Genomic DNA, 922746 nt, shown 5'->3' with positions numbered 1-922746 from the left:
CCACCGACTCATCCCCGTACGAACCGCTTCCCGCCCCGGAGGTCCTTCCGTGACCCGAGTGCTTGTCGTCGAGGACGAGGAGTCCTTCTCCGACGCCCTGTCGTACATGCTCCGCAAGGAGGGCTTCGAGGTCGCAGTGGCGACCACGGGCCCCGACGGACTCGACGAGTTCGAGCGCAACGGCGCCGACCTCGTCCTCCTCGACCTGATGCTGCCCGGCCTGCCGGGCACCGAGGTCTGCCGCCAGCTGCGCGGCCGTTCCAACGTCCCGGTCATCATGGTGACCGCCAAGGACAGCGAGATCGACAAGGTCGTAGGCCTGGAGATAGGAGCCGACGACTATGTCACCAAGCCGTTCTCCTCGCGCGAGCTGGTTGCCCGGATCCGCGCCGTACTGCGCCGCCGCGGCGAGCCCGAGGAGGTCACCCCGGCCGCCCTGGAGGCGGGCCCGGTCCGCATGGACGTGGACCGTCACGTGGTCACGGTCTCCGGCTCGAAGGTCGATCTCCCTCTCAAGGAGTTCGACCTCCTCGAGATGCTCCTGCGCAACGCGGGACGCGTCCTGACCCGCATGCAGCTCATCGACCGCGTCTGGGGCGCCGACTACGTGGGCGACACCAAGACCCTCGACGTCCACGTCAAGCGCCTGCGCGCGAAGATCGAGCCCGACCCGGGGGCGCCGCGGTACCTGGTGACGGTCCGGGGCCTGGGCTACAAGTTCGAGCCGTAGGCCGAGTCCGACTGGAGCCGGCGGACGGAGTCCGGCGCAGCCCGCCGAAGCCTGCGCAGCAGTGCGAGGGGGGCATCAAGAAGGGGTCCCTCGACGTCCACGTCAAGCGCCTGCGCGCGAAGATCGAGCCCGACCCGGGGGCGCCGCGGTACCTGGTGACGGTCCGGGGCCTGGGCTACAAGATCGAGCCGTAAACCGTCGTACGACGAACAAAGGGCGGGACCTCCGAAGAGGTCCCGCCCTTTCTCGTACGACTGCTCAGTGGGCCGCGCTCTCGCTCGCCGAAGCCGAAGCCGAAGCCGACGCCTCGCCCGACGGGGTCGCCGAGCCCGTGGCGGACTCGGTCGGGGACGGGGACGTCTCCGCGGGGGTCGACGGCAGCTCGGTCGGGCCCCACTTCTCGAAGTAGCTCTTGGCCGGGACGATGAAGGCCTGCAGGCTCACGTCACCGGTCTTGCTGAAGGAGAAGGTGACCTTCTGCGCGGCACCGTCCTTCAGGCCCTCACGGCTGCCGGACAGGACCGCGGAGGCGTTGCCCTCGCCGCCGAGGACGAGGGAGCCGCCCGCCGGGACGGTCAGCTTGCCCTTGCCCTTGGCGGGAGCGAGCTTGGCGGGCTCGCTGACGCCGGCCACGGTGATCGCGTCCAGCGTCTGCGCGCTGGTGCCGCTGTTGAACAGGGTCGCGGAGATCACGGACGGGCCGGTGGACTGCGCGTCGGGCTGGGTGATGACGAGGGCGTTCTGCACCTTGATCACGCCGACGGTGGTGGCCGCGTTGTCCGGCTTGATCTCCAGCGTCTGGGCGTTGTTGCCGGCGCCGCACGCGGCGAGCGAGGCGATCGAGAACGCGATGGCGGCGGCGGCGAGGGCGCCGCGTCGAAGGCTGCTGCTCACGGCGGCGGCAACTCCTTGACTCGAACGGGCGGGCACTGCATAAAGCCGCCCTAAGTGTCTGTCAGCGGCCTTAGGTTACCGAGCCGTTCCCGCGTCGCCGCACCCGACCCTCCCCTTCAAGCGCTCGGCTTCCCTCAGCAGGGGGTAGCCGGCCCGAGAAGGAGGCACGGAGTCACTGCCTTCACCAGTGACTCCCGAGTCGCTTTGGCACCCGTTCTCGTCCGGCATTCACATAAGAGTCCGTGCCACCACAAGCAAATCTTCCGTGAAGGAATCCGCGATCACCCACGGAATTGATCACGGGGTGATCCGGTGGCTGCTCGTGATTGCGGGTGATTGCACGTGATCAATTCCGGAATCGGCGCGGAAGCGACTCCGGCTACCGAACGGAGTAGCGGAAGTCGCACACATGGAACCAGACATATGGGGACGTTCGTCCTTCCTGGAGGTCCTCCGGATGCGTGTAACGTACGGGTTTCACCTCCCCCGGACAGCCGCTCCGACCTGCGAATACTTTCTTCCGCTCGCCCTCCGCAGCACGTTCCTGTTGCTGTTGTCAAGCCCCGAGATATGCCCTGACCTGCGAAAACGCCATTCAGAACGCGCAGTTTCCGTGTTACCCTGGATAGCCACGGAAGGGGTACCTGTCACATGACGTTCAAGGTTGGCGACACCGTGGTCTATCCCCATCACGGGGCCGCGCTGATCGAGGCTATCGAAACTCGCCAGATCAAAGGCGTGGACAAGACCTACTTGGTGCTGAAGGTCGCCCAGGGTGACCTGACGGTACGTGTGCCAGCGGACAATGCGGAGTTCGTCGGCGTGCGTGATGTGGTCGGTCAGGACGGGCTGGACCGGGTCTTCGAGGTGCTGCGCGCGCCGTACGCCGAGGAGCCCACGAACTGGTCCCGTCGTTACAAGGCAAATCTGGAGAAGCTCGCCTCCGGCGATGTCATCAAGGTCGCGGAAGTAGTGCGTGACCTGTGGCGTCGTGAGCGCGAGCGTGGACTCTCCGCCGGTGAGAAGCGCATGCTCGCCAAGGCCCGCCAGATCCTGGTGAGCGAGCTCGCCCTCGCGGAGAACACGAACGAGGACAAGGCCGAGGCCCTGCTCGACGAGGTCCTCGCGTCCTGACGACGCCCGCTGCCGCCAGGCCAGCACTCTGAAAATGCCGCGGTGCCCGATGACGTTCCACAGTCGCCGGGCGCTGCGGCATGTTCATGCCCGGACACTGTACGTTCGCCCGCAGCCGTCCGGTGCGACCACTGGGATGGGGACCCCTGACACCTGGAGCCCCCGATACTTGGCGTGCCGGGCCCGGGCAGCTGGCTCGACCGGCGCGTCACGGAAGGGTCCGGTCAAGGCGTCGCGCCCGGCACGCTGTCTGTCGTACCCACGTTGGCCGAGCACACAAACCTGACAGGAACCGATGTCTGACGATTCGCGCCCTTCGCCCACGACGGCCCGTGCCGAAGCCCGCACAGCGGTCGTGATCCCGGCCGCCGGCCGGGGCGTACGCCTTGGTCCAGGCGCCCCCAAAGCACTCCGCGCGCTGAACGGCACCCCGATGCTGATCCACGCGGTCCGCGCGATGGCCGCCTCCCGCGCGGTCTCCCTGGTCGTGGTCGTGGCCCCGCCCGACGGCGCCGCCGAGGTCAAGAGCCTCCTCGACGCGCACGCCCTGCCCGAGCGCACCGACTTCCTCATCGTCCCCGGCGGCGCCGAGCGCCAGGACTCCGTGAAGCTCGGTCTGGACGCCCTGCCGCCGGACTACGACATCGTCCTCGTCCATGACGCGGCCCGCCCGCTGGTCCCGGTGGACACCGTCGACGCCGTCATCGAGGCCGTACGGGACGGCGCGCCGGCCGTGGTGCCCGCGCTGCCCCTCGCCGACACGGTCAAGGAGGTCGAGCCCGCCTCGGCCGCGGGCGACCCGGAGCCGGTCGTCGCCACGCCCGAGCGCGCCCGGCTGCGTGCGGTCCAGACCCCGCAGGGCTTCGACCGGGCCACCCTGGTCCGCGCCCACGAGACGGTCACGGACAACGTCACCGACGACGCCAGCATGGTCGAGCAGCTCGGCCTGACCGTCGTGGTCGTGCCGGGGCACGAGGAGGCCTTCAAGGTGACCCGTCCCCTCGACCTCGTGCTCGCCGAGGCGGTCCTGGCCCGCAGGAGGCTCAACGATGGATTCTGAGACGTCCATGGTCCTCCCCCAGGTCGGCATCGGCACCGACATCCACGCCTTCGAAGAGGGCCGCGAGCTGTGGTGCGCCGGGCTGAAGTGGGAGGGCGAGGGGCCGGGCCTGGCCGGTCACTCCGACGCCGACGTCGTCGCGCACGCCGCCTGCAACGCGCTGTTCTCCGCGGCCGGCCTCGGCGACCTCGGCCAGCACTTCGGCACCGGCCGGCCCGAGTGGTCGGGTGCTTCCGGGATCACCTTGTTGACGGAGGCCGCGCGGATCGTGCGGGACGCCGGATTCCGGATCGGGAACATCGCCGTCCAGGTCGTGGGACCGCGCCCGAAGATCGGCAAGCGGCGGGACGAGGCGCAGAAGATCCTGTCCGAGGCGGCCGGGGCACCGGTGTCGGTGTCGGGCGCGACCACGGACGGACTGGGCTTCCCCGGCAGGGACGAAGGACTGATGGCGGTGGCGACCGCACTGGTCGTCCGAACCCGAGGATGAACCCTCTTATGAATCCTCGGACGAACCCGAGGATGACTGTTATCCACATCCGTCCGATGCACTAGGCATCGCCTACTACCCTGGTCTCGTGACTATTCGCCTGTACGACACCAACGCCCGGCAGATCCGTGACTTCACCCCGCTCACGCCGGGCTGCGTCTCGATCTACCTCTGTGGTGCCACCGTGCAGGCCGCACCGCACATCGGGCACATCCGGTCGGGGCTCAACTTCGACATCATGCGCCGGTGGTTCGAGTACCGCGGCTACGACGTGACCTTCATCAGGAACGTCACGGACATCGACGACAAGATCATCGCCAAGGCGGCCGAACAGGGCCGCCCCTGGTGGTCGATCGGGTACGAGAACGAGCGCGCCTTCAACGAGGGCTACGCCGCCCTCGGCTGCCTCCCGCCCACCTACGAGCCGCGGGCCACCGGCCATGTGACCGAGATGGTCGAGATGATGCAGGGCCTCATCGAGCGCGGCCACGCCTACGAGGCCGACGGCAACGTCTACTTCGACGTGCGCTCCTTCCCCGGCTACCTGGAGCTGTCCCGGCAGGAGCTGGACAACCTGCTCCAGCCGTCCGGCGAGGGCGAGACCGGCAAGCGGGACCCGCGCGACTTCGCCATGTGGAAGTCCGCCAAGCCCGGCGAGCCCACCTGGGGCACGCCGTGGGGCCGCGGGCGTCCCGGCTGGCACCTGGAGTGCTCGGCCATGGCGCACAAATACCTCGGCACCGCCTTCGACATCCACGGCGGCGGCCTCGACCTGATCTTCCCGCACCACGAGAACGAGATCGCCCAGGCCAAGGCCTTCGGCGACGACTTCGCCCAGTACTGGGTGCACAACGCCTGGGTCACCATGGCGGGCGACAAGATGTCCAAGTCGCTGGGCAACAGCGTGCTGGTCAGCGAGATGGTCAAGGCGTGGCGCCCGATCGTGCTGCGCTACTACCTGGGCACCCCGCACTACCGCTCGATGATCGAGTACAGCGAGGAGTCGCTGCGCGAGGCCGAGTCGGCGTTCGCCCGCATCGAGGGCTTCGTGCAGCGCGTCGTCGAGAAGGCCGGCCCTGTCGAGCCGTCCGCCGAGGTGCCGCCCGCCTTCGCCGAGGCCATGGACGACGACCTGGGCGTCCCGCAGGCGCTCGCCATCGTCCACACCACGGTCCGCCAGGGCAACTCCGCCCTGGCCGCCGACGACAAGGAAGCCGCCGTGGCCCGCCTCGCCGAGGTCCGCGCCATGCTCGGCGTCCTCGGCCTGGACCCGCTCGACCCGCACTGGGCCGGCGAGACCGACCGCGGCGAGGACCTGCACGGCGTGGTCGACAGCCTCGTCCGCCTCGTCCTCGACCAGCGCGAGGCCGCCCGCGGACGCAAGGACTGGGCCACCGCGGACGCCATCCGCGACCAGCTCAACCAGTCCGGACTGGCCATCGAGGACGGCCCCCAGGGACCGCGCTGGAGTCTCGGCCCCCGCTGAGCCCCACCCCGGTCACGAAGATCGATTGTGCCGTCCGGCTCTCCGGGCGGCACACTTCATAGAGCACACTTCACAGACGTACGAACATTTCGACGACGTAGGACAGGTAGGTCATGGCAGCCAACAACCGCCGCATGTCCGGCAAGAAGGGCGCGCAGGTCGGCAGTGGCGGCCAGCGACGCAAGGGTCTCGAGGGCAAGGGCCCGACCCCGCCCGCCGAGATGCGCAAGAAGCACAAGAAGAACCGCATCGCCACCGCCAAGGCGAAGCAGGCGGCGCGTCGTCCCGTGCCCCGCGGCCGGGGCGGCAAGGGCACCTCCGAGATGGTCGTCGGCCGTAACCCCGTCGTCGAGGCGCTGCGCGAGGGCGTGCCCGCGACGACGCTCTACGTCCAGCAGTTCATCGACAACGACGAGCGGGTGCGTGAGGCGCTCCAGCTCGCGGCCGAGCGCGGCGGGATCAACCTCATGGAGGCCCCCCGCCCCGAGCTCGACCGCATGACCAACGGCCTCAACCACCAGGGGCTCGTCCTCCAGGTCCCGCCGTACGAGTACGCGCACCCCGAGGACCTCGCCAGCGTCGCCTACGACGACGGCGAGGACCCGCTGATCGTCGCGCTGGACGGCGTGACCGACCCGCGCAACCTGGGCGCCGTCGTCCGCTCCGTCTCCGCCTTCGGCGGCCACGGTGTCGTCGTGCCCGAGCGGCGCGCGGCCGGCATGACCGCCGGCGCATGGAAGACGTCCGCCGGTACGGCCGCCCGGACGCCGGTCGCCCGCGCCACCAACCTCACGCGAGCCCTGGAGGGCTACAAGAAGGCCGGCATCGTCGTCGTCGGCCTCGCCGCCGACGGCGAGCACGAGGTCGGCGAACTGGACGCCCTCGACGGCCCGGTCGTCATCGTGGTCGGCAGCGAGGGCAAGGGCCTGTCCCGACTCGTCGGCGAGACCTGCGACTTCCGCGTCCGCATTCCGATGCCGGGCGGTGCCGAGTCCCTCAACGCCGGTGTGGCGGCGGGGATCGTGCTGTACGAGGCGGCGCGTCGGCGCGGCTGATGGCGGGGTGCTTCCGCGGCGCCCGCCGCGGCTGAACGCGCGTGCCCATCCTCACCCGTACGGGGTAATCGGGGTGTTCTGCGCAAGCTTGACGGGGTCCGGACACATCCGGGCAGTCAAAGCAGTGTCCTAACCACACGTCACTCGGTTAGATGAGTGTGGACACCAGAACACCCCGCACACCCACGGGGGACCGCTCGTCGGGCTTCAACTCCGGATTCGCCTCCGGACTCGACGACGCTCCCGCGCTGAGCATGGTGAAGGTGCCGAGCGATCCGGCGCAGATCATCGTCAATCACGCCAGCTTCCGCGTGCAGTTGGGCGCGACGACGAGACGCGCGGCCCAATCCCCGCGGATCGCCCGGCACTTGAGCGCCACCGAGGACACCGCCCGGATGCCCGCCGTCGGTGCCACGGGCACTGGTGCGGCGCGCCGCCGGCCCGTCGTCTGGAGCGGCAAGTCCGCCCCCGACGACACCGGCGCCCACCGCCTGCTCCAGGCCGTGCGAGGCGGCGTCCGACCCGTCGAGGAGCAGACCGCCGACGCCGGAGCCACCCAGGTAATCCCCCGCATCGACGTCGACGGCGGCTACGAGCCCGGCTACGACGACGGGTTGACCCGGACCGTCGAGACCCCCGTCGTCGGCGCCCAGCGCACCCACGAGCCGCTGCTGCCCGGCATGCGCACGGCGGGCAGCGCCTACGACGAGGAACTCGCCTACGCGGACGAGCAGTTCGCCGACGCGGTCGACGTGGAGACCGGCACCCCCGGCAGGCGCCACGGCGACGACCCCGCCCGGCACGCCTACTACCCCGGCCGCCGTATGAACCTCGGCGTCGTCCTCCTCCCGCTGCGCATCTTCCTCGGCTTCATCTCCATCTACGCCGGCATGGGCAAGCTGTGCGACCCCGTCTACTTCGACGGCGGCAAGCGCGGCTCCATGGTCAAGTGGCTCAACACCCTGCACCCCTGGGAAGTCGCCGAGCCGCTGCGCCAGTTCGCCCTGCACCACCCCGTCGGCTCCGGCCTGGTCATCGCCTTCCTCCAGGTCATCGTCGGCGTCCTCACCATCCTCGGCTGCTGGCAGCGCGTCGCCGGCGTCGTCGGCGCGCTGCTCTCCGCCGCGCTGCTCCTCACGGTCAGCTGGAAGAGCGTCCCCGCCTACGACGCGCCCGACATCATCTACCTCGCCGCCTGGTCCCCGCTGATCATCGCCGGCGCCCCCGTCTACTCCATCGACGGCCGCCTCGCGGGCAGCGCCTGGCGTCGCCTCGGACCCCGCTCCGACATCTGGGACCTGCGCCGCTACGTCCTGCGCCGCGGCGCCCTCGTGACGGCCATCGTCATCGGCCTCACGCTGCTGATCGGCTCCCTCCTCGGCGGTGCCGTCCGGGACGCCGACCGGGTCGTCGTCCCCGGGCCCGGCGAGGCCCCGCGCAACGAACTGCCGGGCTCCCCGCTCCCGCAGGACCCGGCCAAGCACAAGAAGCGCCCCAAGGCCTCCACGTCGCCCACCCACGGTGCCACGGCCGGTGCCACCCCCTCCGGCTCCGCGACCACCCCGGGCGCCACCCGCGACACCGGCACGGCCGGCACGCCCAGCCAGACCCAGGGCACCGGCCAGGCGCCGCCCCAGCAGTCGTCCCCGGCCCAGCAGGCCCCCAGCACCAGCTCGGGACCGACCGGCTCCACCGGCGGCACCGGCTCCAGCGGAGGAACGGACACGGGAGGCACGTCCTCCGGTGAACCGGGCCTGGTAGGCGGCCTGTTGGGGTAGACGGGCCGGTGGGAGGCATCCTCGGGCAACCCACCGGCTGAACCGCAGGCCCGACGACGAAGGGCCCCGCAGCAGCGGGGCCCTTCGTGATGTCCGTGCCGCGAAGGCCTGTCAGCGCCCCAGCGCCGCCAGCTCCTTCGCGGCCTCCGTCAGGTCCTTCGCCGTGTCGATCGCCCGCCAGTACGCGCCCTGCGGGATCGGGAACCCGGCCAGCCGCAGCTCGCGCGCCAGATGCGGGAAGGTCGTGCGCTCGTGGTCGCCGCGCTCGGGGAGCATGTCGGCGAACTCGGGCGAGAAGACGTACACACCGGCATTGATCTCGTACGTCGTCGGCGGCGACTCGATGAAGTCGGTGACGTGACCGAACCCGTCGGTCTGCACGGCACCCCACGGGATCCGCGGACGCGCCAGCGCCAGCGTCGCCACCGCGTCCCGCTCGGTGTGGAAGTCCGCCATCTCGCGCAGCGAGAACCGGGTCCAGATGTCACCGTTGGTCGCGAACCAGGGCTTGTCGGGGTGCGGGAGATGCGCCGCCGCGTACTTGAGACCGCCACCGCGGCCCAGCGGCTCCGTCTCGACGACGGTCGTCACGTTCACCGGCAGATCGGCGGAGGCCAGCCACTTCTGCAGGACGTCGGCGAGGTGGCCGCAGCTGACCACCACATCGGTCACGCCCTCCTCGGCGAGCCAGGAAAGCTGATGGCCGATGATCGGCGTCCCCGTGCCGGGGATCTCGACCATCGGCTTGGGCCGGTCGTCGGTGTAGGGGCGCAGCCGTGAACCCTGGCCACCTGCCAGGACGACGGCTTGAACGGGGCGGGACGCGGCGTTCGGATCGGTCATGACCGAACTGTACGTGGCGTCCCGCTCGCGGCTTCTGCCGGTAACCGTTTCTTATTCAGCCGTAAATCTCCACAAAAGGAATAACGGCTTCCAGTGAGCCTCGGCAGGCTCTAGGTGTGCGAGGCGGCCACGCCCGTGGCGAAGGAGGTGTCGCAGACGGGGCGGGCGTACGACTGGGCGCGCGTCGGGCCGTACACCCGCACCGCCGCGCGGCCCAGCGCCCGCGCGATGGACGCACAGTGCTTCGCGAGCGAAGGGCGGTCGTTGACGGCCTCCTGGAGATGGGTCAGCGCGATGCCAGGGTTCTCCTCCTGGAGCTCCGTCAGGAGCTTGTCGCGCAACACGTCCTGCGGGGCACGGGCCTTCGCACGCGCCGCCGAGATGTCGGAGGCGGTGAGCACCGAGTCCGAGGGGCTCCCCGTCCAGTTGACCCGGGTGACCGCGAGGGTCCCGGAGAGCACCAGGAAGACGGGCAGGACGAGGGCGAGCGTGCGGCCGATACGGCGGGCGGGGCCCCGGCCGCGTCGCGTCTGTGGGTTAGTGGAGTGCTTCACGCGTGTGAGGGTAGCGCGGGGTGATGATTTGGCGACATTTAGTCACCGGTTCGGGGGATGAACTGGTGCCTCGAATTGGGTAAGGCGTTGACGCACACGGCTCGAAATGCCCGGTCTGCCGGGGTATTTGGATGCGATCGCGGGGGTGCGAGAAGGGCCCCGCAGTGGTCTGCGGGGCCCTCTTCGTCAACCTGGGTGATTCACCCGGGTTTTTCTGCTGTGGGTCAGTCCGACAGGCGGGCGCCGGTCGACGTCGAGAAGACATGGGTCTCGCCCGCGCGCGGGACGACGTGCAGCGTGCTGCCCTTCTCCGGGACGTCACGGCCGCTGACGCGGACGACGAGGTCCTTGGAGTCGTCGCCGACCTTCGCGGTGCCGTAGACGTACGCGTCGGCGCCGAGCTCCTCGACGACGTTCACGGTGACCGCGAGACCCTGCTCCGCGTCCGAGCCGGCCACGTCGAAGTGCTCCGGGCGGACACCGACGGTCACGGTCTTGTCCGTGGCGGCGGCGAGCGCGTCACGGTCCACCGGCACGACCGACTTGCCGAACTTCACGCCGCCGTCGGTGATCGGGACCTCGACCAGGTTCATCGCGGGGGAGCCGATGAAGCCGGCGACGAAGAGGTTCGCCGGACGGTCGTACATGTTGCGCGGGGTGTCGACCTGCTGCAGCAGACCGTCCTTGAGGACCGCCACACGGTCGCCCATCGTCATGGCCTCGACCTGGTCGTGGGTGACGTAGACGGTGGTGATGCCGAGACGGCGCTGGAGCGACGCGATCTGCGTACGGGTCGAGACGCGGAGCTTGGCGTCGAGGTTCGACAGCGGCTCGTCCATGAGGAAGACCTGCGGCTCACGCACGATGGCGCGGCCCATGGCGACACGCTGGCGCTGACCGCCGGAGAGCGCCTTCGGCTTGCGGCCCAGGTACTCGGTGAGGTCGAGGATCTTCGCCGCGTCCTCGACCTTCTGCTTGATCTCGGCCTTCGGCACGCCGGCGATCTTGAGCGCGAAGCCCATGTTGTCGGCGACGGTCATGTGCGGGTACAGCGCGTAGTTCTGGAACACCATGGCGATGTCCCGGTCCTTCGGCGGCAGGTGCGTGACGTCACGGTCACCGATGCGGATGGCGCCGGCGTTGACGTCCTCGAGCCCCGCCAGCATGCGGAGCGAGGTGGACTTGCCGCAGCCGGACGGGCCGACCAGGACGAGGAACTCCCCGTCCTCGATCTGGATGTCGAGCGCGTCTACGGCGGGCTTCTCGGAACCCGGGTAGATCCGGGTCGCCTTGTCGAACGAGACAGTGGCCATGGTGAAGGGCCCCCTTCTACCGGCAGGAACGTGCCGGACGATCCGTTGTAGGAAGGTGGTGGTGTAGTCCACACAGGTGAACTTGAGGGGACGCTACCTGGCGTTCGCCGGATCTGTCAGTAGTCCGGGGCATGTGAACTTCGTCGAAATTTTCGAGAGGGCTCCGCCGGGACCTGGGTACACTGCACGGGCGCGTACGCGACAGCGGTACGTCTGCCTCCTTAGCTCAGATGGCCAGAGCAACGCACTTGTAATGCGTAGGTCGTCGGTTCGAATCCGACAGGGGGCTCCAAGAACAGGCGCGGTCGTGCCTGCCGCGTCTCCTTGTTACCCCTGAGTGACCCTCCGGGTGTCAGGGTGGGGACATGCGCGTACTGATCGTGGAGGACCACAAGGATCTCGCGGAGAGTGTCGCGAGGGGGCTGCGGCGGCATGCCATGGAGGTCGAGCTCGCGCACGACGGCGAGCAGGGGCTGAGCCGCGCCTCCACCGGGGCCTACGACGTCGTCGTACTGGACCGTGACCTGCCGCTCGTGCACGGCGACGACATCTGCCGGGCGCTGGTGCGGCAGGGGTGTCCGTCGCGGGTGCTGATGCTGACCGCCGCCGGGACGCTCGCCGACCGGGTCGACGGTCTGGATCTCGGCGCCGACGACTACCTCGCCAAGCCCTTCTCCTTCGCCGAGCTCATCGCCCGCGTCCAGGCCCTGGACAGACGCGACCAGCCCGCCGTGCCGCCCGTCCTCGCCCGCGGTGACATCGAACTCGACCCGGCCCGCCGCATCGTGCTGCGCGCCGGGCGCAGGCTGGAGCTGTCGCCGAAGGAGATGGCCGTCCTGGAGGTGCTGCTCGCCGCCGGCGGTGCCGTCGTCTCCGCCGAGGAGCTGCTGGAGCGGGCCTGGGACCGGGACGCCGACCCGTTCAGCAACGCGGTCAAGGTCACCGTGAGCCGGCTGCGCCGCAAGCTCGGCGACCCGCCGGTCATCGAGACGCTCCCGCACGTCGGGTACCGGATCTGACGCCCGGCCGATCGGTGTTGTTGCGGCACGGGGGGCCGTGCGCCAGCCTGTGAAGGTGGTAACCCGGCTGTGACCGGGGGTGGGGCAGCCTGGGGTCCGTGGCGCGTGTCTCGTAGGGGGAATGATGAGGGTACTGGTGGTCGAGGACCACACCGAGCTCGCGGACTCGATCACCAGAGTCTTCCGCCGCCAGGGCCTCGCGGTCGACACGGCCTACGACGGCTCGACCGCCCTCGACCTCGTCGAGGAGGTCGACTACGACGTCGTCGTCCTCGACCGCGACCTCCCCGGCGTGCACGGCGACGACGTCTGCGGCGAACTCGCCGCCAAGGGCGTGCGCACCAAGGTGCTCATGCTCACCGCCGCCGCCTCCATCGCCGACCGCGTCGAAGGCCTCGGTCTCGGCGCCGACGACTACCTCGCCAAGCCCTTCGCCTGGCCCGAACTCCTCGCCCGCACCCGCGCCCTCGGCCGCCGCGCCCACCCGCAGCGGCAGCCCGAACTCGTCCGCGGCGCCCTGCGCCTGGACCCCGCGCGCCGCACCGCCAGCCACTCCGGCACCCAACTGCCGCTCACCACCAAGGAGTTCGGTGTGCTCGCCTATCTGCTCGGCGCCGAGGGACGCACCGTCCCCGCCGACGAGCTGCTCGCCAAGGTGTGGGACGAGGTCGCCGACCCCGGCACCACCACCGTCAAGGCGACCGTCAACCGGCTCCGCGCCAAGCTCCTCGACGCCTCGGTGATCCAGACCGTGCCCGGCCGGGGCTACCGGGTCTGACATGGCACCGCCCGTCCTCGTCCGGCTCGCCCGAGCCCGCGACCGCGTCCTGCGCTCCGCCCCCGCGTCCTGGCTGCGCGCCGTCGCCCGGCGCCTGACACCGCGCCGGGTGCGGGTCCGCTTCGCGGTCCTCTTCGGGCTGCTGTTCATCGCGTCCGGCGCCGTCCTGCTCGGCATGACCTATCTGCTGGTCAACCGGCCCACCCACAGCAGCGTCGTCAAGTACGAGATCAACGGGGAAGCCGGCCGGCAGCCCACGATCCACATCCAGCCCGGCGGCCAGGGCGGCGACGCCCCACCGCCCGAGTTCGCGCTCGACGCCCAGCTCCGCGACCAGGCCGCCCGGATGCACGAGGCGCAGATGCACGACCTGCTCGTGCAGTCCTGCATCGCCCTCGCCATCATGGCCGGTCTCTCCGTCGTGCTCAGCTGGCTGCTGGCCCGCCGGGTGCTGCGCCCCATGCGCACCGTCACCTCCGGCATCCGCAGCATCTCCGCCCGCAACGTCCACGAGCGGCTCGCCGTCGAGGGCCCCGGCGACGAGATCAGCGACCTCGCCGACAGCGTCGACGGCCTCCTCGACCGGCTGGAAGCCGCCCTGGAGTCCCACAAACGGTTCGTCGCCAACGCCGCCCACGAACTGCGCACCCCGCTCACCGTGGAACGCGCCCTCCTGGAGGAGTGTCTCCTCGACCCCGACGCCACCGCCGAGTCGTTCCGCGAGAACTTCGAGCGCCTGCTGCGGATCAGCACCCACCAGGGCGCCCTGCTGGAGTCCCTCCTCACCCTGGCCGTCAGCGAGCGGGGCATGGACCGCACCGAGCCCGTCGACCTCGCCGAGGTCGTCGAGTCCGTCCTGCTCACCCAGCTGCCCCACGACCAACGGCACGGCGTACGGATCGTCGACCGCACCGAGCCCGCCCAAGTCGCCGGTGACACCGCGTTGCTGGAACGCCTGGTCGCCAACCTGGTCCACAACGCCGCCTACTACAACGTGCCCGACGGGACCGTCGACGTCACCGTGCGCCGTCACGGCCGGCATGCCGTCCTCACCGTCACCAACACCGGGCCCGCCGTCCCCGAGGAGCGCGTCGACGAGCTCTTCGAGCCGTTCCAGCGCATGAGCCGCACCGCGGGCGACGGCCATCACGGCCTCGGCCTGTCGATCGTCCGCGCCATCGCCGCCGCCCATGACGCGGCCCTCTCCGCCCGCCCCGGACCGCACGGCGGACTCGTCGTCGAACTCTCCTTCCCGCTCCTTGTCAAGGACGGCGAGCGATACGAGATCTGGCCGCAGCCCCGCGCGGCAACCGCGTCCAAGTGACCAGAACGGCCGGTTGGACGACGCCGACGACGCCCATCGCTAGGTATTGTTCTTATTGACCGGCCCCGGTCGTGAACGGGTTATGACGACGTTTCACCGGGCCTTTCGGTCCACGGGGTGACTTTCGGTCCACGGGGTGATGTTCCCAGGAGCTTCCCGAGCGGAAGCTCTTTTCCTTGCGTTTCCCACGGAATGGCGCGCCGGGCAGTCTGCATGGGCATTTAAATGCCCATGGAGAGGGAATGAGGGGTGAGGGGCGGACATGAGCGAGCGAATCGACGGCGGCATTTCCCTGTCCGACAGCCAGGAGGGCATCTGGCGCGCACAGCGCCTGGCGGGCCCCCGCGCGGGCTACAGCGTCGGGCAGGCCGTCGAGATCACGGGCGCGCTCGACGTGGCCGCCTTCGAGGCCGCGCTGCACCGGACGGTTGAGGAGACCGAGATCCTGGGCGTGCGCTTTATCGAGGACGCGGCGGGCAGCACAGTACGGGCGGTACCGCTGGATGCGGGGCGGGCCGTGGAGAGGGGCGCGGGGCGGGCCGTACCGCGTGGTGCGGGGTGGCCGGCCCTGCGCGTCGAGGAGTGGGACGAGGCCGGCGGGGACCGGCGGGCGTGGCTCGAAACCCGTATGCGCGAGGAACTCGCCGCGGTGGAGAACCCGCTCGCGGCGCGGCTCTGCTCGTTCGTGCTCTTCAGACTCGATACCGATCGGTACTGCTGGTTCCAGGGCTACAATCACCTGCTCCTCGACGGATATGCGTGCACCCTCATGGCCCGCCGCGTCGCCGAGATCTATTCCGCGATCGTCACGGGAAGGGAATTTCCGGATTCCGATCACATCTCGTTGCGTGCGGCATTGGACGAGGAGACGGCATACCACGGCTCGGTCGAATTCACAGAAGACCGACGCTATCTGTGTGAGCGTTTTTCGGATCGCCCGGAATTGGCGGAGGTCCCACGAATTTCCGCAGTCTCCGGAGGAGATGGTGGTGGTACGGGGTCGGTGCTCCGGGTGACGGGCACCCTCGCTGCCGACGCCGCGGACGCGCTGCGAGCCGCCGCCGACGGCACCGGTCTGCCGACCTCCCGGCTGCTCCTCGCCGCCGCCGGCGCCTTCGTGAGCGGCATGGCGGGAGCGGCCGAGGCGCTCCTCAGCCTCCCCATGACCGGCCGCGTCAGCGAGACCGACCTGCGCGCACGCGTCACCCGGGCGAACATGCTGCCCCTGCGGTTCCCGGTCCCCACCGGTGCGAATCTGCTCGACCTCGCCCACACCGCCCACCAGGCCGTCGCCGAACTGCTCCGCCACCAGCGGTACCGGGGAGAGCGGCTGCGCCGGGAACTGGGCTGGCCGGAAGGCGACCGCTGGCACTTCGGGCCCTACGTGAACATCCTGCCGCGCGCCGGAGAACTGGCCTTCGGTGACTGCCGGGGTGTGGCACGTGACGTGTCGACCCGGCTTGTCGAGGACTTCGGGGTGCTCATCGACCGGACGGCCTCGGGGATCGAGATCACCGTCGAGGCGAATCCGGCGCTCTACGACCGGGCGTGGGCGAGGGCCGTTCACCGCTCCCTCGTCGGCTTCGTCGAGCGAGCGGTCCGGGAGCCGGCGGCGCCTGTGCGGCGGATCGGTGTGGCGGGGGAGGGCGACTGGGGGCTGGTGACGGGTGCGTGGAACGCGACGGCTGGGGTGACTGAGCCCGGGTTGGTGGTGGAGCGGTTCCGGGGGTGGGTGGCTGAGGCGCCGGGGGCGGTTGCGCTGTGGTCGGGTGGGCGGGGGCTGTCGTATGCCGAGGTGGATGCGTGGTCGGATGCGTTGGCGCGTGGGTTGGTGGCGCGTGGTGTGGGGGCGGAGTCGCGGGTGGGGCTTTGCTTGCCGCGTGGAGCCGAGATGGTTGTGGGGATGTTGGGGGTGTGGAAGGCGGGTGGGGCGTACGTCCCGCTGGATCCCGAATATCCGGCTGAGCGGCTGGAGTTCATGGTCGCGGACAGTGGCGCTGGGCTGGTGGTTGTCTCGGAGGGGACTGCCGGGCGGGTGGCCTCGGGGGTTTTGCTGGATGAGTTGGTGAGTGGTTCCGGTGTGCTGCCTGAGGTGGGTGGCGATCAACTGGCCTACGTCATCTATACGTCGGGGTCGACGGGGCGTCCGAAGGGTGTGGCTGTCGCGCATGCGGCGGTGGCGAATTTGGCGTCGGTGATGCGTCCGGTGCTGGGGGTTGGGCCGGGTGTTACGGCGTTGCAGTTCGCGTCGTTCAGTTTTGACGCGGCGGTGCTGGACGTGGCGGTCACGCTGGCTGCTGGCGGTGCGTTGGCGGTCGCCTCGGCTGAGGAACGGCTGGACTCTGCTGCCCTGGCCGGGATGGTGCAGGCGGCCGGCGTCGACGTGGCGAGTGTGGTGCCCTCGCTGTTGGGGGTGTTGGAGCCGGGTGCGGTGCCGGGGATTGGCAACTGGGTGCTGGGTGCGGAGCGGCTGGAGGCCGGTCTGGCGGCCAAGTGGCGTGAGGGTGCGCGGGTTTGGAATACCTACGGGCCTACTGAGGCGACCGTGATCACCACCGCCGTACTGCTGGACGAGGGCATTACGGGTGAGGACATTCCGCCTGCGATCGGCCGGCCTCTGGGGAATGTCCGTACCTATGTGCTGGATGCGTTTCTGCGGCCTGTTCCTGTGGGGGTTGCGGGTGAGCTGTATATCGCCGGGTCTGGTCTCGCGCGCGGGTATGTCAACCGTCCTGGTCTGACGGCGGAACGGTTCGTCGCTTGTCCGTTCGATGGTGACGGTGGCGGGCGGATGTATCGCTCGGGTGACCTGGCGCGCTGGACTGCGGATGGGCAGTTGGAGTTTGTGGGGCGTGCGGATGCGCAGGTGAAGCTGCGTGGTTTCCGCGTCGAGCTGGGTGAGGTGGAGGCCGTTCTCGCCGCTCATCCGGGGGTTGAGCGGGCGGTGGCTGTCGTACGGGATGGGCGGTTGGTCGGGTACGTCGTCGGCGCGGGTGCGGATGGTGACGACGTACGGGCGCATGCGGCTGGTCGGTTGCCGGAGTACATGGTGCCGTCGGCTGTGGTGGTGCTGGACGCGTTCCCGTTGACCGTGAACGGGAAGGTCGATCGGGCTGCTTTGCCGGTGCCGGAGGGCGTGGCGGGGGCTGGGCGGGCGCCGGTGACTGCGGGCGAGCGGGTGCTGTGCGGGCTGTTCGCGGAGTTGCTCGGGGTGGAGCGGGTCGGGGCGGAGGAGAGCTTCTTCGAGTTGGGCGGGGATTCGATCACGGCGATGCTGCTGGTGTCGCGGGCTCGCCGGGCGGGGTTGGTCGTCAGCGCGCGGCAGGTGCATGAGTTGCGGACGCCCGCGCGGCTGGCCGCGGTGGCGGGAGCGGTCGGCGGGGCGGTGGAGGGCGTTCGGCCGGTGGACTCGGCCGTGGGTGAGGTGCCGCTGACGCCGGTGATGCGGGAGGTGCTGGACCGGGTCGGCGCCGACGGCGTGCGCGGGGTCGTGCAGTCGATGGTGGTGGAGGCGCCGGCCGGGCTGGACGAGGTGGCGCTGCGGGGTGCGGTGGCGGCCCTGGTGGAGCGGCATGAGGTGTTGCGGGCGCGGCTGGTGGCGGAGTCCGGGGTGCTGGTGGTTCCTGAGCGGGCGGCGGCGGAGCTGGTCGACGGGCTGGTGGTGCGGGTTTCGGTCGTGGGTGCGGATGCGTGGGGGGCGGGGCCGGCGAGGGCTTTGAGGCTGGGTGCGGCGTTGGCGTCGGGGTCGGCTTTGGGCTTGGGGTCGGTGTCGGGGTCGGCTTTGGGCTCCGGGTCGGGGTCGGGGTCGGTGTCGGGGTCGGCTTTGGGCTCGGAGTCCGGGACGGGGTCGGGCTCGGGGTCCGCGTCGGGCTCGGAGTCCGGGTCGGGGTCGGTGTCGGGGTCGGCTTTGGGCTCGGAGTCCGGGGCGGGGTCGGGCTCGGAGTCCGGGTCGGGCTCGGCTTTGAGCTTGGGTTCGGTGTCGGGGGCGGGGACGGCGAGGGCTTTGGGGCTGGGTGCGGCGTCAGAGTCGGTGTCGGAGTCAGCTTCGGTGTCGATGTCGGAGGCGGGCTCGGCTTCGGGGTCAGGGTCGGCTTTGGGGTCGGCGTCGGTGTCGATGTCGGAGGCGGCTTCGGGGGCAGGGTCGGTTTTGGGCTCGGTGGCGGAGTTGGCTTCGGGTTCGGGGGCGGCGTCGGCTTTGGTGGAGGCGGTGGTCGCGGGCGCGGTGGGGCGGTTGGATCCCGTCGGCGGGGTGATGGTGCGGGTGGTGTGGCTGGACGCGGGGGATGAGGTGGCGGGGCGGCTGGTTGTCGTCGCCTGTCATCTGGTCGTCGACGCGGTGTCCTGGCAGGTGCTGCTGCCGGATCTGTGGTCCGCGTACGAGAGCCTCGCCGAGGGCGAGGGGCGGGCCGTGGCTTGGGAGCCGGTTCCGGTGCCGTTCCGGGCGTGGGCGCGGGAGTTGGCGGCGGAGGCGGGGCGGCCGGAGCGGGTGGCCGAGCTGGCGGCGTGGCGGGCGGTGCTTGAGGGGCCGCATCCGTCGCTCACGGACGTGCCGCTGGACCCGGTCCTGGACGTCGGTGCGACGGTGCGTGAGGTGTCGGTGTCGGTTCCGGCGGACGTGACGGCCGCGCTGCTGACGGCGGTGCCGGCGGCGTTCCATGCCGGGGTGGACGAGGTGCTGCTCGCGGGCCTCGCCGGAGCGGTCGGGGCGTGGGCCGGGGTGGACGAGTTCCTGGTGGACGTCGAGGGACACGGCCGTGAACCGCTGTCGGACGGCGGCCAGGACCTGTCGCGGACGGTGGGGTGGTTCACGTCCTCGCGTCCGGTGCGGCTCAGCGCCGCTGCCGGGGTGTCGGTGCCGGCGGCGAAGGAACGGGTGCGGGCGGTTCCCGGGGACGGGCTCGGCTACGGGCTGCTTCGGTACGTCCGGCCGGACACGGCACGGGAGTTGGCGGACCTGCCCTCGGCGCAGGTCGGCTTCAACTACCTCGGGCGGGTCGGGGCGGGCGAGGGCTTCGGGGCGGGGAGTGCACCGGACGCCCCGGTGATGCACGCCGTAGAGCTGCTGGGAGCCGTACGCGACACGGCGGACGGTCCGGTGCTGGAGCTACGGCTGGCCCACCCGCCGCGACTGCTGGGCGAGGGGCGGGCGCGGGCCCTGCTGGAGGCGTGGGCCGACGGGCTGACCGGGCTGGTCGCGGATGTCGTCCGGGGCGGGGCGGGCGGGCACTCGCCGTCGGACTTCCCGCTGGTGGCGCTGGACCAGGCGGGCGTCGAGGAGATCGAGGCGGCGGTTCCGGGGCTGGTGGACGTGCTTCCCGTAGCACCGCTTCAGGAGGGGCTGCTGTTCCACTCCCTCTTCGACGAGGAGGGTGTGGACGTCTACGTCGAGCAGCTGGTCCTGAAGCTGGACGGTGCCGTGGACGGGGCTCGGCTGCGGGCCTCGTGGCAGGCGCTGCTCGATCGGCACGCGGCGTTGCGGGCCGGGTTCGTGCAGGTCGCGGGTGCGGCGGCGGGTGCCGTGCAGGTCGTGGTCGAACGGGCCGAACTGCCGTGGCGGGACGTCGATGTGACGGGCCTGGATGAGGGCGCCGCGGAGCGGGTGGGTGTCGAGGAGCGGGCCGCGCGGTTCGACCTCGCGGCACCGCCGCTGCTGCGGGTGGCGCTCGTCCGGGAGGGCGGGCGACGGTCGCGGATGGTGGTCACGCTGCACCATCTGCTGCTGGACGGCTGGTCGTTGCCGCTGGTGCTGCGGGAGCTGTGGGCGCTCTACGCGGCCGGCGGCCGGGCGGACGGGCTCGATGCGCCGGTGTCGTCGCGGCCGTACTGGGCGTGGCTCGCGGAGCGGGACACGTCGGCGGCGCTGGAGGCGTGGCGGGCCGAACTGGCGCCGGTCGAGGAGTCGGTGCTCGTCGCGCCGGCCGAGCCGAGCGCTACGACGTCCGTCGTCCTGGACCGGGTCACCGAGCGCGCGAGTGTCGAACTGGTGCGCGATCTTGAGCGGCTCGCCCGGGGTGCCGGCGTCACCCTGAACACCGTGGTGCAGCTGGCCTGGGGGCTGGTGCTGGGGCAGCTGACGGGCCGGCCCGCGGTGGTGTTCGGGGCGACGGTGGCGGGGCGTCCGGCGGAGCTCGCGGGTATGGAGGCGATGCTTGGCCTGTTCATCAACACGCTGCCGGTGCGGGTGGATCTGGACCCGGCCCGGACGGTCGGCGAGGCCCTGGCGGAGTTGCAGACACGGCAGTCGGCGCTTCTCGACCACCAGCATGTGGGGCTCAGTGCGGTGCAGCGGGCAGCGGGGCCCGGCGCGACCTTCGACACCCTGCTGGCCTTCGAGAACTACCCGGGTGATCTCGACGCCCAGCCCCTCGGCGTCGACCTCACCCTCACGGCCACGGAGCTGCGCGAGTCGACCAACTTCGCCCTGGCCCTGGGCGTCACGCCGGTCGACGGCCTGGAGATCCGCCTCGACCACCGCGCCGATCTCTTCGACCGGCGGGACGCGTCGCGGATGGCTCGGCGGCTGGTGCGGGTGCTGGAGCAGATGGCCGCCGATCCGGGGTTGCGGCTGAGTGACCTTGATCTGCTCGACGCCGCTGAGCGGGGCGTGGTGGTGGGGGAGTGGAACGCGACGGCGCGTGAAGTGGATGCGTCGTCGGTGGTGGAGCGGTTCCGGGGGTGGGTGGCTGAGGCGCCGGGGGCGGTTGCGCTGTGGTCGGGTGGGCGTGCGTTGTCGTATGCCGAGGTGGATGCGTGGTCGGATGCGGTGGCGTGTGGGTTGGTGGCGCGGGGAGTGGGGGCGGAGTCGCGGGTGGGGCTTTGCTTGCCGCGTGGCGCCGAGATGGTTGTGGGGATGTTGGGGGTGTGGAAGGCGGGTGGGGCGTACGTCCCGCTGGATCCTGAATATCCGGCTGAGCGCCTTGAGTTCATGGTGGCGGACAGTGGGGCCGGGGTCGTGGTGGTCGTGGAGGAGACCGCCGGCTGTCTGTCTGTAGGGGTTTTGCTGGATGAGTTGGTGAGTGATTCCGGTGTGCTGTTGCCGGAGGTGGGGTCTGACCAACTGGCCTACGTCATCTATACGTCGGGGTCGACGGGGCGTCCGAAGGGTGTGGCTGTCGCGCATGCGGCGGTGGCGAATTTGGCGTCGGTGATGCGTCCGGTGCTGGGGGTTGGGCCGGGTGTTACGGCGTTGCAGTTCGCGTCGTTCAGTTTTGACGCGGCGGTGCTGGACGTGGCGGTCACGCTGGCTGCGGGTGGGGCGTTGACGGTCGCTTCTGCGGAGGAGCGTCGGGATGCGTCGGCGTTGGCGGCCATGGTGGAGGCGGCCGGTGTTGATGTGGCGAGTGTGGTGCCGTCGCTGTTGGGGGTGTTGGAGCCGGGGGCGGTGCCGGGGATTGGCAACTGGGTGCTGGGTGCGGAGCGGCTGGAGGCTGGGCTGGCGGCCAAGTGGCGTGAGGGTGCGCGGGTTTGGAATACCTACGGCCCCACTGAGGCGACCGTCATCACCACCGCCGTACTGCTGGACGAGGGCATTACGGGTGAGGACATTCCGCCTGCGATCGGCCGGCCTCTGGGGAATGTCCGTACCTATGTGCTGGATGCGTTTCTGCGGCCTGTTCCTGTGGGGGTTGCGGGTGAGCTGTATATCGCCGGGTCTGGTCTCGCGCGTGGGTATGTCAACCGTCCTGGTCTGACGGCGGAACGGTTCGTCGCTTGTCCGTTCGATGGCGATGGTGGCGGGCGGATGTATCGCTCGGGTGACCTGGCGCGGTGGACTGCGGATGGGCAGTTGGAGTTTGTGGGGCGTGCGGATGCGCAGGTGAAGCTGCGTGGTTTCCGTGTCGAGCTGGGTGAGGTGGAGGCCGTTCTCGCCGCTCATCCGGGGGTTGAGCGGGCGGTGGCTGTCGTACGGGATGGTCGGCTGGTCGGTTACGTCGTCGGCGCGGGCGCGGATGCCGAGGAGGTGCGGGCGAGCGCGGCTGGTCGGTTGCCGGAGTACATGGTGCCGTCCGTGGTGGTGGTGCTGGACGCGTTCCCGTTGACGGTGAACGGGAAGGTCGATCGGGCTGCTTTGCCGGTGCCGGAGGCCGTGGCGGGTGCCGGGCGGGCGCCCGGGACTCTTGCCGAGGAGGCGTTCTGTGCGCTGTTCGCCGAGGTGCTGGGGCTGGAGAAGGTCGGGGTCGGGGACGGGTTCTTCGAGTTGGGTGGGGACTCGATCATGTCGATGCTGCTTGCCTCCCGGGCGCGGCGGGCCGGGTGGGTGGTGACGCCTCGGCAGATCTTCGAGGAGCGGACGCCGGAGCGGCTGGCGCTGGTGGCTGTCGAGACCGGGGGCGGGTCGGAGGCGGCGGCCGAGGACGGCGGGGTCGGTGAGGTGCCGTGGACGCCGGTGATGCGGGCGCTGGGTGCGGATGCGTTGCGGGCAGGGTTCGCGCAGTGGATGGCGGTGGGGGCGCCTGCCGGGCTGGGGACGGAGGTATTGGAGGCGGGGCTGGGAGCGGTGTTGGGCGTGCACGCGATGCTTCGGGCCGGCGTGCGGGGTGGGGGCACGGGGTCATCGGTCCACGGCGGCGCCGAGGGGGTGCCGGTACGGGGGGCCGTCGAGGGGCCGCCAGCGCTGGGTGGGGTCGAGGGCGTGCCGGTACGGGGCGAGGCCGAGGGGTCGCCGGTGCCGGGTGGGGTCGAGGGCTCGCCGGTGCTGGTGGTGCCGGAAGCCGGCGAGGTGGATGTTTCCGGTCGGGTCGTGCGGGTGGATGCCGTGGGCGTGCCCGACGACGGTCTCGACGACGTGGCCGCGGAGGCCGCCCGGGAGGCGGTCGCGGGACTGGATCCGCTGGCGGGCGTGATGGTGCGTGCGGTGTGGGTGGACGCGGGGCCGGATCGGGTGGGGCGCGTGGTCGTCGTAGCGCATCACCTGGTCGTCGATGGTGTGTCGTGGCGGGTGCTGATGCCGGATCTGCGGGCGGCCTGCGAGGCCGTGGCCGAGGGGCGGAACCCGGCGGACGCGCTGGAGCGGGGCGGCGCCTCCTTCCGTTCCTGGGCGCGGCAACTGGAGCGCGCGGCGCGGAGTGCTGAGCGCACGGCGGAGTTGGACGGCTGGGTGGAGTTGCTGGCCGGGGGTGACGGGCGGTGGGTGGCTGGGGCCGACGAGTCGCCGGTGGCCGGGGCCGAGGACTGGTGGGTGGCCGGGTCCGGCGAGCGGCGTGTGGCTGGGACCGGTGGGCGGCGGGCGGATGGGTCTGGCGTATGGCCGGCTGCTGGGATCGATGAGCGGTCGGTGGCTGGTGCCGATGAGGAGCCGGGGGCTGGGACCAGTGGGCGGCGGGCGGACGGGTCTGACATATGGCCGGCCGTTGGGACCGATGAGCGGTCGGTGGCTGGTGCCGATGAGCAGCCTGGGGCTGGGACCGTCGAGCAGTCGGTGGCCGGGAGCGATGGGCGGCAGGTGGTCGGGCGTCGTGGGCGGCGGGCGGATGGGTCTGGCGTATTGCAGGCCGCTGGGACCGATGAGCGGTCGGTGGCTGGTGCCGATGAGGAGCCTGGGGCTGGTGCCGATGAGCAGCCGGTGGCTGGGACCGTCGAGCAGTCGGTGGCTGGGACCGATGGGCGGCAGGTGGTCGGGCGTCGTGGGCGGCGGGCGGATGGGTCTGGCGTATTGCAGGCCGCCGGGAGCGATGAGCGGCCGGTGGCCGAGGCCGGTGGTGGGTGGCCGGTCGCCGGGCGTGGTGAGCGGCGTGTGGCGGGGACCGGTGGGCGGCTGGTGGTCAAGGGTGGCGTACGGCGCGTAGCCGGGGCTGATGTACGGCGGGTCGTCGGGGCTCGGGAGCTGGATCCGGGGCGGGACACCGTGCGCGTTCTCTCGCGGCGGGAGTGGGCCGTGTCCGCCGAGGTCAGTGCCGTGCTCGTGGGGCGTACCCCGGCGCTCTTTCACTGTGGTGTGCACGAGGTGTTGCTGGCGACGCTGGCCGGGGCCGTGGCGCGGTGGCGGCCCGAGGCCGGTGTCGACGGGCTGTTGGTGGACGTGGAGGCGCACGGGCGGGAACCGTTGGCGGAGGGCATGGACGTGTCCCGGACGGTGGGCTGGTTCACCGCGGTGCACCCGTTGCGGCTGGAGGTGTCGGGCCTGGACCTGGACGATGCCGCGGTCGGCGGTGCCTCGGCCGGAGCGCTGGTCAAGCGGGTGAAGGAGCAGGTGCAGGCGGTGCCCGGGGACGGGCTGGGGCACGGTCTGCTGCGCTGGGCGAACCCGGACACGGCACGGGTGCTGGCGGAGCTCCCCGTGCCGGAGATCGGCTTCAACTATCTGGGTCGGTTCGCAGCTGCCGGCGCGGACGCCGGCCCGGTTCGTGCCTGGCAGACCTCCGGGGACGCCGCCATGGTCGGTACGGCGGATCCGGACATGCCGGTGGCGCACGCGCTGGAAGCCGGCGCCCTGGTGGCCGACACTCCGGACGGGCCGCTGCTCACCCTCACGCTGAGCTGGCCCCGGACGCTGCTCGACGAGCGCCGGGCGGAATGTCTGGGTGAGGCCTGGCTGGAGCTGCTGGAAGGCCTCGCCGCCCATACCGCCGATCCGACGGCGGGCGGTCACACGCCCTCCGACTTCGCGCTGCTCGATCTCGACCAGGACGAGATCGAGGCTTTCGAGTCCGAGTTCGCCGACGACCACCACCACTGATTGCCGGCCGTAGGCCGCTGTTCGTCTCCCTCCTGTCTCTCTCGTCTCTGCTGCCTTCCTTGCCTTACTTGCGCCCGTTCTGGGCCATCCCATTTGTGAGGAGATCTACGCAATGACCCGGACCCGGAACGCCATCGAAGACATCTGGCCGCTGTCGCCCCTGCAGGAGGGACTGCTGTTCCACGCGGCCTTCGGGGACGGCGCGTCCGACGTGTACGCGGGACAGCGGGCCCTCGCCCTCGACGGGCCGCTGGACATCGCCCGGCTGCGCCGCTCCTGGGAGGCCCTGGTCGCCCGGCACGGCGCCCTGCGGGCGGGCTTCCGTCGGCGCAGGTCGGGGCAGGCCGTGCAGGTCGTCGCCCGGCAGGTGGAACTCCCGTGGCAGGAAGCCGACTTGAGGGAGCTGCCGCAAGCCGAGGCGGAGGCCGAGGCGGCCCGGCTGTCCGAGGCGGAACTGTCGGCCGGCTTCGACCTGGAGCGCGGCCCGCTGCTGCGGCTGCTGCTGATCCGCCTCGGCGAGCGGCGGCACCGCCTCGTCATGACGACCCATCACATCGTGCTGGACGGCTGGTCGTTGCCGATCCTGGTGGATGAGCTCTCGACGCTGTACCGCGCCGGGGGCGAGGCCCGGGCGCTGCCCCCGGTCCGCTCCTACAAGGACTACCTGGCCTGGCTGGGCCGCCAGGACCGGGAGGCGGCACGGGCCGCGTGGCGCGCGGAACTGGCCGGGGCGGACGAGCCCACCCTGGTCGCGCCGGCCGACCCCGCCCGGGCACCGCTGCGCCCCGAGGCGCTGGTCACCGAGTGCAGCGCGGAACTGACCCGGGCACTGGAGACGCTGGCCCGCGACCACGGCGTCACCATGGCCACGGTGGTGCAGGGCGCGTGGGCCCTGGTCCTCGCCCGGCTGGCCGGACGCCAGGACGTCGTGTTCGGCACCACGGTCGCGGGCCGCCCCACGGACCTGCCGGGCGCCGACTCGCTCATCGGCCTGTTCATCAACACATTGCCGGTCCGGGTCGAGCTGACCGGCGGCCTCTCCGTCGCCGACCTGCTGCGCACCCTGCAGTCCCGCCAGATCGCCCTCCTGGGTCACCAGCACCTCGGGCTCACGGAGATACGGCAACTCGCCGGACCCGGCGCCGAGTTCGACACGCTCGTGGTGTACGAGAACTACCCGCGCCCGGCGGACACGGCACCGGCCGACCCCGACGCCCTCAGCATCCGCTTCGACGGCCGCACGAGGGACGCCAGCCACTACCCGCTCGGCCTGATCGTCGGCCCCGGCGAGCGCCTGGAGCTGCAACTCGACCACCGCACCGACCTGTTCGACCGGGCCCGCGCCGAACAGGTGCTGGCCGCGCTCCACCAGGTCCTCCAAGGCTTCGCGGCCGACCCGCGTACGCCGCTGGCCCGCCTCGGACTCCTGACCGGCGCCGAACTGGCCCGTGTGACCCGGGACTGGCAGGACATCCAGCCCGAGGTGCCCACCGGGACCCTGCCCGAACTGCTCGCCGCACAGGTGCGCCGGACACCCGACGCACCGGCCCTGGACTCGGACGAGCGGACGTACGGCTACGCCGAACTGCAGGACGAAGCGGGCCGCCTGGCACGGCACCTCATCACCCTGGGAGTGGGTCCCGAGCGCCGGGTCGCCGTCCTCGCCGAACGCTCCGCCGACACCGTGGTCGCGCTCCTCGCCGTCTCGATGGCGGGCGGGGCCTTCGTCCCCCTCGACCCCGGGCACCCCGCCGACCGGCTCGCCCTCGTCCTGGAGGACGCCGACCCGGTCGCGGTGCTGTGCACCGAAGCCGGACGCGCCCTGCTGCCCGAGACCGCCCGGGACCATGCGATCGCCCTCGACGACCCGCAGGTCACGGCAGCGGTGGCCCGCCAGGCCCCGGGCCGCGTGACCGACGCCGAACGCACGGCACCCCTGCGCCCCGCCAACGCCGCCTATGTCATCCACACGTCGGGTTCGACGGGGCGGCCGAAGGGTGTGGTGGTGTCGCATGCGGGGTTGGTGAATTTGGCGGGTGCGCAGGTTGAGCGGTTTGCGGTGGGTGTGGGTGCTCGGGTGTTGCAGTTTGCGTCGTTGAGTTTTGACGCGGCGGTGTCTGAGTTGTGCATGGCGTGGGGTGCGGGTGCGGTGTTGGTGGTGGCGGGGGTTGGGGGGTTGCCGCCGCGGGTGTCGTTGGGTGAGGCGTTGGTGCGGTCGGGGGCGTCGCATGTGACGGTGCCGCCGGGTGTGTTGGCGGTGGAGGAGGGGGTGTTGCCGGCGGGGTTGGAGACGTTGGTGGTGGCGGGGGAGGCGTGTGCTGCGGGGTTGGTGGAGCGGTGGTCGTCTGGTCGGCGGATGGTGAATGCGTATGGGCCGACTGAGGTGACGGTGTGTGCGGCGATGAGTTTGCCGTTGGAGCGGGGTGTGGTGGGTGGGTCGGGGGTGGTGCCGATTGGTCGGCCGTTGCGGAATGCCGGGGTGTTTGTGCTGGATGCGTTTTTGCAGCCGGTGCCGGTGGGGGTGCGTGGTGAGTTGTATGTGTCGGGGGTGGGGTTGGCGCGTGGGTATGCGGGGCGTGCTGGTCTGACGTCGGAGCGGTTTGTGGCCTGCCCGTTCGGTGAGGGCGGGGGCCGGATGTATCGCACGGGGGATGTGGTGCGGTGGTTGGCGGATGGGCAGTTGGAGTTTTTGGGGCGTGCGGATGAGCAGGTGAAGATCCGTGGGTTCCGGGTGGAGTTGGGTGAGGTCGAGGCGGTTCTGTCGGCTCATGCGGGGGTCGAGCAGGCGGTCGCGCTGGTCCGTGACGGACGGCTGATCGCGTACGCCATCGGTGACGTGGACAGTGGGGAGCTGCGGACGCACGCCGCGGCTCAGCTGCCCGAGTACATGGTGCCGTCCGCTGTGGTGGTGCTGGACGCGTTCCCGTTGACGGTGAACGGGAAGGTGGATCGGGCTGCTCTGCCGGTGCCGGATCTGGGGGCCGGTGCATCTCGTGGGCCGGCGACTCCTACGGAGGAGGCGCTGTGTGGGCTGTTCGCCGAGGTGCTGGGCCTGGAGCGGGTCGGCGCCGAGGAGAGCTTCTTCGAGCTGGGTGGTGATTCGCTGCTGGTGATGCGGCTGATCGCCCGTGTCCGCTCGGTGCTGGAGGTGTCGGTCGGGGTCCGTGAGGTCTTCGCCGACCCGACCGTGGCGGGAGTCGCACGGCTGGTCGAGGGTGCTGGGGCCTCGGCGGGTGTGGTGCTGGGGCGGCGTGCGCGGCCGGAGCGGGTGCCGTTGTCCTTCGCTCAGCAGCGGATGTGGTTCCTCAATCGGATGGACGAGGCGGGGGCGGCTGCCTACAACATGCCGTTTGCCCTCCGACTTTCAGGACGGCTGGACTCGGCGGCGCTGGCGGCAGCATTGGGCGACGTCGCCGATCGGCACGAGAGTCTGCGTACGGTCTTCCCGGATGTGGAGGGTGTGCCGTATCAGGAGATCCGTGAGGGTGCCGAGGGGCGTCCGGAGCTGGTGGTCGTCGACGCCGGTGAGCGGTGGCGTGAGCTGGTGGAGGACGAGGCCGGGCGGGGCTTCGATCTGGCGGTTGAACTGCCGTGGCGGACGACCTTGTTGAGGGTCTCGGAGGCGGAGTGGGTGCTCCTGCTGGTGGCTCATCACATCGCGACTGACGCCTGGTCGATGGGCGTACTCGCGAATGACCTCCAGAACGCCTATGGCGCGCGGCTTGCCGGGGAGGCTCCGGGGTGGACGCCGTTGCCGGTGCAGTACGCGGATTACGCGCTGTGGCAGCGTGAGGTGCTGGGCGAGCTGGAGGACCCGTCGAGTGCGGCGGCGGGGCAAATCGCTTATTGGCGTGGGGCGTTGGAGGGGGCGCCGCAGGAGACGGTGCTGCCCTTCGATCGGCCGCGTCCGGCGGTGCCGACGTTCCGGAGTGGGTCGGTGCCGGTCGGGGTGGATGCGGTGACGCATGCCCGGTTGGTGGAGCTGGCCGGGCGGGGCGGGGCGACGATGTTCATGGTCGTGCATGCCGCGTTGGCCGTGCTGCTGGCGCGGATGGGTGCCGGGGAGGATGTCTGCGTCGGTACACCCGTTGCCGGGCGCTCGGACTCACAGTTGGAAGACCTGGCCGGGTTCTTCGTCAACACGCTCGTTCTGCGGTCGGACGCGTCCGGTGACCCCACCTTCGGGGATCTGCTGGCGCGTATCAGGGAGTCCGACCTGTCGGCGTACGCGCACCAGGACGTGCCGTTCGAGCGGCTCGTCGACGAGTTGAACCCTGAGCGCTCCGCGGCCCGCAACCCGCTGTTCCAGGTGATGTTGGCGCTTCAGAACGTGCCCGAGGCGCGGTGGGAGCTGCAAGGGCTGTGGGTGGAGCAGGTGCCGCCGGTGGAGGACCCCGCGGCACGGTTCGATCTGTCGGTGGACCTCAGCGAGCTGTGGACCGATGGTGGCGCCCCCGCTGGGCTGGGGGGCGGGCTTCTTTACGCCGCGGATCTGTTCGATGAGGCGACGGTGCGTGGGCTGGCCGGGCGGTTGGTGCGGCTGCTGGAGCAGGTCGCGGCCGACCCGGGGCTGCGGCTGAGTGACCTTGATCTGCTGGAGGAGTCCGAGCGGGCGGCGGTCGTCGAGGAGTGGAACGCGACGGCGCGAGAGGTGGATGCGTCGTCGGTGGTCGAGCGGTTCCGCGCCCGCGCGGCCGAGGCGCCGGGGGCGGTTGCGCTGTGGTCGGGCGGCCGAGGGCTGTCGTACGCCGAAGTGGACAGGTCCTCCGATGCGTTGGCGCGTGGGTTGGTGGCGCGTGGGTTGGTGGCGCGTGGTGTGGGGGCGGAGTCGCGGGTGGGGCTTTGCTTGCCGCGTGGCGCCGAGATGGTTGTGGCGATGCTGGCGGTGTGGAAGGCCGGTGGGGCGTACGTACCGCTCGACCCTGAGTATCCGTCTGAGCGGCTTGAGTTCATGGTGGCGGACAGTGGGGCCGGAGTGGTGCTGGTCTCGGAGGAGACCGCCGGACGGATGCCCGAAGGGGTTTTGCTGGATGAGTTGGTGAGTGATGCCGGTGTGCTGCTGCCGGAGGCTGGGGCTGACCAACTGGCCTATGTGATCTATACGTCGGGGTCGACCGGGCGTCCCAAGGGTGTGGCCGTTGCGCATGCGGCGGTGGCCAACCTGGCGTCGGTGATGCGTCCGGTGCTCGGCGTCGAACCGGGCGTCACCGCCTTGCAGTTCGCGTCGTTCAGCTTCGACGCGGCGGTGCTGGACGTGGCCGTCACCCTCGCCGCAGGCGGCACGCTGGCGATCGCCTCGGCTGAGGAACGGCTGGACTCTGCTGCCCTGGCCGAGATGGTGCAAGCGGCCGGCGTCGACGTGGCGAGTGTGGTGCCCTCGCTGCTGGGGGTGCTGGAGCCGGACGCGGTGCCGGGGATCGGGAACTGGGTGCTGGGCGCCGAGCGCCTGGAGGCCGGATTGGCGGCCAAGTGGCGTGCAGCTGCCCGGGTGTGGAACACGTACGGCCCGACCGAGGCGACCGTCATCACCACCGCCGTACCGCTGGACGAGGGCATCACGGGCGAGGACGCCCCGCCCGCCATCGGCCGGCCCCTCGGGAACGTCCGCACCTACGTGCTGGATGCCTTCCTCCGTCCCGTGCCCCTGGGCGTGCCCGGTGAGCTGTACATCGCGGGAGACGGCCTGGCCCGGGGTTACGTGAACCGTCCCGACTTGACCGCCGAGCGGTTCGTGGCCTGCCCGTTCGATGAGGACGGCGGCCGGATGTACCGCACCGGCGACCTGGCCCGCTGGACGCCGGACGGGCAGCTTGAGTTCGTGGGGCGTGCCGACGCGCAGGTCAAGATCCGCGGCTTCCGGGTCGAACTCGGCGAGGTCGAAGCCGTACTCGCCGCCCACCCGCAGGTCGAGCAGGCCGTGGCCGTCGTACGGGATGCGCGGCTGATCGGGTACGTCGTCGGCGATGCGGACGAGGACGCGGTGCGGGCGCATGCGGGGACGCGGCTTCCGGACTACATGGTGCCGTCGGCTGTGGTGGTGCTGGACGCGCTGCCGTTGACGGTGAACGGGAAGGTGGATCGGGCTGCTCTGCCGGTGCCGGATCTGGGGGCGGGTGCTTCCCGTGGGCCCGAGACGGAGGTGGAGGAGGCGCTCTGCGGGCTGTTCGCCGATCTGCTCGGGCTGGAGAGCGTCGGCGCGGAGGAGAGTTTCTTCGCGCTGGGTGGTGATTCGCTGCTGGTGATGCGGCTGATCGCCCGTATCCGCTCGGCGCTGGAGGTGTCGGTCGGCGTCCGTGAGGTCTTCGCGGAGCCCACGGTCGCGGGTATTGCGCGGCTGGTCGAAGGCGGCGCCGGGGCTTCGGCGGGTGTGGTGCTGGGGCGGCGGGAGCGTCCTGAGCGGGTGCCGTTGTCCTTCGCGCAGCAGCGGATGTGGTTCCTCAACCGGATGGACGAGACCGGGGCGTCCGTCTACAACCTGCCGCTGGTGCTGCGGCTGAGCGGCACCCTTGACACCGAGGCCCTGCAGGCGGCGCTGGTCGACATCGCCGACCGGCACGAGACGCTGCGCACGGTCTTCCCGGACATCGAGGGTGTGCCGTATCAGGAGATCCGCCAGGGCGCAGAGGGGCGTCCGGAGCTGGTGGTGGTCGAGGCCGGGGAGCGCTGGCGTGAGCTCATGCGGGACGAGATCGGCCGTGGCTTCGACGTCGGGGTCGACCTGCCGTGGCGCACCACGCTGCTCAAGGTGTCGGAGGCGGAGTGGGTGCTGTTGCTGGTGGCCCACCACATCGCGACCGACGCCTGGTCGATGGGCGTGATAGCGGGCGATCTCCGGGACGCCTATCGTGCCCGTCTCGCCGGCGAGGACGCCCCGGGCTGGGCGCCTCTCCCTGTCCAGTACGCGGATTACGCGCTGTGGCAGCGTGAGGTGCTGGGCGAGCTGGAGGACCCGTCGAGTGCGGCGGCGGGTCAGATCGCCCACTGGCGGCGGGAGTTGGACGGGGCGCCGCAGGAGACCGTGCTTCCCTTCGACCGCTCGCGTCCGGCGGTGCCGACGTTCCGGAGTGGGTCGGTGCCGGTCGGGGTGGATGCGGTGACGCATGCCCGGTTGGTGGAGCTGGCCGCGCGGGGCGGGGCGACGATGTTCATGGTCGTGCATGCCGCGTTGGCCGTGCTGCTGGCGCGGATGGGTGCCGGGGAGGATGTCTGCGTCGGTACACCCGTTGCCGGGCGCTCGGACTCACAGCTGGAAGACCTCGCTGGGTTCTTCGTGAACACGCTCGTCCTGCGGTCGGACGCGTCCGGGAACCCCACCTTCGGGGATCTGCTGGCGCGTATCAGGGAGTCCGACCTGTCGGCGTACGCGCACCAGGACGTGCCGTTCGAGCGGCTCGTCGACGAGTTGAACCCGGAGCGCTCCGCGGCCCGCAACCCGCTGTTCCAGGTGATGCTGGCCCTCCAGAACGTGCCCGAGGCGCAGTGGGGGCTTGAAGGACTGACCGTCGAGCAGATCCCGCCGGAGATGGCTCCCGCCCGGTTCGATCTGTCGGTGGGCCTCGGGGAGCTGTGGACCGAGGGCGGTGCCCCGGCTGGGCTGGAGGGTGGGCTGCTGTATGCGGCCGATCTGTTCGATGAGGCGACGGTACGTGGGCTGGCCGGGCGGCTGGTGCGGGTGCTGGAACAGGTCGCGGCCGACCCGGGGCTGCGGCTGAGTGACCTTGACCTGCTGGACGCCTCCGAGCGGGCGGCGGTCGTCGAGGAGTGGAACGCGACGGCGCGAGAGGTGGATGCGTCGTCGGTCGTGGAGCGGTTCCGCGCCCGTGTGGCCGTGGCGCCGGAGACGGTCGCGGTGTGGGCGGAGGGCCGGGCCTGGTCGTACGGCGAGGTCGATGCCCGCTCTGATGCGTTGGCGCGTGGGTTGGTGGCGCGGGGTGTGGGGCGCGAGTCCCGGGTCGGCCTGTGCTTGCCGCGTGGTGTCGAGATGGTCGTGGCGATGTTGGGGGTGTGGAAGGCCGGTGGGGCGTACGTCCCGCTCGACCCTGAGTATCCGGCTGAGCGGCTTGAGTTCATGGTGGCGGACAGTGGGGCCGGAGTGGTGCTGGTCTCGGAGGAGACCGCCGGACGGGTGTCCGGAGGGGTTCTGCTGGATGAGTTGGTGAGCGATGCCGGTGTGCTGCTGCCGGAATTCGGCTCGGGCCAACTCGCCTATGTCATCTATACGTCGGGGTCGACGGGGCGTCCGAAGGGTGTAGCTGTCGCGCACGCCTCCGTGGCCAACTTGGCGTCGGTGATGCGTCCGGTGCTCGGCGTCGAACCGGGTGTCACGGCCTTGCAGTTCGCGTCGTTCAGTTTCGACGCGGCGGTGCTGGACGTGGTGGTCACGCTGGCTGCCGGGGGCACGTTGGCGATCGCCTCGTCCGATGAACGGCTGGACGCGGCAGCACTGGCACGCATGATCGAAGCGGCCGGCGTGAACACGGCCAGCGTCGTGCCTTCCCTCCTCGGCGCGTTGGACCCGGACACGGTCTCCGGGATCGGGAACTGGGTGCTGGGTGCCGAACGCCTGGAGGCCGGTCTGGCCGCCAAGTGGCGTGAGGCAGCCCAGGTATGGAACACGTACGGCCCCACCGAGGCGACCGTCATCACCACCGCCGTACTGCTGGACGAGGGCATCACGGGTGAGGACGCGCCACCTGCCATCGGCCGGCCTCTGGGGAACGTCCGTACCTACGTCCTCGACGCTTTCCTCCGCCCCGTCCCTGTGGGTGTGACAGGTGAGCTGTACATCGCCGGCGACGGGCTAGCCCGGGGTTACGTCAACCGTCCCGACCTGACGGCGGAGCGCTTCATAGCCTGCCCGTTCGATGAGGACGGTGGCCGGATGTACCGCACCGGCGACCTGGCCCGCTGGACGGCGGACGGGCAGCTGGCCTTCGTCGGCCGTGCCGACGAGCAGGTCAAGATCCGCGGCTTCCGGGTCGAACTCGGCGAGGTCGAAGCCGTACTCGCAGCCCATCCGCACATCGAGCGGGCCCTGGCCGTCGTACGGGACGGCCGTCTGGTCGGTTACGTCGTCGGGGACGTGGACGCCGAGGACATGCGGGCGAGCGCGGCCGCCCGGCTGCCGGAGTACATGGTCCCGTCAGCGGTTGTCGTGCTCGACACCTTCCCGCTGACCGTCAACGGCAAGATCGACCGCGCCGCCCTGCCGGTTCCGGACCTGGGCGCCGGTGCATCGCGTGAGCCCGCGACCCCGACCGAGGAGGCGTTGGCGGCTCTGTTCGCCGAGGTGCTGGACCTGGAGCGGGTCGGTGCGGAGGAGGGCTTCTTCGAGCTCGGCGGTGACTCGCTGAAGGTGATGCGGCTGATCGCCCGTATCCGCTCGGTGCTGGACGTGTCCGTTGGGGTACGTGAGGTCTTCGCGGAGCCGACCGTGGCCGCAGTCGCACGGCTGGCCGACACCGCCGGCGCGTCGGCCGGCGTGCTGCTGGGGCGGCGTGAGCGGCCCGACCGGATACCCCTGTCCTTCGCCCAACAGCGGATGTGGTTCCTCAACCGGATGGACGGGGAGGGCGCTGAGGGAGCCGCTGCCTACAACCTTCCCTTCGCTCTGCGGCTGACCGGCAGCCTCGATGTCGAGGTGCTGGAGTCGGCGCTGTGGGACATCGCCGACCGGCACGAGAGCCTGCGTACGGTCTTCCCGGATGTGGAGGGTGTGCCGTATCAGGAGATCCGCCAGGGTGCCGAGGGGCGTCCGGAGCTGGTGGTCGTCGACGCCGGTGAGCGGTGGCGTGAGCTGGTGGAGGACGAGGCCGGGCGGGGCTTCGATCTGGCGGTTGAACTGCCGTGGCGGACCACGCTGTTGAGGGTCTCGGACGCGGAGTGGGTGCTCCTGCTGGTGGCTCACCACATCGCGACCGACGCCTGGTCGATGGGCGTGCTGGCCCGTGATCTGCGGTCGGCGTACCAGGCGCGGTTGAGCGGCCGGGCGCAGGAGCGGGAGCTGCTCCCCGTCCAGTACGCGGATTACGCGCTGTGGCAGCGCGAGGTGCTCGGCGAGCTGGACGACCCCGACAGCCAGGTGTCCGCCCAGGTCGCTTACTGGAAGCGGGAGTTGGCGGGGGCGCCGCAGGAGACCGTGCTGCCCTTCGACCGGCCGCGTCCGGCGGTTCCGTCGTTCCGTAGTGGGTCGGTGCCGGTGGACGTCGATGCGGTGACGCATGCCCGGCTGGCCGATCTGGCCGCGCGGAGCGGGGCGACGATGTTCATGGTCGTGCACGCGGCGCTGGCGGTGTTGCTGGCGAGGATGGGGGCCGGGGAGGACGTCTGCATCGGTACGCCGGTCGCGGGGCGTGCGGACTCCCAGCTGGAGGATCTGGCCGGCTTCTTCGTCAACACGCTCGTCCTGCGGTCGGACGCTGCCGGGAACCCCACGTTCGGTGAGTTGCTGGGGCGGGTGCGGGAGGCCGATCTGTCGGCGTACGCCCACCAGGATGTGCCGTTCGAGCGGCTCGTCGACGAGGTGAATCCGGAGCGGTCGGCGGCACGCAACCCGCTGTTCCAGGTGCTGCTCGCGCTGCAGAACGTGCCCGAGGCCCTCTGGGACCTCGAAGGGCTGGTCGTCGAGCAGATCCCGCCGCTGGCGGATCCGCCGGCCCGCTTCGATCTGTCCCTCACGCTGAGCGAGCGTCGCTCGGAGGGCGGGTCGGCCGACGGTCTGCGGGGCGGCATCCTCTACGCCGCCGACCTGTTCGACGAGGGAACGGTGCGTGCGTTGGCCGGGCGGCTGGTGCGGGTGCTGGAGCAGGTCGCGGCCGATCCGGAGCTGCGGCTGGGCGCCGTGGAGGTGCTGGAGGAGGGCGAGCGGGCGGCGGTCGTAGAGCAGTGGAACGGCACCGCGAGTGACGATGCCGAAGCCGCGACCGTGCTGGAGCTGTTCCAGGGGTGGGTGGCGCGGACGCCGGATGCAGACGCCCTGTGCTCCGAGGATCAGACCCTGTCCTACGCCGAACTCGACGCCCGAGCGGCCGTGTTGGCGCGGGGTCTGATGGCGCGCGGTGTGGGACGGGAGTCCCGGGTCGGCCTGTGCTTCCCGCGCGGGATCGAGGCGATCATCGCGATTCTGGCCGTGTGGAAGGCCGGCGGGGCGTATGTCCCGCTGGATCCCGCGTACCCCTCCGACCGGCTGGCCTACATGGTCGCCGACAGCGACGCCGAACTGGTCCTGGTCGCGCCCGAAACCGCCGACCGGCTGCCCGGTGAGGTGCAGACGGTCCTGCTCGACGAGTTGGACGGCGACCAGGCCGGGCGCGAACTGCCGGACGTCGCTCCTGATCAGCTCGCCTACATCATCTACACCTCGGGTTCGACGGGGCGGCCGAAGGGTGTGGTGGTGTCGCATGCGGGGTTGGTGAATTTGGCGGGTGCGCAGATTGAGCGGTTTGCGGTGGGTGTGGGTGCTCGGGTGTTGCAGTTTGCGTCGTTGAGTTTTGACGCGGCGGTGTCTGAGTTGTGCATGGCGTGGGGTGCGGGTGCGGTGTTGGTGGTGGCGGGGGTTGGGGGGTTGCCGCCGCGGGTGTCGTTGGGTGAGGCGTTGGTGCGGTCGGGGGCGTCGCATGTGACGGTGCCGCCGGGTGTGCTGGCGGTGGAGGAGGGGGTGTTGCCGGCGGGGTTGGAGACGTTGGTGGTGGCGGGGGAGGCGTGTGCTGCGGGGTTGGTGGAGCGGTGGTCGTCTGGTCGGCGGATGGTGAATGCGTATGGGCCGACTGAGGTGACGGTGTGTGCGGCGATGAGTTTGCCGTTGGAGCGGGGTGTGGTGGGTGGGTCGGGGGTGGTGCCGATTGGTCGGCCGTTGCGGAATGCCGGGGTGTTTGTGCTGGATGCGTTTTTGCAGCCGGTGCCGGTGGGGGTGCGTGGTGAGTTGTATGTGTCGGGGGTGGGGTTGGCGCGTGGGTATGCGGGGCGTGCTGGTCTGACGTCGGAGCGGTTTGTGGCCTGCCCGTTCGGTGAGGGCGGGGGCCGGATGTATCGCACGGGGGATGTGGTGCGGTGGTTGGCGGATGGGCAGTTGGAGTTTTTGGGGCGTGCGGATGAGCAGGTGAAGATCCGTGGGTTCCGGGTGGAGTTGGGTGAGGTCGAGGCGGTTCTGTCGGCTCATGCGGGGGTCGAGCAGGCGGTCGCGCTGGTCCGTGACGGACGGCTGATCGCGTACGCCGTCGGCGACACGGATGCCACCGCTCTGCGCGCATTCGCTGCCGCTCGCGTGCCGGATTACCTGGTGCCGTCCGCGGTCGTCGTCCTGGACGCGTTCCCGTTGACGGTGAACGGGAAGGTGGACCGGGCTGCTCTGCCGGTGCCGGATCTGGGGGCCGGTGCCTCTCGTGGGCCGGCGACTCCTACGGAGGAGGCGCTGTGTGGGCTGTTCGCCGAGGTGCTGGGCCTGGAGAGGGTCGGCGCCGAGGAGAGCTTCTTCGAGCTGGGTGGTGATTCGCTGCTGGTGATGCGGCTGATCGCCCGTGTCCGCTCGGTGTTGGAGGTGTCGGTCGGGGTCCGTGAGGTCTTCGCCGACCCGACCGTGGCGGGAGTCGCACGGCTGGTCGACACCGCCGGGGCCTCGGCGGGAGTCATCTTGGCGCGCCGGGAGCGCCCCGAGCGCGTACCGCTGTCCTTCGCTCAGCAGCGGATGTGGTTCCTCAACCGGATGGACGAGACGGGGGCCTCCGCCTACAACCTGCCCTTCGCCCTACAACTGACCGGCAGTCTCGACGTCGAGGTGCTGAAGTCGGCACTGGGTGATGTGGCGGATCGGCACGAGAGTCTGCGCACGGTATTCCCGGACGTGGAGGGCGTGCCGTATCAGGAGATCCGAGAGGGTGCCGAGGGGCGTCCGGAGCTGGTGGTCGTCGAGGCCGGCGAGCGCTGGCGTGACGCCATGCAGGACGAGGCCGGTCGTGGCTTCGACCTCGCCGTCGAACTGCCGTGGCGGACGACCCTGTTGAGGGTCTCGGCGGCGGAGTGGGTGCTCCTCCTGGTGGCTCACCACATCGCGACTGACGCCTGGTCGATGGGCGTACTCGCGAACGACCTCCAGAACGCCTATCGCGCACGGCTGTCGGGTGCCGAACGCGAATGGGAACCGCTCCCCGTCCAGTACGCCGACTACGCCCTCTGGCAGCGCGAGGTGCTCGGCGAGCTGGACGACCCGGAGAGCCCCGGTGCCGGGCAGATCGCTTACTGGCGGCGGGCGTTGGAGGGAGCGCCGCAGGAGACGGCGCTGCCGTTCGACCGGCCGCGTCCGGCGGCACCCTCGTTCCGCGGTGGTCAGGTGCCGGTGCGGGTGGACGCGGAGACGCACGCCCGACTGACGGAGCTGGCGGCGCAGGGTGGGGCGACGATGTTCATGGTCGTGCACGCCGCGCTGTCGATACTGCTGTCGCGGATGGGAGCGGGGGAGGACATCTGCGTCGGCACTCCGGTCGCCGGCCGCTCCGACGCACAACTGGAGGAACTGGCCAGCCTTTTCGTCAACACGCTCGTCCTGCGGTCCGACTTGGCGGGGAATCCGTCCTTCCGGGACCTGCTGGCGCGCATCAGGGAGACCGACCTCTCGGCGTACGCCCACCAGGACGTGCCGTTCGAGCGGCTCGTCGACGAGCTGAACCCGGCCCGTTCCGCCGCCCGCAACCCGCTGTTCCAGGTGATGCTGGCCCTCCAGAACGTGCCCGAGCCGCGCTGGGACCTCGAAGGGCTGGCGGTCGAACAGGTTCCTCACGCAGAGGACCTCGCGGCCCGATTCGATCTGTCCCTCTCGCTGAGCGAGCGCCGGTCGGAGGGCGGCACGGCCGATGGTCTGCGGGGCGGCATCCTCTACGCCGCGGATCTGTTCGATGAGGCGACGGTGCGTGGTCTGGCCGGGCGGTTGGTGAGGGTGCTGGAGCAGGTCGCGGCCGACCCGGGGCTGCGGCTGAGCGACCTCGACCTGCTGGAGGAGTCCGAGCGGGCGGCGGTCGTGGACGAGTGGAACGCCACCGCGAGCGAGGTGGACACCTCGACTGTGCTGGCGCGGTTCCGTGCAAGCGTGGCCAGGGCACCGGAGGCGGTCGCGCTGTGGTCCGAGGGCCGGGGCCTGTCGTATGCCGAGGTGGATGCGCGCTCTGATGCGTTGGCGCGTGGGTTGGTGGTGCGGGGTGTGGGGCGCGAGTCCCGGGTGGGGCTGTGCTTGCCGCGTGGGGCCGAGATGGTCGTGGCGATGTTGGGGGTGTGGAAGGCCGGTGGGGCGTACGTCCCGCTGGACCCGGAGTACCCCTCGGACCGGCTCGCCTACATGGTGACCGACAGCGCGGCGCAGCTGGTGCTGGTCGCGCAGGAGACCGCCGGGCGGGTGTCCGCAGGGGTTCTGCTGGATGAGTTGGCGAGTGATTCCGGCGTGCTGCCGGAAGTTGGCTGCGACCAACTGGCCTATGTGATCTATACGTCGGGGTCGACGGGGCGTCCCAAGGGTGTGGCCGTCGCGCACGCCTCCGTGGCCAACTTGGCGTCGGTGATGCGTCCGGTGCTCGGCGTCGAACCGGGCGTCACCGCCCTGCAGTTCGCGTCGTTCAGCTTCGACGCGGCGGTGCTGGACGTGGCCGTCACCCTCGCCGCAGGCGGCACGCTGGCGATCGCCTCCGCCGAGGAACGGCTGGACCCCGCCGCCCTGGCCGCGATGCTTCAGGCATCCAGCGTGACCACGGCGAGTGTGGTGCCGTCGCTGCTGGGTGTGCTGGAGCCGGGGGCGGCCCCCGGGGTCGGCAACTGGGTGCTGGGTGCTGAGCGCCTGGAGGCCGGATTGGCGGCCAAGTGGCGTGCAGCTGCCCGGGTGTGGAACACGTACGGCCCGACCGAGGCGACCGTCATCACCACCGCCGTACTGCTGGAGGCGGGCATCACGGGCGAGGACGCCCCGCCCGCCATCGGCCGGCCCCTCGGGAACGTCCGCACCTACGTGCTGGATGCCTTCCTCCGTCCCGTGCCCCTGGGCGTGCCCGGTGAGCTGTACATCGCGGGTGACGGTCTGGCCCGGGGTTACGTCAACCGTCCCGATCTGACCGCCGAGCGGTTCGTGGCCTGCCCGTTCGATGAGGACGGTGGCCGGATGTACCGCACCGGCGACCTGGCCCGCTGGACGGCGGACGGCCAGCTCGCCTTCGTCGGCCGTGCCGACGAGCAGGTGAAGATCCGTGGCTTCCGGGTCGAACTCGGCGAGGTCGAAGCCGTACTCGCCGCCCACCCCCACGTCGACCAATCCGCGGCACAGATCTGCGACGGCCGTCTGATCGGCTACGCCGTCGGCGCCACCGACACGGACGACCTCCGTGCCTTCGCCGCCACCCGGCTGCCGGACTACATGGTCCCCTCGACGGTCGTCGTGCTCGACGCTCTGCCGCTGACCGTCAACGGCAAGGTCGACCGTGCCGCCCTCCCGGTGCCGGATGTGGGCGCCGGTGCATCTCGCGGGCCTGCGACCCCGACGGAGGAGGCGCTGGCCGCGCTGTTCGCCGAGGTGCTGGACGTGGAGAGCGTCGGTGCGGAGGAGAGCTTCTTCGAACTCGGCGGCGACTCCCTGAAGGTCATGCGGCTGATAGCCCGCATCCGCTCGGCGCTGGAGGTGTCGGTCGGCGTCCGTGAGGTCTTCGCGGAGCCCACGGTCGCGGGGATCGCCCGGCTGGTCGACACCGCCGCCGCGTCGACCGGTGTCGTGCTTTCGCGCCGGGAACGCCCCGACCGGATACCGCTGTCCTTCGCACAGCAGCGGATGTGGTTCCTCAACCGGATGGACGAGACCGGGGCGTCCGCTTACAACATGCCCTTCGCTCTCCGCCTGACCGGCACCCTCGACACCGAGGCCCTACAGGCAGCGCTGGGGGACATCGCCGACCGGCACGAGAGCCTGCGTACCGTCTTCCCGGACATCGAGGGAGTGCCGTACCAGGAGATCCGCGAAGGTGCCGCGGGCCGCCCCCGGCTCCAGGTCGTCGAGGCCGGCGAGCAGTGGCGGGACGCCATGCGGGGCGAGGCCGAGCGCGGCTTCGACCTGGCCGTCGATCTGCCGTGGCGGACCACCCTGCTGAAGGTCTCCGACACGGACTGGGTCCTGCTGCTGGTCGCGCATCACATCGCCTCCGACGCCTGGTCGATGGGCGTACTCGCCCGCGACCTCCAGACGGCCTACCAGTCCAGGCTGGTCGGTCGGACGCCGGGATGGGAGCCCTTCCCCGTCCAGTACGCGGATTACGCGCTGTGGCAGCGCGAGGTGCTCGGCGAACTGGACGACCCCGAGAGCGCGGGGGCAGGTCAGATCGCCCACTGGCGGCGGGAGTTGGAGGGGGCGCCGCAGGAGACCGTGCTGCCCTTCGACCGGCCGCGTCCGGCGGTGCCGACGTTCCGCAGTGGGTCGGTGCCGGTGGACGTCGACACGCAGACGCACGCCCGACTTGCCGAACTGGCCGCGCGGGGCGGCGCGACGATGTTCATGGTCGTGCACGCGGCGCTGGTGGTGCTGCTGGCCAGGATGGGTGCCGGAGAGGACATCTGCGTCGGCACTCCCGTCGCCGGGCGCTCGGACTCCCAACTGGAGGACCTCGCCGGGTTCTTCGTCAATACGCTCGTCCTCCGCTCGGACGCGTCCGGTGACCCCACCTTCGGTGACCTGTTGGCGCGTATCAGGGAGACCGACCTCTCGGCGTACGCCCACCAGGACGTGCCCTTCGAGCGGCTCGTCGACGAGCTGAACCCGGCCCGTTCCGCCGCCCGCAACCCCCTCTTCCAGGTGATGCTGGCCCTCCAGAACGTGCCCGAGGCGCACTGGGACCTCGAAGGGCTGACGGTCGAGCAGATCCCGCCGGCGGAAGACCCCCCGGCCCGTTTCGACCTCTCCCTGACGCTGAGCGAGCGCCGCTCGGACCACGGCTCGGTCGATGGTCTGCGGGGCGCGATCCTCTACGCCGCCGATCTGTTCGACGAGCAGACCGTCGGCCGGCTCGCGGAGCGGCTGGTGCGGGTGCTGGAGCAGGTCGCGGCCGATCCGGAGCTGCGGCTGAGCGCGGTAGAGGTACTGGAGGAAGGCGAGCGCCACGCGGTCGTCGAGGGCTGGAACGCCACGGCGAGCGAGGTCGACACCTCGACTGTGCTGGAGCGGTTCCGTGCCGGGGCGGCGAGGACACCCGAGGCGGCCGCGTTGTGGGCGAAGGGCCGGGCCTGGTCGTACGGCGAGGTCGATGCCCGCTCCGATGCGTTGGCGCTTGGGCTGGTGGCGCGGGGTGTGGGGCGCGAGTCCCGGGTCGGCCTGTGCTTGCCGCGCGGTGCCGAGATGGTCGTCGCCATGCTGGCGGTGTGGAAGGCCGGTGGGGCGTACGTTCCGCTGGACCCCGAATACCCGTCTGAGCGGCTGGTGTTCATGGCCGCCGACAGCGACGCCGAGCTGGTGCTGGTGACGGCCGAGACCGCCGACCGCCTGTCCGCGGAGGTCCACACCGTCCTGCTCGACGAGCTGGAAGGAGGCGCGGGCGAGCTGCCGGAGGTCACCGCCGATCAACTGGCTTATGTGATCTATACGTCGGGGTCGACGGGGCGTCCGAAGGGTGTGGCTGTCGCGCACGCCTCCGTGGCCAACTTGGCGTCGGTGATGCGTCCGGTGCTCGGGGTCGAACCGGGTGTCACGGCCTTGCAGTTCGCGTCGTTCAGTTTCGATGCGGCGGTGCTGGACGTGGCGGTCACGCTGGCTGCCGGGGGCACGTTGGCGATTGCCTCGTCCGATGAACGGCTGGACGCGGCGGCACTGGCGCGCATGATCGAAGCGGCCGGCGTGAGCACGGCGAGTGTGGTGCCCTCCCTCCTCGGGGCGTTGGAGCCGGAGATGGTGTCCGGGATAGGCAACTGGGTGCTGGGCGCGGAGCGGTTGGAGGCCGGTCTGGCGGCCAAGTGGCGTGAGGGTGCGCGGGTGTGGAACACGTACGGTCCGACCGAGGCGACCGTCATCACCACCGCCGTACTGCTGGAGGCGGGCATCACGGGCGAGGACGCCCCGCCCGCCATCGGCCGGCCTCTGGGGAACGTCCGTACCTACGTCCTCGACGCTTTCCTCCGCCCTGTCCCTGTGGGTGTGACGGGTGAGCTGTATATCGCGGGAGACGGGCTGGCCCGGGGTTACGTCAACCGTCCCGATCTGACGGCGGAGCGGTTCGTGGCCTGCCCGTTCGACGCACACGGTGGCCGGATGTACCGCACCGGCGACCTGGCCCGCTGGACGCCGGACGGCCAGCTGGCCTTCGTCGGCCGTGCCGACGAACAGGTGAAGATCCGTGGCTTCCGTGTCGAACTCGGCGAGGTCGAAGCCGTACTCGCCGCCCACCCACAGGTCGACCGAGCCGTGGCGCTGGTCCGGGACGGCCGTCTGGTCGGCTATGTCGTCGGGGACGCGGACGCGGAGAACGTGCGGGCGAGCGCGGCCTCCCGGCTGCCGGAGTACATGGTCCCGTCGACGGTCGTCGTGCTCGACACCTTCCCGCTGACCGCCAACGGCAAGGTCAACCGTGCCGCCCTCCCGGTGCCGGATGTGGGCGCCGGTGCATCTCGTGGGCCTGCGACCCCGACGGAGGAGGCGCTGGCCGCGCTCTTCGTCGAGGTGCTGGACGTGGAGAGCGTCGGTGCGGAGGAGAGCTTCTTCGAGCTCGGCGGCGACTCGCTGAAGGTGATGCGGCTGATCGCCCGTATCCGCTCGGTCTTGGAGGTGTCGGTCGGCGTCCGTGAGGTCTTCGGGGAGCCCACGGTCGCGGGGATCGCGCGGCTGGTCGACACCGCCGCCGCGTCGACCGGTGTCGTGCTTTCGCGCCGGGAACGCCCCGATCGGATACCGCTGTCCTTCGCTCAGCAGCGGATGTGGTTCCTCAACCGGATGGACGAGACCGGGGCGTCCGCCTACAACATGCCCTTCGCCCTCCGCCTGACCGGCACCCTCGACACCGAGGCCCTACAGGCAGCGCTGGGGGACATCGCCGACCGGCACGAGAGCCTGCGCACGGTCTTCCCGGACGTGGAAGGGGTGCCGTACCAGGAGATCCGCGAGGGTGCCGCGGGCCGCCCCCGGCTCCAGGTCGTCGAAGCCGGCGAGCAGTGGCGGGACGCCATGCAGGAGGAAGCCGAGCGGGGCTTCGACGTCAGGGCTGATCTGCCGTGGCGGACCACCCTGCTGAAGGTCTCCGACACGGACTGGGTCCTGCTGCTGGTCGCGCATCACATCGCGACCGACGCCTGGTCGATGGGCGTACTCGCCCGCGACCTCCAGGGCGCCTATCGCGCCCGTCTTGGCGGGGCGGCCCCGGAGTGGGAGCCGCTCCCCGTGCAGTACGCCGATTACGCGCTGTGGCAGCGGGAGGTGCTGGGCGACTTGGACGACGACGGGACCGGTGCGGGGTCCGCGCAGATCGCGTATTGGCGAGGGGTGTTGGAAGGGGCGCCGCAGGAGACGGTGCTGCCCTTCGACCGGCCGCGTCCGGCGGCGCCGTCGATCCGCAGTGGGTCGGTGCCGGTCGGGGTGGACGCGGCGACGCATGCCCGGCTGACGGAGCTGGCCGCGCGGGGCGGGGCGACGATGTTCATGGTCGTGCATGCCGCGCTGGTGGTGCTGCTGGCCCGGATGGGCGCGGGGGAGGACGTCTGCGTCGGTACGCCGGTCGCGGGGCGGTCGGATGTGCAGCTGGAGGGGCTGGCCGGGTTCTTCGTCAACACGCTCGTCCTGCGCTCCGACGCGTCCGGCGACCCCACCTTCGGGGATCTGCTGGCGCGTATCAGGGAGATCGACCTGTCGGCGTACGCGCACCAGGACGTGCCCTTCGAGCGGCTCGTCGACGAGCTGGGCGTGGCGCGTTCCGCCGCCCGCAATCCGCTGTTCCAGGTGATGCTGGCGCTCCAGAACGTGCCGAAGGCGCAGTGGGATCTTCAGGGGCTGGCGGTCGAGGAGATACCGCCCGCGTCCGATCCGGCCGCACGCTTCGACCTGTCGGTGGCGCTGAACGAGTTCCACACCGCCGAGGGCGAGCCGGAGGGCATGCGGGGCGGCATCCTGTTCGCGGCCGATCTGTTCGACGAGGAGACCGTGCGCCGGCTGGCCGAGCGGCTCGCCCGGGTGCTGGAGCAGGTCGCGGCCGATCCGGAGCTGCGGCTGAGCGCCGTGGAGGTGCTGGACGAGGCCGAGCGGGCCACGGTCGTGGCGGAGTGGAACGCCACGGCCCGCGACGCGGACGACGTCAGCACGGTCGTGGAACGGTTCCGCGAGTGGGCCGCGCTGACGCCGACGGCGGTGGCGCTGCGCTCCCTCGACCGGTCGCTGACCTACGCGGACGTGGACGCGCGGTCGGATGCGCTGGCGCGTGGGTTGGTGGCGCGGGGTGTGGGGCGCGAGTCGCGGGTGGGGCTGTGCCTGCCGCGTGGGGCCGAGATGGTCGTGGCGATCCTGGCGGTGTGGAAGGCCGGTGGGGCGTACGTCCCGCTGGACCCGGAGTATCCCTCGGACCGGCTGGCCTACATGGTGACCGACAGCGCGGCGCACCTGGTGCTGGTGACGGCCGAGACCGCGGACCGCCTGTCGGCCGAGGTCGACACCGTCCGCCTCGATGAACTCGCCGACGGCTCCGGTGACTTGCCGGAGATCGATGCTGACCAGCTGGCCTACGTCATCTACACGTCGGGGTCGACGGGCCGCCCGAAGGGTGTCGCCGTGGCGCACGCCCCGGTGGCGAACCTGGCCACCGCCATGCGCCCGGTGCTGGGCGTCGAACCGGGGGTGACGGCGCTGCAGTTCGCGTCGTTCAGCTTCGACGCGTCCGTCCTGGACGTCGCGGTCACGCTCGCCGCCGGCGGTACGTTGACCATCGCGTCGGCCGAGGAGCGGCTGGACCCCGCCGCCCTGGCCGAACTGGTGGAGACCTGCGGGGTCGAGGTCGCGAGCGTCGTCCCGTCGCTGCTCGGGGTGCTGGAGCCGGAGATGGTGTCCGGGATCGGCAACTGGGTGCTGGGCGCGGAGCGGCTGGAGGCCGGTCTGGCCGCCAAGTGGCGGGCGCGGTCCAGGGTGTGGAACACCTACGGCCCCACCGAGGCGACCGTCATCACCACGGCGACGCTGCTGCCGAAGGGCCTCACCGCCCAGGACGCGCCGCCGCCCATCGGGCGCCCCCTGGAGAACGTCCGGACCCATGTCCTGGACGCCTATCTGCGGCCGGTTCCGGTAGGGGTGCCGGGCGAGCTGTACATCGCGGGAGACGGTCTGGCGCGCGGTTACATCGGACGCCCCGACCTGACGGCGGAGCGGTTCGTGGCCTGCCCGTTCGACGCGGACGGCGGCCGGATGTACCGCACCGGCGACCTGGCCCGCTGGATGGCCGACGGGCGACTGGAGTTCGTGGGCCGTGTCGACGAGCAGGTGAAGATCCGCGGCTTCCGGGTCGAACTCGGCGAGGTGGAGGCCGCGTTGGCCGCCCACCCGGAGGTGAAGACGGCCATCGCGGTCGTACGCGACGAACGGCTGATCGGGTACGTGCTGCCCGCGGCCGGGCTGACGCCGCGGACGGACGCCGTACGGGAGTTCGCCGCCGGCCGGCTGCCCGACTACATGGTGCCGTCCGCCCTCGTGCTGCTCGACGCCCTGCCGCTGACCGTCAACGGCAAGATCGACCGTGCCGCGCTGCCCGAGCCGGAGCGCGCGGCGGACGGTGGCCGTGGGCCCGCGACTCCGACCGAGGAGGCGCTGGCCGCGCTCTTCGCCGAGGTGCTGGACGTGGAGAGCGTCGGCGCGGAGGAGAGCTTCTTCGAGCTCGGCGGTGACTCGCTGAAGGTGATGCGGCTGATCGCCCGTGTCCGCTCGGTGCTGGAGGTGTCGGTCGGGGTCCGTGAGGTGTTCGCGGAGCCGACCGTCGCCGGTGTCGCACGGCTGGTGGACAGCGCCGGGGCGTCGGCGGGCGTCATGCTGGCGCGCCGGGAACGCCCCGAGCGCGTACCGCTGTCCTTCGCCCAGCAGCGGATGTGGTTCCTCAACCGCATCGAGGGCGCCGAGACCGACGGGGCGGGGGCGTCCGCCTACAACCTCCCCTTCGCGCTGCGCCTGACCGGCACCGTCGACATCGACGCCTTGCGGGCGGCACTGGGGGACATCGCCGACCGGCACGAGAGCCTGCGCACGGTCTTCCCGGACGTGGAGGGGGTGCCGTACCAGGAGATCCGCGAGGGCGCCGAGGGGCGTCCGGAGCTGGTGGTCGTGGCGGCCGGCGAGCGGTGGCACGAGCTCATGCAGGAGGAGATCGGGCGCGGGTTCGACGTACGGGTCGACCTGCCGTGGCGGGCCTCCCTCCTGAGGATCTCGGAGGGGGAGTGGGGCCTGCTGCTGGTGGCGCACCACATCGCCTCCGACGGCTGGTCGATGGGCGTGCTGGCGAACGACCTCCAGGCCGCCTATCGCGCACGGCTGTCGGGTGCCGAACCGGCCTGGGAGCCGCTCCCCGTCCAGTACGCGGACTACGCGCTGTGGCAGCGTGAGGTGCTGGGCGAGCTGGACGACCCGGAGAGCGCAGGCGCCGGGCAGATCGCTTACTGGCGGCGGGTGTTGGAGGGGGCGCCGCAGGAGACGGCGCTGCCGTTCGACCGGCCGCGTCCGGCGATGCCGTCGTTCCGCAGCGGTCAGGTGCCGGTGCGGGTGGACGCGGCGACGCATGCCCGGCTGACGGAGCTGGCCGCGCGGGGCGGGGCGACGATGTTCATGGTCGTGCATGCCGCGCTGGTGGTGCTGCTGGCGAGGATGGGGGCCGGGGAGGACGTCTGCATCGGCACCCCGGTCGCCGGGCGCTCGGATGTGCAGCTGGAGGGGCTGGCCGGGTTCTTCGTCAACACGCTCGTCCTGCGCTCCGACGCCTCCGGTGACCCCACCTTCGGTGACCTGCTGGCGCGAGTCAGGGAGACCGACCTCTCGGCGTACGCCTACCAGGACGTGCCGTTCGACAAGCTCGTCGACGAGCTGAACCCGACCCGGTCGGCGTCCCGCAGCCCGCTGTTCCAGGTGATGCTGGCGCTCCAGAACGTGCCCGAGGCGCAGTGGGAACTCGAAGGGCTGACGGTCGAGCAGATCCCTCCGGCGGAGGACCCCGCGGCCCGCTTCGACCTCTCCTTCTCCCTGGGGGAGCGGTGGTCCGAGCAGGGAGTCCCGGCCGGTATGGGCGGCGGCATCCTGTACGCGGCCGACCTGTTCGACGAGGCGACCGTCCGGGCGCTGGCCGGGCGGCTGGTGCGGGTGCTGGAGCAGGTCGCGGCCGACCCCGGGCTGCGGCTGAGCGCCGTGGAGGTACTGGAGGAGGGCGAGCGCGCCGCGGTCGTCGAGGGCTGGAACGCCTCCGACCAGCAGGTGGACACGTCCACCGTGCTGGAGCGGTTCCGCGCCCGTGCGGCCAGGGCGCCGGAGACGGTCGCGCTGTGGTCCGGCGGGCGGGGGCTGTCGTACGCCGAAGTGGACGCGCGGTCGGATGCGCTGGCGCGTGGGTTGGTGGCGCGGGGTGTGGGGCGCGAGTCCCGGGTCGGTCTGTGCCTGCCGCGCGGTGTCGAGATGGTCGTGGCGATCCTGGCGGTGTGGAAGGCCGGTGGGGCGTACGTTCCGCTGGACCCCGAATACCCGTCTGAGCGGCTGGTGTTCATGGCTGCGGACAGCGACGCCGAGCTGGTGCTGGTGACGGCCGAGACCGCGGACCGTCTGTCGGCGGAGGTGGACACCGTCCTGCTGGATGAGTTGGGCAGTGACGTCGGTGTGCTGCCGGAGGTGGGCGGCGATCAACTGGCCTATGTGATCTATACGTCGGGGTCGACGGGGCGTCCGAAGGGTGTGGCTGTCGCGCACGCCTCGGTGGCGAATCTGTCCTCCGTGATGCGTCCGGTGCTCGGCGTCGAACCCGGCGTCACGGCCTTGCAGTTCGCGTCGTTCAGTTTCGACGCGGCGGTGCTGGACGTGGCGGTCACCCTCGCCGCCGGGGGCACGTTGGCCATCGCCTCGTCCGACGAACGGCTGGACGCGGCGGCACTGGCGCGCATGATCGAAGCGGCCGGCGTGAACACGGCGAGTGTGGTGCCCTCCCTCCTCGGTGCGCTGGAGCCGGAGATGGTGTCCGGGATCGGGAACTGGGTGCTGGGCGCGGAGCGGTTGGAGGCCGGTCTGGCGGCCAAGTGGCGTGAGGGTGCGCGGGTGTGGAACACGTACGGTCCGACCGAGGCGACCGTCATCACCACCGCCGTACTGCTGGAGGCGGGCATCACGGGTGAGGACGCCCCGCCCGCCATCGGCCGGCCCCTGGGGAACGTCCGTACCTACGTCCTCGACGCTTTCCTCCGACCTGTCCCCGTGGGGGTGACAGGTGAGCTGTACATCGCGGGAGACGGTCTGGCGCGCGGTTACGTCAACCGTCCCGATCTGACGGCGGAGCGGTTCGTGGCCTGCCCGTTCGATGAGGACGGTGGCCGGATGTACCGCACCGGCGACCTGGCCCGCTGGACGGCGGACGGGCAGCTGGCCTTCGTCGGCCGTGCCGACGAGCAGGTGAAGATCCGTGGCTTCCGGGTCGAACTCGGTGAGGTCGAGGCCGCGTTGGCCGCGCACCCGGAGGTGAAGACGGCCATAGCGGTCGTACGCGAGGACCGCCCGGGCCGGCCGCGCATCGTCGGGTACGTCCTTCCGGAGGACCTCGCGATCGCGGCCCCTGAGCCCGCGAGTCTGCGGGAGTTCGCGGCGACGCGGCTCCCGGACTACATGGTCCCCTCGGCCGTGGTCGTCCTCGACGCGCTGCCGCTGACGGTCAACGGCAAGGTCGACCGGGCCGCGCTGCCCGTCCCCGACCCGGAGAGCGACGGCTCGGGTCTGCTGCCCCGGAACGGGACCGAGGCGCTGCTGTGCACCCTGTTCGCCGGGGTGCTGGGCGTCGACCGGGTGGCCGCCGACGGCAACTTCTTCGATCTGGGCGGCAATTCGGCGCTGGCGATGCACCTCGCGGGCCGGGTCCGGTCGGAGATCGGGGCGGAGCTGAACCTGAAGCAGTTCTTCGGCGATCCGACGCCGATCGGCGCGGCACGCCTCCTGGGCACCAGGTCGCGGCCCTCGCTGCTGCCGGTCGACCATGAGGGGGGCGAGGCGCCGGCGACGGCCGGACAGCGGTTCGTCTGGCGGCGGGCCGCGGCCGATCCCGGGACGCGGGCCCTTCAGTCGTCCGTCGCCCTGCGGCTGCGCGGGGAGCTCGACCGGGACGCGCTGCGGGCGGCGTTGGCGGATGTGGCCGCACGGCACGCCGTCCTGCGGACGGTGTTCGCCGAGACCCCGGACGGGGAGCTGGTCCAGCGGATCCTGGACGCCGACGATCCCGCGGCCCGCCCGGAGCTTCCGGTCGTCACGGCGACCGAGCGGGAACTGCCGGCCGTACTGGCCGCCGGTGCCGCCCGCCGGTTCGACCTCGCGAGCGAAACGCCCTGGGCGGCCACGCTGGTCGAGCTCTCCGACACCGACCATGTCCTGCTTCTCGTACTGCACCGGATCGGTGGCGACGACGCGTCCCGTGACGCGCTCGTCCGCGATGTCTCCGTGGCCTACGGCGCGCGCTGGGAGGGCCGCGCCCCGGAGCGGGCACCCCTGCCGCTCCAGTTCGCCGACTACGCGGTCTGGGAGAGCCGGCTGCTCGCGGGCGCGGACTCCGACGCGGAGACGGCGGCGGATACGGCGGAGAGCGTGGCCGGTGATCAGCTCGCGTACTGGAAGGAGACGCTGGCGGACGCGCCGCCCGCGATCACGCTTCCCGTGGACCGGCCGCGATCCGGGCGGCCCGCCCGGCGGACCGGCGCGGTGCCGCTGCGGGTGCCGGCTCCGGTGCACGTGCAGCTGATGGAGACGGCCCAGGCGCTCGGCGTGACCTCGGTCGCCGTGGTGCACGCCGGGCTGGCGATGCTGCTCGCCCGGATGGGCGCCGGCACCGATCTGGTGGTCGGCGCGGTGGCGCCGCGCCCGACGGGCGAGGGTGAACTCGAGGCCGTCATGGGCCCGTTCGCCGGGCTGCTGCCGCTGCGCACCGATGTCTCGGGCGACCCGACGTTCCGGGAGATGCTCGGCCGGGTCCGGGAGACCACCGAGGAGGCGGAGCGGTCCCGGGACGTGCCGTTCGCGCGGATCGCCGAGGCCCTGGGGGTCGCGGACGCGGCACCGGGCGACCCGCATCCGCTGGTCCAGGTGGTCCTGGACGTCCGGGACGACACCGCGGCGAAGTGGGACGTCCCGGCGGTCCCGGGGCTGGACGCCTCGCTCGTCGGCCTCGGCACCCCGGCGTCCGGGTTCGATCTGACGGTACGGCTGACCGACCGGCACCGGGACGACGGCGGGCCCGACGGCCTCGACGGCAGCCTGGACTACGCCGAGGAACTGTTCGACCGGGCCACCGCCGCCGCTCTCGTACGGCGTCTGCTCCGGCTCCTCGGACAGGTGGCGGCCGAGCCGGAACTGCGGCTCAGCCAGCTCGACATCCTGCTCGGCGAGTCGGAGCGGCGGCAGCTGACCGAGGACTGGAACCGCGGCGCGGCCCGGGTCCCGGACGGCACCGTGCTCCCGGCGCTCGCCGAGGCCGCGGCCCGTGAGCCGGGCGCGCCGGCCGTCCAGGACCGGTACGGCTCCCTCAGCCGCCGCGCCCTGGACCGGGCCGCCGCGTGGCTCGCCGCGGGACTGGACCGGCGCGGGGTGGGCGCGGGCGACACCGTGGTGGTGGCGGTACGGCCCGGCACCGACTGGGCGGTCGCCGTGCTCGGTGTCCTCCGGTCGGGCGCCCTGTGCGTCATCGCCGACCCTGACGCCCCCGAGGGGCCGTTGGCGGCGGCGGCCGGACTGGGCTGCGTGGGGCCGGCCGCGCTCGTCGTGTCGTCGGGTGACGCCGGGGCGGAGGCGGTGCCCGTGCTGCGGGTGGCGGACGCGATCCGGGCCGCGGGCAGGCGGTTGCGCCGTCCTGCCGTACTCCCGGATCCGCGGCCGTCCCAGCCGGCCGTACTGCTTCCCGCGGAGGCGCCGGACGGCACGTCGGTGGGCGAGCTGGTGGACCACCGGTCCCTGCTGGGCCGGGTGATCGACCGTCAGGCGGCTACCCCGTCGTCGGAGTCGGCCGCCGCGACGCTCCACCTGGACGCAGACACGCCGGTCACCGAGCTGCTCGTCGGGCTGCTGGCCGCGTTGAGCGGGGGGCGTACGGCGGTTGTGGAGGCCGCGGTTGTGGAGACCGTAGCCGATGGTTCCGCGCCGGTCCCCGCCCTCGCCCTGCCCCGTACCGCCCGCGCCTACGTGCTCGACGAGTGGCTGCGGCCGGTGCCCGTCGGGGTGGCCGGTGACCTGTACGTCGCCGGGCCGTCGCTGGCCCGTGCCTATGCCGGGGCCCCGGCCCGCACCGCGGGCAGTCTGGTCGCCGATCCCTTCGGGGCCGGCGGTGACCTGATGCTGCGTACCGGGCGGCGTGCCGCGTGGACCTCGGACGGGCTGGTGCAGCCGCGCGCGGCGCTGGACGGCGCGGCCGGGCTGACGGCGCCGCGGCGGGCCGGGCGGCGGCGGGACGACCTCGACGCGCTGCTGGCGTTGCAGCGCGGCGGGTCCCGGACGCCGTTGTTCTGCCTGCACCACAGCACGGGGCTGGCCTGGTCCTACGCCGCGCTGCTGCGCCACCTGCCGCAGGATCTGCCGGTGTACGGCCTCCAGACGCCCGGGTTCACCGACCGCAGGGCGATGCCGGGCAGCGTGCCGGAGCTGGTGGCCGACTACGTCGAGCGGATCCGCTCGGTGCAGCCCGAGGGGCCGTACCAGCTTCTGGGCTGGTCCTTCGGCGCGGTGCTGGCCCAGGCCATCGCCGCGGAGCTGGAGGAGCAGGGGCAGGAGGTCGCGCTGCTGGCGCTGCTGGACGGCTACCCCGGCGGACACCACCGCCGGGACGAGGACGGCCCGCGTCAGGACGGGGACGGCGACGGCGGCGGCGCGGCCGGCGTGGACGGCACGCTCGTCCGGATCGACGGCGCCGCGGACCAGGAGGGGCGGGCCCTGCTCGACGGGCCCGGGGCGATGAGCCCGCCGGCCGACTCGTTCACGGTCAACGTGGAGGAGACGAAGGAGCACATGATCCGGCTGGCGCAGGGGCACACCCCCCGGCGCTTCGGCGGTGGCGCGGTGCTGTTCCTGGCCACCCAGGGCGACCTGGCCCAGGTGTCGCTCGCGGCGGCGCGCTCCACCTGGGAGCAGTACATCGCCGAACCCATCGAGGGGGTCGAGATCGCCGCCGACCACGTCGGGATGCTGCGCGGCACGCACGCCGAGACCATCGGCCGGGAGGTCGCCCGGCGCCTCGTGACCCCGGAACCCACGTCAGACCGTAAGCCCGTGTCAGAAAGGTAGGACTCGCATGACGCAGTCGTTCGAGCTTCCGGTGGACAAGCGCCGGGACGTCCTGGACCCGGTGCCGGAGCTCCTGGAACTCAACGCGCGGGCGCCGCTGTTCCGGCCGCCCGGCGGGATGCCCCACTGGATCGTGACCGATCGTGAGGTGGTGCGGCAGATCCTCGCCGACGCCGAGCGGTTCTCCAGCATGCCGCCGCCCGAGCCGGACGGCCGCAAGCCCGATCCGCATCCGGGGAGCCTGTTGCAGACCGACGGGGCCGAGCACAGCCGGCTGCGGCGGCTGGTGGCGCCGATGTTCACGGTGCGGCAGATGAAGGCAATGGAGCCGATGATGGCGCGGATCGTGGACCAGCGGCTGGAGGTGCTGGAGCGGGCCGGGCGTCCCGCCGACCTGATGCGCCACTTCGCCCGGCCGGTGTCGGGCCTGATCCTCGCCGAGCTGATCGGCCTGCCCCGCGACGACCTGTCCGAGCTGTCCCGGCTCGGCGACCACCGGGCGTCCGGGCACAGCCCGCGCAGACACCCGGCGACGTCGGAGTACGTGGGGCACTTCCGGAAGCTGGCCGCGGCACAGCGCCGCGAACCGGGTGAGGGCCTGGCCGGGATGCTGATCCGGGAGCACGGGGACGCGGTGTCGGACGAGGAGGTCGCCGGCATCTGCGAGAGCGTCGCCAACGGCTCGATCGAGAACACGGCGGAGACCATCGGCCTCGGGGTCCTGGCGCTGCTGTGCCACCCCGACCAGCTGGCCCTGCTGCGGGAGCGGCCCGAGCTGATGGACCGGGCGGTGGAGGAGCTGCTGCGCTATGTGTCGGTGGTGGCGTCCGTGTCGCCGCGGACCGCGCTGGTGGACGTGGAGATCGGCGGCGAGCTGATCAAGGCCGGTGAGGTCGTGTCGTGCTCGGTGTTCGCCGCGAACCGCTGCCCGTACGGCGGGGACGACGGCACCGCGGACCGGCTGGACATCGCCCGCGAGCCCGGCAACCACCTGGCGCTGGGCTTCGGCGTGCACTTCTGCCTCGGCGCGGCGCTGGCGCGGCTCCAGCTGCGGATCGCGCTGTCGGGGCTGCTGGAACGCTTCCCCGGCCTGCGGCTCGGCACGGGGGTGGAGGAACTGCGGTTCCGCTCACTGGCACCGCAGTTCGGCGTCGAGACGCTGCCGGTCCTGTGGTGAGGCCGGTGGCGGACACGGCCCGGGTGGAGATCCGGGTGGACCGGGACAGCTGTGTGGGTTCGGGCGCCTGCGCGTTGTTCGAGCCGGAGTTCTTCGACCAGTCGGAGGACGACGGTCTGGTCGTGCCGCGGGTCCGGGAGGCGGGCCCCGAGGCCCTGCCGGCGCTGCGCAGGGCGGCGTCCCGCTGTCCCGCCCGTGCCATCGCGCTGGTGCCCTCGGGAGGACAGGGAAGTGCCGGGTGGGACCGGGCTGACTGAGCGGTCCCGCGGGGCGCCCGTTGCAACCCTGGTGTGACCGGGCGCCCCGTAGAACTTCTGGTATGCCGAATAACCATCAGAAGCGCATGACCGGGCCCCTCCTGGCGGTGCTGTCCGTGATGACAGCTGGAGCACTTCTCGCCGGCTGTTCGTCGGGCGACAAGGACGCGACGGTGACCAGCGAGGGCGGCGGGGACTCCTCCTCTTCCAGTGCGGGCGGCACGGAAAGCGCGGGCGTGGCCTACGCGAAGTGCATGCGCGAGCACGGTGTGTCGGAGTTCCCCGACCCGGAGAAGGACAGCGGGGGCGGCGTGAAGCTCGTCATCCCGCAGGGCGTCGACCAGAACTCGCCCACCTTCAAGTCGGCCCAGTCCGCCTGCCAGGGTCTGCTGTACCAGGGCGACACCGGTGACGCCGCCGGCAGCCGGGCCTTCGACGCGACGAAGGTCGCCGCCTGGGCGAAGTGCATCCGTGAGAACGGCGTACCCAACTTCCCCGACCCGCAGGTGAACGGGAACACGATCGTCATCGACGCCAACGCCTCCGGCCTGACCGGGCGGGACGACCCGAAGTTCTCGAAGGCGGCCGAGGCCTGCTACAGCATCCGGCCCGGCGGCACGCTCGCCTTCATGGGAGGACCGCAGGGATGACCAGTCAGGAGGAGGGGACCGTCGCGCGGGCCCCCGAGGAAGCGCCGGGCGTCGACGGCGGGGAGCTGGAGCTGCGGCCCGAGGCCATCCCCTCCCCTTCCTACGAGGGGAGCGGAGGCGCCGTGGACGAGGCGCCGGCGGACGGCCGCCGGCGCCGCCGCGGGGTGCGGATCGCCCTGGTCGTCGCGTGTGCGGCGGTGGTCGCCGCGGCCGCAGCCGGTGCCGCCCTCGGGGTGTTCGGCGGCGGGGACGACGGGACGGAGGCGACGGCGCCGTCCGGGCCGCCCGCCACGACGCAGGTCAAGCGGACGACGCTGACCAGCTCGCAGGCTTTGGACGGGCAGCTCGGGTACGGCGACACGGTGGCCGTGCAGGCCCCGGCCGCGTCCGGCTCCGCGCAGTCCGGGCAGGCGCAGGGCGGGGGCGGGGCGGGCGCCGGGATCGTCACCTGGATGCCCTCCGACGGCGACACCCTCACCCGCGGAAAGCCGGTCTACAAGGTCAACCAGGAGTCGGTGCCGCTGCTGTACGGCTCGGTGCCGCTGTACCGGACGCTGAAGCCGGGCGTCAGCGGCAGCGACGTCAGGATGCTGGAGAAGAACCTGAAGGCGCTCGGCTACGACGGCTTCACGGTGGACTCCGACTACACCTCGGACACGGCCGCCGCCGTCGAGGAGTGGCAGGACGACCTCGGCCGTACCGAGACCGGGGAGGTCGGGCCCGGCGACGCGGTGGTGGCGTCCGGCGCGCGGCGGGTCGCCAAGGCGAATCTCGCCGTCGGCGACAGCCTCACCGGTGACGTGCTCACCTGGACGGGCACCGACCGGGTCATCTCCGTCGACCTGCCCGTGCAGTACGCGGACCTGGCGAAGAAGGGCGGGAAGTCGACCGTCACGCTGCCGGACAACACCACGGTGACCGCCGTGGTGACGGACATCGGCACGCCGACCTCGTCGGGTGACTCCGGGGGCGAGGGCGGGGACCAGCAGAAGTCCTCGGGCTCGGGTTCCTCGAACGCCACCGTGCCGGTGGAGCTGAAGGTCGAGGACGCCAAGAAGCTCGGCGCCTACCAGGCCGCCTCCGTCAGCGTCGAGTTCGCGGCCGAAGCCCGCTCGAACGTGCTCGCGGTGCCGATCAGCGCCCTGTTCGCGCGGCCGGGCGGCGGCTACGCGGTCGAGGTGGTGACCGGGTCGAAGTCGGAGTACCGCGATGTGAAGCTCGGCATGTTCGGCAACGGCATGGTCGAGGTCTCCGGCACCGGCATCACCGAGGGCACCGTCGTGGGGGTCCCGAAGTGACCGTCACCGCCCACCCGGTGATCGAGCTGGCCGGGGTCGGCAAGTCGTACGGGGACGTGGCCGCCCTGGTCGAGGCGGACCTGGTGGTCCACCGCGGCGAGATGCTCGCGGTCGTCGGCCCCTCGGGCTCGGGCAAGTCCACCATGCTCAACATCATGGGCACCCTGGACCGGCCCACCTCCGGGACGGTGGCGATCGCCGGGCACCCGGTGGACTCCCTCAACGACCGTGAGCTGTCGGCGCTGCGGGCCGGCACCATCGGCTTCGTCTTCCAGCAGTTCCATCTCGCCTCCGGGGTGTCGGCGCTGGACAGCGTGGCGGACGGCCTGCTGTACAGCGGGCGGCCGCGCCGGGAGCGGCGCCGGGTCGCCGAGGTGGCGCTGCGCCGGGTGGGCCTGGGGCACCGGCTCTTCCACGAGCCGCAGCAGCTGTCCGGCGGTGAGAAGCAGCGCGTCGCGATCGCCCGGGCGGTGGTCGGCGATCCGCCGCTGCTGCTGGCCGACGAGCCGACCGGTGCGCTGGACTCCCGCTCGGGGACGGTGGTGATGGAACTGCTCCACGAACTGCACGAGGCCGGCACGACGGTCGTCGTCATCACCCACGACCGGGACATCGCGGCCTCCCTGCCGCGCGAGGTCAGGGTGCGGGACGGCCGGATCGAGCACGACTCGGGATCTCCGGGGCCGCGGGCCCTGACGTACACGGGGGTGGGGCGATGAGCACGGCGTATCCGGCGCTGCCGGCCGAACGGCAGCGGCCCTGGGCCGATCTGCCCCCGCCGCCGCGTCCCAAGGCGGCCCGGCTGAGCCTGTCGGACGTGGCCCGGGTGGGCGGCTGGGGCCTGCGCTCGCGCCCCATGCGGGTCTTCCTGTCGGCGCTCGGCATCGCGATCGGCATCGCCGCGATGATCGGGGTGGTGGGCATCTCCACCTCGTCGACCAACGATCTGAACAAGCAGCTGGCCGCGCTCGGCACCAATCTGCTCACTGTCGCCCCCGGCACCACGATGACCGGTGACAACGCCCATCTGTCCGAGGACGCCGTCGCGATGATCGCGAACCGGCCCGAGGTGATCTCGGCCTCCGCGACGGGCACCACGGACGCGAAGCTCTACCGCAACGACCGGGTGCCGGCGGTGGAGTCGGGCGGTCTGACGGTCAGCGCGGCCCGTACGGACCTGCTGCGCTCCATCGGCGGGAAGATCGTCGACGGCCGCTGGCTGAACGACGCCAACAGCCGGTACCCGGCCGTGGTGCTGGGCGCGGAGACGGCGCGCAGCCTGGGCATCCACCGGGCCGGGACGGACGTCCAGGTGTGGCTCGGCAACCGCTGGTTCACCGTGGTGGGGCTGCTGGCCCCCAACGAACTGCTGCCCGCCCTTGACACCCAGGCCTTCGTGGGCTGGACGGTGGCGGAGAAGGAACTGTCCTTCGACGGCTACCCGACGACCGTCTACACCCGGGCGAAGGACGCGGACGTCGAGACGGTGCACAGCGTGCTGGGCCCGACGGTCTCCCCGGAGGACCCCAACGAGGTCAACGTCTCCCGCCCCTCCGACGCGCTGGCCGCCAAGCACGCCGCCGACAAGTCGCTGAGCGGGCTGCTCCTCGGCCTGGGCGGGGTCGCGCTGCTGGTCGGCGGGGTCGGGGTGGCCAACACCATGGTCATCTCGGTGCTGGAACGCCGCTCGGAGATCGGACTGCGCCGCTCGCTCGGCGCCACCCGGGGCCAGATCAGGATCCAGTTCCTCGCCGAGGCGCTGCTGCTGTCCGGGCTCGGTGGCCTCGGCGGTGTCCTGCTGGGCATCGGGGTGACCGACGGCTACGCCGCCTATCAGGGGTGGGCGGCCCTGGTCCCGCTGTGGGCGATGGCCGGAGGGCTGGCCGCCACGCTCGCCATCGGCGGACTGGCCGGCTTCTACCCCGCGGTCCGCGCGGCCCGGCTCCCTCCGACGGAGGCCCTCGCGACCAACTAGCCGCCCTGGACGGTGGCTTGACATTCCGGACCGCGGCGCCTCCGTCGCCATCCCCCGCCGGCGGGGGCGCCGCACCCCGGTCGTCCGGTGTCCAACTGCCCGGGTCGGCCGGTTGGACGAGCTGTCGCGCCGGGCGCCCGCAGGTCAGACTGTGAGCCGGCTGTGCCCGGCCCACCCAAAAAACAAATATCCATTGCCGCGGAATGCCCTCGAATTGGCGAACCTTGTTCGGCTCATATGGCTCGGGCTAAGGTTTTCCTATCCATCGAGGAATTAATCCGATCCCGCGGGAGTGACTAATGGCGAACCCGTTCGATGACGAAGACGGGACCTTTCTGGTGCTCGTGAACAGGGAGAATCAGCACTCGTTGTGGCCTGCATTCGCTGAAATTCCGAATGGCTGGCGGCTCGTTTTCGGAGAGGCCTCGCGCAAGGAATGCCTCGCCTATGTGGAGGAGAGCTGGACGGATCTCCGTCCGCAGAGCCTCATCGACGCCATGAAGGAGACCGAGGCGGCCCGCTAGTGGCCCGCCCGACCCCAGCGACGCTACCCAGGGAGTACCCGTGGCCATGATGGGCGGACCCGTCATGATCCGGTCCGACGGGCCGGATTCCTCGAACAACACCCAGCGGGCGAAGCCCGGAACGACGAGAAGGATCATCCCGTACACCCGCGGACACCGCCGCGCCATCGGCTTCCTCGTGGTCTGCACCACGCTGAACGCCCTGTGCGCGGTGGCCCCGCCCCTGCTCCTGAAGTACCTGATCGACGACGGCATCATGGCCAGCGACAACGGGACCGTGGCCTGGCTCGCGGGCGCGGTCGCCGCGGTCTCCGTCCTCGCCGCCGTGGTGGGCTTCGGGGAGAGCTGGTTCTCCGCCAAGGTCAGCGAGGGACTCGTCTACGACCTGCGGGTGCAGGTCTTCGACCATGTGCAGCGCCAGTCGCTCGCCTTCTTCACCCGCGCCCAGACCGGCGCGCTGGTGAGCCGCCTGAACACCGATGTGATCGGCGCCCAGCAGGCGGTCACCCAGATGCTCTCCACGGTGGTCTCCGCCGGGCTGACCGTCCTGTTCGTGCTCGGCACGATGTTCTACCTGTCCTGGACGATCACCCTGATCTCCCTGGTCCTGGTCCCGTTCTTCATCCTCCCCGGCCGGCTCGTCGGCCGCCGGCTCCAGGGCCTGGCCCGGCGGCACATGCAGGTCAACGCCGAGATGGGCTCGCTCATGCACGAGCGGTTCAACGTCGCCGGCGCGCTGCTGGCCAAGCTCTACGGCCGCCCGGACCGGGAGACCGCCGGCTATGCGCGGCTCGCCGCCCGCGGCCGGGACATCGGCGTGCGCAACTCGGTGTCGATGAAGCTGCTGTTCCTGTCGAGCATGTTCATCGGCTCGATCGCCACCGCCGTCGTCTACGGCGTCGGCGGGACCCTCTCCGTGAACGGCGTCTTCGAGGTCGGCACCCTGGTCGCCCTCGCCACGCTGCTCACCCGGCTGATGGCACCGGTGGGCCAGCTGTCGAACGCCCAGGCCGACGCGATGACGGCGCTCGTCAGCTTCGACCGGCTCTTCGAGATCCTCGATCTGAAGCCGCTGGTCACCGAGAAGCCCGACGCGGTGGCGCTGCCCCCCGCGAGCACCCGCGAGACGGCCCCAGGGGTCGAGTTCCGCGGGGTGTCCTTCCGGCACCCGCGGCCCGCCGACGTCTCGCTGGCCTCCCTGGAGGACTTCGCCACGCCGACGCGCGAGCAGGACGGCGACAGCTGGGCGCTGCGCGACCTCAGCTTCACCGTGCCGGCCGGCAAACTCACCGCGCTGGTCGGCCCGTCCGGGGCGGGCAAGACCACCGTCACCCACCTGGTCCCGCGGCTGTACGACCCGGAGGAGGGCACCGTCCTCATCGACGGCCGCGACGTACGCGACCTGACGCTGCAGTCGCTCAGCGACACCGTCGGCATGGTCACCCAGGACGGGCACCTGCTGCACACCACCATCCGGGAGAACCTGCTCTACGCCCGCCCGGACGCCACCGAGGAGGAACTGGTCGCGGCCTGCCGGGCCGCCCAGATCTGGCGGCTGGTCGCCTCGCTGCCCGACGGTCTCGACACCATGGTCGGCGACCGCGGCTACCGGCTCTCCGGCGGCGAGAAGCAGCGCATCGCCATGGCCCGGCTGCTGCTCAAGGCCCCGCCGGTGGTGGTGCTCGACGAGGCGACCGCGCACCTGGACTCCGAGTCCGAGGCCGCCCTGCAACTGGCCCTGAAGACCGCGCTCGCGGGCCGCACCTCCCTGGTCATCGCGCACCGGCTGTCCACCATCCGGGACGCGGACCAGATCATCGTCCTGGACCAGGGACGGATCGCGGAGCGCGGCACCCATGACGAACTGCTCGCGCTCGGCGGGCTCTACGCCGAGCTGTACCGCACCCAGTTCGCCATGCCGGCCCTCCTCGACGAGGAGGTGCCCGAGGTCGAGGAGGCGCCGCAGCAGCGGGTCCCGGAACCGGTCGGCCACGGCCACGGGGGGCCGGTCTTCTTCGGCCCCGGCGGCCCCGAGGGCCCGGGCGGCCCGGGCGGCCCCGGCGGCCCGGGGATGCCCGGACCCGGCCCCGGGCCCGGACCGCGGCCGGTCGTCTTCGGCCCCGGCCCCCAGGGCCCCGGCGGACCGGGAGGCCCCCGGCCGCACTGAGTACGACCCGCAAGACCGGTGCCCGCGACGCTCCCACGGCGTCGCGGGCACCTCTTTGCCCAGCTCACCCCCACACCCCCTAGAGGTAGGGGTGAGGACCGCTCGAACCGCAGGGGTTTCGCCCAGGATGTCAGGCTGTTAATTTCGGTCACATCTGAAGCATGCAAATGTCGACCTTGTGAAATCGCTCCCCCCACACTCGGACCACTGGCGATGGATTTTCGGCAGAAAGCGTGCTCGGACGAGAAATTCTTCTTCGTGGACGGCAACCGCCTTTCGCAGCAGCGTGGGGATGTAAGGAGCTGGGGTGGAGTCCGAGGGAGCAATAAGTCAGCAGCCCGTCGTGGAGGTCGAGATCGGCTCGTTGAGCCTGTCCGGATCACCGCGGTTGGCCGGAGAGAGAACGGAGCACATTCAGTTACTCGCGGCGGCGCAGAGCCCGCTGCCGCCGATCACGGTGCACCGGCAGACGATGCGGGTCATCGACGGCTACCACCGGCTGAAGGCCGCCCGGCTGCGCGGCGAGAGCAGGATCGCCGCCCGGTTCTTCGACGGCGACGAGGCCGCGGCCTTCGTCCTGGCGGTCCAACTCAATGTCCATCACGGCCTTCCGCTGGCGCTCGCCGACCGCAAGCGCGCCGCGGAGCGCATCGTCGTCTCCCATCCGCAGTGGTCGGACCGCAGGGTCGCCTCGGTCACCGGGATCGCGCCCGGGACCGTCGGCGAGATCCGCAAGCGGGTCGTCCAGCTGCCGGGGCCGGAGGGACGGCGGCTCGGTCAGGACGGCCGACTGCGGCCGGTCGACGGCAGTACCGGCCGCATCCTGGCGGGTGAACTGCTCACGGAGAACCCGGAGCTGTCGCTGCGTCAGGTCGCCCGGGCGGCGGGGATCTCCCCCGAGACCGCCCGGGACGTCCGCAACCGGCTGCGCAACGGCGAGGACCCGCTGCCCCGGCAGCGCCGGCGCAAGCAGGAGCGGACCGAACCCGGGGAGCCGCCCGGACGCGGGGAGTTCGGGGCGCTGCGACTGGCCCGGCCGGCTCCCCGGACCCGCCCGGACATGACGCAGGCGCCGGACCGCGCCGTGCTCATCAAGCGCCTGAAGGCCGACCCGGCACTGCGCTTCACGGAGACCGGCCGCAACCTGCTGCGCCTGCTCGTCCTGCACTCGCTGCGCAAGGAGGAGTGGGAGGCGATCGTCAGCAACGTCCCGCCGCACTGCAGCGACATCGTGGCCGATCTCGCCCGGCAGTTCGCCGACCTGTGGTCGGATTTCGCCGAGCGGGTCAGGGACGACGTCGCCCAGATCGGCTGAGACCGCATTTCGGAATGTCGACCGTCGCGAAAGTTGCCGCTTTCGCGACGGTTTTCCTGTTCAGTGCTCCACCGGTGGTGGCGCGAATCCGTCGCCCGTTATTCACCGATGGTTCTGTGTCTTTCCTTTTGAGTTCCCCAGGAATTATCGGCCGTTGGCTGTCCGAAAATCGCCCCCATTCGTCCCGCCGAGTGGCCGAAATCTTGCCGTGCTGGCGCTAATGAGCCGGTATCCTGGCGATGTACTTGCAGGTCAGAGACGTTTTGGTTCGGACCTCAAATACTCACGGGTCGGCGTAGGTACGGGGGGTACCTGTGAAGCTCCATGAAAGGGACGGAGAACTCGGTCTGCTGCGAGAGCTCTACGAAGGGTGCGTGGCCGGAAAGGGAGCCCTGGTCATCGTCAACGGCCCCGTGGGCTGCGGCAAGACCACCCTGGTCCGGGCGTTGTCCGAGCAGGTCACGGCAAGAGAAGGAACCTTCCTGTCGGTGACCGGCGCCGCGAGCGAGAGCCTCGACAGACTGGGACTGATCGACCAACTGGTCACCGCGATGCGGGCGACGGGCCCGGCCGACGGACCACCGGCCGCCGACGAACTCGCCAAGGCCGCGGAAGCAGGCGGACGCGTGCCACGCGCCCTCATGCAGCGCATCCACCGCTCCGTCGCCGAACTCGCCGGCCGCGGCCCGCTCGTCCTGCACGCCGACGACGTGCACTTCGCCGACGAGGCGTCCCTGCAGTGCCTGCGCTATCTCGTACGACGCATCGACGCGCTGCCCGTCCTGGTCGTCCTGACCGAGACCGCCGGCCACGACCGGACCCTCGCCACGCTGCACGCCGAGACCCTGCACCTGCCGCACTGCCGGCGGCTGCGGATCGGACCGCTCGGCGCCGACGGGGTCGCCGCCCTGCTGGCCGGGCATCCGGCGGCCCGCGCCGCGGCGCCGGAGACGGTCGAGCTGTGGGCCAGGACCAGCGGCGGGAACCCCCTGCTGCTGGAGGCCCTGATCGAGGACACCGCGACGTGCGGCACCCCGGAGGCCGTCAGACGCGGCGCCCCGATGCCCCACGAGGCGTTCCGCAACGCCTTCCTGCGCTGCCTCCACCGCGGTGAGCCGACCCTGCTCGCCGTCGCCCGGGCCGCCGCGGTCCTGGGCGAGTCGGTCACCCCCGCGCTGATCGGCACCCTCCTGGGTGCGGACGCGACCTCCGTGCGCTGGAGCATCACCGAGCTGCGCGCGGCCGGTCTGTTCTCGGGCGCCTGGTTCGGCCACGAACGCGCCCGGCTGACCGTCCTGGCGGACATCCCCGGACCGGACCTCGCCGCCCTGCGCACCCGGGCCGCCGAGGTGCTCCGCGAGAGCGGCGCCCCGGCCGCGGTGGTGGCCCGGCAACTCCTCGCGGCCCACGACCCGGCCCGAGCCGCCTGGCAGCTCGACATCCTGCGGGAGGCCGCGCGCGAGGCCCTGGCCGCGGGCGACCTCGCCGCCGGCGTCGACCATCTGCGGCACGCCTCCGGCCTGTGCACGGACGCCGACCAGGAAGCGGAGGTGATCGCCGCCCTCGCGGAGGCCCAGTGGTCCATGGACCCCGCGAAGGCGTCCCGGTACCTCCCGCAGCTCGGCCGGATGGTGCGCGCCGGACAGCTGACCGGCTCGGACGCCCTGGTCGTCGTCAAGCAGAGGGTGTGGCGCGGCGAGTTCGCGCAGGCCGACGACCTGCTGCGGATCATCGAGGCACGCGAGGGCGCGGGCCCCGAGCAGGCCTGGGACACCGCGGGCTACCCGCCCGCGCTCAACCGCTCGGACCCCGCCCTGGTCCGGCTCTGGCTCTCCTTCTGCCGCCCCGGCCTGCGGCGCGCCACCAGAGCGGCGACCCGTACGTCCCACACGCGGACGGCGGGGGCGGGGGAACCGGCGGGCCGGGCGGCCGCCATGTCGCCGCGGACGTTCCTCACCCTCGCGGCCGACCTCGTCGAGTTCGAGAGGGGCCGGGCCGCCGGCCGGCTGCTGCCCGGACCCGGCAGCGTGACCCCGTACGCGGACCCGCTGGTGGCACTGATCTTCCTGATCGGGGCCCAGCGCCTGGACAAGGCGGTGCTCCAGGCGGAGCGGCTGCTGGACGAGCCCCGCACCCGGCGGATCCCCCTGGGCCACGCGCTGCTGGAGACGATCCGGGCCGCCGCCGCCCTGGGCCGCGGGGACGTCGAGAGCGCGGGCGAGGCCACCAGGACCGCGCTCGACCTCGTCACCCCCGAGGCCTGGGGCATCGCGATCGGCCTGCCCCTGGCCCTGGCGATCCGCGCGGCGACCGAGGCCGGCGACATCGAGGCCGCGCGGGCCTTTCTCAACGTGCCCGTTCCCATGGTCATGTTCGGCACGCCCTTCGCCCTGCCCTACCTCCACGCCCTGGGCCGTTTCCGGCTCGCCCTGCACCGGCCGCGCGCGGCCCTGCGGGACTTCGAGTCGTGCGGCGAGCTGATGGCGAAGTGGGAACTCGACTCCCCGGAACTCGTGGACTGGCGCAACGACGCGGCCGCCGCCCTCATCGCCCTCGGCGACCGCCGGCACGCCCGGGAGCGGATCGAGGAACACCTCACCCGGCTCGGCACCCGGCCCAGCCGGGCCCGCGGCACCGCCCTGCGCCATCTCGCGGCGGTGAGCACGCCCCGGCACCGGCTGCGCCTGCTGCAGGAGGCCGAGCGCGTCCTGGACGCCTGCGACGACGGTCTGGAACTGCGGCGGGCCCGCGCCGACGCGCAGGCCGCCCGGCACGCGGCCCAGGCCGCCGTGCCGGCGTCCGTGGCGCCGCCGGCCGTGCTGTGGGACGCGCCGTCCCTGCCCGACCGGGAGGCGCTGCCCGCGCCGCTGGCCGAACTCACCGACGCCGAACTCCGCGTCGGGGCGCTCGCCGCCGCCGGCCGCACCAACCGGGATATCGCCGACCGGCTGTCCATCACGGTCAGCACCGTGGAACAGCACCTGACAAAGATATACCGGAAATTGAAGGTACGCGGCAGGGCCGATCTTCCGGCGGCAATCACCGGTCTTTCCGAGGCCTGCTCGCCGAATGTCGGATGAATAAGTCCCCGTCCAAGTGACGGTTTCGGGCTGTTGGACAGAGTTGTGACCAGGATTGCGATCGTGTGATTCTGGGTGCGGAAATCAACCTGCCAAATCCGAATCCGCCGGGGGGAATTCATGGGCCTGGATCTCGTGCTGGAAGAATCCCCGGAAACCGCGGTCCACGCGCTGCGCAAGGGCGACCTGCACCCCAGCCTCTCGGACCCCGTCCTGGACACGATGACCTTCCTCAACGAGGTCACCCACCGCTTCCCGGACGCGATCTCCTTCGCGCCCGGCAGGCCCTACGACGGGTTCTTCGACACCGAGCAGATCTTCACGTACCTGCGCCGCTACCTGGACCACCTGGCGGCGCAGGGCGCCACCGAGCAGGACGTCCGCACCGCGATGTACCAGTACGGGCCCACCGCGGGGCAGATCCGGGAGATCGTCGCCGACTCGCTGCGCAAGGACGAGGACATCGACGTACCGCCCGAGTCGATCGTGATCACGGTCGGCGCGCAGGAGGCCATGCTGCTGGTGGTGCGGGCGCTGACCGCCGCTCCCGAGGACACGCTGCTCGTGGCGAGCCCCTGCTATGTGGGCATCACCGGCGTGGCCCGGCTGCTGGGCGTGCCGGTGACCGCCGTGGAGGAGCGGGAGGACGGGTTCTCCCGCGCCGACCTGGAGGCCGCGATCCTGCGGGAGCGCGCCCGGGGACGGCGGCCCCGCGCCCTCTATGTGATCCCCGACCACTCCAACCCGTCCGGCACCACGATGGACCTGCCGACGCGCCACGCGCTGCTGGAGGCGGCCGAGCGGCACGACATCCTCCTCATCGAGGACAGCCCGTACCGCCGGGTGAGCCCGGGCACACCGCTGCCGACGCTCAAGTCCCTGGACCGGGCCCGCCGGGTCGTCCACCTCGGCTCGTTCGCGAAGACGGTCTTCCCCGGCGCCCGGGTCGGCTTCGCCGTCGCCGACCAGCAGGTGGTCGACGACGAGGGCCGGACCGGTCTGCTGGCCGCCGAACTCGCCAAGATCAAGAGCATGGTGACGGTCAACACCTCGTCGCTGAGCCAGGCCGCCGTCGCGGGCGCCCTGCTGGCCGGCGACGGCCGGCTGTCCGAGCTCAACGCGGAACCCGCCGCCTACTACGGCGACGCCCTGCGCACCACGCTCCGTGCCCTGGACGCCCGGCTGCCCGAGGCCCGGCGGACCGCCCTGGGCGTGCGCTGGAACGAGCCCACCGGCGGCTTCTTCCTCACGGTCCACGTGCCCTTCCGGGCGGACAACGCGGCCCTGACCCGGTCGGCACAGGAATTCGGCGTCATCTGGACGCCGATGAACTACTTCTATCCGCAAGGCGGCGGCCACCAGGCCCTCCGTCTCTCCACCAGCTATCTGACGACCGCCGATATCGAAGAAGGCACCGAGCGGCTCGCGCGGTTCATCGAGGCACAGGCTTCGGCGTCGTGAACTCTCCGGAAAGGCGAGGCAAGTGAGCGGGAACAGCCATGCACAGCGAGCGCGGTCCAAGCCGCGCATGTGGGGGTGGACTTTTCGATGACAGTCATTCTGGACCGGCCGCCGGTCACCCTGACCGGTGACGGCGCCCTGAAGACGCCGTACCGGCCGCGGATCCTCGGAGTGGGGACGGCCGCCTCGGCCGCCGTCTACTCCCAGCAGGAGGTGCTCGACGCCTTCGCCATCACCGACCCGAAGATCCGGTCCGTCTTCGCCAACAGCGCCATCGACCGGCGCCACCTCACCCTGCCGGAACCGGGCACCGACGGTGTCCGCGCCCCCGAACCGCAGGGCGACCTCCTCGACAAGCACAAGGCCATGGCGGTCGAGATGGGCGCCGAGGCACTGCGCGCCTGTCTGAAGCGGGCCGGCGCCGAACTCTCCGACCTGCGGCACCTGTGCTGCGTGTCGTCGACCGGCTTCCTCACCCCCGGCCTCAGCGCCCTGATGATCCGTGAGCTGGGCATCGACCGGCACTGCAGCCGCAGCGACATCGTCGGCATGGGCTGCAACGCGGGCCTCAACGCGCTCAACGTGGTCGCCGGCTGGTCGGCCGCGCACCCCGGCGAACTCGCCGTCGTGCTCTGCACGGAGGCCTGCTCGGCGGCGTACGCGATGGACTCCTCGATGCGCACCGCGGTCGTCAACAGCCTCTTCGGCGACGGCGCCGGGGCGATCGCCCTGATGAGCGGGCCCGGTGACGAGGCGTCCGGGACCACCGAGGGCCCGACCGTGCTGAAGTTCGCCAGCTGCATCATCCCCGAGGCGATCGGCGCGATGCGCTACGACTGGGATCGCGAGCTGGACCGCTTCAGCTTCTACCTCGACCCCCAGATCCCCTACGTCGTCGGCGCGCACGCCGAGATCGTGGTCGACCGCCTGCTCGGGGACACCGGTCTGCGGCGCAGCGACATCGGCCACTGGCTCGTGCACTCCGGCGGAAAGAAGGTGATCGACGCGGTCGTGGTCAACCTCGGGCTGACCCGCCACGACCTGCGGCACACCGTCGGCGTCCTGCGGGACTACGGCAACGTGTCGAGCGGGTCGTTCCTCTTCTCGTACGAACGACTCCTCGACGAGCAGGTGACCCGGCCCGGCGACTACGGAGTGCTCATGACCATGGGACCGGGCTCCACGCTCGAGACGGCGCTGGTGCAGTGGTGACAACAGGAGAGAGTGCAGTGAGCGAGCTGAGCGACGTGACGACACTGACCATCGACGGCTCCCAGCCGCTGTCGGTCAAGGCCATCAAGGACGTCACCGTCCTGTGCGACGCGGTGGAGGACCGGGGCGGGGCCGTGGTCCTGCGCGTCACCGGGGCCCCCGCGCCGGGCTGGACCGACGGGCTGGACGTCGCCCTCGTCACCAAGTGGGAGCGGGTGCTGCGGCGGCTGGAGCGGCTGCCCGCGGTGACCGTCGCGGTCGCGACCGGCGACAGCGGCGGAACGGCCCTCGACGCCTTCCTCACCGCCGACATCAGGATCGCCACCCGCAGCAGCCGGCTGCTGCTGCCCTTCGAGGGGGAGGCCATCTGGCCCGGCATGGCCGTCTTCCGGCTCGCCCGCCTGGCCGGTGCCGCGCGCGCCCGCCGTGCCGTCCTGTTCGGCCGGCCGATCCAGGCCCCCGAGGCGCTGATGCTGGGCATCGCCGACGAGCTGACCGAGACGCCCGACACCGCGGCGGCCACCGCCGTGCAGCGCCTGGAGGGCCTGTCCGGCAAGGAGATCGCCCTGCGCCGCCAGCTCCTCTTCGACGCGGCCACCATCAGCTTCGAGGACGCCCTCGGCCCCCACCTGGCCGCCTGCGACCGCGCCCTGCGGCGCACCGCCGAGGAGGCGGCCTGATGGCGGTGGCCGACGACGGGACACAGGAGTGGCCGGCCCTGACGGAGGCCGCCGAGCAGGTGGACAAGACGCTCGCGGCCCTTCCGGAGCCGACCCGCCGCACCGCGCGTCAGCGTGAGGAGGCCGAGACGGCGAAGAACCGGGCCCGCGCCCTGCGCGCCTGCTTCCTCGACGGGCACGCCGACACCGTGTACGACCGGCTCACCGAGGGCCGCACCCGCGACCTGCGCATCGACGAACTCGTCGAGGCCGCCGCGACCGCCTACCCCGGACTCGTACCGGACGCCGACCGCCTCGCCCAGGAGCGCGGCCGCCCGCAGGCCGACAAAGAGGGCCACGAGATAGACCAGGGCATCTTCCTGCGGGCCGTCCTGCGCTCGCCCACGGCCGGCCCGCACCTCCTCGACGCCATGCTCCGGCCCACGGCCCGCGCCGAGCGCCTCCTCCCGGAGTTCCGGCGCACCGGCGTCGTGGAGCTGGAAGCCGTACGGCTGGAACGCCAAGGCGGTGTCGCACGGCTGACGATGTGCCGGCACGACCGGCTCAACGCCGAGGACAACCAGCAGGTCGACGACATGGAGACCGCCGTCGACCTGGCCCTCCTCGACCCGGACGTGCGGGTCGGGCTGCTGCGCGGCGGGGAGATGAGCCACCCCCGCTACCGAGGCAAGCGGGTCTTCAGCGCCGGCATCAACCTCAAGAACCTCAGCTCGGGCGACATCTCCCTGGTCGACTTCCTGCTGCGCCGCGAACTGGGCTATATCCACAAGCTGGTCCGGGGCCTGCGCGTCGAGGGCGCCGACGCGCCCTGGCACTCGCCCCGCGTCGAGAAGCCCTGGGTCGCCGCCGTCGACGGCTTCGCGATCGGCGGCGGCGCCCAGCTGCTGCTGGTGTTCGACCACGTCCTCGCCGCGTCCGACGCCTACCTCAGCCTCCCGGCGGCCAAGGAGGGGATCATCCCCGGCGTGGCCAACTTCCGCTTCAGCCGGTACGTCGGGCCCCGCCTGTCCCGCCAGGTGATCCTGGAGGGCCGTCGCATCTGGGCCACCGAGCCCGCGGCGCGGCTGCTGGTCGACGAGGTCGTGGACCCGCAGGAGCTGGACGACGCCGTCGAGCGGAGCCTGGCCCGCTTCGACGGGGACGCGGTGCTCGCCAACCGGCGGATGCTCAACCTCGCCGAGGAACCCGCCGACGCGTTCCGCGCGTACATGGCGGAGTTCGCCCTCCAGCAGGCGCTGCGGCTCTACGGGGAGGACGTCATCCACAAGGTCGGCAGGTTCGCGGCGAGGTCCGCGTGAGCGCCGCCGACCGCCCCCGGGTGCGGTACGAGAAGAAGGACCACGTCGCCCACGTCACCCTCGACCGGCCCGAGGTCCTGAACGCGATGGACCTGCGGATGCACGAGGAACTCGCCGAGGTCTGGGACGACGTGGAGGCCGACGACGACCTCCGCGCGGTCGTCCTGACCGGCGCGGGCGAGCGGGCCTTCTCCGTCGGACAGGACCTGAAGGAACGCAGCCGCCTCGACGGCGCCGGCACCCCGCGCACCACCTTCGGCAGCCGGGGCCTGCCCGGCTGGCCCCGGCTCACCGAGCGGTTCACCCTGTCCAAACCGGTGGTGGCGCGGGTCAACGGCTACGCCCTCGGCGGCGGCTTCGAGCTGGCGCTCGCCTGCGACCTCGTCATCGCCTCGCACGACGCGGTGTTCGCCCTGCCCGAGGCCAGGCTCGGCCTGGTCCCGGGCGCGGGCGGCGCGTTCCGGCTCGCCCGCCAGCTGCCCCTGAAGACCGCGATGGGGTACCTGCTCACCGGACGCACCATGGACGCGGCGACGGCACTGCACTTCGGACTGGTCAACGAGGTCGCCGACGCCGAGGAGGGCGACCTGGACCGCCGGGTGGCCGCCTGGACGGACGACCTGGTGCGCAGCGCGCCCCTGTCGGTGCGGGCCATCAAGGAGTCCGTGATGCGCTCGCTCGACCAGCCGCTGGAGGAGGCGTTCGCCACCCGCTACGTGTGGGAGGAGCGGCGCATGCACAGCGAGGACGCCGTGGAAGGCCCCCGGGCCTTCGCGGAGAAACGCGCTCCGGTGTGGTCGGGCCGCTGAGCCGGCGGAGCCGCCCCGGCCTCCACCGCGCTCCGCCCTGACGGCCCCCCATCTTCTGAACCTCTGATTTCCGACGGCGGAAGGACCTGCCGATGCCGATCGCGCACGTCAACGGGATCGACCTCAGTTACGACGACCACGGCCCCGCCGACCGGGAGGAGCCGGTCGTGATGCTCGCGGGCACCGGCGGCCCGGGCCGGATCTGGCGCAGCCATCAGGTCCCCGCCCTCCGGGCGGCCGGCCACCGGGTGATCACGCTCGACAACCGGGGCATCCCGCCGACCGGCCCGTCCGTCGTCGGCTTCACCCTCGCCGACATGACCGCGGACGTCGCCGCGCTGATCGAGCGCCTGGGGGCGGGCCCCTGCCGGGTCGTGGGCCACTCGCTGGGCGGCCTCATCGCCCAGGAACTCGTCCTCGCCCGCCCCGACCTCGTCAGCCGTGCCGTGCTGATGGCCAGCTGCGGACGGGCGGACGCGCTGATCGCCGCCATGTCGGCCGCCGACATCGAACTGGCCGACAGCGGCGTCAAGATCCCGCCCTCGGTGACCGCGTACCAGCAGGCCGTCCAGAACCTCTCGCCCCGCACCCTCAACTACGAGGACGGGCTGCGGGACTGGCTCGGCATCTTCGAGCTCTCGGCCCCCGACCCGTCGACGATCCGCGCGCAACTCGGCCTGGAGGTCATCCCGAACCGCCTGCCGCACTACCGCCGGATCAGCCGCCCCTGCCTCGTCATCGGCTTCCAGGACGACCTCGTCGTCCGCCCGCATCTGTCACGCGAACTCGCCCGGGCCATCCCGGGCGCCCGGTACACCGAGATCCCCGGCTGCGGCCACTACGGGTATCTGGAGCGGCCCGACGCGGTGAACGACGCGCTCATCGACTTCCTCGCGGCCTGAGCGGCTCCCGGCGGAGGACGGCTCAGGCGTCCCGCAACCGCCGGGCGATCTCCAGCTGTTCCGGCTCCAGCTGCCGGCCGTCCTCGATCTCCCACAGACAGTTCTGCAGCACCCGCCCGAGCGTCCAGGCACGCGCGCGTGCCCGATCCAGGCCCAGGACGTCCGTCATCGTGTCGAAGCGTCGGCGGACCTCGCCGGGCTCGAAGCGGTTGTCGATCGCGGGCAGCAGGTCGAAACCGGGGTCGCCCGCGAGGGGCTTGGGGTCGATGGCGAGCCAGTCCGCGCGGTCGGCGCCGAGGACGTTGTCGTAGTGCAGGTCCCAGTGGAGGAGGCGGTCGCCGGGTTCGTCGACGACCTCTCGTACGGTGGCGGCGCAGTCGGCGACCAGTGCGCGCGCCTCCTCGTCGGCGATCCGCTCCAGCGCCCGGGGCGTCCGCTCCAGCATGGCCCGCGCGATGTCGCCGAGCCGGCGCATGCCCGCCGGAGCCGGAAAGGCCGTCAGGTGGGCCAGGAGGCGGGCGATGACGAGGACGGCCTCGCGGGTGTCGGGGACGTGGGACAGCATGCGGGCGGGGTCGAGGCGTTCCAGGAGCATGGTGCCGGTGGCCTCGTCGTGGTCGAGGAGGCGTACCGCGCCGTCGCCGTCCCAGAAGCGCAGGGCGACGGGCTCGCCCGCGCTCTCCTCGTCGAGGAGTTGCAGCTTCAGGACGGCTCCCGTGCCGTCGGCGCGCAGGACGGGCAGGACGAGGGCGCTGACGCCGTGCATGGCGGTGCCGTCCGGCCGTAGGCCCCACTCCGTGAGGAAGCGCTCGGTCTGTTCTGGCAGTCCCGCGATGAACGCCCGTCCCGCCGCTCCGTTGAACTTCTCCTGTGCCGCCGCGAGTCGCTCCGGAATGTCGATCACGCGTCGAGCGTATCGACGTGGGTAAATCGGCTCATGGGAATTACCCGGGGCCTGCACAGGGTGTGGACGTACGTGCGCGGCGCGCCCGGCACGTACATCTGGCTGGCGGTCCTGTTCGTGACGACGGTGGCGCTGCACCACATGTCTCCGGACTTCGAGGCGGATTTCCTGCGGCAGCGTTCGACGAACATCCGTGAACTGTCCAGCAACCCGGTACGGGTGCTGGTGTCCAGCGCGATGTGGATCGACGGCGGGCGGTGGCTGCCGTACGCCGTCCTGTACTCCGTCATCCACGCGCCGGCCGAGCGCTGGCTGGGGACGGCGCGCTGGCTGGCGGTGTGCGCGGCGGCGCATGTGCTGGCGACGCTGATCAGCGAGGGCGCGCTGTTGTGGGGGATCCGGCACGGGATGGCGCCGGAGTCGGCGGTGAACACGCTGGACGTCGGGGTGAGTTATGCGCTGGCGGGGGTGGTGGCGGTGCTGGCGTACCGGATTCCGGTGCCCTGGCGGGCGCCGTACGCCGCCGCCGTGCTGATCGTCTACGGGGTGCCGCTGGTGACCGGGCGGACCTTCACCGACCTCGGCCACTTCACTTCGGTGTTGATCGGGTTCGCCTGCTATCCGCTGGTCAGGGGCCGTGCAAAACCACGAGATCCGAAGGAGACAGCGGCGGTCTCGCAGGGTTAACGTCCCGGCATGAGCAGCTCGGCCACCGCCGTCGTGAACGGCGGCATCTCGTTCTGGTTCGCCGACGACGGTCTCCCGGCGGTGCGGGAGCCGCTGACCGGGGACGCCACGGCGGACGTGGTGATCGTCGGAGGCGGATACACCGGTCTGTGGACGGCGTACTACCTGAAGAAGGCCGCCCCCTTCCTCCGCGTCACCGTCCTGGAGCAGAAGTTCTGCGGGTACGGCGCCTCCGGCCGCAACGGCGGCTGGCTCTACAACGGCATCGCCGGCCGCGACCGCTACGCGAAGCTGCACGGACACGAGGCGGCGGTGCGCCTGCAACGGGCCATGAACGACACCGTCGACGAGGTCGTGCGGACCGCGGCGGCGGAGGGCATCGAGGCGGACATCCACCAGGGCGGGGTACTCGAAGTCGCCCGCACACCCGCCCAGTTGGCCCGCCTCAAGGACTTCCACGCGCACGAGCTGTCGTACGGCGAGAAGGACCGTGAGCTGTACGGCGCCGGTGAGACGGCCGAGCGGATCCGGGTGGCGGACGTGGTCGGTTCGACGTGGACGCCGCACGGGGCGCGGCTGCACCCGGTGAAGTTGGTGAAGGGCCTGGCCGCGGCCGTCGAGGCGCTGGGCGTGGCCATCCATGAGGCGACACCGGTGACGGAGATCCGGCCGAAGCACGCGGTGACGCCCTACGGCACGGTCCGCGCCCCCTACGTCCTGCGCTGCACCGAGGGGTTCACGGCGAGCCTGAAGGGGCAGCGGCGGACCTGGCTGCCGATGAACTCGTCGATGGTGGTGACCGAGCCGCTGACGGACGAGCAGTGGGCGTCGGTCGGCTGGGACGGGCGGGAGGCGCTCGGCGACATGGCGCACGCGTACATGTACGCCCAGCGCACCGCCGACGGGCGGATCGCGCTGGGCGGGCGCGGGGTGCCGTACCGCTTCGGGTCGCGGACGGACAACGACGGACGGACACAGGCGGCGACCGTCGAGGCGCTGCGGGAGATCCTGGTCGGCTTCTTCCCGTCGCTGGCCGGGGTCGCCGTCGAGCACGCCTGGTCGGGGGTGCTGGGGGTGCCGCGCGACTGGTGCGCGACGGTCACGCTGGACCGGGCGACGGGTCTCGGCTGGGCCGGGGGGTACGTCGGCTCGGGCGTCGCCACGACGAACCTCGCGGGCCGGACCCTGCGCGACTTGGTCCAGCTGGACTCCGGGCAGGGCGGCCGGACCGAACTGACCGATCTGCCGTGGGTCGGACACAAGGTCCGCAAGTGGGAGCCGGAGCCGTTGCGGTGGCTGGGGGTGCAGGGGATGTACGCGACTTATCGGGCGGCTGATCGGCGGGAGGCCCTGTCGCACACGGCGCGATCCTCGAAGCTGGCACGCCTCGCGGACCGGGTGGCGGGGCGGCACTGAGGGGTGGGGCGCCAGAGGCGGGACAACGCTTTCTGGCCGCTCCGGGATTCTCATGAATGCGTTGTCGTATCCCTGTGTCACCATCGCATCAACGACCGATGATCCAGGGGGGATTCTTTGTTCGGCGACTCCTGTCCGCGTGCGGGGCGCAGACGGGCGGCCGCTTTCGCGGCTCTCGTTGCACTGCTCGCTTCGCTGTTGACGTTGACCGGCACGGGGCGGGCCTCGGCCGCCGAGGGGGAGTGCGGGCCGGTGCCGCTCGCTTCCTTCGGCGACCCGGGGAATGCGGTGGTCAAGGCCACGATCCCGGCCGAGGGCAGCGCGTGTTTCACGGTGTCGGCTCCGGCGGCCGGCCTGTACCTGGTGTCTCTCGACGACACCGACGCGTATGCGCGGCTGTCCGCCCCGGACGGCTCCGAAGTGGACTGCTATGAAGAGCAGTTCTCGCAGCAGGGCCAGTGCCAGGTGCCCGCGGCCGGTGACTACACGCTGAGCGTGGTGAACGGCGGTTGGGCGGAGAAGGAGGTCTCCTTCACGGTCGTGCCGCTGGGGTCGGGCACGCCCGGGTGCTTCGGAGCGGTCGGTACGGGCTGGGACCAGGAGGCGGTGAGCCGGACCTCCGCGGGTGAGCTGGAGGTCGACTGCCAGGAGTTCGCGGGCAGGCCGGGGGAGCGGGTCAGGCTGACGCACGGGACGAAGGTGTACGGCGACACTCTGGCGTGGATCACCGATGCGACGGGTGCCTGGATCTGCCCGCGTGTCTCGGCGGACGACGAGGACACCCGCAGTTGTGTGCTGCCGGGCGACGGCCCCTATCGGGTGCTGTCGAAGGTCACGTACGGGGGGAACGGGTATCCGGCCGAGTACGCGGTCAAGGTGCGGTCGCTGTCCGACCCGCAGGGCTGCCGTTCCGCGTCCGTGCGCCCGTTCGGGGTGCTGGAGGGACTGGACTTCGGTACGAATCCCTGTTTCGTCTTCACCGCCGACAAGGCAGGCCGGTATCTGGTCCACTCCGTGGACGACTACTCCGCGAGCGCGGTCATGGTCTACGACGCCGACGGAAAGATCGCCTGCCGGGCGAGTGATCCGTGTCGGCTGACGAGCGCGGGCACGTACACGGCGGTGCTCGACGGCGACTACCCCTTCCGGGCCGCTGAGAACGGCCCGGACGATCTGGTCGTTCTCGACCGTGCCGCGCAGGCGGGGTGCGTGGCGGCCGGGATGGGTGCGTACAAGGGGGAGCTGAGCGCGATCGGGCAGTACGACTGCCTGACGCTGGATGCCCCGCAGGGTGCCCGGATCGCCGCGCTCACGCCGCTCGCCTCCACCGGGGTGGACGTGGACGTGGAGGTCGTCGACCGCGACGGGACCGCGCAGTGCGATGCGGCACAGCTGGCCAGCGGTGACTGCGCGTTGACGGGCACGGCGCCCTATCACGCCCTGGTGCACACGGAGGACACCGGCGCGGATGCCGTGGGCGCGTATGCGATCGCCTTCCACCGCACCGATGCCGCGGGCGACTGCCCGGTCCTGCCGGCGGGCAGTTTCTCCGCCGACGGGGCCAAGGCCACGCTGACCACGGGTGGCGGTGTCTTCTCCCAGTGCCTGAGCATTCCCGCCGACGCGCACACAGGGGCCGAGGTCTTTCAGCTGGTTGCCACGTCCGGCGGGGTACCGGCGAAGTTCTCGGTGCTGGACGCCACCGGTAAGAAGGTCTGCGACCGTGCTGCCTCCACGACGAACGGTTGGACCGTCTGCGCGCTGACCCCGGGCAAGGCCCACACGGTGCTGGTCACCGGACGGGACACGGCCGCCACCTACGCGCTGTCCCGGCGGGACGTGACCGCCGGCGCGTCGGCCGCGGGCTGTGCGAAGTCCCCCGTGGGGAAGGTCGGGGGACCGTCCGTGACCGGTGCCTACGGCGAGCCCGGCACGCTGAACTGCCACCAGGTCACCACCGATGCCGCCACCGATGTCGTGCACGTGGACGTGCGGGACGCGCTCGGGACGGCCAACATCGCCGTCTTCGGCGGTGACGGCAGTGCGGAGTGCTCCTTCCGGAACCGTTCCTGTGCGGTCACCGGGTCCACCACCCACCAGGTCCTGGTGCAGACGCCGGCCACGTTGAAGGCGGCGCCCGAGTACCACCTGGACGCCTTGCGGATCGCGACCGCGGACGGCCCGGCCGCGGAGTGCACCAAGGTGCCATCGGTGTCGTACGGGTACGGGCCGATCACCGGCGCGCTCGACGAGGGGCACACGGCGGTGTGCGCGGTTCTGCCGACGGCCGGGTTCGACCGCTTCGACCTGGCGGTCACCGACACCAACGGGGCCACCACGACGGCCGTGCCCGCCTTGTACAACAGCGCCTGGAACAACGGCTGTTCGCTGGCCATACCGTCCGGCTGGCAGTGCTCGGCGGGTGGCTCGTCCTCGGCGGCCAGTCCGAGTGTGTTCGTCCTGGGGCTGCCGGAGAAGGCGTCCAGCACGTCCTACAGTGCCAAGCTGACCTGCACGTCCTCCCTGTGCGGCCCTGACAGGGTGAGTGTCACCGCGGTGAGCCCCGGCACCGGCGTCGCCGGTGGCAAGGTCACGCTTACGGTGACCGGCACCGCGCTGCCCGCGAGTGCCACGGTGCGGCTGTCGCGGAGCGGGACCACCCTGAACGCGACGACGGAGTCGGTGTCGGCGGACAACCGGACGTTGACCGCGACCCTCGATCTGACGGGCGCGGCCCCGGGGACGTGGAACGTGAGTGTGCTGGCGGGCTGCTGTGAATTCCCGCGCGGCACCTTCACCGTCACCGAGCCCCAGCTGGAGAACACGGCCGCCCCGAAGGTGACCGGCACGGTCAAGGTGGGGGCCAAGGTCTCCGCGGCGCCGGGGAGTTGGTCGGCGACACCGTCGTCGTACACGTACCAGTGGAAGGCGAACGGCACGGAGATCGCCGGGGCGACGGGCAAGACGTACGTCCTTCCCGCGTCGGTGGTGGGCAAGAAGATCACGGTGACGGTCACCGCGGTCAAGGAGGGCTGGCAGGGTGCCACGGCGACCTCGGCCGCGTCGACCGTGGCCAAGGGGGATGCGCCCAAGGCGACGAAACTGCCGGTGATCAGTGGTACGGCGAAGGTCGGCAGGACCTTGAAGACGACGAAGGGGACGTGGAGTCCCACGCCGACCTCGTTCGCGTACCAGTGGTACGCGAACGGCAAGGTGATCAGCGGGGCCACCAAGTCGTCTCTGGTGCTGAAGTCGGCCCAGAAGGGCAAGAAGATCACGGTGAAGGTGATCGCGCATCGGACCGGTCACAAGGACGGGTCGGCGGTGAGCAAGGCGACGGCGGCGGTCGCGAAATGAGGAGCGGCTGAGATGAGGAGGGCGCGGCCGGAGCCGCGCCCTCCTTGTGTCGCTAGGCCACCGACTCCGGCACCGGAGCCTGCGCCGACGCTTCCCGCCCGGGCGGCTTCGTCGTCACCATCAGGGCCGCCACCAGCCCCGCCAGCAGCATGATCCCCGCCGCCCACCAGATCGCGACCGTGTAGCCGTGCACGACCGCCTCCTTCGCGAGGAGGTCCCGGTTGGTGCCGCCGGTCAGATGGGCCGTGAGGTAGGCGGTGCTGCTGGTCGTGGCGATCGTGTTGAGCAGGGCCGTGCCGATCGAACCGCCCACCTGCTGGGAGGTGTTGACGGTGGCCGAGGTGACCCCGGAGTCCTGCGGGGCGACGCCCGCCGTCGCGGTGGCGAAGACCGGCATGAAGGTCAGGCCCATGCCGAGGCCCATGAGGAGCAGCGCGGGCAGGATCTGCGTCGCGTAGTCGGAGTGGATCGTCATCCGGGTCAGGATCAGCATGCCGCCCGCGGCCAGGACCATGCCGGGAGCCATCAGCAGCCGGGGCGGCACCCGGTCCATCAGACGGGCCGAGATCTGGGTGGAGCCGATGATGATCGCGGCCGTGAGGGGCAGGAAGGCCAGGCCGGTCTGGACGGGCGAGTAGGCCAGGATGACCTGGAGGTAGTAGGTCATGAACAGGAACAGGCCGAACATGCCGATGACGGCCAGGCCCATCGTCAGGAAGCAGCCCGCGCGGTTGCGGTCCTTGACGATGTGCAGGGGGAGCAGGGGAGAGGGGGCCCTGTTCTGCCACCACACGAAGACCGCGAGAAGGACGACGCCTCCCGCGAGGAGCCCCAGGACCAGCGGGTCGCTCCAGCCGCGCGGCTCCGCCTCGCTGAAGCCGTAGACGATGGCGACGAGGCCGCCGCAGCCCAGCAGTACGCCGGGCACGTCGAGGCGGGCGCCCGCGTGGCCGGGGCGGTCGTGCAGGAGGGCGAGGGCGCCGAAGACGGCGATGACGGCGATGGGGACGTTGACGTACAGGCACCAGCGCCAGTCGAGGTACTCGGTGAGCAGTCCGCCGACGATGAAGCCGATGGCGGAGCCGGACCCGGCGAGGGCGCCGTAGATGCCGAAGGCCTTGCCGCGTTCCTTCGGGTCCGTGAAGGTCGTCGTCAGCAGGCTCAGTGCGGACGGCGCCAGGACGGCGGCGAAGACGCCCTGGAGTGCGCGGGCACCGAAGAGCATGCCGGCGCTCTGGGCGGCGCCGCCGAGCGCGGAGGCGGCGGCGAAGCCGACGAGGCCGATGACGAAGGTGCGTTTGCGGCCGACGAGGTCGGCGATCCGGCCGCCGAGCAGGAGGAGGCCGCCGAAGGCGAGGGTGTAGGCGGTGATCACCCATTGCCGGTTGCCGTCGGACATGCCCAGGTCCTCCTGTGCGGAGGGGAGGGCGATGTTCACGATGGTGGCGTCGAGGACGACCATCAGCTGGGCGAGAGCGATGATCACCAGGCCCCACCAGCGGCGCGGGTCGGCCTGATCCGGTTCACCTGTTCGGGTGACACTCACCCCGCCAGAAGACCATGAATCGGGACGTATCGCATCTGCGAGGGGTGTCTTGCGGTTGCTCATGGTTCGAGGACGACCTTTCCGGTGGTGCCGCGGGTCTCCAGCGCCCGGTGCGCGGCGGCGGCCTCGGTCAGCGGGAAGCGCTGCACGGCCGGGGTGAGACGGCCCGCGGCGGCCTCGGCGAGGGCGCGGAGTTCGAGGGTCTGTACGGGGTGGGGGCCGCCGGCCTTCCGCATCATCACGGGGCCGAGGACCTGCTCGGAGACGCCGTCGACGACGTAGGGGGCGCCACCCTGGATGCCTTCGGCGGACCAGCCGAACACCAGGTGCTTGCCGCCGGGGGCGAGGAGGGCGACGGCCTCGCGGGCGATGTCGCCGCCGACCCCGTCGAAGACGACGGTGACCTTGTCGCCGCCCAGGTGGGCGCGGACCTTGTCGGGCCAGGCCGGGTCCTTGTAGTCGACGGCGAGGTCGGCGCCGTTGGCCTCGACGCGGGCGGTCTTGGCGGGGCCGCCGGCGAGGCCGACGACGGTCGCGCCGGCGTTCTTCGCGTACTGCACGAGCAGGGTGCCGATGCCGCCTGCGGCGGCCGGGACGAGGGCCACGGAGTCGGGGCCGAGCTCGGCGAACTGGAGGATGCCCATCGTCGTACGGCCCGTGCCGATCATGGCGACGGCCTCGGCGAAGTCCAGGTTGCCGGGGATCTCGTGGACCCGGTCGACGTCGGTGACGGCGAGTTCGGCGTAACCGCCGGGCGCGAACCCGAGGTGGGCGACGACGCGCTTGCCGAGCCAGAGCCCGGCGACGCCCTCGCCGAGGGACTCGACCACGCCGGCGACCTCGCGGCCGGGGATCGTGGGCAGGCCGGGTAGTTCGGGCAGCGGGCCCTGGACGCCCTCGCGCAGGGCGGTGTCGAGGAGGTGGACACCGGCCGCCCGTACGGCGACACGGACCTGGCCCGGGCCGGGGCGGGGGTCCTCGGTCCGCTCGTAGGTGAGGTTCTCGGCCGGGCCGAAGGCGTGCAGGCGGATGGCGTGCATGGAAGCTCCCTGGACGATTGCTGCGTCGGCTCCCAGCCTTCAACCTCAAGCATGCTTCAGGTCAAGGGCGTCGCGGCCGGACCCCAGGGCCAACGACACCGCGGTGAGGGCGCTGTTGAAGGAGACCTCGGACAGCACGCCGGGGGCGGCCACCTGGTCGCCGACGAGGTAGACGCCGTCGCCGCGGTCGATGGCGGGACGGTCCCGCCAGCTGGTGCCGGGCGGGTCGACGGCGCCGGTACGGCCGTTCGCGAGCGCTTCGCCGCGCCAGGTGACGCGGTCCCGCCAGCCGTCGAAGCCGAGGTCGAGAAGCTGCTCGGCGCGGGCGACGCCGTCCGCCTTGGACTCGTGCGGGGCGACGGGGATCTGCCCCTGGATCAGCTGCTCGCCGGCCGGGGCGAGGGTGCGGTCCTGCGCCGTGAAGCGTTCGATCCAGCCGGGGGAGTCCAGGTCGGACACGGCGAAGGCGTCACCGCGCCGGGTGCGCACGGCGAGGTCGATGAGGACGGTACGGCCGCTGGTCCACGTCAGCGTGGGGTCGTCGAGGAGGCGGCGGGCGGCGTCGAGGGAGGTGGCGACGACGACGGGGGTGTCGGTGGGAAGGGTGTCGACGCGGGACAGGGTCTCCATCCGCACCCCCAGATTCCAGGCGCGGGCGGCCATGCGGTCGACGACGGTCGCCCAGCCGCCGACCGGGTAGTGCGCCTCGGGCGGCAGCTTGGTGGCGCGGCGCAGCCGCTCCTGCACGAAGGCCGCGGACAGGGCGCCCGGGTCGTGGTGGAAGAGGGCGACGGCGGAGTAGTGGGCGGCGGCGCGGGCGCCCTCCTCACCGGCGATGCCGGTGGCCCAGGTCAGGAAGTCGGTGTCGACGGGGGCCTGCGGCAGCCGGGGGCGCAGCAGCTTCAGCATCGCGAACGGCGGGGTGCGGCGCAGGACGCCCTTGTGCCGCAGCCGCAGCCGGGCCGCCTCCAGGGGCGGTATCGGGGCGAGCGGCCCGATGAGATCGCGCTGCCTGAGCCAGGCCCAGTGCGGGCCGCCGTTGTAGAGCGCGTGCGGCCCCTCGTTGGTCCGGTACGGCCCCTCGGCGGTCCGCGCCCGCCCGCCGAGGGTGTGATGGGCCTCGTGGACGGTGACCTTGGCGCCCGCTTCGGCGGCGGTGATGGCGGCGGTGAGTCCGGCCAGGCCGCCGCCGATGACGGTGATGCGGTGCATGGGGTGTCCTCACGGTGGGGTGGGCTGTCGCGGATATGACGCCCGCGCGGGCCGAAATGTGACGTGAGGGGCGTTTTTCCAGGTCAGGCTGGAGGTCCGGGGGTGTTGTCAGTGGTGGGGTGCAGCATGGGGGGATGGCGAGCAGAGCGGCGGGCGGAACGGGTGTGAAGGGTGCGCGGCGGCCGGAGGTGCGGTTGCCGGCCTTGGAGGCGTTCGACGGGGGTGTGCTGGAGCCGGACGGGGACTACGACGGGCTGGAGTTCCGGGAGCTGGACCTCGCCGGGCAGGACGGCGGGGGCGCCCGCTTCATGGACTGCGCGCTGACGGGCTGCGCGCTGGACGAGACGCGGCTGCGCAACGCGCGCGTCCTGGACTCGGTGCTCACCGGCGTACGGGGCGTCGGCACCGACCTGTCCGACGCGACCCTGCGGGACGTCGAGCTGGTGGACGCCCGGCTGGGCGGCGTGCAGGTGCACGGGGCGGTACTGGAGCGGGTGGTGATCCGCGGCGGCAAGATCGACTACCTGAACCTGCGCACGGCCCGGCTCAGAGACGTCGTCTTCGAAGGCTGCGTCCTGGTGGAACCGGACTTCGGAGGCGCCCACCTGGAACGCGTCGAGTTCATCGACTGCGCCCTCAAACGCGCCGACCTGACCGCGGCGACCCTGACCGACGTCGACCTGCGGGGCGCGGTCGAACTGGACATCGTGCGAGGCGTGGAGCGGTTGGCGGGATCGGTGATCAGCACGGCTCAACTGATGGACCTGGCACCGGTGTTGGCGGCCCAGATGGGCGTCCGGGTGGAGGGCTGACGGGGGGAGCTTCTGAGCTCCCCGCCCCCGAGCTCCCCGCCCCCCGAGCCGGGGAGCTTCTGAGCTCCCCGGCTCCCGATGTGCTGATCCTCTGGCCAGGCCCTAGCTCACCCGAGGAAACATCGCCTGCAGGCTCCAGATCGCCGGGTTCTCGCCCAGGTCCTCGTGGAGGTCCACCAGGTCGGCGATGAGGTCGTGCAGGAAGTCGCGGGCCTCACGGCGGAGTTCGGCGTGCGAGAAGGTCAGCGGGGGTTCCTCGGCCGGCATCCAGTCCGACTCGATGTCCACCCAGCCGAAGCGGCGCTCGAAGAGCATGCGGTCGGTGGACTCGGTGAAGTCGAGCTCGGCGTGCTGGGGGCGGGACGCGCGGGAGCCGGCCGGATCGCGGTCGAGGCGTTCCACGATGTCGCACAGCGCCCACGCGAAGTCGAGCACCGGCACCCATCCCCAGGCTGTGGACAGCTCCCGGTCCGCCTTGGTGTCGGCGAGATAGACGTCCCCGCAGAACAGGTCGTGCCGCAGCGTGCGGACGTCCACACGGCGGTAGTCCGTCTGGGGCGGGTCGGGGAAGCGGTTGGAGAGGGCGTAGCCGATGTCGAGCACGTACGTGATGGTGTCACGCCGCCCGGGCCGGGACCTCGGCGCGCCATAGGATCGCTGACATGTCCAGATCCGCGCCCCTTGCCCCGGCCTGTGCCGCCGCCCTCGTCCTCGCCCTCACGGCGTGCAGCGGCGGCGGTGGCGGCGTGCAGGGCACCCCGGGCGGGGCAGGGGTCCGGGACCTGTACTTCCCCAAGGCGGGCAACGGCGGCTACGACGTCGGCCACTACGACCTGCGGCTGTCCTACGACCCCGGCACGGACCAGCTCTCCGGCACCGCCGCCCTCACCGCCCGGGCCACCCAGGACCTGTCCGCTTTCAACCTGGACCTGAAGGGCCTGGACGTCGAGAACGTCACCGTCGAGGGCAAGCCCGCCCGCTTCAACCGCACCGGCCAGGAACTGACCGTCCGCCCCCACGACGACCTCGACGACGGCGAGACCTTCGAGGCCGAGGTCCGCTACTCCGGCACCCCGCGCACCCTCACCGACGCCGACGGCTCCCACGAGGGCTGGCTGCGCACCGCCGACGGAGCCGTGGCCCTGGGCGAGCCGGTCGGCTCGATGACATGGTTCCCCGGCAACCACCATCCCTCGGACAAGGCGTCGTACGACATCACGGTCACCGTCCCGAAGGGCCTGGAGGCGGTCTCCAACGGGGAGTTGCGCGGCAAGGAGACCCACGACGGGCGTACCACCTTCGCCTGGCACGCCGCCGAGCCCATGGCGAGCTATGTCGCCACCCTGGCCATCGGCGCCTACGACATCCGCCGGTCCACCGCCGGGGGCGTGCCCGTCTACACCGCCGTCCAGGAGGGCGAGAGCGCGAAGGCGCTGAACCGGCTGTCCGAGGTCATGGACTGGGCGGAGACCAACTTCGGGCCGTACCCCTTCTCCTCCACCGGTGCGATCGTCGGCGGCGAGGACGACGCCGAGTACGCGCTGGAGACCCAGAACCGGCCCTTCTTCCCGGGCACCCCCGACACCGGGCTCCTCGTCCACGAGCTCGCCCACCAGTGGTTCGGCGACTCCGTCACGCCGAAGAGCTGGCGGGACATGTGGCTCAACGAGGGGTTCGCGACCTACGCGGAATGGCTGTGGGAGGAGGACGAGGGCGGCGACAGCGCCCAGGACACCTTCGACGCGCTGTACGAGGAAGGCGAGGACGAGTACCCGGACCTGTGGGCCTTCCCGCCGGCCGAGCCCCCGAGCGGCGCGCACATCTCCGACGACCCCGTCTACCAGCGCGGCGCGATGGTCATCCACAAGATCCGGCAGCAGGTCGGGGACGACGCCTTCTACGACATCGTCCAGGGCTGGACGGCCGGGCACCGGCACGGCAACGCCGACACCGACGACTTCACGGCCTATGTCGAACAGCAGGCGCCCGACGAGGACTTCGACGCGATCTGGGACGAGTGGCTGTACGGAGAGGGCAAGCCGGCGCAGCCGTAGCCGCGCCGGCCTGCAAGGCGTATCAATACTTCGGAATGGTGGCGCCGTGAAATCAAATGCCCACATGAAGCCTCTACTGGAGGTACTGAAGTCCATCAGTCTTGCCGAGACTGAACTTCCAGTGGAATTGCGAGACCTCCTATCTGCTGGGTGGTGCTCTCGCTGGACTTCGGGCAGCTCGCGAACCGGAGTCATCGGACCGCCTCGTTGCCGTCGTCTCACTGGATTTGGAGGAGGAGGATTCCGTCAATGGTGCAACGGTTGAATTCCTTACCCGCAGGCCAGGTTTTCCGCGTTCATTTGATGACCTTGAGCGCTTCCAGTTCGAGGCTATGGCTATTTTTGACTTGGTCGACGCAAGCCAATTCAATGTCTAGATAAATATCGGTCGTTTACGCGGCCGTCTTCCTCCACGAGGCATAGCCGCGACTGAACGAACTCCTCACCGAACGCGCCAACGAAGGTTGCACGATCCGCGTCGCGATCGGGGACGCCGACAGCGACAACGTCCAAGCCCGCGGCCGCGAGGAGCGGTTCGGCCACGGCATCGAATCCCGCTGCCGCCTCGCACTCATGCACTACAGGCCCCTCGCCGACACCCCCGGCATCGAAGTCCGCACCCACAGCACCACGCTCTACAACTCCCTCTACCGCGCCGACGACCAGCAACTCGTCAATGCACACGTCTGGGGTGTCAATGCCTACGCCGCCCCCGTGTGGCATCTTCGCCGACACGAGGAGAGCGGCATGTTCGACACCTACGCCGAGAGCTTCGACGCCGTGTGGGCGACGGCAACCCCCGTACGAGAGGAAGGCTGACCGTGGCCCGCACCGAGTACTACGACGACCCGAACGCGCCCAAGCCGAACAGCATGGTCGTCGCCGCCTCCGCCGTCGTCACCGACGACCACGGCCGTATCCTCCTCCAGCGCCGCCGCGACAACGACCTGTGGGCGCTGCCCGGCGGCGGCATGGACCTCACCGACTCCCTGCCAGGCACAGCCGTCCGCGAAGTCAAGGAAGAGACCGGCCTCGACGTCGAGATCACCGGCCTGGTCGGTACCTACACCGATCCGAAGCACATCATCGCCTACACCGACGGCGAGGTGCGCCGCCAGTTCAATGTCTGCTTCACCGCCCGCATCACCAGTGGCTATCAGCTGGAGATCTCCGACGAGTCCACGGAACTCCGGTTTGTACCGCCCGAAGAAATCAAGCAGTTGCCGATGCACCACACCCAACGGCTCAGGCTCCAGCACTTCTTGGAACACCGCGAGAAGCCGTACCTGGGCTGAACCGACTGACGCCAGTAGCTGACAGCAACAATCCCGCACAACCACGGGCACCGACGCACGGTCGCACCCCGCACAGTCTGCGCCGGCCCGGCGGCCGCCCGCATCGGCAACAACACCCACATCCGGATACGTGAGATGCCGAGGCGGACGGCCTGGGTGTGCCCGCGAGGGCCGTACGGCTACTGGACGTTGACGGCCTTCCAGGCCGCCGCCACCGCGTTGTACTCGGCGCTGCCCGCGCCGTACAGGTCGCTCGCCGCCTTCAGGGTGCCGGTGCGGGCGCCCGCGTAGTCGGTCGAGGAGGTGAAGTACGTCGTCAGGGCCTTGTACCAGATCCGGTAGGCCTTGGCGCGGCCGATGCCGGTGACCGTGGAGCCGTCGTACGTGGGTGAGTTGTAGCTCACGCCGTTGATCGTCTTCGCGCCGCTGCCCTCGCTCAGCAGATAGAAGAAGTGGTTGGCGACACCGGACGAGTAGTGCACGTCGAGCCGGCCGACCGTGCGCGACCAGTAGTCGGCCGAGCCGCCGTCCTTGCTGGGCTTGTCCATGTACCGCAGCGGCGTGCCGTCGCCGTTGATGTCGATCTTCTCGCCGATGAGGTAGTCACCGACATCGGCGGAGTTGTTGGCGAAGAACTCCACGGAGGTGCCGAAGATGTCGGAGGTGGCCTCGTTGAGCCCGCCCGACTCGCGGCTGTACTTCAGCCCGGCCGTGGCCGCCGTCAACCCATGGCTCATCTCGTGCCCCGCGACATCGAGCGAGGTCAGCGGGTGCGAGTTGCCCGAGCCGTCGCCGTACGTCATGCAGAAGCAGCTGTCGTTCCAGAAGGCGTTGACGTACGCGTTGCCGTAGTGCACCCGCGAGTAGGCGGCCTTGCCGTCACCGGCGATGCCGTTGCGGTTGAAGGCGGACTTGTAGAAGTCCCAGGTGACGGCGGCACCGTAGGCCGCGTCGACGGCGGCGGTCTGCCGGTTGGCCGGGGTGCCGTCGCCCCAGGCGTCGTCGGCGTCGTGGAAGAGGGTGCCGGTCCCCGACGTACCCCCGTTGAGGTCGTACGTCTTGTGCCCACCGCGCCCGGAGTCGACGAGGTCGAACCCGCCGGAGGCCGAGGCGGTGGTGCCCAGGGTCACGGTCCCGCTGTACTCGCTGGTCCCCGTGCCGGTGTCGATGCCCTGGTACTCGTAGATCTTCTTGCCGGTGGTGGCGTCGGTGATGACGTGCAGCTCGCTGGGGGTGCCGTCGTGCTGGAGCCCCTTGACGACGGACTCGTAGGCGAGGACGGGCTTGGCGCCGACGGCCCAGACCACCTTGCGGGCGGAGGCGCTTCCGGATCCGGCGTCGGCGAGGGCCGCCTTCTTGGCAGCGGCGGCGGATATCCGTGCGTCCGTCGACGCGACGGCTATCCGCGCGCCGGTCGCCTTGCTGACGCCCTTGAGCGCGCCGCTCTTCGCCACGTGGGTGACCAGGTCGCCGCCCAGGACGGGCAGTCCGGCGTAGGTGCGCTCGTAGCGGGTGTGGACGGTGCCATCGGCGTCCTTGACGACGTCCCGGACGACGAGTGTCTCCTGGGCGCCGAGCCCGAGCTCGGCGGCGGTCGAACCGGCCGCGTCCTGCGCCGACCTGAGCGCCTCGGCCCGGGCCGAGGCGCTGAGCGGGAGGGCACTCGCGCCGCTGACGGACTCGGTGGCGGCGGTGGCGGCACCGTTCTGCAGCGCGAGTACGACCATCGCCGCCGAGCCGATGAGGGCGGCGGCACGCAGGGTGGTCGTACGGGGAGTGCGGGAGGCGCTGGGGGTGCGGGACTGCAGTCTCACTCGGTCTCCTTCGGGCCGGCCTCAAGGGTGTCGAGGCACAGGCGAGGCACATGACTGGCACAGGTGGGGCACAGAGTTGCGGCGAGCGAGGAGAGGGTGACACCGGAAAGGGCCTGTTTGACAGGTCGCCGTCAAGACTTTACGTGTTCTTGTCCGAAAGTCAGTAGCCGAAATCCGCTATGCGGACGCACGGCTCATGGTCAACTCTCCGCTTGTTCAAGCGGAGTTGGCACCGAAACTGTCACTCCTGCCGTGCGCCACCCAGCACCTTGCGCAGCACGGCACAAGGGAGGCCGAGCCGAAGGTCGGCCCGGTGCCCGATGACCTCGAAGCCGAGGGCGGTCCAGAAGACGAGCGCCTTGGGGTTGTTGTCGAGAACGGCGAGCCGTACGGCGCTACGACCGCCCGCGCGGAACCGCTCCTCGACAAGACCGGCGAGCTGCTTGCCGTACCCCCGCCGATGCGCGGCGGCGTCGATCATCAGCAGCCCGATCCACGGGTCGGGATCGTCGGGATCGGGATGACGGGCAAGAGTGATCACCACCCCCACCACCCGCCCCTCGCTCCGGGCGAGCAGCACCTCGACCTCCGGGTTGGCCAACTCGTCGGCCAGCGCGGCGGCCACCTGCTCGGGACGGATGTCGTCCGGGTCGGGGAAGTCGCCGCTGAGGGCGTGGAACTCACGGTTGGAGGCGTAGAGCGCGGTGAGTTCGGTGAGCAGGGAGGCCGGAATGTCGTGATCGGTCGTCAGAGGAAGCGATTCGAGACGCACGCGCCGACGCTACCCCCGGACAAGCGGGAACCCCCGGCCGAAGCCGGGGGTTCCGCTGCGACCCGACGAACGTCAGACGTTGACGCCGAAGTCCTGCGCGATCCCGACCAGGCCCGAGGCGTAGCCCTGGCCCACGGCGCGGAACTTCCACTCCGCGCCGTTGCGGTACAGCTCGCCGAAGACCATGGCGGTCTCGGTGGCCGCGTCCTCCGACAGGTCGTAGCGCGCGATCTCGGCGCCGCCGGCCTGGTTGACGATGCGGATGTAGGCGTTGCGGACCTGGCCGAAGTTCTGCGAGCGGTTCTCCGCGTCGTAGATCGAGACCGGGAAGACGATCTTGTCGATGTCGGCCGGCAGACCGGCCAGGTTGACGTTGATCGCCTCGTCGTCGCCCGCGCCCTCGCCGGTGCGGTTGTCACCGGTGTGGACGATGGTGTTGTCCGGGGTCTGCTTGTTGTTGAAGAACACGAAGTGGGCGTCGGAGTAGACCTTGCCCTGCGTGTTGACCGCGATCGCCGAGGCGTCGAGGTCGAAGTCCGTACCGGTGGTCGTGCGGACGTCCCAGCCGAGGCCCACGGTGACGGCGGTCAGGCCCGGAGCCTCCTTGGTGAGCGAGACGTTGCCACCCTTGGACAGGCTTACAGCCATGGTTGGGAGTCCTTTCCCTCGTGTTATGTACGGCTCGAAGCTACAGCTACCCCTATGAACGCCAAGAGGGGTGGCGAAGGTTCCAGGTGTCTTTACTTTCTTTACCGAACAGACGGTGAACGATATTCGCGTGACGTGTGCCGGTCAGCCGGGGGACGATGGACGGCATGTCCGGTCCTTACGTCATCCGCGGCTCCGTCTCCCTCCCCGAGGCCGAGCTCCAGTGGCGTTTCTCGCGCTCCTCCGGCCCCGGCGGTCAGCACGTCAACACCAGCGACTCCCAGGTGGAACTCCGCTTCGACCTGGCCAACACCGAGTCGCTGCCCGAGGTGTGGAAGAGCCGGGCCCTTGAGCGGTTGGCGTCCCGTCTGGTGGACGGCGTGGTGACGGTCCGTTCCTCCGAGCACCGCTCCCAGTGGCGCAACCGCGAGACCGCGGCCGTACGCCTCGCTGCGCTGCTGGCTGAGGCTACGGCTCCGCCACCCAAGCCGAGGAAGCCGACGCGGATTCCGAGGGGTATCAACGAACGCCGGTTGAGGGAGAAGAAGCAGCGCGCGGAGACGAAGCGGGGGAGGACGGGCAGGGACTGGGGGTGACGGCCGAGTTCGGGCTGCGGGTGCGTTGTGGCTGGTCGCGCAGTTCCCCGCGCCCCTTAGCGGCGTTGCAGGTCCCGGCGTAGGACAGCGGGCGCGCCCTCTACGGACCGGCACCGCGCATGACGGGGGACGTGCGCCCCCACGGACCGGCACCCGGCGCGGCCCCGACCCACGACGAAACCCAAGCCGCCCCCCCGCACTAGCCCAGCCCCAGCACCCCCACAACCTCCCCCTCCACCATCTCCCCGTTCGGCCGGAACCCCAGCCCGAGGTAGAAGTTCTCGGGCCCGTGCTCCCCGGGATGCCAGGTGACGTACAGCTCGTCACCACCCCGTCGCCGGATCTCCGCCGCCACCGACTCCACGGCGAACCGCCCGTACCCCCGCCCCTGCGCGCCCGCGTCGATGTTCAGCCGCCACAGCCCGGACCGGATGACGGTGCCGTCGTCGCCCCAGTTGATGTCGAAGAAAGCCATGAGGAAGCCGACCGGACGGGCGTCGTCGCCGTCGACGATGAGGCGCGGCCAGGCGGTCCCGGGATGGACGTACGCCTCGGCGAGGGACTTCACCACCGGGGACACCGCGAATTCCTGCTCGGGTCGGACGCGAATAGCGAGGGCGGCGTCGATATTGCGCGGGGTTATTTCTTCGAGACGGGGGCCGGAGCCGGACGCGATCATGCGCCGCACCCTAGAGCGGCCCATCCCCTGGCCACACCTGAATTACCTCACCCCAACTGCCGGTACCGTCCCCGGAAGTACGTCAGCGGACCCCCGTCCGCGCTCGGCACATGCGCCGTCAGCACCCGCCCGATCACCAGCGTGTGATCGCCGGCCGTGACGCGCTGCTCGGTGCGGCACTCCAGCGTCGCCAGCGCGCCCCCGACGAGCGCGGCGCCGGTCGCCGAGCCACGGACGTACGGGATGTCCTCGAAGAGCAGACGGTCGCTGAGCCGGCCCTTCATCGCGAAGCGCCCCGCGATGTGCCGCTGGCTCTCGGTGAGGACGGAGACGGCCCACAGGGGCTGTTCGTCGAGGAGGTCGTCCATGCGGGAGCCCTCCCGCAGGCTGACCAGCACCAGCGGCGGATCGAGGGACACCGACATGAACGAGGTAGCCGTCATGCCCACGTCCTCGCCCTTGGGCCCGTCCGCGTCCAGCGGTGGCTCGAAGGCGGTCACCAGGACCACACCCGCGGCCAGCCGGGACATGGCGGCGCGGAACTCGTCGTTGCTCACCCCCTCAGGATGCCCGGAGGGGACGACGGTGGCGGTGGGGGCTGTGTTCGGCACGTCGGGAACGCTAGTGTCCGCCCGGTGGCCGCCGCATCGGACCTCAGCCCGAACCCGGACCTAGGACCCCCGACCTACCCGCTGAACGCCCGGCCCACCGGTTCATAGGCATGCCGCACATGCCGACAAAGTTTGCGTTCAGTAAACGGACAGCGAAAACACAGAAACACCACTCAATTGTTCATCTTTAGCTGTGACTTGAGTCACAAGGGGCATTAATTGTTGACCCTGTGTACCGAGTGGGCAGCGCGCTGTGATTCAGTGGCGGGGAAGCTGCCAGAACGATACGCCGATGAGAACCCTTGATTCGCTGCGAGGTCTCGGGGGGAGGGCGAGCATGGAGACCGAGTCGGAGCCCTACGTCCGCCTTGCCTCTCTGCGGCAACTGCATCAGGTCATGGCGGACATGAACACCGCCCGGTCCCTCGCGGACACCCTGCAGACGGTCGCCGACGGCGTCGTCAACGGCCTCGGCTACGAACTGGCCTGCGTCAACCTCGTCCGCCCCGACGGCGACCTCGTCGTCGCCGCCTTCGCCGGCAACCCCGCCGCCGAGGCGTTGATCACCGGCCGGGTCGGCTCCCGCGAGTCCTGGGAGCGCCGGCTGGGCATGGGCGAGAACTGGGGCGACCTGGTCTTCATCCCGCACACCGAGGGCTGGGTCCTCGACGACGACGACGTACCGCAGTGGTACACCGACGGCCCGGCCCCCCGCTTCGAGGACGAGTGGCACCCCTCCGACCGGCTCTTCGCGCCGATGTTCACGCCGGGCGTGCAGGGCGGCTCGTGCGGCGAGCTGATCGGCGTGCTGTCGGTGGACCGGCCGCGCAACGGACGACGGCCGGGCGCGTGGGGTCGCGAAGCGCTCCAGATGTACGCGTTCCAGGCCGCGATCGCGATCAGCAACGCGCGTCTACGTGCCAACATGCAGCGCGCACTGGTCAGGCTCGAAAGGGAGCAGCAGGCGCTCAGGGCGAGCGAGGAGAGCTTCCGGCAGGCCTTCGAGTACGCCCCCTCCGGCATGGCCATCGCCGAGATGGGCGGCGACCAGCACGGCCGGATCCTCAGGACGAACGACGCGCTGTGCCGGCTCCTCGGCCGCCCCGCGTCCGCGATGCGCCGCTACTCCTTCTCCGACCTCGTCCACCCCGAGGACATAGGCACCCTGCTGCGCACCTCGGCGGAGGGCGGCCGCGCGGAGCTGCGCCTGGGCCGCCGCGACGGCACGTACGTCTGGGTGTCCCTGCGCAACTCCGTCGTCGCCGACGCCGCCGACGGCCCGCGCTTCCTCCTCACCCACGTCGAGGACATAGAGGACCGCAAGCGCCGCGAGCTCCAGCTCGCCCACCGCGCCTCCCACGACTCCCTCACCGGCCTGCCGAACTCCGCCGAACTGCGCGCCCGCCTCTCCGCCCGCCTGTGCCAGCGCGCCGCGCACCCCGGCGCCCTGGAGTCCCTGGACGCGGCCTTCGGCCACCCCGCCTTCGACGCCCACGGCCACGGCTTCGACTTCCGGCCCGGCGCCCAGTCCCTCGACGCCTACGACCACCATGTGCACACCGTCGCCCCCGAGGACGACCGCGACGACGGCACCAAGGGGCTCGCGGTCCTCTTCTGCGACCTCGACGGCTTCAAGTCGATCAACGACCGGTTCGGGCACAACGCCGGGGACGCGGTCCTCATCGAGGTCGCCCGCCGGCTGACCCGGCAGGTCCGCGACGGCGACACCGTCGCCCGGCTCGGCGGTGACGAGTTCGTCATCCTCGCCGACGGCCTCGGCCGCGCCGACGCCGCCGACCTCGCCGTACGCCTGCGCAACGAGATCATCCAGCCCATCCGCGCCGAGGGCCGGGCCGTCCGGGTGGGCGCCAGCTTCGGCATCGGGTGGGCGCACTGCGGCATGACGGCGGACGAAGTGCTGAAGTCAGCCGACGAGCGGATGTACGTAGAGAAACGATCTCGTCCCAAACAGCACAGGCGCGCGGGATGATCCCCAGGTCAGCGAGCTGATGCGATCCGAGTCACCCGTTTGGGGCAGCTGGAGCGGGTAGGCTCGCCATTCTGACCCTCGTATCGCATTCGCATGCACCTGGTGAGGAGTACCAAGGGATGACGTCCGGCAACAACGGCGCCAGCACGCCCGAGGACGACGACCCGTTCGGCTACCTCTACGCCGACGGGCAGGCCAACGGAGCCCAGCCGCCGTCCGGTGGCTACGGCTACCCGAACACCGTCAACCGGGTGCGCCCCGTCGGACAGCGCCAGTACGGCCAGCAGCAGACCGCGCCGTACGGACAGGTCCCCCAGCAGCAGGCACCGCAGCAGGGCGCCTACGGCCAGCCGACCAACGCGCACTACGCCGCGCCGGAGACGTTCCCGGGCGGCGCCCCCACGACGCAGCAGCAGCCGTACGGCGGCAACGGCGGCGGGCGTGGCCGCGGACCCAACACCAAGGGTCTGCTGATCGGCGCCATCGCGGTGGTCGCCGCGGTCGTCATCGGCATCGGCGTGGCCATGCTCGGCGGCGACGACGACAAGGACGCGGGCGGCGGCGACGCGTCAGCCACCCCGTCCGCCCAGCAGAGCAGCGAGCCGAGCCCCTCGGACACCTCCACCGAGGTGACCGAGGAGGACCTGCCGAAGATCGACGCGAAGGCCCTCTCGCTGAGCCCCGGCATCACCACCGCGACCGACGTCAAGGGCGCCAAGGCCGACGGCGGGATCTACCTCAACGGCTTCAACCAGGTCGGCGCCTCCGTCACGTGGAACGTGAGCGGCATCCCGAAGAGCGGCAAGTACACGCTGTACACGGGCTACAGCGTCCCCGGCAAGGACGCCACCGCGACCCTCTCGATCAACGGCACGCCCTCCACCACCCCGGTCGGCATGGACAACTACGCCAAGGCCGCCGAGGGCGACTACGCCAAGGGCTGGACGCAGACCTACAACTGGGTCCAGCTCAACAAGGGCAGCAACACCATCAAGCTCTCCTGCGAGCAGGGCAACCAGTGCGACGCCCTCCTCGACCAGCTGTGGCTGGTGAAGGGCTGGGTCAAGTAGGAGTCGGCTAGGCCGCGTTGACCCCGCTGGTCACCGCGACCCGCTCCAGCAGCTCCTCGTAGACCTTCCGGTCGAACTCGCCCGCCACCGGCGCCGCGACCGTCGCCGCCGACAGGGCGACCGCGCGGGCCAGCCGGTCCGGCCACGGCAGGTGGTCCACCAGCCCTGACAGCAGGCCCGCGACCGCCGAGTCGCCGGCGCCGGTCGGGTTGCCGTGGACGCGGGCCGGCGGGGCGGCGCGCCAGCGGCCCTCGGGGGCGGCGGCGAGCAGGCCGTCGGTGCCGAGGGAGGCGACGACCGCGCGGGCGCCCCGGCGAAGGGCGTCCTGCGTGGCCCGCAACGGCTCGTGGGAGCCGGTCAGTTCGGCCAGTTCGTCGGCGTTCGGCTTGATGAGGTCGGGGCGGGCGGCGACGCCCCGGCGCAGCGGCTCTCCGCTGGTGTCCAACACCACAGGTACTCCGGCCGCCCTCGCGGTCCGGACCAGCCCGGCGTACGCGCCCACCGGCACGCCCGGCGGCAGGCTGCCGCACAGGGCCACCGCGTCCGCCGACGCGAGGAGATCCTCGTACGCCTCCTGGAAGGCCGACCACTCCGACGGGGTGACCTCGGGGCCCGGCTCGTTGAGCTGAGTCGTGTCGTCGGCCCGCTCGTCGACGATCGCGATGGTGCGGCGGGTGGCGCCGGAGACCGGGAGGAGCGCGTCGATCACGCCGGGCGTCGAGGTGAGCCGGTCCTGGATGACACGGCCGGTGGCGCCGCCCGCGAAGCCGGTGACCGTCACCTCGTGCCCGAGGGCCGCCAGCACGCGGGCCACGTTCAGGCCCTTGCCGCCGGGGCGTTCGATGACCTCGGAGACCCGGTGGGAGGCGTGCGGCCGGAGGGCCGGTACGCGGTAGGTGATGTCGAGAGCGGTGTTCAGCGTGACCGTGAGGATCACCTGGGCCGACCTCCCCCGAAGACGTTGCTGAGCCGTTTGGTGGGGTGATCATGCCAAACGGACGGCGGTCGGCCCAGTCTCCCAGGACAACCGCCGCCCTCAACAGATGGACAGATCAGCCCAGTTGGGGATCGACCACCCATTCACCCCGGCGCATCACGCCCTTGAGCTCGAAGTCGGCGTCGAGAAGGACGAGGTCGGCGTACCGGCCGGGTTCGAGGGAGCCGACGCGGTCGGACATGCCAAGGAGCCGGGCCGGGTTGGCGGACAGCGCCGCGACCGCGTCCTCGACGGGCAGCTGGTCGATCGTCACCGCGCGCTTGAAGGCCCGGTCGAGGGTGAGGGTGGAACCCGCGATCGAGCCGCCCTCCACGAGACGGGCGACGCCGTCGCTCACCTCCACCTCCAGCGGGCCGAGCATGTAGCGGCCGTCACCGAAACCGGCCGCGTCCATCGCGTCCGTGATGAACGCGACCCGGTCCGCGCCCTTGTGATGGAACGCCAGCTGGAGGGCGGCCGGGTGGAGATGCGTGCCGTCGTTGATCAGCTCGACGGTGATCCGCTCGTCCTCCAGGAGCGCGGCGATCGGGCCGGGGGTGCGGTGGCCGAGGGCGGGCATCGCGTTGAAGAGGTGCGTCGCGACGGTGGCGCCCGCGTCGATGGCCTCCACCGTCTGCTCGTACGTCGCGTCCGTGTGCCCGATCGCCGCGATGACGCCGTGCTCGGCGAGCAGCCGTACGGAGTCGATGCCGCCGGGGAGTTCGGTGGCGAGGGTGACCATCTTGGCCTTGCCGCGAGCGGCGTCGATCAGCTTGCGGACCTCGGCGGGGTCGGGGTCGCGCAGGAGTTCCTCCGAGTGCGCGCCCTTGCGGCACGGGGAGATGAACGGGCCCTCGAAGTGGATGCCGGCGATGTCGCCCTGCTCGGCGAGTTCGGAGAGCAGACCGGCGCGTTGGGCGAGGAAGTCCATGTCGCCGGTGACGGTGGAGGCGACGAGGGTGGTGGTGCCGTGGAGGCGGTGGGTGTGGATGCCGGTGAGTACGTCGTCTGTGGTGCCGGAGGTGAAGCTGGCTCCGCCGCCGCCGTGGTTGTGGATGTCGACGAACCCTGGGATGAGCCAGTGGCCGGTTACGTCGGTGACCTGGGCGTTTTCTGGTGCGGCGCCGATGATTTTGTCGCCGTCGATGATCACTCGGCCGTTGTGGACGGTTCCTGTGGGGAGGACGACCGTTGCCCCGGACAGGATGAGGGGCGCATCGCCGGACGCGGTGTGCGGGTTGTGTGTGGCTGGTCGCGCAGTTCCCCGCGCCCCTGAGGGGGTTGCCATCAGGTCGCTACCTCCATGCCGTCAGTTGTTGTGAGGAGATCCCAGGCCAAGAGCCCGGCACCCAGGCAACCCGCCGTGTCGCCCAGTGCCGCCGGGACCACCGACGGCAGCTTCTGGAAAGTGATCCGTTGCCGGATCGCGTCCCGCAGTGGTGTGAACAAGGTTTCCCCCGCCTCGGCCAGCCCGCCACCGATGATCACGATCCGCGGGTCCAGCAGGGTGAGGGCCGTGACCAGGCCGTCGGCGAGGGCGTCGACGGCGTTCTGCCAGACGGTCTGGGCCTGGAGGTCGCCGGACTCGACCGCCTTCGCGCAGTCGGCCGCGTCCGCCTCCGGGTCCCCGGTCGCCGCTGCCCATGCCTCGCTGACCGCCGCCGCGGAGGCGTACCGCTCCAGGCAGCCGACCTGCCCGCACGGACACGGGGTCCCTCCCGGCCGTACGACGATGTGGCCGATCTCGCCCGCGAAGCCGTGGGCCCCCGCCTCCACCCGGCCGCCGATGCCGATGGCGCCCGCGATGCCGGTGCCGAGGGGGACGAAGAAGAAGCGGTCGGCGCCCTGGCCGGCGCCGATGCGGCCCTCGGCGAGGCCGCCGGTGCGGACGTCGTGGCCGAGGGCGACGGGGATGCCCAGCCGTTCGGTGAGCAGGTCGCGCAGCGGGATGTCGCGCCAGCCGAGGTTGGCCGCGTAGACGGCGACACCCCGCTCCGCGTCGACGATGCCCGGGACGGCGACGCCGGCGGCGGACGCGGGCTCACCGAGGTGCTCGGCGCCGTACGCGTGCAGCTCGGCGGCGAAGTCGAGGATGCCCTCGACGACCGCGTCCGGACCGCGCTCACGGCCGGTCGCGCGGCGGGCCTGGTGCAGCAGCTCGCCGCCGGTGCCGACCAGGGCGGCCTTCATTCCGGTGCCGCCCACGTCGAGGGCGATGACATGTCTCACGGGGGTAGTGTGGCCCGCCGACCCGTGAGAGGTCTAGTCCACTCACGTGGTGTAGACCTTATGTCTGACCTTTCGAAAGTTTCGGTGACCATGAGGGGCTTGGCAGTGCAGCGGCGTAGGACAGGAACGATCGCGGTGGTGTCCGCACTGGGCATGACGGCGGTTCTCGGCGGCTGCGGCCTCGGCGGGGAGTCGGGGGACGTGACCTTGAAGCTGGTCGCCGCCGACTACGGGGACAGCAAGGCGAACAGCTCCCAGAAGTACTGGGACAAGCTGGCGGCGGACTACGAGTCCACGCACCCGGGTGTGAAGGTCGACGTCAGCGTCTACTCCTGGAACGACGTCGACCGCAAGGTCAAGGAGATGGTCGCGGACGGGAACGCCCCCGACATGGCGCAGATCGGCGCGTACGCCGACTACGCCCACGACGACCTCCTCTACTCGGCGGACGAACTGCTCTCCATCCCCACCCAGGCCGACTTCGTCTCGCAGCTCGCCACGGCGGGCGAGGTGGACTCGACGCAGTACGGGATGCCGTTCGCCTCCTCCACCCGGCTGCTCTTCTACAACAAGACCCTGTTCGCCAAGGCCGGGCTGACCCCGCCGAAGACCTGGGACGAGCTCGCCGAGGACGCCGCCGCGCTGAAGGCGGAAGGCGTGAAGTACCCGTACGCCCTGCCGCTCGGTCCCGAGGAAGCGCAGGCCGAGACCATGCAGTGGCTGCTCAGCGGCGGGGGCGGCTACACCGAGGACACCGGCACCTACGGCATCGACTCCCCGGCCAACATCGACACCCTCACCTGGCTCAAGGACGACCTGGTCGGCAAGGGGCTGACGGGGCCGGTCGCGCCGGGCAAGCTGAACCGGGCGGACGCGTTCGCCGCGTTCGCGGGCGGCCAGGTCGGCATGCTCAACGGGCACCCCACGCTGATGAAGACGGCCGCGGCGAAGGGCGTGAAGTTCGGCATGGTCCCGATGCCCGGCGTCGACGGGCCGACCAAGTACTCCATGGGCGTCGCCGACTGGATGACGGCGTTCAAGCAGAACGGGCACGCCGAGCAGATCGGGGACTTCCTCGACTTCGTCTACGACGAGAAGAACGTGCTCGCGTTCTCCCGCGAGTACGACCTGCTGCCGGTGACCATGTCGGCGTCCGACGCCATGCGCACGGCGCGGCAGGACCAGGACCTCAAGCCCTTCCTGACGGAGCTCACCGGCTCCGAGCTCTACCCCGTCGGCAAGGTCTCCTGGGCTCAGGTCAGCGCGGCGGTCAAGCAGCGGATCGGCAAGGCGGTGACGGCCGGGGGCAGCCCGTCGGCGGTCCTCAACGACCTCCAGGCGAAGGCCGTGATGGCGGAGAGCGCGGAGTAGGGCTTGTCAGTGGCGGGGGCTACGGTCGTCGACATGAACGACCTGGCCCCCCGAGAACAGGCCATCCTCGCGCTGGAACGCCGCGGCTTCACCACCCCCGGCGCGAAGGAGCGCGCGATACGCGAGGAACTGGGCCTGGCCCCGGTCCGCTACTACCAACTCCTGAACGCCCTGCTGGACGATCCGCGAGCCCTGGCCCACGACCCGGTGACGGTGAACAGACTGCGCCGGGTACGGGAGGCCCGCAGGTCGGAGAGGTGACTGCGGGGGCGAGAAAAAGGCGTGCCATTCGCCCGCGTGGATAGGGTCTTCCCATGGGCAGCCACAAGGACTCCACGGACGACTCCCTGCCGACCCCGGTGACCCCCGCCGGGCGGGACGGCCTCGCCGCAATCCTCGCGCACCCCGCGAAAACCATCGTCGCGCTCGACTTCGACGGCACCCTCGCCCCGATCGTCGCCGACCCGGAGCAGGCGCGGGCCCACCCCGACGCCGTACCCGCGCTCGCCGCGCTCGCGCCGAAGATCGCCGCGGTCGCCGTCGTCACCGGCAGGCCTCCCGGAGTCGCCGTACGCCTCGGCGGCTTCGCCGGTGTCCCCGGCCTCGAACACCTCGTCGTCCTCGGCCACTACGGCGCCGAACGCTGGGACGCGGCCACCGGCGAGGTCACCGCACCCGCCCCGCACCCCGGTGTCGCCGCGGTCCGCGCGGAGCTGCCCGGCTTCCTCGACGGCATCGGCGCCTGGCAGGGCACCTGGATCGAGGAGAAGGGCCGGGCCGTCGCGGTCCACACGCGCAGGGCCGAGGACCCGCAGGCCGCCTTCGACGCGCTGCGCGCCCCGCTCACCGACCTCGCCACCCGGCACGGCCTGATCGTCGAGCCCGGCCGCCTCGTCCTGGAACTCCGCCCGCCCGGCATGGACAAGGGCGTGGCGCTGACGGACTACGTCCGCGAGCTGGGCGCCGAGGCCGTCCTGTACGCCGGCGACGACCTCGGAGACCTCCCGGCCTTCGCCGCGGTGGAGAAACTCCGCTCCGACGGCGTACCAGGCCTTCTCGTTTGCAGCGCGGGCAGCGAGGAGGTGACCGACCTGAAGGAACGGGCCGACCTGGTCGTGGCCGGCCCGGCGGGATTGGTACGGCTGCTGGGGCAGCTGGCGGAGACGCTTCCTCAGCCTCGCAACGCCGCCAGCTGATCAAGGAACCATTGCGCGGGCGGCAACGCGGTGGCCGCGGCAGCCAGTCGCTTCGTGCGTTCCGCCCGCTCGCCCGGCGCCATCGTCAGCGCCTCGTGCAGCGCGTCGGCGGTGCCGATCACGTCGTACGGGTTCACCACGATCGCGTCGTCGCCCAGCTCCTCGTACGCCCCCGCCTCCCGCGACAGCACCAGCGCGCACCCCTCGTCGGAGACGACCGGCACCTCCTTCGCGACGAGGTTCATGCCGTCGCGGATGGGGTTGACGAGGGCCACGTCGGCGAGCCGGTACGCGGCGAGGGAGCGGGCGAAGTCGTCCTTGACGTGCAGCACGACCGGGGTCCAACCCGGCGTGCCGTACGTGGAGTTGATCTCGTCGGCCAGGCGCTGCACCTCGGCGGTGTAGTCGCGGTAGACGGCGAGGTCCTGCCGGGAGGGGTAGGCGAACGCCACGTGCACGACCCGTTCCCGCCACTCGGGCCGGGTCGCCAGCAGCTGCTCGTAGGCGCGCAGGCCCCGCACGATGTTCTTCGACAGCTCGGTGCGGTCGACCCGGACGACGGTCTTGCGGCCTTCGCCGATCTCCGCCTTCAGCGCGGTCATGCGCTCGGCGACGTCCGCCTCGTGCGACCGCTCGCGCAGGAAGTCCGCGTCCGCGCCGAGCCCGTGCACCCCGATCCGGGTGTCGCCGAGCCCACCGGTGATCTCCGCCGCGCACGCCTCGAACGCCGACGCCCAGCGCCGGGTCAGGAACCCCAGCCGGTCGGCGCCCAGCATGCCCCGCAGCACCTGCTCGGCCACGTCGTCCGGCAGCATCCGGAAGTACTCCGGCGGCGCCCACGGCGTGTGCGAGAAGTGCCCGATCCGCAGGTCGGGACGGAGCGCGCGGAGCATGCCCGGCACCAGGGTGAGGTGGTAGTCCTGCACGACGACCGCCGCACCCTGCGCCGCCTCCTGCGCGAGCGCCTCGGCGAAGGCGCGGTTGTACGTCTCGTACGACGCCCACTGGCGCCGGAACTCCGCGTCGAAGACCGGCTCCAGCGGGGTCTGGTACAGCATGTGGTGGACGAACCACAGGACCGAGTTGGCGATGCCGTTGTACGCGTCCGCGTGCACGTCGGCCGGGATGTCGAGCATCCGCACCCCGGCCTCGCCCACGCCGCGCCGCACGGCCTCGCGGTCGCCGTCGCTCAGCGCCGAGCACACCCACAGCGCGTCCGCGTCCGACCCGATCGCCGACAGCCCCGAGACGAGCCCACCGCCACCGCGCCGCGCGGACAGCGTGCCGTCCGCCTGGACGTCGTACGAGACCGGTCCCCGGTTGGAGGCCACCAGGACCCGCGCAGCACCGAACGTTGAAGCGATACGAGCCATACCGATCAACCTAGCCCGGCCGCGGATTGCTCAAACGTTCGTCCGGTTCCCCGGGGTACCGGCCCGGCGGGGTCAGGCCACCTTTCGTTCCGCGTACTCCGCGATGTCCGCCATCGGCGGGCGTTCCTCCGTGTCCACGGAGTAGGTGCGCGGTTCGAAACCGGTGTCGCCCCGCTCGAACTGGGTGAGGGCGGGGCGGATCAGATGGCCGCGGGCCAGGCGGAGCTGGGCCGTGCGGTAGATCGCGGCGGACATCCGGCCGAGGGCCTGGCCGTCCTGGTGGCGGTGCTTGCGGACGCCCACGTCGACCTGGGCGAGCGCGTCGAGGCCGACCAGGTGCAGGGCGTCGACCAGCATGCCGAGCTCGATGCCGTAGCCGACGGGGAACGGCAGCTGTTCCAGCAGCGAGCGGCGGGCCGCGTACTCGCCGCCCAGGGGCTGCACGAAGCCCGCCAGCTGCGGCCAGTGCATGTTGAGCAGCGGCCGGGCCATCAGCTCGGTCACCCGGCCGCCCTGGCCCGCCGCGCCGCCCAGCGGGCGGTCGTACATGGCCTTGACCAGGTCGACCTCGGGCTCCGTCAGCAGCGGGCCGACGATCCCGGTGACGAAGTCGGAGGAGAACTCCTTCAGGTCGGCGTCGATGAAACAGACGATGTCACCGCTGGTCACCAGCAGCGACCGCCACAGCACCTCGCCCTTGCCGGGCACGGTGGGGATACGGGGCAGGATCTCGTCGCGGTGCACCACCGTGGCCCCGGCCGCGGCCGCCACCTGCGACGTCCGGTCGGTCGACCCGGAGTCGACGACGACGATCTCGTCGACGAGGGGGACCTGCTGCATCAGGTCGTGACGGATGATCGCGACGATGTCGCCGACCGTCTCCTCCTCGTTGAGCGCGGGCAGCACGACGCTGACCGTCTGTTTCGTGCGTTGCTTGGCGGCCAGGATCTGGTGGAGCGGGCGATCGGTCACCGACCAGGAGCGTGTGGTCAGCCAGCGCTCGACTTCGTTCAGCACAGTGCGCGGCTCCTCTGCGTTCTTTCGGCGAGCTGGACCCGTCTGTGATCCATCTCGCGGTTCGGACGACTATCTCAACTGTCCTGGTCGTCGGTTACAGTCTTGAACAACGCGGATGACCATCGCATGTCCTGGCTCGTCCGATGTTCACAACTTCATACCGCTCATCCAGAGGGGCAGAGGGATACGGCCCGATGAAGCCCCGGCAACCCTCCAGCCGGTCTCGTAGCGATCAGCATCGATCGCATCGCGAGGCTCCCGGCTAGGGAAGGTGCCAAATCCGTCTCACGGCGAGATGCGTCGTGAGGAAGATGAGGAGAAAGGGCCTCGCCTCTCATGGCTGCGCAGACTGTTGCAAGCACCACCGATTCCGCCTCCACCAGCGTAGACCTCGGTCCCGCCGCGGCGCTCAGCTGCCGTGAATGCGGCCACCGGGTGCCGCTCGGCCCGGTCTTCGCGTGCGAGGAGTGTTTCGGCCCGCTCGAGATCGCCTACGACTTCTCCGCCTACGACGCCGAGGAGCTCCGCAAGCAGATCGAGGCGGGACCCGCGAACATCTGGCGCTACGCACCGCTGCTGCCCGTCCCCGCGGACGTGGCCGACAAGCCCAACATCAACCCCGGCTGGACCAAGCTCGTCCAGGCCGACAACCTCGCCCGCGAGCTGGGTGTCGAGGCCGGCAAGCTCTTCGTGAAGGACGACTCCGGCAACCCGACGCACTCCTTCAAGGACCGGGTCGTCGCCCAGGCCATCGAGGCCGCCCGCGTCTTCGGCTTCACCACGCTCTCCTGCTCCTCCACCGGCAACCTCGCGGGTGCCGTCGGCGCCGCCGCCGCCCGCGCCGGCTTCCGCTCCTGCGTGTTCATCCCGCACGACCTGGAGCAGGGCAAGGTCGTCATGGCCGCTGTATACGGCGGTGAGCTCGTCGGCATCGAGGGCAATTACGACGACGTGAACCGCTTCTGCTCCGAGCTGATCGGCGACCCGGCCGGCGAGGGCTGGGGCTTCGTCAACGTCAACCTGCGGCCGTACTACGCGGAGGGGTCCAAGACCCTGGCGTACGAGATCTGCGAGCAGCTCGGCTGGAAGCTCCCGGACCAGCTGGTCGTCCCGATCGCCTCCGGTTCGCAGCTCACGAAGATCGACAAGGGGCTCCAGGAGCTGATCAAGCTCGGGCTCGTCGAGGACAAGCCGTACAAGATCTTCGGCGCCCAGGCGGAGGGCTGCTCGCCGGTGTCCGTCGCCTACAAGGCGGGCCACGACGTCGTCCGTCCCCAGAAGCCGAACACCATCGCCAAGTCCCTCGCCATCGGCAACCCGGCCGACGGTCCCTACGTCCTCGACATCGCGCGCCGCACGGGCGGTGCCGTGGAGGACGTCAACGACGAGCAGATCGTCGACGCGATCAAGCTGCTGGCCCGCACGGAGGGCATCTTCGCGGAGACCGCCGGTGGCGTGACGGTCGGTGTCACCCGCAAGCTGATCGAGAACGGCGTACTCGACCCCACCCTCACCACCGTCGTGCTGAACACCGGCGACGGCCTGAAGACCCTCGACGCGGTGGCCGGCACCGGCCTCACCGCGACCATCCGCCCCAACCTGGACTCCTTCCGAGAGGCTGGCCTCGCATGAGCGTGACCGTCCGCATCCCCACCATCCTGCGCACCTACACCGGCGGGCAGGCCGAGGTCGCCGCCGAGGGGGCCACCCTCGCCGACGTCATCGCCGACCTGGAGAAGAACCACACGGGCATCGCCGCCCGCGTCCTCGACGACCAGGGCAAGCTGCGCCGCTTCGTCAACGTGTACGTCAACGACGACGACGTCCGCTTCGAGCAGGGCCTGGAGACCGCCACCCCGGATGGCGCCGGCGTCTCGATCATCCCGGCCGTCGCCGGCGGCTGACATCGGTTCGGCGGGTCTGACCGAATGACCGAACATTACCCTCGGTAACGCCAATTATTGAGAGTTCACCTAATTGCCCCCTCCGCGAGAGAAGCGGAGGGGGCAATTCTCTATGGTTGAGCGCGGTACAGTTGGGGAACCTGCTGCGCCTTCCATGCCGCACGCATATGAGTACCTGCTCCACTTGCGTCGAGAAGCAGCCAAAGTGTGCCGTTCTTTTGCGAGTTTTGTGCCTTTTGTAGGGCCCGACTTGCCCTGAGTTCGGGCGAATTCTCACCACATTCCGGATCTCGCGCGTCCGGAATTCTCGTCCGATTGACCTGTTGCAGACGGCAGTTGGACAGATACATTCAGCCGCGGTCGACGCGTTCCGGCGCACGCCCCCAATCCGTGGGGGGTGAGGTCTGACCCGGATCCGCGAAGTGTGGATCTGTGCAAGGGCCAGTAATAGGGGAGTTAGGCATGGCTCAGGGCACCGTCAAGTGGTTCAACGCGGAGAAGGGGTACGGCTTCATCGCGGTCGACGGTGGTGCGGATGTTTTCGTCCACTACAGCGCGATCCAGATGGACGGGTACCGCACCCTGGAAGAGGGCCAGCGGGTGGAGTTCGAGATCTCGCAGGGCCAGAAGGGCCCGCAGGCCGACATGGTTCGCGTCACCGCCTGATCGCGCGACCGACCAAACCGCAAGCGACGTCTTCTGTTGAAGGGCCCGTACCTCGCGAGGGGTACGGGCCCTTCGGCCTGTCCGGGCCCGGTACGGGATCCCTGGTGGGCCTGCCCGATCCCCGGGAGGCGCTTGCACTCGACCATGCCGAGTGCTAATCATTGGCGTTAGCACTCTGAAGGTGAGAGTGACAAAGAAGGACCGGGTCGGTGAGGCCCGCAGGCCAGGTGGGGCAAGGAACCACGAGGTGTGCGAGCCGTCCGTCGCGGGCGCGGGCGCGGTCCGAAGGAATCACCCCCAGTCCTGGAGGGACCACTTCACATGGCCAAGATCATCGCGTTCGACGAGGAGGCGCGGCGCGGCCTCGAGCGCGGCATGAACCAGCTCGCGGACGCCGTCAAGGTGACGCTCGGCCCCAAGGGTCGCAACGTCGTCCTCGAGAAGAAGTGGGGCGCCCCCACGATCACCAACGATGGTGTGTCCATCGCCAAGGAGATCGAGCTCGAGGACCCGTACGAGAAGATCGGCGCCGAGCTGGTCAAGGAAGTCGCGAAGAAGACCGACGACGTAGCCGGTGACGGCACGACGACCGCGACCGTCCTGGCCCAGGCCCTGGTGCGCGAGGGTCTGCGCAACGTGGCCGCCGGTGCCAACCCGATGGCTCTCAAGCGCGGTATCGAGAAGGCCGTCGAGGCCGTCTCCGGTGCCCTCCTTGAGCAGGCGAAGGATGTCGAGACCAAGGAGCAGATCGCTTCGACGGCCTCCATCTCCGCCGCCGACACCCAGATCGGCGAGCTCATCGCCGAGGCGATGGACAAGGTCGGCAAGGAAGGCGTCATCACCGTCGAGGAGTCCCAGACCTTCGGTCTGGAGCTGGAGCTGACGGAGGGTATGCGCTTCGACAAGGGCTACATCTCCGCCTACTTCGCCACCGACATGGAGCGTATGGAGGCGTCGCTCGACGACCCGTACATCCTCATCGCCAACTCCAAGATCGGCTCCGTCAAGGACCTGCTCCCGCTCCTGGAGAAGGTCATGCAGTCGGGCAAGCCGCTGCTGATCATCGCCGAGGACGTCGAGGGCGAGGCCCTGTCGACCCTGGTCGTCAACAAGATCCGCGGCACCTTCAAGTCCGTCGCCGTCAAGGCCCCGGGCTTCGGTGACCGCCGCAAGGCCATGCTCGGCGACATCGCCATCCTCACGGGCGGCGAGGTCATCTCCGAGGAGGTCGGCCTCAAGCTGGAGAACGCGACCCTGGACCTCCTGGGCCGCGCCCGCAAGGTCGTCATCACCAAGGACGAGACCACCATCGTCGACGGTGCCGGCTCCGCCGACCAGGTCGCCGGTCGCGTCAACCAGATCCGCGCCGAGATCGAGAACAGCGACTCGGACTACGACCGCGAGAAGCTCCAGGAGCGCCTGGCGAAGCTCGCCGGTGGCGTCGCCGTCATCAAGGCCGGTGCCGCGACCGAGGTCGAGCTCAAGGAGCGCAAGCACCGCATCGAGGACGCCGTGCGCAACGCCAAGGCGGCCGTCGAGGAGGGCATCGTCGCCGGTGGTGGCGTGGCCCTGCTGCAGGCCTCCGGTGTCTTCGAGAAGCTGGAGCTGGAGGGTGACGAGGCGACCGGCGCTGCCGCCGTCAAGCTCGCCCTTGAGGCCCCGCTGAAGCAGATCGCCGTCAACGCCGGCCTCGAGGGCGGCGTCGTGGTGGAGAAGGTCCGCAACCTCACCCCGGGTCACGGCCTCAACGCCGCGACCGGTGAGTACGTCGACCTGGTCAAGGAAGGCATCATCGACCCGGCGAAGGTCACGCGCTCTGCCCTGCAGAACGCCGCCTCCATCGCCGCGCTCTTCCTCACCACCGAGGCCGTCATCGCCGACAAGCCGGAGAAGGCCGCCGCGCCCGCCGGCGGCGGCATGCCGGGCGGTGACATGGACTTCTGATCCCCGGCGGATCGGACTCGTCCTTGCCGAGGGCGGCACCCCCTGTTCCGACAGGGGGTGCCGCCCTCGGGCGTTCTCAGGGTCCGGAGGTGGGCGGGATCACAGGGCCCGGTGGAAATGCAGGGGTGTTCTGAGCGGTTGCTTACTGCGTAGTGTCCATGCGTATGCACATACCCGCTGGTACCCACCGCTAGGAGCCCCCCGCGTGACCGCCTCCCCCACTCGCGCCGCCGAGATCCTCTCCCGGCCGATCGCGATCAACGGCCTCACCGTCCCGAACCGCATCGCGATGGCGCCGATGACCCGGATGTTCTCCCCGGGCGGCGTCCCCGGTGAGGACGTGCGGTCCTACTACGCGCGCCGCGCCGCCGCGGGCGTCGGGCTGATCGTCACCGAGGGCACGTACGTCGGCCACGACTCGGCCGGCAACAGCAGCCGCGTCCCGCGTTTCCACGGCGACGAGCAGCTCGCGGGCTGGCAGAAGGTCGCCGAGGACGTGCACGCGGCGGGCGGCACCATCGTCCCGCAGCTGTGGCACATCGGCACGGTCCGCAAGGAGGGCCAGAACCCCGTCCCCGAGGCCCCCTCGGTCGGCCCCTCCGGCCTGCGCATCGGCGAGACCGAGCCCACCGGCACGGCCATGACCCAGCGCGACATCGACGACGTCATCGGCGCCTTCGCCGAGGCCGCGGCCGCCGCGGAGCGCATCGGCATGGACGGCGTGGAGATCCACGGCGCGCACGGCTACCTCGTCGACCAGTTCCTGTGGGCCGGCACCAACCGCCGTACCGACGGCTACGGCGGTGACGCGGTCGCCCGTACCAAGTTCGCCGCCGAGATCGTCGCCGCCGTCCGCGAGACCGTCTCCGCCGACTTCCCGGTCATCTTCCGCTACTCGCAGTGGAAGCAGGACGCCTACGACGCCCGGCTCGCCGAGACCCCGGAGGAGCTGGAGGCCATCCTGACCCCGCTCGCCGCGGCCGGCGTCGACGCCTTCCACGCCTCCACCCGCCGCTACTGGCTCCCCGAGTTCGACGGCGCCGACCTCAACCTCGCGGGCTGGACCAAGAAGCTCACCGGCAAGCCCACCATCACCGTCGGCTCGGTCGGCCTGGACGGCGACTTCCTCAGCGCGTTCGTCGGCGCGGGCTCCCCGCTCAAGGGCCTCGACGACCTCCTCGACCGGCTGGAGCGCGACGAGTTCGACCTCGTCGCCGTCGGCCGCGCCCTGCTCCAGGACCCGGAGTGGGCGGCGAAGGTCCTCGCGGGCCGCCTCGACGAGCTGAAGGCGTACGACGCGGCGGCGCTCCAGTCGCTGAGCTGACCGTCAACTCCTGTGTAGTGTCCGGGAGATGAGGATTCTCCAGCTCTCGGACACGCATCTGGAGCGCACCGACGCCGTCAACCGGCACGGCGTCAACGCGCACGACTCCCTGCGGCTACTGCTCGACGAACTCCGGCATCTGCGGGGCATCGACGCCGTCGTCGTCACCGGCGACCTCGCCGACGACGGCTCCGCGGAGGCGTACACGGCCGTGCAGGCACTGGTGGGCGGCTTCGCACGGGACGTGCTGGGCGGGGTGCCGGTGTTCTTCACGACCGGCAACCACGACGAGCGCGAGGCCTTCGGCAAGGTGCTCGGCAGCGGGCACGGCGAGCCGGAGGCGGTGTTCGCCTCGGAGGCCGGTGAGCGGGCCGCGGTGAGCACCGTCGACGGGTGGCGGTTCGTCACGCTCGACTCGCTGGTGCCCGGCAAGGTGCACGGACACCTCACCGCCGGGCAACTCGCCTGGCTGCGGCAGGTGTTGAGCACCCCGGCCGAGCACGGCACCGTCCTCGCCTTCCACCACCCGCCCATCGCCCTCGACAACCCCCTCCAGCAGGTCTTCGGCCTGCGCAACCCCGCCGACCTCGCCGACGCCCTGCGCGGCAGCGATGTCCGGGTCGTGCTCACCGGGCACTTCCATCTCCAGCTCTTCGGGCTGCTGGAGTCGGTGCCGGTGTGGGTGACGCCCGGCGTGGTCAACCGCATCGACCTGACGGCGGCGCCGGGCACCGAGCGGGCGGTACGCGGGGCGTCCGCCTCCCTCGTGGTGCTCGGCGGGCCCTCCGGTCCGCTCTTCCACACGCTCCACGCACGTGATCCCCGGGCGCACGAGACGGTCTACGAATTGGACGCGGACAGGGTGCGCTCCCTCGTGGAGCAGTACGGCTGACCTGGCCCCCTTTATTAAGTCAAGCAACTGACTTAAGGTTGCGTAGGTCAAGTACTACGCCGATGGAGGCCCCGCCATGTCCGACGCCCCTTCCGCAGTACCACGGTCGAACGCCGTGGTGGCGGTGCTGGCCTTCGCCGGAATCGTGGTCTCGCTGATGCAGACCCTGGTGATCCCGATCGTCCCCGAGCTGCCGAGGCTCCTGGACGCGCCCGCCTCCGACACCGCCTGGGCCGTCACCGCCACCCTGCTCGCCGCCGCCGTGGCCACTCCGGTCGTCGGACGCCTCGGCGACATGTTCGGCAAGCGCCGCATGCTGCTGATCAGCGGCGTCATGCTGATCGTCGGCTCGGTCGTCTGCGCCCTGGCCGACTCTCTGCTGCCGATGATCATCGGCCGTGCCCTCCAGGGCCTCGCCTCCGGTGTCATCCCGCTCGGCATCAGCATCATGCGCGACGAACTGCCCGCCGAGCGGCTGGCCTCCGCCACCGCCCTGATGAGCGCCTCCCTCGGTATCGGCGGCGCCCTCGGCCTGCCCGCCGCCGCGCTCATCGCCGACAACTTCAGCTGGCACGTGCTGTTCTGGACCTCGGCGGCGCTCGGCGCGGTGGCCATCGCCCTGGTCACCGCCTTCGTACCGGAGTCCAAGGTCCGCACCGGCGGCCGTTTCGACCTCGTAGGTGCCATAGGCATGGCGGCGGGCCTCGTCTGCCTTCTGCTGGCCATCTCCAAGGGCGCCGACTGGGGCTGGGGCAGCGGCACCACGATCGGACTCTTCGTCGCGGCCGTCGTGATCCTGCTGGCCTGGGGCTTCTTCGAACTGCGCACCGACCAGCCGCTGGTGGACCTGCGCACCACCGCCCGCCGTCAGGTGCTGGTCACCAACCTCGCCTCGATCGCCGTCGGCTTCGCCATGTTCGCGATGAGCCTGGTCATCCCGCAGCTTCTCCAGCTCCCGTCCCAGACCGGCTACGGCCTCGGCAAGTCGATGCTGGCCGCCGGTCTGGTCATGGCCCCCTCAGGCCTGGTCATGATGGCCACGGCCCCGATCTCCGCCGCCGTCTCCAAGTCCCGCGGCCCGAAGGCCACGCTGATGATCGGCGCCCTGATCGTCGCCGCCGGGTACGGCCTCAACATCGTCCTGATGAGCGAGGTCTGGCACTTCGTGCTCGTCTCCTGCGTCATCGGCGCCGGCATCGGCTTCACGTACGGCTCGATGCCCGCGCTCATCATGGGCGCGGTGCCCGCGTCGGAGACGGCCGCGGCGAACAGCCTCAACACCCTGATGCGCTCCATCGGCACCTCGTCGGCGAGCGCCATCGCCGGCGTCATCCTGGCCCAGCTGACCACCGACTTCGGCGGTTACGCGCTGCCGTCCGAGGACGGCTTCAAAGCGGTCCTGGCGGTGGGCGCCGGGGCGGCGCTGCTGGCCTTCGCGGTGGCGTCGTTCATCCCGCGGCAGCGGGTGGCGGGGGACGGGACGCTGGCGGCGGAGGGACCGGCGGAGCCGGCGGAGGTCGCCGCCAAGTCGTAGACGCAGTCTGTGGCTTTTACAGGTTCCCCAGCGGCTCGATGTCGACCTTCACCGGGGTGCCCCACACCCGCAGCACCTCGTAGTCGGTGAACTCGTGCACCAGCCGGTACGCCATCGCCGCGCGCGGCCCCCGGCGGGCCGCCGCGAGATACAGCTCGGCCTCACGCCGGTCGCGGCGCGGGGTGCCGCACAGCTGCCACTCCTGGCCGTTCCACAGCTCGGGCAGCCAGCGCTGCTGCGGCTGCGGCCGGTCGTCACGGACGCCGTAGCGGGACGGGGCGGTGGCGGACGGGCCGGTCTGCGCGGGGCCGTTGATGGAGGCGCGGCGGGCGGCACGGCGCCGGGTCTCGCACAGCAGGCACAGGTCGGGGGCGTTCTCGTCGACCGGGCCGCCCGGGTGCTCGGCGCAGCGGGTGGTGGGCGCGGCGCTGGTGACGCTCTCGTCGAGCAGCTCCAGGGCGCGCTTGAGGTCGGCCTTGACCTCGTGCAGCTTGGCGTCGGGCGTGTCGGAGGAGAGGGCCTCGCCGTGCTCGCCGAGGAGGCGGAGGGCCCGGCCTAGGGCGGTGAGCTGGGCGTGGTTCATCAGTCCGCGTAGTCCTTAGTCCGCGTAATCCTTGAGCTTTTCGGTGTCGAGGGTGATGCCGACGGGCGGGGGCAGCTCGACGGTGTCTCCCCAAGGGTACGAGGGGGACTGCTGGTAGTGGCCGTCCTTGGGCTCGCTGAAGACGGTGACGGTGTCGTTGTCCCGGTCGATGAGGAGACAGACAGGAATTCCCGCCGCCGCGTAACCGCGCACTTTGTCGACGCGATCACGTCGGTCGGTGTCGCGGTCGTGTGACGTGACCTCCAGGACCATGAGGACGCCCTCCGGGTCGGCCCAGTCGCCGTCCTGCGTGACGAAATGATCGAGTGGTGCGAGCGCGCCGTCCGCGCAGGCGTGCCCCTTGCGGTAGGTGTCGATCCTCAGACCCTGCTCCGGATACAGAGCCAGCTCCGGGCGCAGCCCCATGAACAATCGGAGCAGCCACATGACGATGGCCCTGTGACGCTGGTCCGGCAACGGCTTGACCTCTAGCTTTCCATCGATCAGTTCGAGCTTGACGCCTTCGGGGGCCCTGCGGGCAAGTTCCTCGAAGTCCTCGACCGAGATGTGGTCGCCCTTGACGTACAACCGTCCATGGACGAGTTCGAGCCGGACGCTCTCCGGGGCCCTGCGGGCAAGTTCCTCGAAGTCCTCGACGGACATCAGCGGGCGTTCGGCGGTGCTGGGGGTCATGGCGTCGCCTCCTCCCCTCCATCGTGCCCTGGAGTGGTGACGTCGGACCGTGGGAGCCGTCATACGAGTGCCCTTTCGCGGCGTCGTTGATCCATTGCGGCTCGGATCTCCGCCGCACGGGCGTGGATCTCCGGGGCGGGCGGGAGCGCGGCGGGGCGTTCGGGGGCGCGCCCTCCGCCCCGGCAGCCGCCGCACACGCCTCCCGGCAGCGCCTCCGGCGGACCCGGCAACCCGCACTCCGCGCACTCCAGAACCCGGCGGGGTGGTCGCGCGGCGGGTGGCTCGGGCGGGAGTTTGCTGGTCAGGCGGCTATGGACGAGGGCCGCCGCACTGTGGACCGGGACGGGCAGACCGCTGGTCAGGGCATGGCGTACGACCTCGTCGGTGGCGCCCCGCTCGAACCACGGCGTCAGCAACGGGGCGAGGCGCGCGCACTCGGCGCCGGAGAGGGAGAGCGCGGGGGCGGTGCGGCCGAGGGCGGCGAGGAGGACGTAAGCGCGGGAAAGCGTACGGCGAGGCCGGTCCGGCGGTTCCTGCGGTACGTCTCCTCGCGTGAACGCCGCCCACCAGTCATCGTCCCGTGCGGTACGGGAGAACCACGATCGGGTGATCCAGTGGGAGGTGCCGGATTCGGTGGTCAGTCGTTCACGCCCGCGCCGCAAGTGCCCTTCCCTTTGCAGGCGGTTGAGGGCGGTGCGGAGGGCGCACTGTCCGTACGGCAGCTGCTTGGCCAGCATCTTTACGGAGATGTCGGCGCCGTCAGGAAGGCGGTCGAGGTAGCCGGCGATGGCGGCTTCGCGGGGCGGGAGGTGGGCGAAGTCGTGTTGGGAGCGGGGGCGTTGGTCGGGGGCGGTGCGCTTGCCGTAACCCGGCTTGGACATCGGGTGCGGGGCAGCGTGCGCGGGCAGAGGGGCAGCACTAAACTGGGCGTCAGCCACGGATCGACTCCGAGCGATCTCGTCGGTCAAGCCCCCGCAGGTGTTGGCGCACCTGGCGGGGGCTGTTCGTTATCCGGACCGTAGACGATCGTGACTCTGCGTGGCAAGCCGGACGCGTCAAGTCAACACGCGGGGTGGGAGGGCGGGTTGAGGCCCGCCTCCCATTCCAAGCAAAGAGGGCTCGGGGCTGGGCGCTTGAGCTTCGGGAGCGGTCAGCCCATGCTCTTCGCGCCGTCCAAAGACTCCCGGATGATGTCGGCGTGCCCGGCATGCTGGGCCGTCTCGCCGATGATGTGCAGCAGCACCCTGCGCGCCGACCATCGAGCCCCGGGCTTGAACCAAGGAGCCTCGGGCAGCGGGTGGTCGGCGTTCAGGTCGGGCAGGGACATGACGATCTCGTCGGTCCGGCGGGCCGCCTCCTCGTAGGCGGCCAGCACACCGGCCAGGGTGTCGCCGGGCAGCATCCGGAACTCGTCGGCGCGCCGGGCGAAGTCGGCCTCGGTCTTGTTCTTGAAGTCGTCGGCCGGCGACGGGCCGTTGAGGATGAAGGCCGCCCAGTTCCGCTCCACCGACGTGACGTGCTTGATCAGGCCGCCCAGACACAGCTCACTGGCCGTGGTCCGCTGCCCGGCCTGTTCGTCGGTGAGGTCACGGGTCGTGAAGCGCAGGAAGTGCCGCTGGTGGGCCAGCACTTCCAGCAGGTCGGGGCGTTCGGTGGCGGTGACGGTGACAGTGTCCTGCGTGGTGTTGGTCATGGGGGCACGCTAGGAGCGGTGTAGGTCAGATCCTGACCTCTATGACGGCCTCGACGAACGCCGACCACGCCGACGCCCGGAACGTGAGCTTCGGGCCGTGGGGGGCCTTGGAGTCGCGGACCGGGATGAGGGTGGGGTGGCCGTCGGCGACTTCGAGGCACTCGCCGCCGCTGCCGCCGCTGTAGGTTGACTTGCGCCAGTTCTCAGGGGTGTTCCTCATGGGCGTAATCCTGCGCCACCGCCTCGATCATGGCCAGGGACTTCTCCGGCGAGAGTGCGGAGGCCGCGAGAAGCTCGAAGACGAGCCTCATGTGGGCGACCGTGGCCGGGTCGTCCTCCATTCGCCCGGTGCCGACTCCCTCGAAGTAGGCGAGCGGAGGGGCGTCCTCGAAGTCCATCAGCCGCAGGTAACCCTCCATCGCCGTGTGCGCTCCCGCGCTGAACGGCAGTACCTGCACGATGACCCGGTTCCGGCGGGCCAAACCGGCGACATGCTGGAGAGCTTCGGCCATGACCGCCCGCCCACCGGTCTCCCGACGCAACACTGCCTCGTCAAGCACCGCCCACAACAAGGGCTTTGTTGGGTTGTCGAGCAGGCGGGCCCGTGCCATCCGGCCCTCCACCCGCTCCTCGATAGTCTCCTTCGGCGCGGTCGGGGCGAACGCGCGGTTCACGGCCCGTGCGTACGCGGGAGTCTGGAGCAGCCCAGGGAGCAGCATCGGTGCGTACTGACGCATCGCCGTTGACAGCGCTTCCGCCTCCGCCGCCTCCGCGAAGTGCTCGGGATACCGGGACTTGGCCGCCGCCCCACAGTTCCGCTGGAAGAAGTCCCCCGTCCCCAGCACCTCGTCCAACATCCGCGCGATATCCGGCTGGATCCGCCGCGTCGCCGCCTCCAACTGCCCGACGAACGAGCCGCTCACGAACAGCCGGACCCCCAACTCCTCCTGACTCAGCCCGGCTTTCTCCCTGGCGTGACGTAACTCCGCGCCCAGCAGAGCGCGTGGTGACGACGACGGGTCGAGGTCCTTCGGTCCTGCCATGGCAGCTCCCGGTCCGACATCAAAGGTGTTGGGATGTCCCGTATGGCCAGGCTAGAGGCGTGGCGGGCACGCTGTGTTGCGAATCGCAAACTCAGCGTGGAGGTAAGAAGGTCATGCGGTCGACCGAGGAAATCGTCGAGTCCCTACGAGCCGCTCTCACATCCGCCGGCATCGTCCTGCCGTCCCTCACCGTCGACCCCGTCACCGCCGCCACCGGCGAACCCTTCGCCCTCGTCGATCTGGGCCGCTGCAACATCCGTACCGCCGAACGCCTCGCCTCCGTACTCCGCGGCGAAAGACCGCCCGTGGGAACCCAGGTGCGCGACGCCCGCGACGGACGGCTCGGTGAGGTCATGGGACACGTCGGCGGCACCGTACAACTGCGTCCCCTCGGTGGCGGCCGGGAGTGGGACTGTCCGCCGGAGTCGGTCGGACCCGCGCCGCCGGAGGAGGTGCTGCGGGCGCGGGTCCGGAAGGCCAACCGGGAAGGGCGGCTGCCCTGTTGAACGCGGCTGAGTAGCTCAGCCCTCGGGGCAAGCGTGCGTCGGTGCGGAGGCGAGGTCGCCAAGGACCGGGGTGACCGCGTGTTCCGCGGTGCACACCACCGGGGCGGCCGAGCCCCAGTGGTTGCCATCATGGGGGTCGGCGTGTGCGGGGGCGGCGAGGGCTACGGCGGAGGAGGCCAGCGCAGCGGCGGCCATCAGCATGTTCTTCATGGTCGGGGAACGACCGGCCGCCGCCGGAGTCACCTCTCCTTCGGCAGTCCGAAGGCGTACGTCGCCCCGAACCCGACCGCGTACCCTGTCAGCAGCCCGCCCCCGTAGATCGCCGCCGCCGTGCCCAGCCCGCCGTCCCCGGCGAGCAGGGGGAACAGGGCCCAGCCTGATGGGCCGATCGCCGTGGCCCCTACCCGCTCCCCGAGCATCGCGAACAGCCCGACGAAGGCGCCCCCTGCCGCCCCGCCCGCGCAGGCCGTGAGGAAGGGGCGTCCCAACGGCAGCGACACCCCGTAGATCAGCGGCTCGCCCACGCCCAACAGCCCGGCGGGCAGGGCCGACTTGATCGTCGTACGCATCGCGGTGTTGTGGCGCAGCCGGACGTACACCGCGGCCGCCGCCCCCACCTGGCCCGCGCCCGCCATGGCCAGTAGGGGGAGGAGCGTGGTCGAGCCCTGTTGTTCGATGAGGGTGGCGTGGATGGGGATCAGGGCCTGGTGCAGGCCCAGCATCACCAGAGGGAGGAAGAGCCCGCCGAGGACCGCGCCCGCGAAGGCGCCCGTCGTCGACAGCAGCCAGTTCGCCGCCGTGCCGATCGCCGAGGCGACCGTACCGGCGGCGTACATGAGGACGTACAGGGTCGCCAGGCCGGACACCAGGACCGTGAGCGTCGGGGTGAGCAGGACGTCCAGCGTCGCGGGTACGTGGCCGCGGCACCATTTCTCCACGTACGTCCCGAGCACCGCCGCCGCCAGCGCGCCCAGGACGCCGCCCTGCCCGGGGGCCAGCGCCACGCCGAAGGCCGTCACCTTCGCGACCCCCGGGTACACGACGACGGCCGCGATCGCCCCGCCCAGTACCGGGGTGCCGCCGAACTCCTTGGCGGTGTTGTAGCCGACGAAGACCGCGATGAGGGACATGAAGGCGGAGGCGATCGCGGAAAGGGCCGACGTCAGCCCGTGCAGCCAACCGGCGTTCACCAGCAGCCCGTTGAGGCCCGCGAGGATGCCGCAGCCGATGAGCGCGGGGATGAGCGGGACGAAGACGTTCGCCACCCGGCGCAGCGCCAGTTTCAGCGGGGTCGCGTTGCGGGCGTGCCGTGTCTCCTTCCGCAGCAGTGCCTCGAAGTCGGCCGTCACCCGCGTGACCGCCCCCGGCCCGAGAACGATCTGGTACGTGTCGTCGTCCTCGACCACGCCCAGCACCCCCGGCAGCGCCCGCAACGCCGCCCCGTCCACCCGGGACGGGTCGGCCAGGCCCAGCCGCAGCCGGGTCATGCAGTGGGCGACGGAGGTGACGTTGGCGGGGCCGCCGACCAGGGGGAGGAGCGCTGTCGCGGTGTCGTACGAGGTGGTCATCCGACGAGCGTGCGGGTCAGCCGCCCGCCGCCGCGAGCGCGGCGCGCAGATGGCCGCCGGACTCCTCCAGAAGGCGGGTGGCCGCGGGGCCGTCCACGCCGGTGAGGATCACCAGGATGGCGTTCTTCACCTCGCCGTCCGTCTCCGCCAGCGCCCGCTCGATCTCCTCGTCCCCGGCGCCCGTGGCGAGCGCGACGATCCGCCGGGAGCGCGCCCGGAGCTTCTCGTTGGAGGCGCGTACGTCGACCATCAGGTTCCCGTAGGTCTTGCCCAGCCGGATCATCGTGATCGTCGACAGCATGTTCAGCACCAGCTTCTGGGCGGTGCCCGCCTTGAGCCGGGTGGAGCCGGTGACCAGTTCGGGGCCGACGACCACCTCGATGCCGTGCTCCGCCGCGGCGGCCAGCGCGCTGTGCGCGTTGCAGGACAGCCCGATCGTCAACGCGCCCTGGGTGCGGGCGTGTTCGACGGCACCGATGGCGTACGGGGTACGGCCGGAAGCGGAGATGCCGACCACCGTGTCCAGGGGCGTCAGCTTCAGCGCGTCCAGGTCCGCTCTCGCCAGTTCCTTGGAGTCCTCGGCGCCCTCGACGGAGGTCACCATGGCCTCCGGGCCACCCGCGATCAGGCCGACGACCTGCGCCGGATCGGTGTTGAAGGTCGGCGGGCACTCGGAGGCGTCCAGCACACCGAGGCGCCCGGCGGTCCCGGCACCGGCGTACACCAGCCGGCCGCCCTGGGCCATCCGGGCGGCGACGGCGTCGATGGCGGCACCGATCTCGGGCAACCGCTGCGCGACGGCGGCGGGCACGGTGACGTCCTCACCGTTCATGAGCCGGGCGATGTCGAGGGTGGGCAACTGATCGATGTCGGCGAGCTCGGGCCGGAAGGCCTCGGTGGTGAGGGCTTCCAACTCGATGCGGAGATCACGGCGGTTGGAGGTCGAAGTCATAGGGAGCGGCTCTTTCGACTGACGGTGGGGGGTTCTGCCTACGTTCTCCCGCGATGCCGGTGCGCCAACGCCTCGTACGACGAAGCCAGCGCCGGCGCCGCGGTCTCGTACGTCCTTTGCGCCACCCCCACGAACAGACAGTCCACGACCAGCAGCTGGCTGGTCCTCGACGACATCGCCGCCGGCCGCAGCTCGCTCTCCCGGGCCGTGGACGTCGTCAGCACATGGTCCGCGTACTGCGTCACCGAGCTGTCCGGCCGCCCGGTGATCGCGACCGTCGTGGCCCCGCGCTCGAACGCGACCCGCAGCGGCTCGATGACGTCCCCCGTCGCCCCGGAGTGCGTGATCGCGATGGCGACGTCCCCCGCCTTCAGCTGCACGGCGTTGGTGACGGCGAGATGCGGGTCGCTGTGGGCGTGGGCTATCAGCCCTATCCGCAGCAGCTTCTGCACCAGGTCCTGGGCGACCAGCCCGGACGCCCCGATGCCGTACACGTCGATGCGGCGGGCGGTCGCCGCCGCGGCGACGGCCGCCGCCAGTTGCACGGTGTCCAGCCCGGCGGCCGTGTCGGCGAGCGTCTGCTGCTCGTCGTAGGCGAGTTTCGCGACGACGTCGGCGATGGGGTCGTCCACCGCGATGTCCGTCGTGATCGCGGGCGCCCGCCCCGACTGCTGCTGTGCGGCGAGGCCGGCGAGGGCGAGGCGCAGGTCGCGGTAGCCGGGGTAGCCGAGGATGCGGGCGGTGCGGACGACGGTCGCCTCGCTGGTGCCGGTCAGTTCCGCGAGGCCGGTGACCGTCAGGGCCGCGCAGCCGGCCGGGTCCCCGGCGACGGCCTCGGCGACCCGCTGCATGGAGCGGGTCATGGAAGGGGTGAGCGTGCGCACCTTGGCGGCGAGCGCGGCGGGGGCGGGCGGTGTGCCTTGACCACCGGGACCGCCCGGACCACTCGGGCCGCCCGAGGCGCTGCCGAAAATTTCCTTCACTTCCCGGGTCACATATGAAAGATATTTTCGGCTCGGTCCCGTGGTCAAGAGTGCGCACAATGGAGGCATGGATCCCTCCGGCCTCCCCGTAAGCCCTTTGGAGCAGGCGTTGCACGCGGCACGCGCCCTCGTGCTCGCCGACTTGGTCGCGGGAGAGGTCGCCGACGCGGACGTGGTGTCGCTCGTCGAGGAGTCCGTCGTACAGCGCCGCTGGTGGGTGGAGCAATGGCCGGACGGCGCGGAGTTCGTGGCCGGACTGGTCGCGCAGGACGTCCAGGACGCGCTCCTGGAGCGTTACGGCCGCTGGCCGCTGTGCCCGGTCTGCGGGGCCGGTGACCCGCACGCGCTGGAGGTCGAGCCGGAGCTCGGACCCGATCCGTCCTGGGTGTGCCACAAGGCGGGCGTGCGGGTCGCGTCCGTGGGCGCGCTGGGCTCGGTGCCCGGCGGGACGCCCTCCTCGTGACCGTTTACATAGACCCACCCGCCTGGCCGGGACACGGCCGGATGTGGTCCCACCTGGTGAGCGACGTGTCGTACGACGAACTCCACGCGTTCGCCGACGGGTTGGGCGTCCCGCGCCGGGCCTTCGAACGCGACCACTACGACATCCCCGCGCACCGGTACGCGGACGTGGTGGCCGCCGGCGCGGTGGAGGTCAGCAGCCGCGAGGTGGTGCGGCTGCTGACGGAGTCGGGGCTGCGGCGCCCGAAGGGGCGTCCCGCCCAGGACAGGCCCTAGCTCTGCTTGCGCAGGTACAGGCGGAGGTCGGTGTCCTCCTCGTGCGGCGCGTGCTGTTCGTGGGTGAGCACCTCGTGCTGCTCCCCGACCGTCGCCCGGGTGTATCCGGCGCGGGTGACGACGGCCTGGGAGGCGCGGTTCGTCTCCTCGATCGTCGCCATGAGCAGCCGTACGCCGTCCCGCGCCAGCGCCCACTCGCTCAGCGCGCGCAGCGCCTCCGTGGCGTAGCCCTGGCCGCGGGCGGAGGGGGCGAGGTCGTAGCCGACCTCCGCGCGGCCGTCCTCGTCCGGGGCGCCGTGGAAGCCCATGCCGCCGACCGCCTTGCCGTCCTCGCGGCGGACGAGGACGAAGACGCCCCACTCCGGGCGGTGCACGCCCGCCTCGTACGCCTTGACCAGCATCCCGGCGGCCTCGCGGGTGCCGTCGAAGGGGCCGTCGGCGACCCAGTCGTAGCCGCCGTCGCCGCCCAGGCGCAGGTCGGCGGCGGCCGCGGGGGTGAGGCCCTCCAGGGTGAGGCGCTCGGTGGGCAGGACGAGGTTGTTGTACCAGTCCCACTCGGTGACCGGGGCGCGGCCGGGCAGCTCGCCGCGGCCGGTGGCCCACAGCAGGGTGGGCCAGTGCTCGGCGCCTGGCTGGATGTGCGGGAACATGCGGGTGAGCACGAACTCGGCGAGGTCGGCCGGGGGTTCGTAGGCCAGGCCGAGCCCCTCGGCGATGTCGTGGGTGTGCAGCAGCACCTCCCCGACGGCGAGCGCGGCGAACCCCTCGGGGTTGGCGGAGTAGTACGGCCGCGGGTGATAGGCGCGGGCCCGGGGCGGCGTCACCCGGACCGTGGCGGAGAGCAACACCCCTCCGCCCTCGATGAGTTGGAGTACGCGAGCGTTGTCCGTGCTGTCGTCGTCGACGACGATGTCGAAGGGACGGTAGGTGTCCTGCACCTGCCCGGCCAGCCGCCCCGCGTAGACGATCAGGTCCTGCGCGATGTGCTGGGCCGTCTCCCGGCAACTCCACTCGCACCGCCCGGCCCGCACACCGTCCCAGTCCCGCTCGACCGCGCCCCGCAGTACCGCCACGGCCCCCGCGACGGCCTCTTCCACCCGCTCCGCACCCCTGTGTCCCATGAGGTGCAGGCTATGAGGCCGCCGCCCTCAGGGCGACAGCATTTCCAGCTCGGCGGCGAGGTTGTAGCGGGCGGTCGCCTCCCACTCGGCCGCCCCGTACGGCGTCCGGAACAGCCTGGGCAGATCGAGAAGCTGCCGCAGGATGGCCGAACGCCCCTCCTGGAAGGCCTCGTTGGGGACGAAGTGGTACTCCTCGCGCACGGCGGCCGTGTACGCGGCGTACGCGGAGGGCGGGGCGGCGAGGATCGCGAGGTCGGCGTCGCACAGTACCTGTCCGTCGCGGTCGTCGTCGGCGGGGTCGTGGGTGACGGTGAGCCGCACGAGCCGTGCGACCTCCGCGGTCGTCTCCGAGGGGACGCCGGCCTCGGGGAGGGCGCGCTCGGCGATCCGCGCCGACCGCTCCTCGTTCTCCGACCGCTCGGGCAGGTACACGGCGTCGTGGAACCAGGCCGCGAGCCGTACGACGTCCGGGGCGTCCGCGTACTTCTCCAGCACGTCGACGTGGTCCAGGACCGCGGTGAGGTGCGCGAGCGTGTGATAGCGCCGCTGCGGCTCCTGCCAGCGGGCGAGGAGGTCGTCGGCGTAGGGGGTGGGGTCGGGGCCGTCACCGGTACCCCTGACCGACCGGAGCGCGTGGGAGAAACGGACGCGGAGGGCATCGAGATCGACCATGTACCGATTGTCGCGCTACTTGTCGCGCGCCCCTAGCGTGTGGGGACATGACGACGACTGAGGACGTACGCGACCCCGACCTGCCCGGCCTCCTCCTCACCACCGAGCGCGACGGTCTGATCCCGCTCCTGCGGTCCCGCCCGGACGCCGATTTCGCGCTCCCCACCGCCGGGTGTCCCGGCTGGACCGTCCGGGACGTGGTGGCGCACTGTTCGTCCGCGCTGATGCGGATCGTGGAGAGCCGCTTCGAGAAGGACGTCTTCTCGCCGGAGGCGAACGACCGGGACATCGCCGAGCGCGCCGAATGGACGAACGCGCAGGTCGTGGACGAGCTGGAGCGCGGGATGACCGAGGCCGGGCCGGTGATCGCCAAGGCGGGCGGGGTGCTGGACCTGGCCGCGGTGGGCGAATGGGTGCACGGCGGCGACGTACGTGACGCGCTCGGCGAACCGGGCGCCTACGCGGGCCCCGGCCTGCCGCGCGCCCTCCTGCTGCTGTCCCGGATCACCCGGAACAAGGGGACCCTGCCCCTGCACGCCGACCTGGACGACGTCGACGAACCGCTCACGCTGGGCGCGGTGTCGGGGGAGCGGACGCCGGCCCGGTACATCGGGGACGCCGCCACCCTCGTACGGCTGTACGCGGGGCGTCCGGTGGAGGGGCGGGCCTTCGAACTGGCCGGGGCGGAGGCGGCGGAGCTGAACATCTTCTTCTGAGGGCTGGCGTACCCTGAGATTGGACTAGACCTGTCGCCTACGCCTACGAACGGGGTCCCATGAGCAAGCGTGCAGTCCTCGAGGTCATCGCGCTCGACGCCGAGGACGCGATCGCGGCGCAGGCCGGTGGCGCGGACCGGCTGGAGCTGGTGACCGACATGGCGGCCGACGGTCTGACCCCGTCCGTGGCGACCTTCGCCGCGATCCGGGCCGCCGTCGACATCGACCTGCGCGTGATGCTCCGCCTGACGGACGGCTTCGCGGCGGGAGATGTCGACCGGCTGGTCCGCACCGCCGGCGAGCTGCGGGCGGCCGGTGCCGACCAGTTCGTGCTCGGGTTCCTCGACACGGAGGGCGGCGTGGACCTGGCGGCCGTGGAGCGACTGGTCGCGGAGCTGGACGGCTGCCCCTGGACCTTCCACCGCGCCATCGACCACACCGCCGACCGGGACGCCCTGCGCAAGCAGCTCGCCGACCTGCCGGGCCTGGACACCTACCTCACGGCAGGTTCGGCGAAGGGCGTCGAGACCGGCCTCCCCACGCTGCTCGCGGAGGCGGCGAGGACGGGGGAGCCGGGGTATGAGCAGCAGCTGCTGGTGGGCGGGGGCTTGGTGCTGGAGCATGTTCCGCAGCTGCTGGCGGCGGGTATTGAGGCCTTCCACATCGGGGGCGCGGCGAGGCCGAGGGGCTGGGAACACCCGGTGTCGGCGAGGGCGGTAGAAGAATGGCGCCGCGCACTGCAAGGCTTTTAGGGGCGCGGGGCTGTATCAATGTGCGGCTCCGCCGCGCGGGCGCGCCCAGCCCCCTCGAACCTGCACCCGGCCCCCGGCCTCAAGCGGCACCCCCTCAGCCGCAACCCGTCTGACTAGCCGAGCTGAACCGGCAACGGCGCCGCATGGGTCACGATCAACCCCGACACCGCACGGGTGAGTGCCACGTACAACCGCCGCAGCCCCGTCCGCTCATCCGGCTCGCCGTCCACGACCGCCTGCGGCTCGTCCAGGACCACGTAGTCGTACTCCAGGCCCTTCGCGAGCGAGGCGGGGACGAGGGTCAGGCGCGTCTCCTCGGTCGTCTCCTCGCCGGGCGCGAGGTAGCCGATGCCGGCCGCGTCGAGGGCCTCCGCCAGGGCCGGGACCCGGGCGTCGGCCGCGATCAGGCCCGTCGAGCCCTCGTTGCGCAGCAACTCCTCGCAGGCGGCGACCACGTCGGCCGTGCCGGTGATCGCACGGAGGTCGAAGAAGCCGGGGTTCTCACGGACCGACGCCACCGGCGTCAGACCCGGCGCGATGTGCGGGAGCAGCCGGGAGGCGTAGGTGATGACGTCCGTCGGTACGCGGAAACCGGCCGTCAGTTCCTCGATCACGCCGTCCGCCTTGCCGAGGTGGGCGAGCGCCTCGTCCCAACTCCGCGTCGCCCAGGGCGTGGTGCCCTGCGCCAGGTCGCCGAGGACGGTCGCCGAGCCGGTGGTGCAGCGGCGGCCGACCGCCCGGTACTGCATGGGGGAGAGGTCCTGCGCCTCGTCCAGCACCACATGCCCGAGCGAGTGCGTGCGCTCGACGACGTCCGTCGCCTCGTCGATCAACACCGCGTCCGCGGCCGACCACTTGGCCGACTTCACCGACCGCACGGGCTTCGCCCACAGGATCGTCTTCTGCTCGTCCTCGTCGAGGATCCCGTCCGCGTGCGTGGCGAGGAAGTCCGCGTCCGTCAGCAGCCGCAGCACCAGCTTCGCCGGGTCGACCGGCGGCCAGATCTGCTTCACGGCCGCCTTCACCGCCGCATTGCGCGCCACCGAGTCCTGCACCCGGTCGTCCGGCGCCTCGCCCGAGCGCTCCATCTGCACCAGCACGGCATGCGCGATGCGCTGCGGGAGGGCGTCGCGGGCGGCGCCGTAGCGGATGTCGCGGTCGAGCAACTCGCGGACGATGTCCTCCAGTTCGTACGCCGGGACCCGCCACCGCCGCGAGCCGCGCACGACCACGACCGGCTCGGTCGGCATCGTCACATGCGAGTACACAGCCCGCCGCAGGACGTCCGCCATCCGCGCGTCACCCTTGATGACCGCGGCGGCCGCGTCGTCCGTGCCGCGCACCTCGACGCCCTTCGCCACCAGGTCGTCGACCGTGGCCTGCTGCACGCTCAACTCGCCCAGCGCGGGCAGCACTTGCTCAATGTAGTGCAGGAAGGACCGGTTCGGCCCGATGACGAGGGTGCCGGTGCGGGCGAGCCGGTCGCGGTGGGCGTACAGCAGATAAGCGACCCGGTGCAGACCGACGGCCGTCTTCCCGGTCCCCGGCCCGCCCTGCACGCACACCGTGCCGCCCAGCCCCGACCGCACGATCTCGTCCTGCTCGGGCTGGATGGTCGCGACGATGTCCCGCATCGGACCCACACGCGGCCGCTCGATCTCCTGCTGGAGGAGCTTGCTGGTGGTGGCCGCCTCGGCGGGGTCGGAGAGGTGCTCGTCCTCGTACGCCGTGATGTCACCGCGCGTGTACCCGAAGCGGCGGCGCAGGCCCACGTCCATCGGGTCCTTCTTGGACGCCCGGTAGAACGGCTGCGAGACCGGCGCACGCCAGTCGATGACCATCGGGTCGCCGTCGTGGTCGTGGACGTGCCGTCGGCCGATGTAGAAGCGCTCGCCGTCCGCGCCTTCGGCCAGGTCCGTGCCGGGCGCGTGCAGATAGTCGAGGCGGCCGAAGAAGAGCGGGGTGTCGCTGAGGTCGGCGAGGGCCGCGATGCGCTCGTTGATCTGGCGTTCCAGGATCTGGGCGTTGACCCAGTTCGCGGTGACGTCCTTGATGTCGAGGGACTCGGCGTCCTCCCGCATCGCGCGCAGGGCGGCACGGGACGCGGCGAGATGGCCGCGCTCGCGGCCGAGGGGGTCGTCCAGGGGCGCGGGGTCGTCGACGGGCGTGGACAAGGGGGTGCCTCCGAAGGTGCTGCAAGGTGCTGCGGGCTGGGTGGCTGCTGCTGCGAGTACCGACCGGTTTCCGTCCGGGCGGCGGCGCTCCGTGGAGGGAGGCGGGCAAGAGCGGAGATTGTAGGTGAGCGTGCGCGGGGGCCGCCAATGCATTTCCGGGGGCCCTCCCCTAGGGGACGGCCCCCGGGAGCCCCTACGACTCAGGTATCACAGCAAGTCGGGACCTTGGGCCGATGCTCTCCTTATGCCTCGAAAGCCACCATGGAGACATGAGTGCAGCGACCATCACCCCAGCCCCCGGTCGCCCTTCCGGAGCGACCCCCGTCACCGACACCCACCCCACCCACCGCCTCGGCGACGCCTTCCGCGCGATACGCGTCTTCGTCGGCACCGCGTTCGAGGTGATCATCCTCGGCGAGTACGGCGAAGAGGCGGGCGTCCGCCGCAGGCGTTAGACCCCGGGAGACCCGCCGGGGGGCCTCATCCCTCCGTCAGCAGCTCGTCGGCGTCCACGATCCGGTAGGCGTACCCCTGCTCCGCCAGGAACCGCTGCCGGTGCGCGGCGAAGTCCTGGTCGATCGTGTCCCGGGCGACCACCGAGTAGAAGTGCGCCTGGTGCCCGTCCGCCTTGGGCCGCAGCACCCGCCCCAGCCGCTGCGCCTCCTCCTGCCGTGACCCGAAGGTGCCCGACACCTGGATGGCGACCGTCGCCTCCGGCAGGTCGATGGAGAAGTTCGCGACCTTCGACACCACGAGGACGCTGATCTCGCCCTCCCGGAAGGCGTCGAAGAGCTTCTCGCGCTGCGCGTTGGGCGTCTCGCCCTTGATGACCGGCGCCCCGAGGTGCTCCCCGAGCTCGTCGAGCTGGTCGATGTACTGCCCGATCACCAGGATCTGCTGCCCGGCGAAGCGTCGTACCAGCGCCTCCGTGACCTTCCGCTTCGTCGCGGTCGTCGCACAGAACCGGTACTTCTCCTCCTGCTCGGCGGTGGCGTACGCGAGCCGCTCGGAGTCGGTCAGGTTGACCCGGACCTCGACACAGTCGGCGGGCGCGATGTAGCCCTGCGCCTCGATCTCCTTCCAGGGCGCGTCGAACCGCTTGGGCCCGATGAGCGAGAAGACGTCCGACTCCCGCCCGTCCTCCCGGACGAGGGTGGCCGTGAGGCCCAGCCGCCTGCGCGCCTGAAGATCGGCGGTGAACTTGAACACCGGGGCCGGCAGCAGATGCACCTCGTCGTAGACGATCAGCCCCCAGTCCCGGGAGTCGAACAGCTCCAGGTGCGGATAGACGCCCTTACGCCGGGTCGTCAGCACCTGATAGGTGGCGATGGTGACGGGCCGGATCTCTTTTCTCGTCCCGCTGTACTCGCCGATCTCGTCCTCGGTCAGCGAGGTCCGCTTCACCAGCTCGTGCTTCCACTGCCGGGCGGAGACGGTGTTGGTGACGAGGATGAGCGTGGTCGACTTGGCCTGCGCCATGGACCCGGCCCCGACGAGGGTCTTCCCGGCACCGCAGGGCAGGACCACGACCCCGCTCCCTCCGTGCCAGAAGTTCTCCACGGCCTGCTTCTGGTACGGCCGCAGGGCCCACCCGTCTTCGGCCAGCTCGATCGGGTGCGCCTCGCCGTCGACGTACCCGGCGAGGTCCTCGGCGGGCCAGCCCAGCTTCAGCAGCGTCTGCTTGATCTGCCCGCGCTCGGAGGGATGCACGACGACGGTGTCCGGGTCGAGCCGCGCCCCGACCAGCGGCGCGACCTTCTTCGACCGCAGGATCTCCTCCAGCACCGGCCGGTCGGTGGTGGTCAGCACGAGCCCGTGCGCGGGATGCTTGCTCAGCGTCAGCCGTCCGTACCGGTCCATGGTCTCGGCGACGTCGACGAGCAGCGCGTGCGGCACCGGGTACCGGCTGTACTGCACGAGCGCGTCGACGACCTGCTCGGCGTCATGCCCGGCCGCGCGCGCGTTCCACAGCCCCAGCGGCGTCACCCGATACGTATGGATGTGCTCCGGTGCCCGCTCCAGCTCCGCGAACGGCGCGATGGCCCGACGGCACTCGTCGGCCTGCTCGTGGTCGACTTCCAGGAGCAGGGTCTTGTCCGACTGGACGATCAGCGGTCCGTTCACGTACGCACTTCCCTTCCGCACGGGCCAAACCTCCAGTGTGCCGCATACCGGCGAGAAGCGGTCCGGGCGCCGATGCAACCTCTGCCCCGTCCTGCCTGTCTAGTCGGGCGGGGACCGGCGGAGTGAGGAGCACGCGTGTCGGTGGTCAGGTGGGGGTTCGGGCTCGGGGCGACGGCGGTGTTCGTGGCCACGGGGGCGTGGGTGGTGTGGCCGCAGGACGTCGACAGCGACCTGTGGCAGGAGATACGTCCGGCGATCGAGGCCCGCCTGGTGGCCGAGGCGCACGGCACCGGGTACGGCGAAACCGCCCCGGAGCTCGACGCGCGGTGGTTCTGCCACGCGGAGGCGCTGGAGCTGAACGAGAGGGACGGAGTCGTGCGGGCAGGCGTCGACACGCTCTGCATGGAGTACGGCGTCCAGGCACACGCCCTGGTCGAGTGCTCCGGCGCCCACGTCCCGCAGGTACTGCGCCTGAAGCGGGACGCCGACGGCGGCTACCGCATCGTGTCCCAGGAGGAGCCCCCCGATGGGGCGGGCTACGCGGAGTGGACGCACACCCACTTCGGCCACTTCACCCGCACCGAACTCGACGACACGCTCTCGACCACACCCCTGGAGACGGCAGCCCGCACCCACTTCGGCCTGGCGGCGGACTCGTCGGTCGTGCGGTGCTGAGACTCAGGGATCGACGGGCGCTGACTTCCACCACGTCACGAGCGAATCGGCGTCGGGGCTCTCGGCTACCACCCCGATGAGCTGGTCCTCGAAGGACCAGGCGATGCGGTACACACCGTCGCCCCAATGGCAGGCCACCGTCCCGGCGTCGGTGCCGTACAGGTTCCAGAGGCCGGCGTAGTTCCCGTGGTTCTCGCAGCTTCCGGTCTCGGAGACCGTGAAGTCCGACGTCTCCTCGGTCATCCAGTTCCGCATCTGGTCGGCGTCGGCGAAGGACAGCACGATCGGGTCCGTCGCCGGTCCCTGGGCGGACTCGCAGTTCACCGCGACGGAGGCGTAGTCGCCGGGGTCGGCGCTCCGGCACCCGGACAGGTCGCCGCCGACCCGCTCGGCCAGCGCCCGCTCGTCCGCGGTGAGAGCGCCGTCCGGTTCCTCCGACGTGATCTCGTCGTCAGGTGTCTCGCTCGTGCGGTCGTCGACGGGCCTCTTGGGCGTCGGCGAGTCACCCGTGTCGCCCGGCGGCAGGGGTGCGGAGGAGACCGAGGACGTGGGCTTCTGGTCGGAGCCGCCGTTGAAGACTCCGCTGAAATAGGCGGCAAGCACCGCCGCGACGATGGTCGCGATCCCGACCACGACGCCCTGCCAGATGGTCGCCCGCGCGGCCCTTCGATGCGCCCGGTCGTCCGGCGGCTGCCCGGCTCCCGGTCCGCCGTCCCCTGGATTCCCCGCACTGCTCATACGGCCGTCCCCCCGCCGTCCCCCGGTCCGCACCGGCCCACGCCCACCGATCACTTCCGGCCGCCGATGCGTGCTGCCACCGGAATAGCACACCGACCGTGATCGATACAGCCGTTTTGCGTGCAACCTCGCTTTGGTCGGTGTTCGCGAGGTTTAGGGGTATCTCAGGGGCGTCCGGGAAGGAAGGCGATCACCCCTGGTCGTCCGCGAGCTCCGCGACCCCCGTGATCCGGTGCAGTGGGTACGTCCGTACCTCGTCCGCCGTGTGGTCGTACGCCGTCACGAAGCCGCCCTCCACTCGGACCGGGGCGATGACGCGCTGGCTGGCGGCGCCCTCGGCGTTGACGTAGCCGATCCACAGGGTCTCGCCGGTGAGGACGGCGGCCTGCATGGTGGCGAGGGTCTCGGCGGAGCTGGTGCGCGGGAGCTCACCGGTCGGGCCCGCCGAGGGGGCCTGCTTGCGCGGGGTCGTGGAGGCCAGGTCACCGGCCCGGATCGCGCGGATCGCCGCCGTCAGCAGCGTGGCGTCCGGCACCGGTGGGCCGTCCGGGACCGGCTCGGGGGCGGTGCGCGGCGGGGTGCGGTGGGCGTGGGCGCGGGCGATCAGGACATCGCCCTCGGCGGACTCGGCGGCCGGCGCGAACCCCATCGAGCGCAGCCCGTCCAGGAGGGCGGCCGGGTCGGCCTGCGAGGCGAGGACCGTGGGCGCCAGCCGCCGGAGCCCCAGTCCCGCGGCGCGCTTGTCGGCGAGGATCTCGTTGAGCACGGCGTCGTCGTCGCAGCGGACGTACGCGGAGGCCGCGCCGACCCGGAGGTGCCCGTGCTTGCGGGCCACGTCGTCGATCAGATAGGCGAGCGGCTGCGGCACCGGCGTACGGGAGTGCGCGGTCAGGAAGGCGTGCAGGTCGGAGGCGGACTGCCCGGCGTCCAGCGCCCGCCGCACCGAGCCCGGCGTGAACCGGTACACGGTCGCCCCGCCCTTGGACTCCACGTCCGCGAGCACGCCCAGCATGTCGGCGAGCGGCCGCCGCAACGGCCCGGGCGCCACCGCCGTCAGGTCGGCCTGGAGCAGCACATGGTCGAGCGGCTCGGGCAGCAGCGGCGCCAGCAACCGCCCGGCGGCCGCGACGGCGACGGCCTGCTCGGCGGCGGAGAGGGGTTCCGGGTGGGGTGCCGGTACGGGGTGATGGTGCACGGGGAGCTTGTCGCCGGGGCCGGTCGGCTCGTGTGCCGTGCTCGCCCGGTCGGGCGCCGCCGCCCCCAGCAACGCCCGCCCGTGCGCCGACAGTGACCCGCGCCCCGTGACGCCCAGCAGCTCGGCCTCGCTGAGGGTCCACTGGGCGAGCCGTGAGCGCAGGTCGTCCTCGCGGCGCTGCGGCCGTTCCCACCGCAGCCGCGCCAGTACCGACTCCGCCGTCGGTGCCGCGCCCTCGGGGAGGCCCGCCAGCAGGGTCAGCACCCGGTGTCGTACCTCCGACGCGGCGCTGCGGTCGAGGCCGGGGCCCAGCGCCGACAGGGTCCGCTCCTTCGCGTCCCGGCCGCCGACCAGCCCCGGCGTCCGGGTCGCCGCCAGCCACGCCTCCGCGAGCCGCGCCCAGCGTTCCGCGGGGGGCTGCTCCAGCCACTCGTCGTACGCCGGGGTCGCCGCGTACCGCTCGTCGGCCTCGCCGTCGGAGGCCAGCAGCCCGGCCGCGTAGGCCAGTTCGACCCAGAACGCGGCGATCGGCTCGGGCACGTCGAGGGCGACCGCGGTCCGCTTCAGGTCCCGCACGCTCAGCCCGCCGGCCCGCAGCACCGCGGGCCCGCCCTCGTCCCAGTCCTTCAGCAGCTCCTCGACGGTCGCCAGCGCGGTGTACGCCTGCCCGGCCGCCGTCGCGTCCACAACCTGTGGACGGTACGACGCCGCCGCCTCCACGACCGGCGGCACCGGCTCGGTCGCCCGGTGCGCGAGCCCGCCCCGCAGATGCAGCGCGACCTCGCGTGGCAGGACGACCGTCCCCGGCGCTGTCGGCAGCAGCAGCCCGAGGTCCAGCAGCCGCCGCAGCCGGGGCGCCGGATCGGCGGTGACCTGCCCGTACGGCGGCCCCCACATCAGCCGCCGCAGCACGTCGAGGGACTCCTCCGGCTGCCCGCCGAGCAGCTTCGCCATCCGCCTGCGGTCGGTGAACAGCCCGGTCAGCGCGGCCACCGCCGACACCGAGTCGTGCGTGGACGGCAGCCCGGCCGCGGTCACGATCTCCTGGATCCGCCCCGGCGACATCCCCGCCGACGCCTCCGCAACGGTCGGCCCGAGCCCGGTCGGCGACGGATGCTGCGGCGAGGGCGCGAGCAGCTCCCGCGCGGTGCGCACCAGCCGCAGCCGCGTGTCCTCGCCCCACAGCAGCGCCTGCTCGCGCAGCGTGCCCACCGCGCGGGGCAGCGCGGCGGCGACGGCGTGGTCCCCGCCGTCCCCGCCCATCAGCCCGAGCAGTTCCTCGTACGACGCCGGGTCCCCGGCCACGGCGAGCGCCTCCGCGGTCTGCAAAGCGAACCGGTCCAGGCGTTCGAGGGCCCGCACGACCGAGGCACGCGTCCCGGCGCGGGTGGCGAGCTGGGTGAGGTCGGTCGGGACGGGGGTGATGAGGTCGGGGCGGGCCCGCAGCAGGGCGGCCAGGGAGACGTCGTCCCTGGCCCGGAGGGCTTCGGCGAGGGAGCGGGGCGGGGTGGCCGGGGTGCTCATCCGACCCACGGTATCCGGTCGGTACGACGGTGCGGCGCGGCTCGGTGGGTTGCGACCACGCCGACGGCACGACCGTACGCGGCTACGTCCCCCGCCCCGCGCGCGATACCGTCACTCCGGGGTTTCAACGCGCCGCACCCCGGAGGGACTTCGTGGATATCGAGAGCGATCAGGTCGTCTACGAGTATCTGAGCCGCGTCGGCGACGTCGCGCAGCAGCGGCAGTTGCCGTCCGGCACCCGCATGCGCCTCGTCTCCGAGCTGCGCAACGAGATCGACCGGCGCCGCGCCAAGGCCCCCGTGGACAGTCCCGCGGCCGTGCGCCGCATCATCGACCGGCTCGGCAGCCCCGACGAGGTCGTCACCGCGGCCGGCGGCGCCCCGCAGGCCGCGTCGGTGCCCGCGCCCACCCCCACCGCCGTACCCGTGCAGCGGGACCGGGAGGTGGCGGAGCCGCGCCCCAAGGGGCTGCGCCGGATCATCCCCAAGCCCCGCCCCGCCGAGACCCCCGACGAGGCCCCGGCCCCGCCGCACCTCGCCGGCCCGGCCGAGCTCGGGGACAGCACGCTCCCGCCGGACTGGTGGCGGGTGGGGGACTCCCCGTTCGGGGCCGGCGAGGGCGTCCCCGGCTTCGTCGGCGGCGTGGAGATCCCCGAGCTGCTCAAGCCCCCGCCGCCGAAGGAGACCCCGAAACCGCCGGTCGAGAAGGCGGCGGCGGAGGCAGCGGACGAAGTCGTCGAGGAGGCCGCGGTCCCGCGCCGGCGGCGCCTGTTCGCCCTGCCGAAGGGCAAGTGGACCAACCCCCTGCTGCTGCTCGCCGCCGGCTGCCTGGTCGTCGGCGCCGTGATCGGCAACCTCGTCGTGCTCCTCGTCGGCTGGCTCATCGCCTACGCCTCCCGGCGGCTGACCGACACGGAGACCAAGTGGGCGGTGATGTACCTGCCCGGCCTGGCGCTCACCGCCGGGATCGGGTGGCTGTGGGGCCGCAACGACGGCCGCTGGGGCGAGCCCATCGCCGAGGGGCAGATGAACGCCGCGGTCGCCGACACCTGGCCCTGGGTGGTCCGGGGCGCGGCGGTGGCGTCGGCGCTGTTCGTGGTGTGGCGGTCCCAGCGGCGGAAATAACGGGAAGCCGGCCGCCGCGACTGGGCACAATGGCGTATATGGCCACTGCACCCATCTCCGCCCCCACCGAGGGACCCATCGAGGGACCCACCGAGGGACCGACCGTCGGCTTCGACCTCGACATGACCCTCATCGACTCCCGCCCCGGCATCCACGCCTGCTACGTGGCGCTCGCCGAGCGGACGGGGACGTACATCGACGCCGACCTCGCGGTGACGCGGCTCGGGCCGCCGCTGACGGAGGAGATGGCCCACTGGTTCCCCGCGGAGCGGGTCGCGGCCGTCGCCGATCTCTACCGTGAGCTCTACCCGACGTACGCCATCACCGGCACCCTCGCGATGCCGGGCGCCCGGGAGGCGATAGCGGCCGTGCAGGCGGCGGGCGGCCGGGCCGTCGTCGTGACCGCCAAGTGGGAGCCCAACGCCAAGCTGCACATGGAGCACCTGGGCATGGCGCCCGATGCCGTCATCGGCAACCTCTGGGCCGAGCAGAAGGCGGTGGCCCTGCGCGAGCACGGGGCGTCGGTGTACGTCGGCGACCACGTCGGTGACGTGCGCGGCGCCCGCACCGCCGAGGCCCTGTCGGTCGCGGTGCCGACCGGCCCGTGCAGCGCGGCGGAGCTCGCCGAGGCCGGCGCGGACGTGGTCCTGGCCGACCTCACGGAGTTCCCGGCCTGGTTCGCCGGCTACCTCCCGGCCGCCCGCGCCTGACGCCGCCCCGCCGCGACCGACCGCAGCACCCCGGCGGCGGCGATCAGGAAGCCGACGCCCATGAGCATGCTCAGTCCGAACATGTACGTCGGAAAGGGCGTCGTACCGAGAAACAGCGGGGCCACGGTGACGAGTGTGGCCACCGTACCGACGAAGAACACGATGGCACCGGCACGGATCAGTCGGTCACCGGGCCCGGCGGAATTCGCTTGGGTTTTGTCACGCACCCGACCAGGGTAGTTCCCTGCCCGAAGGAACAACCGGGCGACGTCTTGTCACCGGCCCTAAGACCATTAGCCTTGGTACCGGCGGGTCCGACGACCCGCCCCAGTGCTATCAAGAGCCGTTTTCAGAAGCAGTTTTCCGACGAGTACGAGGACGAGGAACAGACGTGCCTACCGGCAAGGTCAAGTGGTTCAACAGCGAGAAGGGCTTCGGCTTTCTCTCCCGCGACGACGGCGGTGACGTCTTCGTCCATTCCTCGGTCCTCCCCGCCGGAGTCGAGACACTGAAGCCGGGCCAGCGCGTGGAGTTCGGCGTCGTCGCCGGACAACGCGGTGACCAGGCCCTTTCGGTCGTCGTTCTCGACCCGACCCCGTCCGTCGCGGCGGCGACCCGTAAGAAGCCCGACGAACTGGCCTCCATCGTCCAGGATTTGACCACCCTCCTGGAGAACATCACGCCGATGCTGGAGCGCGGCCGCTACCCCGACAAGGTCGCAGGAAAGAAGATCGCCGGACTGCTGCGCGCGGTCGCCGATCAACTCGACGTATGACGTAGGACGTATAGAGGGCGTACGGAACTGGTGGATTTCTAGGGGAATTCCAGTGCGTTCGGGCCGAGGGGCGGTACCAGCCCCTCGGCCGCCGCACGTGTCAGCAGACCCCTGACGGCCGCGTACCCGTCCTCGCCGAGATCCGCCGTGAACTCGTTGACGTACAGCCCGATGTGCTGGTCGGCGACGGCCGGGTCCATCTCCTGGGCGTGCTCCATGACGTACGGCCGGGACACCTCGGGCTCGTCCCAGGCGGCGCGCACGGAGGTGCGGATGGAGTCGGCGAGCAGCGTCAGCGTCTCGGCGCCCAGCGACCGCTTCGCGATGATCGCGCCGAGCGGGATGGGCAGCCCGGTGGTGTCCTCCCAGTGCTCGCCCATGTCGGCGAGCTTGTGCAGCCCGTAGTTCTGGTACGTGAAGCGCGCCTCGTGGATGACGAGTCCGGCGTCGACCTTCCCGTCCCGCACGGCCGGCATGATCTCGTGGAACGGCATGACGACGATCTCGCCGACCCCGCCCGGCAGCGTGTCCGCCGCCCACAGCCGGAACAGCAGATACGCCGTCGACCGCTCGCTCGGCACCGCGACCGTCCGCCCGGTGAGGTCGGTCCCCGCCTCCCGGGTCAGCACCAGCGGCCCGCAGCCCCGCCCCAGCGCCCCGCCGCAGGGCAGCAGCGCGTACTCGTCGAGGACGTACGGCAGCACGGCGTACGACACCTTCAGCACGTCGAACTCACCGCGCTCGGCCATGCCGTTGGTGACGTCGATGTCCGCGAACGTGACGTCCAGCGCGGGCGCGTCCGGCACCCGGCCGTGCGCGAGGGCGTCGAAGACGAAGGTGTCGTTCGGGCAGGGGGAGTAGGCGATGTCGAGGCTCATACCGTGTTCCAACTCTCCAGTACGGGTGCGAGCTTCCCGAAGCCGTCCGTCAGGGCCTGGAGGGCGTCCCCGATCCGCCAGGCGGCGCGGTCGCGCGGGCCGACGGGGTTGGAGACGGCCCGGATCTCCAGCACGGGCACGCCGTGCAGCGCGGCGGCCTCGGCGACGCCGAAACCCTCCATCGCCTCCGCGAGCGCGGTGGGGTGACGGTCCTTCAGGAGGGCGGCGCGGGTGGCGGTGCCGGTCACCGTGGAGACGGTGAGGACGGCTCCGGCGCGGGCGCCGGTGGCGGCGACGGCCTCTCGTACGAGTGATTCCGGCGGACGGTGGGTGACGGTCCCGAAGCCGAGTTCGGTGACCGGCAGGAACCCCTCGGCCGTCTCGGCGCCCAGATCGGCCGCGGTGATCTCGTCGGCGACGACGAGCGACCCGACGGGCGCGTCCGGCTGGAAGCCGCCGGCGATCCCGGCGGAGACGACGAGGCCGCGGGGCGCCGCGGCGAGTGCCGTGGCGGTGGCCGCGGCGGCGCGGGCGGGGCCCACCCCCGCCGCGATCACCTCGATGCCCGTCGTCCCCGTCAACGCGCGAGCCACCGCGTCCCGTTCGACCGGGACCGCGGTGGCTACGAGGATGCGCATGACGGACGGCGGATCAGGCGTCGCCGTTGACGAGCTTGAAGTTCCAGACGCCCTTGAACTCCTTGCTGGAGCCCCCGCTCTTGGGCTTGTCCTGCTCGACGATGCTGATGTACAGCGTCTTCGGCGCGGCCTGGCCCTGCTGGTCGGCGAAGAGGTCGACGCCCTGGAAGGAGTAGTACGTCTTCTTGTAGACGTTCGTGACCTGCTGGCCGTTGATCCACAGCGCCCAGCCGGTGTCCGCGATCTTCGGGTCGACGCCGATGCGGAGGGTCTCGCTCTGGGCGACCTCGATCGAGTCGGACGCCTTCTTCAGGGCGCACTTGGTGGCCTTCTCCTGGCCGAGGTCGTCACCGTCCTCGTAGCAGGTGGCCTCCGAGCTGATGGAGTTCTTGCCGACCGTCACGGTCGCGCGCGGCGTCGGCTTGTCACAGGCCGCCAGGACGAGCAGTCCGGCGGAAACGGCGCCGGCGACGGCGACGGCGCGGCGGCGTCGCACAGCGGCTTGCATCGTGGTCATGGCCGAAGGCTATCGGGCAGGTGCAGCAGTCTCTTTATGCGGGGTACGGCGTGCCCTGTTCGTTACGCCACGCGCGTGCGCGGAGCGCCCCCGTGGCGGGCCGAGCTGAGCAGCCCCTTCACCGTCGCCAGCCAGCCCGTGGCGATGACCGCGGCGGCCACCGCCAGGCCCAGCGTGCCGTTGAGGGGCATCACGATGCCGACCGCGCCGCCGAACACCCAGGCCATCTGGAGCATCGTCTCCGAGCGGGCGAACGCCGAGGTGCGCACCTGTTCGGGCACGTCCCGCTGGATCAGCGCGTCCAGGGACAGCTTGGCGAGGGCCAGCGTGAAGCCGGTGACCGCGGTGAGGACGGCGACGAGGAACGCGCCGAAGAAGATCGCGGCCGTGATCGCCGTACCGAGGACGACCGCGAGGACCGTCACGATGATGATCTCCGGCGCGCGGGAGCGCAGCCCGGCGCCGACCGCCGTGCCGAGGGCGTTGCCCACGCCGGCCGAGACGGCGACTATCCCGAGGGAGACAGCCGCGCTCTCGCCGGTCAGGGGGTGCTCGCGCAGCAGGAAGGCGAGGAAGAAGGTCAGGAAGCCGGACAGCCAGCGCAGGGCGGCGTTGGCGCCGAGGGCGTGGGTGACGGCGAGGCCGACGGTCCGCAGGCCCGGGCGCTTGACCGGCTGCCGGTGGGGTCCGTGCAGATGCTTCTCGTCGGCGGCGAGCAGGGCGACGTCCTCGCCCTTGGCGGAGTCCACCTTCGGCGGCAGCGTGAAGGACAGGAAGGTCCCCGCGACGAAGATCACGAAGGCGCCGTAGAGCGGCCAGCGCGGCCCGATCGCCTGCAACCCAGCGCCGATCGGCGCGGCGATGCCGGTGGCGAGGAGCCCGCCGAGCGTGACCCGGGAGTTGGCCTTGACGAGGGAGAACCGGGGCGGCAGCAGCCGGGGCACGACGGCGCTTCGTACGACGCCGTACGCCTTGGAGGAGACGAGCACGCCCAGCGCCGCCGGATACAGCTCCAGGCTGCCGGTGACGACCGCCCCGGACAGCACCAGAGCCAGCAGGGCGCGGGCGAGCATGGCCCCGGCCATGGCGGCGCGGCGCCCATGGGGCAGCCGGTCGAGGAGCGGGCCGATCACCGGGGCGAGGACCGTGAAGGGTGCCATCGTGATGGCGAGGTAGAGGGCGACACGCCCGCGGGCCTCGTCGGTGGGGACGGAGAAGAACACGGTCGAGGCGAGCGCGACCGTGATCATCACATCGCCCGCGCCGTTCACAGCGTGCAGCTCGATCAGTTTGCCGAGGCCGGATTCCCCCGCCCCGTGGGCGTGGGTGGCCTTGCGGATGCCGCGGGCGGGTCCGGACACCGGGAAGTGCAGGGCTCGCCCGACGGAACGCAGGGAACCTCGCGTCCTGCCGTTGCCCTTGATTCCGGTGGCCCCTTGGGGCGTCTTCGCGGCTGCCACGACGTTCATAGTGCCCCGAGTCAGGGCTTCGTAGTGCGGTTACCGCGCGTATGTCCGTGCTTTCGTGCGGTGCTTCGGGGCTGTGTCGGGGGGTAAACGTCCCGTCGGTGTAGGCCGTACGCACGCGAGCAGGTAGCGTGCGTATCTCAGCCATCCCGCAGAATGGATGGTAGGTGCGCCCGAGTGCGAGCGGGCGCGGACGTCGACGCGGTCCCCCGGTCCGCTCCGTCCGCCCCATCGCGCGTTCAGGCAGGCGCACCAGAGAGACGGCGTAGGAGAGAAGCGATACCTGTGAGCGCAGCGACCACGCGAAGCCGCACCCCCGACCGCCTGTGCGCCGAGGCCGTCGACCTCGCCCGCGCCGCAGCCGAGGAGGCGGCGGCTCCAGGCGTCGTCGGCGAGCACGCGGGCGCGGTCTCCGAAGGCGACCGTGTCGTCACGCACTTCTTCGAGTGCAAGGAACTCGGCTACCGCGGCTGGCGCTGGGCGGTGACGGTGGCGAGGGCGTCCCGCGCGAAGGTGGTGACGCTGGACGAGGTCGTCCTCCTCCCCGGCCCCGACGCCCTCCTCGCCCCCGAATGGGTCCCGTGGAGCGAACGCCTGCGCCCCGGCGACATGGGCCCCGGCGATCTCCTCCCCACCGAGGCCGACGATCTCCGCCTGGAGCCCGGCTACTCCGGCGAGGACGATCCGTTCCCGAACTCGGCGGTCTCTGAGGACATGGCCGAGCTGGTGGAGGCGGAGGACGCGGAAGTGACCGCGGGCACGCCTTCCAACCTCCCGGTGGCCCCCCGGCGGGGCACGATCGCCGCGCTCGCCGAGGAACTCGGCATGCGCCGGGCGCGTGTCCTGTCCCGCTACGGCCTGCACAGCGCCGCGGACCGCTGGGAGGAGGCGTTCGGCTCCAAGACCCCCATGGCCCAGGCGGCCCCCGCCACCTGCGTCAGCTGCGGCTTCCTCACCCCGATCGGCGGCTCCCTCGGCCAGGCCTTCGGCATCTGCGCCAACGAGTTCGCCCCGGCGGACGGCAGGGTCGTCTCCCTGGCGTACGGCTGCGGCGGCCACTCGGAGGCAGCGATCATGCCGAAGCCACCCCGCCCGGCGCCCCCGGTGATCGACGAGACAAAGGTCGACGCCTTCCCCCTCCGCCCGGCGGCGGACTCGGGATCGGTACCGACGGTCACGGACGAGGACTCGGCGGAGCTGGGCCACTCGTAGCCGCGCCGGCTCAGCTCTCGTAGCGCGGCAGGTTCTCGGTGGAGATCGTCCAGTCGCCGATGGCGACGTCCTCGCCGTAGACGAAGTCCTTGCGGGTGGCGTAGCGGGGGCCGTCTGGGGTGGGGTGGATGTCGGTGAGGACGGCGCCGGTGCCGGTGCGGGGGTCGAAGATCGCGTAGTCGGGGATGCCCATGAGGGGGTAGTCGCGCATCTTGCCTGACCAGTCGTTGTCCGGATTGGAGCGCGAGACGACTTCGATCGCGGCGATCAGTGTCCGAGGGTCGAAGGAGCCGTCACCCTCCATGTCCGCCCAGGGGATCACCATCACGTCGGGGTGGCGCATGATCCCCTCGGGCGCCGCCTCCACGTCGGGTTCACCCGTGTGGGCCACGATGTCCTCCGGCATCACCTTTTCCAGGCGTTTCCGCAGGTGCAGCACAGTGATCTCGTGCTGCCTCACCGGCGACGTCATGTCGTGGACGATCCCTTCCTTGGTGATCTCGAACTTCCCGGGGAGGGTGTCGTCCATGGACTGGAGAAAGTCCCTCATGGCCCGGTAGAGGTGGGAGGCGCCCTGTCGCGCGTTGTCCGATGCGATGGTCATGGCGCTCGCTCCTCGTCTGTGCCCAGGGGCAAGGATCGTCACGTCCATGCTAGGTGGCCTCCGGGAGATCGGTTCGGCGGTCGCGGCAGAGGCACAGGGCGGGTGCGCGGAACGGACGGGTGCAGCCGTCGCACTTCCGCCATGGGTCTGGGCCGGCCGGTTTCGGGGTGCGGGTGCGGTCGCGTCGGACCCCGGGCTGGTTGAGGGACGGGGCCGGGTGATGGGCGAGGTGGTTGCCGATGACCGTGAAGCGGGTGGTGTGGCGGGTGTAGGCCCTCGCATTGGGATGCCAGGCCCGGCGAGGGCTGTTGCATGTTTGGGTTGCGTTGCTGTGGCGAGCGTAGAGCAAGCAACCAGTCCGAAATCCAGCTCAGTTGGTGATGTTCACCCGGGCGGGTGGTGGGGTTCTTTCACCCTCGGGGTCCTTTGGAAAGGGCGCCCCTTTCGCCGCAGCGTGGGAAACCGGGTTCCGGTGCGAGCAGGGGGAGTTGGGGGACCTGGGCGACCTCGGCCCATACGGTCTTGCGTGGCGCCGGGCCCTCCGCGACGCCCCAGCGGGACGCGAGCGCCGCCACCAGGGCGAGGCCGCGTCCCGACTCCGCCTCGGGGGACGCCTGTTCGGGGCGGGGCTCGCGGTCCGCACGGGTGTCCGTCACCTCGATGCGCTGGGTGTCGCCGACGACGTAGAGCGTCAGCCGGAAGTCCCGCCCCGGGACGCGGCCGTGCGTCACGGCGTTCGCCGCCTGGACGTCCTTCGTCACCTACGCCTCGCGGTGAGCAGCACGAACGCCGGCCCCGGGTGGCTTCCGGGACCGGCGTACGGATGGTGCTTGGTGGGACTTACTGCACGTCGACGAAGTCACCCGTGGCGTTGACCGCCGGGGTGGTCGAGGTGCCCGCGAAGGCGTAGCGGAAGTAGCCGTCGGCGGACGCGGTGACGGTCGTCTTGAGGTTGCCCGTCGAGTCGGTCTTGATGGTCTTGACCGTGGTGTAGGTGCTGGAGCCCTTCTTGCGGAACTGCAGCTTCACCGACTGGTTGGTGTAACCCGCGTACTTGTGGGTCTCCCAGTTGGCGCGGGACAGCTTGCCGGTGACCGTGATGGTCTTGCCCTTCTTCACCGGCTCCGGGGAGGCGTTGACCGTCAGCTTGGAGTAGCGCTGCAGCTTGGTGGTGGTCAGCGCGTCCTGGTCGACGTAACCGACCTTGCTCAAGTCGATGTCGTCGGACGTCGGGTCCTGGTCGTTCCAGTCGATGGCGAAGCCGATCGCCTTCCACGTGGTGGCGTCGGCGTTCTTCAGCTCGTCGCCCGGGTAGACGTCGATCGTGCCGGTGCAGTTGTCGGTGGTCGCCGAGGTCGCCGTGCAGGTCGCCCAGTCGTCGCCGAACAGGATGTTCTGCGGCTCGTCGTAGGTGCCGCGGTAGATCTCGACGTCGAACACGAAGTCCGGGGCGTTGAGGTCGATGTCCTCGGAGTGCGTGACGGTGTAGGTGACCGGCACGGTCACCTGGTTGGCGATGCCCGCGACGATCGGCTTGCCCTTGTTGACCTTCACGTTGGAGAAGGACAGGTCGAGGGTGTACGGAACGCCTTCGTCGGCGGCGGCGTACGCGGACTTGCCGTCGGCGGCCTCCCGCACGGACTGCGCGGCCTTGACGAGGGCGTCCTTGCTGTACGACGAGCCGTCCGCCTGCGCGGCCGGAACGGCCAGGGCGGACAGGGCCAGGGCGCCGGAGACGGCGGCCACGGTGGCGCGAATACGCATGTGTTTCCCCAGATGAGAAAGAGAGTGTGCGGGTGCGGGGCTGACTACTGCACGTCGATGTAGTCACCCGTGGCGTTGACCGCCGGGGTGGTCGAGGTGCCCGCGAAGCTGTAGCGGTAGTAGCCGTCGGCCGACGCGGTGACCGTGGTGCTCAGACCGCCCGTGGAGGTGGTCTTGATGGTCTTCACGGTCGTGTAGGTGCTGGTGCCCTTCTTGCGGAACTGCAGCTTCACCGACTGGCCGGAGTAGCCGGAGTACGTCGCCGCGTCCCAGTTGGCGCGGGTCAGCTTGCCGGTGACCGTGATGGTCTTGCCCTTCTTCACGGGCTCCGGGGAGGCGTTGGTCGTCAGCTTGGACAGGCGCTGGACCTTGAAGGTCTTCACGTTGTCCTTCTGGACGTAGTCGGCGTCCTTGCCCGAGGCGATGCCCCAGACCTTCCAGGTGCCGGCGACCGCGTTGACGGCGTTGGCCCCCGCCTCGATCTCGTAGCTGGCCTTGCAGTTCGCGGTGGTGGAGCTCGTCGCGGTGCAGCTGGCGTAGCCGTCGTTGCCGGTGGCCACGGCGCCGCTGTCGGAGTTGTCGAAGTCCGAGCCGTGCCACAGGATGGCCATGGCGTCCTTGACACCCGAATCGTCCGTGACCTTGAAGGTCACGGAGATGGTCTTGGTGGCGGTCGCGCCGACGACGACAGCCTTGCCACCGTTCACGACGACGTTCGAGATCGTGGTGTCGCCTTCGACGGTGTCGGCCTGGGCGGCCGGCACGGCGAGGGCGGACAGGGCCAGGGCGCCGGTGACGGCAGCCCCGAGGACTCGAATGCGCATGCGTTCCCCACGTGAAGAGGGGCCCCGACGGAGATCGTCCCCCACGGTCGTGTCAGCACGCCTGGGCCCAAAGTGATCGGTGAGTCTGTTGACTCAGCTGATCAGATTCGTGACGCAAGGGAATGGTTGTACGACCGATCAGAAGTTCATTCGAGAAGTTTCCAGATCGGCCGTACCGCGTGCTCCGCCTCAGTCGAACCAGCGATCCCGCGCCAGCTCCTCCGTCCGCGAAGGATCCTCCAGCAGCGCCGCCACCTCGAACCGCCGCGGCCACTGTCCCGCCGCCCATGCCAGGCCGGCCGCGACGCCTTCCAGGGTCGCCGCGTGCAGCACCCCGTCGCCGGTCAGGCGCCAGTCGATCTCCACGCCGTCCACGACGAGTTCCTCGTGTTCGACATAGGAGGACGGGGTCCGTGAGCCCAGCAGCACCCGCACCGAGTCCGGTACGTCGTGTTCCGTGCCCTCCGAGTCCACCGACCCCGTGACCGACTCGCTCAGCCGCCGCACCTGGAACAGCTCCGCCAGCTCCGCGGCCCGTGTAGGCCGTACCGGCAGCAGCGGCACGCCCTCGGTGAAGGGCAGCAGGTCCGGGGAGTCGACGACCACAGCGTCGGCCGCGTCCACGACCTCCACCCGTCCGTCCACGACGGCCCGCAGCTCGTCGGGGAGGGTGACCTGGTCCGGGTCGAGGTCGGCCAACGCCCCGTAGAGGGCGTGCAGTTGTGCCGCGCTGACCTCCCGCTCGGGGTCCGCCAGGCGGTCGAGGAGTTCCGCCGCGCCGCCCGGCTCGTCCAGCAGCGCGGCCACCGAGGTCCGTACGCCCAGCGCCCGCAGTACCTGTTCGTCGTCGAAACCCGTCGCATCGGCCTCGTCGTACAGGCCCCGGAGGAGCGGGTCACCTCCCGCAGCCAACAGACCTGCCGGGCGGCGGCCGTCCAGCACCGGGTGGCCGCGTAGCCACCAGGCCGTGTAAGGCCGTACGACCTCGTGCGTGCCGTCCGGGAGCAGGATGCGCACCTGCTGGGTCAGCGCGTCCCGCAGGGGCGGCTGGGCGAGGAGGGCGAGGGCCTGGGGCCAGCGTTCCTCGTCGACGAGTTCCAGGTCCCGTACGGCGACCAGCTCGGTGGCGACCGGCGGCACCGGCGAGTCCGGGAAGCGGTCGAGGACGTCCTCGCTCCACACGTCGACGGCGTCCAGCAGTCCGGCGTCGTCGGGCTCGGCGAAGTCCCCGTCGCGCGGCTCCAGTTCGTCCGGGTCGAGGACGACGTCGGTGGCGCGGACGAGGGCGAAGGTGGCGAGCACGCCACAGGCGGCGAGGGGCTGTTCGCCCCAGCGGGCCGCCAACTCCGCGTCCACCATCGCCAGTTCGCCCTCCCGCATGACCTGGTGGAAGGGGCTGCCGGGGAAGACCAGTTCCCCGGCGGGAGCGGGCTCGCCGTCCTCGTCGGGGAGGGCGAGCGCGCCGAGCCAGGGCTCGTCACCGGGTTCGAGGCCAGCGTCCCGCACCAACGCCAGGACGGTGTCGGCGAGTTCCTCGGCGTCGAGGGTGTCCTGCTCCCAGTCGAGCCCGCCCTCGTCGTCCAGCGAGGCGGCGACGGCGGCCCGCACCTGGGGGGTGGTCAGGACGGCTCGCGGGGACGCGGGGAGCGCGCCGAGCTTCTCCAGCAGGGGGTGGGCGCCGTCGGGATGCGCGACCTTCAGGCCGAGCCGGGCGAGCGTCTCCGGTTCGACCGCGGCGCCCTCGGACGTGGGCAGCAGCACCTGGCGCGGGCCGATGGTGGTCCGGCCGTCGGCGAGCGGCACGGGCAGCCCGGACAGCCGGTCCGGGTCGACCCCGGCGAGGCTGTCGTAGAGCCGCCGCCACCAGCCGGGCTCCTTCTCCAGCCCGGCGAGCCGGTCGATCGCGTCGGTGAGCGGGACGCGGGCGACGCCCAACGTCCGCAGTTCCACGCGCCGTTCGAGTCCGGCGGGGAGGAGAGTCGGCAGTACTTCCGCCAGCACCCGTACGGTGTCCGCGCCCGCGCCCTCGACGACCTCCGCCTCCAGCGGCCGCAGCGCCTCGGGCAGTTCGTCCGTGGGCTCCAGAACCGGCGGCAGGAAGGCGGTGCGCGGGAGGCGCTCCAGGACGGCGTGGCGCAGCGCGCCGTCCAGCTCGCCCTTGCCGAGTGGGCCGGGTACGAGGTCGATGATCCCGACGCCCACCGGCCGCCAGGCGGCGAGGAGTTCGGCGTACGCGTCCGCCGCCCGCTGCACGAGGAAGTCGGTCAGCGGGCCGGGGGCTGCGTGCCGCCGGGTGGGGTCGAGGGGGAAGGAGGCGATGAGCAGGGCGGGGACGCCGAGGGGCTCGTCGCTGGGGGTCGGGGCGTGCACGACGGGGTTGGTGCGGGGCCGCACGGGCGCGCCGTCCGCGTCCACCGGCACCGCCCAGGTGACCGACCAGTGCGGCCGCAGCCGCTCCTCGACGGGCCGGTCGGCGAGGAGGTCGGCGGTGAGCGGCCCGTGGGCGGAGGTGACCCGCCACCGGGTGGCGCCGGTCTCGCCCTCCCGTACGTCCTCCACGACGACGAAGGCGCCGTCGGTGCGGCGGCGCAGGGTGCGGGCGTCGGCGCCCGCCTCGATCGCGACCTCCTCCAGGCCGGGCAGGGCGAGGAGCAGGGCGTCGTCGACGGCCCGCAGCAGCCGCTCGGCGAGGTCGGCGGCGGCCGTGTCGCGCAGCGGGAGGATGACGGCGGTGTCGTAGCCGTCGGGGGCGGTGCCCTCGGCGGCGAAGGGGAGCCGGAGCAGCGGGACGTGCCCGTCGCGCCGCCGGATCTCGTCACCGAGGCCGGGGCTGTGCCGGGCGGTCTCGGCGGCGTGGTCACGGGCCTCGGCGAGGGACCAGCGGACGCCGCCGTGCCGGCCGACGACGGCGGGCTCGTCGGTGACGGCGAGGACGGCCGCGAACCCGACGCCGAACCGCCCCACGGAGGGCGTGTCGGCAGCGGTGTCCCGCTTGGCCGAGGCACGGAGGGTGGAGAGCGACTCGACACCGGCCGCGTCCAGTGGGGCGCCGGTGTTGGCGGCGACCAGGACGCCGTCGCGCAGGGTCAGCCGCAGCCGCCCGGCGACTCCCGCCCGCGCCGCCGCGTCGGCGGCGTTCTGGGCGAGCTCGACGACGAGCCGGTCCCGGTAGCCGCCGAGGACGAGGTCCTCCTCGGCGTTGGCGTCCTCGCGGAACCGGGCGGGGCTGGTCGCCCAGGCGTCGAGCACGCCCCGCCTGAGACGGGCGGTCCCGAACGGGTCGGCTCCCTCGGCTGCGGGCCGCACGAACTTGCTCACGATGACTCTCCTCGTCTGCGTGCGACGAAGGTACCGCGAGTTGGTCTTGGGGCCCCGACGGGATCTCCCCGACCTCGCGTCGCGGCTGAACCCTGGTTTCGTCATGCACATCCCATGCGATGATCAAGCAACCCGCATGTAACGACAAAGTCGGCAAATTCGGCGTAGGGTCCTACAACCCCCTCCCCGGGCCAAGGATCTGATCCCGCGAGTCAACAGACTCCTAGATCGACTCTCCCCCTGGGGAACGCACATGCGCATCAGAGCCACCGTGGCCGCCGTCTCCGCCGTCACCGGCGCCCTGGCCCTCACCGGCCTCGCCGTCCCGGCCGCCCAGGCCGCCGACTCCGGCACCCCCTACACGCTGGACGTCAGCTTCTCCAACTTCAAGATCGCCTCGTCGGTCAAGGTCGGCACCGGTGCCGTCAGCACGAAGGTCAGCTACACGCTGACCCACGGCTCGGACGTCGACCCCACCGCGTCGGACTTCTTCACCGACGCGATCCTCTACCGGGGCTCGCTCGACGGCTCCGACGACACCTCCGACGGCTTCAGCGGCGACTTCGCCACCTGCACCGTCACCTCGGCCACCACGGCCAACTGCACCGGCACCATCGACATCGAGCCGGCCGACAACAACCTCCCCAACGCCGACGCCGGTACCTGGAAGGCCGCCGCCGAGGCCATCGACTTCAACGGCCAGGACCCGAACAGCAACAACCTCGACTTCAACAAGATCGGCTACAAGGACCAGGGCGACCTCGGCACCACCAAGCTGCTGCGCCTCGCCAAGCTCACCGCCAACGCCTCTCCGGAGCCGGTGAAGAAGGGCAGGACCATCACGGTCACTGGCAAGCTGACCCGCGCCAACTGGGAGACCCTGAAGTACGCCGGCTACTCCGGCCAGTCGGTGAAGCTGCAGTTCCGCAAGAAGGGCTCCAGCACCTACACCACGGTCAAGACCATCAAGTCCAGCTCCACGGGCGCCCTGAGCACCACGGTCACCGCGTCGGCCGACGGCTACTACCGCTACAGCTTCGCGGGCACCGCGACGACTTCGTCGGTGAACGCCACGGGCGATTACATCGACGTGCAGTAAGCAGCAGCCCCCGTCATGCGGGAACGCGGCGGTCGACCCACTTCCATGTGACCTCCAGGGCGGCCGCCGCCACCACCGAGATCCCCACCGCGATCCACGGCATCGTCAGCCCGACCAGCTTCAGCGCGAAGAAGTCCTGCAACCACGGCACGGCCAGGACCAGCAGGAACCCCGCGCCCATCGACGCCACCAGCACCACCCGCCACCACGTGTACGGCCGGGCGATGATGGCCAGCACCCACATCGAGATCAGGAACAGGGTCAGGGTCGCGACGCTCGTCTCCGCGTCCAAGGAGCCTTCACCCGTGTAGTAGTGACGGGCGATCAGATACGTCACGAAGGTCGCCACCCCGGCCACCAGCCCGCCCGGGATCGAGTACCGCATCACCCGCCGTACGAAATGCGGCTGCGCCCGCTCCTTGTTGGGCGCCAACGCCAGGAAGAACGCCGGTACACCGATCGTCAGCGTCGACAGCAGGGTCAAGTGCCGTGGCAGGAACGGGTACTCCACCTGCCAGCACACCACCAGCACCGCCAGCAGCACCGAGTACACCGTCTTCACCAGGAACAGCGTCGCCACCCGCGTGATGTTCCCGATGACCCTCCGCCCCTCCGCCACCACGTCCGGCAGCGTGGCGAAGCTGTTGTTGAGGAGGACGATCTGGGCGACCGCGCGCGTGGCCTCCGACCCCGAGCCCATCGAGACGCCGATGTCCGCGTCCTTGAGCGCCAGGACGTCGTTCACACCGTCGCCGGTCATCGCGACCGTGTGCCCGTGGGACTGCAACGCCCCCACCATGTCCCGCTTCTGCTGCGGGGTGACCCGCCCGAACACCGTGCCCTCGTCGAGCGCCTCGGCCATCCCGTCCTGGTCCGAGGGGAGCGTACGGGCGTCGACCGCCGTACCCGTCAGGCCCAGCTTCCCGGCCACCGCGCCCACCGACACCGCGTTGTCACCGGAGATGACCTTGGCGCGGACGTCCTGCTCGGCGAAGTAGCGCAGGGTGTCGGCCGCGTCGGGCCGCAGCCGCTGCTCCAGTACGACGAGAGCGGCGGCGGACGCGCCGCGCGCGACCTCCGGATCGTCGAGGTCGCCGGTCACCCGGGCCAGCAGCAGGACACGCAGGCCCTGTTCGTTGAGGCGTCCCGTCTCGGCCAGCGCCGGGTCGTCGGCGCCCAGCAGCACGTCCGGCGCGCCAAGGAGCCAGGTGCTGGACTCGCCGGTCCCCTCGCTGAAGCTCGCCCCGCTGTACTTGCGGGCGGAGGAAAAGGGCAGCGACTCGGTGCAGCGCCAGTCCTCGGCGTCCGGGTAGGCGTCGATGATGGCCTGGAGTGAGGCGTTCGGGCGCGGGTCCGATTCCCCCAGAGCACCGAGCACCTTGCGTACGTACGTCTCGTCGCTGCCGTTGAGCGGGCGCAGCTCCGTGACGTCCATGCCGCCTTCGGTCAGCGTGCCCGTCTTGTCGAGGCAGACGGTGTCGATGCGGGCGAGGCCCTCGATGGCCGGCAGCTCCTGAACCAGGCACTGTTTTCGGCCAAGCCGGATCACGCCGATCGCGAAGGCGACGGAGGTCAGCAGGACCAGGCCCTCGGGGACCATCGGGACGATGCCGCCGACCGTGCGGGCGATGGACTCCTTCAAGTCGTGGCTCTTGACGACCAGTTGCGTGATCACCAGGCCGATCGCCGCCGGGACCATCATCCAGGTCACGTACTTGAGGATCGTGGAGATGCCGGTCCGCAGCTCGGAGTGGACCAGCGTGAAGCGGGAGGCCTCCTCGGCGAGTTGGGCGGCGTACGCCTCGCGCCCCACCTTGGTGGCCTGGAACGCGCCCCCGCCCGCGACAACGAAGCTCCCGGACATGACCGGGTCGCCGGGCTGTTTCACGACCGGGTCGGCCTCACCGGTGAGCAGCGACTCGTCGATCTCCAGGCCGTCCGCCTCGACGCACACCCCGTCGACGACGGCCTTGTCGCCGGGCCCGATCTCGATCAGGTCGTCGAGCACGATCTCCGACGTACTGACCTCGAGCGCCTCGCCGTCCCGCCGTACCGTCGGCTTCGCCTCGCCGATCACGGCGAGGGAGTCGAGCGTCTTCTTCGCCCGCCATTCCTGGATGATGCCGATGCCGGTGTTGGCGATGATCACGTACCCGAACAGGCTGTCCTGGAACGGCGCGACGAACAGCATGACCAGCCAGAGCACGCCGATGATCGCGTTGAACCGGGTGAAGACGTTCGCGCGGACGATCTCGCCGAACGACCGGCTGCTGCGCACCGGTACGTCGTTCACCGCCCCCCGCGCCACCCGCTCGGCGACCTCGGCGGCGCTCAGCCCGCCGTTCCCCACGCGGGCGGGCAGGGGTACGGGATGCACAGGATCGAGTTCGGCGCCCGCGTCGATGTGCGTCATGCATTCGACGGTACGTGCGGTTTTACGGCTTCACCCGCCGAGTGGACGGAAGTTCCGACCTGGGGAGGAGAGGCGGCCGGGCCGAGTGGTGCCCAGGTAGTACGGGCCTACTCGGCTTCCCGTAGGGTCCCGGCGGCCTCGGCCCGCTTGATGGCCGCGTCGCGGCGGCGGACGTAGTAGATGCCGATCAGCCCGAGCCCCGCGCCGGCCAGGCAGGTCCACACCCACCAGGCGTGTCCGCGGTCGTCGAACCAGCCGTAGAAGGGGAGCTGGACGAGGAAGAGGACGAACCAGAGGATCGTGCCGCCGATGATGGTCGGCACGATGGGGCCCTCCAGGGGCTCCGGTGCCTCGTGCTGAGGGGTCCACTTCGCCATGGGCACAGCTTACGAGGCGGTTCCGGGTGCCTCGCCGACGATCAGGTCTACGCGCGGAGATAGCTAACTCCGGGTTTATATGTTCATACTGAAACGGTTTACGTCTGTCCACTTCTGCTCGTAGGAACATCCAATGTCGACCTCGGCCACCGCCAAGGCTCCCGCGCCCGAACAGCCGGGCGGCACGCCCGCGTACGGCGCCCTCGACCGCTACTTCAAGATCTCCGAGCGGGGCAGCAGCTTCGCCCGCGAGATCCGCGGCGGTTTCGCCACCTTCTTCGCGATGGCCTACATCATCGTGCTGAACCCGATCATCCTGGGCAGCGCGAAGGACATGTACGGGCACCAGCTCGACAACGGCCAGCTCGTCACCGCCACCTGTGTCACCGCGGCCTTCACCACGCTCCTCATGGGCGTCATCGGCAATGTGCCGATCGCGCTGGCCGCCGGTCTCGGCGTGAACTCGGTCGTCGCCCTCCAGCTGGCGCCCCGGATGTCGTGGCCGGACGCCATGGGCATGGTGGTCCTGGCGGGCTTCATCGTGATGCTGCTGGTGGCGACCGGTCTGCGCGAGCGTGTGATGAACGCGGTGCCCTTCGGCCTGCGCAAGGCCATCAGCATCGGTATCGGCCTGTTCATCATGCTGATCGGGCTCGTCGACTCCGGCTTCGTCTCCCGCATCCCGGACGCCGCCCACACCACCGTCCCGCTCCAGCTCGGCGCCGACGGTCACCTCAACGGCTGGCCGGTCCTGGTCTTCATCCTGGGCGCCCTGCTGACGCTCGCGCTCATCGTCCGCAAGGTGTCCGGCGCGATCCTGATCTCGATCGTCGCCATGACGGTCGTCGCGATGATCATCGACGCGGTCGCCACGATCCCGTCCTGGGGCCTGACGACGCCGAAGTGGCCCGGCAACCCGGTCGAGGCTCCCGACTTCGGCCTGATCGGTGACGTCAGCCTGTTCGGCGGCTTCGACAAGGTCGGCGTCCTGACCGGCATCCTCTTCGTCTTCACCGTGCTGCTGTCGTGCTTCTTCGACGCGATGGGCACGATCATGGGCGTCTCCGACGAGGCCAAGCTGACCGACGCGCAGGGCCAGATGCCCGGCATCAACAAGGTCCTCTTCGTCGACGGCCTCGCCGTCGCCGCGGGCGGCGCGAGCTCCTCGTCCGCCACCACCGCCTTCGTCGAGTCGACGGCCGGCGTCGGTGAGGGCGCCCGTACCGGCTTCGCCAACCTCATCACCGGCGGCCTCTTCACGGTGGCGCTGTTCCTCACGCCGGTCGCCACGATGGTCCCGTCCCAGGCGGCCACCCCGGCGCTGCTCGCGGTCGGCTTCATGATCCTGGCCAACTCGGTCAAGGAGATCGACTGGGCCGACTACACGATCGCGATCCCGGCCTTCATCACCATGGTGATGATGCCGTTCACCTACTCCATCACCAACGGCATCGGCATGGGCTTCATCACCTTCGTGGTGCTGCGCCTGGCGGCCGGGCGGGCCAAGGAGATCCCGGTCGCGATGTACGTCGTCTCCGCCGTGTTCGCCTTCTACTACCTGATGCCGGCGCTGGGTCTGACGTAAAGATCCCTCACGTCAGCCCGTAGAACTTCTCCGTCTCCTCGACGGCGGTCTGGAACCGCTCGTCGAAGTCGTCCCGAATGAGCGTCCGGATCACATAGTCCTGGACGCTCATTCCCCTTTTGGCCGCATGGTCCCGGAGCCGGTCGAGCAGCTCCCCGTCTATCCGCAGGCTGAGCACGCTGGTCCCCATGAACACGAGGGTCGCGGGCCGATCCGGGCGCCGTTCACTTTCCGCTGCCGTCTCACTCGTACGGGTGAAGGTCCGGTTTCAGTGGTCAGGCTCACGGGAATCCTCGCGCCCGCCAGCTTGTTTAGCGAGAGTAATGAGTTACGCTAAAGAGATGCCGGACCTTACCCATGGCGACGACGCTGCCGCCGTGAACTCCCTACGCTCCGCCGTGATGCGACTGTCGCGCCGCCTGAAGCACCAGCGGGTCGACGAGTCGCTGAGCCCCACCGAGATGTCGGTCCTGGGCACCCTCTCCCTCTGCGGCAAGGCCACCCCCGGTGAGCTCGCCCGCAAGGAGCACGTACAGCCGCCGTCGATGACCCGCATCGTGGCGCTGCTGGAGGCCAAGGGACTCGTCCGGCTGGAGCCGCACCCCGAGGACCGCCGCCAGAAGGTCGTCACGAAGACGGAGCAGGCGGAGGCGATGCTCGCCGAGAGCCGCGCCAAGCGCAACGCCTTCCTGGCCACCCTGGTCGACGGACTCGACGAGGACGAGTGGGCGAAACTGCGCGCCGCCGCCCCCGTGCTGGAGAAGCTCGCACACCTGTAAGCGCCCCGGAGGCGAACGAGCCAACAAAGAGGAGGCGACCCTTTTGAGTACGGGACCCGGAGCAGACTCCGCCCCCGCACCGTCCACCCCGACCCTCGAGGACCCAGGCAAGTCCTCGATGTTCAGCTCACTCAGGAACCGCAACTACCGCCTGTTCTTCCTGGGGCAGGTCGTCTCCAACACCGGCACCTGGATGCAGCGCATCGCCCAGGACTGGCTGGTCCTCAGCCTCACCGGCTCCGCGACCGCCGTCGGTGTCACGACGGCACTCCAGTTCCTGCCGATGCTCCTGTTCGGCCTCTACGGCGGCGTCCTCGTCGACCGCCTCCCCAAGCGCCCGACCCTCCTGGTCACCCAGTCGTCCATGGCCCTCACCGGCCTGGCGCTCGCCTTCCTGACCCTGACCGGCCACGTAGAGGTCTGGCACGTGTACGTCGCCGCCTTCGCCGTCGGCCTCGCCACGGTCGTCGACAACCCGGCCCGGCAGACCTTCGTCTCCGAGATGGTCGGCCCCGACCAGCTCCAGAACGCCGTCAGCCTCAACTCCGCGAACTTCCAGTCGGCCCGCCTGATCGGCCCCGCCGTCGCGGGCCTGATGATCACGGGCGTCGGCACGGGCTGGGCGTTCCTGGCGAACGGCCTGAGCTTCATCGCCCCGATCACCGGCCTGCTCCTGATGCGCGCCCGCGAGCTGTACGTCGTCCAGCGCGCCCCGCGCGGCAAGGGCCAGCTGCGGGAGGGCCTGCGGTATGTCGCCGGACGCCCGGACCTGATCTGGACGATCGTGCTCGTGGGGTTTGTGAGCACTTTTGGCTTCAACTTCCCTGTCTACCTGTCGGCCTTCGCCGACGACGTCTTCCACGCGGGCGCCGGCTCCTACAGCCTCTTCAACACCGTCATGGCGGTCGGCTCCCTCGCGGGCGCCCTCCTCGCCGCCCGCCGCGGCACCGCCCGGATGCGGGTGCTTGTGGTCGGCGCGGTGGCCTTCGGCGCGCTGGAGATGGTGGCGTCCCTCGCCCCGTCCCTGTGGCTGTTCGCCCTGCTGATGATGCCGATCGGCATGTTCGGCATGACGGTCAACGTCACCGCCAACAGCAGCGTCCAGCTGAGCACCGACCCGGCCATGCGCGGCCGGGTGATGTCCCTCTACATGATGGTGTTCATGGGCGGCGCCCCGCTCGGCGCACCGATCGCCGGCTGGATCACCGACGCGTACGGCGTCCGGGCGGGCCTGGCGGTCGGCGGCGCGATCGCCGCGGGCGCGGCGGCCGTCATCGGCCTGGTCCTCGCCAGGGTCGGCAACCTGCGGCTGTCGGTCGGCTGGAACCGCGGCCACCCGCACGTCCGCTTCGTGCCGCGGCAGGCACAGGAGCAGCTGGCGCCGGCGGCGTAGCTGTCGTACCGGCCCGGGGGGTCAGACCCTCCGGGCCAGCAGCTGCCCGGGCCACTCCTGCTCCCCGACCGTGAAGGCCTCGACGCGGCGGAAGCCGTTGTTCTCGTAGTAGCGGACGAGCTTGCCGTCGTCGCCCGCGTAACAGTCCACGCGGAGCAGCCCGACCCCCGCCCGCCGGGTTTCCTCGGCCGCGTGCTCGAGCAGGGCGCTACCGACTCCCTGCCCCTTGAAGCGGCGCTCCGAGGCCAGCCAGTGGATGTACCGCTCGGGCTCGCCGGGGGCGGGGAGATGGGCCAGATAGGCGCCGGGCGCGTCGGTGAGGCTGAGGGTGGCGGCCGGTACGCCGTCGACCTCGGCGATGTAGGTGATGCCGTCGTCCATGTACCGGGTGACGGACTCCACGGTCTTCGGGCTCTGGGACAGCGGCTTCGACCCCCACTGCCCGGTACGCCCCTGTGCGGCCAGCCACTCCACACAGCTGTCCAGCATGCCGAGTATCGCCGGGATGTCGTCGTGGTCGCCGTTCCTGATGGTGATCGCCATGACGGCAGCGTAGATCCCTGCGAAGGTGGCGGACATGAGACTTTTCGCCGCGGTGCTGCCGCCGGAGGCCGTGGCCGATGAACTCGCGGCCGAGCTGGATGCATTGAAGCGGCTGCCGGGGGCGGAGGCGCTGCGCTGGACCGGGCGGGAGGGGTGGCACTTCACGCTGGCGTTCTACGGTGAGGTCGAGGACGAGGCCGTCGTACCGGAACTGTCGGCTCGGCTGGAGCGGGCGGCGGGGCGTGCGGCCCCTTTCGCGCTGGCCCTGCATCGGGGTGGGCAGTTCGGGCGGGGCCGGGCCCTGTGGATCGGGGCCGACGGGGACCTGGCGGCGCTGCGGCTGCTCGCGGAGCGGGCGGAGGCGGCGGGGCGCAAGGCGGGCGTCGACATGGGGGAGCACCGGCGGTACAAGGCGCATCTGACCGTGGCCCGGAGTCGGTCGGAGGTGGATGTGCGGCCGTACGTGGGGGCGCTGGGCGGTTTCACGGGGCGGGCGTGGACCGTGGGTGAGCTGGCGCTCGTGCGGAGCAACCTGCCGCGGGGCGGGGTGCCGGGGGAGCAGCCTCGGTATGAGGTGGTCGGGCGGTGGGGGCTCGGAGGGGCCGGTTAGGCTCGGGGCGTGGACCCGAAGACCCGGAACCGGATCATGGCCGTTGTGCTGGTGCTGATGTTTGGCGTTGTCGCGGTGGCGGCGGCGTTGGGGAAATAGCGCCGCGGAAGTAGCGCAGGGGAAGCAGCGCCGGGGAAGCAGCGCCGCGGAAGTAGCGCCGGGGAACTGCGGGCCGGTGGCTGGCTGCGGGCCCGTCGTGGCTTGTCGCGCAGTTCCCCGCGCCCCTTGGCGGCGTTTGCCCTTGCCGGTACTACCAGGCGAAGGCCTCTGGAGACGGTCCAGGACCCGGGAAGATCTCGTCGAGGTCGGTCAGCAGCTCTTCGCTCAGGTCCAGCTCTGAAGCCCGGATCGCCGATTCGAGCTGCTCCGCCGTGCGCGGGCCGACGATCGGGCCCGTGACGCCGGGGCGGGTGAGGAGCCAGGCCAGGGCCGTCTCGCCGGGTTCCAGACCGTGCTTGTCGAGGAGATCCTCGTACGACTGGATCTTCGCGCGTACGGCCGGATCGGTGAGCGCCTCCGCCGTACGGCCGGAGGTGCGGCGACCGCCCGACACCTCCTTCTTGATGACCCCGCCCAGCATGCCGCCGTGCAGCGGCGACCAGGGGATCACGCCGAGGCCGTACTCCTGGGCGGCCGGGATGACCTCCATCTCGGCGCGGCGCTCGAAGAGGTTGTAGAGGCACTGCTCGCTGACCAGGCCGATGGTGCCGCCGCGGCGGGCGGCGATCTCGTTGGCCTGGGCGATCTTGTAGCCGGGGAAGTTGGAGGAACCGGCGTACAGGACCTTGCCCTGCTGGACCAGGACGTCGATCGCCTGCCAGATCTCCTCGAAGGGGGTGGCGCGGTCGATGTGGTGGAACTGGTAGACGTCGATGTGGTCGGTCTGGAGGCGCTTGAGCGACGCGTCGACGGCTCGCCGGATGTTCACGGCGGAGAGCTTGTCGTGGTTCGGCCAGGCCTCGCCGTCGACGCCCATGTTGCCGTAGACCTTGGTGGCGAGGACGACCTTGTCGCGGTGGGCGGGGTTCTTGGCGAACCAGGTGCCGATGATTTCCTCGGTACGGCCCTTGTTCTCGCCCCAGCCGTAGACGTTGGCGGTGTCGAAGAAGTTGATGCCCGCGTCCAGCGCCGCGTCCATGATCGCGTGGCTGTCGGCTTCGTCCGTCTGCGGGCCGAAGTTCATGGTGCCGAGGACGAGCCGGCTGACCTTGAGTCCCGTGCGTCCGAGCTGCGTGTACTTCATGGGTTCTTAGCCAACGGCGTGGAGTGCGCTCTAGGCAAGGGTGGTTGGGGCGCGTTGGGCGCTTGGGGGTCCTTGGGGGCCCTTGGGGGTTGACGCTAACTCGTGGTTAGTGCTTTCCTTTGGGAAGTGTCAGCTTGAACTTTCAATATCTATTCCCGGAGTGTCGTATGCCCCCCACCACCTCCGTCCGCCGGGCCCTTGTCGCCTTCGTCGCCTCCACCGCCGTGCTGGGTGCCGCCGCCGTTCCGGCCGTCGCGGCGCCGCACGCCGCGTCGGCGGGTCACGCTGGTTACGGCGTCCCTGGTGAGTCCGCCCGCCTCGGTTACCAGAAGGACGTTGCCGCCCGTGTCCTCAAGGGCGTGTTCGAGCGCGGCGACACCGCGGTCGTCGACCGTTTCGTACGGCCGGACTACATCCAGCACAACCCGCTCGCGCCGGACGGGGCGGAGACGCTGAAGGGGCTGGCGGTCTCGGTCCACCAGCAGTTCCCCGACGCCAAGTACGACATCAAGCGGGTGATCTCCGAGGGCGACCTCGTCCTGGTGCACTCGAACGTCGTCCTGACGCCGGGCGCGCGGGGCTCCGCCGTCTTCGACATCTTCCGCTTCCAGGGCGGGAAGATCGCCGAGCACTGGGATGTCGGGCAGAACGTGCCGGAGTCCTCGGTGAACGGCAACGACATGTTCTCCACGGTGAGTTGGCCGCAGACGTCGGAGCCGGGGCCGGGATTTCTCACCGCGTACAACAAGAAGCTGGTGACGGCTGCGTTCGACCAGCTGCTGGTGAAGAGGGACCTGTCGGCGATCGACCGGTACTGGGGTCCCGAGTACGACCAGCACAACCCGAACATCCCGAACGGTGTGGAGGGTGCGAAGGCGGGCCTGGGCGCGTACTTCAAGCAGTTCCCGCAGCTGAAGGTCACGCCGAAGCGGGTCATCGCCGAGGGGGACTTGGTCGCCGTCCACAGTCACTACGTGCCGGCGCCGGGGGAGCGGGGACAGGCGATCGTGGATCTGTTCCGGGTGCGGGGCGGGAAGATCGTGGAGCACTGGGATGTGATCCAGGATGTTCCGGAGAGCTCCGCGAATGACAATGGGATGTTCTAGAGCAGGGTGTTGAGGAAGGCCTTCCAGGTGGTGGGGGTCACTTGGAGGGCCGGGGCGGTGGGGGTGGCGGGGGTTTTCGAGTCGCGGATGTGGATGGTGGTGGGGGTGAGGGCTACTTCGATGCACTCGCCGCCCTGGCCGCTGCTGTAGCTGCTCTTGAACCAGTCCAGGTCCGTGCTCATAAGCTGCCTGCCACCTCGCTGATCAACTGAGCGGACTCCCCGGGGTTGAGGGCCTGCGCTCGCAGAATGCCATACCGTGCGAACATCTGGCCCAGCTCTGGCTGTTCGCTGACGAAGTAGCCGTTGTTGGGGCCCTCGACGTAGGTGATCCGGTCGGGGTCATCGGTCTCCAGCAGGATCATGGGGCCGTCGAGACCCGCGTGGTCCTCGCGGTCGGTCGGCATCACCTGAATCTCGACGTTGCGGCGCCTACCGACGTCGAGGATGTGGCCCAACTGCTCCTTGAGGACCTGGTCGCCGCCGAGCGGGCGCCTGAGGATGTGTTCCTCCAGTACGAAGCCGACGACCGGCGTGGGTCTGCGATCCATGACCTGCTGGCGGTCGAGGCGGGCGGCGAGCCGGGCCTCGATCTCGTCGTCGTCCAGGGACGGGCGGTGGACCTCGAAGGTGGCCCTTGCGTAGTGCTGCGTCTGGAGCAGACCCGGAATGACGTGGTTCGCGTACATGTAGATCGCGCCGGCCCTTGCCTCCAGCGCCGCGTAGTCCTCGAACCAGGACGGGAAACTGCTGACCTTCAACTTCCTTCCCGCCGCGACAAGTGCACCTTGTGCACCGAGCGCCTCGTCCGCGATCTCGATCAGCTGCCCCTTGGGTGCCCGCACTCCCCTTTCCACCATGGCCACTTGGGACTTGGAGTACCCGACACGATGGGCCAGCGACTCCTGTGTCATCCCGGACCGCTCCCGGAAGAACCGCAGCAACGAGCCGAACATCTCCAGGTTCCCCGACCCTTGTTCACCCGCGTGCACAACCGCCTCCCCAAGTGCACAGCCCTGCACCACCCTTGAGTACCCCTGGTCACAGTATGTGAGCGCGCGGAACGATTTGCGGCATGAACGAAAGAATCGACGCCCCCTGGATCCCGCTCTGGATCCCCGACGCCGGTCACGCCCTGCGCCTCGCCGGCGTGCACTTCGACGCCGTACGCATGCGCGGGCCGCAGGCCGAGCGCGTCGCCTCTGAGCTTCTGCGCTGTACGGACTTCGAGGCGGGACCGATCGTCACCGAGGCCACGGGTGACCGGAACATGTACTTCCTGTTGCCCCCGCAAACCGGCGGAGCTTTTGCATGGCCGCCGGATGTGAAGGTGCTGACGCACAGTCACGGAGCCATGGCCTACGTAGGCGTTCCCGCGCTGACCGGGATCACCTGGCCGCTGGGGTGGCGGTCGGTGCCGTCGGCCGGGGTGCCGTTCGTGGACGGGGAGTTGCTGCGGGCGACGGTGGGTGAGCTGAACGCCCGTGTGTGAGGTGGCCGTGGGGCCGCCCGCTTCTCGGCCAGTGTCGTGCTTCCACGGCCCGCATCAAGGGCGCTCCGCCTGCGGCTCCGCGTCGGCTGCGCCGATGGCCCTGCGGGCCACCCTTGACCCGGTCCGCTCCAGCACGGGGGAGAAGCGAGCGGGCGGCTCGGAAAGACGGGTGGCCGAGGCAGGTCGGCGGCCTCCGTCCTCTGCCCAGCCCCCGGCGTCGCCGGACGCGGTCGCGCCTCGCCTGCACGCCGGGTCGGCTCAGCGGCGATCGGCCGGTGGGCGGTTGGGGGTGTCGCATCGGGGTCTCGCTCACTGAGTGGCGAGTTTGTACCAACGTTGGGAGGAGCCGCGTGGGTATTTGCTCGGCCGGGTGGAAGAAACCCGCCAATCACTCCCTCGACCACCTTGCCGGCAGGTCAGTCCCGGGGGAACTCGTCGGTCTTGAGGGTCAGGCCGAGGGGGGTCGAGGTCATGTCGATGTCCGATCCGAAGGTGACCGACAACTCGGTGAGGTATTCGCCGTCCTTCGGCTGGGTGTAGAGGTGGCACTTGCCCTGGTACGGGTCGGCGATGAGGAGGACGGGCACCTCCGCGATCGCGTAGGCGGTTTTCTTCGGCCCGTAGTCGTTCGCGGCGGTGCCATTCGAGATGACCTCGGCGACAAATTCGACGTCCTCATAGTGCCAACCGCGCTCGTGGCTCCACTTTGCCCCGTCCTTCAGTTTCGCCACGTCAGGGCAGAAACCGTTCTGGTGTCCGGGGAAATCGATGCGGACGTCGGAGAGCACCATCACATCCATACCGAACCTGTCTTCCAGGGCTCGGACGATTCGGCGAATGATCTGCCAGTGCGTGCTCCGTTGCGGCGTCAGGAAGACGGCTCCCCCGACAATTTCGACTCGGTAGCCTTCGAGGAAGTGGTCTCGCCCGAACCCTTGGAACATTTCGTCCAGGGCATTCCTGTCGCCGCTCTCAGCCATCTCGATCCTGTCGGTCTCTACGACGGTCATCGTGGCGCTCCTCCCCGGTCGCCCCACGGACAGGTGCAGCCGCGCGGTACAACGATACGCACGGTGATCGGGGTGCGCCGATATTCAGTCAGTCTGTTCCGGCCTCGTACGTTTGTCCCCATCCCCACGCCTGATACATCGCCCCCGCGAACGCCTCCGCGATCTTGTGCTCACCGCTCGCGTTCGGATGCGTCCCGTCGTACGTGTCGACCGTGAAGTCGTACGACTCCGGCGGCGACGCCAGCAGCAGCGGCGAGCGCGGCTCGTCCAGGTCGGCGACCGTCTTGGCCAGCAGCTCGTTGAAGAGGGTGACCTGCGCGGCGAAGTCGGCGTCCTCGTCGACGCGGACGTTGCGGAGCACGGGAAGCACGACCATGCGGACGCGCGGGTTCGCCTCCCGTGCCGCCGCGATGAAGGCACGCGCGTTCTCCGCCGTCTGCTCCGCGTTCGTGTAGAAGCCCAGGTCGATCAGGCCGAGCGAGACGAGCAACACATTGGCCCGGCAGGTCCGCACCGCCTCGCCGATCAGCGGGGCCATGTGCAGCCAGCCCTCGCCCCAGCCGGCCAGGTGGGCGCTGGGGAAGTCCGGGTCGGCGTACTCGTACGACGTCGGCGCGTCCGTCGCCTTGTCGTGCAGGGTCTCGCGCGGGCCCACCACGGCGAACGGGCCGCCGTACGTGTCGCGCAGGTGCTGCCACATCCGGTAACGCCATGTGTGTTCGCCCGCGCTTCCGATCGTCATGGAATCGCCGACGGGCATGAACCTGAGCATCCGATCATGATGAACGATCCCGGGGAGGGGTGGGGTGTGAGAGTCGCCACCTGGCCGCCCGTCCCTCCCCGTCCGGGGATGGCAAGCTTGACCGCATGCGTGCGCTACTGGGTGTCGTCGGAGCCTGTGCCCTGCTCCTTCTCATGGGCGCGGCCCCCGCCGCCGCCGACGGCAAGGGGGATCAGGACTTCACCATCTCGGACCCCCGCATCACCGAATCCAGCGGCCTCGCCGCCTCCCACCAGCACCCCGGCATCTACTGGACCCACAACGACCAGGACACCGGCAGCTACATCTACGCCGTCGACAGCGGCACCGGGAAGACCGTCGCCCGCATCACCCTCGCCGGGGTCGGGCAGCAGCGGGACGTCGAGGCCATCTCCATCGGGCCCGACAACCAGATCTACGTCGGGGACATTGGCGACAATGATGGCGTGAGCTGGCCTTACGTCTGGATCTATCAGCTTCCCGAGCCCAAGAAGCTCGTCGACCAGACCATCCGGGCCAAGCAGTACGTCGTGAAGTACACGGACGGTTCGCGTGACGCCGAGTCGATGGTCGTCCATCCCAAGACCGGGCGCGTCTACATCATCGACAAGCACGAGGACGGCGGGCATCTCTATGAAGGGCCCGCCAAGCTCTCCACCTCGGGCACCAACGTCTTCAAGCCCGTCAAGCCCGTCGACCTCTGGGCCACCGACGCCGCCTTCTCGCCGGACGGCCAACACCTCGCCGTACGGGGGTACTTCGGCGGCATCTGGTACGACTGGAACGGCGGCGACCTGAAGAAGGAGGGGCGGCTCAGCGTGCCCCTCGGGCAGGGCGAGTCCGTCAGTTACTCCGCCGACGGCACCAAGCTCATGCTCGGGAGTGAGGGTGAGGGGAGTGCGGTCGTCGCGCAGGACGCGCCGGGGGGTGGTGGCGGCGGGTCGTCCGACTCCCCTTCCGGGGGCGGGAGTTCGGCCCAGGGTGGGGGCAGTGGTGGCGGCAGCGGCGACGTCAAGGTCGGTGCCCTCGCCGTAGCGGCCGTCGTCGCCGTCGTCTTCGGGTTCCGGAGGCTGTCGCGGCCTCGGAAGTGACACCGGCGGTACGCGGGGTCCGCAGGTTCCAGAAGCTCAGTCAGTCGTGTCATGTGTCTTGACGTGTTCATGGGACGTGACTTCCATGGGAGATGCGGGTGATGGGAGCGCTCCCATCACGTTCCGGGCCCGCGCTCCCCTAGAGAAGGCAGCGACATGTTCCGCACCTTGCGAAGAGCGTTGTGCGCGGCGGCGCTTCTGATACCGCTCCTGGTCGGCGTCAGCCCCTCGGCGCAGGCGGCCGAGTCCGCCGCCGGTGCCGGGTACTGGCACACCAGCGGGCGCCAGATCCTGGACGCCAACGGGCAGGCGGTCCGGGTCGCCGGGATCAACTGGTTCGGCTTCGAGACCAGCAACCACGTCGTCCACGGCCTCTGGTCCCGCGACTACAAGTCCATGATCGACCAGATGAAATCGCTGGGCTACAACACCCTCCGCATCCCGTTCAGCGACGACATCTTCAAGTCCGGGACCGTCCCCAACAGCATCGACTTCAGCAGCGGCAAGAACGCCGACCTCCAGGGGCTCAGCTCCCTGGGCGTGCTGGACAAGATCGTGGCGTACGCCGGACAGGACGGCCTCAAGGTCATCCTCGACCGGCACCGCCCGGACTCCGCGGGCCAGTCCGCGCTCTGGTACACCGCCGCGGTCCCCGAGTCGACGTGGATCGCCAACTTGAAGGCGCTGGCGACCCGTTATCTCGGCCAGAACACCGTCGTAGGCATCGACCTGCACAACGAGCCGCACGACCCCGCCTGCTGGGGCTGCGGCGACACCGCGACCGACTGGCGGCTGGCCGCCCAGCGGGCCGGCAACGCGGTCCTCTCCGTCAACCCCGACCTGCTGATCTTCGTCGAGGGCGTGCAGACCTTCAACGGCGTCTCCGGCTGGTGGGGCGGCAACCTGATGGGCGTCGCCCAGTACCCGGTGAACCTGAGCGTCCCCAACCGGGTCGTCTACTCCGCCCACGACTACGCCACGAGCGTGGCCCAGCAGAGCTGGTTCAGCGACCCGTCCTTCCCCGCGAACATGCCGGGGATCTGGGACAAGTACTGGGGCTACATCTTCAAGCAGAACATCGCGCCCGTGTGGGTGGGCGAGTTCGGCACGACGCTCCAGTCGACCGTCGACCAGAAGTGGCTGGCGGCGCTCGTGGACTATCTGCGGCCGACGTCGACGTACGGCTCGGACTCCTTCCACTGGACGTTCTGGTCCTGGAACCCCAACTCCGGTGACACCGGGGGGATTCTGAAGGACGACTGGCAGTCCGTCGACACCGTGAAGGACGGGTATCTGGCGAGCATCAAGGCGCCGGGCTTCCCGTCGAACGGTGGCGGTGGAGGAGGGGGCGGAGGCGGTGGCGGTGGTACGGCGGCCTGCACCGCCGCCTACACCGTCAGCAGCGACTGGGGCAGCGGCTTCAACGCCGAGGTGAAGGTCACCAACTCCGGTACCACCCCGCTGAGTTCCTGGAAGGTGACCTGGACCTGGAGCGGGTCGCAGAAGATCACCAACGTCTGGAACGCGTCGTACACCCAGTCCGGGGCGACCGTGACCGCCACCAACGCCGCGCACAACGGGACGGTGCCCGTGGGCGGTTCGACGAGCTTCGGGTTCGGCGGGGCGCCCGGGGGCGGGAGCGTGCCGACGGTGAGCTGCACGGCGAGCTGAGCGGAGGGCGGGCGTCCGGCGGAGTGGCCGCCGGGCGCCCCTCTTGTCGCCACAGCTGGTTCACATTTTTGGTTCAAATTTTCGGTCGGGATGTTCTCCGTTGGCACGCTTTTCCGAAAAGATCGCGCCAGGACCGCCCATCCTCCGATTCTGTCCAACGCCCCATGCTCTCTGAAGGACCTTCATGAGAAGAAGTACAGCCGTGCTGTGCGGTGCGACCGTCGTCCTCGCCGGCTCGCTCACCGCCGTCCCGGCCCAGGCCGACGCCTCGCAGTCCGCGCAGTCCGCCCAGGCGTCGAGCGTCACCTGGAGGAAGTGCGGCACGGACGACTACCCGACCCTCCAGTGCGCGTCGGTGAAGGTGCCGCTGAACTACGCCAAGCCCGAGGGGCGGAAGATAACCCTCGCCCTGTCCCGCGTGCCGCACACCGCGCAGCACTACCAGGGCCCGCTGCTGGTCAACCCCGGCGGCCCCGGCGGCAGCGGCCTGACCCTCGCCGGCTTCGTCGCGTCCGCGCTCCCCAAGCAGGTCGCGAGCCAGTACGACGTCATCGGCTTCGACCCGCGCGGCGTCGGCAAGAGCAAGCCCGCCCTGGACTGTGTGCCGGGCTACTTCAACCCGGTCCGCCCGGACTCCGTGCCCAGCACGCCCGCGATCGAGAAGGCCAACCTCAAGCGCGCCAAGTCCTTCGCCGAGGCCTGCGGCACCAAGTACAAGGACGTGTTGCCGTACATCAACACGATCAGCGCCGTGAAGGACATGGACTCGATCCGCAAGGCGCTCGGCGCGTCGAAGATCAACTACTTCGGCTACTCGTACGGCACCTACCTGGGCCAGGTCTACGGCAAGCTCTTCCCGAACCGGGTGCGCCGACTGGTGCTGGACTCCATCGTCGACCCTGACGGAGTCTGGTACGACGCCAACATCTCGCAGGACTACGCCTTCGACGCCCGCCAGAAGGCGCTGATGGCGTGGATCGCCAAGTACAACAGCACGTACAAGCTCGGCACCGACCCGGCCAAGATCGAGGCCAAGTGGTACGCGATGCGGGCGGCCCTGGCCAAGAAGCCCGCGGGCGGCAAGGTGGGCGCCTCCGAGCTGGAGGACATCTTCATCCCCGGCGGGTACTACAACGGCTACTGGCCGATCCTCGCCCAGGCGTTCGCGGCCTACGTGAACGACAGCAACGCCACCCCGCTGGTCAAGGCGTACGCGAACATCGCCGCCATCGACGCCTCCGGTGACAACGGCTACAGCATCTACACCGCCGTGCAGTGCCGTGACGTCTCCTGGCCGCGCGACTGGAACCAGTGGCGCAAGGACAACTGGAAGGTGTACGACAAGGCGCCGTTCATGGCCTGGAACAACGCCTGGTACAACGCGCCGTGCGCGTTCTGGCCCACGAAGACCCTGAAGCCGGTGAACGTCGCCAACTCCAAGCTCCCGCCGGCGCTGCTCTTCCAGGCGACGAACGACGCGGCCACCCCGTACCAGGGCGGTGTCACCGTCCACCGTCTGCTCAAGCACTCCAGCCTGGTGGTGGAGCAGGGCGGCGGCAACCACGGCATCTCGCTGAGCGGCAACGCCTGCCTCGACAAGTACCTGGTGAAGTACCTGACCGACGGCACGGTGCCGCGCGGCAGCGGGGTGGCCGACGCGGTCTGCCAGAAGACCCCCGACCCCAAGCCGGAGGCCGCGGCCTCGGCGATGTCCGCGCTGACCGCCGGACAGCCGGCCACGGCGCCGAGCGGAGCCGGTCTGCACGCTCTCCTCGGCTTCCGCGACTGAGCCGACAACGGCTGAGGCGGGAATGAACAAACAGGGCGCCCGGTGCACACCGGGCGCCCTGCTCGTTGCCGGCGGTCAGTTGCCCACCGGCATGATCCCGTGGAGCTTGGGGGCGTCGAGCTTGCTGACGCCGTTGTAGCGGAGGCTCATGACGAAGAGCATGGGAGCGGCGAAGAGCGCGAGGGCGATCGAGATGATGCTGATGGGGAACAGGACCGGTAGCGACTGGCCCTCGGGCAGCGTCTTGCCGCCCTCGTGGACGGCGTAACCGAAGGCCACGACGAGGACGAGCACGGACAGGGCGGCAAGCGTCCGCAGGATGCCGGTCGTTCGGCGGGTGGCGGCCTCGTCGCGGACCTCGGCCCGGACGGCCACGTCGCACTCCGAGCAGGTCAGTTCCACGGTGTGCTTGCCCGATGCCGGCCGGCGGACCCGGTACTGGGTGTCCCGCCAGGTGATCCTGCGGGTCCTGGTCACCACGCCGGTCGTGTTGTCGCTGAGGATGTGGCGCACCGCGATCTGCACGGTGCCCGGTATCGGTCTGTTCATGCCCCAGCCGTACCCGACGAACAGGGCCCTGTCACCGACAGGGCCCTGCAACAAGTTACGCAACTAGGGGGTTTTACCCGTGAGTTACAGCTTCTCGATCACGTAGTCGATGCACTTCGTCAGCGCCTCGACGTCCGCCGGGTCGATCGCCGGGAACATGGCGACGCGGAGCTGGTTGCGGCCGAGCTTGCGGTAGGGCTCGGTGTCGACGATGCCGTTGGCGCGCAGCACCTTGGCGATCGCGGCGGCGTCGATGTCGTCGGAGAAGTCGATCGTGCCGATGACCTGCGAGCGCTTGGCCGCGTCGGTGACGAACGGGGTCGCGTGCTTGCTCTCCTCCGCCCAGCTGTACAGGCGCGTCGAGGAGTCCTTCGTACGGGCCGTCGACCACGCCAGTCCGCCCTGGCCGTTGATCCACTCCAGCTGCTGGTTCAGCAGGAAGAGCGTGGCGAGGGCCGGGGTGTTGTACGTCTGGTTCTTGCGGGAGTTGTCGATCGCCGTGGGCAGCGAGAAGAACTCGGGGACGTGGCGGCCGGACGCGTGGATGCGTTCGGCGCGCTCGATCGCGGCCGGGGAGAAGACGCCGATCCACAGGCCGCCGTCGGAGGCGAAGGACTTCTGCGGGGCGAAGTAGTAGACGTCGGTCTCGGCGATGTCGACCGGGAGGCCGCCGGCGCCGGAGGTGGCGTCCACGAGGACGAGCGCGCCCTCGTCGGCACCGGCCACGCGCTTGATCGGGGCGGCGACACCGGTGGAGGTCTCGTTGTGCGTGAAGGCGTACACGTCGACGCCCGCCTCGGCCTGCGGCTCCGGGTGCGTGCCCGGGTCGGAGGCGATGACGGTCGGCTCGGCCAGCCAGGGCGCGAGCTTGGCCGCCTTGGCGAACTTCGAGCTGAACTCGCCGAAGTTCAGGTGCTGCGACTTGTTCTCGATCAGACCGTGGGTCGCGACGTCCCAGAACGCGGTGGAGCCGCCGTTGCCGAGGATCACCTCGTAGCCCTCGGGGAGGGAGAACAGCTCGGAGATCCCCTCGCGCACCTTGCCGACCAGGTTCTTGACCGGAGCCTGGCGGTGGGAGGTGCCGAGCAGGGAGGTACCGGTCGCGGCGAGGGCGTCCAGCGCCTCGACACGCACCTTGGAGGGGCCCGCGCCGAAACGTCCGTCGGCGGGCTTGATGTCAGCGGGAATCTGGATCTCAGCCACGAGCCGGAGCGTATCGCCTCGGAGAAACCGCACGGAAACGTGTCCGTTCGATGAGACGACTTCCCCGGCACTTTTCCGGCACGTCTCCGGCTCGTGGACTTGTCGTGATCTACGACTCCTGCGGCGCCGTCAGCCGTACCGGCAGCTCGAACAGGTCGTTCTGCGTCACCACCGGCTTGTTGCGCAGCTCCGTCGCCGGTACCGCCAGGTCGAGGGCCGGGAAGCGGGCGTACAGGGCCGGCAGGGCCACGCCCGCCTCCAGCCGGGACAGCGCGGCTCCCGGGCAGACGTGGGGGCCGTGGCCGAAGCTGATGTGGCGGTTGGGGGAGGTGCGGGTGATGTCGAACTCGCCCGCCGTGGGGCCGTGCGCCTGCTCGTCGCGGCCGATCGCGGCGTACGACACGATCAGCGCGTCGCCCGCCGGGAGGACCTTGTCGCCGACCTGGACGTCCTCCGTGGCGAAGCGGATCAGGACGTGGGAGGTGGGAGTGGAGTGGCGAAGCGTTTCCTCGACCACCGAGGACCAGTCGACCTCGCCCGCCAGGACCAGGGCGCGCTGGACCGGGTGGAGTGACAGCTGGACCACCGCGTTGACGATGAGGGAGATGGTCGTCTCGTGGCCTGCCGCGACCATCAGCTGGAGCGTGGAGACGATCTCCTCGTCGGTGAGGTGGTCGCCGTTCTCGGAGGCCTGGATGAGGGCCGAGGTGAGGTCGTCGCCGGGTTCGGCGCGCTTGGCGGCCACCGTCTCCGCCATGATGCCCGCCAGCTCCGTCAGCGTGGCGATGACCTCCGCCGGCGGCGTCTGCGTCGAGAAGAACTTCTCGAACAGCTCCTTCAGCCGGGGCAGCTTCTCCTCGGCCAGGCCCATGAGGTCGGCGATGACGTACATGGGGAGCGGGTAGGCGAAGGCCGCCTTGAGGTCGACGGTGTCGCCCTCCAGGCCGTCGAGCAGCTTCTCGGTGAGTGCCGTGATCCGCCCCCGCATCTCCTCCACCCGGCGCGGCGTCAGCGCCTGCGCGACCAGCGTGCGCATCCGGCGGTGGTCGGCGCCGTCGACGGTCAGCATGGAGCGGCCCGGGTTGGCCAGGCCGATCAGCGGCCAGTCCGCGGGGATCTCCCCGCGCTGCCAGGCGCCCCACACGTTGATGTCCTTCACCAGTCGCGGGTCGGTCAGCAGCGCCTTCGCCTCGGCGTGCTGCGTGACCGCCCAGACGGGCACCCCGCCGGGCAGCTCCACGGCGGCCAGCGGCCCGGCCGCCCGCAGCCGCGCGCTCTCGCCGTCCAGGTCGGTGACGAAGGGGTCGAGGGCGATGCGCGTCTGTTCCAGGTCAGTGGTCATGGGGGTCTCCGGTCTCCAAGAGGACGTAGGTGGCTGATCGGCGCGGATTGGAGGGCCTGGGTCTCAGAGCGCGGGCACCGGCGTGAAGCGGACCGGCAGGGCGGTCAGTCCCCGCAGCCACGGCGAGGGGCGGCGCGTCAGGGAGTCGGCGGGGACCGCCAGGTCGATGTCGGGCAGGCGGTCCAGGACGACCTCGATGCCGGTCCGCGCGATGACCTCGGCGACCTCCTGCGCGGGGAACGGGCACCGGTGCTCACCGTGTCCGAAGGAGAAGTGCGCGCTGTTGCCGCCGGTGAGCGTGGAGCCGTCGGTGCGCACCTGCGGATCGGAGTTGGCGCCCTGCAGGCCGAGCAGCAGCAGATCGCCGGCGCGGACCCGGCGCCCGCCGAGCTGGGTGTCGCGGGACGCCCAGCGGCCGGCCACGTTCTGGGTCGGCGTGTCCTCCCACAGGACCTCGTTCATGGCGTCGGCGACGCTGTTGCGGCCGCCGAACAGGGAGGCCGCGAACCGTTCGTCGGTCAGCATCAGCCGCAGCGAGTTGCCGATCCAGTCGGCGGTCGGCTGGTGGCCCGCCGCCATCATCACCATCAGGTCCTGCGCGATCTCCTCGTCCGTGAACCCGCCGCGGTGGGCGAGCATCTGCGAGACCACGTCGTCGGCCGGTTCGGCGCGCCGGTCGGCGAGGAGCTGGAACATGGAGGAGGCGAGGTGCGTCTGGCCCGCGATGGCCCGCTCCCGCCCGTCGATCATGTCGTTCAGGGCGGTGACCAGGCCCGGCCCCTGCTCGTCGGAGAAGCCGTACAGCCGGGCCAGGACCCGTACCGGCAGCAGCATCGCGTAGTTGCCGATGATGTCCGTCTCGCCCTCGGCGCACACCGCGTCGATCAGCTCGTCGGCGAACTTCTCGGCGTAGGAACGCAGTTCCGACGGGCTCACCGCCTCCAGCGCCTCGCTGATCATCGCCGCCCGCTCGCGGTGCCGTTCGCCGACCGTGTAGAGGATCGACGGCTGCTTGCGGCCGATCATCGGCAGCAGCGGCCAGTCGTCGGGGATGCGGTCCCACTGGTTCCACAGCTCGGAGTCACGGCTGAACAGCACGGGATCGCCGGTGACTTGGTGCAGCTCGCGGTAGCCGAGCACCAGCCACGCCGGGATGTCGCCGTCGAGCACGACCGGGGTGACGGCACCGTGGTCGCGCCGCATCTCCCGGTACAGCCGCGCCGGTTCGGTCTGGAACCTGGGGCCGCTGAGGGGTACGGGGGCGGTCACCGCGTCAACTCCTGTTCTCGGAGGGAGGCTTGGGGGGCATAGGTGTTCCGGACGTGCTCGACCAGGGTGATCAGGACCTGCTTGCCGGAGGCCCGGGAGCGGGCGTCGCAGTCGAGCAGCGGGACCTGCGGATCGAGGTCGAGGGCGTCGCGGATCTGGCTCGGGGCGTAGGAAGGGCCGCCGAAGTCGTTGCAGGCCACGATGAACGGCGTGCCGTGGTGTTCGAGCCGGTCGATGGCGTACCAACTGTCGTCGATACGGCGGGTGTCGACGAGGACGACCGCGCCGAGCGTCCCGGAGAACAGCCGGTCCCACAGGAACCAGAACCGCTCCTGGCCCGGGGCGCCGAACAGGTACAGCACATTGCGGGCGTCGAGCGAGATGCGGCCGAAGTCGAAGGCGACAGTGGTCGCCGACTTGCCCCGGACCTCGCTGATGTCGTCGATGTGCTCGCCGGCCCGGGTCATCGTCTCCTCGGTGTTGAGGGGACGTATCTCGCTGACCGAGCGCACGAGGGTGGTCTTGCCGACGCCGAAACCGCCGACGACGACGATCTTCAGGCCGTTGTCGGCGGTGGCACCCAGCGGGGTGCGCGCGGCTGCCTCGACGGCTGCCTCAGAGGTTGCGGAGTCCAACGAGCACCTGTTCCAGGACGTCGGGTTCGGGGACGGCGGCCTTGCGGGGGTGGCGGGCGCTGACGCGGCCCGCCGTGAGCAGGTCGCCGAGCAGGATCTTGGTGATGCTCACCGGCAGCTTCAGCTCGGCCGCCAACTCGACGACAGCCGTCGGCAGTTGGGTCAGCTTCAGGATCGCCGCGTGCTCCGACTGCATGCCGGGGGTCGGATCGCACTCGGCGACCACGAGCGTCACCAGGTCGAAGGGGCTCTCCGGAGTGGCGTGCGCGCGGCCCCCGGTGAGGGTGTACAGACGGTCGGGTGAGTCGTCCCTGCCGGGGCGGCTCATGAGGTCCGGGGCTGCGCGGTCAGATGGGCGCCGAGCTGTTCGACGAGCTCGCTCATGTTGTGCCCGACGAGACCGGCGTCCGCGTCCTCGGTGGTGACGACGGCCAGATGAGCGCCCTCACCGGCCTCCACGATGAAGAGGACACCGCCGTAGAACTCGGTCATCGCCGACCGTACGCCGCCGGTGCCGTCCCCGAACTCCACGGACGCGCCCTGCGACAGGGCCTGGATGCCGGCGGCGATCGCGGCGAGCTGGTCGGCCTGGTCGACGGTGAGCTCCGGCGTCCGGCACAACTTCAGTCCGTCCCGAGAGAGGACGAGCGCGTGCCGCGCGCCCGGGGTGCGCTCCAGCAGGCCCTCGATGAGCCAGGTGAGCTTCTCGTCGGCGGTGGTCGTGCCGGTCATGACGTGGGGTCGCCTTCCGGGGTGGGGTGGGTGTGGGCCGGGGGTGCCTGGGTGGACGGTTCGGGGGTCTCCGCGTATGCCGGAGTGGCGGGGTCGCTCTGGTCGGTGAGGGTGCTGGTGCCGCGTACGGCTTGCCGGAAGCTGCTGAAGCGGACGGCGCGGGCGGGGGTGTCGTCGGCGGGGCCGGCGTGGCTGGTGGGTTCGCCGGCGCCGAGCGCACCGAAGGCGCTGGTGGAGCCGCTGGTTCCGATGGCTTCCGTGGTCCTCGCGGTCCCGGCCGTCCTGGCGGTCCTGGCCGTTTCGGCGGCACGCGCGCGTACCCGTTCCCGCTGCTCCCGCTCGGCCGCGGCGAGGGCACGGCCCCGGCGGCGTTTCGGAAGGCCGTCGGGAAGCCCTTCGGAGCTGCCTTCCGACCGGTCCGTGGGCAGATCGTCGGGAAGGATGGCGGCGCTGTGGCCCGGGGACTCGTGGGTGGGAACCGGGTCGGGAGCCGGAGACGGTCCGGCCCACGCGCTGTCGGCCCGTACGGCCGTAGTCGCCCCCGCCTCCGTACCTTCGACCGCCGCCTGCGGAAGCGTCAGCGCCCCCTGCGGGCGCGGAGCCAACTGCTCCGGTACGAGGATGTCCTGGGGTACGAGCATCAGGACGCCGGTGCCGCCGCGGGCCGAGGGGCGGAAGGAGACCGTGAGGCCGTACTTGCGGGACAGCCGGCCCACGACCGCGAGGCCCAGGCGGGTGCCGGTGAGGCCGCCGAGTTCGGCGTCGTCGCCCGACACCGCCCGTTCGGCGCGCCGGAGTTGGAGCTCGCCCATGACGAGGCCGCTGTCCTCGACGGAGACGATGACGCCGGCCGGGACCTCCTCGACGTACACGTGGACCTCGGCGGTCGGCGGCGAGAAGTTCGCGGCGTTGTCGAGGAGTTCGGCGAGCGCGTGCATCACGCCTTCGGCGGCGTGCCCGGCGACGGCGGCCTCGCAGGCGGAGTGCACCCGCACCCGCCGGTAGCCGCTGATGCGGCCCATCGCGCCACGCAGGATCGACTCCATGGCGATGGGGCGGGCCCAACGGCGGCCGGAGCGGGCGCCGGTGAGGACGGCGACGGAGTCGGCGAGGCGGCCCGCCTGGGCGGTGCGGTGGTCGAGGTGGAGGAGGTCGGCGAGGACGTCCTCGTCGTCGTGCCGTTCCTCCATGGCGCGCAGGTCGGCGAGCATGCCGGTGGCCAGGGCCTGCATGCGGCCGGCCGCGTTGGCAGTGGCCGACAGGGCGGTGGACCGCTCCTGCTCGGCGCGGCGGGCGCGCTCGGTCAGGCGGGCGTTCGCGGCGGTGAGGCGAGCCCTTTCCTCCTCCAACTCGGCGGTGAGCCGGGCGCGTTCCCGGGTGAGTTCGGCGGCGTGCCGGGCCCGCTCCTGGGTCAGCTCCTGGGTCAGCTGGACGCGCTCCTGGTCGAACTCCGCGCTCTGCCGGGCCCGGTCCTGGAGCAGCCGCCCGGCGTCGAGGGTGACGGCTTCGAGGCGGCGGCGGGCGATCCGGGCGTTCTGCGTGGCATGGGCGGCCACGGCGACGGCCGCGGTCAGCAGCAGGGCGCCCGCACCGGCACCGAGGGCGAGCGGGACGCGTACCGACTCCGGTGCCCGGGCCACGGCGCCGGCGACCGCGAGCGCGGCGAGGACGGCGGTGAGCAGCGGGACGGGCAGGAGGGCGCGGGCGGTGGGGCGTTCGCCGGGCAGGTTTGGGGCGGTCATGAGTCGGGTCCTCGGTAGGGGGCCGCTGTGCATTCCTGGGCGCGAAGCGACGCCTGTCGCTCAATAAGCGGTCACTATATGGGAGTTGGTGATCAAACTGGGTGGGTTCTGGAGGCGTTCACAGATTCCGGCGGCGCGCGGCGGGTTCATCGCCGGTGGTGCTTCGTCACTGTCAGTGGTCGGATGCATGCTGGAGTCATGACGGATCTCGAGTCGGCGTTGCGGGCGGCCGTCCGGGGTGAGGTCGGGTTCGACGTCACGTCCCGGGCGCTGATGACCATGGACGCGTCCAACTACCGGCGGGTCCCGCTGGGGGTGGTGGCGCCGAGGGACGCCGACGACGTGGCGGCGGTCCTCGCGGTGTGCCGGGAACGGGGCGTGCCGGTGGTGCCGCGCGGTGGCGGGACGTCGATCGCCGGTCAGGCCACCGGCACCGGCGTGGTCCTGGACTTCACCCGCCACATGAACCGCCTGGTCTCCCTCGACCCGGAGTCCCGTACGGCCGTCGTCCAGCCCGGCCTGGTCCTGGACCGCCTCCAGGACGCCGCCGCCCCGCACGGCCTGCGTTTCGGCCCGGACCCCTCCACCCACAGCCGCTGCACGCTCGGCGGGATGATCGGCAACAACTCCTGCGGCTCGCACTCGGTGGCCTGGGGTACGACCGCCGACAGCGTCCGGGAACTCGACGTGGTCACCGCGCGTGGTCGGCGGCTGCGGCTCGGGCAGGACTGGGCCGGCGCCCCGGACGGCCTGCGCGACCTGGTGGCGGGCGACCTCGCCCGGCTGCGCACCGGCTTCCCACAGCTGCCCCGCCGCATCTCCGGGTACGCGCTGGACGCGCTGCTGCCGGAGAACGGCGCCGACGTCGCCCGCGCCTTCTGCGGCAGCGAGGGCACCCTCGGTGTGCTGACCGAGGCGGTCGTACGGCTGGTGGCGGCACCCCGCGCGCGTGCGCTGGCCGTGCTGGGGTATGCGGACGAGGGCGCGGCCGCCGAGGCCGCCGCAGGCCTGCTGTCCCACCATCCCCTGACCGTGGAGGGCATGGCGGCCGACCTGGTGCCCTCGGCGGCCGCCCTCCCGCGCGGCGGGGCGTGGCTGTTCGTGGAGACGGGCGGCGACACCGACGCCGAGGCACGCGCGCGTGCGGAGACGGTCGTGCGGGCGGCGGACGTCGTGGACGCGCTGGTGGTGACCGACCCGGCCGGGCAGCGGGCGCTGTGGCGCATCAGGGAGGACGCGTCCGGCACGGCGACCCGGATGCCGGACGGCTCCGAGGCCTGGCCCGGCTGGGAGGACTGCGCGGTGCCGCCGCCCCGACTGGGTGCGTACCTACGGGACTTCAGGCGCCTGCTCGACGACCACGGGCTGCGCGGGACGCCGTACGGCCATTTCGGCGACGGCTGCATCCACGTCCGCATCGACTTCGACCTGCTCACGGACAAGGGCGTAGCCCGCTTCCGCCGGTTCTCGGAGGACCTCGCCGACCTGGTCGTGGCACACGGCGGCTCGCTGTCCGGGGAGCACGGCGACGGGCAGGCGCGGGCCGAGCTGCTGCCGCGGATGTACGGCGCCGAGCTGGTGTCCCTCTTCGAGCGCGCCAAGGCCGTCTGGGACCCGGACGACCTCCTCAACCCCGGCATGCTGGTCCGCCCGGCCCCGCTGGACACCAACCTCCGCTTCGCGGCCCTCCCCCGCGAACCGGTCGACGTGGCCTTCGGCTACCCCGGCGACGGCGGTGACTTCTCGGCGGCGGTCCGCAGGTGTGTGGGGGTAGCGAAGTGCCGTACGACGTCAGTGGCGGGCGCGGGGGTCATGTGCCCGTCGTTCCGGGCGACCGGCGAGGAGGCGCACTCCACGCGCGGGCGCGCCCGGCTGCTGCACGAGATGCTGGCGGGCGAGGTGGTGACCGACGGCTGGCGCTCGGAGGAGGTGCGGGAGGCGCTGGACCTGTGCCTGTCCTGCAAGGGCTGCCGCTCGGACTGCCCGGTCGAGGTGGACATGGCCACGTACAAGGCGGAGTTCCTGCACCACCACTACGCCGGCCGCCGCAGGCCCGCCGCCCACTACGCGATGGGCCGGCTGCCGGTGTGGCTGCGGGCGGTGGCACGTACGCGCACGGCGGCGGTGGTCAACGCGCTGGCCGCGGTGGGGCCGTTGGCGTGGGCGGCGAAACGGCTGGGCGGGATCGCACCCGAGCGGCGGCTTCCGCGGGTGGCGGGGGAGACGTTCACGCGGTGGTGGCGGAAGCGGCCGGCTCCGGCAGCGGGCGGCCCGAGGGCGGTGCTGTGGCCGGACACCTTCACCGAGCACCTGTCACCGCAGGTGGGGCAGGCGGCGGTGCGAGTCCTGGAGGCGGCGGGCGTCTCCCTGATCCTCCCGCCCACCCTGCGCACCCCCTCACCCACCTTCGCCCCGCTCACGGCCCGCCGCGGCCGGGTCTGCTGCGGGCTGACGTACGTCTCGACGGGCCAACTCGACCGCGCCCGTACCGTCATGCGTCGCACCCTCGACCTGATGGCACCGGTGCTGGAGACGGACCTCCCGGTCGTCGTCCTGGAACCGAGCTGCGCGGCGGCGCTGCGCACGGACCTGCCGGAACTCCTCCACGACGACCCGCGCGCGCCCCTCCTCGCCGCCCGCGTCCTCACCTTCGCGGAGGCGCTGCAACGCCTGGCCCCCGACTGGACGCCCCCGAGCGTGAACCGCCCGGCGGTCGGCCAGACCCACTGCCATCAGCACGCGGTCCTGGGCGACGCCGCCGACCGCCGCCTGCGCGAAGCGGCGGGCTGGGCGGCGAGTTGAGCGGCGGCTGCTGCGGCCTCGCGGGCAACTTCGGCTTCGAGGCGGGGCACTTCGAGGTGTCACAGGCCTGCGCGGAGGAACAGCTGCTCCCGGCTGTCCGGGCCGCGACCGACGAAACGGTGGTCCTGGCGGACGGCTACTCCTGCCGGACACAGCTGGAACAGCTGGCGGGGGTGCGGGGGAGGCATCTGGCGGAGGTGCTGGCGGAGGGGCTGGGGGAGGACTTGAAGGAGTAGGAGCCGGGGGTTGCGTGGCACCCCCTGGACGACCGGCTCCGCCTCCCACTCCGCCCGCAAGGCGCGCAGCCTCACCAGCCTGCCCTCGATCATGCTGGAACCCTAGATCGCCGGCGTTTACGCCAGGTGCCCACCTCTGTGAAGGAGCCCGCGCATGCCCCTCCGCGTCCGTCCGATCCCCCGCCCCGACCACCTCGCCTTCATCGCCGCCCGCCCCTCGGCCAGCCACACCCAGATCCCCGCCTGGGGCGAGGTGAAGCCGGACTGGCGGGCGGAGAGTCTGGGGTGGTTCGACGAAGGGGAGCGGCTGGTGGGGGTGGGGCTGGTGCTGTACCGGCCGGTGCCGAAGCTGAAGAAGTACCTCGCGTATCTGCCCGAGGGGCCGGTCATCGACTGGTACGACGCCGAGCTCGCCGGGCGCTGGCTGGAACCGATGCTCGCCCATCTCAAGCAACAGGGCGCGTTCTCCGTGAAGATGGGGCCGCCCGTCGTCGTGCGCCGCTGGAGCGCCGACGCCGTGAAGGCCGCGATCGCCGACCCGGCCGCCCGGCGGCTGCGGGACGCCGAGGCGACTTCGTACGAACCCCGTGCCTTCGAGGTCGCCGACCGGCTGCGGCGGGCGGGCTGGCAGCAGACGGAGCCGGGCGGCGAGGACGGCTTCGCCGCCGGACAGCCCCGGTACGTCTTCCAAGTGCCGTTCGCCGGGCGGTCGTTGGAGGAGATCCACAGCGGCCTCAACCAGCAATGGCGGCGCAACATCAAGAAGGCCGAGAAGGCGGGCGTCGAGGTCGTCCGCGGCGGCCCCGAGGATCTCCCGGCGTTCTACGCCCTCTACACCGAGACCGCCGAACGCGACCGCTTCATCCCACGCCCGCTCGCCTACTTCCAGCGCATGTGGACCGTACTCAACGCCGAACACCCCGACCGCATGCGCCTGTACCTCGCCCGCCACGAAGGCGACGTCCTCGCCGCGGCCACGATGCTCACGGTCGGCGAGCACGTCTGGTACTCGTACGGCGCCTCCACCGCCCACAAGCGCGAGGTCCAGCCCAACAACGCGATGCAGTGGCGGATGATGGCCGACGCCCACGCGCTCGGCGCCGCCGTCTACGACCTGCGTGGCATCACCGACACCCTGGAGGACGGAAACCACCTCCTCGGGCTCCTCCGCTTCAAGGTCGGCACGGGCGGTCAGGCCATCGAGTACCTGGGGGAGTGGGACTTCCCGATCAACCGGCTGCTGCACAAGGCGCTGGACCTGTACATGGCGCGGCGGTAGCGGGGCCGCCTACGGAACAGTGGCATAAAGGGTTTGCGCACCTGACTCGGTCCATTACTCTGGACTTGACAGTACATCGAGATGAACGTCCCGTGTGCCGAACCCCCTGGAAGGCCCCGTGAGCACCCCCAGCACCGCCGCCTCGCCCTCGGTAACCCCGGTTGCCCAGCTGCCCGCGGGCACCCCGCACCGCCGACGCTCCCTCGGCTCCATCGGCCTGGTGCTGTCCGCGGGCATCTCCGTGCAGTTCGGCGGGGCCCTCGCGGCGAGCCTGATGCCGCGCGCCGGGGCGCTCGGCGTGGTGACGCTGCGGCTGGTGGCGGCGGCGCTCGTGCTGCTGGTGGTGTGCCGGCCGCGGGTGCGCGGACACAGCCGCGCCGACTGGGCCACGGTGATCGTCTTCGGCCTCACGATGGCCGGGATGAACGGCCTCTTCTACCAGTCCATCGCCCGCATCCCGCTAGGTCCGGCGGTCGCCCTGGAAGTCCTGGGCCCCCTCACCCTCTCGGTCTTTGCCTCCCGCCGCGCGATCAACCTCGTGTGGGCCGGGCTGGCCCTCGCCGGTGTCGTGCTGCTCAGCGGCGGCGGCTTCGGCAGCCTCGACGTCGTGGGCGTCCTCTTCGCCCTGGGCGCGGGTGCCATGTGGGCGGCGTACATCGTCTTCAGCGCCCGCACCGGCCGCCGCTTCCCGCAGGCCGACGGGCTCGCCCTCGCCATGGCGGTAGCGGCGGTGGTGTTCCTGCCGCTCGGCATCGTCGAGTCCGGCACCAAGCTCCTCGACCCCACGACGATCGCCCTGGGCTCGGCGGTGGCCGTCCTCTCCTCGGTCCTGCCCTACACCCTGGAACTCATCGCCCTGCGCCGCCTGCCCGCCTCCACCTTCGCCATCCTCATGAGCCTGGAACCGGCCATCGCCGCGACGGCCGGCTTCCTGGTCCTGAGCCAGTCCCTGTCCGCGACGGAGGCCGTCGCCATCGCCCTGGTCATCGCGGCCAGCATGGGGGTGGTGCTGACGCAGGTGGGGCGGGGGAAAGCCAAGGTTCAGGAGGACGGTTCCTGAGGGGCGCGGGAAGCCCGGGCTGCCTCCCGGACAGTCGACTTCTCGTACATTCGACGCATTGTCAGCAGGCTTCGGCAGCCTCACCCTGATCTCTCATGGACAACGGAGCACCGGGCGCGCACGTGGGCGAACCACCCCCGCGGGGGCCGGTGGAACTGGTCGAACTGGTCATACCCGGCACCGGCGTTGTGGACCGCGAGGAGGTTCTTCGGCCACCCGGTGTACGCCAGGTGAGCGGGGACGACAGCGCGGGCTGGTACCGGCCCGCCGAGGAGAACACGGGCGAGCCGCGCACCCTGCGGGAGGTGTACGACTGGCCCCGGCTGCTGATCGGCGGGGCCGGCCGGGCCGCCTGGCTCTTCCTCCTGCCATTTCTCGTGATCAACCTGGTGACGTGGATGCAGCCACGCTTACCGGAGCGCTCATGGCAGGGCTCCCTGTACAGCTTCGGAGCGCGGCTGCTCGGACTCTCCCTGACGGTGATGCTGGTCGGTGTCTTCGGACAGGCGGCCATGGACCAGGTCGTCTGGCAGTGCGGAGCCGAAACCGCCGAGTGCGTCTCGGGCAACTTCGCGGTGACCGCGGCTCGTGAGCCGGACACCGGGACGGGCCTGGCCCTTGCGGCCCTCGCACCTCTGATCGTCGGCACCCTGATGGCGTTCAGCGCCCGGGACGCCAAACGCGAGTACCGCCCGGTGCTCAGGACCGCCTCGCGTGAGAACTACGAGCGGGCCGAGGAGGAGGACCGGCACCGGCGCAACGGACACCACACCCGGCGGCCCTTGGAGGTCCGCGGCTTCTGGGAGCACAACACGCGGGCGAAGGGCCTGACCACACGGCACCTGTGCGCGGGACTGCTCACGGTGGCCATGCTGCTCATCGTCCCGCCGCTCCAGTACGACCTCCGCGAGGGCGACGCCACCCTGGCCCTGACCCTGTTCGTGCTGACCCTGGTGATTGCCGTCCTCGTGGTGATCGACGGCCCTTACTTCCGCGCCAGCTACGTCCAGCGCGACGGAACCATGGGCGCACCACGGCGAAGGCTGCGATGGCCTCTGCGGTACGCGAAGGGCGCTGTCGGCGGGTGCTTGGCGGTGACGGTCGGCGCCATGGTGTGCTGCGCGGTGCCGGACCGGGACTGGGACGCCGCCCGCGAGCGCTCCACGATGCTGCCCGGCATGGGCGCGGAGGCGAACTACGTGGTGATCGCCCAGGGTGTCGGCCTCGTGCTCATGGTCATTGCCTGTCTCGCCATGGTCCGCGGGGAGACCGGTTCGGCGTCCAGGACGACCTTGTACGGGCTGCTGGGACCCGTGGTGGGCGTGCTGGCCTGCTTCGTGGGCTGGCTGTACACCGCCGCGTTCTCCCTGTGGCTCCAGGGCTGGCTCACCCCCGACGGTGACCCGTACGCGGCCCTCATCCCGCGGGCCGTCCAGGTGGTCGCGGCGGCCTTCCCGCTGGTCGTGCTGATCGGCGTGGCGGTGGGTGCGATCGCCGCCGCGTGCACGGCCCTGCGCCGCCCCTGGCTGCGGGACGTCTCGCCCCCCGCCCCCGACCCCGACGCGGACCCCGACGACATCCTCGACAACCAACGCCAGTGGAAAAGGCTCCGGTTCGCCGAGTACGCCGGAGTGCGCGCCCTGATCTGGTACGACCGCGGCCTGGCCACCCTCGCGGTCCTGGTCGTCCTTTTGACCTGCGCCATGTACGGGGCCTACTGGGTCGGCGACGGTTCCTGGCTGGCGGGCGTACGCGACGTCATGGTCAACGTGCTCCAGCAGTTGACGACGCTCGGAGCCGTCATCCTCGTAGGTCTCGTCGCAGTGGCCGTGTTCGCCGTACGAGCCATCGTGCTGCGCCCCGAGATGCGCCGGAACGCGGGGCTGGCCTGGGCCTTCGGCGCGTTCTGGCCGCGTGCGGCGCACCCGTTCACCCCGGCGGCCTGGGCGGTGCGCACCGTCCCCGAACTCGTGCACCGGATCGAGTACCTGCTGGACGAGGAGGGCCGCGACAGACGCCTGTTGATCCAGGCCCATTCCATGGGATCCGTGATCGCCGTGGCGGCCCTGTGGCAGGTGCGGCCCGACCTGCGCTGGCGCATCGCCCTGCTCACCACGGGCAGCCCGGTCGGTGTGGTGTTCCAGCGCCACTACCCCGGCTACGCGCCCGCCGACTCGGTCCATGCCCTGGAGGCCCTGCACGCATGGATCAACATCCACCGCACGACCGACGTGCTGGCGGGGCCCGTCGTCGGGAGCGCCGCGGAGAACGGCACGTTCGAGGACGTGGAGTGGAAGGACGGGGTGGACCCGGCAGCCGAACCCGCCATGACGGAACCAGGACGCACCACGGGCCAGCCTGTCTTCTGGCCCCTGGAACGCCACCTGGCCTATCGACGAGCGCCGAGGCTCCGCCCGATCCGCGGGCGTCTTCTCGACACCCTCGCCGAGGCGCAGCCACCACCGCCTCCGGCCGTCCCACCGTCACGCGTCAACGGAGGACACCGCCACCGGCTGCCGTCACAAAGCGAGTGAAGGCTTCCGGGGTGAGGGAGAGGACTCCAGCGTCGAAGGCGCTTGCTCATCGCCCGGGTCATCGCGTTCCCTGTCAGCCCGACGCCCCCGCGTCCCCCGGCAGCTCCGGCGAGCGCACCATCCGCAGGAACGCCTTCACCCCTGCGATGATCTCCTGGTTGTCGGTGAGGCGGTTCACCGTCGACTCGAACTCCCGGCCCAGTGCCGTGATCCTGCGATCGGCCTCCTCCGCCCGTTCGTACGCGCTCATCGCCAGCGCGTCCACGGTCCGGCGCAGCTCGGCGAGGGCCCGGTACTGTTCCTCCGCCTTCTCCTCCAGCACCCGCGTCCCGGTCTCGGCGCGGTCGAGGCGGGCGTTCAGCTCGACCACGTCGTCCCGGGGATACGTGACGTCCTTGAGCAGCGTCCCGAGCCGCCGACGAAGCTGGCCGAACCAGGCGCCGGCCGGGCGGAAGAACGTACTCAGCAGGAAGAACGCGGCGAACCAGAAGCCCGTGAACGCACCCGTCGCCCAGGTGACCGCGACGACGACCGCCGCCGTCACCACATGCCCCGCGACCGCCGTCCGCAGCATCGCGCGGGCGATCCGCCGGGCCTCGGCGTCCCGGGACGAGGAGATCTCGAGGCCCTTCTCCCGGCTCACCGCGATCTCCGCGAGCACGGCGTGCGCCCGGAAGTAGAGGTTCCACGGCACGGTCAGCAGAAGCAGCAGCCACAGCAGGCTCAGCACCCCCGCCCCGGCCCCGAACACCACATCCGCCGGTGCCCCCGCCAGATACGCCACGATCAGCGCCACCCCGGCCGCGACCACGGCTCCGACCCCCGCCAGAAACCTGCCCATGCCCCACCTTCCAGGTCGGATGCCCACCCTCGTCCATCGTTCCCGCGCGGCCCGGCGGCGGCATGAGTAGCCGTACTCACTCAGCGAGACCGAAGAAAGAATGCAAGCATGCTTGCTTGTTTATGGGCCGGCTGCCATCCTCACTGCCATGGCAGACCCCACGCCCGTCATCGACGACCTGTGCGCGGAGAGCGAGGAACTCGACCATCTCGTGGCCGAGTTGAGCCCAGAGCAGTGGGCGCTCGCGACCCCGGCGCCTGGCTGGACCGTCGCCCACCAGATCGCCCATCTCGCCTGGACGGACCACTCCTCCCTCCTCGCCGTCACCGATCAGGCGGCCTTCTCCCGCGAGGTCGAGAAGGCGTTGGCCGCGCCCGGGGACTTCGTGGACAACGGTGCCGAGGAAGGCGCGGCGAAGCCTCCCGCGAGGCTGCTCGCGTACTGGCGGGCGGGGCGCGAGGACCTGGCCGAAGCGCTGCGTGCCGCCCCCGACGGCGCCCGTTTCCCCTGGTACGGCCCTCCGATGTCCGTCGCCTCCATGGCCACCGCCCGCCTCATGGAGACCTGGGCGCACGCCGGCGACGTGGCGGACGCGCTGGGCGTCACCCGTACCCCCACCGACCGCCTGCGGCACATCGCCCGACTCGGCGTCCGCACCCGTGACTTCGCCTTCGGGGTGCATGGACTGACCCCGCCGTTCGAGGAGTTCCGCGTCGAACTCACCGCGCCCTCGGGTGAGTTGTGGACCTATGGACCCGAGAACGCCACCGACCGCGTCACCGGACCCGCCCTCGACTTCTGCCTCCTGGTCACCCAGCGTGCCCACCGCAGCGACCTCGCCCTGACCGTTGAGGGCGAGGACGCCGACCGCTGGCTGGACATCGCCCAGGCCTTCGCGGGCCCACCGGGAGACGGGCGCGCACCCAAAGGGGCCGAAAAGTGACCCTGCGCATCGGTAACGCCTCCGGCTTCTACGGCGACCGCTTCGACGCCATGCGCGAGATGCTCACCGGCGGTGAACTCGACATCCTCACCGGCGACTACCTCGCCGAGCTGACCATGCTCATCCTGAGCCGCGACCGGCTGAAGGATCCCGGCGCCGGGTACGCCCGCACGTTCCTGCGGCAGTTGGAGGAGTGCCTCGGCCTCGCCCGGGAGCGGGGCGTACGGATCGTCGCCAACGCCGGTGGCCTCAATCCGGCCGGACTCGCCACCCGGGTGAGGGAGTTGGCCGACCGGCTCGGCATCGCCGTCCGTGTCGCCCACGTCGAGGGCGACGACCTGACCACCGCCCACCCCGGCAGCCTCGCCGCCCACGCCTACCTCGGCGGCTTCGGCATCGCGCAGTGCCTACGCGCGGGCGCCGACGTGGTCGTCACCGGGCGGGTGACGGACGCGGCCCTGGTCACCGGGCCCGCCGCGGCCCACTTCGGCTGGGGGCCGGGGGACTTCGACCGGCTCGCGGGGGCCGTCGTCGTCGGGCATGTGCTGGAGTGCGGCACCCAGGCGACGGGCGGCAACTACGCCTTCTTCAACAACCGTTCCCACGACCTCCGCCGCCCCGGCTTCCCCCTCGCCGAACTCCACGAGGACGGCACCGCCGTCATCACCAAACACCCCGGCACCGGCGGCTTCGTCGACGTCGGCACGGTCACCGCGCAGCTGTTGTACGAGACCCAGGGCGCCCGGTACGCCGGCCCCGACGTCACCGCCCGCCTCGACACCGTCCGCCTCACCCAGGACGGCCCCGACCGCGTCCGCGTCTCCGGCGTCCGCGGTGAGGCCCCGCCGCCCACCCTCAAGGTCGGCCTGAACAAGCTCGGCGGCTTCCGCAACGAGGTCGTCTTCGTCCTCACAGGCCTCGACATCGAGGCGAAGGCGGCGTTGGTCAAGGCGCAGATGGAGCCTGTCCTCGGCAAAGTCGCCTCCACGCGCTGGGAGTTGGCCCGCACTGACCGCCCGGACGCCGACACCGAGGAGACCGCCAGCGCCCTGCTACGCCTCGTCGTACGCGACCCCGACCAGGACGCGGTCGGGCGCGCGCTGAGCGGTGCCGCCGTCGAACTCGCCCTCGCCAGCTACCCCGGGTTCCATGTGCTCGCGCCACCTGGAAGGGGCGCGCCTTATGGGGTCTTCGAGGATGTGTACGTCCCCCATGGCGCCGTCGACCATGTGGCCGTCCTCCACGACGGCCGCCGTATCCCCGTGGCGCCGGCCCACGACACCCTCGTACTCGAAGATCCCGCCGAACCCGAGCCGCCCGCCCCCCTTCCGCACGGACCCACTCGGCGCGCCCCGCTCGGCCTGGTCGCCGGCGCCCGTAGCGGTGACAAGGGCGGCGACGCCAACGTGGGAGTGTGGGCCCGGACCGACGAGGCCTGGCGGTGGCTCGCGCACACCCTCACCGTCGACCGCTTCCGTGAACTCCTGCCGGAGACAGCCGACTTGAAGGTCACCCGGCACCAACTCCCCAATCTCCGCGCCCTCAACTTCGTCGTCGAGGGCATCCTCGGTGCCGGTGTCGCCGCCCAGCACCGCTTCGACCCGCAGGCCAAGGCGCTCGGCGAATGGCTGCGCTCCCGCCACTTGGACATCCCGGAGGTCCTGCTGTGACGGTCATCAACTCCACCCTTGACACGTCGGGTTCCGACTACCGGGCGAACCGCGAGACCATGCTCACCAAGCTGGACGAGCTGACCGCCGAGCACGCCAAGGCGCTGGCCGGGGGCGGTCCCAAGTACGTGGAGCGGCACCGCACGCGCGGCAAGCTGCTCGCCCGCGAACGCATCGAACTGCTCCTCGACCCGGACACGCCCTTCCTGGAACTGTCCCCGCTGGCCGCGTGGGGCAGCGAGTACCCGGTCGGCGGCTCGCTCGTCACCGGTATCGGGGTGGTCGAGGGCGTGGAGTGCCTGATCACCGTCAATGACCCGACCGTGCGCGGCGGCGCGAGCAACCCGTGGAGCCTGAAGAAGGCACTCCGGGCCAACGACATCGCCCTCGCCAACCGGCTCCCCTGCATCAGCCTGGTCGAGTCCGGCGGTGCCGACCTGCCGTCCCAGAAGGAGATCTTCATCCCCGGTGGCGCCATCTTCCGGGATCTGACGCGGCTTTCCGCCGCCGGAATCCCGACCGTCGCCGTTGTCTTCGGCAACTCCACCGCCGGGGGCGCCTACATCCCCGGCATGTCCGACCACGTGATCATGGTCAAGGAGCGCGCCAAGGTGTTCCTCGGCGGTCCGCCGCTGGTGAAGATGGCCACCGGTGAGGAGAGCGACGACGAGTCGCTGGGCGGCGCGGAGATGCACGCTCGCGTGTCGGGTCTCGCTGACTATTTCGCGGTTGACGAGAGGGACGCGCTGCGGCAGGCGCGGAGAGTGGTGGCACGCCTGAACCACCGGAAGGCGTACGACGATCCAGGCTTCGCCGAGCCGCCCAAATACTCCAACGACGAACTCCTCGGCATCGTTCCCGGCGATCTGAAGACCCCCTTCGACCCACGCGAGGTCATCGCCCGGATCGTCGACGCCTCCGACTTCGACGAGTTCAAACCGCTGTACGGGAGCAGCCTGGTGACCGGGTGGGCGACCCTGCACGGCTATCCCGTGGGCGTGCTGGCCAACGCCCAGGGGGTGCTCTTCTCCGCCGAGTCCCAGAAGGCCGCCCAGTTCATCCAGCTCGCCAACCAGCGCGACATCCCCCTCCTCTTCCTCCACAACACCACCGGTTACATGGTCGGCAAGGAGTACGAGCAGGGCGGCATCATCAAGCACGGCGCGATGATGATCAACGCGGTGTCCAACTCGAAGGTCCCGCACCTCTCGGTGCTCATGGGGGCCTCCTACGGCGCCGGGCACTACGGCATGTGCGGCCGCGCCTACGACCCGCGCTTCCTCTTCGCCTGGCCCAGCGCCAAGTCCGCCGTGATGGGCCCGCAGCAGCTGGCGGGCGTCCTGTCCATCGTCGCCCGGCAGTCGGCGGCGGCGAAGGGGCAGCCGTACGACGACGAGGCCGACGCGGCCCTGCGGGCCATGGTGGAGCAGCAGATCGAGTCCGAGTCGCTGCCGATGTTCCTCTCCGGCCGGCTCTACGACGACGGCGTCATCGACCCGCGCGACACCCGCACGGTCCTCGGCCTGTGCCTGTCGGCCATCCACACGGCGCCGTACGAAGGTGCGCGCGGCGGCTTCGGCGTCTTCCGGATGTGAGGGATCACTTGATAGGGACCGTGCTCGTCGCCAACCGGGGCGAGATCGCCTGCCGGATCTTCCGCACCTGCGGTGAGTTGGGAATCCGAACCGTCGCCGTGCACTCGGACCCGGACGCGAACGCCCTCCACGCGCGCGTGGCCGACACGGCGGTACGACTCCCCGGGGCGACCCCCGCCGAGACGTATCTGCGCGGCGACCTGATCGTGAAGGCCGCCGTCGCCGCCGGAGCGCACGCCGTGCACCCCGGTTACGGCTTCCTCTCCGAGAACGCGGACTTCGCCCGCGCCGTCCTGGACGCCGGACTGGTGTGGATCGGCCCGCCGCCCGAGGCGATCGAGGCGATGGCGTCCAAGACGCGCGCGAAGGAGCTGATGGGGCTCCGGCCGCTGGGGGAGGTGACCGCGTCCGACCTCCCGGTGCTCGTGAAGGCGGCCGCGGGCGGCGGGGGGCGCGGGATGAGGATCGTGCGCCGTCTGGAGGAGCTGAGCGCCGCGCTGGAGGGTGCGCGCGCCGAGGCCGCGAGCGCCTTCGGGGACGGCGAGGTGTTCGTCGAGCCGTACATTGAGAACGGCCGCCATGTCGAGGTGCAGATCCTCGCCGACACCCACGGCACGGTCTGGGCGCTCGGCACGCGCGACTGCTCCCTCCAGCGCCGCCACCAGAAGGTCATCGAGGAGGCGCCGGCGCCCGGGCTCTCCCTGGGGCTCGAAGAGGAGCTGCGCACGCTGGCCGTGCGCGCCGCGCGCGCCGTCTCCTACGTCGGCGCGGGCACCGTCGAGTTCCTCGTCGCAGACGGCAAGGCGCACTTCCTGGAGATGAACACCCGCCTCCAGGTGGAGCACCCGGTGACGGAGGCAGTGTTCGACGTGGACCTGGTCGCACTCCAGATCGCCGTCGCAGAAGGACAGCCCCTCCCCGAGACACCTCCACGCGCGCGTGGCCACGCCGTCGAGGCCCGCCTCTACGCCGAGGACCCGGCCCAGGACTGGGCCCCCCAGACCGGAACGCTGCACCGCCTCACGATCCCCGGCGTCCGCCTGGACACCGGCTACGCGGACGGCGACGAGATCGGCGTCCACTACGACCCGATGCTCGCCAAGGCCGTCGCCCACGCCCCCACACGCGCGGAGGCGATCCGCAAACTGGCCGGCGCGCTGGAACGGGCCACGCTCCACGGCCCGACCACCAACAGAACCCTCCTGGTCAACTCCCTGCGCCACGAGGAGTTCACGACGGCGGCCATGAACACGGCGTTCTACGACCGCCACCTCACGTCGCTCACCTCAACGCCCCCCGACCCGCACGCCCCGCTGGCCGCCGCTCTCGCCGACGCCCACGGCCGCTCCCGCTTCGGCGGCTGGCGCAACGTCCCTTCACAGCCACAGGTGAAGCGGTACGAGAGGGCGGGCGAGGAGATCGAGGTCCGGTACCGCTGGGGGAGGGACGGCCTGGAGGCGGACGGGGTGCGCGTGGTGCACGCGGACGCAGGTCTGGTCGTACTCGAAGTGGACGGCGTGCGGCGCCGGTACGAGGTGTCGGGGTACGGCGACGAGGTGTACGCCGGCGCGACCGCGCTCAGAGCCCTGCCCCGCTTCCCCGACCCGAAGGCGCAGCTGGCCCCGGGTTCGCTGGTGGCCCCGATGCCGGGAACGGTGGTCAGGATCGCCGAGGGCCTGGAGGTCGGGGCAAAGATCGAGGCCGGTGAACCGATCGTGTGGCTCGAAGCGATGAAGATGCAACACCGCATTTCGGCCCCGGTCACGGGGACGCTCAGCGTTCTGCACGCGGTCGTCGGCGGTCAGGTCGCCGTCGGTGCCCTGCTCGCCGTCGTAGAGGAGGACCAGTGAGCATCACCCTGGAGTCAGAGGAACACACCGCCCTGCGCGCCGCCGTCGCCCAGCTCGGCAAGCGCCACGGCCGCGGCTTCGACCGGGAAACCCTCTGGTCCGAGGCCGCCAAACTCGGCTACCTCGGCGTCAACCTCCCCGAGGAGTACGGCGGCGGAGGCGGCGGCATCTCCGAACTCTCCATCGTCCTCGAAGAGCTCGGCGCCGCAGGCTGCCCGCTCCTGATGATGGTCGTCTCCCCGGCCATCTGCGGCACCGTCATCGCCCGCTTCGGCACGGAAACGCAGAAGCGGGAATGGCTCCCCGCCCTCGCCGACGGCACCCGCACCATGGCCTTCGGCATCACCGAACCCGACGCCGGTTCCAACTCGCACCGCATCACCACCACGGCCCGCCGCGACCCGGAGACCGGCGACTGGCTGCTCACCGGCCGCAAGGTCTTCATCTCCGGCGTCGACATCGCCGACGCCACCCTGATCGTCGGCCGCACCGAAGACTCCCGCACGGGCCGCCTCAAGCCCTGCCTCTTCATCGTCCCGAGGGACGCCGAAGGCTTCCACCGCCGCCAGATCGACATGGAACTCCAGGCTGCGGAGAAGCAGTTCGAGCTGACGCTCGACGACGTACGGCTGCCCGCGGACGCGCTCGTCGGCGACGAGGACGCCGGTCTCCTCCAGCTCTTCGCCGGCCTCAACCCCGAACGCATCATGACGGCCGCGTTCGCGATCGGCATGGGCCGCTACGCACTCGCGCAGGCCATCACCTACGCCCGCGACCGCACCGTGTGGAACACCCCCATCGGCGCCCACCAGGCCATCGCCCACCCCCTCGCCCAGGCCCACATCGACCTGGAACTGGCCCGCCTGATGATGCAGAAGGCCGCCCACCTCTACGACGCCGGGGACGACGCCGGCGCGGGCGAGGCGGCGAACATGGCGAAGTACGCGGCGGGGGAGGCCTGCGTGAAGGCGGTGGACCAGGCGGTGCACACCCTGGGCGGCAACGGCCTCACGCGCGAGTTCGGGCTCGCCTCGTTGATAACCGCCGCGCGCGTGGCTCGTATTGCTCCGGTGAGCCGGGAGATGATTCTCAACTACGTCTCCCACCAGACCCTGGGCCTGCCCAAGTCGTACTGAGAGCCTGACCCGGCACAGCGTTGTGCGAGGAGGAACCATGTTCCGCAGCGAGTACGCAGACGTCCCGCCCGTCGAACTCCCCATCCACGAGGCCGTCCTGGGCCGCGCAGCCCAGTTCGGCGACGTACCCGCCCTGATCGACGGCACCGACGGCACCACCCTCACGTACGCCCAACTGGACGCCTTCCACCGGCGCGTGGCCGCCGGGCTCGCCGAGGCGGGCGTGCGCAAGGGGGACGTGCTCGCCCTGCACAGCCCCAACACGATCGCCTTCCCGACCGCGTTCTACGCGGCCACGCGCGCGGGCGCCTCCGTCACCACCGTGCACCCGCTCGCCACGGCGGAGGAGTTCGCCAAGCAGCTCACCGACTCGGCGGCCCGCTGGATCGTCACCGTCTCCCCCTTCCTCGAAACGGCCCGCAGGGCGGCCGAACTCTCCGGCGGAGTCGAGGAGATCTTCGTCTGCGACAGCGCCCCCGGACACCGCTCGCTCATCGACATGCTGGGCACCACGGCCCCCGAGCCGCAGGTCGCCATCGACCCGGTGGAGGACGTGGCGGCGCTCCCGTACTCCTCCGGCACCACCGGCATCCCCAAGGGCGTGATGCTCACGCACTCCCAGATCGCCACCAACCTCGCCCAGCTGGAGCCGCTGATCCCGGCCAAGCCCGGCGACCGCATCCTCGCCGTGCTGCCCTTCTTCCACATCTACGGCCTGACCGCCCTGATGAACGCGCCGCTGCGGCAGGGCGCCACCGTCGTCGTCCTGCCCCGCTTCGACCTGGAGACCTACCTCGCGGCCATCCAGAACCACCGCATCACCGACCTGTTCGTGGCCCCGCCGATCGTCCTCGCGCTCGCCAAGCACCCGCTCGTCGCGCAGTACGACCTGTCGTCCCTGCGGCACATCATCAGCGCCGCAGCGCCCCTCGACGCCCGGCTCGCCGCCGCCTGCTCGGCCCGGCTGAACCTGCCGCCGGTCGGCCAGGCGTACGGCATGACCGAGCTGTCGCCAGGCACCCACATCGTCCCCCTCGACGGCATGCGCGACGCCCCCGCCGGCACCGTCGGCAAGCTCATCGCCGGCACCGAGATGCGCATCGTCTCCCTCGACGACCCCGACAAGGACCTCGGCGTCGGCGAGGCCGGCGAGATCCTCATCCGCGGCCCCCAGGTCATGAAGGGCTACCTCGGCCGCCCCGACGCCACCGCCGCGATGATCGACCCCGACGGCTGGCTGCACACCGGCGACGTCGGCCATGTCGACGCCGACGGCTGGCTGTTCGTCGTCGACCGCGTCAAGGAACTCATCAAGTACAAGGGCTTCCAGGTCGCCCCGGCCGAACTCGAAGCCCTGCTCCTCACCCACCCCGGCATCGCCGACGCCGCCGTCATCGGCGTCTACAACGCCGACGGCAACGAAGTCCCGCACGCCTACGTCGTCCGCCAGCCCACCGCCACCGACCTCTCCGAAGGAGAGGTCATGATGTACGTCGCCGAACGCGTCGCCCCCTACAAACGCGTCCGCCAGGTCACCTTCATCGACGACGTCCCGCGCGCCGCCTCCGGCAAGATCCTGCGCCGCCGGCTGAGGGAGCTCACATGACAGCGCACACGACCCTGATCGGCCGCACTCGCGCGCGGGGCGTCGAGACCCTCACCCTCGACTCCCCGCACAACCGCAACGCCCTGTCGGCGGCCCTGGTAGGCGAGTTGGCGGACGCGCTGACCGACTGCGCCGAGGACGGCGACGTCCGCGCGGTCGTCCTCACCCACACCGGCAACACCTTCAGCGCCGGCGCCGACCTCAAGGACCCACCCGACCCCGACGCGCTGGTGGGCCTCCTCCGCCAGATCGTCGCCGCACCGACACCCGTCCTCGCCCGCGTCACCGGCCACGTCCGCGCGGGCGGCCTCGGCCTGCTCGCCGCCTGCGACATCGGCGCCGCGTCCACCGCAGCGACCTTCGCCTTCACGGAGGTACGGATCGGGGTCGCCCCCGCCGTCATCTCCCTCCCCCTCCTCCCACGCACCGACCCACGCGCCCTCGCCCGCTACTACCTCACCGGCGAACGCTTCGACGCCGCCGAGGCCGCCCGCATCGGCCTGCTGACCGCGACCGGCGACGACGTGGACGCCGTACTCGAACCCGTCCTGGAAGGACTGCGCAAAGCCGCCCCCGAAGCCCTGGCCGAGACGAAACGGCTGCTCACGGTTAGGGTGCTGGAAGCCTTCGACCGGGACGCGGCCCACCTCACCGCGCTCTCGGCCCGCCTGTTCGCCTCCGCGCAGGCCCGCGAGGGCATGACAGCCTTTCTAGAACGACGGGACCCCGCATGGGCGCTGTGAGCACGGTCGGCGACCGTATGGACCGTTCCCCAGGCGACCGCACGCCGAAGCAGGACCGCAGCCGGGCCACCCGGCAGCGGCTCCTCGAAGCCGCCGTCGCCTGCCTCGCCGAACGCGGCTGGGCGGGCTCCACGGTCACCGTCGTCGCCGAACGCGCGGGCGTCTCCCGCGGCGCCGCCCAGCACCACTTCCCCACCCGCGAAGACCTCTTCACGGCGGCCGTGGAGTACGTCGCCGAGGAACGCTCCGGCGCGATCCGCGCCCTGTTCCCGCAGGGCGCGGCAGGCGACCGCCGGGCGGTCGTGGCCGCCCTGGTCGACCTCTACACCGGCCCGCTCTTCCGCGCCGCCCTCCACCTGTGGGTCGCCGCCTCCAACGAGGAACAACTCCGCCCCCAGGTCACGGAATTGGAGGCCCGCGTCGGCCGCGAGACCCACCGCATCGCGGTCGACCTGCTGGGCGCGGACGAATCGAGACCGGGCGTACGGGAGACGGTCCAGGGCCTGCTGGACATGGCCCGCGGCCTGGGCCTGGCCAACCTGCTCACCGACGACAAGGGCCGCCGGGAGAAGGTGGTCGCCCAATGGACGGTACTGCTGGAGTCAGCCCTCAAGGACTGAGGCAGAGCAGGTCTCAAGGACTGAGCCGCTCCACCCGCCAGCTCCCGTCCGCCTCCGCCACGTACCGCAACCGGTCGTGCAACCGGTTCTCCCGCCCCTGCCAGAACTCCACCGTCCGTGGAGCCACCCTGAAGCCACCCCAGTGCGGCGGCACCGGCACCTGCTCGCCCTCCGGATAGCGGGCCGCCAACTCGGCGTACGACGCCTCCAGATCGGCCCGGGTCCCGATCACCGAGGACTGCTCACTGGCCCACGCGCCCAGCTGCGAACCGTGCGGCCGGGTACGGAAGTACGCGGCGGTCTCGTCCCGCCCCGTACGGCGCGCGACACCGCTGACGATCACCTGGCGGGCCATCGGATGCCACGGGAAGAGCAGCGAGACGTACGGGTTCTCGCCGAGATCACGCGCCTTGCGGGAGTCGTAGTTCGTGTAGAAGACGAACCCCTGCTCGTCGAACTGCTTCAACAGCACCGTCCGCGAACTCGGCCGCCCCTCCGCGTCCGCCGTCGACACCACCATCGCGTTCGGTTCGAACAGATGGGCCTCCGTCGCGGCCTGCTTGAACCAGCGCGCGAACTGCTCCACCGGGGTGGCGGCGAGCTCGGCCTCGGAGAGCCCGTCGGCCCGGTACTGCTTGCGCATGGAAGCGGGATCGGGGGCGCTGTCGGGTCCGTGGGAGACGGCGTGTGCGTCGGTCACGTGGTCATCTTGCCGTATCGAACGTCACTCCACGGAAGGTGGCACTGAGTGCCGCGAACCCTGCCCAAGCGTGGCACTCGGGGATATGGTGCAGATGCCACCCCCCTGGGGTGACCGCCGACCGAACGGGGCATCACAGGGGTGACCGCCCAGGACCGCGAGCCCCGCACAGCCGTGGATCCGGCGGCGTCATCCGTCGCACACATCATGAGGAGCCGCCTGATGTCCGACTTCGTACCTGGCCTCGAAGGAGTCGTCGCGTTCGAGACGGAGATCGCCGAACCGGACAAGGAGGGCGGCGCCCTCCGCTACCGCGGCGTCGACATCGAGGACCTCGTCGGCCACGTCTCCTTCGGCAACGTCTGGGGCCTGCTCGTCGACGGCGCCTTCCGCCCCGGCCTGCCGCCCGCCGAGCCCTTCCCGATCCCCGTCCACTCCGGCGACATCCGCGTGGACGTCCAGTCGGCCCTGGCCATGCTCGCCCCCGTCTGGGGCCTGAAACCCCTCCTCGACATCGACGAGGCCCAGGCCCGCGACGACCTCGCCCGCGCCGCCGTCATGGCCCTGTCCTACGTCGCCCAGTCCGCCCGCGGCCAGGGCCGCCCCATGGTCCCGCAGCGCGAGATCGACAAGGCCCAGTCCGTCGTCGAACGCTTCATGATCCGCTGGCGCGGCGAACCCGACCCCAAGCACGTCGCGGCGGTCGACGCGTACTGGACGTCGGCGGCGGAACACGGCATGAACGCGTCCACCTTCACGGCGAGGGTCATCGCCTCGACCGGAGCGGACGTGGCCGCGGCGCTGTCGGGCGCGGTGGGTGCCATGTCGGGCCCGCTGCACGGCGGCGCCCCCTCCCGCGTCCTGTACATGATCGAGGAGATCGAGCGCACGGGCGACGCCGAGGCGTACGTCAAGCAGGCCCTCGACAAGGGCGAACGGCTGATGGGCTTCGGCCACCGGGTGTACCGGGCCGAGGACCCCCGCGCGCGCGTGCTGCGCCGCACGGCACGCGAGCTGGGCGCGCCGCGCTTCGAGGTCGCCGAGGCGCTGGAGAAGGCGGCGCTCGCTGAACTCCACGCTCGCCGCCCCGACCGCGTCCTGGCCACGAACGTGGAGTTCTGGGCGGCGATCGTGCTGGACTTCGCGGAGGTCCCGGCGCACATGTTCACGTCGATGTTCACGTGCGCTCGTACGGCTGGATGGTCGGCGCACATTCTGGAGCAGAAGCGGACGGGGCGGCTGGTGCGGCCTTCGGCCCGGTATGTGGGGCCGGGGGCGCGTACCCCTCAGGAGATCGAGGGGTACGGGGACATTGGCGCCCACTGAGGTGGGGATTGAGGGACGCGGGCGACTGCGGGTCCGTCGTGGCTGGTCGCGCAGTTCCCCGCGCCCCTGAGGGCGTTGCCTAAGCCGGAGTCAGCAAGTCCTGGTGATGACGCTCCGCCACGAGCGGGTGCGCCCGCAGCTTGCCCTTGAGCTCGTTGTAGCCGTACTCCGCGAAGAGCGGGTTGGTGGGGTCGTCGGAGACACCGGGCGCGGCATCGGCGTACGGGAAGGGCAGCGGCTCCACCCGCGCGTCCAGCCGAGGGTTGTAGAAGAACGGCACGGAGAACCGCTCGGTGGCGCCGGGCGGGGAGACGACCCGGTGGTTGGTGGCCACGAGATACCCGTTCGTGGCCACCTCCAGCAGCTCCCCGAGATTCACGACGAAGGCCCCCTCCAGCGGCGGCACGTCATGGAACAGCCCGTCCTCGCGCTGCACCTGAAGGCCGCCGACCTGGTCCTGGAGGAGCAGGGTGAGGAACCCGTAGTCCTTGTGGGCGCCGACCCCCTGATCGGCGCCGTCACCGGCGCTCCCCGGGTAGCGCACGAGCTTGAGGTGCGGGTGGGCCCGGTCGCCGAAGACCGGGTCGTAGAAGTCGGCGGGCGCCCCGATGGAGGCGAGCAGCTCGTGCAGCAGCCGCTCGGCGACGGAGCTGAGCCGCTCGACCCAGGCGAGCGCGGCGGTACGCAGCTCGGGCAGGGAGTCCGGCCACTGGTTGGGCCCCTCCAGCCACCAGTACGCCGGCTCACCGGCCCCGGGTATCCGCGCGGGCCGCTCGGCCCCGATGTCGAGCTGATCCCGCCAGTCCCGGCTGCCGCCGGTGCGCTCGTCACCGGTGCGGGTGTATCCGCGGAAGTGCGGCGACCGTACGTTGTCGAGAGCGAGCCGCTCGTCCTCGGGCAGCGCGAAGAACCTCCGCATGGCGGAGAGCAGGGCGCGCGTCTCCTGTTCCGGGACCCCATGCCCGACGAGCTGGAAGAACCCCACGTCATGAGCGGCGCTGTGCAGCTGGGCGCGGAGCAGCGCACGGGCCTGGGGACCGCGATCGGCGGCCGAGAGATCGATGATCGGGAGCTGCTGGTACGACGGATTCGTCGACACGTGGGTCATGGTGCGTCCGCAAAGGGTGAGAGGGAGAAAAGTCGGCAGCGGATGGCTGCGCGAAGGGCTGGAGGCTCAGATGGAGCGTCGACAGCCCATGCTCGTGACGCGGACGTAGTCCACGTGGCGGCGCCGAACGAGCGAAAGCATGCGGTCAGAGTACTGCGTGCAGCAAAAATGTCGCGTGTCACAGCTCACGCCCGCAAAACTTCCCTGTACGTCGTCCGGGTACGTCTTCCGGGTACGTCTTCCGGAAACGCAGACGACCCGCGAGCTCGGGTCCCCCCGCCTGGGCGGGGGAGCCGGCCGGACGTACCGGCGAGCTCACGGGTCGGGTGACTGCTTGGGATTGGGCCGGCTGCACGCGTCTGTCGCGCACTGGTCCGGCACCGCACTGAAATGTGGTGACGGGCTGCTAGCCCGCAGCCACCTCTTCCGTCCGGTATGAATACATCTGCCGAACCACCTCCTCTCCGAAGTGATAGTCACACTAAAGAGCTGTAGGTCATGGATCAACCGGTTTTCCGAGACGTTGGCGGAGCCGATTCCAGGCGCTGGGTGTAGCCGTATCTGTCGCCTCGCTGCCGAGCCCTCAGAGGATGCTCCGGCGCCCCTCCTCGAAGTAGTGGCCCTCCGCCAGGTCCGTGAGCAGGTTCGGCTGTTCCGGCTTCCAGGAGAGGCGTTGCCGGGTCAGGGTGCTGGAGGCGCGCAGGTCGAGGGCGATGAAGTGGGCGAACCAGCCGAAGTGTGCGGCGGCCTCGGCGGCGGTCACCTGGACCACCGGTACGCCCAGGCCCTGGCCGATCGCGGTCGCGATGGCGTGGACGGGGACGCCCTCGTCGTCGATCGCGTGGACGCGGGTGCCCGCGTCGGCCTTCTCCAGGGCCAGCCGGTAGAGGCGGGCCGCGTCGAGGCGGTGGACGGCGGGCCAGTGGTTGGTGCCGGCGTCGATCGTCGCGGAGACGCCCTTGTCGCGGGCGATGTCGATGAGCTTGGGGACGAAGGCGCCGTCGTCGCGGCCGTGCACGGACGGGGGCAGGCGGACGACCGAGGTGCGCACGCCGCGGTCGGCGAGGGCGAGGGTGGCCTCCTCGGAGGGGACGCGGAAGGGCGCCACGGAGTCCGGGTGTGCCGCGTCCTCCTCGGTGGCGTAGATGCCGCGCTCGACCAGGAACGCCGACGTCGTCACGAAGGGCTTGCCGGTGCCTTCCAGTACCGACCCCATCGCCTCGATGGCGTGCAGGTCGATGACGCCCGAGGCGGCGATGTCGGAGAAGTCGTGCTTGAAGGCGGTGTGGATGACACCGTCGGCTGCCTCCGCGCCCCGGCGCAGGCTGTCCAGGTCGTCCAGGTCGCCGCGGTGCACCTGCGCGCCCGCCGCCCGCAGCGCCGCCGCGGAGTTGTCGGAGCGGGCCAGGCCGACGACCTCGTGTCCGGCGCCGATGAGTTCACGTACGACGGCGCTGCCCACGAAGCCGCTGGCGCCGGTGACGAACACACGCATGCTGATGACCCCCAGAGGGATGGAATTCGGGATGCCTCCAGCCTGGGGAACAGGGCGTCCCCGCGTCCAAAGCCTCTTTCGTATACGGCAATGCGATCTGGGCATCACCACAGCTAGGCTCGTTGTATGGCCGACTCCGACGCCCAGCCGATCCCCGGCGCCGCGGACCTCGATCTCCGTCTCGTCCGGTACTTCACCGTCGTCGCCGAGCACCGCCACTTCGGCCGGGCCGCCGACGCCCTGCACATCACCCAGCCCTCGCTGAGCCGCCAGGTGCAGCGGCTGGAGCGGGAGCTGGGGGCGCGGTTGCTGGACCGGACGCCGCAGGGGACGCGGCTGACGGAGGCGGGGGAGGTCTTCCTGGCGGAGGCGAAGGTGTTGCTGCGTGCGGCGGCTCAGGCGGCCGTACGCGCGCGTGCCGCCGCGCAGCCGCATCGGATGACGGTCGGTTTCACCTCGGGCATCATCGTCACCCCGGCGGTCCGGGCGGTACGGCACCGGCACCCGGACGCCGAGGTGCTGACCACTCACCTGACCTGGGACGACGCACACCATGCCCTGCTCGACCACCGGGTCGACGCGGTGGTGACGCGGCTGCCGTTCCGCACCGAGGGGCTGCGGGTGACGGTCCTCTACGACGAGCCGCGCGTGCTGATCGTGCCGCTGGACCACCGGCTGGCCGGCAAGGAGGCCGTCACGCTGGACGACATCGCCGACGAGCGGCTGCCGCGTACGGCGGACCCGGTGCGCAGCGCGTTCTGGCGGTTCGAGCCGCGTCCGGACGGGCGCCCGGCGCCGGACGGGCCGCTCATCGAGGCGGTCGAGGACAAGTTCGAACTCGTCGCCGCCGGCGAGTCGTTGGCGGTCGCCGCGCAGTCCGTGGGGCGGGTCCTGCGGCCCGACCTCACCATGGTCCCGCTGGAGGGCGTCGAGCCCAGCCATGTCGTCGTCGCCACCCGCGCGAACGACCGCAACCGCCTGGTGACGGCGTTCCGCAAGGCCGCGCGGGACCACCTCACCCTGGACGCGTGACCGTCCGGCAGATCGACCACCTACCGTTTCGCCCATGACGGAGCGACGCGCGATTCTCAGCGGTTCGGTGTTCGAGGAGCAGATCGGGTACGCCCGGGCCGTGGTCGACGGCGACTGGGTGCATGTCTCGGGGACGACCGGCTACGACTACGCGACCATGACCATCTCCGACGACGTCGTCGAGCAGGCCGAGCAGTGCCTGCGGAACATCGAGGCGGCCCTGACGGAGGCCGGGAGCGGTTTCGAGGACGTGGTCCGGGTGCGGTATCTGCTGCCCGACCGCGAGGACTTCGAGCCGTGCTGGCCGGTGCTGCGGCGGGCGTTCGGCCGGGTGCGGCCCGCGGCGACGATGATGATGTGCGGACTCGCCGATCCTCGTATGAAGATCGAGATTGAGGTGTACGCGCGGCGGGGAGGTGGAGGACGTGTCTGATCTTCCGATAGTCCGGCTGGAGCGTGCGGTCGGCGACGCCCTGCTCGAACAGTGGCGGTACGTCCACAACGTGATCATCCCGGCCGACCCGCTGAGCCTGGACGCGGTGCGGGAGCGCAGTACGCGCTACCGCCTGGAGAACGCGTACGTCGGTGACGTCCTCGTCGGCTGTTCCACCGTGCGCCCGCCGGAGGGCGAGGACGCGGTGGCGACCGTCATCGCGCGCGTGCTGCCCGCGCACCGGCGGCGCGGGTACGGGACGGCGCTGTACGAGAACGGGCTCGCCCACGCGCGCGTGCTGGGCGCGAGGGTGATCGAGACATGTGTGCTGGCCGTCAACGAGGACGGTCTGCGCTTCGCAGGAAAACAGGGCTTCGCCGAGGTCGAGCGGTATGTGCTCGACGGCGAGAGCGACGAATGGGTCGATCTCCGGCTCGCCTAGGCGCACCGGGACACCCGCAGAGACAGGAGCGGCGTACAACGATTCCCCCAACTTGTGGGAACTCGGTGTGTGCTGCGTCACGTTCCAGTTAGATGATTGCAAGTGAGCGAACCGACGTGCCGTACGTACGGACGCAGCCTGCAGGGGGTCCAGGTGAGTGCTTCCAGGCGTAGTGGGACCACCGACGAGCTGGGGCCGGACGAGCCCGAGCAGCCCGACCGGGACGGCTCGGACCTGCTCGCCGCCCTGCTCGACGGCATGGACGCGGCGCTGTGCGCCTTCGACGCGGACGGCGTCGTCACCCACTGGAACCGCGAGGCGGAGCGGATTCTGGGTTGGTCCGCGGCCGAGGCCGTGGGCCGGCACGGCTTCGCCGGGTGGGCCGTACGGGAGGCGGACGCCGAGGAGGTCGAGGGGCGGCTGCTGTCCGCCATGCAGGCCCCGGGGCGGCAGGTGCACGAGTTCGCGCTGCTGACCAAGGACGGCGGACGGGTCCTCGTACGGACCCAGTCGGCCGCCGTGCACGGCCCGGACGGCAAGCCCGCCGGGGTGTACTGCGCGTTCAGCGAGGTGCACGCGCAGATCGACCTGGAGCGGTCGATCGCGCTGAGCGAGGCGCTGTTCGAGGACGCCAGCTGGGGTGTCGTGCTCGTGGACGCGGACCTGCGGCCCGCGGTGGTGAACGCGCACGCGGCGCGGGCGCTGGGCATCGGCCGTACGGCCGTGCTGGGGCGGCCCCTGGGCGAGCTGCTCGCGCAGGGCGTGGAGGAACTGGAGAGCGCGCTCACGCATGTGCTGGCGGAGGGCGCGCCGCCCGCGCCCGCCGAGATCTGGGTGGGCGTGCGGACACCGGAGGGCGAGCAGCGGCGCTGCTGGCGGTGCGGGTTCGTGCGGCTGTCCTCGCCGCTCGCCGAGGAGCCGGTGCCGCTGGGCGTGGGCTGGCTGTTCAACGACGTAACGGAGGCCAAGCAGGCCGAGCAGGAGGCGTCCCTGCTGCGCTTCCGGGGCAACCAGCTGCATCGCGCGGCCCGCGCGGCCGCCGAGTGCGAGGACCCGGCGGAGGCGGCGACGATCCACCTGGACTTCGCACTCGCCGGCTTCGCCGACCACGCGCTGATCGACCGGGTGGCGGGGGACGGCTCGCTCGCCGACGGGGACTCGGACGTTCCGGTACGACTGGTCCGCGTCGCCGCCACTCCCTCCGGGGCGCCGGGGCCGAGCCTGCTGACCGGGCAGGCGGGGCTGCCGGTGCGGTACGCCGAGGGGCATCCGGCGTTGCAGTGCGTGGAGCGCGTCGGATCGGTGCGGGCGAGCGTGGGCTCGGTACCGGCGGAACGGGCGCGCGAGTGGGCGCTGTCCCGGCAGTGGCCGCCGGACGCGGTCCACGCGCTGTGCGCGGTGCTGCGGAGCCGGGGGCGGACGCTGGGAGCGGTGACGTTTCTGCGGGGGGCCGGACGGAGTCCGTTCGAACGGTCCGACGCGGCTTATGCGGAGGACGTGGCGATGCGGATCGCTGCGGCGCTGGATCTGGCGGGGACGCTGAGGAAGTGACCGTCGACGGTCAACGCCGGTAGAAGATCCGGTCCCCGTACTCCTCGAACACCCGCTCGTTCCACTCCAGCCCCCCGTCCACGTTCCCCGACCTCAGCATCGGAGGCTCCGCGCCCCGTTCCGCCAGGGACGTCGCCGCCGTCGCCACCATGGCCTGCATCAGGGCGGACGTCACCACCGTGGAGGCGGGGGCGAAGGGGGCCGGGACGGTGTCGAGGGTGAGTTCCGCGTCGCCGATGGCGATCTTGGAGTCGAGGACGACGTCGCAGTGGTCCTTGAGGTAGGTGCCGGAGGAGTGCCGGGAGCGGGTCTCCGTGGCGTACGCCACCGACGTCACGCCGATGACCTTCATCCCGCGCGCGCGGGCGGTCATCGCCATCTCCACCGGCATCGCGTTGCGGCCGGAGAGGGAGATGATCACGAGGGCGTCGCCCGCGCGGAGCGGGGAGCAGTCCAGGACGGTGCTCGCGAGGCCGTCGACGCGCTCCAGGGCGGAGCCGAGCGTGGCCGGCATGACGTCCACGCCCACCATCCCGGGTGCGGCGAGGAGGTTCATCAGGGCGAGGCCACCGGCCCGGTAGACGACGTCCTGCGCGGCGAGCGAGGAGTGCCCGGCGCCGAAGGCGAACAGCCGGCCCCCGGCGGCGACCGTGTCGGCGAGGAGCGTGCCGGCCGCGGCGATGGACTCGGCCTCCTCCTCGCGGACCCGCTGCAGCAGGCCGATGGCGGCCTCGAGGAACCGGTCGGCGGGCGTGCCGTCGCTCATACGAACCCCTTCGGGTTGGCTGTGTCGCGGATCACCGTGCGGTCTGGACCAGTGCGGTGTCAATACGGCCGTGCCGAAGCCCCGCAGGAGGCGTTCCGCGGTGGTCCGCGGGCCCGCGAAACCCGCTCGTTTCACCGGCGCGGCACGGTTGTCAGTGCTATGCGTCAGAATTGGGGTCAGGGCCAGCGCACGCGCCGCGGAGTGGTCGCGCTTCCGGCAGAGCTAATCGAGGGGCACGTATGTCCGGACTGATCGACACCACGGAGATGTATCTCCGCACCATCCTCGAGCTGGAGGAGGAAGGTGTGGTCCCCATGCGTGCCCGGATCGCCGAGCGGCTCGACCAGAGCGGGCCGACCGTCTCCCAGACGGTGGCGCGGATGGAGCGCGACGGCCTGGTGTCCGTGGCGAGCGACCGGCATCTGGAGCTCACCGACGAGGGCCGCCGGCTGGCGACGCGCGTGATGCGCAAGCACCGCCTCGCGGAGTGTCTCCTGGTCGATGTGATCGGCCTGGAGTGGGAGCAGGTCCACGCCGAGGCCTGTCGCTGGGAGCACGTGATGAGCGAGGCCGTCGAGCGCCGCGTCCTGGAGCTGCTGCGCCACCCCACCGAGTCGCCGTACGGCAACCCGATCCCCGGCCTGGAGGAGCTCGGCGAGAAGGACGGCGCCGATCCCTTCCTCGACGAGGGCATGGTGTCGCTGGCCGACCTGGACCCGGGCGGCGAGGGCAAGACGGTCGTGGTGCGCCGCATCGGCGAGCCGATCCAGACGGACGCGCAGCTGATGTACACGCTGCGGCGCGCGGGTGTGCAGCCCGGCTCGGTGGTGAGCGTGACGGAGTCGGCCGGCGGGGTGCTGGTGGGCAGCGGCGGTGAGGCGGCCGAGCTGGCGGCGGACGTCGCCTCGCATGTGTTCGTCGCCAAGCGCTGACCGGCCGCTCGTCCTGGGGTTTTTCCAACTGCGGTGGCCGTAGGGGCGGTTGTGGCGTCCCGGGGGAGGCCGCCGATGTGGCGAAGCGGTGTGGCCGATTCGAAGATTCAGTGCGCGGAATCGCAGCGCTCCGCCGCCCCGCGTGCAAGGCTGTCGCGTGAGGCATATGACCTGAGGGGGCCGGGATGATGTGCCGCAGACATGGGGAGGGCCCCGGCGCCATGTGGCGCCGGGGCCTGTCCTCCCCTGTGCTGACCCGGAGCCCCGAGCTCCCAGGGTCATTCCCCTCGGACCGATTTCCCCGAGCGGTCCGCCTCCCGCAGAAGATCTCCCCCCGGTCACGACGATCAATCCTGGAGTGAGGTCACTCGAATGAGGGGTGTTGGCGGCGGAGGACGCGTTTTCGAATAGGCATTCGATAGCCTGGGAGTGACGCGCCGGGCGGAATCTGCGCTTCAGGGAGGGGCGGCGGCGCGACAGCGAGCACGTCAGGCAGGGCAAGGCAGACATGGTTCACAGGACCGGCCGGCTGAGCGGGAGCAAGCGGTCCGAGCGGAGCTAGGGGGGTGCCAGGACCAATGGCGCGGCGCATCGACGTGACCGGAGCGGGCGGCGTACGCCTTGCCGCCTGGGAGTTCGGCGACCCTCCCAAGCCCGGCCAGGCGGCGGAGCCGACGGAGCGGGGCGTGGAGCAGGGCGGTGGTGCCGGCCGACGGGCCGGGCAGCGGACCGTCCAAGGCGCCCTCGACCGCTCACCCGGCGTGCTGTTACTGCACGGCCTCATGGGCCGCGCCTCCCACTGGGCCCCCACCGCCCGCTGGCTGTCCGAGCGCCACCGGGCCGTCGCCCTCGACCAGCGCGGCCACGGCCGCAGCGACAAGCCCCCGCAGGCCGCCTTCACCCGCGAGGCCTACGTCGAGGACGCCGAGGCGGCCCTCGAACAGCTCGGCCTCGGCCCGGCCGTCCTCATCGGCCACGCCATGGGCGCCCTGACCGCCTGGCAGCTCGCCGCGAAACGGCCCGACCTGGTCTCCGGCGTGATCATCTGCGACATGCGGGCCTCCGCCCTCGGAGCGGCCTCGCAGCGGGAGTGGGCCGACTGGTTCAAGTCCTGGCCCCTCCCCTTCGCCACCCTGGCCGACGTACGCAAGTGGTTCGGCGAGGACGACCCCTGGGTGGAGCGCCCCAACCCCGCCCGTGGCGAGTTCTACGCCGAGGTGATGGCCGAGTCACCGGACGGCTGGCGGCCCGTCTTCGAACCCGAGCAGATGCTGAAGTCCCGGGAGACCTGGGTGCTCGACGCGCACTGGGAGGAGCTGGCGCAGGTCCAGTGCCCCACGCTGGTCGTCCGCGGTCTCGACGGCGAGCTGGGGCGGGCGGAGGCACAGGAGATGGTGCGGGTACTGCCGCGGGGGGAGTACGCCGAGGTCGCCGACGCCGGCCATCTGGTGCACTACGACCAGCCGGAGGCCTGGCGGGCGGCCGTGGAGCCCTTCATCGAGAGCCTGTTCGGAGAGCGATAGCCGTCAGCCGTTGCCGATTGCCGATTGCCGCCAGGATCACCGGTGGCCGTAAACCCTTGGCGACCCCCGCCAGGGGCAGCGGCAGCGGCGGCCGTCAGCCCTTGCTGACCGCCGTCAGGATCTCCGGCAGCCGGGCCGCCGTGCGCGGTGCCGCCAGTCGCAGCCCCGCCAGTGTGATCGCCGCCCCGTACAGCGCCCCCACCGGCAGCAGCACCCAGCTCCACCGATCGCCGTCGCGCACCAGATTCAGCCAGATCGTCAGCGTGATGACCGGGGCGCACAGCAGCGCGGCGGCGATCATGCCGCCGAAGATCGAGATCCAGGCGAGCCCGGCCTGCCCCGGGGCCACGTTCTTGTAGCCCTCCTGCGGGATGGAGTACGGGAAGCGGGCCGAGGTCCAGGCACCCGTCGCCAGCATCGCGCCGAGCAGCGCGAAGGACAGGCCGAGCGCCTCCGGCAGCCGGGCCCAGTCGCCGAGCATCGCCGTCGTCACGACGGTCACGAGCGTCGCGTACGGCAGGGTGATCAGCAGCAGCGCCAAGGCGCGGCCGCGCAGTTCGACGTACGCGTCCCGGGGCGAGGAGATGGTCGTCGCGACCATCCAGAACGCGGAGGTGTCCTGCCCGAACTGGTTGTACATCTGGATGCCGAGCATTCCGGCGGCGAAGCACGCGAAGTAGATCGAGCCGGTGCCCTGAAGGGCGTTGAAGACGGGGACGATCAGCCCGATCGCGAGCGAGGTGACCCACGCGGCCTTCGTCTTCGGGTCGCGCCAGATGTAGCGCAGGCTGCGCTCGACCACCGTGCCGGTCCGCCCGCCCGGCAGCAGCCGCCCGAGCCCCGTCGACGTCCGCTCGCGGGCGGCCGAGTCGGTGGCGGCCTGGAGCGTGGAGCCGTCCGGCGAGATCATCAGCCGCGTCAGATGCCGCGACCAGAGCGCGACGAGGGCCACCAACGCACCGGCACTCAGCGCGAGTTGAGCGACCGCGACGCCGTACGACCCCGAACTCGCCGAGTCCACCGCACCGATCGCGGACGCCGGGGGTACCCAGCGCAGCACGTCCCCGGCCGGGTCCAGCTGCGCCAGACCGCTCGAACCCAGGCGCTGCACACCGAAGTTGGCCAGCTGCGCCCCGATCGCGATCACCAGCCCGCTCAGCACGGCCAGGTCCCGCCCCTTGCGGCTGGTCAGCAGCCGGATGTTGGCGACGGCCACGGCCCGCGCGAGCGCCACGCACACCAGCAGCGCCAGCACCACGCCGACGACGGCGACGACGTAGGCCACCCCGCCGTGCGCCACCGACACCGCCGAACCGATCAGCAGGCACAGCGTGAACACCGGCCCGATCCCCACCAGTGAGGCCGCGAGCAGCGCCCGCACCAGCGGCCGGGGCCGCAGCGGCAGCATCACCAGCCGCGTCGGATCGAGCGTCTCGTCCCCGCCGGGGAAGAACAGCGGCATCACCGCCCACCCGACGGCCAGTACCGCCACCAGCAGCACGGCCACGGACACGGCGTGCGCGTTGCCCCGCAACGCGATCAGCCCGAGCAGTTGCAGCGCCGCGAACAGCAGCGTGACGACGGCCGACACGACATACGCGGCCCGCCGCCCACCGGACTGCCGCAGCCCGTTCCTGAGCAGCGACAGCTTCAGCCGTACGACGACGGCGGTGACGTCGGCGCTCATCGGGCCGCCCCGCCGCCCAGCCAGTCCAGATCGGACCCGGCGTCCCGCCCGTGCGCCCCGACCAGCTCCAGGAACGCCTGCTGGAGCGACGGCGCCTCGCCGCGCACCTCGGCGAGCGTGCCATGGGCCCGGATGCGTCCGGCGGCCATCACGGCGACCCAGTCGCACAGCGACTCGACGAGCTCCATGACGTGCGAGGAGAAGACGACGGTGGCGCCGGAGGCGGTGTAGCGCTCCAGCACCCCGCGGATGGTCTGCGCGGACACCGGGTCGACGCCCTCGAACGGCTCGTCCAGGAAGAGGACTTCGGGGTTGTGGAGGAGCGCGGCCGCGAGTCCGATCTTCTTCCGCATACCGGTCGAGTAGTCGACCACCAGCTTGTGCTGCGCCCCGGCGAGGTCGAGGACGTCGAGCAGCTGCGCGGCCCGCTTGTCGACCTCGGCCCCGGGCAGCCCCCGCAACCGCCCGGAGTAGCCGAGGAGTTCCCGCCCGGAGAGCCGCTCGAAGAGCCGCAGCCCCTCCGGGAGGACCCCGATCCGGGCCTTGACCTCGACGGGATCCCGCCAGACGTCGTGCCCGACGACGGAGACGGAGCCCTGGTCGGGCCGCAACAACCCGGTGATCATCGAGAGGGTCGTCGTCTTCCCGGCCCCATTGGGCCCGACAAGCCCGATGAACTTCCCGGAGGGCAACTCCAGATCAATCCCGGCAACGGCAACTTGCTGCCCGAACCGCTTCCAGAGCCCACGCACACTTACAGCCGACGTCATGCATGCCAACCTAAGGGCTGGCTACCTGTCCCGACCGCACGCGTAAGCAAGCGGCGAGATCAACTCCTCAGCATCCGGCAACCACCGATTCGCGGGAGTGGGCCGACAAGCCCACTGCACAGCTCCACGCGAGCCGTACCGCGTAGGCGGAGCGGCAACATACGCACCCTCACCCAACGCCACCAGGTCCAAGGAAGAAGGCGTCCACCCAAGCTTCCGCACCAGCTCCGGCACCTTCACGGACGCCCCCGGCAACACGAAGAAGTGCATCCGACGATCAGGCGACAAGGTCACCGGCCCGAGCGTCAGCTCCATCCGCTCCATCCGGGCCAACGCGAGAAACCCGGCCGTCTCCGGCACGGACACCGCGTCGAAGGTCCGCCCCGTCGGCAGCAGAATCGACGCGAGCGGCTGCTTCTGCCACAACCGGCGCGCGACCGTCGCACTGCCGGTCGCCTGCGTCGCCCAGTCGTCGCGCGCCGGGTGCGCGCCGGGGGCGGCGCACGCCGCGTCACCGCAGGAGCAGCGCTGCACCCCGTCGACGGCTTCCAGCCAGGTGCCGGGGAAGACGTCCCAGTGGCGCTCCTCGGCGTAGCGTACGGCTGTCTCCAGCAGCGATTCGCCGCGCTGCTTCGGAATCTGAGCGGCTTCGGTGCCCGCGATCGTCTCTTCCACGATGAACACAACTCCCGCACCCACCTGGAGTTACGGGGGTTCAGGCCCTGCCGCCAATCTCCCGCCTGCCCCGCGGCGTCTGGTGCGCGCATCTGCGGCGTTGTCGTCGGTCGCCGACTCCCTCCTCCGCCTTGCAGCTGCACGCACCAGACGCCGCGGGGCCCGCCCTTCGGGCGGACGACGGGAGATTGGCGGCAGGGCCTGCGCGCGGGGGAGGGGCATCGATTCCGCATCTGGGGCGCATGGATGCACGTGTGGGGGCGCGCGGGAGGAACGGCGGCGTGATCGGGGTAGCCAGCTGTGGGGGCGGCAACCGCCTTTACCCCGGCAATCCTCGCAAGCCTCGCATTTTCGGTTCGATCGCGGGGCATCGATCTTCACGGCCGGATTTTTTCGGTGGAAGACACGTCAACTCGGTGCGTGGGCAGGCACCGCAGCCACAGGGGGTACGCCATGGCCGCAAGGCCTCTCGTCGCGCGGCAGCCGAACGAACGGCTGCAGGCGCTCATCCAGGAAGCGGGCTGCTCGAACGCCGGGCTGGCCCGCCGCGTCAACATGTGCGGCGCGGAGCACGGCCTCGATCTGCGTTACGACAAGACGTCCGTGGCGCGTTGGCTGCGCGGACAGCAGCCGCGGGGCCGGGCGCCGGCGATCATCGCGGAGGCGCTGGGCCGCAAGCTCGGCCGTACGGTCACGATCGACGAGATCGGCATGGCCAACGGCAAGAACCTCGCCTCGGGCGTGGGTCTCCAGTTCTCGCCGACCGTACTGGGGGCCATCGAGCAGGTCTGCGAGCTGTGGCGCAGTGACGTGGGGCGGCGGGACTTCCTGTCCGGCTCGTCCGTGGCCGCCTCCGCGCTCGTCGAGCCGAGCCGCGACTGGCTGATCTCCTCGCCGGACTCCCAGGTGGCGCGCTCGGCGGGACCCCGGGTGGGGCAGTCGGACGTGGCGGCCGTGAAGGCGATGACCCAGGCCCTCGTCGACCTCGACCACCAGTACGGCAGCGGGCATGTGCGGCCGGTTGTCGTGCACTACCTCAACAGCGTCGTCTCCGGGCTGCTGGCCGGGTCGTACCGGGAGGCCGTGGGGCGGGAACTGTTCGCCGCCGTCGCGCGGTTGACGGAACTCGCCGGGTACATGGCCATCGACACCGGCCAACCGGGCCTGGCCCAGCGGTACTACATCCAGGCGCTGCGCCTCGCGCAGGCCGCCGGGGACCGCGGCTACGGCGGGTACGTCCTCGCCGCCTCCATGAGTCATCTCGCCGCGCAGCTCGGAAACCCGCGCGAGATCGCGCAGTTGGCGCGGGCGGCGCAGGAAGGGGCGCGTGGGCGCGTGACACCGCGCGCGGAGGCGATGTTCTACGCGGCCGAGGCGCGCGGGCACGCGCTGCTGGGCGATGCGCGGGCGGCGCAGGCGGCCTCCGGGCGGGCGGTGAGCGCGCTGGAGTCGGCGGACGCGAACTCCGGGGACGACCCGGCGTGGATCGCGCACTTCGACGAGGCCTATCTGGCCGACGAGTTGGCGCACTGCCACCGCGACCTCGGCCAGGCCGAGGCTGCGGCGCGGCGGGCACAGGAGTCGCTGGACGGCCTGCCGGAGAACAAGGCGCGGCGCCGGGCCATCGGGTACGTCCTGCTGGCCACCGCTCAGGTGCAGCAGCGCGAGATCGAACAGGCCTGCCACACCGGCCTGAAGGCCGTGGAGCTGCTGGAGACGGTCCGGTCCAACCGGGGCGCCGAGTATCTCGACGACTTCCAGCAGCGCCTCGAACCCTTCCGGGACGAGCCTGTGGTACGGGAGTTCGGGGCCCGGCTGGAGCTTCAGGCCGCCGCGTGAAATCCGTGGGTACGAGGGCGTGAACTCCCGGGAAACGAAGGCTCTTGGGCGGAAAGCAGTGCTTAAGGAGGGCTTATAGAGCGGATGCGGGCCCGGTTCTGTTACCGCGGTCACAGGGACGCAGGTCACGTCCCGTGCTGCGTGGCACCGGGCTCGGGGGACCCGGTAGCGTGAGCCGACGATTCACAAGGTCCCCCATTTGTAGGAGTCCCGGTGACGCAGAGTGGACAGGGCGAGGAGCCCTCGCCGCGCGTGGCGCGCGAAGGCATCGTGCTGCCCTCGGACGGGGGCGAACCGCTGCTGCCGGGTATGACCGGCGTCCCCGCCGGCGGCAGTCACGGACCGGCGCCCGCCCCGGCGGCACCGCCCGCCGCGCCGCCGGGCGCTCAGGCCTGGGGCACCCCGTGGGGACCCGAGCAGCAGACACCGGCTCCGCAGCAGCCTGCCCCGGGTGACGGCTGGGGGGCCTCGCAGGGCCAGCAGTGGGGAGCGCCGGGCTCGTACCAGGGGGAGACCCCGGGCTCGTATCAGGCACCGGCCCCGGGCCCGTACCAGCAGGCCCAGCCACCCGACCCGTACCAGGCGCAGACGCCGGGCTATCAGACCGACCAGCCCACCTCCTACTACCTGCCGCCGGTCGGGCAGACGCCGCCCGCGCCCCAGCCGCTGCCGCAGGAGAACACCCCGGCACCGCAGTCGCCCGGCTACGACACCGACCAGGCGACCTCCTACTACCTGCCGCCCGTCGCCCAGACGCCGCCCGCCTCGCAGCCGCTGCCGCAGGAGAACGCCCCGGCACCGCAGCCGTCCGGCTACGACGCCGACCAGGCCACGTCCTATTACCTGCCGCCCGTGGGGCAGCCCCTGCCGATGCCGCCGGGCGCCGGCCCGTACGGCTCCCCCGCCGGGCCCGGCGCCGCCACCGGCGTACCCCTGCCGCCCGCCGACGAAGGCGCCACGCAGTACATCCCGCCGGTCACCTCGGGCGCGTTGCCGCCCGAGGTGCCGGGCGAGCGGACGCAGTTCCTGGGGCAGCAGCCGCAGCCCGCACCGCACGGACAGGGGGCGCACGCCGCTCCGGGTGCCGGGCCGCTGCCGCATGCGTCGGGGCCGGACGCGGAGGCGACGCAGTACATCGCGCCCGTGCCCGGGCAGCACGGCGGGGAGCGGCAGCCGCCCGCCGAGTTCGACAACCTCTTCCGCAGCGGTCCCGGCGGGGAGGGCCCGGCCGGAGCCACGCAGGTGCTGCCGCGCTTCGAGCCGGAGCAGGGCCAGCCGCAGCCGGCGTACATTCCGCCCCCCACCGGCCCCGGGCGGCGGGCCGCGCAGGCGGACGAGCGGGACCGCGGCGGACCGACCCGGTCGCGGGTGCCCGCCATCGCCGCCGTGGGCATCGGTATCGCCATTCTCGGGATCGGCGCGGGTGCGCTGCTGGCGGGCGGTGGCGGGGACGACAAGGGCGACGACAACAAGCCCGTCTCCGCGTCCGCCCCGGCGTCCGACGGTTCCGCCTCGCCGTCCACCGACGCCGCGAAGGAGCAGGCCGTCGCCCTGGACAAGCTGCTCGCCGACAGCGGTGACAGCCGGGCGTCCGTGATCAGCGCGGTCGGCAATGTGAAGGCCTGCAAGGACCTCGGCCAGGCGGCCACCGACCTGCGTGACGCCGCGGGCCAGCGCAACGACCTGGTCACCAGCCTGTCCGGGCTGTCCGTCGACCAGCTGCCGAACCACTCCGAGCTGACCACCGCCCTCACCAAGGCGTGGAAGGCGTCCGCGTCGGCCGACAACCACTACGCGGCCTGGGCGGACCAGGTCGCCGGCAACAAGAAGGCCTGCAAGAAGGGCCAGGCCCGCTCCACCCCGCAGACCCTGGCCGGCAACGAGGCGAGCGGCGAGGCGACCATCCAGAAAAAGACGGCCGCCCGGCTGTGGAACACGATCGCGAAGAAGTACGGCCTGACCGAGCGCACCTACACCCAGCTGTAGTCGGACGGCGCTAGCCGACCTCGGCGTTCGCCAGCGTCCTGCGGACGTCGGTGAAGCCGGGGTGCGCGGCCACGAGCCGGCCCTTGCGGACGACCTGGAGCGTCACGTCGGTGTTGACGAGGCGGGTCAGACCGATCTTCGCGAGGCCGTTCTCGTACTCCCAGTTGAGGGTCGGGGTGAGGCCGCCGGTGTTGACCTTCAGGCCGCCGTCGAGGGCCTTGCGGATCGCGGTGCCGGTCACCTCGCCGTCGCCGAGCGACTCCAGGACGGCCTTGAGGACGCTGTAGGCGATCCAGGTGGTCTGCACTCCGGCGTCCGCGGGGTCGATGCGGTTGTCGCCGAACGCCTCCTTCTTGATCACCTGCTTCATGGGGTCCCAGCGCTTGTCGCTCGCGACCGGGTACCAGCTGGTGATGTACGACCCCTCGTACGGCCCCGACTGCCCGCCGGAGGCGTTGATCACCGTCTGGTCGACGCTGCCGAGCACGGTGGCCGTGCGCACGGCCGGGTAGTTCACGCGGGCGCGGCGGAAGGAGTCCATGAAGGTGCCGGTGTGGTCGCCGAGGGCGGGCACCACACAGCCCTTCTTCGCCGGGTCGGTGGTGGTGTGCTCCAGGGCGCGCTCGGACTGGGTGGAGTACTCGGTGGCGTCCTCGTCGGCCAGCTGGTCCGCGGCGGCGGGATGGGCGCCCGCCTTGAGACCGGAGTCGATCATGGTGTGCAGCTCGTCGCCCGCGATGGAGTCGGGCCGGACCAGGGCGACGGGCCCGCAGGCACCGGCGAGTTCCTTGCCGAGGCCGGCCAGCAGGCTGGGCTGGCCGCCGTTGACGGGGAAGGAGAGCGGGCTCTCCAGCTCGGCGTTGGTGATGCCGTAGCCGCCCAGGTAGGGGATGTCGGCGCTCTCCAGGGTCGGGAAGAACGCGTCGCCGTGCTGGCTGTAGGAGCCGACGACCGCGACGACGCCCTCGTCGGCGGCGCGCTGGGCGCACTTGGCGGCGGTGACGGTGTCGTTCTGGTCGTTGCAGACGAGGACGGAGAGCTTGCGGCCGTTGATGCCGCCCTGGGAGTTGATCCAGCGCGCGTAGGCCTGCGCGAGGGCGGGCATGCCGGGCTTGTTGGTGGCGTTGGTGTTCATCGGCGCCCAGGTCATGATCTTGATCGGGTCGTCCCCGGCGCCCCCCGTGACACCGGGGACGACCCCGCAGCCGGCTATCAGTGACGCACATCCCACCAGCGCCCCCGCCGCGAGGGCGGTGGCTCTGACGGGCCGCGTGAGGATGGGGAGGAAGGTGTTGCGGGTGCGTCGCCTGCCAGTCATGGGCACACACGCTTCCGTCACATCGCCAACCTGGGAGTGACGTTCGGTCAACGGGTGGTGACGCGCAGGTGAATTGCGGGGGCCGGTGAGACCGGTGTGACGGGGAACGTACGATCGATGACCGTGCAAGGTTCGGAGAACTCTTCCCGTCGTGGCCGTCGCTCATCCACCATGGGCGCTATGCCACTGAACGACATGCCGTGGTGGCGCTGGCGCAGCAATGTGCGCTCCGCGCTGCACATGCTCTCCGACCCCGGGTTCCAGCGGGACGTCTGGCTGGCCGGCGTCGAGGGGTACGGAGACGTCACCGACGCCGTGTACCGCCTCGTCGAGGACACCTGGCTCGACAACTGGTCCGCCGAGAAGTACGTCGGCACGATCTTCCGGGACTCCCAGGAAGCCGCCCTCGTCGACACCGCCGTGCTGCGCGTGCTGCGGATCATGCACCAGGTCGGCCCGGACGCCCCGGTCTCCGTGTACATGGAGAACCCCGGCTGGCCGGAGGCGGTGCGGGCGGCGCGGGACGCGCACGTGCGCATGGCGACGGCCGACGGGGAGGACCCCGACACCCCGCCGCGCACCCTGCACGTCCTGCAGATCATGACCCGGTCCGCGTGACGGACGCGGTCCCTGCCGCGTCGGCGGATATGCGACCCTGTCCTGCATGAACGCGCAGTCCAGTCGAGCCGCGGCCCCGGCCGAGCAGTACGTCCTCACCCTGTCCTGCCCCGACAAGCAGGGCATCGTGCACGCCGTGTCGAGCTACCTCTTCATGACCGGTTGCAACATCGAGGACAGCCAGCAGTTCGGCGACCACGACACGGGTCTGTTCTTCATGCGCGTCCACTTCTCGGCGGAGGAGCCGGTGACGGTGGACAAGCTGCGGGCGAGTTTCGCGGCGATCGGTGACGCCTTCCACATGGACTGGCAGATCAACCGGGCCGAGGACAAGATGCGGGTCGTGCTGATGGTCAGCAAGTTCGGGCACTGCCTGAACGACCTGCTGTTCCGCGCGCGGATCGGGGCGCTGCCCGTGGAGATCGCGGCCGTGGTGTCCAACCACACGGACTTCGCCGAGCTCGTGGCGTCGTACGACATTCCCTTCCACCACATTCCGGTGACGAAGGAGAACAAGGCTCAGGCCGAGGCGGAGCTGCTCCAGCTGGTGCGGGAGAAGGACGTCGAGCTGGTCGTGCTCGCCCGGTACATGCAGGTGCTCTCCGACGACCTGTGCAAGCAGCTCAGCGGGCGGATCATCAACATCCACCACTCGTTCCTGCCGAGCTTCAAGGGTGCGAAGCCGTATCACCAGGCGCACGCGCGGGGTGTGAAGCTGATCGGGGCGACCGCGCACTATGTGACCGCCGACCTCGACGAGGGGCCGATCATCGAGCAGGAGGTCGAGCGGGTCGGGCACGATGTCACGCCGGACCAACTGGTCGCGATCGGGCGGGATGTGGAGTGCCAGGCGCTGGCGCGGGCCGTCAAGTGGCATGCGGAGCGGCGGATTCTGCTGAACGGGCGGCGGACGGTGGTGTTCGCCTAGGAGCTCGGGGGTTCGTGCTTTCGGGCGGCTGCGGGTGGGTTGTGGTTGCTCGCGAGGTTCCCCGCGCCCCTAAAAGAAGGGCGTGCAGCTGAGGCGCTTTTCAGGGGCGCGGGGAACTGCGCGACCAGCCCCCACTCACCCGCAGCCGCCGACCAAACAGAAACCGCCCCTTACATCCTGCTCAAGCTCGCCGCCGCGAACAGGACGTCCTTGATCGCCTCGCGGTCGCCCACCTGGCCGGCGGCCGCCTCCTCCGGCGACACATGGCCAGCGGCCAACTGGCAGAACTCCACGCCGTCCAGCGCCACATGCGCCACCTCGTGCTCCGCGGAGCCCATCGCCGCCGGGGAGTCCAGGGGGATCAGCCACTCGCCGCCGCCCAGGCCCTCGATCTCCAGGCGGAGGGTGCGGCCGGGCTCGCCCGCGGTGACCAGATGCCGGCCGTGCGCGGGAGACGCCAGCCCGTGCCGACGCCGCTCGGCCACCGCCGTGGGCAGCATGCGGGCCGCGAGGTCGATCATGCGGTTGAGGTGGCGCGGCGACGGGGGCTCGTACGGATAGTCGACGGCCTCCGCGATGTCCTCCGCGTGGACCCAGCACTCGAAGGCGCGGTCCAGCATCGCGTCGTGCAGGGGGAGTTCGAAGTCGCCGTAGGGGACGGACAGCTTTCCGGCTCCGCCACCCGTGAACGACACCGTGCGCACCAGGTCGTGGCTCTGCTCGCGCCACGGGGCGCGCACGGAGCGGGTGGGCGGGAAGTGCGAGCCGCGCCAGTACGCCTCGGTGCGGGCTGCCGGGGTGGGCGTCCGCGCGGTGACCTCGCCCAGCGGGTCGTCGAGACCGAGGGCCAGTGCCACCAGGCCGTCGACGGTGAGCAGATGCGCGATCACACCGGCGACGGTCGTACGACGGCTCGTCGCCGCGTCGGCCTCGAACCAGCGCAGCCGTACGGGCGCGTGCCACTCCGCGTCGCCCATGTCGCGGAGCAGGGCGTCCAGGCGGGCGGTCTCGGCGTCGTACGGCGCCGCCCACTCGGGCACCGGGATGCGGGGCGGGCGTCGGTCCAGGCAGCCCTCCAGGACGCGGGTGCGCAGGCCCGGGTCGAGGTCGAGGCTCTCGGGCGGGTGGAGCAGGCCGACCGCCTCGCGCAGCCGCAGCGCCTCGTCCGCGCACGCGCCGCACACGCCCAGGTGGTCCTCCACGGCGGCCGTCTCCTCCGCCGAGCAGGCGGCGAGCGCCCAGGCTCCGAGCAGCGACTTCAGCACCGGGTGCTCCAGGACGAGCGGCGCCGGCTTCGGCGGCTCGTCCAGGGGAGGGAGCGGCTGTCCCGTGTCCTCGACGGAGGCACGGGGGAGCGGTATGCGGGGCGGCTGCTGGCCGGGGTTCTGGGTGGGGCCGGGGGGACCACCGTCGGCCGGTCCACCGGGGCCGGCGGGCGGCTCGTGGGAGTCGTGTCCCTCGGGGTTCCGGGAGTCCTTCCAGGCGTCCTGGGTCTCGTCCTTCTCGCGGTCCTTCCCGTCCTCCTGGCCCTCGTGCTCGTCGTACGACTCGAAGCGGTCCGCCTCGTTCATGCCGCGCCCCCGTATTCCGGAGGGGCACCGGGGGCGCCGGTGTCATGGGCCGTGGACAGCAGTTGCAGGCCCAGGCGGAGGCGGCGACGGGCCTCGTCCTCGGTGACGCCGAGGTCGGCGGCGGTCTGGCGGTAGTCGCGGCGCTGGAAGTAGGCCAGCTCCAGGGCGGCGCGCAGCGGGGCGGGCATGGACGTGACGATGTAGTCGGCGCGGGCGGCGACGGAGGCGTGGCGGACCTTGCGCTCCAGTTCCTCCGTGGAGCCGCCGCCGCCCTGGGCGAGGGCGGCGGTCTCGGTGGCGCGCAGGCGCTGCACGGCGAGCCGGTGGGTCAGCCCGGCCACCCAGGTGCGCAGCGGGCCCTGCTTGGGGTCGTAGGCGTCGGGGTGCTGCCAGACATGGGCGAAGACCTCGCGGGTGATGCCGTCGGCGGCGCGCTCGTCGCCGAGGACGCGGTGGGCGAGGCCGTGCACGAGGGAGGCGAAGCGGTCGTAGAGCTCGCCGAGGGCGGCCGCCTCACCGCGTGCGAGCCGCTGCTGCATCTTGCGGTCCCAGCGGGGCGGTGCGTCCTTCTTCGCCATGCGGCCCCCTCACCCTGATCGCCTGCCCGTCGAACCGGGCGCCGTGCCCGTCAAGCCTGAACCCACCGTCTCCTCGAATGTAGTCGGCACGTCTGACAGCGCACGCCCCTTTGTCGCAATGCGCGCCCCCGGGGAGCGGAGGATGATAGTGGACCTTCGCCTACCCCACCGTTTCGCGCTCATCCCCGATCGAACAGGATCGAAGGCGACTAAAACAAGCCTCTTTTGATCGGTTTCCGTTTCTCGGCTTGTGTTTCAGGGCACGGCCGGTGGGCAGCCGCGCTGCAAGGAAGCGTAGGAATCGCTTCCGTTTCCGGCGAGCGAAGGGCGTTGGTGGTGGCGTTCAACGTGACCGGTGACGAGCACGGGGACTGGGCCGTGCTGCGAGTGTCGGGCGAGCTGGATCTGGTGACGTCGCCGGTGCTGCGTCAGCGGGTGCACGACGTGGTGGCCGAGGGTCGCCACAGTCTCGTCCTGGACCTCTCGGAGGTCTTCTTCTGCGACTCCAGCGGCGTGGGCGTCCTCATCGCCTCCCGCCGCCTGATCCGCTCCTGCCAGGGCCGGCTGCGCCTGATACTGCCGGCCCAGGGCGCGACGGAGGGGTCGCACGTCAACAGGGTGCTGGGCGCGCTGGGCGTACGGCGGCTCTTCGACGTCCACCTCGACGTGGACTCGGCGACGGACGACGAGGCGGGCCCGCTGTCGGCGTAGGGGCCCCGTTTTCACAAGGGTCTGCGCTGTGCCACACCGTTGTTCCGAAATTCCCCCGGTCTTGGCACAACCGACGCTTTCCGCAGCCCGGAACGGGCCGCGCGTCGTACGCTCCGAGCGAGATGCACCAGATGCACCCCCACGTGACGTAAGGCGGCTGGTAGAGACATGGTCAGCAGCGAGTACGAGCGCAGGATCGCCGCCCGGTTCGCCACCTTCGACCAGGACGGCAACGGGTACATCGACCGGGAGGACTTCAGCGCGGCGGCCAAGGCGCTGCTCGCGGAGTTCGGCACTGCCGCCCGGTCGGACAAGGGACAGGCCCTGTACATCGGCGCGGAGGCGTTCTGGCAGGGCATGGCCGGGATAGCGGACCGGGACGGCGATCAGCGCATCAACCGGGACGAGTTCGTCAACGGCGCCGTCAAGCGGCTGCGGGACAACCCCGACCGGTTCGCCGAGATCGCCCGCCCCTTCCTGCACGCGGCCCTCGCCGTGGCCGACCGGGACGACGACGGTACGGCGACGGTCGAGGACACCGCGCGCGTGCTCAGGGCCCTCGGCGCGGCACCGGACGTGGCCCTGGCCGCCGCCACCGCCCTGGACGCCGACGGCGACGGGAAGATCGCCGAGTCCGAGGTCGTCCCCGCCTTCGCCCGCTACTTCACCGTTCCGGAATAGCGGACCTTCCGCCCCCTACCGCACCGTTCCGGAATAGCGCTCGCGCAGCTTGTACTTGAGCACCTTGCGCAGCGTCTCGTTCCGCGGAAGGGCGTCCACCACCTCCAGCCGCTCCGGCAGCTTGTGGGCCGACAGCCCTTCCGCGCGGAGGTACGACACGACGTCGGCCAGCGTCAACTGCGCGGCCCCGGGCGCCGGTTCCAGCACCGCGCACACCAGCTCGCCCCGCTCCGCGTCCGGCAGCCCGACGACCGCCACGTCCCCCACCGCCGGGTGCGCGGCCAGCAGGTCCTCGATCTCCTTCGCCGAGATGTTCTCGCCCTTGCGGATGATCACGTCCTTGGCGCGGCCGGTGAGGACCAGATGCCCGGTCTCCGTGAGGAACCCCAGGTCGCCGGTGCGCAGGAAGCCCTCCTCGTCGAAGGCCTCCGCCGTCTGCGCCGGGTCCAGATAGCCCTGGCACACCGCCTCGCCGCGCAGCCGCACCTCCCCCTCCACGATCCGTATCTCCATGCCCTCCGGCGGCCGCCCCTCGGTCGTCGCGAGGTTCTCCGTCGTGTCGTCCGGCGCGCCCATCGTGATCATCGGCACCTCGGTCATGCCGTACCCGTGCGTGAGCTGGACGCCCATCTCACGCACGACCGCGTGATAGACCTCCGGCGGCTTCGGCGCCCCACCGCCGGCGAGCAGCCGCAAGGTGGGGATGACGGGGGTGCCCGGCTGCTTGCGCTGCTCCGCCAGGAACATCGAGTAGAACGCCGTCGACCCGCCCGCCACCGTCACCCCGTGCTTGCGGTACCCCTCCAGCGCGTCCGGCAGCGCGAACTGCTCGAACATCACCGCCGGGAAGCCGTACAGCAGCAGCATCACCGTGTAGTCGGGGCCCGCTATGTGGGCGTACGGGAAGGCCATCGAGCCCACGTCGGCGGCGGTCAGACGCAGCGCGTGGGCGAGGCAGGAGCCGCCCGCGATCAGCGAACGGTCCGTGTGCAGCACGCCCTTGGGGTCGGAGGTCGTGCCCGAGGTCCAGTAGATCCAGCGCACCGAGGTGCCCTCGGCGGGTGGCGGGGGCAGTACGTCCGGGTCGCCGTCCGGCAGGTCGTCGTACGCCTCGAAGACGCCCTTGGCGCCGAGCTGCCGGGCCATCCCGGTGTGGTCGAAGCCGCGCCAGGTGCCCGGCACCGCGAAGAACTCGGCCTTCGACTCCCGTAGTGCGAAGCCGACCTCACGGTCCCGGTAGAAGGGGATGACCGGCGTCTGCACGGCGCCCAGGCGGGCCAGCGCGAAGGAGAGCAGGGCCGTCTCGATGCGGGTGGGCAGCTGCCAGGCGACGACCGTGCCGGGGCGGACGCCCATGCCGTACAGACCGGCCGCCACCCGCTCGGCACGCGCGCGTAGCTCGCCGAAGGTCAGGGTGCGGTCGTCCTGGAGGAGCACGGGACGCTCGGGGGTGAGCCGGGCGCGGCGCTCCACGAGCTCCCACAGCGTCCGGGCGGAACTCAGGGTGTGCGGGGTCTCCGTCATGTCTGCCCCCTGCCTTGGCTGACGACTCGTCAGGTGACATGCTATCTGACGGGTCATCAGATACGTACCGGCCGGCGGAGGGGAACCATGACCGAACTGCCCCGCATCATCAGCGTCGACGACCATGTGATCGAGCCCGCGCACCTCTTCGAGACCTGGCTGCCCGCCAAGTACCGCGACCGCGGCCCGCAGCCGCTCACCGCCGGGATCGGTGAACTCGCCTACGTGGGCGGCAAGTACCAGATCACGATGGACCCGGACGGCCCGCCCACCGACTGGTGGATCTACGAGGACCTGAAGTTCCCGTACAAACGCAACATCGCCGCCGTCGGCTTCGACCGGGACGAGATGACCCTGGAGGGGATCACCCGCGAGGAGATGCGGCGCGGCTGCTGGGACCCCAAGGCGCGCCTCGCCGACATGGACCTCAACCATGTCGAGGCCAGCCTCTGCTTCCCCTCCTTCCCGCGCTTCTGCGGACAGACCTTCGCCGAGGCGCACGACAAGGAGGTCGCGCTGGCCTGCGTGCGCGCCTACAACGACTGGATGGTCGAGGAGTGGTGCGGCGACAGCGGCGGGCGGCTCATCCCGCTGTGCCTGATCCCCCTGTGGGACGTCGAGTTGGCGGTCGCGGAGATCCGGCGCAACGCCGCGCGGGGGGTGCGTGCCGTGACCTTCTCCGAGATCCCGACCTATCTCGGGCTGCCCTCCATCCACTCCGGCTACTGGGACCCGTTCTTCGCGGCCTGCCAGGAGACCGGCACGGTCGTCAACATGCACATAGGCAGCAGCTCCCAGATGCCGGCCGCCTCCCCCGACGCACCCCCCGCCGTCCAGGCCGCCCTCAGCTTCAACAACGCCATGGCCTCGATGATGGACTTCCTGTTCAGCGGCGTCCTGGTGAAGTTCCCGACGCTCAAACTGGCGTACAGCGAGGGCCAGATGGGCTGGATCCCGTACGCCCTGGAACGCGCCGACGACGTCTGGGAGGAGCACCGCGCGTGGGGCGGGGTGCGCGGCACGATCCCCGAGCCGCCGTCGACGTACTACTACCGGCAGATCTTCTGCTGCTTCTTCCGCGACAAGCACGGCGTCGCGTCCCTGGACGTCGTCGGCCGCGACAACGCCACCTTCGAGACCGACTACCCGCACGTCGACTCGACCTTCCCGCACACCAAGGAGGTCGCCCTCGACCATGTGAAGGGCCTCGACGACGAGACCGTCTACAAGCTGATGCGCGGCAACGCCATCCGCATGCTCGACCTGGACTTCGACAAGGACCCCGACGCCTGATGGACCTGTCGTACACGGCCGAAGAGGAGGAATTCCGGGCGGAGTTGAGGCGCTGGCTGGGCAGTGTCCTGCCCGCCCTGCCGCCCAAGCCGTCCCCGGACGACTGGCCGGGGCGCCGCGCGTACGACATGGGCTGGCAGCGGATGCTGTACGACGCCGGGTACGCGGACGTGCACTGGGATGCCTCGCCGACCCTGCGGCTCATCTTCCTGGAGGAGACCGAGAAGGCCGGCGCGCCCTATGTGGGCGCCGGTTTCGTCGGGCTGCTGCACGCCGGGCCGACCATAGCCGCCGAGGGCACCGAGGAGCAGCGGGCGCGCTGGCTGCCGCCGATCCTGCGCGGGGACGAGGTGTGGTGCCAGGGGTTCAGCGAGCCCGACGCCGGTTCCGACCTCGCGGCGCTGCGCACGCGCGCGTGGCGCGACGGCGACGACTACGTGGTGAGCGGCTCCAAGATCTGGACCTCGCACGCCGAAGTCGCCGACTGGTGCGAGCTGTTGGTGCGGACGGACGCGTCGGCGCCGAAGCACCGCGGGATCACCTGGCTCGCGATGCCCATGGACGCGCCGGGGATCACCGTACGGCCGCTCCAAACCCTCGCCGGGAGCGCCGAGTTCGCCGAGGTGTTCCTCGACGAGGTGCGGGTGCCGGTCGGCAACCGGGTCGGGGACGAGAACGACGGCTGGCGCGTGACCATGGTGACGCTGTCCTTCGAACGCGGCACGGCCTTCGTGGGCGAGGTCGTCGCCTGTCGCCGTGTGCTGCGCGAACTCGCCGCGGAGGCACGGAAGAACGGGCGTTGGGACGATCCGGCGCTCAGGCGGCGTCTAGGGGGTCTCAACGCCGAGTTCCGGGCGTTGTGGAGGCTCACGCAGTGGAATGTGAGCGAGGCGGAGGCGCGGGGCGGGGGGCCGGGGGTCGGGGGGTCGGTCTTCAAGTTGCGGTACTCGCAGGCGCGGCAGGAGTTGTACGACGCGGCGGCGGAAGTGCTGGGGGAGGGGGCGTTGGATCTGGGGGCGCCCTGGGTGGTGGATCGGTTGTCGTCGTTGTCGTACACCATCGCGGCCGGGACCTCGCAGATTCAGCGGAACATCGTGGCTGAGCGGATTCTTGGGTTGCCGAAGGGGAGGTGAGGAGGTGCGGTTTCAACTGACGGAGGAGCAAGTGGCGTTGCGCGATGCCGTGCGAGCCGTGGTCGGTCGTCGGGCGGCTGCGGGTGGGTGGGGGCCGGGCGCGCCCACGCGGCGGAGCCGCACATGTCAGAGCCCCGCGCCCCTTGGCGGCGATGCCCAGCCCGGCATTGATCGGGGGCTGTGGCGGGCCCTTGGGGACCTCGGGTTCTTTTCTCTGCGGTTGGCCGAAGCCGATGGTGGCGTTGGACTTGGGCTTCCCGAAGCCGTGTTGGTGTTCGAGGAGGCCGGGCGGGGGCTCGTGCCCGGGCCGCTCGTCGCCACTCATCTTGCCGCCGGCGTGGTGCCCGGTGCGGATACCGGTGAGGTGGTCGTGGCCGCCGCGGACGGGCGGCTCGTGGAGTGGATGGATGAGGCCGATGTCGTGATGGCGGGTGCCGAGGGGGCCGTGCCCTTGCGGTCCGTGGACCCGTGGACGCCGTTGCATCGGGTGCCCGCGCCGGCGCCCACCGATCCTGTCGCCGTCCTCCTCACCGCCGCCGAGCAGCTCGGGACCGCCACGCGCGCGTGCGAGCTGGCGGTGCAACACGCCCGGACCCGTGAGCAGTTCGGGCAGCCGATCGGGGCGTTCCAGGCCGTCAAGCATCTGTGCGCGGAGCAGCTGGTGCGGGTCGAGGTGGCCCGGGCGGCGGTGTACGCGGCGGCCGTGACCGCCGACCCGGCGGACATCGCGGCGGCCCGGCTTCTCGCCGACGAGGCCGCCGTGCGCGGCGCCCGCGACTGCCTCCAGGTGCACGGCGGCATGGGCTTCACCTGGGAGTCCGAGGTGCATCTGCTGCTGAAGCGGGCGTGGGTGCGGGCGCAGCGTGGCGGCGGACGGGCGGAGAGTGAGGAGCTGCTCGCGGCCGAGCTGACGGCCTGACAGGGGCTGCTCTGCGCAGTGGTCGAGGTCCGCCCCGGAAATGTCGCGGACTGTGGCATACCGGAATCACGGAGCGTTGATATCGGGTTGTGTCCTAGGCGTGACCCGTCACGGCCTGGAGTCGGTGCCCTACTCCGGTACCTTCTGTGGGATGCGAGTGGTTCCGAGCACTAGCCGTGCCGGTGTTGCCTCCGAGGCGGCTCCGGACGAGGCGGTGCGTGCCGCTTCTCGCCGGGTGGAAGGGCTGTCGGCCCCCACCTGTTCGACTCCCCGCAGCGAGCGTCGCACAGTATGGCGCACGCGTACTCCTTCGCGCTGGAATATGCCCGAAGCGCTTGTTGGGGTGACTGTACGTCAACCATGCTGTCTCGTAAGGGACTCACGTTCTGTGACCCCGGCTTTGGCCATTGTTCTGGCCATGCAAAAAATGGCTACGATCGTGGCCCTCGTGAGGCGCGAGGCTATGTGTCTGCCGGTTCGGATGGTGTGAGCGGTGCAGGTGCTTCAAATGCAGCTGGAGATCCGGCCCGACCCCGCTGAGGTGGGACGAGCCCGCAGGTGGGCGCGGTCGCGACTCGCCGGGTCCGGCATAGGGGCCGACGAGCCGCTCGCCGAGACCCTGATCCTGCTCGTGTCCGAGCTGGTCACCAACGCCGTGGTGCACACCGGCTGTCCGGCCGTGCTCCGGCTGTCGCTGCCCGGTGCCGTGACCGGGGAGGCCACCGTCCGCCTGGAGGTGGCCGACACCAGCAGCTGTGCGCCGGTGCCGCGTTGTGTCGACGGGGACGCCACCGGCGGCCGGGGGCTCGCCCTGGTCGACGGCCTCGCCGACCGCTGGGGCTGGAGCCCCGAGGGCGCCGGCAAGCGCATCTGGTGCGAACTCGACCGGTCCGCGCAGGAGGATCGCGCGGCCGGTCCGGCCTTCGCGGGCGGGGCTTCGGCGTTCAAGGGGTACGAGGGTTTCGCGTACGAGGCGGTGTAGGGGCCGCGCGACGGGTGCACGGCTGCACGGTGGCCCGGTCGCCCCCGTCGGGTGCGGGGCGGTGCGCCGTGATGTGCTTCCGTGCGCGCCCATGGCAAATAGGGCGTAAGTGATAAAACTCCCGACCGGTGTTGACGCCGCGTGTTCGTCTGCTCACGCTTGTGGTCAGCGATTCGCCGCGAGGGGACGACGAGGGCTTCGGTGACGGGAGCCCTTGCCGAGTGTGGGTCGTTGGTCCGGCGTCGGTTCCCTCGGGGCCTGGGAATCGGGGCGCGCGGCCGGACGGCGGCGCTCGGCGTGCCGCCGTCCGGCCATCCTCACAGAATGGCGACCGGTGCCACGGGAGTTCCCGTCGCGCCGGCGAACGGCTCGGGCATCGCCGCGAGCAGGAACGCGTAGCGGCCTTCTTGTCCACAGGCTGTGGACAACTCTTCGAGATTCCAGTTCTGGCCCTGCAGCATCCCCATCTCCACCAGGTCGAGCGCGTGCACGGGCAGCCACAGGTCCTCGATCTCGGGCGGGAAGATCTCGAACGTCAGGGTGTCGTTCGCGACGGCCGCGACATCGCGCGCGTGGAACCACTCCGGCGTACGGATCGACAGGCCGGGTGACGGATAGCCGTACGCGTGCTTGTCGCCCGCCAGCAGGACCTGCAACTGCCCCGTCCGTACGAGCACGATGTCGCCGGCCCGCACGCGCGTGCCCGCGAGTTCCTCGGCCGCCTCCAGGTCCTCCGGGGTGACCGCGTGGCCGCCGTCGAGCCGGTCGACGCCCCGCGCGCGTGCCACGTCCAGGAGCACCCCGCGCGAGACGATGTGCCGCGCCTTGTCGATGCCGCTGAACCGCGCGCCGCCGTGCGCGGTGACGGTGTCGGCCGGGCGGCCGTTGTAGAGCCTGCCCGAATGCGAGACGTGCGGGAGCGCGTCCCAGTGGGTGGCCGCCTGGAGTCCCATCGTCACGGCGTCGTCGCTGCACGCCACCGTCCCCGGGCCGAAGATCTCCTGGTTGATCTGCACCATGGCGTGCAGCGGATTCACCCGGCCCGGGATCATGCCGGTCTGCACCCCGTCCTGGTGGAGCGGCAGCGCGAGGGGGACGCGGCGACCCGTCCTGACCTCGGCGGCGGCCTGCCGCACCACCTCGTCGGTGATCAGGTTGAGGGTGCCGATCTCGTCGTCGGCGCCCCAACGCCCCCAGTTGTTCACGCGCTTGGCGATCTCGTGGAACTCGGCCGGCAATGTCATCGGCGCTCCCCAGGGGCTTGTCTCCGGGTATCTGACGGGTCATAAAATCTAACGGTCCGTCAGAAACCGCGGGAAGGGGCCGGTCGTGGGGAACTTCTTGGCAGGCAAGGTCGTCGCCGTGACGGGGGCGGGGCGCGGGATCGGACGGGCGGTGGCGCTCGCGGCCGCGGCCGAGGGGGCGCGGGTCGTCGTCAACGACTACGGGGTCTCTGTGGACGGGTCCTCGCCGACGAGCGAGGTCGCCGAAGCGGTCGTCAAGGAGATCGTCGCGGCGGGGGGAGAGGCCGTCGCGGTGGCCGACGACGTGTCCACGATGGCGGGCGGGCAGCGGATCGTCGACGTGGCCCTGGCGTCGTACGGGCGCCTCGACGGGGTCGTGTGCGTCGCCGGGATCCTGCGCGAGCGGATGCTGTTCAACATGACCGAGGACGAGTGGGACTCGGTCGTCGCCACGCATCTGAAGGGGACGTTCACCCTGTTCCGCGCGGCGTCGGCGGTGATGCGCAGGCAGCGGGGCGGGACGCTGATCGGGTTCACCAGCGGGAACCATCAGGGGTCCGTGTCGCAGGCGAACTACAGCGCGGCGAAGGGCGGGATCATCTCGCTGGTCCGCAGCGCGGCGTTGGGACTGCACAAGTACGGGGTGACGGCGAACGCGGTGGCGCCTGTCGCCCGTACGCGGATGTCCGCCGGGGTTCCCATGGAGCTGGCGGAGATCGGGGAGCCGGAGGATGTGGCCGCGCTGGTGGTGTACCTGCTGTCGGACCGGGCCCGGGAGGGCGGGATCACGGGGCAGGTGTACACGATCGCGGGGGCGAAGTTGGCGGTGTGGGCTCAGCCGCGGGAGCTGCGCGCTGCGTATGCCGGGGGTGGGGCCTGGACGCCGGAGGCGATTGCGGAGTTCTTGCCGGGGTCGGTTGGGGTGGATCCGATGCCGATGCTCACGCATGTGGCGGCGATGGAGAAAGCGGCGCGGGGCGGGGCTCGGCCTAACGCCCAGTAGCTCGGGGGGACTTGTGGTTTGGCGGGTGCGGGTTGGTTGTGGCTGGGCGCGCAGTTCCCCGCGCCCCTAAGGGCATACACCTCCGCGGCGTTGAGAGGAGAGGTCCGTGGACTTTGGGTTCACCGCCGATGACGAGGCGTTCCGCAAGGAGGCTAAGGCTTGGCTCGGCGCACATGCCCGGACCGATGTCGATCGTCGCGTCTGGGAGCGGGAGCTCGGTTCCGCCGGGTGGATCGGGGTCGGGTGGGGGGAGGCGGGGTACGGGAATCGGGTTCTCGGGCTTACTCGGCAGGTTGTCTGGGCCGAGGAGTATGCGCGGTCCTCGGCTCCTCCTCGGTCCGGGCATATCGGGGAGAATCTGCTGGCGCCGACCCTCATCGCCCATGGCAGTCCGGAGCAGAAGGCCCGGTTCCTGCCGGCCATCGCCGCCGGGGACGAGCTGTGGTGTCAGGGGTACAGCGAACCCGGGGCCGGGTCGGATCTGGCCGGGGTGCGGACCGGGGCCGTGCGGGACGGGGAGTGGTACCGGGTCAGTGGGCAGAAGATCTGGACCTCGCTCGCGCAGGACGCCGACTGGTGTTTTGTGCTGGCCCGTACCGAAGCCGGGTCGCGGCGGCATCAGGGGTTGTCCCTTCTCCTCGTGCCCATGGACCAGCCGGGGCGGATCGAGGTGCGGCCCATTCGGCAGCTGACCGGGACCAGCGACTTCAACGAGGTCTTCTTCGACGGGGCACGCGCGTGTGCGGAGCATGTCGTCGGGGGTGAGGGGAACGGCTGGCAGGTGGCCATGAGTCTGCTCGGGTTCGAGCGGGGGGTGTCCACGCTGGCCCAGCAGATCGGGTTCGCCGAGGAGTTGGGGCGGGTGGTGCGGGCCGCCGTCGACTCGGGGGCGGTGGACGATCCCGTCGTACGGGACCGGCTCGTCCGGCAGTGGGCCGAGCTGCGGGTGATGCGGTGGAACGCGCTGCGCACGCTCGGGCGGGCCGGGGACGCCGGGGCGCCCAGCGTGGCCAAGCTGTTGTGGGGCGGCTGGCATCAGCGGCTGGGAGAGCTGGCCATGGCGGTTCGGGGGGCCGTGGGGAGTGTGGGGCCGCGGGAGTGGGAGGCCTCCTCGCCGTATGAACTCGACGCGTTTCAGCGGCTGTTCCTGTTTTCGCGGGCCGACACCGTCTACGGCGGCTCTGACCAGATCCAGCGCACGATCATCGCCGAGCGGGTGCTCGGGCTGCCCAGGGAACCCAAGGGGGTTGTGTGATGCGCGGCGTCTTGTTCGACGGGAAGCGGGTCGAGGTCGTGGCCGACCTGGAGGTGCGGGAACCGGGGCCCGGGGAGGTGGTCGTCGCCATCGCGGCCGCCGGGTTGTGTCACAGCGACCTGTCTGTCGTAGACGGGACCATTCCGTTCCCGGTGCCCGTGGTGCTGGGGCATGAAGGGGCCGGCGTGGTGGCGGCCGTGGGGGCGGGCGTGACCCATGTCGCGGCCGGTGATCATGTCGCGCTGTCCACCCTCGCCAACTGCGGGACCTGCCCGGAGTGCGACCGGGGGCGGCCCACCATGTGCCGGCAGGCCATCGGGCGGCCGGGGCAGCCGTTCGCGCGGGGTGGGCGGCCGGTGTTCCAGTTCGCCTCCAACTCGGCGTTCGCGGAAAGGACCGTGGTGAAGGCCGTGCAGGTGGTGCGGATTCCGCAGGACATTCCGCTGACCTCGGCCGCGCTCATCGGATGCGGGGTGCTGACCGGGGTGGGGGCCGTGCTCAACCGGGCCAAGGTGGACCGGGGCGACAGCGTGGTCGTGATCGGCACCGGGGGCATCGGGCTCAACGTCCTCCAGGGGGCCCGGATCGCGGGGGCGCTGCGGATCGTCGCCGTCGATGCCAATCCGGCGAAGGAGGCGGTGGCCCGGCAGTTCGGGGCGACCGACTTCCTGACGTCGACCGAGGGCGTGCGGGAACTGCTGCCGACCGGGGCCGACCACGTCTTCGAGTGCGTCGGGCGCGTCGAACTCGTCCGGCAGGCCGTCGATCTGCTGGACCGGCACGGTCAGGCGGTCCTGCTCGGGACGCCGCCGGCCGGGGCGGAGGCGTCCTTCGTCGTGGCGTCCATGTTCCTGGACAAGTCGATCCTGGGCTGCCGTTACGGCTCCTCGCGGCCGCAGCGGGACATCCCGCTGTACGCCGAGCTCTACCGGCAGGGGCGGTTGCTGCTCGACGAGTTGGTGACGCAGACGTATCCCGTGGAGGAGTTCGAGCGGGCCGTGGTGGACGCGGAGGCGGGGAAGGTGGCGCGGGGGGTGCTGACCTTCTGAGGGTCGGCGCGGAGTTGTCCACAGGGCAGGAAAATCACTGCCGTGTTGTCAGTGCCGACGCCTACGGTCGTTCGCATGACCTACCGCGACGTCGCCTCCAAGTCGGTGCTGATCTGGGCCGGTACGGCCGTCGGCGCCCGTATGCCGGTCGCGATGGCCCCGCTGGCGCTGGTCTTCCTGGTGCGCGAGCGGCCCGGCGGGTACACGCTGGGGGCGGCGCTCGCGGCGGCCTATGTGATCGGAGAGATCATCGGCGCACCGGTGCTCGGGATGCGGCTGGATCCCGCGCGCGGGCGCCGGCATCTGGCCGTCGGGCTCTCGGGCGGGGCGGTGGGGTTCGCGGCGCTGGGGGTGTGGCCCGGTGCGCCGAGCGGGGTGCTGGGGGTGTGCGCCTTCGTGGCCGGGTTCATGCCGGGGGCGGTCACCGGCGGCTTGCGGACGCTGCTGACCTCGCTGGTTCCGGAACGCGCGGTGGCGCAGGCGCTGTCCACCGAGTCGATGCTGATGTCCGGGGTGTGGGCCGTGTCGCCGGTGGCGGTCGCCGGACTCGCCCTCGGCGTCGCGCCCCGCGCTCCGCTGGTGCTCGCCGCGGCGCTGATGGCGGCCTCGGTCGCGGGGCTGTGGCTGCTTCCCGCTCGCTGGGACGAGGAGACGCGGCAGGGGGAGGGCGGGGCGTCTTCGGCGTTCCGGGTGCTGATACGTGCGTGGCCGGTGTACGTCACGGGCGCGGCCAGCCTCACCCTGCTGGGCCTCGCCGAACTCACCCTGCCCGCCCTCCTGGAACAGCGCGGCATCGGTGTCGGCTGGACCGGACCGATGCTGGCCGGCATGGCCGTGGCGGCGGGCCTCGGGGCGTTCCTGTACGGGCTGCGGGCGTGGCCGGGGCGGCTGCGCACCCGGAGTGTGGTGCTGATGGTCGGCATGTCGGCCTTCGTGGCCCTCGCCGCGCTGATACCGGGCGCGGCCGGGATCGCGGTCGCCCTGGCGCTCGCGGGCACGCTCCAGTCGGGTGCGCTGATCACGCGCAACCTGTCCCTGCGGGAGGCCGTTCCGCCGGGTGCCGCGGCCGCCGGGTACTCGGTGATGTACGCGGCGGCGGGGGCGGGTTACGCGGCGACGGGGTCCCTCGCCGGTGGGCTGCTCCAGGTCGTGGCCCCGTCCACGGCCATCCTGGCGGGCGTGGTGCTGGGGCTCCTGCTCACCGCGCTCGGCTGGTGGGGAGAGGTCCGGGTGAAGGCGTCAACTGCCGCTGGGGACACGGGCGGTGACGCCGGCGCCGGGCTCGGCGCCCGTGCGGAAGGTGCGACGGTAGCTCGTCGGGGTGACGCCTAGCGCCGCCTGGAGGTGCTGCCGCATCGACTGCGCGGTGCCGAAACCGGCGTCCCGGGCCACCTGGTCCACGGACAGGTCGGAGGACTCCAGCAGCTGCCGGGCGCGTTCCACCCGCTGCTGGGTGAGCCACTGACCGGGGCTGATGCCGACCTCCTCGCGGAAGCGGCGGGTGAAGGTCCGTACGGACATCGACTCCTGCTCGGCCATGTCCCGCAGCTGGATCGGCTCGTGCAGCCGGGCCAGCGCCCAGGCGCGGGCCGCGGTCGTGGTGGCCAGCTGCGGTTCGGGCACCGGACGCTGGATGTACTGCGCCTGCCCGCCCTCGCGGTGCGGCGGTACGACGGTGCGGCGGGCCACGGCGTTGGCGACCGCGGTGCCGTGGTCGCGGCGCAGCATGTGCAGGCACAGGTCGATCCCGGCGGCGACACCGGCGGAGGTCAGGACGTCCCCGTCGTCGATGTACAGGACATCCGGGTCGACCTTGACCTTCGGGAAGAGCCGCTGGAGGCGCTCGGCGTCGATCCAGTGCGTGGTGGCCGGGCGGCCGTCGAGATACCCGGCGGCGGCGAGGACGTAGACGCCCGTGCAGATGGAGGCGAGCCTGGTGCCGGGGCGGATGTGGGCGAGCGCGGCGGCGAGTTCGGGGGTGAGGACGCCCTCGTCGTACACCGGGCCGAACTCGTAGGAGGCGGGGACGATCACGGTGTCGGCGGTGGCCAGGATCTCCGGGCCGTTCGGCACCAGGACGTCGAAGTCGGAGTCCGTGCCGACCGGGCCCGGCGGCCGGACCGAGCAGGTGACGACCTCGTACAGCGGCCGTCCCGCGGCGTCCCGGGGGCGGCCGAAGATGCGGTGCGGGATACCCAGCTCGAAGGGGAGCAGGCCGTCCATGGCGAGGACGACGATGCGGTGCGGACGGGGCCCACGGTCGCTGTTCGGCTCGCTGCTCATGGCCCGATCCTAACGAATGCTGTCCTTCGGGCCACTCGATGCGGCGGGATCCGGCCGCGATGCTCAAGGGCGTGACTCAGACGACTCAGGCCGCCGCAGCCGCCGTACCGGAGACCCCGAGCCCCAGGAAGCCGCGCATCCACCGGGCGTGGTTCGTCGCCGCCGTCACCTTCGTGACGATCATCGGCGCGGCCGCCTTCCGGTCCCTGCCCGGGCTGCTCATCGACCCGCTGCACCAGGACTTCGGCTGGTCGCGCGGCACGATCAGCGCGGCGGTCTCGATCAACCTCGCCCTGTACGGGCTCACCGCCCCCTTCGCCGCCGCGCTGATGGACCGCTTCGGCATCCGCCGGGTCGTCGCCGTCGCGCTGACCGTGATCGCGGTCGGGTCCGGGCTGACCGTGTGGATGACGGCGGCCTGGCAGCTGATGCTGTGCTGGGGCCTGCTGGTCGGTCTGGGGTCCGGGTCGATGGCGCTGGCCTTCGCGGCGACCGTCACCAACCGCTGGTTCACCGAGCGGCGCGGTCTGGTCACCGGCATCCTGACCGCCGCCTCCGCCTCCGGCCAGCTGATCTTCCTGCCGGTGCTGTCCTGGATGGTGGAGAAGCACGACTGGCGCCCGGCCGCCGTCACCGTCGCCCTCGCCGCCCTCGCAGTCGTCCCCTTCGTCTGGCTGCTGCTGCGCGACCACCCGGCCGACGTGGGCCTGAAGCCGTACGGGGCCAAGGAGTTCGTGCCCAAGCCGGAGCCGGTGCCGGGCGCCGCGCGGCGTGCCGTGGGCGTCCTCTTCAAGGCCGCCCGCACCGGCCCCTTCTGGCTGCTCGCCGGGACCTTCGCGATCTGCGGCGCCTCCACCAACGGCCTGATCCAGACCCACTTCGTGCCCGCCGCCCACGACGCGCACATGCCGGTCCAGGCGGCGGCCTCGCTGCTCGCGGTCATCGGCGTCTTCGACGTCGTCGGCACGATCGCCTCCGGCTGGTTCACCGACCGCTTCGACGCCCGCCGGCTGCTCGCGACGTACTACGCGCTGCGCGGCGTCTCGCTGCTGTTCCTGCCGATGCTGCTGGCGCCGAGCGTCCACCCGCCGATGCTGTTCTTCATCGTCTTCTACGGCCTCGACTGGGTCGCCACGGTGCCGCCCACGGTGGCGCTGTGCCGGGAGCAGTACGGCGAGGACAGCGCGATCGTCTTCGGCTGGGTGCTGGCCTCGCACCAGGTCGGGGCGGCGCTGGTGGCCTTCCTCGGCGGTGTGGCGCGGGACGCCTTCGGGTCGTACGACATGGTCTGGTACTTCTCCGGGGCGCTGTGCGCGGCGGCGGCGCTGATGGCGCTGGTGATCCGGCGGAAGCAGACGGTGCCGCCCACAGTGGCGGCGGTGGCTTAGAGGAAGCGCCCCCGGTGGAACAGCAGGGGGGCCGCGCCCTCGTCGCCCGTGCCCAGCGCGTCCACCCGGCCCACCACGATCAGATGGTCGCCGCCGGTGTGCACCGCGTGGATCGTGCAGTCGATCCACGCGAGCGTGTCCGCGAGGCGCGGGGAGCCGGAGCAGGGCGCCGCGTCGTACGCCACGCCCGCGAACTTGTCCGCGCCGCTGACCGCGAAGCCACGGCACAGGGCGCCCTGGTGGGCGGCGAGCACGTTGACGCAGAAGACGCCGGCGCGGGCGATGCGCGGCCAGGTCGCCGACGTACGGCCGACCATGAACGTGACCAGGGGCGGGTCGAGGGAGAGGGAGGAGAAGGACTGGCAGGCGAAGCCGGCGGGACCGGACTCGCCCTCAGCGGCGGGTGCGGTGATCACGGCCACGCCCGTCGCGAAGTTCCCCAGCACCCGCCGGAACTCGCCCTGCCCGACCGGCGCCCGCTCGTCCTCGCCGACACAGCGCAGGTCGGGGCGGGGCAGCGGGTCGAGGGGGGCGGTGGAGTCGCCGTGCGCTGTGGATCGCCCCGCCGCCGCTTCCACGGACCGCAGATAGCGGACGGCTGCCTCGGCCGTGCCTGCTTGTCCCATCACCCTTCCATTGAAGCTGACGGAGCGTCAGATAGGAAGGGGTGGTGAGAGGCGGCCGAAGGGGCTTCGTACCCTGCGTGCATGGGGTGGGGAGAGACAAGACGACAGCTCGCGGACGCCTGGAAGTGGTCCGAGCTGCACACGGCCGCGGCGGCGGCCGCGCTTCAGGTGCCGGTGCTCTGGGTGCTCGCGTGGCTGACGACCGTCAACGACGACGACTACGGCAGCGGCTTCGGCGGCGCGCTCGCCGGGCTCTTCTTCCTGGCGGTGCTCGTCGTGCTGCCGCTGCTGACGACCCTGTACGCGGTCCTGTTCACGATGCCGACGCTCGTCCTCGCCTGCGTGGCCGCGCGGCGGGCGCGCGGGCCGGAGTGGCTGTGGCAGTTCGGGGCCGTGATCCTGCTGAGCGTCTTCTGGGTGCTCGTCCTGGGCGGGTGGTCCGCGTCCGTGCCGGCGCTGCTCGCCGCGGCCGGAATGCTCGCCGCCTTCGCCCTCCTCCCGCTCCTGACCGTCGGCTACGCCCGCCGCCGCGCCCGGATCAAGGGGCGCGCCTGGGGGTTCTTCGGCGCCTGGCTCCGCTCGGCGGTCGCCACCTTCGGGCTGTGCGTGCTGATCGTCGGCGGCGCGATCGCGGCGACCTTCGCCGGGCTGCTCAAGGACTACGAGCCCCCGACGCTCTCCACCGCCCAGCTCGCCGGGGCCTGGCACGGCGACGGCGGCGCCGTCCTGGACCTGCGTGCGGGCGGCCGGGTCGAGTTCACCGACCTGCCGCTCCAGGACCCCGACGGCTGGGAGTCCGTGCGCTGCACCGGCACCGGTACCTGGACCCTCGACCGGGACGGCCGCGACGACGCCTACGCCGGGGAGGGGCCGGAGGAACGGGACGGGGTCGTCGTACGGCTGGACGGCGGCTGCGGGGAGCAGACGTACTGGACGATCGGCGGTACGCCGGCCGACCCCGAGCTGTTCGTGCTGTTCGGTGACCCGGACGCGGGTGACCTGCGGATTCTCAAGAAGAAGTGACGCCGGTCAGCGGCCCTTGAACTCCGCTCCTCGTCGCTCCACGAAGCTCGCCACCCCCTCCCGCGCGTCCGCCGTCGTCATGTTGATCTCCTGTGCGGCGGCCTCCGCGGCGAACGCGGTGGTGCGGTCGGTGTCGAGGGAGGTGTTGACGAGCTGTTTGGTGAGGGCGAGGGCGCGGGTCGGGCCGGTGGCGAGGCGGGCCGCCCACTCCGCCGCCGTCTTCGCCAACTCGCCTTCCGGAACAACCCGGTTGACCAGACCCAGGCGTTCGGCGTCGGCGGCGGACAGCGCGTCGCCGAAGAACAGCAGCTCCTTCGCGCGCTGCGGGCCGATCAGGCGGGGGAGGAGATACGCGCCGCCGCCGTCGGGGACCAGCCCGCGTCGTACGAACACCTCGATGAACTTGGCCGATTCCGCGGCCAGTACGAGGTCGCAGGCGAGCGCGAGATGTGCGCCGAGGCCGGCCGCGGTGCCGTTGACCGCCGCGATCACCGGCTTCTCGCAGTCGAGGACCGCGGCGATCAGGCGTTGGGCGCCCGAGCGGAGCATGCGCGCGACATCGCCGGCGACCCGCTCCCCGGACCCCGTGCCGCCCCGCAGGTCCGCGCCCGCGCAGAAGCCGCGGCCCGTCCCGGTGAGGACCACGGCCCGCACCTCGGGGTCGGCCGAGGCGTCCGCAAGCAGCCGGATCAGCAGGTCCCGTCCCTCGGGGGTGAGGGCGTTGAGGACCTCGGGCCGGTTGAGGGTGAGGGACACGACCTGGTCCGTCACGGTGTGCAGCACGTCGGCGCTCACCGGCACACCACCAGCGCGTCCAGCGCCACCGCGCCCTGCCCCTGTGGCAGGACCATCAGCGGGTTGATGTCCAACTCGGCCAGTTCGTCCCCGAGTTCCAGGGCCATGCGCTGCACCCGCAGCACGACCTCGACGAGCGCGTCGACGTCGGCCGGCGGCCGCCCCCGCACCCCGTCGAGAAGGGCCCGTCCGCGCAGGTCGCCCAGCATGTCCCGGGCCTGCTCCTCGGTGAAGGGCGGCACGCGTACGGCCGCGTCGCGCAGCACCTCCACCAGCACGCCGCCGAGGCCGACCGTCACCGTGGGCCCGAAGAGTTCGTCGTGTGTCACGCCGACGACCATCTCGACGCCCCGCTCGACCATCTGGCAGACCAGCACCCCGTCCAGGGAGACGCCCTCGTAGCGGGCGATGTCGGTCAGCTCCCGGTAGGCGTCGCGGACCTGGCTCGCGGAGGTGAGCCCGATCTTCACCAGGCCCAGCTCGGTCTTGTGGGCGATCTGCGCACCGGAGGCCTTCATCACCACCGGGTAGCCCACCAGGCCCGCCGCACGGACGGCCGCCGCGGCGCTGGTCACCAGCTGCTCGCGCGGCACGCGGATGCCGTACGCCCGCAGCAGCTGCTTCGCCGCGTGCTCGCTCAGCTGCTGACCCGGGCGCATCAGGGCCTGCGCCTTGCGGAAGGAGGGCGAAGTGGTGCGCGGGGCCTCGTCCAGGGGGGAGCGGTAGCTCGCCGTGAAGCGGTGGTGGTCGAGGTAGGCGCGGACCGCGGTGATGCAGTTGCCGACCGTGCGGAAGGTGGCCACCCGGGAGGAGCCCAACAGGACCTCGCGGTACGCCGGTTCGGTGCCGACCGGCGAGCCCCACACCACGCAGACCAGCTTGTCCGTCTCCTCCGCCGCGTCCACCAGGTCCTGGACCAGCTTGTCGCTGAGCGGTGGGAAGGGGCCGGTGACCGGGCAGATCAGCACCCCGACCGCCGGGTCGTCGAGGATCGCGTCGATGATCTTCCGGCCGCGCCAGTCGCCGACCGGATGGCCGCCGTTGTCGACGGGGTTGGCGACGTTCAGGTACTCCGGTATCCACTGGTGCAGTTCGGCCTGCTTGGCGTCGGAGAGCGTCGGCAGCCGCAGCCCGGCCTCCGTCGCCAGGTCGGCGAAGTGGGCGCCCGTGCCGCCCGAGATCGAGTAGACGACGACCCCGTCGGCGCGCGGCGGGCGGGCGCGGGCCAACAGGGCGGCGGTGTCCTGGAGTTCGTCGAGACCGTCGACGCGGATCACGCCGTACTGCCGCATCGCCGCGTCCACCACCGCGTCCGCGCCGGTCAGCTTGCCGGTGTGGGAGGCGGCCGTGCGGGCGCCGGTCTCGGTGCGGCCCACCTTGACCGCGACCACCGGCACCTTGCGGCGGGCGGCCCGGTCGGCGGCCAGCAGGAAGGAGCGGCCGTCCTTGAGGCCCTCGACGTAACAGGCGATGGCGCCGACGTCCGGCTGCTCGGCGAAGTAGGAGAGGAAGTCCGCGGTCTCCAGGTCGGCCTCGTTGCCGGTCGGCGCCCAGTGGGAGAGGCGGATGCCCAGCTCCTGGAGGGCGAAGACGGGACGCCCCTGGTGCCCGGACTGGGTGATGAGGGCGATCGCCGGCCCGTCGAGGTCCTCGCGGAACCGCTCGAAGGCGTTGAGGTTGGTGTTCGGACCGAGCAGCCGCATCCCGGACCGCCGTACGGCGGCGGCCAGCCGGTCCTGGGCGGCGGCGCCCTCCTCGCCGGTCTCCGCGAAACCGGAGGCGAAGACGACCGCGAACTTGGCCTTGGCCTCGGCCAGTTCCTCGATCACCGGCAGCGGGTCGGCGACCAGCAGGACGGCGAGATCGACCTGCTCGGGCAGCTCGGCCACGGACGCCACGCAGGGGATGCCGAACACGGACGGACGGCTGGGATGCACCGGGTGCAGCCGGGCCCCGACGCGCCCGGCCCAGCCGAGGAGCTGCCGGGTGACGCCGGTGTTGGGCCGGCCCTCGGCGTCCGAGGCGCCGATCACGGCGACGGACTCCGGCCGGAAGAAGCGGTCCAGATCGGGGACGTCGCCGTACAGCGGACGGCCGCTGACGTCGAGGTCGTCGACGTCGGCGGGCCGGCCGTGGACGGCGGGCCCGGGCTGCTCGCCGCAGGCGACGACCCGGGCCCGGCGGGAGTCGGTGGTGAGGGTGCCGTGGGTTGATCCAAGCATCGGTCCGCCCGCTCCTGTGTGACAGCGATTAACTGACGCAGTGTCAGATTAAAGGAACTGACGCTGTGTCAGGAATGGCCGTGCACGCAGCAAAGTGCGGACGGGCAGAGTGCGGGCGGACCGGTCACAGCATCTCCAGCACCTCCTTCGCGACCCGCTCGCCCGACCGCACCGCACCGTCCATGTATCCGATCCAGTACGTGGACGTCTCCGTCCCCGCCCAGTGGATGCCGCCGACGGGCCGGCGCAGGGCCGGACCGTACTGGGTCAGCACGCCGGGCGCGGCGATGGAGACGGGGCCGCCGCGGGTGTAGGGCTCGTTGTTCCAGCGTTGCAGGACGAAGGCGGAAGGGGAGGCGGCTTTCTCGCCGAAGTACGTCGCGTAGTCCTTCAGCACGGCGGCCCTGACCTCCGCCTCGCTCGCCGCGTCGAACCTGCGGGCCTCGTCGGCCTCGATGAAGCCCATGAGGGCGCCGTAGGAGGCGTCGGGAGGGGAGTTGTCGAAGGTGGAGCTGACCACGCCGGAGTCGCTGACGACCTGGCCGTTGAGGCCGTCGGCGCGCCAGAAGGGGGTGTCGTAGATCGCGATCGCCTTGCCGACGGAGGCCATCGGCAGGCGCTGGGTGAGCTGATCGCGGGCGGCGGGCAGGACCGGGTCGTAGGTGATGCGGGCGGCGATCGGCGGCGGGACGGCGACGACGACCCGGCGGGCGGTGACCGTGGTGCCGTCGGCCGTCACGACGTACTGCGAGCCGGACTTGGTGATCGAGCGCACCGGGGCGTTCAGCACGACCCGGTCGCCGAGGGTGGCGGCGAGCTTGATCGGGACCTGTTGGGAGCCGCCGACGAAGCGGAGCTCCTGGGCGCCGCCCGCGGTCTCGGTGAGGCGTTCCAGGGTGCCGGGGTTCGAGGCGTTGCCCGCGGCGGCGATGTAGAAGAGCACGTACAGGAAGGAGAGTTCACGGGGCTCGGCGGAGAAGATCGACGTACAGGCCACGTCGAAGAGGAACTTGGCCGAGGGGATCACGGCGTTGGCGCGCAGCCAGGTCTCGAAGGTCTGCCGGTCCCATTCCTCGGCCTTGGCGGCGGTCCAGGGGGCGTCGACCGGGATCTGTTTCGCCAGGTCGTCGAGGGTGGCCTGGACGATCGCGGCGTTGGCGAGGCCGGCCGCGTCGATCGGCGGGACCGAGCCGAGGAGGCCGTCGGTGGCGTACGGGGTCTTCTTGCCGTCCTTGTAGAGGAGGTTCTTGCCGGTGTTGTAGGTGGCGAAGGTGGCGACGCCGAGGGAGTCGGCGAGGGCCTTGATGCGGTCCTGGGTGGGGCCGATGAACTCGCCGCCGCCCTCGGTGATCCCGCCGCCCGCGAGGGAGAGGTTCAGTACGCGGCCGCCGACGCGGTCGCGGGCCTCCAGGACGACCACGGACTTGCCGGCCGCCACGAGGTCGCGGGCCGCGGTGAGTCCGGCGAGCCCGGCGCCGACGACACACACGTCGGCGGTACGGGTGGCGGCGGCGGCCGTCCCGGCGGTGGCGGCGGTGAGGCCGGCGGCACCGGCGCCGGCGGCGCCGAGCAGGGAACGGCGGGAGAGCTGTCTTTCGGTTGCCACGTGCGTCCTCCGAGGAGAGGGGTGGGGTGGGGCCGGAAAGATGAGCAGTGCTCACATTCTGGCCCCGTGCGGTGGCGCGAAACAGCTCCCCGAGCTGACCCGGGAGTCACATAGGACACATGGGCAACAGCCGTCGTAATGAAGGTTGTTGAGCGTTTCTACGTACGCACGGCGTCCAGGCGTGCCGCCGAGCCCGTCCGGGTGATCGCCTTCGCGATCTTCTCCGCGTCGATCGCCAGCTCGCGGAACATGCCGCTGATCGGGTTGGTGTAGCCGGTGAAGTAGAGGCCGGAGGCGGTCGACGGGGTGCGGGCGCCGTGCACCAGCGGTCTGCCGCGGGCGTCGAGGACGTCGAGGTGGCCGACCAGGCCCTCCAGGGCGCGGACGTAGCCGGTCGCCGCGATCACCGCGTCCGGGGCGATGCGGTCGCCGTCGGCGAGGGCGACCTTGCCGTCCTCGAAGCCGTCGACGGCGGCGACGACCTCCACCTTGCCCGCCTTGACGGCGTCGATGAGACCGACGTCCTGGACCGGGATGGAACCCTCGGTGACGCGGCTGTAGAGGCCGGTGTCGGGGCGGGGCAGGCCGTGGGCGGAGAGGTCGGGCACGCTCAGCTTGCCCATCGGGCCGGCGAGCCGGTCGACGAGCCCGACCGGCAGGCGCCGGACGAGGACGCCGGTGTACTGGGCGGCCCAGCCGGCCGTCGAGCGGCGGACGATGTGCGGGGTGGTGCGCACCGACAGGCGTACCCGGGCGGCGCCGCCCTCCACCAGGTCGACGGCGATCTCGGCGCCGGTGTTGCCGACACCGACGACGAGGACGTCACGGCCGGCGTAGGGCTCGGGGTTGCGGTACTCCGAGGCGTGCACCAGGTCGCCGGTGTAGCCGTCCCGGCCGGGCCAGTCGGGCAGGTGCGGGGTGTGGTTGTAGCCGGTGGCGACGACGACCGCGGCGCCGCTCAGTTCGCGGCCGCCGGTGGCGTGCAGCAGCCAGCCGGTGCCGTCGGCGGAGCGCTCGACCCGGGAGACCTCGACGCCGGTGACGATCTCCAGCTCGTGGTACTCGGCGTACTTCTCCAGGTAGCGCACCACGTTGTCGCGGGACACCCAGCGCCCGAACTTGCGCGGCATCGCCAGGCCCGGCAGGCCGGACAGCCGGCGGGTGGTGTGCAGATGGAGGCGGTCGTAGTGGCGCCGCCAGGAGGCGCCGACGTGGTCGGACTTCTCCAGGACGACGGCGCGTACGCCCTGGGCCCGCAGCGCGTACGCCGCGGCGAGTCCGCCCGGGCCGCCGCCGATGACGTAGACGGGGCGGGCTGCGGTGTTCGGCTCCGCGCCGGAGGGCGCGGAGGACGCTGTGGAGTCGGCCATGTTCGCGAGCGTAATCACGCGCCGGGTTGATGGGTCTCGGTCAAGACCGGAATTGGTTGCGGATTGATCACGCCTGTAGGAGGAGTGGGTGGGGCTCGTGGCGTAGGGCGCCTGGTTGTGGTGGTCCCATGGCCGTTCCCCAGGGAAACCGGAGGCTTCCGGCGGCTCTGGATCTGACGTACCGTCAGATCTCATGGACACGATCTGGCTCACCGGTGCGGAATGGCTGGCCGTCCTGCGCATAGGTCTCGGGCTGTGGTGGCTGGAGAGCTGGCGGCACAAGGACAAGAAGACGTGGTTCGAGGGCGGCGGGATCACCTGGGCCGCGGACATCGCCGCCAAGCACCGCTGGACCCCGGTCCGCAGCGGCTTCGAGGTGGTCGTACGGCCGCGCCCGAGGACGATGGCGTACGTCGTCGCCTACGCGGAACTGGCCCTCGGCCTCGGCCTGATCCTCGGCCTGCTGACCCCCGTCGCGCTGGTCGGCGGACTGCTGCTCAACGCCCTCTACTTCACGCTCATGATCCACGACTGGGCCGAGCAGGGGCAGAACTCGATGATGGCGCTGATCTCCGTGGTCGGCCTGTTCGGGATGTCCTGGCAGACGTGGTCGCTGGACCACGCGCTCGGGTGGTTCTGATGAGCGCGGCCCGCCACGACCTCCCGGAGGCCGACGACTTCACGCGCGCGTACTGGGACGCGGCGGCGACCGGCACGCTCCTCGTCCGCCACTGCCGGGCCTGCGACCGCCCGCACCACTACCCCCGCGAGTTCTGCCCGCACTGCTGGAGCGAGGACGTGGAGTGGCGGCCGGCGAGCGGCCGGGCCGAGCTCTACACCTGGTCCGTCGTCCACCGCAACGACCTGCCGCCGTTCGGCGAGCGCGTCCCGTACGTGGCCGCGGTCGTCCAGCTGGCCGAGGGCCCGCGGATGATGACGGAAGTCGTGGACGCCCCACCGCGGACGCTGCGCGCGGGCATGGCACTCCAGGTCGGCTTCCGCGACGGGATCCCGGTGTTCCGCCCCGCAGGATGACCCACGGTCCCCGGCCTCGGACCCCCGGTATTCAATGGCCCGATGGCCCATACAAGCGAACGGACCCCGAGCCACCGCACCGCCCCCGAACTGCTCGGTCACGGGCTGCGGTTGAGTCCCTGGGACCCGGACTCCGCCGCCGACGCCGCGACCTGGCTGCGCGCCCGCGCCGACCCCGAGTTCCGGCGCTGGAACACCCCGCTGGTGCCGGTCACCGACCTCGACGGCGCCCACGCCTCGCTGCGCGCGGTGGCGGAGCGCATGGCGGACGGCGAGAGCGCGTCCTTCCGCGTCGACGACGCGGCGAGCGGTACGACCCTCGGACATATCGGCGTCAAGGCGATCGACCAGATCATGAGCGTCGCCCGCGTCGGCTACTGGGTGCTGCCCGAGGCTCGCGGCCACCGGGTCGCCACCCGGGCCCTCGTGCTCGCCGCCCGCTGGGCCTTCACCGACCTCGGCCTGCACCGCCTCGAACTGGGCCACGCCCTCGGCCACGAGGCGTCCTGCCGGGTGGCCGAGCGATCCGGCTTCCGCTACGAGGGAACCCTGCGGGGCGCGATGTTCGAGTCGGGCACGCTGGACACCTTCCGGGACGTCCACCTGCACGCCCGACTGGCGACGGACCCGGAACCGGGGGAGGCGCGATGAGCTGGCACATCACCGAGGATCTCGACGTCTTCCTCGCCCGCGCCGGGAGCTTTCTGCGCTCTCAGCCGGTCCTGCACACCCTTCACCTGACGGTGACCGAGCGGCTGCGCACCTACGGGAGCACTGCGTACGGCGACGAGGCTCCGGTCTTCGGCGTGCTGGAAAGGGACGGAGTCGCCAGGGCGGCCTGGTTCCGCACCCCACCGCACTGGCTGACCCTTACTCCACTCGCCACCGAGGACGCTGCCGCCCTCGCCGTGCACCTCGCCGACCTCGGGCACCGGCTCCCCGGTGTCTCCGCCGACCGCGGCACCGCCGTCGCCTTCGCCGAGGCCTGGCGGCGGCACACCGACTCCGAGGTCACCCTCTGGAAGCACCAACGGCTCTACCGGCTGGACGAGTTGACGTCACCCGACCCCATGCCGCCGGGCCGGGCCCGGATCGTGGACAAAGCGGACCGGGAGCTGCTGGCACGCTGGTTCGAGAGCTTCGCCACCGACGTCGGGGTCGCGATCGGCAACCCTGGTGCCTGGGCCGACGCCCGCGTCGAACACGGCGGAGCCCTGCTCTGGGAGACCCCGGACGGCGTCCCCGTCTCCCTGGCCGCGGCGCACCCGATGGTCGCCGGGCAGGTCCGGGTCGGCCCCGTCTACACGCCGCCGGAGCAGCGCGGACGCGGCTACGCGGCGGCCGTCACCGTCGCCGTCGGCCGGACCGTGCGGGCGGCCGGCGCCGAGGAGGTGCTGCTGTTCGCGGACCTGGCCAACCCGACGAGCAACGGTGTGTACCAGCGGGTCGGCTACCGCGGGGTGGCCGACTTCGCCGTCTACGACTTCACCGGCCCGCAGCAGCCGCAGCCTCAGGGCCAGAGCAGTTCCCGAGCCCAGCCGTCCTCCGTACGGCGGTAGCGGAGCCGTACGTGCCGGCGCCGGGCGTCCCCCTGGAAGAACTCCACCTCCTCGGGGGCGAGCCGGTACAGCGTCCAGGACGTCACGGGCGCGTCCGGCTCCCGTTGCGCCCGCTCCCAGGCCGCCGTCGACGCCCGTTCCAACTCCTCGACCGAGCCCAGCACTTCGCTCTGCCGGCCGGTCAGGGCGGCCGCGAGCGCGCCGGTCGACCGGGCGTGCAGGTCGGCCTGTCCCTCCCCTGAGGGCGCGGCGGTCACCGGCCCGCGCACCCGCACCTGCCGGCCCAGCACCGGCCAGTAGAAGCCGAGGGCGGCGTACGGCCGTGCCGCCAGGTGTCCGCCCTTGCGGCTGTGGGAGTGGCTCGCGAAGGCCCAGCCGTCCGCGTCGGCGCCGTGCAGCATCACGGTCCGGACGTCGGGCCGGCCGTCCGCGTCCGAGGTCGCGAGGGACATGGTGTGCGGCTCGGTCTGCCCGGCCGCGACCGCCTCGGCGAACCAGGTGGCGAACAGGGCCAGGGGCGCCAGGGGCGTGGTCGCCGGGTCGAAGGCGGGCAGCGTGGTGACCTCCGGGTCCCACACCCGCAACGACCTCAGTGACTCGTGAAGATCCGGGGTTTCCATGCCCCGATTCTCGCGTGCGCGGCGATGCGGGAGTGTTTCCTGGGGGCTTGAACCACTGGGGCAGGGGAGACGATCGTGAAACGCATGTCCGGTACGGCGCTCGGCGCCGCGTCCGTCCTCCTCGCGTCCCTCACCGCCTGCACCGTGGCCGGGGAGACCGCCTCCCCCTCGATCACCGCGCCCGGCGTCTTCTACCTCCGTCCGCCGGGCGACCGAACGGGCCCGCACGACAAGATGCCCTACTCCCTGGTGGCCGAGGACACCGGCGGCCCTGGCGCGCGCACGCTCACCGCGGACGTGCCGAAGGGGGCGCGGGACACGGTGGTGATCCGCAAGTACGGCGGCTGCGAGGGCAGCGCGACGCACGTCACCTGCGAGGTCGACGCCGACTACAGCAACTGGTCCGACGCGCAGCGCGCCAAAGTGGTGGCGGCGAAGGGGGCGAAGGCCGGCGACTCGGCCGTGGTGACGTACACCTACACGACGAAGGGCGGGCAGAAGCTCACGGCGCGGACGCGGTTCGTCGTCGGCGAGCCCGTCGTCGAGGCGGTGGCGCCGGAGTGGGTGGACGACGTCCGTCCTGGCTCCCGTCTTGGCGAGCCACTCGTGGTCCGCAACACGGGTGAGGTGCCGGCGCACGGTCTGGGACTGGAACTGAGCGTCAGTGGCATGGAGTTCGACACCCGGTACGCCAACTGCCGCTATCCCACGCCCCAGAAGGGGACCGTCGCCGTCTGTGAGTTCCCGGACCTGACCCTGGACCCGGGCGAGACGGTCGCCCTCACCCCCGCCCTGGGCATCCGCACCCCCCGGACGCAGATGTACAGCTCCTACGGCAGGCACGTCTGGGCCCTGGACATGGGCCCAGGACATTACGCGACGGTCCACAAGGGCGGTGACCGCGGGGACGGTCCCGCGCTGGAGCCGCAGCCCACCGGCAAGCACACCGGCGACGCCTTCGTGGCAGGCGGCGGTGCCACGAACGTCGTCCTCGACACCTACGCCGACTACGAGGTCTCCGCCGTCCACCTCAAGGGCGCGCCCGGCGACAAGAGGACCTTCACGCTCGAGGTCCGCAACAACGGCCCCGCCGACGTCGGCGCGCCGGTCCGGCTCGTCTTCGAACCGCCGCTCGGCACCTCGATGGTGAAACAGCCCATGACGGAGTACGACGACGGCGTCTACGAGCCGTACTGCGAGAGCAACGGCTTCACCTACACCTGTGACGTGAAGGCCCTGAAGCCGGGGCAGAGCCAGACCCTGGAGTTCACGATGGCCCTCGGTGAGCCGGGCGAGGGCACCCTGACCCTGGAGAACAAGAAGCCGTTCAGCTCCTGGGACGTGGGCCGCCGTGATCCGGACGCGGGCAACGACACGGCCGTCATCAGGGTGTCGCGATGACGGTTCACGACCGCCCCAGCACCACCGTCCCCGACGAGCAGAACCAGCCCCCGGTGCCGGACGCCACCGCCAGTTCCGGCAAGGTCCCGTCCTTCCGGAGCACTTGCCTCGCGCCCGCCTCGCCCCGTAGCTGCCGTACCGCCTCCACCAGCAGGAACAGGCCGCGCATGCCGGGGTGTTGGGCCGACAGGCCGCCCCCGTCCGTGTTCACGGGAAGCTCCCGCGCCTGGACGTACGCCCCGCCCTCGCCCTTCTTGCAGAAGCCGAGGTCCTCCAGGGTCACCAGGGTCATGTAGGTGAAGGCGTCGTAGATCTCCGCCAGTTCGATGTCGGCCGGTCGTACCCCCGCCCGTTCGAAGGCGAGGCGTCCGCTCACGGCCGCCGGGGAGACCGTGAAGTCCGGCCACTCGGACATCGTGGCGTGCGAGACGTGCTCGCCGGTGCCGAGGATCCAGGCGGGGGCCGGGCGGATGTCCTGGACGTACTCCTCCGCCGCCAGCAGGACCGCCGCCCCGCCGTCCGAGCGGATGCAGCAGTGCAGCTTGGTGAAGGGGTCCGCGATCATCGGGGCGGACAGGACGTCGTCCACCGTGATCGGATCGCGGTACATCGCCTCCGGGTTGCGGGCCGCGTTCTCCCGCGCCTGCACCGCCACCTCCGCCAACTGCTCCAGTGTCGTGCCGTGTTCGAGCATGTGGCGGCGGGCCGCCATCGCGTACTTGGCGATCAGCGTGTGGCCGTAGGGGACCTCGAACTGGAGCGGGCCCCGGGCGCCGAACGAGAGGTCGCCGGTGCGGCGGCCCGCCCTGATGTCCGCCCGTGCCGTCGAGCCGTACACCAGCAGCACTGCGTCGGCATGGCCCGCCGCTATCGCGTCCGCCGCGTGCGCCGCCATGACCTCCCAGGTCGAGCCGCCGACCGACGTCGAGTCGACCCAGGTGGGGCGCAGACCCAGGTACTCGGCCACCTCCACCGGCGCCAGCACCCCCGTGCCCGCCGACGCGAACCCGTCCACCACGGACCGGTCGAGGCCCGAGTCCGCGAGCGCGCGCCGGGCCGCCTGGGCGTGCAGCGTGTACGGTGTCGCGCCGTCCACCCGGCCGCAGTCGGCGAGGGCGACCCCGACCACGGCGACCTTCCGGCCGCCGGACCTCAGCAATGAGGCAGCCATGAATGACCTCTCCCTCGCTCTGTGCTTATCGACCCACCCCTCCTAATATGACGGACCGTCAGATCCGGAGGGAAGGGGTCGCCATGGACGCCGGCTTCACCGCCGAGCAGGACGAGATCCGCCGCACCCTGCGCGAACTGCTCCACAAGAGGTGCGGTCCGGAGGAGCTGCGGGCCGCCGTCGACACCCCCGCAGGACACGACCCGGCCCTGTGGACCGCCCTGGCCGAACAGCTCGGCCTGCCCGGACTGGCCCTCCCGGAGGCGTACGGCGGTGTCGGCTGCTCCGCCACCGAACTCGCCCTCGCGGCGGAGGAGACGGGACGGGTGCTGGCGCCCTCCCCGCTGCTCGCCACCGCCGTCCTCGTCGCCCCGCTGGTCCTGGCCCTCGGCACCGACGCCCAGCGCGCCGACCTGCTGCCCCGGATCGCGTCCGGCGCCCTCACCGCCGCCCTCGCGGCCCCCGCCGCGGGCCTCGCCCTCACCGGCGACAACCGCGGGGACTGGGCCGGCGGCGGCCGCGCCGGGGGCGTGCAGGCGCGGCGGGCGGGGGCGGGGTGGACGCTGTACGGGGAGGTCGGGCCGGTGCCGGACGGGCACAGTGCGCGGCTGCTGCTGGTCGCCGCGCACACCGGCGGGTTCGCCCGCTCCCGGACGCTGCTCTTCCTGGTCGCCGGGGACGCCGACGGCGTCGTCCGCACCCGGCACACCGCACTCGACGCGACCCGGCCGCTGGGGCATCTCCAACTGAGGGATGTGGAGGCCGAGTTGCTGGGCGACGACGGGGGTACGGATGTCCCGGCCGCCCTCGCCCGCACCGGCGACGGCGCCGCCGCCGTCCTCGCCTGTGAGGCGGTCGGGGCCGCCGACCGGGTGCTGGAGCGGACCGTCGAGTACGTCAAGCAGCGTGAGCAGTTCGGGCGGGCGATCGGGTCCTTCCAGGCGGTCAAGCACCGGCTGGCCGACGTGTACGTCCAGGTGCAGGCGGCCCGGTCGGCCGCGTACAACGCGGCCTGGGCCACGGCCCACGGCGAACGCGTGGGTGGGATCGCCCTCGCGCAGGGCGTGGAGGCGCTCAGAAGCTCCGCCGGGGAGGCGCTCCAGCTGCACGGCGGCATCGGGTTCACCTGGGAGCACGACGTCCAGCTGTACTTCAAGCGGGCCGCCGGCGACGAGCTGCTGTTCGGGCCGGTGCACCGGCTGCGGGCCCACGCGGCCGACGCGGCGTCCCTGTTCACGGCGACGGAGGTGCCGGTGTGATCGGCGAGAAGACGGTGCAGCGCATTTCGTCCACGCGGGGCTTCGCCAAGGTCGCTCCGCATGTCATCCCCGCCCTCGACCGGGCCGTGCACCGGCTGACCCGGGGGAAGGTCATCCTCAGCGCCCAGATGCTGCCGGGCGTCATCCTCACCTCGACGGGCGCCCGCAGCGGACAGGTCCGCCGCTCACCGCTGGCCTGCATGCCGGAGGCGGACGGCACCTGGATCCTCATCGGCTCCAACTTCGGCCGCCCCGGCCATCCCGCCTGGACCGCCAACCTCCTCGCCCACCCCGACGCCGAGATCAGCTGGAAGGGCACCGACATCCCCGTCACCGCCCACCTCCTGACGGGGGAGGAGCGGGCGGCCGTGTGGAGGCGGCTGCTGGTCTTCTGGCCGCCGTACGCGACGTACCAGGCGCGGGTGGAGCGGGAGATCCGGGTGTTCAGGATCGAGCGGAGGTAGTCGTAGAGGTGTGTTGCCCGCACAGCGAGGCAGGCGGCGGCCCGTCCGGGACGTGCCGGACGAACCACCGCCTGCCGGACAGGACTTGGGGCCTGATAAAGGGACCGTGCTGCTACTTCGTGGGCTTCTTGCCGGTCACGCCCAGGTAGACCAACAGCGCCAGGTTCGGCTTCAGTTCGGCCTGCTTGACGCCCCAGGTCTGGAAGCCCTTCTGGTGCGAGGCGACCGCCGCGAGCATCGCGACCAGCGAACCGGCGACCGCCGCCGGGTTCACGTCCTTGTCGACCTTGCCCTTGGACTGCAACTCGGCCACCGAATCGGCCAGGGAGTTGTTCACCGAGTTCAGGATCTTCATGCGGAGCTTGTAGAACCGCTTGTCGCCCTCGGCGGCACCGAGATCGACGACCCTGAGGATGGCGTCGTTCTTGCGCCAGAACTCCAGGAACCCGTCGACGAGTTCCTGCGCGGTCGTCCAGCCGGCCTTGCCGACCCACGACCGGCCCTCCAGCAGAGCGGTCAACTGCCCGCCCTCGGTGGCCATTTGCTCGGCGATCTCCAGGACGGCACCTTCGACGTCCGGGAAGTACTGGTAGAAGGTGGCGGGCGAAGTGCCCGCCTTCCGGGCGACATCGATGACTTTGACGTCCCGGTAAGGGGAGGAGCTGAGCATCTCGCTGAGGCAGTCGAGCAGCTTCTGCCGGGTCGCCTGCCCACGCCGGCCGGCCACGCGGCCGTCGACGGTACGCACTTGTCCTGTCATGCCGTCAGCTTACCGAGGGGTGATCGGAGCGCGATTCGGCCGACTGCAAATGGGGTGCACGGGCTTCGCGGGGCGGGTGTGCCTGGTCCTGCGGGGTGCGTGCGTCGCCGTTAGTTTGGCGGTATGGCCGAAAACAGGGCATACGGCGAGGGCGTCCCCTGCTGGGTGGACGCGCAGCTTCCCGACGTCGAGGCGGGCAAGCGGTTCTACGGCGAGCTCTTCGGGTGGAGCTTCGAGGAGCAGCGGTACGGCGGGGCCGCCTGGGCCCTCCTGGACGGCGAGCCGGTCGCCGCGCTCACCCGCAAGACGGACGGGCGGATGCCCACCGTGTGGACGGTGTACTTCGCCACCCCCGACATCGAGGGCCTGGCCGACCGGGTCTGGGCGGCCGGCGGCCAGGTCGTCACCGCCCCCATGCCGGTCGGCGACCTGGGCACCTCCGCCCTGGTCACCGACCCGGACGGCGCCGTCTTCGGCCTGTGGGAGCCGGACACCCACCCCGGCTTCGGCGCCCGGCACCAGGCCGGCACCTTCGCCTGGGCCGAGCTGTACGCCCGCGACACCGAGGCCGCCAACACGTTCTACGCCGGGCTCTTCCACGACGCCCTGTTCGGGCCGGACGCCGTCCCCGACTTCGGCCGCGCCCCCGTCTCCGACGTCTTCCCGGCCGAGATGCCGCCGCACTTCCTCGTCCACTTCGGGGTCGAGGAGTGCGAAGCCGCGCTCGGGGCGGTGCAGCGGCTCGGGGGGCGGGTGCAGGCGCCGCCCTTCGAGACGTCCTACGGAAAGGTCGCCGTCGTCACCGACAATCAGGGGGCGTCGTTCGCCGTACTGGAGCGGTCACAGCCGTGATTCCGGGTGTTTTGGTGGGAGACATCCCGTTTTGCGGCCGGGTTCGCAACCTGCGCCTCGGCCAGGAAGAATCGGGGTGCGTGCCGCCATGGCGGTGCGGTGGTGAGACGCTGCACGGGGTCGCGTACATAAGGATGTGACGTGGCCCGTACGGGGAGGTGGCAGGCAAGTGGTGGATCAGCTGACGCAGCACGATCCGCGGCGGATCGGGCCGTTCGAGGTGCTGGGACGGCTGGGCGCCGGCGGCATGGGGCTGGTCTATCTCGCGCGCTCGGCGTCCGGCCGGCGCGTGGCGATCAAGACGGTCCGGACGGAGCTCGCCGAGGACCAGCTGTTCCGCGTCCGCTTCACGCGCGAGGTCGAGGCGGCCCGGGCCGTCTCCGGCTTCTACACGGCGGCCGTGGTCGACGCCGACCCCCGCGCCGCCGTGCCGTGGCTGGCCACCGCGTACGTTCCCGCGCCCTCCCTAGAGGAGATAGTGAACGAGTGCGGGCCGATGCCGGCCCAGGCGGTGCGCTGGCTCGCGGCGGGCGTCGCGGAGGCGCTCCAGTCGATCCACGGCGCCGGGCTGGTCCACCGTGACCTCAAGCCCTCCAACGTCCTCGTCGTCGAGGACGGCCCCCGGGTGATCGACTTCGGCATCGCCTCCGGCGTGTCGAACACACGTTTGACGATGACGAACGTCGCCGTCGGCACCCCCGCCTACATGTCACCCGAGCAGGCCAAGGACTCCCGCTCCGTCACCGGCGCGAGCGACGTCTTCTCGCTCGGCTCCATGCTGGTCTTCGCCGCCACCGGCCACCCGCCCTTCCACGGCGCCAACCCGGTCGAGACGGTCTTCATGCTGCTGCGCGAGGGCCCGGACCTGGCAGGCCTCCCGGACGAGCTGCGCCCGCTCATCGAGTCCTGCATGCAGATGGAGGCCGCCGGCCGCCCCAACCCGGCCGACCTCCAGGCCCAGCTGGCCCCCCATCTCTTCGGCTCCGGCTCCGACGACAGCGGTACGGCGTCGGCCTGGCTGCCCGAGCGGGCGGTGAGCCTGATCGAGGCCCGCCGCAACGGCCGCCCGGCCGTGAAGCCGGGCCAGGGCGGACGCAGCGGCGGCGGCCGGCCGGCCCCCATGCCCCCGCCGCCCTCGCACGACCCGGTCGTCCCGGCCCGGGTCCCCGTCGGCGCCCCCGACACCGGCCCCGTGCGCCTCGCCGGCGCTCAGGTGCCCATCGGCCCTGGCCCGCGCGTCGCCGACGCCCGCGCCGCCGCCGTGAAGGCGCCGCCGCCCGAGGCGGGCCTGGTCGCCAGCTGGTCCAAGCCGCGCCCCGGCGTCAACGGAGCCGACCCCGCGGTCCCCGCCCCGCCTCCCCTGGCCCCCGAGACGGCCTCCGGCTGGCGCCCCTGGCGTTTCCGCATGTCGAACGACGTGTGGGGCACCCCGTCCGTCGCCGGTGACCTCGTCTACGTCACCTCCTTCGAGGTGCACGCGCTGGACGTGGCGACCGGCCGGCGCAGCTTCAAGACGCGGGACGTGGCCTGGTCGATGGCGGTCGCGGACGGCCGTATCCACGCCTCCGACGGCCCCACCCTGTTCGCCCTGGAGGCCCGCGAGGGCGGTGACCTGTGGCGGTTCCAGACGGACGCCTGGGTGTACGCGCTCAAGGCCGAGCGGGGCACGGTCGTCACCGGCACCCGGGGCGGCGGCGTGCAGGCCTGGGAGGCCTCCAACGGCCAGAAACTCTGGGAGATCAGCGGCGCCCAGACCGACTTCGAGTCCCCCGAGGCGGGCCCGGCCCTCCACGAGGGCACGGTGTACGTCTGGCAGGACGCCCGGCTGCGCGCCCTGGACGCCCGCACCGGCGACGAGCGCTGGTCGTACCCGATCGGCGACGCGGCCTCCTGCGGCGGGGTGCCGGTCCGGGTCACGCAGGCGCCGGACGGCTATGTGTACGTCTCCGCCGGCACTCGCGTCCTCGCGCTGGACGTGGCGAGCGGCCGGGTGAAGTGGCACTTCGAGGCGCCGGCGGTGTTCCTGTGCCCGCCCACCTTCGTGCCGGGTCCCGCGGTCACCGGCGGCGGGGTGTACCTGGCCGACTACCTCGGCACGGTGTACGCCCTCGACGCCGCCGACGGCCGCGACCGCTGGCGCATCGCCACCGAGGCGCGGTCCTCCATCGAGCCGGTGCTGGTGGCCGCGGGCCACGTGCACGTGGGCAGCGGCAAGGGCCTGTACACGCTGGACGCGGTGACCGGTACGCCCAAGTGGCGCTTCCAGGCGGGCGGCGACATCGTGGGCGCCCCCGCGGTCGCCGAGGGCCGGATCCACTTCGGCTCCACCGACCACCTGCTCTACACCCTGAAGGCCGACGACGGCCGGCTGCGCTGGAAGCTGGCGACCGGCGGCGAGATCACCGGCGCCCCGGTGGTCAAGGACGGCGTCGTGTACGCGTGCAGCAAGGACCGCTGTGTGTACGCGCTGGACGCGGAGAAAGGCACGGGGACGGCCCGCACGGCGTAGCCGCCGCGGCCCGGTGCTCTGGTGACGGCCGTCGTACGTGGTTCACGGAAGGGGCCAGACGGCGGCCGTCCAAGGCCGACGCTACGCCGGGCGCGGGCCGGTCGCCATGTGGTGGCATGCTCGTGACAGATGATCGATAGGGTGCCGGTCATGAAGGCACGGGGACGCACTCTCAAGTTCACAGCAGTCATCGCATTGGTGGCCCTGGCCCTGACCGGCTTCTCGACAGGGCGGCATCACAGCAGCCGGCACGGGAGCGGCGGTGGCGGGGGCGGGTGCAGCAGCTCCCGCCAGGATCACGACAGTTCCTCGTCCTCGACGTCCGGGGGCGGCTCGTACGACAGTTCCTACGACGACGATGACGACGACAGCTACAGCAGTGGCGGAAGCAGCAGCGGCGGGGGCGGATACACCCGCCGGCCCACGAACCGCTCGACGCCCAGCTCCTCCAGCACCGGCAGCGGCGAGGCGCTGGAAGACGGCACGGTCAGGCTGGTGAGCTGCGCGACCAAGGAGAAGCCGTACGCGACGGTCGAGGTCGGCAATCCGAACGGGCGCCAGGTCAAGTACTGGGTCGACGTCACCTTCGAGGACGCCCAGGGCATCGCGGTCGCCCAGAAGCAGGCCTCCGTCAAGGTCTCCGCCAGGGGCAAGGCGACCGTCAGGGTCCCCCTCTACTCCAGCCTCATCGACGAAGTCGACCATTGCGAGGTCGCCCCCGAGGCGTACGGCTCCTAACCGGGCCTACCGTAGCCGGAACCCGTCGCTCCGCCGCCCGGCGAACAGCTCCGCCTGCCGGTCGTCCGGCAGGTTGCCCAGGGCGATCAGATGCGGTGCCTGTGCGAACCCGGCGGCGAGCGCGGCCTCCCGTGCCGCCCACAGCGCCCGCACGGTGCCCTGCACCCCGGCGGCCGGCTGCGTGGCGATGACGGCGGCGGCTTCGGTCGCCCGGGCCAACGCCTCGCCCGGCGCGGCGAGTTCGGAGACCAGCCCGATCTCGTACGCCCGCCGCGCGGACATCCGCTCCGCCGTCCCCATCAGCATCATCCGGGCGACCTCCCCGTACGGCATCCGCTGCGCCATGAGCACCGACTCGTAGGCGCTCACCATGCCGTAGGTGGTGTGCGGGTCGAAGAAGGTGGCGTCCGGATCGGCGACGACGAACTCGCTCTCGCCGAGGAGATAGAAGGCGCCCCCGCAGGCCATGCCCCGCACGGCGGCGATGACGGGCTTCCAGAGGTCGTTGGACTTGGGCCCGACGCGCAGGAGCGGATCGTCGGCCATGTAGGGGGAGTTGGGCTGCGGGACGTCGGCGTCCCGGTCTATGCCGGTGCAGAAGGCGCGCTCCCCGCTGCCGGTGAGGACGACGGCCCGCACGGAGTCGTCGAACCGCAACGACCGCCAGGCATCGACGAGTTGGTCCCTCGTCTCCAGGTCGATGGCGTTGAGGCGGTGCGGCCGGTCGAGGGTGACGACGGCGACGCCGGTGTCCTTGTCGGCGCTGACCCGAAGGCTCATGACCGCTCCGGCACCCACTGCGGCAGCCCGCTCACGGGGTCGGCCGCGAACCGCACCTTGGCGCCGATCCGGATGCGGTCGACCGGCAGGGAGTCGATCGCCGCCCCGGGCTCGGTGACGAGATTCCCGACCAGCCGGATGTGCGGTGCCTCGACGAGTTCGACGACGATCACGTTGTACGGCGCCCGCTCGGCGTAGTCCGGCAGCAGGGGCGGGTGGGGGACGACGTACGACCAGACGCGGCCGTGCCCCGAGAGGGGCCGCCACTCGGTGCCGAAGGACCGGCAGTGCGGACAGCAGGGCCGGGGCGGGAAGCGGAGTGCGCCGCAGTCGGCGCAGGCCTGGACGCGGAGTTCGCCCTGGGCGGCGTACCGCCAGAAGGGGGCGCCTTCGGGGTCAATGACGGGGGAGAGCACGGTCAGCTCCTGTTCGTCAGCAGCAGTGCGGAGGTGGGGACGCCCTCACCGGCGGTGACCAGGCAGGTGGCGGCACCGGGCACCTGGGCGGTACTGGTCCCTCTGAGCTGTTTCACACCCTCGTTGATCAGATTGAACCCATGGACGTAGGCCTCGCTGAGCCCGCCGCCCCCGGTGTTGATCGGCAGCCGCCCGCCGCTCTCCAGCGCCCCCTGCTCGGTGAAGGCGCCGCCCTCCCCGCGCCCGCAGAATCCGTACCCCTCCAGGGAGAGCGGGATGAGGGCGGTGAAGGCGTCGTAGATCTGGGCGACGTCGACGTCCTCGGGGGTGAAGTCGGCGTGTTTCCACAGGTGTCGGGCGGTGGCCCAGGACGGGCCGGTGAGGGGGTCGTCGTTCCAGTAGTTGACCATGCCGTGGTGCTGGGCGGGGAGCCCCTGGGCGGCGGAGTGGACGTACACGGGAGGTTTGCGGCAGTCCCGCGCCCGCTCCCTGCTGACCACGACACACGCCAACGCCCCGTCCGTCTCCAGGCAGTTGTCGAAGAGACAGAGGGGCTCGCTGATCCAGCGCGAGGTCATGTACATCTCGCGGGTGAGCGGGCGGTCGTACATGACGGCGGCCGGGTTCTGGTTGGCGCGGTTGCGGCAGGCGAGGGCGACGTTGAACAGGTGGTCCCGGGTCGCGCCGTACTCGTGCATGTACCGGCGGGTCAGCATGGCGATCTCGTCGACGGGCCGCAGCAGACCGTAGGGCCGGGTCCACTGGGCGGGCGTGGGGAGTTGGGCGACGGTGTTGCGCCACGGCCGGGGCCCGCTGCCCCGCTTCCGCGACCGCCAGGCGACGCCGACGGACGCCTGCCCGGTGGCGATGGCGGTGGCGAGGTGCGCGACGGTCGCGCACGAGCCGCCGCCCCCGTACCCCACCCGGCTGAAGAAGGTGAGGTCCCCGAACCCCACGGCCTTCGCGAGCTCCACCTCGTCCGTCTCCTCCATGGTGAAGGAGGCGAGGGCATCGACCTCGCCGGGGTCGATCCCGGCGTCGTCGAGGGCGGCGACGACGGCACGGCAGGCGAGCGTCCGCTCGTCCTCGGGGAGTTGCTTGGCGAAGGCGGTCTGACCTATCCCGACGATCGCGGTGGCGTCCTTGATCCCGGCCATGCGCACCCACCTCCACGCTGCTGAAGGGCTGCTGACAGGCCGTCAGGGTACAGCTAATCTGACGGGTAGTCAGCTCCGGGGTTGGGAGGCGTGCTGTGCGCGGTGATCTGGAGTGGGGCGGCGTTCCGGGACTCGTCCGGTCCGCGGTCGAGCGGTACCCGGAGGTCGAGGCGGTGGTGGAGGGCCGTACGCGGGTGACGTACGCCGAGTTGGGCGCGCGCGTGGAGCGCGCGTCGGCGGCCTGCATCGCGAACGGCGTCGAACCCGGTGACCGGGTGGCGATCTGGGCCCCCAACACCCTCGACTGGATCGTGTCCGCGCTCGGCGCGGTCTCCGCGGGAGCCGTCCTCGTCCCGCTCAACACCCGCTTCAAGGGCGCGGAGGCGGCGGACGTGCTGCGCCGCAGCGGGGCGCGGCTGCTGTTCGTGACGGGTACGTTCCTGGGGACGTCGTACGTGGCGTCGCTGCGGCGAGCGGTGGGGGAGGGCCTGCCGGCGCTGGACCAGGTGGTGGTGCTCGCGGACGACGCCCCGGCGGACTACCGCACGCTGAAGGACTTCCTGGCGAGCGGGGACGGGGTGAGGACCGCGGAGGTGCGGCAGCGCGCGGCGGCGGTCGAGGGGGCGTGGCCGTCGGACATCGTCTTCACGTCGGGTACGACGGGCCGCCCGAAGGGCGCGGTGATCACCCACGCGCAGACGCTGCGGGCGTACGAGATCTGGAGCGACCTGGCCGGTCTTCGCCAGGGCGACCGCTACCTCATCGTGAACCCCTTCTTCCACACCTTCGGCTACAAGGCCGGCGTGATCGCCTGCCTCATGCGGGGCGCGACGATGATCCCGCAGCCGGTGTTCAACGTGGACACGGTCCTGGCGAACATCGCCTCGGAGGCGGTGTCGGTCCTCCCGGGCCCGCCGACGCTCCTCCAGTCCCTCCTGGACCACCCGGCGCGGACCTCGTACGACCTCTCGGCGCTGCGCCTGGTGGTGACGGGTGCCACGGTCGTCCCCCTGACCCTGGTCGAACGGCTGCGGGACGAACTCGGCGTCTCGACGGTCCTGACGGCGTACGGCCTCTCGGAGGCGAGCGGCATCGTCACGATGTGCCGCCGCGGCGACGCCCCGTCGGTCATCGCCTCGACGTCGGGCCGGGCGATCCCGGGCACTGAGGTCCGCGTCGAGGCGCCGCCGGGCGAACCCGGCGAGGTCCTGGTGCGCGGCTTCAACGTCATGCGGGGCTACTTCGAGGACGCGGCGGCGACGGCGGAGGTGCTGACCCCGGACGGGTGGCTGCGCACGGGCGACGTGGGGGTCCTGGACGCCGCCGGGAACCTGCGGATCACCGACCGCCTGAAGGACATGTTCATCGTCGGCGGCTTCAACGCGTACCCGGCGGAGATAGAGCAGCTGCTGTCCCTGCACCCGGATGTGACGGACGTGGCGGTGATCGGCGTACCGGACGCACGGCTGGGCGAGGTCGGGAAGGCGTACGTGGTGCGAAGGGACGCGGCCGTCCTGACGGGCGACGACCTGATCGCGTGGGCGCGACGGGAGATGGCGAACTACAAGGTGCCGCGGGCGGTGGAGTTCGTGCGGGAGCTGCCGCGGAACGCGAGCGGGAAGGTGGTGAAGGGGGAGCTGCGGGCAGGGGGCGATTGGTGACAACGCATGCTTCGGCCGCGGCGGCTCCCCCTCCGCGCCGCCGCGGCCGATCCCCGTGCGGGAAAAGGTTCGTGTGGGTCAGGCCGGGTTGTCCGTGGCGTGGACGTTGTCCGTCGTGGCCTCGCCCGTGCCCTCGCTCAGCTTGAGCGGGTCGCTGGTCGCGTGCACGTTCTTGATGGTGACGGGCTCGGTGGTGGCGTGGACGTTGTCGGTCGTCGCGTCGCCGGTCGGCTCGCCCGTGGCGTGCACGTTGTCCGTGGTGGTCTCGTCGCTCATGCGCTGGCTCCCCTGACAGTGTGGTGCGATGGATGGGCTGGATCCGCCCGGCAACTCCCCCGAGGGTTGCCGGGCGGATCCAGCTGGGCCGGTTCACCCTAGAGGTCCGGCCTGTCGTCGCTCCGTCTGCCCCCCGACGCGACGGCTCGACACAGCAGAGAGTGCCGGGCGGCGATAAACGAATGATGAACGCGTCTTCTCGCCGGTCAGAGCGGCCCGCGCGGGCAGGGCCGGTCGGCTCAGGCGACCGCGCTCGGGTGCAGCAGGGTGCGGACCGCGTCCGCCTCCGCGGACCCCAGCGCGTCGAAGATCTCCAGGGCCTCCCGCCAGCACACCTGGGCCCGGCCGAGCTGTCCGATCCCGGCGAGGGCCCGTCCGAGCACCGTCAGGACGTTGCCGTGCCGCCAGTCGCCGCCGATGCCGCGCAGCAGGCTGAGCGCCGTCTCGGCGTGGGCCGCCGCCTGCGCGGGGCGCCGGGCCGCGAGGTCGAGCTCGGCGAGCCGGAACAGCGTCATGCCCTCCCACAGGCGCTGGCGGCTGTCGCGGAACACCCGCAGGGCCTGCTGGAGGCATTCGGTCGCCTCGGCGAGCCTGCCGCTCTGGGTGAGGGCGAGGCCCAGGGCGTACCGGCCGTTGGCGCCCTTGAAGGCGTGGTCCATGTCGTCGTACATCGCCGTGCCCTGCTGCGCGAGCTCGACCGCGCTCTCCGTCCGCCCGGTGGCCAGATGGATGCGCGAGAGGTTGCACAGGGCGCTCGCCTCGCCGGGGCGGTCGCCCAGGGCCCGGAAGCTCTCGATGGCATGGGTGAAGTACGCCATGCCCTCTTCGTTGCGGTTCTGGTAGAGCGCGATGACGCCGCCGATGTTCGCGGCCCAGCAGCCGGTGAGCGGGTCCTCGGCCTCGCGTGCCAGCTCGGCGGCGCGCTCCGCCTCCCGGGAGGCGAGGTCGAACCTGCTGTCCGAGTGCTGGTGGACGAAGGCGAGCGCGACCGAGGCGCGGGCCTCGGTCCGGGTGTCGCCGGATTCCTGGGCCACCTCCCGCAGCAGGGCCGCGACCGCCTCGTACTCCTTGGAGTTGGTGCCGGACTCGGCCAGGTCGACGGCGGCCCACAGGACGTCGACGGCCCGCCGCAGCGAACCGGCCTGGGCGGACTGCCGTATGCAGGCGAGCAGGGGCACCGCCTCCGCGTACAGCCAGTCCTGCGCCGCGTGCCGGTCGGAGAACACCAGCCCCGGATACGCCGCCTGCTCCAGGTGGGCCACCAGCCGGTCCCCCGGCCGCTCGATCAGGTACACCCCGCCGACCGTCGCCAGATAGAAGTCCAGCAACCGGGAGAGCGCCGCCCCCCGCTCCTCCGGCGGCCACTCGTCGCGTTCCGCGCATGCACGCGCGTAGAGGCGGACCAGGTCGTGGAAGCGGTAGCGGCCGGGTGCCGCCGATTCCAGCAGGGAGGTGTCCACCAGGGACTCGAGGACGTCCTCGGTGTCGTCGATGTCCAGGTCCAGGATCGCCGCTGCCGCGGCGAGGGAGATGTCGGGGCCGTCCGCCAGGCCCAGCAGCCGGAACGCGCGGGCCTGCGCCGGCTCCAGCTGGCCGTAGCCCAGCTCGAAGGTGGCCTTCACCGCCAGGTCGCCCGCCTGGAGTTCGTCGAGGCGGCGGCGTTCGTCCGCGAGCTTCGCCGCCAGGACCGAGACCGTCCAGGTGCGGCGGGCGGCCAGCCGGGACGCCGCGATGCGGATCGCCAGGGGGAGAAAGCCGCAGGCCGCCACCACGTCCAGGGCCGCCTCCCGTTCCGAGGCCACGCGTTCCTCGCCGACGATCCGTGTGAAGAGCTGGAGCGCCTCGTCGGGGGACATCACGTCCAGGTCGACCAGATGCGCGCCGGCGAGGTCCACCATCCGGACCCGGGACGTCACCAGCGCCGCGCAGCCTTCCGTGCCGGGCAGCAGGGGGCGGACCTGTGCCGCGTCCCGCGCGTTGTCCAGCAGGACCAGGACCCGTCTGCCGTCCAGCACCGAGCGGTACAGCGCCGCCCGCTCCTCCAGCGAGTCCGGGATCGCCGAGTCCGCGGTGCCGAGCGCCCGCAGGAACGCGCCCAGGACCGTCTCCGGTTCCGACGCCCGCTGCCCCGCGCCCTGGAGGTCGACGTACAACTGCCCGTCGGGGAAGGCCGAGCGGGCCTGATGGGCGACATGGACGGCGAGGGTCGTCTTGCCCACGCCGCCGATGCCCGCCAGCGCCGACACCGCCATCACACGGCCCTCGGAGGAGGCCAGCACGTCGCCGAGCTCGGCCACGAAGGACGCGCGGCCGGTGAAGTCCGGGACCGTCGCCGGGAGTTGGGCGGGGCGGACCTGGGTCGCCGCGGGCTCCGAGTGTGGGGACGACGGTTCCGCGAGGCCGGGGTCCGCCTGGAGGATGCGCTGCTGGAGTTCCTTCAGGCCGGGCCGCGGGTCGACGCCCAGCTCGTCCGCGAGCAGGCGCCGCGTGTCCGCGTACACCGCGAGGGCCTCCGCCTGCCGGCCGGAGCGGTACAGCGCCAGCATCAGCAACTCGCGCAGGCGTTCGCGGAGCGGGTGCGCGGCCGTCAGGGCGGTCAGTTCGGAGACCGCCTCCGCGTGGCAGCCCTGCTCCAGGTCCATGTCGAGGCGGGATTCGAGGAGTTGGAGGCGCCACTCCTCCAGCCGGACCCGTTGCGAGGAGGCGTACGGGCCCGGCACCCCTGCCAGCACCTCGCCGTCCCACAGCGCCAGGGCGCGGGCGAGCACTTCACGGGCGTGGGACAGGTCGCCCGCACTCCGCGCCTTCTCCGCCTCCGTCGCCCACTCCTGCGCCACGGTCACGTCCAGCGCGCCCTCGCCGAGCGAACGGATCGCGTAACCGCCCGCGTCGCTGACCAGCACGCCGGGGTCGAGGACCTTCCGCAGCCGGGAGGCGTACGTCCGCACGGCCGCCAGCGCCTGCGACGGGGGCTCCTCCCCCCACAGGGCGTCGATCAACTCCGCCGCGGTGGCCGTACGGCCCTCCCGCAGGAGCAGGGCCGCGAGCAGGGCCCGCTGCTGGGGCGAGCCCATCGCGAGGGTCTCCTCGCCGCGCCAGGCGCGCACCGGTCCGAGCACGCTGAAGCGCAGCGGCGGCACGGGCTCCGCCGAGGAGCCTGGACGCCGCTGCTCAGGCACTCGCGGTAGACCGTCCATCGCGTCCCCCTAAACACTGTGAGCAACCCCGCCAGTTTGCCTTGTTCATGGCAGATGCGTCAGCTGTGGAGGGGGCGATCACAGACAGGCGCGCGGTAAATCACAAGCCCCTCACGCGCTCTCCGCACAATTCCGCGCACAAACCATCAGGACCGGGCGCCGTCACCATAGCTGACGGGTCGTCAGATCAGCGCTACCGTGGCCCCCATGGAGACCGCCACCGGAACCACCTTCCCGTTGATCATCTCCGTCGACGACCACACCGTTGAGCCCGCCGACGTCTGGCAGAACCGGCTTCCGAAGAAGTACCTGGACGTCGGCCCCCGCGTGGTCCGCGCCCCGCTGAAGGAAATGACCTTCCTGGGCGGCCGGTTCAAGCCCGTCATGGGCACCCCCGGCCAGACCGACGGCCCGGTCGGCGACTGGTGGGTGTACGAGGACCTGCACCGCCCGCTCACCCGCCTCGACACCGCCGTCGGCTACAGCAGGGACGAGATCAAGCTGGAGATCATCACCTACGAGCAGATGCGGCAGGGGTCGTACGACGTCCCGTCCCGGCTCGCCGACATGGACGTCAACCACGTCCAGTCCGCCCTGTGCTTCCCCACCTTCCCGCGCTTCTGCGGCCAGACCTTCACCGAGGCCGCCGACCACGAGCTGGGGCTGCTGTGCATCCAGGCCTACAACGACTGGATGGTGGAGGAGTGGTGCGGGCCCGAGGCGCGGGGGCGGCTGATACCGCTGACGCTCATCCCGCTCTGGGACGCCTCGCTCGCGGCGGCCGAAGTGCGGCGCAACGCCGCCCGTGGCGTCCGCGCCGTCGCCTTCTCCGAGATACCCCCGCACCTCGGCCTGCCCTCCGTGCACACCGACGCCTGGGACCCGTTCCTCGCCGCGTGCGACGAGACCGGCACCGTCATCGCCATGCACATCGGCTCCTCCAGCCGGATGCCCTCCACCTCCGCCGACGCCCCGCCCGCCGTCGGCTCCACCATCACCTTCGCCAACTGCTGCTTCTCGATGGTCGACTGGCTGATGAGCGGCAAGTTCGAGCGTTTCCCGAACCTGAAGGTGATGTACGCGGAAGGGCAGATCGGCTGGATCCCCTACATCCTCGAACGCGCCGACGTCGTCTGGGAGGAGAACCGCGGCTGGGGCGGGGTCGCCGACAAGGTCCACCGGCCGCCGTCCGAACTCTTCGCCGACCACGTCTACGGCTGCTTCTTCGACGACGCCTTCGGCCTCCGGAACCTCGACGCGATCGGCCTCGCCAACGTCCTCTACGAGACCGACTACCCCCACTCCGACTCCACCTGGCCCAAGTCGCGGGAGGTCGGCGAGGCCCAGATGGGCCACCTGGACCCGGCCGCGATCGAACGCATCGTCCGCGGCAACGCCATCGACCTGCTCGGGCTCACCCCCGACGGACTGTGGGACGGCCCGCGGTGATCGAGTACGGAACCCAGCTGCCGGTACAGTCCCAGAGCACGATCTACACCGAGCCCTGGGAGGCCGGGGCGGGCCCGGAGGATCTCGTCGCCGTGGCCCGGGCCGCGGAGAGCGCCGGGTTCGCGTACATCGCGAGCTGCGACCACGTCGCCATCCCGCGCCGGCTCGCCTCCGCGATGAGCACGGTCTGGTACGACCCCGTCGCCACCCTCGCCCACCTCGCCGCCGTGACCGAGCGCATCCGGCTGCTGAGTCATGTCGCCGTCGTCGGGCTGCGGCATCCGCTGCTCAGTGCCAAGCAGTACGCCACCCTCGACCATCTCAGCGGCGGGCGGCTGATTCTCGGGGTCGGGGCCGGGCACGTGGCCGAGGAGTTCGAGGTGCTGGGGCTGGACTTCCGGCAGCGAGGCGCGCTGCTCGACGAGTGCGTGGACGCGCTGCGGGTCGCGCTGGGGCCCGAGGAGTTCCCCGAGCATCACGGGAAGTTCTACGACTTCCAGGGGCTGGGGCAGCGGCCACGCCCCGCCCAGTCGCGCGTACCCCTCTGGGTCGGCGGGTCCTCGCCGGCCGCCGTCCGGCGGGCCGCGCTCAAGGGGGACGGCTGGCTGCCGCAGGGGGATCCGCGGGACCGGCTGCCCGCGCAGATCGCCGAGCTGACGCGGATGCGTGAGGAGGCGGGCATCGAGACGCCGCTGACCGTCGGCGCCATCGTCGAGCCTCTCTACGTTGGGCGGCCTGGGTGGGACGTCGGGCGGCGCACTCTCACCGGCCCTCCGGACGCGCTCGCCGAGTCCCTGCGGGCCTATCGCGCGATGGGCGTGCACCAGATCCAGGTGCGGTTCCGCAGCCGCGGCCGTACCGAACTCACCGACCAGATGGCGGCCTTCGGGACCGAAGTGGCGCCCCACCTCTGAGGAGATGCCGGATGGGCAAGCTGGACGGACGCGTCGTCATCGTCACCGGCGCGGCACGCGGACAGGGGGAGCAGGAGGCGCGGCTGTTCCGGGAGGAGGGGGCGGAGGTCGTCCTCGCCGATGTGCTCGATGAGCAAGGGGTGGCGCTCGCGCGGGACATCGGGGCGCGGTACGTCCATCTCGACGTCGGCGACGAGGAGCAGTGGCGGGACGCCGTGGGCGTCGTCAAGAACGCCTTCGGCCGCGTCGACGGCCTCGTCAACAACGCCGGCATCCTGCGCTTCAACTCCCTCGTCGACACGCCCCTCGACGAGTTCATGCAGGTCGTGCGGGTCAACCAGGTCGGCTGCTTCCTCGGCATCAAGACCGTCGCGCCGGTCATGGAGGACGGTGGCACCATCGTCAACACCGCCTCCTACACGGGTGTGACCGGCATGGCCGCCGTCGGCAGCTACGCCGCCAGCAAGCACGCCGTCCTCGGCCTCACCCGGGTCGCCGCCCTGGAACTCGCCGACCGGGGCATCCGCGTCAACGCCCTGTGCCCCGGTGCCATCGACACCGCCATGTCCAACCCGGCCCAACTGGACCCGGGGGCCGACGTGGAGGGGATGAGTCGGGCGCTCGACCAGCTGTACCGCAAGCTCGTGCCGCTCGGGCGGATCGGCCGGCCGGAGGAGGTGGCGCGGCTCGCGCTGTTCCTGACGTGCGAGGACTCGTCGTACATCACCGGGCAGCCGTTCGTGATCGACGGCGGGTGGCTGGCGGGGGTCAGTGTCGTCTGACTGGGCGTCAGGTATTGGGCGGCCAGGTATTGACCTTTCTGACGGTACGTCAGAAAGTCGTAGCACTCAGCAGACCCACCTGTCTTGGGATGGTGAACCGCCGTGGAATTCGGGCTCTTTGTACAGGGATACGTGGGCAAACGCGCCCAGACCGATCCGCTCGCCGAGCACAAGGCGCTGATGGAGGAGACCGAGTACGTCATCCAGGCGGACAAGTCCGGCTTCAAGTACGCCTGGGCCTCCGAGCACCACTTCCTGGAGGAGTACTCGCATCTGTCGGCCAACGACGTGTTCCTGGGGTATTTGGCGCACGCCACGGATCGCATCCACCTCGGCTCCGGGATCTTCAACCCTCTCGCCCAGGTCAACCACCCCGTGAAGGTCGCCGAGAAGGTCGCCATGCTCGACCATCTCTCCGAAGGGCGCTTCGAGTTCGGGTCCGGGCGCGGGGCCGGGTCGCACGAGATCCTCGGGTTCATACCGGGGGTGACCGACATGAACTACACCAAGGAGATCTGGGAAGAGACCATCGCCGAGTTCCCCAAGATGTGGCTCCAGGACGAGTACGTCGGCTTCCAGGGCAAGCACTGGCAGCTGCCGCCGCGCAAGGTCCTGCCGAAGCCGTACGGGAAGTCGCACCCGGCGATGTGGTACGCGGCCGGGTCGCCGCCGTCGTACGCCATGGCGGCGAAGAAGGGCCTCGGGGTGCTGGGGTTCAGCATCCAGAAGGTGTCCGACATGGAGTGGGTGCTGGAGCAGTACAAGAACTCCGTCGTGAACGCCGAGCCGGTCGGGGACTTCGTCAACGACAACGTGATGGTGACGACGACCGCGATCTGTGCGCCTACGCATGACGAGGCGATCTCCATCGCCGTGAACGGCGGGCTGCATTACCTGCCGTCGCTCGTCTTCCGGTACCACGACACCTTCCCGCGGCCCGAGGGGTTCCCGGTGTGGCCCGAGACGCTGCCCGAGTACACGCCCGAGTTCGTGGAGCTGTTGATCGAGGAGGAGTTGCTGATCTGCGGGGATCCGGACGAGGTGCTCACGCAGTGCAAGCGGTGGGAGCAGGCCGGGGCGGATCAGTTGAGCTTCGGGTTGCCGGTGGGGGTGCCGAAGGAGGAGACGTTGCAGACGATTCGGTTGATCGGGGAGCGCGTGATTCCGAAGATCGACACGGATCCGGTGCATCGGACGTCCCGGTTCCGGGCTGCCTCTTGATCGCCGTTGCGGGGTGCGGGTGCGTTGTGGCTGGTCGCGCAGTTCCCCGCGCCCCTAAAAGCCTTCCGCCCACCCGGAGTTGAAGGGGGCCCTCATGCTCGATCACCTCATCAAAAGGGCGACCGTTGTCGATGGCACCGGTGCGCCCGCCTTCACCGCCGACGTCGGTATTCGTGACGGGCGTGTCGCCGTCGTCGGGAGCGTCACCGAAGAGGCGCGTACCAGTGAGGACGCTCATGGCCTCGTCCTCGCCCCCGGGTTCGTCGACCCCCATACCCACTACGACGCCCAGCTCTTCTGGGACCCGTACGCCACGCCCTCCCTCAACCACGGGGTCACCACCGTCGCCGCCGGGAACTGTGGGTTCACGTTGGCTCCCTTGCGGTCGGTGGACGCCGACTACACGCGGCGCATGATGTCCAAGGTCGAGGGCATGTCGCTGGTCGCGTTGGAGGAGGGGGCGCCCTGGAGTTGGGAGTCGTTCGGGGAGTATCTCGATGCTCTCGAAGGGCGGATCGCTGTCAACGCCGGGTTCATGGTGGGGCATTGTGCGCTGCGGCGGTATGTGATGGGGGCGGAGGCCATCGGCGGGCAGCCCAGTGACGAGCAACTCGGCGCCATGCTGCGGCTGTTCCATGAGGCCATGGACGCGGGGGCTTGGGGGCTGTCCACCACCCAGTCGACCACCCATTCCGATGGGGACGGGAAGCCCGTCGCCTCCCGGCATGCCCTTCCCGCCGAACTCGTCGCGCTGTCCAAGGCCGTCGGCGAGCACGAAGGGACGCAGATCGAGGCCATCGTCGCCGGGTGTCTCGACCAGTTCAGCGACGCCGAGATCGAGTTGTTCGTGGAGATGAGCGCGGTGGCGGGGCGGCCGCTCAACTGGAACGTGCTCACCATCGACGCCGGCGTTCCCGAACGCGTCCCGCGTCAGCTGTTCGCGAGCGAGCAGGCGCGCAAGGCCGGCGGGCGGATCGTCGCCCTCACCATGCCGATCCTCACGCCGATGAACATGTCCCTGGGCACCTTCTGCGCGCTCAACCTCATCCCCGGCTGGGGACCGATCCTCGGCCTGCCCGTGCCCGAGCGGATCGAGAAGCTCCGCGACCCGGACGTACGGGCCGGGATGCTGGAGCGCGCCCAGTCCAAGGAGGCGGGTGTCTTCCGGCGGCTCGCGAACTTCGGGCGGTACGTCATCGGCGACACCTACAGCGAGGCGAACCGTGGGCTCAGCGGCCGGGTCGTGCGGGACATCGCCGAGGAGCGGGGGCAGGACCCGTTCCAGTGTCTGGTCGAGATCTGCGCCGCCGACGACCTCCGTACCGTCCTGTGGCCCATGCCCACCGACAACGACCCCGCCTCCTGGGCGCTGCGCGCCGAGACCTGGCAGCACGAGGACGTGCTGCTCGGCGGCTCGGACGCGGGGGCGCATCTGGACCGGATGTGCGGGGCGCCGTACACCACCCGGTTCCTCGGGGACTGTCTGCGCGGGCGGAAGCTCGCCACCCTGGAGCAGGCGGTGAAGATGCTGACCGACGACCCGGCGCGGCTGTTCGGGCTGCGCGAGCGGGGGCAGGTACGGGAGGGCTGGCATGCCGACCTGGTGCTCTTCGACCCGGAGCGGATCGGCGCGGGCACGGCCACCCTGGTGCACGACCTGCCGGGTGACAGTCCGCGGCTGGACTCCAAGGCGCTCGGGGTACGGGCCGTGTGGGTCAACGGGGTCGAGGCGATCCGCGACGACGCGGTGAGCGGGGCCGTGCCCGGGAAGGTGCTGCGCTCGGGGCGGGACACCCGGACGGTGAGCACCCGGTGAGGGAGCGGCTGTTCATCGGGGGTGAGTGGAGTGAGCCGGACGGCGGGCATTACGCCGTGGTCGATCCGGCCACCGAGGAGACCGTCGGGTGGGCGCCGGAGGCCTCGCGGGATCAGGTGCACGCGGCCTGCGCCGCGGCCCGCGAGGCCTTCGGGTCATGGTCGCGTACGGCGCCCGAGGAGCGGGCGGCGATCCTCGCCCGGGCGGCCGACGTGATCGCCGGCCGCTTCGTGCCGTACGCCGAACTCGCCCAGGCGGAGACCGGCGCGACGACCGGCACCGCGCGGGCGATGCAGGTCGGCGTCGGGGTCGCCCGGCTGCGGCGGTACGCGCGCGTGGAGAGCGCCGAGTGGGCGATCCCGCCGCAGATCAACGAGGCCGGGCCGATGGGGAAGGCCGGGGTGATGGGCGCGCTGGCCGTACGGCAGCCGGTCGGGGTGGTCACCTGCATCACCTCGTACAACAACCCGTGGGCCAACCCGGCCGGCAAGATCGCCCCCGCCCTCGCGATGGGCAACACCGTCGTCGTGAAGCCCGCCCCGCAGGACCCCCTGTCCGTCTACCGGATGGCGGAGGCGCTGGAGGCGGCCGGGCTGCCGCGGGGCGTGCTCAGCGTGGTCTCCGGGCGCTCGGTCGACGTCGGTGAGGCCGCCGTGGACTCCCCGGACGTCGACATGGTCTCCTTCACCGGCTCCACGGCGGTCGGACAGCGCATCGCCGAGGTGTGCGGGCGCGGCATGAAACGGCAGCTGATGGAGCTGGGAGGGAAAGGCGCGGCCGTCGTCTTCGATGACGCCGACATCGGCTCGGCCGTGGCCGGGATCGGCACCACCTTCTCCTTCTACAGCGGGCAGATCTGTACCGCGCCGACGCGCGTACTGGCCCAACGGGGGGTGTACGAGCGGCTGGTGGAGGGGCTGGCCGGTTACGCCGGGCGGCTGAGGGTCGGGGACCCGCGGGAGGCGGACACGGTCGTGGGGCCGGTGATCTCCGCCCCGCACCGGGAGCGTGTGGAGTCGTACGTGGAGTTGGGCCGCAAGGAAGGGGCCACGGTCGTCGTGGGCGGTGAACGGCCGTCGTACGAGCGTGGGTTCTACGTCGCCCCGACCCTCCTCGCGGACTGCACCCACACGATGCGGGTCGCCCGCGAGGAGATCTTCGGGCCGGTCGTGACCGTCGTCCCCTTCGACGACGAGGAGGAGGGCATCGCCCTCGCCAACGACTCCGACTACGGCCTCATCGACTACGTCTGGTCCGGCGACGTCGCCCGCGCCTTCCGGGTCGCCCGGCGGCTGCGGGCGGGCGGGGTCGGCGTGAACACCGTCGGGCGGAACATGGAGGCGCCGTTCGGCGGGTTCAAGAAGAGCGGCGTGGGCCGGGACGTCGGGTCGTACGCGCTGCACGCCTACAGCGAGGTGCAGGCGATCGTCTGGCCCGGGTGAGCGGTCCTCCTTCGCCCTACGGGAGTCGTATCGACTGGGAGTGGCGGAAGAAGTCCGTCGGGTCCCAGCGGGCCTTGACCTGCTGGAGGCGGGTGTAGTTCGCCCGCCAGTACAGGGTGTGCCAGGGCACGCCCGAGGTGTTCCAGGCGGGGTCCGAGAGGTCGGGGTCGGGGTCGTTGATGTAGCAGCCGCCGGTCAGGTCGTTCGGGACGGGGACGCCGCCGGTGTCCTGGAACGACTCCCGGTACAGGTCCCGGAGCCAGGCGAGGTGCTTGTCGTCCTCGCGCCGGTCGATCCAGAAGTTCTCGTACAGGGCGATCAGGGCCGCGTCCCGGTGCGGGATCGCCGTGGCGCCGGGGGCGGTGTCGTTCGTGCGGCCGCCGCCGCCGTTGAGGGAGATGACGGCGTTCGGGTTCGAATAGTCCGTGCGGGTCAAGTGGCGGTACATGACGGCCAGTTGGGCGTCGGTGAAACTCCCCTTCAGCCACGCCGTCTTCACCGCGCTGCGCAGCGTGTGGTCGTACAGCAGGACCGGGCTGCTGGTGCCGAGCAGCTTCGTCGAGGCCAGCCACGGGACGCGGCGGGACGGGAAGGAGGCGGCGAGGCCGGTGCCGGCGGTGAGGGCCGCGGCGTAGTCGGCGAGCAGCCGGTCGGCGTCCGGGTCCGTGCCGTCGACCTGGGTGAACAGGGCGACGCCGCCGGTCGCGCCCTGGCGCATCAGCAGATAGCCGGAGAGGGAGATGAAGGGGGAGGAGGTCGAGCCGTTGTCCACGTGCCAGGTGCTGAAGTTGCGGACCAGGCGGGCCATCGACGGGGCGTCCAGCCGGCTCCACGGGATCTCCGTCAGGCTGACCAGCACCTCGCGGGGCGGGGCGGGCAGTTGGAGGCCCGGTGCGGTTCCGGTCGCGCCGGGGGAGCGGAACCAGTAGCGGGTGATGACGCCGAAGCTCCCGCCGCCGCCACCCGCGGTGGCCCACCACAGGTCGCGGTGCGGGTCCGAGGGCGCGCGCGAGGCGACGACCGTACGCACCCTCCCCGAGGCGTCGACCACCACCATCTCCACGGCCTCGATGTGATCGGCCACCAGCCCGAACCGCCGCGTCAGCGGGCCGAACCCGCCGCCGCTCGCATGACCGCCGATCCCCACGGTCAGGCATGCGCCGCCCGGGATCGTCACCCCCCACTCCTTGTACAACGCCTCGTAGATCTGCCCCAGTTGGGCCCCGGCGCCGATGGCGAAGGCGCTGCGGGCGGGGTCGTAGGCGATCCCGTTCAGCGCGGACGTGTCGATGATGACGTCGGTGTCGGGGTGGTGGACGAAGTCGGCGTAGCAGTGGCCGCCGCTGCGCACCGACACGCGCTTCTTGGCGCGCACGGCCTCCGTCACCGCCTGCACCACCTGCTCCGTGGAGGCGACGAGGCGGATGGCTTCGGGCGTGGCCGCCCACCGCTTGTTCACGCCGGTGGCGAGCTCCGCGTACCGCGCGTCACCGAGGACGACGGACACGGTGGGTGCGGTGGGCGCCGCGCTCGCGTCGGTCGCGGCGAGGACGCCCTCGGCGACGGCCAGGGCGGACACCCCGGTCATCAGGGCCCGTCTGCTGATCTCGCTGCTGGATCTGGGCATGGCTGGGTCGCTCTCCTCGCAGGGTGGGAAGTCAGGCCGGGGCCCGGGCGGTCGGGGGACGTGACCGCCCGGGCCCCGGGGTTTGTGGTGGGGCGTAAGTCCGGTTCAGGGGACCGTGGCGTGGTGGGTGCGGTACCAGTCGGCCTGGTCTCGTAGCGTGCGTTCCAACGGGCGGAACTCCACGCCGAGTTCGCGTTCGGCGCGGGCGGAGGTCACCCGGCGGCGGTCGCCCTCCAGCAGGGCCCGCACGCCCTCCCGGGTGGCGGTCGGCGTAGCGCCGCGCAGCCGGCCGCCGGTCTCCAGTACGGCGGCCATCAGCAGCGCCAGCCGGGCCGGCACCTCGCGCGGGGGCGTCACGCCGAGGGCACGCGCCGCGATCCGGCAGACCTCCGGGAGCGGGACCCAGTCGCCGGCCACGATGTAACGGCGGGCGTGCTCGCCCTTGGCTGCGGCCCGGACACAGGCGTCCGCCACGTCACGGGCGTCCACCACATGGTTGCCCGCCCGGGGGACACCGCCCAGCCGCCCCTCGGCCACCGAGGCGAACAGCCGCCCGGCGGAGGTCGGCCCGGCGTCGCCCGGCCCCCACATCCAGCCCGGCAGCACGATCGGCACCCGCACCCCGCGCTCGGTGCCGAAGGCACGGACCGCCTCCTCCGAGCGCAGCTTGCTCGCGTAGTAGCCGTTGGCGCGGGTGCCGCGCCCCTCCGGGGTGTCCTCGTCCGAGGGCCGGCCGTCGGGGCGGGTGCCGAGCGTGCCGATGGAGCTGGTGTGCACCACGACCGGCACCCCGGCCGCGGCCGCCGCGTCGAGCAGCCCGGTGACGGCGTCGACGTTCGTGGCCGTCAGCAGCGCCGGGTCGTGCCCTCCCGGGGCGTAGTACTCCCGGAAGTACGCGGCCGTGTGGATCACCGCCGTGTGCCCCGGGAGGGACGGGGCGATGCCGCCCGGATCGCGTACGTCGCCCTGGAGGACGGTGAGTTGGTCGTGCCCGGGGAGCAGGGCGCGGGCCCGCTCCGGGTCCCGGACCAGCGCCGTCACCGCGCTGCCGCCGTCGAGCAGCTGCCGTACGACATGGCCCCCGAGCAGACCGGTGGCACCGGTGACGAGCACCCGCTGCAACGGCGGACCGGTCACGTCCATTGCACCACCTCCAGCCGGATCGTCGTCGTCACCGCCCCTTCCTGCCGGACGTCGATCACCACGGGCACGGCGAGTGTGCGCAGGTCGTCCTGGCGGCGGAACCCCTGCACGGTGGCCCGCAGTTCGGTCACCTGGTCCAGTTCCGCGTAGTCGGTGAACTCCGTCTCGATCGCGGAGATGGTCAGCGTCTGCGGGGACAGCCCGTGCAGCTGGGCCACGGCGGCGATCGCGAGCTGGCGGGCCGCCTCCATCTGGAGATGCCCGGGGACGTGGTCGAGCGGGTGGTCGAACATGTGCGGGTGGCTGGCGTCGAGGACCAGCTGCGCCGACACCCGGGCCTCGCCCGCCACCACCGGAGCGGTGATCACGACGTTGCGGGCCTCGCTGCGGCCCACGGCGGACGGCGCCGCCGGGGTGAAGCGCGGCAGCGCGAGGTCGGTCGCCGCGATGCGGCGCTTCGCCCGCAGGGTGCGGTAGGCGCGCTGGGACACGATCAGCAGGGCCCCGTTGCCGGCCATCGCCACATGGCCGTCCAGGGCGACGTTCCCGCTGAAGGTGAACCCCTGGACACGTCCGGCCTTGTTGCGCCGGGGATGGACGGTCATCGTGACGAGGACGTGCGCGGGCGTCGCCCCGATCCGCAGCTGGGTCAGGCCCACCGTACGGAGGTTGAGGCTGCGGAAGATGAACGCGGAGCCCAGTTCCACGTCCAGGTGCTCGTGGGCCACCAGGACGCCGGCCTGCCGGACCACCTCGATGAGCAGGGTGTAGTCGTACATCGGCGCGTTCTCGCCGATGAGGTGGCCGCGGGGCAGCTGGGCGGCGACGAGGAAGGTCTCCTCGCCGATCGCCGCGGAGTCGGTGACGAACACCTCGGCGACGGAGGTGCGGTGCACCAGTGTGCGGGAGACGGTGGCGTCGTAGCGCAGCCGGGCGGCGGCCTCGGCGACGGGGTCCGACGGGGAGTCGGGCTTGTCTTCTGTCTCGAGATCGGTTGGCTGGGTCTCGGGCATGGTCATGATCGGCTGGGGGTCCTTTCCGACCTGGAGTGGGTGTCGGTCCACGGATCAGGCCGCCTCGGCGGAGCCGGCCCGCTGCGAGGGCAGCCGGTCGAGCAGTTCGAGGACGCCCGGGATGCCGGCCCGGGCCCCGACCGTCCCGTCGGGGCGTACGTAGGCGAGCCAGGGTGTGCCGTCCTCCTTGCCGAACCCGGGGCCGGACACGCGTGCGGTGTCGCAGCGGGCATCGGCGGCGCCGCCGGCGCGCCCGGCCCCGGAGCTGTCGCCCGCAGGCCTGACCCAGAGCACGTCCGTGATGTCGTCCACACCACGCCCCCGCAGCGCGGCCACGGCCCGGACGGCCATGTCGCCGGCGGCCTGGTCCCCGTACGCGAGAACCGTGTGCCGTCCGGCCGTCAGGTACTGGTGGAGCGAGTCGGCCTTCGTGCCGTTCAGCGGGATCAACGCGGTGTCCGGGACGCGCCGCCCCAGTTTCACGCCGCGGGGCACGGCCGCGGCGCCCGACAGGTCGGCGACGGCGGGGCTGGCGGAGTGGTCGAGGTCGAGCTGGGCGAGCTGCGGCAGCATCTGCTTCTCCAGCAGGCCCCGCCGGGAGAACGACTGCATGGTGGCGTCCCGCATGGCCCGGGCCATGGGGTTGCGCAGCAGCCACATCCGGGTCTGCTGGTCGGCGTTGCGCACCGCCTGCACGGAGGCCGGGCGGCGCTCCGGCTCATAGCTGTCGAGCAGCTCGGGAGCGGCGCCGCGCAGCACGGAGGCGAGCTTCCAGCCGATGTCGTAGCCGTCCTGGACCCCGGTGTTGAGGCCCTGGCCGCCCGCGGGGCTGTGCGCGTGGGCGGCGTCCCCGGCGATGAAGACCGGGCCCGCGCGGAACGCGGGGGCGACCTTGGCGTGCACCTGGAACCGGTTGGACCACCAGGTCTCGCGCAGCCGCAGCCCGCCGGGCCCGCGCTCGTCCAGCAGGGCTTGCAGCTCCTCATCGGACGGCGGCCGGGTGTTGCCGTCGGCCGCGATGTCGAAGAAGACCCGGTGCCCGCCGTCCGGCAGCGGGACGAGGACCAGCACGCCCTCGGGGGTGATGTGGTACTGCGCCTCGTCCTCGGGCGCGGGCCCCTCCAGCCTGCCGTCGCCCAGCAGGAACACCCGGTCGTAGGTGTGCCCCTCGAAGGGGATGCCGACGGCGTCCCGGACCCGGCTGTGGGTGCCGTCCGCGCCGATCACATAGCGGTACGTCCCGCGCTCCACCCGGCCCTGCACGGTCCGCAGCGCCACCGTGACCTTGTCGCCGGCGACGGTGAGCCCCACGGCCTCCGTCTCCCACTCGACCTCGCCGCCCAGCGCGTGCAGCCGCTCGTACAGGGCGGCCTCGGTGACGGGCTGCGGGGCGCACAGCGGATGGCGGAAGGCGGTGCCGTCGAGGCCGCCGAAGCGCATGCCGCCGACCTGCTTCTTCCGCGACCAGTAGGTGGCGCGGGCGAGCGGCAGCGCCGCCTCGACGATGGGCCCGGCGGCACCGACGCGGCTCAGGCACTCCAGCGCGCCGCTCCACAGCACCAGCGCCTTGGGCGAGCCGCCCGGCCCGTCGCGCCGGTCGACGATCCGGCACGGCACGCCCAGCCCCAGCAGGGTGCAGGCGGCGGTCAGCCCGGTGGGGCCCGCGCCGACGATCAGGATGTCCTCGGACATGGCGGTCATGGTGAAGTCCCTTCGGAGTCCGGTGCGTTGCCTTCCAGGTGGGTGAGCACCTCGCGTACGGCGGTCTCCGTGTCCGTGAACAGCACGGAAGGGATGCCGAGTTCGCGGGCGGCGGCGCAGTTCTCCTCGGTGTCGTCGACGAACAGGCACTGGTGCGGTGCGACGTCGAGCCGCTCCAGCAGAATCCGGTAGATCTTGGGGTCCGGCTTGCGCACGCCCTCCTTGTGCGAGTCGACGACGACCTCGAAGAGCTCGTCGACGGGGAGCTGGGCGCGCCAGCGCGGCTCCCACTCGCGGACGTTGTTGGTGAGCAGCGCGAGCCGCTTGCCGCTCGCGCGCAGTTCGCGCAGGAAGTCGACGAAGGGCTGGTTGGGGCGCCGGCCGCGGAACCACAGCTCCCCGAACTCGTGGTCGTCCAGGATCTTCTCGGACCCGGGCGGCAGTTCGGCGAGGATGCGCTCGGCCATCTGGCGTTCGCTGATCGCGCCGATCTCCAGGGCGGCCATGGGGGTCTCGCCGTGCTTCTCGGTGGCGGCGAGGAACGCCTCGGCGAGGGCGGTGGTGTCGAGGCCGGCGAGGGCGGCGAACTCGCAGAAGGTCTCGGCCAGCGGGTTGGTGAGCACGCCGCCGTAGTCGACGACGACGACCTCGACGCCTTCGCCGCTCATGACGCCTCCGGTTCCGCCGCGCTCGCCGGGCCGCTCTCCCACTGCAGCCCGACCATGATCAGTTCGGTGTCGCCGATGTTGTGCATCTGGTGGCACAGGGGTTCGTCCGCCGGGTTGAACAGGACGACGCCGTCCGGGAGTTCACCTTCGCGCAGAACCTCGCCCTCGGGGCCGAGGGAGCGGACCTTGGCGCCGCTGAGGACCACGGTCGCCCACGGTTTGCGGTGGGTGTGCAGGGGGCGGGTGCCGCCCGGCGGGACCTGCTCGACCCAGGCCTTCACCCAGGGGGTGTCCAGGCACAGGGGTGCGCCGAGTTCTTCCCAGGGGCCTTGCGCGGTGACGGGACTGTGGGTCACGACATGCCTCCTTGCAAGGTCGGTGTCAGTAGGGGGCGTTGGCGGCGAAGAAGCGGCGCGGATTGTCGACGAGCATGGTGCGCAGGTCCTCGTCGCTCACCCCGGCCTTGCGCAGCGCGGGCAGGACGTCGTCGTGGATGTGCGTGTAGTCCCAGGAGGGGGCGACGAGTTCGCGCTGGTCGGTGGTGAGGTAGTCCAGGAAGCACGGGCAGTCGTGGGAGAGGACGAGCTGCGAGGCGTACCCCAGGCGGACCAGTTGGGCGACGGTCTCCACGCGCTGCTCCAGCGGGGCGATGAACTCCATGCCGAAGCGGTCCATGCCGAGGAACGAGCCGGCGTCGAGCAGTTCGCGCAGATAGCCGAGGTCGTCGCTGTCGCCGGAGTGCCCGATGACGACCCGGCTGAGGTCGACGCCCTCCTCGCGGAACACCTTCTGCTGCAACAGGCCGTTGCGCACCAGGGCGTTGCTGTGGGTCTGGATCGGCGCACCGGTCTCGCGGTGGGCCTGGGCGGTGGCGCGCAGGACGCGTTCCACACCCTCCGGTAACTGCTCGGTCTCGGTGGCGCACTTGAGGACGGCGGCCTTGACGCCGGTGTCGCCGATGCCCTCGGTGATGTCGCGCACGAACAGCTCGACCATCGGGTCGGGGCCCTCGAAGACCCGGCCGGGGCCGCGGAAGGCGAAGTACATGGGCTCGTCGTTGTAGGTGTAGACGCCGGTCGCCACGACGATGTTGAGCGCCACGCGCTCGGCCACCTTCTTGATACGGGGCAGGTAGCGGCCCTGGCCGAGGACGGTGAGGTCGACGATGGTCTCGACCCCGCGCTCGGCGGCCGCGTTCAGCTTCGCGACGGCGTTGTCGATCTGGTCCTGCTCATTCCAGAGCTGAGGATTGTTCTCCTGTATTTCGGTACTGAGGACAAAGACGTGCTCATGCATCAATGTGACGCCGAGCCGGTCCAGCGGAATGCCGCCTTTAGCGGTCTCGACTATGACGGGTTCAATGGAATTTGCTGCCATTATCGCCTCCCCTGGGCGTGGCTTTCACTCCTGCAGCAACAATCCACACCCGGCGGTCGCGTTGTCAACGAATACTTGGCCTGACGGTGGTGCCGTTGGCACTAGTGGTTTCAGTAATCTTGTCCGGCGGCCGTGCGCGGGGGAGTGTGAGGATCGGAGAAAACCGATTGTGCGAATGCGCGTGAGGATTCGGCCGTGAAGGAGCAGGACGTGACCAGCACCGAACGGGTCGCTCTGGTGACCGGCAGCACGAGCGGTCTCGGGGAGGCGACCGCACGACTTCTGGCGGAGGAGGGCTGGCACGTGGTGGTGCACGGCCGTGATCCGCGCAAGGTGGCCAAGACCCTCGCCGGGGTGCGGGCGGCGGGCCGGGGCCAGGGCAGCTCCCTGGTCGCCGATCTGTCGCGGCGCGAGGGGGTGCACGCGCTGGCCGACGAGGTGCTGGCCACGTACGGCCGGCTGGACGCCCTGATCAACAACGCGGGCGTGGCCACGCCCAACCGCAGCGCCCGCACCCGCCGGGTCACGGCCGACGGGCTGCAACTGGAGTGGCAGGTCAACTTCCTCGCCCCGTTCGCCCTGACCCTGCGTCTGTCGGGTCTGCTCGCCCGCTCCGCGCCCGCCCTGGTCGTCAACGTCAGCTCCGTCGCCCAGGGGTGGGGGCAACTGCGCTGGGACGATCTCCAGATGGCGGGGCGCTGGGACCGTATGGCCGCGTACGCGCAGTCCAAGCTGGCGCTGACCGCCTTCACCAACGAGTACGCGCAGCGCCTGCGGGCCGACGGGGTGCGGGCCAACAGTCTCCATCCGGGCATGTGCGCCACGAAGATGGTGCGCAGTACGTTCGTGCTGGCCCCGCATCGGACGGGGTACGGCGCCCGCAACATCGTCCGGCTGGTCACCGATCCGGGGCTGGAGAACGCCAGCGGCGTCTACTTCCACGAGCGGCGGCGCATCGAACCGAACCCGTTCGCACAGGACGTGGTGGGCCGGCGGCGGTTGTGGGAGGTGGCCCTCGACCAGTCGGGCGTCATCGGCCGACCGGACGAGGTCCCCGCGGGGCTGCTGACCGCGTGAAGGCCGTCAGGTCAGTCGACGAGCGTGCGCAGCCGGCGGGCCGTCTCCGAGCCCGGGGTCGCGAAGTGGGAGACGATGCTGAGCCCGCGACCGCCCTCCACCGACAGCTTCACGTAGTTGAGCTCCAGCTCTCCCACGACCGGGTGCCGGAAGCGGCGGACGGAGGGGGAGAACGCCTGGACGTCGTGCGAGGTCCACCACTCGCTGAACAGCTCGCTGGACTTCTGCAGGCTGCTGACCACCTCGATGAAGCGCGGACTGCCCAGTTCGTGCGCCGACTCGGCCCGCAGCAGCGCCACCAGCCAGCGCGCCTCGCGCTCCCAGTCGGGCAGCAGCTCGCGGGCCTCGGGGGCGTTGAACATGAGCCACAGCGCGTTGCGTTCGTGGACCGGCAGATGCTCGAAGCCGCCCATGAGCGCCGCCTCCGCGCGGTTCCACGCGACCACGTCGAAGCACCGGGTGATCACATAGGCGGGGTTCGGGTCGAGCAGGTCGAGGAAGGTCTGGATCTCGGGTCCGGCGACCTGCTCACCGCCGGCGGCCGCGGTGTCCGGCGGCACCTCTCCGGCGAGCCGGAACAGATGGCTGCGCTCCACGGCGTCCAGCGTCAGGGCCCGCGCGATCCCGCCGAGGACCTGCCGCGAGACGTTGATGTCCCGCCCCTGCTCCAGCCAGGTGTACCAGGTGAGGCTCACGCCCGAGAGCTGGGCGACCTCCTCCCTGCGCAGCCCCTGAATTCGGCGACGGCTCACCTCGTTTCCGGAATTAATCAGTCCACTCTGTTTCGGGTCCGCTTTCCTGCGCCGGGACCTCAGGAAGTCCCCGAGTTCCTTCCGGCTCTGTTCGTCCTTCAAATTTCCCATTAGAGCCCCCGTGGGATCGGATTGTGGTGCGGAAACCACTAGCAGTGACTCTACTCTCCCTCATCCCGGAATCGTGCTCAATCATGAAGGGGAGTCAGTGAGTACACAGAAAGGACACCTCATGGAAATGGACGCCGACGAGCTGCTCGCCCAGCTCTTCCTCACGCCCGAGGGCCTGCGCGAACCCTATGCGCTGTATGAGCGGGTCAGGGATCTGACCCCAGTACATCGCACGGCGCTCGGCCACTGGGTGGTCACGGGTTACGACGACGTGAACACTTTCCTGCGCAGCCAGCACGCGCTCAAGGACCCGTACCGGGTCTTCGCGCCCTGGGTCGGCAAGGACGAGTGGCAGGAGCACGCCGCCCTGCGCCGGCTGCCGAACATCATGCTCTGGGCCAACCCGCCGGACCACACCCGGCTGCGCAAGCTGGCCGGCTTCGCCTTCACCAACCGGGCCGTGCAGGCCATGCGCCCGCAGATCACCGCCATGGTCGAGGGCCTCGCCGACAAGCTCGAACACGACGGCGTCATCGACTACATGAAGGACTTCGCCTTCCCGCTCCCGGCGATGGCCACCGGCCGCATGCTCGGCATCCCCGACGCCGACCTGCCCTCGCTCCAGGAACCCATGCGGGCCTTCCAGGACATCTACGAACTCGGCCTGACCCCCGACGACCTGGCCGCCTGCGACAAGGGCGCGCAGTTCACCGACGACTACTTCAGCGACCTCGTCGAGGAGCGCCGCAAGAACCCCGGCGACGACCTGCTGTCCGCCCTGATCGCCGCCAAGGACGGCGCCGACCAGCTCAGCCAGGGCGAACTGATCGGCATGTGCAACCTGTTGTTCGGCGCCGGCTTCGAGACCACCACCAACCTCCTCGGCAACGGCATGCTCGCCCTGCTGCGCCACCCCGACCAGATGGACCGGCTGCGCGCCCAGCCCGAGCTGATCCCGAACGCCGTGGAGGAGATGCTCCGCTACGACAGCCCCACCCAGCTCGGCAACCGGGTCACCGACTCGCCCGTCGAGATCGCCGGCACCGTGATCCCCGAGGGCTCCTCCGTGGTCGCCCTGGTCGGCGCCGCCCACCGCGACCCCCGCCGCTTCCCCGACCCCGACCGCTTCGACGTGGGCCGCGGCGACGCCCCGGTGCTGTCGTTCAGCTCCGGCATCCACTACTGCCTGGGCGCCTCCCTGGCCCGCATGGAGGCCCAGATCGCGTTCTCCACCCTGCTGCGCCGCTTCCCCGGGCTGCACTGCCCGGGCGGCGCGGACGCGGTCGTCTTCCGGCCCCGGCTGACCCTGCGCGGCGTGGAGTCCCTGCCGCTCGCGACCGGTTGACGGCACGGACGCCTCCCATGGCCTCGTCCGTACGCCCCGACTCACCCCGGCGGCACGCCGCCGCCCCCGTCCCCCGCGCCCCGGTCCGGCTGCTCGCCCTCGCCAGCGGCCTCACCGTCGGCAACCTCTACCTCGCCCTGCCGCTCCTGGACACCATCGCCGCCGACCTCGACCGCTCGCATCTCGCCGCGAGCCTGCTGGTGGTGGCGACGCAGGCCGCGTACGCGCTCGGCCTGGTCCTCGTCGTCCCGCTGGGCGACCTCCTCGACCGGCGCCGGCTCATCCTCACGCTCCTCTCCGCGGAGACGGCCGCGCTGATGCTCGCCGCCACCGCACCGGGCATCGGCGTCCTCTACGCGGCGGCCGCCCTGATCGGCCTCGCCTCGGTCGCGGTGATGGTGATGGTGCCGTTCGCCGCGTCCCTGGCCCCCGAGGACCAACGCGGCCGGGTGGTCGCCGCCGTGATGAGCGGGGTCCTCGTCGGCTCGCTGCTGATCCGCTTCCTGTCCGGCGTCATCGGCGACCACACCGGCTGGCGGCCCGTGTACTACGGCGCCGCGACCTGCGCCGGCCTCCTGGTGCTGGTCCTGCGCGGCCGGCTGCCGCGGGCCGGCGCCGCCCCGCCCACCGCGACCGGCCTCGGCTACGGGGCGCTGCTGCGCTCCCTGCCCGGCTTGGTCGCCGCCCACCGCACGCTGCGCCGCCGCACCCTGTACGGCGCCCTGTGCTTCGCCGCGTTCACCGCGTTCTGGACCCCGCTGCCGTTCCTGCTCGCCGGACCCGAGTACGGGTACGGCGCCGGCGCGGTGGGGCTGCTCAGCCTGGTCGGCATCGGCGGGGTCGCCGCCGCGGGGCTGGCCGGCCGGGCGACCGACCGCGGCCGCGGCACGCCCCTCACCGGAATCCTGCTCGCCGGGGTGTGCCTGTCCTTTCTCCCGGCCGCCCTCGGGAAAACGTCCCTGACATTTCTCGTCCTCGCCACATTCACCCTGGACTTCGCGGTCCAGGGCGCGCACATCGCCAATCAGGGGGCGATCTACCAGGTTCCTCCGGAAATTCGTGGCCGAGTTACGTCGGTCTACATGACCGGATATTTTCTGGGCGGCGCCGCGGGAGCCTCGGGAGCCGCTCTCGCCTATTCCGCCTCGGGCTGGACCGCGGTGTGCGTGCTGGGTGCCGCACTGTCCGGTGCAGCCGCCCTGACCTGGCTCTTTCATCTGGTCAGGCGCTGACGGGCCAGCTGGTGGCGGTACTGCTATTAGTTTTTCCACCATTGTGCCCGCGCGTTCTCGCTCATACGCTGAAAAGCCGGGAATTCGGCTTCCTCGGAGACGACTGGAGTAGCAAATGGATGTGCCGCGTCGCGAACTCGCGAAGGGCCTCGAAGTGTCCGCACTCGGGCTCGGCTGCATGGGAATGGCCGAATTCTACGGCGACCGGAACGACCCGGAATCCGTCGCCACGATCCACCGCGCCGTGGAACTCGGCGTCGACTTCATCGACACCGCCGACATGTACGGCGACGGGGTGTCCGAACAGATCGTCGGCAAGGCGCTGCGCGCCGGCGGACTGCGGGACAAGGTCGTCCTGGCCACCAAGGGCGGCATGATCCGCACCCCGACTGGCGTGGAGCTCGACGGCTCACCGGCCCACCTCCACAAGGCGATCGACGCGAGCCTGGCCCGCCTCGGCACGGACCACGTCGACCTGTACTACCTGCACCGCATCGACCCGCGGGTGCCGGTCGAGGAGTCGGTGGGCGCGCTGTCGGAGATCGTGCGGGCCGGCAAGGCACGCTTCATCGGCCTCTCCGAGGCCGGCGCCGAGACCGTCCGCCGGGCCCACGCGGTCCACCCCGTCTCCGTCCTCCAGACCGAGTACTCGCTGGCCAGCCGTGGCGTGGAGGACAAGATCCTGCCCACCTGCCGGGAGCTCGGCATCGGCTTCGTCGCCTGGGGCCCGCTCAGCCGGGGGCTGCTAGGCGGCCAGATCCTCACCGACGAGGACCTGGCCAACGACGACCTGCGCCGCTTCCTGCCGCGCTTCGAGCCGGACAACCTCGCCGTCAACGGCGCGATCGTCGCCCGGCTCGGCGAGATCGCCCTGGAGAAGGGGTGCAGCACCGCCCAGCTGGCGCTGGCCTGGCTGCTCGCCCAGGGCGTCGTCCCCATCCCCGGCAGCCAGACCCGCCGCGACTTCGAGGAGAACACCGCGGCCCTGCACGTCGACCTCACCCCGGCCGACCTCGCCCGCATCGAGACGGTCGCGCCGCCCGGCGCGTTCGCGGGCGAGCGGTTCCCGGCCGGCCTGATGCACCTGGTGGAGGACGAGTGAACGCCCCCACCCGCACCCCCTCACGAACCCGGAGGCACTCATGAGCCCCACCTCGTCCGCCCCCGTCGCCCTCGTCACCGGCGCCGCCGGTGGTCTCGGCAGCGCGACGATCAAGAAGCTCTCGGACGCCGGCTGGCAGGTGATCGCCGCCGTACGCACCCCGGAGGCGCTCAGCGCACTGCCCCTCGGTCTCGCCGCGGTCACCCCCGTCGTCCTCGACGTCACCGACCCCGACTCGATCCAGGCGGCCGCGACCACCGTGGCCCCCGTCCTCGCCGACCACGGCCTCGACGCGCTGGTCAACAACGCCGGCGTCATCGTGCAGGGCCCCGTGGAACTCGTACCGCCGCACGCGCTGCGCCGCCAGTTCGAGATCAACGTGCTCGGCCAGATCGCCGTCACCCAGGCGTTCCTGCCCGCACTGCGCCGGGCGGGCGGCCGGGTGGTCAACGTCGGCGCGGTGACCGCGCGGACCGCCGTGCCGTTCTTCGGCCCGGTCGCCGCGTCCAAGGCGGCCCTCGCCTCCCTCAACGACACCCTCCGCCTGGAACTGAAGTTCCTCGGCGTGGACGTCGTCCTCGTCGAACCCGGCGCGCTGGAGACGGAGATCTTCCACAAGGCGGACAAGGCCGCCGCCGACGACGGCTGGGCCGGCGACACCGAGGCACGGCAGCGCTATGTGAAGGCCCTCGGCGACGCCCAGGCGGCCGCCGCGAAGCAGAAGGCCACGCCGGTGGAGAAGGCGGCCGGGACCCTGACGAAGGCGATCACCACCCGCCGCCCGGCCACCCGCTACCTGATCGGCCAGGACGCCCGCGCCCTGTCGTTCCTGCGCATCCTGCCCGACCGCTTCCGCGACGGACTGCTGCTGCGCACCCTCGGCCTGAGCCGCGCGAGCTACCCGAAGCCGGCGGAGTCGGCCCACGCCCGCTGACGGACACCACGGTGGCTCCCGGGTACTCCGCAGGTGTGGGTGAGCGACACCACGGAGGGGGCTGGGCGCCGGTGGCTCCCGGGTACTCCGCCGGTGTGGGTGAGCGATACACCGGAGGGGTTGGGCGCCGGTAACTGCCGGGCACTCCGTCGGCATGGGTGAGCGACACCACGGAGGGGGCTGGGCGCCGGTGGCTCCCGGGCACTCCGCCGATGTCGGCGAGCGACACCCCAGAGAGGCCGGACACCGGTAACTCCTGGGCACCCCGCCGATGTCGGCGAGCGACACCCGCCCGGGCTCAGCCCGAACCGCCGCCGCACCCACCGTCGGCCCCGAGCTCAGCCCGAACCGCCGTCGCCCCCACCGTCGGCGCCAAGCCACCAGCCCCACCACCGCCGCCAAGCCGCCACCCGCACCGCGCCCCAAGCCCCACCACCGCCGCCAAGCCACCACCCGCACCGCGCCCCAAGCCCCACGCCCCGCTGCCCACCCCCGCCCCACACCGCGTCACTCCCGGAGGGACCCACCACCATGTTCGAGCGTCTGGCCAGGCTGACCACGGCGCGGCCACGTCTCATCCTGTTCCTGGCGCTGCTCTTCGCCGCGGGCTCCGTCGTCCTCGGCGGCGGGGTGGCCGACCGGCTCCAGGGCGGCGGCACCACCGACCCCGCCGCCGAGTCCTCGCAGGCCGCCCGTCTCCTCGACCAGGAGTTCGCCGCGGGCCGTCCCAATCTGGCGCTGCTCGTGAAGGCGGACGCCGGCGTCGACGACCCGGCGGTGACCGCGGAGGCCGAGCGGCTGACCAAGCGGCTGGCCGCCGAGCACGACGTCCAGGGCGTGACCTCGTACTGGCAGGCCAAGTCCCCGGCGCTGCGCAGCGAGAACGGCCGCTACGGCCTCGTGGTCGCCCGCGTCACCGGCACCGAGACCGAGGCCGACGACACCCTCAAGGCCCTCGCCCCGCACTACCGCGGCAGCCACGGCCCGGTCGACGTCTCCATCGGCGGCGCCGCCCAGATCCGCGCCGAGGTGCAGGACACCAGCCGGGAGGACCTGGCCCGCGCCGAGGTCATCGCGCTGCCGCTGACCCTGTTGATCCTGGTCCTGGTGTTCCGCAGCGCGGTCGCCGCCCTGCTGCCCGTGATCATCGGCCTGATCGCCATCGTGGGCACCAACGCGAGCCTGCGCGTGATCACCGGCTTCGCCGACGTGTCCGTCTTCGCGCTCAACCTGACCACCGCGCTGGGCCTGGGACTCGCCGTGGACTACGGCCTGTTCATCGTCCGCCGCTACCGCGAGGAACTGCACGGCGGGGCCCCGCCCCAGGCCGCCGTACGCACCACGCTCGGCACCGCCGGCCGCACGGTCGCCTTCTCGGCGCTCACCGTCGCCGTGGCGCTCTCGGCGATGCTCCTGTTCCCCATGTACTACCTGCGCTCCTTCGCCTACGCCGGCATCTCGGTGGTCCTGATCGCCGCCGCGGCGGCGCTCATCGTCCTGCCCGCCCTGCTGCTGGTCCTGGGCAAGCGGATCGACGCGCTCGACCTGACCCGGATCTTCCGCCGCCGCTCGGCCGAGGGCACCGCACCGGACGCCTCGGGCCGCCGCTGGCGGCGGATCGGAGAGGCCGTGGTGAAGCGCCCGGTCGTCTTCGCCGTCACCGCGGTCGCGTTCCTCGTCGCGCTCGGCGCCCCCTTCCTCGGCGTGACCTTCGGCAACATCGACGACCGCCAACTCCCCAAGGACGCCGAGGCGCACCAGGTCCACCAGGTGATCCGCGATGACTTCTCGTCCCGCCCCACCGGCGAACTCGACGTGGTGGCACAGGGGGTGGACGGCAAGAGCCGCGCCACGGACATCGCGTCCTACGCGACCACCCTGTCCCGCCTCGACGGGGTCGTACGGGTCAACTCCTCGGCCGGCACCTACGCCGAGGGCCACCTGGTGCAGCAGCCGGGCCCGGCCAACGCCCGCTACACCACGACCGGAGCCTCCTACCTGGCCGTCGAGCCGTCCCTGGAGGACGTCTCCCCGGAGAGCCAGGACCTGGTCCGCGCGATCCGTGACGTGCCGTCCCCGTTCCCCGTCCTGGTGGGCGGCGGCGCGGCCGAACTCGTCGACACCCAGGACACGTTGGCCGACCGGCTGCCGTACGCGCTGCTCGCGATGGTCGGCGTCACGATGGTCCTGCTGTTCCTGATGACGGGCAGCGTGGTGGTCCCGCTGAAGGCGGTGGTCCTCAACGTCCTCAGCCTGTCCGCCACGTTCGGCGCCCTGGTCTGGGTCTTCCAGGACGGCCATCTCAGCGGCTTGCTCGGCGACTTCACGGTCACCGGCTTCATCCCGGCCACCCTGCCCGTGCTGATGTTCTGCGTCGCCTTCGGACTCTCCATGGACTACGAGGTGTTCGTCCTGTCCCGGATCAAGGAGGAGTACGACCGCACCGGCGACACCACCCGCGCCATCGTCTTCGGCCTCCAGCGCAGCGGCGGCGTCGTCACCGCGGCCGCGGCCGTCCTGTCGGTCGTACTGGTGGCCATCGGCACGTCCCAGATCACCAACATGAAGATGCTCGGCCTGGGCCTCGCGCTGGCCGTCCTGATGGACGCGATCGTGGTCCGCGGTGTCCTGGTGCCGTCGGTGATGCAGCTGCTGGGCCGCGCCAACTGGTGGGCGCCCGGCCCGCTGCGGCGCCTGCACGGCCGCTTCGGCATCAGCGAGGGCGGCCCGTCCGAGACCGTGGTGACCGTACCGAGCCCGAAGCCGAAGACGGGAGAGCGGGTATGACAACGGAACAGACGGATCAGACGGAACAGCCCGACCACTGGACCATCGAGATCGACTCCGAGGTCTGCGTCGGCTCGGGCCTGTGCGCGGGCAGTGCCGCGAGGGCTTTCACCCTCGACACCGCCGGCCGCGCGACGGCCCCGGCGTCCCCCGTCCCGGCCGACGACGACCTCCTCGAAGCCGCCGAGAACTGCCCTGCGGCGGCCATCACGCTCCGCACGGCGGAGGAGGGCAAGGAGATCTTCGCGCCCTGAACCCCCACAGGGACGCGAACCTCCTGCCCGATCACCGATGCCCGGACCGCCCCTGGTCCGGGCATCGGCATGCCCGCAGCCGGCATCGGGCGGTCAGACGAGGACCTCGCGCTCCTACCCTTGCTGTCGGTCCAGCAGATCGACGAGCGAGCGGGCGCCCGCCTTCCCCAGCGACAGGCTGACGTACTCCGGCTTCGGCTCGGGCATCCCGCCGGTGACGACGAAGGTGCCCCGGCCGCGCTCGGCCATGCCCGGCGAGCCCGATCCCCGGCCCCGCCCCGATGACCATCCCTGACGTCATGCAAGCCCCCTCGTCCTGATCCCGACCTGACCTCCGCGAAGTCGACTCCGGCCGGGGGGAGGGCTTGTTGCCGTGGGCGATGGCCGCCTGGGAGGGCCGGTCAGAGCACGGCGAGCCGGTCGACCAGCAGCTCCACCCGCCGCTCGGTGTCCTCCGGCGGCAGCCTCCGCGTGCGGGTCAGGGTCGCGATCCCGTGCAGGGACGCCCAGAACAGCTCGGTGAACAGCCCCGGTTCGACCCCGTCCCCGGCGACCTCCGCGAGGGTCTCCAGCAGCGCGGCGAAGGCGTCCTTCAGCGGCTCCGGGGTGTCCTCCTGCGCGTAGGGCAGACCGCCGTCGAGCTGGAACAGGGCGTCGTAGACCGCGGGGTTGCGCTCGGCGAAGTCGAGGTAGCCGCGGGCGAGGGCGGTGACCCGGGCGCGCGGGCCGTCCGCGGCGGCGGTCGCGGCCCTTATGGCGACGGCCATGTCGGTGGCGCCCTGGAGGGCGACGGCACCGATGATCTCCCGTTTGCCGCGGAAGTGGCTGTAGAGGACGGGCTGGCTGTACTCGATGCGCTCGGCGAGCCGGCGGGTGGTGACCGCGTCCCAGCCCTGCTGCTCGGCGAGTTCCCTGGCTGTCGCCACGATGAGGCGCTCACGCTCCGCCCGCTCGCGCTGCTTGCGTTCCTGTACCGACATGATTCGATCCTAGCACCGCTAGACAATCGAGCGGCAGTAGGTCTAGCGTTGCCTCAACAGCTAGCAACGCTAGATTCCAGCTTCGGGCTTCCAGCTCAGGGGGTAGTCATGCTCAGCACACTCGAGGTCGTCACAGTCGTGGTCGTCGGCGTCATGGTGGGGGTGGAGTTCGCCGTCGCCTTCGTCATGAACCCGATCCTCAACGCGCTCCCGGACGAGAGCGCTCAGCTCGGTCACGCCCACGGGGGCCGGATGCTCGGGGCGGTGATGCCGGTCTGGTACATCGGCTCGGTCGCCCTGGTGGCGGCCTGGGCCGTCGCGGGATGGGACGACCACGGCACCGGCCTGGTCGTCGGCGCGGGAGCCCTGCTGATCCTCAGCGTGATCATGTCGATCCTGCTGCTGGTCCCGATCAACAACCGCAACAAGACGTGGACCCCGGAGAACCGCCCCGCCGACTGGAAGCAGCAGCTCAACCGCTGGCTGCGCTTTCACTACGTCCGCGTCGCGGTCATCATCACCGCCTTCGCCCTGCTGGCCGCGGCCCTCGTCTGAACCGCCCCCGACACCCAAGAACAAGGACAAGGAGAAGAACCATGTCACTGAAGAAGATCAACACCGTCGTGGCCGCCGCCTTCATCCTCTTCATCCTCTGGTTCGGGACGGGGTTCGTCCTGGACCCGGAGACGTCGGTGCAGGGCTTCGGGCTGCCGCACCCGGCGTCCGGCGACGGCGGGGGCTTCCTGATAGTGAAGGGGATCCGGGACGTCGTCCTGGCCCTGGTCCTCGCCGTCCTGCTGCTGACGGGCCACCGCCGGGCGCTGGGCTGGGCGCTGCTGGTGGAGTCCCTCGCCGCGTACGGCGACATGACCACCGTGCTGGCCCACCACGGCTCCGTGGCCACCGCGCTCGGCGTCCACTGCCTGACCGCGACCCTGATGGCGGCCAGCGGCCTGCTGTTCCTGCACGAGACCCGCAGGGCCGCGGCGCCCGCGGCGCCCGCCCCGCAGCCGGCCTGACAGGGGGCGCCGGGGTGCGTCAGTCGGTGAGATCCACCCGCACGGTCAACAACCCCGCCCCCATGGCCCGTACCCCCACACTGTTCACCCGGGGCAGGCCGCGCAGCCGCGCGATCGGGTCGTCGTCGGGCAGCAGATGGGCGACGCCGTGGTGCCAGCGCCCGCGCAGCCGGACCCGCACCCGGGGGTCGGCCTTGATGTTCCGGACGTACTGCGACCGTTCCCCGAACTCCGACACCAGCCAGAACGAGTCCCCGACCCGCCGCCCCCCGAGCGGGGTGCGGCGGGGCAGCCCGGAGGTGCGGCCGGTGGTCTCCAGGAGGGTCTGGGTCGGCAGCCGGCGCATGACGGCGTTGAACCGGCGCTGGAAGGCGGCGACGATCCGATACTTGCGTTCGTTGTGGTGGGGCATGGTTACCAAGTCTCGTGGAGGGGCTGGTGAGGTGTCCGTGCGGGTGGTGACGTGGAACCTGTGGTGGCGGTTCGGTCCGTGGGCCGAGCGTCAGAAGGCGATTCTCGCCGTACTGAGTGAGCTACGGCCGGACGTCGTCGGATTGCAGGAGGTCTGGGCCGACCGCCGCACCGGCGAGAACCTCGCGGAATGGCTGGCCGCCGAGCTGGACCTGCACTGCGCCTGGGCCCCGTCCCCCGCCCCCGAACGCTGGTGGCGCCGCATCGCCGACGACTCGGTGGACATCGGCAACGCGGTCCTGAGCCGCTGGCCGGTGACGGACCGGGCGACCCTGCGCCTGCCCGCCCCGGAGGACCTGGACGACGGCCGCCTCGCCCTCTACGCCCGCCTCGACGCACCGGGCGGCGCGGTCCCCTTCTTCACCACCCACCTCACCTCCCCCCTCCACGCCTCGGCGGTCCGCGTCCAACAGGTCAGGGCCCTGGCCGAGTTCGTAGCCTCGCACCGCGAGAACACCCCCTTCCCACCCGTCGTCACCGGCGACTTCAACGCCTGGCCCGACTCCGACGAGATCCGCGCCTTCGGCGGCACCCGCACGGCTCCGGCCGTCCCCGGCCAGGTGTTCTTCGACGCGTGGGAGTACGCCGAACCGGGCGTCCCCGGAGCGACATGGAGCCCGGAGAACCCGTATGTCCACCCCGGCCTCGGCCCGGGCGTCCGCGTCGATTACATCCACGTAGGGGGCCCGGCGGGCCCGGACGGCGAGGGCACGGTGCGCGGGGTACGGCGGGCCGGGCACGGGCCGGTGGACGGGGTGTGGCCGTCGGACCACGCGGCGGTCGTCGCCGACCTCCAGGGCTGAGCCACCGCCCAGGTCATTGCGTGAAGAGCGACGCAGGGTGGCGAGGGTCGGCGGCGCAGACGTACAGCCCCGCGTGCCCGCCCCGCCCGACCGTCATCCCGGTCGGCTCACGCGCCGCCCGCCCCGCCTCCGACCGGGGGTCCAAGTGCCGTTCCTCCAGCGGGCGGAAGCGGTCACCGGCATCCATGTCGTACTCGTACGTGTCGAGCTGGAGGAACAGCTCCAGCGGCGCCCGGCACTCCCCGCACTCCATCGCCCCCGGCAGATCCGTGACACCCCAGCGCATGCTGCCGCCCAGCTTGCAGCCGGGGACCGTCGAGACGTCGTCGTCCAGCCCGCGTTCCGCCAGCCAGGCCTCATGGCGGTCCGCGAGACCGGGTGGGAGTTCCTCGCGCCACGGATACTCCGTGAGCCGCTCGGGATGCAGGACGCACGCCCTCGGGACCATGTCCTCGTCCTCGACCTCGCCGGGGTCCGGCCGGTCGCCGAGCGGATCGGTCACGTCGTCCGCCCGGCGCCAGAAGAGCCGGCACGCCTGCCCCCACCCCTCCGGATGCGGCTGGTCGTGCCAGTCCGTGCACCACAGCAGCTGCACCAGATCCGTACCGTCGGGGAAACGGATCTCCGGAAAGTCCGCCGCCGTCAGCTGAGCCACCGCGACCAGCGGATACGGGCCCGACGGCCGCCCGTTGACGTCCCGGTGCTCGGCGCACGACGGCCACGGCTCGGCGGCCGGCCACCACAGCGGCCCGCCGAGGTGACTGTCCCGCGACCCTGGGGCACCCCGGCGCGGGTGCAGCCGTACCGTCGGGCGTGCGTGGAGCGCCAACTCCGGGAAGTCCAGGGTGGGATCGTGGGACGCGGGGCCGGTGGTGAGGATCATGCCGCGACCCTATTAGCGGCTTCGTCAGGCCCGGGCGCTGCTCTCCTCACCGCCCCAGGAAGATCGGGTTCGTCAACGCCGCCAGCGCGCCCGGGAGCGGACCCGCCGCCGTCTCGTGCCTCAACTCGGCCCGGACGTACGCCGCGTAGGCCGGAGTGGTCCGCCACTCCACCACCCCCGACCCGGCCACCGGCAACGGCGCGCTCGTGAACAGCACCCCCTCGTCGGTGACGAACCGGACGGTGCAGCGCGGCGCTCCCGTCACCTCAAGGCGTACGGTCACCGGCGTGTCCGCCGCCGCCCTCAACCGGCCGCCGATTCCCGCGTGTTCGCCCTTGCCGCCGACCGCGGTGAAGTCCAGCGAGACCTTCGAGGACTCGGCGATGTACGACCGCCCCGCCCGGATGCCTTCCTGGATCGCCTCCCGCGTCAGGTCGTCGGCCAGGACGACGGTCTGCGGTGAGCCGACCACATCCGGGTCCCGGTGCGCGTCACTGTTCCCCATCGCCGGAATCCAGTCCCGCCCCTCCCGCGCGGACGCGACCAGCATGCTGTCCCAGTCGGCCAGCGCCACCTCGTCGTCGGGCGTGTAGGGCCCGTTCCAGACCTCCACCGCGTCCGCCTCGCCGAACCCGAACCGCCATCCGCACCCCACGCAGGTGGCGTGCGGATGGGCCGGGACGACCAGCCCTCCGGCCCGGCGGATACGGCGGGCGAACCGGCCGAAGCGGTTGTCGCGGGCCCGGTAACGCCAGTCCACGAAGGTGCCGGGGTCGGTGCCGAGCGCGACGACGTGGCCGTTCCTCGTCGTGATCTCCTCGCCCAGCAGCACCAGCAGGTCGTCCCCGGCCACGTCCGCCCAATGGGCGTGCGCCGCATGGGTGTTGTGCTCGGAGGTGTTGATGAAGTCCAGCCCCGCGGCACGCGCCAGCGCGCCGATCTCGGCGGGGGTGCGGCGCCCGTCCGAGTACCAGGAGTGCAGATGGCAGTCACCGCGGTACCAGGCCCGCCCGCGCCCCATGGCCCGCCCCGGCGGATAGACCGGCCGGGCGACCTCACCCGGCTCGCCGTACGTCAGCGTGATCGTGATCTCGTACGACAGCCCCTGCGGCGCCACCGTGTACGGGCCGAGCGCGATCGACCAGGTGCCTGCGCGCACCGGCCCCGGGACGTACCCCGGCGTCGCGTCGTCGGCCCGGATGAAGAACTCGCTCCTGGCCCCTCCCGACCAGCCCCGGAAACCCTCGCCGCCCAGCTCGGTGCCCCGCTCGTCGAAGATGCCGATGTCGAGGGCGTTGCCGGGGGTGCCCGCCGGGACGGCCGGGCGGTCGTAGGTGTAGGCGACCTTGATTTCCCGTACGCCGGACGGGACTTCGACCGGCACGTACACGAAATCGGGGGACCCGGTGGGCAGCGTGCCCCGGATCGTCCTCGTCTCCGTCTCGCCGTCCGCCGCTGAAGCGAAGGTCACGCTTCCCAACGTAAGCGCGGCGGCGGCTCCCGTCACGACGAGTGTGCGTCTTCCGATGTGGCGCTCGTCCTCACACATGCGCCCCACTGTCGGGGACGACGGTGAACTCCCGTGAAAGACAAGGGAATCAGAGGCGCCCGAACACCTCCGCCGCACCTCGCCGCACCTCCGCCGCACCTTCGCCGCACCTCCGCTTCAATGCCGACCAGTCGGTATGGACATGTCGCCCGCGGCGCGGTACAGATGCGGCTATGCGTATCTCCGTCACGATCTTCCTCACCGACGAGACCATCACCCCGACCCGGCTCGCCCGTGAGCTGGAGGCGCGGGGGTTCGCGGGCCTGTACCTGCCCGAGCACACCCACATCCCCGTCGAGCGGACCACTCCGTACCCGGCGGGCGGCGACCTGCCCCCCGAGTACGGCCGCACCCTCGACCCCTTCGTCGCCCTCGGCCAGGCGGCGGCGGTCACCGACTCGCTCGGCCTCGGCACCGGCATCACCCTGGTCGCCCAGCACGACCCCATCGACCTCGCGAAGCAGATCGCGACCCTCGACCATCTCTCCGGGGGCCGCTTCACTCTCGGCCTCGGCTTCGGCTGGAACGTGGAGGAGGCCGCCGACCACGGCGTCGAGTGGCGCACCCGACGCGAACTGGTCCGGGACCGGATGGCGCTGATGCGGGCCCTGTGGTCCGAGGAACCGACCGCCTACAAGGGCGAGTTCGGCAGCGTGCGCCCCAGCCACGCCCACCCCAAGCCCCTCCGCGCCCACCTGGGCCCCCGCACCCTGATCGGCGGCGCGGCCGGCCCGAAGCTCTTCACCCACATCTGCGAGTACGCGGACGGCTGGATGCCGATCGGGGGGAGGGGCCTGACGGAGACGCTGCCGGTCCTGCGGGCGGCATGGGCGGAGGCGGGGCGTGAGGCGAGCGCGTTGCAGGTGGTGCCGTACGCGGTCTATCCGTCACCGGGCAAGCTCGCACATTACGCAGAACTGGGCATCGAAGAGGTCGTGGTCCAGCTGCCCCCGGCGGGGGAGACGGAGGTGTTGCGGACCTTGGATGAATACGCCGAGTACCTGTAGCTCCCTGGGGGCGCGGGGAACTGCGCGCCCAGCCCCCACCGGCCCGCACCCGCCAGGACACCGCACTACCCCCCTGATCACCCGAACGTATGCTCAAGAGATGACGACTTCCGCCACCGGAACCGGCCCCACCGAAAACTCCCTGCGTCGCGCCCTCAAACGCGCCCGCACCGGCGTGGCCCTCGACGTCACCGAAGCCGCGGTCCTCCTCCAGGCCCGCGGCGAGGCCCTGGACGACCTCACCGCGACAGCGTCCCGCATCCGCGACGCGGGCCTCGCGGAGGCAGGCCGCCCCGGCGTCATCACGTACTCCAAGAGCGTCTTCATCCCCCTGACCCGTCTGTGCCGGGACAAGTGCCACTACTGCACCTTCGTCACCGTCCCCGGCAAGCTCCGTCGCGCCGGCCACGGCATGTTCATGTCCCCGGACGAGGTCCTGGACATCGCCCGCAAGGGCGCGGCCCTCGGCTGCAAGGAAGCCCTCATCACCCTCGGCGACAAGCCCGAGGACCGCTGGCCGGAGGCGCGCGAGTGGCTCGACGCGCACGGCTACGACGACACGATCGCGTACGTCCGCGCGATATCGATCCGCATCCTGGAGGAGACGGGACTGCTGCCCCATCTCAACCCCGGGGTGATGTCCTGGACGGACTTCCAGCGCCTCAAGCCGGTCGCGCCCAGCATGGGCATGATGCTGGAGACGACCGCCACCCGCCTGTGGTCGGAGCCGGGCGGCCCCCACTACGGCTCCCCGGACAAGGAGCCCGCCGTACGCCTGCGCGTACTGGAGGACGCGGGCCGGTCCTCCGTCCCCTTCACCTCCGGCATCCTCATCGGGATCGGTGAGACGTACGAGGAGCGGGCGGAGTCCCTGTTCGCGCTGCGCCGCGTCGCCCGCGCCTACCACGGCGTCCAGGAACTGATCATCCAGAACTTCCGCGCCAAGCCGGACACCGCGATGCGCGGCATGCCGGACGCGGAGCTGGACGAGCTGGTCGCGGCCGTGGCGGTGGCCCGGATCGTCATGGGCCCGGCGGGGAACATCCAGGCCCCGCCGAACCTGGTGGACAGCGAGTACGAGCGGCTCATCGCGGCCGGCATCGACGACTGGGGCGGGGTCAGCCCGCTCACCATCGACCACGTCAATCCCGAACGCCCCTGGCCGCAGATCGAGGAGCTGGCGGCGAAGTCCGCGGCGGCCGGCTTCGAGCTCCGCGAACGCCTCTGTGTGTACCCGGAGTTCGTCCAGCGCGGCGAACCCTGGCTGGACCCCCGGCTGCTCCCGCACGTACGCGCGCTGGCGGACGGGGAGACGGGCCTCGCGCGCGAGGACGCGGTGGTCGAGGGCCACCCGTGGCAGGAGCCGGAGGAGGTCTTCGTCCCGTCCGGCCGCACCGACCTGCACACCACCATCGACACCGAGGGCCGTACGGCCGACCGCCGGGACGACTTCGACGTCGTCTACGGCGACTGGGGCGCCCTGCGGGAGGCGGCGGCGCCGGGAATGGTGCCGGAGCGCATCGACACCGACGTACGCCAGGCGCTGGCCACGGCGGCTGACGACCCCACCAAGCTCACGGACGCCGAGGCCCTCGCCCTGCTGCACGCGGACGGCCCCGCCCTGGACGCCCTCACCCGTATCGCGGACGACGTCCGGAAGGCGGCGGTCGGCGACGACGTGACGTACATCGTCACGCGGAACATCAACTTCACCAACGTCTGCTACACCGGCTGCCGCTTCTGCGCGTTCGCCCAGCGCCGCACCGACGCGGACGCCTACACCCTCTCCCTGGACCAGGTCGCCGACCGCGCCCAGCAGGCCTGGGACGTGGGCGCGGTCGAGGTCTGCATGCAGGGCGGCATCCACCCGGACCTGCCCGGCACGGCGTACTTCGACATCGCGAAGGCGGTGAAGGAACGCGTCCCCGGCATGCATGTGCACGCTTTCTCGCCCATGGAGGTCGTCAACGGCGCGACCCGCACCGGCCTGTCCATCCGCGAGTGGCTGACGGCGGCGAAGGAGGCGGGCCTGGACTCCATCCCCGGCACGGCCGCCGAGATCCTCGACGACGAGGTCCGCTGGGTCCTCACCAAGGGCAAGCTGCCGACGGCGACCTGGATCGAGGTGATCACGACGGCCCACGAGGTGGGCATCCCGTCGACCTCGACCATGATGTACGGCCATGTCGACCAGCCCCGCCACTGGCTGGGCCACCTGCGCACGCTGGCCCGTATCCAGCAGCAGACGGGCGGCATCACCGAGTTCGTGACGCTCCCGTTCATCCACACCAACGCCCCGGTCTACCTGGCCGGCATCGCCCGCCCGGGCCCGTCGATGCGGGACAACCGCGCGGTGACGGCGATGGCCCGACTCCTGCTCCACCCGCACATCCCGAACATCCAGACCAGCTGGGTGAAGCTCGGCACCGAGGGCGCGGCGGAGATGCTGCGCTCCGGCGCCAACGACCTGGGCGGCACGCTCATGGAGGAGACCATCTCGCGCATGGCGGGCTCCTCCTACGGCTCCTACAAGTCGGTGCAGGACCTGATCGCGGTGGCGGAGGCGGCCGGCCGCCCGGCGAAGCCCCGCACCACGCTGTACGGCGAGGTCCCGGAGGAGCGGCAGAAGGCGGCGGCGGTGTCCGACGGGCACCTGCCGGAGCTGCTGCCGGTGCTGGACTGAGGTTCTGGCCTGAGACTGCTGGACGAAGAGGGCGGGCGCACGGCAGTACGATGATCCGACCCTGTCGGTGAGCTGAGGAGATACCTGCCGTGCCTGCCTCGAAGGTCTGGGTGACCGGTCTGACGGTGGGAGCGATAGCCGTGGTCGCCGCTCTCGCCGTACAGGCGGACAAGGGCGCCAAGCCCGAGGCGAAGAGCGTCCGCCCGAGCGCGACGGCGTCCGCGTCCCCCTCGGCCGGGGCGAAGAAGCCGGCGGCGACCGCCGTGCCCGACGACTCGGGCACCGGCCGCCGCATCGTCTACTCGCTCGGCGAGAAGCGGGTGTGGCTGGTCGACGCGAGCGACGCGGCCCGCCGCACCTTCGCCGTGTGGCCGGGGACGGTCTCCCCCGACCCGGGCGACTACAAGGTCGGGACCCGCTCCGGCGACCCGATCACCGGCTCCGACGGGGTCAGGATCGAGCACGTCGTCTACTTCGCCGCGAAGTCCGGCAAGAACATCGCCTTCTCCAACGCCGTCGACGGCTCCTCCCCGCCCCCGCCCGCCGCGGGCACCCAGACCGGCGGCATCCGCATGAAGAAGGCGGACGGCTCGGCACTGTGGACGTTCGGCGAGACGGGTACGGCGGTCGTGGTGGTCAACTAGTCCGCCAGGGGCTGCACGTGGGGCGCCGATCTCCGTACGGTGACCGGATGGACAGCTCCGTCGTCTTCAACATCGTGACCACGGCCATCGCGGTCGTCGCCGTGGTGACCTCCGTCGTCTTCAGCGCCCGGCAGACCCGCACCGCGAAGCACGCCAACCACATATCCGTGATGATCGACCTGCTCGCGGAGTTCCGGTCGGTGGAGTTCCACGGGCACCACGACTACGTCACGCTGCGGCTGGGGGCCGAGAACGACCCGGCGGCCGGGGTGCGCGGGCTGCCCGAGGAGGCGAAGGCGGCCTTCTACAGCGTCGTGTACTACTACCAGTCCTTCGCCAACCTGGCGGTCTTCGGGCTGCTCGACGAAACCCTGCTGGTCACGGTCCTGCGCACCCGGATTCTCTCGGTGTGGGAGGCGATCCGGCCGTTCGTGGCCCGCGAGCGGGAGCTGCGCGGGCCGGGCGGCGGAAACTATCTGTCGAGCTTCGAGGAACTGGCGAGGCTGGCTGCACAACTGCCGCCGGACCACGTCCGCGAGCGGATCGCCGAGATCCGGCGCAGACGCGAGCGCGGACTGACCTGACTCAGGCGTCGCGCGCCCCGGCGGGCAGCTGTACGACGATCAGCACGACCCCGCTCAGCACGAACACCCGCAGCGCGGCGTCCAGCCCGTTCCAGTCCTCCGACTGCCACATCGAGAACCACTCCCCGCCGATCGCGATGAAACCGGCGCCGAAGAGGAGCATGACCATGAGCAGGCCGTAGGTGGCGAACCGGCGCCCGCGGAGATCATCTCGCCGGGCGTAGAGCCAGGTGCCGTAGATCAGCACCAACGCGGCCACCGTCTCCCAGACGATGATCGCGACGTACGCCGCGTCCTGAAGCCCCTTGCTGGTGACGGCCCGCCACATCAGGTCGTCGTCCTTGAAGGTCGTGTCCATCGCGAGAACGTGCTGGACGAACGCCTGATTCGTGCCGAAGTCCGTGATGTTCCCGAAGGCGACGAGGGCCATGTAGAGGGCGACGGTGGCGGTGAGGAGGGTGGCGGTGAGGTGGAGTGCGGTGCGTGGGGGTGTGGTGGCCATGGCGATCATTTTTCCCTGTGAGGATGACGCCTCGCCGTACGCATTGAGCCAGAATGACGGGGAGTCGCCGCAGCGAGGAGACATACGGGGATGGCGCAGTCGCCTGGATCGGGGCCGGCGGACCGGTTCGTCGGCCGGGAGGCCGAACGGGCCTTTTTCCTGCGGAACTTCGACGTGCCGCCGGGGGACCCGGAGCACCGCTCGCGGTTCCACGTCCGCGGTGACTCCGGCGTCGGGAAGACGTTCCTGGTCGAGGAGTTGAAGAGGCTCGCGCGGGAACGCGGCGCGCTCACGGTGTACGTCGACGAGGACGCGGGCAGCGTGCCGGACGTGCTGGAGCTGGTCTGTCGTCAGTTCGCTGCGCAGGGGCGCAGGTTGAAGCAGCTGGAACGCCGGCTGGCCGTGTACAAGGAGCGGCGGCGGGAGGCGGAGGCGGCGATGCGGGCGCAGGAGCCGGAGCCCGCGTCCGCCGGGAGCAGAGCCGCCGTCGAGCTGGGCAGGGGCGTGCTGGAGACTGCTGTTCCGGGGGCCGCGCTGCTCACTCGGGCGCTGCCCGCCGACCTGATAGCCCAGGGCGCGGACCGGCTGCGGGCCGGCCTCAGCGCCCGGTTCCGCAGCGCCGACGACATCGACCTCGTCCTGCATCCGGAGGCCGCGCTCAGCCCGGTGCTGCTGCGTGAACTGCGCGCCGCCGCCTCCGCCGCGACGCGGATCGTCCTGTTCTTCGATACGTACGAACAGACCGGCCCGTTCCTGGACCCGTGGCTGCACGGCCTGTTCAGGAAGGGCGATGAGCACGGCGGCCTGCCGGAGACGGCCGTCGTCGTGACCGCGGGCCAACTGTCCCTGCCGACCGGCCGCTGGAACGGTGCCGTGGAGCTGCCGCTCGCTCCGTTCACCGACGCCGAGGCGCGTCGGCTCCTGGCCGGGAAAGGGGTGGTGGCCGAGCCGGTGGTCACCGAGGTGCTGCGGGTGACCGGCGGGTTGCCCGTCCTTGTGTCGACCCTCGCTGAGAAGCGGCCCGACGTCCCGGAGCAGGTCGAGGACCCCAGCGCCGACGCCGTGGAGCGGTTCCTGCGGGCCGAGCCGGAGGTCCGCCATGACGTCGCCCGGATCTGCGCCCTGCCGCGCTGGCTGGACGGCGACGTCTTCCGGATCCTGATCGACCTCCCCGACGGTGAACTCGACGTCCAGTACCGGTGGTTGCGTGGGCTGCCCTTCGTGGGGGAGCGCGGCGGACGCGTCCGGTACCACGACGTGGTACGGGAACCGATGCTGCGCCAGGAGCGGCTGCACTATCCGCAGCGGTGGCGGGCGCGGCACCGGCGACTGGCGGCGGCGTTCGCGGAGTGGCGGCAGGACGTGGGGGAGGGGCTCGACGCCGACAACCTCTGGGCGGACGAGGAGTGGCGCGCCCTGCGCCTGGAGGAGACGTACCACCTGCTGTGCGCCCGGCCCGCGGCCGCCCTCGCCGACGCGCTCGGGCTGTTCGTCGAGGCCTGCCGCGAGGACGCGGCCGAGGGGCGACGCTGGGCTCGCATGCTCCAGGACGCGGGCGGCGCCACGGACCACACCCAGTCGGCGGACTGGGGACGGGAGTTGGGAGAGGCGCTCGACGACGAGGCCGGACTGGCCCGCGCGCTGGACCTGCTCCTGCTCCGGCCGGGCCTGGACCCGCGCGGCCGGGCGGCTGCGCACCTGCTCCGAGGCCGCGAGTGGCGCCATGAGGGGGAGTATGCACGGGCGTTGGAGGAATGCGACCGAGCGATCGAGCTGGCCCCGCATTCGGCCCTCGCACATTACGGCCGGGGCCTCACTCTCCAGCTCATGGACGACTACCCGGCCGCCCTGACCGCCTTCGACCGCGCCGACGAGCTGTCCCCCGACACCGGCTGGATCATCGCCGAGCGTGCCGAGACCTACCGGCTGGCGGGCCGGATCGAGGAAGCCGTCGCCGACTTCGACCGCGCTCTCGCCCTCGACCCGACCGACGCGGGCGCCCTGACCGGACGGGGCGTGTGCCGGCACGTCCTGGGGCGGTACGACGAGGCCCTCGCCGACTTCAACCGCTCGCTCGCCATCGACGACGACCTGTGGACGCTGGTCCGCAGAGCACGACTGCGGCGCAGCCGGGGAGAGTGGGAGGAGGCCTACGCCGACTTCGACCTCGCGGTCTCGCGTGCCCCGGACGCGGCCTGGGTCGCCTCGTGGCGAGGCGACAACTACCGGCTGGCGGGACGCTTCGAGGACGCGGTCACCGAGCTGGGCCGTGCGGTCGCCCTGGACCCGGACCATGCCTCGGCGTGGGCGAGCCGGGGCGCGGCGCTGGGTGAACTCGGCCGGGGCGAGGAGGCGCAGGCTGACCTGGACCGGGCGATCGCGCTGCGGCCCGGCTACGCCTGGGCGCTCGCGATGCGGTCCCGGGCGAAGCACATGAACGGCGACGAGGCGGGCCATTTCGCCGACCTGGAGGCGGCCGTGGCGGCGGCCCCGGACGCGATGTGGATCCGTCGCGAACTCGGCTCGGAGTACCTGGACGCGGGCCGCCACGATGAGGCCATCGCCGCGCTGCGGCACTGCCTGGAGCAGGAACCCGAGGACGCCAGCTCCTGGGCGATCCTGGGCTCGGCCCACCGGGCCCGCGAGAACCACACCGAAGCGATCCGGCACCTGGACCGGGCCTTGGCGCTGTCCCCCGACTACGGTTGGGCGTACGGACAGCGTGCTCGCGTCTGCCTCGCGACGGGCCGCACCGAACAGGCCCTCGCGGACCTCGACCGCTGCGTCGCCCTGGACACGGAACCGGACTGGGCCCGCCGTACGGCCGTCGAGCTGCTGATGCTGTGCGAGCGCTGGGACGAGGCGGAAGCCCGGCTCACCGACGACATGGACGACCTGTCTCCAGCGCTGCACCGCCACGCGGGCCGTTGGGCGGAGGCCCACCGCGTCGCCGAACGACTCCGCACGGGCGGCGAACCAGTCTTGGGCACCTTCGAGGCGGCGCTGACCGTGAGCAGTTCGGAAGGCCTGCCCTCGGCAGCCCCACTGTGGCGGGAACTGGTTCGGCTGGTGCAGGAGAACACCCGACTGAATCCACTGAGACAAGCCGAGGCCCGCTGCTTCACCGGCTGCGCCCTCTCCGACCGGCCCACCGCCGAACAGGGCCTCGCGGAGGTGCTGGCCCTGAACCCCGACTGGCTGAACCTGGCCAACCTGGTGTCCATCCTCACGGACCTGAGGGACAGCGAGGGCGCGGACGTTGCGGGGATCACGGCCTGCCTGGAGCCGGCCGTCGAGGCCAGGGACGCGGTGCGGGCGCGTTTTGCGGAGTAGGCGGCGAGGACAGATGGCATTCAGCCAGAATCCAGCCACCGGAGGCCGGGATAGGTTGGGTCGATGGACGACTCTTTGCCGCCCGGTGGTGTGGTGCTCGACGCGGACGAGACGGACGCGAGGTGGACGGACGCGTGGCGGCCGGGACAGGTCGCGGAGCGACTGAACGGGGTCGACGCTCCCTGGTGCGTCGCGGCGGGATGGGCGCTGGACCTCTTCCGCGGGGAGCAGTCACGGCCGCACGGCGACCTGGAGATCGCGGTGCCCGCCGCCCGCTTTCCGGAGCTCCGGGACCGCTTCACCGGGTACGCCTGGGACGCGGTGGGCTGGGGGCGGGTCTGGGCCGACGCAGACACGGAGGTGCTGGCGGCCACCCACCAGACCTGGCTCCGTGACCCGGCGAGCGGCCGGTTCCTGTTCGACGTCTTCCGCGAGCCGCACGAGGACGGGATGTGGGTCTGCCGACGGGACCAGAGCCTGCGGCTGCCGTACGACGAGATCATCGAGCGGACGCCGGACGGGATTCCGTATCTGGTGCCGGAACTGGTGCTGCTGTTCAAGGCCAGGGACCCACGCCCCAAGGACCAGGCGGACTTCGACGAAGTGCTGCCGCTGCTGGACCGGTCCCGGCGCCAGCGGCTCGGCGAGTGGCTGCGGCGGGTGCACCCCGGGCATCCGTGGCTGACTACACGGAACGGGCTCCGATGAAGGCCGTCCAGGAGCGCTCGGTGAAGGCGAGGCGGGCGCCGTCCTTGTCCTTGGAGTCGCGGACGTGGACGGTGGTGGTGTCGGGGTCGGCGGGGGATATGGCGACCTCGACGCATTCAGGGCCGTCGTTGCTGCTGTAGCTGCTCTTGAACCACTTCAGGGCGGAGGTCATGTCTGTTCTTCTCCCAGGACTTTCTCGATGAAGGCCAGCGACTCGCGCGGCGTCAGGGCCTGCGCCCGGATCATTCCATAGCGCATTTCCAGGATCTGGACTTCCCGGGGATCACTGATCACACGGCTGTGGAGCTGTCCCTCCGAGTGGCCGAGTGTCTTGCCATCCCGAAGTTTCAGCAGCTGAAGTGAGCCGCCCATACCGGCGTGATCCTCGCAGCTCGTGGGCATCACCTGAATCCTGACGTGCCTCAACGTGCCGATCTCCAACGTCACCTCTTCCTGGACAAAGGTGAGCAGCGGGGCGGGCGTCCGCTCGAAGATGCGCTGCCGTGCCATACGCGCGGAGACCTGGCGCTCGATCTCGTCTTCCGAGTACGCGGGCTGCCTGATCGCGAACAACGCCCGTGCGTACTCGGGTGTTTGGAGCAGGCCGTGCATGTTGTGGTTGCCGTAGGCCCCGAGCTCGACGGCCTCGTCCTCCAGCTTCGCAAGATCCCGCACCTTCTTCGGGTAACGGGCCTCCTCCACGTCCTTCTTCATCGCGGAGATCCGGCCGCCCCCGCCCAGCACCTCATCGGCCTTGTCGAGAAAGTCCGGCTTGGGACTCCGCCGCCCCCGCTCCACCGACGAGACCATCTCCCCGCCGTACCCGATCGCTTCGCCGAGTTCGGGCTGGGTCAGCCCGGCGGCCTCCCGCCACATCTTGATCTGCCGCCCGATGCCGGGACTGCCGTACGGCGACGACCGCGGCGTAGCGGAGCCGAAGGCACCCCAGGCCGGACTGTGACGCTCGGCGGCGCACCCGGTTCGCAGGTCGGTACCTGACCACCCGAGCCCAATAGCGACCACTCCGCACACAACCCGCATACCGTTCCGCCCCATGAACTGACCGTTCTCGGTCGATTACAGTGCTGAACTGTCGTGCGTCCGGGCGGTGCCGTTGAGGAGGGCTTGGTGGGTGTGACAGCCGGGGCCGTCTGGGGGCGGGCCGAACAGCAGGACTTCCGCAGCCGGGTGCGCGGCACGCTGCTCGGGGCCGCCGTCGGGGACGCGCTGGGCGCCCCGGTCGACGCGCTTCCGCTGGCGGAGATCCGGCAGACGTACGGTGCCGAAGGCGTCGTCGACCTCGCGCCCGCGTACGGGCGGCGCGGTGCCGTCTCCCATCTCACCCAGCTCACCCTCTTCTCCGTCGACGGGCTGATACGCGCCCAGGTCCGCCGCGACACCGGCGCCTGGCATCCGCCGACCGACCTGCACCGCGCCTATCTGCGGTGGGCCGCCACCCAGCGGGACTGGGGGCCCGACGAGCGGCGCAAGGATGATGGGTGGCTGGCGCGGGAGGAGTGGCTGTACGCCCGGCGTGATCCCGCCCGCTCCCTGCTCATCGGCTTCGGCGACGACACCATGGGCACCCTCGACGCCCCCAAGAGCCCCGGCGAGGCCGGGCCGGAGGCCGCCGCCCGTTCCGCGCCCTTCGGGCTGCTCGTCGGCTGGGAGCCACAGCTCGTCGTGCAGCTCGCCGTGGAGTGCGCGGCGCAGACCCACGGCCATCCCGTCGCCTGCCTCGCGGCGGGCGCGTACGCCGCGATCGTGCACGGGCTCGCCCGCGGCGAGAGCCTGGACGCCGCCGTCCAGCAGACCCTCGCCCTCGTCGCCGCCCGGCCCGGCCATCAGCCCGTGTCGGACGCGTTGCAGCACGCGCTGGGTGCCGTACGGCAGGGGATGCCGACGCCCGCGAGGGTGGCGGAGCTCATCGGGGCCGCTACCGCCGAGGGCCTGCTGGCAGCCGCCGTCTACTGCGCCCTGGTCAGCGAGGACGTACGGCACGGCCTCTGCCTCGCCGTCAACCACGACGGCCCCTCCGCCGCGGCCGGCGCCCTCACGGGCGGCCTGCTAGGCGCCCTGCACGGCGAAACGGCCCTCCCGCCGGCCTGGCTGGCCGAGCTGGAGGGCCGTCCCACGCTGCTGGAACTGGCCGACGACTTCGCGATGGAGATGACCCAGGGCCCGGCCCTGCACGGCCCGGCAGGGGCGTCACCGGGCTGGCTGGCGCGGTATCCGCGGGGCTGAGCGCGGCTCGGGCGGGGTGTGGGTCGGGGCCGCGCCGGGAGGTGTTACACGCCGGGACCTGCAACGCCTCCAAGGGGCGCGGGGAACTGCGCGACCAGCCCCCACCGGACCCGCACCCGCCGACGAACCGAAGTCACGCCTCCGTAGGCACCGGCTCAGCCCGCGCAGCGACCCCGTCGCCATCGGTGTTGATCTTCTCGATGATCGCCAGGCGTTCCGGAGTGTCCTCCGGCTTGAGGAAGCCGATCAGGATGTACAGGACCAGGGAGACCGCGAGCGGCACCGAGACCTGGTACTGGAGCGGGACTCCGCCGTCCACGTTCCAGTTGATCGGGTAGTTGACCAGCCAGAAGGCCAGCAGCCCCATCGACCAGCTGGTGAGCGCCGCCGTCGGGCCCGAGCGGCGGAACGGGCGGAGCAGGCCCAGCATCATCGGGATGGCCATCGGTCCCATCAGACCGGCGACCCACTTGATGACGACCGTGATGATGTCCTTGAAGGCGGGGGAGTTGACCTGGGTGGCCGCCGCCATCGACAGGCCCAGGAAGACGACCGTCGTCACCCGGGCCACCCGCAGACCCTGCCCCTCGCTCCACGCCCGCGCCCGCCGCCACACCACCGGCGCGCAGTCCCGCGTGAACACCGCCGCGATCGCGTTGGCGTCGGAGGAGCACATCGCCATGGTGTGTGAGAAGAAGCCGACGATTACCAAGCCCAACAGGCCGTGGGGTAGGAGCTGTTCGGTCATCAGGCCGTACGCGTCGGAGCCGTCCGGCTTCTGGGACTGCACCAAGAGCGGGGACAGCCACATCGGGATGAACAGGACCACCGGCCACACCAGCCACAGCGCCGCCGACAGCCGCGCCGACCGCTCCGCCTCGTACGCGCTGCCCGTGGCCATGTAGCGCTGGGCCTGGTTGAGCATGCCGCCGTTGTACTCGAAGAGCTTGATGAAGAGGAAGGCGAGGAGGAAGACCGTGCCGTAGGGGCCCACCAGCGGCTCGCCGTGGCCCTTCAACTGCGGTTCGTCCCAGGCGCCCCAGAAGCCGATGCCCTTGTCGTTCAGCTCCAGGACCACCGCGATCAGCATGGCCACCCCGGCCAGCAACTGGATGACGAACTGGCCGAGTTCGGTCAGCGCGTCCGCCCACAGGCCGCCGATCGTGCAGTAGACGGCGGTGATGCAGCCGGTGATGAGGATGCCCTGGTTCAGGGAGATGCCCGTGAAGACCGACAACAGGGTCGCGATCGCGGCCCACTTCGCGCCCACGTCCACGATCTTCAGCAGCATGCCGGACCAGGCCAGCGCCTGCTGGGTTTTGAGGTCGTAGCGGTTCTTCAGGTACTCCAGCGGGGAGGCCACGTGGAGGCGGGAGCGCAGGCGGTTGATGCGTGGCGCGAAGAGCTTGGAGCCGATCGCGATGCCGAGGGCGATGGGGAAGGACCAGGTGACGAAGGAAGTGACGCCGTAGGTGTACGCGATGCCCGCGTACCCGGTGAACATCACCGCGCTGTAGCCCGACATGTGGTGCGAGATGCCGGAGAGCCACCAGGGCATCTTGCCGCCGGCCGTGAAGAAGTCGCTGACGTTGTCCACGCGCTTGTGCGACCACACGCCGATCGCCACCATCACGCCGAAGTAGCCGATGAGCACGGCCCAGTCGAGACCGTTCATGTGCGCCCTCCCAGGGTTCGACCCGGCGCTCATCGTGGGTGCTGCCGCGTGAACACGACAAGCGGACGTAAGGTCAAGGGGAGGTAAATTCATTCGGCATGTTGGGTCGAGTTCATCTACGTGAACGTTAGCGCATCAGCTCCCCGGCGTTGACCAGCAATGACTGTCCCGTGATGGATCGTGCCCGGTCCGACGCCAGGAACACCGCCGCGTCCGCCACGTCCCCGTCCGTGGCGAGCTCGGGCAACGCCATCCGCTCGGTGAGCCGCTTGAGCACCTCGGGCTCGCCGACCTCCTCGGTGTGCGCGGTGAACTGGACGTACGCCTGCACCGGCGGCCCCCACATCCAGCCCGGCAGCACCGTGTTCACGCGGATGCGGTACGGGCCGAGCTCCCGCGCCAGCGAGTACATCGCGCTCGTCAGCGCCCCCTTCGACGCCGCGTACGCCGCCTGTCGCACCTGCGAGGGCGCCGCGACCGAGGACTGCGTCCCGATGAACACCACCGAGCCCCCGCACCGCTTCAGCGCCGGCAGACAGGCCCGGGTCATCCGCAGCGACCCCAGCAGGTTCACGTCGATCACCGACTGCCACGTGGTGAAGTCCGCGTCCTCCAGACCGCCGAAATAGCTGTCCCAGGCGGCCACATGGACCACCGCGTCGATCCGCCCGAACCGTTCCTCGGCCAACTCCGCGAGTGCAGCGCACTGTTGCTCGTCGGTGATGTCCGTGGCGCGGTACGCGGTGTGCGCCCCGTCCGGATCGATCTCGGCGGCGGACTTCGCCAGGTTCGCCTCCGTGCGGGCCCCGAGCACGGCGTTCCCGTCGTCCCGTACGACGGCCGCGGCGACCTGATGTCCGAGCCCGGCCCCGACGCCCGACACCACGACGGTCTTCCCTGAGAGCAGTGATGACATCGATGACCCTCCCGGCGGCTCTGGCTCTGGCTCTGGCGCATTATCTGACGGAGCGTCAGAGTAAGGGCGACCGCAGGAAAGGGGAACCGCATGAGCGACGACACCCGCAGCGAGACGTACAGCGAGACGTACAGCGAGAGGTACGCCGAACTGGCCGCCGTAGGGCCGTACGGAGTCCGCCCCGGCCATGCCCTGATCACCATGGTCGAACCGCACCCTGGTCACGAGTACGCCTACAACCGCTGGTACGAGGACGACCACTACTACGCCGGCGCGATGGCGATGCCCTGGATGTACGCCGGGCGGCGCTGGGTCGCCACCCGGGACCTCCAACTCCTGCGCTACCCCGAGAAGTCGGCGGTCGCCCAGCCGGTCACCGCCGGGTGCTACATCTCGACGTACTGGATCACGGACGGCCGCCACGCCGACCACATGAAGTGGACCGTCGGCATCAACAAGCGTCTGAACCGGGACGGGCGGGTCTACCAGGACCGTACGCATGTCTTCACGGCGTTCCAGGACCACGAGGCGACCGTGTACCGGGACGGGGCCGCCGGGCCGCGCGACTTCCACGCCCTCGATCACCCCTACGCGGGCCTGGTGGTGGAGGTCGTCGACGCCGAATCGCCCGAGCAGCGGGCGGAGTTGCTGGAGTGGCTGCGCTCCCGCCATCTGCCGAAGCGGATCGCGGGCTCACCGGCCGCGATGGTGACCGTCTTCCGCCCGACGCCCCTGCCCGGTGACCGCATGACCTACGTGAAGCAGGTCGAGGGCGTCGACACCCGGCTGACCCTGCTGTGGTTCCTGGAGGCGGACCCACGGGACTGCTGGGAGGCCTGCTTCACGGGCCTGGACGGGCCGGTGGCGGAGGCGGGCCTGGGGCGGGTGGAGCTGGTAGCGCCGTTCATCCCCACGGTGCCGGGCACGGACAAGTACGTCGACCGACTGCGCTGACCCTGTTCCTTGTTCTTTCGGGCCTGTGTCCGGGCACAAGCCGAGCCCCCTCGGCAAGGACGGCGAGCTGGACGAGAGGGCTCTTGGACGGTGCTTGTGAAGTTGTGTTGGAACCGATCACTCGATCGCTCGACCTGCTTACGCCTTGACCGAGCCGACGAAGGCGGTCCACGCGTCCGCGGGGAAGGCCAGGGTGGGGCCGTCCGTGATCTTCGAGTCCCGGACGGCCATCGCCGCGAGGACGGGGGACTTGATCTCGACGCACGCGCCATTGCCCTGGGAGTAGGAGGACTTGACCCACTCGTCCGTGACGCCCTGCTTGATTGCCATGTTCGCTCCGATTAGCCAGTTGCTGAGTTGCTGTCACCGCGGTGTGCGTTGGTCTCCGTCTGCACGACACGGTTTGCGCCAACGTTGTTGCCTCGATGGCGTGATCGACGCTACTCGCCAACATCGGAGTCTGGGGATGGTATTCACCCGCCCGGGTGGCATATTCCAGTGGGGTCTTCCATCACGGCCCGACTTAGGTGTACCTTTCGGCGCCCGCCTTACAGAGTGGCCCGTTGTGCGGTCAGCGGGCGTAGTCCTTGGCCGCCTTTGAGATGAAGTCCCGGGTTTGGTCCGCGTTGAGGGCCTGTGCCCGCAAATGCTCGTACATCACGCTGTACTTCTGCACGTCCTGCGCCTTCTCCAGATACAGGTCGCTGGTGACGCCCTCGATGTAGACCACGCTGGAGTCGGCCGCGTCCGGGAACTCCAGGATCGCGTACTGCCCGCTGACCCCCGGGTGCGCGCCCATCGTGAACGGGATCAACTGCACGGTGACGTGCGGCAGCTGGGACATCTCGATCAGATGCTCCAGCTGCTCGATCATCACCTGCTTGTTCCCGACCTCGCGGCGCAGGGTCGCCTCGTCGAGCACCGCCCACAGGCGCAGCGGGTTGTCGGCGGCAGAGATACGTTCCTGTCGGCGCAGGCGCACCTGGACACGCTTGTCGATGTCGGTCGGCGTCGCCTCGGGAAGCGCCCCGGAGATGAGGGCCTCGGCGTACGTACGGGTCTGCAACAAGCCGGGGACGACCTGCGGGTCGTACACCCGCAGGCTGGCCGCATCCGTCTCCAGGCCGATGTAGACGGAGTAGGGGATGTCCCCGAAGGAATGCCACCACCCCTGCTGGCGGCTGTCCTTGGCCATTTGCATGAGCGAGTCGACGATCCGGTGGTCCTCGACCTCGTAGACCCCGCACAGGTCGCGGACGTCGCGCTGGCTGATGCTGCGCCGCCCGTTCTCCAGACGGCTGATCTTCGACTGCGACACCAGCAGCCGTTCGGCGACCTCTTCGGCGGTCATGCCCTTGAGCTCGCGGAGCCGGCGCAGTTCCTGGCCCAGCCGGCGGCGCCTGACGGTGGGATTGACATTGGTCGCCACGAGAACGTGCACCTCCGGCTGCGTGCCTTCGAAAATTGCCACTTTGCGTATCTGCTGTTGAGCAGACTGCCACCAAGGTGCTTTCTACCGCTGGGAAACCGTGGATATGCGCTGCGCAGGCGCCGGTTCGCGGTGAACGGCGGTGACACGCGCGCCGTTGTGAGGGTGTGGACACGAAAAAAGCGCGCGGGACGGCGGGACCGTGGTGTCGTCCGGACACACGGTCCCGCCGCCCCGCGCGGACCAGCGGCTCCCGATTCCGGGTATGGGGCTGCGCCGGCAGTGCGTGTGGTGCGACTCGGTTCCGGTGGCTGTGTCGTGGGAACTGCGGCTCAGTGGGCCACGACACGCGCCATGGAACCGCGGCGCGGTTGCACCGGAACACCGCGAGCGGGTTCCGCTGCGGCCCTGCCGCCGGGTGCGGCCTGACGGCCGGTCGCCGGAGCGGGGCTACGGCGTGGCTGTGCCGCCACACCGTTCTGGACGTCCATCACCGCGTGCGCGACGAGGCCGCCCATGGGGTCGTGCCTGATCAGATCCCGCAGCCTGGACCGCGAGGACCTGCCCTCGTTGCCTGGGTACAGATGCTTGCCGAGGCCGACCGCGTGGGCCAGGGCGGCCAGCGCCGCGGTCCGCGGGTCCGGCGGTACGCCGGTGCGGATCGCCGAGTCCAGCCGGGCCTTGATCTCCCGGCTGATGGCGTTGTCCGTCGCCTGATAGCGAGTCGTCGGCAACACCCCGCACATCTGACCGGCGACGGCATGCACCATGCCGCACCGTTCGAGATGCGAGAGGTAGGTCTGGCGCAGCCCCAGGCGAGGCCCGCCAATCCAGTTCACTGCCCGCACGGGAGCGCCACGCCTTCGCAGCAACTCCAACGCGCAGTCCAGCGTCGGATCTCCAGTCGGCCGTGGTACGACCACGGCGATACGATCCCCGTCTGGGGCTATCCGTCCGGCCAGCGCCAGCTCTACTAGCTGTGCTCCGGCCAGACCGAGGTCGAGCGACTGCGGCTGTGCGGTGGTACCCGTGGTCGGGTCCAACGCCAGCAGCAGAAGCTCCTCCGGAAGTGTTCTGCGGCTCCTGCCCATCCATGCCTCCCCGCGTGGATGTACGACAGGGTGACCCCTCTCACATTGGTCTGTCGAGGGTGCGTGACCTGTTTGTAGTGGAACCAGTAGGTATGTCGTTCTCGTCTACCGCAGGAGCTAAGGCCTCACACAGGACACTGGTACACGGTTCGGACAGTGCGGTGGACCGGTGACCGGGGCAGGCGGTCGGATAGAAATCCACGGTCCAGGTTCCACAGGTTCCACAGGTTCACGGGTTCACGGTTTAGGAGGCATCGGTGGCGGGCGAGTCCCCCGACAGGTCGAAGCAGCGCGAGTCGTCGGCAGAACCGACGTCGGGGAGCGCGGGTCCGGTTCCCGAGGCCAGGGCCGAGGTCCGCGATCCGCGGCTCGCGGTGGCCCGGGACACCGACGGTGCGGGCGCGGACTCCGGCGGCGGCGCCGGTGGCGTGGACACGGCGACGCGCGTGTTCTCGGTACGGGACGTGGCGAAGGCCAGGGAGTCCGCGGCGAAGGCGGACGCCGACGCCGAGGCTGCCGAGCCCTCTACGGCCGACGCCCCCGGCGAGGGCGGCGACGCGCGACTGCGGGCCGCGGTGGCGGCGTGGGTCCGCTCGGGAGACGGCACGCCGGAGAAGGCGAGCGCCGCGGGGGAGGCCGACGTCGACTCCAGGACGGAGACGGACGGCGAGGCCAGCACCGAGAGCGACGGCGGGGCCGGGGTCGAGGGCGACTCCGGGCCCGAGGCCGATGGCGAGGCTGGGGCTGACGGCGCGTCCAGGACGGGGACCGGCGGCGGGGCCAGCACCGAGGCCGACGGCGGGGCTGAGGCCGAGTCCAGGACGGAGACCGACGGCGAGGCTGGGGCTGACGCCGAGTCCGGCACGAAGGCGAACGGCGAGGCTGGGGCTGGCGGCGCGTCCAGGACGGGGACCGGCGGCGAGGCCAGCACCGAGAGCGACGGCGGGGCCGGGGCCGAGGGCGACTCCGGGCCCGAGGCCGATGGCGAGGCTGGGGCTGGCGCCGAGTCCAGGACGGGGACCGGCGGCGGGGCCAGCACCGAGGCCGACGGCGGGGCCGGGGCTGACGGCGACTCCGGACCCGAGGCCGGGGCCGGAGCTGACGGCGTGGCCGAGGCCGAGGTCGATGGTGAGGCGAAGGCTGACGCCGCCGCCGAGACCGAGGCCGCTGACAGCGCGCCGAGCGCCGAGGACGTAGCCGCAGAGGCGGACGACGGCCGCAGGGCGTCGCAGGGGCCCGAGGGTGCCTCTACGGCCGCCGAGGGGCCCGAGACGGCCACTGAGGAGCCTGAGACTGCCGCGGAGGCTGTCGAGGCCGCGAAGGGCGACGCCGAGCGGAACACCGGCAAGCCCGGTCCGGTGGCATCCAAGGAGTCGGCGGCGTCGAAGGACCCGGCGGCGTCGGAGGAGCCCGAGGACACCCCGCAGCCGAGCGACGAGCCCCGCGACGCGGAGGGCCCTGCGGAGCCCGCCGACGAGCCCCGCGACGCGCGTGACGCTGCCGAGCCTGCTGACGCGCCGCGTGATGGGCGTGCCGACGCTGAGCCCGCCGACAGCCCCGTTGCCGCCGCCAAGGCCGCCGAGCCCGCCCCCGCGGCGCCGAAGGCCGACCCGCGCGCCGCGACCGGCACGGCAGCCGCCGCCTCCACCTCGGCGACCGGCACAGCGGGAAGGGCCACCGCCCCCACCGACGCGCCCCAAGCGGCCGGCGGCAAGAGCGCCCCCCACAGGTCGCCCGCCCCCGACGCCGAAAGCCGCGACGCCGCTCCCGCATCCGACGCGCCTCAAGCCGCCCGCGGCGAGAAGTCCCCCCAGGGGTCACCCGCCCCCGGCACCGAGAGCCGCGCCGCCGCTCCCGCAGCCGACGCATCTCAAGCCGCCCGCGGCGAGAAGGCCCCCCAAGGGCCACCCGCCCCCGGCACCGAAAGCCGCACGGGTGGTGCGGGTGGGACAACGGCTGGGAAGACGGCCGGGAAGACGGGCGGCGAAGCCGACGCGCCCGTCGATCAGCCCACCACCATGCTCAAGCTGCCCCGCCCCACCACCGACCGCCCCACCACCGACCGCCCCGCCACCGACCGCCCCACCAGCAAATTCGTCGCTCTCAAGCCCGACATCACCACCCCCGTCCCCCAGGTCGGCCCCGAGCGCACCACCCAGGTCCCCCAGGTCGGCCCCGAGCGCACCACCCAGCAGCCGCTTCCGCCGAAGCCGCCGCTGGACCTCCTGGCCGAGCTCACCAACACGCCCCCGCCCCCGGAGACCCCCCTCCGCACCACCGTCCGCCGCGTGAAGATCTGGACGCCCGTCGTCCTGCTCCTCGCGGTCGTCTTTGCGGTCGTACAGTCCGTACGCCCGCTGCCCACCCCCACCCTCCAGCTCACCGCCGAGGAGACCTACTCCTTCGACGGCGGCAAGGCCGACGTCCCGTGGCCGGCGCAGGGGCAGGCCGCGCTGGAGGTGCAGGGCATCGGTTCCTTCGGTTCCTCCGGGGAGCAGAAGCCCGTGCCGATCGCGAGTGTCGCCAAGGTCATGACGGCGTACCTCATCCTGCGTGACCATCCCCTGAAGGGCGACGCCAAGGGGCCGATGATCAAGGTCGACCAGGCCGCCGAGGACCAGGCGTCCGCGCAGGGCGAGTCGACCGTGAAGGTGAAGGCCGGCGACGAGATCTCCGAGCGCGAGGCGCTGCAGGGCATCCTGCTCGCGTCCGCGAACAACGTCGCCCGCCTGGTGGCCCGCTGGGACGCCGGCTCCGAGAAGGGCTTCGTGGCGAAGATGAACGCCGCCGCCAAGGACCTCGGCATGACCAACACGACGTACACCGACCCCTCGGGCCTGAACGACACGACCGTTTCCACGGCCGTGGACCAGGTGAAGCTCGCCAAGAAGGCGATGCAGGACCCGGTCTTCCGCTCGGTCGTGTCGATGATGGAGTACTACGACTACAAGGGCGCCCGCCAGCGCAACTGGAACGAGCTGGTCGGCAAGCACGGCGTGATCGGCATCAAGACCGGCACCACCACCTCCGCCCGCGGCAACCTGGTCTTCGCGGCGGTGAAGGAGATCGGCGGCGAGACCCGCACCATCTTCGGCGCGGTCCTGCGCCAGCCCGAGGGCGGCTACGACAACACGATCCTCCAGGGCGCCCTGTCCGCGGGCGACACACTGGTCCAGGCCGCGCAGCAGAGCCTGAAGACGGCGACGATCCTGAAGAAGGGCGACGTCGTCGGGTACGTCGACGACGGCCTCGGCGGCAAGACGCCCGTCGTCGCCACCAAGGACGTCACCGCTGTCGGCTGGTCCGGCCTCACCGTGAAGCTGACGTTCGCCGCCGACGACGTACCGCACACCGCGAAGGCCGGCACCAAGGTCGGCTCGCTCACGGTGGGTGACGCCTCGAAGGGTGCCGTCTCGGTCCCGGTCGCCCTCCAGAAGGACCTGGCCGAACCGGGCTTCACGGACAAACTGACCCGCCTCGGCTGATCGAAGGCCGGTCGAAAGCCGATAGAGGGCCGTCGAGGGCCGAGGAAGCGCCCCGCGTCCCGCCGCCGACGCCCCCGCCCGGGGGCCCGGCGGCGGGCTGCGTGCTAGCGTCACGAATTGGGGCAGGTCGCCGGTCGCGCACAACGCGACCGTGAACGAGGCCGGAACATCACACGGCCGAGAAAAGAAGACGGGACACGGGGAGTTGCCTTCAGGTGGCCACTGCGGAGCCGACACGCGCAGACGACGCCGATCCGGGCTCGGACATGAGCCCGCGAATACGTGTGCCCGCGCCGCGTAGAGAGAGCGCGAAGAGTGCAGAGAGTACCGAGAGCGCCGAGAGTGCCGTGAGCAGCACCGACACCCCGGTCGCCGCAGCCGACCCTGAGGCGTCCCCGGTGCCCTCCCGCCTCCTCACCGCTTTCCTCGCTCTGCGTGAGCGGATCCTGCGGCACCCCGTGCTCTCCTTCACCGCCCTGTCCGGCGGGCTCCACATCATGTGGTTCTTCGTGTTCGCCAACAGCGGCGGCGACCTCGCCGCCCAGGACGCCTGGGCGGAGTTCGTCGGCCGGCACCCGGACTCGGCGTACAACCTCGCCTGGTACGGCGGCATGCACCCGGTGTCGTACAGCGTCGTCTCGCCGTATCTGATGTCGGTCCTCGGTGTCCGTACGACGATGATGATCGCCGGCACCGTCTCGGCCGGGCTGCTCACGCTGATCCTGCTGCGCAGCCGGTCCGTGAAGAACCCGCTGTGGGCCTCGCTCGCGGGCGTCGTCGCCTTCTTCTGCAACGCCGTCTCCGGACGCGTGACCTTCGGGCTCGGCACGATGTTCGCGCTGGGCGCGGTCGCGGTCGTGTTCTGCTGGCCGTACCGCTGGCGCTACAAGCGGTGGGCGAAGGCGCTGTGCGCCGCCCCGCTGGCCGCGCTCGCCACGATGGCCTCGCCGGTCGCGGGTCTGTTCGTGGGGCTGGTCGCGGTCGCGCTGTTCCTGCAGAAGCGGCGGCCCGGCGCCTGGGCGCTGGGCATCGCGCCGACCGTGGTGGTCGCGGTGTCGGCGTGGCTGTTCCCGTTCTCCGGCACCCAGCCGATGATCTTCGGTTCGGTGATCCTGCCGTTCCTGTACGGCGCCATCGTCTACTTCGTGGTCCCCAAGGGGTGGAAGACGGTCCGGCTGACGGCCGCGGTGTACGCGCTCGCCGTCGTCCTGGTCTGGCTGATCAGCTCGCAGATCGGGTCGAACATCTCCCGGCTGCCGATGCTGTTCGCCGGGACGGTGCTGGTGGCGGCGCTGCCGTTCACGGTGCCGCGCAGCCGCAAGTGGTACGCGATCGTGGTGGCCATCGCAGGCTTCGGCGGCTGGGTCGGCTTCAAGTCGGTCGACGACGTCCTCAACACCACCCCGGCCGCCTCCTGGGCCCGCGAGCTGGCCCCGCTCGTCAACGAGCTCCAGGTGGTCGGCGCGGAGAAGGGCCGCGTCGAGGTCGTGCCGGCCCGCTCCCACCGGGAGGCGTCCGCGCTCGCCCCGTACGTCAACCTCGCCCGCGGCTGGAACCGCCAGGCCGACATGGAGCGCAACCCGCTCTTCTACGACGACACCCTGAACTCCGCGAACTACCACGAGTGGGTCAAGCGCTGGGCCGTGCACTTCGTGGTCGTCCCCAAGGACGAGCCGGACGGGGACGGTGCCAAGCGGGAGCGGGAGCTCGTGCAGCGCGGGATGCCGTATCTGAAGCAGGTGTGGGGCGACGCCAACTGGCAGCTGTTCCAGGTGACCGACCCGACCCCGCTCGCCGAGCCCAACGCGGTCGTGGACCGCGCCGAGCAGGGCGAGATGACCCTCCAGGTGAAGAAGGCCGGCCGGATCCTCATCCGCATCCCGTACTCGCCGTGGCTGAGCATCGTCGACGCCGACGGCAAGAGCCTCAAGCCGCCGCAGGAGACGGAGGCGTCCAAGGACCGGGCCGACGGGGAGCCGAAGACGTACGACAACGTCAACGGCTGCCTGCTGGAGACCGAGGAGGACGCCCAGGGCGACAAGTGGACCGAGCTGATCGCGCCGAGGGCGGGGACGTACCGGCTGGCGGCGCCCTATCAGCTGCCGCGCGGGACGCCCTGCCCCGACGAGCTCAAATAGGGCTGCCTACCTGACCGGGAACGCCACGTCGCAGACGGGGTCCTCGGGCCCCGCCGCGTCCCAGTCCGTGAAGTAGATCTCCCGGCAGGGCCCCGCCTGTTCCAGGCCCTGCCCGGCGATCCACTCCTCCACCGCCTCGAAGGCCGCCATCAGCTGGGGATGGGCCACCTGCGCCTTGGTGACCCGGGTGTACGCGAACCGCTGCGCTGGCTCGACCCGGACCTCCGTGCCCCGCACCCGGCCCTGTGCCACCGCCCACGCCCGCGCGGCGGCCTCGTCGGCGACCGGCACGCAGGACTCGGCGGGCCCGTCGCTCTCCATGGACACCTCGGAGTGGTAGCGGACGAACGGGGCCGCGGTCACGCCCCCGCACTCCCGCGCGCCCTCCTCCAGCCGGCCCAGTGAGGCGCCGATCCAGGCCGGCAGCTCGTCGGCCAGCACATGCCGTGTCTCGGTGATCACCACCTGCTCCGGCAGCTCCACCGTCTCCACCACGAACTTCCCGTACATCTCGGAGCTCCTCCCCGACAGTCGTCCACGGAGGTACTCGGCGAGCGTCCGCTGCCCGGCGAACCGGGTCTCGACCTCGGCCCAGTAGGCGGCCAGCACGTCCGCGCCCGCGACCCCGCCCGCCTCGACCACCTCGGCGATCCGCGCGAGCGGCATGTCGAGCTGCCGCAGCAGCGCCACCAGCCGGGCGCGCTCCACCTGGCCGGCCCGGTAGTAGCGGTAGCCGCTGGCCTCGTCGACATGCGCCGGGGCCAGCAGTCCGAGCCGGTCGTACAGCCGCAGGGCCTTGGCCGACAGGCGGGCCCGCGCGGCGAACGCGCCGATGGTGAGCAGGGTGTCGTCAGTCACCGGACCATCCTCGTCCTCCGTCACCGGACGGATCTTTCCGCCCGGTGACGAGGAGACTCCGCCCTGCCCCAGGGGCAAGGTCAACGGGCCGGCTGGGGAGCCTGGGGCGAGGTCAACGGGCCAGCTGGGCCTCCACGGCGGCAACGAGCTCCGGCGCCTCCGGCTCGGTCTGCGGGGAGAAGCGGGCGACGACCGTGCCGTCCCGGCCGATGAGGAACTTCTCGAAGTTCCAGCGGATGTCGCCGGTGTGCCCGTCGGCGTCGGCGAAGTCGACCAGCCGCTCGTACAGCGCGTGCCGGCCCTCGCCGTTCACCTCGACCTTCTCGGTCAGCGGGAAGGTCACGCCGTACGTCGCCGAGCAGAACTCCGCGATCTCCTCGGCGCTGCCGGGCTCCTGGCCCATGAACTGGTTGCAGGGCACGCCGAGGACGGTGAAGCCCTGGTCGGCGTAGCTCTTCTGGAGGTTCTCCAGGCCCGTGTACTGCGGGGTCAGCCCGCACTTGGAGGCCACGTTCACGATCAGCACGGCCTGGCCGGCGTACTGGGAGAGGTCGGCGGCGCCGCCCTGGAGGGTGCCGATCTCGACGGAGAGGGGGGAGGTGCTGTCAGCAGTCGTCATAAGCGGATGCTAACTCCGGTAAGTGTCGGGCCGATGTGCAGGCTCCGAGGTCTCGGTGCGGGACGCCTCCACGAGCACGGTCCCGGCCGCCGTCCGCTCGTACAGCACCGACCGCCCCGCCCGCCGCCGCTCCACCAGCCCGGCGTCCAGCAGCACCCGCAGATGGCGGCCGACGGAGCCGAGGGCGCGGCCGGTCACCGCGACCAGCTGGGTCGTGCTCATCGGCGTTTCGAGCAGCACCAGCAGCCCGGCCCGCGCCGCCCCGACGAGCGCCCCGAGCCCGCTCGGGACGGGCCGGTGCCGGTGGTCCTCGGCGAGCACCCCGAGACACGGGTAGACGACGGCGTACCGCTCCCGCCCCTCCCACGACACCCAGCCGTTCCCCGTCGTCACCGGGATGAAGGACAGCTCGGCGCCGGACGCGACCTCCCGCGGCGGATACTCGTGCAGGTTGACCTGGAACCGGCTCTCCCCGAGCCAGCGCGTCCACGGTTTCAGCGAGTCCAGCACGGCCGCCCAGCCGCCCTGGCTCACCTGAGCGGTCCGCGCGACCACGTCGGCCTCCAGGACGCGCCGCCGACGGTCCCAGTACGGCCGTACGGTCTCCTCCCAGACGTGGGTGAGGAGCGCGGTCGCCCGCTCGGGCAGGTCGTCCCGCTCCAGCAGCGCGGGGAGCGGTCCGGCGAGGGAGACGCGGAGATTGGCGCGGGCCGCGTCGGGGGCGGCCTCACGGACCCGTTCCACCGTCTCCTCGAAGGTCTCCCCGCTGATCGGGGTCGGGCAGACGAAGTCGGCGATCCAGGACCGCAGCGCGGCGTCCACGAGGGCGCCGGCCACCGGGTCGGCGGCGAGGAAGGCGCGGTAGCCCGGCAGATGCGCCCGCAGCCAGGCCTCCTCACCGGGATGGGCGGCGGTCCCGCGGCGCAGCAGCCACAGACTCGCGAACGTCTCGGCGAACGGCGAGACCACGAACCGGCTGCGGGCAAGGGTGTCGGCGTCGAGCTGCCACCACCCCATGAGCCCCCCTGCGCCTCGCTGCGGCTTTCGCCGACGCGCGAAACAATAACGATCGCCGCCCGGTCGCTCCGAGACTCCCTCCATGCGCAGCTACCGCGAGCTCTTCCGCACCCCGGAGTTCACCCCCTTCTTCCTCTCCTACGCCGCCTTCAACGCGGCCCTGACGATCGGCGGACTGTCCCTCGCCACGCTGGTCTACCGGGCCACCGACTCCCCGCTGCTGTCGGCGCTGAGCATGTTCGGGCCGCAGCTCGCGCAGGTGCTGGGCGCGACCTTCCTGCTCTCGGGAGCCGACCGGCTGCGCCCGAGGTCGACGCTGGTCTGGTCGGGCCTGGCCTTCGCGGCACTGACGGCGGTGCTGGCGCTGCCCGGCCTCCCGGTCTGGGGAGTCTTCGCCGTCGTGGTCGTCCAGGGGCTGATCGCGTCGCTGGGCGGCGGGGTGACCGGGGGCCTGCTGAACGAGATCCTCCCCAAGTCGGGCTTCGTCCTGGGCCGTTCGATGTTCAACATGGCGTCGGGCCTGATGCAGGTGCTGGGCTTCGCGCTGGGCGGCGCACTGCTGGCGCTGCTGTCCCCGCGGCTCTGTCTGCTCTTGGCGGCCGCGCTGTATCTGACGCAGGCGGTGGGTTACCGCCTGGGCCTGACCGCCCGCCCGCCCCGCGCCTCCGGCCGCCTCTCGGTCCGGGCGACCTGGCGCAACAACGCGTTCCTGTGGTCATCCCGGGGCCGCCGCCTGACGTACCTCGGCCTGTGGCTCCCGAACGGCCTCGTCGTGGGTTGCGACTCCCTCTACGTCTCCTACGCCCCGGAAGCCGCGGGCGCGCTGTTCGCGTCCGGGGCGCTGGGGATGTTCGTGGGCGATGTGCTGGTGGGCCGTTTCGTGCCACCGTCCCTGCGCGGGCGCCTGGCCACGCCCCTGCTCCTGCTGCTGGCAGCGCCGTATCTGATCTTCGCCCTGCGCCCGGAGGTGCCGGTGGCCGCCGTGGCGGTGTTCGTGTCCAACGTCGGCTTCGCCGCGAGCCTGGTCCAGCAGGAGCGGCTGATGTCCCTCACCCCCGACGACATGGCGGGCCACGCCCTGGGGCTGCGCTCCGCCGGGATGCTCACGATGCAGGGCGTGGCCGCGGCGCTGGCCGGTTCGCTGGCGCAGGTGACGTCTCCGGCGGCGGCGATGTCGATGACGGCGGGGGCGTCGGTGCTGGTGACGCTGACACTGGCGGTGGCGGGACTTCGTACGCCGGCCACCGAGGCGGCTACGGCGCCGGGTCTGGCTCGCTGAACACTTCCGGCACCTTGTTGTCGAGGACGACGCGGGAGAGGAGCGCGGCGAGACGGTCGCGCTCGGAGGGGGTGAGACCGGCGGGCAGCGCGTCGATACGGCGGCAGGTCTCCTCGTAGAACTCCGCGGCGAGTTCGGCGCCTTGCTCGGTGAGACTCACGCGTACGGCACGTCTGTCACGGGGGTCGGGTTCGCGGCGGACGAGGCCGCGTTGGACGGTGCGGTCGACGAGGCCGGTGAGGCTCGACTTGGCGAGGCCCAGGGTTTCGCCGAGTTCGGTCATGCCCTGGGGGTGGGGCATGAGGACGCAGAGGAGTTGGCCCTGTTGGGGGGTGATGTGGAAGGCGCGGCTGGAGTCGGCGTAGACGGCGTTGATGAGGAACGCGGAGCGGACTAGGGCGGGGACTATGCCCAGGGTGGGGGTGGGGGGTGGTTTGGGCATTTGGTCAGCGTAGCTGGGTGGCTTGGCGGGCTGCTGCGAGCCGCCGGCGCGTGGCCTCGGTGTAAGGGTGTGTGGGACCGAGGACCTGTTCGCGTTGGGCGAGGGTCGTTTCGAGGAGCGGGACGGCTCGTTCCAGGTCTCCGGCTTGCGCGTAGGCGACGGCGAGGCTGTTGCGGCAGGTTAGGGCATGGGGGTGGCTGACGCCGACGGTCTGTTCGTATTGGGCGAGGGTCGTTTCCAGGAGTTGTACGGCTCGTTCCAGGTCTCCGGCTTGCATGGAGGCGACGGCGAGGCTGTTGCGGCAGGATAGGACGTGGGGGTGGCTGTCGCCGACGGTCTGTTCGTATTGGGCGAGGGTCGTTTCCAGCAGTGGGACGGCTCGTTCCAGGTCTCCGGCTTGCGCGTAGGCGCGGGCAAGATTGTGGCGGCAGTCGATGGTGTTGAGATGTGCGCTTCCGTGGATCTCTACGATCCGGGCGACGACGGTCTCCAGCAGTGGGATGGCCAGTCGGGGGCTCCCAGCGTCGGCGTAGGCGTTGGCGAGGTTATTCAGGGCGGCCAGGGTATTGCGATGGTTGTCGCCCTTCTGCGAGCGATGAGCAAGGACGAGTTGACGCAAGGTGATGGTCTGGTCGTCCCGCTGCCGCTCGAACAGGTACTGCGCGGCGACCAAGTAGGCGTCGGCCATCGTCTCCGTCGGAACGCTCCCTTCAGGTGCGTACTCGGCAAGGGCATCAATGTGGGGCAGGACCTGCTGCCACTGGTCCGCCGTGGCCTCCTCGTCCTCGCCGAGCGACAGCACCGCCGCCTGAATCACCCGCTCGGCATCCGCCCGCCCCACCGCCCGCCCCCGCAACACCGCCTGCACCAACCGATGCACACCGACCAACGACGGCCCGCTGAACCCCACCATGTTGTACGAGTGCAACACCCCCAACGCCCGGTTCAACCCCACCACATCCGGCGCCAGCGGCTCCAACAACCCCCGCGGAATGTCATCCGGCGCCATCCAGGCCATCGCCTCCAACAACCGCACAGCCAACGGATCTCGCGCCGAAATCGCCCCCAGCGTCTGATCCCAGATCCGCGCGATCGTCCTCTCCGGATCGATCCCCTCGCTCACCTCGTCCAACACGAGCCCCAACGACCGCCGATAGTCGTCCAACCCGGTCCCGGTCTCGTAGACGTACGCCCCCGCCTGTTCCAGAGCCAGCGGCAGACACCCCAGCACCCGCGCCAACTCCGTCGCCGCAGCCCACTCCTCCCGCGTCGGCGCCCGCCCCGGGAACGCCAGCCGGGTCAGCAGGTCGACGGCCTCCTCCAGCGGCAGCAGCCCCAGCGCCATGGACGGAGCCACCGCGTGCCAGCCCGTCGCCTTACGGCTGGTCGCCAGGTGGTGGCCCCGGTGCAGCGTCCCCAGATACGGCCGCAACACCCCCGGATCCTCGACGTTGTCGAAGACCAGCAGCCACCCCGCATGCTCCTGGAGCCACAGCAACGCCCACGCGGCCCGTTCGTCCGGCCCCGCCGCCCCCGCCCACTGCGGACACAACGCCATGGCAAGGCCGCCCAACCCCGTGACGATCGACTCGGCCGTCTCCGCGGTGATCCACCACACCAGCGTGTACGCGTCCCGGTACCGCGCCGCGTACTGCAACGCCAGCGTCGACTTGCCCACCCCGCCCAGCCCGTGGATGGCCCGCACCGCGCTCTGCTGGGTCACCGCGGCCGTGCCCCCGCCGGTCAACAACGCGCGCAACTCCGCGAGTTCGTCCTCCCGGCCCACGAACACCCCGGATGCCGACCCCGGCAGGAACCCCGCCCCGGCCGGCGCCTCCACGGTCCGCGCCCAGTGCACGGCGGCCGCCGGCAGCACGACGACGCGCGCGTTGTCCCCGCTGACCGCCACGCCGATCGACTCACCGGCCGCGATGGCCCGTTCCCCGGACGCTCCCGGGGCGTGCTCCGCGTTCATGAAGTCGAGGAACCGTGCCCGTCACCGGTGATCGCGACACCGATGTTGCCCCCGGCGGCGATCGACCGCTCGCCCGACGCGACGACCACCGAAGCCGTGCGGTGAGGCAGCAGTGCCGCCAACTCCGCTTCCAACCCCGGGTCTTTGCTCAACGCCCGGCGGATCAGCTGCCGCAGCGCCCCCAGCGCGTCCTCGTTGCCGGGCTCGGCGACCGCGTCCGCCACGGCCTCCGCCAGCGCCTCCCGGCCCCGCTCGTCGCCCCGCCGGTGCGTGGCCCGCAGCATCCGTCGCCCCACCTCCGCCGGGCCGCTCACGACCGGCACGCCCTCGCTGTCCAGCACCCGCTCCCCGTGCGCCCCGAGAGACGCCCGCAAATAGGGCGTCATCCCGTCCACGAACCCGGTGTCCGCCATGCCCGGCCCCCGTTCCCTCCGTACGTGACTCTCCTCGCTCCTACGAGGATGCCGTCATCGAGGCAGTAATACAGGCGGGGGAGCGCAGCCGGACGGGAAGAGCCCAATCCGCACGGTTCCGTTACGACAGGCACCCTTGACAGCGTGCGTACTGTTTCGCGACGTTTGAGCCCCACCGCACAATGGGCACGGGAGCCGACGGGCACATGGCGGAGGAAGTGGCGGGACGCGGCCGGCGCGTCATGGGGGGAACTGGGGGGAGCGATCGCCCATGCGATCCACGAGCAACTCCATGAGAAACCAGATCACGATCCACAGACCGGAGGAGCTCAGCGGCACGCTCCGCGCTGCCTGGCACCGCGTGATGGACGAGTCGCCCGACTTCGGGAACCCCTTCCTGGCCCCGGAGTTCGCGCTCGGGGTGGGCCGGTACCGAGGCGGGGCCCGGATCGCGGTGCTGCACGACGGCGCGGAGGCGGTCGGCTTCTTCCCGTACGAGCGGGGGGCGTTCGGCGTCGGGCGGGCCATCGGCCTCGGTCTCTCCGACTGCCAGGCCCTCGTCCACCGCTCCGGAGTCACCTGGGACACCGGCGAGTTGCTGAAGGCCTGCGGGCTGTCCGTGTTCGAGTTCGATCACCTCGTCGACGAGCAGAAGCCCTTCGGCCGTTTCGTCACGGGGACGTTCGCCTCGCCGGTCGTCGATCTGAAGGCCGCCGAGGGCAGTTACCCGGAGTGGCTGCGCGCCACCTATCCCGGCCTGGCCAAGACGGTCCTGAAGAAGGAGCGCCGGCTCGCGCGCGACCACGGCGAGGTGCGGTTCGTCTTCGACGAGCGGGACCCGGAGGTGCTGCGGCAGCTGATGCGCTGGAAGTCCGCACAGTACCGGCGCACGGGCCGCATGGACCGGTTCGCCCGCCCCTGGATCGTCGGCCTCACCGAGCACCTCTTCCGCGTCCGCGAGGACCACTTCACCGGTGTGCTGTCCGTCGTCTACGCCGGTGACCGGCCGGTCGCCGCCCACTTCGGGCCGACCTCGCGCACCGTCTTCGCCGCCTGGTTCACGGCGTACGACCCCGCACTGCGCTACTACTCCCCGGGCCTGCTCATGCATCTGCGGATGGCCGAGGCCGCCGGGCGTGAAGGGGTGCAGGTGCTGGATCTGGGGCGCGGCGACAAGGAGTACAAGGACTGGCTCAAGACCCGTGAACTGCGGGTCGGCGAGGGCTTCGCGGTCCGCCCGCACCCGGTGGCCGCCGCCCACCGCATGTGGCGGCGCCCGGTCCGCGGCCTGCGCAACACGGTCAACGCCCACCCCTGGCTCCGCGATCCGGCCGACCGCCTGCTGAAGACGATCGGCGGCCTGCGCACGTCATCACCGGCCAAGTAAGCCCCCCCCGCGAACCCACACACGAGGTGACGATGCCGTACGGATCGCGGCTCGCCGCGGCGATGACGCGGCGGCTCGGCCGGGAGTGCGTCTACACGCCCTCGGCCCGGCTGGCCCTGTACCTGGCCCTGCGGCGCTGGTGCCGCCCCGGCGGCCGGGTCCTGATGTCCCCGGTCAACGACGACGTGATCCTCTTCGTCGTCCTAGCCGCCGGCCTGCGTCCCGTGACCGCCCCGGTCTCCCCCTGGGACGGCACCATCGACCCGGCGGCCGTACCGGAATCCACCTGGCGCTCCTTGGACGCCGTCCTGACGACGAACCTCTACGGCATCCCCGACCGCCTCGCCGAACTCCGAGGCCGCTGCGACCAGTTGGGCATCCCGCTGATCGAGGACGCGGCGCACGCCATCGGCACGCATGTCGCCGGGCAGCCCGTCGGCACCTTCGGCGAGGCCGCCGCCTTCAGCCTCTCCAAGCACGTGGCGGCGATGGCGGGCGGCTTCCTGGCGGTCAAGGACGCCCGTACCCGGCGGGAGTTGGAGATCCTGCGCGACGACCTCCTCACCCCGGCCCGGCTCCGCGCCGACCTGGCGGTCACCCTGCGCCCCCTGGCCCGTTCGACGGTCAAGGCCCTGCACCTCGTACGCCCGACCTGGCGGGCCATGCAACGCCTCGGCCTGCTCGAACGCGACCCCGGCTCCTACCGGATGCCCCTGCACGCGCCGCGGCTGTCCCTGGCCGGACACGAGGCGCCGAGCCTGCCGCCGTACGACCCCTGGATACGCGTCGACCTGAACGACTACCGCGTCCGCCACGGGGCGTTCGTCCGGGCCCAGTTGGCCCTCCGCCTCAACCGCCTCGACACCGACCTCGCCCACCGCCGAGCGGGCGTCACGCTCCTCGCGGGCACCCCCTGGGCCTCCCCGGCAGTGCGTGATCACGGCGGCCCCTTGCCGCTCTTCCGGGTGCCGCTCCTGGTGGACGACCGGGACGCCCTCGTGGATCGCCTCGTCGGGCACGGCGTGGTCTGCGGCTACCTCTACGACCCGCCGCTCGACGACTACGCGGGCGCCGAGTTCGTGGACCCGGCCCCGGACCCGGAGCCCGCCCGCTGGTTCGCCTCCCATGTGCTGCCGGTGGACCCGCTGCTGGCCCGCCGGGTCACCAAGGCGCTGACGAAGGAGCGGACCCGGGCGGCCGAGCCGGGGCCGGCGCTCACGGCACGATCGACACCGCGGGACAGCCGTACCCGACCTGTATGACGACCTGTATGACTACTCACCGTCATGGGTGACGTCGGTGGTCTCCGCGCTTGTCCAGGTCAGCACGGGGAAGGCAGCGTGAGCATCCTCCAGCCACCGTCCCCAGAGGTCCCCCTTGCGACGCTCCGTCACCTTCGCCCTCGCCCTGTCCGCCGCGCTCACGGCGCTCGCCCCCACCCCGTCCGCCTCCGCCGCCGCCCTCCCGGGCCATGTGTGCTTCTGGCCGCAGCCGGGGGAGATGGGCGGCGGCTGGTGCTACGACGCGGCCCGCGGCGGATACGCCGAACTCGACGCCACCGTCCGCAGAAACGCGAAGTCCTTCAGCTCCCAGGTCGACCGGACCACGTACGTCCTGCACTTCCCGCGTTCCGGCGGCTGTCTGCAACGCACGGTGTACGGCGGTGACTACTCGGAGAACTGGGAGTGGGCCGACAAGGCCGACGCGATCGACGCCGTCCCGCACTCCGACTGCCAGCCGGGGTGAGCCGCCGCACCCGGCGCGCACTCGCCGCGCTGTGCCTGGCCGCGTGTCTGGTCGCCTGCGTGACCGGTTGCGGCGGGCCGCGTGAACCGGCGGTGTCGCTCAGCCCCGACGACACCCTGAAGGCGTCCCAGGTCCTGCTCACCGACCGCTGTCTGACCCGGCAGGGCCTCACCCCGCCGCGTCCGGGCGGGCCGCCCGCCTCCACCGACGTGGACCACGCCCTGTTCGGCACCGGCCGCGCCGAGCTCACGCTCGAACTGCCCAGCGGCCATGTCGTCGGCGCGCACACCGACGGCTGCCTGGCCGCCGCCGAGCGCCGCCTCTACGGCGACCAGCAGCGCTGGTTCCGGGCGATGACCCTCGTGAACAACCTCAAGTCCCGGGCGCCGCGCGAGGAGCGCGCCGCCTATCGAGAGCTGCGCGCCCACGGCCTCACCGAGGCACGGGCGTTGCTCAGCGCGTCGTACCACAACCCTTAGAAAGGCCCTGATTGTGAAGCAGTACGTCTCCCTGCTCGTCGCCGCCCTGCTCGCCACCGGCACGGGTCTGGCGACCGCCTCGCCCGCGGCGGCCGTCGACTGTCCGAGCGGCAACTTCTGTGTATGGACGGACGCGAACTTCGGCGGGCAGCGGATGAACGCGTCCGGTGACGACGAGTGGTGGGAGAGCTGGATCGCCGACAACGACTCGTCGTGGGCCAACCACGGCATCTCCGGCCCCGGCATCAAGGACCACGTCAAGGTCTACGAGTCCGCCATCCAGTTCCCGTCCACGGGCGGGGACGTGACCATCTGCCTGACGCCGGGCCAGGAGGTCAACTACAACGGCGTCGCCAACGACCGTGGCGACGCCCATGTGTGGGCGACGGGCTGCTAGCCGGAACCGGATCCGGACAGGAGGAAGGCGCGGCGACCGTCGGCGTGGTCGCCGCGCCTTCGTGCGTCAGGCCGTCCTGTCGGAGACCGTCGGCGTACTGGTGCCGACCGGGGCCACGGCACGGCCGGTCGTCGGCGAGATCATCCCGGCGCACAGTCCGCGCGCCGCCAGCACCTGCGCTATCCGCGGGATCGCGGCGAGCGTGTTGGCGGACCAGTCGTGCATGAGGATGACCTGGCCGTTGGTGAGCCGTCCCGCGGCGGCGACGATGGCGTCCGTACTGGCGCCGTTCCAGTCCTGCGAGTCCACGTTCCACAGGATCTCGGTCAGCCCGTACTTGGCCTCGACCGCCTTCACGGCCGCGTTGGTCTCGCCGTACGGCGGCCGGAACAGCCTCGGCGTGCCACCGCCGGCCGCGGCGATCGCCGACTGTGTACGGGAGATCTCCGAGTCGATCTGGGCCTGGGACTGCGAGGTCAGGTGGGGGTGGGTGTAGCTGTGGTTGCCGACCCACATGCCGGCGCTGACCTGGGCCTTCACGAGCGACGGGTTGGCGGCGGCGTACTGGCCCTCGTTGAACATGGTGGCCCGCAGCCCGTTCTGGGTGAGGGCCCTCAGCAGCGCCGAGGTGTTGCCGGACGGACCGTCGTCGAAGGTGAGACCGACGTACCCGGTGCAGGCGGCGGCGTGCGCCGGGGCGGTGGCCTGGACGGTGAGGGTGCTCGCTGCTGCCATGGCGAGAACGGCCAATCTGCTGCACAGGGAACGGACGGAACGGGAAGCCCTGCGGCCCATCCCGTCACCCGCTCACGGTGATGTTGGAGCTGCCGCTGCTCTGGTAGCCCTCCGTCGCCATGATCATGTAGTACTTGAAGGTGCCGAGCGGCATCCCGACGCGTGACCAGGCGTCGAAGTGGTTGCCGGTGGTGATGGTGCCGCCGGTCCGCCGCTGCTGGCGCACGCTCCAGTACTGGTTGAAGGTCTTGTTGCCTTCCACGGACGGGGCGTTGTAGCGGGTGGTCTGGTAGATGTCGTACGTGCCGCCGTCGCTGTTGACCGTGCCCTTGTACGTGCCGGTGGGCCGGTAGGTGCCCCAGTTGTCGACGATGTAGTACTCGACGAGCGGGTTCGAGGTCCAGCCGTAGAGCGCGAGGTAGGCGTTGCCGGACGGGTTGAAGCTGCCCGAGTACGTCACGTTCCGGCGGGAGCCGTTGGCCCAGCCCTTGCCGGCGACGAAGTTGCCGGTGTTGCGCCAGGAAGTGCTGTAGTTCCCGCCGGAGTTCAGGGTCATCGAGACGGTGCCCTGGGCGTCGGTCCAGAAGGAGTAGTAGAAGCCGCTGTCGTACCCGGTCTGGTTCGTGGTGACGACGGTGGCGGCGTGCGCGGTGCCGACGGCTCCGGGCAGCGCGAGCGCGGCGCCGGTACCGAGCAGCAGGGCGCAGACGTTGCGGCGGGTGGGGGCGGAGTTGTTGCTGGGTGCGGGTGCGTCGTTCATGGACGTGTTCCTCCTCGTCCTCACAGAGGGCGGTGGGGGGCCGGAGGGGGGGGAGCCCCGTCAACGCATGCAGTGTTGGTCTGTCCCCGACAAGTGTCAACGGTTTCGACGAGGTTGGCGAAACAATCGCAGGTGGCTGAAGTGCGACGGGTTGAAACAAATGACTGCTAGGTGAGATCAACTTTCGATCGAAGGCGTCGAATGTTTCGATCCCTCCTTTCGCACCTTTCTGTAACCGTCCCTGTTCGCACCGTTGACACCATGCGCACCTCCCCTTACCGTCACGCCAACATTCCGCACATCTGTCGAGATTTCGAACGCTCGAAAGGCGCGTGCCCTGTGCATTGCCAGGATCAGCTCGTAGGCGACCTGAACGCCGTGGCACCGCCGGACGTACGGGTGGGTGCACCCCCGCCGGCACCGGGAGCACGGGAGCTGACGAGCCCCGCACGCCCCGCCGCGGCACGGCACTGATCGGCGGCCCGCAGGGCGCCGAGGCACCAGAGCACCGACCCGGGCGACGTCCCGGCGGACCGGCCTGCCCGAACCTCCGGGCGTGCCCGGCCGGTTGTGCACCACCTTCAACTCCGCGCACCACAACCCCGACGACCTCGGCGGCGGTGCGCGGCTCGGCGAGGGCTCGGCCCAGGCGCCCGCACCACACCCCCCTCGACACCTGATACGCCGTCATCCCCTCAACGACGAGAAGGACAAGGAACCATCACCGTGTTCGATCGAAGAGCCCTGCTGGCCGGAGTAGCCTCTCTGGCCCTCACCTTGTCCGCCTGCGGCCTGGAGAGCGACGCCTCCGAGGCCGGCTCGGGAAACGAAGCCGAGGGCGCCACCATCGGCGTCGCGATGCCGACCCGGGCCTCCGACCGCTGGCTCACCGACGGCAAGAGCGTCGTCAGCAACCTCAAGGCCAAGGGGTACAAGGCCAAGCTGGTCTACGGCGACGACGACCCGAAGGCCCAGGTCGCCCAGATCGAGAAGCTGATCGAGCAGGGTGTCTCCGCGCTGATCATCGCGGCCATCGACAACAGGTCCCTGAACGGCGTGCTGCAGAAGGCCGCCGACGCGAAGATCCCGGTGATCGCCTACGACCGCCTGATCCTCGGCACCAAGAACGTCGACTACTACGTCTCGTTCGACAACGAGATGGTCGGCCGGATGCAGGCCCACTACATCATCGAGAAGCTCGGTCTGGAGGACGGCAAGAAGGGCCCGTTCACCATCGAGCTGTTCGCCGGTTCTCCCGACGACAACAACACCAAGTACTTCTTCGCGGGTTCGATGGCGCTCCTGCAGCCGTACCTGGACGACAAGCAGCTGGTGGTCCCCTCCGGCCAGACGGAGCTGGACAAGATAACCACCCTGCGCTGGGACGGCCCCACCGCGGAGAAGCGCATGAGCGGGATTCTCGCCAAGTACGGCACCCAACGGCTCGACGCGGTCCTCTCCCCGTACGACGGCATCTCGCGCGGCGTCCTGGCCGCGCTGCACTCGGACGGCTACGGCACCGCCGCGCGGCCCCTCCCGATCGTCACCGGTCAGGACGCCGAACTGGAGTCCGTGAAGTCGATCATCGCGGGCCAGCAGGCGCAGACCGTCTACAAGGACGTCCGCCAGCTCGCCGACGCGGCCGTGACCGTGGTCGACGACATCCTCAACGACCGGATGCCGTGGGTGGACAACTCCGTCGGCTACAAGAACGGCGTCAAGGCCGTCCCCGCCGTCCTCCTCCAGCCGACGAGCGTCGACAAGACCAACTATGACGTCCTCATCAAGGACGACTACTTCACCGAGGACCAGCTGAAGTAACGCCACGACATACGCGTACGACACCGAAGAGCGCCCACGGACATCCGTGAGCGCTCTTCCCGTACGTGCCCCCGGCACGATTCGGGCCTGCGACACCAGCTTCAGGAGTCCTGTGCGACGGCTGTGACCTCTCTCACCGGAACCCGCCCGCACCGAACGTCAGCTCAAGACGTGACCACAGATATGCGAACCCGGGTGCGAAACGGAGATCCGCACGCCTTCGCGGAACTCTTCGACGAGTGCGCCCGCGCGGTGTACAACCACGCCTTCCGGCTGACCGCCGACTGGTCGCTGGCCGAGGACGTGATGTCGACGACCTTCATGGAGGCGTGGCGGCGCCGGACCTCGGTCGACGCCGAAGGCGGCTCGCTGCGGCCGTGGCTGCTGGGCATCGCCACCAACGTCGCCCGCTCCCACCACCGCAGCAACCGCCGCTACCGCAACGCGGCGAGCGCCGCGGCCGCCGCGCACGCCGCCGAGGAACGGGTCGAGGACCACGCCGAGGAGACCGCCGGACGGCTGGACGACCGGCGCCGTATCAACGCCACGCTCGCCGCCCTCAGCCTGCTCAAGCGCCCCGAGCGCGAGGTCCTGACGCTGTGCCTGTGGGAGGGGATGGAGTACGCCGACGCGGCCCGCGCCCTCGGTGTCCCGGTCGGCACCGTCCGCTCCCGCCTCTCCCGCGCCCGCGCCAAGCTGCGCAAGCTCGCCGACGCACAACTGCTCGAAGAAAAACGGGAACCCACCCGCACGAACCGGCAGATAACAGGTGATCGCGGATACGCGGTCCGGTCCGCACAGGAAGGAAACCGATGAACGCCAGCCCCTCCCACCGGCCCCACCCGGCCGAGTGGACGGAGACGCAGAGTCTGCTGCCCTCCGCCGAGCGGGATCTGCCGGCGGGCCGCCACCAGTTCCACAAGGAGCAGATGATGGCCCGGATCCACGAAGACCTCCGCACCTCCTCCCGTACGTCCGCTGCCTCTCCGGTCGCGCCCGTGAAGCGCTCCAACCCGTTCCTGCGCCGTACGGTCCTGCTGCCCGCCGCGGCCTTCGCCCTGGCCGGCGCGGTCGTGGGCGGCCTCGCCCTCACCGGCGGCGGGGCGGACGACGACAAGACCGCCCTGGCCACCGGCCCCGCACTGACCACCAGCATCGGCGTCGCCGACCCCAAGGGCGCCCCCCAGCTCCTCGAACGCATCTCCCTGGCCGCCGCCGACACCTCCGCGCCCGCCCCGCGCGAGGGCCAGTACATCTACATCGCCTCGAAGGTGGCCGACAGCTACATCAAGACCGTCGGCGACAAGAGCGAGGCGGTCAGCGACGAGCTGCACTCCCGGCAGGTCTGGAACTCCCTCGACGGCAGGGACGGCTGGCTGATCGAGGCCGGCGCGACCAGCGACAAAGGCATCACCCTGAAGAGCTCCACCCCGTTCAGCGGCGCCTACAACGCCCTGGCCGAGCTGCCGACCGACCCCGACGCGCTGCTCCGGCGGATCTACCGCGCGTCGGACGCCGTCCGTGACCCCGAAGTCCCGCGCGACCAGGCGGCCTTCGTCGCGATCGGCGATCTGCTGACGGAGAGCTACCCGCCCGCCGAGGTCGGCGCCGCTCTCTACAAGGCCGCGGCCAAGATCCCTGGCGTCGTCGCGGTGAACGACGCGGTCGACGCCACGGGCCGGCACGGGGTCGCGATCGCGCGGGAGAACCCTGCCGACGGCGAGCGCACCGAGTGGATCTTCGACAAGAAGACGCTGCGCTTCCTCGGCGAGCGCGTCGTCGTGGTCAACGCCACGGCGGGCAACCCCCTCAAGGTCGGTACCGTCACGCACACCAGCGCGATCACCGAGCGCGCGGTCGTCGACGCCGCCAAGCAGGTCCCCGGGCAGGTGGGCTGAATGCGCGACAGAACCGCAAGCGCCTCACTGGCCGCCCTGCTGGTGGCGGGGCTGATGACGGGTGCCTCGGTGGCGGCCACGGGCTCCGGCCTCGGCGTACGGACGCAGGACACCGCCACCGTCGCGGCGCCCAGCAGCCAGGCCCTCGGCGCGCGGACCGTCGGCTCCGCCCTTGGCGCGCGGACCGCCGGTTCCGCCTCCGCGGCCGGCCGGTACGTCACCCTCGTCACGGGCGACCGGGTCCGGCTGGACGCCCGGGGCCGGGTGACGGGCGTACGCCGGGCACCGGGCCGTGAGCACGTCCCGGTGTCCGTGCGCGGTGTCGGGGGCGATCAGTACGTCGTGCCCGCCGACGCCGCCGCCCTGATCGGCCAAGGCGTCCTGGACATGCGGCTGTTCGACGTCAGTGGCCTGATACGCGCCGGCTACGACGACACCCGGCGCCGCACGCTCCCGCTGATCGTGTCGTACGAGGGCAGGTCCGCCCAGCGCAGGAGCACCCAGAAGTCACTGGTCGCGGACGCGGACGCCACCGTGCGCCGGGAGCTGCCCAGTGTGGCGGGCGCCGCGATCACCATGCCCAAGGCCGGGGCCGACGCCATGTGGCAGGCCCTCACCGAGGAACAGGGCGTTGCGCGGGTCTGGCTGGACGGCCGGTTCAAGGCGCCGGCGGACGAAGACGGCGCGAAGGCCGGGGAGGCGGGCGGCGGCGTCGCGCAGATCGGCGCCCCGGCCGCCTGGGCGGCCGGATACGACGGCAAGGGCGTCAAGGTCGCCGTCCTGGACACCGGCATCGACACCACACACCCGGACCTCGCCTCGGCGGTGACGGCCTCGAAGAACTTCACCGGCACCGGCAGCACCGACGACATGGCCGGCCACGGCACCCATGTGGCCGCGACGCTGGCGGGCTCGGGCGCACGGTCCGGCGGCCGGTACAAGGGCGTCGCGCCCGGTGCCGGGATCCTCAACGCCAAGGTGCTGGACGACAGCGGCGAGGGCAGCGACTCCAGCGTCATCGCCGGCCTGGAGTGGGCCGCAGGGCAGGGCGCCAAGGTGGCCAACCTCAGCCTGGGCCAGGAGGACACCCCGGGGGAGGACCCGGTCGAGGCGGCGGTGAACGCCCTCTCGAAGAGCACCGGCATGCTCACCGTCGCCGCGGCCGGCAACGAGGGCCCCGACGCGGGAACCGTCGGCTCCCCGGGGGCCGCGGAGTCGGCGCTCACCGTGGGCGCCGTCGACGGCGAGGACCGGCTCGCCGACTTCTCCAGCACCGGCCCGACCGCCGACAGTGCGCTGAAACCGGACCTCACGGCGCCGGGCGTGGCCATCGTCGCGGCGAGGGCGGCGCACGGCCACATGGGCGACCCGGCCGCCGACGGCTATGTCTCCATGTCCGGTACGTCGATGGCGACGCCGCATGTCGCGGGGGCGGCCGCGATCCTCGCCCAGCGGCACCCCGACTGGACCGGCGCACGGATCAAGCAGGCGCTCACCGCGTCCACCACCCCTACCTCCGGCGCGACCGTTTACCAGCAGGGGACGGGCCGGGTCGACGTGTCACGGGCACTGGAGGGGGCGGTGGCGAGCGAACAGACCTCCGTGTCCTTCGGCAAGCAGCGGTGGCCCCACACCGACGACCGGCCGCTCACCCAGCACATCACCTACCGCAACGACGGCGACCACCCCGTCACCCTGGACCTGACGGCCACCGCGACCGGCCCCGGAGGCGGCACGGCCCCCGAAGGCATGTTCACGCTGAGCACCACCCAGCTCACCGTCCCGGCGGGCGGCACCGCCGGCGTCGACCTCACCGCGGACACCCGCGTCGAGGCGGCGGACGGCGCCTACTCGGGCACGCTGGTCGCCATCGCCCGGAACCGTGCCGAACCCGCTGCCGTACGGACCGCCTTCGGCGTCGTACGCGAGGCCGAGGCATACGACCTCACCCTGAAGTTCCTCGACCGCGGCGGCAAGCCCGTGAGCGCTCCGCTGACCGAGATCCTCGGGTACTCGGGCACGTACTGGACCACGAACCTCGCGGACTACGAGCAGATCTCCAAGGGCGTGTACCGGGTGCGGGTCCCGCGCGGCGACTACGTCGTGGACACCGTGTTGGACGACGCCGAGGGCACCTCCGCGCTGGTCCGGCCGCGGCTCTCGCTGACCGGGGACACCACGGTCGTCTTCGACGCCCGCAAGGCGAAGCCGGTCGGGATCACCGCACCGCAGGGCGCGAAGATGTCCGACGGCCAGCTCAACCTCGCCGTGGGCACCGGGGACGCCGGCCGCGCATCACACAACAGCACTCTGTTCTGGGGAACGTTCAAGAACCTGCGCACCGCGACCCTGGGACCGACCGCCCCTCCCGGGAGGCTCAGCACGCAGCTCGGCGGCCTGTGGCAGAAGGGCAGCACCACCTACCACCTGCTCCACAACCTGCCCGACCGCTTCCCCACCGGCTATCGGCACACCACGCGCATGAGCGAACTGGCCTTGCTGAAGCGGAACTTCGGCTCCTCCGTCGCGCATCGCAAGGGCATCGTCAACGTCCTGTGGAGCGGCCCCACCCTGGCGCTGGGCACGGTGAGCGACCCCTTCCCGCTGCCGACGACCGCGAAGATCTACGTCACCACGCCCAAGGGCTTCAAGTGGACGGCCAACCTGGGCCAGCGAAACGCCTCCGGGGACGACGACGTCTTCTACGGCACGGAGAGCGCGAGGTCGTACCAGGCGGGCCGGACCTACGCGGCCACGTACAACGTCGGTGTCTTCAGCCCGATCACCGGCGACCCGTACGGCGCACAGCGCGACGGCGACACCCTGGACCTGTGCGTCCCCGACCTCGCCGACGGGGCCGGGCACCCCGCTTCCTCCACGGCGAAACGCCACACCACGGTCACCGCGGACGGCAGCACCCTGCTCGACAACGACGGCGACCTCTGCCAGACCGTGGAGAAGCTTCCGTCCGTTCCGGCCCGCTACACGATCCGAACGAACCTGACCCGCCCGATGAGCGTGGCCACGACCACGAGCCGCCTGACAGCGGCCTGGACCTTCACGTCCAGCCCCTCCGACTCCGGCTCGCTGCCCCTCTCCACGGTCCGCTTCCACCCGAAGCTGACCCCGACCGGCACGGCCCCCGCAGGCCACCGCACCACGATCCCCCTCTCCCTCCAGGGCCCGGCGGCCACCGCCCTGAAGTCCCTGACGGTGAAGGTCTCCTACGACGCGGGCAAGACCTGGACCCCCGCCCCGGTGACCACAACCCACGGCAAAAGAACCCTCACCCTGACCCACCCGGAAAACGCCCGCTCGGTCTCCCTCAGATCCACCCTGACCGACACCACAGGCAACACCTACACGGTGACGATCCTGAAGGCGTACCTCCTGACCTGACGAGGTCCGGACACTCTCTGAAACGACCAAGGGCCGGCCCGGGAGGGAAACCTCCTGGGCCGGCCCTTCTGTCTGTGCCCCCGGCAGGATTCGAACCTGCGACACCCGCTTTAGGAGTTCGATCCGAGCCCGCTCCAGCTGCTGCCGTCGACTGGTGCGACGGTCGGGCAGAGACGCTGGTGTACGCCTCCGTCCGACGTCGTTGATGTCAGCCGTGGATGTCAGAGGCCTTCTGGCCCATAGCTCTATGTGGCCCGGTCAGCCGGGGTGCGGGGCGCGATGAGTGCCGCGGGAGTCGCTTTCCGGGCGTAGGTGGATGTTGCACTCCGTTGGGCCCTCGTCGCGAACCCGATGCCCAGGCGGCAGACCGAGGGTCGGTCAGCCGCCAGCCACCGTCGTTCCCCGTGGCTCCCCGCTGGATCTGGCACGGGTGTGGCACGGGGAACTTCTGATCCGTAGCTCTGCCAGATCGGCTACCAGGCCCCGAAGCTCAGCGGGCGAGTCCAGCGCCGCTGGATGGTACGGCTCGCAGCAGCCCCGGATGCTCAGCCGGCACGGTCAGTCGACCGGGACAGTCTTGCGGAAGGTCGCGTCGGCCGGCAGGTTGGGGCTGTCCTTGGGTTCGAGCCAGAGCTTGAAGTCCCTATGGCGGAGGTAACGGTCCGGGTAGTTGACGGAGCGGAAGGAGACGACTTCCGGGTCCCCCCCGTCCGCCAGGCCCCGCTCCAGGTAGAACGTGGCGTCCTTCAGGAAGAGATCGTCCAGCCCACCGTTGGGGGCTTGCAGGACGATCTGGAAGTTCTGGTGCCGCAGGTAGTGATCGGGGAAGTTGACAGAGCGCAGGACCACCAGCTGCACGCCGTGCTTGTCCTGGCCTGCGTTTTTTACCTCGAAGGAGAAGTCGCCCTGCTCGCCGTCGGTGTGCTTGGTCAGCAGGCCCACGAAGTCCTTGTGGCGAACATAGTGGTCGGGGAAGTTGAACGACTGGAACTGGAAGACGGGCATGGTCTGGCCTCCAGGTTGGGTTCACAGAGGGGCGGCGGGTTTCTCCGCAGAGCGGATGGTTGGGAGCGAGTACGCGCACGCTGCCGCCCACTCGGGGCGAGGGCCGCATGCGTCGCCAGCCACCGCGCAGATGGGCTGGACCAGCCTGGGCATCTTCGCGGTCACTCACGGTGCATGCTCTGGCGAATCTATGTATGTGATCGGCCGTGCCGTAACCGCCGGTCGGGTGACGTGGTGCTCGCCAGTACGTTTCCCAAGGACACCGACCTGTCGAGGTGGTCTCGCGGCGAGCTCCATGCCGTGGCCCACGCCCTCAAGTGCCGGGCTCCGCAAGACACTGGATGTCTCGCTAGCTGCGACGGGGGTGGACGATCACGCGCCGACGTGTGCTCGGCAGGGCGATCAGTACAGACGCCCCTCAGCCCACCACTCACCCCGGCTCCCATCCCGTCCGCCGTCGACCCACACACCGTGGAGCGGGCGTGGTTCATGGCGTCCAGGTGGAGCGCGCCACTGTACGAACGACCTGGACGCCATGGGCCGCGTCTGCTCGGCTCTGCCTGGGTCGACGGTGGACGGGATGGGAGCACCCCGCGCACGCCCCTACGGACCCGCGGACGGGAACGGCGCCCCCTCCATCCCGGTGCCGGCCGATCCCCCGCCGGAGGCATCGTCTTGACCGTGGGCCGCGCTATGCGGTGATCGCCTCATGGCCTCCGGCCCTATCCACATGTGGGCGCGCGTCGGCGCAGCGCGGGCGGAGCGGGCCGGAGGCAGGAGCGGCGCCCGGCGCGGAGCCGGGAGCGCGCCCGGCGGAGCGGAGCGCAGCCGGGGCTTGATGAAGTAGGGAAAGTTTTATCCCGCTGGGATGAGGCGCTTGCCGTCGTGGCTCCGCACGTGGGGGCCATTGCCGTCCAGGGCATCCAAGAGCCTGATCGCAAAGACCTCGATGAAGTAGGGAAAGTTTTATCCCGCTGGGATGAGGCGCTTGCCGTCGTGGCTCCGCACGTGGGGGCCATTGCCGTCCAGGGCATCCAAGAGCCTGATCGCAAAGACCTCGGACATGCGCTCCGCGACCTCGTCGGGGGTGAGCCATGCGACGGCCGTGGACTCACTCGACGTGCGCTCCGTGCCGCCAGAGGGCTTGCAGCGGAAGACCAGGGCCACGATGCCCCGGGTCGTGTTCTTGTAGACCCCGGTGAGTTCGTCCACCTCGACGTGGATGCCTGTCTCCTCCAGGACCTCGCGGGCGACACCCGTCTCGGGGGTCTCGTCTAGCTCGAGCACGCCGCCCGGCAGCTCCCAAGTCCCATTGTCGGCACGGCGGATCGCCAGGAGGCGGCCGTCTTCGCGCACCACTACTCCGGCGACAGATACGGAGTGCAGCGGCGGTGACTTTGCTTCCTGTGATTGACTCATGTACAGGAGCATAGGAGGCAGAGAAGGACTATGGGAACCGCAGTAGGAGGAGAGAGGTTCGTACCTCGGTACGTACAGATCGCCGACGAGATCGTGCAGCAGATCAGGGCTGGTGTGCTTAAGCCTGGTGAGATGGTGCCGAGTGAGTCGGAGTTGGTCGACCGTTACGGCGTTTCGGGCGGCACGATTCGCAAGGCCATGGTCGAGGTACGCGCGAGCGGGCTCGTCGAGACCAGGCACGGCAAGGGCTCGATCGTGAAGGATCGGCCGCCGGTACGGCACCGCTCCTCCGATCGCTTCCGGCGCTCGCACCGGCAGGGCGGCAAGGCTGCCTACCTGGCCGAGTCTGCGCAGTCCGGCGCCACGGCCAAGGTGAGCGTCCTCTACATCGGGCCGATGGAGGCTCCCGCGGATGCTGCCCAGCGGTTGGGCGTCCCCGCCGGCACTCAGGTCCTCGCTCGGCGGCGGCTCTACTTCCGCAATGGCACGCCGGTCGAGACCGCGACGTCGTACCTCCCGTGGGACGTCGTGAAGGAGATTCCGGAGCTGTTCGCCGAGAACCCCGGCGGCGGTGGCATCTACGCCCGACTCGAAGATCACGGGCACGAGTTCGCAGAGTTCGTCGAGACACTGCAGGCCCGTCCGGCCTCCAAGGCGGAGGCGTCCGAACTGGCGCTGAGCCCCGGTGCGCCGGTGGTTCATCTGATCCGTGAAGCGCGGACGACCGAGGGTCTCGTGGTCGAGGTCTGCGACACGCTCATGGCCGCTGACCAGTTCGTTTTCGAGTACCGGATTCCCGCCGCCGACTGACGCCCGCTCAACTCTCCGCAGCCCGTCGCGAGTTCTTCTTCGCGGCGGGTTGACTCATGTATAGGAGTGAGGCGCTCTTCTTCATGTCACTCATGTACATGAGTGACGGAGTCCAGCCTGTATAGAGGAGTGATCTGCTGTGCGTCAGATTCCCGTCGACACCACCAACGCGACCGTGATGGTCGCCAAGGCTCCGCAGCCGAAGGTCAAGGACCGCCGTACCGGCGAGATCGCCACCGACCAGGACGGCGTCACCCTGATGACGGTGGAGGTCATTTTCTCCACGCCGGATGAGGTGGAGATCCTCAAGCTCACCGTTCCGCAGCCGGGCGTCTCCGAGGACCTGGTTATGGGCACCCCGGTCGCGCTGACCGGCCTGGTCGCATCGGCGTGGGAGAACGAGTTCAACGGCCAGAAGCGGCACGGCATCGCCTTCCGGGCGGTCGCCGTGACCTCGCTCGCCGCCACGGCATCGAAGCCCAAGGCGGCCTGATCATGCCCTGGTTCATGGTCGCGCTGGTGCTGGTCGTCGCCGCTGCGGGTCTCCTGCGGTGGCGGCGCCCCGCCTGGTACTGGCTGACCTTCGGCGTCACCCTCGCCTCGCTGCGCGTCCTGGTCCGGTACGGCTCGGTCATGGACGCGTGCGGGCTGACCGTCTCGCCCTCGCGTTGGCGCCTCACCCTCGCCCGGATGACCAACCGACCTGCGCCGGAGTCCCGTCCGCCGCGCATTCTGCGACTGCGGCCCACACGGACCGGCCTTGTCCTGCGGCTGAAGTTGCGGCCCGGGCAGGACGCCTTCGACATCGCGGCGGCCTCCGACCGGCTTCGTCACTCCTTCTCGATGTACGGCGTCACTTCGCGTGAACTCCGCTCCGGCGTAGTCGAGTTGAGGATGACCGGCTACGACGTCCTCAAGCGAGTGCAGATGCCCACCCAGACCGACACCCGACCGATGCGCGTCCCGGTCGCGCTGCGCGAGGACGGAGCCGTCCACCACCGCGACTACCGGGCAATACCTCACGCGCTCACCCTCGGCGCCACGGAGTCCGGCAAGTCCGTCTACCAGCGCAACCTGGTTGCCGGGCTCGCCCCGATGAATGTCGCCCTGGTCGGCATCGACTGCAAGCAGGGTGTGGAGCTGTTCCCGCTGGCTCGCCGTTTCTCCGCGCTCGCCGACAACCCCGACACCGCCGCCGACCTTCTCGACGCGCTCGTCACGCACATGGAAGACGTCTACCAACTCATCCGCGCCGAACAGCGCATCACCGCCGACGTCTCTGACGCGGAGATCGCCGCCGACATCTGGAGCCTGCCCGCCGACCTGCGCCCGACTCCCATCGTGGTCCTGGTCGACGAGGTTGCCGAACTCGCCCTGTACGCCACCAAGGAAGAGGAGAAGCGCCGGGACCGCATCATCACCGCGCTCGCCCGACTCGCCCAGCTCGGCCGCGCCGCCGGCATCTACCTGGAGATCTGCGGGCAGCGCTTCGGTTCCGAACTCGGCAAGGGCATCACCATGCTCCGCGCCCAGCTCACCGGCCGCACCGCGCACCGCGTCAACGACGAAACGAGTGCCAACATGGCCTTCGGGGACATCGCCCCGGACGCCGTCCTCGCCGCTATCCAGATCCCCGCCGACATGCGCGGCGTCGCCATCGCGGGCGACTCGACCGGCGGCTGGCACCGCATCCGTGCCCCGCACACCTCGCTGCGACAGGCCGTCAACACCTGCAATCGGCACGCCGACCTGACCCCGGATCTGCCTGCCCTGGCCCCGTTCCGGCCCGTCCTCGGCATCGCAAAGCCGGTCCCGACTGCAGCCGTCGAGTCTGCCCCGGCCGCTGCCTGATCCCACCCCTGCTCCACGGTCGGCGCGACCGCCTCGCGCCAGGTTCCTACCCCCTCCATGCCCGAAACGCAGAGAGGAACGACCGATGTCCGCCTCCATGTCCTTCTACGGCGACGCCTCCACCTGGGTCCACCTCCACGACTACGGCACCCGGCGCCTGCCGATCCTGGCCATCGACGGGGACGGCTACGGCTTGACCATCTCGGTCTTCGACAGCCGCCCGATCGCCGATCACCAGGCGTTCGCCGAGAAGCTCGCCCAGGCCTCGGCCGACTACCTCGCCGCCGTCCAGCGCTACGCCGCCGCCCAGCGTCCCGAGACCGAGACGGCGCAGGCGAGGTGAGCCGCATGTGCGACAACTGCGAGGACTTCCACCGCACCGTGATTCTCCTCGGCGCCCTGGCCGTCTACGCCGACACCCTCGGCGCCGATCAGGACTTCGTCGACACCGTCGGCCCGTGCCTGGCCGCGTCGCTGCCGGAGCCCCCGCCCGGCCTGTTCCCGCCCGGTTACGACCCCACCGAGGGCCCCGAATACCCCGGCGAGGAGGGGTTCTGATGGCCCGCCCCGCCATTCGAGTCGACGCGGTCCTCGTCCAGGCCGTCATCGCAGGCGCTCTGTCGTTCGCGCACCTGCACGACCTCGCCGCCGCTGCCGGACAGACCGGCTGGAAGGCCTGGGCCTACCCCGTCTCAGTCGACTTGCTGCTGGTTGCCGCCTGGCGACGCCTCCGCTCCGACGGCCCGTCCCAGCTGGCCTGGTGCTGGTTCCTGATCGCCCTGTTCGCCTCGCTCGGCGCCAACGTCGCCACCGCCGGATTCCTCGACCTGGACCAGCCGCCCGCCCTGCTCCGCCTCGGCGTTGCTGGATGGCCCGCCCTGGCCTTCCTCGGCGGCACGCTCCTCGCCCACTCGGCTGGAGACCGGATGCCGGTTCCGCCGGCGCCCGCAGCCCCCACCCCGGCAACTGACATCGAGCCCGACTCAATCCCCGATTCGGTACCGGAAGCCGAACCGGTCACGGCACCCGAGCAAGCACCGGTCCTGCCCGCCGCCGACGCGATTCCTGTCCCAGCGGCGCCCGTTCCGGCCGCCCTGGTCGACCACGCCCGCAAGGTCGCCGACGACCACCGTTCCCGCACCGGTTCACCGATCGACACGGACACCCTGCGCACCCGCCTCGGCGTTCCGCCGCAGCTCGCTGACGCCATCGCCGCCCAACTCGCCTGACCAGAAAGGAGAACCACCCACCATGCCCGTCCGCGACCACTTCCACTCCGTGATGAGCATCGGCCCGGTGCAGATCGGCACCCACCGCGACCGCCGCGGCCAGACCAAGCACGCGGCCGTGTGCACCGCCGACCGGTGCGGCTGGTCCGCCGACTACACCAGCCAGTCGGCCGCCCAGCTCGCCGCCCGCACCCACCGCTGCAAGGTCCGCTAGGAGGCCAACCGCCATGGACGTCCCGCTCTGGTTCGCCCTGCTCGTCGTCGGCTACCTCGGCGTCAAGCTCATCCGCCCGCCCGCCTGGCTCATCGCCGTCCTGCTGCTCGGCGGCTTCCTCCTCGCCGACAGCGTCCTCGCCCCCGCCATCAACAGCCTCGTCAAGTAACCCACTACAGAAGGGAGTTCACGATGTTCCGTCCGAAGATCCCGACCATGCCGACACCAACCGGTCGCGTCTCCCCGCCCGCCATTGTCGAGCCGACCACCATCGTCCCGAGCACACCGACCCCGCCGCCCGCCCCTGTGGCTCCGGCGCCCTCCCGGCCGGTCGTCCAGCTCACCCCCGGCACCGTGCTCGCCCTCGTCGGCGGCGGCACCGCCGTCGTCCTGGTCGTCGGCGCCGTCCTCGTCTCGCTGCTTCTGGCGGTTGCCATCACCGGCGCCTCGCTCGCCGTGGTCGCCGTCGTCGTCCGCTCGATCCTTGCCAGCGACACCCGACGATGACGGGCCCCCGGAGCGGCCTCAACCGCCAAGTCTCGTCCGCTCCGGGCGCCGTCCCTCCCCCGATCTTTGAACCGGAAGGAACCTCCATCATGACCGGCCCCAACCCGGCCACCACAACACCCGCACGGATCTGCCCGAACTGCGACGGCTTCGCCTCCGTCGCCATCACACTCGGTGGCCGCGACCGGCACGGCCACCTGCGCACCATCACCGCGCACTGCCCGGCCTGCCAGGGCCTCGGCGTCACCCGCACCCGCCGCATGCGGGAGGGCGCCCGTGCCTGACCAGCTGCTCGACCCGACCACCCTCCGCGACCTGCTGAGGGTGGCTTCGGCCGACGACTACACCCGCTGGGAAGACCAGGTCCGCCGCACCGGCGGCTGCGCCGACCCGATCCACCTGACCGGCTGGGTCCTGCACAAGGACAAGACGACCGGCGAGACCCTGCACCACTACTCCACCGAGTCCGAACCCGGCGGTCGCCTCCGCGTCGCCTGCGGCAACCGCCGCGCGTCCCGCTGCCCGTCCTGCGCCTGGGCCTACGCGGGCGACACCTACCACCTCATCCGCGCCGGGCTCGCTGGAGACGACCACCGCGACATCCCCGCCACTGTCCGCGATCACCCGCGCGTCTTCGCCACCCTCACCGCCCCGTCCTTCGGCCCGGTCCACAACCGGCCCGACCGAGGAACCTGCCGCTGCGGCACCCACCACGCGACCGACGATCCCGCCCTCGGCACCGCCCTCGACCCGGCGACGTACGACTACGCGGGCGCCGTTCTGTTCAACAACCACGCGGGCGACCTCTGGCAGCGCTTCACCACCCGCCTGCGCCGCGAGATCGCCGTCCGCGCCGGCCTCACCCGCCGCGAACTCACCGATCACCTACGCGTCTCATACGGCAAGGTCGCCGAGTTCCAAAAGCGCGGAGCCCTGCACTTCCACGCCGTGATCCGCCTCGACGGCCCGGACGGCCCCGACACACCACCGCCCGCCTGGGCCACAGTCGACCTCCTCACCGACGCCATCCGGGCCGCCACCGCGCACTCATACACCTCCGTTTCGGTCCCGGCCGCCGACGACCAACCGGCCCGCACCTTCCGCTGGGGCACTCAACTCGACGTCCGGCCGGTCAAGGCCTTCGGTGACGGCTCCAACCTCACCGAACAGGCCGTCGCCTCCTACGTCGCCAAGTACGCCACCAAGGCCGCCGAGAACACCGGCACCCTCGACCGCCGCATCGGCGAACTCTCCGAACTCGACCGCCGCCAGGTCCCCGACCACACCCGCCGCCTGATCGAGGCCTGCAAGACCCTCGACCCTCTCTACCCAGACCGCCGCCTCTGGGCGTGGGCTCACATGCTCGGCTTCCGCGGCCACTTCAGCTCCAAGTCACGCCGCTACTCCACCACCCTCGGCGAACTCCGCCAGGCCCGCGCCGACTACCGCGCCGCCCAAGAACGTGAAGCCCTCGGCCTGGACGACATCGAGCCGGAAACCGTCCTCGTCCTGACCGACTGGCAATACGCCGGACACGGCCACACCCCCGGCGAGTCGGCCCTCGCCGCCAGCATCGCCCGCGACCTCCAGCTCAACCGCGAAACCGCCCGCGAAGCCATACGCGACCAGCTCGCCCAGGAAGGAGCCGCAGCATGACCACCGCTACCGCCGAGCTGCTGACCGTGCCGGAGGTTATGGCGCGGCTCAAGGTCGGACGCTCCAAGGTTTACGACCTGATCCGCTCGCACCGACTGCTGTCGATCAAGATCGACGGTGCTCGCCGCATCCCCGCCGACGCCGTCCGGGACTTCATCCTCGGCCAGATCGAGGAGGCCGCCTGATGGCCAGTCAGCGCAAGCGGAACCCCAACGGTGCGGGCACCATTACGAAGCGCAAGGACGGCCGCTATCAGTGCGCGGTCTACGTGCTCCAGCCGGACGGCACCCGGGCTCGTAAGTTCGCCTACGGCAAGACCTGGCAGGAGTGCGACACGAAGCGCCGGGAACTGCTCGCCAAGGTCGACCAGGGCGTGCCCGTGCCGACTCGCTCGGCCAAACTGTCTGAGTGGCTGCCGTACTGGCTCGACAACGTGATCAAGGCTCGGCGGAAGCTCAGCACGTACGACAAGTACGAGGCGCACGTCCGGCTCTACCTGATACCACTACTCGGCGCGAAGCGACTTGAATCCCTCGGCGTCGCCGACGTCCGCCGCTTCCTCGTCCGCCTGGAGAAGCAGACGACAGCGGCAACGGCCAAGGAATCGCACCGAGTTCTGCGCTCGGCCTTGTCCTCCGCCTGCCGTGAGGAGCTGATCACGCGCAACGTTGCGAAGCTCGTGGAGTCACCTCGCACGGACAACCGGGAGCTGAAGCCCTGGAGCCTGGACGAGACGCTCGACTTCCTCGCCGCGTCCCGTAAAGATCCGCTCTACGCCGCCTTCGTGCTCGCCATCGCCATGGGCCTACGCCGGGGCGAGATCGTCGGGCTCCGCTGGTCTGACCTCGACCTCGACAACCGGGTCCTCTACGTCCGCCAGCAGACCCAGCGCCGCCGTGGCGTCCTCTACGACGACGACCCGAAGAGCCGTCGTCGCCGCGCCGTCCCGCTGCCCGCACTCTGCATCGCGCCCCTCCGCTGGCACCGCATGCGGCAGGCAGCTGCTCGGGCCAAGGCGGGCGAAACGTGGCAGGAGTCGGCCCACGTCTTCACCACCCGCACGGGCCGACCGGTCGAGCCGAGGAACGTCTACCGCTCCTTCACCCGCGTCGCCCAGTCCGCCGGCCTCCGCGTCATCCGGCTGCATGACGCACGGCACGGCACGGCCACGCTCCTCACGGCGGCCGGGGTGGCGCCCCGAGTCGTGATGGAGATCCTTGGCCACTCCCAGATCAGCATCACCATGGACGTCTACACCCACGTCGTCCAGGACACCCAGCGCGAGGCCATGAGCCACATGGACCGGCTGCTGCGGAAGAGGCGCCCCGATCGCGGGTGACCGCCCTCGTTGATGTCAGAAGTAGATGTCAAAGGCCCCGGACCGATCATGGTCCGGGGCCTTTTGCCTGGTGCCCCCGGCAGGATTCGAACCTGCGACACCCGCTTTAGGAGAGCGGTGCTCTATCCCCTGAGCTACGAAGGCTGGGACGCGGCAAGGATCTCGGTGAGATCCGCGACCAGCCTAGCGGATAAGGGATGGGGGTTGGGAAGGTCAGGCGGTGGGGACGCGGGTGAAGCGGTCCGCCGTGTGGAAGTCCTGCTCGATCGCCGTCGCGGTGGCCCGCAGTTCGGGCAGCAGGTCGCTCACGCACTCCGTGGGGGTGCGGCGGGTGGTGTGCATGGCGGTGTTCAGCGCCGCCACCACCCGGCCCCGGTGATCGCGGACCGGCACCGCGATCGAGCGCAGACCCGCCTCCAGTTCCTCGTCGACCAGGGCGTACCCCTGGGCGTGGACCTCGGCCAGGAGCCGGTCGAGGGCCGTGGGGTCGGTGACGGTGTGCGGGGTCAGGGGGCGCAGTTCGCCCGGGGTGCGGCGGCCGCGCGGGAAGTCGGCCAGCAGGACCCGGCCCATGGAGGTGGCGTAGGCCGGGAGGCGGGTGCCGACGGTGAGGTTCACGCTCATCACGCGGTTGGTGGCGACGCGGGCCGTGTACTGGATCTCGTCGCCGGCCGGGGTGAGCACCGCCAGGGACGCCGACTCGTGGATGCGGGAGGACAGGTCCGCCAGGTGCGGGGTCGCGATCTCGGCCAGTGAGGTCCGGGCGAGCGCCGGGAAGCCCAGGGACAGCACCCGCGGGGTGAGGGTGAAGGTGCGGTGCGCGGTCGCGGTGACGAGACCCAGGTGCTCGTAGGTGATCAGGGCCCGCCGGGCCGTGGCCCGGGCCAGCCCGGTCGCCTTCGCGACCTCCGTCAGGGTCAGGGCGGCCCGGCCCTCGCCGAACGCCGTCAGCACGGTCAGGCCGCGGGCCAGGGACTCCACGAACCCGCGGCCGAGCTCCTGCTTGGAGGCCCCGGTCCAGATGGCCAGGTCCGACGGGCCGCTGCCCGGCTCCGGCGCGGACCGCATCTGGCGCAGCTCCCGCTCCATGTCCGCCACCGCCACCCGCAGCCGCGGCAGCAGCGTCTCGCGCAGACCGGCCGCGGTGTGCCGGCTGGTGTGGCTGACGACGCTCGCCGCGCACGCGATCCGCCCGGTGTGCGGGTCGCGCACCGGCACCGCGACCGCCACCAGGCCCGGTTCGATCAGCTGGTCGTCCAACGCCCAGCCGTCAACGGCCGCTTGGGCCGCCCGGCGCTCGAACTCCTCGTCCAGCCAGGGGTGTTCGCGGGGCGGTACGGCGGGAAAGCCCCGGTCCTGCGGGTCCGCCGCCCGGCGCTCCCGCCACGCCCGCCGGTCCGCGTCCGTCCACTCCGCCGCGAACAGGGCGCCGGGCGCGGTGCGTTCGGCCGGGAGCAGGTCGCCGATGCGGAAGCTGAGGGACATCGCGCGGCGCCGGGTGGCCTGATGGATGAAGCGGATGCCGTCGCGGTCGGCGACCGCCAGCGACACCGACTCGTCGAGCTCGTCGGCCAGTTCGTCGGCCCGCGCGTCCAGCAGCGCGGGCAGCCGCAGGGCGGCCAGATAGGCGTTGCCCAGTTCCATCAGCCGGGGGGTGAGGACCACGTCCCGGCCGTCGAGGCGGACGTACCCCATGCGGGCGAGGGTGGCGGTGATGCGGTCGACCGTGGAGCGCGCGAGGCCGGTCGCCCGCTCCAGCGCGCTCGGGCTCAGTGTCCCGCCCGCCTCGGTCAGCTCCCGCAGCACGGCGACGCCACGGATCAACGGCGCGACCGCCTCCGCCGGCACGGCGGCAGGGTCCCTCACATCCACGGCGTCATCCATGGTCGGGGTCGTCTTCGCGGGCATCGGCTCTCCGGTACGGCAGTCACGGGAGCCCTACGGTAATCCGGCGGGCGTCATCCGGGCCGGACCGCGTCGATGGCCCGCGCCTAGCCCGGGTCTTTCCCCGCCCCTTCGCGTCCGTGGCCCGCGCCTAGCCCGGGTCTTTCCCCGCCCCTTCGCGTCCGTGGCCCGCGCCTAGCCCCGGTCTCTCCCCGCCCCTTCGCGTCCGTGGCCCGCGCCTAGCCCGGGTCTTTCCCCGCCCCTTCGCGTCCGTGGCCCGCGCCTAGCCCCGGTCTCTCCCCGCCCCTTCGCGCCCGTGCCCCCCGGTCCTCACCCCCGCGTGACCCGCACCCGGTAGTCCCCCGACAGATCCACCCCCGCCACCTCGATCCGGATGTGCCGCTTCCGGTCACGGAAGACCTGGCCCGGGGCGAACGGGGCGTCCGAGAGTTCCGCGTGGACGTTGGGGCTGCGGGTGCAGCCGCCGCTGTCGCGGCGGGAGTCGTACACCGTGACCGGGCCCATCCCGGTGTCGACGTCCGCGTTCACCTTGTAGATCAGCGCACCCGGCCGGCACACCGCCTCGTCGTTGCGCTCGCGGGTGCGCAGTTCCACGGCGTACCCGGTGCGGCCGCTGACCGGGATGAAGAGGAGCTTGGAGCCGCCTGCGCGGGCCATCGGGGTGAGCGTGTACTCCGTCGTCCCCGGGGCCGTCACACAGGTGACCTGCGAGGCGTCCAGCCAGCCCAGCTTCCACTTGTGCCAGCCGAGGAGGTCGTTGTTGGCGCCCCAGTCCTCGCTCATGATGTCCCAGTGCCCGACCGCGCCGCCGCCGTCCGCCGTGTAGAGGTCGGGCAGGCCGAAGACGTGCCCGTTCTCGTGCGGCAGCACCCGGTAACCGGTCTGCGCGTAGGAGCCGGAGCCGTCGTCCTGCCGGGAGTAGACGAAGGACGCGTTGGCGACCGGGACGCCGTCGGCGACCGGCGCGTCCGGGTTGCCGGCGAAGGTCACCGACAGGACCGTGTCCAGCGCCGAAGGGCCCGCGTTCGGAGTGACCAGCACGTTCAGGAAGTCGTACGCCCGGAAGTCCACCTTCGGATCGGCCGCGGCCACGATGTCCTGGACCAGGTCCCGGTAGCCGGGGTCGAAGGGCGCGCCGCGCTCTATGCCGTACGCCGCGAAGGGCTTCGGCATCCGCAGCCAGGTCGGGATCGGTGTCTCGGGGCGGTAGTCGAGGCGGCCGTAGGAGCTGGTGCGGAACCATTCCTGGGTCTGCGGGAAGAACTCGCGGAAGCGGTCGAGGGCGGGGCCGCGGCCCGGGGCGTCGGAGAAGTCGATCATCAGGGTGAGGGCGCGGACGGTGCCGGTGGAGCGGGAGTAGCCGCCGGTGGTGGGGACACCCTCGGACATCTGGATCGCGGAGCCGCCGCGGATCAGACAGGGGCCGTGCGCGGAGGTGCGGGCCAGGGCGATCGGTCCGGCGCCCGCCGGTGCGGGGGTTGCCGTGCGGTGGCCCGTGCCGGCCGAGGTGCTGACCACCAGGGTCAGCGCGGTCACGGACACGAGGGCGGCGACGCGGCGCGGGCGTATCCGACGGCTGGTCTGCGTCTGCTGCATGCACGGCCCTCTCCGTCCACGGCAGCCGTCTGACCACGGACTGCACCCTTTCGATCACCCTGGGTCGAGGGGTGCGCGGGCGCGCGCTGGAGGGGCCGAACGTGGGTTTCTCGGAGGAGTGCATGTGACTCAGGTCACATCAAATCTTCTCCTCAACCCGAAATAACCGGGGAGCGTCTCCCCGTTTAGAAGTGTGTTCGCGCGAAACGGGGAGTTCTTCCCCGGATCGCAAGAGTCAGCAGATTCAGCCGAAGCATCCAGCCGAAGCACCCCACTCCGAGGAGTACGCCGTGACCGCGACCACTGTGCAGAAGAAGGTGACCCGGCCCCGCGCCGACGCCCTGCGCAACCGGGAGCGGATCGTCACCGCCGCCCGGGAGATGTTCACCGAGTTCGGCCCCGATGTGCCGCTCGACGAGATCGCCCGCCGCGCCGGCGTCGGCAACGCCACGGTGTACCGGAACTTTCCCGACCGCGACGCGCTCGTCCGCGAGGTCGTCTGCTCCGTGATGGACCGGACGTCCGAGGCGGCCGAGGTCGCGCTCGCCGCGACCGGGGACGCCTTCGAGGCGCTGGAGCGCTTCGTGCACGCGTCCGCGGACGAGCGGATCGCCGCCCTGTGCCCGATGGTGCAGAGCACCTTCGACCAGCACCACCCCGACCTGGTGGCGTCACGGGAGCGGATCGAGCACCTCGTCGAGGAGCTCATGGACCGGGCCAGGACGGCCGGTCAGCTCCGTGCCGACGTGAGTTTCGGTGACGTGATGGTCGCCGTGTCCCAGCTGTCCCGGCCCCCGGCCGGCACCGGCTGCGGCGTCGCCGACCGTTTCGTGCACCGCACGCTCCAGCTGTTCCTCGACGGATTGCGGGCCCCGGCCCGCTCCATCCTGCCGGGCACGGCCCTGAACATGGAGGACCTCCGCCGAGCCTGACCGATTAGTTCGGATCGCCACCGCAGTCCCTATCGCAACGAGTCTCACCGGCCGTCACCGATGACCGGCCGTCCCCTCACCACTCCTTTTTTCCGTCACGAAGTCCCGAAGTGGGTACCCTCATGTCCGAAACAGCCTCCAAGGCTCCCGGCGCACCGGCCACGTCCGGTGACGCCAACCGCTGGAAGGCGCTCGTCTTCATCGCGCTCGCCCAGCTGATGGTCGTCCTCGACGCCACCATCGTGAACATCGCCCTGCCGTCCGCCCAGGTGGACCTCGGCATCTCCGACGGCAACCGGCAGTGGGTCGTCACGGCCTACGCCCTCGCCTTCGGTGGCCTCCTCCTCTTCGGTGGTCGCATCGCCGACCTGTGGGGCCGCAAGAGGGCCTTCGTCGTCGGCCTGATCGGCTTCGCCGGCGCCTCCGCGCTCGGTGGCGCGGCCACCAACGAGGCCATGATGTTCGGCGCCCGCGCCCTCCAGGGTGCCTTCGGCGCACTGCTCGCGCCCGCCGCGCTCTCCCTGCTCGCCGTGATGTTCACGGACGCCAAGGAGCGTGCCAAGGCGTTCGGCATCTACGGCGCCATCGCCGGTGGTGGCGGTGCCGTCGGCTTCATCCTCGGCGGTGTGCTGACCGAGTACATGGACTGGCGCTGGACGTTCTTCGTCAACATCCCGTTCGCCATCGTCGCCGCGCTCGGCGCGTACTTCGTCATCCGTGAGCCCGAGGGCGGCCGCAACCGCAACCCGCTCGACATCCCCGGCGTCCTGCTCTCCACCCTGGGTCTGGTCGCGCTGGTCTACGGCTTCACCCGCGCCGAGTCCAACGGCTGGGGCGACTCCGTGACCGTGGGCATGTTCGTCGCCTCCGCGGTCCTGCTGATCGCCTTCGTCGTCACCGAGGCGAAGGTCAAGGCCCCGCTGCTGCCGCTGCGCGTGGTGACCGACCGCAACCGCGGCGGCATCTACCTCTCGCTCGGTATCGCGATCATCGCGATGTTCGGCACCTTCCTGTTCCTGACCTACTACCTCCAGGTCGTGAAGGGCTTCTCGCCGATCAAGACCGGCTTCGCGTTCATGCCGATGATCGTCGGCATGATGGTCGGCTCGACCCAGATCGGCACCCGTCTGATGACCCGGCTGCCTGCCCGCCTGCTGATGGGCCCCGGCTTCCTGGTCGCCGCGGTCGGCATGCTGCTGATGACGCAGCTGGAGATCGGCTCGTCGTACGCCTCGACGATCCTGCCCGCGATGCTGCTGCTCGGTCTCGGCATGGGTACGGCGTTCATGCCGGCCATGTCCCTGGCCACGCTCGGCGTCGAGCCCCGGGACGCCGGTGTCGCCTCCGCGATGGTCAACACCTCGCAGCAGGTGGGCGGCGCGATCGGCACGGCCCTGCTGAACACGATCGCCGCGTCCGCGACGACCGCGTACATCAAGGACCACATCGGCTCCGCGACCTCCAAGTCGCAGCAGCAGCTGGTCGCTCTCGAGGGCCAGGTGCACGGCTACACCAACGCGATCTGGTTCGCCGTCGGCATGCTGGTGCTCGCCGCGGTCATCGTGGTGACCCTGGTCAACGCCGGCCGCCCGGACACCGGCGCCGTGGCCGGTTCCGCGGAGGGCGCCGAGGACGAGGTGCCGGTCCCGGTCGTCGCCCACTGACGACGACGACCGTCCGGTCGTACCCCTTCGTGCTCGTCGTACGTGCGGGGATGGGGACGCTCCGCACGTACGACCCTTGAGGACCTGTCCTGGCTCAGCGGAGCCAGGGCAGGTCCGCACCCGCTTCGTTGGGCTGGAGTCCCTCGGCGACGATCTCCATGATCTCGCCGAGGGACTTCTGCTGTTCCGGGGTGAGCCGCTCGAACAGCGCCTGGCGTACGGCGCCCACGTGGCCGGGGGCGGTGCGGCGCAGCACCTCGTGCCCGGCGTCGGTGAGGATCGCGAACTGGCCGCGCTTGTCGGAGGGGCAGTCCTCGCGGCGGACCCAGCCGTTCTTCTCCAGGCGGGCGATGGCGTGCGAGAGCCGGGAGCGGGTGATCTTCGCCTTCATCGCCAGCTCGGTCATCCGCAGCCGGCGCTGCGGCGCCTCGGCGAGGCCGACGAGCAGCCCGTAGTAGACGTGCGGCATGCCCGCGTCGCGCTGCAGCTGGCGGTCGAGGTGGTCCTCCAGAAGAGTGGTGGCGTGCAGGTAGGAGCGCCAGACGCGCTGTTCCTCGGCGGTGAGCCAGACGGGTTCTTCGGCCATGTCTTCCACTGTACGAGAGGGCTCCTTGAAAGTTAAACAAGTTGGAGGTATGTTTCACGGGATTGGAATTTTTAGACTTCAAGTAACGCTCGAAAAACTGTGTTCATATAACACCTTTCGGAGGGAGCAGCGCCATGTCGGCCGCAACCCAGGACGCAGACCGCCACGCGACCAGGGAGCGTATGCCCGCGCTCTACCTCAGCCACGGCGCTCCGCCGCTCGCCGACGACCCGATCTGGCCCGGCGAACTCGCCGCCTGGTCCGCGGACCTCCCGCGCCCCAAGGCGATCCTCATGGTCTCCGCTCACTGGGAAGAGGCCCCGCTCGCCCTCGGCACGGTCGAGACGATCCCCCTCGTCTACGACTTCTGGGGCTTCCCCGAGCACTACTACCAGGTGCGGTACGCCGCCCCCGGCGCGCCCGCGCTCGCCGAGTCCGTCCGCAAGCTGCTGCGCGCCCCCGGCACCCCCGTCCAGGACATCCCCGACCGCGGCCTCGACCACGGAGCCTACGTCCCGCTCGTCGAGATGTTCCCCGAGGCCGACATCCCGGTCCTGCAGATCTCCATGCCGACCCTCGACCCCGTCAAGCTCATGGAGATCGGCCGCAAGCTCGCCCCGCTGCGCGACGAGGGCGTCCTGATCGTCGGCTCCGGCTTCTTCACCCACAACCTCGCCGCGCTCCGCCACACCGGCGGGGGAGTGCCCACCTGGTCCTCCGAGTTCGACGACTGGGGCCGTCGGGCCCTGGAGGCGCGCGACTGGGACGGCCTGCTCGACTTCCTCCACAAGGCCCCGGCCGGCCGCTACGCCCACCCGCGCACCGAGCACTTCGCCCCCCTCTTCGTGACGATGGGCGCCGCCGAGGTCTCCGGCGAGCTGGACGCGCAGAAGTCGGTGATCGACGGGTTCTGGATGGGGATGGCCAAGCGGTCGGTGCAGTTCGGCTGAGGCGGGCTGCGGCGCCCCGCCGCGTGTCAGGGCTGGAGCCCCGCCGCGTGTAAGGGCTGGATGTGGTGTCCCTGTGAATTCCCTGGGAGTCCGCTGACCTGGCAACCATCAAGGGGCGTCGGCCGTCTTCTGGGGCAGAGGGCGGCCGGGGACGACGGTCTTACGGCGGTCTTCACGGGGGAGGGCGAGCGCGTCCGGGTGTGACGGACGTCTCGCCGATGCGGAGGTGGGAGGGGTTCATGAGAAGCCCGGGATCGGTCTCGACTCACGGCCTGACCTGCACCTCTGCCGAGCCGGTCGGCGCCGCCGCGGACGGTGTTGCCGCGCAGGATACTGCATGATCAGAAAAATAGGGGGACGGGTTGGGAATTCTGTCCTGATTCCAGTCGTTGTTTCCTTCGGAAGCAGGGCACCCGAGGAGAGTCCGGACCGGACAGTGCCAGACCGGACGGTGTTTCGGACCGGACAGTCCGACCGCATCGGGACCAGGCCTCCAAGGACCACCCGCCAGCCCACATCGCAAGGGAGCACACGCATGGCAACCCGTGCCGTCGCCCGTCGTCAGTCCGCCTCCGGCGAGGCCGTCGACAAGGCACGCAGCGTTCGCGCCCACGCCGGCGAGATCGCCGACCGCGACCTGGTCGGCATGTATCTCGACGAGATCGCGCGTACGCCGCTGCTCGACGCCGCCAAGGAAGTCGAGTTGTCCCAGATGATCGAAGCGGGTGTGTTCGCGCGGCAGGTCCTCGACGGGTACGAGGAGTCCAAGGCGGACGCCACCCGTGAGGAGCTCGAGGCGCTGGTCGCCGAGGCCGAGCGGGCCAAGGACGTCTTCATCCGGTCCAACCTCCGCCTGGTGGTCGCGGTCGCCCGCCGCTACCCCCGCAGCGGCCTCCCCCTGCTCGACCTGATCCAGGAGGGCAACGCGGGCCTGGTGCGCGCGGTGGAGAAGTTCGACTACCGCAAGGGCTTCAAGTTCTCGACCTACGCGACCTGGTGGATCCGGCAGGCCATCACCCGCTCGATAGCCGACCAGTCGCGCACGATCCGGCTCCCCGTCCACCTCGTCGAGGAACTCGGCCGCATCCGCCGCGTCCAGCGCGAGTTCAACCGGGAGCACGGCCGCGACCCCGAGCCCGCCGAGATCGCGCAGGAACTGGGCTCCACGGCCGAGCGCGTGACGGACGTCCTGGACTGGGCCCGCGACCCGGTCTCGCTGAACATGTCGATCGACGACGACGGCGACACCCAGTTCGGCGACCTGCTGGAGGACACCTCCGCGGTCTCGCCCGAGCAGTCCGTCCTGACGCTGCTGCGCAGCGAGGAGCTGGACGACCTGATCGGCCGCCTCGACCAGCGCACGGCCTCCATCATCAAGATGCGGTACGGCATCGAGGACGGCCGGGAGCGCACGCTCACCGAGGTCGGCAAGGAGCACGGCCTGACGCGCGAGCGCATCCGCCAGATCGAGAAGCACGCCCTGCTGGAACTGAAGAAGCTGGCCCGGGACACCGGGTTCGACGCGGCCGCGTAAGGCTCCCCACGGCGCGGGTGTGCCCGCGTACGCGGGGTGTCTCAAGGCGGCGCGAACATGGCGGAGTTGGGTCGCTTCAACGAGCAGGACGCTGGGAACAACCTTTCAGGGTCCAAGAGTTCGAATACGGCAGTTCGGGTCCGCACTTCGAGTCCGCAGTGTGAGTCCGTGAGATGAGATCGGGCTCCTGGGCAACGGCCCGGAGCCCCCGAGAGCCAAGTCCCGACGCACTCCCCCCGGCGCCGGGACTCTCCCGAGAGCCGGGCTCCGGCGCCCTCCCCCCGGGCGCTGGGGTCCGGCTCTGCCTTTGCCGGCGGTGACCGGGCATGCTGGACGGCGGGCCACCCCGTACCTGAACCCCGGGGTGGCCCGCCGGATGGCAGATTGTGTCACATGGGCATAGCCTGCCGATGTGAGCAGCCCCACCCCAGCACCGCGTTCCGCCTCCCGTTCCGCCTCGCGATCCACCTCCCGGTCCGCTCCGGCCTCGCTGACCGAGCGACGGAAAGCCGAGACGCGGATGGACATCGCCAGGGCTGCGGCCGGGCTCTTCGTCAGCCGCGGGCTGCGCGCCACTCGCGCCGAGGACATCGCCCAGGCCGCGGGAATCGCGCCGCGCACCTTCTACCGCTACTTCGCGACCAAGGAGGAGGCCGTCACCCCGCTCTACGCGGCAGGCGCCCAGCGCTGGGCGGAAGCGGTACGGGACGCGCCGGCGGAACTGTCCGTGCCGGAGGCCCTGGAACACGCGGTACGGCACACGCTGACTCCGGGGGCCGGTGTCTCCGCCGCGTCCTGGGAATGGGTCCGCACGCTGATCCGCCTCGCGGACTCCAGCCCGGCGCTTGGGAAGGTGTGGGCGGAGGTGTGCCGGGATTCGGAGCGGGTGTTGGGGGAGGTGCTGGCGGAGCGGGTCCGGGGGGAGCGGGCGGCGTGGGGGACTGACGGGGGCGACAACGTTGCCGCTCCCGGTGCCGCTCCTGTCGCCGGCGCCGAACTGCGCTTCGCCGCGGCGGTCGCGAGCGCGGCGGTGCGGACGGCGGTGGAGGCATGGGTGGCCGACGACCGGCGGGCGAGCGGCCCCGGGGGTCCGGCGGAGTTGGCGTTGCGGAATCTGGGGGTGTTGGAGGGGTTTCCCTGGGAGGGGGAGTAGCCGCGGTCGGGGCCCCGGGTGGCTGCTTCGGGCCGCGGGCGGGGCCTCGGGTGGCTACTTCGGGCCGCGGTCGGGGCCTCGGGTGGCTGCTTCGGGCCGCGGTCGGGGCCTCGGGTGGCTACTTCGCTGCGGGCCTCGTACCCCTCACCCACCCGCAGCCCGTACCAACCGATCCCCCAACCCCCGTACACACTCGACCAGTTCCCCCGGCGACTCCACCGTGAAGTCGACCCCCGTCATCGCCAGCCGGACCGCCAGCCACTCCACCGCGTCCCCCGACTCCCCCCGCAGCCGGCAGCGCCCCTCACCTACTGCCTCCGGCACCCCCACCCACCTCGGTACCCGCGCCGCGACCACCTCCGCCGGAGCGGCGAACGTGACGGCGAACTCGTACGTCTCCTGCCGCCGGTACATCGACTGCCGCAGATACTCCGCCGCACTCCCCGTGGGCAACTCCCGCGGAGCGAACCGCGCCCCCGTCGCGAACGGCTCGCTCACCCGGTCGACCCGGAACGTACGCCAGTCCTCGCGATCGAGGTCGTACGCGACGAGGTACCACCGCCGCCCGGTGGAGACCAGCCGATACGGCTCCACGACCCGCCGCGACCCGGTCCCGTCCTTCGTGCGGTAGGCGAACCGCAGCCGCTCGTGCCCCGCGACGGTCGACGCCATGACCGTCAGCGTCTCGGGCGCGATGCTCGCCCCGTCCCCGCTGGTCAGCGGGGTCGTCGCGGCCTGGAGCGTGGAGACCCGGTGCCGCAGCCGGGACGGCAGCACCTGCTCCAGCTTGGCCAGCGCCCGCACGGACGCCTCGTCGACCCCCTCGACCGCGTGCCCGGCGCCCGCCCGCAGCCCGACCGCGATGGCGACCGCCTCCTCGTCGTCGAGGACGAGCGGCGGCATCGCCTTGCCCGCGACGAGCCGGTAGCCGCCGTCGGACCCCTTGCTCGCCTGCACGGGATAGCCCAGCTCCCGCAGCCGGTCGATGTCCCGCCGCACGGTACGGCGGGACACCCCGAGCCGGTCGGCGAGCTCGCCGCCGGGCCATTCCCGCGGGGTCTGGAGGAGGGAGAGGAGCTGGAGAAGCCGGGCCGGAGTATCGGTCGTCATGAGTTCGAGGATGCCGTAGATCTAGGACACGATCTGACCTAATGCGGTCGTAGCTTGAGTGCATGACCTCCACCGAAACCGTGGTTTCCACGCCTACGCCTGCGTCTTCGCCCGCGTCGTCACCCGTGTCCTCGCCCGTGTCCTCGCCTGTGCCGGCGGCCGACCGGCGTCGCTGGTTCGCTCTCGCGATCGTGATGACCGCGGCCTTCATGGACCTCGTCGACGTCACGATCGTCAACATCGCCCTCCCGTCCATCCGGGCCGAGGCGGGCGCGAGCGTCAGCCAGATCCAGTGGATAACGGCCGGCTACGCCCTCGCCTTCGCCGCGGGCCTGATCACCGGCGGACGCCTCGGCGACATCCACGGCCGCAAGCGGCTGTTCCTCATCGGCATCGGCGGCTTCACCCTCGCCTCCGCGCTGTGCGGCCTCGCCGCGAACCCGGAGATGCTGGTCGCCTCCCGGTTGCTGCAGGGCGGCATGGCGGCGCTGATGGTGCCGCAGGTGCTGTCGATCGTGCACGCGACGTTCCCGGCGGAGGAGCGCGGCAAGGTCTTCGGCCTGTTCGGCGCGATCGTCGGCCTGGGCGCGGTGTCCGGCCCGCTGCTGGGCGCGCTGCTGACGGAGTGGAACCTCTTCGGCCTGGAATGGCGCCCGATCTTCCTCATCAACCTCCCGGTCGGCATCGCGGGCCTGATCCTCGGCAGCCGCTACATCACCGAGTCGAAGGCCCCGCGCGCCCTGAAGCTCGACCTGGTCGGCGTCGCCCTGGTGACTCTGGGCCTGCTCATGCTGCTCTACCCGCTGACCCGCGGCCGTGAGCTGGGCTGGCCGCTGTGGGGGTACGTGTCGATGGCCGGCGCGTTCGTCGTCCTCGCCGCGCTGGTGACGTACGAGAAGCGCAAGACCGCCCGCGACGGCTCCCCGCTCATCGAGCTGTCCCTGTTCCGTGTGAAGAGCTTCGCCGCGGGCGTCGCCGTCCAGACCGTCTTCGGTATCGGCCTCGGCATCTTCTTCCTGGTGTGGACGATGTACATGCAGGTCGGACTGGGCTGGCGGCCGCTCAAGGCGGGCCTGACCGGGGTGCCGTTCTCGATCGCCGTCTCCACGGCGGCGGGCCTGTCGGTGCAGAAGCTGGTCCCCCGCGTGGGAGGCCGTACGGTCCTGCAGTCCGGCGCGCTGACCATGGTCGCGGGCGTCCTGCTCTACCTCTGGGAGGCCGGCCGGTACGGCACCGCCATCGCCCCCTGGCAGATGGCCCTCCCGCTGGTCGTGATGGGCCTCGGCATGGGCCTGATCTTCGCCCCGCTGACGGACATGGTGCTGTCGGGCGTACCGCGCGAGCACGCGGGTTCGGCGTCCGGCCTGATCAACACCGTGCAGCAGATGGGCAACGCGCTCGGGCTCGGCCTGGTCTCGGTCGTCTTCTTCAACGAGATCCCGGACGTGCTGCGCCGCGAGCAGGTGGGCCCGGTCTTCGTGGACGCCTTCCAGCACGCGCTGGGCTGGGTCGCGGCGATCATGGCCCTGATCTTCCTGCTGATGTTCGCGCTGCCCAAGCGGGGGGCGCAGCATCTGGAGGGGGCGGGGGAGGAGTCGGAGCCGCAGCTGGTCTGACCCGAGAAGCCTGGGGAAGTGGAGAAAGGCCCGGCGCCCTGTGGGCGCCGGGCCTTCCGCATGTCTGGTGCGGGTCTTCCGTACGCCTTCAACCTGACCGGAAGTCCGTTCATGCCCGAATCAGGCCCGAACCTGTTTACTTTCCTGAAATCCGGGCGTAGCCTCCCAGCGAAACCACAAGTTCGGGCACTGGTCGGAAGCGACCGGACATCAAGCCGGATGGCAAGTCGGACATCAGGTCGGGCGGCAATTCGGACATCAAGCCGGACACGGCCGGACATCGAGTCGGAGGCGAGCGGACATGTACGCACCGGAGCGGCAGCAGGAGATCCTCCGGCTCGCGCGTGACGGCGGGCGAGTGGACGTGGTGTCGCTGGCCGAGGAGTTCCAGGTCACCGCGGAGACGATCCGCCGGGACCTCAAGGCCCTCGACCGCGCCGGCCTGCTTCGCCGGGTGCATGGCGGTGCCATCCCGGCCGGGCGCCTCGACTTCGAGCCTGACCTCGCCGAGCGCGAGACGACGGCGGCCGACGAGAAGGACCACATCGCCAAGGCGGCCGTCGCCGAACTGCCGACCGAGGGCACCCTGATCCTCGACGCCGGCACCACGGTCGCCCGCCTGGCCGGCGCCATCCCGCTGGAGGCCGCGCTCACCGTCGTCACGCACAGCCTGCCGATCGCGGCCCGCCTCGCGGACCACCCGGGCATCCAGCTCCACCTCGTCGGAGGGCGCGTACGACACCGCACGCGCGCCGCCGTCGACGCCTGGGCGCTCCGCGCGTACGGCGAGATCCGGGCCGATGTCCTCTTTGTGGCGGCCAACGGCTTCTCCGCCGACCATGGCCTCACCACCCCCGACCTCGCCGAGGCCGCGGTGAAGCGCGCGGCGATCGCCGCCGCCCGCCGGGTCGTGCTGCTCGCCGACTCCTCCAAGCACGGCCAGGAGCACTTCGCCCGCTTCGGCGACCTGAGCGACGTGGACCTGCTGATCACCGACAGCGGGCTGAGCCCCGAAGACGCCACCGCCATCGAGCGCGGCGGCACGGAAGTAGTGCGCGCATGATCCTCACCGTCACCCCGAACCCGTCCCTGGACCGCACCTACGAGGTTCCCGCCCTGGAGCGCGGCGAGGTCATCCGCGCCACCGGCGAACGCATGGACCCGGGCGGCAAGGGCGTGAACGTCTCGCGCGCCGTGGCGGCCGCCGGACGGCGCACGGTCGCGGTCCTGCCCCTGGGTGGTGCGCCGGGGGCGCTCGTGGCGGATCTGCTCGACGCGCAGGGCATCGAGGTCGCGCCGGTCCCGGTCGCGGGCGCCACCCGCTCCAACATCGCGCTGGCCGAGTCCGACGGCGTACTGACGAAGATCAACGCGCCCGGTCCCGAGCTGTCGGCGCAGGAGCAGGAGCTGCTCCTGGAGACGGTGCGGGCGCAGTCGCGGGACGCGGACTGGATCGCGTGCTGCGGGAGCCTGCCGCGGGGGCTCGCGCCGTCGTGGTACGCCGATGTGGTCGCGCGGGCGCACGCCGGGGGCGCGCGTATCGCGCTGGACACCTCGGGGCGTGCGCTCCTGGAGGCGCTGCGCGAACGTCCCGACGTGGTGAAGCCGAACGCCGAGGAGCTCGCGGAAGCCGTCGGGCGCCCCCTGTCCACGGTGGGCGACGCCGTGAAGGCGGCCGAGGAGTTGCGCGAGATGGGCGCACGCGCCGTGCTCGCGAGCCTGGGCGCCGACGGACAGCTCCTCGTGGACGGCTCGGGCACCTGGTTCGCGAGCGCCCGCGTGGACGTCGTCCGCAGCAACGTGGGCGCCGGCGACTCCTCCCTCGCCGGCTTCCTCATCGCCGGCGGCAGCGGCCCGGAGGCCCTCGCCTCGGCGGTCGCCCACGGCGCCGCCGCCGTACAACTCCCCGGCAGCGTCATGCCGACCCCGTCCGACCTGGACCCGGCCGCGGTGACGGTGACGGCTGAGGTCCCGACGGACCGCGTACTGAAGGAGCCGGTGACATGACGAAACGCTCCGCTCGTACGGGCGTGAGGGCACCGGAGGCGCACGATTCGGCCTCTGCCTCTACGGCGCTCACGGCGCCCGACCTGGATCGCTCGGCGTCGTCCACACCCCCGGCACTCCCCAGTGGACCGGCCATGAAGCGGCGAGGCTCCCCGTTACTCGTCGCGGCCTGCGGGAAGCGGGGCCACCTGAGCCGCCCTGCCGCCCGACGGGGCCGAGGTTTCCCCGGCCTCGCCCCCACCACCCCCGAGTTCGCCCCCGAACTCACCGCTGAGTTCACCTTCGAACTCACCCCCAAGACCCCCCACTGCACCCCCGTCCCCGCCCCCGCCCACTCCACTCCCCGGGCGATACGCGTGCGAAGGAGCCCGCGATGAGCGACATGATCACCGCGGACCTGGTCGATCTCGACCTGTCCGCCGACACCAAGGAAGCGGCGGCCCGTGCCCTCGCCGAGCGCATGGTGGCCCTGGGCCGGGTGACCGACCTGGACGGCTTCCTCGCCGACGTGGCCGCCCGCGAGGCCCAGATGCCGACCGGCCTCGACGGCGGCATCGGCATCCCGCACTGCCGCAGCGCGCACGTCACCGAGCCGACGCTCGCCTTCGGGCGCAGCGCCGCCGGGATCGACTTCGGCGCGGCGGACGGCCCCGCCGACCTGATCTTCCTCATCGCCGCGCCGGCCGGCGCCGACGACGCCCACCTGACGATCCTGTCGTCGCTGGCGCGGCAGCTGATGAACACGGAGTTCACCGACGCACTGCGCGCGGCGGGCGACGCGGCGGCTGCGGCGGCGCTCATCCGCGGGGACGCGCCGGAGGCGGACGCGCCCGGCGCATCCGCGAGCGCCCCCGCGGGTGCCTCCTCGAACTCCGTGGCGGTGTCGGCGGCGGCCTCCGCCGACACCGCCACGGGAACCGCGGCCCCGGCACCGGACGGCGCGACCGCTCCGGCGCCGGGCGCCACGGACGCGAGCGCGGCGGACGCGAGCGCGGCGGACGCCTCCGGTGCGCGCCCCTTCCGCATCGTCGCCGTCACCTCCTGCCCGACCGGCATCGCCCACACCTACATGGCGGCCGAGTCCCTGGAGAGCGCGGGCCGCGAGGCGGGCGTCGAACTCGTCGTCGAGACGCAGGGCTCGGCCGGCTTCACCCGGCTCGACCCGGCCGTCATCGAGGCGGCGGACGGCGTGATCTTCGCCCACGACGTCCCCGTACGCGACAAGGACCGCTTCGCCGGCAAGCCGACCGTCGACGTCGGCGTGAAGGCGGGCATCAACCGCCCCGCCGAGCTCATCACCGAGGTGCGCGGCAAGGCGGCGCGCGGTGAGGTCACGGGCGCCCCCGGAACCGGCTCCACGCCGGTCGAGCGCGCGGGCGACGCCGGCGACAGCTACGGCACCAAGCTCCGCAAGTGGCTGATGACCGGCGTGAGCTACATGGTCCCGTTCGTCGCGGCCGGCGGTCTGTTGATCGCCCTCGGCTTCGCGATCGGCGGCTACCAGATCAACGAGGCCAAGCCGGTCATGGACCACTTCGACTGGGGCCAGGTCGACAGCTGGGGCGCCCTGCTCTTCCAGATCGGCGGCGTCGCCTTCGGCTTCCTGATCCCCGTCCTCGCCGGCTACATCGCCTACGGCATGGCCGACCGTCCCGGCCTCGTGCCCGGCTTCGTCGGCGGCATGATCTCCGTCAACATCGCCGCCGGCTTCCTCGGCGGCCTGGTCGCCGGTCTGCTGGCCGGTGGCGTCGTCCTCGCCATCCAGAAGGTCAAGATCCCACCGGTGCTGCGCGGCATCATGCCGGTGGTGGTGATCCCGCTGATCTCGTCGATCGTCGTCGGCTTCCTGATGTTCATCGTGATCGGCAAGCCGATCGCCAACGCGCAGGAGGCCATGACCGACTGGCTCAACGGCCTCTCCGGCACCAACGCCATCCTGCTCGGCATCCTCCTCGGCCTGATGATGTGCTTCGACCTGGGCGGCCCGGTCAACAAGGTCGCCTACGCCTTCGCCACCGCCGGCATCGCCGTACAGGACCCGAGCGACTCGGCGATGAAGGTCATGGCCGCCGTGATGGCCGCCGGCATGGTGCCCCCGCTGGGCATGGCCCTCGCCACCACCGTCCGCAAGAAGCTGTTCACCGAGACCGAGCGCGAGAACGGCAAGGCGGCCTGGGTCCTCGGCGCCTCCTTCATCTCCGAGGGTGCCATCCCGTTCGCCGCGGCCGACCCGCTGCGCGTCATCCCCGCCTCCATGGCGGGCGGCGCGGTCACCGGCGCGCTGACCATGGCCTTCGGCTCCACCCTGCGCGCCCCGCACGGCGGCATCTGGGTCACCTTCCTCATCGGCAAGCCGTTCCTGTACCTGCTGGCCATCGCGATCGGTACGGCCGTCACGGCGGGCCTGGTGATCCTCCTCAAGGGCCTGCGCAAGACGGCCCCGGGAGACGCTGCCCCCGCCTCCGACGCCCCCGCGTCCGCTCCGGCGGCCGAGCAGAAGCAGCCGGTGGCGGCGTAACGGAGGCACCGGCACCGGCACCGACGGCGGTCGGCCGCAGCCCTGGCGGGACAGGGTTGCGGCCGGCCGCAGCCGTTTTCGCCCTGCGCATGTCCCTTTCGGTCGCTGTGAGTTGTTCACGGCACCTGCGAGATACGTCACGGTCCGGGACCAAAGTCCCGGACCGTGGTGTCTACTGGGGCGCATGCCTGAGCACGTCTCGATCTACCAGCTGACGGGCATGGCCGTCCTCGCCCTGGCGACCGTCGTCTGGGCGATCGGCCTGACCCGAGTCCTGCGCCGCGGCCGCGCGGCCGCCCTGTGGGGCCCTGGCCACGCCCTCCAGGGGCTTCCGTACCAGCGGCAGGCCGGCCCCGACCTGGAGGCCGTCCAGCTGACCCCGGCGGAACGGGACGCCTTCGCAGGGCTGGTACGACAGCTCAGCGACGGCCGCTGACCACTCGAGCGCTCACCCGCTCGCCACGCCGGTGCGCGTCACGAGACGCGCGCTGCCCGCCGCTCCATCGCGTCCCGCGCGGCGTCCTCCGAGACGTACACCTCGCACATGTGCCGCCCGTCGGGCGTGGCCGTGTGCTCGACCTCCCACAGGGAGACCTCCTCACCGTCGCGCAGCAGGAACGCGTGCTCGTAGAGCGAGAAGCACAGCCCGATACGCCCCGCGCGGCACGGCCGTCCGAACGCCTGCGTGATCTGGTGCGCGAACGCGTTCGCCAGCAGCGCCGCCGTCTCCGCGCCCGGCCGGTCCGGGTTCTCCGCGCGGCGCAGGAGCCGGCGCGCGTGGTCCGCGGAGTCGTCGGGCACATACGCGTGCCGGGGCGCGGGGATCGGCGACAGCTGCACCGTCACCGGGAGCTCGAAGTCGGGGGTGTCCGCGGGCAACGGCAGCCGGGCCGTGGCCGCGCGCAGCTCCTCCTCGTCGACGTACACCTCGTGCTGCGGCTCGCTGCCCGGCGCGGTGTTGTGGACGAGCTCCCACAGCGTGAGCGCGGAACCGTCGGCGAGCAGCCAGGCGTGGCGGTACGTCTCGCGGTGCAGCCCCGCGCTGTGGTGCGCGGAGTGCAGCGAGCTGTCGTGCGCCAGCGCGCAGTCGAGGCGCTGTATCACCTCGTCGGGCAGCTCGAAGGAGTTCAGCGCGCGGCCGAGGAGCCGCGCGAGGTGCTCCTCCGGAGACTCGGGCGACTCGCGTGGCTCGTACGCTGCCGTCTCGTACGGAACGCTCAAGGTTTCTCCCGGCGTTGCTGCATGTCACCTTGTGGGTGCATACCGTAGCCCCTCGGTCGGACATCATGTCCGGGAACCGAGAAAACGTGCGTACAGAAAACGCCCGGGCCGCGTGAGAAGTTCCCACGCGGCCCGAAGATCCGTCAAAAACAGCCGGTCAGAAGGCACTTGGCGTGCGGCGGCAGCTGGACGGCGCATGGGCGCCCGAGGGGCGCCCGGGTACCCCGCCGGCGCTTACCCGGCGCTTCCCGCGGTCCACTCGCTCCACGACATGTTCCAGCCGTTGAGTCCGTTGTCCGGCGCCACCGACTTGTCGGGGGAGTGCTTGACGATCACGACGTCCCCGAGGATGGAGTTGTCGTAGAACCACTTGGCGTTCGTCGCCGCCGAGCCACCCTGCACGTCCTGCAGCCCCACACACCCGTGGCTGGTGCCGGTCCGGCCGAAGGGCGGATTGGACTTCTTGTACCAGTAGTTGCCGTGGACGAACGTCCCCGACTGCGTCAGACGCATCGCGTGCGGCACGTCCGGAATGTCGTAGGCGTTCTTGAGTCCGACCGTCCGGCTGTCCATCCTCAGCTTCTTGAACTTCTCGGAGATCACCATCTGCCCGTTGTAGGTGGTGAACTCCGGGCTGCCCGCCGAGATGGGCACCGACTTGAGGGTCTTGCCGTCGCGCACGACCGTCATGGTCTGCGTGTTCACGTCGACCGTGGAGACCTGCGAACGCCCGATCGTGAAGCTGACGGTCTTCTTCTGCACCCCGACGACGCCGTTCGCGCCCTTCACGCCGTCCAGGTCGATCTTCATCGTGACCTTGGAGCCGGCCTTCCAGTACTCCTGCGGCCGGAAGTCGAGCCGCTGCGACCCGAACCAGTGTCCGACCACCTGCTGCCCGCTGCTGGAGGAGACCGTGATGTGCGACTGCACGGCCTTCTTGTCACTGATCGCCTTGTCGAAACTGAACGACACCGGCATCCCGACCCCCACCGTCGTACCGCCGTCCGGCGTGTACGTCCCGATGAAGCTGTTCGCCTTGCTGACCGTGGTGAACGTCGAGTCCGCGGAGGTGGCGCGACCGTCGGCGTCCTTCGCGGTCGCCGATATCTCGTACTTCGTGCCCCGCTCCAACTGCTCCTTCGGCTTCCAACTCCCCCCGCCCGCGGCGAGCGTGCCCGGCACGTCCTGCCCCGTCCCGGCCACCTTCATCTTCACTCCGGTCAGCGCGCCCTCGCTGACCTTCACCCCGGTGGTGTTGATCGACGCGCCCGTCGAACCGTCCTTCGCCGAGATGACGATCTTCGCCGCCGACGTCTTCGGGGAGTCCCCGGCGCCCTTGCCGTCGTTCTTGCCGTCGGCGCCGCCGCCACACGCGGTGAGGGTGAGGGCGCCGACCGCCAGGACGGCACAGGCCCCCAGCGCGCGCCGCTTTGCTATGTCCGGCGTTGTCACGAGCTGCTCCCGATTCATGTGATGTGCGTGATCCGCTCCAGTGCGTGGACGAAGAGCGCATGCATGGCCGATCGGGTTCCCTGCGAGCGCGCTGAACGACATCGCGTGACACAACCGGGACAATCACCACACGAAATGAGCCACCTGCCGGCCGAGGAGCACCTCGGCACCACCGCCGCGGGGTGTTCCGCGCACCGGCGCGGCGAGAGCGCGGGCGCCCCGCCCCGCCCCCGTCACCGACCCCCGTACAATTCCCCGTACGACAACCACTCCCCACCCGGCCCACTCACCGACTCGGCCGCACGCACGGCACGCACGATCGCGCGCGTCACCATGTCGGCGCCCGCCGCGAGGAGCTCGTTCAGCGCCAGGGGGTGCTCGGCGTCGAGCGCGCGCTGCCCCGTCGCCAGACTGAACACCGTGTCGCCGTCGTTCAGGAGGTGCACCGGCCGCACGGCACGCGCGATCCCGTCGTGCGCCGTGCCCGCGAGCTTCTGCGCCTGCGCCTTGGACAGGTCCGCGTCCGTGGCTACGACCGCGAGCGTGGTGTTCAGGAGGGGAGGCGCGTTCTTCGCCGCGGTCTCGGCAAGGCGCCGGCGCGCGGCCTCGTGGACATGCGCCTCCGGGTAGTCCACGCGCCCCGCGAACAACTCCCCGTACAGAACGCCTGTTTCCGGATCCATCACGGACCCCGCCGCGTTAGCCACTACCAGCGCGGCGACCGTGATCCCCGACCCGAGCACGACGCTCGCGCTGCCGATCCCGCCCTTCATCGGCCCGACAGCGGCGCCCGTGCCCGCGCCCACGCCTCCTTCCCGTACGCGCGCCCCGGGCGCGCTCGCCGCGGCCGCCTCCACCGCCGCCCGCCCCAGCGCCGCATCCGGCCTCGCCCGGAAGTCGCCGCCCCGCCCGAGATCGAAGACGCAGGCGGCCGGTACGACGGGAACGACATGCGTCGGATCCGCCCCGACCCGCACCCCGCGCCCCTGTTCCTCCAGCCACGCCATCACACCGCTCGCGGCGTCGAGCCCGTACGCGCTGCCGCCCGTCAGGACGATCGCCTCGGCCTTCTGCACGACGTTGCGGGGGTCGAGGGCGTCGGTCTCCTTGGTGCCGGGCCCGCCCCCGCGCACATCCACGGCGGCGACGGCGCCGCCTTCCGGGGGGAGCACCACAGTGGTGCCGGTCAGCCAACCGTCACCGGTGCGCGTCGCGTGTCCCACGCGCACACCGGCGACATCCGTCAGAGCGTCAACTGTCATGCCACCAGTCTCGTCCAGGCCGCACCGGCACCGGCCCACCCGCGCGGCACCGGCACCGGCCCACCCGCGCCGCACCGGCACCGGCCCACCCACGCGGCACCGGCACCGACGCGGGCGTCGGCGGCACATCACCCGACCGGTGCCGCTGCCGCCTCCCGGCTCTCCCGGGCCACCATGCGCGCCGTCAGCGTCGTCCCCGTCGCGACCGCGAGCGCCGAGACGACGCCGGCCGCGAGGACCGCCCAGTCGCCCAGGAACGTGGAGGCGATGACCAGCAGCGCCGTGACCGGCAGCACCAGCTGCTGTGCGGTGCCCACCTTGAAGTAGCGCGAGTGCAGGGCCCAGACGGTGAGGAGATACAGCGCCGTCGGCAGCGTCACGGCGGCCGACGCGGCCAGCGTGGAGATGTGGGCCTTGCCGACGGCCTGTTCGACCGCCACCTCCAGCCCGGCGCCGATCGCGGCGGCCGAGGCGAAGATCAGGTAGTGGCCGTAGCCCCACAGGAACGCCTGCCTGTTGCTGCGCAGCCTGCCGTGGATCGGCACGACGAAGTAGATCCACCACGCCGCGAACACGATCAGCAGCCCGCCCGTGGCGATCGGCAGCAGTTCGCCGAGCGCGTCGTTCTCGTCGACGGCGGACTTCACGGCGATCGTGGCCGCGGCGATCGTCTCGCCGAGGACGATGATGGTGAACAGCCCGTACCGCTCGGCGATGTGGTGCGGATGCCAGGAGGAGTTGAAGTCCTTCTCCGCGTACATCGGCACGCACATCTCGATCACCGCCATCACGAGGAACACCCACGGCCGCGCCCCCTCGGGCAGGACCACGAGCCCCGTCCAGCCGACCATGCAGAGCAGCACGCCGATGGCGTACCGCAGGGCCATCGTCCGCTCCGCACCCTCAGTGGACAGCGCCACGCGTATCCACTGCGCGGACAGGGCGAGCCGCATGATCACATAGCCCAGCCAGACGGCCAGGAAATCGTGGTCCTCGAAGGCCCGCGACACCCCGGCCGCGAGCACCAGCACGCCGGCGATCTGGATCAGGGTGACGACCCGGTACAGGACGTCGTCGTTGTCGTACGCCGAGGCGAACCAGGAGAAGTTCATCCAGGCCCACCAGATGGCGAAGAAGACCATCGCGTAGTTGAGGATGCCCTCGCCGGCGTGCCCCTCGGCGATGGAGTGCACCAGTTGCACGCCCGCCTGGGCGATGGCCACCACGAAGCACAGGTCGAAGAAGAGCTCCAGAGGAGAGGCGACCCGATGGGCCTCGTCGCGCCCGCGGGCGCTGAGCCGGCGCAGAGGGCTACGGGGGGCGTGCGCGTCGGAAGGCGCCGGGGACGGAGTCGAACTGGACGTCATGCGTCCAAGCACATCAGATACCGGCCAGAAATTCTTGTGAACGGATTCACAAGCGGTCAGGGGTCCAAAGGCCCGGAGAAAGCGCCAGGTCAGCTGGACCGGCCGCTTTCCGGGCCGCGCGGTGTCGGGACGTTGGTCCCGCAGATCGGGACCAACGCGGCCCGCGGAGCCGCCCGCCCGGGCGTGCAATGGAGCCGTACCGACGAAGCGATGTGGAAGGTGCGGGCCATGACTGCCACCCCTGCGGAAACCACGACCGTCACTCCCGCCGAGGAGACGGCGCAACACACCTCGGCGCCGGGGGACGCCTGGGTCGGCTTCCGCGGCGGGCTGTGGCGCGACGCCATCGCCGTCCGCGACTTCGTCCAGAGCAATTACGCCCCCTACGAGGGCGACGCCTCCTTCCTCGTCGGACCCACCGAGCGCACCAGCAAGGTCTGGAACAAGCTCCTCGCGCTGTTCCCCGAGGAGATCGCGCGCGGCGTCCACGACGTCGACGTCAGCACCCCGTCCCGCATCGACGCCTTCGCGCCAGGCTGGATCGACCCCGGCGTCGACCTGATCGTCGGCCTCCAGACCGACGCCCCGCTCAAGCGCGCCATCATGCCCAACGGCGGCTGGCGCATGGTCGAGAACGCCCTGGGCGCCTACGGGTACGAGGCCGACCCCGCCGTCCGGGAGATCTACACCAAGTTCCGCAAGACCCACAACGACGGTGTCTTCGACGCTTACACCCCCGAGATCCGCGCCTGCCGCTCCTCCGGCATCATCACCGGGCTGCCGGACGCCTACGGCCGCGGCCGCATCATCGGCGACTACCGCCGCGTCGCCCTCTACGGCGTCGACCGGCTCATCGTCGCGAAGCGAGCGGACAAGAGCGCACTCGAAGTCGAGTGGCCGAGTGCGGAGGTGATCCAGGAACGCGAGGAAGTCGCCGAGCAGATCCGCGCCCTCGAAGAACTCAAGGCCATGGCCCTCTCCTACGGCCACGACATCTCCGGCCCCGCCCGCACCGGCCGCGAGGCCGTCCAGTGGCTCTACTTCGCCTACCTCGCCGCCGTCAAGGAGCAGAACGGCGCCGCCATGTCGATCGGCCGCATCGATACCTTCCTCGACATCTACCTCCAGAGGGACATCGAACGCGGCCTGCTCACCGAGACCGAGGCGCAGGAACTGATCGACGACTTCGTCATCAAGCTCCGCATCGTGCGCTTCCTGCGCACCCCCGAGTACAACGAGGGCTTCTCCGGCGACCCCACCTGGGTCACCTGGTCCATGGCGGGCCTCGGCGAGGACGGGCGCCCCCTGGTCACCCGCACCACCTTCCGCGCCCTCAACACCCTCTACAACCTCGGCCCCGCCCCCGAGCCCAACCTCACCGTCTTCTGGTCCCCGCGCCTGCCCGACGCCTTCAAGGCGTACGCCGCCCAGGTCGCCATCGACACCAGCGCCCTCCAGTTCGAGTCCGACGACCTGATGCGCCCCAAGTACGGCGACGACACCGCCATCGCCTGCTGCGTCTCCGCGATGGCCATGGGCAAGCAGATGCAGTTCTTCGGCGCCCGCGTGAACGTCGCCAAGGCCCTGCTGTACGCCATCAACGGCGGTCGCGACGAGGTCTCCGGCAAGCCGGTCGTCGAGGGCTTCGAGCCCATCACCGACGACTACCTCGACTACGACACCGTCCTCGCCCGCTACGACGCCATGCTCGGCTGGCTCGCGAAGACCTACGTCCACGCGCTCAACGTCATCCACTACATGCACGACAAGTACGCCTACGAGCGCCTCGAAATGGCCCTGCACGACCGCAAGGTCCTGCGCACCATGGCGTGCGGCATCGCCGGCCTGTCGGTCGCCGCCGACTCCCTGTCCGCGATCCGGCACGCGCGCGTGAAGGTCGTCCGGGACGAAACGGGCCTCGCCGTCGACTACGTCGTCGAGGGCGACTACCCGGCGTACGGCAACAACGACGACCGGGCCGACGAACTCGCCCGCTGGATCGTCCACGAGTTCATGGAGAAGGTCCGCCGCCACCCGACGTACCGCGACGCCGTGCACACCCAGTCGGTGCTGACGATCACCTCGAACGTCGTCTACGGCAAGAAGACCGGCCACACCCCCGACGGCCGCCGCGCGGGCGCCGCCTTCGCGCCTGGCGCCAACCCCATGAACGGCCGCGACGAACATGGGTACATCGCCTCGGCGCTCTCCGTCGCCAAGCTCCCCTACGACGACGCGGAGGACGGCATCTCGCTGACCAACACCATCACCCCGGACGCCCTGGGCCGCAGCCCCGGGGAGCGCGCCGCCAACCTCTGCGGCGTCCTGGACGGCTACATGGCGAGCGGCGGCTTCCACATGAACGTGAACGTGCTCGACAAGGCGACCCTCGAGGACGCGATGGAGCACCCCGAGATGTACCCGCAACTGACCATCCGGGTCTCCGGATACGCGGTCAACTTCATCCGCCTCACGCGCGAGCAGCAACTCGACGTCATCAACCGCACCTTCCACGGATCGCTGTAAGGGGGCAGGACGATGACCACGCTTCTTCCGCCCGCGCCGACCACGCCGACGCCGGGCGGCGGCACCTGTGCCGCGGCGGCCACCCCCGCTGCCGCGGCGACGCGGCGCCCGGCGGTCGGCTCGGTCCACTCGTGGGACCTGTCGACCGGCGTCGACGGCCCCGGCACCCGGTTCGTCACGTTCCTGTCCGGCTGCCCCCTGACCTGCCTGTACTGCCACAACCCCGACACCTGGCGGATGCGCGACGGCAAGCGCACCACCGCCGACGACGTGGTCGCCGAGGCCGGCAAGTACACGCGGTTCATCGCGGCGGCCGGCGGCGGCGCCACCGTCAGCGGGGGAGAGCCACTGCTCCAGCCCGTCTTCACGGGCGAGCTGCTGTACCGCTTCAAGCACGAACTCGGCCTGCACACCGCCCTGGACACCTCCGGCTTCCTCGGCGTCCGGGCCACCGACGCCCTGCTGCGCGACACCGACCTGGTCCTGCTCGACCTCAAGTCCTGGGACCGCGCCACCTACCGCAAGGTCACCGGCCGCTCGCTCGACCCCACCCTGGACTTCGCCCGACGCCTGGCCGGCCTCGGCAAGGAGGTCCACGTCCGCTTCGTCCTGGTGCCCGGTCTCACCGACGCCCCCGACAACATCGCCGGTGTCGCCGCCTTCTCCGCGACGCTCGGCAACGTCAGCCGCGTCGACGTCCTGCCCTTCCACAAGCTGGGCGAGGCGAAGTGGCAGGGCCTGGGGCGGCCCTTCGCCCTGCACGACACTCCCTGCCCCACCCCGGAGCAGGTCACCTCGGCCAGGGGTGTCTTCGACGCCCACGGGCTCTACGCGGTGTGACCTCGTACGCCGACCGGACCGTCCGGGGCGGCCGCCGCCGGGGCCGTACCCTGGACGCATGAGCACCGCCCCCGACCCCGAGCCGCGCGCCCCCAAGCCGTCGCTGATCTTCGACGACCCGCTGGACCAGCAGTCCTCGGACGACACGGACCGCGGCTGGGGCGAGCGCCCCGGTACGGACGGCGCGGCGGACCTGAAGCGCTTCCTCGACGAGAAGCCGCCCCACCACCTCTGAGCCGTCCGCCGCACGGCCCGCCACAGCAGGCGGGCCGTGGCGGCGGCTACCGCTCGTCGTGGCCCGAGCCGCGCTGCGCGACCAGCGCGTCGCGGATCTCCTTGAGCACCTCCAGCTCGGTGACCTCGATGATCTCGTGCGTCCCCTCCTTGGCCTTCCTGCGGGCCTCCTGGCGCGCCAGGTACTTCGACATCGGCAGCACCATCAGGAAGTACACGACCGCCGCGGTGATCACGAAGCTCAGCGTCGCGCCGAGCACCGTGCCCCACATGATCGGGATACCGCTCTTCACCGTGCCGTCCGCCGCGACCTTGCACGGGTCCTTCAGGCACGAGCTGTAGTTGTCGAGGTTCTTGGTCCCGATCGCCCCGACCAGCGGGTTGATCACGCCCTTCACCACCGAGTTGACGATGTTGGTGAAGGCCGCGCCGATGACCACCGCCACGGCCAGGTCGACGACGTTCCCGCGCATCAGGAAGGCTTTGAAGCCATCCCAGACGTTCGGCTTCTTCTCGCTCACCTAGGGGACTCTCCTCGCACGCACAGGTTGTGGAACAAACAGCTCCGCAACCTACGTCAACCTGAGGTGACCCTGTCCAATTGGGGAGCTTGAAAGGGGGACGTGACAGAAATCCGCGCACCAGGCGGATCACATGGCTCAACACAGCGTCACCGCCAGCCGTGCCGTCGCACTCGCGCCCGCGAGGCGCGCCGCGATGGGCCGCGGCACCGAGAGCACGACCAGCGCCCCGCTCTCGGCAGCGCCCTCCAGCGGCTCCGGCACCTTCTTCACCCGCGCCCCGCGCGCGATCACCCGCGCGTCACCGCCGGTCGCCGTCGACTCGGCGGCGACCACGTCGACCCGGTCGCCCGGCCGCAACAGCAGAACCGTGGCCCCGTCCGCGATACGCACCGGTGCCGTCACCATCTCGACGGCGCGCTGCTTCCGCACCGGCGCGGCCGCCGGGTGCCCGCGCGCCCCGTCCGCCTCGTCCGGGCCGACGGCCAGCAGCGCGGCGGCCGTGACGGCGAGGCCCGCCGCGATGGCCCGCCTGCGATGCCGTACGAGCCTGGCCAGTTGATAGCGCCCGCCCCGTACCCGCACGGGAGCGAAATGCGGCACCTCGCACGTGGCGGGGGCATCGGTGCCCGGCGGGCGCGGGACAAGAGGAGACGGAGAGGGAGCGAAGGACATGGGACCACCACCTGTGACGAGGGACCGGCTTGCAAGGCCACGATGAGGCCTCGCGCCGAATCCCGCCGAGACAGGTGGACGACCGACTGGTTGTGGACAACTCCCTCACCCGAACGGGCAGTTCCGCCCTTCAGGCGCACTGCCCGTGCCGCGTCAGGGCAGTGCGAAGCCCGGATCCATCCCGCCGAGGGCCGTTGTGCACAGGCAGTCCCGATCCTCGTTCGCCGGCAGTGCGGCCACCGCGTCGAACAGCACACCCCGCAGCCGGTCGACGTTGGCTGCGAAGACCCGCAGCACCTCGTCGTGCGAGACGCCCTCACCGGTCTCGGCGCCCGCGTCGAGGTCCGTGACCAGCGTCAACGAGGTGTAGCAGAGCTCGAGTTCACGGGCGAGCGCCGCCTCGGGGTGGCCGGTCATGCCCACCACCGACCAGCCCTGCGCCTGGTGCCACAACGATTCGGCACGCGTCGAGAAGCGCGGCCCCTCGATCACGACCAGCGTCCCGCCGTCCACGGCTTCCCAGTCCCGCCCGCGCGCCGCCTTCAGCGCCGCCGTCCTGCCGACGGGGCAGTACGGGTCGGCCAGCGACACATGCACCACGTTGGGCACATCACCGCCGGGCAGCGGGAGCCCGTCGAAGTACGTTCCCACCCGGGACTTCGTACGGTCGACCAGCTGATCCGGTACGAGCAGCGTGCCGGGCCCGTACTCGGGGCGCAGCCCGCCCACGGCGCAGGGCCCGAGGATCTGGCGGGCGCCCACCGACCGCAGCGCCCACAGATTGGCGCGGTAGTTGATCCGGTGCGGCGGAAGATGATGGCCGCGTCCGTGCCGGGGCAGGAACGCGACGCGTCGGCCCGCCACGTCACCGAGGAAGAGGGAGTCGCTGGGCGGGCCGTATGGGGTGTCCACCTGGATCTCGGTCACGTCGTCGAGGAACGAGTAGAAGCCCGAGCCGCCGATTACGCCGATCTCTGCGTTCGCCATGACCAGCACAGTAGCCGCCCCCGGCGGCGGGCCGGCCCGGGCTCAGAGAAACACCGAGGACCCCGCCGTCGTACGACGACAGGGTCCCGCGTGCGGAGTCCTCAGGCGGCGGAGCTGCTGCTGGAGGAGGTGCCGCTGCTCGACGACTTCGAGTCCGAGGACGACGTCGAGGTGGACGAGGACGACGTGCTGGACGTCGAGGACTTCGACGACGACGCCGGCGAGCTGCTCGACGAGGAGCCGCGGCTGTCATTGCGGTAGAAGCCGGAGCCCTTGAAGACAATGCCGACCGCGGAGAACACCTTCTTCAGGCGGCCACCGCAGTTGGGGCACTCGGTCAGGGCGTCGTCGGTGAACTTCTGCACCGCCTCGAGGCCCTCGCCGCACTCGGTGCACTGGTACTGGTAGGTCGGCACTTGTCTTCCTCCTGGCACTCTCACTCAATGAGTGCTAACGACGGTCCATAGTGACGTATTCCTGAGGATCAGTCCACCGTCACCGGCACGCGGTGACCGACGCCACGTGCGACCGTACGGCTCCGGGGGCGCGCCACGAGCCGTGAACGCAGGGTCAGAAGCGTTGTCAGGGCGAGCAGTGTGCCGGCCATCGGGACCAGGAATCCTGCACCGTCCCAGAAGCGGTCCTCCAGCTGCCCGGCGACCGTGACGGCACCGGCCTGGCCGAGCGCCACCGCTCCGGTCAGCCAGGTGAAGGCCTCGGTCCGGGCACCGGCGGGCACCAGGCTCTCGACCAGCGTGTAGCCGGTGATCAGCGCCGGCGCGATGGACATGCCGACCAGAAGGCCGAGCCCGGCCAGCGCGAGGACGGAGTGCGCGGCCCACAGGCCGGAGGCCGTCAGCGCGAGCGCCACGTATCCGACCACCAGGCGCCGCTGCGGGGCGACCTTCCACGCTATGGCGCCGCACGCGATGCCGGAGAGCATGTTGCCCGCGGCGAAGACGCCGTACAGGACACCGTTCAGACCGGGCTCACCGATCGACTCGGTGAACGCGGCCAGCGAGACCTGCATGCCGCCGAAGACCGAACCGATCCCCAGGAACGCCACGATCAGCACGCGTACGCCGGGGACGCGCAGCGCTGAGGCGTGCTCCACGCGCGCGTGCCCGTCCACCGCGACCAGGGGCTGCGTGCCCTTCTGCGCGGCGAACAGCAGACCGCCGACCAGGGTCAGCGCGGCCTCCGTCATCAGGCCCGCGGCCGGGTCGACCGCGGTGCACAGGGCGGTGGCCAGGAGCGGGCCGACGACGAAGGTCAGCTCGTCCGTGACGGACTCGAACGCCGCCGCGGTGCTCATGAGGGGCGAGCCCTGGAGCTTCACGCCCCAGCGGGCGCGCACCATGGGGCCGATCTGAGGCACCGAGGCGCCCGTGGGAACGGCGGCGATGAACAGCGCCCACAGGGGCGCGTGGGAGAGCGCGAGCGCCGTCAGGGTCAGACCCGACAGCGTGTGCACCAGCACGCCGGGGATCAGCACGGTGCGCTGGCCGTAGCGGTCGGCGAGACGGCCGCTGTAGGGCGCGAACAGCGCCATGGAGACACCGGTGACCGCGGCCGCGGCGCCCGCGGCGCCGTACGAGCCGGTGGTGTGCTGCACGAGCAGCACGATGGAGATCGTCAGCATCGCGAACGGCTGGCGCGCCGCGAAGCCGGGGAGCAGGAACGTCCAGGCGCCGCGCGTGCGCAGCAGTTGCCCGTATCCGGGGCGGGAGGAAGCCGACGAGTCCTTCGACGGCTCGGTGGTGACCGTGGATGCCACGGCCCGTGCCTTTCTGCCGCCTGGTAGCGCGCCCGTGCGGGGGCGCCGAGAGCTGTCCTCATGCGCGGAACTGCGGTAGATACCGGCGCCCACTGCGAGGGTGTCCCGGCCGCCATACGGTCGCGCCAGCTCTGCGTCAGGCAGAGTTGGTTCGATCAGGGTGCGCCTTCATCGTACAGGGACCAACCGCTGATGTTCCTGTGAAAACGAGCACCATCGGTAGCGTTCACCTGCGATTGAGAAGGGTGTGAACTGTGCGAAACACGCCCTTAACGGCATGGGGCGCGCTGAAGCGCGTCGCGCACGCTCCGTCCGGCGCCCCCGCGCACGCCCAGCCGCGGGCCGCCCTCGTCAGCGCCCCGGCGCCGCGCCGTTCGCGCCCAGCCAGCCGGCCAGCTTGCCCCCGTGCCCCACGGCACGCAGTCGCTTCTCCGCCGCGTCCCGGACCGGGTCCGTGGTGACGACGAGCAGTTCGTCCCCGCGGCGCAGCACCGTCGTGGGCAGCGGAACGAACGATTTTCCATCGCGGACGACGAGGGTGACGGCGGCCCCTGCCGGCAGCCGCAGCTCGTTGACCTCGACGCCGTGCATCTTCGACCCGTCGGGGATCGCGACGGACAGCAGATGCCCGCGCAGCCGCTCCAGGGGTGCCGACTCGATGCCGAGGTCGGCGGCCTCGGCGTCCTGGCCCAGGCGCAGCTTGCGGGCGAGCCAGGGGAGCGTCGGCCCTTGGACCAGGGTGTAGACGACGACCAGGACGAAGACGATGTTGAAGATGCGGCGGCTGCCGTCGACGCCGTTCACCATCGGGATGGTCGCCAGGATGATGGGCACGGCGCCGCGCAGCCCGGCCCAGGACATCAAGGTCTGCTCCTGCCACGGCACCCGGAACGGCACCAGGCAGAGCACGACGCTGAGCGGGCGCGCGACCATGGTCAGCACAAGCCCGATGACGAGGGCGGGCCACACGTCGTCGCCGAGCTCGTGCGGGGTGACGAGCAGGCCGAGCAGGACGAACATGCCGATCTGGGCGATCCAGCCGAGCCCCTCGGCGAAACCGCGGGTGGCGGGCCAGTGCGGGAGCTTGGCGTTGCCCATCACCATGGAGGCGAGGTAGACGCCGAGGAAGCCGCTGCCGTGCGCCAGCGCGCCCGCCGCGTACGCCGTCACGGCGATCGCCATGACGGCGATCGGATAGAGACCGGAGGCGGGCAGAGCGACGTGCCTGAGTCCCCAGGAGCCCAGCCAGCCGACCGCCAGGCCTATGGCCGCGCCGATGGCCAGCTCCAGGGCTATCTCGCCGAGCAGCACGTACCAGTGCTCGACGGGGCCCGCGGTGGAGAAGGCGACGACGAGGATGACGACGGGGGCGTCGTTGAAGCCGGACTCGGCCTCCAGCGTGCCCGTCACGCGCGCGGGGAGGGGGATTCTCCGCAGGACCGAGAAGACCGCCGCCGCGTCCGTGGAGGACACGACCGCCCCGATGATGAGCGCCTGCCGCCACTCCAGGCCGATCAGGTAGTGCGCGGCCGTCGCCGTGACCCCGACGCTCACCGCGACCCCGCCCAGCGCCAGCGCGGACGCGGCGGGCAGTGCCGGCTTGATCTCCTTCCACTTCGTGCCCAGGCCACCCTCGGCCAGGATCACGACCAGGGCCGCGTATCCGATGACCTGGGTCAGTTCGGCGTTGTCGAACTTGATGTCGCCGATGCCGTCCTGGCCCATGGCGATGCCGATGCCCAGGTAGACGAGCAGGCTGGGGAGCCCGCTGCGCGAGGAGATCCGGACCGCTGCGACGGCGACGAGCAGGACGAGCGAGCAGACGAGCAGGAGCTGGTTGAGGTCGTGGACGGTCAGCGGCTGTTCCCTTCCCTGGCCCACGGGCATCACGCGCGCGTGGGCTCACGTACATAGGACACGAAGCGGCGGGTCTCCGCACCCAAGTACTTCGTTACCTTACCTAACTCTTGACGATTTCTTGACACTCCTCAAGGCAAGATCGAACGCCCGGCCATTCGGGTTGCCGACTCCGCGTCAAGTGGCGTCGGGCCCTGCGCCTATGGTTGCTCCAGCGCTCATTCAAAAGGACAGCCCGCCCTGCCGCTCGCGTTAGGACAGCAAGGACAGCGATGCCCCCCAACACCACCGCCTCATCGGGTCAGAAGCCCGGCAAGTCCGGCAGGAAAAAGGGGCACAAAGCCCGACTGATCGTCCTCGTCCTGGTATTGGCCATCATCGGGGGCATCGCCTACGGGGCGTACTGGTCCATCAGCACCGTCCGCGCCTCCCTGCCGCAGACCAAGGGCTCGATCACGCTCGACGGCCTGTCGGGACCGGTCGACGTGAAGCGCGACAGCTACGGCATCCCGCAGATCTACGCCTCCACCGACGAGGACCTGTTCATGGCGCAGGGCTACGTCCAGGCGCAGGACCGGTTCTACGAGATGGACGTGCGCCGCCACATGACCTCCGGGCGGCTGTCGGAGATGTTCGGCAAGGGCCAGGTCGACAACGACGAGTTCCTGCGCACCCTGGGCTGGGACCGCGTTGCGAAGAAGGAGTACGACACCAAGCTGTCGGCCTCCACGAAGAAGTACCTCCAGGCGTACGCCAAGGGAGTCAACGCCTACCTTGCGGGCAAGGACGGCAAGGAGATCTCCCTTGAGTACGCCGCCCTGGGCTTCACCAACGACTACAAGCCCGAGCCGTGGACGCCCGTCGACTCGGTCTCCTGGCTGAAGGCGATGGCCTGGGACCTGCGCGGCAACATGCAGGACGAGATCGACCGCGCCCTGATGACCAGCCGCCTCGGCCCCAAGCAGATCGCCGACCTGTACCCGGACTATCCCTACAGCCGCAACAAGGCGATCGTCCAGGAGGGCCAGTACAACGAGCTCACCCAGACGTTCGAGCAGGGCGGCTCCACATCCGCGTCAGGTTCCACGAGCGGCGCGACGGGCACCAGCGGCACCTCCTCGGCCTCCACGGCCCTCCAGGGCCAGCTGGCGGGCCTCCAGGACGTCCTGGACGACGTCCCCGCGGCCGTCGGTGTGAACGGCAACGGCATCGGCTCCAACGCCTGGGTCGTCTCCGGCCGGTACACGATCACCGGCAGCCCGCTGCTGGCCAACGACCCGCACCTGTCGGCCTCGCTGCCGTCCGTCTGGTACCAGATGGGCCTGCACTGCCGCGCCGTCTCCAGCAAGTGCCAGTACGACGTGAGCGGTTACACCTTCGCGGGCATGCCAGGCGTCGTCATCGGCCACAACGCGAACATCGCCTGGGGCATGACCAACTCCGCTGTGGACGTCACCGACCTCTACCTGGAGAAGCTCAGCGGCAACGGCTACCTGTACGACGGCAAGACGCTGCCGTTCACCACGCGCGAGGAGACCATCAAGGTCGCCGGCGGCACCTCCAAGACGATCGTCGTCCGCGAGACCAACAACGGCCCTCTGCTCTCCGACCGCGACGACGAACTCGTCAAGGTCGGCAAGAAGGCCCCCGTGGACGCTGCCGCACCCGACCGCGGCGACGGCTACGGCATCGCCCTGCGCTGGACCGCCCTCCAGGCGGGCACCACCATGGACGCCGTCTTCGCCATGGACAAGGCGGCCAACTGGAACGACTTCCGCGCCGCGGCCGCCCTCTTCGAGGTGCCGTCGCAGAACCTGGTGTACGCCGACAGCAAGAACATCGGCTACACGCTGCCCGGCAGGATCCCCACGCGCGCGAAGGGCGTCGACGGCTCCCTCCCGCAGCCCGGATGGGACTCCAAGTACCGCTGGACCGGCTGGATCAAGCAGGGTGAACTGCCCTATGAGTACAACCCGTCGCGCGGCTACATCGTCACCGCCAACCAGGCCGTGATCGACCCGGACAAGTACCCCTACACGCTCACCACGGACTGGGGCTACGGCACCCGCAGCCAGCGGATCACCGACCTGATCCAGTCGAAGATCGACGACGGCGGCAAGATCTCGACCGACGACATGCGGCAGATGCAGGTCGACAACAGCAGCGAGATCGCCAAGCTGCTCGTGCCCACCCTGCTGAAGATCGACATCGACGACAAGGACGTCCGCGAGGCGCAGAAGCTGCTGGAGGGCTGGGACTACACCCAGGACGCCGACTCCGCGGCCGCCGCCTACTTCAACGCGGTGTGGCGCAACATCCTCAAGCTCGCCTTCGGCAACAAGCTGCCCAAGGAGCTCCGCGTCGAGGGCCAGTGCCTGTGGGTCGAGAAGGCCGACAGCACCGGCCCGGTCGACGAGGAGACCAAGGTCCGTGAGTGCGGCCAGCGCGATCCCGACCAGGCGCAGCCGGACGGCGGCGACCGCTGGTTCGAGGTCGTGCGCAACCTCATGAACGACGAGAAGAGCGACTGGTGGACGACGCCGAAGGGCGTCGGGGACCGCCCCGAGGCCACCAACCGGGACCAACTCTTCAAGCGCGCCATGATCGACGCCCGCTGGGAGCTGACCGCCAAGCTCGGCAAGGACATCGACACCTGGAGCTGGGGCCGGCTGCACCGCCTGTTCCTCAAGAACCAGACCCTCGGCACCGAAGGCCCCGGCTTCCTGAAGTACATCCTCAACCGCGGCCCCTGGAAGCTCAGCGGCGGCGAGGCCACGGTCAACGCGACCGGCTGGAACGCCGCCGGCGGCTACGGCGTCGTCTGGGTGCCGTCGATGCGGATGGTGGTCAACCTCGGTGACCTCGACAAGTCGAAGTGGATCAACCTCACCGGCGCCTCCGGGCACGCCTACAGCGCCCACTACACCGATCAGACGAGCAAGTGGGTCAAGGGCGAGCTGCTGGACTGGTCCTTCTCGAAGGACGCGGTCGACAAGAGCACGAGCGACACCCTGGTGCTCAAACCGTGAACCGCTGAAGCGCGGCTGAACGCGAACAACCGAAGGGCCCCTCCACACGCGCGTGGAGGGGCCCTTCGCGCACGTCGGGCGCGACGCACGAGCACGGGGCGTGCATCAACCGCCGCACGCCCCCTGAGCGTTCAGCGATCCGCCGCCCGCGCGTCACCACGAAAACGGCGCACGCCCGACGGCGTCACCACCGCGTCCACCGGCCGGTCGTGCGCCTCCTCCGGGACGCGCTCGACGACTTCGGAGTCGTAGAGCAGCACCACCAGCGCGGGATGCGCACCCGCACGCTCCAGGCGCGCGAGCACGCGGTCGTACGACCCACCGCCCCGCCCCAGCCGCATGCCACGCGCGTCGACCGCGAGGCCGGGCAGCAGCACGACGTCGGCGGCGGTCACGGCGTCGGGGCCCAGACGGTCGCCCGCGGGCTCGAAGAGGGCCATCTTCCCGCCGGGCCGGATGCGTGCGAGAGAGCCCTCGCCCGCGTACGCGCCCCAGTCCAGGTCGTTGTCGGGCAGGAGCGCGGGGAGCAGGACGTGCGCGCCCCGCGCGCGCAGCGCGTCCAGCAGCGCGAGCGTGCCGGGCTCGCTCCCCACCGAGACGTACGCCGCCACCGTGCTCGCCTGCGCCAGCTCGGGCAGCTCGAGCGCCCGCTTCGCCAGCGCGGTCGCCGTTTCCCGCAGGTCATCGGCCGTCAACCTGCTTCTCACCGAGAGGAACTCTCGCCGCAACATTCGTTTGTCAGGCTCGTCAGGACGTCCGATGTGACTCACAGTCCGCTCCCTTATCCTTTCAATGCGCTCATATCAGGGTTAATTAACCGGAGCCTCAGATTCCCTGCAAAGGCACCGGATAAGGTTGCGGGCATGACTCAGTCGCACCCTCGGATCAGCAAGGCTGTCATCCCAGCAGCAGGCCTCGGCACCCGGTTCCTGCCGGCCACCAAGGCCACTCCCAAGGAGATGCTGCCGGTCGTCGACAAGCCGGCGATCCAGTACGTGGTCGAGGAGGCCGTCTCCGCGGGCCTCGACGACGTCCTCATGGTCACGGGCCGCAACAAGCGCCCCCTCGAGGACCACTTCGACCGCAACTACGAGCTGGAATCGGCCCTTCAGAAGAAGGGTGACGCCAGCCGGCTCGCCAAGGTGCAGGAGTCCAGCGACCTCGCGACGATGCACTACGTCCGCCAGGGCGACCCCAAGGGCCTCGGTCACGCCGTGTTGTGCGCGGCCCCGCACGTGGGGCACGAGCCCTTCGCCGTTCTCCTCGGCGACGACCTGATCGACCCGCGCGACCCGCTGCTCAAGCGGATGGTCGAGGTGCAGGAACAGCACGGCGGCAGCGTCATCGCCCTCATGGAGGTCGCTCCCGAGCAAATCCACCTCTACGGTTGCGCGGCCGTAGACCCGACCGGCGACGGTGACGTCGTCAAGGTCCACGACCTGGTCGAGAAGCCCGCCGCGGCCGACGCCCCGTCCAACTACGCGATCATCGGCCGCTACGTCCTCGACCCGCACATCTTCGACATACTCCGCAAGACCGAGCCCGGCCGCGGCGGCGAGATCCAGCTCACCGACGCCCTCCAGCAGCTCGCGGCGGACGAGAAGGTCGGCGGCCCCGTGCACGGCGTCGTCTTCAAGGGCCGCCGCTATGACACCGGCGACCGTGGCGACTATCTGCGTGCCATTGTCAGACTCGCGTGCGAACGTGAAGACCTGGGCCCGGACTTCCGGACCTGGCTTCGCAGTTACGTAGCCGAGGAGATGTAGCAACGTTGAGCAACGCCGCGCCCCGCACCACCGGCCAGGACCACCTCTGGTCGGTGGACGAACACCTGGAGGACATCCTCGCGACAGTCCGCCCCCTCGAACCCATCGAGCTGCAGCTCCTCGACGCCCAGGGCTGCGTCCTGGTCGAGGACGTCACGGTGCCGGTCTCACTGCCGCCGTTCGACAACAGCTCCATGGACGGGTACGCGGTACGGGTCGCGGATGTCGCGGGCGCGAGCGAGGAGTTCCCCGCCGTCCTGGACGTCGTCGGGGACGTCGCGGCGGGCCAGGCCGACCTGCTCCATGTGGGCCCCGGCCAGGCCGCCCGCATCATGACCGGCGCCCCCCTGCCGCCCGGCGCCGAAACCGTCGTACCGGTGGAATGGACCGACGGAGGCCTCGGTGAGGGGCCCGTGACCGGGATGCGCGCCCGCGCACTGGCCCCCGAGGGCGCCGAAGGACACGTGCACGTGTACCGGCCCGCCGAGGCACGCGCGCACGTACGCGCCAAGGGCAGCGACGTCAAAGCCGGCGACCGCGCCCTCGAAGCCGGTACGGTCCTCGGCCCTCCGCAGATCGCCCTGCTCGCCGCGATCGGCCGCGGCACCGTACGCGTGCGCCCGCGCCCGCGCGTGGTCGTCATGTCCACCGGCAGCGAACTCGTCCAGCCCGACGAGGGACTCGGCAGCGGTCAGATCTACGACTCCAACAGCTTCGCCCTCACCGCCGCCGCCCGCGACGCCGGCGCCATCGCCTACCGCGTGGGCGCCGTCGCCGACGACGCCGAAACTCTCCGCGACACCATCGAGGACCAGCTTGTCCGCGCCGACCTCATGGTCACCACGGGCGGCGTGAGCGTCGGGGCCTACGACGTCGTCAAGGAAGCCCTCTCGCACGTCGGCGACGAGGACGAGGCGGGCAGCGGCATCGACTTCCGCAAGCTCGCCATGCAGCCCGGCAAGCCCCAGGGCTTCGGCTCCATCGGTCCCGACCACACCCCCCTGCTGGCGCTGCCCGGCAACCCGGTGTCCTCGTACGTCTCCTTCGAGCTGTTCGTGCGCCCCGCGATCCGCACCCTCATGGGACTGGACGACGTCCACCGGCCGCGCACGCGCGCGAAGCTGACCGCGGGCAAGGCGCTGACCTCGCCGAAGGGGCGCAGGCAGTTCCTGCGCGGGACGTACGCCGACGGCGCGGTGACCCCCGTCGGCGGCGCGGGCTCGCACCTGGTCGCGGCCCTCGCGCACGCGGACGCGCTGATCGTCGTCCCGGAGGACGTGGAGAGCGTCGAGCCCGGCACCGAGGTCGAGGTGGTCCTGCTCGGCTGAGTGCTCCTGGTTGGCGGTACCGTGTCGCGCACAACAGGCCCCTGCGCCGCACCGCGAAGGGCCGAGACCGGGAGCGCCACACAGCATGAGTACGCAGGACCGACTGACGCACATCGACGAGGCGGGCGCCGCCCGCATGGTCGACGTATCCGAGAAGGACGTGACCGCGCGCACCGCCCGCGCCAGCGGCCGCGTCCTCGTCTCGCCCCGCGTGATCGAGCTGCTGCGTGGCGAGGGAGTCCCCAAGGGTGACGCCCTCGCCACCGCGCGGATCGCCGGGATCATGGGCGCCAAACGCACCCCGGACCTGATCCCGCTGTGCCACCCGTTGGCGGTGTCCGGTGTGAAACTGGACCTGTCGGTCGCGGACGACGCCGTGGAGATCCTCGCCACCGTCAAGACGACGGACCGCACGGGCGTCGAGATGGAGGCCCTCACCGCGGTCTCCGTCGCCGCGCTCACCGTGATCGACATGGTCAAGGCGGTCGACAAGGGAGCGGTCATCACGGACGTGCGCGTGGAGGAGAAGACCGGCGGCAAGTCGGGCGACTGGAGCCGGGCGTGAGCGCCGGGGCCCATGAGGCAGAGCGCGCGCCGTATCGCGCGCTGGTCGTCACCGCCTCCAACCGTGCCGCCGCCGGTGTCTACGAGGACAAGGGCGGCCCCCTCATCGCCGAGGGACTGAGGAGCTTCGGCTTCGCCGTCGAGGGACCCCAGGTCGTGCCCGACGGCGATCCCGTGGAAGCCGCCCTGCGCGCCGCCGTGGAGGCCGGTTACGACGCCGTCGTCACCACCGGCGGCACCGGCATCTCACCCACCGACCGCACCCCCGAGGCCACCCGCAGGGTGATCGACCACGAGGTGCCGGGCATCGCCGAGGCCATCCGGGCGTTCGGACGGGAGAAGGTGCCGACCGCGGCTCTCTCGCGAGGACTGGCCGGAGTCTCGGGACGCACGCTGATCGTCAACCTGCCGGGCTCCACCGGCGGGGTGAAGGACGGACTGGCCGTCCTGGAGCCCCTGCTGACCCACGCCGTCGACCAGATCCGCGGCGGCGACCATCCCAGACCCGGCGCCGGTAACGGGGGTGTGAGCTGAACAGCCCAGCCTGGCCCGTCGTGCTCGCGGACGGCGATGTCGTCCTGCGGCCGATAAAGATGCGCGACCAGCGGGCGTGGCGCGAGGTCAACCGGCGCAACCGCGACTGGCTGCGCCCCTGGGAGGCGACCATCCCGCCGCCCACGCCCAGCGGGCCGATCGCGCACCGCCCGACCTACCGGCAGATGGTGCGTCATCTGCGCTCCGAGGCGAACGCGGGCCGGATGCTGCCGTTCGTCATCGAGTACCAGGGGCGGCTCGTCGGGCAGTTGACCGTCGCCGGGATCACCTGGGGCTCGATGTGCTCGGGGCACGTCGGCTACTGGGTGGACGAGTCGGTGGCCGGCCGCGGCGTGATGCCGACGGCGGTGGCGCTGGTCGTGGACCACTGTTTCCGGACCGTCGGCCTGCACCGCATCGAGGTCTGCATTCGTCCCGAGAACGGGCCCAGCCGACGCGTCGTGGAGAAACTCGGATTCCGCGAGGAGGGCCTCAGGCCCCGTTATCTCCACATCGACGGAGCCTGGCGCGACCATCTCGTCTTCGCGCTCACGGCGGAAGAGGTGCCGGAAGGGTTGCTCGCACGGTGGCAGCGGGCACGCTCACAGAAGGCGCCGCACCACACGCCCCGGAACCCGCAGAACACGCCGGGGAATCCCACATAGACCTGAGAAATTGAATATATGTTCGAGAATGATCGGTCGGAGACCGTCTCAGGGCATTAAATTCGCGCCCTCGGCGGCCTGCTGATCGCATCGGTCACAAAAAAAGCTCGAAATATCAGCCAGATCGTGCGACACACCGGCCCAATTGGCGGATGGCCTCACGCAAACCCCTCTACCGTGTGAGGCGTGAGCAGCAGCGGCCTCATCTACGCAGTCATTGTCGGGGCCTGGGCCGCCTACTTGGTGCCGATGTGGCTCCGTAGGCAGGACGAGCTGAACGAGGCCCGTCCGACGGAACGCTTCAGCACCGCCATCCGGTTGCTGTCCGGACGGGCGGGGATGGAGCGTCGGTACGCCAAGGACCTGCGGGCGCGCTCCACCGAGGAGGGGGAGCCCAGCGCCGTCGACCCGGATGCCGTCACCGACTCGGTGGACGTCCGGGCTTTCGCCATGCCTCCGACGCGCCCACAGGCGCGCGCGGAGATCCACGCGCGCGCGGAAGCACCGGCGTCCGGGCGCAGGGAATCGGTGCGTGAACCGGCGCGCGAACGGGCAGCCGAGCCGGCGCCCGCAGCCGCGTCGGCACCGGCGCCCGCATCCGGATCCGCGCCCGCGCGCAGACCCGTGCCCACCCCCCGGCGCACCCCCTCGGCCGAGGCCGCCGCAGCGCGCGCCCGGCGCACGAAGGCGCTCGCGCGCCGGAGGCGCACCACCGTGGCGCTCTTCCTCGCGTTCACGCTCGGCGCGATCGTCGCCGCCGTCGGAGGACTCGCGTTCCTCTGGGCGCCAGGCGTACCCGCCGTGCTGCTCAGCGCGTACATCGCCTACCTGCGTTCCCAGGAACGCCGCCGCTTCGCCTACCAGATGGACCGCCAACGGGCGGAGGCGGCGGCGCAGCGCCTGAAGGAGCGTGCGCGACAACCGCGCCGGCGGCCGTCCGCGGACGGCCCCGCCGACGCGGACGAACCGGACGAGGGACCAGAAGCCGAGCAGCAGGACGCCGGGCTGTCGGCGCTCGCCGCCGACCGGCGTGCGCTCGTCGAGCAGACCGATCACGCCGAGTGGGTCGACCAGCAGCGTGAGCGGCAGCGGCGGCCGGGGCACGGGGACAGCTGGGAGCCGGTGCCGGTGCCGTTGCCGACGTATGTGACCGCGCCGGTCGCTCCGCGGGCCACGGCCGACGTGGACCTGGGGGCGCCGGACGCGTGGAGCTCGGCGCGGTCGAGTTCGGTCGCCGGGGACCGGGAGGCGCGCGCCGGACAGGACGGCTCCGGGTCGGACGCGGAGCCGGGGGAGCCGCCCCGCGCGGAAGCCGCCGAGGCCGCCGAGGACAGGGCGGACGGCGGCGGGCGCAGTGACGCTCGTCGGGCCGCGTCCGCGCGGCGGGCCCGGGAGCGGGGGCGCACGCCGCTGTTCGACCAGTACGAGGACGGGGAGCGGCCGCGCGCGGCCAACGAGTAGCCGAGGCAGCCCCCACCTGTGGGTTGCCGCTCCGGCAGGGCAGGGAACGGATTTCCAAGCACCCCGATCGGGGTGCTAAGGTTTCACTCGTTGCAAGGGCCTGTGGCGCAGTCCGGTAGCGCACCTCGTTCGCATCGAGGGGGCCAGGGGTTCAAATCCCCTCAGGTCCACGCAGCATAGAGCCCCTGGCGGTGATCACCGCCAGGGGCTCTTGCCATGCCTGCGCGAGGAAGAGTTGCCGCCACCTAACGCCGGCCGCCGACCGGACCCCGTAGCGCGAGACCCGCCGGGACCACCGCCGCGACGACGGCGAGGACGGCGCAGGCCGCGGTGGTCGCGCCGAGTTCGGGCCAGGGGACGTGGATCGGGGACCGTACCGACTGAAGGCCGAGCGCGGTCCACATGCCGGTGAGGTTGAGGGTCGTCACCAGCAGGCCCAGGATCGCGCCCGCCGCGACCACCGTCAGGGACTCCAGGGCCACGAGACGGAGCACCTGGGCGCGCGTGGCTCCCGCAAGCCGTAGGGACGTCAGTTCGCGGGTGCGGTCGGACGTCGCCATCAGGAGCGTGTTGACGAGCGAGAGGGCCGTGTACAGGAGAGCTATCCCCAGGACCAGGAGATAGCCGAGGCGGGTGGTCGCGTCGGCGGCCGTGAAGCCGGTCGCGGGGTGGGCGGCGGCCAGCCATGCGTCGCGGGTGAGCAGCCTCGCCTGGGGGGCCGCCGAGCGCAGGGCAGCCCGCACCGACTTGGCCTCGGCGCCCTCCCGCACCCGCACCTCCACCCGGTCCACCGCCGCCCCGCGCGCGTTGGCAGGCGTGACGTACACCCCGTTGTCGCCCGTCCCGACCGGCATCACCGCGGCGATGCGGAGGGATCTGCGGGTGCCGTCGCCGAGCCAGACGGTGACGTGTTCGCCGACCTCGTGCCGTGCCCACTCCTCGTTGACGACGATCGAGTCGTCGGAGAGATCGGAGAGCCTGCCTGCCGCCAGAGGGACGGCGGTCGTCCTGGCGAGCCGCTCCGGATCGGCCGCTCTCGCCTCGGACTTGACCAGGGCCACGCCCTCCTCCAGGACGTACACCTCGCTCGACGCGGTCGGTGAGACCTCGGCGCCCCGGACCGCGCGCAGACGGTCCACCGTCCGCGGGTCCAGGCCCGTCGCCGAGGTCAGCACGTAGTCGGCCCGTGTCCGCTCCCGTGCCTCCGTGGCCCGCGCGTCGTTCAGGGTCGCTGTCGCGCCCAGCAGCGAGCCCGTCAGGGCCACCGTGACCAGCACGGGAGCGGCCAGGGCGGCCGTGCGGCGGAGGGAGGTCGTGGTGTTGGCGCGGACCAGCATGCCGCGCGGGGTGAGAAGCCGGATCAGGGGGCGGACCAGGAGCGGCGACAGGAGGGCCGTCGCCGTGATCAGGAGCAGCGGACGGCTGGTGTACGTCTTGCGGTGCAGCAGGTCGCCCGGATCCGTCAGGAGCGTCACGGCGAGCGTGACCGCCGCCGTCAGCAACAGGGCCGCCCCGCACAGGAGTCGGGCCCGCGTCAGAGGCTGCTCGTCCGCCGACGCCTCGCGCAGGGCCTGGGCCGGGGCGGTGCGGCCGGCCCGCCAGGAGGCGGCCGTCGCCCCGCACAGCGCCACCGACAGGCCCGTCCAGAACGCCATTTGGTACGGCCAGACAGGGGTGCCGATCGTGAACCAGGCCGGCGCGACACCACCTTCGACCACCCGCTCCGCGAGCCATGGGGCGCCGTACGACCCCAGCGCACAACCTGCCGCCGACGCGAGGACGCCCACGAACAGGGCTTCCGCCAGCACCGTGCGCCGGATCTGGCCCGGCGTCGCGCCCGTGGTGCGCAGCAGGCCGAACTCCCTGCGGCGCTGGGCCACCGCGAACGCGAAGGTGGACGCCACGACGAACACCGACACGAAGCCGGTCACCCCGCCGGCCGTGCCGAACAGGGCGTTCAGCGTCGTCAGCGCCTCGGCGTCACGGCCGGGATCCGCGTCTGCGAGCCGCCGCTCGACGCCGACCAGTACCCGGGCGCCCGTCCCAGAGGACGCCACCACCCGTCGTACCGCCTCCGGCGCCGCCTCGACCACGAGCTGCGTGCTCACCGGCGCCAACTCGGCGGCACGCGCGTCCGTGTAGAAGAGGGCGCGTTCGAAGCCGGGGGAGCGTGCATCGCCAACCACGCGCCCCGCGTGGACTGAGGGCGCCGCGCCGACGGCGCGCCCAGCGCCCACCGCGCCCACCGCGCCCACCGCGCCCACCGCGCCCACCGCGCGCGCCGTGCCTGCCGCGCGCCCCACGTCGCCCACGCGCGCCGTGCCCACCACCCGTACCGTGCCGTGCGCCGTCCGCAGACGCTCTCCCACGGCCGTCCCCGTACCCGTGGCGGCCACCACCTCGTCCGCTGCGCGTGGCGGTCGGCCCGACGTCAGGTGGTACGGGGCGAAGGCCGCGGTCGACCAGGGGTGGCCGATCAGGTCGTCGTGTACCGCGAAGGTGCGGTCCTGGGTGACCGGGCCGAGCTCGCGGAGCGCGGCCACCGTCTGACGCGGTATCGGGCGTGGGTGGGCCAGGGGTTGGGTGCGGTCGCCGATCCGGGTCTGTACGCGCAGGGTGTCCTCTCCTTGCACCACGACCGGGGCGGCGGCGAAGCGTTCCGGGGCGCGCTCGGGGGCGTCGAGGGAGGAGGCGAGTGTCAGGCCCATGACCGTGAGCAGGGCGACGCCCAGGGAGAGGGCGACGAAGCTGCCGGTGAAGGTGGTCCAGCGGCAGCGCAGGGTGCGCAGGGCGAAGGTCAGCACGGCGCCGCCTCCAGCGTGGTCATACGGGTGGCCACGTCGGCCGCCGACGGCCCCGTCAGCTCCCCGTGGACCCTGCCGTCGACCAGGAAGACGACGCGGTCGGCGTACGACGCGGCCACCGGGTCGTGCGTGACCATGACGATCGTGCGGTCCTCGGTGTCGACCAGGTCGCGGAGCAGCGACAGCACCTCGTGGCCCGCGCGGGTGTCCAGGGCGCCGGTGGGTTCGTCGGCGAAGAGCACCTCGGGGCGGGTGATCAAGGCGCGGGCCAGCGCCACGCGTTGCTGCTGGCCGCCGGAGAGCCGGTCGGGGCGGTGTCGGGCGCGGTCGCCGAGTCCGACCCGTTGCAGTGCCTCACGCGCGCGTGCCTTCGACACGCGTCGGCCGGCCAGGCGCAGCGGCAGGACGACGTTCTGCTCGGCGGTGAGGGAGGGCAGGAGGTTGTACGACTGGAAGACGAAGCCGACGCGTTCGCGGCGCAGCAGGGTCAGACGGCGTTCGCTCAGCCCGGTCAGTTCCGTGTCGCCGATGCGCACCGAGCCCGAGGTGGGCCGGTCCAGGCCGGCCGCGCACTGCAACAGCGTCGACTTGCCCGAGCCGGACGGGCCCATGACCGCCGTGAACGTGCCCCCGGGGAAGGCCAGTGAGACGCCGTCCAGGGCTCTCACGCCGTCGTCGCCGTCGCCGTACCGCCTGCTGACGGACGTCAGTCTGATCGTCATGTGCCCTCATTAGGTGTGGAGTAGTTCGCGGACGTTCAGGAGAGGGCTCCACCAAACCGCGTCACCGCACCCCGAAGCAGTGCGGCAGAAGCGAGACTTGGGGTAGGGCCAGGCATACCCCCGGTTCTCCGGCTGGACGGATTCCGTCCGCCCCGGCCCGGCTCCTACCGTGATCTCCATGACGGTGTGGCAGGCGCTCGGCGGGCGTGGGTATCTGAGGTCGGCGTGGCCGTGGCGGTCGGTCGCGTTCCTGGCGAGCGGGGCGCTGTTCGGGGCGGTCGTGCTGGTCGGGATCGTCGCCGGGGTCGCCGTGGGGGCGGCGACGGCCGTCGTCCTCGTCGGGCTGCCGTTGCTCGTGCTCACCGCGCTCGCCGGGATTCCGGTGGCCGCCGTGGAGCGGTGGCGGGTGCGGACGGCGGGGGTGGGGGACGCGCCCGCGGGGGCGCATCGGGTGCCTGACGCGCCGGGGCTCGCGCGCTGGCTCGTCGTACGGCTCAAGGAGCCGGAGACCTGGCGGGAGTTGGCGTACGCCGTGCTTCTCGCGCTCGTGCTGTGGCCGCTGGACGCGCTCGTCGTCACCTTCGCCGCCGGGGTGCCGCTGTTCCTGCTCGCGACGCCGCTGCTGGTCGCCTTGGAGGGCGAAGCGAAGGTGGTCAAGCTGTGGACGGTCGACACCTGGCCGGCCGCGACCGGGGCCGCGGTGGCCGGGGGCGTGTTGCTCCTGGTGGGGGCGTACGTGCTGGGGGTGGCCGCCGGGGCGCGCGCTGAGGTGGTGAGGGCGTTGTTGGGGGCGCGTGGGCAGGACAGTGCGCGGGTCGCTGAGCTCGTGCGCTCGCGCGTGCGGCTGGTGGACGCCTTCGAGGCGGAAAGGCGCCGTATCGAGCGCGACCTGCACGACGGCGCACAACAACGGCTCGTTGCCCTCACCATGCGCCTCGGCCTCGCCCGCCTCGACGTCCCGCCCGGCCCGCTCGCCGACCAACTCGCCACCGCGCACGGCGAGGCCGAGAAAGCCCTCGCGGAACTCCGCGAACTCATCCACGGCATCCACCCCAAGGTCCTCGCCGACTACGGCCTCGAAGCCGCCGTCACCGACGCGGCCGACCGCAGCGCGATCCCCGTGGACGTCCACCTCGACCTGCCTGGACGGTTGTCCCAACCCGTCGAGTCCGCCGCCTACTTCGTCGTCTGCGAAGCCCTCGCCAACGTGGGCCGACACAGCGGGGCGAGCCGGGCGGTCGTCAGCGGGGGGCACGACGAGGAGCGGTTGACGCTGGAGATCCGGGACGACGGACGCGGGGGCGCGGACCTCGACGGCGGCACCGGGCTGACCGGTCTCGCCGACCGGGTGTCAGTGCTCGATGGCAGACTCTTCCTGTCCAGCCCGCCGGGCGGACCGACCCTGCTGCGAGTGGAGATCCCTTGCCGGCCGACCGAGCCCTGCGCATAGTCCTCGCCGAGGACAGCGTGCTGCTGCGCGACGGACTCGTCGGCCTGCTCACCCGGTTCGGGTACGAGGTGGTCGCGGCCGTGGGCGACGCGGACGCCCTCCTCGCCGCCGTCGCCGAACACACGCCGGACGTGGTCGTGACGGACGTCCGCATGCCGCCCGGCTTCCAGGACGAGGGACTGCACGCGGCGGTGAAGCTGCGCGAGGAGCGGCCCGGGCTGCCGGTGCTGGTCCTCAGCCAGTACGTGCAGCGGGCGTACGCCGCCGAACTCCTCGACTCCGGGGACGGCACCGGGGTCGGCTATCTGCTCAAGGACCGGGTGGGCCAGGTCGAGGAGTTCGTGGCGGCGCTGCGGGAGGTCGCGGCCGGGGGCACGGTCGTGGACGCCGAGGTCGTACGGCAGTTGCTGCGCCGGCGACGGGATCCGCTCGCCCGGCTCACCCCGCGCGAGCGGGAGGTGCTGGCGCTGATGGCCGAGGGCAAGTCCAACGGCGCGATAGCCAAGGCGCTGGTGGTGTCCGAGGCGGCCGTCGGCAAGCACATCGGCTCGATCCTCACCAAGCTGGACCTGCCCCCGGCCGACGACACGCACCGCAGGGTGCTGGCGGTGCTCGCCTACCTCAGGGCCTGACGGCCCTCGAAGAGAAGCGGCGGTCACAGCGCCTTCGCGTAGCAGCGGCTGGACTCGTAGTGCCGGTAGTAGCCGAACTTCTCGCACGGCTCGTAGCCGCTGGAGAGATACAGCGCTATGGCCTCCGGCTGCTTGTCGCCGGTCTCCAGGACCATGCGGAGCCGGCCCGCCGCGCGCGCGTCCTCCTCCAGGGCGGCCAGGATGCGCCGGGCGAGGCCGTTGCCCCGCGCCTGCTCTATGACGTACATCCGCTTCAGCTCGGCGTCCCCGTCGCGGTACCCCTCGTCGTTGGTGTCCTGCGTGCGCCAGCCACCCGTGGCGACCGGGCTGCCGCACTCGTCGTAGGCGATGAGATAGACGCCGTTCGGCGGGTCGAAGTCGGACGGGGCCAGGGGCGTGGCGTCGCCGTCGTCGCCGTAGCGGACGGCGTACTCGGCCTGGACCTGGTCGTTGAGCTTGACGGCGTCGGGGTGGTCGAAGGAGATGCGACGGATGACATGCATGTCGGAAACGGTAAGCCAAGACCGTCCAGAACAGGACTCAGTCCAAGGTGCGGGTAAGGTGCCCTGGTGCTCACTGTGACCTCTGCGAATGTAAACGGACTCCGCGCCGCCGCGAAGAAGGGCTTCGTGGAGTGGCTCGCGGACACCTCCGCCGATGTGCTCTGCCTGCAGGAGGTGCGCGCCGAGCCGCAGCAGCTGCCCGAAGAGGTCCGTACACCCGAGGGCTGGCACGTCGTGCACGCGCCCGCCGACGCCAAGGGCCGCGCCGGCGTCTCCCTCTACAGCCGCCGGGAGCCCGACCGCGTCCAGGTCGGCTTCGGGTCGAGCGAGTTCGACACCAGCGGGCGGTACGTCGAGGTCGACCTGCCCGGTGTGACGGTCGCCTCCCTCTACCTCCCCTCCGGCGAGGTCGGCACCGAGCGCCAGGACGAGAAGGTCCGCTTCATGGGCGAGTTCCTCGCCTACCTCAAGGGCTTGCGCGAGCGCTGTGCCGCCGACGGCCGCGAGGTCGTCGTCTGCGGCGACTGGAACATCGCCCACCAGCCGGCCGACCTGAAGAACTGGCGCGCCAACCAGAAGAACTCCGGCTTCCTGCCCGAGGAGCGGGAGTGGCTGACGCGGGTCTTCGACGCGACCGACGGCGGTTACGTCGACGTGGTGCGGGCGCTGCATCCCGATGTCGAGGGGCCGTACTCGTGGTGGTCGTACCGGGGGCGGGCCTTCGACAACGATTCAGGTTGGCGCATCGACTACCACGTCTCGACTCCCGGCCTGGCCGCCAAGGCGGTCAAGGGGTTCGTGGAGCGGGCGGCCACCCACGCCGAGCGCTGGTCGGACCACGCGCCGGTGACCGTGGTCTACGACCTCTGACCCCTGGCCTCTGACCCCTGGCCTCTGACCCCTGGCCTCTGACCCCCTGGCCTCTGACCCTAGGCGTCCTGTCCCCGCTAGCCCTGCTTGCGCAACCGCCGGTCCAACGCCAGTGACAGTTCCGCCTCCACCACGCTCCGTGCGAGGGGGCGCAGGCGGGCGAGGTCGTTTTCCGTGGCGTGGCGGAGGACCAGGTCGGTGAACATCTCCGCCAGTTCGTCGACGTGGTCGCGGACGCGTTTGCCGGCGGCCAGGACCTCGGCGAGGGGGATGCCCTCGGCGACCAGGGCCGAGGAGACGTCGAGGAGGCGGCGGCTGATGTGGACGATCTCGTCGCCGTCGGTGCCGAGGTAGCCGAGCTCCAGTGCGGCGGCGAGGTTCTCCGGGGTGACCTGGCCCTCGAAGCGGGCGGCGAGTTCCTCGGGGGTGAGGCGGACCGGTTCCTCTTCGGAAGGGGGGTCCACGCCCAGCAGGTCCGCCACGTCGCGGCCGTGGTCCAGGGCCTCCGCCAGCTCCCCGATGCCGGTCAGGGTGTGGCCGCGTTCCAGCAGGGCCGCGATCGTGCGCAGGCGGGCCAGGTGATGGTCGTCGTACCAGGCGATACGGCCCTCGCGGCGGGGCGGCGGGAGCAGTTTGCGTTCGCGGTAGAAGCGCAGGGTGCGCACGGTGATGCCGGCCTTCCTCGCCAGCTCCTCCATGCGGTACTCGCGGTGCTCCTGCTTCTCCGTCACGCCCGCAGCCTATGTTGTACCGCCGGTAACTTTCCTTCCCCCGACCCCTACCCATCGGTACGGAGCTGCTCTACCCTCCGATTGCGCCAGTGTTCACTGGCGGAGTCGGACAGCGTGGAGGGTTCGGGATGACCGAGCACGAGCATGTGCGGGTGGCGGTGATCGGGTCCGGGTTCGGGGGGCTCGGGGCCGCCGTACGGCTGCGGCGGGAGGGTGTCACCGACTTCGTCGTGCTGGAGCGGGCGGACAGCGTCGGGGGCACCTGGCGGGACAACAGCTATCCCGGGTGCGCCTGTGACGTGCCCTCCCACCTCTACTCCTTCTCCTTCGCCCCCAACCCCGACTGGCCGCGCACCTTCTCCGGGCAGGAACACATCCGGGCCTATCTGGAGCACGTCGCCGACGTCTTCCACCTCCGGCCGCACATCCGCTTCGGCTCCGAGGTCATGCGGATGGCCTGGGACGCGGAACGGCTGTGCTGGGACATCGAGATCAGCGGGGGCCGGCGGCTCTCCGCCGACGTCGTCGTCTCCGCCACCGGGCCGCTGTCCGACCCGAAGATCCCCGACATCCCGGGGCTCGACTCCTTCCCCGGCAAGGTCTTCCACTCCGCCCGCTGGGACCACGGCCTCGACCTGCGCGGCAAGCGCGTCGCCGTGGTCGGCACCGGGGCCTCCGCGATCCAGATCGTGCCCGCCATCCAGCCGCAGGTCGGCCGGCTCACCCTCTTCCAGCGCACCCCGCCCTGGGTGATGCCCCGCGTCGACCGGGCCATCACCGGCGCCGAGCGGGCCCTGCACCGGGCGCTGCCGTTCACCGGGCAGGCCCGGCGCGGACTGCTGTGGGGCATCCGGGAGTTGCAGGTCTCGGCGTTCACCAAGCACCCCGAGCAGCTCGGGTTCGTCGAGCAGCTGGCCAAGCGGAACATGGGGCGGGCCGTCAAGGACCCGGCGCTGCGCGCCAAGCTCACCCCCGACTACCGCATCGGCTGCAAGCGCATCCTGCTGAGCAGCGAGTACTACCCGGCGCTCGCCCGGCCCAACGTCGACGTCGTCGCCGGCGGTCTGCAGGCAGTCCGCGGCTCCACCCTCGTCGCCGCCGACGGCACCGAGGCCGAGGCGGACGTCATCGTCTTCGGTACGGGCTTCCACGTCACCGACATGCCCATCGCCGAGCGGGTCGTGGGCGCGGAGGGCCGGACCCTCGCCGAGGTGTGGAAGGGCGGCATGGAGGCCCTGCGCGGCGCCTCCGCCGCCGGGTTCCCGAACTGGATGACCATCATCGGGCCCAACACCGGCCTCGGGAACTCCTCGATGATCCTGATGATCGAGTCCCAGTTGAACTACCTGGCCGACTTCGTACGGCAGTTGGACGTCCTCGGCGGACGCGCCGCCCTCGACGCCCGGCCGAGCGCGGTCGGCGCCTGGAACCGGCGGGTGCAGGAGCGGATGAAGCGCACGGTGTGGAACACCGGCGGCTGCACCAGCTGGTACCTCGACGAGGGCGGCCGCAACACCACCATCTGGCCGGGCACGACGAGCGAGTTCCGGCGGGCGACACGGCGTGTGGACATCACCGAGTACGAGGTGATCCGCGCCCAGAAGGTCACCAAGAAGACGGAGACGAAGGACGAGGTGTCCGCGTGAGCCGGCTCATGTCCGTCGTGTCCGGGCCCTACGCCCCGCCCGCCCCCACCCGTGAACTCACCGCCGTCTCCGCCGACGGCGCCCGCCTGCACGTCGAGGTCCACGGGCCCGAGGGCGCCCCCGCCGTCGTCCTCGCCCACGGCTGGACCTGCTCGACCGCCTTCTGGGCGGCGCAGATCCGGGACCTCGCCGTCGACCACCGGGTCATCGCCTACGACCAGCGCGGCCACGGACGCAGTCCCGCGAGCCCGGCGTGCAGCGTGGACGCGCTCGCCGACGACCTGGAAGCCGTACTGGAAGCGACCCTGGCACCCGGGGAGAAGGCCGTGATCGCCGGGCACTCCATGGGCGGGATGACGGTGATGGCCGCCGCCACCCGGGCCGCCTTCCGGGAGCACGCCGCCGCGGTCCTGCTGTGCAGCACCGGGTCCTCGCGGCTGGTCGCCGAGTCGACCCTCGTACCCCTGCGGCCCGGGCGGCTGCGGACCTGGCTGACCCAGCGCGTCCTCGGATCGCGGGCGCCGCTCGGGCCGGTCACTCCTCTCGCCCGGCGGATCCTCAAGTACGGGACGATGGGGCCAGGTTCGGCCCCGCACATGGTGGAGGCGTGCGCGCGGATCGTGCACGCGTGCCCGCGCAAGGTGCGGTACTCCTGGTCGCAGGTGCTCGATCTGCTCGACCTCGACCACGGCGTGCGCTCCCTCGATGTGCCGACGGCCGTCGTCGTCGGGACCGCCGACCGGTTGACGCCGCCGGTGCACGCGCGTGAGCTGGTGGCGGCGCTGCCGCAGTGTGTGGGGCTCACCGAACTGCCGGGACTCGGGCACATGACGCCCGTGGAGGCTCCCGAGCTGGTCACCGGGAAGATCCGGGACCTCGTGACGACGTACGCGACGCTCAAGGAGGGCGCATGAGCAGGGTCGGTCTCGAAGGACAGGTCGCCGTCGTCACGGGCGCCGCGCGCGGTGTCGGCGAGCTGCTCGCGCGCAAGCTGTCGGCGCGTGGGGTGAAGGTGGCGCTGGTCGGCCTGGAGCCGGACGCGCTCAAGCAGGTCTCCGAACGGCTGCACAGCGACAGCGACCACTGGTACGCCGACGTCACCGACCACGAGGCGATGGCGCGGGTCGCGCGGGAGGTCAAGGAGCGGTTCGGGAAGGTCGACATCGTCGTCGCCAACGCCGGTGTGGCGACTGGCGGTCCGTTCGTGGACTCCGACCCGGAGGCGTGGCGGCGGGTCATCGAGGTCAACCTGATCGGGTCGGCGGTCACCGCCCGGGCCTTCCTGCCGATGCTGATGGAGAGCCGGGGGTATCTGCTCCAGATCGCCTCGCTGGCCGCCATCACGCCCGCGCCGATGATGACCGCGTACTGCGCGTCCAAGTCCGGTGTGGAGGCGTACGCGCACAGTCTGCGGGCCGAGGTCGGCTACAAGGGCGTGCGGGTCGGCGTCGGCTATCTGTCCTGGACCGACACGGACATGGTGCGCGGCGCGGATCAGGACGAGGTCATGCGGGAGCTCAGGCAGCGGCTGCCGTGGCCGTCCAACAAGACGTACCCGCTGGGCCCGGCCGTGGACCGGATCGTCGCCGGGATCGAGCGGCGGGCCGGCCATGTGTACGGGCAGTGGTGGCTGCGCGGCATGCAGGGCGTGCGCGGGTATCTGCCGGGGCTCATCGGGACGGTCGGGGTACGGGAGATGCGGCGCTTCGGAGACCGGTTGGAGGGCATGCGGTCGGGACTCGTCGGCGCAGGTGGGGCCGCCGATGAGGAGGCGCGCGCTACGCACCGTGACTGATCGAAATGCGCACTGTGTCCGGGCGTGTGAATCTGGTCGAGGCCCCGGCTCGGGGCTCTTCCCCCACCCACTTCGGGAGTGAACCCACATGGGTATGAAGGACCAGTTCCAGGACAAGTCGGAGCAGTGGCAGGAGCAGGCCAAGCAGCGCGCTCAGCAGGGCAAGGAGCAGGCGCAGCGTGGCAAGGAGCAGCCGCAGCGCGGCAAGCAGCGGGACGAGGAGACGGAGCGGCTCCTGAATGAGGAGCAGGACCGGCTCGACCAGGACTACGACGCGTAGCCGCTGCGCTCGGCTTCAGCCGCTGAACATGGGGTGCCCCGAGGATCGGGGCACCCCATGTTCGCGTGGCCGTTCTGGGATGCGGTGTCGGGTGCAGGGGGGTGGGGGCTGGTCGCGCAGTTCCCCGCGCCCCTCAGGGAGTTGCCCGCGCCCCGGATTCAGAACCTCCCGGCGAATTTGCTCAAGACCTCGGCGGCAACTTCGGCCTCGACCTGTCCGGTACGTCGCTGTAATCCGGCGGCGTCGCAGGCGGGTTGGTGGTCAGGAGGTCCACCGCCAGCTTCACCGCGTCGTCCAGCTGCGCGTGGCGGCCCTCCGCCCAGTCCAGTGGGGTGCGCAGGATCTCCAGGTCCGGGGTGACGCCCCGGTTCTCCACGCTCCAGCCGTACGCGTCGAACCAGCCCGCGTTCATCGGCACCGTGATCACCGTGCCGTCGCCGAGCTGGTGGCGGCCGGTCATGCCGACGACCCCGCCCCAGGTGCGCTGGCCGACCACCGGGCCCAGCTTCAGCAGCTTGAACGCGGCCGTGATCATGTCGCCGTCGGAGGAGGTCGCCTCGTCCGCGAGGGCGACCACCGGCCCCCTCGGGGCGTTCGAGGCGTACGACACCGGCTGGGCGTTCCTCGTGAGGTCCCAGCCGAGGATCGTGCGGGTCAGCTTCTCCACGACGAGTTCGCTGATGTGGCCGCCCGCGTTGCCGCGTACGTCGACGATCAGGGCCGGCCTCGACACCTCCATGCGCAGGTCCCGGTTGAACTGGGCCCAGCCGGAGCCGCCCATGTCGGGGATGTGCAGATAGCCGCAGCGGCCGCCGCTCAACTCCCGTACGACCTCACGGCGTTTGGCCACCCAGTCCTGGTAGCGCAGGGGGCGTTCGTCGAGCAACGGCACCACGGCCACCCGGCGCGCGCGGCCCTCGCCCTCCGCCGGGGTGAACGTCAGCTCCACCGTCGTACCGCCCGCCCCGGCGAGCAGCGGGTACGGTCCGGTCACCGGGTCGACGGGGCGGCCGTCGACGTGGGTGAGGACCGCGCCCTCGCGGATGCCGGTGCCGGCCAGCGGGGAGCGGGCCTTGGAGTCGGAGGAGTCGCCGGGCAGGATGCGCTTGACGGTCCAACCGGCGTCCCGGCGGACGAAGTTGGCGCCCAGGAGGCCCTGGCGGCGCTGGTAGTGGGGCGGGCCCTCGTTGCGGCGGGCGGCGGTGACGTAGGCGTGGGAGGTGCCCAGTTCGCCGAGGACCTCGCGGAGCAGGTCCGCGAACTCGTCGGGCGTGGCCACCCGTTTGACCAGCGGGCGGTACTGGTCGAGGACCGCGTCCCAGTCGATGCCGCACATCCCCGGGTCCCAGAAGTAGGCGCGGATCAGCCGGCCCGCCTCCTCGTACGCCTGACGCCACTCGGCGCCGGGGTCGACGTCGTGCAGGATGCGGCGGGCGTCGATCCACACGGTGGAGTCGCTGTCGCCGGACTCGGTGGCGGGCACCGCGCGCAGGTCGCCCTCGTCGACGATCACCAGCCGTGAGCCGTCGCCGCTGACCGCGAACCAGTCGAGGTCGTCGACGAGTTCGGACTTCTTCGCCTTGCTGATGTTGAAGTACTCCAGGGTCGGGCGGCCGCTGGTGTCGTCCGGGTTGGCGAAGGTCTCGCCGAGGGCGCCCGAGATCGGCCAGCGCAGCCAGACCAGCCCGCCGCCCGTCACCGGGTACAGCGCCGAGTACTTGGAGGCGCTGACGGGGAAGGGGGTGACGCGGCTCTCCAGGCCTTCCACCTCCACCGTGACCGTGCTGCCGTCGCCGGGCTCGTCCTCCGCCGGGTCGAGGCCGCCCGCTGCCGGGCGGCCTTCGGGGTTGAGCGCGAAGGGGGAGGGGGTGGCCGAGGACAGAGGGACCAGGTACGGGCGGCAGCCCAGCGGGAAGGAGAGGTCGCCGGTGTGGACGTCGTACACCGGGTCGAAGCCGCGCCAGGAGAGGAAGGCGAGGTAGCGGCCGTCGCGGGTGAAGACCGGGTTCTCGTCCTCGAAGCGGCCGTTGGTGACGTCGACGATCAGCCGGTCCTTCATGCGGGCCATCTTGATCTGGCGCAGGGAGCGGCCGATGCCGGGGTGCGACCAGGTCAGCCAGGAACCGTCCGGGGCGAAGGACAGATCGCGGACCGGGCCGTTGATCGAGCGGATCAGCTCGGTGACCTCGCCGTTGGAGTCCTCCGTCGCGTCGATGAGGAGCAGCCGGCCGTCGTGGGAGGCGATGGCGAGGCGTTCGCCCCGCGGGTCGGAGACCAGTTCCAGGACGCGGCCCAGTTCGCCGGAGGCGAGCCGGCGGGGCTCGCGGTCGCCGGTCGCGCGGGGCAGGTGGGCGATCTCGATCGCGTCCTCGCCCTCCGCGTCGGTGACGTAGGCGACCTGGCCGACCGAGCCGAGCATCTCCGGGAGCCGGACCCGTACGCCCGGGGTGTCCGTGATCGTGCGGGCCGGGCCGTCGCGGTGGGTCAGCCAGTACAGGCTGCCGCGGACGACGACGGCGCTCGCGCGGCCCGTCTCGTCGACCGAGACGCCGTCCACGTGCTGGGCGGCCGGCACCTGGTACGGACGGCGTCCCGCGCGCGGGCCGCTCAGCCGGACGTCGAGCCTGCGGGGCGTCCCGGCCGGGGAGAGGTCGTCGACGATCCACAGGTCGCCCGCGCACTGGTACACCACCCGGGTGCCGTCGCTCGCCGCGTGCCGGGCGTAGAAGGCGTCGTGGTCGGTGTGGCGGCGCAGGTCGGAGCCGTCGTGGGCGCACGAGTAGAGGTTGCCGACGCCTTCGTGGTCGGAGAGGAAGGCGATCCGGCCGCCGACGAACATGGGGGAGTGGAGATGGCCGTCGAGGTCCTCCAGGAGGCGGTGGCCGTGCAGCCACAGGCGGCCCGTGGCGCCGCCGCGGTAGCGCTTCCAGGCGGCCGGTTCGTGCGGCGGGGTGCCGGTGAGCAGCAGGGTTCTGCGGTCGCCGTCGAGATCGGCGACCTGGATGTCGGAGACCGGGCCCCAGGGAAGCTTGCGGCCGGGGTCGCCGTCGGTGCGGACCTTGTAGGCCCAGGTGAAGTAGGAGAAGGGCTCGCCGTGGGAGGCGACGGCGAGGATCTGGCCTTCCGGCGTCCATCCGCAGACCTGCGTGTCCGGCGAGCCCCAGTACGTGAGCTGTCTGCCGGGACCGCCTTCCACGTCCGCCAGATGGATCTCCGGCACGAGGCTGCGCCAGCTCGTGTACGCGATGTGGCGGCCGTCGGGGGAGAAGCGCGGGTGGCCCACCTTGGTACGGTCGACGGTGAGCCGCCAGGCGCGGTCCGTGCCGTCCAGGGGGGCCAGCCACAGGTCGTCCTCGGCCACGAAGCACAAGAGGTCGCCGCTCAGATGCGGCAGGCGCAGATAGCTCACCTCTTCATGCTTTTCCGGGGGATGAGCCGGAGCAACTTGTGAAAAACCGGACCCGGGTGACGCAGGACACGAACGAAACCGTTTCGTTTCGCTAGTCGGTGCGCTACATTCGTCTTGTACTCACGTACGAAACCGTGTCGTTCGGCGCGGGACGCCGGAGTGGGAGAGGGTGAGAAGCATGACTGAGGTCGCGACGGCGCGTCGCAGTCGGATCACGCCCGAGCGCGAGGCCGAGCTGTACGAGGCCGTGCTCGAACTGCTCCGCGAGGTCGGCTACGACGCCCTCACCATGGACGCCGTGGCCGCCCGGACCCGCTCCAGCAAGGCCACGCTCTACCGCCAGTGGGGCGGCAAGGCCGAGCTCGTCGCGAAGGCCGTCCGGCACACCAAGCCCGGCGGTGCCGGCAGCCTCGCCCACATCGACACCGGATCGCTCAGGGGCGACCTGCACGCCCTCACCCTGCGCTCGGACGACTGCCAGATGGAGCAGAACTCCGCGCTCATGCGAGGCCTCGCCATGGCGATCCACGGCAACCCGGATCTCCTGGCGGCGTTCAAGGAACACCTCATCGGGCCGGAGATGGCGGACTTCCGCACCATCGTGCAGCGCGCGATCGACCGCGGCGAGGTCCGCCCGGACAACCCCGCGATCGACTTCGTGATGCACATGATGATCGGCGGGTTCGCCGCCCGCTCGATGATCGACGAGCAGCCGCCCACCCAGGCCTTCCTGCTGTCGTACATCGACGCCGTGGTCCTCCCCGCCCTCGGCAACCAAGGCGACTGACCCCCTTCCCCAGCACCACCCTCACCTGACGTACCCGCTCAATGTCGTCGGGACGATCACCCCTGCCACCCACCGGGCTGATCACCCCTGTCCCTGAACCACCCCACGACCTGACCGGGAGTACGCCCACGTGGCCACTTTCCTGTACAAACTCGGCCGGCTCGCCTTCCGGCGACGGCATTTCGTCGCCCTGATCTGGGTCGCCCTGCTGACGCTCGCGGGCGTCGGCGCGGCCAGCGCCCCCGCCGCGGGCTCCTCCTCCTTCTCGATCCCCGGCACCGAGGCCCAGAAGGCCTTCGACCTGCTGGAACAGCGCTTCCCCGGAGCCAGCGCCGACGGCGCGACCGGACGCCTGGTCCTCAAGGCGCCCGCGGGCGAGAAGATGACCGACGCCGCCAACAAGGCCACCGTCGCCAAGACCGTGACCGCGCTGGGCGACGGCTCCGAGGTCGACTCCGTCACCGACCCCTACAAGAGCAACGCCGTCAGCAAGGACGGCACGGTCGCGTACATCTCGGTGAAGTACGACGCGCCCTCCATGGAGCTCAAGGACTCCACCCGGGACGCCCTGGAGGCGGCCGGGGACCAGGCCCGGGACACGGGGCTGACCGTCGAGGTCGGCGGTGACGCGCTGCAGGCCGGGGCCGAGCCGGGCGCCGCCGGCGAGGTCATCGGCCTCGCCATCGCCGCGGTCGTGCTGGTCATCACCCTCGGCTCGCTGGTCGCGGCCGGGCTGCCGCTGCTGACGGCCATCGTCGGCGTCGGCATCGGCGTCTCCACCATCACCGCCCTCGCCAAGACGCTCGACCTCGGCGACACCACCTCCACGCTCGCCCTGATGATCGGCCTCGCGGTCGGCATCGACTACGCCCTCTTCATCGTCTCCCGCTACCGCGGTGAGCTCGCCGAGGGCCGCGACCGCGAGGAGGCGGCCGGCCGGGCCACCGGTACAGCGGGCTCGGCGGTGGTCTTCGCCGGCCTCACGGTCGTCATCGCGCTGGCCGGACTGTCGGTGGTCGGTGTGCCGATGCTGAGCAAGATGGGCCTCGCGGCGGCGGGCACCGTCGTGATCGCCGTCCTCATCGCGCTGACCATGATCCCGGCGCTGCTCGGGTACGCGGGCCGGAAGATCCGGCCGGCGGGCGAGAAGCGCAAGAAGTCTTTGGAGACCCCCGGGAAGCCGAACCTCGGCACGCGCTGGGCGAGCTTCGTCATCCGTCGTCCGGCCGTCGTGCTCCTGCTCGGCGTCGTCGGCCTCGGCACGATCGCGCTGCCCGCCACCTCCCTGGAACTGGGCCTGCCCGACGACGGCTCGCAGCCGACGTCCACCACCCAGCGCCGCGCCTACGACCTGCTCTCCGAGGGCTTCGGCCCCGGCTTCAACGGCCCCCTGATGGTCGTCGGCGACGCCAAGGACAGCGCCGACCCGAAGGCCGCCGCCACCCAGGTCGCGGACCGGATCAAGGGCCTGGACGACGTCGTGACGGTGACGCCCGCGACGTTCAACAAGGCCGGGGACACCTTCACCATCACCGTGATCCCGGACTCCAAGCCCTCCTCCACCCAGACCGAGGACCTGGTCCACGCCATCCGGGACGCCGGAGCGGACGTCAAGGCCGGCACCGACACCGACGTCCTGGTCACCGGCACCACGGCCATGAACATCGACTTCTCGCAGAAGCTCACCGACGCGCTGATCCCGTACCTGGCGCTGGTGGTCGGCCTGGCCTTCCTGCTGCTGATCGTGGTCTTCCGCTCGATCCTGGTCCCGCTGAAGGCGGCCCTGGGCTTCCTGCTCTCCGTCCTCGCCGCGCTCGGCGCCGTCGTCGCGGTCTTCCAGTGGGGCTGGCTGGGCGGTCTGATCGGCGTCGAGGAGACCGGCCCGATCATGTCGATGATGCCGATCTTCATGGTCGGCGTGGTCTTCGGCCTCGCGATGGACTACGAGGTGTTCCTCGTGACCCGGATGCGGGAGGCGTACGTCCACGGCGAGTCCCCGAGCCAGGCCGTGGTGACCGGGTTCAAGCACAGCGCCCGGGTCGTGGTCGCCGCCGCGGTGATCATGATGGCCGTCTTCGGCGGCTTCATCAGCTCCAGCGAGTCGATGATCAAGATGATCGGCTTCGGCCTCGCCATCGCGGTGTTCTTCGACGCGTTCGTCGTCCGCATGGCGATCGTCCCGGCGGTGCTCGCCCTGCTCGGCAAGAAGGCCTGGTGGCTGCCGAAGTGGCTGGACCGCGCCCTGCCGAACGTGGACGTCGAGGGCGAGGGCCTGGCGGCGCTCGACGGCCCGAAGGACAGCGATCCGGACGAGGACCGGGAGTTGGTGCGGGTCTGAGGTCCCTGGGCTGAACCCACGGCCGTGGTGCGGTGCGCTGCACCACGGCCGTGGGCCAGGGCGATTGTCAGTGCCCCGGTCTAACGTGGCGGGCATGACCACACTTGCCGCACGACCCCGCACGGCCCTGCTCGTGATCGACGTCCAGAAGGGCGTCGTGGCCGAGGCCCACGAGCGCGACGCCGTCGTCGCCAACATCGCCGCGCTCGTCGACCGCGCCCGCGAGGCGGACGTCCCGGTGGTCTGGGTCCAGCACTCCGACGAGCACCTGGTGAAGGGCAGCGACGCCTGGGAGTACGCGCCGGAGCTGATACGCCGGGACACCGAGGCGCTCATCCACAAGAACTTCGGCGACTCCTTCGAGGAGACCGAGCTGGAGGACGTCCTCGCGGCGGCCGAAGCGGGCCATCTCGTGGTGACCGGGGCGTCGACCGACGCCTGCATCCGCTCCACCATCCACGGCGCGTTCGTCCGCGGCTACGACGTCACCCTCGTCGGCGACGCCCACACCACGGACGACAACAGCAAGTGGGGCGCCCCGCCCCCGGACCAGGTCATCGCCCACACCAACCTGTACTGGCAGTACCACTCGGCGCCGGGGCGGAAGGCGGCGGTGGCGGACACGAAGGACGTCACGTTCACGTGACGTTTCAGTGCCCGGCTTAACGGGTCGCCTGTGCCCTACACGCACCGCTAGCGTGCGGTGCATGACGACCACCGACAGCCCAGCGGGCACCGCGGACTCCGGCGCCCACCCCCTGTTCGCCGAGGCCCTGCGCGCGAAGGGGCTCGACGACCTCCACCGCCAGGTCCGCCGCTTCCCGGAGGCCACCCGGACCGCCGCCGAGGCCGCCGCGGCGATCGGCTGCGAGCTCAGCCAGATCTGCAAGTCGCTGATCTTCGCGGCCGACGGGGTGCCGGTGCTGGTGCTGATGGACGGCGCCTCCCGGGTCGACGTCGAGCTGGTGCGGAAGGAACTCGGCGCCGAGAAGGTGACGCGGGCCAAGGCGGACGTCGTAAGGGAGGCCACCGGGTACGCCATCGGGGGCGTGCCGCCCTTCGGGCACCGTACGACGACGCGGGTGCTGGCCGACCGGTCGCTGCTGGAGCACGACCTCGTGTGGGCCGCCGCCGGCCATCCGCACGCCGTGTTCCCCATCGCGCCCGAGGACCTCGTCGCGCACGCCGGCGCCACCCTCGTGGACGTGCGCGAGCACACCCCGTGACGCCGGTCGTCACCGCGGCGGTGCTGTGCGCCGCGGTCACGCACGCCAGCTGGAACGCCATCGCGCACAAGATCACCGACAAGCTCGTCGGGTTCACGCTCATCGCGGGCGGCGGGACGCTGATCGGGCTGCTCATGGTGCCGTTCGTGGCGATACCGGCGGCGGGGGCGTGGCCGTATCTTCTCGCCTCCGCCGTGATCCACGTCGTGTACTACATGCTGCTGATGACGTCCTTCCGGCTGGGGGACTTCGGGCAGGCGTACCCCATCGCCCGGGGCAGCGCGCCGCTGGTGGTCACCGTCCTCGCCGCCGTCTTCGCCCACGAGGTGCCGGACGGGTGGGCCGCCGCCGGGATCGGGGTGTCCTGCGCCGGGCTGACCGGCGTCGCGCTGTGGGGGCTGCGGGGGCGCCGGCCCGACTGGGCGGCGATCGGGGCCGCGTTGGCGACGGGGCTGTCCATCGCCGCGTACACCGTCGTCGACGGGCTCGGGGTACGGGCCTCCGGGTCGTCGCTCGGGTACATCGCCTGGCTGATGGCCATCGAGGGCGTGTGCGTACCGGCGTACGCGCTCTACCGCTGGCGCGGTCAACTGCTCGCGGAACTGCGCCCGTTCGCGGCGGTCGGGCTGCTCGGTGCCGCGCTGTCCGTCGCCGCGTACGGGCTCGTGCTGTGGGCGCAGACCAAGGCCGAGCTGGCGCCGATCGCCGCCCTGCGGGAGTCGTCGATCATCGTCGGCGCGGCCATCGGGGCGGTGTTCTTCAAGGAGCGGTTCGGGGCGCCGCGAATCGTGGCCGCCGGATTGCTGGTGACCGGGATCGGGCTCATGCTGCACGCTGGGTGACCGGCCGCTCACTGGTTAGTCTGTGCCCCCATGAGCGGCGTCTTCATCAACTACCGCAGGGGCCGGCACTCCGGTGTCGTCGACGACCTCGACGCGGCGCTCGCGCGGCACTTCGGCAGGGACCAGGTGTTCCTGGACCGGCCGTCCCTGCTGCCGGGACAGCGGTTCGCGGACGCGCTGGTGGAGCGGGTCGCGGACTGCGACGCGCTGATCGCCGTGCTCCACCCCGGGTGGGCGGCCGAACGGCACGCGGCCGGGGCGCAGCCCTTGTCGGAGGCGCGGCAGCTGTCCGATGCCCGGCATCCGTCCGGGGCGGGGCTGCTGGGCGATTCCGAGGCACGGCATCTGTCCGACGCGCAGCCCCTGCCCGAAGCGCAGCCCCTGTCCGACGCGCGGCCCCTGCCCGGCGCGCGGCCTCTGTCGGACGCGCGGCCCCTGCCCGACGCGCGGCTCCCGTCCAACGTGCGGCTCCCATCCGATGCCCGGCCTCCGTCCGAGGCGCCGCTCCCGTCCGAGGTGCCGCTCCTGTCCGAGGCGCCGCTCCCGGCCGGGGCGCGGCGGTTGGATGATCCGGAGGACTGGGTGCGGCGGGAGATCGAGTGGGCGCTGGCGGGTGGGAAGTTCGTCCTGCCGGTGCTGCTCGACGGCGCCGAGATGCCCACCGCGGCCGAACTGCCGGCCACGCTCCGGGCGCTCGCCGGCCTCAACGCGCCCCGGCTGCGCGCGGCGCACTGGACCGCCGACCTCGCCGTGGTGGTCGCCGCGCTGGAAGGCGTCGTCCGCCCGGAGTGGCGGCCCGTCGACCCTCCCGAGGAGCGCGCGGCACGGCCGGGCGGGCGGTGGCTCGCGGCGCTGACCGGAGCGGTGGCGGCCACGGTACTCGTCGGTGTGCCCCTGCTGCCGCAGGACGACGACTGGGTCGGCACCGGCGTCCTGCCGTACACCCTGACCGCCGCCCTGATGTGCTGCCTCCTGCTCTGCGCCCCGCTGATCGCGGTCGCCGCCGTGCGGATCGTACGGCGGTCCGTCGACGATCTGGAGCGCGAGCTGCACACCGTCCGGCACCGCACCTACATCCGCGGGACCTGGCCCGTCGGCGTCGGCCTCGTCCTGGTCGGGGTGTACGGCGCGCTCCGCGGCGACCTGGGCGTGGTGCGGGCGCTGGTCCTGCTGCTGGTGCTGGGCGTCGCGGTCGCCCGGGCGGCGGCCGCCGACATCCGGCTGCGCCGACGCGACGACGAGCTGTGGGCCCGCTGGCCGCACCGGCTGCCCGACCGCGTGAACCGGGCCGAACTGCGCCGCGCCGTCGCCCGGCTCCATCTGCGCCTCGACCGGATGACCGCCCCGCTCTCGCGCGAGCAGCGGGAGAAGGCCGACTGGGAGCTGGCCGACATCGCCGGGGCGGCGCGGCGGGTGGCGCGGGAGGCGGCCCGGACGCGCGGGCTCTGGCTGCGGCGGGACCATCCGTGGCTGTGCGCCCTCTACACGGTGTGGCTGGCACTGATCACCGCGCTGGCGGCCGCGTCGGCGCGGGCCTTCGCCGACGCCGGGGAGGGGACGGTCCGGCGGTACGTGACGCTGGGGGTGGTCGTCCTGCTCGGGGTGCTGCTCGCGCTCGGCACCCTGGAGATCGCGTACCGGTACCAGCGGCGGCAACGGCGGGAGCTGGTACGGCAGATCGACGGGTACCGCGAGTCGCTGGCCGCGCGCGTGGCCGGCATGAGCCTTCCCGCGCGCGTCAAGGCGACGGCGCCGGCACCGCGGCCCGAGCAGTACGCCGAGCCCGAATAGGAGGCACAGGAAGCAGCGGCCCGGGCGTCGTCCGCCGGGCCGACTGGTCGCGGTCGCCCCCGCGGGAGCACTCTGGAAGGAAGTTCTTCCGGAGGTGATCGACATGATGCGCACCACTGTGGGATGGCACGTCGAGATGGAGTTCATGGAGGACGACGAGCACACCCGGGCGGTGGCCATGGTCCGGCTGCCCGACGGCAGCGAGGTACGGGCCCACGGCCAGGCCAGCCGCCACCACACCGACTCCAACCAACCGCGGGTCGGCGAGGAGATCGCCGGGGCCCGCGCGCTCAACGAACTCGCCATGGAGTTGCTGACCAAGGCGCACGGCGAGATCGACGCGGCATCCGGGCGGACGTCCCACCCGATCCACGTGTAGCTACGCGCAGCTATACGGCTGCTCGCACCGCCCGCACCAGCGCCTGCGCCCGCGGATCCGCCGTGACCGTCTTGCGCAGGCCGTTGGTCACATAGCCGAAGGCGATGCCCGACTCCGGGTCGGCGAAGCCGAGGGATCCGCCGCGGCCGGGGTGGCCGAAGGAGCCCGGACCGAGGAACGGGGACGCGCTGCCGTGCAGCATGTAGCCGAGGCCGAAACGGGTGTTGACCACCAGCACCCGGTCCGGCCCCGCCGACTCCTCCGCGCGGGCGCGCTCCACCGTGTCCTGGGACAGCAGCCGCACCCCGTCCACCTCGCCGATCGTCGCCGCGTAGAAGCGGGCCAGACCGTCGGCCGTGGCGATCCCGTTGGTCGCGGGCAGGGCGCTCGCCCGGTAGGCCGGGTCGTTCTGGTCGGGGAAGGGAGTGATCGCGCCGAAGGCACGGTTGGTGAGGGAGCCGGGGTCCGCGTAGGCCTCGGTCACCGAACGCTTCGGGCGCATCCGCAGCGCGGCGGCGGCCTCCGGCGCGTCCACCGGGCCCACCCGCCCGGCCCGGTGCGCCTGCGCGTCCGGCAGGCCCAGCCACAGGTCCGCCCCGAGCGGCCCGGCGATCCGCTCGGCGATCCACTCACCCGTGCCGTGCCCCGTCACCCGCCGCACCAGCTCGTCCAGCAGCCAGCCGTACGTCAGCGCGTGATACCCGTGGTCGGTACCGGGCTCCCACACGGGTGCCCGCGCGGCCACGGCCGCCGGACCCTTCGACGGGTCCAGGGCCTCGGCGGGCGTGATCGGGTGGTCGAGGACGGGCAGCCCTGCCCGATGGTTGAGCACGTGCCGGACCAGCACCCGCTCCTTGCCGTGCGCCTTGAACTCCGGCCAGTACTCGCCGACCGGCGCGTCCAGGTCCAGCCACCCGCGCTCGGCCAGCATCAGGGGTACGGCGGCGGCGACACCCTTGGTCGCCGAGCGCACGATCTGGGCGGTGCCGCGCTGCCACGGCTCGGTGCCGTCGACGTCCTTCGTACCCGCCCACAGGTCGACGACCTTGTGCCCGTCCCGGTAGACGGCGACGGCCGCGCCCCGGTCCCCGAGCTGCTCGAAGTTCCGGACGAACGCGTCCCTGACCGGCTCGAAGCCCTCCGCGACTGTGCCGTTCACGTCCACGGCCGTACTCCTTAGCGTGCTGCTCGGTGCGGGGGGTGTCCCCACCTCAGCCAAGCAGGATCGTCACGTCGATGTTCCCGCGGGTCGCGTTCGAGTACGGGCACACCTCGTGGGCGGCGTCCACCAGCTTCGCCGCGAGGCCCGCGTCCAGGACCGGGAGGGAGACGCTCAGGGCGACGGCCAGGCCGTAGCCGCGGTGCTTGTTGGGGCCGATGCCTACCTTCGCGGCGACGGTGGAGCCGGTCAGGTCGTAGCCCTCGCGGTTGCCGACGAGGATCAGCGCGTTGTGGAAGCAGGAGCTGTAGCCGGCGGCGAAGAGCTGCTCGGGGTTGGTGCCGTTGCCGTCGCCGCCCAGCGCCGGAGGCATCGCGACCTTCAGCTCGATCTGCCCGTCCTGACTGGTGACGTAGCCGTCCCGGCCGCCGTGCGCGGTGGCCTCGGCGACGTACATGATCTTCGTCGGACGGGTGTCGACGGTGGCGGCGTCGGCGGTGGTGTCACTCATGGCTGGCCCCCCAGAACAAGTGCGCGCAAGTACATCGTGCACAAGGTACCGACCAGTAGGGAGGGCTAGGCCCACCGGGGGGTTGCAACCGTGGGTAACAGGGGGCCGGTGACGGCGCTCGGCCGTCAGTAGGGGCGCTCGGCCGCCGCGTGCGCCTTCTCTACGAGCTCCCACAACTCCTCGCGCAACCGCGCGACCCCCGCGGTGTCGAGCCCCGTCGTGGACAGGAGCGCGCCCGGGACGCGCGCCGCGCGCTCCCGCAGTTCCTCTCCGCGCCCCGTGCACGCGACGAGCACCGAGCGCTCGTCGTGGGCCGCGCGCTCCCGGCGCACCACCCCCGCGCTCTCCAGCCGCTTGAGCAACGGCGACACCGTGCCGTAGTCGAGCCGCAGCGCCGCCGCCAGCTCCTTCACCGTCGTCTCGCCGCGCTCCCAGAGCACGAGCAGCACCAGGTACTGCGGGTAGGTGAGACCGAGCTCCTCCAGCAGCGGGCGGTACGCGGCCGTCACGGCGCGCTGGGCGGCGTACAGCGCGAAACACAGTTGCTCGTCGAGGAGCAGTGAGCCGTCGACCGCCGTGGGGTCCTCGTTCGTCACGCGCCCATTGTCACGGACGGTCCGAGCCGGCGGACACCGAACGCGGGTCGAAGCCGAACGGCAGCTCCAGGCGGTGGGCGCGCATCAGGGCGTCGTCGGAGAGCAGCTCGGCCGTCTTGCCGTCGGCCGCGATGACGCCCTCGCTGAGGACGAGGGAGCGCGGGCACAGCTCCAGGGCGTACGGGAGGTCGTGCGTGACCATGAGAACGGTGACGTCCAGGGAGCGCAGGATGTCGGCGAGTTCGCGCCGGGAGGCGGGGTCGAGGTTGGAGGACGGCTCGTCCAGGACGAGGATCTCCGGCTCCATGGCGAGCACGGTCGCGACGGCGACCCGGCGGCGCTGGCCGAAGGAGAGATGGTGCGGCGGCCGCTCCTTGAACTCGGCCATGCCGACACGCGCCAGCGCGCGGTCCACGCGCGCTTCCAGTTCCGCGCCCTTCACGCCCGCGGCCGCCGGTCCGAACGCGACGTCCTCGCGCACGGTCGGCATGAACAGCTGATCGTCGGGGTCCTGGAAGACGATCCCGACCCGGCGCCGGATCTCCGCCATGTGCCGCTTGCCGACGGGCAGTCCGGCGACGTGCACGGTGCCGGTGCCGCCGGACAGGATGCCGTTGAGGTGGAGCACGAGGGTCGTCTTGCCGGCGCCGTTCGGCCCGAGCAGCGCGACCCGTTCGCCGCGCGCGATCGAGAAGTCCACGCCGAACAGGGCCTGATGCCCGTCGGGGTAGGCGAAGGCGAGGCCGGAGACCTCAAGAGACGCGGCCACAGCATCCGACCCGGTCACAGCGCCCGCCCCACTCACAGCATTCGCCCCACTCACAGCATCCATCCCAACATGCAGACGAGCAGAGCCGCACCCGGCAGCGCGAACGCGTACGTCCACTGCGCCCGGGACGCGGTCACCTCGTCGATGACCGGCATCGAACCGGCGTATCCCCGGCTCACCATGGCGAGGTGCACGCGCTCGCCGCGCTCGTAGGACCGGATGAAGAGGGCGCCCGCGGACTTGGCGAGCACCCCCCAGTGCTTCACGCCCCGGGCCTCGAAACCGCGCGACTCGCGGGCGATCCGCATGCGCCGCATCTCGTCCGTGATGACGTCGCCGTACCGGATCATGAAGGAGGCGATCTGCACGAGCAGCGGCGGCAGCTTCAGCCGCTGGAGTCCCAGGAGCAGTTCCCGCAGCTCGGTCGTGGAGGCCAGCAGCACGGAGGCGGCGACGCCGAGCGTGCCCTTGGCGAGCACGTTCCAGGCGCCCCACAGTCCGCTGACGCTCAGCGAGAGGTCCAGCACCTCGACCCGCTCGCCCTCCGCCACGAACGGCATGAGCACCGCGAACGCGACGAACGGCACCTCGATCAGCAGCCGCTTCAGCAGGAAGCCGGCGGGCACGCGCGCGACGTAGGCGACGACGCCCAGCAGGACGGCGTACAGCGCGAACGCCCACATCGCCTCGCGCGGGGTCGAGACGACGACCACCACGAAGCAGAACACCGCGGCGAGCTTGGTGTGCGGCGGCAGGGCGTGCACGGGGGAGTGCCCGTGCCGGTAGAGCCGGTGCGCGTGTCCGGCGCCCATCTCAGACGCCCGCGCTCACGGGCGAGGCGTCCTCGGCCGTACGCCGCCTGCGCACCGCCCAGAACACCGCGCTGCCCGCGACGACCGTGACGCCGACGCCGATCACGCCCGCGAGACCGCCGGAGAGCCGGGCGTCGTCGACGTCCTTGACGCCGTAGTCGGCGAGCGGGGAGTCGGAGGAGGCGTGCTTCTCGGTCTTCTGGTCGATGCCGTGGTCGGCGGCGACCTTCTCCAGGCCGTCGGGGCTGGCGGAGGCGTAGAAGCTGACGCCGCCCGCGAGGACGAGGGAGGTGATGAGGCCGGCCAGCCACACCTTGCGGTGCGAGCGGGCGGCGACGGGGACGGCCACCGGGTCGGGCGCGTCGACGAGTTCGCCGTCGACCCGCAGCTTGAGGCGCTGGCGCAGGTCACGGGCGCCGTAGACGAGGTCGGGGCGGACGGCGACGACGGCGCCGACGGTCAGCGCGGTGATCGTGGCCTCGCCGATGCCGATCAGGACGTGCACGCCGACCATCGCGGTGGTGACCTTGCCGATGGCGACATCGGTGGTGCCGCCGACCCAGTAGATCAGCGTGAAGGCGACGGCCGCGGCCGGCACGGACAGCAGCGCGGCGGCAAAGGAGGCCACGGTGATCGACCGGCGCCCCCGCGGCAGCACCTTCACCAGGGCGCGGAAGACGGCGTAGGCCACGACCGTCGTCACCACCGCCATGTCCGTGATGTTCACGCCGAGGGCGGTGAGCCCGCCGTCCGCGAAGAGGATGCCCTGCATGAGCAGCACCACGGAGACGCACAGCACGCCGGTGTAGGGGCCGACGAGGATCGCCGCGAGGGCGCCGCCCAGCAGGTGGCCGCTGGTGCCCGCGGCGACGGGGAAGTTGAGCATCTGCACGGCGAAGATGAACGCCGCCACGAGCCCCGCCAGCGGCGCGGTCCGCTCGTCGAGCTCGCGGCGCGCGCCGCGCAGGCTCACGGCGACGGCGGTCGCGGCGACCACTCCGGTCGCGGCGGAAACGGGGGCGTCTATGAATCCGTCAGGCACATGCACCGTTAGATGATGCGACTTAATGCGAACAAGTTGCAAGAGCGAGCTGGTTGTGGAGGGGGCGCCCGGGAGCGTGTTCCGGAAAATATGCGACATTGGAAGGGAAGCGGTCGCACAGCTTCCGCACAGGTCACTCAGCGTAAGGGGCCGAGCCGATGTCCGTAGTCGAACAGTACGCGCGAGCCCATATCGTCACGGACGCTGACATCACGGTCGCCGAACCGGAGGCCGTCCCCGTCGTCCTGCGCTACGACCCCGACGCCGACCCGCGCGCGGTGCGTGTCGGCCTGCCGGGCCCGCACGAGTGGACCTTCGAGCGGGCCCTCCTGGAACAGGGCCTGCGGGCGCCGGTCGAGGCCGGGGACGTCCGGGTGTGGCCGTGCGGACGGGTGCAGGCCGTGGTGGAGTTCCACTCCACCCAGGGCGTCTCTGTGGTGCAGTTCGAGTCCAAGGCCCTGCTCAGGTTCCTGCGCCGGACGTACACAGCCACTCCGGTGAGCAGCTAGCTAGCCGCCCATCTTCAGCAGCGCCGCCACGATCGGCCCCGCCGTGTCGCCGCCGTGCCCGCCCGCCTGGACGACGCCGGCCGCGGCGAGGTCATTGCGGTACGCGGTGAACCAGCCGTTGGGCTTCTTCTGGCCGTCGACCTCCGCCGAGCCGGTCTTGGCGCCGACCTTGCCGTAGACGCCCTGCATCGCCTCCGCCGCCGTGCCGTAGCCCGCCGTGTACGCCATCAGCTCGCGCAGCTGGCTCAGCGTGTCCGAGGACATCGTGCGCGAGGCCTTCGCGAGCGTGCGGCCGTCCACGTCCGGGGAGACCAGGTACGGCTGCCGGAAGACGCCCGACTCGACGGTCGCCGACACCGACGCCATGTTCAGCGGGTTCATGCGCACCCCGCCCTGGCCGATCAGCGAGGCCGCCATCTGGGCCTGCGACTGCACCGGCACCGAGCCGTCGAAGGTGGGCACGCCGACCGCCCAGTTGTTCATGGACAGACCGAAGACCTGCTGGGCCTGCTGGGTCAGCGAGTCGTTCTCCAGCTTCGGCGCCTGGCTGATGAAGGCGGTGTTGCAGGAGCGGGCGAAGCTCGCCTTGAAGGTGCCGCCCTTGATGGAGAACTTGTCGTCGTTCTGGAACTTCCAGCCGCCGTATGTCGAGTACTTCGGGCACGGATGCGGCTTGTCCGCCGACGCCAGCCCCTTCTCGATCAGCAGCGAGGACGTGACGACCTTCATCGTCGAGCCCGGCGCGAGGGAGCCCTGGAAGGCCACGTTGAAGCCCTTGTTGGCGTTCGCCACGGCGAGGATCTCGCCGGTCGACGGCCGCAGCACCACCACGGACGACTGCGCCCGCTTCGCGACCTGCGCCTCGGCCGCCGCCTGGAGGGCCGGGCTGAGCGTCGTCTTCACCGTCCCCGGCGTGCCCTTGCTCAGCTCCAGCAGGGTCTTGTCGGACAGCTTGTCCTTCTTCGACTCCTTGCCGCGCACCACCTGGAGCTCGACGCCCGCCTTGCCGCCGGCCTTCTTGCCGTACTTCTCGCGCAGCCCGTCGAGCACCGAGCCCAGCGACGGGTACTTCTCGGTGGTGATCTCGCCGCCGTCCCGGTCGACGGCCTTGACCGGCGGGTTCCCGGACTCGCCGGTGACCAGGGTGTCGCCGTCCTTCAGATCCGGGTGGACGACCGCGGCGTGCCAGTCGACCTGGGGCTTGCCGGTGGTGGTGTTCCGCACGACGGTGAGCGAACTGTCGTACGACAGCGGCTTCGACTTGCCCTTGTACGACACCGTCGCCTTCACCGCGAAGGGCATCTTGGCGCCGGTCGGGGTGCCGGGGGTGAGGGTGACGTCCTTGAGGTGGGCGTCCTTGGTGTACCCGGTGAGGAGCTCGGTGGCCGCCTCGGTGTCGCTGGTGACGGCGGCGGCCTGGGCGACCTTGCCCTGCTGCCAGGACGTCAGGAACGTCCGGCTCGCGGTGGTGACCTCGGTCGCGGACAGCGGGCCCGTCTTGACCTTCGGCTTGCTGTCGGCCGCCGTCGAGGACGTACCGTCCTCGGCCACCGCCCCGCCGCCGTACAGCACGTACCCGGCGAAGCCGGCGCCGCCGACGACCACGGCGACCATCCCGCCGATCACGGCGGGACGATGCGTCCTACGTCGCTCGGCGACGCGCCTTCTCTTGCCCACAGCCTTCGTTCCTCCGCGAAATCACCGGGGTCCCCGTTGCCCTTGTCCCTCACCTCAACGACGGCGACCAGCCTAGAGTCCCGTCCTGTGCGCGTGAGTTCAGTCTCCCGCCGCCAGCACGGCCCGCACGATCGGTCCGGCCGCGTCGACGCCGTGGCCGCCCTGCTCGGTCATCGCGGCCGCCGCCACATCATCGCGGAAGCCGGTGAACCAGCTGTTGGAGGTGGCGTTGCCGTCGACCTCCGCGGAGCCCGTCTTCGCGCCGATGTCGGCGCTGCCGAGGCCCCGCATGATGCCCGTCGCGGTGCCCGGCGCCTGCGTCGCCGTCATCCGCATCATCTGCTTCAGCTGGTAGACGGTGCTGGACCGCAGGCCCTCGGCGGTGGCCAGCTCGCGGTCGTCGAGCTTCGGCGAGACCAGGTACGGCTGGCGGAAGGCGCCGGTGATGGCGGTGGCCGTCACGGACGCCATGTTCAGCGGGTTCATGGTCACCTGGCCCTGCCCGATGGCGCCCGCCGCCCGGTCCGGGCCGCTGACGGCCGGGACGCTGCCGTCCTGGGAGGAGATGCCGGTCTTCCAGTTGTCGCGGCCGAGCCCGAACTTGTTCTGCGCCTCGGCCGTCAGCGACTCGTCGGTCAGCGGCTTCTCGTCGATCAGCTTGATGAAGGCCGTGTTGCAGGACCGCATGAAGCTGTTGGCGAGCGTGGCGTTCTCGTTCGGCTGCATGTCCTTGAGGTTGTGGAAGGTCTGCCCCTGCCAGACCGCTTCCGGCGGGCAGGGCGCCGGGCCGTTCATCGAGGTGACGCCGTTGTCGATGAGCATCGCCGCGGTGATGATCTTCATCGTGGAGCCGGGGGCTACCTTGCCCTCGAAGGCCGCGTTGAAGCCGTCGTCCCGGTGGTTGGCGACCGCGAGCACCTCGCCGGTGCTCGGCTTGACCGCGACCACCGAGGAGTTGTCGTACTGGGTCACCGCCTTCTCGGCGGCGGCCTGCGCGGCAGCGCTGATGGTCGTCTGCAGCCTGCCCGCCTTGCCCTTGGAGAGCGTGAGGAGCGAGGTGTCGGGGGCGCCGTCGGCGTCGTGGCGGACGTACAGCTCGACGCCCGGCGTGCCGCCCGCCCTGGGGCCGTACTTGTCGCGCAGGGCGTCCAGGATCGGGCCGAGGGAGGGGTACTTGTCCTTCGTCAGCACCTTGCCGCCCCGGTCCACGGCCTCGATGGGCGGCGTGGACGAGGAGCCGGTGACGAGATTGTCCTGGTCCGTCCGCAGCTCGGGGTGGACCACGGACGGCTTCCAGTCGACCAGCGGCTTCCCGGTGGTGAGGCCGCGCACCACGGTCAGGGAGCTCTTGTACGTCAGTGGCGCGGACTTGCCCTGGTACGCCACCTTCGCCCGCACGGTGAAGGGCACCGTGGTCCCCTTCGCGGTGCCGGGCGTGATCTTCACGGCGGTGATGTGCGCGTCCTCGGTGTAGGACGTCAGCAGCGTCTTCGCCGCCGCGTTGTTGTTGGTGAACTGCGCGGCGGCCGCCGCCGAGCCCTTCTCCCAGTCCGCGAAGAACTTCTCCGACGTCTCCTGGACCTCGTCGGCCTCGGGCGGCCCGGTCCTGGCCTCCGACCCGGAACCCCCGCCGCCGTTCAGCGCGGACACGATGTTGAACGCGCCGTACCCGGCCCCACCCACCATCACGGCGAACACGCTGCCGATGACGGTGGCCTTGACCCCCTTGTTCATGGAACTGAACCCCTCCCCGTTATCAGTCCTCCGCACCTTAAGTGGGCCGAGTGAAAACTGTGAGGGGTGTTTTCCTTTGTAGCCGAGTTGTTGACTAGACCCAGGTATCCAGCCACATCCGTGAACGCCAGTCGTCGATCGGGATGGCGGTCCCGGTGTACAGGGGCCAGAAGTAGATGAAGTTCCAGGCGATCAGCAGCACCAGCACGCCCGCCCCGGTCGCCCCCGCGACCCGCCGGGTGTCGCTCGCTCCCGGCGGTCCGACGAGCGCGCCGATCATCATCGCCACGGCCAGGCACAGGAACGGCAGGAAGACGACGGCGTAGAAGAAGAAGATCGTCCGCTCCTGGTACATGAACCAGGGCAGATAGCCGGCCGCGATGCCGCAGGCGATGGCGCCCGCGCGCCAGTCCCGGCGGAAGAACCAGCGCCACAGCACGTACAGCACCGCGAAAGCAGCCGCCCACCACAGCAGGGGGGTGCCGATCGCGAGGACCTCGCGCGCGCACTTCTCCGTCGCGTCGACCGGGCAGCCGTCCTTGCCGGCGGCCGGGGACTCGTAGAAGTACGACACCGGCCGGCCGTCGACGATCCAGCTCCACGGGTTGGACTGGTACGTGTGCGGAGAGGTGAGGCCCACATGGAACTCGTAGACCTGGTGCTCGTAGTGCCACAGGCTGCGCCACCAGTCCGGGAACAGCCAGGACCAGCTGCTGTCCTTGCCGTCGGTCGCGGCCCAGTTGCGGTAGTAGCCGCCGGTGCCGTCGGTCGGGGAGAGGATCCAGCCGAGCCAGGACAGCAGGTAGGTGGCGATCGCGACCGGGATCGTCGCCAGGAAGGTGAGGCCCAGGTCGTGCTTGAGGACGGCGACGTACGGGTGGCGGGCGCCGGCGACCTTGCGGGAGCCGACGTCCCACAGCACGGCCATGACGCAGAACGCGGCCATGATGTACAGGCCGTTCCACTTGGTGCCGATGGCCAGGCCCAGCATCAGGCCCGCCAGCCAGCGCCAGGGACGCCATCCGAACCGGGTGGTCTCCGCGACGTGCCGGTCCGGGCGGGCCTGGCCGTCCGCGTCGACCGGCAGCGCGGCGGCGAGTTTCTCGCGCGTCTTGTCCCGGTCGACGACCAGGCAGCCGAACGCGGCCAGCACGAAGAACATCAGCACGCCGTCGAGCAGCGAGGTGCGGGCCATCACGAACGCCAGCCCGTCCACCGCCATCAGCGCGCCCGCGAGGCAGCCGAGGAACGTCGAGCGGAAGATCCGGCGGCCGATCCGGCACAGCATCAGGACCGACAGCGTGCCCAGCAGCGCGGTCATGAACCGCCAGCCGTACGGGTTGAAGCCGAACATCAGCTCGCCGAGCCCGATGACGTACTTGCCGACCGGCGGATGCACCACATAGGCCGCGTCGCCGGGGATCCTGACCTTGCTGCCGATGTCGAGGATGACGTCGTTGGCGTTCTTGTCCCAGGACACCTCGAAGCCGCGGTGGACGATCGCCCACGCGTCCTTCGCGTAGTACGTCTCGTCGAATATCACCGCCTTGGGGCTGCCCAGGTGCCAGAACCGGATCCAGCCCGCCAGGAACGTGACGAGCAGCGGCCCGCCCCACGCCGACCAGCCCACGAAGTAGTCGGCCACCGGCTTGCGGATGCCGAGCGCTGCCCACATGCGCGGGTTGGGCCGGGTGTACGGCGGCACCAGCCGGTCCCGGACATCGCTTCTCGGCGCGGCCGAGTAGCCGAAACGGCGCAGCCGCTGCTGCCAGGACGGCCGCTGGTCCTGCGGCGTCTGGTCCTGCCGGGTGTCCGTGGAGTCCATGGACGACGCTGTACTGGTCACCGCGCCATCGTAGGGAACACGTCTGTGGGAGTCCCGTGCATGGGCCCTGCGAGGATGGAAACGTGACAGGAACCCTTGTTTTGGCAGGCACCCCCATCGGTGACATCGCGGACGCCCCGCCCCGGCTGGCCGCGGAACTGGCCGCCGCGGACGTGGTCGCCGCCGAGGACACCCGACGGCTGCGGCGCCTCACCCAGGCGCTCGGCGTCACCCCCAAGGGGCGTGTCGTGTCGTACTTCGAGGGCAACGAGGCCGCCCGCACGCCCGAGCTCGTCGAGGAACTCGTCGGCGGCGCCCGCGTGCTGCTGGTGACGGACGCCGGCATGCCCTCCGTGTCGGACCCCGGCTACCGGCTGGTCGCCGCCTGCGTGGAGAAGGACGTCCGCGTCACCGCCGTCCCCGGTCCGTCCGCCGTGCTGACCGCGCTCGCGCTGTCCGGGCTGCCCGTCGACCGGTTCTGCTTCGAGGGGTTCCTGCCCAGGAAGGCCGGCGAGCGGCTGTCGCGGCTGCGGGAGGTCGCCGAGGAGCGGCGCACCCTCGTCTACTTCGAGGCCCCGCACCGGCTCGACGACACCCTCGCCGCGATGGCCTCCGTCTTCGGCGAGGAGCGGCGGGCGGCCGTCTGCCGCGAGCTGACCAAGACGTACGAGGAGGTCAAGCGCGGTCCGCTGGGGGAGCTGGCGGCGTGGGCCGCGGAGGGCGTGCGCGGGGAGATCACCGTGGTCGTGGAGGGGGCGCCCGAGCGGGGCGCGCAGGACGTGAGCGCGGAGGAGCTCGTGCGCCGGGTGCGCGTGCGCGAGGAGGCCGGCGAGCGCCGCAAGGAGGCGATCGCAGCGGTGGCGGTGGAGGCCGGGCTGCCCAAGCGGGAGGTGTTCGACGCCGTTGTCGCGGCGAAGAACGCGGGTGCGTGACAGCGCAGGCGTATGCCCTCTGAGCAGGGCGCATGTCGTTTGAGCGAGCGCCCCACGGCTGAGTAAAGGGCGGCGGTCGAAAGCAAAGCCCAGCCCCCTGCGGCAGGGCCGTTTTGGCAAGGAAGGTCCAAATCGGATCCAACAGTCGACAGGGCTGATGCATTCGCGTCGGCGGAAGCGTCCACTGGTCGAAGGGACGCACCCGTCCCGGTGTCCAGCGGACCAGAGGAGCTGGCATGAGCGAGATCGCAGGGCAGTCCGCCGCACTGCGCAGTGGCGCCACCGCCGTCGTCCACGAGTCGTACTCCTTCGCCTGCATGCGCTGCGGGCACGGCTGGGAGCAGTCGTACGAGATAGAGCACCACACCGACGCCGACGGCCACGAGTTCGTCATCTACGTCGCGAACCAGCAGGTCGTGCCGTCGCCGCTGTCCCGGCCCACGTGCCAGAACTGCGACGGCCACGTCGTGCGCATCATGCGGCCGGGCCAGGTCTCCTCGGTGCTCGACGCGGCGCACCGGCATCAGCACCGGGCGCCGCAGGCCGGCCCCGTGGAGGTGCCGGAGGTGCCCGCGCAGGCCAAGGAGCGCCACCACTGGCAGCTGTCCGATCTCCTGCACCCGTTCCACCACCGCAAGGCGAGCTGAGCTCCGCCGGTCCGGGTCGGCATGCCCCTTTCGTAGGATCGGGGCATGCCTTCGAACTCCTCCGCAGCGTCCGACAAGAACGCGGCACCGCCGCTCCCGGAGCCCCTGCGGGTACCGGTCGCCGACTCCCACACCCACCTCGACATGCAGTCCGGGACGGTGGAGGAGGCGCTCGCGAAGGCCGCGTCGGTGGGCGTGACCACGGTGGTGCAGGTCGGCTGCGACATCAAGGGCTCGCAGTGGGCCGCGAAGACGGCCGCCGCGTTCGACAGCGTCCACGCGACCGTCGCCCTGCACCCCAACGAGGCGCCGCGCATCGTGCACGGCGACCCCGACGGCTGGTCCCGGCAGGGCGCCCGGCAGCCGGGGGGCGCGCAGGCGCTCGACGAGGCGCTCGCCGAGATCGACCGCCTGGCCGCACTCCCCCAGGTCAAGGGCGTCGGCGAGACCGGCCTCGACTACTTCCGCACCGGCCCCGAGGGCAAGGAGGCGCAGGAGCGCTCCTTCCGCGCCCACATCGAGATCGCCAAGCGGCACGGCAAGGCCCTCGTCATCCACGACCGCGACGCCCACGAGGACGTCCTGCGCGTGCTGAAGGAGGAGGGCGCGCCGGAGCGGACGGTGTTCCACTGCTACTCCGGGGACGCGGAGATGGCCGAGGTGTGCGCGCGGGAGGGCTACTTCATGTCCTTCGCCGGCAACGTCACCTTCAAGAACGCCCAGAACCTGCGGGACGCGGTGGCGGTGGCCCCGCTGGAGCTGCTCCTCGTCGAGACCGACGCGCCGTTCCTGACGCCGGTGCCGTACCGCGGACGGCCCAACGCGCCCTATCTGATCCCGGTCACGGTGCGCGCGCTGGCCGCGGTCCGCGGCATCGACGAGGACGCCCTGGCCACGGCTCTCGCCGTCAACACGGCACGCGCGTTCGGCTACTGAACACCACGCTGAGTACTCGCGTCGCTTTGGAGAGTGACGGCCGCTCCGCTAGGTTCTGGGTCTCTCTGGACCCTGGAGCGTGTCGGCGTGAGCAACTCCCAGTACCAGACGTACGAGCCGTACGGCGCGGCCTACGACCCGCACAGCGCGGAGACGCTGGCGTACGGCGTGCAGACGGCGCCGACGCCGCCGATGCCGGTGGCGTACGACGACACGGTGCCGGTCGCTTACGACGACACGGTGCCGGTCGCTTACGACGACACGGTGCCGGTCGTGTACGAGGGCGCGGTGCCTGTCGCGTACGAGGACACGTACCGGCCCGCCTACGACCTGCCCGGCGCACCCGCGCCCGCGGCGGCGCCCGAGCCCGCCCCGCGCGCCGGAGCGAGTAGACGGGCCGCGCGCCGGCGGAAGATGCGGGGCGCCGAGCGCGCGGACAGCACCATGCGCCGGCTGCTGCCGCAGGCGCTGGTCGTCGCGTTCCTCGCGGGCGGGACCACCGCGTTCGTCGCCAAGGACAAGGCGATCGAGCTGAACGTCGACGGCAAGCCGCGCACCCTGCACACCTTCGCGGACGACGTGACCGAACTGCTCGCCGAGGAAGGCGTCGACGTGGGGGCGCACGACGTGGTCGCGCCCGCCCCCGGGACGGCGCTCAGCAGCGGCGACGAGATCGCCGTGCACTACGGGCGCCCCCTCCGGCTCACGATCGACGGGCAGCGGCGCGAGGTGTGGACGACGGCGCACACGGTGGAAGGGGCGCTCAAACAGTTCGGGGTGCGCGCGGAGGGCGCGTATCTGTCGGCCGCGCGCTCCCAGCGCATCGGGCGCGAGGGGCTCGCGCTGGACGTGCGCACCGAGCGCGCGGTCACCGTCATGGCCGACGGGCGGTCCCGGACCGTGCGCACCAACGCGGCGACCGTGCGGGAGGTGATCGAGGAGGCCGGCATCACGCTGCGCGGGCAGGACACCACGTCGGTGGCGCCGGGGAGCTTCCCGCGTGACGGGCAGACGGTGACCGTGCTGCGGATCACCGGCACCAAGGAGGTCCGCGAGGAGACGATCCCGTTCCGGGTCGAGCGCCGTGAGGACGCCTCGCTGTTCAAGGGCACGGAGGTCGTCGAGCAGGCCGGACGGGAAGGGGTGCGGCAGGTCACGTACTCCCTGCGCACCGTCAACGGCGTCAGGCAGAAGCCGCGGCGGATCAGGACCGAGGTGGTGCGCGAGCCGCGGGCGCAGGTGGTGAAGGTGGGGACCAAGCCGCTGCCGACGTCCGTGCAGGGGGCGGACGGGCTGAACTGGCAGGGCCTCGCGGCGTGCGAGTCCGGGGGCCGGCCGAGCGCGGTGGACCCCTCGGGGACGTACGGCGGGCTGTACCAGTTCGACACCCGCACCTGGCAGAGCCTCGGCGGCAGCGGCCGCCCCCAGGACGCCCCGGCGGCGGAGCAGACGTTCCGGGCGAAGAAGCTGTACGTACGGCGGGGAGCGAGCCCCTGGCCGCACTGCGGGCGGCGGCTGCACGGCTGACGGTCGCGGTGCGGGGTGGCGGATGCGTGGCCGGCGGTCGCGGTGCGCGGCCGAGCGGTGTCGGGACCGGCGCAGCCGCCCCCGTACCCTTGTCCCGTGACCAGCAGCCCCACCCCCGACGCCCTCCTCGGCCCCGCCGACATCCGTGAGCTCGCGGCTGTCCTCGGCGTGCGGCCGACCAAGCAGCGCGGACAGAACTTCGTCATCGACGCGAACACGGTCCGCCGGATCGTCCGCACCGCCGGCGTACGGCCGGACGACGTGGTCGTCGAGGTCGGGCCGGGGCTCGGGTCGCTCACGCTCGCGCTGCTTGAGGTCGCCGAGCGCGTCACGGCGGTCGAGATCGACGACGTGCTGGCGTCCGCCCTGCCCGCCACCATCGCCGCGCGCATGCCGCAGCGGGCCGAGCGGTTCGCGCTGGTGCACTCCGACGCGATGCACGTCGAGGAACTGCCGGGGCCGCCCCCGACCGCGCTGGTCGCGAACCTGCCGTACAACGTCGCCGTGCCCGTGCTGCTGCACATGCTCGACACCTTTCCGAGCATCGAGCGCACCCTCGTGATGGTGCAGGCCGAGGTCGCCGACCGGCTCGCCGCCGGACCCGGCTCCCGGGTCTACGGGGTGCCGTCCGTGAAGGCCAACTGGTACGCCGAGGTCAAGCGGGCCGGCTCCATCGGACGCAACGTCTTCTGGCCCGCGCCCAACGTCGACAGCGGGCTCGTTTCGCTGGTGCGGCGGGCCGAGCCGATCAAGACCAGCGCCTCCAAGCGTGAGGTCTTCGCCGTCGTGGACGCCGCGTTCGCGCAGCGCCGCAAGACCCTGCGGGCCGCGCTGGCCGGCTGGGCGGGGTCCGCGGCGGCTGCCGAGGCCACCCTCGTCGCCGCCGGAGTCTCGCCGCAGGCACGCGGGGAGTCGCTGACGGTGGAGGAGTTCGCGCGGATCGCGGAAAACCGAGTCGCGGACCCGGAAAACCGTGTCGAGGGCGCGGAGAGCCGTGTCGCGGACGCGGAGAACCGTGTCGAGGACGCGGAGAGCCGAGTCGGGGGCGCGGAAAACCGTGCCGAGGACAACGAGGAGTCCGGTCAGCAGTGAGTGTCACCGTCCGTGTTCCCGCCAAGGTCAACGTCCAGCTCGCCGTCGGGGCCGCGCGTCCCGACGGGTTCCACGACCTCGCCAACGTCTTCCTCGCCGTCGGGCTGTACGACGAGGTCACGGTCACGCCCGCCGAGGAGCTGAGCGTCACCTGCGAGGGCCCGGACGCCGCCCTCGTCCCCCTCGACCGGACGAACCTCGCCGCGCGGGCCGCGCTGATCCTCGCCGAGCGCCGCGGCATCGAGCCCGCCGTGCACCTCCACATCGCCAAGGACATCCCGGTCGCCGGCGGCATGGCGGGCGGGAGCGCGGACGGCGCCGGTGCGCTGCTCGCCTGCGACGCGCTGTGGGGCACGCACGCCTCCCGTGAGGAACTCCTCGACATCTGCGCCGAGTTGGGCAGCGACGTGCCGTTCAGCCTGGTCGGCGGGGCGGCGCTCGGGACCGGGCGGGGGGAGAAGCTGACGGCGCTCGACGTCGGCGGGACCTTCCACTGGGTGTTCGCGATGGCCGAGCGCGGGCTGTCCACCCCGGCGGTGTTCCGGGAGTTCGACCGGCTCACGGAGCACGCGGACGTGCCCGAGCCCGTCGCCTCCGAGCCGCTGCTCGACGCGCTCGCCGCGGGCGATTCCGACGCGCTCGCCGCCGCCGTCTCCAACGACCTCCAGCCCGCGGCCCTTTCCCTCTTCCCGGAGCTCGCCGACACGCTCGCCGCGGGCCGCACCGCCGGTGCGCTCGCCGCGCTGGTGTCGGGGTCGGGGCCGACGACGGCGTTCCTCGCGCGCGATCCGCGGTCCGCGGCGAAGGTGGCCGGGGCGCTGCGCACGTCCGGTACGTGCCGTTCTGTGCGGGTGGCGTCGGGACCCGCGCCGGGCGCGACCGTGGTGTCCGAAAACTGACCTCCGGTCAAAGCCTCCCGGCGATCCCCCTAACCTCCTCAGACCCTTCACCGTCTCGTGGTTGACTGCATAAACATGCAGGCCAGGTGTTAGGTACGCCACATTATTTCAATGTTCAAGAATGCGCTCCATGGCCCTTTTTCGCACCCTCTGGCCGTTGAATACGACTGACATGATTCGGCCAACTCCGGTCCCCCCTACCGGTGGTACTTCGTGTGCGCGGCGCCCCCAGTCCGCGCCACGGGCGAGAGGAAATCTCCCATGGGCCACATGGATCACTTCAGTGCCGGCTGGGTCACCCCCGTCCTTTCCTATGTCATGGCGTGCGTCGGCTCGGCGCTCGGACTCCGCTGCACCGTCAGAGCGCTCGAAGCGGACGGCGCCTCGAAACGGAACTGGCTGACGCTCGCCTCCGTCGCCATCGGCTCGGGCATCTGGACGATGCACTTCATCGCGATGCTCGGCTTCAGCGTCGAGGGCACGCCGATCCGCTACGACATCCCGCTCACCGTCCTCAGCCTGCTGATGTCCATCGGCGTGGTCGCGGCCGGCGTCTTCACGGCCGGGTACGGCAAGTCCCGTGTCGCCTCGGTGGCGTTCGGCGGTCTCGGCACGGGAGTGGGGGTGGCCGCGATGCACTACACCGGCATGGCCGCGCTCAATCTGCACGGCCAGGTCGACTACGACCCCGCGCTCGTCATCGCGTCCGTCGTGATCGCGGTCGTCGCGGCGACCGCGGCGCTGACGCTCACGCTGATTGTGCGTGGCGGTGTGCTGGCCGCTCTTGCCGCGCTGGTCATGGGACTTGCCGTGAGCAGCATGCACTACACCGCGATGTTCGCCGTGAGCATTCAACTCTCGCCCAGCAGCGCGGGGTTGGCCGGCGCAACGCCGACCGAGTTCATCTTTCCGCTGGCCGTGGTGCTGGGGTCGTTTCTTTTTCTCGCCGCTGCGTACGTCGCGTTGTCGCCGACCGGGAAGCGGCATGAGTCGGCTGTTGCCGCGGAGATTCTTCGTGAGGTTGAGCTGGCCACTGCGTAGGTGCGCCTGCTGATCTGCCGCGCCATGTGGTGTGGCGTGTGCGGGTCCGGTGTGGCTTGTCGCGCCCACGCGGCGGAGCCGCAAATCGGCACAGCCCCGCGCCCCTTGGGGGCGTTGTACGCATCTGAACCACCAAATCGAGGCACTCTCATGCGCGTTCTCCGTAGTACCACCGGTCGACTACGACCCCGATCCGTCCGAGCCAAGATCGTCTCCCTGCTCATGCTGCCCATCGTGTCCCTCATGGCGCTGTGGGGATTCGCCGCCGTGACGACCGCGTCCAGCATCGGTGACGCCGAGCGGGCCAAGGACGTCAACGCCGAACTGCTCACCCCCGTCGATGAGTTCGTCACCGCGTTGCAGGCCGAGCGGACCGCCGTCATGGGGCGTCGGGTGCTGCCCGCCGATGTCCGGCAGGCCACCGACCGGGCCGCCTCCGCGATGCGGGACGGCATCAACACCTCCAGTTCGGACGCCGCGCTGCTCGACGCGGGCCTTCCCCGGCGCATCGAGAAGCTGAAGCAGGCGGCCGGCGGGCTCGCGCGGCTGCGCACCGAGGCGACCGCCAAGGGCGCCAAGTCCTCGGTGGCGTACGCCGGGTACTCCGCGATCGTCGAGGACGCCTTCGCGGTCGCGGGCGGCCTCACCGGCGACCAGAGCATCGATGCCGCGTCCGACGCGCGCGTGGTGCTCGAACTCGCCCGCGCGCGCGAGGCGCTGGCCCAGGAGCAGGCGCTGCTCGGGGCGGCGCGGGCGGCCCGGACGCTGACCGGGCAGCCGTACACGCAGTTCGTCGGCGCGGTCGCCACCCGGCGCCAGCTGCTCGAGCCGGCGGTCGCCGACCTCAAGGCCGAGCACCGGGCGGCATACAAGGTGATCCTGGACGGCGACACGTACGCCGGGCTCCAGGCCGTGGAGAACCGGGTGCAGAGCGCCGGACCGGGGACCGCGGCGGTGGCGTCGGGGCTGCTGCGCGGCTGGGACACGGACGTCGCCGCGACGCTGAAGGACCTGACGGCCGCCGAGACCGACGCCGGTACGGGCGCCACCGCCCACGCCGACCCGTTCGGCTGGGACACCCTCGGCGCCTCCGGCGTCGCCGTGGTGCTCGGTCTCGTCGGTGTGCTGTTGTCGCTGCTCGTGTCCGTGCTCGTCGGGCGCGGGCTCATCGTCGAGCTGCTCGACCTGCGCAACGACGCCCTGGAGGTGGCCGGCCGCCGACTGCCGCAGGCCATGCGGAAGTTGCACGCCGGACAAGGCGTCGACATCGACGCCGAAGCCCCCCTGCGGCGCCTCGTCGGTGACGAACTCGCCCAGGTGGGAACCGCGTTGACCGCCGTGCAGCGGGCCGCGCTCAAGGCGGCCTCCGAGCGCGCCGAACTCCTCAGCGGCATCTCCGGCGTCTACGTCAGCCTCGCCCGCCGCAGCCAGGTCCTCCTCCACCGCCAACTGGACCTGCTGGACGGCATGCAGCGCCGCAGACAGGACCCGCAGGACCTCCAGGACCTCCACCGCGTCGACTACCTGGCGACCCGCATGCGCCGCCACTCCGAGTCCCTGCTGATCCTGTCCGGCATCGCCCCCGGCCGCGGCTGGCGGGACCCGATCCCGCTGGTGGACGTGCTGCGCGCCGCCGTCGCCGAGATCGAGAACACGCCGCGCGTGCAGATCTGGGCCGTGCCGAAGATGTCCGTGCTCGGCGGCTCGGTCGCCGACGTCATCCACCTGCTCGCCGAACTCGTCGAGAACGCCGCCGCGTTCTCCCCGCCCAGCACCAAGGTGCAGCTGCGCGCGGCCCGGATGCGCGACGGTGTGCTCATCGAGGTCGAGGACAGCGGCTTCGGCATGAACGAGGAGGCCCTCGCCGACGCCAACCGCAAGATCGAGTCCGAGAAGGTCGACCTCCTCGACGCCAAGCAGATCGGCCTTTTCGTGGTCAACCGGCTGCGCGAGCGGCAGGGGCTGCGGGTGGAGCTGCGTTCCTCGCCGAGCGGCGGCGTCACGGCCGCGGTCCTCATTCCGGAGGCGCTGATGCGGGACGACATGCCGGTCGGCGAACTGGCCGCCGGCGGACGCGGACTGGCGCCGGCGGCGGCGCTCATCCAGCAGCAGTGGCCGGGCTTCGGCGGCACCGGGGCGTGACCGTGTCTTCGCGCTATCTCCACATCGCGTACCGCGAAAGCGGTACGTGAGGGAAACCAAGGGCCTCTAGGGTCACTTGACACTTCGAACGCCACTGGCGTCCGGCAAGCCGAACGCCGCCCGGCGCGCTGTCGAGTGACCCCCCTTGGAAGGCAAGGCACGACCGTGTCCGAACAACCCCCCACCCCCTCCCACCGCCGCAAGCGCTCCCTGTCCCGCCGCGGCGTGATCGGCGCCGCCGGAGCCGTCGCCGCCGGGGCCGCCCTGACCCCGGTGGTCTTCGCGGCCGGTTCCGACGCCGACTCCGGCACGGCCGAGGCCGGTACGACGCCCGAGAAGTTCCCGGCGACCCGCTCGGACGCCACCACCGGCGCCGGCACGGCCACCGTCGCCTTCGCCGCCTCCTACGTCGGCGTCCGCTGGGCCGGCGACCGCGAGGACGCCGCGCTGCGCCTCGCGGACGGCGCCTGGACGACGCTGAGCGGCGGCTGCGCGACCGTCGACGACGGCGGTACGGCACTGGTCGCGGCCGGCGACGTCACGTCGTACGAGGTGAAGGCGGCGGACGGCACGACCGGCGTGCGCTCGGTCGCGATCGACACCACCGACGGCCCGCAGCGGACCGTGCAGGTGCCCTCGGAGCCCACCCGCGTGCGCGGCGTGCGCTACCTCTCGCGGCCGGCGTGGGGCGCGGACGAGTCGAAGCGGTACAAGGACGGCGTGGTCAACTCGCCTGAGAAGTACTACCCGTTGCAGGCGATCACCGTCCACCACACGGACACCCCGAACGGTGACGCCGACCCGGCGGCGACCGTCCGGGCGATCTACGAGTACCACGCGGTCACCCTCGACTGGGGCGACATCGGCTACCACTTCCTGATCGACGAGGCCGGAGTCGTCTACGAGGGCCGCTACTCCGGCGACGACGGCGTGCCCGCCTTCGACCCGGACGGCAACGTCGTCACCGCCTTCCACACCGCCGGCTACAACTCCGGCAACCTCGGCATCGCACTGCTGGGCACCCTCACCGACCAGGGCCCGACGGACGCGGCGAAGGCCTCGCTGACCCGCCTGATCAAGGTCGTCGCCCGCTTCAAGGGCCTCGACCCGCAGGCGAGGATCACGTACACCAACCCGGTCAACGGCGTCACCAAGGACGCGACCACCGTCAGCGGCCACCGCGACTGGCTGCAGACCGACTGCCCGGGACAGACGATGTACGACCTCCTCGACGAGGTCAGGGCGGCCGCGAGCCGCTGACCTGCACGGGGATCGGTCACCGAACGGCGCGCATTAGGCTGGGAGGCTGATCGATCCCCCTCGTCAGGAGAGAAATGGTCGTCAACCTGGTCAATGTCGAGAACGTCAGCAAGGTGTACGGCACCCGTGCCCTGCTGGACGGTGTCTCGCTCGGCGTCTCCGAGGGCGATCGGATCGGTGTCGTGGGCCGCAACGGCGACGGCAAGACCACTCTGATCCGGATGCTGGCCAAGCAGGAGGACTCCGACACCGGCCGGGTCACGCACTCCGGCGGACTGCGCCTCGGCGTCCTCACCCAGCACGACTCCCTGGACTCCACCGCGACCGTCCGCCACGAGGTCATCCGGGACATGGCCGACCACGAGTGGGCCGGCAACGCCAAGATCCGGGACGTGCTCACCGGGCTGTTCGGCGGGCTCGACCTGCCCGGCTTCCCGCAGGGCCTCGACACCGTCATCGGCCCGCTCTCCGGCGGTGAACGGCGCCGGATCGCGCTCGCCAAGCTGCTCATCGAGGAACAGGACCTGATCGTCCTCGACGAGCCCACCAACCACCTCGACGTCGAGGGCATCTCCTGGCTCGCCCAGCACCTGCGCGAGCGCCGCTCCGCGCTCGTCTGCGTCACCCACGACCGCTGGTTCCTCGACCAGGTCTGCACCCGCATGTGGGACGTGCAGCGCGGTGACGTCTACGAGTACGAGGGCGGCTACTCCGACTACGTCTTCGCCCGCGCCGAGCGCGAGCGCATCGCGGCCACCGAGGAGACCAAGCGGCAGAACCTGGTCCGCAAGGAGCTGGCCTGGCTGCGCCGCGGCGCCCCCGCCCGTACGTCGAAGCCGCGTTTCCGGGTCGAGGCCGCCAACGAGCTCATCAAGGACGTGCCGCCGCCGCGCGACACCAGCGAGCTGATGAAGTTCGCCTCCTCGCGGCTCGGCAAGACGGTCTTCGACCTCGAGGACGTCACCGTCCAGGCCGGACCCAAGGTCCTCCTCAAGCACGTCACCTGGCAGCTCGGCCCCGGCGACCGCATCGGCCTCGTCGGCGTCAACGGCGCCGGCAAGACCTCGCTGCTGCGGGCCATGGCCCAGGCCGCCCGCACCGAGGGCGAGGCGCAGCCGGCCGGCGGCCGGGTCGTCGTCGGCAAGACGGTCAAGCTGGCCTACCTCTCCCAGGAGGTCGCCGAGCTCGACCCGAACCTGCGGGTCCTGGAGGCCGTCCAGCAGGTGCGCGACCGCGTCGACCTCGGCAAGGGCCGCGAGATGACCGCCGGGCAGCTGTGCGAGACGTTCGGCTTCTCCAAGGAGAAGCAGTGGACGCCGGTCGGGGACCTGTCCGGCGGTGAGCGCCGACGGCTCCAGCTCCTGCGTCTGCTGATGGACGAGCCCAACGTCCTCTTCCTCGACGAGCCCACCAACGACCTCGACATCGAGACCCTGAACCAGCTGGAGGACCTCCTCGACGGCTGGCCCGGCTCGATGATCGTCATCTCCCACGACCGCTTCTTCGTCGAGCGCACGACCGACCGCGTCTTCGCCCTCCTCGGCGACGCCACCCTGCGGATGCTGCCGCGCGGCATCGACGAGTACATCGAGCGCCGCCACAAGATGGAGGAGGCCGCGGCCGCGAGCGCGCCGGTCGTCCAGAAGGCGGTCCCCGAGAAGAGCGCGGCCGACCAGCGCGCCGCCAAGAAGGAACTCCAGAAGATCGAGCGGCAGCTCGACAAGCTCTCCGAGAAGGAGACCAAGCTGCACGCCCAGATCGCCGACAACGCCACGGACTTCGCGAAGGTGGCCGAACTGGACGGCCAGCTGCGCGACTTGGCCGGCGAGCGCGAGGAGCTGGAGATGCGCTGGCTGGAACTCGCCGAGGACGCGTGAGGCGCCCGAGGGCGGCGCCCGCGTGCGGCGCGCGCGCCGCGTGAAGAGGGCGTGAAGGCGCATAACAGTGGCATCACGGGCCGGTCCTCCCTTCGGTACAGGGGGTGATCGGCCCGGGTTTCTGTCAGTCCCGAGTGATAGAAAGAGCCGTCTGAGAACTGTCTGAGTACGACTCTGAGCCGTTACGTACCTCAGGGCGTGGCTAAAAATCAGTGAACGAGGGGGAACGCGCTGATGACCCAGCCGCCCGGTTTTGGAGCACCGCAGGACCCGCCGCCGCAGGGCGGTTTCGGCGCACCGCCGCCGCCCGCGGGCCCGCCGCAGACGCCGCCTCCGCCGCAGGGTCCGCCGCAGCCCGGTTACGGCTATCCCCAGAAGGCCGACCAGCCCGGTTACGGCTATCCCCAACAGGCCGACCAGTCCGGCCCGTACGGCCAGCCTCAGCAGCAGCCGGGCCCCTACGCCCAGCCCGGCCCCTACGGTCAGCCTCAGCAGCCGGGTCCCTACGCCCAGCCCGGTCCGTACGGACAGCCCCAGCAGCCCGGCCCCTTCGCCCAGCCCGGTTACGGCTACCCGCCCCAGCCGCAGTACCCCGGCGGCCCCGGCACCCCGCCCGGCAACTCCGGCTCCCGCAACCCCTTCAAGGGCAGGCCGGCCCTCGTCATCGCCGCCGCCGTGGCGGGCCTGCTCGTCGTCGGCGGCACGGTGTGGGCGGTCGGCAGCAGCGGCGGCGACGACCCGAAGAAGCCGGTCGCCCAGGAGAGCGACAGCGCCAAGCCCTCCGCCTCCGACGACCCGGTCAACCCCGGTGACGGCGACGGGGGCGGCGGCGAGGACCAGAAGGACCTCAACGAGGGCCGCCAGCCGGGCGAGTCGAAGGTGCTCTGGTACAAGACCGGGCCGGACGCGCCCGCTTCCGGCGCCGACGCCCCCGGCATGTGGATCACCGACAAGACCGCGGTGAAGGCGGCGTACAAGCAGCTCTTCGGCTACCAGGTCGGCGACGGCAACCCCGCCTGGGACCCGATCACCTTCGACCAGAAGATCTGCGCGGTCACCCCGCAGAAGACCGCCGCGAACAAGATCGTCGTCGCCTACATGAACGGCAGCAGCGACCGCGCGAAGTGCAACAAGCTCCAGGAGGTCGACCTCGACACCGGCGCCAAGGGCTGGACCGGGGAGGTCGCCGACGGCGACCTGTTCGACTCCACGCTCCAGATCGAGCTGACCATCACCGGCAAGACCCTGATGGTGGGCCGCTCGATGTCCGGCACCGCCTACGACGTCACCAACGGCAAGAAGCTGTTCGACAAGGAGAAGTACGGCGACGCCTGCTTCCCCAGCGCCTTCGCCGGCGGCCCCAAGCTGATCGCCGTCTCCTCCTGCGACGCCTCCGGGAAGAACGAGCACGACGAGGTGCAGGAACTGGACCCGACGACCGGGAAGGCCAGGTGGACCCAGAAGTTCGACAAGGGCTGGCGGGTCGCGCGCGCCTACTCCGTCGACCCGCTCGTCATCTACAGCACCAACGAGGACAAGAACGCCTGGAACATCTCCACGTTCACCTCCGGCGGCAAGTTCCGCTCCCAGGTCGCCTTCGACGAGGACTTCAAGCCCGCCTGCGACTGGGCGATCTTCGCGCGTGACCTGACCGGCTGCACCGGCACGGCCGCCGACGCGAACACCCTCTACCTGCCCACCGAGGCGACGACCGGCGCGAACGAGATCGTCGCGGTCAACCTCGCCAACGGCAAGGAGAAGTGGCGCGTGAAGTCCCCCGCGGACGAGACGATGCTGCCGCTGAAGATCGAGAACGGCAAGCTCATCGCGTACGTCGAGCCGACGTACGACGGGGGCGGCCAGGTCGTGTCCATCGCGACGACCGGCTCCGACCACAAGCCGGTGAAGCTGCTCCAGAACCCGGCTTCCGCGGCCGACGTCGAGAACGGCTTCTTCTCCAAGGCCATCGACTGGGCCGGCGGCCGCTTCTACCTCTCGACCACCCGGCTGAGCGGCGACGACGACGCGCAGGAGAAGTTGATGCTCGCCTACGGCAAGTAGCCTTCCGCGCCGCTCGATCCGTCCGCTTCCGTCCCCGCTCTTCCGAGGTACTCCGCCATGACCCAGCCGCCGCCCCCGCCGAACCAGCCCCCGCCCGGGGGAGGCTTCGGCCCGCCCCAGGACCAGCCGCCGCAGCAACCCGGCTACGGATACCCGCAGGCTCCGCAGACGCCCCCGCAGGGCCCGCCGCAGACCCCGCCCGGCCAGGGCTACGGCTACCCGGGCCAGCCGCAGCAGCCGCAGCAGCCGTACGGCCAGCCGCAGCCCCCGGCGCCGAATCCGTACGGTCAGCCGCCCACCCAGGCGCCGAACCCGTACGGCCAGCCGCAGCCCGGTGGTTACGGCCAGCCGCAGCCGAACCCCTATGGCCAGCAGCCCGGTTACGGCTATCAGCAGCCGACCATGCCGCTCCAGCCGCAGGCCGGGCAGCCGGCTGGCGGACGGAGGATCAACTCGCAGCTGGCGATCATCGTCGCGGCGGTCGTGGCGATCGCCCTGATCGTCGGCGGCGGTCTGTGGTACGCCAACTCCTCCGGCGACGACGGCAAGAAGGACACCGCGAACAGCAGCGGCGGCACCGGCGGTGGCGGCGACGAGAAGGGCGGCACCAGCAGCAAGGGCGAGGAGAAGGTCCCGGCGAACACCGCCGCCTCCGTCCTCTTCCAGGTCCCGCAGCCCGAGGTCAAGGCCGACACCACCATCACGGTCAACGGCTCCTGGCTCACCGACAAGGTGTACGCCAAGAGCGGCATCGCCGAGATCGTCGGCTACGACCCCGACAAGGGCACCGAGCTGTGGACGATCAAGCTGCCCGGCCCGGTGTGCGCGGCCAGCCGCCCGATGACCGACAAGCATCTGACGGCCATCGCCTACGAGCCCGCGATGCCGACCAAGGAGAAGCCGACGGCCGGCTGCAGCCAGGTCTCGGCGATCGACCTCGACGCGGGCAAGCAGCTGTGGACGAAGACCGCCAACGCCGGTGACCGGCTGATCCCCTGGGACAACGTCACCGTCAGCGCGAACACCGTCGCCACCGGCTCCAGCAGCGGCGGCGCCGCCTGGGACATCACCACCGGCAAGTCCCTGTGGTCCCCGAAGCCGACCGACTCCTGCTTCGACTCGGGCTACGGCGGCGGCGCGAAGCTGGTCGCGGTCCGCAAGTGCGGTGACTACGACGCGCGTCAGCTGCACATCCAGACCATCGACCCGGCGTCCGGCAAGGTGATCTCCGAGTACAAGATGTCGCAGGGCATCGAGTACGCGAGCATCGTCTCCACGGAGCCGCTGGTGGTCGCCGCCGAGGTCGGCGAGGACACCGGCGCCAGCGGTATCTCCGACGTCTTCTCCATCGACAACAAGACCGGCAAGCTGCGCACCCACATCTCCCTGCCGGGCGACGAGTACGCCGCCAAGTGCGACGGCATCTACCGGCCCGAGTACTGCTTCCAGATCGCCGTCGGCAACGACCGGCTGTACGTGCCGACGGAGGCGCACCAGGGCACCGGCAGCGACTACAGCCGCACCAACGAGATCATCGCCTTCGACCTGGCTACGGGGAAGCAGACCGGCCAGCGCGCAGACGCGGGCGACGACTACACGATCAGCCCGCTGCGCATGGACGGCGGCAACCTGATCGCCTACAAGCGCCCGCCGTACAACAAGGGCGGCCAGATCGTCAGCATCGACGGCGGCACCTTCAAGGAGACCAAGCTCCTGGAGAACCCGGCGACGGAGGCCGTGCGCGACGTGGAGACGAGCATGTCGCCCGAATCGGCGGAGTACCTCTACCACGACGGCCGGCTGTTCATGTCGGAGGTCTACGCGAGCGATTTCGGCAGCAGTACGGGTGAGAAGGAGTACCTGGCGATCGGCTTCGGTGCCAAGTGATCGCGTAACTGATCACGCAACCGCCTCCACCGACTGCCCCGTCCCTGCTCAGGGACGGGGCAGTGCGCGTACCACCCATCAATCTCGAATGATGGAAATTCCGTCGATCCGGGGCACTTCTCACCAGTAGGGGGAGCGCAACGTCGAACAAGCGTGTAGCTTCCGGGGTCATGAAGAGCGGGGGAGCCGGGCGGGGGCTCCTGTCCGTGCGGAGGGGGGACTGGGGGGTTGCTCGATGGGAGTGCGGCTCATGGTGGTCGACGACCACCGACTGCTGGCCGAGGCGCTGGCCTCGGCGTTGAAACTGCGGGGGCATCGGGTCCTCGCCGCGGCGGCACCGGCCGCGGGGGCGGCGGAGCTGGTGATCACCCGGGCACCGGAGGTGTGCCTGCTGGGCACGGCGACCCCGGCCGAACCGGGCATTTTCGACCCGGTGGTGAAGATCAAGCGGGACCGTCCGCAGGTGGCGGTGCTGGTGCTGGGCCCGGTGCCGAGCCCGCGCGGCATCGCGGCGGCCTTCGCCGCGGGCGCCTCGGGCTATGTACGGCACGACGAGCGCATCGAGGGCGTCGAGCGGGCGATCATGAAGGCGCGGGCGGGCGAGGCGGCGGTGGCACCTCAGCTGCTGCAAGGGGCCTTCAGTGAACTGCTCAACCCGGCGGCCCAACCGGACGACGAGGGCCAGCGGCTGCTGCAGATGCTGACGCCGCGGGAGGTGGAGGTCCTGGTCCGGGTCGCCGACGGCGAGGACACCCGGCTGATCGCGGCGGGCATGGGCATCGCCCCGTCCACGGCTCGCACCCATGTGCAGCGGGTGCTGATGAAGCTGGGGGTGGGATCCAGACTGGAGGCGGCGGCGCTGGCGGCGCGCACGGGTCTGCTGGACCGGGCGGGCCCGGTGCCGCAGACGACGACGCGGGAGGAGGGGCCGGGCATGTGAGCTCCGGCCCCGACCGGCGCCGCCCAGGGGCGCGGGGCTGTATCGATCTGCGGCTCCGCCGCGCGGGCGCGACCAGCCCCCACGCGCCCGCAGTCGGCGAACAACCGATGGACCAACGGCGCTACTCCGTCGGCCCGTCGCCCGTCACGTCCTCCGGAGTGACCTTCGGCGTGGCCGGCGGCGTCGGCCGCAGCTTCAGCCAGGCCAGGAAGAAGATGCCGAGGAGCAGCATCCCGATCCCGGTCCACAGGTTGATGTTGACGCCCTCGGCCTTGTCGAGGGTGGCGTCGGAGGGGTTGATGCCGGCGATCGTGACGATGACGCCGTACAGCACGAACAGGCCGCCGATGATGCGGCGCAGGTCGAAGATGCGGGCCGCGGTGGCCGACTTGGCCTGGAGCTCGGCGACTTCCCGCTGGACGTCCTGGTCGGAATATCCGTGGTGGTCAGACATGGTCTCTCAATCCTCCCGCGACTAGAACGAGAACGGGATGTAGCAGGCGGCGGCCAGCACGATCGCGCCCCAGCCCAGCAGGGCCGGCCTGCGGTACCAGGCGTCGTCGCCCTCGGCGGGGGCCTCCGACATGCCGGGGGAGCGGGTGCCGTAGACCAGGCCCTGGAGCTCCTCGGCCGGCTTCGGCGCGGTGAACAGCGACACCGCGACCATCACGACCGCGCCCGCGACGAAGCCGACGATGGCGGAGACGAAGTTGGCGCCCTGGTCGGTGGGGATGTCGATGATGCCCTGCTTGTAGATCCAGAAGTAGTTCACCATCGCCGCGACCGTGCCCGCGAGCAGGCCCCAGAAGCCGGACTTCACCGAGGCCCGCTTCCAGAACATGCCGACGATGAAGACCACGAACATCGGCACGTTGAAGAAGGAGAACAGCGTCTGGAGGTAGCTCATGATGTTGGAGAAGGACGAGGCGAGGAACGCCGTGCCCACCGACGCGCACACGCCGATCACCGTGATCAGCCGGCCGAAGCGCACGTAGTACGCGTCCTCGCGGCCCTTGACGACGTACCGCCCCCAGATGTCGTTGGTGAACACCGTGTTGAAGGACGACACGTTGGCCGCCATGCCCGCCATGAACGCGGCCAGCAGACCCGTCACCGCGATGCCCAGCACGCCGTTCGGCAGCAGTTGTTCCATCAGGTACGGGATGGCGTCGTTGTACTGGTAGCCGGACTTCTCCGTGCCGAAGCCGGGGATCAGGGCGGCGGCGGTCAGGCCCGGGATCATCACCAGGAAGACGATGAAGATCTTGGGGAACGCGGCGATCAGCGGGGTGCGCTGGGCGGCGCTCAGGTTCTTCGCGGACAGGGCGCGCTGGACCTCGGCGAAGTTCGTCGTCCAGTAGCCGAAACTCAGCACGAAGCCGAGGCCGAGCACGATGGTCAGCCAGTTCGCGCCGAGCGGGTTGTCCGAGCCGATGCCGGTACCGCCCCAGGCGGTCGTGAAGTTCGCGCCGTGCTCGGCCGTCAGCTTGTCGGTCAGGCCGTCCCAGCCGCCGACCTTCTTCAGGCCCAGCACCACGATCGGGATGAGGGCCGCGAGGATCACGAAGAACTGGAGCACCTCGTTGTAGATCGCGGACGACAGACCGCCGAGGGTGATGTACGCCAGCACGAACGCGCCGGCGACCACGATCGCCACCCACTGCGGCCAGCCCAGCAGCGCCTCGACGACGATCGCGAGGGCGTACAGGTTCACGCCGGCGATCAGGATGGCGGCGAAGGCGAACAGGGCCGAACTCAACAGGTGTGCCCATTTGTCGAAGCGCAGCAGCAGCATCTCGGGGACCGAGCGGACCTTGCTTCCGTAGTAGAACGGCATCATCACCAGGCCCAGGAAGACCATGGCCGGGATGGCGCCGATCCAGTACCAGTGCACGGTGTAGGCGCCGTACTGGGCGCTGTTTGCGGCCATGCCGAGGATCTCGGTGGCGGCCAGGTTGGCCGAGATGAAGGCCAGGCCGGTGATCCAGGCGGGCAGGGAGCGGCCGGAGAGGAAGAAGTCGAGGCTGGTCTTCACCGATCTGCGGGCGGCGAAGCCGATGCCCAGGACGACGACGAAGTAGATGGCCAGGATCGTGTAGTCGAGCCAGTTCGTGGGGAGTCGTAGCTCGGCCGCCAGATTCATGACTTCTGTGGGGGTTTGCATGGGGCAAGGGAACCCTTCGGCTGGCGTTCTTTGTTCGATTCTGATGTTGACGCTGCTGTCGAGTTATGGTTACTTGTGTTTAGTTCTGTTTGAGTGAAGGAGTCCGGCGGTGAAGAAGACCTCGACCCGGCTGGCCGACGGTCGCGAGCTCATCTACTACGACCTGCGTGACGACACCGTGCGGGACGCGGTCGACCGCCGCCCGCTCGAGCGGACCGTCACCACGTCCGAGATCCGCCGCGACCCACTGCTCGGCGACTCGGTCGCCATCGCCTCGCACCGACAGGGCCGCACCTACCACCCGCCGGCCGATGAATGCCCCCTGTGCCCGTCCGAGGGCGACCGGCTGAGCGAGATCCCGGACTCGTCGTACGACGTCGTCGTCTTCGAGAACCGCTTCCCCTCGCTGGCCGGCGACTCCGGCCGCTGCGAGGTCGTCTGCTTCACCTCCGACCACAACGCGTCCTTCGCCGACCTCACCGAGGAGCAGGCGCGGCTCGTCCTGGAGGCGTGGACGGACCGGACGTCGGAGCTGTCGCATCTGCCCTCCGTTGAGCAGGTGTTCTGCTTCGAGAACCGCGGCGCCGAGATCGGTGTGACCCTCGGACATCCGCACGGGCAGATCTACGCGTACCCGTTCACCACGCCTCGCACCGCCCTGATGCTGCGCCAGGTGGCCCAGCACAAGGAGGCGACCGGCGGCGAGAACCTCTTCGACAGCGTGCTGGCGAGCGAACTCGCCGGTGAGCGGGTCGTCCTGGAGAGTGAACACTGGGTCGCGTTCGTGCCGTACGCCGCGCACTGGCCCTACGAGCTCCACCTGTACCCGAAGCGCCGCGTGCCGGACCTGCTGGCCCTCGACGAGGACGCGCGCTCAGAATTCCCCCAGGTCTATCTGGAACTCTTGAAGCGCTTCGACCGGATCTTCGGTGAAGGGGAGCCCGCCACGCCCTACATCGCCGCCTGGCACCAGGCGCCGTTCGGGCAGCTGGAGGAGTTCGAGGGCGTCAGCCGTGACGACTTCGCGCTCCACCTCGAGCTTTTCACCATCCGCCGCACCTCCGGCAAGCTGAAGTTCCTCGCGGGTTCCGAGTCCGGCATGAGCGTGTTCATCAACGACATCCGGCCGGAGGCCGCGGCCGAGCGACTGCGAGAGGTAGCGAGTTCATGAGCGGTAAGTACCTGGTGACGGGTGGCGCGGGTTACGTCGGCAGCGTGGTCGCCCAGCATCTGCTGGAGGCGGGCCACGAGGTCGTCGTCCTCGACAACCTCACCACCGGCTTCCGCGAGGGCGTCCCCGCCGGCGCCACCTTCATCGAGGGCGACATCCGCGACGCCGCCAAGTGGCTCGACGCCTCCTTCGACGGCGTGCTGCACTTCGCCGCGTTCTCCCAGGTCGGCGAGTCGGTCGTGAAGCCCGAGAAGTACTGGGACAACAACGTCGGCGGCACCATGGCGCTGCTCGGCGCGATGCGTGAGGCGGGCGTCCGCAGGCTCGTCTTCTCCTCCACGGCCGCCACCTACGGCGAGCCGGAGCAGGTCCCGATCGTCGAGACCGCGCCGACGCGGCCGACCAACCCCTACGGCGCCTCCAAGCTCGCCGTCGACCACATGATCACCGGCGAGGCGGCGGCCCACGGCCTGGCCGCGGTCTCCCTGCGCTACTTCAACGTCGCGGGCGCGTACGGCGCCTACGGCGAGCGGCACGACCCCGAGTCGCACCTCATCCCGCTGGTCCTCCAGGTCGCCCAGGGCAAGCGCGACGCCATCTCGGTCTTCGGCGAGGACTACCCGACGCCGGACGGCACCTGCGTGCGCGACTACATCCACGTCGCGGACCTGGCCGAGGCCCACCTCCTCGCCGTCGCGGCCGCCACCCCCGGCGAGCACCTGATCTGCAACCTCGGCAACGGCGAGGGCTTCTCCGTCCGGCAGGTCATCGAGACCGTCCGCCAGGTCACCGGCCACCCGATCCCCGAGGTCCTGGCCCCCCGCCGCGGCGGTGACCCGGCGACCCTGGTGGCCTCGGCCGCCACCGCCCGCGAGAAGCTGGGCTGGAACCCGTCCCGCGCGGATCTCGCGGGGATCGTCGCGGACGCGTGGGAGTTCACGCAGAGCATCTCTAGGGAGCAGTAGTGCAGGCACAGCAGGTCCGGGCCGGTTTCGTGGAGCTCTACGGCACTGAGCCCGAAGGTGTCTGGTCGGCGCCGGGGCGCGTCAACCTCATCGGTGAGCACACCGACTACAACGACGGCTTCGTGATGCCCTTCGCGCTGCCGCACACCGCGGTCGCCGCGGTCTCCCGGCGCGACGACGGCGTGCTGCGGCTGCACTCGGCGGACATCGAGGACGGCGTCGCCGAGCTGCGCCTGGACGACCTCGCCCCGGAGTCCGACCGCGCCTGGACGGCGTACCCGGCGGGCGTGGTCTGGGCCCTGCGCGAGGCGGGCCACGCCGTGACCGGCGCGGACATCCACCTCACCTCGACGGTCCCGTCCGGCGCCGGCCTGTCGTCCTCGGCGGCGCTGGAGGTCGTGGTCGCCCTCGCCCTGAACGACCTGTTCGAACTGGGCCTGCAGCGCTGGCAGCTGGCCCGTCTGTGCCAGCGCGCCGAGAACGTCTACGTCGGCGCCCCCACCGGCATCATGGACCAGACGGCGTCGGCGTGCTGCGAGGAGGGCCACGCGCTCTTCCTCGACACCCGCGACCTGTCCCAGCGGCAGATCCCCTTCGACCTGGCCGCCGAAGGCATGCGCCTGCTGGTCGTCGACACCCAGGTCAAGCACTCCCACAGCGAGGGCGAGTACGGCAAGCGCCGGGCCGGCTGCGAGCGGGGCGCGGCCCTGCTGGGCGTCGACGCGCTGCGGGACATCCCCTACGGCGACCTCGACGCGGCCCTCGCCCGGCTCGGCGACGACGAGGAGGCGGTCCGTCTGGTCCGGCACGTCGTCACCGAGGACGAGCGGGTCGAGAAGGTCGTCGACCTGCTCAAGTCGGGTGAGACGCGGGCGATCGGCCCGGTGCTGGTGGCCGGTCACGCCTCGCTGCGCGACGACTTCCGCATCTCCTGCCCGGAGCTGGACCTCGTCGTCGACACGGCCATGAGCGCGGGCGCCCTGGGCTCCCGGATGACCGGCGGCGGCTTCGGCGGCTCGGCGATCGTGCTGGCGGACGTGGCCGACGTCGACACCATCACCAAGGCGGTCGAAGAGGCCTTCGCCGCAGCCGGGTTCACCGCACCGCGCGTGTTCGAGGCGGTGCCCTCACCGGGGGCGCGCAGGCTGGCCTGACCTCTGACCGAGCCGCTTCGTCAGTGTGTACTCCGTGATCCCCGGCGGATAGTCGGGGATCACGCACACCACGTCGTACCCCTGCTTCCGGTAGAACTCCGGCGCCTGGAAGTCCCACGTCTCCACCCGGGACATCGCACAGCCCCGTTCCTCACGCGCGACCCGCTCCGCCTGAGCGAGCAGCCGCGAACCCAGGCTCGCGCCCCGGTGGCGTTCGTCCACCCACAGGTACGTCACATGGAGCCAGGCCGTCCAGGTGTGGCCGACCAGTCCGCCGGCGAGTTCCCCCGCCGCGTCCAACACCCAGACATGGAGCGGAAGTTCGCGTTCACCCGGGGTGCCGCGCAGGGCCCGCAGCACCGGGGAGGCCGCGGTGTTGGTGTCCCGCAGCCGGATGCGCAGCAGATCGCGCCGGTCTTTGTCGACTTCCGTCTCCATACGAAACATGCGGCTCACCATAAACGCGCCGGACGGCCAGTTCTGCAAATCACCTTCCGCTGCTGCCCCCCGGCCGTACTCTGATGAGCAGTACCGGTGGGGGCCGGTGCTGATCAGGGGGCGAGACAAGTCGGGTACGACACCCGAAGTGGGGGTAGCAGTTCGGGCACGGCGGCGGCCGTGCGCAGCGCCCTCGCGCTTCGGGCGTCGTACCTGCGTCTGGTCTTCCGTCTCCCGACGATGGGGTATCCCCTGCTCTTCAAGAGCTTGGGGAAGGGGGTTTCGTGGTTCGCATCCGAGTCCTGGTCGTCGACGACCATCGCATCTTCGCCGAGTCGCTCGCCGCAGCCCTGGCGGCCGAGCCCGACGTCGACGTCTCCGCGGCCGGCAGCGGTCCCGCCGCGCTGCGCAGCCTGGAGCGCGCGGCGGCCGAGGGCCGTCGTTTCGACGTCCTGCTCGTCGACGCCGACCTGGGCGGCAACGTCCAGGGCATCCGGCCCGCCGTGCCCGTCCAGGAGGCGGGCGAGGACGGGCTCGTGGACGGCATCTCACTGGTGGCCGGGGTGCGTACCGCACAACCCGGCGTCCGGATCGTCGTACTCGCCGAGAAGGACGATCCGCGGCGCGCCGCGCTCGCCCTTCAGGCCGGTGCGTCCGGCTGGGTGGCCAAGGACTGCTCGCTGTCCCGGCTGCTGACCGTCATACGAGGGGTGCTGCGCGACGAGACCCATCTGCCGCCCGCCCTGCTCACCGGGGTGCTGCGGGAGCTGACCGCCGCGCGCAAGCACCGCACCGAGAGCGAACGGCTGGTGGAGTCGCTCACCCCGCGCGAGCGCGAAGTGCTGCGCTGCATGGTCGCCGGGCTGGGCAGAAAGGCCGTCGCCGAACGGCTGTTCCTCTCCCCGCACACCGTGCGCACCCATATGCAGAACGTCCTCGGCAAGCTCGGCGTGCACTCCACGCTGGCCGCCGTCGCGCTCGCGCGGCGGGCGGGGGTCGGACCGGTGGACCTGGAGCCGGCCGGGCGCATCCGGGCGGAGGAGACGCACACCGCCTGAGCGGGCGAGGCGGCTCCTCAGCCGCCCCGTCAGCCGCTCCTCAGCCGGGGATGTTGTCGAACGGGGCGGTCAACTGGCGCAGCAACCCCGCCAGTTCGCCCCGCTGGGCCCGGGAGAGCTCCGCGAGGATCGCCCGCTCCTGGTCGAGCAGTCCGGCCAGGGCCTGGTCCGCGCGGTCCCGGCCCTCGTCCGTCAGCCGGACCAGCACGCCCCGGCGGTCCGAGGGGTCCGGCAGCCGCTCCACCAGGCCCTTCTTCGCCAGCCGGTCGATACGGTTCGTCATCGTGCCCGACGTCACCAGGGTCTGCGTCAGCAGCTGCCCCGGTGAGAGCTGATACGGCGTCCCCGCGCGCCTGAGCGCGGTGAGGACGTCGAACTCCCAGGGCTCCAGGCTGTGCTCGGAGAAGGCCAGACGGCGCGCGCGATCCAGGTGCCGGGCCAGTCTGCTCACCCGGCTGAGCACCTCGAGCGGTTCCACGTCGAGGTCCGGGCGCTCCCGGCGCCACGCAGCGACCAGCCGATCGACCTCGTCCTCCATGACGATCAGTGTAGTGGTTGTGTCGATGTGAAGTCTCTTGACATCAAGTCTCTTGACGTCGAGATATATCGACGGGCACAGTGGATCTCATGACCACTTGGGACCCCGCCCAGTACCTGCGCCACGCCGACCACCGCGCCCGCCCCTTCATCGACCTCCTCGCCCGCGTCCCCGACCTCCCGACGGCCCCGGCTCGCATCGCCGACCTCGGCTGCGGCCCCGGCAACGTCACCGCCCTCCTCGCCGACCGCTGGCCCACCGCGCGTATCACCGGCTACGACAACTCGCCCGAGATGCTCGACAAGGCACACTCCAGGTACGGCGCGCACACCGGCCCCACCCCGGGCGGCGGCAGCCTCGACTTCGCCCACGCCGACGTACGGACCTGGGCGCCCACCGGGTCGTACGACCTCATCATCAGCAACGCCACCCTCCAGTGGGTCCCCGGGCACCTGGAGCGCTTCGCCGACTGGATCGGCGCCCTCGCGCCCGGCGGCACCCTCGCCTTCCAGGTCCCCGGCAACTTCGGCGCCCCCAGCCACCGGCTGATGCGCGAACTCGCCGCCTCCCACGGCCTCACCGACGCCCTGCGCCACGAGGACGCCGTCCACACCCCCGAGGCCTACCTCGCCCACCTCACCGCCCTCGGCTGCACCGCCGACGTCTGGGAGACGACGTACATCCACCTCCTCACCGGCGAGGACCCGGTGCTGGACTGGGTGAAGGGCACCGGACTGCGGCCCGTCCTCGCCGCCCTCGCCGACGACCCGGCGGCCCGCGAGAAGTTCCTGACCGCCTATCGCGCCGCCCTGCGCGAGGCCTATCCGGCGGGCCCGCACGGCACCCCGTTCCCCTTCCGCCGCATCTTCGCGGTCGCCCGCAAGGAGGCGTGACGGATGATCACCGCGCCGTTCGAGGGAGTACGTCCGTGATCACCGCCGTCGACCACGTCCAGCTCGCCGCCCCGCCCGGCTCCGAGGACCGGCTGCGGGCCTACTACGCCGGTGTCCTCGGCATGACCGAGATCCCCAAGCCGCCCGCGCTCGCGGCCAGGGGAGGGTGCTGGTTCCAGGCCGGCCCCGTCCAGCTCCACCTCGGCATCGAGGCCGCCTTCCGGCCCGCGATCAAGGCCCACCCGGGGCTGCGCGTCACCGACATCGAGACCTACGCCGCCCGCCTGGAGACCCGCGGCGCCACCGTCACCTGGGACACCGACCTGCCAGGCCACCGGCGGTTCTACTCCTACGACCCCGTCGGCAACCGGCTGGAGTTCCTGGAACCGCACGTTTGAGCGGCCCGGTCACGGTTCACCCGACAGCCGGGAAACGCACACACGATCGGGAGTGAGTGACGTGGCGAAGGACCAGAAGGCCAAGGCCAAGAAGGAACAGGCCAAGGGCAAGGCCAAGGAGACCGTGGGCCGCGCCGTCGGCAACGAGCGGCTGACCACCAAGGGCCGCGCCGAACAGATGAAGGGTGACGCGCGCCAGGCGAAGGAGAAGGAGAAGGACATCTTCAAGCACTGACGCCGCCCCAGCTCTTCAGCTCTTGCGGCGCCCTATCAAGTGCGGCTTCGCCTCCAAGCCGTCCAGGCCGTGCCAGGCCAGGTTCACCAGGTGGGCCGCGACCTCCGCCTTCTTCGGGCGGCGGACGTCCAGCCACCACTGGCCCGTCAGCGCGACCATGCCGACCAGCGCCTGCGCGTACAGCGGCGCCAGCTTGGGGTCGAAGCCGCGGCTCTTGAACTCGCGGCCCAGGATGTCCTCCACCTGCGTGGCGATGTCCGAGATCAGCGAGGCGAAGGAACCCGTCGACTGCGGGATGGGGGAGTCACGGACCAGGATGCGGAAGCCGTCCGTGTACTCCTCGATGTAGTCGAGGAGGGCGAACGCCGCCTGCTCGCACAGCTCGCGCGGATGCCCCGCCGTCAGCGAACCGGTCACCATGTCCAGCAGCCGCCGCATCTCGCGGTCCACGACCACCGCGTACAGCCCCTCCTTGCCGCCGAAGTGCTCGTACACCACCGGCTTGGAAACCCCGGCCTTCGCCGCGATCTCCTCCACCGACGTGCCCTCGAAGCCCTTCGCGGCGAACAGGGTGCGGCCGATCTCCAGCAGCTGGGCGCGGCGCTCGGCGCCCGTCATCCGCGTGCGACGGGTGCGCCGCGGCTTGTCATTGCTCTCGGTGCTGCTGGAGTCGGTCGCCACGGCGTCAATCATGCCGTCTCGACGGCGTCCTTCCGGCGTCGGGAGCCGTCTTCACCGTTGTTGCGGCGCGAATCGATACGCGAGCGTGACGGCCAGCGCACGTCGTACGCCCAGCCGGCCAGCTCGAACCAGCGGATCAGCCGCGCCGAGGAGTCCACCTGGCCGCGCATCACACCGTGCCGCGCCGACGTCGGGTCCGCGTGGTGCAGGTTGTGCCAGGACTCGCCGCACGACAGCACCGCCAGCCACCACACGTTGCCCGAACGGTCCCGCGACTTGAACGGCCGCTTGCCCACCGCGTGACAGATCGAGTTGATCGACCAGGTCACGTGGTGCAGCAGGCAGACGCGGACCAGCGAGCCCCAGAAGAAGCCGGTGAACGCGCCCCACCAGGACATCGTCACCAGACCGCCGATCACGGCCGGCAGCGCCAGGGACAGCATCGTCCAGTAGATGAAGTTCCGGGAGATCGAACGGATCGCCGGGTCCTTGATCAGATCCGGCGCGTACTTGTCCTGCGGCGTCTGCTCCTCGTCGAACATCCAGCCGATGTGCGCCCACCACAGGCCCTTCATCAGTGCCGGGACCGTCTCACCGAACCGCCACGGAGAGTGCGGGTCACCCTCGGCGTCGGAGAACTTGTGATGCTTGCGGTGGTCCGCCACCCAGCGGACCAGCGGGCCCTCGACCGCCATCGAGCCCGCGATCGCGAGCGCGATCCGCAGCGGCCGCTTGGCCTTGAAGGAACCGTGCGTGAAGTAGCGGTGGAAACCGATCGTGATGCCGTGGCACCCGAGGTAGTAGAAGAAGACCAGCAGGCCGAGATCCAGCCAGCTCACCCCCCATCCCCACGCCAGCGGCACCGCCGCCAGCAGCGCGAGGAACGGGACGGTGATGAAGAGCAGCAGCGTGATCTGTTCGATCCCGCGCTTGTGCTCCCCGCCCAGCGTCGCGGAGGGCATGGGTGAGCCGTCATTCGCCTTCGGGGCGTCTTCGATCACATCGGAGCTTGTGGCCATGGGCGTCCCCTGTGGGGTTCGAGGGTGGGAGAAGATCCGTGGTACCGGTAACCACACGAGAAGCAGAGCGGGACTTCCCTACGGTTCCGTAACCTACGGCGTCGTAAGTATGGCAGCGCGTCGCCCGACGGCAAGAGCCCAAGAGCCTGCGCGTCCGCACCGGCACCTATCCTGGAGTCGTTCGGACAGCGCGGTCCGCTCTCATTTCTTCCCGGATGACCGGCCCGTATGCGGCAGCCGCCGCCCGACCGGTCCACGGGTTCCCTCTCGGACGAGCTTCAACACTGCAAGGAGCCGCACCTGTGAGCAGTGCCGACGACCAGACCGTTTCTCAGGAGACCACCTCCGCCGAGCTGCGCGCCGACATCAGGCGACTCGGTGACCTCCTCGGCGAGACCCTCGTCCGCCAGGAGGGCCCGGAGCTGCTGGAGCTCGTCGAGAAGGTCCGCCGCCTCACCCGCGAGGACGGTGACGCCGCCGCCGAACTGCTGCGGGGCACGGAACTGGAGACCGCCGCCAAGCTGGTGCGCGCCTTCTCCACCTACTTCCACCTGGCCAACGTCACCGAACAGGTGCACCGAGGCCGCGAACTCAGGGCCAAGCGCGCCGCCGAGGGCGGCCTCCTCGCCCGTACGGCCGACCGCCTCAAGGACGCCGACCCCGAACACCTGCGCGCCACCGTGCAGAACCTCAACGTGCGCCCCGTCTTCACCGCGCACCCCACCGAGGCCGCCCGGCGCTCCGTCCTCAACAAGCTCCGCCGCATCGCCGAGCTGCTGGAGACCCCGGTCCTGGAGACCGACCGCCGCCGCTACGACACCCGCCTGGCCGAGAACATCGACCTCGTCTGGCAGACCGACGAGCTGCGCGTCGTACGCCCCGAGGTCACGGACGAGTCCCGCAACGCGATCTACTACCTCGACGAGCTGCACGCCGGCGCCGTCGGCGACGTCCTGGAAGACCTCACCGCCGAGCTGGAGCGCGTCGGCGTCACCCTCCCCGAGGAGACCCGCCCCCTCACCTTCGGCACCTGGATCGGCGGCGACCGCGACGGCAACCCCAACGTCACCCCCCAGGTCACCTGGGACGTCCTGATCCTCCAGCACGAGCACGGCATCAACGACGCGCTCGACATGATCGACGAACTGCGCGGCTTCCTCTCCAACTCCATCCGCTACACCGGAGCGACGCAAGAGCTGCTGGAATCCCTGCGCGAGGACCTCGAACGCCTCCCGGAGATCAGCCCCCGCTACAAGCGCCTCAACGCCGAGGAGCCCTACCGGCTCAAGGCCACCGCGATCCGCCAGAAGCTGGAGAACACCAAGCTCCGCCTCGCCAAGAACACCCCGCACGAGCCGGGCCGCGACTACCTCGGCACCAGCGAGCTGCTGAACGACCTCACCCTCATCCAGACCTCCCTGCGCGAACACCGCGGCGGCCTGTTCGCCGAAGGCCGCATGAACCGCACGATCCGTACGCTCGCCGCCTTCGGCCTCCAGCTCGCCACCATGGACGTCCGCGAACACGCCGACGCCCACCACCACGCCCTCGGCCAGCTCTTCGACCGCCTCGGCGAGGAGTCCTGGCGCTACGCCGACATGCCCCGCGACTACCGCGGCAAACTGCTCGCCAAGGAGCTGCGGTCCAGGCGGCCGCTGGCCCCGACCCCGGCCCCGCTGGACGCCGCCGGCGAGAAGACCCTCGGCGTCTTCCACACCGTCAAGCGCGCCCTCGACGTCTTCGGCCCCGAGGTCATCGAGTCGTACATCATCTCGATGTGCCAGGGCGCCGACGACGTCTTCGCCGCGACCGTCCTCGCCCGCGAGGCCGGCCTCATCGACCTGCACGCCGGCTGGGCCAAGATCGGCATCGTGCCGCTCCTGGAGACCACCGACGAGCTCAAGGCCGCCGACACCATCCTCGAGGACATGCTCTCCGACCCCTCCTACCGGCGCCTGGTCGCGCTGAACGGGGACGTCCAGGAGGTCATGCTCGGCTACTCGGACTCCTCCAAGTTCGGCGGCATCACCACCTCGCAGTGGGAGATCCACCGCGCCCAGCGCCGCCTGCGCGACGTCGCCCACCGCTACGGCGTGCGTCTGCGCCTGTTCCACGGCCGCGGCGGCACCGTCGGCCGCGGCGGCGGCCCCTCGCACGACGCGATCCTCGCCCAGCCCTGGGGCACCCTGGAGGGCGAGATCAAGGTGACCGAGCAGGGCGAGGTCATCTCCGACAAGTACCTGGTGCCGTCCCTGGCCAGGGAGAACCTGGAGCTGACGGTCGCCGCCACCCTCCAGGCCTCCGCCCTGCACACCGCCCCCCGCCAGTCCGACGAGGCCCTCGCCCGCTGGGACGCGGCCATGGACGTGGTGAGCGACGCCGCCCACGCGGCCTACCGCCGGCTCGTCGAGGACCCCGACCTGCCGAACTACTTCCTCGCCTCCACCCCGGTCGACCAGCTCGCCGACCTGCACCTCGGCTCCCGGCCCTCCCGCCGCCCCGGCTCCGGCGTCTCCCTCGACGGACTGCGCGCCATCCCGTGGGTGTTCGGCTGGACCCAGTCCCGGCAGATCGTCCCCGGCTGGTTCGGCGTCGGCTCCGGCCTCAAGGCACTGCGCGAGGCCGGCCTCGACACCGTCCTCGACGAGATGCACGAGCAGTGGCACTTCTTCCGCAACTTCATCTCCAACGTCGAGATGACCCTCGCGAAGACCGACCTGCGCATCGCCCGCCACTACGTCGACACCCTCGTCCCCGCCGAGCTCCAGCACGTCTTCGCCACCATCGAGGCCGAACACGCCCTCACCGTCCGCGAGATCCTCAAGGTCACCGGCGAGAGCGAACTCCTCGACGCCCAGCCCGTCCTGAAGCAGACGTTCACCATCCGCGACGCCTACCTCGACCCGATCTCCTACCTCCAGGTCGCCCTGCTCAAGCGCCAGCGCGACGCGGCCGCGGCTGGCGAGGAGCCCGACCCGACCCTGGCCCGCGCCCTGCTCCTCACCGTCAACGGTGTGGCGGCGGGCCTGCGCAACACCGGCTGAGGCCTTACACGCATACGACGGTGCCCCCGAGCTTCGGACAAGCTCGGGGGCACCGTCGTATCAGCGGCTATGCCTTACGGCGGCGGAACACCAGGTAGCCGCCCGCGGCCACCAGCGCCGCCGCGGCGCCGCCCAGCAGACCCACCGGGGCGCCGTTGCCGGTCTCGGCGAGGTCGCCGCCGTCGCCGCTGCCGCCACCCTGGGCGGACGGCGACGAGGACGCCGACGGCTCCGAGGACGACCCGCCGGCGGGCGCCGACTCGGACGGCGAGGCGGAGGGCGCGGAGGAAGCGGGCGCGGAAGCGGACGAGGAAGCCGACGCGGACGGCGTCTCACTCGGCTTGCCGTCGTCGGAGCCCTCGCAGTCGGTCCAGAAGACCTTGTGCTTGGCCGCGCCCTTCTCGCCCTCGAAGTTCCAGAACAGCTTGTAGTGGCCGTCGGGCAGCGACAGGTCCTCGGTCCGGCCATGACCCTCGGCGTCGAGGGTGATCTCGCCGGACTTCACCGTCTCGCCCTTGACGTCGGCCGTCGGCGCCCAGGCCTCGATGTGCCAGTCCACCTCCTGGACGCCGTCGAAACCGAACGCGTCCAGATAGAACGTGCAGACGTGCGGCTCGTTGCGCCGCAACTCCTCGCCGGTGGAGGCGTCGTGGATCTTCACGGTGCCGTTGTCACCGGGAGCGGTGGCATAGGCGGTCGGGGCCGCGAACAGGGCGGCGGCGGTGACGGCGGACAGGGCGCCGGCACGGATGAGGGTACGCATGGGGCAGTCCATCTTCGAGATGTGACAGGGAAGATGTGGAGGGGGCGGCTCAGCTTCCAGCCCCGACTGACCTCAGGTCAATCACGAACAGACAACGCTCACACCCTCCACAGAAACGCAGAACGGCGAAAGCCTTCAGATCGTCACGAAAGCAGCGGTGAGCAGCACGACACCCGCCCCCGCCATGACCCACGCGCCCCGCGTACGCCCCAACCCGCCCGCCACCACGACCGACGCCAGCAACAGCGCACCACCCAACGGAACCCAGGCGTAGAGAATCCCGGCCGGACCGGACCGTACGACCTCGTCACTGCTCGGCTTCACGACGACCGCGTACGTCTCGCCCTTGCGCACCGCCACCGTCTTCTCGATGACGACCTCGGCCCGCGCCGTGGACCCCTCGGAGACCGGCGTGTACGGCCCGCTGCACGTGTCCGCCCCGCACCGCGTCACCGCGATCGTGCCGCTCTCCCGGCCCTTCGTCAGCATCACGTGCTGCGCGGTACCCCACGACGCCCACACCCCCGCCACCAGGATCAGCACCGCGACCGCACCCATCGCCGCGAGCCGCCCCAACCGCAGGGCGGCAGCCGAGGCCTGACGGGCGGAGACGGAGGTGGTGGCAGGCATGGCCGGGATCATTGGCCATGCCTCAACGGCCCGTCAACCCGGGCCGGTTCCGCGACCGGACAAGTCAGGAGTTGTACGTGCTTTGCGCCCGCTCCAGCCCCTCGATCACCAGACACTCCACCGCGTCCGCCGCCCGGTCCACGAAGTAGTCGAGCTCCTTGCGCTCCGCGGAGGAGAAGTCCTTCAGCACGAAATCCGCGACCTGCATCCGCCCCGGAGGCCGCCCGATCCCGAACCGCACCCGGTGATACTGCGCGCCGAACGCCTTCGTCATCGACTTCAGCCCGTTGTGCCCGTTGTCCCCACCACCGAGCTTCAACCGCAGCACCCCGTAGTCGATGTCCAACTCGTCATGCACGGCCACGACATTGGCGACGGGCACCTTGTAGAAGTCCTTGAGCGCGTTCACCGGCCCACCGGACAGATTCATGTACGACATCGGCTTCGCCAGGATCACCCGGCGGTTCAGCGGCCCCGGCGGCCCGATCCGCCCCTCCACGACCTGCGCCTGCGCCTTGCCCGCCCGCTTGAACCTCCCCCCGATCCGCTCGGCCAGCAGATCGGCCACCATGAAACCGACGTTGTGCCGGTTGGCCGCGTACTCCGGCCCGGGATTGCCGAGCCCGACGATCAGCCAGGGCTCATTGGCGGGGGTCGTCACGTCCATGTCTCCTCGATACGCGCCGGCCGCCACTCCCGTACGGAAGCGGCGGCCGGCAGATTGTCGCAGAGCCTCAGGCTCAGGCCTCGGCGGCCTCGTCGCCCTCGACAGCCTCCTCCGAGGCCTCCTCGGCCTGCGCGGCCAGGACCTGCAGCACGACAGCGTCCTCGTCGACGGCCAGGGTGGTGCCCTTGGGGAGCTTGATGTCCTTGGCGAGGATGGAGGCACCGGCCTCCAGGCCCTCGACGGAGACCGTGACGGCCTCGGGGATGTGGGTGGCCTCGGCCTCGACCGGCAGCGCGTTCAGCACGTGCTCCAGCAGGTTGCCACCGGCGGCCAGCTCGCCCTCGGTGTGGACCGGGATCTCGACCGTGACGGTCTCGCCGCGCTGGACCAGCTGAAGGTCGACGTGCTCCAGGAAGCCCTTGATCGGGTCACGCTGAACCGACTTCGGGATCGCCAGCTCGTTGGTCTTGCCGTCGATGTCCAGAGCGATCAGGACGTTCGGCGTACGCAGCGCCAGCAGCAGGTCGTGGCCCGGAAGCGTCAGGTGGATCGGGTCCGAACCGTGGCCGTACAGCACACCGGGAACCTTGGCGTCACGACGGATGCGACGGGCGGCGCCCTTGCCGAACTCGCTGCGGGTCTCGGCGGAGATCTTTACCTCGGACATGCGGATCACTCCTCGTATGGGTGAGAGCGGACAAGGTCACCCGGCCACGAACGGCCTGCTACGAAGAGCGCGTCGATAACGGATCGCCGTATCCCGCAATGGGTACGGCCTCCCTCGCCGAGCAACCTGGGCAGTCTACTCGGCAGGGGAGGCCGCAGAAAAATCGATCATGCAGAAGCGTTCTGCCGCAGGGGCAGGGCTTACTGCTCGTCGAACAGGCTCGTCACCGAACCATCCTCGAACACCTCACGCACCGCACTCGCGATCGTCGGCGCGATCGACAGCACCGTCATCTTGTCCAGGTCACGACCCAGCTCACCCGGCGTCGGCAGCGTGTTCGTGAACACGAACTCGCTCACCCGCGAGTTCTTCAGCCGGTCGGCGGCCGGACCCGACAGCACACCGTGCGTCGCCGTCACGATGACGTCCTCCGCACCGTGCGCGAACAGCGCGTCCGCGGCCGCGCAGATCGTGCCACCCGTGTCGATCATGTCGTCGACGAGAACGCAGACGCGACCCTTCACCTCACCGACCACCTCATGCACGGTGACCTGGTTCGCCACGTCCTTGTCACGCCGCTTGTGCACGATCGCCAGCGGAGCACCGAGACGGTCGCACCAACGGTCGGCGACCCGGACGCGTCCGGCGTCGGGGGAGACGACCGTCAGCTTGTCCCGGTCGACCTTGGCGCCCACGTAGTCCGCGAGCAGCGGAAGCGCGAACAGGTGGTCGACAGGACCGTCGAAGAAGCCCTGGATCTGGTCCGTGTGCAGATCCACGGTCAGAATGCGGTCGGCACCCGCGGTCTTCATCAGATCCGCGATGAGACGGGCCGAGATCGGCTCACGGCCACGGTGCTTCTTGTCCTGGCGGGCGTACCCGTAGAACGGCACGATCACCGTGATCGAGCGGGCCGACGCACGCTTCAGCGCGTCGATCATGATCAACTGCTCCATGATCCACTGGTTGATCGGAGCCGTGTGGCTCTGGATCACGAAGCAGTCCGCACCACGCGCCGACTCCTGATACCGCACATAGATCTCGCCATTGGCGAAGTCGAAGGCCTTCGTCGGGACGACCCCGACACCCAACTGCTGGGCGACCTCCTCGGCAAGCTCGGGGTGGGCGCGGCCGGAGAAGAACATCATCTTCTTCTCGCCGGTCGTCTTGATCCCGGTCACAGCACTGTCTCCTCAGAGGTGTCTCAGCTGGATGTCGAGAGACCTCGCCGCTGGGCGCGACGGGGCCGTCTCAGCTGGTGGGGTGCGGGTGTGCACTTATCACGGTACGCCGTGTTTGACGCACCTGTTTCCGGTCAGCCGTCGCTACCCGGCTCCCGGGACGCCGCCTCGGCCGCCTTCGCCGCCGCGCTTCCCGGACGCTTACGGGCCACCCAACCCTCGATATTCCGCTGCTGGCCACGGGCCACGGCCAGCGAACCGGGCGGCACGTCCTTCGTGATCACCGACCCTGCGGCGGTGTACGCGCCGTCCCCGACCGTGACAGGCGCCACAAACATGTTGTCCGAACCCGTCCGGCAGTGCGACCCGACGGTGGTGTGATGCTTGTCCTGCCCGTCGTAGTTCACGAACACGCTCGCGGCACCGATGTTGGAGTACTCACCGATCGTCGCGTCACCGACGTAGGACAGGTGGGGAATCTTCGTCCCCTCCCCGATCGAGGCGTTCTTGGTCTCCACGTACGTCCCGATCTTGCCCTTCGCGCCGAGGCGGGTACCGGGCCGCAGATAGGCGTACGGCCCCACGCTCGCGTCCGGACCGATGTGCGCCCCGTACGACACGGTGTTGTCGACCCGGGCCCCGGCGCCGACGTGGGTGTCCGTCAGCCGGCTGTTGGGACCGACCTCGGCGGTGGAGCCGATGTGAGTGGTGCCGTGCAGCTGGGTGTTGGGGTGGACGACCGCGTCCTGATCGAAGGTGACGGTCACGTCGACCCAAGTGGACGCCGGGTCGATGACGGTGACCCCGGCGAGCATGGCCTCGGTCAACAGCCGGTCGTTCAGAATCCGGCGGGCCTCGCTGAGCTGGACGCGGTTGTTGATCCCGGCGATCTCACGGTGGTCGGCGGCGACGGAAGCCCCGACACGATGACCGGCTTCCCGGAGAATCCCGAGAACGTCGGTGAGGTACTCCTCACCCTGCGAGTTGTCGGTACGGACCTTCCCGAGAGCGTCGGAGAGCAACTGCCCGTCGAACGCGAAGACTCCGGAGTTGATCTCCCGGATCGCCCGCTGCGCGTCGGAGGCGTCCTTGTGCTCGACGATCGCGGTCACGGCCCCCGAGGCGCCGTCCCGCACGATCCGCCCGTACCCGGTCGCGTCCGGGACCTCGGCGGTGAGGACGGTGACCGCGTTGCCGTCGGTGGAGTGCGTCGCGGTGAGGGCGCGGAGGGTCTCACCGGTGAGAAGGGGAGTGTCACCGCAGACGACCACGACGGTCCCGTCCACGACGCCGCCGAGCTCCTCCAGGCCCATCCGTACCGCGTGCCCGGTGCCGTTCTGCTCCGCCTGCACGGCGGTCCGTACGTCGGGGTCGATGACGTTGAGATGCGCGGTGACCTTCTCGCGCGCGTGCCCCACGACTACGACCAGATTCTCGGGGTCCAACTCACGGGCTGCGGCCAGCACATGTCCCACGAGGCTGCGGCCGCAGAGCTCATGGAGAACCTTGGGTGTGGCCGACTTCATACGGGTGCCCTCACCCGCTGCGAGAACGACGACGGCTGCCGGGCGGTTGGCGCTCACGGGATGCCCTTCGGCTGTGGAGGGGGTGGGGTGACATCCGCAGGATACCGGGGTGTTTATTGGGGGACATGAGTGTGGGCCCTGACTGTGCTGTCAGGGCCCACACCGAGCATGGCTCCCCCGCCAGGACTCGAACCTGAAATACATCATCCAAAGTGACGTGTGTTGCCGATTACACCACGGGGGATCACCACGGCAGCCTACGCGGTTCGCCGCTTGGCCTCCACCACCATGCCAGACCACCAGCCTTCGATGCGACGGTACAAATCGGCTCCGCCGCGCACGTCGACACGGAGGCAGCCGAGGTAGTTCTCGTCGACGTTCTTCCGGTTCGTGCTGGGGTTGTGCTTCTTGAGGGTCGTCTTGAGAAGTGCAGATCGCTCGATGCCGACGTGGTCCGCCCAGAACTGCTCGGCCCATGCCACGTCTGCGGTCTGGTGGATATGCACGGCGAACTTGAGGCGCCCCGGCTCGACGTCGAGCAGGTTCAGCCAAGCCAGGAAGAGGGTGATCATGTCCGGGTCGCTGTTGACGAAGGTAACGCGCTCCTGTCGGCGGTACGGCTTGCTCTTGGTGCCCTCGGCCCAGTAGAGGCCTACCCCGACCATGAACAGCTCGCGGTCGGTCATCTGCCCGATCTGCTGAGCTGCCGTCCGCTTGGTGGCCTGCCGCTCTTCTTCCCGCAGGCGCAACGTGGCTTCCCAACCGCGCTTCGCGATCGCCGAGGCCTCCTCACGCGTCCGCTTGCGCCTTTCCGGCTTCGGCAGATCCCGCACCCACAACGAGATCGAACTCTTAGAGCACCCCAGCTCCACCTGGATCTGGTCGTACGTCCAGCCCTGGAGCCGTAGCTCCCGCGCCCTGGCCCTCAGGTCGTCCTTCGCGTTCGGGCGCTTCGTCCATTCCGGAGGGGGCTCGCCCTCCAGGAGGCGGTTGAGGATGTCGTTGTTGTGGACGTGTAGGCGGTCGCGGATCTGGCATCGGCTGAGTCCTGCACGCCGTAACGCCACCGCCCGCTCCCGCAGCCCCTCGAAGTCCGCGTATTTGCCAAGTGAAGTTGCCATAGGCATACCGTCCAGACGGAATCTCCGCTTCCGGGGTCGAACAGGGGCTGGTTCAGCAGTTCGAGGGAAATCGGGCGGTTTCGCTTCTGGCCGGTCATGGCGTGTGGTGTAGGCCAGTACCGGAAACTCACCGGAAAAGCCGCACCCGGCGCCCGTAGGCTGGAGGCATGACCACGACGGGGGAAGACCACGCCGCGGCCCGGACGGGGCCGTGGTGGTGGGCCAGGTGGCGTACCGCACTGTTGGACATCGGTCTCGCGTTCGTCTCCGTGCTGGAGTGTGCGGTCGAGGGCGTCGACTTCGCCAGGGACGCCGGGATTCCGGAGGCGGCGGGGGTCGTCTTCGGGGCGCTCGCCGGCGCCGCGCTGCTGGTGCGGCGGAAGTGGCCGATCGCGGTGGTGCTGGTGTCCATCGCGATCACGCCTGCCCAGATGGGGTATCTCATGGGCATCGTCGGGCTGTACACCCTCGCCGCCTCCGAGCTGCCCCGGCGGATCATCGGGTCGCTGGCCGGGATGTCGTTCGTCGGCATGCTGATCGTGATGTTCGTGCGGGTGCGGCAGAGCATGGAGACGGGGGAGAGCGATCTCGGGAGTTGGTCCGTTCCGTTTGCCGCGATCGCGATTTCCATCGGGCTTACCGCGCCGCCCTTGCTGCTCGGGCTGTATGTCGGGGCTCGGCGGCGGCTCATGGAGAGCTTGCGCGAGCGTGCCGACAGTCTTGAGCGGGAGCTTCAGCTGCTTGCCGAGCGGGCGGAGGAGCGGGCTGAGTGGGCGCGTAATGAGGAGCGGACCCGGATCGCCCGGGAGATGCATGACGTCGTCGCGCATCGGGTGAGTTTGATGGTCGTGCATGCCGCCGCGTTGCAGGCCGTTGCGCGGAAGGATCCGGAGAAGGCCGTCAAGAATGCCGCGTTGGTGGGGGACATGGGGCGGCAGGCGTTGACCGAGTTGCGGGAGATGCTCGGGGTGTTGCGGAGCGGGGACGGCGGTCGTGGTGGTGTGCGGCAGGCTGCCGTGCCGTTGGTCGCGGTGGGGGTCGCCGCTGCCGCTGCCGCTTCGCGGGCCGTGGAGGAGTCCGACGGGCCTTGTCTGTCGGAGTTGGAGGAGTTGATCGGGCAGTCGGCGGCCGCGGGGATGGTCGTGGATCTGACCGTGGAGGGGGATGTGCGGTCGTACGCGGGGGAGATCGAGCAGACCGCGTACCGGGTGGTGCAGGAGGCGTTGACCAACGTCCACAAGCATGCGGCGGGGGCGAAGACGCATGTCCGGCTCGCGCATCGGGGGTCGGAGATCGCGATGCAGGTGGAGAACGAGCCGCCGCCGGAGGTGTCGGTGGCGTCGTCGGCGCGGTTGCCGTCCGGGGGGAACGGGCTGGTGGGGATGAAGGAGCGGGTCGCCGCGCTGGGCGGGGTGTTCGTGTCCGGGCCGACGGATGCGGGGGGTTTTCGGGTGTCGGCGGTGATTCCGGCGTCGTAGCGCCGCGTCGTAGCGCCGCGTCGTAGCGCCGCGTCGCGGTGCCCCGTCGGCCTGTGTGGTTTCAGCCTGCCGTGAGGCGTACCGGCTCTATGCCTGCGACCAGCGCGGCGAGGGCGTGGTCGATGTCGGGGCCGAGGTACCAGTCGCCGGTGTGGTCGAGGACGTAGGCGCGGCCTTCGGCGTCGATGGCGAGGAGGGCGGCGGTCTCGGTCTCGGTGCCGAGGGGGCAGACGTCGGTGTCGAGGGCGCGGCCGAGGTCGGCGAGGGTGCGGGCCATGTGGAGGCCGTGCAGGGGGTCGAGGTGGAGGTGGGCGGGGGCGACCTGGCGGCCGGGGCCGGTGGGGGTGATGTGGAGGCCGCCGAACTCGGCCCAGGCTTCTACCGCGGCGGGGAAGACGGTGTGGCGGTGGCCGGCGGGTGAGGTGTGGTCGCGGAGGGCGTCGGCCCAGATCTCGGCTTGCTTGATGTCCCAGCGTCCGGGTTGCCAGCCGGCTGCGCGCAGGGCGGCGTCGACGGGTACGGGGAAGCGGGTGGTGCTGGTGCGGTCCGGGTGCATCTGCCTTCGATCGTCGTGGTCATGGGTGTGGTGCGGCTGTGGTGCTGGGTGGGGGGTCAGTCGTCCGCCGCGGGGTCGACGATGCGTACGCCGAAGTGGGCGCTGAGCGCGGTGCAGGCGCGGCAGGGGGCGGCGAAGCTGCCGTGGAGGGGGTCGCCGTCCTCGCGGATGCGGCGGGCGGTGAGTTTGGCCTGCTTGAGGGCTTTGCGGGCCTCGCCGTTGGTCATGGGTTTGCGGGCGGCGCGTTTGGTGCGGGCGGCGTCGGCGGCGGTGAGGTGGCGGGAGATGAGGATCGTCTCGGCGCAGCGGCCGGTGAAGCGGTCGCGCTGGGTGGAGGTGAGGGTGTCGAGGAAGTCCTGCACGAGGGGGTGCAGGGATGGTGCCTCGTCGCCGCGGGCGGCGGTGCCGGTGAGGGTGGCGCCGCGGACGGAGAGGGCGGCGGCGACGGTGGGGAGTATGCCGTCGCGGCGGTGGCGCAGGGTGGGGGCGTGGGCGGCTTCGCTGCTCCAGCCGATGCGCGGGTCGCCGGACAGGGCGGTCCGCGGGTCGCCGGGTGTGGCTGGTCGCGGCCCTGGGTGCGGTCCCGTCTGCGCCGTATTCATGATCATCATCCCCTCCGAGCATCCCCCCGGATCACACAGAGTGCCAAATGCCGTGGCTGGTGCGGAAGCTGGGGCGGTGCGACACGCCCGGGTTTGGGCGGGCTGTCACGGCGGGGTGACGGCTGGTCACGGAAGCGGAGGGCGGCTGACCGGTGCCCGGTGACCGGTGTCGTCGTACCGCATAGGCTGTCGGCACCCGCATGTATGCGACCGCGTGTGTGCGACTGCGTGTATGCGACTGCGTGTATGCGGTCAACACGCTGGAGAACGTCGGAGAAGTCGAATACGGGCTGGGGTGGCGGGGCGGAGCCGGGTGGACCGGGGCCGGGCCGGTCGCCGTGGGCCGTATCAGAGTGCCGCAGGGGGCAACCGCCATGACGACAGGTCGGCTCGGGCAGCAAGCCGCGCCGCCGAACGCGGCCTATGCCGGGCAGGTCGTGCATTTCCCGGATCCGGTCCGGGCTGCCCGTCACCCGAGGGGGGTGCGGGTGGACGAGCGCGGCTATCCGGACTTCTCGGCGTATGCGCGTGCGGCTGCGGAGATCGCCGATCCGCCGGAGGGTTTCGGTGTCGACGAGTTGCGGCTGACGGACTATGTGTCGGCGAACGCGGCGCTCGCGGCGACGGGCCATGAGCTGTGGGACACGATTCCGGCGGTGGCGACGCCGCACGGCTGGACGTGGCATCACGTGGTGGGTTCGCGCCGTCTTGAGCTGGTGCCGGTCGAGGTGAAGGCGTTGCTGCGGCATCACGGCGGGATCGCGACGGCGGCGGTGGAGCACGGGAAGCGGGGGACGCGGCCGTTGCAGGAGACGCGGCCCGCGCACTTCGGGTTGCCGAAGTCGGGTGCGGCGGTGTCGGAGTCGCAGGTGCTGGGGGTCGAGGAGGATCTCGGGTACCGGCTGCCGGGTGCGTACCGGTCGTTCTTGAAGGCGGCGGGTGGGTGTGCCCCGGTGGGGACGGCTCTGGACCCGGAGTTGGGTCTGCTGGTCGACCAGCCGTTCTTCACGGTGCGGGACGAGGCGGCCGTCAACGACCTCGTGTACGTGAACAAGTGCCTGCGTGACCATCTGACCAAGGACTACTTGGGTGTCGGCTTCGTGCAGGGCGGACTGCTGGCCGTGAAGGTGAAGGGCGACCGGATCGGTTCGGTCTGGTTCTGCGCGTACGACGACGCCCGCGACGTCGATCCTTCGCTGGCGCCGGCGGAGCGGGTGGAGCGGCTGTTGCTGCCGTGCGGCGATGACTTCGATGTGTTCCTGTCCCGACTGGCGGGTTCTCCGCCGGAGTTGGAGACGGTGGCGAACCTGATGGTGGACGGCGGTTTCGCGCGGTCCGTGCCGGTGGCTGTCGCCGGGGCCGGAACTGGGGCTGGAGCCGGGGCTGTTGCCGGGGCTGGGGAGTGAGCTGACCGATGGTGACGTTCGCGCAGGCGCAGGAGCGCGCCGAAGAGTGGATCAACGGGGACGTTCCCTCGTATCAGCATCGTGAGGTGCGGGTGCGGGAGTTCGAGCTCGGGTTCGTGGTGTGGGCGGAGGACCGTGCGGACGGTCCGCGTTCGGACGGCGGCGCGCAGCGGCTGGTGCTCGCCCGGGACAGCGGGGAGGCCACGTTGTGGCCGGCGCTGCCGGTGGGGGAGGTGATCCGCCGGTACGAGGAGGAGTACGGGCGCGCTGCCGAGGACGCCGCTGCTGCGGCCGCGTCGGCGCCTGCGGCTCGGGTCGATCTCAATCAGACGTCGTTCCTTCTGACGCCGCCGGAGTGGTTGCAGGAGGCGGCGGATCAGTTGGGGATTCCGGATCGGCGGGCGGGGGCCGGTGCCGGGGCCGGTAGTGAGTCTGGTTTCGGTGGTGGGCCTGGTGCCGGGGTCGGTGGTGGGGCTGGTGCCGGGGCGGCTGAGGGTTCGGCCGGTGCCGGTGCCGGTGCCGGTGTCCATGCCGGGTTCGGTGTTGGGGCTGGGTCTTCGGCGTTGCCTGAGACGCAGGCCGGGGTGCCGGTCGGGTCGGGGAACGGGGCTGTGGGGTCCGGTGCGGGGTCCGGTGCCGGTGCTGGTACCGGTGCGGCTTCGGCGGGTGGTGCGCCGGGGGCGCCCGCTGCGTCGAGTGCGCCGGGGGCGCCTGGTGTGCCTGCCGGGGCGACTCCGTGGGCCGGAACCGACACCAACGCCGATGCGGGTGACGATCGTTCGGTGCCGTTGCCCGCGACCGTGTTCGCGCCGCCGCTGAGCGGGACCGACGACGACACTCCGCCGCCCACGACGCCGCCGGAGGCCAAGACCGCGCTCATCTCGGGCGGCAGCCAGCTTCCGCCGACGGCGCTCGCACCGGCGCTCGACGATCCGCATGCGCCGGGTGCGTCTGCGGGTGCGCCGGCGCCTGGTGGTCCGGGCGCGCCGGTGGTTCCTGGCGGGCACGGGGCGCTCGGGGTGCCGGGTGCGCCTGGGGCGCAGGGTGTGCCGGGTGCGCCGGTGGGGAGTGCGCCTGCGCCGGGTGGTGCGGTGCCGCCGGGTGCGCCTGCGCCGGTGCCGGGTGGCGCGGCGTACGGGTATCCGCAGGGTGCGGGGGGTGTGGGTGGTGCGGGAGCGCCGGGTACGCCCCCTCCGGGTGTGCCGCCCGTGCCCGCGCCGGGTGCGCCGCAGGGCAGTACGCCGCCGCCTGTTCCGGGTGCTCCTTCTTATGGCTATCCGCAGGGGCCGGGGGGTGCGCCGGGGGCGCCTCAGCCTCCTGTGGGCGTCGGCGGGGTCGGCGGTCCGGGGGTGCCCGAGCGGCCGCTCGCGCCGAACGCCGGGGACATCGCCGACGCCGCGACCAGCAAGGCGGCGCCTCCGCCGCGCCGTGCGCGTGGGGGTGCGACGCCGCCTCCGCCGCCGGGTGCCCCGGGGGCGCCGGGCGCGCGGCCGGGCGGTACGCCTCCTCCTGCGCCGGGTGCGCCTGGTACGCCGGGAGCGCCGGCCGGTGGGTATGTGCCGACGCAACTCGTGTCCGCGCTCGGGCCCGACGGTCCTGAGGGTGTGCCCGGGGGACCCGGCGCGCAGACTCCTCCGGGCGCCCCCCAGCCGCCCGGTGCGCCGAACCCGCCCGGCGGTACGCCTCCGGGCGGCATGCACCATGCCGCGACGATGCTGGCCGACCCGGGGCGTATGGGCCCGGGTGGGGGCGCGCCGCAGCCGCCGGGCGCCCCTGTCATGCCCGGTGCGCCGGGCGCGCAGACTCCTCCGGGCGCCCCGGGTGCACCTCACGCGCCGGGTGCTCCGGGAGTTCCTGGCGCCCCCGGTGTCGCGGGCGCGCCTGGCGGTCCTGGGGCTCCGCACGCCCCCGGTGCCCCGGGTGTCCCCGGCGCACCGCAGCCTCCGGGCGCCCCGGGTATGCCTGGTGCGCCGGGCGCGCAGGGCTCTGCCGGTGGTGCGCGAGGTGCGGTTCACCAGGCGGAGACCATGCTGGCCGCGCCGCCGGTCGGCGGCCCCGGCGCGCCTCCGCCGCCGCAAGCCCCGGGTGCACCCGGCATGCCCGGCGCACCCGGTGTTCCGGGCGCCCCCGGCATGGCGCCGGGCGCCCCTCAGCCGATGGCGCCCGGCGCGGTACCTCCTGGCGCGGTGCCTCCCGGCGCGGTGCCGCCCCCTGGTGGGATGCCGCCCGGTGCCGTACCGCCGCCGGGGCAGCCCGCGCCCGGTCAGGCGCCGGCGTACGGATACCCGCAGCAGGGGCAGCCGATCGTCGGCCCGGGCTACCAGGCCGTGTTGCGCTACCGCGCGCAGGACGGGTCGGAGCAGCAGCTGATCCGGCGTTCGGCGCCGGGTACGCCGCACCCGGAGTGGCAGATCTTCCACGAGCTGCGGGCGATGAACATCCCGCCGGACCAGGTGCTGGAGCTGCACACGGAGTTGGAGTCGTGTGAGCTGCCGGGGGCGTACTGCGCGCGGATGATCCGGGAGCAGTGGCCGCAGGCGCGGCTCGCGAGCATCGCGCCGTACGGCACGGACCACGCGAGCCGGCAGCAGGGGATGCAGCAGTTGCTGGCGCACCAGGGCGAGTTGCACCAGGTGGCGGACGGGCCGGCGCGGCCGGGACCGGTGCGCGCCCCGCTTCCGCCGGTGCAGGCGGCGCCGCCGATTCCGCCGGAGGGTGTGGCGCAGGAGCTGGCGGGGGCGTTCGGGCCGGGGATCTTCCGGTTCGAGCAGGCCGCGGTGTCCCGGCAGGGGGTGCCGCCGATGGTGGCGCACTCGTTGGTCGCGGCGGGGCTGCCGATGGACATGGGTCCGTTCTTCTGGGCGCAGGCCCAGCCGGGCCGGCCCGTGCCGACGCTCGCGGAGCTGGCGCAGGAGCGCGGGGTGCAGCCGGCCGCGGACGCGGGGTCGTACCTGGTGATGGGCAGTGACTTCGGCCGGGCGATCTGTGTGCAGTACGGGACGGCGAACATCGTGGCCGTGCCGGTGGAAGCGGGGCCCGGTGGGGCGCCCGTGCCGCCGCAGTTCGTGAACACGGGGCTGCCCGAGTTCCAGCGGTGCCTGGCGCTGCTGGGGCGGATGTGGCGGCTCAGGTTCGGGCTGAACCAGGAGCAGGCGGGCCGTTGGACCGTCGACTTCCAGGCGCAGCTGGCCTCCCTGGACCCGGCGGCGCTGGGTTCGCCGGAGAGCTGGTGGTCGGTGCTGCTCGAGCAGATGTGGGACGGGCTTCTATAGGGCTGCAGCGCTGTAGCGCTGTAGGGCCCGTCGCGTCGGCGACGCAGAAGATGCAGGGGAGGCGGGTCCGGTCACGGCGACCGGGGCCGCCTCTTCGTCGTACCGGAGCACCTCGCGAGCGTCGTCGCCCGCGTTCACCGGTACGGGACACGGCCGTACCCCCGCCTACCGGGGGACGGCCGTGACCTCTGTGCGGAGTGTCGCGTTATGCACTGTTATGCCTGATACATCAAGATGTGCGCGAAATCATCATTTTGCGTCCTTTTGATGGAGAGGGGTTCCAGGATGAGCGGCACACCTGCCTCGTCCCACGGCTTCGTGGTCGTACGGGGGCGCGGCTACCGTCCCGATCAGGTCGACGCGTACGCCGCGGCGCTCTCGCAGGACCGTGACGCCTCCTGGGAGCGTGCCGCCCGTCTGACCGTGCTCGCCAAGGAGATGGAGGCGGAGCTGGAGGCGCTGCGCGAGACGGTCGCGCGGCTCGCGCCGCAGTCGTACGAGACGCTCGGGGAGCGTGCGCGCCGGATCTTCCAGCTCGGCCAGGAGGAGGCGGCGGCCGTGCGTGAGGGCGCGCGGCAGGAGGCGCAGCGCCTCGCGGAGGCGGCGCAGGCGCGCGCGAACGGCGTGCGCGACGCGGCACAGGCGCACGCCGACGCCGTGCACGCCGAGGCGGAAGAGCGCGCCCGCCAGCGCCTCCTCGCGGCGCGCGCCGAGGCAGACGAGATCCGCATCGCCGCCCGGCGCGAAGTGAAAGAGGGGCGCACGGAGGCGCTCGAAGCGTTGCGCGAGGTACGGCAGCGCACCACCGGCATGCTCGCCGAACAGGCCAGGGAACACGCCGAGCGCTGGGCCGAGGCCGAGCGCGCGGAGACCGAGCGCGCCGCGGCGCTGGACGCCCTGCACGCCGACCAGGTAGCCCGCGCGGAGGCCGCGCTGTCCGAGGCGAAGCAGGCCTTCGCCGACGCGGAGGCCGCCGCACGCCGCCGCCAGGAGGAGGCGCGGGCCCGGGCCGCCGAGGTCCTCGCGGAGGCGCGGCTGCGCGAGGACCGCGTCGCGCGCGAGACGGAGCGGGTGCTGCGCGAGCACGGGGAGCGCTGGGACGACGTACGCGCCCACATGGACCTCGTACGCAACAGCCTGACGACGCTGACGGGCCGGGCACCGGCGGAGTAGTCCCGGTGCCCGCCCGCTCTCAGCTGCCTACCGCTCCCGCCGGGCCTCCCCGGCGAGCGCCCACGCGTCCGCCACCGGGCCGAGGTGGGTGAGCTTGTCGGGGTTGATGACCGTGCGGATCGTCTGGACGCGGCCGTCGAGCACGTCCAGCGTCCAGGTGTGGAGCACCTTGCCGTCCCGGTCGTGGAAGACGGCGCCGGGCTGGCCGTTCAGCTCGCGGGGTTCCATCGTGACGTCCACGCGCGCGTGCAGGTCGAGGAGCGCGGTGAGGGTGCGGGTCACGCGGTCGGCGCCGATGACGGGGTTGGCGAGCTGCGGTGCCTTGCCGCCGCCGTCGCCGACCATCGCCACGTCGGCGGCGAGAAGGTCCCGCAGGCCGGTGACGTCGCCTTCCCGGAGGGCGTCGAAGAAGCGTGAGGCGAGTTGCGCGCGTTCCTCGCGGTCGGCGCAGAAGCGGGGGCGGCCCTCGGACATGTGGCGCCGCGCGCGTGCCGCGAGTTGACGGCATGCCGGCTCCGAGCGCCCGACGGCCGCGGCGACCTCGGGGAAGCCAAAGTCGAAGACCTCGCGGAGCACGAAGACGGCGCGTTCCAGCGGGGAGAGGCGTTCGAGCAGCAGCAGGGCCGCCATGGACACGGAGTCGGCCAGTTCGGCCGATCGTTCCGGGTCGTCGTAGGGGTCGTCGAGCAGTGGTTCGGGGAACCACGGGCCGACGTACGCCTCCCGTCGTACCCGGGCGGAGCGCAGGACGTCGATGGCGATCCGGGTGACCGTGGTGGAGAGGAAGGCCTTGACCGACCGGGGTTCGACCGGGGAGGCCGCGTAGCGCAGCCAGGTCTCCTGGACGGCGTCCTCGGCCTCGCCCACGCTGCCCAGCATGCGGTAGGCGAGGGAGAACAGCAGGGGCCGCAGTTCCTCGAACTCCTCGGTCCTGCCCATGACTCGGCTTCCCCCCTTCGAACCGGTGCGGGCCCCGCCGGCCGGGGCCCGTCCGGCGTCGCCGGTCAGCTCGCGAAGGACCCGGGCCCGAAGCGGCCCCACGCGATGACCACGGCCAGCAGGAGGTAGACCAGGTTCAGCGGTACGAAGGCCATCTCGCCCCGCCGGCCATGGGTGATCATCGCGCCGATCATCAGCAGAATCCAGCAGACGGCGGTCACCGGGACGAGGACCGGTGCGACGCCGACGGCCGCGGGCAGGATCAGGCCGGCGGCGGCCAGGAGTTCGACGACGCCGAGCGTCTTGACGAAGGTGACGCTCCGGTCGGCGGTCCAGCCGCCGCCGTTGTGCGCGGCCAGGGTGTCCTTCGGGACGAAGGTCTTGCTGATGCCGCCGGTCAGGGCCACCGCGGCGAGCAGTCCTGCGGTGATCCACAGCGCGAGGTTCATCGTTCACTCCCTGATCGAGGTTGCTCTGCACCCTCTGGACGAGACAGCGAACGGCCCTGTGACATCCCTCGGAGAACTTCCGGTGGGAAATCCAGAATCCGGTGGGAAATCCAGAATCCAGAATCCACCGGCCCTCTACTCCTCCCTCCGCACCGCCCCCGCCAGAATCCACCCCTCCACGGCCTCGTACTGCCGCCGCTGCTCCTCCGACCCGCGCCGTCCGGAGACGACCGTGCCCAGCCAGCCGAAGGCGAAGCCGGCCGGGATGGAGACGAGGCCGGTCGTGGTGAAGGGGAACCAGTTGAAGTCGCTCTCCGGGAACGCCGATATGGGTGAGCCGGAGACGAGGTTGGTGCCCGGCATCAGCAGCAGGACCACCAGCGTGCCGCCGATCAGGGTGCAGAGCAGGCCGGTTCGGGTGTAGCGGCGCCAGAAGAGGCCGTAGACGAGGGCGGGGGCGATCGCGGAGGCGCCCAGGCAGAACGACAGGGTCACCAGCGGCTGGAGGCTGCGGTGCTGGACGAGGGCGGCGAGCAGGATCGCCGGGACGCCCACGGCGAGCGCCGACACGCGCGCGAGGGTCATCTCGCGGCGTGCCGTCATCTCGCGCGCGTGGCCGGCGAAGACGTCGTGGGCGAGGGAGTTGGCGCAGGCGAGGATCATGCCGGCGACCGAGGCGAGCAGGGTGAGGAAGATCGCGGTGGTGACCGTGGTGAACAGCAGCGTCTCGGCGGTGGAGACCTCCGTGCCGAAGGCCGCGCGGGAGGCGAGCAGATAGGCCGTGTTGCCCTGAGGGTCGGCCTCGGCGATCACCGCGCGTCCGATCAGGGCCGTGGCGCCGAACCCGACGACCGTGATGACGAGCACGAACAGTACGACCGACGACACCGCCCAGGACATCGAGCGGCGGACCGCGCGGGCGCTGTCGGCGGTGTACATGCGCATGGTGACGTGCGGGAGGCAGGCGCCGCCGACGACCACCGTCAGCTGCGAGACGATCATGTCGAGGCGGGGTGCGGGGCCGCCCGCGAACTGGAGTCCGGAGTGCAGGAACGCCGGTCCGACGCCGCTCTGTGCGGCGGCCGCGTCGAACAGCGCGCCGGGACTCCAGTCGTAGCGCTGGAGGATCAGTACGGCGACCACGGCGCCGGAACCCAGCAGCATCACCATCTTCAGGATCTGGATGAGGGCGGTGCCCTTCATGCCGCCGATCGCCGCGTAGCTGATCATCAGGACGCCCAGGCCGAGGATGCAGCCCGTCTTCAGGGAGTCGCCGGAGAAGCCGAGGATGAACGCCAGCAGCTGTCCGGTGCCCGCGAGTTGGACGAGCATCAGCGGCAGGAGGGCGGCGAGGGTCACCGCGCTGGCGGCGATCCGTACCGAGCGTCCCGGCATCCGGCGGGCCAGCGCGTCGCCCATGGTGAACCGGCCCGCGTTGCGCAGGGGTTCGGCCAGCAGGAACATCAGCAGCATCAGCGACAGGGCGGTGCTGAGGGCGAGGACGACCCCGTCGTAGCCGCACAGCGCGATCACTCCGCCGGTGCCGAGGACGGTCGCGGCGGAGATGTAGTCGCCCGCGATGGCGAGGCCGTTGCGCATGGGGGAGAGGGAGCCGTAGCCGGTGTAGAACTCGTCGAGGTCGTCGCGGTCGGGGCCGGTCATCACGCACAGCAGCAGCGTGATCGTGGCCACCGCCGAGAACGCCACGAGGGACATCGCCTGTGCGGAGTCGCTGAATCCGGTCATGGCCTGGCCTCCCGCTTGGCGTCGACGGCGGCTTGTCTGCGGATGCGGTCGGCGACGGGATCGACGTACACGCGCGCGGTGTGCTCGTACAGCGTGATCGCCAGCCAGGTGATGGGGAGTTGGAGCAGGGCGAGCAGCAGGCCGGTGGGCAGTCCGTCGGTGACGCTGCTCGTCATGAGGGACGGTGCGAGGGCGGACAGGATGAGGAATAGCGTGAAGTAGCCGAGCGCGGTGAGGGTCGCGACGCGTCGCTGCCGGCGGTACGCGCCGCGCAGGACGCGCAGGTCGCTGTGGTGGCCGAGGGCGGGGCGGCGCGCACGGCGGTGGGTGGCCGCCGGTTCGTCTTCCAGGGGCGGCTGCCAGGGGTAGGTGGGGTACGCCGGGTGGGTCGGCGGCGGGGACGGGTACGGGGACGCGTACGGGTCGTGTGACATCCCGGTGGCTCCTTGCGCGGCTCGGGTCCGGTGCGGACCGCAGGGAGTTGGGGGGTGGGCCGAGCGGAGCCACGCACGCTACTCGTAGGTAGCCGGAGGTTGCGAGCTTTTCACCAAACTGATTGGTCGGTATGCGCTTACTTCTCTGACCTCGGGTGTTACCCGGATTAACTCAGATTTTTGAACGGCCGTCAGCGCTACGACGGGTTGAACGGGCGCTACGGACGGTGGCACTCGGGAGCCGTCGTCGAGCCGTGTCCGGAAGCCTGGTGAGGTCCATGGATCCAGCAGACGGCGGCAGTCGGTGATCGGTCCTCCTGCGGGAGTCGGGTTCGTCCCGGAAGGGGCATGGGGGCCGTGCCCTGGGGGAGTGTGACGTCCGCGCCGAAACTGTCGCCCAAGTCTCACCGGCGCCCGTCGGAGTCACACTCCCGGGCGGCCCGCCCTCTTGGGGTGCACATAAGCCATCCGAAAGGCGCGCCTCTCCGAGAGGCGAGCCCTTCCGAGAGGGAGTCCCCATGAACATCGTCGTCTTCGGCGCGAACGGACCGACCGGGCGGCAGGTGGTGGAACAGGCGGTCGAGGCCGGGCACACGGTCACCGCGGTCACCCGCCACCCCGAGAGCTTCCCGGTGGACGGCGCCCGGGTGGTCCTGGCCGACGTGTACGACCCGGCCGCCGTGGAACGGGCCGTGGCCGGGCAGGACGCGGTCGTCTCGGCGCTCGGCGTCCCGTACGGCCGCGACCGGGTCACCGTCTACTCCACCGGCGTCACCCATATCGCCCGGGCCATGGCCGGGCACGGGGTACGCCGTCTCGTCGCGGTCACCTCGACCGTCCTGTTCGGCACGCCGGCCCCCGGTGAGAACTTCCTCTTCCGCAAGGTGCTGGAGCCCTCGATCGCCCGGTTCATGGGCCGCACGGTGTACGAGGACATGCGGCGCATGGAAGAGGTCCTGCGGAGGAGCGAACTGGAGTGGACCGTGCTGCGGCCCGGTGGACTCTTCGACGCCGAGGAGGTGAGCGCGTACGAAGTGGGCACCGAACGGCTGCCCGGCCGGTACACCGCGCGACCGGACCTGGCACGGGAGTTGTTGCGGCAGGCCGTCGAGGAACGGCGTCACGTGGGCCGCTACGTCGATGTGCGCACCACACAGAACACGCCGAGCCTCTTCGACCTCATCCGCAAGGAGGCCGTCGGAGGCAGGGCGGTCGGGGGCAGGGAGGTCGGCGGTGGGCCGGTCGGCGGTGGGGAGGAACGAGCCCGCCGTTGACGGCCGGTCGGCCCCGCCATTGACGGCCGGTCACGACGTGCTCGGTCGGTCTGCCGGGACGCTATCCGCTCTGCCGGTGGCCGGGGTGCACGCGCGCGTAGCGCACGCCGGAGCGTCCCATCAGGGTGATGCGCTCGGTGAGCACGAAGCCGTTGCGTTCGAGGACCGTCCGGGAGGCCTTGTTGTCCTCCGTCGTCTTCGCGGTGAGCGAGTGCAGTCCGTACGAGGGCCCCACCGTCCGGCAGATCTCGCGCACCGCCGCCGTGGCGACGCCCTTGCCCGCCGACCGCTGCGCGACGCGATAGCCCAGTTCCGCCCGGCCCGCCGCCACGTCCATGAGGTTGATCCGGCCCACCAGCGTGCCCTCCTGGTCCCGGATGACGTGGAAGTGGCAGATCCCGGCGTCCTGTTCGTCCAGCAGCGCGCGCAGGCGCGCGGTGAAGTGGGCGAAGTAGTCGTCCCCGCGGTCGGGCACCGTCTGCGCGAAGTACTCCCGGTTCTCCGACTCGAAGGCCAGCAACGCCTCCTCGTGATCCGCCCGCAGCCGCTCCAGCCTCACCATGTGGGCACTCTACGGCGGCTCACTCGGACAGCACCGGGAATTTCCGCGGCGCCAGGAACAGCAGCACCAGGAACGCCAGTGCCGCCGCGCACGACGCCCCCAGGTACACGGCGTGGACGGCGTCCGCGATGGCCCGCCGGGTCGTCTCGGGGGCCGTACCGGCGTCCAACGCGCGCGTGACGGAGTCGAGGTCGCTCGCGCCGCCGAGCCGGGCGGCCAGCACCCCGTTGGCGACCGCCCCGAACAGCGCGGCGCCGAAGGTCTGTCCGATCTGCCGGCAGAACAGGACGGAGGCCGTCGTCGTGCCGCGCTCGGCCCAGCCCACCGTCGACTGCACCCCGACGATCAGCGGCAGTTGGAACAGCCCCAGGGCGGCGCCGAGGACCAGCATCAGCACCGTCGGCTGCCAGGCCCGGCCCGGGTACGGCAGGAAGGGGAACGCGAACAGCACCAGCGCCGCCGTCCCGATCCCGAGCATCGCGGTGTTGCGGAAACCGATCCTCCGGTACACGTGCTGACTCAGCGCGGCCGACACCGGCCAGGTCAACGTCCAGACGGACAGCACGAATCCGGCGGCCACCGGCGCAAGACCCAACACCGACTGGGCGTACGTCGGCAGGAACACCGAGGGCGCCACCATCAGCAGGCCCAGCGCGCCCAGCGCCAGGTTCACCGCGGCGATCGTACGGCGCCGCCACACCCACCCCGGGATGATCGGCTCGGCCGCCCGGCGCTCCACGGCCACCACGACCGCCACCAGCGCGAGTCCCGTACCGAACAGGCCCAGGGAGGGCGCCGACAGCCACGGCCAGGCCACCCCGCCCTGCACCAGCGCCGTCAACAACACGCCCCCGCACGCGAACACCGCGAGCGCGCCCGCCCAGTCGATCCGCGGGCGTACGGTCGAGGTCCGTTCCGGCTCGTGCAGGTGACGGACGATCAGCCACAGCGCCACGGCGCCGATCGGGAGGTTCACGAGGAAGATCCAGCGCCAGTCCGCGTAGGCCGCCAGGAGGCCGCCCACGCCGGGTCCGGCCACCGCGGACACCGCCCACACCGTGGAGAGCTTCGACTGGATCTTCGGGCGCTCCTTGAGGGGGTAGAGGTCGGCGGCCAGGGTCTGCACGGTGCCCTGGAGGGCGCCGCCGCCCAGGCCCTGCACCACGCGGAACGCGATGAGGGCGGCCATGTTCCAGGCGAGCGCGCACAGCAGGGAGCCGAGCAGGAAGAGTGCCGCGCCCGCGACCAGCACCGGCTTGCGGCCGAAGGTGTCGGACAGCTTGCCGTAGACGGGCAGCGTCACCGTAACGGCCAGCAGATAGCCCGAGAACAGCCACGAGAAGACGGAGAAGCCGCCCAGGTCGCCGACGATCTGCGGGACGGCCGTCGAGACGATGGTGGCGTCCAGCGCGGCCAGCGCCATCGCGAGCATCAGCGCGGCCACGACGGCACCGCGCCGGTGCGAGCCGCGCGGGTCCGCGTCCGTCGCGGCCGGCTGTATGTCCGTGCCCCCCTGGTCCACCAAAGATCCTTTCCCCTTGCATCTATCTGCCGCCGACCACCCTCTCACTTGACCCTCACGTGGCGGCAGGGTGCAGCCTGATCGCGCGGAAGGGTGGAGCGGACCCCGAGATCGGCTCCACCCGGGGGTGGACTGCCCCTAGGGGTCTGTCCGTACTACGGCTCGGGGAGGGTTCGTCCCACCGGAGGACGAGAGGGGGCCAGGCCGCTCCTTAACCTGGCTTTACGCCGCTCAGGAGGGGTTCGGGGCGGCGGACCGCAGGTCGGGGGGTGGGGTTTTCCCCCGCAAAAGACTGCGCTGGGCACCAGCGCGCCGGACCCCCGGCGAGCAGCAGACTCAACGACGTAACCAGCTCAACGACGTAACCAGAACGCAGCACCGCTCAGCAGCACACGTGACGCCATCGTTGACCGACATAGGAGACATACCGTGACATCGGCTGTGACCATCACCAGGCACGGGGGCACTGGAGGGACTACGGCCGTTGCCGCGCGGGCGCGGCAGGTCGTGAAGGCGTACGGGTCCGGCGAGACCCGTGTCGTCGCCCTCGACCACGTGGACGTGGACATCGCACGCGGCCAGTTCACCGCGATCATGGGCCCCTCGGGGTCCGGCAAGTCCACGCTCATGCACTGCCTCGCCGGGCTCGACACCGTCTCCAGCGGCCAGATCTACCTGGACGACACGGAGATCACCGGGCTGAAGGACAAGAAGCTCACGCAGCTGCGCCGGGACCGGATCGGGTTCATCTTCCAGGCGTTTAATTTGCTGCCCACACTTAATGCGCTCGAGAACATCACGCTGCCCATGGACATCGCGGGCCGCAAGCCGGACAAGCAGTGGCTGGCGCGGGTCGTGGAGACGGTCGGGCTGTCCTCGCGGCTCAAGCACCGGCCCACCCAGCTCTCCGGCGGCCAGCAGCAGCGCGTCGCGGTGGCCCGGGCGCTGGCCGCCCGGCCGGAGATCATCTTCGGTGACGAGCCGACCGGAAACCTCGACTCACGCGCGGGCGCCGAGGTACTGGGCTTCCTGCGCCGCTCCGTGGACGAACTCGGCCAGACCATCGTCATGGTCACCCACGACCCGGTCGCCGCCTCCTACGCCGACCGCGTCCTGTACCTGGCCGACGGCCGGATCGTCGACGAGATGCTCAAGCCGACCGCGGAGGCCGTCCTGGACCGCATGAAGGACTTCGACGCCCGGGGGCGCACGTCATGACCGTCATGAAGACCTCGATGCGCAACTTCTTCGCGCACAAGGGGCGCATGGCCCTCTCGGCCGTGGCGGTGCTGCTGTCGGTGGCGTTCGTGTGCGGCACGCTGGTGTTCACCGACACCATGAACACGACGTTCGACAAGCTCTTCGCCACCACCGCCTCCGACGTCACGGTCTCCCCCAAGGAGGCCAAGAGCGACGACACCCCGCAGAACGGCAAGCCCGCCTCCCTGCCGGCCTCCCTCGTCCAGCAGGTCGCGAAGGCGGACGGCGTGAAGTCCGCCGAGGGCGGCGTCAGTTCGATGAACGTGACCGTCGTCAACGACGAGAACAAGAACATGGGCTCGTCCAACGGTGCCCCCACCATTGCGGGCAACTGGACCAAGGGCGACCTGCGGTCCATGGAGATCACCTCCGGACACGCCCCGCGCGGGCCGACCGAGACCATGGTCGACGCGGACACCGCCGACAAGCACCACCTGAAGATCGGCGACGAACTGCGCACCATCTCCGTCGTCGGTGACTTCAAGGCGAAGATCGTCGGCATCGCCACGTTCAAGGTCACCAACCCGGGTGCGGCGATCGTCTACTTCGACACCGCCACCGCCCAGCGTGAACTCCTCGGCGCCGAGGGCCGCTTCACCCAGGTCTTCGCCACCGCCGCCTCCGGCGTCAGCGACACCCGGCTCAAGCAGAACGTCACCAAGGCCCTGGACGGCTCGTACAAGATCCAGACGGCCAAGGAGAACGCCGACGAGAACCGCGAGGACGTCGGCGAGTTCATGAACGTCATCAAGTACGCCATGCTCGGCTTCGCCGGGATCGCGTTCCTGGTCGGCATCTTCCTGATCATCAACACCTTCTCCATGCTGGTCGCCCAGCGCACCCGCGAGATCGGCCTGATGCGGGCCATCGGCTCCTCCCGCAAGCAGGTCAACCGTTCCGTGCTGGTCGAGGCGCTGCTGCTCGGCTTCGTCGGCTCGATCCTCGGCGTCGGCGCGGGTGTCGGCATCGCGATCGGCCTGATGAAGCTCATGTCCATGGCGGGCATGAACCTCTCCACCGACGACCTCACCATCAAGGCCTCCACCCCGGTGGCCGGCCTGGTCCTCGGCGTCGTCGTCACCGTCCTCGCCGCCTACCTGCCCGCCCGCCGGGCCGGCAAGGTCTCCCCGATGGCCGCCCTGCGCGACGCCGGTACGCCGGCCGACGGCAAGGCGGGCCTGGTGCGCGGCCTGATCGGGCTCGTCCTGACGGGCGCCGGCGGTTACGCCCTCTACGCCGCCGCCACCGCGGACAAGGCCAAGGACGGCTCGCTGCTGCTGGGCGGAGGCGTCGTCCTCTCCCTGATCGGCTTCGTCGTCATCGGCCCGCTGCTGGCGGGCGGGGTCGTCCGGGTGATCAGCGCGCTGATCCTGCGGGGCTTCGGCCCGGTCGGCCGCCTGGCCGAGCGCAACGCCCTGCGCAACCCCCGCCGTACGGGCGCCACCGGCGCGGCCCTGATGATCGGCCTGGCCCTGGTGGCCTGCCTGTCGGTGGTCGGCTCCTCGATGGTCGCCTCGGCCACGGCCGAGCTCGACAAGTCGGTCGGCGCGGACTTCATCGTCCAGGGCAACCAGCGGATCGTCCCGCAGGCCCAGAAGGCCATGGAGCGGACCCCGGGCCTGGCCCACGTGACCTCCTACAAGGAGGTGGAGGCGGTCCTGACCTCGCCCGACGGCAAGAAGGACGACTCCCAGGTGACGGCGGCCGACCCGACGTACGCCCAGGACCTGCGCCGCGCCACGACGGAGGGCACCCTCTCCGCCGCCTACGGCAAGGACTCCATGTCCGTCGGCTCCGACTACGCCAAGGACCACGGCGTCCACGTCGGCGACACCATCTCCGTCGCCTTCAAGGGCGGCAAGACGGCGAAGCTCAAGGTCGCGGCCATCACCGACGACGACTCGGCGCTGGACCAGGGGGCGCGCTACCTCTCCATCGCGACGATGAAGCAGTACGTCCCCGCCGACCAGATCCCGCCGAACACGATCATGTTCGCCAAGGCCAAGGACGGCCAGGAGAAGCAGGCCTACGCCGCCCTGAAGAAGTCGCTGGACGACTACCCGCAGTACCAGGTGCGCGACCAGACCGACTACAAGCAGGAACTGAAGGACCAGATCGGCCAGCTGCTCAACATGGTCTACGGCCTGCTGGCCCTGGCGATCATCGTGGCGGTCCTCGGTGTCGTGAACACCCTGGCGCTGTCCGTCGTCGAGCGGACCCGGGAGATCGGCCTCATGCGGGCCATCGGCCTCTCGCGGCGGCAGCTGCGCCGGATGATCCGCATGGAGTCCGTGGTCATCGCCCTCTTCGGTGCCCTGCTGGGCCTGGGACTGGGCATGGGCTGGGGCGCCACCGCGCAGAAGCTGCTCGCCCTGGAGGGACTGAACGTCCTCGACATCCCCTGGCCGACGATCATCGGGGTGTTCATCGGATCGGCCTTCGTGGGCCTGTTCGCCGCCCTGGTCCCGGCGTTCCGGGCGGGACGGATGAACGTCCTGAACGCGATCGCCACCGAGTAGCCACAACCGACGGGGGAGCAGGGCCCGGCGCCGAGAAGTCACGGGGGACTTCTCGGCGCCGGGTCCGTTGCTTTCCGGTTCGCTGTCCGGCCTCCGGTTCGTGGGGAGAACCGGGGTTATCCACAGCCCCGGCACCACCGCTCGTCGCGACGTACGCTGGATACCCCCCGGCCGGTCCCTCTGTCGGGCCCTTTGTGTTGCCCACCCAGGACGGAAAGCGCCCTCCATGAGCCTGCACGGTCTGCTCGACGCCGTAGTCAAGGACACCGCCCTCGCGGAAGCGATCACCGCGGCCGCTGACGGCAACCGTATGCACGTCGACCTGGTCGGCCCCCCGGCGGCCCGCCCCTTCGCGATCGCCGCGCTGGCCCGCGAGGCCGGCCGCCCGGTGCTCGCGGTGACGGCGACGGGCCGCGAGGCGGAGGACCTGGCGGCGGCCCTGCGCTCGCTGCTGCCCTCGGAGGGCGTCGTCGAGTACCCCTCCTGGGAGACCCTGCCGCACGAGCGGCTCAGCCCGCGCAGCGACACCGTCGGCCGCCGTCTCGCCGTCCTGCGCCGCCTGGCCCACCCGCGCCCCGACGACCCCGAGACCGGCCCGGTGTCGGTGGTCGTCGCGCCCGTCCGCTCGGTGCTCCAGCCGCAGGTCAAGGGCCTCGGCGACCTGGAGCCCGTCGCCCTGCGCACAGGCCAGAACGCCGACCTGAACACGATCGTCGAAGCCCTCGCGGCCGCCGCCTACGCGCGCGTGGAGCTCGTCGAGAAGCGCGGCGAGTTCGCCGTGCGCGGCGGCATCCTGGACGTCTTCCCGCCCACCGAGGAGCACCCCCTCCGCATCGAGTTCTGGGGCGACGACGTCGAGGAGATCCGCTACTTCAAGGTCGCCGACCAGCGCTCCCTGGAGATCGCCGAGCACGGCCTGTGGGCCCCGCCCTGCCGCGAGCTGCTCCTCACCGACGAGGTACGCGCGCGTGCCGCCGCCCTCGCCGAGGAGCACCCCGAGCTCGGCGAGCTGCTCGGCAAGATCGCCGAGGGCATCGCCGTGGAGGGCATGGAGTCCCTCGCGCCGGTCCTCGTCGACGACATGGAGCTGCTCCTCGACGTGCTGCCCAAGGGCGCCATGGCCGTCGTGTGCGACCCGGAGCGGGTACGCACGCGTGCCGCGGACCTGGTGGCGACCTCGCAGGAGTTCCTCCAGGCCTCCTGGGCGGCCACCGCGGGCGGCGGCGAGGCGCCGATCGACGTCGGCGCGGCCTCCCTGTGGTCCATCGCCGACGTCCGGGACCGGGCCCGCGAGCTGGACATGATGTGGTGGTCGGTGTCGCCGTTCGCCGCCGACCTGGAGCTGGAGGCGGACACCCTCCAGCTCGGCATGAACGCGCCCGAGACCTACCGCGGCGACACCGCCAAGGCCCTCGCCGACACCAAGGGCTGGCTCGCCGAGGGCTGGCGCACGGTCTTCGTGACCGAGGCCCACGGCCCCGCCGCCCGCACGGTCGAGGTGCTCGGCGGGGAAGGCATCGCGGCCCGCCTGGACGCCGAGCTGGGGCAGATCTCCCCGTCCGTCGTGCACGTGGCGTGCGGCTCGATCGACTACGGCTTCATCGCCCCGGCGCTGAAGCTCGCCGTCCTCACCGAGACCGACCTGACCGGCCAGAAGGCGGCCGGCAAGGACGGCGCCCGGATGCCCGCCCGGCGCCGCAAGACCATCGACCCGCTCACCCTGGAGACGGGCGACTACATCGTCCATGAACAGCACGGCGTGGGCCGCTACATCGAGATGGTCCAGCGGACCGTGCAGGGCGCCACCCGCGAGTACCTCGTCGTCGAGTACGCCCCCGCCAAGCGCGGCCAGCCCGGCGACCGCCTCTACATCCCCACCGACCAGCTGGAGCAGATCACCAAGTACGTCGGCGGCGAGGCCCCCACCCTGCACCGCCTGGGCGGCGCCGACTGGACGAAGACCAAGGCCCGCGCGAAGAAGGCCGTCAAGGAGATCGCGGCCGACCTGATCAAGCTCTACAGCGCGCGCATGGCGGCCCCCGGCCACACCTTCGGCCCGGACACGCCCTGGCAGCGCGAGCTGGAGGACGCCTTCCCGTACGCCGAGACCCCCGACCAGCTGACCACCATCGCCGAGGTCAAGGAGGACATGGAGAAGTCGGTCCCCATGGACCGCCTGATCTGCGGCGACGTCGGCTACGGCAAGACGGAGATCGCGGTGCGCGCCGCCTTCAAGGCGGTCCAGGACGGCAAGCAGGTCGCGGTGCTGGTCCCGACGACCCTCCTGGTCCAGCAGCACTTCGGCACCTTCTCCGAGCGCTACTCCCAATTCCCGGTGAACGTACGGGCGCTCAGCCGCTTCCAGACGGACACCGAGGCGAAGGCGGTCCTGGAGGGCCTGAAGGAGGGCTCGGTGGACGTCGTCATCGGCACCCACCGCCTGTTCTCCTCCGAGACCAAGTTCAAGGACCTGGGCCTGGTCATCGTCGACGAGGAGCAGCGCTTCGGCGTCGAGCACAAGGAGCAGCTGAAGAAGCTCCGCGCCAACGTCGACGTCCTGACGATGTCCGCCACCCCCATCCCCAGGACCCTGGAGATGGCCGTCACCGGCATCCGCGAGATGTCGACGATCACGACCCCGCCGGAGGAGCGCCACCCGGTGCTCACCTTCGTCGGCCCGTACGAGGAGAAGCAGATCGGCGCGGCCATCCGCCGTGAACTGCTGCGCGAGGGCCAGGTCTTCTACATCCACAACCGGGTGGAATCGATCGACCGCGCGGCCGCCCGGCTGCGCGAGATCGTCCCCGAGGCGCGGATCGCGACGGCCCACGGCCAGATGTCGGAGTCGGCGCTGGAGCAGGTCGTCGTCGACTTCTGGGAGAAGAAGTTCGACGTGCTGGTGTCGACGACGATCGTCGAGTCCGGCATCGACATCTCCAACGCCAACACGCTGATCGTGGAGCGCGGCGACAACTTCGGCCTGTCGCAGCTGCATCAGCTGCGGGGCCGGGTGGGCCGAGGCAGGGAGCGAGGTTACGCCTACTTCCTCTACCCCCCGGAGAAGCCGCTGACGGAGACGGCCCACGAGCGCCTGGCCACCATCGCCCAGCACACGGAGATGGGCGCGGGCATGTACGTGGCAATGAAGGACCTGGAGATCCGCGGCGCGGGCAACCTGCTCGGCGGCGAGCAGTCCGGCCACATCGCGGGCGTCGGCTTCGACCTGTACGTCCGCATGGTCGGCGAGGCGGTCGCGGACTACCGGGCCTCCCTGGAGGGCGGTGTCGAGGAGGAGCCGCCCCTGGAGGTCAAGATCGAGCTCCCGGTCGACGCCCACGTCCCGCACGACTACGCGCCGGGCGAGCGGCTCCGGTTGCAGGCCTACCGCGCGATCGCCTCGGCCAACACCGAGGAGGACATCAAGGCCGTACGGGAGGAACTCGTCGACCGCTACGGCAAGTTGCCGGAGCCGGTGGAGAACCTGCTGCTGGTGGCGGGCCTGCGGATGCTGGCCCGCGCGTGCGGAGTCGGCGAGATCGTCCTGCAGGGAACCAACATCCGCTTCGCGCCGGTGGAGTTGCGGGAGTCGCAGGAACTGCGCCTCAAGCGCCTGTACCCGGGGACGGTCATCAAGCCGGCGATCCACCAGGTGCTGGTGCCGCGTCCGAAGACGGCGAAGGTGGGCGGGAAGCCGTTGGTCGGGCGGGAGTTGCTGGGGTGGGTCGGGGAGTTCCTGACGTCGATCCTGGGGTCGTAGGGTCGTTGCCGGGCCGTTCCGGCACCATGGCGGGCATGGCTGTCGGGGGAGGCGGGGGCAGGGTCGCCTGGGCGGGGGCGACCTGCGTCCTGGTCGGTGGGGCGTCGGCATACGCCCTGTGGGGTGCGCACGGTCCGCTCGGGGTGTCCGATCGCAGCGGCCTGGTGTCCATGGCCGTGGCGCTGCCGGCCCTGGTCGTGTCCGTCATCGGGCTGCTGTGGGCACGCCCTGGCGCACACGAGGACGAGACAGCGGCCGTCGCCAGGCTCGTGCGGGAGGTGCGGTCGGTCGGTGAACCCCAGTGGATGCACAGCCTCGGGGGCGAACTGACCCCAATCGACGTGACGTTCGCCTTCCGGCCCTATGTCCACGCGCGGGCCGCCGAGCTTCCGCCCACGCCCGCCGGACAGTTGGAGCGGGTGGTCGAGGACTACCGGGCCGTACGGCCTCGACGGCTGGTGATCACGGGGGAGCCCGGCGCGGGAAAGACCGTGCTCGCGCGGAAGCTCGTGATGGAGCTCAACAAGGCGCGGGGCGCCGGAGAACCGGTCGCCGTGCTGATGGCGCTCGCCGACTGGGACACCCGTGAGGAGCTGACCGACTGGGTCGTACGGCATCTGGAACGAGACTTCGGCATGCCGAGGCGGTCCGCTCGCAAGGTCATGGACGCGCGCGTGGTCCTGCCCGTGCTCGACGGGCTGGACGAGATGGACGCCGCGGACGTCGGGGCGGCGGACTCCCGGGCGCTGGAGGCGCTGGCCCGCTACCAGGACGGCACCGATCCGGCGCCGCTGGTGCTGACCTGTCGTACCCGGCGGTACGACGAGTTGGAGGCCGAGGGCAGCCACATCCTCGACGCGGCGCGGATCGAGATCGATCCCGTGGACTCCGTCCAGGCCGTCCGTTTCCTCGAACTGAGGGGCGCCGCACGGCGGCCGGCGGTGTGGCGGCCGGTGCTCGACGACCTGCTTTCCGCGCCGGACGGCGTGTTGGCGTCAGCGCTGTCGACGCCATGGCGGCTGGCCTTGGCGGCGACCGTCTATGAACGGGAGGGTGACCCGGGAGAGTTGGTGCGGTCCGGATCCGCGGAAGCCATCGCCGAGCTGTTGCTGGGGCGGTTCATCGGGGCGGTGGCGGGGTGGGCGCCGGAGAGGGTGGGGCGGTATCAGGAGCGGACTGTGCACATGCGCTTGCACCGGCTCGCGGTGGGGCTGGAAACGGACGTGGTGCTGCACCGCCTGGGAGACCGGGTGGCAGGAGCGGTGCGGGCGGTGGTGGTCGGAGGACTGGTGACGGCCGGCCTCGCGCCGATGGCCGCGGCGGCTGTGCAACGGTCGGTGCGGCCGGCCGAGTTGTGGGTGTGCTGCGTCGCCGCGGTCGTCAGCGGGTGTGCCCTCGTCCGCGAACTGCGCTCCGCCCCGCTGGGTTCCCAGGGGGACAGTGTCGTGTCGGCCATCGCCCTGCCGCCGCTGGGCGATTCCCTGTGGCGGCTGGCGTTGCGTCGGGGTTGGCGCAGGGTCTGGCGGCTGGTGGCCGTCATCCTTGTGCTGGCGTGTCTGGTCGCCGAAGGGCCGGACGTGGTGAGCACGTTGTTCGGGAGCCAGAGCGCATTCCTGCTGGCGGCGAGCGGCTGGTTCTGCGTCGCCGCGGTGGCCGTGGCAGTGATGGACGACCTCGACAGCACAGCTGTCGGGCCGAGCGGACCCCTCAGGGCGGCGTGGTGTGTCGTTGTCCTTGCCGCCGGTGTGGTTCCCGTCGCGATCACCACCACGAGCAACCTTCGACTGACCGACACGGCCTTCGCCGCGGTGTTGTTGGTGATGCTGCTGCGAGGGATGCGGGAATGGGTCGGCTACCTCGTCCACCGCCTCGCCAACCCCCGCCTCGGCCCCCGCCTCCCCACCTTCCTCGACTGGTGCGTCACCGCGGGCCTGCTCCGCACCTCCGGCATCGCCTACCAGTTCCGCCACCGCGAGTTCCAGGAGTGGCTGGTACGACACCCGCGGCCGGTCCACTGAGCCTCACGCCACAGGACGTATGCGCCCGCGCGTCGCCTCCGCCAACGCCGCCGCCAGCCGGTCCCGTACGGCGACCTGCGTGGCGATCCGCTCCTCCATCACGGCGAGCCGGTCCAGGGCCACCCGCAACGCCTTGCCGGAGGCCGGCCCCTCGGTCACGTCGCCGTCGAGGCACGGCAGGAACACGCGTACGTCGTCCAGGGTGAGGCCCGCGTCCAGGAGGTGCCGGATGTTGCGGACACGCACGGCGACCCCGGCGTCGTAGAGCCGGTAGCCGTTCGCCGCGCGGACGGACGTGATGAGCCCCGCCTGCTCGTAGTGGCGCAGGGCGCGCGGTGTGGTGCCGGTGGCCTGGGCGAGCTCGCCGATCCGTAGGCGGGGCGTCGGGGCTGTCATGCCGGTGAGTCTCATGCGACGACCGCGCCGCCGTCCACCGGAAGGATCACGCCGGTGATGAACGACGCCTGCGGCGAGGCGAGTTGGGTGATGGCCCACGCGACCTCCTCGGGGCGGCCGACCCGGCCCAGCGGAGTGTGCTCCAACTGCCACGCGCGGATCGCGGCACGCTGCTCGGGGGTGTAGCCGGAGTGGTCCGCGATCGGCGTCTCGATCGCGCCGGGGGCGACGGCGGCGACCCGGATGCCGAGCGGGGCCAGTTCGACGGCCCAGCTGCGGGTGAGCACTTCGAGGGCCGCCTTTCCGGCGGCGTAGAGGGAGTTGCCGGGCCAGCCACGCTGGCCGACGGCGGTCGTGACGTTGACGACGACGCCCCGGCTCTCGGTGAGGGCGGGGAGTGCGGCCTGGGTGAGCAGCACGGGCGCGAGGAGGTTCGTCGCGAGCTGGGGCGAGACCGACGCGCGCGTGTACGTGCGCAGGGACTCGGTGTTGACGATCGCTGCGTTGTGGACGAGGACGTCGATACGGCCGTGTCGCGCGAGTGCCGTACGGACGACCGTGTCGGGGCCGTCCTCGGCCGTGATGTCGACGGGGAGCGGGGTGATGAGGGCCTCGTCGTACGCCGCGGTCTCGGCGAGGGGTGCCGGGCGGCGGCCCACGGCGAGGACGTGCGCGCCGCGGGCGGCGAAGGCGTGGGCGGTGGCGCGGCCTATGCCGGTGCCCGCGCCGGTGACGATGACGGTTTCCGGGGCCGTGGTGGTGGTCATGCGGGGATCGTCGAACCCTTACGCTGGTGTCAAGGTCAAGTGGCGGGGCGGCGGGGTGGGGGCGCGGGGCCTGTGACCGGGGTGGGGGTCTTGCGGAGCCTGGCACCGGGGCGTCAGTGGGGTAGGGGGCTTGCGGAGCCTGTCACCGGGGCGGGCGCCTCGCGGAGCCTGTCACCGGGGCGAGGGTCATGCAGAGACCGTCACCAGAGCAGGGGCCGCGCGGAGTCCGTCAGCGGAACAGCGTCGCTGCCAAGGTCCGGAAAACCTCCTCGGGGTCCTTGTCGCCGACCGGCCCGTCCAGGTTGTGGCCGAGGAGCAGCGTGGCGAAGCCGTGGGCGAGGGACCACGCGGCGACGCCGGCGAGGCGGGGGTCGATGCCGCCGGGGTCCACCGTGGACACGGACGTGCGCAGGGCGTCGCCCGCGAGGGCGCGGGCCGTGGTCAGTTCGAGGTCGTCGGCGCGCAGCAGCCCGGGCGTGAACATCACCTGGAAGTGCGCGGGGTGCTCGCGTGCGAAGCGCACGTAGCGCACGCCCGCCTCCTTGAGGTCCGAGGCCTCCCGGAGCGTGGTCGCCAGTAGCCCGAAGCCCTCGGCGGCGATCGACGTCAGCAGGCCCGTGCGGTCCTTGAAGTGGTGTGCGGGGGCCGCGTGCGAGACGCCGGCCCGGCGGGCGAGGTCGCGCAGGCTCAGCGCGGCGGGCCCGTCGGCGGCGATGACGTCGAGCGCGGCGGTGAGGATCGCGCGGCGCAGATCGCCGTGATGGTAGGGCCGGCGCGCGGCCGGCTTGGTGCTGTCGGTGTCCGCAGGTGCCATGGACAGCAGCGTACGCCCAATCTAGGCATTGACAAGTTCGGGCGGTTGAGGCAATCTTGTCAGTGTCAAGTTTTGCGGTGGGCGGCCGAGCGGCTCCCACCGGCTTCGATACGACGGGGAGGCGTGGCATGTCACAGCACGAGGGTGGGACCGGCGTCGTCGGCAGCGTGGAGCCGGCCCGGGCGCGTCAGCTCTGGCACCTGCTGGAGCCGCTGCACGCGGTCCTGTACTACGCGCCGGAGGTCTTCGAGGAGGCGGCGGCGCTCGGCTTCGACACGAAGGAGCGCTGGCCGAGCTACTTCCCCTTCCGCGCGGCGCCGTTGGGGGCGGTGGACGCCGGGCGAGTGGCGTCCGCCTTCTACAGCTTCAGCCCGCGCATGGTCGCCGAGCATGTCGACGCCGCGTGGGGCATCGCGCCTCCGGAGGCGGTCCTTGCGGCGCGACTGCGGGGGATCGACCGGGCGTACCGCGCGATATTCGGCGACCGCGTCGACAGCCCCGAACTGGCGGAGGCCGCCGCCCTCGCCCGGCGCGCGGCGGAGGCGGCGAACACCGCGGGCCGCCCGCTTGCCGCGGCCAACGGCGCGCTGGAGTGGCCCGATGCCCCGCACCTTCAGTTGTGGCAGGCGGCGACGATCCTGCGCGAGCACCGCGGCGACGGCCACCTCGCCGCCCTGCTGGTCGCCGGTCTCGACCCGACCGAGTCGCTCGTCTCCTTCGCGGCGATAGGCGCCGCGTCCGTCGAGCGCTTCGAGAGCCGCGGCTGGAGCGAGGCGGAATGGGCGGCCGCCCGCGAACGCCTGGCCGCGCGCGGCCTGGTCGACGCCGACGGCACGGCCACGGAGGCGGGGCGCGCCCTGCGCCGCCGCGTCGAGGAGCACACCGACCAACTCGCCGTCGCCCCTTGGCAGTCCCTCGCGCCGACCGAGATCGACCGGCTCGTCGAACTGCTCGGTGACTATTGGGTGGCGGTGCTGTCCTCGGGTCTGCTGCCATCGGAGTCGACGCTGGGGATCGGGAAGGTGTGAGGTCCCGGGAGAGGGAGTCCCAGAAGATGAGGTCCCAGGGGGTGAAGGAGGGCGCGGCGAGCGATCTGTCGTGGGACACCGTCAAAGAGTTCTTCGACCCGGAGGAGATGGGCTCGTTGCCCGACCTGCGGGTGCCGGACGCCTCGGCGGGGGACTGGCAGTCACTGCTCGACCTCGTCGTGGAACGCGGCTGGAGCCATGAGTACGTGGAGGGCGAAACCGAACTCCCCTTGCCTCGGGCGGCGGCCGTGCTGGCCCGGCCGGCCGACGCGGAGTGCCCCCAACTGCGGGTCTGGCCGGCCGACGGAATCCTGGCGATCTTCCGCTTCCTCGGGGACGAGGAGATCGACTTCGACGTCGACCTGCGGGAGTTGCAGGGACAGGAGCGCCTCGACCTGTTCTGCGGGTTCCTGCGGGCGCTCGGCAGACGGCTCGGCAAGCCCGTGTTCATGGACCCGGAGGGTTCCTACGGCGATCCGATCCTGGCGTACGACGCCGGGACCGACCGCGTGGTGCTGCTGATGGAGCCTTAGACGGCACGCCGGCCAGGCGCTTCCCGGGCGCGGGACGGACGGGGCGCGGGACGGCCGAAGCCGCCCGCGGGAGAGCTGGTCCCCGCGGACGGCCTCCACGGTTCGTGTTCCTCCGTGGGCCTCCGGCCTTACGGCTGCTCGGGCCTGTCTCGGTCCATGCCCATCGCGCCTTCGATCTTCTGCTGCGCGTCGTCGACTTGGCCCTCGTACTTGTTGCCCGTCTTCTCGTTGGCCTTTCTCTCCGCCATGTCGGACATGTCCTTGGCCTTGTCCTGCATCTGGCGGTTGCTCTTGAACCTGTCGAAGATGCCCATCCAGAGCTCCTTCCGGAGGTGACTCGATTCGACGATACGCCCGAGATGCGAGAGATGCCCCTTGAGGCCCCATATGGTCTGGACCTCTCGCCCGCTACGGTGAGTGCGGGCAGCACCTGCCAGTGCAGGGCGGAGACGAACAGAACAAGGGGAGGGACGCACCGTGACGCGTCTGAGGGGTGGGGCGGCGGTCGCCGCCGCGATGCTCGGGATGGTCGTACTGCTCACCGGATGCGAGGGCGTCGACCTGCCCGCGGACGACGAGCCCTCGGGCTCCGTCCCGGCCGTCGGCTCCGGCCGTGCCGTGAGCCCGCTGGACAACCCGGACGGCACCAAACCGGGCCTCGCGGCCATCACCTCCGACGCCGACAAGGCGAAGGCCCGGGACCTCATAGCGAAGGTGGCGACCAAGGGCCGCGGCCCCAAGACCGGCTACGACCGCGACAAGTTCGGCTACGCCTGGATGGACTCCGCTCCCGGGGGCATCCCCTTCTCGCACAACGGCTGCGACACCCGCAACGACCTCCTCAAGCGCGACGGCGACGACGTCCGCTTCCGCTCCGGCTCGGACTGCGTCGTCACCTCCATGACCCTGGCCGACCCCTACACCGGCAAGGAGATCGACTGGGTCAAGGCCCGTGCCACGACGGTGCAGATCGACCACGTCATGCCGTTGTCGTACGACTGGCAGATGGGCGCGGCGCGGTGGACGAAGGCCAAGCGCGAGGACATAGCCAACGACCCGCTCAACCTGATCCCGGTCGACGGCCCCAGCAACAGCTCCAAGAGCGACTCGGGACCGGCTTCCTGGCTACCGCCGAGCAAGGCCATCCGCTGCTCGTACGTCGTGCGCTTCGCCCAGGTCTCCCTGAAGTACGAACTGCCCGTGACGAAGGCGGACAAGGAGATGATGCTGCGGCAGTGCGGCGGCTGACCGCGCCGTGCGGCCAGCGGCCGACTGCCGGCCGACGGCGCTGTCGAGGGTCCGGAAAACCGGTTCCGGTCTCCCCCGCCGCCCGCCTACGGTGGCCGCATGGAGCTGAAGGTGTCGAGTCTCGCCGAGCGTCCCGACGACCTCGAGCGGGTGGTCGGGATGGCCGACAGCTGGCCGGAGTTCGTCACCCGGGACCTGGTGGGTGACTACCACTACGGCCGGATCGCCCGGGAGTTCCCGGCGTATGTGCTGTTCGCCGAGGACGAGCGGGGCGAGGTCGTCGCCACCGGGTTCAGTGTGCCCTTCGCCCTCGACGGCGAGGGGCGGGGCGAACTGCCCGCCCGGGGCTGGGACGAAGTCCTCCTGTGGGCCTTCGCCGACCTGCGCCGCGGGACACGGCCCGACACCGTCAGCGCGATCGCCATCAACGTCCGGCCCGACCTCCAGGGCAAGGGCCTGTCCGGCCGCATGCTCTCGGCGATGCGGGACAACGCCCGCGCCCACGGCTTCGGCGAGGTCGTCGCCCCGGTCCGCCCCAGCGCCAAGCACCTCGAACCGCACACCCCCATCGAGGAGTACGCCCGCCGCGTACGCCTCGACGGACTCCCGCACGACCCGTGGCTGCGCGTGCACGCCAGAGCCGGCGCCACCCTCGAGGCGGTGGCACCGGCGTCCATGACAGTCGTCGGCTCACTGGAGCAGTGGCGCCGCTGGACCGGGCTGCCCTTCGACACCCGGGGCGACATCGAGGTGCCCGGGGCGCTGGTGCCGGTGCGCTGCGAGCCGGAGCGGGGGTACGCGGTGTACGTCGAGCCCAATGTGTGGATGCGGCACCCGCTCTAGGGGTCCCGGGGCTCAGCCGCCCAGCGCGTCCAGGTCCAGGATCTCGCCGCTGGGCTTCTGCGCCGGGACCTTCTTGTCGTAGTCGCTGAAGGTGAGGCTGCCCGGGTCCTTCGCGGAGACGCTGTCCACGCGCAGCAGGTACGGCTTGCCCTCGGTGGCGACGTACAGCGTGTAACGCTCCTTGCCGTCCCGCTCGTTCAGCACGATCGCGGGCGTGCCGTCCACGGTGGTCGTCTTGCCGCGCGAGGCGTCCGTCTCGGCGTCGTCGGCGTCGCCGAGCACCGTGTCGAGGTCGCAGAAGCTCGCGATGTCCTTGGCGTCCTTGCCCTTGGCGGACATCTTGGTCCACTTCCCGGCGAGCAGCGCCACGGCCGCGTCCACGTCCGACTTCTTCTCGCCCTTGCTCTGCTCGCGCAGGAACTTCTCGTCGTACTTCATGTAGACGGTGTCACCGACCTTGATCAGGTCGGCCTTGCCCTGGCCGCCCATACTCATCGTGCCGGCGCACTCGCCCTGCCGGTTCAGGGCCATGTCGATCGTGATGGTGCTGCCCGACTCGTCGTCGGGGACGTCCCCCTTCATCCGCAGCGACGAGGCACCGGTCGTGGCCTCGACGGCCTTGTCGGCGATCTCGGCGCCGGTGAGTCCGGCGAAGGGCTCCTTGGCCTCGCTCTTGCTCGGCGCGGGCGAACTCGCCGCGCCGGAGCCGGTCTTGTCCGACGTGCTGTCGGCCTTGTCCTGCCCGGACTGGCAGCCGGTGAGAGAGAGCGTGGCCGCGGCGGCGAGGCAGAGAGTGGCAAGTGCGGTGTGACGCATGGGAATTCCCCGATGGTGAGGCGGTGGGATGAGCGGGTACGGCGAGACGTGTCGCCGGTTCGTCAGCGGAGCCGGGTGGATCTCGCCGTACGAGGGCCGGTGTCAGCCGGTCTTCTTCCAGTCCGTGCAGCCGGACGTCTTGAAGTAGGTGTCCTTGGCGCTGATCGTGACGACGGCGCTGCCGGAGACGTTGTCGTTGGCGATGATCGAGTCGAGGCCGTGCTCGGCGTCCTTGGTGCGCTCCCAGTAGCACATGTCGTCCTCGTTGCCGGTGGACTTGTACGTGCCGGGCGCGATGTCCGCGCCGACTCTGAACATGCCACCGTCGCCGGCCATCTTGGAAGCGGGCGAACCCTTCGCGGCGGTGTCGACGGCCTCCCAGTCGTTGCAGTCGCTCGACTTGAAGATCTTGTCGGTGGCCTTGATGGTGACGTAACTGGTGCCGGTGACATTGTCGTTGGCGAGCAGCGAGTCCATCTCGCCCGAGGCGTCCTTGGCGCGCTCCCAGTAGCACATGCCGTCCTCGTTGCCGGAGGTGCGGTAGGTGCCGGGCTTGACGTCCGAGCCGACCTGGAACTGGCCGTCCCCCTCGAACGCGACCTTCTTCTCCTCGGCGGCATCGGCGGCGTCGGCGGCATCGGCGGACCCCTTCTCCTTGCCGTCCCCCGGCTTCGCCTGAGCGGACGACGAAGAGCCCTTGCCGCTGCTCTGGGAACCCCCGTCGGAGTCGTCACCGGAGTTCGCCGACACGGCGCCGATGACGACGATCCCCACGACGGCCCCCAGCGCGATCTTGCCCTTCATGCCCATGACTGTGTCCCCTCCCGACACGGTGACAGCCGCTGCTCGGCTGTCGCTCGTCCGCTGGGTCAATAAGAACAGAGGCTGTGAACCGAGTCAACACGGTTCACGCAATGTCTCGCGTACACGGCCGTGAATGGGTAGATCTTGCATGCGCCGCTATGCTCGGCGTCACACGCGCAGCGGACGTGTACGGGGATGTGCACAGGACATGCGGGCAGGGACGACGAGGGAGCGGGCCGGTGCAGGACAACGCCACAGAGGTGACCGCCGCCGGGATCGCCCGGCTCGCCGGGGTCGGCCGCGCCGCCGTCAGCAACTGGCGCCGCCGCCACGCCGACTTTCCCAAGCCGGTCGGCGGCACCGAGACCAGCCCGTCCTTCGCCCTCGCCGAGGTCGAGGCCTGGCTGCGCAAGCAGGGGAAACTCGCCGAGGTCCCCTTGCGGGAACGCGTCTGGCAGCAGCTCGTCGGCCACCCCGAGGGCCCGGTCGCCGCGCTCACCCACGCCGGGTGCGTGCTGCTGCTCATCCATGACCGGCCCACCGTCTGGCTGGAGGTGAGCGCCGGCTCCGACGAGCGGCTCGCGGCGATGCTCCCCGGCGCGCTGGAGGAGGTGCTGACGCCGCGCTTCGGCCCGGTGGCGGCTGTGAACTCACGGCGCGCTGTGAACTCGCCGCGCCCCGGCACCGCATCCCGCGCTGTGAACGCCGCTCACGCGGGCACCGACGGTGTGAACACCCCGGCGGCCGGCGCTTCAGGCACCCACGCCGACCGTGTGAACACCCCCGCCACCGACGCCGCTGTGAACACCCGCCCCGCCGTTCACCTCCCCACCGGCCCCGATCTCCTGCCCTCCACCCCCCTCCTGCGCGGCACCGCCGAACTCGCCGCCGAGCTCGGCGCCCGGCAGACCTTCGAGTTCCTGCTCGGCCGGCACCTCGACGCCAACCCGCGCCAGTACACGCTCACCCCCGCCGACCTCGCCGGCCTCATGGCCGACCTGGCCGGCCCCGCCCGCACGGTCCTCGACCCCGCCTGCGGCACCGGCGCTCTCCTGCGCGCCGTCACCACCCGGCCCGACCAGGAGCTCTACGCCCAGGACAGCGCCCCCGAACTCGCCGCCCTCACCGCGCTCCGGCTCGCCCTGCACACCCGGGCCGCCGTCCGCGCCGCCACCGGCGACACCCTGCGCGCCGACGCCTACCCCCAGCTGCACGCCGACGCCGTCCTGTGCCACCCGCCCTTCAACGAGCGCAACTGGGGCCACGACGAACTCGCCTACGACCCCCGCTGGGAGTACGGCTTCCCGGCCCGCACCGAGTCGGAGCTGGCCTGGGTCCAGCACGCGCTCGCCCGCCTCAAGGACGGCGGCACCGCCGTCCTCCTCATGCCGCCCGCCGCCGCCTCCCGCCGCTCCGGCCGCCGCATCCGCGCCGACCTGCTGCGCCGTGGCGCGCTGCGAGCCGTCGTCGCCCTGCCGGTCGGCGCGGCGCCGCCGTACAACATCCCGCTGCACCTGTGGGTGCTGCGCCGGCCCGAGAAGGCGCCGACGCAGCCCGAGGTGCTGCTCGCCGACACCGGGCAGTTCGCCGCCGACGGGCGCGGCGGCCCCGACTGGCGGGACGTCGGGGAGGTGGTGCTCGACGCCTGGCGCGCCTTCGACCGCGCGGGCACCCTCGACGAACGGCCCGGCCTCGCCCGCTCGCTGCCGGTGATCGACCTCCTCGACGACGACGTGGACCTCGCCCCGGCCCGCCACCTCCCGCCGCCGACCGCGGCCGAGGGCGCCGGCGCACTCACCGCCGTACGCGAAAACCTCGGCGCGACGCTGCGCCTGACCGCGGACCTCACCCCGCCGCCCGCCGAGGCCGCACACCCCGTGCCGCGCTGGCCGCTCACCACCATCGGCGAACTCGCGCGTGGGGGCGCCCTGGTGCTGCGCACCGGCGGAAACGGCGGCCACGCGCGCGTGCCTGTCCTCACCGACCACGACGTCCTCGCCGGAACGGCACCCTCCGGCTCGCTCCCGGAGAGCGACGAGGAAGCCGTGCTGGTGGAGCCCGGCGACGTCGTCGTGCCGGTGCTCGGCGGCGGTTCGATGGCGCGCGTGATCGACGACGCGACGGGGGGCGCCGCCCTGGGGCGCAACCTCGTGCTCCTGCGCCCCGAGCGCACGGCGCTCGACCCGTGGTTCCTCGCCGGCTTCCTGCGCGGCACCGCCAACAACCGCCAGGCCAGCAGCTACGCCTCCACCGCCACCCGCCTCGACGTGCGCCGCCTCCAACTGCCCCGGCTCCCGCTCGACGAACAACGGCGCTACGGCGCGCGCTTCCGCGCACTCGACGAGTTCGAGCGGGCGCTCAGGCGCGCGGGCCGGCTCGGGGAGCAGCTCGTGCGCGGGATGTACGACGGCCTCACGGACGGCACGGTCGCCCCCGACTGACCCTCCGGCGCGCCCGCGCGGCGCACGCCCCGCGCGGAAGCCGCCACTCCGCCGACCTGCGCGGGCGCGAGAAGTGATCAGTGCGACAACGGTTCGGTACAACCCGGGACCGCTGGTCCGTGTCGGCCTATACGCTCGCCTGTACGCGCGAATACGCGCGAAGCGACAATCGCAGGAACGGGGTTGCCGGGCGACGGCCGCCCTCGTACGCCCACCCGAGGCACCAGGAGCTGTCATGCATGGCCACGGCTACCCGCAGCCGGTGAAGCAGCCGCCCCACCCGGCATGGCTGGTCGTCCTGCGTGTGCTGTTCGTGGTGCTCGGGATCTTCACCATCGGCCTGTTCTCCTGGGCGATGCTGCTGCGCCTGGCGCTCGTGACCCGCAGGGCGCTCGACTGGGGCCTGTTCGTCGCCTCGCTCCTCGCGGTCACCCTCGGGCTCGTGCTGATCGGCGTCGAACCGGGCGACGAGATCCACACCGCGGGCGGCTGGACCGGCATGGCCCTGCTGTTCGGCACGCTGGTGGCGACGATCGCGTACTACCTCTCCGCGGACGTACGCCACTTCCACCAGCTCCGCTACGCCGGGTACGCCCCACAGCCCGCCCCGGCACCGGCGCCCGCACCCGCGTACGGCTATCCGCAGCCGCACCTCCAGCCGCCCCTCCCGCAGTCGCCGTACACCGCCACGACCGTGCCCCAGGCACCGTCCCCGGCCCCGCAGCCGCATCTCCAAAGCCCCATGCCGCAACCCCCCGCGCCCCACACGCCCCCACCCGCGCCCCAACGCCCCGCGCCCGCCCGCATCGACCAGGTGCGCGCCGAGCTCGACGAGCTCAGTGACTACCTGCGCCGGCAGGACGGGCAGCCCGGCGGAAACCACGAGGGCGGCAGGTGACCGTGGCGACAGGGCGTGTCGTCGCAGGCCGCTATGAACTGTCCACGCTCATCGGACAGGGCGGCATGGGACAGGTCTGGACGGCGTACGACCGACGGCTCGACCGGCGTGTGGCGGTGAAGCTGCTGCGCCCCGACAAGGTCGCCGGGCAGGAGGCGGACGAACTGCGCCGCCGGTTCGTGCGTGAGTGCCGGGTGACCGCGCAGGTCGACCACCCCGGGCTCGTCACCGTGCACGACGCGGGCAGCGAGGGCGAGGAGCTGTTCCTCGTCATGCAGTACGTCGACGGCGCGGACCTCTCCGACCACCTCGCCGAGCACGACCCGTACCCCTGGCAGTGGGCCGTCGCGGTCGCCGCGCAACTGTGCGCCGTGCTGAGCGCCGTGCACGCCGTGCCGATCGTCCACCGCGACCTCAAGCCCCGCAACGTGATGGTGAAGCAGGACGGCACGGTCACCGTCCTCGACCTCGGCGTCGCCTCCGTCATGGACGCCGACACCACCCGCCTCACCCACACCGGCACCCCCATCGGCTCGCCCGCCTACATGGCGCCCGAGCAGGCCATGGGCGGCGCCGTCGGCCCGTACACCGACCTCTACGCACTCGGCGTACTGCTCCACGAACTCCTCAGCGGCGACGTCCCGTTCTCCGGCTCGACGGCGCTCGGCGTCCTGCACCGCCACCTCTACGAGCCCCCGCTCCCGGTGCGCCGCCTGCGCCCCGAGGTGCCGGAGGCGCTCGAGGCGCTCGTCCTGCGCCTGCTCGCCAAGGACCCGCAGCACCGCCCCGCCAGCGCGCAGGAGGTCTACGAGCACCTGGCAGTGCTCCTGCCCGCGCGCGGGATGCCCACAGGGGCGCCCCTCGACCCCACGCGCCCCTTCCTGCGCCCGCACGCCCCCTGGCCGGACCGCGCCCGCACACCCGCGCCCCAGCCGGCGCCCGCCATGCCGCTCACGCCCCCCGCCGAGAAACCCGACGTCGCGCGCGCCGTCGACGAGGTCAAGCGCCTCCTCGGCGAGGGCCGCATCACCCAGGCCGTCGACATCCTCGGCGCGATCCTGCCCGCGGCGGCGGAACAGCACGGCGAGCACTCACCGGTGGTCCGCACCCTGCGCAAGCAGTACGCCGCCACGCTCATGGACGACGGCCAGTACCGGCGCGCGCTGCCCGAACTGCGCCGCCTCGCGGACGAACGCGCCGCCGAGGCCGGCCACGCCGACCCCCAGTCACTCCGCTTCCGCCACGACGCCGCCCAGTGCCTCGAACAACTCGGCGAACCGGCGGCCGCGCTGGCCGAGTACCGCGCGCTGCTCCCGTTCTACGAGAACCAGTACGTGGCGGGCGACCCCGACATGGCCCACGACATCCGCCGCCGCATCGGCCACCTCCTCCTCGCCCTCGGCGACCGCCCCGCCGCCCACGACACCCTGGCCCGCCTCGCCCACGACGTGGAACACCTCCACGGCCCCGGCCACCCCCTCGTGACGGAGATACGGCGGACGCTGGAGTGGCTGGGACAGGTACGCGGCTAGGTCCCGCGAGGGCCGCGTCCGGAAGCCGGCGTCACCCCTGAGGCGTGCCGGTGCCCCAAGTCCCGGTGAATCGTTGGTCGAATGGGTTGGCCAGAGCTTGCCCACTGCCTACCATCGATCACCGCAAGACTTTGTGCACCGTCGCACAAGCTCCCCGGGAGGCTTCCTTGCACCGCCGTCGTCGCACCGCGCTCCTCCTCTCCGCCGCGATCGCCGCGGCACCCCTTCTCACCGCCTGCGGCAGCGACGCGCACCCCGGCGCGGCAGCCGTCGTCGGCGGCCAGCGGATCACCGTCGCGCAACTGGAGACCAGGGTGAACGAGGTCCGCGACGCCCAGCGCGCCGCGGTGACGGACGACGCGCAGTACGCGCAGGCCATCGCCAAGACCGGCACCCTCACCCGCGACACCCTGCACGGCATGGTCCTCGACCGCGTCCTGCACCGGGCCGCCGAGGACGCCGGCATCACCGTCACCCGCAAGGAGATCCAGACCATGCGGGCCGGCCTGGAACAGCAGGCCGGCGGCGCCAAGGGCCTGGAGACGGCCTGGCTCCAGCAGTACGGCATCGCCCCCGAGCGCCTCGACGACAACCTCCGCCTCCAGCTGGAGGCCCAGAAACTCGCCGCGGCCCTCGGCACCGACACCAGCCAGCCGGCCTTCTGGGCGGCCCTGTCCAAGGCCTCCAAGGAACTCGGCGTCGACCTCAACCCCCGCTACGGCACCTGGGACGTCGACAAGAGCAGCCGCGTCGACGCCAAGACCCCCTGGGTACGCGAGGTCACGGCATCGGGGACCCGGCAGACCGCCTGACCCGGGACACACAGCGCGGCGGAACGGTACGGCAGCGCCGATCACCCTGTGGATAACTCGCGGGGTGGTCGGCGCCGTGCGTTAGCTTCGAACCGTGAACACCACCAGCCCCGAAGCCACGCCGGACACCCCCGCCGCCCCCGGCCGCATCGTCCTGCTGACCACCAGCCACCGCGTCGCCCCCGGCCTGCTGTCCTGGCCCGCCTGGCAGGCACTGCACGCCGCCGACCGCGTGCTGTGCGCCGACGGCGCCCACCCGCAGCTGCCGTATCTGCGCGAGGCCGGGATACGGGTGGACGAGGCGTCGCCGACGGCGGAGGACCTGGTCGCCGCCTGCGCGGGCGGTCGCACCGTGGTCGTCGTGGCGACCGGTGAGGGCGAGCCCGCCCTCACCGACGGCCTCGCCCGCCTCGCCGGCTCGGGCCGCGTGTCCATGCCCGACCTGGAACTCCTCCCCGCCTCCTACGACCTCCCGGGCGCCCGACTCCTCGACCTCGTCCAGGTCATGGACCGCATCCGCGCCGAGTGCCCCTGGTCCTCGCAGCAGACCCACAAGGGCCTGGCCAAGTACGGCATCGAGGAGGCGTACGAACTCGTCGAGGCCATCGAGGAGGGCGACCGCGACGAACTCCGCGAGGAACTCGGCGATGTCCTCCTCCAGGTCGTCTTCCACGCCCGCATCGCCGAGGAAGACCCCGACGCCCCCTTCTCCATCGACGACGTGGCGGGCGGCATCGTCACCAAGCTCATCCACCGCCACCCCCACGTCTTCGGCGACGAGACGGCCACGACCCCGGAGGAGGTCAAGGCCCACTGGCTGCGCACCAAGGCGATAGAGAAGCAGCGCGAGTCGATCACGGACGGCATCCCCCTCGGCCAGCCCGGCCTCGCCCTCGCCTCGAAACTGGCGTCGAGAGTCCGGACGGCGGGCCTTGAGGTGCCGCTGCCGGTGGGCGAGGGCATCGGGTACGAGCTGCTCGCACTGGCGGCCCGGGCGGAGGCCGAGGGTGTTGATCCGGAGGCGGCGTTGCGGGTGGCCGCGCGGGCTTATAGGGATGCCGTACGCGCTGCCGAAGGGGTTGGCGCTTAGTACCGTTGTCTTCACGGGCGGTGTGAGGTGTGGGGGCGTGTGTGGCCACGGAGTCGGAGGCACTCAGGGACGCGTTGGAGAGCGTGATGGACGAGTCGCCGGAGCGGGCGCAGCGGGTCATGGACGTGCTGTCGTGGTACTTCACCGACGCCAGCAGGATCTGGGCATCGCCCACGAACGCGATGAACATGCTCGACACTCTGCGGCACGTCCATCCGGAGGCGTACGCCGAGCTGCAAGCCGTCGCCTCGCAGCCGGCGGCTTTACCGGCGCCGAGGAGCGTCACCGCCGGCCGTGACATCGGGGTCGCCGTCACCGGAGACGACAACACTGTGGTCACCGGCGACCACGTCGACTTCCGTGGCGGCACGTTCCACCAGCCGGTCGTCGGTGTGCAGCACGTCCGGCACAGCTACGGGGCCGACTCGGCCATCCAGCGGCTCGTGCCCGACGACTGGCCTCCGGCGAAGGACGTGGAGCCGCTCGCCCACGGTGTACGGCCTACGAGCAACGTGAGCGGGCGCCCGCTGCTGCCGCCGTACGTGGAGCGCGAGGTCGACGACGCGATCAAGACCGTGCTCACCGGCGCACCGGCGGGCAAGTTCGTGGTGGTGCTGGGCGAGGCCTACGCGGGCAAGACGCGTACCGCGCTCCGGGCCGTCGCCGAAGTCCTCCCGGACACGCGGGTGTTCGCTCCCGGCCGGGGCGAGGACCTGCGGTTGCTGCCCAGCCTGCTGCGCGGGCGGCGTGAACCCTGCGTGTTGTGGCTCGACGACCTCGACGTCCACCTCGGCGCAGGCGCGCATGGCCTGGAGCCCCGGCTGCTGGCCCAGTTGACCGGGCAGGGCGTGGTCGTGGTGGCCACGTTGCGCGAGGAGGCCTACGACGACGTCCGGCAGAGCGTGGACGGCCGGGTCCTGGATCTGGCGCGCTTCGTCGAGCTGCCTCGGGAGTGGAGTGCGGGGGAGCGGGAACGTGCCCGGTCGGCGGGCGACGTCCGGCTCGCCGAGGCCGCGCGGCACAGCGGGCCGGAGGGCATCGCCGCCTACCTCGCCGTGGGCCCGCAGCTCTGGGAGGACTGGCAGCGGGCCAGACGGGCAGACCGGCATCCCCGTGGCCACGCCCTGGTGCGGGCGGCGATCGACCTGGCGCGGTGCGGGTTGCGTGGACCGCTGCCGCAGGAGCTTCTCGTGAAGGCGCACGAGAGCTACGAGGACGTGACGGGTCTGGAACGCGAGTCCGTGGCCGACGCGCTCGCCTGGGCGGCCGAGAAGCGGTTCGGTGTGCTGCGGCTGCTGCGCGGCGGCGGGGCCGGGAAGTGGGAGGCGGCCCCGTACCTCGTGGAGGCGGTACTCAAGGGCGAGGGGCACCCGGTGGTCGACAGCGCGGTGTGGGACCTGGCGTTGGAGGCGGCGCGTACCGACACGGCGTACGACTTCGAGACGGTGACGAAGACCGCGCGTGAGGCGTTCCGCCGGGCGGCCGAGCGGGGCGACGGCCGGGGCATGCTCCGGCTGGGGCTGCTGGCCGAGAGTCTGGGGGAGGGAGCCGAGGCCGAGGAATGGTTGCGGCGGGCGGCCGAGGCCGGTCAGACGGAGGGCGCGGGACGGCTCGGGCGGATGCTCGTGGAGCGGGGGGAAGAGAAGGAGGCGGCCGCGTTTCTGGAGACCGCCGCCGAGGCCGGGGACGGGAAGGCGGCGATGCTGCTGGGGAAGGTGCTGCTGGGGCAGACCCGGCGGTGGCTGGAGGTGGGGGCCGAAGCCGATGACCCGGAGGCGGCGCACCTCCTCGGGGATCTGCTGCTCGGCAGCGGTGAGTTCGACGAGGCGTCCCACTGGTACATGAAGGCGGAACAGCGTGGTCACGCGCCTGTCGCCAGGAGCTCCGGTGCGTACGCATTTCTGGAAGGCTGGACAGAGATAGCGGCGGTGTACCTGACGCGAGCGGCAGACGCGGGCGACACGGTGGCGGCCGACTTGCTGAAGCTGGTGCGGGGCGAACCGGCGGACCACGACGCGGAGGAGTACTTCAAGTACCACGGCTCCCGTGCGTATCCGCTCGACGCCACCCACTACGGCCTTGTCATGGAGATGCGGGGCCGGCTCGACCAGGCTCGCGCGGAGTACGAGAAGGCGTACGAGTACGGCGACGCCTACGGCGCCTACCGCCTGGCGGCCCTCCTCGACAAGCAGGGCAACCCCGACGAGGCGAGGACCTGGTACCGCAAAGCCGCCGGCATGGGCCACCCGGCCGCGAAGAAGGCCCTGGCGGAAAACCCGGATACCGTCAAGGAGTGACCGACCACCCCCTCGCCGACCGCACCGCCCCCGAGCTCTTCACCTGGGAGTTCGCCACCGACCCCTACCCCGCCTACGCCTGGCTCCGCGAGCACGCCCCCGTGCACCGCACCCGGCTGCCCAGCGGTGTGGAGGCCTGGTTGGTCACGCGTTACGTCGACGCCAAGCAAGCCCTCGCCGACCAGCGGCTCAGCAAGAACCCCGCGCACCACGACGAGCCCGCGCACGCCAAGGGGAAGACCGGCATCCCGGGGGAGCGCAAGGCGGAGTTGATGACGCATCTGCTCAACATCGACCCGCCGGACCACACCCGGCTGCGTCGGCTCGTCAGCAAGGCGTTCACCCCGCGCAGGGTCGCCGAGTTCGCCCCGCGGGTGCAGGAGTTGACCGACCATCTGATTGATCAGTTCGCCGCCGAGGGGACCGCCGACCTCATCCACGACTTCGCGTTCCCGCTCCCCATCTACGCCATCTGCGACCTGCTCGGCGTCCCGCGTGAGGACCAGGACGACTTCCGGGACTGGGCCGGCATGATGATCCGGCACGGGGGAGGGCCGCGCGGCGGAGTGGCGCGGTCGGTGAAGAAGATGCGCGGCTATCTGCTGGAGCTCATCCACCGCAAGCGCGAGAGCCTGCCCGCCGACCCCGTCCCCGGCGAGGACCTCATCTCCGGCCTCATCCGGGCCTCCGACCACGGCGAGCACCTCACCGAGAACGAGGCCGCGGCGATGGCCTTCATCCTGCTCTTCGCCGGGTTCGAGACCACCGTGAACCTCATCGGCAACGGCACGTACGCCCTGCTCACCCACCCCGACCAGCGCACCCGCCTCCAGGACTCCCTCGCCGCGGGCGAGAGCGGCCTCCTGGAGACCGGCATCGAGGAACTCCTGCGCTACGACGGCCCGGTGGAGCTCGCCACCTGGCGCTTCGCCACCCAGCCCCTCACCATCGGCGGGCAGGACATCGCCCCCGGCGATCCCGTCCTCGTCGTGCTCGCCGCCGCCGACCGGGACCCCGCGCGGTTCGCCGACCCCGACACCCTCGACCTCTCCCGCCGTGACAACCAGCACCTCGGCTACGGCCACGGCATCCACTACTGCCTCGGCGCACCGCTCGCCAGGCTGGAGGGCCAGACCGCGCTCGCCACGCTCCTCACCCGGCTCCCCGACCTCCGACTCGCGGTGGATCCGGCCGATTTGAGATGGCGCGGCGGCCTCATCATGCGTGGATTGCGGACATTGCCGGTCGAGTTCACGCCGACCTCATAAAGTGCCGCATAAGGCACCTGATAGAGCGCCATGGTCCGCTTCACGCCGACCTCATAGCCCACTTCGCGTCAACTCGGCCATTGACGCTGGTCATTGTGAAGGTGACTTCCCCTCACCTCTGTGATCTTCACGTGATCTGCGCGGCATTAACTTGTGACAAGTGATCGTCTGCCGATACGTTCACCAACCAGCGTGGCGCCCAGACTCACCCGCCACGCCGATCACCGCTGTCTCGCGAAAGGTCCCCGCATGCTCTCCGGGAACGGTCGTCACCGTCGCCCCCGCCAGGCTCCGGCACTTCTCGTCGCGGCCGGAGTGACCGGCTCCGCCATCGCGATCCCGCTGCTCGCCGCCACCGGCGCGAGCGCGGCCGACGGCGGCACCTGGGACAAGGTCGCCAAGTGCGAGACCGACGGCTCCTGGAGCCAGAACAACGGTGACGGTTCCTACGGCGGGCTCAGCCTCTCCCAGGACAACTGGGAGAAGTACGGCGGCCTCGACTACGCCCCGAGCGCCGACCTGGCCAGCCGCAATCAGCAGATATCCGTCGCCGAGAAGGTCCTCGCCGACCAGGGTGTCGGCGTCTGGGGCGCCTGTGGGCTGCTCAACGGGCTCAGCAAGGACTCGGGCTCGGCCGACGTCGACACGGGCGTCGGGACCGGTTCGCCCTCGGCGTCCGGTTCCGGCGCGGAGTCCGATACGTCCGGATCGGACTCGGAATCATCCGGGTTGCCCAACTCCGCGGAGTCCGGCTCGTCGGACGACGCTTCCGGCGACACCTCGCCGTCACCCTCCGCCTCCACCGGCGTGGACAAGTCCGCCAAGTCGGACACGTCCGACTCTGGCCCGGCCGCCTCGCAGTCGCCCGACGACTCGCCCACGGTTCCGGCGAATGAGGCCGAATCGGACAACTCGTGGCAAGTGGGCGGCTCTTCGAGCCTCGTCGACATCGGCGCCCTCGGCGGAGACGGCAAGGGCGACGCCAAGAGCGAGAGCGACGCCAGCACCGGCACCGGCCGGCACCGTGGACCGAGCGCCGACGAGAAGACGTACGCCGTCCGCGAGGGCGACACGCTCGCCTCCATCGCCGACTCCCTTGGCCTCGACGGCGGATGGCGTCGGCTCTACGCCCTGAACGAGAAGGTCATCGGTGCCGACCCGAGCGCCATCATGCCCGGTCAGACCCTTGTAGTAGGGGCTGAATAGGGCGAAAACCGGCGGGAGTTCACGTCATGCTTCGCGCTGAATGTCCGGTTTGGCGAAAGTGTGGGATGAGTCTCAGAAGCCCTGATCGTCTTTGAAATCCCGCGGGTTCCGTGTCTACGGTCAACACCGCTCGTCACCACGAGCCCCGGCTGCCGCAACGCCGAATCCTGCCAGCGGCTGTACGGGAACAGTCGTCGCGTCAAGCGCCGTAGGCAGGAGCGGGGGACCCAAGGTAAGCGCCGGGCCCAGCAGTTCACGCTGGACCGGCTTGGGGTTAAGTCGCGCACCGCAGGGTGCGCGGCCGGGCAACTCAACCGGCCCGAACCCGACAGCTCACCTCGCAGGCGTCGGTGAGGGGATCCACCATGCTGTTTTCCGGCAAGGGCAAGCACCGTCGTCCGTCCAAGGCCACCCGCGCCGCCGCTCTGGCCGGCGTGACCGGTGTCGCCATCGCCGCCCCGCTGATGGCGGCCGGCAACGCCTCCGCCGCCACCGCCTCCGAGTGGGACGCCGTCGCCCAGTGCGAGTCGGGCGGCAACTGGTCCATCAACACCGGCAACGGCTACTACGGCGGCCTGCAGTTCTCCGCCTCGACCTGGGCCGCGTACGGCGGCACCGCCTACGCCCCGCAGGCCAACCAGGCCAGCAAGGCGCAGCAGATCGCCGTCGCCGAGAAGGTCCTCGCCTCCCAGGGCAAGGGTGCCTGGCCGGTCTGCGGCACGGGCCTGTCCGGCGCCGCCTACAACGGCGGCAGCTCGTCGTCCTCCGGTTCCACCGGCTCGTCGAGCGGCAGCGACACCAGCACCCGCTCCTCCGAGCAGCCGGCCTCCCGCTCCTCGGAGCGCACGGCCGCGAAGAAGACCGTCACCACCCCGACCGGCAAGAAGGTCAAGAAGGGCGACGGCGAGTACAAGGTCGTCAAGGGTGACACCCTCAGCTCGATCGCCGCGAAGCACAAGGTCAAGGGCGGCTACCAGACCCTGTTCAAGCTGAACAAGGACATCATCGAGGACGCGAACCTCATCTACCCGGGTCAGCAGCTCCACCTGAAGTAATCAGGGGCTCGCGGCTGAACCCGTCCCCCAGACTCCCCGCTCCGGTGCGTGTTCCCCCGTACGCACCGGAGCGGGGTTTTTTGCGCCGCGTTGTGTACTAGGTTTCTTGAACCGTCTTTGTTCCGTTCGGAAACAATTTACGATCGGTTCTGTCCACGGGGCGGTCCACGCGGTGGCCGATCGCCCGGAGCCGGTTAGGCTCGTCTCGCAGAGTCGCTGCGGCAGTGCCGTAGCCGCGTCACATCCCAAGAAGGAGATGCTCGTGCCGTCCATCGACGTCGTCGTAGCCCGGGAAATCCTGGACTCCCGAGGCAACCCCACGGTCGAGGTCGAGGTCGGCCTCGACGACGGCAGCACGGGTCGTGCCGCCGTCCCCTCCGGCGCCTCCACGGGCGCCTTCGAGGCCATCGAGCTCCGCGACGGTGACCCGAACCGCTACCTGGGCAAGGGCGTCGAGAAGGCCGTCCTCGCCGTCATCGAGCAGATCGGCCCGGAGCTGGTCGGCTACGACGCCACCGAGCAGCGGCTGATCGACCAGGCGATGTTCGACCTGGACGCCACCGACAACAAGGGCTCCCTCGGCGCCAACGCCATCCTCGGCGTCTCGCTCGCCGTCGCCCACGCCGCCTCCGAGGCCAGCGACCTCCCGCTCTTCCGCTACCTGGGCGGCCCGAACGCGCACCTGCTGCCCGTTCCGATGATGAACATCCTGAACGGCGGCTCGCACGCCGACTCCAACGTGGACATCCAGGAGTTCATGATCGCCCCGATCGGCGCGGAGTCCTTCTCCGAGGCGCTGCGCTGGGGCACCGAGGTCTACCACACCCTCAAGAAGGTCCTGAAGAGCAAGGGTCTGTCGACCGGCCTCGGCGACGAGGGCGGCTTCGCCCCGAACCTCGAGTCCAACCGCGCCGCCCTGGACCTCATCCTCGAGGCGATCAAGGAAGCCGGTTACATCCCCGGCGAGCAGGTCGCCCTCGCCCTCGACGTCGCCGCCTCCGAGTTCTACAAGGACGGCAAGTACCAGTTCGAGGGCAAGGAGCGCTCCGCCGCCGAGATGACGGAGTACTACGAGGAGCTCGTCGCGGCCTACCCGCTCGTCTCCATCGAGGACCCGCTGTTCGAGGACGACTGGGCCGGCTGGAAGGTCCTCACCGACAAGCTGGGCGACAAGGTCCAGATCGTCGGCGACGACCTGTTCGTCACCAACCCGGAGCGTCTGGCCCGCGGTATCGAGGACGGCGCCGCCAACGCGCTGCTCGTCAAGGTGAACCAGATCGGCTCGCTCACCGAGACCCTGGACGCCGTCGAGCTCGCCCAGCGCAGCGGCTTCAAGTGCATGATGTCGCACCGCTCCGGCGAGACCGAGGACGTCACCATCGCCGACCTGGCCGTCGCCACCAACTGCGGCCAGATCAAGACCGGCGCCCCGGCCCGCTCCGAGCGCGTCGCCAAGTACAACCAGCTGCTGCGCATCGAGGAGATCCTCGACGACGCCGCGGTGTACGCCGGCCGCAGCGCGTTCCCGCGCTTCAAGGGCTAAAGGCTCAGCCAAGTCGTACGTACGTCCCCGTACTCGGTCCCGTACCGTGTGCGGGGACGTACGCGCGTGTGAACGGGAGTGAGAGATGGCCGTCAAGGACCGGGACCGTTTCTCCACCGCGACCCGGATCCGGCTGCTCGGCGAGCAGACCGCGGCCCGGGTCTACCGCTCCCAGACCAAGCGGCAGGCCCGCCGCTCGCGGCTCACCGGCCGCGCGGCGCTGCTCGCGCTGGTGCTGTGCTCGCTGATCGTCGCGCTCGCGTACCCGATAAGGCAGTACGTCTCCCAGCGCGCCGACATCGCCGATCTCCAGCGGGAGCAGGACCAGGCACGGCAGCGCGTCGAGCAGCTGCGCGACCTCAAGGCGCGGTGGCAGGACGACGCGTACGCCGAGCAGCAGATCCGGCAGCGGCTGCACTATGTGATGCCGGGGGAGACGGGGTTCGTCGTCGTCGACCCGGGCGCGGCCCAGCAGTCGCGCGCCGACCTGGGGGCGGCGGACCGCCCCTGGTACTCGAACGTCTGGGACGGGGTCGACAAGTCCGACGCCTCCGACCAGTAGACCGACAGAGGAAATCAGTTACAGGCATGCAAACGCCCCCGCCCACCACCCCGCGCACCGAGCCGACCGACGCCGACGTCGAGGCCTTCAAGCAGCAGCTCGGGCGTCCGCCGCGCGGGCTGCGCGCCATCGCGCACCGGTGCCCCTGCGGGCAGCCGGACGTGGTGGAGACGGCCCCCCGGCTTCCCGACGGCACGCCTTTCCCGACGCTGTACTACCTGACGTGCCCGAAGGCGAACTCCGCGATCGGCACGCTGGAGGCGAACGGCGTGATGAAGGAGATGACCGAGCGCCTGCGGACCGACCCGGAGCTGGCCGCCGCGTACCGGGCCGCCCACGAGGACTACATCCGGCGACGTGACGAGATCGAGGAGCTCAAGGGCTTCCCGAGCGCGGGCGGCATGCCGGACCGGGTGAAGTGCCTGCACGTGCTGGTCGGCCACTCCCTGGCCGCCGGGCCGGGTGTGAACCCGCTGGGCGACGAGGCGATCGCGATGCTGCCGGAGTGGTGGCGCAAGGGCGCGTGCGTGACCCTGCCGAAGGAGGACGAGCAGTGACCCGTGTCGCCGCCATCGACTGCGGTACCAACTCCATCCGTCTCCTCGTCGCCGACTGCGACCCGGCCACCGGTGAACTCGTCGACCTGGACCGCCGGATGACGATCGTGCGGCTCGGGCAGGGCGTCGACCGCACCGGGCGGCTGGCTCCCGAGGCGCTGGAGCGGACGTTCGCGGCGTGCCGCGAGTACGCGGCCGTCATCAAGGAGCTCGGCGCGGAGCGGCTGCGGTTCGTCGCCACGTCCGCCTCGCGGGACGCCGAGAACCGGGACGACTTCGTGCGCGGGGTGCTGGACATCCTCGGCGTGGAGCCCGAGGTGATCAGCGGCGACCAGGAGGCGGAGTTCTCCTTCACCGGCGCCACCGGGGAGCTCAAGGGCCGTGCCGACCTCGCCACGCCCTATCTCGTCGTGGACATCGGCGGCGGTTCCACCGAGTTCGTGGTCGGTGCGGAGCACGTGCGGGCCGCGCGGTCCGTGGACGTCGGCTGTGTGCGGATGACCGAGCGGCATCTCGTCCGCGACGGTGTCGTCTCCGACCCGCCCTCGCAGGAGCAGATCGCCGCCATGCGGGCGGACATCGAGGCCGCCCTGGACCTCGCGGAGGAGACCGTGCCGCTGCGCGAGGCGCGCACGCTGGTGGGGCTCGCCGGGTCCGTCACGACCGTGTCGGCGATCGCTCAGGAGCTGCCCGAGTACGACTCGGAGCGCATCCACCACTCCCGCGTCTCCCGCGCGAAGGTCCGGGAGATCACCGAGTGGCTGCTGCACTCCACGCACGCCGAGCGCGCGACCGTGCCCTCCATGCACCCCGGGCGCGTGGACGTCATCGCCGCCGGCGCTCTCGTACTGCTGTCGATCATGGAGCGGATCGATGCCGAGGAGGTCGTCGTGAGCGAGCACGACATCCTCGACGGCATCGCGTTCTCGGTGGCGTAGCCCTCCTTTGTTACCGATCGGTAGCCATCTGCTGAGCAGGTCGGATAACGTATGAGCGCCTCCGGGGGGCCTGGAAACGGCCCTCGGGGGCGCGCCTCCGAGAAACTTCGTGAAGTTCTTCACAAGGAATTCCGCCCTGCGGAACCATGAAAAGCGGCCGACTGACCCTTCCGGGGCCCCGAAAGGCCATTGAACGTGTTCAGAAGTGTGATACAGGGGGTCCGCGGGGGTCCTCTGTCGAGGGTGCGCGAGGGGTCGTCGCGGACCGCTCACAGGGGTCGCGGAGGCCAAGAGAGGCAGCTCACGCGGCATTGACAACGGTCCGCGGTGCATGCCGGTTCCGGATCCGCAACATGACCTCGATCACGTGAGTCGCGGAGGATAACACACCCCCTGTCGGAGCTTGTGAAGGGGCGCACGAGCGACCCCCCTGGGGCGGGTGGATACTCGATGGCATGAGCACCACGGAGCGTCCCAGGATCCTCGTAGTAGGCGGTGGGTACGTAGGCCTGTACGCAGCTCGGCGCATCCTCAAGAAGATGCGCTACGGAGAGGCGACCGTCACGGTCGTCGACCCCCGGTCGTACATGACCTACCAGCCCTTCCTCCCCGAAACCGCCGCCGGCAGCATCTCCCCGCGCCACGTCGTCGTCCCGCTGCGACGCGTGCTGCCCAAGGCGGAGGTTCTCACCGGCCGGGTCACCACCATCGACCAGGACCGCAAGGTCGCCACGATCGCCCCCCTCGTGGGCGAGGCGTACGAGCTGCCTTTCGACTACCTGGTGATCGCGCTCGGCGCGGTCTCCCGCACCTTCCCGATCCCCGGCCTCGCCGAGCAGGGCATCGGCATGAAGGGCGTCGAGGAGGCCATCGGCCTGCGCAACCACGTCCTGGAGCAGCTGGACAAGGCCGACTCCACCACCGACGAGGAGATCCGCCGCAAGGCGCTCACCTTCGTCTTCGTCGGCGGTGGCTTCGCCGGCGCGGAGACCATCGGTGAGGTCGAGGACATGGCCCGCGACGCGGCCAAGTACTACAAGACGGTCTCCCGCGAGGACATGCGGTTCATCCTCGTCGACGCCGCCGACAAGATCCTTCCCGAGGTCGGCCCGAAGCTGGGCACCTACGGCAAGGAGCACCTGGAGAGCCGCGGTGTGGAGATCTACCTCTCCACCTCGATGGACTCCTGCGTCGACGGCCACGTCGTGCTGAAGAACGGCCTCGAGGTCGACTCCAACACGATCGTCTGGACCGCCGGCGTCAAGCCGAACCCGGTCCTGTCCCGCTACGGCCTCCCGCTGGGTCCGCGCGGTCACGTCGACACCCAGCCCACCCTCCAGGTGCAGGGCACCGACTACATCTGGGCCGCCGGCGACAACGCCCAGGTCCCGGACGTCGCCGCCCGCAAGGCCGGGGTGGAGAACGCCTGGTGCCCGCCGAACGCCCAGCACGCGCTGCGTCAGGCCAAGGTCCTCGGCGACAACGTGGTCTCCGGCATGCGGGGCTTCCCGCAGAAGGAGTACGCGCACTCCAACAAGGGCGCGGTGGCCGGTCTCGGCCTCCACAAGGGCGTGGCGATGATCGTCATGGGCAAGATGAAGATCAAGCTCAAGGGCCGTCTCGCCTGGTACATGCACCGTGGCTACCACGGTCTGGCGATGCCGACGTGGAACCGCAAGATCCGCGTCTTCGCCGACTGGACGCTCGCGATGTTCCTCAAGCGTGAGGTCGTCGCCCTCGGCGCCCTGGAGACTCCGCGCGAGGAGTTCTACGAGGCCGCCAAGCCCGCGCCGGCGCCCGCCGTCGCCCAGCCGGAGAAGACTCAGGAGAAGGCCAAGGCCTCCTGACCGACTCCGGTCGCCGCACGAAGTACGACGTACGACGTACGAACCGAAGGGCCTCCCGCCATCCGTGGTGCGGGAGGCCCTTCGGCGTGTCCCGGGATGGCGTGACCCCTTGTCACTGTTTACGTAGGTGGACAATTCCGGGATCATCGTCACGGAGGTGTGCGCCATGGCCGACGCCGCGTCGCGGCTGAAGAACCTCTTCGAACTCCTGCTGGGAGCCCCGCTCCCGGTCCGCGTGCGGGCGTGGGACGGCTCGCAGGCGGGACCGCCGGGCGCCCCGGCGCTGGTGCTGCGCAACCGCCGGGCGGTACGCCGGCTGCTGTACCAGCCCGGCGAACTCGGTCTCGCCCGCGCCTGGGTCGCGGGGGACCTCGACATCGAAGGCGACCTCTACACCGCCCTCGACCTGATCTCCGGCCTCGTCTGGGAGCGCGGCGAGGGCACCAGGAGCCGTGCCGCGCTGCTCCGGGACCCCGAGGTGCGCGCCGCCCTGCGCGGCCTCGTCCGGCTCTCCGGGCTGCCGCTGCCGCCCGCCCCGCCGCCCGAGGAGGTCCGCAGGCACCGCGGCCACCTCCACACCAAGCGCACCGACAGACGCGCCGTCAGCCACCACTACGACGTCGGCAACGACTTCTACGAGATCGTCCTCGGCCCGTCGATGGTCTACTCGTGCGCCTACTGGGAGACCCCCGGCAGCAGGCTCGAGAGCGCCCAGCGCGACAAACTCGAACTCGTCTGCCGCAAGCTCGCCCTGACCCCCGGTCAGCGGCTCCTCGACGTCGGCTGCGGCTGGGGCTCGATGGCGATCCACGCCGCCCGCGAGCACGGCGTGCGGGTCGTCGGCATCACCCTCTCCCAGGAGCAGGCCGCCTACGCCCGCAAGCGCGTCGCCGACGAGGGCCTGACCGACCGGATCGAGATCCGCGTCCAGGACTACCGGGACGTCGGCGACGGCCCCTACGACGCGATCTCCTCCATCGGCATGGCCGAACACGTCGGCGCCGAACGCTACTTGGAGTACGCCGAGGACCTCTACGCCCTCCTCAGCCCCGGCGGGCGGCTCCTCAACCACCAGATCGCCCGCCGCCCCCAGCGCGACGAATCGGCGTACCACGTCGACGAGTTCATCGACGCCTACGTCTTCCCCGACGGCGAACTCGCCCCGCTCGGCACCACCGTCACCCAGCTGGAACGCGCCGGGTTCGAGGTGCGGGACGTCGAGTCGATCCGCGAGCACTACGGCCTCACCCTGCGCCGCTGGGTGGCCCGCCTGGAGACCGACTGGGCCCGCGCCGTCCGGCTCGCCGGACCCGGCCGGGCCCGGGTCTGGCGGCTCTACATGGCCGCCAGCGCGCTCGCCTTCGAACGCAACAGCATCGGCGTCAACCAGGTCCTGGCCGTCCGCACCGCCGACTCCGGTGACTCCGGCATGCCGCTGCGGGCCCGCACCTGGAACTGAACACACGGAAGGGGCCCGCCACTTGCCGGTGACGGGCCCCAACTGCCCTGCGGACGCCGCTCGCTACTCGGCCTTGATGGCCGACAGCATGTTCAGCCTCGCCGCGCGCCGGGCCGGCCACAGGGCCGCCAGCACACCGACGACCGCCGCGCCCAGCAGGAAGAGCGCCATCCGCCCCCAGGGCAGGACGAGTTCGTACGTCGCCATCTTCGTGCCCAGCAGCTCCCCGGCCGCCCAGCCGAAGAACACGCCCAGGCCGATGCCGAGGACCCCGCCGAACAGGGAGATCACCAGGGACTCCAGGCGCACCATCCGCTTGACGCCCTTGCGGTCCAGGCCGATCGCGCGGAGCATGCCGATCTCCTGCGAGCGTTCGAAGACCGACATGGCCAGGGTGTTGATGACCCCGAGGACCGCGACGAGCACCGCCATGGCGAGCAGGCCGTAGACCATGTTCAGGATCAGCGTGAACATCTGCGCGATGTCGTCGGACAGGTCCTGCTTGCTCTGCACCTTGACGGCCGGGTTGGTGCCGAGGGCCTTCTCCAGCCGGTCCTTCGTGGCGTCGGAGGCACCGTCGGCCGTCTTCACCAGGATCCGCCTGTCGGCCGGGTCGGTCAGATGCGGGGTGAGGGTCCTGTTGTCGACCATGATGCCCCGGATCAGCTCGTTGCCCTCGTAGATGGCGGAGACCGTGAGCCGCTGTGCCTTGCCGTCCTCGTAGTGCGCGGTGAACGTCGAACCAGCCGTCCAGTCACGGGACTTGGCGATGTCGCTGTCGACGACCACCTGGCCGCCGGCCACCTTGAAGGAGCCGCTGTCGACCTTCAGGTCGGTCAGCTTGCCGATCGCCGAGCCGTTCACGCCGGTCAGGTACTCGGTCTCGCCGTCGATGCGCGAGGGGGCGTCGCGCAGCGGGCTGGTGGTCGTGACACCGTCGGTGGCGTTCAACTTCCGGTCGACGTCCGGGGACAGCCCGTTGCCGTTCGCCATCGACACGACGTAGTCCGCGCGGATCGCCGCCGACGCCATCTTGTCGATGGACTTCTGCAGGCTGCCCGCCATCACCGTCATACCGGTGATCAGGGTCAGCCCGATCATCAGCGCGGACGCGGTGGCGGCCGTACGACGGGGATTGCGGACCGAGTTCTGCCGGGCGAGCTTGCCCGCCGTACCGAAGACGCGCAGCACCGGGGCGGCGGCCGCGATCAGCGGGCGGGACAGCAGCGGGGTCAGGATGAACACACCCAGGATGAGCAGGACCGCGCCGATGCCCATGGGGGCCTGGCCGTCGGAGCTGTCCATGGTCGTGGCCGCGAGGACGACCGCGACACCGGCGCCCGCGAACAGCGCGCCGAGGGTGTTGCGCAGCACCAGCGACTTCGTGGTGGCCTGCGCGTGCACGCTGCTCATCGCCGCGACCGGCGGGATCTTCGCGGCCCGGCGGCCCGGCAGCCACGCCGCCAGCATGGTGATGAGGATGCCGACCGCGAGGGCGGTGGCGACCGTGCCGCCGGAGACGACCAGCGGCCCGTCCGGGACGGTCGCGTCGAGCGCGCCCATCAGCGACCGCATCCCGGCGCCGATGCCGATGCCCGCGACCAGGCCGGTCACCCCGGCGACCGTGCCGACGACGAACGCCTCGATGAGTACCGAGCGGGTGACCTGACGCCGGGAGGCGCCCACGGCCCGCAGCAGCGCCAGCTCCTTGGTGCGCTGGGCGACCAGCATGGTGAAGGTGTTGGCGATGATGAAGGTGCCGACGAACAGCGCGATGCCCGCGAAGACCAGCAGCATCTGCCGGAAGCTGCCCATCTGGGAGGAGATCATCTCGGCCTGGTCGTCGGCGAGTTCCTTGCCGGTCGTCGTCTCGACGAGCTTCGCCGGCAGGGACTTGTCGAGCGCGGCCCGCAGCGCCGTCTGGGAGGTGCCCGGGGCGGCCTTCACGTCGATCTCGTCGTACGTGCCCGTCTTGCCGAACAGCTGCTGCGCGGTCGCCGTGTCGAACAGGGCGAGGCTGCCGCCGGCCGCGACATTGCCGTCGTCGGTGGTGAAGATGCCGGAGACGGTGGGAGTGAGGACCGGCCCGTCGATCGACATACGAATCTTGTCGCCGACCTCGTACCCGGCGCGCTTCGCCGTCTCCGAGTCGATGGCGACCTGGCCGGCGCCGCGCGGAGCGTCGCCCTCGACGAGCGGGTACCGGGGGTCCTTGGCGCCCCAGTAGTTCCCGCCCTGCGTCTGGAAGCCGCCGCCGACGAGCTTGCCGTCCTTGTCGGCGAGGGCGGTGAAGCCGCTGACGACGCCGATCGCGGAGGCGGCGCCCGGGGTCTTCGCGCTCTTGTCGAGGAGCGCCTGGGTGAGTTCGGGGGCCTTGCCGACCTTGTTGCCCCTGCTCTCCTGGTAGTCGGGCCGGACCGCCACGTCGACCTGGTCGAAGCCCTTGGCGGAGCTGTTCTGGTACGCGTCCGAGATGGTGTTGGTGAAGACCAGCGTCCCCGACACGAAGGCCACGCCGAGCATCACGGCGAGGACGGTCATGAGGAGCCGGGCCTTGTGCGCGAGGACGTTGCGCAGGGCGGTGCGGAACATCAGGAGGTACGGCCCTTCGCGTCGAACTGCTTCATGAAGTCGAGGACCGTGTCAGCAGTGGGCCGGTACATCTCGTCGACGATCCGCCCGTCGGCGAGGAAGACGACACGGTCCGCGTACGCGGCGGCGACCGGGTCATGCGTCACCATCACCACGGTCTGCCCCAACTCCCGTACGGAGTTGCGGAGAAAGCCCAGTACCTCGGCGCCGGAGCGGGAGTCGAGGTTTCCGGTCGGTTCGTCGCCGAAGATGATGTCGGGGCGGGACGCCAGGGCGCGGGCGACGGCGACGCGCTGCTGCTGGCCGCCGGAGAGCTGGGAGGGCCGGTGCGAGAGCCGGTCCTTGAGCCCGACCATCTGAATGACGTTCTCCAGCCACTGCTTGTCGGGCTTCCGGCCCGCGATGTCCATCGGCAGCGTGATGTTCTCCAGCGCGGTCAGCGTCGGCAGCAGGTTGAAGGCCTGGAAGATGAAGCCGATCTTGTCCCGGCGCAACTTGGTGAGCTGCTTGTCCTTCAGCGCGCCCAGCTCGGTGTCGCCGATGCGCACGGAGCCGGAGGAGAACGTGTCGAGCCCGGCCACGCAGTGCATCAGGGTGGACTTGCCGGACCCGGACGGGCCCATGATCGCGGTGAACTCGGCCTGCCGGAACTCGACGGAGACCCGGTCGAGCGCGACCACCTGGGTCTCGCCCTGTCCGTAGATCTTCGACAGATCCGTGGCGCGCGCGGCCACGGAGGTGGTCCGGTCGGCGATGGGAGTGGTGGTCACGGGTGGGTGCTCCTTGACGGACGACGACGGCGGTCCTGCGTTCTTGTGTTCCTGCGGCCGTTTCGGGCCGTGAACCATCGTCGCGTCGCCTCGCGGCCGTGTAGTCACCCGCTGTTCCGGTTCCGGAGGGCGACTCGAGACTGACCGGAGGCGGCCGTGTCATACCTGGGGATGACGGACGTCCCTGAGCGACGGCCGAGTCGAGAACAGGGGGAGCCCCCTGGTTGAGGCGGTGAAATTCCGTCATTCCGCATGCGTGGCCGAGGCTCGCACGTAAGGCTATTGGCAAGTGCGGATGGCTCGTTCCACGGGCTGATGCACCCTCAGACGTCAATAAAATAAGACAACATCGGTCCGCCCGTCCGCTGTTCGGGGGACGCGCCCCGATAGGCTCGGGACCTCGATGCGGAGCCCATGGCCTGCCCGGATGGTGGAATGCAGACACGGCGAGCTTAAACCTCGCTGCCCCTCGCGGGCGTACCGGTTCAAGTCCGGTTCCGGGCACCTCCGACTTTTTCGTTCCCGTAGGCAGACACCGCTTCCGGTGGGATCCTTCTTTCAGTACATCGCGACAGCGCGGCTGTGCGCGAAGGCGTCCCGTCGGGGGAGGGGACCATGCGGGTTCCTTTGGTGGGCAGAGGTGTCGCCGGGGTCTGTCTGGCGGTGATTTTGGGGCTCGGGGCCATGACCGGGTGTGGCGCGGGAACCGGGGGCGGTGGGGACGGCTCGGGTGGCGGAGAATCGGCACCGGGAGCGACAGGACCGGTCACGACCGCGGGTGACGGGGGCGCCGCCGGTGGTGGCACCGCAGCGGGTGGTGGGACCGGCGGAGGCGCCGGAACCAACGGAAGCGGCGGAACCGACGGAAGCGGTGGGGCCGACGGAGGGCCCGGAACCGACGGCGACCCGGGGGTTCCGGGAGTCGATCCGCCGCCTACGGACCCCGGAGGTGTCGGGGGGCCGGGCGCCGGTCTCGACGGAGGCCCGACAGGCAGTGCGCCCCCGTCGCCCGGCTGTCCTTCGCCGGCCTCAGCCGAGAGCGAGACGCCCTGTCCCGACCCGGGCGACCTGACGACCGGGGGCGGGAGTGAGGGGACGGGCGAGACCCCGTCGCCCGTCGATGGCACCGACGACTCGGGCGTCTCCCCGGAACAGAGCTGACAGCATGGCATCCGCTCCCCAGGGCCCCGCAGGTTCTCCCACGCCACCCCGGCCGCGACGCCCTCGGCCCGCGCCGCCACGCATCCGCCCCACACGTCTGAGGCCCCCAGGGACCACGGCCCCGCCGCCCGCCACCCGCAGCCCTCTCGAACTCGCCAACTCCGTGGCCGGACTGGCTTCCTTCGCCGGTGCCCTGATGCTGTACGCGGGCTACATCTACACGAACGCCTACTTCGGCTACTTCCGCCTCAACCCCTTCGCCGTCGGCTTCAGCACCTTCGAACTGGTCATGCGCAGCCTGCGTCTGGCCACGCTCCCGGTGCTGGAACTCATGGCCCTGCTCCTGCTGATCCCCGCGCTGCCGCGGCTGCTGACGGTCCTCCACATCCCCGAGCATCATGTCCGGCGTATCCGGGACTTCGGGCGAGCCGTCGCACGGTCATATCTCGCCTTCGTCGTCGTCGGCGTCACCCTCATGGTGCTGTGGCGCTGGATCCAGCCCGTTCGCTGGCTGGCACCCCTTCTCGTCGCGGGCGGGCTCCTCCTCGGGCTGACCCTGGTCGCCCAACCCGCGGAGCGGCCCCGCACCCGCGCCCCCTGGGAACGCGCAGGGTCCCTCCTGGTCGCCGGCCTCTTCCTCATCTGGGTCGCAGCTCTCGTCGCCGGTCAGCTCGGACGGCAGGACGCGCAGCGCGACGCCAGTCAACTCGTACGCCGCGTCGCCGTCGTCATCATGAGCACCGAGCGCCTCGACTTCGCCCCGCCCGGCCCCCACTACGAGGACCTCGGCAAGGGCGTCCACTACCGCTACCGGTACACCAACCTCCGCCTCCTCCTCGAACGCGACCACCGCTACTACCTCCTCCGCCTCGGCTGGGACCACGCCACCGACCCCACCTACGTCATCGAGGACGACGACACCGTCCGCATCGAGCTGCGCCCCGGCGTCCTGCCGCGCACCGACCGTTGACAGCGGCCCCCGGCCGTCGCAGACTCAGCAGCGGACAACAGTGAAGTAAATTTCACTGTACGAACAGAGAGGTTCGTCGATGCGCACCACCGTCGGCATCATCGGAGCCGGCCCCGCCGGCCTCCTCCTCGCCCGGCTGCTCCACAACGCGGGCATCGACTCGGTCGTCCTGGAGGCCCGCGACCGCGCCTACGTCGAGCACCGCCAGCGCGCCGGAATCCTGGAGCAGGGCACCGTCGACGTGCTGCGCGCGGCCGGGGCCGGCGAGCGCATGGACCGCGAGGGGCTGCGGCACGACGGGATCGAGCTCAGGTACGACAGGAAGCGGCACCGCGTCGACTTCCCCGCCCTCACCGGCGGCCGGTCCGTGATGGTGTACGCGCAGACCGAGGTCTGCAAGGACCTCATCGCCCTCCAGCTGAAGGAGGGCGGCCCGCTGCTGTTCGAGGCGGAGGCGCTGGCCGTCGAGGGCGCCGACAGTGACAGCCCCACCGTTCGCTTCCGGCACGAGGGGCGTGAGGACGTCCTCGAATGCGAGTACGTCGTCGGGTGCGACGGGTTCTGGGGCGTCGCCCGCAAGGCCGTCCCCGAGGAACTCGTCCGCGTCTTCGAGCGGACGTACCCCTTCGGCTGGCTCGGCATCCTCGCCGACGTCCCGCCCTCGCACGACGAGCTGGTCTATGCCCGGCATGATCGTGGTTTCGCCCTGCTGTCCATGCGTTCGACGTCCGTCTCCCGGCTCTATCTGCAGGTCCCCGAGGGCACTGACGCCGAGAGCTGGAGTGACGACGACATATGGGACGAGCTGGAGCGGCGCTTCGAGACCGAGGACGGGTGGGCCCTCGAACGCGGTCCCATCACCCAGAAGTCCGTCACGCCCATGCGGTCCTACGTCCACGAGCCCATGCGGCACGGACGGCTCTTCCTCGCCGGGGATGCCGCCCACATCGTGCCGCCGACCGGGGCGAAGGGGCTGAACCTCGCCGTCGGTGACGTCGTCACCTTCGCGCGGGCGCTCACCCACCAGCGGGACACGGGGTCGGCCGAGCTGCTCGACGCCTACTCCGAGACCTGTCTGCGGCGGGTGTGGCAGGCCGAGCGGTTCTCGTACGACATGACGACCCTGCTGCACCGGGCGCCCGACGCCGCTCCCTTCGAGGACCGGCTCCAGGTCGCGCGGCTGGAACGGATCGCCACGTCCGCGGCCGCCGAGACCGACCTCGCCGAGGGGTACACCGGGTTCCCCTTCGGCTGACCTGCCGGCCGATGTACCGAAACGGTCATGAACCTGCCCCCTTCGTGGCTGGGAATCGACGGGCCGCGTAGCGTGTTGCGCAGCACGACGAGGGAAAGATCCTCCCCAAGCACTAGGGTCATTCCTTTGCCTACCTATTACTCTTGACGCCAAGGCCCACACGTAGTGGCCATGGAGGAGTGAAATGAGGAGCAGCAACCCGGTCTTCTCGCGACGGGGGTTCAGCCGCGACAACGGCTACGCGGGCTTCAACGCCCAGCCGCAGGCCGGGGGCGCAGCCGTGGGCACGCAGGGCAATCCGTACGCCCAGCCGCAGGCCGGCGACCCGTACGCGCAGAACCCCTACGCGCAGAACCCTTACGCCCAGCAGGACCTGCAGTACGGCGCGCCGCCGCAGGCCCCGGTCACCACCGGCCGGATGACGATGGACGACGTCGTCATGCGCACCGGTACGACCCTCGGCATTCTCATCGTCACGGCCGCGGTCGCCTGGGCGGCGCTGCCGGTCGACGACGCGAACATCAACCGGTCCTACGGCATCGCCATCGGCGCCGGTCTGATCGGCATGGTTCTGGCGCTCGTCCAGTCCTTCAAGCGCAAGGCCTCGCCCGCGCTGATCGTGTCGTACGCCGCGTTCGAGGGCGTCTTCCTCGGCGTCGTCTCCAACGTCGTCGACAACCGCATCGCGAGCGGTGCGGCCATGCAGGCCGTGATCGGCACGCTTGCCGTGTTCGCCGCCGTCCTGGTGGCGTACAAGGCGGGCTGGATCCGCGTCAACCGGCGCTTCTACGGCTTCGTCATGGCGGCCGCGCTCGGCTTCGTCCTGCTGATGGCCGTGAACCTGCTGTTCGCCGTCTTCGGCGGCGGTGACGGCCTCGGCTTCCGCAGCGGCGGCCTCGGCATCCTGTTCGGCATCATCGGCGTCCTGCTCGGCGCCTGCTTCCTGGCCCTCGACTTCAAGCAGGTCGAGGACGGCATCGCCTACGGCGCGCCGAAGGAGGAGGCCTGGCTGGCGGCGTTCGGTCTGACGCTCACCCTGGTCTGGATCTACATGGAGTTCCTGAGGCTCATCTCGATCCTCAACAGCGACTGATCACCGACGGTCAACGGTCGTACGGTCTGAACGAAGGGCCCCTGGGCATCCGTCCCGGGGGCCCTTCGCCATGTCGTCGTGCGCGCCGCTACAGGAACTTGCGCGCGGCCCTCCTCAGGTCGTACTCGTGGATGATCGCCTTCGCGTGGCCGTACGCGAGGTTGTGTTCGTGGCGGAGCCAGCTGACCTTTTCCTCGAAGCGGAAGAGGGCCGGGCCTTCTTCGACGGTGCGGATCCAGTCGGAGACTTCACGACCGGTGCAGTGGGGGATGCGGGCGAGCATGTTGCGGTGGGTCTCCTCGGAGAGGACGTGGGACATCGGCGCCTCCGGACGCAAAGGGGATGTAAGCCGGTCCTTCAGGTCACCGTGCCTGAGCGTTCGCGTGTTGGCAACAGTCCCGGTGCGCCGCGTACGGTTGCGCCGTGGCTGATACGACGCGTCTGACGCAGGCTGTGGATCACTTCGCCGACCGTTTGCGGGCCGCTCCGCAGAGCCGGCTGCAACGGGGCGCCGCGGCCGAGGCACTGGGTCTGGCCAGGGAGTTGGCACGCCGGGCGCAGCTTCTGGAGGACCCCTCCGGTGAGCCCCGGGAGATGCCCGACGCGGGCATGTTCGCCGCCGCGGACCAAATCACCGTCGCCGTGCACGACTTGGCCCTCGTCCTCACGGACGAGGGCCAGATCGACGAAGCCGTACGGCTGGTGGAGGAGGCGCAGAAGCGGGCGGGTGTCTGAGCCCTGTGACCTACAGGCTCGCTATGACCCGGTCCGCCAGGATGTAGACGTTCTCCTCGCCGCACGCGAACGTCAGCGTGTACGCGCCCGAGACTCCCGAACCGCCCAGCAGTATCGGCGTCTCGCCGGCCGTCAGGGCCGCGGAGAGGCGCTCCGCCGTCTCCTTGTGGCCCGGCGTCATGCACAGCGTGGTGCCGTCGGCGAAGACGTAGACGTCGAGGGTGCCCAGCGGGCCCGGGCGGACGTCGGCCAGTTCCGTCCGCGACGCGGCGAGTTCCTCCAGCGTGGCCACCGTGCGCTCATGGTCGTTGACGACCGGTGACTGGACCGGCACGAAGTCCGGGTGGGAGGGGTGCCGGCGGCGGGCCGCGGCCAGTTCGGGCGAGTCCGCGGCGAACTCGTCGGCGTCCGCGGCCGGCTCGGCGACCGGCTCCAGGTGCTCCAGGCCCACGAAGTCGCTCTGCCGGGGCAGGAACAGCTCGCTGTCGGTCAGCCCGAGGAGGGTGGGGGCGTCGGCGTCCCGGGCCTCCTGCGCGGCCCAGAAGGCGCGCGCCTCGGCGAGTTCCCGCTCCCGCTCCTCCGCGAGGGCCGCGGCCACCGCGGCGCGTATCTCGTCGGCCTCACCGGCTAGCCGGGCGGCGGGCACGAGACCGCGCGCGGCGGCCGCCGTGTTCGTCTCGGCGAGCTGGGTGTGCAGGGCCGCCACCTGTCGGCGCAGCTGCAAGAGGGTGCGCAGGACGGCGACGCCCACGGCGCCCGTGGCGGCCGTGGTGACCAGCAAGGCGATCGGCATGGCGCTCACTGACGTACTCCCGGTTCAAAGTCGACCCCCGACTTCCTACATCAGCTTGAAGGGCGGACTATCCCGCTGTCAGTGCGTAACGTCACGAAACGGACAGGACTTTGGGCCCGGAGTTTAGTGTGAGAACGGTTCTGACCTGCGTAAATCCCTGCGCAGAGGGAGATAGGTCACATCCTGACGGAGATTGGATCACAAAACGGCCCGGAACCCCGGTGGTTCAAGGGTTCCGGGCCATGACCTCACGGCGGGTGTGCGGACGACTACTTTCGGCGTTGCGCCGAAAGGGACGCCAACTCGGTTAGCTGAGGCGCTCGATGACCATGGCCATGCCCTGGCCGCCACCGACGCACATCGTCTCCAGGCCGAACTGCTTGTCGTGGAACTGCAGGGAGTTGATCAGCGTGCCGGTGATGCGGGCGCCGGTCATGCCGAAGGGGTGGCCGACGGCGATGGCGCCGCCGTTCACGTTCAGCTTGTCCAGGTCGATGCCCAGGTCGCGGTAGGAGGGGATCACCTGCGCGGCGAACGCCTCGTTGATCTCGGCCAGGTCGATGTCGTCGATGGTGAGACCGGCGCGGCGCAGCGCCTGCTGCGAGGCCTCCACCGGGCCGAGGCCCATGATCTCGGGGGACAGGCCCGAGACGCCGGTGGACACGATGCGGGCGAGCGGGGTGAGGCCCAGCTCGCGGGCCTTGGTGTCGCTCATGATGACGACGGCGGCGGCACCGTCGTTCAGCGGACAGCAGTTGCCGGCCGTGACCAGCCCGTCCGGGCGGAACACCGGCTTCAGGCCGCCGACGGCCTCCAGGGTGACGCCGGCGCGCGGGCCGTCGTCCTTGCTGACCACCGTGCCGTCGGGCAGCGTCACCGGGGTGATCTCGCGCTCCCAGAAGCCGTTCTTGATGGCTTCCTCGGCGAGGTTCTGCGAGCGGACGCCGAACTCGTCCATGTCCTGGCGGGTGACGCCCTTCCAGCGGGCGAGGTTCTCGGCGGTCTGGCCCATCGAGATGTAGGCGTCGGGGACCAGGCCGTCCTCACGCGGGTCGTGCCAGGTGGTGCCCTCCTGCGCGGCGACCTCGGCGGTACGGGCCTCGGCCTCGGCGAAGAACGGGTTGTGCGTGTCTGGGAGGCTGTCGGAGCTGCCCTTGGTGAAGCGGGAGACCATCTCGACACCGGCCGAGATGAAGACGTCGCCCTCGCCGGCCTTGATGGCGTGCAGCGCCATGCGGGAGGTCTGGAGCGAGGAGGAGCAGTACCGGGTGATGGTGCAGCCGGGCAGGTGGTCCATGCCCATCTGCACCGCGACGATCCGGCCGAGGTTGTTGCCCTGCTCGCCGCCGGGCAGACCACAGCCGAGCATCAGGTCGTCGATGTCCCGCGGGTCCAGCTCGGGGACCTTCGCCAGGGCGGCCTGGATGATCGTGGCGGTGAGGTCGTCCGGGCGCAGGTCCTTGAGGGAACCCTTGAAGGCGCGGCCGATCGGGGAGCGGGCGGTCGAGACGATCACTGCTTCGGGCATCACGGCTCCATTGGCGTTACGGGTTCTTCCGGGCAGGGCTGGTTGGGAAGTTACCCGTACGTATGGGCGAGGTCACGGGGGTAGGGGTGTGACCCTGGCCGCAGTTTTCTAAGCGCTTGCTTTTTCGGATGGCTGAGCGCTTGCTTTTCTGAGTGGCTCCTCACGGCGACGGAGTGACCGGCGCCCGCTCCGGCTCGGGCACCCTCCGCCGACGCCGCCTCTTCAGCAGGGCCCATGGCCCCTTCGGCCCCGTCGGCATGGCGGCCGTGACCTCCGTACCCGGCTCCGCCACGGCCTCCGCCGCGGCCCGGGCCACCGGCAGGAAGCCCTCGCGGCGGCTGATGTCCGGGCGCTCCTCGTCGGCCGGCCACAGCCCGAGGGCCGCGCACACCGTCGGCAGCACCGCCATCGCCGCGGTCGCGTAGCCCTCCGCCGACGGGTGGTAGTTGTCCGGCCCGAACAGCTCGCGCGGGTTCGCCGCGAACTCCGGGCCCAGCAGGTCGCCCAGGGACACGGTGCGGCCGCCCTGTTCGACGACGCCGATCGTCTGGGCGGCCGCCAGCTGGCGGGAGGCCCGCCGGGCCAGCCAGCGCAGGGGCTGCTGCACCTGCTCGACGGTGCCCAGGTCGGGACAGGTGCCGACCACCACCTCCGCACCGGCCGTGCGCAGCCGCCGTACGGCCGTCGACAGATGACGCACCGAACGGGTCGGCGGCATCCGATGGGTGACGTCGTTCGCGCCGATCATGATCACGCACACGTCGGGCAGCCGCCCGGGGTCCGCGAGCACGAGGGCCACCTGGCGGTCCAGGTCGTCCGAGCGGGCACCCGGCAGCGCCACGTTGCGCAGATCCACCGGCCGTTCGGCGACCGCCGCGAGACCCGACGCCAGCAGCGCGCCCGGCGTCTGCCCCGAGCGGTGCACGCCCTGGCCCGCGGCCGTGGAGTCGCCCAGCATGGTCAGCCTGAGGGGCGGTTCACCGGGGACGGAATAGGAGAGGCCGTACAGACCCTGTGCGTTGGGCACGTGCGGCGACGGGCCGTGACCGTTGCCCACCTGGCGTTTGGCCAGCCGCACCTCGGCCAGCAGCACGCCCACGGCCGCCGCGCCGACCAGCCCGATCCCGCCGCCGCCGTACGCCGCGCCCGCCGCGATCCGCCGGGCCACCCTCGCCCTCGACATGCTCGTCATACGTCGCCGCCACCTCCTCGTTGCCGTACATCCACTCCTTGCCCCGTACGGGCCGTCGTCCAATCGCAACGAGGAGTGAACAACCGCCACGGGGCCGTAGGCTGGCGGAACCACTACGACCACATCTTTTGCAGCATCCGGAGACAACGGTGCAATTCCACGACTCGATGATCAGTCTCGTCGGCAACACCCCGCTGGTGAGGCTCAACAACGTCACCCAGGGCATCCAGGCGACCGTCCTCGCCAAGGTGGAGTACTTCAACCCCGGCGGGTCCGTGAAGGACCGCATCGCCCTGCGCATGATCGAGGCGGCGGAGGAGAGCGGCGCGCTCAAGCCCGGGGGCACGATCGTCGAGCCGACCAGCGGCAACACCGGCGTCGGCCTCGCCATCGTCGCGCAGCAGAAGGGGTACAAGTGCATCTTCGTGTGCCCCGACAAGGTGAGCACCGACAAGATCAACGTGCTGCGGGCGTACGGCGCCGAGGTGGTCGTCTGCCCGACCGCCGTCGACCCCGAGCACCCGGACTCGTACTACAACGTCTCCGACCGCCTGGTCCGTGAGACGCCCGGCGCCTGGAAGCCCGACCAGTACTCCAACCCCAACAACCCGCTCTCCCACTACCACTCCACCGGCCCCGAGCTGTGGGAGCAGACGGAGGGGAAGATCACCCACTTCGTGGCGGGCGTGGGCACCGGCGGCACCATCTCCGGCACCGGCCGCTACCTGAAGGACGCCAGCGACGGCAAGGTCAAGGTCGTCGGCGCCGACCCGGAGGGCTCGGTCTACTCCGGCGGCTCCGGCCGCCCCTACCTCGTCGAGGGCGTCGGCGAGGACTTCTGGCCGACCGCCTACGACCGGACCGTCGCCGACGAGATCGTCGCCGTCTCCGACAAGGACTCCTTCCAGATGACCCGCCGCCTCGCCAAGGAGGAGGGCCTCCTGGTCGGCGGCTCCTGCGGCATGGCGGTCGTCGCGGCCCTGCGCGTCGCCGAGCGCCTGGGCCCGGACGACGTGGTCGTCGTCCTGCTGCCGGACAGCGGGCGCGGCTACCTCTCGAAGATCTTCAACGACGAGTGGCTGGCGTCCTACGGCTTCCTCGAGGAGTCGGAGCCGGCCGCGAGCGTCGGGGACGTGCTGAAGCACAAGGCGGGCGCCATCCCCAGCCTCGTCCACATGCACCCCGAGGAGACGGTCGGCCAGGCCATCGAGGTGCTGCACGAGTACGGTGTCTCCCAGATGCCGGTGGTGAAGCCGGGCGCCGGGCACCCCGACGTCATGGCGGCCGAGGTGGTCGGTTCCGTGGTCGAACGGGATCTGCTGGACGCGCTGTTCACCCAGCGGGCCACTCTCACCGACCCGCTGGAGAAGCACATGTCGTCGCCCCTGCCGCAGGTGGGGTCCGGTGAGCCGATCGAAGACCTCATGGCGGTCCTCGGCCGCGCGGACGCCGCGATCGTGCTGGTCGAGGGCAAGCCGACCGGAGTGGTGACACGGCAGGACCTGCTGGCGTACATGGCCCGCACGGTGCACTAGGGCGGACGGGGTGCCGTCCTCGAGGACGGCACCCCGTCCGCGCTTCCTCGGTCACGTCGCGGCGGTGACCCGCAAGAGCGTGGGGTCGAACGGGGCGCGGCGTGACCGACCGGGCGGAAGCGGCAGGACGGTCACCGAGCGCAGGACGGTGCCGACTGCCGCCCGCCTCTCTTCGAGACTCATCGCCGGCCAGCGTGACGCGTCCCAGCCGGCCGACGCGTCCCGTCGGCTACGGAAGTGCTTGTCCCGGGCGGCCTCCAGCCCGGAGATCCGGGCCTCCAGGTCGGTTTTCTGCTCCGGCCCGAGAGAATCACGTCTGTTGATCAAGGATTGGAGCAGCGGAGCGCCGGCCCACTCCAGCTCCTCCTCGTTGGCGACGGTGCGCCGCTCGTCGAGCAGGGCGAGTACGACTTCCTGCAGGTGGCGATCGACGTCACGGACGCTGCGCGCCGTGCCTCCGCAGTCCAGAGCGGTGCATACGTACACGGCGTTGGCGGGGTTCGTCGCGGTCGGCCGTGCACAACCGCCCATCTTGGAACCGCACACCAGGCTGTCCTCTCGGGAAGCACCACAGCGCAAGTACCCACTGAAAAGATACTTGCGCTGGTTCCGGGGCTCGGCTCCCGCGGACGGACTGCCGTTCGTCAGACGGGTGCCTTTCTTCGAGCCCCGTTCCCGTGAGAGTCGTACGAGTGCCTTCCACTCCTCGACGGTCGCGGGGGCGTCCCATTGGCCGACGACCGGTGCGCCGGTGGCGGGGTCACGGACCAGCTCGCCGTGGATGGCCCGGTAACCACACATCACTGGGTTGACGAGGGCCTGGCGTACGGTCGCTCCGCTCCACCGGTTTCCCGAGGCGGTCGGGACGCCGCGGGTGTTCAGTCGCCGGGCGATGTCGTTCCAACTCGTGCCACGCAGTGCGGAGTCGATCATCTCGCGGAGCACGGGCCATTCCTCGGGGTCCCTGCGCATGTTGATCTTCAGCCCGGAGCGGGGGTCGGGTGGCAGCCAGCCGAAGCGTCTGCGGCCTCCCGGAGTCCCCCCATCGATCGCCCGGCGCCGGACATGGCGCTCGATGCGCTCCTTCGTCCTCCGTACTTCGCCGTCGCTGGTGACGGTGGCCTCGGCGGTGCGAAGCGAACCGAGATCGAAAACGCTTCGCCGCTCGATGAACAGTCCCTCTTCGGTGACCGTGACGGCTTGATGGACCCGGGTGAAGTCTGAAGCCAGCCGCCACACGCGTTCGTGCTCCGTGGCGATGAGTGCCTGGACGGGAAAGCCCTCGGTCGTCCTTCGGCAGTGGAGGGCGTCGACCACCTCCAGGAATGCCGGCCGTACGAGGGCCGGCTGCGCCGCCGTCAGTCCGTTGTCCTCGTAGAACTTGACGATGGCCACGCCGAACGCGGCTGCCGTCTCGATGTTTTCCTCGTGCTGGTGGCGAATACCCGTGCCTGCCGCTCGGCCCTTGGCCAGGACGGCGGACCGCGTGCTCTGGTCGGCGCTGATCCGGGCGTAGTCCACGGCGGGTATGCGACCGCCGAGCCATTCCTCGAAGGTGCGTCCGGCCTCCAGGGCCACGACGAGCGAGGGATCGAGGAAGCTCCTGGACCAGCCGGGCATGCGAGCACCCCTTCCAGGGGGGATGAAATGTTCGGATGCCTCGAACTATGCGGCTGTACGCCGTGACGGACGAGTCGATGACCGACTGGTTCCGTACATCGGGTGAGCAGGGGTCTTCTCGTTGACGGAGTGGTCGGGTTCCGTCGGCTTTCCTTGCCAAGGGCGGGAAGCAGCGGTGAACGTCCGGTGAACCGGCGGGGCGGGCGGCGAACTTCCGTTTGCCTACCCAATCGGTGGACTTCCCGGAAGTGGTACGAGGGCGTCACGTCCGCGCAGCACTCGCTTAACACGCGTCCGGCACATTAGTGGGTGTCGGCAGGGCGGGAGCGGCTCCCCGCCCCCGCCGACACCGAAACGTCCAAGGACCTCCGGAGCGGCTCCCGGACCTCCATGGACGCCGGACGTGAGACCTGGCCCTGACCCGGTCGACGTCCCTCGCGGGGACCGCCGTCGTCCCGCCCCCCGGTAACGGGGGTGCGGCGGTCCCCGCGACATATTTTTTTGCGGGGCTTCTCAGTGGGCGGGAGCGGATTCCCAGCTTCCCAGCAGTTGCAGCCTCTCGGCCGTCTCCGAGCCCGGTTCCGGGGTGTAGACGACGAGCGTCTGGTCCGGGGTTTCCGGGAGGGTCAGGGACTCGTACGGGAGGGTCAGCAGGCCCGCGACCGGGTGCTGGACGCGCTTGACGCCGTACATGCACGCCCTGACCTGGTGGTCGGCCCACAGGCGGCGGAAGTCCTCGCTCTTGAGGGAGAGTTCGCCGACGAGGTCGCGCAGGACGGGGTCGTCGGGGTGGGCGCCCGCGCTGAGGCGCAGGTGGGCGACGGTCTGGGCGGCGACCGCGGCGTAGTCGGGATAGAGGTCGCGCCCGCCGGGCTCCAGGAAGAGCTGCCGGACGATGTTGCGCCGGGCCGGAGCCATCCGGCTGAAGCCCAGCAGGGCGTCGCCGAGGGCGTTCCAGGCGAGGACCTCCATGCCGGGGCCGAGGACGAACGCGGGAGTGCGCTCCATGCTGTCCAGCAGGAGCTGGACGCCGGGGCGGACGCGTGGGGCGCGGCGGCGGGGGGTCTGCTTCTTCGGCGGCCTGGCCACCGCGCGCAGATAGGCGTGCTCGGTGTCGTCGAGACGCAGGACGCGCGCGATCGCGTCCAGGACCGCGTCCGAGACGCTCGGGCCGCGGCCCTGTTCCAGGCGGATGTAGTAGTCGACGCTGACGCCCGCGAGCTGGGCCACCTCCTCGCGGCGCAGCCCGGGCACGCGGCGCCGCCCGTACGAGGCCAGCCCCACTTCCTCGGGCTGGATGCGGGCGCGGCGTGAGCGCAGGAAATCTCCGAGGTCCCCGTCCATGGGTTCGATCGTAGGGGAGGGGCGGAATTCCAACCTGGTTCTGCCAGACCCAGGAAAAGCGCATCCCTGGGTAGGCCGCGCGGGGCGGCGCAGGGTGGTGGACGTCGCCGGGAGACACCGGGCGACTCACCCACCGAGGAGCACTCATGTCGTACGAGAACCTGGCCGGCCGTACCGCCGTCGTCACCGGCGCCGCGAGCGGGATCGGTGAGGCCGTCGCCGTCGAGCTGGCCGCGCAGGGCGCGAAGGTCGCTCTGCTGGCGCGGCGGGCGGAGCGGCTGGAGGCCGTCGTCGGGAAGATCCGGGCGGACGGCGGGCAGGCCCTGGCCGTGGTCGCCGACGTGACCGACGGGGCCTCCGTGGACGCCGCCGTGGAGCGGACCCACGAGGCGTACGGGAGCGTCGACCTGGTCGTCAACAACGCCGGTGTCATGCTGCCCAACCCGATCGAGGACGCCCGTGTCGACGAGTGGCAGCGGATGATCGACACCAATGTCACCGGCGTCCTGCGCGTCATCGGCGCCTTCGCCAAGGACCTGACGGGCGCGGCGGCGCAGGGCCGCAGTGCGGACTTGGTGAACGTCTCATCCATCGGCGCGCACGTCACCGGCTTCACCAACTACGCCGTGTACGGGGCGACGAAGGCCGCGGTCACCCACCTGTCGGCGCTGCTGCGGGGCGAGTTCGGGCCGCGCGACGTGCGGGTCACCAACATCGAGCCGGGGCTGACGGAGAGCGAACTCGCCTCGCACATCGACAACGACGGTCTGCGCGAGCAGGTCGGCGGGATGGTCGACGCGATGGGCACGCTGTCCGCGGCGGAGGTCGCCGATGTCGTCGCCTACGTCACCAGCCGCCCCCGGCACGTCAACCTGCGTCAGATCATGGTGCTGCCGACCCGGCAGGCGTGAGGCCCCTCAGCCCTCCCACTCGCTGTCCTGCTCGGACTTGCGGTGCCGGCGGCCCCGGAACAGCTCGGGGTTGGTGCGGAGGGCCTGGAAGGCGTTGACGCCGACGATGCCGGCCCAGGCGACCAGCAGTCCGGGCAGGTGGGCGATGCCGCCGCCGATCGCGGACAGCGGGACGGCGAGGACGAGCGAGACGATGCCGAAGCCGTAGCGCTCGCCCCAGGAGTCCGTAGGGCTCGGCTTCCGGGCGCCCCGGGCGACCACCATCTGCTGTTCGGCCAGTTGCCGGCGCACCCGGCGCTCCACCGCGCCGTCGATGCGCTGGTCGACCTTCTCCAGGAAGGAGTCCACCAGTGCGGACTCGTACTCCTCGCCCAGTTCCCTGCGGGCCTGCAGGGTGGCGTCGAGTTCTTTCTTCAGGTCGGCGTCGCGCGCGTCCATTCCGGTCATGCAGTCAAAGTTAGGGAGCCGGGGTGCCGGCCGCACTGGGGATAGCCCCCGTGTTCGGGCTGGGGATGTCCGGGAGGACCCCCAGGGACTCCAGGACCCGGCGATGACCTCGCTCGACGCCGGTCACCCGGACCTCGATGCCCCGGCCGCGCAGCTCGCCGATGGCGTCCTTGAGGGCGAGCGCGCCGGTCGCGTCGACCGCCGTCAGCCCCGACAGCCGCAAGTCGACCGTTCCGACGCCGCGCACGTCGGCGAGGCTGCGGCTCAAGCGGTGGGCGGCGGCGAAAAGGAGGGGGCCGTCGAAGCGGTAGGTCACCGTGCCCGTCGCGCCGGGGAGCTCGTCGGCGGCGGCGGGGGTGAGGCGGGTGCCGCGCACGGCCGCCCGCAGGGCGAGCAGCACCGACACCGCCAGGCCGATCAGGACGGCCCGTACCAGGTCCAGGGCGAGGGTGGAGGCGGCGGTCAGGGCCAGCACCAGGGCGTCGCCCCGGGTGGCCCGCGCCATGGCCCGTACGGCGTCCGTCTCCACCATCCGCACCGCCGTCGCGAGGAGTACGCCCGCGAGCGCGGCCAGCGGGATGCGGCCCACCAGCGGGGCCGCGAGGGCGACGATCCCGGCGAGGATCACCGCGTGCGCGAGCGCGGCGAGCCGGGAGACGGCACCGGTGCGGACGTTGACGGCGGTGCGGGCGATCGCGCCGGTCGCCGGTACGCCGCCGAAGAGCGGGGCGGCGAGGTTGGCGATGCCCTGGCCGAAGAGTTCCTTGCCGGGGTCGTGGCGCTCGCCGGGGCGCATGCCGTCGGCGACGGAGGCCGACAGCAGGGACTCCAGCGCGGCCAGGGCGGCGACCGCGGTGGCCGGGGCGAGCAGGGAGGGGACGCGGCCGGCGTCCAGGAAGCCGAGGGAGGGGGCGGGGAGGGCGGCGGGGAGCGCGCCGATACGGGTCACGGTCAGGTGCAGGGCCTGCGCCACGGCCGTCGCCGCCGCCACCGCGGCCAGCGAGAACGGCACGGCCGGCTTCCAGCGGGCGCCCGCGAGGACGAGCGCGGCCGAGCCGAGGGCCAGCAGCAGGGCCGGCCAGTGCGGGGCCGCCGTGAACTCCTCGCCGGCCCGCGCCGCCACGACGGCCACCTGCTCGCCGTGCGGCACGGGCACGCCGAGGGCGTTCGGGATCTGCTGGAGGGCGATGACACAGGCGATGCCGATCGTGAAACCGGCGATCACGGGGGCGGGGACGTACGCCATGGCGGCACCGGCGCGGGCGAAGGCGAGCGCGAGCAGCATGACGCCGGCCAGCAGGCCGACGGTGAGGACGCCGTCGGCGCCGTAGCGGTGCACGATCGGGACGAGGACGACGGTCATCGCGCCGGTCGGCCCGCTGACCTGGCGGGCGCTGCCGCCGCACAGCGCGGCGAGCGCGCCCGCGACGATCGCGGTGACGAGCCCGGCGGCGGCCCCGAGCCCGGAGGTCACCCCGAAACCGAGGGCGAGGGGAAGGGCGACGACGGCGACGGTGAGTCCGCAGAGCAGATCGCGACGCGGCGCGCGGGTCATGGAACGCAGGTCGGCCAGGGAGGGCAGTACGGAGCGGTGCATGGCTCTCTTCAAGGGGCGGGGAGGGGAGGCGGCGACGAGACACGGAAGCAGCCCACAGGCCCACAGGCCCACAGGCCCGGAGGCTCACGGCAGTACGGTCACGAGCCCCGTGTCGAGGTCGGAGCGGGCGGCTGTCACATGGGCCCGGCGGAAGGCGGGGTCGGCTCGGATGGCGTCGCGGACCCAGCGGGTGTGCGCCGTCATGGTGTGCTCGGCCCAGTCGCCGGGCAGGGCCCGGGTGCGGCGGGCGGACGGGGCGATCTCGTCGACCAGCAGGTTCAGATGGGCGGGCACGGGGGCGCCGGTGCGCAGGTGTTCCAGGGTGGCCGCGACGGCCCCGCACCGCTCGTGGCCGAGCACGACCACCAGCGGGATGCGCAGTTCCTCGACGCCGTACTGGACGGACGCCAGCACCGCCTCGTCCAGCACCTGGCCGGCCGTCCTTATGCACAGCAGGTCCCCGAGCCCCTGGTCGAAGACCAGCTCCGGCGGCACCCGGGAGTCGATGCAGCCGACGATCACCGCGAAGGGGTGCTGCGCGCCCGCCAGGAGGTGGCGGCGGCGCACGGTGTCGTGGGGGTGGCGGGAGCGGCCGGTGGCGTACCGCCGGTTTCCGGCGAGGAGTTCGGCGAGGGCCGTGCGGGAGTCGTGCGGGTGGTCGGGGGCGGCGGGGGCCGCCGCGGCGGGGGCGGCGGCCAGTGCGCCGACGGCGGTGACCGTCAGAAAGGCCCGGCGGTTGGAGGCCATGACGTGTCCTCAGGAGTCGTACGGTTGACGCCTGATCACCGTACGCATGCGATCAGTCACCGTCTGTGCCTGTTTGACGACTCTTGGCTGATTCATCGTCAGATCATCGACGTCGGATCATCGCCGTCACATCGACGTGTCAGCGTCGGCTCACTTCGTCAGCCCGTGCTGCTTCGCGTACGCGTTCGCCACGTCCTCCGGGTCCTTCTTGTCGTTGTCGACCTGGCTGTTGAGCTGGGTGAGCTGGGCCGTGGTCAGGACGTTGCCGAGCCGGGCGAGGGCCTTGCGGACCTTGTCGTCGGCCTTGCGGTCGGCGATGAGCGGGACGATGTGCTGGCTGGGGATCAGGTTCTTCGGGTCGCTCAGCACGACCCAGTCGTTGCCGGCGATGTCGGTGTCGGTGGTGAAGAGGTTCGCCACGTCCACGTCGCCCTTCTTCAGGGCGCCCTTGACCAGCGGGCCGTCCGAGTCCAGCGACTTGAACTCCTTGAACTCCACGCCGTAGACGTCCTTCAGGCCGATCGCGCCGACCCGGCGCTTCTTCACCTCGGGCGCGGCGCCGATGACCAGCTTGCCGTTCTGCTTCGCCAGGTCGGCGAGGGAGGTCAGACCGTACTTCCGGGCCGTCTCGCGGGTGACCACGAAACAGTCGGAGTCGGCGGCCTGGCCGTACGGCAGGACCTGGAGGCCGCTGGGCATCGCCAGCGTGAGCGCGTTCTGCATGGTGCCGGGCTCGGCCGAATCGTCCTTCGGGGCCAGGTAGTTGAGGAGGGCGCCCTGGTACTCGGGCAGCAGGTCGATGTCGCCGCTCCTGAGGGCGGGGATCACGATCTCGCGGGTGCCGAGGTTGGGGCGGACCTTCACCTTCACGCCGGCCTGCTGGAGAACGGCCGCGTAGAGGTAGCCGAGTACCTGGTTCTCGGTGAAGTTGGCGGTGCCGATGGTGATGCCGCCCTTGCTGGAGCCGCCGCCACCGGAGGCGGAGCCCTGGCCGTCGAGGGAGGTGATGCCGCTCGCGCAGGCGGTCAGGGCGGGGACGGAGGCGGCCGCGAACAGGCCGCCGATGAGGGTGCGTCGGTTCATGGTCGGTATTCCCTAGGCGGTGCGGTGGCGGAAGAGGAAGCGCTGGAGGCCGGACAGCAGCAGATCGAGGGCTACGGCGACCACGGCGACCAGCACCGCGCCGCCCAGCACCTGCACGAGGTCGCGCTGGGCGAGGCCGTCGAAGACGTAGCGTCCGAGGCCGCCGAAGGAGACGTACGCGGCGATCGTGGCCGTCGCGACGACCTGGATCAGCGCGAGGCGCAGGCCCGTCATGATCAGGGGGAGCGCGAGCGGCAGCTCGACCTGGAACAGCACCTGGTGGCCGCGCATGCCCTGGCCGCGGGCGGCGTCCTTCACGTCCGGGTCGACGGCCGTCATCCCGGCGTAGGTGTTGGTGACGATCGCCGGGACCGCGAGGGCGACCAGGGCGACGTAGACCGGCAGCATCGACAGCCCGCCGGCCAGGAAGACGAGGACGACCAGGCCGACGGTCGGCAGGGCGCGCCCGAAGGAGGCGAGGTTGATCGCGACGAAGGCGCCCTTGCCGGTGTGGCCGATGAGCAGGCCGAGCGGGAGGCCGATGGCGGCCGCGACGAGGGTGGCGAGGAGCGAGTACTGGAGGTGCTCGGCGAGGCGGTGGGCGATGCCGTCCGTGCCGGTCCAACTGGCGCCGCTGGTCAGCCAGGTGCCCAGGTTCTTGATGAGCTCGTACATGTCTTAAGCCCGCCTCCTCTTCCACGGGGTGAGGACGTACTGGAGGGCGACCAGGGCCGCGTCCGCGACGACCGCGAGCAGGATCGTGAGGACCACGCCCGCGATCACCGGGGTCGGGAAGTCGCGCTGGAAGCCGTCGGTGAAGAGCTGGCCGAGGCCGCCGTCGCCGATGTAGGTGGCGACGGACACGAGCGAGATCGACATGACCGTGGCGATCCGGACGCCCGCCATGATCACGGGGAGCGCGAGCGGGAACTCGACGGTGAGCAGCGTGCGCAGCGGGCGCGTGCCCATCGCCTTCGCCGCCTCCTTGGTCTTGGCGGGGACCGAGTCGAGGCCCTCGACGGTGTTCCGCAGCAGCACGACCAGGGTGTAGACGGTCAGACCGATCACCGTGGTGGTGCGGGTCAGGCCGCTGATCGGCAGCAGGAGCACGAAGATCGCGATCGACGGGATCGTGAACAGGATGTTGGAGACGCCGAGCAGGAAGCCGCGCAGCGGGCGGATCCGGTGGGCGACCACCGCGAGGGGCAGGGAGATCAGGAGGCCGAAGAAGACGGCGGACAGGGCTGCCTGGAGGTGGGAGACCGTCAGGGTGGTGAGGTCGTCGGTGTGGTCGCCGATCCACGACCAGTCGATGGTCATGCGGCCACCGTCCGGGCCGCGTGGTGCGCCTGGCCGGCGTGGGTGTGGATGTCGTCGCGGGAGGAGACGCCGGTGAGGACGCCGGCCGCGTCGACGCGGGCTATCAGGCCGGTGGGGGAGGCGATCGACTCGTTGAGCGCGGACAGCAGGGAATCGTCGTCGGTCAGCGGCCGTACGGGGAGTTCGAGAGCGTCCGCCGAACGCCAGTGCAGCGGCTTGCCCGCTTCATCGAGTACGAGGCCCCAGGTGTCCTTTTCCGGTGCCGGGCCCTGCGGGACCTCGGCGAGGGTCTTCAGCGACAGCAGCTTCAGTCCGCGCTCGGCGCCGAGGAAGTCGGCCACGAAGTCGTCGGCGGGCCGGGCGAGGAGCTCTGCGGGGGAGGCGCACTGCACCAGGTGGCCGCCGGTGCGGAAGATCGCGATCTGGTCGCCGAGCCGGACGGCCTCGTCGACGTCGTGGGTGACGAAGACGATGGTCTTGTTCAACTCCTTCTGGAGCCGCAGCAGTTCGTCCTGGAGCTGGGTGCGCACCACCGGGTCGACCGCGCCGAAGGGCTCGTCCATGAGGAGCACCGGCGGGTCGGCGGCGAGCGCGCGGGCCACGCCGACGCGCTGCTGCTGGCCGCCGGAGAGCTGGTGGGGGTAGCGCTTGCCGGCCTCGGGGGTGAGGCCGACGGTCTCCAGCAGTTCGGCCGCGCGGGCCCGTGCCCTGCGCCGGCCGTGGCCCAGCAGCAGCGGCACGGTGGCGATGTTGTCGAGGACCGTGCGGTGCGGGAAGAGGCCCGCCTGCTGGATGACGTACCCGATGGAGCGGCGCAGTTCGGCCGCGTCCTGCCGGGTGATGTCCTTGCCGCCGACCTTGATGGTGCCGGAGGTCGGTTCGACCATCCGGTTGATCATTCTGAGGGTGGTCGTCTTGCCGCAACCGGAAGATCCGACGAGGACCGTCACGCCGCCCTCGGGGATCTCCAGGGAGAGATCGTGGACTGCTGTCGTGCCGTTGGGGAAGCGCTTGTGGACCGCATCGAACTGGATCATGAGATGTCCCTTGCCCGGCTGTATAACGTCATGCAGAGTTCTCTGTAGCTGAATAAGTTGTCAACGGGTTGATGTAAATCCGATGTAACGGATGACCGCCAGGCAAGATCAGGTGTCCGGATTGAGGGGTGTTTGGGCTTTATGTCGTCTCGGATCGTGGACACACCCCGTTCTGTGCACACCGGACTGGTCGTCCTCGACGGCATCGGACTCGGCGTCTCCGACGTCGTACGGCTCGCCGACGGGGTCGCGCGGCCGGTGCCCGGCACCGATGCGATGAAGCGGGTGACCACATCGTGGGACGCCGCCCGGCAGATCGCCGCGACCGGTCGCGTCTACGGCCGCTCGACCGGCGTCGGCGCCAACCGGAACGAGCCGGTGCCCACCGAGGCGGCCGCCGAGCACGGCCTCAGACTCCTGCGCAGCCACGCCGGCGCCATCGGCGAGGAACTGCCCGCCCGGCAGGTGCGCGCGATGCTCGCCGTACGGGCCAACCAGTTGCTCGCGGGCGGCGCGGGGCTGCGGCCCACCGTCGTCACCGCGCTGTGCGAAGCCCTGGAGACCGGGGCGTACCCGGTCGTCCACGAGTTCGGGTCGGTCGGCACCGGGGACATCGCGGCCCTCGCCCAGGCCGGCCTCGCGCTGGCCGGGGAGCACCCCTGGAAGGGCGCGGGACCCGAGCCGCAGCCCCTCGACAACAACGACGCCCTCGCCTTCATCAGCAGCAACGCCCTCACCCTCGGCCAGGCCGCGCTCGCCCTGCACGAACTGCGCGGGCTGCTGGAGGCGACCCAGGTGGTCGGCGCGCTGTCACTGCTCGCGGTGGACGGCTCCCACGAGGCGTACGCCGCCCCCGTGCACGCCGCCCGGCCGCACCGGGGCAGCAGCGAAGTCGCCCGCCGGATGCGGGAGTTGATCGGCGCGGACGAACGGCCCACGCCGCCCCTCGGCCGTATCCAGGACCCCTACGGCTTCCGCTGCCTGCCGCAGATCCACGGCCCGGCGCACGACGCCGCCGACGCCCTCGAAGCGGTCCTCGACGTCGAGATCAACGCCGCCGCCGAGAACCCCCTCATCAGCCCCGAGGACATGGCCGCCTACCACCACGGCGGCTTCTACCAGGCCCAGCTCGCCCTCGCCCTCGACCACTTCCGGCTGGCCCTGACCCAGGTGGCGAGACTGTCGACGTCCCGCCTGTCCACCCTCAACGAGCCCGCCTACACCCGCCTGCGCCCCTTCCTCGCCGACCACGAGCCCGCCTCCTCCGGTGTGATGATCCTGGAGTACGCCGCCGGCGCCGCCCTCGGCGATCTGCGGGCCTTCTCGGCCCCCGCCTCGCTCGGGCACGCTGTACTCTCCCGGGGCGTCGAGGAACAGGCCAGCTTCGCCTCGCTCGCCGCCCGGCAGACCCTGCGGGCGTGCGGGGCGTACCGGCTCGTCGTCGGCTGCGAACTCGTCGCCGCCGTACGGGCCCTGCGCCAGCGAGACCACGGCCCCGACCCGGCGCTGCCGGTGGGGCGGGCGCTGGAGCTGGCCTTCTCGGTGCTCGACGAGGACCAGGCCGACCGGCCGCTCACGGGTGACGTGACGACGGCGGCCGCACTGCTCGACCGGTTCACGGACATCTGGAGGGGGAGCGAGGCATGAGCGACATGGGTGTGACGGACACACCGGCGGCACGGCTCCAGGCGCTCTTCGAGGGGCACCGGCTCACGCCGACCCAGCGGCGCATCGCGCACAGCATGGTGCGGCGCGCCGCCGACGTGCCGTTCCTGTCCAGCGTCGAGCTGGCCGAGCTGGCCGGAGTCAGCCAGCCGTCCGTGACCCGCTTCGCGGTCGCCCTCGGCTTCGACGGCTACCCGGCGCTCCGCCGCCACCTGCGCGAGGTCGCGCCCGCCGAACAGCAGCAGGCGGCGGACTCGGCGTCGTACAACGAGTACCAGCAGGCCGTCGAGGCCGAGATCGCCAACCTCCGGCACCTCGCCGAGATGCTCGCCGACCCGCGGCCCGTGCAGCGCGCGGGCCGGGTGCTGGCCGCCTCCCGGCCGCTGCCGGTGCTGGGCCTGCGGGCCGCCGCCTCACAGGCCTACGGCTTCGCCTACTTCGCCGCCAAGGTCCACCCGGACGTCCGGCTGCTGCACGAGGGCGGCACGATGATCCACGACCGGATCGACGCCGCCGTCCGCGCGGGCGCCTCGGCGCTGCTGTGCTTCGCGCTGCCGCGGCATCCCCGGGAGGTCCTGGACACGCTCGGCTACGCCAAGGAGGCCGGGCTGTCCGTCGTCACCGTCGCCGACTCCGCCTTCGCGCCGGTCGCCAAGGTCTCCGACCTGCTGCTGCCCGCCGCCGTCGGCACCGGGCTCGCCTTCGACACCGCGTGCGCGCCGATGCTGCTCGGGCGGGTGCTCCTGGAGGCCATGGCCGACGAGCTGCCGGACGCGCAGGCGCGGCTGGAGGAGTTCGACGCGAAGGCGGCGGCGCGGGGGCTGTTCGTGGAGTAGCCGGCGTTTTTCAGACTCGTCTCACTTTCGCCCGCTAACCTGCCCGGCCGACAGGACTGTGCCGCAAGGACGAGGAGGCGGAACGTGGCACGCGGAGGACTGGGGCTCGCTCGGGTGGCCGTCGTCGTACGCGCCGGAGCCGCGCCCCTGTGGTGGGCCGGGGTGTTCGCGGCGGGTGTCGGGGTGCTGGTGCCGGGGCTGACCGGGCGCCGGATCGGGGTCATGGCGGGGGCCGCGCTGTTCATCGTCGCGGCGGCCGTGGTGTCGTACCGCCGCCGCAGGCGCTACACCGCCCTCGCGCGGGCGGCCGCCCGCGCCGGGAAGCACGACGTGCTCCAGGACCGGGCCGTGACGGTACGGAACTGGCGGCACGGACATCGCTGGTGGCTGCTGCTCGCCTGGCTGGTGGCGCTCGGGGCCAACTTCGCCGTGCCCGTCGCGGGCGGGCTGCTGCTCGCCGGGGCCGGGGTGGGGCTGCGGCTGAAGGCCGCCTGGCTCGGGCGGTGCGAACACGCCGGGGACGCGCTGCTGTGGGTGCGGGTCGACTGGCTCGACGCGCGCGGCGGACGCCCGGCCGGCAAGGCGGTCAAGGCGTACCGCGGCACCGGCATCGCGGCGGGCGACGCGGCCCCGGGCGGGGCGCGCCGCCGCACCGCGGCGCTGGTCTGAGCGGCTCGCGCGTCAGACCTCCAGGTCCTCCTCGACCTTCTTCAGCTGGTGGCGGGCCATCGCCAGGTTGGCCCGCTTGGCGTCCAGGACCAGGTACAGGAACAGTCCGTTGCCGCTGCGGCCGCTGAGCAGCCGGATCAGGTGGTACTGGTCGGACAGGGTGATCAGGATGTCCTCGATCTGGGCCTTGAGTCCGAGGTGTTCCATGGTGCGCATCTTGGCGCGGACGACGTCGGTGTTCCCGGCGGCGGCCACGCTGAGGTCGAAGCTCTTGCTGCCGCCCAGGGTGCCGAGGGCCATGCCGCTGGTGTAGTCGACCAGCGCGACGCCGGTCGCGCCCTCGATGGAGGCGAGGCACTCTTTCAGGGAGGTTTCGGTGTTGGCCATGACTATCTGCCTTTCCTGTGGGATCAACTGTCCGTGGACGTACGTGCGTTGGTCGTGCGCGGGGGGCGCGCCGCTCTGGTGCGGGCGGGCGCTCTGGCCGGTTTGGCGGTGACGGGCGCCTCCGCCGGCGTCCGGGAGTCGAGGAACTCCCCGATACGGGTGCCGGCGCGGCGGCCCTCCAGATGGAGCCGGCCGGCATTGACCCGGTCCTGGGCGAGCAGCGTGAGGACGGCGGTCCGGCCCGCCGCGTACGTCGCCACATAGCCGTACGCGCCCCGCACCGTCAGCTCCCGGAAGTCCCCCTGCCCGGTCGCGTCCGTCAGCCGCACGGCGACGCCGAGCGCGGCCGCGGTGAGCGCGGCCATGCCGTCGGGCTCCACGCCCGGGGTGTCCTGGGCGAGGACGAGCCCGTCCACGCTCGCCGCCAGGGCGCCGGTGAGATACGGCACCCGGCTCCTCAACCGGCGCAGCTCGTCCAGGATTTCGGGTTCGGCCGCCATCTGGTCACTCCTCTCGGCACGGGCGCGTTGTCGTTCAAAGGGACTCCAGCGCATCCCTGAGCCTCTTCAGCAGCGTGATGTCGGGGTCGGTGGTCTCGGGCCAGGCCGTTTCGGCGGGTTGCGGGGCGCCGCGCACCACGACACCGGCCGCCGCGAGCCGCCGTACGTCCACCAGGGTGTGGAACGCCGGGCGGCCCATCGCGCGGGCGATCTCCGGGGCCGTGCGGACGCCGTCGACCAGGTGCAGCACCGCCCGCTGCCGGGCGGTGAGGGCCGGGAGGGCGACGGTGTCGGCGCGCAGCAGCGGGGCCTCGTCGGTCGCCGGGTCGGGCCATATGCGGTGCAGCAGGTCGCGGCGGCGCAGTGTCTCGTGCTCCAGGGCGGCCACCGGCACGGCGCGCACCGCGCCGGCCCGGCCCGCGCCCGTGTACCGGAAGCGGCCCGGGGCGCTGCTGGGGGCGAGCGCGAAGTAGGCGGCGTCGTACAGCGTTTCGAGGTGGCACAGTTCCAGCGCGCCCCTGGTGAGCCGGCCGCGGCCGACCAGCAGCAGTCCGGCGCCCGGGGTCTCCGTGGCCTCGTCGGCGGCCTGCCGCCAGGTGTCGGCGTCGACGGTGCCGTGCGCGGTGAGCAGGGCGCCGAGGCCGGGGGCTGCGGGGCTCTCGGCGTGCACCACCCGGCCCTCGGCGAGATGCAGGGTGCCGCGCTCGCGGACCAGGACGCCGGTGGCCCGCTCGGCGGCGAGCCGGGTCAGCATCGGGGAGACGCCGCCCCAGGCCCTCTCGCGGGCCTCCGCCTTGTCCCGCACCGGCAGCCGGGGCGGTGGTGTGGTGGTCACCGCCGTCATCCCAGGACCAGCCGTCCGGTCATCTCGCCGAGCCGGATGCGGGCCAGCGCGAGGTTGCCCTCCACGCGGGCCAGCCACAGATGCAGGAAGACGCTGCTGTCGAACGACGTCTGGACGAAGCGCAGGACGTGGTAGCTGTCCCGGTTGCTGATGATGACGTCCTCGACCGGGGGGTCCGTCACGTCGTCGTCCGGGGCGAACGCCCGGTGCTCGGCGGCCAGTCGGGCCAGCTCGGCGGCCTCGGCCGCGGCCGTCTCGTAGTCACCGCCCGGTGACTCGCCGACGGTGCCCAGGGCCAGTCCGCTCGTCCAGTCGACGAGCGCGGCGCCCCGGGCACCGGGCAGTTGCATGACTTCGAGCAGACACTCGTCGATACCGGGCACCGTGAGTTCCCCTCCCGCCTGGGGTTCGGCTGAGTGACGCCGAAACTACGCAGGGTGTGGGCGAGGGGTGAGGATTCCGGCATTTTCCAGTGGAACATGCGGCGGATGGCTAGGGTGGGTCAACTGAGCTCGTTTTCCGCTCAGTTGACGCACATGTCCACCGGCGTGCGTCAAGGGCGCGCGGTCGTCCCGAGGGTGGTGAGCGCGGCGGCGTGCGCCCCTCCTGACTCGGCCACGATCTCGTCGAGCGTCTGCGGGGTGCGCACGGTCGCGAAGGCGACACCCCCGCCCGCGTCCGGCGCGAACCCGTAGATGCCGGGCCGCGCGAGGGAGTTGTAGGCGTAGTGGTGGGCGAAGTAGTACGCGCCCGTGTCCAGCGCCGCCGCGTAGTCGCCCTGTTCGAGCAGCGGGAGCGCCCTCGCCTCGGCGAGCAGGTCGCCCGAGAAGCAGGCCGGCCCGGCGATGTCCTGCACCACGTCGGCCCCCGCCTTCGGCCGCCCCTTCCCGTCGTACGCGGCGATCCTGAGCGGCCACGACCCCGGCACGTACACCGTCCGCGTCGCCACCTGCACGCCCGCGTGCGTCACCGCGACCGGCCGCCCGCCCGCGCTCTTGGCGTACTCCACCCGCGCCACGATCGTGCCGTGCTTGGCCAGCAGTGACCGCCCGAACTCGGTCACCAGCCCGTACCGCCCGTCGAACAGCCCCGGCACCGCCTCGCTCAGCAGCCGCGCGTACTGCGCGTACGTCGGCGCCGTCGCGTCCGAGCCGAAGTTCACCGGCAGCCCGCCGCCGATGTCGAGGGTGTCGATCTGCGGGCGCCCGATGTGCCGGTTGATCTCCTCGGCGAGCGCGTACGTCTCCGCGACCCCCTGCGCCATCAGGGACAGCGGGATGCCCTGGGAGCCGGTGTGCGCGTGCAGCCGGTTCAGCCAGGGCCGGTCGGCGTAGGCGCGCACGAGCCACTCCCGGGCGCCGGGGTCGCGCAGCGCCACCCCGAACTTCGAGGTCGCCGTCGCCGTCGAGGTCGCCCCGATGGAACCCCCGCCGATCTGCGGGTTCACCCGGATCCCGAGCGGCGAGCGACTCGGGCCGGACCGCATGAGGGCGTCGATGCGGTCCAGCTCCTGCGGATTGTCGGCGTTGACGGCGATCCCGAGGGCGAGGGCTTCCCGCAGCTCGGCCGGTGTCTTCGCGGGCGAGTCCAGCACCGTCTGCTGCGGGGTGAGCCCCGCCGCCCGCGCCAGCGCCAGCTCGCCCGGGCTCGCCACCTCCGCGCCGATCCCGGCCTCCCGCAGCAGCCGCAGCACCGGCACCAGCGGGGTCGCCTTCACCGCGAAGGCGTGCAGCACCGGGGTGCCGGGCGCGGTGACGGCGTCGAACGCGGCCCGCAGCTCGGCCGCCGACTCCCGGATGCCGGTGACGTCGAGCAGGCCGACGATCGGGGAGTCCGGCCCCAGCAGCCCCTGCTCCACCACGGCCCGCACCGCCTCGTCCCGCCGGACCGGACGGTCCCCTTGCTGTCCGATGTCCACGCCGTCCCCCGTCAGGTCGTTGTCCGTGCCCATGCATCCAGCCAAACATCTGTGCAGCGCCTGCGTTGAGGGACTACGCCTATTGACTAGTTCTATTCAGTTGGTCAGGATGTGAATAGAGAGCGAAAACAATCCGCTAGGAGGCAGACCATGTCAGGACCCCGCCCCGTCCGAGCGCCGCGCGGTACGGAACTGAGTGCCCTGGGATGGCAGCAGGAAGCCGCCCTGCGGATGCTCCAGAACAACCTCGACCCCGAGGTCGCCGAGCACCCCGACAAGCTCGTCGTCTACGGCGGCACCGGCAAGGCCGCCCGCGACTGGCGCTCCTTCGACGCGATGGTCCGCACGCTGCGCACCCTGAAGCAGGACGAGACCATGCTGGTCCAGTCCGGCCGCCCCGTGGGCGTCATGCAGACCCACGAGTGGGCCCCGCGCGTCCTCATCGCCAACTCCAACCTGGTCGGCGACTGGGCCAACTGGGAGGAGTTCCGCCGCCTGGAGGCCCTCGGCCTGACCATGTACGGCCAGATGACCGCCGGCTCCTGGATCTACATCGGCACCCAGGGCATCCTCCAGGGCACCTACGAGACCTTCGCCGCCGTCGCCGCGAAGAAGTTCAACGGCACCCTCGCGGGCACCATCACCCTCACCGCCGGCCTCGGCGGCATGGGCGGCGCCCAGCCCCTCGCGGTCACCATGAACGACGGCGTCGCGATCTGTATCGACTGCGACCCGCGCGCCATCGAGCGCCGTATCGAGCACCGCTACCTCGACGTCAGGGCCGACAACCTCGCCCACGCGCTCCAGCTCGCCACCGAGGCCCGCGACCAGCGCAAGCCGCTGTCCATCGGCCTCCTCGGCAACGCCGCCGAGCTGCTCCCGCAGATGCTCGCCGAGGGCGCCCCCATCGACATCGTCACCGACCAGACCTCGGCGCACGACCCGCTGTCCTACCTGCCGGTCGGCGTCGCCTTCGAGGACATGGCCGACGCGGCGGCGAAGGACCCGGCCGGGTTCACCACCCGCTCCCGTGAGTCCATGGCCCGGCACGTCGAGGCCATGGTCGGCTTCATGGACGCCGGCGCGGAGGTCTTCGACTACGGCAACTCCATCCGCGGCGAGGCCCAGCTCGCGGGCTACGACCGCGCCTTCGCCTTCCCCGGCTTCGTCCCCGCCTACATCCGCCCCCTCTTCTGCGAGGGCAAGGGCCCCTTCCGCTGGGCCGCCCTGTCCGGCGAGGCCTCCGACATCGCCAAGACCGACAAGGCGATCCTCGACCTCTTCCCCGAGAACGAGTCCCTCGCCCGCTGGATCAAGATGGCCGGCGAACGCGTCCACTTCCAGGGCCTGCCCGCCCGCATCTGCTGGCTGGGCTACGGCGAGCGCGACAAGGCCGGCGAGCGCTTCAACGACATGGTCGCGAGCGGCGAGCTGGCGGCGCCCCTGGCCATCGGCCGCGACCACCTGGACGCCGGCTCGGTGGCCTCGCCGTACCGCGAGACCGAGGCCATGCTCGACGGCTCCGACGCGATCGCCGACTGGCCGCTGCTCAACGCCATGGTCAACGTGGCGTCCGGCGCCTCCTGGGTCTCCCTCCACCACGGCGGCGGCGTCGGCATGGGCCGCTCGATCCACGCCGGCCAGGTCACGGTCGCCGACGGCACCAAGCTCGGCGGCGAGAAGGTCCGCCGCGTCCTCACCAACGACCCCGGCATGGGCGTCATCCGGCACGTGGACGCGGGCTACGACATCGCGGAGTCGGTCGCCGACGAGCGCGGCGTGCGGATCCCGATGCGCGAGGGTGACCCGGCGTGACGCAGACGTCCCACGGCAGCTCGTTCCACACCATGTGGCGCGAGCTGCTCCCCATCGGCCGCCACCCCGACTCCCACGGCTACCGCCGCTTCGCCTGGACCCGCGCCGACGCCGAATGCCGGGCCTGGTTCAAGGAGCAGGCCGAGGCGCGCGGGATGAGCTACGAGCTCGACCGGAACGGCAACCAGTGGGCCTGGCTGGGGGACCCGGCCGCCGGGGACGCCGTCGTCACCGGGTCGCATCTGGACTCCGTGCCCGACGGCGGGGCCTTCGACGGGCCGCTCGGCGTCGTGTCGTCCTTCGCCGCGCTCGATGAACTGCGCGCCCGTCGGGTGGAGTTCACCAAGCCCCTCGCCATCGTCAACTTCGGCGACGAGGAAGGCGCCCGCTTCGGGCTCGCCTGCGTCGGCTCACGGCTCGCCTCCGGGCAGCTCACCGTCGAGCAGGCGCACCGGCTGACCGACGGCGAGGGGATCAGCCTGCCCCGGGCCATGGAGGCCGCCGGGTACGACCCCGACGCCATCGGCGCCGACCACGAGCGGCTCGGCCGCATCGGCGCCTTCGTCGAGCTGCACGTCGAGCAGGGCCGCGCGCTGGACCTGTCCGGCGACCGCGTCGGCATCGCCAGCGCCATCTGGCCGCACGGCCGCTGGCGCTTCGACTTCCGGGGCGAGGCCAACCACGCCGGCACCACCCGTCTCGTCGACCGGCACGACCCCATGCTGTCCTACGCCGAGACCGTCCTCGCCGCCCGCCGCGAGGCCGAACTCGCCGGTGCCGTCGCCACCTTCGGCAAGATCTCCGTAGAACCCAACGGCGTCAACGCGATCCCCTCCCTAGTGCGCGGCTGGCTCGACTCCCGCGCCGCCGACCAGGCGAGCCTGGACCAGGTGGTCGGCGGGATCGAGAAGGCCGCCCGGGAGTACGCCGACGCCCACGGCATCGCCCTCGACATCGTCCGGGAGTCCTTCACCCCCGTCGTCGAGTTCGACCACGCCCTGCGCGACGAACTGGCCCGCATCCTGGGCAAGGAGGCGAAGGACACGGACTTCACCGTCCCCGTCCTGGGTACCGGTGCCGGACACGACGCCGGGATCCTGTCCGGGACGATCCCGACCGCCATGCTGTTCGTACGCAACCCCACCGGCGTCTCGCACTCCCCGGCCGAGTCCGCGGCCGAGGACGACTGCGTGGCCGGGGTCCTCGCCCTCGCCGACGTACTGGAAGGACTGGCCACCTCGTGACGACGTACTGGCTGGAGCACGCCTGGCTCGACACCCACGTCGAGCCGGGCGTCGCCGTCGAGGTCGCGGACGGCCGGATCACCGCCGTCCGCACGGACGTGCCCACCCCGCCGCCCGGCGCCGAGATCCTGCGCGGCCTCACCCTCCCCGGCCTCGCCAACGCCCACAGCCACGCCTTCCACCGCGCCCTGCGCGGCACCGTCCAGGTCGGCTCCGGCACCTTCTGGACCTGGCGCGAGGTCATGTACGCCACCGCCGACCGGCTGACCCCGGAGAGCTACCACGCCCTCGCCCGGGCCGTGTACGCGGAGATGGCGCTGGCCGGCGTCACCTCCGTCGGCGAGTTCCACTACCTCCACCACGCCCCCGGCGGCACCCCCTACGCCGACCCCAACGCCATGGGCGAGGCCCTGATCGCGGCCGCCGCCGACGCCGGCATCCGCATCACCCTCCTCGACACCGCCTATCTCTCCGCCGGCTTCGGACAGCCCCCCAACGCCCACCAGCTCCGCTTCTCCGACGGCACCGCCGAGGCCTGGGCCGCACGCTGTTCACTTCTCAAGGAACGGGATCACGCGCGGATCGGGGCCGCGATCCACTCCGTACGGGCCGTGCCCGCGGGCCAGTTGGCGACCGTGGCCGCATGGGCCGAGGAGCGGCGGGCCCCGCTGCACGTCCACCTGTCCGAGCAGACGGCGGAGAACGACGCCTGCCAGGAGGCCCACGGGCGCACGCCCACCCGGCTGCTCGCCGACCACGGCGTCCTCGGCCACCGCACCACCGGTGTCCACAACACCCACCTCACCGACGAGGACATCGCCCTCCTCGGCGGTTCGGGGACCGGCACCTGCATGTGCCCGACCACCGAGCGGGACCTCGCCGACGGCATCGGACCCGCCGTCGCCCTCCAGCGGGCCGGCTCCCCGCTCTCCCTCGGCTCCGACAGCCACGCCGTCATCGACCTGCTCGAAGAGGCCCGCGCGATGGAGCTGAACGAGCGGCTGCGCACCCGCACCCGCGGTCACTGGACGGCGGCGGCGCTGCTGCGGGCCGCCTCCGCCGACGGCCACGCGGCCCTCGGCTGGGACGAGGCGGGCACCATCGAGCCCGGCGCCCTCGCCGACCTCACGACGATCGCGCTCGACTCGGTCAGGACAGCGGGCCCGCTGCCCCGGCTGGGCGCCGAGACGGCCGTATTCGCGGCGACGGCAGCGGACGTACGGCACACGGTCGTGGGCGGCCGGCAGGTCGTACGCGACGGGGCGCACACGCTCGTACCGGATGTGCCGCAAGCCCTCGCGCGGGCCGTCGACGCCCTCCGCGGCTGACCATCACCCCCAAGGACGCCACCCTCAAGGACGCCACCGCCATGAGCAGCACCGTCATCACCAACATCGCCGCGCTCGTCACCAACGACCCCTCCCTCGGTGACAACTCCCCCCTCGGTCTGATCCAGGACGCGGCCGTCGTCATCGACGGCGACCACGTCGCGTGGACCGGTGAATCAAGCAAAGCACCCGCCACTGACAATCGCGTCGACGCCCAGGGGCGGGCCGTCCTGCCCGGGTTCGTGGACTCCCACTCCCACCTCGTCTTCGCGGGCGACCGCACCCAGGAGTTCAACGCCCGCATGTCGGGCCGCTCCTACACCGCGGGCGGCATCCGCACGACGGTCGCCGCGACCCGCGCCGCGAGCGACGCCGAGCTCGAAGCGAACCTCACCCGCTATCTCGCCGAGGCCCTGCGCCAGGGCACGACGACCTTCGAGACGAAGTCCGGCTACGGCCTCACGGTCGAGGACGAGGCCCGCGCCCTGCGCATCGCCGCCGCCCACACCGACGAGGTCACCTACCTCGGCGCGCACATCGTCTCCCCGGACTTCGCGGACGACCCGGCGGCGTACGTGGCCCTCGTCACCGGCGAGATGCTCGACGCCTGTGCCCCGTACGCCCGTTGGATCGACGTCTTCTGCGAGAAGGGCGCCTTCGACGGCGACCAGGCCCGCGCGATCCTCACCGCCGGCAAGGCCAAGGGCCTGCACCCGCGCATCCACGCCAACCAGCTGTCCTACGGCCCCGGCGTCCAGCTGGCCGTCGAACTCGACGCCGCCAGCGCCGACCACTGCACCCACCTCACGGACGCCGACGTCGACGCCCTCGCGAACGGCGACACCGTCGCCACGCTGCTGCCCGGCGCCGAGTTCTCCACCCGGGCTCAGTGGCCGGACGCCCGCCGCCTCCTGGACGCCGGCGTCACCGTGGCCCTGTCCACCGACTGCAACCCGGGCTCGTCCTTCACCTCGTCCGTCCCGTTCTGCATCGCGCTGGCCGTGCGGGACATGGGCATGACCCCGGACGAGGCGGTCTGGTCCGCCACGGCGGGCGGCGCGGCCGCCCTGCGCCGCACGGACATCGGCAGGATCACCCCGGGCGCCCGGGCGGACCTCACCCTCCTCGACGCCCCCAGCCACGTCCACCTGGCCTACCGGCCGGGGGTGCCGCTGGTGAGCGGGGTATGGCGACGGGGCGTGCGCGTCGTCTGACACACACGCCCCGCACCTGAAAAACAGGGGTCAATCCTCGACGGTCAGCCCTTTTCGCAGCCGCACCAGCGTCCGCGACAGCAGCCGTGACACATGCATCTGCGAGATGCCCAGCTCGTCACCGATCTCCGACTGGGTCATGCCCGCCACGAAGCGCAGGGACAGGATCTTCCGGTCCCGGGCGGGCAGGTCGGCGATGAGAGGCTTCAGGGACTCCACGTACTCGATGCCCTCGATGCCGTGGTCCTCGTAGCCGATCCGGTCGGCCAGCGCGCCCTCGGCGTCGTCCTCCTCCGGCTGCGCGTCCAGCGACGACGCGGTGTACGCGTTGGAGGCGGCCATGCCCTCCACGACCTCGTCCTTCGTCAGCCCCAGGCGCTCGGCGAGCTCGGCCACCGTCGGCGCCCGGTCCAGCTTCTGCGCCAGTTCGTCGCCGGCCTTGGCCAGGTCGAGACGGAGTTCCTGAAGGCGGCGAGGCACCCGCACCGACCACGAGGTGTCGCGGAAGAAGCGCTTGATCTCGCCGATGATCGTCGGCATCGCGAAGGTGGGGAACTCCACACCGCGGCTGAGCTCGAAGCGGTCGATCGCCTTGATCAGGCCGATCGTGCCGACCTGGATGATGTCCTCCATCGGCTCGCTGCGGGAGCGGAAGCGGGAGGCGGCGAACTTGACCAGGGCCAGGTTGAGCTCGACGAGCGTGTTGCGGACGTACGAGTATTCGTGGGTGCCCTCCTCCAGCGACTCCAGCCGCGCGAAGAGGGTCTTGGACAGGGCTCGTGCGTCCACCGGCCCCACCTCGTCGTACGGGGGGATCTCCGGAAGCCCGGCCAGCAGGTCGTCCCGCTGGTCCTGCTCGATCCGTTCGATCTGCTCGATGGGATCCAGCTGTTCCGGGGGGGATGCCGACGTCGCGATGTGGGTATGCGATGCGTCGAGCCGGGGTGACATGATGTCCTCCATCGTTCTCGGCATGTGGCTGCCGAAGCCGTGCGTGCACTGCGGTGTGCGGCGCCTCCAAAGCCGGCCGTGTCGAGTACGTGTCCCTACTAGGCCTACCCGCTATCCCGACCTCGCCGCAAGTGCGTTCTGTGGGGAAATGTCCGTTTGTGTGCGGATGTTCAGGTGTCAGGGTGTGTGAGGAAGGCGTAGTGTTCGAGGGCGTCAACAGCAGCCACGACGTCGGGAGAGAGAGACGGCATGGACCGCGGGACGGTCGGCAGCGCACAGTCTGGCCGGCTTCTGGTCGAGGTGCGGGAAGAGGGCGCCAGCGCCGTCGTGACCCCGGCAGGTGAGCTCGATCACCACACGGCCGATTTGTTGCGTGAGCCACTCGAGGAGTGCCTCGCCAAGGGCTTCAGCCGCCTGGTGATCGACTGTTCGCGCCTGGAGTTCTGTGACTCCACGGGCTTGAACGTACTGCTCGGGGCGCGATTGAAGGCGGAGGCCGCCGGGGGTGGGGTGCATCTCGTGGGGATGCTGCCCGTCGTGGCGCGCGTCTTCGAGATCACGGGCGCGGACGCGGTCTTCACCGTGCATGACACGCTCGACGCGGCCCTGGCCGACGAGTCCGGCTGAGCCGGTCCGTGCCGGCCGCGCGGGGGTCGCCGCCGTCCCGGGTGGCATGCCGGTTTTCCCCGCGTGCCGCTTTCCGTACCGAAACAGGGGGTGTTCTGCCGGTTCGGTCGGGCAGGAGACATCCGGGAGGTCGTGGAGGCGGCATCCTGGACGTCGCGGAGGCGACATCCGCAAAAGTCGCGCGGGGGACACGCCGCGACGTGACTATTGAATCGCGCATTTGATGACTTGGTGAATCGGTGAGGTGAAGCGCTGATGAGCAGCACCCGGCCTTACTCGCCGGGCGACCGCGGCCGGGAGGCCGACGGCGCTTCCGGGGCGTCCGAAGGGGGTGTGGTCGTGCCGTCTGAGTCCTCGGCGGGCCGGCAGGTCCGCAGGCTGAGCTTCGACGGTGCGAGCGGGGTCGTCCCGCTGGCCCGTGACTTCGCCCGGCAGGCGCTGTACGCGTGGGGCTGGCTGCCCGCCGCCACCGCGGACCAGCGGGCCGCCGCCGAGGACGTGCTGCTCGTCGTCTCCGAGCTGGTCACCAACGCCTGTCTGCACGCCGAGGGGCCGGACGGGCTGATGATCGCCTGCGACAACAAGGTGATCCGGGTCGAGGTCTCCGACCGCGGCGCGGGCCAGCCGGCGCCCCGCACCCCGCACCGCGCGGGCCGCCCCGGCGGCCACGGCATGTTCATCGTGCAGCGGCTGTGCCTGGACTGGGGAGTCGTCCGCAGCCCCGGGGTGACGGGCAAGACGGTCTGGGCGGAGCTCGGAGCGCCCGCGTAAGCACCCACTGGCGCGTGTGGCGCAGGTCACACTCGCCGATGTCACAAATGGACCGGGTCCTTCAGTCCTAGGTGTGTAAGGCCAAGCAACGGCTAAGGAGCACACCATGGAAGCCCGGATCTCCCCCCACGGCACCCCCCTCCTGGGCAAGGTCCTGCCCCACCTCATCGCGGCGAACAAGGCGGTCGCCGAGTCCGGCGTGCCCGCCGCGACTCAGGAGCTGGTCAAGATCCGTGCGAGCCAGATCAACGGCTGCGGAGCCTGCCTCGACATGCACACCAAGGAGGCCGTCGCCGCGGGAGAGACCCAGCACCGCCTCCTCATGGTCGCCGCGTGGCGCGAGGCCAAGGCCTTCACCGAGCCGGAGCGGGCGGCGCTGGAGCTGACGGAGGCGGGCACCCGGCTCGCCGACGGGTCCGGAGTGCCGGACGACGTGTGGCAGAACGCCGCGAAGCACTACGACGAGGAGCAGCTGCTCGCCCTCGTGATGCTGATCGGCGTCATCAACTTCTTCAACCGCATGAACGTCATGACCCGCCAGCCGGCCGGCGACTACCAGGTCGGCATGCTCCACTGACTCGACCGGGGCGATACGACCGAGGCGCGGCCGGGACCTGTACGAGGGGTCCCGGCCGTCGCCGTTCCCCACCCCCGGGCCTCCACCCGAACCCCCTTCGGTGCGCGCCGGATCGTCACAACTCCGGCGCGCACCGTGTCTTCCTTCCTCACGACCCCGGGCGTACCTTGACGGCCGAATCTGATGTGCCGTCAGGAACCGAGGAAGAGGGAGCGGAACCGTGTCGTACCGGAATCGAACCGCCGCGCTCGCGTCCGCCGCGGCCCTGGCCGGCTCGGCGGTGCTGATGGCCGCCCCCGCCGCCCATGCCGAGGTCGTCGACGTCAAGTACCAGTGCAAGACACCGATCGGCGACAAGAGCGCCGTCTCGCCCATCGACATCAAGGGCGTCAAGAGCGGCAGCGGCTACAAGATCACCATGTCCTGGCAGAAGGGCGTCTCCTCCAGCCCGGTCGACCTGGGCAAGGGCGCGATGGCCCCGAGCGCGGTCATCAAGCTGGGCGGCGCCGACAGCGGCACCCTGAGCGTGTCCGGGCCGGCCAACCAGGCGGTCGTCCCTGCCAACACGCCCATAAAGATCAGCGACTTGAGCGGGACGTACACCCCGAAGAAGACCGGCAAGGTCACCTTCACCGCGGGCGTCCTGACGATCAAGGCCCTCGGCACGACCACCACCTGCACGCCCACGAACGACCCCGGCCCGTCGCTCACCCTGGACGTCACGGCCGCGGGTGGCGGTTCCGGCGGCACCGGCACCCAGAGCGGCACCGACTCCGGCGGCGAACTCCCGCAGACCGGCCCGGAGGACTCGGCGATCGCCCTCGGCACCCTGGGCGGCACAGTCCTCCTCGCGGGCGCGGCCGGCACGCTGTGGCTGACGAGGAGGCACCAGGCGGCGGCTCGCCGGTGATCCGGTGAACCGTACGGCAGCCGCGGGCGCTGTGAGCCGTACGGCAGCCGGAGACCCCGCCGCCGATCGCGTGAGCTGTACGGCAAGCCGGTGACCCCCCTGACCTCGCGAGCCGCACGCCAGCCGGACACCCGCCGCACCCGTAAGCCGTACGACAGCCGGAGCCGCCGATGCCGTCCGCCGTCCGTGTCCTGGGCCTGACCCTCCTCGCCCTGCTCGCTGCCGTCCCGGTCGCGCACGCCGCCGCCGGTGACGACGGCTGGTCGGCCGCGCCCGCCGGGGAGGCGCGGCCGTCGTTCTACGCCGAGGGCGGGCCCGGCACGGTCCTGGAGGACACGGTGTCCCTGACCAACCGCGGACGCACGCCCGTGGACGTCTCACTGCGCGCGGAGGGCGCCGAGGTCACGTTCGCGGACGCCCGCCTCCGGCTGCCCCCGCGCACCCGCACCGAGGTGCCGTTCACGGTGACCGTCCCGGCCCGCGACGCCACCGCCCGGCTCGTCGCGCGCGACAGCGACGGCACCACTCGCCGGGTCTCCGTCCATCTGAGAGCCACCGTCCCCACGGTGGCTGCCCTGACCGTCGAGCACGTCTCCGTGCACGCCGACCGCATCACGTACGAGCTGGTCAACCGCGGTACGACCGCACTCGCACCCCGGCTCGCCGTCCACGCCGACGGCCTCCTCGGCCCCCTCCTCGACCGCTCCCCGCGCACCCTGCCCGTCACCCTCGCGCCGGGCAGCCGCACCGAGCTGAGCGAGCCCTGGGACGGCCCCGCGCTGGACTCCGTCGAGGTGCGGCTGACGGTCACGGCGGCGGGCGGGGCGCGGGACGAGGCGCGGGTCTCGGCGGGCGTCGGGCCGTGGGGCGGGGTGGGGGTGGCGGTGGCCGGGGGTGCGCTGGTCTTCATACGGCGGCTGTCTGTCGCACGGCGGCTGTCTGTCGTACGACGTCGTGGGCGTCGCGGCACGCCCCCGGCCGAACCCCCTTCTCCGGAAACCGAGTTGACGGGAGCGGTGTCGTGAAGCTGCGGATGCTCGGGGCGGTGGTGCTGGCGCTGCTGCTGGCGTCGGTCTCGGTCGGGCCGGTGCAGGCCACCGAGGGGCCCGTCGTCAGGCTGTCCAAGTCGCAGGCGGGTACCGGCGGTTCGGTCACCGTCACCGGCAGCGGCTGGCGGGCGAAAGCGCTGCTGATGATCCTCGTCTGCGGCCAGGCCGTGCCCGCGCGGGGCGTGCCCGGCGGCACCAACTCCTGTGCCAACGCCGACGGTCGGGCCGTCACCACCGACGCCAAGGGCCGGTTCAGCAGGAAACTGCCGGTCGCCGAACCTCCGGTGCCCTGCCCCTGTGTGGTGCACGTGGCGACGGTGACCGGGGCGAAGGCGGAAGCCGACGCCATCTTCCAAGTGGCCGGGCACGCCGTGGAGCCGCTGCCCGCCGAGACCTCCGGCGGACGGCTGTCGGTCCTCACCGACACCCGCCTCGACGGCTCTAGTGGGCTGCTCACCTGGTTCGGGGCGCCGCCCGCCCGCACCCTGGTCTTCACCGTCGGCAACGTCGGCACCTCGGCCGTCAAGAACCCCGTCTTCCAAGTCGGCACCTCCCACGGCGTGTTCGCCCCGCAGTGGGAGGAACAGCAGTGGCGCGGCACGATCGAGCCCGGCAGGAAGGCCCGCGTCGAGCTGCCCGTCGAGCTGACGGGCGGCGCGCACGGTGACTACACGGTCTCGCTGAAGTACGGCGGCAAGGTCCTCGCCGAGCAGCCCTGGGGGGTGGGCCGCCCCTGGGGCGTGACCCTGTTCTGGGTCCTGGTCTGCCTGGTCGTGCCCGCCGCGCTGTTCCGCCTCGGGATGGCCGTGGTCGACCGGGTGCGGCCGCGCCGCCCGGGCCGCCCGCGGCGGGCCCCCGCCCGGCTGCGGCCCCCCGCCCGGCTGCGGCGGCCCGAACTCACCCTGCGGCTGCCGGGGTTGCGCAGCGGCCCCGCCGAACAGCCGCCCCCGTCCTCGACCCTGCCGTGGTTCACCCCGGACTCCGATCCGGGCACGGCCGGTCGGCTCTCCGCACCGCACGACGACAGCCCGACGACCCCCACCAGAAAGGGATCCACGTGAGCAAGCGAAGGAGAGCCGTACCCGACCGTGCGAGAGCCGCGCTGGCGCTCTGCGGGGCAGGTGTCCTGCTCGGCGTCGCGGTCGCGCCCGCGCAGGCCGCGGAGGTGTCGTACGCGACCCACTGCGTGCCGCCCGCCGGCGTCGGCCTCGACCCCGTGGACGGCACCACCAAGGTGGAGATCACCGCGCCGGCCACCGCCAAGGTCGGCGACGAGGTCGAGGTGGTGTGGAAGTTCGTCCAGGCCGCCTCGAAGAACCCCGACCTCATCGACATCGGGGAGAACCAGGTCAAGCCGACCGGCACCCTCAAGGCGGCCGGCGCGCAGAGCGCCGACATCGCCATGGCGGGGCCGCAGCAGAACCCGCCCATCCCCAAGGGCGGCGACATGGTGCTCTCCGACATGAAGGGCACGCTCAAGCTGACGACGGCGGGCGAGGTGACGCTGACGCCGGACGCGTACACGATCACCGCGTACGGCACGGACACCAAGTGCACGCCGAGCGCGCAGGTGCCGGCGGCGGCGACGATCGACGTGCAGGCGGGCGACGGGAGTTCACCGACCCCGACCACGTCCGAGGAGCCGAGCCCGACCTCCACTGCGTCCGAGACCGCCTCGCCGACCCCGAGCGCCACGCAGTCCGACGGCGGACAGACCGACTTCCAGGGCAAGGTCGTCGACATCCCCTACAGCTGCAAGTCGCCGATCGGCGAGCAGAAGGCGACGTCCACGATCCAGATCAACGCCAAGAAGGACGGCGGGAACTACGGCCTCACGGTGCAGTTCAAGAAGTCCCCGATGAACAGCCCGGCCAACATCCCGAAGGACTCCATCAAGCCGTCCATGGAGGTCGTCCTGGGCGGCGCCGACAAGGGCTCGGTCCCTGTGGAGGGCCCGACCAACGCCGGGGACATCAAGGCGGGCGACCCGATCGAGATCCCGGACATGACCGGCACCTACAAACCGGGCGCGACGGGCGAGTCGACGCTGTCGCCGGGCGTCCTGACGATCAAGGCCCTCGGTACGACGACCACCTGCACGCCGGACTCGACCTCGGTGTCCCTGAAGCTCGACACCACGCAGCAGGAGGGCGGCGCAGCGGGCGGCTCCTCGACCGGCGGCTCCTCCGCGACCGGCGGCGGCTCCTCCTCGGGCGGCCTGGCGGCGACCGGCGCCGAGGACCACGGCGCCCTGAAGGCCCTGGGCCTGGTGGCCGGCACGGCCCTTCTGCTGGGCGCGGCGGTGTTCACGTTCCTGCCGGGCAGGCGACGCCTCTAGGCATGCTCTCGCACGAGGGCGCCGACGGCGCGTTTGCCTGCAAGATCACGGATGGCATAGCGCCCTCCGGGATCACGTGAGCAAGCAAGCAATTGCACGACCCGCCGCCGCCTCGGCCGTCCCCGCCGTGGCCAGGCCGGTGCCGGTCGCCGTGAGAACGGCCGCGAGCGCGCCGCCCGCCACCAAGAAGTCGACGGTGATGTGCGGCTTCAGCAGCTTCACCCGCTCCTGGTCGGTCGAGACCAAGGCCTGAGGCCGCAGCCGTGCACGGACGAGAGGGCCGCCGCACCCGCGTGGTGCGGCGGCCCTCTCACTGCATGTCTGCCCGGCCCGTTGTGGACGGGAGCGTCAGTGCACGTCGCCCATCAGCGACTTCACCTTCCGCCGGTACATCCACACCGCGAAGCCCGCGAGGGCGGCGAGCGCCGCCTCTCCGAACACCGCGGGCGTGCCGCTCAGGTCGACGCCGGCGATGGCCGGGTTGGACAGCAGGCTGGTGACCGAGTCGCCCGCGGTCACCGCGAGGAACCACACGCCCATCATCTGGCTGGCGTACTTGGCCGGGGCCATCTTCGTCGTCACCGACAGGCCGACCGGGGACAGGCACAGCTCACCCACGGTCTGGATGAAGTAGATGCCCACCAGCCACATCGGGCTGACCGCGGTCCCGTCGGCCGCCATGGTGAGCGGGATCAGGAAGAAGAAGAACGAGACGCCGATCAGGACCAGACCCATCGAGAACTTCACGATGGTGCTGGGCTCCTTGCCCTGGCGGTTGAGCCACACCCAGACGAAGGCGAAGACCGGGGCGAGGGCCATGATGAACAGCGGGTTCAGCGATTGGTACCAGGAGGTCGGGAAGTCGAAGCCGAGCAGCGAGGTCGCCGCCTTGCCCTCACCGAACGCCTGCACGGTGGACGCGCCCTGGTCGTAGATCATCCAGAACACGGCGGCCGCGACGAAGAACCAGATGTAGCCGGTCATCTTCGACTGCTCGGTGGCCGAGAGTTCCTTGTCCCGCTTGATGCGCAGCAGCACACCCGCGGGGACGACCAGGCCGATGACCGTGAGCGGGATCATCGCCCAGTTCAGGGTGAAGTGGCCGGTGAAGCCGACGACGCCGTAGAAGACGGTCGCGATGATCACCCAGGTCAGGCCCTTGCGCAGCCACGACGCCCGCTCTTCGGCCGCCAGCGGCTTGGGCACGACACTGCTCTGCGGGCTCAGGTTGCGGGTGCCGAGCAGGAACGCAACCAGGCCGATGGCCATGCCGACCGCGGCCATGCCGAAGCCGAGGTGCCAGCTGACCTTCTGGCCGACGGTGCCGATCGCCAGCGGGGCGAAGAAGGCGCCCGCGTTGATGCCCATGTAGAAGATCGTGAAGCCGCCGTCACGGCGCGGGTCGTCCGGACCGTCGTACAGGTGGCCCACCATCGTGGAGATGTTGGCCTTGAGCAGACCGGAACCGGCCGCGACCAGCGCCAGACCCGCGAAGAACGGGGCCTGGCCGCCGGGCAGCGCGAGCGTGATGTGGCCGGCCATGATCGTCACGGCCGCGATGGCCACCGTCTTGCGGGGGCCCCAGACGCGGTCGCCGAGCCAGCCGCCGGGCATGGCGAGCAGGTACACCATCGCCGAGTAGACGGAGACGATCACCGTGGTGGTGGCCACGTCCATGGCCAGGCCGCCGCCCATGCTCCCCTTGCCGGCATCGGGGCCGCCGGAGAGCAGGTAGACGGTGAGCAGGGCTTTCATGCCGTAGTAGGAGAAACGCTCCCACATCTCCGTCATGAAGAGGGTGGCCAGTCCGCGAGGGTGGCCGAAGAAGGTCTTCTCGGTGCCGGTGCCGGGGGTGCCCGGGCGGGTCGAGTCCTTCGTCAGGCTGGACGCCATTGGTCGTTCCTTGCTGGTGGGGGCGCGCAACGTGTCAAGGCTGGCGGTGGCCGGCCCGCACACAAAAGAGACCTTCAGCGTGAACTGCTCTGCCAAAGGTCCCCGTGCTGCAAAAGGCGTCTTTCACCATACGGCAGGACAGTGCCGGAAATGGAAGGACTTGAGAGATGGATCACAGGTGTCAAGGGAACCCTGCACACCTTTTCCCAGGCTCTCACCAGGCTCTCACCTCTGGTACTTAGGTTCGTACCAGAACGCCCCATGGTAAGAATCACGCGCTTGCGATCACACCCCAGCATCTGCATTCCGCGGTCTACCATCAGCTCATGACCCGTGTACTGCTCGCCGAGGACGATGCGTCCATCTCGGAGCCGCTGGCCCGCGCCCTGCGCCGGGAAGGGTACGAGGTCGAGGTGCGTGAGGACGGCCCCACCGCACTCGACGCCGGAATGCAGGGCGGTGTCGACCTGGTCGTGCTCGACCTGGGTCTGCCCGGCATGGACGGCCTGGAGGTCGCCCGCCGGCTGCGCGCCGAGGGCCACGCCGTGCCGATCCTCATCCTGACCGCGCGCGCCGACGAGGTGGACACCGTCGTCGGTCTGGACGCGGGCGCCGACGACTACGTCACCAAGCCCTTCCGCCTCGCCGAACTGCTCGCCCGGGTCCGGGCCCTGCTGCGGCGCGGCGCCACCGAGCCCGCGCAGCCGCCGGCCACCCACGGTGTGCGGATCGACGTCGAGTCGCACCGCGCCTGGATGGGCGACGAGGAGCTCCAGCTCACCGCGAAGGAGTTCGACCTGCTGCGCGTCCTCGTGCGCGACGCGGGCCGGGTCGTCACCCGCGACCAGCTGATGCGCGAGGTCTGGGACACCACCTGGTGGTCCTCCACCAAGACCCTCGACATGCACATCTCCTGGCTGCGCAAGAAGCTCGGCGACGACGCGGCGAACCCCCGCTACATCGCCACCGTGCGCGGTGTCGGCTTCCGCTTCGAGAAGAGCTAGCCGACCCTCGTGCGCCGCCGCCTGATCCAGTCGACGCTCGCCGTCGTCCTCGTCGTCATCGCCGTGTTCGGGGTCTCGCTCGTCATCGTCGAGACCCGGACCATCAGCAACAGCGCCCAGGAACGCGTCGACTCCGAGGCGGTCCGGCTGGCCAGCATCGTCGACAGCCGGCTGCTCGGCGAGCAGACCGTCGACGCGGAGGTGCTGAAGGAGCAGGTCACGGGGGAGCGGTACGCCGAGATCCACATCCCCGGCGAGCCGGTCATCGAGGTCGGCGCCAAGCTCACCGGTGACGTCATCAGCTCCACCGAGAAGGGCGAGGAGGGCGAGACGGTCACCGTCCAGGAGCCGCGCTCGTCCGTCACCCGGGAGGTCGGCCGCACCCTGCTGATCATCGGCGCGGTGGCGCTGCTCGCGGTGATCGCCGCCGTGCTGCTGGCCGTACGACAGGCCAACAAGCTGGCCTCGCCGCTGACCGACCTCGCCGAGACGGCCGAGCGGCTCGGCTCCGGCGACCCGCGGCCCCGGCACAAGCGCTACGGCGTCCCCGAGCTGGACCGGGTCGCCGACGTCCTCGACGGCTCCGCCGAGCGCATCGCCCGTATGCTCACCGCCGAGCGGCGCCTCGCCGCCGACGCCTCCCACCAGCTGCGCACCCCGCTGACCGCGCTGTCCATGCGCCTGGAGGAGATCACCCTCACCGACGATCCGGACACGGTGAAGGAGGAGGCGACGATCGCGCTCACGCAGGTCGAGCGGCTGACGGACGTCGTCGAGCGGCTGCTCACCAACGCCCGCGACCCCCGCACCGGCTCCGCCGTCTCCTTCGACCTCGACGAGGTCATCCAGCAGCAGCTCGCCGAGTGGCGCCCTGCCTACCGCAGCGCGGGCCGGGCCATCGTCAGCTCCGGCAAACGGCATCTGCGGGCGGTCGGCACGCCGGGCGCGGTCGCGCAGGTGCTGGCGGCGCTCATCGAGAACTCGCTCATGCACGGCGGCGGCACGGTGGCGCTGCGCACGCGCGTCACCGGCAACCAGGCGGTCATCGAGGTCACCGACGAGGGCCCCGGGGTGCCGGCCGACCTGGGCGCGCGGATCTTCGAGCGGACGATCAGCGGGCGCAACTCCACGGGCATCGGACTGGCGGTCGCGCGTGACCTCGCCGAGGCGGACGGGGGGCGCCTGGAGATGCTTCAGGCGCAGCCGGCGGTGTTCGGGCTGTTCCTGTCGCGTACGCCCCTGAAGAAGCCGACGCTGGACGACCAGGAGCCCACGGTCCGATAGGGCTTGTGTTGTGTGGCAGGTGCGGCGCCGTCGTGGCTGGTCGCGCAGTTCCCCGCGCCCCTCAGGGACGTCAGCTGACCCTTTGCTCGGAACGCGGCCTGCGTTCCGCCTCCGCCACGATCTGCTCCGCGCTCGCCACCAGCTCCGGCGCCGGCAGGGCCTTGAACACCCACGTGCGGTACGACCAGAAGCGGAACAGCGTCGCGATGCCGATGCCGAGGAACTTGAAGACGTTGCTCTCCAGCGGGCTGTCCCAGCCGAAGCCGTACGTCGCCACGTACAGCACGCCGTTCTCGATCACCAGGCCGACCGCGCTGAACAGCAGGAACAGCGTCAGCTCCTTCGTACGGCCGCTCTTGTCGCGGTCGCGGTACGTGAAGTAGCGGAAGCCGATGTAGTTCGAGACGATCGCGACGACCGTCGCGATCACGCTGGCGCGCACCACCTGGAGGTCGGTGGTGTGCCGTACCAGGTTGAAGACGAGCAGGTTGACGAGCAGTCCCGCACCGCCCACGGCGCCGAACTTGGCGATCTCGTGCACGAGCCTGCGCAGCCCTGAGGAACCACGTCCCATGGAAGTACAGGCCCCCAGTCGGTCGGTTTCGTCGACGTCGGTCGGTTTCGTCAACCCAGCCATGCTAACCATCCCCCCTGCCAGTTGCCTGCGGGCAGACGTATGCGGCCGTAAAGAAGCTGGTATGAGCGGGGAAAACCGGGCGGAAAGCAGGCACGAAGCGGGCGGAACAGGAGCGGAAACCGGCCGCCGTGGCGTGGCCGATACCCTAGGAGCGTGACGTTCCCGGTAGTCGGCATGGTCGGCGGGGGCCAGCTCGCGCGTATGACACACGAGGCAGGCATCCCGCTCGGCATCAGGTTCAAGCTCCTCAGTGACACCCCTCAGGACTCCGCGGCGCAGGTCGTGAGCGATGTCGTCATCGGCGACTATCGCGATCTCGACACGCTGCGTGAGTTCGCGAGGGGCTGCGACGTGATCACCTTCGATCACGAACACGTACCCACCGAGCACCTCAGGGCTCTGGAGGCGGACGGCATCCCCGTGCGCCCCGGCCCCGACGCTCTCGTGCACGCCCAGGACAAGGGCGTGATGCGGGCGCGGCTCGACGCGATCGGGGTGCCGTGCCCACGGCACCGGATCGTGAGCGACCCGGCCGATGTGGCCGCCTTCGCGGAAGAGGGCGATGGCTTCCCGGTCGTGTTGAAGACCGTCCGCGGCGGCTACGACGGCAAGGGCGTGTGGGTCGTCGACTCCGTCGAGGAGGCCGAGGACCCCTTCCGGGCCGGTGTGCCCGTCCTCGCCGAGGAGAAGGTCGACTACGTCCGCGAGCTCGCCGCCAACGTCGTCCGCTCCCCGCACGGCCAGGCCGTCGCCTACCCCGTGGTCGAGTCCCAGCAGGTGGGCGGCGTCTGCGACACCGTGATCGCCCCGGCCCCCGACCTGGACCCGGCGCTCGCGCTGGAGGCCGAGGAGATGGCGCTGACCATCGCCAAGGAACTGGGCGTCGTCGGCCACCTCGCCGTCGAGCTGTTCCAGACCCGCGACGGCCGCATCCTCGTCAACGAGCTGGCGATGCGCCCGCACAACAGCGGCCACTGGTCGATGGACGGCGCGATCACCAGCCAGTTCGCCAACCACGTCCGGGCCGTCCTCGACCTGCCGCTCGGCGACCCGCGCCCGCGCGCGAAGTGGACGGTCATGGTCAACGTCCTCGGCGGCGACTACCCGGACATGTACTCCGCGTACCTGCACTGCATGGCCCGCGACCCCCAGCTCAAGATCCACATGTACGGCAAGGACGTGAAGCCCGGCCGCAAGGTCGGCCACGTCAACACCTACGGCGACGACCTGGACGACGTGCTGGAGCGCGCACGTCACGCTGCCGGTTACCTGAGAGGCACCATCACCGAATGAGCCCTGTCGTAGGCATCGTCATGGGGTCGGACAGCGACTGGCCCGTCATGGAGGCCGCCGCCCAGGCCCTCGACGAGTTCGAGATCGAGTACGAGGTCGACGTCGTCTCCGCCCACCGCATGCCGCGCGAGATGGTCGCGTACGGCGAGGAGGCGGCCGGGCGCGGCATCAAGGTGATCATCGCGGGTGCGGGCGGCGCCGCCCACCTCCCCGGCATGCTCGCCTCCGTCACCCCGCTGCCGGTCATCGGCGTGCCCGTGCCGCTGAAGTACCTCGACGGCATGGACTCCCTGCTGTCGATCGTGCAGATGCCGGCCGGCGTGCCCGTCGCGACCGTCTCCGTGGCCGGCGCCCGCAACGCCGGGCTCCTCGCGGCCCGTATCCTCGCCACCTCCGACGAGGAACTCCTCGGCCGCATGCGGGAGTTCCAGCAGGAACTCAACGACCAGGCCACCGAGAAGGGCAAGCGGCTGCGCGCCAAGGTCGAGGGGGCCGGCGGCGGCTTCGGCTTCGGTTCGGGGAAGTGACGGCCATGTCCTCGCTGGACACCGCCCGGGAACTCCTCGCCGAGTTCCCGGTCGTCGACGGCCACAACGACCTGCCCTGGGCCCTGCGCGAACAGGTCCGCTACGACCTCGACGCCCGTGACATCGCCACCGACCAGAGCGCCCATCTGCACACCGACCTCGCCCGGCTGCGGGCCGGCGGGGTCGGGGCGCAGTACTGGTCGGTGTACGTCCGCGCGGACCTGCCCGACGCGGTGCCGATGACGCTGGAACAGATCGACTGCGTACGGCAGTTGATCGACCGGCACCCGGCCGACCTGCGGGCCGCGCTGACCGCGGCGGACATGGAGGCGGCGCGGTCGGAGGGCCGTATCGCCTCCCTCATGGGGGCCGAGGGCGGCCACTCGATCGCCAACTCGCTCGCGACGCTACGCGCGTTGTACGCGCTCGGCGTCCGCTACATGACCCTCACCCACAACTACAACAACGACTGGGCGGACTCGGCGACCGACGAGCCGAACGCCGGCGGCCTCACGGCCTTCGGGCGGGCGGTCGTGGGGGAGATGAACCGCGAGGGCATGCTCGTCGACCTCTCCCATGTGGCGGCGACGACCATGCGGGACGCGCTGGACGCCAGCCGGGCGCCGGTGATCTTCTCGCACTCCTCGTCCCGGGCGGTCTGCGACCATCCGCGCAACATCCCCGACGACGTCCTGGAGCGTCTGCCCGCCAACGGCGGGGTCGCGATGGTGACGTTCGTGCCGAAGTTCGTCCTCCAGGCGGCCGTGGACTGGACGGCGGCGGCCGACGAGAACATGCGCGAGCACGGCCTCCACCACCTGGACACCACCCCCGAGGCGATGAAGGTGCACCGCGCCTTCGAGGAGCGGCACCCGCGCCCGGTCGCCACCGCAGCGACCGTCGCCGACCACCTCGACCACATGCGCGAGGTCGCGGGCATCGACCACCTCGGCATCGGCGGCGACTACGACGGCACGGCGTTCACCCCGGACGGCCTGGACGACGTGTCGGGCTACCCGAACCTGATCGCCGAGCTCCTCGACCGCGGCTGGTCCAAGGCGGATCTGGCCAAGCTGACCTGGCAGAACTCGGTGCGGGTGCTGGGCGCGGCCGAGGACGTGGCCCGGGACCTTCAGGCGACGCGCGGCCCGTCCAACGCGACGATCGAGTCACTGGACGGCTGAGCGCCGGTCTCGTGCAGGGCGGGGTAGTCGGTGTAGCCGGCCGCCCCGCCCACGTACATCAGGTACCGGTCCCGTACGGGGTTCAGGGGCGCCCCGAGCCGCAGCCGGTCCACCAGGTCGGGGTTGGCGAGGAACGGCCGCCCGAGGGCCACCAGGTCGGCGCCCGCGGCCAGCATGTCCCGCGCGGCCCGGGTGACCGCCTCGGTGGTGAGGCCGGTCAGCACCGGGTTGCCGATCAGGGTGCCGGGCCAGTCGGCGCGGATGCGGCGGTACCAGTCGGTCGCCGGGTCGGCGTGCACGAGGTGCAGATAGGCGAGGCCCAGCTCCTTCAGACGGGCCACCAGCGCCGGGTAGAGGGTGTCGGTGTCCTCCTCGACGATGCCGTTGACCGTGCCGCCGGGGGAGACCCGTACGCCCACCCGGTCGGCGCCGATCGCGTCCGCGACCGCCTCGGTGACCTCCACGGTGAACCGCACCCTGCGCGCCACGGGGCCGCCGTACGCGTCCGTCCTGCGGTTGGTGTTCGCCGCCAGGAACTGGTGCAGCAGATGCCCGTTGGCCGAGTGCACCTCCACCCCCTCGAACCCCGCCTCGACGGCCCGGCGCGCGGCCGCGGCGAAGTCGGCGGCGGTGGCGCGGATGTCGTCGAGGCCCATCTCCCGCGGCACGACGGCCGGCTGGTGCCCGCGCGGGGTGAAGATCGTCTCCGGGAGCGGGACGGAGGAGGGGGCGACGGGGTGCAGCCCGGTGGTCTCCGGGTGACTGACCCGCCCGCCGTGCTGGAGCTGGAGGAACATCCGCCCGCCTGCCGCCCGCACGGCCCCGGTGACCCGCCGCCAGCCCTCGACGTGCCGGTCGGTGTGGATCGCGGTGATGTTCGGGTACGTCTGCCCGACCGCGTTGGGCGTCGCCGCCTCGCCGATGATCAGACCGGCGGAGGCGCGCTGGGCGTAGTGGGTGACCATCAGGTCGGTCGGGGTGCCGTCGGCCTCCGCGCGATTGCGGGTGAGCGGGGCCATCACGAGGTGGTGGGGGAGGGCGAGGCGGCCGAGGCGGGCCGGGGCGAGGAAGTCCGTTGAGTTCGTCATGCCGGGACGGTAGAACTTGACACTGATGTCAGATTCAAGCCCGTTCGGAGGCGGTGGCAGGGATGCGGATCGGTGAACTCGCCGGGCGGACCGGCGTCAGCGAACGCTCGCTGCGCTACTACGAGACTCAGGGCCTGCTCGCCGCCGACCGCACGCCGGGCGGCCACCGGGACTACCCCGAGGCGGCCGTGGACCGCGTCATCCGGATCCAGGAGCTGTACGCGGCCGGCCTGCACAGCGACAAGATCCGCCAGCTGCTCCCCTGCATGCGCGACCAGGACGGCGGCCCCTCCACCGTCGCCACCCCACGCCTCGTCGCCGACCTCACCGCCGAACGCGACCGCATCGACCGCATGATCGCCGACCTGGTCCGCTCCCGCGACACGCTGGACGAGGTCATCCAGGCCGCCCAGGTCGACTAGTACGCCGAACGCCCCACCCACCAGGAAGCCCCCCGCGCCCCGTGCGACGGTGACGGTACTGCTGATCATGTCGCCGACCACGACGTACGGAGCCCCGCCATGGCAGATCTCCAGGACGAACTGCACACGACGACCGAGGTCGGCGCGCTCGACGAGCTGCCCGACCCGTTCGCGGAGACGGTGGAGGCGGCGCAGTCCTACACGCCCGTCTCCGACCCGGACACCGAGCCCCTGGAGCGGGCGCACGCCATCCTCGCCGCGCACCCCGTCGCCGACGGCTACAGCGGACTGCCCTGGGCCCTGCGGCACCTGTCCTGGTTCGACCTCGAACTCGGCGAGAGCGCCGTCGACACGGACGTGCCCCGGCTGCGCGAGGGCCACGTGGGCGCCCTGTTCTGGTCGCTGCACCTGCCCGAGAGCATCGGCGGGGACCGTGCCGTGGGCGCCACCCTGGAACAGCTGGACCTGGTGAAGACGGTCGTCGGGGCCCATCCGGAGGGCCTCCGGCTCGCCCACACCGCCGGCGAGATGGCCGACGTACGGCACTGCGGCCGCGCCGCCGTCCTGCTCGGCCCCGCCGGTGCCGCCGCCCTCGGCGACTCCCTCGGCATCCTGCGCTCGCTGCGCGCTCTCGGCCTGCGCGCCCTCACCCTGTCCGGCGCCTCCTGGGCGAGCGAGGCGGGCCTCACCCGGTTCGGCGAGGAGGTGCTGCGCGAGATGAACCGGCTCGGCGTCCTCGCCGACCTCTCCGGCGCCTCCGCGGACACCGTCCGCCGCGCGCTCGCCGTCTCCAAGGCGCCGCTGCTGTGCACCCGCTCCGCCGCCCGCGCCCTGCGCCCGCACCCCGCCAACCTCCCCGACGACCTGCTCACCGAGCTGGGCGCCGCCAAGGGCCTGTGCATGGTGCCGCTCACCGCCGAGCAGACCGGCCCGAACGTGCGGGACGTGGCCGACCACCTCGACCACGTCCGCGCCGTCGCCGGTCCTGAGTGCGTCGGCCTGTCCGGCACCTACGACGCCGGCACCGCCCACCCGCAGGACCTCGCCGACGCCTCCTGCTACCCCCACCTCGTCGCCGAGCTCCTGCGCCGCGACTGGTCCGAGTCCGACATCGCCCTGCTGACCTGGGGCAACGTCCAACGCGTCCTGCGCAGCGCGGACTTCACGGCCCGCGCCGCCCGGGAGCGACGCGAGCCGTCGACGGCGAAGATCTCAGACCTGGACGGGTAGTCGCCGGTGCGGGTCGATCCGGCAGAGGCAGAAGGGATGCCCCGCCGGATCGGCGTACACCCGGAAGTCCTCCTTGTCCGCCGCGTGCAGCGGCCGCGCGCCGAGCGCCAGCACCTTCTTCTCCGCCTCCTCGACCTCCTCCCACGTCGACCCCGCGTCGAAGTCGAGGTGGAACTGCTGCGAGTTGCGGTCCGCGCGCGGCCACTCCGGCGGGGTGTACCCCTCGGCCCGCTGGAAGCAGAGCCGGGGACCGCCCGGCACGTCGAGCACCACCCACTCGGGATCGTCGTCCTGGGGGGTGCCGCCCAGCACCCCGGCGTAGAACCGGGCGAGCGCCCGCGCGTCGGGGCAGTCGAGGACGACGGAACGGAAGCGGGTCACGGCGGTCATCGGGTTACCTCCCGGCTCAGCAGGCGCACAGACAGAACGGGTGCCCGGCCGGGTCGGCGTACACACGCCAGCCGCGGGTGCGGTCGGCCGCGTCCAGGGTCTTCGCGCCGAGCGCCAGGACCTCCTTCTCGGCGGCGTCCAGGTCCTCCACGGTCAGGTCGAGGTGGAACTGCTGGGAGTGGTCCGACGACGGCCACTGCGGCGGGGTGTGGCCGGGCGCGGCCTGGAACGCCAGCGACTGCCCGCCGGGCACCTTCACATCCACCCACTCCCCGTCCCCCTCCACCGTGCCGCCCAGCACCTCGGCGTAGAAACCGGCCAGTGCGCGGGGGTCGGGACAGTCCAGGACGACGACGCCCAGCTTGGCGAGAGCCATGACTTCCTCCGGTGTTACCTGTAGGAGCGGTCAACGAGTAACGCGGTTACCGCATACTCCCCCATAAGAGGTAACGTCGCAAGCATGAGTGAGAGATCGGCCGCCCCGGGCAGCCTGGCGCTGGTCGAGTCGCTGGTGAACACGCTGGACATCGAGTCGGGCGCCGACGCCCTCGACACCGCGGACGGGCGGGCGCGCTTCGGGCTCACGGAGGGGGAGGTGCCGGGAGCCCGCGAGCTGCGGGAGTCGCTGCGGGCGGCACTGCTGGCCCACGCGGGCCATCCGGCGCACGCCTCGGTCACGCCCCTGGGCGAGCTGCTGGCCGGGGCGCCCCTGCGCGTGACGGTCGACGCGACCGACGGCTCCGCCGCCCTCGCCCCCGCCGACGCGGGACGCCTGCACGCCCGGGTCGCCGCGGCCGTCGCGGAGGCCCTGATCGCGGGCACCTGGCTGCGCCTCAAGTCCTGCGAGGCCCCCACCTGCCACTGGGCGTACTACGACCGCAGCCCGGCGGGACGCGGTCGCTGGTGCTCGATGCAGGTGTGCGGGGCGCGCGCGAAGATGCGGCGCTACCGGGCCAAGTAGTTCGCCGGATGCCGCACAGGCCGGTGGTGCAGAATGCAACAAGACGCCGGTTCGGCCGACTGAGCCTCGGCCGAACCGGCGTCGCCTTCTTCAGAAGCTTTTCAGGAGAGGGGATCAGGCGGTGGGACGCCCCATCGCCCGGTACGTCCACCCGGCCTTCCGCCACAGCACCGGGTCGAGACTGTTGCGCCCGTCCAGGATCAGCCGCACCGCCGCGGCCTCGCCGAGCGCCGCCGGGTCCAGCTCGCGGAACTCCCGCCACTCCGTCAGATGCAGGACGACGTCGGCGCCCCGGACCGCCTCCACGGCGGTGTCGGCGTAGCCGAGGGTCGGGAAGACCCGGCGGGCGTTGTCCATGCCCATCGGGTCGTAGACGGTCACCTGTCCGCCCTGGAGGTGGATCTGCCCGGCCACGTTCAGCGCGGGCGAGTCCCGGACGTCGTCCGTGTCGGGCTTGAAGGTGGCACCGAGCACCGCGACCCGCTTGCCGAGGAACGGCCCGCCGCCCAGCGCCTCCCGCGCCAGCTCCACCATCTGCCCGCGCTGGCGCATGTTGATCGAGTCGATCTCCCGGAGGAAGGTCAGCGCCTGGTCGGCCCCCAGCTCACCGGCGCGCGCCATGAAGGCGCGGATGTCCTTGGGCAGACAGCCGCCGCCGAAGCCGATGCCGGCCCGCAGGAACTTCCGGCCGATCCGGTCGTCGTACCCGATCGCCTCCGCCAGCTTGGCGACATCGCCGCCCGAGGCCTCGCACATCTCCGCCATCGCGTTGATGAAGGAGATCTTGGTGGCGAGGAAGGAGTTCGCCGAGGTCTTCACCAGCTCGGCGGTGGGGAAGTCGGTGACGACGAACGGCGTGCCCTCCGACAGCGGCGTCGCGTACACCTCGCGCAGCAGCTTCTCGGCCCGCTCGCTGCGCACCCCGACCACGATCCGGTCCGGGTGCAGCGTGTCCTGCACGGCGAAGCCCTCCCGCAGGAACTCGGGGTTCCAGGCCAGCTCGGCGTCGGCCCCGGCGGGGGAGTGGTCGGCGAGGTAACGGGCCAGCCGGTCGGCGGAGCCGACGGGCACGGTCGACTTGCCGACGACCAGCGCGGGCCCGGTCAGGTGCGGCGCCAGCGAGGCGATCGCGGAATCGACGTACGACATGTCGCACGCGTACTCGCCGTGCTTCTGCGGGGTGTTGATGCACAGGAAGTGGACATCGCCGAAGGCACCGACCTCGGCCCAGTCCTGGGTGAAGCGCAGCCGCCCGCTGGACCCCTCGATCCCGGCGACGTGCTTGCGCAGCAGCTCCTCCAGGCCGGGCTCGAACATCGGGGCCTCGCCGCGCTGGAGCATGGCGATCTTCTCGGGTACGACGTCCAGGCCCAGCACCTCGAAACCGAGCTCGGCCATCGCCGCCGCGTGCGTGGCGCCGAGATAGCCGGTGCCGATCACGGTGATCTTGAGGGCCATGGGTGCTCCAGGGGTGGACGGCTTGGGTGCGCTGCCCGAGCATAGTCGGGGCGTGGAAGCGCCCCACGTCGGGCAGCCTTCCCCCCTGTCGCCAAGCTCACGTATCCGTCCCGTGGGCGGGCCTCTAAAATTTGAGTTACTTAACGGTAATTAGCGTCGACCACCGCAGCGCACTGGGAGCGTGAGACACCTTGGCCGGATCGGCTGACTTCGACCTGTACCGCCCGTCCGAGGAGCACGACATGCTCAGGGACGCCATCCGCTCGCTGGCCGAGGCGAAGATCGCGCCGTACGCCGCCGCGGTGGACGAGGAGGCCCGCTTCCCGCGCGAGGCCCTCGAGGCGCTGGTCGCGAACGACCTGCACGCCGTTCACGTGCCCGAGGAGTACGGCGGCGCCGGCGCGGACGCGCTGGCCACGGTGATCGTGATCGAGGAGGTCGCGCGCGTCTGCGTGAGCTCCTCCCTGATCCCCGCGGTGAACAAGCTGGGCTCGCTCCCGGTGATCCTCTCCGGCTCCGAGGAGCTGAAGAAGAAGTACATGACGCCGCTCGCCAAGGGCGACGCGATGTTCTCGTACTGCCTCTCCGAGCCCGACGCGGGTTCCGACGCGGCCGGCATGAAGACCCGCGCGGTCCGTGACGGCGACCACTGGATCCTCAACGGCGTGAAGCGCTGGATCACCAACGCGGGCGAGTCCGAGTACTACACGGTCATGGCCGTGACCGACCCCGAGAAGCGCTCCAAGGGAATCTCGGCGTTCGTCGTCGAGAAGTCCGACGAGGGCGTCTCCTTCGGCGCCCCGGAGAAGAAGCTCGGCATCAAGGGCTCCCCGACCCGCGAGGTCTACCTCGACAACGTCCGCATCCCCGCCGACCGCATGATCGGCGAGGAGGGCACCGGCTTCGCCACGGCGATGAAGACCCTGGACCACACCCGCATCACCATCGCGGCCCAGGCCCTCGGTGTCGCCCAGGGCGCCCTCGACTACGCCAAGGGCTACGTCCAGGAGCGCAAGCAGTTCGGCAAGGCCATCGCCGACTTCCAGGGCATCCAGTTCATGCTCGCCGACATGGCCATGAAGATCGCCGCCGCCCGCGCCCTGACCTACCAGGCCGCGGCCGCCTCCGAGCGCGGCGACAAGGACCTCACCTTCCAGGGCGCGGCGGCCAAGTGCTTCGCCTCGGACGTGGCGATGGAGGTCACCACGGACGCGGTCCAGCTGCTGGGCGGCTACGGCTACACCCGTGACTACCCGGTGGAGCGCATGATGCGCGACGCCAAGATCACGCAGATCTACGAGGGCACGAACCAGGTCCAGCGCATCGTCATGGCGCGCAACCTGCCGTAACGGCCGAAGGAGAAAGGGGCGCCCGGATCTCCGGGCGCCCCTTTTCCGTCCGCCGGTGTCAGTCCTCGAACCCCTCCGCGGCCCGCTTCTCGCGCAGCTCCATGATCGCGCGGCGGCGGGCCAGCCGGTGGGTGCGGCGGATCTGGGCCTCCTGGTAGCGGCGCTTGTCCTTCTCCGTCTCCGGGATCACCGGCGGCACCACGCGGGGCTTGCCGTCGGCGTCGACCGCGGCGAAAACGAGATACGCGGAGCCGACCTGGGTCGCCGGGTTCGACTCGTTCCAGCGCTCCGCCAGCACCCGCACCCCGACCTCCATCGAGGTCCGGCCCGTCCAGTTGACCTGGGCCTTCACATGGACCAGGTCACCGACCCGGACCGGCTCCAGGAACACCATCTCGTCCATGGAGGCGGTCACCGCGGGCCCGCCGCTGTGCCGGCCGGCCACCGCGCCCGCCGCGTCGTCGACCAGCTTCATGATCACGCCGCCGTGCACCGTCCCCAGCAGGTTGGTGTCGTTGTGGGTCATGATGTGGCTGAGGGTGGTGCGGGACGCCGACGTGGGCTTGCCAGGAATGTCGGACTCCGCTGCGGGGGCCTGGTCTGTCATGCCCTCCACCTTATGCCGCCGCCTCGATCGCGGACTTTGTGTTGGGTTCGCAACAGCCGTGCCCTGATTTTCCTACGACCCTTGTAAAGGGCACAGCCGTTCCCTGCACACTGGGCCCCATGAACGATTGGCCCGAGGCATGGTCCGACGAGAACCGCGGCAACCGCTACGGACGCGGCAGCGCGAGCGCACAGCCTGAAGGCGCCCGCGCCATGCGGCAGGTCCGCAGGCCCGCCTCGGGCGCGTACGGGGGTGGCCCCGGCCAGTCCGCGCCGCCCTACGGCGGCGGAGTGCCGCAGCAGCCCTCCTACGGCGGCGGCTACAGCGACGCCCCCGCCGGCGACGGGTACGACAGCGGCTACAACACCGGCCAGGTCTACGGCGCCGGCGGCACCGGCGGCCCGGGCGGCCGTACCCGCGGCGAGCGGCCCGCGCCGAACTGGCGGCGCCGGATCAAGTGGACGGCGATCACCGTCGTCACGGTCCTGGTCGTGACGACGATCGGCACGTACTTCTGGGCCGACTCCAAGCTCAACCGCGACGTCGACCTGTCGAAGGTCATCGACCGGCCCGACACGGGCAAGGGCACCAACTACCTGATCGTCGGCTCCGACAGCCGTGAGGGCATGTCCGCCGAGGAGAAGAAGAAGCTGCACACCGGGTCCGCCGAGGGCAAGCGCACGGACTCGATGATGATCCTGCACGTCGGTGACAACGGCGACACCCTGATCTCGCTGCCGCGCGACTCGAACGTCACGATTCCGCAGTTCAAGGGCTCCGAGTCCGGCAAGATCAGGCCCGCGATGGGCGCGAACAAGCTGAACGCGGCGTACGCGATCGACGGGCCGACCCTGCTGGTGCGCACGATCGAGTACAACACCGGCCTGCACATCGACCACTACGTCGAGATCGGCTTCAACGGATTCGCGGACATCGTGGACGCGGTCGGTGGCGTCGAGATCGACATCGACAAGGGATTCAAGGACAAGTACTCGGGCGCCGACTTCAAGAGCGGCAAGCAGACGCTGAACGGCGAGCAGGCCCTGGCCTTCGTCCGGACCCGGCACGCCTTCGCGGCGAGCGACCTGGAGCGCACGAAGAACCAGCAGAAGTTCCTCGCCGCCCTGGCCCACCAGGTCGCCACCCCGTCGACGGTCCTGAACCCCTTCAAGTTCTACCCGACGATGGGCGCCGGCCTGGACTCCCTGATCGTCGACAAGGACATGAGCCTGTGGGACCTGGCGTCCATGTTCTGGGCGATGAAGGGCGTCAGCGGCGGTGACGGCACCTCCATGAACATGCCGATCTCCGGCTCGACCGGCGGCAACCTCGTCTGGGACAAGGCGAAGGTGAAGACGCTGGTGGACGAGTTGCAGAACGACGAGAAGGTCACCGTCTCCGGCAACTGATCCGGCACGACTCAGGGGCACCCCTCGGGGTGCCCCTGAGCTGTTTCAGGGCGCCGTGCTCACATCGTGGCGCCCGCCATGCTGCGACACATCTCCGCGCAGCGGCGACACGCCTCCGCACAGCGCATCATCATCGGGTCGTCCGGCATGGCCATACACGCCTCGGCGCACATGTCGCACGCCTTGGCGCACATCGCGCACATCTCGGCCGACATCGGCGAGCGGCGCATCATCATGTCCGCGCACATGCGGGTCATCTCGGAGCAGTCCATGAGCGCGCGCATGATCTGCATCTGGGCCTGGCCGCCCATCTGCATGCAGGAGCTCATGGCCTCCTCGCACATGCTGTGGCAGGACATGCAGGCCTCGACGCAGTCCTGCATCTCCTTGCTCATGGCGGTCATTCCGGTCATTCCGGGCTTGGTGGTCATGGCTCCTCCTCGGGGGGGTGCGGAGCCCGGGACGGGCCCCGTGCGCTTCCGTCCTACGCCCGCCCACCGCCCGGCGCCATCGGGCGGACGGTAATAATCCGGAACGTAACCGGCACACACGCACGGTCCCCGCCATTTCACCCGGGCGACCCGGTGGCCGCCATCAGGGTTACGGCTTCCTGCCCACCCCGCCGAAGTGCGTGACCTCGGCGATCTCGCCCTCCGGCGCCTCCGGCCGCCAGCGCGAGCAGGAGACGATGCCGGGTTCGAGGAGCTCCACGCCCTCGAAGAGGCGGGCGAGGTCGGCGCGGCTGCGCAGGGTCATCGGGGCCGAGCCCTGGCTGTTCCAGTACTCCACCGCCGTCTTCATCGCCTCGCCGTCGACCTCGGTGGTGGGGTGCGAGATCACCAGGTAGCTGCCGGAGGGAAGGGCCGCCAGCAGCTTGCGCACGATCCCGACCGCCTCGTCGGTGTCCATGACGAAGTTGACGATGCCGAGCATCGTCACCGCGACGGGCCGCGTGAGGTCGAGGGTCTCGGCGGCGCCCCGCAGGATCTTCTCCGGGTCGTGGACGTCGGCCTCGATGTAGTCGGTGGCGCCCTCGGGCGTGCTGGTGAGCAGGGCGTGCGCGTGGGTGAGGACGAGGGGGTCGTTGTCGACGTAGACGATCCGGCACGTGGGGTCGATGCGCTGGGCGACCTCGTGGGTGTTGTCGGCGGTGGGCAGTCCGGTGCCGATGTCGAGGAACTGCCGTATGCCCGCGTCCTCGGCCAGATACCGGACCGCGCGGGCCAGGAAGGCGCGGTCCGCGACCGCCGAGCGCGGCAGGGCCGGGACGAAGGACAGGATCTGGTCGCCGACCTCCTCGTCCACGGGGTAGTGGTCCTTGCCGCCGAGCCAGTAGTTCCAGATCCGGGCCGAGTGGGACACGTCGGTCCGGAGCCTGGTCACGCGTGCGACGCCTTCGTCACGGGGCACTGCGGGATCGGACATGAGCCTGGTCTCCTTCGGGCGGCACTGACCGGACATCACCGGTCGGGATGCGCACCAAACTAGACACAAGTTCGTGGCCGTGGCCGGAAGTTGACCGAAATTCCGGACTCACAGGCATCCGACTTCATCGCCGGTGACCACCCCGAACTCCCCCTGGTACGGATCCTCCGCCCGCACCTTCCGCACCTGCTGGAAGTCCGCCCCGGCGATCACCTTCAGCACCGCTCCCTGCCCGCGTACCGGCCGCAGCTCGCTGCCCGGCAGCGCCGCCGCCAGTGACTTCGCGGAGCGGTCCCAGCGGGGGTCGTAGGCGATGACCGTGCGCTTGACGGCGCGGTTCGCCGAGGTGACCGGCTGGTGGGTGGTGCGGAAGCCGGTCGCCGCGAGCTGGGCGTCGACACGCTTGCCGAGCCCGGCGGTGGCGGTGCCGTTCTCGACCTGGACGCGGATCTGCTGCGGGGCGACGGCGACCCGTACGGCCTTGCTCTTCGGCTTGTGCACGGCCAGCGGCTTGTCGTCGCGCAGCGCCTGGAAGAGCCGGCCCGCCTTGCGCGCGTCCCATTTCAGGGTGGAGCCGACGCCCTTGACGACGTATCCCATCTGCCCGATCGGGACCGTCGTGAACTCGGAGGAGGACGGCGAGAAGTTCCGCATCGCCCGCCCCAGGTCCAGGAGTTCGCCCGTGCCGAACTCCCGGTCCGCCCGCACCGAGCCCAGCACCGCCCGCGTCACGTCCCGGAACTTCAGCGGGTTGAGGAGGATGCCGGAGGACGTCGCGCGGTCGATCAGCGCCGCCATGAAGCGTTGCTGGCGCTTCATCCGCCCCAGGTCCGCCGCCCCGTCGATGTGCCGCGAGCGGACGTACTGGAGGGCCTCGCCGCCCATCAGGGTGTGCGAGCCGGCGGGCAGGTCCAGGCCGGTGTAGGAGTCCTTCAGCGGTTCGGCGGTGCAGATCTTCACGCCGCCCACGACGTCCACCGTCTTCATGAAGCTGGTGAAGTCGACCTCCAGATAGTGGTCGATCTTCACGTGCGTCATCGTCTCGACGGTCCGCACGGTCAGCTGCGGGCCGCCCTCCGCGTACGCCGCGTTCAGCTTGATGGGGTGGCCGTGGTGCTGCGCGCCGCTGATCTGGTCGGTGTGCGGGGGCGTCATCGCGTACGAGTCGCGCGGCAGGCTCACCACGCTGGCCCGCTCCCGGTCCTCCGAGATGTGCACGATCATGATCGTGTCGGTGCAGTGACAGGGCGCGCCGCCGAGGCGGTACTTCCGCCGCTCCGCCTCGGTGATCTTGTCCCGGCCGTCGGTGCCGACGAGCAGCACGTTCATGCCGTGCCCGGCTCTCGGCCGGTTCTTCATGTCCTTGAAGGGGTCCACGCGCGCGATGTCCGCGTCGAGGCTGGAGATGACCGCGTGCCCGATGCCGGCCGAGGCGAGGACCACCACGGAGAGCGTGGTCACCGCCCGTGCGGCCCAACGCGGCTTCCGCCGCCGAACGGGTGGCCGCGGCCTCGGTCGGGGCCGGGGGGCGGTGGGGGAGCGGCGGGGCGGCGTGGACATGGGGGACACCTCCGCTGAGACCGGACCTGAGGGCCTTACATGGGATCTTCAGCACCGTAGGCCGATACGATCTGCGGCCCGGGACGCCGCCCCGGGCGGGGCGCAACCGTGTCCCCCGTTCGCGGTAACGTGAGCCCCCTATGAACGCCAAGCCCGACGTGCAGCTCCCCGCCGTGTCTGTGATCATGCCCGTCCTCGACGAGGAACGGCATCTGCGCGGAGCCGTCCAAGCGATCCTCGCGCAGGAGTACGCCGGCGAGATGGAGGTCGTGATCGCCCTCGGTCCGTCCAAGGACCGCACGGACGAGATCGCCGCCGAGCTCGTACGCGAAGACCCCCGCGTCCATACCGTCCCCAACCCGACCGGCCGCACGCCCGCCGCCCTGAACGCCGCGATCAAGGCCTCCCGCCATCCGATCGTCGTCCGCGTCGACGGCCACGGCATGCTCTCGCCGAACTACATCGCCACCGCCGTGCGGCTCCTGGAGGAGACCGGCGCGCAGAACGTCGGCGGCATCATGCACGCCGAGGGCGAGAACGCCTGGGAGGACGCGGTCGCCGCCGCGATGACCTCGAAGATCGGCGTCGGCAACGCGGCCTTCCACACAGGTGGGCAGGCGGGCGAGGCCGAGACGGTCTACCTCGGTGTCTTCCGCCGCGAGGCCCTCGAACAACAGGGCGGCTACAACGAGGAGTTCATCCGCGCCCAGGACTGGGAGCTGAACTTCCGCATCCGCGAGGCCGGCGGTCTGATCTGGTTCTCGCCGGAGCTGCGGGTGTCGTACCGCCCGAGGCCGTCGGTGAAGGCGCTGGCCAAGCAGTACAAGGACTACGGCCGCTGGCGGCACGTCGTCGCCCGCTACCACTCCGGCTCCATCAACCTGCGCTACCTCGCCCCGCCGGTCGCCGTGTGCGCGATCGCGGCCGGCCTCGTGGTCGGCGCGACCCTGACCCCGCTCGGCTTCGTCGTCCCCGGCGGCTACCTCGCGGCGATCGCCCTGGGCTCGCTCCCGGCCGGCAAGGGCCTGTCCCTCAAGGCCCGCCTCCAGATACCGGTCGCCCTGGCCACCATGCACATGTCGTGGGGGTACGGCTTCCTGACCAGCCCCAGGTCGCTGGCGCGGAAGGTCATCGCGTCGCGGCGGCCGGCGGTGCTCAGCTCGCACTGAGCACCGCGGGCCCTGCCCGGGTCCGCCAGGTCTACCAGGTGAAGTCCGGGTTGACGTGCATGCACTTGGTGTCGTCGGCGCCGTTGATCGCGTCCGCGGTGGACGGCGTCCTGTCCGACTCCGCGGGCGCCTGGTACGCCGTACCGGACCGCCAGTCCGCGCCCACCACGAGCGTCACCCCGGAGACGTCCGTGGACTTCTTCACCGAACTGGTCGGGACGCCCAGGACCTTGGCCACCCGCAGGGCGTCGCCCTTGAGGTCGACGCTCGGGTAGCGGATCAGGGTCTTCTCCGCGGCCGTCGCCGTCGTCCGGTCCGCCGCGGCCTTGGTGAAGCCCTTGCCGGCCAGGAGCGCGGCGACCGTGCTCGCCCGGCCGCTGACCGGGGCGAGGGTGTCGGTGCGGGTGCCGTTCTCGACGGTGATGCCGATCTCGTCGTCCGGGGCGGCCTGGTCGGAGGTGGTCGTCTCCGTGGTGGCCTTCTTCTTGTCCTTGCCGTCGAGGGCGATGTCCTCGCGCACCAGCCGGAACAGCGTGTCCGCGTCCTCGGTGGGCTCCACCCGCGCACCGACGTACCGGTTCGGCATCGTCGTCATCGTGATGCGCTTGGTGGGGACCTTCTTCAGCTCGCCCGCGAGGTCGTAGAGCTTCTTGACGGTGTCCAGGCCGTCGTCGACGGTGAGCGCCTTGGTGGCCGCCTCGGCGAGGTTCCGGAGCTTGCCGGGGTTGCTCAGGGTGGCGTTCTCGCGGAGCTGGCGGACCATCGAGTTCATGTACATGTGCTGGGCGCGGGCCCGGGCGAGGTCGCTGCCGTCCTCGAAGCCGTAGCGGGTGCGCAGCCACTGCAGAGCCTGCTTGCCCTTGATGGACGTCGTGCCCTCCTTCAGCTTCAGGCCGGAGCCGTGGCCGCTGGAGGTGTGGGAGTAGACGTTGGCGTCCACGCAGACCGGTACGCCGCCGATGGCGTCCGCCATCGACACCACACCCGAGAAGTCGATCATCATGAAGTGGTCGATGTGGATGTCGGTCAGCTTCTCCCAGGTGGCCACCGTGCAGCCGGGGCCGCCGCGGCCCAGCGACTGGTTCGTCATCGTGCGGGTGGTGGTCGCCCGGTACACCGTGCCGTCGTCGGGGTCGGTGCACTTGGGTATCTGCAGCAGGGTGTCGCGCGGCATGCTCACCACCGACATGTTGCTGCGGTCCGCCGAGACATGGACCAGCATCTGCACATCCGCGAGCGGGGTGCCGTTGAAGGTCTCCTTGGCCCCGCCGAGCTTCTGGTTCTCCGCGCTGTCGCGGGCGTCCGAGCCGATCAGCAGGATGTTCAGCGGCTTCTGCCCGGCCGCGTTCGCCTTCGACTCGGCGGCCCGGTCCTTCTCGTCGCCGATGTTCAGCGCATCGTTCTTGATGTTGCTGTTGAGGTGCTGGTAGTACAGGTAACCGGCACCCGCGGTGCCGAGCACGACCATCGCCAGCACGATCGCAGACCAGCGCAGAACACGCCGTCCGCGCTTGCCGTCGCCCTTCTTGCGCCGCCCCCTGCCGTGACCGGCGGGCGGCGCCGATGCCTGCGGTGTGAGGGACATCGTGTCCCCGACCGCGGGCACCTCTCCGCGCACGCTCTGCGTCAACTCCCTGCCCTCCCCACCCTGCGTCACAAAAGCGGACCCTTGGCCGGCCCGCCGAGCCTCCCCTTGCCCGGCGGGCGGCTGGTCGACTGCGCGCCCGGTCCGCCTGGTCGGAAGCGTACGCGAGCGCGGCTCATCATTCGCCAGTCACTTAGGAGTTGGCTGTGGGGGCAGGGGTTTCCCTCGGTCGCCCCGCAGCCGCGTCCCTACCACTGGTACGTCCCGTACACGTCCATGCACTTGCTGTCGTCGGCCCCGTTGATCTCGTCGGAGTTCGACGGCAGGTCCCCGGCCTTCGGATCGGACTTCTTCGGGTACGTCGTGCCCTCACGCCAGTCGGCACCCACGACGAGCGTGATCCCGGAGACGTCCGCCGACTTCTTCACCGAACTCAGCGGAATCCCCAGGGACTTGGCGACGCGCTGGGCGTCGCCCTCCAGGTCGGCGCTGGGATAGCGCACGACGGTCCGCTCCTCCGACAGCCCCGCCGAGGCGTCCGCGGTGGCCCGGGCGAAACCCTTGCCCAGGAGCAGATCGGTGACGGTACGGGCCCGCCCGTTGGCCGGGCCGAGCGTCGAGGACGCGGTGGCGTTCTGCACGGCGACCGCGATCCGGTCGTCAGGCGCCGCGGGGTCGTCGGAGACCTTCTCCTTGGTCTTCTTCTTGCCGCCAGAGCCCTTGTCGTCGAAGGGAACGTCGTCGCGGAGCATCTGCCACATCTTCGCGGCGCCCGCGGGCTCCGGGACCAGGTGGTTCTTGTCCTGGGGGTCCTCGGCGTTCGGCATCGTCGTCATGGTGAGCCGGTCGGTCGGCACCGACTTCAGCTGCATGCCCAGGTCGTACAGCTTCTTCACGGTGCCGATCTCCTCGGAGACCGTGAGGGACTTGGTGGCCGCCTCGGCCAGGTCCATCAGCCGCCCGCCGTCGGTGAAGACGTTCTGCTGCTTCAGCGTGCGGATCATCGAGTTCAGGTACATGTGCTGGGCGCGCGCCCGCATCTGGTCGCTGCCCCAGGCGTGCCGGGTGCGCAGCCACTGGAGCGCCTGCTTGCCCTTGACGTCGTGCTTGCCCTTGGTGAGCTTGAGGCCGGAGCCGCCCTTCTGGGCCGCTGTCGGGTGGTCGTACACGTTCTGGTTCACACAGACCTCGACGCCGCCGACCGCGTCCGCCATGCTCACCACGCCCGCGAAGTCGATCATCATCCAGTGGTCGATGTAGACGCCGGTCAGGTTCTGCCAGGTGTCGAGCGTGCACCCCGCCCCGCCGCGGGCCAGCGTCGTGTTGATGATGTCGTTGGTCGCCGGGTACACATGGCCCGTCTTGGGGTCCGTGCACTTGGGTATGTCGACGCGGGTGTCGCGCGGGATGCTCACCACGGCCGCGCTCTTGCGGTCCGCGGACAGGTGGATCAGCATCTGCACGTCCGCCAGCGGCGGATTGCCCCGGTTGTCCTTGCTGCCGCCCAGCTTGACGTTCTCGTCGGAGTTACGGCTGTCGGAGCCGATCAGCAGGATGTTCAGCGGCGTCTGCCCGGCGGCGTTCGGCTTGGCCTTCGCCGCGTTGGAGCCGCCGGTGCTGCGCTTGCCCTTGTCGATGTTGGCGTTCAGATGCTGGTAGTACAGATAACCGGCGCCGGCCGTGCCGAGTATCAGCACCGACAGCGTCGTCGCCGACCAGCGCAGCACACGATGCTTGCGGCGCGGTCGCGCCCGGCGTCTGCCGTGTCTGCCCCCGTTGCCCTCGGCCGCCCCCTCCGCGACCTCCGGCTGCTGCTCTTCCTGGACACTGCTGTGGCTCATCTCCCCGTCCTCCCCACCCGCACCACGCACCCCACAGGCCTGCCGTACGCCCTGTTAGACGTTCGACAGGCCTGTCAGGTCAACACACTTCAGATGTTCAGCGGGCGCCGTTGCCCGCGTCCCCGTCTCTCAGCGAGCGCCGTCGCCCGCGGGCCCGCCCCCTCGGGTTCCGCTCACTTGGCGCACTTCACCTCGTTCGCCGTGGTCTTGTCGACGTTCGACGCCACCGCGGCGGCGTTCATCTTCACCCCGGCCCCCTTGAAGTCCTCACCCAGCGTCAGCGTCATCGTCGGCAGCCCCTGGGAGTTGGTGACGCTCTTGCCGGGCTTCATCATCGAGCCCTTGAGCCCCAGGATCGCGGCCAGCCGACGGGCCTGGTCGGCCTGGTCCGGGGCGTACTCCAGGGTCGTCTTCGCCTGTGACGCGCCGGCGTTGCCCGCGTTCTCGGACTTGGTCACGCCCTCCTCGGTCTGGAGGTAGGTGAGCTCCTCCTGCGCGCTGCCGGCCGGAGCGCCACCGTTGAGGATCCGCACCCGCACCTCGGAGGCGTCCGACTTGGAGCCCTTCAACCGGGCGGCGACCGCGGCCTTCTCCTTCTTTTCCTGGGCCTTGACCTCGGTGAAGGAGGTGTCGCTCTTGATCATGTTGAAGACCTGCGAGGCGTTCGGCTCAAGCGGCACGACGGTCGCCTTGACCACCTCGGCCGGGTTGTCCTTGACCGGCACCGTGGTGAAGGTGATGTTCTTCATCGGCACCTTCTTCAGCTCCAGCGCCACGTCCTTGAGCGTGCTGGCCTTCCCTATGCCGGTGTCGACGGTGAGCGCCTTGGTGGCCGCGTTGGCCAGCTTGATCAGCTTGGTCGGGCTGGTGAGGGTGTCGCCGGAGGTCATCTTGCGCATCAGCGAACTCATGAACTGCTGCTGGACCTTGATGCGGTCCAGGTCGCCCTGGTTGCCGAAGCTGTGCCGGGTGCGGACGAAGGCGAGGGCCTGCTCGCCCTCGATCGTGTGCTTGCCGGCCGACAGCTTCAGATGCGAGTCGGGGTCGTCCACGTCCTTGGCGAGACAGACCTCGACGCCGCCCACCGCGCTCGTCAGCGTCTTCACCGCGTTGAAGTCGGCCATCGCGAAGTGGTTCACGTCGATGCCGGTGAGCTCCTCGACCGTCTTCATGGTGCAGCCGGGGTTACGGCCGTCCTGGCCGAGGCTGGTGTTGAAGCGGACGTGCTGGGTGCCCGGGATGATCTTGTCGGTGCCGTCTTCCTCTTTGGTCTCACAGTCCGGCACGTCGACGATCAGGTCCCGGGGGATGCTCATCGCGGTCGCGTTCGTCCGGTCCTTGGAGACGTGCAGAAGGATGTTGGTGTCGGCGTGCCCGACGCTGCCCTTGTCGCCGTAGCCCTCGTTGCCCGACCCGGTCCGCTTGTCGGTGCCGATGATCAGGATGTTGAAGGCCTCGTCCTTGCTGAACCCGTCGTCGGCCACGTTGCCGACGTCCTCGGTCGTGACGTTGCCTTCGAGGTGCTTCAGGTACAGATACGCGGCACCGGCCGTGCCGACCAGCACGAAGGCCATCACGCCGCCGGTCCACAGCAGTATTTTCTTGCCGCGTGCCTTCTTCTTGACCGGCCGCCGGTTGCGGCGGCCGGGCGGCGGCTCCTCGGGCGCACCGCGCCGACGCCGGGGCGGCGGTACGTCACGGCCGGGGGCGTCGGCGGGCGAGGTGCGTCCCGGCGCGGCCGTTCTGCCGCGCGGCGCGCCCGAAGAGCCCGCCGGGCGGGGAGTCGTTCTGCTGCGGGGCCCCGGGACCGCTGATTGCGGTGCGGAAGGAGTCAGTCGCAGTTCGTATTCGCCAGTGTTCGGATTGAGTACCCACTGGTCTGCGGGGTCGATGTCGTCCGCCCGCCCACGGCCTTGCGCGTCCACGGTTGTCTGAATCCTCCGTCGGGGCCACGCGGCGCCTTCCCCCTCAACGGCGCTCGGGTCTCGGTCAAACAGTGCGCAAGCCTAACTACGGCCGGGTGCACCGGATCGCTCACACTATCCGCCCAGTTCATCGGCAGGCGACGACGGTGACAAATTCCACGTCCCTACAACCGGGCAATCCACCCATTTCCTTGAACAGATGTACGTCGCCTTGGTAATCGCTTTACTCGCAGGTGTCCTCGGCGGCTGTGTTTCCTCGGAATGTGGGTGCGGGCGACTCCTCGTCGCCGTCCGCTTCTTCTTGCGAACCGTCGCTCGAATTGGGGTTCTTTGTCGTGGAATCCCGCGGAACTTCCTCGGCGACCGCCACCGGCGCGTCCGTGCGCAGCTGGGTGAACAGCTTCTCCGCCTCGGCTTCCACGAGTTGGTCGCGGTTGGCGTCGTAGGCGTACGACTCCCGCGGCACGGTCAGGAATTGCACACGTTCGGTGGGGATGTCGCGCAGTCCGCGCACGAGGTCGTACAAACCACGCAAGCTCGCCAGATCCGGATCGGTCGTGAGCGAGGACGTGGCCGCGTCCAGCACCGGATAGAGCTTCACCGGATTGAGCAGGACGTCGTTGCTCTGCACCTTGTTGACGAGCGCCCCGAGGAACCGTTGCTGCCGGTCCATCCGGTCGGTGTCGCTGCCGTCGCCGATCGACTTGCGGGCGCGGACGTAGCCGAGGGCCTGCTCCCCGTTGAGCGTCACCTTGCCCGCCGGGAGCTTCAGCTTGGCGGCCTTGTCGTTGATCGGCTTGGTCAGACAGATCTCGACGCCGTCCACCGCGTCGACCATGTCCTTGAAGCCGTGGAAGTCGACGACCATGTGATGGTCGATCCGGATGCCGGTCAGCTTCTCCACGGTCCGGATCGTGCAGGCCGAACCGCCCTTCTGGAAGGCGTAGTTGAACATCGCGAACATCGGCTCGCTCCGGCTGCCGTCCGCCTGCAGGCAGGCCGGTACGTCCACCATCAGATCGCGGGGGAGCGAGACGGCGGTGGCGGTGTGCCGCCCGGCGGAGAGGTGCAGCAGGATCGTCGTGTCCGAGCGCTCGGTCCCCGAGTCCCGCCCGTAGCGCGCGTTGCCGTCCCCCGAGCGCGAGTCCGACCCGATCAGCAGGATGTTCTGCGCGTCCTTGACGAGCGCGGTGGGCCGCTCCTTCTCGTACCGGGCGAGCTCCGCGGCGGCGGCGTTGTCGGACGTGATGTTCCCGTCGAGCTTGGCGTAGAGCGCCCACCCGGTCCCGACGGCCGCCACGAGGACGACGCCCACCCCGATCGCCCCACCCCGCCGCCAACGCCGCCGGCGCCGCCGTATCAGCCCCCGCCCGGTGGCAGAGGCGCCCGCTCCCGGACCGAGGGTGCCTTGCGAGGGCGTGCCTGCGGTGTCGGTCACGGTTCGATCCACCCCTCATGACGTACGAGCGTGTGGTGCGGTTCGCTCTTACGACCATGGCGTGGAGGGGGAGGGAGGGCACTTTTTAGTAGGCGGTACGGATGGTGCCCTCAGGGGCGCGGGGCTGTATCGATGTGCGGCTCCGCCGCGTGGGCGCGACCAGCCCCAACGCGCCCGCACCCTTCAGTCGGCCTCAGCGCGCGGTAACACTCACCCGCTCACTCTCAATCCTCTTCGCCACCGCATCCTCCCCCAACAGCTCAAGATTCCGGCACAGCACCACGGACCCCCCGGTGGCCAACGGCGCGTACAACCCCGCGCACAGCCCCTCCCAGGTGTCGTAGGGCAACCCCGACAGCAACCGGGACCCAGGCCCCGTGAGCCCCAGGCCGGAGGCCTCCGCGGCCGCCCGCTCCACGACCTCCGCCCCGCTGAACTCCCGCCCGGCGACGACGAGCGCCGGCTCATCGGGGTCGACCGGCGCGAACGGCGCGAACCGGTCGCCCTGCCCCGGCACCTCGACCGCGTAGTCGGCGAAGCCGTCCGGCGGCTGCGGGAAGCGTCCGCCGAGCGGTCGCAGGGCGAGCGCGATCCGGGAGCCGGAGCAGGCGCGTGCCGCGTCGAGGGTGTCCGGGCCGCTCACCACGATGTCGGCCGCCTTGGGGTCCCCGGCGACATCGGCGACCACGCCCACCGAGGAGCACGCCAGCAGCCACACGGCCGTCTGCCAGTGCGCGGGCAGCAGCAGCGCGACCCGGTCGCCGGGCTCCGCGGAGAGCTCGCCCTGGAGCAGGTTGGCGGTCTTGGCCACCCAATTGGCGAAGGTGGCGACGGACAGTTCGACGCGTTCGCCCGTGGCGTCGTCGTAGAAGGTCACCAGGGGGCGTCCGGCATCCGCGGCGAGCGCGGAACGCAGCAGGTCGGCAGGGGTGCGATCGGTGGCGTTCACCCGGGCAAGCGTACGCGGGCGCACGGCGCGGCGGCGAGGGACCGGCCCGCCGCGGGCTCACCGGTTCGGGGGAACGGCAGTCGACGCTCCGTCAATTCCCGGATGGACAGAAATGTATGACTATGTCCAACATCGTTCACATGCGTGGATTTCTTGCTTCCTCGATCGGTGTCACGTGTGCGGCGGCCCTCGCCCTTCCGCTGACCCCACCCGCCGCCGCGACCGTCGCGCGCCCGGCGCCGAGCGCGGAGGCGGCCGTCCCGGGCAGTACGCAGTCGCTGCCCCTCGCCCCGCTCGGCGCCGACCGCTCCCTGGGCTCCGCCCCCGTACAGGGCCTGCCGCGTAGCGATGTGCACCGCTTCTCGATGGTCGGCGTCGTCTGGGACGACCCGGACACCGCCCTGCACGGCCGCGTCCAGGTACGCGCGCGTGCGCTCGACTCGGGCACGTGGTCCCCCTGGCAGGACGTCGAGACGCACTACGGCGACGACGGCGCCGACCCCGGCACGGCCGAGCGCTCCTCGGGCCGGGTGCGCGGGGCGACGGCACCGCTGTGGGTGGGGGACTCGGACGGCGTGGAGGTGCGGGTGCGGGCGGAGGCCGAGACACGGGAGGTCGGTGCCGCGACGGCCGCGCTGCCGTCGGGGCTGCGCCTCGAACTCGTCGACCCCGGCGGGGCCGCCCTCCCGCAGGGCCGCCCGGCCGGCGGTCCACGGGTCCGTGGCGGGCTCGGCGTCGAGACCTCCGAGGCCGCGGCCGCCTCCGCCGCCAACGCCGGACTCGCGCCGCCCGGCGCCCTCGAGATCCCCGCGCTCGACCGCGCCCAGACCGAGCGGGAGCTGCGCACCCTGCGGGCCGGTGAACTGACGGAGAGCCAGCGGGTGAAGCCGTTCATCGGCCCGCGCCCGAAGATCGTGACGCGCCGCGGCTGGGGGGCGGACGAGACGCTGCGCGAGAAGAGGTTCGTCTACACGAAGAAGGTGAAGGCGGCCTTCGTGCACCACACGGCCACCGGCAACGGCTACCGCTGCTCGCAGGCCCCCTCCGTCATTCGCGGTATCTACCGCTACCACGTCGAGAGCATGGGCTGGCGCGACATCGGCTACAACTTCCTCGTCGACAAGTGCGGCAAGATCTACGAGGGCCGCGCCGGGGGAGTGGCGAAGGCCGTCTTCGGCGCCCACACCCTCGGCTTCAACACCAACAGCATGGGGGTCGCCGTCCTCGGCTCCTTCGGCTCCAACCGCCCCTCGTCCGCCGCGGTGAAGGCCATCGCCCGGCTGACGGCCTGGAAACTCGGTCTCTACGGCGCCGATCCGCGCGGAAAGACATACCTGAAGTCGGGCGGTGGCAACCTCTACCGCAAGGGCACGAAGGCTCGGCTGAACGTCATCTCCGGCCACCGCGACGGCTTCTCCACGGCCTGTCCCGGCTGGGAGCTCTACCGCAAACTCGGCAAGGCCCGCTCGACCGCGGCGCGCTACCAGGGGAGGTAGGAGGAGAGCGAGGGGCCCGGAGAACCAGGAGGGACGGACAGAGAACCGTACTGCCGTCGAATCCGTCGATGCTGTCGAAAGCGCCGCACAACGGTCTGCATACACTGACCGGCCGAAAGACAGTTCGGCCGGTCACCGGCAGGAAGCAGAGACGACAGGTGACAGAAGCGATCCTCCTGGTCGGAGGCAAGGGCACGAGGCTGCGCCCGCTGACGGTGCACACCCCGAAGCCCATGGTCCGTGCGGCCGGAGTCCCGTTCCTCACACATCAGCTGGCGAGAGCCAGAGCCGCGGGCGTGGACCACATCGTCCTGGCCACGTCCTATCTGGCCGAGGTCTTCGAACCGTACTTCGGCGACGGCTCGGCCCTCGGCCTGCACATCGAGTACGTCACCGAGGAGGAGCCGCTCGGCACGGGCGGCGCGATCCGCAACGTGGCCTCCCGCCTCCACTCCGGCCCCGACGACCCGGTCCTGATCTTCAACGGCGACATCCTGACGGGCCTGGACATCAGGGCGCTGGTGGCCACGCACGAGGCGACGGACGCGGACGTCTCCCTGCACCTGACGAAGGTCACCGACCCGCGCGCGTACGGCCTGGTCCCCACGGACGAGACCGGGAAGGTCCTGGCCTTCCTGGAGAAACCCCAGACCCCCGAGGAGATCGTCACCGACCAGATCAACGCGGGCGCGTACGTCTTCCGCCGCTCCCTGATCGACACGATCCCGACGGGACGACCGGTGTCGGTCGAACGCGAGACCTTCCCCGACCTCCTGGCGGCCGGCGCCCACCTCCAGGGCATGGTCGACTCCACGTACTGGCTGGACCTGGGCACCCCGGCCGCCTTCGTACGAGGCTCAGCAGACCTGGTCCTCGGCCGCGCCCCGTCCCCCGCGGTCCCCGGCCGCTGCGGCGACCGGCTGATCCTCCCCACGGCCCAGGTGGCCCCCGACGCCAAACTCACCGGCGGCACGGTGGTCGGCGAGGGCGCCTTCGTGGCCGAGGGTGCCCGCGTCTTCGGCAGCACGATCCTGCCGGGCGCGGTCATCGAACCGGGCGCGATCATCACGGACTCCCTGATCGGCACCCGAGCGAGGGTGGGCGAACGCTCCGTCCTCACCGGCACGGTCATCGGGGACGGCGCGGTGGTGGGCCCCGACAACGAGCTGCGGGACGGCGCCCGGGTGTGGTGCGACGCCAGGATCCCGGCGGGGGCGGTCCGCTTCTCCTCCGATCAGTGAGGCACTTCTTCGACGCTCCAGCGGCAGGGGATCGGGGCCGGTCTCCTGATTGCCGCTCCATCGGCAGGGGATCGGACACCGTCTCCCGGTCCCCTGCCGCCCGCCCCCGTCACAACCGCCCGATGTCTCCCCGAGGCATCCGCGGCGCCCGCCGCGCCGGCGTCCGCCCGCTCAGCAGGATCAGCCGAGCCGCCCGGTGCCGCTGCCCCGCATAGGGCTCCAGCAGCGACAGCATCGCCTCGTCATCCGCGTCCCGGTCCCCCGCCAGCGCCCATCCCACGATCCCCGGCAGATGCAGATCCCCCACGGTCACCGCGTCCGCCGCCCCATGACTGCGCTGCACCACCTCGGCGGACGTCCACGGCCCCACCCCCGGCACAACCTCCAACCGCGCCTGAGCCTCCGCCGCGGACATGCCCACCGCCTGCTCCAGCCGCGCGGCGACCCGCACGGCCCGCAGGATCGTGGACGCCCGCTTGTTGTCGACGCCGGCCCGATGCCACTCCCACGACGGGATCAACGCCCACGTCCGCGGCGCCGGCATCACCCACAGCCGCCCCCCGGCCGCGGGCCCCGGCGCCGGCTCCCCGAACTTCCGCACCAGCGACCGCCACGCCCGGTACGCCTCGTCGGTCGTGACCTTCTGCTCCAGGATCGACGGGATCAAGGACTCCAGCACCAGCCCGGTCCGCGTCAGCCGCAACCCCGGCCGCCGATGCCGGGTCGCCGCCAGCAACCGGTGCCGCGGCACGAAGAGAGACGGATCGTCGGCGGCCCCGAGCAGCTCGGGCAACCGGTCGAGCAACCACTCCGCCCCCGGCCCCCACGCCTCCCCGCGCACCTCTCCGTCACGCCGCGCGGCGACCCGCAGGGTCCCCGGCCCGGCCGGCGTCAGACTGGCCCGCCACACCGACCCGTCGGGCATCGCCCGGAACGTCGGATCGGCGGGCCCGCGCCGCAACGGCCCGAGCACCAGCCCGAGATCCAACGGCCACTCCGGCACGAACGTCCGCACCCGCCCTGGCGCGGGAGCGGGCCGCGGCACGCCTCCCGGCACGGCGACATGCCCACCGCGCACCGTCGTACGCGTGGGCCGCGGAGCGAACCGTCCAGCCACGAATGAAGTCCCGGGAAAGCCGAAAGCCGAAAGAACAGGGCCCTACGAGAGTAGAAGGGTCCTACGAGAGTAGGGGGACGGAAGCCGCCCGCACCCCCGAGTCACCGCAACGCGTCACCGCACCTCGATGAACATCCCCGCATCCCGCTCCGCCCGGGCCTTCGGCTCCTCCGCCGGATGCCCGACCGCCACGGCCCCCATCGGATCCCAGTCCTCCGGCAGCCCCAGCACCTCGCGGACCACGTCCCGGCAGAACATCGTCGACGACACCCACGCCGACCCCAGCCGCTCCCCGGCCAGCGCGACGAGGAAGTTCTGCACCCCGGCCCCGGCCGCGACGACGAACATCTCCCGCTCGGCCCCGTCCCGCCGCGGATCGCCGTAGGTGTGCGAACCGTCCATGACGAGACACGGCACCACCAGATAGGGCGCGTTGCGCAGCACGTCCCCGCGCCGCACCCGCTTGGCGATCGACTCCTCGGTCTTGCCGTCCCGCCGCAGATCCGCGATCCACGCGTCCCGCATCGCGTCCAGCAGCTCGGTCCGCGAGGCCTCGGACTCCAGCAGCACGAAACGCCACGGCGTCGTGTGATGCGGCGCCGGTGCGGTCACCGCCGCGGCGACGGCCCGCCGCACGGCACCCCCGTCGACCGGCTCGTCGGTGAAGGCCCGGACCGTACGCCGCTGGGTCACCGCCAGTCGGACCGCCTCGGAGGTGCCCAGCCGGAACATGTCGTCGCGCGCGCCGCGCACCATGGCGCCCGCCCCCTCCCCGTGCCCGTCGGAGAGCACGTGCGGCAGCCCGCGCACCACGGCGACGGGCAGCCCGGCGGCCTTGCCCTTGACCAGGTCACCGGCCGCGGCCAGTTCGTCGGCCGTGGCGACGACGGTGGCGCTGAGCGGATTGCCGTACGCGTCCGTGCCCCCGCGCAGGTCGTCGAGGACCCGCACCCCGGAGGCGCCGATCGCCACGTCCGTGAGCCCCGCGCGCCAGGGCCGCCCGAAGGTGTCGGTGACGATCACGCCGACGTCGACCCCGAGCAGCTCCCGCAGGCCCTCGCGGATCGCGCGCGCGGAGGCGTCCGGGTCCTCGGGCAGCAGCAGGACCGTCCCGGCCGGGGTGTTGGAGGCGTCGACGCCGGCCGCGGCCATGATCAGTCCCTGCCGGTTCTCGACGATCCGCAGCGCACCGCGCCGGGCCACCACGCGGACCGTCTCGGCGTCGATCGCCGCCTCCCGGTCGGCCGCCTCGACGATCCGGCCCTCCGCCTTGGAGACGATCTTCGAGGTGACGAGCAGCACGTCACCGTCGGCGAGGCCGGGCTCGGCGGCGGCGATGAGCTTGGCGAGATCGTCCCCGGCCGCGATCTCGGGCAGCCCGGGCACGGCCCACGCGCGGAAGCCAGCCGTACTCATCGGACCCGGACCTCCTCCGCCAGCGCCAGCGCCTCGCGGGCCATCTGCGCGCTCGCGTCGAGGTCCGTCATCATCAGCGGCACGGCCCGGCAGCGGATGCCGGCCGCCTCGACGCGCTCCACGGAGGCCGCGTCGACGGTGTCGACGAGCCAGCCGTCCAGCAGCCCCGAGCCGTAGTGCTCGGCCACCGCCGCGGCCGTCGACTCCACGCCCACCGCCGCCAGCACCTTGTCGGCCATCCCGCGCACGGGCGCGTCCCCGACGATGGGGGAGAGGCCGACGACGGGGACGCCCGCCTCGGCGATCGCCTCGCGGATACCGGGCACGGCCAGGATCGTGCCGACCGAGACGACCGGGTTGGACGGCGGGAAGAGGATGACGTCGGCCGCGGCGATCGCTTCCAGGACGCCGGGCGCGGGCTTCGCCTGCTCGGCGCCGACCGGCACGATCGCCTCCGCGGGGACCGAGGCGCGCAGCCGTACCCAGTACTCCTGGAAGTGGACCGCCTTGCGCTCGCCGTCCACCTCGACGGCGACATGGGTCTCCACGCGGTCGTCGGACATGGGGATCAGCTTCACGCCCGGCTTCCACCGGTCGCAGAGCGCTTCGGTGACCGCGCTGAGCGGGTACCCGGCGCCGATCATCTGCGTCCGCACGATGTGCGTGGCGAAGTCCCGGTCGCCGAGTCCGAACCACTCGGGCCCGACGCCGTACGCCGCGAGCTCCTCCTTGAGGTGGAAGGTCTCGTCGGCCCGGCCCCAGCCCTGTTCCTCGTTGATGCCGCCGCCGAGCGTGTACATCACCGTGTCGAGGTCCGGGCAGACCTTCAGTCCGAAGAGGTGGATGTCGTCGCCGGTGTTGCCGATGACCGTGATGTCCGCGTCCGGCACGGCCTGCTTGAGACCGCGCAGGAAACGGGCACCGCCGATGCCGCCTGCCAGAACCACGATTCGCATGGGGCAAGTCTTGCAGGCGGGTACGACAACGCGTCAGGCAGTCACCGGACGTGCCGTGCAGGCGTGGGAGGTGTGCATCGGCATCTCGGTCAGGCCCGGGTAGTAGACGTGCAGGCTGACCGCCGGTTCCAGCGCGTCGTTGACGACCTCGTGCACATAGCCCGGCGCGAACACCCGCTGGGTGCCGGCGGCCAACGCGCGCGTGCCGCGGTCGGTGCGCTCGGTCAGCTCGCCGTCCAGCACGGTCAGCACGCCGGAGGAGCGGCCGTGGTCGTGCAGCCCGCTGCCCTGACCGGGCACCCAGGACAGCAGCCAGACCTCGTAGCCGGGGCCGGTGCGCAGCCGGTGGTACCAGCGCGACGTGGCGTCGTACTCCACCAAGTGCTCCCACTGCGAGCGGTCGGCGGCGATGGAGCGGGCCATGCCGACGAACTCCGCGACGGTGACCGGGTGCTCGCGCGGGGCCTGGAGCAGGTGGGGGACCTCGAGGATGTCGCCGGCGATCTGGAGGTCGTTGTCGCTGTTCATGGATGCGGTGGTTCCTCAGTGAAAGAAGGTCAGTCAGACAGAGGGAACGAGAAAGGCCGAGTCCCGGGGGATTCGGCCTTCAGCTGGAGCGGGTGTCGTTCACCGGGCTCAACAGCTGTGACAGCAACAGCAACAGCGAGCGCGGGCAGCACCGTGGGACCCGGCGGTGCGGGTCGAGGTGAGTGCCAAGTTCGCGAGCATGCCCACAAGGACAGCGGTTCACACCCCCACTGTCAACTCGACACCGGCATGTGGGACCGGTTTCACCTCATCCGGTTCATCTGTGAGGTGAAAGGTTTGTTCACGGGGCTACCGGGACACATGGCGCACAACCGGCGCGCACGGAACGGGAACGAGCTCCTGGGCGTCCTTCTCCGTACAGGTCCTGCACGGGTCGGACGACCCCGCGGACCCCTTCTGCTTGTCAAGGTTTATGGCGATTTGAACACTTTCCGCTAGGCCTTGGTTCCGCAGAGTGAATAAGGGGCCCAATAGCAGATCTCGGCTTGACTCGCCCGGAGCAGCACACTTGTAATTTCACTCGTGTCGTTCAGCCGACATCGGTAACGGCTACATCACGGGGACGCGAAAGACAGACGAGGGGCGCACATGACCGAGACGGTGCAGCAACTGCTGGTCGACGACGCGGACGAGGAACTCGGCTGGCAGGAGCGCGCGCTGTGCGCCCAGACCGACCCCGAGTCCTTCTTCCCCGAGAAGGGTGGCTCCACCCGTGAGGCCAAGAAGGTCTGCCTGGCTTGTGAGGTCCGCTCCGAGTGCCTCGAGTACGCCCTCGCCAACGACGAGCGCTTCGGCATCTGGGGCGGCCTGTCCGAACGCGAGCGGCGCCGCCTGAAGAAGGCCGCGATCTGAACCGAGCGGGTCCGTCAAGGGGCCGCATCCGCACGTACATACGGGACTTACGGCCCGTCGCAGGTGGGTTGTCCACAGGCGGCGGGCCGTCGTCATGCCCAGCCGATAGTGTGGTCGCTCGTCCGAGACGCCCCGCTGCCCCCTCGGGGCACAGGCGTCCACCGCAGTCCACCGAACCGGGGCCCGTACCTCGATGTCCGTGCACAGCCACACGGCAGCTCACGACGCTGCCACTCCTGAGTTCCCGCGTCATGTGGTGACCGCGGTCCTCGTCTCGCATGACGGCGCCCGCTGGCTGCCCGACGCGCTCGCCGGGCTGCTCGGCCAGGAGCGCCCCGTCCAGTTCGCCATGGCCGCCGACACCGGCAGCGCCGACACCTCCGCGCAGCTGGTCACCGACGCCCTCGGCGCCGACCGGGTGCTGCATCTCGCGCGCCGCACCGGCTTCGGCCAGGCCGTCGAGGAGGCCAACCGCACCGCGCCCGTCCTCACCCCGGACGAACTGCCGTACCTGAAGCGGCCCAGCGGCTGGGACCCGGTCACGCGCACCTGGCGCGACGACGCCTACGACCTGCCCGAGCTGCCGCACGGCGAGCCGGTCCAGTGGCTGTGGCTGCTGCACGACGACTGCGCCCCCGAACCCGACGCCCTCGCCCAGCTGCTGCGCGTCGTCGACCAGGAACTGGAGCTCGGCCGCGACGACGTGGCGGTCGTCGGCCCCAAGCTCCGCGGCTGGTACGACAAACGGCAGCTCCTGGAGGTCGGCGTCACCATCGCCCACTCCGGACGCCGCTGGACCGGCCTCGACCGCCGCGAACAGGACCAGGGCCAGCACGACCACGTCCGGCCCGTCCTCTCCGTCTCCACCGCCGGCATGCTCGTGCGGCGCGACGTCTTCGAGGAACTCGGCGGCTTCGACCGGCACCTGCCCCTGATGCGTGACGACGTCGACCTGTGCTGGCGCGCCACCGCCGCCGGCCACCGCGTCCTGATCGCCCCCGAGGCGGTCGTACGGCACGCGGAGGCGGCCTCGCGCGAGCGCCGCGCCGTCGACTGCGTGGGCCGCACCGCGGCCTCCCCGCACAAGGTCGACAAGGCGGGCGCCGCCTACACCCTGCTCGTCAACAGCCGTACGGCCGTGCTGCCCTGGGTGCTGATCCGGCTCGTCGTCGGCACCGTGCTCAGGACGGTCGCCTATCTCGTCGGCAAGGTCCCCGGACAGGCCCTCGACGAGATCCGCGGTCTGCTCGGCACCCTGCTGCGGCCCGAGCGGATCATCGCCGGGCGCCGCAGGCGCGGCACCTCGGTGGTCGACAAGGACGAGCTGCGCCCGCTGTTCCCGCCGCCCGGCGCGACCGTGCGGGCCACCGTCGAGCAGGCCGCCGGCAGCTTCTTCGGCAGCTCCGACCCCGAGGCGACCTCGGGCGCCGGACGCCATGGCGGCGCGGTCGAGTCCGGGCCCGGCGGCGACGACGCCGACTTCCTGGAGATCGAGCAGTTCGCGCGCGTGAAGCGCATCGCCCGCAAGCCCGGGCCGGTGCTGTTCCTGGTGCTGCTGCTCGTCTCGCTCGTCGCCTGCCGTGAACTCCTCGGCGGCGGCGCGCTCACGGGCGGCGCCCTGCTGCCCGCCCCGGCCGACTCCGCCGAGCTGTGGTCCCGTTACCTCGACGCCTGGCACGGCGTGGGCGCCGGCGGCACCTCCTCCGCGCCGCCCTACCTGGCGATCGTGGCGATGCTCGCCTCCGTGCTGTTCGGCTCGACCGGGCTCGCGGTCACCGTCCTGCTCGTCTGCTCGGTGCCGCTGGCCGGCTTCACCGCGTACTTCGCCTCCCGGCCCTTGGTCGAGTCGCGGCTGCTGCGCGCGTGGGCGGCCGTCGTCTACGCCTTCCTGCCCGCCGCCACCGGTGCCCTCGCCGGCGGCCGCCTCGGCACCGCCGTCCTGGCGATCCTGCTGCCGCTCATCGCGCGCGCGGGCATCGCCGCCAGCGGCCTCGCGATCACGTCCGACGCGCGCGGCAGCTGGCGCGCCACCTGGGCGTACGCCCTGCTCCTGACGATCACCACCGCGTTCACGCCGATCGTCTGGCCGATCGCGCTGCTGCTCGGACTCGGCGTGCTGGCCGTGCGCCGCACCGACATCACCGCCTACGGCCTGCGCTTCCTGGCCCAGCTCGGCACCCCGCTGCTGATCCTCGCGCCCTGGTCGCTGACCCTCCTCCCGTTCGGCTTCTTCGAGGAGGCCGGTCTGGAGTACGGCTCCTCGGCCGCCTCCGCCACCGACCTGCTCGGCGCCAGCCCCGGCGGCCCCGGCACGGTCAGCGGACTGATGCTGATCGGCGTCGTCCTGGCCGCGCTGGCCGCCCTGCTGCGCTCGGAGCGCCAGTCCGGCATCTGGACGGCCTGGGCGGTCGCCCTCGTGGGCCTCGTCTTCGCCGTCCTGTCCAACAACTCCACCTGGGCGGGCCCCGCCACCCTCGTCTACGGCCTCGCCCTCCTGGCCGCCGCCGTGCTCGGCGCCGACGGCGCCCGCGCGCGGGTGGCCGAGCAGAGCTTCGGCTGGCGCCAGCCGGTCGCCGCGCTGATCGCCTTCGCCGCCGCGGCGGGCCCGCTGCTCGTCGCCGCCGGCTGGATGATCGGCGGCGCCGACGGCCCCCTGGAGCGCCGCGACCCGGTGCAGGTGCCCGCGTTCGTCGCCGAGGACGGCAACAACCGCGACCGGGCCCGCACCCTCGTACTCGACAGCGACTCCGCCGCCCACGTCGGCTACATGCTGGTCCGCGGCTCGGGCGCCCGCCTCGGCGACGCCGAACTCGCCGCCGCGAGCGGTGAGAACACCGCGCTCGACAAGGTCGTCGCCAACCTCGTCGCCGGCTCCGGCGCCGACCAGGCCGACCAGCTCGGCAAGTTCGCGGTGCGCTACGTCCTCGTCCACAAGGGCGCCTCGCGCGAGGTGACCCGCGTCCTGGACGCCACCCCGGGCCTGTCCCGGCTGAGCCAGCAGCACGGCAGCGCCCTGTGGCGCGTCGACCAGGACGTCGCCCGCGCCACCATCGTCGGCGGCTCCGGCGCCCCGACGCTCGTCGCCGCGGGACCCGTCGAGATCCACACCACGATCCCGTCCGGCGCCGACGGCCGCACCCTGCGCCTCGCCGACACCGCCGCCGAGGGCTGGACGGCCACCCTGGACGGCAGGCCGCTCACCCCGACCACGGTCGACGGCTGGGCCCAGGGCTTCGAACTCCCCGCCTCCGGCGGCAAGCTCGACGTCGTCTACGACGAACCGATCACCCACACCGCCTGGCTGTGGACCCAGGGCGCCCTCGCCGTCGTCCTCGTGGTGCTGGCCCTGCCCGGCCGCCGCCGCGACATCGACGACGACCTCCCCGAGGAGGAGCGGGCGATCCCCGCCCAGGCAACCGACGGCGAGGGCCGCCGCGCCCGCCGCCTCCGCGCCCAGGCCGAGGAAGCCGCCCAGGGCGACGACCCCACGTCTCCTCCTTCGGAGGAGACCCCGGTCCCGGTCCCCCAGCAGCAGTCCTACGGCGACTGGGACCAGTCGGCCTACCAGGGCGCCGGCTACGACGCCTACGCCAATGACCAGTACCAGCCCGCCCAGCAGTACCCGACGGGCGGCTACGACCAGCAGGGCTACGCGGACCCGTACCAGGGCGGCCAGTACGACCCGTACGCCTACGGAGGCCAGGCGCAGCAACCGTCGTACGACCAGTACGGGCAGCCGTACGACCAGGGTTACGACGCGACGTACGACCCGGCGCAGCCGCACCAGCACGGCGGCGAGCGTCCCGACGGGAGCCAGCAGTGAACCGCACGACCGTGTCCCTGATCGCCTGTGCGACCGCTCTCGCCGCCGTCACCGGCTTCGCCTCGCTCAGTGCGCCCGACGCGTCCGGCACGGACACCGCCAAGGCGGCCGCCGAGCTGCCCGTGGAGCGCACCAGCCTGCTCTGCCCGAGCCCCAGCCTCTCCGACATCGCCGACACGTCCTACACGTCGTTCACGCCCGTCACCAAGGGCACGGGCAGCGACGGCAAGGCCGAACTCGTCACCACGGCAAAGGAGTCGGAGAGCGGCGACAAGAAGACCGGCGGCAAGAAAGCCGGCGACAAGAAGGCCGACAAGCCGGTCCTCTCCGCCAAGGAGCCCGGCACGCCCGACACCGAGGACACCTCCGGCGGCGACTCGCCGGCGCTCATCGGCACCGCCGAGGGCCGGTTCGCGCCCGGCTGGACCGTGCAGGAGACCACCGAGGTCGCCGCGGGCACCGGACGCGGCCTCCAGGGCGTCAACTGCTCCGCCGCCGACACCGCGTTCTGGTTCCCCGGCGCCAGCACCGCCGCCGACCGCACCGACTACGTGCACCTGACCAACCCCGACGACTCCGCGGCCGTCGTCGACATCGAGCTGTACGGCAAGGACGGCGCCGTGGCGACCACGGCCGGCGAGGACATCACCGTCCCGCCGAGGTCCAGCGAGCCGATCCTGCTGTCCACCCTCACCGGCGAGAAGCAGACCAACCTCACCGTGCACGTCAACGTCCGCAGCGGCCGCGTCGGCGCCGCCGTGCAGGCCCTCGACGACAAGATCGGCGGCGACTGGCTGGCCGCGTCCACGGACCCGGCGGGCAGCCTGGTCCTGCCGGGCATCCCCAAGGACGCCACCGCCGTGCGCCTGGTCGCCTTCGCGCCCGGCGACGAGGACGCCGACCTGAAGGTGCGCCTCGCCTCGCCGTCCGGATCGATCACCCCGGCCGGCAACGAGACGCTGCACGTCAAGGCGGGCATGACCACCGCGGTCGACCTGGGCGCCGTCACGCGCGGAGAGGCCGGTTCGCTGGTCCTGACGCCGACCGGCGACTCCGTGCCGGTGGTGGCCGCGCTGCGGGTCACCCGCGGCAAGGGCGACAAGCAGGAGACGGCGTTCATCCCGGCCACCCGCCCGGTCGGCACTCGCGCGACGGCCGCCGACAACAGCGCCAAGGGCACCACCCTGTCCCTCGTGGCGCCCAGCGGCACCGCGCAGGTCAAGGTGACCGCGTCGGCGGGCAGCGACGGCGGCACGGCGGCCTCGAAGACGTACACGATCAAGGGCGGCACCACCCAGGACGTCGAACTTCCCCAGCCGAGCGGCCTGAAGGGCACGTACGCGCTGACGGTGGAGCCGGTCTCGGGCGGCCCGGTCTACGCGGCCCGGACCCTGGCGGCGACCGAGGACGGCATCCCCGGCTTCACGGTGCAGACGCTGCCGGACGACCGGGGGATGGTCGCGGTGCCGGAGGCGGACGAGGACCTGTCGGTGCTGCAGAAGTAAGCCCGTAAGGGCGCTTCAGTGCTGCAGAAGTAGCCGCAGGGGCGCTTCTCAGTCCCCTCAGTCCTCGCCGTAGCGCGGGTCGACCGTCTCCGGTGTCAGCCCGAGGAGTTCGGCGACCTGCTCGACGACGACCTCGTGCACCAGGGCCGCGCGCTCGTCGCGGCCCTTGGTGCGGATCTCCACCGGGCGGCGGTAGATCACCACGCGCGCGGGGCGTCCCTCGCGCGCGGCGATCGTGCCGCCCAGAGGGACCGCCTCGTCGTTGAAGCTCCGGCCGTCGAGGTGCGGCACCTCCAGCACGAGGAAGTCGATGTCGGCGAGCTGCGGCCAGCGCCGCTCCAGCCGCTCCACGGAGTCCTGCACCAGATCCGCGAACGCCTCGGCACGGCTCGCCGCGAGCGGGACCTGGGGCGGCGCGATGGGGCCGCGCATGCCCCGGCCGTGGCGATCACGTCGGCGGGGCCCGGGGCCGGCGGCACGGGGCGGTACGGGGTTGTCCATCACTGGTGAAGCGTAGTCCCCGGCGAGGCCTGGTGCCCGGGGCCCACGCGGGGCCCGGGGGCTCTTCGGCCACCTCGCACGGCATGTCGCCGGATGACCATTCCAGCCAAGGTTGGGCTCGATTCCATATCTCTCCGAGACCGGCGATCTCATCTCAATTGACCTTGTTTGTACGGAGTGATGACCGGAGCCGATGTCGTTCGAGATCTCGGCAAGCGGTGTCCGTGCAGGTCAGCAAGGTGTGCCCAAAGGGGCGTGTGGGGCGTTTCACACCACGACACGGTGGAGTGACCTCAGGGAGAGTCGTCGCGGCCCGCTCAAGAGTGCGGTACCGTCCAACGTCGTGAGCCCTGTACGTCGCTGTTCGCGCACCGCTTGCGGCCGCCCCGCCGTCGCGACGCTGACGTACGTCTACGCCGACTCGACCGCGGTCCTCGGCCCGCTCGCCACCTACGCCGAACCCCACTGCTACGACCTGTGTGCCGAGCACTCCGAGCGCCTCACCGCCCCGCGCGGCTGGGAGGTCGTCCGACTGCTCGACGGTTCGGCCCCCGCCCGCCCCAGCGGCGACGACCTGGAAGCGCTTGCCAACGCGGTCCGCGAGGCGGCCCGCCCGCAGGAGCGCGCCGCCCAGGCCGGTGGCGGGCGACGCTCGGCGGACCCGATGGAGGTCGCGCGGCGCGGGCATCTGCGGGTGCTGCGCTCGCCGGACAACTGACCTCCCGGTCGGCAACCACCCCTTTTTCGTGTGCATTTGACGCACGTTCCACGTCGGGATGCTGTCCTGACCTGAGGTTACGTTCTTGGGTCCACTCAGCGGACGGACGGCGGGCTGTCGGTGGCTGCGGGTAGTTTGAGGCGACCGACAGGACTTTTGGAGGGGTTAGGCAGTGGCTGCTGATCTGTCACAGCTCGTGAAGGCTTACGACGTACGCGGGGTCGTTCCCGACCAGTGGGACGAGACGCTCGCCGAGCTCTTCGGAGCCGCCTTCGTGCAGGTGGTCGACGCGAGCGCGATCGTGATCGGCCACGACATGCGGCCCTCGTCCCCGGGCCTGTCGCGGGCCTTCGCGCGCGGAGCCGCCGCCCAGGGCGTCGACGTGACCGAGATCGGCCTCTGCTCCACCGACCAGCTGTACTACGCCTCCGGCGCGCTGAACCTGCCCGGCGCCATGTTCACGGCCTCGCACAACCCCGCGCAGTACAACGGCATCAAGCTGTGCCGCGCGGGCGCCGCCCCGGTCGGCCAGGACACCGGGCTCGCCGAGATCCGCGAACTGGCCGAGCGCTGGACCGACACGGGCGCCCCGGCCCCGGCGGGAACGCAGGGCACGATCACACAGCGCGAGACGCTGGACGACTACGCGGCGCACCTGCGGGGCCTGGTCGACCTGACCTCGATCCGCCCCCTGAAGGTCGTCGTCGACGCGGGCAACGGCATGGGCGGGCACACGGTCCCGACGGTCTTCGCGGGCCTCCCCCTCGACCTCGTCCCGATGTACTTCGAGCTGGACGGCACGTTCCCGAACCACGAGGCGAACCCCCTCGACCCGGCGAACCTCGTGGACCTGCAGAAGCGCGTCCGCGAAGAGTCCGCCGACCTCGGCATCGCCTTCGACGGCGACGCCGACCGCTGCTTCGTCGTCGACGAGCACGGCGACCCGGTCTCCCCGTCGGCCATCACCGCCCTGGTGGCCGCGCGCGAGCTGGCCAGGAACGGCGGCGCGGGCGTGATCATCCACAACCTGATCACGTCCTGGTCGGTCCCGGAGGTCGTCAAGGAGAACGGCGGCACCCCGGTCCGCACGCGCGTGGGCCACTCCTTCATCAAGGCCGAGATGGCGAAGTCCGGCGCGATCTTCGGCGGCGAGCACTCCGCGCACTACTACTTCAAGGACTTCTGGAACGCCGACACCGGCATGCTGGCCGCCCTCCACGTCCTCGCCGCCCTCGGGGGCCAGGACGGCCCGCTGTCCGGCCTCGTGGCCGCGTACGACCGCTACACGGGCTCCGGCGAGATCAACTCCACGGTCGCCGACCAGGCGGACCGCCTCGCCGCGATCCGCTCCGCGTACGAGGGCCAGGAGGGCGTCACGCTCGACAACCTCGACGGCCTCACGATCACGACCGCCGACTGGTGGTTCAACGTCCGCCCCTCCAACACGGAGCCCCTGTTGCGCCTGAACGCGGAGGCGAAGGACGAGGCGACGATGACGAAGGTCCGGGACGAGGTGTTGGCGATCATCAGGGCGTGAGGTCGGTGGGGTGCTGTGGCGCGTGTCCTCACGTAGCTGCGGGCAGTCGTGCCGCAGGGCGGCACGGGTGGGCGCAGCGGCACCCCGCAAGCGCGGGCAAGCGAAACCCCGCTACCCGCACATCACGCCGCCCAGCACCAGACCCCGGTTATCCACAACCCCGGCACCCACCTCCCACCGGCGGTACGCTGACCAGGCACATCCGCGCAAGCAGCCGTACCACCCCCGAAGGGAACCCCTCATGCCGCTCGAAGCCGGCCTCCTGGAGATCCTCGCCTGCCCGGCCTGCCACGCCCCTCTCAAGGAGCAGGACGCCGAGCTGATCTGCACCGGCCAGGACTGCGGCCTGGCGTACCCGGTCCGCGACGGCATCCCCGTCCTCCTCGTCGACGAGGCCCGCCGCCCCGCGTAGCCCCGCGCCCGACGGGGCCGCGCGCGTAACCGACGAACCCGGCGATCGGAGGAGTCTCCCGCCCATGCTCGACGAATCGCTGCTCGACACCCCAGAGGCGCTCTCGGAGGCCGACCGCCGCGGCCTGCTGCGCGGCGCCGCCGAGGCAGGCGCCCGCGTCCGCACCGCGGCCCGGCACGCCGCCGAGGCCGGTGTCCACGACCTCAAGCCCGACGGCCGCCCCCGCGCGGTCCTCATCGCGGGCCCCGGCGCCGCCGCCATCTGCGTCGCCGACCTCCTCGGCACGCTCGCCGGCCCCGGCAGCCCCGTCATCCGCCTCGCCCCCACCGGCGTCGCCCCCGCCGCGGGCGCCCTGCGCTGGGAGCTCCCCGGCTGGACCGGCTCGGTCGACCTGCTCCTGATTGCCACCCCGGACGGCACCGAACCGGGCCTGTCCCTCCTCGCCGACCAGGCCTACCGCCGCGGCTGCACGGTCGTCGCGGTGGCCCCCGCCGCCACCCCGCTCACCGAAGCGGTCGAGGGCGCCCACGGCCTCTTCGTACCGCTCGCGACGGCCCCGTACGAACAGGACGAACAGCAGCTCACCGCGTCCGCCCCGGGCGTCCTGTGGGCGCTGCTCACCCCGCTCCTCGCGATCCTCGACCGCACCGGCCTGCTCGCCGCCGCGCCGGACGTCCTGGAGAAGGTCGCCGACCGGCTCGACCACATCGCCGAACGCTGCGGGCCCGCCATCGCGACATACAGCAATCCGGCGAAGACCCTCGCCGCCGAGCTCGCCGACGCGCTCCCGGTGATCTGGACGGAGGGCGTCTCGGCCGGTCCGGCGGGCCGCCGTTTCGCCGCCGCGCTCGCCGAGCTCTCCGGCCGTCCCGCCCTGGTCGCCGAGCTGCCCGAGGCGCTCGCCGCCCACAGCGCCCTGCTCGCCGGACCGCTGGCCGCCAGCGCCGACCCCGACGACTTCTTCCGCGACCGCGTGGAGGAGCCTCCCGCGCTCCACGCGCGCGTGGTGCTGCTCCGCGACCGCCCCCTCGGCGGCCTCACCGCCGCGCCCGCCGCCCGCGACCTGGCGCTGAGTCACGACACCCCGATCAGCGAGCTGGAACCGGAGGAAGGCGCCGAACTGGAGACCCTCGCGGAACTGATCGCCATCACGGATTTCGCCGCGGTTTACCTGGCGCTCGCCTCCGGAGCCTGATCATGCCCGGGACACCCGGACCGTCGTACGGATCGACCCACGGACCGACGTACGGGACGCCCTGACCGTCGTACAGAAAGAACCCGATGGACCGCCTCGACAACACCATCCGCCCCTACGCCTGGGGTTCCACCACCGCCATCCCCGAGCTCCTGGGCGTCGCGCCGAGCGGCGAGCCGCAGGCGGAGATGTGGATGGGCGCCCACCCCGGCGCGCCCTCGCGCACCGCGCGCGGCACCCTCGTCGAGGTCATCGAGGCCGACCCGGAAGGGGAGTTGGGCGCGGCGGCCGTCGGGAAGTTCGGCCCGCGGCTGCCCTTCCTGCTGAAGATCCTCGCCGCGGGCGCCCCGCTCTCCCTCCAGGTGCACCCCAACCTCGCGCAGGCGAAGGAGGGTTACGAGGACGAGGAGCGCCGCGGCATCCCCGTGGACGCCGGGCACCGCAACTACAAGGACGCCAACCACAAGCCCGAACTCATCTGCGCGCTCACCGAGTTCGACGGCCTGTGCGGCTTCCGCGACCCGAACCAGGCCGCCGCGCTGCTGGCCGGCCTCGGCGTCGACTCCCTCAAGCCGTACGTCGACCTGCTGCACGCCCACCCCGAGGACGCCGCCCTGCGCGAGGTCCTCACGGCCGTCCTCAGCGCCGACCCCGAGGAGATGGCCCGTACGGTCACGGAAGCGGCCACCGCCTGCGCGCGCCTCGGTGGCGAGTACGCGCCGTACGCGGACATCGCCCACCACTACCCGGGCGACCCGGGCGTCATCGCGGCCATGCTGCTGAACTTCGTCCGGCTCCAGCCCGGCGAGGCCCTCTTCCTCGGCGCCGGCATCCCGCACGCCTACCTCAGCGGCCTCGGCGTCGAGATCATGGCCAACTCCGACAACGTCCTGCGCTGCGGCCTGACCCCCAAGCACGTCGACGTCCCCGAACTCCTGCGCATCGTCCGCTTCGAGGCCGCCGACCCCGGTGTGCTGCGCCCGGAGGCCTCCCCCGACGGCGAGGAGGTCTACGAGACCCCCATCGACGAGTTCCGGCTGTCGCGCTACGTCCTCCCCGAGGGCGGCGCCGCCCACGACCTGACCCGCGCCACCCCGCAGATCCTGCTCTGCACGGCCGGCTCGATCCGGGCGGGGGAACACGAGCTGAGCCCCGGTCAGTCGGTGTTCGTCCCGGCGGGCGAGAAGGCCGAGGTGTCCGGGGCGGGCACGGTCTTCCGGGCAACTGTGATCGTATGACCGGGGCTGTGGGCACCTGACGAGGTGACACCCGGCGAGGCTGCAACAATGGCCCACCGGCAAAGCACGGGCAAAGGCGGAAAGGGCCGCCGCGCCCGGCACGGCGTACGAAGGGACAACGCGAACTCATGAGCGCGTCAGGCGGCACCAAGGCGATCGTGGCGGCACTCGGCGCCAACCTCGCGATCGCGGCATCGAAGTTCGTGGCGTTCGCGTTCAGCGGTTCCTCGTCGATGCTCGCCGAGGGCGTCCACTCGCTCGCCGACTCCGGCAACCAGTTCCTGCTCCTCCTCGGCGGCAAGAAGGCCCAGCGCGAGGCCACCCCGCAGCACCCGTTCGGCTACGGCCGCGAGCGCTACATCTACGCCTTCCTCGTCTCCATCGTCCTGTTCTCGGTCGGCGGCATGTTCGCCATCTACGAGGGCTACGAGAAGATCAAGCACCCGCACGAGGTCGAGCACTGGTACTGGCCGGTCGGCGTCCTCGTCTTCGCGATCATCGCCGAGGGCTTCTCCTTCAAGACGGCCATCAAGGAGTCGAACGAACTGCGCGGCACGCTGTCCTGGTCGCAGTTCATCCGCCGCGCCAAGGCGCCCGAACTGCCCGTCGTCCTCCTGGAGGACTTCGGCGCGCTCATCGGTCTCGTCCTCGCCCTCGGCGGCGTCGGCCTGGCCCTGCTCACCGGCGACGGCGTCTGGGACGGCATCGGCACCCTCTGCATCGGCATCCTGCTCATCCTGATCGCGCTCGTCCTGGCCGCCGAGACCAAGTCCCTGCTGCTCGGCGAGGCCGCGGGCGCCGACGAGGTCAAGAAGATCGAGACGGCGATCGTCGACGGCGACACCGTCACGGGCATCATCCACATGCGCACGCTCCACCTCGGCCCGGAGGAGCTCCTGGTCGCCGCCAAGATCGCCGTCCAGCACGACGACACGGCCACCGAGGTGGCCAACGCCATCAACGCGGCCGAGGCCCGCATCCGCGAGGCCGTCCCGATCGCCCGGGTCATCTACCTGGAGCCGGACATCTACAGCGAGGCCGAGGCCGCCAAGGGCCCCGACCGCGAGGCCACACCCGGGGGCCCGGCCCAGCAGCCCACGGCCGGACACTGACGACCAAGGGCCCGCCGGATCCCGGCGGGCCCTCAGTCACTCCTCGCTCCTCACACCTGCATCGCCCACGGCGGCGCAGGCGGCACAGCGGCCCGCGCCCTGCGCCGTACGACGAGGGCGGCGATCCCCAGCCCGACACCCACCAGCACCAGCACCGCACCGGCGATGATCGCCGCGCCCAGCACCCCTGGCGCGGTGTAGCCGTCGAGGACCCGCCCCTTGATCGCGGAAGCCGGGAGCGTCCCACCGTGGTCGGCCAGGAACGCCCGTGAGTCCGCGGCGCTCGAGCGATGATCGCCCAGCAGAAACAGCCGCCCCTCGGGCACCCGCACGTCGTAAGGCATGGGGAACCCGCCGTACACGTCCCCGTCCTTCAGGTAGGGCTCCTCCAGCGGCTTCCCGTTCACGGTGATGCGGGCCCCCGGCCCGTCCCCCGTGCAGCACTTCACCCGGTCACCGCCCACACCGATGACCCGCTGCATCACCAGACCGTCGCTGTGGTACCGGTCCGGCGCCGAGAGCATCACGACATCCCCGCGCCGCACCTCGCTCGCGTCGACCCGCTCGTACATCACCCGGTCGCCCGGCCCGTACGTCGGCGTCATGCTCTCGCTCGACACAGTGGCGGCACCGAACGCGTGCCGCGTATAGCCGACACCCCCCAACGCCAACAGCAGTCCCACGAGCCCCACCACGATGGCTGCGATCCCCAGCCCTCGCCCCTTGCCGGACATTGCGTTCCTCTCCTTGCGGCCCCTCCGCGCGCGCAGAGCGTAGCGGGCGTCTGTGAAGGGGAGGTGCCAGGGTGACAAGGGCAGGGAGGGCATGGAGCGACGGTCAACCGACCTCGCGCAACACCTCGAGCACCGCCGACTCGTCGACCGCGGCCGAGAGGCGCTCCCGGAACCCGGTGTCCATCAGCTTCCGCGACAGCAGCGCCAGAATCCGCAGATGCTCGTCCCCGGCCGCCGCCTCCGGCACCGCGATCATGAACACCAGCTTCGCCCGCGTACCGTCCAGGGACCCCCACTCGATCCCCTCCGCGGACCGCGCGAACCCGACGACGGGCGCGGTCACCGCATCCGTCTTGGCATGCGGGATCGCGATCTCCTCACCGAGCCCCGTCGTGCCCTGCTCCTCCCGCCGCAACGCGGTCGCCACGAGCTCGTCCACATCCGCGACCTTGCCGCTCCGCGCCAGCAGCCCGGCCATCTCACGAATGGCGGCCTCCTTGTCGCCCGCACCGAGTCCGACGCTCACGGTCTCCTCGGTGAGATACCCGGAGAGCACCTCGGCATCGACCGAAGCGGCGGGCTCGACCGACTCAGCAGGCTGGACCGAAGCAGCGGGCTCGGCCGGCGCGGCAGACGAGGTGGTCGGCGCCGGCGCTGCGGCCACGCTCCTCTGCGCCACCACGCCGACGGCGCCCGGCGCCACGCCCGCGCCCACCAACACCGGTTCGTGCCCGGCCACCGCTGTCCCGACGCCCGGCTTCCCGCGCCGCCTCCGCTCGCTCAGGTCGACGAGAGCCACCGTGCTCAGCGCGGTGACGACCGTGCCGATCACGACCGCCACGAAGAACATCGGCACCCCGCTCACCGCGCCCAGCACCGCCACGATCGGCCCGCCGTGCGGCACCGCGTCCTCGACCCCGGCGACCCCGGCGATCGCACCGGCCACCGCGCCACCGAGCATGTTGGCCGGAATGACCTGCGTCGGCCGCGCCGCCGCGAACGGGATCGCGCCCTCGGAGATGCCGAAGCAGCCCATGAAGAGCGAGGCGAGCCCGGTCTCCCGTTCCTGCTCGGTGTAGAGCCGCCTGCGGATCAGCGTCGCGAGCCCCTGGCCCAGCGGCATCACCGGGATCGCGGCGGCACACATCCCCATGACCGTCTGGTTGCCGGTCGCGATGAGGCCCGCGCCGAAGAGGAACGCCGTCTTGTTGACCGGCCCGCCCATGTCGAACGCGATCATCAGCCCGAGGATCGCGCCGAGCAGGATCGCGCTGGTGCCCGTCATGCCGCTGAGCCAGTCGGTCAGGTGCTCGAACACCCAGGAGATCGGTTTCCCGAGGACGTAGATGAAGAACAGCCCGAGCGCCGTGGTCGCCACGATCGGGATCACGATGATCGGCATGATCGGCTGCACGAACTTCGGGACCTTGACCTTCTTGATCCACAGCACCAGATACCCGGCGAGGAAGCCGGTCACGATGGCCCCGATGAACCCGGCGCCCGCTTTGGAGTCGTAGAGCGAACCGGTGTTGGCTATCCAGCCGCCGATCATGCCGGGCACGAGAGCGGGGCGGTCGCCGATGGCGTACGCGATGTATCCGGACAGGATCGGCACCATCAGCGTGAAGCCGATGACGCCGATGTTGTTCACGTCCATCCAGAAGGAGTCCTTCGGGATGACCAGACCGCCGGACGGGTCCGTGTGCCCGCCGAGCGAGAGCGAGATCGCGATCAGCAGCCCGCCGACCACCACGAACGGGATCATGTAACTGACCCCGTTCATCAGTGCCTTGTACCCGACGCTGCGTTCCTTGCCGCCGGACGACGACGCCACCGCCGCCGCTCCGCCGGGCTCGTGCACCGGCGCCGACCGCACCCGCTCGATCAGCCGCTCGGGATGGTGGATGCCCTCCGCCACCCCGACCTTGAGGACCCGCTTGCCGGCGAAACGGCTCAGGTCCACGTCCTTGTCCGCGGCGACGATGATGCCGTCCGCGGTGGTGACATCGTTGTCGTCGAGGACGTTTTCGGCCCCGATCGATCCCTGCGTCTCCACCTTCATGTCGATGCCGCGGCTCTCGGCGGCCTGCTGCAACTTCTCCGCCGCCATGTACGTGTGTGCGATACCGGTCGGACACGCGGTCACCGCGAGCAGCCTCACCCTCTGCTGCTCGCTGCTGCCACTGCCCGTGGGGGGAGGGCCGGCCGGACTGGTCACGTCGATCTCCTAACGCCTTTGTCACACGGAACGCCGTCCCGGACGCCCCGCGGGATCGATCAGCTGGTCCCGATCTCTTCGCATCCTTCACCACGCACCGGCGGACCCGAAGAAGCAAAAGTCCCTGTTCGCCCCTGTCTGTCGGCCCCTACTCCGGCGATCGTGGGTGTCCTGTTATCGCTGTCCCGTCCACCGCTTCCCATGCCTGAGCATTCCTTGAACGACGCCATGGGATCGGAGGAGGACTGGGGGCGGCCGGTCGTACCGGTGTAGCTTGGGACGGAGCCAGACGTCGCTGCTGATGGCGGTCGGTCGGTCCCACCGCGGACCGGCCGAGGGAGAGAGGGCCTCCGACGGACTGCGCTGCGCGCACGCGGGCATGCCTGTGTCCTCTTTCGGGCACCCCTGTGTCCGCCGCCGCGCAGACCAGCCCTACCCACCTCGCCCCAACCTCGAGGAGCAGCTCGCAATGACGACTGTCGACAACCGACAGGACTTCAAGGTCGCCGACCTCTCCCTGGCCGAGTTCGGCCGCAAGGAGATCACCCTCGCCGAGCACGAGATGCCCGGCCTGATGGCGATCCGCAAGGAGTACGCCGAGGCGCAGCCGCTGGCCGGCGCCCGCGTCACCGGCTCCCTGCACATGACCGTGCAGACCGCCGTCCTCATCGAGACCCTGGTCGCCCTGGGCGCGCAGGTCCGCTGGGCCTCCTGCAACATCTTCTCCACCCAGGACCACGCGGCCGCCGCCATCGCCGTCGGCCCGAACGGCACGGTCGACAACCCGCAGGGTGTCCCCGTCTTCGCCTGGAAGGGCGAGACGCTGGAGGAGTACTGGTGGTGCACGGAGCAGGCGCTGACCTGGCCGAACACCCCCACCGGCGGCCCGAACATGATCCTGGACGACGGCGGTGACGCCACTCTCCTCGTCCACAAGGGCGTCGAGTACGAGAAGGACGGCAAGGTCCCCTCGGTCGACACCGCCGAGAACGAGGAGCACCGCGTCATCCTCGAGCTCCTCAACCGCACCATCACCGAGGGCTCCCAGAAGTGGACCCAGCTCGCCTCGGAGATCCGCGGTGTGACCGAGGAGACCACGACCGGTGTCCACCGCCTGTACGAGATGCAGCGCGACGGCCAGCTCCTCTTCCCGGCGATCAACGTGAACGACGCCGTCACCAAGTCGAAGTTCGACAACAAGTACGGCTGCCGCCACTCCCTGATCGACGGCATCAACCGTGCCACCGACGTCCTCATCGGCGGCAAGACCGCGGTCGTCTGCGGCTACGGCGACGTCGGCAAGGGCTGTGCGGAGTCGCTGCGCGGCCAGGGCGCCCGGGTCATCGTCACCGAGATCGACCCGATCTGCGCGCTGCAGGCGGCGATGGACGGCTACCAGGTGACCACGCTGGACGAGGTCGTCGACAAGGCCGACATCTTCATCACCACGACCGGCAACAAGGACATCATCATGGCCTCGGACATGGCCAAGATGAAGCACCAGGCGATCGTCGGCAACATCGGCCACTTCGACAACGAGATCGACATGGCCGGCCTGGCGAAGATCCCCGGCATCGTCAAGGACGAGGTCAAGCCGCAGGTCCACACCTGGAAGTTCCCCGACGGCAAGGTCATCATCGTGCTGTCCGAGGGCCGTCTGCTGAACCTGGGCAACGCGACCGGTCACCCGTCGTTCGTGATGTCCAACTCGTTCGCGGACCAGACGCTGGCCCAGATCGAGCTGTTCACCAAGCAGTCCGAGTACCCGATCGGCGTGTACACGCTGCCCAAGCACCTGGACGAGAAGGTCGCCCGTCTCCACCTGGACGCGCTCGGCGTGAAGCTGACGACGCTCCGCCCGGAGCAGGCCTCCTACATCGGCGTCGAGGTCGACGGCCCGTACAAGCCGGACCACTACCGCTACTGAGCCACCCTCAGCTCAGCAGCAGAACCTCCGAGGCAGGCCCCCGCACCCCCGTGCCGGGGGCCTGCCCCTTTGGCCGCCGTGGCCGGACAGCCCGCGCCGCCACGCCCGGACCAGCCCGTCACAACCCAGGACCCCCATGCCCCGCGGCCGTTATTCGCTCCACGATCCGCACGATCACACCCCCCTCGCAGAAGAACACTTCCACTGCGCCCCCGGCCCCTCCGGCTGGCGCTACGTCTCCCAACTCACCACCCCCGCGGGCGATCACGCGGGCTCCGTCGACCTCGCCCTCGACGAGCTGGGCCGCCCCATCCGGCTGGAACTCCACGCCGCCGCCTGGCAGGTACGCGGAGCTGCCCTCGACGGCGTCACCTGGGTCCGCACCGACCCCACGGGGACGCATGCCACGGAAGGCAATGTCCGCGCCCACGCCTTCACCGGCACGTCCCCCGCGTTCCTCGTCGCCACCGCCCGTCTCCTGCGCCTCACTCCTTCCTCCTCAGCCACCCGCGTACGGCTCGTCGCCTTCACGGATCCGGTCCTCGCCCCGCGCACCGTGGACCAGTCCTGGGCGCTGAGGAAAAGCGAAGCACACGCCACTGACAACGGCCCCCTGACCGTGGACGAATACCAGGTCACAGCCCTGGACACCGGCGAGCAGCACACCGTGCACATCGCCGGCGACGTGGTCCTGTCGGCCCCCGGCATCGAACTCGAAGACCTGGAATCGCCGCCGTCCGTGTTCCCCTGAGACCGAGCCCGGCCGAGAGACGGCGCGAAGCGGCTAGGCGGGGGGAGCGAACCCGGTACGAGGAGCCTCGGGCGACGGCACTCCGCGGGGCTCGGGCTCATGTACGACGGGAGAGTGCGGGGCCGTGACCGCAGGTGGCGAAGGCACCTGGGCAGGCGCAGATGCCTGGGCCGACGAAGGCCCGTACGCCCCGGGCGCCCCGTACGTCCCAGGCGCACCAACCACAGGAGCAGCCACCCCGCCCGCCCCTGCCGGACCGTTCGCGAAGGCCCGCCGTGCCTCCCGGGCCTGCCGCTCCTGCACCACGGCCGCCAGATACGCCGCCGGCGGAACCCCGTACGGGGCCGGAGTGCCCGTGCGCGCGGCGAGATCGGCGGCCAGCCGCTCGGCCATGGCCGAGCCCACCTGCGGATCGAGCTGCTGCATCCGCGCCAGGTACTGACGAATGGCAAGCCACAGCCCGTCGGGAACCGCCGACAGATCAAGCCCGGAGAACCGACCGGCCAACCAGGGCGGCGGGGGAGGCAGAAAACCCGACGGCGAGACAGGGACCCGTTCCCTGACGACGAGAGTCCCCGCGAACACGTCCCCGAGCCGCCGACCCCGCGCAGACACGAGGGAGGCGACACAGGCGACGACCCCGAACGTCAGCAGGATCTCGATCACCCCGATCCCACCCCGCACGAGGGCGTGCCGGAACCGGATCGGCCCGCCGTCGTCCCGCACCACCCGCAGCCCGCACGCCATCTTCCCGAGCGAACGACCGTGGCTGAGCGTCTCGACCGCGATAGGCCCGCCCACCATCACGAGCACGAAGGCGGCGAGAGACACCGCGAACTGCGCCGCCTCGTCCAACGAGGCCGTCGAAGCAACCAGAGCGATGGTCACGACGACATAGGCGACAGCGGCCACCACCAGATCGAGCAGCACGGCCAGCGCCCTGCTCGGCAGCCGCGCGGGACGCAGTTCCAGCGCCACCGCCTCGCCCGTCACCAGCTCACTCACGCCCGCCGTCCTTCCCTGGCCCACCCCGAGAACCGTCAGTCTGCCAAGCTGAAGGCGCATCGCGCGCCAGTACGACAAGCTGACACCACGACGAGCCGCCGACGACCAGCCGAGGAGCAGCCGAACCGATGGACCTCGACGTCTTCGTCTCCGCCCACAGGGCGGAGTGGGACCGCCTGGACGCCCTGCTCCGCCGTCAGCGCAGACTCACCGGCGCCGAGGCCGACGAACTCGTCACTCTCTATCAACGTACGGCGACCCATCTCTCGCTGATCCAGTCCAGCGCCCCCGATCCCCAGCTGACGGGGCGACTCAGCCAACTCGTGGCACGCGCGCGTGGCGCGGTGACAGGAACCCGCCGCGCCTCCTGGCGCGACGTGACCCGCTTCCTGACGTACGGCTTCCCGGCGGCGGTGTACCGGGCGCGCCACTGGTGGGTCCCCACCGCGCTCATCTCCACGGCGGTGTCGATCCTCCTGGGCTGGTGGATAGGCACCCATCCCGAGGTGCAGTCCGCCATCGCGGCCCCCAGCGAACTGCGCGAGCTCACTCGCCCCGGCGGCCAGTACGAGACGTACTACTCAAGTCATCCGGCGGCCTCTTTCGCCGCCCAGGTCTGGACGAACAACGCCTGGGCCGCCGCCCAGTGCCTGATCCTGGGCATCTTCCTCGGGCTCCCGGTCCTCTGGATCCTCTTCCAGAACATGCTCAACCTCGGAGTCGGCTTCGGCCTGATGTCCTCCGCCGGCCGCCTCGACACCTTCCTGGGCCTCGTCCTGCCTCATGGCCTTCTCGAACTGACCGCGGTCTTCGTCGCCGCGGGCACGGGCCTGCGCCTCGGATGGACGGTCATCGACCCCGGCCCCCGTACCCGGCGAGCCGCCCTCGCGGAGGAAGGCCGCGCCGCGATCGGAATGGCGATCGGCCTCGCGCTGATCCTCTTCGTCTCCGGCGCGATCGAAGGCTTTGTCACCCCCTCCGGCCTGCCCACATGGGCCCGTATCACCATCGGGATCGCCGCCGAGGTCGCCTTTCTCGCCTACGTCTATGTGCTGGGCGGCCGCGCGGCCCGCACCGGCGAAACGGGCGACGTCGAGGCCGCTGAGCGCAGCGCCGCCGTGCCCATGGCCGCCTGATGTGCGAGTGGGGCTGCTGAGCTGCTAGTCTCCTCTTCGCCCCACAGGAGCCGTTGACACGGAGCTTGCGGGGAGGTAGATTCGAACAGTTGCCTGGAACTGGGTATAGTCCGGTCGGCGACAGTGAGTATCTGTCTGCTTCTCGAAAACGTCGTTTTCGAAGAGGCCCCTCCCGATGATTTCGGAAATGAGCAGCCGGTCAGACCGGCGCGAAACTTCTGATAAAGTCGGAACCGCCGGAAAGGGAAACGCGAAAGCGGAAACCTGGAAAGCACCGAGGAAATCAGAACCGGAAACGATCTGATAGAGTCGGAAACGCAAGACCGAAGGGAAAAGCCCGGAGGAAAGCCTGAGAGAGTCTCTCGGGTGAGTACAAAGGAAGCGTCCGTTCCTTGAGAACTCAACAGCGTGCCAAAAATCAACGCCAGATTAGTTGATACCCCGTCTCCAGCCGATCGGTTGGGGCGAGGTTCCTTTGAAACAACACAGCGAGGACGCTGTGAACTGCCGGATTATTCCTCCGGTGGTTCCGCTCTCGTGGTGTTCATCCCGATTACGGGAAAACATTCACGGAGAGTTTGATCCTGGCTCAGGACGAACGCTGGCGGCGTGCTTAACACATGCAAGTCGAACGATGAACCACTTCGGTGGGGATTAGTGGCGAACGGGTGAGTAACACGTGGGCAATCTGCCCTTCACTCTGGGACAAGCCCTGGAAACGGGGTCTAATACCGGATAGCACTTCCACTCGCATGGGTGGGGGTTGAAAGCTCCGGCGGTGAAGGATGAGCCCGCGGCCTATCAGCTTGTTGGTGAGGTAACGGCTCACCAAGGCGACGACGGGTAGCCGGCCTGAGAGGGCGACCGGCCACACTGGGACTGAGACACGGCCCAGACTCCTACGGGAGGCAGCAGTGGGGAATATTGCACAATGGGCGAAAGCCTGATGCAGCGACGCCGCGTGAGGGATGACGGCCTTCGGGTTGTAAACCTCTTTCAGCAGGGAAGAAGCGAAAGTGACGGTACCTGCAGAAGAAGCGCCGGCTAACTACGTGCCAGCAGCCGCGGTAATACGTAGGGCGCAAGCGTTGTCCGGAATTATTGGGCGTAAAGAGCTCGTAGGCGGCTTGTCACGTCGGGTGTGAAAGCCCGGGGCTTAACCCCGGGTCTGCATTCGATACGGGCTAGCTAGAGTGTGGTAGGGGAGATCGGAATTCCTGGTGTAGCGGTGAAATGCGCAGATATCAGGAGGAACACCGGTGGCGAAGGCGGATCTCTGGGCCATTACTGACGCTGAGGAGCGAAAGCGTGGGGAGCGAACAGGATTAGATACCCTGGTAGTCCACGCCGTAAACGGTGGGAACTAGGTGTTGGCGACATTCCACGTCGTCGGTGCCGCAGCTAACGCATTAAGTTCCCCGCCTGGGGAGTACGGCCGCAAGGCTAAAACTCAAAGGAATTGACGGGGGCCCGCACAAGCAGCGGAGCATGTGGCTTAATTCGACGCAACGCGAAGAACCTTACCAAGGCTTGACATACACCGGAAACGGCCAGAGATGGTCGCCCCCTTGTGGTCGGTGTACAGGTGGTGCATGGCTGTCGTCAGCTCGTGTCGTGAGATGTTGGGTTAAGTCCCGCAACGAGCGCAACCCTTGTCCTGTGTTGCCAGCATGCCCTTCGGGGTGATGGGGACTCACAGGAGACCGCCGGGGTCAACTCGGAGGAAGGTGGGGACGACGTCAAGTCATCATGCCCCTTATGTCTTGGGCTGCACACGTGCTACAATGGCAGGTACAATGAGCTGCGAAACCGTGAGGTGGAGCGAATCTCAAAAAGCCTGTCTCAGTTCGGATTGGGGTCTGCAACTCGACCCCATGAAGTCGGAGTTGCTAGTAATCGCAGATCAGCATTGCTGCGGTGAATACGTTCCCGGGCCTTGTACACACCGCCCGTCACGTCACGAAAGTCGGTAACACCCGAAGCCGGTGGCCCAACCCCTTGTGGGAGGGAGCTGTCGAAGGTGGGACCAGCGATTGGGACGAAGTCGTAACAAGGTAGCCGTACCGGAAGGTGCGGCTGGATCACCTCCTTTCTAAGGAGCACTTCTAGGCAGCCGCAAGGTTGTCCAGAGGCCAGTACATCGGCGAATGTCCGATGCTGGTTGCTCATGGGTGGAACGTTGATTATTCGGCACTTTCAGTCATCTCGGGCTGCCAGTACTGCTCTTCGGAGCGTGGAACGCTGATCATGAGTGGCGAGGGTGTCGGGCACGCTGTTGGGTGTCTGAAGTAGCGGCCGTATGGCTGTACTTCGATGCCGGCCCCAGTGAACTCGCCGAGTGTGGCGGGGTGATGGGTGGCTGGTCGTTGTTTGAGAACTGCACAGTGGACGCGAGCATCTGTGGCCAAGTTTTTAAGGGCGCACGGTGGATGCCTTGGCACCAGGAACCGATGAAGGACGTGGGAGGCCACGATAGTCCCCGGGGAGTCGTCAACCAGGCTTTGATCCGGGGGTTTCCGAATGGGGAAACCCGGCAGTCGTCATGGGCTGTCACCCATACCTGAACACATAGGGTATGTGGAGGGAACGCGGGGAAGTGAAACATCTCAGTACCCGCAGGAAGAGAAAACAACCGTGATTCCGGGAGTAGTGGCGAGCGAAACCGGATGAGGCCAAACCGTATGCGTGTGAGACCCGGCAGGGGTTGCGTATACGGGGTTGTGGGATCTCTCTTCCACGGTCTGCCGGCCGTGGGACGAGTCAGAAACCGTTGATGTAGGCGAAGGACATGCGAAAGGTCCGGCGTAGAGGGTAAGACCCCCGTAGTCGAAACGTCAGCGGCTCGTTTGAGAGACACCCAAGTAGCACGGGGCCCGAGAAATCCCGTGTGAATCTGGCGGGACCACCCGCTAAGCCTAAATATTCCCTGGTGACCGATAGCGGATAGTACCGTGAGGGAATGGTGAAAAGTACCGCGGGAGCGGAGTGAAATAGTACCTGAAACCGTGTGCCTACAAGCCGTGGGAGCGTCGGAACACAGCTTGCTGTGTTCTCGTGACTGCGTGCCTTTTGAAGAATGAGCCTGCGAGTTTGCGGTGTGTTGCGAGGTTAACCCGTGTGGGGAAGCCGTAGCGAAAGCGAGTCCGAATAGGGCGGTATAGTAGCGCGCTCAAGACCCGAAGCGGAGTGATCTAGCCATGGGCAGGTTGAAGCGGAGGTAAGACTTCGTGGAGGACCGAACCCACCAGGGTTGAAAACCTGGGGGATGACCTGTGGTTAGGGGTGAAAGGCCAATCAAACTCCGTGATAGCTGGTTCTCCCCGAAATGCATTTAGGTGCAGCGTCGTGTGTTTCTTGCCGGAGGTAGAGCACTGGATAGGCGATGGGCCCTACCGGGTTACTGACCTTAGCCAAACTCCGAATGCCGGTAAGTGAGAGCGCGGCAGTGAGACTGTGGGGGATAAGCTCCATGGTCGAGAGGGAAACAGCCCAGAGCATCGACTAAGGCCCCTAAGCGTACGCTAAGTGGGAAAGGATGTGGAGTCGCACAGACAACCAGGAGGTTGGCTTAGAAGCAGCCACCCTTGAAAGAGTGCGTAATAGCTCACTGGTCTAGTGATTCCGCGCCGACAATGTAGCGGGGCTCAAGCGTACCGCCGAAGTCGTGTCATTGCAGCAATAGCCCCAACGGGTGCTGTGATGGGTAGGGGAGCGTCGTCTGCCGGGTGAAGCAGCCGCGGAAGCGAGTTGTGGACGGTTGACGAGTGAGAATGCAGGCATGAGTAGCGATTCACACGTGAGAAACGTGTGCGCCGATTGACTAAGGGTTCCTGGGTCAAGCTGATCTGCCCAGGGTAAGTCGGGACCTAAGGCGAGGCCGACAGGCGTAGTCGATGGATAACCGGTTGATATTCCGGTACCCGCTGTGAAGCGTCAAACATCGAATCCAGTGATGCTAAGGCCGTGAAGCCGCCCTGGAGCCTTCGGGCGAAGGGGAGTGGTGGAGCCGCTGACCCGATCTGGTAGTAGGTGAGTGATGGGGTGACGCAGGAAGGTAGTCCATCCCGGGCGGTGGTTGTCCCGGGGTAAGGGTGTAGGCCGAGTGGTAGGCAAATCCGCCGCTCATTAAGGCTGAGACCTGATGCCGAGCCGATTGTGGTGAAGTGGATGATCCTATGCTGTCGAGAAAAGCCTCTAGCGAGTTTCATGGCGGCCCGTACCCTAAACCGACTCAGGTGGTCAGGTAGAGAATACCGAGGCGTTCGGGTGAACTATGGTTAAGGAACTCGGCAAAATGCCCCCGTAACTTCGGGAGAAGGGGGGCCATCACCGGTGATGACATTTACTGTCTGAGCTGGGGGTGGCCGCAGAGACCAGCGAGAAGCGACTGTTTACTAAAAACACAGGTCCGTGCGAAGCCGTAAGGCGATGTATACGGACTGACGCCTGCCCGGTGCTGGAACGTTAAGGGGACCGGTTAGTGACCTTTCGGGGTTGCGAAGCTGAGAACTTAAGCGCCAGTAAACGGCGGTGGTAACTATAACCATCCTAAGGTAGCGAAATTCCTTGTCGGGTAAGTTCCGACCTGCACGAATGGCGTAACGACTTCTCGACTGTCTCAACCATAGGCCCGGTGAAATTGCACTACGAGTAAAGATGCTCGTTTCGCGCAGCAGGACGGAAAGACCCCGGGACCTTTACTACAGTTTGATATTGGTGTTCGGTTCGGCTTGTGTAGGATAGCTGGGAGACTGTGAAGCTCGGACGCCAGTTCGGGTGGAGTCGTCGTTGAAATACCAGTCTGGTCGTGCTGGATGTCTAACCTGGGTCCGTGATCCGGATCAGGGACAGTGTCTGATGGGTAGTTTAACTGGGGCGGTTGCCTCCTAAAGAGTAACGGAGGCGCCCAAAGGTTCCCTCAGCCTGGTTGGCAATCAGGTGTTGAGTGTAAGTGCACAAGGGAGCTTGACTGTGAGACCGACGGGTCGAGCAGGGACGAAAGTCGGGACTAGTGATCCGGCGGTGGCTTGTGGAAGCGCCGTCGCTCAACGGATAAAAGGTACCCCGGGGATAACAGGCTGATCTTCCCCAAGAGTCCATATCGACGGGATGGTTTGGCACCTCGATGTCGGCTCGTCGCATCCTGGGGCTGGAGTCGGTCCCAAGGGTTGGGCTGTTCGCCCATTAAAGCGGTACGCGAGCTGGGTTTAGAACGTCGTGAGACAGTTCGGTCCCTATCCGCTGCGCGCGCAGGAATATTGAGAAGGGCTGTCCCTAGTACGAGAGGACCGGGACGGACGAACCTCTGGTGTGCCAGTTGTTCTGCCAAGGGCATGGCTGGTTGGCTACGTTCGGGAGGGATAACCGCTGAAAGCATCTAAGCGGGAAGCCTGCTTCGAGATGAGTATTCCCACCCACTTGATGGGGTAAGGCTCCCAGTAGACGACTGGGTTGATAGGCCGGATCTGGAAGCACGGTAACGTGTGGAGGTGACCGGTACTAATAGGCCGAGGGCTTGTCCTCAGTTGCTCGCGTCCACTGTGTTGGTTCTGAAACCACGAACAGCCCCATGTCTGGTCACGGCATGGTGCGGCATTGTTTGACAGTTTCATAGTGTTTCGGTGGTCATAGCGTGAGGGAAACGCCCGGTTACATTCCGAACCCGGAAGCTAAGCCTTACAGCGCCGATGGTACTGCAGGGGGGACCCTGTGGGAGAGTAGGACGCCGCCGAACAAAATTTAGAAAAGGCCCACGCCATTAGGCGTGGGCCTTTTTGTATTTCTGGGGGCTTAGAGCCCCCTTCTTATTACAGGCGGCCTGCCGCCTTGAGAGCCAGGTATGCGTCCGCGAGTGCGGGCGCCAGATCATCGGGTGTTGCGTCGACGACGGTCACGCCGTGTCGGCGGAGTTGGTCTGCGGTGCGATGACGTTCGCTCTGTGCCTGCGCGGCTGCCGCGGCCTCGTAGACGGCGTCGGTGTTTCCGCGAGATGCCGCCATGCGGGAGACGTGGGGGTCGGCTGCCGATGCCAGGAGAACCGTATGGCGTTGGGTGAGTTGGGAGAGGACGGGGAGCAGGCCCTCTTCGACCGGGGCTGCGTCGAGGGTGGTCAGGAGCACGATCAGGGAGCGGCGCGGGGCCGTCCTGAGTGCAGTGGCCGTAAGACCGCGTGCGTCTGTTTCGAGCAGTTCCGGTTCGAGCGTGGCCATCGCGTTGACCAGGGACGGGAGGACGTCCTTCGCGGTGCGGCCCTGGACCAGGGCGCGGACGCGGCGGTCGTAGGCGAGGAGGTCGACGCGGTCGCCGGCTCGGGAAGCGAGTGCTGCGAGGAGCAGGGACGCGTCCATGGAGGCGTCGAGGCGTGGGGCGTCGCCCACGCGGCCTGCGGAGGTGCGGCCGGTGTCGAGGACGATGAGGATGTGGCGGTCGCGTTCGGGGCGCCAGGTGCGTACGGCGAGCGAGGACTGGCGGGCTGTGGCGCGCCAGTCGATGGAGCGGGTGTCGTCGCCGGGGACGTACTCGCGCAGGCTGTCGAATTCTGTGCCTTCGCCGCGGGTGAGGACGCTGGTGCGGCCGTCGAGTTCGCGGAGGCGGGCGAGTTTGGACGGGAGGTGCTTGCGGCTGGTGAAGGGGGGCAGGACGCGTACCGTCCAGGGGACCTTGTGGGTGCCCTGGCGGGAGAAGAGGCCCAGTGGGCCGTAGGAACGGATCGTCACTCGGTCTGCTTGGCGGTCGCCTCGGCGGGTGGGGCGCAGGCGGGTGGTGACGCGGCGGCGTTCGCTCGGGGGGACGGTGAGGCGGTGGCGGGAGGCTTCGACCTCGGTGCCTGGGAGCCAGCTGCTGGGGGGCCAGGCGTCGCGCAGGTGGGCGCGGAGGGGGCGGTTCGACGGGTTGGTGACCGTGAGGGTCACGTCGGCCGGCTCGCCCAGGCGTACGGAGGTGTCGCCGGAGCGGGTCAGGCCCAGGCGTCGTACGGGGGCGGCGAGGGCGAAGTCGCAGGCGCAGGCCACCGCCAGGGGGGTGTTGACGGCGAGGAGGCCGGTCCAGCCGGGGTCCCAGATGCCGACGGGGATCGAGCCCAGGGCCGCGAGGAGCGCGGTGCGTCCGGTGAGTGCCATCAGCGGGGGACGGGGACGTGGGCGAGGATCGCGTGGATGACGGAGTCGGCTGTCACGCCTTCCATCTCGGCCTCCGGGCGCAGTTGTACGCGGTGGCGGAGGGTGGGGAGGGCGAGGGCCTTCACGTCGTCCGGGATGACGTAGTCGCGGCCGGTGAGCCAGGCCCACGCGCGTGAGGTCGTGAGGAGGGCGGTGGCGCCGCGAGGGGAGACGCCGAGGGTGAGGGAGGGGGATTCGCGGGTGGCGCGGCAGATGTCGACGACGTAGGCCGTGATCTCGGGGGAGATCGTTGTCTTGGCCACGGCCGCGCGGGCCGCTTCGAGGTCTGCCGGGCCCGCTACCGGGCGTAGGCCGGCGGCTTGCAGGTCGCGGGGGTTGAAGCCTTCGGCATGGCGGGTGAGGACGTCGATCTCGTCCTGGCGGGAGGGGAGGGGGATCGTGAGCTTGAGGAGGAAACGGTCCAGCTGGGCTTCGGGGAGGGGGTATGTGCCCTCGTACTCGACCGGGTTCTGGGTCGCCGCCACCAGGAACGGGTCGGGGAGCGGGCGGGGGGTGCCGTCGACCGTGACCTGGCGTTCCTCCATCGCTTCGAGGAGGGACGACTGGGTCTTGGGGGGCGTGCGGTTGATCTCGTCCGCGAGGAGGAGGTTGGTGAAGACCGGGCCGGGCTGGAAGGAGAACTCGGCGGTGCGGGTGTCGTAGACGAGGGAGCCCGTCACGTCGCTCGGCATGAGGTCGGGGGTGAACTGGACGCGCTTGGTGTCGAGTTCGAGTGCGGAGGCGAGGGCGCGGACGAGCAACGTTTTGGCGACTCCGGGGACTCCTTCAAGGAGAACGTGTCCGCGGCAGAGGAGGGCGACGACGAGGCCGGTGACGGCGGGGTCCTGGCCGACCACGGCTTTGGCGATCTCGGCGCGCAGGGCTTCCAGGGAGGCCCGGGCGGCGCTCGGGTCCCCGGGGTACCCGGCGTTGTCAGTGGTCGGGGCCATCATGGACGGCGTACCTCTCTTTCGAGGGCGTCGAGTTGGTCGGCGAGGGAGACGAGGGCGGCGTCGTCGCTGGGCGGCGGGCCGAAGAGGAGGGCGTGCAGGGTCTGTCCGTCGCCGCGGAGGTGGGCGGACAGGGCGGGGAGCAGGGCCTCGGGCGCGTGCGCCTGGGTGACGGGGATGCCTACGAGGGGGGCGAGGCGGGTGCGGGTGGTGGAGCGAAGAGCGGTGGCCGCGCGGTCACGGGCGTTGGCCTTGCGGTAGAGGCGGGCGCGGCCTTCGACGGTCTCGGAGGCGCGGATCGCCACGGGGAGTTTCTCGGGCACCAGGGGGCCGAGTCGGCGTGCCCGCCACAGGGCGGCGAGGGCTGCGGCGAGGAAGAGCTGCAGGGTGCCCCACTTCCAGCCCGAGGGAAGCAGGTCGAAGAAGCCGCGTTCGTCGTCCGCGTCTGCGGCCGACGTGTCGGAGAGCGAGGGGAGGTACCAGACCAGATGGGGGCGGGAGCCGAGGAGTTGGAGGGCGAGGGAGGCGTTGCCCTGCTCGTCGAGGCGGTCGTTGTAGAGGATGTCGGGCGCGCCGAGGACGACGGTGTCGCCGCCTCCGGTCGCCGGGACGCGCAGCAGGGTGGCCAGGCGTTCGCTGGGGTAGCAGGCGTCGGCTTCGAGGTGGGTGGTGCTGTAGCGGATGCCGCCGGTGTCGGCGGCGCCGGCGCGTCGGGCGGCGGGCAGGGCGCAGTCCGGTTCGAGGGTCGAGCTGATGCTGGTGGCGGGGTCCGCGGTGACGTCGGGAGCGAGCCGGCTGACGGACCAGCTGCCGGGGGCGACGAGGACGGTTCGGCCGCCGGAGGCGGCGGTCGACGAGTGCAGCAGGGTCTGTTGACGGTGCGTCAGCAGATCGGGGACCGCGACCAGGAGGGTGGTGTCCGGGCCGGCGGCGGCGCGCGCCTCGTCCAGCGTGGTGACCACGCGCGTGGACACCCCTCGGTCGGCGAGGAGTTCGGCGACGGCGCGGCTGCCGCTGTAGTCGACGGAGCGCGGGTCGAGGGTGCCGTGACGGGCGTCGGAGCGGATCACGGCGATGGCGACGGCCGCGGCCACGAGGAGGACGGCGGCGAGTGCGATGCCTCGCGAGCGGGTCCAGACCTGGCGTGCGGTGGGCGAGACCGAGGTGGGCGGGAGCGTGGCCTCGGTGGTCATTCGGCGGCTCCCTGGCGGGTGTTGTGGGCCGCGCTGGGGATGCTGCTCGTGAGCTGGGGCTTGGTGCGTTCGAGGTCGCGGTCGAGTTCGGTGAGGCGTCGGTACGACTGCTCGCTCGCCCTGCGGCCGCCGTATGTGACGTCGTCGAAGTCCCCGGCGGCGGCGCGCAGTCGGTCGGTGTGGGACGGCAGGGCGCGGCCCGCTTCCGCGGCGGCCTCGTCGGCGGTGCGGCCGGGGCGGACGTCGAGGAGGGCACGCTCCTCCAGGGCGCGGACGATGGCGCGCATGCGTTCCTGGACGGCTTGGTTCCAGTGGCCCTGGGCGGCGTGTGCCTCGGCGGCCGCGCGGTGTTCGGCGGCGCTGCGGGGGCGGTCGTCGAACAGGGTGGCGGCGGAGGCGGGTTCGCGGCGCGGGGTGCCCAGGCGCCACCACAGGGCGCCCAGGACCGCGAGGACGGCCAGGACGATGACGATCAGACCGAGCGTTCCTCCGGGGGTCGCAGTCGCGGCCGTGTCGAACAGCTCGCCGACCCACTTCCAGAAGGCGTTGAGGGCGCGCTGGAACCAACTGGGGTCGTTCTCGTGGTACATGCGCTTGGACAGCTCGCGTCGAGCCGCCTCTCGCGCGGGGTCACGCGGGACGGTCACCGGTGGTTCGTCGCCGGAGCGCGCCGACGACAGCAGGACGGTGTCGCCGACGCGCACGGCCGTGCGGGACAGCAGCGGTACCGATGTGAGAACTCCCCCCGTCAGGCTCACCGCATCAGCCTCCGGCGGCGGGGCCGGGTGTGCCGGAGCCGTAGTCCTGGACGCCGGCCGCGCGGGCCAGTTCGAGGTCGAGGGCCTCGCGGCGGATGCGCTGGTCGATGTAGAGGAGCACCGTGACGCCGGCCGTGATCGGGAAGGTGATCATGGCGCCGATCACCGAGCCGATCCCGCTGACGACGAGGAACGTCCAGCCGAGGTCGCCGCCGCTGTTGAGGAACCCGGTGAAGCCGTCGCCGCTGAGGGCGGCGGCGAGGAAGGTGAAGGGGATGACGACGATCGACGCGACGACGTTGGCGATGATCGTGGCGAGCAGCTGAATGCCGAAGACGCGCCACCAGGAGCCGCGGACCAGCTTCGCGGACCGGCTCAGCGACTTGACGATGCCCTGCTTCTCCAGCATCAGCGCGGGCGAGGCGAGGGAGAAGCGGATCATCAGCCACAGGGCGACGACGCCGGCGCCGAGGCCGCCGAGGACCGCGAGGGCGGCTCCTGCGTCACCCGATCCGGCGATGGCCACGAGGATGCCGGGCAGGGTGCCGCCCGCGACGACGCCGAAGGCGATGAGCATCAGCAGGAAGATCAGGCCGAACAGCTTGGCCACCTGCGGGCGGGCGTCGCGCCAGGCTTCGCCGGTGGTCACCGACTTGCCGAGGACCGCGCGGCTGGTGACGGTCGTGAGCAGGGCGGTCGCGGCGACCGTGCCGACCAGCGAGATCAGGAAGACGACACCGGAGCTGAGCATGGCGTCGCCCATGGCTCGGGTGAGTTCGTCGAGGGTGGCGCTGGGGTCGTCGAGGGCTTCGGTGCTGGTGTCGTTGAAGACCAGGCCTTCGAGGAGGATGACGAGGATCTGCGTGACGACCGCGACGGTCAGCGAGATGCCCAGGACCGTGCGCCAGTAGGTGCGCATGGTGGAGACCGCGCCGTCGAGGATCTCGCCGACGCCGAGAGGGCGCAGCGGGATCACGCCGGGCTTGGCCGCGGGCGGCGGACCGCCCCAGCCGCTGCCCCAGCCGCCGCCGGGGCCGCCGTAACCGCCGTATCCGCCGGGGCCGTTGGGGCCGGACGGAGGGCGGTTGCCCCAGCCCGGGCCGGGCGGTGGGGGTGGCGGGGTCTGGCCGGGGGCCGGGGGGCCGGTCGGGGCGGACCACTGCGCGGGGGGCGGCTGCTCCTTGGACCACTTCGAGCCCTGCGGGTCCTGGCCCGGCTGCTGCGCGGGGTCGGGGCGGTCCGCCGGGTCGGCAGGGCCGGAGGCACCGGGCTCCTGCCCGTCGGACGGGGCAGATCCGGGCGAGGCCCAGCCCGGAGTGTCTTTCATCGTCGCTCCTTCACGGTGCCCGTCCGCGGTCGCGGCGGCAGGTTGGCAGCCATCGTGCCATGGGGTGGTCACCGGGGGACCGGCCGCGGTATCGGCTGCACACCTTCAATTGTCCGCCGGATACGGGGCAGACTGATCGCATGGCTGATCAGTACGCGCAATCCGGCGAGGACAACCGGCCGACCGAGATACCGGCGATCCGCTGGGAGGAGCCACCAGAGGGGCCCGTGCTGGTCCTGTTGGACCAGACGAGGCTGCCGGCAGAGGAGGTCGAACTGGTCTGTACGGATGCGCCGGCGCTGGTGGAGGCGATCCGGTCGCTCGCCGTGCGCGGGGCGCCGCTGCTCGGGATCGCGGGCGCCTACGGTGTCGCGCTCGCGGCCGCGCGCGGCTTCGACGTGGACGACGCCGCGAACGCGCTCGCGGGTGCCCGGCCCACCGCGGTGAATCTGGCGGTCGGCGTGCGCCGGGCGCAGGCCGCGTTCCGGGCCGGGCTCGCCAGGAGCGGGGACGCCGGGGAGGCCGCGGTGGCGGCGCTGGTCGCGGCGCGGGCGCTGCACCGGGAGGACGCCGAGGCCAGTGCGCGGATGGCGGAGCGCGGGCTGGCACTGCTGGACGAGCTGTTGCCCGGTGGCGGGCACCGGATTCTCACGCACTGCAACACCGGTTCGCTGGTGTCGGGCGGTGAGGGGACGGCGTTCGCGGTGGCGCTGGCCGCGCAGCGGGCGGGGCGGCTCAGGCGGCTGTGGGTGGACGAGACACGTCCGCTGTTGCAGGGCGCCCGGCTGACGGCGTACGAGGCGGCGCGCACCGGGATGGCGTACACGCTGCTCACCGACAACGCGGCGGGCTCGCTGTTCGCGGCGGGGGAGGTGGACGCGGTGCTGATCGGGGCGGACCGGATCGCGGCCGACGGGTCGGTGGCGAACAAGGTGGGGAGCTATCCGCTGGCGGTGCTGGCGCGGTACCACCATGTGCCGTTCATCGTGGTGGCGCCGCTGACGACGGTGGATCCGGAGACGCCGGACGGGGCGGCCATCGAGGTGGAGCAGCGACCCGGGTTCGAGGTGACCGAGGTCGCGGTGCCGCAGGCGCCGGTGACGGGCGCGGGCGGCGGGGTGCCGGTGGCGCCGCTGGGGACGCAGGCGTACAACCCGGCGTTCGATGTGACGCCGCCCGAGCTGGTGACGGCGATCGTCACGGAGGAGGGCACGGTGTCGCCGGTGACGGCCGAGGCGCTGGCGGAGCTGTACGGGAGGGCGCGGCGGGTGACGATCGGCTGAGAGAGGCCGAGTTTCCGCTTCGGTGGGGGCGGGGGTTTTCAGCATGAGGGGGAGGCGCGTGGCGGAGCGGGGCTGGGACGACGACAGTGAGTACCGGCGGGCGGTGGGCCGGGCCTGGGGCATGGTGGCGCTCGCCTCGTGCTGCTCGCTGCTGGTGGTGGCGCTCGTCGTCCTCGCCGTGCTCGGTGCGGGTGTGTTCGTGTTCCTCGTGGAGGCTCTCGGCGGGTAGCCGGGCGATCACTCGCAGCGTGGGCAGACAGTGACCGGCCGGTACGACTAAGGTCACTGGTCGGTGACCTGCCTCACCTCTGCCTTCGCCAATGTTACGAGAATGGGATGATGTCGTTTATGAAGGGACGAGTCCTTGTCGTCGACGACGACACCGCACTGGCCGAGATGCTCGGCATTGTGCTGCGCGGTGAAGGTTTTGAGCCGTCTTTCGTAGCCGACGGCGACAAGGCGCTGGCCGCGTTCCGGGAGAGCAAACCCGATCTGGTGCTGCTGGACCTGATGCTGCCCGGGCGGGACGGTATCGAGGTGTGCCGGCTGATCAGGGCCGAGTCGGGTGTGCCGATCGTGATGCTGACGGCCAAGAGCGACACCGTGGACGTGGTGGTCGGGCTGGAGTCCGGCGCCGACGACTACATCGTGAAGCCGTTCAAGCCGAAGGAGCTGGTCGCCCGGATCCGGGCGCGGCTGCGGAGGTCGGAGGAGCCGGCGCCGGAGCAGCTCGCCATCGGTGACCTGGTCATCGACGTGGCCGGGCACTCGGTGAAGCGGGACGGGCAGTCGATCGCGCTGACGCCGCTGGAGTTCGACCTGCTGGTCGCGCTGGCGCGCAAGCCGTGGCAGGTGTTCACGCGCGAGGTGCTGCTCGAGCAGGTGTGGGGATACCGGCACGCCGCCGACACCCGGCTCGTGAATGTGCACGTGCAGCGGCTTCGCTCCAAGGTCGAGAAGGACCCGGAGCGGCCGGAGATCGTGGTGACCGTCCGTGGTGTGGGATACAAGGCAGGACCCAGCTGACATGTCCGGAGACAGTGCCGCTTCGTCGCCCGGGCGGACCGGGGCGAGTGCGGGGCGGCCTGTCGGCGGCAAGGCGGGCGGCTCCCGCTGGGGGCGCTTCTTCGAGGGCGGGCTGCTCCAGGGCGGCGTCCAGGGCAGCCCGGTCCTGCGGTTGTTCATGCGCTGGGTACGGCGGCCGCTGCTGCCCGTCATGCGGCTGTGGCGGCGCAACATCCAGCTCAGGGTCGTCGCCACGACCCTGCTGATGTCGCTCGGTGTCGTCCTGCTGCTCGGATTCGTCGTCATCGGCCAGGTGCGCAACGGCCTGCTGGACGCCAAGGTGAAGGCCTCGCAGAGCCAGGCCACCGGCGGTTTCGCGTCGGCCAAGCAGAAGGCCGACACGGCGTTCACCGCGAACGGGGACGACGGCGCGGACGACCGCGCCAACCAGAACGTCAGCTCCTGGATGGGCGACCTGGTGGAGTCGCTCTCCAGCGGCGGCCAGGGCGCCTTCGACGTCGTCACGCTGCCCGCGGCCGGTGACGACAGCGGCGGCCGCGGACCGCGCGCCTCCGGCGAGGTCGACCCCACCGCCAGCGTCCCCGAGGACCTGCGGGAACGCGTCGACAGCGACAGCAGCCTGGCGGCCCAGAAATACACCCGCATCCAGTACACCAACGGCGACGAGTCGCAGCCGGCGCTGATCATCGGCAAGCAGGTCGACGACCCGAACGACGACCCGTACCAGCTCTACTACCTCTTCCCGCTCACGCAGGAGGAGAAATCGCTCAGCCTGGTCAAGGGGACGCTCGCGACCGCCGGGCTCTTCGTCGTCGTCCTCCTCGGGGCTGTCGCATGGCTCGTGGTGCGGCAGGTCGTCACGCCGGTGCGGATGGCGGCCGGGATCGCCGAGCGGCTCTCCGCGGGGCGCCTGCAAGAACGTATGAAGGTCACCGGTGAGGACGACATCGCCCGCCTCGGCGAGGCCTTCAACAAGATGGCGCAGAACCTTCAGCTGAAGATCCAGCAGCTGGAGGACCTGTCGCGGATGCAGCGGCGGTTCGTCTCCGACGTGTCGCACGAGCTGCGGACGCCGCTGACCACCGTACGGATGGCCGCGGACGTCATCCATGACGCGCGCGAGGACTTCGATCCGGTGACCGCGCGGTCGGCGGAGCTGCTCGCCGACCAGCTGGACCGGTTCGAGTCGCTGCTCGCCGACCTGCTGGAGATCAGCCGGTTCGACGCGGGCGCGGCGGCGCTGGAGGCGGAGCCGATCGATCTGCGGGTGGTCGTGCAGCGGGTCGTCAGCGGTGCGGCGCCGCTCGCCGAGCGCAAGGGCACGCGGATACAGGTGCGGGGTGATCAGCAGCCCGTGGTCGCCGAGGCCGACGCGCGCCGTGTGGAGCGGGTGCTGCGCAACCTCGTCGTCAACGCCGTCGAGCACGGCGAGGGCAAGGACGTCGTCGTCAAGCTCGCCTCGGCGGGCGGGGCGGTCGCGGTCGCGGTGCGCGACTACGGGGTCGGGCTGAAGCCCGGCGAGGCCACGCGCGTGTTCAGCCGCTTCTGGCGGGCCGACCCGGCACGCGCGCGTACCACCGGTGGTACGGGTCTGGGGCTGTCCATCGCCCTTGAGGACGCGCGGCTGCACGGCGGCTGGCTGCAGGCCTGGGGTGAACCCGGCGGCGGCTCGCAGTTCCGGCTGACGCTGCCGCGGACCGCGGACGAGCCGCTCAGGGGCTCGCCGATACCGCTGGAACCCAAGGACTCACGTCGTAACCGTGGACTTAATGACGCCGGACTGCCGCGCGGAGCGGGCGACGGGGAGAAGCGCGCCACCGTACCGGTGCAGCCGGCGGGCGAACAGGCGCCCGCGCGGGCGCCGCTCGCGCCCCGGCTGAACGCCGCGCCCCCCACCGCCGACCCCACCGCGCTGCCGGGCAACGGCGCGCGCGTGGTGCCGCGGCCCACCGGGGGCGCACGCCCGGCGGACGACGATGTGACAGACGCGCCCTCGCAGGACGCGTCGGCACCCGAGGCACCAGCTCCCGACGCCCGGAACGCCGGGTCGGAGGACCGCAGCAAGCAAGGGGGGGCCAGCCGTGGGCGCTGACCGTGTGGGGGGCGGCCGGCGGCGGAAGCCGGTGCGCACGGTGGCGTACGGCGTCTGTGGCGCCGTACTGCTCGCGGGGTGCGCCTCGATGCCGGACAGCGGGGATCTGCGCGACGTGGAGTCCACGCCCCGGCAGGACACACAGGTGCGGGTCTTCGCGCTGCCGCCCCGGGAGAACGCCGGGGCCAGGGAGATCGTGGACGGCTTCCTCGAGGCGCTGACCAGCGACGATCCCCATTTCGAGACGGCGAAGAAATATCTGACCGGCGATGCCGCCAAGGCCTGGAAGCCCGAGGCGTCGCTGACCGTGCTGGAAGAGGGGCCCGGGGCGACTCCGGAGGGCGTGAACGGCCGGGACACGCAGTCCGAGTCCTCGTTCCGGCTGTACGGCGACAAGATCGCCACCGTGGACGGGCAGCAGACGTACGCGCCCGCCGCGGGCACCTACGACAAGCCGCTGCACCTCATCCGGGAGAAGAAGAGCCATCAGTGGCGCATCGACGCGCCGCCGCCCGGTGTCGTGATGGGCAAGTCGGACTTCCTGCGCAACTACACGTCGGTCAACAAGTACTACTTCGCCTCGAACACGCCGTCCGCCACGGGCGGGCAGCCGGTGGCCGTCGCCGACCCCGTGTACGTCCGCAAGAAGGTCGACGCGATGACGCAGACGGTACGGCTGCTGCTCGCGGGTCCCTCGCGCTGGCTCGACCCGGTCGTCAGGTCGAGCTTCCCCACGGGGACGAGGCTGAACCTGCGCAAGGGCGTCACCTCGCTGACGCCCGACGAGCAGAACCGGCTGACGGTGCCGCTGAACGCCAGGGCCGACCGGGTCGGTGCGGGCAGGTGCCAGGAGATGGCCGCGCAACTCCTGTTCACGCTGCGGGATCTGACCCCCGCGGCCGTGGACGAGGTCGCCCTCCAGGGCTCCGACGGCACACAGCTGTGCACGGCCACGGCGAGCGACGCCGAGAACGCCGTCGTGCACGGGGTGGGCAAGAACGAGTACCAGTACTTCCTCGACGGCAAGCACCGGCTCGTGCGGCTGCCGAGCGAGAGCAGCACTCCGGACGTGGCGCCGGTGCCCGGTGCGCTGGGCGAGGGGGCCAAGGAACTGCGGTCGGCCGCGGTGTCGCGGGACGAGCGGAAGGCGGCCGGGGTCACGTTCGACGGCAGTGAGCTGTACGTCGGGTCGCTGGTGTCGGGCGCCTCGCTCGGCGATCCGGTGCTGCACAGCGACGGCAAGACGCTGAAGGACCGTCTCACCACGCCCAGCTGGGACGGCGACGGCAACCTGTGGGTGGCGGACCGTGATCCCGACCGGCCCCGGCTGCTGTTCCTGAAGGACGGCGCGGGCGAGCCGATCGAGGTCTCGACTCCGGGGCTGGACGGGCGGATCGAGGCGGTGCGGCTGGCCGCCGACGGTGTGCGGATCGCGCTCATCGTGGAGAAGGACGGCAAGAAGTCCCTCTCCATCGGGCGCGTCGAACGGGACGACAAGACGGACGAGGGTGCTGTCTCCGTGGTCGAACTGCGTTCCGTCACACCGCAGTTGGAGGAGGTCACCGCGATGTCCTGGGCGGGTGACAGCCGCCTGGTGCTGGTCGGGCGTGAGCGCGGTGGCGTGCAGCAGATGGCGTACGTCCAGGTCGACGGCTCCACTCCGGTGGGGTCGCCGCCTGCCGCGCTGACGGGGGTGAAGGCCCTCGCCGCGTCCGAGGAGGAGCAGCTGCCGCTGGTGGCGTACTCCGAGGAGGACGGCATCGTCCGGCTGTCGTCGGGGTCGAAGTGGCAGCAGGTGGTCAAGGACGGGACGGCGCCGGTTTATCCCGGGTAGTGGGGGAGGCGCCGGGTTCGGGTCGGGGCGGGGAGCGCTGAAGCATGCGTGACCTGACCCGGCCTGACGTGCCTGTGCGTGCCGTGGCGGCTTGTCCACAGGGAGTTGTCCACAGGGGTGGTCGGGCGGCTCGGGCGTTGGCACAGTGGTGGCCATGCGGGGGTGGTGGCGGGACCTCAAGGATCTGGTGCTGCCGGCCGAGTGCGGGGGCTGCGGGATGCCTCGCGCGGTGCTCTGCCCGGTGTGCCGTGCCGTCCTGAGCGGGAACGCACCGCGCCGGGTGCGACCGGTGCCGGAACCGGTGGGCTTGCCGGCGGTGCATGCGGCGGCGCCGTATGGCGACGAGGTGCGGGCGGTGCTGCTGGCCCACAAGGAACGTGGCGCGCTGGCGCTCGCGGGGCCGTTGGGGGCGGCTCTGGCGGGATCGGTCCGGGCGGGGCTGCGGGCGGCGCAGACGCGGGGGCAGGGGGCTTGGGAGGGGCCTGTAGACGGTTTGGTCGGGCGGCGGGATGGCGGGCGTCCGGCCGAGGTCGCGGTGGGGCGTGCGGTGGTGGTCCCTGGTGCGTCGGACGGGCGTCCAGGAAGCGTCGGCGGGGGCTCGGTGCGGCCTGGTGCGGGCCCGGGGGAGCGGGACCTCCTCGGTGTAGCGGCCAGGGCGGTCGGTGGTGCCGGGTATGGGGCTGCGGAAGGGGTCGTGCTGCTCGTGCCCGTTCCGTCCTCGCGTGCGGCCGTGGCGGCGCGTGGGCATGACCCGGCGCGGCGGATCGCGCTGGCCGCGGCTGCGGAGCTGCGGCGGGGCGGGGTGCCGGCGCGGGTCCTCTCGGTGCTGCGGCAGCGGCGCGGGGTGGCCGACCAGGCGGGGCTCAACTCTCGGGAGCGGCTGGACAATCTCGCCGGCGCGCTCTCGGTGGTTCCCGGCGGTGGGCGGCTGTTGCTCGGGGGTCCGGTCGTGCTGGTCGACGACGTGATGACGACGGGGGCGTCTCTTGCGGAGGCCGCGCGGGCCGTGCGGGCGGCGGCGGCTGAGCTGGGCGGTGAGGTGGCTGAGGGGTTCGGGGGGATGCGCGCGTATCGGGGAGAGGAGGTTGTGCGGGGCCGGGGTAAGGGGGTCGGTGGTTGTGGAAGTGGTGTGACTGCCGTGTACGAGGCTGTGGGCCGGGAAGGCAGAGGGGGAGGCTGCGGATCGGTGGGAGAGAGCGTGGGCGAGCAGGGCGGACGGGCGGGAACACGGGGCGCGGGGCTCGCTGGGGGCCGTGGTGACGTCGTCTGCGCGGCTGTGGTCGCTGCGTCGCCGGATGCATTCGAAATAAACCGGAACTGACTATGAACTTGCATCGTTGCAGGTAATGAGAGAACCAATTCACCTGAACGGAGGTACGCCGCAGTAGAGGGTGACGACATCCGTCCGGGCGAGATATGTTCGGTTGTGAGGAAAGGCCCAGGCCACACCTCTCATATCCGATTGCCGTGCTGTGGGTTTTTCACCATCACCCGTGCCGGTGGAGTGGAGATCTTGCCCGCGGGGGAGGAGGTGGAAGTCACCGAGTCCGAGGTTCCGGGACTCACCGGAGCCTGGTGCAAAAGGGAGATGCTCCGCCGTCGTAGCGGAGCGATCCGGGAACGGAGTTCTGCGTGGACATCGTCGTCAAGGGCCGCAAGACCGAGGTGCCCGAGCGGTTCCGCAAGCACGTGGCCGAGAAGCTGAAGCTGGAGAAGATCCAGAAGCTCGACGGCAAGGTGATCAGCCTCGACGTCGAGGTGTCCAAGGAGCCCAACCCCCGACAAGCCGACCGCTGTGACCGAGTGGAGATCACGCTCCGCTCCCGCGGTCCGGTGATCCGGGCGGAGGCGGCGGCAAGCGATCCGTACGCGGCGCTGGACCTGGCGGCGGAAAAGCTGGACGCCCGCCTGCGCAAGCAGCACGACAAGCGTTACTCGCGCCGCGGCGCGCGCCGGATCTCGGCAGCCGAGGTCGCCGACCACGTCCCGGGCGCGGCCACCCTCAACGGCAACGGCGTCCCCGTCCATGACGAAGAGCCGGACGGCATCCCCACCAAGAAGATCGGCTCGCTGGAAGTGAAGGGCGAAGGCCCCCTCGTCGTCCGCGAGAAGACCCACGTCGCCTCCCCGATGACCCTCGACCAGGCTCTGTACGAGATGGAGCTGGTCGGGCACGACTTCTATCTGTTCGTCGACTCCGAGACCAAGGAACCGAGTGTCGTCTACCGACGGCACGCCTACGACTACGGCGTCATCCACCTCAGCACGGACCCCATGGTCGCCCAGGCGCAGCCCCCCGCGGCCGGTGGCACGCTGGGTGGCTGACCGTCCGGCCTGACGGCTGAGCCGGTGCCCCTGGAGCGCGTGTGCGCCCCCAGGGGCACCGGTGTGCGACCACTTCGCGCCCCGCTCGGTCACCGCGGTGCCGTCCGGGCATGAAATCATGGCCGCACCGGCCCAACCGCTGGGCCGTTGCCTTGGGTTGGCGATGGCACAGGACCAGCCACAGCCTTCAGGGGGAGGAACGATGGCGGACAGCTTCGGACCGATGCAGGACGGAGATGCCGGCGACGGCGTCACCGACTTGGGCCCGGACACCGGCTCACCACGCAAGGAGCCGATCCGAGTCCTGGTCGTGGACGACCATGCCCTCTTTCGGCGCGGCCTGGAGATCGTGCTCGCGGCCGAGGAGGACATCCAGGTCGTGGGCGAGGCGGGCGACGGCGCCGAGGCCGTCGACAAGGCCGCCGACCTGCTGCCCGACATCGTCCTGATGGACGTACGGATGCCCAAGCGGGGCGGTATCGAGGCCTGCACCTCCATCAAGGAGGTGGCCCCCAGCGCGAAGATCATCATGTTGACGATCAGCGACGAGGAGGCCGACCTCTACGAGGCGATCAAGGCCGGCGCGACCGGTTATCTCCTCAAGGAGATCTCCACCGACGAGGTGGCCACCGCCATTCGCGCGGTCGCCGACGGACAGTCGCAGATCAGCCCGTCCATGGCGTCGAAGCTGCTCACCGAGTTCAAGTCGATGATCCAGCGGACGGACGAGCGGCGGCTCGTACCCGCGCCGCGGCTCACCGACCGTGAGCTGGAAGTCCTCAAACTCGTCGCCACCGGAATGAACAACCGGGATATCGCCAAGGAGTTGTTCATCTCCGAGAACACCGTGAAGAACCACGTGCGCAACATCCTGGAGAAGCTTCAGCTGCACTCCAGGATGGAGGCCGTCGTCTATGCGATGCGGGAGAAGATCCTAGAGATCCGCTAGCGCCTTGGTCAGGGGCGCGCGCAGTTCGGGCGCGTCCACCCGCTCCACGCGTACGTCCGTGCAGTCCACCCAGCTCGCCGCCTCGACCAGCGCCTGGGCGACCGCCGGGACCGCCTTCGGGCCGTCCAGCGTGACCTGCCGGGCCACCAGGGTGCGGCCCTCCCGCGCGGGGTCCACGCGGCCGACGAGACGGCCGCCGGCCAGGACCGGCATCGCGAAGTAGCCGTAGACCCGCTTCGGCTTGGGGACGTAGGCCTCCAGGCGGTGGGTGAAGCCGAAGATCCGCTCCGTGCGCGCCCGTTCCCAGATCAGGGAGTCGAACGGCGACAGCAGCGTCGTACGGTGGCGGCCGCGCGGCGGGGTCGCCAGGGCCTCCGGGTCGGCCCAGGCGGGCTTGCCCCAGCCCTCGACCGTCACCGGGACCAGGCCCGAGTCGGCGATCACCGCGTCGACCTGCTCGGCCTTGAGGCGGTGGTAGTCGGCGATGTCCGCGCGGGTGCCGACACCGAGGGACTGACCGGCGAGGCGGACCAGACGGCGCAGGCACTCGGCGTCGTCCAGCTCGTCATGGAGCAGCGCCTGCGGGACGGCACGCTCCGCGAGGTCGTACACCCGCTTCCAGCCACGGCGCTCCACACAGACGACCTCGCCGTACATGAGCGCGCGCTCGACGGCGACCTTGGTGCCCGACCAGTCCCACCACTCGCTGGTCTTCTTCGCGCCGCCGAGTTCCGTGGCCGTGAGGGGGCCTTCGGCGCGGAGCTGCTTGATGACCTGTTCGTAGGTGCCCTCGGGGAGGTCGTGGTGCCAGTGCGGGCGGTCGCGGTAGGCGCGGCGGCGGAACGCGAAGTGCGGCCACTCCTCGATGGGGAGGATGCAGGCCGCGTGGGACCAGTACTCGAAGGCGTGGGTCTCGGTCCAGTAGGCGTTCTCGACGGTCTTGCGGCCGACCGCTCCCAGGCGGGCGTACGGGATGAGCTCGTGGGAGCGGGCGAGGACCGAGATGGTGTCGAGCTGGACCGCGCCGAGGTGGCGCAGGACGCCGCGGACACCGGCCCGGCGGTCGGGGGTGCCGAGGAAGCCCTGGGCGCGCAGGGCGATGCGGCGGGCTTCGTCGGCGGTCAGTTCGGTCGAGGGACGCGGGCTCGTCATGAGGGGGACGATAGGCGGTGGCACTGACAACGGGGCCTGAGCTGCGCGATCACTACGAGAGCTCCACGCGCGCCGGCAGATACGGCGCCGTCGACGGCAGCCCCAGGTCCGACGGGAGCAGGGAACCCACCCAGCAGTCCCGGCGTACGCCCTGGTGCACGAGCCCGGAGCGCAGGACGCCCTCGACGGTGAAGCCGCAGCGTTCCGCCACCGCGCGCGAGGGGCGGTTGCCGACCTCCGCGCGCCACTCCACGCGGTCGATGGACAGCTGGGTGAAGGCCCAGCGGGACGCGGCGAGGACGGCCTCGGTGACGTAGCCGTTGCCGCGGTGCTCCTTCGTGCCCCAGAAGCCGACTTCGGCCGCGCTCATGGAGCGCATGGACAGCCCGAGCATGCCCACCAGCTCCTCCCCTTCGGGGAGGAAGAGACCCCACGTGAACATGGAGCCGTTCGCCCAGCCGTCGGGGACGAGTTGGGCCGTGAAGCTCTCGGCGTGCTCGCGCAGATAGGGCGAGGGGATGGTGGTCCAGCGCTGGATGTCGGGATCCTGGGCGGCCGCGTACACGGTGTCGGTGTCCGGTGGGCCGACCGTGCGCATCACAAGGCGGCCGGTGCTGAGCGTGACGGGTTCCATCGGCCGATTCTGCTCGGGGATTCACGACAAGCGCCATCTTTTCGCGGTGTGTGAGCGCGCGATCACCTTTCGCGCATTTCGTCGGCGGAACGCGGCACCATCCTCGCCCCCCGGCCGTTGTCCCCTTTGACGGAGATTTGAAGCAGTGGACGGTCGGCGTCCCCGGCAGGCTCCCGGCGTGGCCATGTCCTCGCTTACGATGGCCGTTGCTCAGTCAAGTCAAATGGAAACCGACCGTCCCAGGCCCGACCGGCAAGGAGACCAACCCCCGTGTCCGTCCTCTCGAAGATCATGCGTGCAGGCGAAGGCAAGATCCTGCGCAAGCTGCACCGCATCGCGGACCAGGTCAACTCCATCGAAGAGGACTTCGTCGACCTCTCCGACGCCGAGCTGCGAGCCCTGACCGATGAGTACAAGCAGCGCTACACCGACGGCGAGAGCCTGGACGACCTGCTGCCCGAGGCGTTCGCCACCGTGCGCGAGGCCGCCAAGCGCGTCCTCGGCCAGCGCCACTACGACGTGCAGATCATGGGCGGCGCCGCCCTCCACCTCGGCTATGTCGCCGAGATGAAGACCGGTGAGGGCAAGACCCTCGTCGGCACCCTGCCCGCTTATCTCAACGCGCTGTCCGGCAAGGGCGTTCACCTGATCACGGTCAACGACTACCTGGCCGAGCGCGACTCCGAGATGATGGGCCGCGTCCACAAGTTCCTGGGCCTGGAAGTCGGCTGCATCCTCGCCAACATGACGCCCGCCCAGCGCCGCGAGCAGTACGCCTGCGACATCACGTACGGCACGAACAACGAGTTCGGCTTCGACTACCTGCGCGACAACATGGCGTGGGCCAAGGACGAGCTCGTCCAGCGCGGCCACAACTTCGCCATCGTCGACGAGGTCGACTCCATCCTGGTCGACGAGGCCCGTACGCCGCTGATCATCTCCGGCCCGGCCGACCAGGCCACCAAGTGGTACGGCGACTTCGCCAAGCTGGTCACCCGCCTGAAGAAGGGCGAGGCCGGCAACCCCCTCAAGGGCGTCGAGGAGACCGGCGACTACGAGGTCGACGAGAAGAAGCGCACCGTCGCCATCCACGAGGCCGGTGTCGCCAAGGTCGAGGACTGGCTGGGCATCGACAACCTCTACGAGTCGGTGAACACGCCTCTGGTGGGCTACCTGAACAACGCCATCAAGGCCAAGGAGCTCTTCAAGAAGGACAAGGACTACGTCGTCATGGACGGCGAAGTCATGATCGTCGACGAGCACACCGGCCGTATCCTCGCCGGCCGCCGCTACAACGAGGGCATGCACCAGGCGATCGAGGCGAAGGAAGGGGTGGACATCAAGGACGAGAACCAGACGCTCGCCACGATCACCCTGCAGAACTTCTTCCGCCTCTACAAGCGCCAGGACCACGACGGCAAGGAACAGCCCGGTCTGTGCGGCATGACCGGTACGGCGATGACCGAGGCCGCCGAGTTCCACCAGATCTACAAGCTCGGCGTCGTCCCGATCCCGACCAACAAGCCGATGATCCGCAAGGACCAGTCGGACCTGATCTACCGCACCGAGGTCGCGAAGTTCGAGGCGGTCGTCGACGACATCGTCGAGAAGCACGAGAAGGGCCAGCCGATCCTCGTCGGCACGACGTCGGTCGAGAAGTCCGAGTACCTCTCGCAGCAGCTCAGCAAGCGCGGCGTCCAGCACGAAGTGCTGAACGCCAAGCAGCACGACCGAGAGGCGATCATCGTCGCCCAGGCCGGCCGCAAGGGCGCCGTGACCGTGGCCACCAACATGGCCGGCCGTGGTACCGACATCAAGCTCGGCGGCAACCCCGAGGACCTCGCCGAGGCGGAGCTGCGGCAGCGCGGCCTCGACCCCGAGGAGCACATCGAGGAGTGGGCGCAGGCCCTGCCGGCCGCCCTGGAGCGTGCCGAGCTCGCCGTGAAGGCCGAGAAGGAAGAGGTCGAGGAGCTCGGCGGCCTCTACGTGCTGGGCACCGAGCGGCACGAGTCGCGTCGTATCGACAACCAGCTGCGCGGTCGTTCCGGCCGTCAGGGCGACCCGGGCGAGTCCCGCTTCTACCTGTCCCTCGGTGACGACCTGATGCGCCTGTTCAAGGCCCAGATGGTCGAGCGCGTGATGTCCATGGCCAACGTGCCGGACGACGTGCCGATCGAGAACAAGATGGTCACGCGCGCGATCGCGTCCGCCCAGTCGCAGGTCGAGCAGCAGAACTTCGAGACGCGCAAGAACGTCCTGAAGTACGACGAGGTCCTCAACCGCCAGCGCGAGGTCATCTACGGCGAGCGTCGCCGCGTCCTGGAGGGCGAGGACCTGCACGAGCAGATCCAGCACTTCATGGACGACACCATCGACGCGTACATCGCCGCCGAGACCGCCGAGGGCTTCGCGGAGGACTGGGACCTCGACCGGCTGTGGGGCGCCTTCAAGCAGCTCTACCCGGTGAAGATCACCATCGAGGAGCTGGAGGACGCGGCCGGCGACCGCGCGGGCCTGACCGCCGACTTCATCTCCGAGTCCATCAAGGACGACATCCACGAGCAGTACGAGGCCCGTGAGGCGCAGCTCGGCTCCGAGATCATGCGTGAGCTGGAGCGCCGGGTCGTGCTGTCGGTCCTGGACCGCAAGTGGCGCGAGCACCTCTACGAGATGGACTACCTCCAGGAGGGCATCGGCCTGCGCGCGATGGCGCAGAAGGACCCGCTGGTCGAGTACCAGCGCGAGGGCTTCGACATGTTCACCGCCATGATGGAGGGCATCAAGGAGGAGTCCGTCGGCTACCTGTTCAACCTGGAGGTCCAGGTCGAGCAGCAGGTCGAGGAGGTCCCCGTCGAGGACGAGAAGCCGTCCCTGGACAAGCAGGACGCGGTGCCGGCGCAGGCGGGCGCCCGCCCGGAGATCCGCGCCAAGGGCCTCGACGCCCCGCAGCGCCGGGATCTGCACTTCTCCGCGCCGACCGTGGACGGCGAGGGCGGTGTCGTCGAGGGCGAGTTCGCCGACGACGACGAGCCGGTGCGTTCCGAGGCGGACGGCCTCACGCGCGCGGAGCGGCGCAAGCAGTCGCGTGGTGGGCGTCGTCGCAAGAAGTGACGGAAGTGACGGTGTCTGCGACGCCGTAGCGGATTGAAGGGCCGGGTCACCTGGGGTGGCCCGGCCCTTCGGCGTACCGGGGGTGTCAGTGGTCGTCCGTGCGGTGGTCGCGGGGGTCGCGGGGGCCGCCCAGTTCCACCGCGGTGCAGCGCCAGCGGCGGTCCCGGCCGAGTTCCACGCGGAAGGCCATGGCGCGCAGCTGGTCGCCGGCGCCGATGCGGGCGAAGGCCTCGAAGGCGCCGGGGTGCGGGACGTAGTAGCCGATGTCGCGGACCACAGGGCGGGTGCCGCGGGCCCGGAGAGGGCCGCGTTCGGCGAGCTCGGCGAGTTCGTCGTAGGCGCGGCCGACGGTGTGCCGGAGCATCGAGTGGACGGGGCGCTGGCCGCTGAGGACCAGTACGAGCAGTTCGGCGATGTGGTCGGTGGGGTGGAGCTGGGGGACGGCGGGCCGGGGTGTGGTGGGGGCGGAGGCGGTGCGGGGGCCTGGGCGGAGGGTCGTGGCTCCGCGGGGCGTGGCCGGGCTTGGGGGTGCCGGTGGGCGGTTGTCCGCGGGCCTGGTGCGGGTGGTGCCGTTCGGGGAGCCCGGCGGACGGCCGTCGTCGGGGGTGGTGCGGGGCGTTCCGCCGACCGGGGTGCGGGGCGGGGTGCCGCCGGGGCGGCGGGAGTCGCGGCGGCTCGGCGGGCGGGTGCCCGGGCGGAGCTGCGACCTGGTCATGACCTTGTTCATGGAGATCCCCGTTCGTGGAGCCCGGTGCGATGCGGTGTGATGCGCCGCGCCGCGTACCGGGCGGTAACTTCGGCGGTTGAGGATCTTGTACGGGGTCGAGGGCGACGGCGGCAAGGAAGCGCGGAGGGTGCGGCGAGGGTGCGGGATGTTCGCTTATCCGGGTGATTCGCGGTGCCGGAAGCCCGTGGTCGCGGGGGCGCCCCGGGTGAGTTTCCGGACGGGGGTGGACGCCTCCGAGGGGCCGGGCAGGGACTCGAAAGGGGACGCCCGCACGTATCCTGAAGGCTCTTCGGGAGGTCGTCACCGCTCTGCCGGGAGCCTCCGCGGAGCCTTCGTCCACGCTGTCCGACCACGAAAGCGGCAACCATGCGCGTCTACGTCCCCCTGACCCTCTCCGGTCTCGCCGAGGCGTACAAGACGGGCGAGTTGGGGCCCGACCCGCTCGTCGCCTACGCCGTGACGCCCGCGTTGCGCGAGTGGTACCTCTCCGACGACATCGAGGAACTCGAGTACGCGGCGCTGAACCGGGCCGCGCTCGCCTCGCTGCGGCTGCTGGCGGCGGACGCCGACGCGGTACGGCGCCGGGTCGTGGTCGCGGTCGACGTGCCCGACGGTGCGGCGGTCGCCGATCCCGACCGGGGGCTCGATCCGGCGGCGCTCGGTGAGGTGCGGGTCGCCGGGGGCGTGGCGCTGGCCAAGGCGGCCGCGGTGCATGTCGACGCGGATGACGCGGAGGCGGACGTGGCCGCGGGGGCGGAGGCGCTGGCGGCGGCGGACGCCGGGGACGACGACGCGCAGTTCGTCGTGGACGGGACCGAGGACCACGATCTGCTCTGGTACGCCACGCAGGAGATTCCCCAGCTGGTCGGGCTGGGCGGCTGAGGCTGCTGGTGCGTGCCGGCCGTGCCCTTTGAGCTGCGGGTCTCTTGATTGTCAGTGGGGGCGGGTACTTTTTTGGCATGGGGAAGCACAGGGGCGCGCACATCGTCTGGGACTGGAACGGGACGCTGTTCCACGACAATGACGCGATCATCGGGGCGACGAACGCGGCGTTCGCGGAGCTGGGGCTCGCGCCGATCACGATGGAGCAGTACCGGGCGCTGTACTGCGTGCCGGTGCCGAAGTTCTACGAGCGGTTGATGGGGCGGTTGCCCACCGAGGCCGAGTGGCTGGTCATGGACGAGACCTTCCATCGGTACTACAGCGAGCACCGGGTGGGGTGCGGGCTTGCGGTGGGGGCGGCGGAGCTGCTCGCGGGGTGGCGGTCGGCCGGGCGCAGTCAGTCGATCCTCAGCATGTACGGGCATGAGGAGCTGGTGCCGTTGGTGCGGGGGTTCGGGATCGAGGCGCACTTCGTGCGGGTGGACGGGCGGGTCGGGCCGTCCGGGGGGAGCAAGGTGGAGCACATGGAGCGGCATGTCGCGGCGCTTGTCGGGGTCGATCCGGCTCGTACGGTGGTGATCGGGGACGCTGCCGATGATGCGGTGGCGGCGTTGCATGTGGGGGCGCGGGCCGTTCTGTACACCGGGGGGTCGCACGGGCGGGCCAGCCTGGAGGAGGTTGGTGTACCGGTTGTGGACACCTTGGCCGAGGCTGTTGCGGAGGCGGAGCGAATAGCTGCGTGACGTGACGTGATGCGGGGCGTGGGCTGATGGGCGGCTTGATGCGGGGCGCGTGCTGATGGGTTGCCCGGCGTAGGTGTTGCCGTCGCGGGGTCTTCGCTTGCCCGCGCTGGCGGGGTGCCGCTGCGCCCACCCGTGCCGCCCCAGCGGCACGACTGCCCGCAGCTGGGGCAGCGCAGAGGGCGGCTGTCGCTGTCGGGTGGGCGGTGCCCTTGCGGCATGGCTGCCCGCAGCTGGGGCAGCGCAGGGGGCGGCTGCCGGTGCGGGGTGGGCGCTGCGTCGGCGGCATGAGCCCGGCTACGTCAGAGGGCGGCGGCTGTCGCTGCCGGGTGGGCGCCGCCCTTGCGGCATGGCTGCCCGCAGCTGGGGCAGCGCAGAGGGCGGCTGCCCGCAGCTACCGCGGCCGCCGTTGCCAGTGACTGCCCGTAGCTACCGCGGCGGCGCCCCGCGACCGCCCGCCCCGCCTACGTCACCGGTGCCTTGGCCCGCAGTACCGTCAAGAACTCCCGCATCCACGCCGAGTGGTCCGGCCAGGCCCTCGAGGACACCAGCGTGCCGTCGACGACCGCCTCCGTGTCCTGGAAGGTGGCGCCCGCCGACTGCATGTCGGGTTCCAGGGCCGGGTACGCCGTGACGCGGCGGCCGCGGAGGCCGTCGATCGCGGCCGTGAGGAGGGGGCCGTGGCAGATCTGGGCGACCGGCTTGTCGGCGTCGAAGAAGGACTTCAGGATCTTGCGGAGTTCCGGGTCGTTGCGGAGGTACTCCGGGGCCCGGCCGCCGGGGATGACGACCGCGACGTACTCGCCTGGGTCGACGTCGGCGAAGGCGAGGTCGGCCGGCCAGGTGTAGCCGGGCTTCTCGGTGTAGGTGTCGAAGCCGGGTTCGAAGTCATGGACGACGAACTGCAGCTTCTTGCGGGTCGGGGCCGCGATGTGGACGTCGTAGCCCTCCTCGCGGAGCCGCTGGTAGGGGTACAGGACCTCCAGTGACTCCGCAACGTCGCCGGTGACGATCAGGATTTTGGCTGTCATATCGGCAACCTGCATCCGAAACAAGCACTTGGCAAGAGGTCGGGGACTGTACGGGGACTGTTCCGGCACTGTGCAGAACGTCAAAGTTCGGGCCCTGGTTTTGTACACATACGGCTCATGACGGGGCCCCTGTAAGGAGCGATAGCCTTGGTGGCGTGATCAGCGCGATAGTTCGCGGGGGCACTGTCGCCCCTGCCCTGCGCCCGGTGAGCACGGACGACATCCGTGTCCGGGCGTCAGTCGCTGGTCCGCGCGGGCGGGACGGAGGTGCGGAACCCTCCAGGGCGCCGCGCACACCTCATGACAGGGCCTCCCAGAGATCAGCGTCACACCTTTCGAAGGCGTCGACATTGGCTGATATCACTCCGCCCATCTCACCTCGCGGCATAGCGTCGGAGCGGACCGGACACCCCGGGCCGTGGCGTAGAGCCGCAGAGGGAAGAGACCGTACTTCCTTCTACGTCACGCAACGGCGCGCGACAGGAGCCAGAGGACAATGCAGACCAAGCTGGACGAAGCCAAGGCCGAGCTGCTCGAGAGGGCTGCCCGGGTAGCTGAGAACAGCCCGGTCGGGGGGCGCCTACCGACCGGGACGACGGACAAGGGCACCCCCGACCGGGAATCCGTGCTCGCGTTCCTCCAGCGCTACTACCTGCACACCGCCCCGGAGGACCTCACCGACCGCGACCCGGTCGATGTCTTCGGAGCCGCCCTTTCGCATTACCGGCTGGCCGAGAACCGGCCACAGGGCACGGCCAATGTGCGGGTCCTCACGCCCACGGTGGAGGAGAACGGCTGGGCGTGCAGCCATTCGATCGTCGAGGTCGTCACCGACGACATGCCCTTCCTCGTCGACTCGGTCACCAACGAGCTGACCCGGCAGGGACGCGGCATCCATGTCGTCATCCACCCGCAGGTCGTCGTCCGGCGCGATCTGACCGGACAGCTCATCGAGGTGCTCCCGAAGCGCCCCGCCGACGACCGCAGCGAGCTTCCGCACGACGCGCACACCGAGTCGTGGATCCATGTGGAGATCGACCGCGAGACCGACCGCGCCGACCTCAAGCAGATCACCGCCGATCTGCTGCGGGTGCTCTCGGACGTCCGTGAGACGGTCGAGGACTGGGAGAAGATGCGGGACGCGGCGCTGCGGATGGCCGAGGAGCTGCCCGCCGAGCCCACCGCCGGGGACCTGCCCGAGCAGGAGGTCGACGAGGCCCGCGAGCTGCTGCGCTGGCTGGCCGCCGACCACTTCACCTTCCTCGGGTACCGCGAGTACCAGCTCCGCGAGGACGACTCCCTCGCCGCCGTGCCCGGCACCGGCCTCGGCATCCTGCGCTCCGACCCGCATCACGCCGAGGACGAGAGCCACCCCGTCAGCCCCTCCTTCGAGCGGCTGCCCGCCGACGCCCGGGCCAAGGCCCGCGAGCACCGGCTGCTGGTGCTGACCAAGGCCAACAGCCGCGCGACCGTGCACCGGCCGTCGTACCTCGACTACATCGGGGTGAAGAAGTTCGACGCGGAGGGCAACGTCGTCGGGGAGCGGCGCTTCCTCGGGCTGTTCTCGTCCGCCGCCTACACCGAGTCCGTGCGCCGGGTCCCCGTCATCCGCCGCAAGGTGGACGAGGTGCTCCAGCGCGCCGGGTTCTCGCCCAACAGCCACGACGGGCGCGACCTGCTCCAGATCCTGGAGACCTACCCGCGCGACGAGCTCTTCCAGACCCCGGCCGACGAGCTCCAGTCCATCGTCACCAGCGTCCTCTACCTCCAGGAGCGGCGCCGGCTGCGGCTGTACCTGCGCCAGGACGAGTACGGCCGCTACTACTCGGCCCTCGTCTACCTGCCCCGCGACCGGTACACCACCGGCGTCCGGCTGCGGATCATCGACATCCTGAAGGAGGAGCTCGGCGGCATCAGCGTCGACTTCACCGCCTGGAACACCGAGTCGATCCTGTCCCGGCTGCACTTCGTGGTCCGCGTCCCGCAGGGCACCGAGCTGCCCGAGCTCAGCGACAGCGACAAGGAGCGCATCGAGGCCCGCCTCGTCGAGGCCGCCCGCTCCTGGGCCGACGGGTTCGCCGAGGCGCTCACCGGCGAGCTGGGCGAGGAGCGCGCCGCCGAACTGCTGCGCCGCTACGGCAGCGCCTTCCCCGAGGGCTACAAGGCCGACCACACCCCGCGCGCGGCCGTCGCCGACCTGTGCCACCTGGAGCAGCTCGGCGAGGACAACGACTTCGCCCTGAGCCTGTACGAGCCGGTCGGCTCGGCGCCCGAGGAGCGCCGCTTCAAGATCTACCGCAAGGGCGAGGCGGTCTCCCTGTCCGCCGTCCTGCCGGTGCTCAGCCGCCTCGGCGTCGAGGTCACCGACGAGCGGCCGTACGAACTGCGCTGCTCGGACCGTACGACCGCGTGGATCTACGACTTCGGTCTGCGCATGCCCAAGTCACAGAACGGTGCCGGGGACTACCTGGGTGACGACGGCCGTGAGCGCTTCCAGGAGGCCTTCGCCGCGACCTGGACGGGCAAGGCGGAGAACGACGGCTTCAACGCCCTCGTGCTGAGCGCGGGCCTCGGCTGGCGGCAGGCGATGGTGCTGCGGGCGTACGCCAAGTACCTGCGCCAGGCGGGCTCGACGTTCTCGCAGGACTACATGGAGGACACCCTCCGCAACAACGTCCACACCACCCGGCTGCTCGTCTCCCTGTTCGAGGCGCGGATGTCGCCGGACCGGCAGCGCGCCGGGCACGAGATCGTGGACGCGCTGCTGGAGGAGGTCGACGCGGCGCTCGACCAGGTCGCCTCGCTCGACGAGGACCGCATCCTGCGCTCCTTCCTCACCGTCATCAAGGCGACACTGCGCACGAACTTCTTCCAGGAGGCGGCGGGCGGCAAGCCGCACGCGTACGTGTCCATGAAGTTCGACCCGCAGGCCATCCCCGACCTGCCCGCGCCGCGCCCGGCGTTCGAGATCTGGGTCTACTCCCCGCGCGTCGAGGGCGTGCACCTGCGCTTCGGCAAGGTCGCGCGCGGCGGTCTGCGCTGGTCCGACCGGCGTGAGGACTTCCGGACCGAGATCCTCGGCCTGGTCAAGGCGCAGATGGTGAAGAACACCGTCATCGTGCCGGTCGGCGCCAAGGGCGGCTTCGTCGCCAAGCAGCTGCCCGACCCGAGCGTGGACCGGGAGGCGTGGCTGGCCGAGGGCATCGCCAGCTACAAGGTGTTCATCTCGGCGCTGCTCGACATCACCGACAACATGGTCGCCGGTGAGGTCGTCCCGCCCGCCGACGTCGTACGGCACGACGAGGACGACACCTACCTGGTCGTCGCCGCCGACAAGGGCACCGCCACCTTCTCCGACATCGCCAACGGGGTCGCGGAGTCGTACAACTTCTGGCTCGGCGACGCCTTCGCCTCCGGCGGCTCGGCCGGTTACGACCACAAGGGCATGGGCATCACCGCGCGCGGCGCCTGGGAGTCCGTCAAGCGGCACTTCCGGGAGCTGGGCGTCGACACCCAGACCGAGGACTTCACGGTCGTCGGCATCGGTGACATGTCCGGTGACGTGTTCGGCAACGGCATGCTGCTCAGCGAGCACATCCGCCTGGTCGCCGCCTTCGACCACCGGCACATCTTCATCGACCCGAAGCCGGACGCGGCGACCTCCTACGCCGAGCGGCGCCGCGTCTTCGAGCTGCCGCGCTCCAGCTGGGCCGACTACAACGCCGAGCTGATCTCGGCCGGTGGCGGCGTGTTCCCGCGGACCGCCAAGGCCATCCCGCTCAACGCGCACATCCGCGAGGCCCTCGGCATCGAGGGCAAGGTCTCCAAGATGACGCCGGCCGACCTGATGAAGGCGATCCTCAAGGCGCCGGTCGACCTGCTGTGGAACGGCGGCATCGGCACGTACGTGAAGTCGAGCGCCGAGTCGCACGCGGACGTCGGCGACAAGGCCAACGACCCGATCCGCGTCGACGGCGCCGACCTGCGCGTCAAGGTCGTCGGCGAGGGCGGCAACCTGGGCCTGACCCAGCTCGGCCGGATCGAGTTCGCGCTGCACGGCGGCAAGATCAACACCGATGCCATCGACAACAGCGCCGGCGTGGACACCTCCGACCACGAGGTGAACATCAAGATCCTGCTCAACGGCCTGGTCACCGAGGGCGACATGACGGTCAAGCAGCGCAACAAGCTGCTCGCCGAGATGACCGACGAGGTCGGCCGCCTGGTCCTGCGCAACAACTACGCGCAGAACACCGCGATCGCCAACGCGCTCGCCCAGTCCAAGGACATGCTCCACGCCCAGCAGCGCTTCATGAGGCACCTGGTGCGCGAGGGCCACCTCGACCGGGCCCTGGAGTTCCTGCCCACCGACCGCCAGATCCGCGAGCGCCTCTCCAACGGCCAGGGCCTGACCGGCCCGGAGACGGCCGTGCTGCTCGCGTACACGAAGATCACGGTCTCCGACGAGCTGCTGCACACCTCGCTGCCCGACGACCCGTATCTGCGCACCCTGCTCGACGCGTACTTCCCGACCGCGCTGCACGAGCAGTTCGCCGAGCAGATGCACAGCCACCCGCTGGCCCGCGAGATCATCACGACCGTCCTCGTCAACGACACGGTCAACACGGGCGGTACGACGTACCTGCACCGCCTGCGCGAGGAGACCGGGGCGTCCCTGGAGGAGATCGTCCGGGCGCAGACCGCGGCCCGCGCGATCTTCCGCTCGGCCGCCGTGTGGGACGGCGTGGAGGCCCTCGACAACCGGGTCGAGGCCGCCGTGCAGACCCGTATCCGGCTGCACTCGCGCCGTCTCGTCGAGCGCGGCACGCGCTGGCTGCTCAACAACCGGCCGCAGCCGCTCCAGCTCGCCGAGACCGTCGAGTTCTTCAGCGAGCGGGTCGAGCAGGTGTGGTCGCAGCTGCCGAAGCTGCTCAAGGGCGCGGACCTGGAGTGGTACCAGCGGATCTACGACGAGCTGTCGGGCGCCGGCGTCCCGGACGAACTCGCCACGCGCGTGGCCGGGTTCTCCTCCGCCTTCCCCACGCTCGACATCGTCTCCGTGGCGGACCGCAACGGCAAGGAGCCGCTGGACGTCGCCGAGGTCTACTACGACCTCGCCGACCGGCTGCACATCACGCAGCTCATGGACCGCATCATCGAGCTGCCCCGCGCGGACCGCTGGCAGTCCATGGCCCGCGCCTCCATCCGCGAGGACCTCTACGCGGCCCACGCGGCCGTGACCGCGGACATCCTGGCGGTGGGCAACGGCACCTCCACTCCCGAGCAGCGCTTCAAGGCCTGGGAGGAGAAGAACGCGGCGATCCTCGGCCGGGCGCGCACCACCCTGGACGAGATCCAGAGCTCGGAGACGTTCGACCTCGCCAACCTGTCGGTGGCCATGCGGACCATGCGCACGCTGCTGCGAACGCATTCGTAGGCCGTACGAGCTCGTAGTGCGGTACGAGCAACAGGGCGCCCCGAGCCGTCAATTGGCTCGGGGCGCCCTTTTCTTGGCTTGCTTTAGGCAAAGGGAAGGGCCACGAATTACCGTTTCCCGCTAAGAGTTGAGTCGTGAATGTGTGGGTTGTCGGCGGCAGCGGTGCCGTGGTGAATTTCACCGTCTTCAATGTGCTGTTGCACGGGCTCGACCGGCAGGCGCTGGTGGCGACGGTGCTCGCGAGCGTCGTCGCCGTGTTCACCAACTATCTGGGCCTGCGCCTCCTCGCCCACCGCGACCGCGCGGCGGGGATCGCTGAGGGGCCCACCCTGTTCTTCGCCTTCCGCGGGATCGGGGTGGTGATGGAGAGCGGCCTGTTCTACGTCGGCTATCACGGCCTCGGCCTTCACGGACCGCTCGGTTCGAACGCCGTGAAGGCCGTGTCCCTCGTGCTGGCCTCGGCCTTCCGGTTCCTGCTCCGGCGCACGTGGGTGGTGCCGCAGGAAGCGCTGAGCCGGTCCTAGACGGCGACCTTGGGCTTCGGCTTGGCCTTGGGCTTCGTGGTCGTCTTGTCGCCGGTGAAGGCCTCGTACTCCTTCAGGACGTCCTCGGTGGGTCCGTCCATGCGCAGTTCGCCGCGCTCCAGCCACAGCACCCGGTCGCAGGTGTCGCGGATCGACTTGTTGTTGTGGCTGACCAGGAACACCGTGCCGGCGTGCTTGCGCAGCTCGCGGATGCGTTGCTCGGAGCGCTTCTGGAAGGAGCGGTCGCCGGTGGCGAGGGCCTCGTCGATGAGGAGGACGTCGTGGTCCTTGGCGGCGGCGATGGAGAAGCGGAGCCGGGCGCCCATGCCGGAGGAGTACGTGCGCATGGGCAGGGTGATGAAGTCGCCCTTCTCGTTGATGCCGGAGAAGTCGACGATCTCCTGGTAGCGCTCCTTGATCTGCTCGCGGGACATGCCCATGGCGAGGCCGCCGAGGTAGACGTTGCGCTCGCCGGTGAGGTCGCCCATCAGGGCCGCGTTGACGCCGAGGAGGGAGGGCTGGCCGTCGGTGTAGATGGCGCCGCTCTCCACGGGGAGCAGGCCCGCGACCGCCTTCAGCAGCGTCGACTTGCCGGAGCCGTTGGTGCCGATGAGCCCGATGGCCTCGCCCTTGTAGGCGACGAACGACACCTTCTTCACCGCGTGCACCTTGCGGACGCCGGACGCCCTCTCGGTCTGCTTGCGGCGCATGATCCGGTTGAGGGCGGCGGTCGCGGAGCCCTTGCCGGCGCCGGTGCCGTTGACGCGGTAGACGATGTCGACGTTGTCGGCGATGACGGTGGGGGCGTTCGTGTCGATGACGGTGGGGGAGTTCTCGTCGGTGTTCTCAGCCACGGCCGTACGTCTCCTCAGCCTTCCAGAAGTAGATGAAGCCGCCGACTCCGGCGAGCAGGGCCCAGCCCGTCGCGATCAGCCACACGTGCGCGGGCAGCTGGCTGGAGTGGAAGCTGTCGATCAGCGCGAAGCGCATCAGGTCGATGTAGATCGCGGCGGGGTTGGCCTGGAGGACGGGGACCACCCACGACGGCCAGTCGCTGTGCTTGCTGGCCAGGTGCTCGATGCTCCACATGACGCCCGAGACGTACATCCAGGTGCGCAGGACGAACGGCATCAGCTGCGCGATGTCCGGGGTCTTGGCGCCGAGCCGGGCCATGACCATCGAGACGCCGGCGTTGAACACGAACTGCAGGACCAGCGCCGGGACCGCCAGCACCCAGGACACCGCCACCGGCACCCCGAAGCAGAGCAGGATCACGACCAGGGCGCACATGGAGAACAGCAGCTGCTGGAGCTGCTGGAGGCAGAACGAGATCGGCAGCGCGGCCCGCGGGAAGTGCAGGGCGCGCACCAGGCCGAGGTTGCCGGAGATCGCGCGGGTGCCCGCCAGGATCGAGCTCTGCGTGAACGTCCAGATGAACACGCCCGTCACCAGGAACGGGACGTAGTCCGGCACGCCCTTCTTGGTGCCGAGGAGCACACCGAAGATGAGGAAGTAGACCGCCGCGTTGAGCAGCGGGTTCATCACCTGCCAGATCTGGCCGAGCTTCGCCTGGCTGTACTGGGCGGTGAGCTTGGCGGTGGAGAACGCGGTGATGAAGTGGCGCCTGGCCCACAGCTGCCGGATGTACTCGGGCAGGCTCGGGCGGGCACCGCTGACCGAGAGGCCGTGGCGGGCGGCGAGGGCCGCGAGGTCGCCGGCGGGGGGCATGGGGGGCGCCGCGTCCGTCGGGGGCGGTGTGTGGAGGACCTGGCTCACATCCGCTGCTTTCGCTCAAGGGGGGTGGGGTGCGGTGACGGGGTGTCGTCGCCGTGCGTTTCCTTACGTGACTCTTCACGTTCTCTTACGTCGGGACGGCACCGTATCGTCGCAACGTGAGCGTAGGCCGTGTGGGCGTCGGAACGCAACCGTTTCGTCGTGACGGCTGACGTGGGGACGGTCCCGTTTCGTCGTGACGTGTTGCGTGGGGACGGGACCGTATCGTCCTAACGCCCTATGCTGGTCGGCATGACGACGAACGCCGACGAGCCTCAGACGCGTCCGCGCCGCCGGGCCCCCGCCGGGGCGGCCGTGTTGCGGGAGGATGTGACGGAAGCCATCCGGGCGGCCGTCTTCGAGGAGCTCGCGGCGGTCGGCTACGCGCGGATGTCCATCGAGGGGATCGCGCGGCGGGCGGGCGTGGGCAAGACGGCGGTGTACCGCCGCTGGCGTTCCAAGCTGCATCTGGTGCTGGACGTGGTCTCGGCGCTCGCCGTGCAGGGGCTGCCGGCGCCGGACACGGGCGCGCTGGAGAGCGATCTGCGACTGCTGTACGAGTTGACGTCCCGGGCGCTGCGGCACCCCGTGGCCTCGCAGATCCTGCCGGACCTCCAGGCGGAGGCGGCGCGCAATCCCGAGATCGCGGAAGCCGTGCAGAAGGCGCTGCGGGACGGGCAGGAGGGCGTCGCCAGCAAGATCATCGTGGCGGCGGAGCAGCGCGGTGAGGTCCGGGTGGGTCCGGACGACGAACTGGCCCTCGACTTGATCTCCGGGCCGCTGTACTGGCGCTCGGTCGTGATCCGCAGCCCGAAGCTCCCGAAGGGTTACCTGGACGCGCTGGCGCGGTCCACCGCGGCGGCGATCAAGGCGTTGTAGGCGCTGTAGGCGCTTCAGGTCTGCGCCGGTGGTGCCTGGCCGGCCCACAGCCGCCGGGTGAGTTCCGTCAGGTCCGGTGTGCGCAAGGTCCGGCCGCCGGAGCCGGGCAGCGGGACGTGCAGCGCCTCGGTCCAGCGTGCGGGGACGGCGCTCAGTCCGTGCACGGCTCCCGCCAGGGCCCCGGTCACCGCGGCGACGGTGTCCGTGTCGCCGCCGAGGTCGATCGCGGCGCGTACGGCGTCCTCGTAGGACGAGGTGGTGCGCAGGGCCCACACGGCCGAGCCGAGGCAGGGCCAGACGGCGCCGTTGAACTCCGTCGCGTGGTCGGGGTGCCAGTCGGGGGCGAGGACGGTGGCGTAGCGGGCGCGGTGGTCGGGGTGGACGGCGGCGAGGGTGGCCGGGAGCGCGGCCAGCGGGTCGGCGCCGGTGAGGGCGACGCGGATCATCTCGTGCAGGACGGCGGTGCCCTCCCAGGCGGCGCGGTCGCCGTGGGTGAGGGCGGAGAGCCGGCGGGCGGCGGCCATGGTGGCCTCCCGCCCCTGGCGCGCGAAGTGGACGGCGGAGGGGGCCGCGCGCATCAGCGCACCGTTGCCCGCGGCCCGTTGGTTCGTCTGGAAGTGCAGGGCGGCGGCCAGGTCCCAGGGGTCGCCGCTGGTCAGCACGGCCTCGGTCTGCAGGCCGATGTCCTTCGGCTCCGCCGCCGCCCAGCGCCGGAACCGGTCGAACACGTCCGGCAGTTCGAGGCCGCCGCACTCCAGCAGCGACTCCGCTGTCAGTACGGCCATCTGCGTGTCGTCCGTGGCCTCGCCGGGGTCCCAGCCGCCGCCCCCGCACATCTCGCCCCCGTGCCCAGGCCGCGGGAAACGCGCGGAGAAGGCGCCCTCGGGGCCGAACTCGAAGGGCGCGCCCAGCGCGTCACCGACGGCCGAACCGATGACGCAGCCAAGGGCGCGGTCGAGGGCGGGATCGAGGGCGAGATCGAGAGGGCGGTCGGAGGCGTGATCGAGGGTGCCATCGGGGGCATGATCGGGAGTGCGGTCCGGGGCGTGATCGAGAGCGCGGTCGGGGGCGGTCTCGCCGGGGTCGGTCATCCGGGCAGGCTAGCCGGGAGGCGGGCCGCCGGGGCTGGGAGGCTGGAAGCCGGGCCTTGGGAGGCCGGCCGTCGGGGCCGAGAGGCCGGCCGCCGCATTCAGTCGCGGGCCCCTCTGGGGCCGAGGGGCCGGTCGACGCACTCAGTCGCGGGCCGCCTCCGGGCCGAGAGGCCGCCCGACGCGCTCAGTCGCGGGCCGCCTCCGGGTGCAGGCGCACCCAGCCTTCCCAGGCCGACGTGATCATGTCCTGGATGTCATGTCTGGCCTTCCAGCCGAGTTCTGTCGTGATGCGGTCGGCGGAGGCGACCACGCGGGCCGGGTCGCCGGGGCGGCGCGGGTGCACGGTCGGGGGGTGATGGTGTCCCGTCACGGCGTTGATGTGGTCGATCATCTCGCGGACGGAGACGCCCTCGCCGCGGCCGATGTTGAGGGTGAGGTCGCGGCCGGGAGCGGAGCTGAGGGCGCGGGCCGCCGCCACATGGGCCTCGGCCAGGTCGACCACGTGGATGTAGTCGCGGACACAGGTGCCGTCCGGCGTCGGGTAGTCGTCGCCGAAGATGCGCGGGGCCGCGTGCTCCGTGAGCTTCTCGAAGACCATCGGGACGAGGTTGAAGACGCCCGTGTCGGCGAGGGCAGGGGTCGCCGCGCCCGCCACGTTGAAATAGCGCAGGGAGGCGGTGGCGAGGCCCGTCGCCCGGCCCGTCGCGCGGACCAGCCATTCGCCCGCCAGCTTCGTCTCGCCGTACGGCGACAGGGGCACGCACGGCGTCTCCTCCGTCACCAGCTCCACGTCCGGCATGCCGTACACCGCCGCCGAGGAGGAGAACACGAACGACGGCACCCCGGCCGCGGTGACCTGCTCCAGCAGGATGCGCAGGCCCTCCACGTTCTCCCGGTAGTAGTGCAGCGGCAGGGCGACCGACTCGCCGACCTGCTTCTTCGCCGCCAGATGCACGACCCCGGTGATCGCGTGGTCGGTCAGCGCGCGCGCCACCCGCTCGGCGTCCAGCGTGGAGCCGACCACCAGCGGCACCCCGTCCGGCACCCGCTCGGCGATCCCCGTCGACAGGTCGTCGTACACCACCGTCTGCTCGCCCGCCTCGGTCATCGCGCGCACGACGTGCGCCCCGATGTATCCGGCGCCGCCGGTGATCAGCCAGGTCATGTACGGCCGTCCCCTCGTCAGGTGGAGCATGGTGGAGCTGTTGTCAGTCAACCAGGCGCGGCACTCCGCCCAAGACGCCTGTGGACCTGCCCTGTGAACGAGCGGGCGCGGGCAGCGGTGCCCGTCCGGCGGCCGTGGTGCGCCACAGGCGGGTGTACGACAGTGCCGCCGCCCACACCAGCAGGCCGTTGCGGACGACCATCAGCGCGCAGCCCGTCCAGGTCGCCGCCGCCACCTCGGCGTACAGCACCGGGTACACCACCGCACTGACCGCCGTCGCCGCCACGATCAGCGCGGCGACCGGCCGCTGTGCCGTGTGCCGCGAGGTCAGGCACACGGCGGCCAGGCCCAGCAGCCAGATCATGTACTGCGGGCTGATCACCCGGCTGGTCACCGTGAACAGGAGTACGGCCGTGAGGGCCGCGTCGTAGGGGGTCGCCGGGGTCCGGTGCCGCGCCCGCAGCCGCCACCACAGCAGGAGGCCGAAGGCGACCGCCGTGGCGGCCAGCGAGGCGTGGGCGACGAGGGGCACGTACGGGCCCGTGTACTCCAGCGCCCCGTACTGGTAGCGGACCGTGCCCGGCCAGCCGGCGTGGGTCGCGAGGCCGAGGGCCGTGCCGCCCAGCGACTCGATCTGCACGCCCCGGCCGCCCTGTTGGCGCAGGAACGCGAAGGGGTTGTCGAAGAACGTCAGAAGGACGGTGAGGGCCGTCGTCCCCGTCAGGGCCGCCCAGCGCCACACCGACCGGGTCGCTCCGCCCCGCTCCACGCCCAGCAGCACCAGCACCGGCCACACCTTCACCAGCGCGCCCAGCGCCGCGAACGCGCCGCACGCACGCGTGGAGCGCGGCAACGTCAACAGCGCGATGACGGCCAGGGCGGTGACCTGCACGTCGTAGCGGGCGAGCGGTACGTGGAGGAGGAGCGGGAGGCCGCCGGTCCACAGGGCCGCGCCGCGCAGACTGCACCCCGGACGCGTGCCCGCGCGGGACAGCGCGTACGTGATCGCCGCGTCGGCGAGGAGTGTCAGGGCCACGAACGCCCGGAAGTACGTCAGGCCGGGCAGGAGGGCCGGGGACAGCAGGACCGGGGCCGCGCCCGGCGGGTACTGCCACAGCGGGTCGTGCGCGGGGAAGGTGCCGGCGGACAGGACGCCGTACCAGTGGCCGTACAGCCGCCACACCTCACGGGCGACGCCACCGCCGCCCAGCAGCGGCAGCGAGTCGTGGGCGAGCAGCCACAGCATCAGGGCGCGGGTGGCGAGCCAGGTGGCGCCGAGCCGGAGCAGGGGGTGGTTCATCACGGCGGATCGCATCACGGCGGATCGTAAGCCGTGCGAATGCCTCATTCACGCCCATACATGCATGTACAGGGCGGGAGTCACTCAGGCCTTCTCCTCCAGTGCCGCCGCGTCCAGTGCCGTCGTCAGCTCGTCCAGCCGGGTCCGCAGGGTCCGGATCTCGTCGACGTCGAACCCGGTCGCGGCGGCGATGCGGCGGGGCACCTGGAGGGCGGACTCGCGCAGGGCCGTGCCCTCCTCGGTGAGCCGCACCTCCACCGACCGCTCGTCGCGCGCGCTGCGCTCCCGGCGGACGAGGCCGGCCGCCTCCAGCCGCTTGAGCAGCGGCGAGAGCGTCCCGGAGTCGAGGCGCAGGTGCTCGCCCAGCTTCTTGACCGGCAGGTCGCCCCGCTCCCACAGGACCAGCATCACCAGGTACTGCGGATACGTGAGCCCCAGGTCCTTGAGGATCACGCGGTAGACGCCGTTGAAGGCGCGGGACGCGGCGTTCAGGGAGAAGCAGATCTGCTGGTCGAGGCGGAGCCAGTCGCTCGTGGGCGTGGTCATGTCTCCAGGATAGCCCGTGGAGGCAATTTAGTTGTGCACAACTGAATTGTGTGCTCTACTTGTGGTCATCGGTTCACGGCCCCGGGCCGCGAACACCGAGTCACGACCTCCGAGAGGACTGGTTTTTCATGGACGCGCTCTACACCGCTGTCGCCACCGCCACCCACGGCCGCGAGGGTCGCGCCGTCTCCAACGACGGCAAGATCGACCTTCCGCTGAGCATCCCGGTGGAGATGGGCGGCAACGGTCAGGGCACCAACCCCGAGCAGCTGTTCGCCGCTGGCTACGCCGCCTGCTTCGGCAGCGCCCTCGGTCTCGTCGGCCGCCAGGCCAAGGTCGACGTCAGCGACGCCGCGGTGACCGCCGAGGTCGGCATAGGCAAGCAGGGCGAGGGCTTCGCCCTCCAGGTGACGCTCCGCGTCGAGCTGCCCGACAGCGTCGACGAGGCCACCGGCCGCAAGCTCGTCGAGACCGCCCACCAGGTCTGCCCGTACTCCAACGCCACCCGTGGCAACATCGAGGTCGAGCTCGTCATCGAGTAGTCGCCGGGCATGCGTGAGGGCCGGTGCCGACCGCACCGGCCCTTCGCGTTTTCTCAGCGCGTTTTTCTCAGCGGCCGGGGCGCCCGGCCGGACGCCAGGTGGACGGCCGGGTCGGGGTGGGCCGGGACGGGCTGGACGGCATACGGGCTCCGGTGGCGGGGGGTCGGTCAGAGGTTCTCGGTGAGCGCGGCGGCGGGCGACGCCGGCCGCGGCACCGTCGTCAGCGGGGAGTGCCCGAGCTCCGCCGCCGCGGACGGCACCGGGTACCGCTCGGCGAGCGGCACGATCGGCGGCAGCTCGGTCTCGCCCAGCACGACACGGCGTACGACCCGCTCGGCGGCGCGTCCGTCGTCGTACGGGCAGAAGCGCTCGCGGAACGCCGAGCGCAGCTGGTTGGAGCGGGAGCCGCGCCAGTGCCCGGTGGCGAAGATGTCGATCAGCTCGTCCTCGCTGCGCGCGACCGCGCCCGGCGGGAAGGAGCGCAGGTCGAAGTAGGTCCCGCGGGCCGCCTCGTACGCCGCGTAGTCGTCGTCGGTGGCGTGGATCACGATCGGCCGGTCGAGGCCCGCGTAGTCGAACATCAGGGACGAGTAGTCGGTGACCAGGGCGTCCGAGGCCAGGCAGAGGGACTCCACGCTCGGATGACCGGTGACGTCGAGGACCCGGGCCGAGTCGGCGGCGAGCGGACCCGGGTGGCGGGGGTGGGCGCGGGCCAGCACGACGAAGCGGGGGCCCAGGCGGCGCAGGACGCGGTCCAGGTCGAGGGTGGGGCGCTGGGTGCGGCGGTAGTCGCGGTGGGTCGGCGCGTACAGGATCGCGACCGCCCCCTCCGGGATGCCGAGCTGCTCGCGCAGCCGTCGCACGTCCTGCGAAGTGGCCCGCTGGAGCACGTCGTTGCGGGGGCTGCCGTACGGAAGGGTGGTGTAGCCGCCGGGGAAGACGCGCTCCCAGGTCAGGGTGGAGTGGCGGTTGGCGGACAGGACGTAGTCCCATGTGTCGACGTCGTCGAGGAGGGCCGTGACGTCCATGTCCCATGCGGCGGCGGGGTGTTCGAGGAGGTCCAGGCCCATGTGCTTGAGGGGCGTGCCGTGTCGGGTCTGGACGACGGTCTGGCCGGGGCGCTTGACCAGGCGGGGGTCGAACTCGGCGTTGCCGACGAGGTACTTGGAGCGGGCCAGCGCCGTCCAGTAGGCGGCGGTGCCGGGGCGCAGCCGGCGGGTGGCGGTCGGGATCGTGTGATGGTGCTCGGGAGCGGCGATCCACGCCGTGCGGATGTGCGGGGCGAACTCGCGGAACGCCGACTCCAGGGCGCCCGGGTCGCCGCCGTGGCCGCGGTCCCCGTACGCCGAGAAGACCGCGCGGTCCTCGTGCAGCGGGAGGCGGAGCTGGACGCGGTAGTGGAGCCGGAGGGACACGGTGCGCAGGGCGCCGGCTAGGCGGGCGGTGCGGACCATGGTCCGGTGGCTGAGCCTCTTGGCCAACTCCAGCGCGCGGTAGACGCGGTGCAGGTTCAGGCGGACCAGGGTGTGGCGCAGGCGGGCGCGCCACGGCACCCGGTGGCCCGGGGCGCGGTAGCGGCGGTAGTGGTCGCGGGCCCGGCCCAGGAACGCGGCGCGAGCGGCCCGCGGCAGCCGGTGCCGGTCGGTGAACACCGCCGTCAGCCGGTCGACCATGCGACGGAACAACACCGGCCGCCACCGGCCGAGTTCGGGGTGCTGGTCGAGGAACGCGAAGAGCCGGTCGTACTGGTCGAAGAGGTCGAAGCAGCCCATGGTGGCGTGCCGTTGCCGCCTGCGCTGCCGATGGTGCACACACACCCGGTCCAGCGTCGCGATCGTCTCCGCCGTCATCAGGACCGGATACGTCCAGGGCGTGTCCTCGTAACGGCCCGGCGGGAAGCGGAAGCCCCCGCGCTCCACGAACTCCCGGCGGTACACCTTGTCCCACACCACCGTGGTCGCCCTCAGCAGCCCGGGACGGTCCTCCAGGCGGAACGGCGCCGGACCCTGCTCGGTGAGCAGGAGCGCCGGCGCCGTGCGGGCGGCCTCGCCCCGCCAGTCGACGAGCGCGTGGTCGTGGACCAGCACGTCCGGCTCGCCCGTCTCCTTCAGCCGGTCGGCGATCGCCCGGAGCGCGTCCGGGGTGAGGGTGTCGTCGCCGTCCAGGAACACCACGTAGTCACCCGTCGCCGCCGCGAGACCGGCGTTGCGCGCCGGGCCGGGCCCCCGGTTCTCGGCGAGGTGCACCGGCCGCACCCGGGGGTCGCGGGCCGCGAACTCGTCGACGATCTCCCCGCAGGCGTCCGGCGAGCGGTCGTCGACGGCGATCAGTTCCAGATCGGGGTACGACTGGGAGAGCACCGACTCCAGACACTCGTGCAGATACGCCTGAACCTGGTACGCGGGGACGATGACACTGAACCTGGGCAAGGCACATCCATGGGGGAGGGGTCGGCGCGGGCGTTCGGCCCGGGAACGGCCGGTGCGGTGACTTGGTTACGTCCCTTGCGGCATACGGGGGACGCGAAGGGGCGGACCGCTGCCGGTCCGCCCCTCGGAAACGTCAACCTGACTGCCGTACGCCCTACTTGACCGCGCCCGCCATCACGCCGGTCACGAACTGCCGCTGGAACGCGAAGAACACGATCAGCGGGATGACCATCGAGATGAAGGCGCCGGTCGCCAGGATCTCGATGTTGCTGCCGAACTGCCGTACCTGCTGCTGCAGGGCGACCGTCAGCGGCTGCGAGTCGGCGTTGGTGAACACCAGCGCCACCAGCATGTCGTTCCACACCCACAGGAACTGGAAGATGCCCAGCGAGGCGAGTGCGGGTGCGGCGAGGGGGAGGACGACGGTGGCGAACAGCCGCGCCTCGCCCGCCCCGTCCAGGCGCGCCGCCTCCAGGAGTTCCCTCGGGATCTCCGCGAAGAAGTTGCGCAGCAGGAAGATCGCGAACGGCAGTCCGAAGCCGACGTGGAACAGGACCGCGGCGATGATGTCGCCGAAGATCCCGAGCTCCCGGAACAGCACGGTCAGCGGGATCAGCGCCACCTGCACCGGCACCACCAGCAGCCCCACCACGACCATGAACCAGGTGTCGCGGCCCTTGAAGTCCATCCACGCGAAGGCGTAGCCCGCCATCGCGCCGATGAGCACCACCAGCAGGGTCGCCGGGACCGTGATCCACACGGTGTTGAACAGGGAGTCGGTGATCGTCTCGTTCTTCAGGAGGGTCTCGTAGCTGTGCGCGGTCAGCTGGCCCGGTGCGCTGAACACCTTCCACCAGCCGGAGGCGGCGATGTCGGTCGGGTCGCGGAACGACGAGACCAGCAGCCCGAAGGTCGGCACCAGCCAGATCAGCGCGACACAGATCAGGAAGATCCGCAGGGCGCCGCCCGCCGCCCCGCTCGCCACCCGGGCGGCGAGGGAGCGCTTGGCGCGCACGGTCGTGTCGAGAGTGCTCACCGCTCACGCTCCTTCCGCAGCCGGCGCAGATTGACCCACATCACCGGCAGCACGAGCACCAACAGGATGACGCCGATCGCGCTGCCGATGCCGTAGCTCGCGCCGCCGCCGAAGGACGACTGGAACAGCTGGAGCGCCAGCACGTTGGCGTCGTCCATGGTGGGCTGCGGGGCGATGATGTAGACGAGGTCGAAGATCTTCATCACATTGATCATCAGGGTGACGAGGACGACGACCAGGACCGGCGCCAGCATCGGCACCGTGACCTTTCTGAACACCTGCCACTCGTTGGCACCGTCCACCCGGGCCGCCTCCAGCAGATTGCGGTCCACGCCCGCGAGGCCGGCCGCGATCAGGATCATCGCGAAACCCGCCCACATCCACACGTACGCCCCGATGATCGCCGGGGTGACCAGGGTCGGGCCGAGCCAGTCGATGCCGTTGTAGGGGGCCGCGAAGTTCGAGCCGGGGAGCCTCAGTTGGGCGCCGTCCGCCTCGCCGGGCAGATGGAAGGTGCCGTCGGCGCCGCTCGTCGTCGAGGCGACGACCTCGCCGTCCTTCACGGCCTCGATCTTCACGCCCTTCAGCGCCTTCTCACCGGCGTCGATCTGGCCCTTGGTGCCGCCGCCGCCCAGCTTGAAGTCCAGCCACACCGTGCCGTCGATGCCCTCGCCGGTGGCCGGCCTGGCGTCCTCGGGGCTGCCGGGGAGCCGGTTCGGGGCGATGCCGACCAGTGGCAGCAGGGCCGGGGTGCCCGCGTGCACGGTGCCGGTCGACGTGAACGAACCCCCGCCCGAGGCCTTCAGATCGCTCACCGCCGCGTTCGGCCGGGCCTTCGGATAGACGGAGGAGTCCACGAACGCGTCGTGCACGCTCGTCACCACCGCGTTCGCGACGCCCTGGTCCGGGTCCGCCGCGTACACCAGCCGGAAGATGATGCCCGCCGCCAGCATCGAGATCGCCATCGGCATGAAGACGATCAGCTTGAACGCCGTGCCCCAGCGCACCCGTTCGGTGAGCACCGCGAAGATCAGGCCGAGCGCGGTGACCACGGCCGGGGCGACCGCGACCCAGATCGCCGTGTTGCGTACGGCGGTCAGGGTCGCGTCATTGCTGAAGATGTCGCCGTAGTTGCCCAGACCGACGAACTTCGAGCCGTCGGCGTCGTAGAGACTGCGCCAGATCGAGTACCCGATCGGGTAGACCACGAGCGCGCCGAGCAGGACCAGCGCGGGCAGCAGGAACAGCACCGCCACCCACAGTCTGGTCCTCGTCACGCTCTTGCGCGGAGACACGGAGGGCGTCGGCAGTGCGCCGGCGCCCCCCGTCGAGTTCGCCACCGAGGCCATCGGCGTCAGCTCGACCCGTACGCCTTGGCCGCGTCGGCCTCCAGCTTCCGCTGGGCGCCCGCGACATCGCTCGGGTTGCTCAGGAAGTCCTGGAGGTCCTTCCACTCGCCGGTGCCCTGCGTGCCGCCGAAGGCCGCCGGGGCCTGGTCGGACATGTCGAACCGGAAGTCGTCACCGGCGTCGATCAGCGCCTTGGCGATCTGCCGGGTCACCTCGTCCTTGTACTTGCTCTGGTCCATCTCCTTGTTGGGGGAGAGGATGCCGCCCTGCGCCGCCCAGATCTCGGCCGCGTCGGTCGAGGCGAGGAACGTCAGCAGCGCCTGCGCGCCCTTGCCGTCCTTCAGCGCCACGGCCACGTCACCGCCGCTGACCACGGGGGAGTCGGCGCCCACCGCCGGGAACGGGAAGACCTTGGCGTCCGTTCCCACCTTCGCCTTGGTGTCGGCGTTGATGTTCGCGGTCACGAAGTCGCCCTCGTAGACCATCGCGGCCGGGGTGTCACCGGTGAAGGCCTGGGTGACCGACTTCGGGAAGTCCGTGTCCAGCGCGCCCTTGCGGCCGCCCGCGAGCAGCTCGTCCTTGCCCCACAGCTCGGCGAGCGTGGTGAGTGCCTGCTTGACGGAGGGATCCGTCCACTTGATCTTGTGCTGGGCGAGCTGGTCGTACTTCTCCGGTCCTGCCTGGGACAGATAGACGTTCTCGAACCAGTCCGTCAGCGTCCAGCCGTCGGCGCCGCCGACCGACACGGCCGGTGAGCCGGCGTCGGACAGGGTCTGCGCGGTGGTGAGGAACTCCTTCCACGTCTTCGGCGTCTCGGTGATCCCGGCCGCTTCGAAGGCCGCGGTGTTGTACCAGATCAGGGACTTGTTGGCGGCCTTCGCGTACACGCCGTACTGCTGGCCGTCGACCGCCCCGAGATCCCGCCAGCCCTGCGAGAAGTTCTTGTCCAACTGGGCCTTGGCCTCCGCCCCGAGGGGTTTGAGCCATTTCTTCTGCGCGAACTGGTGGAGCACGCCGACCTGCGGCAGGAACGCCACGTCCGGCGGCTGACCGCCCTCGATCTTGGCGCCGAGGAAGGTGGAGGTGTTGTTGCCGGTCGGCACGAACTTCACCTTCGCGCCGGTGCGCTTGGTGAACTCCTTCAGGACCTGGGTGAAGTTCTCCTGTTCGGCTCCGGTCCAGACGGCCGCGACCTCCAGGGTCTGGCCGTCGAGCTTGGGGAGGGTGACGGAGGTGCCGGTCCCCGTGCCCTTGCTTTCGTTGTCGCTTGCGTTGTCGTCGTCTCCGCCGCACGCGGTGAGCACGAGGGCTCCCGCGAGGAGGGCGGCTGCCGTCGCCGCGGCCCTACGTGTCCGGTATGTGCTCGTGCTGCGCATCACTGCCCCGTTCTGCGTCCTCGTCGAACGTCGAGCGCTGTCCCGTGGGCTCTGGTCTACGCCGGGGGCATGGGGTCGGCAAGACCGCGTGCGGTGTCAAGTGGGAGATCGTTGCGCCGTCGTAACGCTGCGTTCCGGCAAAGGCGCTAGAGGAGGGACGGCACCTCCGTGGCCGCGACCTCCCGGGCTGCCCGCTCCAACGCGCTGGCCAGCAGGGCCAGATCCGTCGGGCCGTTCCCCAACTCGCGCACCGGGCGGCGGGCCGGTGGGTCGCCCATCCGCTCCCAGTCCAGGGGGACCACGGTCGGCCGCAGCGTCGCCGTGCGCGGGATGCGGCCGGTGACCCGCCCGCCCTGGAACGCGGTCGTACGTCCGTCCGCCCAGGTCAACCGCCCACGCCCCGGCGCCGGTTCGTCCGGTCCCGGCGTCACCGCGTCCAGTACCACCCGAAGCGGCGCCCGCCGCGCCGGTTCCGACTCCGCCGTACGGCCGCCGGAGGCCGCCGCCGCGACCAGATGGACGCCGAGCCGCTCGCCCTCCCGCGCGACGGCTTCCAGGGCCCGCATCACCGAGCCCGCCGACGGTCTGCCGGGGGAGCCCAGCGGGGGCGAGACCAGCGCGTCCAGGTCGTCGACGACGACCACGAGACGGGGCAACGGGGGCGCCGACTCCGTGCGTTGCCGGGCCGCGCCCGGGCGCAGGCGCATGGTGGAGCTGGGCGGGCTGTCCAGGTCGCCGGTCCCGGTGGCGCCGCGCTGGGCGACCATTCGGCCCGACAGCTCACGGCCGGTGTGCCACTCGGTGAAGTCGGACCGGCCCAGCAGCTCCGCCCGCCGCTTCAGCTCGGCGCTCAGGGACTGCGCGAACTCCCGCATCCGGACCGGGTCGTTGGCGGCGAGATGGGTGGTCACATGCGGTACGTCGGTACAGACCCGCAGCCCTTCCCCGTGCCCCGCGCCCGCGCTCACGCCGTCGCGGCCGTCCATCAGGACGATGCTCAGCCGGTCGGGACGCTCGGCCGCCGCCAGCGAGGCGACGACCGCCCGCAGCAGTTCCGTACGGCCGCTGCCCGCCGGTCCCTCGATCAGCAGATGCGGGCCGTCCGCCACGAGGTCCGCGCCGACCGGCCCGCGCGGTCCGGCGCCGAGCACGGCCCAGGCCCGTCCGCCGAGCGACTCGGGGTCGTCCGCCGCGGCCGCCCAACGGGCCATCAGCGAGGCCGGGGTGGCCCTGGCCAGCCCCAACTCGTCCAGCAGCCGCGCCATCTGGGGCAGTGGCGCCGACACGCGCGCGTGCCGCTCCGGACCGGTGCCGTCCGTGCGCAGCGGCGCGAGCGCCCGCGCGAACCGCTCCGCCCAGGCGAGGGAGACGGCGTCGACGGCGGCGACGGTGCCATGGCCCACGGGACCGGCCGGGGGCTCGACGGCGGAGGCGTGGTCGGCGGTGGCCCGCGCGACCCGCAGCAGCCGCAGGGCCGTCGCGACATCGCCGCTGAGCAGCGCGACCGCGCCGCACGCGCGGAACGTCGGCGCCGCCGTGCACGCCGCCTCGTACGTCTCCGTCACCGGCGACGCGGGCGAGGCCGGTGACGTCTCGGCGAGGCACAGCACATGGATCCCGGCCCGCGGCCCCTCCAGCGCCAGCCGCGCCACGGCCTCGCGCACATCGGCGCCGCCGGGGTCGCCGTCCACGACGAGGACGGTGTACGGCCCCGCGAAGCCGGTCGCGTCGACGGTGTCGTCGTCCTGCGCCCAGGATGGCCGTCGGGGCGCCACTGCCGCGGGCGGTGCGGGCGCGTCCTCCAGCCTTCTGAGCAGCTCTTCCGTGCGCGCCGTCGCCTGTTCGCGGTCGTAGGCGAGGAGGAGACGGCAGTCCTGGCCATGGCCCGGGCGCAGCTGCGGGAGCCAGCCGAGCCAGGACCACTCGGCGGTGCGCTCCGCGGCCGGGCGGGAGCGGTCCGCGCTGAGCAGGACCAGCTCCAGGGTGTCGGGGGAGTGCAGTGCGGCGAGCTGGGCCAGCACCGCGCGGGCCAGTCCGGCGAGCCGCGCGCGGGGGCCGGCCAGCCCCAGCGAGCCGACCTCGCGCAGATCGGCGGTCACCGGGACCGCGGGCAGCAGCCCCGAGCCGTCGGGCGCCGCCCGGTCGGCCGTGCCCAGCCGGACCGTCAGCGCCTCCGGGTGCCCCGGGCCGCGCTCCCACAGCCGGGGCCCGGGGCCCAGCGCCGTCAGCAGCAGCGCCGCCGGGTCCGGCCAGGTCTCCGGCAGCTGGGACGCACCGGCCACGGCGTCCGTCACCGGGTCGGCCGTCTCCTCGTCGTAGGCCTCGGTCCGGTCCGCGGCCGCGCTCTGCTCACCGCGCCCGCCAGCCAGCCGCCGCGCCCACGCGCCGAGCCCGCCCCGCTTGCGCAGGCCCTGCGGTACGTCGGTGCCGCGCAGGGGGGTGCCTTTGCGGCGGCCGGTGCCGGGGGCGTCGGCGGCGTCGGGGCCGTCCGCGGTGCGTGTGTGCTCCGCGGAGGCGGAGGCGGAGTCGGCGTCACGGTGGATGGCCGCGCCGCGCGCGGAGTGGTCGACGGGGCTGTTCTGTGCCGGTCGGGCTGAGGCTGCGCCCGGTGCCGGGCCGACCGGGCGGGCGTCCTGAGCGCCGCCGTAGGCCGAGGCCGCGTCGGCGGAGCCGCCCTGTGCCGGGTCGGTCGAAGCCCTGCCGGAGGACGGGGCGTTGCCGGACGGGGCGTGGCTTCCCCTCGTACCGCCGGTGTCTCCACCGGGCGCGTACGCCTCACCCGTGCCCAGCCGTCCGCCGTGCGTCTGCCCGCTGTCGGACGCGCCAGGCCAGGCGGCACCCGCGACGCCGGACACCCGGCGCCGGGAGCCGGTGCCGTGCGGCCTGGGGTCCTGGCTCTCGATCCGGGGCGCGCCGCCCTGGCCCGGTACGACCGGAGCTTCGGTGGTGGTGCGGCCCTGGCCCGGTGCGGCCCATGGGGCCGTGCCGGTGGTGTGCCGGGTCGGGGCGGAGGGTGCCGCGTCGCCCCCGGCCGTGTCCTCGTCCGGCGGCGCCGGCACGCGCACGTGGCCCTCGCCGTCCGGGGCGGTCCGCAGCCTCGCGCCGGGCCCGCCGGGCGGGGCCAGACGGAGGGCCGACTCGCCGATGCGCAGGAGGGCGCCCGGCGGGAAGCGGACCGGACGGGTGCCCACGCGGGTGCCGTCCAGGACCGTGCCGTTCGTGGAGTCGAGGTCGGCGACCGAGACGCGGCCGTCGCCCGCGACCGTGACCGCGCAGTGCAGCCGGGAGACGTCCGGGTCGTCGAGCGGGACGTCGGCGTCGGCGGAGCGGCCGATCTCGACCCGGCCGCCGTGCAGGAGATGGACCCCGCCCGCGTCCGGCCCGGCGACCACGTCTAGGCGGGCCGGGGCGTCGTCGACCTCGGGGTGCGGCTCGGGGTCGGTGGGGGCGCCGAGGGACAGCACCGCGCCGTCGGTCAGCGGGGGCTCGCCTAGGGTGCAGCGCCGGTCGTCGAGCCGCTCGGCACCCGCGTAGAGCACGGGCTGGCCGGAGCCGGGGGCGCCGTCGCCGGAGACCGCGGAGGCGAGCGCGGAGGTTATCGCCGCCAGGGCCGTCCCCGCGGGGGCCGTGACCAGCACGTCGCGGCTCGGGGTGCGGCCCCGGGCCGCCTCGGCGGGCGGGGCCAGCGGGTCTACGACGGTCAGCCGGATCTGCATCGCCGTCAGCGGTCCCTTCTGCCCGGGCGCGGACAGTCCCCCACCCCACACGAGCACATCGGCCAGTACTGCAGGCATCCTCGCACCTGCCACTGACAGTCTGCCCGCCCCCCGGTGGCAAGTGATCTTGATTGGTCAGCTCTGCCCCCAAAAGTGCCTGACCAAGGCCGCGCCGGTGATCACTTGAGATCGGTCACGTACGACTGTGGCAACCGGCCGACCGGGTCGAGCGTCTTTCCTTCGAACAACCACGGGAACCGGTACGTAAGACGCACAGAAAGACGACAGGCTGCTCCTACGGGAGGCGGCACTACAGTGGGTCGGAACATACGCAAGCAAGCAGGGAGCGCATGACGTGCGGCCGGTAGGCAGCAAGTACCTCCTCGAGGAGCCGCTCGGACGCGGCGCCACGGGCACCGTGTGGCGCGCCCGGCAGCGCGAGGCCGCGGGCGCCGAGGCGGCCGTCCAGGGGCAGCCCGGTGAGACCGTCGCGATCAAGGTCCTCAAGGAGGAGCTCGCGAGCGACCCGGACATCGTGATGCGGTTCCTGCGGGAGCGCTCCGTCCTGCTCCGGCTCACCCACCCCAACATCGTCCGGGTCCGCGACCTGGTCGTCGAGGGCGATCTGCTGGCCCTGGTCATGGACCTGGTCGACGGTCCCGACCTGCACCGCCACCTCCGCGAGAACGGCCCCTTCAGCCCCGTCGGCGCCGCCCTGCTCACCGCGCAGGTCGCCGACGCGCTCGCCGCCAGCCACGCCGACGGCGTCGTCCACCGCGACCTGAAGCCCGCCAACGTCCTGCTGAAGCAGGACGGCGGCCAGATGCACCCGATGCTGACCGACTTCGGCATCGCCCGTCTGGCCGATTCACCCGGTCTGACGCGCACCCACGAGTTCGTCGGCACGCCCGCGTACGTCGCCCCCGAGTCCGCCGAGGGCCGCCCGCAGACCTCCGCCGTCGACATCTACGGCGCCGGCATCCTGCTGTACGAGCTGGTCACCGGCCGCCCGCCGTTCTCCGGCGGCTCGGCCCTGGAAGTCCTCCACCAGCACCTCAGCGCGGAGCCGCGCCGCCCGTCCACGGTCCCCGACCCGCTCTGGACGGTCATCGAGCGCTGCCTGCGCAAGAACCCCGACCACCGGCCCAGCGCCGAGAACCTCGCGCGCGGCCTGCGCGTCGTCGCCGAGGGCATCGGCGTGCACGCGAACTCCGCGCAGATCGCCGCCGCCGAGAACGTCGGCGCGCTCCTCGCGCCCGACCCGGCCCCGGCCGCCGTACCGGGCTCCGCGGACCCCACCCAGGTGCTGCCGCATGGCGCGGGGGCATACGACCCGAACGCCGCCACCAACGTGCTGCCGCACGTGGGCGCCGCCGACCCCACCGCCGTGCTCCCCAACCGGGGCGCGGCCGACCCGACGGCCGTCATGCCGCCGGTCCCGCAGGGCCAGCCCGGTGGACCCGGTCCCGAGGACCCGCACCCCTGGCAGAACCAGCTGCGCGCCGCCCGGGACCGCAACGAACAGACGCAGGTCCAGTACCTCGACCCCAACCAGGACCCGCTGCGCCGCCGCCCCCAGCGGCAGGTCGCCCGCCCGCAGCAGCAGCCGCGCCCCCAGCAGCGCCCGCAGCCCCAGCAGGGCTACGGCTATCCGCAGCAGCAACCGCAGCAGCCGCAGCGGTACGCCCCGCAGCCGCAGCCCCAGCAGCCTCCACAGCGGTACGCGCCGCCGCCGCCCCAGCAGCCGCAGCAGCCGCAGCGCGAGCCCCGGCAGCCGCGCCAGCGCAGCGCCAGCCCGATGAGGATCCCCGGCCTCGGCTGCCTCAAGGGCTGCCTGTTCACGCTCGTCATCCTGTTCGTCGCGGGCTGGCTGATCTGGGAACTGAGCCCGCTCCAGGACTGGATCGGCACCGGCAAGAGCTACTGGCAGCAGCTCGGGGACTGGATCGGGACGGTGTCCGGGTGGATCGGTGACCTCGGGGGCGGTTCGTCCGGGCAGTAGCGGTATCAGCCGACGTGAGTCTGTTGATTTGTCGACACCCGGCGGGTGATTTCGGTCTCCGCGGTGAAGGTCGGCTCTTCGGACGCGTATTTTTGTCGCCAAGTCGCGTCGGTAGGAGCAGCCTTGGCACGGAAGATCGGCAGCCGGTACACCGCCCACCAGATCCTGGGGCGGGGCAGCGCCGGTACGGTGTGGCTGGGTGAGGGACCCGAGGGGCCCGTCGCCATCAAGCTGCTGCGCGAGGACCTCGCGTCCGACGAGGAGCTCGTCGGACGGTTCGTGCAGGAGCGCACGGCGCTGCTCGGCCTGGAGCACCCCAACGTCGTCTCGGTCCGCGACCTGGTCGTCGACGGCAACGACCTCGCGCTCGTCATGGACCTCGTCCGCGGCACCGATCTGCGCACCCGCCTCGACCGCGACCGGCGGCTCGCCCCCGAGGCCGCAGTGGCGATCGTCGCCGACGTCGCCGACGGGCTCGCGGCCGCGCACGCGGCGGGCGTCGTGCACCGGGACGTGAAGCCGGAGAACGTCCTCCTCGACATGCAGGGCCCGCTCGGCCCCGGCGGCTCGCACCGCGCGCTGCTCACCGACTTCGGCGTCGCGAAGCTCATCGACACCCCGCGCCGGACCCGGGCTACGAAGATCATCGGCACGCCGGACTATCTGGCGCCGGAGATCGTCGAAGGGCTGCCCCCGCGCGCGGCCGTGGACATCTACGCGCTGGCGACCGTGCTGTACGAGCTGCTGGCGGGCTTCACGCCGTTCGGCGGCGGGCACCCGGGCGCGGTGCTGCGCCGCCATGTGACCGAGACGGTGGCGCCGCTGCCCGGCATCCCCGACGAACTGTGGCAGCTGATCGTGCAGTGCCTCGCCAAGGCGCCGGCCTCCCGGCTGCGCGCCTCCGAGCTGGCGGCGCGGCTGCGGGAGCTGCTGCCGATGCTGGCCGGGATGCCGCCGCTGGACGTCGACGAGCCGGACGCGGAGGACGACGAGGCCGAGGAGGCCGCGCTGCCGGCGGAACCGGCGCCGAACTCGGCGTCGCCGGTGCGGCGAGGGGCGGTGCCGCTGGTGCCGGGGGCGAAGCCGGCCGACTCCAACCGGGACACCCACACGTCGATGCGGGTACCGGCGCCTGATGAGCTGGCGGGGGGTGCGCGGGGGACGGCGCGGGTGCCGAGGGCCGTCGGGGCGCCGCGGCCGGGGTCGGCGCGGAACCGGGTTGCCGCGCGGCGCCGGAAGGTGGCGTTGGGGGCGGCGGCGTTGGTGCTGGTCTCGGCGGCCGGGGTGGGGGTGTGGGCGGCGACGTCCGGGGACGACGGGGGGACACCGTCCGACTCGGGCAACTCGGCACCAGCGTCTCCCTGACCGTCCCAGGGGGCTCCGCCCCCTGGACTCCCGACCTGTGCCCGCCCTCCACCCGTCTCGGCAACTGGAAGGTCGACCGCCCCCGGCCAGGCCGAAAGCCCCCGCACAGCCACCCGGCACTGGTCGGTTGCCACAGCCGTTAGGCTGGAGGCGTGGCAGTCGTCGACGTATCCGAAGAGCTCAAGTCCCTCTCCTCGACCATGGAGTCGATCGAGGCCGTTCTGGACCTCGACAAGCTGAGGGCAGACATCGCCGTGCTCGAGGAGCAGGCAGCCGCGCCGTCCCTGTGGGACAACCCGGACGAGGCGCAGAAGATCACCAGCAAGCTGTCCCACCTCCAGGCGGAGGTGCGGAAGGCCGAAGCCCTGCGCGGCCGGATCGACGATCTCGCCGTGCTCTTCGAGATGGCCGAGGAGGAGGACGACCCGGACACCCGCGCCGAGGCCGAGTCCGAGCTCACGTCCGTCAAGAAGGCGCTGGACGAGATGGAGGTCCGCACGCTCCTCAGCGGTGAGTACGACGCCCGTGAGGCGCTCGTCAACATCCGCGCCGAGGCCGGTGGCGTGGACGCCGCCGACTTCGCCGAGCAGCTCCAGCGCATGTACCTGCGCTGGGCCGAGCGGCACGGCTACAAGACCGAGGTCTACGAGACGTCGTACGCCGAAGAGGCCGGCATCAAGTCGACCACCTTCGCCGTGCAGGTGCCGTACGCCTACGGGACGCTCTCCGTGGAGCAGGGCACCCACCGGCTCGTCCGGATCTCGCCCTTCGACAACCAGGGCCGCCGCCAGACCTCCTTCGCCGGTGTCGAGGTGCTGCCCGTGGTCGAGCAGTCCGACCACGTCGACATCGACGAGTCCGATCTGCGCATCGACGTCTACCGGTCCTCCGGGCCCGGCGGCCAGGGCGTCAACACCACCGACTCGGCGGTGCGCATCACACACCTCCCGACCGGCATCGTCGTCTCCTGCCAGAACGAGCGCTCGCAGATCCAGAACAAGGCCACGGCCATGAACGTCCTTCAGGCCAAGCTGCTGGAGCGGCAGCGCCAGGAGGAGCGGGCCAAGATGGACGCCCTCAAGGACGGCGGCAGCTCCTGGGGCAACCAGATGCGGTCGTACGTCCTCCACCCGTACCAGATGGTCAAGGACCTGCGGACGGAATTCGAGGTCGGCAATCCGCAGGCCGTGCTCGACGGCGAGATCGACGGTTTCCTCGAAGCCGGAATTCGCTGGCGCAAGCAGCAGGAGAAGTAACCGGCAGGCAGTCGGCAGAGATTTATCGACAAGGCAACTACCGCCTCCGAGGCGGTAGTTGCCTTTTCTATGACCGGATGTCTGGGTTTTACATCACACTCACAGGTTCCATCCCCCGGCAAAGAACCCGTACCCGGACATCGCGTACGCAACGGCCTTGACGTTGCTTTGAAAAATGGGAAGGGTAAAGCGTGGCATGCGTATCTCTGGGGCGCATGTGAACCGGGGGAGAGTCGAGTACGCCACCCCCGTCGATCACGGCCCCGAGCGCCGCCTCACTGACGATGAGCTACTGGGGGTAGCAACCTTATGACCAAGAAGACGCGGATCCGGATCGCGCGCATAGCCGCCGGTGCCGTGATCGCGGCCGGTGCCTCGCTGACTGCCGCCGGCGCCGCTTCCGCGCTGGACATCGGCGTGAACGTGGACGAGAGCGGCGTCGGCGTCAACGTCGACACCGGCCTCGGCGACGACCCCACGGACCCGCCGACCGAGCTGCCGACCGACCCGCCCACCGAGGAGCCGACGGAGCTCCCGACCGACCCGCCCACCGAGGAGCCGACGGAGCCCACCGAGGAGCCCACCGAGCCGACTGAGGAGCCCACGGAGCCCACCGAGGAGCCCACCCAGGACCCGACGGACGAGCCGACCGCGGACCCGACCGACGACGGCGGCAACGGCGGCGGCAACGGAAACGGCAACGGCGGCGGCAACAACGCCGACCCCGACGGCGGTTCCGACACCTCCGCCCAGGAGGAGGGCACCTCCGCCCTCACCGACACCGGCTCCGACACCACCGCCCAGGGCGGCGGCGACGAGCTCGCCGAGACCGGTGCAGGCCAGACCGCCTTCCTGCTGGTGGGCGCCGCCACGATGATCGCCGGCGGTATCGGCTTCCGCTTCCTGCCGCGCCTCATGGGCGGCCGCGGCGGCGCTGTCGCCTGACGGTAGCCGTACGCACGCGCAGCGTGCTCCTGTCGTACGACGAGAGGCCCGGAGCGAACGACTCGCTCCGGGCCTCTCGGCCGTTTCGTACCGGCGCTACGCGGTCTGGTGCGCCAGCAGGGCGACCGCCGCGATCAGCACCGCGAGCAGGGCGATCAGCGTCATGGGGTTCAGCTGCGTGAACGGGTTCTCCTGCGAGAGCCGCTCGCGGTTGGCGCGGCACACGGGGCAGCGGCCCTCATTGACGGGCGCCGCGCAGTTCGCGCACACCAGGCGGTCGTACGTCATGCGCTTGCCCTCCTCATACCGGTTCTCTCCACAGAACGCTCCCGGGGCGGAGAACGTTCCCCCTCCACTGTGCCAGGTTCCCTCGGAATCGGCTCGGGCGCTGTCGGATGGGCGGGCACAAAAGGCACAACAGGCGCGCAACCGCAACCTGTGCCTGCGCTCACACACCCGGTTCGCGTATGGTCACGCTCATCTACCCCCGGCTACCCGTGGTGCATCCGTGATCCGATTCGACAACGTCTCCAAGGTCTACCCCAAGCAGACCCGCCCCGCACTCAGGGATGTCTCCCTGGAAGTGGAGAAGGGTGAGTTCGTCTTCCTCGTCGGCTCCTCCGGCTCCGGAAAGTCCACCTTCCTGCGGCTGATCCTCCGCGAGGAGCGGTGCAGTCACGGGCAGGTGCACGTCCTGGGCAAGGACCTCGCACGCGTCTCCAACTGGAAGGTGCCGCAGATCCGGCGCCAGCTCGGGACGGTCTTCCAGGACTTCCGCCTGCTGCCCAACAAGACGGTCGCGGAGAACGTGGCCTTCGCGCAGGAGGTCATCGGCAAGTCCAAGGGCGAGATCCGCAAGTCCGTGCCGCAGGTGCTCGACCTCGTCGGGCTCGGCGGCAAGGAGGAGCGGATGCCGGGCGAGCTGTCCGGTGGTGAGCAGCAGCGCGTGGCCATCGCACGCGCCTTCGTCAACCGGCCCAAGCTGCTGATCTGCGACGAGCCCACCGGCAACCTCGACCCGCAGACCTCCGTCGGCATCATGAAGCTGCTCGACCGGATCAACCGGACGGGCACCACCGTGGTGATGGCGACGCACGACCAGAACATCGTGGACCAGATGCGCAAGCGCGTCATCGAGCTGGAGCAGGGCCGCCTCGTCCGTGACCAGGCGCGCGGCGTCTACGGCTACCAGCACTGACCGCGACCGTCCACGGAAAGGCCTGATCCACCCGTCATGCGCGCCCAGTTCGTACTCTCCGAGATCGGTGTCGGTCTCCGCCGCAACCTGACGATGACGTTCGCCGTCATCGTCTCCGTCGCCCTGTCGCTGGCTCTGTTCGGCGCCTCGCTCCTGATGAGCGACCAGGTCAGCACCATGAAGGGCTACTGGTACGACAAGGTCAACGTCTCGGTCTTCCTCTGCAACAAGAGCGACGCCGAGTCCGACCCCAACTGCGCCAAGGGCGCGGTGACCGACGACCAGAAGAAGCAGATCCTCGCCGACCTGGACAAGATGTCGGTCGTCGAGAAGGTCACGTACGAGTCCCAGGACCAGGCGTACAAGCACTACAAGGAGCAGTTCGGCGACTCCCCGCTGGCCGCCTCCCTCACGCCGGACCAGATGCAGGAGTCGTACCGGATCAAGCTGAAGGACCCGGAGAAGTACCAGGTCGTCGCGACCGCCTTCGACGGCCGGGACGGCGTGCAGTCGGTGCAGGACCAGAAGGGCATCCTCGACAACCTCTTCGGTCTGCTCAACGGCATGAACTGGGCGGCGCGCGCGGTCATGGCGCTGATGCTGGTCGTGGCCCTGATGCTGATCGTCAACACCGTGCGCGTCTCGGCGTTCAGCCGACGGCGCGAGACCGGCATCATGCGCCTGGTCGGCGCCTCGGGCTTCTACATCCAGGCCCCGTTCATCATGGAGGCCGCGGTGGCCGGCCTGATCGGCGGCGGCGTCGCCTGCGCGTTCCTGGTGGTCTCCCGCTACTTCATCATCGACCACGGCCTGGCCCTGTCCGAGAAGCTGAACCTGATCAACTTCATCGGCTGGGACGCCGTCCTGACGAAGCTCCCCCTGATCCTGGCGACCAGCCTGCTGATGCCTGCCCTGGCGGCGTTCTTCGCGCTGCGCAAGTACCTGAAGGTGTGACGCATGCCAAGAGGGCCGTGCGGTCAACCGACCGTGCGGCCCTTCGCGTTGTCCTAGACTCACCCGCATGTCAGGCCGTGAGCTGTTCTGTCAGCCCCGCCGTATCGGCCGCGGGGCGGCTCTGACGTTGGTGTTCGCGAGTGTGCTGGTCGCGGGGGCGGCGACGGGGTCGTTGCCGGGACCCGACCGGAAATCCCCGCCCGACGCGGCCCGTTCGGCCGCACCCGCCGGGCATCACCAGGACGTGGCGCGGGCCGCCGAGGAGGCCATGGCCGACGGCAAGTCGCCCATGGAGGCCGCCGAGCGGGTCGTCAGCCGCAGCGGGGACCGGTGGGGGGCGGTGTACTCCCGTGGGGAGTACGAGGAGTTCGAGGAGTCCCTCGACGGTGAGTACACCGGCGTCGGGCTGTGGGCGCGGCGCGAGCGGGACGGCCGGATCGCGGTGACCAAGGTACGGGCCGGGTCGCCCGCCGCCGGGGCCGGGATCCGCGCCGGGGACCTGGTGCGCAGCGTCGACGGGGCCGACGTCGACGGACGGCCCGTCACCGAGGTCGTCTCCTTACTGCGCGGTGACGCCAAGGACGCCGCCGCCGGGACGGCCGTCACCCTCGGGCTGGAGCGCGGCTCGCGCGCGTGGACCGAGACCTTGCGGCGCGCGCGGCTGTCCACCGACTCGGTCACCGTGCGCAGGCTCACCGACCGCATCACCCTCATCAAGATCGACTCCTTCACGAAGGGCTCCGGCGACGCGGTGCGGACCGCCGTGCGGCAGGCGCCCGCCGGTGCCGGGATCGTCCTCGACCTGCGCGGCAACTCCGGCGGACTCGTCACCGAGGCCGTCACCGCCGCCTCCGCCTTCCTCGACGGCGGTCTCGTCGCCACCTACGACGTCGACGGCGAGCAGCAGGTCCTGCACGCCGACCCCGGCGGCGACACCACCAGACCTCTGGTCGCCCTGGTCGACGGCGGCACCATGAGCGCGGCCGAACTGCTCACCGGCGCGTTGCAGGACCGGGGCCGGGCCGTGGTCGTGGGCTCCCGGACCTTCGGCAAGGGCTCGGTGCAGATGCCGAGCCGGCTGCCCGACGGGTCGGTCGCCGAGCTGACCGTCGGCCACTACCGCACCCCCTCCGGCCGGGGTGTCGACGGCAAGGGCATCACCCCGGACCTGGAAGCCGACGAGCGGGTCGTCGAGCGGGCGCAGACGGTCCTCAGCGGCCTCGGCCCCGAGTAGCGGCCGACCGGCAGCCCGGTCCGTAAACGACTTCCCCCGCACCCCCTCCGTAGTGCGAAAATGGACGGCACTATGAGCAAGGGAATGTACGTACCGAAGGAGTCCCAGCCCAAGCAGGGCGGGGCGGCCGCCAAGGGCCGGGACGGCGAGAAGGGCGGCAAGAAGAAGATCGTCGCCCAGAACAAGAAGGCCCGGCACGACTACGCGATCATCGACACCTACGAGGCCGGCATCGTGCTGACCGGCACCGAGGTGAAGTCGCTGCGCCAGGGGCGGACGTCGCTGACCGACGGCTTCGTCCAGATCGACGGGGGCGAGGCGTGGCTGCACAACGCCCACATCCCGGAGTACGCCCAGGGCACCTGGACCAACCACTCCGCGCGCCGCAAGCGCAAGCTGCTGCTGCACCGCGAGGAGATCGACAAGCTGGAGTCCAAGTCCCAGGAGACGGGTCACACGATCGTGCCCCTCGCCGTGTACTTCAAGGACGGCCGGGCGAAGGCCGAGATCGCGCTCGCGCGCGGCAAGAAGGAGTACGACAAGCGCCAGACCCTGCGGGAGAAGCAGGACCGGCGGGAGTCGGACCGGGCGATCGCCGCCGCCAAGCGGAAGCAGCGGGGCCAGTAGGGCGAGCCCCCGGGAATACGGTGGCATCGGCGTGCGTTGGTCACGTACGATGGCATCAACACCGGCCACGGTCGGTGTGCGCATTGAAAACACAACATGGGGATGATCGGTTTCGACAGCGGATGTCGAAGCAGGGGAAGCGTGTCGAGGAAGCGGCCATGATCTCGTAAACCACAGGCCGAAAAAAATAATCGCCACTATCAAGAGCGATTCTCCCAAGGCGACGCAGTTCGCCCTCGCTGCCTGATTTCAGGTAACTAGGCAACTGCCCCTTACTTAAGGGAGTGTCAGCCCGGGGCTGTTCCCGACCCGGTTCCTGGCATCAGCTAGGGGACTAAACCTTGATCCCGGTCACGGGGTGAAGAGGGAAATCAAACAGTGACTGGGCCCGTTCCGGACTTGTCTGGGTGATCCGGAGGGCCGAGAAACTCGTACCAGACTGCACACGGAGAAGTCCTGATTCCGCACCGTTGGACGCGGGTTCGATTCCCGCCATCTCCACTCGCCCAGACCGATGGGCACCCCATGTGGGCTCAGCCCCGCTGCTCCCGAGCAGCGGGGCTTTGTCATGCGGAAAGTCCTTTGTCATGCGCGGCTTGGTCATGGTGGGGTGGGCGGATGCCTGCCGTCATACGTGTCCTTCCCGCGCTCGCCGGTGCCGTCCTGCTCCTTGCCGCCTGTGGCTCCGAGAAAGCCTCGCCGGGAGCCGAGCGGACCGAGGGGGCCCCGAAGGCCCCGGCCAGTGGCGAGTCGTTGTGTCGGTCCCTTCCGGTGCCCTCCGCCGACGGGCCCGACGAGGACGGCCTGAAGATCACCGGCCTGTATGCCTGGGGGTCGGGGGGCAAGTGCGCGGGCGCCGACTACTCCGCCGGCTTCGAACTCACCAACCAAGGGACCAGCAAGGCGACTTACACGGTCACCTTCGGATTCGTGGCCGCGTCCGGCGGCTCGGTGGAGAACGTCGAGCGGACCGTGGAGGCGGTCGCGCCGGGGGCCACCGTGAGGGACGTCGTGGCGATGAGGGCGATGGCGGTCGCGAGCCCGCCCGAGGTGTCGGACGTGCGGGTGATCAAGGTGCGCAGTGTGCCCACGGCCGAGGCCTCGTCCGCCTCGGGCCCCTGCCCGGCGTCCGGGGTGCACGTCTACGCCGATGAGGGCGACGCCGCCATGGGCCTGCGCGTGGTCGGCCTGCACCTCGTCAATTGCGGCACCGGCCCTTACGAGCTCAACGGCTACCCCGGCCTTGAACTCCTCGACGAGGACCACGAGAAGGCCGACGGCGTGCGGATCCTGCACGGCACCGACGCGATCAGCACCGGCGCGGGCGGCGACGGCAGCCCGCGGCCGGTCGTACTGAAGCCGGGCGAGGCCGCGCGGACCACGCTCGCGTGGCGGAACACGACCCAGGCCGGCGACCCGGTGAACGCGCCGTACGTCCGCGTCCGCCCGAAGCCCGGCGCCGCACCCGTGACGGTCGTGCCGGAGCTGGACCTCGGGACGACCGGCAAACTCGGCGTGGGCCCCTGGGAGAGGGACGAGTCGTCCTCCCGCTGAGCCCCGAACCACCATGGCGCACCGGCCCGTTGTGGTGTGCGGCCCCATATCGAGGGGTCGTTCACGCTTCTACGGTCCCTGCCCATGACACACACCAGAGCCGCAAGCCTTCTCGCCGTCCTCACGGCGCTCCTCGCCGTCCTGCTCACTCCCGTGCCCGCGTCCGCCGCGTCCCTCCAGGAGGTCACCGGGTTCGGGACCAACCCGGGGGCGCTGCGGATGTTCCGGTACGTGCCCGACGGGCTGCCCGCCGGGCGGCCGGTCGTCGTCGCGCTGCACGGGTGCACACAGAACGCCTCCGGGTACGGCACCGGCAGCGGGTGGACGCAGCTCGCCGACCGGTGGGGGTTCTCCGTCGTGCTGCCGCAGCAGCAGAGCGCCAACAACTCCTCGCTGTGCTTCAACTGGTTCCAGACCGGCGACATCACACGCGGCCAGGGCGAGGCCGCGTCCGTCGCGCAGATGGTGGACCGGCAGGTCACGGACGTCTCCGGGGGGCCGGTGTATGTCACCGGGCTGTCCGCCGGGGGCGGGATGGCCGCCGTGATGATGGCCGCGTACCCGGAGAAATTCACGGCGGGCGGGATCGTCGCCGGGCTGCCGTACGGGTGTGCGCAGGCCGCCGGGTCACCGTATGTGTGCATGTACGTCGGGGCCACACAGACCGCCGCGCAGTGGGGTGACCGGGTGCGGGCCGCGCGGCCCGGGTACACCGGGCCCTGGCCGACACTGGTCGCCTTCCAGGGGACGGCCGACTACACGGTGAAGCCCGTCAACATGACCGACCTGGTCAAGCAGTGGACCGATGTGCAGGGCGCCGACCAGACGGCGGACGTCAGCGACACCGTCGCCGGGTATCCGCACCAGACGTACAAGAACGCGGGCGGCAGCGCCGTCGTCGAGACGTACAGCATCACCGGGATGGGGCACGGGCAGCCCGTCGATCCGGGGAGCGGGAGCGGGCAGTGCGGGACTGCCGGGGCCTACCTCCTCGACGTGAACCTCTGTGCCGCGTACCGGATGGGTGCCGCGTGGGGGCTGGGCGGCTGAGAGGCGTTCTGGTGACGGGCGCCGGCATCCGGAATGCTCGGCCGGTATGAACTCCCATAGAGGCAAGTGGACTTGGGCCGTGGCCGGGGTGCTCGTCGCCGCCGTCCTCGGTCCCGGTGCGCAGGCCGGGGCGGACTCCGACCGCTCCGGCCTGTCCGAGGCCATCGACACCGTCCTGGGCGATCCCCGGATGGAGGGCGGTGTCGCGAGTGTCGTCGTCGCCGATGCCGACAGCGGTGAGCTGCTGTACCAGCGCCAGCCGACCACCCGGCTGATGCCCGCCTCCAACACCAAGCTGGCCACTTCGGCCGCCGCGATGGAGATCCTCGGGCCCGACCACCGGTTCACCACCGACGTACTGGCCGACGGCCGGCGCCACGGGTCCGTGCTCCGCGGGGACCTGTATCTGCGCGGCACCGGCGACCCGACCCTGCTCGCCGCCGACTACGACGGGCTCGCCGCCCAGGTCGCCGCCGCCGGGGTCACCCGCGTCGAGGGGCGGCTGCTCGCCGACGACACCCGCTTCGACGACCAGCGCCTGGGCCGCTCCTGGGCCGCCGACGACGAGTCCTCGTACTACTCCGCGCAGATCAGCGCCCTGAGCGTGGCGCCGGACACCGACTACGACACCGGGACCGTCATCGTCACGGTCGCGCCGGGCGCGGCGGCCGGTGACGCGCCCGTCGTCACCGTCACGCCCGACACCGGCTACGTCGACATCGACGTGCGGGCCACGACCGTCGCCGCCGGGGGCGCGAACGACCTCGCCGTCGAGCGGGCGCACGGCACCAATGACATCGTCGTGAGCGGTACGACACCGGTGGGCGGCGCGGGGGCCAAGGAGTGGGTCACGGTGTGGGAGCCCACCGGGTACGCCGCCGCCGTCTTCCGGGACGCGCTGAAGGCGCACGGGGTGAAGGTCACGGGACCGACCCGGCTCGGGCGTCACACACCGTCCAGCGCCAAGGAGTTGGGCACCCATTCCTCCATGCCGCTGAAGGACCTGCTCATCCCGTTCCTGAAGCTGTCCAACAACATGCACGCCGAGATCCTCACCAAGACCATGGGCTACGAGGTCTCGAAGCAGGGCAGTTGGAGCGCCGGGCTCGCCGCGATCAGCGGCTATCTCAAGGGCATCGGCGTCGACGCGGCCAAGGTGCGGCAGGTGGACGGTTCCGGGCTGTCCCGGATGGACACCTTCCCGGCCGGACAGTTCGTCAAGCTGCTGCTCGCCGTGCGCGCCGAGCCCTGGTACCCGGACTGGAAGCGCTCGCTGCCGGTGGCCTGCGCTCCGGACCGGTTCGTCGGCGGCACCCTGCGGTCGCGGATGTGCGGTACGGCCGCCGCGCTCAACGCCCGCGCCAAGACCGGGTCGTTGACGGGCGCCTCCGCGCTGTCCGGGTACGTCACCGGCGCCGACGGCCGCGAGCTGGTCTTCAGCATCGTCCTCAATAACTACCTGGCGTCCTCCGTGAAGCCGTTGGAGGACGCCATCGTGGTCACGCTCGCGAAGTCCACGGCACAGGCCGCCGCCCCGGTCGCCCCGAAGGCGGCCCGGGGCGACGGCCTCGAGTGCGCGTGGCGCAAGCCCGTCCTCTGCTGAGGTCCTCAGCGCAGACTGAACGTCGACAGGCGCAGGCCCGCCCCCTTCAGCACCAGGAAGACGTCGGTACGGCGCTTCGCCGCCCCGGACAGGTCGGCGGTCACCGTCTCGTACGTGTACGGCGAGGCGGTGCCGCCGAAGGTCGCCGTGCCGGCGAGAGTGCCGGTCGGGGAGCCGAGCCGTACCTCGACCGTGCCGGACGAACCGGCCACACGAGCCGTGAACTTCGCGGGCCCGGCGCCCAGTTGGGCATCCGCGAACTTCAGCCACGCGCCGTCGGACCCCGCCGCCACCGCCGTACCGCGCTCCTTGGACTCGTCGACGAGGTGGGTGCCCGTGTAGTCGTCGAAGTTCTCGGCGCGGGTCGTGCGGGTGAGGTCGCGCGCCGGGATGGTCTCGCCGGCGACCTTCCAGGTGGTGCGGGCGCGGATGTCGGTGGAGGAGGCTCCGGCGAGGACGTCGTAAGTGCCCTTCTCCGTAGCCCACTTGGAGCGGGTGACGTCCCAGTGGGCGAGGTCCTTCGGCGCCAGCTTCAGGCGGACCGTCTTCGTCTGGCCCGGTTTCAGCGCGACCCGCTGGAAGGTCTTCAGCTGCTTCAGCGGCTGCTTGTCGCGGGAGACGCGCTGGTGGGTGTAGAGCTGGACGACCTCGTCGCCCGCGCGGCTGCCGGTGTTGGTGACCTTCACCTCGAAGCCGTCGGCCGTCCTGCGCAGGTCGCCGTAGCGGAAGGACGTGTAGGAGAGGCCGTAGCCGAACGGGTAGAGGGCCTGGCCCTTGAAGTACTGGTAGGTGCGGTCGGACTTGATGATGTCGTAGTCGAGGATCGACGGGAGGTCGGACTCGGAGCGGTACCAGGTCTGGGTGAGGCGGCCGGACGGGTTGGCGTCGCCGTACAGCAGGTCCGCCAGGGCGTTGCCGGTCTCCTGGCCCGCGTGGGACGTCCACAGGAGGGCCGGGACGTCCTGCTGCAATGAGCCGAGCGTGGTCGGGTAGCTGTTCTCGACGACCACGACCGTGTGCGGGTTGGCCTTGCGGACCGCCTTGACCAGTGCTTCCTGTGCCGGGGCCAGGCCCATGTCGGTGCGGTCGTGGCCCTCGCGGCCGTTGATCGACGGGGTGGAGCCGACCACGACGACCGCCGCGTCCTTGCCCCGCACCGCGGCCACGGCCTCGTCGACGCCGCTGCGGACGACGTCCTTAGTGTAGTGCGCGGCCTGCTCCTTGGGGACCAGTCCGAGGGTGCCGTCCGCGCCGGTCGGGCCGACGTAGACCGGGTTGGTCCACCAGGACTCCTCGGTCTCGTAGCCCGCGTAGCGCAGCAGATAGCTGCCGTCGGCCTGCTGCTCCAGCTTGAACTGCTGCTGGACGAACCAGCCGCCGGGCTGCGCCTGGTCGTCGGCGAATCCGGACCAGTTGTAGCCGACGTACTTGCCGCTGACCGCCGAGCGCAGGGTCACCACGCCCCCGCCCCAGTCGGAGACGTCGAACTGTGCTGGTGCGGTGGGGGTTTGGGCGCTCTCCTTCAGGAGGGCGTCACCCGTGGTGATGTATTTGCCGGTCGCCGTGTTCTTCAGCGCGATGCGGTCGACGCCCTCGCTGGTCGCCACGTCGGTGCCGAGTTTCGCCGCGATGCCCTCGGCCGGGGTGACCGCGTAGGGCAGGGTGCCGGAGTACCAGTCGGTGTAGAGGGTGTCGGCGAGGGGGCCGACCACGGCCACGTCCTTCTGCGACTTCTTCAGCGGCAGCGCGCCCGCCTGGTTCTTGAGCAGCACCGCGCCCTCGGTGGCGGCCTTGCGCGCGAGCTGCTGGTGGGCCGGGCTGTTGATGACGGACTTGTCGATCGAGCCGTACTTGCCGCCGCCCGGGTCGAACTCGCCGAGTCGGACGCGGACGGACAGGATGTGCCCTGCCGCCTCGTTCACGTCCGCTTCCTTCAACAGGCCCTTGTCCAGGGCCGACTTGACGGCACCGGTGGTCACCGAGGAGTTCGCGTCGTTGTCCGTGAAGCTGTCGACGCCGGCCTTGATCGCGGCCGCGTCGCCCTCGACCACGCTCGGGTAGTACTTCTGGTCGCCGTGCAGGTTGCCGGGGCCGCCGGCGTCGGTGACGTTCATGAGGTCGTGGGAGGACCAGCCGCGGACGAGGTCGTTCAGGTCCGGGTTCACCGTGTTGGGGCGGCCGTTGACGAGGTTGTACGACGACATCACGCCCGTGGCCGCGTCCGCCTCGATGGCCGGTTTGAAGGCCGCCTCGTCGTACTCCTTCGCCACCCGCGGGCGCAGCTCGGAGTCGGTGGTGGTGCGGTGCCACTCGTTGTTGTTGGCGAGGTAGTGCTTGATGGTGGGGGCCGTCTTGAGGTGGTCGGGGTCGCCGCCGGTCAGGCCCTCGCCGTACGCCGTGGAGAGCGCGCCGGTCAGGTGGGGGTCCTCGCTGTAGCCCTCCTCGTTGCGGCCCCAGCGCGGGTCGCGGAGCGGGTTGACCACCGGCGCCCACAGGTTGAGGCCCCAGCCGGCGGGGCGTTCCTGCTGGAAGCCGCGGGCCTCGTCGCCGACCGCCGAGCCGACCTGTTCGAGGAGGGCCGGGTCCCAACTCGACGCGAGGCCGATGGCCTGCGGGAAGACGGTGGTCTTGCCGAGCCAGGCGACGCCGTGCAGGGCCTCGGTGCCGGTGCGGAAGGACTGGATGCCGAGGCGGGGGATGGCGGGCTGGTACTGGTGGAGGAGGGAGATCTTCTCGTCGAGGGTCAGCCGGCCCAGCAGGTCGTCGACGCGCTGGTCCACGGTCAGGGACGGGTTGCGGAAGGGGTACGCGGGGTCGTCGGCGTGCGCGGGGACGGTGGCGCCGAGCCCCGCCACCAGGGCCAGCGCCACCACGAGCGTGGATCTACGTCTCTTGCTGCCTCGCATCGAGCGGCTCCTTCGAGTAGGTCCTTCGAGTAGGTCCTTGCGTCAACAGGGTTCGTCTCAGGGCGTGTTGCGCGGTGCCGTGCTCGCGCGTTCCGTCATCCGGGGCGGCAGCAGCGTGGCCTCGGGCGTGGTCTTGGCATCGAGCTTGCGCATCAGCAGCTCCACCGCCCGCTCGCCGACCTCGGCGGACGGCAGGGCGACGGAGGTGAGGGGGACGCGGAGGTTCTCGGCGAGTTCGTCGGGGCAGATGGCGGTGACGGACAGATCGGTGGGAACGCGCAGCCCCAGCTGCTCGAAGGCGTCGACGAGCGGCTCCAGGACCGCCTCGTTGTGGACGACGACCCCCGTCAACGCGGGGTGCTCGCGCAGCAGTTGCTCGGCGACCTCGCGGGCCGCGGCGGGGGTGGCCTCGCAGGGGTGGACGGAGGAGGCGAGGCGGCCCCGGGCGGCCGCGGCCGTGAAGCCCTGGACCACGCGCTGGGCGAACGCGGTCTGGCGGACGTAGACCTCGGGCGGCGAGCCGACGAGCGCGACCACCCGATGGCCCAGCCTGGCCAGATGCTCCACGCACGCCTCGCCGGCCGCCTTGAAGTCGAGGTCGATGCAGGTCAGGCCCTCGGCGTCGGAGGGAAAGCCGATCATCACCGACGGCCGTTCCAGGGACCGCAGCAACGGCAGCCGGGGGTCGTCGAGTTGGACGTCCATGACGACGAACCCGTCCACCAGCGCGGTGTCGGCGACCCTTCTCAGGCCGTCCTCGCCCTCCTCCTGGGTCAGGAGCAGCACGTCGTGGTCGTGGCGCCGGGCGGTCGTCACCACCGACACCGCGAACTGCATGACGACCGGGACGTGGATGCCCGCCCGTAAGGGCACGACGAGGGCCAGCACATTGGACCTGCTGCTGGCCAGGGCGCGGGCGCCCGCGTGCGGGCGGTAGCCGAGCTCGCGGATGGACGCCTCGACACGCTGCCGGGTCTCCTCGGAGATGGGGCGTTTGCCGCTGAGGACGTAGGAGACGGTGCTGGGGGAGACACCGGCGTGCCGGGCCACGTCGGTGATCTTCACCATCAGTCCAGCTCCAGCGAGAGGAACCCGGTGCCGGCCTGGGCCCGCACGGTCTTCTCCCCGGCCGCCAGCCCCCACGCCGCGGACGGATCGCTGCACGACGCCCGCAGGGTGTCCCCCTCGCGTACGACGGTGAAGGCGGCCTCCCCGACCCGCACGGTCACCTGCGCGCCCCGGTCGAGCCCGTAGGTCCGCAGGGTCACCCCGTCGGCGTGGTCGTAGTCGGGCCGGTCGGCCACCGCGCCCACCGGGATCACCGCGCCCGGCCGGACCAGCAGCGGCACGCTCAGGAAGTCGTGCCTCTCCTTCACCCAGCGCGGCCCGGTCACCGTCTCGCCGGTCAGATAGTGGGTCCAGGTGCCCTCGGGCACGTAGTACGCCACCTCCCCGTCGTCGGAGAACACCGGCGCCACCAGCAGGTCGGGGCCGAGCATGTACTGCCGCTCCAGATGCGCGCACCCGGGGTCGTCCGGGAACTCCAGGACCATGGCCCGCATCACGGGGGTCCCCTCGGTGTGGGCGGTGCGGGCGGCCTCGTAGAGATACGGCATCAGGCTGAGCTTCAGCCGGGTGAAGTGCCGCAGTACGTCCACCGACTCCTCGTCGAAGAGCCACGGGACGCGATAGGAGGAGCTGCCGTGCAGCCGGCTGTGGGAGGACAGCAGGCCGAACGCCAGCCACCGCTTGAACAGGGCGGGGGTCGGGGTGCCCTCGAAGCCGCCGATGTCATGGCTCCAGAAGCCGAACCCGGACAGCCCGAGGGACAGCCCGCCCCGCAGCGACTCGGCCATCGACTCGTACGTCGCCTCGCAGTCGCCGCCCCAGTGCACCGGGAACTTCTGGCTGCCGGCCGTCGCCGAGCGGGCGAAGACCACCGCCTCCTGCTCGCCGCGGTGCTTGCGCAGCACGTCGAAGACCGTGCGGTTGTAGAGGTACGTGTAGTAGTTGTGCATCCGCTCCGGGTCCGAGCCGTCGGCCCAGGCCACGTCCGTGGGCACCCGCTCGCCGAAGTCCGTCTTGAAGCAGTCCACGCCCTGCGCGAGCAGCGCCTCCAGCTTGCCCGCGTACCAGTCGCGGGCGGCCGGGGAGGTGAAGTCGACCAGTGCCATGCCCGGTTGCCACAGGTCCCACTGCCAGACGCTGCCGTCGGGCCGCTTCAGCAGATGCCCGAGCGCCTTGCCCTCCGCGAACAGCGGGGAGCGCTGGGCGATGTACGGGTTGATCCAGACGGAGACCCTGAGATCCCTGGAGTGCAGGCGGGACAGCATGCCCGCCGGGTCGGGGAAGACCCGCGGGTCCCACTGGAAGTCGCACCAGTTGAACTCGCGCATCCAGAAGCAGTCGAAGTGGAAGACCGACAGCGGCAGTTCGCGCTCCCGCATGCCCTCGATGAACGACGTCACCGTCTCCTCGTCGTACGACGTCGTGAAGGACGTCGACAGCCACAGGCCGAACGACCAGGCGGGCGGCAGCGCGGGGCGGCCGGTGAGAGCCGTGTACTTGCGGAGGATGTCCTTCGGCTCGGGGCCGTGGATGACGTAGTACGTCAACTGCTGGGTCTCGGCGCTGAACTGCACCCGGGACACCGCCTCCGAGCCGACCTCGAAGGAGACCTTGCCCGGGTGGTCGACGAAGACGCCGTAGCCGGCGTCCGTGAGGTAGAACGGCACGTTCTTGTAGGCCTGTTCGGTGGCCGTGCCGCCGTCGGCGTTCCAGATGTCGACGACCTGGCCGTTCTTGACCAGCGGGCCGAAGCGTTCGCCGAGGCCGTAGACCGAGGTGCCGACCGTGAGGTTCAGCTGCTCGCGCAGGTAGTGGGCGCCGTCCGCGTCCCGCATGATGCCCATGCCCTTGGGGCCGCTGGAGGTGAGCGTGCGGCCCTGGGCGAGGAACTCGACCTGCCAGGAGCCGGTGCGGGCCACCCGGACCGACAGCGCGCCGGAGGTGAGGGTCGCGTGCTCCTCGTCGTACTCCGTGTGGACGGGGAACTCCTCTTTACCGACGTCGAACTGGGGCCCGCGCGGCTGCTCGCCCTCGAAGTGGGTGAAGGTGAGGCCGATGACGTCCGGCATCGGGGAGTGGGCGCTGATCGTCACGACCGGTCCCTTCAGCAGGTCGCCGCGGTGCCGGATGGGCTGCGTGGGCGCGTGGATCTCCAGCGCGCCCTCGGCGGCGGTGACGTCGAGGACCTCGACCGGGTGGGCCGCGGTGACGCCCTCGCGCAGCAGCCAGTAGCCGTTGGTGAACTTCATGTGGGGGTCCCTTACTTCACCGCTCCCACGGCGATGCCGCGGGTGAGCGTGCGCTGGAAGAGGAGGAAGAACACGATCGCGGGCAGTACGCCGAGCAGGGCGGCCGCGTTGGTCATCGTCGCGTCCATCAGACGCTGGCCCTGGAGGACGCCGAGGGCCACCGACACCGTCTGGTTGTCGTTGGAGATCAGCATGACCAGGGGGAGCAGGAACTCGTTCCAGGTCCAGATGAAGAAGAACACCGCCAGCACACCGAGGGTCGGGCGGCTCACCGGGACGACGATCCGCCACAGGATCTGCCACTTGTTCGCGCCGTCGATCCGGGCCGCCTCGATGATCTCGCGGGGGAACTCGCCGAGCACGGAGGAGAGGAGGTACGTGCCGAACGCCGCCTGGATGACCGTGAACACGATGATCACGCTCAGCCGGGTGTCGTACAGGCCGGCCTCCTTGCTCAGGTAGTAGATCGGGTAGACCAGCGCCTCCTGCGGCAGCAGGTTCGCCAGCACGAAGAAGGCGAGGACCCAGGTGCGGCCCCTGACGCGGCCGATGCCGATCGCGTACGCGTTCAGGACCGACAGGGCCACGGCCAGGATCGCGACGAAGCCGCTGATCAGCAGGGAGTTGAACAGCTTCTGGCTGTAGTCGACGCGCTCCCAGAAATCCTTCAGGCCGTCGACGTAGAAACCGTCGGGGAAGCTGAGCGGGCCGTGCTGGCTGTACTCCGCCGGGGACTTGACGGCGTTCAGGGCGACGATCAGGAACGGCACGATCATGAAGAGGGCGGCGACGCACAGGGCGATGAGGACGGGGTAACGCCTAAGCGCGGTGCTCATGCTCGGTCCTCCGCGCGGGTCTGGAGTTTCAGGCCGATCAGGGAGAGCGCCAGGATGATCACCGTGAGTACGGTGGAGATCGCGGCGCCGTAGCCGACCTGCGTCTTCTCGAAGAACGTGGTGAAGGAGAAGTAGGAGGGGACGTTCGTCGCCCCGCCCGGGCCGCCCTTCGTCAGGACGTACACCGCCCCGAACACCTTCAGCGCGGCGACCGTGCACCAGGTCAGCACGACGTAGATCTCCGGGCGGATCTGCGGCAGCGTGACGTGCCAGAAGCGCCGCCACCAGCCGGCCCCGTCCAGCTCGGCCGCCTCGTGCAACTGCGGGTCCACGCGCTGGAGTCCGGCCATGAAGACCACCAGCGGGAAGCCGATCTGCACCCACACCATCACGCCCATCACGCTGTAGAGCGCGATGTCGGGGTCGCCGAGCCAGTCCTGCTGCCAGGACCCGAGGCCGACGGCCTTGAGCAGCGCGTTCAGCGACCCGTTGTCGGGGGCGAGGATCCAGCTCCAGACGATGCCCGCGACCGCGATCGGCAGCACCTGGGGGAGGTAGAAGCACGCGCGCAGCACGGCCACGACCTTCGAGCCGAAGTGCTTGCCGATGTAGTCGAACAGCGCGGCGGCCAGGACCAGTCCGACCGCCGTCGGTACGGCCGCCATCGCGACGACCATGAACAGGCTGTGCCGGAACGACGCCCAGAAGTCGGAGTCGTCCATCAGCTCGCGGTAGTTGGCGAGCCCGGTCCAGCTGGGGGAGCCCACGCCCTGCCAGTCGGTGAAGCCGACGTACGTGTTCATCAGGAACGGGACGATGATCACGGCCAGGAAGGCGAGGACCCCGGGCAGCAGGAACAGGGCGTAGGAGTCGCGGCGGCGGCGGGGGTGACCGGCCTGTGCCGCCTTGCCGGTCACCCCGCGCTTCTCGACGGTCATCGTCATTGCTTCGGCGCGCCCTTGTCGTACGCGTCCTGGAGGGCGTCCAGATAGCCGTCCGGCTTCTCGCTGTCGGTGATCAGCTTCTGGGTCTGGGAGACCAGGACGTCGTAGTAGCCGGGCACCGGCCAGTCCGGGTAGAAGGCCAGGCCGTCACGCTGGGAGAGGGCGTTGAAGTTGTCGATGAGCTGCTTCGACTTCGGGTCGGTGATGGCGCTCGCGTCGGCGGCGACCGGGACACCGCCCTTGTTGCCGAGCAGGTTCTGGATCTTCTTCGACATGGTGATGTCGATGAAGTCGTAGGCGAGTTCCTTGTTCTTGGCGCCCTTGGGGACGACCCAGATGTTGCCGCCGGAGCCGGGGCTGAGGCTGGTGTCGGGCCACAGGAAGGTGCCCCAGTCGAACTTCACCTCGTCCATGAACCGGCCGTACCACCAGCTGCCGGAGAAGAAGATCGGCGACTTGCCCTGGATGAAGGAGACTCCCGCGTCCTCGGCCTTGGTGCTGCTGGAGGTCTTGGCGATGTAGCCCTTCTTCACCCAGTCGGCGAAGGTGTCGGCGGCGTAGGTCCACGCCTGGTCGTGGAAGTCGTTCTTGCCCTTGTAGAGCTGGTAGGAGTCGACCCAGGCGCGGTCGGCCTTCGACAGGGCGAGCTGGTAGAGGTACTGCTGGGCCGGGTACTCGGCGCCGGCGTTGGCCAGCGGGGTGACCTTGTTCTGGACGAACTTGTCCATCGCGGCGGTCAGTTCGGCGAACGTCTTCGGCTCGGCGATCCCGTACTTCTTGAAGAGGTCCTTGTTGTAGTAGACCATCGTGTACTCGGCGTAGTTGGGCACGCCGTACCACTTGCCGGAGCCCATGACGCCGTTGGTGTCGTACAGGCTGGTGGTGCGGACGCTCGCGCTGAGCTTCTTGTCCCAGCCGCGGCTCGTGGCCTCCTGGGTGAGGTCGGTGAGCAGCCCCTGCTTGGACAGCAGCCCGGCGGACGCGTTGCCCTTGAGGTACTCCATGACGTCAGGTGCGTCGGAGGAGTTGAGGACCATCGGGGCGGTCTTCTGGATCTGTTCGAAGCCCTTCTCCTCGAACTCCACCTTCACGCCCGGGTGCGTGGCCTTGAACTCCTTGATCGCCTCGTTCCAGGCCTGGCCCATCGCGCTGTTCGGGCCCTCGTAGTGCCACAGCTTGAGTGTCTTGCCGTCTCCTGAGGACCCGCTGTCGGAGTCCCCGCAGGAGGTCAGGAGCAGTGCCCCGGCGGCCAGGACCGCCGTCGCCACCACACGCCTTCGTGCCGTCAACATCCCGTGCCTCCAGGGGGAGTCGGAGCCGGATGGCTCTTCGGGTCGTTCTCGGGTCGTTCGAGTTATCGAATCGTTTCGACGGATTGTGTCGAAGCGCTTCGACGATGGAAGGTAGGTGCGGGGCGTGGGCGAGTCAATGGATCGCGCGAGAATTTGTGGCGAGGCTGATGGTCAAGGCGACGGCCGCTGCTGTTACCGGCACGCTGTAGCCCGCTGTCGGTGACAGGTGCTCCGCCGTCCAGCCGGCTACCGCGCTGCCCGCCGCTATGCCGCCCAGCAGGCTCGTCACCGCGAGGGTCATGCCCTCGTTGAGGCGGCCTGCGGGAGTGCGTTCCTGGACCAGCGTCATCGTGGTGACCATCGTCGGAGCCGTTGCCATCCCCGCGATCAGCAGGGTGCCCGCGAGGAGGAGCAGGGAGCCCGTCGTGGCCGCCGTCAGCAGGGGCAGCGCCAGGAGGGCCGTCATCGCGGCCAGGCACCACGGGTGGCGGGCCTCGGCTGGGCCGCGCAGCTTCAGCGCGCCGTACGCCAGGCCCGCCCCGCACGAACCCGCCGCCTGGAGGCCGAGGACGAGCCCCGCCGCCGACGCATGGCCCCGCGCGTCCGCGAACGCGATCGTGACGACCTCCATCGAGCCGAACACCGCGCCCATGGCCAGGCAGGCGAGCAGCAGCGGGGGCATGCCCGGGGCCCGCAGCGGTGTCTTCGTGTGGGGCTGCTTCTGGGCCGGGGGTTCCGTCGAGCGCTGGGCCGTGAACAGGAGCATCCCCGTCACCAGCAGTACGGCCGCGACCAGCGTGCCCGCCTCCGGGAAGAGCGTCCCGCACAGCAGCGCCGCGAGCACCGGGCCCAGCATGAAGCAGAGTTCGTCGGCGGCCTGCTCGAACGAGTTCGCGGTGTGCAGGGACGATGCGTCGTCCTTGAGGAGATGGGCCCAGCGGGCCCGGGACATGCCGCCGATGTTGGGCGTCGTGGCGGTGGCGGCGTACGCGGCGAACAGGGTCCAGGCCGGGGCGTCGTAGCGTACGCAGAGCAGGAGGGCGAGGGAGCCGAGGGCCGCGAGGAGCGTGGCGGGCAGGGCGACGCGGGCCTGGCCGTGGCGGTCGATGAGGCGGGCGGTGAAGGGGGCCAGTACGGCCGTCGCCGCGAGGCCCGTCGCGGTGACGGCGCCGGCGAGGGCGTACGACCCCCGCGTCCCGGCGATCATGACGACCGCGCTCACGCTGAACATGCCCATGGGGAGCCGGGCCAGCAGGTTGCCGGCGGTGAAGGCGCGGGTGCCGGGGTGGGTGAAGAGGCGGCGGTAGGGGCCGGGTTCGCGGGGTGTGCGGGGTGGGCGCGGGGTGAAGTCGGCGATGACCAGGGTTTCGCCGGTGGTGGTGAAGAGGGGGCGGTGGGTCGGTTGCGGCATGGGTCCACCGTCGCCGGTGGGTGATCTTGCGGTCCAACACCTTCTGTCCGGTGATTGACGCACTGCTGTTGTCAATCGCCATGGGCGTTGTAGGTTCACCGGATGCCCGGACCCAGCCATCTCGATCCCCGTCTGCTGCGCGCCTTCCTCGCCGTCGCCGAGGAGCTGCACTTCACGCGCGCCGCGGCCCGGCTGTACGTCGCCCAGCAGGCGCTCAGCCGTGATGTGCGGCGGCTGGAGCGGGAGTTGGGCGCCGAGCTCTTCGTACGGACCACCCGGCAGGTCACGCTGACCGGTGACGGGGAGCGGCTGGTGCCGCACGCGCGCCGGGTGCTCGCGGCGCAGGACGAGCTGATCGCCGCCTTCGGACAGGCCCGGCCGCTGCTCGTCGACGTCAACTCGCCGGGGCTCGGCACCGGGAGCCGGGTGCTGCGGCGGGCCCGTGAACTCGCCCCCGAGCAGGAGCTGATGGCCCGCTACGAGAGCGGGCTGACGGGCGCGGCGGCCGAGATTCTCGCCGGTCGTCTCGACGTGTCGTTCGGCCGGTTCGCCGGTCTGGACCCGGCGCTGCGCTCGGGTCTCGACCATCTGCTCGTCCGCCTCGAACCCATGGCCGTCGTGCTGCCCGAGGACCACCGGCTGGCGGCGCTCGACGCGGTGCCGCTGGCCGAGCTGGCCGGCGAGGAGGTGTACGCCGGGGCCGGGAATCCCCGGACGCCCGAGTGGACCGACGTCGCCCGGCACCTGTTCGAGGGACGCGGGATCGAGGTGGCGTCACCCGCGCCGATGGCGGTCGGTCACGAGGAGTTCGAGAGGATCATGGCCAAGACGAGGAACCCGGTTCTCGCCGTGGTGGACTTTCCGGCCATGCCGTCGACCGTGTTGCGCCCGTTGATCGATCCCGTGCCGCTGTCGCCTGTGTCCCTGGTGTGGCGGAAGGGGCTGGTGCACCCCGGTTTGGATGCTCTTCGGCGCGCGGCGACCGAGCTGGCGGCGGCGGAGGGGTGGCTGAACCGGCCCGCCGAGGGATGGTTTCCGGCCACGGACAAGGCGATCGAAAATGTCCACAAGTGACACACGGCAAACACGCCTCCCTCGCGTGCGCTACATTCGTGGCCTGAGCACCGTGTGATAAAGGGGGCGCTCGGGCCGGGTGGGGGCCTGGTTCGGCCGACGGGTGCCCGAAGTCGTATGCGCACCCGGAACTGTCCCGTGGGGGGATTGCGTGCGCGAGAACAAATGGCGGGAAGACACCCAACCGGAATGGCCCGATGCGGCATCCGGGGTCCGGGAGGTCCCTGCGACGGAGGGCGCTACCCAAGCGTTCCCTGCGATGGGTGGCGGCACCCAGGCGTTCCCTGCGATGGGTGGCGGCACCCAGGCGTTCCCGGAGACGAGAGGAACCGAAGTCCTCGCGTCTGCGGATGAGTCCGGGGATGAGTCCGTGGACGAGTCCGGGGCGCTGTCGAAGATCCCGTCCCCGGCCCCCGCCTTCCGCGACCCGTGGAACCCGAGCGCTGTCATCGGCGGTGCCGTCGGCGAGGCCGGTGGCGGCACCCACGACCCGCACGAGGTGACCGTCCAGCTGGACGCCGTCGCCCTGCGGGCCGACCACCGTCTCGTCGGCCAGGCCGGCGGCGGTGGCGTCGGTGACGCCGACGGCTCCGACGGGCCCGTGTTCGTCGACGAGTCGGGCCGGCGCAGCCGCAGATTCCGTCGTATCGGCATCTTCGTCGGCATCGCCTGCGCGATCTACGCCGTCGTCATCATCGCCACCATGCTCTCCGGCAACTCCAACGCCCCCTGGCTGCCCGTGCCGGACCAGGAGGGCAAGGAGGCCGGGCAGGTGGAGACCTCGCCGCTGCCCACCGACTCCGCCGCGCCCACCGACGCCACCGGCGTCACGCCGGGCGCCTCGCCGACCCTCGGCGACGGCACGACCCCGGCGCCTGGCGCCAGTGCCATCGCTCCCGGTGCCTCCGCGACCGCCACCACGCCGGGCGCGTCCACCGCGCCGAAGCCGACGCCGACCAAGACCGCCACCAGCCCGGTCACCCGCCCCTCCGTCTCGGCGACGCAGCCCACCGACGAGCCCACCACCAGCTCGCCCGACCCGTCCCTCACCCCGCCGTCCACCCCGCCCGGTCCGTCCGACTCCCCGGCCGGCGGCGGCGCCGGCACGGACAACCTCGCCGACGGCGCGGACAGCGCGCCCGGCCTCTCCACCGCACCACCCCTGGAGAACACCCTCTGATGGCCTCCCGCTCAAGCCGTCCCGGGCCCGCGACCGGAGCCCGTGACGGCTCCCGTCGCCGTCTGCCCCTGCGCCTGCTGCTGCCGCTGCTCGTCCTCGTCGCGATGACGGCGATGCTGATGCTGCGCGGCTACGTCCACAGCGAGATCCTCGCCGACTACCGGGTGGCGCCCGCCACGGCCAACGACAAGGTGCCGCAGGACATCCTCAAGGGCGGCCCGGTCATCGACACCCGCAGCGGCCGCAGCACCACCATGAACGTGCCGGACGACAGTGTCGTGCTCACCTTCGACGACGGTCCGGACCCGACCTGGACCCCGAAGGTGCTGGACACCCTGAAGAAGAACGACGCGCACGCGGTCTTCTTCATCACCGGCACCATGGCCTCCCGCTACCCCGACCTCGTCCGGCGCATGGTCGACGAGGGCCACGAGATCGGGCTGCACTCCTTCAACCACCCCGACCTGTCCTACCAGTCGCCCCAGCGCATCGACTGGGAGCTGTCCCAGAACCAGCTCGCGCTCGCGGGGGCGGTGGGTATCCGCAGCTCGCTGTTCCGGCCGCCGTACTCCTCCAAGGCCGCGAACATGGACAACAACTCCTGGCCGGTCACCGAGTACATCGGCAGCCGCGGCTACATCACCATCGTCAACGACACCGACAGCGAGGACTGGCGCAAGCCGGGCGTCCGGCAGATCGTCCGCAACTCCACGCCCAAGCCCGGCCACGGCGCGATCGTCCTGATGCACGACTCCGGCGGCGACCGCCACCAGACCGTCCAGGCCCTCGACCAGCTCCTTCCCCAGCTCAAGGAGAAGGGCTACAAGTTCCAGAACCTCACCGAGGCCCTCAACGCGCCGAGCGCGCACACCCCGGTCACCGGTCTGGAACTGTGGAAGGGCAAGGCCTGGATCCTCCTGGTCGACGCCTCCGACCACGTCACCGGCGTCCTGGTCGTCTGCCTCGCGGTCATCGGCTTCCTCGTCCTCGCCCGCTTCGGCCTGATGCTGCTGCTCTCCGGCCTCCACGCCCGCCGCACCCGCCGCCGGGACTTCCGCTGGGGCCCGCTGCCGGTCACCGAACCGGTGTCGGTGCTGGTGCCCGCGTACAACGAGGCCAAATGCATCGAGAACACCGTGCGTTCCCTGATGCGCAGCGAGCATCCCATCGAGGTCATCGTCATCGACGACGGCTCCAGCGACGGCACCGCCCGGCTGGTGGAGGGGCTCGGACTGCCCAACGTACGTGTCATCAGACAGCTCAACGCGGGCAAGCCCGCCGCCCTCAACCGGGGCCTGGCCAACGCCCGTCACGACCTGGTCGTGATGATGGACGGCGACACCGTCTTCGAACCGGCCACCGTCCGCGAACTCGTCCAGCCCTTCGCCGACCCGCGCGTCGGCGCGGTCGCCGGCAACGCCAAGGTCGGCAACAAGGACACCCTCATCGGCGCCTGGCAGCACATCGAGTACGTGATGGGCTTCAACCTCGACCGTCGGATGTACGACGTCCTGCGGTGCATGCCGACCATCCCCGGCGCCGTCGGCGCGTTCCGCCGCTCCGCCCTGGAGCGGGTCGGCGGGATGAGCGACGACACCCTCGCCGAGGACACCGACATCACCATGGCGATGCACCGGGACGGCTGGCGGGTCGTCTACGCCGAGAAGGCCCGCGCCTGGACCGAGGCACCGGAGTCCGTCCAGCAGTTGTGGTCCCAGCGCTACCGGTGGTCGTACGGCACCATGCAGGCGATCTGGAAGCACCGCAGGGCGCTGGTGGAACGCGGTCCCTCGGGGCGCTTCGGCCGCGTCGGGCTGCCGCTCGTCTCCCTCTTCATGGTCGTCGCGCCGCTGCTGGCGCCGCTGATCGACGTGTTCCTCGTCTACGGCCTGGTCTTCGGGCCCACCGACAAGACGATCCTCGCCTGGTTCGGCGTCCTCGCCGTCCAACTGGTGTGCGCGGCCTACGCGTTCATCCTGGACCGGGAGCGCCTGACCCCGCTGATCTCGCTGCCGCTCCAGCAGATCCTCTATCGCCAGCTGATGTACGTCGTGCTGCTCCAGTCCTGGATCACGGCGCTCACCGGCGGCCGGCTGCGCTGGCAGAAGCTGCGCCGCAAGGGCGGCGTCTCCGCCCCGCCGAGCGCGCCCGCCGGACGCCGGCAGGTCATGGGCGGGAGGCCCGTCTGATGAGCACGCCGTACCACCCCTCCCCGTCTCAGAAAGCCGTGGACGTGACCGTTCCCCTCGTGCCGACCGTCCCCGAGCAGCAGCAGCAGCCACCGGCCGCCGCGCGGCCCAAGGGCCCCGTCCGCGACCGCTACTTCGACCTGCTGCGGGCCCTCGCCCTGTTCCGGGTGGTCCTCTACCACCTGACGGGCTGGGCGTGGCTGCCGCTGGTGTTCCCCTCCATGGGCGTGATGTTCGCGCTCGCCGGCAACCTCATGGCCCGCTCGCTCAAGCGCCCGGCCGTACAGGTCATCAAGAGCCGCGTCCGCCGGCTGCTGCCGCCGCTGTGGCTGCTGGGCGTCGTCGGCGTCACCGGCATGGTCCTCCAGGGCTGGGGTCCGTCGGACGACGGCCACCCGGGCTGGTGGTGGCTCCATCTCACGTACTGGGTGCTGCCGTTGAGCGACCCGCCGTACGCCGAGGGCCTGCCCGGTGTGCACGGCTACCTCGCCGAGAACTGGGCCGTGGACCTCGCCGGACCGCTCTGGTACATCCGCGCCTACCTCTGGTACGTCCTGCTGTCGCCGTTCCTCCTCAAGGCGCTGCGCGCCCTGCCGGTCGCCACCGTCTTCGCGCCGATCGTGCTGTCCGCCGCCTTCGAGTTCGGCTACATCACGCTGCCCGGCGAGCGCATCCCCTCCGCCCTCACCGACTTCAGCACCTTCGGAGCCTGCTGGATCCTCGGCATGGCCCACCAGGAGGGCATCCTCAGGCAACTGCCGCGCTACGTCGTCCCGTCCGTCGCGCCCGCCATCGCCCTGCTCGGCCTCTGGTACGCGACCAAGCACGACTTCTCCCAGGGCAACGACCTCGACAGCATGCCCTTCGCGCAGGCCCTGTGGTCGCTGGGCACGGTCATGATCCTGCTGCACGTCAGCCCGTCCTGGTCCGAGTGGCCCAAGCGGCTGAAGCGCTTCGACCGGCCGATCACCCTCCTCAACTCCCGTGCCGTGACGATCTATCTGTGGCACAACACCTGCATCGTCGTCGCGATGACGATCTGGGACCGGCTGTGGGGCATCGACCTGATGTGGCAGCACTTCTCCTGGTTCCTGGAGAGCCCGTGGCCGGTGCTCGTCTTCACCTGGATCCTCATCGGCAGCTGCATCGTCTGGTTCGGCTGGGCGGAGGACCTCGCCGCCAAGCGCAGGCCGCAGCTGTGGCCGGACGGTTCGCAGAGGAAGCGTGCCGAATCGGGGCGGCCGCGCGCCGGGTCGGGCTCACATCGGGCCTGACCTAGCCCTTCGCCCCCTGCTTCCACTCCTCGGCGAGCAGTCCCAGGATCACCTCGTCCATGAACTCGCCCATCACCCAGGCCGCGGAGCGCAGGAGGCCCTCGCGGACGAAGCCGTTGCGCTCGGCGGAGCGCAGCATCCCGATGTTGTCCGGCAGCGTCTCGATCTGCAGCCGGTGCAGACCGCGGACGACGAAGCCGTAGTGGCACAGCACCGCGACCACGTCGGTGCCGTAGCCCTTGCCGCGGGCGGACGGCAGCAGGCCGAGGCCGATGTGGGCGAACCGGTTGTGGGTGTCGAGGCCCCACAGTGTCGCGGCGCCGACCAGCTCGCCGCTCTCCAGGTCCACCACGGAGAACGGGAGGTTCTCCTCGTCCGTGGGGTCCACCACGAACTTCCCGTCGGTGGTGCTGGGCGGGATCGGCCGCCAGGGCCGGCCGTCGGCGCGCGCGGTGTTGACCACGTCGTCGTAGAGCTCGGCCTGGAGAACCGGGATGTCGTCCTCGTGCCGGGCCCGGAGCCCGACCTTGCTGCCTCTAAGCATGCAGGCTTCTTATCGGTCCTGCCGGGCCGACGGCAAACAGTTTTGCCTCGTCTGCCTGGGACCTCCCTAGGACTTGGGCCGGTAGCTGAGCAGGTCGCCCGGCTGGCAGTCCAGGACCTCGCAGATCCGGGTGAGGGTGGTGAAGCGGATCGCCTTGGCGCGCCCGTTCTTGAGGACGGACAGGTTGACGTTGGTGACGCCGACGCGGTGGGCGAGTTCGGTGACGGTCATCCCGCGCTCGCTGAGGAGCCGGTCGAGATGCACCTCGATGTCATGACCCTCATGCTCCTCCTCGCCCATCAGACAACACCTTCGAGGTCCTCGCGCATGGCGGCGCCGGCGCTGGTGATACGGGCGAAGGTGAGGAGGCCGAGGCCGGTGAGGATGAGCAGGTAGGGGGTGGACCACATCTCCAGCCAGGAGGCGGCCGTGAAGTCGTGGTTGGTGGCGAGCTTCGCGAGCACGGCGGCCTTGGCGTTCGACTCGATGAGGCCGGCGACGAGACTGCCGGCCAGCAGCCACCAGCCGAGCAGCCGGAACCGGGAGGCCGTGATGGCCGTGTAGACGCCGTCCCGGGCGGCACCCTGGAGGAGCCGGTGCAGCAGGAAGAGCCCGCCGATCAGCAGCAGGTCCGAGGGCAGGGTGCTGAGCTGGTCGAGGAACTGCAGGGAGGTGCTGGCCGCCTCGGCGCAGTAGTGCGGGATCGCGTCGGCCTGGGCCCCCTTCTCGGGGAAGAAGTAGCCGCTGTCGATACCGACGCCGGTCGAGTCGTCGGTGATGCAGGCGCCGCCGTCGCCCCAGCCGCCGTGCACGGTTCTGAAGACGACCCCCAGCGTCACCAGCGTCAACAGCACCCGCAGCGCTATCGACACCACGGTCGCCATCGGCTCCAGCATCTTCCGGTCCTCGGACATGGTCCCCCGCCTCGCTTATCGTTTTTCGATGTATCGAGATTCGATGTTATCGAGAAACGATAAGCGTGTCGACCTTTCACGGTCTGGTTCTCGTACGACGGGAAGCCGAGCGACCAGCCGGTGAGGGTGCCGTCGGCCGCGGAGCCACGTTCTCGGCCGCCGTTCAAGGGCCTGCCCCGCTCCTTCGCCGACGACATCGGCACCATCCGCGGCAACTGGCTGGCGCTCGACCTGCGCACCGAGGCCCCGGAGACCTGGGCGCGCCGTCGGAGGCGATGCCCTTGCGGAACAGCAGGCGTTCTTGATGACGGGCTGCGAAACCAGGCTTCGTCTCGCGGAGGACTACGACGACCATGAAGACGGCGATGAGTAGAACAACACCGTCCGTGATGGCGTGCACACGGGTGACCGGATAGCCGTAACGCCGTCAGGCTAGGTGGAGGAGAACCCGGGCCGTTCATGCTCACCCGTCCAGCAACTCCGCCAACCCCCGCTCATACCCCCGAAACCCCGCCTTCCCCCACTCCGGCGCATCCGACCCGGGCCGCAGCAACGACGGCAGACGTGCCACCCGCCATGTGCGGAAGACGCCCGCCGGGCTGCACCTGCCGCTCCCGTCCGCCAAGTCGGCCGCCAGCCCCAGGACTTCGGCGACCTTCCGGGCAGCCGCCCCCGTCTCCACCCCCGCCGCGACCGCCGCCGTGATCAACGCGTCCAGGAACTCCGTCAGTTGGAGGTCGGCTGCCATGCGGCACATCCTGCGTACCGTCGACGGTTCCTCCAGGTCCGCCACATCCACCGGCAGGCCCTCCACCCCACCCGACCACAGCAACAAAGCCAGGCCCGTCACCTCGTGGTCCCGTAGGTAGCCGAGTTCGTCCAGCACCGTCAGGAACACTTCACCAAACGCGCCCACCCTGTGGATGCCGGACAGGAGGTGGTCGACCTCGGCCTGGTGGGCGGTCACATACGCGCCCACCGAGACGTCCGACAGGCGCCACGTGCCCGTCGCCGTCACCGCGCCGACCTCCAGCAGCCCGCCCAGCGGGGCGATGACCGAGCGGGCGAGCGTCTGCTGCGTCACGAGAGGCCCAGCGCCTCCGTGTCCAGCACCTTCGTCGGCGGCTTCACGTCCAAGGGCTTGTTGAAGGCGCTGTAGGTAGTCGTCGTGTGGAAGTCCGTCCCCTTGTACACGACCTTCAACAGGTACGGCTTGCCCTCCGTCGCGACGTAGAACGTGTACTTCCCCGTCCGCACCGACTTGTCCGTCACGATCACCGCGATCGCCGCCTCGCCGTCGACCACGGTCGGCTCGCCCCTCTTCGCCTTGCCGAAGGAGGAGAAGCCCCGGGGGCAGGCGGCGAGGCCGTCGCCCGGCTCGGCCTTGCTCGTGGGGGTCTTGAACCAGGTGTTCTGGGGCCCGCTCATAGGCTTGTCCGACCACCACTCGATGTACGCGCGGTTCGGGCGAACATAGTCCGTCTTGCCGATCCGGATCTGTTCGAGGGCTGCCTTGTTCCAGCTCCAGGTGGTCTTCGAGGTGCACCGGCTGTGGAGGTCGGTCGTGATGCGGCCGGTGAAACTCTTGCCGTCGGGGTTGGTGCTCGTTCCCTCGACGGTCACGGATGTCAGCCCGCTCATCGTCTTGTTCGCCTCGTCGAGGATCTCCCGCCCGGAGCGGTCGTCCCCACCGCCGCCCCCCGAGCACCCGGCCACCGTCACCAAGCACGCCAGCACCGCCACCGCTCTACTTCGCACAGTCCCCCCACAGATCACACGTGACCCAGAGATTACCGGCGTGGGTGCGCGCGCCAAGATCCTGTAAACCGCGGGGGACACCGGTGTCGCCGTGGCATACGGCATGCGAGACTGCCCCGGTTGCGGAAGTGAACGGGGTGGCCCGAAGGGGCCGGTGGGGAGCGGGACCACGATGAGCAAGCGGCAAGTGCAGAAGATGCTGCGGCTGATGGCGAGCGGCGAGCCCGTCGAGCTCACCAGCCCCATGGCCTCGGTGAAGAAGCTCGCCCGACTCGCCTTCATCGCCCAGCAGTTCGGGTACGAGTACGCCGACGTACGCCAGGGCGGCGGCCGCAACAACGCCCTCGTCATGCTCCTCGTCCCCGACCCCAGCCCGCAGGCCCGCGCCCGCGCCGCGCAGAACTGGGCGCAGTATCCGAACGCCGGTGACGGGGTGTCCGTGCCGCCCCTCGTCCCCGACGCCTTCGAACTCCTCAAGGCCCGGATCAATTTCGACCTCACCGGGCAGGCCAAGAAGCGCCTGGGCTACGCCGTCGCCGGTGCCAGTGTCGCGTGCCTGGTCCTCGCGTACCGCTTCGGCGGGCGGTCCGAGGACTTCGTCGCCGCGGCCGTCATCTGGGTCCTGGTCCTGGCGGTGATCGGCATCGGCTTCGTCGTCAACGGCAAGCGCAACGTCAAGTTCGCCGGCCGGCTCCAGGCCGCCGGGTTCGTGCCGGTCACCGACGAGGGCGGACGGGTGCGGTATCTGCCGCCGGGCGCTCAGGTGCCGGGGCAGGCGAATCCCTTCGCCGCCGGTCCGTACGGCCAGCAGCCTCAGCCGGGGTACGGGCAGCAGGCACCGGCGGGGTACGCCCAGCCCCAGCCCCAGCCCCAGCCCGGATACGGGCAGCAGCCCCAGCCCGGATACGCGCAGCAGCCGTACCCGCCCCAGCCCGGCTACGCCCAGCCCCAGCCGCAGGCCTACGGCTACCCCCAGCAGCCGCCGGCCGCCCCCGGCCCGTACGCCCCCCAGCAGCCCTACCCCCACCAGCAGCCGTACCCGCCGCAGCAGCCCTACCCCCAGCAGAACCCCAACTGGCAGGCGCCGCAGGGGTGAGCTCAAGGGGTGACCGGCGCCGCTGGGAGCCGTTCGTAACAAAGGGCCGTAAGTACCTCTCATCCCGCCCGGCCGCCGGGTGAGAGCAAAGTTCCCTTCCGGTCACCCACGGCCACAGCGAGGAAACGCGCCCTCCCTACCTTCGGGAACCAGCCGCTCAGAGAGCCCCGAGCCCCGAAGCACCGTGGAGGCGTCATGACAGCCCCTAGTACAGCCCCCGCACCCCCGAGCAGGGGCGGCCGCTGGATCCAGCAGTGGGATCCGGAGGACGAGACCTTCTGGAACGAGACGGGAGAGAAGGTCGCCCGCCGCAATCTCCTCTTCTCCGTGCTCTCCGAGCACATCGGATTCTCGATCTGGACCATGTGGTCGGTGCTGGTGCTCTTCATGGGCCCGGAGTACGGCCTGACCCCGGCCGACAAGTTCCTGCTGACCTCGATGGTCACGCTCGTCGGTGCCGTCGTCCGGGTGCCGTACACCTTCGCCGTCGCGATCTTCGGCGGCCGGAACTGGACCATCATCTCGGCCAGCCTCCTCCTCGTCCCGACCATCGCGGCCTTCGTCGTGATGGAGCCCGGCACCTCCTTCAACACCTTCCTGCTCGTCGGCCTGCTGGCCGGTATCGGCGGTGGCAACTTCGCCTCCTCCATGACCAACATCAACGCCTTCTTCCCCCTTCGTAAGAAGGGGTGGGCGCTCGGGCTCAACGCGGGCGGCGGCAACATCGGTGTGCCGGTCATCCAGCTCATCGCCCTCGCGGTCATCGGGGCGTCCGGCGGGCCGCGCGTTCTGCTCGGGATCTACATCCCCCTGATCGTCGTCGCCGCGGCGCTGTCCGCGCTGAAGATGGACAACCTGGCGAGCGTCAAGAACGACACCGGTGCCGCCGTCGACTCGGCGAAGGACGGCCACACCTGGATCATGTCCTTCCTCTACATCGGCACCTTCGGCTCCTTCATCGGCTTCTCCTTCGCCTTCGGCCAGGTGCTCCAGGTCCAGTTCGGCCGTACGCCGCTGCAGGCCGCGTACGTCACCTTCATCGGCCCGCTGCTCGGCTCGCTGATCCGCCCGCTCGGCGGCTGGCTCGCCGACAAGTACGGCGGCGCGAAGATCACCCTCTACAACTACGTCGGCATGGGCGCCGCCACCGCCGTCCTGGTCTTCGCCAGCATGCAGAAGTCGCTGCCGCTGTTCGTCACCGCCTTCGTGGTGCTGTTCGTCCTCAGCGGGCTCGGCAACGGCTCGACGTTCAAGATGATCCCCGGCATCTTCCACACCAAGGCCCTCGCCAAGGGGCTCACGGGCGACGAGGCCGCCGCCTACGGCCGCCGGCTCTCCGGCGCCTCCATGGGACTCATCGGCGCGGTCGGCGCGCTCGGTGGCGTGGGCATCAACCTCGCCTTCCGCCAGTCGTTCCTGTCGAACGGCTCCGGCACCGGCGCCTTCGTCACCTTCCTCGTCTACTACGCCCTCTGCTTCGCGGTGACCTGGGCCGTATACCTTCGCCGCACGGCCGCCAAGCCGGAGGCGACGGCTGCCGCCGAGACGAAGCCCCAGCTCAGCTATGCCGAGGTGTGACGTAACACCGGCGCAATGAAGCCGAACCGAGCCTGTCACGTGCCGTTGACAGGCTCGGTCGGCATGCGGGTGCCGTCACACGCGGTGTAGGTGCAAACGACTCGACTGCGGGACGAGAGTTATGTACGACGAAGAGCAGCGACCAGAACAACACGGCCCCCTGGCCGGCTTCACCGTCGGGGTGACAGCCGCGCGCCGGGCCGACGAGCTGGGCGCGCTGCTGCAGCGACGGGGAGCCGCCGTCCTGCACGCACCGGCCCTGCGGATCGTGCAGCTCGCCGACGACAGCGAGCTGCTCGCCGCGACCAAGCAGGTCATCGACGACGTACCGGATGTCGTGGTCGCCACGACCGCGATCGGGTTCCGGGGCTGGATCGAGGCGGCCGACGGCTGGGGTCTGGGGGAGGACCTGCTCGAGCGGCTGCGGGGCGTCGAGGTGCTGGCGCGCGGCCCCAAGGTGAAGGGCGCGATCCGGGCCGCCGGACTGACCGAGGACTGGTCGCCGTCGTCCGAGTCCATGGCCGAGGTGCTGGACCGGCTGCTGGAGGAGGGCGTCGAAGGGCGCCGTATCGCCGTCCAGCTGCACGGCGAGCCGCTGCCCGGTTTCGTGGAGGCGCTGCGGGCCGGGGGAGCGGATGTGCTCGGGGTGCCGGTCTACCGCTGGATGCCACCGGAGGACATCGGCCCGGTGGACCGCCTCCTGGACGCCACCGTCTCCCGGGGCCTGGACGCCCTGACCTTCACCAGCGCCCCCGCCGCCGCGTCCCTCCTGAGCCGGGCCGAGGAGCGGGGCCTGCTCCCGGAGCTGCTGGCCGCCCTCCACCACGACGTCCTCCCGGCCTGCGTGGGCCCGGTGACGGCCCTTCCCCTCCAGGCCCGCGGGGTCGACACCGTCCAGCCCGAGCGCTTCCGCCTCGGCCCGCTCGTCCAGCTGCTCTGCCAGGAACTCCCGGCCCGGGCCCGCATCCTGCCCATCGCCGGCCACCGCGTCGAGATCCGCGGCCACGCGGTCCTCGTCGACGGCGCCCTGCGCCCCGTACCACCGGCCGGAATGTCCCTGCTGCGCGCGCTGTCCCGCCGGCCCGGCTGGGTGGTCGCCCGCGCGGAACTCCTGCGGGCCCTGCCGGGCGCGGGCCGCGACGAACACGCGGTGGAAACGGCCATGGCCCGCCTCCGCACCGCCCTCGGCGCCCCGAAGCTGATCCAGACGGTGGTGAAACGGGGCTACCGCCTCGCCCTGGACCCGGCCGCGGACGCCAAGTACGCCGACACGTAGGAGTAGGAGGGGGCGCTGGACCCGGCCGCCGCCACCGAGTACGTCGGCGCGCCCGGGAGCCGGCGGGTCACCGCCTGTCCCTGGATCCGGCAGCCGACGCCAAGTAGGCGGACGCGTGCGAGTCGGGCAGGGGCACCTGCCGCCGCTGGACCCCGCCACCGACATCGAGTACGCGGACGCACAGCAGCCGGCCGAGTCACCCGCCGACGCTCGCCCCGGTCGCCGGCACCGAGGCCGGCGACGCGTAGGACCGCCCCCGCACCAGCAGCGCCCTCGCCAGGAACCCCACCGCCACCGTCGACAGCACCGCCCGCACCACGTTCCACGCCACCCACGTGTCCTCGAAGTCGGCGCGTGCGGTGGTGGGGTCGGTGGCCGTGTCCAGGGCGTTGTTGAGCGGGATGTTGAAGGCGACCGTCACCAGGAAGGCGAGGGCGTACGCGGTGAGGGCCGCCCATACCCACCGGCGGTGCAGCTCCCCGCGGCCCTGCCACGCCGCCACCCCGGTCAGCAGCAGCGCCCCGAGGAAGCTCAGCATGAACACCGGGTTCTGGATGACGTCGTTGATGTTGCGCATCACCTCGACGTAGACCCGGTCGTCGCTGCGGGCCAGCCCCGGCATCACCGCGCACGCGAAAACGTAGAACGTCCCCGCGATCAGCCCCATGGCGACCGTGGCCGCCCCCAGTACCCCGCCCGTCGTTCCGCTCTGCTTCGTCATGTCCTCCAGTCAACGGGCCCGGGACCGCCGTCGACATGGCCGAGACGCCCAGCCCCATACGCCTGCGTCCACGCCCCTCCGGTACGAGGCCTTCCGGCGGCGCGGACGGGAGGGCACTGTGAGAGGGAACCGATTCTCCGGAACCGTTCTCTCACGGCACCCCAAGGCGGTGACAGGCACATGGCACTTGATACGGCCGCGGCCCCGTACGAGCTGCGGTTCGACGCCGGACGGATCTGCCTCGATCTCCTCGCGACCACCCACCCCGTCGAACGGCTCGACTCGATCGAGGTGCTGTGCGCCTGGATCGTCGGCTCAGGACTGGTCCCGGCCGACACCCCGCTGACGCACGCCGGCGTCTCCTGGCTGGTGGGCTTCCGTGAGCTGAGGGGCCGCATAGGACAGTTGGTGCGTACGGGGTCCGCCGGCACGGACATCGCGCTCGCCCGCGTCAACGAGCTCGCCCGGGCCGCGCCCCCGGCCCCGCGCGCCGTGCCGGCCGAAGACGGCACCCTCGTACGGCAATTGGACCGCCCGCCCGAACTGCCCGCGCTGCTCGGGGCGATCGCCCGGGACGCCGTGGAGCTGCTCACCGACCCGCTCGCGCGGGCGGGTCTGCGGCAGTGCGCCGGCGACAACTGCCCGATCGTCTACCTCGACACATCACGGGGACGCAGGAGGCGCTGGTGCTCCAGTGAGGTCTGCGGGAACCGCGAAAGGGTCGCCCGGCATCGCCGCCGAGCGGCCCTCACGCGCGCTTGAGGGGACCGCGGCGGAAGCCGGGAGTCCGTTATGCGGCTTCTGTGGAGTCGGCGTCGAAGTGATTTCGATTACACGCCGTTTACTCCCGTCGCGTCACGGGCAGCCGAATCGATCTTGCCGATGTGGTGGAAATGTAAAGATCGCACGGTGGGAATGTGCGTGCATGTCCCCCCTCGTCACGTCACCCGGAAGAAAACTGTCACGTCACTTTGAACACTCAACGGCCCACGTCCGTACCCCGTGTTGAGCGACCGGTCGGGGGAACCCCCGGACATCGGAGGTGGGCGTGCGCAAGGATTCCGTCGTGGCCAATGAACGTGGATCGAGGGCCCGACATCGCATGTCCCAGCCCTCGGAACCTGATGAGGAGCTCATGCGTGCTCTGTACAGAGAGCACGCGGGACCCCTGCTCGCGTATGTGCTCAGGCTGGTCGCCGGAGACCGGCAAAGAGCCGAGGACGTCGTGCAGGAGACGCTGATCCGTGCCTGGAAGAACGCCGGTCAGCTCAATCGAGCGACCGGATCTGTACGCCCCTGGCTGGTGACGGTTGCCCGGCGCATCGTCATCGACGGCCACCGAAGCCGGCAGGCCCGGCCGCAGGAGGTCGATCCGTCGCCGCTGGAGGTCATCCCCGCGGAGGACGAGATCGACAAGGCGCTGTGGTTGATGACGCTGTCGGACGCGCTCGACGACCTGACTCCCGCACACCGGGAGGTGCTCGTCGAGACGTACTTCAAGGGGCGTACCGTCAATGAGGCGGCCGAGACGCTCGGAATCCCCAGCGGCACCGTCCGCTCGCGGGTCTTCTATGCCCTGCGGTCGATGAAGCTGGCACTGGAGGAGCGGGGGGTGACGGCGTGATGAGTGTTTACGGGGGAAACCAGGGATTCGGCACAGGTGGTTCGGGTATGTCTGGGGCTATGCAGGGATCTCCGGTGCCGAGCGAGCACGAGACCGTCGGCGCCTACGCCCTCGGGATCCTCGACGACGCCGAGGCAACCGCTTTCGAGATGCATCTCGCCGGATGCGAGTGGTGCGCCCAGCAGCTCGACGAGCTGGCCGGGATGGAACCGATGCTGGCCGCGCTCGCGGACCTGCCCGGGACCGGGTCGCCCGCGATCGGCGAGTCGCTGTCCGCCAGGCCCAGCCCGCGGTTGGTGAACAAGCTGGTCGACGAGGTCGCCGAACGCCGCGCCCAGAAGCGCCGGCGGAGCTTCTACATGGTCGCCGCGGCGGCCGCGCTGATCATCGGCGGCCCGCTGGTCGCGGTCGGCGCCACCGGCGGCGACTCGGGTGGGAACGTTTCGGCACACACCACCGTCAGCCCCGCCAAGCAAGCCTTCGACGTCATCAAGGACAAGGTCACCGCGACCGACCCCAGCACCGACGTCACCGCGACCGTCGCGGTGGAGAAGAAGGACTGGGGCACCCACGCGGTCCTCCAGCTGAAGAACGTGACGGGTCCCGAGAAGTGCTCCCTGATCGCCGTGGGCAAGAACGGCGAGCGCGAGACGGTCACCTCCTGGTCCGTCCCGAACTGGGGCTACGGCATCCCGAACGCCAAGACGGAAGAGGCCAAGCAGCCCCTCTACGTCCACGGCGGCGCGGCCTTCGACCCGAACCAGATCGACCACTTCGAGGTCATGACCTTCGACGGCAAGAAGCTCGTCGAGGTCGACGCGCAGAACGCGTGACGGCCGACGCGTAGCTTCCACCGGCCCCCTTCACTTAGGGTTGACGGCTGCCCAGCACGTCAGAAGGGGGCCCGGTGGCCGCTCAGGCTCAGCAGGAAACCGCGGTCGTTCCGGATCACGACTCCGTTCGTGACCGGGAGATCAGCGTCGAACAGGACCACCTCGACCGGGTCTACCGGCGTCTCGAGGAGAAGATCCACGAGGCCGAGTTCCTCATGAACGACGCGGCCAAGCGAGGCCAGGTCGGCACGCCCGGCGCGCTCGCCGAGCGGGACGCCCAGGTCTTCCGGGCCGGCGTCCACCTCAACCGCCTCAACAACGAGTTCGAGGACTTCCTCTTCGGCCGGATCGACCTCCTCCTCGGCAAGGACGGCAAGAAGGGACCCGACGGCGCCTACACCGCCGTGGAGCCCGCCGAGGGCGCCGTGCGGGAGGACAACACCGCCGAGATCGCCGAGACCCTGCACATCGGGCGCATCGGGGTCCTCGACTCCGAGTACGCCCCGCTCGTCATCGACTGGCGGGCCCCGGCCGCGGCCCCCTTCTACCGGTCCACCCCGGTGGACCCGGGCCGGGTTGTGCGCCGCCGGGTCATCCGCTCCAAGGGCCGCCGCGTCCTCGGTGTCGAGGACGACCTCATGCGCCCCGAGCTCAGGGCCTTCCTCGACGGCCACGAACTGCCCGTCATCGGCGACGGCGCCCTGATGGCCGCCCTCGGCCAGGCCCGCAGCCACACCATGCGGGACATCGTCGCCTCCATCCAGGCCGAGCAGGACCTGGTCATCCGCGCCCCCGCCGCCTCCGTGACGTACGTCGAGGGCGGCCCGGGCACCGGCAAGACGGCCGTCGCCCTGCACCGCGCCGCCTATCTCCTCTACCAGGACCGACGCCGCTACTCGGGCGGCATCCTCATCGTCTCGCCGACCCCGCTGCTGGTCGCCTACACCGAGGGCGTCCTGCCCTCCCTCGGCGAGGAGGGCCAGGTCGCCATCCGCGCCATCGGTTCCCTCGTCGACGGCGCCGAGGCCACGCTGTACGACAGCCCGGCCGTCGCCCGCGCCAAGGGCTCGTACCGCATGCTCAAGGTCCTGCGGAAGGCGGCCCGAGGGGCGCTGGAGACCAGGCCGGCCGGCGGACAGCTCGCCCTCGGCGAGGACGAGAGCCGTCCCTCGGGGACGCCGACCCGCCTGCGCGTCGTCGCCTTCGGCCGCCGCCTGGAGCTGGAGTCCGCCGAGCTGGACCGCATCCGGCAGAACGCCCTCGGCGGCACCGCGCCCGTGAACCTGCTGCGCCCCCGCGCCCGCAAGCTCCTCCTGGACGCCCTGTGGGCGCAGTCCGGCGCGGCCGGCCGGCACACCGACCCCGAGCTCGCCGCCGAGCTGCGCTCCTCCTTCGACGAGGACGTCAGCTCCGAGGACGCCTTCATCGACTTCCTGAACGCCTGGTGGCCCGAGCTCACCCCGAAGGACGTCATGGCCGCCATGGCCGACGAGCGCCGGCTCGGCCGCTGGGCCCGCCGCATCCTCAACCCCGGCGAGGTCCGCAGGGTCGCCCGCGCGCTGAGGCGGGACGGGTGGTCCGTGCACGACATCGCCATGCTCGACGAGCTCCAGGCCATCCTCGGCACCCCGGCGCGCCCAAGGAAGAAGCGCGAACTGGACCCGCTCGACCAGCTCACCGGTCTGGAGGAGCTGATGCCGGTGCGCGAGGAGTCGCAGCGCGAGCGCGCCGAGCGGCTCGCCCAGGAGCGCACCGAGTACGCCCACGTCATCGTCGACGAGGCGCAGGACCTCACGCCGATGCAGTGGCGCATGGTCGGCCGCCGCGGCCGGCACGCCACCTGGACGGTCGTCGGCGACCCGGCCCAGTCCTCCTGGTCCGACCCCGACGAGGCGGCCGAGGCCCGCGACGAGGCCCTCGGCACCCGCCCTCGCCGCCGCTTCCAGCTCACGGTGAACTACCGCAACCCGGCCGAGATCGCCGAGCTGGCCGCGAAGGTACTGGCCCTGGCCATGCCGGGGTCCACGTCCCCCTCGGCCGTCCGCTCCACCGGGGTCGAGCCCCGTTTTGTGACAACGAACAACGGACACAGCACGGTCGTACGGGACTCGCTCGCGGCCACCGTCCGTGCCGAGGCCGCCCGCCTCCTCGACCTCGTCGACGGCACCGTCGGCGTCGTCGTCGCGATGCAGCGCCGCGAGGAGGCCGCCCGCTGGCTCGCCGGGCTCGGCGACCGGGTGGTGGCCCTCGGCAGCCTGGAGGCCAAGGGCCTGGAGTACGACGCCACGGTCGTCGTCTCCCCGGCCGAGATCGCCGACGAGTCCCCGGCCGGCCTGCGGGTGCTGTACGTCGCCCTCACCCGGGCGACCCAGCAGCTGACGATCGTCTCGGCCGACCGGGACCAGCCGGACGGGACCGGGGTGCCTGACCTGCTGAGGGATTAGGAGCGGGATCAGCACTCGAAGAACTCTCGAGACGGGAATGGCCTTACGGGATCTGTTTGTTAGCCTGGGTGTGGCACCGGCCCGATCCAAGCCCCCGGGCCCAACCTTCGTCCCTTAGAGGGACCACTTGCCGCGAGGCGAGCATGGCGGGTCGGTGTCACTGAGCGGAAGAAGAGGTCCACGTCGCGGAAAACGTGACGTGGGCCTCTTTTGTTGTGAACAAAACGATCGCAATCCAGCGCGGCTAACGCCTACTCATCAGTAGGTGCGACGATCGGACGGCATACCGCGTCATACAGCATCACAGGTGAAAGCAGAGGAAGTCGGCCATGGCAACGGCGCCCAGCGTCTCCTACTCGATGACGGTCCGGCTGGAGGTGCCCGCGAGCGGAACCGCGGTCTCCCAGCTCACCGGGGCCGTGGAGTCCCACGGAGGCTCGGTGACCGGCCTCGACGTGACCGCCTCCGGCCACGAGAAGCTCCGGATCGACGTCACCATCGCGGCCACCTCCACGGCCCACGCCGACGAGATCGTCGAACAGCTGCGCGGCATCGAGGGCGTCACGCTCGGCAAGGTCTCCGACCGTACGTTCCTGATGCACCTCGGCGGCAAGATCGAGATGGCGTCCAAGCACCCCATCCGCAACCGCGACGACCTCTCGATGATCTACACCCCCGGTGTGGCCCGCGTCTGCATGGCGATCGCCGAGAACCCCGAGGACGCCCGCCGCCTCACCATCAAGCGCAACACCGTTGCGGTCGTGACGGACGGCTCGGCCGTGCTGGGCCTCGGCAACATCGGCCCGATGGCCGCCATGCCGGTCATGGAGGGCAAGGCGGCCCTCTTCAAGCGCTTCGCCGACATCGACGCCTGGCCGCTGTGCCTGGACACCCAGGACACCGACGAGATCGTCGCCATCGTCAAGGCGATCGCCCCGGGCTTCGCCGGCATCAACCTCGAGGACATCTCCGCGCCCCGCTGCTTCGAGATCGAGGCGCGGCTGCGCGAGGCCCTCGACATCCCCGTCTTCCACGACGACCAGCACGGCACCGCGATCGTCGTCCTCGCCGCCCTGAAGAACGCACTTCGCGTCACCGGCAAGGCAATTGAGAACATCCGTGTCGTCATGTCCGGCGCCGGCGCGGCCGGTACGGCCATCCTCAAGCTGCTGATCGCCGCGGGCGTGAAGAACGCCGTCGTCGCCGACATCCACGGTGTCGTCCACGCCGGCCGCGAGGACCTCGTCGACGCCGCCGCGGACTCGCCGCTGCGCTGGATCGCCGACAACACCAACCCCGAGGGCCTGACCGGCACGCTGAAGGAAGCGGTGCGCGGCGCCGACGTGTTCATCGGCGTCTCCGCGCCCAACGTCCTCGACGGCGACGACGTGGCCGCGATGGCCGAGGGGGCGATCGTGTTCGCGCTCGCGAACCCGGACCCCGAGGTCGACCCGGCAATCGCCCGCCAGACCGCGGCGGTTGTCGCCACCGGCCGCTCCGACTTCCCGAACCAGATCAACAACGTGCTGGTCTTCCCGGGTGTGTTCCGCGGTTTGCTCGACGCCCAGTCGCGCACGGTGAACACGGACATGATGCTGGCCGCCGCGACGGCCCTCTCGGACGTGGTGAGCGAGGACGAGCTGAACCCGAACTACATCATCCCGTCCGTCTTCAACGACAAGGTCGCGGGCGCGGTCGCCGGTGCAGTGCGCGAGGCGGCGAAGGCGGCGGGCGCCACCGCCTGACCCCGGGCGCCGGGGCCTGGTGACGCCGGGCGCCGCGGGCCGTTGTCGTAGCCGTGTCGTACTGTGCAAGGGCTGTGGGTGGTCGTGCGGGCTTGTGAGCATCACCACCACGGCCCCTGCGTCGGCGCGTCGCGGAACCCCTGGCCGAGGGCCGCCCGTTAGGTTGGCGGGCACGCTCAGGCCTTTCGTGTGACTCCCTAGGGTGTTCTCACGACTCCTACGGGTGCCGGATTGGCTTTCCCGCCGCAGGTAGGGGCAGGATGCGTCTCTGGGCGCGGCGCATCGGCAAACGACAGCGCCCAACATGCGGCTCCGCCGCGTGGCACGCCGCAACGGCAAGAAGAACACGGGAGTAAGAACATGAACCGCAGTGAGCTGGTGGCCGCGCTGGCCGACCGCGCCGAGGTGACCCGCAAGGACGCCGACGCCGTTCTGGCCGCTTTCGCCGAGACCGTCGGCGAGATCGTCGCCAAGGGCGACGAGAAGGTCACCATCCCCGGCTTCCTGACCTTCGAGCGCACCCACCGTGCCGCTCGCACCGCGCGCAACCCGCAGACCGGCGACCCGATCCAGATCCCGGCCGGCTACAGCGTGAAGGTTTCGGCGGGCTCCAAGCTCAAGGAAGCCGCCAAGGGCAAGTGAGCCTGACCGTACGTCCGGGACGACGTACGAGGCGCGAGTAACGCCAATGGGGCGGCCACCCGGTGAGGGTCGGCCGCCCCATTGGCGTGCGTACGACGGTGTTACCCGAGCGCCTTGCCCGGCAGCTCCACCTTCGCGCCCAGCTCGACGAGCTTCTCCATGAAGTTCTCGTAGCCGCGGTTGATCAGGTCGATGCCGTGCACCCGCGAGGTCCCCTGGGCCGCGAGGGCCGCGATGAGGTACGAGAAGCCGCCGCGGAGGTCGGGGATGACCAGGTCGGCGCCCTGGAGCTTGGTGGGTCCGGCGACGACCGCCGAGTGGAGGAAGTTGCGCTGGCCGAAGCGGCAGTCGGAGCCGCCCAGGCACTCGCGGTACAGCTGGATGTGAGCACCCATCTGGTTCAGCGCGGAGGTGAACCCGAGCCGGGACTCGTACACCGTCTCGTGGATGATCGACAGACCCGTGGCCTGCGTCAGCGCGACCACCAGCGGCTGCTGCCAGTCCGTCTGGAAGCCCGGGTGCACATCGGTCTCGAGCGCGATGGACTTCAACTGGCCACCGGGGTGCCAGAAACGGATGCCCTCGTCGTCGATCTCGAAGGCACCGCCCACCTTCCGGTAGGTGTTGAGGAACGTCATCATCGAGCGCTGCTGGGCGCCGCGGACGTAGATGTTGCCCTCGGTCGCGAGCGCGGCCGAGGCCCAGGACGCGGCCTCCAGACGGTCCGGCAGGGCCTTGTGGTTGTAGCCGCCGAGCGAGTCCACACCGGTGATGCGGATCGTGCGGTCGGTGTCCATCGCGATGATGGCGCCCATCTTCTGCAGAACGCAGATGAGATCCTCGATCTCGGGCTCCACCGCGGCGTTGGACAGCTCGGTGACGCCCTCCGCCAGCACGGCCGTCAGCAGTACCTGCTCGGTCGCGCCCACCGACGGGTACGGCAGCCGGATCTTCGTACCGCGCAGCCGCCGCGGCGCCTCCAGGAACTGCCCGTCCGCACGCTTCTCGATGGTCGCGCCGAACTGCCGCAGCACCTCGAAGTGGAAGTCGATCGGCCGGCCACCGATGTCACAGCCGCCGAGGCCCGGGATGAAGGCGTGCCCGAGGCGGTGCAGCAGCGGACCGCACAACAGGATCGGGATACGGCTGGAACCCGCGTGGGCATCGATGTCAGCGACGTTGGCGCTCTCGACGTGCGTCGGGTCCATCACCAGCTCACCGGGCTCGTCGCCCGGACGGACCGTCACACCGTGCAGTTGCAGCAGACCGCGTACGACGCGCACGTCACGGATGTCCGGAACGTTGCGCAGTCGACTCGGCCCGCTGCCCAGCAGGGCGGCGACCATGGCCTTCGGTACGAGGTTCTTCGCACCGCGGACACGGATCTCGCCCTCCAGCGGGGTTCCGCCGTGGACAAGCAGTACGTCGTCATTGCCGTTGACGGTCATGTATCTCGCGTTCCGATTGGTGGGGCAGGGGCCAGAAGGGAAAGGGTAATCGCCGTCCACCCCCCTTCCGTAAGCCCAAGGACGGCCCAGCTACGTCATAGCTGTGTCACAACACCCACCGTTCGCTCACGGGTACATGGGGTCACCGGCACGGCCGTGCGCCGCGCATGCCTCATTCAGCCCTGAGCTGCATCGCCTCCCGTCCCCGCATTGCCTCCCCCTTCGGGGGGAAGATGCGGGATCATGTCTGGCATGACCGAGGTGTCCTCGCTCACAGGGCGGTTGCTCGTGGCAACGCCCGCCCTGGCGGACCCGAACTTCGACCGTGCGGTGGTGCTCCTTCTCGACCACGACGAGGAGGGCTCCCTCGGTGTCGTCCTCAACCGGCCGACCCCGGTGGATGTCGGCGACATCCTGGAGGGCTGGGCGGACCTCGCCGGCGAACCCGGGGTCGTCTTCCAGGGCGGCCCGGTCTCCCTCGACTCGGCGCTCGGGGTCGCCGTCATCCCCGGCGGCGCGTCCGGTGAGAGGGCCCCGCTGGGCTGGCGCCGGGTGCACGGCGCGATCGGCCTGGTCGACCTGGAGGCCCCGCCGGAGCTGCTCGCCTCGGCCCTGGGTTCCCTGCGGATCTTCGCGGGATACGCCGGCTGGGGGCCCGGCCAGCTGGAGGACGAGCTGGTGGAGGGCGCCTGGTACGTCGTGGAGTCCGAGCCCGGTGACGTGTCCTCGCCGGCCCCGGAGAGACTCTGGCGCGAGGTCCTGCGCCGCCAGCGCAACGAGCTGGCGATGGTGGCCACGTATCCGGACGACCCTTCGCTCAACTGAAGCGTGTGACCTTAAGTACCCTGGCTTTCATGAGCACTCTTGAGCCCGAGCGCGGGACTGGTACGGGGACCCTCGTAGAGCCGACGCCACAGGTGTCCCACGGCGACGGCGACCACGAGCGCTTCGCCCACTACGTCCAGAAGGACAAGATCATGGCGAGCGCCCTCGACGGGACCCCCGTCGTGGCGCTGTGCGGCAAGGTGTGGGTGCCGGGCCGCGACCCGAAGAAGTACCCCGTGTGTCCCATGTGCAAGGAGATCTACGAGTCCATGGGCGCCGGCGGGGACGGCGACGGCAAGGGCGGCGGCGACAAGTAGGTCCGCCTGCCCGGCCGAGTCCCACTGAGGCCTCCAGGCGCGTTTCGGCGTGCCTCGGGGGCCTTTGTGCTGTCGCCTTTGTGCTGTCACCTTTGTGCTGTCCGTCGGCCGGTCACGAAGTGGTGTAGACCTCTTGTGGGCATGTCCCCGGAGTCCTTAGCCTCCGTTGCGCAGAGAAAAACTGTGATTGCGCATATTGCAACGCGCCGCCGTGAGCCGAAAGGTCTGGTCACTCATGGATCTCATTCCGGCGCCCGACCGGGTGGAGCGGAGCGAGGGTTTCCTGGAACTCGGCGACGACTTCGGGATCGAGGCCGGGCCGGGCACCGAGGGCACCGCGCGCTGGCTGCGCGCGACGCTCGGCGCGGCGACCGGACTCGCCCTGCCGCCGAGGCAGGGGGACGAGCGCGACGTCCTCCACCTGTCCGTCCGGCCCGGACTCGGGGAGGAGGCCTACCGCCTCGTCGTCGCTCCCCACGGCGTCCACCTCCAGGGCGGCTCGCCCGCCGGTGTCTTCCGGGGCGCCCAGACGCTGCGTCAGCTGCTCGGCCCCGACGCCTTCCGGCGCGCACCCCTTCCCGGCCGCACCTGGCGGCTGCCGCTGACGGAGATCCAGGACGCGCCCCGATTCCGCTGGCGCGGCCTCATGCTCGACGTCGCCCGGCACTTCATGCCCAAGGACGGAGTGCTGCGCTATCTCGATCTGATGGCCGCCCACAAACTCAACGTCTTCCACTTCCACTTGACGGACGACCAGGGCTGGCGCGTCGAGATCAAGCGGTATCCCCGGCTCACCGAGGTCGGTTCATGGCGGGCGCGGACGAAATTCGGTCACCGGGCCTCGCCGTTGTGGGAGGAGAAACCGCACGGTGGCTACTACACCCAGGACGACATCCGCGAAATCGTCGCCTACGCCGCCGAGCGGCATATCGCCGTCGTCCCGGAAATCGACGTACCCGGCCACTCGCAGGCCGCGATCGCCGCGTACCCGGAACTCGGCAACACCGATGTGATCGACACGACTTCCCTCTCCGTCTGGGACAACTGGGGGATCTCTCCGAACGTACTCGCCCCCACTGACAACACCCTGCGCTTCTACGAGGGGGTGTTGGAGGAAGTGCTGGAACTGTTCCCGGGAGAGTTCGTCCACATCGGCGGTGACGAATGCCTCAAGGACCAGTGGCGGCAATCGGCCACGGCACAATCCCGTATCAAGGAACTCGGCGTCGGGGACGAGGACGGACTTCAGGCCTGGTTCGTACGCCACTTCGACCAGTGGCTCTCCGCGCGCGGGCGCAGACTCATCGGCTGGGACGAGATTCTCGAGGGCGGTCTCGCGGAGGGCGCGGCGGTGTCCTCGTGGCGCGGCTACGAGGGCGGGGTGACGGCCGCGCGCGCGGGCCACGACGTCGTCATGTGCCCCGAGCAGCACGTCTACTTGGACTACCGGCAGGCCGACGGCCCCGACGAGCCGGTGCCCATCGCCTATGTGCGCACCCTGGAGGACGTCTACCGCTTCGAGCCCGTTCCCGTGGAGCTGACCGCGGACGAGGCGGCGCACGTGCTCGGTACCCAGGCCAACCTGTGGACCGAGGTGATGGAGGACTCCGCGCGCGTGGACTACCAGGCGTTCCCCCGGCTCGCGGCCTTCGCCGAGGTCGCCTGGAGCGGCCTGCCCGCCCCCGCCGAGCGGGACTTCGCCGGCTTCGAGCGGCGGATGGCCGCCCATTACCGGCGACTTGACGCCCTCGGCGTCGGATACCGGCCGTCCACTGGCCCCCTGCCGTGGCAGCGGCGCCCCGGAGTGCCGGGTCGCCCGATCGAGGGGACGCCACCGAACAAGTAGCGGAGAAACCCCGGCAGTATCACTGAAGAGAGGCAATTCGCTCACACCGGTGATGCCGTACGAAAACGGACCATCTCCCTGATGAGGTGGGCGAATGCCTCCTACCGGACCCCGTTCTTCGGGCCCTGCGAAGATGTGCCAGAGTTGCCACGTCCGCCCTGTCAGCACGTACCGTACGGCAGCAACAGGCGGGACCAGCTGGGACCAGGTGGGGCAGCGGGAAGGGGCAGCCGGTTTGACCACGCACGCACCGCAGGCGGCGCAGGCCGTCACGCTGCCCACGACGCTCGACGAGGCCGTGGCGGCGCTGGCCGCCACGCCCGCCGCCGTGCCCGTCGCGGGCGGCACCGATCTCATGGCCGCGGTGAACTCCGGCCAGCTCAGGCCCGCCGCGCTGGTCGGCCTCGGCCGGATCAGCGAGATCCGCGGCTGGCAGTACCAGGACGGGCACGCCCTGCTCGGCGCCGGACTCACGCACGCGCGCATGGGCCGCCCCGACTTCGCCGCCCTCATCCCCGCGCTCGCCGCCTCCGCGCGCGCCGCGGGCCCGCCGCAGATCCGCAACGCGGGCACCCTGGGCGGCAACATCGCCACCGCGTCCCCCACCGGCGACGCGCTGCCGGTGCTGGCCGCCCTGGAGGCGACGCTGATCATCGCGGGCCCGGGCGGAGCCCGCCGGGAACTGCCGGTGTCGCATCTGCTGGCCGGGGTGGACATGCTGCGCGGCGGCGAGCTCATCGGCTTCGTGCGCGTGCCGCTGCTGCACGCCCCGCAGGTCTTCCTCAAGGCCACCGGCCGCACCGGCCCCGGGCGGGCCATCGCCTCCGTCGCGCTGGTCCTCGACCCCGCCCGGCGCGGAGTCAGGTGCGCCGTCGGAGCCATAGCGCCGATGCCGCTGCGGCCCCTGGACGCCGAGCAGTGGGTCGGCCGGCTGATCGACTGGGACAACAACCGCGCGCTCGTCCCGGAGGCCCTGCACGCCTTCGGTGAGTACGTCGCCGCGGCCTGCATCCCCGACCCGGCCCCGGAGCCCGACGGCTCCGTGCAGCCGCTTCCGCCCGCCGTACTGCACCTGCGGCGCACCGTCGCCGCGCTGGCCCGACGAGCACTGGGGAGGGCACTGTCGTGACCGACGACCAGCACGGAGAAGGCGCCGCACCCCGCGGCGGCGGCCGCTGGGACCCGCTGCCCCAGGGCGACTACGACGACGGCGCCACCGCCTTCGTGAAGCTCCCCGAGGGCGGCATCGACGCGCTGCTGGCCTCCGACAGCCCGCTCGCGGCGCCGGGCCACGGCTATGTGCCGCCGCAGATAACGGTGGCGCCCGGCAGCGCCGCGGACTCCGACCCGGCGGCCACCGGCGGCTGGGCCGCGGCCCCGGCCGGCGGTGCGCAGTGGCCCGACCCCAACGCCGTACCGCAGGACGGGCACCAGGTCGGCAACGACCAGTTCACGTACCACCCGGGGGCGACCGGGCAGTGGACCTTCCAGGACGCGTCGGACTCCGCCCCGGCGCCCGGCCACGACGTCACCGGACAGTGGTCCATCCCCGTCGCCGGGGGCGATCTTCCGGACGAATCGGGCGAGTTCACCACGTCGGCCCTCGTCGAGCAGTGGGGCGGCGGCACCCCTCCGGCCACCCTGCCCGGCGGCGCGTCGGCCCCCTGGGCGACCCACACGGGACAGCCCTGGGACACCGGGGCGGTGGACACCGGGCAGCCGGCGGCTCCCGGACCCGAGCACGGACACGCGCACGTCCCCGCCGACGGCGGTCATGGCCTGCCGGCCGGCGACGCGCACGTACACGTGCCGCCGGGGGCCGTGGGTGACGCGGACGTCCACGCGCGTGTGGCGGCGGGCCCGGACGCGGCGCACGCTCCCGCCGAGCCGCACGACCACCCCTCCGACGCCGCCCCCGCCGCAGCCGCCTCACAGCCCTCCCCGGGCGACGGTGAGGACGCCGCCGCGGCCGAGGCCCCCGAGGGCTCCCAAGGGGCCGTGGAAGCCGCTGAAGAGGCCTCCGAGCCGCCCGCCGAGCACGCCCCGGACGGCGACACCGCCCCCGCGGCCGAGGACGCGGAAGAGAACACCGCCGAACACCCCCCCGCCTTCCCCGGCGAAGAACACCCCCTCGCCGCCTACGTCCTGCGTGTCAACGGCGTCGACCGGCCCGTGGCCGACGCCTGGATCGGTGAGTCGCTGCTCTACGTGCTGCGTGAGCGGCTCGGCCTCGCCGGGGCCAAGGACGGCTGCTCGCAGGGCGAGTGCGGGGCCTGCAACGTCCAGGTGGACGGGCGGCTCGTCGCCTCCTGCCTGGTCCCCGCCGTCACCGCCGCCGGCAGCGAGGTCCGTACCGTCGAGGGCCTCGCCGAGGACGGCCGCCCCTCCGACGTCCAGCGGGCGCTCGCCCGGTGCGGCGCCGTGCAGTGCGGCTTCTGCGTGCCGGGCATGGCGATGACCGTGCACGACCTGCTGGAGGGCAACCCGGCGCCGACCGAGCTGGAGACCCGCCAGGCGCTGTGCGGCAACCTGTGCCGCTGCTCCGGCTACCGGGGCGTCGTCGACGCCGTCAAGGAGGTCGTCGCCGAGCGCGAGGCACACGCCGCCGCGAACTCCGAGTCGAACGGCGACGAGGCACGTATTCCCCACCAGGCGGGCCCGGGAGCCGGCGGTGTGAACCCGTCGGCCTTCGAGCCGCGGCACGACCAGGCGTACGGAACGGACGGAGGCCAGGCGTGAGCAACGAAGCCGCCACCGCGACCACCCCCGCGGAGGCAGCCCCTGCCCCCGAGCCGATCCCGCACGGCCTCGGCGCCTCCCTCCCGGCCGCCGACGCCCGCGCCAAGACCGAGGGCACGTTCCCGTACGCGGCCGACCTGTGGGCCGAGGGCCTGCTGTGGGCGGCCGTGCTGCGCTCCCCGCACCCGCACGCGCGCATCGTGTCCATCGACACGACCCACGCGCGGGAGATGCCGGGCGTCCGCGCGGTCATCACCCACGAGGACGTCCCCGGCCACCCGCTGTACGGCCGCGGCAAGGCCGACCGCCCGGTCTTCGCCTCCGAGGTCGTACGCCACCACGGCGAGCCCATCGCGGCCGTCGCCGCCGACCACCCCGACACCGCGCGGATGGCCGCCGCGGCCGTCATCGTCGAGTACGAGGTGCTCGACCCGGTCACCGACCCCGAGCTGGCCTTCGAGGCCGAGCCGCTGCACGCCGACGGCAATCTGATCCGGCACATCCCGCTGCACCACGGCGACCCGGCCGCGACCGGCGAGATCGTCGTCGAGGGCCAGTACCGCATCGGCCGCCAGGACCCGGCCCCCATCGGCGCCGAGGCCGGCCTCGCCGTGCCCCGCCCCGACGGCGGCGTCGAGCTCTACCTCGCCTCCACCGACCCGCACACCGACCGGGACACCGCCGCCGCGTGCTACGGCCTGGAACCCGAGCGCGTCAAGATCGTCGTCACCGGCGTCCCCGGCGCCACCGCCGACCGCGAGGACCAGGGCATCCAGCTCCCGCTCGGCCTGCTCGCGCTCAAGACGGGCTGCCCGGTGAAACTCACGGCCACGCGCGAGGAGTCCTTCCTCGGCCACGTCCACCGCCACCCGACCCTCCTGCGCTACCGCCACCACGCCGACGCCGAGGGCAGGCTGGTGAAGGTCGAGGCGCAGATCCTGCTCGACGCGGGCGCCTACGCCGACACCTCCTCCGAGGCCCTCGCCGCCGCCGTCGGCTTCGCCTGCGGCCCCTATGTCGTCCCGAACGCCTTCATCGAGGGCTGGGCCGTGCGCACCAACAACCCGCCCTCCGGCCATGTCCGCGGCGAGGGCGCCATGCAGGTGTGCGCCGCCTACGAGGCCCAGATGGACAAGCTGGCGAAGAAGCTGGGCATCGACCCCGCCGAACTCCGCCTGCGCAACGCCATGGCCACCGGCGACGTCCTGCCGACCGGCCAGACCGTGACCTGCCCGGCCCCGGTCGCCGAACTCCTCCAGGCGGTACGGGACTTCCCGCTGCCCGCGCTGCCCAAGGACACCCCCGAGGACGAGTGGCTGCTGCCCGGCGGCCCCGAGGGCGCGGGCGAACCGGGCGCGATCCGCCGCGGCGTGGGCTATGGCCTGGGCATGGTGCACATGCTCGGCGCCGAGGGCGCCGACGAGGTCTCCACGGCCACGGTCAAGGTCCACGACGGCATCGCGACCGTGCTCTGCGCGGCCGTCGAGACCGGCCAGGGCTTCACCACGCTGGCCCGCCAGATCGTCCAGGAGACGCTCGGCATCGACGAGGTCCACGTGGCCCCCGTCGACACCGACCAGCCCCCGGCCGGCGCGGGCTGCCGAGGCCGCCACACCTGGGTCTCCGGCGGCGCGGTGGAACGCGCGGCGAAGATGGTCCGCACCCAGCTCCTCCAGCCGCTGGCGCACAAGTTCGGGATGTCCACCGAACTGCTCCAGATCACCGACGGCAAGATCACCTCGTACGACGGCGTCCTGTCGACCACCGTCACCGAGGCGCTGGAGGGCAAGGAGCTGTGGGCCACCGCCCAGTGCCGCCCGCATCCGACGGAGCCGCTCGACGAGCAGGGCCAGGGCGACGCGTTCGTCGGCATGGCCTTCTGTGCGATCCGCGCGGTGGTGGACGTCGACATCGAACTCGGCTCGGTCCGGGTCGTCGAACTCGCCGTCGCGCAGGACGTCGGGCGGGTGCTCAACCCGGCCCAGCTGGCGGCCCGTATCGAGGCCGGTGTCACCCAGGGCGTGGGCATCGCGCTGACCGAGAACCTGCGCACCGCGCGCGGGCTGATCCGGCACCCGGACCTCACCGGGTACGCGCTGCCGACGGCCCTGGACGCGCCGGACATCCGGATCGTGAAGCTCGTCGAGGAGCGGGACGTGGTCGCGCCCTTCGGCGCCAAGGCGGTGAGCGCGGTGCCGGTGGTGACGTCACCGGCGGCCGTCGCCTCCGCCGTACGGGCCGCGACCGGCCGCCCGGTGAACCGGCTGCCGATCCGCCCGCAGGCCGCGGTGGTGACGGGACAGTGAGCCAGGAGGACCCGCAGCGCTACGAACCGCCGCCCAGCGTCGGCAAGTTGCTGATCTGGATACTGGTGTTCGCGCTCGCCGCGCTGGTGGTCGTGCTGGGCGGTGTCTACCTGACGTGACGGGCGGGGGCGGTCTCGTGGTGTGTGGGTGCGTCTGACGTGCTGCGCGGCGTCGTCCTCGTCACCGGAGTCATGGCGTCCGGCAAGTCGACGGTCGCTCAAGCCCTGGCGGAACGGCTGCCGCGCGCGGCGCACGTCCGCGGGGACGTCTTCCGGCGGATGATCGTCTCCGGACGGCAGGAGTACGTTCCCGGAGGCGGCGGCGAGGGCGAGGCCCAACTCCGGCTGCGGTACCGGCTGTCGGCCGCGACCGCGGACGCGTACGCGCAGGCCGGGTTCACGGCCGTCGTGCAGGACGTGGTGCTGGGCGCCGAGCTGACGGCGTACGTGGACTCGATCCGCACCAGCCCCCTCTACGTCGTCGTCCTCGCCCCGAGCCCCGAGACGGTCGCCGCCCGTGAGGCGGATCGGGCCAAGACGGGGTACGGGGTGGCCTGGACGGTGCGGGAACTGGACCGGGAGCTGCGGGCCCGGACGCCCCGGATCGGGCTGTGGCTGGACACCTCGGAGCTTTCGGTGGGGGAGACGGTGGAGGCGATTCTGGCGGGGAGGCAACGCGCCAGGGTGGTTTGAGCGTCTCTGTGTCGTGGGGCGTTGCCGTGTGGCTGTGGAGCCTCGGCTGTCGGGGGCCTTTGTCAGTGGTGCGGCGCCCGGCTGTCGGGGGCCGTTGTCAGTGGTGCGGCGTAGTGTTCCGGTCAGTGGGGAACGACGGCGAGATCTTCACGACGAACCCGCCCTGCCTTGCCCTGCTCGGGGACACAGAGCTCGCACGCACGGGGGAACGATGAGCACGACCGGCACCGCACCCGCGGTGATCACCTTGACCGACGACGATCTGGAGCGCCTCGTCACGCACGCGTCCACGCGCAACTGGCTGACGGGCCCCGGACTGCCCACCGAGATCGGGCTGTTGAGCTTCGCGGAGCTCGGCCGGGAGGGCCTGCGCACCCTGACGGACGCGACCGGCGACCCCGACGGGCGGCTGGCCGTGGACATGCGGGACCAGTTGGTCATAGGCGGGCTGCTCGACGACGAGGGCCGGGAGACGGAGTCGGTCCTGCTCGACGGCATCACGGGCGAGGTGTCGACGACCGAGTTCTGGTGGGACCGCCCGGACCTGATGGAGCGCCGCCCGCTGGCCCCGTCGCTGGAGAAGCTGGTGCGCTTCGCGACGGCGACGGAGGAACTGACGGGGCTGCGCGGTCAGTTCGCGGCCTATGCCGACCGGCACGGCCCGCAGGCGGCGGCGGAGGCCTCGCGCCGGCTGCTCGCGATCTTCGAGGAGGGCACGGGCGGCGAGGTGCCGGCGTTGTGGCGGGCGGCTGCCCTGATCCGCCCGCTGTCCCTGACGGCAGGCCCGGGCCGGACCTCGGGGCTGGCGCTGGACCTTCCGTCCCGGCTGCTGGACCAGGAGTTCGGGCAGGGCGAGATCTGGCGCTTCGAGGAGGTCGACTTCCCCTCGACGCTCACCCATGAACCCACCCGCCGCTTCCTGCGCGACACGGGCCTGCCCGAGGACACGGCGCTCTTCCGCCTGGACACGGACGTCCCGCTGCCGACCCTGACCGAGCACCACGCCGACCACCCGGCCGCCGAACTCCCGGCCGACGCCGACCACTTGATACGCCTCGGTCACCTCGTCGAGGACAACAGCCTGGTGGTGGACGGCCGGACCGGCGCGGTCCTGCACTGGAGCGAGCCCGAAGCGGTGCTCCACCCGCTGAACACGGACGTCTCCACGCTCGCCTTCACGCTCTGGCTGCTGAGCCGCGAGGCGACACTCGACGAGGAGCTGTCGCGGGGCCGGGACCGCGTGCTGGGAGAGCCGCTGGGACCGCACGCCCAGCTGGCGGCCACGATGATCCAGGTCCTGTCGACCGTCGACCGCACCGGCAGCGCACCGGACGCCGACTGGCACTACTGGACACAGGCGCTGCGGGACGAGGCGGGCGGGGTGCTCTGACCGCACCCGCCTCGGTCCTTCCGGCTCACTCCTCCGGCGACTCCGGTGTCTCCGGCGCCGCCGAGGCCCCGCCGGGATCGGCGGCGTCCGGTGCGGCGGAGGTCGCCCCCGGCGCCGGTGCCTCGGGCGACTCCAGGACCGGATGGGGCCGGGTGCGGGCCGCGACCTCGGGCTCGGCCTCCCACAGCCTGGTCTGCTGCTCCCGCGCCTCCTCGGCGGCCCGGGTGATCAGCGCCCGCAACTCCGCGAGGTCCAGGGCGCCTTCCGCGCCGGGCCGGTCGTCCTCGACCTCCTCCGAGAGCAGCACGGTCTCGCCGTCGAGCGGGAAGACGCTGGAGAAGTACGGCACCCAGGAGCTGCGGCTCTCCCGGACCAGGAAGGCCACCTGCGGCCGCTGGTCCTCCGGCGCCAGCCGCCAGGCCACCTGCTCGGCGGACCCGGTGCCCCCGGGCATCCGGATGGTCAGCGCGCCCTCGTCGTCGCCCTTGAGCACTTCGGCGGGCGTAGCCCGGAAGGTGCCCAACTGCCGTTCCTCGCGCGCCTCGTGGTCGGCGGTGACCGACTCGAGCCGGCTGCCGCGCAGTACGACGACGGCCTGGCAGTCGCGGATGCGCTGGAGCAGGGTCGGCGTGCTGGTGAGATACGTCGCCATGGCTCACTCGCCTCCGTACCACAGGAGAAGGTTGTTGCCGACGCGGCTGTGGGCCAGGGCCGGCGCCGTGCTGGACGTCGAGTTGGGCAGCTGCTGGGCCGTCGACCAGGACGTCTTGAGCCACTCCTTCTGCGCGACGCGCAGCGAGGTGAGGAAGTTCTGTTCCCGGAAGGAGAGATGGAAGAGATTGCGGCCGGGATCGTAGGTGACGGCGGGCTGGGTGCGGGTGCGGTCGTTGGAGTAGCCGGTGCCGCGTTGCACGAGCCGGTCGCCGGAGACCTCGCAGTCGAGGCTGCGGACGAGGTTCATGGAGGTGATGCCGGGTCCCGCCCAGGAGAAGCCCAGCACCAGCCGGTTGTCGGGAGCGGCGGCCAGCGAGATCCCGGCGAGCGACTTGTAGTCGTAGCTGGTCGGCACGACGGCGGGCGCCGACCAGGACCAGCCGTCGTCGTAGGAGACGCTGGCGCGGATGCGGCCGGTGCCGGGGTGGTCGGCGCGGTCGAAGTGCGCCCAGGCCAGCACCCAGGCGCGGCGGCCGTTCACCACGGTGGAGGCGAGGCCTGGGGTGCCGAAGGTGGTGGCGCCGGCCGGGGTGCCGGCCCAGGCCCAGCTCTGCCCCTGGTTGGTGGAGCGGACGACGCGGATGCTGCCGTTGTCGTCGTTGTGCACCCAGGCCATGAGCATCAGCCCGCCGGGTTCGTCGGCGAGGGCGGGGCCGTGCACGGAGCGCTCACCGCCGTAGTACACCCAGCCGTTGAAGAGGAAGTTGACGCCGTCGGTGCGCAGCCAGGTGGGGATCCGGTTCGGGTGGCTCCACCCGAGCGCGTACAGCCCGCTGGTGCCGATGGAGGTGACGCCGGGCGTCAGACAGGTGCGCGCCTGGTAGTTGTTGTAGTCGGTGATCTGCGTGCCCTGGGCGAACCAGGACCCGCCCCCGTCGACGGACCGGAACTCGCGCAGCCGGTTCCGGTCGAAGTCCCGGTAGATGGCCTTGACCTTGGCGACGTCGCCCTCCCACGGCCCGAACCGGTACCGGTGATAGCCGTAGTCGCCCCACATGGTGTCCTGGTCGCCGGCACTGTGGTCGAGCCAGAAGCAGTGCCCCAGCTCGTGCTGGAAGACGCCCTGGAGATCGATCTGCCCCGGCGCGGCGTTGAACGGCACGAGGGGCCACGGCGTGAGATCGGCCCCGTTCTTCCGGTGGATGACGAGACTCGCCTTGCGCCAGCTGGTGAACGTCGAGGCGACGCGTGTGGTGTCGAAGTGCCGTTCGTTCATCGACACGAGGATCTCGCCGTCCTGCGGTTCGGTCCGGTCGGTGTAGTTCCAGAACTGGAAGCGGCAGTCGACCCCCGCGTTCTGCCACCGCGTGTACGCGTTGAGCACCGCGTCCGTGACCGGCCCCTGCCAGTCGTTGCTGATGCCCTGCGCGGTGAAGGACTGCCAGTTGATGAAGATCCGGGGCCGGTCCCCGGCGTTCCAATATGCCTGATCGCCCATCGCATCCCCCTGATGCCGGCGCGGGGCCCCTCAGCGACCCCGGTGCGGGCAGCATGGCAGCGGATCAAGCACGCAGGGAGACAAACGGCCTATGTGGGGACGCACCTTTCGCTTTGCTGACTCATCGGAGGATTCACAGCAAAACGGAACGAACGGCACAAGGGGACATGGGTCGCGCAGGCCCCGCCGCCACCCTTTAATCATCAGCCAACTCCCTTTCCCCTCAGGTAAGTTCGGGCGCGACCAGTTGTTCGAAGAGAGGACCGCCGCTGTGCGCAAGCTCCACCGTCGAATGACGACCGCCCTCGGAGTAGCCGCGGCCTCCGCGTCGGCGCTCGCCCTGGGCATTGCCCCCGCGCAGGCCTCCGGTGAGGTCTACGAGGCCTCCAACTCGATCATCTCGTCGGACGTCACCGCGAAGACGTACTTCGCCGCCGACGGCGAGATCCTCACCGCCCTCGACATGCTGAAGGACGGCCACGGCACGGCCGCCCAGTGGCGCTACAACTCCAGCTCCTCGACGCACTCGTACTACAACGGCAACGGCTACGCCGTCGCCAAGGACTGGGACCTGTCCTTCCCCGAGGGCACCACCCTCCAGATCCGCGCCTGCCTCCAGGACGGTTCGGACGGCACCCCGTACCGGTGCGGCGGCTGGGAGTACGCCAGGGCCTGACTCCACCCAACCGAAAGGGCGGCACCCCCATCGGGGGGCGCCGCCCTTTCGTCACGCTCGACACAGAGGCCGTGGCGGGAATTGAACCCACGTACCTCGCTTTGCAGGCGAGTCCCTAAGCCACTCGGGCACACGGCCGTTCGCCGGGATCGGAGTCTGTGGTCCGTTCCGACCTCGGTGAGATGACCGTACGGGCGGGGCGAGAAGGGGCTCAAGGGAATCGCCCGCCCTGCAACGGGACTGCCACACGCCGTTCATGAAAGGCGCCGGGCGCGGCTGCGGTCGTACGACCAAGGTCCCAGCGCCGGCCCTCCCTCCGACAGGGGCAAAAGCCTGGCTCGGCCCTTACCCTGGCGACCATGACCACCCTCGAACCGCGCGACGCCGATGTCGCGGAGACCGCCCCTGACCTGCCCGCCGGTATCGAGGACGGAGTGCTGAGCCGGGCCTACCGGGCGCTCAGCGTCGGGATCGTGTCGGTCGTGCTGCTCATCGCCTTCGAGGCGACCGCGGTCGGGACGGCGATGCCGGTGGCGGCGCGGGAGCTGGACGGGGTGTCGCTGTACGCGTTCGCGTTCTCGGGGTATTTCACGACGTCGTTGTTCGGGATGGTGCTCTCCGGACAGTGGTCCGACCGGCGCGGGCCCCTCGGGCCGCTGACCTGCGGCATCGCCTCCTTCGCCGCCGGGCTGCTGCTGTCCGGCAGGGCGGGGGCGATGTGGCTGTTCATCCTCGGGCGGGCCGTGCAGGGGTTCGGCGGCGGGCTCGTCATCGTCGCGCTGTACGTCGTCGTCGGGCGGGCCTACCCCGAGCGGCTGCGGCCCGCGATCATGGCCGCCTTCGCCGCGGGCTGGGTCGTGCCGTCGATCGTCGGGCCGCTCGCGGCGGGCGCGGTGACCGAGCATCTGGGCTGGCGGTGGGTGTTCGTCGGGATTCCGGTGCTCGTCGTCTTTCCGCTGGCGCTCGCGCTGCCGCAGATCCGGCGGCGGGCCGGCGGCCCGGTCGGCGGCTCCGCCCGCAGCGCCTCCTTCGACCGGCGCCGCATCCGCCTCGCCCTCGGCATCTCGCTGGGCGCGGGACTGTTGCAGTACGCCGCCCAGGATCTGAGGTGGCTCTCGCTGGTCCCGGGCGTCGCGGGCGCCGCGCTCCTCGTGCCGGCCGTGCTGGGGCTGCTGCCCCGCGGCACCTACCGGGCCGCCCGCGGCCTGCCCTCCGTCGTGCTGCTGCGCGGGGTCGCCGCGGGGTCCTTCATCGCCGCCGAGTCCTTCGTGCCGCTGATGCTGGTCACGCAGCGGGGACTCACGCCGACGCTCGCCGGGTTCTCGCTCGCGGCGGGCGGGCTGACGTGGGCGCTGGGGTCATGGGTGCAGTCGCGGGCGCGGGTGGAACCGTACCGGGAGCGGCTGATGACGGCCGGGATGGTGCTGGTGGCGGTGTCCATCGCCGCGGCGCCGAGTGTGCTGATCGACTCGGTGCCGGCCTGGACGGTCGCGGTGGCCTGGGCCTTCGGGTGCTTCGGCATGGGCCTGGTGATCTCCTCCACCAGCGTGCTGCTGCTCGAGCTCTCCGCCCCCGAGGAGGCCGGTACGAACTCCGCGTCCCTCCAGATCTCCGATGCGCTTGCCAACGTGGTCCTGCTGGCTGCGGGCGGCGCCGCGTTCGCCGCGCTGGGCGGCGGCGCGGTGAGCCATGCGGCGACGGAGGCGTCGGGCTCGCATCCGGGGGCCTTCGCGGTGGTGTTCCTGCCGATGGCGGGGGTGGCGTTGGTGGGGGCTTGGGTGACGCGGCGGTTGCGGGTGTCTGTCTGATGGACGGTACCGTGATGGCCCCATTGGCGGTACCATCGTGGTATGGCTATGAATCTTCGTCTGCGTGACGACCAGCAGGAGGCGCTCAAGCTGCGGGCCGAGGAGGAGGGGCGCAGCATGCACGCCATAGTGCTTCAGGCGATCGACCGGTATCTGGAGCAGGAGGCCGACCGGGCGACGGTGCGGCGCCTGGGGGCGAAGTACGCGGCGGGCCACGCCGACCTGCTGCGGAGGCTGGGGGAGTAGATGAAGTACCTCACGGTCCAGGAGGTTCTGGACCTGGCGGAGCTGGCGTGTGGGGAGCAGACGCAGGTCGCCGTGCGCGATCTGGGTCTGCTCAGCTCGGCCGTCCACCGTCCCCAGTCGCAGATGTTCGGCGTCGAGGCGTACACGGACCTTTTCGAGAAGGCCGCGGCGCTGCTGCAGTCGCTGACGGTGCACCATCCCCTGGTGGACGGCAACAAGCCCATGGGGTGGATGTGCACCGTCGTCTTCCTCGACTTCAACGGCACCGAAATGCTCGACGTCGATCAGGACGAGGCGTACAAGCTCGTCATCGAGGTGGCGTCCGGCGACCTTGAGGACGTGAGCCTGATTGCCCGGCGGCTGAAGGGCCTCCACGAAGCCGTGTGACCTCGGTCCCACCCAAGGGCGACCCGCCCCCGTCCGCACGTTGACGGCGTCGGGCCGCCGGTAGGGTGGCCCGGTTGTCATACGTAGCCCGACCTTACGGACCACCAGCCGAGCCGCCCGACCCCTTCGTACGGAGACCGTGACTACTACCGCCGCCTCCACCACGTCCCATCACCTCTCGCCCGCCTTCCCCGGCCGCGCCCCCTGGGGCACCGCCAGCAAGCTGCGTGCCTGGCAGCAGGGGGCGATGGAGAAGTACATCCAGGAGCAGCCGCGTGACTTCCTCGCGGTGGCGACCCCGGGCGCCGGCAAGACGACCTTCGCCCTCACCCTCGCCTCCTGGCTGCTGCACCACCACGTCGTGCAGCAGGTGACCGTGGTCGCGCCGACCGAGCACCTGAAGAAACAGTGGGCGGAAGCGGCGGCGCGGATAGGGATCAAGCTGGACCCGGAGTACAGCGCGGGCCCGCTCGGCAAGGACTACCACGGCGTCGCCGTCACCTACGCCGGTGTCGGCGTCCGGCCCATGCTGCACCGCAACCGCGTCGAGCAGCGCAAGACCCTCGTCATCCTCGACGAGATCCACCACGCCGGCGACTCCAAGTCCTGGGGCGAGGCCTGCCTCGAAGCCTTCGAGCCCGCCACCCGCCGGCTCGCGCTCACCGGTACGCCGTTCCGGTCCGACACCAACCCCATCCCCTTCGTGACGTACGAGGAGGACAACGCGGGCATTCGGCGCTCGGCCGCCGACTACACGTACGGGTACGGGAACGCGCTCGCCGACCATGTCGTGCGCCCGGTGATCTTCCTGTCCTACAGCGGCAACATGCGCTGGCGGACGAAGGCCGGCGACGAGATCGCCGCCCGGCTCGGCGAGCCCATGACCAAGGACGCCATCTCGCAGGCCTGGCGTACGGCGCTCGATCCGCGCGGTGAGTGGATGCCGAGCGTGCTGCGCGCCGCCGACCAGCGGCTCACCGAGGTCCGCAAGGCCATCCCGGACGCGGGCGCGCTCGTCATCGCCTCCGACCAGGACTCCGCCCGCGCCTACGCCAAGCTGATCCGCGAGATCACGGGCACCAAGGCCACCCTCGTCCTCTCCGACGACGCCGGCGCCTCCAAGCGCATCGACGACTTCAGTGCGAGCAACGACCGGTGGATGGTCGCCGTCCGCATGGTGTCGGAGGGGGTCGACGTGCCGCGGCTGGCCGTCGGGGTGTACGCCACCACCATCTCCACACCCCTCTTCTTCGCGCAGGCCGTCGGGCGTTTCGTGCGGTCCCGGCGGCGTGGCGAGACCGCCTCCGTCTTCCTCCCGACCGTCCCCGACCTGCTCACCTTCGCCAACGAGATGGAGGTGGAACGGGACCACGCCCTCGACAAGCCGAAGAAGGAGGGCGAGGAGGACCCGTACGCCGAGTCCGAGAAGGAGATGGAGGAGGCGAACAAGGAGCAGGACGAGGACACCGGCGAGCAGGAGCAGTTCGCCTTCGAGGCGCTGGAGTCCGAGGCCGTCTTCGACCGGGTGCTCTACGACGGTGCCGAGTTCGGCATGCAGGCGCACCCGGGCAGCGAGGAGGAGCAGGACTACCTCGGGATTCCGGGCCTCCTGGAGCCCGACCAGGTGCAGCTGCTGCTCCAGAAGCGGCAGGCCCGGCAGATCGCGCACAGCCGCAAGAAGCCGGACTCCGAGGCGGACCTGCTGGAACTGCCCGCCGAGCGGCGGCCCGTCGTCTCCCACAAGGAGATGATGGAGCTGCGGAAGCAGCTCAACACGATGGTGAGTGCTTACGTCCACCAGAGCGGCAAGCCGCACGGGGTCATCCACACCGAGCTGCGGCGCGTTTGCGGCGGACCCCCCAGCGCCGAGGCCACGGCCGGGCAGCTGCGGCAGCGCATCGCCAAGGTCCAGGAGTGGGCCACCCGGATGCGCTGAGCCCCTGGCCGAGAGGGTGCGGGGCATGTCAGATGCTGTCCTCGCAGGATGCTGGGCGTCGTACGTATCAGGACAAACAGAAGTACTCCGTACCGGCCAGTGACCGGATTCTGGACGGAGCCTTCCGCTCAGCGAACCGGCTTCGCTAATGTCCCGCTACGCACACGCCCCGTGGCAGCGCCGCCGCGGAGCGCAGCCGTGAAGCGACGCGGCCCGGTACGCATGCCGGGCCGCCGGCCGATCGGCGGCCTCTGACGCGCGTCACCGACGGGACTCGATGACGCACCGCCGCGACAAGGCCGCCGACCTCACCACTTGGAGGAGTGGGCGTCGTGACCGCGGAGACCTCTCAGACGCTCGACCGAGGACTGCGTGTCCTCAAGCTGCTGGCCGATACGGACCACGGGCTGACCGTCACCGAGCTATCCAACAAGCTGGGCGTGAACCGGACTGTCGTATACCGGTTGCTCGCCACCCTCGAACAGCACGCTCTCGTACGACGTGATCTGGGCGGCCGTGCCCGGGTCGGCCTCGGCGTGCTGCGCCTGGGCCGCCAGGTGCATCCGCTGGTGCGCGAGGCCGCGCTGCCGGCCCTGCGTTCCCTCGCCGAGGACATCGGGGCCACGGCCCATCTCACGCTGGTCGACGGGGCGGAGGCGCTGGCTGTCGCCGTGGTCGAGCCGACGTGGACGGACTACCACGTGGCCTACCGCGCCGGGTTCCGCCACCCCCTGGACCGGGGCGCCGCGGGCCGGGCGATCCTGTCCGCCCGCACCCAGCCGTCCGGCGAGCCGGGCTACACCCTCACCCACGGCGAACTGGAGGCGGGAGCCAGCGGCGCCGCCGCCCCGCTGCTCGGCGTCACGGGCGTCGAGGGCAGCGTCGGCGTGGTGATGCTGGCGGACGCGGTGCCCGAACGGGTGGGCCCGCGCGTGATGGACGCGGCACGGGAGGTGGCGGAGGCGTTGCGCTGAGGGCTCGGCGAGGGGGAGCGGGGCGGCCGCGGGCCACCCCCGTGGCCGTGGCCGGAAGTGACCGTCGCGTTAGATTGATCCCGTGCTCTCTCGCCTCACGCGCCCCCGGGCCGTCGCCGTCTGCGCCCTGCCCGTCGTGGCCCTGCTCGCCACCGCGGCGTTCGCGCCCCTGCCGTTCTCCCTGACGCAGCCCGGCATGACGGCGAACGTCCTCGGCGAGAACCAGCACACCCCGGTGATCACCATCAAGGGCGCCGAGACGCGTACGACGACCGGGCAGCTGCGGATGACGACCATCGAGGCGACCAATCCGGACACCCGGGTCTCGCTCGGGGACGTGCTCGACGCGTGGTTCGCCACGGACCAGGCGGTCATGCCGCGCGACTCGGTCTATCCGAGCGGCCAGTCCACCAAGGAGATCGAGCAGCACAACACCGAGCAGATGAAGCAGTCCCAGGACGCGGCGACCGAGGCCGCGCTGAACTACCTGGACCTCTCCGGCAAGAACATCAAGGTCACCCTGAAACTGGCCGACGTGGGCGGGCCCAGCGCCGGGCTCCTCTTCTCCCTCGGCATCGTCGACAAGCTGGACGGCGACAGCAACGGCGGTGACCTCACGGGCGGCCGGGTGATCGCCGGTACGGGCACGATCGACGCGGATGGGACGGTGGGCGCGGTGGGTGGCGTCTCCCTGAAGACCCAGGCCGCGAAGCGGGACGGTGCCACGGTGTTCCTCGTCCCCAAGGACGAGTGCGGCGACGCGAAGGCGGAACTCCCCAAGGGGCTGCGGCTGATCCCGGTGACGACGCTGAAGGGGGCGGTCAGCTCCCTGGTGGCGCTGGAGTCGGGGAAGGGTTCGGTTCCGAGCTGTTAGGCGAGGGCGGGGCGGGGGTCGGCGGCGAGACGCAGACCGAGCTCTACGAGGGTCCAGCCGACGCGGGTGCGCAGCTCGCTCCGGGGCTTGGCCTCGGTGGCGAGGCGGTGCGCTTCGGCTTGGGCGTGGAGGTCGGCCGCGCGGAGCTGGTGCAGGGCGAGGTGGGTCTCCGGGTCGATCACTGGGGTTCCTTTCCGTCCGTCGTGATGGGGAAGGCGTGGGTGTGGATGCGTACCTGAGCCGTGTCGTCGCCCGCGGGTAGATCGCGGTAGGTCTCGATCAGGGCGTGCATCTTCTCGATGAGTTCGAGGCTCTGCTCCGGCGTCAGCTGTAGCGTCGCGCTGCTCATGTCCCAGACGCGGTTCCAGGCCTCCGGCCAGGTGGCGCGGGTTCCCAGCCAGGCGGAGAGGTTCTGGATCTGGGTGGTGGCGACCTCGTGGAGGTAGAGGTCGGCGGCCCCGCGGACGGCAGGGTCGCTGTCCGTGAGCAGGGAGTCGTCGAAGGTCAGCCCGGTGTGGACCGCTTTCCACCAGCGCTCCCGACCCTTGCCGCGCTCGGGATCGTCCGCCACGAAGCCGTGGGCGGCAAGCTGGCGCAGGTGATAACTGGTCGCCCCGCTCGACTCACCCAGCCTCTCGGCCAGTTGGGACGCGGTGGCGGGCCCTTCGAAACGCAGGGCGTCGAGCAACTGCATCCGCAGCGGATGCGCCAGCCCGCGCAGTGAACGCGCGTCAAGTTTCCGTAGGTTGGGCTCTTCCGGCATGCGTACAAAGATAGCTATGCAAAGGTTCCTTTGCAACGCCTTCTTTGTAAGTCGCCGGAAGCCGGGTCACCGCCGGAAGCCGGGTCACCGCCGGAGGCCGGGTCACCCCTCCTTCACGAACCCCTCCGCCTTCATCCAGTCCAGCGCCACCTCGTGCGGATCCTCCCCGTCCACGTCCACCTTGGCGTTCAGCTCCTGCGCCACCGTGTTGTCCAGCTTCTTCGTGACCGGGTCCAGGACCTTCTCGATCGCCGGCCACTTCTTCAGGGCCTTGGAGTTGATCTCGGGGGCGGCGTTGTAGTTGGGGAAGAACTTCCTGTCGTCCCGCATGACCGCGAGGTTCATGGACCTGATGCGGCCGTCGGTCGTGAAGACCTCGCCGTAGGTGCAACTGCCCTTCTTCACCTGGGTGTAGATGATCCCGGTGTCCATCTGCGTGATGTTCCTCGTCGGCACGCTCATCCCGTATGCCTTCTCCATGCCCGGCAACCCGTCCGCGCGGTTGGCGAACTCGCTCTCCACGCACAGCGTCACCGCACCGGGGTCGGACTTCGACAGCGCGGCCACGTCCGACAGCGTCTTCGTGCCGTACTTCTCGGCGTTGGCCGCGTTCATGGCCAGCGCGTACGTGTTGTTCAGCGCCGCGGGGGGCAGCCACGTCAGACCGTTCTTCAGGTCGGCCTTCCGTACCGCCTCCCACTGCGCCCGCGGGTCGGCGATCGGCTCGCTGTTGCCCTGGTACGTGATCCACGCGGTGCCCGTGTACTCGTACATCCCGTCCGCGTCACCGGACTTGACCGCCTCCCGTGCCCCGATGGACCCCTGGATGCCGGTGCGGTCCAGTACGTCCGCGCCCGCCGCCTCGAACGCGATCCCCATGATCGCGCCCAGGATCAGCTGTTCCGTGAACTCCTTGGACGTGACCGTCAGGCTCGCGCCCTTCAGCGGTTCGCCGCCGCCGATCGACCCCGGCTTCACGTCGTCCACCATGGGGGAGCCGCTCGTCAGACCGCAGGCCGAGGCCAGCACCAGCAGCCCCGCCGTCACCAGGCACACCCGCCTCATCGCCCCACCTCCAACCCCCGTGGCCTGAGCACCAGTTCCGCGAGCGAGGCCAGCCAGTCCACCAGCAGGGCCAGCGCCACCGTGAGGATCGAGCCCAGCATCAGCACCGGCATGCGCTGGTTGGTGATGCCGGTCGTGATCAGGACACCCAGGCCGCCGCCCCCGCCGAACGTCGCCAGCGTCGCCGTACCGACATTGAGGACCAGGGCCGTGCGGACGCCCGCGAGGATCAGGGGGACCGCGAGCGGGAGTTCCACCCGCGTCAGCACCCCCACCGACGACATCCCGATGCCCCGCGCCGCCTCCAGCAGCGTCGGGTCGTTCGCCTTCAGGCCCGCGATCGTGTTCGACAGCACCGGGAGCACCGCGTAGATGATGATGCCGATCAGCGCCGCCTTCGTCCCCGTGCCCAGCCAGATCACCAGCAGGGCGAGGAGGCCGATCGCCGGGGTCGCCTGGCCCATGTTGGCGACGGCCATGGCGACCGGGGTGGCCTTCCGGAACATCTTCCGGGTCAGCAGGATGCCCAGCGGGATCGCGATGATCAGCACGAAGAAGGTGGAGATCACCACCAGCTGCACCTGCTGCCAAAGGGCCTTCGACACCTGCCCGTTGGACAGCGCGTTCTCGGAGAGCGGGTCCAGTTCCGCCTGCTGGAACCACAGCCAGGTCGCCAGCAGCAGCGCCACCAGGACAGCCGGCAGAAACGTCAGCTTCTGCCAGGTGATCCGGCGCCGCATCTCCACCCGCGGTGCCGGCGCCTCCCGCTCCTCCAGGGAGTCCTCCTGCTCCTCCAGCTCGGGGACGCTCACGCCTTCTTCTCCCCTCCGTCGCCCTCCTGTTCGGCGTGGGTCTGCGCGGCCCTGGCCTCCTCCAGCTCGTGCTGGTGCTCCATGGCCTCCAGCCGGTCCGCCTCCAGCAGTTCGTGCACGGAGTTCATCAGCGTCTCCATGTCGACGACGCCCGTGTACTCCCCGCGCCGCCCGGTCACCGCCACCCGCCCCGCGTTGTCCGTCAGCACGGCCTCCAGCGCGTCCCGCAGGGTCGCGTCCCGCGTCACCGTGTCGCTCACGAGCGTGCCCGCCCGCGCCAGCGAACCCTTCGCCCGCATCAGGTCGCCGCGCCGCAGCCACTTGTAGGGGCGCCCGCGCCTGTCGAGGAGCAGGATCTCGTTCGTACCGCTGTCCCGGAGCCGGTTGAAGATGTCCTGGAGCGGGTCGTCGACGGTCACCGTGGGGTAGTCGGTGATCTCCACGTTCCGTACGCGGGTCAGGTTCAGCCGCTTGAGGGCCGCGCCCGCGCCGACGAATCCCGACACGAAGTCGTCCGCCGGGTTGGTGAGGATCGCCTCCGGGGTGTCGAACTGCGCGATGTGCGAGCGTTCGCGCAGCACGGCGATACGGTCGCCCAGTTTGATCGCCTCGTCGAAGTCGTGCGTGACGAACACGATCGTCTTGTGCAGCTCGTGCTGGAGCCTGATCAACTCGTCCTGGAGATGGTCCCGGGTGATCGGGTCGACCGCGCCGAACGGCTCGTCCATCAGCAGCACCGGCGGGTCCGCCGCCAACGCCCGGGCCACGCCCACGCGTTGCTGCTGGCCGCCGGAGAGCTGACGCGGATACCGGCCGTGGAACTCGCCGGGGTCGAGGCCGACCAGGTCGAGCAGCTCCTCCACCCGGTCCTTGATCCGGCTCTTGCCCCAGCCGACCATCTTCGGCACCAGCGCGATGTTCTGCGCGACCGTCATGTGCGGGAACAGGCCCGCCGATTGGATCGCATAGCCCACCTTGCGGCGCAGCTTGACCGGATCGATGTCGGTGACGTCCTCACCGTTGATCCGGATGCGGCCACCGGACGGCTCGATCAACCTGTTGATCATCTTGAGCGTCGTCGACTTACCGCAGCCGGACGGACCGACGAAGATGACGATCTCGCCCGCCTTGATCTCCATGCTGACGTTGTCGACGGACGGCTGCGGATTGCCGGGATACCTCTTGGTGAGGTTCTCCAGCTCGATGGAGGCCCCCGAAGCGGAGCCGGCGGTCTCAGACACGGATCCCCCTGGGAATGGTCAGCCGCCCGATCAGGACGTACGCGGCGTCGAACAGCAGGGCCAGGACGATGATCCCGAGGGTGCCCGCGAGCACCTGGTTGAGCGCGTTCTTGCTGCCCAGGGAGGCGATCCCACGGAAGATCTCGTTGCCGAGGCCGGGCCCGGAGGCGTAGGCGGCGATGGCCGCGATGCCCATCAGCATCTGCGTGGAGACGCGGATCCCGGTCAGGATCGGCGGCCAGGCCAGCGGCAGCTCGATCCGCACCAGCCGCATCGGCCGGGACATCCCGATGCCCGTCGCCGCGTCCACCAGGGACGGATCGACCCCGCGCAGGCCGACGATCGCGTTGCGCACGATCGGCAGCAGCCCGTACAGGGTCAGCGTGATCACCGTGGGCGGCACACCGAGACCGACCATCGGGATGAGCAGACCGATCATGGCGAGCGACGGGATGGTCAGAATGGTCGAGGTGGTCAGCGTCGCGAGGTTCCCGGCCCATTCGCTGCGATAGGTGACGACCCCGATCAGCACCCCGAGAAGCGTGGCCACCACCATGCACTGGAAGACGGCACTGGCGTGCTGATAGGCGTCGGCGAGCAGCTGCTGATGACGGTTGCCGAGATACTCCCAGAAGCTCACACGCGGTCACCCCATGACAGCTAGTCCCTGTCCTCGCTGTCCGCCGCCTGTTCCACCAGCGGGATGATCCGCAGCGGAACCGGGTTCTCCATCACGATCGCCGTGGCGGCCCGGACGATCCCATCGAAACCGACAACGCGGTCGATCACCCGCTGAAGATCCGCGTTGGACCGGGCCACCAGGCGGCACAGCATGTCCCCGGAGCCCGTGGTCGTGTGCAGCTCCAGGACCTCCGGCACGGTCGCCAAGTGGGCCCGTACGTCAGTGCCTTGCCCCTGCCGGATCTGGAGCGTGGCGAACGCGGTCACCGGGTAGCCGAGGGCCGCCGGATCCACCTCGGGACCGAATCCGCGGATGACGCCATTCGACTGAAGGCGGTCCAGGCGTGCCTGCACCGTGCCGCGGGCCACCCCCAGCCGCCGGGACATCTCCAGCACCCCGATCCGGGGCTCCCGCGCCAGCAGCACGATGATCCGTCCGTCCAGTGCGTCGATCCCCACGAGCGTCACCCTTCCCGGTGGTCATCCTGTACAGAGGGCCTGCCGGTAAGGGCCCGCCATCGGACATATTGTCCAGCGAATGCGCATTCCGTTGCTCATCTTGCCGCCACGGGGGAACGCTGCCTATATGACGCAGACCACACACCAGACCCCCGACACCGCCCGGCAGGCCGACCCCTTCCCGGTCAAGGGAATGGACGCGGTCGTCTTCGCCGTCGGCAACGCCAAGCAGGCGGCGCACTACTACTCCAGCGCCTTCGGCATGCGGCTGGTCGCCTACTCCGGACCGGAGAACGGCAGCCGCGAGACCGCGAGCTACGTCCTGGAGAACGGCTCCGCCCGGTTCGTCCTCACCTCCGTCATCAAGGCCGCCACCACCTGGGGCCACTTCCTCGCCCGGCACGTGGCCGAGCACGGCGACGGCGTCGTCGACCTCGCCATCGAGGTCCCGGACGCCCGCCGCGCGTACGCCTACGCGATCGAGCACGGCGCGACGAGCGTCACCGAGCCCCACGAGCTGAAGGACGAGCACGGCACCGTCGTGCTGGCCGCGATCGCCACGTACGGCGAGACCCGCCACACCCTCGTCGAGCGCACGGAGTACGACGGCCCCTACCTCCCCGGCTTCGTCGCCGCGAGCCCTCTCGTCGAGCCGCCCGCCCACCGCACCTTCCAGGCCATCGACCACTGCGTCGGCAACGTCGAGCTCGGCCGGATGAACGAATGGGTCGGCTTCTACAACAAGGTCATGGGCTTCACGAACATGAAGGAGTTCGTGGGCGACGACATCGCCACCGAGTACAGCGCGCTGATGTCCAAGGTCGTCGCCGACGGCACGCTCAAGGTGAAGTTCCCGATCAACGAACCCGCCATCGCCAAGAAGAAGTCCCAGATCGACGAGTACCTGGAGTTCTACGGCGGGGCCGGCGTCCAGCACATCGCCCTGAACACCGGCGACATCGTCGAGACCGTACGGACCATGCGGGCGGCCGGGGTCCGGTTCCTCGACACCCCCGACTCGTACTACGACACCCTCGGCGAGTGGGTCGGCGACACCCGCGTCCCCGTCGAGACCCTGCGCGAGCTGAAGATCCTCGCCGACCGTGACGAGGACGGCTATCTGCTGCAGATCTTCACCAAGCCGGTCCAGGACCGGCCGACCGTCTTCTTCGAGATCATCGAGCGGCACGGCTCGATGGGCTTCGGCAAGGGCAACTTCAAGGCCCTCTTCGAGGCGATCGAGCGCGAGCAGGCCCGCCGCGGCAACCTGTGAGGTCGCGGTAACCTCACCCCCGTGACCGACCGCGTCGACCTCGCCGTGCCCGCGAAGCGCCGGCTGAAGGAGAAGGCCCTGCACGAGGGCACGGTCCTGCAGTCCTTCGCCTTCGACGAGGTGCACCGGCACCTGTACGCCCTCCAGGTCCGCCGCGGCGGCATCGGCGCCGGCCACCTCTGCCTCAACAAGCTCGACTACGACGGCACGTTGCTCGGCCACATGCACCTCCAGGGCTTCGGGCACGGCGTCAGCATGGGCGTGCAGAACGCCGCCGACGGCAAGGTGTGGATCTGGACCGAGTGCGAGGCGAAGCGCGGCTACGGCCAGGCCGTCACCCGCTTCCAGTTCGCCGCCGGCGCCACCCGCACCGTCGCGGACGTCCACACCCGCAAGCCGATACCGGGTTCGACCAACAACCAGCCCACGGTCTGCATGGCGAGCAGGCGCATAGCCGTCCGCTACCGCATCAAGGGCAAGCCCCGCTACCGCGTCTGGGACCTCGACGCCTTCGTCGACCGCGACTACGACGACCCCGTCGCCGACATCGCCCAGCCCGCCCCGCACCCCGACCCCAAGATCCCCTTCCAGGGGTACGCCCTGCACGGCGACCACCTCTACCAGCTCGCCGGCACCGCCTACGACCCCAAGACCAACCCGGCCGCCAAGTTCGGCAACGCCCACCTCTCCTGCGTCGACCTCACCACCGGCGAACTGCTCCAGCGCATGCGCACCGAGGCCGGCCGCTCCCTCACCCACCGCGAGCCGGAGGGCCTCGCCGTCCGCCGCACGACGCAGAAGGGCCTCTACCTGGGCCTCGCGTCGGGCGCGGCCGGCGCCCGCCGCTTCTCCCTGTACGCCAAGCCACTCTCGTAGCCCCGTCGATGTCGTGGCCGAGCCGCCGCCGTCGTACGGCCGTAGGCTGGCCCCATGGCGAGGATCAACGACGTGGGCGGTACCCAGGGCTTCGGCGCGATCGACACCGCCGACGACACCGAACCCTTCCACGCGGACTGGGAGGCCCGGATCGTCGGCCTCTTCAACACCCTGCGCGCCCAAGGCCTGTTCAACACCAACGAGTTCCGGGACGCCATCGAGTCGATGCCGCCCGCCGAGTACCTGGCGGCCTCGTACTACGAGCGCTGGTTCACCGCGATCGTCGCCCTCCTGGAGGCCAAGGGCGTGCTGGAACCAGGTGAGCTGGATGACTGACGGCGACCGCTTCCCGCCCGGCACCCGCGTCCGCACCTTCCCCCACGACCCGCCGCACCACACCCGCCTGCCCCGCTACGCCCGCGGCAAGCGAGGCGTCGTCGTCGAACCCGAGGGTCCCGCGGAGCTCGCCGACATCAGCGCGCAGGGCCGCGGGGACGCGCCGGTCGAGCAGATCTACGCGGTCCGCTTCGCGGCCCGAGACCTGTGGGGCGAGGGCGACCATCACGTCGTACTGGACCTGTGGGAAAGCTACTTGGAGGAGGATCCCGACCGTGAGCGGTGAGCACCTGGACGCGACGATCGCCCGGCGGGTACGGCGCCTGGAAACCCTGCTGGAGGAGAAGGGCCTGATCACCGGCGAGCGGGTGGACGAGGCCATCGACGCCTTCCTCGCCTCCTCCTCCCCGGCGAACGGCGCCCGGGTGGTGGCCCGTGCCTGGACCGACGAGGCCTTCAGGTCCCGCCTCCTCGCGGACGGCACGGCCGCCGTGCAGGAACTCGGCTACATGGAGGGCGCGTACCAGCGTCTGCGCGTCGTCGAGAACACCGCCGACACCCACCACGTCATCGTCTGCACCCTCTGCTCCTGCTACCCGCTGCGCCTGCTCGGCCCGTCGCCCAGCTGGTACAAGTCCGAGGCGTACCGCTCCCGGGTGGTCCGCGAACCCCGGTCCGTGCTGCGGGAGTTCGGCCTGGAACTCCCCGACACCGTCGACATCACGGTGTGGGACTCCAGCGCCGAGAGCCGCTACATGGTCCTGCCGAGGAGGCCGGAGGGTACGGAAGGGCTGGCGGAGGCGGAGCTGGCGGCGCTGGTCACGCGCAACGGTCTGATCGGCACGGCTGCTGTGTGACCGACTCCGGTACCTCCAAGGACGGTTCCGCGCCGAGTTCCGTCAACGCCTCCCGGGCCGTGCGGACTTGGAGCTGCGAGAAGTACGGGTTGATCCGCAGCGCCTCCTGAAGATGCCGCCGCGCGGGGCCCTCCTGGTCCAACTCCTTCTCGATCATGCCCCGGTGGAAGGCGTACAGCGCACTGCGGACGCCGCCCCCGTGCACCTTGTCCGTCGCCCGCACCGCGTACCGCAGCGCCTCCTCGTCCTGCCCGGCCCGGTGCAGCGCCCACCCCAGCGCGTCGGCGACCGCGATCCCCGGCTGGCGCCGCCACTCCGCCCGCAACCGGCGGACTGCGGAGGCGGGATCACCGTGGTCGGCCTCGAACACGCCGAGGACGAGTTCCTCGTCGGCCCCGTCCGCGGCGGCGCCGCGCACCCACGCCCGCAGCAGGTCGTACTGCGCCCGCGCCGCCTCCCGCAGCCCCAGCGACTCGTACAACTCGCCCAGTTCCAGGGCGTATTGCGGGCTCGGCTGGTTGGTCAGCGCCAGCCGGTACGCGCTCAGCGCCTCCGCCGTCCGCCCGAGCGCCGCCAACGCCCGCCCCTGCCCGGCCTGCGCGGCCCGCTGGTCGGGGTCGAGCCGCACCGCCTCCCGGAAGTTCCGCAGGGCGGCCTCCCGCTCCCCGCGCTCCCAGGCCAGCTGCCCCACCCGCTCCAGGTACGCCGCCCGCTCGGCCGGCGCCGTCGCGCCCGCCGCCGCGTCGGAGAGCTGCGCCATCGCGTCCTCACGCCAGCCCCGGTCCCGGTACACCGCCCCGGCCCTCGCCCGCACGGCCGGCCCGTCCCGCAGCTCCTGAAGCCGCTCCAGCGCCCGCCCCGCGGCCTTCCAGTCGCCGAGCCCGGTACAGGCGTCGATCAGCAGCGGGTACGTCGTCCAGCGCTTCGCGTCCAGCTTCCGCGCGGCCTCACCCCATGTCCGCGCCGCCCGGAAGTCCCGCCGCGCGTTCGCCAGCGCCGCCATCCCGTCGTAGGCGGCGGCGCTCTTCTCGATCTTCAGCGCGGTCCGCAGCGCCCGGTCGGCCTTCGGGTAGTACGCCGACTGCGCCGTCCGCCGCCCCTGCTCCACGTACGCCGCGCCGAGCACCGCCCACGACTCGGCGTCCCGCGGATTCCGCCGCAGATGGGCCTCCCGCTCACCGATCAGCACCGCGAGGTCCGGCAGCGCGGCCGGCACCCCCGCCGACACCGCCGTGAGCGCCTGCGCGCCCGGCGCCGGCGGCACGGCCGCCCGCGGACCCGTCCGCTGCACCGGCACCACCATCAGCGTCCCGCCGAGCACCAGACACCCGGTGAGGGCCGCGACCAGCCCCCAGCGGCCGAGCCCCCAGCGGCCGAGACGTCCACCTCGCCGGGCCTCCTCTTGGTTCTCCATGGCGCTCACTGTCGTCAATACGACGACCACATCCCCGTATGCGAAGGCCGGTGCGGACGGGGTTCACACCGATGGCCCCGGGTGCGACGCTGTGATCATGAGCCGCATCGAAGCGCCCCGCGACGAAGTCACCGGAAACCTCGTCGACCGGCTCCTGGCCGGTCTGCCCACCGAGGCCGTCCTGACCGACCCCGACGTCACGGCCTCCTACGCCAACGACATGGCCAGCTTCTGCCCGGCCGGCGCGCCCGCGGTCGTCGTCCTGCCGCGCACCGTCGAGCAGGTCCAGCACGTCATGCGCATCGCCACGGAACTGCGCGTCCCGGTCGTCCCGCAGGGCGCCCGCACCGGACTGTCCGGCGGCGCCAACGCCACCGACGACTGCATCGTGCTGTCCCTCACCAAGATGGACCGCATCCTGGAGATCGACCCGGTCGAGCGCATCGCCGTCGTCGAACCGGGCGTCATCAACGCGACCCTCTCCCGCGCGGTCAACGAACACGGCCTCTACTACCCGCCGGACCCCTCCAGCTGGGAGATGTGCACCATCGGCGGCAACATCGGCACCGCCTCCGGCGGCCTGTGCTGCGTGAAGTACGGGGTGACGGCCGAGTACGTCCTCGGCCTCGACGTCGTCCTCGCCGACGGCCGCCTGATGTCCACCGGCAAGCGCACCGCCAAGGGCGTCGCCGGCTACGACCTCACCCGGCTGTTCGTCGGCTCCGAGGGCTCCCTCGGCATCGTCGTCAAGGCGGTCCTCGCCCTCCGGCCGCAGCCGCCGCAGCAGCTGGTGCTGGCCGCCGAGTTCGCCTCGGCCGCCGCGGCCTGCGACGCCGTGTGCCGGATCATGGCGGGCGGGCACGTCCCGTCCCTCCTCGAACTGATGGACCGTACGACCGTCAAGGCCGTCAACGCCATCGCCCACATGGGGCTCCCGGAGACCACCGAGGCCCTGCTGCTCGCCGCCTTCGACACCCCGCACCCGGCCGCCGACCTCGCCGCCGTGGGCGCCCTGTGCGAGGCCGCCGGCGCCACCCAGGTCGTCCCGGCCGACGACGCCGCCGAGTCCGAGCTGCTCCTCCAGGCCCGGCGGCTCTCGCTGACCGCGCTGGAAGCGGTCAAGGGCACGACGATGATCGACGACGTGTGCGTGCCCCGCTCCCGGCTCGCCGACATGCTGGAAGGGGTCGAGCGGATCGCCGGGAAGTACGACCTCACCATCGGGGTCTGCGCCCACGCCGGCGACGGCAACACCCACCCCACCGTCTGCTTCGACGCCGCCGACCCCGACGAGTCCCGGCGCGCCCGCGAGTCCTTCGACGAGATCATGGCCCTCGGCCTGGAGCTCGGCGGCACGATCACCGGCGAGCACGGGGTGGGCGTGCTGAAGAAGGAGTGGCTCGCGCGCGAACTCGGCCCCGTCGGGGTGGAGATGCAGCGGCAGATCAAGCAGGTCTTCGATCCCTTGGGCCTCCTGAACCCGGGCAAGCTGTTCTGACCCTTCGCGAGTCCGGCTCACTGGGCGAGCAGCTGGTCGAGCGCGTCGTCGATCCCCAGCTGCTCGCCCTCAGTCCCCGGGGGCACCACCCGCAGCGTCCGCTCCAGCCAGGCGGACACCTGCGCGGCGGGCGCCTCCAGGAGGGCGTCCCCGTCGGGTGAACTCAACGCCATCAGGACGACGCTGCGGCCCTCCGACTTCGTCGGCCACACCCGCACATCGCCGTGCCCGCACGGCCGGAACACCCCCTCCACCAGCAGCTCGCGGGAGAACGTCCAGTTCACCGGGTGGTCGGAGTTGATGTGGAAGGTGACGTGGACGGCGTACGGATCGTCGGTGCGGTAGCTCAGCAGGGCCGGCACCGGGATGCTGCGCTCCGGCGACAGGATGAGTTTGAGCTCCAGCTCGCGTTCCACCACGGTGTAGTGCATGTCGGTCGTTCCTCTCCGCTCCTGCGCGGCCCTGTGGTGGGCCCGCACGGGTGGAGAGCGGGGAGAGGGCGGAAGCATTACGCGGGTTCGGAGAAGTTTTTTCCGGACGCTTTTTCCGGACGCTCGAAGGTATGGGTCCGGTGGGACTGGCGGTGGGGGGTTGCGCCGGTCTGATAGATGTGGAGCCCCCCATATTCACCCCCGAGCAGATACGGGACGACGGACATGAGCGCCCCAACCCCGGCCCCCGGTGACGACAGGCCCCGCGAGGGCTACTACCCGGACCCGTCCATCCCCGGCTACGTCCGCTACTGGAACGGCGCCGCCTGGGTCCCGGGCACCAGCCGCCCGGCCCCGGCGGACGGCACCCCGCCGTCGCCGCCGGGTGCGGGTTCGGGCGCGGGTACGGGTGTTGCGGGTGGCGTGGTGCCGCCCGTGGAGGAGACGGGCCCGCACTTCTTCGACGAGGACCCGCAGCCGCAGGCCTCCCCGTCCGACGCGCAGCACGGCAGCCGCCCCGAGCCGGCGTCGGCCTGGGGCGCCGACCGGGGACGGCAGTCCGGCTTCGGCGGCGACCAGGACCGCCGCGTCTCCTGGGGAGCGCCGACCGGCCCCGACCCCCGCGTCCCGTCCGAGACGTCCAGCACGGACGGCACGGCGACGATCCCACCCGCCCAGGACGCCTCTGACGTCCCGTCGGGCAACACGTTCGTGTTCCGCAGGCCTACGACGGGACAGCAGGGGGGATCCGGGCAGGGCGGCGCGGGTGCGTCGGGTGGACCGGCCTTCGGCGCCGCGACTCCCGGTGTCCCAGGCCCCGGTGGCCCCGTGGGTGACGAGGGGACCATGACCTTCCGTGCGGTACCCCCGCGCACGGCCCAGCAGGGCGGGGCGCAGGGAGGGAGCACGGCCGGCGCACACGGGGCCGGTCCGACGCCGGGCCCCTTCGGCACCCCGACTCCCGGCACCCCGGGCTCCGCCGCCCCAGCCGGCCCTGGCGCCCCCGCGTCCGGCGGACCCGCTTTCCACGCCCCGGGCTCCTCCGCTCCCGGCGCCCCTGCTTCCGGGGGGCCCGGCACCCCGGCGTCCGGCCCGTCCGCTTCCGGGGGTCCCGCTTTCAATGCCCCGGCCTCTTCCGGCCCCGGCGCCCCTGCAGCCGGCGCCGCCACTTTCAACGCCCCCGGCGCCCCCGCTTTCAACGCCCCCGACACCTCCACCCCCGCAGCCCCCGGCTTCGGTGCCGGCAAGGCCGCTGCCGAGCGGGCTGCCGCCGCGCAGGCGCAGGCAGGTGCCGCGGCCCAGGCCCCCGCCTCCGCCGCCCCGACCGCCCTCTCCGGCCCCCAGCAGGCCAACCCGGCCGTCGGCCCCGCCGCCCCCGCCACGCCCTCCGTCCCGCAGCAGCCCACCCCCGCCTCCGCCCCCATGAGCAGCGGCCCCGGTGGTGGGCAGCCCTCCTGGGCGCAGCAGGTGCATCGGCTGGCCGGGGCGTCGGCGGAGGACCAGCCCGTCGTGCCCTGGAAGCCGCCCGTCGACGACATCTTCCAGGCCGCCGCCCGGCGTCAGGCCTCCGCCCGTCCGGCCGGCCTCGGCAAGCGGCTGGTGGCGCGGCTGCTGGACACGGTCGTGGTGCTCGGCGTCACCGCCGTCGCGGCCGTACCGCTCGGCACCAAGGCCCTCGACCACGTCGACGAGAAGATCGACGCGGCGAAGCTCAGCGGCGAGACCGTCACCGTCTGGCTGCTGGACGGCACGACGTCGACGTACCTCGGCGTCATCCTCGCCGTCCTCCTCCTCTTCGGCGTCCTCTACGAGGCGCTGCCCACCGCCAAGTGGGGCCGCACCCTCGGCAAGAAGCTGCTCGGCCTGGAGGTGCGGGACATCGAGGGCGGCGAACCCCCGTCCTTCGGCGCGGCCCTGCGCCGCTGGCTGGTCTACAGCGTCCCCGGCCTGCTCGCGATCGGTGTCGTGGGCGTCGTATGGGGCCTGTTCGACAAGCCGTGGCGCCAGTGCTGGCACGACAAGGCCGCACATACGTTCGTAGCGGGATAGCCGGATACCGCGGACGGGGCAACGGATTCCGTACTCCGGACGGCCGCTCGCCGGATGCGGAGCCCGGGGGTTCGCGGTCGACTCGGGCCATGAGCAGCGAACCGCCCCCCGGCTCCGGCCAGCCGCCGCCGGAAGACGACCCGTTCAGGAAGCAGCCCCCGCCGTCGGGCGACTCCGGTTCGCCGTACGGCAGTCAGCCCCCGCCCCCGCCGTACGGCGGGGGTGACCCCTACGGCGGTGGCGGCTACCCCGCCGACCCCCTCGCCGGCATGCCCCCGCTCGCCGACAGCGGCCGGCGCACGCTCGCGCGGATCATCGACATGATCCTGGTCGGAATCGTCGTCGCCCTGCTCACCTGGGGTTTCGGGGTCAACGAGTACGACGTGAACGCCGACAAGGTGGAGTACGGCAAGTCCTTCGCGCAGTCGCTGGTCGCTGCCCTGCTCTACATCGGCTACGACACCTTCATGATCACCAAGTCGGGCCAGACGCTCGGCAAGAAGTGGCTGAAGATGCGGGTGGCGAACCTGGAGAACGGTTCCACGCCCTCCGTGCAGACCGCCCTGATCCGCTCCCTGGTGCTGTGGATCCCGTTCGCGTTCTGCTGCGCCTGCATCTGGACCGCGATCGCGGGCGGCTGGAGCTTCTTCGACAGGCCCTACAAGCAGGGCCTGCACGACAAGGCGGCGAAGACGGTGGTGGTCAGCACCGGCTGACCGCCACCGTCACCGCCGTACGTCGGGTTCAGGCAGCCTTCCGGGAGCTCGTGGCCACCGCGGCCACGGGCTCCTCGGCCGCCACCGGGGCCGCCGCGGCGACCTCGGCGGGCTTCTGCACCGCGACCACACGCGACTTGGGGATCGGCACCGTCACGGCGACGAGGAGCCCGAGCGCGAGCGCCGAGACGGCGATGACCGCGATCCCGAGCCCCGAACTCGTCTGTGACAGCAGCAGCATGGCGAGCGTCGAGAAGATCACGGTGAACGAACCGTAGGCGAGCTGTGCGGCAGTCGGACGAGGCATGGCAATCGTGTCCTCGGAAGTGGGGGTCCACGGGGGTGTCGGCCTGGCTTTCCGCCGAATTTCGAACGTTCCGCCAATCGACTCTATTCGCGTGCATGCCCGAGCGGAACGAACAGTAAGCGTGACCTAACCAACAGTACCGGTGCACGGGGGGCGCACGGATTCATGCCGTCCATCCAGTGGACGGAGTCGAGCGCCGGTCGACCGGGGCCCGAGACGTTCGTAAAGCGGACGCCAACTCCGCATAGCGCACTTGTCCTGCTCAGGTCAAGATCTGTCTTTTCTTCTGAACCTCTAGTCAAATGACGTCACTTGACTACACGCGTTGATCACGCGCGCGCGGACCCTCCATGACCAGGACCCCTCCTGCCCCCGCGCGCCCGAACGCGGGGGAGGACCTCAAGTGACCAGTAGATCCTGGACGTTCAGAGCGGCGGCGACCACCGTCGCGCTGGCCGCCGCGACCGCCACGTTCTCCACGTTCGCCGTCGCCCAGGCCAGTACCGCCGCCCCTCAGTCGGCCACCGCGAACCGGACCGACCCGCAGCCGGCGAAGACGACGAAGGAACACGACTTCGACGGCCCGCTCTCCAAGACCCAGGAGGCGCAGCGCGAAGAGGCGCTCAAGCAGGTCATATCCGGCGACGCCAAGGTGACCGAACGCAACGGCTCGCAGGTCGTCGCGCTCAAGAGCCGCAAGGGCGACAGCAAGTACGTCGAACTGGGCCGGGAGCGCACCGACAAGATCTTCACGATCCTCGTGGAGTTCGGCGACAAGACGGACCCCCGCTACGGCGGCACGGCCGGCCCCGCCCACAACGAGATAGCCCAGCCGGACCGCGCCCAGGACAACTCCACGGCGTGGCAGGCGGACTACAACACCGCCCACTACAAGGACCTCTACTTCGGCGACGGCACCGCGTCGATGAAGACCTACTACGAGAAGCAGTCCTCGGGCCGCTACTCGGTCGAGGGCGAGGTCACCGACTGGGTCAAGGTCCCCTACAACGAGGCCCGTTACGGCTCGAACTCCTGTGGCACCTGTGCCTGGAACGCGGTGCAGGACGGCGTCACGGCCTGGGTCGCCCAGCAGAAGGCGGCGGGACGCACCGACGCGCAGATCAAGGCGGACCTCGCCCAGTTCGACCAGTGGGACCGCTACGACTTCGACGGCGACGGCGACTTCAACGAGCCCGACGGCTACATCGACCACTTCCAGATCGTGCACGCCGGTGAGGACGAGTCCGCGGGCGGCGGCGCGCAGGGCGAGGACGCCATCTGGGCGCACCGCTGGTACGCCTTCGGCACCGACGCCGGCAACTCCGGCCCCGCGGGCAACCTGCTCGGCGGCACCCAGGTCGGCGACACCGGCATCTGGGTCGGCGACTACACCATCCAGCCGGAGAACGGCGGACTCGGCGTCTTCGCCCACGAGTTCGGCCACGACCTCGGTCTGCCGGACCACTACGACACCTCCGGCGGCGGTGACAACTCCACCGGCTTCTGGACCCTGATGTCCTCCGGTTCCTGGCTCGGCACCGGCAAGGACGCCATCGGTGACCTGCCCGGCGACATGACCGCCTGGGACAAGCTCCAGCTGGGCTGGCTGGACTACGACGTGGCGAAGGCCGCGACCAAGTCCAAGCACCGGCTGGGCATCGCCGAGTACAACACGAAGAACAAGCAGGGTCTGGTCGTCGAACTGCCCAAGAAGGCGGTCACCACCGAGATCGTGACCCCGGCCCAGGGCGCCACCCAGTGGTGGAGCGGCAGCGGCAACAGCCTCAACAACACGCTGTCCCGTTCCGTGGACCTCACCGGCAAGTCGGCGGCGACGCTGACCCTGGACGGCTGGTGGGACACCGAGGCCGACTACGACTTCGTCTACACCGAGGTCTCCACCGACGGCGGCACCAAGTGGACGCCCGTCGACGGCACCGCGGACGGCACGGCCCTCCCGAAGGACGCCAGCGGTCAGCCCGTGCTGACCGGTTCCTCGGAGACGTACAAGAAGCTGTCGTTCCCGCTGGACGCCTACGCCGGCCAGAAGATCGACGTGCGCTTCCGCTACTCCTCGGACGGCGGTGTGGCCGGCAAGGGCTTCACGGCCGACCGGATCTCCGTGACCGCCGACGGCGCCGCCCTGTTCAGCGACGACGCCGAGACCGCGGACGCGGCCTGGACGGCGAAGGGCTTCTCCCGCGTGGGCGCGTCCTTCACCAAGGACTACGCGCAGTACTACATCGCCGAGAACCGCCAGTACGTGTCGTACGACAAGACGTTGAAGGTCGGCCCGTACAACTTCGGCTTCTCCACGACCCGTCCGAGCTGGGTCGAGCACTACGCCTACCAGAACGGCCTGTTGATCTGGAAGTGGGACACCTCCCAGGCGGACAACAACACCAGCGCCCACCCGGGTACCGGTCTCGTCCTGCCGATCGACTCCCACGCGAAGGCCCTGAAGTGGTCCGACGGCACGGCGATGAGCAGCCGCCTCCAGTCCTACGACTCGCCGTTCAGTCTGTACCGCACGGACGGCATGACGCTGCACAAGGCGGACGTCGCGACCAGGATCCCGTCGTCGAAGGGGGTGCCGGTCTTCAACGACCACACCAGCACCTACTACGACGAGACGACCCCCTTCGCGGGCGTCCGGGTCACTGACACCAACACCAAGATCAAGATCGTCAAGGAGGCCAAGAACGGCTCCACGATCTCCATCGAGGTCGGCCCCGCGGTGAAGTAGCTCGTATTTCCGCAGGTCAGAAGGCTATCGGCGGCGACCCCCTGGCGGGTCGCCGCCGATCGTGTTTAGGTGCCACCTGATGACTTTCTTATTGACACCGGTGCACACGGGGGTGTGACTGCATGGCCGCAGGAGGTTTCTGCAAGCTGCCGACCGGCAGCGTGGTGGTGGCGCTGAACCTGCCCAGACCCGCCGCCGACGGCACGGACTGCGTCCGTGTCCTCGTCCACGCCCAGAACCGGGCGCGCGCCCTGACCAGGCTGCGCAACCTCGGGCTGCGGGCCGTCTACCTGCGGGGCAACGCGGCCCCGCCGACGCCGGACGAGATCACCGCCGTACTCCATCACCCGGACGGCCTGATATGGCGGACGGCCCCTGACAACGCTGTCGTGGCGCCGGGCCCGGAGCTGGCCCAGGAGCTGTGGCACCCGATCAGGGCGCTGCTGCGGCGCCCTGCGGCCCCGGCGTGATCAGGTGACGACGGGCTTGCCGGAGAGCTCGACCCCGGCCGCCCGCAGCTCCTCCAGCGCCCGCTCGGTGGTCTCGGCGGCCACCCCGGCGGTCAGGTCCAGCAGCACCTGCGTACGGAACCCCTCCCGCGCCGCGTCCAGCGCGGTGGCCCGCACGCAGTGGTCGGTGGCGATGCCGACCACGTCGACCTCGGTGACCTCCCGGGCGCGCAGCCAGTCGGCCAGCGCGACGCCGTTCTCGTCGGCGCCCTCGAAGCCGCTGTAGGCGGCCGCGTAGGCACCCTTGTCGAAGACCGCGTCGATGGCGCCGGAGGCGACGGCCGGGGCGAAGTTCGGGTGGAAGCCCACGCCCTCGGTGCCCGCGACGCAGTGCGCGGGCCAGGAGTGGACGAAGTCGGGGTTGTCGGCGAAGTGGCCGCCGGGCGCTATGTGGTGGTCGCGGGTGGCCACGACGTGCTGGTAGCCGGAGCCCGCCGCCTGTCCGATCAGCTCGGTGACGGCGGCGGCCACATCGGCACCCCCGGCCACGGCGAGGCTGCCCCCCTCACAGAAGTCGTTCTGGACGTCGACGACGATCAAGGCGCGGCGCATGGTGGGTGTCCTTCGACTGTTGGTGAACTTACGAGCCTAGAGACTTCGGCGTTCCGGCGATACGGCTTGTGACACTGCGGGCGGGCGCACCGTTACTGGCTACCCGACCGCCCGTGCACGTACTCCGTCGGAAGGACGGGTTCCCCGCGCGAGAGCTGGGTCGCCGACAGCGGCAGCCCGTCCCGCGCGGCCGTGTGCCGGTCCCGTACGACGTCCAGCGACTCCCGCGCCACCACGTCCCCGCCCTTGACCAGCTCCACCAGCAGCTGCCGGTCGGCCAGCTCGGGCGGTACGGGCCCGGTGCCGACGACCTCGGCCTCCGCGATCCCGTCCTCGTCGAGCCGCCGCGCGGCCCACTTGCGCCCGCCGATCGAGGTCTTCCCGCCGGACGACTTCTTCGCGACCGGCACCAGCGGCGCCTTGGGGTCGGCGGACTCGGCCCGCGCAACCAGCTTGTAGACCATCGAGCAGGTCGGGTGCCCGGAGCCGGTCACCAGCTGGGTGCCGACGCCGTACGCGTCCACGGGCGCCGCCGCGAGCGAGGCGATGGCGTACTCGTCGAGGTCCGAGGTCACGATGATCTTCGTGTCCCGGGCGCCCAGCTCGTCCAGCTGCTGCCGCACCCGGTGCGCGACCAGCAGCAGGTCGCCCGAGTCGATCCGTACGGCGCCCAGCTCGGGCCCGGCCACCTCCACCGCCGTACGCACCGCGCTCGCCACGTCGTACGTGTCGACCAGCAGGGTGGTGTTGCGGCCCAGCGAGTTGACCTGGGCCTGGAAGGCGTCCCGCTCGTTGTCGTGGAGCAGGGTGAAGGCGTGGGCGGAGGTGCCGACGGTGGGGATGTGGTAGCGGAAGCCGGCCGCGAGGTCGGAGGTGGAGGCGAAGCCGCCGACGTAGGCGGCGCGGGAGGCGGCGACGGCGGACAGCTCGTGGGTGCGGCGGGCGCCCATCTCGATCAGCGGGCGGTCCCCGGCGGCGGACGACATGCGCGAGGCGGCCGCGGCGATCGCGGAGTCGTGGTTGAGGATCGAGAGGATCACGGTCTCCAGCAGCACGCACTCGGCGAAGGACCCCTCCACCCGCATGATCGGCGAGCCCGGGAAGTAGACCTCGCCCTCGGGGTAGCCCCAGATGTCCCCCGAGAAGCGGTAGGAGGCCAGCCACTGAAGGGTCGGCTCGTCGACGATGCCGCGCTCCCGCAGGAAGCCGAGGACGTCCGCGTCGAAGCGGAAGTTCTCGACGGCGTCCAGGACCCGCCCGGTCCCGGCCACGACCCCGTAGCGCCGCCCGTCCGGCAGCCGCCGGGTGAAGACCTCGAAGACGCTCCGCCGCTCGGCGGTACCGGCCTTCAGCGCGGCCTGCAACATCGTGAGCTCGTACTGATCCGTGAAGAGCGCCGTCGAGGGAACGTCCACCGGCAGCCCAAGGTCCGCTGTGTTCATGGCGAGGATGCTACACCCCTTCGCGTCAGTGTGACGATTTGTGGGGGCCGTGGCAGCATGGGCTCTGTGACGTCACCCGCTCCCGTAGAGATCGAACGCACCGAGTCGGCGGAAGAGGTCTTCGCCGTCCCCGAGCCGGACGTCCCCTGGGTCACGATCGTCCACAACGACCCGGTCAACCTCATGAGCTACGTGACCTATGTCTTCCAGACCTACTTCGGGTACTCGAAGGACAAGGCCACCAAACTGATGCTCGACGTCCACCACAAGGGCCGGGCGGTCGTCTCCAGCGGAACCCGCGAGGAGATGGAGCGCGACGTGCAGGCGATGCACGGCTACGGACTGTGGGCCACCCTCCAGCAGGACCGGAAGTAGCGATCCCTCTGATGCCAGGCACCTTCGAACCGCTCCCCGGCGGCGGCGCGGCCGTCGCCCTCGACGACGTCGAGATCTCCATCATCCGGTCGCTGGCCGTCCAGCTCCTGGAACTCATCGGCCCCGGACCCGGCGAGGACGCCCCGGACGACCCGCTCGCCGAGCTGTTCGCCGAGGGGCCGAGCGAACCGCCCTCCGACCCGGTGCTCAAGCGGCTCTTCCCGGACGCCTACAGCGACCCCGAGGGCACCCCGGAGGCCCAGGAGGCGGAGGAGCAGCGCGCGTACTCGTCCGAGTTCCGCCGCTACACCGAGAACGACCTCAGGGCCGGCAAGCGCGACAACGCCCTCGCGGTGATCCGCTCCCTGGACGCGCTGAGTCCGGCGGGCGACGGCGGGGCGGTGCTGAAGCTGTCGGCGGACGAGTCCCGGCAGTGGCTCGGCTCCCTCAACGACCTGCGCCTCGCGATCGGTTCGCGGCTGGAGATCACCGACGAGGAGGACACGGACCTCCTCTACCGGCTGCCGGACGAGGATCCGCGCAAGCCGATGGTGATGGCGTATCTGTGGCTGGGCGGGTTGCAGGAGACGCTCGTCTCCACCCTTCTGCCGTAGTTTGTGATGTTTTTGTGTTCGCTCAGCGGACGCTCAAATCCGGATAACGATCGCGTCACCGCGACGGTCTCGTATGCCCGTCCAGGCGGCGCTTTGTCCGCTTCTCCCTGTGTCCTGTGTCACATCTCGCACAGGTGATCAATATTGCGGCCGTGATAAATCTTCACGACCGCCCGACGAACACCACCCGTATGTTCGGTCGGGTGCGCCACCGAGCCGGTAACCACCGGCCAGGCAGAAAAACTCCAGTATCCGGGGGGATCGAGAACCGATCCGAGGCCGACGAGAGGCCCGGTTCGGTATGGAGAAAGGCGCACCACACTTATGACCTCCGCTCAGGTCGAGAACTCTTCCGAAGAGGGTTACGAGCGTGGCCTCGGCAGTCGCCAGGTCCAGATGATCGCGATCGGCGGCGCCATCGGCGTCGGTCTGTTCCTGGGAGCCGGGGCGAACATCGCCAAGGCCGGTCCCAGCCTCATCTTCATGTACGCCCTCGCGGGCGTGATCATCTTCTTCATCATGCGCGCCCTCGGCGAGCTGCTCCTTTACCGCCCGGTCTCGGGCTCCTTCGCGGAGTACTCCCGCGAGTTCCTCGGCCCGTTCTTCGGCTACTTCACCGGCTGGACGTACTGGCTGATGTGGGTCGTCACCGGCATGGCCGAGCTCACGGCCGCGGCGATCTACGTCAACTACTGGTTCCCGCACATCCCGCAGTGGGTGACCGCCCTGGTCTTCCTGGTGATCCTCTTCGGGGTCAACCTGATCTCCGTGAAGCTCTTCGGCGAGCTGGAGTTCTGGTTCTCGATGGTCAAGGTCACCGCCCTGATCGGCATGATCGTCATCGGTCTCGGGGTGCTCACCTTCGGCTTCAGCTCCGCCGGTGACACCGCCGCCGTCTCCAACCTCTGGGCCTTCGACGGCTTCTTCCCCAAGGGTGTCGGCTCGTCCCTGATGACCCTCCAGGGCGTCATGTTCGCCTACCTCGCCGTCGAGCTGGTCGGTGTCACCGCCGGCGAGTCCGAGGACCCGGAGAAGACCCTCCCCAAGGCGATCAACACGCTCCCGTGGCGTATCGCGCTGTTCTACGTCGGCGCGCTCACCGTCATCCTGTGCGTGGTGAAGTGGACCGAGTTCGGCGAGGGCGTCAGCCCGTTCGTCGCCGCCTTCGCCAAGATCGGCATCCCGGCCGGCGCGGGCATCGTGAACTTCGTGGTCCTCACCGCCGCGCTGTCCTCCTGCAACTCCGGCATGTACTCCACCGGCCGCATGCTGCGGAACCTGGCCGAGAGCGGCGAGGCCCCCGCGGTCTTCAAGAAGCTGTCGTCCACCAAGACCCCGGCCCTCGGCATCGCGGTCTCGGTCGCCTTCATGGGCATCGGCGTGGTCCTCAACTACATCGTCCCGGAGAAGGCGTTCGGCTACGTCACCTCGGTGGCCACCGCGGCCGGCATCTGGACCTGGCTGATGATCCTGGTCAGCCATGTGCTGTACCGGCGCGCGGTCGACGCCGGCCGGCTGCCCGCCTCGTCCTTCCCGGCGCCGGGCGGCGCGAAGTGCTCGTACGTCGCCATCGTGTTCCTGCTCTTCGTCACGGGCCTCATCGCGTACGACGCCGACTCCCGCGTCTGCCTGTACGTGATGGCGGGCTGGGCGGTCGCGCTGGGCATCGGCTGGGTCGTCCTCAAGAGCCGCAACCCGCAGATCGCCGAGCGCCGCGAGCCGGAGTTCGAGAAGGTCGGCTGACCACCCCCGAGGACGTCCAGCGCAGGGAGTTCTCGTGGTGCCCCCTGTCGCTGCCGCTCAAGGCGTCCGGCATATGGGCCGTCCCGTACCACCTGTCGGTACGGGACGGCCCGTCTGCTTATCCTGACGGACATGCTGACCATCACCCAGGCCCTCGTCGACCAGATCGTCGCGCACGCGCGCAAGGACCACCCCGACGAGGCGTGCGGCGTCGTCGCGGGCCCGGCCGGATCGGACCGCCCCGAGCGGTTCATCCCGATGCTGAACGCGGCCATGTCGCCCACGTTCTACGAGTTCGACTCCGGCGACCTGCTCAAGCTCTACCGCGAGATGGACGACCGCGACGAGGAGCCGGTGGTCATCTACCACTCCCACACCGCGACCGAGGCCTACCCCTCGCGCACCGACATCTCCTACGCCAACGAACCCGGCGCCCACTACGTCCTCGTCTCGACCGCCGACACCGACGGACTCGGCGACTTCCAGTTCCGCTCCTACCGCATCGTCGAGGGCGAGGTCACCGAGGAGGACGTGCGGATCGTCGAGGCATACTGATCATCGTAGGCCCGACCAACTCGGCGGATCGGAGACGGTGTTGACGCGACGGCCGCACGGACAGCGCCCCACGATCGAGGACGTCGCCCGCCGGTCGGGGGTGTCCCGGTCCACGGTCTCGCGGGTGATCAACGGCGAGCCGAAGGTGCGCGCCGAGGTCGTCGCGGAGGTCCGGCGGGTCATCGCCGAACTCGGCTACGTCCCCAACCAGGCCGCCCGCCAGCTGGTCACCCACCGCACGGGTGCCGTCGCGGTCGTCGCCGACCAGCCGGACGGCAGGCTCTTCCTCGACCCGTTCTTCGACTGCCTCCTGCGCGGCATCCGCCGCGAACTCGCCCACCACGGCGCCCAGGCCGTCCTCCTCTTCCTCGACGAGCCCGACGACCTCGACCGCGTCGCCGACTATCTCGGCGGCGGCCATGTCGACGGCGCCGTCCTGTTCTCCCTGCACCCCGGCGGCCGCCTGCACGGCATGACCGACCGCCTCGACATCCCCGTCGTCTTCGGCGGCCGGCCCCTCCTGTCCGACGGCGACACCGTCCGCGCCCACCCCTATGTCGACGGCGACAACCGCGGCGGCGCCCGCCAGGCCGTCCGGCACCTCGTCTCGCTCGGCCGCCGCCGCATCGCCACCGTCACCGGCCCGCACGACCAGGAGCACTCCGCCGCCGAACGCCTCGCCGGCTACCACGACGTCCTCCCCGACGCCCCGCCCGGCCTCGTGGAGCGCGCCGACTACACCCGGCAGGGCGGCGCCCGCGCCATGACCGCGCTGCTCGACCGGTGTCCGGGCCTGGACGCCGTCTTCGCCGCCTCCGACCTCATGGCCGCCGGCGCCCTGGACGTCCTGCGGGAACGCGGCCGCCGGGTCCCGGACGACGTGGCCGTCGTCGGCTACGACGACCTCACCGAGATCGCCGAGTCCACCGACCCGCCGCTGACCACCGTCCACCAGGACGTCGCCGAGATGGGCCGCCTGCTCGCCCGGCTCCTCTTCGACCGGACCGCGGAGCCGGCCGCGGTCGTCGTACCGACCCAACTCACGGTGCGCGCGTCCGCCTGAGCTGTGCCGTCTCACCGTCCGGCCGGAATCCGTCCATCATGTGGGATCACACTCCGGGACCCGGACCGGGAATCGATACGATGACCGCATGGTTTCCCACGACGTGAGCGAGAAGACGCCGGGCACGCTGCTCGTGGCGCGGCTGCACGTCGACCTGTGCAGGCTCGCCAGCGCCATCTGTTGACGCTGCTCCCTGCCGCCGTATGGCCGTGAGCCGCGGCGCCACTCACCTCTGCTGTACCGCGCTGCCGTGCGCCCACCGACCCGAACACCATCCGACAGGAGCCCGCAACCATGGCCATCGAGGTCCGCATCCCGACCATCCTCCGCACGTACACCGACGGCCAGAAGGCCGTGGAGGGCACCGGGGATACCCTCGCCGAGCTCTTCACCGACCTCGAGACCCGGCACGCGGGCATCCAGGCCCGGATCGTGGACGGCGGCGAGCTGCGCCGCTTCGTCAACGTCTATCTGAACGACGAGGACGTCCGCTTCCTGGAGGGCATCAACACCAAGCTCGCCGACGGCGACAACGTGACGATCCTGCCGGCCGTGGCCGGCGGCATGGCCTGATCCTCGATGCGCTACGACTCCCCGCTCGCCGCGGTCGGCAACACCCCCCTGGTGCGCCTGCCGCGGCTCTCGCCGTCCGAGGACGTCCGCATCTGGGCCAAGCTGGAGGACCGCAACCCCACCGGCTCGGTCAAGGACCGCCCGGCCCTGCACATGATCGAGCAGGCGGAGAAGGACGGCCGCCTGACCCCGGGCTGCACGATCCTGGAGCCGACCAGCGGCAACACCGGCATCTCCCTGGCCATGGCGGCCAAGCTCAAGGGCTACCGCATCGTGTGCGTCATGCCCGAGAACACCTCGCAGGAACGCCGGGACCTGCTCGGCATGTGGGGCGCCGAGATCATCTCCTCCCCGGCCGCGGGCGGCTCCAACACCGCCGTACGCGTCGCCAAGGAGCTGTCCGCCGAGCACCCCGACTGGGTGATGCTCTACCAGTACGGCAACCCGGACAACGCGGGCGCCCACTACGCCACGACCGGCCCGGAGATCCTCACCGACCTCCCCTCGATCACCCACTTCGTGGCGGGCCTCGGCACCACCGGCACCCTGATGGGCGTCGGCCGCTATCTGCGCGAGCACAAGCCGGACGTGAGGATCGTCGCCGCCGAGCCGCGCTACGACGACCTGGTGTACGGCCTGCGCAACCTCGACGAGGGCTTCGTCCCCGAGCTGTACGACGCCTCCGTCCTCACCACCCGCTTCTCGGTCGGTTCCGCCGACGCGGTCACCCGCACCCGCGAACTCCTCCAGCAGGAGGGCATCTTCGCGGGCGTCTCCACGGGCGCCGCGCTGCACGCCGCGATCGGCGTCGGCAAGAAGGCCGTGAAGGCGGGGGAGAGCGCCGACATCGTCTTCGTCGTCGCGGACGGCGGCTGGAAGTACCTGTCGACGGGCGTGTACACGGCGGCGACGACGGAAGAAGCGATCGAGACCCTGCAGGGTCAACTCTGGGCGTGACCCGCTAAGTGGCGAGGTGACGGACCTGGTCCCACAGGACCGGGTCCACCACCCCCACCCGGCGCCGGAAGTCCCACACCGGCACCTCGCGCAGCTCGTCCGTCTCCAGGAAGCTCGCGCGCCCGTGGGCGTCGCCCACCGAACCCGGCGGCAGCGGGATCACCCCGGCCCGCTCGTCGTGGTACTTGCTGGTGATCTTCGCGACGACCGCCCGCCGCCCGTGCACCGCCAGCACCAGACACGGCCGGTCCTTGGCCCCCGGTCCGTCCTCGTACGGCACGATCGCCCACCAGATCTCCGCTGGCCGCGGCCGCGCACCGGCACCCCGGGCCCCCGGCCGCCCGGGCGGCCGCGTCCGCCGTCCCGCCGGCCGACGCCCCCGCCCCCACCCGTCGACGAGCGTGGCGACCAGCGCGAGCAGCACCACCGCCACGAGCGCCAGCCACCAGGACGTGTCCATACGACGACGTTACCGGCGCACGATCCCCACCGCGCGCCTTCTCGCGATCCGTACGCGCCCCTGGTCCAGCCGAACCGGTGACACCACAGGTGAGTTCGCCCACAACAGCCCTTGGCGGAGGAGCGACAGGGGGTTTTGCGCCTTACGCTCGACAAACCGCACGACCCCCGACGCACCCAATTCTCTCCATCCCGCCAGCGGAGGTTTCTGCTTCATGAAGCTCACCGTCGTCGGCTGCTCGGGGTCGTTCCCGTCCGCGGAATCGGCCTGCTCGAGCTACCTCGTAGAGGCCGACGGCTTCCGGCTGCTTCTCGACATGGGCAATGGTGCCCTCGGCGAGTTGCAGCGCCACTGCGGTCTCTACGACCTCGACGCGATCTTCCTCAGCCATCTGCACGCCGACCACTGCATCGACATGTGCGCGTACTTCGTCGCGCGCTACTACCGCCACGACGGCGGCCGCTGCGCCCCCCTCCCGGTCTACGGCCCCGAGGGCACCGAGCACCGCCTCACCACGGCCTACGCCGACACACCCACCGCCTCCTCGATGAGCGAGGTCTTCGACTTCCACACCGTCAAGCCGTCCACCTTCGACGTCGGCCCCTTCACGGTCCACACCGAACGCGTGGCCCACCCTGTGGAGGCGTACGGCATCCGCGTGGAGCACGGCGGCAAGTCGCTGACGTACTCCGGCGACACGGGCAGCACCCCCGTCCTCGACGAACTCGCCCGCGACACCGACCTGTTCCTCTGCGAGGCCGCGTTCACCCACGGCAAGGAGGACATCCCCGACCTGCACCTCAACGGCCGCGAGGCGGGAGAGACGGCGACCCGGGCCGGCGCCCGCCGCCTGGTCCTCACCCACATCCCCCCGTGGACCGACCCGCAGGTCAACCTCGCCGACGCCCGCGCGGTGTTCGACGGCCCGGTGGAACTCGCGGCGCCGAGGGTGTCGTACGAGATCTAGCAGCCCGTACGTGCACGAAGGCCCCGGTACCTCCTCGGTACCGGGGCCTCGGTCATCGTAGGAACGTCACGCCTTCGTGAGGTCCTCGACCTCCTCCTCGGGCTCGCGGCCCGGGGTGGAGAGGTTCCACTTGATGATGGCGAAGCGGAAGACCGAGTAGTAGATCGCCGCGAACACCAGGCCGATGGGGATGATCAGCCAGGGCTTGGTGGCCAGGTTCCAGTTGAGCGCGTAGTCGATGAAGCCCGCCGAGAAGTTGAAGCCCGCGTGGACCCCGAGGCCCCAGGTGACCGCCATGGACAGGGCGGTCAGCACCGCGTGGATCACGTACAGGAGCGGGGCGATGAACATGAACGAGAACTCGATCGGCTCGGTCACACCGGTCACGAAGGACGTCAGGGCGAGCGAGACCATCATGCCGGTCACGGCCTTGCGGCGCTCGGGGCGAGCGGTGTGTGCGATGGCCATCGCGGCGGCGGGCAGACCGAACATCATGATCGGGAAGAAGCCGGACATGAACATTCCGGCGGTGGGGTCCCCGGCCAGGAAGCGGCTGTAGTCACCGTGGACGACCTGTCCGGCGGCGTCCTTGAAGTCGCCGAGCTGGAACCACGCCACCGTGTTCACGAACTGGTGCATGCCGATGGGGATGAGCGCGCGGTTGATCGCGCCGAACAGCGCGGCGCCGACGGAGCCGAGGCCCGTCATCCACTCGCCGAAGTTGCTGATGCCCTCGCCGATCGGCTCCCAGACCAGCCCGAAGAAGACGCCGACGGCGACACCGACGAACGCCATGATGATCGGTACGAGACGGCGGCCGTTGAAGAAGCCGAGCCAGTCCACCAGCTTCTTGCGGTGGTACCGCTGCCACAGGACCGCCGAGAGGAGACCCATGATGATGCCGCCGAGGACACCGGGGTTGTTGTAGGTCGCGGCTATGTCCGCACCCTTGGTGATCTTGGCCTCGGTGACCGGGAACGACTCCAGGACCTTGCTGTAGACCAGGAAGCCCACCAGTGCGGCGAGCGCGGTCGAGCCGTCCGACTTCTTGGCGAAGCCGATGGCGACTCCGATACAGAAGAGCATCGGCAGGGCGCCGGTGATGGCGCCGCCCGCGTTGGCGAAGACCGACGCGACCTTGTCCCAGCCCAGGCCGTCCTTGCCGAACACGTCGTCTTGGCCTAGCCGGACCATCAGGCCCGCCGCCGGCAGCACGGCGATCGGGAGCTGAAGGCTTCGGCCGACTTTCTGCAGGCCCTGGAAAAGACCGGATCCCCGCTTCTTCGCGGGGGCCGCCGTCTCGGTGGCGGTGCTCATAACGCTTCCTCCATCGGGTGGTGGTCTACACCACTCAGTGGTGTAGACCTGTTCTAGCACGATGAAGGTGACATAAGGAACCCACGATTCCGTGACGGGAACCGTGGGTTCTGTAACCGCGTTGAGTAAGGGCCTTGGGCCTCGGACCTTCGTCCTCAGACCTTCGTCACGTCCTCGACCTCGTCCTCCGGCTCACGCCCCGGAGTCTTCAGATCGAACTTGGTGATCGCGAAGCGGAAGATCACGTAGTACACCGCCGCGAAGCACAGCCCGATCGGGATGATCGCCCACGGCTTCGTCGCCAGGTTCCAGTTGATGATGTAGTCGATCAGACCGGCGGAGAAGCTGAAGCCGTCGTGCACCCCGAGCCCCCACGTCACCGCCATCGACACACCCGTCAGCAGCGCGTGCACCGCGTACAGCAGCGGCGCGATGAACAGGAACGAGTACTCGATCGGCTCGGTGATGCCGGTGACGAACGACGTCAGCGCGACGGACAGCATCAGACCGCCGACCTCCTTGCGGCGGTGCGGCTTCGCGCAGTGCGTGATCGCCAGGGCCGCCGCCGGGAGCGCGAACATCATGATCGGGAAGAACCCGGACGTGAACTGGCCCGCGTTCGGGTCGCCCGCCAGGAACATGTTGATGTCACCGTGCACCTCGGTGCCGTCCGGCTTGGTGTACGTCCCGAACTGGAACCAGATGGGCACGTTCAGGAACTGGTGCAGCCCGATCACCAGCAACGCCCGGTTCGCCAGACCGAAGAGGCCCGCACCCCACGAACCCGCGTCGCTCAGCCAGTCGCTGAAGTTCTCCAGCCCGTCACCGATCGGCGGCCAGATCCACAGACACAGCGCCGCGAACGCGATCGCCACGAACGCCATGATGATCGGCACCAGCCGGCGGCCGTTGAAGAAGCCCAGCCAGTCCACGAGCTTGGTGCGGTGGTACCGCTGCCAGAAGAACGCCGTCAGCAGCCCCATCACGATCCCGCCGAACACCCCGGGATTCTGGTACGTGAACGCCACCACCGTCTGATCGACCGTCGCCTGGCACCCGACGCCCGGAACGGCCTTCGCCCCGCTCGGACAGTCCTCCGGGAACTGCCTCAGCACGTTGTAGTAGACGAGGAACCCGGCCACCGCCGCCAGCGCCGTCGACCCGTCCGCCTTCTTCGCCATCCCGATGGCCACACCCACACAGAACAGCAGCGGCAGACCCAACTGACCGTCGAGCAGTGCCCCGCCCGCGCCCGCCATCACCTTGGAGACGTTCGTCCAGCCGAGCCCGTCGTCGCCGAACACATCAGGCTGGCCGAGCCGGTTGAGGATGCCGGCGGCCGGCAGGACGGCGATGGGCAGCTGAAGACTCCGCCCCATCTTCTGCAGCCCCTGGAACGCCGAGTGCCACCGCCGGCGCGTGGGAGGGGTCTCAGTGGTCTCGGAACTCATGAGTTGGCGACCGCCTGTCAGGTGGTGTAGACCAGTTACGGACGATTGGGTAGCTGTGACGTCATCTTTCGGTACGTTCGGCGCAATCGCTCGCGAAGTTGGGCCAACAGTGCGTGAGGAGACCGACATGGCCAGCAAGGCAGAGAAGATCGTCGCCGGGCTCGGCGGCATCGACAACATCGAAGAGGTCGAGGGCTGCATCACCCGCCTGCGCACCGAGGTCAAGGACCCCGCGCTGGTCGACGACGCCGCCCTGAAGGCCGCCGGCGCCCACGGAGTCGTCAAGATGGGCACCGCCGTCCAGGTCGTCATCGGCACGGACGCCGACCCGATCGCCGCGGACATCGAAGACATGATGTAAAACCCTTTTCGGGCATCACGGGGGCTCTTCCCGGCACACCGCGGGAGGAGCCCCCTCCGCATGTGCGGCTAGGCTCAGCGCCATGTCTCGAATCGACGGCCGCACCCCCGAACAGCTCCGCCCCGTCACCATCGAACGCGGCTGGAGCAAGCACGCCGAGGGCTCCGTCCTCGTCTCCTTCGGCGACACGAAGGTCTTCTGCACCGCCTCCGTGACCGAAGGCGTCCCCCGCTGGCGCAAGGGCAGCGGCGAGGGCTGGGTCACCGCCGAGTACTCCATGCTGCCCCGCGCCACCAACACCCGCGGCGACCGCGAGTCCGTGCGCGGCAAGATCGGCGGCCGCACCCACGAGATCAGCCGCCTCATCGGCCGCTCCCTGCGCGCCGTCATCGACTACAAGGCGCTCGGCGAGAACACCATCGTCCTCGACTGCGACGTCCTCCAGGCCGACGGCGGCACGCGTACGGCCGCCATCACGGGCGCCTACGTGGCCCTCGCCGACGCCGTCTCCTGGGCCCAGGGCAAGAAGCTGATCAAGGCCGGCCGCCAGCCGCTGACCGGCACGGTCTCCGCGGTCTCGGTCGGCATCGTGGGAGGGGTCCCGCTGCTGGACCTCTGCTACGAGGAGGACGTGAAGGCCGACACCGACATGAACGTCGTCTGCACCGGCGACGGCCGCTTCGTCGAGGTCCAGGGCACCGCCGAGGCCGAGCCGTTCGCGCGCGACGAGCTCAACTCGCTGCTGGACCTGGCCGTTTCGGGCTGCACGGAACTCGCCGCCCTGCAGCGCAAGGCCCTTGACACCGTCCTCGAAAAGTAAAAGACGCGCCAAGGAAAGGCGGCCGGGAGGGGCAACCCGGCCGCCCGAACTCGCGTCACTACGGGTACGGGCGTACGGCACACCGCTGTGCGCCCGGCCAGTGCACGGGGGCCCTTGGGGCTGAACAAGGGAGGGAACATCACCATGGCCGAGAGCCGACGCGGCCGTCGTCGACCACGCCGTACCGCCATCGCCGCCGCGGTGGCCGCGGTGGGACTGACGGTAGGCCTGACCACCGGCTGCGACGCCGTCAACAAGGCGCTGGACTGTGTCCAGACCGCCGACGCCATCGCCGACAGCGTCACCGACCTCCAGCAGGCCGTGGAGAACGCGTCCAACGACCCCACCCAGCTCGACGAGTCCCTCGACTCCATCGACAAGAACCTCGACGAGATAGGCGACAAGACCGACAACGCCGACGTCAACCAGGCGGTCGAGGACCTGGGCAAGGCCGTGGACAACGTCCGCAAGTCGGTCGACAACGGCGACACGACCCCCGACCTCAGCCCGATCACGGACGCGGCGGGCGAGTTGACGAAGGTCTGCACGCCGTAAGGAACCGGCGGCCGGGCCGGGATACTGGGGGCATGACCCGCCTGATCCTCGCCACCCGCAACGCCGGCAAAATCACCGAACTCCGCGCCATCCTCGCCGACGCAGGTCTGCGCCATGACCTGGTCGGCGCGGAGGCGTACCCGGAGGTACCGGACGTCAAGGAGACCGGCGTGACGTTCGCCGAGAACGCGCTCCTGAAGGCCCACGCCCTGGCCCAGGCCACGGGCCTGCCCGCCGTCGCCGACGACTCCGGCCTCTGCGTGGACGTCCTGAACGGCGCCCCGGGCATCTTCTCGGCCCGCTGGGCGGGCAGGCACGGCGACGACAGGGCCAACCTCGACCTCCTCCTGGCCCAGCTCTCGGACATCGCCGACGAACACCGCGGCGCCCACTTCGCCTGCGCGGCGGCCCTGGCGCTGCCGGACGGCACGGAGAGGGTGGTCGAGGGCCGCCTGACGGGCACCCTCCGCCACACCCCGTCCGGCACGAACGGCTTCGGCTACGACCCGATCCTCCAGCCGGAGGGCGAGACCCGCACCTGCGCGGAACTCACCCCGGCCGAGAAGAACGCGATCAGCCACCGGGGGAAGGCGTTCCGGGGGTTGGTGCCGGTGGTGCGGGAGCTGTTGGGCTGAGGTGTGACAGAGGGGCCGCCCGCTCCGGGCGGCCCCTCTGTGGATGTGTGCGGCCGGTGGGACTCGAACCCACACGGGTGTTAACCCACTGGGACCTAAACCCAGCATGACTGCCAAATTCCATCACGGCCGCTCAAAAACGGTCATCATGCTCGACCGACAGCGTTCAGTGTACGGGTTGGGCACGCTACGCGAGGAGGGGAATCCTGGTCTTCTGGCGGCACCACGCGTATGGCACACCGACCTCGGCCAAGGCTCGATGAAGCTGAGCACGGTTGATCCGTCCCGCATCCGGTGGCAGGACGATCAGCACTCGGTGCGAGATCGGCTCGGGAGCCGGACGCTCTGGCTGTGCCCACGTCCTGCGCTTGAAGTGGCTTGTGTCCAGGCCGAGTCGAGATGCGGCGCGTCGAACCGCAGCATGCGCTTCAGGGTGGCCCGCGAGCGGCTGTCGTCGGGCACGCCCCAAGTCGTAAGCACTGTCCTCCACCGAACCCCCTCCATTCTCGACCACAGGTTCGTGGCTCGTGCGGAGTAACGAAGGGTCCATAAGACGGTCACGCTTGAAACGTAAACCTCTGACCCGATAACCTGCCCATACCTGCAAAGCCTCCCCGCGGCCCCTTGTCCGCTCGGGAGGCTTTTTTCATGACCACACCACCAGATGTCACCGTCCGCCCAGTCACCTCTGTCGACCGCCCCACCGTCGAGCGCCTCTGGCTGCTCTTCCGGCATGACCTGTCGGAGTTTCGGGGGCAACTGCCCAACCCCGACGGCACCTTCCGGGGGGAGTGGCTGGAGGATGCCTTCAGTGGGTCCGAGGACTGGGCCGCGTATCTGTTCAGCCGGGGAGCGCACCCCGTCGGGTTCGCCTTCGTGCGGGGGCTCAGTCAGTCGACCCGCGTGCTCAACAGCTTCTTCGTCGTGCGGGGGGCCCGGCGCGCAGGGGTTGGGATGCGGGCCGTTCAGGAGGTGGTGGCGCGGCATCCGGGGGCGTGGACCGTCGCCTTTCAGGACAACAATCCCCGGGCCGTGCGGTTCTGGCGCCGGGTGGGGGAGACCATCGCCCCTGGCGCGTGGGAGGAAGAGCGCAGGCCGGTGCCGGGCAAGCCCGGCCCCGCTCCCGATGTCTGGGTCAGCTTCCGATGCCCAGGTCCTTGATGATCTTCGCCACGTGGCCCGTCGCCCGGACGTTGTACAGCGCCCGTTCGACCTTGCCCTCCTCGTCCACCACGACCGTGGAGCGGATGACGCCCATGTAGGTCTTGCCGTAGTTCTTCTTCTCGCCGTAGGCCCCGTACGCCTCCGTGACCGCCTTCTCCGGGTCGGCCAGCAGCGTGATCCTCAGGTTCTCCTTGTCCCTGAACTTCGCCAGCTTCTCGGGGGCGTCCGGGCTGATGCCGATGACGTCGTAGCCGGCGCCGGCCAGGAGTTCCAGGTTGTCGGTGAAGTCGCAGGCCTGCTTCGTGCAGCCGGGGGTGAGGGCCGCCGGGTAGAAGTAGACGATGACCTTGCGGCCCTTGTGGTCCGCCAGGGACACGTCGGTGCCGTCGGCGTCGGGGAGGGTGAAGGCGGGGGCTACGTCCCCGGGCTGGAGTCGCTCGCTCATCCGGCAAGCCTAACCGGGGGTCCTGACAGTGCGACGGCCCGGCGAACTGACAGACTGTCCAGGACAGGAACTGAACAACACCCCGCATCCCGGAGGGCCCACCGTGGCGGACACGTCGGACACGAGAACCCCGGCGCAGATCGAGGCGGACATCAAGCGCCGCCGCGAGACGCTGGCCGAGACGCTCGACGAGATCGGGGTGCGGGTGCACCCGAAGACGATCGTCGGCGATGCCAAGGCCAAGGTGGTTTCGAACATCGATCACACGCTTGGGCGGGCCTACGTCGGCGTGAACAAGGTCCTCACCGACACCAAGGCCCAGTTCGTCGACGAGGAGGGGTCTCCGAGGCTGGAGCGCATCGTCCCCGTCGCGCTCGTCGCCGTAGGACTCGTGGGGCTGCTGGCCTTCGGCAGCTCCCGGCGTCGCAAGGGCTGACCCGGGGGCGTACGGATTCCCGTCAGGCAGGTAGGTTCTGAGCCGTGAGCGCCAACAGAAACGACCACAGCGACCAGCACGACAAGCTGCCCATCCGGATGCTGCACGACCGTGTGCTCGTGCGGCAGGACACCGGTGAGGGCGAGCGGCGTTCCGGGGGCGGCATCCTCATCCCCGCCACCGCGGCCGTCGGGCGCCGGCTGGCGTGGGCCGATGTCGTCGCGGTCGGGCAGAACGTACGGACCGTCGAGCCGGGGGACCGGGTTCTCTACGACCCCGAGGACCGCGCCGAGGTGGAGGTGCGCGGCGTCGCCTATGTGCTGATGCGGGAGCGCGATCTGCACGCGGTGGCCGCGGACCGGTTCGAAGGGTCGGAGGACTCGACGGGCCTGTACCTCTGAATCAACGGCCAAAAGGGGCTGGTGACCATCGTCACCAGCCCCTTTTGCCGTCTCTTTGCTACCTTTGAAGGACCCGCCCGACGAGACGCGCCGTACCGGGACAGGCCCTTCACAGGCCTACGACAAGACGACGCACCCCCGTTCAGCAACTTCCGGAGGTGCCTGTCATGGCCTGGGTTCTGCTCGTCGTCGCCGGTCTGCTCGAGGTCGGCTGGTCGATCGGCATGAAGTACACCGACGGCTTCACCCGGCTCGTGCCGAGTCTGTTCACCGGCGCCGGGATCGTCGCGAGCATGCTGCTGCTGTCGTACGCCACCCGTTCCCTTCCCATCGGCACCGCCTACGGCGTGTGGGTCGGGATCGGCGCGGCCGGGGCGGCGGTGCTCGGCATGGTGGTGCTGGGGGAGCCGGCCACCGCCGCCCGGATCTTCTTCGTCTGTCTGCTGCTGGTCGCCGTGGTCGGCCTGAAGGCGACCAGCGGCCACTAGCCGACCGGGCCTGGGGCCACTACCCCGTCTTGCCCGGCGGTCCCGCCGTCGTGCCGGTCGTCGTCGTCCCGCCGCCGTCCGCAGTGCCCCCGTCGGTCGTCCCGCCGTCGGTCGTGCCACCGGTGGCGCCGCCGTCCGTCGTACCGCCCGTCGTCGTCCCACCGCCGCCGCCGGTGGTCGTCGTCCCGCCGTCCGTGGCGCCGCCGGTGGTGGTGCCCCCGTCCGTCGTGCCGCCGGTCGTGGCGTCGCCGGTGGTGCCGCCGTCCGTCTGGCCCTGGGTGTCCTGGCCGCCGTCGGTCGTGCCGCCGTTGTCCTGGCCCGGCGTCTGCTCGGGGGTCTCGGCGGTCGGCTGCTGGGTCGGGGTCTGGACGACGTCGGCGCCCTCCTGGAGCTCCAGGTCGAAGTCGGCGGCGGGCTTGCCCTTGAGGGCGCGCTGGGTGAAGTCGGCCCAGATCTCCGCGGGCGCCCCGCCGCCGTTGACACGCTGGAGGCCCATCGCGCCGTACAGCGACTTGTGCGCGGCGGTCTGGGGGTCCTGGCCCATCACCGCGACGACCGTGGCGAGGTCGGGGGTGTAGCCCGCGAACCAGGCGGCCTGGTCCTCCTCGGCGGTGCCGGTCTTGCCGGCCGCCGGGCGGCCCGCGGCCTGCGCGGCGGTGGCGGTGCCGTTCTCGACGACGCTCTGCAGGACCGAGGTGGTCGTGTCGGCGGCCTCGCGGCTGACGACCTGGGAGGTCTTGCGGTCCGGCAGCTCCACGACGTCCTTGCCGTCCCGCGTGATCGACTTGATCATCGTGTACGTGCCGTGCTTGCCGTGGTTGGCGAGCGTCGCGTACGCCTCCGCCATGTCGAGGACGCTGGCCCGGGCGACGCCGAGGGCGATCGACGGGTAGGCGTTCAGCTCGGGGGTGCTGCCGGGCAGGCCGAGGGTGGTCGCGGTCTGCTTGACCTTGTCGGGGCCGACGTCGACGGCCATCTGCGCGTACACCGCGTTCACCGACTTGTCGGTGGCGGTGCGCACGGTGATGTTGCCGTACGACACGTCGTCCTCGTTGGCCGGGGCGTAGGCGCCGCCCGTCCAGCCCTGCACGGGGCGCTTGTTGGTGCCGTCGTAGTAGGTGTTGGGCGTGATGGTCCGGCCGTCCTGGGTCGTCGAGTCGTTCTCGACGGCGGAGGTGAAGACGAACGGCTTGAAGGTGGAGCCGACCTGGAAGTCCTGGCGGGTGGCGTTGTTCGTGTACTGCTTGACGTAGTCGATGCCGCCGTACATCGCCACGACCTGACCGGTCTTCGGGTCGACGGCGGCGCCGCCCGCGCGGACGTACGTGTCGACCTTGCGGTTCTTCTTGTCGAGCTTGTCCATCAACTTCTTGTTGACGGCGGCGACGAAATCGTCCTGCTTGTTCTTCTGGATGGTGGTGGTGATGCGGTAGCCGCCGGCGTCCAGCTCGTCGGCGCTGAGGATCTTGTTCTCGCTCAGGTAGTCGTTGATGGCGTTGACGAGGTAGCCGCGCTGCCCGGACATGCCGGTGGAGACGGTGGCCTCCTTCGGCATCGGGAACTTCAGGCCGGTCCGCTCGGACTGGGCGAGCCAGCCCTCCTTGACCATGCCGTCCAGGACGTAGTTCCAGCGGGCCAGGGCGGCCGACTTGTTCTCCGGGTGGGCGACGACGTCGTACTCGCTGGGCGCGTTGAGCAGGGCGGCGAGATAGGCGCCCTGGGCGGGGCTCAGGTCGGTGGCGTCCTTGCCGTAGTAGGCCTGGGCGGCGGCCTGGATGCCGTACGAGTTGCGGCCGAAGAAGCTGGTGTTGAGGTAGCCCTCGAGGATCTGGTCCTTGGACTCGGTGCGGTCCAGCTTGATGGAGATGAAGAACTCCTTCACCTTGCGGGTGACGGTCTGCTCCTGGGCGAGGTAGTAGTTCTTCACGTACTGCTGGGTGATCGTCGAGCCGGACTGCTTGCCCTTGCCGGTCGCGGTGTTCCAGCCGGCGCGCAGCATCGCCTTGGGGTCGATCGCGGACTCGGAGTAGAAGTCGCGGTCCTCGGCGGCCAGGACGGCGTGCTGGGCGGCCTTGGAGACCTGGGCGAGGGTGACGTTCTCCCGGTTGACGTCGCCGTCGCGGGCGAGCTGGCTGCCGTCGGCGTAGAGGTAGACGTTGGACTGCTTGGTGGCGAGGGCGTTGGCGGGCGGGATCTTCACCAGGGAGTAGCCGAGGAAGAACAGGCCGATCAGCAGCAGTATCCCGACGATGAAGGTGCCGAGCACCATGCGCCAGGTCGGGATCAGCCGCCGCCAGCCGGTGCGCTTGGGCCGCTTGGGCTTGCCACCGCCCGCTTCGGGTTCTCGGGGCTCCCAGCCCTCGGTCGGCTGCTGCGGCTGCGGCTCGTCGCTCATGTCGTGCACGGACTCCTGTTGCGTGTCTCTTATGCGCTGGTTGTGCGTCATACGCCCTCGTACACCGCCGTACGCACTCATACGTCCCGTACGGCCTCGTACGCACTCGTACGCCTTCTGCGTCCCCAGATGAAGACTGTCGCACCACGCGTTCCGTTGCGGTTCGCGGCACGCTTCCGCGCCGAAAAAGGCGTGGCGTACGTCACCACCTGCGGGCTAGGCTCCTGCGCTTCGGTGCCTGGCGCGGGCGAGGAGGGCTGTGGATGTGGATTCGGGGCGGTTGTACCTCGCCGTGGGGGTGGGCGGATTCAGACGGTACGCGACGTATCGGGCCGCGACGGCGGCCGGGATCTTCACCAACACGGTCTTCGGTCTGATCCTCGTCTACACGTACACCGCCCTCTGGGACGAACGGCCGCAACTGGGCGGGTACGACCTCGCGCAGGCCGTCACCTATGTGTGGGTGGGCCAGTCGCTGTTCAAGACGCTCGCCAACGGGGGCGGGGGTGTCGAGGGCGAGCTCATGGAGCGTATCCGCACCGGGGACATCGCCGTCGACCTGTACCGCCCTGCGGACCTCCAACTGTGGTGGCTGGCCGCCGACTTGGGCCGGTCGTTCTTCGAACTGCTCGCGCGCGGTGTGCCGCCCTTCGTGCTGGGCGCGCTGATGTTCGACCTGGCGCTGCCCACGGACGCGACGACCTGGCTGGCGTTCCTGATCGCGGTCGTGCTGGCGATGCTGGTCAGCTTCGGCATCCGGTACCTGATCGCGCTGAGCGCGTTCTGGCTCCTCGACGGCACCGGGGTGGCGCAGATGGTGATGTTCGTCGGCTGGTTCTGCTCGGGGATGATCCTGCCGCTCAACGTGTTCCCGGGGCTGCTGGGCGAGGTCGTCCGGGCCCTGCCGTGGTCGGCGCTGCTTCAGGCGCCGGCGGACGTGCTGCTCGGCGAGGCCGATCCGCTGGGTACGTACGCCTTCCAGGCGCTGTGGGCGGTGCTGCTGCTGGCGGCCGGGCGGCTGGTGCAGGGGATGGCGACGCGGCGGGTGGTGGTGCAGGGTGGCTGACACGACGCGCGCACCCAGGGTCGCTGCTCCCGTCGGGACCAACCGGGTGCTGGACGGGATCCGCACCTACCGCATGATCTCGGCGATGTGGATCCGCTCCACGATGGCCTACCGCGCCTCCTTCGTCATGACCACGCTGGGCAACTTCACGGCGACCGCGTTCGACTTCGTGGCGATCCTGCTGATGTTCTCCCGCGTCGACGCCCTCGGCGGCTACGCGCTCCCCGAGATCGCCTTCCTCTACGGCCTGTCCAGCGTGGCCTTCGGCCTGGCCGACCTCGCCCTCGGCTCCATGGAGCGGCTGGGGCGCCGGGTGCGCGACGGCACGCTGGACACGCTGCTGGTGCGGCCCGCTCCGGTGCTGGCGCAGATGGCCGCGGACCAGTTCGGGCTGCGCCGCCTGGGCCGGGTCACCCAGGGCACGATGGTGCTGGTCTACGCGCTGGCCACGGTCGACATCGACTGGACGCCGCTGAAGCTGCTGCTGATGCCGGTGATGATCCTCAGCGGCGCCGGCATCTTCGGCGCGGTGTTCGTCGCGGGCGCGGCCTTCCAGTTCGTCGCGAAGGACGCCTCCGAGGTGCAGAACGCCTTCACGTACGGCGGTACGACGCTGCTCCAGTACCCGCCGACGGTGTTCGCGACGGAGCTGGTGCGCGGGGTGACGTTCGTGCTGCCGCTGTCCTTCGTCAACTGGCTGCCGGGCACGTATGTGTTGGGGCGGCCGATCCCGCTCGGGCTGCCCGAGTGGGTGGCGTTCGTGTCGCCGTTGGTGGCGGTGGCGTGCTGTGCGCTGGCCGGGCTGGCCTGGCGGGCGGGGCTCAGGTCGTATCGGAGTACGGGGAGTTGAGGGCGGATGGCTGAGGGCATGGACGAAGGCTTCATCGAACTCGACCGGGTCGAGAAGGTCTTCGAGGTGCGCAAGAAGACCGGGTTCATGAAACGGGAGCGCCGGGAGGTACGGGCCGTCGACTCGATCTCCTTCCGGGTGGCGCGCGGCGAGATGGTGGGCTACATCGGCCCGAACGGCGCCGGCAAGTCCACCACCATCAAGATGCTCACCGGCATCCTCGCCCCGAGCGGCGGCAGCCTGCGCGTGGCCGGCATCGACCCGTCCCGGGAGCGTCAGCGCCTCGCCCATCGCATCGGCGTGGTCTTCGGGCAGCGCACCACCCTGTGGTGGGACCTCCCGCTGATCGACTCGTACAAGCTGATGCACCGCATGTACCGCATCCCCGACGCCCGTTACCGCGAGAACCTCGACCGTCTCGTCGAACTCCTCGACCTGGAAGACCTGTTGGACGTCCCCGTGCGTCAACTCTCCCTCGGCCAGCGGATGCGCGGCGACATCGCGGCGGCCCTGCTGCACGACCCGGAGGTCCTCTACCTCGACGAGCCGACCATCGGGCTCGACGTCATCTCCAAGTCCCGGGTGCGGGAGTTCCTGCGCGAGGTGAACGCAGAGCGCGGCACCACGGTCCTGCTCACCACCCACGACCTCCAGGACATCGAGCAGCTCTGCTCCCGGGTGATGGTCATCGACCACGGCCGGCTGATGTACGACGGTCCGCTCGCCGGGCTGCACGAGGCGGGCGACAGTGAGCGGACGCTGGTGGTGGACCTGGAGCGGGAGCTGCCGCCGATCGAGGTCCCCGAGGCGCGGGTGGTGAAGGTGGAGGGGCCGCGGCAGTGGCTGGCGTTCCCGGCGGGGGCCTCGGCGGCGCCGCTGGTGGCGCGGATCGCGGCGGAGTATCCGCTGGTGGACCTGTCGGTGCGGGAGCCGGACATCGAGGCGGTCATCGCGAAGATGTACGCGGAGAAAGCCACCGCATAGTGCCCGGCGCCCGGAACTCGTAGGCTGAGGACATGACGGACGCCGTGCCTTCCGAGGGGACGCCCACGCCCCCCAGGCCCTCTGCCCCGGAACTCCGTGCCGCCGACGCCGACCGTGAGCGCGTCGCCGAGATCCTGCGGGACGCCCTCGCCGAAGGGCGCCTGGACATGGAGGAGTTCGAGGAACGGCTGGAGGCGACGTACAAGGCGCGGACGTACGGCGAGCTGACGCCGATCACCCGCGACCTGCCGACCGCGCCCGGTGCCGTCCCGTCGGTGAACCTGACCAAGGAGCCGGTGGTGGACGGGAGTTGGGCCTCGCGGGTCACGGGCGGCGAGGGCTCGTCGACCTGGGCGGTGGCGATCATGTCCGGGTTCCAGCGCCGGGGCCGCTGGACCGTGCCGAGGCGCTTCAACTGCTTCGCCTTCTGGGGCGGCGGCGAGATCGACCTGCGCGAGGCGAACTTCGCGGACCGCGAGGTCGAGATCAACTGCGTGGCCATCATGGGCGGCGTGAACGTGATCGTGCCGCCCGGCGTCGAGGTCGTCGTCCGCGGGATCGGCATCATGGGCGGCTTCGACCACCGCGAGGAGGGCGTGCCGGGCGACCCGGGCGGCCCGCGCGTGATCGTCACCGGGTTCGCCTTCTGGGGCGGCGTCGGTGTCGAACGGAAGCTGACCCGGGAGGAGCGGCGGGCGCTGAAGGAGGAGCGGCGCCAGGAGCGGCTGGAACGCAAGGGGTCGATGCGCGAGCTGCACGAATCCTTCCGCGAGGACGTCCGGGACGCCCACCGCGGCCTGACGGACGGGCACCACGACCTGCTACGGGGCCGCAGCGACCGCCACCGGGACCGCCACCGCGACCGACGCGACCGCCGGGACCGCCGCGACCGGTACGACGACTAGGCCCCTCTACAGCTCCGCCGGAGCCGCCCCCTTCAGGTCCTCCAGGTCGAAGACCTCCGCCATCCGCGCGTACCCCTTGTCGCTCGGGTGGAGATGGTCGCCGGAGTCGTAGTCCGAGCGCAGCCGGCGCGGGTCGTACGGGTCGCGCAGCGCCGCGTCGAAGTCCACGACGGCGTCGTACACCTTGCCGTCCCGGATCGCGGCGTTGATCTGCTGCCGCACGCCCTCCCGGGCGTCCGTGTACCCGCGGTGGCCCTGGAAGGGCATCAGCGTGGCGCCGACGACCTTGATCCCGCGGGCGTGGGCCTGCCGGACCAGGGTGCGCAGGCCGCCCAGGACCTTCTGCGGGTCGGCGAGCCTCGGGTTGCGCAGGATGTCGTTGATGCCGAGGTCGATGACGACGACCTTGACGTTCGTACGGGAGAGCACGTCACGGCCGAAGCGCCCGAGCCCGCTCTGGTTGTCGGCGGGACGGCCGAGGCCGCTGGCGAGGACCTGGTTGCCGCTGATGCCCTGGTTGACGACGCTGTAGCGGGGCAGGTCGCGGCCGGCCTCGATCGCGGTGCGCAGCCGCTGCGAAAGGACGTCCGTCCAGCGGTGGTTGGCGCCCTCGGTGGAGGTGATGCCGTCGGTCAGGGAGTCGCCGAGGACGACGACGGTGCCGTCGGACTCGTTGCTGAGCACGTCCAGCGCGGTGAGGTAGCGCCAGTACGGCGTCTGCTCCGCGTATCCCGTGCCGGTGGTGTCCTCGGTGAGGTCGCCGTCGGCGACGTACGAGATCTGCCGGGCGTGCGGGTGGTAGGTGACCGGCCCGGACGGGATGGGCGAGTACGTGGTGACCAGGACGTCGCTGTCGTGCGTGACGGTGATGCCGACCGCGTCGCTCATCACCTGGCCGCCCGCCGGGACGACGACGGAGGTGTTGCCGCCGAAGGTGAGGCGCCGCATGGTGCCGACCGCCGCGGCGGCGGAGTCGTCGGCCGCCGCGAGGGCGATCGAGGCGTGCGTGATGGTCAGTGGTGACTGGCCGTAGAGATTGGACAGCGTGATACGGGCACTCGTACCGCCGACGGACGCGTGCACCACGTTGCGCACGGAGCGGCCCGCCAGGCCCTCCGTCTCGGTGCCGGGCTCGGCGCCGGCCGGGGAGGCGGACCAGGCGCCGACCCAGCTGCCGGTGGAGGCCGGGGCGGCGTTGCGCGGGGCCGGGGCCCCTGCGGCCCGCTGTCCGGGGCCGGCGGCGCTGCCGTCGTCGGCGGCGACACCGACGTAGATGGCGCCGGACAGGGCCACGATCAGGGCGATGATCGCCGAAAGCAGGGCATAACCACGTCTTCTGGTCATGCGGTGCGGGTCTCCTCGGACGGATGGGAGCCCGAGGCTCCGATGTGATCACCTCATGATGCGTCATGCGGTGCGGGGTGACGGTACTGGACCCCCCATTGGGCCACCGGAGTTCGGAACTGAGCTCCCCCCTCCGACAGACGCCGGGAACTCCTGTTCCGTTCCAGGAGTCGGTCAGGAAGGGACAATGTGTGCAGGGGATCACAACGGGCGGAGTGGATGGGACGTGATGGAACGCGCTAATCCGGATGAAACGGATGCCGCTGACGTGAAGCAGCATGCCCGCCCGGCCACCGCCGGTAACCGCGCGACGGGCACATCCGCCGGTCACCGCTCGATGGGCACCTTCAGCGCGGCCGACGAGGAGAAGCAGCGCGGCGTACGCCGGATGAAGCTCACCGCGACCGGGCTGCTGCTGTTCGTCGCGCTCGTGTACGTCCTCGCCAAGTGGGCGTCCCACGAGGGCGCCGGCGCCTGGGCGGACTATGTCGCCGCCGCGGCGGAGGCGGGCATGGTCGGCGCGATGGCGGACTGGTTCGCGGTGACGGCCCTGTTCCGCCACCCGCTCGGCCTGCCCATCCCGCACACCGCGATCATCCCCACCAAGAAGGACCAGCTGGGTGTGTCGCTGGGTGAGTTCGTCGGCGAGAACTTCCTCTCCGAGGACGTCGTACGCGGGCGTCTGCGCGCCGTCGGCATCGGCAGCCGGCTCGGCGCCTGGCTCGCCGATCCCGAGCACGCCGACCGGGTCACGGCCGAACTGTCGGCCGCGCTGCGCGGCGCCCTGACGGTCCTTCGGGACTCCGACGTCCAGGCGGTCGTCGGCGAGGCGATCACCCGGCGGGCCGACGCCCAGGAGATCGCGCCGGGCATCGGCAAGATGCTGGAGAAGGTCGTCGCGGACGGCGGCCACCGCCGGGTGGTGGACCTGGTGGTGGCCAGGGCGCACGACTGGCTGGTCCTCCACGACGAGCAGGTCATGGACGCCGTACAGGGCGGAGCACCCGGCTGGACCCCGCGGTTCGTGGACAAGAAGGTCGGCGAACGGGTCTACAAGGAGCTGCTGCGCTTCGTGACGGAGATGCGGGACATGCCCTCGCACCCGGCGCGCGGCGCCCTGGACCGCTTCCTGACGGACTTCGCCTCCGACCTCCAGTCCGACACGGACACCCGCGCGCGCGTGGAGCGGCTCAAGGGCGAGGTGCTCGGTCGGGGCGAGGTCCAGGACCTCATCGCGTCCGCCTGGACCGCCGTACGCTCCATGATCGTGTCGGCCGCCGAGGACGAGCGCAGCGAACTGCGGCTGCGCGTACGGGCGTCGCTGCTGTCGCTCGGGGCGCGGATGTCGGTCGAGCCGCGGCTCCAGGCGAAGGTCGACGGCTGGGTCGAGGGCGCGGCGGTGTACGTCGTCACCACCTACCGGCACGAGATCACGTCCCTGATCACCGACACGGTCGCCGGCTGGGACGCCGAGCACACCACGAAGAAGATCGAGGCCAACATCGGCCGTGACCTTCAGTTCATCCGGATCAACGGCACGGTCGTGGGCTCGCTGGTGGGACTGCTGATCCACACGGTGTCGCGGCTGCTGGGGGCGTAACCCGTCCTCGCGGCGCAACCGCAACTCGCGGCGTAATCCGCCCTCGCCGGGGAACCCGTCGTCGGGTCTCGCTCGACGAGGAGGGAGCCCATGACCACCACAGACCAGGCCGCGACCGGCCGCACCGTCACGACGAACATCCCCGCCCGCCTGGACCGCCTCCCCTGGTCCCGCTGGCACTGGACGATCGTCATCGGACTCGGCACCGTATGGATCCTCGACGGCCTGGAGGTGACGGTCGTCGGCAACATCGCGGGCCGCCTCTCCGAACCGGGCAGCGGCCTGCCGATCACCTCCGGCCAGGTGACGGGCCTGGCGGCGGCGCTGTACGTGGCGGGCGCCTGCACCGGAGCCCTGTTCTGGGGCCGCCTGACGGACAAATGGGGCCGTAAAAAACTCTTCATGATCACGCTCGCGGTGTACCTGGCGGCGACGGCCCTGACGGCAGTGTCGTTCTCGACGTGGTGGTTCTTCGCCTTCCGCTTCCTGACCGGCTTCGGCATCGGCGGCGAGTACGCGGCCATCAACTCGGCGATCGACGAGCTGATCCCGGCGCAGTACCGGGGCCGCGTGGACCTGATGATCAACGGCAGCTTCTGGCTGGGAGCGGTGGCAGGGTCCCTCCTCTCGATCGTCGCCCTCGACACGTCCGTGCTGCCGAAGGACGTGGGCTGGCGCCTGACCTTCGCGCTCGGCGCGGTCCTGGCCCTGGTGATCCTTCTCGTACGACGTCACGTCCCGGAGAGCCCACGGTGGCTGCTGATCCACGGCAGGGACGAGGAGGCGGAACGGATCGTCACGTCCATCGAGGAGCGGGTGGCGGCGGAGAACGAGCGTCCGCTGGCGGAGCCGGAGGGTGAGATCACCATCCACCAGCGGCGCAGCGTGAGCTTCATGGAGATCGCCAGGACGGTGTTCTCGGACTACCGCAGGCGAGCGGTGCTGGGATTCTCGCTCTTCATAGGCCAGGCGTTCCTGTACAACGCGATCACCTTCGGCTTCGGCGCGATCCTGACCAAGTTCTACGACGTCCCGACCGGCCACACCGGCTACTACTTCGCGGTCATCGCGATCGGCAACTTCATGGGCCCGCTGCTGCTGGGCAAGCTGTTCGACACGGTCGGACGCCGGGTGATGATCTCGTCGACGTACCTCCTGTCCGGTCTGCTCCTGTTCGGCACGGCCTGGCTCTTCGACCAGGGTTCCCTGAGCGCCGGGACGCTGACGGCGTGCTGGTGCGCGGTGCTGTTCTTCGCGTCGGCCGGCGCGTCCAGCGCCTATCTGACGGTCTCGGAGATCTTCCCGATGGAGACCCGGGCGATGTCGATCGCGTTCTTCTACGCGCTGGGCACGGCGGCGGGCGGCATCAGCGGGCCGATGTTGTTCGCCGACCTGACCGGGACGGGCAAGGTCGGCGACACGGTCCTCGCCTTCCAGATCGGCGCGACGCTGATGTGCCTGGCGGGGCTGGTGGCGGCGGTGCTGGCGGTGCGGGCGGAACGGAGGTCGCTGGAGGACGTGGCTCGGCCGCTGACGGCGGCGGTGGCGTCCACGTCCGTGTCCACGTCCCCGTCCGCGAAGGCCGCGGGCCAGTACACCTAGGGCCTGTCCGGTGGCACCGGCTCCCACTCCGCGCAGTACTCGACATGCATCAGCGGCATCGAACGCTCCAACAGCCCTGACCCCGGATGCAGTTCGGCACACACGTGGCGGCCGTGATGGGGCCCGGTCCCGGTTTCGGCGAGGTCGAAGAAGTCCGCGGCGGCGTCGGCGAAAGGCAGGGCGCTTCCGCTGAGTACGAGGGTGTCGGCGGCGGTGCTGAGGCCGAGCCGGTCGCGGAACTCGGCGTGGTGGGCGTCGGGCACGCCCTGGTCGTGGGGAAGGGGGAAGTCGGCGCGCCGGAACTCGACGGTGTGCTGACTCCCCGCCTTGCCGGCCCTCGCCCGGACCTCCTTCCACCGGGACGCCGGGAACTGGAGGGAGTGGTGCAGCAGAAGCAGATCGCGGGCCCGGTGCGGCTCGGGAAGCGCGGCATCGACCGGCCGCTCAGCGCGCCGCCGCAACGGCAGATGAACGAGCGAGCGCGGCGACCGCGCGGCCAGCAGCCACGCCGCGGCCAGCTCGGCGGCGGCAGCCCGGTCCACCCACAGACTCAGCCAGTGCTCACTGTCGTAGCAGACCGCCCGCCGCAGTCCGCCGACGCGCAGCAGCCGATATTCATGGGAGCCGAGCCGCACGCGATGCTCGGTGACACTGAGCCGCACCTTTTTTTGTTCTTTCCTCAGCCCTGCCGGTCGGCCACCGCCCAGGAGGCGAGCGCGACGGCCCCCGCCACCCCGAACACGGCGGGCCAGGAGCCGACCTTCTTGGCGAGCGGATGTGACCCGGCGAAGGCGGCGACATACGCGGCCGTCAGCGCGCCCGCCGCCTTCCCGCCGGCCTGCTGCCGCCACTGCGTCGCGGCGGCGGCCCCGGCGACGGCCAGCACGACCCCGCCGAGCTGCCGCTTCTTGGTCCAGCGGGCGACGCCGTACCCACCGACGAGTCCGCTCGCCGCGACAACCGCGCTGGGGACTCTGCCGCGAACCTTCGCCATGTCTGCCTCCTGGTGGCTCTTCAGGCCCCGAGGCTAACTCCGGTACCGGGACGCCTGCCGAACCTGAGTCGAGGGTTGTCAAGTTTCCTCTCCCGAGCTATATAAGAAGCCGTAAGGGCATCGCACCCAGTTCCCGAAGAGAGGAGTGACCCGTGATGCTCATGCGCACCGACCCCTTCCGCGAATTCGACCGAGTCGCGCAGCAGGTCTTCGGCGCCACCCGTCCGGCCGCGATGCCGATGGACGCCTACCGTTCCGGGGACGACTTCATCGTCCACTTCGACCTCCCCGGCATCGACCCCGAGACGATCGATCTGGACGTCGAACGCAACGTCCTCAACGTCCGCGCCGAGCGCCGTTCCCCCGCCCCCGAGGGCGCGGAGACCATCGTCGCCGAACGACCCACCGGCACCTTCACCCGCCAGCTCTTCCTCGGCGACACCCTCGACACGGAACGCATCGACGCCTCGTACGAGGCCGGCGTCCTGACCCTGCGCATCCCCGTGGCCGAACAGGCCAAGCCGCGCCGCATCCGGATCAGCGGGGGCGACGGGGGACGCAAGCAGCTGAGCAACTGACCGCGTGCGATCGACGGTGATTCGGTGGTGATTCGGAATTGAAGAGAACCTGGGCCGAACTGGTGGACGCGGTACGGGAGTCGGGCCAGTACCCGACCCGCGCCGAGGCGGAACGCGTCACCCGCGTCGTCCTGTCCGCCCTGGGCGGCCACGTCACCGGTGACGAGCGCGTGGCCCTCGCCCGGGCGCTGCCCGAGCAGGCCGCGCGCGTCGTCGCCGGCCAGATCCCGGCCACCCGCCCCCTGACGGCGGCGGAGTTCGTGGAATCGGTGGCGGCCCGCATCGAGGGCGCGACGACGGCGACGGCCCGCTGGGACGTCAGCTCGGTACTGAGCACGCTCCCGCGCTGGGCGGGCGACGCGCTGGTGGACCGCATCCTCGCTCAGCTGCCGCCGGGGTACGCGCTGCTGTTCGGGAGGGCGGAGCTGATGCCGACAGCGTGAGTGTCCCTACTGGGCTTCGCCCGCACGCTCCCTGTGCTGCCGCCGGCCGCGCATCTCCGAGACGTACCCCGCGGAGACGACGCACCCGACACCGGCGAGGGCGAAGCCCAGAAGGGCCGGGTTGAGATACCCCGGCACGTCCCCGTTGTCGTAGCTCCCGCCGTCACTGGTCTCGCAGACGAACCCGAGCGGGAGATACGACACCGAGTAGTCGACGATCTCGACGCCGCGCTGGTGCCGCTCCCACCAGCCCGCGGTACGACAGGACTGCGGCGGCGCGGAATCCGTACCGCCGTCCTGAGCGGTCACGACGGCGCCCACGACGATGAACAGCCCCCACGCGCACAGCGCCGCGGCGACGGCCCCGGCGAGGGCGCCGAGACCACGGAGAAGCACCGGCAGCTCGGCCCGCCGTACACCGCTCTCGGCGAGCCGCCCGAAGCCGTACCCGGCGAGCGCGAAGGCGACGACGGCGGCGACGAGGACGAACAGCAGATTCAGCAGTGCCACCATGCCTCCCGTTGTGATCGACTGTCGGCCGAGTCCAGCAGCCGCTAGGCGGCACGGCAGTGGCGGAGCCCACAGTTCCGGCAACAGGACGGCTACAAGGGGAGCGGCGTGAGCCAGGTGATCATGCGGGACGGCACGCGCGTGGCGTACCGGGACCAGCAGCCGCCACCCTCTCCCGCGCCGCCCCGCACGATCCTGCTCCTGCACGGCCTCGCCGGTCACCTGGGGGAGTGGGACGCCCTGACGCCGGGCCTCCTGGCCGCCGGCTTCCGCGTGGTGTCGTACGACGCCCGCGGCCACGGCGCGAGCACCCGTCGCCCTTCTACGGTGAGCAGGGCGGCCCACGTCGAGGACGCGGCGGCGCTCATCGGCGAACTCGGCCTGGGGCGGGTGACAGTGCTGGGCCAGTCCATGGGCGGCAACACGGCCATGTTGCTGGCGTCGGCGTACCCGGCGTCGGTGTCGTCCCTGATCCTGGTGGAGGCGGGGCCGGGAGGCCCGAACCCGGCCGTCCCGACGCAGATCGCGGCCTGGCTGGACAGCTGGCCGACGCCCTTCACGTCTGTCGGAGAGGCGGAGAGCTTCCTCGGCCACGAGGCGTGGGCGAGGGGCCTGGAGCAACGCCCGGACGGCTGGTGGCCTCGCTTCGACCGGAACACCATGGTCGCCACGATCACGGAGGTGACGGCGAGGGCGTACTGGGAGGAATGGTCGAGGCTGACCTCCCCGACTCTGGTGGTGAGGGGCGGGAAGGGGATGCTCCCGGCGGACGAGGCGGAGGAGATGCTGAGGCGCAGGCCGCAGGGAACCCGGCTGACGGTGATCCCGGACGCGGGGCACGACGTACACCTGGACTGCCCGGGGCGGCTGCTGGCGGCGATGAAGGAATTCGGGCCGGTCCCCTCATGACGAGGGCGGAGCCGAAGACCCGGCGTCCATCCACACACCCGGGTGGGACACGCGACGGCCGGCGCGATGTCTCACGCGCCGGCCGTTCACAGGTGCCGTGGGGCAGGTGTCAGAGCTGACCGGACTCGGCGATGGTGATCTTCGCCGAGGTGGTGCCGCTGCGGGAACCGAGCGCCTCGATCTTCTTGACGAGCTCCATGCTGGTCTCGTCGGCGACCTCGCCGAAGACCACGTGCTTGCCGTCCAGCCAGTCCGTCACGATGGTCGTGATGAAGAACTGCGAGCCGTTGCTGTTCGGGCCGGCGTTGGCCATGGACAGCAGCCCGGGCCGGTCGTGCTTGAGCTTGAAGTTCTCGTCGGCGAACTTCTCACCGTAGATGCTCTTGCCGCCGGTGCCGTTGCCGCGGGTGAAGTCGCCGCCCTGGAGCATGAAGGCGGGGATGACGCGGTGGAAGGAGGACCCGGCGTAACCGAAGCCCTTCTCGCCGGTGGCGAGGGCACGGAAGTTCTCGGCCGTCTTCGGGACGACGTCGTCGAAGAGGTTGAAGTTGATACGGCCGGCGGGCTCGTCGTTGATGGTGATGTCGAAGTAGACCTTGGTTGTCATGGGTCTATCCTGCACCCTCGGCTTTGAGCTGCCACATTCGTGTCGGCGGGGGCCTGATCGTAAGAGGTGTTCTCGCAGGTTACGAGCCTGTTGATCAGTGCGGGCACCGGGTGGCTGCCAGGAATCCGGCCCATGCTTGTGCCGACACCGCGAGGTGTGGCGCCGCGGGGCGCTTGGAGTCCCGGATCAGCACACCGGAGGGTATGAACGCGGCTTCCAGGCATTCGGTCGCGTTACCGCCGCTGTACGACGACTTGAACCAGGCAGGCTCGTCGGCGGGCCGAGGGACGACTGGCATTCACAGCTCCTTGAGGGCGCGATGGATCATGGCGGACGAAGCTTCCATGTCCAACGCTTGTGCGCGGAGGTACTCGAACGCAAGTCTGTAGCGCTCCAGTTCCTCGTCCTTCTCCAGGAACAGGGAACCGGTGTGGAAGTCGACGTAGACGACGTCGAGGCCTGGCTCGACGCCCCCGATGATGACGAAGCTTCCCAGGGCCGCGGCGTGGGCTCCCTTGGAGAAGGGCAGCACCTGAAGCGTGATGTGCGGCGACTCGTTGGCTTCGAGGAGCCTGCCGAGCTGTTCTTTCATGATCTCGGCTGACCCGACGACGCGGCGGATGACGGACTCGTCGAGAATCGCCCAGAGGCGCGGGGGCTTGGGCCGGGTGAGGATCTCCTGCCGCTTCATGCGGATGTCGACCAGGCGCTCGATCTCGCTCGGCTCCAGCGGAACCTCGTTGGCCCGCTGAAGTGCCGTGCTGTACGCGCGAGTCTGCAGAAGACCGGGGACGTAGACGCACGCGAAGTGGTTCTCACCGATGGCCTCGTCCTCCAGGGTGAGCAGCAGGTTCATGCTCTCCGGAATGGAGTCGGCGAAGGAGCTCCACCAGCCTTGCTGTTTGGCGTCCTTGGCCAGAGCGACAACAGAGGTGCGTTCGGCCTCAGTTGCTCCGTACTCGCGGCACAGCGCATCGACGACGATCCACTTGACGGGCCCGGCCTGGGTCTCGTACCTGCTGACCGTTGCCTTGGACACGCCGACGAGCTTCCCGGCCTCCTCCAGGGTCAGCCCCTTGCGGGCGCGCAACTTCCGCATCATCGCGCCAAGTTGGCGGCGTCGGGTTGTGGTTCGCTCGGCCATTCGGCTCCTTCGCCATGCACCGGGCGGCGGGCCCGGCAGATCCCCATCAGGCTAGGCAGCGAGGCCGCCGACCGACCATCGGATTCACTCGATGGATTTCCATGAGAAGTTACACAGAGAGATTTCTCTGTGCCATGCTCCTCTCGTAAGCAGCTACGCAGTGCAGCCGTACGGATACGGCGAGTTCGGTATGTGCGTGGCTGGGAGGGAGGAGTGGCCATGCCTGGATACGAAGTCACCGAAACCCGACTGCGCTGTGTCCTGCCGTTCGAGGCGGTGCCCGGAGAAGTGCCTCTGCTGAGAAGAGCGGCGGTCAGGCAACTGAGCCGCTGGGGCATGCCCGCCGCCGCCGGGGAGGCGGAGCTGCTCGTGACGGAGCTGGCGACGAACGTCATCAAGCATGTCGGCGAAGGTGCGACGGCGACCTTGATCCTCGAATGGTGCGGTGAGGTACTGCGGCTCGAAGTTCACGACAAGAGCCGCGCGGAGCCGAAGCTCAGGGCTGCCGGGTGTGACGAGGAGTGCGGGCGAGGTCTGCATCTGCTTGCGGCGGTGGCTGTGGACTGGGGGACGGTGCTGACTGCGGCGGGCAAGGCGGTCTGGTGCGAGATTCCGAGCGGGGCCGGACGTGCCTGTCGGCGCATTGAGCGAGCTGTTGACGTGCTGGAGCGGTATCAGACGGTCGGCGGAGCTGCTCTTGGACTGTCGGGCAGGGGGCGTGAGGCGGGTCTGGAGGAGTCAGCTGTCGAGCTGATTGCGGATCTGCTGCATTGGACCGCAGCGCGCGGCAATGATCCGGACCACATCCTCGACCGGGCTCAGATGCATTACGAAGCCGAGGTGGATGCGGCGTGACTGCCGCGTGCTGCTTGCACGGTGAGGCTCTGTGGAGGCGCCCCCTGCTCCTTCTTTGCAATGCAGAGCGCGAAGCGGTAATCCACATGGTCGGGCTCCTTGTGGGCGTGGGAGTGGCTTGCGCGGCGACGATTACACGGAAGACTGGTGCCATGTCCCCGACCGCATCGTCCCCATCGGTCTCCGCACGTATGAGTCGTCAGGTCTCCCGTGACACTCAGCCGGAGCTGGCCGTACGCCGCCTACTGCATGCGGACGGTCTGCGGTACCGGGTGCACTACCCCGTCCCGGGGATGCCGCGGCGGAGCATGGACATCGCCTTCAGCAAGTTGAGGATCGCCGTGTTTCTCGACGGCTGTTACTGGCACGGTTGCCCGGAGCATGCCACCCATCCGCGAGCCAATGCGGAGTGGTGGCGTACGAAGCTGGACCGGAACATCGCTCGCGATCGTGAGACGACCGATCATCTGACTTCCGCCGGTTGGGAGGTTCTGAGGTTCTGGGAGCACGAGTCGGTTGAGGAGGTCGTCCATCGGATCGAGGCCATGGTGCTGTCTCGCAGAGCGGTTCCGGGGGGCTCTTGATCCCTGCTGTCTCAATCCGGCGACCCGCTGTTCCTGTTTTTTGTGGTTTGGTGCTTTTGTGTGGGGTTCGTGAAGCCCGAGGCCTCCGAACCGGATCGAGATCATGATTCCGAGCATCAGGACGCGTCTCACGCAATATCGTGTAGATGTTGTGTGCACGGGGCGCGTCCCGGCGCGCTTCGAGGGGCTGTGCCGGGGACGGGTTGATCGATGAGGCGCAGCGCCTCGCAGTCCGATTGGCTCCAGCGAACAGAAACGGGGAACGGTCGACTCCCATGACCGACGAACTCGACGGAATGTACGACACGTTCAGGGCGTTGCTCGATTCGTTCCCTCCGGCGGAGGCAGTCAAGCGGTTGGAGCAGTTCGGCATCCCTGCCGAGACCGTGCAGCAGATACGTGAGCGGCACGAGCAACAGACGATTCGCATCAAGGAGCTCGAAGAGCCGCACGCCGTCATCCTGGGAAACCGCGACACGTGGTACACGGGTCCGCAGGCCAAGGACAAGTGCTGGCCGGCGGTTGCGGCCCAACTCCGCAAGGACGGTTGGCCCGAAACTCCCGCGATCCGAAGTCTCGATGACTCCTCGACCCGTGTGGTCTCTCTGCTGAACCACCCGAAGGAGAAAGAGTTCTCCACTCGCGGCCTGGTGGTTGGTTATGTCCAGTCCGGGAAGACGACCAATTTCACGTCCGTGATGGCGAAAGCTGCGGATCGCGGCTACAAGCTCTTCATTGTCCTGGCCGGCATTCACAACGGGCTCCGCCGCCAGACCCAGGCGCGACTCGTGCAGCAGCTCGTGGAACCGAACCCCTCGTTGTGGTTCCAACTGACCGGGCTCGACAAGGACTTCACCCCGCAGGAGAATCCGGCCTCATATTTCAGCAAGAGCAACAGAACCCACGTGCTGTGCGTGGTGAAGAAGAACGCGGCGGTCCTGCGCAAGCTCGCCAAGTGGCTCGAGAAGGCGTCGACCTACCTTGAGGACTGTCCGGCGCTGATCATCGACGACGAGGCCGACCAGGCCACCGTGGCGACGAAGTCGATCAATCCGCTGATTCTGAACATCATGAGCCATTTGCCGAGGTCTGCATACGTCGGATATACGGCCTCTCCGTTTGCGAACCTGCTGATCGACCCGAGCGCAGAGGACCTGTATCCCAAGGACTTCGTCGTCAACCTGCCTCAACCTGCGGGGCACTTCGGCACGGAAGTCCTCTTCGGTCGCTATGCTCTCGACGGTGAGGACCCGGAGCAGGTCGATGACGGCTACGACATGATCCGTTCGGTCCCGGAGGACGATATTCCCGCGGTGCGCCCCGGCACCAGGGCCGATGTTGAGGGCTTCGAGCCGTACATCACCGACACGCTGAGACAGGCAATCGAGTACTTTTGGCTGGTAACAGCGGCCAGGCGGGTGCGCGGAACCGGTAATCCGCACAACACGATGCTGATCCACACCAGCGTCAACACGGCGGTCCACAACAGCTTCAAGCGGCCCCTGGAGTTTCTGCGGAGGCGGGCCAAGCAGTCGCTGGGCAGCTCCGATTACCTCGTTGGTTTGCGATCCCTCTGGGACGCGGAGACCAAACGTGTACCGGCTGAGGAGTTCGGCGAGACGAAGGTTGCGTTCGAGGAACTGGTTCCGCAACTGCCTGAGGTACTCGACAGCTGTCGCGTCATCATGGACAACTCGAGCAGCGAGGACCGGCTCGATTATGAGAACGGCCCGGTCGTCGCGATCGCGGTGGGCGGCAACACTCTTTCGCGAGGACTCACCCTCGAAGGGTTGTCCGTCAGCTACTTCGTCCGTTCGGTCTCGGCATACGACACTCTGCTTCAGATGGGACGCTGGTTCGGATTCCGCAACGGATACGCCGACCTGCCGCGAACGTGGATGACCGACGAGTTGGCCGAGTGGTTCCGGCATCTGGCCACGGTCGAGACGGAGATGCGTCGCGACATCGACATCTACATGACAGAGGATGAGACCCCGCAGACCTTTGCCGTGCGTCTGCGAACCCACCCCGCTCTGCGCGTGACCGCAGCCGCCAAGATGCGTGATGCCGTGGTAGCCGCATCCTCGTATGGAGGGAAGCGGGTGCAAACACGCTACTTCCACACCAATGCGGAATGGTTGCGTGGCAACGCCGACGCGGCGCGCACGCTGGTCGCCGCCGCACTCTCCAGCACGCACCGTGTGGAGGAGCGGGCTGCTGATGGACGGTACGTCTTCCGGGACGTGCCGCATGAGCTGGTCCTCGATTTCCTTGTCGACTACAAGTTCCACACCAAGTCGCCGGAGAACGATGCCGAGCTGATCAGTAATTACATCCGCAAGCGGGTCAGCGCAGGCTCCCTTGGGCGCTGGAACGTCGCCATTGTGGGCAACCCTGCCGGGAAGCATCGGGACTTCACATTCGTACCTCACGTGACCGTCGGACTGAACAACCGTGCCCGCTTGGCCGTGGCCAATCCCGATCCGGACTTCGCCGACATCAAGACACTGATGAGCCGTAGGGACGCGGCGGTTGACCTCGCTGGGGACACCGGAAAGCTGACCGAGAAGGAGATCACGGAGGAGCGGCGCAAGCAGCTTCCCGACACCGGTCTGCTTGTCCTGTATCCGATCGACAAGGTGTCCGAGCCTGATCCTTCGAAGAAGCTGCGTGCGCCGCTCGACGCGGAGGAGCACGTGATCGGTGTCGGCCTCGTTTTCCCGAAGCCTGAAAACGACGACAGTGTGCAGAGCTACATTTCGGCGGACTTGTCCAACGTGCGAGCTGATATCGAGGAGGAGGACTACAGCCTCGTCGACGGTGAGGACGCATGAACGAGGACGAGCTTCGCAGCCTCGTCGAGCGGCGCTGGGCCGCGCTGGAGACGGAGCCTGCCACCGGGGAGCGTCGCCTGCGGGTGGCGGAACTCTCTGTCACCACGAGCAGCGGTCCTTTGGCAGTGGCTGTCGACCACGACGGACACCGCCATCTGCTGGTGCCGATCCATTCGCACATAAAGGTGCGCACTGGCCTGGACGGGCCGGTGCTTCGGCTGCGAAAGCGTCCGTTGGAGGACGCAGACACATACCAGACCTACGCGGATCTGGGTTGCCTGCAGGACGATTTCAGCGACCTGTTCACCGAGTTGTGTGTGGACGTGTTGGTGAAGGCCCTTGAGTCGCCTGACAATCCCGTCAAGGCGCTCTATCGCGTGCTCGACCGCTGGAAGTCTCTTTTCCGGACGCAGGGGCCGCCCCTCGGGCCGGAGGAACTTGCCGGCCTCTTCGGTGAGTTGACGGTGCTCAACCGCCTCCTTGGCAAGGATTCGAGTGCACACCGGATCTGGCATGGGCCCCAAGGACACCGCCACGACTTCTCGGCGGCGATCAACGCGGTCGAGGTGAAGGCAAGCACCGGCAGCGAGGGCCGAAGGCCGAGGATTCATGGGCTCGACCAGCTCGAAGCGCCCGCCGGTGGAAACCTCTACCTGGTCTGGTTTCGGCTGCGCCGCACCACGACGAGCGGAATCGGAACCCGATTTGTCGAGTCGGTGGACGAAGCCCTTCGACTGAGCGACGACGAAGGGGCTCTTCTCGATTTGCTTGCAAGGGCCGGCTACCGTCTCGCTGACGCCGACCTCTACGAGGACGTGTGTTTCGCGATCGCCGAGGAACGGTGGTACCGAGTCGACGCGGACTTCCCCGGCTTGACCGGCGAAGCTCTCACCGCAGCAGGCGTTCCTGTATCCGTCATGGACGTGGAGTACACCATCGACCTGTCCGGCGAGAATCCGATGCCGATGGAACCTGAGCAGGTCTCCCAGATGATCGAGAAGCTGGTTCAGGAGCCCGCGTGACCGAGCCTCGTTGGTTCTCCCAGCCCTATCCGCCGGAAGGCGCCAGCGCCGCCGAAGGTATTCGCAACCAGCTCGGCCGCCCAGAGCTCGACCTGCTGACTCTCTTGGTGCGCGAGTCTGCCCAGAACAGTTGGGACGCTCGTATCGCGGGATCGCCCAGTCCGGTCGACTACCGCATCGACATACGGACGGTGAGCCCGGCGCATGCCGTGGCGTGGCGCGAACTTCTCCTCGAAGGCGCGCCCACCAATCCGGAGCACTTCCCGCTGCGCGACGCGCTCAGACATCGGCCCGTCCGAGTGCTGGCCGTTTCCGACCGTGGCACCCGTGGGCTCGGCGGCCCTACCCGCGCTGACCAGGCTGTGGGGTCCGAACGAGACTTCGTCTCCTTCATCCGCAACATAGGAGAGCCGCGAGACACCGCACTTGGTGGCGGTACGTACGGGTTCGGGAAGGGCATCTTCTACCTGCTGTCGAAGTCCGGAACGGTCCTCGTGCACTCCCGATGCCGCACGCCTCTGGGAGGTTACGAGACGCGACTCATCGGATGCACCCTGTGGAAGAGCTACGTCGCCCAGGAGAGCGTCGGCGAACGCCGCTACACAGGCCGCCACTGGTGGGGCGACACTTCCGGAAATGTTGTGGAACCCCTGATCGGCCAAGCAGCCGAGAGCGCTGCCCAGAAGCTGGGACTCCGAGCATTCGGGCCGATCGAGACAGGGACGACCGTCGTTGTCATCGACCCGAATTTGGACGAACTCGAGCCGGCCGCAGCAGCCGACTACTTGGCCGAGACTGCGGCGTGGCACCTCTGGCCGAAGATGATCTCAGCGGAGGGCAAGGCCCCGGCCATGCGCCTGTCCGTCACCTGCGACGGTGTGGATCACCCTGTCCCCGATCCTCGGCAGACGCGGCCGCTGAGCATGTTCGTCGCCGCCTACGAGACAATGATCGGGCCGACGGGCAGTGACTTGGCCTGCCTCAAGCCGAAGCAGCACCTCGGGCGACTCGGTCTGGTCAAGCGGATCATGCCGCCGCTGGAACCGACGCGCGCCTCACGCATGCTCGACGTGGAGGACCTGGTACACCATGTGTGCTTGATGCGGCCTGCGGAACTCGTCGTCACCTACCATCCGGGGCCGAAGCCGCCGAGCGTCAATCAGGGTTACGCCGGGGTCTTCCGCGCAAGTGAGGCCATGGACGAGGTGTATGCGAAGGCTGAGCCGCCCACGCACGATGCCTGGCATCCCCAGTCCCTGGACAGACCCGAGAGCACCTATGTGAGGACGACGTTTCAGCGCATCGGGGAGGCGTTGAACGACCTGTTGTCCCTGAGCGGTGTCGCTCGTTCCGGCGCGAGCAACGTAGCGTTGGGAGCGGCTAGTTCATTCTTCTCCGGACTGGTGGGCGGGGCCTGGGGCATTGGTGGGGCCACGGCCTACTCCAAGCCGGAGGGAGTCGCCCGGCGTGCTGCGAAAGAGGAGGAGGGCTCTCGGCGTTCAACAGCCGGGCGCCCTGCCACGGCGGGCGGGCCGTCGAGTCCTGAAGACGGCTACGCCGACGGCGCAGCCGATTTCGGTGACCGTGAAGAGCCGTCGTACGGGACAGAGAACGGCCGGGCCGGCATCGCAAAAAGGCGCCCCCGCGTGCAGTACGTGGGGGAGCCCTACTACGAGGATCGTGATGAGGACGCGTTGCTCGTTCAGGACTTCCGGCTACCGGTGGACGGCTTGCAGCGGGTCCGCATCGATCTGGCCGTAACCCTCCCCGGAACAGGCGGGCGCGAGACCGATCCGCCGATCGGAGCGAGCATGCCTGTCCTGCTTGGGTGGGAAGACGTCGACGGTCGCCTCCACAGCGGCGACACATGTGTCATTGCAGGCGGCGACGCCGTATGGCGCGCGCTTGTACGTCCGGCCCCGGACACCATGACCGAAATCGGGATCAAGGTCGAGGTGGTGAAGGGGCCGTGACTCGCCGCGTTCTTCCCTACCGAGTGCCGCCCGAGGACGTTGTCGCTGCCGAGCCGTGGCAGTTGGTGGTCCAGGACGGTGAGGTCCAGATGCCGGAGGCGCTGCCGGATTGGGACTACCAGATGGACTTGCACCTGCGCAGGACTGTCAGCGTCGATCTCGACCGTGCGCGATCCCTGTCGGGGCTCCCGGCCGACGCGGCGCTGACCCTGGCTGTGGTGTGGACGGCAACCGGGTCCAACCTCAGTGGGCCCGCCGAACACGCACGACTCGACGACAGCGGCACGATCACCGCGGAGTTCGACATTGTCCTGCGTGGCGCGGACCTCGGCGGCTTGCTTGTCCTAGACACTGCTCTGGTTCTGGGCGAACGCCGACCCGACGCTGGTCCTTCCTCGCCTCGCCGTGCCGGCTCGGTGCTGTGGAGCGATCGAGAGGAACTCCGGCTGCAGGGTGATGCCCCGCAGTTCCCGATGGCGGTCATCGACTTCGCGTTGACATCCTTCCCGGACAACGCTGCATGGCATCTACAAATCAGCGGTGGTCTGGAGAGCGCCACGATGGGGTCGCTGCTGCTACTCGTCAACGAACGGAACACAGTCACTGCCACCGCGTTCGAGAACGCTGGCAAACCCCGCCCGATCGACCGGATCGTCCTGTCCGCGGTGTACGCGGACGCCGCGCGCATCATGATCGAACACGCTCTGAGCAATGACGACTTCACTGAGGACAGCGATTTCCCGGATGGCTCGCTGGGGGCGACCCTGGTAAGTCTCTTCGACAGACTCTTCCCAGGGCAGCCGATAACCGACATCCGTCTGCGGCGTCGACAATCGCCTGCGCTCTTCGCCTCGGACCTGCAGGCGGCGGTCAAGATCTTTGAGGTGTCATGATGAGCTTCCTCTACCCTCGGCTGCTCGGCGAGCAAGCCAAGCCGCTCTTCGAGCAATACCAGTACTTGCCTGTCGAGGAACTGGCCGACTGTGTCCGCTTCTCCCATGAGTCCGCTGTATACGTGGCCACCGGCGGGGACCGGATCTCCACCACCCAGCTTCGCGAACTGCGGGAAAGCATTGTTGATCTTGCCAAAAGCGCAGGTTTCCCCGACGGTTCCGACCGTGCGCGCAACGCCGAGTTCGACCTTCAGCTAGCCGCCCTGCTGCACGCAGAGATGGGCGTGGTGCCCGCTGAGGCAGCCTCGCGGGACGTCTGGGCTTTCCTCGCCCTTGTAGTGCTCCCGGATGTCGCGTTCTGGCGCTACCCTCAGCCGCCGAAGGATCGTGTCCTCGGTACCGATCTCACTCGCCATGTCTTCGGCCGCCTGTGGTGGCGCGCTCAGCTGGTACGAGCCTCCGACGATCCAGAGCCGTACGGTGCGCTCAAGATTCTTGGTGAGGCGGCGTTCGACCAGATTTACGCCCGCCGTGCCGCGCTCGGTGGCAGTCCGCACATGGTCCGCGCGATTCTCCGCGTCTGGAAAGACCTCGATCTCCAGGGCCTCAACGAGCGCGAGACACTCCGCGACTTCCTCAAACGGTTGCTGCGGCTCGCTCCGTTCGTACTCTTCGACGGCATTGAGGGACACGCTCTGGATGACGAGTTGAGGTCGGTCGCTCAGGAGTCCGTCGATGCACAATGTCGCGCTTCGCCGTCCGCCGGGAGCGACGGCGCACACCGTGTTGCTGTTACCCCACCCGCCTTCTCGGCTGCTCAGCGGACGCCGTCAGTGTCCGGGCGCCCTGCAGAGCCTCCGGTGGACCGTCGGTTCCGTTCTGTTGAGATCTGTGCCGGTTGCGGCGCGCAAGCCCTCGGCCTGGAACAGGCCGGCTTTGATCCTGTGGTACTCCTCGACAGCAAGGCCGACGCCTGCTTCACCATCGGACGCAACAGACCGGAATGGGACACGATCTGCATCGACCTAGTGCATTTCCCAGTCAGCCAGCGGCCGGACATCATCGGCGTCGATCTTCTGAGCGGCGGTCTCCCGCGGGTCAAGTCGATGGCTACTGTCGGGCGGGACGAGGACACGGACGAACGCAGAGTCCTTCGGGCCGCCATCGATCTGGCGCACGAGGTGAAACCCAGGGCCGTGCTCTTCGAGAACGTCCCGGACCTGGCCGAGAGCCCGGAGTTCGAGGCCGATCGGGAGTGGATGGGAGCTCGGCTCGCGGAAGCCGGATACCGCACCACATGGAAGATTCTCAACGCGGCTGACTTCGGTGTGCCGCAGAACCGCAGGAGCAGCTTCATGGTGGCCATGCGGGAGCCGTACTTCTCGCGGTTCTCTTGGCCCGAGTCGGAGGGCAGGCCACCTCCCACTGTTGGTGAGGTGCTCGGCCCGTCCATGTCTTCACGGGGCTGGCCGGCCGCAGATGAGTGGATCAAGGGCGCGGACCGTATTGCACCGGCGCTCGTGGGAGGGTCCGATCGACGAGGTGGCGCCGACCTGGGTCCCACCGGTAGCAAGAAGGCGTGGGCGGCGCTGGGCGTGAACGGCAACAGCCTCGGCGACGAGCCGCCAGGAGCGGATTTCCCCTCCGCGGAGATGCCCAAGCTGACTGTCGAGCAGGCCGCACTCATTCAGTCGATCCCTGAGGAGTGGATCTTTGCAGGAGGCAAGACATCTCGTTATCGACAGATCGGCCATGCCATGCCGCCGCCACTTGCCGCTGCTGTCGGACATGCCATCGCAGCAGCCCTACGAAGCTAAGATCACGCCATGCATGCGTACCGCCCCGACGATCTCAACATGATCACCGTCCTGGACCTGTTCTCGGGTTGCGGTGGTTTTACGCAGGGATTCCACGAGTTCCGACCAGAAGGGGCGGAAGGCACAGGACCGGTGTTCCGCAGCATCGCGGCGGTCGAACACAACGCGGCTGCGGCCGCCACGTACGCGGTCAACTTCGGTAGCGAGCGGCTCGACAAGGAGCTTCCAGCTGCCCGGGTGCACTTCGGGGACATCGAGAAGTGGGAGCCCACCGAGGATGATCTGCATGCGGATGTCGTGGTCGGGGGGCCTCCCTGCCAGGGATTTTCGGCGTTGAACCGGAACAGGAAGGGTACGGAGCGTAACCGCCTTTGGGAGGAGTATGTCCGGATTGTTGCGAGAGTTCGACCCAAGGTCTTCGTGATCGAAAACGTCGATCGTTTCCTCAAGTCGGATGAGTTTCGCAACCTGCTGAGCGAGGTCCGGGAGGGGGGCAAGCTCGCGGACTACCGGCTGGTCGACCCCCCGGGGCATGTACCTGGCGAAACCGAGGATCAGAAGATCAAGCGGTACCTCCTCAATGCGGCGGACTACGGCGCGGCCCAATCGCGCCGGCGCACCATCGTCATCGGCGTCCGCAGGGACATCGACAACGTTCGCGCGATGTCCTACCCGGCGCCGATGCTTCGGCGCCGCCCGAAGAATGGCATGGATGCCGCTGCGCAGACGCTCGACGGTGTCGGTGCAGAAATCGGTTATTGGAAGCCGGTGGACGAGATCTTCAAGGAGTCCGAGAAGATCCCGCTCACGGGGACCGAGCTCCCCGATGGAAAAAAGTACATTGAAGATATCGACGTGAACGTTCCAGGTATCTTCACGACCGAAGATCTCCATTTCAAGCGTCAACCGAAACAGCTGTCGTTGGCGCGTTATCGTGCGATCCCTGAAGGTGGGAACCGTAAGGATTTGGAGGGCAAGTGGTACACGTTGGACGAGGACGGTGTTTTCCAGTTCTACTCTGTACCGAGCCCTGTGGGTGTGAAGACGGCGGTTGAGTACCTCTCGACCGAGAGCTGGGACAACCACACGACCGGCACTGGCGACGTCATGGGGCGACTCCGTCTCGGTGAGCCGTCCGTCACTATCCGCACCGAGTTCTTCAAGCCGGAAAAGGGTCGCTACCTACATCCTACAGAACCCCGCCCTATTACCCACTTCGAGGCTGCCAGAATTCAGGGATTCCCCCGTGAATTCCGATGGTGCGGATCGAAGACGGAGATTGCGAAGCAGATTGGCAACGCGGTTCCGATCCCTTTGGGGAAGGCCGTTGCCTCGGCCATTTTCGATTGCCTGAGGCGTCAGAGTAATTAGTGCTCCAGCGGGAATAGCGAACTGCAACTGGAGTGCTGAAGGGGTTCCGTTGCGGGTGGGTCGGACAGTAACGTCCGCATCTGGGACACAGACCTCTCTCCTGGAGTTCCATCACCTGATGGACATGTCCTCCCGAGAGATCCGCCTGCCCCTCGACGAAGTCGTGGCGGTCCTGCAAGACCTGAACGAGTTCGTGGTTTCCCTTGATCGCATCGGGGCTCGGCAGGCGTCGGGGACTGCCGATGAGCGGACCGTGGGGGAGTTCGTCGCCGACTGGGATGTCGCTCGGCGGCTGGCTCGTGCGCGACGGGTCATCAGCGTTGCGTTGGACGGGCAGTTGAGCGAGGCCGAGAACGCGGAGGTCGATGCCCTCTGCGAGCGAGGGCGGTTCTACGGTGAGGGCGGCGCCGGAAGTGTGAGCGGTGACCCCGCTGAGCTGTGACGAGACGGGCGTTCATGGCTTCGCCTGCTGTGCGGGTGCTGTTGGGGCCGCCCGCTTCCTCGTCAGTGTCGTGCTTCCGCGGCCCGCCTCAAGGGCGCTGCGCGTCGGCTGCGCCGATGGCCCTGCGGGCCACCCTTGACCCGGGCCGCTCCAGCACGGGGGAGAAGCGAGCGGGCGGCCCGGGGAGACGGGCGGCCGAGGTCAGTTGGCGGCTCGGTCGGGTTTCGGTCGGCCTGCGTTGCCGGGCGCGGGGGCGCCTCGCCTGCACGCCGGGTGGGTTTGGCGGCTTGTGCGTTGTGGGTGGGCGCGTTGGCGAGGTGGGGGCGCGTGGCGGGTGGGGGCGGTGGGTTGGTGTTGGGGAAATTACCTCGCCCCGGGGCCGGTGGGGGCTGAGACTCGTCTCATGACTGACATGGGGGCGTTCCGGGATGCCGTCGCCGCGTGGGTGGGGGGTGGTGGCGATGGGGGGCCTGCGGCTGAGCTTGCTGGGGTGTTGGGCGTTCGGGTCGTCGTGCTGCTTGAGGGGCTTAGTGATGTTGCCGCCGTCAATGCCCTCGCGGAGCGGCGGGGGCGGGATCTGGAGGGGGAGGGGGTGTGCGTGTTGTCCATGGGTGGGGCCATGAATGTGGGGCGCTATGCGGGGCTGCTCGGGCCCTCCGGGCTGGGGCTTCGGCTTGTGGGGCTGTGTGATGAGCGGGAGCGACCGTATTACGTGCGTGGATTTGAGCGGGGCGGTGCGGGGGAGCAGGGGGTCTTTGTTTGCTCGGCGGATCTTGAGGATGAGCTCATCCGGGCGTTGGGGGTGGCGCGGGTGGGGGAGCTCGTGAGGGAGGAGGGGGAGTCGCGGGCGCTGGAGATCTTTCTGCAGCAGCCTGCGCAGCAGGGGCGGGCTCCTGAGCAGCAGTTCCGGCGGTTTCTCGGTACGAAGAAGGGGCGCAAGATCCGTTATGGGCGCGTTCTCGTCGAGGCGCTCGATGAGGATCGGGTGCCGGCTCCGCTCGACGGGTTGCTCGCCGGTCTCTGACATGCGGGTGACGGCCGCCTTTGCGGTGGTGGTCGGCGGCCGTCGCCCGGGGCGGATGCCCTTACGTCAGCTTCGGCGTGTCCGCTATGCCGTCCCCACTCCATGGCAGTCGCCGTACAGCCGTTCCGACCCGCACCAGCACTCCGCCCCCCGCTGCGGCGGCCACGCCACCGCTCGGCCTCGGGCCGCCAGCGTCGTCGCGTACTGCGGGAGCAGCGCGCTGTCTGCCGGGGAGGATCCCTCCGAGGCCGCGAAGGCCTCGTAGGACGGGACCGTGCCGGTGACGATGCCCAGGTTGGGGGTGCCGGAGGCCGCGAGTTCGCGTAGGGAGGCCTCTATCGTCGCGAGGTGCTCCTCGTGGGAGGGGTACTCCTCCGACAGGGGCGCGTACGCGGTCAGCAGTTCCGTCAGTTCGTCCTTCGGCCAGTGCAGGACCGCCACCGGGAAGGGGCGGGAGAGGGCCTCGCGGTAGGTGCCGAGTTCCGCGCGGAGGCGGGAGATCTCCGCCGCCAGTTCCGCCGGGTTGTCCGAGCCGAGGGACCAGACGCGCTTGGGGTCGTGCAGCTCGTCCAAGGGCACCGGGGACGTGTGGAGGGTGTCCGCCAGGACGTCCCAGTCGTCGTGCGGGGCGCCCAGCATCCTGCGGACCCGGTGGCGGCCGAACAGGAGGGGGTGCGTGGAGTACGGGGGTTCCGCTACGTCCTCCAGGAGCACGCGCGCTCCCTCCGTGAACGTCTCCTGGGCCTGCTCCAGCTCGTCGTGGGCTTCCAGGGACTCGGCCACGATCACCCAGGGGGCCGGGTCCCGGGGGGCCTCCGCGCGGACGCCGGTGATGATGGCCCTGGCCTCGGCCTCGTGGCCGTACTCCCACAAGTTCGAGGCCTTGAGGGCGCGTACCAGATGCGGGCTCTCCAGCGAAGCGGACGAGGACAGTAGGCGGTCGTAGAGCGTGGTCGCCGCGGGGCGGTCGCCGGACAGTTCCAGGTGGGCGGCGGCCTGCAGGAGCAGGGGCTCGGCGTCCTCGGGATACAGGCCGGCGGTTCGCTCCAGGCGTGCCGCTTCGGCGGTGTGGTCGACGTTCTCGGCAGGCGTGTCGGGGCGCATGAGGGACACCGTACTGCCGAGCGGTGACATGGGAGAGATCTCTGCAGGCCAGGGCCCGCCCGTCCCGGAACCGACCCTGGCCCGTCTCACGCGTCGATCAGATCGTCACCCCGTCGATCTGGATCGTCTGCACCGCCTTCGCCGCGAAGGGGACGGCCACCGTCTTCCCGCTCAGGAAGGTGTTGGAGTACGACGCGTACTTGTCGCCGCCCGTCGTCACCGTGTTCCAGCGCGGGACCAGGCCGCCCGAGCCGCCCGTCACCGTGGTGAAGCGGGAGAGGTCGAAGGTCAGGGTCTGGGCGGAGGTGGAGGTGTTGAGGGCGACGATGACCAGGCGCTTGGCGGTGGCGTCGTAGGCCGCCGTCGCGTAGCTGACGCCGGTGTCGAGGATCCTCATCCCGGGGCGGATGTGGCGGCTGAACTGGGCCAGCACGTAGTACTTCGTCTCGATCGCGCCGGGCTGCAGGGTGCTCGCGTCGTACTTGATCACGCCCCAGCCCGCCGACGGGTCCATGACCTGCCAGTAGACCCAGGCCGTGGGGTGCAGCCAGCGGAAGTCGTAGAGGAGGTTGAAGGCCAGGTTGTAGCCGGTGCCGTCGCTGTCGCCGGTCTCCGAGTTCCAGAGCTTCTTGCCGGCGGTCGTGACGACGTCCGTGTAGAGCAGGTCGCGGCGGCCGCCCGAGCCCTGGTAGCCGTGGACGTTGACCTGGTCGACGTAGCCCTTCGTGGTGGAGCTGAAGGAGTTCCAGGTGGTGCGGGCCAGGTCGTAGCTCGTCTCGTCCGAGGCCGAGATCTTCACACCGGTCAGGCCTCGGCTGTTCAACTCGCTGCGCAGATAGGGGAGTACGGCCGCCTGGACCGTCGCGTCCATGTGGCAGCCCTCCTGCGTGCCGGTCGCCGTCCACCAGGACGACGAGGGCTCGTTGAAGGCGTCCACGGTCGCGAAGTTCACGCCCCAGTTGTTCTTGGCGTGCAGGGCGACCGAGGCGAGGTGGGAGGCGTGCTGGCGGTAGTTCCAGGACTGGAGGTTGTTGCCGCCGTCCGAGGCGCCCGAGGGGTTGTGGTTCAGGCACATCCACCACATGGGGGAGTTGGCGAAGAGTTCGGTGGTCGCGCCGCGGGCCACCGCCTTCGTCAGCATCGCGCGCTGGGTGGCGTCCGCGGTCCAGTCCCAGGCGGAGGACGTGGGGTCCTCGTTGTTCCAGTCCTGCCAGTAGCCCTCGATCTGCTTGAACGCGGGGATGTTGGGTGACGCGACCATCGACGACCCGCTCACCGTGTTCCCGCTGCACGCGCCCAGGTTGTAGCGGGCGATGTTCAGGCCGAGGCCGGGGAGTGAAGTGTTGTTGTACGTCGTCGACTTGGTGGTGAAGAAGAGGTCGGCGAAGTCGTCCCGGGCGCCGAAGACATTGGCCCACCAGGCCAGTGAGGTGCCCCAGCCCTCCCAAGTGCCGTACGACGTGCCGGGGGTGACGGCGATCGTGGCGTCGGCGCGCGCGGTGCCGGTCGCCAGGGCGCTGCCGAGGAGGGTGCCTCCCGCGGCCGTCAGGAGCGTTCTGCGTCGGATCATTGGCTGTCTTTCCGCCTCTCCGTGGGGCCAGGATCCTGCCCCTGAGCAGGAGTTGGCCTGAAGACGTAGTGGTGGCTCGCACCTCTCGCCCCCCGCGCGCCATCACGAAGCATCAGGGGTGACGGGTGGGGTTGTCGAGAGGTGGGACAGCGCTTTCTCCAACGGTTGTGAGAAGGGGTAGCGGTTGTGGGGTGGTGGGCGTGGAGCGGTGGGCAAGTCGACGGTCGGTGCTGTAGGCGTTGTCGCTCTGGTCACTTGCGGGAGCAGCGCCTATGGTGCGGGCCTGGTCCAGGTCCGGTGGGCGGCCGAGCAGGCAGGTGGGTGCATGCGGGTTCCCTTCGTACGACCTCCACGCGCTCCCGTCGTACGGCACGACACCCGGCGTCGGCGTGCCCGGCGGCGGCAGATGGTGTGGGTGGGGGGTGAACTCCTCGTCACCGTGGGGGTGGTGCTGCTGCTTCTCGTCGTGCACCAGCTGTGGTGGACCAACCGGGAGGCCCGGCGTGGCGCCGAGCGGAAGGTCGAGGCGCTGGAGCGGGAGTGGGGGACCGGGGCGCCGACCCCACCGGCCGGTGACCCGCCCGAGGTCGAGGGTTCGGGGGAGCCGCAGGTCCCCTCCACCCGCCGGCAGCCCACCACCCGCCCCGCACAGCCCAGTTGGTCCCAGGCCTACGCCATCCTCACCATCCCCCGCCTCCACCTCCGTGTCCCCGTCGCCGAGGGCGTCGGCAAGCAGGAGGTGCTCAACAAGGGGTACGTCGGCCACTATCCCGGCACCCAACAGCCGGGCCAGGCCGGGAACTTCGCGCTCGCGGGGCACCGGAACACGCACGGGGAGCCGTTCCGCTACATCAACCAGTTGGCCGCGAAGGACGCCATCCAGGTGGAGACCCGGACCGCGGTCTACACGTACGCCGTCGACAAGACCCTCGACCGGACCTCGGCCCGCGACGCGGGCGTCCTGAACCGCGTCCCGCGCTCCACGGTCCGTACCGCGTACGGCTACTCCGAACCCGGCTACTACCTCACCCTCACCACCTGCACCCCGGAGTACACGTCCCGGTACCGGTTGGTGGTGTGGGCCAAGCTGACCTCGATGCGCCCGCGCTGACCCGGGCCGGTACCGGCTGGTGGCGCGGGCCAAGCTGGCGCCGACGCGCCCCGCTGATCTCAGCCCCACGCCCGCCCCTGCTGACCCGAGCCCTGTGTCCGCCCCTGCTGACCCGAGCCCTGTGTCCGCCCCTGCCGACCCGTCCCTGCGCCTGCTCCCGCTGACCTGAACCTCTACGCCTGCCCCGGCTGGCCGGCGGCCCTCCGCCCGCCCTCGCTCCCGCTGACCGGCGTCCCTGCGCCCGGTCCCGCTGCCCTGCGCCCTGCGTCCGCCCCGGCTGACCGGGGGCCCGTGCGCCCGCCCCCGCTCCCACTGACCGGCGGCCGTACGTCCGCTCCTGCTGACCGGCGGCCCTACGCCCGCCCCCGCTGTCCCGCGGCCCCTGCGTCCGCTCCTGCTGACCGGCGGCCCCTACGCCCGCCCCCCGCTGACCCGCGCCCTTACCCCCGCCCCCCGCTGACCAGCGCCCTTACCCCCGCCCCCCCACTGACCCGCGGCCCCCACACCCGCTCCCGCCGACCCCCGCCCCTACGCCCACCCCCGCCGACCCGCGCCCCCCACACCCGCCCCCAATGACCTGCGCCCCTGCCCCCGCCGACCCGCAGACACCACACCCGCCCCGCCAACCCCCGCCCCCTACCCCCGCTCCCGCAACACCCCCAACAACACCGCCGCCACCCCCGCCAGCCCCGCCGACACGACCATCGCCACATCCGCCCCTCGCGCCAGCCCGCCCCCCACCGACGTCGACACCGCGATCGTCAGCGCGACGCCCGCGCACGAGCCGACGTAGCGGAACGTCTGCTGTGCGCCCGACCCCATGGCGGCCCGTGCCGCAGGCACCGACTCCACCGCCACCAGCGGAAGCGCGGCGTTGAGGAGGCCGCTGCCGATGCCGCCGAGGAGCAGGCCGGGCAGGAGGCGGGTCCAGGAGTGGGCGGAGAGGGCGCCGAGCATGGTCAGGACGCCTGCCGCGTGCAGGGCGAAGCCGAGGGCGAGTTGGAGGCGGGGCGGGACGCGGCCGGCGAGGCGGCGGGCCTGGAGGGCCACCGTGAAGGAGAGGCCGGACCAGAGCAGGAACAGCCAGGCCGTGTTCATCGCGGACATGCCGAGGGTCTGCTGGAGCAGCGCGGGCAGGAAGCTGAAGAGGCCGATCACCGCGAGGCCGGTGAACAGGCCGCCCGCGGAGGAGGCCAGGAAGGCGGGGCGGCGCAGCAGGCCGAGGTCGATCATCGGGGTGGGCGTGTGGCGTTCCACCCAGGCGAAGGCGGCCACCAGTGCGACCGACGCCAGCAGCAACAGGCCCACCGGGGCCCGTAGCCAGCCGTCCCGGCCCAGGGTCAGGGCCGCGATCAGGGCGACGAGCGCCAGCCCGAAGGTGAGGGCGCCGAGCACGTCGGGGCGGCCGGGGCGCGGGGCCTTGGACTCGGTGAGGCTGCGGCTGCCCAGGGCGGCGAGGACCAGTGCCGCGGCGCCCAGCACCCCGTACGCCACCCGCCAGTCGGGCATCGCGCCCGCGACCAGCGGGCCGACGGCTATGCCGCCGCTCACGAAGGCGCCCCACACACCGGTCGCGCGCAGCCGTCCGCGCGGGGTCGGGAAGGCGTGCACGAGCAGGCCCAGGCTGCTGGCGAGCAGGCCCGCGCTGGCCGCGCCCTGGGCGATCCGGGCGAGGGTGAACTGCCAGGTCGTCGACGCGAACGCGCCGAGGACGGTGGTCAGGCCCAGGGCGAGGGTGCCGGCGGTGAAGATCCGGCGGCGGCCGTGGTCGTCGGCGAGGCTGCCGGCCACCAGGAGGAGGGCGGCGAGTCCGAGCGGGGTGCCGTTGAGGAGCCAGGCCTGGGCGGAGAGCGGGGTGTGCAGGTCGGCGGCGGTCTCGGGGAGCGTGACCATCGGCGCGGTGTACGTCATCAGCGCGACGGCGGTGGCGGCGCTGGTCAGGGCGAGGGTGCGGCCGGGGTGGGCGACGGTCACCGGGGCGGCGGAAGCGGTCGGGACGGGGGAACCGGTTACGGTTCGGTCATTGAACCTTGCCATGGCCCGTACCCTAGCAGGGTTGGTTCATTCATTGAACCAACCTGTCGCAAACTGGCTAAGGTGGAGGACATGGCACTGGGCAAGGACTACGCGACGCAGGAATGCTCGATCGCCCGCGCGCTGGAGATCGTCGGCGAGCGCTGGACGCTGCTCGTCGTCCGCGACGCGCTCTACGGCGTACGGCGCTACAACGACTTCCTCGTCCACCTCGGCATCCCGCGCGCCGTCCTGGCCGCCCGCCTCCACACCCTCACCGAGGAGGGAATCCTGGAGAAGCGCCGCTACCAGGAGTCGCCGCCCCGGGACGAGTACGTCATCACCGACCGCGGCATCGGACTGTGGCCCACCATCCGCTCGCTGGGCCGCTGGGGCCGCGAGCACTACGACGAGGCCCGGCTGCGCTGGTTCCGGCACGCGGCCTGCGGCACCGAACTCGGGTCGTACGGCGAATGTCCCGCCTGCGGAACCGTCGTACCGGTCGGGGACGTTCTGATGGAGCCGGGACCCGGACTCGATCCGGACCCGGCGGATCCGGTCAGCCGGGCGCTGCTCAAGCCGAGGAGGCTTCTTCAGCCGCTCGAGACCGGTCAGGTATAACCGGGGGAGCACGCACCAAGGCAGGCAGGGAGGGGGATCGGTGAACCGCAGTCCGCGGACGGCACCCGCCGTCGCCCTGTTCCTCCCGCTCCTCCTGCTCCTCCAGCTCGCCGTCCTCGACGCGGGCAGCCTCTCCGCCACGGTCGCGCTCGCCGCGACCGCCGTGGCCGGCTCCGCCCTCGCGCTCTGCGGGCTCGCCGCCGCGCGCTGCGCGCCCGCCGTGCCGCCCACCCGGGTGCGTACGGCCATCAGGGACCGCGCCCGCCGCACGGCCTTCCTGCCCCAACGCGACCCCGACGCCCGGGGCCGCACCAGGCCCCGAGCCCCCGGCCACGCCCTCCCGGCGACCACCGCGTAGGGCCCGCACGTCCATTCCGCCTGCCTGCCCTCGCGCGGGTCGTCATGCCGTTCCCGGCCATCACCGGAACGTTCCGGCACCGACGAGACCCCCGGAGGGCTCACCCATGTCCGTCTTCGCCACCCTGGTCGAGCAGCTCGCCGACCTCCTCCACCCGCTGCTCGGCGCATCCGCCGCGGCCGGCGCGATCGTCCTGTTCACCGCGGTCGTACGACTCCTCGTCCACCCCCTGTCCCGGGCGGCGGCCCGCGGCCAGAAGGCCCGCACCCGACTCCAGCCGAAGATCGCCGAGCTGCGGAAGAAACACGCCAAGAACCCCGAGAAGCTCCAGAAGGCGGTGCTGGAACTACATGCCGAGGAAAAGGTCTCGCCGCTGTCCGGCTTCCTGCCGAGCCTGCTCCAGCTGCCCGCCTTCTTCCTCCTCTACCACCTGTTCTCCACCACCACGAACCCGCTGCTGACCCATGAACTCTTCGCCGCGCCCCTCGGCGGCCGCTGGGCCGACGCCCTCGGTGACGGCGGGATGCTCGGGGGCGCGGGGCTGGTGTACGCCGCCCTGTTCGCGCTCGTCGCGGTCGTCGCCGCCTTCAACTACCGGCGCGCCAAGCGCACGCTGCCGGTCCCGGTCACGGACGGGCAGACCGTGCCCGGCATGGGGGCGATGACCAAGGTCATGCCGTTCATGTCCTTCTTCACGCTCTTCACCGTGGCGGTGGTGCCGCTGGCCGCCGCGCTCTACGTCGTGACCAGTACGACCTGGAGCGCGGTGGAGCGGGCCTTCCTGTATCGCTGACCCGACCGGTCAAGTCCGAGCGGTCCAGTCCGTGAACCGGGTATTGCGGACTGGACGCCGAGCTTGGAGGATCGACCAGTCATCCGATGGCTGCACCCGTCGGAGGGCGCACAGCGATCGAGGGAGATTGTGATCATGAAGCTGCTGCGAGTCGGTACGGCGGGAGCGGAGACGCCCGCGCTGCTCGACGGCGAAGGGGTCCTGCGGGACCTCTCCGGTGTCGTCCCTGACATCGACGGGGCGCTGCTCGCCGACGCCGACGCGCTGGGCCGGGTCCGGGCCGCGGCCGAGGCGGGCACGCTGCCCGCCCTGGACCCGACCGGGCTGCGGATCGGACCGCCGCTCGCCCGCATCGGCAAGATCGTCTGCATCGGCCTGAACTACCACGACCACGCCCGGGAGACCGGCGCCCAGCCGCCCGCCGAGCCGGTGATCTTCTTCAAGGCCGCCGACACCGTGGTGGGCCCGTACGACACGGTGCTGGTCCCTCGCGGGTCGGTGCAGACCGACTGGGAGGTCGAGCTGGCGGTCGTCATCGGACGTACGGCCCGTTACGTCGAGTCGGCGGAGGCGGCGCTCTCGCATGTCGCCGGGTACGCGGTCGCGCACGACGTGTCCGAGCGGGAGTTCCAGCTGGAGCGCGGCGGCACGTGGGACAAGGGCAAGAACTGCGAGACGTTCAATCCGCTGGGGCCGTGGCTGGTGACGGCGGACGAGGTGCCCGACCCGCAGAACCTGTCGCTGAAGCTGTGGGTCAACGGGGAGCTGAAGCAGGACGGTACGACCGCCGAGCAGATCTTCCCGGTGGCGGAAGTGGTGCGGTACGTCAGCCAGTTCATGACCTTGTACCCCGGGGACGTCATCAACACGGGTACGCCCGCGGGGGTTGCGTTGGGGGCGCCTGATCCGAAGCCGTTCCTGCGGGCCGGGGATGTGGTGGAGCTGGAGATCTCGGGGCTTGGGCGGCAGCGGCAGGAGTTCAAGGACGCCTAAGGGGGGTGGGGCGCGGGTTTGGTGGCGGCTGCGGGTTGTCCGTGGCTGGTCGCGCAGTTCCCCGCGCCCCTGAGGGCGTTGTCCTACCGCTCCTTTTCCAGGAACTGTTCCAGCGCCTCCACCACGAACTTGTGGTCCTGGAGCTGCGGAAGGCCGCTCACCGTCACCGATCCGATGACCCCCACGCCCTCCACCGTGATCGGGAACGAACCCCCGTGGGCCGCGTACTCGTCCGGGTCCAGGCGGGAGCTCTCCTCGAACGTCGTGCCCTTGGCGCGGAAGCGGGCGCCGACCAGGTAGGACGCGGAGTTGTAGCGCTCGACCACCCGGCGCTTGCGGTTGATCCAGGCGTCGTTGTCCGGGGCGGAACCCGGCAGGGCGGCGTGGAAGAGCTGTTGGCCGGCGCGGTGGATGTCGATCGCGACCGGGGCCTGGCGCTCGCGGGCCAGCTCCACCAGCAGGGTGCCCAGTGCCCAGGCGTCGTCATGGGTGAACCGGCGGAAGACCAGGCGGCGTTCCTGGGCCTCCAACTCCTCGATCGGCGGGGTCAGTTCCGGATGGAACTTCGGGGTCAGCTCGGTGTTGTGGGTCACAGCTTCACCACCACTCCGTCGTGGGCCGAACGGCGGGCCGCCTCCAGTACGTCGAGGGCGGCGGCCGCCTCAGATGCGGTCACCGGGTTGGGACCGCCGTCGAGCAGGGCTTTCGCCACGGCCGCATAGTAAGCGGGGTAGTCCCCGGCGAGGGTCGGTTCGGGGCGTCCGCCGCCGGTCACCGGGGATTCCCCGGCGCCGACCCGGCCCCATAGCGACTCGGGTTCGAGACCCCAGTCCTGGTCGGTCCCGGGCCGCCTGCCGTCCCGCAGGGCCGCCTCCTGGGGGTCGAGGCCGTACTTCACGTACCCCGCCTCGGAGCCCAGCACCCGGAAACGCGGGCCGAGTTGGGCGGTGGTCGCGGAGACGTAGAGGTGGGAGCGGACGCCGTTCGCGTGGGTGAGGGCGAGGAACGTGTCGTCGTCGACGGAGGCGCCCGCCCGCCGGATGTCCGCCTCGGCGTACACGGACGTCACGGGGCCGAAGAGGACGAGCGCCTGGTCGACGACATGGCTGCCGAGGTCGTACAGCAGACCTCCGATCTCTGCCGGGTCGCCGGACTCCCGCCAGCCGCCCTTCGGCTGCGGCCGCCACCGCTCGAAGCGGGACTCGAAGCGCCATACGTCACCCAGGGCGCCCTCGGCGAGGAGCTTGCGGAGCGTCAGGAAGTCGTTGTCCCAACGGCGGTTCTGGAACACGGAGAGCAGCAGGCCCCGCTCCTCGGCCAGGGCCGCCAGCTCGCGCGCCTCGGCCGCGGTGCCGGCGACGGGCTTGTCGACGACGACCGGGAGGCCGGCCTTCAGCGCGGTGGTGGCGAGCTGGACGTGCGTCTTGTTGGGGGAGGCGATGACGACCAGGTCGAGCTCGTCCGCCCGGTCGAACAGCTCGTCGGGGGTCGCGGCGACGCGGACGTCCGGGAACTCGGCGCGGGCCTGCTCCTGGCGCTCGGGGTTCGAGGTGACCACCGTGTCGAGGGCGAGGCCCTCGGTGGCCGCGATCAGCGGGGCGTGGAAGACGGAGCCGGCGAGGCCGTATCCGATGAGGCCCACGCGGAGGGGGGCCTCGGGGATGCCAGGAGTCGTACCAGTCATGACCCCCACTTTCGCAACGCTGTTGCCAAAGTGCAAGCACAGGCGACAATGGGGGGCGTGAACAGGACGAACGTCGGCGCCAACCTCCCGGCTCTGCGCAGCCACAACACCGCCCTGGTGCTGGACCTGCTGCGCACCGCCGGTGGCGACGGCATCAGCCGGCTGGAGCTCGCCGAGCGCACCGGGCTGACCCCGCAGGCCGTCAGCAAGATCACCGGGCGGCTGCGGGAGGAGGGGCTCGCGGCGGAGGCGGGCCGCCGTGCGTCCACCGGGGGCAAGCCGCGCACGGTGTTGCGGCTGGTGCCGGAGGCCGGGCATGCGATCGGCGTCCATCTGGACCGGGACGAGCTGCGGGCGGTGCTGGTCGATCTGGACGGGGCCGTGGTGGGGGAGCGGTGCCTGCCGATGGACCTGGGGGCGGGCGCGGAGGCGGTCGTGGCGGGAGTGGCCCGGGCCGCGGAGGGGCTGGCCGGGTCCGTGGTGTCGGTGCTCGGGGTGGGCGTGGCGCTGCCGGGGCCGCTCGACCATGTGCGGGGGGTGCTGCACCGGGTCACGGGGTTTCCCGAGTGGGACGGTTTCCCGCTGCGGGACGCGCTCGCGGCACGGCTCGGGCTGCCGGTCGTCGTGGACAAGGACACCAACGCCGCCGCGCTGGGCCTTGCGGTCGCGGCCGAGGGCACCTCCTTCGCTTATCTCCACCTCGGGACCGGGCTCGGCGCCGGGCTGGTGATCGGCGGGGTCGTGCACCGGGGGGCCAGGACCGGCGCGGGCGAGTTCGGCCATCAGGTGGTCCAGCTGGACGGGCCGGTGTGCGGGTGCGGCAACCGGGGCTGCATCGAGGCGCTGTGTCTGGGAGCGGTGCGGCGCGGGGACATGGCGGAGGCGGCGCGGGTGCTGGGGGTCGGGGCCGCGAACCTGGTCGGGCTGCTGGACATCGACCTGGTGCTGCTGGGCGGACGTACGGTCGCCTCGGCGCCGGAGGAGTTCGTCGGCGGGGTACGGGCGGTACTGCGGGAGCGGGCCCGGGGCGAGGAGGCGGTACCGGTGCGGATCGCGCCCGGCGGGGTGCGCGGGGTGGCCGAGGGCGCGGCCCAGTCACTGCTGGCACCGCTGTTCGGGAGGGCGGACGGGTGAGTCGGCGGGTCCGGCGCCTGGTGTTGGGGGGCACGGGTGAGTTGGGCGGGTCCGGCGCCTGGCGTTGAGGGAGGTCCACGGCTGACTCCGCCGGATCCGGCGCCCGCTGCTCGGGAGTCGGGCGGGTGACTCGTCGGGTCCGAGGCCGGCTGCTCAGGACGGCGGATGAGTGACCGCGCCGCGCCCTGCGCTCGCTGTTCGGGGCGGCGGGCGGGTGAGCGTGCCGCGCCTCGGGCCCGCTGCTCGGGGCGGCGGACGGGTGACCGCTGCCGTGCCCGCGCCCGCCGATCGGGCGGGATTCCCCCTTCGTCCGGAGCGGCTTCCCTCGTAACCCGCCCCCACCCGCCATGGTCATGTGTTTATGCGACTGTTCCCGTCCCTCGCCCTCCCCCTCGCCGCGACAGCCGCCCTTCTCCTCGCGCCCCCCACCCCCGCCCACGCCGCCCCCGTCTGCGACAGCCCCGACAACGCCCGCGCCTTCCCCCTCACCACCCGCATCCACGGCGGCCCCGCCGCCTACGCGCCCGGCGGCGGCTACGGCACCTGGCAGCTGGACCTCACCAACACCACCACCCGCACCTGCGCGGACATCCACCCGGTCGTCGTCCTCGTCGACAAGGAACGCGCCCTCAAGGCCTCGCAGCCCCGCCTGGAGTTCTACGAGGGCGGCCGCCCCCGCCCCGTCCGCTTCGAGACCACCGACGAGGACGAACTCGTCGGCGCGTTCGGCGGCGCCGGGCTCACCGTCGGCCCCGGCAGGACCGTCACCGTCAAGGTCCGCCTCGCCCTCACCTCGGACGCCGTACCGAACGAGGTGACCGTCAATGCGGCCGTCGTCCAGCGCCACGACGACGACGGCGACTGGGTCGGGCAGTCCAACGACTACCGGTTCGCGATCGCCGACGACACCGGCGGCGGCGACACCGGTACCGATCCGGAGGAGCGACAGACCACGACAGGCGACGCCCGACTCCTGTCCGTCGAGGAACTCGCCCGTACCGGCCTGGCGGGCCCCGCCCTGGCCGCCGCCACCGCCGCACTCCTCGTCACCGGCGCCGCACTGCTCCTGGCCCGACGCCGCCGCTAGCCGCGGAGGTACCGGGTGATCGGCGGGGTCAGGATCACGACTTCCTGATTAGGCTGGGGGCGTCGGTACGCCGTGGTTCCGGCGCTTTCCGCCCGTCCCCGCACCATCGCCTGGAGTTCGAAGCACATGCCCGACCGCAAGGCCATCGAGTCATGGCTCACCGACATGGACGGCGTACTCATCCACGAGGGCGTGCCGATCCCCGGCGCCGACGCCTTCCTGAAGAAGTTGCGCGAGTCCGGCAAGCCCTTCCTGGTGCTCACCAACAACTCCATCTACACCCCGCGCGACCTGCACGCGCGCCTGCGCCGCATGGGCCTGGACGTGCCGATCGAGTCCATCTGGACCTCGGCCCTGGCCACCGCCCAGTTCCTGGACGACCAGCGGCCGGGCGGCTCGGCGTACGTCATCGGCGAGGCCGGCCTGACCACCGCGCTGCACGACATCGGGTACATCCTCACCGACCACGAGCCCGACTACGTCGTCCTCGGCGAGACCCGGACGTACTCCTTCGAGGCCATGACCAAGGCGGTACGGCTCATCAACGCCGGCGCCCGCTTCATCTGCACCAACCCCGACGAGACCGGCCCCTCCACCGAGGGCCCGCTGCCGGCCACCGGCGCGGTCGCCGCCCTCATCACCAAGGCCACCGGCAAGCAGCCCTACTTCGCGGGCAAGCCCAACCCCCTGATGATGCGCACCGGTCTCAACGCGATCGGCGCCCACTCCGAGACCAGCGCGATGATCGGCGACCGCATGGACACCGACGTGCTGGCGGGCCTTGAGGCCGGGATGGTGACATTCCTCGTCCGGACCGGCCTGACCTCGGACGCGGACATCGAGAAGTACCCCTACCGGCCGTCGACGGTCGTGGACTCGATCGCGGACCTCGTCGACCGCGTCTGAAACGCCCCCACGGGCGAATCCACCCCGTATGGAGCAGTGGCGGCCACGCTGAGGATGCGGGGCCGCCGCGATGGGGGGAGTCTCCAGATATCTGGAGGTTCACGATGGGCTCACTACGCCTCACTCTCTGTGCCGGACTGCTCGGCGTCGCCTTCCTCACCCCGGCGGCACACGCGGCGGACGGGGGCGGTGTCGCGGTCACCCCGTCGTCGCCCGCCCCCGGCACCGACGTCGCCCTACGGGTGAGCGGCTGCGCGAGCAGCAGAACCGGTACGGCGGTCTCCGCGGCGTTCGTCGCCGAGGTACGGCTCGCCGGCGCCGACGGCACCCTCGTCGGCGAGACCCGGGTCCGCACCGAGCTCAAGGCCGGCAGCTACGACGTGAAGATCACCTGCGGTGACGTGTCCCGCTCGGGCGCCCTCACCGTCGTAGAGGCAGCCGGGCAGTCCTCGGAAGCACCCACGCAGCCCGCGCCGTACGCGTCCCCCGTCGCCCCCGTCCACGCGGGCGGCGGCGGTACCGCGCAGCATCTCGCCTCCGCCGGACCCGGCACCGCGCACGCCGTGACCGGTCTGGTGCTGGCCGGGGTCGCGGCGGGCGCGGTGGCGCTGCGCAGGTCCCGGCGGAGCCGCGGGAGCGACTGACCGGCCATGTCCGAGCACCATGAATCCGCCGAGCACGACACCCGCACCAGCGGCCGGCTGCTGACCGGTGTGGCCTGGGCGTTGCTGCTGCTGGGCCTGTGGCTGTGGGGACGCGAGGTCACCGACGTACGGAACGGGATATCCGCCCCCACCACCGGCGACGTGGCCGCGGTCGGCCGGCCGCCCGGCGTCGAGCTGCCGCCCGCCGTGCACCCGCTCGGCGCGGCCCGGCCACAGCGCATCGACATCCCCGGCCTCGGCGTGCAGGCCCCCGTGATCGCCCGCGGCCTCGACCGGAACGGGGCGATCGAGCCGCCGCCGTACGACCAGGCAGGCGTCGTCGGCTGGTACGCGGCCGGCACCGGGCCCGGGGCGGCCGGGACCGCGCTGATGGTGGGACACGTGGACACCGAGACCCGGCCCGCCGTCTTCTACAAGCTCAGCAGCGTCAAGCCCGGCGAGACGGTCCGGGTGATCCGGGACGACGGCAGGGTCGCGGAGTTCACCGTCGACGACGTACAGGTCGTCGCCCGCGACCACTTCGACGCCCAACAGGCGTACGGGACACGGCAGTCGGGGCGGGCCGAGCTCCGCCTGGTCACCTGCGGCGGCACCTTCGACCGGGCGAGCCGCAGCTACACGGCGAACGTGATCGTGTCGGCGTACCTCACCGGCACGGGTCTGTAGGGGACCGGGGTACCCGGCCCGGTCGACGGCCCGCTCCCCCGAAGCCGCCGACCGGGCCGGTCCTCAACCGCGCGCGCACGGGCTGCGGGAGTAACCCGGCGTACGACGCGGGAGGCTTGAGCAGCCGTGGGTGGGTGGACGACAGGCCGGGGGCTGGGGCCTTGTGGGGAAGACTCTAGAACGGATGAGCGTCCGGGCCTAGAGGGTGATTGACGCCAAGCCATACGACGACGGCGGTCTGTCATCCACGCAGGTCGTGCAGGGGCTACGAGGGCCCGGCGGGCGGCAGGCCGCCCGCTTCGCGCAACGCCGCGTCGTCGACGGACCGTTCGACGACCGCGCTCGCCACCCGGTCCAGGGGCAGCCGGTGCCGTCGCGCGTACTGGCGCAGCGCCACGAACGCGTCGTCGGCCCGCACCCCCCACCGCTCGGCGAGCACGCCCTTGGCCTGCTCGATCCGCACCCGGCTGGAGAGCGCCTCCTGCAACTGCGCGGACAGGGTGCGGTACTGCGTGTACTCCCGGTGGTTGCGCAGCCCGACGGCGGCGGCGTCGGCGAGGGCCTGGGCAAGCAGCACCTCGGTCGCACAGACGGGCGTCCCGTCATCGCCCGCCGGGCCGGGGGAGCCGGTCCGGTCCGGCAGCGTCGGCACGAACACGTTGAGCGCGCCGAGGAGCGTCCCATGGCGGCGTAAGGGGACCGCGAAGGTCGCGACGATGTCGTGGCGCAGCGCCCGCTCGGTGAACTCGGGCCAGCGGGCGGCCGCGTGGGCCACCCGGATGGAGACGGGCGGCACCGGCTCGCCGGACTCGTAGCTGTCCAGGCAGGGCCCGCCGGTGTGCTGCGCCTGCAGCAGGTCCAGCGCCACCTCCTCGCGGCGGCTGCTCGCGGCGAACGACACCGCCTGCCCGGTGTCGACCAGCATGATCCCGGCGGCCCGCGCGGCCAGCAGCTCCACGCAGTGGTCGGAGACACGGCGCAGATGGTCCCCGGCGTCGAAGCCGTCCGCGAGGGTGTCGGCCGCCTCCACGAGCGCCGCCGCCAGCCGGAGTTCCCGGGTGGTGTGGTGCATGACCGCGCACTTCCTTCCCTGCCGGCCCGCCCCGTGTCAGCGCGCGCCTCCTCCGACGATGGGCGCTGTAACAGCTCCCCGACAAGGCTCGGGCGATCTCGTGTGCCCCACGCCACCTATGTCAGGATTGAGACTTGGACGAGTGCACCCGAGGGGGAGCTGGATGTACGGCATGAGGGGGGCCGTGGCGAGGAAGTCCGCGATGGCGCTGGGGGCGGCGCTGCTGATCGCGGGATGCTCCTCGTCCGGGGACAAGGACGATCCGGAGGACAGTCCCGGCGCCAGGATCACTCAACAGCCCAAGGGCACCGACCCGTTCTGGGTCAACCCGGACGGCAACGCGGCCCAGCAGGTCGCCGCGTACGCGAAGGCGGGCAAGAAGACCGAGGCCGAACAGATCCGCAAGATCGCCGAGCAGCCGACCGGCGAGTGGATCGGCACGGAGAACCCCGAGCAGGAGGCCCGCGGCTTCACGGAGGCCGCCGAGAAGGCGGGCCGCACGGCCCTGCTGGTCCTCTACAACATCCCGCACCGCGACTGCGGCCAGTACTCGCAAGGCGGCGCCGCCGACGGCAACGCCTACCGCTCCTGGATCGACGGCGTGGCCGCGGGCATCGGCGACCGCCCGGCGACGGTGATCCTGGAGCCGGACGCGGTCCTGCACCTGGTCGACGGCTGCACCCCGGACGAGTTCCACGAGGAGCGCTACGACCTGCTGGGCGGCGCCGTCGACAAGCTCAAGTCCCTGAAGAACACCAAGGTCTACCTGGACGCGGGCAACGCGGGCTGGGGCCACCCGGACCAGATCTTCGAGCCGCTGAAGTGGGCGGGCGTCGAGCGCGCCGACGGCTTCTCGGTCAACGTCTCCAACTTCTACTCGACCCAGGACTCCATCGCGTACGGCAAGCAGCTGTCGCAGAAGGTCGGTGGCAAGCACTTCGTCATCGACACCAGCCGCAACGGCAACGGCCCCTACACCGAGGGCAAGGCCGACGAACGCTGGTGCAACCCGCCCGGCCGCGCCCTGGGCGAGACCCCGACGACGAAGACGGCGGACCCGCTCGTCGACGCGTACGTGTGGGTCAAGCGCCCGGGGGAGTCGGACGGCGAGTGCAAGGGTGGCCCGAAGGCGGGGCAGTGGTGGGCGGAGTACGCCCTGGACCTGGCGAAGGCGAGCAAGTAGCCCCTACTCCTCCTACGACTCCTACGACTTCGACGACTCCTACGACGACGAGGGCGCCCACCGGATCACCGGCGGGCGCCCTCAACTGCTCACGGACTAGGGGACCTTCACCCACTGCGCCTTGCTCGGCGTCCCCTGATCGTCATCGACGAACAGCATGTACCACCCCGACTGCACCAGGTTCCTGTTCTTCGGCACCGTCACCTTGATCTTGTCCCCGGACACCTTGTAGTCCAGCGCGATGGAGCGCTGGTCGACGTCGGTGACGTGGGTGGAGGCGCTCGGCCGGATCAGCCGGACCTTCTTGATCGTCGAGGCGTGCTGGGAGGTGAACGTCCCCGAGCCGCCGCGCTCGATGGTCTGCGGACCGCCCGACAGGTCGGGCCGCGAGTCCCGGTAGAGGTACGGCGGCGTGTAGATCTCGATGCGCTGCTCGAACTTGCCCGGCTTGGTGTTGGCCTTGTCGCCGTAGAGCGAGTCGGAGCCGAAGAACATCACCCGGCCGTCGGGCAGCAGGATCGACCCGGAGTGGTAGTTCCGGCCCACCAGCGGGTCGGCCACCTTCTCGAAGGTGTTGCTGTCCGGGTGGTAGAGCCGCGCCTGGTGGATGTTGGAGTCGCCGCGCCCGCGGTAGTCCTCCGAGCCGCCCGACACCAGCACGGTGTCGTCGGGCAGGATCGAGGAGCTCGGGTAGCGGGTGCCCTTCTCCAGCGTCGGTCCGTCCACGAACTTCGGGTTGGCGGCCTTCAGATCGATGATCCGGGTCTTGTTGCTGGACTTGGCCGACTCGCCGACCCCGCCGCCGCCGACCACCATGAACTTCTCGTCCTGCGCGGGCGGCAGCAGCACCGTGCCGGAGGTCTCCATCAGCTTGGAGTCGCTGAGACCGGGCAGCTTGGTGAACTTGTTGGTGTCGACGTCCCAGACGCCCGGGTCACGGCCGACGTTGTCCGGTCCGTAGCCCGCGTTCGACCCCGAGTAGAAGACCTTGCCGTTCTGCATGAGGAACAGCGCGGGGTACGTCGGGAACTGCCGGACCGTGTCGAGGTAGGTCCACTTCCTGGTCTTCGGGTCGAAGACCTCGTTCTTGCCCGGCACCAGCTGGCCGATGTCGTCGAGGCCGGAGACGCTGAGGATCTTGCCGTCGCTCAGGGTGGTGAGCGTCGGGTACCAGCGGGCCTCGTTCATCGGGTCGACCTTGATGTACCGCTCCGCGACCGGGTCGAACTCGTAGGAATCCCGGATGCCCTGGAAGTCCTTCTTGTCCATGGCGAGCTTCTGGGCGATGCCGTAGGTGTTGCGCGCGTCGGCGCCGGCCAGCCCCTGGATGCGGTAGTTGTCCTGGGTGCCGGTCGCGTACTTCTGGCCGGACCTCTGCGCCTCCACGTACACCCGGTAGATACCGGGGGTGTTGCCGAGGAACTTGCCGGTCGCCTTGTCGAAGTTCTTCTTCGCGCGCGGCACGATGATCGAGTCCTTGGACACGAACGTCTTGCCGTTCTCCTTGCCGGTGAACTTCGTGCCGGCGGGCAGGGTGATCGGCTTGTCCGGGTTCTCGTTGTGGACGATCATCAGGCCGCCGGCCTTGGTGACGTCACCCTTCAGCTTCTCGTACCGCTTGGTGCCGCCCGCGATCAGCAGATTGCCGTTGGCGAGCTGGGTGTGGCCGGTGCAGAACAGGTCGCTGGGGGTGGGCACCTTCTTGATGGTGCCGTTGACCGGGTCCCAGATCCGGGAGTCGAACTTCTTGGCGTCGAAGTTGTCCTGGTTGTTGCCGGAGCCCGCGACGAGCAGCACCTTGCCGGTGCGCAGCAGCGCCGCGTGGATGGTGTTCTGCCGGTACTCCTCGGGGAACTGGACGATCTGCCACTTGCCGTTCGCGGCTTTGTACTCCGGCTTGTTGATCTGGTACTGGTGGTATTTCTCGGTGCCGACGCGGTACAGCCACGGCCCGTTCATCCCGGCCAGTGCGAGTACCACCACCGTGCCGATCGCGAGGCGACGGGCACGGCGGCGTCCAGCCTGGTCGTTCATTCCTTACGTCCCCCAAGTCCACCGAGAGCGATCTGCATCGTCTGATCGTTGCCCTCGTTGTCTGTGTTGCTCGTGTTGCCGGTGTTCGATGCCCAGGTCGGCTTGTGCGCCGGGGCGTGCGGAGCGGTGGGCAGCGGCTGCGGCTGGTACTGCGCCTGCGCCTGTGCCTGCGCCGGCACGGCCGACGGGTCCTGCGGCTGCGCCGCGGGCCGCTTCCTCTCCTGGCGCACGGTGAGCCGCCAGACGAAGATCGGGGTCGCGGTGATCAGCAGGGCGAAGATGGCCCAGGTGATCATCGCGGGGTGCGAGTGGCCGAAGGCGACGCCGGCGCCGATCGAGCCGCCGAAGATCGCGATGAAGTACCAGTGGTAGCGGAAGGTCGCGAACCACCGGTCGGGGCTGGCCGATTCGCCCTTGGGGGTGACGACGAACTTGCTCTTGCGGCGCAGCGCGGAGTCGATCAGGGCCTTGGCGTACAGGGGCGCGGAGAGCGCGGACATCACCATGCCGGCCACACCGCCGGAGCCCTCCGGCTCGTGCGGCGAGACGTTGTGGCGGCGGTTCCAGACGTAGAGGCCGATCTGGAGCGCGGAGGCGTTGCCGTAGAGCATCAGCCACACGGTCGGGTCGATGTTCACACCCGAGGCGCCCAGGCCCAGGAAGAGCATGCAACTGAGGGCCGCGAGGATCCAGTTGAGGGCGGACATCGGGTAGAAGATGATCATCATCGTGTAGTTGAAGAGCTTGCCCGGAGGCAGCGAGTACCAGCCCTTCCAGTACTGCTTGAGGATCGTCTCGTACGTGCCGCGCGACCAGCGCATCTGCTGGGTGAAGAAGTCCGTCCAGGCGCTGGGGCCCTCACCGACGGCCAGCACGTCCGGCGTGTAGACCGAGCGCCACTTGCGGCCCGTCGCCGGGTTCTTGTGGCGGTGGATCTCGAAGCCGGTCGCCATGTCCTCGGTGATCGAGTCGTACAGGCCGCCGATCTGCTTGAGTGCCGAGATGCGTACGGCGTTTGACGTGCCGACGAACATCGGGGCGCCGTAGCGGTTACCCGCCCGCTGGATGAGGGCGTGGAAGAGGAACTGCTGGGACTCGGCGGCCTTGGTGACGAAGTTGTCGTAGTTGCCGTAGACCTGCGGGCCGATGACGAAACCGATGTCCGGATCACGGAAGAAGCCGAGCATCCGCTCCAGGTAGTTGGGCAGCGGCACGTGGTCGGTGTCGACGGAGGCGAAGTAGTCGTAGTCGTCGCCGTGCGCGTCCAGCCAGGCGTTGTAGTTGCCGTGCTTGGTCTTGGCGCGGTGCGGGCCCTTGGCCTGGTTCCACTGCGGGACGCCCTTGCGGGAGAAGTGGTGCACGCCGAGCCGGGCGCAGACCGCCTTGACCTCGGGGTCGTCGCCCTCGTCGAGGAGCCAGACGTGCAGAAGGCCCCGGTGGCGCAGCTTGACCGCGGCCTCCAGGGTCTTCGTCACCATCTCCAGCGGCTCCTTGCCGGGCACGAAGGAGGTCAGGAAGGCGACTCTGGTGCCGGTCTCGGGCACCACCGGGATGGGGTCGCGGGCGACCAGGGTGGCGTGCGCGTTCGACAGCACGTTCATGCAGCGGAAGAACTCGATCAGGCCGATCGAGACGAGCATGACGATGTCGAGGGCCGGCAGGAAGTCGAAGGCGGGGTAGTCGCGTTCGGTCCAGTGCTCGGGCTGGAGCAGCCAGAACAGCAGGACGAGGGAGAGCACCGGCGCGGCGGCCAGCATCAGGGCGACTCGTATGCGATGCGGCTCCTGGGAGATCAGCGAGCGGTACTGCACCTTGTACGGCTTGGTCGGATCCGGCTGGGTGAGGGGGCCGGCGAGCCGGCTGTAATGCTCGTAGTCATACTTCGGCAGCGTCTTCTTGATCCGGCGAAAGGTGCCCGTCCGGCTTTGTGAAGCCACCCTGAGCTGGGTGGTTTGAGACGGGTCGAAGTCCTGCCGGGCGCCCGTCGGCGTCGACGTCATGAGTCATCCCCCCACACGCGAGCCATCGCGTGCTGTGTCGGTTCCTTACGCCTGCTCGAGTCCCCCTCGACCTTCACAGGCGTATCAGTGGTGGGCCGCAGTCACCACATTCTCCATACCGATAGACATGGAACCGCGACCTTCCGGTTGCATGATGCCCCCCTCGGCATCTCCTTCTGAAACGGGGCCCCTCACCCCGCCTGCGTCGGCAACCGGCTCCCTACCCCCCAACTGCCGCGAATCCGCGGCATCTTGAAAAACCAGGTTTCTACGGTGTCACTCATGATCGCAAGATGCGAAACGCGGTGTTTACCGGTCATACGCGTTCATTGTGGCCCCTGTGGGGAGGGTGTGGAGCCGTTGTGGACAGTGGTGGGCGAAATGTTTCCGATCCATACGTCCCGTAGGCCGGTCCGGTTCAAGGGAGCGGGCGGATGCGCCGACCCGCGCGAGCGACACCCCGCGCGCCCCTGCTGTCCCGGAGAAAGCAAAAGCCCTCCGCTTCCACGGAGGGCTCCCTGCTTGTCTGTGCGCCGCCAGGGACTCGAACCCCGGACCCGCTGATTAAGAGTCAGCTGCTCTAACCAACTGAGCTAGCGGCGCCTGCTGACCCGGAGAACTCTACCGGACGTCCGAGGGTGCTTCTGACCATCGGCGAGTGCTCCCACCTGGGGCGGAGTCGGCCACGTACATCATTCGGACCGTCAACATGCGCGTCCGGAAGACAGTTGAGAAACTGACGAATGTGCACAGTCGCGGACATTTCCATCAGCAGTGTGAGGGGAATCGCATGGAGACTCCGGGATTCGGCGAACCGGCGTTCGAGGAGTTCGATCCCGCGAGCGACTGCGACTGCCCCGGATGCGTTCACTGGAGGCGCGTACTGCCACATTCCCGCACCGGCCGCCACCCGGCCGCCCACCTGGCCGTCGTCCTCGCCGCGACGGCCACCGCGGCGATCGCCGTGCCCCAGGCCGCCCCCGCCTTCGCCGCTCCCCACGCCCCCGACCACCCCGACCGCCCCCACGTTCCCGCAGGTGACGAGCCCGACACGCCCCAGGGCGGCAAGGCCCCCCTGCACGGCCCGGGCGGCAAGCCCGCCGACGTCCAGGCCCCCGCCACCACCCGCGCCGCGATCATCAAGCGGGCCAAGACCTGGGTCGCCGCGCAGGTGCCGTACAGCATGAGCGAGTACTGGTCCGACGGTTACCGGCAGGACTGCTCCGGCTTCGTCTCCATGGCCTGGAGCCTGCCCGGCAACGAATGGACCGGCAGCCTCGACCAGTACGGCGTCCGGATCGCCAAGGACGACCTCCAGCCCGGCGACATGCTGCTGTTCCACAACCCGGCCGACCCCCAGAAGGGCTCGCACGTCGTCCTCTTCGGCGGCTGGACCGACTACACGCACACCTACTACATCGCCTACGAGGAGACCCCGCCGCGCGCCCGCAAGCAGGCGACCCCGTACGCGTACTGGAGCAACTCGGCCCACTACACCGCCTACCGCTACAAGGTCCTGGTGACCGGCGGCGCGGCGGGCGGCGACAAGCCGGCCGAGCCGCTCGACGTGCCGTACCCCGGCGCCGCGTACTTCGGTCCCGGCGCCAACAACAAGTACGTCACCCAGCTGGGCCGCATGCTCGTCGAGCGCGGCGCCGCCGGCTTCTACGCGTCCGGCCCGGGACCCCGCTGGACGGACACCGACCGGCGGGCCACCCAGGCCTTCCAGCAGGCGCAGGGCTGGACCGGCCAGGACGCCGACGGGCTGCCCGGCCCGCAGACCTGGACGCTGTTGGTGACGGGCAAGGGCAACGACATCCGTACCGGCGCGGCGGGGCCGCCGGCACCCTCCTCGCACGGGGTGCCCGGCTATCCGGGGCGGGCGTCCTTCCGGCCCGGCGCGAACAACAAGGACGTCACCCTGCTCGGCAAGCAGCTGGTGAAGAAGGGGTTCGGCAAGTACTACACGACGGGTCCCGGGCCCCGCTGGGGCGAGGCGGACCGACGGGCCGTGGAGGCCTTCCAGCGCGCACAGGGCTGGCGGGGCGGCGCGGCGGACGGCTACCCGGGCCCGGAGACCTGGCGGCGGCTGTTCAAGTAACCCGCAAAGTCCGCAGTCCGCAGTCCGCATCACCGCAACACCCATCCACTGTCATGACGCATCTGGCGCGGAGGCTGGAGGCACGCATGAGCACCACCACCCCATCACCGTCCACGGAAGAACCCGAGGGACCGACGACCGAGACCACCCCGGTCTCCCGGCCGGCCCGGCTCATCCAGAACGAGGCGACCACCGAGATCCCCGTTCATCTGCTGTTCCGCGACGACCCCGAGACCGGGGCCGTCCCGCTCAGCCCCGCGGTCGTGGGGCGCCGCCAGGGCACCGGCGAGCAGCCCCGCTTCCGGCGCCCCGGCCGGCCCGCGCCGCGCCCCGCCCCGCAGGTCGACCCCGAGCTGGCCGAGCGCCCGGCGCGGGTGCTGCCGGGCTCGGCGGGGGTGCTGGCCGGCGCCTGCGGGGTGGCCGGCTGTGTGGCCACGTCCTGGTGGGCGGGCGCGCTGCCGACCCTCGCGGTGGAGGCGCTGCGGCTGCCGGAGTATGCGGGCGCCGGCCTCGGTCCGGCGCAGTGGGCGGCGTACGCGGGTGCGGGTGCCCTCGGTCTCTTCGGGTTCGGCGGGCTGGCCCGCGGGCGGACCGGGCGGGCCTGGGTGCTCGGGCTGTTCGGCCGCTACCGGGGCACGGTCCGGCGCACCGGTCTGATGTGGGTCAACCCGCTGCTGCTGCGCCGCCGGGTCGACGTACGGCTGCGGCACTGGCGCAGTGAGCCGATGCCGGCCGCGGACGGCAACGGGGTCGCGCTGCGGGTGATCGTGCTCGTGGTGTGGCGGGTGCGGGACACCGCGCGGGCCACGCTGGGCGTCGAGGACCACGAGAGCTATCTGCGCGAGTGCGTGGAGGCGGCGCTGGCGCGGGTGCCGGTGGAGCTGCCGGGTTCGGCGCGGGCGTCCGTCGACGCGGCGGCCGACGCGCTGACCCGGCTGGTCGCGACGGACGCGGCGCCGGTGGGGCTTGAGGTGTTCTCCGTGCAGCCGGTGCGGGTGGAGTACGCCCCCGAGGTCGCCGCCGCGATGCACCGCCGCCGGATCGCCGCGCTGGACGCCCAGCACCGGGCGAGTGTGCTGACGTCGGTCGTGGACTCGGTGGAGGACACGGTGACCCGGCTGACCATGCGCGGTCTGGTGGAGCTGGACGACTACGAACGCAAGGCGCTGGTCAAGGACTTGACGGTGGCGTTCTGCGCGGGGCGTGGGGAGCAGGGGGCGTGACGGGCGCCTGAGCCGGCCCGTCGAACAGGTCCGCCGATTGGTATGGACATGTTCAAGGGTCAGCAATAATCTGGGACTTGGTCTAGACCTGCACGCCTGACTGAACTTCCCCCACGTTCTCCAGGGAGCGGCAGCATGCGCAAAAAGACCAAGTGGTACGCCGCCGTGCTGGGTCTCGGCACGGCCGGAGCCCTCGTGCTCTCCTCCGGCGGCGCCAGCGGCCACGGCTACACGGACCTCCCCATCAGCAGGCAGAAGCTCTGCCAGAACGGCACCGTGACGAACTGCGGCGACATCCAGTGGGAGCCGCAGAGCGTCGAGGGCCCCAAGGGCTTCCCCGGCTCCGGACCGGCCGACGGCCAGCTCTGCAACGGCGGCGTGAGCCGCTTCAGCCAGCTCAGCTCGCCCACCAAGCCGTCGGGCGGCGCCTGGCCGGCGACGAAGGTGACGGGCGGCCAGAGCTACACGTTCCGCTGGCAGTTCACCGCCATGCACGCCACCACCGACTTCAAGTACTACGTCACCAAGCCGGGCTGGAACCAGAACCACAACCTGGCCCGCTCCGACCTCAACCTCACCCCGTTCCTGACCGTCCCTTACAACGGTCAGCGCCCGCCGTCCACGCTCTCCCACAGCGGCACCCTGCCGTCCGGGCTGAGCGGCCACCACGTGATCCTCGCGGTGTGGACGATCGCCGACACCGGCAACGCGTTCTACGCCTGCTCGGACGTCACGTTCTGATTCTCTGAGCCTTGCTTGAGCTGGGCCGGCTCTCCCCCGGGGTAGGTTCCCCCCACGTCGTCATGACCATGTCGGCGCTGAGGAGCAGTATCCGACCTCGGGGGAAGCACCATGGAGCTCTTCTTCTATCTCGTACCCAGCCTCATCCTGGCCCTGGTTCTGTTCTTCGCGTACCGCCTGCTGCGCCGCGCGATGCAGCTGCGCCGGGCCTGGAACAGCGGGCTGACGGCCGAGGCGCGCTGTCTGCGGGTGTATACGACGACCCACGGCGGCGGCAGCGACACATCGGTGAGCACGACGCTGCACCACGTCTACGAGTTCACCGCCCGCGACGGCCGTGCCGTCCGCTTCGAGGAGGAGGACGGCCCGGGGACGGTCCTGGAGGGCGACTTCGTCACCGTGTACTACGCCGAGGGCGCCACCGTCATCGCCACGGCCAAGGCGCCGCGCCGGACCGCGCTCGCCGCGTCCATGATCGGTGTGCTGGCCTTTCTCGGGGTGGTCGCGGGCTTCTGCATCGCCTTCATGATCACGTTCCACCAGGCGTCGGACGAGTTCGGCTGGGGCGACGGGGGCGACACGAGCACCACGGTCGTCATCGACGGCGTGACGGTGACACCGGAGCCGTGATGACTCTCCCTATCTGAGGGTCCGTCAGCTACCGTGCGCGGCCATGGAGTCCAAGGCGTGCACGGTCGCGGAGCTCGTCGCCGGGCGGTGGGGCGACCACCGGCCCGGCCTGTGGTTCGAGGGGCGGGCGCTCACCCATCACGAGGTGGCGGCGGGCGCGGCGGCCCGGGCGGCGCTGCTGGCCGACCTGCTCCCGTCCGGCGGCGCGCACATCGGCGTGCTGCTCGACAACACCCCGGAATATCCCCTGTGGTTGAGCGCGGCGGCCCTCGTCCGCACCGCCGTCGCCGGCATCAACCCCACCCGTCGCGGCCCCGAACTGGCCCGGGACATCCTGCACACCGAGTGCCGCCTCCTGATCACGGACCGGACGTACGAACCGCTCCTCCAGGGTCTCGAACTCCCGGGTGTACGCGTCCTGTTGACCGACACCGACGAATACGAGGCCCTGCTCGCCCCGTACGCGGGCGCCCGCCCCGACCCCTCCCGGGCCGGCCCGCGCGACCGCCTCCTCCTCTACTTCACCTCGGGCTCGACGGGCGCCCCGAAGGCCGCGATCTGCTCCCAGGGCCGCCTGGCCGCGGCGGGACGCTCACTCGCCGGACAATTCCGTGTCGGCGCCGACGATGTGCACTACATCTGCATGCCGATGTTCCACGGCAACGCGGTGATCGCCGACTGGGCGCCCGCGCTCGCGGCCGGGGCGGGGGTCGCGCTGCGGCGGCGGTTCTCGGCGTCGGGGTTCCTGGGGGACGTACGGCGGTACGGGGCGACGTACTTCACGTACGTGGGCCGGGCCGTGCAGTACGTCCTGGCGACCGAGGAGTGCGAGGACGACCGGGACAACCCGCTCCGGACGGGCTTCGGCACGGAGGCGGGGGCGGTGGACGCGGCGGCCTTCGAGCGGCGGTTCGGGGTGCGGCTGGTGGAGGGGTACGGGTCCTCGGAGGGCGGGGCGGCGGTGCAGTGGTCGCCGGGGACGCCGGCCGGGGCGGTGGGGCGGGCGGGGCCGGGGCTCGTGGTCCTCGACCCGGAGACGCGGGCCGAGTGCCCGGCGGCGGTGTTCGACGCGGCGGGGCGGCTGCTGAACGGCGACGAGGCGATAGGGGAGCTGGTCAACCGGGCCCCGAACCCCTTCGAGGGCTACTGGCGAAACTCCGAGGCGGAGCGGGAGCGGCGGCGGAACGGCTGGTACTGGACCGGCGACCTCTTCTGCCGGGACGCCGACGGTTTCCTGTACTTCGCGGGCCGCGCGGACGACCGTATCCGCGTCGACGGGGAGAACCTGGCCGCCGCGATGATCGAGAACATCCTCGCGCGCTACGAGGGGGCCGGCGCCGTCGCCGTGTACGCGGTGCCGGACCCGGTGACCGGGGACCAGGTGATGGCGGCGCTGGCGGGAAGCTTCGAGGCGTCGGGCTTCACGGCTTTCCTGTCCGCCCAGCCCGACCTGGGCACGAAGATGGCGCCTCGGTTCGTACGGGTCGTGGACCGGATGCCGGTGACAGCCACGAACAAGATCCACCGAGCCCTGCTGCGGCGGGAGGGCGTCCACTGCGAGGACCCGGTGTGGTGGCGCCCACCGGGCGAGCGGACGTACCGCCCCCTGACCGAGGACGACCTGCACAACGTCGAAGGGCCTCCCGCTCCCACGAGAGGCCCTTCAAGAGTGCGCCGCCAGGGACTCGAACCCCGGACCCGCTGATGCTGCATCCTCCTGGGGGATAACCCCCAGACCCCCAGCCGCCCCAGACCTCCCGGGCCGCGTCAGGATTGAGCCGTTCCCGTGGCGCCCGCGACATACGTCGAAGGGCCTCCCGCTCCCACGAGAGGCCCTTCAAGAGTGCGCCGCCAGGGACTCGAACCCCGGACCCGCTGATTAAGAGTCAGCTGCTCTAACCAACTGAGCTAGCGGCGCATGACCCTCGCCGACCTCGGGTTTTGTGCCCTCGGCTGGCGACAGAGAAAATACTACCTGGTCCTGAGGGGTGCTTCTGACCACCGTTGGGTAGGGGAGTCAGATGGCCAGGCTGAGCAGGACCGGGGCCGCGTTGCGGTTCAGGGCGTCCGCCGCCTGACGGAGCCGGTGGGCGTGCTCGACCGGGAGCGAGAGGGCCAGGCAGCCCACCGACGATCCGGCGGTGATGGGGACGGCGGCGCAGACCGTGCCCACCGCGTACTCCTGGAGGTCGAGGTGGGGGACGGTGGGCGGCTGGGACTCCAGACGGGACAGCAGGAGCTTGTCGCTGGTGATGGTCCGGGACGTGAGGCGGGCCATCTTGTGGCGGGACAGGTGGTCACGTCGGCTGTTGTGGTCGAGCTGGCCCAGCAGGCTCTTGCCGATGGCGGTGGCGTGGGCGGAGTAGCGGAAGTCGACCCACTCGTTGACCACCGGCATCGTCGGCCCGTCGGCGTACTGGGCGATCCGCACCTCTCCGTCGACGTACCGGCTCAGATACACGGCCGCCCCGACCGAGTCGCGCAGCCGGTCCAGCGTCCGCTGGAGCGTCTCGCGCAGCGCCTGCTCACGGTCATGGGCGGAGCCGAGGCGGGTCAGGGCGTCGCCCGTGACATACGCGCCGTCGGCGACCTGCTCGACGTACCCCTCGCGGCGCAGCATGCGAAGGAGGGTGGTCAGCCGCTCCGGGTCGATGCTGGTGTGCCGGGCGAGCTGGGCGTCGGTGATTCCGGTGGTGTGCCGCGCCACGGCCTCAAGGACGCGCAGCGCGTCCTGGGCCGAGTGGTACGGCGCGGTCGGCTCGTGCTTCAGCGCCACGGTGGTTCCCCCTGCGCTCGCTAAGTCGCTCTACAGTTGGGCCGTAATCCGGACAGCGATCCCTACCACGATAACGGGCAAGAGGCTTGAAGTGAGGGCCTGTTGACGAGATTCCATCGCTCTCAGCAGGGGCGCTGACCCGCTGGCATATGCCAAAGTCAAGACCCAGCGCCCCTACCTCGCGCATCGATGCCTTCACAAGGTGTAATTGACCTTTGGTCAGAGAACCGCGCTCAGGAATTCCCGGGTGCGGTCCTGCTCCGGCTCGCTGAAGATCTTCTCCGGTGCCCCGGCCTCGATGATCCGTCCCGAGTCGAACATCAGGACCTGGTCCGAGATGTCCCGGGCGAAGTTCATCTCGTGGGTCACGCAGAGCATCGTGATGTCGGTGCTGCGGGCGATGTCCCGCAGTACGTCGAGGACGCCCGCGACCAGCTCCGGGTCCAGCGCGGAGGTCACCTCGTCCAGCAGCAGCACCTGCGGCCGCATCGCCAGCGCCCGCGCGATCGCGACCCGCTGCTGCTGGCCGCCGGACAGCTGCGCCGGGTAGGCGTCGTACTTGTCGGCCAGCCCCACCAGGTCGAGCAGTTCGCGGGCGCGCTCCTCCGCCTCGTCCTTGGACAGGCCGAGCACCGTGACCGGGGCCTCGGTGATGTTTCTCAGCACCGGCATGTTCGGGAACAGGTTGAACTGCTGGAAGACCATGCCGATCTTCTTGCGGACCTCGCGGACCTCCTTGTCGGAGGCCGGGAAGAGGCGCTGTCCGTCGACGGTGATGGTGCCCTCGTCCGGCTTGGTCAGGGTCATCAGCAGCCGCAGGATCGTGGTCTTGCCCGATCCGGACGGCCCGATGAGGGTGACGTGCTTGCCGGCCTCGACGGAGAAGTCGAGATGGTCGAGGACGGTGTTGTCACCGAACCGCTTGGTGACCTGGTCGAGCCGGATCAGCTCGCCGGTGCCGCGCTGGTCGAGGGGGCTGTTGTCGGGCTGTATGTCAGTGGACAAGACGTCGCTCCAGGGCTCGCATGAGGAGGGAGGCCAGATAGGAGATGAGGATGAAGGCCACGCCGATCACGGTCAGGGGCTCGGTGAACTGGAAGTGCTCCTGGGAGAAGAGCCGCGCCTGCCCGAGCATGTCGAGGACGGTGATCGCCATCAGCAGCGGCGTGTCCTTGAGCATCGCGATCACGTAGTTGCCGAGCGCGGGGACGACCCGGCGGATGGCCTGCGGCAGGATCACCACCCGCCAGGTCCGGGCGACCGGCAGGTTCAGCGCCGTCGCGGCCTCCCACTGACCGGCGGGCACCGCCTCGATGCCGGCCCGGTAGACCTGCATGGTGTACGTCGAGTAGTGCAGGCCGATCGCGAAGACGCCGGTGGTCAGCGCGGAGAACGTGAAGCCCCACTCGGGCAGTACATAGAAGAGGAAGAACAGCTGCACCAGCAGCGGCGTGTTCCGCACGAACTCGGTGACCGCGCCCACCGGCCAGGTCACCCAGCGGGTCGGCGCCCGCATCAGCAGCGCCCACACCAGGCCGAGCACGAAGGAGATCACCGAGCCGAGGGCCAGCGCCTGCAGGGTGACCAGCAGACCGTCCCAGAACTGCGGCATGAAGTCGCCGACCGCTGACCAGTCCCACTTCATCCGAGAACACCTCCCGAGGACGAGGCGCCGACGCCGGTGGTCTCGGCGCGCTTGAGCTCCTGCTGCGGGGACATCCCGCCCGTCGGAGCCTTGCCGACCCCCGCCTTCAGCCTCTTCTCCAGACCGCGCATCACCCGGGTCAGGGCGAAGGCGATCACGAAGTAGATGACCAGCAGATACGTGTAGATCTCCGCGCTCTCCTGGAGCGCCAGCCGCACCAGGTTGCCGCTGAACGCGAGATCACCCATGCCCATGATCGACACCAGGGCGGTGCCCTTGAGCAGCTCGATCAGCAGGTTGGAGAACGGCGGGATCATCTCCGGCACCGCCTGCGGCAGCAGGATCAGCCGCAGTCGCTGCCAGGGCGTGAAGCTGAGCGCGATCCCGCCTTCCTGCTGCGCCGGGTCGACCGCGGTGAGGGCCCCGCGCACGATCTCCGAGCCGTAGGCGCCGTACGTCAGTCCGAGCGCCAGCGTGCCCGCCCACAGCGGGACCAGCTGCCAGCCGAACGCGGGCGGCAGCACGAAGAACACCCAGAAGATCATGACGAGGGCCGAGGTCCCGCGGAACACCTCGGTGTAGAAGCCCGCGAGGAAGCGCACGATCCACAGCCGGTGGGTGCGCGCGATGCCGACCACGAAGGAGACGGCACCCGCCAGCAGTGAGCTGAGGAAGAGGAGTTGGATCGTGACCCAGACGCCCTTGAGGACGAGTTCCCAGAGTCCTGAAGTCATCCGCCGCAGAGCTCCTTCGCGGTGAGGTCCGTCATCTCGGCCTCGGTGAACCCGAAGGGCTTGAGGATGCGGAACAGCTCCCCGCTCTTCTTGAGCTTGCGCAGCTCGACGTTGAAGGCGTCGCGCAGCCTGGTCTCGGTGTGCCGGAAGGCGAACGCGCCGCCGTCCACGTGCGGTTTGCCGTCCACGAGCGGCGCGAAGGCCTTGGTGGCCTCGGCCTTGGCGGACTTCTTCACCACCTCACGGGTGGTGAGCGCCGTACCGGCGAACACGTCGGCCCGGCCCGCCTCCACGGCGTTCAGCCCGGCGACCTGGTCCGGCACGATCAGGATGTCGCTCTCCTTGTACCCCGCGTCCACGGCGTACTGGATCTCCGCGTACCCGGTCCCGGTGGCGAACTTGGCCTTCTTCTCGACGACGTCCTGGTAGGTGTGCAGCCCCTTCGGGTTGCCCTTGCGGACGATGAACGAGTCGAGCATCTGGTAGTCCGGGTCGGCGAAGATGACCTGCTCACAGCGCTCGGGGTTGACGTACATCCCGGCGGCGACGACGTCGAACTGCTGGGAGTTGAGACCCGGGATGAGCGAGCCGAACTCGGTCGGCACCGGCTGGACCCGGTCCACGCCCAGCCGTTTGAAGATCGCCTTGGCCAGCTCGGGCGCCTCGCCGGTCAGCTCGCCGTTCCTGTCGATGTAGCCGAACGGGATCTCACCGGCGATGCCGAGCCGTACCACTCCCGCCGCCCGCATCCGGTCCAGCAGATCACCGCCGGCCGTCGTCGAGGCCGTGGCCACCCGCGTGCAGCCGGCGGCCCCCAGCGCACCGAGCGCCGCCACCCCCGCGAGCAGCGATCGGCGGGTGGTTCCGGGTGTGTGTTTCTCGTTCCCTATTGGTGGAGCCATGGCGGCGCGGCTACCCGACCGCATGCGATGTATGCACCATGGAGTGCATGGCTGACCGTTACATAGAAGTCTCGCTGGTCAAGCGGGGAATCAGCGTCACGGCAAAGCTGCTGGACGACCGCGCGCCTCTGACCTGCGCGGCTGTCTGGGAAGCGCTCCCGCTCGCCGGTGACGTCTACCACGCGAAGTACGCCCGCAACGAGATCTACGCCCTCTTCCCACCCTTCGCCTCCACGGAACCTCCCCTGGAGAACCCGACCGTCACCCCCATTCCCGGCGACCTCTGCTACTTCTCCTTCGCCGGGACCGAACTGGGCACCAAGTCCTACGGCTACGACCGTGAGGTCCGCGCCGGGACCACGGTCGTCGACCTGGCCCTCTTCTACGAACGCAACAACCTCCTGCTCAACGGCGACGTGGGCTGGGTGCCCGGCATCGTGTGGGGGCAGGTGGTGGACGGGCTGGAGGCGCTGGCCGAGGCCTGCAACGACCTCTGGCGGACGGGAGCGGCGGGGGAGACCCTCAGTTTCCGGCGGGCGTGAACCCGTCCAGAGCGTGCGCCGCCCGCAGCACCAGATCATCCCGGTGCCGGGCGGCCACGATCTGGAGTCCCACCGGCAGCCCGTCGCCGTCCACCCCCACCGGAACGGACGCGGCCGGCTGCTGGGTCATGTTGAACGGGTAGGTGAACGGCGTCCACCCCGTCCACCGCCGATACGCCGAGCCCTTCGGCACCTCGACGCCCGCCTCGAACGCCGTGACCGGCAGGGTGGGCGTCACCAGCAGGTCGTACGACTCGTGGAAGCGGCCCATCCGGCGGCCGAGGTCCATGCGGACATCGACGGCGGCGAGATAGTCCAGCGCGCTGTAGCGGGCTCCGAGCTCGCAGACCTCCCGCAGTCCGGGATCGAGCAACTCCCGCTCGCGCGGCCCGAACTGCTGGGTCACCCGGGCCGCCCCGCTGAACCACAGGGTGTGGAAGGCGTCCACCGGGTCGGCGAAGTCGGGGTCGGCCTCCTCGACATAGGCACCGAGCCGCGCCAACTCCTCGACACCGCGCCGGACCGCCGCCGCGACGCCCGGCTGCACCCGGACCTGCCCGCCGAAGGAGGGAGAGTAGGCGATGCGCAGACCACGGACGCCCTCGTGGAGAACGTCCCGGTAGGACACGGCACCTGGCCCCTGCGCCGACCAGTCCCGGGCGTCTGGCCCGCCGATGACGTCCAGCATCAGCGCCGCGTCCGCCGCGTTCCTGGTCATCGGCCCGACATGGGCGAGGGTGCCGAACGCGCTCGCCGGGTACAGCGGCACCCGGCCGTACGTCGGCTTCAGCGCGAAGATCCCGCAGAACGCGGCCGGGATGCGGACGCTGCCGCCCCCGTCCGTGCCGAGCGCCAGCGGCCCCGCGCCGAGGGCCACGGCCGCCGCGGCGCCGCCGCTGGAGCCGCCCGCGGTGCGGGTGGGGTCGTGCGGGTTGCGGGTGACGCCGGACAGCGGCGAGTCCGTGACGCCCTTCCAGCCGAACTCCGGGGTCGTGGTCTTGCCGAGGAACACGGCACCCTGCTCCCGGAGCCGGGCGACGGACGGCGCGTCCTCGTCCCAACTGCCCTGCTCCGACAGCGCCTTCGACCCCTTCAGGGTCGGCGAGCCGCGCATCAGCAGGATGTCCTTCACCGTGACCGGGACCCCGTCCACCAGCCCGGCGGGCGCACCGCGCCGCCAGCGGTCCGCCGACTCCCGCGCCTGCGCGAGCGCCTCCTCGGCGGTCAGCCGCACGAACGCGTTCACCTCCGGCTGGATCTCCTCGGCCCGCTCCAGCGCCGCCCGGGTCACCTCCACGGGGCTGAACTCGCCCTTGCGGTACCCCTCGACGAGCTCCACGGCGCCGAGTGCGGTGAGGTCCCTCATACACACTCCCAGGTCAGTGTCCGGGTACGTACCCACGCTTCTTGTCGACCGCGTTCAGCAGTGGCTTGCCCGCCTCCCACCGCTCGTACAACTCCAGGAACTGTGCCCCCAGTTCGTCCCGCCAGCCCACCGTGTCACCGCTCATGTGCGGGGACACGATCAGGTCGGGCACCTGCCACAACGGGCTGTCGGGGCCCAGGGGTTCGTGCTCGAAGACGTCCAGCGCCGCGCCCGCGATCCACCGGCGCCGGAGCGCCTCGGCCAGCGCGTCCTCGACGACCAGACCGCCCCGCCCGATGTTGATGAACCGCGCCGACGGCTGCATCACCCCGAACCGCCGGGCGTCGAACATGCCCTGCGTCTGCTCGGTCAGCGGAGCCGCCGCGATGATCCAGTCGGCACGGGCGATCAGCCGGTCGAGATCGTCGGGGCCGTGGACGCCGGTGCGCGGGGTGCGGCCGACCAGCGCGGTCGTCACCTCAAGTGCCTTGAGCGTCCGGGCGATCGTCCGCCCGATGGGCCCGGAGCCGACGACCACGGCCCGCGTCCCGGAGACCCGGCGGGACTCCCGGTGCCGCCAGGTGCGCTCCCGTTGCAGCTCCCACGTCCTCGGCAGATCCTTCGCCATCGCCAGGACGAGTGCCGCGACATACTCGGCGATCGGCTGGTCGAAGATCCCGCGCGCGTTGGTCACCACCGTGTCGGACGCGGCGAGTTCGGGGCACATCAGATGGTCCACGCCCGCGCTCGCCGTGTGCACCCAACGCGGTCGCGGACCCTCGCCGGGCCAGGCGTGCCGTACGGCGTGCGAGGTGAAGTCCCACACCAGCAGCACATCGGCGGACGGCAGCCGCTCGGCCAGCGTCGACGCGTCCGCGTGCAGGACACGGGCGCGACCGGTGAGGCGGCCGAGGCGGGGGAGGGGATCGGCGTCCAGGACGAGGACGGTGGGGGAGGTCATGCGAAGCCATTCCTCCACGGGCGTCTGACATGCGCGGATTGACCACGCTCGCACCCGAACTTACCTTCGTCAACACGGGCACCCGCACGGTCCGTTGTCCCCCCGTCCCTCACCGTGAGGCCGGTACTGCCCATGGACCTCTCATTTCTCGGTGGACCGCGCCCCCAGCGCGGCGTCGGTGTCGTGGCACCCTTCGACTTCGCCCTGGACCGCGAGCTGTGGCGCTGGGTCCCGGACGACATCTCGCTCCATCTGACCCGGACGCCGTACGTGCCCGTCGAGGTCAGCCTCGACCTGGCCCGCCTCGTCAGCGAGCACGAGACGCTGCACGACGCCGTCCGCACCCTGCACGCCGTCGCCCCCGAGGTCGTCGCCTACGCCTGCACCTCCGGCAGCTTCGTCGGCGGCATCGCGGGCGAACGCGCCATGTGCGAGGCGATGACGAGGGCGGGCGACGTCCCGTCCGTCACCACCTCCGGAGCCCTCCTCGAAGCCCTGACCGAGCTGGGCGTGCGCCGGCTGGCCCTGGTGACGCCGTACACCGTCTCGGTCACCCGCTCCCTGGAGGAGTACGTCGCGGAGGCGGGCGTCACCGTCACCGGCTGCGCCTTCATGGGCCTGACCAGGCACATCTGGAAGGTGCCGTACCGCGAGGTGGTCGCCATGGCGCACAAGGCGGTCCGCCGGGACGCCGACGCCCTGTTCATCAGCTGCACCAACCTCCCGACGTACGACGTCATCCCGCAACTGGAGGCCGAGCTGCGGCTTCCGGTGATCTCGGCCAACCAGGTGACGATGTGGGCGGCGCTGCGCCGACTGGGTACCCGGGCCATGGGGCCTTATCAGGCGCTGATCGATCCGGCGGCGCGTCCGGGCCCCCTGCGACCGGTACTGCCCGACGAAGAACAGCAGCAGGAAGGCTGGACATGACCGCACTCGGACTCCTCTACCCGGGCCACTCCGCCGAGGACGACTACCCACGCATCGAGCAGCTCCTGGGCAGCGACATCCGGGTCGACGTGGTGCACACCGACATCGGCGAGGACGCCCACCGCGAGGACGCCCTGCTGGAGATGGGCTCGCCCGAACGCCTCGCGGCCGGCGTCGAGGAACTGCGCATGGGCGGCGCCGAGTCCGTGGTGTGGGCCTGCACCAGCGGCAGCTTCGTGCGCGGCTGGGAGGGCGCCCACGAGCAGGTGCGCGCCCTGGCCATGGCGGCCGGCATGCCGGCCTCCTCGACGTCCTTCGCCTTCGTGCACGCGGCCCAGGAGATCAAGGCGGGCCGGGTCGCGGTCGGGGCGACGTACCCGGACGACGTGGCCGCGATGTTCGCGGACTTCCTGCGGGCCGGCGGCCTGGAGGTGACCGGGGTCGAGGGCGCCGGGATCATCACGGCGGCCGAGGTCGGCACCTGGGGCGAGGCGGAGGTCTTCGCTCTGGCGCGGCAGGCCGACACCCCGGACGCGGACGCCCTCCTCCTCCCCGACACCGCTCTGCACACGGTCGCCCACCTCCCCGCCCTGGAGAAGGAACTCGGCAAGCCGGTCCTCACCGCCAACCAGGTCACGGTCTGGGAGGGCCTCCGCCTGGCGGACCGCCGCGTGAACGCACCGAGGCTGGGGGCACTGTTCACGAAGGAGCCGATTGTGCAGGTGTGAGAAATGTGAGGCCGACGCCCTCGGTATTTCCTTCGGTGGATACGTGAATTCCGCCGTCCAGAATGCCGGGGGCGCGCCATAATTGCGCTCTGCATCGGCATCGGGGGATGCGTCGGGGGATGCAGCAGGGAAAGTAACGGGGGATGTACATGTCGTCATTCACGCCGCCGCCACCTGCGCGGCCACCGGCACCACCGAGGCGGCAGGGCGATGCGGGGGCGGCCCACAAATGGCAGGCGATCGCGGCGCTGATCAGTGCCGGGGTGGGTGCGCTCACCTTCGCGGTCGGCTTCATCGGGCTCCCCGCGGCAGGTGTCACCTCGCCCGTGGCGGTCCGTGAAACCGTCACCGCGACGGTGAGCGTCACGACCACCGCGACGCCGCAGGGAAATCCCGGGGGTGGCTCCGGTGATCGGCCGTCACCGCAGTCCGAATCGGAGCCGGAAGTGCAGTGGTCGGGCCCGCTGCTTTCGCAGAACCAGGGATTCGATCTCGATCTTGTGCCACCCGCGGTGGGCGACGACGACATTGATCCCTGGGGTTTTGACGGGCAGAAAGTGAATCTCATCTACAACAACTACGCGCTTGTTCCCGAGGGGGAGGAACCTGGTTTCAGCGAGTGCAAGCTGCTCGCGACCACGAAACCCCAGTCGTCGCTCTCGGTGGGCGAAGGGCGGAGCGTCTGCCTCTTCACCGACGGCGGGCGCGTGGCGCTCGTCAGGGTGGACTCGCTCGATCCCGACAGCGAGATCACGAACCTGACCGTCAAGGTGTGGGACAAGGCATCTTCCGCATGATCTGGCGCAGGGAATAACCGGAGAGCGCCTCCTGTTAGTGCCGGACGGACAGCGCACGGCCCACAACAGGAGGCACCCCCGTGGCGGCAGACGAGACCCGAGGCATCGCACAGGGCACCGCCCCCGTCCCCCTCTCCGTACTGGACCTGGTCACGGTGGGCGCCGGGCACACCGCCACCGAGGCGCTGCGCACCAGCGTCGAGCTCGCCAAGCTGACGGAGTCGCGCGGCTTCCACCGGTACTGGGTCGCCGAGCACCACTCCATGCCCGGCGTGGCCTCCTCGTCCCCCGCAGTGATCCTGGCCCACCTCGCCGCCCACACCGAGCGCATCCGCCTCGGCTCGGGCGGCGTCATGCTGCCCAACCACGCCCCGCTGGTCATCGCGGAGCAGTTCGGCACCCTGGAGGCGCTGGCCCCGGGGCGGGTCGACCTCGGCCTCGGCCGCGCCCCCGGCACCGACGGCACCACCGCCGCCGCCCTGCGCCGCACCGACCGCCTCCACGAGGGCGCCGACGACTTCCCCGAGCAGCTCGCCGAGCTGACCCGCTTCCTCGACGACGACTTCCCCGACGGCCACCCCTACCGCCGTATCCACGCGGTCCCCGGCCCGATCCAGTCGACGTCCCCCGGTGGTGTCCAGTCCCCGCACCGCCCGCCGATCTGGCTGCTCGGCTCCTCCGGTTTCAGCGCCCGCCTAGCCGCCGAGCTCGGCCTGCCCTTCGCGTTCGCCCACCACTTCTCGGCCCAGAACACCATCCCGGCCCTGGACCTCTACCGCGAGGCCTTCCGCCCGAGCGAGATCCTCGCCGAGCCCTACGCCCTCATCGGCGTCTCCGCCCTCGCCACCGACGACGAGAAGGAGGCCCGCCGCCAGGTGCTCGCCGCGAGCCTCAACATGATCCGGCTGCGCACCGGCCGCCCCGGCCTCGTCCCCACCCCCGAGGAGGCGGAGGCCTACGACTTCAGCCCCGTGGAACGCGACTTCGCCACGTCCTGGAACGCCAACGTCGTCCACGGCACCGCCGACGAGGTCCGCGCCGGCCTCGACGACCTTCAGAAGCGCACCGGCGCCGACGAGCTGATGATCACGTCCCACGCGCACAGCGGGGCGGTGCGGCTGCGCTCGTACGAACTGATCGCCGACGCCTACGGCCTGCCGGCGGCCTGACCCGCCATCAGCTCGGAGATACGATCCGGCGACACCGGCCGCGAGTACAGCCACCCCTGGCCGGTGTCGCACCCGATCCGCCGCAGGCGGGAAGCCTGCGCGGACGTCTCCACGCACTCCGCGGTGACGGTGAGCCCCAGCCGGTGGGCGAGCTGGATCATCGCCTCGACGACGACCTCGTCGGCCGGGTTGGGCGGGGCGCCGGTCCCCTCGTACTGGAAGCCGCGGACGAAGGACCCGTCCAGTTTCAGCACCGCGACCGGCAGCCGGCTGAGGTAGGCGAGGTTGGAGTAGCCGGTGCCGAAGTCGTCGATGGCGATGTGGACGCCCATGTCGCTGAGGGCCTGCAGGGCCTGGAGCGGGCGGCCCGCCGAGCCCATCACCGCGGACTCCGTGAGCTCCAGTTGCAGCAGCCCCGGCGCCAGTTCCGTCTCCGCGAGGATCTCCGCCACGTCGGCGACCAGGTCGGAGTCCCACACCTGGCGGACGGCGACGTTGACGCTGACGAAGATCGGCGGCTCGCCCGGGTGGTCGAGCTGCCACTGCCGGGCCTGGCGGCAGGCGGTTGCCAGCACCCAGCGTCCCAGCGGCACGATCGAGCCGTCCTCCTCGGCCAGTGCGATGAACCGATTCGGCGTCAGCATCCCGAACTGCGGGTGGTTCCAGCGCACCAGCGCCTCCACGCCCCGCAGCCGCCCGTCCTCCATGCCGACCAGCGGCTGGTACTCCAGCGTGAACTCGCCGCGCTCGATGGCCGGCCGGAGGGTGGAGGCGAGGGCCTGACGGGTCATGCGGTGGGCGTTGCGCTCCGGGTCGAACAGCGTCCAGCGGGACTTGCCGTCGGCCTTCGCCCAGTACAGCGTCGTGTCGGCGGCCTGCACGAGGGCCGTGGGTGTGGTGCCGGCCGCGTGCCGCTCGACGACGCCGATCGACGCGGAGACCGACAGCCGGTGCCCGGCGATGTCGAAGGGGCTCTGCACCGCCTTGAGCACGGCCTCGGCGAGATCGGCGAGTTGGTCGGTGCCGGTGGAGTCCTCGACGAGCAGCGCGAACTCGTCGCCGCCGAGCCGGGCCACCAGCGGTGTGCTGCCCCGGGTGAGGCCCGCCTCGTCCGCGCACCGCGTCAGCCGCTCCGCTACGGCGGCCAGCAGCCGGTCGCCGACCCGGTGGCCGAGGGTGTCGTTGACGGCCTTGAAGCCGTCGAGGTCCAGATAGCACAGGCCGATCCGGCCGGTGCCGCCCTGCTCGTACGCCTCCGCCTCCAGCGCGGCCGACAGCCGTTCGAAGAACAGCGTGCGGTTGGGCAGCCGGGTCACCGGGTCGTGCATCTGCAAGTGCCGCAGCTTGGCCTGAAGTTCACGCTCGGAACTGACGTCGGCGACCGACAGCAGCACCCCCGGTTCACCCGTGCCCAGCGGCGCGACGGTGACCTGCGTCCACAGGTACTGGCCGTCGGGGTTCTTCAGCCGCCGGGTGCAGCGCAGCCGGGCCTGCCGGCCGCGCAGCACCTCCTGGTAGGCGTGCCAGGTACGGGCGTCGGAGGTCAGGTCCACCAGATCGGCGGCGATCCGCCCGGCGAGCGCCTCGGGCGCGTGGCCGAGGAGTTCGCCGAGGGTGTGGTTGGCGCTGACGACCAGCCCCTCGCGGTCGACGACGGCCATGGCGAGCGGCGCGGCCACGAAGGCCGACCGGTACGCCGGGGAATCGGTACGAGAAGACGTGTTGTAGTCACTGTCTGTGACGGCCGCCCGGTCGAGGTCTGTCGCGGGCGCCGGCCCTTCGGAGGTTCCGCTCACCGTTCGCTCCCGCAGTGCACTCGATCTCTGTCCGTGCAGGAAAGTGTGCCGATCATAGAGGCTGGCCCCCACCCCTTCCAGCCACTGCCCAGTGTCCCGGAACGACGGGCCTTTCTGACAGATCGTTTCTGCCCGCACCTGGACGGCTTGTTGGGCCGCCCGACCAGGTGTGACGTTCCGTGAGCGATTCGGGGTGTCGATTCTGACGGTTCCTCGGCTGACTCACTCTTCTGGTGCAGACAAACAGGGCGTAGTACGACAATCTCACACAGGCTGGGTGCGGTGTCCCGTGAACCGCATCCGGAGGTCCCCGTGCCGCGCCCCTTCCCGCGCCCCCGACTGCGCAGCACCGCGGCGGTGTTCACCACGATGTCGGCGCTGGCCGCCACCTCCCTCATCACCGGCCCGTCGGCCGCCGAGCCGTTCTCCGCGGCCGCCTGCGCGCTCACCCGCACCGAGGCCCACCACTCGGAGGGCGTCGACACCTGGAACGCCGCCTATCCGCGGCCCACCCGCACGCTGGACGCGGTGATGGTGTTCCTGTCCTTCCCGGACGCGACCCCGCGCACCACCCCCGGCCAGCTCGCCGCCGACCACTTCCCCGCGACCAGCCGCTTCTTCGAACAGGCCTCCTACGGCAGGTTCACGCTGCGCCCGCATCCGCTGCGGAACTGGATCCGGATGCCGCAGCCGTCGACGTCGTACGTCATAGAGCGTGACTGGAACGCGTCGCATCGCGCCGAGTATCTGCGCGACGCGCTGGCCGCGGCGGACGGGCAGGTGGACTTCTCCCGCTACGACGTCGTCTACTTCGTCGCCGATCCGGACGCGCCCGGCGTGGACTCGGACGCCACGAAGGTCGTCAACCTCGACACCCCGCTGCGGGCGGACGGCACGGACATCCGCCGCGTCGTCACCGTCTTCGAACAGCACCCACCGGACCGCTTGGTCCTGGCCCACGAGACCGGCCACGTCTTCGACCTCCCCGACCTCTACCACCGCCCCGTCGACGGCAAGGGCGACTGGGACACGTACGTCGGCGACTGGGACCTGATGGGCAGCCAGTTCGGACTGGCCCCGGACCTGTTCGGCTGGCACAAGTGGAAGCTGGGGTGGCTGGACCCGCGGCAGGTGACATGCGTGGGCAAGCCGACGCGGCTGACGCTGGAACCGCTGGGGGCGGGGCCCGGGGCGCCGGTCGCGGGCCGTCCCGCCTTCGGCCTGGGGCGCGGCACCAAGCTGGCGGTGGTCCGCACCGGCCCCGAGACCGCCCTCGCCTTCGAGGCCCGCAGCCCGGCCGGCAACGACGCGGGGACCTGCAAGGAGGGGGTCCTGGTCTACCGGGTACGCGCCGGAGCCGCGTCCGGCGGCGGCCCGATCCAGGTCATCGACGCCCACCCGCACACGGAGGCCTGCTGGGAGTCCTCGGTCTACCCACCCCTCGCGGACGCCCCGGTCGCGTTGGGGGAGAGCTTCACGGTGCCGGGGGACGGCGTACGGGTGAAGGTGGAGGGCCGGACGGTCTCCGGGGCGTGGACGGTGAAGATCACGCCGTAGCGGATGGACAACCGGCGAAACACGAGAAGCCCCTCGCTTCCGCGAGGGGCTTCTCGTTCGTCTGTGCGCCGCCAGGGACTCGAACCCCGGACCCGCTGATTAAGAGTCAGCTGCTCTAACCAACTGAGCTAGCGGCGCCTGCTGACGTCGTAGACCTTAGCATCCTGATCGGCCGGGGGAAAAATCGATATCCGCACGGCCGCGCGTGCCGCCCGTACGGCCGCCCAGAGCAGGATCTCGGGGCCCGGCAGCCAGGGGTGGCGGGTGTCCGGGGCGACCAGCCAGCGGCTGTCGAACGGGGTCGGCGTGGTGCGGGTCGGCAGGGGTGCGGGGAGCGTCACCGCGTCGCCGTTGCCGTGGCACAGCAGCGGCGGGATCGCGCCCGTGCGGCCGCACTCCTCCCACTGCAGCAGCGACGGCAGCCGATACGCGGTGCCCGGCGCCGCGAACAGCAGCATCCGGCCCCGGAACATCGCCACCGGCCCCGAGCCCGGCCCGTCGCCCCATAACCGGTCGAGCATCCGGCGCCCGAACATGGCGGGCGCGCTCACGACGTCGAACGAGGCGCCGCACGGCAGCACCACCGGGGCGTCCGGGCGCTCCCGCCAGAGGGCGAGGGTGCTGCGCGGATACGTTCCTGCCGAGGCGAGCCAGGCCGCACCGTCCGCAGTGACCCCGCAGACGTCGGAACGGTCGGAGAACGGCTCGATGCGTGTGTCGCTCATGCATCCAGATGTACCGGGCGTGAGCGTCCCGTCTCCGATGGTTGCCGGAAATCGGGACAGGAGGGGGTGGGAGGGGGTATCTTGCCCGCCTGGCATATGCCAGAACGTGTCCGGTGCGGCACGGCGGCTACGCCGGGCCGGGGAGCCCCTCGCCCTCGGCGCCCTCCGCGGTCCCGCGCATCAGGTCCCGCCCGAACTCGACCATCTTCTTGGCATAGTCCTCGGTCCACTCGGCCCGCTCCGCGATGTCCGCCGGCGTCAGCCGGTCGAAACGGCGGGGGTCGGCCAGCTGGGCCGCGGCGATCGCCTGGAACTCCACGGCACGGTCCGTCGCCGCACGGAAGGCATGCGTCAGCTCCGTCGCCCGGGCGAGCAGCGCCCTGGGGTCGTCGATGGACTCCAGGTCGAAGAAGTGCTCCGGGTCGGCGGCCGCCTGCGCGGGCTCGAAGAGCAGGGGCGCGGGGCGTAGCCGCGGTTCGTTCCGACGCGGCGTGGGCTCCGCCATGTCTTCTCCTCCTCGTACGTCGCTGATGCCCCCTCCGTCGGGGAAGCGGGCCATCGTCCATTGTCGCGCGCCCGCGCAAGGGCCCCGTAAGGGTCAGGGCTCGAAGCCCACCCGGTGCTCCGCCAGATGCGCCGGCACCGCATGGTTCGTCATGGCTGCCACCCCACCCGGTGCTCCGCCAAGTGCGCCAGCACCGCATGGTTCGCCTCCCACCCGTCCGGGAACTTCACCACCGTCCCCAGCTGCACCGGCTCCGTCGACGGATAGTCGTCCAGGAGGTCGCCCACGCCCGCCCGGCACACCACGATGCACGCGTGCCGGTGGCGGGAGGCGAGGACGCAGAGGCGGCCGGTCTCCAGGTGGAACGCCGTGGCGTCGGGGCGGCCGGACAGGGGGTGCAGGACCACCGTGACGTCGTACTCGCGGCCCTGGAGGCGGTTCGCCGTGTCGACGGTGACGTCCGTGACGCCCAGGTCGGTGAGGGCCGCGCGGACCGCCGCCGCCTGGTCGCGGTGGGCCGTGCCGACGGCGATGCGGTCGGCGGTGAGGGGTGCTGGGTCGGGGGAGCGCTCCGAGGTGGCCGCGCCGCCACGGTCCAGCAGGCGCCGTACGACCGTCGCTACCGCCCGTACCGCCTCCGGGTCCGTGCGCGGGGTGTGCCGGGCGGGCAGCTCCAGCAGGCCCCAGCCGGACTCCGCCGCCTCGTCGATGACCCGGTCGGGGCCCGAGCCGTCCGAGGGGATCGCGAAGGACAGGGCGCGGTCGCCGTGGTCGGTGCCGCTACGGAACGGGGTGTACGGGTAGAAGGCGGCCGAGACCAGGGGTGCGGCCGAGGCCGGGAGCCGCCACGACACCGGGAGGCGGTGCTGGGGGAGCTCCGGGTTGTGCGCCAGGAGGGTCGTGACCGCGGACGCCGAGGGGTCGTACGACAGGCCCGCCCACTGCTCGCTGCCCACGATCGCGAACGGGTCCAGCTGGCCCGGGTCGCCCACGAACAGCGCCCGCCGGAACAGGCCCGCGACGGCGAGCAGGGAGTCCGAGCGCATCTGGTACGCCTCGTCGACGATCGCGTGCTCCCACGGCTCGTCGACCTTGACGTGCGCCCACTTGGCGGCCGTGGAGATCGTGATCGGCAGCCCGGTCAGCTCGGCCGCCTTCGCGGACTTGCGTACGTTCGGCAGCTCGTCCAGCGCCTTGTCGTACGCGTCCGTGTCGCTGCTGTGCAGGCGGCCGACCGGGAGGTCCGGGTTCTTCTCGGCGAGCCGCAGTACCAGGTCGTCGACCTGGGCGTTGGTCTGTGCCACCACCATCAACGGGCGGCCCGCGTCGGCCAGTTCGAGGGCCGCGCGGACGACCAGCGTGGACTTGCCGGCCCCGGGCGGGGAGTCGACGACGACTCCGCGCGCCTCGCCGTGCAGCGTGTCACGGAGGATCGCGTCGGTGGCCCGCGCGGCGGCCGTACCGGGGTCGAAGAGCTCGGAGACGGTGGTCACAGGACGTCCTCCGGGGTCAGCGGGTCGGCGGCTTCCTGGCCGGCCTCACCGGGCGGCCCGCCGTGTGTCCACGGGGTGTTCTCCGGGTCGGGGAGCTTCGCGCCGCCCCGCTGCTCGTGCTCGAAGAGCGTGAAGCAGAGCCGGTCGCCCTTCTCGGGGACCGACCCCGGCTCGGGCTCCTTGCCGCGGCCCATCTTGTCGAGGATGCGCAGGACGACGCAGTCGCCGTCGTGGCCGACGAACTCGGCCGACTGCGGCTTCCCGCCCAGCGAGCGGTACACCTTCACGCGCTCCCCGAGATGCGGCCGGTCGTCCGTGCGGAGCGTGACGAGCGGGCGCGGGCTGGGGCGCTTGCCCTCGCTGTACGTCATGACGACATCCGTGACCTCGCCCGCGAACGCCTCCCCGGACAGCCGCCGCCCCGCCATCACCAGCGGGTCGTCGAGGGCCTCCTGCGCCTCCAGCCGGGCCTGCTCGCGCTCGCGCGTGGCGAGCTTGTTGGCGGCGGTCACCGCGTCGTCGCGGCGCGGCTGCGGAGGCTCGCCGGCGGTGATCCGGTCGCGATGGGACGTGAACGACCAGCGGTCGCGGGTCCAGCGCTCCGCCACGCGCGCGCCCTCGGGCAGCTCCCGCAGCAGGTCCAGGCCGCGCCACACCGCGTCCCAGGTGGGACGGGTCCGGCTCGCGACGAGGTCCCTGATCGCGCGCTCGGCGGCGGTGAGTTCACCGAGCCGGTCGTCCGCCTCCAGGCCGTCCTCGGCGGCGGCCAGGGCCGTACGCGCGCGGTCGTAGCGCTCGATGGCGGGGGCGAGCAGCTTGTTGTCGAACGCCGGGTCGGTGGCCGGGCCGGCCGGCGGGTGCAGCAGCTGGCCCTTGGCGTCCCGGGCGAGCTCGGCCGCGCGGGCCGCCTCGGCGCCGGTCATGCCCTCCGGGGGGTCGATCCAGGCCAGCAGCGCGCCCAGGTGCTGGTCCTCCAGGGTGGACTGGCCGGTCGCCCAGTGCCGGGACAGCAGTTCGGTCGCGGCGAGCAGCAGGGCGGAGCCGGGAACGCGGGCCCGCTCGCCGAAGTGGGTCAGCCACCGGCCCAGCAACGGCACGCGCGGGGGCGCGGGATGCGGGGCTTCCGGGTCCTGCTCGGCCGTACGGCGAAAGCGCGTCGAGCGCCCGAGCAGCCGGACGTAGTCGATGCCCGCGCGGCTCGGCACGATCAGTTGCGGGGCGTCCGCGCACAGCTCGACCTCGACCTTGACCCGCTTGCCGGTCTCCGGATCGGTCTCGCTGCGCTCGGCGGCCTCCACGGCCTCGGCGTAGGAGTCCACGTACGGCAGGACGACGTCCGCCAGCTCCGCCAGGAACTGGAACCGGAGGTCACGGTCGCGCGGCTGCGGTACGACGAGCAGGCGCGGGGCGTCCCGGTCGGTGCCGACGAGCGCGCCGAGCGGGGCACCGGCCTCACCGGCGGTGGTGAGCGGGACGAAGACCAGGGGGTGGTCGGCGAGGTGCCGGTGCCGGACGGTCGCGGCGGGCTGGGCGCGGCCGGTGCTGACGGCTTCCAGACGGGCGAGGGTGGAGATCAGCGACATGCGGCGGCTCCCAGTGCCTCCGCGCGCAGGGCGGCGGCTCTGCGCAGGGCGGCGACGGCCGGATCGGCCGGGTCGCCGGCCTCCCCGCGGGCCGCCGCCAGGACGTCCGGCACCGTGGTCAGGGCGCCCAGCTCGGCCCGTACGGACCGGCCCAGGGACGTCACCGCGCCCGCCGCGCGGGAGCGGTCGCGGCAGTGGAAGGCCAGCTCGCAGGCGGACAGGCACTCGGGTGCGTACGTCGCCGGGACGGACTCGACGGCGGCCGTCAGCTCCTCGGCGGGTCGCGCGGGATCGAAGCAGGTGCCCTCGGGGAGGGCGTCGGCGATGTCCTCGATGCGGGTGAGCCGGGCCAGCTGGCGGCTGGTGACCGCGCGCTGCTTGCGGACGTCGACGGCGGAGGCGGTGGGCAGGTTGGAGAAGTCCTTGGGGCAGACGAGGAGGATCTGGTGGCCCACCTCGGGGTCGGGGACGTCCGCCACGGTGATGCGGGCGGCGACCTCCTCCAGCGCCAGCACGTAGACCGCTGCCTGGCGGGCTGCGGCGCCCACCTTCGCCGGGTCCGCGGAGCCGTCCAGCATCGGGAAGGACTTGATCTCCACGACCGTCCAGCCGCCGTCCGGATGCACCACGACCGCGTCCGGCTCCAGGAAGGCGGGGGAGCCCGCGACGTCGAGGGCGAGCATCGGGTGATCGAGCAGCGTCCACGCGCCGTACGCCTCCGTCGCCTCGCGCAGGGCCAGCGCGGTGCGGGCGGTGCGGCCCTCGGGGCCGATCGCGCTGAGGTCGGGCACGCGCGCGTCGGTGGGGGGCTCGGCGTAACGGTCCAGCTTCTCGTGCACCAGCCGCAGCAGTTCGGCGCCGCCGTCGGCCTTCACCTTCGCCTCGAAGGCGTTGCCCCGGGTGAGCGCGAACTGCGACTGCCCGAACGCCGACGGGGAGCCCAGCGCGCTCGCCAGCGTCGCCTTGTTCACCCCCGCGCCGTCCAGGATCGCGCGCCTTCTGCAGCCCGGGTTCGCGGCGAGGGCGGCCAGGGCGCGGGCATCCAGCGCCTTGGCCGGTACGTCGGGGCCGCGCAGCTCAGCGAGCTGCTGCCGGAGCGCCGGCCCCCGCGTCCGTGGGGGCGGCACTCGGCTCGGGTCCCGCTCCGATCCGTGACTCGCGCTGCCGTGGAATTCGCTCACCCGCGGAAGTCTGGCATCCGCCACTGACAATTGAGGCCTGTGCGGCCCCAGTGCCCGCGGTGACAGGCGTGAGAACCGTCGCCACACGCCCCTTGACCCCGTCCGCGGCGCGCAGCACGAGCGGCGCCAGCAGCAGCCCGACGCCCATGACGGCGGCGCCCGCGACGGCGTCGAGGAAGTAGTGGTTGGCGGTGCCCATGACCACGATCGTGGTGATCAGCGGGTAGGCGACACCGGCGGCCTTCGTGATACGCGTCCCGCCGTACCGCCACAGCATGACCCCGCACCACAGCGCCCAGCCCACGTGCAGGCTCGGCATGGCCGCGTACTGGTTCGTCATGCCGCCCATGCCACGGGGCGCGCTCGCCTCGCCGCCCCACCAGCCGTACGAGCTGTACTGGGCCATGGTGTCGACGAAGCCGTGGCCCGGGGACAGGAGGCGGGGCGGGCAGGTGGGCAGCAGGGTGAAGCCGATCAGACCGATGAACGTGGACGTCATCAGCCAGGTGCGGGCGGCGCGGTAGCGCACGGCGTGCGACCGGAACAGCCAGATCAGGATCGCCGGGGTGACTAGGTAGTGCAGCGACGCGTACCAGAAGTCGGCCGGGACGCCGATCCAGGCCTCGCGGGTGAACAGCCGGTTGAGCGGGTGCTCGGCGTTGATGTGGAGGAACTTCTCCACCCGCAGGATCGCCAGGCCGTGGTCCACGGCGTGTGTGACGTCCCCCCGGGCCAGGAGGCGCCCCGCCGAGTAGCAGGCGTACACCAGGAGGATCAGCGGCAGCTCGGTCCACCAGCGCAGCCGGGTACTCGGGGCCGTCTCGCTGCCCGGTGTCTCGGCGTGCGGCATCCGATCGCCTCCCCCTTCTCGTCGCGGCGTCCGGTTGCCCGGTCTTACCACTTTACGGTGTATGTGCTTCGACCCCGTGCGCGGGCCCCCGGCACTCTAGGACGCAGAGATCGACCGACGGGTTGCCCCCGCACAGCGTGCGCGATGATGGGTGCCGCCCGCCCGGTTTTTTCCTCGAAAGGTCCTTCGTCACATGGCACCGCGCATCCTGCTCGCCCGGCACGGCCAGACCGCATGGTCCCTGGCGGGCAAACATACGGGCAGGACGGACGTGCCGCTGCTGGAGGAGGGCCGGCGCGGCGCCAAACTCCTCGGCGAGCGCCTGCACCGGCCGCCGCTGGACGGCCTACCGGGCGTCGAGGTGCGCACCAGCCCGCTGTCACGCGCGCGGGAGACGTGCGAACTCGCCGGGTTCGGCGAGCGCGCGAGTGAGTGGGACGCACTGGTCGAGTGGGACTACGGCGCGTACGAGGGCATGACCCCGGACGAGATCCAGGCCGTGAACCCGGGCTGGCTCATCTGGCGCGACGGCGTCCCCGAGGGCGAGACCCTGGCGGAGGTCACCGCCCGCGCGGACGAGGTGGTGGCGTGGGCCCGCGAGGCGGACCGGGACGTCCTGGTCTTCGCCCACGGCCACATGCTGCGCTCCATAGGGGCACGGTGGCTGGGCCTGCCGCTCGACTTCGCCGCCCGGATCAGGCTGAACCCGACATCGCTGTCGGTGCTCGGCTGGGCGTACGGCGAGCCGGCGGTCGAGAGCTGGAACGACACGGGCCACCTGGCGGGCTAGCCGGCTCCCTACGCCGTACGCGGCAAGGAAGCGTGCCGCTCCAGGAACGTGTCCACCCCTGACGCCCGCCGGTGCGGCAGCAGCACGCGCGCGGTCCCCGCCAGCATCGACTGGATCCGTGACGACTGGACCTGTCCCAGCAGATCCAGCACCCGCATCCCGGCGGCGGCCGCCTCGTCGGGACGGCCCCCGCGCGCGAGGTCGTCGGACAGTTCGGCCGTGTACAGCGCGATGTTCCGCGTGAAGTGCGGATCCTGGAGCTGCGCCGCCCGATGCGCGTGCCGGGCCGCCCGCGGCCAGTCGCCCAGCGTCGACCAGCACTGCGCCTCCAGGCCCTCCAGCTCGGCCTCCCCGTAGAAGCTCATCCACTCGGGGTCGGCGTCCGAGGGGCCTCGCTCGTACAGGGCCTGGGCCCGGGCCAGCGCCTGTTCGCAGCCGGTGCGGTCGGCGAGCCCCGCCCAGCCGCCCGCCTCCCGCAGTGCGAGCAGTGACATCAGCCGGGCGGACCCGAGCGGCCGCCCGACCCGCTGCGCGGCCTGCGCGGCCCGCACCGCCTCCCGCGGCCGCCCCGCGTCCCGCGCGAGGAACGCCGTGTTGCAGAAGGCGTGCGACTCCAGACCGGCGTCCCCGGTCATCCGCGCGGTCGCGAGCGCCTCCGCGTAGTGCGAGCGCGCGTCGTCGAACCGGCCCGAGTCGTGCGCCAGCCAGCCCACCGAGATGGCGAGTTCCCCGGCGCCCGCGTGCAGCCGCTCGGCCGTGGTCTGTCGGGTCGCACCGGCGTCCAGCAGCGCGTAGGCGGCGCGCAACGGTGTCGCCGCGCGCCGGTACAGGCCGTCCGCGCCGTGCCGGTCGTCCAGCAGCCGGATCCGCCGTACCGCTTCTTCCAGGGCGTCCGCTTCGGGGGCTCCCGCGCGCGGGACGCGCCGGTCCGCCGCCGCTGCGGCGGGCGCGAGTCCGATCGTGCCCAGTGAGGCGACGGCCACGGTGGCGCCCCCGCCGGTCATGAATGCGCGACGCAGCACGTCGCTCTCCTCGTAGTTGTCGTGCGTCTCGTACGGGTTCTGCGGGTCATACGGCTCGTACGCCCCCCATGTCTCACCTGTCGCGCCACCCGCGGCGTACGCGGGTGGCGCAACGTGGTTCGGGGGCGCGTCCTCGGCGGCGCGCGCCCCGCGTCCGCGTACGGACGCCCGGGAGGCGAAGCCCAGGTCGGTGAGCGTGCGGCCGGGGAACATGTGCAAGAACACCCGCTCGTACGCGTAGTTGGGGCAGCGGATCTCGCCCGCCTCGACCCGGCCCACATAGCGCGCGTCACAGCTGACCCGCTCGCCGATCTCGCGCGCGGCCCGTCGTACCGCCGCGGCGAACTCGGCCGGGGAGCGCTGTCCGCGCAACTCCCGGAACGCGAGATTGGGCCGCGGTGGCCTGGGGGACTGGAACGAGGTCACCTTTGACGTCGCCATGGCCGGGTCCTCTCGTGCGAACCGTCGAACCATGCCGGATCCCTGGTGAGTTGAGTGGTATGTCACTGTCGTCACCCTGGTTCCGGCGGGCAAGAACGTACCTGCTGTATCGGACCCGCCACGCAGTGTTTGGCTACAAACCGGATATCTCATCCACGATCTGCCATGAACTGCCATCCTTTGCGGCTGACTTGTGCCGTAGCCGTTGACGCCGCCGCGCGTTGAACTCCATGGACCGGGAGCAGCCCGACTCCCGGGCCGCTCGTCCTAGGAGGGGTTCCGTGGTGGAGGCCGGGATGGAGACCAGCCAGAGCATCGAGGTGGGTACGCCGCTGACGGAGTGCAGCGAGCCACCGGTCCCGGAGGTCGGTTGCGACCTCGTCACGGTGCCGACCCGGCAGGGGCTGGAGGCGGTCGACATCCTGCGGCGGGGCGTCGGGGACGCGGTGGGGCCCGTGCTGCACGACGACGGGGGAGACACCCTCGGCTTCGTGGTCCCGCCGGGGACGGCGGCCGCGTGGGACGTGCCGGGCAGCACCTGCACGGAGACCGACGGGCGGGGGCTGCGGCTCAACCCCGAGCCGCCGGTGGAGGGGTCGGACTGGCTGCTGCCGCCCGGCGAGGCCGACCTGGCGACGGACCCGGCGGTGCTGCGGGCGGCGCTCGGGGAGGCGGCCCGGCTGATCGCGGCGGCGGACAACTGCCGCTGAGGTGCGCGGGACGAGCTGGGCGGGCCTGACGGCCCCCGGCTTGCGACAATGGGCGAATGGCAAGGTCCCGTAGCTCCCGGCGCGCAGCCGCCACCGTCGAACCCGTGGTGGAACCCGTCGACGGCGGACTCGCCGAGCTGATCCCCGACCGGGAGCGCGCGCGGGCCTGGACCCTGCTCATCGACGGCGCCCCGCAGTCTCATGTCGACCTCGACGACCCCGCCCGGCTCACCTTCGAGTACCAGCGCCGCCTCGGCCATGTCATCGACCTCGTCGCCCCGTCCGGCAAACCTGTGCACGCCGTGCATCTCGGCGGCGGCGCCCTCACCCTCGCCCGGTACACCGCCGCGACCCGCCCCCGCTCCACCCAGCAGGTCGTCGAGCGCGACGCGGCCCTCGTCCAACTGGTCCGCCGGGAGCTGCCGTTGGATCCGAACGCCCGCATCCGGGTGCGTTCCGTCGACGCCCGTGAGGGACTCGCCAAGGTGCTCGACGGCTGGGCCGACCTCGTCATCGCCGATGTGTTCAGCGGGGCGCGCACCCCGGCCCATCTGACCTCGACCGAGTTCCTGGACGAGGTCCGCAGGGCCCTCAGGCCCGGCGGGATCTACGCCGCCAACCTCGCCGACGGACCCCCGCTCGCCCACCTCCGCGGCCAGATCGCCACCGCCGCCGCCCGCTTCGAGCACCTCGCCCTGATCGCCGACCCGACGGTCCTGCGCGGCAAACGCTTCGGCAACGCGGTGCTGGTCGCCTCCGACACCCCGCTCCCGATCGCCGAACTGACCCGCCGCGCGGCCTCCGACCCGCACCCCGGCCGCCTCGAACACGGCCGCGCGCTCCTGGACTTCACCGGCGGCGCGGTCCCCGTCACGGACGCGGCGGCGGTCGCGTCACCCGCGCCGCCGCCCTCGGTGTTCCGCTGAACGACCCCGGTCAGTACGTCCCCACGTCCACCCGCGGCGCGCTGTCGTGCCATGTGCAGAACACCGACACCCGGTCCGCGCCGGACGCGAACTCCACCCGGATCCACGTCTCCGTCTTCCACACCTGCATCGACCAGCCCGCGGCCGGGGTGGCCGAGACGAGCGTCGCGGAGGTCTTCCCGAGCGAGAACACCGCCCGGCCGCCCTCGGTGTCGTAGCTCTTGACCTCGCCCGAGGCGGTCGGGCTCGGGGACGTCGTCGGGGTCCTGGACGGGGTCGGCGTGGGGGACGGCTTCCGGGACGCCGGGCTCTTCGGCGCGGACGGCGACGCGGAGGGCCGGGCCGTCGACGAAGCCAGCGGCTTCGAGTCCTGGGTGGTGGCCTCGGCCACCGTGATGGGCAGGGCGCGCGGCGGGTCGTAGGCGGTGCCCGCCATCACCGTGTGGACACCCCACCACGACAGCGTGACCGCCGCGCCCGTGGCGAGCGACCAAGCCAGTACGTGTACGAGTCCTCTGCGCATCGCCGGTCATACTGCCTCACAGACACCAGCAGCCGCATGCGTGGGGAGTTGTCCACAGGCCCGGATGCGGCTCGCCCGCATGGCGTACGGTGCGGCGCATGGCAAGTGTGCTCGTGGTCGAGGACGACCAGTTCGTACGCTCGGCGCTGATCCGGCAGCTGACCGACGCCGCCCACACGGTGCGGAGTGTCGGTACGGCGCTGGAGGCGCTGCGCGAGGTCGCCCATTTCCGTTTCGACGTCGTCATCCTCGACCTCGGTCTGCCCGACCTGGACGGGTCCGAGGCGCTGAAGATGCTGCGCGGGATCACGGACGTGCCTGTGATCATCGCCACGGCCCGGGACGACGAGGCGGAGATCGTCCGGCTGCTGAACGCGGGAGCGGACGACTATCTGACCAAGCCCTTCTCGGTGGAGCACCTCTCCGCCCGGATGGCCGCCGTCCTGCGGCGCTCGCGGGCGGTCGTGGGGGAGGCCGCCCCGGAGTCCGTACTGCGGGTCGGCGGCCTCACCGTCGACCCGCTGCGCCGCCAGGCCGAGCTGGACGGCGTCCGCCTGGACCTCACCCGCCGCGAGTTCGACCTGCTCGCCTTCCTCGCCGGCCGCCCCGGTGTCGTCGTCCCCCGCAAGGAGCTCCTCGCCGAGGTGTGGCAGCAGTCCTACGGCGACGACCAGACCATCGACGTCCATCTGTCCTGGCTGCGCCGGAAGTTGGGGGAGACCGCGGCCAGTCCCCGCTATCTGCACACCCTGCGGGGAGTCGGTGTGAAGCTGGAGCCACCGCTATGAGGTGGGCACTGGTCAAGGTCTGCCTCGCGGTCACCACCATGGTCGTGGTCGCCTTCGCGGTCCCGCTGGGCCTCGTCATCAAGGAGATGGCCCGGGACCGCGCCTTCTCCAACGCCGAGCGGGAGGCCGCCGCCGTCGCCCCGGCCCTGTCCATCACCACCGACCGGGACCAGCTGGAGCGGGTCGTCGCCTCCGCGGGCTCGGAGGACGGGATGGCCGTCCACATCCCCGCGAGCGGCGACAGCGCCGCCGTCGACATCGGACGCCGGCGCGCCGCCGACGGCGACGTGGCGACCGTACGCAAGCTCGGCCGCGCCTCCACCACCGAGGTGCCGGGCGGCTCCACGCTGCTCCAGCCCGTCGCGCTGAGCTCCGGCGAGATCGCGGTCGTCGAGGTGTACGTCCCCGAGGCCGAGGTCAGCAACGGCGTGGCCACCGCGTGGGCGGTGCTCGCCGGGGTCGGCGTCGCGCTGATCGTCGGCTCGGTCGCGGTCGCCGACCGGCTGGGCGTACGGATGGTGAAGCCCGCGCAGAAGCTCGTCGAGGGCGCGCATGAGCTGGGGGAGGGGAAGCTGGGCGTGCGGGTGCCCGAGGAGGGGCCCATCGAACTGCGGCTGGCCGCGGTGGCGTTCAACTCCATGGCCGACCAGGTGGTGCAACTGCTGGTCAATGAGCGGGAGTTGGCGGCCGACCTGTCCCATCGCCTGCGTACGCCGCTGACCGTGCTGCGGCTCAACGCGGCCTCGCTCGGGGACGGGCCCGCCGCCGAGCAGACGCGGGCCGCGGTCGCCCAGCTGGAGCGGGAGGTCGACACCATCATCCGGACCGCGCGGGAGGCCAAGCCGCAGACCGCGGCCGTCGGGCCGGGCGCCGGGTGCGACGCGGCCGAGGTGGTGCGGGAGCGGATGGCGTTCTGGTCGGCGCTCGCCGAGGACGAGGGGCGCAAGGTGCGGGTGGCGGGCGTCGAGCGGCCGGTGCGGATACCCGTGGCCCGCGCCGACCTGGCCGCCGCGCTGGACGCCCTGCTCGGCAACGTGTTCCGGCACACCCCCGAGGGCACCGCCTTCGCGGTCGACGTCCACAACGGCGAGGACGCGGTGATCGTGCTGGTCTCCGACGCGGGGCCCGGCATCCGCGACCCCGAGGCCGCGATGGCCCGTGGGCGCGGGTCGGGCAGCGCGGGGTCGACCGGGCTCGGGCTGGACATCGTGCGCCGGCTCGCGGAGGGGACCGGCGGGGACGTGCGGATCGGGTCGTCGGTGCTCGGCGGCACCGAGGTGCGGATCTGGATCCAGCTGGACGGACGGGTGCCCGAGCGCCGGGGACACCGGGTGCGCAGGCGTCGTACGGGCAGATTGGTCTCTACCTTTAACCGTCCCCGATCCCATCCTTAAGCGCACCCTAAGATCGCCAACCACCGTCCGGAACAGGCACTTTGCCCGTTTCCGGCTCGCTAGCGTGCTGCCGCACCCCACCCCCGAACAACGAAGGCAGGCACGCCATGAGCACGCACCGGCGCAAGGTGAGCGGCAGGAACAAGGTGATCGCCGGGGCCGTCGCCGCGGCCGTGGTCGGTGGCGGCGCGATCCTGCTCACCGGCACCGCCCAGGCCGCCGGGATCGGCGCCGCGTACACGAGGACCAGTGACTGGTCGACGGGTTACACCGCCCAGTACGTCGTGACGAACAACAGCGGCGCGGCCGAGAAGGACTGGAAGCTGGAGTTCGATCTGCCGACGGGCTCGAAGCTGAGCTCGCTGTGGAACGCCGAGTCGAGCGTGAGCGGGCAGCACGTCACCGTGACCTCGGCCAAGTGGGACACCGACGGCCTGGCCGCCGGCGAGTCCGTCACGGTCGGCTTCGTCGTCAACGGCACCGGCGCGCCGACCGGTTGTCGCATCGACGGCGCCGGCTGTTCCGCGGACACCACCGCGACGCCGGAACCGACCGGCCGCCCCACCGAGACGGCTTCCCCGAAGCCGACCCCGACTCCGACTCCGACCGCGACGAGCAAGCCCACCGCCACGGCGGCCCCCACCCCCACCTCCACGAGCAGCCCCGGCACCGGTACCACCACCGACGCCGGCTTCGCCCCCTACGTCGACACCTCCCTCTACCCGGCCTTCGACCTGGTCGCGAGCGCCACGGCCACCGGCGTGAAGGACTACAACCTCGCCTTCGTCACGGACGGCGGCGGCTGCACCCCGAAGTGGGGCGGCGTGACCGACCTCGCGAGCGACGCGGTGGCCGCGCAGATCGGCGCCCTGCGTGCCAAGGGCGGCGACGTCCGGGTGTCCTTCGGCGGCGCGGCGGGCAGCGAACTGGCGACGACCTGCTCGTCGGCGGACGCGCTGGCGGCGGCGTACGGCAAGGTCGTGGACGCCTACGACCTCACCAAGGTCGACTTCGACGTCGAGGGCGGCGCGCTGCCCAACACCACGGCGAACACCAACCGCGCCAAGGCGATAGCCAAGCTCCAGGCCCAGCACCCGGACCTGGACGTCTCCTTCACCCTCCCGGTCATGCCCGAGGGCCTCACCCAGGACGGCGTCAACCTGCTGTCCAACGCCAAGAGCAACGGCGTCGCCATCGACACCGTCAACATCATGGCCATGGACTACGGCCCCGCCTACAGCGGCGACATGGGCACGTACGCCGAGCAGGCCGCGACGGCCACGCAGGCCCAGGTCAAGAGCGTCCTCGGACTCTCGGACGCTGCCGCCTGGAAGGCCGTCGCCGTCACGCCCATGATCGGCGTCAACGACGTCACCAGCGAGATCTTCAAGGTCGAGGACGCCGGCCAGCTGGTGAACTTCGCCAAGTCCAAGGGCCTCGGCTGGCTCTCCATGTGGTCCGCCACCCGCGACAAGCAGTGCTCCGGCGGCGCCAAGAACTACGCCGACGCCACGTGCAGCTCGATCGTCCAGGACGAGCACGCCTTCTCGAAGACGTTCGCCGCCTACAACTGACCGTCGCGACCGGCCATCCCCCCACGAGAAAAGCGGGGCGCGGCATCCCTCTCGGATGCCGCGCCCCGCTCCCGCTCCCCCATCTCAGCGGTGGCTTCAGATCTCCGTGGCCGCCGGCAGCGTCCCGGTCCGGGCCGCCTGCCCGTACCACAGGGCGCTCGACTTCGGCGTGCGCGCGAGGGTCGTGTAGTCGACGTACACCGCGCCGAAGCGCTTCTCGTAGCCGTACGCCCACTCGAAGTTGTCCATCAGGGACCACAGGAAGTAGCCGCGCACGTCCGCGCCCTCGGCGATGGCCCGGCGGACCGCGCGCAGGTGGCCGTGGAGGTAGGCGATCCGCTCCGGGTCGTGGACGCGGCCGTCGGGGTCGGGCTTGTCGTCGTAGGCCGCGCCGTTCTCCGTGACGTACAGCGGCAGGCCCGGGGCCTCGCGGGTGTAGCGCATGATCAGGTCGTGCAGGCCGGTCGGGTCGATGGTCCAGCCCATCTCCGTGCGCTCGCCCGGCGTCTGGTGGAAGGCGACGTCCTCCGCGGCCGGCCAGGGGGAGTGGTCGCTGGAGCCGTGGCCGTCGGCGCGCGGGGCGGCAGCCTGGGGGTCGGCGGCCGAGACCAGCGTCGGCGTGTAGTAGTTCAGGCCCAGCGCGTCCAACGGCTGGTTGATCAGGGCGAGGTCGCCGTCCTGGACGTAGGACCAGTCGGTGAGCGATTCCGTCGCCGCGAACAGCGACTCCGGGTACGCCCCGTGCAGCATCGGGCCGTGGAAGATCCCGTTGGCCAGGTCGTCGATCTTGCGGACGGCGGCCAGGTCGGCGGGGTCCTGCGAAAGCGGCCTGACCACCGACGAGTTGAGGCTCACCGCGACCGAGTTGCGGGCCGGCATCGCCGCACGCAGGGCCGAAGCGCCCAGCCCGTGCGCCAGGTTGAGGTGGTGGGCGGCCTTGAGGGAGGCCGCCGGGTCGGTGCGACCGGGCGCGTGGACGCCGGACGCGTAGCCCAGGAAGGCGCTGCACCAGGGCTCGTTGAGGGTGATCCACTGCTCCACCCGGTCGCCGAGCGCCTCGCCCAGGATCTGCGCGTACTCCGCGAACCGGTACGCCGTGTCCCGCTCCGGCCAGCCGCCCGCGTCCTCCAGCTCCTGCGGCAGATCCCAGTGGTAGAGCGTGACGGCGGGCTTTATGCCCTTCGACAGCAGCTCGTCGACCAGCTTGCGGTAGAAGTCCAGGCCGCGCTGGACCGCCGGGCCGCGTCCGGTCGGCTGGACACGGGACCAGGAGACGGAGAAGCGGTACGCGTTGAGCCCGATGTCCGCCATCATCGCCACGTCGTCGCGGTAGCGGTGGTAGTGGTCGACAGCGATGTCACCGTGCTCGCCGCCCGCGGTCTTGCCGGGCGTATGGCTGAAGGTGTCCCAGATCGAGGGCGTACGGCCGTCCTCCCGCGCCGCCCCCTCGATCTGGTACGCGGAGGTCGCGGCGCCCCAGAGGAAGGCGGGAGGAAAGGTCACCGGGGTCGCCGGCGTGACGGGTTCAGGCATGGAAGCGCTCCCAATGGAGGTCGTGGAGACCGACGGGTAGAGGGGGAGGAACAGGGGCCGAGGCGGCGGTGACCCGGCCCCCGAGAAGAACAGCGGGTCAGCCCTTGACGGCGCCCTGCATGATGCCGCCGACGATCTGCTTGCCGAAGATCGCGAAGACCACCAGCAGCGGCAGCGTGCCGAGCAGCGCGCCCGCCATGATCAGGGACTGGTCGGGCGTGTAGCCGCGGCCCAGGCCCGCGACCGCCACCTGCACGGTCGGGTTGCCGTTCTGGGTCAGCACCAGGAAGGGCCACAGGAAGTCGTTCCAGGTCTGCACGAACATCAGCATCCCGAGCACGGCCATCGCGGGCCGCGCGGCCGGGAACACCACGTGCCAGATGACCCGCCAGCTGCTCGCGCCGTCCACCCGGGCGGCCTCGATGATCTCGTCCGGCAGCGCCTGGAGCAGGTACTGCCGCATGAAGAACACGCCGAACGCGCTGACCAGCGAGGGCAGGATCACCGCCTGCAACTGGTCGGACCAGTCGAGCTTGGCCACCATCATGTACAGCGGGATCACGCTCAGCTGCGGCGGCACCATCATCGTGCCGATCACGATCAGCATCAGGGCGCTGCGGCCCTTGAAGCGCAGCTTGGCGAAGGCGAACCCGGCGATCGTCGACAGGATGACGATGGTGATCGCCGAAACCCCCGCCACGAACGTGGTGTTGATGAAGGCCTCGCCCAGGTTGGCGTCGTTCCAGGCGATCTCCAGCTTGTCGAACAGGCCCCCGCCGAACCACAGCGGCGGCGGGTTCTGCGCGAGGCGCTGGTTGTCGCGGGACGCGGCGATCGCCGTCCACACCAGCGGGAACAGCGAGCCGATCGTGAACAGGGCGAGGATGATGTACGCGATCGGACCGGCGTGCAGCGTGCCGCCCGCGCGGGCCGAGCGGGGGCGCCGGGGGCGCTTGGCCTCGTCGGCCGGCGGTTTGGTGAGTGTCGTCGTCACGGCCGGTTCTCCTAACTACTGGCGCGCAGCCGGCGCGAGATGACGTAGTTGACGATCCCGACCACGATGAGGATCAGGAACATCGTCCAGGCGATCGCGGAGGCGCGGCCCAGGTGCTGGTTGACCCAGCCCTGCTCGTACAGATACAGGCCGAGCGTCTGGAACTGGTGCTGCGAGCCGCCCGAGGCACCCTTGTTCGCGTCGAACAGCAGCGGCTCACCGAACAGCTGGGAGGCGCCGATGGTCGAGACGACCACGGTGAACAGGATCGTCGGCCGCAGCGACGGCAGCGTGACATGGAAGAACTGCTGCCAGCGGCTGGCCCCGTCCAGGGCCGCGGACTCGTACAGGTCCTGCGGGATCGCCTGCATCGCGGCCAGGTAGATCAGCGCGTTGTAGCCGGTCCACCGCCAGATGACGATCGAGGACACCGCGATCTGCGACGGCCACTTGTCGTTCTGCCAGTCGATGTTGTCGATGCCGACGTGGTTCAGCGCCCAGTTGATCATGCCGTAGTCACGGCCGAAGAGCAGGACGAAGACGAGCGAGGCGGCGGCGATCGAGGTCGCGTACGGCGCGAGCATCGCGACCCGGTAGAAGGTCGAGCCGCGCAGCTTGTAGTTGAGGATGTGCGCGAGGCCCATCGCCATCAGCAGCTGCGGCACCGTCGAGATGATCCCGATGGTCAGCGTGTTCTTCGCCGCGTTCCAGAAGAAGTCGTCGTCGAAGATCCGCGTGTAGTTCCGGAAGCCCACCCAGTGCATGTCGGTGGGCGCGGTCAGCTCCACCTGGTGCAGCGAGGCCCACCCGGTGTAGATCAGCGGGAACAGGCCGAACGCCAGGAACAGCAGGAAGAACGGCGAGACGAAGGCGTACGGGCTCCAGCGCACGTCCCGCTGCCAGCGGCGGGACAGCCGCGCGCGGCGGCGCTCGTCGTCCGGGGGCCCCGCGGACGGGCGGGCCGGGGCCGCGCCCCCCTCCTTGGCGGGGGACGCGGCGGCGGTGTCGTGCCCAGTGGTCATACGGGTCACTGGTCCAGGTTGTTGTCGATGGTCTTCACGGCGTTGTCCCAGGCGTCCTTGGGCGACTTGCCCTGGGTCACCAGGACCACACCGTTGTCGGTCAGGCCCTGCTGGATGATCTGGTCCTTCGGGCCGATCGTCTGCACGGGGATGTTCTTGGCGGCCTCGGCGAAGATCGTGCCGATCGGCGCGTCACCGGTCATGTCGTTCTTGGCGTTCTTCACCGCGTCCGAGTCGTACGCGGCCGGGGTGCTCGGGAAGCTGCCCTGCACGGCGAAGAGCTTGGCCTGCTGCTCCGGGGCGGTCAGCCAGGCGGCGAGCTTGGCGGCCTCCTCGGTGTGCTTGCCGGACTTCGGCACGGCCAGGAAGGAGCCGCCCCAGTTGCCGGACTTCGGCGCCTGGGCGATGTCCCACTTGCCCTTGGCGTCGGCCTTCGACTTGCCCTTGATGTAGCCGAGCATCCACGGCGGGCAGGACATCGCCGCGAACTTGCTGTTGGCGATGGTGGTGTCCCAGGCGGGCTGGAACTGCGTCTGGTTGCCGACCAGGCCGGCCTCGGCGGCGTCGGCGGTGAGGTCGAAGGCGGACTTCACAGCCGGGTTGGTCTTGTAGATGACCTTGCCGGAGGAGTCGTAGAACCGCTCGGTCTCACTGCTGAGGATGGCCTGCAGCAGACCGCCGGGGGAGTCCAGGAAGGTCGTACCCTTGGCCTTCTTCTGGTACGTCTTGCCGACGTCGACGAACTTGTCCCAGCTGCCCGCCCACAGCTTGCCGACCTCTTCGCGGTCGGTGGGCAGACCGGCGGCCTTGAACAGGTCCTTGCGGTAGCAGATCGCCATCGGGCCGACGTCCGTGCCGACGCCGATGGTCTGGCCGTCCTTGGTCGTGGCCTGCTGCCACTTCCAGTCCAGGTAGTCGCTCTTCTTGCCGTACTTCGACAGGTCGAGCAGCTTGGCGGACTGGGTCTGGACGACCTCGGCGATGTTGCCGACCTCGACCATCTGGATGTCCTGGAGACCGCTGTTGGTGGTGAGGTGGTTGATGAGCGCGGGGTAGTAGTTCTCGTTGCGCTCGACGACCGTCTGCTCGATGTGGATGTTGGGGTGGAGCTTCTCGTACTCCTTGTACAGGCCGGACTCCTTGAAGCCGGCGGTGCCGAAGAGGCCGAGGGTGATCGTGGTCTTGCCGCCGCCACCGCCCGACGACTCGTTGGTGTCGTCGTTGCCGTCGTCGGCACAGCCGGCCAGCAGCCCGGCGCCCAGCGACGCCACGGCCGCCAGGACCACCACCCTGCGACGGGCGGTTCGGGTACGTGCTCGCATTGAGTCCTCCTGTTGCCCTGACGTGCCGACCCCCCGGCCAACTGCGTTGTTGGGCCCGTTCGTTCATGCTGCGGCTCGGGCGGGGAACGTGCGGGATGTGTATGTGTCAGGTACTGTGGGAGCGCTCCCACCAGTGATGAGTTGAAGAGTCGTCGGTCTCGGCGGGGGTGTCAAGGGCACGGACAGTGCGATATCGCTTCGAGACTTTTCTTTCGCTGAACGGAGGCGGCTGATCCGGTTGAACGTTAGAGGCTGTTCTGTTCGTATGCGATGTGTCCGGTAGGCGGACGGCTTCCATGGTGCGACGCCCGTCCACCCGACCGCGGGGACGTGCGAGGTTGCCTTCGCGAACTCCCCGTACACAGTGCCGCGTGCAAGTCTGAACGCACAGTGTTCCGGCAAGCGGAACCGGAGCGGAAGCGGACGGCACGTCCCCTCGGACCCGGAGCGAGGTGTTCGTCGCGGGATCCGGGTGCGATCACGGCTGTTAGATTCCAGGCCAACACAGGTTCGACGGCGGGAGGCGGAGCCACATGGCAAGCCACGGGGCGCGAGCTCGGAGCGGTGGCCGGCCCACCCTCGAAGAGGTGGCCGCACGCGCCGGTGTCGGCCGGGGCACGGTCTCCCGGGTGATCAACGGCTCGCCGCGGGTCAGCGACGCGACCCGGGCGGCGGTGGAGGCCGCGGTCGCGGAGCTCGGGTACGTCCCGAACACGGCGGCCCGCGCCCTCGCGGCCAACCGCACGGACGCGATCGCGCTGGTCGTGCCCGAGCCGGAGACCCGCTTCTTCGCGGAGCCGTACTTCTCGGACATGCTGAAGGGCGTCGCGGCGGAACTGTCCGACACCGAGATGCAGTTGCTGCTGATCTTCGCGGGCAGCGACCGGGAGCGCCGCCGGCTGGCCCAGTACCTGGCCGCCCACCGGGTCGACGGCGTCCTGCTGGTCTCGGTGCACGCCGACGACCCGCTGCCCGACCTGCTGTCCCAGCTGGAGATCCCGGCGGTGATCAGCGGCCCGCGCTCGGCGCTGGAGACGCTGCCCTCGGTCGACTCCGACAACTACGGCGGCGCCCGCCAGGCCGTCGAGCACCTGCTGTCCCGCGGCCACCACCGCATCGCCCACATCACCGGCCGCCTCGACGTGTACGGCGCCCAGCGCCGCGTCGACGGCTATCGCGAGGCCCTGCGGGACGCGGGGCAGACGGTGGACGAGGCCCTGATCGAGCCGGGCGACTTCACCGAGGAGGGCGGCACCCGGGCGATGGCCGCGCTGCTGTCCCGCTGCCCCGACCTCGACGCGGTCTTCGCCGCCTCCGACGTCACGGCGGCGGGCGCCCGCCAGGCCCTCCGCGAGGCGGGCCGCCGCATCCCCGACGACGTCGCCCTCGTCGGCTACGACGACTCCGCGATAGCCCGCCACATGGAGCCCCCCCTCACCAGCGTCCGCCAGCCCATCGCGGAGATGGGCCGCCACATGATCAACCTCCTCCTGACCGAAATCGCCGACCGCCGCCCGACGGTCTCCCGCGAGCTGGACCGCCGGCAGGTGGTCCTGGTGACGGAGTTGGTGGAGCGGGCTTCGTCGTAGGTTCGGTCGGCGGTCAGCCGGACAGCGGGTCCGCAAGGGCTGCCTTCGCCGCCTCACGCCTTCAGTGACAACCGCCAGAGCGTCTCGCCCTCGTGTTGCTCCTCCGTCGGGGTCAGGCCCGCCGCTCTTGCCACTGCCGCCGATGCGGTGTGGGTGGGGTGGATGTGGGCGGTGATCGTGCGGACGTAGTGCCGGATCAGCCAGGTGACCAGGGCGCGGGCGGCCTCCGCCGCGTAGCCGTGGCCCTGCCAGGGGGTGCCGACGATCCAGGCGATCTCGGCCTCGTGGTGGCCGGTGACCGTGGCCTGGACGGTGCCGATGAGGCGGTCCTCGGCGCGGTGGTGCAGCACCCAGTTGTGCCAGGAGACGGTCGGGTGCGGGGAACCGGCCGCGAGGCGTTCGTAGCGCTCCCGCAACTCCTCGGGCGAGAGGGGCGCGCCGCCGATGAACGTGTGCAGCGCCGGGTCCCCGAGGACGACGGCCATCTCCTCCGCGTGGGTCACGCTCAGGGGGAGGAGGTCGAGACGGGGGGTGTGGATCGCGCCGGTGGGCGCGGGAGCGGGCTCGGTCACCGTCGGGAGTCTAGGCGCCGGTCCGGCCCCTGGCGTACGACGGACGCGCGCAACGCAATCAGCCGGTGACCTCTTCCGAGGCCACCGGCTGATCAATCAGGGTGAGTGACGGGACTCGAACCCGCGGCATCCTGGACCACAACCAGGTGCTCTACCAGCTGAGCTACACCCACCATGACCGGCGTGGGACTTTGTGGTGTTCCCTACCGGCCGAGAAAAAGTGTACAGGGTCCGAAGGGGTGCTCGCGCACGGCTTTTACGGCGCCCCTCCAGAGCCCTTCCGGAGGACCCTCGCCCGCCTACTGAGCAGGCAGTACGTGCTTCGCCGCGATCGTCCGCGCGGTGTCCGAGTCGGGTCCGGGCTGCGGTACGAAGATGGCCTCGCGGTAGTAGCGCAGTTCCGCGATGGACTCGCGGATGTCGGCGAGGGCGCGGTGGTTGCCGTTCTTCTCGGGGCTGTTGAAGTACGCCCGCGGGTACCAGCGCCGGGCCAGTTCCTTCACCGACGACACGTCGACGATGCGGTAGTGGAGGTAGCTCTCCAGCGCCTTCATGTCCCGCGCGAGGAAGCCGCGGTCCGTGCCCACCGAGTTGCCGCACAGCGGAGCCTTGCCGGGCTCCTTCACATGCTCCCGGATGTACGCGAGCACCTGCTCCTCGGCCTCGGGCAGCGTGGTGCCGCCGGCCAGCTCGTCGAGCAGTCCGGACGCGGTGTGCATCTGACGCACCACCTCCGGCATCGTCTCCAGCGCCCGGGCCGGCGGGCGGATGACGATGTCCACTCCTTCGCCGAGTACGTTCAGCTCGGAGTCGGTGACGAGGGCGGCTACCTCGATGAGAGCGTCGTCGGACAGCGAGAGGCCGGTCATCTCGCAGTCGATCCACACCATGCGATCGTTCATGCGAACACCCTAAAGCTGGCGCCGTGGTTTGGGAGGACCGGTGGTGCAGCCAGTCTCCCCGCCGTCGCCACGGCACGGCTGAACGCCGGACGGGATCAGTCGATCACCCCGTCCGGCGTCGGGCGCCCGGCGCCGCTACGATCCGCTGCGCTGCCCCGGCAGGCTCGCCGACAGCTGTGCCCCGGAACCGACCGCGCTCGCCGCCGCCGTACGGCGGGTCTGGAGCGGGACCGGACCGGCCTCCGGGTGGAGGAGCGGCGGCGGCCCGGAGGGGGCCCCGCTGCCGTCGGCCTCGGCCGGCTTGTCGCTCTGTGGCCGGCGCGCGCGGTACGCGGCCCGGTACGCGGCGGGCGACGAGCCCAGCTGGCGGCGGAAGTGCCCGCGCAGCGCCACCGGCGACCGGAAGCCGCAGCGGCCCGCGACCTCGTCCACCGAGTAGTCCGAGGTCTCCAGCAGCCGCTGTGCCTGCAGCACCCGCTGAGTGATCAGCCACTGGAGCGGGGCCGACCCGGTCAGCGAGCGGAAGCGGCGGTCGAACGTACGACGACTCATGTACGCCCTGGCCGCGAGCGTCTCCACGTCGAACTGTTCGTGGAGGTGCTCCAGCGCCCAGGCGACGACCTCGGCGAGCGGGTCGGCGCCGATCTCCTCAGGTAAAGACCTGTCGAGATAGCGCTCCTGACCGCCCGACCGGCGCGGGGGCACGACCAGACGCCGGGCCAGCGCGCCGGCCGCCTCGTTGCCGTGGTCCGTCCGCACGATGTGGAGACAGAGGTCGATGCCCGCCGCCGTACCGGCGGAGGTCAGCACGTCCCCGTCGTCGACGAAGAGTTCTCTCGGATCCACGTGGACCGACGGATAGCGCTTGGCCAGCGTCGGTGCGTACATCCAGTGCGTGGTCGCGGGGCGGCCGTCCAGCAGGCCCGCCGCGGCGAGGACGAAGGCACCCGTGCACAGCCCGACGATGCGGGCGCCTTCCTCGTGCGCGCGACGCAGGGCGTCGAGCGCTTCCTCGGGCGGTGGCGAGGTGATCGAACGCCAGGCCGGCACGACGACCGTGCCCGCCCGTGAGATCGCCTCCAGGCCATGTGGCGCGGTGAGTTCCAGGCCCCCTGTGGTCCGCAGTGGGCCTTCCTCGCCGCCGCACACCAGCAAGCGGTAGCGCGGCACGCCGGCGTCCTGGCGGTCGATCCCGAACACCGACAGCGGTATGGAACTCTCGAAGATGGGGCCGCCGCTGAACAGCAGCACCGCGACGATCTCCTTGCGGCGTCGCCCGGCAAGCTTCCGGGCCGCGGCTTCCGGCGCGGCAGCGGAGTCGTGGCTCATACTGCTAAGCCCCCCTCGGTGGTCGCGGCTCCTCGGTTGTGTCGCTCCTGCACGTTTCCCCTCGGTCCTGCACGAGTCCCCCGCCGTAAGACGTCAAGATCGAATCTACTGTGTCCCGTGGTGCCGGGGTGACCAGTTCGGCAACCGGCACATTGTCGACATGGCAACTTGGCGTGAAGCATTCGATCACGAAGCGTTGCACTCAGGGGCCGTGCAGGGAAGTGCGCCTCGTCGTAGTGGCCAATCCACGTAGGGTGCGAAGGGCCCCCGGGACCCTTTCCGTGCAGGTCGAACGGGGGGTGGGGGGTGTCACCGGCAACCTATGTGCGGGGCCGAGAAGTTGGCTGAAAAGATACGGGTCCGTGCGCGGAAACCGGTCAAGCGACCGGTGAGTTTCCCCCAGTGTGACGACCGCCTCGATGAGACCCCGTACCGGTCCTGTGACGACGGCCACGATGGGGTGCGGGTTCCTCCGCGAGCAAGCGCGCCGCGCCGCGCTCGGACTGGCGCAGCAGCACCCGGCAGGCGGCCGTGACGGCGGCGAGGCCGAGGGCGGTGCCGGCGGCGCCGGCGAGCGAGGAGCCGTACCCGACGAGGACCACCGGGACGAGGACGCAACTGAAGGCCGCCCAGCGGACCACGTCCGTGGCGGAGTCGGCGGAATCGGGGGAGGGCGGTCGGTGTCCGGACATGGCGTGCTCCCTGGGGGTGAGTCGCCGGGTTCAACGTCTGTTCGAGCGGTCGGTCACGTCCCGTAGGGCCCTTCGGGGGCCGCCGGTCCTTGAATCCTGTGCGAACCGCCTGTACAGCGCAGCAACCATTGCGTTACGGGCGCACCCTCGTGCATGCTCCCTGGAACCCCTTACCGACCGTGAGCGGGATCTGGGCGAAGGAGGCGTGCCGCCGTACCCTTGGGGGTATGGGGTTGGGAAGATGATTCCCGGACACAGCTCCGCCGCACACGGTCGTCCCTCCCACTAAGGATCACAACGCCGAGACAGCCATGGCCGGTCACGAATTCTTCGAACCAGCGGACCGCAAGCGGCCCGTCGCCGATCCCACGGCGGCCGAGCCCCAGGCGGCGGAAGAGCCACGCCATTCCTGCGACCCCGCCTTCAAGCACGGCGTCGTGGTGGGCTTCGACGGCTCCACGTCCAGCGAGCGCGCCCTCGCGTACGCCATCGGCATGGCCCACCGCTCCGGCTCGGGCCTGATCATCGTCCATGTCGCCAACCGGCTGCCCACGACAGTGTGGGCGGGCTGTGAGCCACCGGTCTTCGTGGACGTCCCCGACCATCGCACCGAGGTGCTCGGTCTGGAGCTGGCCTGTGCCGACTATCTGGCCGAGGTGCCCTGGATCCTCGTCGAGCGCGGTGGCGACATCTGCCACGAACTCGAAGAGGTCGGCCGGGAGTACGAGGCGGACGCGATCGTCGTCGGCTCCACGCACGGCATCGTGGGGCGCATCTTCGGCTCCGTCGCGGGGCGGCTCGCCAAGCGCGCCAAGCGTCCCGTCGTTGTGATTCCGTAACTCGTCGTTCTCCCAGGTGAGGTGCGAACCGGGAACGCCACGCCCCCTTTGTGCAGCGCGCAAATCTACTGACGCGTAGAGGTGTTTGTGCCCTTGTGAAGGGCATATATCGCACACCGCACAACTGCACAGCATGAAGGGAGCCCGCCGTGGACAATGACGTCTCCGCGGGAGCAACCACCATCGTCGGCCGACTCGCCCTCGGGATCACCCTCCTGGCGTTCGGACTCGGCCGCACCGACGTGATCGACGGCGTGTCAGCCGCTGACGCCGTGTCAATCGCCCAGTATGTGGGCGGCATTGCCCTCTTCGTCGCCGGGCTCATGGCTTTCCGTGACCGCGACACCGCCAACGGGACCGCGTTCGCGGCGCTGGGTGCGCTGTGGTTCACGTGGGCCGTCTCGGACGCCGGATCCGCCAATGCGGCCGGGCTGTTCTTCCTGCTCTTCGCCCTCGTGGCGCTGTCCCTCACGCTTGCGGGCGGGGACCAACTCGGGCAGGGGACCTACGGGTTGTTCTTCGTGTCCCTCGTGCTGATGGCCATCGCGGCCTTCGCCGACAACGACGGGCTCGCCAAGGTGGGCGGCTGGTTCGCCGTCGCGGCGGGGGCGGTGGCCTGGTATGCGGCGACGGCTGCGCTGGCGCACTGGCCGACGTCGCTTCGTGGACGCGCTGCCGGGCGTGGCGTGACGGCCACCGGGTAGCTGCGCAGGCTGGGGGGTTGGGCGGCTCCCCGGCGATGAGAACGGACCCCCCGTGAATGGTGGCATCACGTGGGGGTCCGTTCCTGTTTCGTTGGCCGCTGCGGGTGCGTCGTGGTTGCTCGCGCAGTTCCCCGCGCCCCTAAAAGAGCCAAAGGCCCTCTACTCGACCGTTACTGACTTCGCCAGGTTCCTCGGCTTGTCGATGTCCCGGCCCAGGGCCAATGCCGTGTGGTACGCCAGGAGTTGCAGCGGGACGCCCATCAGGATCGGGTCGAGTTCGTCCTCGTTCTTCGGGACGACGATCGTGTGGTCGGCCTTCTCCTGGGGCTGGTGGGCGACCGCGAGGATCTTGCCGCTGCGGGCCTTGATCTCCTCCATCGCGGCGCGGTTCTTCTCCAGCAGGTCGTCGTCGGGGACGATCGCGACCGTGGGGAGGGCGGGCTCGATCAGGGCCAGCGGGCCGTGCTTGAGCTCGGAGGCCGGGTAGGCCTCGGCGTGGATGTAGGAGACCTCCTTGAGCTTCAGGGAGGCCTCACGGGCCACCGGGTAGCCCCGGACACGGCCGATGAAGAGCATCGAGCGGGCGTCGGTGTACTGCTCGGCCAGCTTCTTGATCTCCTCCTCCCGCTCCAGGATCTCGGCGATCTGGGCGGGCAGCTTGCGCAGGCCCTCGATGATGCGCTTGCCGTCGCGGACCGAGAGGTCGCGGGTGCGGCCCAGGTGGAGGGCGAGCAGGGCGAAGGCGACCGTCGTGTTCGTGAAGCACTTCGTCGAGACGACGCAGACCTCGGGGCCCGCGTGGACGTAGATGCCCGCGTCCGCCTCGCGGGCGATCGCCGAGCCCACCACGTTCACGACGCCGAAGACCCGCGCGCCCTTGCGCTTCAGCTCCTGGACGGCCGCGAGGACGTCGTAGGTCTCACCCGACTGGGATACGGCCACGTAGAGGGTGTCGGGGTCGACGACCGCGTTGCGGTAGCGGAACTCGGAGGCGGGCTCGGCGTCCGCGGGGATGCGGGCCAGCTCCTCGATCATCTGGGCGCCGATCATGCCGGCGTGGTACGAGGTGCCGCAGCCGAGGATCTTCACGCGGCGGATCTGGCGGGCCTCGCGGGCGTCGAGGTTGAGGCCGCCGAGGTGGACCGTGGAGAAGCGGTCGTCGATGCGGCCGCGCAGGACGCGGTCGACCGCCTCGGCCTGCTCGAAGATCTCCTTGTGCATGTACGTGTCGTGGCCGCCCATGTCGTAGGAGGCGGCCTCCCACTCCACGGTGGTGGGCTCCGCCGTGGTGCGGGTGCCCTCCGTCGTGTAGGTGCGGAAGTCGTCGGCCTTCAGGGTGGCCATCTCGCCGTCGCCCAACGTCACTATCTGCCGCGTGTGGGCGACCAGGGCGGCGATGTCCGAGGCGACGAACATCTCCTTCTCGCCGATGCCGAGGACGACCGGGGAGCCGTTGCGGGCGACGACGATGCGGTCCGGGAAGTCGGCGTGCAGCACCGCGATGCCGTACGTGCCCTCGATCACGCGGAGGGTCTCGCGGACCTTGTCCTCCAGCTTCTCCTGCTGCGACCGGGCGATGAGGTGGACGAGGACCTCGGTGTCGGTCTCGGAGAGGAACTCGACGCCGTCGGCCTCCAGCTTGCGGCGCAGGTCGGAGGCGTTGTCGATGATGCCGTTGTGGACGACGGCGACCTTGCCCTCGGCGTCGAGGTGCGGGTGGGCGTTCACGTCGGAGGGGGCGCCGTGGGTGGCCCAGCGGGTGTGGGCGATGCCGGTCGTGCCCTTGAAGCGGGCCGGGACCTTGGCCTCCAGGTCGCGGACCCGGCCCTTGGCCTTGACCGTCCTGAGCCCTGCCGTCTTCGGCGCGGTGATGGCGATGCCCGCCGAGTCGTAGCCCCGGTACTCCAGGCGCTGCAGACCCTCCAGGAGCAGCGGCGCCACGTCACGCTTGCCGATGTATCCGACGATTCCGCACATATGTATACGTATTCCTAGCCGTAGACGATCCGGCGCAGCTGGCGGAGCGTGAGCTCCGGTGGGGCCACCGCCCGGTATTTCAGGTCCGCCTCGATCCGGTCGAAGATCTCCGCGTTCACCAGGCCCTGGGCCTGGAGCTCGCGGTGGCGGCGACGGACGTACATCTCGGTCGTCTCGTCGAAGTAGGCGAGCACGTCCTGGATCACCCGCAGCGCCTCGCCCCGCTGGAGGGGCGTGGTGCGGGTCAGATGATCAACAAGGTCGTCGTGCACTCGGTAGATCCTGGGGTATCGGAAGCCGCCTCGCAAGAATCCTGCCCGATTTCGGGCAGAGGCGCTGTAGAAACTCTTAGAAGAACATTGAATCTCTTATGAGGCCGTGTTCGTGACTTGGCCACCCGGTGTCTTGCGTCTCGTTGCCTGGGGGGACGAGTTTCGGTCGTCATGGACATTCCTCGCATGGGCGTACCCGAGCAGCTCGCCGACCGCATGAGCATGGCCGAGCAGCACGAGTACCTGCGCGCCAGATTCTCCCGGCGCACGATGATCAGGGGCGGCGCCGTCACGCTGGGCGCCGTCACGGGGGGCGCCTTCGTGCCCGGCGCCACCGCTCAGGCCACGCCGATGGCCGCCCCGCGCACCGAGACGGTCGACGGCTCGCTCGTCGCCCCCTTCGGCCGCCACCTCGCCTACGGCAGCGACCCGCGCACCGAGATGACCGTCTCGTGGCAGGTCCCCGTCGCCGTCAAGAAGCCCTTCATCCGCATCGGGGCCCACCCCTGGGACCTCTCCCGCAAGATCGACGCCGAGGTCCGCAGCCTCTACACCCCGGCGGGGGTGGGCACGAGCGCCGACCACACGCAGTACTACGTCCACGCCAAGCTGACCCACCTCAAGCCCGGCAAGACGTACTACTACGGCGTCGGCCACCAGGGCTTCGACCCGGCCGCGCCCCACCTCGTCGGCACCCTCGGCACCTTCACCACCGCCCCCGCCCACAAGGCGCCCTTCACCTTCACCGCCTTCGGCGACCAGGGCGTCAGCTACCACGGCCTCGCCAACGACAGCCTGATCCTCGGCCAGAACCCGGCCTTCCACCTGCACGCCGGCGACATCGCCTACGCCGACCCGGCAGGCCAGGGCAAGTCCGCCGACACCGGCTTCGACTCCCGGGTGTGGGACCAGTTCCTCGCCCAGACCGAGTCGGTCGCCAAGTCGGTGCCGTGGATGGTGAGTTACGGCAACCACGACATGGAGGCCTGGTACTCGCCCAACGGCTACGGCGGCGAGGAGGCCCGCTTCACGCTCCCCGACAACGGGCCGGACAAGAAGAACCTCCCGGGCGTCTACTCCTTCGTCCACGGCAACACCGCGATCATCTCGCTCGACCCGAACGACGTGTCGTACGAGATCCCCGCCAACCTCGGCATCTCCGGTGGCACGCAGACCACGTGGTTCGAGGGGCAGCTGAAGAAGTTCCGGGCGCGGCACGACATCGACTTCATCGTCGTCTTCTTCCACCACTGCGCCTACTGCACCTCCACCGCGCACGCCTCCGAGGGCGGCGTGCGGCAGGAGTGGGTGCCGCTGTTCGAGAAGTACACGGTGGACCTGGTCATCAACGGCCACAACCACCAGTACGAGCGGACCGACGTCATCAAGGGGAACAAGGTCGCCAAGAAGCTCCCGATCGGCGAGACGGCGTACCCCGAGACCGAGGGCGTCGTCTACGTGACGGCGGGTGCGGCGGGGCGCAGTCTGTACGCGTTCACCGCGCCGGACTCGTACGAGGGGCACCAGAACGAGGTCGAGTCCGTCGCCTCCTTCATCAACACCAAGGACGGCAAGGTCAACGAGACCGTCGCCTGGTCCCGGGTGCGGTACCTCAACTACTCGTTCCTGCGGGTGGACGTGGAACCGGCGCCGCGCGGGCACTGGGCCAAGCTCAAGGTGTCGGGCATCGCCGAGACCGGCGACCGGATCGACCACTTCACGGTGGCGCGCAAGGCGAAGTAACCATTTGGCAGTGCGCGTCACATCCGTTTGAGGATCGCCTGTTTGGCCATCGTGAACTCCTCCTCCGTCAGCACACCCGTGCGGTGCAGCTCGCCGAGCTCGCGCAGACGGCGCAGGAGGGCGTCATGGCCGTCCTCGACTGGGGCGGCGACCGGGAGGGAAGGCGTTTCCGGTCGGGTGCCGAGGGCCTTGCGTACGTCGACGGCGGCCGTCCGGGCCGGGTGGGGGAGCCTGGCCTGGACGGCCGCCGCGATGAGGGCCATCAACGGGTCCTTCTTGAAGCCCCACAGCTCCACGGAGTGGGGGTCGTACTTCGCCGGGGCCTTCGTGGGCGCGTGGTGCACCACGAAGCGGAGGTGGCCGTTGTCCAGGCCGGCCGCCGGGAGCCACTCCACGGCCGCGAGGTCGGTGAGGGGGAGGGTGCGGATGCCGGCGGCGGCCTTGGCGTCCTCCGTCTTCCAGTTCCACTCCAGGCGGACGCGTTCGCCGTCGAAGGTCGCGGTGCCGTCGCCCGCGGACACCGACAGCGGGACGGCCGGGCCGGGGAGGAGGAACTCCGTGACCGGGGTCGACGGGACCTGGTCGAGGAGGAGGGCCTCGCGGACCTCGTCCACGAAGTACTCGGCGACGCCGTAGCGGTCCGACTCGACGATGAGCTGGTAGGGGTCGTTGGGCTCGGTGAGACGGCCGCCGGTGGCGTGCAGCAGCGGGTCGGCGCCGTCGCGCAGCCGCAGCCTGAGCCGCCCGGCCTTGCGGCCCTGCTCGAAGGAGATGCCCGCCAACGCGCCCAGCGGAACGACGAGTTCACCCAGGGTCTTGCGGAGCAGGCTGACGTTCTTGTCGCGTCCCGGGGTCAGGCGCAGGGCGTCGCCGTCGAAGACCCAGGTGCCGTCCTTCTGGATGATTTCCGCCATGGGGCAAGTCTGGCATCGGGGTCGCGGACGGCCGGCTCCCTTCCATTACCGGTGAGTTACCCGGCACAGTGGTCTGCACCAATCCAAGGTGGATGACGAAGGGGGCGCAGGTGAGACGGCACCACAGAACGACTCCCCGTACGACCCGAGTTCTGGGCGCGCTGCTGCTCGTGGCGGTGGGCTCGCTCGCCGTGGGCGCGGCGCCGACGCCCGCCGAGGCCACACCGCTCGACCAGGTGATCCCGGCGCCCTCGAAGGTGACGCCGGGCGGATCGCCGTACCGCATCACGGCGAAGACCCGGATCGGTGTGGACGACTCGCGGGAGGTGCGCCGGGTCGGCGAGTACCTCGCCGGGGTGCTCAGGCCGTCCACGGGCTATCGGCTGCCGGTGCGCGCGGGGAGCGGCGGTGACATTCAACTACGGCTGGCGAAAGGCCCGTTCGGCGCCGAGGGATACCGGCTCGACAGCGGGGCCAAGGGCGTGACCATCACCGCCGCGCAGCCCGCCGGGCTCTTCCACGGTGTGCAGACCCTGCGCCAGCTGCTGCCGGCGAAGGTCGAGAAGGGCTCCGTGCAGCCCGGTCCTTGGCTCGTCACGGGCGGGACGATCACCGACAGTCCGCGCTACGGCTGGCGCGGCGCGATGCTCGACGTCTCCCGGCACTTCTTCACCGTGGGCCAAGTCAAGCGGTACATCGACCAGTTGGCCCTCTACAAGGTCAACAAGCTGCATCTGCACCTCAGTGACGACCAGGGCTGGCGCATCGCGATCGACTCCTGGCCGCGCCTGGCGACGTACGGCGGCTCGACGCAGGTCGGCGGCGGCCCCGCCGGTTTCTACACCAAGGCCGACTACAAGGAGATCGTCCGGTACGCGTCCTCGCGCTATCTGGAGGTCGTCCCCGAGATCGACATGCCCGGCCACACCAACGCCGCGCTCGCCTCGTACGCCGAGCTGAACTGCGACGGGGTCGCGCCGCCGCTCTACACCGGCACCGAGGTCGGCTTCAGCTCGCTGTGCGTCGGCAAGGACCTCACGTACGACTTCGTCGACGACGTGATCGGGGAGCTCGCCGCGCTGACGCCCGGCCGCTATCTGCACATCGGCGGGGACGAGGCGCACTCGACCAGCCACGAGGACTACGTCACGTTCATGGACCGGGTGCAGCCGGTCGTCGCCAAGTACGGCAAGACGGTGGTGGGTTGGCATCAGCTGACCGGCGCGCACCCCTCGCGCGGGGCCGTGGCGCAGTACTGGGGGCTGGACGACACCAGTGCGGATGAGAAGGCGCAGGTGGCGAAGGCCGCGCAGAACGGAACGGGCGTTGTTCTGTCGCCCGCCGACCGGGTGTACCTCGACATGAAGTACACCTCGGACACGCCGTTGGGGCAGGACTGGGCCGGGCTGGTGGAGGTGCGGCGGTCGTACGACTGGGATCCGGGGGACTATCTGCCGGGGGTGCCTGCAGCGGCTGTGCGGGGGGTTGAGGCGCCGTTGTGGACGGAGACGATCGTGACGTCCGCCGACATCGAGTACATGGCGTTTCCGAGGCTGGCGGGGGTGGCTGAGCTGGGGTGGTCGGCGGCCGGTACGCATGACTGGGAGCGGTACAGGGTTCGGCTCGCTGCGCAGGGGGCTCGGTGGGAGGCGATGGGGATCAACTACTACCGGTCGCCTCAGGTGCCTTGGTCGTAGTTTGGCTGCGGGCCGGTGGGGGCTGGTCGCGCCCACGCGGCGGAGCCGCATATCGGCACAGCCCCGCGCCCCTTGACGGCATGAAGCCGGCGGGCGCCACGAAGGACCGTACCTCGTGGCGCCCGCCTGTCTCTGGGGTCAGAACCCGGCGATCGGGTTCTTCAGGGTGCCCACCAGCTGGAGTGCTCCCGCCGGGTCCGTCAGGTCGACCATCTGCTTGTTGTTGCGCAGTTGGAGGCGGTTGAGGCAGGACAGGGCGAACTCCGGGGCGAACATGTCGTACTGGCGGAACTTGTCGGCCAGTTCGGGCACCGAGGCCTGGTACGCGCGGGTGACCTCCGCGACCGTCCGCCAGAAGTCGTCCTCCGCGAGGATTCCCTCGGTGGCGAGGTTCGCGGCGAGGAAGCGGAAGAAGCAGTCGAAGACGTCCGTGAAGACGGACAGGAGCTTCGTGTCGTCCGGGACGTCCACGCGGACGCGTTCGACCGCCGGCGGCAGCACCGCGTCGGCGTCCATGACCGCGATCTCCTCGGCGATGTCCTTGTAGATCGCGCGCTCGACGGCGCCGTCCTTGAGGACGAGGATCACGTTCTCGCCGTGCGGCATGTAGACCAGGTCGTAGGCGTAGAAGCTGTGGAGGAGCGGGGTGAAGTACGCCGTCAGATAGCGGCGCAGCCACTCGGTGGGGGTCAGGCCCGACTGTTCGATCAGCGCGCCCGCGAAGGAGTTGCCCTCGTGGTCGACGTGGACCAGGGAGGCCATCGTCGCCAACGACTCCCCGTCCTGGAGGGAGTTCACCGGGCTCTCGCGCCACAGGGCGGCCAGCATCTTGCGGTACGGCGAGTAGCGGTCCGTCGCCGCCTCGTACTCCAGGTGGCGGTAGCCGACGGCCGCGCGCTCGCGGATGATCGACAGGCCCGTGGACTTCAACACGGGGTCGTTGTCGATGAGTTGAGCGAGCCAGTCGTTGATGGCCGGGGTCGCCTCCATGTACGCCGCCGAAAGGCCGCGCATGAAGCCCATGTTGATGACGGACAGGGCCGTCTTCACGTAGTGCTTCTCGGGGCTGGTCGTGTTGAAGAAGGTTCGGATGGACTGCTGGGCCAGGTACTCGTCGTCGCCCTCGCCCAGGCAGACGAGGTGGCGGCGGGCGACCTCGGCGGCGAAGGTGACGGAGAGCTTGTTCCACCACTGCCAGGGGTGGACCGGGATGAGGAGGTAGTCGGCCGGGTCGAGCTGCTGGGCGCGCAGGGTGGCGTGGAAGCGGTCGACCGTTTCCGCGCCCAACTCCTCGCGGACAAAGGTCTCGTACTCGATCCCGACACCGGCCGTGAAGGCCGCGCGGGAGCGGTGCGCGGCCAGCCAGACCAGGCGGACGGGGCTCGCGGTCTCGGGTGCGTACGACAGGTACTCGTGGATGCCGAAGCCGAGCCGGCCGTTGTTGGCGACGAAGCAGGGGTGGCCCTCGGTCATGCCGGTCTCGATGGCCTGGAAGCCGCTGCGCGCCAGCTCGGCGACCGGGATCTGGGGCTTGGTGAGCTTGTAGCAGGTGCCGGAGAGGGTGGAGGAGATCTCCTCCAGGTAGACCGGCAGGATCTCGTCGCTCAGGCCGAGCGAGTTCTTCAGCTCGATGAAGAAGTCCAGCGCGGCGAGGGGGAGGTCGACGCCGTCCCGGTGACGGGAGATCGAGTCGGCGTCGACCTGCCAGTGGTCGAGGGCGCGGCGCGTGGCGGTGAACCCGTAGCGGGTCAGACCGTCGTCGCTGCGGACCTCGAAGCGGCCGTCGGCGGTGGCCTCCGGCGTGATGAGCCGTTCGTGCGCGAACTCGGCGAGGGCCTTGCGGATGAGGAGGCGGTTGGCCTGCTCCCAGCGCTCGGGGGAGAGGTGGGCGACGGAGTCGGCGAGGCTCATGCGGACACCGCCTTGGTGAACTGCTCGCGCGTGCAGAAGCTCAGCAGCGCCTTCTTCTCCGGCTTCTGGATCTCCCGCTCGGGCACGAACCCGACGGCCGCATTGAGGGCGTGGACGGCCTTGTTGGAGACGTCCGGTTCGACGACGACGCGCTGGACGCCCGGGTCCTCGAAGAGGTGGGTCATCACGGCGGTGATGACGGCCCGTGTGAAGCCGTGGACGGGGGTGTCGGTCGGCGGGGTGAGGAAGTGCATGCCGATGTCGCCGGGCAACGGCTCGTACAGGCCCACGAGTTCACGGTGGGCGGGGTCGTACTTCTCCATCAGGAAGGCCGGGACGCCGTACGCGTCGAGACCCAGCAGCGCGTGGTGGTGCTCGTCGGCGGCTATGTCCATGTACGCCCGCTCGACGTCCTCCAGTTTCGCGTCCTGCATCATCCAGAACGCGGCCTTGGGGTGGGTGACCCAGCCGTGCAGCAGTTCGGCGTCCTTGAGCGGGTCGAGCGGGCGGAAGCCGAAGGTGTGGGGGGTGCTCATACGGCGAACTCCTGGAACGCGATCGTCTTCTCGACCGGGTAGTACTCGGTGCCGAGCAGCTCACGGATGATGTAGCTGTTGCGGTACGCACCCATGCCGAGGTCGGGCGAGGTGATGCTGTGGGTGTGCACGCCGGCGTTCTGGAGGAAGACGCCGCGGCCGGTGGTGTCGATCGAGTAGTTGCGGGCGACGTCGAAGTTGCCCTGGGTGTCGTAGCGCAGCCGGTCCTTGACGGGCGTCAGGAACTCGGGCTCGGCGTACTTGTAGCCGGTGGCGAGGACCAGGCCCTGAGTCTGGAGGTCGTAGTCCTTCTCCTGCTCCTCCTGGCGGAAGGAGAGGGTGTAGGTGCCGTTCTCGTAAGTCGCGCTGTTCAGAGCGGAGTTGGTGAGCAGCCGGGTGGGGACCGGTCCGCCGAGGTTCTTCTGGTAGAGCAGGTCGAAGATCTCGTTGATGAGGTCGCCGTCGATGCCCTTGAACAGGCCCTTCTGCTGGGCGGTGAGCCGGTAGCGGGTGGCCTCGGGCAGCTCGCGGTAGTAGTCGATGTACTCCGGGGAGGTCATCTCCAGCGTGAGCTTGGTGTATTCGAGCGGGAAGAAGCGGGGCGACCGCGTCACCCAGTTCAGCCGGTAGCCGTACACGTCGATCTCGGCGAGGAGGTCGTGATAGATCTCGGCGGCGGACTGCCCGGAGCCGACGATCGTGATCGACTCCTTCTTCTGCAACTCCGCCTTGTTCTGCATGTACCGGGAGTTGTGGAAGAAGTCCCCGCCGAGGCCGCGCACGGCCTCCGGGTAGTGGGGGGAGGTGCCGGTGCCGAGGACGAGATGGCGGGCGCGGAAGACGTCACCCGCGGTCGTCGTGACGACGTACACGTCGTCCTGGTACGTGACTTCGGCGACCGTCGTGCCGAAGCGGACGCTGCTCAGCTTGTGCGCGGCCCAGCGGCAGTAGTCGTCGTACTCGACACGCAGCGGGTAGAAGTTCTCCCGGATGTAGAACGAGTACAGCCGGCCCTTCTCCTTCAGGTAGTTGAGGAAGGAGTACGGCGAGGTCGGGTCGGCCAGCGTGACCAGGTCGGACATGAACGGCGTCTGGAGGTGGGCGCCGTCGAGGAACATGCCCGCGTGCCACTCGAAGTCGGGCTTCGACTCCAGGAAGACACCGTCGAGTTCGTCGATGGGCTCGGTGAGGCAGGCCAGGCCGAGGTTGAACGGGCCGAGCCCGATACCCACGAAGTCGTAGGTCTTGTGCGGGTTTTCAGGACGCGCGGTCAAGGGACTCTCCCAGGTACTGCTCGGCGTGGCCGGCGATCAGATCGAGTACGGCGGTGATGTCTTCGGTCGTCGTCTCGGGGTTGAGCAGGGTGAACTTCAGGTAGTGGCGACCGCCTACCTTGGTGCCCGCGACCACCGCGTCGCCGGAGGCGAACAGGGCCTTGCGGGCGTACAGGTTGGCGCGGTCGATCTCGGCGGGGTCGGTCACGGCGGCCGGGATGTAGCGGAAGACGAGGGTGGAGAGCGTCGGCTCGACCACGACGTCGTAGCGCGGGTCGGCGGCGAGGATCTTCCAGCCCTCGACGGCCAGGTCGCACACCTCGTCGAAGAGCTGTCCGATGCCGTCGGCGCCCATGGTCCGCAGCGTCACCCACAGCTTGAGGGCGTCGAACCGACGGGTGGTCTGCAGGGACTTGTCCACCTGGTTGGGGATGCGCTCCTGCACCATGCGCTTCGGGTTGAGGTACTCGGCGTGGTAGGTCGCGTGCCGCAGCGTGGAGGCGTCCCGGACCAGCACGGCCGACGAACTCACCGGCTGGAAGAAGGACTTGTGGTAGTCGACCGTGACCGAGTCGGCGCGCTCGATGCCGTCGATCCGGCCGCGGTACTTCACCGACGCGAGCAGTCCGCAGCCGTAGGCGGCGTCGACGTGCATCCAGGTGCCGTACTGTGCGCACAGCTCGGCGATCTCGGGCAGCGGGTCGATGGACCCGAAGTCGGTGGTGCCGGCGGTGGCGACGACGGCCATCGGGACCAGCCCGGCGGCCTTGCAGCGCTCCAGCTCACGGGCGAGCGCGACGGTCTGCATCCGCTTGTCGCGGTCGACGGGGATCGTGACCACGGAGTCGGAGGGCAGGCCGAGGAGTTTGGCGGACTTCTTGACGCTGAAGTGGCTGACCTCGGAGGCGAAGACGCGCAGTTTGGCCGTGCTGTCCGTCTTGGCTTCCTCTCGGGCGAGGAGGAGGGCCTGGAGGTTGGACTGTGAACCGCCGGAGGTGAACACGCCGTCGGCGGCCGGGCCGAGGCCGATGCGGGCGGTCGTCCAGTCGATGAGCTTGCGCTCGATGAGGGTGCCGCCGGCCGACTGGTCCCAGGTGTCCAGGGAGGAGTTGACCGCGGAGAGGATCGCCTCGCCGAGCACCGCCGGGATGACCACCGGGCAGTTGAGGTGGGCGAGATAGCGGGGGTGGTGGAAGTAGACCGCGTCGCGGAGGTAGACGTCCTCCAGCTCGTCGAGCACGGCGCCGGTGTCGCGCAGCGGCTTGTCGAGGTCGATCGCGTCGATGGCCGGGGCGAGGTCGTCGACGGTGACGCCGGTGAACGGACGGTCGGTGGCGGCGAGTTTGGCTGCCACCCGCTCTATTCCTTCGGTCACGGTGCGGCGGTACTGCTCCGCGGTCGTGTCGTTGAGCAGGTGCGAGCGCATGGTGGGGGTCCTCCGGTGGGGAGCAGTAGTCCGCTTGACTTAGGTTAGCCTAACCTAAGTTGCTCGTGCGCGGGGAGGGGCGTGCGGCGGCTGGGGGTGGGGCGGCTGCGGGTTGGTCGGGCGGGCTGCTCGGCGGGCTACTCGGCGGCGCGGAGCTGTTCCTCGGTCATTCCCTGCCGCCAGTAGCCCACGAAGGTGACCCTCCGGCGGTCGATGCCACGCTCACCGACGAAGTGCCGGCGCAACTGCTTCACACAGCCGGACTCGCCCGCGATCCAGACGTACGGCCGCTCGGCGTCCGGGAGTTGGGCGTCGCGAATGGCGCCGAGGGCCATGGGGGAGCCCTCGGCGCCGGTCTGGTGATCCCTGACCAGCCAGGTCACCTCGGCGTCGGCCTCGGTCACCAGGTCCTGGGTGTCGGCGGCGTGCTGGACTTCGAGCCATACCCGGGCGCGGGTGCCGGCGGGCAGGGACTCGATGATGGCGGACGCGGCGGGTACGGCGGTCTCGTCGCCCCACAGGAGTACGAGGTCGGTGTCCTCCGCCGGCCGGAACCGGATCGCACGGTTGTCGGCGATGGCGGGGCCGAGGAGAAGGACCCGGTTCCCTGCTGTGGCGTTGGCCGCCCAGCGGGAGGCGGGGCCGGCCGGGGTGTCGGCGCCGGGGTCGACGCCGTGCAGGACGAAGTCGATGTCGATCTCGTCGGGGTTTCGTCGGAGGGCGCGGAGCGTGTACGACCGCATGACCGCCCGTACGTCATCGGGGAGTTCACGCCAGGCCTGCCACCAGCCGTCGCCGAGCTCGATCGGAACGACCGGCTCGGTCTGCCCCTCGGCGGGGATGAAGAGCGACAGCGACTGATCGCACCCGTTGGAGTAGAACTCCCGCAGTTCCTCGCCGCCGAAGGTGACCCGGACGAGAGAGGGCCCGAGTTGCCGCGTTCTCACGACTTGGAGGGAGAAGAAGCGGAAGGGGGCGGCGACGGCGGTGGTCATGGGGTGCGCTCCTGAGTTAGCAGGGGGGCAGGGCTCTTGCTTTTAAGGGGCGCGGGGAACTGCGCGACCAGCCACAACCGGCCCGCAGCTCACCCACCACATCAAGCCCCTTCGTTTCAGCTGACCTTCTTCGCCTTCTCAAGAGCCTCGGCGAGGGTCTCGAGAAGCGGCGTGCACTTGTCGTACGACAGGATCGGCTCCGGCGACCGGGCGATGACCTGCCCGGCCTTCACCGCGGGCAGCTTCTTCCAGGTCGCCTCGGTGATGTCGGCCGGCTGGATCGTCGACGACCGGTCGTCCATCATGATGATGTCGGCCTTGTACTTGTCGACGTTCTCCCAGCTCAGCGACTCGTACCAACCGCCACCCTCCTTCTTCGCGCTCTCCGGCGGCTCGACGAAGTTCACGCCGAGGGCCTTGAAGTACTCGAGGTCGATGGAGAGGTTGGTGCCGGAGACGTAGAAGATGTCCTGGCTGGCGGAACCGGCCATCACCTTGATGTCGGGCTTCGCCTTCGCGGCGGCACGCAGCCGGGTCGCGGCGGCCTCGAACTTCTTCTTGGCGTCCGTGACCTTGGCGGCGGTCATGTCGGCGCCGAGGGACTCGGCCAGCTCCCACATGCGCTGCAGCGGCGCGGTCAGCTGGCGGTCGTAGACGGAGATGCCGACGCTCGGGGCGAGCTTGGCGATCTTGTCCTTGGAGGCGGCCGGGACGTACCAGAGGGTGCCGGTGGCGTCGAACATCGTGGTGATGAGGACGTCGGGGGCGAGGGCGGCGTACTTCTCGACGTTGAACTGGTCCCAGACGTTGCCGAGGATCTCCACCTTGGAGATGTCCATGTCGCCGGCCTGGACGTCGGCCTTGCCGTCGGCGGTCTTGGTGGGACCGAAGACGCCCTTGACCGAGATGCCGTAGTCGTAGAGGGCGGCGGCGACGCCGGTGAAGGCGACGATGTTCGTGGGGATCTTGTCGAGCTTCACCTCGGTGCCGCGGTCGTCCTTGAAGGACCAGGGACCGGACTTCTCCGCCGCGGAGGTCTCCTTGCCAGAGCCACCGCTTTTCGCGTCGTCGTCACCGCAGGCTGCGAGCACGGCGCCCAGACCGAGGGCGCCGCCCGCGGCGAGGATGCCGCGGCGGGTGAGGTGGGTGGCTCTGGCGTTGGACATGGTGTGGCTGCTTTCGAACGGGGCGAAGCGCCCGCCGGACAAGTTCGAAGGTAGGTTAGCCTAACCTCAGATCCTGTCCAGGGGGCGGGGTCCTCCGCACCGACGCTTTGCGCCAACCAGGGGGTGCTCCGGCTCAGCTGGTGAGCCCCAACTCCCTTGCGATCAGCATCCGTTGCACCTCGCTCGTCCCCTCCCCGATCTCCAGGATCTTGGAGTCGCGCCACATGCGGGCCACCGGATACTCGTTCATGAAGCCGTAGCCACCGTGGATCTGGGTGGCGTCGCGGGCGTTGTCCACCGCGATCGTCGACGAGTAGAGCTTGGCGAGGGCCGCTTCCTTCTTGAAGGGGTCCCCGGCCACCAGCCTCGACGCCGCGTCCCGCCACGCCAGCCTGGCGGTGTGGGCCTTCATCTCCATGTCCGCGATCTTGAACTGGATGGCCTGGTTCGCGCCGATCGGCTTGCCGAACGCGTGGCGTTCCTTCGCGTACTTCACCGACTCGTCCACGCAGCCTTGCGCCAGGCCCGTGGAGAGCGCCGCGATCGCGATGCGGCCCTCGTCCAGGATGCGCAGGAACTGGGCATAGCCGCGGCCCTCCTCACCGAGCAGGTTCGCCGCCGGGACGCGGACGTCGGCGAACGACAACTCCCTTGTGTCCGAGGCGTTCCAGCCCACCTTCGAGTACGGGGCCGCGACCGTGAAGCCCGGGGTGCCGGAGGGGACGATGATCGAGGAGATCAGCGGCTTGCCGTCGGGCTTCCTGCCCGTCACCGCCGTCACCGTCACCAAACCCGTGATGTCCGTGCCCGAGTTGGTGATGAAGCACTTCGTGCCGTTGATCACCCACTCGTTCGTGGACGGATCCAGCGTCGCCGTCGTACGCGTCGCGCCCGCGTCGCTGCCGCCGTCCGGTTCCGTCAGGCCGAACGCGCCCAGGATCTCGCCCGAGCACAGACGCGGGAGCCACTCCTGCTTCTGCGCCTCCGTGCCGTAGAGGTGCAGCGGCATCGCGCCCAGGGAGACCCCGGCCTCCAGGGTGATCGCCACCGACGAGTCGACCCTCGCCAGCTCCTCCAGCGCCACGCCCAGCGCCATGTAGTCGCCGCCCATGCCGCCGTACTCCTCGGGGAACGGCAGGCCGAACAGGCCCATGCGGCCCATCTCGCGGACGATCTCGTAGGGGAACTCATGGTGTTCGTAGTAGTCGGCGATCTTGGGGGCTACTACCTCGTGCGCGAACTCCTCGACCGTCCGGCGGAGTTCTTCGAGTTCGGGGGAGAGTCGATGGTCCATCGCGGGTCACTGCTCCTTGTGGGACAGGGCTCGTACGGTGCGGGACGGGCTGGGTCGGCCCAGGTGGCCGGCCATCCACTCGCTCGTGGCGACGAGACGGCCGAGGTCGACCCCGGTGTCGATGCCGAGGCCCTGCAGCATCCACACGAGGTCTTCGGTGGCGAGGTTGCCGGTGGCCGACTTGGCGAACGGGCAGCCGCCGAGGCCGCCCGCGGAGGCGTCGACCGTGGTCACGCCGTGCAGCAGCGCCGCGTAGGTGTTGGCGAGCGCCTGGCCGTAGGTGTCGTGGAAGTGCACGCCGAGCTTCTCCGTGGGGACCCCGGCCTCGTTCAGGGCCGTCAGCAGCGCGCGTACGTGGCCCGCCGTCGCCACGCCGATCGTGTCGCCCAGGCTCAGTTCGTCGCAGCCCATGTCGAGCAGTGCCCGGCAGACCTGGACGACCTGCGGCACCGGGACCGGGCCCTCCCACGGGTCGCCGAAGCACATGGAGAGGTAGCCGCGGACGTGCCCGTCCGCTTCCTTCGCGCGCGCCACCGTCGGCTCGAACATGGCCAGCGCCTCGTCCAGCGTGCGGTTGAGGTTGGCCTTCGCGAACGACTCGCTGGCGCTGGCGAAGACCGCCACCCTCGTCGCTCCCAGCGCCAGGGCGCGCTCCAGGCCGCGTTCGTTCGGCACCAGGACCGGGAGGTCCGCCTTCACGTCGGCCAGCCGCGGGAACAGCTGCTCCGCGTCCGCGAGTTGGGGCACCCACTTGGGGTGGACGAAGCTCGTCGCCTCGATCGTCGACAGGCCCGCGTCGGCCAGGCGGTGGATGAACTCCGCCTTGACCTCGGTCGGGACGGTCGCCTTCTCGTTCTGCAGACCGTCGCGCGCGCCGACCTCGTGGATGCGGACCCGCGAGGGCAGGCCTTCCTGCGGTACGACCATGGGGAGTGTCATGTCTCGTCCTCCACGGGGGTGATGACGGCCAGCACCTGGTCCATGGCGACCGTCGCGCCCGGCTTGACGTCCAGTTCGGCGACCGTGCCGGCGTGCGGGGCGGAGACGACGTGCTCCATCTTCATCGCCTCCACCACCAACAGGCTCTGCCCGGCGGTCACTTCGTCCCCCACGGCGACCTTCACCACCGTCACCGTCCCCGGCATCGGCGCGGTGAGCGAGTCGGCGCCCGCGTGGGCCGCGCCGGCCAGGGAGGCCGCCACCGGGTCGTGGTCCCGGACGTGCCAGGCGTCGCCGTCGCGGCCCAGCCAGTCGGCGGCTCGGTGGAAGGTGTGCCGGACCCCGTCCAGTAGCACGCTCACCCGGTCGTCGCTGACGGTCGCCGAGCCGCGTGGCACGTACTCCACCGGGTCCTGGACGCGGAGGTGGAAGGCGACCGGCTTCGGGGTGCCGCCCAGCCGCCAGCCGCTCGGCACCGAGAACGGGTCGGTCCAGCCCTCGCCGTCGCGCGGCCGCAGAGCCTCCAGGCGTACGGCGGCGGCGGCCTCGTAGACCTCCTCCGGTACGTCGGTGGCGACCAGGCCGTCCACCTCGCGCTCCACCAGCCCCGTGTCCAGCCGCCCCGCGACCACATCCGGATGGGCCAGCAGCCTCCGCAGGAACCCCGCGTTGGTCTGCACGCCCAGCGTGACCGTGTCCGCGAGAGCCGCGCGGAGCTTGCGCAGGGCCGTCGCGCGGTCGGGGCCGTACGCGATCACCTTGGACACCATCGGGTCGTACAGGCTGCCGACCTCGGAGCCCTCAAGGAGGCCGGAGTCGGCGCGTACGCCGTCGCCCTGCGGCTCGTGCAGCCGCAGCACCGTGCCGCCGGAAGGGAGGAAGCCGCGGGCCGGGTCCTCCGCGCACAGGCGCGCCTCGACGGCGTGGCCCGTGAGCCGTACGTCGTCCTGTCCGAACGGCAGCGGCTCGCCCGCCGCCACCCGCAGCTGCCACTCCACCAGGTCCAGGCCGGTGATGAGCTCGGTGACCGGGTGCTCCACCTGGAGGCGGGTGTTCATCTCCATGAAGTAGTACGAGGAAGGGTCGCCGCCGGGGACGATGAACTCCACCGTGCCCGCGCCCCGGTAGCCGCACGAGCGGGCCGCCTGGACCGCCGCCTCGCCCATCGCCGCGCGCGTGGCCTCGTCCAGGAGGACCGACGGGGCCTCCTCGATGATCTTCTGGTGGCGGCGCTGGAGGGAGCACTCGCGCTCGCCCAGGTGAACCACGTTGCCGTGGCCGTCCGCCAGGACCTGGATCTCGATGTGCCGGGGGCGGTCGATCCACCGCTCCACCAGGAGCGTGTCGTCGCCGAAGGAGGCGCGGGCCTCGCGGCGGGCGGCGGCGATCTCGTCGTCCAGCACCGACAGGTCCCGGACCAGCCGCATGCCCTTGCCGCCACCGCCGGCGGAGGGCTTGAGCAGGACCGGAGCACCCAATTCCACAGCGGCGGAGGCCAGTTCCGGGTCCCGGCCGCCCGGCACCACCGGCACCCCCGCCGCGGCCACCGTCTCCTTGGCGCGGATCTTGTCGCCCATCAGGGAGATGGCGTCCGCGGGCGGGCCGGTGAAGACCAGCCCGGCGTCGGCGCACGCGCGCGCGAAGGCCGCGTTCTCGGCGAGGAAGCCGTAGCCGGGGTGGACGGCCTGGGCGCCGCTGCGGGCGGCCGCCTCCAGCAGCCGCTCCACCGACAGATAGCTCTCGGCGGCCGGCGCCGGGCCCAGCCGTACCGCCGTGTCGGCCTCCCGGACGTGCCGGGCGTCCGCGTCGGCGTCGGAGAAGACGGCCACCGAGCGCACGCCCAGGGCGCGCAGGGTACGGATGACGCGGACCGCGATCTCGCCCCGGTTGGCGACAAGCACTGTGTCAAACATCGGTCCTCACATCCGGAAGACGCCGAACTGGGGGTCACCCAGGGGCGCGTTGGCGCAGGCGGTCAGGGCCAGGCCCAGCACCTGGCGGGTCTCCAGGGGGTCGATGACCCCGTCGTCCCACAGGCGGGCCGTCGCGTAGTAGGCATTCCCCTGGCGGTCGTACTGCGCACGGATCGGGTCCTTGAAGGCCTCCTCGGCCTCCGCGGGCCACTCCTCGCCGCGGCCCTCCAGCTGGTCCCGCTTGACGGTCGCGAGGACCGAGGCGGCCTGCTCGCCGCCCATGACGGAGATCTTGGCGTTGGGCCACATCCACAGGAAGCGGGGGGAGTAGGCCCGGCCGCACATGGAGTAGTTGCCCGCGCCGTACGAGCCGCCGACCACGACCGTCAGCTTCGGCACGCGCGTGCAGGCGACGGCCGTGACCATCTTGGCGCCGTGCTTGGCGATACCGCCGGCCTCGTACGAACGCCCCACCATGAACCCGGAGATGTTCTGCAGGAACACCAGCGGGATGCCGCGCTGGTCGCACAGCTCGATGAAGTGGGCGCCCTTCTGGGCTGACTCGGAGAACAGGATGCCGTTGTTGGCGACGATGCCGACCGGGTGGCCGTGGATGCGGGCGAAGCCGGTGACCAGGGTCTGTCCGAACTCGGACTTGAACTCCGCGAAGCGGGAGCCGTCGACCACGCGCGCGATGACCTCGCGTACGTCGTAGCGGGTGCGGGAGTCGACCGGGACGGCGCCGTAGAGACCGTACGGGTCGACCTTCGGCTCGACGGCCGGCTCGACGGACCACGGGAGCGTCCCGCGCGCGGGGAGCGTGGCGACGATGTTGCGCACGATCCTGAGCGCGTGCGCGTCGTCCTCGGCGAGGTGGTCGGTGACGCCGGAGACCCGGGAGTGGACCTCGCCGCCGCCCAGCTCCTCGGCGGTGACGACCTCGCCGGTCGCGGCCTTCACCAGGGGCGGGCCGCCCAGGAAGATCGTGCCCTGGTCGCGGACGATCACGGCCTCGTCGCTCATCGCGGGGACGTACGCGCCACCGGCCGTGCAGGAGCCTAGGACGGCGGCGATCTGCGGGATGCCGGCGCCGGACATCCGGGCCTGGTTGTAGAAGATCCGCCCGAAGTGCTCGCGGTCCGGGAAGACCTCGTCCTGCATGGGCAGGAAGGCGCCACCGGAGTCGACGAGATACAGACAGGGGAGGCGGTTCTCCAGGGCTACTTCCTGGGCGCGCAAGTGCTTCTTCACCGTCATCGGGTAGTACGTGCCGCCCTTGACGGTCGCGTCATTGGCGACGATCACGCACTCGCGCCCGCTGACCCGGCCGATCCCGGCGATCACACCGGCGGCCGGGGCCTGGCCGTCGTAGAGCCCGTCGGCGGCGAGGGGGGCCAGCTCCAGGAACGGCGAACCCGGGTCGAGGAGCGTGTCCACCCGGTCGCGCGGCAGCAGCTTGCCGCGCGCGGTGTGCCGGGCACGCGCCTTCTCACCCCCGCCCAGGCGGGCGGCGGCCAGCCTGCCGCGCAGCTCCCCGACGAGCGCGAGGTGCGCCTCCTCGTTGGCCCTCCAGGCCTCCGACGCGGGGTCTGCCGCGCTCGTCAGCTCCGGTGCCTCGTGCATCCTGCGGTCCCCTCACCCAGTGGTCGACTGTTAATGAGCGTTAACCATTTCCTTCAGGTTAACGACCGCTAACCTCCCTGTCTAGAATTGCTTTCATGGCCACCAGAACCGACGCCCCCACCCGCCGCGAGCAGATCCTCAAGGAGGCCGCTCGACTCTTCGCCGAGCGCGGCTTCCACGGCGTCGGCGTGGACGAGATAGGGGCCGCCGTCGGCATCAGCGGCCCCGGCCTCTACCGGCACTTCGCGGGCAAGGACGCGATGCTGGCGGAGCTGCTCGTGGGGATCAGCGAGCAGCTGCTGCGGGGCGCGAAGCGGCGACTGGCCGAGGCGGACGGCTCCTCGGCGGCGGACGTCCTCGACTCCCTCATCGAGGGCCACATCGACTTCGCCCTGGACGACCGGCCCCTGATCACCTTGCACGACCGCGAGCTGGACCGCCTCCGCGACAGCGACCGCAAGCTGGTCCGCCAGCTCCAGCGGCAGTACGTCGAGCTGTGGGTGGAGGTCGTCCGCGAGGTGTACCCGGTGTTGACGGAACCCAGCGCCCGGGCCGCCGTCCACTCGGTCTTCGGCCTCCTGAACTCGACCCCGCACCTGGGCCGCCCCGGCTCCCTGCCGGGCCGCGGCGCCACGGCGGAACTGCTGCACCGGATGGCCCGGGGGGCGTTCGGCGCGGCGGGGGAGTGACGAGCGTTACGGAGGGGTTCCCCTGGACGGTCCTCCCTACCGGCCGGTATCTTGGTTGTCTGAGCAAGCGCTTAGACAAGCGACCCTGAGCCAGGCGGAGGTGGCGGCGGTGCGCCGTACGGTGTTCAACGAGGATCACGAGGCGTTCCGGGAGACCCTCCGGGCCTTCATCGAGGCCGAGGTCGTCCCCGTCTACGACGAGTGGTTCGCGGCCGGTCAGGCGCCGCGCGAGTTCTACTACAAGCTCGCCGAGCTGGGCCTGTTCGGCATCAACGTGCCGGAGGAGTTCGGCGGCGCCGGCATCGACTCGTACAAGTTCGAGGCCGTGATGTACGAGGAGACCTCCCGCGCGGGCGTCCAGTTCGGCGGCTCCGGGGTGCACGTGCTGCTCGCCCTGCCCTACATCAAGATGCTCGCCACCGACGAGCAGAAGAAGCGCTACCTGCCCAAGTTCGTCTCCGCCGAGGAGATGTGGGCGCTGGCGATGACCGAGCCGGGTACCGGTTCCGACCTCGCGGGCATGAAGACCACCGCCAAGCTGAGCGAGGACGGCACGCACTACGTCCTCAACGGCGCCAAGACCTTCATCACGGGCGGTGTGCACGCCGACCGCGTGATCGTGGTCGCCCGCACCGCCGCCCCCACCCCCGAGAACCGCCGGCACGGCCTCTCCCTCTTCGCCGTGGACACCAAGGCCGAGGGCTACTCCATCGGGCGGAAGCTCGACAAGCTGGGCCTGCGCACCTCGGACACCGCCGAGCTGGCGTTCGTCGACGTGAAGGTGCCGGTCGAGGACCTGCTCGGCGAGGAGAACAAGGGCTTCTACTACCTCGGCCACAACCTGGCGTCCGAGCGCTGGGGCATCGCCTACGGCGCCTACGCCCAGGCCAAGGCCGCCGTCCGGTTCGCCCAGCAGTACGTCACGGACCGCACGGTCTTCGGCAAGCCCGTCGCCACCTTCCAGAACACCAAGTTCGAGCTGGCCGCCTGCAAGGCCGAGGTCGACGCCGCCGAGGCGGTCGCCGACCGCGCCACCGAGGCGCTGGACGCGGGCGAGCTGACCCCGGCCGAGGCCGCCTCCGCGAAGCTGTTCTGCACCGAGGTCGCGCACCGCGTCATCGACCGCTGCCTCCAGCTGCACGGCGGCTACGGCTTCATGAACGAGTACCCGATCGCCCGCCTGTACGCGGACAACCGCGTCAACCGGATCTACGGCGGCACGAACGAGATCATGAAGTCGATCATCGCGAAGGACATGGGGCTGTAAGGCTCCCGAAATTACTGACCAGTAGAAATGACTGCATGAGTCAGGCACTTCAGTCTCTCCTCGATCTGCTCGACCTCGAGCAGATCGAGGAGAACATCTTCCGCGGCCAGTCCCGGCCCGCCATCGTCCCGCGCGTCTTCGGCGGTCAGGTCGCGGCCCAGGCGCTCGTCGCCGCCGGGCGCACGGTCCCCGAGGACCGTCTCGCCCACTCCCTGCACGCGTACTTCCTGCGCGCCGGGGACCCGGGCGCGCCGATCGTCTACACGGTCGAGCGCATGAACGACGGCCGCTCCTTCACCGCCCGCCGGGTCGTCGCCGTCCAGCACGGCCAGCCGATCTTCGCGCTGTCGGCGTCCTTCCAGAAGCACGAGGAAGGCTTCGACCACCAGGCCCCGATGCCGGCCGCCCCCGACCCCGCCACGCTCCCCACCTCGCAGGAGCGGCTGCGCGGCTACGACCACATCGCGCCGGACGTCATCGAGAAGTTCATCGAGGCCCGCGAGGCCATCGACCTGCGGTACGTCGACGAGCCGCCGTACGGGAAGTTCGGCGAGCCGCGCGAGCCGCACTCGCAGGTCTGGTTCCGCACCAACGGCAAACTCGCCGACGACCCGCTCCTCCACGTCGTCCTCGCCACCTACGTCTCCGACATGACCCTCCTCGACTCGATCCTGCTCGCGCACGGCCGCGGCGGCTGGGCGACCGGGGACGTCGTCGGCGCCTCCCTCGACCACGCGATGTGGTTCCACCGGCCCTTCCGCGCCGACGAATGGCTCCTGTACGACCAGGAGTCGCCGTCCGCACAAGGCGGCCGCGGACTCGGCCAGGCACGCATCTACACGCAGGACGGCCGGCTCGTCATCTCGGTGATCCAGGAAGGCGTGGTCCGGGCTCCTCGGCAACACTGAGGGGCATGACGGAAGCGGAAGCAGCGGAACAGGGCGGCGGCGAGAGCACGTTCACGGTGATCGTGGCCGCCGTCGCCAACCTCGGCATCGCCCTCGCCAAGGCGGTCGCCGGTGTGATCAGCGGCTCCAGCGCGATGCTCTCCGAGGCCGCGCACTCGGTCGCCGACACCGTCACCGAGGTGCTCCTGCTGACCGCCCTGAAACGCAGCGAGAAGCCCGCCGACGAGGACCATCCGCTCGGCTACGGCCCCGAGCGCTACATCTGGGCGATGCTGGCCGCCGTCGCGACCTTCGTCGGCGGTGCCGTCTTCTCCCTCTACGACGGCATCCACACCCTCGTCGCGGGCGAGGAACTCGGCGACCCCCTCATCTCGTACATCGTCCTCGGCGTCGCCTTCCTCCTGGAGGGCTACTCGCTGCGCACGGGACTGAAGCAGGCGCGCCGGGAGGCGGCCCGCGTCCAGGCGCCGTTCAAGCTCTACCTCCGGCACACCCCCGACACCGCCGTGAAGGCCGTCGTCCTGGAGGACTCGGCCGCGCTGATCGGCCTGGTGCTCGCCGCGGGCGGGCTGCTCGGCGGGCAGCTCACCGGTTCGGGCGTGTGGGACGGGATCGCCTCGCTGCTCATCGGGCTGTTGCTGCTGTGCGTGGCGTGGGTGCTCGGGCGGTCCAACGCCGAGCTGCTGATCGGCCGCCCGCTGCCGAAGCCCATGCGGGAGCGGATCAGGGCCGAGCTGGTGGCGGTGGAGCACATCGAGGCCGTACTGGAGCTGACGACGCTGGTGCAGGGGCCGCGGGAGGCGCTGGTCGCCGCGAAGGTCGACTTCCGGGACGTGTCGACGGCGGCGCAGATCGAGTGGGCCTGCGAACAGGCCGAGCTGCGGCTGCGGGCCGCGTTCCCCGGCGTGACCAGGGTGTACCTGGACCCGACGCCGGGGCACGCGCAGCAGCGGACGGAGGGGCTGAACCCCTGGCCCTGAGGCCCTTTAAAGGCGGGTCACTTCAGTCCCGCCTCCGCCAGCAGGTACGCCGTCATCGGGTCGTAGTGGCGCGGGCTGACGACGTGGTCGTCGAGGGGGACCGTCACCTGGACCGTGCCCTCGGCCTCGCCGAGGAAGAGGGCGGGGTCGTTGCAGTCGGCGTACCCGACGGAGTCCACGCCGTGCTGGGCGGCGTACCCGGCCCAGCCGTGGTCGGCGACGACGAGGTCGGGCAGCGGACGCCCTTCCCGCTGCATCCCCGTCAGGATGGCCTTCATCGGCTCGCCGGAGTGGGTGTGCCACAGCGAGGCGCCGTGCTCCAGCATCGCCACACTCGCGAACTGCATGACGTACCCCTCCTCGGTCTGCAGCCCCTCCGGGATGACGACGATCTCGCAGCCGGCGGCCCGCAGCGCGGCGGCCGTGGAGTGGTGGACCTCCAGGAGCCCGCCCGGGTGACCGGTCGCGAACAGCACCCGCTGCTGCCCCTCGGCGGCCTTCCGCAGCCGGGCCGCCATCCGGTCCAGGCCGTCGACCGTCAGCTCGGGGTCGATGGTGTCCTGGCCGTACCGGTACTCGGGATCGTCGTTGACGCCCACCCGCTCCGCCATCACCGCGAGCACGTCCTGCTCGTCGGTCCAGCGGTCACCGAGCTCCAGGCCGAGCCAGTAGTGGCGGTTGCCGTTCGCGAGCTGGCGGTAGTGGGAGAGGTTGTTCTCTCGGGGCGTCGCGACGTCGCCCGCGATGCGGGTCCGTACGAGGTGGTCGACGAGCTCGGCGCGGCTGGGAGTCCCGGGTATCGGCATGGGGTCCATTGTGAGGCAGGTGACGGTGCGCGTGCGGGGTGTCCCGGACGCTGGGACACGGGTCACTCACGCAGGGCGAACCACAACTCCATGCGTACGTCGGGGTCGTCGAGGTCGGCGTCCAGCAGCGCCGCGCACTTGGCGATCCGCTGCCGCACGGTGTTGCGGTGCACGGCGAGCGCCACCGCCGTCCGGTCCCAACTCCCGTGCAGGGACAGCCAGGTGCGCAGGGTGTCCCGCAGGGCGGGGGAGCCGGCGAGGGGTGCGAGCAGGGCACGGGCGTGTGCCTCGGCCTCGTCGGGCGCGATGAGAGCGGCGAGGCCCGGCCGCCCGCCGTGCCGGACCAGAGCACTGCGGGTGGCCCGGGCCCGGGCGAGGGCACGGGCGGCCTGGGTGTCGGCGAGGGTCCAGTCGTGGGGCTCGACGGGGGAGCTGACGCCGAGGGTCCAGCCGGGGTGCGGGTCCGGGGCGCGGTCGGCGAGGACGCGTACGACGTCCTCGCCGAGGTCGACCAGCGGCGAGCCCAGCGCGGCGCCCAGCGCGGAGGCGGCCACGGCGTCGGACGACTGTCCGTCCGGGGCGGCGTGCACGACGAACCAGGGAGCGCCGCCGAGGAGCGGGGCCACCTCCTCCGGCCCGGCGCCCAGCAGCAGCCGTACCAGCGCCGAGGAGCGGGCCGCCCCCGAGCCGCTCTGGTGCTCGCCGGTGAGGAGGGAGAGCAGGACGGCGGCGACGGAGGCGATGGTGTGGTCGCCGGGGTCGCGGGCCGGGGCGGCCACCCCGAGCACGAAGCCCTGCCCGGCACCGAGGGCGTAGGCGGCGAGATGGACGCCGGCGACGGTGTGGGTGGCGGAGGTGGGGGTGCCGGGGCCGGAGGGGCGGACGACCTGAGCGAGCTCGGCGAGCGCGGGCGGGGTGGCGGCTTCGGGCGGACCTCCCGGGGCCGTGCCGTCGGCCGGACGTCCCGCGGTGGCGTCCGCTGCCGGTTGGCCTGCCGCAGGGCTTCCTACCGACCGCCCCGCGCTCGCCGCCGGTTGGTTTGCGGTGGGGCTTCCCGCTGACCGCGGGGTGTCCGCTGCCGGTTGGCCTGCCGCGGGGCTTCCTGCCGACCGGCCCGCGCTCGCCGCCGGTTGGTTTGCGGTGGGGCTTCCCGCTGACCGCGGGGTGTCCGCTGCCGGTTGGCCTGCCGCGGGGCTTCCTGCCGACCGGCCCGCGCTCGCCGCCGGTTGGTTTGCGGTGGGGCTTCCCGCTGACCGCGGGGTGTCCGCTGCCGGTTGGCCTGCCGCGGGGCTTCCTGCCGACCGGCCCGCGCTCGCCGCCGGTTGGTTTGCGGTGGGGCTTCCCGCTGACCGCGGGGTGTCCGCTGCCGGTTGGCCTGCCGCGGGGCTTCCTGCCGACCGGCCCGCGCTCGCCGCCGGTTGGTTTGCGGTGCGGCTTCCTGCCGACCGCGGGGTGTCCGCTGCCGGTTGGCCTGCCGCGGGGCTTCCTGTCGACTGCCCCGCGTTCGCCGCCGGTTGGTTTGCGGTGGGGCTTCCCGCCGGCCGACCCGCCCCTGCCGCCGGCCGGCCCGCCGCGCCGCTTCCCGGCAACCGCCCCGCCCCCGCGATCTCCGTCCCCTCCGGCCCGTACAGCACCGCCCGGCCACCCACCCGCTGGGCCAGTTGCCGCAACACCGACGGGATCGGGTCCGGGCGGGACGCGGCCGCGGCGAGGCTCTGCTGGGCCTCGGTCACGCGGCGGAGTTCGGCGAGGCGGGCCTGGGCCATCAGTTGCCAGACCGCGCGGGCCACGCCCGAGAAGGTGGTCTGGGGCGGGACCTCGATCAGCGGGAGTTCGTACGCCTCGCAGGCCGCCACCAGCGCGCGCGGGACCGTGTCGTGCACCGGCGCCAGGCCGAAGCCCAGCGCCGCGCCGCCCGCCGCCACGATCCGGGAGACATAGTCATCGAAGTACGCCCCCGACCCCGCCGCCTCCGGCACGTGCACGCCCGCCGTCAGCAGCAGCTCGCCGCCCAGCAGATACGGGTACGGGTCGGCCATCTCCGAGGTGTGCGCCCAGTGGATGACGGCGGCGGGGTCCACCGGGCCCGCGATCTGCCGCAGCGCGAGGTCCTCGCGGGCCAGCAGTGCGGCCAGCGGGACGGGTGGGGTGGGTGGGACGGCCGGGTCCGGCATGGTGTGCGTTTCCTTCACTCCGAACGGCCTCGATGGATGAAACGTACACTTCGCAGCCGCTTTCCGGCCACCTAATGTCAGTCCCGACCGGCAGCCGCGGGTACGGGCGGATGTCCCCGCGAGCCCCTGCCGTCGTCCCCACCCCCCTCTGCACGACACGCCACCGGGATGCTCGCGAAGGAGGCCCCACATGGCCATCGACTACACAGTCATCGTCGTCTATCTGCTCGGCATGCTGGCCATGGGCTGGTGGGGCATGCGCCGCGCCAAGTCCAAGAGCGAGTTCCTCGTCGCGGGCCGCCGCCTGGGCCCCGCCATGTACTCCGGCACCATGGCCGCGATCGTCCTCGGCGGCGCCTCCACCATCGGCGGCGTCGGCCTCGGCTACCAGTACGGCCTCTCCGGCGCCTGGATGGTGTTCACCATCGGTCTCGGACTGCTCGCCCTGTCCGTCTTCTTCTCCGCCCGCATCGCCCGCCTCAAGGTCTACACCGTCTCCGAGATGCTCGACCTCCGCTACGGCGGCCGGGCCGGCGTCATCTCCGGCGTGGTCATGTGGGCGTACACCCTCATGCTCGCGGTGACGTCCACCATCGCGTACGCCACGATCTTCGACGTCCTCTTCGACCTGAACCGGACCGTCGCGATCGTCCTCGGCGGCTCGATCGTCGTCGCGTACTCGACGCTCGGCGGCATGTGGTCGATCACCCTCACCGACATGGTCCAGTTCGTGGTGAAGACGGTCGGCGTGCTGCTCCTGCTGCTCCCGATCGCCGTCGTCAAGGCGGGCGGCTTCGGCGAGATGAGGGACCAGCTGCCCACCTCGTACTTCGACCCGCTGGGCATCGGCGGCGAGACGATCTTCACGTACGTCCTGATCTACACGTTCGGCATGCTCATCGGTCAGGACATCTGGCAGCGCGTCTTCACCGCCCGCAGCGACCGGACGGCCAAGTGGGGCGGCACGGTCGCGGGCACCTACTGTCTCGCGTACGCCCTCGCCGGCGCCGTCATCGGCACGGCGGCCAAGGTCCTCTACCCCGAGCTCGGCAGCGCCGACGACGCCTTCGCCACCATCGTCAAGGACGAACTCCCGGTCGGCGTGCGGGGCCTGGTGCTGGCCGCCGCGCTCGCCGCCGTGATGTCGACGTCCTCCGGCGCGCTGATCGCCTGCGCGACCGTCGCCAACAACGACATCTGGTCGCGCCTGCGGGGCAAGGTCACCGGCGGCGAGCGCGACGAGGTGGCGGGCAACCGCGCCTTCATCCTCATCATGGGCGTCGGCGTCATCGGCACGGCCATCGCCCTCAACAACGTCGTCGAGGCGCTGACGGTGGCGTACAACCTGCTCGTCGGCGGTCTCCTCGTCCCGATCCTCGGCGGCCTGCTGTGGAAGCGCGGCACCGTCCACGGCGCGCTCGCCTCCGTGATCGTCGGCGGCCTCGCGGTCATCGGCCTGATGGCGGGCTACGGCATCCTCGCCAACGAGCCCGTCTACTACGGCCTGCTGCTCTCCCTCGCCGCCTACGTGGCCGTCTCCCTGGCGACCCCCGCCACCGACGAGGCGGTCCTCACGGTCTGGCGCGAGCGGCTGGCCGGCCGGGGCGCCCCCGAACTCGTGTCCGAACCGGTCCCGGCTCCCCAGTAGAGTCGAGAACACATTCCGCACATACGCGATGAAGCGTAGGAAAGAAGGCATCACCTCATGAGCAGCAACGAGACGCCCCGCGGCCCCGTCGACTCCTCCCGCATCCCGCGGTACGCCGGCCCCGCGACCTTCGCCCGGCTGCCCCGCCTCGACGAGGTCGGCCGCGCCGACGTCGCCGTGGTGGGCGTACCGTTCGACTCGGGCGTCTCGTACCGGCCGGGCGCCCGCTTCGGCGGCAACGCGATCCGCGAGGCGTCCCGGCTGCTGCGCCCCTACAACCCGGCGCAGGACGCCTCCCCGTTCGCGCTCGCGCAGGTCGCGGACGGCGGGGACATCGCGGTGAACCCGTTCAACATCAACGAGGCCGTCGAGACCGTCGAGGCGGCGGCGGATGAGTTGTTGGGGACGGGCGCGCGGCTGATGACGCTGGGCGGCGACCACACCATCGCGCTGCCGTTGTTGCGCTCGGTCGCGAAGAAGCACGGCCCGGTCGCCCTGCTCCACTTCGACGCCCACCTCGACACCTGGGACACGTACTTCGGCGCGGAGTACACCCACGGGACCCCCTTCCGGCGGGCGGTGGAGGAGGGCATCCTCGACACGTCGGCGTTGTCCCACGTGGGTACGCGCGGCCCCCTGTACGGCAAGCAGGACCTCACCGACGACGAGAAGCTGGGCTTCGGCATCGTCACGTCGGCGGACGTCTACCGCCGCGGCGCCGACGAGGTCGCCGACCAGCTGCGCCAGCGCATCGGCGACCGCCCCCTCTACATCTCCATCGACATCGACTGCCTGGACCCGGCCCACGCCCCCGGCACGGGCACGCCCGAGGCGGGCGGCATGACGTCCCGGGAACTCCTGGAGATCCTGCGCCGCCTGGCCTCCTGCAACCTGGTCTCGGCCGACGTCGTCGAGGTGGCCCCCGCGTACGATCACGCGGAGATCACGTCGGTGGCCGCGTCCCACACGGCGTACGAACTCACCACGATCATGTCCCGTCAGATCGCCCAGGAGAAGGCAGCGAAGTGACCCACGACCACGACCTGGTGCTCCGCCCGACGGAGGCCCAGACCGCCGCCGCCCTGAACCCGCCCGCCGGCCGGAACGGCGGAGACCTGGTCGTGGAGACGCTGGCCGCGCTCGGCACGACGACGGTCTTCGGGCTGCCGGGCCAGCACGCGCTCGGCATGTTCGACGCGCTGCGGCGCAGCGATCTGCGCTATGTGGGCCTGCGGGTGGAGAACAACGCCGGTTTCGCGGCGGACGCGTACGGCCGGATCACGGGCGAGGCGGCCCCGCTGCTGCTGTCGACGGGGCCGGGGGCGCTGACGTCCCTCGCCGCGCTCCAGGAGGCGGCGGCGGCCTCGGCCCCGGTGCTGGCGATCAGCAGCCAGATCCCGTCGGCGGGCCTGGGCGGCGGCCGCCACGGTCATTTGCATGAGCTCCCCGACCAGTCCGCGTCCTTCAGGGGCGTGGTGAAGTCGGTCCACACCGTGCGCACCCAGTCCCAGATCCCGTCCGCGATCGAGGCGGCCTGGAAGTCGGCCCTGACGGCCCCGCACGGCCCGGTGTGGGTGGAGATCCCGCAGGACGTACTGCTGGCCGAGACGTCGATCCCGGTGGTGACGGGCGGCGACGCGTTCCCGGAGGAGCTGCCGCCGCGCGTCGAACTGACGGCGGTGGCGGCGGAGTTGCTGTCGAAGGCGGCCCGTCCGGCGATCATCGCGGGCGGGGGAGTCGTACGGTCGGACGCGAGCGGGAAGCTGCGGCGGCTGGCGGAGGCGTTGCAGGCGCCGGTGGTCTGCACGCCGGGCGGCAAGGGGGCGTTCCCTTGGCAGCACCCCCTGTCCCTCCAGTCCTGGATCGAGGACCGGTACGTCACGGACTTCCTGGAGGAGGCGGACGTACTGCTGGTGGTGGGCTCGGGCCTCGGCGAACTGTCGTCCAACTACCACACGTTCAAGCCGCGTGGCCGGGTGATCCAGATCGAGGCGGACCTCGGCAAGCTGGAGTCGAACCACCCCGCGCTGGGCATCCACGCGGACGCGCGGCTGGCGTTGCAGGCGCTGCTGGAGACGGTGTCTCCGAGGACGGACGAGACCGCGGCGGAGCGGGTGCGGGAGGTGCTGAGGCGGGTGGCGGACCGTATCGCGTCCCAGGAACTGACCCTGGAACAGGACGTGTTGGCGGCGGTGCGGCGAGCTCTTCCCGCTGATTCCCCTTCCTTCTGGGACATGACGATCCTGGCGTACTGGGCCTGGTCCGCCTTCGACGCCAAGGGTCCCAACCTCCTCCACTCCGCCCAGGGCGCCGGCGGCCTCGGCTACGGCTTCCCGGCGGCGCTGGGGGCGGCGGTGGCCGACGGTTCGCGGCCGGTGCTGGCGGTGTCGGGGGACGGGGGTGCGCTGTACTCGATCGCCGAGCTCGCCACCGCTCGCCAGTACGACCTGAACGTGACGTGGCTGATCGTCGACGACGGTGGTTACGGCATCCTGCGCGAGTACATGACGGACGCGTTCGGCGAGGCGACGGCGACGGAGCTGACGCGGCCGGACTATGTGGCGCTGGCGGAGTCGTTCGGGGTGCCGGGGGTGCGGAGTTCGGCGGAGACGTTGGAGGCGGACTTGGCGAAGGCGCTGTCCGAGCCCGGGCCTTCGGTGGTCGTACTCCCTGCCGTTCTGCGGATGTTCGCGCCGACGCATCTGTAACTCTCTTGAACCGGTAAAGAAAATCTCATAAGTTTCCCCCCGTCACTGCCGTACGGCATGGCCACATCAATTTCATAGCGGGCTCTGGGGAGAGCCCGGGGGGAGACAAGGGCATGACCAACCCTTGGTTCCGGCGGCTTCGTGCTGCCCGGACGCTCGGCGTGCTGCTCGGCGGCGCCGTCGTCCTGGGCTCGTTGCCCGCTGTCACCAGTCCGGCCGGCGCGGCCGGCGGCAGACCGCCGGCTTCGGCCGAGGCGGCCGCGTTCGAGCTGGCCGCCGACACCGGTGAACCGGTGGAGATAGTTCAGCGTCGCACCGAGGACGAACTTGTCTTCGCCAACCCGGACGGCAGTTTCACCAGCGAGACCAGCGTCCAGCCGCAGCGGGTCCAGCGCGCCGACGGCGGCTGGGAGAAGGCCGACGCCACGCTGGAACGGCGGGCCGACGGCACGGTGGGCCCGAAGGCCGCCGTGGTCGACCTGGCCTTCGCGGGCGGCGGCTCGACAGACCTGATCACCCTGGGCGATGCCGGCAAGTCCTTCACGCTGCGCTGGCCGAAGCCGCTGCCCGAGCCGGTCCTGGACGGCGACACGGCCGAGTACCGCGAGGTGCTGCCGGGCGTCGACCTGCTGGCGAGCGCCACCGTCACCGGGTACTCGTACGTCCTGAAGGTGAAGACCTCCGAGGCCGCCGACAACCCCGAGCTGGCTCAACTCCGCCTGCCCGTACGCACCGAGGGCCTCGACCTGACCACCGGGCCGACCGGTGGACTGCAGGCGGTGGACGCTTCCGGCGCGCGGCTCTTCGGCGGCCAGGCGCCAAAGATGTGGGACTCCGCCACCGCCGCCGAGGAGGTCCCGGCGGACGCCGTGCCGGCCTCCGGCTCCGGCGCCCCCGTCGAGGACGCGCCCGACGCCGCGGCGAAGGTCGCCGACATGGGCCTGGACGTGACCGCGTCCGCGGTCACCGTCGAGCCCGACCACTCGGTGCTGACCGCCTCCGACACCGACTTCCCGGTCTACCTCGACCCGGAGGCCGGCATGTCCAAGAGCGAGTGGCTGTACGTCTCCAGCGCCCACCCGAGCACAGAGTTCCACAAGTTCAAGAAGGACGAGGGCGTCGGGCGCTGCTCGTACAAGTCCATCGGCGGCACCTACTACGTGTGCAGCTCCTCGCCGTACACGAACCGCATGTACTTCCAGTTCGGCACCTCAGGCTGGAAGAACCGCACCATCTCCAAGGCGGTCTTCGAGGTCTACGAGACCTTCTCCTTCTCCTGCCAGAAGAGCACCGTCAACCTGCACGCGGTCAGCGAGGGCGGTGTCGACTCGGCCACCAACTGGAACAACAAGCCCAAGGACGGCGACCTGCTCGTCGACAAGAACGTGGCGTACGGCCGCGGCGACAGCTGCAGTCCCGACGCGCCGGCCAGCTGGGTCGACTTCCAGGACAACCCCGAGGAGAGCAACGAGAACCTCACCGCCACCGTCCGCAAGAAGGCCAAGGCGGAGGACCCGATCGCCTTCTCGCTGCGGGCCGCCGACGAGGACGACGCCAATTCCTGGAAGCGGTTCCGGGGCGACAACGCCAAGCTGGTCGTCACCTACAACACCACTCCGGGCAAGCCGTACAACGAGCGGCTGACCAACCCGGAGGAGAAGACCTGCACCACGGACAACACCAAGCGCCCGTGGATCCGTGACGAGACCCCGACCATGGCGGTCAACGGCACCGACGCCGACTCCTACAGCGACGGCACCGGCCAGAACCTCACCGCCACCTTCCGAGTCTGGGACCAGGTCGACGGCAAGCCCATGGTCTACGAGGGCAAGGACGGCCCGCAGAACGAGGGCGTCTTCGAAAAGAACATCCCGGTCAAGGAGCTTGCCCACGGCCACGGCTACAAGTGGCACGCCCAGCTCTACGACGGCTCCACCGGCAAGCTGAAAGACTCCGGCTACTCCGACTGGTCCGACTGGTGCGAGTTCGTGGTGGACGTGAAGCCGCCCACCACCAAGCCGCTCGTGAAGCCGACGGACGGCGAGGCCGATCTCCCGGTGGGCGCCAAGCGGCACTTCACCCTCTCCGCGAACGGCAACGCCGACCCGGTCTTCAAGAACGACGTCGAGTACTACGAGTGGGACCTCGGCAGCGACACCCCCGGCCGCAAGGCCGCGCCCGCGAGCCTCGGCGGCAACGCCACCATCGAGGTGCCGACCTCCACCTTCGGCCCGAACGTGCTCTACGTCCGCAGCGTCGACCAGGCCGGCAACCGCGGCCCGCTGGAGAAGTACATCTTCACCGCCGACCGCGCCTGCGCGGACGCCCTCGCCGACTCCTGCGCCGCCGCCGTCTACGGCCTCGACCAGACCTCCGGCGCCACCGCCCCCGACACCTCCGGCCACGACCGCGACCTCACCGTCAAGGGCGCCGACTGGGTCGCGGGCAACCACTCCGCCACCGACGCCGCCGACAAGGCCCTGCGCTTCAACGGCAGCAGTGACTACGCGACCGCCGCCTCCGCCGTCCACACCGGGCAGGCGTTCACCGTCTCGGCCTGGGTGCGACCGACCTCGCTGAGCGAGAACGTCTCGGTGATCAGCCAGGCCGGCAGCAACGGCAACGGCCTCAACCTCTACTACTCGACGGCCTACAAGCGCTGGATCTTCGGCCGCCACATCGCCGACAAGGACGGCTCCGACCTCGTCCGCGCCATGGCGACGAGCGAACGCCCGCCGACCGTCGGCACGTGGACCCACCTGGCGGGCACTTACGACCCGGCGGCACGGAAGTTCACCCTCTACGTCGACGGCGAGGAACAGGGCAGCGCCACCGTCACCGGCGTCTGGAATGCCGCCAAGGGCCTGAACATCGGCCGCGCCCAGTACGACGGCACCTGGCGCGACTACTTCGCCGGCGACATCGACGACGTACGCCTGGTACCCGGACTGCTCTCCGGTACGGAGATCTACCGGCTGGCCAACAGCTGACCTTCGGCGGCTCCTGACCAGAGCAGCTTCACCCGGGCGCACGGCGGTCGACCGGCGCCCGGGCACCCCACATCACACGGGAGGGGAGCGCGCATGCGCTCAACACGCAGACATCACGCCCATAGATGGGCGAAAAACCTGGCCGCGGCGGTGTCCGCGGCCCTGACCCTGACCCTGCTCCAGGCGGCCCCCGCGCTCGGCGACGACGACGCCCGGGAGCAGCGGCGGCCCAAGACCCAGGACGTGCCCTCCACCCCCGTGGTGGAGGAGGACGGCCAGGTCACCCCGCTCAAGCACCTCGCCGGGTACGGCAGTTCGCGGGCCCCGAAGGCGTCCTGGCCGAAGCCGGGCAGCGCCACCGTCGACCTGGACGGCACCCGTGCGCGCAGCGGCATCCGCGCGGGCGGGCTGCCCGTGCGCCTCGCCGCCCCCAAGTCCCGCTCTGCGAAAGCCGCTTCGCCGACCCGCGCCAAGGTAGACCTGCTCGGCCACACCGCCGCCCGCAAGGCGGGCATCGACGGCCTGCTCCTGAAGGTCACGCGTGCGGACGGCCGCACAGCCACGTCCGGCAAGGTCGGCGTCCAAGTCGACTACGCCTCCTTCGCCCAGGCCTACGGCGGCGACTGGGCGCAGCGCCTGCGCCTGGTCCAACTGCCCGCCTGTGCGCTGACCACGCCGAAGGTGCCCGCCTGCCAGACGGTCGCCCCGCTCGCCACGGACAACGACGTCCGCGCCCAGAAGCTCACCGCGGACGTGCCCGCCGCCGCAGGCGCCAAGGCACCCCTCCTAGCGGTCTCCGCCGCGCCGTCCGGCAGCTCCGGCTCCTACACCGCGACCTCCCTCGCGCCCTCGGCGTCCTGGCAGGTGGCGGCCCAGACCGGCGCGTTCACCTGGCAGTACCCGCTGCGCGTCCCGCCCGCGATCGCCGGCCCGTCCCCGCAGCTGGGCCTGGCCTACAACTCGGCGTCCACGGACGGCCGTACGGCCACCAGCAACAACCAGACGTCCTGGGCCGGCGAGGGCTTCGACCTCAGCGCCGGGTACATCGAGCGCGCGTACCGCTCCTGCACGGACGACGGGCACGACGAGGCCGGTTCGCAGAAGTACGACCTGTGCTGGCACTCCGACAACGCCACCATGAACTTCGGTGGCCGGGCAGGGGAGTTGGTCAAGAAGTCCGCGAACGAGTGGCGTCTGAAGCAGGACGACGGCACGATCGTCCAGCGGAAGACCGGCGGCTTCAACAACGACGACAACAACGAGTACTGGGTCGTCACCACCACCGACGGCACCCGCTACTACTTCGGCAAGGGCAAGCGCGAGGCCGCCGACACCGAGTTCACCGGCTCCTCCTGGGAGGTCCCGGTCTTCGGCGACGACAAGGACGAGCCCTGCCACAAGGACACCTTCAAGGAGTCCCGCTGCCAGCAGGCCTGGCGCTGGAACCTCGACTACGTCGTCGACGTGCACGGCAACACGATGACGTACTACTACGGCACCGAGACCAACAAGTACGACACCGTCCGCGGCGACAAGGTGGTCTCGTACGACCGCGGCGGCTACCTGAAGCGCATCGAGTACGGCGAGCAGGAGGGCAAGGAGAACTCCACCGCCGCGCCCTCCCGGGTCGTCTTCGACACCGCCGAACGCTGCAAGGGCGCCGCCGCCGACTGTGAGCCCGGCGACCTGAAGGAGTCCACCGCCACCCGCTGGCCGGACGTGCCGTTCGAGCAGATCTGCACCTCGGACACCGAGTGCAAGGACCAGTGGTCCCCGACCTTCTTCAGCCGCAAGCGCCTGTCGAAGGTCACCACCCAGGTCCTGGGCTCCGACGGCAAGACGTACACGGACGTCGACGTGTGGGAGCTGGCGCACAAGTACCAGAGCGCCGACACCACCCACTCCCCGGCGATGTGGCTGGAGTCCATCACCCACTCCGGCAAGGACGGCGCGAACAAGCTCCCGAAGGTCACCTTCTACGAGCGGCAGGACGCCAACCGCGTGGACACGGGCGCCGACGACCGTCTCCCGATGTACAAGTGGCGCATCCGGGCGATCCAGTCGGAGACCGGCGGCACGATCTCGGTCAACTACAAGCCCGCCGAGTGCACCCCGTCGAACCTCCCCACTCCGGAGACGAACACCAAGCGCTGCATGCCGTCCTTCTGGTCGAAGGAAGGAACCGTCGGGGAGAAGGAGGACTGGTTCCACAAGTTCGTCGTCGACACGGTGATCGAGGACGAGGTCACCATCACCGGCCCCAACAAGGTCACTTCCTACGACTACGCGGGCGCCGCCTGGGCCTTCGACGACAGCGAGCTCGTCAAGACGAAGAAGAAGACCTGGAACCAGTGGCGCGGCTTCCGAAAGGTGACCGTGAAGACAGGTGACGCGGACAGCAAGCAGCTGCGCACCGAGACCACCTTCCTCCAGGGCATGGACGGCGACCGCGAGAAGGGCTCCGGCGGCACCAAGTCCGTCTCGGTCACGGCCTCCGACGGCACCAAGGTCCGCGACGACGCCCGCCACCAGGGCTTCCAGCTGGAGCAGCGCACCTTCAACGGCGCCGACGAGATCTCCGGGACGGTCAGCACCCCCTGGAAGTCGGCCCCCACGGCGACGGAGGGCGCGGACGAGGCGACGTACGCCGCGGTCAAGTCCACGAAGACCCACACCGCGCTGGACGACGGCAAGGTCCGCCGGGCCGCGATCGAGCACTTCTACGACGCCTACGGCATGCTGGAGCGCTCCTCGGACTCGGGCGACCTGTCCGACCCGGACGACGACACCTGCACGACGAACACGTACAACCGCAACACCGACGCGAACCTGCTGACGCTGCTGAAGCGCGTGACGGTGGTTCCTGTGGGTTGCGACGACGGCCCCCCGTCCTACAAGGGCGAGGCGATCAGCGACGTCCGCACCTGGTACGACGACCCCGACACCTACGGCACCAAGCCCACCAAGGGCGACGTGGTGCGCAGCGAGAAGGTCAAGGGCTACGCGGACGACGGCACCCCGCAGTACGTGACGACCTCGACCGCCAAGTACGACACCCACGGCCGTGTCGTCGAGTCCGCCGACCAGCAGGGCAACGCGACGAAGACGGCGTACATCCCGACGACCGGCGGCCCGGTGACGGGCATGAAGGTCACGGACCCGGCGGGCAACTCGACGACCTCCACGGTGGACCCCGGTTGGGGCCTGGTCACCGCCACGGTCGACGCCAACAAGCAGCGCACCGACCTGCAGTACGACGCCCTCGGCCGCCTGCTGAAGGTCTGGCTCCCGGGCCGCGCGAAGGCTTCGGACACGCCGAGCCTGGAGTACGCGTACCTGGTCCGCAACGACGCGCCTGTGGTCACCACGACGAAGTCGCTGCTGCCCAACGGCTCGGTGGCCACCAGCCACCAGCTCAGTGACGGCCTGCTGAGGCCACGTCAGACGCAGACTCCGGCGGCGAACTCGGGTCGGGTGGTCACGACGACCGAGTACGACAGCCGGGGGCTGGGGGTCAGGAACATCGGCCCCTTCTACAACTCGGCGGTACCCTCGACGACCTTCGTGAACGTGGCCGAAGCCTCCGAGGGCACTCCCTCGGAGACCGAGATGGTGTACGACGCCGCGGGGCGTGCGACCGACACGATCTTCCGGGTGGCGGGCACGGAGAAGTGGAGGGCCAAGGCCTCGTACCACGGCGACCACATGACGGTCGACCCGCCCAAGGGTGACACCCCCACCTCCACCTACACCGATGCCCAGGGCAGGACCACGAAGCTCCTCCAGTTCAGGGGCGTTTCGCCCACAGGCGCCGCGGACATCACGAGCTACTCCTACGACAAGGCCGGTCGGCTCTCCGAGGTCAAGGACCCCGCCGGCAACGTCTGGTCGTACGAGTACGACGTGCGAGGCCGGCAGACCGTCGCGGTCGACCCGGACGAGGGCACCACGTGGATGACGTACGACGATCTGGACCGGCTGAAGACGGTCCGGAACGAGCGCAAGATCACTCTCACCTACAACTACGACAAGCTCGGCCGCCAGCGCTCGCTCTACAACGGCGAAACCAAGCTCACCAGCTGGGAGTACGACAGCGGTACCGTCCCCAACGGCAAGGGCCGCCTCGCCTCCGCCACCAAGTGGGTGGGGGACGACGCATACACCACGTCGGTCGACGCCTATGACGCGGCGGGCCGTCCGCTGAAGACCTCGGTCACCGTCCCGGCGTCTGAGGGCAAGCTCGCCGGTACCTACACGGCCGCCACCGCGTACAAGCCGAACGGCGCCATCGCGAGCACCGAGCTGCCGGCCGCCGGCGACCTGCCTGCGGAAACCGTCACCAATGGATACACGGCGACAGGTCTGCCGTCGTTCACCCTTGGCAACGGCACCGACTACGCCCGCGAGACCCGCTACTCCAACTACGGCGAGGTCCTGCAACTCACCCTCGGCACCTCCAGCGCCGACAAGTACACCTGGCTGACCAACACCTATGAGGAGGGCACTCGCCGACTGGAGCGCGCCCGGGTCGACCGGGAGATCGTCAAGACGCCGGACTCGGACATCACCTACGGCTACGACGCCTCCGGCAACGTCACGAAGCTCGCGGACGCGCCCGAAGGCAAGACCGCGGACGTCCAGTGCTTCGCCTATGACTACCTGCGCAGGCTGACCGACGCCTGGACCCAGATCGCAGCCACCTGCGCCCCCAGCGCCGGTGAGGCGACGATCGGGGGACCGGCTGCGTACCGGCACGCCTACGAGTACGACACCATGGGCAACCGCACGTCCGAGACGCGTTACGCGACCGGTACCGCGGGTGCGGCGGCCCTCACCCAGACGACGACGTACATCCCGAACGGCACGGGCAACCCGCATGCACATGCCGTGAAGTCGGCCGAGTCCCGCTCGGTGGGCGCGGGCAAGGACGAGAAGGCGACCCAGTCCTTCGAGTACGACGAGGTGGGCAACACCACTCGGCGCACCCGGCAGGCCACCGGGCTCTGGACCGCGGTGGACCAGTCCCTGGAGTGGGACGTCGAGGAGCGTCTCGCTGCCGTCACGCCGTATGCGAACGGCGTCAAGGACGAGGCGAACCGCACGTCCTTCGTCTACGACGCCCAGGGCAACCGACTGCTGCGCAAGGAGAAGGGCGCGGTCACCCTCTACCTCGGTGTCCAGGAGATCCGCCTGGACACGGCGAAGAACACACTCTCCGGTACCCGTTACTACGCCCACGGCGGTCAGCAGATCGCGGTGCGCACCGCAGCCGGGGTGACTTGGCTCGCCGGCGGGCAGAACGGGACGGCCGAGATCGCAGTACGTGCCTCCGACTCGGCGATCCAGCAGCGTCGCACGCTGCCCTTCGGCGAGGTGCGCGGATCGAACCCGAGCGCATGGCCGGGAGACAAGGCGTTCGTCGGAGGGACCGCCGACGACACCACCGGCCTGATCCACCTCGGGGCCCGTGACTACGACCCGGCGGCCGGCCGCTTCCTGTCGGCGGATCCGCTGCTGAACGTCAGCGATCCGCAGCATCTCAACGCCTACGCGTACGGGCGCAACAACCCGCTGGTCTTCCCGGACCCGACGGGCCTGTACTGGGGCGAGTCCTGGATCAGCCCGATCGGCCACGGGGCCCTCGACGTCGCGGGCCTGGTACCCGGCTTCGGTGAGCCCGCCGACCTGCTCAACGGCGTCTGGTACACGGCCGAGGGCAACTACATCGACGCCGGGTTGTCCTACGCCTCGGCGATTCCGATCGTCGGCTACGGCGCCAGCGCGGCCAAGGGAGCCAAGTACGTCAACAAGGCGGTCGACGCTGTGGACGTGGCCACCGACACGGCCAAGGCCGCGGACAAGACCAAGGATGCGGTCAAGCACGCCGACGACCTCACCCCACCGTCCACTCCGAAGCCCAAGGAGACCCCGAAACCCGCGCCTCCGGCCAAGGCCAAGGACGCTCCCGAGGCCAAGAAGGGCGATTCCGGCGGCAAGAAGAACGATGGCGCGGAGAAGAAGAGCGAAGGCGCCGAGAAGAAGACCGAGGACGCCGAGGCGCCTGCCGCACCCAAGGAAGAGGTGATGATCGACACCGGTACGGCCAGGGCACTGACGTCGGCCGACCGCGCGGTGGGCGATCAGGTCGCCGCGCAGATCGGAGACCGCGGGATGGTGATGACCCAGACCGCCGTGAACGAGTTCCAGGCCGCGGTGGCCCGGAACACGGCGAACGGCTTCGTCGGCCCGCAGGAGGCGGCCATGATCCAGACGCTGATGAGCAAGGTGCGGGTGGTGCCCGACAACGTGAGCGCGCGGGCTGCCAGTCTCAAACCCAGCAGAAGGGTCGGCGCGGACGACATCAAGATCTTCGGCACCGCCGACGCGATGGGCATCCCCATCTTCACCTCGGACGCCAAGTTCGTACGGGCGGCCGGAATCCAGGGCGTATCGTTCAACGCCATCGTCCACGCATCCGTGTCATGGATCGGAAAATGATCAGCGAAATGACAGATCTGGAACCTCATCTCGCCGAGGTGGTCGACCAGTTGCGGCTGGTGTTCCCCGTCGGCGTCCCGGAGGACGACGCGGACTACGGTCCCTTGCTCGTGATCCTCTCCGACCTATTGTCCGAGCGGAACCTCGGCGTGGTGGTGGAGGCGGCCTTCGGCCTCGACCGGCATGTGGTGCGCAACCAGGCGGCAGCGGCCCTGTCGATCCGGAAACCGCCTGCTCAACAGGTGGAGCAACTGAAGCAGCGCATGGTCGAGCGCGGTTGGTATCTGGAGGACGACGAGAGCTGAGAGCTTGAGGAGTCCGAGACCCGGGGGTGCCGGAGCGACCGGCCGGCCTCCCGGCTCGGAACTCGAGCGGGTGCTGTGCGAATGGCCGATTCCGACGTGAATGAAGCCGACCGGCGTCTTATGGGTCGCCTCGTCGAAGGCGAGATGGTGGCGGTCTTCCGCTGGGCGTCATCGTGGACCTGGGGCTGCCACGGGACGGCCTCGTCGATGTCCTCTACATCGACGACGACAATTACCAGGTGGGGGACCGCGTGTCCTGCTACCTGGACTGCTTCGACGAGATGAAGAACAAGTTCATCCTGAGACCCTCGGGACAGGTACCCCTCGCGGAACGCCTGCGCAGGGCCAGGGAGCGGCGAGATCACTCCTCCTGACCTGCGGACAGCGGTGATCGCCGGGAGCGCTTGTGACGAGCTTCCCGGTGATTGCCGTACGACGATGGGAGCTCGATTCCGAGTGGATGAAAAGAAGTTCGCGTGGTTCCTTGCTCCGGGGTTCGGCTTTCGCGGAGGCGGCGGCAGCGGCATCGGCCAGCAGCGCATGCAGACGGGATTGGCGCGGTGCGCCCCGGGGACGCGATCAAGGTGGAGCTGCCCAGCGGGCCGCATCGGCCGCTGGAACGGGTCTGAGCTGCGCCGGGCTCCCCATGTGACGTGGGGAGCCCGGGCGTTTTCCGTCGCCTACCAGATCGCCTCGACCCACTCCGGGTGGTCGATGAACGGGTTGCGGTTGTGCTGGTAGGTGTCGTAGATGACCTGGTTGCGGCGCTCCTCGAAGGCGCTCGGCGGGTCCGCCTCGTTCCAGGCCTTGAGGACGGAGAGCTTGCCCATGTACGGGTTGGAGCCGTTGCCGACCTTCTCGTTGGGCTCCAGGTCGGCGAAGCCGTCGTCACCCTCGTAGCGCACGGCCATGTAGAGGATCATGCGGGCCACGTCGCCCCGGTCCGCGGCGCGCGGCGCGAAGGAGTCGGAGTCGACGGTGGAGCCGCCGCCGTTGGTGACCGCGCTGCCGCCGTTGTCGAAGTCCAGGTTGCCGCGGGTGCTGTTGACCTGGACGTCACAGGCGCGCAGGTGGTGCAGGTCGGTGCCCGGGCCGACCACCTCGCCGAAGTCGCCGTGCGACTTGGCCCAGGTGTGCTCACGGTTCCAGTCGCCGACGTCACCGCCGTTGAGGGACTTGCTGCGCGAGACGCCGCTGTACAGGAGCAGGACGTTGCTGGTGTTGTTCGGGTCCTGGTCGGTGACCTTGAGCGCGTCCCAGACCGCGGAGTACGAGATCTTCGAGACGTTGGCGCTGATGATCGTGTGCAGGGACGACTTCAGGCTCGTGCCCGTCTTGCCGATCGCGTTCTTGTAGTACGTCGAGTCGTACGCCGTGGTCGTGGCGGCGGCCGGGGTCGCGGTGAGCGCCGGGGCGCAGAGGCCGGCCATGACGGCGGCCGTGGCCAGGGCCACCGACTTCCAGCGCCGTATGCGTGTCGCCAGCATAAAGGGGGTCCCATCTACGCGGGTTGAATGGAGGCGGCAAGCGAGAGAGTGACATGGACATGCGGCCCTGTAAATGGAATCTGCGTGTCCATTGGGTGACCGGGAACGGCAAATCGGCCCTTGTCTACGCGAGTTGACGTGCCAGAACGGCCCTCGACCGGATGGGCGGGGGCCGTTGAGGCCGTACTTCAGGTCCTGCGTCTGGCCGTACGTCAGGTCGTCAGCCGACGTCCGAGGGGTCGAGGCGGTAGATCGTCGACGTGGCGGAGTCGGAGGTCGACTCCGTCGTCGAAGTCGAGGCGTACTCGCTCGCCTTCACCGCCGTGCCGTATTTCTGCACCCAGCTGGTGATCTCCTGGTTGAGGCTGCTGTTGCCGCCCATGCCGCCACCGCCGAGCTGGATGTAGTGCAACTCGCCCTTCTTCACCAGCTCCTTGAGCTTGGCCAGGGTCATCGCCTGGTCGGAGCCGGTGAAGCCCCACATGGAGATGACGGGTTTGTGGGTGCTCAGGATCAGCTGGCCCGCGCTCTGCGAGTTGGAGACCGCGAGCAGCCACTTGGCGCCGTCCTGGTGCTTCTCCAGGTACGCGACCAGCGCGCTGTCGACGCTGCCGCCGCCCATGGGGCCGCCACCGCCGCCATCGCTACCGCCGAAGCCGCCGCTGCGAGCGCTGTCACCGCCCGGGAACTCCCCGTTCGCGCCGCCCGGTGCGCCACCGCCCTGCGGAAGCTCGCCGCCACCGCCACCGGGCTGCATCTGGCCATCGCCTCCGGGGAACTCCCCGCCCGCCTGACCGCTGCCCTGCCGGGCGCCGTCCGGCATGCCGCCGGGGCCACCTCCGTCGCCGCCCCGGCCGCCACCGGGCCCGCCCATGCCGTTCCCGGTCGACGGGCCCGCCGTGGGATTGGTGCCTCCCACGCCGCCGGAAGCGGAGTCGAAGGCCGGTGAGGCGGCGTACGCCGTCGGGCCGGCGAGGCCCGCCACGACCGCCGCGGCCAGGGACACGGCCAGCAGCCGGGCCCGGGTCCCGGAGCCCGCCGTACGGAAGACGAACAGGCCCACGATCGCGAGCGCCATGACCACGCCGACGACCGGCCACAGCCAGGTGTTCCAGCCGGTGGCCCGGCGCAGCAGCACGACCGCCCAGACGCCGGTGACCGCGAGGCCCGCGGGCAGCACCCACGACCAGCGGGCGTCGCCACCGCGGAAGGCGCGCCACAGCATCACGCCGCCGCCACCGGTGAGCGCCGCGATGCCCGGGGCGAGCGCGGTCGTGTAGTACGGGTGCATGGTGCCCTCGGCCAACGCGAAGGTCAGGTAGTGCAGCACCAGCCAGCCGCCCCACAGCACGAGCGCGGCCCGCGTCGGGTCGGTGCGCGGGGCCCGGCCGCGCAGCACCAGACCGGCGGCGAGCGCGAGGAAGGCGAAGGGGATCAGCCAGGAGATCTGGCCGCCGAGGACGTCGTTGAACATCCGCCCGATGCCCGCGGTGCCGGCGAAGGTGCCACCCCCGCTGCCTCCCCCGCCGTTGCCCTCGCCGCCGAGGACCCGGCCCAGGCCGTTGTAGCCCATGATCAGGTCCCAGGCGGAGCCGTCGGTCGAACCGCCGATGTACGGCCGGTCGTCGGCCGGGACCAGCGAGACGGCCGCGGCCCACCAGAAGCTGGCGACGGCCAGCGCGACGGCGGCCAGGGCCAGGTTGACGGCCTTCTTCCGCCAGCCGGGCTTCGAGGCGTACACGTACACGGCGAAGACGGCGGGCAGCGCGATGTAGCCCTGGAGCATCTTGGTGTTGAAGGCGAGCCCGAACAGGACCGCGGAGCCGATGAGCGGCAGCAGCCGGTCGGTGCGCACGGCGCGCAGCGCGAGGGCCGCGCCGCCGACCATCAGCAGGACGAGGATCGTGTCGGGGTTGTTGTCACGGTTGATCGCGACCGTGATCGGGGTGAGCGCGAGGACCAGCGCGGCGGTCGCGGCGGCGGCGTGCCCGAAGGCCCGCTTCACGGAGCTGTGCAGGATCCAGATCGTGCCGAGCGCGGCGGCGATCTCGGGCGCCATCATCTGCCAGGTGCCGAAGCCGAGGACGCGGCACGACAGGCCCATGACCATGAGGGCGAACGGCGGCTTGTCGACGGTGATGAAGTTGCCCGCGTCGAGCGAGCCGAAGAACCACGCCTTCCAGCTCTGCGTACCGCTGTAGACCGCCGCGCTGTAGAAGCTGTTCAGGCTGCTGCCGGACAGGTTCCAGGCGTACAGGACGCCGGCCAGGACCAGGATCGCGAGCAGCGCGGGCAGTGACCAGCGGGGGGCTTTGTCCGGAGGCGCCGCCGGTGGGCCGGGTGGCGGCCGGTCGGGAGAAACGGCCGTGGTCTCGGGGTGGGGGTGTGGATCGGTGGCAGATGTCACCCGAGCATGGTGCGGAGCCGGGGTGGGTGCGGGCTGTGCCGTACCTGGGCCCTGCCTGTGAACTCTTCCTAGTGTGCTGCGTCACTTTCGAACACGCATGCAACCTTTCACTCCCGTCCGTGAGTCAAGAGGGCATGACTCACGGCATATCCAGACGCGCCAGATGGGTGGCGGGGGGCGCGCTCGTCGCGTGTGTGGCCGCAGCCGCCCCCGCCACCGCCGCCACGGCCCCGACCGTCAGCTGTACGTCGTCCAAGGCGGGCCTCGCCGACAAGCTGAAGCGGGACATCACCTCGGCCCTCGCCAACCGCAAGGGCACGATCGCCGTCGGCCTCTACGACCGCAGCACCAAGACGACCTGCACCCTGCGCGCTTCGTCGGCCTACGACTCCGCGAGCGTCGTCAAGGTCACCGTCCTCGCCACGCTGCTGTGGGACGCGAAGCTGCACAACCGCTACCTCACCGACCGCGAGACCACCCTCGCCAAGGCCATGATCACCAAGTCGGACAACAGCGCCACCAGCACCCTGTGGAAGCAGCTGGGCCTGACGAAGATCAAGGGCTTCCTGAGCGCGGCCGGCATGACCCAGACCAAGCCCGGCGCCGACGGCTACTGGGGCCTGACCCAGATCACGGTCACCGACGAGCAGAAGCTGCTCAAGCTGATCACCGCGTCGAACACGGTCCTGAGCGACAACTCCCGCACGTACATCCGCAAGTTGATGAGCCAGGTCATCTCCTCGCAGCGCTGGGGCACCCCGTACGGCGCCCCCTCCGACGTCAGCGTGCACGTCAAGAACGGCTGGCTGCAGCGTTCCACGCACGGCTGGCGCGTCCACAGCGTCGGCACCTTCAAGGGCGGCGGCCACGACTACATGATCACGGTGCTCACGCACGACAACAGCACCATGAACTACGGCATCACGACCATCCAGGGCGTCGCCAAGGTCATCCACAGGGACCTCGCCGCGAGCTGACCGCACCCGGAGGCGCGCGGGTTACTCTGGGCGTGGTGGTTCCGGCCGCCTCCGGGTCCGCGGGCAGGGCTGCAAGCCCACCGGTGCACCGCGATGATCGACCACCGGTCTTTCCTGCCCGACGTCGCGGACCCGCGGGCGTGAGGAAGGACTACGGTGTCCGATCGCTCCCGCTCCCTGCCCGGCCGCCCGAGCCTGCGGTATCTGAAGATCGAGGCCAAACGCCGGTTGCGTGCCGGTGAGTTCACCACCCTGGACGAGGCGCAGCTGGCGATCGCCCGCGAGCACGGAGCGCCGAGCTGGGCGGCGCTCAAGCGGCTCGTCGAGAACCGTGCCACTCCCGGGCGACGACACGCGAGCCGGCAACTGCGGTGGATCGCCGCACGGTTCGCGGACGCCGACGCACCCGCCTGGCACGCGCCCGCCGAGGAGGAGCTGCGCGAGCACTTCCACGAGCAGCTCCTCGAAGCGACGCCGCCCGAGGAACTGCTGCCGAGGCTCATGAAGCTCGCGCCGCGTCTGCGCGGCCCCCGCACCGGCGCCCTCGCTCTCGTCGAGGACACCCCCACCCACGCCCTGGCCCGGCTCGACTCCGCCGACCTGGCGGCGGTCACCCAGCTGCAGGCCGTCGTCGAGCGCACCCCGCCGTACCGGCTGGTGGAGCTCCGCGTCCACCCCACCGCCGAGATCGACGACCCACGGCTGACCGCGCCGGGCACCCGTACCGAAGGCCGGGTCCCCACGCCGGCCTCGGAGGTGGCGGAGCAGGCCTTCGCCGAACTCGGGCTGCCGGGGCTGGCGTTGGCGGCCGCCGACCCGCGGGGCACGGTCTGGGCCCTCGCCCGCGGCTGGTCCGTCCTCGATCCGGTCGAGCCGCTGACGACCCGGCACCACTTCCCCGCCGGCTCCGTCACCACGCTGGTGACGGCCACCGCCGTGCTGCGCCTGGTCGCCGACGGCCGCGTCGGCCTGGACGACCCCGCCGACCGGCACCTGCACACCGTCCGCCTCGCGGACCCCGCCATCACCGTCCGGGAGCTGCTCGGCCACACCGGCGGCGTGGACACCCCGTCCGAACGGCTCACCGACCAAGTGCCGGACCCCCTCGCCCTGTTCGGCCCGGTCATCCCCTGCGGTGGACCGCGAGGCCGGCACGCGCACAGCGACGCGGGCTACGCCGCGCTCGGTCTGCTCGTCGAGAACCTCACCGGATCGCCCTTCCCGCAGGCCGCCGCCGACCTCGTACTGCGGCCCCTGGGCATGACCGACTCCTTCTTCCCGGCCCACCGGCCCGCCGCGTCCGGCGAGACGCACACGGTCACCGGGTACGTCGCCTTCGAGGACGGCACCCTCATCCCCGTACGGGGACGGGTGAGCACCATGACCGCCGCGGCCGGCCTGTGGACGACGGCACCCGACCTGGTGCGCTTCGGCCTCGGCTGGCACACCCTCCTCCCCGACGATCTGGCGCGCCAGGCCCTCACCCCGCAGACCGCCCTCCCCGGCGCGGGCCACGCCGGCCTGGGCTGGGAGCTGGACCCGAGCGGGGAGGTCGCGGGACACACCGGCCACCTCCCCGGCGCCTCCGCCTCCCTCGCCGTCCACCTGCGCGACCGGCGGGTCCACGTCGCCCTGACCAACCGGAGCACGCCCCTCGAACCGGTCAACGGCCGCATCCTGCGCGCCCTCGGCTGAGAGTCTGTGGCGCCACCGGAGCCGGGTTCGCACGGCTCGGCAGTGGTGTGCGGTTCGGCGGGCTCGTGCGGTCTGGCGGGCTCGTGCGGTTCGGCAGATCTGCACACCTGCCGGACTCCCGCCCGTCACCGACCCGCCCTACGGTGGCGCCCATGCGCCTGAGAACCGTACTCGCGACCACCACCGCGGCCCTGGCGGCGACCACCTGTCTGTCCGCCGCCGGGCCCGCCAACGCCTCGACCACCCACGCCTGTTCGCCCTCCGTGTCCATCGACCGCTTCTCCGACGCGCTCGACAAGACGTCGTACGACGGGACGTTCGTCGGGAACTTCTCCGCGCTGGCGGTGGACCGGGACGGCTCGCTCGCGGCCCTCTCCGACCGGTCGTCGCTGTTCTCGCTGGACGCGAGGGCCCTCGCCCCGAGGGGTGTGGTGGCGCTCGCCGACGAGAACGGCGCCGCCCTCGACTCCGAGGGCCTGGTGATCGACCGGGACGGCACCCGGCTGGTGACGTCGGAGACGGAGCCGTCCGTACGCCGGTACAGCGCGGACGGCCGCATCCTCGACCGCCTGCCGGTGCCGGACGCGCTGCGGGTGGCACCGGCGGGGCGGGCGGTCTCCAACGGCACGTTCGAGGGGCTGACCTGGTACCGCGGGGGCCGGTCCTTGCTGGCGTCGATGGAGTACGCGCTGTCCGGTGACACCTCGGGCGCGGTCCGCTTCCAGACCTGGCGCCGGGCCGGTGCGGGCTTCGCCCTGTCGACCCAGTACGCCTACCGGCCCGACCCCGGCCTCGGCGTCCCCGAGGTCCAGTCCCTCCCCGACGGCCGCCTCCTCGTCCTGGAACGCGGCTTCACCTCCGGCGTCGGCAACACGGTCCGCCTCTACCTGGCCGACCCGCGCCACGCGACGGACACGAGCGGGGTGGAGAACCTGACGGGCCAGGACGGCGTACGGCTGGTGAGGAAGACCCTCCTCACGGACATCGCCACCTGCCCCACCCTCGGCGCCACCGCCAAGCAGCCCCAGCCGAACCCGCTGCTCGACAACATCGAGGGCATGACGATCACGGGCCGTGGCAAGGGAGCGTGGAAGGTGCTCCTGGTCAGCGACGACAACCAGAACGCGGTGCAGACGACGCGGTTCTACTACCTCAGCGTCAGGCCCGCGCGCTGACGGGCCCGCACCGGCCGACCAGGAGTCACCAGGGAATCGGCCTCATCCTGCTCAGCGCCACCAGGAGGAAGATCGCGAGGGGCACGAGCACGAGGAGGACGAACCCCGCGAGGGCCTTCATCCACCCCGGTGTCCTGCCCCGGGGGCCTTCGGTCGACATGCGCACACCGTAGCCCCCGCGACACCGCCCGCCTCCGCACTCGGACGCCGCCCCGTCCCCTCCGAAATATTGCGGCGGGATGAAATCCCCGCCCTTCCGCGTTGTCCCCTTCCGGCACACCAGCAGAGTGGAGGACGGGCACGTGAGGCAGCGGGGATGGGCACGGCGGCTGGCCGGATACGCCTGGCGGTATCCGAAGGACGTCGTCCTGGCCCTCGGGTCGAGTCTCGCCGGTATGGCCGTGATGGCTCTCGTGCCGTTGGTCACGAAGGTGATCATCGACGACGTCATCGGTGATCACAGCCGGGACATGGCCCCCTGGGCGGGGATGCTGATCGGCGCCGCCGTGCTCGTGTACGTCCTCACCTACATCCGCCGCTACTACGGCGGCCGACTCGCCCTCGACGTCCAGCACGACCTGCGGACCGAGATGTACGGCACGATCACGCGGCTCGACGGGCGGCGGCAGGACGAGCTGTCCACCGGGCAGGTCGTGGGGCGGGCCACCAGCGATCTCCAGCTGATCCAGGGGCTTCTCTTCATGCTGCCGATGACCATCGGCAACTTCGCCCTGTTCCTGATCTCCCTGGTCGTCATGGCCTGGCTGTCCATTCCGCTGACCCTCGTCGCCCTCGCGGTCGCGCCCGCCCTCGCCTGGATCGCGAAACGTTCCCGCAGCAAGCTGCACCCCGCCACCTGGTACGCGCAGGCCCAGGCCGCCGCCGTCGCCGGGGTGGTCGACGGTGCCGTGGGCGGTGTGCGGGTGGTCAAGGGGTTCGGGCAGGAGGAGCAGGAGACCGGGAAGCTCAGGGAGGTCGGGCGGCGGCTCTTCGCGGGGCGGCTGCGGACCATCCGGTTCAACTCCAAGTTCACCCCGGCGCTCCAGGCGGTCCCCGCCCTCGGGCAGGTCGCCATGCTCGCCCTCGGTGGCTGGCTGGCCGTACGCGGGCACATCACCCTCGGTACCTTCGTCGCCTTCTCGACCTACCTCGCCCAGCTCGTCGGGCCGGTCCGCATGCTCGCCATGGTCCTCACCGTCGCGCAGCAGGCCCGCGCCGGCACCGAACGCGTCCTGGAGCTGATCGACACCGAGCCGTCCATGAAGGACGGGCGCAAGGAGCTGCCCGCCGACGCGCCGGCGACCGTCGAGTTCGACGACGTGTCCTTCGGGTACGAGGACGAGCGCCCTGTCCTCCAGGGGCTCTCCTTCGAGATCCGGCCCGGTGAGACCCTCGCCGTCGTCGGCTCCTCCGGCTCCGGCAAGTCCACCGTCTCCCTCCTCCTGCCGCGCTTCTACGACGTCACGCACGGCGCCGTCCTCGTCGGCGGCCACGACGTCCGCGAGCTGACCCTCGACTCGCTGCGGGCCGCCATCGGGCTCGTCCCCGAGGACTCCTTCCTCTTCTCGGACACCGTCCGCAACAACATCGCGTACGGCCGCCCCGACGCCACCGACGCGGACATCCACAAAGCCGCCCGCGCCGCCCAGGCCGACCGGTTCATCAGCGAGCTGCCCGCGGGCTACGACACCAAGGTCGGCGAGCACGGCCTCACCCTCTCCGGCGGCCAGCGTCAGCGCATCGCGCTCGCCCGCGCGATCCTCACCGACCCCCGCCTCCTCGTCCTCGACGACGCCACCTCCGCCGTGGACGCCCGCGTCGAGCACGAGATCCACGAGGCGCTGAAGCAGGTCATGGAGGGGCGGACCACGCTGCTCATCGCGCACCGGCGTTCCACCCTCAACCTCGCCGACCGCATCGCCGTCCTCGACGAGGGGCGGCTCGCCGCCATCGGCACCCACGCCGAGCTGGAGAAGCGCTCCGCCCTCTACCGGCGGCTGCTCACCGACCCCGACGAGCTCGGCGGCGTCTCACCCGGCCACGCCCAGCCCCTCGCCCCCGCCGAGGACACCTCCGTACGCGACGAACTGGACGCCGAGTTCGACGCCGAGCGCGGCGTGACCCCGCGGCTGTGGACCGGCGACCGGGAGCGCAAGGACGTCGCGCTGTCCGGCACCCCGGCCACGCCCGAGCTGCTCGCCCAGGTGGCGGCGCTGCCGCCGGCGACCGACACCCCGGACATCGACGAGGCGCGGGCGGTCAGGCCGGAGGAGTCGTACGGCCTGCGCAGGCTGCTGCGCGGGTTCGGCGCCCCGCTCCTCATCAGCCTCGGGCTCGTCGCCGTCGACGCCGGCATGGGGCTGCTGCTGCCGATCCTGATCCGGCACGGCATCGACAGCGGCGTCAGCGAGGCGGCCCTCGGCGCGGTGTGGGCGGCGTCGCTGCTCGGGCTGGTCACGGTCGGCGTGCAGTGGGCGGCGCAGGTCGGTGAGACGCGGATGACCGGGCGAACCGGCGAGCGGGTGCTCTACTCGCTCCGGCTGAAGATCTTCGCGCAGCTCCAGCGGCTCGGACTCGACTACTACGAGCGCGAGTTGACCGGCCGGATCATGACCCGCATGACGACCGACGTCGACGCGCTGTCGACCTTCCTGCAGACCGGCCTGGTCACCGCCTTCGTCTCCGTCGTCACCTTCTTCGGCATCATGGTCGCCCTGCTCGTCCTCGACGTGCAGCTGGCCCTGGTCGTGTTCGTGACGCTGCCGCCGCTGATCGTCGCCACGTACTTCTTCCGCAAGGCGAGCGTGAAGGCGTACGAACTCGCCCGTGAGCGGGTGTCGGTGGTCAACGCCGACCTCCAGGAGTCCGTCGCCGGGCTCAGGATCGTGCAGGCCTTCCGGCGCGAGCGGGACGGCGGGGCGCGGTTCGCGGAGCGCAGCGACAGCTACCGGCAGGCGCGTACCCGGGGGCAGTGGCTGATCTCGGTCTACTTCCCCTTCGTGCAGCTGCTGTCGTCGGTCGCCGCCGCGGCCGTCCTCGTCGCGGGCGCCGGACGGATCGACGACGCGACCCTCACCACCGGCGCGCTGGTCGCCTACCTCCTCTACATCGACCTGTTCTTCGCGCCCGTGCAGCAGCTCTCCCAGGTCTTCGACGGCTACCAGCAGGCCACCGTCTCCCTCGGCCGCATCCAGGAACTGCTCCAGGAGCCGACCTCGACGAAGGCCGCCGACGAGCCGCTCGAAGTGCTCTCCCTGCGTGGCGAGATCGCCTTCGAGGACGTCCGCTTCGCTTACGGCGACGACGAGGAGGCCATCGGCGGGATCGACCTGCGCATCCCCGCCGGGCAGACCGTCGCGTTCGTCGGCGAGACCGGCGCCGGCAAGTCGACCGTGGTGAAGCTGGTGGCGCGGTTCTACGACCCGACCGGCGGCCGGGTCACCGTCGACGGCACGGATCTGCGGGACCTCGACCTCACCTCGTACCGGCACCGGCTCGGGGTCGTCCCGCAGGAGGCGTACCTCTTCCCGGGCACCGTCCGCGACGCCATCGCCTACGGCCGCCCGGACGCCACCGACGCCGAGGTGGAGGCGGCGGCCCGCGCGGTCGGCGCGCACGAGATGATCGCCACCCTCGACGGCGGCTACCTCCACGAGGTAGCCGAGCGCGGCCGCAACCTCTCGGCCGGCCAGCGCCAGCTGATCGCGCTGGCCCGCGCGGAACTCGTCGACCCCGACATCCTGCTCCTCGACGAGGCGACGGCCGCCCTGGACCTGGCCACCGAGGCCCAGGTCAACCAGGCCACCGACCGCCTCGCGGGCCGCCGCACGACCCTCGTCGTCGCGCACCGCCTGACGACCGCGGCGCGCGCGGACCGGGTGGTCGTGATGGATCACGGGCGGGTCGCGGAGGACGGTACGCACGCGGAGTTGCTGGCACTGGGCGGGCGGTACGCCGAGTTGTGGCGGACCTTCGTGGGGGAGGACGCCCCGGTGGTCGCGTGATGGCCTGATCCCGTGACGGTCGTGCAACCATCCGACATACGTCGTGCGTCCGTACACCAGTACGCTCATCGCCGGGGTACGGGAGGGACCACAGTGGACCGAGGGACTGGTGCGATACGGCGGCGTGCCGCGGCCGTGCTCGCCGCGCTGACCGCTTCCGGGCTGCTCGCGATCGCGGTGCCGGGTCAGGCGCAGGCCGCGTCGGCGGACTCCTGCGAGGGCCGGAAGATCCGCACGTTCACCTTCTCCACCGGCTCCGTCCGGCTCTACAAGGACGGTGGCTGGCTCTGCGCCATGACGTTCCCGAAGAGCACCGGCGGCGGCAAGCGCATCATGATGGTGAGCATCCAGGCGCGCGGCTTCGGGGCCGTCGTGGACAAGGACGAGTACACGCACCACGCCGGGCCGGTGAAGACGTACGCCGGCACCCGCAAGGTGTGGATCAAGGGCCAGGTGGGCCGGGGGAAGTACGAGTCCAGCAGCTGGAAGCGGTACTGAGAGACCCACCCGGCTCCGGCGCGGGACGCACCGGAGCCGGATGCCGGTGCTACGGGCGGAGCGTGGGCTCGCGCTCCACGTCCCGCACGTCCAGCTTCTTGTCGAACGACGCGAGCGGCTTCGCTGCCGCGACCGTGGTGGCCGGCAGACCCGCCCAGTCGAGGATGCGGGCCGTCGCGAAGGCCTTCTGGTCGGCGACCAGACCGGCCACGTTCGCGCCGTGGTTCATGCCGGGGGCCGTGAAGACGTAGGAGTCCTTCGCGCCCTTGTCCACCCGGAACCGCTCGCCGCCCCACGGGTCGTTCTGGCCGTAGACGTAGAGCATGTGCCGGGCGTGGTGCCGGATCCAGGTGTCGACGTCCCGCATCGCGTACGGCTGGAACTTCGTCGGGATGTCACGCGGGACGAAGTTGCGCGGCGGCTGGTAGCCGTAGCGGACGTACTTCTTCTCGATGTACGGGAAGTGGATGGTGGGGGCGCCGAGCTGGGTGGCCGCCTGGTAGTAGTACGGCGTGTACGGCTCCAGGCCCTGGTCGGTGTAGAAGGAGAACCCGGAGATCGTGTCGATCGAGTTCCAGATCTGGTCGTCCGTCGCGGTCTTCGCGTCCGGCGGGATCAGCTCGTCGTCGGCGCAGTCGGCCAGCAGGCTGTACTGCCAGAAGCCCCACACGTAGTCGAGGACGACCGCCTCGTACGCCTTGTCGAGGCTGCCGACGGTGGTGAACGTGTAGCCCTCCGCCGCCGCGTAGGCCGCGTACTTCTTCTCCAGGGACTCCCGGCGCACCAGCGCCTCGCGCTGCACCGCGTTCAGCCGGTCGCGGCACTCCTTGGTGCCGACGGAGGCGAAGAAGCGGTCGTAGGCCGAGTCCTCGTCGTTGACGACGTCGTTGGGGGCCACGTACGCCACCACGCCGTCCATGTCCTTGGGGTAGAAGCGCTCGTAGTAGGTGGCGGTCATGCCGCCCTTCGAGCCGCCGGTGGCGAGCCAGTTCTTGGTGTAGATCTTCTTCAGCGCCTTGAAGACACGGTGCTGGTCGCTGGCCGCCTGCCAGATGTCCAGCTTGCTCCAGTCGGCCGGGTCGGGCCGGGACGGCGTGAAGAAGCGGTACTCCAGGGAGACCTGGTTGCCGTCCACGATCTGGGTCGGCTCACTGCGGCGGGGTGTCGTGGACACGTTGTAGCCGCCGGTGAAGAAGACCGTCGGCCGGCTGACGTCCTTGTGCAGCACGGTGATCCGCTGCTGGAACGTGCCCTTGGACGGGTGCCGGTGGTCCACCGGCTGGGTGTAGTTCAGGACGAAATAGCGGTAGCCGGTGTAGGGCTTCTCCTCGATCAGGCTCATGCCCGGTATGGACAGCAACTGTTCCTTGATGTCGGTGCCGGCGGCCGGGGTCTCCGGCTCGGCGGCGGTGGCCGCCCCTGCCGTGCTCAGTGTGCCTATGAACACCATGAGCGCCAGCAGCCATCTGAGCGCCTTGCGCATACATGCTCCCCTGTGAGACAGCTGTGCGAGCGGAAGCTATCGGAGCAACTCCCGTGCGCACCAGGGGAGATCGGGAAAAGGCGGCGCTCGTGCCCTCAAGCCGGGCGGGCCGTGCGCTCAGACCGGGCGGGCGCAGCCGACCGGTTCCTCGCCGCCGAGCTGGACGTACAGCGCCGTGGACAGCGGGCACCGGCTGCGTTTGGTGACCGCCTTGGTCACCTTGAACTCCGGCCTCTTCTCGCCTTTTCCGTCGCACGCGGTCTCGCGGACCTGTCCGTCGCCGGAGCTGTAGACGCAGTCCCCGACGATGGTGCGCGGCCCGCCTCCGCCGCCCGGGTCGCCGGGGTGCGGGGCGGAGAGGTTGCGCATACAGGCGTAGCCCTGCGGGACCGCCCCGTCGCCGTCCTCGTCGGAGGACGAGGCCTGTTCGCTGATGTGCAGCACGAAGTCGGTGGTGCCGGGGCACAGCGGGCCGTCGGCGGCGGTGCCGTCGAAGCGCGCCACGACCCGCGCCGCCGCCCGCTCACTGGTGCAGGGCACCTCGGTGAAGCTGGTGGTGCCGAAGGAGCTGCACTCGTCGACGTCGAGGAACACCGTCCCGTACCCGGAGGGCCGGGTCGGCGTCACCTCGTTGCTGATGTGGCCGTCGCTCTCGGTGCCACTGTCCGGCGTGCTCTGGCAGGCGGTCAGCAGGGCCGCGAGCACCACGGCGAGCAGGGCGGACACCGCCCCCGCCGACCATTTCTCGCGCATCGCATCCCCCCGGACCCCCGGGACCAGCGTGACCCGCCGTGGCGGGGACACGCCAGCCGTGCGGGGTGCTTTGCGCCCTTTGACGGGTGTGCACCGGGTGTGTGGCGTACGCGCCCTACGTCGGATACGAGAGCCCGTGGCCGATCGGATACAGCACCTGTGCCGGATCGTCGGCCTTCTGCACCGGCACCGGCAGCTTCCCGCGCGGCGCCACCGCGCCCGCGATCACCCGCGCGGCGGCCCGCAGTTCGACGTCGGTCCAGGAGTACGCCGCCACGTAGGCCGGGACGCCGGGCAGCTGGGCCACGTCGTACGGGTTGCGGATCGCGATCGCCACCACCGGCTTCCCCGTCGCCAGCAACTGCTCGACCAGCGTCTTCTGCGCGGCGTTCAGGTTGTACGTCCCCACGACGACCGCGTCCGCGTCCCGCGCCGCCGCGACCGCCTTGGCGACGGTGGCGGCGGAGGGTGCGGTGCCCGTCGACAGGGCGGTCGCCGTGAAGCCGAGCTCGGTGAACGCGGTCGCGAGGACCCCGGTGGGCGGGCCGGTGGTGCCGGACGGGGAGGCCGGATCGGCGCCGCACACCAGGAGCCCCCGCGGGGACAGGGGCAGCAGGCCGCCCTTGTTGACCAGCAGGGTCGTCGTCCGCTCGGCGACGCGGTCGGCCGCCGCGAGGTGGGCGGGGGCGCCGACGGTACGGGTGACACCGGCCTGGCTGACGTACGGCTTCTCGAACAGCCCCAGTTTCGCCTTCAGCCGCAGCACCCGCAGGATCGACTCGTCGAGCCGCGCCTCGGTCAGCTCGCCGCCCCGCACGGCGTTCAGCACGGCGTTCCAGGCGACGTCCAGATTCGGCGGGTTGAGGAGCTGGTCCACCCCGGCCTTCAGGGCGAGCACGGGGACGCGGTCGTCGCCGTACTTCGTGCGGACGCCCTCCATGCCGAGGGAGTCGGTGACGATCACCCCCTCGTAGCCGAACTCCTCGCGCAGGATGCCGTTCAGGATCGGGCGGGACAGGGTCGCCGGGTCGCCGGAGTCGTCGAGGGCCGGGACCATGAGGTGCGCGGTCATGATCGAGTCGATGCCGGCGGCGATCGCGGCCCGGAACGGCGGGGCGTCCAGCTCCTCCCACTGCTCGCGGGTGTGGGTGATGACCGGGAAGCCGTAGTGGCTGTCGACGGCGGTGTCGCCGTGTCCGGGGAAGTGCTTGGCGGTGGCGGCGACCTGACGGCCGTGCTGGTATCCGCTGACCTCGGCGGCGACGAGGCCGGCCACCGCGTGCGGGTCGGCGCCGAAGGAGCGGACGCCGATGACCGGGTTGGCGGGGTTGACGTTGACGTCGGCGACGGGGGAGTAGTTCTGCCGGATGCCGAGGGCCCGCAGCTCCTGCCCCGCGATCCGGCCGAGGGCGAGGGCGTCCTTGCGTGAGCCGCCCGCGCCGACGGCCATCGCGCCCGGGAAGAGCGTGGCGGGCTCGCCGACCCGGCAGACGATGCCGTGCTCCTGGTCGGTGGAGATGAGGACGGGCAGGCCGCGCGGCCGGCTGAGGGACGCCTGCTGGATGCCGTTGGAGAGGTCGGCGATCTGGTGCGGGTCGCGGGTGTTGTGCGCCCAGGTGAAGTAGATGATGCCGCCCACGCGGTACTTGGCGATCAGCTCGGCGGCGCTGCGGACGCCGATCTCCTTGAGGTTGGCGTCGACGTCGGCCTGGTCGGGGGCGGTGGCGGAGTGGCCGTAGACCCGCATCACGAAGAGCTGGCCGACCTTCTCCTCAAGGGTCATACGGGAGATGAGGGAACGGAGCTTCTTGTCGTCGAGGCCGGCGGCCCGGGCGTCGGTGCCGAACGCCAGGGCCGCGGTGACGCCCGCGCCGGTGGCGAGGACGGTACGTCTGGACGGGCTGGAGGGTCTGGAGGGCAACGTGCGCTCCTTCCGGAGGTGATCCGCTGAAGGAAACTTCCGTGCAGACAGAGGTATCCGGGAAGTTTCTGCCAGTCAAGGGAGTGCGCGCACCGTACGTCATGGAGGGGCCGCCATCGGCGCTGTTGGAGGGGGGCGCGCCGATGGCGGCGTGCTGCCGGCCGCGGTACGGAGGAGAGGGTGGGTCAGCGTTCGCAGCCAGCAGCGAGGCCGACACCGCACCGCGGTGACTCTCCGACAGCTCGCGGGTTGGACGAGCGGGGAGGGGGTGGGGTTCCCCGGTAGGGCCCGATTCCCGGAAGTCGGGGGGTGAGGGGCGGGCGGGGCGGATGGGGCGGATCGGTGGGGGCGGTGGGGTGGTTGGGGCGCTCAGCGGGGTCGACGGGGTGGCTCAAATGGGATGGGTGGGTCGGCCCCGTGGGGTGAGTGGGTCGGCGGGGTCGGCCCAGTGGGGTCGTGGGCCGGTTCACCGGGGCCGGTGGGGCGGTCGGGTCGGCGTGCTGGGGTGGGTGGTCGGCCTGGTCGGCTCGACGGGGTGGCCGGGTCGGTCTGGCTCGCTCGACGGGGTCGCCGGGGCGGCCTGGCTTGCTCAACGGGGCGGGGTGGCCGAGACCTTGGGCCAGTGGTTCTGGAGGGTGCGCACGGTCTCCGTGATCGACGGGCGGCCCGCCGCGCCCGTGCGCCACAGGGCGTACAGCCGTCGTACCGGGGTGGGGTCGAGGTCGACCTCGGCGACGCCGGCCGGCAGCGGGCCGCGGCCGAGGCGGGGGATCAGGCAGATGCCGAGTCCGGCGGCGACGAGCGCGACGAGGGTGGGGTTCTCGTCGGCCTGGTGGATGATCTCCGGCTCGTGCCCGGCGCCCCGCAGGGTGCGTACCAGCCAGTCGTGGCAGACCCGGCCCGGCGGCTGGCACACCCACCGCTCCCCGCCGAGGTCCGCGCGCCGCACCGTCCCCCGCCCGGCGAAGGGGTGCCCCTCGGGCACGAGCAGCGTGCACCGGTCCTCGCCGATCACCGCCTGCTCCACCCCGGGCGGCACCGGCAGCGGCGAGATGTCCCAGTCGTGCACGACGGCCATGTCCAGCGCGCCCCGCGCCACCAGCCCCACCGACAGATGCGGGTCGATCTCGGAGAGCCGCACGTCGAGGGCGGGGTGCCTTCGGGCGAGGTCGGCGAGCACGCCCGGCAGCAGCCCGCGCGCCGCCGACGCGAACGCGGCCACCGTCAGCCGCCCCGCCGGGGTGTTGCGCCGCTGCTCGATACCGGTCTCGGCGCGCTCGACGATGGCGAGCAACTCCTCGGCGGTGTCGACGAGTTGCAGCGCCTCAGCGGTGAGCCGTACCCCGCGGCCCTCCCGCTCCAGCAGCACGGTCCGGGTCTCCCGCTCCAGCTTGGCGATCTGCTGGGACACGGCCGAGGGGGTGTAGCCGAGCGCGGCGGCGGCCGCGCCGACGGTGCCGTGGACGGAGACGGCGTGCAGGGCGCGGAGGCGTTGCAGATCGAGCATCTCCAAGCTCCCATTCGTTAGCGACGCTTCATCCAACCATGCAGCAATCATCGCTGGTGCTACACGATCGCCGCGGGTGATCCTCGACGCATGCGTCCCGCCCACATCGCCCTCGCCGTCCTCGTCGCCGCCGTCTGGGGCGTGAACTTCACCGTCATCGAGATCGGCCTCGACCACTTCCCGCCACTGCTCTTCTCCGCCCTGCGCTTCCTGGCGGCGGCCCTGCCGGCCGTCTTCTTCGTGGGCCGCCCGAAAGTTGCCTGGAAGTGGATCATCGCCGTCGGACTGGTCCTGGGCGTCGCCAAGTTCGGCCTGCTGTTCGTCGCGATGGACGCGGGGATGCCGGCCGGACTGTCCTCCCTGGTGCTCCAGATCCAGGCGGTGTTCACGGCGGTGATCGCGTTCGCGGTCCTGGGTGAACGGCCGTCCGGGACACGGGCGCTGGGCATGGCGGTGGCGCTGGCGGGCATCGGTGTCGCCGCCGTCGACGAGGGCACGTCCGGCCCCCTCGGCGCCTTCGCCCTGTGCGTCGCGGCGGCGGCCTGCTGGGGCGCCTCCAACGTCCTCACCCGCAAGGCGGCACCCCCGGACGCGCTGAACTTCATGGTGTGGGTGAGCACGGTCCCGGTCCTGCCCCTCCTCGCCCTCTCCCTCCTGACCGAGGGCCCCGCCCGGGACTACGACGCGCTGCGGGCCCTCGACCGGCAGGGCGCCGGCACGGTCGTCTACGTCGCCTGGGTCACGACGGTCTTCGGCTTCGGGGCCTGGGGCTGGCTGCTGCGCCGCCACCCGGCCTCCACGGTCGCCCCCTTCTCCCTCCTGGTCCCGGTCTTCGGCATGTCCTCGGCGGCCCTGTTCCTGGGGGAGGGCGTGAGCGGGCTGCGCTGGTGCGCGGCGGCGCTGCTGGTGGGCGGGGTGGGACTGGCGTCGGTGAACCTGCGCCGGGCCACGCCCGATCCAGGGCCCTCTTCGGCGGTGGACCCCGAGGCCGGGCCCGCGGTCCACCCCCTGGACGCCCCGGCGCCGGAAACCGTCCGCGTCCGATCATGACGGCATGCCCGCAGTCGCCATCCCCGGTTCCAAGTCCATCACCGCCCGCGCCCTGTTCCTGGCGGCGGCGGCCGATGGTGTCACGACCCTCGTACGGCCCCTCCGTTCCGACGACACGGAGGGGTTCGCCGAGGGGCTGACCCGGCTCGGGTACCGCGTCGGGAGGACGCCGGACAGCTGGCAGGTCGACGGTCGGCCCGAGGGGCCCGCGGTGGCGGAGGCGGACGTCTACTGCCGGGACGGCGCGACGACCGCGCGCTTCCTGCCGACGCTGGCCGCGGCCGGCCACGGCACCTACCGCTTCGACGCCTCCGCCCAGATGCGCCGCCGCCCCCTGCTGCCGCTCTCGCGCGCCCTGCGCGACCTGGGCGTGGACCTGCGCCACGAGGAGGTCGAGGGCCATCATCCGCTGACCGTCCGGGCGTCCGGCGTCGAGGGCGGCGAGGTGGTGCTGGACGCCGGTCAGTCGTCCCAGTACCTGACGGCACTGCTGCTGCTGGGTCCGCTGACCCGGCGCGGGCTGCGGATCCGCGTGACCGACCTGGTCTCCGTGCCGTACGTGGAGATCACGATCGCGATGATGCGGGCGTTCGGCGTCGAGGCCGCCCGGGAGGGGAACGTCTTCGTCGTCCCGCCGGGCGGCTACCGGGCCACCACGTACGCGATCGAGCCGGACGCCTCCACCGCCAGTTACTTCTTCGCGGCAGCGGCCGTCACCCCCGGCGCCGAGGTCACCGTCCCCGGCCTCGGGACGGGCGCCCTCCAGGGGGACCTCGGCTTCGTGGACGTCCTGCGCCGGATGGGCGCCGACGTGGCGGTGACGCCGGACGGCACGACCGTCCGCGGCACCGGCCGACTGCGCGGCCTCACCGTCAACATGCGGGACATCTCGGACACCATGCCGACCCTCGCGGCCCTCGCCCCCTTCGCCGACGGCCCGGTCCGGATCGAGGACGTGGCGAACACCCGGGTCAAGGAGTGCGACCGCCTGGAGGCCTGCGCGGAGAACCTGCGGCGGCTGGGGGTGGAGGTGGCGGTCGGGCCCGACTGGATCGAGATCCGGCCTGGTACCGAGGGCATGGGCGCAGAGATCAAGTCGTACGGCGACCACCGCATCGTGATGTCCTTCGCGGTCACCGGCCTGCGGGTGCCCGGTATTTCGTTCGACGACCCCGGGTGCGTGCGGAAGACTTTCCCCGGTTTCCACGAGGCGTTCGCCGCACTGCGAAGGGACATCGGGCATTGAGTTTCAAGCTGGCGGGGCCGCTCCTGGAGGGCGAACTGGTGCGCCTGGAACCGCTGGAGCACCGGCACGCGCCCGGTCTCGCCGCGGCGGCCGAGGAGGACCGCGACACCTTCGAGTTCACCTGGGTGCCACGCGCCCACGAGGTCGCCGGGTACATCGACGCCCAGCTCGCTCGGGCCGCGGACGGCAAGCTCGCTCCGTACGCCCAGATCTCGACGGCGACCGGGCAGGTCGTCGGCACCACCTCCTACTGGGAGCCGCGCAGCTGGCGGTCGCCGGACCGCCTCGACGCCATCGAGATCGGCTTCAGCTGGCTGGCGAGATCCGCGCAGGGCACCGGCGTGAACGCCGAGTCCAAGTACCTCCTGTTCCGGCACGCCTTCGAGGAGTGGGACGTCTCCCGCGTCGACCTCAAGACCGATGCCCGCAACGCCCGTTCCCACGCGGCGATCGCGAGCGTCGGCGCCCGCTTCGAGGGCGTCCTGCGCAACTGGTCGCGCTCCTGGGCGCCGGGCGAGGACGGCCGGCTGCGCGACTCCGCGATCTTCTCCGTGACGGCGGAGGAATGGCCGCAGATCCGGCCGACGCTGGAGGCGCGGGTGGCACGGTTCGCGGCCCGCCGGGCGAGCTGAGCCCGCCGGTCGAGATGAATCCGCCGGTCGAGATGAATCCGCCGGTCGAGTTGAGCCCGCCCAGTCACCGACCGGTCAACTCCTCCGCCGCGCGCCGCAGTTCCTCCCGTACGGCGGCCAGCACCGGGTCGTCCTCCGATCCCGTCCGCACCGCCGCGAACACGTTCCTGGACGGCGGCACGCCCTCGGTCCGCAGCACCGCGAGCCGTCGGCCGTCGTACAACGGCCGTACCAGGCGCGGGATCAGCGCCACCCCGGCCCCCGCCTCGACGAGCGCCGCCACCGCCGCCCAGTCGTTCACGGCGTGCCGGATGTCGGGCGTGAAGCCGGCCGTCGCGCACACCGAACGCGCCACCGCCCCCACACAGCTGCGCGGATGGCCCACGATCCAGGCGTCGGCGGCCAGCTCCCGCAAGGCGACGTCCTCGTCCCGCCCCGCCAGCCGGTGACCTTCCGGCACCACCAGGTCCATCACGTCGGTGAGCAGGTCGATACGGCTGTAGCGGCGGTCGGTGTGCGGCGGCCCCGCGGCGAAGTCCACCGCCACCGCGAGGTCCACCTGCCCGCCGTCCAGCGCGGTGAACAGATCCGGCGGCTCGGACTCGACGACGTCCACACGGACGTGCGGCAGCCGCGCCCCCAGCGCCCGCAAGGCCCCCGGCAGCAGCCCCAGGATGCCGCTGGAGAAGCAGCCGACCGTCACCGAGCCGCGCCCGCCCTCCCCGTACGCCGCCAAGTCGGCGCGGGCACGCTCCAGTTGGGCGGCGATCAGATCGGCGTGCGCCAGCAGGACCCGGGCCTGGCCGGTGAGCCGTACGCCCCGGCCGTCCCGTTCGGTGAGGGGCGTGCCCACCTCCCGGGCCAGCGCGGCGATCTGCTGGGAGACGGCGGAGGGGGTGAGATGGAGGGCCTCGGCGGTACGGGCGAGACTGCCCCGGCGCTGGAGTTCCCGCAGGACGGTCAGGCGGCGCAGATCGACGGTGAAGGTCTCGCTTACCTGTTCCATCGAGAAAGATTAACTGGACCGGGGGAGAGGGGATCGGAAACGATCAGTGTCATGACCGCCTACCTCATCCTCCACGGCTGGCAGAACCACCGACCCGCCGACCACTGGCAGCACTGGCTCGCCGACCGCCTCACCGAGCGCGGCCACCAGGTCACCTACCCGCAGCTGCCCGACCCGGACGACCCCTCGCTGGAGGTGTGGCTGACCGAGCTGGCCCGGTATCTCGCGGCGGGGCCGGACGTCGTGGTCGCGCACAGCGCCTCCGCCGTGCTGTGGCTGCACGCGGTGGCACGGGGGATGCCCGGGGTCGGGGACGTGGAGCGGGTGCTGCTGGTGGCGCCGCCGTCCGCCCCGGTCCTGGCCCGGTATCCCGAGGTCGCCGAATTCACCGCGCCGCCCCTGGACTTCACCCTCCCCGGGCCGACGCTGCTGGTGGCGGGCGACGACGACCCGTACTGCCCGGGCGGCGCGCGGGCCGCCTACGGCGATCCGCTGGGCATCCCCACCCGACTCCTCCCCGGCGCCGCCCACCTGGACCTGGACGCCGGGTACGGCTCCTGGCCGTCGGTGCTGGAGTGGTGCCTGGATCAGGGGGCGGAGTTCAGGGTCCGGTAGGCGTGGAGGCTGGGTTCAGGGTTCGGTAGGTGCGGTGGCCGAGTTCAGGGTCCGGTGGGCGCGGTGGCCGAGTTCAGGGTCCCGAAGGTGCGGGTGCCGGGGGCTCCCCGGCTGCGGTGGCACCGGCCGTGCGCAGCTCCGGCGTGGTGATGCCGACCGTCGTCACCGCCGCCAGGCACATCAGCCCGCCGGCGATCAGCGCGGTCGCCCCGGAGCTCCAGCCCGCGACCAGCCCGCCGCGCAGGTTGCCGAGGTGGGGGCCCGCCTGGCCGACGATCGTCTCGGCCGCCGTGACCCGGCCCAGCAGGGCGTCGGGGGTGCGGGTCTGGACGATGGTCGTCCGGGAGAGCACGGCGAGGGCGTCCGCCGCACCGGCCAGCGTGAGCAGACCGAGGCCCAGCCAGGCGCTGGTCGTCAGTCCGAAGAGGAAGAGGCCGACGCCCCAGCCCGCGGACGCGCACAGCATCACCGGGCCCGGGCGGGCCAGCCGGGTCACCGGGCCGGAGAAGGCGGTGGCCGCGACTCCGCCGACGGCCAGCGCGGACAGGAACAGCCCGAGGGTGCGGGGGTCGCCGCCGAAGCGTTCCTCGTTGACCAGCGGGAAGAGGCTGGTCGGCATGGACAGGAGGGTGGCCGCCAGGTCGGTGATCAGGGCGCCGCGCACCACCCGGTGGCCGACCAGGAAGCGCAGTCCGTCCAGCACCCCGTGGATGCCGGGGCGGGACTTGGTGCCCTCGGGCGGCAGCGCGGGCAGGCCGTAGGCGCCGTAGAAGGACAGGGCGAAGCTCAGGGTGTCCAGGAGGTAGCAGACGCCGATCCCCCACCAGCCGAGCACGACACCGGCGACGGCGGGGCCGACGAGCATCATCGCCTGGCCGCTGACCTGCTGGAGGGCGAGGCCGGCGGCCACCTGGTCCTTGGGCAGCAGCCGCGGCACGAACACCCCGGCCGCGGGGGCGCCGAGCGCGGCGAACGACGTCTGGACGGCGACCAGGACGAGGACGACGGCCACCGGCGCGTGCCCGGCGAAGCCCTGCACGGCCAGCAGCGCGGAGCACACCGCCGAGCCGACGGTGCCGGTGAGGTACAGCCGGCGGCGGTCGACGCGGTCGGCCCACGCGCCCGCGAACAGGCTGACGCCGACCATCGGCACCGCCTGCGCGACCCCGACCGCGCCGCTCCAGAAGGCGCTGTGGGTCATGTCCCACACCTGGTACAGGACGGTGACCATGGTCATGAAGCTGCCGAGCACGGAAACCGTGCGCCCGAACAGCAGCCGCCGGAAGACGGGGGAGGTGCGCAGGGGCCGTACGTCGAGCAGCGCGTCGGACAGGCTCATGAGAGCGGGAGCGTGGGCACGGGGGGCTGATGCACCCCGGGACGGTATCCGACCGCCCGCGCCCGGGCCATCGAATTACTCAGAGGCTGCCGTTCTGCTCAGGCGCTGTCGTTCAGGAGGCGCGCCAGATGCTCGCGCCCCCGTCCGAGCAGGCCCGGAAGCGGCGCGGCCCCCTCGTACCAGCGCTTCTCGTACTCCCAGCACAGCCAGCCGTCCCAGCCGTGCCGGGAGAGGATCTCGACGGACTCGGCGATCGGCAGGACGCCGGCGCCGAGCCGCAGTGGGGTGGTGTCCTCGGCCGAGGCGATGTCCTTGACCTGGACGTATCCGAGGTACGGGGAGAGCGCCGCGTAGGTCTCGCTCGGCTGCTCGCCGCCGAGCCAGGTGTGCATGACGTCCCACAGCGCACCGACGTTGCGGTGGCCGACCAGGCCCAGGACGCGGATCGCGTCGGCGCCGGTGCGGTGCGAGTCGTGGGTCTCCAGCAGAATCCGTACGCCGAGGTCGGCGGCGTACTCCGCGGCCGTGCCGAGCCGCCGGGCGGCGGTGGCGTCGGCGTCCGCGGGGGACTGGCCGTGGGCCGCGCCGGGGAAGACGCGGATGTAGGGGGCGCCCAGGTCGCGGGCGAGGTCGAGAAGCGCGCGGATCTCCTCGATCACGGGCGCGTCGTCGCCGGGCGCGGCCACCCGCACGTACCCGGCCACGCTCAGGATCTCCACCCCGGCGGCCTTGAACTCGCCGACGACGTCGGCCCGTTGCTCCGCCCCGATCCCCGGATGCACCGGCTCCTCGGGATGCGCGCGCAGCTCGACGCCGTGATACCCGTGCGCGGTGGCCAGCCGCAGCACCTCGGGGACGGGGAGACCGGGGACACCGAGAGTGGAGAACGCGAGTTTCATGGTTTTGGACTTTACGCGTCACTCCCGGGTGCCGTGCAGGTCCAGCCGCCAGTCCTGGCCGACCAGATCCTTGCCGAAGGACCGGTGCGGCTTCTCGGCGAGCAGCACGAAGCCGTGGCGCTGGTAGATGTGGCGGGCGGAGCTGAGGATGTCGTTGGTCCACAGCACCAGGTCCCGGTAGCCGACCTCGCGGGCGAAGTCGATGACGGCCGTGACCAGCCGGTCCCCGATGCCGAGGCCGCGGGCGTCCGGCTCGACCAGCAGCAGCCGCAGCCGGGCCGTGGCGGGTGCCTCGTCGCGTACGCACATCACGCACCCCACCGGCCGTCCGTCGAGCTCGGCGATCCACACCCGCTCCTGCGGATCGTGATCCTCCGCGAAGTCGGCGACGATCCGCGCCACCAGCCCCTCGTAGTCGGCGTTCCAGCCGTACTCCGCCGTGTAGAGCGCGGCGTTGCGCTGCACGATCCAGCCCAGGTCACCGGGCCCGGGCTCGCGCAGCAGCACGTCCTCACGGCGGGGCGGCCGCCCCTCGGAGAGGAGGGCGCGGACGGTCCGCATGGCTTCCGCGAGCCGCGGCCGCTCGGCGGCGGGCACGGTGGCCAGCAGCGCGCCCACCGATTCGTCCGCCCGCTCGGCGAGCAGCGCGGCGGTCTCCCGGCCCCGGACGGTGAGCGTGACGCGCCGTCGCCGCGGATCCTGCCGCGAGGCCGTCCGCTCGATCAGCCCGTTCTCCTCGAACTTGTTGAGGATCCGGCTCAAATAGCCCGCGTCCAGCGAGAGTTCGGTCCGCAGGTCGGCCGCGTCGGTGCGCGGGGAGTGCGCGAGCTCGTACAGGACGCGGGACTCGGTGAGGGTGAACGGGGCGTAGAGCTGACGGCTGTAGTCGAGGGCGCCGATGACGTTGGTGTAGAAGCGGTTGAAGGCACGAATGTCCTGGACGGTCATGGCGGGCGACCCCCGGTGGCGGCGTGGACAGGGCGGCTCGGACGGGTTGACTCTCGGATAGTTGACTCAGTCAGAGATAACCGTACGACCACCCCGCCCGGCCGTCCAGATCCCGTCCGCGCCGGCTCAGTCCCACCAGAACCGCCATTCCGTCCGCCCGATCAGCGCGCTCGCGTACTCGGGGAAGGGGGTCGGCGGGTCGTCCACGATGTTGTCGGCGGTGGACAGCAGGTGTTCCAGGGCGAGCCGGTCCGCGCTCGCCCGGTCGAGGGGCGGCCGGGCGACGGAGACATGGACGTCACCGCCGTAGGCACCCACGACACGCGCCCCGAAGCGGTCCTCCCAGCTGCGCAGGAGGGCGGTGAGGAGGGGGATGGGCGGGCCGCCGTCCCAGCCGATGACGGCGACCACGTCGGCGGCACGGCGGGCGGGAACGAGGGCGAACGCCGGCGTGAAGGGCTCGCTGGAGAGGAGTTCGGCGACGGCCCGCTGCGCGGCCTCCTCAGGCGTCGTCCCGCTGCCGCCGTCCCCCGCCGACGGACCGGCGGGAGCGAGCCCGGGCCAGGTCTCGAAGGGCGGCCCGGGATCGTGCGGCCAGGGCTCGACGTCCTCGGGGATGTCGTACGAGATCACCTCGGGGGCGGACCAGAAGGGCAGCCGCTTCTGCCGGTACGCCGCGAAGTCGGCCGCGAGGACGTCGTCCAGGCGTATCGCGTCGGCGGCGGCCGGGTCCTCCGGCCGGTCGCGCGGGTGGGGCCGGCAGAGGTGCGGATACAGGCCGGTGACGGCGGCCTGCCGCAGCAGTTCACCGAACAACACGTCGACGTCGTCCGGCAGTTCGTCGCAGACCCAGATCTCGGCCGGGTCACGTCGCTCGAACCGCCCCGGGGGCAGCCCGGCGGGCAGGGAGAAGACCATGGCGTGACGATAAGGGCGGCCACTGACAACGCCGCGTGCCGTGAGCGAACCGGGGTTTGTGCGGGACGGGGTGTGCCCAGCGTCGTAGGTATGACGACGACAGCGGCGTACGACGACCACGCGGACTGGTACAACACCTACATGTCGCCCGAGGCGGGCGGTGACTACATCCGTCAGGTGCACGGCACACTCGGCGACCTCCTGGGCCCCGGCGCGGGCGTCTGTCTGGACGTCTGCTGCGGCACCGGCGCCCACGCCGGCGTGCCGGCGGACCTCGGCTGGACCCCGATCGGCGTCGACCTCTCGCGCGGCCAACTCCGTCACGCCGCCGCCCGGCTGCCGGTGGCGGTCGCCGACGCGGCGGCACTCCCGCTGGCCGACGCCTCCGTACCGGCCGCGGTGTGTGTGCTGGCCAGCACGGACGTCCCGGACTACGCCGCTGTGATCGGCGAGATCGCCCGTGTCCTGGCGCCCGGCGGACGGTTCGTGCACCTGGGTGTCCACCCCTGCTTCGTCGGCGCGTTCGCGGACCGGGGTGAGCCGGGGCGGGTGGTTCTGGGGGACGGGTACGCCGACCGCTCCCGGACGCTCGGGGGCTGGAATCCGGCGGGCGTACGGGCCCGGGTCGGGGCCTGGCACATCCCGCTGGCGGACCTGCTGAACGCCGTGCCGGCGGCCGGTCTGCGACTGGAGTGGACGGTGGAGAGGGGGCGGGAGGGGCTGCCGGAGCTGTTCGGTTTCGCGGCGGTGAAGGCCACTCACTGAAAGAAACGCTTGCGTTTCGCTAAGGGGCTCCGTAGCCTATCGGTACGAAACAGTTTCGTATTGATGAGCTGCTCGAGCGATTTGGAGGTGGGCCCCATGACGGCGTCCCCGGTGCTGCTGGCTGTGGCCCTCTCCCTCATCTCGGCGGTCTGCTATGCCACGGCCGCCGTCGTCCAGGAGCGGACCGCGGCGGCCACGTCGGGCATGCGCGGCGCACTGGCCCGCGGCGCCTGGTGGGGGTCGGTGGCCCTCAACGCGGGCGGCGCGCTGCTCCATGTGGTCGCCCTGCGCTACGGCCCGCTGACCCTGGTCCAGCCGCTCGGCGCGCTGAGCCTGGTGCTCGCGGTGCCGCTGGGCTCGCTGGCCACGGGCCGCCGCACCTCCGGCTCCCAGTGGCGGGGCGTCGCCTACACCCTCGTAGGCCTCAGCACGCTGCTCCTGGTCACGGCGACGGGCGGGGCGCCGCACGAGACGCTGGGCACCGCCGAGGTCATGGCCGTCGCGCTCTTCGCGGCCGGCGCGGTGGCGGTACTCGTCAGCGCCGGCACGGGCGGCCTCGCGTTCGCCGCGGCGTCCGGCATCGCCTCCGGCGTCGGCTCCACGCTGTCGCAGAAGCTGGCGATGGGCCCGACGGTCTCCTGGGGCACGGCTCTGGTGGCGGTCCTGACGGTGGGCTTCGCAGTTGGCGGCCTGCTGCTCTCCCAGCAGGCGTACCGCAGCGGCCTCGGCGGCCCCCTCGCCCTCCTCACCCTGGTCAACCCGGTCACCGCGTCCGCGATCGGCATCGCGCTGCTGGGGGAGGGCTTCCAGTACGGCGGCACGGGCACGCTGCTCGCGCTGGCAGGGGCAGCGGCGGCGGTGTACGGGGTGACGCTGCTGAGCCGCGCACAGGAGACGTCGAGCACGTCGAGCACGTCGAGCACGTCGAGTACTTCGCGTACTTCGAGCACGTCGAGTGCCCCGCGCACCCCCCGGACGCCCCGAACCCGCCCCACCCCGAACCGGACGGTACCGGTCCTGGTGGTGGCCCCCCGCCCGTCCCTCACCCCCGCAACCGTGGAACTGACCGGCCCCGCCCGGTCGTTGTGAAAGGCAGACCACGCACATGACGATCCTGCAGCTGCGCCCCCGTACCGCCGTCATCCGCCCGGCCGGCCTGGTCGACGTACCGGCGGTGGTACGCCTGATCACCCCGCCGTC

790 protein-coding genes, 11 tRNA genes, 3 rRNA genes, 1 other RNA gene, 4 pseudogenes and 3 riboswitches (2 of these 812 running past the window's edge) are annotated in these 922746 nt (G+C 71.0%); of the genes and pseudogenes, 460 read left to right on the top strand and 349 right to left on the bottom strand.

The window, feature by feature from the left end; all coding sequences use genetic code 11:
* The 3 genes and pseudogenes from CRP56_RS19550 to CRP56_RS46720 all read left to right on the top strand — a co-directional run.
* Positions 1–53 carry the 3' portion of a sensor histidine kinase gene (locus tag CRP56_RS19550; RefSeq protein ID WP_097265765.1) on the top strand. 1201 nt of this gene lie to the left of the window's left edge, so 53 of the gene's 1254 nt are visible here — the last part of the coding sequence; its start codon lies off the left edge, out of view; the stop codon is at positions 51–53.
* Positions 50–730, top strand: coding sequence for a response regulator transcription factor (locus CRP56_RS19545; RefSeq protein WP_015659563.1), 681 nt, complete (start codon positions 50–52; stop codon positions 728–730). The genes CRP56_RS19550 and CRP56_RS19545 overlap by 4 nt, the downstream gene beginning before the upstream one ends.
* An 86-nt stretch (positions 731–816) precedes the next feature.
* Positions 817–924, top strand: a pseudogene (locus CRP56_RS46720) (winged helix-turn-helix domain-containing protein); the annotation flags it as partial.
* 64 nt (positions 925–988) lie between these two features.
* Here CRP56_RS46720 and CRP56_RS19535 read toward each other — a convergent pair.
* On the bottom strand, positions 989–1624 hold the full coding sequence (locus tag CRP56_RS19535; RefSeq protein ID WP_097265763.1) for a DUF461 domain-containing protein: 636 nt from the start codon (positions 1622–1624) through the stop codon (positions 989–991).
* Between the two features lie 651 nt (positions 1625–2275).
* Between CRP56_RS19535 and CRP56_RS19525 the strand changes: the two genes are divergently transcribed.
* The 6 genes from CRP56_RS19525 to CRP56_RS19500 all read left to right on the top strand — a co-directional run bounded on the left by CRP56_RS19525 (position 2276) and on the right by CRP56_RS19500 (position 8627).
* A complete protein-coding gene (locus tag CRP56_RS19525; protein WP_003953493.1) occupies positions 2276–2758 on the top strand; it encodes a CarD family transcriptional regulator in 483 nt (160 codons plus the stop codon).
* Positions 2759–3053: 295 nt separating this feature from the next.
* The gene (gene ispD, locus CRP56_RS19520; protein WP_097265760.1) at positions 3054–3818 is read left to right on the top strand and encodes a 2-C-methyl-D-erythritol 4-phosphate cytidylyltransferase; all 765 of its coding nucleotides are present in this window, start codon (positions 3054–3056) and stop codon (positions 3816–3818) included.
* The gene (ispF, locus tag CRP56_RS19515) at positions 3808–4308 is read left to right on the top strand and encodes a 2-C-methyl-D-erythritol 2,4-cyclodiphosphate synthase (protein WP_097265759.1); all 501 of its coding nucleotides are present in this window, start codon (positions 3808–3810) and stop codon (positions 4306–4308) included. Before ispD ends, ispF begins: the two co-directional genes overlap by 11 nt.
* 88 nt (positions 4309–4396) lie before the next feature.
* Positions 4397–5794: a cysteine--tRNA ligase gene (gene cysS, locus CRP56_RS19510; protein WP_097265757.1), complete on the top strand. Its 1398-nt coding sequence runs from the start codon at positions 4397–4399 to the stop codon at positions 5792–5794.
* A gap of 113 nt (positions 5795–5907) precedes the next feature.
* The gene (gene rlmB / locus CRP56_RS19505; protein WP_097265756.1) at positions 5908–6849 is read left to right on the top strand and encodes a 23S rRNA (guanosine(2251)-2'-O)-methyltransferase RlmB; all 942 of its coding nucleotides are present in this window, start codon (positions 5908–5910) and stop codon (positions 6847–6849) included.
* Positions 6850–7001: 152 nt separating this feature from the next.
* The gene (locus CRP56_RS19500; protein ID WP_179851064.1) at positions 7002–8627 is read left to right on the top strand and encodes a DoxX family protein; all 1626 of its coding nucleotides are present in this window, start codon (positions 7002–7004) and stop codon (positions 8625–8627) included.
* A gap of 111 nt (positions 8628–8738) precedes the next feature.
* Here the strand turns inward: CRP56_RS19500 and CRP56_RS19495 are convergent, their stop codons facing one another.
* From CRP56_RS19495 to CRP56_RS19485, 3 genes are all read right to left on the bottom strand, one after another.
* Positions 8739–9470 (bottom strand): nucleotidyltransferase family protein, encoded by a 732-nt coding sequence (locus CRP56_RS19495; RefSeq protein WP_097265752.1) that lies wholly within the window; start codon positions 9468–9470, stop codon positions 8739–8741.
* Positions 9471–9580: 110 nt separating this feature from the next.
* Entirely contained in the window at positions 9581–10024 is a 444-nt protein-coding gene (locus tag CRP56_RS19490) for a hypothetical protein (protein WP_097265751.1), read from the bottom strand.
* 224 nt (positions 10025–10248) lie between these two features.
* Complete coding sequence (locus CRP56_RS19485) at positions 10249–11337, bottom strand: ABC transporter ATP-binding protein (protein ID WP_097265749.1); 1089 nt, start codon at positions 11335–11337, stop codon at positions 10249–10251.
* Positions 11338–11552: 215 nt separating this feature from the next.
* Between CRP56_RS19485 and CRP56_RS19480 the strand changes: the two genes are divergently transcribed.
* The 22 genes from CRP56_RS19480 (at position 11553) to CRP56_RS19375 (ending at position 72397) form a co-directional block, all read left to right on the top strand.
* Positions 11553–11629, top strand: a tRNA-Thr gene (locus CRP56_RS19480).
* 73 nt (positions 11630–11702) lie between these two features.
* Positions 11703–12356, top strand: a complete 654-nt coding sequence (locus tag CRP56_RS19475) for a response regulator transcription factor (RefSeq protein WP_097265748.1) — start codon at positions 11703–11705, stop codon at positions 12354–12356.
* A 124-nt stretch (positions 12357–12480) separates the two neighbouring features.
* The gene (locus CRP56_RS19470; protein WP_097265746.1) at positions 12481–13134 is read left to right on the top strand and encodes a response regulator transcription factor; all 654 of its coding nucleotides are present in this window, start codon (positions 12481–12483) and stop codon (positions 13132–13134) included.
* Between the two features lies 1 nt (position 13135).
* Positions 13136–14458 (top strand): sensor histidine kinase, encoded by a 1323-nt coding sequence (locus CRP56_RS19465; protein ID WP_097265745.1) that lies wholly within the window; start codon positions 13136–13138, stop codon positions 14456–14458.
* A gap of 262 nt (positions 14459–14720) precedes the next feature.
* The gene (locus CRP56_RS49100; RefSeq protein ID WP_097265743.1) at positions 14721–25133 is read left to right on the top strand and encodes a non-ribosomal peptide synthetase; all 10413 of its coding nucleotides are present in this window, start codon (positions 14721–14723) and stop codon (positions 25131–25133) included.
* A gap of 112 nt (positions 25134–25245) precedes the next feature.
* Positions 25246–53592: a non-ribosomal peptide synthetase gene (locus tag CRP56_RS19455; RefSeq protein WP_097265742.1), complete on the top strand. Its 28347-nt coding sequence runs from the start codon at positions 25246–25248 to the stop codon at positions 53590–53592.
* Positions 53593–53599: 7 nt separating this feature from the next.
* On the top strand, positions 53600–54769 hold the full coding sequence (locus CRP56_RS19450) for a cytochrome P450 (RefSeq protein WP_097265740.1): 1170 nt from the start codon (positions 53600–53602) through the stop codon (positions 54767–54769).
* Positions 54770–54774: 5 nt separating this feature from the next.
* Positions 54775–55026, top strand: coding sequence for a ferredoxin (locus CRP56_RS19445; RefSeq protein ID WP_257040836.1), 252 nt, complete (start codon positions 54775–54777; stop codon positions 55024–55026).
* An 86-nt stretch (positions 55027–55112) separates the two neighbouring features.
* Positions 55113–55676 carry a hypothetical protein gene (locus CRP56_RS19440; protein ID WP_257040835.1) on the top strand — a complete coding sequence of 188 codons (564 nt, stop codon included), beginning with the start codon at positions 55113–55115 and terminating at the stop codon, positions 55674–55676.
* The gene (locus CRP56_RS19435) at positions 55673–56974 is read left to right on the top strand and encodes a peptidoglycan-binding protein (protein WP_097265736.1); all 1302 of its coding nucleotides are present in this window, start codon (positions 55673–55675) and stop codon (positions 56972–56974) included. Before CRP56_RS19440 ends, CRP56_RS19435 begins: the two co-directional genes overlap by 4 nt.
* The gene (locus CRP56_RS19430) at positions 56971–57693 is read left to right on the top strand and encodes an ABC transporter ATP-binding protein (RefSeq protein WP_097265734.1); all 723 of its coding nucleotides are present in this window, start codon (positions 56971–56973) and stop codon (positions 57691–57693) included. Before CRP56_RS19435 ends, CRP56_RS19430 begins: the two co-directional genes overlap by 4 nt.
* Complete coding sequence (locus CRP56_RS19425; protein ID WP_097265732.1) at positions 57690–58949, top strand: ABC transporter permease; 1260 nt, start codon at positions 57690–57692, stop codon at positions 58947–58949. The genes CRP56_RS19430 and CRP56_RS19425 overlap by 4 nt, the downstream gene beginning before the upstream one ends.
* A 299-nt stretch (positions 58950–59248) precedes the next feature.
* Complete coding sequence (locus CRP56_RS19420; RefSeq protein ID WP_079306987.1) at positions 59249–59473, top strand: MbtH family protein; 225 nt, start codon at positions 59249–59251, stop codon at positions 59471–59473.
* Between the two features lie 46 nt (positions 59474–59519).
* A complete protein-coding gene (locus tag CRP56_RS19415) occupies positions 59520–61640 on the top strand; it encodes an ABC transporter ATP-binding protein (RefSeq protein ID WP_097274258.1) in 2121 nt (706 codons plus the stop codon).
* 343 nt (positions 61641–61983) lie between these two features.
* The gene (locus CRP56_RS19410; protein WP_257040834.1) at positions 61984–62955 is read left to right on the top strand and encodes a ParB/RepB/Spo0J family partition protein; all 972 of its coding nucleotides are present in this window, start codon (positions 61984–61986) and stop codon (positions 62953–62955) included.
* A gap of 314 nt (positions 62956–63269) precedes the next feature.
* Positions 63270–66035, top strand: a complete 2766-nt coding sequence (locus tag CRP56_RS49095; protein WP_097265729.1) for an AAA family ATPase — start codon at positions 63270–63272, stop codon at positions 66033–66035.
* A gap of 120 nt (positions 66036–66155) precedes the next feature.
* On the top strand, positions 66156–67496 hold the full coding sequence (locus CRP56_RS19400) for an aminotransferase-like domain-containing protein (protein WP_257040833.1): 1341 nt from the start codon (positions 66156–66158) through the stop codon (positions 67494–67496).
* Between the two features lie 87 nt (positions 67497–67583).
* On the top strand, positions 67584–68708 hold the full coding sequence (gene dpgA / locus CRP56_RS19395; protein ID WP_097265728.1) for a 3,5-dihydroxyphenylacetyl-CoA synthase DpgA: 1125 nt from the start codon (positions 67584–67586) through the stop codon (positions 68706–68708).
* Between the two features lie 17 nt (positions 68709–68725).
* On the top strand, positions 68726–69388 hold the full coding sequence (dpgB, locus tag CRP56_RS19390; protein ID WP_257040832.1) for an enoyl-CoA-hydratase DpgB: 663 nt from the start codon (positions 68726–68728) through the stop codon (positions 69386–69388).
* The gene (dpgC, locus tag CRP56_RS19385) at positions 69388–70686 is read left to right on the top strand and encodes a (3,5-dihydroxyphenyl)acetyl-CoA 1,2-dioxygenase DpgC (protein WP_097265726.1); all 1299 of its coding nucleotides are present in this window, start codon (positions 69388–69390) and stop codon (positions 70684–70686) included. The genes dpgB and dpgC overlap by 1 nt, the downstream gene beginning before the upstream one ends.
* Positions 70683–71495 (top strand): enoyl-CoA-hydratase DpgD, encoded by an 813-nt coding sequence (gene dpgD, locus CRP56_RS19380; RefSeq protein ID WP_218877984.1) that lies wholly within the window; start codon positions 70683–70685, stop codon positions 71493–71495. Before dpgC ends, dpgD begins: the two co-directional genes overlap by 4 nt.
* A gap of 92 nt (positions 71496–71587) precedes the next feature.
* Complete coding sequence (locus CRP56_RS19375) at positions 71588–72397, top strand: alpha/beta fold hydrolase (RefSeq protein WP_097265723.1); 810 nt, start codon at positions 71588–71590, stop codon at positions 72395–72397.
* Positions 72398–72419: 22 nt separating this feature from the next.
* On the opposite strand, the gene CRP56_RS19370 is transcribed toward CRP56_RS19375, so the two are convergent.
* Positions 72420–73328 carry an aminoglycoside phosphotransferase family protein gene (locus CRP56_RS19370; RefSeq protein ID WP_373559759.1) on the bottom strand — a complete coding sequence of 303 codons (909 nt, stop codon included), beginning with the start codon at positions 73326–73328 and terminating at the stop codon, positions 72420–72422.
* A 6-nt stretch (positions 73329–73334) separates the two neighbouring features.
* On the opposite strand from CRP56_RS19370, the gene CRP56_RS19365 reads away from it, so the two are divergent.
* The 3 genes from CRP56_RS19365 to CRP56_RS19355 all read left to right on the top strand — a co-directional run bounded on the left by CRP56_RS19365 (position 73335) and on the right by CRP56_RS19355 (position 78761).
* Entirely contained in the window at positions 73335–73988 is a 654-nt protein-coding gene (locus CRP56_RS19365) for a rhomboid-like protein (protein WP_097265721.1), read from the top strand.
* Positions 73989–73997: 9 nt separating this feature from the next.
* The gene (locus CRP56_RS19360; RefSeq protein WP_179851062.1) at positions 73998–75404 is read left to right on the top strand and encodes an NAD(P)/FAD-dependent oxidoreductase; all 1407 of its coding nucleotides are present in this window, start codon (positions 73998–74000) and stop codon (positions 75402–75404) included.
* Between the two features lie 204 nt (positions 75405–75608).
* Positions 75609–78761 carry a Tat pathway signal protein gene (locus CRP56_RS19355; protein WP_257040831.1) on the top strand — a complete coding sequence of 1051 codons (3153 nt, stop codon included), beginning with the start codon at positions 75609–75611 and terminating at the stop codon, positions 78759–78761.
* A 52-nt stretch (positions 78762–78813) separates the two neighbouring features.
* On the opposite strand, the gene CRP56_RS19350 is transcribed toward CRP56_RS19355, so the two are convergent.
* From CRP56_RS19350 to CRP56_RS19340, 3 genes are read right to left on the bottom strand one after another with little or no spacing between them, the layout of a single operon-like run.
* Positions 78814–80307, bottom strand: a complete 1494-nt coding sequence (locus tag CRP56_RS19350; RefSeq protein ID WP_257040830.1) for an MFS transporter — start codon at positions 80305–80307, stop codon at positions 78814–78816.
* Between the two features lie 59 nt (positions 80308–80366).
* Positions 80367–81347 carry a zinc-binding dehydrogenase gene (locus CRP56_RS19345; protein WP_097265715.1) on the bottom strand — a complete coding sequence of 327 codons (981 nt, stop codon included), beginning with the start codon at positions 81345–81347 and terminating at the stop codon, positions 80367–80369.
* 45 nt (positions 81348–81392) lie between these two features.
* Positions 81393–82559: an NAD(P)-binding protein gene (locus tag CRP56_RS19340; protein ID WP_097265713.1), complete on the bottom strand. Its 1167-nt coding sequence runs from the start codon at positions 82557–82559 to the stop codon at positions 81393–81395.
* A gap of 134 nt (positions 82560–82693) precedes the next feature.
* Between CRP56_RS19340 and CRP56_RS19335 the strand changes: the two genes are divergently transcribed.
* Positions 82694–83371 carry a pentapeptide repeat-containing protein gene (locus CRP56_RS19335; protein WP_097265711.1) on the top strand — a complete coding sequence of 226 codons (678 nt, stop codon included), beginning with the start codon at positions 82694–82696 and terminating at the stop codon, positions 83369–83371.
* 102 nt (positions 83372–83473) lie between these two features.
* Here the strand turns inward: CRP56_RS19335 and CRP56_RS19330 are convergent, their stop codons facing one another.
* Positions 83474–83974 (bottom strand): hypothetical protein, encoded by a 501-nt coding sequence (locus CRP56_RS19330; protein ID WP_097265709.1) that lies wholly within the window; start codon positions 83972–83974, stop codon positions 83474–83476.
* Between the two features lie 59 nt (positions 83975–84033).
* Here CRP56_RS19330 and CRP56_RS19325 point away from each other — a divergent pair, with 59 nt between their 5' ends.
* The 3 genes and pseudogenes from CRP56_RS19325 (at position 84034) to CRP56_RS19315 (ending at position 86720) form a co-directional block, all read left to right on the top strand.
* A complete protein-coding gene (locus tag CRP56_RS19325) occupies positions 84034–85425 on the top strand; it encodes a M1 family metallopeptidase (protein ID WP_097265707.1) in 1392 nt (463 codons plus the stop codon).
* Between the two features lie 387 nt (positions 85426–85812).
* Positions 85813–86244: pseudogene (locus CRP56_RS19320) on the top strand (DUF5919 domain-containing protein); the annotation flags it as partial.
* A 2-nt stretch (positions 86245–86246) separates the two neighbouring features.
* Positions 86247–86720 carry an NUDIX domain-containing protein gene (locus CRP56_RS19315; protein ID WP_097265705.1) on the top strand — a complete coding sequence of 158 codons (474 nt, stop codon included), beginning with the start codon at positions 86247–86249 and terminating at the stop codon, positions 86718–86720.
* 179 nt (positions 86721–86899) lie between these two features.
* Here CRP56_RS19315 and CRP56_RS19310 read toward each other — a convergent pair whose 3' ends face one another.
* From CRP56_RS19310 to CRP56_RS19300, 3 genes are all read right to left on the bottom strand, one after another.
* Positions 86900–88447 (bottom strand): M4 family metallopeptidase, encoded by a 1548-nt coding sequence (locus CRP56_RS19310; RefSeq protein WP_097274243.1) that lies wholly within the window; start codon positions 88445–88447, stop codon positions 86900–86902.
* A gap of 328 nt (positions 88448–88775) precedes the next feature.
* Complete coding sequence (locus tag CRP56_RS19305) at positions 88776–89306, bottom strand: GNAT family N-acetyltransferase (RefSeq protein ID WP_097265703.1); 531 nt, start codon at positions 89304–89306, stop codon at positions 88776–88778.
* Positions 89307–89378: 72 nt separating this feature from the next.
* On the bottom strand, positions 89379–89954 hold the full coding sequence (locus tag CRP56_RS19300) for a TerD family protein (protein WP_059195829.1): 576 nt from the start codon (positions 89952–89954) through the stop codon (positions 89379–89381).
* A 158-nt stretch (positions 89955–90112) separates the two neighbouring features.
* Here CRP56_RS19300 and arfB point away from each other — a divergent pair, with 158 nt between their 5' ends.
* Positions 90113–90550, top strand: coding sequence for an alternative ribosome rescue aminoacyl-tRNA hydrolase ArfB (gene arfB / locus CRP56_RS19295; RefSeq protein WP_097274241.1), 438 nt, complete (start codon positions 90113–90115; stop codon positions 90548–90550).
* Between the two features lie 199 nt (positions 90551–90749).
* Here the strand turns inward: arfB and CRP56_RS19290 are convergent, their stop codons facing one another.
* Together CRP56_RS19290 and CRP56_RS19285 are read right to left on the bottom strand one after the other, a co-directional pair.
* Entirely contained in the window at positions 90750–91229 is a 480-nt protein-coding gene (locus CRP56_RS19290) for a GNAT family N-acetyltransferase (RefSeq protein WP_179851061.1), read from the bottom strand.
* Between the two features lie 47 nt (positions 91230–91276).
* On the bottom strand, positions 91277–91840 hold the full coding sequence (locus CRP56_RS19285; protein ID WP_097265701.1) for a flavin reductase family protein: 564 nt from the start codon (positions 91838–91840) through the stop codon (positions 91277–91279).
* A 337-nt stretch (positions 91841–92177) separates the two neighbouring features.
* On the opposite strand from CRP56_RS19285, the gene cdgB reads away from it, so the two are divergent.
* Positions 92178–93830 carry a diguanylate cyclase CdgB gene (cdgB, locus tag CRP56_RS19280; RefSeq protein ID WP_097265699.1) on the top strand — a complete coding sequence of 551 codons (1653 nt, stop codon included), beginning with the start codon at positions 92178–92180 and terminating at the stop codon, positions 93828–93830.
* A 119-nt stretch (positions 93831–93949) separates the two neighbouring features.
* On the top strand, positions 93950–94900 hold the full coding sequence (locus tag CRP56_RS19275) for a carbohydrate-binding protein (protein ID WP_097265697.1): 951 nt from the start codon (positions 93950–93952) through the stop codon (positions 94898–94900).
* Between the two features lie 7 nt (positions 94901–94907).
* On the opposite strand, the gene CRP56_RS19270 is transcribed toward CRP56_RS19275, so the two are convergent.
* From CRP56_RS19270 to CRP56_RS19260, 3 genes are all read right to left on the bottom strand, one after another.
* Entirely contained in the window at positions 94908–95837 is a 930-nt protein-coding gene (locus tag CRP56_RS19270; RefSeq protein WP_097265695.1) for a 1-phosphofructokinase family hexose kinase, read from the bottom strand.
* Between the two features lie 115 nt (positions 95838–95952).
* Entirely contained in the window at positions 95953–97164 is a 1212-nt protein-coding gene (gene nagA, locus CRP56_RS19265; RefSeq protein ID WP_097265693.1) for an N-acetylglucosamine-6-phosphate deacetylase, read from the bottom strand.
* Positions 97164–98105: an ROK family protein gene (locus CRP56_RS19260; protein ID WP_097265691.1), complete on the bottom strand. Its 942-nt coding sequence runs from the start codon at positions 98103–98105 to the stop codon at positions 97164–97166. The genes nagA and CRP56_RS19260 overlap by 1 nt, the downstream gene beginning before the upstream one ends.
* 105 nt (positions 98106–98210) lie before the next feature.
* Between CRP56_RS19260 and CRP56_RS19255 the strand changes: the two genes are divergently transcribed.
* Genes CRP56_RS19255 through otsB form a run of 3 tightly spaced genes read left to right on the top strand, consistent with a single transcriptional unit; the run spans position 98211 to position 100672 of the window.
* Positions 98211–99476 carry an ABC transporter substrate-binding protein gene (locus CRP56_RS19255; RefSeq protein ID WP_441349500.1) on the top strand — a complete coding sequence of 422 codons (1266 nt, stop codon included), beginning with the start codon at positions 98211–98213 and terminating at the stop codon, positions 99474–99476.
* A 33-nt stretch (positions 99477–99509) separates the two neighbouring features.
* Positions 99510–99737: a DUF3263 domain-containing protein gene (locus CRP56_RS19250; protein WP_097274234.1), complete on the top strand. Its 228-nt coding sequence runs from the start codon at positions 99510–99512 to the stop codon at positions 99735–99737.
* A gap of 53 nt (positions 99738–99790) precedes the next feature.
* Positions 99791–100672, top strand: coding sequence for a trehalose-phosphatase (gene otsB, locus CRP56_RS19245; protein ID WP_097265689.1), 882 nt, complete (start codon positions 99791–99793; stop codon positions 100670–100672).
* Here otsB and CRP56_RS19240 read toward each other — a convergent pair.
* On the bottom strand, positions 100648–102036 hold the full coding sequence (locus CRP56_RS19240) for an alpha,alpha-trehalose-phosphate synthase (UDP-forming) (RefSeq protein WP_097274232.1): 1389 nt from the start codon (positions 102034–102036) through the stop codon (positions 100648–100650). The genes otsB and CRP56_RS19240 overlap by 25 nt on opposite strands.
* 81 nt (positions 102037–102117) lie before the next feature.
* Positions 102118–103062: a glucosyl-3-phosphoglycerate synthase gene (locus tag CRP56_RS19235; protein WP_097265687.1), complete on the bottom strand. Its 945-nt coding sequence runs from the start codon at positions 103060–103062 to the stop codon at positions 102118–102120.
* A gap of 161 nt (positions 103063–103223) precedes the next feature.
* Positions 103224–103380, top strand: a riboswitch (SAM riboswitch).
* An 18-nt stretch (positions 103381–103398) separates the two neighbouring features.
* Here CRP56_RS19235 and thrC point away from each other — a divergent pair.
* The 7 genes from thrC to CRP56_RS19200 all read left to right on the top strand — a co-directional run bounded on the left by thrC (position 103399) and on the right by CRP56_RS19200 (position 111326).
* Positions 103399–104694, top strand: coding sequence for a threonine synthase (thrC, locus tag CRP56_RS19230; RefSeq protein ID WP_097265685.1), 1296 nt, complete (start codon positions 103399–103401; stop codon positions 104692–104694).
* Entirely contained in the window at positions 104691–104966 is a 276-nt protein-coding gene (locus tag CRP56_RS19225; RefSeq protein ID WP_059195843.1) for a ubiquitin-like small modifier protein 1, read from the top strand. The genes thrC and CRP56_RS19225 overlap by 4 nt, the downstream gene beginning before the upstream one ends.
* Before the next feature lie 462 nt (positions 104967–105428).
* Positions 105429–105632, top strand: coding sequence for a cold-shock protein (locus CRP56_RS19220; protein ID WP_004986573.1), 204 nt, complete (start codon positions 105429–105431; stop codon positions 105630–105632).
* A gap of 321 nt (positions 105633–105953) precedes the next feature.
* The gene (gene groL, locus CRP56_RS19215) at positions 105954–107576 is read left to right on the top strand and encodes a chaperonin GroEL (protein WP_059195844.1); all 1623 of its coding nucleotides are present in this window, start codon (positions 105954–105956) and stop codon (positions 107574–107576) included.
* A gap of 205 nt (positions 107577–107781) precedes the next feature.
* The gene (locus CRP56_RS19210; protein ID WP_097265683.1) at positions 107782–108900 is read left to right on the top strand and encodes an NADH:flavin oxidoreductase; all 1119 of its coding nucleotides are present in this window, start codon (positions 107782–107784) and stop codon (positions 108898–108900) included.
* Positions 108901–108928: 28 nt separating this feature from the next.
* Complete coding sequence (locus tag CRP56_RS19205) at positions 108929–109792, top strand: metallophosphoesterase family protein (RefSeq protein WP_097265680.1); 864 nt, start codon at positions 108929–108931, stop codon at positions 109790–109792.
* A 76-nt stretch (positions 109793–109868) separates the two neighbouring features.
* Positions 109869–111326, top strand: coding sequence for an MFS transporter (locus tag CRP56_RS19200; RefSeq protein WP_097265678.1), 1458 nt, complete (start codon positions 109869–109871; stop codon positions 111324–111326).
* Positions 111327–111342: 16 nt separating this feature from the next.
* Here CRP56_RS19200 and CRP56_RS19195 read toward each other — a convergent pair whose 3' ends face one another.
* The 6 genes from CRP56_RS19195 to CRP56_RS19170 form a co-directional block, all read right to left on the bottom strand.
* Entirely contained in the window at positions 111343–111909 is a 567-nt protein-coding gene (locus CRP56_RS19195; RefSeq protein WP_097265676.1) for a hypothetical protein, read from the bottom strand.
* 15 nt (positions 111910–111924) lie between these two features.
* Positions 111925–112602 carry a Uma2 family endonuclease gene (locus CRP56_RS19190; RefSeq protein WP_257040829.1) on the bottom strand — a complete coding sequence of 226 codons (678 nt, stop codon included), beginning with the start codon at positions 112600–112602 and terminating at the stop codon, positions 111925–111927.
* A 59-nt stretch (positions 112603–112661) separates the two neighbouring features.
* Positions 112662–113483 carry a hypothetical protein gene (locus CRP56_RS19185; protein ID WP_097265674.1) on the bottom strand — a complete coding sequence of 274 codons (822 nt, stop codon included), beginning with the start codon at positions 113481–113483 and terminating at the stop codon, positions 112662–112664.
* Positions 113484–113752: 269 nt separating this feature from the next.
* The gene (locus CRP56_RS19180) at positions 113753–114295 is read right to left on the bottom strand and encodes a DinB family protein (RefSeq protein WP_097265672.1); all 543 of its coding nucleotides are present in this window, start codon (positions 114293–114295) and stop codon (positions 113753–113755) included.
* Positions 114296–114320: 25 nt separating this feature from the next.
* A complete protein-coding gene (locus CRP56_RS19175) occupies positions 114321–114515 on the bottom strand; it encodes a DUF397 domain-containing protein (protein ID WP_097265670.1) in 195 nt (64 codons plus the stop codon).
* Positions 114499–115338 carry a helix-turn-helix domain-containing protein gene (locus CRP56_RS19170; RefSeq protein WP_097265668.1) on the bottom strand — a complete coding sequence of 280 codons (840 nt, stop codon included), beginning with the start codon at positions 115336–115338 and terminating at the stop codon, positions 114499–114501. Before CRP56_RS19170 ends, CRP56_RS19175 begins: the two co-directional genes overlap by 17 nt.
* A 113-nt stretch (positions 115339–115451) precedes the next feature.
* On the opposite strand from CRP56_RS19170, the gene CRP56_RS19165 reads away from it, so the two are divergent.
* A complete protein-coding gene (locus CRP56_RS19165) occupies positions 115452–115844 on the top strand; it encodes a hypothetical protein (protein WP_097265666.1) in 393 nt (130 codons plus the stop codon).
* 15 nt (positions 115845–115859) lie between these two features.
* Here CRP56_RS19165 and CRP56_RS19160 read toward each other — a convergent pair whose 3' ends face one another.
* Genes CRP56_RS19160 through CRP56_RS19145 form a run of 4 tightly spaced genes read right to left on the bottom strand, consistent with a single transcriptional unit; the run spans position 115860 to position 119359 of the window.
* Positions 115860–116087: a hypothetical protein gene (locus CRP56_RS19160; RefSeq protein WP_097265664.1), complete on the bottom strand. Its 228-nt coding sequence runs from the start codon at positions 116085–116087 to the stop codon at positions 115860–115862.
* Positions 116084–117412: a PTS transporter subunit EIIC gene (locus CRP56_RS19155; protein WP_097265663.1), complete on the bottom strand. Its 1329-nt coding sequence runs from the start codon at positions 117410–117412 to the stop codon at positions 116084–116086. Before CRP56_RS19155 ends, CRP56_RS19160 begins: the two co-directional genes overlap by 4 nt.
* Before the next feature lie 16 nt (positions 117413–117428).
* Positions 117429–118364, bottom strand: coding sequence for an N-acetylmuramic acid 6-phosphate etherase (gene murQ, locus CRP56_RS19150; protein WP_097265661.1), 936 nt, complete (start codon positions 118362–118364; stop codon positions 117429–117431).
* A 38-nt stretch (positions 118365–118402) separates the two neighbouring features.
* A complete protein-coding gene (locus CRP56_RS19145; RefSeq protein ID WP_097265660.1) occupies positions 118403–119359 on the bottom strand; it encodes a MurR/RpiR family transcriptional regulator in 957 nt (318 codons plus the stop codon).
* Positions 119360–119414: 55 nt separating this feature from the next.
* On the opposite strand from CRP56_RS19145, the gene CRP56_RS19140 reads away from it, so the two are divergent.
* Both CRP56_RS19140 and CRP56_RS19135 read left to right on the top strand, forming a co-directional pair.
* A complete protein-coding gene (locus tag CRP56_RS19140; protein WP_097265659.1) occupies positions 119415–119810 on the top strand; it encodes a hypothetical protein in 396 nt (131 codons plus the stop codon).
* Positions 119807–120085, top strand: coding sequence for a DUF4031 domain-containing protein (locus CRP56_RS19135; protein WP_097265657.1), 279 nt, complete (start codon positions 119807–119809; stop codon positions 120083–120085). The genes CRP56_RS19140 and CRP56_RS19135 overlap by 4 nt, the downstream gene beginning before the upstream one ends.
* Here the strand turns inward: CRP56_RS19135 and CRP56_RS19130 are convergent.
* The gene (locus CRP56_RS19130) at positions 120082–121206 is read right to left on the bottom strand and encodes a GNAT family N-acetyltransferase (protein ID WP_257040828.1); all 1125 of its coding nucleotides are present in this window, start codon (positions 121204–121206) and stop codon (positions 120082–120084) included. The two genes, CRP56_RS19135 and CRP56_RS19130, sit on opposite strands and share 4 nt — an antisense overlap.
* A gap of 27 nt (positions 121207–121233) precedes the next feature.
* On the bottom strand, positions 121234–121878 hold the full coding sequence (locus CRP56_RS19125) for an HD domain-containing protein (RefSeq protein ID WP_097265653.1): 645 nt from the start codon (positions 121876–121878) through the stop codon (positions 121234–121236).
* A 47-nt stretch (positions 121879–121925) separates the two neighbouring features.
* Between CRP56_RS19125 and CRP56_RS19120 the strand changes: the two genes are divergently transcribed.
* Entirely contained in the window at positions 121926–122594 is a 669-nt protein-coding gene (locus tag CRP56_RS19120) for a maleylpyruvate isomerase family mycothiol-dependent enzyme (RefSeq protein WP_097265651.1), read from the top strand.
* A 59-nt stretch (positions 122595–122653) separates the two neighbouring features.
* The gene (locus CRP56_RS19115; protein WP_097265649.1) at positions 122654–123346 is read left to right on the top strand and encodes a copper homeostasis protein CutC; all 693 of its coding nucleotides are present in this window, start codon (positions 122654–122656) and stop codon (positions 123344–123346) included.
* A 113-nt stretch (positions 123347–123459) separates the two neighbouring features.
* Here the strand turns inward: CRP56_RS19115 and CRP56_RS19110 are convergent, their stop codons facing one another.
* Entirely contained in the window at positions 123460–125520 is a 2061-nt protein-coding gene (locus tag CRP56_RS19110) for a HelD family protein (RefSeq protein ID WP_097265646.1), read from the bottom strand.
* A gap of 269 nt (positions 125521–125789) precedes the next feature.
* Here CRP56_RS19110 and CRP56_RS19105 point away from each other — a divergent pair, with 269 nt between their 5' ends.
* The gene (locus CRP56_RS19105) at positions 125790–125975 is read left to right on the top strand and encodes a hypothetical protein (protein WP_179851060.1); all 186 of its coding nucleotides are present in this window, start codon (positions 125790–125792) and stop codon (positions 125973–125975) included.
* A 25-nt stretch (positions 125976–126000) separates the two neighbouring features.
* Here the strand turns inward: CRP56_RS19105 and CRP56_RS19100 are convergent, their stop codons facing one another.
* Complete coding sequence (locus tag CRP56_RS19100) at positions 126001–127644, bottom strand: DNA repair helicase XPB (protein ID WP_059195861.1); 1644 nt, start codon at positions 127642–127644, stop codon at positions 126001–126003.
* A gap of 135 nt (positions 127645–127779) precedes the next feature.
* Between CRP56_RS19100 and CRP56_RS19095 the strand changes: the two genes are divergently transcribed.
* Entirely contained in the window at positions 127780–128319 is a 540-nt protein-coding gene (locus CRP56_RS19095) for a hypothetical protein (RefSeq protein WP_097265642.1), read from the top strand.
* Positions 128320–128322: 3 nt separating this feature from the next.
* Here CRP56_RS19095 and CRP56_RS19090 read toward each other — a convergent pair whose 3' ends face one another.
* Both CRP56_RS19090 and CRP56_RS19085 read right to left on the bottom strand, forming a co-directional pair.
* Positions 128323–129057, bottom strand: coding sequence for a hypothetical protein (locus tag CRP56_RS19090; protein ID WP_143664914.1), 735 nt, complete (start codon positions 129055–129057; stop codon positions 128323–128325).
* 190 nt (positions 129058–129247) lie between these two features.
* A complete protein-coding gene (locus CRP56_RS19085) occupies positions 129248–131776 on the bottom strand; it encodes a helicase-associated domain-containing protein (RefSeq protein WP_097265638.1) in 2529 nt (842 codons plus the stop codon).
* A gap of 152 nt (positions 131777–131928) precedes the next feature.
* Here CRP56_RS19085 and CRP56_RS19080 point away from each other — a divergent pair, with 152 nt between their 5' ends.
* Together CRP56_RS19080 and CRP56_RS19075 are read left to right on the top strand one after the other, a co-directional pair.
* Positions 131929–132900: a hypothetical protein gene (locus CRP56_RS19080; protein WP_097265636.1), complete on the top strand. Its 972-nt coding sequence runs from the start codon at positions 131929–131931 to the stop codon at positions 132898–132900.
* Positions 132901–132938: 38 nt separating this feature from the next.
* Positions 132939–133610 carry an HAD family hydrolase gene (locus CRP56_RS19075; RefSeq protein WP_097265634.1) on the top strand — a complete coding sequence of 224 codons (672 nt, stop codon included), beginning with the start codon at positions 132939–132941 and terminating at the stop codon, positions 133608–133610.
* Here CRP56_RS19075 and CRP56_RS19070 read toward each other — a convergent pair.
* Positions 133586–133837 carry a hypothetical protein gene (locus CRP56_RS19070; protein WP_079306906.1) on the bottom strand — a complete coding sequence of 84 codons (252 nt, stop codon included), beginning with the start codon at positions 133835–133837 and terminating at the stop codon, positions 133586–133588. The genes CRP56_RS19075 and CRP56_RS19070 overlap by 25 nt on opposite strands.
* A gap of 164 nt (positions 133838–134001) precedes the next feature.
* Here CRP56_RS19070 and CRP56_RS49090 point away from each other — a divergent pair, with 164 nt between their 5' ends.
* Complete coding sequence (locus CRP56_RS49090; protein ID WP_097265632.1) at positions 134002–134385, top strand: cold-shock protein; 384 nt, start codon at positions 134002–134004, stop codon at positions 134383–134385.
* A 38-nt stretch (positions 134386–134423) separates the two neighbouring features.
* Here the strand turns inward: CRP56_RS49090 and CRP56_RS19060 are convergent, their stop codons facing one another.
* The 4 genes from CRP56_RS19060 to CRP56_RS19045 form a co-directional block, all read right to left on the bottom strand.
* On the bottom strand, positions 134424–135263 hold the full coding sequence (locus tag CRP56_RS19060) for a 1,4-dihydroxy-6-naphthoate synthase (RefSeq protein ID WP_097265630.1): 840 nt from the start codon (positions 135261–135263) through the stop codon (positions 134424–134426).
* Positions 135260–135901: a futalosine hydrolase gene (locus tag CRP56_RS19055; protein WP_097265627.1), complete on the bottom strand. Its 642-nt coding sequence runs from the start codon at positions 135899–135901 to the stop codon at positions 135260–135262. Before CRP56_RS19055 ends, CRP56_RS19060 begins: the two co-directional genes overlap by 4 nt.
* A gap of 13 nt (positions 135902–135914) precedes the next feature.
* The gene (locus CRP56_RS19050; RefSeq protein ID WP_097265625.1) at positions 135915–136418 is read right to left on the bottom strand and encodes a hypothetical protein; all 504 of its coding nucleotides are present in this window, start codon (positions 136416–136418) and stop codon (positions 135915–135917) included.
* Between the two features lie 62 nt (positions 136419–136480).
* Entirely contained in the window at positions 136481–137878 is a 1398-nt protein-coding gene (locus tag CRP56_RS19045; RefSeq protein WP_257040827.1) for an MFS transporter, read from the bottom strand.
* A 291-nt stretch (positions 137879–138169) separates the two neighbouring features.
* Between CRP56_RS19045 and CRP56_RS19040 the strand changes: the two genes are divergently transcribed.
* Positions 138170–139096 (top strand): DUF3027 domain-containing protein, encoded by a 927-nt coding sequence (locus tag CRP56_RS19040; RefSeq protein WP_097265621.1) that lies wholly within the window; start codon positions 138170–138172, stop codon positions 139094–139096.
* 10 nt (positions 139097–139106) lie between these two features.
* On the opposite strand, the gene CRP56_RS19035 is transcribed toward CRP56_RS19040, so the two are convergent.
* The 5 genes and pseudogenes from CRP56_RS19035 to CRP56_RS19015 form a co-directional block, all read right to left on the bottom strand.
* Positions 139107–139700: a Uma2 family endonuclease gene (locus CRP56_RS19035; RefSeq protein ID WP_097265619.1), complete on the bottom strand. Its 594-nt coding sequence runs from the start codon at positions 139698–139700 to the stop codon at positions 139107–139109.
* A 410-nt stretch (positions 139701–140110) separates the two neighbouring features.
* Positions 140111–140443, bottom strand: a pseudogene (locus CRP56_RS19030) (ATP-binding protein); the annotation flags it as partial.
* Between the two features lie 97 nt (positions 140444–140540).
* The gene (locus CRP56_RS19025; protein WP_097265617.1) at positions 140541–141464 is read right to left on the bottom strand and encodes a hypothetical protein; all 924 of its coding nucleotides are present in this window, start codon (positions 141462–141464) and stop codon (positions 140541–140543) included.
* 44 nt (positions 141465–141508) lie between these two features.
* Positions 141509–142288 carry a DUF5707 domain-containing protein gene (locus CRP56_RS19020; protein WP_097265615.1) on the bottom strand — a complete coding sequence of 260 codons (780 nt, stop codon included), beginning with the start codon at positions 142286–142288 and terminating at the stop codon, positions 141509–141511.
* A gap of 189 nt (positions 142289–142477) precedes the next feature.
* Complete coding sequence (locus CRP56_RS19015) at positions 142478–145606, bottom strand: sacsin N-terminal ATP-binding-like domain-containing protein (protein WP_097265613.1); 3129 nt, start codon at positions 145604–145606, stop codon at positions 142478–142480.
* A gap of 253 nt (positions 145607–145859) precedes the next feature.
* On the opposite strand from CRP56_RS19015, the gene CRP56_RS19010 reads away from it, so the two are divergent.
* A complete protein-coding gene (locus tag CRP56_RS19010; protein ID WP_097265612.1) occupies positions 145860–146705 on the top strand; it encodes a hypothetical protein in 846 nt (281 codons plus the stop codon).
* A gap of 13 nt (positions 146706–146718) precedes the next feature.
* Here CRP56_RS19010 and CRP56_RS19005 read toward each other — a convergent pair whose 3' ends face one another.
* Both CRP56_RS19005 and CRP56_RS19000 read right to left on the bottom strand, forming a co-directional pair.
* Positions 146719–149118, bottom strand: a complete 2400-nt coding sequence (locus CRP56_RS19005; protein ID WP_097265610.1) for a cation-translocating P-type ATPase — start codon at positions 149116–149118, stop codon at positions 146719–146721.
* Positions 149119–149225: 107 nt separating this feature from the next.
* Complete coding sequence (locus CRP56_RS19000; RefSeq protein ID WP_097265608.1) at positions 149226–149495, bottom strand: DUF2530 domain-containing protein; 270 nt, start codon at positions 149493–149495, stop codon at positions 149226–149228.
* Between the two features lie 133 nt (positions 149496–149628).
* Between CRP56_RS19000 and CRP56_RS18995 the strand changes: the two genes are divergently transcribed.
* Positions 149629–151080 carry an NCS2 family permease gene (locus CRP56_RS18995; RefSeq protein WP_097265606.1) on the top strand — a complete coding sequence of 484 codons (1452 nt, stop codon included), beginning with the start codon at positions 149629–149631 and terminating at the stop codon, positions 151078–151080.
* Positions 151081–151087: 7 nt separating this feature from the next.
* Here the strand turns inward: CRP56_RS18995 and CRP56_RS18990 are convergent, their stop codons facing one another.
* Complete coding sequence (locus CRP56_RS18990) at positions 151088–151276, bottom strand: ribbon-helix-helix protein, CopG family (RefSeq protein ID WP_079083374.1); 189 nt, start codon at positions 151274–151276, stop codon at positions 151088–151090.
* A gap of 145 nt (positions 151277–151421) precedes the next feature.
* On the opposite strand from CRP56_RS18990, the gene CRP56_RS18985 reads away from it, so the two are divergent.
* On the top strand, positions 151422–151859 hold the full coding sequence (locus tag CRP56_RS18985) for a MarR family winged helix-turn-helix transcriptional regulator (protein WP_030043600.1): 438 nt from the start codon (positions 151422–151424) through the stop codon (positions 151857–151859).
* 43 nt (positions 151860–151902) lie between these two features.
* Positions 151903–153252: an MFS transporter gene (locus CRP56_RS18980; RefSeq protein WP_097265604.1), complete on the top strand. Its 1350-nt coding sequence runs from the start codon at positions 151903–151905 to the stop codon at positions 153250–153252.
* A 21-nt stretch (positions 153253–153273) separates the two neighbouring features.
* On the opposite strand, the gene CRP56_RS18975 is transcribed toward CRP56_RS18980, so the two are convergent.
* The gene (locus CRP56_RS18975; RefSeq protein ID WP_097274228.1) at positions 153274–153795 is read right to left on the bottom strand and encodes a GNAT family N-acetyltransferase; all 522 of its coding nucleotides are present in this window, start codon (positions 153793–153795) and stop codon (positions 153274–153276) included.
* 34 nt (positions 153796–153829) lie between these two features.
* Here CRP56_RS18975 and thpR point away from each other — a divergent pair, with 34 nt between their 5' ends.
* Positions 153830–154405, top strand: coding sequence for an RNA 2',3'-cyclic phosphodiesterase (thpR, locus tag CRP56_RS18970; protein WP_097274226.1), 576 nt, complete (start codon positions 153830–153832; stop codon positions 154403–154405).
* Positions 154406–154655: 250 nt separating this feature from the next.
* On the opposite strand, the gene CRP56_RS18965 is transcribed toward thpR, so the two are convergent.
* A complete protein-coding gene (locus tag CRP56_RS18965) occupies positions 154656–155648 on the bottom strand; it encodes an aldo/keto reductase (RefSeq protein ID WP_097265602.1) in 993 nt (330 codons plus the stop codon).
* A 167-nt stretch (positions 155649–155815) separates the two neighbouring features.
* On the opposite strand from CRP56_RS18965, the gene CRP56_RS18960 reads away from it, so the two are divergent.
* Positions 155816–156754: a nuclear transport factor 2 family protein gene (locus tag CRP56_RS18960; RefSeq protein ID WP_097265600.1), complete on the top strand. Its 939-nt coding sequence runs from the start codon at positions 155816–155818 to the stop codon at positions 156752–156754.
* Here CRP56_RS18960 and CRP56_RS18955 read toward each other — a convergent pair.
* Both CRP56_RS18955 and CRP56_RS18950 read right to left on the bottom strand, forming a co-directional pair.
* A complete protein-coding gene (locus CRP56_RS18955) occupies positions 156751–156936 on the bottom strand; it encodes a DUF397 domain-containing protein (RefSeq protein WP_097265598.1) in 186 nt (61 codons plus the stop codon). The genes CRP56_RS18960 and CRP56_RS18955 overlap by 4 nt on opposite strands.
* Positions 156933–157745: a helix-turn-helix domain-containing protein gene (locus CRP56_RS18950; protein WP_257040826.1), complete on the bottom strand. Its 813-nt coding sequence runs from the start codon at positions 157743–157745 to the stop codon at positions 156933–156935. Before CRP56_RS18950 ends, CRP56_RS18955 begins: the two co-directional genes overlap by 4 nt.
* 83 nt (positions 157746–157828) lie before the next feature.
* Here CRP56_RS18950 and CRP56_RS18945 point away from each other — a divergent pair, with 83 nt between their 5' ends.
* Positions 157829–158245, top strand: a complete 417-nt coding sequence (locus tag CRP56_RS18945; RefSeq protein WP_097265596.1) for a hypothetical protein — start codon at positions 157829–157831, stop codon at positions 158243–158245.
* Positions 158246–158661: 416 nt separating this feature from the next.
* On the opposite strand, the gene CRP56_RS18940 is transcribed toward CRP56_RS18945, so the two are convergent.
* Positions 158662–159255: a Uma2 family endonuclease gene (locus CRP56_RS18940; RefSeq protein ID WP_097265594.1), complete on the bottom strand. Its 594-nt coding sequence runs from the start codon at positions 159253–159255 to the stop codon at positions 158662–158664.
* Between the two features lie 88 nt (positions 159256–159343).
* Complete coding sequence (locus tag CRP56_RS18935; protein ID WP_097265592.1) at positions 159344–160027, bottom strand: SGNH/GDSL hydrolase family protein; 684 nt, start codon at positions 160025–160027, stop codon at positions 159344–159346.
* 95 nt (positions 160028–160122) lie between these two features.
* Between CRP56_RS18935 and CRP56_RS18930 the strand changes: the two genes are divergently transcribed.
* From CRP56_RS18930 to CRP56_RS18920, 3 genes are all read left to right on the top strand, one after another.
* Complete coding sequence (locus CRP56_RS18930) at positions 160123–161106, top strand: hypothetical protein (RefSeq protein WP_097265590.1); 984 nt, start codon at positions 160123–160125, stop codon at positions 161104–161106.
* Between the two features lie 156 nt (positions 161107–161262).
* Positions 161263–162777, top strand: a complete 1515-nt coding sequence (locus CRP56_RS18925; protein WP_097265588.1) for a cellulase family glycosylhydrolase — start codon at positions 161263–161265, stop codon at positions 162775–162777.
* 184 nt (positions 162778–162961) lie between these two features.
* Positions 162962–164566 (top strand): alpha/beta hydrolase, encoded by a 1605-nt coding sequence (locus tag CRP56_RS18920; protein WP_097265586.1) that lies wholly within the window; start codon positions 162962–162964, stop codon positions 164564–164566.
* Between the two features lie 75 nt (positions 164567–164641).
* Here CRP56_RS18920 and CRP56_RS18915 read toward each other — a convergent pair whose 3' ends face one another.
* The 8 genes from CRP56_RS18915 to CRP56_RS18880 form a co-directional block, all read right to left on the bottom strand.
* Positions 164642–165115 (bottom strand): hypothetical protein, encoded by a 474-nt coding sequence (locus tag CRP56_RS18915; protein ID WP_097265584.1) that lies wholly within the window; start codon positions 165113–165115, stop codon positions 164642–164644.
* 84 nt (positions 165116–165199) lie between these two features.
* Complete coding sequence (serC, locus tag CRP56_RS18910; RefSeq protein ID WP_059196260.1) at positions 165200–166318, bottom strand: phosphoserine transaminase; 1119 nt, start codon at positions 166316–166318, stop codon at positions 165200–165202.
* A 109-nt stretch (positions 166319–166427) separates the two neighbouring features.
* Positions 166428–167660, bottom strand: a complete 1233-nt coding sequence (locus CRP56_RS18905; protein WP_097265582.1) for a cytochrome P450 family protein — start codon at positions 167658–167660, stop codon at positions 166428–166430.
* A 63-nt stretch (positions 167661–167723) separates the two neighbouring features.
* Positions 167724–168929, bottom strand: a complete 1206-nt coding sequence (locus CRP56_RS18900) for a cytochrome P450 (protein ID WP_097265580.1) — start codon at positions 168927–168929, stop codon at positions 167724–167726.
* Positions 168926–169564, bottom strand: a complete 639-nt coding sequence (locus tag CRP56_RS18895) for a GTP-binding protein (RefSeq protein WP_179851058.1) — start codon at positions 169562–169564, stop codon at positions 168926–168928. Before CRP56_RS18895 ends, CRP56_RS18900 begins: the two co-directional genes overlap by 4 nt.
* Entirely contained in the window at positions 169545–169892 is a 348-nt protein-coding gene (locus tag CRP56_RS18890; RefSeq protein WP_097265578.1) for a DUF742 domain-containing protein, read from the bottom strand. The genes CRP56_RS18895 and CRP56_RS18890 overlap by 20 nt, the downstream gene beginning before the upstream one ends.
* On the bottom strand, positions 169889–170296 hold the full coding sequence (locus CRP56_RS18885; protein WP_079306837.1) for a roadblock/LC7 domain-containing protein: 408 nt from the start codon (positions 170294–170296) through the stop codon (positions 169889–169891). Before CRP56_RS18885 ends, CRP56_RS18890 begins: the two co-directional genes overlap by 4 nt.
* Positions 170293–172038: a sensor histidine kinase gene (locus CRP56_RS18880; protein WP_097265576.1), complete on the bottom strand. Its 1746-nt coding sequence runs from the start codon at positions 172036–172038 to the stop codon at positions 170293–170295. Before CRP56_RS18880 ends, CRP56_RS18885 begins: the two co-directional genes overlap by 4 nt.
* A gap of 198 nt (positions 172039–172236) precedes the next feature.
* On the opposite strand from CRP56_RS18880, the pseudogene CRP56_RS18875 reads away from it, so the two are divergent.
* The 4 genes and pseudogenes from CRP56_RS18875 (at position 172237) to CRP56_RS18860 (ending at position 179949) form a co-directional block, all read left to right on the top strand.
* A pseudogene (locus CRP56_RS18875) lies at positions 172237–175076 on the top strand (FAD-binding and (Fe-S)-binding domain-containing protein).
* A gap of 154 nt (positions 175077–175230) precedes the next feature.
* A complete protein-coding gene (locus CRP56_RS18870; protein WP_097265574.1) occupies positions 175231–176355 on the top strand; it encodes a lipid II:glycine glycyltransferase FemX in 1125 nt (374 codons plus the stop codon).
* A 118-nt stretch (positions 176356–176473) separates the two neighbouring features.
* Positions 176474–177415: an EamA family transporter gene (locus tag CRP56_RS18865; protein WP_179851057.1), complete on the top strand. Its 942-nt coding sequence runs from the start codon at positions 176474–176476 to the stop codon at positions 177413–177415.
* A 95-nt stretch (positions 177416–177510) separates the two neighbouring features.
* The gene (locus tag CRP56_RS18860) at positions 177511–179949 is read left to right on the top strand and encodes a hypothetical protein (RefSeq protein ID WP_097265572.1); all 2439 of its coding nucleotides are present in this window, start codon (positions 177511–177513) and stop codon (positions 179947–179949) included.
* Positions 179950–180022: 73 nt separating this feature from the next.
* Here the strand turns inward: CRP56_RS18860 and CRP56_RS18855 are convergent, their stop codons facing one another.
* Entirely contained in the window at positions 180023–180790 is a 768-nt protein-coding gene (locus tag CRP56_RS18855; protein ID WP_097265570.1) for a hypothetical protein, read from the bottom strand.
* A gap of 148 nt (positions 180791–180938) precedes the next feature.
* Between CRP56_RS18855 and CRP56_RS18850 the strand changes: the two genes are divergently transcribed.
* The 8 genes from CRP56_RS18850 to CRP56_RS18815 are packed head-to-tail and all read left to right on the top strand — an operon-like array spanning position 180939 to position 190953.
* Positions 180939–181733, top strand: coding sequence for a TIGR03084 family metal-binding protein (locus CRP56_RS18850; RefSeq protein WP_097265568.1), 795 nt, complete (start codon positions 180939–180941; stop codon positions 181731–181733).
* Positions 181730–183403, top strand: coding sequence for an acyclic terpene utilization AtuA family protein (locus CRP56_RS18845; RefSeq protein WP_306459445.1), 1674 nt, complete (start codon positions 181730–181732; stop codon positions 183401–183403). Before CRP56_RS18850 ends, CRP56_RS18845 begins: the two co-directional genes overlap by 4 nt.
* On the top strand, positions 183358–184998 hold the full coding sequence (locus CRP56_RS18840) for an acyl-CoA carboxylase subunit beta (RefSeq protein ID WP_373559652.1): 1641 nt from the start codon (positions 183358–183360) through the stop codon (positions 184996–184998). Before CRP56_RS18845 ends, CRP56_RS18840 begins: the two co-directional genes overlap by 46 nt.
* A gap of 8 nt (positions 184999–185006) precedes the next feature.
* Positions 185007–186848: an acetyl/propionyl/methylcrotonyl-CoA carboxylase subunit alpha gene (locus tag CRP56_RS18835; protein WP_097265562.1), complete on the top strand. Its 1842-nt coding sequence runs from the start codon at positions 185007–185009 to the stop codon at positions 186846–186848.
* Positions 186845–187984: an acyl-CoA dehydrogenase family protein gene (locus CRP56_RS18830; RefSeq protein ID WP_097265560.1), complete on the top strand. Its 1140-nt coding sequence runs from the start codon at positions 186845–186847 to the stop codon at positions 187982–187984. The genes CRP56_RS18835 and CRP56_RS18830 overlap by 4 nt, the downstream gene beginning before the upstream one ends.
* Positions 187985–188021: 37 nt before the next feature.
* Positions 188022–189590: a 4-coumarate--CoA ligase family protein gene (locus CRP56_RS18825; protein WP_097265558.1), complete on the top strand. Its 1569-nt coding sequence runs from the start codon at positions 188022–188024 to the stop codon at positions 189588–189590.
* A complete protein-coding gene (locus tag CRP56_RS18820) occupies positions 189587–190333 on the top strand; it encodes an enoyl-CoA hydratase family protein (protein WP_097265556.1) in 747 nt (248 codons plus the stop codon). The genes CRP56_RS18825 and CRP56_RS18820 overlap by 4 nt, the downstream gene beginning before the upstream one ends.
* Complete coding sequence (locus CRP56_RS18815; RefSeq protein ID WP_179851056.1) at positions 190321–190953, top strand: TetR/AcrR family transcriptional regulator; 633 nt, start codon at positions 190321–190323, stop codon at positions 190951–190953. Before CRP56_RS18820 ends, CRP56_RS18815 begins: the two co-directional genes overlap by 13 nt.
* A 13-nt stretch (positions 190954–190966) precedes the next feature.
* Here CRP56_RS18815 and pdxH read toward each other — a convergent pair whose 3' ends face one another.
* Positions 190967–191596 (bottom strand): pyridoxamine 5'-phosphate oxidase, encoded by a 630-nt coding sequence (pdxH, locus tag CRP56_RS18810; protein ID WP_097274218.1) that lies wholly within the window; start codon positions 191594–191596, stop codon positions 190967–190969.
* 279 nt (positions 191597–191875) lie between these two features.
* Between pdxH and CRP56_RS18805 the strand changes: the two genes are divergently transcribed.
* Positions 191876–192979 (top strand): citrate synthase 2, encoded by a 1104-nt coding sequence (locus CRP56_RS18805; protein WP_097265555.1) that lies wholly within the window; start codon positions 191876–191878, stop codon positions 192977–192979.
* Between the two features lie 79 nt (positions 192980–193058).
* Here the strand turns inward: CRP56_RS18805 and CRP56_RS18800 are convergent, their stop codons facing one another.
* Both CRP56_RS18800 and CRP56_RS18795 read right to left on the bottom strand, forming a co-directional pair.
* Positions 193059–194087 carry an isopenicillin N synthase family dioxygenase gene (locus CRP56_RS18800; RefSeq protein WP_097265554.1) on the bottom strand — a complete coding sequence of 343 codons (1029 nt, stop codon included), beginning with the start codon at positions 194085–194087 and terminating at the stop codon, positions 193059–193061.
* 583 nt (positions 194088–194670) lie between these two features.
* Positions 194671–195582, bottom strand: coding sequence for an SDR family oxidoreductase (locus tag CRP56_RS18795; RefSeq protein ID WP_097265553.1), 912 nt, complete (start codon positions 195580–195582; stop codon positions 194671–194673).
* Positions 195583–195708: 126 nt separating this feature from the next.
* Between CRP56_RS18795 and CRP56_RS18790 the strand changes: the two genes are divergently transcribed.
* The 4 genes from CRP56_RS18790 (at position 195709) to CRP56_RS18775 (ending at position 199040) form a co-directional block, all read left to right on the top strand.
* On the top strand, positions 195709–196614 hold the full coding sequence (locus CRP56_RS18790; RefSeq protein ID WP_097265550.1) for a LysR family transcriptional regulator: 906 nt from the start codon (positions 195709–195711) through the stop codon (positions 196612–196614).
* Between the two features lie 34 nt (positions 196615–196648).
* The gene (locus CRP56_RS18785; RefSeq protein WP_097265548.1) at positions 196649–197047 is read left to right on the top strand and encodes a RidA family protein; all 399 of its coding nucleotides are present in this window, start codon (positions 196649–196651) and stop codon (positions 197045–197047) included.
* The gene (locus tag CRP56_RS18780) at positions 197040–197489 is read left to right on the top strand and encodes a GNAT family N-acetyltransferase (protein WP_097274217.1); all 450 of its coding nucleotides are present in this window, start codon (positions 197040–197042) and stop codon (positions 197487–197489) included. The genes CRP56_RS18785 and CRP56_RS18780 overlap by 8 nt, the downstream gene beginning before the upstream one ends.
* A gap of 153 nt (positions 197490–197642) precedes the next feature.
* Positions 197643–199040: a PAS domain-containing protein gene (locus CRP56_RS18775; protein WP_097274215.1), complete on the top strand. Its 1398-nt coding sequence runs from the start codon at positions 197643–197645 to the stop codon at positions 199038–199040.
* 10 nt (positions 199041–199050) lie between these two features.
* On the opposite strand, the gene CRP56_RS18770 is transcribed toward CRP56_RS18775, so the two are convergent.
* Positions 199051–199806 (bottom strand): SIS domain-containing protein, encoded by a 756-nt coding sequence (locus CRP56_RS18770; protein ID WP_097265546.1) that lies wholly within the window; start codon positions 199804–199806, stop codon positions 199051–199053.
* 239 nt (positions 199807–200045) lie between these two features.
* Here CRP56_RS18770 and CRP56_RS18765 point away from each other — a divergent pair, with 239 nt between their 5' ends.
* Positions 200046–200738, top strand: coding sequence for a metal-dependent transcriptional regulator (locus CRP56_RS18765; RefSeq protein WP_059195917.1), 693 nt, complete (start codon positions 200046–200048; stop codon positions 200736–200738).
* 578 nt (positions 200739–201316) lie between these two features.
* Positions 201317–202261, top strand: coding sequence for an alpha/beta fold hydrolase (locus CRP56_RS18760; RefSeq protein ID WP_097265543.1), 945 nt, complete (start codon positions 201317–201319; stop codon positions 202259–202261).
* Positions 202262–202355: 94 nt separating this feature from the next.
* Here the strand turns inward: CRP56_RS18760 and CRP56_RS18755 are convergent, their stop codons facing one another.
* The 3 genes from CRP56_RS18755 to CRP56_RS18745 are packed head-to-tail and all read right to left on the bottom strand — an operon-like array spanning position 202356 to position 205402.
* The gene (locus tag CRP56_RS18755; RefSeq protein WP_097265541.1) at positions 202356–203948 is read right to left on the bottom strand and encodes a transporter; all 1593 of its coding nucleotides are present in this window, start codon (positions 203946–203948) and stop codon (positions 202356–202358) included.
* Positions 203945–204718: an ABC transporter ATP-binding protein gene (locus tag CRP56_RS18750; RefSeq protein WP_097265539.1), complete on the bottom strand. Its 774-nt coding sequence runs from the start codon at positions 204716–204718 to the stop codon at positions 203945–203947. The genes CRP56_RS18755 and CRP56_RS18750 overlap by 4 nt, the downstream gene beginning before the upstream one ends.
* Positions 204719–204739: 21 nt before the next feature.
* On the bottom strand, positions 204740–205402 hold the full coding sequence (locus CRP56_RS18745) for a bifunctional DNA primase/polymerase (RefSeq protein ID WP_059195921.1): 663 nt from the start codon (positions 205400–205402) through the stop codon (positions 204740–204742).
* Positions 205403–205846: 444 nt separating this feature from the next.
* Between CRP56_RS18745 and CRP56_RS18740 the strand changes: the two genes are divergently transcribed.
* Together CRP56_RS18740 and CRP56_RS18735 are read left to right on the top strand one after the other, a co-directional pair.
* A complete protein-coding gene (locus CRP56_RS18740; protein ID WP_097265537.1) occupies positions 205847–207232 on the top strand; it encodes a transcriptional regulator in 1386 nt (461 codons plus the stop codon).
* Between the two features lie 213 nt (positions 207233–207445).
* Positions 207446–209218, top strand: a complete 1773-nt coding sequence (locus CRP56_RS18735) for a hypothetical protein (RefSeq protein ID WP_097265535.1) — start codon at positions 207446–207448, stop codon at positions 209216–209218.
* Between the two features lie 10 nt (positions 209219–209228).
* Here CRP56_RS18735 and CRP56_RS18730 read toward each other — a convergent pair whose 3' ends face one another.
* Positions 209229–210536, bottom strand: coding sequence for an ABC transporter substrate-binding protein (locus CRP56_RS18730; RefSeq protein ID WP_097265533.1), 1308 nt, complete (start codon positions 210534–210536; stop codon positions 209229–209231).
* Between the two features lie 117 nt (positions 210537–210653).
* On the opposite strand from CRP56_RS18730, the gene CRP56_RS18725 reads away from it, so the two are divergent.
* Both CRP56_RS18725 and purU read left to right on the top strand, forming a co-directional pair.
* Positions 210654–211154 carry an SCO4402 family protein gene (locus CRP56_RS18725; RefSeq protein ID WP_097265530.1) on the top strand — a complete coding sequence of 167 codons (501 nt, stop codon included), beginning with the start codon at positions 210654–210656 and terminating at the stop codon, positions 211152–211154.
* A 46-nt stretch (positions 211155–211200) separates the two neighbouring features.
* Positions 211201–212082 (top strand): formyltetrahydrofolate deformylase, encoded by an 882-nt coding sequence (gene purU / locus CRP56_RS18720; RefSeq protein ID WP_097265528.1) that lies wholly within the window; start codon positions 211201–211203, stop codon positions 212080–212082.
* A gap of 170 nt (positions 212083–212252) precedes the next feature.
* Here purU and CRP56_RS18715 read toward each other — a convergent pair whose 3' ends face one another.
* The gene (locus CRP56_RS18715; protein WP_097265526.1) at positions 212253–213653 is read right to left on the bottom strand and encodes a maleylpyruvate isomerase N-terminal domain-containing protein; all 1401 of its coding nucleotides are present in this window, start codon (positions 213651–213653) and stop codon (positions 212253–212255) included.
* A complete protein-coding gene (locus CRP56_RS18710; RefSeq protein WP_079310503.1) occupies positions 213650–214231 on the bottom strand; it encodes a sigma-70 family RNA polymerase sigma factor in 582 nt (193 codons plus the stop codon). The genes CRP56_RS18715 and CRP56_RS18710 overlap by 4 nt, the downstream gene beginning before the upstream one ends.
* A 330-nt stretch (positions 214232–214561) precedes the next feature.
* Between CRP56_RS18710 and CRP56_RS18705 the strand changes: the two genes are divergently transcribed.
* On the top strand, positions 214562–214942 hold the full coding sequence (locus CRP56_RS18705; RefSeq protein ID WP_097265524.1) for an STAS domain-containing protein: 381 nt from the start codon (positions 214562–214564) through the stop codon (positions 214940–214942).
* Between the two features lie 168 nt (positions 214943–215110).
* Entirely contained in the window at positions 215111–215623 is a 513-nt protein-coding gene (locus CRP56_RS18700; protein ID WP_097265522.1) for an EF-hand domain-containing protein, read from the top strand.
* Positions 215624–215638: 15 nt separating this feature from the next.
* Here the strand turns inward: CRP56_RS18700 and CRP56_RS18695 are convergent, their stop codons facing one another.
* On the bottom strand, positions 215639–217147 hold the full coding sequence (locus tag CRP56_RS18695; RefSeq protein WP_097265520.1) for a class I adenylate-forming enzyme family protein: 1509 nt from the start codon (positions 217145–217147) through the stop codon (positions 215639–215641).
* Positions 217148–217234: 87 nt separating this feature from the next.
* On the opposite strand from CRP56_RS18695, the gene CRP56_RS18690 reads away from it, so the two are divergent.
* From CRP56_RS18690 to CRP56_RS18675, 4 genes are all read left to right on the top strand, one after another.
* Entirely contained in the window at positions 217235–218440 is a 1206-nt protein-coding gene (locus tag CRP56_RS18690; protein WP_097265518.1) for an amidohydrolase family protein, read from the top strand.
* Entirely contained in the window at positions 218440–219573 is a 1134-nt protein-coding gene (locus tag CRP56_RS18685; RefSeq protein WP_097265516.1) for an acyl-CoA dehydrogenase family protein, read from the top strand. The genes CRP56_RS18690 and CRP56_RS18685 overlap by 1 nt, the downstream gene beginning before the upstream one ends.
* Before the next feature lie 4 nt (positions 219574–219577).
* Positions 219578–220492, top strand: a complete 915-nt coding sequence (locus tag CRP56_RS18680; protein WP_097265514.1) for an acyl-CoA dehydrogenase family protein — start codon at positions 219578–219580, stop codon at positions 220490–220492.
* 508 nt (positions 220493–221000) lie between these two features.
* Entirely contained in the window at positions 221001–221474 is a 474-nt protein-coding gene (locus CRP56_RS18675; RefSeq protein ID WP_179851055.1) for an ATP-binding protein, read from the top strand.
* Between the two features lie 317 nt (positions 221475–221791).
* Here the strand turns inward: CRP56_RS18675 and CRP56_RS18670 are convergent, their stop codons facing one another.
* A complete protein-coding gene (locus CRP56_RS18670; RefSeq protein ID WP_097265510.1) occupies positions 221792–222718 on the bottom strand; it encodes a cyclase family protein in 927 nt (308 codons plus the stop codon).
* Between the two features lie 85 nt (positions 222719–222803).
* On the opposite strand from CRP56_RS18670, the gene CRP56_RS18665 reads away from it, so the two are divergent.
* The 4 genes from CRP56_RS18665 (at position 222804) to CRP56_RS18650 (ending at position 227357) form a co-directional block, all read left to right on the top strand.
* Positions 222804–223721, top strand: a complete 918-nt coding sequence (locus CRP56_RS18665; protein ID WP_097265508.1) for an SDR family oxidoreductase — start codon at positions 222804–222806, stop codon at positions 223719–223721.
* Positions 223722–223827: 106 nt separating this feature from the next.
* Complete coding sequence (locus CRP56_RS18660; RefSeq protein ID WP_097265506.1) at positions 223828–224976, top strand: acyl-CoA dehydrogenase family protein; 1149 nt, start codon at positions 223828–223830, stop codon at positions 224974–224976.
* Positions 224976–226025, top strand: a complete 1050-nt coding sequence (locus CRP56_RS18655; protein ID WP_097265504.1) for a Zn-dependent alcohol dehydrogenase — start codon at positions 224976–224978, stop codon at positions 226023–226025. Before CRP56_RS18660 ends, CRP56_RS18655 begins: the two co-directional genes overlap by 1 nt.
* Positions 226026–226100: 75 nt before the next feature.
* Positions 226101–227357 (top strand): MFS transporter, encoded by a 1257-nt coding sequence (locus CRP56_RS18650; RefSeq protein WP_097265502.1) that lies wholly within the window; start codon positions 226101–226103, stop codon positions 227355–227357.
* On the opposite strand, the gene CRP56_RS18645 is transcribed toward CRP56_RS18650, so the two are convergent.
* Positions 227265–228308 carry a GlxA family transcriptional regulator gene (locus tag CRP56_RS18645; RefSeq protein ID WP_097265501.1) on the bottom strand — a complete coding sequence of 348 codons (1044 nt, stop codon included), beginning with the start codon at positions 228306–228308 and terminating at the stop codon, positions 227265–227267. The two genes, CRP56_RS18650 and CRP56_RS18645, sit on opposite strands and share 93 nt — an antisense overlap.
* Positions 228309–228379: 71 nt before the next feature.
* Between CRP56_RS18645 and CRP56_RS18640 the strand changes: the two genes are divergently transcribed.
* Entirely contained in the window at positions 228380–229696 is a 1317-nt protein-coding gene (locus CRP56_RS18640) for an MFS transporter (protein WP_097274213.1), read from the top strand.
* Here the strand turns inward: CRP56_RS18640 and CRP56_RS18635 are convergent.
* Positions 229693–230322: a flavin reductase family protein gene (locus CRP56_RS18635; RefSeq protein WP_097265499.1), complete on the bottom strand. Its 630-nt coding sequence runs from the start codon at positions 230320–230322 to the stop codon at positions 229693–229695. The two genes, CRP56_RS18640 and CRP56_RS18635, sit on opposite strands and share 4 nt — an antisense overlap.
* A gap of 81 nt (positions 230323–230403) precedes the next feature.
* Here CRP56_RS18635 and CRP56_RS18630 point away from each other — a divergent pair, with 81 nt between their 5' ends.
* Positions 230404–231345: a hypothetical protein gene (locus tag CRP56_RS18630; RefSeq protein WP_097265498.1), complete on the top strand. Its 942-nt coding sequence runs from the start codon at positions 230404–230406 to the stop codon at positions 231343–231345.
* Positions 231346–231351: 6 nt separating this feature from the next.
* Here CRP56_RS18630 and CRP56_RS18625 read toward each other — a convergent pair whose 3' ends face one another.
* From CRP56_RS18625 to CRP56_RS18610, 4 genes are all read right to left on the bottom strand, one after another.
* Entirely contained in the window at positions 231352–232146 is a 795-nt protein-coding gene (locus tag CRP56_RS18625; RefSeq protein ID WP_097265496.1) for an enoyl-CoA hydratase/isomerase family protein, read from the bottom strand.
* Positions 232137–234362, bottom strand: coding sequence for an acetate--CoA ligase family protein (locus CRP56_RS18620; RefSeq protein WP_097265494.1), 2226 nt, complete (start codon positions 234360–234362; stop codon positions 232137–232139). The genes CRP56_RS18625 and CRP56_RS18620 overlap by 10 nt, the downstream gene beginning before the upstream one ends.
* Before the next feature lie 124 nt (positions 234363–234486).
* Positions 234487–235968 carry a flavin monoamine oxidase family protein gene (locus CRP56_RS18615; RefSeq protein ID WP_097265492.1) on the bottom strand — a complete coding sequence of 494 codons (1482 nt, stop codon included), beginning with the start codon at positions 235966–235968 and terminating at the stop codon, positions 234487–234489.
* 158 nt (positions 235969–236126) lie between these two features.
* Entirely contained in the window at positions 236127–237338 is a 1212-nt protein-coding gene (locus CRP56_RS18610; RefSeq protein WP_097265490.1) for a flavin-containing monooxygenase, read from the bottom strand.
* Between the two features lie 193 nt (positions 237339–237531).
* On the opposite strand from CRP56_RS18610, the gene CRP56_RS18605 reads away from it, so the two are divergent.
* Genes CRP56_RS18605 through CRP56_RS18590 form a run of 4 tightly spaced genes read left to right on the top strand, consistent with a single transcriptional unit; the run spans position 237532 to position 239932 of the window.
* A complete protein-coding gene (locus CRP56_RS18605; RefSeq protein WP_097265488.1) occupies positions 237532–237978 on the top strand; it encodes a DoxX family membrane protein in 447 nt (148 codons plus the stop codon).
* The gene (locus CRP56_RS18600; RefSeq protein WP_097265486.1) at positions 237978–238373 is read left to right on the top strand and encodes a Zn-ribbon domain-containing OB-fold protein; all 396 of its coding nucleotides are present in this window, start codon (positions 237978–237980) and stop codon (positions 238371–238373) included. The genes CRP56_RS18605 and CRP56_RS18600 overlap by 1 nt, the downstream gene beginning before the upstream one ends.
* Positions 238374–238415: 42 nt before the next feature.
* Positions 238416–239024 (top strand): GNAT family N-acetyltransferase, encoded by a 609-nt coding sequence (locus CRP56_RS18595; protein WP_097265484.1) that lies wholly within the window; start codon positions 238416–238418, stop codon positions 239022–239024.
* A complete protein-coding gene (locus CRP56_RS18590; protein ID WP_097265482.1) occupies positions 239021–239932 on the top strand; it encodes a GNAT family N-acetyltransferase in 912 nt (303 codons plus the stop codon). Before CRP56_RS18595 ends, CRP56_RS18590 begins: the two co-directional genes overlap by 4 nt.
* Here CRP56_RS18590 and CRP56_RS18585 read toward each other — a convergent pair.
* The gene (locus tag CRP56_RS18585; protein WP_097265480.1) at positions 239884–240552 is read right to left on the bottom strand and encodes a pyridoxine/pyridoxamine 5'-phosphate oxidase; all 669 of its coding nucleotides are present in this window, start codon (positions 240550–240552) and stop codon (positions 239884–239886) included. The genes CRP56_RS18590 and CRP56_RS18585 overlap by 49 nt on opposite strands.
* Before the next feature lie 84 nt (positions 240553–240636).
* Here CRP56_RS18585 and CRP56_RS18580 point away from each other — a divergent pair, with 84 nt between their 5' ends.
* Positions 240637–241953, top strand: a complete 1317-nt coding sequence (locus CRP56_RS18580; RefSeq protein WP_097265478.1) for a DUF11 domain-containing protein — start codon at positions 240637–240639, stop codon at positions 241951–241953.
* Positions 241954–241957: 4 nt separating this feature from the next.
* Here the strand turns inward: CRP56_RS18580 and CRP56_RS18575 are convergent, their stop codons facing one another.
* Complete coding sequence (locus CRP56_RS18575) at positions 241958–243109, bottom strand: thiolase C-terminal domain-containing protein (RefSeq protein ID WP_097274211.1); 1152 nt, start codon at positions 243107–243109, stop codon at positions 241958–241960.
* A gap of 98 nt (positions 243110–243207) precedes the next feature.
* Between CRP56_RS18575 and CRP56_RS18570 the strand changes: the two genes are divergently transcribed.
* Both CRP56_RS18570 and CRP56_RS18565 read left to right on the top strand, forming a co-directional pair.
* On the top strand, positions 243208–244383 hold the full coding sequence (locus CRP56_RS18570; protein WP_097265476.1) for an acyl-CoA dehydrogenase family protein: 1176 nt from the start codon (positions 243208–243210) through the stop codon (positions 244381–244383).
* The gene (locus tag CRP56_RS18565; RefSeq protein ID WP_097265474.1) at positions 244380–244847 is read left to right on the top strand and encodes a nitroreductase/quinone reductase family protein; all 468 of its coding nucleotides are present in this window, start codon (positions 244380–244382) and stop codon (positions 244845–244847) included. Before CRP56_RS18570 ends, CRP56_RS18565 begins: the two co-directional genes overlap by 4 nt.
* 112 nt (positions 244848–244959) lie before the next feature.
* Here the strand turns inward: CRP56_RS18565 and CRP56_RS18560 are convergent, their stop codons facing one another.
* Positions 244960–245595, bottom strand: coding sequence for a TetR family transcriptional regulator (locus CRP56_RS18560; protein WP_059195959.1), 636 nt, complete (start codon positions 245593–245595; stop codon positions 244960–244962).
* 135 nt (positions 245596–245730) lie between these two features.
* Between CRP56_RS18560 and CRP56_RS18555 the strand changes: the two genes are divergently transcribed.
* The 3 genes from CRP56_RS18555 to CRP56_RS18545 all read left to right on the top strand — a co-directional run bounded on the left by CRP56_RS18555 (position 245731) and on the right by CRP56_RS18545 (position 249706).
* On the top strand, positions 245731–246459 hold the full coding sequence (locus tag CRP56_RS18555; protein WP_097265472.1) for a VOC family protein: 729 nt from the start codon (positions 245731–245733) through the stop codon (positions 246457–246459).
* A gap of 169 nt (positions 246460–246628) precedes the next feature.
* On the top strand, positions 246629–248968 hold the full coding sequence (locus CRP56_RS18550; protein ID WP_097265470.1) for an outer membrane protein assembly factor BamB family protein: 2340 nt from the start codon (positions 246629–246631) through the stop codon (positions 248966–248968).
* 150 nt (positions 248969–249118) lie between these two features.
* Entirely contained in the window at positions 249119–249706 is a 588-nt protein-coding gene (locus CRP56_RS18545; RefSeq protein WP_097274209.1) for a hypothetical protein, read from the top strand.
* A gap of 6 nt (positions 249707–249712) precedes the next feature.
* On the opposite strand, the gene CRP56_RS18540 is transcribed toward CRP56_RS18545, so the two are convergent.
* Genes CRP56_RS18540 through CRP56_RS18530 form a run of 3 tightly spaced genes read right to left on the bottom strand, consistent with a single transcriptional unit; the run spans position 249713 to position 252059 of the window.
* On the bottom strand, positions 249713–250486 hold the full coding sequence (locus CRP56_RS18540) for an enoyl-CoA hydratase/isomerase family protein (RefSeq protein WP_179851054.1): 774 nt from the start codon (positions 250484–250486) through the stop codon (positions 249713–249715).
* Entirely contained in the window at positions 250483–250902 is a 420-nt protein-coding gene (locus CRP56_RS18535; protein WP_097265465.1) for a Zn-ribbon domain-containing OB-fold protein, read from the bottom strand. Before CRP56_RS18535 ends, CRP56_RS18540 begins: the two co-directional genes overlap by 4 nt.
* A gap of 2 nt (positions 250903–250904) precedes the next feature.
* Entirely contained in the window at positions 250905–252059 is a 1155-nt protein-coding gene (locus CRP56_RS18530; RefSeq protein WP_097265463.1) for a lipid-transfer protein, read from the bottom strand.
* Positions 252060–252154: 95 nt separating this feature from the next.
* On the opposite strand from CRP56_RS18530, the gene CRP56_RS18525 reads away from it, so the two are divergent.
* Entirely contained in the window at positions 252155–253720 is a 1566-nt protein-coding gene (locus tag CRP56_RS18525) for a FadD3 family acyl-CoA ligase (protein WP_097265461.1), read from the top strand.
* A 78-nt stretch (positions 253721–253798) separates the two neighbouring features.
* On the opposite strand, the gene CRP56_RS18520 is transcribed toward CRP56_RS18525, so the two are convergent.
* On the bottom strand, positions 253799–253996 hold the full coding sequence (locus tag CRP56_RS18520) for a hypothetical protein (protein WP_097265459.1): 198 nt from the start codon (positions 253994–253996) through the stop codon (positions 253799–253801).
* Between the two features lie 239 nt (positions 253997–254235).
* A complete protein-coding gene (locus CRP56_RS18515) occupies positions 254236–257193 on the bottom strand; it encodes an AfsR/SARP family transcriptional regulator (protein ID WP_097265457.1) in 2958 nt (985 codons plus the stop codon).
* A 207-nt stretch (positions 257194–257400) separates the two neighbouring features.
* Here CRP56_RS18515 and CRP56_RS18510 point away from each other — a divergent pair, with 207 nt between their 5' ends.
* The 6 genes from CRP56_RS18510 (at position 257401) to CRP56_RS18485 (ending at position 264817) form a co-directional block, all read left to right on the top strand.
* Positions 257401–258642 carry an amidohydrolase family protein gene (locus tag CRP56_RS18510; protein ID WP_097265455.1) on the top strand — a complete coding sequence of 414 codons (1242 nt, stop codon included), beginning with the start codon at positions 257401–257403 and terminating at the stop codon, positions 258640–258642.
* Entirely contained in the window at positions 258639–259556 is a 918-nt protein-coding gene (locus CRP56_RS18505) for an LLM class F420-dependent oxidoreductase (protein WP_097274207.1), read from the top strand. The genes CRP56_RS18510 and CRP56_RS18505 overlap by 4 nt, the downstream gene beginning before the upstream one ends.
* 11 nt (positions 259557–259567) lie before the next feature.
* Positions 259568–260338, top strand: coding sequence for an SDR family NAD(P)-dependent oxidoreductase (locus CRP56_RS18500; RefSeq protein ID WP_097265452.1), 771 nt, complete (start codon positions 259568–259570; stop codon positions 260336–260338).
* A 102-nt stretch (positions 260339–260440) separates the two neighbouring features.
* On the top strand, positions 260441–261559 hold the full coding sequence (locus CRP56_RS18495) for an LLM class flavin-dependent oxidoreductase (protein ID WP_097265450.1): 1119 nt from the start codon (positions 260441–260443) through the stop codon (positions 261557–261559).
* Positions 261560–261653: 94 nt separating this feature from the next.
* On the top strand, positions 261654–263375 hold the full coding sequence (locus tag CRP56_RS18490; protein ID WP_097265448.1) for an N-acyl-D-amino-acid deacylase family protein: 1722 nt from the start codon (positions 261654–261656) through the stop codon (positions 263373–263375).
* Entirely contained in the window at positions 263372–264817 is a 1446-nt protein-coding gene (locus CRP56_RS18485; RefSeq protein WP_257040823.1) for an aldehyde dehydrogenase family protein, read from the top strand. Before CRP56_RS18490 ends, CRP56_RS18485 begins: the two co-directional genes overlap by 4 nt.
* 16 nt (positions 264818–264833) lie before the next feature.
* Here CRP56_RS18485 and CRP56_RS18480 read toward each other — a convergent pair whose 3' ends face one another.
* From CRP56_RS18480 to CRP56_RS18450, 7 genes are all read right to left on the bottom strand, one after another.
* Positions 264834–266444, bottom strand: a complete 1611-nt coding sequence (locus tag CRP56_RS18480) for an FAD-binding oxidoreductase (RefSeq protein ID WP_097265446.1) — start codon at positions 266442–266444, stop codon at positions 264834–264836.
* Between the two features lie 105 nt (positions 266445–266549).
* Positions 266550–267587, bottom strand: a complete 1038-nt coding sequence (locus tag CRP56_RS18475) for an NAD-dependent epimerase/dehydratase family protein (RefSeq protein WP_097265443.1) — start codon at positions 267585–267587, stop codon at positions 266550–266552.
* On the bottom strand, positions 267578–268606 hold the full coding sequence (locus CRP56_RS18470) for a ScbA/BarX family gamma-butyrolactone biosynthesis protein (protein WP_257040822.1): 1029 nt from the start codon (positions 268604–268606) through the stop codon (positions 267578–267580). Before CRP56_RS18470 ends, CRP56_RS18475 begins: the two co-directional genes overlap by 10 nt.
* Before the next feature lie 48 nt (positions 268607–268654).
* A complete protein-coding gene (locus CRP56_RS18465) occupies positions 268655–270301 on the bottom strand; it encodes an FAD-dependent monooxygenase (RefSeq protein ID WP_179851053.1) in 1647 nt (548 codons plus the stop codon).
* Complete coding sequence (locus CRP56_RS18460; RefSeq protein WP_097265441.1) at positions 270298–270969, bottom strand: HAD family hydrolase; 672 nt, start codon at positions 270967–270969, stop codon at positions 270298–270300. Before CRP56_RS18460 ends, CRP56_RS18465 begins: the two co-directional genes overlap by 4 nt.
* Positions 270966–271325 carry a cupin domain-containing protein gene (locus CRP56_RS18455; protein WP_079310061.1) on the bottom strand — a complete coding sequence of 120 codons (360 nt, stop codon included), beginning with the start codon at positions 271323–271325 and terminating at the stop codon, positions 270966–270968. The genes CRP56_RS18460 and CRP56_RS18455 overlap by 4 nt, the downstream gene beginning before the upstream one ends.
* A 25-nt stretch (positions 271326–271350) precedes the next feature.
* Positions 271351–272346: a phosphotriesterase family protein gene (locus CRP56_RS18450; RefSeq protein ID WP_097265438.1), complete on the bottom strand. Its 996-nt coding sequence runs from the start codon at positions 272344–272346 to the stop codon at positions 271351–271353.
* A gap of 210 nt (positions 272347–272556) precedes the next feature.
* Here CRP56_RS18450 and CRP56_RS18445 point away from each other — a divergent pair, with 210 nt between their 5' ends.
* Positions 272557–273423 (top strand): SDR family NAD(P)-dependent oxidoreductase, encoded by an 867-nt coding sequence (locus tag CRP56_RS18445; RefSeq protein WP_179851052.1) that lies wholly within the window; start codon positions 272557–272559, stop codon positions 273421–273423.
* A gap of 11 nt (positions 273424–273434) precedes the next feature.
* Here CRP56_RS18445 and CRP56_RS18440 read toward each other — a convergent pair whose 3' ends face one another.
* Complete coding sequence (locus tag CRP56_RS18440; RefSeq protein WP_097265436.1) at positions 273435–274286, bottom strand: helix-turn-helix transcriptional regulator; 852 nt, start codon at positions 274284–274286, stop codon at positions 273435–273437.
* Positions 274287–274407: 121 nt separating this feature from the next.
* On the opposite strand from CRP56_RS18440, the gene CRP56_RS18435 reads away from it, so the two are divergent.
* The 6 genes from CRP56_RS18435 (at position 274408) to CRP56_RS18410 (ending at position 281940) form a co-directional block, all read left to right on the top strand.
* The gene (locus CRP56_RS18435; protein WP_097265434.1) at positions 274408–275631 is read left to right on the top strand and encodes a cytochrome P450; all 1224 of its coding nucleotides are present in this window, start codon (positions 274408–274410) and stop codon (positions 275629–275631) included.
* A gap of 17 nt (positions 275632–275648) precedes the next feature.
* On the top strand, positions 275649–276863 hold the full coding sequence (locus CRP56_RS18430) for an MFS transporter (RefSeq protein WP_097265431.1): 1215 nt from the start codon (positions 275649–275651) through the stop codon (positions 276861–276863).
* Between the two features lie 115 nt (positions 276864–276978).
* Positions 276979–277965, top strand: a complete 987-nt coding sequence (locus CRP56_RS18425) for an aldo/keto reductase (RefSeq protein WP_218877980.1) — start codon at positions 276979–276981, stop codon at positions 277963–277965.
* A 40-nt stretch (positions 277966–278005) separates the two neighbouring features.
* Complete coding sequence (locus CRP56_RS18420; RefSeq protein WP_097265429.1) at positions 278006–278899, top strand: SDR family NAD(P)-dependent oxidoreductase; 894 nt, start codon at positions 278006–278008, stop codon at positions 278897–278899.
* A 531-nt stretch (positions 278900–279430) separates the two neighbouring features.
* A complete protein-coding gene (locus CRP56_RS18415) occupies positions 279431–281686 on the top strand; it encodes an MMPL family transporter (protein ID WP_097265427.1) in 2256 nt (751 codons plus the stop codon).
* Positions 281683–281940, top strand: a complete 258-nt coding sequence (locus CRP56_RS18410; protein WP_097265425.1) for a ferredoxin — start codon at positions 281683–281685, stop codon at positions 281938–281940. Before CRP56_RS18415 ends, CRP56_RS18410 begins: the two co-directional genes overlap by 4 nt.
* Positions 281941–282054: 114 nt before the next feature.
* Here CRP56_RS18410 and CRP56_RS18405 read toward each other — a convergent pair whose 3' ends face one another.
* Entirely contained in the window at positions 282055–282189 is a 135-nt protein-coding gene (locus tag CRP56_RS18405; protein WP_257040821.1) for a hypothetical protein, read from the bottom strand.
* Positions 282190–282341: 152 nt separating this feature from the next.
* Positions 282342–282920: a TetR/AcrR family transcriptional regulator gene (locus CRP56_RS18400; RefSeq protein WP_097265423.1), complete on the bottom strand. Its 579-nt coding sequence runs from the start codon at positions 282918–282920 to the stop codon at positions 282342–282344.
* A gap of 108 nt (positions 282921–283028) precedes the next feature.
* Between CRP56_RS18400 and CRP56_RS18395 the strand changes: the two genes are divergently transcribed.
* Positions 283029–283475: a DUF1772 domain-containing protein gene (locus CRP56_RS18395; protein WP_097265421.1), complete on the top strand. Its 447-nt coding sequence runs from the start codon at positions 283029–283031 to the stop codon at positions 283473–283475.
* 41 nt (positions 283476–283516) lie between these two features.
* Positions 283517–283939 (top strand): DUF4267 domain-containing protein, encoded by a 423-nt coding sequence (locus CRP56_RS18390; RefSeq protein ID WP_097265419.1) that lies wholly within the window; start codon positions 283517–283519, stop codon positions 283937–283939.
* A 19-nt stretch (positions 283940–283958) separates the two neighbouring features.
* On the opposite strand, the gene CRP56_RS18385 is transcribed toward CRP56_RS18390, so the two are convergent.
* A complete protein-coding gene (locus CRP56_RS18385) occupies positions 283959–284351 on the bottom strand; it encodes a nitroreductase family deazaflavin-dependent oxidoreductase (protein WP_097265417.1) in 393 nt (130 codons plus the stop codon).
* A 37-nt stretch (positions 284352–284388) separates the two neighbouring features.
* Between CRP56_RS18385 and CRP56_RS18380 the strand changes: the two genes are divergently transcribed.
* Positions 284389–285213 (top strand): endonuclease/exonuclease/phosphatase family protein, encoded by an 825-nt coding sequence (locus CRP56_RS18380; RefSeq protein WP_257041944.1) that lies wholly within the window; start codon positions 284389–284391, stop codon positions 285211–285213.
* Between the two features lie 13 nt (positions 285214–285226).
* Here CRP56_RS18380 and CRP56_RS18375 read toward each other — a convergent pair whose 3' ends face one another.
* Positions 285227–286096: a hypothetical protein gene (locus CRP56_RS18375; RefSeq protein ID WP_097265412.1), complete on the bottom strand. Its 870-nt coding sequence runs from the start codon at positions 286094–286096 to the stop codon at positions 285227–285229.
* Between the two features lie 46 nt (positions 286097–286142).
* Positions 286143–287645 (bottom strand): CehA/McbA family metallohydrolase, encoded by a 1503-nt coding sequence (locus tag CRP56_RS18370; RefSeq protein WP_097265409.1) that lies wholly within the window; start codon positions 287643–287645, stop codon positions 286143–286145.
* A gap of 173 nt (positions 287646–287818) precedes the next feature.
* Between CRP56_RS18370 and CRP56_RS18365 the strand changes: the two genes are divergently transcribed.
* The 4 genes from CRP56_RS18365 to CRP56_RS18350 all read left to right on the top strand — a co-directional run bounded on the left by CRP56_RS18365 (position 287819) and on the right by CRP56_RS18350 (position 292563).
* Positions 287819–288652 (top strand): LLM class F420-dependent oxidoreductase, encoded by an 834-nt coding sequence (locus tag CRP56_RS18365; RefSeq protein ID WP_097265407.1) that lies wholly within the window; start codon positions 287819–287821, stop codon positions 288650–288652.
* 100 nt (positions 288653–288752) lie between these two features.
* Entirely contained in the window at positions 288753–291335 is a 2583-nt protein-coding gene (locus CRP56_RS18360) for a bifunctional FO biosynthesis protein CofGH (RefSeq protein ID WP_097265405.1), read from the top strand.
* Positions 291336–291415: 80 nt separating this feature from the next.
* On the top strand, positions 291416–291979 hold the full coding sequence (locus CRP56_RS18355; RefSeq protein ID WP_097265403.1) for a hypothetical protein: 564 nt from the start codon (positions 291416–291418) through the stop codon (positions 291977–291979).
* Between the two features lie 47 nt (positions 291980–292026).
* Complete coding sequence (locus CRP56_RS18350; protein WP_097265402.1) at positions 292027–292563, top strand: DUF4760 domain-containing protein; 537 nt, start codon at positions 292027–292029, stop codon at positions 292561–292563.
* 1 nt (position 292564) lies between these two features.
* Here CRP56_RS18350 and CRP56_RS18345 read toward each other — a convergent pair whose 3' ends face one another.
* Positions 292565–293065, bottom strand: a complete 501-nt coding sequence (locus tag CRP56_RS18345) for a DUF2165 domain-containing protein (RefSeq protein ID WP_097274196.1) — start codon at positions 293063–293065, stop codon at positions 292565–292567.
* A gap of 90 nt (positions 293066–293155) precedes the next feature.
* Between CRP56_RS18345 and CRP56_RS18340 the strand changes: the two genes are divergently transcribed.
* Together CRP56_RS18340 and CRP56_RS18335 are read left to right on the top strand one after the other, a co-directional pair.
* Positions 293156–296398, top strand: a complete 3243-nt coding sequence (locus tag CRP56_RS18340; RefSeq protein ID WP_097265400.1) for an ATP-binding protein — start codon at positions 293156–293158, stop codon at positions 296396–296398.
* A 63-nt stretch (positions 296399–296461) separates the two neighbouring features.
* Entirely contained in the window at positions 296462–297106 is a 645-nt protein-coding gene (locus CRP56_RS18335) for a nucleotidyltransferase domain-containing protein (protein ID WP_097265398.1), read from the top strand.
* On the opposite strand, the gene CRP56_RS18330 is transcribed toward CRP56_RS18335, so the two are convergent.
* Together CRP56_RS18330 and CRP56_RS18325 are read right to left on the bottom strand one after the other, a co-directional pair.
* The gene (locus CRP56_RS18330) at positions 297084–297278 is read right to left on the bottom strand and encodes a DUF397 domain-containing protein (protein WP_097265396.1); all 195 of its coding nucleotides are present in this window, start codon (positions 297276–297278) and stop codon (positions 297084–297086) included. The genes CRP56_RS18335 and CRP56_RS18330 overlap by 23 nt on opposite strands.
* Positions 297275–298147: a helix-turn-helix domain-containing protein gene (locus tag CRP56_RS18325; RefSeq protein WP_097265394.1), complete on the bottom strand. Its 873-nt coding sequence runs from the start codon at positions 298145–298147 to the stop codon at positions 297275–297277. Before CRP56_RS18325 ends, CRP56_RS18330 begins: the two co-directional genes overlap by 4 nt.
* Positions 298148–298234: 87 nt before the next feature.
* Between CRP56_RS18325 and CRP56_RS18320 the strand changes: the two genes are divergently transcribed.
* Positions 298235–299350 carry an ADP-ribosylglycohydrolase family protein gene (locus CRP56_RS18320; protein WP_097265392.1) on the top strand — a complete coding sequence of 372 codons (1116 nt, stop codon included), beginning with the start codon at positions 298235–298237 and terminating at the stop codon, positions 299348–299350.
* Positions 299351–299483: 133 nt separating this feature from the next.
* Here CRP56_RS18320 and CRP56_RS18315 read toward each other — a convergent pair whose 3' ends face one another.
* Together CRP56_RS18315 and CRP56_RS18310 are read right to left on the bottom strand one after the other, a co-directional pair.
* Entirely contained in the window at positions 299484–301025 is a 1542-nt protein-coding gene (locus CRP56_RS18315; RefSeq protein WP_097265389.1) for a sodium:solute symporter family protein, read from the bottom strand.
* Between the two features lie 127 nt (positions 301026–301152).
* Positions 301153–301941 carry an SDR family oxidoreductase gene (locus CRP56_RS18310; protein WP_097265387.1) on the bottom strand — a complete coding sequence of 263 codons (789 nt, stop codon included), beginning with the start codon at positions 301939–301941 and terminating at the stop codon, positions 301153–301155.
* 90 nt (positions 301942–302031) lie between these two features.
* Here CRP56_RS18310 and CRP56_RS18305 point away from each other — a divergent pair, with 90 nt between their 5' ends.
* Complete coding sequence (locus tag CRP56_RS18305; protein ID WP_097265385.1) at positions 302032–302895, top strand: hypothetical protein; 864 nt, start codon at positions 302032–302034, stop codon at positions 302893–302895.
* A 138-nt stretch (positions 302896–303033) separates the two neighbouring features.
* On the opposite strand, the gene CRP56_RS18300 is transcribed toward CRP56_RS18305, so the two are convergent.
* The 3 genes from CRP56_RS18300 to CRP56_RS18290 all read right to left on the bottom strand — a co-directional run bounded on the left by CRP56_RS18300 (position 303034) and on the right by CRP56_RS18290 (position 305415).
* Positions 303034–303225, bottom strand: coding sequence for a DUF397 domain-containing protein (locus tag CRP56_RS18300; RefSeq protein WP_097265383.1), 192 nt, complete (start codon positions 303223–303225; stop codon positions 303034–303036).
* 241 nt (positions 303226–303466) lie between these two features.
* A complete protein-coding gene (locus CRP56_RS18295; protein ID WP_097265381.1) occupies positions 303467–304324 on the bottom strand; it encodes a helix-turn-helix domain-containing protein in 858 nt (285 codons plus the stop codon).
* Positions 304325–304656: 332 nt separating this feature from the next.
* Positions 304657–305415 carry a GOLPH3/VPS74 family protein gene (locus tag CRP56_RS18290; RefSeq protein ID WP_059196005.1) on the bottom strand — a complete coding sequence of 253 codons (759 nt, stop codon included), beginning with the start codon at positions 305413–305415 and terminating at the stop codon, positions 304657–304659.
* A gap of 257 nt (positions 305416–305672) precedes the next feature.
* Between CRP56_RS18290 and CRP56_RS18285 the strand changes: the two genes are divergently transcribed.
* Together CRP56_RS18285 and CRP56_RS18280 are read left to right on the top strand one after the other, a co-directional pair.
* Positions 305673–308900 (top strand): D-alanyl-D-alanine carboxypeptidase, encoded by a 3228-nt coding sequence (locus tag CRP56_RS18285; RefSeq protein ID WP_097265379.1) that lies wholly within the window; start codon positions 305673–305675, stop codon positions 308898–308900.
* A 215-nt stretch (positions 308901–309115) separates the two neighbouring features.
* Entirely contained in the window at positions 309116–311038 is a 1923-nt protein-coding gene (locus tag CRP56_RS18280; RefSeq protein WP_097265377.1) for a DMT family transporter, read from the top strand.
* A 6-nt stretch (positions 311039–311044) separates the two neighbouring features.
* On the opposite strand, the gene CRP56_RS18275 is transcribed toward CRP56_RS18280, so the two are convergent.
* From CRP56_RS18275 to CRP56_RS18265, 3 genes are all read right to left on the bottom strand, one after another.
* Positions 311045–311896, bottom strand: coding sequence for a MerR family transcriptional regulator (locus CRP56_RS18275; RefSeq protein ID WP_257040820.1), 852 nt, complete (start codon positions 311894–311896; stop codon positions 311045–311047).
* Between the two features lie 112 nt (positions 311897–312008).
* Positions 312009–312515, bottom strand: coding sequence for a glutathione peroxidase (locus CRP56_RS18270; protein WP_097265375.1), 507 nt, complete (start codon positions 312513–312515; stop codon positions 312009–312011).
* Between the two features lie 9 nt (positions 312516–312524).
* A complete protein-coding gene (locus CRP56_RS18265) occupies positions 312525–313532 on the bottom strand; it encodes a winged helix-turn-helix domain-containing protein (protein WP_097265373.1) in 1008 nt (335 codons plus the stop codon).
* Between the two features lie 82 nt (positions 313533–313614).
* On the opposite strand from CRP56_RS18265, the gene CRP56_RS18260 reads away from it, so the two are divergent.
* On the top strand, positions 313615–314811 hold the full coding sequence (locus CRP56_RS18260) for an MFS transporter (RefSeq protein ID WP_097265369.1): 1197 nt from the start codon (positions 313615–313617) through the stop codon (positions 314809–314811).
* On the opposite strand, the gene CRP56_RS18255 is transcribed toward CRP56_RS18260, so the two are convergent.
* The 3 genes from CRP56_RS18255 to CRP56_RS47600 are packed head-to-tail and all read right to left on the bottom strand — an operon-like array spanning position 314786 to position 317641.
* Positions 314786–315226, bottom strand: coding sequence for a MarR family winged helix-turn-helix transcriptional regulator (locus tag CRP56_RS18255; protein ID WP_218878047.1), 441 nt, complete (start codon positions 315224–315226; stop codon positions 314786–314788). The genes CRP56_RS18260 and CRP56_RS18255 overlap by 26 nt on opposite strands.
* Positions 315227–315257: 31 nt before the next feature.
* Positions 315258–317228, bottom strand: a complete 1971-nt coding sequence (locus CRP56_RS18250) for a tetratricopeptide repeat protein (protein WP_097265362.1) — start codon at positions 317226–317228, stop codon at positions 315258–315260.
* Positions 317225–317641 (bottom strand): hypothetical protein, encoded by a 417-nt coding sequence (locus tag CRP56_RS47600; protein WP_097265361.1) that lies wholly within the window; start codon positions 317639–317641, stop codon positions 317225–317227. The genes CRP56_RS18250 and CRP56_RS47600 overlap by 4 nt, the downstream gene beginning before the upstream one ends.
* A 292-nt stretch (positions 317642–317933) precedes the next feature.
* Here CRP56_RS47600 and CRP56_RS18240 point away from each other — a divergent pair, with 292 nt between their 5' ends.
* The 5 genes from CRP56_RS18240 to CRP56_RS18220 all read left to right on the top strand — a co-directional run bounded on the left by CRP56_RS18240 (position 317934) and on the right by CRP56_RS18220 (position 321650).
* Positions 317934–319028, top strand: a complete 1095-nt coding sequence (locus CRP56_RS18240) for a GNAT family N-acetyltransferase (RefSeq protein WP_257040819.1) — start codon at positions 317934–317936, stop codon at positions 319026–319028.
* A gap of 32 nt (positions 319029–319060) precedes the next feature.
* Positions 319061–320290, top strand: a complete 1230-nt coding sequence (locus CRP56_RS18235) for a DegT/DnrJ/EryC1/StrS family aminotransferase (protein ID WP_097265359.1) — start codon at positions 319061–319063, stop codon at positions 320288–320290.
* 115 nt (positions 320291–320405) lie between these two features.
* On the top strand, positions 320406–320774 hold the full coding sequence (locus CRP56_RS18230) for a hypothetical protein (protein WP_097265357.1): 369 nt from the start codon (positions 320406–320408) through the stop codon (positions 320772–320774).
* Positions 320771–321253, top strand: a complete 483-nt coding sequence (locus CRP56_RS18225) for a hypothetical protein (RefSeq protein ID WP_257040818.1) — start codon at positions 320771–320773, stop codon at positions 321251–321253. Before CRP56_RS18230 ends, CRP56_RS18225 begins: the two co-directional genes overlap by 4 nt.
* A gap of 13 nt (positions 321254–321266) precedes the next feature.
* Positions 321267–321650 carry a peptidase inhibitor family I36 protein gene (locus CRP56_RS18220; RefSeq protein ID WP_097265355.1) on the top strand — a complete coding sequence of 128 codons (384 nt, stop codon included), beginning with the start codon at positions 321267–321269 and terminating at the stop codon, positions 321648–321650.
* A 66-nt stretch (positions 321651–321716) separates the two neighbouring features.
* Here CRP56_RS18220 and CRP56_RS18215 read toward each other — a convergent pair whose 3' ends face one another.
* Positions 321717–322385: a polysaccharide deacetylase family protein gene (locus CRP56_RS18215; protein WP_257040817.1), complete on the bottom strand. Its 669-nt coding sequence runs from the start codon at positions 322383–322385 to the stop codon at positions 321717–321719.
* A gap of 64 nt (positions 322386–322449) precedes the next feature.
* Positions 322450–323145: a glycoside hydrolase family 11 protein gene (locus CRP56_RS18210; RefSeq protein ID WP_097265351.1), complete on the bottom strand. Its 696-nt coding sequence runs from the start codon at positions 323143–323145 to the stop codon at positions 322450–322452.
* Positions 323146–323871: 726 nt separating this feature from the next.
* Between CRP56_RS18210 and CRP56_RS18205 the strand changes: the two genes are divergently transcribed.
* The 4 genes from CRP56_RS18205 (at position 323872) to CRP56_RS18190 (ending at position 330263) form a co-directional block, all read left to right on the top strand.
* Positions 323872–324966, top strand: a complete 1095-nt coding sequence (locus CRP56_RS18205) for a substrate-binding domain-containing protein (protein ID WP_097265349.1) — start codon at positions 323872–323874, stop codon at positions 324964–324966.
* 171 nt (positions 324967–325137) lie between these two features.
* Complete coding sequence (locus CRP56_RS18200) at positions 325138–325782, top strand: RNA polymerase sigma factor (protein WP_097265342.1); 645 nt, start codon at positions 325138–325140, stop codon at positions 325780–325782.
* Positions 325779–326864 (top strand): CU044_5270 family protein, encoded by a 1086-nt coding sequence (locus tag CRP56_RS18195; protein WP_097265340.1) that lies wholly within the window; start codon positions 325779–325781, stop codon positions 326862–326864. The genes CRP56_RS18200 and CRP56_RS18195 overlap by 4 nt, the downstream gene beginning before the upstream one ends.
* Positions 326865–330263, top strand: coding sequence for a S8 family peptidase (locus CRP56_RS18190; RefSeq protein ID WP_097265338.1), 3399 nt, complete (start codon positions 326865–326867; stop codon positions 330261–330263).
* Between the two features lie 558 nt (positions 330264–330821).
* Here CRP56_RS18190 and CRP56_RS18185 read toward each other — a convergent pair.
* Both CRP56_RS18185 and CRP56_RS18175 read right to left on the bottom strand, forming a co-directional pair.
* Positions 330822–331268, bottom strand: coding sequence for an AbfB domain-containing protein (locus CRP56_RS18185; protein WP_097265337.1), 447 nt, complete (start codon positions 331266–331268; stop codon positions 330822–330824).
* Positions 331269–332234: 966 nt separating this feature from the next.
* Positions 332235–332699 carry an NUDIX hydrolase gene (locus tag CRP56_RS18175; protein WP_179851050.1) on the bottom strand — a complete coding sequence of 155 codons (465 nt, stop codon included), beginning with the start codon at positions 332697–332699 and terminating at the stop codon, positions 332235–332237.
* 18 nt (positions 332700–332717) lie between these two features.
* Here CRP56_RS18175 and CRP56_RS18170 point away from each other — a divergent pair, with 18 nt between their 5' ends.
* The 13 genes from CRP56_RS18170 to CRP56_RS18110 all read left to right on the top strand — a co-directional run bounded on the left by CRP56_RS18170 (position 332718) and on the right by CRP56_RS18110 (position 340293).
* Complete coding sequence (locus CRP56_RS18170) at positions 332718–333497, top strand: GntR family transcriptional regulator (RefSeq protein ID WP_097265333.1); 780 nt, start codon at positions 332718–332720, stop codon at positions 333495–333497.
* Between the two features lie 139 nt (positions 333498–333636).
* Positions 333637–333990 carry an SCO3933 family regulatory protein gene (locus CRP56_RS18165; protein WP_097265332.1) on the top strand — a complete coding sequence of 118 codons (354 nt, stop codon included), beginning with the start codon at positions 333637–333639 and terminating at the stop codon, positions 333988–333990.
* Positions 333991–333992: 2 nt separating this feature from the next.
* Positions 333993–335348 (top strand): FtsK/SpoIIIE domain-containing protein, encoded by a 1356-nt coding sequence (locus CRP56_RS18160; RefSeq protein WP_097265331.1) that lies wholly within the window; start codon positions 333993–333995, stop codon positions 335346–335348.
* An 85-nt stretch (positions 335349–335433) separates the two neighbouring features.
* Positions 335434–335691 (top strand): hypothetical protein, encoded by a 258-nt coding sequence (locus CRP56_RS18155; RefSeq protein ID WP_097265330.1) that lies wholly within the window; start codon positions 335434–335436, stop codon positions 335689–335691.
* A 5-nt stretch (positions 335692–335696) separates the two neighbouring features.
* Positions 335697–335906 (top strand): hypothetical protein, encoded by a 210-nt coding sequence (locus CRP56_RS18150; protein ID WP_097265325.1) that lies wholly within the window; start codon positions 335697–335699, stop codon positions 335904–335906.
* Positions 335906–336577, top strand: coding sequence for a DUF2637 domain-containing protein (locus CRP56_RS18145; protein WP_097265324.1), 672 nt, complete (start codon positions 335906–335908; stop codon positions 336575–336577). The genes CRP56_RS18150 and CRP56_RS18145 overlap by 1 nt, the downstream gene beginning before the upstream one ends.
* A 22-nt stretch (positions 336578–336599) precedes the next feature.
* Positions 336600–336791, top strand: coding sequence for a mobile element transfer protein (locus CRP56_RS18140; RefSeq protein WP_097265323.1), 192 nt, complete (start codon positions 336600–336602; stop codon positions 336789–336791).
* Between the two features lie 13 nt (positions 336792–336804).
* Positions 336805–336960, top strand: coding sequence for a hypothetical protein (locus tag CRP56_RS18135; RefSeq protein ID WP_097265322.1), 156 nt, complete (start codon positions 336805–336807; stop codon positions 336958–336960).
* Positions 336961–336983: 23 nt separating this feature from the next.
* Positions 336984–337298, top strand: a complete 315-nt coding sequence (locus CRP56_RS18130; RefSeq protein WP_097265321.1) for a SpdD-like protein — start codon at positions 336984–336986, stop codon at positions 337296–337298.
* 89 nt (positions 337299–337387) lie between these two features.
* On the top strand, positions 337388–337582 hold the full coding sequence (locus CRP56_RS18125) for a hypothetical protein (protein WP_097265320.1): 195 nt from the start codon (positions 337388–337390) through the stop codon (positions 337580–337582).
* The gene (gene repSA / locus CRP56_RS18120; protein ID WP_097265319.1) at positions 337575–338954 is read left to right on the top strand and encodes a replication initiator protein RepSA; all 1380 of its coding nucleotides are present in this window, start codon (positions 337575–337577) and stop codon (positions 338952–338954) included. Before CRP56_RS18125 ends, repSA begins: the two co-directional genes overlap by 8 nt.
* Complete coding sequence (locus CRP56_RS18115; protein WP_097265312.1) at positions 338951–339139, top strand: helix-turn-helix domain-containing protein; 189 nt, start codon at positions 338951–338953, stop codon at positions 339137–339139. Before repSA ends, CRP56_RS18115 begins: the two co-directional genes overlap by 4 nt.
* Complete coding sequence (locus CRP56_RS18110; RefSeq protein WP_097265310.1) at positions 339139–340293, top strand: tyrosine-type recombinase/integrase; 1155 nt, start codon at positions 339139–339141, stop codon at positions 340291–340293. The genes CRP56_RS18115 and CRP56_RS18110 overlap by 1 nt, the downstream gene beginning before the upstream one ends.
* Before the next feature lie 68 nt (positions 340294–340361).
* Here CRP56_RS18110 and CRP56_RS18105 read toward each other — a convergent pair.
* The 3 genes from CRP56_RS18105 to CRP56_RS18095 form a co-directional block, all read right to left on the bottom strand.
* Positions 340362–340437, bottom strand: a tRNA-Arg gene (locus tag CRP56_RS18105).
* A gap of 69 nt (positions 340438–340506) precedes the next feature.
* Positions 340507–342201, bottom strand: coding sequence for an IclR family transcriptional regulator domain-containing protein (locus CRP56_RS18100; protein ID WP_097265308.1), 1695 nt, complete (start codon positions 342199–342201; stop codon positions 340507–340509).
* A 306-nt stretch (positions 342202–342507) separates the two neighbouring features.
* The gene (locus CRP56_RS18095) at positions 342508–343794 is read right to left on the bottom strand and encodes a M6 family metalloprotease domain-containing protein (protein ID WP_097265306.1); all 1287 of its coding nucleotides are present in this window, start codon (positions 343792–343794) and stop codon (positions 342508–342510) included.
* A gap of 290 nt (positions 343795–344084) precedes the next feature.
* Between CRP56_RS18095 and CRP56_RS18090 the strand changes: the two genes are divergently transcribed.
* Positions 344085–344726 (top strand): TetR/AcrR family transcriptional regulator, encoded by a 642-nt coding sequence (locus CRP56_RS18090; protein WP_179851049.1) that lies wholly within the window; start codon positions 344085–344087, stop codon positions 344724–344726.
* Between the two features lie 122 nt (positions 344727–344848).
* The gene (locus CRP56_RS18085) at positions 344849–346390 is read left to right on the top strand and encodes an MFS transporter (protein ID WP_097274187.1); all 1542 of its coding nucleotides are present in this window, start codon (positions 344849–344851) and stop codon (positions 346388–346390) included.
* Between the two features lie 94 nt (positions 346391–346484).
* Here CRP56_RS18085 and CRP56_RS18080 read toward each other — a convergent pair whose 3' ends face one another.
* Positions 346485–346976 carry a MarR family winged helix-turn-helix transcriptional regulator gene (locus CRP56_RS18080; protein ID WP_097265304.1) on the bottom strand — a complete coding sequence of 164 codons (492 nt, stop codon included), beginning with the start codon at positions 346974–346976 and terminating at the stop codon, positions 346485–346487.
* Between the two features lie 134 nt (positions 346977–347110).
* Here CRP56_RS18080 and CRP56_RS18075 point away from each other — a divergent pair, with 134 nt between their 5' ends.
* From CRP56_RS18075 to CRP56_RS18065, 3 genes are all read left to right on the top strand, one after another.
* On the top strand, positions 347111–347926 hold the full coding sequence (locus CRP56_RS18075) for a dioxygenase family protein (protein ID WP_257040816.1): 816 nt from the start codon (positions 347111–347113) through the stop codon (positions 347924–347926).
* Positions 347927–348461: 535 nt separating this feature from the next.
* On the top strand, positions 348462–349460 hold the full coding sequence (locus tag CRP56_RS18070) for a sigma-70 family RNA polymerase sigma factor (protein ID WP_097265300.1): 999 nt from the start codon (positions 348462–348464) through the stop codon (positions 349458–349460).
* A 520-nt stretch (positions 349461–349980) separates the two neighbouring features.
* On the top strand, positions 349981–350613 hold the full coding sequence (locus CRP56_RS18065) for a TetR/AcrR family transcriptional regulator (protein ID WP_097265298.1): 633 nt from the start codon (positions 349981–349983) through the stop codon (positions 350611–350613).
* A 144-nt stretch (positions 350614–350757) separates the two neighbouring features.
* Here CRP56_RS18065 and CRP56_RS18060 read toward each other — a convergent pair whose 3' ends face one another.
* Positions 350758–351723: a helix-turn-helix transcriptional regulator gene (locus tag CRP56_RS18060; RefSeq protein WP_097265295.1), complete on the bottom strand. Its 966-nt coding sequence runs from the start codon at positions 351721–351723 to the stop codon at positions 350758–350760.
* Between the two features lie 62 nt (positions 351724–351785).
* Here CRP56_RS18060 and CRP56_RS18055 point away from each other — a divergent pair, with 62 nt between their 5' ends.
* The 5 genes from CRP56_RS18055 to CRP56_RS18035 all read left to right on the top strand — a co-directional run bounded on the left by CRP56_RS18055 (position 351786) and on the right by CRP56_RS18035 (position 358300).
* Positions 351786–353339, top strand: a complete 1554-nt coding sequence (locus CRP56_RS18055) for an MFS transporter (protein ID WP_097265293.1) — start codon at positions 351786–351788, stop codon at positions 353337–353339.
* Positions 353340–353640: 301 nt separating this feature from the next.
* A complete protein-coding gene (locus tag CRP56_RS18050; RefSeq protein ID WP_059196035.1) occupies positions 353641–354402 on the top strand; it encodes a DeoR/GlpR family DNA-binding transcription regulator in 762 nt (253 codons plus the stop codon).
* Positions 354399–355346 (top strand): 1-phosphofructokinase, encoded by a 948-nt coding sequence (gene pfkB, locus CRP56_RS18045; RefSeq protein WP_097265291.1) that lies wholly within the window; start codon positions 354399–354401, stop codon positions 355344–355346. Before CRP56_RS18050 ends, pfkB begins: the two co-directional genes overlap by 4 nt.
* A gap of 373 nt (positions 355347–355719) precedes the next feature.
* Positions 355720–357864: a PTS fructose transporter subunit IIABC gene (locus CRP56_RS18040; RefSeq protein WP_097265288.1), complete on the top strand. Its 2145-nt coding sequence runs from the start codon at positions 355720–355722 to the stop codon at positions 357862–357864.
* 184 nt (positions 357865–358048) lie between these two features.
* The gene (locus tag CRP56_RS18035; protein WP_097265287.1) at positions 358049–358300 is read left to right on the top strand and encodes a hypothetical protein; all 252 of its coding nucleotides are present in this window, start codon (positions 358049–358051) and stop codon (positions 358298–358300) included.
* A gap of 38 nt (positions 358301–358338) precedes the next feature.
* Here the strand turns inward: CRP56_RS18035 and CRP56_RS18030 are convergent, their stop codons facing one another.
* The 4 genes from CRP56_RS18030 to CRP56_RS18015 form a co-directional block, all read right to left on the bottom strand.
* Positions 358339–359085, bottom strand: a complete 747-nt coding sequence (locus tag CRP56_RS18030) for a DUF6227 family protein (RefSeq protein ID WP_097265285.1) — start codon at positions 359083–359085, stop codon at positions 358339–358341.
* A 234-nt stretch (positions 359086–359319) separates the two neighbouring features.
* Positions 359320–360537, bottom strand: coding sequence for a L,D-transpeptidase (locus tag CRP56_RS18025; RefSeq protein ID WP_257040815.1), 1218 nt, complete (start codon positions 360535–360537; stop codon positions 359320–359322).
* 233 nt (positions 360538–360770) lie between these two features.
* Complete coding sequence (locus CRP56_RS18020) at positions 360771–361799, bottom strand: P1 family peptidase (protein ID WP_097265281.1); 1029 nt, start codon at positions 361797–361799, stop codon at positions 360771–360773.
* Positions 361800–361927: 128 nt separating this feature from the next.
* Entirely contained in the window at positions 361928–363166 is a 1239-nt protein-coding gene (locus tag CRP56_RS18015; protein ID WP_097265278.1) for a low temperature requirement protein A, read from the bottom strand.
* A gap of 228 nt (positions 363167–363394) precedes the next feature.
* Here CRP56_RS18015 and pflB point away from each other — a divergent pair, with 228 nt between their 5' ends.
* From pflB to CRP56_RS18000, 3 genes are read left to right on the top strand one after another with little or no spacing between them, the layout of a single operon-like run.
* Positions 363395–365692 carry a formate C-acetyltransferase gene (gene pflB, locus CRP56_RS18010; protein WP_097274184.1) on the top strand — a complete coding sequence of 766 codons (2298 nt, stop codon included), beginning with the start codon at positions 363395–363397 and terminating at the stop codon, positions 365690–365692.
* A gap of 12 nt (positions 365693–365704) precedes the next feature.
* Entirely contained in the window at positions 365705–366532 is an 828-nt protein-coding gene (gene pflA, locus CRP56_RS18005; RefSeq protein WP_097265277.1) for a pyruvate formate-lyase-activating protein, read from the top strand.
* A 58-nt stretch (positions 366533–366590) separates the two neighbouring features.
* Positions 366591–366767 (top strand): hypothetical protein, encoded by a 177-nt coding sequence (locus CRP56_RS18000; RefSeq protein WP_097265274.1) that lies wholly within the window; start codon positions 366591–366593, stop codon positions 366765–366767.
* A gap of 46 nt (positions 366768–366813) precedes the next feature.
* On the opposite strand, the gene mscL is transcribed toward CRP56_RS18000, so the two are convergent.
* The 6 genes from mscL to CRP56_RS17970 all read right to left on the bottom strand — a co-directional run bounded on the left by mscL (position 366814) and on the right by CRP56_RS17970 (position 372613).
* On the bottom strand, positions 366814–367287 hold the full coding sequence (gene mscL, locus CRP56_RS17995) for a large conductance mechanosensitive channel protein MscL (RefSeq protein ID WP_097265272.1): 474 nt from the start codon (positions 367285–367287) through the stop codon (positions 366814–366816).
* A gap of 138 nt (positions 367288–367425) precedes the next feature.
* A complete protein-coding gene (locus CRP56_RS17990; protein WP_097265270.1) occupies positions 367426–367962 on the bottom strand; it encodes a hypothetical protein in 537 nt (178 codons plus the stop codon).
* Between the two features lie 153 nt (positions 367963–368115).
* On the bottom strand, positions 368116–368949 hold the full coding sequence (locus CRP56_RS17985; protein WP_097274182.1) for an S-methyl-5'-thioadenosine phosphorylase: 834 nt from the start codon (positions 368947–368949) through the stop codon (positions 368116–368118).
* A 101-nt stretch (positions 368950–369050) separates the two neighbouring features.
* Positions 369051–369365: an FmdB family zinc ribbon protein gene (locus CRP56_RS17980; RefSeq protein ID WP_097265268.1), complete on the bottom strand. Its 315-nt coding sequence runs from the start codon at positions 369363–369365 to the stop codon at positions 369051–369053.
* A gap of 68 nt (positions 369366–369433) precedes the next feature.
* The gene (locus CRP56_RS17975) at positions 369434–370726 is read right to left on the bottom strand and encodes an MFS transporter (protein WP_097265266.1); all 1293 of its coding nucleotides are present in this window, start codon (positions 370724–370726) and stop codon (positions 369434–369436) included.
* Positions 370727–371077: 351 nt separating this feature from the next.
* Positions 371078–372613 carry a potassium/proton antiporter gene (locus CRP56_RS17970; protein ID WP_097274180.1) on the bottom strand — a complete coding sequence of 512 codons (1536 nt, stop codon included), beginning with the start codon at positions 372611–372613 and terminating at the stop codon, positions 371078–371080.
* Between the two features lie 242 nt (positions 372614–372855).
* Here CRP56_RS17970 and CRP56_RS17965 point away from each other — a divergent pair, with 242 nt between their 5' ends.
* A complete protein-coding gene (locus CRP56_RS17965) occupies positions 372856–375612 on the top strand; it encodes a penicillin acylase family protein (RefSeq protein ID WP_097265264.1) in 2757 nt (918 codons plus the stop codon).
* A 131-nt stretch (positions 375613–375743) separates the two neighbouring features.
* Here CRP56_RS17965 and CRP56_RS17960 read toward each other — a convergent pair whose 3' ends face one another.
* Positions 375744–376343 (bottom strand): 5-formyltetrahydrofolate cyclo-ligase, encoded by a 600-nt coding sequence (locus CRP56_RS17960; protein ID WP_097265262.1) that lies wholly within the window; start codon positions 376341–376343, stop codon positions 375744–375746.
* A 132-nt stretch (positions 376344–376475) separates the two neighbouring features.
* Here CRP56_RS17960 and galU point away from each other — a divergent pair, with 132 nt between their 5' ends.
* The 7 genes from galU (at position 376476) to CRP56_RS17925 (ending at position 382100) form a co-directional block, all read left to right on the top strand.
* A complete protein-coding gene (gene galU, locus CRP56_RS17955) occupies positions 376476–377378 on the top strand; it encodes a UTP--glucose-1-phosphate uridylyltransferase GalU (protein WP_097265260.1) in 903 nt (300 codons plus the stop codon).
* 5 nt (positions 377379–377383) lie between these two features.
* Entirely contained in the window at positions 377384–378706 is a 1323-nt protein-coding gene (gene glp / locus CRP56_RS17950; protein WP_097265258.1) for a molybdotransferase-like divisome protein Glp, read from the top strand.
* Between the two features lie 85 nt (positions 378707–378791).
* Positions 378792–379271 (top strand): cyclic pyranopterin monophosphate synthase MoaC, encoded by a 480-nt coding sequence (gene moaC, locus CRP56_RS17945; RefSeq protein WP_059196052.1) that lies wholly within the window; start codon positions 378792–378794, stop codon positions 379269–379271.
* The gene (locus CRP56_RS17940) at positions 379268–379804 is read left to right on the top strand and encodes a MogA/MoaB family molybdenum cofactor biosynthesis protein (protein ID WP_097265256.1); all 537 of its coding nucleotides are present in this window, start codon (positions 379268–379270) and stop codon (positions 379802–379804) included. The genes moaC and CRP56_RS17940 overlap by 4 nt, the downstream gene beginning before the upstream one ends.
* Positions 379805–379824: 20 nt before the next feature.
* Positions 379825–380469, top strand: a complete 645-nt coding sequence (locus CRP56_RS17935) for a GNAT family N-acetyltransferase (protein ID WP_097265254.1) — start codon at positions 379825–379827, stop codon at positions 380467–380469.
* Between the two features lie 186 nt (positions 380470–380655).
* On the top strand, positions 380656–381930 hold the full coding sequence (locus tag CRP56_RS17930; protein ID WP_097265252.1) for a gephyrin-like molybdotransferase receptor GlpR: 1275 nt from the start codon (positions 380656–380658) through the stop codon (positions 381928–381930).
* A gap of 96 nt (positions 381931–382026) precedes the next feature.
* A tRNA-Ala gene (locus CRP56_RS17925) sits at positions 382027–382100 on the top strand.
* A 75-nt stretch (positions 382101–382175) separates the two neighbouring features.
* Here the strand turns inward: CRP56_RS17925 and CRP56_RS17920 are convergent.
* Together CRP56_RS17920 and CRP56_RS17915 are read right to left on the bottom strand one after the other, a co-directional pair.
* Positions 382176–384734, bottom strand: a complete 2559-nt coding sequence (locus CRP56_RS17920) for an FtsX-like permease family protein (protein ID WP_257040813.1) — start codon at positions 384732–384734, stop codon at positions 382176–382178.
* Positions 384728–385456 carry an ABC transporter ATP-binding protein gene (locus CRP56_RS17915; protein WP_097265250.1) on the bottom strand — a complete coding sequence of 243 codons (729 nt, stop codon included), beginning with the start codon at positions 385454–385456 and terminating at the stop codon, positions 384728–384730. Before CRP56_RS17915 ends, CRP56_RS17920 begins: the two co-directional genes overlap by 7 nt.
* Positions 385457–385634: 178 nt before the next feature.
* Between CRP56_RS17915 and CRP56_RS17910 the strand changes: the two genes are divergently transcribed.
* Both CRP56_RS17910 and CRP56_RS17905 read left to right on the top strand, forming a co-directional pair.
* Entirely contained in the window at positions 385635–386906 is a 1272-nt protein-coding gene (locus CRP56_RS17910) for a sensor histidine kinase (protein WP_097274176.1), read from the top strand.
* A complete protein-coding gene (locus tag CRP56_RS17905; RefSeq protein ID WP_097265248.1) occupies positions 386879–387538 on the top strand; it encodes a response regulator in 660 nt (219 codons plus the stop codon). Before CRP56_RS17910 ends, CRP56_RS17905 begins: the two co-directional genes overlap by 28 nt.
* Positions 387539–387561: 23 nt before the next feature.
* On the opposite strand, the gene CRP56_RS17900 is transcribed toward CRP56_RS17905, so the two are convergent.
* Positions 387562–388041 (bottom strand): GNAT family N-acetyltransferase, encoded by a 480-nt coding sequence (locus CRP56_RS17900; RefSeq protein ID WP_097265246.1) that lies wholly within the window; start codon positions 388039–388041, stop codon positions 387562–387564.
* 66 nt (positions 388042–388107) lie between these two features.
* On the opposite strand from CRP56_RS17900, the gene CRP56_RS17895 reads away from it, so the two are divergent.
* On the top strand, positions 388108–388911 hold the full coding sequence (locus tag CRP56_RS17895; protein ID WP_097265244.1) for an exodeoxyribonuclease III: 804 nt from the start codon (positions 388108–388110) through the stop codon (positions 388909–388911).
* Between the two features lie 77 nt (positions 388912–388988).
* Here the strand turns inward: CRP56_RS17895 and CRP56_RS17890 are convergent, their stop codons facing one another.
* Positions 388989–389609 carry a MerR family transcriptional regulator gene (locus CRP56_RS17890; protein WP_179851315.1) on the bottom strand — a complete coding sequence of 207 codons (621 nt, stop codon included), beginning with the start codon at positions 389607–389609 and terminating at the stop codon, positions 388989–388991.
* Positions 389610–389770: 161 nt separating this feature from the next.
* Here CRP56_RS17890 and CRP56_RS17885 point away from each other — a divergent pair, with 161 nt between their 5' ends.
* The 4 genes from CRP56_RS17885 (at position 389771) to CRP56_RS17870 (ending at position 393363) form a co-directional block, all read left to right on the top strand.
* The gene (locus CRP56_RS17885; protein WP_097265240.1) at positions 389771–391288 is read left to right on the top strand and encodes a flavin-containing monooxygenase; all 1518 of its coding nucleotides are present in this window, start codon (positions 389771–389773) and stop codon (positions 391286–391288) included.
* Positions 391285–392202, top strand: coding sequence for an alpha/beta fold hydrolase (locus tag CRP56_RS17880; RefSeq protein ID WP_097265238.1), 918 nt, complete (start codon positions 391285–391287; stop codon positions 392200–392202). Before CRP56_RS17885 ends, CRP56_RS17880 begins: the two co-directional genes overlap by 4 nt.
* Positions 392199–393083 carry an SDR family oxidoreductase gene (locus CRP56_RS17875; protein ID WP_097265235.1) on the top strand — a complete coding sequence of 295 codons (885 nt, stop codon included), beginning with the start codon at positions 392199–392201 and terminating at the stop codon, positions 393081–393083. Before CRP56_RS17880 ends, CRP56_RS17875 begins: the two co-directional genes overlap by 4 nt.
* A gap of 88 nt (positions 393084–393171) precedes the next feature.
* Positions 393172–393363 (top strand): hypothetical protein, encoded by a 192-nt coding sequence (locus CRP56_RS17870; RefSeq protein WP_097265233.1) that lies wholly within the window; start codon positions 393172–393174, stop codon positions 393361–393363.
* Positions 393364–393544: 181 nt separating this feature from the next.
* Here the strand turns inward: CRP56_RS17870 and CRP56_RS17865 are convergent, their stop codons facing one another.
* A complete protein-coding gene (locus tag CRP56_RS17865; RefSeq protein ID WP_097265231.1) occupies positions 393545–396772 on the bottom strand; it encodes a S41 family peptidase in 3228 nt (1075 codons plus the stop codon).
* 178 nt (positions 396773–396950) lie between these two features.
* On the opposite strand from CRP56_RS17865, the gene CRP56_RS17860 reads away from it, so the two are divergent.
* The 7 genes from CRP56_RS17860 (at position 396951) to CRP56_RS17830 (ending at position 404135) form a co-directional block, all read left to right on the top strand.
* Positions 396951–397559, top strand: coding sequence for a TetR/AcrR family transcriptional regulator (locus CRP56_RS17860; protein ID WP_097265229.1), 609 nt, complete (start codon positions 396951–396953; stop codon positions 397557–397559).
* Between the two features lie 130 nt (positions 397560–397689).
* Positions 397690–399897, top strand: a complete 2208-nt coding sequence (locus CRP56_RS17855; RefSeq protein WP_097265227.1) for an MMPL family transporter — start codon at positions 397690–397692, stop codon at positions 399895–399897.
* A gap of 94 nt (positions 399898–399991) precedes the next feature.
* Positions 399992–400543, top strand: coding sequence for an isochorismatase family protein (locus CRP56_RS17850; protein WP_097265226.1), 552 nt, complete (start codon positions 399992–399994; stop codon positions 400541–400543).
* 61 nt (positions 400544–400604) lie between these two features.
* Entirely contained in the window at positions 400605–401123 is a 519-nt protein-coding gene (locus CRP56_RS17845; protein ID WP_097265224.1) for a YbaK/EbsC family protein, read from the top strand.
* Positions 401120–401965, top strand: a complete 846-nt coding sequence (locus tag CRP56_RS17840; protein ID WP_097265222.1) for a DMT family transporter — start codon at positions 401120–401122, stop codon at positions 401963–401965. Before CRP56_RS17845 ends, CRP56_RS17840 begins: the two co-directional genes overlap by 4 nt.
* A gap of 30 nt (positions 401966–401995) precedes the next feature.
* A complete protein-coding gene (locus CRP56_RS17835) occupies positions 401996–403756 on the top strand; it encodes a TIR domain-containing protein (RefSeq protein WP_097265220.1) in 1761 nt (586 codons plus the stop codon).
* Between the two features lie 103 nt (positions 403757–403859).
* Positions 403860–404135, top strand: coding sequence for a DUF1876 domain-containing protein (locus CRP56_RS17830; protein WP_097274174.1), 276 nt, complete (start codon positions 403860–403862; stop codon positions 404133–404135).
* 10 nt (positions 404136–404145) lie between these two features.
* Here the strand turns inward: CRP56_RS17830 and CRP56_RS17825 are convergent, their stop codons facing one another.
* The 6 genes from CRP56_RS17825 to CRP56_RS17800 form a co-directional block, all read right to left on the bottom strand.
* Positions 404146–405300, bottom strand: a complete 1155-nt coding sequence (locus tag CRP56_RS17825; RefSeq protein WP_097265218.1) for a serine hydrolase domain-containing protein — start codon at positions 405298–405300, stop codon at positions 404146–404148.
* Positions 405301–405346: 46 nt separating this feature from the next.
* Positions 405347–405805, bottom strand: coding sequence for an organic hydroperoxide resistance protein (locus CRP56_RS17820; RefSeq protein WP_097265216.1), 459 nt, complete (start codon positions 405803–405805; stop codon positions 405347–405349).
* Between the two features lie 125 nt (positions 405806–405930).
* Positions 405931–406401, bottom strand: coding sequence for a MarR family winged helix-turn-helix transcriptional regulator (locus CRP56_RS17815; RefSeq protein WP_097265214.1), 471 nt, complete (start codon positions 406399–406401; stop codon positions 405931–405933).
* A 10-nt stretch (positions 406402–406411) separates the two neighbouring features.
* Positions 406412–407233 carry an energy-coupling factor ABC transporter ATP-binding protein gene (locus CRP56_RS17810; protein WP_373559651.1) on the bottom strand — a complete coding sequence of 274 codons (822 nt, stop codon included), beginning with the start codon at positions 407231–407233 and terminating at the stop codon, positions 406412–406414.
* Positions 407221–407982 carry a cobalt ECF transporter T component CbiQ gene (gene cbiQ, locus CRP56_RS17805; protein WP_097265209.1) on the bottom strand — a complete coding sequence of 254 codons (762 nt, stop codon included), beginning with the start codon at positions 407980–407982 and terminating at the stop codon, positions 407221–407223. The genes CRP56_RS17810 and cbiQ overlap by 13 nt, the downstream gene beginning before the upstream one ends.
* Before the next feature lies 1 nt (position 407983).
* Positions 407984–409030 carry an energy-coupling factor ABC transporter permease gene (locus CRP56_RS17800; protein ID WP_097265207.1) on the bottom strand — a complete coding sequence of 349 codons (1047 nt, stop codon included), beginning with the start codon at positions 409028–409030 and terminating at the stop codon, positions 407984–407986.
* 152 nt (positions 409031–409182) lie between these two features.
* Here CRP56_RS17800 and CRP56_RS17795 point away from each other — a divergent pair, with 152 nt between their 5' ends.
* Positions 409183–409533 (top strand): SsgA family sporulation/cell division regulator, encoded by a 351-nt coding sequence (locus CRP56_RS17795; RefSeq protein ID WP_097265205.1) that lies wholly within the window; start codon positions 409183–409185, stop codon positions 409531–409533.
* Here the strand turns inward: CRP56_RS17795 and CRP56_RS17790 are convergent, their stop codons facing one another.
* From CRP56_RS17790 to CRP56_RS17780, 3 genes are all read right to left on the bottom strand, one after another.
* Entirely contained in the window at positions 409534–411210 is a 1677-nt protein-coding gene (locus CRP56_RS17790; protein WP_097265204.1) for a penicillin-binding transpeptidase domain-containing protein, read from the bottom strand. It abuts the gene before it with no gap.
* A gap of 99 nt (positions 411211–411309) precedes the next feature.
* Positions 411310–412944, bottom strand: coding sequence for a penicillin-binding transpeptidase domain-containing protein (locus CRP56_RS17785; RefSeq protein WP_097265202.1), 1635 nt, complete (start codon positions 412942–412944; stop codon positions 411310–411312).
* Between the two features lie 94 nt (positions 412945–413038).
* Positions 413039–414790: a dolichyl-phosphate-mannose--protein mannosyltransferase gene (locus CRP56_RS17780; RefSeq protein ID WP_179851048.1), complete on the bottom strand. Its 1752-nt coding sequence runs from the start codon at positions 414788–414790 to the stop codon at positions 413039–413041.
* Positions 414791–414852: 62 nt separating this feature from the next.
* Between CRP56_RS17780 and rsmI the strand changes: the two genes are divergently transcribed.
* The 13 genes from rsmI to CRP56_RS17715 all read left to right on the top strand — a co-directional run bounded on the left by rsmI (position 414853) and on the right by CRP56_RS17715 (position 432010).
* Entirely contained in the window at positions 414853–415701 is an 849-nt protein-coding gene (gene rsmI, locus CRP56_RS17775) for a 16S rRNA (cytidine(1402)-2'-O)-methyltransferase (protein ID WP_097265198.1), read from the top strand.
* A 236-nt stretch (positions 415702–415937) separates the two neighbouring features.
* Positions 415938–416348 (top strand): hypothetical protein, encoded by a 411-nt coding sequence (locus tag CRP56_RS17770; RefSeq protein ID WP_097265196.1) that lies wholly within the window; start codon positions 415938–415940, stop codon positions 416346–416348.
* 45 nt (positions 416349–416393) lie between these two features.
* Positions 416394–417284 carry a TatD family hydrolase gene (locus CRP56_RS17765; RefSeq protein ID WP_097265194.1) on the top strand — a complete coding sequence of 297 codons (891 nt, stop codon included), beginning with the start codon at positions 416394–416396 and terminating at the stop codon, positions 417282–417284.
* Between the two features lie 87 nt (positions 417285–417371).
* Positions 417372–418811 carry a resuscitation-promoting factor gene (locus CRP56_RS17760; RefSeq protein ID WP_097265193.1) on the top strand — a complete coding sequence of 480 codons (1440 nt, stop codon included), beginning with the start codon at positions 417372–417374 and terminating at the stop codon, positions 418809–418811.
* A 96-nt stretch (positions 418812–418907) separates the two neighbouring features.
* A complete protein-coding gene (rsmA, locus tag CRP56_RS17755) occupies positions 418908–419903 on the top strand; it encodes a 16S rRNA (adenine(1518)-N(6)/adenine(1519)-N(6))-dimethyltransferase RsmA (RefSeq protein WP_257040812.1) in 996 nt (331 codons plus the stop codon).
* Positions 419900–420802: a 4-(cytidine 5'-diphospho)-2-C-methyl-D-erythritol kinase gene (locus CRP56_RS17750; protein WP_097265190.1), complete on the top strand. Its 903-nt coding sequence runs from the start codon at positions 419900–419902 to the stop codon at positions 420800–420802. Before rsmA ends, CRP56_RS17750 begins: the two co-directional genes overlap by 4 nt.
* A 261-nt stretch (positions 420803–421063) precedes the next feature.
* Positions 421064–421843: an MHYT domain-containing protein gene (locus CRP56_RS17745; RefSeq protein ID WP_097265188.1), complete on the top strand. Its 780-nt coding sequence runs from the start codon at positions 421064–421066 to the stop codon at positions 421841–421843.
* A 222-nt stretch (positions 421844–422065) separates the two neighbouring features.
* Positions 422066–423985: a sensor histidine kinase gene (locus CRP56_RS17740; protein WP_257040811.1), complete on the top strand. Its 1920-nt coding sequence runs from the start codon at positions 422066–422068 to the stop codon at positions 423983–423985.
* A gap of 165 nt (positions 423986–424150) precedes the next feature.
* Positions 424151–425245, top strand: coding sequence for a peptidoglycan recognition protein family protein (locus CRP56_RS17735; protein ID WP_257040810.1), 1095 nt, complete (start codon positions 424151–424153; stop codon positions 425243–425245).
* Positions 425246–425319: 74 nt separating this feature from the next.
* Positions 425320–427122, top strand: a complete 1803-nt coding sequence (locus CRP56_RS17730) for an ABC-F family ATP-binding cassette domain-containing protein (RefSeq protein ID WP_097265184.1) — start codon at positions 425320–425322, stop codon at positions 427120–427122.
* A 234-nt stretch (positions 427123–427356) separates the two neighbouring features.
* Positions 427357–429183 carry an outer membrane protein assembly factor BamB family protein gene (locus tag CRP56_RS17725; protein WP_097265182.1) on the top strand — a complete coding sequence of 609 codons (1827 nt, stop codon included), beginning with the start codon at positions 427357–427359 and terminating at the stop codon, positions 429181–429183.
* 57 nt (positions 429184–429240) lie between these two features.
* Positions 429241–431070 (top strand): outer membrane protein assembly factor BamB family protein, encoded by a 1830-nt coding sequence (locus CRP56_RS17720; RefSeq protein WP_097265179.1) that lies wholly within the window; start codon positions 429241–429243, stop codon positions 431068–431070.
* Positions 431071–431305: 235 nt separating this feature from the next.
* Entirely contained in the window at positions 431306–432010 is a 705-nt protein-coding gene (locus CRP56_RS17715; protein ID WP_097265177.1) for a helix-turn-helix transcriptional regulator, read from the top strand.
* Positions 432011–432131: 121 nt separating this feature from the next.
* On the opposite strand, the gene CRP56_RS17710 is transcribed toward CRP56_RS17715, so the two are convergent.
* Positions 432132–432464, bottom strand: a complete 333-nt coding sequence (locus CRP56_RS17710) for a hypothetical protein (protein ID WP_097265175.1) — start codon at positions 432462–432464, stop codon at positions 432132–432134.
* 21 nt (positions 432465–432485) lie between these two features.
* On the bottom strand, positions 432486–434174 hold the full coding sequence (locus CRP56_RS17705; RefSeq protein ID WP_097265173.1) for a sodium:solute symporter family protein: 1689 nt from the start codon (positions 434172–434174) through the stop codon (positions 432486–432488).
* Positions 434175–434283: 109 nt separating this feature from the next.
* On the opposite strand from CRP56_RS17705, the gene galT reads away from it, so the two are divergent.
* From galT to galK, 3 genes are read left to right on the top strand one after another with little or no spacing between them, the layout of a single operon-like run.
* The gene (gene galT, locus CRP56_RS17700; RefSeq protein WP_097265170.1) at positions 434284–435345 is read left to right on the top strand and encodes a galactose-1-phosphate uridylyltransferase; all 1062 of its coding nucleotides are present in this window, start codon (positions 434284–434286) and stop codon (positions 435343–435345) included.
* The gene (galE, locus tag CRP56_RS17695; protein WP_097265168.1) at positions 435342–436310 is read left to right on the top strand and encodes a UDP-glucose 4-epimerase GalE; all 969 of its coding nucleotides are present in this window, start codon (positions 435342–435344) and stop codon (positions 436308–436310) included. The genes galT and galE (CRP56_RS17695) overlap by 4 nt, the downstream gene beginning before the upstream one ends.
* Positions 436310–437464, top strand: coding sequence for a galactokinase (gene galK, locus CRP56_RS17690; RefSeq protein WP_097265166.1), 1155 nt, complete (start codon positions 436310–436312; stop codon positions 437462–437464). Before galE (CRP56_RS17695) ends, galK begins: the two co-directional genes overlap by 1 nt.
* Here galK and CRP56_RS17685 read toward each other — a convergent pair.
* Positions 437438–437923, bottom strand: coding sequence for a GNAT family N-acetyltransferase (locus CRP56_RS17685; protein ID WP_179851047.1), 486 nt, complete (start codon positions 437921–437923; stop codon positions 437438–437440). The two genes, galK and CRP56_RS17685, sit on opposite strands and share 27 nt — an antisense overlap.
* Before the next feature lie 263 nt (positions 437924–438186).
* Between CRP56_RS17685 and CRP56_RS17680 the strand changes: the two genes are divergently transcribed.
* The gene (locus CRP56_RS17680; protein WP_097265161.1) at positions 438187–438960 is read left to right on the top strand and encodes a LuxR C-terminal-related transcriptional regulator; all 774 of its coding nucleotides are present in this window, start codon (positions 438187–438189) and stop codon (positions 438958–438960) included.
* A gap of 40 nt (positions 438961–439000) precedes the next feature.
* Here the strand turns inward: CRP56_RS17680 and tamR are convergent, their stop codons facing one another.
* Positions 439001–439498, bottom strand: a complete 498-nt coding sequence (gene tamR / locus CRP56_RS17675; RefSeq protein ID WP_059196100.1) for a MarR family transcriptional regulator TamR — start codon at positions 439496–439498, stop codon at positions 439001–439003.
* An 89-nt stretch (positions 439499–439587) separates the two neighbouring features.
* Between tamR and CRP56_RS17670 the strand changes: the two genes are divergently transcribed.
* The 3 genes from CRP56_RS17670 (at position 439588) to CRP56_RS17660 (ending at position 441024) form a co-directional block, all read left to right on the top strand.
* On the top strand, positions 439588–440391 hold the full coding sequence (locus tag CRP56_RS17670) for a trans-aconitate 2-methyltransferase (protein ID WP_097265158.1): 804 nt from the start codon (positions 439588–439590) through the stop codon (positions 440389–440391).
* A 35-nt stretch (positions 440392–440426) separates the two neighbouring features.
* Positions 440427–440789 carry a VOC family protein gene (locus tag CRP56_RS17665; RefSeq protein ID WP_097265156.1) on the top strand — a complete coding sequence of 121 codons (363 nt, stop codon included), beginning with the start codon at positions 440427–440429 and terminating at the stop codon, positions 440787–440789.
* Positions 440790–440850: 61 nt separating this feature from the next.
* Positions 440851–441024, top strand: a complete 174-nt coding sequence (locus CRP56_RS17660) for a CsbD family protein (RefSeq protein ID WP_097265154.1) — start codon at positions 440851–440853, stop codon at positions 441022–441024.
* Between the two features lie 15 nt (positions 441025–441039).
* On the opposite strand, the gene CRP56_RS17655 is transcribed toward CRP56_RS17660, so the two are convergent.
* Both CRP56_RS17655 and CRP56_RS17650 read right to left on the bottom strand, forming a co-directional pair.
* Entirely contained in the window at positions 441040–441717 is a 678-nt protein-coding gene (locus CRP56_RS17655) for a TetR/AcrR family transcriptional regulator (protein ID WP_079311418.1), read from the bottom strand.
* The gene (locus CRP56_RS17650; RefSeq protein ID WP_097265152.1) at positions 441714–442724 is read right to left on the bottom strand and encodes an acyl-CoA desaturase; all 1011 of its coding nucleotides are present in this window, start codon (positions 442722–442724) and stop codon (positions 441714–441716) included. The genes CRP56_RS17655 and CRP56_RS17650 overlap by 4 nt, the downstream gene beginning before the upstream one ends.
* Before the next feature lie 302 nt (positions 442725–443026).
* Here CRP56_RS17650 and ppc point away from each other — a divergent pair, with 302 nt between their 5' ends.
* Positions 443027–445768, top strand: a complete 2742-nt coding sequence (gene ppc / locus CRP56_RS17645; RefSeq protein WP_097265150.1) for a phosphoenolpyruvate carboxylase — start codon at positions 443027–443029, stop codon at positions 445766–445768.
* Positions 445769–445835: 67 nt separating this feature from the next.
* Here ppc and CRP56_RS17640 read toward each other — a convergent pair whose 3' ends face one another.
* The 8 genes from CRP56_RS17640 to CRP56_RS17605 all read right to left on the bottom strand — a co-directional run bounded on the left by CRP56_RS17640 (position 445836) and on the right by CRP56_RS17605 (position 452323).
* Positions 445836–446531, bottom strand: a complete 696-nt coding sequence (locus tag CRP56_RS17640) for an LPXTG cell wall anchor domain-containing protein (RefSeq protein WP_097265147.1) — start codon at positions 446529–446531, stop codon at positions 445836–445838.
* A gap of 135 nt (positions 446532–446666) precedes the next feature.
* Entirely contained in the window at positions 446667–447173 is a 507-nt protein-coding gene (locus CRP56_RS17635) for a hypothetical protein (protein ID WP_097265145.1), read from the bottom strand.
* Between the two features lie 52 nt (positions 447174–447225).
* Entirely contained in the window at positions 447226–447828 is a 603-nt protein-coding gene (gene pth / locus CRP56_RS17630) for an aminoacyl-tRNA hydrolase (RefSeq protein ID WP_097265143.1), read from the bottom strand.
* Between the two features lie 73 nt (positions 447829–447901).
* Positions 447902–448495 (bottom strand): 50S ribosomal protein L25/general stress protein Ctc, encoded by a 594-nt coding sequence (locus CRP56_RS17625; RefSeq protein WP_097265141.1) that lies wholly within the window; start codon positions 448493–448495, stop codon positions 447902–447904.
* A gap of 200 nt (positions 448496–448695) precedes the next feature.
* On the bottom strand, positions 448696–449676 hold the full coding sequence (locus CRP56_RS17620) for a ribose-phosphate diphosphokinase (protein ID WP_097265139.1): 981 nt from the start codon (positions 449674–449676) through the stop codon (positions 448696–448698).
* A 134-nt stretch (positions 449677–449810) separates the two neighbouring features.
* Complete coding sequence (glmU, locus tag CRP56_RS17615) at positions 449811–451259, bottom strand: bifunctional UDP-N-acetylglucosamine diphosphorylase/glucosamine-1-phosphate N-acetyltransferase GlmU (RefSeq protein WP_097265137.1); 1449 nt, start codon at positions 451257–451259, stop codon at positions 449811–449813.
* Positions 451260–451371: 112 nt separating this feature from the next.
* Positions 451372–451446, bottom strand: a tRNA-Gln gene (locus CRP56_RS17610).
* Positions 451447–451459: 13 nt separating this feature from the next.
* Complete coding sequence (locus CRP56_RS17605; RefSeq protein ID WP_097265135.1) at positions 451460–452323, bottom strand: helix-turn-helix domain-containing protein; 864 nt, start codon at positions 452321–452323, stop codon at positions 451460–451462.
* A 167-nt stretch (positions 452324–452490) separates the two neighbouring features.
* Between CRP56_RS17605 and CRP56_RS17600 the strand changes: the two genes are divergently transcribed.
* Entirely contained in the window at positions 452491–453801 is a 1311-nt protein-coding gene (locus CRP56_RS17600) for a sensor histidine kinase (RefSeq protein ID WP_097265133.1), read from the top strand.
* Positions 453802–453862: 61 nt separating this feature from the next.
* Here CRP56_RS17600 and CRP56_RS17595 read toward each other — a convergent pair whose 3' ends face one another.
* Both CRP56_RS17595 and CRP56_RS17590 read right to left on the bottom strand, forming a co-directional pair.
* Complete coding sequence (locus CRP56_RS17595) at positions 453863–454357, bottom strand: SUKH-3 domain-containing protein (protein WP_097265131.1); 495 nt, start codon at positions 454355–454357, stop codon at positions 453863–453865.
* A 56-nt stretch (positions 454358–454413) separates the two neighbouring features.
* Positions 454414–454968: a YwqJ-related putative deaminase gene (locus CRP56_RS17590; protein ID WP_097265129.1), complete on the bottom strand. Its 555-nt coding sequence runs from the start codon at positions 454966–454968 to the stop codon at positions 454414–454416.
* 365 nt (positions 454969–455333) lie between these two features.
* Here CRP56_RS17590 and CRP56_RS17585 point away from each other — a divergent pair, with 365 nt between their 5' ends.
* Positions 455334–456365: an SMI1/KNR4 family protein gene (locus tag CRP56_RS17585; protein WP_097274170.1), complete on the top strand. Its 1032-nt coding sequence runs from the start codon at positions 455334–455336 to the stop codon at positions 456363–456365.
* A gap of 73 nt (positions 456366–456438) precedes the next feature.
* Here the strand turns inward: CRP56_RS17585 and CRP56_RS48405 are convergent, their stop codons facing one another.
* Positions 456439–456690: a hypothetical protein gene (locus tag CRP56_RS48405; RefSeq protein WP_245695418.1), complete on the bottom strand. Its 252-nt coding sequence runs from the start codon at positions 456688–456690 to the stop codon at positions 456439–456441.
* A 55-nt stretch (positions 456691–456745) separates the two neighbouring features.
* Between CRP56_RS48405 and CRP56_RS17580 the strand changes: the two genes are divergently transcribed.
* Entirely contained in the window at positions 456746–459637 is a 2892-nt protein-coding gene (locus CRP56_RS17580) for an SUKH-4 family immunity protein (protein ID WP_373559650.1), read from the top strand.
* A 285-nt stretch (positions 459638–459922) separates the two neighbouring features.
* Positions 459923–460810, top strand: a complete 888-nt coding sequence (locus tag CRP56_RS17575; protein WP_097265125.1) for a cellulose-binding protein — start codon at positions 459923–459925, stop codon at positions 460808–460810.
* Between the two features lie 27 nt (positions 460811–460837).
* Here the strand turns inward: CRP56_RS17575 and CRP56_RS17570 are convergent, their stop codons facing one another.
* The 4 genes from CRP56_RS17570 to CRP56_RS17555 all read right to left on the bottom strand — a co-directional run bounded on the left by CRP56_RS17570 (position 460838) and on the right by CRP56_RS17555 (position 464378).
* A complete protein-coding gene (locus CRP56_RS17570; protein ID WP_097265123.1) occupies positions 460838–461749 on the bottom strand; it encodes an RNA polymerase sigma-70 factor in 912 nt (303 codons plus the stop codon).
* Positions 461750–461814: 65 nt separating this feature from the next.
* On the bottom strand, positions 461815–462198 hold the full coding sequence (locus tag CRP56_RS17565; RefSeq protein ID WP_097265121.1) for a DoxX family protein: 384 nt from the start codon (positions 462196–462198) through the stop codon (positions 461815–461817).
* Positions 462199–462333: 135 nt separating this feature from the next.
* The gene (locus CRP56_RS17560; RefSeq protein ID WP_097265119.1) at positions 462334–463944 is read right to left on the bottom strand and encodes a sodium/solute symporter; all 1611 of its coding nucleotides are present in this window, start codon (positions 463942–463944) and stop codon (positions 462334–462336) included.
* Positions 463941–464378 (bottom strand): DUF485 domain-containing protein, encoded by a 438-nt coding sequence (locus CRP56_RS17555; protein ID WP_097265117.1) that lies wholly within the window; start codon positions 464376–464378, stop codon positions 463941–463943. Before CRP56_RS17555 ends, CRP56_RS17560 begins: the two co-directional genes overlap by 4 nt.
* A 518-nt stretch (positions 464379–464896) precedes the next feature.
* Between CRP56_RS17555 and CRP56_RS17550 the strand changes: the two genes are divergently transcribed.
* Entirely contained in the window at positions 464897–465652 is a 756-nt protein-coding gene (locus CRP56_RS17550) for an NAD(P)-dependent oxidoreductase (RefSeq protein WP_097265115.1), read from the top strand.
* A gap of 61 nt (positions 465653–465713) precedes the next feature.
* On the opposite strand, the gene CRP56_RS17545 is transcribed toward CRP56_RS17550, so the two are convergent.
* Together CRP56_RS17545 and CRP56_RS17540 are read right to left on the bottom strand one after the other, a co-directional pair.
* Complete coding sequence (locus CRP56_RS17545; RefSeq protein ID WP_097265113.1) at positions 465714–466214, bottom strand: GNAT family N-acetyltransferase; 501 nt, start codon at positions 466212–466214, stop codon at positions 465714–465716.
* Between the two features lie 19 nt (positions 466215–466233).
* On the bottom strand, positions 466234–467736 hold the full coding sequence (locus tag CRP56_RS17540) for an MFS transporter (protein WP_373559649.1): 1503 nt from the start codon (positions 467734–467736) through the stop codon (positions 466234–466236).
* Positions 467737–468165: 429 nt separating this feature from the next.
* Between CRP56_RS17540 and CRP56_RS17535 the strand changes: the two genes are divergently transcribed.
* From CRP56_RS17535 to CRP56_RS17520, 4 genes are all read left to right on the top strand, one after another.
* On the top strand, positions 468166–468954 hold the full coding sequence (locus CRP56_RS17535; protein ID WP_097265111.1) for an ABC transporter ATP-binding protein: 789 nt from the start codon (positions 468166–468168) through the stop codon (positions 468952–468954).
* A complete protein-coding gene (locus CRP56_RS17530) occupies positions 468951–471515 on the top strand; it encodes an ABC transporter permease (protein ID WP_097265110.1) in 2565 nt (854 codons plus the stop codon). Before CRP56_RS17535 ends, CRP56_RS17530 begins: the two co-directional genes overlap by 4 nt.
* 226 nt (positions 471516–471741) lie before the next feature.
* Positions 471742–475272, top strand: coding sequence for a transcription-repair coupling factor (gene mfd, locus CRP56_RS17525; protein WP_097265108.1), 3531 nt, complete (start codon positions 471742–471744; stop codon positions 475270–475272).
* Positions 475273–475307: 35 nt separating this feature from the next.
* Positions 475308–477290 carry an NACHT domain-containing protein gene (locus CRP56_RS17520; RefSeq protein ID WP_179851046.1) on the top strand — a complete coding sequence of 661 codons (1983 nt, stop codon included), beginning with the start codon at positions 475308–475310 and terminating at the stop codon, positions 477288–477290.
* Positions 477291–477293: 3 nt separating this feature from the next.
* Here CRP56_RS17520 and CRP56_RS17515 read toward each other — a convergent pair whose 3' ends face one another.
* From CRP56_RS17515 to CRP56_RS17505, 3 genes are all read right to left on the bottom strand, one after another.
* Complete coding sequence (locus tag CRP56_RS17515; RefSeq protein ID WP_097265104.1) at positions 477294–477686, bottom strand: MerR family transcriptional regulator; 393 nt, start codon at positions 477684–477686, stop codon at positions 477294–477296.
* An 11-nt stretch (positions 477687–477697) separates the two neighbouring features.
* On the bottom strand, positions 477698–478453 hold the full coding sequence (locus CRP56_RS17510; protein WP_097265101.1) for an SDR family NAD(P)-dependent oxidoreductase: 756 nt from the start codon (positions 478451–478453) through the stop codon (positions 477698–477700).
* Between the two features lie 229 nt (positions 478454–478682).
* Positions 478683–479267: a TetR/AcrR family transcriptional regulator gene (locus tag CRP56_RS17505; RefSeq protein WP_097265099.1), complete on the bottom strand. Its 585-nt coding sequence runs from the start codon at positions 479265–479267 to the stop codon at positions 478683–478685.
* Between the two features lie 128 nt (positions 479268–479395).
* On the opposite strand from CRP56_RS17505, the gene CRP56_RS17500 reads away from it, so the two are divergent.
* Together CRP56_RS17500 and CRP56_RS17495 are read left to right on the top strand one after the other, a co-directional pair.
* Complete coding sequence (locus CRP56_RS17500) at positions 479396–480295, top strand: SCO6745 family protein (RefSeq protein WP_097265097.1); 900 nt, start codon at positions 479396–479398, stop codon at positions 480293–480295.
* Between the two features lie 26 nt (positions 480296–480321).
* Positions 480322–480828: a hypothetical protein gene (locus CRP56_RS17495; RefSeq protein ID WP_097265095.1), complete on the top strand. Its 507-nt coding sequence runs from the start codon at positions 480322–480324 to the stop codon at positions 480826–480828.
* Between the two features lie 128 nt (positions 480829–480956).
* Here the strand turns inward: CRP56_RS17495 and CRP56_RS17490 are convergent, their stop codons facing one another.
* Positions 480957–481142, bottom strand: coding sequence for an antitoxin (locus tag CRP56_RS17490; RefSeq protein WP_097265093.1), 186 nt, complete (start codon positions 481140–481142; stop codon positions 480957–480959).
* 202 nt (positions 481143–481344) lie between these two features.
* On the opposite strand from CRP56_RS17490, the gene CRP56_RS17485 reads away from it, so the two are divergent.
* Positions 481345–482076 (top strand): HNH endonuclease family protein, encoded by a 732-nt coding sequence (locus CRP56_RS17485; protein ID WP_097274166.1) that lies wholly within the window; start codon positions 481345–481347, stop codon positions 482074–482076.
* A 99-nt stretch (positions 482077–482175) separates the two neighbouring features.
* Positions 482176–482919, top strand: a complete 744-nt coding sequence (locus tag CRP56_RS17480; RefSeq protein WP_097265091.1) for an N-acetyltransferase — start codon at positions 482176–482178, stop codon at positions 482917–482919.
* Positions 482920–482931: 12 nt separating this feature from the next.
* Here CRP56_RS17480 and CRP56_RS17475 read toward each other — a convergent pair whose 3' ends face one another.
* Both CRP56_RS17475 and CRP56_RS17470 read right to left on the bottom strand, forming a co-directional pair.
* On the bottom strand, positions 482932–483735 hold the full coding sequence (locus CRP56_RS17475; RefSeq protein WP_097265089.1) for a hypothetical protein: 804 nt from the start codon (positions 483733–483735) through the stop codon (positions 482932–482934).
* A 102-nt stretch (positions 483736–483837) separates the two neighbouring features.
* Positions 483838–484545: a hypothetical protein gene (locus CRP56_RS17470; protein ID WP_097265087.1), complete on the bottom strand. Its 708-nt coding sequence runs from the start codon at positions 484543–484545 to the stop codon at positions 483838–483840.
* 233 nt (positions 484546–484778) lie between these two features.
* Between CRP56_RS17470 and CRP56_RS17465 the strand changes: the two genes are divergently transcribed.
* The 15 genes from CRP56_RS17465 to CRP56_RS17395 all read left to right on the top strand — a co-directional run bounded on the left by CRP56_RS17465 (position 484779) and on the right by CRP56_RS17395 (position 504044).
* Complete coding sequence (locus CRP56_RS17465) at positions 484779–486980, top strand: N-6 DNA methylase (protein WP_097265085.1); 2202 nt, start codon at positions 484779–484781, stop codon at positions 486978–486980.
* Between the two features lie 235 nt (positions 486981–487215).
* The gene (locus CRP56_RS17460) at positions 487216–487878 is read left to right on the top strand and encodes a hypothetical protein (RefSeq protein ID WP_097265083.1); all 663 of its coding nucleotides are present in this window, start codon (positions 487216–487218) and stop codon (positions 487876–487878) included.
* A gap of 38 nt (positions 487879–487916) precedes the next feature.
* Positions 487917–489410: a serine/threonine-protein kinase gene (locus tag CRP56_RS17455; RefSeq protein ID WP_306459467.1), complete on the top strand. Its 1494-nt coding sequence runs from the start codon at positions 487917–487919 to the stop codon at positions 489408–489410.
* 167 nt (positions 489411–489577) lie between these two features.
* The gene (locus tag CRP56_RS17450; protein ID WP_097265079.1) at positions 489578–490222 is read left to right on the top strand and encodes a SurA N-terminal domain-containing protein; all 645 of its coding nucleotides are present in this window, start codon (positions 489578–489580) and stop codon (positions 490220–490222) included.
* 94 nt (positions 490223–490316) lie between these two features.
* Positions 490317–491312 (top strand): nucleoside triphosphate pyrophosphohydrolase, encoded by a 996-nt coding sequence (locus CRP56_RS17445; RefSeq protein ID WP_097265077.1) that lies wholly within the window; start codon positions 490317–490319, stop codon positions 491310–491312.
* Between the two features lie 41 nt (positions 491313–491353).
* The gene (locus tag CRP56_RS17440) at positions 491354–493609 is read left to right on the top strand and encodes a tetratricopeptide repeat protein (protein ID WP_097265075.1); all 2256 of its coding nucleotides are present in this window, start codon (positions 491354–491356) and stop codon (positions 493607–493609) included.
* A complete protein-coding gene (locus tag CRP56_RS17435) occupies positions 493606–494877 on the top strand; it encodes a cytochrome P450 family protein (RefSeq protein WP_097265073.1) in 1272 nt (423 codons plus the stop codon). Before CRP56_RS17440 ends, CRP56_RS17435 begins: the two co-directional genes overlap by 4 nt.
* 249 nt (positions 494878–495126) lie before the next feature.
* Positions 495127–496083, top strand: a complete 957-nt coding sequence (locus CRP56_RS17430; protein ID WP_097265070.1) for a LysM peptidoglycan-binding domain-containing protein — start codon at positions 495127–495129, stop codon at positions 496081–496083.
* 194 nt (positions 496084–496277) lie between these two features.
* Positions 496278–496445, top strand: a riboswitch (cyclic di-AMP (ydaO/yuaA leader).
* Between the two features lie 3 nt (positions 496446–496448).
* A complete protein-coding gene (locus CRP56_RS17425; RefSeq protein ID WP_097265068.1) occupies positions 496449–497138 on the top strand; it encodes a LysM peptidoglycan-binding domain-containing protein in 690 nt (229 codons plus the stop codon).
* 256 nt (positions 497139–497394) lie between these two features.
* Complete coding sequence (gene eno, locus CRP56_RS17420; protein WP_097265066.1) at positions 497395–498681, top strand: phosphopyruvate hydratase; 1287 nt, start codon at positions 497395–497397, stop codon at positions 498679–498681.
* 85 nt (positions 498682–498766) lie between these two features.
* Positions 498767–499243 (top strand): FtsB family cell division protein, encoded by a 477-nt coding sequence (locus CRP56_RS17415; protein ID WP_097265064.1) that lies wholly within the window; start codon positions 498767–498769, stop codon positions 499241–499243.
* Between the two features lie 26 nt (positions 499244–499269).
* The gene (locus CRP56_RS17410; RefSeq protein WP_097265062.1) at positions 499270–499800 is read left to right on the top strand and encodes a DUF501 domain-containing protein; all 531 of its coding nucleotides are present in this window, start codon (positions 499270–499272) and stop codon (positions 499798–499800) included.
* The gene (locus CRP56_RS17405; protein WP_097265060.1) at positions 499797–500738 is read left to right on the top strand and encodes a Ppx/GppA phosphatase family protein; all 942 of its coding nucleotides are present in this window, start codon (positions 499797–499799) and stop codon (positions 500736–500738) included. Before CRP56_RS17410 ends, CRP56_RS17405 begins: the two co-directional genes overlap by 4 nt.
* Before the next feature lie 455 nt (positions 500739–501193).
* On the top strand, positions 501194–502585 hold the full coding sequence (locus CRP56_RS17400; RefSeq protein ID WP_097265058.1) for an NAD(P)/FAD-dependent oxidoreductase: 1392 nt from the start codon (positions 501194–501196) through the stop codon (positions 502583–502585).
* Between the two features lie 166 nt (positions 502586–502751).
* Positions 502752–504044, top strand: coding sequence for an SAM-dependent methyltransferase (locus CRP56_RS17395; protein WP_097274164.1), 1293 nt, complete (start codon positions 502752–502754; stop codon positions 504042–504044).
* 63 nt (positions 504045–504107) lie between these two features.
* Here the strand turns inward: CRP56_RS17395 and CRP56_RS17390 are convergent, their stop codons facing one another.
* Both CRP56_RS17390 and CRP56_RS17385 read right to left on the bottom strand, forming a co-directional pair.
* A complete protein-coding gene (locus CRP56_RS17390) occupies positions 504108–506636 on the bottom strand; it encodes an ABC transporter permease (protein WP_097265056.1) in 2529 nt (842 codons plus the stop codon).
* Positions 506636–507406, bottom strand: a complete 771-nt coding sequence (locus tag CRP56_RS17385; RefSeq protein WP_097265054.1) for an ABC transporter ATP-binding protein — start codon at positions 507404–507406, stop codon at positions 506636–506638. The genes CRP56_RS17390 and CRP56_RS17385 overlap by 1 nt, the downstream gene beginning before the upstream one ends.
* 421 nt (positions 507407–507827) lie before the next feature.
* Here CRP56_RS17385 and CRP56_RS17380 point away from each other — a divergent pair.
* The 4 genes from CRP56_RS17380 (at position 507828) to CRP56_RS17365 (ending at position 511885) form a co-directional block, all read left to right on the top strand.
* Positions 507828–507910 (top strand) — tRNA-Leu (locus CRP56_RS17380).
* A gap of 820 nt (positions 507911–508730) precedes the next feature.
* Positions 508731–509537, top strand: coding sequence for a hypothetical protein (locus CRP56_RS17375; RefSeq protein WP_257040807.1), 807 nt, complete (start codon positions 508731–508733; stop codon positions 509535–509537).
* A 79-nt stretch (positions 509538–509616) separates the two neighbouring features.
* The gene (locus tag CRP56_RS17370; RefSeq protein ID WP_097265052.1) at positions 509617–510792 is read left to right on the top strand and encodes a 4-hydroxybenzoate 3-monooxygenase; all 1176 of its coding nucleotides are present in this window, start codon (positions 509617–509619) and stop codon (positions 510790–510792) included.
* Positions 510793–510976: 184 nt separating this feature from the next.
* Positions 510977–511885, top strand: coding sequence for a Bax inhibitor-1/YccA family protein (locus CRP56_RS17365; protein WP_097265050.1), 909 nt, complete (start codon positions 510977–510979; stop codon positions 511883–511885).
* A gap of 88 nt (positions 511886–511973) precedes the next feature.
* Here CRP56_RS17365 and CRP56_RS17360 read toward each other — a convergent pair whose 3' ends face one another.
* Positions 511974–512204: a DUF4287 domain-containing protein gene (locus tag CRP56_RS17360; protein ID WP_059196158.1), complete on the bottom strand. Its 231-nt coding sequence runs from the start codon at positions 512202–512204 to the stop codon at positions 511974–511976.
* Between the two features lie 104 nt (positions 512205–512308).
* On the opposite strand from CRP56_RS17360, the gene CRP56_RS17355 reads away from it, so the two are divergent.
* Complete coding sequence (locus tag CRP56_RS17355) at positions 512309–512620, top strand: hypothetical protein (RefSeq protein WP_179143432.1); 312 nt, start codon at positions 512309–512311, stop codon at positions 512618–512620.
* A gap of 10 nt (positions 512621–512630) precedes the next feature.
* Here CRP56_RS17355 and CRP56_RS17350 read toward each other — a convergent pair whose 3' ends face one another.
* The 3 genes from CRP56_RS17350 to CRP56_RS17340 all read right to left on the bottom strand — a co-directional run bounded on the left by CRP56_RS17350 (position 512631) and on the right by CRP56_RS17340 (position 516133).
* A complete protein-coding gene (locus CRP56_RS17350; RefSeq protein ID WP_179851314.1) occupies positions 512631–513413 on the bottom strand; it encodes a hypothetical protein in 783 nt (260 codons plus the stop codon).
* A 307-nt stretch (positions 513414–513720) separates the two neighbouring features.
* Entirely contained in the window at positions 513721–514941 is a 1221-nt protein-coding gene (locus tag CRP56_RS17345; protein WP_097265046.1) for an acetyl-CoA C-acetyltransferase, read from the bottom strand.
* A gap of 160 nt (positions 514942–515101) precedes the next feature.
* Positions 515102–516133 carry an SGNH/GDSL hydrolase family protein gene (locus tag CRP56_RS17340; RefSeq protein WP_097265043.1) on the bottom strand — a complete coding sequence of 344 codons (1032 nt, stop codon included), beginning with the start codon at positions 516131–516133 and terminating at the stop codon, positions 515102–515104.
* Between the two features lie 149 nt (positions 516134–516282).
* Between CRP56_RS17340 and CRP56_RS17335 the strand changes: the two genes are divergently transcribed.
* Positions 516283–517668, top strand: coding sequence for a cystathionine beta-synthase (locus CRP56_RS17335; protein ID WP_097265042.1), 1386 nt, complete (start codon positions 516283–516285; stop codon positions 517666–517668).
* Positions 517669–517719: 51 nt separating this feature from the next.
* Here CRP56_RS17335 and CRP56_RS17330 read toward each other — a convergent pair whose 3' ends face one another.
* A complete protein-coding gene (locus tag CRP56_RS17330; protein ID WP_097265039.1) occupies positions 517720–519288 on the bottom strand; it encodes a recombinase family protein in 1569 nt (522 codons plus the stop codon).
* Positions 519289–519801: 513 nt separating this feature from the next.
* Positions 519802–520632 carry a helix-turn-helix transcriptional regulator gene (locus CRP56_RS17325; protein ID WP_097265037.1) on the bottom strand — a complete coding sequence of 277 codons (831 nt, stop codon included), beginning with the start codon at positions 520630–520632 and terminating at the stop codon, positions 519802–519804.
* Between the two features lie 146 nt (positions 520633–520778).
* On the opposite strand from CRP56_RS17325, the gene CRP56_RS17320 reads away from it, so the two are divergent.
* Positions 520779–521543 (top strand): SDR family oxidoreductase, encoded by a 765-nt coding sequence (locus CRP56_RS17320; RefSeq protein WP_097265035.1) that lies wholly within the window; start codon positions 520779–520781, stop codon positions 521541–521543.
* 6 nt (positions 521544–521549) lie between these two features.
* Here the strand turns inward: CRP56_RS17320 and CRP56_RS17315 are convergent, their stop codons facing one another.
* From CRP56_RS17315 to CRP56_RS17285, 7 genes are all read right to left on the bottom strand, one after another.
* Positions 521550–521981 (bottom strand): hypothetical protein, encoded by a 432-nt coding sequence (locus tag CRP56_RS17315; RefSeq protein ID WP_179851313.1) that lies wholly within the window; start codon positions 521979–521981, stop codon positions 521550–521552.
* Positions 521982–522000: 19 nt separating this feature from the next.
* Positions 522001–523587, bottom strand: coding sequence for a SulP family inorganic anion transporter (locus CRP56_RS17310; protein ID WP_097265031.1), 1587 nt, complete (start codon positions 523585–523587; stop codon positions 522001–522003).
* A gap of 84 nt (positions 523588–523671) precedes the next feature.
* Positions 523672–524334 (bottom strand): carbonic anhydrase, encoded by a 663-nt coding sequence (locus CRP56_RS17305; RefSeq protein ID WP_097265029.1) that lies wholly within the window; start codon positions 524332–524334, stop codon positions 523672–523674.
* A 150-nt stretch (positions 524335–524484) separates the two neighbouring features.
* Positions 524485–525417, bottom strand: a complete 933-nt coding sequence (locus CRP56_RS17300; protein ID WP_097265026.1) for an ABC transporter substrate-binding protein — start codon at positions 525415–525417, stop codon at positions 524485–524487.
* A gap of 12 nt (positions 525418–525429) precedes the next feature.
* Positions 525430–526092, bottom strand: a complete 663-nt coding sequence (locus CRP56_RS17295) for an ABC transporter permease (protein WP_097265024.1) — start codon at positions 526090–526092, stop codon at positions 525430–525432.
* A gap of 3 nt (positions 526093–526095) precedes the next feature.
* Positions 526096–526737, bottom strand: a complete 642-nt coding sequence (locus CRP56_RS17290) for an ABC transporter permease (protein WP_097265022.1) — start codon at positions 526735–526737, stop codon at positions 526096–526098.
* Positions 526734–527774 (bottom strand): ABC transporter ATP-binding protein, encoded by a 1041-nt coding sequence (locus CRP56_RS17285; protein ID WP_097265020.1) that lies wholly within the window; start codon positions 527772–527774, stop codon positions 526734–526736. The genes CRP56_RS17290 and CRP56_RS17285 overlap by 4 nt, the downstream gene beginning before the upstream one ends.
* A gap of 141 nt (positions 527775–527915) precedes the next feature.
* Between CRP56_RS17285 and CRP56_RS17280 the strand changes: the two genes are divergently transcribed.
* The 3 genes from CRP56_RS17280 to CRP56_RS17270 all read left to right on the top strand — a co-directional run bounded on the left by CRP56_RS17280 (position 527916) and on the right by CRP56_RS17270 (position 530944).
* Entirely contained in the window at positions 527916–529421 is a 1506-nt protein-coding gene (locus tag CRP56_RS17280) for an aromatic amino acid ammonia-lyase (protein WP_097265018.1), read from the top strand.
* A complete protein-coding gene (locus CRP56_RS17275) occupies positions 529418–530275 on the top strand; it encodes a MurR/RpiR family transcriptional regulator (protein WP_097265016.1) in 858 nt (285 codons plus the stop codon). The genes CRP56_RS17280 and CRP56_RS17275 overlap by 4 nt, the downstream gene beginning before the upstream one ends.
* Before the next feature lie 84 nt (positions 530276–530359).
* Positions 530360–530944, top strand: coding sequence for a hypothetical protein (locus CRP56_RS17270; RefSeq protein ID WP_097265013.1), 585 nt, complete (start codon positions 530360–530362; stop codon positions 530942–530944).
* A 12-nt stretch (positions 530945–530956) separates the two neighbouring features.
* On the opposite strand, the gene CRP56_RS17265 is transcribed toward CRP56_RS17270, so the two are convergent.
* From CRP56_RS17265 to CRP56_RS17245, 5 genes are all read right to left on the bottom strand, one after another.
* The gene (locus CRP56_RS17265) at positions 530957–531331 is read right to left on the bottom strand and encodes a hypothetical protein (protein ID WP_097265011.1); all 375 of its coding nucleotides are present in this window, start codon (positions 531329–531331) and stop codon (positions 530957–530959) included.
* A 23-nt stretch (positions 531332–531354) separates the two neighbouring features.
* The gene (locus CRP56_RS17260) at positions 531355–531831 is read right to left on the bottom strand and encodes a roadblock/LC7 domain-containing protein (protein WP_097265009.1); all 477 of its coding nucleotides are present in this window, start codon (positions 531829–531831) and stop codon (positions 531355–531357) included.
* Between the two features lie 34 nt (positions 531832–531865).
* Complete coding sequence (locus CRP56_RS17255; protein WP_097265007.1) at positions 531866–532675, bottom strand: hypothetical protein; 810 nt, start codon at positions 532673–532675, stop codon at positions 531866–531868.
* On the bottom strand, positions 532672–533058 hold the full coding sequence (locus tag CRP56_RS17250; RefSeq protein WP_097265005.1) for a hypothetical protein: 387 nt from the start codon (positions 533056–533058) through the stop codon (positions 532672–532674). The genes CRP56_RS17255 and CRP56_RS17250 overlap by 4 nt, the downstream gene beginning before the upstream one ends.
* A gap of 170 nt (positions 533059–533228) precedes the next feature.
* Positions 533229–534626 (bottom strand): diaminopimelate decarboxylase, encoded by a 1398-nt coding sequence (locus tag CRP56_RS17245; RefSeq protein ID WP_257040806.1) that lies wholly within the window; start codon positions 534624–534626, stop codon positions 533229–533231.
* Positions 534627–534743: 117 nt separating this feature from the next.
* Here CRP56_RS17245 and hutU point away from each other — a divergent pair, with 117 nt between their 5' ends.
* The 4 genes from hutU to hutI are packed head-to-tail and all read left to right on the top strand — an operon-like array spanning position 534744 to position 540194.
* Complete coding sequence (gene hutU / locus CRP56_RS17240; RefSeq protein WP_097265003.1) at positions 534744–536408, top strand: urocanate hydratase; 1665 nt, start codon at positions 534744–534746, stop codon at positions 536406–536408.
* A gap of 32 nt (positions 536409–536440) precedes the next feature.
* A complete protein-coding gene (locus tag CRP56_RS17235; protein WP_097274154.1) occupies positions 536441–537652 on the top strand; it encodes an allantoate amidohydrolase in 1212 nt (403 codons plus the stop codon).
* Positions 537649–538980 carry a formimidoylglutamate deiminase gene (locus CRP56_RS17230; RefSeq protein WP_097265000.1) on the top strand — a complete coding sequence of 444 codons (1332 nt, stop codon included), beginning with the start codon at positions 537649–537651 and terminating at the stop codon, positions 538978–538980. Before CRP56_RS17235 ends, CRP56_RS17230 begins: the two co-directional genes overlap by 4 nt.
* A gap of 41 nt (positions 538981–539021) precedes the next feature.
* Positions 539022–540194: an imidazolonepropionase gene (gene hutI / locus CRP56_RS17225; RefSeq protein WP_097264998.1), complete on the top strand. Its 1173-nt coding sequence runs from the start codon at positions 539022–539024 to the stop codon at positions 540192–540194.
* A gap of 30 nt (positions 540195–540224) precedes the next feature.
* Here the strand turns inward: hutI and CRP56_RS17220 are convergent, their stop codons facing one another.
* Positions 540225–541157 (bottom strand): RNA polymerase sigma factor SigF, encoded by a 933-nt coding sequence (locus tag CRP56_RS17220; protein WP_179851045.1) that lies wholly within the window; start codon positions 541155–541157, stop codon positions 540225–540227.
* Positions 541158–541394: 237 nt separating this feature from the next.
* Between CRP56_RS17220 and CRP56_RS17215 the strand changes: the two genes are divergently transcribed.
* The 8 genes from CRP56_RS17215 to CRP56_RS47595 all read left to right on the top strand — a co-directional run bounded on the left by CRP56_RS17215 (position 541395) and on the right by CRP56_RS47595 (position 547670).
* Positions 541395–541772 carry an STAS domain-containing protein gene (locus CRP56_RS17215; protein WP_097264996.1) on the top strand — a complete coding sequence of 126 codons (378 nt, stop codon included), beginning with the start codon at positions 541395–541397 and terminating at the stop codon, positions 541770–541772.
* A 255-nt stretch (positions 541773–542027) separates the two neighbouring features.
* On the top strand, positions 542028–542543 hold the full coding sequence (locus CRP56_RS17210; RefSeq protein ID WP_097264994.1) for an ATP-binding protein: 516 nt from the start codon (positions 542028–542030) through the stop codon (positions 542541–542543).
* 106 nt (positions 542544–542649) lie between these two features.
* Positions 542650–543120, top strand: a complete 471-nt coding sequence (locus CRP56_RS17205) for a carboxymuconolactone decarboxylase family protein (RefSeq protein ID WP_097264992.1) — start codon at positions 542650–542652, stop codon at positions 543118–543120.
* A 220-nt stretch (positions 543121–543340) separates the two neighbouring features.
* Positions 543341–544030, top strand: coding sequence for an LPXTG cell wall anchor domain-containing protein (locus CRP56_RS17200; RefSeq protein ID WP_097264990.1), 690 nt, complete (start codon positions 543341–543343; stop codon positions 544028–544030).
* A gap of 170 nt (positions 544031–544200) precedes the next feature.
* Positions 544201–545055, top strand: a complete 855-nt coding sequence (locus CRP56_RS17195) for a hypothetical protein (RefSeq protein ID WP_097264988.1) — start codon at positions 544201–544203, stop codon at positions 545053–545055.
* Positions 545056–545063: 8 nt separating this feature from the next.
* A complete protein-coding gene (locus CRP56_RS17190; protein ID WP_097274149.1) occupies positions 545064–546140 on the top strand; it encodes a hypothetical protein in 1077 nt (358 codons plus the stop codon).
* Positions 546137–547417, top strand: a complete 1281-nt coding sequence (locus CRP56_RS17185; RefSeq protein WP_097264986.1) for a hypothetical protein — start codon at positions 546137–546139, stop codon at positions 547415–547417. Before CRP56_RS17190 ends, CRP56_RS17185 begins: the two co-directional genes overlap by 4 nt.
* Positions 547418–547493: 76 nt before the next feature.
* Complete coding sequence (locus tag CRP56_RS47595; RefSeq protein ID WP_179851044.1) at positions 547494–547670, top strand: hypothetical protein; 177 nt, start codon at positions 547494–547496, stop codon at positions 547668–547670.
* A 95-nt stretch (positions 547671–547765) separates the two neighbouring features.
* On the opposite strand, the gene CRP56_RS17180 is transcribed toward CRP56_RS47595, so the two are convergent.
* On the bottom strand, positions 547766–549310 hold the full coding sequence (locus tag CRP56_RS17180; RefSeq protein WP_097264984.1) for a peptide MFS transporter: 1545 nt from the start codon (positions 549308–549310) through the stop codon (positions 547766–547768).
* A gap of 326 nt (positions 549311–549636) precedes the next feature.
* Between CRP56_RS17180 and CRP56_RS17175 the strand changes: the two genes are divergently transcribed.
* Positions 549637–550314 carry a response regulator transcription factor gene (locus tag CRP56_RS17175; RefSeq protein ID WP_097264982.1) on the top strand — a complete coding sequence of 226 codons (678 nt, stop codon included), beginning with the start codon at positions 549637–549639 and terminating at the stop codon, positions 550312–550314.
* A gap of 9 nt (positions 550315–550323) precedes the next feature.
* A complete protein-coding gene (locus CRP56_RS17170; RefSeq protein ID WP_097264980.1) occupies positions 550324–551598 on the top strand; it encodes an ATP-binding protein in 1275 nt (424 codons plus the stop codon).
* 70 nt (positions 551599–551668) lie between these two features.
* Here CRP56_RS17170 and CRP56_RS17165 read toward each other — a convergent pair whose 3' ends face one another.
* Complete coding sequence (locus CRP56_RS17165; protein ID WP_097264978.1) at positions 551669–552172, bottom strand: GtrA family protein; 504 nt, start codon at positions 552170–552172, stop codon at positions 551669–551671.
* Positions 552173–552388: 216 nt separating this feature from the next.
* On the opposite strand from CRP56_RS17165, the gene CRP56_RS17160 reads away from it, so the two are divergent.
* From CRP56_RS17160 to CRP56_RS17150, 3 genes are read left to right on the top strand one after another with little or no spacing between them, the layout of a single operon-like run.
* On the top strand, positions 552389–553528 hold the full coding sequence (locus CRP56_RS17160) for a 5-(carboxyamino)imidazole ribonucleotide synthase (RefSeq protein WP_097264976.1): 1140 nt from the start codon (positions 552389–552391) through the stop codon (positions 553526–553528).
* Positions 553525–554055, top strand: a complete 531-nt coding sequence (gene purE / locus CRP56_RS17155) for a 5-(carboxyamino)imidazole ribonucleotide mutase (protein WP_097264974.1) — start codon at positions 553525–553527, stop codon at positions 554053–554055. The genes CRP56_RS17160 and purE overlap by 4 nt, the downstream gene beginning before the upstream one ends.
* 5 nt (positions 554056–554060) lie before the next feature.
* Entirely contained in the window at positions 554061–555239 is a 1179-nt protein-coding gene (locus CRP56_RS17150; RefSeq protein ID WP_097264972.1) for a dipeptidase, read from the top strand.
* Here CRP56_RS17150 and CRP56_RS17145 read toward each other — a convergent pair.
* Positions 555188–556327, bottom strand: coding sequence for an alkene reductase (locus CRP56_RS17145; RefSeq protein ID WP_097264970.1), 1140 nt, complete (start codon positions 556325–556327; stop codon positions 555188–555190). The two genes, CRP56_RS17150 and CRP56_RS17145, sit on opposite strands and share 52 nt — an antisense overlap.
* A gap of 62 nt (positions 556328–556389) precedes the next feature.
* Between CRP56_RS17145 and CRP56_RS17140 the strand changes: the two genes are divergently transcribed.
* Both CRP56_RS17140 and CRP56_RS17135 read left to right on the top strand, forming a co-directional pair.
* Positions 556390–556749 (top strand): MerR family transcriptional regulator, encoded by a 360-nt coding sequence (locus tag CRP56_RS17140; RefSeq protein ID WP_097264968.1) that lies wholly within the window; start codon positions 556390–556392, stop codon positions 556747–556749.
* A gap of 99 nt (positions 556750–556848) precedes the next feature.
* A complete protein-coding gene (locus tag CRP56_RS17135) occupies positions 556849–557979 on the top strand; it encodes a dipeptidase (RefSeq protein ID WP_097264966.1) in 1131 nt (376 codons plus the stop codon).
* On the opposite strand, the gene CRP56_RS17130 is transcribed toward CRP56_RS17135, so the two are convergent.
* Together CRP56_RS17130 and CRP56_RS17125 are read right to left on the bottom strand one after the other, a co-directional pair.
* Positions 557962–558369 carry a VOC family protein gene (locus tag CRP56_RS17130; protein WP_097264963.1) on the bottom strand — a complete coding sequence of 136 codons (408 nt, stop codon included), beginning with the start codon at positions 558367–558369 and terminating at the stop codon, positions 557962–557964. The two genes, CRP56_RS17135 and CRP56_RS17130, sit on opposite strands and share 18 nt — an antisense overlap.
* Before the next feature lie 16 nt (positions 558370–558385).
* Positions 558386–558745: a VOC family protein gene (locus CRP56_RS17125; protein WP_097264961.1), complete on the bottom strand. Its 360-nt coding sequence runs from the start codon at positions 558743–558745 to the stop codon at positions 558386–558388.
* Positions 558746–558829: 84 nt separating this feature from the next.
* Here CRP56_RS17125 and CRP56_RS17120 point away from each other — a divergent pair, with 84 nt between their 5' ends.
* On the top strand, positions 558830–559330 hold the full coding sequence (locus CRP56_RS17120; RefSeq protein WP_097264959.1) for a CGNR zinc finger domain-containing protein: 501 nt from the start codon (positions 558830–558832) through the stop codon (positions 559328–559330).
* A gap of 114 nt (positions 559331–559444) precedes the next feature.
* Here the strand turns inward: CRP56_RS17120 and CRP56_RS17115 are convergent, their stop codons facing one another.
* The gene (locus CRP56_RS17115; protein WP_097264956.1) at positions 559445–560788 is read right to left on the bottom strand and encodes a UDP-glucose dehydrogenase family protein; all 1344 of its coding nucleotides are present in this window, start codon (positions 560786–560788) and stop codon (positions 559445–559447) included.
* Between the two features lie 191 nt (positions 560789–560979).
* Between CRP56_RS17115 and CRP56_RS17110 the strand changes: the two genes are divergently transcribed.
* Positions 560980–562137, top strand: a complete 1158-nt coding sequence (locus tag CRP56_RS17110) for an acyl-CoA dehydrogenase (protein WP_079311126.1) — start codon at positions 560980–560982, stop codon at positions 562135–562137.
* A 58-nt stretch (positions 562138–562195) separates the two neighbouring features.
* On the opposite strand, the gene CRP56_RS17105 is transcribed toward CRP56_RS17110, so the two are convergent.
* A complete protein-coding gene (locus tag CRP56_RS17105; RefSeq protein ID WP_097264954.1) occupies positions 562196–562744 on the bottom strand; it encodes an acyl-CoA thioesterase in 549 nt (182 codons plus the stop codon).
* Positions 562745–562863: 119 nt separating this feature from the next.
* On the opposite strand from CRP56_RS17105, the gene CRP56_RS17100 reads away from it, so the two are divergent.
* Positions 562864–564153: an LCP family protein gene (locus CRP56_RS17100; RefSeq protein ID WP_097264952.1), complete on the top strand. Its 1290-nt coding sequence runs from the start codon at positions 562864–562866 to the stop codon at positions 564151–564153.
* 59 nt (positions 564154–564212) lie between these two features.
* Here CRP56_RS17100 and CRP56_RS17095 read toward each other — a convergent pair whose 3' ends face one another.
* The 3 genes from CRP56_RS17095 to CRP56_RS17085 form a co-directional block, all read right to left on the bottom strand.
* Positions 564213–564584: a four-helix bundle copper-binding protein gene (locus CRP56_RS17095; protein ID WP_097264949.1), complete on the bottom strand. Its 372-nt coding sequence runs from the start codon at positions 564582–564584 to the stop codon at positions 564213–564215.
* 169 nt (positions 564585–564753) lie between these two features.
* Positions 564754–565578 (bottom strand): SAM-dependent methyltransferase, encoded by an 825-nt coding sequence (locus CRP56_RS17090; protein WP_097264947.1) that lies wholly within the window; start codon positions 565576–565578, stop codon positions 564754–564756.
* Positions 565579–565686: 108 nt separating this feature from the next.
* Positions 565687–567138, bottom strand: a complete 1452-nt coding sequence (locus CRP56_RS17085; protein ID WP_097264945.1) for an LCP family protein — start codon at positions 567136–567138, stop codon at positions 565687–565689.
* 140 nt (positions 567139–567278) lie between these two features.
* On the opposite strand from CRP56_RS17085, the gene CRP56_RS17080 reads away from it, so the two are divergent.
* Positions 567279–568307, top strand: a complete 1029-nt coding sequence (locus CRP56_RS17080) for a glycosyltransferase family 2 protein (protein ID WP_097264942.1) — start codon at positions 567279–567281, stop codon at positions 568305–568307.
* A gap of 31 nt (positions 568308–568338) precedes the next feature.
* Here CRP56_RS17080 and CRP56_RS17075 read toward each other — a convergent pair whose 3' ends face one another.
* The 5 genes from CRP56_RS17075 to CRP56_RS17055 all read right to left on the bottom strand — a co-directional run bounded on the left by CRP56_RS17075 (position 568339) and on the right by CRP56_RS17055 (position 576045).
* On the bottom strand, positions 568339–569892 hold the full coding sequence (locus CRP56_RS17075) for an LCP family protein (RefSeq protein ID WP_097274147.1): 1554 nt from the start codon (positions 569890–569892) through the stop codon (positions 568339–568341).
* Positions 569893–570140: 248 nt separating this feature from the next.
* Positions 570141–571733 carry an LCP family protein gene (locus CRP56_RS17070; RefSeq protein WP_179851043.1) on the bottom strand — a complete coding sequence of 531 codons (1593 nt, stop codon included), beginning with the start codon at positions 571731–571733 and terminating at the stop codon, positions 570141–570143.
* Positions 571734–571906: 173 nt separating this feature from the next.
* Positions 571907–573658: an LCP family protein gene (locus tag CRP56_RS17065; RefSeq protein ID WP_097264940.1), complete on the bottom strand. Its 1752-nt coding sequence runs from the start codon at positions 573656–573658 to the stop codon at positions 571907–571909.
* Positions 573659–573881: 223 nt separating this feature from the next.
* Positions 573882–575096 carry an LCP family protein gene (locus tag CRP56_RS17060; protein ID WP_097264938.1) on the bottom strand — a complete coding sequence of 405 codons (1215 nt, stop codon included), beginning with the start codon at positions 575094–575096 and terminating at the stop codon, positions 573882–573884.
* Between the two features lie 193 nt (positions 575097–575289).
* On the bottom strand, positions 575290–576045 hold the full coding sequence (locus CRP56_RS17055) for a TIGR03089 family protein (protein ID WP_097264936.1): 756 nt from the start codon (positions 576043–576045) through the stop codon (positions 575290–575292).
* 140 nt (positions 576046–576185) lie between these two features.
* On the opposite strand from CRP56_RS17055, the gene CRP56_RS17050 reads away from it, so the two are divergent.
* Both CRP56_RS17050 and CRP56_RS17045 read left to right on the top strand, forming a co-directional pair.
* Positions 576186–577541: a peptidoglycan recognition protein family protein gene (locus CRP56_RS17050; RefSeq protein ID WP_097274142.1), complete on the top strand. Its 1356-nt coding sequence runs from the start codon at positions 576186–576188 to the stop codon at positions 577539–577541.
* 158 nt (positions 577542–577699) lie between these two features.
* Positions 577700–578782 carry a sugar phosphate nucleotidyltransferase gene (locus CRP56_RS17045; RefSeq protein WP_097264934.1) on the top strand — a complete coding sequence of 361 codons (1083 nt, stop codon included), beginning with the start codon at positions 577700–577702 and terminating at the stop codon, positions 578780–578782.
* A gap of 109 nt (positions 578783–578891) precedes the next feature.
* On the opposite strand, the gene CRP56_RS17040 is transcribed toward CRP56_RS17045, so the two are convergent.
* From CRP56_RS17040 to CRP56_RS17025, 4 genes are all read right to left on the bottom strand, one after another.
* Complete coding sequence (locus CRP56_RS17040; RefSeq protein WP_097264932.1) at positions 578892–579899, bottom strand: DNA-3-methyladenine glycosylase family protein; 1008 nt, start codon at positions 579897–579899, stop codon at positions 578892–578894.
* Between the two features lie 114 nt (positions 579900–580013).
* On the bottom strand, positions 580014–581315 hold the full coding sequence (locus CRP56_RS17035; RefSeq protein WP_097264930.1) for a coenzyme F420-0:L-glutamate ligase: 1302 nt from the start codon (positions 581313–581315) through the stop codon (positions 580014–580016).
* Entirely contained in the window at positions 581312–582271 is a 960-nt protein-coding gene (cofD, locus tag CRP56_RS17030) for a 2-phospho-L-lactate transferase (RefSeq protein WP_097264928.1), read from the bottom strand. Before cofD ends, CRP56_RS17035 begins: the two co-directional genes overlap by 4 nt.
* A gap of 33 nt (positions 582272–582304) precedes the next feature.
* Positions 582305–582799: a cysteine dioxygenase gene (locus tag CRP56_RS17025; RefSeq protein ID WP_097264926.1), complete on the bottom strand. Its 495-nt coding sequence runs from the start codon at positions 582797–582799 to the stop codon at positions 582305–582307.
* 609 nt (positions 582800–583408) lie between these two features.
* Here CRP56_RS17025 and CRP56_RS17020 point away from each other — a divergent pair.
* The 3 genes from CRP56_RS17020 (at position 583409) to CRP56_RS17010 (ending at position 589000) form a co-directional block, all read left to right on the top strand.
* A complete protein-coding gene (locus tag CRP56_RS17020; RefSeq protein ID WP_055531891.1) occupies positions 583409–583672 on the top strand; it encodes a WhiB family transcriptional regulator in 264 nt (87 codons plus the stop codon).
* 193 nt (positions 583673–583865) lie between these two features.
* Complete coding sequence (locus tag CRP56_RS17015) at positions 583866–587495, top strand: glycosyltransferase family 2 protein (protein ID WP_097264924.1); 3630 nt, start codon at positions 583866–583868, stop codon at positions 587493–587495.
* Positions 587492–589000 (top strand): DUF5719 family protein, encoded by a 1509-nt coding sequence (locus CRP56_RS17010; protein WP_097264922.1) that lies wholly within the window; start codon positions 587492–587494, stop codon positions 588998–589000. Before CRP56_RS17015 ends, CRP56_RS17010 begins: the two co-directional genes overlap by 4 nt.
* A gap of 57 nt (positions 589001–589057) precedes the next feature.
* On the opposite strand, the gene CRP56_RS17005 is transcribed toward CRP56_RS17010, so the two are convergent.
* Entirely contained in the window at positions 589058–589501 is a 444-nt protein-coding gene (locus tag CRP56_RS17005; RefSeq protein ID WP_097264920.1) for a metallopeptidase family protein, read from the bottom strand.
* Positions 589502–589844: 343 nt separating this feature from the next.
* Here CRP56_RS17005 and CRP56_RS17000 point away from each other — a divergent pair, with 343 nt between their 5' ends.
* The 6 genes from CRP56_RS17000 (at position 589845) to CRP56_RS16975 (ending at position 595713) form a co-directional block, all read left to right on the top strand.
* Positions 589845–590219, top strand: coding sequence for a DUF3499 domain-containing protein (locus CRP56_RS17000; protein ID WP_218877978.1), 375 nt, complete (start codon positions 589845–589847; stop codon positions 590217–590219).
* A gap of 172 nt (positions 590220–590391) precedes the next feature.
* Entirely contained in the window at positions 590392–591756 is a 1365-nt protein-coding gene (locus CRP56_RS16995) for a phosphomannomutase/phosphoglucomutase (RefSeq protein WP_097264918.1), read from the top strand.
* 241 nt (positions 591757–591997) lie between these two features.
* Positions 591998–592168, top strand: coding sequence for a Trm112 family protein (locus CRP56_RS16990; protein ID WP_020940431.1), 171 nt, complete (start codon positions 591998–592000; stop codon positions 592166–592168).
* A gap of 64 nt (positions 592169–592232) precedes the next feature.
* On the top strand, positions 592233–593363 hold the full coding sequence (locus tag CRP56_RS16985) for an SIS domain-containing protein (RefSeq protein ID WP_097264916.1): 1131 nt from the start codon (positions 592233–592235) through the stop codon (positions 593361–593363).
* Between the two features lie 86 nt (positions 593364–593449).
* Entirely contained in the window at positions 593450–594601 is a 1152-nt protein-coding gene (manA, locus tag CRP56_RS16980) for a mannose-6-phosphate isomerase, class I (protein ID WP_097264914.1), read from the top strand.
* 128 nt (positions 594602–594729) lie between these two features.
* A complete protein-coding gene (locus CRP56_RS16975; protein ID WP_097264912.1) occupies positions 594730–595713 on the top strand; it encodes a cation diffusion facilitator family transporter in 984 nt (327 codons plus the stop codon).
* A gap of 50 nt (positions 595714–595763) precedes the next feature.
* On the opposite strand, the gene lepB is transcribed toward CRP56_RS16975, so the two are convergent.
* Both lepB and CRP56_RS16965 read right to left on the bottom strand, forming a co-directional pair.
* Positions 595764–596447, bottom strand: a complete 684-nt coding sequence (gene lepB / locus CRP56_RS16970; protein ID WP_097264910.1) for a signal peptidase I — start codon at positions 596445–596447, stop codon at positions 595764–595766.
* A 103-nt stretch (positions 596448–596550) separates the two neighbouring features.
* Positions 596551–598665, bottom strand: a complete 2115-nt coding sequence (locus CRP56_RS16965) for a fructose-specific PTS transporter subunit EIIC (protein WP_097264908.1) — start codon at positions 598663–598665, stop codon at positions 596551–596553.
* A 469-nt stretch (positions 598666–599134) separates the two neighbouring features.
* On the opposite strand from CRP56_RS16965, the gene ahcY reads away from it, so the two are divergent.
* Positions 599135–600592 carry an adenosylhomocysteinase gene (gene ahcY, locus CRP56_RS16960; protein ID WP_097264906.1) on the top strand — a complete coding sequence of 486 codons (1458 nt, stop codon included), beginning with the start codon at positions 599135–599137 and terminating at the stop codon, positions 600590–600592.
* 136 nt (positions 600593–600728) lie between these two features.
* A complete protein-coding gene (locus tag CRP56_RS16955) occupies positions 600729–601343 on the top strand; it encodes a hypothetical protein (protein ID WP_097264904.1) in 615 nt (204 codons plus the stop codon).
* A gap of 33 nt (positions 601344–601376) precedes the next feature.
* On the opposite strand, the gene CRP56_RS16950 is transcribed toward CRP56_RS16955, so the two are convergent.
* Entirely contained in the window at positions 601377–602348 is a 972-nt protein-coding gene (locus CRP56_RS16950) for an RDD family protein (RefSeq protein WP_097264901.1), read from the bottom strand.
* A gap of 128 nt (positions 602349–602476) precedes the next feature.
* On the opposite strand from CRP56_RS16950, the gene CRP56_RS16945 reads away from it, so the two are divergent.
* The 4 genes from CRP56_RS16945 to rrf all read left to right on the top strand — a co-directional run bounded on the left by CRP56_RS16945 (position 602477) and on the right by rrf (position 609218).
* On the top strand, positions 602477–603484 hold the full coding sequence (locus CRP56_RS16945) for a stage II sporulation protein M (protein WP_097264899.1): 1008 nt from the start codon (positions 602477–602479) through the stop codon (positions 603482–603484).
* A gap of 566 nt (positions 603485–604050) precedes the next feature.
* Positions 604051–605576: ribosomal RNA gene (locus CRP56_RS16935) — 16S ribosomal RNA — on the top strand.
* A 310-nt stretch (positions 605577–605886) separates the two neighbouring features.
* Positions 605887–609007: ribosomal RNA gene (locus tag CRP56_RS16930) — 23S ribosomal RNA — on the top strand.
* Between the two features lie 94 nt (positions 609008–609101).
* Positions 609102–609218, top strand: a 5S ribosomal RNA gene (gene rrf / locus CRP56_RS16925).
* The 16S, 23S and 5S rRNA genes sit together here, the layout of an rRNA operon.
* Before the next feature lie 73 nt (positions 609219–609291).
* Here the strand turns inward: rrf and CRP56_RS16920 are convergent.
* From CRP56_RS16920 to CRP56_RS16900, 5 genes are read right to left on the bottom strand one after another with little or no spacing between them, the layout of a single operon-like run.
* Entirely contained in the window at positions 609292–610602 is a 1311-nt protein-coding gene (locus tag CRP56_RS16920; RefSeq protein ID WP_097264897.1) for a DUF58 domain-containing protein, read from the bottom strand.
* Entirely contained in the window at positions 610602–611591 is a 990-nt protein-coding gene (locus tag CRP56_RS16915) for an AAA family ATPase (RefSeq protein WP_373559758.1), read from the bottom strand. Before CRP56_RS16915 ends, CRP56_RS16920 begins: the two co-directional genes overlap by 1 nt.
* Positions 611591–612784, bottom strand: a complete 1194-nt coding sequence (locus CRP56_RS16910; RefSeq protein ID WP_097264892.1) for a DUF4350 domain-containing protein — start codon at positions 612782–612784, stop codon at positions 611591–611593. Before CRP56_RS16910 ends, CRP56_RS16915 begins: the two co-directional genes overlap by 1 nt.
* The gene (locus CRP56_RS16905) at positions 612781–613542 is read right to left on the bottom strand and encodes a DUF4129 domain-containing protein (protein ID WP_097264890.1); all 762 of its coding nucleotides are present in this window, start codon (positions 613540–613542) and stop codon (positions 612781–612783) included. Before CRP56_RS16905 ends, CRP56_RS16910 begins: the two co-directional genes overlap by 4 nt.
* A gap of 4 nt (positions 613543–613546) precedes the next feature.
* Positions 613547–614869: a hypothetical protein gene (locus CRP56_RS16900; RefSeq protein ID WP_097264887.1), complete on the bottom strand. Its 1323-nt coding sequence runs from the start codon at positions 614867–614869 to the stop codon at positions 613547–613549.
* A 140-nt stretch (positions 614870–615009) separates the two neighbouring features.
* Between CRP56_RS16900 and mtnA the strand changes: the two genes are divergently transcribed.
* The 8 genes from mtnA to CRP56_RS16860 all read left to right on the top strand — a co-directional run bounded on the left by mtnA (position 615010) and on the right by CRP56_RS16860 (position 624378).
* Positions 615010–616152 (top strand): S-methyl-5-thioribose-1-phosphate isomerase, encoded by a 1143-nt coding sequence (gene mtnA / locus CRP56_RS16895; protein WP_097264885.1) that lies wholly within the window; start codon positions 615010–615012, stop codon positions 616150–616152.
* Positions 616153–616195: 43 nt separating this feature from the next.
* On the top strand, positions 616196–616381 hold the full coding sequence (locus CRP56_RS47590; RefSeq protein WP_179851042.1) for a hypothetical protein: 186 nt from the start codon (positions 616196–616198) through the stop codon (positions 616379–616381).
* Positions 616382–616488: 107 nt separating this feature from the next.
* On the top strand, positions 616489–617178 hold the full coding sequence (mtrA, locus tag CRP56_RS16890; protein ID WP_187284748.1) for a two-component system response regulator MtrA: 690 nt from the start codon (positions 616489–616491) through the stop codon (positions 617176–617178).
* A gap of 1 nt (position 617179) precedes the next feature.
* Complete coding sequence (gene mtrB / locus CRP56_RS16885; RefSeq protein ID WP_097264883.1) at positions 617180–619270, top strand: MtrAB system histidine kinase MtrB; 2091 nt, start codon at positions 617180–617182, stop codon at positions 619268–619270.
* Positions 619260–621104 (top strand): LpqB family beta-propeller domain-containing protein, encoded by a 1845-nt coding sequence (locus tag CRP56_RS16880; protein WP_097264881.1) that lies wholly within the window; start codon positions 619260–619262, stop codon positions 621102–621104. The genes mtrB and CRP56_RS16880 overlap by 11 nt, the downstream gene beginning before the upstream one ends.
* A 154-nt stretch (positions 621105–621258) precedes the next feature.
* On the top strand, positions 621259–622425 hold the full coding sequence (locus CRP56_RS48400; RefSeq protein ID WP_097264878.1) for a ComF family protein: 1167 nt from the start codon (positions 621259–621261) through the stop codon (positions 622423–622425).
* 311 nt (positions 622426–622736) lie between these two features.
* A complete protein-coding gene (hpf, locus tag CRP56_RS16865; protein ID WP_097264874.1) occupies positions 622737–623429 on the top strand; it encodes a ribosome hibernation-promoting factor, HPF/YfiA family in 693 nt (230 codons plus the stop codon).
* A gap of 202 nt (positions 623430–623631) precedes the next feature.
* Entirely contained in the window at positions 623632–624378 is a 747-nt protein-coding gene (locus tag CRP56_RS16860) for a response regulator (RefSeq protein WP_059192166.1), read from the top strand.
* Here CRP56_RS16860 and CRP56_RS16855 read toward each other — a convergent pair.
* The gene (locus CRP56_RS16855; protein WP_097264871.1) at positions 624364–625530 is read right to left on the bottom strand and encodes a winged helix-turn-helix domain-containing protein; all 1167 of its coding nucleotides are present in this window, start codon (positions 625528–625530) and stop codon (positions 624364–624366) included. The genes CRP56_RS16860 and CRP56_RS16855 overlap by 15 nt on opposite strands.
* Before the next feature lie 52 nt (positions 625531–625582).
* A complete protein-coding gene (locus CRP56_RS16850; protein WP_097264869.1) occupies positions 625583–626164 on the bottom strand; it encodes a GNAT family N-acetyltransferase in 582 nt (193 codons plus the stop codon).
* A gap of 270 nt (positions 626165–626434) precedes the next feature.
* Here CRP56_RS16850 and secA point away from each other — a divergent pair, with 270 nt between their 5' ends.
* Positions 626435–629275, top strand: coding sequence for a preprotein translocase subunit SecA (gene secA, locus CRP56_RS16845; RefSeq protein WP_097264866.1), 2841 nt, complete (start codon positions 626435–626437; stop codon positions 629273–629275).
* 85 nt (positions 629276–629360) lie between these two features.
* Here the strand turns inward: secA and CRP56_RS16840 are convergent, their stop codons facing one another.
* Positions 629361–630002 (bottom strand): Rv3235 family protein, encoded by a 642-nt coding sequence (locus CRP56_RS16840; RefSeq protein WP_097264864.1) that lies wholly within the window; start codon positions 630000–630002, stop codon positions 629361–629363.
* A gap of 366 nt (positions 630003–630368) precedes the next feature.
* On the opposite strand from CRP56_RS16840, the gene CRP56_RS16830 reads away from it, so the two are divergent.
* Positions 630369–630884, top strand: a complete 516-nt coding sequence (locus CRP56_RS16830; protein ID WP_097264862.1) for a DUF6912 family protein — start codon at positions 630369–630371, stop codon at positions 630882–630884.
* Positions 630885–630961: 77 nt separating this feature from the next.
* Entirely contained in the window at positions 630962–631627 is a 666-nt protein-coding gene (locus CRP56_RS16825; protein ID WP_097274138.1) for an HAD family hydrolase, read from the top strand.
* A gap of 461 nt (positions 631628–632088) precedes the next feature.
* Here the strand turns inward: CRP56_RS16825 and CRP56_RS16815 are convergent, their stop codons facing one another.
* Positions 632089–632655 carry a DJ-1/PfpI family protein gene (locus CRP56_RS16815; protein WP_097264860.1) on the bottom strand — a complete coding sequence of 189 codons (567 nt, stop codon included), beginning with the start codon at positions 632653–632655 and terminating at the stop codon, positions 632089–632091.
* 496 nt (positions 632656–633151) lie between these two features.
* Here CRP56_RS16815 and CRP56_RS16810 point away from each other — a divergent pair, with 496 nt between their 5' ends.
* Both CRP56_RS16810 and CRP56_RS16805 read left to right on the top strand, forming a co-directional pair.
* Positions 633152–638092 carry an NAD-glutamate dehydrogenase gene (locus CRP56_RS16810; RefSeq protein WP_097264857.1) on the top strand — a complete coding sequence of 1647 codons (4941 nt, stop codon included), beginning with the start codon at positions 633152–633154 and terminating at the stop codon, positions 638090–638092.
* 134 nt (positions 638093–638226) lie between these two features.
* Entirely contained in the window at positions 638227–638616 is a 390-nt protein-coding gene (locus tag CRP56_RS16805; protein ID WP_097264855.1) for a GtrA family protein, read from the top strand.
* Here the strand turns inward: CRP56_RS16805 and CRP56_RS16800 are convergent.
* Positions 638613–639470 (bottom strand): ABC transporter ATP-binding protein, encoded by an 858-nt coding sequence (locus CRP56_RS16800; protein WP_179851041.1) that lies wholly within the window; start codon positions 639468–639470, stop codon positions 638613–638615. The two genes, CRP56_RS16805 and CRP56_RS16800, sit on opposite strands and share 4 nt — an antisense overlap.
* A complete protein-coding gene (locus CRP56_RS16795) occupies positions 639463–640392 on the bottom strand; it encodes an ABC transporter permease (RefSeq protein ID WP_097264853.1) in 930 nt (309 codons plus the stop codon). The genes CRP56_RS16800 and CRP56_RS16795 overlap by 8 nt, the downstream gene beginning before the upstream one ends.
* A 249-nt stretch (positions 640393–640641) precedes the next feature.
* On the opposite strand from CRP56_RS16795, the gene CRP56_RS16790 reads away from it, so the two are divergent.
* Positions 640642–641268, top strand: coding sequence for a TetR/AcrR family transcriptional regulator (locus CRP56_RS16790; RefSeq protein ID WP_097274134.1), 627 nt, complete (start codon positions 640642–640644; stop codon positions 641266–641268).
* A gap of 14 nt (positions 641269–641282) precedes the next feature.
* On the opposite strand, the gene CRP56_RS16785 is transcribed toward CRP56_RS16790, so the two are convergent.
* The 4 genes from CRP56_RS16785 to CRP56_RS16770 all read right to left on the bottom strand — a co-directional run bounded on the left by CRP56_RS16785 (position 641283) and on the right by CRP56_RS16770 (position 645370).
* Complete coding sequence (locus CRP56_RS16785; RefSeq protein WP_097264851.1) at positions 641283–642359, bottom strand: ADP-ribosylglycohydrolase family protein; 1077 nt, start codon at positions 642357–642359, stop codon at positions 641283–641285.
* Between the two features lie 184 nt (positions 642360–642543).
* The gene (gene galE, locus CRP56_RS16780; protein WP_097264848.1) at positions 642544–643524 is read right to left on the bottom strand and encodes a UDP-glucose 4-epimerase GalE; all 981 of its coding nucleotides are present in this window, start codon (positions 643522–643524) and stop codon (positions 642544–642546) included.
* Positions 643525–643567: 43 nt separating this feature from the next.
* On the bottom strand, positions 643568–644839 hold the full coding sequence (locus tag CRP56_RS16775) for a glycosyltransferase family 87 protein (protein WP_257040805.1): 1272 nt from the start codon (positions 644837–644839) through the stop codon (positions 643568–643570).
* Positions 644840–644908: 69 nt separating this feature from the next.
* On the bottom strand, positions 644909–645370 hold the full coding sequence (locus CRP56_RS16770) for a MarR family winged helix-turn-helix transcriptional regulator (RefSeq protein WP_097264846.1): 462 nt from the start codon (positions 645368–645370) through the stop codon (positions 644909–644911).
* Between the two features lie 128 nt (positions 645371–645498).
* Here CRP56_RS16770 and CRP56_RS16765 point away from each other — a divergent pair, with 128 nt between their 5' ends.
* Positions 645499–645912: an organic hydroperoxide resistance protein gene (locus CRP56_RS16765; RefSeq protein ID WP_079311838.1), complete on the top strand. Its 414-nt coding sequence runs from the start codon at positions 645499–645501 to the stop codon at positions 645910–645912.
* A gap of 167 nt (positions 645913–646079) precedes the next feature.
* On the opposite strand, the gene CRP56_RS16760 is transcribed toward CRP56_RS16765, so the two are convergent.
* The 5 genes from CRP56_RS16760 to CRP56_RS16740 all read right to left on the bottom strand — a co-directional run bounded on the left by CRP56_RS16760 (position 646080) and on the right by CRP56_RS16740 (position 655818).
* Positions 646080–648341 carry a bifunctional glycosyltransferase/CDP-glycerol:glycerophosphate glycerophosphotransferase gene (locus CRP56_RS16760; RefSeq protein WP_097264844.1) on the bottom strand — a complete coding sequence of 754 codons (2262 nt, stop codon included), beginning with the start codon at positions 648339–648341 and terminating at the stop codon, positions 646080–646082.
* 154 nt (positions 648342–648495) lie between these two features.
* Positions 648496–649377, bottom strand: coding sequence for a carbohydrate ABC transporter permease (locus tag CRP56_RS16755; RefSeq protein WP_097264842.1), 882 nt, complete (start codon positions 649375–649377; stop codon positions 648496–648498).
* The gene (locus tag CRP56_RS16750; RefSeq protein WP_179851040.1) at positions 649374–650726 is read right to left on the bottom strand and encodes a carbohydrate ABC transporter permease; all 1353 of its coding nucleotides are present in this window, start codon (positions 650724–650726) and stop codon (positions 649374–649376) included. Before CRP56_RS16750 ends, CRP56_RS16755 begins: the two co-directional genes overlap by 4 nt.
* A gap of 5 nt (positions 650727–650731) precedes the next feature.
* Entirely contained in the window at positions 650732–652102 is a 1371-nt protein-coding gene (locus tag CRP56_RS16745) for an ABC transporter substrate-binding protein (protein WP_097264839.1), read from the bottom strand.
* A gap of 146 nt (positions 652103–652248) precedes the next feature.
* Positions 652249–655818 (bottom strand): FHA domain-containing protein, encoded by a 3570-nt coding sequence (locus CRP56_RS16740; RefSeq protein WP_097274128.1) that lies wholly within the window; start codon positions 655816–655818, stop codon positions 652249–652251.
* A gap of 355 nt (positions 655819–656173) precedes the next feature.
* Between CRP56_RS16740 and CRP56_RS16735 the strand changes: the two genes are divergently transcribed.
* From CRP56_RS16735 to CRP56_RS16720, 4 genes are all read left to right on the top strand, one after another.
* Entirely contained in the window at positions 656174–657820 is a 1647-nt protein-coding gene (locus tag CRP56_RS16735; RefSeq protein WP_097264837.1) for a serine/threonine-protein kinase, read from the top strand.
* A 123-nt stretch (positions 657821–657943) separates the two neighbouring features.
* Entirely contained in the window at positions 657944–659185 is a 1242-nt protein-coding gene (locus CRP56_RS16730) for a serine/threonine-protein kinase (protein ID WP_097264834.1), read from the top strand.
* A 152-nt stretch (positions 659186–659337) separates the two neighbouring features.
* A complete protein-coding gene (gene prfB, locus CRP56_RS16725; protein WP_097264832.1) occupies positions 659338–660441 on the top strand; it encodes a peptide chain release factor 2 in 1104 nt (367 codons plus the stop codon).
* A gap of 309 nt (positions 660442–660750) precedes the next feature.
* Positions 660751–661386, top strand: coding sequence for a hypothetical protein (locus tag CRP56_RS16720; protein ID WP_097264830.1), 636 nt, complete (start codon positions 660751–660753; stop codon positions 661384–661386).
* A 96-nt stretch (positions 661387–661482) separates the two neighbouring features.
* On the opposite strand, the gene CRP56_RS16715 is transcribed toward CRP56_RS16720, so the two are convergent.
* Entirely contained in the window at positions 661483–661674 is a 192-nt protein-coding gene (locus tag CRP56_RS16715; protein ID WP_097264827.1) for a hypothetical protein, read from the bottom strand.
* Between the two features lie 220 nt (positions 661675–661894).
* Here CRP56_RS16715 and ftsE point away from each other — a divergent pair, with 220 nt between their 5' ends.
* The 8 genes from ftsE to dacB all read left to right on the top strand — a co-directional run bounded on the left by ftsE (position 661895) and on the right by dacB (position 669606).
* The gene (ftsE, locus tag CRP56_RS16710) at positions 661895–662584 is read left to right on the top strand and encodes a cell division ATP-binding protein FtsE (protein ID WP_059192143.1); all 690 of its coding nucleotides are present in this window, start codon (positions 661895–661897) and stop codon (positions 662582–662584) included.
* A 36-nt stretch (positions 662585–662620) separates the two neighbouring features.
* A complete protein-coding gene (gene ftsX, locus CRP56_RS16705; protein WP_059192142.1) occupies positions 662621–663538 on the top strand; it encodes a permease-like cell division protein FtsX in 918 nt (305 codons plus the stop codon).
* Between the two features lie 67 nt (positions 663539–663605).
* A complete protein-coding gene (locus CRP56_RS16700; RefSeq protein ID WP_179851039.1) occupies positions 663606–664772 on the top strand; it encodes a S41 family peptidase in 1167 nt (388 codons plus the stop codon).
* Positions 664773–664856: 84 nt separating this feature from the next.
* The gene (gene smpB / locus CRP56_RS16695) at positions 664857–665399 is read left to right on the top strand and encodes an SsrA-binding protein SmpB (RefSeq protein WP_097264823.1); all 543 of its coding nucleotides are present in this window, start codon (positions 664857–664859) and stop codon (positions 665397–665399) included.
* Between the two features lie 98 nt (positions 665400–665497).
* Positions 665498–665903: a transfer-messenger RNA gene (ssrA, locus tag CRP56_RS16690) on the top strand.
* A gap of 114 nt (positions 665904–666017) precedes the next feature.
* The gene (locus CRP56_RS16685; protein ID WP_097264820.1) at positions 666018–666953 is read left to right on the top strand and encodes a DUF4232 domain-containing protein; all 936 of its coding nucleotides are present in this window, start codon (positions 666018–666020) and stop codon (positions 666951–666953) included.
* Between the two features lie 84 nt (positions 666954–667037).
* On the top strand, positions 667038–668003 hold the full coding sequence (locus tag CRP56_RS16680) for an extracellular catalytic domain type 1 short-chain-length polyhydroxyalkanoate depolymerase (protein ID WP_097264818.1): 966 nt from the start codon (positions 667038–667040) through the stop codon (positions 668001–668003).
* Between the two features lie 46 nt (positions 668004–668049).
* Positions 668050–669606, top strand: a complete 1557-nt coding sequence (gene dacB / locus CRP56_RS16675) for a D-alanyl-D-alanine carboxypeptidase/D-alanyl-D-alanine endopeptidase (protein ID WP_097264816.1) — start codon at positions 668050–668052, stop codon at positions 669604–669606.
* A 5-nt stretch (positions 669607–669611) separates the two neighbouring features.
* Here dacB and CRP56_RS16670 read toward each other — a convergent pair whose 3' ends face one another.
* The 7 genes from CRP56_RS16670 to CRP56_RS16640 all read right to left on the bottom strand — a co-directional run bounded on the left by CRP56_RS16670 (position 669612) and on the right by CRP56_RS16640 (position 680312).
* Positions 669612–672512: a glycoside hydrolase family 3 protein gene (locus tag CRP56_RS16670; RefSeq protein ID WP_097264814.1), complete on the bottom strand. Its 2901-nt coding sequence runs from the start codon at positions 672510–672512 to the stop codon at positions 669612–669614.
* A 57-nt stretch (positions 672513–672569) separates the two neighbouring features.
* Complete coding sequence (locus tag CRP56_RS16665; protein WP_179851038.1) at positions 672570–673580, bottom strand: LacI family DNA-binding transcriptional regulator; 1011 nt, start codon at positions 673578–673580, stop codon at positions 672570–672572.
* Positions 673580–675829 carry an alpha-xylosidase gene (gene yicI / locus CRP56_RS16660; RefSeq protein ID WP_097264812.1) on the bottom strand — a complete coding sequence of 750 codons (2250 nt, stop codon included), beginning with the start codon at positions 675827–675829 and terminating at the stop codon, positions 673580–673582. Before yicI ends, CRP56_RS16665 begins: the two co-directional genes overlap by 1 nt.
* Positions 675830–675840: 11 nt before the next feature.
* A complete protein-coding gene (locus CRP56_RS16655) occupies positions 675841–676665 on the bottom strand; it encodes a carbohydrate ABC transporter permease (RefSeq protein WP_097264809.1) in 825 nt (274 codons plus the stop codon).
* Complete coding sequence (locus CRP56_RS16650; protein WP_097264807.1) at positions 676662–677609, bottom strand: carbohydrate ABC transporter permease; 948 nt, start codon at positions 677607–677609, stop codon at positions 676662–676664. The genes CRP56_RS16655 and CRP56_RS16650 overlap by 4 nt, the downstream gene beginning before the upstream one ends.
* On the bottom strand, positions 677606–678901 hold the full coding sequence (locus CRP56_RS16645; protein ID WP_179851037.1) for an ABC transporter substrate-binding protein: 1296 nt from the start codon (positions 678899–678901) through the stop codon (positions 677606–677608). Before CRP56_RS16645 ends, CRP56_RS16650 begins: the two co-directional genes overlap by 4 nt.
* Positions 678902–679034: 133 nt before the next feature.
* On the bottom strand, positions 679035–680312 hold the full coding sequence (locus CRP56_RS16640; RefSeq protein ID WP_097264805.1) for an MFS transporter: 1278 nt from the start codon (positions 680310–680312) through the stop codon (positions 679035–679037).
* Between the two features lie 102 nt (positions 680313–680414).
* Between CRP56_RS16640 and CRP56_RS16635 the strand changes: the two genes are divergently transcribed.
* The 4 genes from CRP56_RS16635 (at position 680415) to CRP56_RS16620 (ending at position 686029) form a co-directional block, all read left to right on the top strand.
* On the top strand, positions 680415–681386 hold the full coding sequence (locus tag CRP56_RS16635) for a LysR family transcriptional regulator (protein ID WP_097264803.1): 972 nt from the start codon (positions 680415–680417) through the stop codon (positions 681384–681386).
* Positions 681387–681756: 370 nt separating this feature from the next.
* Entirely contained in the window at positions 681757–682566 is an 810-nt protein-coding gene (locus CRP56_RS16630; RefSeq protein ID WP_097264801.1) for a hypothetical protein, read from the top strand.
* Complete coding sequence (locus CRP56_RS16625; RefSeq protein ID WP_097264798.1) at positions 682566–684755, top strand: bifunctional polysaccharide deacetylase/glycosyltransferase family 2 protein; 2190 nt, start codon at positions 682566–682568, stop codon at positions 684753–684755. Before CRP56_RS16630 ends, CRP56_RS16625 begins: the two co-directional genes overlap by 1 nt.
* The gene (locus CRP56_RS16620; RefSeq protein WP_097264796.1) at positions 684755–686029 is read left to right on the top strand and encodes an acyltransferase family protein; all 1275 of its coding nucleotides are present in this window, start codon (positions 684755–684757) and stop codon (positions 686027–686029) included. The genes CRP56_RS16625 and CRP56_RS16620 overlap by 1 nt, the downstream gene beginning before the upstream one ends.
* 1 nt (position 686030) lies before the next feature.
* Here the strand turns inward: CRP56_RS16620 and CRP56_RS16615 are convergent, their stop codons facing one another.
* The 5 genes from CRP56_RS16615 to CRP56_RS16595 form a co-directional block, all read right to left on the bottom strand.
* Positions 686031–686573, bottom strand: a complete 543-nt coding sequence (locus CRP56_RS16615) for a GNAT family N-acetyltransferase (RefSeq protein ID WP_097264794.1) — start codon at positions 686571–686573, stop codon at positions 686031–686033.
* A gap of 66 nt (positions 686574–686639) precedes the next feature.
* On the bottom strand, positions 686640–686873 hold the full coding sequence (locus tag CRP56_RS16610) for a helix-turn-helix domain-containing protein (protein WP_097264792.1): 234 nt from the start codon (positions 686871–686873) through the stop codon (positions 686640–686642).
* On the bottom strand, positions 686873–687487 hold the full coding sequence (locus tag CRP56_RS16605; RefSeq protein ID WP_097264789.1) for a hypothetical protein: 615 nt from the start codon (positions 687485–687487) through the stop codon (positions 686873–686875). The genes CRP56_RS16610 and CRP56_RS16605 overlap by 1 nt, the downstream gene beginning before the upstream one ends.
* Positions 687488–687950: 463 nt before the next feature.
* Complete coding sequence (locus CRP56_RS16600) at positions 687951–688571, bottom strand: hypothetical protein (protein WP_097264788.1); 621 nt, start codon at positions 688569–688571, stop codon at positions 687951–687953.
* Complete coding sequence (locus CRP56_RS16595) at positions 688568–689245, bottom strand: hypothetical protein (protein ID WP_257040803.1); 678 nt, start codon at positions 689243–689245, stop codon at positions 688568–688570. Before CRP56_RS16595 ends, CRP56_RS16600 begins: the two co-directional genes overlap by 4 nt.
* Before the next feature lie 172 nt (positions 689246–689417).
* Here CRP56_RS16595 and CRP56_RS47585 point away from each other — a divergent pair, with 172 nt between their 5' ends.
* The 3 genes from CRP56_RS47585 (at position 689418) to CRP56_RS16580 (ending at position 693195) form a co-directional block, all read left to right on the top strand.
* Positions 689418–690341 (top strand): hypothetical protein, encoded by a 924-nt coding sequence (locus tag CRP56_RS47585; protein ID WP_179851036.1) that lies wholly within the window; start codon positions 689418–689420, stop codon positions 690339–690341.
* A 195-nt stretch (positions 690342–690536) separates the two neighbouring features.
* On the top strand, positions 690537–691919 hold the full coding sequence (locus CRP56_RS16585; protein WP_097264783.1) for a nitrate/nitrite transporter: 1383 nt from the start codon (positions 690537–690539) through the stop codon (positions 691917–691919).
* Between the two features lie 121 nt (positions 691920–692040).
* Complete coding sequence (locus CRP56_RS16580) at positions 692041–693195, top strand: uroporphyrinogen-III synthase (RefSeq protein ID WP_097264781.1); 1155 nt, start codon at positions 692041–692043, stop codon at positions 693193–693195.
* A gap of 196 nt (positions 693196–693391) precedes the next feature.
* Here the strand turns inward: CRP56_RS16580 and CRP56_RS16575 are convergent, their stop codons facing one another.
* Entirely contained in the window at positions 693392–693916 is a 525-nt protein-coding gene (locus CRP56_RS16575) for an anthrone oxygenase family protein (protein WP_097264779.1), read from the bottom strand.
* 180 nt (positions 693917–694096) lie between these two features.
* On the opposite strand from CRP56_RS16575, the gene CRP56_RS16570 reads away from it, so the two are divergent.
* The 6 genes from CRP56_RS16570 to CRP56_RS16545 all read left to right on the top strand — a co-directional run bounded on the left by CRP56_RS16570 (position 694097) and on the right by CRP56_RS16545 (position 701204).
* On the top strand, positions 694097–694678 hold the full coding sequence (locus tag CRP56_RS16570; RefSeq protein ID WP_097264777.1) for a CGNR zinc finger domain-containing protein: 582 nt from the start codon (positions 694097–694099) through the stop codon (positions 694676–694678).
* Between the two features lie 340 nt (positions 694679–695018).
* The gene (locus CRP56_RS16565) at positions 695019–695540 is read left to right on the top strand and encodes a sigma-70 family RNA polymerase sigma factor (RefSeq protein ID WP_010039908.1); all 522 of its coding nucleotides are present in this window, start codon (positions 695019–695021) and stop codon (positions 695538–695540) included.
* A complete protein-coding gene (locus CRP56_RS16560; protein WP_097264775.1) occupies positions 695540–696373 on the top strand; it encodes an anti-sigma factor family protein in 834 nt (277 codons plus the stop codon). The genes CRP56_RS16565 and CRP56_RS16560 overlap by 1 nt, the downstream gene beginning before the upstream one ends.
* 74 nt (positions 696374–696447) lie before the next feature.
* Positions 696448–698817 (top strand): HelD family protein, encoded by a 2370-nt coding sequence (locus tag CRP56_RS16555; protein WP_097264772.1) that lies wholly within the window; start codon positions 696448–696450, stop codon positions 698815–698817.
* A gap of 329 nt (positions 698818–699146) precedes the next feature.
* Positions 699147–700562, top strand: a complete 1416-nt coding sequence (locus CRP56_RS16550) for an NAD-dependent malic enzyme (protein WP_097264770.1) — start codon at positions 699147–699149, stop codon at positions 700560–700562.
* Positions 700563–700922: 360 nt separating this feature from the next.
* Positions 700923–701204, top strand: coding sequence for an HU family DNA-binding protein (locus CRP56_RS16545; RefSeq protein WP_007382399.1), 282 nt, complete (start codon positions 700923–700925; stop codon positions 701202–701204).
* 101 nt (positions 701205–701305) lie between these two features.
* Here CRP56_RS16545 and murA read toward each other — a convergent pair whose 3' ends face one another.
* Positions 701306–702652, bottom strand: coding sequence for a UDP-N-acetylglucosamine 1-carboxyvinyltransferase (murA, locus tag CRP56_RS16540; RefSeq protein WP_097264767.1), 1347 nt, complete (start codon positions 702650–702652; stop codon positions 701306–701308).
* A gap of 252 nt (positions 702653–702904) precedes the next feature.
* Here murA and CRP56_RS16535 point away from each other — a divergent pair, with 252 nt between their 5' ends.
* The 9 genes from CRP56_RS16535 (at position 702905) to CRP56_RS16500 (ending at position 712767) form a co-directional block, all read left to right on the top strand.
* Entirely contained in the window at positions 702905–703477 is a 573-nt protein-coding gene (locus CRP56_RS16535; protein ID WP_179851034.1) for a YqgE/AlgH family protein, read from the top strand.
* A gap of 29 nt (positions 703478–703506) precedes the next feature.
* Positions 703507–703794, top strand: coding sequence for a DUF3039 domain-containing protein (locus CRP56_RS16530; RefSeq protein ID WP_079309856.1), 288 nt, complete (start codon positions 703507–703509; stop codon positions 703792–703794).
* A 235-nt stretch (positions 703795–704029) separates the two neighbouring features.
* Positions 704030–705640: a beta-N-acetylhexosaminidase gene (locus tag CRP56_RS16525; protein ID WP_097264763.1), complete on the top strand. Its 1611-nt coding sequence runs from the start codon at positions 704030–704032 to the stop codon at positions 705638–705640.
* A 235-nt stretch (positions 705641–705875) separates the two neighbouring features.
* Complete coding sequence (locus CRP56_RS16520; protein WP_097264761.1) at positions 705876–706769, top strand: FAD binding domain-containing protein; 894 nt, start codon at positions 705876–705878, stop codon at positions 706767–706769.
* A complete protein-coding gene (locus CRP56_RS16515; RefSeq protein ID WP_097264758.1) occupies positions 706766–708379 on the top strand; it encodes a 2Fe-2S iron-sulfur cluster-binding protein in 1614 nt (537 codons plus the stop codon). Before CRP56_RS16520 ends, CRP56_RS16515 begins: the two co-directional genes overlap by 4 nt.
* Complete coding sequence (locus CRP56_RS16510) at positions 708376–710685, top strand: xanthine dehydrogenase family protein molybdopterin-binding subunit (RefSeq protein ID WP_097264756.1); 2310 nt, start codon at positions 708376–708378, stop codon at positions 710683–710685. Before CRP56_RS16515 ends, CRP56_RS16510 begins: the two co-directional genes overlap by 4 nt.
* Positions 710682–710804: a hypothetical protein gene (locus tag CRP56_RS48395; protein WP_257040802.1), complete on the top strand. Its 123-nt coding sequence runs from the start codon at positions 710682–710684 to the stop codon at positions 710802–710804. The genes CRP56_RS16510 and CRP56_RS48395 overlap by 4 nt, the downstream gene beginning before the upstream one ends.
* A gap of 42 nt (positions 710805–710846) precedes the next feature.
* The gene (locus CRP56_RS16505; RefSeq protein WP_097274120.1) at positions 710847–711377 is read left to right on the top strand and encodes an AAA family ATPase; all 531 of its coding nucleotides are present in this window, start codon (positions 710847–710849) and stop codon (positions 711375–711377) included.
* Between the two features lie 211 nt (positions 711378–711588).
* Positions 711589–712767, top strand: coding sequence for an SUKH-4 family immunity protein (locus CRP56_RS16500; RefSeq protein WP_097264754.1), 1179 nt, complete (start codon positions 711589–711591; stop codon positions 712765–712767).
* A gap of 25 nt (positions 712768–712792) precedes the next feature.
* Here the strand turns inward: CRP56_RS16500 and CRP56_RS16495 are convergent, their stop codons facing one another.
* Together CRP56_RS16495 and CRP56_RS16490 are read right to left on the bottom strand one after the other, a co-directional pair.
* Positions 712793–713419, bottom strand: coding sequence for a hypothetical protein (locus CRP56_RS16495; RefSeq protein WP_097264751.1), 627 nt, complete (start codon positions 713417–713419; stop codon positions 712793–712795).
* A gap of 3 nt (positions 713420–713422) precedes the next feature.
* Positions 713423–714919 (bottom strand): hypothetical protein, encoded by a 1497-nt coding sequence (locus CRP56_RS16490; RefSeq protein WP_097264749.1) that lies wholly within the window; start codon positions 714917–714919, stop codon positions 713423–713425.
* A 292-nt stretch (positions 714920–715211) separates the two neighbouring features.
* Here CRP56_RS16490 and CRP56_RS16485 point away from each other — a divergent pair, with 292 nt between their 5' ends.
* Complete coding sequence (locus tag CRP56_RS16485) at positions 715212–715595, top strand: hypothetical protein (RefSeq protein WP_097264747.1); 384 nt, start codon at positions 715212–715214, stop codon at positions 715593–715595.
* 66 nt (positions 715596–715661) lie between these two features.
* Here the strand turns inward: CRP56_RS16485 and CRP56_RS16480 are convergent.
* Positions 715662–715733 (bottom strand) — tRNA-Cys (locus CRP56_RS16480).
* 221 nt (positions 715734–715954) lie between these two features.
* On the opposite strand from CRP56_RS16480, the gene CRP56_RS16475 reads away from it, so the two are divergent.
* The 6 genes from CRP56_RS16475 to CRP56_RS16450 all read left to right on the top strand — a co-directional run bounded on the left by CRP56_RS16475 (position 715955) and on the right by CRP56_RS16450 (position 721820).
* Positions 715955–717403, top strand: coding sequence for an MFS transporter (locus CRP56_RS16475; protein ID WP_097264744.1), 1449 nt, complete (start codon positions 715955–715957; stop codon positions 717401–717403).
* A 48-nt stretch (positions 717404–717451) separates the two neighbouring features.
* Positions 717452–717649: an Arc family DNA-binding protein gene (locus CRP56_RS16470; protein ID WP_013003224.1), complete on the top strand. Its 198-nt coding sequence runs from the start codon at positions 717452–717454 to the stop codon at positions 717647–717649.
* Positions 717650–718036: a type II toxin-antitoxin system death-on-curing family toxin gene (locus CRP56_RS16465; RefSeq protein WP_097264742.1), complete on the top strand. Its 387-nt coding sequence runs from the start codon at positions 717650–717652 to the stop codon at positions 718034–718036.
* Between the two features lie 139 nt (positions 718037–718175).
* Positions 718176–719972 (top strand): DEAD/DEAH box helicase, encoded by a 1797-nt coding sequence (locus CRP56_RS16460; protein WP_097264740.1) that lies wholly within the window; start codon positions 718176–718178, stop codon positions 719970–719972.
* 332 nt (positions 719973–720304) lie between these two features.
* Positions 720305–720946 carry an IclR family transcriptional regulator gene (locus CRP56_RS16455; RefSeq protein ID WP_097264737.1) on the top strand — a complete coding sequence of 214 codons (642 nt, stop codon included), beginning with the start codon at positions 720305–720307 and terminating at the stop codon, positions 720944–720946.
* 82 nt (positions 720947–721028) lie between these two features.
* A complete protein-coding gene (locus CRP56_RS16450; RefSeq protein WP_097264735.1) occupies positions 721029–721820 on the top strand; it encodes a YlbL family protein in 792 nt (263 codons plus the stop codon).
* Here CRP56_RS16450 and CRP56_RS16445 read toward each other — a convergent pair.
* The 7 genes from CRP56_RS16445 to CRP56_RS16415 all read right to left on the bottom strand — a co-directional run bounded on the left by CRP56_RS16445 (position 721817) and on the right by CRP56_RS16415 (position 726841).
* A complete protein-coding gene (locus tag CRP56_RS16445; RefSeq protein ID WP_097274118.1) occupies positions 721817–721999 on the bottom strand; it encodes a hypothetical protein in 183 nt (60 codons plus the stop codon). The genes CRP56_RS16450 and CRP56_RS16445 overlap by 4 nt on opposite strands.
* Complete coding sequence (locus CRP56_RS16440; RefSeq protein WP_097264733.1) at positions 721999–722583, bottom strand: ArsR/SmtB family transcription factor; 585 nt, start codon at positions 722581–722583, stop codon at positions 721999–722001. The genes CRP56_RS16445 and CRP56_RS16440 overlap by 1 nt, the downstream gene beginning before the upstream one ends.
* Before the next feature lie 102 nt (positions 722584–722685).
* On the bottom strand, positions 722686–723648 hold the full coding sequence (locus tag CRP56_RS16435) for a glycine betaine ABC transporter substrate-binding protein (RefSeq protein WP_097264731.1): 963 nt from the start codon (positions 723646–723648) through the stop codon (positions 722686–722688).
* Entirely contained in the window at positions 723645–724388 is a 744-nt protein-coding gene (locus tag CRP56_RS16430; RefSeq protein ID WP_257041935.1) for an ABC transporter permease, read from the bottom strand. Before CRP56_RS16430 ends, CRP56_RS16435 begins: the two co-directional genes overlap by 4 nt.
* 68 nt (positions 724389–724456) lie before the next feature.
* A complete protein-coding gene (locus tag CRP56_RS16425; RefSeq protein WP_097264727.1) occupies positions 724457–725701 on the bottom strand; it encodes a betaine/proline/choline family ABC transporter ATP-binding protein in 1245 nt (414 codons plus the stop codon).
* Complete coding sequence (locus tag CRP56_RS16420) at positions 725694–726341, bottom strand: ABC transporter permease (protein WP_097264725.1); 648 nt, start codon at positions 726339–726341, stop codon at positions 725694–725696. The genes CRP56_RS16425 and CRP56_RS16420 overlap by 8 nt, the downstream gene beginning before the upstream one ends.
* 20 nt (positions 726342–726361) lie before the next feature.
* Positions 726362–726841 carry an Lrp/AsnC family transcriptional regulator gene (locus tag CRP56_RS16415; protein ID WP_097274116.1) on the bottom strand — a complete coding sequence of 160 codons (480 nt, stop codon included), beginning with the start codon at positions 726839–726841 and terminating at the stop codon, positions 726362–726364.
* A gap of 127 nt (positions 726842–726968) precedes the next feature.
* On the opposite strand from CRP56_RS16415, the gene hppD reads away from it, so the two are divergent.
* From hppD to nthA, 5 genes are read left to right on the top strand one after another with little or no spacing between them, the layout of a single operon-like run.
* Positions 726969–728114 carry a 4-hydroxyphenylpyruvate dioxygenase gene (gene hppD / locus CRP56_RS16410; RefSeq protein ID WP_097264723.1) on the top strand — a complete coding sequence of 382 codons (1146 nt, stop codon included), beginning with the start codon at positions 726969–726971 and terminating at the stop codon, positions 728112–728114.
* A gap of 21 nt (positions 728115–728135) precedes the next feature.
* Positions 728136–728990, top strand: coding sequence for a phage baseplate protein (locus CRP56_RS16405; protein ID WP_097264721.1), 855 nt, complete (start codon positions 728136–728138; stop codon positions 728988–728990).
* 54 nt (positions 728991–729044) lie between these two features.
* Positions 729045–729326 carry an SH3-like domain-containing protein gene (locus CRP56_RS16400; protein ID WP_097264718.1) on the top strand — a complete coding sequence of 94 codons (282 nt, stop codon included), beginning with the start codon at positions 729045–729047 and terminating at the stop codon, positions 729324–729326.
* The gene (locus CRP56_RS16395; RefSeq protein ID WP_097264716.1) at positions 729319–729612 is read left to right on the top strand and encodes an SH3-like domain-containing protein; all 294 of its coding nucleotides are present in this window, start codon (positions 729319–729321) and stop codon (positions 729610–729612) included. The genes CRP56_RS16400 and CRP56_RS16395 overlap by 8 nt, the downstream gene beginning before the upstream one ends.
* The gene (gene nthA / locus CRP56_RS16390) at positions 729602–730183 is read left to right on the top strand and encodes a nitrile hydratase subunit alpha (RefSeq protein WP_097264714.1); all 582 of its coding nucleotides are present in this window, start codon (positions 729602–729604) and stop codon (positions 730181–730183) included. Before CRP56_RS16395 ends, nthA begins: the two co-directional genes overlap by 11 nt.
* Here the strand turns inward: nthA and CRP56_RS16385 are convergent.
* Positions 730146–731597, bottom strand: a complete 1452-nt coding sequence (locus CRP56_RS16385; protein ID WP_097264712.1) for a tetratricopeptide repeat protein — start codon at positions 731595–731597, stop codon at positions 730146–730148. The genes nthA and CRP56_RS16385 overlap by 38 nt on opposite strands.
* 91 nt (positions 731598–731688) lie before the next feature.
* Here CRP56_RS16385 and CRP56_RS16380 point away from each other — a divergent pair, with 91 nt between their 5' ends.
* The gene (locus CRP56_RS16380; RefSeq protein WP_097264709.1) at positions 731689–733095 is read left to right on the top strand and encodes an FAD-binding oxidoreductase; all 1407 of its coding nucleotides are present in this window, start codon (positions 731689–731691) and stop codon (positions 733093–733095) included.
* A gap of 17 nt (positions 733096–733112) precedes the next feature.
* Here the strand turns inward: CRP56_RS16380 and CRP56_RS16375 are convergent, their stop codons facing one another.
* Positions 733113–733526, bottom strand: coding sequence for an SsgA family sporulation/cell division regulator (locus tag CRP56_RS16375; protein ID WP_097264707.1), 414 nt, complete (start codon positions 733524–733526; stop codon positions 733113–733115).
* Positions 733527–733751: 225 nt separating this feature from the next.
* Here CRP56_RS16375 and CRP56_RS16370 point away from each other — a divergent pair, with 225 nt between their 5' ends.
* Together CRP56_RS16370 and CRP56_RS16365 are read left to right on the top strand one after the other, a co-directional pair.
* A complete protein-coding gene (locus CRP56_RS16370) occupies positions 733752–735575 on the top strand; it encodes an RDD family protein (protein WP_097264705.1) in 1824 nt (607 codons plus the stop codon).
* 89 nt (positions 735576–735664) lie between these two features.
* A complete protein-coding gene (locus CRP56_RS16365; RefSeq protein WP_097264703.1) occupies positions 735665–736291 on the top strand; it encodes an RDD family protein in 627 nt (208 codons plus the stop codon).
* 28 nt (positions 736292–736319) lie between these two features.
* On the opposite strand, the gene CRP56_RS16360 is transcribed toward CRP56_RS16365, so the two are convergent.
* Positions 736320–736598 (bottom strand): hypothetical protein, encoded by a 279-nt coding sequence (locus tag CRP56_RS16360; RefSeq protein WP_097264701.1) that lies wholly within the window; start codon positions 736596–736598, stop codon positions 736320–736322.
* A 403-nt stretch (positions 736599–737001) separates the two neighbouring features.
* Between CRP56_RS16360 and CRP56_RS16355 the strand changes: the two genes are divergently transcribed.
* The gene (locus tag CRP56_RS16355) at positions 737002–739344 is read left to right on the top strand and encodes an immune inhibitor A domain-containing protein (protein WP_097264698.1); all 2343 of its coding nucleotides are present in this window, start codon (positions 737002–737004) and stop codon (positions 739342–739344) included.
* A gap of 122 nt (positions 739345–739466) precedes the next feature.
* Entirely contained in the window at positions 739467–739814 is a 348-nt protein-coding gene (locus CRP56_RS16350; RefSeq protein WP_097264696.1) for a hypothetical protein, read from the top strand.
* On the opposite strand, the gene CRP56_RS16345 is transcribed toward CRP56_RS16350, so the two are convergent.
* Positions 739815–740405, bottom strand: a complete 591-nt coding sequence (locus CRP56_RS16345; protein WP_097264693.1) for an isochorismatase family protein — start codon at positions 740403–740405, stop codon at positions 739815–739817.
* 92 nt (positions 740406–740497) lie between these two features.
* A complete protein-coding gene (locus CRP56_RS16340; protein WP_097264691.1) occupies positions 740498–741847 on the bottom strand; it encodes a nicotinate phosphoribosyltransferase in 1350 nt (449 codons plus the stop codon).
* A 57-nt stretch (positions 741848–741904) separates the two neighbouring features.
* Between CRP56_RS16340 and clpS the strand changes: the two genes are divergently transcribed.
* The 8 genes from clpS (at position 741905) to CRP56_RS16295 (ending at position 747727) form a co-directional block, all read left to right on the top strand.
* Positions 741905–742222: an ATP-dependent Clp protease adapter ClpS gene (clpS, locus tag CRP56_RS16335; protein ID WP_097264689.1), complete on the top strand. Its 318-nt coding sequence runs from the start codon at positions 741905–741907 to the stop codon at positions 742220–742222.
* Between the two features lie 11 nt (positions 742223–742233).
* Positions 742234–742836: a DUF2017 domain-containing protein gene (locus CRP56_RS16330; protein WP_097264686.1), complete on the top strand. Its 603-nt coding sequence runs from the start codon at positions 742234–742236 to the stop codon at positions 742834–742836.
* 324 nt (positions 742837–743160) lie between these two features.
* Entirely contained in the window at positions 743161–744579 is a 1419-nt protein-coding gene (locus CRP56_RS16320; protein ID WP_097264684.1) for an amino acid permease, read from the top strand.
* Positions 744580–744711: 132 nt separating this feature from the next.
* Positions 744712–745134, top strand: coding sequence for a Mov34/MPN/PAD-1 family protein (locus CRP56_RS16315; protein WP_097264682.1), 423 nt, complete (start codon positions 744712–744714; stop codon positions 745132–745134).
* 40 nt (positions 745135–745174) lie between these two features.
* Positions 745175–746197 (top strand): LacI family DNA-binding transcriptional regulator, encoded by a 1023-nt coding sequence (locus tag CRP56_RS16310; RefSeq protein ID WP_097264680.1) that lies wholly within the window; start codon positions 745175–745177, stop codon positions 746195–746197.
* Positions 746198–746285: 88 nt separating this feature from the next.
* Complete coding sequence (locus tag CRP56_RS49290; RefSeq protein WP_324612360.1) at positions 746286–746381, top strand: putative leader peptide; 96 nt, start codon at positions 746286–746288, stop codon at positions 746379–746381.
* 110 nt (positions 746382–746491) lie between these two features.
* Positions 746492–746770 carry a MoaD/ThiS family protein gene (locus CRP56_RS16300; protein WP_059192069.1) on the top strand — a complete coding sequence of 93 codons (279 nt, stop codon included), beginning with the start codon at positions 746492–746494 and terminating at the stop codon, positions 746768–746770.
* Positions 746771–746776: 6 nt separating this feature from the next.
* Entirely contained in the window at positions 746777–747727 is a 951-nt protein-coding gene (locus CRP56_RS16295) for a PLP-dependent cysteine synthase family protein (RefSeq protein ID WP_097264674.1), read from the top strand.
* 4 nt (positions 747728–747731) lie between these two features.
* On the opposite strand, the gene CRP56_RS16290 is transcribed toward CRP56_RS16295, so the two are convergent.
* Positions 747732–748187 carry a type II toxin-antitoxin system PemK/MazF family toxin gene (locus CRP56_RS16290; RefSeq protein WP_097264672.1) on the bottom strand — a complete coding sequence of 152 codons (456 nt, stop codon included), beginning with the start codon at positions 748185–748187 and terminating at the stop codon, positions 747732–747734.
* A gap of 214 nt (positions 748188–748401) precedes the next feature.
* On the opposite strand from CRP56_RS16290, the gene CRP56_RS16285 reads away from it, so the two are divergent.
* The gene (locus CRP56_RS16285) at positions 748402–749154 is read left to right on the top strand and encodes an MBL fold metallo-hydrolase (protein WP_097264670.1); all 753 of its coding nucleotides are present in this window, start codon (positions 748402–748404) and stop codon (positions 749152–749154) included.
* 66 nt (positions 749155–749220) lie between these two features.
* Here CRP56_RS16285 and CRP56_RS16280 read toward each other — a convergent pair whose 3' ends face one another.
* Both CRP56_RS16280 and CRP56_RS16275 read right to left on the bottom strand, forming a co-directional pair.
* A complete protein-coding gene (locus CRP56_RS16280) occupies positions 749221–750471 on the bottom strand; it encodes a PTS transporter subunit EIIC (RefSeq protein ID WP_097264667.1) in 1251 nt (416 codons plus the stop codon).
* A gap of 155 nt (positions 750472–750626) precedes the next feature.
* Positions 750627–751922, bottom strand: coding sequence for a PTS transporter subunit EIIC (locus CRP56_RS16275; protein WP_097264665.1), 1296 nt, complete (start codon positions 751920–751922; stop codon positions 750627–750629).
* 127 nt (positions 751923–752049) lie between these two features.
* Between CRP56_RS16275 and CRP56_RS16270 the strand changes: the two genes are divergently transcribed.
* The 4 genes from CRP56_RS16270 (at position 752050) to rdgB (ending at position 754293) form a co-directional block, all read left to right on the top strand.
* Positions 752050–752283, top strand: a complete 234-nt coding sequence (locus CRP56_RS16270; RefSeq protein ID WP_055553187.1) for a glucose PTS transporter subunit EIIB — start codon at positions 752050–752052, stop codon at positions 752281–752283.
* Positions 752284–752365: 82 nt separating this feature from the next.
* A complete protein-coding gene (rph, locus tag CRP56_RS16265) occupies positions 752366–753103 on the top strand; it encodes a ribonuclease PH (protein ID WP_097264663.1) in 738 nt (245 codons plus the stop codon).
* Positions 753104–753247: 144 nt separating this feature from the next.
* Positions 753248–753658: a hypothetical protein gene (locus CRP56_RS16260; RefSeq protein ID WP_097264661.1), complete on the top strand. Its 411-nt coding sequence runs from the start codon at positions 753248–753250 to the stop codon at positions 753656–753658.
* A 32-nt stretch (positions 753659–753690) separates the two neighbouring features.
* Positions 753691–754293 (top strand): RdgB/HAM1 family non-canonical purine NTP pyrophosphatase, encoded by a 603-nt coding sequence (gene rdgB / locus CRP56_RS16255; RefSeq protein ID WP_097264658.1) that lies wholly within the window; start codon positions 753691–753693, stop codon positions 754291–754293.
* Positions 754294–754341: 48 nt separating this feature from the next.
* Here rdgB and CRP56_RS16250 read toward each other — a convergent pair.
* Positions 754342–754426: transfer RNA gene (locus CRP56_RS16250), tRNA-Leu, on the bottom strand.
* Positions 754427–754941: 515 nt separating this feature from the next.
* Here CRP56_RS16250 and CRP56_RS16240 point away from each other — a divergent pair.
* Positions 754942–755454 carry a GNAT family N-acetyltransferase gene (locus tag CRP56_RS16240; RefSeq protein WP_097264656.1) on the top strand — a complete coding sequence of 171 codons (513 nt, stop codon included), beginning with the start codon at positions 754942–754944 and terminating at the stop codon, positions 755452–755454.
* Here CRP56_RS16240 and bcp read toward each other — a convergent pair.
* Complete coding sequence (gene bcp, locus CRP56_RS16235) at positions 755429–755902, bottom strand: thioredoxin-dependent thiol peroxidase (protein WP_097264653.1); 474 nt, start codon at positions 755900–755902, stop codon at positions 755429–755431. The genes CRP56_RS16240 and bcp overlap by 26 nt on opposite strands.
* A gap of 103 nt (positions 755903–756005) precedes the next feature.
* Between bcp and CRP56_RS16230 the strand changes: the two genes are divergently transcribed.
* The 3 genes from CRP56_RS16230 to sugE all read left to right on the top strand — a co-directional run bounded on the left by CRP56_RS16230 (position 756006) and on the right by sugE (position 757227).
* Complete coding sequence (locus tag CRP56_RS16230) at positions 756006–756338, top strand: DUF3618 domain-containing protein (protein ID WP_097264651.1); 333 nt, start codon at positions 756006–756008, stop codon at positions 756336–756338.
* A gap of 98 nt (positions 756339–756436) precedes the next feature.
* Positions 756437–756739: a GroES family chaperonin gene (locus CRP56_RS16225; protein WP_228046803.1), complete on the top strand. Its 303-nt coding sequence runs from the start codon at positions 756437–756439 to the stop codon at positions 756737–756739.
* 52 nt (positions 756740–756791) lie between these two features.
* A riboswitch (guanidine-III (ykkC-III) riboswitch) is annotated at positions 756792–756876 on the top strand.
* A gap of 30 nt (positions 756877–756906) precedes the next feature.
* Positions 756907–757227 carry a quaternary ammonium compound efflux SMR transporter SugE gene (sugE, locus tag CRP56_RS16220; RefSeq protein WP_097264648.1) on the top strand — a complete coding sequence of 107 codons (321 nt, stop codon included), beginning with the start codon at positions 756907–756909 and terminating at the stop codon, positions 757225–757227.
* 19 nt (positions 757228–757246) lie between these two features.
* Here sugE and CRP56_RS16215 read toward each other — a convergent pair whose 3' ends face one another.
* Positions 757247–759622 carry a transglycosylase domain-containing protein gene (locus tag CRP56_RS16215; protein ID WP_097264646.1) on the bottom strand — a complete coding sequence of 792 codons (2376 nt, stop codon included), beginning with the start codon at positions 759620–759622 and terminating at the stop codon, positions 757247–757249.
* 265 nt (positions 759623–759887) lie between these two features.
* Between CRP56_RS16215 and CRP56_RS16210 the strand changes: the two genes are divergently transcribed.
* The 4 genes from CRP56_RS16210 (at position 759888) to CRP56_RS16195 (ending at position 763427) form a co-directional block, all read left to right on the top strand.
* Positions 759888–760688 (top strand): ABC transporter permease, encoded by an 801-nt coding sequence (locus tag CRP56_RS16210; RefSeq protein ID WP_179851309.1) that lies wholly within the window; start codon positions 759888–759890, stop codon positions 760686–760688.
* A gap of 73 nt (positions 760689–760761) precedes the next feature.
* The gene (locus tag CRP56_RS16205) at positions 760762–761538 is read left to right on the top strand and encodes an ABC transporter permease (protein ID WP_097274113.1); all 777 of its coding nucleotides are present in this window, start codon (positions 760762–760764) and stop codon (positions 761536–761538) included.
* Between the two features lie 6 nt (positions 761539–761544).
* Positions 761545–762522, top strand: a complete 978-nt coding sequence (locus CRP56_RS16200; RefSeq protein ID WP_257040800.1) for an ABC transporter ATP-binding protein — start codon at positions 761545–761547, stop codon at positions 762520–762522.
* A 32-nt stretch (positions 762523–762554) separates the two neighbouring features.
* Positions 762555–763427 carry a DUF1707 SHOCT-like domain-containing protein gene (locus CRP56_RS16195; RefSeq protein WP_097264642.1) on the top strand — a complete coding sequence of 291 codons (873 nt, stop codon included), beginning with the start codon at positions 762555–762557 and terminating at the stop codon, positions 763425–763427.
* Positions 763428–763433: 6 nt separating this feature from the next.
* On the opposite strand, the gene CRP56_RS16190 is transcribed toward CRP56_RS16195, so the two are convergent.
* Entirely contained in the window at positions 763434–764771 is a 1338-nt protein-coding gene (locus CRP56_RS16190; protein ID WP_097264640.1) for an SGNH/GDSL hydrolase family protein, read from the bottom strand.
* Between the two features lie 229 nt (positions 764772–765000).
* On the opposite strand from CRP56_RS16190, the gene CRP56_RS16185 reads away from it, so the two are divergent.
* Complete coding sequence (locus tag CRP56_RS16185; protein ID WP_373559757.1) at positions 765001–766371, top strand: DUF445 domain-containing protein; 1371 nt, start codon at positions 765001–765003, stop codon at positions 766369–766371.
* A gap of 90 nt (positions 766372–766461) precedes the next feature.
* Positions 766462–767973, top strand: coding sequence for an MFS transporter (locus CRP56_RS16180; protein WP_097264637.1), 1512 nt, complete (start codon positions 766462–766464; stop codon positions 767971–767973).
* On the opposite strand, the gene CRP56_RS16175 is transcribed toward CRP56_RS16180, so the two are convergent.
* Positions 767970–768635: a hypothetical protein gene (locus CRP56_RS16175; protein WP_097264635.1), complete on the bottom strand. Its 666-nt coding sequence runs from the start codon at positions 768633–768635 to the stop codon at positions 767970–767972. The genes CRP56_RS16180 and CRP56_RS16175 overlap by 4 nt on opposite strands.
* Positions 768636–768652: 17 nt before the next feature.
* Entirely contained in the window at positions 768653–768967 is a 315-nt protein-coding gene (locus CRP56_RS16170) for a hypothetical protein (protein WP_097264633.1), read from the bottom strand.
* Between the two features lie 155 nt (positions 768968–769122).
* Between CRP56_RS16170 and CRP56_RS16165 the strand changes: the two genes are divergently transcribed.
* Together CRP56_RS16165 and CRP56_RS16160 are read left to right on the top strand one after the other, a co-directional pair.
* Positions 769123–769545 carry an Hsp20/alpha crystallin family protein gene (locus tag CRP56_RS16165; protein WP_097264630.1) on the top strand — a complete coding sequence of 141 codons (423 nt, stop codon included), beginning with the start codon at positions 769123–769125 and terminating at the stop codon, positions 769543–769545.
* Between the two features lie 38 nt (positions 769546–769583).
* Positions 769584–769988, top strand: coding sequence for a DUF2267 domain-containing protein (locus tag CRP56_RS16160; RefSeq protein ID WP_097264628.1), 405 nt, complete (start codon positions 769584–769586; stop codon positions 769986–769988).
* Positions 769989–769994: 6 nt separating this feature from the next.
* On the opposite strand, the gene CRP56_RS16155 is transcribed toward CRP56_RS16160, so the two are convergent.
* A complete protein-coding gene (locus CRP56_RS16155) occupies positions 769995–770501 on the bottom strand; it encodes a hypothetical protein (protein WP_097264625.1) in 507 nt (168 codons plus the stop codon).
* Between the two features lie 105 nt (positions 770502–770606).
* Between CRP56_RS16155 and CRP56_RS16150 the strand changes: the two genes are divergently transcribed.
* On the top strand, positions 770607–771407 hold the full coding sequence (locus tag CRP56_RS16150; protein WP_257040799.1) for an alpha/beta fold hydrolase: 801 nt from the start codon (positions 770607–770609) through the stop codon (positions 771405–771407).
* A 109-nt stretch (positions 771408–771516) separates the two neighbouring features.
* Here CRP56_RS16150 and CRP56_RS16145 read toward each other — a convergent pair whose 3' ends face one another.
* From CRP56_RS16145 to CRP56_RS16135, 3 genes are all read right to left on the bottom strand, one after another.
* Positions 771517–772014 (bottom strand): peptidylprolyl isomerase, encoded by a 498-nt coding sequence (locus tag CRP56_RS16145; protein WP_097264623.1) that lies wholly within the window; start codon positions 772012–772014, stop codon positions 771517–771519.
* A 94-nt stretch (positions 772015–772108) separates the two neighbouring features.
* Positions 772109–772312, bottom strand: a complete 204-nt coding sequence (locus CRP56_RS16140) for a DUF397 domain-containing protein (RefSeq protein ID WP_097264620.1) — start codon at positions 772310–772312, stop codon at positions 772109–772111.
* Complete coding sequence (locus tag CRP56_RS16135; RefSeq protein ID WP_097264618.1) at positions 772313–773158, bottom strand: helix-turn-helix domain-containing protein; 846 nt, start codon at positions 773156–773158, stop codon at positions 772313–772315.
* A 219-nt stretch (positions 773159–773377) separates the two neighbouring features.
* Here CRP56_RS16135 and CRP56_RS16130 point away from each other — a divergent pair, with 219 nt between their 5' ends.
* The 10 genes from CRP56_RS16130 (at position 773378) to CRP56_RS16085 (ending at position 785973) form a co-directional block, all read left to right on the top strand.
* Complete coding sequence (locus CRP56_RS16130) at positions 773378–774013, top strand: ATP-binding protein (RefSeq protein ID WP_097264615.1); 636 nt, start codon at positions 773378–773380, stop codon at positions 774011–774013.
* An 86-nt stretch (positions 774014–774099) separates the two neighbouring features.
* Positions 774100–774597, top strand: a complete 498-nt coding sequence (locus CRP56_RS16125; RefSeq protein ID WP_373559648.1) for a very short patch repair endonuclease — start codon at positions 774100–774102, stop codon at positions 774595–774597.
* A 275-nt stretch (positions 774598–774872) separates the two neighbouring features.
* Positions 774873–777431, top strand: coding sequence for a Z1 domain-containing protein (locus CRP56_RS16120; RefSeq protein WP_097264611.1), 2559 nt, complete (start codon positions 774873–774875; stop codon positions 777429–777431).
* Positions 777428–778453 carry a PD-(D/E)XK motif protein gene (locus CRP56_RS16115; protein WP_097264609.1) on the top strand — a complete coding sequence of 342 codons (1026 nt, stop codon included), beginning with the start codon at positions 777428–777430 and terminating at the stop codon, positions 778451–778453. The genes CRP56_RS16120 and CRP56_RS16115 overlap by 4 nt, the downstream gene beginning before the upstream one ends.
* The gene (locus CRP56_RS16110) at positions 778450–780426 is read left to right on the top strand and encodes a hypothetical protein (RefSeq protein ID WP_097264606.1); all 1977 of its coding nucleotides are present in this window, start codon (positions 778450–778452) and stop codon (positions 780424–780426) included. The genes CRP56_RS16115 and CRP56_RS16110 overlap by 4 nt, the downstream gene beginning before the upstream one ends.
* On the top strand, positions 780423–781319 hold the full coding sequence (locus tag CRP56_RS48025; RefSeq protein WP_218877976.1) for a hypothetical protein: 897 nt from the start codon (positions 780423–780425) through the stop codon (positions 781317–781319). Before CRP56_RS16110 ends, CRP56_RS48025 begins: the two co-directional genes overlap by 4 nt.
* A complete protein-coding gene (locus CRP56_RS49085) occupies positions 781316–783136 on the top strand; it encodes a DNA cytosine methyltransferase (RefSeq protein ID WP_306459444.1) in 1821 nt (606 codons plus the stop codon). Before CRP56_RS48025 ends, CRP56_RS49085 begins: the two co-directional genes overlap by 4 nt.
* Positions 783137–783145: 9 nt before the next feature.
* The gene (locus CRP56_RS16095; RefSeq protein WP_257040798.1) at positions 783146–784507 is read left to right on the top strand and encodes a DNA cytosine methyltransferase; all 1362 of its coding nucleotides are present in this window, start codon (positions 783146–783148) and stop codon (positions 784505–784507) included.
* 118 nt (positions 784508–784625) lie between these two features.
* The gene (locus CRP56_RS16090; RefSeq protein WP_097264604.1) at positions 784626–784949 is read left to right on the top strand and encodes a hypothetical protein; all 324 of its coding nucleotides are present in this window, start codon (positions 784626–784628) and stop codon (positions 784947–784949) included.
* A gap of 403 nt (positions 784950–785352) precedes the next feature.
* Positions 785353–785973: a TOPRIM nucleotidyl transferase/hydrolase domain-containing protein gene (locus tag CRP56_RS16085; RefSeq protein ID WP_097264602.1), complete on the top strand. Its 621-nt coding sequence runs from the start codon at positions 785353–785355 to the stop codon at positions 785971–785973.
* An 84-nt stretch (positions 785974–786057) separates the two neighbouring features.
* Here the strand turns inward: CRP56_RS16085 and CRP56_RS16080 are convergent, their stop codons facing one another.
* Positions 786058–787077, bottom strand: coding sequence for an SEC-C domain-containing protein (locus CRP56_RS16080; RefSeq protein WP_097274098.1), 1020 nt, complete (start codon positions 787075–787077; stop codon positions 786058–786060).
* Positions 787078–787174: 97 nt separating this feature from the next.
* On the bottom strand, positions 787175–788647 hold the full coding sequence (locus tag CRP56_RS16075) for a glycoside hydrolase (protein ID WP_097264600.1): 1473 nt from the start codon (positions 788645–788647) through the stop codon (positions 787175–787177).
* A 325-nt stretch (positions 788648–788972) separates the two neighbouring features.
* Between CRP56_RS16075 and CRP56_RS16070 the strand changes: the two genes are divergently transcribed.
* Complete coding sequence (locus CRP56_RS16070; protein ID WP_257040797.1) at positions 788973–789758, top strand: class E sortase; 786 nt, start codon at positions 788973–788975, stop codon at positions 789756–789758.
* A 636-nt stretch (positions 789759–790394) separates the two neighbouring features.
* Here the strand turns inward: CRP56_RS16070 and CRP56_RS16065 are convergent.
* Entirely contained in the window at positions 790395–791795 is a 1401-nt protein-coding gene (locus CRP56_RS16065) for an MFS transporter (RefSeq protein ID WP_097264596.1), read from the bottom strand.
* A gap of 69 nt (positions 791796–791864) precedes the next feature.
* Here CRP56_RS16065 and CRP56_RS16060 point away from each other — a divergent pair, with 69 nt between their 5' ends.
* From CRP56_RS16060 to CRP56_RS16045, 4 genes are all read left to right on the top strand, one after another.
* Positions 791865–792392, top strand: a complete 528-nt coding sequence (locus CRP56_RS16060) for a winged helix-turn-helix transcriptional regulator (RefSeq protein WP_179851032.1) — start codon at positions 791865–791867, stop codon at positions 792390–792392.
* 40 nt (positions 792393–792432) lie between these two features.
* Positions 792433–792750, top strand: coding sequence for a DUF6412 domain-containing protein (locus tag CRP56_RS16055; protein WP_097264591.1), 318 nt, complete (start codon positions 792433–792435; stop codon positions 792748–792750).
* Positions 792751–792856: 106 nt separating this feature from the next.
* Complete coding sequence (locus CRP56_RS16050) at positions 792857–793543, top strand: YidC/Oxa1 family membrane protein insertase (RefSeq protein ID WP_097264589.1); 687 nt, start codon at positions 792857–792859, stop codon at positions 793541–793543.
* 135 nt (positions 793544–793678) lie between these two features.
* Complete coding sequence (locus tag CRP56_RS16045) at positions 793679–794536, top strand: fumarylacetoacetate hydrolase family protein (protein ID WP_097274096.1); 858 nt, start codon at positions 793679–793681, stop codon at positions 794534–794536.
* A gap of 83 nt (positions 794537–794619) precedes the next feature.
* On the opposite strand, the gene CRP56_RS16040 is transcribed toward CRP56_RS16045, so the two are convergent.
* Positions 794620–795129: a heme-degrading domain-containing protein gene (locus CRP56_RS16040; RefSeq protein WP_097264587.1), complete on the bottom strand. Its 510-nt coding sequence runs from the start codon at positions 795127–795129 to the stop codon at positions 794620–794622.
* Positions 795126–796220, bottom strand: a complete 1095-nt coding sequence (locus CRP56_RS16035; protein WP_097264584.1) for a Gfo/Idh/MocA family protein — start codon at positions 796218–796220, stop codon at positions 795126–795128. Before CRP56_RS16035 ends, CRP56_RS16040 begins: the two co-directional genes overlap by 4 nt.
* Before the next feature lie 48 nt (positions 796221–796268).
* Here CRP56_RS16035 and CRP56_RS16030 point away from each other — a divergent pair, with 48 nt between their 5' ends.
* The 5 genes from CRP56_RS16030 to CRP56_RS16010 all read left to right on the top strand — a co-directional run bounded on the left by CRP56_RS16030 (position 796269) and on the right by CRP56_RS16010 (position 800678).
* The gene (locus tag CRP56_RS16030; protein ID WP_097264582.1) at positions 796269–797354 is read left to right on the top strand and encodes an ROK family transcriptional regulator; all 1086 of its coding nucleotides are present in this window, start codon (positions 796269–796271) and stop codon (positions 797352–797354) included.
* Between the two features lie 361 nt (positions 797355–797715).
* A complete protein-coding gene (locus CRP56_RS16025; RefSeq protein WP_097264580.1) occupies positions 797716–798441 on the top strand; it encodes a hypothetical protein in 726 nt (241 codons plus the stop codon).
* A 126-nt stretch (positions 798442–798567) separates the two neighbouring features.
* Positions 798568–799347: an HAD-IIA family hydrolase gene (locus CRP56_RS16020; RefSeq protein WP_097264577.1), complete on the top strand. Its 780-nt coding sequence runs from the start codon at positions 798568–798570 to the stop codon at positions 799345–799347.
* A 104-nt stretch (positions 799348–799451) separates the two neighbouring features.
* Complete coding sequence (locus CRP56_RS16015) at positions 799452–799991, top strand: hypothetical protein (protein ID WP_097264575.1); 540 nt, start codon at positions 799452–799454, stop codon at positions 799989–799991.
* Between the two features lie 6 nt (positions 799992–799997).
* Positions 799998–800678: a class F sortase gene (locus CRP56_RS16010; protein ID WP_097264573.1), complete on the top strand. Its 681-nt coding sequence runs from the start codon at positions 799998–800000 to the stop codon at positions 800676–800678.
* 265 nt (positions 800679–800943) lie between these two features.
* Here CRP56_RS16010 and CRP56_RS16005 read toward each other — a convergent pair whose 3' ends face one another.
* Entirely contained in the window at positions 800944–801750 is an 807-nt protein-coding gene (locus CRP56_RS16005; RefSeq protein WP_097264571.1) for a GAF and ANTAR domain-containing protein, read from the bottom strand.
* A 163-nt stretch (positions 801751–801913) separates the two neighbouring features.
* Between CRP56_RS16005 and CRP56_RS16000 the strand changes: the two genes are divergently transcribed.
* Complete coding sequence (locus CRP56_RS16000; protein WP_097264569.1) at positions 801914–802933, top strand: glycoside hydrolase family 6 protein; 1020 nt, start codon at positions 801914–801916, stop codon at positions 802931–802933.
* Positions 802934–803029: 96 nt separating this feature from the next.
* Here the strand turns inward: CRP56_RS16000 and CRP56_RS15995 are convergent, their stop codons facing one another.
* From CRP56_RS15995 to CRP56_RS15985, 3 genes are all read right to left on the bottom strand, one after another.
* Positions 803030–804967: a kelch motif-containing protein gene (locus tag CRP56_RS15995; protein WP_097264566.1), complete on the bottom strand. Its 1938-nt coding sequence runs from the start codon at positions 804965–804967 to the stop codon at positions 803030–803032.
* Positions 804964–806967, bottom strand: coding sequence for a glycosyltransferase family 2 protein (locus tag CRP56_RS15990; RefSeq protein ID WP_097264564.1), 2004 nt, complete (start codon positions 806965–806967; stop codon positions 804964–804966). Before CRP56_RS15990 ends, CRP56_RS15995 begins: the two co-directional genes overlap by 4 nt.
* A 529-nt stretch (positions 806968–807496) precedes the next feature.
* Positions 807497–807570, bottom strand: a tRNA-Lys gene (locus CRP56_RS15985).
* A 187-nt stretch (positions 807571–807757) separates the two neighbouring features.
* On the opposite strand from CRP56_RS15985, the gene CRP56_RS15980 reads away from it, so the two are divergent.
* The 5 genes from CRP56_RS15980 (at position 807758) to CRP56_RS15960 (ending at position 813367) form a co-directional block, all read left to right on the top strand.
* Positions 807758–809068: a peptidoglycan-binding protein gene (locus tag CRP56_RS15980; RefSeq protein ID WP_097264562.1), complete on the top strand. Its 1311-nt coding sequence runs from the start codon at positions 807758–807760 to the stop codon at positions 809066–809068.
* Positions 809069–809154: 86 nt separating this feature from the next.
* Complete coding sequence (locus tag CRP56_RS15975) at positions 809155–810291, top strand: SPFH domain-containing protein (protein WP_097264560.1); 1137 nt, start codon at positions 809155–809157, stop codon at positions 810289–810291.
* Positions 810292–810426: 135 nt separating this feature from the next.
* A complete protein-coding gene (locus CRP56_RS15970) occupies positions 810427–811032 on the top strand; it encodes a lytic polysaccharide monooxygenase auxiliary activity family 9 protein (protein WP_097264557.1) in 606 nt (201 codons plus the stop codon).
* Between the two features lie 111 nt (positions 811033–811143).
* A complete protein-coding gene (locus CRP56_RS15965) occupies positions 811144–811662 on the top strand; it encodes a DUF3592 domain-containing protein (RefSeq protein ID WP_257040795.1) in 519 nt (172 codons plus the stop codon).
* Positions 811663–811705: 43 nt separating this feature from the next.
* The gene (locus CRP56_RS15960; RefSeq protein WP_097264555.1) at positions 811706–813367 is read left to right on the top strand and encodes a long-chain-fatty-acid--CoA ligase; all 1662 of its coding nucleotides are present in this window, start codon (positions 811706–811708) and stop codon (positions 813365–813367) included.
* A gap of 139 nt (positions 813368–813506) precedes the next feature.
* Here CRP56_RS15960 and CRP56_RS15955 read toward each other — a convergent pair.
* From CRP56_RS15955 to ehuB, 6 genes are all read right to left on the bottom strand, one after another.
* Positions 813507–813580, bottom strand: a tRNA-Lys gene (locus CRP56_RS15955).
* 99 nt (positions 813581–813679) lie between these two features.
* The gene (locus CRP56_RS15950) at positions 813680–814438 is read right to left on the bottom strand and encodes an IclR family transcriptional regulator (RefSeq protein WP_097264552.1); all 759 of its coding nucleotides are present in this window, start codon (positions 814436–814438) and stop codon (positions 813680–813682) included.
* A gap of 219 nt (positions 814439–814657) precedes the next feature.
* On the bottom strand, positions 814658–815443 hold the full coding sequence (gene ehuA, locus CRP56_RS15945) for an ectoine/hydroxyectoine ABC transporter ATP-binding protein EhuA (RefSeq protein WP_257040794.1): 786 nt from the start codon (positions 815441–815443) through the stop codon (positions 814658–814660).
* The gene (gene ehuD / locus CRP56_RS15940) at positions 815433–816083 is read right to left on the bottom strand and encodes an ectoine/hydroxyectoine ABC transporter permease subunit EhuD (RefSeq protein ID WP_079306222.1); all 651 of its coding nucleotides are present in this window, start codon (positions 816081–816083) and stop codon (positions 815433–815435) included. Before ehuD ends, ehuA begins: the two co-directional genes overlap by 11 nt.
* A complete protein-coding gene (ehuC, locus tag CRP56_RS15935; RefSeq protein WP_097264550.1) occupies positions 816080–816817 on the bottom strand; it encodes an ectoine/hydroxyectoine ABC transporter permease subunit EhuC in 738 nt (245 codons plus the stop codon). Before ehuC ends, ehuD begins: the two co-directional genes overlap by 4 nt.
* Positions 816814–817719 (bottom strand): ectoine/hydroxyectoine ABC transporter substrate-binding protein EhuB, encoded by a 906-nt coding sequence (gene ehuB / locus CRP56_RS15930; RefSeq protein ID WP_097264548.1) that lies wholly within the window; start codon positions 817717–817719, stop codon positions 816814–816816. Before ehuB ends, ehuC begins: the two co-directional genes overlap by 4 nt.
* A gap of 47 nt (positions 817720–817766) precedes the next feature.
* Here ehuB and CRP56_RS15925 point away from each other — a divergent pair, with 47 nt between their 5' ends.
* On the top strand, positions 817767–818261 hold the full coding sequence (locus CRP56_RS15925; RefSeq protein WP_179851031.1) for a DUF3830 family protein: 495 nt from the start codon (positions 817767–817769) through the stop codon (positions 818259–818261).
* Here the strand turns inward: CRP56_RS15925 and CRP56_RS15920 are convergent.
* A complete protein-coding gene (locus CRP56_RS15920) occupies positions 818242–819627 on the bottom strand; it encodes an amidase (RefSeq protein WP_097264543.1) in 1386 nt (461 codons plus the stop codon). The two genes, CRP56_RS15925 and CRP56_RS15920, sit on opposite strands and share 20 nt — an antisense overlap.
* Before the next feature lie 13 nt (positions 819628–819640).
* A complete protein-coding gene (locus tag CRP56_RS15915; protein ID WP_097264541.1) occupies positions 819641–820588 on the bottom strand; it encodes a D-2-hydroxyacid dehydrogenase in 948 nt (315 codons plus the stop codon).
* Between the two features lie 132 nt (positions 820589–820720).
* Between CRP56_RS15915 and CRP56_RS15910 the strand changes: the two genes are divergently transcribed.
* From CRP56_RS15910 to CRP56_RS15895, 4 genes are all read left to right on the top strand, one after another.
* Positions 820721–821518, top strand: coding sequence for a maleate cis-trans isomerase family protein (locus tag CRP56_RS15910; protein WP_097264539.1), 798 nt, complete (start codon positions 820721–820723; stop codon positions 821516–821518).
* Positions 821515–822246: a maleate cis-trans isomerase family protein gene (locus CRP56_RS15905; RefSeq protein WP_097264537.1), complete on the top strand. Its 732-nt coding sequence runs from the start codon at positions 821515–821517 to the stop codon at positions 822244–822246. The genes CRP56_RS15910 and CRP56_RS15905 overlap by 4 nt, the downstream gene beginning before the upstream one ends.
* Positions 822247–822395: 149 nt before the next feature.
* Positions 822396–823043: a hypothetical protein gene (locus CRP56_RS15900; protein WP_126272246.1), complete on the top strand. Its 648-nt coding sequence runs from the start codon at positions 822396–822398 to the stop codon at positions 823041–823043.
* Between the two features lie 80 nt (positions 823044–823123).
* Complete coding sequence (locus CRP56_RS15895) at positions 823124–824212, top strand: LLM class flavin-dependent oxidoreductase (protein WP_097264532.1); 1089 nt, start codon at positions 823124–823126, stop codon at positions 824210–824212.
* On the opposite strand, the gene CRP56_RS15890 is transcribed toward CRP56_RS15895, so the two are convergent.
* Positions 824191–826008, bottom strand: a complete 1818-nt coding sequence (locus tag CRP56_RS15890; RefSeq protein ID WP_097264530.1) for a putative bifunctional diguanylate cyclase/phosphodiesterase — start codon at positions 826006–826008, stop codon at positions 824191–824193. The genes CRP56_RS15895 and CRP56_RS15890 overlap by 22 nt on opposite strands.
* Before the next feature lie 312 nt (positions 826009–826320).
* Here CRP56_RS15890 and CRP56_RS15885 point away from each other — a divergent pair, with 312 nt between their 5' ends.
* Positions 826321–827565 carry a M6 family metalloprotease domain-containing protein gene (locus tag CRP56_RS15885; RefSeq protein WP_097264527.1) on the top strand — a complete coding sequence of 415 codons (1245 nt, stop codon included), beginning with the start codon at positions 826321–826323 and terminating at the stop codon, positions 827563–827565.
* 64 nt (positions 827566–827629) lie between these two features.
* Here the strand turns inward: CRP56_RS15885 and CRP56_RS15880 are convergent.
* The 7 genes from CRP56_RS15880 to CRP56_RS15850 all read right to left on the bottom strand — a co-directional run bounded on the left by CRP56_RS15880 (position 827630) and on the right by CRP56_RS15850 (position 833902).
* A tRNA-Lys gene (locus CRP56_RS15880) sits at positions 827630–827703 on the bottom strand.
* The gene (locus tag CRP56_RS15875) at positions 827694–828290 is read right to left on the bottom strand and encodes a bifunctional DNA primase/polymerase (RefSeq protein ID WP_097264525.1); all 597 of its coding nucleotides are present in this window, start codon (positions 828288–828290) and stop codon (positions 827694–827696) included. Before CRP56_RS15875 ends, CRP56_RS15880 begins: the two co-directional genes overlap by 10 nt.
* A 127-nt stretch (positions 828291–828417) precedes the next feature.
* Positions 828418–828795 carry a hypothetical protein gene (locus CRP56_RS15870; RefSeq protein WP_097264523.1) on the bottom strand — a complete coding sequence of 126 codons (378 nt, stop codon included), beginning with the start codon at positions 828793–828795 and terminating at the stop codon, positions 828418–828420.
* Between the two features lie 149 nt (positions 828796–828944).
* Positions 828945–830288: an AAA family ATPase gene (locus CRP56_RS15865; protein WP_097264521.1), complete on the bottom strand. Its 1344-nt coding sequence runs from the start codon at positions 830286–830288 to the stop codon at positions 828945–828947.
* Entirely contained in the window at positions 830285–831871 is a 1587-nt protein-coding gene (locus tag CRP56_RS15860; protein ID WP_097264519.1) for a hypothetical protein, read from the bottom strand. Before CRP56_RS15860 ends, CRP56_RS15865 begins: the two co-directional genes overlap by 4 nt.
* A complete protein-coding gene (locus CRP56_RS15855; protein WP_097264517.1) occupies positions 831862–832998 on the bottom strand; it encodes a hypothetical protein in 1137 nt (378 codons plus the stop codon). The genes CRP56_RS15860 and CRP56_RS15855 overlap by 10 nt, the downstream gene beginning before the upstream one ends.
* Positions 832949–833902, bottom strand: coding sequence for a phosphatase PAP2 family protein (locus tag CRP56_RS15850; protein ID WP_097264514.1), 954 nt, complete (start codon positions 833900–833902; stop codon positions 832949–832951). The genes CRP56_RS15855 and CRP56_RS15850 overlap by 50 nt, the downstream gene beginning before the upstream one ends.
* A 193-nt stretch (positions 833903–834095) precedes the next feature.
* On the opposite strand from CRP56_RS15850, the gene CRP56_RS15845 reads away from it, so the two are divergent.
* Positions 834096–834692, top strand: coding sequence for a histidine phosphatase family protein (locus CRP56_RS15845; RefSeq protein ID WP_097264512.1), 597 nt, complete (start codon positions 834096–834098; stop codon positions 834690–834692).
* A gap of 8 nt (positions 834693–834700) precedes the next feature.
* Here the strand turns inward: CRP56_RS15845 and CRP56_RS15840 are convergent, their stop codons facing one another.
* The gene (locus tag CRP56_RS15840; protein ID WP_097264510.1) at positions 834701–836155 is read right to left on the bottom strand and encodes a hypothetical protein; all 1455 of its coding nucleotides are present in this window, start codon (positions 836153–836155) and stop codon (positions 834701–834703) included.
* Positions 836156–836451: 296 nt separating this feature from the next.
* Here CRP56_RS15840 and CRP56_RS15835 point away from each other — a divergent pair, with 296 nt between their 5' ends.
* Both CRP56_RS15835 and CRP56_RS15830 read left to right on the top strand, forming a co-directional pair.
* Positions 836452–836865 (top strand): hypothetical protein, encoded by a 414-nt coding sequence (locus CRP56_RS15835; protein ID WP_179851030.1) that lies wholly within the window; start codon positions 836452–836454, stop codon positions 836863–836865.
* 56 nt (positions 836866–836921) lie between these two features.
* Positions 836922–837791, top strand: coding sequence for a spermidine synthase (locus CRP56_RS15830; RefSeq protein WP_097264506.1), 870 nt, complete (start codon positions 836922–836924; stop codon positions 837789–837791).
* 10 nt (positions 837792–837801) lie between these two features.
* Here the strand turns inward: CRP56_RS15830 and CRP56_RS15825 are convergent, their stop codons facing one another.
* Entirely contained in the window at positions 837802–838314 is a 513-nt protein-coding gene (locus CRP56_RS15825; RefSeq protein WP_097264504.1) for a hypothetical protein, read from the bottom strand.
* Between the two features lie 98 nt (positions 838315–838412).
* On the opposite strand from CRP56_RS15825, the gene CRP56_RS15820 reads away from it, so the two are divergent.
* The 3 genes from CRP56_RS15820 (at position 838413) to CRP56_RS15810 (ending at position 842070) form a co-directional block, all read left to right on the top strand.
* Positions 838413–839102 carry a response regulator transcription factor gene (locus CRP56_RS15820; RefSeq protein WP_059191983.1) on the top strand — a complete coding sequence of 230 codons (690 nt, stop codon included), beginning with the start codon at positions 838413–838415 and terminating at the stop codon, positions 839100–839102.
* Positions 839099–840496, top strand: coding sequence for a HAMP domain-containing sensor histidine kinase (locus CRP56_RS15815; RefSeq protein ID WP_097264501.1), 1398 nt, complete (start codon positions 839099–839101; stop codon positions 840494–840496). Before CRP56_RS15820 ends, CRP56_RS15815 begins: the two co-directional genes overlap by 4 nt.
* A 107-nt stretch (positions 840497–840603) precedes the next feature.
* Positions 840604–842070 carry a glycoside hydrolase family 18 protein gene (locus CRP56_RS15810; protein ID WP_097264499.1) on the top strand — a complete coding sequence of 489 codons (1467 nt, stop codon included), beginning with the start codon at positions 840604–840606 and terminating at the stop codon, positions 842068–842070.
* A gap of 96 nt (positions 842071–842166) precedes the next feature.
* Here the strand turns inward: CRP56_RS15810 and CRP56_RS15805 are convergent, their stop codons facing one another.
* From CRP56_RS15805 to CRP56_RS15790, 4 genes are all read right to left on the bottom strand, one after another.
* A complete protein-coding gene (locus CRP56_RS15805; protein ID WP_097264497.1) occupies positions 842167–843603 on the bottom strand; it encodes a GH1 family beta-glucosidase in 1437 nt (478 codons plus the stop codon).
* 97 nt (positions 843604–843700) lie between these two features.
* Positions 843701–844597 (bottom strand): carbohydrate ABC transporter permease, encoded by an 897-nt coding sequence (locus CRP56_RS15800; protein WP_097264495.1) that lies wholly within the window; start codon positions 844595–844597, stop codon positions 843701–843703.
* 11 nt (positions 844598–844608) lie between these two features.
* The gene (locus tag CRP56_RS15795; RefSeq protein WP_059191978.1) at positions 844609–845619 is read right to left on the bottom strand and encodes a carbohydrate ABC transporter permease; all 1011 of its coding nucleotides are present in this window, start codon (positions 845617–845619) and stop codon (positions 844609–844611) included.
* Positions 845620–845624: 5 nt separating this feature from the next.
* Positions 845625–846941, bottom strand: a complete 1317-nt coding sequence (locus CRP56_RS15790; RefSeq protein WP_097264492.1) for an ABC transporter substrate-binding protein — start codon at positions 846939–846941, stop codon at positions 845625–845627.
* Between the two features lie 533 nt (positions 846942–847474).
* Here CRP56_RS15790 and CRP56_RS15785 point away from each other — a divergent pair.
* Positions 847475–848530 carry a LacI family DNA-binding transcriptional regulator gene (locus CRP56_RS15785; RefSeq protein ID WP_097264490.1) on the top strand — a complete coding sequence of 352 codons (1056 nt, stop codon included), beginning with the start codon at positions 847475–847477 and terminating at the stop codon, positions 848528–848530.
* 53 nt (positions 848531–848583) lie between these two features.
* Here CRP56_RS15785 and CRP56_RS15780 read toward each other — a convergent pair whose 3' ends face one another.
* From CRP56_RS15780 to CRP56_RS15760, 5 genes are all read right to left on the bottom strand, one after another.
* A complete protein-coding gene (locus CRP56_RS15780) occupies positions 848584–849102 on the bottom strand; it encodes a GNAT family N-acetyltransferase (RefSeq protein ID WP_257040793.1) in 519 nt (172 codons plus the stop codon).
* Between the two features lie 100 nt (positions 849103–849202).
* Positions 849203–849275: transfer RNA gene (locus CRP56_RS15775), tRNA-His, on the bottom strand.
* Positions 849276–849401: 126 nt separating this feature from the next.
* Complete coding sequence (gene orn / locus CRP56_RS15770) at positions 849402–850004, bottom strand: oligoribonuclease (RefSeq protein WP_097264485.1); 603 nt, start codon at positions 850002–850004, stop codon at positions 849402–849404.
* Positions 850005–850139: 135 nt separating this feature from the next.
* Positions 850140–851333: a helix-turn-helix domain-containing protein gene (locus CRP56_RS15765; RefSeq protein ID WP_079306278.1), complete on the bottom strand. Its 1194-nt coding sequence runs from the start codon at positions 851331–851333 to the stop codon at positions 850140–850142.
* Between the two features lie 377 nt (positions 851334–851710).
* A complete protein-coding gene (locus CRP56_RS15760) occupies positions 851711–852025 on the bottom strand; it encodes a hypothetical protein (protein ID WP_097264482.1) in 315 nt (104 codons plus the stop codon).
* Between the two features lie 311 nt (positions 852026–852336).
* Here CRP56_RS15760 and CRP56_RS15755 point away from each other — a divergent pair, with 311 nt between their 5' ends.
* Positions 852337–852864, top strand: coding sequence for a universal stress protein (locus CRP56_RS15755; RefSeq protein WP_059191971.1), 528 nt, complete (start codon positions 852337–852339; stop codon positions 852862–852864).
* Positions 852865–853013: 149 nt separating this feature from the next.
* Positions 853014–853568: a GPR1/FUN34/YaaH family transporter gene (locus CRP56_RS15750; protein ID WP_097264480.1), complete on the top strand. Its 555-nt coding sequence runs from the start codon at positions 853014–853016 to the stop codon at positions 853566–853568.
* 159 nt (positions 853569–853727) lie between these two features.
* Here the strand turns inward: CRP56_RS15750 and glmS are convergent, their stop codons facing one another.
* Both glmS and CRP56_RS15740 read right to left on the bottom strand, forming a co-directional pair.
* Positions 853728–855545, bottom strand: a complete 1818-nt coding sequence (glmS, locus tag CRP56_RS15745) for a glutamine--fructose-6-phosphate transaminase (isomerizing) (protein ID WP_097264478.1) — start codon at positions 855543–855545, stop codon at positions 853728–853730.
* 14 nt (positions 855546–855559) lie between these two features.
* Complete coding sequence (locus tag CRP56_RS15740) at positions 855560–855817, bottom strand: hypothetical protein (protein ID WP_097264476.1); 258 nt, start codon at positions 855815–855817, stop codon at positions 855560–855562.
* A gap of 186 nt (positions 855818–856003) precedes the next feature.
* On the opposite strand from CRP56_RS15740, the gene CRP56_RS15735 reads away from it, so the two are divergent.
* Entirely contained in the window at positions 856004–857560 is a 1557-nt protein-coding gene (locus CRP56_RS15735) for a purple acid phosphatase family protein (protein ID WP_097264474.1), read from the top strand.
* Between the two features lie 17 nt (positions 857561–857577).
* On the opposite strand, the gene CRP56_RS15730 is transcribed toward CRP56_RS15735, so the two are convergent.
* Positions 857578–858474: a DUF4429 domain-containing protein gene (locus tag CRP56_RS15730; protein WP_097264472.1), complete on the bottom strand. Its 897-nt coding sequence runs from the start codon at positions 858472–858474 to the stop codon at positions 857578–857580.
* A 92-nt stretch (positions 858475–858566) separates the two neighbouring features.
* Here CRP56_RS15730 and CRP56_RS15725 point away from each other — a divergent pair, with 92 nt between their 5' ends.
* Positions 858567–860171 (top strand): beta-N-acetylhexosaminidase, encoded by a 1605-nt coding sequence (locus tag CRP56_RS15725; protein ID WP_179851029.1) that lies wholly within the window; start codon positions 858567–858569, stop codon positions 860169–860171.
* Positions 860172–860309: 138 nt separating this feature from the next.
* Here the strand turns inward: CRP56_RS15725 and CRP56_RS15720 are convergent, their stop codons facing one another.
* The 10 genes from CRP56_RS15720 to CRP56_RS15675 all read right to left on the bottom strand — a co-directional run bounded on the left by CRP56_RS15720 (position 860310) and on the right by CRP56_RS15675 (position 873248).
* Positions 860310–862082, bottom strand: coding sequence for an IucA/IucC family protein (locus CRP56_RS15720; protein WP_097264469.1), 1773 nt, complete (start codon positions 862080–862082; stop codon positions 860310–860312).
* Entirely contained in the window at positions 862079–862618 is a 540-nt protein-coding gene (locus CRP56_RS15715; protein WP_097264467.1) for a GNAT family N-acetyltransferase, read from the bottom strand. The genes CRP56_RS15720 and CRP56_RS15715 overlap by 4 nt, the downstream gene beginning before the upstream one ends.
* Positions 862615–863892, bottom strand: coding sequence for a lysine N(6)-hydroxylase/L-ornithine N(5)-oxygenase family protein (locus CRP56_RS15710; protein ID WP_097264465.1), 1278 nt, complete (start codon positions 863890–863892; stop codon positions 862615–862617). Before CRP56_RS15710 ends, CRP56_RS15715 begins: the two co-directional genes overlap by 4 nt.
* Positions 863876–865318 carry a lysine decarboxylase DesA gene (gene desA / locus CRP56_RS15705; protein ID WP_097264463.1) on the bottom strand — a complete coding sequence of 481 codons (1443 nt, stop codon included), beginning with the start codon at positions 865316–865318 and terminating at the stop codon, positions 863876–863878. Before desA ends, CRP56_RS15710 begins: the two co-directional genes overlap by 17 nt.
* Positions 865319–865455: 137 nt before the next feature.
* Positions 865456–866313: a siderophore-interacting protein gene (locus CRP56_RS15700; RefSeq protein ID WP_097264460.1), complete on the bottom strand. Its 858-nt coding sequence runs from the start codon at positions 866311–866313 to the stop codon at positions 865456–865458.
* 116 nt (positions 866314–866429) lie between these two features.
* Positions 866430–867479, bottom strand: a complete 1050-nt coding sequence (locus CRP56_RS15695; protein ID WP_097274089.1) for an ABC transporter substrate-binding protein — start codon at positions 867477–867479, stop codon at positions 866430–866432.
* A gap of 133 nt (positions 867480–867612) precedes the next feature.
* The gene (locus CRP56_RS15690; RefSeq protein WP_097264458.1) at positions 867613–868773 is read right to left on the bottom strand and encodes an acyl-CoA dehydrogenase family protein; all 1161 of its coding nucleotides are present in this window, start codon (positions 868771–868773) and stop codon (positions 867613–867615) included.
* A gap of 6 nt (positions 868774–868779) precedes the next feature.
* A complete protein-coding gene (locus CRP56_RS15685) occupies positions 868780–869712 on the bottom strand; it encodes a hydroxymethylglutaryl-CoA lyase (RefSeq protein WP_097264456.1) in 933 nt (310 codons plus the stop codon).
* Positions 869709–871625, bottom strand: a complete 1917-nt coding sequence (locus CRP56_RS15680; RefSeq protein WP_097264453.1) for an acetyl/propionyl/methylcrotonyl-CoA carboxylase subunit alpha — start codon at positions 871623–871625, stop codon at positions 869709–869711. The genes CRP56_RS15685 and CRP56_RS15680 overlap by 4 nt, the downstream gene beginning before the upstream one ends.
* Before the next feature lie 6 nt (positions 871626–871631).
* Complete coding sequence (locus tag CRP56_RS15675) at positions 871632–873248, bottom strand: carboxyl transferase domain-containing protein (RefSeq protein ID WP_097264451.1); 1617 nt, start codon at positions 873246–873248, stop codon at positions 871632–871634.
* Positions 873249–873343: 95 nt separating this feature from the next.
* Between CRP56_RS15675 and CRP56_RS15670 the strand changes: the two genes are divergently transcribed.
* The 4 genes from CRP56_RS15670 (at position 873344) to CRP56_RS15655 (ending at position 877092) form a co-directional block, all read left to right on the top strand.
* Positions 873344–873937, top strand: coding sequence for an SACE_7040 family transcriptional regulator (locus CRP56_RS15670; protein WP_097264449.1), 594 nt, complete (start codon positions 873344–873346; stop codon positions 873935–873937).
* Between the two features lie 109 nt (positions 873938–874046).
* A complete protein-coding gene (locus tag CRP56_RS15665) occupies positions 874047–875204 on the top strand; it encodes an acyl-CoA dehydrogenase family protein (protein ID WP_097274087.1) in 1158 nt (385 codons plus the stop codon).
* A 35-nt stretch (positions 875205–875239) separates the two neighbouring features.
* The gene (locus CRP56_RS15660; protein ID WP_097264447.1) at positions 875240–876112 is read left to right on the top strand and encodes an acyl-CoA thioesterase; all 873 of its coding nucleotides are present in this window, start codon (positions 875240–875242) and stop codon (positions 876110–876112) included.
* 5 nt (positions 876113–876117) lie between these two features.
* Positions 876118–877092, top strand: a complete 975-nt coding sequence (locus tag CRP56_RS15655; protein ID WP_097264445.1) for a cation diffusion facilitator family transporter — start codon at positions 876118–876120, stop codon at positions 877090–877092.
* 17 nt (positions 877093–877109) lie between these two features.
* Here CRP56_RS15655 and CRP56_RS15650 read toward each other — a convergent pair whose 3' ends face one another.
* Positions 877110–877898 carry a phosphatase gene (locus tag CRP56_RS15650; RefSeq protein WP_097264442.1) on the bottom strand — a complete coding sequence of 263 codons (789 nt, stop codon included), beginning with the start codon at positions 877896–877898 and terminating at the stop codon, positions 877110–877112.
* Positions 877899–877960: 62 nt separating this feature from the next.
* On the bottom strand, positions 877961–880072 hold the full coding sequence (locus CRP56_RS15645) for a PucR family transcriptional regulator ligand-binding domain-containing protein (protein WP_097264440.1): 2112 nt from the start codon (positions 880070–880072) through the stop codon (positions 877961–877963).
* A gap of 190 nt (positions 880073–880262) precedes the next feature.
* Here CRP56_RS15645 and CRP56_RS15640 point away from each other — a divergent pair, with 190 nt between their 5' ends.
* The 7 genes from CRP56_RS15640 (at position 880263) to CRP56_RS15610 (ending at position 894595) form a co-directional block, all read left to right on the top strand.
* Positions 880263–881720: a sodium:solute symporter gene (locus tag CRP56_RS15640; protein ID WP_097264438.1), complete on the top strand. Its 1458-nt coding sequence runs from the start codon at positions 880263–880265 to the stop codon at positions 881718–881720.
* A gap of 57 nt (positions 881721–881777) precedes the next feature.
* Positions 881778–882749, top strand: coding sequence for an agmatinase (gene speB / locus CRP56_RS15635; RefSeq protein ID WP_097264436.1), 972 nt, complete (start codon positions 881778–881780; stop codon positions 882747–882749).
* Positions 882746–884428, top strand: a complete 1683-nt coding sequence (locus CRP56_RS15630) for a thiamine pyrophosphate-binding protein (RefSeq protein ID WP_097264433.1) — start codon at positions 882746–882748, stop codon at positions 884426–884428. Before speB ends, CRP56_RS15630 begins: the two co-directional genes overlap by 4 nt.
* Positions 884429–884541: 113 nt before the next feature.
* The gene (locus CRP56_RS49080) at positions 884542–887418 is read left to right on the top strand and encodes a LamG-like jellyroll fold domain-containing protein (RefSeq protein ID WP_097264430.1); all 2877 of its coding nucleotides are present in this window, start codon (positions 884542–884544) and stop codon (positions 887416–887418) included.
* A gap of 150 nt (positions 887419–887568) precedes the next feature.
* Positions 887569–893916 (top strand): RHS repeat-associated core domain-containing protein, encoded by a 6348-nt coding sequence (locus CRP56_RS15620; RefSeq protein ID WP_257040792.1) that lies wholly within the window; start codon positions 887569–887571, stop codon positions 893914–893916.
* Positions 893913–894221, top strand: a complete 309-nt coding sequence (locus CRP56_RS15615) for a DUF3349 domain-containing protein (protein WP_179851028.1) — start codon at positions 893913–893915, stop codon at positions 894219–894221. Before CRP56_RS15620 ends, CRP56_RS15615 begins: the two co-directional genes overlap by 4 nt.
* A 173-nt stretch (positions 894222–894394) precedes the next feature.
* Positions 894395–894595, top strand: coding sequence for a hypothetical protein (locus CRP56_RS15610; RefSeq protein ID WP_097264423.1), 201 nt, complete (start codon positions 894395–894397; stop codon positions 894593–894595).
* A gap of 306 nt (positions 894596–894901) precedes the next feature.
* On the opposite strand, the gene CRP56_RS15605 is transcribed toward CRP56_RS15610, so the two are convergent.
* Both CRP56_RS15605 and CRP56_RS15600 read right to left on the bottom strand, forming a co-directional pair.
* On the bottom strand, positions 894902–895708 hold the full coding sequence (locus CRP56_RS15605; protein WP_059191943.1) for an endonuclease I family protein: 807 nt from the start codon (positions 895706–895708) through the stop codon (positions 894902–894904).
* A gap of 220 nt (positions 895709–895928) precedes the next feature.
* A complete protein-coding gene (locus CRP56_RS15600; protein ID WP_097264421.1) occupies positions 895929–898115 on the bottom strand; it encodes a glycosyltransferase family 39 protein in 2187 nt (728 codons plus the stop codon).
* Between the two features lie 134 nt (positions 898116–898249).
* Here CRP56_RS15600 and CRP56_RS15595 point away from each other — a divergent pair, with 134 nt between their 5' ends.
* From CRP56_RS15595 to CRP56_RS15585, 3 genes are all read left to right on the top strand, one after another.
* Positions 898250–899092 (top strand): serine hydrolase, encoded by an 843-nt coding sequence (locus tag CRP56_RS15595; protein ID WP_097264418.1) that lies wholly within the window; start codon positions 898250–898252, stop codon positions 899090–899092.
* 156 nt (positions 899093–899248) lie between these two features.
* Positions 899249–900787, top strand: coding sequence for a serine hydrolase domain-containing protein (locus CRP56_RS15590; RefSeq protein WP_097264416.1), 1539 nt, complete (start codon positions 899249–899251; stop codon positions 900785–900787).
* Positions 900788–900939: 152 nt separating this feature from the next.
* Entirely contained in the window at positions 900940–901962 is a 1023-nt protein-coding gene (locus CRP56_RS15585) for an esterase-like activity of phytase family protein (RefSeq protein ID WP_097264414.1), read from the top strand.
* Positions 901963–901987: 25 nt separating this feature from the next.
* On the opposite strand, the gene CRP56_RS48375 is transcribed toward CRP56_RS15585, so the two are convergent.
* The gene (locus CRP56_RS48375; RefSeq protein ID WP_257040791.1) at positions 901988–902122 is read right to left on the bottom strand and encodes a hypothetical protein; all 135 of its coding nucleotides are present in this window, start codon (positions 902120–902122) and stop codon (positions 901988–901990) included.
* Between the two features lie 142 nt (positions 902123–902264).
* Between CRP56_RS48375 and CRP56_RS15580 the strand changes: the two genes are divergently transcribed.
* Entirely contained in the window at positions 902265–905966 is a 3702-nt protein-coding gene (locus tag CRP56_RS15580) for an ABC transporter ATP-binding protein (protein WP_373559647.1), read from the top strand.
* A 93-nt stretch (positions 905967–906059) separates the two neighbouring features.
* Entirely contained in the window at positions 906060–906464 is a 405-nt protein-coding gene (locus tag CRP56_RS15575; protein ID WP_097264409.1) for a hypothetical protein, read from the top strand.
* A gap of 49 nt (positions 906465–906513) precedes the next feature.
* On the opposite strand, the gene CRP56_RS15570 is transcribed toward CRP56_RS15575, so the two are convergent.
* From CRP56_RS15570 to CRP56_RS15555, 4 genes are all read right to left on the bottom strand, one after another.
* The gene (locus CRP56_RS15570) at positions 906514–907947 is read right to left on the bottom strand and encodes a S28 family serine protease (protein WP_097264407.1); all 1434 of its coding nucleotides are present in this window, start codon (positions 907945–907947) and stop codon (positions 906514–906516) included.
* 117 nt (positions 907948–908064) lie between these two features.
* A complete protein-coding gene (locus CRP56_RS15565) occupies positions 908065–908700 on the bottom strand; it encodes a hypothetical protein (RefSeq protein WP_097264405.1) in 636 nt (211 codons plus the stop codon).
* Between the two features lie 115 nt (positions 908701–908815).
* A complete protein-coding gene (locus tag CRP56_RS15560) occupies positions 908816–910621 on the bottom strand; it encodes a glycoside hydrolase family 3 protein (RefSeq protein WP_097264403.1) in 1806 nt (601 codons plus the stop codon).
* 589 nt (positions 910622–911210) lie between these two features.
* Positions 911211–912128: a LysR family transcriptional regulator gene (locus CRP56_RS15555; RefSeq protein WP_097264401.1), complete on the bottom strand. Its 918-nt coding sequence runs from the start codon at positions 912126–912128 to the stop codon at positions 911211–911213.
* Between the two features lie 90 nt (positions 912129–912218).
* On the opposite strand from CRP56_RS15555, the gene CRP56_RS15550 reads away from it, so the two are divergent.
* Genes CRP56_RS15550 through CRP56_RS15540 form a run of 3 tightly spaced genes read left to right on the top strand, consistent with a single transcriptional unit; the run spans position 912219 to position 915056 of the window.
* On the top strand, positions 912219–913178 hold the full coding sequence (locus tag CRP56_RS15550) for an EamA family transporter (protein ID WP_097264399.1): 960 nt from the start codon (positions 912219–912221) through the stop codon (positions 913176–913178).
* Between the two features lie 4 nt (positions 913179–913182).
* Positions 913183–914424: a 3-phosphoshikimate 1-carboxyvinyltransferase gene (aroA, locus tag CRP56_RS15545; protein ID WP_097264396.1), complete on the top strand. Its 1242-nt coding sequence runs from the start codon at positions 913183–913185 to the stop codon at positions 914422–914424.
* Positions 914421–915056, top strand: a complete 636-nt coding sequence (locus tag CRP56_RS15540) for a GNAT family N-acetyltransferase (protein ID WP_097264394.1) — start codon at positions 914421–914423, stop codon at positions 915054–915056. The genes aroA and CRP56_RS15540 overlap by 4 nt, the downstream gene beginning before the upstream one ends.
* 64 nt (positions 915057–915120) lie before the next feature.
* Here CRP56_RS15540 and CRP56_RS15535 read toward each other — a convergent pair whose 3' ends face one another.
* Positions 915121–916062: a LysR family transcriptional regulator gene (locus tag CRP56_RS15535; RefSeq protein ID WP_097264392.1), complete on the bottom strand. Its 942-nt coding sequence runs from the start codon at positions 916060–916062 to the stop codon at positions 915121–915123.
* 51 nt (positions 916063–916113) lie between these two features.
* Here CRP56_RS15535 and CRP56_RS15530 point away from each other — a divergent pair, with 51 nt between their 5' ends.
* Positions 916114–916677 (top strand): RBBP9/YdeN family alpha/beta hydrolase, encoded by a 564-nt coding sequence (locus CRP56_RS15530; RefSeq protein WP_097264389.1) that lies wholly within the window; start codon positions 916114–916116, stop codon positions 916675–916677.
* 73 nt (positions 916678–916750) lie between these two features.
* Here CRP56_RS15530 and CRP56_RS15525 read toward each other — a convergent pair whose 3' ends face one another.
* From CRP56_RS15525 to CRP56_RS15510, 4 genes are all read right to left on the bottom strand, one after another.
* A complete protein-coding gene (locus tag CRP56_RS15525) occupies positions 916751–918016 on the bottom strand; it encodes an MFS transporter (protein WP_097264386.1) in 1266 nt (421 codons plus the stop codon).
* Between the two features lie 98 nt (positions 918017–918114).
* Positions 918115–918915: a sugar phosphate isomerase/epimerase family protein gene (locus CRP56_RS15520; RefSeq protein ID WP_097264384.1), complete on the bottom strand. Its 801-nt coding sequence runs from the start codon at positions 918913–918915 to the stop codon at positions 918115–918117.
* A gap of 18 nt (positions 918916–918933) precedes the next feature.
* Positions 918934–919863 (bottom strand): bifunctional helix-turn-helix transcriptional regulator/GNAT family N-acetyltransferase, encoded by a 930-nt coding sequence (locus CRP56_RS15515; protein WP_097264382.1) that lies wholly within the window; start codon positions 919861–919863, stop codon positions 918934–918936.
* A gap of 126 nt (positions 919864–919989) precedes the next feature.
* On the bottom strand, positions 919990–920781 hold the full coding sequence (locus CRP56_RS15510) for a DUF4253 domain-containing protein (protein ID WP_097264379.1): 792 nt from the start codon (positions 920779–920781) through the stop codon (positions 919990–919992).
* Between the two features lie 90 nt (positions 920782–920871).
* Here CRP56_RS15510 and CRP56_RS15505 point away from each other — a divergent pair, with 90 nt between their 5' ends.
* The 3 genes from CRP56_RS15505 to CRP56_RS15495 form a co-directional block, all read left to right on the top strand.
* Entirely contained in the window at positions 920872–921546 is a 675-nt protein-coding gene (locus CRP56_RS15505) for a class I SAM-dependent methyltransferase (RefSeq protein ID WP_097264377.1), read from the top strand.
* 96 nt (positions 921547–921642) lie between these two features.
* A complete protein-coding gene (locus tag CRP56_RS15500; RefSeq protein WP_097264374.1) occupies positions 921643–922635 on the top strand; it encodes a hypothetical protein in 993 nt (330 codons plus the stop codon).
* A gap of 16 nt (positions 922636–922651) precedes the next feature.
* Positions 922652–922746: the beginning of a hypothetical protein gene (locus CRP56_RS15495; protein ID WP_097264372.1), read on the top strand. It continues 538 nt past the right edge of the window; 95 of the gene's 633 nt are visible here — the first part of the coding sequence; its start codon is at positions 922652–922654; its stop codon lies off the right edge, out of view.

Origin of the sequence: Streptomyces sp. TLI_55, from assembly GCF_900206255.1 — a bacterium.
GTDB lineage: Bacteria > Actinomycetota > Actinomycetes > Streptomycetales > Streptomycetaceae > Streptomyces > Streptomyces aquilus.
Note: the sequence above shows the minus strand (reverse complement) of the source record. Positions and strands in the feature narration are given on the sequence as shown.

Coding starts and splice junctions, on each gene's coding strand:
- CRP56_RS18870 (WP_097265574.1), top strand. CDS start 175,231: ATGCCCCTCCGCGTCCGTCCGATCCCCCGCCCCGACCACCTCGCCTTC.
- CRP56_RS16605 (WP_097264789.1), bottom strand. CDS start 687,487: ATGTCCGAGGACCGGAAGATGCTGGAGCCGATGGCGACCGTGGTGTCG.
- CRP56_RS15875 (WP_097264525.1), bottom strand. CDS start 828,290: ATGAGCGACACACGCATCGAGCCGTTCTCCGACCGTTCCGACGTCTGC.
- CRP56_RS17830 (WP_097274174.1), top strand. CDS start 403,860: ATGATGCGCACCACTGTGGGATGGCACGTCGAGATGGAGTTCATGGAG.
- CRP56_RS15860 (WP_097264519.1), bottom strand. CDS start 831,871: ATGTCGCTGATCTCCACCCTCGCCCGTCTGGAAGCCGTCAGCACCGGC.
- CRP56_RS18945 (WP_097265596.1), top strand. CDS start 157,829: ATGAACGAAAGAATCGACGCCCCCTGGATCCCGCTCTGGATCCCCGAC.
- CRP56_RS19500 (WP_179851064.1), top strand. CDS start 7,002: ATGAGTGTGGACACCAGAACACCCCGCACACCCACGGGGGACCGCTCG.
- CRP56_RS16910 (WP_097264892.1), bottom strand. CDS start 612,784: ATGACCACCGAGGCCACGCTCCCGCCCACCTCGGTCTCGCCCACCGCA.
- smpB (WP_097264823.1), top strand. CDS start 664,857: ATGTACGTACCGAAGGAGTCCCAGCCCAAGCAGGGCGGGGCGGCCGCC.
- CRP56_RS18610 (WP_097265490.1), bottom strand. CDS start 237,338: ATGGCCGACTCCACAGCGTCCTCCGCGCCCTCCGGCGCGGAGCCGAAC.
- CRP56_RS18185 (WP_097265337.1), bottom strand. CDS start 331,268: ATGCCCGTCTTCCAGTTCCAGTCGTTCAACTTCCCCGACCACTATGTT.
- dpgA (WP_097265728.1), top strand. CDS start 67,584: ATGACAGTCATTCTGGACCGGCCGCCGGTCACCCTGACCGGTGACGGC.
- desA (WP_097264463.1), bottom strand. CDS start 865,318: ATGCGCTCGCACCTGCTCAACGACACGACCGCGGAGCAGTACCGCCGC.
- CRP56_RS15805 (WP_097264497.1), bottom strand. CDS start 843,603: ATGCCTGAACCCGTCACGCCGGCGACCCCGGTGACCTTTCCTCCCGCC.
- CRP56_RS17650 (WP_097265152.1), bottom strand. CDS start 442,724: ATGGCCACAAGCTCCGATGTGATCGAAGACGCCCCGAAGGCGAATGAC.
- CRP56_RS18365 (WP_097265407.1), top strand. CDS start 287,819: ATGCGTATCTCCGTCACGATCTTCCTCACCGACGAGACCATCACCCCG.
- ehuC (WP_097264550.1), bottom strand. CDS start 816,817: ATGACTTCAGGACTCTGGGAACTCGTCCTCAAGGGCGTCTGGGTCACG.
- CRP56_RS18975 (WP_097274228.1), bottom strand. CDS start 153,795: ATGGCGATCACCATCAGGAACGGCGACCACGACGACATCCCGGCGATA.
- CRP56_RS17190 (WP_097274149.1), top strand. CDS start 545,064: ATGCTCGGGGCGGTGGTGCTGGCGCTGCTGCTGGCGTCGGTCTCGGTC.
- CRP56_RS15595 (WP_097264418.1), top strand. CDS start 898,250: ATGACTCACGGCATATCCAGACGCGCCAGATGGGTGGCGGGGGGCGCG.
- CRP56_RS18215 (WP_257040817.1), bottom strand. CDS start 322,385: ATGGCAGCAGCGAGCACCCTCACCGTCCAGGCCACCGCCCCGGCGCAC.
- CRP56_RS49085 (WP_306459444.1), top strand. CDS start 781,316: ATGATGAGCTTCCTCTACCCTCGGCTGCTCGGCGAGCAAGCCAAGCCG.
- CRP56_RS16300 (WP_059192069.1), top strand. CDS start 746,492: ATGGCCATCGAGGTCCGCATCCCGACCATCCTCCGCACGTACACCGAC.
- CRP56_RS18470 (WP_257040822.1), bottom strand. CDS start 268,606: ATGACCATGCCCGAGACCCAGCCAACCGATCTCGAGACAGAAGACAAG.
- CRP56_RS19025 (WP_097265617.1), bottom strand. CDS start 141,464: ATGCGTATTCGCGCCACCGTGGCCGCCGTCTCCGGCGCCCTGGCCCTG.
- CRP56_RS48375 (WP_257040791.1), bottom strand. CDS start 902,122: ATGTCGACCGAAGGCCCCCGGGGCAGGACACCGGGGTGGATGAAGGCC.
- CRP56_RS18160 (WP_097265331.1), top strand. CDS start 333,993: ATGCCCTGGTTCATGGTCGCGCTGGTGCTGGTCGTCGCCGCTGCGGGT.
- CRP56_RS17275 (WP_097265016.1), top strand. CDS start 529,418: ATGAGCGACATGGGTGTGACGGACACACCGGCGGCACGGCTCCAGGCG.
- CRP56_RS16610 (WP_097264792.1), bottom strand. CDS start 686,873: ATGGGCGAGGAGGAGCATGAGGGTCATGACATCGAGGTGCATCTCGAC.
- CRP56_RS16685 (WP_097264820.1), top strand. CDS start 666,018: ATGCCTGCCGTCATACGTGTCCTTCCCGCGCTCGCCGGTGCCGTCCTG.
- CRP56_RS16190 (WP_097264640.1), bottom strand. CDS start 764,771: ATGACCAGAAGACGTGGTTATGCCCTGCTTTCGGCGATCATCGCCCTG.
- sugE (WP_097264648.1), top strand. CDS start 756,907: ATGGCCTGGGTTCTGCTCGTCGTCGCCGGTCTGCTCGAGGTCGGCTGG.
- CRP56_RS18040 (WP_097265288.1), top strand. CDS start 355,720: ATGAGCGACATGATCACCGCGGACCTGGTCGATCTCGACCTGTCCGCC.
- CRP56_RS16615 (WP_097264794.1), bottom strand. CDS start 686,573: ATGCTTAGAGGCAGCAAGGTCGGGCTCCGGGCCCGGCACGAGGACGAC.
- CRP56_RS16580 (WP_097264781.1), top strand. CDS start 692,041: ATGTACGACGAAGAGCAGCGACCAGAACAACACGGCCCCCTGGCCGGC.
- CRP56_RS19155 (WP_097265663.1), bottom strand. CDS start 117,412: ATGACCACCTCGTACGACACCGCGACAGCGCTCCTCCCCCTGGTCGGC.
- CRP56_RS16815 (WP_097264860.1), bottom strand. CDS start 632,655: ATGACAGCCAAAATCCTGATCGTCACCGGCGACGTTGCGGAGTCACTG.
- CRP56_RS18100 (WP_097265308.1), bottom strand. CDS start 342,201: ATGCCCGCGAAGACGACCCCGACCATGGATGACGCCGTGGATGTGAGG.
- CRP56_RS16475 (WP_097264744.1), top strand. CDS start 715,955: ATGACCACCCTCGAACCGCGCGACGCCGATGTCGCGGAGACCGCCCCT.
- CRP56_RS18595 (WP_097265484.1), top strand. CDS start 238,416: ATGGCCCATACAAGCGAACGGACCCCGAGCCACCGCACCGCCCCCGAA.
- CRP56_RS16370 (WP_097264705.1), top strand. CDS start 733,752: ATGAGCGCCCCAACCCCGGCCCCCGGTGACGACAGGCCCCGCGAGGGC.
- CRP56_RS17605 (WP_097265135.1), bottom strand. CDS start 452,323: ATGGCAACTTCACTTGGCAAATACGCGGACTTCGAGGGGCTGCGGGAG.
- CRP56_RS16015 (WP_097264575.1), top strand. CDS start 799,452: ATGGGCTCACTACGCCTCACTCTCTGTGCCGGACTGCTCGGCGTCGCC.
- CRP56_RS19140 (WP_097265659.1), top strand. CDS start 119,415: ATGGATCCCTCCGGCCTCCCCGTAAGCCCTTTGGAGCAGGCGTTGCAC.
- CRP56_RS18015 (WP_097265278.1), bottom strand. CDS start 363,166: ATGACGTCCAGTTCGACTCCGTCCCCGGCGCCTTCCGACGCGCACGCC.
- CRP56_RS17785 (WP_097265202.1), bottom strand. CDS start 412,944: ATGAACAAGGGGGTCAAGGCCACCGTCATCGGCAGCGTGTTCGCCGTG.
- clpS (WP_097264689.1), top strand. CDS start 741,905: ATGGGCTCTGTGACGTCACCCGCTCCCGTAGAGATCGAACGCACCGAG.
- CRP56_RS18345 (WP_097274196.1), bottom strand. CDS start 293,065: ATGGCCACCACACCCCCACGCACCGCACTCCACCTCACCGCCACCCTC.
- CRP56_RS18310 (WP_097265387.1), bottom strand. CDS start 301,941: ATGTCATCACTGCTCTCAGGGAAGACCGTCGTGGTGTCGGGCGTCGGG.
- CRP56_RS15920 (WP_097264543.1), bottom strand. CDS start 819,627: ATGAGGGACCTCACCGCACTCGGCGCCGTGGAGCTCGTCGAGGGGTAC.
- CRP56_RS17070 (WP_179851043.1), bottom strand. CDS start 571,733: ATGAGCCACAGCAGTGTCCAGGAAGAGCAGCAGCCGGAGGTCGCGGAG.
- CRP56_RS15570 (WP_097264407.1), bottom strand. CDS start 907,947: ATGCGCAAGGCGCTCAGATGGCTGCTGGCGCTCATGGTGTTCATAGGC.
- CRP56_RS15840 (WP_097264510.1), bottom strand. CDS start 836,155: ATGGCGACGTCAAAGGTGACCTCGTTCCAGTCCCCCAGGCCACCGCGG.
- CRP56_RS16215 (WP_097264646.1), bottom strand. CDS start 759,622: ATGAGCGACGAGCCGCAGCCGCAGCAGCCGACCGAGGGCTGGGAGCCC.
- CRP56_RS15970 (WP_097264557.1), top strand. CDS start 810,427: ATGCGCAAAAAGACCAAGTGGTACGCCGCCGTGCTGGGTCTCGGCACG.
- CRP56_RS16165 (WP_097264630.1), top strand. CDS start 769,123: ATGCTCATGCGCACCGACCCCTTCCGCGAATTCGACCGAGTCGCGCAG.
- CRP56_RS16525 (WP_097264763.1), top strand. CDS start 704,030: ATGGATCTCATTCCGGCGCCCGACCGGGTGGAGCGGAGCGAGGGTTTC.
- CRP56_RS18055 (WP_097265293.1), top strand. CDS start 351,786: ATGACCTCCACCGAAACCGTGGTTTCCACGCCTACGCCTGCGTCTTCG.
- CRP56_RS19190 (WP_257040829.1), bottom strand. CDS start 112,602: ATGACCCCCAGCACCGCCGAACGCCCGCTGATGTCCGTCGAGGACTTC.
- CRP56_RS19005 (WP_097265610.1), bottom strand. CDS start 149,118: ATGACGCACATCGACGCGGGCGCCGAACTCGATCCTGTGCATCCCGTA.
- CRP56_RS16490 (WP_097264749.1), bottom strand. CDS start 714,919: ATGGGCGATCAGGCATATTGGAACGCCGGGGACCGGCCCCGGATCTTC.
- CRP56_RS17400 (WP_097265058.1), top strand. CDS start 501,194: ATGAGCACCACGGAGCGTCCCAGGATCCTCGTAGTAGGCGGTGGGTAC.
- CRP56_RS15850 (WP_097264514.1), bottom strand. CDS start 833,902: ATGCCGCACGCCGAGACACCGGGCAGCGAGACGGCCCCGAGTACCCGG.
- CRP56_RS15835 (WP_179851030.1), top strand. CDS start 836,452: ATGGAGACCAGCCAGAGCATCGAGGTGGGTACGCCGCTGACGGAGTGC.
- rdgB (WP_097264658.1), top strand. CDS start 753,691: ATGACCCGCCTGATCCTCGCCACCCGCAACGCCGGCAAAATCACCGAA.
- CRP56_RS17685 (WP_179851047.1), bottom strand. CDS start 437,923: ATGGTGAGCCGCATGTTTCGTATGGAGACGGAAGTCGACAAAGACCGG.
- CRP56_RS18360 (WP_097265405.1), top strand. CDS start 288,753: ATGACGACTTCCGCCACCGGAACCGGCCCCACCGAAAACTCCCTGCGT.
- CRP56_RS18545 (WP_097274209.1), top strand. CDS start 249,119: ATGAAGGCACGGGGACGCACTCTCAAGTTCACAGCAGTCATCGCATTG.
- CRP56_RS16575 (WP_097264779.1), bottom strand. CDS start 693,916: ATGACGAAGCAGAGCGGAACGACGGGCGGGGTACTGGGGGCGGCCACG.
- CRP56_RS17255 (WP_097265007.1), bottom strand. CDS start 532,675: ATGACGGCGGTGACCACCACACCACCGCCCCGGCTGCCGGTGCGGGAC.
- CRP56_RS15905 (WP_097264537.1), top strand. CDS start 821,515: ATGACCGCACTCGGACTCCTCTACCCGGGCCACTCCGCCGAGGACGAC.
- CRP56_RS17320 (WP_097265035.1), top strand. CDS start 520,779: ATGTCGTACGAGAACCTGGCCGGCCGTACCGCCGTCGTCACCGGCGCC.
- CRP56_RS18710 (WP_079310503.1), bottom strand. CDS start 214,231: ATGGCGAAGAAGGACGCACCGCCCCGCTGGGACCGCAAGATGCAGCAG.
- CRP56_RS16650 (WP_097264807.1), bottom strand. CDS start 677,609: ATGACGATGACCGTCGAGAAGCGCGGGGTGACCGGCAAGGCGGCACAG.
- CRP56_RS47600 (WP_097265361.1), bottom strand. CDS start 317,641: ATGGCGGACACCGGGTTCGTGGACGGGATGACGCCCTATTTGCGGGCG.
- tamR (WP_059196100.1), bottom strand. CDS start 439,498: ATGGAGGACGAGGTCGATCGGCTGGTCGCTGCGTGGCGCCGGGAGCGC.
- CRP56_RS15640 (WP_097264438.1), top strand. CDS start 880,263: ATGGCCATCGACTACACAGTCATCGTCGTCTATCTGCTCGGCATGCTG.
- CRP56_RS17705 (WP_097265173.1), bottom strand. CDS start 434,174: ATGCAAACCCCCACAGAAGTCATGAATCTGGCGGCCGAGCTACGACTC.
- CRP56_RS18325 (WP_097265394.1), bottom strand. CDS start 298,147: ATGCGGGTTGTGTGCGGAGTGGTCGCTATTGGGCTCGGGTGGTCAGGT.
- CRP56_RS17570 (WP_097265123.1), bottom strand. CDS start 461,749: ATGGGCAGGACCGAGGAGTTCGAGGAACTGCGGCCCCTGCTGTTCTCC.
- CRP56_RS19105 (WP_179851060.1), top strand. CDS start 125,790: ATGAGTGCAGCGACCATCACCCCAGCCCCCGGTCGCCCTTCCGGAGCG.
- CRP56_RS18885 (WP_079306837.1), bottom strand. CDS start 170,296: ATGACCGGCACGACCACCGCCGACGAGAAGCTCACCTGGCTCATCGAG.
- CRP56_RS18110 (WP_097265310.1), top strand. CDS start 339,139: ATGGCCAGTCAGCGCAAGCGGAACCCCAACGGTGCGGGCACCATTACG.
- CRP56_RS19485 (WP_097265749.1), bottom strand. CDS start 11,337: ATGGCCACTGTCTCGTTCGACAAGGCGACCCGGATCTACCCGGGTTCC.
- CRP56_RS17075 (WP_097274147.1), bottom strand. CDS start 569,892: ATGTCCCTCACACCGCAGGCATCGGCGCCGCCCGCCGGTCACGGCAGG.
- CRP56_RS16790 (WP_097274134.1), top strand. CDS start 640,642: ATGACGACGAACGCCGACGAGCCTCAGACGCGTCCGCGCCGCCGGGCC.
- glmS (WP_097264478.1), bottom strand. CDS start 855,545: ATGTGCGGAATCGTCGGATACATCGGCAAGCGTGACGTGGCGCCGCTG.
- CRP56_RS15830 (WP_097264506.1), top strand. CDS start 836,922: ATGGCAAGGTCCCGTAGCTCCCGGCGCGCAGCCGCCACCGTCGAACCC.
- CRP56_RS17820 (WP_097265216.1), bottom strand. CDS start 405,805: ATGAGTGACACCACCGCCGACGCCGCCACCGTCGACACCCGTCCGACG.
- CRP56_RS16135 (WP_097264618.1), bottom strand. CDS start 773,158: ATGGCCGAGCGAACCACAACCCGACGCCGCCAACTTGGCGCGATGATG.
- CRP56_RS17720 (WP_097265179.1), top strand. CDS start 429,241: ATGACCCAGCCGCCGCCCCCGCCGAACCAGCCCCCGCCCGGGGGAGGC.
- hutI (WP_097264998.1), top strand. CDS start 539,022: ATGAGCAGCACCGTCATCACCAACATCGCCGCGCTCGTCACCAACGAC.
- orn (WP_097264485.1), bottom strand. CDS start 850,004: ATGAACGATCGCATGGTGTGGATCGACTGCGAGATGACCGGCCTCTCG.
- CRP56_RS19345 (WP_097265715.1), bottom strand. CDS start 81,347: ATGCACGCCATCCGCCTGCACGCCTTCGGCCCGGCCGAGAACCTCACC.
- CRP56_RS19075 (WP_097265634.1), top strand. CDS start 132,939: ATGGCCACTGCACCCATCTCCGCCCCCACCGAGGGACCCATCGAGGGA.
- CRP56_RS18175 (WP_179851050.1), bottom strand. CDS start 332,699: ATGCTCCTGTACATGAGTCAATCACAGGAAGCAAAGTCACCGCCGCTG.
- CRP56_RS19010 (WP_097265612.1), top strand. CDS start 145,860: ATGCGCATCAGAGCCACCGTGGCCGCCGTCTCCGCCGTCACCGGCGCC.
- galU (WP_097265260.1), top strand. CDS start 376,476: ATGACTCAGTCGCACCCTCGGATCAGCAAGGCTGTCATCCCAGCAGCA.
- CRP56_RS18080 (WP_097265304.1), bottom strand. CDS start 346,976: ATGGCCGAAGAACCCGTCTGGCTCACCGCCGAGGAACAGCGCGTCTGG.
- CRP56_RS17970 (WP_097274180.1), bottom strand. CDS start 372,613: ATGCCCGTGGGCCAGGGAAGGGAACAGCCGCTGACCGTCCACGACCTC.
- CRP56_RS17085 (WP_097264945.1), bottom strand. CDS start 567,138: ATGTCCACGCCGCCCCGCCGCTCCCCCACCGCCCCCCGGCCCCGACCG.
- CRP56_RS18995 (WP_097265606.1), top strand. CDS start 149,629: ATGTCGACCTCGGCCACCGCCAAGGCTCCCGCGCCCGAACAGCCGGGC.
- CRP56_RS18675 (WP_179851055.1), top strand. CDS start 221,001: ATGCAGCTGGAGATCCGGCCCGACCCCGCTGAGGTGGGACGAGCCCGC.
- CRP56_RS17625 (WP_097265141.1), bottom strand. CDS start 448,495: ATGTCCGAGGTAAAGATCTCCGCCGAGACCCGCAGCGAGTTCGGCAAG.
- CRP56_RS15615 (WP_179851028.1), top strand. CDS start 893,913: ATGATCAGCGAAATGACAGATCTGGAACCTCATCTCGCCGAGGTGGTC.
- CRP56_RS18800 (WP_097265554.1), bottom strand. CDS start 194,087: ATGACCCACGTGTCGACGAATCCGTCGTACCAGCAGCTCCCGATCATC.
- CRP56_RS16745 (WP_097264839.1), bottom strand. CDS start 652,102: ATGCGCAGCACGAGCACATACCGGACACGTAGGGCCGCGGCGACGGCA.
- CRP56_RS15915 (WP_097264541.1), bottom strand. CDS start 820,588: ATGACCTCCCCCACCGTCCTCGTCCTGGACGCCGATCCCCTCCCCCGC.
- CRP56_RS16270 (WP_055553187.1), top strand. CDS start 752,050: ATGGCCAGCAAGGCAGAGAAGATCGTCGCCGGGCTCGGCGGCATCGAC.
- CRP56_RS17965 (WP_097265264.1), top strand. CDS start 372,856: ATGCCCCCCAACACCACCGCCTCATCGGGTCAGAAGCCCGGCAAGTCC.
- CRP56_RS15515 (WP_097264382.1), bottom strand. CDS start 919,863: ATGACCGTCCAGGACATTCGTGCCTTCAACCGCTTCTACACCAACGTC.
- CRP56_RS18820 (WP_097265556.1), top strand. CDS start 189,587: ATGACAGCGCACACGACCCTGATCGGCCGCACTCGCGCGCGGGGCGTC.
- CRP56_RS18740 (WP_097265537.1), top strand. CDS start 205,847: ATGGCCGCAAGGCCTCTCGTCGCGCGGCAGCCGAACGAACGGCTGCAG.
- mtrB (WP_097264883.1), top strand. CDS start 617,180: ATGTCCGGAGACAGTGCCGCTTCGTCGCCCGGGCGGACCGGGGCGAGT.
- CRP56_RS17835 (WP_097265220.1), top strand. CDS start 401,996: ATGAGCGGCGTCTTCATCAACTACCGCAGGGGCCGGCACTCCGGTGTC.
- CRP56_RS16645 (WP_179851037.1), bottom strand. CDS start 678,901: ATGTTGACGGCACGAAGGCGTGTGGTGGCGACGGCGGTCCTGGCCGCC.
- CRP56_RS17280 (WP_097265018.1), top strand. CDS start 527,916: ATGTCGTCTCGGATCGTGGACACACCCCGTTCTGTGCACACCGGACTG.
- CRP56_RS19325 (WP_097265707.1), top strand. CDS start 84,034: ATGTCCAGATCCGCGCCCCTTGCCCCGGCCTGTGCCGCCGCCCTCGTC.
- CRP56_RS16060 (WP_179851032.1), top strand. CDS start 791,865: ATGGCACTGGGCAAGGACTACGCGACGCAGGAATGCTCGATCGCCCGC.
- CRP56_RS18815 (WP_179851056.1), top strand. CDS start 190,321: ATGGGCGCTGTGAGCACGGTCGGCGACCGTATGGACCGTTCCCCAGGC.
- CRP56_RS19450 (WP_097265740.1), top strand. CDS start 53,600: ATGACGCAGTCGTTCGAGCTTCCGGTGGACAAGCGCCGGGACGTCCTG.
- CRP56_RS19060 (WP_097265630.1), bottom strand. CDS start 135,263: ATGAGCCTCGACATCGCCTACTCCCCCTGCCCGAACGACACCTTCGTC.
- CRP56_RS17020 (WP_055531891.1), top strand. CDS start 583,409: ATGACCGAGACGGTGCAGCAACTGCTGGTCGACGACGCGGACGAGGAA.
- thrC (WP_097265685.1), top strand. CDS start 103,399: ATGGCTGCGCAGACTGTTGCAAGCACCACCGATTCCGCCTCCACCAGC.
- ahcY (WP_097264906.1), top strand. CDS start 599,135: ATGACGACTGTCGACAACCGACAGGACTTCAAGGTCGCCGACCTCTCC.
- CRP56_RS18370 (WP_097265409.1), bottom strand. CDS start 287,645: ATGTGTGAGGACGAGCGCCACATCGGAAGACGCACACTCGTCGTGACG.
- CRP56_RS15795 (WP_059191978.1), bottom strand. CDS start 845,619: ATGACCACTGGGCACGACACCGCCGCCGCGTCCCCCGCCAAGGAGGGG.
- CRP56_RS18850 (WP_097265568.1), top strand. CDS start 180,939: ATGGCAGACCCCACGCCCGTCATCGACGACCTGTGCGCGGAGAGCGAG.
- CRP56_RS19035 (WP_097265619.1), bottom strand. CDS start 139,700: ATGACCATCGCATCGGACAACGCGCGACAGGGCGCCTCCCACCTCTAC.
- CRP56_RS18035 (WP_097265287.1), top strand. CDS start 358,049: ATGCCTGAGCACGTCTCGATCTACCAGCTGACGGGCATGGCCGTCCTC.
- CRP56_RS17410 (WP_097265062.1), top strand. CDS start 499,270: ATGCAAACGCCCCCGCCCACCACCCCGCGCACCGAGCCGACCGACGCC.
- cofD (WP_097264928.1), bottom strand. CDS start 582,271: ATGCGAATCGTGGTTCTGGCAGGCGGCATCGGCGGTGCCCGTTTCCTG.
- CRP56_RS18130 (WP_097265321.1), top strand. CDS start 336,984: ATGTTCCGTCCGAAGATCCCGACCATGCCGACACCAACCGGTCGCGTC.
- speB (WP_097264436.1), top strand. CDS start 881,778: ATGAGCAGCAACGAGACGCCCCGCGGCCCCGTCGACTCCTCCCGCATC.
- CRP56_RS17235 (WP_097274154.1), top strand. CDS start 536,441: ATGTGGCGCGAGCTGCTCCCCATCGGCCGCCACCCCGACTCCCACGGC.
- CRP56_RS16810 (WP_097264857.1), top strand. CDS start 633,152: ATGCAGACCAAGCTGGACGAAGCCAAGGCCGAGCTGCTCGAGAGGGCT.
- CRP56_RS16535 (WP_179851034.1), top strand. CDS start 702,905: ATGACCGAGGTGTCCTCGCTCACAGGGCGGTTGCTCGTGGCAACGCCC.
- CRP56_RS16345 (WP_097264693.1), bottom strand. CDS start 740,405: ATGCGCCGCGCCTTGATCGTCGTCGACGTCCAGAACGACTTCTGTGAG.
- murA (WP_097264767.1), bottom strand. CDS start 702,652: ATGACCGTCAACGGCAATGACGACGTACTGCTTGTCCACGGCGGAACC.
- CRP56_RS18630 (WP_097265498.1), top strand. CDS start 230,404: ATGGGGTGGGGAGAGACAAGACGACAGCTCGCGGACGCCTGGAAGTGG.
- CRP56_RS19425 (WP_097265732.1), top strand. CDS start 57,690: ATGAGCACGGCGTATCCGGCGCTGCCGGCCGAACGGCAGCGGCCCTGG.
- CRP56_RS16180 (WP_097264637.1), top strand. CDS start 766,462: ATGACCACCACAGACCAGGCCGCGACCGGCCGCACCGTCACGACGAAC.
- CRP56_RS18555 (WP_097265472.1), top strand. CDS start 245,731: ATGGCCGAAAACAGGGCATACGGCGAGGGCGTCCCCTGCTGGGTGGAC.
- CRP56_RS19180 (WP_097265672.1), bottom strand. CDS start 114,295: ATGACCAACACCACGCAGGACACTGTCACCGTCACCGCCACCGAACGC.
- hppD (WP_097264723.1), top strand. CDS start 726,969: ATGACGCAGACCACACACCAGACCCCCGACACCGCCCGGCAGGCCGAC.
- CRP56_RS18140 (WP_097265323.1), top strand. CDS start 336,600: ATGCCCGTCCGCGACCACTTCCACTCCGTGATGAGCATCGGCCCGGTG.
- dpgC (WP_097265726.1), top strand. CDS start 69,388: ATGGCGGTGGCCGACGACGGGACACAGGAGTGGCCGGCCCTGACGGAG.
- CRP56_RS49080 (WP_097264430.1), top strand. CDS start 884,542: ATGACCAACCCTTGGTTCCGGCGGCTTCGTGCTGCCCGGACGCTCGGC.
- CRP56_RS17370 (WP_097265052.1), top strand. CDS start 509,617: ATGCGCACCACCGTCGGCATCATCGGAGCCGGCCCCGCCGGCCTCCTC.
- CRP56_RS17395 (WP_097274164.1), top strand. CDS start 502,752: ATGGCCGACGCCGCGTCGCGGCTGAAGAACCTCTTCGAACTCCTGCTG.
- eno (WP_097265066.1), top strand. CDS start 497,395: ATGCTCGTGCCGTCCATCGACGTCGTCGTAGCCCGGGAAATCCTGGAC.
- CRP56_RS17105 (WP_097264954.1), bottom strand. CDS start 562,744: ATGACAGACCAGGCCCCCGCAGCGGAGTCCGACATTCCTGGCAAGCCC.
- CRP56_RS17635 (WP_097265145.1), bottom strand. CDS start 447,173: ATGATCCCGGCCATGCCTGCCACCACCTCCGTCTCCGCCCGTCAGGCC.
- CRP56_RS16740 (WP_097274128.1), bottom strand. CDS start 655,818: ATGCAGATCCGGCTGACCGTCGTAGACCCGCTGGCCCCGCCCGCCGAG.
- CRP56_RS18340 (WP_097265400.1), top strand. CDS start 293,156: ATGGCGCAGTCGCCTGGATCGGGGCCGGCGGACCGGTTCGTCGGCCGG.
- CRP56_RS19415 (WP_097274258.1), top strand. CDS start 59,520: ATGATGGGCGGACCCGTCATGATCCGGTCCGACGGGCCGGATTCCTCG.
- aroA (WP_097264396.1), top strand. CDS start 913,183: ATGCCCGCAGTCGCCATCCCCGGTTCCAAGTCCATCACCGCCCGCGCC.
- dacB (WP_097264816.1), top strand. CDS start 668,050: ATGAACTCCCATAGAGGCAAGTGGACTTGGGCCGTGGCCGGGGTGCTC.
- moaC (WP_059196052.1), top strand. CDS start 378,792: ATGAGTACGCAGGACCGACTGACGCACATCGACGAGGCGGGCGCCGCC.
- CRP56_RS16550 (WP_097264770.1), top strand. CDS start 699,147: ATGGCAACGGCGCCCAGCGTCTCCTACTCGATGACGGTCCGGCTGGAG.
- CRP56_RS16700 (WP_179851039.1), top strand. CDS start 663,606: ATGTCAGGCCGTGAGCTGTTCTGTCAGCCCCGCCGTATCGGCCGCGGG.
- CRP56_RS18715 (WP_097265526.1), bottom strand. CDS start 213,653: ATGAACGAGGCGGACCGCTTCGAGTCGTACGACGAGCACGAGGGCCAG.
- CRP56_RS15925 (WP_179851031.1), top strand. CDS start 817,767: ATGGCTGACCGTTACATAGAAGTCTCGCTGGTCAAGCGGGGAATCAGC.
- CRP56_RS15645 (WP_097264440.1), bottom strand. CDS start 880,072: ATGCCGGACCCGGCCGTCCCACCCACCCCACCCGTCCCGCTGGCCGCA.
- CRP56_RS18960 (WP_097265600.1), top strand. CDS start 155,816: ATGCCCCCCACCACCTCCGTCCGCCGGGCCCTTGTCGCCTTCGTCGCC.
- CRP56_RS17140 (WP_097264968.1), top strand. CDS start 556,390: ATGCGGATCGGTGAACTCGCCGGGCGGACCGGCGTCAGCGAACGCTCG.
- CRP56_RS16915 (WP_373559758.1), bottom strand. CDS start 611,591: ATGGCCCCGACCACTGACAACGCCGGGTACCCCGGGGACCCGAGCGCC.
- CRP56_RS18460 (WP_097265441.1), bottom strand. CDS start 270,969: ATGAGCGGCGAAGGCGTCGAGGTCGTCGTCGTCGACTACGGCGGCGTG.
- CRP56_RS15975 (WP_097264560.1), top strand. CDS start 809,155: ATGAGCACCACCACCCCATCACCGTCCACGGAAGAACCCGAGGGACCG.
- CRP56_RS16365 (WP_097264703.1), top strand. CDS start 735,665: ATGAGCAGCGAACCGCCCCCCGGCTCCGGCCAGCCGCCGCCGGAAGAC.
- CRP56_RS16620 (WP_097264796.1), top strand. CDS start 684,755: ATGAGCACGCCGTACCACCCCTCCCCGTCTCAGAAAGCCGTGGACGTG.
- galE (WP_097265168.1), top strand. CDS start 435,342: ATGAGCGGTAAGTACCTGGTGACGGGTGGCGCGGGTTACGTCGGCAGC.
- CRP56_RS17035 (WP_097264930.1), bottom strand. CDS start 581,315: ATGAGTACGGCTGGCTTCCGCGCGTGGGCCGTGCCCGGGCTGCCCGAG.
- CRP56_RS16000 (WP_097264569.1), top strand. CDS start 801,914: ATGTACGGCATGAGGGGGGCCGTGGCGAGGAAGTCCGCGATGGCGCTG.
- CRP56_RS18145 (WP_097265324.1), top strand. CDS start 335,906: ATGGCCCGCCCCGCCATTCGAGTCGACGCGGTCCTCGTCCAGGCCGTC.
- CRP56_RS17315 (WP_179851313.1), bottom strand. CDS start 521,981: ATGGACGCGCGCGACGCCGACCTGAAGAAAGAACTCGACGCCACCCTG.
- CRP56_RS19440 (WP_257040835.1), top strand. CDS start 55,113: ATGACCGGGCCCCTCCTGGCGGTGCTGTCCGTGATGACAGCTGGAGCA.
- CRP56_RS17655 (WP_079311418.1), bottom strand. CDS start 441,717: ATGATTGACGCCGTGGCGACCGACTCCAGCAGCACCGAGAGCAATGAC.
- CRP56_RS16285 (WP_097264670.1), top strand. CDS start 748,402: ATGAAGCTCACCGTCGTCGGCTGCTCGGGGTCGTTCCCGTCCGCGGAA.
- CRP56_RS17730 (WP_097265184.1), top strand. CDS start 425,320: ATGGTCGTCAACCTGGTCAATGTCGAGAACGTCAGCAAGGTGTACGGC.
- CRP56_RS15685 (WP_097264456.1), bottom strand. CDS start 869,712: ATGACACTCCCCATGGTCGTACCGCAGGAAGGCCTGCCCTCGCGGGTC.
- hutU (WP_097265003.1), top strand. CDS start 534,744: ATGTCAGGACCCCGCCCCGTCCGAGCGCCGCGCGGTACGGAACTGAGT.
- CRP56_RS18115 (WP_097265312.1), top strand. CDS start 338,951: ATGACCACCGCTACCGCCGAGCTGCTGACCGTGCCGGAGGTTATGGCG.
- CRP56_RS16225 (WP_228046803.1), top strand. CDS start 756,437: ATGCTGCACGACCGTGTGCTCGTGCGGCAGGACACCGGTGAGGGCGAG.
- CRP56_RS16090 (WP_097264604.1), top strand. CDS start 784,626: ATGGACATGTCCTCCCGAGAGATCCGCCTGCCCCTCGACGAAGTCGTG.
- CRP56_RS17555 (WP_097265117.1), bottom strand. CDS start 464,378: ATGTCACACGACCCGTACGCGTCCCCGTACCCGTCCCCGCCGCCGACC.
- CRP56_RS16435 (WP_097264731.1), bottom strand. CDS start 723,648: ATGAGGCGGGTGTGCCTGGTGACGGCGGGGCTGCTGGTGCTGGCCTCG.
- CRP56_RS16470 (WP_013003224.1), top strand. CDS start 717,452: ATGAATCTTCGTCTGCGTGACGACCAGCAGGAGGCGCTCAAGCTGCGG.
- CRP56_RS19435 (WP_097265736.1), top strand. CDS start 55,673: ATGACCAGTCAGGAGGAGGGGACCGTCGCGCGGGCCCCCGAGGAAGCG.
- CRP56_RS18605 (WP_097265488.1), top strand. CDS start 237,532: ATGGACACGATCTGGCTCACCGGTGCGGAATGGCTGGCCGTCCTGCGC.
- CRP56_RS16920 (WP_097264897.1), bottom strand. CDS start 610,602: ATGGCACTCACCGGACGCACCGCGCTCCTCGCGGCCCTGGGCTCGATC.
- CRP56_RS16430 (WP_257041935.1), bottom strand. CDS start 724,388: ATGCGGCGCCGGATCACCTGGCAGAAGCTGACGTTTCTGCCGGCTGTC.
- CRP56_RS17205 (WP_097264992.1), top strand. CDS start 542,650: ATGGAAGCCCGGATCTCCCCCCACGGCACCCCCCTCCTGGGCAAGGTC.
- CRP56_RS18730 (WP_097265533.1), bottom strand. CDS start 210,536: ATGACTGGCAGGCGACGCACCCGCAACACCTTCCTCCCCATCCTCACG.
- CRP56_RS17870 (WP_097265233.1), top strand. CDS start 393,172: ATGGGTATGAAGGACCAGTTCCAGGACAAGTCGGAGCAGTGGCAGGAG.
- CRP56_RS17910 (WP_097274176.1), top strand. CDS start 385,635: ATGACGGTGTGGCAGGCGCTCGGCGGGCGTGGGTATCTGAGGTCGGCG.
- CRP56_RS19420 (WP_079306987.1), top strand. CDS start 59,249: ATGGCGAACCCGTTCGATGACGAAGACGGGACCTTTCTGGTGCTCGTG.
- CRP56_RS18510 (WP_097265455.1), top strand. CDS start 257,401: ATGGAGACCGCCACCGGAACCACCTTCCCGTTGATCATCTCCGTCGAC.
- CRP56_RS17210 (WP_097264994.1), top strand. CDS start 542,028: ATGAGCAGCACCCGGCCTTACTCGCCGGGCGACCGCGGCCGGGAGGCC.
- CRP56_RS17470 (WP_097265087.1), bottom strand. CDS start 484,545: ATGGGCATGAAGGGCAAGATCGCGCTGGGGGCCGTCGTGGGGATCGTC.
- CRP56_RS19310 (WP_097274243.1), bottom strand. CDS start 88,447: ATGGTCGTACTCGCGCTGCAGAACGGTGCCGCCACCGCCGCCACCGAG.
- cdgB (WP_097265699.1), top strand. CDS start 92,178: ATGGAGACCGAGTCGGAGCCCTACGTCCGCCTTGCCTCTCTGCGGCAA.
- pflB (WP_097274184.1), top strand. CDS start 363,395: ATGACTGCCACCCCTGCGGAAACCACGACCGTCACTCCCGCCGAGGAG.
- CRP56_RS18330 (WP_097265396.1), bottom strand. CDS start 297,278: ATGACCTCCGCCCTGAAGTGGTTCAAGAGCAGCTACAGCAGCAACGAC.
- CRP56_RS16375 (WP_097264707.1), bottom strand. CDS start 733,526: ATGCACTACACCGTGGTGGAACGCGAGCTGGAGCTCAAACTCATCCTG.
- CRP56_RS17195 (WP_097264988.1), top strand. CDS start 544,201: ATGCCGTCCGCCGTCCGTGTCCTGGGCCTGACCCTCCTCGCCCTGCTC.
- CRP56_RS17985 (WP_097274182.1), bottom strand. CDS start 368,949: ATGGCGAACGCAGAGATCGGCGTAATCGGCGGCTCGGGCTTCTACTCG.
- arfB (WP_097274241.1), top strand. CDS start 90,113: ATGGACGGCATGTCCGGTCCTTACGTCATCCGCGGCTCCGTCTCCCTC.
- CRP56_RS18700 (WP_097265522.1), top strand. CDS start 215,111: ATGGTCAGCAGCGAGTACGAGCGCAGGATCGCCGCCCGGTTCGCCACC.
- CRP56_RS19185 (WP_097265674.1), bottom strand. CDS start 113,483: ATGTCCAAGCCGGGTTACGGCAAGCGCACCGCCCCCGACCAACGCCCC.
- CRP56_RS17100 (WP_097264952.1), top strand. CDS start 562,864: ATGAACGATTGGCCCGAGGCATGGTCCGACGAGAACCGCGGCAACCGC.
- CRP56_RS18650 (WP_097265502.1), top strand. CDS start 226,101: ATGACCTACCGCGACGTCGCCTCCAAGTCGGTGCTGATCTGGGCCGGT.
- CRP56_RS15530 (WP_097264389.1), top strand. CDS start 916,114: ATGACCGCCTACCTCATCCTCCACGGCTGGCAGAACCACCGACCCGCC.
- CRP56_RS18925 (WP_097265588.1), top strand. CDS start 161,263: ATGTTCCGCACCTTGCGAAGAGCGTTGTGCGCGGCGGCGCTTCTGATA.
- CRP56_RS18315 (WP_097265389.1), bottom strand. CDS start 301,025: ATGAACGGTCTCGACTGGGCCGTGCTCATCGGCTACTTCGGCGTGATG.
- CRP56_RS19465 (WP_097265745.1), top strand. CDS start 13,136: ATGGCACCGCCCGTCCTCGTCCGGCTCGCCCGAGCCCGCGACCGCGTC.
- pfkB (WP_097265291.1), top strand. CDS start 354,399: ATGATCCTCACCGTCACCCCGAACCCGTCCCTGGACCGCACCTACGAG.
- CRP56_RS17710 (WP_097265175.1), bottom strand. CDS start 432,464: ATGTCTGACCACCACGGATATTCCGACCAGGACGTCCAGCGGGAAGTC.
- CRP56_RS16360 (WP_097264701.1), bottom strand. CDS start 736,598: ATGCCTCGTCCGACTGCCGCACAGCTCGCCTACGGTTCGTTCACCGTG.
- CRP56_RS18515 (WP_097265457.1), bottom strand. CDS start 257,193: ATGGACGGTCTACCGCGAGTGCCTGAGCAGCGGCGTCCAGGCTCCTCG.
- CRP56_RS17575 (WP_097265125.1), top strand. CDS start 459,923: ATGAGCGGCACACCTGCCTCGTCCCACGGCTTCGTGGTCGTACGGGGG.
- CRP56_RS19130 (WP_257040828.1), bottom strand. CDS start 121,206: ATGGGACACAGGGGTGCGGAGCGGGTGGAAGAGGCCGTCGCGGGGGCC.
- galE (WP_097264848.1), bottom strand. CDS start 643,524: ATGACCTGGCTGATCACCGGCGGCGCCGGATACATCGGGGCGCACGTC.
- CRP56_RS19120 (WP_097265651.1), top strand. CDS start 121,926: ATGACGACGACTGAGGACGTACGCGACCCCGACCTGCCCGGCCTCCTC.
- CRP56_RS17175 (WP_097264982.1), top strand. CDS start 549,637: ATGACCCGTGTACTGCTCGCCGAGGACGATGCGTCCATCTCGGAGCCG.
- CRP56_RS18840 (WP_373559652.1), top strand. CDS start 183,358: ATGGCTGCGCTCCCGCCACTTGGACATCCCGGAGGTCCTGCTGTGACG.
- CRP56_RS48400 (WP_097264878.1), top strand. CDS start 621,259: ATGCGGGGGTGGTGGCGGGACCTCAAGGATCTGGTGCTGCCGGCCGAG.
- CRP56_RS15655 (WP_097264445.1), top strand. CDS start 876,118: ATGACGGAAGCGGAAGCAGCGGAACAGGGCGGCGGCGAGAGCACGTTC.
- CRP56_RS16195 (WP_097264642.1), top strand. CDS start 762,555: ATGACGGACGCCGTGCCTTCCGAGGGGACGCCCACGCCCCCCAGGCCC.
- CRP56_RS18590 (WP_097265482.1), top strand. CDS start 239,021: ATGAGCTGGCACATCACCGAGGATCTCGACGTCTTCCTCGCCCGCGCC.
- CRP56_RS49290 (WP_324612360.1), top strand. CDS start 746,286: ATGGTTTCCCACGACGTGAGCGAGAAGACGCCGGGCACGCTGCTCGTG.
- CRP56_RS17875 (WP_097265235.1), top strand. CDS start 392,199: ATGAGCAGGGTCGGTCTCGAAGGACAGGTCGCCGTCGTCACGGGCGCC.
- CRP56_RS18020 (WP_097265281.1), bottom strand. CDS start 361,799: ATGACAGTTGACGCTCTGACGGATGTCGCCGGTGTGCGCGTGGGACAC.
- CRP56_RS16030 (WP_097264582.1), top strand. CDS start 796,269: ATGGGGGGCGTGAACAGGACGAACGTCGGCGCCAACCTCCCGGCTCTG.
- CRP56_RS17845 (WP_097265224.1), top strand. CDS start 400,605: ATGACGACCACCGACAGCCCAGCGGGCACCGCGGACTCCGGCGCCCAC.
- CRP56_RS17330 (WP_097265039.1), bottom strand. CDS start 519,288: ATGCCCGGCTGGTCCAGGAGCTTCCTCGATCCCTCGCTCGTCGTGGCC.
- pflA (WP_097265277.1), top strand. CDS start 365,705: ATGACCACGCTTCTTCCGCCCGCGCCGACCACGCCGACGCCGGGCGGC.
- pth (WP_097265143.1), bottom strand. CDS start 447,828: ATGGACGTGACGACCCCCGCCAATGAGCCCTGGCTGATCGTCGGGCTC.
- CRP56_RS16955 (WP_097264904.1), top strand. CDS start 600,729: ATGCCCCGCGGCCGTTATTCGCTCCACGATCCGCACGATCACACCCCC.
- CRP56_RS17115 (WP_097264956.1), bottom strand. CDS start 560,788: ATGGCCCTCAAGATCACCGTGATCGGCACCGGCTATCTCGGCGCCACG.
- CRP56_RS16765 (WP_079311838.1), top strand. CDS start 645,499: ATGGACGCGCTCTACACCGCTGTCGCCACCGCCACCCACGGCCGCGAG.
- CRP56_RS18690 (WP_097265518.1), top strand. CDS start 217,235: ATGACCGAACTGCCCCGCATCATCAGCGTCGACGACCATGTGATCGAG.
- CRP56_RS19205 (WP_097265680.1), top strand. CDS start 108,929: ATGAGGATTCTCCAGCTCTCGGACACGCATCTGGAGCGCACCGACGCC.
- CRP56_RS16465 (WP_097264742.1), top strand. CDS start 717,650: ATGAAGTACCTCACGGTCCAGGAGGTTCTGGACCTGGCGGAGCTGGCG.
- CRP56_RS19250 (WP_097274234.1), top strand. CDS start 99,510: ATGAACGACCTGGCCCCCCGAGAACAGGCCATCCTCGCGCTGGAACGC.
- CRP56_RS15680 (WP_097264453.1), bottom strand. CDS start 871,625: ATGTTTGACACAGTGCTTGTCGCCAACCGGGGCGAGATCGCGGTCCGC.
- CRP56_RS19085 (WP_097265638.1), bottom strand. CDS start 131,776: ATGAGCACCCCGGCCACCCCGCCCCGCTCCCTCGCCGAAGCCCTCCGG.
- CRP56_RS15525 (WP_097264386.1), bottom strand. CDS start 918,016: ATGAGCCTGTCCGACGCGCTGCTCGACGTACGGCCCCTGCGCACCTCC.
- CRP56_RS18190 (WP_097265338.1), top strand. CDS start 326,865: ATGCGCGACAGAACCGCAAGCGCCTCACTGGCCGCCCTGCTGGTGGCG.
- CRP56_RS15715 (WP_097264467.1), bottom strand. CDS start 862,618: ATGAGCACCCCCCACACCTTCGGCTTCCGCCCGCTCGACCCGCTCAAG.
- CRP56_RS16185 (WP_373559757.1), top strand. CDS start 765,001: ATGGAACGCGCTAATCCGGATGAAACGGATGCCGCTGACGTGAAGCAG.
- ispF (WP_097265759.1), top strand. CDS start 3,808: ATGGATTCTGAGACGTCCATGGTCCTCCCCCAGGTCGGCATCGGCACC.
- CRP56_RS17810 (WP_373559651.1), bottom strand. CDS start 407,233: ATGGATGCTGTGAGTGGGGCGAATGCTGTGAGTGGGGCGGGCGCTGTG.
- CRP56_RS18685 (WP_097265516.1), top strand. CDS start 218,440: ATGGACCTGTCGTACACGGCCGAAGAGGAGGAATTCCGGGCGGAGTTG.
- CRP56_RS19335 (WP_097265711.1), top strand. CDS start 82,694: ATGGCGAGCAGAGCGGCGGGCGGAACGGGTGTGAAGGGTGCGCGGCGG.
- lepB (WP_097264910.1), bottom strand. CDS start 596,447: ATGTCCGGCAAGGGGCGAGGGCTGGGGATCGCAGCCATCGTGGTGGGG.
- CRP56_RS19195 (WP_097265676.1), bottom strand. CDS start 111,909: ATGAACCACGCCCAGCTCACCGCCCTAGGCCGGGCCCTCCGCCTCCTC.
- CRP56_RS18235 (WP_097265359.1), top strand. CDS start 319,061: ATGCCGTACGGATCGCGGCTCGCCGCGGCGATGACGCGGCGGCTCGGC.
- CRP56_RS17050 (WP_097274142.1), top strand. CDS start 576,186: ATGCGTGGATTTCTTGCTTCCTCGATCGGTGTCACGTGTGCGGCGGCC.
- CRP56_RS16530 (WP_079309856.1), top strand. CDS start 703,507: ATGAGCACTCTTGAGCCCGAGCGCGGGACTGGTACGGGGACCCTCGTA.
- CRP56_RS17740 (WP_257040811.1), top strand. CDS start 422,066: ATGCTGCCCATCGTGTCCCTCATGGCGCTGTGGGGATTCGCCGCCGTG.
- CRP56_RS16240 (WP_097264656.1), top strand. CDS start 754,942: ATGACCACACCACCAGATGTCACCGTCCGCCCAGTCACCTCTGTCGAC.
- ispD (WP_097265760.1), top strand. CDS start 3,054: ATGTCTGACGATTCGCGCCCTTCGCCCACGACGGCCCGTGCCGAAGCC.
- CRP56_RS18480 (WP_097265446.1), bottom strand. CDS start 266,444: ATGCCCAGATCCAGCAGCGAGATCAGCAGACGGGCCCTGATGACCGGG.
- manA (WP_097264914.1), top strand. CDS start 593,450: ATGGACCGCCTCGACAACACCATCCGCCCCTACGCCTGGGGTTCCACC.
- CRP56_RS16330 (WP_097264686.1), top strand. CDS start 742,234: ATGCCAGGCACCTTCGAACCGCTCCCCGGCGGCGGCGCGGCCGTCGCC.
- rlmB (WP_097265756.1), top strand. CDS start 5,908: ATGGCAGCCAACAACCGCCGCATGTCCGGCAAGAAGGGCGCGCAGGTC.
- CRP56_RS19000 (WP_097265608.1), bottom strand. CDS start 149,495: ATGGCGAAGTGGACCCCTCAGCACGAGGCACCGGAGCCCCTGGAGGGC.
- mfd (WP_097265108.1), top strand. CDS start 471,742: ATGAGCCTGCACGGTCTGCTCGACGCCGTAGTCAAGGACACCGCCCTC.
- CRP56_RS15815 (WP_097264501.1), top strand. CDS start 839,099: ATGAGGTGGGCACTGGTCAAGGTCTGCCTCGCGGTCACCACCATGGTC.
- CRP56_RS17850 (WP_097265226.1), top strand. CDS start 399,992: ATGACCACACTTGCCGCACGACCCCGCACGGCCCTGCTCGTGATCGAC.
- CRP56_RS18570 (WP_097265476.1), top strand. CDS start 243,208: ATGGACGCCGGCTTCACCGCCGAGCAGGACGAGATCCGCCGCACCCTG.
- CRP56_RS19170 (WP_097265668.1), bottom strand. CDS start 115,338: ATGGCAGGACCGAAGGACCTCGACCCGTCGTCGTCACCACGCGCTCTG.
- CRP56_RS18795 (WP_097265553.1), bottom strand. CDS start 195,582: ATGCGTGTGTTCGTCACCGGCGCCAGCGGCTTCGTGGGCAGCGCCGTC.
- CRP56_RS47585 (WP_179851036.1), top strand. CDS start 689,418: ATGAGCAAGCGGCAAGTGCAGAAGATGCTGCGGCTGATGGCGAGCGGC.
- CRP56_RS18305 (WP_097265385.1), top strand. CDS start 302,032: ATGAGCGACGACACCCGCAGCGAGACGTACAGCGAGACGTACAGCGAG.
- CRP56_RS17145 (WP_097264970.1), bottom strand. CDS start 556,327: ATGACGAACTCAACGGACTTCCTCGCCCCGGCCCGCCTCGGCCGCCTC.
- CRP56_RS16385 (WP_097264712.1), bottom strand. CDS start 731,597: ATGGAGAACCAAGAGGAGGCCCGGCGAGGTGGACGTCTCGGCCGCTGG.
- CRP56_RS18385 (WP_097265417.1), bottom strand. CDS start 284,351: ATGCCCCACCACAACGAACGCAAGTATCGGATCGTCGCCGCCTTCCAG.
- CRP56_RS18765 (WP_059195917.1), top strand. CDS start 200,046: ATGTCCGGACTGATCGACACCACGGAGATGTATCTCCGCACCATCCTC.
- CRP56_RS18440 (WP_097265436.1), bottom strand. CDS start 274,286: ATGGGAAATTTGAAGGACGAACAGAGCCGGAAGGAACTCGGGGACTTC.
- CRP56_RS18955 (WP_097265598.1), bottom strand. CDS start 156,936: ATGAGCACGGACCTGGACTGGTTCAAGAGCAGCTACAGCAGCGGCCAG.
- CRP56_RS17345 (WP_097265046.1), bottom strand. CDS start 514,941: ATGCCCGAAGCAGTGATCGTCTCGACCGCCCGCTCCCCGATCGGCCGC.
- CRP56_RS16275 (WP_097264665.1), bottom strand. CDS start 751,922: ATGAGTTCCGAGACCACTGAGACCCCTCCCACGCGCCGGCGGTGGCAC.
- CRP56_RS15980 (WP_097264562.1), top strand. CDS start 807,758: ATGGAGACTCCGGGATTCGGCGAACCGGCGTTCGAGGAGTTCGATCCC.
- CRP56_RS16680 (WP_097264818.1), top strand. CDS start 667,038: ATGACACACACCAGAGCCGCAAGCCTTCTCGCCGTCCTCACGGCGCTC.
- CRP56_RS16625 (WP_097264798.1), top strand. CDS start 682,566: ATGGCCTCCCGCTCAAGCCGTCCCGGGCCCGCGACCGGAGCCCGTGAC.
- CRP56_RS17765 (WP_097265194.1), top strand. CDS start 416,394: ATGCCTTCGAACTCCTCCGCAGCGTCCGACAAGAACGCGGCACCGCCG.
- CRP56_RS18390 (WP_097265419.1), top strand. CDS start 283,517: ATGTCACTGAAGAAGATCAACACCGTCGTGGCCGCCGCCTTCATCCTC.
- CRP56_RS19175 (WP_097265670.1), bottom strand. CDS start 114,515: ATGAGGAACACCCCTGAGAACTGGCGCAAGTCAACCTACAGCGGCGGC.
- CRP56_RS18425 (WP_218877980.1), top strand. CDS start 276,979: ATGGATGTGCCGCGTCGCGAACTCGCGAAGGGCCTCGAAGTGTCCGCA.
- CRP56_RS16115 (WP_097264609.1), top strand. CDS start 777,428: ATGAACGAGGACGAGCTTCGCAGCCTCGTCGAGCGGCGCTGGGCCGCG.
- CRP56_RS17795 (WP_097265205.1), top strand. CDS start 409,183: ATGTCCGTAGTCGAACAGTACGCGCGAGCCCATATCGTCACGGACGCT.
- CRP56_RS15790 (WP_097264492.1), bottom strand. CDS start 846,941: ATGCGAGCACGTACCCGAACCGCCCGTCGCAGGGTGGTGGTCCTGGCG.
- CRP56_RS17325 (WP_097265037.1), bottom strand. CDS start 520,632: ATGGACGGGGACCTCGGAGATTTCCTGCGCTCACGCCGCGCCCGCATC.
- CRP56_RS17285 (WP_097265020.1), bottom strand. CDS start 527,774: ATGATCCAGTTCGATGCGGTCCACAAGCGCTTCCCCAACGGCACGACA.
- CRP56_RS16320 (WP_097264684.1), top strand. CDS start 743,161: ATGACCTCCGCTCAGGTCGAGAACTCTTCCGAAGAGGGTTACGAGCGT.
- CRP56_RS17090 (WP_097264947.1), bottom strand. CDS start 565,578: ATGTCCGATCCCGCAGTGCCCCGTGACGAAGGCGTCGCACGCGTGACC.
- CRP56_RS17135 (WP_097264966.1), top strand. CDS start 556,849: ATGGCAGATCTCCAGGACGAACTGCACACGACGACCGAGGTCGGCGCG.
- nagA (WP_097265693.1), bottom strand. CDS start 97,164: ATGGCAACCCCCTCAGGGGCGCGGGGAACTGCGCGACCAGCCACACAC.
- CRP56_RS18805 (WP_097265555.1), top strand. CDS start 191,876: ATGTCCGACTTCGTACCTGGCCTCGAAGGAGTCGTCGCGTTCGAGACG.
- CRP56_RS18890 (WP_097265578.1), bottom strand. CDS start 169,892: ATGAGCCGCCCCGGCAGGGACGACTCACCCGACCGTCTGTACACCCTC.
- CRP56_RS17890 (WP_179851315.1), bottom strand. CDS start 389,609: ATGGAGGAGCTGGCGAGGAAGGCCGGCATCACCGTGCGCACCCTGCGC.
- CRP56_RS17340 (WP_097265043.1), bottom strand. CDS start 516,133: ATGACGAGCATGTCGAGGGCGAGGGTGGCCCGGCGGATCGCGGCGGGC.
- CRP56_RS16850 (WP_097264869.1), bottom strand. CDS start 626,164: ATGGAACCCGTCACGCTCAGCACCGGCCGCCTTGTGATGCGCACGGTC.
- CRP56_RS15760 (WP_097264482.1), bottom strand. CDS start 852,025: ATGTCCGGACACCGACCGCCCTCCCCCGATTCCGCCGACTCCGCCACG.
- CRP56_RS17430 (WP_097265070.1), top strand. CDS start 495,127: ATGCTCTCCGGGAACGGTCGTCACCGTCGCCCCCGCCAGGCTCCGGCA.
- CRP56_RS16070 (WP_257040797.1), top strand. CDS start 788,973: ATGCGGGTTCCCTTCGTACGACCTCCACGCGCTCCCGTCGTACGGCAC.
- CRP56_RS17960 (WP_097265262.1), bottom strand. CDS start 376,343: ATGTTGCGGCGAGAGTTCCTCTCGGTGAGAAGCAGGTTGACGGCCGAT.
- CRP56_RS49100 (WP_097265743.1), top strand. CDS start 14,721: ATGAGCGAGCGAATCGACGGCGGCATTTCCCTGTCCGACAGCCAGGAG.
- CRP56_RS19360 (WP_179851062.1), top strand. CDS start 73,998: ATGAGCAGCTCGGCCACCGCCGTCGTGAACGGCGGCATCTCGTTCTGG.
- CRP56_RS16125 (WP_373559648.1), top strand. CDS start 774,100: ATGGTCGGGCTCCTTGTGGGCGTGGGAGTGGCTTGCGCGGCGACGATT.
- CRP56_RS15565 (WP_097264405.1), bottom strand. CDS start 908,700: ATGCGCGAGAAATGGTCGGCGGGGGCGGTGTCCGCCCTGCTCGCCGTG.
- CRP56_RS18400 (WP_097265423.1), bottom strand. CDS start 282,920: ATGTCGGTACAGGAACGCAAGCAGCGCGAGCGGGCGGAGCGTGAGCGC.
- CRP56_RS16200 (WP_257040800.1), top strand. CDS start 761,545: ATGGCTGAGGGCATGGACGAAGGCTTCATCGAACTCGACCGGGTCGAG.
- ehuB (WP_097264548.1), bottom strand. CDS start 817,719: ATGGCTCCACCAATAGGGAACGAGAAACACACACCCGGAACCACCCGC.
- CRP56_RS18755 (WP_097265541.1), bottom strand. CDS start 203,948: ATGAGCGCCGACGTCACCGCCGTCGTCGTACGGCTGAAGCTGTCGCTG.
- CRP56_RS16990 (WP_020940431.1), top strand. CDS start 591,998: ATGCCGCTCGAAGCCGGCCTCCTGGAGATCCTCGCCTGCCCGGCCTGC.
- CRP56_RS19375 (WP_097265723.1), top strand. CDS start 71,588: ATGCCGATCGCGCACGTCAACGGGATCGACCTCAGTTACGACGACCAC.
- CRP56_RS16145 (WP_097264623.1), bottom strand. CDS start 772,014: ATGACAACCAAGGTCTACTTCGACATCACCATCAACGACGAGCCCGCC.
- CRP56_RS18600 (WP_097265486.1), top strand. CDS start 237,978: ATGAGCGCGGCCCGCCACGACCTCCCGGAGGCCGACGACTTCACGCGC.
- CRP56_RS17120 (WP_097264959.1), top strand. CDS start 558,830: ATGAGTGAGAGATCGGCCGCCCCGGGCAGCCTGGCGCTGGTCGAGTCG.
- CRP56_RS17095 (WP_097264949.1), bottom strand. CDS start 564,584: ATGACCACCAAGCCCGGAATGACCGGAATGACCGCCATGAGCAAGGAG.
- CRP56_RS15555 (WP_097264401.1), bottom strand. CDS start 912,128: ATGCTCGATCTGCAACGCCTCCGCGCCCTGCACGCCGTCTCCGTCCAC.
- CRP56_RS17130 (WP_097264963.1), bottom strand. CDS start 558,369: ATGACCGCCGTGACCCGCTTCCGTTCCGTCGTCCTCGACTGCCCCGAC.
- CRP56_RS18065 (WP_097265298.1), top strand. CDS start 349,981: ATGGACATCGCCAGGGCTGCGGCCGGGCTCTTCGTCAGCCGCGGGCTG.
- CRP56_RS15505 (WP_097264377.1), top strand. CDS start 920,872: ATGACGACGACAGCGGCGTACGACGACCACGCGGACTGGTACAACACC.
- CRP56_RS17265 (WP_097265011.1), bottom strand. CDS start 531,331: ATGGCCAACACCGAAACCTCCCTGAAAGAGTGCCTCGCCTCCATCGAG.
- CRP56_RS15535 (WP_097264392.1), bottom strand. CDS start 916,062: ATGGAACAGGTAAGCGAGACCTTCACCGTCGATCTGCGCCGCCTGACC.
- CRP56_RS19475 (WP_097265748.1), top strand. CDS start 11,703: ATGCGCGTACTGATCGTGGAGGACCACAAGGATCTCGCGGAGAGTGTC.
- CRP56_RS18050 (WP_059196035.1), top strand. CDS start 353,641: ATGTACGCACCGGAGCGGCAGCAGGAGATCCTCCGGCTCGCGCGTGAC.
- CRP56_RS17495 (WP_097265095.1), top strand. CDS start 480,322: ATGAGGTCCCAGGGGGTGAAGGAGGGCGCGGCGAGCGATCTGTCGTGG.
- CRP56_RS19365 (WP_097265721.1), top strand. CDS start 73,335: ATGGGAATTACCCGGGGCCTGCACAGGGTGTGGACGTACGTGCGCGGC.
- CRP56_RS18150 (WP_097265325.1), top strand. CDS start 335,697: ATGTGCGACAACTGCGAGGACTTCCACCGCACCGTGATTCTCCTCGGC.
- CRP56_RS18940 (WP_097265594.1), bottom strand. CDS start 159,255: ATGACCGTCGTAGAGACCGACAGGATCGAGATGGCTGAGAGCGGCGAC.
- CRP56_RS16140 (WP_097264620.1), bottom strand. CDS start 772,312: ATGCCAGTCGTCCCTCGGCCCGCCGACGAGCCTGCCTGGTTCAAGTCG.
- CRP56_RS16260 (WP_097264661.1), top strand. CDS start 753,248: ATGGCCGAGAGCCGACGCGGCCGTCGTCGACCACGCCGTACCGCCATC.
- CRP56_RS16985 (WP_097264916.1), top strand. CDS start 592,233: ATGCTCGACGAATCGCTGCTCGACACCCCAGAGGCGCTCTCGGAGGCC.
- CRP56_RS18070 (WP_097265300.1), top strand. CDS start 348,462: ATGGCAACCCGTGCCGTCGCCCGTCGTCAGTCCGCCTCCGGCGAGGCC.
- yicI (WP_097264812.1), bottom strand. CDS start 675,829: ATGAAGTTCACCAACGGCTACTGGCTGCTGCGCGAGGGCGTCACCGCG.
- CRP56_RS19225 (WP_059195843.1), top strand. CDS start 104,691: ATGAGCGTGACCGTCCGCATCCCCACCATCCTGCGCACCTACACCGGC.
- CRP56_RS18930 (WP_097265590.1), top strand. CDS start 160,123: ATGCGTGCGCTACTGGGTGTCGTCGGAGCCTGTGCCCTGCTCCTTCTC.
- CRP56_RS17180 (WP_097264984.1), bottom strand. CDS start 549,310: ATGGCGTCCAGCCTGACGAAGGACTCGACCCGCCCGGGCACCCCCGGC.
- CRP56_RS17015 (WP_097264924.1), top strand. CDS start 583,866: ATGTCCGTGCACAGCCACACGGCAGCTCACGACGCTGCCACTCCTGAG.
- CRP56_RS17475 (WP_097265089.1), bottom strand. CDS start 483,735: ATGCGTCACACCGCACTTGCCACTCTCTGCCTCGCCGCCGCGGCCACG.
- CRP56_RS17545 (WP_097265113.1), bottom strand. CDS start 466,214: ATGGTGAGGCTGGAGCGGCTGCGGGCGGATCACGAGGAGGCGTTGCTG.
- CRP56_RS16640 (WP_097264805.1), bottom strand. CDS start 680,312: ATGCCGCAACCGACCCACCGCCCCCTCTTCACCACCACCGGCGAAACC.
- CRP56_RS18670 (WP_097265510.1), bottom strand. CDS start 222,718: ATGACATTGCCGGCCGAGTTCCACGAGATCGCCAAGCGCGTGAACAAC.
- CRP56_RS17485 (WP_097274166.1), top strand. CDS start 481,345: ATGCTCGGGATGGTCGTACTGCTCACCGGATGCGAGGGCGTCGACCTG.
- CRP56_RS17900 (WP_097265246.1), bottom strand. CDS start 388,041: ATGCATGTCATCCGTCGCATCTCCTTCGACCACCCCGACGCCGTCAAG.
- CRP56_RS17365 (WP_097265050.1), top strand. CDS start 510,977: ATGAGGAGCAGCAACCCGGTCTTCTCGCGACGGGGGTTCAGCCGCGAC.
- CRP56_RS15785 (WP_097264490.1), top strand. CDS start 847,475: ATGGCAAGCCACGGGGCGCGAGCTCGGAGCGGTGGCCGGCCCACCCTC.
- CRP56_RS18430 (WP_097265431.1), top strand. CDS start 275,649: ATGGCCTCGTCCGTACGCCCCGACTCACCCCGGCGGCACGCCGCCGCC.
- CRP56_RS15900 (WP_126272246.1), top strand. CDS start 822,396: ATGTCGTCATTCACGCCGCCGCCACCTGCGCGGCCACCGGCACCACCG.
- CRP56_RS18240 (WP_257040819.1), top strand. CDS start 317,934: ATGAGAAACCAGATCACGATCCACAGACCGGAGGAGCTCAGCGGCACG.
- CRP56_RS16945 (WP_097264899.1), top strand. CDS start 602,477: ATGGACCTCGACGTCTTCGTCTCCGCCCACAGGGCGGAGTGGGACCGC.
- CRP56_RS16655 (WP_097264809.1), bottom strand. CDS start 676,665: ATGAGCACCGCGCTTAGGCGTTACCCCGTCCTCATCGCCCTGTGCGTC.
- CRP56_RS17290 (WP_097265022.1), bottom strand. CDS start 526,737: ATGACCATCGACTGGTCGTGGATCGGCGACCACACCGACGACCTCACC.
- CRP56_RS18905 (WP_097265582.1), bottom strand. CDS start 167,660: ATGACCACTGACCTGGAACAGACGCGCATCGCCCTCGACCCCTTCGTC.
- CRP56_RS15870 (WP_097264523.1), bottom strand. CDS start 828,795: ATGGCGGAGCCCACGCCGCGTCGGAACGAACCGCGGCTACGCCCCGCG.
- CRP56_RS17550 (WP_097265115.1), top strand. CDS start 464,897: ATGAACATCGTCGTCTTCGGCGCGAACGGACCGACCGGGCGGCAGGTG.
- CRP56_RS15500 (WP_097264374.1), top strand. CDS start 921,643: ATGACGGCGTCCCCGGTGCTGCTGGCTGTGGCCCTCTCCCTCATCTCG.
- CRP56_RS19055 (WP_097265627.1), bottom strand. CDS start 135,901: ATGCGCATCCTCGTAGCCACCGCGGTCCCGGTCGAACGGGACGCGGTG.
- CRP56_RS15735 (WP_097264474.1), top strand. CDS start 856,004: ATGGGCGTACCCGAGCAGCTCGCCGACCGCATGAGCATGGCCGAGCAG.
- CRP56_RS15550 (WP_097264399.1), top strand. CDS start 912,219: ATGCGTCCCGCCCACATCGCCCTCGCCGTCCTCGTCGCCGCCGTCTGG.
- ehuD (WP_079306222.1), bottom strand. CDS start 816,083: ATGAAGTGGGACTGGTCAGCGGTCGGCGACTTCATGCCGCAGTTCTGG.
- CRP56_RS17670 (WP_097265158.1), top strand. CDS start 439,588: ATGACCACTTGGGACCCCGCCCAGTACCTGCGCCACGCCGACCACCGC.
- CRP56_RS18170 (WP_097265333.1), top strand. CDS start 332,718: ATGGGAACCGCAGTAGGAGGAGAGAGGTTCGTACCTCGGTACGTACAG.
- CRP56_RS17220 (WP_179851045.1), bottom strand. CDS start 541,157: ATGGAGGACATCATGTCACCCCGGCTCGACGCATCGCATACCCACATC.
- CRP56_RS19525 (WP_003953493.1), top strand. CDS start 2,276: ATGACGTTCAAGGTTGGCGACACCGTGGTCTATCCCCATCACGGGGCC.
- CRP56_RS16825 (WP_097274138.1), top strand. CDS start 630,962: ATGGGGAAGCACAGGGGCGCGCACATCGTCTGGGACTGGAACGGGACG.
- CRP56_RS18825 (WP_097265558.1), top strand. CDS start 188,022: ATGTTCCGCAGCGAGTACGCAGACGTCCCGCCCGTCGAACTCCCCATC.
- CRP56_RS16900 (WP_097264887.1), bottom strand. CDS start 614,869: ATGAAAGACACTCCGGGCTGGGCCTCGCCCGGATCTGCCCCGTCCGAC.
- CRP56_RS18060 (WP_097265295.1), bottom strand. CDS start 351,723: ATGACGACCGATACTCCGGCCCGGCTTCTCCAGCTCCTCTCCCTCCTC.
- CRP56_RS17425 (WP_097265068.1), top strand. CDS start 496,449: ATGCTGTTTTCCGGCAAGGGCAAGCACCGTCGTCCGTCCAAGGCCACC.
- CRP56_RS18760 (WP_097265543.1), top strand. CDS start 201,317: ATGGCGCGGCGCATCGACGTGACCGGAGCGGGCGGCGTACGCCTTGCC.
- CRP56_RS15755 (WP_059191971.1), top strand. CDS start 852,337: ATGGCCGGTCACGAATTCTTCGAACCAGCGGACCGCAAGCGGCCCGTC.
- CRP56_RS17510 (WP_097265101.1), bottom strand. CDS start 478,453: ATGACCACCACCACGGCCCCGGAAACCGTCATCGTCACCGGCGCGGGC.
- CRP56_RS18695 (WP_097265520.1), bottom strand. CDS start 217,147: ATGACGGAGACCCCGCACACCCTGAGTTCCGCCCGGACGCTGTGGGAG.
- CRP56_RS18300 (WP_097265383.1), bottom strand. CDS start 303,225: ATGGCAATCAAGCAGGGCGTCACGGACGAGTGGGTCAAGTCCTCCTAC.
- CRP56_RS16350 (WP_097264696.1), top strand. CDS start 739,467: ATGGCCGCAGGAGGTTTCTGCAAGCTGCCGACCGGCAGCGTGGTGGTG.
- CRP56_RS19400 (WP_257040833.1), top strand. CDS start 66,156: ATGGGCCTGGATCTCGTGCTGGAAGAATCCCCGGAAACCGCGGTCCAC.
- CRP56_RS18520 (WP_097265459.1), bottom strand. CDS start 253,996: ATGAGCGACGAGACCACCACGGACAACGTGCACGCCACGGGCGAGCCG.
- CRP56_RS19495 (WP_097265752.1), bottom strand. CDS start 9,470: ATGACCGATCCGAACGCCGCGTCCCGCCCCGTTCAAGCCGTCGTCCTG.
- CRP56_RS18655 (WP_097265504.1), top strand. CDS start 224,976: ATGCGCGGCGTCTTGTTCGACGGGAAGCGGGTCGAGGTCGTGGCCGAC.
- CRP56_RS17125 (WP_097264961.1), bottom strand. CDS start 558,745: ATGGCTCTCGCCAAGCTGGGCGTCGTCGTCCTGGACTGTCCCGACCCC.
- CRP56_RS16045 (WP_097274096.1), top strand. CDS start 793,679: ATGAAGCTGCTGCGAGTCGGTACGGCGGGAGCGGAGACGCCCGCGCTG.
- CRP56_RS16205 (WP_097274113.1), top strand. CDS start 760,762: ATGATCTCGGCGATGTGGATCCGCTCCACGATGGCCTACCGCGCCTCC.
- CRP56_RS17500 (WP_097265097.1), top strand. CDS start 479,396: ATGTCACAGCACGAGGGTGGGACCGGCGTCGTCGGCAGCGTGGAGCCG.
- CRP56_RS15510 (WP_097264379.1), bottom strand. CDS start 920,781: ATGGTCTTCTCCCTGCCCGCCGGGCTGCCCCCGGGGCGGTTCGAGCGA.
- CRP56_RS15720 (WP_097264469.1), bottom strand. CDS start 862,082: ATGAGCCTCGCCGACTCCGTCGCCCACCTCTCCCCCGAGCGCTGGGAG.
- CRP56_RS19470 (WP_097265746.1), top strand. CDS start 12,481: ATGAGGGTACTGGTGGTCGAGGACCACACCGAGCTCGCGGACTCGATC.
- CRP56_RS18500 (WP_097265452.1), top strand. CDS start 259,568: ATGGGCAAGCTGGACGGACGCGTCGTCATCGTCACCGGCGCGGCACGC.
- CRP56_RS18195 (WP_097265340.1), top strand. CDS start 325,779: ATGAACGCCAGCCCCTCCCACCGGCCCCACCCGGCCGAGTGGACGGAG.
- CRP56_RS17725 (WP_097265182.1), top strand. CDS start 427,357: ATGACCCAGCCGCCCGGTTTTGGAGCACCGCAGGACCCGCCGCCGCAG.
- CRP56_RS16005 (WP_097264571.1), bottom strand. CDS start 801,750: ATGCACCACACCACCCGGGAACTCCGGCTGGCGGCGGCGCTCGTGGAG.
- CRP56_RS19340 (WP_097265713.1), bottom strand. CDS start 82,559: ATGCACCGCATCACCGTCATCGGCGGCGGCCTGGCCGGACTCACCGCC.
- CRP56_RS17005 (WP_097264920.1), bottom strand. CDS start 589,501: ATGGACAACCCCGTACCGCCCCGTGCCGCCGGCCCCGGGCCCCGCCGA.
- CRP56_RS16855 (WP_097264871.1), bottom strand. CDS start 625,530: ATGACGAGCCCGCGTCCCTCGACCGAACTGACCGCCGACGAAGCCCGC.
- CRP56_RS18125 (WP_097265320.1), top strand. CDS start 337,388: ATGACCGGCCCCAACCCGGCCACCACAACACCCGCACGGATCTGCCCG.
- CRP56_RS15670 (WP_097264449.1), top strand. CDS start 873,344: ATGGCCACCAGAACCGACGCCCCCACCCGCCGCGAGCAGATCCTCAAG.
- otsB (WP_097265689.1), top strand. CDS start 99,791: ATGGGCAGCCACAAGGACTCCACGGACGACTCCCTGCCGACCCCGGTG.
- CRP56_RS16395 (WP_097264716.1), top strand. CDS start 729,319: ATGACTGACGGCGACCGCTTCCCGCCCGGCACCCGCGTCCGCACCTTC.
- CRP56_RS18290 (WP_059196005.1), bottom strand. CDS start 305,415: ATGGGCAGGAGCCGCAGAACACTTCCGGAGGAGCTTCTGCTGCTGGCG.
- CRP56_RS19050 (WP_097265625.1), bottom strand. CDS start 136,418: ATGACCACGATGCAAGCCGCTGTGCGACGCCGCCGCGCCGTCGCCGTC.
- CRP56_RS18420 (WP_097265429.1), top strand. CDS start 278,006: ATGAGCCCCACCTCGTCCGCCCCCGTCGCCCTCGTCACCGGCGCCGCC.
- ftsX (WP_059192142.1), top strand. CDS start 662,621: ATGCGCGCCCAGTTCGTACTCTCCGAGATCGGTGTCGGTCTCCGCCGC.
- CRP56_RS17215 (WP_097264996.1), top strand. CDS start 541,395: ATGGACCGCGGGACGGTCGGCAGCGCACAGTCTGGCCGGCTTCTGGTC.
- CRP56_RS16035 (WP_097264584.1), bottom strand. CDS start 796,220: ATGACTGGTACGACTCCTGGCATCCCCGAGGCCCCCCTCCGCGTGGGC.
- CRP56_RS15650 (WP_097264442.1), bottom strand. CDS start 877,898: ATGCCGATACCCGGGACTCCCAGCCGCGCCGAGCTCGTCGACCACCTC.
- CRP56_RS18210 (WP_097265351.1), bottom strand. CDS start 323,145: ATGAACGACGCACCCGCACCCAGCAACAACTCCGCCCCCACCCGCCGC.
- CRP56_RS15825 (WP_097264504.1), bottom strand. CDS start 838,314: ATGCGCAGAGGACTCGTACACGTACTGGCTTGGTCGCTCGCCACGGGC.
- CRP56_RS18000 (WP_097265274.1), top strand. CDS start 366,591: ATGAGCACCGCCCCCGACCCCGAGCCGCGCGCCCCCAAGCCGTCGCTG.
- CRP56_RS15695 (WP_097274089.1), bottom strand. CDS start 867,479: ATGTCCAACGCCAGAGCCACCCACCTCACCCGCCGCGGCATCCTCGCC.
- CRP56_RS15990 (WP_097264564.1), bottom strand. CDS start 806,967: ATGACGTCGACGCCGACGGGCGCCCGGCAGGACTTCGACCCGTCTCAA.
- CRP56_RS16440 (WP_097264733.1), bottom strand. CDS start 722,583: ATGCCGGAAGAGCCCAACCTACGGAAACTTGACGCGCGTTCACTGCGC.
- CRP56_RS17505 (WP_097265099.1), bottom strand. CDS start 479,267: ATGGCACCTGCGGACACCGACAGCACCAAGCCGGCCGCGCGCCGGCCC.
- CRP56_RS18920 (WP_097265586.1), top strand. CDS start 162,962: ATGAGAAGAAGTACAGCCGTGCTGTGCGGTGCGACCGTCGTCCTCGCC.
- CRP56_RS15995 (WP_097264566.1), bottom strand. CDS start 804,967: ATGAACGACCAGGCTGGACGCCGCCGTGCCCGTCGCCTCGCGATCGGC.
- CRP56_RS16155 (WP_097264625.1), bottom strand. CDS start 770,501: ATGGTGGCACTGCTGAATCTGCTGTTCGTCCTCGTCGCCGCCGTCGTC.
- CRP56_RS18785 (WP_097265548.1), top strand. CDS start 196,649: ATGACGGAGCGACGCGCGATTCTCAGCGGTTCGGTGTTCGAGGAGCAG.
- CRP56_RS18270 (WP_097265375.1), bottom strand. CDS start 312,515: ATGACGACTGCTGACAGCACCTCCCCCCTCTCCGTCGAGATCGGCACC.
- CRP56_RS16720 (WP_097264830.1), top strand. CDS start 660,751: ATGACCAAGAAGACGCGGATCCGGATCGCGCGCATAGCCGCCGGTGCC.
- CRP56_RS18915 (WP_097265584.1), bottom strand. CDS start 165,115: ATGAACAGACCGATACCGGGCACCGTGCAGATCGCGGTGCGCCACATC.
- CRP56_RS19020 (WP_097265615.1), bottom strand. CDS start 142,288: ATGCGCATTCGAGTCCTCGGGGCTGCCGTCACCGGCGCCCTGGCCCTG.
- CRP56_RS17490 (WP_097265093.1), bottom strand. CDS start 481,142: ATGGGCATCTTCGACAGGTTCAAGAGCAACCGCCAGATGCAGGACAAG.
- CRP56_RS17915 (WP_097265250.1), bottom strand. CDS start 385,456: ATGACGATCAGACTGACGTCCGTCAGCAGGCGGTACGGCGACGGCGAC.
- CRP56_RS18265 (WP_097265373.1), bottom strand. CDS start 313,532: ATGGGGTGGTGGCAGCTCGACGCCGACACCCTTGCCCGCAGCCGGTTC.
- CRP56_RS18435 (WP_097265434.1), top strand. CDS start 274,408: ATGGAAATGGACGCCGACGAGCTGCTCGCCCAGCTCTTCCTCACGCCC.
- CRP56_RS18075 (WP_257040816.1), top strand. CDS start 347,111: ATGTCGGCCGCAACCCAGGACGCAGACCGCCACGCGACCAGGGAGCGT.
- CRP56_RS18260 (WP_097265369.1), top strand. CDS start 313,615: ATGCGCAGCTACCGCGAGCTCTTCCGCACCCCGGAGTTCACCCCCTTC.
- CRP56_RS17025 (WP_097264926.1), bottom strand. CDS start 582,799: ATGAACAGCGACAACGACCTCCAGATCGCCGGCGACATCCTCGAGGTC.
- CRP56_RS17295 (WP_097265024.1), bottom strand. CDS start 526,092: ATGTACGAGCTCATCAAGAACCTGGGCACCTGGCTGACCAGCGGCGCC.
- CRP56_RS15810 (WP_097264499.1), top strand. CDS start 840,604: ATGAGCACGCACCGGCGCAAGGTGAGCGGCAGGAACAAGGTGATCGCC.
- CRP56_RS18095 (WP_097265306.1), bottom strand. CDS start 343,794: ATGCAGCAGACGCAGACCAGCCGTCGGATACGCCCGCGCCGCGTCGCC.
- CRP56_RS19290 (WP_179851061.1), bottom strand. CDS start 91,229: ATGATCGCGTCCGGCTCCGGCCCCCGTCTCGAAGAAATAACCCCGCGC.
- CRP56_RS15910 (WP_097264539.1), top strand. CDS start 820,721: ATGGACCTCTCATTTCTCGGTGGACCGCGCCCCCAGCGCGGCGTCGGT.
- CRP56_RS19455 (WP_097265742.1), top strand. CDS start 25,246: ATGACCCGGACCCGGAACGCCATCGAAGACATCTGGCCGCTGTCGCCC.
- pdxH (WP_097274218.1), bottom strand. CDS start 191,596: ATGCGCAAGCAGTACCGGGCCGACGGGCTCTCCGAGGCCGAGCTCGCC.
- CRP56_RS18405 (WP_257040821.1), bottom strand. CDS start 282,189: ATGGCCGAGCGCGGCCGGGGCACCTTCGTCGTCACCGGCGGGATGCCC.
- CRP56_RS18620 (WP_097265494.1), bottom strand. CDS start 234,362: ATGCTTGGATCAACCCACGGCACCCTCACCACCGACTCCCGCCGGGCC.
- CRP56_RS18375 (WP_097265412.1), bottom strand. CDS start 286,096: ATGATCCTCACCACCGGCCCCGCGTCCCACGATCCCACCCTGGACTTC.
- CRP56_RS17640 (WP_097265147.1), bottom strand. CDS start 446,531: ATGCGTACCCTCATCCGTGCCGGCGCCCTGTCCGCCGTCACCGCCGCC.
- CRP56_RS16020 (WP_097264577.1), top strand. CDS start 798,568: ATGCCCGACCGCAAGGCCATCGAGTCATGGCTCACCGACATGGACGGC.
- CRP56_RS19115 (WP_097265649.1), top strand. CDS start 122,654: ATGAGCAAGCGTGCAGTCCTCGAGGTCATCGCGCTCGACGCCGAGGAC.
- CRP56_RS16075 (WP_097264600.1), bottom strand. CDS start 788,647: ATGATCCGACGCAGAACGCTCCTGACGGCCGCGGGAGGCACCCTCCTC.
- CRP56_RS15765 (WP_079306278.1), bottom strand. CDS start 851,333: ATGAGCCACGACTCCGCTGCCGCGCCGGAAGCCGCGGCCCGGAAGCTT.
- CRP56_RS18725 (WP_097265530.1), top strand. CDS start 210,654: ATGACCGTGCAAGGTTCGGAGAACTCTTCCCGTCGTGGCCGTCGCTCA.
- CRP56_RS16565 (WP_010039908.1), top strand. CDS start 695,019: ATGTCCCAGCCCTCGGAACCTGATGAGGAGCTCATGCGTGCTCTGTAC.
- CRP56_RS17770 (WP_097265196.1), top strand. CDS start 415,938: ATGAGCGAGATCGCAGGGCAGTCCGCCGCACTGCGCAGTGGCGCCACC.
- CRP56_RS18935 (WP_097265592.1), bottom strand. CDS start 160,027: ATGCTCAGGTTCATGCCCGTCGGCGATTCCATGACGATCGGAAGCGCG.
- CRP56_RS18415 (WP_097265427.1), top strand. CDS start 279,431: ATGTTCGAGCGTCTGGCCAGGCTGACCACGGCGCGGCCACGTCTCATC.
- CRP56_RS18475 (WP_097265443.1), bottom strand. CDS start 267,587: ATGGACGTGACCGGTCCGCCGTTGCAGCGGGTGCTCGTCACCGGTGCC.
- CRP56_RS17390 (WP_097265056.1), bottom strand. CDS start 506,636: ATGTTCCGCACCGCCCTGCGCAACGTCCTCGCGCACAAGGCCCGGCTC.
- CRP56_RS16050 (WP_097264589.1), top strand. CDS start 792,857: ATGTCCGTCTTCGCCACCCTGGTCGAGCAGCTCGCCGACCTCCTCCAC.
- CRP56_RS16500 (WP_097264754.1), top strand. CDS start 711,589: ATGAGCACGACCGGCACCGCACCCGCGGTGATCACCTTGACCGACGAC.
- CRP56_RS17515 (WP_097265104.1), bottom strand. CDS start 477,686: ATGACAGCCCCGACGCCCCGCCTACGGATCGGCGAGCTCGCCCAGGCC.
- CRP56_RS15730 (WP_097264472.1), bottom strand. CDS start 858,474: ATGGCGGAAATCATCCAGAAGGACGGCACCTGGGTCTTCGACGGCGAC.
- CRP56_RS17080 (WP_097264942.1), top strand. CDS start 567,279: ATGAACGCCAAGCCCGACGTGCAGCTCCCCGCCGTGTCTGTGATCATG.
- CRP56_RS17300 (WP_097265026.1), bottom strand. CDS start 525,417: ATGAACCGACGCACCCTCATCGGCGGCCTGTTCGCGGCCGCCTCCGTC.
- CRP56_RS15520 (WP_097264384.1), bottom strand. CDS start 918,915: ATGAAACTCGCGTTCTCCACTCTCGGTGTCCCCGGTCTCCCCGTCCCC.
- CRP56_RS19125 (WP_097265653.1), bottom strand. CDS start 121,878: ATGGTCGATCTCGATGCCCTCCGCGTCCGTTTCTCCCACGCGCTCCGG.
- CRP56_RS15960 (WP_097264555.1), top strand. CDS start 811,706: ATGGAGTCCAAGGCGTGCACGGTCGCGGAGCTCGTCGCCGGGCGGTGG.
- CRP56_RS18335 (WP_097265398.1), top strand. CDS start 296,462: ATGGACGACTCTTTGCCGCCCGGTGGTGTGGTGCTCGACGCGGACGAG.
- CRP56_RS17520 (WP_179851046.1), top strand. CDS start 475,308: ATGGCTGTCGGGGGAGGCGGGGGCAGGGTCGCCTGGGCGGGGGCGACC.
- CRP56_RS18965 (WP_097265602.1), bottom strand. CDS start 155,648: ATGAAGTACACGCAGCTCGGACGCACGGGACTCAAGGTCAGCCGGCTC.
- CRP56_RS18880 (WP_097265576.1), bottom strand. CDS start 172,038: ATGACCGCCCCAAACCTGCCCGGCGAACGCCCCACCGCCCGCGCCCTC.
- CRP56_RS19200 (WP_097265678.1), top strand. CDS start 109,869: ATGTCCGACGCCCCTTCCGCAGTACCACGGTCGAACGCCGTGGTGGCG.
- CRP56_RS18530 (WP_097265463.1), bottom strand. CDS start 252,059: ATGGCCGGGATCAAGGACGCCACCGCGATCGTCGGGATAGGTCAGACC.
- CRP56_RS17745 (WP_097265188.1), top strand. CDS start 421,064: ATGGGCCACATGGATCACTTCAGTGCCGGCTGGGTCACCCCCGTCCTT.
- mtrA (WP_187284748.1), top strand. CDS start 616,489: ATGATGTCGTTTATGAAGGGACGAGTCCTTGTCGTCGACGACGACACC.
- CRP56_RS16400 (WP_097264718.1), top strand. CDS start 729,045: ATGGCGAGGATCAACGACGTGGGCGGTACCCAGGGCTTCGGCGCGATC.
- thpR (WP_097274226.1), top strand. CDS start 153,830: ATGAGACTTTTCGCCGCGGTGCTGCCGCCGGAGGCCGTGGCCGATGAA.
- CRP56_RS17150 (WP_097264972.1), top strand. CDS start 554,061: ATGTCCTCGCTGGACACCGCCCGGGAACTCCTCGCCGAGTTCCCGGTC.
- CRP56_RS15675 (WP_097264451.1), bottom strand. CDS start 873,248: ATGCACGAGGCACCGGAGCTGACGAGCGCGGCAGACCCCGCGTCGGAG.
- CRP56_RS15660 (WP_097264447.1), top strand. CDS start 875,240: ATGAGTCAGGCACTTCAGTCTCTCCTCGATCTGCTCGACCTCGAGCAG.
- CRP56_RS16295 (WP_097264674.1), top strand. CDS start 746,777: ATGCGCTACGACTCCCCGCTCGCCGCGGTCGGCAACACCCCCCTGGTG.
- CRP56_RS17305 (WP_097265029.1), bottom strand. CDS start 524,334: ATGGCCTCCAACCGCCGGGCCTTTCTGACGGTCACCGCCGTCGGCGCA.
- CRP56_RS16775 (WP_257040805.1), bottom strand. CDS start 644,839: ATGCGATCCGCCGTGATGAACCACCCCCTGCTCCGGCTCGGCGCCACC.
- CRP56_RS18395 (WP_097265421.1), top strand. CDS start 283,029: ATGCTCAGCACACTCGAGGTCGTCACAGTCGTGGTCGTCGGCGTCATG.
- CRP56_RS16495 (WP_097264751.1), bottom strand. CDS start 713,419: ATGGCGACGTATCTCACCAGCACGCCGACCCTGCTCCAGCGCATCCGC.
- CRP56_RS15605 (WP_059191943.1), bottom strand. CDS start 895,708: ATGCTGGCGACACGCATACGGCGCTGGAAGTCGGTGGCCCTGGCCACG.
- CRP56_RS15700 (WP_097264460.1), bottom strand. CDS start 866,313: ATGACCACCGCCGTCGCCGCCCCCTTCCGCTTCTTCTCCCTCCAAGTC.
- CRP56_RS47590 (WP_179851042.1), top strand. CDS start 616,196: ATGAGGGGGAGGCGCGTGGCGGAGCGGGGCTGGGACGACGACAGTGAG.
- CRP56_RS18410 (WP_097265425.1), top strand. CDS start 281,683: ATGACAACGGAACAGACGGATCAGACGGAACAGCCCGACCACTGGACC.
- CRP56_RS18580 (WP_097265478.1), top strand. CDS start 240,637: ATGTCCGGTACGGCGCTCGGCGCCGCGTCCGTCCTCCTCGCGTCCCTC.
- CRP56_RS17715 (WP_097265177.1), top strand. CDS start 431,306: ATGGGAGTGCGGCTCATGGTGGTCGACGACCACCGACTGCTGGCCGAG.
- CRP56_RS17360 (WP_059196158.1), bottom strand. CDS start 512,204: ATGTCCCACGTCCTCTCCGAGGAGACCCACCGCAACATGCTCGCCCGC.
- CRP56_RS16315 (WP_097264682.1), top strand. CDS start 744,712: ATGCTGACCATCACCCAGGCCCTCGTCGACCAGATCGTCGCGCACGCG.
- CRP56_RS18985 (WP_030043600.1), top strand. CDS start 151,422: ATGCCGGACCTTACCCATGGCGACGACGCTGCCGCCGTGAACTCCCTA.
- CRP56_RS17165 (WP_097264978.1), bottom strand. CDS start 552,172: ATGGGACGTGGTTCCTCAGGGCTGCGCAGGCTCGTGCACGAGATCGCC.
- CRP56_RS19300 (WP_059195829.1), bottom strand. CDS start 89,954: ATGGCTGTAAGCCTGTCCAAGGGTGGCAACGTCTCGCTCACCAAGGAG.
- CRP56_RS18540 (WP_179851054.1), bottom strand. CDS start 250,486: ATGAGCCTTCGGGTCAGCGCCGACAAGGACACCGGCGTCGCCGTCGTC.
- CRP56_RS16715 (WP_097264827.1), bottom strand. CDS start 661,674: ATGACGTACGACCGCCTGGTGTGCGCGAACTGCGCGGCGCCCGTCAAT.
- CRP56_RS18155 (WP_097265330.1), top strand. CDS start 335,434: ATGTCCGCCTCCATGTCCTTCTACGGCGACGCCTCCACCTGGGTCCAC.
- CRP56_RS17590 (WP_097265129.1), bottom strand. CDS start 454,968: ATGATGATCATGAATACGGCGCAGACGGGACCGCACCCAGGGCCGCGA.
- CRP56_RS17595 (WP_097265131.1), bottom strand. CDS start 454,357: ATGCACCCGGACCGCACCAGCACCACCCGCTTCCCCGTACCCGTCGAC.
- CRP56_RS16830 (WP_097264862.1), top strand. CDS start 630,369: ATGCGCGTCTACGTCCCCCTGACCCTCTCCGGTCTCGCCGAGGCGTAC.
- CRP56_RS16585 (WP_097264783.1), top strand. CDS start 690,537: ATGACAGCCCCTAGTACAGCCCCCGCACCCCCGAGCAGGGGCGGCCGC.
- CRP56_RS18585 (WP_097265480.1), bottom strand. CDS start 240,552: ATGGAAACCCCGGATCTTCACGAGTCACTGAGGTCGTTGCGGGTGTGG.
- CRP56_RS17260 (WP_097265009.1), bottom strand. CDS start 531,831: ATGGCGGCCGAACCCGAAATCCTGGACGAGCTGCGCCGGTTGAGGAGC.
- CRP56_RS16570 (WP_097264777.1), top strand. CDS start 694,097: ATGGCACTTGATACGGCCGCGGCCCCGTACGAGCTGCGGTTCGACGCC.
- CRP56_RS18450 (WP_097265438.1), bottom strand. CDS start 272,346: ATGGCAGCAAATTCCATTGAACCCGTCATAGTCGAGACCGCTAAAGGC.
- bcp (WP_097264653.1), bottom strand. CDS start 755,902: ATGAGCGAGCGACTCCAGCCCGGGGACGTAGCCCCCGCCTTCACCCTC.
- CRP56_RS16860 (WP_059192166.1), top strand. CDS start 623,632: ATGGCGGACAGCTTCGGACCGATGCAGGACGGAGATGCCGGCGACGGC.
- CRP56_RS18135 (WP_097265322.1), top strand. CDS start 336,805: ATGGACGTCCCGCTCTGGTTCGCCCTGCTCGTCGTCGGCTACCTCGGC.
- CRP56_RS18350 (WP_097265402.1), top strand. CDS start 292,027: ATGGACAGCTCCGTCGTCTTCAACATCGTGACCACGGCCATCGCGGTC.
- CRP56_RS16665 (WP_179851038.1), bottom strand. CDS start 673,580: ATGGTGAAGATCACCGACGTGGCCCGGCACGCCGGTGTCTCCCCCAGC.
- CRP56_RS19090 (WP_143664914.1), bottom strand. CDS start 129,057: ATGAGCAGTGCGGGGAATCCAGGGGACGGCGGACCGGGAGCCGGGCAG.
- cbiQ (WP_097265209.1), bottom strand. CDS start 407,982: ATGGGCGCCGGACACGCGCACCGGCTCTACCGGCACGGGCACTCCCCC.
- CRP56_RS19275 (WP_097265697.1), top strand. CDS start 93,950: ATGACGTCCGGCAACAACGGCGCCAGCACGCCCGAGGACGACGACCCG.
- CRP56_RS16095 (WP_257040798.1), top strand. CDS start 783,146: ATGCATGCGTACCGCCCCGACGATCTCAACATGATCACCGTCCTGGAC.
- CRP56_RS18490 (WP_097265448.1), top strand. CDS start 261,654: ATGCTCGATCACCTCATCAAAAGGGCGACCGTTGTCGATGGCACCGGT.
- CRP56_RS15965 (WP_257040795.1), top strand. CDS start 811,144: ATGGAGCTCTTCTTCTATCTCGTACCCAGCCTCATCCTGGCCCTGGTT.
- CRP56_RS17480 (WP_097265091.1), top strand. CDS start 482,176: ATGGAGCTGAAGGTGTCGAGTCTCGCCGAGCGTCCCGACGACCTCGAG.
- CRP56_RS15585 (WP_097264414.1), top strand. CDS start 900,940: ATGCGCCTGAGAACCGTACTCGCGACCACCACCGCGGCCCTGGCGGCG.
- CRP56_RS18085 (WP_097274187.1), top strand. CDS start 344,849: ATGTCCGAAACAGCCTCCAAGGCTCCCGGCGCACCGGCCACGTCCGGT.
- CRP56_RS18770 (WP_097265546.1), bottom strand. CDS start 199,806: ATGAGCGACGGCACGCCCGCCGACCGGTTCCTCGAGGCCGCCATCGGC.
- CRP56_RS18645 (WP_097265501.1), bottom strand. CDS start 228,308: ATGAGCAGCGAGCCGAACAGCGACCGTGGGCCCCGTCCGCACCGCATC.
- murQ (WP_097265661.1), bottom strand. CDS start 118,364: ATGACTTCGACCTCCAACCGCCGTGATCTCCGCATCGAGTTGGAAGCC.
- CRP56_RS16485 (WP_097264747.1), top strand. CDS start 715,212: ATGACGACCGCCCTCGGAGTAGCCGCGGCCTCCGCGTCGGCGCTCGCC.
- CRP56_RS18855 (WP_097265570.1), bottom strand. CDS start 180,790: ATGGGCAGGTTTCTGGCGGGGGTCGGAGCCGTGGTCGCGGCCGGGGTG.
- CRP56_RS17585 (WP_097274170.1), top strand. CDS start 455,334: ATGACGACAGGTCGGCTCGGGCAGCAAGCCGCGCCGCCGAACGCGGCC.
- CRP56_RS15820 (WP_059191983.1), top strand. CDS start 838,413: ATGGCAAGTGTGCTCGTGGTCGAGGACGACCAGTTCGTACGCTCGGCG.
- CRP56_RS16170 (WP_097264633.1), bottom strand. CDS start 768,967: ATGGCGAAGGTTCGCGGCAGAGTCCCCAGCGCGGTTGTCGCGGCGAGC.
- CRP56_RS16635 (WP_097264803.1), top strand. CDS start 680,415: ATGCCCGGACCCAGCCATCTCGATCCCCGTCTGCTGCGCGCCTTCCTC.
- CRP56_RS17310 (WP_097265031.1), bottom strand. CDS start 523,587: ATGCACCGCTCCGTACTGCCCTCCCTGGCCGACCTGCGTTCCATGACC.
- CRP56_RS18250 (WP_097265362.1), bottom strand. CDS start 317,228: ATGAACGCGGAGCACGCCCCGGGAGCGTCCGGGGAACGGGCCATCGCG.
- CRP56_RS16130 (WP_097264615.1), top strand. CDS start 773,378: ATGCCTGGATACGAAGTCACCGAAACCCGACTGCGCTGTGTCCTGCCG.
- CRP56_RS18860 (WP_097265572.1), top strand. CDS start 177,511: ATGGACAACGGAGCACCGGGCGCGCACGTGGGCGAACCACCCCCGCGG.
- CRP56_RS16120 (WP_097264611.1), top strand. CDS start 774,873: ATGACCGACGAACTCGACGGAATGTACGACACGTTCAGGGCGTTGCTC.
- CRP56_RS16010 (WP_097264573.1), top strand. CDS start 799,998: ATGTCCGAGCACCATGAATCCGCCGAGCACGACACCCGCACCAGCGGC.
- CRP56_RS15690 (WP_097264458.1), bottom strand. CDS start 868,773: ATGGACCATCGACTCTCCCCCGAACTCGAAGAACTCCGCCGGACGGTC.
- CRP56_RS17245 (WP_257040806.1), bottom strand. CDS start 534,626: ATGGGCACGGACAACGACCTGACGGGGGACGGCGTGGACATCGGACAG.
- CRP56_RS16840 (WP_097264864.1), bottom strand. CDS start 630,002: ATGAACAAGGTCATGACCAGGTCGCAGCTCCGCCCGGGCACCCGCCCG.
- purE (WP_097264974.1), top strand. CDS start 553,525: ATGAGCCCTGTCGTAGGCATCGTCATGGGGTCGGACAGCGACTGGCCC.
- CRP56_RS16670 (WP_097264814.1), bottom strand. CDS start 672,512: ATGCGAGGCAGCAAGAGACGTAGATCCACGCTCGTGGTGGCGCTGGCC.
- CRP56_RS17990 (WP_097265270.1), bottom strand. CDS start 367,962: ATGTCCTTCGCTCCCTCTCCGTCTCCTCTTGTCCCGCGCCCGCCGGGC.
- CRP56_RS16025 (WP_097264580.1), top strand. CDS start 797,716: ATGCGACTGTTCCCGTCCCTCGCCCTCCCCCTCGCCGCGACAGCCGCC.
- CRP56_RS18465 (WP_179851053.1), bottom strand. CDS start 270,301: ATGACCGCCATGTCCGAGGACATCCTGATCGTCGGCGCGGGCCCCACC.
- purU (WP_097265528.1), top strand. CDS start 211,201: ATGAACGCGCAGTCCAGTCGAGCCGCGGCCCCGGCCGAGCAGTACGTC.
- CRP56_RS16280 (WP_097264667.1), bottom strand. CDS start 750,471: ATGAGCACCGCCACCGAGACGGCGGCCCCCGCGAAGAAGCGGGGATCC.
- CRP56_RS16065 (WP_097264596.1), bottom strand. CDS start 791,795: ATGGCAAGGTTCAATGACCGAACCGTAACCGGTTCCCCCGTCCCGACC.
- CRP56_RS19165 (WP_097265666.1), top strand. CDS start 115,452: ATGCGGTCGACCGAGGAAATCGTCGAGTCCCTACGAGCCGCTCTCACA.
- CRP56_RS17885 (WP_097265240.1), top strand. CDS start 389,771: ATGACCGAGCACGAGCATGTGCGGGTGGCGGTGATCGGGTCCGGGTTC.
- CRP56_RS16085 (WP_097264602.1), top strand. CDS start 785,353: ATGACTGACATGGGGGCGTTCCGGGATGCCGTCGCCGCGTGGGTGGGG.
- mtnA (WP_097264885.1), top strand. CDS start 615,010: ATGGCTGATCAGTACGCGCAATCCGGCGAGGACAACCGGCCGACCGAG.
- CRP56_RS16080 (WP_097274098.1), bottom strand. CDS start 787,077: ATGCGCCCCGACACGCCTGCCGAGAACGTCGACCACACCGCCGAAGCG.
- CRP56_RS17350 (WP_179851314.1), bottom strand. CDS start 513,413: ATGCCGATCGCCTTGCTGGTCACCACGGCCGCCACGGGCGCCGTGGGC.
- CRP56_RS16975 (WP_097264912.1), top strand. CDS start 594,730: ATGAGCGCGTCAGGCGGCACCAAGGCGATCGTGGCGGCACTCGGCGCC.
- CRP56_RS16785 (WP_097264851.1), bottom strand. CDS start 642,359: ATGACCGACCCCGGCGAGACCGCCCCCGACCGCGCTCTCGATCACGCC.
- CRP56_RS18790 (WP_097265550.1), top strand. CDS start 195,709: ATGGCCGACTCCGACGCCCAGCCGATCCCCGGCGCCGCGGACCTCGAT.
- CRP56_RS16560 (WP_097264775.1), top strand. CDS start 695,540: ATGAGTGTTTACGGGGGAAACCAGGGATTCGGCACAGGTGGTTCGGGT.
- CRP56_RS18635 (WP_097265499.1), bottom strand. CDS start 230,322: ATGGGACAAGCAGGCACGGCCGAGGCAGCCGTCCGCTATCTGCGGTCC.
- CRP56_RS17530 (WP_097265110.1), top strand. CDS start 468,951: ATGACCGTCATGAAGACCTCGATGCGCAACTTCTTCGCGCACAAGGGG.
- CRP56_RS15845 (WP_097264512.1), top strand. CDS start 834,096: ATGGCACCGCGCATCCTGCTCGCCCGGCACGGCCAGACCGCATGGTCC.
- CRP56_RS16770 (WP_097264846.1), bottom strand. CDS start 645,370: ATGACCACGCCCACGAGCGACTGGCTCCGCCTCGACCAGCAGATCTGC.
- CRP56_RS17460 (WP_097265083.1), top strand. CDS start 487,216: ATGCATGGCCACGGCTACCCGCAGCCGGTGAAGCAGCCGCCCCACCCG.
- CRP56_RS16545 (WP_007382399.1), top strand. CDS start 700,923: ATGAACCGCAGTGAGCTGGTGGCCGCGCTGGCCGACCGCGCCGAGGTG.
- rph (WP_097264663.1), top strand. CDS start 752,366: ATGTCTCGAATCGACGGCCGCACCCCCGAACAGCTCCGCCCCGTCACC.
- CRP56_RS16290 (WP_097264672.1), bottom strand. CDS start 748,187: ATGGACACGTCCTGGTGGCTGGCGCTCGTGGCGGTGGTGCTGCTCGCG.
- CRP56_RS18750 (WP_097265539.1), bottom strand. CDS start 204,718: ATGACGTCGGCTGTAAGTGTGCGTGGGCTCTGGAAGCGGTTCGGGCAG.
- groL (WP_059195844.1), top strand. CDS start 105,954: ATGGCCAAGATCATCGCGTTCGACGAGGAGGCGCGGCGCGGCCTCGAG.
- CRP56_RS16750 (WP_179851040.1), bottom strand. CDS start 650,726: ATGGCCTCGGTGGCGAACTCGACGGGGGGCGCCGGCGCACTGCCGACG.
- CRP56_RS15725 (WP_179851029.1), top strand. CDS start 858,567: ATGACGAAGGGGGCGCAGGTGAGACGGCACCACAGAACGACTCCCCGT.
- CRP56_RS17415 (WP_097265064.1), top strand. CDS start 498,767: ATGGCCGTCAAGGACCGGGACCGTTTCTCCACCGCGACCCGGATCCGG.
- CRP56_RS17600 (WP_097265133.1), top strand. CDS start 452,491: ATGACCACGACGGGGGAAGACCACGCCGCGGCCCGGACGGGGCCGTGG.
- CRP56_RS19220 (WP_004986573.1), top strand. CDS start 105,429: ATGGCTCAGGGCACCGTCAAGTGGTTCAACGCGGAGAAGGGGTACGGC.
- CRP56_RS16340 (WP_097264691.1), bottom strand. CDS start 741,847: ATGAACACAGCGGACCTTGGGCTGCCGGTGGACGTTCCCTCGACGGCG.
- CRP56_RS17560 (WP_097265119.1), bottom strand. CDS start 463,944: ATGACCGGATTCAGCGACTCCGCACAGGCGATGTCCCTCGTGGCGTTC.
- CRP56_RS17565 (WP_097265121.1), bottom strand. CDS start 462,198: ATGAACCTCGCGCTGTGGATCACCGCAGGACTGCTCGCCGCGGTGGCC.
- CRP56_RS17860 (WP_097265229.1), top strand. CDS start 396,951: ATGACTGAGGTCGCGACGGCGCGTCGCAGTCGGATCACGCCCGAGCGC.